The sequence below is a fragment of the Methylobacillus arboreus genome (assembly GCF_020532725.1).
In the GTDB taxonomy this organism is placed as follows: domain Bacteria; phylum Pseudomonadota; class Gammaproteobacteria; order Burkholderiales; family Methylophilaceae; genus Methylobacillus; species Methylobacillus arboreus.
This window is the reverse complement of sequence record NZ_JAJAVC010000003.1, coordinates 288,357-1,041,989: the sequence shown is the minus strand read 5'-3', so window position 1 is coordinate 1,041,989 and position 753,633 is coordinate 288,357. Positions and strand designations below refer to the sequence as shown.

The following is a 753,633-nucleotide window of genomic DNA, read 5'->3' as shown; positions in this document are numbered from 1 at the left end:
GATACCATCCCTGCTCTCCATCCTTGTGATGTCAGGGCAAGCCGGCCTCGCCCCTTATAAACAAGACTTCCGGGGAAACCTACCTCAGTTTAGGGGGAGTATGAAAAAATTTTAAAATGCACACAAAAGGCCGGGGTGTTGGGTTGAATCGCACCCACTTTCCTAGACAGCTCAAGAGCCTCAAACTATAGAAGTTGAGGAGACATCATGAGCAAGCAACAACGTTACACCGAAGAATTCAAACAGGCTGCCGTCAAGCAGGTGACTGAGCGACAGTTTTCCGTGGCAGAAGTCGCTGAGCGTTTGGGAGTTTCAAGCCATAGCATTTATGCTTGGATCAGGCGATTCAGCGTCCCGGAAGACGAGCTACAGCATCGTGTTGCATGATTGATGCGTCAAGAAGGTTTACGTTTTCAAACTGGCTATCGGCGTCGCCCTGGTCAGTCTGGAGGGCGGCCAGCTGGGATTGCCCCGAATCATCTAGAGCGCCAATTCGATGTGATCACTCCAAACATGGTATGAGTATGAGAAGCGTTATTTCGAGAGGCTGGCGACTGTCTAAGGGACGGCTGGTGCTCCTCTCACAGATAACCAGCTTTCCCGCTAATGCCTGAAACCGTCAGGCGGCGGTGTTGCTCCTGAGCCTGCTATTTATCGCCATAGTGATAGCGGCAGGCCACAGTATCCAATTCTCTTTCTTTGCCTGTTCCTGCCCGTAACTCTGCAATGGATTTAGCCAGGTGCGCCGCATTGGCCGGGCTTCGCATCAGGTGCTGAGTTTCTTTAATGCTGTTGCGATGGGCTAATAATGGCTTTCGTTTCATGATGCTTTTGCCTTGGCCGCTATCAGGCAGCCGTAGTGTTCTTTGCAGCCGCAATGGCAGGCTTGATCTTGGGTTTGAATGATCTTCTGGCTTGCCACAGGTCATAAGAGGCCTGCTCAGCCAGCCACAGATCGGCCCTGCCTCCGTTCTCCACGCCCAGCCATTGTTCGAGTCTGAGCGCCATTTCAGGGGAGATGGCAGCACGGCCATTCAGCACACGCGAAAGCGAAGGTCGCGCAACCCCTAGCTGCTCGGCTGCCTCTGTCACTGTCAGCCCCAAAGCGGGCAAGATATCTTCCCGCAAGGTTTCCCCCGGGTGAGGTGGGTTAAACATTCTGCTCATGATCCTAAATCCTTTTAGTGATAGTCCTGATAATCCACCAGCACGGTATGCTCACCTTCAAAGGTAAAGGTCATGCGCCAATTGCCATTCACCGATACCGCGTAATGCCCATGTAAACTGCCTGCAAGGGGATGAAGCCCCCAGCCTGGCACATTCATATCAGCAGCAGCCTTTGCTTCGTCCAGGCGTCTCAATTGACGGGATAGCCGAGAGGCATGATCTGGCCTGATGCCTTTCTTGCTGCCAGTCTCAAAGAAGTCTTGCAGTCCTTTATGCCGGAAAGATTTAATCATTCAAAACTGTACTCTGATACGTTACACATTTCAACATCCCTCAATCTGAGACACTGCTGTTTCAGGCGGTTTTCAACGGGATCACTTTTCCCCCGGCTTTCAGCTCATCCAAATAATCAGCCCAGGCTTGCATCGCCATCGAAGCGATATTTGAATCGCCACCACTTACCCCCGGCCGGGGTAACTTGAATGAATAACCCCGCCTCGTCATAAAGCTTGTATGCCTTATCTCGTGGCTTGGCATTACGTAAGGATAGGTCTGAAAGTGCCATTTTGGGGTAACCATCTCTGGGGTAAGTACTGTTACCCCTAGAGTTACCCCTGTTAAATGCTGGATGTCAATAGACGGGTTTGGACGGTATGAAACGAAAAACCCCGGAATCACTATGATTTGGCGGGGTTTGTTGGATGGGGTTGAATTGCTTTGAACTGCTTTATGGTGTCCCCGTCAGGACTCGAACCTGAAACTGACCCTTAGGAGGGGCCGGTGATATCCGTTTCACCACGAGGACAGCCAAGCCGGTATTCTACCTTTTTAGCCGCTTGAGCGGTACTGTTTCACTTGGCTTTCTGCCTTGTGTCACAGGACCGCAGCCACTTAGCTTCGGATGAGGTGTTCGAAGGCGCCGAGCGCTGCCTTGGAGCCTTCGCCCATGGCGATGATGATCTGCTTGAACGGCACGGTGGTGACGTCGCCTGCGGCAAACACGCCGGGTTCCGAGGTTTGGCCTTTGTCATCCACCTCGATTTCTCCAAACTTGCTCAAGGTCACGGTGTTCTTGATCCAGTCGGTATTCGGCACGAGGCCGATCTGGATAAAGACTGCTGCCAGGTCGATACGGTGCGATTCGCTAGTCTGGCGGTTTGTGTAGGTCAGGCCGTTGACCTTTTCGCCATCGCCGTTGATCTCGGTGGTTTGTGCGCCGGTGATGACGGCGACATTGGGCAGGCTGAACAGTTTCTTTTGCAAGACCGCATCTGCGCGCAATTCTCCGTTGAACTCGATCAAGGTGACGTCCTTGACGATGCCGGCGAGGTCAATCGCGGCTTCCACGCCGGAATTGCCGCCGCCGATCACGGCAACGCTTCTGCCCTTGAACAAGGGGCCGTCACAGTGCGGGCAGTAGGCCACGCCGCGGCCGCGGTATTCCTTTTCGCCGGGGACGTTGATTTCCCTCCAGCGGGCGCCGGTGGCGATGATGACGGACTTGGCCTTGAGCGTAGCGCCGCTTTCGAGCTTGACCTCGGTGAAACCGCCGTTGTCATGCGCCGGCACCAACGCTGCTGCGCGTTGCAGGTTCATGATGTCCACGTCGTAGCTCTTGACGTGTTCTTCTAATGCCGCGGCCAGTTTGGGTCCATCGGTTTCCTTGACCGAGATGAAGTTCTCAATCGCCATGGTATCCATAACTTGTCCGCCAAAACGCTCGGCGACCACGCCGGTGCGTATGCCCTTGCGGGCTGAGTAGATGGCGGCAGAAGCGCCGGCAGGGCCGCCGCCGACGATCAATACGTCGAAAGGCTCCTTGGCGGAAAGTTTCTCGGCTTCTTTCTTGATCGCGCCGGTGTCGATCTTGTTAAGTATTTCCTGCACGCCCATGCGTCCGTGGCTGAATTCCTCTCCGTTGAGGAAGATGGTGGGCACGGCCATGATCTTGCGCTCGTCCACTTCCTTCTGGAACAGGGCGCCATCAATCATGACGTGGCGGATGTTCGGGTTGATAGCCGCCATGAGGTTGATGGCTTGCACCACCTCGGGACAGTTGTGGCAGCTCAACGAGATGTAAGTCTCGAAATTGAATTCGCCTTCGAGATTGCGGATTTGCTCGATGACTTCCGGCTCTGCCTTGGGCGGATGTCCGCCTACCTGCAACAGTGCCAGCACGAGTGAGGTGAATTCATGCCCCATGGGAATACCTGCAAAGCGGATGCTGAGGTTTTTCCCGGGACTGTTCAAGCTGAAGGATGGCTTGCGTTGAGTCTCATCATCACTTTGCTGGACGGTGATGCGCGCAGACAGGCTCTTGATGTCATCAAGCAGTTCAAGCAGCTCGCGCGACTTGTCGCCGCCATCTACCGAGGCAGTGATTTCGATGGGCTGGGTGACTTTTTCCAAGTAGGCCTTTAGCTGTGTCTTGATATTTGCGTCCAACATGATGTGCTCTCAATTCTGTATTGATATTGCTCCAAAAAATGCCCGGGCATGAAGGCAGGGAGTTTGCGGTTGCCCGGGCTCACTGGCTTGAAAGCCTGCTTAGATCTTGCCGACGAGGTCCAGAGATGGGGCAAGGGTGGCTTCGCCTTCTTTCCACTTGGCAGGGCAGACTTCACCTGGGTGGGTGGCAACGTATTGGGCGGCCTTGATCTTGCGCACCAGGTCGGAGGCATCGCGGCCAATACCTTCGGCGGTGACTTCGAGCGCCTGGATTACGCCGTTGGGATCGATAATGAAGGTGCCGCGGTCAGCCAGGCCCTGGTCTTCACGCAATACGCCGAAGTTGCGGGTAATGGTGGCAGTTGGGTCGCCAATCATCGGATACTTGATCTTATTGATGGTATCCGAGGTATCGTGCCAGGCTTTGTGTGTGAAGTGGGTGTCGGTGGAAACCGAATACACTTCAACACCAAGCTTTTGCAATTCATCATAGTTGTCGGCAATATCGCCAAGCTCTGTTGGACAAACGAAGGTGAAGTCGGCCGGGTAGAACACGACGGCAGACCATTTGCCTTTCAAATCCGCATCTGTCACGGTGACGAATTCGCCGTTATGGAATGCGGTTGCCTTGAATGGCTTGATCTCGGTGTTGATGAGGGATGTTGTCATGGCAATCTCCTGGGGTGGTTGAAATAGTGAGATTGCAGTTTAGGGGTTTTATTTGAATAAATAAAATTGATTGTTTAAATTTACATGATAAGTAAAATTTATCTCAAAGGATTGTCTGATTCAATATTGTATTGAAGCATTTGGTTGCGACCCGCGGCCTTGGCGGCGTAAAGCGCGGTATCGGCACGGTGCAGCATGGCTTCCCAGCTTGCAGCAAGGTCGGTGTGGGGGTCCCAGGCATACAGGCCCAGGCTGCAAGTCACTTGGCGATTGTCGCAGGCCGGGTGGTGAAGATTGCGCATGGCTTCAAGCAGGCGCCCTCCTAATGAGGTGGCTTCTTCCTTGGTGGTTTGCGGACAGATGATGCAGAGTTCCTCTCCGCCATAGCGGCCAATGATATCGGTATTGCGACAAGCCTTGCTCAATGCCTGGGATACCGTCCGCAGCACCTTGTCGCCAGCATCGTGGCCATAGGTGTCATTGACCATCTTGAAATTATCAATATCCAGCATAAAGATACTGATTGGGCGCTGATAACGGTGTGCCAGGTCGACCTCACGGCGTCCGAGATTGACCAGCGCCCGGCGGTTATAGAGTTTGGTGAGCTCGTCATGCGTTGCCAGGTGCTCTTTTTCATGAATGATGGATTCGAAATACATCAGCAGCAGTCCGAGTGAGCCTAGTAGATTACACCACATGGGGATCAGATAAAGCCCGAACACATTGATGGGGTCATGGCTCTGCGGACTCAGGTCTATGCTGCCACTGACAGAGAGAATACCGCGCAGTATGAAATCAGCCGCAGCCAGGGTGTAGGCAATAATGACCAGGCTGTTGGCAAATGAAAGCTTGAGCTTGCGTGCGCCAACGACCTCGACCACATTGAGAAACATCAACAGCGCCAGCATGATGGAGAAGAGCAGGGTGCGCACTGCAATGGTGAATTGCAGCAGGACGACCAGGCTATAGACAATGAAAAATCCCAGAATGAGATACCAGCCGATATAAGCCGGTTTTTTGCCGAAAAACGCTTGGGTTCCCCACCATTTTGCCGTCATCGCACCTATCATCATGGTGGAGCCAATGATGAGCGGCAAGTGGCCGAACTTGGAGATGCTGAAGGCCGTGAGTGTCGAGCCGAATACGCTGAGCAGCCCGGAAAGGGCCCAGTAACGCGTAGAGCGTTCCGTCGGCGCAAGGAAATACAGCCCGCCCATGATAATGGCGATACACAGCTGGCTAATGGCATAGCCGACATTGGCTGTATATGAATTCCATAAAGAATCCAAGCAGTTGCTCCCTCAAGTATTCAGTTCAGTGAGTGAATATTTTCAATAGCAGAAGCATTGATTGCATGCGCCTCAAAGGCAATCTCTTCTACTCTACGCTAATTCCGGCTTTCCAGTTCTTCCCAGCGCAGCATGGCATTGTCAATTTCTATGCCGATTTCACCCAGTCTTTGCTGTAGCGCCCGCGCTTGCTCGGCGTTGTCCCGGTAGATGTCAGGGTTTGCCAATGCTTGGTTGATGGAGGCTTGCTCAGTTTCCAATGCTTCTATCTTGGCAGGCAGGCTTTCCAATTCACGGCTTTCCTTGAAGCTGAGCTTGGTTGAAACCTTGCTGGCTGGTTTGGCTGACGTTGCCTGTGAGGGCTTTTCTGCGGATTTTTCTGTGGTTTTTAAAGCGGTTTTTTCCGCAGATCGTGCCTGTGTATGACGGAACCAGTCATCATAGCCGCCGCCAAATTCGCTCAGTACGCCATTGCCTTCAAAAGCAATGATCTGGGTGACGGTGTTCTCGAGGAAGGCACGGTCGTGACTGACCAGGAACAAGGTGCCGTCAAAATCCTGCAATAGGCTTTCCAGCAGTTCCAGTGTTTCTATATCCAGGTCATTCGTGGGCTCGTCCAGCACCAGCACATTGGCCGGGCGGGCAAACAGGCGCGCCAGCAGCAAGCGGTTGCGCTCGCCGCCGGAAAGGGATTTGACGGGCGACCTTGAGCGCTGGGGCGGGAAGAGGAAATCTTCCAGATAGCTGATCACATGCTTGCGCTCATTGCCTATCTGCACAAAATCCGAGCCGGGACTGATGGTGTCCGCCAGTGAAGCTTCTTCATCCAGTTGCTCGCGCATTTGATCAAAGTATGCGACATTCAGGCTGGTGCCGTGCTGGATGCTGCCGCTATTGGGCTCAAGTTCACCAAGAATCAGCTTGAGCAGGGTGGATTTGCCTGCGCCATTGGGGCCGATGAGGCCGATGCGGTCGCCGCGCATGATGCGGGTGCTGAAATCCTGGATCAGCAGCTTACCATCGTATGCCATGGAAATACGGTCAAGCTCGGCGACCAGCTTGCCCGAGCGTTCGCCACTATCCAGCGTGAGCTTGACGTTGCCCTGGCGCTCGCGCCGCGCCGCCCGCATTAGGCGCAGAGCTTCCAGACGGCGTACCCGGCCTTCGTTGCGTGTGCGCCGTGCCTTGATGCCCTGGCGAATCCAGACTTCTTCCTGAGCAAGGAATTTATCAAACTTGGCTGCATGAGTGGCTTCCACTGCCAGCAGTTCTTCCTTCTTGACCTGGTACTGGCTGTAGTTGCCGTGAAAATCCGTGAGGTGCCCACGGTCCAGTTCGACAATGCGCGTGGCAAGGCGGTCAAGAAAACGGCGGTCGTGTGTGATGAACAGCAGGCTGCCCTTGAAGTCCAGCAACAGGTTTTCCAGCCATTCTATGGCAGAAAAATCCAGGTGGTTGGTCGGCTCGTCCAGCAATAATACTTCCGGCTCTGCTACCAGTGCGCGGGCGAGCGCTACACGTTTGCGCCAGCCGCCCGAAAGTGTAGCAATCCTGGTCTCCGCTTCCAGTTGCAGGCGACTCAGGACGGCTTCCACCCTGGCTTGTGACTGCCAGCCCCCTTGTGTATCCAGTTCATGTTGCAGTGTTTGCAGGCGGGCGATGAGGCTGTCGATATCCGCGTCCGGCTCTGCCATCTGTTGTGATACCTGATGGTATTCCACCAGGGTCTGGCGCAAGCTGCCCAGGCCTTCCGCGACCGCTTCGAAAATGCTGTGCTCAGGGTCTAGTATTGGTTCTTGCGGTACATAGACGGTGCGTGATTTTGGTGCGCGCCAGCAGGTGCCGTCGTCAAGCTTGCTTTCTCCTGCGATCACTTTAAGCAGGCTTGATTTGCCCGCGCCGTTGCGGCCAATCAGGCCAACCCGCTCTCCGGCATCAAGCTGGAAGTTGGCATGGTCGAGCAGGGGGTAGTGTCCGTAAGCCAGGCTGGCTTGATCTAGGGTGATATAAGGCATGGGACGTATTGTATCAGCAGCCTGGGACTGTGCTGTATGGCCCGTTTGGGCCTACCTGAGCCGATGAATAATGCTTGTCTTTAATGCCCGGGAATGGCAGGCGTCGGCGCTGCGGGTGCCGGTGGAGTGTCCTTTGCAGGTTCGGTTTTTGCTGGCTTGGGCGAATATGCACTGAGTGCCTGGCTGCAATTATAGGAATTGCCCTTGGAACCAGCATCCAGGTAAGGCAGGATGGCTGCGAGCGGATTGACGAATGCCAGGGCTACGCTGCCGAGCAAGCGTGCTGCAATGGGGACGGCTTCCGGGCGTACCTTGGGTTCAACAAAACTGCCTTGTATCTTGATAGGCGAGCGCACGGTCAGAGGGGAGAAATTCTTGGGTTTGGCTGCAAGCAGCAGATCCAGCTTTTCCTGGCCAAGGTCGATATTGCCGTCGATCAATACCAGGGTGACCGGGGTATCGATCAACGCGACTTCAGGCCGTACTATGCCATTTTCCGCCTTGAGGTCCATGACGGCGCATTGCAGGCGTTGCGATTGGTCGCCACCCAACCATGCGCTCACACTTTGTGCAATATCCAGCCCCAGCAACTCCATCACCAGGCGCGATATCTCCCCTTGCTCTATGAACAAGGTGGTCTTGCCGTTAAGGGAGCCCAGCAGTTCGGCGGTGGTGGAGCCTTTGCCGCTGAGGTCGGTGCGTCCGTTGAGGGTGCCGGTGATATAGGCAGGCGGCACCGGCTTGCCTTGTTTCCTGGCCTCTTCCTGCCGAGCCTTTGACACTTGCAACCACTTGCCGAGCTCGATGTCTTTCCAGCCCAGCTTGATCTGCCATTGGGGCGGATATTTGCCTTTATCGTTGTCCTTGCTTTCCTGGGCGTCAACCGAGAAGCTGCCCGTCAAGGTGCCGTCCGCAGTCTGGGCCAGAATCTCGCCGATCATGAACTTGCCTTTGTCCAGACCGAGCTTGGCCTTGAACGGGGAGATCGGCAGGGCGAAAGCATTGCCGAGCTCCATGTAGTCCAGCTTGATTGTGATATCGGCATCCATGCGGTTGAGCGAAGGTAGGTCCAGCGGCCGGTTGGGGATGGCCCGTCCCTCGACAGGCTGTGGCGTGCTGCCGTCTGACTGCAAGGTGCCGAATGCAGGCGCGAGGTCGGCAAGGTAGAAGCGGCTGCCGTCGATATGCCCGCTCAATAACGGCACGCCGCCTGCCTTGCTGCGCGGATCGTACTTGAACGCGGCGGCAAGGCTGCTCCTGCCGATCTTTGCCGAGTCCACATTGACATCCCATACATCGCTATGCTTGCTCAGGCTGGCGCTGAGTCGGAACGGGTCGGTGGTCGGAAAAACGCTGCCAACCAACTCGCCCAGCACTGAAAGCGAAGGGCCGGTGACCACGGCGTTGCCTTTGATATCCTGCCGGCCGAACAAGTCGGCTACCTGGCCGTCAAAGTCCACCCTGAGCTTGCCGTATTCGAGCCAGCCTTTGGATTTGATCGGCGGGGAGTCCTTGTCCTGGGTGGCAATGGGCAGGAACCCGGGGGTTTCCAGGAATGCCTTCAGCGGCCTGCGCTGGAACTGGCCATCGACACTGACTTCGGAGCGCAGGTCTTCCTGCCTGGCGCCTTCCTCGGTCTTGAACTTTGCTTCAAGCGCGGCTGTGCTGATCGCATCGTCAATGTGGCTGCTGCCATTCTTCACGATCAGGGTTTCAATGACAGGAAAAGGAGTAGCAGGCTTGCTTTCATCAGTGGGAAATTCCCAGGTAGCTCTGCCGTCCGCGTGCCGCACCAATTGGGCGTCTATTTCATCCACCTTGATTTCACGGATGCGCAATTCGCCGTGCTTTTTGTAGTGCCAGAGGTCGCTATAGCGCAGCTTGATACTGATGTTACCGGCATCTACCAGATGAGGGACGTTGAACTGTTCTGGGGCGGAGATATAAAGATGGCCGAGGTCAAGCTGGACTCCCGCCCATAGATGTAGCTGGAAGGGCTTGTCCAGTTTTACTTCGCGTTCCAGTTGCTTGTTAAGGAAGGATTGCGCAGGCTCGCGCAAGAAAGTCCAGCCCTGGATTTCGCAGATGATGAAAGCTACAACCAGGCCCAAAAGCAGCCAAAGCAATGCCTTGCCGAATCTGATCAAGCCGCGGGTCAACTGTCCAGCAAACTGTTGCGCCATTTCTCACCTTTGCTTTTTTACTCGGCTCAGGCAAAAATTTGCGCACGCCGATGGTTATAGGTTGTTTTTTCTGTAGTGCCGCATACTGTACAAGGTCAACAGGGCTCCGCATATGGCGACCGCCGCGCTGGCCAACGCTACTGCGGGCAACCCCAGGCCAAAATGGATGACAGCTCCGCCGAGGAAGGCTCCACCGGCATTCCCAAGGTTGAATGCGCTTTGGTTGACTGTGGAGGCCATCAAGGGTGAGTCGCCTGCCTGCGCCATGGCATTGGTTTGCAGGCCGGGGCCGACCGCGAAGCTCACCATGCCCCAGATAAATGCCGTGATAATCGCGGCGAGCATGAATTGCATGCTCCAGGCGAATACGATGCCAAGCAATGCCATACTTGTGAGTGAGAGGGCAATTGTGGGCAATAGTTTCAAATCTGCCATTTTTCCGCCGATATTGAGGCCGATGGTGGCGGCGATTCCCATGGCGATCAGCATAAAGCTGACATCATGCGGCAGCAGGCCGGACATATCTTCCAGTATCGGAGTGATATAGGTAAATATAGTAAAAACCCCAGCAAAACCAATCGCGGTGATCGCCATGGCGAGCAGCACATTGGGCTGGAGCACGGCATGCATTTCCTTACGTATGTCCGGCCTGGGCATGGCACTGAGGTCAGGGATAAAGCGCCAGGTCGCGTACATGGCTACTGCACCGCAAGCAGCCACAGTCCAGAACGGGACACGCCAGCTGGTTTCCTGCCCGAGCAATGTGCCCAGCGGCACGCCAAGCACATTGGCCATGGTGAGGCCGGTGAACATCAATGCCAGCGCACGGTTGCCCTGGCCGGGAGGGGCAAGGTGGAGCGCCACGACAGCGGCAATGCCGAAGAAGGAGCCATGGCTCAGCGCCGTGAATACGCGTGCCGCCGCCAGGGTGAGGTAATTGGGGGCCAAGGCGCACAGCACATTGCCAAGCGTGAAAATTGCCAGCAGCCCAAGCAGGGTGGCCTTGCGCGGCCGGTTGATCGTGAGGGCCACCATCAAGGGACCGCCGACCACTACGCCGAGCGCATAAACGGTGACGAGGTTGCCGGTGGCCGGAATGGAGACATCCAGTCCATGGGCAATGTCGGGCAGCAGCCCCATGGGGAGAAACTCGGTCATGCCGATGCAGAACGCACCGGCGGCCAGCGCAATCATCCAATTGCCCATACTTGCTCGCTTAAAAATCGATAGAGAAAATGAAGTTTGGAAAGGAAATCCTGTGCTTCCGAATGAGCGGAGCGCACGAAAGGGAAGTACCTGTTCAAAGGCGCTACTTTACCATGCTCGTGCGCTTTTTTATGTGCGGCATTTTAGATGCCGATACATCTGCAAAATCAGGGTGTGCTCTTGGTGCCGCTTTCAAGCATGGCGCGGATTTGTGCCATGCGCTGGCGTGCATTTTCTTTGCTAGCCGCCGGGTCTGTCTGCGGTTGGCCTGAGTGGCGCACATCGTCTTCAGGCAGTTCGGCGATAAAACGGCTGGGCTCGCAGGATTCATGTTCGCCCGCGCGCTTACGCTTGCGGCACCAGGAAATGTTGAGCGATTTTTGCGCCCGCGTGATGCCGACATACATCAGGCGCCGTTCTTCCTCGATCTTGCCCTGGTCCACGCTTTCGCGGTGCGGCAGGATGCCTTCTTCGCAGCCGATTAGGAATACATGGCCGTACTCCAGCCCCTTGGAGGCATGCAGGGTTGAGAGCTTCACCGCATCCGGCTCGGCATCTTCCCGGCCTTCCAGCATGCTCATGAGCGAAATCATCTGCGTCAGCGCCAGCAGGTTTTTCTCGTCTTCATCGCCCTTGCGCGTGAGCCAGGCGACGAATTCCATCACGCTTTTCCACTTGTTCTCTGCGCTGCGCGGCTCTTCCGTATCGTAGAGGAAGGCTTCGTAATTGATCGCGTTGAGCAGGTCGTTCAGCACTTCGCCCGCCGGGTCTTTCTCTGCGCGTTCCTGGATGCGGTTGATGAACTGGCAGAAGGTGAGCAGGTCTTCAAGCTGGCGGTTGGCCATGGTGCGCTGGAAATCGCCTTCAAAAGCGGCCTCGAACAATGACATTTTGTGCTGGCTGGCATATTCGCCCAAGCGTTCCAGCGTGGTGTTGCCTATGCCTTTTTTCGGCGTGGTGGCAGCGCGGATGAAAGCAGGGTCGTCGTCTTCATTGGCGATCAGGCGCAGGTAGCTCACCAGGTCCTTGATCTCGGCCTTGTCGAAGAAAGATTGGCCGCCGGAGATGGTGTAGGGGATTTTTTGCTGGCGCAATTGCTGTTCGAGGATGCGTGCCTGATGGTTGCCGCGGTAGAGGATGGCGTAATCGAGGAACTTGGTGCGGTGCTCGAATTTGTGCGCGAGCAGCTTCATGACCACCGATTCCGCCTCATGGTCCTCGTCCTTGGCTGCGCTAACCTGGATCAGGTCGCCGGTGCCCAGTTCGCTCCAGAGCTTCTTCTCAAATAATTTGGGATTGTTGGCAATCACCTGGTTGGCCGCGCGCAATATGCGCACGGTAGAGCGGTAATTCTGTTCCAGCTTGATGACTTTGAGGCGGCTGAAATCCTCGGTGAGCTGGCGCAGGTTTTCCACATCGGCGCCGCGCCAGCCGTAAATCGCCTGGTCGTCGTCCCCCACGGCAGTAAAACGGCCTTCGACGCCAGTCAGCATTTTTACCAGCTTGTACTGGCAGGCATTGGTGTCCTGGTATTCGTCGATCAGCAGGTATTTGAGCTTGTGTTGCCATTTGCGCAAGGCATCCGGGTGTTGCTCGAACAGTTCCACCGGCAGCTTGATCAGGTCGTCAAAGTCTACGGCCTGGTAGGCTTTCAGCGTTTGTTGGTAAATCTGGTAGACCTTGGCTGCGGCATGGCTGATTTCCTCATCGGCGGTGGCGGCTGCCTGGTCCGGGTTGACGAAGGCATTTTTCCAGCTCGATATCTGCCATTGCGTCTTGCGCAGTAGTTGCTTGTCTGTGGTTGCCAGCACGTCGGAGAGAATCTTGAAACTGTCGGAGGAGTCCAGGATGGAGAATTGCGGCTTGTAGCCCAGCAGCTCGGCCTCCTGGCGCAACATCTGCAAGCCAAGCGAGTGAAAGGTGGCGATGGTCAGGCCTTTGGCGTTATTGCCTTGCAATAAATGGCCGACACGCTCCTGCATTTCGCGCGCTGCCTTGTTGGTAAAGGTAATCGCCGCGATTTCCTTGGGCGAGTATCCGCATTTCTCGACCAGGTAGGCGATTTTCTGCGTGATCACGCGCGTTTTTCCGCTGCCTGCACCTGCCAGCACCAGCAAAGGGCCATCCAGATATTTCACAGCTTCGCGCTGTTGGGGGTTCATCGTGCTTAACATGTTGATTTGCCTGCAGGCTTAAGGTGATTCGGGGAAAAGCTGCTACAAGCGAGTAACAACATCGACCCTGATTTTATCTTGAGCCGGGTTTTGAAGCTAGCTGATAGCGCTAACGGCAGGCAGAAAAAAAGCCCCGCCAATAATACTTTGACGGGGCCGTAGAGAGAGTGCCGAGCTTATCTCAGGCGTACAATTTTCTGCTTTTACGGCGATTGGCAAATCCCAGCAAGCCCAGGCCAAGTGCCAGCATGGCATAGGACTCCGGCTCAGGCACCGCGCTTACGCTGTATAGCGTGAAATCGGACTTATCCTTGAGCGATGTCAGCGAGAAGGATTTCACTGCAGTATCGCCAAAAGGGTTGTCCAGGCTCCATACGCCGCCAAGGTCCTGGATGGCCGGGCTCAGGTTAGTTACGGAGCCGAAACCTGTCCATGAGGCTGTGTCGTTTCCTGTGGCTATCAGCTTGAACGTGCTGGTGGAGTTGTCGAAATAGGTGACGGTAATGGAGGCTTGTTCCTTGTTGTCGCCATATTCAGGCCCATTGAACAACAGGCCCAGGGTGAGGTTGCTGATGACCAATGACTCGTCGAACTTGGCGATAATCCACTCATGCTTGTCGATTTCCCCCACGGTCACATCGCTGCCCCTTTTGGGCGATACGCCAACGCCCTGATAGCCGTCCTGGGCCGGCTTGTAGCTGAAAACAGCATCTTTCAATTGATTGCGCTTTTCCCCGGTCTTGGCGTAGAAGGTCACGCTGGTGTCGAGAATGCTGGTGGTGTAGCTGGAACCGGTGCCGAATTCTGAGCCGTAAACTGTGTCGGTAGCTGCAGCAGCACTGAAGGAAGCGGCCAATAGTGCGCTGGCTGCGGTTGTTGCCAATACCTTGGAAATACTCATTTAGGTCTCCTCATAGCAATTAATTAGATTTAATTGATTGTTTTTATTATTAATTGACAGCACTAGCATGCTAGCTCTGCAATGAGGAGGGCTCAATAGTCCGTTGTGGCTGATACGTTTGGACTAATCAATTGATATTCAAGGTTAATTAATATACTTATCTGTATGATTATTAATGATAGGGTCTAAAACGGATTAATAGTTAATTACTTGTAGTAAAAAGACTACTCGGGATTGTTATCTTCTTTTTCTTCGGGTTCTATATCGCTGATCACCATTCGCTCCATCATTTCTGCGCGGGATTCAGGAGTTTCCAGGCTGATGCGGCCCAAGGTGCCGGAGCGGTAATCGACAAGAAACGCCATCGCGGTCTTTTCCATATCCAGCTCCCCACCCTTGAGCAAGTAGCCGCGGCGTTTGCCCACTGCTTCCAGCAGGTCTATGGCGTCCATGTTGCTCACATCTGTTTTATAGCGTGCTTGCAGCAGGGCGGGGTAGCGTTCCAGCAGGATGCCGGCGAGAAACTCCGCCACGTCTTCATCGATTACGGCATTGCGGCCAATGGCATGGCTGGCGGCGAGCATGTAGCCATCGCTCTCGTATTTGATCTTGGGCCACATCATGCCGGGAGTGTCGGTTATGCTCATCTGGTCATTCAGGTCGAAGCGCTGCTGGCTCTTGGTCACGGCAGGTTCGTCGCCCACTTTGGCAATGCGGCGGTTGAGCAAGGCGTTCATGAGGGTGGATTTGCCGACGTTGGGGATGCCCATGATCATCATGCGCAAAGGCTTGAGGTTAGTGCCCCTATGCGGCGCGAGGCTGCGGCAGAGGCCGGGGATCTTTTTCGCATCGCCAGGTTTCTTGCATGAAAGCGCTGCGGCCTTTACACCTTCCTGCCGGTTGAAATAATTGAGCCACGCCTGGGTGGCTGCCGGGTCGGCCAGGTCAGCCTTGTTGAGGATTTTGAGGCTGGGACGCTGCCGGAAAAGGCGCAGGTCTTCAATCATGGGGTTGTGGCTGGCTTCCGGCACTCGAGCATCCAGCACCTCGATCACTATGTCGGTGAATTCCATGGTTTCTTCCGCCTTCTTGCGGGCGGAGGTCATGTGTCCGGGGAACCATTGAATTGCCATGATTGGATGCTCTATTCGAATGTCAGGTGCTGGGTTGGTAAATAAATAACATTTTTTGCATGTGGCCTGTTGTCAGCCAGATCAATCTGTCATTTTAGCATCCCGGTTGTTATCCCGGCCCTAATTTGCATCTATGTTGCAAGAATGAAGGCTTTACCATCTCTCGATATAGTCCATTAGGACTATTTTGCTTCCATATAGTTAACACAAGCACTTCCTAGTATGGCCCCGGATCGTTTTCAACTCTCATCAAAGGGGAATCATCATGAAGTTCCAAAAACATGGCGTAGCGCTGGCCCTGGCCGGTTCCATGCTGTTTGCCGTACCTGCCTTCGCGCAGGAAGTGATCGTCAATGGCGGCTTCGAAGCCGATGGCGCTGAAAGCTACAATCCTCAGGGCTGGCAAATCGCGGAGCAGGGCATTTATGGTTCAGTGCTTGCGACTGATGCAACTGAATCGTATGCCAGCGGTTACAAGACTGTTGGCGCTGCCAGTGGCCAGTTCTATGGATTTATTGATTCATCTTACGCAAGCAGCCAGGTGTTGTACCAAAACTTCTCGATCAGCGCCGTGACTTCTGCCGTGCTGTCATTTCAGCTGTTCGTGAACGACCAGAGCGATAATGGCATTGTCTACATTCATCAGTCCGGCCTAGATGCGACTACCGGCGGCAGCTATGAGGCCAACCAGCACGTCCGCGTGGATATCCTGCGTGCTGATGCTGATCCATTCTCTGTTCATGCAAATGACATCATCGGTACGTATTATCTGGGCGGTGCCAATGGACGCCTTTTTGATGGCGATGACAACGTCAATCGCTACGTGGATTACAGCTTCGATGTAAGCGATGCATTGGCTGCCGGCGGCGATTACACACTGCGTTTTGCATCAGTCAGTAATCAAGGGGCTTTGCAGGTTGGGCTGGACAACGTCAGCCTGAACGTGACACCAGTGCCTGAAGCCGATACCTACGCCATGTTGCTGGCTGGCTTGGGCGTGTTGGGTCTGGCATTGCGCCGCCGTAAAACAGTTTAATTAAAGTGGGAGTGCATAAAATGAAAAAGGCAATGATGAAAGTTTCCGCGTTTGCGGTGATGACAGCGCTGTGTGGCCAGACTTTGGCGGAAGATGCCAATACCTGGTACCAGGATGGCCAGGAAGCCCTGGCAGCGGCAAAGAAGCTTTACCCGAACAACCGCAAGGCCAAGAACGTGATCCTGTTCGTGGGCGACGGCATGGGTGTGTCCACCGTGACGGCTGCCCGCATCCTCGAAGGCCAGTTGCAAGGCCGTGACGGCGAGCGCAACAAGCTCGCATTTGAAAAGCTGCCATACCTGGCCTTGTCCAAGACTTATTCCGCCAACCAGCAGACTTCTGATTCCGCTCCAACCATGACTGCCATGGTGACTGGCGTGAAGACCAATGACGGCGTGATTTCCGTTGACCAGCGCGTATTGAATGGCGACAAGGACAACAGCAAGGTGCAGGCTGCCAAGCTCGCAACTATCCTGGAACTGGCTGAACAAAATGGTCGCTCCACAGGTGTTGTCTCGACTGCGCGTATCACTCATGCCACGCCTGCAGCTACTTACTCGCATACTTCTGCACGTGATTGGGAGTCCGACAACAACGTGCCTGCCGATGCCGACGTTAAGGACATCGCTTCCCAGTTGATCGATAACTTTGGTACCGGCGCTATTGGCGACGGGATTGAAGTGGTGCTGGGCGGCGGCCGCAGCCGTTTCCTGCCTAACACTGTGGATGATCCTGAAAATGCAGGCCGCAAGGGCGACCGTCGTGATGGCCGTAACCTGACTCAGGAATATGTTGAAAAGTTCGGCGGCAAGTTCGTCTGGAACCAGGCGCAGTTCGATGCCATCAATCCTGCCAATACTGACCGTCTGCTGGGCCTGTTCGAGCGCTCCCACATGCAATACGAGCATGACCGCCCGAACGACACTGGCAAGGAACCATCTTTGGCCGACCTGACCGGCAAGGCGATCGATATCCTCAAGAAGAACCCCAAGGGCTTCTTCCTGATGGTTGAAGCTGGCCGTATCGACCATGGCCATCACGCCAACAATGCCTATCGTGCCTTGACCGACACCATTGCGCTGTCCGATGCCGTGAAGCAGGCGCTGGAAAAGGTTGACCTCAATGACACCCTGATCATTGTAACGGCCGACCACAGCCATACCATGACGATTGGCGGTTACCCTGAGCGTGGCAATCCTATCCTGGGCAAGGTAGCGGTAGATGGCCAACTGAGCCTTGCAACTGATGGCAATCCTTACACCACGATTTCCTATGCGAACGGCAAGGGTTACTACCCCAATGTGCCAGGCGAAGATGTGTATAACTATCCTGCACGCGGCGGCCGTATCGAGGATCAAACCAATGTCGATACCAGTGATCCTGACTTTCACCAGGAAGTGACCGTGCCGCTGAACTCTGAAACCCATGCTGCGGAAGAAGTGCAGATTTTTGCGGGCGGCCCCAAGGCCCACCTGTTCCAGGGTATTCAGGAACAACACTACATCTTCCACGTCATGAAGGATGCCTTCGGCTTCTAATGCAGGTCTGACTTGGCTTGATGAATAAAGGATGGGATGGCGCAAGCTGTCCCGTCCATTTCCTTTTTTAAATCTGTGAAAGTGTGAAGCATGCAAAACAAGATGAAATATGCCGGGCTGCTATTGCTGGCCTTGTTGCCCGAGCTGGCGGCTGCCGAAACGTTGCCCAGTCTGGATGCGCGTTTTGAAACCACCCAATGTGCCGTGCCCTGCCAAAAGCCGGTCAAGCGCGAATGGCTGATGCTGCGCGAAGCCGGGCAGGTGGAATTGCGGGATGTCAATGCCGGTAACAGTGAGCTCTGGCAGCAGCAGGCTGACGGCAGCCTCGAATATAGTTATCTGATACACGGGCAAAAGCGCGCGATTAACTACAACCCCATCGACCTGCGCCTGCTTGGCATTAATGCGGATCAAAACAAATGGCAAGCGCTGACACGCCTTGTCACGGCTAATGACCTGGCCAGCCTGGAGAAAAAACCAGGACAACCCTATCAACAGACGCCAACCGAGGTTTACCAAGGCAAACTGAATGGCATTGAAACAGCGATTACCTGGATTCCCGCATTGGCAATTCCATTGCAGGTCGAATACCGCTATCCCAGACATGAGGTCACGGTGAAGCTGGTTGAGCGCTACCAGGGCGACAAGCTGCCGGTGGCAAAGACCACGGAGGCGACGCTGGACGCATATCAACATGTGGATTTTACCGATATCGGCGACATGGAGCATGACAAAAATGCGCTGGTCTGGCTTGCAGAGGCCAAGGGCGCGCCCGGGGTGCATGTGCATCAACATGGGCATAATGACCACCACGATCATCAGCACTAAATTATAACGACAGGCTGGCGCTGCCTTCATATGCCAGCCTGCTCCTGCACAATGCTAAAATGACGGGATGACACTGATCCCTGAAATCAAGCCACATCAATCCATAGAGTTGCTGAAAGAGCTGCATATCCTCACGCGGGACGGCAAGCTCAACCAGGATACCCGGCGCAAACTCAAGCAGGTTTACCATCTCTATCACTTCATTGAGCCATTGCTGCTTGAGGTCATGGAAAGCAACGAAAATCCCGTGCTGGTTGATCATGGTGCGGGCAAGTCCTACCTTGGTTTCATCCTCTATGATTTGTTCATGAAACAGCAGCCTGCCGGACGTGTGGCAGGCATAGAAACTCGCGGAGAGCTGGTGGAGAAATCCCAGTCGTTGGCCGCCAGGCTCGGCTTCAACCGCATGGATTTCCTGCATTTGAGCGTGGAGGAAGCGATTACCTCACAGGCCTTGCCTGGTCAGGTCGATATTGTCACCGCATTGCATGCCTGCAACACCGCCACTGACGATGCCATTCGGTTTGGATTGGAGAAAAAGGCGCAATTCATGGTGTTGGTGCCTTGCTGCCAGGCCGAGGTGGCAGAAGTGCTGCGTCGCCACAAGAACGAGTCATTTGGCAAGACATCCTTATCCGAGATCTGGCGCCACCCGATTCACACGCGCGAGTTCGGCAGCCAGATCACCAATGTCCTGCGTTGCCTGCAACTGGAGGCACATGGCTACCAAGTTACGGTGACAGAGCTGGTAGGCTGGGAGCATTCCATGAAAAATGAGCTCATCATCGCTCGCTACAAGAACAGTCCGCGGCGCAACGCCCAATCACGGCTTGAGCAAATCCTTGAGCAACTCAACCTGCAGGATTTGCATAGCCGCTTTGTTTACTGACTATTTGCGGGGAATCTGATCGGTAGTAAGCCCGCGCAGGCTGCCGAATGTCAGCGCATATTGCCGCGTGACTTCTGCGCCAAAAAAGAAAATCTGCGCCGAGTAATATACCCACAGGAGCAGGGCAATCAATGAACCTGCCGCGCCGAAGCTCGACGCCACGGCGCTGTTGCCGAGGTAAATGCCGATCAGGTATTTGCCCAGGCTGAACAAGAGGGCGGTGAATGCCGCACCGACCCATACATCAGACCAAGGCAGCTTCACATCCGGCAGCATTTTGAATATCACGGCAAACATCGACGTGATGACGCCAAAACTCACCAAGGCCGAAATGTGCTTGAATACCCCGATAGTGGTGATGAAGCGGCCAACGAATTCCGCTGCAAATTGCTCAACCAGGGCCAGGCCAGCGTTCACCAGAAGTGAAGTTAACAGCAGAAATGCCAGTGAAAGAATAATGCTGAAAGACAGCAGGCGCGTCTTGACCAGCGCACTAATGGCTTGCTTGCTGCCTTGTGCCTTGGCTTGGGTGGTTTCCCAGACTTCATCCAGGCTGGCCTTGAGTTCGGCAAATACCGTAGTGGCACCGATAAGCAATAGTGTAGTTGCAATCAAGGTGGCGATAATGCCGGACTTGGGGTTGCTGCCGGTTCTCGCTAGCATATTCTGGATTACCTGCGCGCCGCTTTCCCCGACCAGGTCTGAAATCTGCGCCACAATTTCACCATGCGCGGCGCGTTCACCAAGAAAATAGCCGGCAATGGCAATCACCAGCACCAGGATCGGCGTGAGCGAAAACATGGTGTAAAAGGCAAGCGCCGCGCCTTTGCTGGTGGCGCGGTGTGAAAACCATGAAAGTACGGACTGGATAAATAGCTGACGCAGGCATTTGAGCCGGTACAAAGTGTGTTGGCTGATGCCTTGAATGAGCTTGGCAATCAAATATATTCTCCCGTTGTTGATCTCTTGGTCGCCGAATCTAATGCTTGTGATGGTTGTTGAAATCGCGTCCATTGAAAACGATGGAAACTGCTTCTTTTACCGCCTGTTTATCCTCGAATACCAGCGTCAGCGGAATAGTGTCGCCTGCCTTGACCGCAGTCTTGATCCCGGTCAGCATCAGGTGCAGTCCACTGGGTTTCAGTTCCACCGGTTGATTGGCTTTCAATATGAGCTGCGTGATGGGCCGCATTTTCATGATGCCATTATCCATCAGCATCTCATGCACTTCGACCTTGTCGGCAAAGCTTGAGTTCGCCGACACCAGGGCGACATCCTTGTCCGAAACGATGCGTAAATAGCCTGCCGCTACCTTTTGCCCTGGCGCAGTGGTGCGTACCCATGGCTCAACTACCGTAATTTCGGCCTGTGCCTGCAAGCTGCAAAGCAATAACAGGCTTAACCAGCAGCTCTTCATTATTGTTCTCCTGTGATGAAGTGGTCAGCGTAGGCGCTGATGCCGGGCAGGGCAAATGCCACTGGCCCAAGCATGAGTTTTTGGGATACAAGCTGGTGCGAAAGCGCCACACATGCAGTGCATGGCATCAAGGTATCGGCGCTGGGGGTGCTGATAACAGTACAAAGCTCGCCGATAAAATCCATATCCGCAGGCGTGTCGTCCATTGTCGCGGTCTGCAGCAATAACCAGCAAAGAAATCCAAATAGCAGAAACCCCCCGCTCAGTCCGCCAACCAGTTTCAGCTGTTCAAATTGCATGCCGATATCTTATCATGCAGCCTTGAATTGCTCGTGCCGGATATTGCCGTGATTGTTTTGCTAAAAGCCTTCCAGCACCATCTTGCCGATGGTATTGCCTGATTCCAGCACGGCATGGGCCTGCCTGAGGTTGGCGGCATTGATAGGAGACAAGGTCTCGGTCAAGGTTGTGCGCAGGATACCCTGGTCGACCAATCGCGCCACCTCGTTGAGCAAGTAGTGCTGCTCTATCATGTCGCCGGTCTGGTACATGGCGCGCGTGAACATCATTTCCCAGCAGAAGCGCGCGCTTTTATTCTTGAGCGGGGCGATATCGAGCAGGTTCGCATTTTCCACGATGCTGCAGATCGCGCCTTGCGGCGCCACTAGCTCTACCGCTGCTGGCAGGTGCTGGTCGGTGTTGTTGAGGATCAGCACATAGTCCACGAACTTGTAGCCTAATCTCTGTACCTGGGTAATCAGGTCGCCGCGATGATCCACAATATTATGGGCGCCCAGCTCCCGGCACCATGCGGCGGATTCGGGACGCGAAGCGGAAGCAATGACATGTAAACCGGCCACCTTTGCAGCCAACTGGATTGCGATCGACCCCACGCCACCTGCGCCGCCAATGATAAGGATGGTTTTGGGTGTTTTGATATTGGGTGGAGTTTCCACCTTTAGCCGGTCGAACAATGATTCCCAGGCCGTGATTGCCGTCAGGGGCAAGGCCGCAGCCTCTGCCGCGCTGAGCGTGGCTGGCTTGCGGCCCACGATACGCTCATCCACTACCTGGTATTCGCTGTTGCTGCCCTGGCGTGTGATGTCGCCCGCGTAATAAACCGCATCCCCCACCTTGAACAGGCTGGCTTCGCTACCGGTTTCCACTACCGTGCCGACTGCATCCCAGCCCAATACACGCGGCGTGTTTTCCACCTTGTCCTTGGGCGCACGTACTTTGGTATCCACCGGGTTCACGGCAACGGCCTCAATCTTGACCAGCAGGTCGCGCGGGCCGGGTTCGGGTGTAGGCAAGTCCACATCCAGTAACGAGGCCGGATCGCTGATGGGCAGGTATCGGGTCAAGGCGACAGCTTTCATGGTGACATCCTTCAATATGCGAAATGATGCGGGATATTCTAACCCTATGTACTGTTATAACAAGTACGCACAATTTTTGTATATAGTGCACAAAATGATACTAATGGAATAATACATCATGGCGAAACATCAATCTTTCGACTGCGTGGCAGGCTGCCCGGTGGAAGCCACGCTTGAACTGATCGGCGGCAAATGGAAAGGCCTGCTGCTCTACCACCTGCTGGACGGCACCCAGCGCTTCAATGCCTTGAAACGTATGTTGCCGAGCATTACCCAGCGTATGTTGACCAACCAGCTGCGCGAGCTGGAAACGTATGGGCTGGTGCACCGGCAGGTTTATGCCGAGGTGCCGCCCCGGGTGGAGTACAGCCTCACCGAGCAAGGCAGGAGCTTGGCCCCAGTGCTTCATGCGTTGCGGGATTGGGGCGAGGGCTATATCAAGCGCCATGAAAACACCGATGCCGGTTGATAGCTGTCAACATCATCTCATCTTGCCTTGGGCTGAAAATGGATGAATGATTTGCTAAAACCTTAATATCCTCATCTCATTGCCGATATATTTCATATCAACGTATTGTGGTGAAAGGGGAGTGTGATGGTAGCAACCAATAATGGTTTGACGGCGGTAACAACCACAACTGCTACGGCTGCTCCAGCCAGCGAGGCTTTGAATGAGGCAAAGAAACAGGCCGAGCTTCGTCCCGATCAGCAGAAAGCCGTACTCAATGGGCAGATTCTTCAGGCTTCATTGCAAGTGTCCATCAAGTCGGGTAATGACGGCTTGGCCTTGCTGTACCGTTCAGCCGTGGAGCAGTTGAATACTGTACTGGTACCGGAGCTTGGACCAAATGCCATTGAGAATGCGATGGGGCAGGATAATAGCCCTGAAGCCACAGCGTCGCGCATCCTTTCTTTATCAACCGGCTTTTTCGAGGCCTATGCTGCACGCTATCCCAGTAAAGATCCCGAGACCGTGGCTAAAGACTTTGTGGCACTTATTCGTGGTGGCTTTGAAAAAGGCTATGCCGAGGCCAAGGACATTCTCACTGGTCTGAACGTGCTGGGAGAGAATAGCCCGATTGCATCGGGTATTGCCAAGACATATGAACGGGTGCAGAAGGGATACGATGATTTTCTGCAAGCCAAGCTTTCTGCCATTCGAGGCGACGCTGAGAATCAAGACTGATTCGATTGCCATCAATCAAAGCCCCGGGCCGGCGTATGTGGAATGCGCTACTCAAGTAAACTTTGCCTTCGTATCCTCGAGGAGATTAAAACTGCTTTTGGCATATGTCGTTGAAGAACACATGCCTACTTCATGTTATTAAGAATGGGCCTGTCAGGTTATAAACACCATCATTCCACGAAAAATTTCCAATCAGTTTGCGATCATGCTTGTTATAGTCAATTCGGCTTGGGGATTTATTTCAGAAGGCTGGGGCTTGGATTCCAGGCACAGAAATAAGCATTAGCCATGCTAAAATTCTCACCTATCTATGACGACACCCAGCCCCATCACCGAGCGCCAGATGCTCAAGCATTTGCAGGCGAAGCTCCCCGATTGTTTATTGCTTGACCGGTTTAACTTCAAGCGCCGCGTGCAGCAGGCCGGGGCGATGCTGGAACAAGGGAAGCCAGTGGATAAATTGCTGGCAGAACTTGCAGCGAAAATCCAGGCTTCCGTTAACCGACTCAAGCTCAGGCGGGAGCAATTGCCCAGGCCGGAGTATCCGCAGGAATTGCCGGTCAGTACCCGTAAGGATGAAATCGCCGAGGCCATACGCAAAAACCAGGTGGTGATCGTCAGTGGCGAGACGGGGTCTGGGAAAACCACGCAGTTACCCAAGATATGTCTTGAGCTGGGGCGGGGCGTCAGCGGCTTGATCGGTCACACGCAGCCGCGGCGCATTGCCGCACGTTCTGTGGCGTCGCGTATTGCGCAGGAATTGAAGTCTCCGCTGGGCGAGACGGTGGGTTACAAGGTGCGCTTCAACGACAGGTTGTCGGAAACCACCTATATCAAGTTGATGACGGACGGCATCCTGCTTGCTGAAACGCAGGGTGACCGCTACCTCAATGCCTACGACACCATCATCATCGACGAGGCGCACGAGCGCAGCCTGAATATTGATTTCCTGCTCGGCTATCTCAAACAATTACTGCCACGCCGTCCTGACCTGAAAGTGATCGTGACTTCGGCGACGATTGATGCCGAGCGATTCTCAAAACATTTCAATGGCGCGCCGGTGATCGAAGTCTCTGGGCGGACTTATCCGGTGGAAATCCGTTATCGGCCATTGGGCAGCCGCCGTATGGTGATTGCGCCGGCACCTGCTCCGGTCGCTGTATCTATAGTTGAAGTGCCGGTGAGTGAAGCTGAAACCAGGCCTGCCGAGGAGTTCAAGCGCAAGGCAGGCAATGTTGACCCTTCCATCCGCAAATGGCTGGATGACGACGATATGGAGTTGCTGGGCCAGGACGTGATGGGGGTGCAGCGCAAGCCGCGCGCGGAGGCCAAGTGGCTGGAAGAGGATGATGCTGAGGAGGCCATGGAGGAAGCGATTCTCGACTCGGTGGAACAGCTGTCCCGGCTTGGCGGCGGCGATATCCTGGTGTTCCTGCCTGGTGAGCGCGAAATTCGTGAGACGGCGGATTACCTGAACAAGCACCTGCGCCATGTCGAGATATTGCCCTTGTTTGCCCGCCTGTCGATTGAAGACCAGCAGCGGGTGTTCCGTTCCGGTGGCGGGCGGCGTGTGGTGTTGGCAACCAATGTGGCGGAAACATCGCTGACCGTGCCTGGCATCAAGTATGTGATTGATACTGGCCTGGCGCGGGTCAACCGCTACAGCGCGCGTGCCAAGGTCGAGCAGTTGCAGGTGGAAAAAATCTCCCAGGCGGCGGCACGCCAGCGTGCAGGCCGATGTGGCCGTGTTTCCAGCGGGATTTGCATCCGGCTTTACGATGAAGCAGATTTCAACAATCGTCCCGAGTTTACTGATCCGGAGATCCTGCGCTCTTCCCTGGCTGCCGTCATTCTGCGCATGGCGGCGCTCAAGCTGGGCAATGTACAGGAGTTTCCCTTCATCGAGGCGCCCAGCTCGCGCTACATTGCGGATGGTTACCAGCTATTGCAGGAGCTGGGCGCAGTAGATGCTGAGCACAACATTACTGAGACCGGCCGACAGTTGGCGCGCCTGCCGCTAGACCCGCGTGTTTCGCGCATGATTCTGGAAGCGAAGAAGCAGAGCTGCGTGCGCGAAATCCTCATCATCGCCAGCGCCCTGGCAATCCAGGATCCGCGCGAGCGGCCGATGGACAAGCGCGAGGCAGCCGACCAGGCGCATGCCAAGTTCAAGGTCGAGCATTCCGACTTCATGGGCTTTATCAAGCTGTGGGAGTGGTATGAGGAGGCGCTCAAGGCCAAGAAGTCCAACAAGGATTTGCTCAACAAATGTCATAGCAATTTCCTCTCGTTCATGCGGCTCAAGGAATGGCGTGAGCTATACCAGCAGCTCAGGGAAATTGCCGCGGAGCTGGAACTCAAACTCAATGACGAAGCGGCATCCTATGAGCAAGTGCACCGAGCATTGCTCGCAGGCCTGCTGGGCAATATCGGCTTCAAGGACGGCGAGGCGGACAACTACCTGGGCGCGCGTGGCATACGCTTCCATGTCGCGCCGGGTTCAACCCTGAAAAAAGCGCGCCCAAAGTGGGTGATGGCTGCCGAACTGATGGAAACCACCAAGCTTTATGCGCGCTGTGTGGCGCGTATAGAGCCCGACTGGATAGAGCCGCTTGCGCGCGGCCTGACGCAAAGCCATTACAGTGACCCGCGCTGGGACCGCAAGGCTGCGCAGGTGGTGGCCTGGGAACGCATGAGCCTCTATGGCCTCACCGTCGTGCCGCGCCGCCGCGTGCATTATGGCCCGATCAATCCGCAGGAATCGCGCGAAATCTTCATCCGCGAAGCGCTGGCCAATATGGAGTTCGATACGCGCGCACCATTCTTCAGCGCCAACCGCCGCCTGATCGCCGAGATCGAGGAACTGGAGCACAAGGCGCGGCGCCAGGATGTGCTGGTGGACGAACATACCCTGTTTGCTTTCTATGATGCGATTATTCCGCAAAACATCATCAATGGAGCGGGTTTCGAGAAATGGCGCGAGGAGACGGAAAAAGACAATCCCAAGCTGCTGTACCTGACACGCGAACACCTGATGCGACATGGGGCGGCCGGGGTCACAGAGGTGCAGTTCCCAGAGCACTTGGTCCTCGATGGTGTCAAGCTGCCGCTTAAGTACCGCTTCGAGCCGGGTCATCCGCTGGATGGTGTCACTGCCACGGTGCCGCTGGGCTTGCTCAACCAACTGAACCCGGTTGAGGCCGAGTGGCTGGTGCCAGGCATGATCCGCGAGAAGGTCACGGCGTTGATCAAGGCGTTGCCCAAGACCCTGCGGCGCGTATGCGTGCCGGTGCCGGATTTCGTGACTGGCTTCCTTGAAACGTCGGCCAGGCCGGAAGGGGCATTATTGCCTGTACTGGCAAGCTATATCCAGCAGCGAACCGGCCTGAAGCTGAATGCGAGTGAGTGGGAAGCCAATGCGCTGGATGCGCACCTGCATATGAACTTCAGGGTGGTGGATGAGAAAAACCGCGAGCTAGGCAGCGGCCGAGATTGGCATGCGCTCAAGGCGCAACTCGGCCAAGCGGCACAGCTGACGTTCCGCAGCAGTTCGCCCAGCATTGAAAAATCCGGCCTCAAGCAATGGGATTTTGGTGATTTGCCACCCACATTGAGCTTCAGCCGTGATGGCCGGCAATTGACCGGTTATCCGGCGTTGGAGGACAACACAGACAGCGTCGCGATCAAGTTGTTTGATACTGAACTTGCAGCCACGTTGGCGCATCGTGCAGGTGTGCGCCGTCTGATGCGCTTCGAGCTCAAGGAGCAGATGAAGCAGCTGGAAAAAGGCCTGCCTGGTTTCAATCAATATGCCTTGCAACTGCGCAATATCATGAGTCCGGACGAACTGCGCGAGGATATGCTGGTTGCAATCGGCGACCGTGCCTTTATTGGCGATGACAACCTGCCGCGCAGCAACCAGGACTTCATGGCGCTGAAAACGCGCGCACGTACCCGCTTGCCGGCGGTTGTGGAAGGCGCCGGGCGCCTGGCGGCGGCAATTGCCACGGAATATACCCAGCTCATACAAAAGTTGAACGCGCTGCCGGCCAACCTGTCCAGAATAAAGAAGGAAGTTGAAGGCCAGTTGGCACGCCTGCTGCCTAAGCGTTTCTTCAGTGCAACGCCCTGGGAAACACTACAGCACCTGCCGCGCTATATCAAGGCCATGCGTTTGCGTCTGGAAAAATATCCAAGCAGCATAGAGCGGGATGCGCGCAGCGCGCAGGCGGTGCAGCAGGTCTGGGAGCGTTGGGAATCCCGCGTGCAGGGCTTGCGTAAGGCCAACCACGAGATTCCGCCAGCTTTGCTGGACTATCGCTGGTTGATCGAGGAGTTACGCGTATCCTTGTTTGCGCAGGAGCTGAAAACGCCATTCCCGGTGTCGGTCAAGCGCCTGGACAAAGCCTGGGAAGACTTGATCCGGGCATGATGGGGTTGTGGTGTTTCGTCTCGCCCTTCCGGTCTTGAGCCGGAATCTTGTGGCGAGTGGGGAATTGGCATCAGATGCCGGATCAAGTCCGGCATGACAAAATTAACTGTTTGGAGGAAGTCTTGTTCAAATTGCGCCGTTCAACCGCATGCTTATTGATGGTGATGCTGTTTGCTCCAGTCTCCCATGCTGCAGAGCAGAGTTTTGATGAGTGGTTGCAGGATTTCAGCCGCGATGCGCAGGCGCAGGGCATCTCCGCAACCAGTTTGCAGGCTGCTTTGGCAGATGCCAAGCCGATTGACCGTGTGGTCGAACTTGACCAGGCCCAGCCTGAATTCGTGCAGACCTTCATGACCTACCTTACAAAGCGCGTCACGCCGCGCCAGATTGGCCGTGGCCAGCAATTGTTGCAAGAGCAGGGCGCATTGTTACAGGCAGTTGAGCAGAAGTATGGTGTGCCTGCGCCAGTGTTGCTGGCCTTTTGGGGGCTGGAAACCAACTATGGCCAGACCCTGGGTGGCTTTTCCACGCCGCAGGCATTGGCAACGCTGGCCTATGAGGGACGTCGCCACGCTTTCTTCCGCAGCCAGTTGCTGGATGCGCTGCGCATCCTCGATGCAGGCCATGTGGAAGCCAGGAACATGGTAGGCTCCTGGGCCGGGGCAGTGGGGCACATGCAGTTCATGCCCTCCACCTTCCTGGCGTATGCCGAGGACGGCGACGGCGATGGCAAAATCAATGTCTGGCAGTCCATTCCCGATGCCCTGTATTCCGCAGGGCATTATTTGCAATCGATAGGCTGGAAACGCGACGAGCCTATCGCGGTCGAGGTTTCCCTGCCTGAGGGTTTTGCCTGGCAGGAGGCTGCCATCAACCAGAAACGCAGCGTAGGGCAATGGCAGGCACTGGGCGTGCAGGCACTTGGCCAGGCAACATTGCCGCCCGCAGAGCGCGACGCGGCAGTTATCTTGCCGCAAGGCTGGCGCGGGCCGGCGTTCATGGTATTTGATAATTTCAAGGTCGTGATGCAATGGAACCGTTCCACAAATTACGCATTGACGGTGGCGCACCTTGCAAGCCGCCTGCGCGGGGCGCCATCGTTAAGCGGCGGCGCGGGAGCCGAGCAGTACCCGGTGAGCATTGATGCCATCAAGCGCCTGCAACAGCAGCTGACAGAGCTGGGCTTTGATACCGGCGGCAGCGATGGCCTGCCAGGGCCAAAAACCCAGGCTGCCATCCGTGGCTACCAGCTCGCGCATGCCTTGCCTGCCGACGGTTACGCCTCGCCCAGCCTGATGCAGCATGTGGCCACCAAGCTGGCTGCGCAAACGGTTGATACCGAACTGATCCCCGGTTTTCCGGGCACACAGCCATAATCGTCAATATCGCGACGAATCAATTCAAGAGGAGAGATGCACATGAGTCAGGAACGAAAGCTACGCTGGGGTATATTAGGTGCCGCCAGGGTCAATGAGCGCCTGTTGCCGGCGATTGTCGAGGCATCCAATGCGGAGCTGGTGGCGATTGGCAGCCGCCGTGCAGGGGCTGCGGCTGCCACCCTGAAAAAGCACGCGCCGCATGTCACGGGCGTCAACTGCTATGACGATGCCGAAGCTTTGCTCGATGATGAGCGCGTCGAGGCAGTCTACCTGCCCATGTCCAACCATGAACATACGGAATGGGCATTAAAGGCGATTGCGAAGGGCAAGCATGTATTGATCGAGAAGCCCTTGGCGCTCACGGTCGCGGATGTTGATGCGATTGCTGAAGCTGCCAGCCAACGAGGCGTGACCGTGATGGAAGGCTTCATGTACGTATTCCACCCGCAATATGCCCGCGTGCAGGAGCTGCTGCGCTCCGGCGTGATCGGCGACGTGAAGTTCGTGCGTGCCAGCTATTCCTTCATCATGAAACCCGCACGGCTCTACCGCCTAGAAAAAGATGTGGACAACGGCGGCGGCGCCATGTGGGATATTGGGCCTTATGCCATCCATTCATTGCGCAGTTGCTTTGATAACGAACCGCTCAGCGTGACAGCGCTTGCCAAATACACCGAAAGCGGCGCCGATATTGCCACCAGCGGCGTATTTGATTTTGGCGACGGCAAACATGGCCATTTTGACATCAGCTTTGAATGTTCGCGCCGTTCCGAATACCAGGTGACGGGAAGCAAGGGCGGCCTCAAGTGCCACACCGTGTGGCAACAGGCTGGCGATGCGCCCGTGATCAGCTGGTGGACCGAGGATGGCCGTTTCTGGGAAGAACGCCTGCCGGCAAGCAGCCATTTCATCCTGGAAATCGAGCATTTCAGCGACAGCGTGCTCAACAACAAGCCGCCTTTTCTCAGCCTGGAGGATGCGCGCGGCAACAGCAAGGCGATTGTGGCCGCAATGCAATCTGCCGCCGAAGGCCGGCGAGTGGAGATTGCCCTAGACTAGGTCGGGACGTTTCATGGGAGCAGGCAGCGATGCTGCCTGCTCCAGCGTTGTCTTGATTCAATGACGCAAATACCCGGGTTTTTACTGCCGCTCATGAAATCTTCATGCATTGCGCTGTGCCATGGATAGCTGAGACAGCATAACCCCAAGTAATGCCGCACTACCGCCAATGAGGTGATGGGCGTCTAAATGCTCATGCAAGATGACAACGGCTAGCCCTGCGGTGAATACGGGGAGCAAATTCATCGTCATGCTGCAGCGGTTGGGGCCAAGATATTCAATTCCCTTAATCCAGCAATAAGGCAATGCGACTGAGGCCAATATGCCCGCATACAAAATCAAGGGGAGCGAGCGGGTGTTGATCTGCGCTTGCCCTGCAGGAACTAAAAGCACCATCGGGATCATGAAGACCAATGCTGCCATGGCCTGGAGATAGGTGGACTGCCACGCAGGCAAAGGCAGTTTCCAATGTTTGAGCAGGACGCTGTACAGTGCATAACTGGCGACAGCAGTCAGCATCAGCAAATCTCCTTGATGCCAGCCACCCTTTAGCAACTGTCCGACATTCCCTTCACTCACCAGGTATAAAGTCCCTATCAGGGCAAGTGCTGCACCGAGCAGCATGATGGGCTTGGGGTGGTCGCGCAGCACCAATGCACTCATCAGCAATGTCATCAGTGGCGTCAAGGCGGTAATGATGGCCATATTGGTTGCGGTGGATGTATCTGCTGCCCAGTAGGAAAGGCACTGGTAAAAGGCCATGCTCAGGAAGCCAAGAAAAAACAGCTTGGGTAATACCTTTTTAATCGTTCCACGATTTTTCCAGGCAGGAATTGCGACAAAAAAGCTCATCAGGCTGACGGCCACAACCAGGCGGTAAAAGGTAATGGCCGGAGGCGCGATGATGCCTGATGCGACTTTGGAAACGATCACATTCCCAGCCCATAACGCCATCGCCGTGAGAGGAAAGAACCAGAATTTCATGGTGTATATGCTTATTCACAAATCAGGGAGAGCCATCATGGCAGTCGTAATGGCGGCCGTCTGGCGATAAAATGACAATCTTTATCGCAAAAGAGACATGACGTGATTCATCCTGATGCGCATATCCTCTATGAGCATGCCACCATGCCAGTCACAGCGATGGCGGCTGATTATGAAGACCGTCATTTCATTGATGCGCACACGCATCGCAGGGCGCAGTTTCTTTATGCAACGCGAGGGATCATGATGATCGAGACGCGGCAGGGACGCTGGGTCGTTCCTCCCAGCCGGGGCGTATGGCTGCAAGCCGGTGTGGAACATACGGTGCGGATGCGCGGCAATGTCCATATGCGGACTTTATTTGTCGATCCGGATGCCGCTCCGGGGCTGCCTCGGGACAATTGCGTTGTGTCAGTCTCGCCGCTGCCCAGGGAACTGATCCTGGCTGCCACGGAAGTTCCGCTGGAATACAGCATGGAAAGTAGAAACGGCCGCCTGATGCGCTTTCTGCTGGATGAGTTGCGCGAACTGCCGGTGCTGCCTTTCCACATTCCATGGCCTGCGGACCGGAAGCTCGATTCCCTGTGCCGCCAAATCTACGATTTCCCTGATGCACGAATTACTGCTAAAGAATGGGCAGATAAGCTGGCCATGAGCGTGCGCACGTTTCACCGGCACTTCCGCAACGAGACCGGCATTACATTCGCGCAATGGCGCCAGCTTGCAAGGCTGCTAAGGTCATTGGAACGCTTGGCGGAAGGGGTGTCCATATTGCAGGTTGCGCTGGAGCATGGCTATGCAAGCCAGAGCGCCTATGCCGCATTGTTCAAACGGAATTTCGGTGTGCCGCCCTCTGCCTTTTACCGTTAAGGGATGGTTGGTTCAAAGCAGCTTGATATCCGCCAGGTTGTCGGCACAGGTTTCGCGGATGATCCTTGCCAGTTCACGCGTATAGGGGCGCGCCATGGTATCTGGCATGCCAATCGCATGCAGTTCTGACCACAGGCCTTTCTTGCCTATCGGCTTTGCAATCACGTAGTCATGCTCGATGTAGCTTTGGATGCCCCAGTTGGGCAGGGCAGCCAAGCCCCGGCGGCTCGCCACCAGTTGCATGATGGCGATGGTGAGCTCGCTGGTGCGGCGGGTAAATTCGACGCCCGCAGGCTTGAGCACCTGGCGGATAACGTCGATGCGGTCTTCCGGCACCGGGTAGGTGATCAGCGTTTCCCCGGCAAAATCCTCGGCCTCTAACCGCGGCTTGTTGCGCAAGGCATGTTCCGGCGGCAGGACCGCCATGATCTCGAACTTGAACAGCGGGGTATGCACCAGGTCGCGTTGTTTTCCCGGCAGGCTGCCGATCACCAGGTCGGCCTTGCCTTCATGGAGCAAGTGCCAGGGGTCGCTATGGAAACCTGCCACGAGGTCAAGCTCGACTTCCGGCCATGCGCGCCGGAAGGCATCCATGACCGGGGTCAGCCAGTCGAAGCAGGTGTGGCATTCCAGCACTAGCCGCAGCTCGCCGGATTGGTCGCTCTTGAGGCGGATCAGGTCGCGCTCGGTTTTATCCAGCGCATCCAGTACTTCGTGCGCCAATGCCAGCAAACGCTCGCCAGCCGGAGTGAAGCGTATGCCGTGTGCGGTACGCTGAAACAGGGTGATCTCGTAATGATTCTCCAGGACGCGAATCTGGTGGGATAGTGCTGATTGCGTGAGGAATACGCGTTCTGCGGCATGGGCAAGCTTGCCGGTTTCGGCAATCGCGATCAATGATCTCAGGTGGCGGATTTCCAGCATGGCGATGGGGTGGTCTTGGTATGAATTAAATTCAAGTTTATCAAAAAAACTTTCGCTTTTTTAAATTTATCTCATGCAAGACAATCCTGGCTTGTTTTCAAAAAGCTCAAGCAAGGAAGTTCAACATGGCAATCGCACATATTCTGGGTTATCCGCGCATTGGCGAGAAGCGCGCTCTCAAATTCGCCCAAGAGGCATTCTGGAACGGCGAGCTGACTGCTGCCGGTCTGCAAGAAGTGGGCAAAGGTCTGCGGGAGCAGCACTGGAACAAGCAGCAACAGGCTGGCCTGGGATTTATCACGGCAGGTGATTTCACGTTTTATGACCATGTGCTGGACCATGTGGTGCTGTTCGGCGCGGCGCCTGCACGTTTCGGTTTCAAGGGCCCGCTAAGCGAGCAGGATTATTTTGCCATGGCGCGTGGTAACAAGGCGCAGCCAGCGATGGAGATGACCAAGTGGTTTGATACCAATTACCACTACATCGTGCCGGAACTCAATGCAGACACCAGCTTTTCCATCAATGCCCACGATTTTCTCTCTCGCCTCGATGAAGCGCAAAAACTGAATAAATCAGTCAAGCCCGTGTTGCTCGGACCGGTCAGCCTGCTGTACCTCAGCAAGGCCAAGGGCGTGGACAAGCTGAGCCTGCTGGACAGTCTGGCAGAGCAGTATGCCAATTTGCTGAAAGAGCTGCACCACAGGAAGATTGAATGGGCGCAGATTGATGAGCCTATCTTTGCGCTCGACCTGGACGATGCATGGCTCAAGGCCTTTGAGCGGGCCTATGCCTGGTTCCGCACTTCGCGCCCGAAGCTGTTGCTGGCTACCTATTTTGCCAATGTGGCCCGTTACCAGGGCTATATCACCAGTTTGCCGGTGGATGGCGTGCATATCGACCTGGCGCGCGCGCCGGAGCAGCTTGCGCCCTGGCTGAATGCCTTGCCCGGCCATTGGGTCTTGTCGGCAGGAGTGATCGATGGCCGCAATATCTGGCGCAACGACCTGGACAAGAGCCTGGAAACGCTCCAGCCGCTTGCCGCCAAACTGGGTGAGCGCCTGTGGGTGGCGCCTAGCTGCTCCTTGCTGCATACGCCGGTGACGTTGGCGCATGAAGAAAAGCTGGATGTGGAAATAAAATCCTGGCTGGCATTTGCCGACCAAAAGCTGCAAGAGCTCAATATCCTGGTGAAAGCTCTTAATGAAGGGGACGAGGCAGTTGCTACACAGCTGGCTGAATCGCGCGCTGCCGTGCAGGCACGCCACAGCTCGCCACGCGTGCATGCTGTAGCGGTTAAAGCCAGACTGGCCGCGCTGGACAAGGTCAATGAAGATCGTGCCCATGCCTACGCAGAACGCCGCAAGACCCAGCATGAAAAGCTCAAACTGCCATTGCTGCCGACCACGACGATAGGCTCTTTCCCGCAAACGGCTGAAATCCGCGCCAGCCGCGCGGCATTCAAGAAGGGCGATATTGCCGTCAACCAGTATGAGGCGGATATGCAGGCGCATATTGCCTATGCTATCCGCGAGCAGGAGGCGCTGGATATTGATGTGCTGGTGCATGGTGAGGCCGAGCGCAATGACATGGTGGAATATTTTGGCGAACAGCTGGCAGGCTATGCCTTTACCCAGCATGGCTGGGTGCAGAGCTATGGTTCACGCTGCGTCAAGCCGCCCGTGATTTATGGCGATGTGTATCGTCCGCAGCCAATGACGGTGGAAACCGCAAAATATGCGCAATCGCTGACTTCACGTCCGGTCAAGGGCATGCTCACGGGCCCTGTCACCATGCTGCAATGGTCGTTTGTGCGTGATGACCAGCCGCGCCAGACCACGGCGTTGCAACTGGCGCTGGCGATACGCGACGAGGTGGATGACTTGCAACGGGCAGGCATTGCCGTGATCCAGATCGACGAACCGGCATTCCGTGAAGGCTTGCCATTGCAGGGCGCGGAGTGGAAGCAATACCTGACCTGGGCGGTGCGTGCCTTCAAGCTCAGCGCCAGCGTGGCAGACGACAGCACCCAGATTCACACCCATATGTGCTATTCGGAGTTCAACGACATCCTGCCGGCGATTGCCGCCATGGATGCGGATGTGATTACCATCGAAACCTCACGCTCCCATATGGAGCTTCTGGATGGCTTCGGCGAATTCAAGTACCCGAACGAGATTGGCCCGGGCGTGTACGATATCCATTCCCCGCGCGTGCCTTCCGAGCAGGAAATAAGGAGGCTCATGCAGCGTGCGGTTGAAGTGGTGCCAGTGGAGCAACTCTGGATCAACCCGGATTGCGGCTTGAAAACCCGTGCCTGGGAGGAAACCCGTGCTGCGCTGGATAACATGGTGAAGGTGGCCAAGCAACTGCGGCAGGAGTTTACTGCATAAGATCTGCCAGTGGCCGGATACAGGGTCTGCCATCTCAGGTGGCAGGCCCTTTTTAATTATCCAGTGTTTGCAGGGCGGCCAGGATATCCCCGACTGTTTGCGGTCGCACCAACCGCGCCAGCTCCACACCATCATGAAGCACGATGAGCGTAGGCCAGAGCTTGACCGCGAAGCTGCGCCCCAGCCGCTTGCCTTGGCCGTCTTCGATTCTGATATGCGGTAAATTGGGGTATTGGGACAAGGCCGATTCAATGATGTGCTGCGCCGCCCGGCAGTAGCCGCACCAGCTTGCGCCGAATTCGAGTAGCAACCCGCCTGGGCGGGCATCAATTTCTGCGCGGGTTGGTTCCGGGATGGTGGCTGGTTTCATTAGGAATTGATGATTTGCAAAGCCATGATTTTGCCATGTATGGGGACAGCATAAAGCAAATAAAAAATTCTCTTTTAAAATCTGGAATCTAGCTGAATATATCAATATGTAGTGTTTTTTATCTAACACAACCCCATTTTATTGCGGTATAGTCCATCCCACTACGGTGTTCAATTATCGTTCGATTAATTGGAGATAAGGGAATGCGGTAAAGGTGTCATGCCTTGAAGCCGCAGCTGTCCCCGCAACTGTAACCGAAGAGTGGTATACCCAAGTGATGGTCACTGGGTGTGTGATATATAGCCTGGGAAGGCCGGTAAACCACTAAAAGTGGCTAACAAAACTCTCCTGGCGTTGTTGTTCTGCCTTGCCGTACTACTTGTACTGTCTGTGGCAGAGCGCCTAGCCAGGAACGCTTCGCTGAGTTTTGTTAGCCACTCTAAAGTACGGATTTGCCTTCAAGCGTATAAGCGCGTTAGGTCGCCCTTGATCTACGCTTGAATGCAAAGCCGTATAAGATTCGGGAGCCAGGAAACCTGCCGTAGGCTACTTAACTATAACGTTTGAGGCGGGGTGTCCTCAGCTGAACGGAATTGCTTGGCAAGTGCCCGGCGGTTTCTGTCATGCTGTATTCAGTAATGAGCAGGATCGTTTGCCATTCGGCATCGGTGCGATGTTCATGATGAAGATGCCTCGCTTCCTGCCCGGGAGCCTTAGATGACAAAGTATGAATCCATGAAAGCCACCAAGCGAGATGGCCGTCAGGAGCCGATCAACCTCGATAAAATCCACCGTGTGATCGACTGGGCAGCGCAAGGCCTCAATAACGTTTCCGTATCCCAGGTAGAACTGAAGTCGCATATCCAGTTTTACGATGGCATCCGTACTGACGCTATTCATGAAACCATCATCAAGTCCGCTGCGGACCTGATCTCGGAAGAAACCCCGGATTACCAGTACCTGGCTGCACGCCTGTCTATTTTCCACCTGCGTAAGATCGCCTATGGCCAGTTCGAGCCGCCGCACCTGTTTGACCATGTCAGCAAGCTCACCGAGCTGGGCAAGTATGACAAGCACATTCTGGCGGATTACAGCCGCGAGGAGTTTGATGAGCTGAATACCCATATCGACCACTGGCGTGATATGAATTTCTCCTATGCCGCGGTGAAGCAGCTCGAAGGCAAATACCTGGTGCAGAACCGGGTGACCAAGAAAATCTACGAAAGCCCGCAGTTCCTCTATATCCTGGTGGCGATGTGCCTATTTGCCAAGTATGAAGGCAAGGCGCGTATCGATTACATCAAGCGCTTCTATGATGCGGTTTCCACCTTCAAGATTTCGTTGCCGACGCCCATCATGTCCGGCGTGCGTACGCCTACGCGCCAGTTCAGCTCCTGCGTGCTGATCGAGTGCGATGACAGCCTGGACAGCATCAATGCCACGACCAGTGCGATCGTGAAATATGTTTCCCAGCGTGCGGGCATTGGCGTCAATGCGGGCCGCATCCGTGCGCTTGGCAGCGAAATCCGCAATGGCGAAGCGCAGCATACCGGCTGCCTGCCGTTCTACAAATTGTTCCAGTCTGCGGTCAAGTCGTGCTCGCAGGGTGGGGTGCGCGGCGGCGCGGCGACCTTGTTCTATCCTTTGTGGCACCTGGAAGTGGAATCGCTGCTGGTGCTCAAGAACAACCGCGGGGTGGAAGAAAACCGCGTGCGCCACCTCGATTACGGCGTGCAGATCAACCGCCTGCTGTATCAGCGCCTGATCAAGAGCGGGAACATCACCTTGTTCTCGCCGCATGATGTGCCCGGCCTCTATGACGCTTTCTTTGCCGACCAGGACGAGTTCGAGCGCCTGTATACGCAATACGAGGCTGACGACAGTATCCGCAAGCGCATCTTGCCTGCGGTGGATCTGTTCTCGCTCATGATGCAGGAGCGTGCCGGGACCGGGCGTATCTATATCCAGAACGTCGACCATTGCAACACGCATAGCCCCTTCAACCCCAAACTGGCGCCGGTGCGCCAGTCCAACCTATGCATGGAAATCGCACTACCAACGCATCCGCTTGACGACATCAATGATGAGAATGGCGAGATCGCGCTGTGTACCTTGTCTGCCTTCAACCTCGGTGCCCTGGAAACCCTGGACGAGCTCGATGGCCTGGCTGAGCTGGTGGTGCGTGCACTGGATGCATTGCTGGAATACCAGGATTACCCGGTCAAAGCGGCATTGAATGCCACTAACAAGCGCCGCTCGCTGGGCGTGGGCGTGATCAATTACGCCTATTACCTGGCCAAGAATGACACTGGGTATACCGAAGAGGGCGCACTGGGCCTGACCCATCGTACTTTTGAGGCGATCCAATACTACCTGCTCAAGGCCTCCGTGCAGTTGGCGCGCGAGTTCGGCCCTTGCGATGCCTTCAATGAAACCACCTACTCGCAAGGCCTGCTGCCGATCGATACCTATAAAAAGGACCTAGATACAGTTTGCCAGGAAGCGCTACAGCTGGATTGGGAACAATTGCGCAAGGACATCGTCGCGCACGGCCTGCGTAATTCCACCTTGACGGCGTTGATGCCGTCCGAGACTTCCAGCCAGATAGCCAATGCGACCAATGGCATCGAGCCGCCGCGCGGCCTGGTATCGGTCAAGCAATCCAAGGATGGCATCCTGCGCCAGGTGGTACCGGAGATCGAGCGCCTGCGTGGCCGCTATCAGCTGCTGTGGACCTTGCCCAACAACGATGGCTACCTGAAGCTGGTAGGCATCATGCAGAAATTTGTCGATCAGTCGATCTCTTCCAATACCAACTACGATCCCAAGCGTTTCGAAGGTGGCAAGGTGCCGATGAAGCAGTTGCTCAAGGACTTGCTGCAGGCTTACAAGCTCGGCGTGAAGACACTGTACTACCACAACACCCGTGACGGTGCGAGCGAGGGCGGCACAGAGGCCGAGGATGACAGTTGCGCAAGCGGCGCCTGCAAGATTTGAGGACGTGAGCCAGGATGATCCTGGCTTGGTCCCTGGTTGAATCAAGAACGAGACTGATAATATGGCGTATAGCATTTTTTCAAAGACGGACAACAAGCAGCTGGAAGAACCGATGTTCTTCGGCCAGCCTGTGAACGTGGCGCGCTATGATCAACAGAAATACCCGGTATTCGAAAAGCTGATCGAGAAGCAGCTGTCGTTCTTCTGGCGGCCGGAGGAGGTGGATGTATCGCAGGACAGGCACGACTACCAGAACCTGCCCGAGCATGAGAAGCACATCTTCATCAGCAACCTCAAATACCAGACCTTGCTGGATTCCATTCAGGGCCGCAGCCCCAATGTCGCCTTGCTGCCGCTGGTGTCATTGCCTGAGCTGGAAACCTGGATCGAGACCTGGGCGTTTTCCGAAACCATACACTCGCGCTCTTACACTCATATCATCCGTAATATCGTCTCCGACCCGTCACTGATCTTTGATGACATCGTGCGCAACGAAAACATCATTGCGCGGGCGAACGACATCTCTGCCTATTACGATGACCTGATCCACAAGACTATGCTCTATTCGCAATTGGGCGAGGGCGACCATGTGATCAATGGTGAAAACCAGCCGGTCAAGCTGCGTGAATTGAAAAAGCAGCTTTATCTCTGCCTCATGAGTGTGAATATCCTAGAGGCCATCCGCTTTTACGTCAGCTTTGCCTGTTCGTTTGCATTTGCCGAGCGCAAGGTGATGGAAGGCAATGCCAAGATCATCCGTCTGATTGCGCGTGACGAGGCACTGCATCTTACTGGCACCCAACACATGCTCAATATCATGCGTTCCGGGCAGGATGACCCCGAGTTTGCCGAGATTGCCAGCGAACTGCATCAGGAGTGTTTCGAGATGTTCCGTGATGCGGCCGAGCAGGAAAAACTATGGGCGGAATACCTGTTCAAGGATGGTTCCATGATCGGCCTCAACAAGGACATCCTCTGCCAGTATGTCGAGTACATCACCAATAACCGCATGGCCTCGGTTGGCTTGCCTCCGGCATTCCCTAATGCCAAGAGCAATCCCATTCCCTGGATCAATACCTGGCTGGCTTCCGATACCGTGCAAGTGGCGCCGCAGGAAGTGGAACTGAGCTCTTACCTGATCGGCCAGATTGATTCGGAAGTATCGGCGGATGACCTTAACGACTTTGAACTGTGAGCACGGTACGCAGCCAGCACATCGGTTTTAACCTTACCCCCCACGAAACCCTGCTTGAGGGGCTGGAGCGTACCGGTCATGAGGTGGAATACCAGTGCCGGGCTGGCTACTGTGGATTATGCCGGGTGAGGCTGCTGGATGGGGAAGTGAGTTACCTGGAGCAGCCTCTGGCATTTGTGGCAGCCGATGAAATCTTGCCCTGCTGCTGCGTTCCAAAATCCGATATCCGGGTTGATTGCGAGCTCAGACCAGAACTTCGCGATTGGCAAGGGCAAGAGGATATGTTCCCTGTGCAACAGCCGCTGTTTGCAGAAGAGTTGCCCGTGCCGACGCCAGCAGTCGCAATGAAAAAAGCACGCCGGAAGAAATCCTCCAAATTGCCAAAGCGTACCTATACCTTGTCATTATTTTAAAATTGATGGCATTGTAAAGAAATGTAATAGTTATTATTTTTAAATGCATTTAGGAACTGTTTTCATTAAAATTTCTGGCTTTTTCAGTCAGGGGAAAAAATTAATGAAGCAGTTATCCATATCAGAGCTTTATTCGCCAAAGCTTGTATATGCCGTCGTTAGCGCCTTGTTTGCAATGCCTGTCATGGCAGCAGATGAAAGTGGCTCTGTATTGCCAGAAGTGGCTGTTGTCGGTGCCAAAACTGATGACGAAACCAGTAGTTATGTCGCCAAGAAAACCAAGAGTGCGACCAAGACCGATACGTCGATCCTCGAAACACCTCAATCCATTTCGGTCATTGACCGCAAGGAGCTGGATGACCGCAATGCGCAGAATCTTAATGATGCGCTGGGATATACCGCTGGGGTGCGTACCGAGGGGTTGGGCATGGATAGCCGTGCCGAGAGTTATTCGATCCGTGGTTTCAAGGGCGGATTGGACACGGATGACGGCACATCCAATTTATTTCTGGATGGACTCAGGGTTCAAGGCGGCGGACAGTGGAACCGTGCCAGTTTCGACACCTATGGCCTGGAGCGCGTTGAGGTGCTTAAAGGGCCTTCGGCAGCCATATATGGGCAGATTGTGCCAGGAGGGTTGATTAACCTAGTTACCAAGCGTCCAACTTTGAACCAGGTAAATGAAGTTCGTCTGCAAGGAGGCAGTTTCGACCAGTACAAGGCGGCATTCGATATCGGCGGCAGTCTTGCCGATGATAATTCGGTATTGTTCAGGCTCGTCGGCTCATTCAATGACGGCAATTCGCAAGTCGACCATACCGATTTGCAGCGCACCTATTTTGCGCCCAGCTTGTTGTGGCAGATTTCCGAGAACACTAGCTTGACGTTGCTCGCCCAATACCAGCGTGACAAGGGCGGGTCCACTTTCCAGTTCCTGCCTTATTTTGGGACCGTGAAGGCCAGTCCGGCGGGCGGGCGTCTGGATATCGATACATTTCTTGGCGAGCCGGGTTGGAACCTGTTTGACCGGGAGCAATCGTTGGTCGGCTGGTCATTTGAGCATCGCTTCAACGATATATGGCAGTTTCGCCAGAATGCCCGCTATACGAATATTGAGAATGATATTAGAGGGGTAGTCGGAGGCATTGATAATGGCAGTGCTCCAAGTGGAATATTCAGTCGTCGTGCGGTTCTTGGGCATGGACAATCCGAAGGTGTGGCAATCGATAACCAGCTTCAGGCCGATTTCAGTACCGGGGAAATAAAACATACTGTGCTGCTGGGCCTTGATGCTCAACGCATCAATTGGCAAAACAACCGTTATGGAGCTACTGCATCCTCCATTTCCCTGTTCAACCCGGTATATACAGGGATCGGCAATCCGACCTTCAATTTGCAAAGCGATTACGATGCGGACCAAAAGCAGACTGGGGCCTATTTACAGGAGCAATTGGCCTGGAACAATTGGCGCTTCAGCCTGGGCGGGCGATATGACCGCTTTGATAATAGCCTGCTGAATAAAGCGAACAACCGTCATAACGATTTTGAGGATCACGCCTTCACATGGCGTACGGGAGCGGTGTATCTGTTTGATAATGGCTTCGCGCCGTTTGTCAGCTATTCCACTTCCTTCGACCCGGGCCCCTTGACTACCGTGACATGGCAGGACGTTTCCCTGAAGCCGATCAAGGGCAAGCAATACGAGGCCGGGGTGAAGTACCAGCCGCCAGGCAGCAATAGCCTGGTCAGCGTGTCCGTATACGAGCTGACCCAGGAAAATCGGGTAGTAACCGACAGCACCCCAGGCCATGTCTGTGTCAACCCCAATGGTGCAGCCACTTGTTCTACCCAGGTGGGAGAGGCAAAGATCAAGGGGTTGGAGGTCGAGGGCAAGGCCGCGTTAACCGAGCAACTCAGCCTGCTGGGCAGCTATACTTACATGGATAGCGAAATTACCAAGAGCAATAATGCCCTGGAGCAAGGGAACCAACTAATCAACATTCCACGTCACATGTCTTCCTTGTGGGCAAATTATGCATTTACTACAGGAAACCTTGATGGCTTGAGCGTAGGTCTGGGCGTGCGCTATGTTGGCGGTTCGTACGGATTGACTGCACCGACGGCTACTGCTGCGGTTGGCAATGAGAAGCTGTATGTGGATTCCTACACTTTGTTTGATGCTGCAGTTCGTTATGACCTCAAGTCTGTGGGATGGAGTGGAGCGGAAGTTGCTGTCAATGCCACCAACCTGACAGATAGGGAATATGTGGCGACATGTAGCGGAATCGGCGCTTGCTTCTACGGTATGGGGCGCGTGGTGAATGCAACGCTGAAGTACAACTGGTAATTGTTGTGAGGCGGTTACCGTATAAAGGCAACCGCTTTTTCATGGAACGATATATATTGAAGTTGAAATCGATTTCCCCCTGGATATTGTGGGGCTTGCTATTGTGCGTTCTGCCGGCAGAGGCCAGTAGTCTGGATGACCGCGAGGCATGGCGTGAGGCTACTTTGCCGATAGCGCAACAGCGGGACATATATTCCTCCTCGACAGGCAAGACCTATCGTATCTTCATTTCCCGTCCGGCCGACGAAGCGCCTGTCGGAGGATTCCCCGTTATTTATGTGCTGGACGGCAACGCGATGTTCTATCCAGTTTCCATGCTGGTGCATGGGCAATCCCAGCGCCGAGACGCCACAGGCATTTCGCCTGCGGTTGTCGTTGGCATCGGTTATCCTACGCAAGGATTGCTGGATGAGGTTCAACGTGCCGAGGACTATACCCCGCCGGCGCTAGACCTTGCCGACACCGGAGACCGCCGCGCGGCCAAGCAGGGCGGGGCCGACCGGTTTTTGAGCTTCATCGAGACCGAGCTCAAGCCCCAATTGGCAAAAGAATTTCGCATTGATTCGCAGCGCCAGGCCTTGTTCGGACACTCCTACGGCGGATTGTTTGCCTTGCATGTATTATTCACCCAGCCGCAGGCATTTCAGACCTATATAGTCTCCAGCCCCTCCATCTGGTGGAACAAGCGTTACATCCTTGAGGAGCAGAAACGGTTCGAGGCTCTACCATCAGCAGGGCTCGAGCGGTTGCGCTTACTGTTGATGGTGGGCAGCCTGGAGCAACAGCTGCCTCCAGGTGCCGATCCACAATCCCCCAGGCTGGCACATATGCAGCAGAGGCGCATGGTGGATGCCACGCGCGAGCTGGCCGAGGAACTGCAACACAGCAAGCCGCATGGGCTGAACACGTTCTACCGATTACAGGAAGGTGAGAATCATGGCACAGCCATGCTGACCGGCAGCATCAGGGCGGTGGAATTCTTTCTGGGGAATCCTGATCAGCCTAAGCAAGGAGCCGGTCGATGAAGGCATCTGCCGATATCAGCTTGAGAGTGCTGGCAGCCTTTATCGGCGGATACTTGCTGACTGCGCTGGCCAATCTGGCCTGGGTATTGTCATGGCCTGGGCACCGGGCAGATGCCGTTTATTACGGAACGCTCTTTCCCTGGTTGATTTATTTTGCCGTGATGATCTGGGCATTTTCCGCACGTAGCGCACTCAAAGTCTGGGCTGTGATCCTGGCCGTGGCTGGCGGATTACTGTCCTGGGTTGCATTGGCCTGGTACTTGAAATGAAAAAGACATTTTCCTTATCCATGGCTTGGCTGCATACCTGGTTCGGCTTATATCTCGGATGGCTGCTTTTTGCCGTATTCATCACCGGCACGATGGCAGTGTTTGAACATGGCATCACGCATTGGATGCAGCCTGAAGGTAGACTTGACAATACGGTTTCACAACCTGCGGTCGAGCATCAGTTCGAGGTGGCGCAGGCATACCTGCAACAACACGCGCCCAAGGAAAAAGGCAGCATGTGGATGATCACCCTTCCTGGCGGGGCTCATCCTGGGCTCGAGGTCAGGTGGCGCCAGAAAGGCGAAGCGCATGAAGTGCGGCTCGATCCGGCAAGCGGCGAGCCGATCGAGCTGCGCGAGACCGAAGGCGGCGCAATGCTCACGGATTTCCATTACACGCTGTTGGCGGGTTTGACCGGCACCATTATCGTCGGGCTGGCAGCGGTGGTGATGATGGTGGGGCTGATCAGCGGCATTGTCATTCACAAGCGCATCTTCAAGGATTTCTTCACTTTCCGCCGGCAATCCTCTTCGCAGCGCTCGTGGCTGGATGCGCATAACGTCTCGGGCGTCTTGATGCTGCCGTTCTTGTTGATGATCACCTATACCGGCCTGGTCATGCAGCCGCTGGTATTTCTGCCTTTGGGGCTGAAGGCGGTTTACGATAATCCGCGCGCGTTACGCGGTGATTCCGTGCAGTCCTTTGAGCAACCATATGCGGGCACGCCGGCGGACATGGTCAATATCGGCCAATTGCTGCCCCAGGCAAAAGAAGCCATTGGCAGTGTGGAATGGGCAGTCATCCAGAATGGCGGCGACGCCTCGGCCGTGGTCGAGTTTTTTGCTGGCGTGGGAGGGCGGGTTGCAGCCGTAGCAGACCATGTCGCCTTCAGCGCCGTGACGGGTGAATTGCTCGGTAAGCAAACGGAATGGCGCGATTCTGGATATGTTTTCCGGAGCTTTGTCGGACTTCACATCGCGATGTTCGGCGGCTGGACGGTTTCCTGGCTGTACTTCATCGGCGGCATTGTGAGCTGCGGGTTGATTGCGACCGGATTGATCTTGTTCACCATCAAGCGCCGCAAACGACCTGAAAATGAGTTTGGCGCTGCCAGTGCCCGTGTCTACCGATTGATCGAGGCGCTCAATGTGGCAGCGGTAATGGGCAGCATCAATGCCATATTGATCTATTTCTGGGCCAATCGGATATTGCCAATCGACTTTGCCGAGCGATCCGACTGGGAGGTGCGTGCATTCCTGTTGACTTGGCTGGTGAGCCTGGTGCATGCCTTGATACGCAAGCCATTGGCTAGCTGGCGTGACCAGGTCATCCTTGCTTTGTTGTTGTGCTGGCTATTGCCAGTCTACTCATGGTTAAGTGGCCAACCCAACCTGCTGACATTCTGGCAGAAAGGTGATGGGATAGCCTTCGGGGTTGAAGTAACAATACTGTTGTTCGGGGGGCTGCTCTCAATGGCGATTCCCAAACTTTCCAGCACCATGCAGGGCTTGCCATCCAAGCGGAAGGTCCGGCCTGCATAAGCGTCGCCAATCATAGCCTTGAAAGTTTCTAATTATTTGATTTTTATTTGCAATTACTGTGAAAATTCAGTGAGTAAATGTAATGAGTAATGTTTCTGTATTGGCTGCTTCTCTTATGACATATGCCTTGGCTTATGCTGGGATGACGGCATTCTGCCTGGGTATGGAAAAGCATTATGCCCAAGCAAGGGATGGAGCGGTCTTATCTCCTGCCAGCAGAAAGTGGTTGAAGGCGATTGGCTGGAGTCTTCTGGCTTTGGGGATATTATCAAGTGCCTATGGATGGGGCTGGTCTATAGGTCTGGTAGCCTGGACTGGTTTTGTGTCAGCAGCTGCGATTAGTTTGGTGCTGCTGCTTTCTTATTCTCCCAATCTGTTGACCAAGGCAGGAGTATCTGTAGCAGGAATCGGTTTGCTTGCCTTGCTAGTGATGGTAATCGACTAGATATCACTGAGTTTTTGCACAGATTGCCGATGCTTCGTGTCGGAAACAACCAGGCAACGGCCTAGTTAAGTTTGCTTATTAGTTTCTGTCACTGGTGGGACGTGAGGTTGCAAAGATATCCCACATGGTGATGAACAGTGCTGCAATCAATGGTCCGATCACAAAGCCGTTCAGGCCAAACACTGCCATGCCGCCCAGCGTGGAAATCAGCACCACATAATCCGGCAGCTTGGTGTCCTTGCCTACCAGAATGGGGCGCAAGACATTGTCCACAAGGCCAATCACGAATACGCCAAAAGCAATCAGGGTAATACCATGCCAAAGTGCGCCGGTGGCAAGAAAGTAGATCGCCACAGGTGCCCAGATCAGGCTGGCACCTACGGCAGGCAGCAGCGAGAGGAAAGCCATGATCACGGCCCAGAGCAGCGCGGCCTGGATACCCAGTATCCAGAAGATCAGGCCGCCAAGGGCGCCTTGTGTGATTGCTACCAGAATATTCCCTTTGACCGTAGCGCGAATCACGGTCGTGAACTTGTTGAACAGGTGGCGCTTGTGCTCTGCACTGAGCGGGATCGCCTGTTTCACGCGTATGGAAAGGTTGGTGCCATCGCGCAGCAGGAAGAACATTAAGTAAAGCATAACGGCGAACCCGACTATAAACTGGAAGGTGTTCTGGCCGATGCTCAAGGCTTTGGTCGCGAGCAACTGGCTGCCTTCCATTGCAAATTGCGAAAGCCTTTCCTGGAAGCTCTTGACGTCAGTCAGGCCGATGCGCTCCAGCATCCGGTGAATTGGCGCTGGTGTTGCATCAAGAATTTCCTGGGCATACAGGGCCGGATTGATCTGGCCACCCTTGATCTTCTGAAACAGCATGGCGCCTTCATGCACCAGTGAGCTCGCAATCAGGATGACCGGCACGATCACAATGACGATGCAGACGCCAAGTGTCCCGATTGCCGCCAGGTTCTTGCGGTTTTTGGTAACGCCGAGCAGACGCCGGTAGAGCGGAGTGAACAGGATGGCGAGGATGACGCCCCAGAAAACCGCGCCATAAAATGGCAGCAGGATGATAATTAGCCCCGCAGAAACCAGCAGTAGCAGGAAAACAAAAGATTTGTTGTGAAAATCAGCGCTGTTCATGAGGCGAGAGTCTACTGGTAAAGATTACTGACGGACAGCTTAGTTCCACATGACATTACTGTGGTTGCTGATGGCGGATTCAAGCAGCTTGATCAGCGGCAGGGCACGCTTCTGCAGGCTGACATTGGCTGGTTGATCCTCGGTTTCGCTCGGGTTTGTATCTGGACTAGTAACGCTGCCCAATCCTTGTTGTAAATGCTGGAGTGCCTGGGGCACGTCGTCGGCAAGGATGGCACCAGGAACGGTGCCGCTATGGCCCATGAGTTTGAGCAGTTGTTTGGCGATATCGCCAAACAACATGATGTCGCTATAGCGGGCCGTGGAAAAAGTGACGAGCATGGTTAAGACCCTTGAGTTGGCTGCAATCATAGGCTGCCTGGAGCCGGGCAGCCTATTCATTGATTAATCGGTCTTGCTGCCTGGGCCGGCCAGGTACCAGACGATAAGGCCCAGCACAGGGAAGATCAACACGCCAAGAATCCAGAGGATTTTCTTTACCGTATCTGCCGAGCTCTGGATAATCTTGATAATCGCATAAATGTCTGCAACGAGGATCAGTATGGCGATAATGCTTTGCATGATGTTTTCCTTTTTCTTGGTGGTGAAAGAGACGGCGGATTCCCTGTTGCATTTGACGAAAGAGCATACGCCGCACATGCAATCCGTAATATCAGACTACACTGAATTACAAGTAGGACTTTACCGACTAGCTGCACGGCTTGGCAAGCAGAGTTTCGAAGGGGCGGAGAGGCTTGGATATGCCTGACAGGATGCGCCTGCCCGTGACGCTGCTGACCGGGTTTCTGGGCAGTGGTAAGACCACGTTATTGAATCGCTGGCTGCGGCAGCCGGAAATGCGTGACACCTTGGTCATCATCAATGAGTTTGGCGAAATAGGCCTGGATCATATGCTGGTTGCCCATCAATTGGAACATAACATGGTGGTTGAGCTGAGCAATGGATGCTTGTGCTGCCAGTTGCGGACGGATCTCAAACAAACCCTGAAAGACATCCACTGGCGTTTTTCACGCAATGGCGTCCGCCAATTCAGGCGCGTGGTGATTGAGGCCAGCGGCATGGCCGACCCGGCGCCTGTCTTGCATACGTTGATGACGGATGCCTATGTCGCAGCAGCATATCAGCTTGATGGCGTGGTGACCGTGGTGGATGGGATATTGGGAAGCGATAGCCTGCGTCGCTATCCCGAGGCGGTCAAGCAGGTGCAGCTGGCCGACATATTGCTGATCTCCAAAGCGGATATTGCCGACCAGCAGGGGCTGGCAAGCTTGCTGGCCGACTTGCACGAGTTAAACCCTGCAGCAAGGGTGCTGCAGTTGGACCAGCTTCAGTCACAAGCTGTGGGGGCTGGTCTCTTGTTCGGCCTGGCATCGTCCACCGGCTTTCCTCATTGGCTGTCAGCGCTTGCAGCACCGGCATTGCATGGGGGCGAGGCGACGACTTTGAGCCTGGAGCTCGATGTGCCTGTCCCCAGGCACGATTTTGACGGCTGGCTTGAACAATTGCGTCATTTCACTGCGCCCGGGCTACTCCGGTTCAAGGGCGTATTTCATGTTGCGGGAGAGCCCAGCCCGATTGCGGTTCACCGTGTACAGCATGTGCTGCATGCGCCCGAGCCATTGGTCAATTGGCCTGGCAAGGACAAGCGCAGCCAATTGGTCTTCATTACCCAGTCATCATCTGAGGGCGAGTTAAGGCCTTTGTTGCAGTCCTTGGTCAGGTTTGCGCGTAACGGCAACAGACCCTAGATTTGCATCAGCGCATCACGAATCCTGAGTTCATCCAGCCCTTTGCCGATCAGTACCACGCGGGTGAGTGGCTCGTCCTCGTCCCAGCCTTCAAGCAGGTTGGGGGCATAAAGGGTATGGTGCACGGCATGGATGGCTAGAGGTGCCGGCTGGTCTTCAGCGTGGACAATGCCTTTCATGCGCAGCAGGTTCTCGCCGAATGTCGCGCACAGCCATTGCAGTGCCGGCTCCAGTTGGTACCAAGTCAGCGGCTTGGGCATGGTGACGGTGAAGCTGCTGATTTCATCATCGTGTACCGCTTGTGGCAGCATGCCTCGTCCGGCCTTGGACCGGCTAGGCGCGCGCAGCCAACGCTGTGGCTGTGCTTGCTTGCCTTCAGGGTCGAACAGCCCGGCATCGACAATGGCGGCAGGGTCTATTTCGCCGTGGCGGATGCGGTATTGGGTGGCGCCCGGGTTGAGGGCTTCGAGCGCAGTCGAAAGTGCCTGTAATTGTTCCTCTGTGGCAAGGTCGGTCTTAGTTAGCAGCAATACATCGGCTACTGCCGCCTGTTTGCGCGCCTCGCCGTGTTCTGCTATCTGCTGGAGGCCGTAGATGCTGTCTATAGTGACCACAACGGCATCCAGCCGGTAGGTGGAGACAACGACTGGTTCGCTCAGCAGGTTGGCCAGGATAGGACCGGGGTCAGCCATGCCGGTGGTTTCTATGACCAGGCGGTTGAATCGGGGAATCGCCTCCAGCTGGCGCTTGAAAAAAAGGTCGCGCATGGTGTCTGCCAGCTCGTTGCTCAAGGTACAGCACAGGCAGCCTGATTCCAGCAACACGGTATTGTCGGCAATATGCTGGCTTTCCACGTTGCGCGCGAGGATGTGATCGAGGCCGGTTGCACCGATTTCATTGATGATGACCGCTGTGTCCTTCATACCGGGATGGTTCAGCAGTTTGTTGAGCAGGGTGGTTTTGCCACTGCCGAGAAACCCGGTCAGCAGGGTAACCGGGATACGGTGGTCCAGTGCCATTATGTCTGTTTCCTTGAATCTTGACGAGATGCCGCCATCGCCAGGTCATGGCGATGGGTTGGTTTCATTTTAACTTAGAACCAGCTGAAGCACGGCGCACAAATTGTTGCTGGCGTTGCATTTAGGCGTGTTTTTTGTGTAAGGGGATTGCCGGCGTTCTACCAGGCTGTTTCCGCTTCCGGGGTGGCCTCGCGTTCGGCACCCCAGGCCGGGAAAGGGTCGGGCAGCGCGCGCCAGCCCGGCATGCCCATCGCCATTTCGCTATCTGTCAGCAGGCACTGGTCAAATGCTGCGCTTAGTGCGGATTTGTCCATATTGATGCCGATGATGACAATTTCCTGCTGGCGGTCGCCGAACTCGCCGGAAAACCGGCTATTGATATGCGCCAGGGATTCGCTATCCTGCGGCCAATAGCTTTTAGGCGTTGCCGCCCACCAGTAGCCTGCCAGCTCATGCCGCGTCACCGCCCCGGCTTGTGACCAGTTGACGCAGTAGGCCGGTCGCGAAGCGATCCAGAAATATCCCTTGGAGCGCACGACGCCGGGCCAATTGCTGTGTAGCCAATGCCATAGGCGTTGCGGATTAAACGGGCGCCGGGCGCGATATACAAAGCTGCGTATGCCGTACTCCTCGCTTTCCGGTACATGTTCTCCACGCAATTCCTTGAGCCAGCCAGGCGCCTGCTGCGCTTCTTCAAAATTGAAGAGGCCGGTTTCCATGATCTTGCCGAGCGGAACCTGGCCAAAACTGCTGTGTTCTATACGTGCGCGCGGGCTCAGGCCGCCGAGGATACTGTGCAGCTGGCGGATTTCATCAGCGTTCACTAGGTCGGTTTTATTCAGTACGATCACGTCGCAGAACTCGATCTGCTCTATCAGCAGGTCGACGACCGTGCGTTCATCGCCTTCCCCCATGGATTCTCCGCGTGCGGCCAACTGGTCGCGAGAGCTGTAATCCTTGAGGAAGTTGTACGCATCTACCACTGTCACCATGGTGTCCAGTTGGGCGATGTCCGAAAGGCTGCACCGTTTTCATCGCGGAAGGTAAAAGTTTCTGCCACCGGCAGCGGTTCTGAAATACCCGTGGACTCAATCAGCAGGTAATCAAACTTACCGGCTTCCGCCAAGCGCTTGATCTCCACCAGCAAGTCCTCGCGCAAGGTGCAGCAGATGCAGCCGTTGCTCATTTCCACCAGTTTTTCTTCCGCACGTGAAAGGTCTGCACCGCCTTCCCGTATCAGCTGGGCGTCTATATTGACTTCGGACATGTCGTTGACAATGACGGCTACGCGCTTACCTTCGCGGTTGTGAAGGATATGGTTGAGCAGAGTGGTCTTGCCGGCACCGAGAAAGCCGGAAAGCACAGTGACCGGCAGTTTTTTCAAACGGTTCATGGGGTATCCTTCTTAATAAATATTCAGGGTGTTCAAGCGCGAAACTGGCGCTCACGCTGTTCATGCCGTTCCTGGGCTTCCAGCGATAGCGTGGTGGTGGGCCTTGCCAGCAGCCGGGGCAGCCCGATGGGCTCCCCGGTTTCTTCGCAAAAGCCATATTCACCGTCGTCAATCCGCCTGAGCGCTGCATTTATCTTCTTTTGCAGCTTGCGTTCCCGGTCACGGGTGCGTAGCTCCAATGTATGCAACTCTTCTTGCGTGGCGCGGTCGGCAGGGTCGGAAAACTCTTCATGCGCGCGCAGGTTGTTCCCTGTATGGCGGGCGTTGTCGGCAATCTGCTCGCGCTGTTTTTCCAGGAGTTGCCTGAAAAACTGCAGTTGGGCACAGCTCATGTATTGATCTGCAGGCATAGCGATCAGGGTCTGTTCGGAGATAACCGGTAATGTTTCCAGGGGCATGGTGTTAATATGTATTGCAACAAAGTTGCATAATAGCGCCTGAATCTTGCCGATGCAACTCTGTTGCATATTTGGGGAGCTAATGATTGATGCGTGTTTTAAAGAAGAGGGAGGAAAGGACAAAGCCAGCAGACAACATTACTGGCGGTACAAGTTTAATTACAGGGTTGGGAGCGGGCTAACAAAACCCTCCTGGCGTTGTTGCTCTGCCTTACCGTACCACTGGTACTGCCTGCGACAAAGCGCCTGGCCAGGATCGTTTCACTGAGTTTTGTTGGCTGCTTTTAATTTTTTGCTGAATTACAGTGGTCGCACTGGCCTTTTATATTGAGTTCGACCGACTCAACGGTAAAATGCGAGGGTACGCTGCTGGGAATCTTGGGTTTGACATCATCCAGGCAGAACATCTTGCCGCAGGACGTACATTGGAAATGTGCATGGTGGTGCTTGGCATTGCGCTGGGTCAGCTGAAAGCGCCTGGCGCGGTCTTCTCCCATGATGGGGTGCACCAGGTTGCATTCGACCAGCCAGTCCAATACACGGTACAGCGTCACCCGGTCAAACGGGGCTTCCTGGGTGAGTGTGTGCAGGAGTTCTTGATGGGTGAGCGGGTATTCCGTATCAAGCAGAACATTCAGCACCGCAACACGTGAGGAGGTCGGGCGTTGCCCAATCTCATGTATCATTCGTTCGGCATTATGCATAGGCCGTAAATTACAGACAATCAACCCGTGCCGTCAACTGGGCACGGCAAAAAAGCAGGATTATGAACGTATTTTTTGAAGAAGATGGCAGTTTCAAGGTTGCCTCCATCATGACGGAAAACCCCGGCTCCCTTCAGGTAGAAGCCGTTTCCGGAAAACGCTCCAAGATCAAGACCGCCAATGTGCTGCTGCGCTTCGAAGGCGCACTGGCCGGGTTCCTGGAAAATGCAAATACAGAGGCCGAGGGCCTCGATATCCCTTTCCTTTGGGAGTGTTGCAGCGAGGAAGAGTTCGGTTTTGAAGATCTGGCTGAAGAATACTATGGCAAGAAGCCAGCCCCGGGCGAGGCCGCAGCGGTTGCCATACGCCTGCATAGTGCGCCTGTCTACTTCTATCGCAAGGGCAAAGGCCGCTACAAGGCGGCTCCTGAGGAAACTCTGCAAGCCGCGTTGGCAGGACTGGAAAAGAAGCGGCTGCAGGCAGAAAAGGTGGCCCAGTATGTCGAGCAGCTGAAAGCGGGCCAGTTACCGGAAGAATTCAACGGCAAGATCGATGCGCTGCTGTACCAGCCGGACAAAAACAGCCTGGAATGGAAGGCGCTGGAGCAGGCTTCTATCGAATCCAACCAGCATGTGGTTCGCGTATTGGCGAATTGCGGAGCCATCAATTCAGTCCATGACTATCATCTGGGCGCTTTCCTGCGGGAATATTTCGCCGATGGGGAGGGCTTCCCCGAGTTTGACGCGCCGGCTGTGCCTGAGGGCCTGCCGCGCGCTGCCATTGAAGCTTTCAGTATAGATGACAGCACGACTACTGAAATTGACGATGCGTTCTCGCTGCAGCCGCTGGCCGATGGCGTTATCCGTGTAGGCATCCATATCGCCGCGCCTGCGCTGGGTATTACGAAAGATGACGTGCTGGACCAGGTGGCCATGCACCGGCTTTCTACCGTATATATGCCCGGCCATAAAATCACCATGCTGCCTGAGCTGGCGATCGTGCCTTTCAGCCTGAATGAAGGCGAGTGGCGCCCGGCACTGTCGCTTTACCTTGATGTCGCGCCCGACCTCAGCATACTCAAGCGCGAAAGCCGCGTCGAGCTGGTCCATGTGGTGACCAACCTGCGTCACGATACGCTGGAGCCGTATTTCAACGAAAACACGCTGGAGCAGGACAGCGGCCATCCTTACTGGCAGAAATTGTGCTTTCTGTTCAACCTGGCTGAATCCCTGGAAAAGGGCAGGGGCAAGTACGATTCCACCCGTCCTATCCAGGTTGACTACAACTTCTATGTCAATGAAGGCAAGGTCAGCATCATCGGCCGCCGCCGCGGCGCACCGATAGACAAACTGGTGGCCGAGCTCATGATAGAAGCCAACAGCCATTGGGGCGGCTTGCTGGCCGAGCATAGCGTGCCTGGCATCTATCGCGCCCAGAACGGCGGCAAGGTTTACATGACCGTCAAGGCCGAGCCTCACCAGGGCCTGGGCGTTCCGCAATATAGCTGGAGCACGTCGCCATTGCGCCGAGGCGTCGACCTGGTTAACCAGCGCCAGATCATATCCGTGGTGCAGGGGACTGAACCGGCTTACCCAGTCAACAGCGACGACCTTGCGGTCATCATGCGCAACTTCGACCTTACCTATAACGCCTACAACGAGTTCCAGACCCGCATGGAGCGCTACTGGTGCCTGCAGTACCTGCTGCAGGAGGATATCCATGAAATTGGTGCTACAGTCTGGCGCGAGAACTTGGTACGCCTGGATGGCATGCCGCTTATTACCAAGGTGCATGGCATGCCGGAGTTGGCTACCGGCAGCCGCATCATAATAGAAATTCAGAAAGTCGATACCTTGCTGATCGAGCTGGAAAGCCGGTTCAAGGCGGTGGAACGGAGTGAAAGCACCGCAGAAGAAAGCGAGGCGGCCTGATGTTCAGGGTCGGCCGCAAGATTGCGCGCAGCATACACAAGGCAATTACCAGCGAGGACAGCGTAGACGTCAGCGAGCTGGATGGGGTGCGCTCCCTGCACCTGGGTTCGGATACGATACAAAGCTCCATGCGCGTGAAAGACCCTTATGCATTGGAGCTCAGGTATTCGCGCGGCATGATGGTTTTCCTGCTGTTCCAGAAACAGCCGGTCGACCTGGTGGTGCTTGGCTTGGGCGGCGGTTCCATTCCCAAGTATGTTTACCATCACCTGCCCAGGATGAAAACGCGGGTGGTGGAAATCAATCCGCGTATCATTGAAGTGGCGCGCAGCCATTTCATGGTGCCGGATAACGATGAGCGCTTCGAAATCATTGAGGGCGATGCCGCAGCCTATTTGCGCGAAAACCCGGCAACCACTTCCATGCTGATGATGGATGCCTTTGGCAGCAGCGGTTTGCCGCCCGACCTTTGTTCGCAGGATTTCTTTGATTCATGTTTTGAGGCCATTACGCTGGATGGCATGTGTGCGATCAACCTGTGGGGTAGCGACAAGAACTATGATGTTTACCTGCAGCGCATAGAAACCAGCTTCCATGGCCGCATCCTGATCATGCCAACAGGCCGTCCCGGCAATGTGGTCATATTCGGTTTCAAGCGCGCACCCAACGATTTGCGCTGGAGCACCTTGCGCGTGCGTGCCAAGGCGCTTGAAGCAGAGCACAAGGTTGAATTCCTTGAGTTTGTCGAGCGCTTGCGCGAACACAACCCTAGCACCAGCAACCGTTTATTGCTTGAATCTTAGCAATTAAAAGCACACTGAAGGACGACATGCATTATCAATTTTTTGCCACTTGCCCGCGCGGCCTGGAAAACCTGCTGGTGGAAGAACTCGCCAGCCTCAATGCCAGGCAGGTCAAGCCCACCGATGGCGGCGTAGGCTTTGCCGGCGACATGCTGCTGGTCTACCGCGCCAACCTTGAAAGCCGGATCGCGACGCGTATCCTGCTGCAAGTGGGCAAGGGCCGCTATGCCAACGAGGACGACCTTTACCAGGCTGCTTTTAATATAGACTGGAACCAGTGGTTTGACGTGCGCCAGAACTTCATGGTCAAGGTCACCGGCGTCAAGTGTCCGCTGAAAAGCCTGGAGTTCGCTACTTTGCGCATCAAGGATGCGGTCTGTGACCGTTTCCGCCAAGAGGTGGGCAGCCGTCCATCCATTGATACCCGCGAGCCTGACGTCCGGCTGCATGCCTACCTTGCCGCCGAGGATTTCCAGCTTTACCTGGATACTTCAGGCAATCCCCTTTACCAGCGCGGCTTGCGCCGTGCCAGCATCGAGGCCCCGTTACGCGAAAACCTGGCGGCCGCCATCCTGCGCCTGAGCGGCTGGCAACCCGGCACGCCGTTGCTGGACCCGATGTGCGGCAGCGGCACATTCCTGCTGGAAGCTGCCATGATAGCGCTGGACATTGCCCCCGGCAGCGGCCGTGATTTCGGTTTTGAACGCCTGAAGAACTACAATGCCGGTGCCTGGCAATCGCTTCTGAAGCAGGCCAGGAGCCGTTCCAAGCCCGTCACTTTCCAGAAAATATACGGCAGCGATGCCGACCTCAGGGCTGTGCGCGTAAGCCGCCAGAACCTGCAGCAGGCAGGCTTGCTCGATGCCGTGCAACTGGCGCATACGGAATTTACCGCCGTTGTGCCGCCGGCGCCTGAAGGCACGCTGGTCGCCAATCCGCCTTATGGCGTGCGCATAGGCGAGGATGAAGACCTGGCGGCGCTTTACCCCAAAATGGGCGAGACGCTGAAAAAGAAGTTCGCAGGGTGGAATACCTATTTCCTCACCAATGACCTGCGCATGCCCAAACTCATGCGCCTGGCACCAAGCAAGCGCACTCCTCTGTTCAACGGCCCGCTGGAGTGCCGCCTGTTCGAGGTGAAAATGGTGGCAGGCTCCAACCGCAAGGAAAAACCAGATGCCTGATGCAGACAAGCCAGATTCCCTCGACCAATTACGCGCCCGCATCAACCATTTTGTGCAAGAGCGCAACTGGGAGCAGTTCCACACGCCCAAGAACCTGGCGATGGCGATGATCGTGGAAGCGGCCGAGATCGTGGAGCATTTTCAGTGGGATACGCCTGCTGAAAGCGCCGCCTTGAGCGAACAACGCAAGACCGAGATCGGCCACGAGCTGGCGGATACCTTTGTCTATCTGCTGCGCATTGCCGAAGTCTGCGGTATAGACTTGATTGCCGCTGCCAATGACAAGATTGACCTGAACGCTAAAAAGTACCCGGCTGACAAGGCGAGAGGCAGTAACGCCAAATATACCGCCTATCAGGATCAGTAAATTCTTCCCCTTTTTACGCTTGAATGCAAAATCGTATCAGAAGCCTACTTTAGCAGTTGCATAAAGGTGCCGCGCGGATGCAGTGCGCCTAGTTCAAGCACTTCCTGATGGCGGAATGTGGCGCCTGCCACACCAAACTGCATGATCAACACATCACGCTCCCGGTGGCTGCGGTTGGGTGCGCCGCCATGCAACAACTGAGAGTGGATGGCTAGAACGTCGCCCGCGGCAAGCTCTGGGTGGATGACTGTGTGTTCATCCAATGTTGTTTTATCAATCTTGGTATCCAGATGGCTACCGGGCACAACTGCGGTACCGCCATTCTCTCGCGACATCCCTTGCAGCGGAATCAGCAGGCGCAGCAAACGGTCATTATTCGGGCAAAAATAGGTGTTTTCCGCATCACGATGCCAAACGATAGATGGCCCTATGCCTGCCGGTTTGCGCGTCAGGTTGGAGTAGTGGAATATGACCTGTCCAATTTCTGTGGCAAGCAGGCGGGCTGCTATTGACCATAAAGCCTGTTCAGCAAGCAGCGATACAAAATGTCCATCCTGTGTGAGCAAATCCCCGATGATGAATGGTTCGTTGATCCACTTGCTGCCGTCGACGCCAGGATTGCGCTGCGGGCGTGATTGCGCGAGTTCGCCCAGGCTGACATCATTTTCACGACCAAAGGGCCCATTCTCCCGGTAGTGCTGGATGACGGATTCAGCAGCATCCCGTGTAGATTGCAGCCAGGAGTGCGACAGCACATTCCTGAAAATCTGGTACCCCTGGGCAGGATACAGCGTGCAGTTGTTATCTGAGTCCATGAGGTGGCACAGGTAATTACAGCCGTGGTTGTAATCCACGGCTGTGAAGGGAGTTATTACAGAACTACAGGGCAGCTAAGGCAGCGTCGTAGTTGGGTTCGTTGGCGATTTCGGAAACCAGTTCGCTGTGCAACACCTTGTTGTTTTCATCCAGCACCACCACTGCGCGTGCTGTCAGGCCGGCCAGGCTGCTATCGGTGATCTGCACGCCGTAGTCCTTGGCGAACTTGGCGGTATCGCGGAAAGTGGAAAGGGTGACGACGTTTTCCAGGCCTTCCGCTCCGCAGAAGCGGCTTTGGGCAAAAGGCAGGTCGGCGGAGATGGCAAGCACTACTGTGTTATCCAGGCCGCTAGCCTGCTTGTTGAAGGTGCGTACTGAAGTGGCGCAGGTCGGGGTGTCTATGCTTGGGAAAATGTTCAGCACTTTGCGCTTGCCGGCAAAGTCGGCCAGTGAAACCAGGTTGCGCTTGGCATCTGCCAGCTGGAAGTCAGGCGCGGTATCGCCTTTTTGCGGCAGGTTGCCGCCGATTTGCACTGGATTGCCTTTGAGTGTGACTGTAGCCATTGATGTGTCCTTTTCCTTTAAGTTTGAAGTGGAGTGGTTGGTTAGAGGCTTTCGCTCAGGTAGCCTATGGTCATGGTCTGGTTATGCAGCACGCTGTCCGTGGTGTTGGGCCGCGGACAGAATTCCCCGTATGAATAGAAGCCAGTCAGGGTGGTCTGGTTGCCCAGTATTTGTTGTACGGCATGGATTTCATCCGCAATCTGCTCGGCCATGACCAGTTTGCGCCCAACGCAGCTGACGCACAAGGCCAGGCCGGTTTGGGTAATGCTGGCGCTGCCCAGGTTGCCGGTGACGAGGTGCGCCGCGCCGCCGGCGCCTTCCACCAGCCTGTCATGCGTGGTCTGGCACAGGCGCACGGTCTCGCCTTCTTCCACATTGCCGGCAAAGGTAAGGCTGTTGTTGCCGGTATCAATCGCCAGCAATGTGCGGACTTTTTCAACTTCCCGCTTGCCGTCTTCGATGATGGCGAAAGGGAAGCGCAAGCCTGAGCCTGGCAGGTTCTTGGCGTTTTGTTCGCCTATGTACATGCGGTAGAGCGGCAAGGCGGGTTTGCCGTCCATTTCGTAGACGACGTTTTTCTCCGAGCGCGTGATTTTGCGTGGCGGGCCGTAAGGCTTCCAGCCGCCCAAGGCGCCGCTCGCGGTGATGAGCTTGTCGCCATAAAGGCCGATGGCGATGATGAGGCCTTCTTCCACGCTGTCGTTGAGCAATTGCAGGGTTTTGGAAAACTCGGCATTGTCGCCTGCCATGCCGCCGACAATCGGGATGTCGCCCAATATGCTTTTAAAGCCCTGCAACAGTTCGGAGCCGTTGATATGCAGGCCGTCGGAGAACAGCAGCACGGTACGCAGGCTGTCGGACTTGAGTTGCTTTGCGAGGCTGATGGCCGTCTCGGCCGAGGTCTGCATGCTGTTCGCACGCGCGTACGCCACGCGCTGCATGGTCTTGTCCCAGGTGATGGCGGTAATCTGCAGACTGTCGTCGCTTACCCCGTGCGGGCCGATTTCGCCCGAGGTAGTGCAGCCGACGATTTGCGCCGCAGGGTAGCGCTCCTTGAGTTGTGCTGGCAGCTTGGCCTCGCTGAAGCGCTTGACTGAGCCGAACACCAGCACCAGGTTGGCATTGGGCAATGGCGAGGATGAGGGCAGGTCCTTGAAACTCATCTTTGCCGTGAGGGCTTCTTGTCTGACTAGCATGATCTCCGTTCCCTATGCGGCCGCTTTGCTATTTGCGGCACTTCTGGTTCTTGTTGTTTTGTGCGACTATGCGGGTGAATATTCAAATCATAGTGCCTAGGGCAGACCCTAGCTCAAGCGGGTTATTTAACCTTTTTGTCCGTGGATTGACAACCCGCTTTTTATTTCTTCAGTCTTGCACGGCGTTGAAGTCTGTAGATAGAATGGCACGAAAACCGGGCGCCGTCATGCGCGCTGTAATAAGCCTGCTGCGCATGCAGCCTGCAAACACAGGGGATTAAGGGTGGGGGAAACTGATCTATCTGGTGTGAAAGTAATGGTGATTGACGACAGTAACACCATACGCAGAAGTGCCGAGATTTTCCTGCGGCAATCGGGTTGTGAGGTGTTTCTGGCCGAGGATGGCTTCGATGCCTTGGCCAAAATTGCCAGCCATCAGCCAGATGTTATTTTTGTCGATATCATGATGCCGCGCCTTGACGGTTACCAGACCTGCTCCCTCATCAAGCGTAACACCCGTTTCAAATCCATTCCCGTGATCATGCTCTCAAGCAAGGACGGCCTGTTTGACCGGGCGCGTGGCCGTATGGCAGGATCAGACCAATATCTCACCAAGCCCTTTACCCAGAATGCCCTGCTCGATGCAGTGCGCCAGCACAGATTGCAGGCGACGGGTGAATTAACAACGGAATAACAATAATGGCGATCAAGCATATCCTGGTTGTTGATGACTCAGCCACTGACCGGTTGTATTTGAGCGAAGTCCTGCAAAAAGCCGGTTTTGAAATCAGCACCGCGGAAGATGGCCAGGACTGTCTTGACAAGGTGCAGGCGCTGATGCCCGATCTGATCCTGATGGATGTGGTGATGCCCAGGCTGAATGGGTTTCAGGCCACACGGTCATTGTCCAGGAACGCTGCAACTGCGCATATTCCGGTCATTGTGTGTACCGGCAAGGAACAAGCGACTGATCGCATGTGGGCCTTGCGCCAAGGGGCCAAGGACTGTGTCATCAAGCCTGTGGATGTGGATGAGCTTCTGGCCAAGATAGCAGGGCTGGCCTGAGATGAGCAAATCCAGGCTCAACCTGCAAGCCTATCAGCAAAATATCCTTGAGCGTCTCAAGCACGTAGCAGATGACCCGGAGGCAGGCAGTTCCAGGCTGGGCGTGCATGTGGGAGGAGAGCGCTATCTTGTCTCATTGCACGATATCAGCGAGGTATTGCCGGTGCCTGAGATACTGCCGGTTCCGCTGACTCAGCCGTGGTTTCTCGGCATGGCCAATGTGCGGGGCAACCTTTACGCCATCACTGATTTGGCGCAGTTTATCGGCAGCAGCCGTCAACAGGCGCCGGTGACAGCGGAAAGCAGGGTGTTGCTGGTGCATGGAGATTTTGACATTAATGCAGGGTTTCTCATCGATAGCCTTGCCGGTTTGCGCAACCTTGAAGAGTTCAAGCTGCTGGATATGGTGGCAGATGTAGCTGCCCATGTTGCAGCGCGATATGAAGACAGTCAGCATCACAAATGGGAGGCACTGGATATGGCCTTCATCCTGAAGAAAAAAGAATTTCTGCAGGTTGCGGCCTGACGGGAAAATGGGGAGACATCAATGGCACTGAGCTTTTCAGTATTCAACAATTTATTCGGCAACAAAAAGCCCGCGGACAATGCGATTCCTTCTGTAGCAAAAACTAGCCGGGTGGTGTTGGGCGTATTGTTGCTGGCACTTGTGTTCGCCTTGCTGGGACTGTTATTCAATCAATTGCAGGTGGCAAGGAACAACCAGTTTGCCGAAACAGTCACCAGCCTGAAGGTTGCCGCACAGCAGGTGGCGCGTGATGCAGCCTTGAAAACCGGCGGGGATGCCACTGCCGCCGACAGGTTGCGTACCACCTTGGATCAGGCTGCTGTCTACTTTACCGGTTTGCGGGAATTGCAGGATTCCGCGTTGTTGCAAAGTGCCGAGGCTGATGCCAGTTTCAACCGCCTGGAGCAGTCTTGGACAGAGTTGAGAGAGCAGGCATTGTCATTTGCCGACGGCGATCTTGCCCGGTTGGCGTCGGCGAGTGACACCACAGTGCTTGCTGCGCATCAAACCTGGCAGGCGTACCTGGATCAGGGCAGGGCCGGATGGTGGCTGGCACTTTCCATTGCGGCTGGCTTGCTGGCGCTGGTCTTGCTCATACGTGTCGGCTACCAGCAGGTGGCAAGCGCGCGTGCCCGTTTTGAGGAAATCGAGCAGACCAATCTCAATAACCAGGAGGCCATTTTGCACCTGCTGGATGAAATGGGTGACCTTGCAGATGGCGACCTTACCGTAAAAGCTGAGGTGGCCGAAAACATTACCGGCGCGATTGCCGATTCGATCAATTACACCATAGACAGCCTGCGTGACCTGGTGACCGAGATCAACCGTGCGACCGAGCAGGTAAACCAGGCAACGGCACAGGCGCAGGAAACCTCCAGTTCATTATTGAATGCAGCCGCGCTGCAATCACAGCAGATCACGGAAACGGGTGAGGCAGTCAACCATATGACGCAGTCCATCCTGCAGGTTTCCAGCAATGCGGAAGAAGCTTCCGAGGTGGCGCAGCGTTCGCTTGATGCAACGACCCAGGGTACCAGGGCGGTGCAGAATACCATTTCCGGCATGAACGAAATCCGTACGCAGATCCAGGAGACATCAAAGAGGATCAAGCGCTTGGGAGAGAGTTCTCAAGAAATTAGTGAGATTGTCGACCTGATTTCCGATATTACTGAACAGACCAATATCCTGGCCTTGAATGCCGCGATCCAGGCCGCCTCGGCCGGTGAAGCCGGGCGGGGCTTCACCGTCGTTGCAGAGGAGGTGCAGCGCCTGGCCGAGCGTTCTTCCGAGGCGACCAAGCAGATTAGCGCGATTGTGAAAACCATTCAGACCGATACCAACAGTGCCGTGGTAGCGATGGAGAAGAGTACGGAAGGGGTGGTGGAAGGCGCACGCTTGTCTGACGCGGCAGGCAAGGCATTGAGTGAGATTGAGAACGTGACCAACAATCTTGCGCGCCTGATCGAGGAAATTTCAGGGGCGACCGAGGCGCAGACTAAGGCTGCCGCAACAGTGAGCCTTAATATGCAGCAGATTCAAAATATTACCTCCCAAACCTCAGAGGGAACGCAAAAAACAGCCAGTTCAATCGGCCAGCTCACTAGCCTGGCTGAGGAGTTGCGGGCCTCGGTCGCGGGCTTCAAGCTGAACTAGGACATATTGGTGGAAGATTTCGATATCGGCCCATTGAGCTGGGTTAAGGGAGAAATAGACCAGGCCCTGGATCAGGTGCTGGCGCAATTGACTGCATTGGCAACCAACCCGCAGGATTTCTCTCCATTGCGTTTTGCCAAGACGCATCTCTATCAGGTCAATGGCGCGTTCGATATGGTCGGCCTGGAAGGCTGCAAACGGTATTGCAGCGAGATTGAGACCGTGGTCGCCAAGCTGGATAAGGCCGAGCTTGCGCTGGAAAATGAAGTTGTCGATACCCTTAGATACGCCATCCTGCACCTGCAGCAATACTTGCAGGAACTCATGAATGGCGAGCCAGACCAGCCGCTGCGCTTGTCGCTGCAGCTGCAGCGGCTCGCAGCCCTGCATGGCGAGGCATTGGAAGATTCCGAGTTGTTTTTTCCGGATACCAGCCAGCGCTTGCCCAAGCATATTCCCACTGAGAATCTTGATCCCCAGGCATTGCTTGCTGCTTTCAAGGAACAGCGGGCGCAGTTCCAGAAATTCCTGCTTGGCTGGCTCAAGGGCGAGCTGCAAGCACTGCAGGAAATGGCAACGGCGCTGGAGCGAGTGCAATTGGTGGTGCCCCAGGCAGCGCCAAAAACCTTGTGGTGGGTCGCTACCGCTTTTATTGACACTCTGGCGGAGGATACGCATGCCAGCGATGCCGGGGTCAAACGCCTGTGCCGCCGCCTGGATCAGGAATTGCGGGCAGTTAGCGAAGGGATAAACCGCCCGGCCAGTATCCTGTTGCGTGATCTTTTGTATTTTATTGCCACTAGCGGGCTTAATACAGAGCGCATTAAGGCAGTGCGTGAGTTGTTTGAGCTGAATGGCCTCATTCCCGGGGGGACAACAGAGGTTTTGGGCACGGAAGAGCAACAATACGTCAAGCAGTGCCAGGTGGCGCTCGAAGCCCTCAAGAGCATCTGGGACCGTGCGAATGAAGGCGGCGCAGTACTGGAAGAGTTCATGGCGCGGTTTGGCGGCATCCTCAATACCTACCCGGCATTGTCCAGTGAACCAGTGAAAAACCTGTTCGGCGGCGTGCACGATGCGGTTCTGGCATTGCAGGCAGGCAATGCCGCTAATCAGGAAAATATCCTGATCGAAGTGGCTTCAGCGCTGACGCTATTGTCGGATGCTTTGCAACAGTATGGTCAGCAGGACGCCCAGGCTCAGCTTGAGTTGGAAAGGCAGCAGGCACGGTTGCAGGCCCTGTTGGGCGGGCAGACACCTGCATTGGCGCCTGCCACGGCACTACAGCAGGCCGCACAGCATGCATTGACACGCGAAACAGGGGCTGCCCTCCAGGAAGTCGAGCAGTTGCTCGATGCCTATTTCCGCCAGCCGGGCGAGCTTGCGCCATTGTCCCAGGCTGTTGCTCCTTTGCGGCAAGTCTCCGCAGCACTGGATATGCTGGAAATGCCGGAGGTCAAGACCCTGACGCACGCGGCGGAAGATGTTCTGGCTGGCTTGCAGCAAGGCAGGATTGCCTCAAGCCAGGAGGTGTTTGAGGCGCTGGCAGACAGCTTGAGCCTGGTTGGCTTGTACGTTCAGCAATACCCGCATGCCGCAAGCGGCGCATTTGCGCTTGAGGATACCTTGGCAAGACTGCAAGATGCGCAGAATGTTGTGCGCACTGAATCGGATGCAGGACAGGTCACGGCCGATATTGCCCAGCCGCTTGCGCCTGCATTGCCAGATGACGAGTTGCTGGATGTCTATCTCACTGAAGCGGAAGAGGTGCTGGCGAGTGTCGCCCAGCATCTACAGGCCTTGCGTATCAATGCGACAAACCATGAGGCGTTGGCAGAGGTGCGGCGTGGCTTTCATACCCTTAAAGGGAGCGGCCGTACGGTGGGCCTGGCCGATCTGGGCGAGGTCGCAGCCATTGTCGAGGCATTGCTCAATGTGCTGATAGACCGCAAGCTGACTCCTGGTCCTGCCGTGATTGCCTTTGTTGAGGATTCCAGTGCCGCTTTTGCAGGCTGGGTGGCAGCATTGCGCGAAAAAGCATCCGCGGGCGTACCTGTCTCCATTTGGCAGGAACGTGCTATCGGCCTTCAGGCTGGACTGTCCGGCTTGGCGCCCGATGCGCAGCCGGAAGAAGTCGTGATTGGCGGTACGCGCAAAGTCAGCCGCACATTGTTCGAGGTGTTCCTGCAAGAGGCTGGGCAGCATCTTGAGCAATTGCAGGATTGGCTGCAACTGGTGCTGCATCGCAGCGAGCCCATCCTGATTCCCGATGCTGATTCCCGCAGGGCGGCCCATACCCTGGCCAGCAACGCCGGCTCTACCGGTTTCAATGCCTTGTCGGACTTGGCGCGTGCGCTGGAATACTGGCTGGATGCGCACCAGGGCAATTGGACAGAGCAAACCGTGACATTGCTGCAGAATACGGTGAATGCGCTGGAGAAAATGCTTGCCAAGGCAAGGGAGCGCAAGCAGCCGCGCGCAGCGACGGCTTTGCTGCGTGCCCTGAAAAAGGCTGCCGAGGATGCGGCCATACCAGTGATTGACGCGGTGACTGGCAGCAATGTCGTGCCACTGGCTCCGCGTTTGGCGAAGACAGAAGATGTCATGGCCAGCTTGCTGGAGGCCGAGGCCGAAGTCAGCGGGCTGATTGATAAGCCGCTGGCCGAAGAGGCAGAAACGTCGATTGATTCGACACATGAGCCTTTGCCACCTGTTGTAAAAACGGTTGCTGAGACCTCTTTGCAGCAACCTGTGGACCAGGAACTGTTTGCATTATTTGTGGAAGAGGCCAACGACCTCATGCCGGTCATTGGCAGCGAGTTGCGTGCCTGGCATGCGCGGCCAAAAGACGCAGAGCATCCGGACATGCTGCAACGCGCGTTGCACACGCTGAAAGGCAGCGCCCGCATGGCAGCACAGGGCAGGCTGGGTGATGCGGTGCACGGGATGGAAGACCTGGTCATGCGCGCCTTGAAGCATGCGCCGCAGGCGGAGGACTTTGCCGAAATGTTCGCTGGCCTGGATCATATCGGCTCCTTGCTGGAAGAGGCATTGGGTGGACAAACTGCACTGGTGGTCGGGCGCCAGTTGTCCGTTCAGGGGCCGGGCCGCGAACGGCGTGTACAGCATCTGCGGTTGCGCGCCGAGACGCTTGACCGCCTGATCAACGAGGCTGGCGAGGTCAGTATCGCCCGATCGCGCCTGGAGCGTGAAATGCAGGAGTTCAAACAGTCCTCGCAGGACCTAACCGAAAGTGTGCAGCGTCTGCGTAACTACCTGCGTGAGCTGGAAATCGAGGCTGAAAGCCAGTTGCAGTCACGTATGACCCTGTTGCAGGAGTCGAACGAAACATTCGACCCGCTGGAGTTTGACCGGTTTACCCGCTTGCAGGAACTGACGCGCATGATGGCGGAAAGCGTCAACGACGTTTCCACCATCCAGCAGGGCTTGTTGCGCAATCTAGACGAAACCGAGGCGGCCTTGCAGCAGCAGAGCCGCATGAACCGCGACTTGCAGTATGGACTCATGAGCGTACGCCGTGTGCCTTTCTCGCTGATTGCGGAACGTCTGCACCGCATTGTGCGCCAGACTGCGCGGGAGCTGGACAAACAGGTTGAACTTACCCTGGATGGGGTGGATACCGAGATTGACCGCAGCGTGCTGGACCGTATGGGCGCTGCGATAGAACACATCCTGCGCAATGCTGTGGCACATGGCATAGAAACGCCGGAAGAACGCCGCAGCCATGGCAAGTCCGCACATGGCAGCATCACCCTGAGGATACGCCAGGAAAATGACGAAATCATGCTCACCGTCAGCGATGACGGTGCGGGCGTGAACCTGGCGCAAGTGCGCGAGCGCGCATTGGCGCAGCATCTGTTGCAGCCGGACCAGGAAGTCAGCAGCCAGGCGCTGCTGGCCTTGATTTTCGAGCCGGGGTTCACCACGGCACGTACGCTCTCGCAGATTTCCGGCCGCGGGGTCGGCCTGGATGCCGTGCGCAGCGACATTACCGCCTTGGGCGGGCGCATCGACGTTAGCAGCAGCCAGGGCACGGGCGCGATTTTCAGCATCTTCCTGCCTGTGACGCTTTCTGTATCGCAGGCAGTGCTGGTGCGCTACAGCGAGCGCAAGTTTGCATTGCCAGCGGTGATGGTCGAGCAGGTGGTCAAGCTCAAGCCTGATGCATTAACCGCGGCTTATGCCGATGGCAAGCTGAGCTGGGCAAGCCATGACTATCCCTTGTATTTCCTTGGCCGGCTGTGCGGTGATGCGCAAGCCGCGGCTGAAAGCCAGCGCTATACGCCGGTCATGTTGCTGCGTAGCGGCCAGTACCGCATTGCCTTGCATGTGGACGACATCCTGGGCAGCCAGGAAGTGGTGATGAAGCAGATCGGCCCGCAACTCGCGCGCGTGCCTGGCATGATTGGCGCCACCGTGCTTGGCGATGGCGGTATCGTCCTGATCATCAACCCCTTGCAGCTTGCCAACCGTGAGGCATTATCGGCTGGCAGCGTGAATATCGCAGTGACGGCTGATGCGTCTGTGGCGGCAACAAAGCCACTTGCATTGCTGGTGGATGACTCGCTGACCATGCGCAAGGTGCTGGGGCGTTTCCTCGAGCGGGAAGGCTATGACGTGGTAACGGCCAAGGACGGCATGGAGGCGATCCAGGCCATGCAGCAGGCGCTGCCAGCCGTGATTCTCACCGATATTGAAATGCCGCGCATGGATGGTTTTGAGCTTGCGCGCAATGTGCGGGATGATGAGCGTACCCGCGATATTCCGCTGATCATCGTCAGCTCACGCACAGCGGAAAAACACCAGGCGCTGGCAACAAGCCTGGGCGTGAATGCCTTCTTCGGCAAGCCGGTGCAAGAGGACGAACTGGCGGCCAAGCTGCGCCAGCTGCTGGCCTGATACGGTTTCGCCTGCAACCTTGCAATTTAAATGTATAACCGCGTTGGGTCGCCTTGTTCTTCTGCTTGGATACAAAGCCGTATGACACTGGCTTATGCAGGAAAGTGGCAGCCTTGCATGCAAGATCATGCCATCAAGTCCGGCTGAATCAGGTAAAATTAGCGCCGTATGTCCAATCCTTCATTCATCCATTTACGCTGTCATAGCGAGTATTCCGTGGTTGATGGCACCGTGCGCATTGGCGATTACGTCAAGCAGGCGGTGGCAGACCAGATGCCGGCGCTGGCGCTGACTGATCTGAGCAACCTATTTGGTGCTGTCAAGTTTTACAAATCCGCACGCAGTAAGGGCGTCAAGCCCCTGATCGGCGCCGATATTTGGCTTGAAAACGAATCCAAGCGCGACCAGCCCTATCGTCTCTTGCTGCTATGCCAGACCCATGGCGGTTATCTGCAGCTATGCGAATTGCTCAGCCGCGCATATTTGCAGAACCAGTATCGCGGCCGTGCCGAAATCAAGCGCGAGTGGTTGCATGAGGCAGGCGGCGAAGGGCTGATCCTGCTGTCAGGCGCCATGAGCGGCGATATAGGCCAGGCATTGTTGCAAGGCAATACGGCGCAGGCACAGCAATTGGCCGAAAAATGGGCGGCACTGTTCCCGCAGCGCTTTTACATAGAGTTGCAGCGCGCGGGCCATGCGCAGCAGGAAGCTTATATCACCAGGGCGCTGGCGCTTGCCAGCGAGTTGGAGCTGCCAGTGGTGGCGACCCATCCTGTGCAGTTCATGACGCCTGATGACTTCAAGGCACACGAGGCGCGCGTTTGTATTGCCGAGGGCTACGTGCTGGCAGATAAGCGCCGTCCCAAAGTCTTCACCGCCGAGCAGTATTTCAAGACCCAGGCGCAAATGGCCGAGCTGTTCGCCGATATACCCGAGGCGCTTGCCAACAGCGTGGAAATTGCCAAGCGCTGCAACCTGACCCTGACCCTGGGCAAGAATTACCTGCCGCAATTCCCGACACCCAATGGCGAGAGCCTGGATGAATACCTGGTGGTGCAGGCCAAGGCTGGACTTGAGGAACGCCTCAAAGTGCTTTACCCGGACGAGGCCAGGCGCGAAGCGAAGCGCCCGGAGTATGTGGCCCGTCTTGAGTTCGAGACCAATATCATTATCCAGATGGGGTTCCCTGGCTATTTCCTCATCGTGGCGGACTTTATTAACTGGGCCAAGAACAATGGCGTGCCTGTTGGCCCCGGCCGGGGTTCGGGCGCGGGTTCGCTGGTAGCGTATTCGCTGGGGATTACCGACCTCGACCCGATGCAGTATGCATTGCTGTTCGAGCGCTTCCTCAACCCGGAACGGGTTTCCATGCCCGACTTCGATATCGACTTCTGCCAGGAAGGGCGCGACCGCGTCATCGACTACGTCAAGCACAAGTACGGCCTCGATTCGGTCTCGCAGATCGCCACCTTCGGGACCATGGCCGCCAAGGCCGTGATCCGCGATGTCGGCCGGGTGCTGGATCTGCCGTTCAATTTTGTCGACAGTGTGGCGAAGCTGATTCCGAACGAGCTTGGCATCACGCTGAGTGATGCGCTGGAGAAGGAGCCGCAGCTCAAGGAACGCCGCGAGCAGGAAGAAGAGGTCGGCGAACTGCTGGAGCTGGCACTGCGCTTGGAAGGCCTGACGCGCAATATCGGCATGCATGCCGGCGGGGTATTGATTTCTCCGGGCAAGATTTCGGATTTCTCACCTGTTTACTGCCAGGCCGGTGGCGAAAGTGTCGTCAGCCAGTACGACAAGGACGATGTTGAGGCTGTTGGCCTGGTCAAGTTCGACTTTCTGGGCCTGCGCACGCTGACCATCCTCGATATGGCGCTGGAAAACGCCAATTTGCAACGGGCAGAAAAAGGCCAGCCGCCGCTGGATTTCGAGACGCTGCCGATAGACGACAAGGCCAGCTACCAGCTGCTTAAGGCCGCTAACACCACAGCCGTGTTCCAGCTGGAATCGCGCGGCATGAAGGATATGCTGAAACAGGCCAAGCCTGACTGCTTCGAGGATATCATCGCGCTGGTAGCGCTTTACCGCCCGGGCCCGATGGACCTGATTCCAGACTTCTGCCGCCGCAAGCACGGCTTGCAGCGCGTGGAGTATCCGCATCCGGCGACCGAGTCCATCCTGAAAGAGACCTACGGCATCATGGTCTACCAGGAACAGGTGATGCAGATCGCCCAGGTGGTGGCGGGTTACAGCCTAGGCGGCGCTGACTTGCTGCGCCGCGCGATGGGCAAGAAAAAGAAGGAGGAGATGGACGCGCAGCGTGCCGTCTTCGTCGAAGGCGCCGTCAAAAATGGCACACTGGAAAAACAGGCCGCCGACCTTTTTGACTTGATGGAGAAATTCGCCAGCTACGGCTTCAACAAATCCCACGCTGCGGCTTACGCGCTGGTTGCCTATCATACTGCCTACCTCAAGGCGCATTATCCCGCCGCTTTCCTGGCTGCCACTATTTCGGCGGACATGAACAACACGGACAACGTGCACCTGTTCCATGACGATTGCATTGTCAATGGCCTGGAAGTATTGCCGCCAGACATCAATATGAGTGAGTTCCGCTTTAAGCCGATTAACGACAAGCAGATCATCTATGGCCTGGGGGCCATCAAGGGCACTGGCTGGGCCGCAATTGAGCTTATCCTGGCTGCACGCAAGGAAGAGGGGCCGTTCAAGGACCTGTTCGACTTCTGCAGCCGCCTGGACCTGCGCAAGGTCAATCGCCGGGTGATCGAATCGCTGATTCGCGCAGGTGCGTTCGACAAGCTTGAGTCCAACCGCGCTGCGCTGCTGGCGGGCGTGAGCCTGGCCATCAGTGCTGCCGAGCAGAGTGGCGCGGCGAGCGGGCAGGACAGCCTGTTTGGTTCGATCATCGACAGTGCCGCGCATGTGCTGCCGGAGACGCTACCTTGGACGGAAAAGCAGCGCTTACAGGAAGAAAAAGCGGCGCTGGGGTTTTATTTTAGCGGCCACCCGTATGCTGATTACCAGAAAGAGGTTGCCACCTTCGTGCGCAACAACCTTGCTAATATCAAGCCCAGTGATCAGCCGCAACTGCTTGCTGGTGTGGTCATGGGCGTGCGGGTACGCATGACTGGGCGTGGCAAGATGGCCATCGTGACGCTGGATGATATGGCCGGGCGTGTGGATATTGTCGTCAGTGGGGAGCTGCTGAACGAGAATGCAGCCTTGCTCAAGGAAGACCAGCTCCTGATCGTCGAGGGACGGGTCAGCCATGACGACTTTTCGGGCGGCTTCCGCGTCAATGCACGGCGTTTGAGCGATATTGCCGGCGCGCGCAGCGCTTATGCCAACCTGCTCAAGCTTAGCTGCAATGGTCAGGCCGACGCTGACAAATTGCGGACATTGCTGGCGCCGTACTGCAAATCAGGTACGTCGGAAACCGGGCGCGGCTGTGCGGTAAAGGTGGAATACCGCAATAAGGAGGCGCGCGTCGAGCTCATGCTGGGCAATGATTGGCGCGTCGAGCTTCAGGATGAATTATTGTATGGGCTGAAAGGCTGGCTCAGCGATGAAAACGTGAAAATACTTTATAATTGACGCCCTATGAACGCCAAAACCAACAACGTAAAAACCAGTTTCCTTGAGTTCGAGCAACCGATTGCTGAGCTGGAGGCTAAAATTGAGGAGCTGCGCTACGTGCAGGATGATTCTGCACTGGATATCTCGGAAGAGATCGAGCGCCTGCAGCAAAAGAACAAGACCCTGACCAAGGACATCTACGCCAAGCTTACAGCCTGGCAGATATCCCAGGTAGCGCGGCATCCGCAACGGCCTTATACCCTGGATTACATTCGCGGCATTTTCACGGACTTCGAGGAGTTGCACGGCGACCGTACCTTTTCCGATGACCCGGCGATCGTGGGCGGCATTGCCCGTTTCGAGGGGCAGCCGGTGATGGTGATTGGCCACCAGAAAGGCCGTGACGTCAAGGAACGCCAGTATCGCAACTTCGGCATGCCGCGTCCCGAAGGCTACCGCAAGGCGTTGCGTCTTTACCGCCTAGCCGAGAAGTTCAAGCTGCCCATCATTACCCTGATCGACACGCCTGGAGCCTATCCAGGCATTGGTGCGGAAGAGCGCGGCCAATCGGAAGCCATTGCCCGCAATCTTTATGTCATGGCTGAACTGACCGTGCCCATCATCGGGGTCATTATCGGTGAAGGCGGCTCGGGCGGCGCATTGGCGCTGGGCGTAGTGGATCACCTGATGATGCTGCAGTATTCCACTTACTCCGTGATCTCGCCCGAAGGTTGTGCGTCCATTCTCTGGAAGAGCGCTGACAAGGCATCGGAAGCGGCGGAAACCCTGGGGATTACGGCACCGCGCCTCAAGGCCTTTGGCCTAGTCGATCGAATCGTGCCCGAACCTATGGGAGGAGCCCACCGTGCGCCGGAGGACATGATGCAAAACCTGCGCCGCGCCCTTGCTGACGAGCTTGCCCACTTGCAGGTCAAGTCCGTGGATAACTTGCTGGAGACGCGTCATGAGCGCCTCATGAGCTATGGCAAGTTCAAAGAAGTCCCTGTCAAATAAGTCATTTTTCAGGACCGATGGGCAAGTTCCATCGGTCCTGTGAGCCTATCGCAATGTCTCGTCATGTATCTGGTCTGGTGCGCCGGACGGATAATTTCCTGTCTTCCCATATCAAGCCTGGCCAGCGCTTGCTGGTTGCGTTCAGTGGCGGGCTGGACTCGCGCGTCCTGCTGCAACTCCTGGCCGAAGCCAGGTCGAGTCATAGCTTTGTGCTGGAGGCCATGCACGTTCATCACGGCTTGAGCCCCAATGCCGATGCCTGGGCTGAATTCTGCGCCGATGAATGCCGCAGGCTGGATGTGCCGTTTCATTGTGAACGCGTCGATGTGGACACGCAGTCAGGACTGGGCATTGAAGCGAGTGCAAGGCAGGCGCGTTATGCTGCCTTGCTGTCCCGGCAGGCGGATCATGTCGTGTTGGCGCATCACCAGGACGACCAGGCTGAAACCTTGCTGTTGCAACTGCTGCGCGGGGCAGGCGCAAAAGGGTTGGCTGGCATGGCAACACTGGACCGGGGGCGGTGTTTGCTGCGCCCATTGATGGATGCTTCGCGTGCCGAGCTCGAAGCATTTGCCAGACAAGCCGGGTTAAACTGGATAGAAGACGAAAGCAATCTTGATACCGCCTACGACAGGAATTTTTGCCGGCACCAGGTTTTTCCATTAATAGAACAGCGCTTTCCCGCAGCAAAAAGCACGTTTGCCCGTTCTGCCACCCATATCGCGGAAGCGCTGGGTTTGCTTGACGAGCTTGCTGTCCTGGATGCGGCAGCGGTTGTCGTTGCGGGCCGCCTGAATGTAGCAACACTGGGAAAATTGTCCGATACGCGGGCGCGCAATCTGTTGCGCTGGTGGCTGGCTGCATATGGCTTGCCCATGCCCGGGCAGCCGCGTTTGCAGGAAATGCTGCAGCAACTGTTGCATGCCGGCGACAAGGCCATGGTCAAGGTGCAGGCGCATGAAGCTACCTATGTGCGGCGTTATCAGGGTTGGGCCTGCCTGAGCCTGGAGTGGCCGATACCGGAGCCAGGCAGTTTGTCTTGGCAGGGTGAGAGCGAACTGCTGTTGCCCAATAACGGACATCTGTTTTTTGAGCGGAAAACCGGTGCAGGGCTTGCACTGGCTCGGATTCAGGGGCGCGGATTCAATATACGCTACCGCAGTGGTGGTGAGCGCTTCAAGCCGGATGCCAAGCGTCCGACACGCACGCTCAAGCAATTGTCGCAGGAGGCCAGCCTCGCCCCCTGGTTGCGTGAGCGCCTGCCTTTGCTTTATCTTGAGGAGGAGCTGGTGCTGGTGCCAGGCTTGGGCGTTGCCAGTCACTGGAAGGCGCAGGCAGGCGAAGAGGGCGTGCTTGCAGAGTGGCAGCCGCTGACCCTAAGCAGGCTTGCCGGTTTTGAGTAAGGGCTCCAGGGTTTTCCAGACGTTTTCCAGTATTTTCTCCTGGGCGTTGGCCTTGGGGTGCAGGCCATCTGCCTGGGTGAACTCGACCTGCCCTGCTACGCCTTCAAGCAGGAAGTTCACTAATGGCACATTGAACTCCTTGGCGAGCGCCTGGTAGCTGGAACTGAACTCTCGCGTATATTTAGGGCCATAGTTCGGGGGGATCATCATGCCCACCAGCAGCACGCGGGCCTTGGCTTGCTGGCTGGCCTTGATCATGGCGGTAAGGTTGCTGCGCATATCGTTCACAGACAGCCCCCGCAAGCCGTCGTTGGCGCCAAGCTCCAGGATGACGATATCGGGTGTATGCTGGGTTAGCGCCGCATTGATGCGGCTCGAGCCGCCGCTTGTGGTTTCCCCGCTGATACTGGCATTCACCACTTGGTAAGCGGGGTATTGTTGTTTGAGCCGGGTTTCAAGCAGGCTGACCCAGCCTTGTTCGCGCGGGATACCATAGGCGGCGGACAGGCTGTCGCCATAGACAAGAATCGTGGCGGCCTGGACTGGATTGGCAAGCAAGGTAGAGGCAAGGCCCAATAAAAACATGAAACGGAACATCATTGATGCAAACACCTTTGGCAGTTGAAGCGGTTAATCTTGATAAATATATAGAAAACGGCACCGATAGGCTTGATATTCTAAGTTCTCTTTCCCTGCAGGTTCCGGCCGGCGAAAAACTGGCCATTATCGGCAGCTCTGGATCGGGAAAATCAACGTTGCTGAGCCTGCTTGCCGGGTTGGACAGTCCCAGTAGCGGAAAAGTGCTGATCAGCGGCACCGAGATCAGCCATCTTGATGAAGACGGACGCGCGGCAGTGCGTGGCCGCAGCATGGGGTTTGTGTTCCAGTCCTTCCAGTTGCTGCCTTCGCTCACCGCGCTGGAAAACGTCATGTTGCCGTTGCAGCTTGCGGGCCGTAACGATGCCAAGGAAAAATCCATTGCGGCATTGGAGCGTGTGGGGCTTGCCCAGCGCCTCTCGCATTACCCGCGCCAGATGTCGGGCGGGGAACAGCAACGCGTTGCCATTGCGCGCGCTTTTGCGCCGCAGCCGGCAATCCTGTTTGCCGATGAGCCTACCGGGAACCTGGATGAGCATACGGGTGAACGTATCGTGGATTTGTTGTTTGGCTTGAATGCCGAGTCAGGTACGACATTGATCCTGGTGACGCACGACATGAAGCTCGCGCTTCGCTGCCAGCGCAGATTGCGCCTGCACGAGGGCAAGCTGCATGAGGAGGCTGCCGCATGATGGCATTCTCGATTGCCTGGCGCCAGTTGCGCAGCCAGTGGGCCGCAGGCGAGGTGAGAGTGTTGGTGCTGGCGCTGGTGCTTGCCGTGGCGGCGACAACTTCCGTTGGTTTCTTTACCAATCGCATCGAGTCGGCATTGGTGCGCCAGGGCGGCATGTTGCTCGGCGGCGACCTCATGGTGAATGCGGACCACACGATTCCCGACGCCTATGCAGAGGAAGCTGGGCGGCGTGGATTGCAATTCACGCGCGCGACCGAATTCCCCAGCATGGTGTTGCACGGCGATGACAGCCAATTGGTCGAGATCAAGGTGATCGAGGCTGGCTTTCCCCTGCGCGGCGAGCTGACGGTGCTGGAGCAGAAGGTCGAACCTGCCCTGATGTTGACCGGCGGCCAGGTTGCCAGCGGCATTCCTGCGCCAGGCACGGTCTGGATAGAGCCGCGGCTGGCGACGCGGCTGGGGGTGAATATCGGCGACAGCCTGGAAGTCGGCGAGCGCCATTTCCAGGTATCCGCCATCCTGCAACGCGAGCCTTCGCGCGGTGGTGACATGTTCAGTATTGCGCCGCGACTGATGATGAATGCGGTGGACTTGTCTTCCACTGGCCTGGTCCAATTTGGCAGCCGTGTCAAATACCAGATGCTGCTTGCCGGCGAGGGGCAGGCGGTCGAGGAATATGCCGCTTGGCTGAAAGCGCAATTGGGCCGGGGCGAGCGGGTGCAAAACGTGACAGATGCCAGGCCGGAAATGCGCAATGCCATGGAAAAGGCCCGGCAATTCCTCGGTTTGTCAGCGATGGTGAGCGTAATTCTCGCCATGGTCGCCATGTTTCTTGCCAGCCAGCCCTATGTGCAGAAGAGCCTGGATAGCTATGCGCTCATGCGCTGTTTCGGCGCTTCGCGGCGCTTCATTTTCCGCATCCTCATGAGCCAGACTTTGCTGATTGCCACGCTGGGCAGTGGCCTGGGAGCCTTGCTAGGATTTGCCGCCCAGGCGGGCTTGGCTGTATTGGCGAGCAGGCTGTTGGTGGAGACTTTGCCGCCGCCCGGCATAATGCCTGCCGTCGCTGGCCTGGCTGCCGGGTTTGCCACCATGCTGGCGGTGGTCTGGCCGCATCTTGCACGCTTGCGCGATGTGCCGGCCTTGCGCATTTTGCGCCGTGACCTGGGTGAGCAATACCAGGCGCACTGGCTGCATTTTGTGCCGGCGTTGCTGGTGTTGGCTGTATTGATTTTTTGGCAGGCGGGGTATGCGCGGCTGGCGGTCATTGTGCTGCTGTCATTGGCCGGCCTGCTGCTGGCTATTGCCGTGCTGGCCTGGCTGGGCGTCCGCCTGCTCGCGCGCTTGCCGCAGAATGTCACGGGGTCGTGGCTACTGGGCGTGGCAGCACTCAAGCGCAGACCGGGCTTGGTGGTGGCCCAGGTGCTGGGGTTCAGCCTGGGATTGATGGCATTGACTTTGCTGGCGATAGTGCGCGGCGACCTGCTGGCAAGCTGGCAGCAAACCTTGCCAGAGGATGCGCCCAACCGGTTCATCATCAATATCCAGCCCGACCAGATAGAGCGCATGAAGCAGTTCTTCAACAAGCACGGCTTGAACCAGGTGGAAATCTTCCCCATGGTGCGCGGGCGCTTGCTGGAGATCAACGGCAAGCCGTTGAATCTTGAGGATTACCAGGATGACCGGGCACGCCGCCTGGCCGAGCGCGAGTTCAATCTTTCCTGGGCGGCAGATATGCAGCAGGACAACCAATTGCTGGAAGGGCGCTGGTGGCAACCATCCGATCACGGCAAGCCCATGTTGTCGCTGGAGCAGGGCATTGCCAACGATCTGCATCTCAAGCTCGGTGACAAGCTCACCTATGACGTGGCGGGGAACCGCCTGGAATTAGAGATAAGCAGCATCCGCAAGGTGGAGTGGGACACCATGCGTGCCAACTTCTTTGCAGTGACACCGCCTGGCGTGCTGGATAATTATCCAGCCAGTCACATCACCAGTTTCCATCTGCCTGGCGGGCAGGAGCAACTGCTCAACGAGTTGGTACGCGAGTTTCCCAACCTGACGGTGATTGATGTGGCCGCCTTGCTGGACCAGGTGCGCGAGATCATGAACAAGATGAGCCACGCGCTGGAGTATGTGTTTGCCTTCAGCCTGCTGACTGGGCTTGCCGTGCTGTATGCGGCATTGGTGGCGACACGCGAGGAACGTGTGAAGGAGGCTACCCTGTTGCGGGTGCTCGGCGCCTCGCGACGTCAGGTTGCGCAAGGCCTGTGGGCTGAGTTTGCCATCATAGGGGCACTTGCCGCACTGGTTGCGACTGTAGGCGCTGCCATCATGGCGTATTACCTCAGCAGCCAGGTGTTCAATATCCCTTATCAATTCAATCTGCCTGGCGCGCTGGGCATCATGCTGTTGTCGGCGTTGCTGGTGCCTTTGGCGGCATGGCTGGGGATGCGGCGTTTCCTCAATCAATCTCCCCGCACTGTGCTGCAAAGCATCTAAAATCCATGGCTATATTGAACCAAGCTGGCTGTATATAGCCACCAATATTGGTTATATTGAACCAATCTGGATGCAGTGCTGATATTCTCGATGACGTAAATCCATAAATACAATCACTTGCCGCATTGGTGAGATCCGGCACGGAACTTGATATGTGAAGAGGCCGGAGATAATAAATCCAAGCCGGTATATCACAACCATGATGGAAGGATTATATGTCAAAGAAAGAGAACTTGAGGTTTAGCGCTATTGCAGTTCTGGTTGCCAATGCCTGTATATCAATACAGGTGCAGGCGGCAGATGCAAGCCCTATTACCACAGACAAGGTCAACGTAGTGGGTACGACACCGTTGCCTTCACTCGGTTTGCCATTGGAGCAGGTGCCTGCAGGCATCCAGCTCATTAGCGGCCCACAAATGCAAAAGCAACGCAGTGTCACGATCGCAGACTATCTGCAAAACAACATACCTGCGGTTAACGTCAACGATACACAGAATAACCCGTTTCAGCCCGATATCAGTTTCCGTGGCTATTCCGCTTCTCCATTGCTGGGTACGCCGCAAGGCTTGTCCGTATACGTGGATGGCGTGCGCGTCAATGAACCGTTTGGCGATGTCGTGAGCTGGGACCTGATCCCGGTCAATGCGCTTGCCAATATGTCCTTGATCCCTGGATCCAATCCACTGTTCGGCTTGAATACCCTGGGCGGGGCCCTGTCTTTGCAGACCAAGAGTGGCCGCGACAACCAGGGAGCTGCCCTGGAAGCCAGCGTTGGCTCATGGGGCCGCAAGACGGGGTCTGTCGAGTATGGTGGCGTTTCCCAGGACGGCTCGGTTGATTTCTTCATTACAGCCAATTCATTCCGCGAGGACGGCTGGCGTGATTATTCCCCGACCGATGTGCGGCAGTTGTTCGCCAAGGTGGGTTGGCAGAATGAAACCACCAAGCTGGACCTGAGCTACACTGGTGCCGACAACGACATGATCGGCAATGGACTGGTGCCATCGGAAATGATGCGCGTGCTGGGCCGCGACACCATCCTCACTCGCCCGGACCAGACACGCAACACTCTGTCTTTCCTCAATCTGACCGGTTCGCACTGGTTCAATGATGAAGTGATGCTGAGCGGCAACGTCTACTATCGCCAGTCCAGGACCCGTACTTTGAACGGGGATGGTAATGATGATGTGGATGATGATGACTATCTACCTGATTGTAGTACTGTTGCTGACGCCGACGATGCCGAAGAGGCATGTGCAGGTGCGCTCAATCGTAGTCGCTCTCGCAAAGTGAGTTATGGCTTCACTACGCAGCTTAGTTTCAACCAGGATTGGTTTTCACGAAAGAACCAGTTCATTGTTGGCGTGGGCTATGATCAAAGCAAGACGCGTTTTAGCCAAAATACCGAATTTGGCAATTTGAATGCGAGCCGTGGGATTGATGGTATCGGTATATTCAATGAAGAGGACGAACAGGTAAAGCTCACTGGCCGTACCAAGACTTATAGTGTCTTTGCAACCGATACCTTGTCATTAACAGATCTTTGGCACCTTACCTTGTCCGCGCGGTATAACCATACCCGTGTTGAAAATACTGACCATATTACTCCTAGTGGTGATGAGTCTTTGTCGGGTGACCATAGCTTCAATCGTATCAATCCTGCTATCGGCCTGAATTTCACGCCGACCAAGGATTGGACGTTCTATGGTTCGTATAACGAAGGTAGCCGTGCGCCAACTGCTATCGAGCTTGGTTGCGCCAATCCAGACGTACCTTGTAAGCTGCCTAACGCCATGGCTGGAGACCCGCCTTTGAAGCAAGTGGTTGCCAAGACCTACGAAGCTGGTTTGCGTGGAAGCCTGACAGAGACATTGCGCTGGACTGCAAGCGTATATCGCGCGCAAAACTATGACGATATCCAATTCATCTATGCTAACGCTACTAATGGCATGGGTTATTTTGATAACGTAGGTCGTACTCGTCGCGTTGGTCTCGACACCAGTTTTATTGGCAACAATGGTGATTTCAACTGGATGCTGGGCTATAGCTACATCAAGGCAACCTACGAGAGCGATATCAGCCTGGCTAACGAGGTGAATACCTCTTCGGATGGCGATAGCATCAGTGTCAGCAAAGGTAGCCGCTTGGCTGGCATTCCTGCCCATCGCCTGAAGTTCCGTGGTGAATATGCCATTACGCCAAAGTGGAGCGTAGGTACCAATATCCTAATGTTCTCTGATCAGTATGCCCACGGCAATGAGAACAACAAGGATCAAGGGGAAGGTGCAAAATTGGGCGGTTACACCATCGTCAATCTGGATACTCGCTACAACTTCGGTAACGGCTGGCAATTGTTTGCCAAGGCTATCAATATTTTTGATCGTGAATATAGTAGCGGCGGCATGATCGGGGAGTCCTATTTCCTGGCTGACGGTACTTATGATGGCGGCGAAGATCACCGGGCGAGCTTACGCGCTCCAGGCGCTCCACGCGCGGGCTGGATTGGCGTGCGCTGGGAGTTCGGCGGTCCAAAGCATGTGGCTTCTTCCAACTAAATTGTATTAAGGAGTAACCTCACAATGCAGGCGCACGTACCTGAGCAGGATCATCAGTTGAAGACAGGGCAGTCCGGGCCTAAGGTGCGTGTCCTGCTGGTGGAGGATGAAGTCATTTTCGCGCGGGCTGTAGCCAAGCGCTTACAGCAGGCCGGCTATGACTGTGAACATGCGGCAACCCTGGAGAGCGGGCGTGAGCTTGTCAGGCAGATGTTGCCTGATCTGGTGCTGCTGGATATGCGCCTGCCTGATGGCAATGGGTTGGACTTGCTGCCGGACCTGGTAGCCAGGGGTATCTCGGTCATTTCCATGACTGCCTATGGCGAGGTCACGGATGCCGTGCATGCAATGAAGCTGGGCGCCACGGATTACCTGAAAAAGCCAGTGGATCTCGACGAGATGTTGCTGACCATAGAAAAGGCCCAGGCTGCAACCCGACTCAAACATCATCTGGATTATTCGCGCCAGCGAAATGTCCATGCCACAGAGGGTGTGGAGCTGCTTGGTGACAGCCCGGCCGTGAGCAGCGTGCAGGCGCAGATAGAGCGTTTTGCACAACTCGTGGCCTTTTCCAATGCCATTCCGCCCACGGTGCTGATTCAGGGAGAAACCGGTACTGGCAAGGATGTTGCGGCGCGTTTGCTGCATTTGTCATGTGCGAACAGCGACCGGCCTTTTGTGCATGTGGATTGCGCCTCCTTGCCGGCAGAATTGATCGAGAGTGAATTGTTCGGCCATGAAAAAGGGGCCTTCACCAGCGCCCAGGGCTCGCGCTGCGGGCTTATCGAGGCTGCCGAGGATGGCACCTTGTTTCTGGACGAGATCGGCGAGTTGCCCTTGGCTCTGCAGGCCAAGCTGCTCAACGTACTGGAACGGCGCATGGTGCGCCGGCTTGGTTCAACAAAAGAGCATCCGGTGCTGGCACGTTTTGTTGCGGCAACCAACCGGGACCTGCACCAGATGGTACTGGAGGGGCGTTTCCGTTCCGACCTGTTCTACCGTCTCAATGTATTGACCATGAATATGCCGCCTCTACGCGAGCGTGGGGATGACATTTTGCTGCTGGCCAAACATTTTGCCGCACAAACCGAACGGCGATACAGGCTGCAACCTCGGCCATTTTCCGTGGAGGCCGTCAACATGATTCGCGACTATCACTGGCCTGGCAACGTACGCGAGCTCAAGCATCAGATCAGCCGTGCCGTGTTGCTTAGCCGCGAGAGCCAGATCATGCCGCACGACCTGGCTTTGCCTGGCGATATACAGCCTGGGCAGGTAACGGCTATTCCTGAGCATGGCGTGACGTTGGAATCCGCGGAGAAAGTGCTGATAGAAAATGCCTTGCGCCAGTCAAATAACAATGTCTCTGAAGCCGCCCGCCAACTTGGCATTACGCGCATGGCAATGCGTTACCGTATGGAACGACACGGTCTCAAGGTTTGATATTCGCAAGCCTAATTGTCCGCCTAAGCTGCAATAACTCGCTCGTGGTATCATTCCCGGCATTTCCACGCTATTCAATCCCGGAGTGTTCATGAAGATCGGTACCCCTTTAAGTCCTGTTGCCACGCGCGTGATGCTGCTTGGGAGCGGTGAACTTGGCAAGGAGGTGATTATTGCCTTGCAGAGGCTGGGGGTTGAGGTGATTGCTGTGGATCGTTACCCGAATGCGCCTGGGCACCAGGTGGCACATCGTGCCTATGCTATTGACATGACCGACCCGGCAGCCTTGCGCGCATTGGTCGAACAGGAAAACCCGCACCTGATCGTGCCTGAAATCGAGGCCTTGAACACCAGTTTGCTGGCAGAAATCGAGGCCGCTGGGCATACGCGCGTGATTCCAACGGTCAAGGCGGTGCAGCTCACCATGAACCGCGAGGGAATACGCCGGTTGGCGGCCGAAGAGCTCAAGCTGCCAACTTCACCTTATGCCTTTGCCGACAGCCTCGAAGCCTTGCAAGGTGCAATTGAGGCTGGCATCGGCTATCCATGCTTCATCAAACCGACAATGTCTTCGTCCGGCAAGGGACAGTCGCGTATCACCGCGCCCGAACAGATTGCCTCAGCTTGGGAGCATGCTGCGACTGCCGGCCGCGTCAACCAGGGCAAAGTCATCGTTGAAGGGCAGATTGATTTTGATTATGAGATCACGCTTCTTACCGTGCGGGCCTTGAACGCGCAGGGCGAGGTGGAAACCAGCTTCTGTGAGCCGATCGGGCATTTGCAGGAGAAGGGTGACTATATTGAGAGCTGGCAGCCGCAAGCCATGAGCCCGCTGGCGTTGAAGCGCGCCCAGGAAGTTGCACACTCTGTCACCAATAGCCTGGGCGGATTGGGCCTGTTCGGCGTGGAGCTGTTCGTGAAAGGCGACCAGGTCTGGTTCTCCGAGGTCAGCCCGCGACCGCACGATACCGGCATGGTCACCATGGGCAGCCAGCGCTTCAGCGAATTCGACCTGCATGCGCGCGCCATTCTTGGCCTGCCCGTCAATGTCGCATTGAGCCGTCCGGGTGCCAGTGCCGTGATTTATGGTGGCCTGGATAGCGAGCAACTGGTGTTCGGGAATATAGAGCAGGCGCTGGCCGTGCCAGAGTCGGATATCCGTTTGTTCGGCAAGCCGGAATCATTTGAGCGCCGCCGCATGGGGGTTGCGCTTGCCACAGGCGACAATGTGGATGAGGCACGCGAACGGGCACGCAAGGCAGCTGGTTTGGTCAAGACCCACGATGGGGCATAGCCATGCTAGATAAGATTGGCGAACCAGGGAGCAGTAAAGCGACGCTGTTTGAGCTTTTGGGCGGTACGGAACAGATACGTGCGTTGGTCGAGCGGTTTTACGACATTATGGATACTGATCCGCGTGCATCAGGCATACGGGCCATGCATACGCCAGACCTGACCTCGGCACGCGAAAAGCTCTTTATGTTCCTGACCGGCTGGACCGGCGGACCGCAACTTTATATAGAGCGTTATGGCCATCCCCGTTTGCGCATGCGGCACATCTCGTTTCCGATTGATGGATCGGCCCGCGACCAATGGATGTATTGCATGGTCAAGGCCATGCATGATACCGGCGTGGATGAGGCTGTGATCGAGAAAATGGGTGCTGCGCTGTATGGCGTGGCGGATTTCATGCGCAATCGCGAAGATCCGGCTTGAATGAGGTTCAGCATAAAATAAAAAGGCGCTCAAGGCGCCTTTGCTATTATTGCTTGCGTACCAAGCCGCCAAGCAGTGCGGCGATTTCCTTCTTGGGTGTGTCTCGTGACCGCATTGGCTTGGGGTCAGGGGCTTCCGTGGAGGGTTCGTAGGGCTTGAAGAACCACTCGTCTTCTTTTTTGCGGGATGTCTGGCGCGGCAGCCTTGGCGCGGCAGGGGCAGCAGCAGCTTCTTGGCGGCGTGTGCCATATTCACGGCTTGGTCGGCTTGGGGCTTCCGCTGCTTCCTTGGGCAGTTCGCGCTTGATGAGCTTTTCGATTTCCTTGAGGAATTTCTCTTCCTCAGGCGCGACCAGCGAGATAGCAATGCCCAAGGCGCCCGCCCGCCCGGTACGTCCTATGCGGTGCACATAGTCTTCTGCCGCACTTGGCAATTCGTAGTTGATGACCATGGGTAGCTGGTCAATATCCAGTCCGCGCGCTGCGACATCCGTGGCAACCAGCGCGGTAATCTTGTTTTGCTTGAAGGCATCCAGTGCCTGTATGCGCTCAAGCTGGCTTTTATCGCCATGAATGGCGCCGGCGGCAATGCCTTCGCGTTCAAGATGGCGGGCCAGGCGGCCGGCCGTGAGTTTGGTCTTGGTAAAGATGATGGCTTGGGTCGCCTGCTTGCGCAGCAGGTCGGCCAAGGCATTTTGCTTGTCGGCAGCGCTAACCAGCAGGATTTTCTGTGTGACGTTTTCAGAAGTGGCATTGCTGCGTGCGACTTCAATCAGTGTCGGCTTAGTCAGAAACTCTTCAGAAAGTTTCTTGATTTCATTGGAAAAAGTGGCTGAGAACATCAGGTTCTGCCGCTTCTTGGGCAATAGTGCCAGGATGCGCTTGAGATCGGGCATGAAGCCCATGTCCAGCATGCGGTCGGCCTCGTCCAGCACCAGCATCTGTACCTGGCCCAGTTGCACCGTGCGTTGTTCCACATGGTCCAGCAGGCGTCCTGGTGTTGCCACCAGTATCTCCACCCCCTTCATGAGGGTTGGAGTCTGGGACTTGATGTCGACACCGCCGAAAACCACCAGTGAACGCAGTGGCGTATGCTTGGCGTAGGTTTTGACACTTTCTTCCACCTGGATGGCCAATTCACGCGTCGGCGTCAGGATCAGCGCCCTGACCGGGTGCCGGGCAGGCGATGCGCTGGAGCTGGCCAACGGGAGTAGCTGTTGTAGCAGGGGCAGGGTAAACGCGGCTGTCTTGCCGGTCCCCGTCTGCGCACCTGCCATCAGGTCGCCGCCTTGCAGGACCACCGGAATGGCCTGTGCCTGGATTGGCGTGGGAGTAGTGTAACCCGACTCATCCAGCGCCTTGAGCAGTTCCGGCGCCAGATTGAGCGATGCAAAGCTGATCGTCTCTGTGTTCACGTTTTCTTCGGTAGTGTTGTACAAGATTAATTAAGCAAAACTACGCGGGCGGCGTGCCGGGCGGTCGCCGTCATGGCGTTTGGCCGCGCCGAACTTGTCGCCACCGCGGGGAGCGTCACCACGCGGGCTGTCACTGCGGCCGCTGGCTACACGGTCACCGAAGGTACGGCCTTCCGGGCGTGAGCCATTGTTGTCGCGGTTGCCGGCATAGCCTTGGCCGCGGGGCTTGTAGCCGCCGCCATTGCCGCCAGGGCGTTGGCCTGGGCGGCCACTGCGTGGCTTGTCGTTGCGGTCAGTGCGCGGGGCAGGACGCTTAGGCTCCAGACCTTCAATCACCGAGATTTCCAGGCGCTGGCCTGTGTATTGCTCAATCTTGCGCAATTGATGGCGATCAATGTGCGAAGCAAACGACAGGGCAACACCGGTGTTGCCGGCACGGCCGGTACGGCCGATACGGTGCACGTAGTCTTCGGCGAACTTGGGCAGGTCATAGTTGATCACGTGCGTGATGCCGTGCACGTCGATGCCACGGGCAGCCACATCGGTGGCGACCAACACACGTACGTCACCATGGCGCAGCTTGGTCAGGGTGCGGTTACGGGCGCCCTGGGTCATGTCGCCATGCAAGGCAGCAGACTTGTGACCAGCGGCGTACAAGTCTTCAGCCAGCAGGTCGGCGTGGCGCTTGGTGGAGGTGAATACGATAGCCTGGTTGACTTCAGGCGCAATCAACAGGTGCTCCAGGAGCTTGTTCTTGTGTGCCATGTCATCAACGAACAGCAGTTTCTGTTCAATGTTAGCGTGTTTTTCTTTCTGCGCTGCAATCTGGATGCTCTTTGGATTCTTCAGCAATGTCTTAGCGATGTTGGCGATCTGGCCTTCAAATGTCGCAGAAAACATCAATGTCTGGCGTTCGCTTGGCAAGGCGGCAGAAATGCGCTCGATATCCGGCATGAAGCCCATGTCCAGCATGCGGTCTGCTTCATCGAGAATCAGCATTTGCAGGCGGGACATATCAATGCGGCCGCGTTCCATATGGTCCAGCAGGCGGCCTGGAGTGGCTACCAGGATATCCAGCGGCTGTGACAACAGCTTGTTTTGCAGCGGGTAAGGCATGCCGCCGACGATGCTGACGGTGCGAGCGCGCAGGAACTTGCCGTATTTACGGGCAGCTTCGTTGACCTGGGCAGCCAGTTCACGTGTCGGTGTCAACACTAGGATACGTGGACCACGGCTCTTGGCTGGATGTGGTGTGGCAAGCAGGTTAAGTGCTGGCAGGGTAAAAGCGGCGGTCTTGCCGGTGCCGGTTTGGGCTGAGGCCATGAGGTCATGGCCAGCCAGGACTTCAGGAATCGCCTGAGCCTGGATAGGAGTTGGAGTGTTATAACCTGCCTCAGCTAAGGCACGCATGATGGCAGGATTTAAATTTAAGCTTTCAAAAGACACAAAATTCCCTTTCAAGGAAAACTGACGAGGCCTTGAATTCAAGACCCCAAAAGGGCGCAAGCAGCCATAATGAACCTGCCTTAATTGGCAGTATCAGGCGCAATGACTAAATTTTTTTTTAGCATTCTTACCGGCGCACGGGCATAGCCACTAACCGGTAACAAAAGCAAGAGAGCCGTAAAATTGCACAGGCTTCGAGAGGCTAGGGCGATGAATCATCAATTCGTAGAGAATCGAATCAGTCCGGCAGTATATAGTGTGTCCTTAATTTGTCAAAGGTTTTAACGCGGATTTAATCAACTCTGTGTTAAAATCGCGCACTTTTTCGCAAATAGAGTAACTACACATGTCGCGCGCCCTCCGTAATATCGCCATCATCGCCCACGTTGACCATGGCAAGACCACCATGGTCGACAAGCTCCTGCAACAGGCGGGCACATTCGCCGCCCACCAGCAGGTTTCAGAACGCGTCATGGATTCGGGCGATATTGAAAAGGAGCGCGGCATTACCATTCTTGCCAAGAATACCGCTGTCAACTACGAAGGCACGCATATCAATATTGTTGATACCCCAGGGCACGCCGACTTTGGCGGCGAGGTAGAGCGCGTATTGGGCATGGTAGACGGTGTAGTGCTGCTGGTTGATGCGGTGGAAGGCCCGATGCCACAGACGCGCTTCGTGACCAAGAAGGCTTTGGCGCTGGGCTTGCGCCCTATCGTGGTAATCAACAAGGTGGATCGTCCCGGCGCGCGTACCGACTGGGTCATCAACCAGACCTTCGACCTGTTTGCCAATCTGGGTGCCACCGATGAGCAACTCGATTTCCCGGTTGTGTATGCTTCTGCATTAAACGGCTTTGCGACATTGGATATCAATCAACCGTCTGACAATATGCGTCCCTTGTTCGAAACCGTCCTGAGCCATGTGCAGCCGCCGGAAGGCGACAGCAATGCCGGCCTGCAATTGCAGATTTCCGCACTGGACTACTCTACATATACCGGTCGCCTGGGCGTTGGGCGTGTCCGCAATGGCCGTATCAAGCCGGGCCAGGTGGTTTCCGTCATGAAGGGTGACGAGCAGGTGGCGCAGGGCCGTATCAACCAGGTGCTGGGTTTCCGTGGCCTTGAGCGGGTTCTGGTGGACGAAGCCGAGGCAGGCGATATCGTGATTATTTCCGGTATCGAAGAAATCGGTATCGGCGTGACGGTAGCCGACCGTGACAATCCAGTCGGCCTGCCGATTCTGGCTGTGGACGAACCGACACTGACCATGGACTTTATGGTGAACACCTCGCCGCTGGCCGGTACCGAAGGCAAGTTTGTCACTAGCCGCCAGATCCGCGACCGGCTTACCAAGGAGTTGCTCACCAATGTGGCCTTGCGTGTGGAAGATACCTCCGATGCCGACGTATTCCGCGTTTCCGGCCGTGGCGAGCTGCACCTGACTATTTTGCTGGAAAACATGCGCCGTGAAGGTTATGAAATTGCAGTAGGCAAGCCGCGTGTTGTCTACCGTGATATCGATGGCCAGAAGTGCGAGCCATATGAAATCCTGACCGTAGACCTGGAAGATGACTGTCAGGGCGCGGCAATGGAAGAGCTGGGCCGCCGCCGTGGCGAGCTGCAGAATATGGAATCCGACGGCAATGGCCGTACCCGCCTTGAGTACAAGATTCCTGCGCGTGGCCTGATCGGCTTCCAGAGCGAGTTCCTGACCATGACGCGCGGTACCGGCCTGATGGCGCACATTTTTGATGAGTATGCCCCGGTGAAGGCAGACATGCCTGGCCGCCGCAATGGCGTGCTGATCTCGTCCGAACAGGGCGAGGCAGTGGCTTATGCCTTGTGGAAGCTGCAAGACCGCGGCCGTATGTTCTCCTCCCCTGGCGACAAGTTGTATGAAGGCATGATCATCGGCATCCACAGTCGCGACAACGACCTGGTGGTGAACCCGATCAAGGGCAAGCAATTGACCAACGTCCGTGCCTCCGGTACTGACGAAGCCGTTCGCCTGGTTCCGCCGGTGCAGCTGACTCTGGAGTCCGCCGTCGAGTTCATCGACGATGACGAATTAGTGGAAATTACGCCCAAGAATATCCGTATCCGCAAGCGTCACCTGCTGGAGCATGAGCGCAAGCGCGCTGCCAAGTAATAATCAGTTGTATTGATGAGGTAAACAAAACCCCGGCTTGCCGGGGTTTTTTGCTTTTATGAACTGATGCAAGCTTGTTGTAAATTGTTTCAAATTTGTAACAGAAACTATTGCCAGATCGATACACCTTAATGCAGAATGTCTATAGATATACAGTATTGTATATATTCCGGACCCGGTGAGCGGGACGGTTTTGCATGAGCGGCCAAAAGAGCTGCAATGCATATAATGAACTATGGAGATGTGGTATGAAACAAGGTGTGCAGGCGGTCAGGCAACCTGGCCAGGGTGAGGTTCATGCGCTTTTCAACCTATACAATACCGGTCAGTTCAATGCGGCGGAGGTGAGGGCGCGCGCTTTGATCAAGCAGTACCCGAGTGCACTGGTTGTATACAACGTGCTGGGTGTTGCACTTGAGGGGCAAAAAAAGTTCGCGGAGGCAGTGCAAAGCTATCGCAAGGCGCTTGCCATCAACCCTTCCATTTCAGAAATACATTTCAACCTTGGGTCGGTACTGTCCCAGCTCGGGCGCGACGACGAGGCGGTGACCTCGTATAAACGTGCCATTGCGATCAGCCCCGGGCTTGCGGTGGCGCATTTCAATTTGGCTACATTGCTACAGAAGCAGCAATTGCTGGACGAGGCCATCCAGCACTACCGCCAGGCTGTTGTGATCGAGCCAGGGTTTTTTGAGGCTTATGGTGCCATGGGCACTGCCTTGCAGCAGCAGGGGCAGCTGGATGACGCCATTGCCTGTTACCGCCAGTCATTGGCGATTTCCGATCATGCCCTGGGTCACTTCAATCTTGCTACGGCATTACGGGACCGCGGCGCACTGGAGCAGGCTGTTGCCCATTACCAGCAGGCAATTGGCTTGCAGCCCAATTATGCCGATGCACACAACAACCTTGGCGAGGTGTTCCGCGACCAGGGTCAGATGGAAAAGGCCGTAGCCTGTTATCAGCAAGCACTAAGTCTGGTGCCAGGACACCAGGCTGCCTCCTTCAATATGGCACAGTTTCTTTACGACGCAAGACGTTTTGCCGAGGCGATCCCGTATTTCGAGGCGTCGAAACTGGAAGACTGGCAGGAGCGTATTCTGTATTGCCTGTATAAGTCAGGCCAATATGACCTATTCCAGCAGCGTTTGCAGCCATTACTGGCGCAGGATCCTCATGTCTCCCCGTTTCTGGCAACGCTTTCTGCGCACTATGCCGCCAACTTTCACCAGGAGGACGCCTACCGCTTCTGCCGTAACCCGGTGGATTTTGTCTTTCACCGCGGCATTGCCCCTTTGGCCGAGCCTGAAAGCGCATTGCTCGCGCAATTGCTTGAAGATATCCAGTTCACTGAAATTGCCGAACGCAAGCAGGGCAGGCTGTATCATGGCATGCAATCCGCTGGCAACCTGTTCAAGCGCAAGGAGGATTCATTCCGTGAGCTTGCAGCCCTGATCCGCAATGAAGTGCAAGCTTACGCCGAAAGGTTTGCAGGCAAGGATTGCGACCTGATGCGGCACTTTCCCGAGGAGGCTGAATTTGCGAGTTCCTGGTACGTGCGCATGCGCCAGGGGGGCCACTTGACATCCCACATCCATGAGATCGGCTGGCTGAGCGGCTGTGTCTACCTGGCTTTGCCGCAGCAAGTACGAGATGGCAATGGCGGCTGCATCGAGTTCAGCACGCATGGCGATGATTATCCCAAGCTGCATGACGACTTCCCCGTCAAGACCGTCAGGCCAAAGGTCGGGGATATCGTGCTGTTTCCTTCCTCGCTGTTTCACCGCACCATCCCGTTCCACTCCGATGAGGAGCGCATCTGCATCGCGTTCGATATCAAGCCTGCGCTCAGGTTTGCCAGAGATGCATTGAGCTTCAACAGTATGAAGGTCATGTTGCTGGGAGCATTCAATCTGCTGATCGCCGAATTTGCAGAGGTATCTGCCTGGTCCTTGAGAGTGTTGGCCTAGCCTTGGTTTACTGGTTGCCCCGGATTTCTCCTTGCTTTCCCTGATCTGATCCGGGGCGGCCTTTTTTTAAAGCGCTCGCCAATGCTTTGCCCGTCTGTCAGTGGGTGATGCGTTATAATTTCACCCTTATGACAGATACCATCATCCTCGTTCTTGCCTTCGTTTCCGTGCTTCTCCTGCTGTGGCTTGCCTACCGCCAGTTGAGCAGCGGAAATACCAATCAGCAGTTGCTCCGGCAGCTTGAGGAAAAGCATCGCGAGATGTTGCGCGATCTCAATGACGGGCTCAACAAGCTGGGCGATCGTCTCAACCAGGTCTCCAGCGAACAGGCAGAGCGCCTGCGTGCAGCGGTGGCACAGGAGTTGCAGCAGACCCGCGATGCCATGAAGGCGCTGGAATTAAGCCAGACGGAGAATCTTGCGCAAACGCGCGAAACCATGCTCGAGCGCTTGCACGTGACATTGGCGGAGCAGGGCAAGGCGCAGCAGTCATTGATCCAGGAGAGCATGCTCAAGACGGCTACCCAGCTCACCAATACGATTGAACTGCTGACCAAGACGGTGGACGGCCGCCTTGAGGAGATCGGCGGCAAGGTCTCAGAGCGGTTGGACGAAGGTTTCAAGAAGACCAACGACACTTTTGTGCGCGTGATGGAGCGCCTGGCGACGATAGACGAGGCGCAGAAAAAGATAGACGGCCTCACCACCAATGTCGTGAGCCTGCAGGAGCTGTTAGGCGACAAGCGTTCACGTGGCGCTTTTGGCGAGGTGCAGCTTGAGGCGCTGGTGCGTAATGTATTGCCTGTGACCTCCTATGCCATGCAGCATGTGCTGAGCAACGGCACTCGCGTCGATTGCGCCTTGTTCCTGCCTGAACCTACCGGCACTGTCGCCGTGGATTCCAAGTTTCCGCTGGAAAACTACCACCGCATGCTGGCACGCGATATTTCCGATGCCGAACGCATTGCCGCGCAACGCCAGTTCAAGTCCGATGTCAAAAAACATGTGGATGATATTGCTACAAAATACATTATCCCGAATGTCACGTCGGATGGGGCCGTGATGTTCATCCCGGCAGAAGCCGTGTTTGCCGAGATCCATGCCTATCATCCGGATATTGTCGATTACGCCATGAGCCGCCGCGTGTGGGTGGTGTCGCCGACCACGTTGATGGCGGTGCTCAACACCGCGCGCGCGGTGCTCAAGGATGTGGAGACGCGCAAGCAGGTGCATATCATCAAGGATGAGTTGGGCAAGCTTTCCAAGGAGTTCTCGCGCTTTGATGTGCGCATGAAGAAGCTTGCCGACCATATACGCCAGGCGCATGAGGACGTGCAGGACGTGCATACCACCAGCCAGAAGATTTCACGCCGTTTCGCCCAGATCGAGCGCGTGGAGCTGGAGGGGGAATCCCAGGCCGGTCTGGCATTGTCAGATAACGATTTAGAGGAGCAATTAAACGATGAGTGATGAGCAAGGTTTTATCTTCCTGGTACAGCAATATGCCAACAAATTCGGCATTACCTTCAGCTCCAGTCTGATGGACAATGAAGAGCACAGGGCCAGGTTGCTGACCCTGATGGGCGAAGCCATCAGTGGCAAGCGCGGTCCAGTGACCGATGAGGATGTCACTGGCGCATGATCCAGCTGCTGTATTTTGCCAGGTTGCGCGAAGCGCTGGGCACGGAAGGCGAAAGCCTTTCCTGGCCAGGGCCCGATAGCGTATCTGCACTGAAAAAGCTGCTGGCGGCGCGTGGCGGCGCCTGGCAGGAACAGTTTGCGGACAATTCCCGCTTGCGCGCCGCCGTTAACCAGCAGTTGGTGGCAGACAGCGCAGTGGTGCAGCAGGGCGATGAAGTGGCGTTCTTTCCCCCGGTGACTGGAGGCTGACAATGGCCATACGCGTGCAAGAGCAGGATTTTGACATGGGCGCGGAAATCACGCAGTTGCGCCTGAATCACCCCCAAGCCGGGGCCGTGGTGTCGTTCACCGGCCAGGTGCGCGACCTGAATGACGGCAATGCGGTCTCCAGCCTGACGCTGGAGCATTATCCCGGCATGACCGAGAAATCGCTGGCTGCAATTGTGGAGCAGGCCAAACAACGCTGGCCGCTGTTTGATGCGCTGGTCATACACCGCATCGGCACCTTGCCACCGTTAGCGCAGATCGTGCTTGTGGCCGTGGCGAGCGCGCATCGTGGCGATGCTTTTGCCGCTTGCGAATTTATCATGGATTACCTCAAGACAGAAGCGCCGTTCTGGAAGAAAGAGGCTACGCCAGATGGTGCGCACTGGCTGGATTCGCGCGAGTGTGACCAGGCAGCGCGCGACCGCTGGCAATAAGCCTGTTGTGTTTACCTAACCTTTAAAAATACCCACCTGATGCTAAGCAAGCTTACCCCACAGCAACTCAATATCATCATCAATCCGCAAAGCCTGGGTTTTGACAATACCTCGGAATTGTTGCCGCAAGCGCAAGCCAATGCGCAGCAATGGATAGGACAGGATCGTGCATTTGCCGCTGCCAGCTTTGGCCTGCGCATGCGGCAACCCGGCTACCATATGCTGGTGATAGGCGAGCCGGGTTCTGGCCGCACTTCATTATTGCAGCAAATGGTGGAACAGGAACTGACGCAACAGCCGGCGCCGGATGATCGTGTCTACCTGTTGAATTTCCACATACCGGAAAAACCGCTGTTGTTGCGGCTCAAGGCTGGCAAGGGAAATGAGCTGCGCCAGCTGCTGGACCAGTTTGTGCGCAGGCAATTGCGTTCCATCCCGGGGCTGATGCAAGCAGAACGCCAGCTGCGCCCTGGGCAGCCTGGCGATGCTACCCACGCTCCGGGTGACCGTCTCAAGGCCTATCTTGAGGATGAATTGGCACAGATTCGCCAGCAAGTCGCAGACAGCGTGCTTGAGCCTGCCGTGTTTGACCAATGGGTAGCACAGCTCGTGCAGGAAGTGCTCGAGAATGCGGAAGTGTTCATTCCTGCACCCAATAGCGAGGCTGACGGCATGCAGGAGGCGTTTTTAGGGCGTTTTCGCGCCAACCTGCTGGTCAACAACGGCGAGCTTGCCGGGGCGCCCGTGATTTACGATGACGATCCCAGCCATCAATCCTTGTTCGGTGGCATAGAAGCGGCGGCAGAGCATCATGTGGCAGATACCATGCGCCTCAAGGCGGGTAACTTGCTGCGTGCGAATGGGGGTGTATTGATTCTGCATCTTGAGGACATTCTCACCGACCAGCAAGGGAGCAACCCCTTGCTTGAAAAGCTGGGCCGGGTGTTGCGTAATCGCAAGCTGCAAATCGATGATGCGGGCAGCAGCTCTGGCAACGGGGCCTTGATTGCCCTTAACCCTGAACCATTGCCGCTGGATTTCAAGCTGATTCTGATTGCCACCCGCGATGATTACTACCATTTACATGAGCATCATGCTGCCTTTCTCGAGCATTTCCGCACCAAAATCGAGTTTGCGGAAAGCCGGACCGCGGAGCCCGGCATTTACCATCAGTTGGCATGCCATGTCGCGCGATTGTGCCATGATGACGGCCTGCCGCATTTTACCGCGGCGGCGGTTGCCCGCCTGTTGCAGGCCATGCATGAGTGGGAAGAAGATCAGGCCAGGCTTAACCTGGCATTGGGCCGTTTAACGCCGCTGGTGCAGGAGTCGGCAGCACTGGCTATGCCGGGTAGCCGGGTAGGTTTGGCAGAAGTAGAGGCTGCCCTGGAGGCTTCCCGTGGCCGCCATGATTATGCCGAACAGCAGTTGCGGGAGTCGATCCTGGATGGCGAGCTCCTCATCAGTGTGCGTGGGCGGGAAATAGGGCGCATCAATGGCCTGACGCACATCGACATGGGGGATGCCGAATTTGGCTCGCCAGTGCAGATTTCCGCACGTTGTTATCCTGGCCGTCACGGAGTCGTCAATATAGACCGTGAAGTCAAGATGACAGGGCCGCAGCATGACAAAGGCATGTTTATCCTGCAAAACTGGTTGTCCGCCACGTTTGCACAACAGGCGCCATTGTCACTCAATGCATCCTTGGTGTTTGAGCAGGAATATCATGGCGTGGAAGGGGACTCGGCCTCGTGTGCCGAATTGTATGCCTTGCTTTCCGGCCTCTCAGGCTTGCCCTTGCAGCAAGGCATTGCCGTGACGGGTGCCTTGAACCAGCATGGCGATGTGCTGCCGGTGGGCGGCATCAATGAAAAGATCGAAGGCCATTTCCGTATATGCGAGAAGCTTGGTCTGGATGGGCAGCAAGGCGTATTGTTGCCCGCACGCAATTTGAGGCATTTGTTGTTGAACAAAGATATCGTGCGTGCTGTGGAAGAGGGTAAATTCCACATCCATGCCATGGAGCATGTGCTGGACGGGATTGAGCACTTGACCGGGGTGCCGGTGGGCAGCCTTGGCGCGGATGGCGCTTATCCTGCCGATACTGTGTTGGGCCGGGTGCAGCAGGCTTTGCAAACATATCAGCGTATCTACCATCAGAACCATCATTCAGCGAGTAAAAGTGCATGACTGAGCAAGACGGCAAATGCCGCCTGGATAAATGGCTCTGGGCTGCAAGGTTTTTCAAGACACGCAGCCTGGCGATTGATGCCGTGGATGGCGGCAAGGTGCATGTGGATGGGGAGCGCGTCAAGCCCGCCAAGGAAGTCCGTTTGGGACAGCGCATCCATATCCGCCGCAAGGAGCTGGAAATGGAAGTGATTGTGCGCGGCCTCAGCACCCAGCGCCGCGGCGCGCCTGAAGCTGCCTTGCTGTATGAGGAAACCCCGGAAAGTCTTGCCAAGCGCGAGAACCTTGCTGTTACCAAAGAAAATGAACATGCCCAGCGCGACCGTGGCTTGGGACGTCCAACCAAGCGTCAGAGGCGCGACATCAAGAAATTTACCGGTATGGACTGGTAGGGTTCTTTCTGTCATGCCGGATGTGATCCGGCATCTTTCTAGATAATCACCCTATCGCAGAGGTTTAGTGAAACAAGAAAGAGAGATTCATTGCCTGCCTATCTCGATCGCACTCATTACATCATTCCAATATTTTATCTGATCAAAGTATATTTAATTAAATAAATAATTATTTGATTTTATTTAATATAAATGTATATTTATTTCATCATAACTTATTAAGTAACCCTGATGAGGCCAATTAACACCAGTGCACGTACCTTGCTTGAGCACGAGCTCAAGCGCCGAGGTAAGTCAGATGCAATATCACTGGCAAAAGAGAGTGGGGTCAGTGTGCCCAGCGTCCACCGCATTATCCGCGAGCGTGGCGATGCGATAGTGCGTGTGGGTACGACAAGAAACACACGCTATGCGCTCAGGCGCCCTTTGCGCGGTCAGCTCGCACCTATCCCGGTTTATGCGGTTGATGCAGCAGGCCGAGGCAGGCAACTTTCCGCGATTGAACTGATAGAGCCTCAAGGCTCGACACTAGATGTTGGGGCAATAGGCTGGCCTGTGCCTGCAGGTTGCCACGCTTGGTGGGACGGCCTGCCTTATCCGTTGCAGGATATGCGGCCCCAGGGATTCTTGGGCAGAAGCCTGGCGCGACAGATCGCGCAAGACTTCAATGTTTCCGAAAATCCGGAGGAGTGGTCCGATGATGATGTTGTTTATGTTTTATCCGTCCGCGGCCACGACAACCCGGGCAACCTCATCATCGGGGAAAAAGCTTATCGGGCATACCTTTCCACGCTGACCCAACCGCCTGAGATTATTCCGGAACATCTGATTCAAGACCGGTATGCAGAACTTGCCGAAATTGCGATTCAATATGGTGGCGCAGGCTCAAGCGCCGCTGGCGAATTTCCAAAATTTACCGCAACAAGGGCGCTTCCGGGAGCGACCACGCCGCATGTCATCGTCAAGTTTTCCGGGGCGGATGGTTCGCCTGCGGTCAGGCGTTGGTCTGATTTGTTGATATGTGAGCATTTGGCGCTGGAGGTGCTTGGCAGTGCCGGGCATGTGGATGCATCCAGAAGCAGGATCATCATGGCGCAGGGCAGAACTTTTCTTGAGGTGGAGCGCTTCGACCGGGTAGGCGAGTTTGGCCGGCTGGCGACAGGGTCCCTCTATGGCCTGGATGCGGCCTTTGTCGGTATGGGGAATGGTTCCTGGGTCGAGGCTGCCAGCCGGCTGGCGCAAATTGGCCTGGTGCCCGGCTCGCTGATTGAGAAAATCAGGCTGTTGTGGTGGTTTGGCAAGTTGATTGCAAACACCGACATGCACTTCGGCAACCTGAGTTTCTTCTTGGGCAATGAACTGGGCCTGACGCCCGCCTATGACATGCTGCCTATGAGTTATCCGCCATTGCCAGGGGGGGAAGTGCCGGTACGTCGATTTGAGGTGGTGCTCCCTATGCCTGAAGAGCAGGATGCCTGGAACCAGGCATTTGATATGGCAAGAAAATTCTGGGAGCTTGTTGCCGATGATGGACGGATTACTGAAGATTTTAGAGGCATATGCCGCGCTAATTTGCAGCAGCTTAGGTTGATTGGCGCCAGGTTGGGGCTTGTGGTTTAAAAGTAATGGCCAGGCATTAGGAGAAGCAATGCGGTATCAAGAAGTTTACCGGGCTTGACCCGCGGTAAGAAGTATTCGTCATCCCGGCTTCTGAGCCGGGATCATGAGGTTATGCGCAATGTTGACGAGATGCCGGCGGGTCTCCGCCCGGCATGACTGTGGCTGAGGTGGAAATGGTGCGCATGGAGAATGACGGAAGGTCATTCTGGGATGTCATATCGGACTTGATCCGGCATCCATGTAGCAACCATGCATGGCGAACTTGTAATAAGCGTTCCTCCAAGGCAACAAAACCAGCGCCTTGGCAACTCTAAAAAAGCCCAAGTTGCTCCGGCTGGCCTGATGGACGGAATAATGCAGTATTCATTTTCATGTCCCGCTGGTTAAGTCCAAGCTTCTTCGTCATCAGCTTGAAGCGTTGCCTAATCATGTCGGCAAACAGCCCACTGCCACTCATTCGCCCATGAAAGTCGGCCTGGTTGGTTTTCCCTTCTCGGCTTTGCTGGATAATGCTCATCACATGTGCGGCCTTGAGTGGGTAGTGTAGCTGCAGCCATTCCTCGAACAAGGGCGATACCTCTAACGGTAATCGCAACAGTACATAGCCAGCGCTCATGGCGCCAGCCTCTGCCGCTGCCTTCAAGATAGCTTCCAGTTCCGTATCGGTCAGCACCGGGATAACTGGTGCCGTCATTACTCCTACCGGGATTCCTGCCGCATGCAGGCGTTCTATGGTTTGTATTCGCCGCTGCGGGGCAGCAGCGCGCGGTTCCAGGGTGCGGCTGATTTGGTTGTTGAGCGTAGTGATCGAAATGAACACTTGGGCCAGCCCTTGCTCAGCCATGGGGGCGAGAATATCCATATCGCGCTCAACCATGGCAGACTTGGTCACGATGCTCACGGGATGGCGGAATTCAGCTAACACCTCGAGTATCTGGCGTGTCAGGCGCTGCTGCTTTTCCAGCGGCTGGTAAGGGTCGGTATTGGTGCCCATCGCCATCGTGGCGCATCGATAATTGCGTTTGGACAACTCCTTGCGCAACAGTTTAGCCGCATCAGGCTTGACCAGTATCTTGCTCTCAAAATCCAGGCCTGCCGACCAGCCGAGATAAGTATGGCTGGGCCTGGCGAAACAGTAAATGCAACCATGCTCGCAACCGCGATAGGGGTTGATCGAGCGGTCGAATGGAATATCGGGTGAAGTGTTCCAATTGATGATGGAGCGGCTGCTGTCGATGATCACCTCGGTACGCAGCGGTTCAAGGTCGGCATCCAGATTGCCCCAGCCGTCATCCTCGTCTGCATGGCGATGCTGCTCGAACCTGCCGCTGGCATTGCTCGCGGCACCGCGCCCTTTGTAAACCAGCGGGCGCAGCACCTCCTGCAGGCTTATGTTCCTACCAGGGGATTTCCTGTCCGTCGTATGCATAAAATTTGCCTGCATCAGCCAGTGTGAGCTGGTCGATGACCTTGCGCAGCCCGCTGATGCTCTGTTCCGTGTTGATCAATGCATTGGGGCCGCCCATGTCGGTTAGCACCCAGCCTGGATGCAGCACGACAGCAGTGATGCCTTGCTTTGCGAGGTCGACCGACAAGCTTTTGGTGATCATGTTCAATGCGGTTTTGCTTGAGCGGTAAATATAGCTGCCGCCACTGGTGTTGTCCGAAATGCTGCCCATCTTGCTCGTGATGTTGGCCAGCTTCTTCAATTTCCCCTTCGCAAGGTGGGAAGTAAAGGCTTGGGCCATCTTGAACGGGGCCAGGCTGTTGATACGGAATGCCTCCAGCCAGGCATCGTAATCGGCATCGCCGAATACTGCGGTGCTGCTGTCAGGGTAGATTCCCGCGTTGTTGATCAGCACGTCAATCGCCTGGTCCGCCAACGATGCTGCCAGCTCGTCCACCTGGTGGAAGTTGCCTACGTTCAATTTATGTACGCTCACCAGATCCTTGAAGCGGCTAGCCAGTTGCAATAGCTCCTCAGCATCTTCAGGGCTGCGACAGCATGCCAGCACATTCCACCCAGCCTCAGCATACTGTTTGGTGAACTCCAGACCAAGGCCGCGATTTGCGCCGGTGATCAGTACATTGGCCATACTCAAGACTCCTCGTTTTGTGATGTTTCAAGCATAACACTTAGCTCGGGAAATTATCATGCTTGAAGCATGCTGAAAGATTTTGTAAACTGCGTTCACTATTTGAACGCATGATGGTTAAATCGCATTAATGCTCACCGATGAATACCGCTACAAGATACTCAAGCTGGTTCAGGAAAAACCTGACATCAGCCAGCGCGAGCTGGCGAAGGCTTTGGGTGTCAGCTTGGGGAAGACGAATTTTTGCCTTAAGGCCTTGGTTGAAGTTGGGCTACTCAAGGTTTCGAACTTCCGCAACAGCAAGAACAAGCTAGCTTACATGTATGTGTTGACGCCTAAAGGCATTGAGCATAAAGCAACTGTCACAATCAACTTTCTTAAGCACAAGATCAAGGAGTACGAGCAGTTAGCTCATGAAATTGCAGAGTTACGGAATGAAGTAACAGACGATTTGCAAGAATAAATGATCTTGCAATATTAACAGGATAAAAATATGGCAAAGAAAGTAGCATTGATAACAGGTGTAACAGGTCAGGATGGAGCCTATCTCTCTGAATTACTTTTGAAAAAAGGCTATGAAGTGCACGGCATCAAGCGCCGTGCATCCTTGTTCAACACCGACCGCATCGACCATCTTTACCAAGACCCGCATGTTGATAACAAGAATTTCATCCTGCACTACGGCGATCTGACTGATTCCACCAACCTGATCCGTATCATTCAGCAAGTGCAACCGGACGAAATCTACAACCTGGCTGCCATGAGCCATGTTGCCGTCAGCTTCGAAACCCCGGAATACACCGCCAATGCCGACGGCATCGGCACATTGCGTATCCTCGAAGCCATCCGCATCCTCGGCCTGGAAAAAAAGACCCGCTTCTATCAGGCGTCTACCTCCGAACTTTACGGTTTAGTACAAGAAGTCCCACAAAAAGAAACCACTCCCTTCTACCCACGCAGCCCCTATGCCGTGGCTAAGCTCTATGGCTACTGGATCACCGTCAACTACCGTGAAGCCTATGGCATCTATGCCTGCAACGGCATCCTGTTCAACCACGAAAGCCCATTGCGCGGCGAAACCTTCGTCACTCGCAAGATCACCCGCGCCTTGGCGCGAATCAAACTGGGGCTGCAAGACAGCCTCTACCTAGGTAATCTTGACGCATTGCGCGACTGGGGCCACGCCAAGGACTACGTCGAAATGCAATGGCTCATGCTGCAGCAAGAGCACCCAGAAGACTTCGTGATTGCCACCGGCGTTCAATACAGCGTCCGCGACTTCGTCAACGCCGCCGCCAAGGAACTCGGCATCGCCATCACCTGGCAAGGCCAGGGCATCGACGAAAAAGGCTATGATGCCAATGGCAAAGCCATCGTCCAGGTCGATCCACGTTACTTCCGTCCGACCGAAGTTGAAACCCTGCTGGGCGACCCGACCAAAGCCAAGCAAAAACTCGGCTGGACTCCCAAGACCAGCTTCCAGGAACTCGTCTCCGAAATGGTGCGCGAAGACCTCAAGAGCGCCGAGCGTGACGAACTCGTCAAGAAACACGGCTTCGCTGCTTATGACTACAACGAATAGCAGGGTAGAGCGCACTAATGGATAAGCACGCATGCATTTACGTGGCAGGCCACCGGGGCCTGGTGGGGTCCGCCATCGTCAGAAATCTCGAGAGCAAAGGCTATACCAACATCCTGAAACGGACCCATGCAGAACTCGACCTGACTGACGAAAAAGCCACGGACCAATTCTTTGCCGAACACAAGCCGGAATATGTTTTCCTAGCCGCAGCCAAGGTCGGCGGCATCGTCGCCAACAATACTTACCCGGCAGAATTCATCCGTGACAACCTTGCCATCCAGACCAATGTCATCCATAACGCCTGGAGGCACGGCGTCACCCGGCTCCTGTTCCTGGGTTCCAGTTGCATTTACCCCAAGCTGGCTCCGCAGCCCATGAAAGAAGAACACCTTCTGACCGGTCCTCTGGAACCGACCAACCGTCCCTATGCCCTAGCAAAAATTGCTGGCATCGAAATGTGTTGGAGCTACAACCGCCAATACGGGACTCAATACCTCGCCGCCATGCCTACCAACCTCTACGGTCCTGGTGACAACTACCATCCTGAGAACAGCCATGTCATCCCGGCCCTGCTGCGCAAGTTCCACGAAGCCAAGCACAACCACCAACCCACTGTCACCGTCTGGGGTACGGGCACGCCCAAGAGAGAGTTCCTCTACAGTGACGACATGGCCGATGCCTGTGTCTACCTCATGAAGCTGTCCCAAGGCCACTACCAGGCCCTGTTGGGAAGTGACGAAAGCAAGACCGGCAGATTCGAACCGCCGCTTATCAACGTGGGCGTGGGTGAAGACGTCACCATCAAGGAGCTGGCTGAGCTCATTAAGCAGATCGTGGGTTACCAAGGCACCATTGAATTCGACACTACAAAGCCAGATGGGACACCGAGGAAACTGATGAATGTGAGTAGGCTGACCAAGGCAGGGTGGAAGGCAAATACTGACTTAAAGGAAGGATTGGCGCAGGCTTATAGCGATTTTAAGGTTCTTGCTGAATGAGTGTTCTACGCAAACTTCATGCTATCTTGACGCCGACTGAACGTAGGCGTGCGGCAGTTTTATTATTGCTGATGATCGTGGGAATGTTACTGGAAACATTGGGGGTGGGATTGGTTGTGCCGGTGGTAGGCATGATCATTCAGGGGGATTTGCTTAATCAGTATCCGCTTCTCAATCAAATAATCCACTTTTTTAGTATGGGAGGTCAGCTTGACATTATTACGGTTGCAATGCTGATTCTTGTTGGGATATATCTTGTCAAGGGCTTGTTTCTAAGCTTTTTGGTGAACTACCAGGCAAGATATTCATATGGGTTGCAGCAAAATGTGTCTCGCCGCTTGTTTGAGCTATATCTGAAACAGCCGTATGCTTTTCATCTTCAACGTAATAGCGCGCAATTAATCAGAAATGTCACGACGGAAACAAACCTGTTTGCAATATCTACAAGTGCGTTCTTGTTGATATTGACAGAAGTACTGGTGTTGGTTGGAGTGCTGTTGCTGCTATTGGTGATCGAGCCTGTGGGCGCCACGGTTGTCTTATTGTCTTTGGGCGTTTTCGGACTCGCATTCCTGAGCTTTTCAAGAAGGCATATTCTCCGGTGGGGGAGGGAAAGGCAGCATCATGAAGGCATGAGGATACAGCACATTCAACAAGGCCTTGGGGGAATTAAAGATGTGCTCTTGCTGGGCAGGGAGAGCAACTTTATGCATCTTTACTCCAGTCATAATTCACGCGTGGCCAAGGTCGCCGGTTATCAATTCAGCCTGCAGCAAATGCCAAGGTTGTGGTTGGAGTTCACGGCTGTCGTAGGCCTGGCAATTTTAGTACTGTTGATGACGACGCAGGGGCGAGGTTTTCAGGAAATCATGCCTACTTTGGCATTGTTTGCAGCAGCAGCTTTCAGGCTGCTACCCTCGGCCAACAGGCTGCTCGGCTCAATTCAGACTGTGCGATATGGCCTGCCGATAGTGGATATGCTGTATCAGGAGCTGAGCCTTGTCATGCTGCAGCCTTCAGTAGAGAACAAAATCAGCTTTAATTCGGCAATGGAGCTGCAGTCTGTCGAATTCACATATCCATCCTCCGTATCTCCCACACTAAGGAATGTCAGCTTCAAGATAACCAAGGGGCAGAGCATTGGGTTGATAGGCGAGAGCGGTTCGGGAAAAAGCACCATCATTGATATAATTCTTGGGTTGTTAAAGCCGCAGGCTGGGCATGTCATGGTGGATGGCCAAGATATTCATCAGGCACTACGTTCCTGGCAGGACATGATAGGTTATGTTCCACAATCCATCTTTCTCACTGATGATAGCTTGAAACATAACATTGCCTTTGGGATTGCAGAGGATAATATCGATATGGAATCCCTGCAAAAAGCGATTCATGCCGCACAGCTGCATACATTTGTTGATAGCTTACCTCATGGCATTGATACCGTTGTTGGTGAGAGAGGGGTGCGCTTATCCGGCGGACAGCGGCAGAGGATTGGCATTGCCAGAGCGCTTTATCATGATCCTGATATTCTGGTGCTGGACGAGGCTACCAGCGCCCTGGATGAAGAAACAGAAAAAGAAGTCATGCAGGCTGTCGATATGCTGCATGGCAGCAAGACCATTGTCATTGTGGCGCATCGATTATCCACAGTCCGTAATTGCGACCGTATTCTCAGGTTCCAGGCAGGCGAGTTAATCCAGTCAGGAACTGTCCAGGAAATACTGCACGATAAGATTCTCAACTAATTAACCTATGATTACTCCAACAATTTTATGCTGACAAATTCTTCGATTTTAATTACCGGTGGCACAGGGTCTTTTGGACATACTTTCGTCCCCATGACGCTGGCAAAATACAACCCAAAGCGATTGGTTATTTTCTCAAGAGACGAAATGAAGCAATGGGAAATGGCCAAGCTTTACGGTAGTAATAGTCGCGTCAGGTTCTTTATCGGCGACGTAAGGGATAAAGACCGGTTAAGTCGAGCCCTGCACGGTATAGATTACGTAGTGCATGCTGCGGCTACCAAAATTGTGCCCACTGCAGAATACAACCCATTCGAGTGTGTAAAAACTAATATCAATGGTGCAATGAACCTGATCGATGCCTGTATTGATCAAGGAGTAAAACGCGTGGTTGCCCTATCCACAGACAAGGCTAGTAGTCCAGCCAATTTGTATGGAGCGACTAAGTTGGCTTCGGACAAATTGTTTGTTGCAGGTAATTCATATTCCGGGATTGATTCGACGAGATTCTCTGTCGTACGCTATGGCAACGTCATGGGCTCGCGAGGTTCAGTGATTCCATTCTTCATGTCGATTGCTGAGCGCGGTGTTTTACCGATTACCGATGAGCGTATGACACGCTTCATGATTACCTTGGAGCAAGGGGTGGAGTTGGTCTGGCATGCTTTTGAGGATATGGTTGGAGGGGAAATTTATGTCAAAAAAATTCCATCCATGAAAATCACTGATATTGCTAAAGCGGCAGCGCCAGGGGCACGTCATGAGATTGTTGGGATTCGTCCAGGAGAAAAGCTGCATGAGCAGATGATAGGCGAAGAGGATGCGCTGCACACCTACGAATATTCCGAGCATTTCAAAATACTGCCTGCTATCCACAAGTGGAGCGAAGACCCTGCAAGAATTAACGGCGGGGTTAAGGTAGCGCCGGATTTTACATATTCATCTGATAACAATAAAGACTGGATGACCGTTGAGCAACTGCAATCTTGGATTGCAACAAACAAGAATATGGTCGGGAAAATTTAAAGTATGATTCCTTACGGACGCCAATCCATTTCTGAGGATGATATTCAGGCTGTTGTCGATATATTGCGTTCTGATTATCTGACGCAAGGTCCAGCCGTACCGGCTTTCGAAAGTGCTGTGGCAAAGTACTGCAAAGCCAAGCATGCAGTTGCCGTGAATAGTGCTACCAGCGCGCTTCATATTGCCTGCCTTGCGCTTGGCGTTGGACCTGGTGATATTGTCTGGACCAGCCCGATTACATTCGTTGCAAGTGCAAATTGCGTATTGTATTGCGGTGCACAGGTCGAATTTGTTGATATTGATCCAAAAACTTACAACCTCAGCGTCGAGCAACTGGCCCAAAAGCTTGAAGCTGCAGAAAAGCAGGGAAAGTTACCCAAGGTAGTGATTCCAGTACACCTGTGTGGTCAATCGTGTGATATGGCAGCCATTTTTGCGCTAAGCCAACGATATGGTTTTAAAGTGATTGAGGATGCATCTCATGCTATTGGTGGCAGGTACAAAAATGAGCCTGTTGGTAATTGTAAGTATAGTGACATTACGGTATTTAGTTTTCATCCGGTAAAAATCATTACTACAGGCGAAGGAGGTATGGCACTTACCAATGACGCCAACATTGCTGAACGTTTGCAACTACTCCGTAGTCATGGGATTACGCGTGATGAAAGCAAAATGACCCACGCCTCGGATGGCCCTTGGTATTACCAGCAAATTGATTTAGGTTTTAATTATAGAATGACTGATATCCAGGCTGCACTGGGCTTAAGCCAGATGCGACGGCTTGATGAATTTGTTATTAAAAGGCATGAAATTGCCAGGCAGTACGATCTTTTCTTGGCAGATGTATCTGTCATGACTCCATGGCAACATCCCGATGTGTATTCAGCTTTTCACTTGTATGTGGTTCGCTTGCAGGTGGGTAACAAAAACCGCAGAGAAGTCTTTGAGTCTCTGCGTGCTGAAGGCATCGGCGTGAACCTGCACTACATCCCCGTTTATCGGCAGCCATATTATGAGCAGTTCGGCTATAACAGAAGCGACTATCCAGAAGCGGAAAAATACTATGCCGAAGCGATCAGTATCCCTATATTCCCAAGCTTAAGTCACCAGATGCAAAGTAAAGTGAAAGAAAAAATCGCATCTATTTTAAGATAATTGTTAATAAGACTATAAAAATGAATAAATATCCAGAGTTGACACTTGCTATTGAAGATATGAAGTCCCAGGATTCTGTTTATCAGCCTTCGGCATTTTGGAGGGAGGCATCAAATCAGATAGTGCAAGAAGTTTGCGAAGCCGGGATAGAGAATTTTAGGTCTTTGCCAAAACCACTGGGATTCTTTGTACCTACTTATGGTTCGCCTGCCAATAGTTTCAGTGTCGAGCAAATCAGTCGAATAACTGATTGGTTCAGTGAAAATTACCCAGATTCAACGAAGCTTATACTAGCACTTGATCAGTTTTTAAACGGGTATAGTGCTGCTCTCTCGGATTACAGAGTCTTATTGGCTGCTGATGATGCTCACAAACTCCCTTACTTGCATACGTTCTCGGAAAGTAAAGTTGGAAATCCGGTTGAACATTGGGAGTTTGACGGGAAAAAATACAGCCGTTCAGCATTGAATTATATCCTTGGACTTGCACTGCTGAAGAGGCATCTTGTGGATGTGCCTAAAACTGTGCTTGAGATTGGCGGAGGGTTTGGCACGCTGGGTGAAGTGCTGACGTATTCGGGTATACAAGGTATTCGTTATATCGATATTGATATCCCCCCAACGAGTTACATAGCCCAATACTATCTGGCAGAAGTTCTTGGCAAGAAGAATGTAGCAACTTACGCACAACTGAAAGCAGAACAGACAATAGAAATTGATGCACTTCCGACAGCTTCTGTGCTTGCTTCATGGCAAATTGAGAAATTACAGGGGAAAGTGGATCTGTTCGTTAACTTCATCTCTTTCCAGGAAATGGAGCCGGAGATTGTCAGCAATTACCTGCAACAAGTTGTGAGGCTTCAAACGACATGGATTTTGCTTAGAAATATGCGAGAAGGAAAACAGGTGCGTAAAAAACCTGATGATATAGGTGTCGATATACCGATCAAAAGTGAAGACTATCTGTCCATGCTGCCAGGATATGAATTAGTCGAACGTAATGTATTTCCTTATGGCTATCGAACTGTAGATGGTTACCATTCTGAGTTACTGTTGCTGAGACGTATAGTATGAAAAACAAAACAATCGCAGTGATTCCCGCACGTGGAGGAAGCAAAAGAATTCCTCGCAAGAATGTCCGCGATTTTTGTGGTAAACCAATGATTGCATGGTCTATTGAAACCGCTCACTCATCAGGCTTGTTTGATCATGTCATTGTCTCGACTGATGATGGTGAAATAGCAGACATTGCCATACAGTATGGGGCAGAAGTACCATTTGTTCGTCCAGCCGAGTTGGCTGATGATTATGCCGGGACAGCAGAAGTTATTGCACATTCTATGCAATGGGCAATGGATCAAATTGGTACTATTGATGCGCTTTGTTGCTTATATCCAACTGCCCCTTTTGTTCAAGTAGATGACCTTAGACGTGGGCTAGATGCCCTTTATACAGGGGAATGGGACTATGCATTCTCTGTCACTGACTTTGCGTTTCCAATTTTTCGTTCATTTAGACAGAATGATCGAGGTGGAGTAGAAATGTTTTTCCCAGAGCATTTTTCTACCCGTTCTCAAGATTTACCAATTGCCTTACATGATGCAGGTCAGTTCTATTGGGGGCAGCCTGATGCATGGTTGAGTAAGAAACGGGTATTTGCCGATACTTCATTTCCAGTATTCATCCCGCGTTGGCGGGTGCAGGATATTGATACAGAAGAGGATTTTAGGCATGCGGAATTGATGTTTGCGGCCTTTCAATACCAATTGATTGAGGCCGGCATATCATGAGACCTAAAATTACCGTAGTGGGTGGAGGGTTTAAAGGGATTGTTGCGGCAAAGTATCTTGCAGATCAAGGCGTCGATACTGTGCTAATTGAGCAGGGTAGAAATTTAGGTGGAGTACATTTCTCAATTCCTTGGGATGGTTTCCAGCTTGATTTGGGATGCCATTTGTTTTCGAATGAAGATAATCGAACGACACAATTATTATTTGATCTTTTAGGTGAAGAGCCGGTCGGTATCAACCCCTTGCTAAAATCTATATATCAAGGCAAGGAAACACATGGAATCGAATATCCGGATTTCACCAGCCTACCATCCGAGCAGGTTGCAGATTGTTTGGTTGACTTACTTGAGCATGTAGCGGAGAAACAGTTCGCAATATTGGACAAACCAACGCTTGAGCGGAATTTGGCTTCATATTTGGTTGGGCGGTATGGTGCGAAGGTGGCTGACTTACTGAATCGCGCTCTTGAGAAAATGCTGTTGACTGATGCCAAAGAGCTATCTTCTGTAGCATTTTCCGCAATACCGGCAAGACGTATAAGTTTGGTCAACGCTGAATTGGCGTCTTTGCTGAAAACAGTACCATTGTTGGACGAACTTATTCTTAAATCCAGCTCGGATGATCCAATGAAATACGTCAGAGATAAGGCATCGGGATTCGATTGCAGATGTTTTTATCCTGCAAATGGCGGTATGGGTGCATTTTCAAGCGCATCCAGGCAACACCTTGCTGATATTGGGGTCACGATAAAAACCGAAACCTCAATCGATAAAATTGAAAAGATAGGTGCTCAGCGGATTAATTTAAAACTGGCTGATTCCGAAGAGTTAGCGTGCGATTATGTGTTTTGGACATCCGGGTCTCAAACGTTATCTGATACTTTAGGGTTGAATATCGATTTATCTGAACATATCCATCTAGTGGCGATGGTGATTTTTTATTTCGATGTCCCCCAAAATTCGATAGGCCCTTATTCATGGATACAGAACTTTGACCGAGATGATTTGGTATATAGAGCATCTGCGCCAAGCGCTTTCGGCAATGGTACAGCCCCGGAAGGGCGTGCATATGTGGCTGCGGAAATTACTACCGGGCATGATAGTGATATCTATCTTAATCCAGAGTCTTATGTACACAGAGTCTGGCAAGAGGTCGTCAAGTTGGGCGTATCTGAGGGCGATATGCCGGATCATTACAAAATAATCAAGACCCCTGTGTCTTATAAGTTCCCTAAAGCAAGCTTCGCTCAAGCGGTTGCTGGTCTGAATGATCATTTGAATGACTATCCGGGATTACGTTTATTTGATGAATGGATATTCGGTAAATCAGCCAGTGTGAATGAAATCGTAACAGCGATTGATACCATGAAAATTTTGGGAGATTGTTGAATGACTAAATATACGACACGGGTACATCCTGTCTTTGGACATAGAGTCTTGGAGCCGATGCCTACTCAAAATGAATTAGAGGATTTTTATCGTAATTCCTATTATCAATTGATTGACGAAGGAAAAAGAGCCGCCGATATTGCCAGATCTAGACGAGGAGGCGCTGAAGCCGAAGAGCAGGCTACTTGGTTGAGAGAAACCTTACATGCTGATATTGGGCATGCTGTCAAAAAATATTCTTCTGGCAAGAAAGTCCTTGAAGTCGGCTGTGGGCTAGGTCTTTTATTGGCAGATATGAGAGACCAGGGATTCGAAGTGGAAGGAATCGATCTGGGCTCTATCGCGGTTGATGAGGTAAGGAAAAAAGGATTTACAGCATATTTAGGCTCATTCGAGGAGCTGGTAAAAACCCAAGTCATCAAGCCGGAAACTTATGATGCTGTTCTTTTTGTTAATGTATTGGAACAAACATTTGATCCTGTTCTGAATTTAAAGACCGCGGAAAGTGTTTTAAAGCCAGGTGGTGTGGCCATTGTCAGATCCGGTAATGATTTCAATCCGCTGCAGAAAATCTTTCATGGAGAGAAAGACTCAAAACCTTACTGGGTTTCTCCCCCTGAGCACATACATTACTTATCTTTCAATGCAATGGAAAAAATGCTGGAGGCCGCTGCATTGCAACCAGTATATAGACAGTCGGATTTTCCCATGGAATTATTTCTTTTGCTTGGATATGACTATACCTCAGACTCTCGGCTAGGTGCAGAGTGTCATAGTCGGCGGGTATCGCTCGAAAGAAAGCTACCTTCTGAGCTTAGGCGGGATCTATATTCTGCTTTCGCTCAATTGGAGCTCGGCCGGTGCATGTTCGTAGTAGGACAAAAGAAGGCAATTTAATTGTAATGACTACTATTGCAATCATGCAGCCAACTTTTCTACCTTGGCTGGGCTATTTTGATCTCATTGATCAAGTTGATCATTTTGTTTATCTGGATACGGTCGAATTTTCAAAACAAAGCTGGCAGCAACGTAACCGGATCAAGACATCCGCGGGAGCAGCATGGCTAACGTTGCCCGTTGAATATTCAAAAACAAACAAAACAATAATAGCCGAAGCCAAAATCGGAGCCCTGGACAAGTTTTTACTAAAGTCAGTAAACACGCTTAAGCATGCCTATGCCCGTTCACGATATACGGAAGAACATATGCCCTGGATCTTGGATTATTTGCTGGGATTGCAGGAGGGCGAATCGCTAGCGAGCGCCAACATCCGCTTTATTGAGCGTGCATGCAGTCAAACTGCGATTAATACTCCACGACATTTTGCTAGTGAAATACCTCACTCATCAAACCGTTATCAACGATTGATTGATATATGTAAGCATTTCAGGGCTGATGTCTATCTTTCTCCAATGGGGGCGCTAAGTTATTTGATTGAAGATATTCGGCATTTTGAATCGGCTAATATCAATGTATGTTTTCATCGTTATGACCCTCCTGTCTATACGCAGATGCACGGCGAGTTTATTTCGCATCTATCTATAATCGATTCCTTCATGAACGAAGGCAACATGACTACAGAGATCATCAGAAAAGGCAGGCTGGAGCGGTTGGAATATGATCAGGTGATCGCAGGAAGTGGCTTTGCAGATGCGTAAGAAAGCCATTGTGCTGGCTGATTGTGGTGAGCTCATTGGGCTGGGGCATTTGAGGCGTACATTAGTACTAGCATCAGCTTTAACGGATGTTGGGGTTGAGTGCCTGATCTATACCCCTTTTGCATCAGGCGCCAATATTGTTCGGGAGTATGGATTTAAGCACTATGCATGGCCAGAAAACCTGGAATTGCTTCCAGAGGCCGATATCATTGTTACTGACAGTTATCGTCTGCCTTCTGATATACAACTGGTCTGGAAACATCTTTTTAAGTTGATTGTTGCAATTGATGATGTTGGCGACAATGCCTCCCATGTCGATGTGATCATCAACGGCAATATATATGCTGAATTAATCAGCTATAAGAACAATATAAACAGTAAATTGCTGGTCGGCTCTGAATATTCACTTATACGTCCGGAGTTTTTTGGGATTGGTGCAGGGAGAGTCACAAATGCAGTTAAGAGAGTATTGATCTCTTTCGGTGGAACGGACGATGGTAAATACGCATTCGCTATCGCCAAGGCCTTATTGGAAAGAGAAGCTGAGCTGGTTATTGACCTAATTGTTTCCCCATTATATTCAGAATTAAAGAATGCCTATGGCATACAGCACCCTAGGCTAAGCGTGCATCATAACAATCCTGATATGGTTCAGTTGATGGGTATGGCGAGTTTGTATATCGGTGCACCTGGAGGTACTTTAATTGAAGCCATGGCCGCTCAATTGCCTTTTGTTGTTGTAAAAATTGCTGAAAACCAGAGTGTGGTCGTTGACGTACTGAAGCGATACAACTGCCCGGTTTTTGAGGAGTTTGAGCCGAAAAGTATTGCTATAAAAGCTCAAAATGTTTTATCTCAAAAACTTGAACCCTGTCCCTTTGTACGTAAACTGTCTTCTGATGGTGCTAAGAATGTGGCTAGAAGGTTGATTGGTTACTTACCGAATTAAACATCTTTGGATTTATTATGAAAATTAAAGATATCGATATTGGATTGGGCTTTCAGCCTTTCGTCATTGCGGAAATGTCTGGCAATCACAATCACTCTCTTGAACGAGCGCTGGACATTGTTGAGGCAGCTGCCAAGTCAGGCGCTCACGCCCTGAAAATCCAGACGTATACTCCAGATACTATGACGCTAGACTTGAACGAACGGGAGTTTCATATTAGCGATCCAAGCAATCTTTGGTCAGGAACATCCTTGTATCAGTTATATGGTGAGGCATATACGCCTTGGGAGTGGCATAAGCCAATTTTCGATCGGGCTGCAGAGCTTGGCATGATTGCTTTTAGTACACCATTTGATGATACAGCGGTTGATTTTCTTGAGTCATTAAATGTCCCTTGTTACAAAATTGCATCTTTCGAAAATACAGATTTGCCATTGATCCGTCGGGTTGCTGCTACTGGCAAGCCGTTGATTATTTCCACTGGTATGGCAACAGTTGCAGAACTGGATGAAACGGTGAGAGCGGCCAGGAGCGCTGGCTGTAAAGATTTAACTCTGCTGAAATGTACTAGTACTTATCCAGCAACCCCTGAAAATACCAATATTTCTACTATTCCTCATATGAGAGAAATGTTTAACTGTGAAGTAGGATTATCCGATCACACAATGGGCATCGGCGTTTCAATTGCGAGTGTCGCTTTGGGTGCAACTGTCATTGAAAAGCACTTTACTCTGAATCGTGCAGATGGTGGAGTAGACAGCACTTTTTCGATGGAACCAGCTGAAATGAAGCAACTTGTCATTGAGACGGAGCGTGCATGGTTAGCATTAGGTAAGGTTAGTTATGGGCCGACAGAGGTCGAAAAAAAATCGCTGCAGTATAGGCGAACGCTATATATCGTAAAAGATCTGAAATTGGGAGAGGTACTTACAAGTGAAAATGTCAAGGCAATAAGACCGGGGCTAGGGTTGTCTTCCAAGTATATGGATATTGTATTGGGCATGAAGGTTACAAGTAACATTAAAAAAGGAACGCCCGTTGAGTGGAGTATTCTGAAGAACAATTAGTTGAGGGGTATTTGAGATTTTCATAAGGGATTTGTGAATGCGGTTATCTATGAATAACGAGTTAATTTCAACAGCTAACTTTCGCGAGTTAATTCAAGGTATGAGAAATGCATTTTCTCGTGGTGAAAATGTAATGGAGTACGCTAGGAAGTTTACTGGTGCGGATATCAACATGGAGATTGCTACTCTTATTGCCTACGACTTACAAGCTGGGTCTTATATAAAAGGAACGTTGGCTAATCCTGATGATAAAGATATTTGGTGCGCACAGCTTGCAGAATTATTAACACCTCTTGTCGATAGCAAAACTAGTTTAATGGAAGTGGGGTGTGGGGAAGCTACAACTATCGCAGGTGTTTTGGGACATTTAAAAAGTAAACCTATATGTACTTTGGGTTTTGATATTAGTTGGTCTCGTTGCCATATGGGCAACGGTTGGTTATCTCAAAAGGGCCAGTCGGCAACGCTATTTGTCGCTGATATATTTAATATACCTCTAGAAGATAACAGTGTGGATGTGGTTTATACATCTCATTCAATAGAGCCGAATGGAGGTCGTGAACAAGAGGCTATCACAGAGCTATGGAGGGTTGCGCGAAAAGCGGTTGTTTTGGTTGAGCCTGTTTTTGAGCTTGCTTCAGAGGAGGCCAAGCAACGCATGATCAAGCATGGATATGTGAGAAACTTAAAACTTGCTGCAGAGCGTTTACCTTCTCCAATAACTGAGTACCGGCTATTAGATTATTCATCAAATCGACTAAATCCTAGTGGTGTGATTGTTCTGGATAAACAAGGATTAAGTGAATCTGGCGAGATAAAATGGCGATGTCCGATAACTTTTAATAAGCTAAGTAATGAGCAAGATGTTTTTGTTGCTCAAGAGTCGGGTTTCGTTTACCCCGTGCTTAGAGGCATACCTTTGTTACGTACAGACCATGCGGTAGTTGCTTCAAGGTTAATGGATTAGGTTATGAGTGAATGCGCAAAGTATTTAAAAGGTTTGTTTTTGAGGATGTTGACTTATATTGATATAACTAAAAAGCGGTAGTATAAATAAGATTTTATGGATTATTTTTTTGTAGGGACTTTGGAAATATTCGGGGTTAAGAACAAGTAATTATATTGAGTTGGCATTGAATAAATTGGTATGGATGAGTAACTTGGATTATCAAGGAATGAGTGATCGACAGCTGGAAATGGCATGTCGAAGTGATGGAATATACTATTTTAACTGGACTGCAGAGGTTTATAGTTTTGGAAAATGCTATAGGGAAATGGCTGACTACCCTAAATTTCTTCCTCTGTTTTTTTACTCTGATCATGGAGTTGGATTGCAGTCTAATCTTTATCCTCATGAGCTAAATAATAAAACTAGTTTGCATTTCACATGGCATCCATTAAAGGCAGAAAAGTATAATAATCATAAGCAACGCAAGATATTACAGATAGTTCATCCGTGGATTCTGTATAGAAGAAAAAAAGAATACAGGAGGTCGGAATGTACTAAAGGAACTTTGGTCTTTTTTGCTCATCATGTTCCAGGTGTCGAGCCAAGTGGTCACGATGATGACGAATACTTGTATAGGTTAAAACAGTTGCCAGAAAAATTTCATCCAATTGTATTGTGTATGCATATGCACGATATTAATGCTGGCTATCATAAAAAGATAAGACATTGGGGTTTGCCTATTGTAACGGTGGGTAATGTTTATGATGACTCTTTTATTGACCGATTTTATCAGTTGGTTAGTCAATTCTCTTATGGAACATCGATGGAGTGGGGATCACAAGCAGCATATATGGCAGAGCTGGGAGTGCCCTATTTCTTTCTTGGTAAGCCACCAACTTTTATTAATTTAAATCACAAAGAATTCCCCAAAGGTGAAATAAACAGATTTCAGGATGATATTCACAAATCTTATGTGAGAAAAGCGAATGATCTTTTCTCTCATAAATTGGATTATGTTTCTGAAGATCAGCTATTGTTTATCAACGAAATTCTTGGGTTAAATTCACCATTTACAGAGAAAGATATATCAAATTTTATTTGGAAAGCTTTCTTTAATAGTTGGCAGCAGTGGCATCATATTTTTTTTCGAATAATTTTTATGTTGTTATCTGCGGTTGGATTGATTAAATTAGTTAAAAAAGCTTATCATAAAATTTCTAATTTTCTATAGAAGCAATATTGCACGTATTATTAAAAAAAAACGCAGCTTGTCCAAAGTATTAATTTAGATTACTTCTTAACTTTTTCAAAAATTATGATTTCTGTCTGTTTGGCTACATTTAATGGGAGTTGTTTTGTTGAAGCGCAATTGCGATCAATACTGCCCCAGCTAAATGATGATGATGAAATCCTTATTTCCGATGATGGTTCGGTTGATAACACCTTGGATATTATTACATCTATTCAGGATGAGCGTATCAAGATCGTAAACCATAATGGAAATTTGGGAGTTGTGAAAAATTTTGAGTGCGCGCTATCTCACGCATCTGGTGAGTATATTTTTTTGTGTGATCAAGACGATATTTGGTTGCCTAACAAAGTAGATAGATGTTTGCAGGTGTTGGCTGACCATTTGCTCGTGGTTAGTGATTGCAGGGTTGTTGATAAAAACTTGAATGAATTACATCCTTCATTTTTTGGATTGAGAAAGTCTAGTGAAGGGGTTGTAAAAAATTTATATAAGAACAGCTATTTAGGTTGCTGTATGGCGTTTCGGAAAGAGTTGCTGGCTTATGCTTTGCCTGTCCCTGAGCATGTGCCTATGCATGATATGTGGCTGGGATTATTGGCTAACTGTGTTGGAAAAGTTAAATTCCTTCCTGAAGCGCTGATGCTCTATCGACGGCATGATAAAAATGCTTCACCTACTGCACAAAAAAGCAATTTTTCTGTGTATCAGCAACTTATATATCGAATTAGGCTCTCTTTCTTGTTGATCAAGAGGCTGGTTTTATTACATAGCCAACGCAAATTAATTAAATCATAAGACTAGTCCATTGAAAATTTCAATTGTTACAGTTTGTTATAACAGTGCCGCGACAATTTCCGATACGATTGCCTCAGTAAAGTCGCAACAATATCGTGATCGTGAGCATATCATTATTGATGGTGCTTCTACTGATGGCACACTGGAGCTTGTTAAGAGTGCTACCAGTGTTTCTCAATATATTTCGGAGCCTGATCAAGGTATCTATGATGCAATGAATAAGGGGTTGCGAAGGGTTACAGGAGATGTGGTTGGTTTTCTCAATGCAGACGATTTTTATGCGGATGAGACGGTGTTGGGCCAAGTCGCTGAGGTGTTCAAGGATCCGACAGTTCAAGCTTGTTATGCTGATCTTTTATATATAGACCAAGATGATACTTCGCGCGTGGTGAGATATTGGAAGTCTAGAAGTTTTGAACCCGGTCTTTTTAAGCGAGGCTGGATGCCAGCACATCCAACTTTTTTTGTAAGAAAATCAATATATGAAAAATTTGGCTTTTTTGATACTAATTATAAAATTGCTGCTGATTTTGAATTAATGATGCGTTTTTTAGAAATTAATCGGATAAAGGTAGCTTATCTACCAAAAATCTTTGTAAGGATGCGTATTGGTGGAGAGACAAATCGCAGTTTCATCAATATTATTAATCAAAATAAAGAAATAGTTAGAATTCTCAAAAAATATAGTTTTAAGATGTCAGTAATTGAGCTATTGGCGCGTAAGGTAGTAACCAGAGGAGTCCAGTTTTTAGCTCGAGGATTGGTTTGAGTTATGACTAAGCTACTTGTCACTGGTGTTGGAGGTTTTATAGGGGGGGCTGTCTATCGCTCTTTTTTAGGCCAAGGATGTGAGGTTGTGGGCGTATCATCTCGACCATCTGGCAATATATTGCAAACTCCCTTATTGAATGAGAGTTCTGATTGGCGGTGTGTGTTGGATGGGGTTGATGTAGTAATTCATGCGGCTGCTAGAGCACATGTATTTAAACAAGTAGAGCTTGGTTTAAGTGAGGATTTGTATCAGGTAAATACCCATGCTGTAATCAATATTGCTAGGCAAGCAGCAAATATGGGGGTGCGTCGGTTTTTATTTGTCAGTACTGTTGGTGTTCATGGATATTACACCGAGCAAGGAGTACATTTTTCTGAAAGTAGTCCTATCGTTCCACATAATGACTATGCTCGAACCAAAGCTGAGGCTGAAAAGCAACTAATGGAGTTGGCCAGTCAAACCGGAATTGAAGTTGTCATTATTCGTCCTCCGCTAGTATATGGGGCTGGAGCGAAAGGTAATTTTGCCCAATTGATGAAATGGGTAAGAGCAGGATTACCTTTACCCTTGGGGGCAATTGATAATCTACGGTCATTCGTGGCATTGGATAATTTAATTAGTCTTATCATAAAGTGTATAGATCATCCAGCCGCCTCAAATGAGGTTTTTCTGGTAAGTGATGGTGAGGATTTGTCTACTTCTGATTTGTTGCGGCGCTTGGCCAAGGCTGCAGGGGTTTCTCCTCGATTGATTCCGATTCCTGCAAGTTTATTAAGCATTGCGCTAATTATGCTAGGAAGAAAGATGGATGCTCATCGTCTTTTGGGTTCCTTGCAAGTTGATATTTCCAAGACGCGTGAATTATTGGGGTGGGCTCCTCCGGTTTCTGTGGATGAGGGTCTTAGACGCTGTTTTTCTGTCAAGGGCTGAATGTGATTCGATTGTTCGATATTGTTTTTTCGTTATTCGGATTAATTCTGGGTTTTCCATTACTGCTGTTTATTTATATAGCCGGTTTATTCGATACGGGTTCGCCGCTATTTCGTCAAGTAAGGGTCGGGCGCTATCGGCAGCCATTTACTTTGGTGAAGTTTCGCACGATGAAGGTAGAGACGGCTTCTGTGGCTAGTCATCTGGCCTCTGCTGCTTCTATTACGTGGCTTGGCCGTTTTTTACGCAGGACGAAGTTGGATGAGTTGCCCCAGCTCTGGAATGTCTTGAAAGGGGAGATGAGCCTGGTGGGACCACGTCCCAATCTATTCAATCAGGATGAATTGATTGCGGAGCGTGAGTTGCTTGGTGTTTACAATGCGCGCCCAGGTATTACCGGGATGGCGCAGGTGAGTGATATTGATATGTCGACGCCCAAGCTTCTTGCTGAGACTGATGCCTTGATGCTGCGCGAATTGACGTTGTTGCTTTATTTTAAGCTCCTTATCCAGACAGTGCTAGGCAAGGGTAGTGGGGACCGGGTCGCGCGTTGAGTTCATTGGGTATAGGTGTTTGTGCTAACAGGTATTTACTCATTGATAGCTCGTCATCTTCGCATTGTTTTTAGTAGAATGTATTTATTTCATTTTAGGCTGGGTGCGTGCTGAACTACTTTCCTAAATTCAACTGGTCAAACTATATCAGTTTGAGAAATCCACGCTCTATCAGTGCCTGGGTGCACGACATCGTGGTGGCTGTCCTCGCGTGGTGGGTAGCTTTTCTTTTGCGCTTCAATTTTGATATTCCCGCCAGTTTTACGCAGAGCATGCTGGAAAGTGCAGTCTGGGTAATCCCTCTGCAGGCCGTCGTGTTTTTGCTGGCCGGCCTTTATCGCGGAGTTTGGCGCTTTGCCAGTTTGCCGGATTTGCAGCGTCTTTTGCGCGCGATTGGCATCAGTGCAGTGTTGGTGGTCACTGTTTTGTTCATGGTTCCCTATCATGGTGTTGTGCCACGCTCAGTATTGATCATGGATCCTATGCTGCTCTTGTTGTTGATGGGCGGTAGCCGTTTTGCTTACCGGGCCTGGAAAGAGCATCGCTTGTATGGTGCCGCTCAGTTTTCCGGCAAGCCTGTGTTGGTGCTTGGTGCCGGGGAAGCGGCGATTGCCTTATTGAAGGATTTGTCCAAGAGTCATGAATGGCATGTGGTGGGGTTGCTGGATGACAAAAAAACAATGCAAGGGCGCGAGTTGCTGGGAGTTAATGTACTGGGGGCGATTGAGCAGTTGCCGCAAATCGCCGCAGCTTTGTCTGTTTCGCATGTGATTGTGGCGATGCCAGCAGCCCGGCATCAACGCCGTAGGCAAATAGTGGAGTTGGCGAGCAGCCGTGGTTTGAAAGTGCTGACTGTGCCTTCATTCGATGACCTGATGAGTGGTCGTTTGAGTGTGGCGCAGCTCAGACCAGTAGAAGTAGAAGATTTACTTGGGCGTGAGCCGGTATCCCTAGATGATAATGGCTTGCAACATTTGATTGAAGGGCAAGCTGTATTGGTGAGCGGGGCAGGAGGGTCGATTGGTTCCGAACTATGTCGCCAGGTGCTCAAATATCACCCTTTATGTTTGGTTTGCCTGGATCAGTCTGAGTTTTCTCTTTACCGCTTGGAACAGGAAATCAGCAGGCTTGATATTGCTACGCCGGTGGAATATATCGTTGGGGATGTGAGAAATAGGCGGCGTATGCAGCAATTGCTCGGACGATATGCGCCTAGTGTCGTGTTTCATGCAGCTGCTTATAAACATGTGCCGATGATGGAAAACCGCAATGTGGCGGAATCATTGTCAAATAATGTCAATGGTACTTACACGCTGGCCCAGGCGTGTAAAACTGCAGGCGTTGCCAAGTTTGTTCTGATCTCGACCGATAAGGCGGTAAATCCGACTAACGTGATGGGAGCTAGCAAGCGTTTGGCCGAGATGGTGTGCCAGGGCCTGCAAGAGGAATCTGGCACGCGCTTTGTTGTGGTGCGTTTTGGTAATGTGCTGGGTAGTAGTGGCAGTGTAATTCCGAAATTCCGCGAACAGATCGCACAGGGTGGGCCGATTACGGTGACACACCCAGATATCACACGGTATTTCATGTCCATTCCTGAGGCTTGTCAGCTAGTCATGCAGGCTGGCATGATGGGCAGCGGTGGAGAGATATTCGTGCTTGATATGGGAGACCCTGTTAAGATTGTGGATTTGGCGCGTGATATGATCCGCTTATCCGGGCTTAATGAAGCTGACATTGAGATTGTGTATTCTGGGTTACGCCCGGGTGAAAAGCTGTATGAGGAACTTTTGGCTGACGATGAACTCACTTTACCGACGCCTCATGATAAGTTGCGCATTGCCGTGGCGCGAAGTGCGGATGAGGCTTGGGTATCGGCCTTGTTAAAGTGGATAGACCGGGCATTGTTTATAGATGAGGCGGTCGTCAAGCAAGAGCTGAAGATGTGGGTGGAGGAGTATGCCGGGGATATTCATGCGAATCCATCTACAACGTTCCCCCCCGAGTCTTCAACAATACATTAGAAGAAAGAGTTTTAAGAGATGACAAAAAAAATTACCAAGGCAGTATTCCCCGTTGCTGGTTTGGGCACGCGTTTTTTGCCTGCCACCAAGGCTAGCCCTAAGGAGATGTTGCCGATTGTAGACAAACCTTTGATTCAATATGCGGCAGAAGAGGCAGTAGCTGCCGGTGCGACTGAGTTGATTTTCATCATTGGGCGTAACAAGCGTTCCATTCCTGATCATTTTGACAAGTCCTTCGAGCTTGAGGCAACGCTTGAGGCCAGCAAGAAGTTTGAGGTGCTGGACCAAATCCAGAATATCCTGCCAAAGAATGTTTCCTGCATCTATATTCGTCAGGCAGAGGCCCTTGGCTTGGGGCATGCAGTCTTGCTTGCCAAATCTGTGGTTGGCAATGAGCCTTTTTCTGTCATCCTGGCTGATGACCTGATTGATGCTGACAAGCCTGCCATGCAGCAGATGACTGAGTTGTTCGAGCAGCAAGGTGCCTCGATCCTGGGTGTGGAAGATGTTGAGCCCAGCGAAACTGCAAGTTATGGCATTGTTGATGCGACTGAAGTGGCTGGGCCTGATATCTTGCAACTGAATGGCATCGTGGAAAAACCCCAACCGGAAGAAGCTCCTTCCAGCCTGGCTGTAGTTGGTCGCTATATCCTGACGCCTGAAATTTTTGAATGTCTGGAAAACGTCAAGCCTGGCAAAGGCGGAGAAATCCAACTGACAGATGGGATTGCCGCTTTGCTGGATAAACAAAAAGTGCTCGCGTATCGCTTTGATGGCAAACGTTACGACTGCGGCAGCAAGCTGGGCTATGTTAAGGCCAATGTGGAGTACTCATTGAAACATGAGGAAATTGGTGCGGAGTTTGCGCAATATTTGCGCGATTTGACGAAATAAGTGTAGCAGTGTCACAGCAACAACCCGATCCTGAGGTTATTCTCAAGCAAGCCAGCCTGATTCACGACGAAACAAGCGTGAGCCAGGCTGTCTCCAGGGTTGCAGGTGAGATCACCCAGGCCCTGGAGGGGGAAATGCCATTGGTGCTATGCGTGATGGGCGGCGGGGTTGTTTTTACCGGCCAACTATTGCCACAACTGGCATTTCCGTTGGAGTTTGGCTACGTTCAGGCCAGCCGTTATCACAACCGTACGCGTGGCGATGAGCAGTTGGTTTGGAAAGTAAAACCAGGCGAGGAGGTGCGTGATCGCACCATACTTGTTCTTGATGATATTCTGGATGAGGGCGTAACACTTGCTGAAATCAAGGCACAGTGTCTGGCTTTGGGCGCAAAACGTGTCGTGATTGCAGTGTTGGTTGAAAAAGACCTGGGGCGCATCAAACCGATCAGAGCTGACTTTGTTGGTTTGTTAGTGCCAGATCAGTATGTGTTTGGCTGTGGCATGGATGCTTATGGCTGGTGGCGTAACCTACCAGCCATTTATGCGATGCAGAATTAAATCTGCTAGCATTTTCGTTGAGAATCTCCCCCGAATAATAGTGACTCGACAATTTCTGCCAGCCTGATCGGGCTGAATGGCTTGACTAGATAATCGTCACAACCAGAGCGATAGCCGTTGAGCAAGTCCTGTTCTTGAGCACGGGCAGTCAGAAAAATAATCTTTGTGTTTTTGAAGTCTTCCTCCCCCTTGAGTTTGTCACATATCTGGTAGCCATTCATGATGCCAGGCATCATGATATCCATCAAAATCAAGTCTGGCTTGAGTTGTTCTGCCAGAGCCAACCCACTGTCTCCGTTGTTTGCCTCATAAATGGAATATTGATCGTCACCCAAGCTGATGTGGATCAGTTTACGCACATCCTCTTGGTCTTCAATGATGAGTACTTTGTACAATTCGTGCTCCCCGGGAATTAGTTTTTTGCATGAGACTATTATGATTAGTGCTATTTATCATTTTTATCATTTAAGTTTAATATGTCAACTTCCGCTGTAGGCGTTATCATCTATCTGATTGATTTTTATTTGTAACTCAGGATAATGTGAATATATTCATTCCAATAATGGCATCATGGTTAATCAAGATATAGGGAAGGAAGAGTTCGTATCCACAAGGGACGCCTCCAAAGTGCTGGGTGTTTCTTTACGTACTGTGCAACTGTGGGTTGAGTCTGGTGTCCTGAAGGCATGGAAGACTGCCGGGGGTCACCGTCGCATTGCACGCTCTTCCATAGACCATATCCTCAGCCAACGACGCGAGGCTATTAGCACGGAACTTGATGTAAAGCAGAAAGCATTTCACATCCTGTTGGTAGAAGATGATAGTGCATTGCGCAATTTATTTACCTATTTCTTTTCCAGTTGGAAATATCCCGTACGCATTGATGTAGCAACGGATGGATTTGAAGGGCTGATCAGCCTTGGGCGCGAGGTGCCGGATCTTTTGATCACAGATTTGAATATGCCGGGCATGAGCGGTTTCGAGATGTTGCGGCACCTGAAGAATTCTAATCAGTTCAGCCAGTTGAATATTATTGCTTTGACTGCATTGAATGATGATTATATCCAGGATAAGGGCGGGTTGCCTGATGGCGTCTTGTTGTTCCGAAAACCTGTGGTATTAAGCCAACTGGAACCACTCATTGAAGCGATGATCGCCAATGCGGCAAGGAAATGGCAATATCTGACTCAAACTCATGCGCCAATTTAGACCTGCTCTGAAAGACCCAATCTCGACGCCAGACGCCCTGGCAATTTTTCCTTTTCGTATTATTGTTGATAAACAGCTCACCATCTATGACGCCGGTACTAGTCTGCAAGCATTGGATTCCAATTTACTGCGTGACCGAAGTATTAGCGAGCTCTTCGATATTCTCGCGCCAATAGAAGCTTTTTGCATGACCTCCTTGCTTGCAATGCGCGGGCAAGTTTGCCTCCTAAGGCATAAATCCAGTGGATTATTGTTTGGCGGCAAGGTGGCATTGCATCAGGAGAACTACATAGCGTTTCTGCTTTTACCTTGGGTTGCAGATACGGCAGATGTGGGCAATCTTGCCGTGGCCCCTAAATTGTCTAAGCATGCCAGGTATAACATGGTGGGTTCGTCAGTGGCCAGCATGCGCAAATTGAGTGTGCAGAAGAAGCAATTGTTCCAGGCGCATGCCTTGCTCTCAGCCAGAGAGTCAGAATCCAGAACGCTCAGCCATATTGTCTCCATGACTGATAATTCAGTCGTAATTGCCAACGCGCTCGGATATGTTGAATGGGTGAATGATGCCTATGTACGGCGCTCAGGGTATTTGGCAGAGGAGATCATAGGGCGCCATCTTGGGGATTTGCTGGATGCCGACGAAGAAACCGCCAATCAGGTTAAACTGCAACTGGAAACCAAACAAAGTTATCAGACTGAGTTATTACGTACATCAAAGGATGGCAAGCCTTACTGGGTAGATCTGGATATTGAGCCGTTATTTGATGCGAACGGGCAAGTGTTTAACTACATTGCCGTTGCTCGCGATATTACGGAAAGAAAAACCGCCCAGGAGATATCCAGCCGTTTACATGGCATCATGCAAAGTACCTTTGAGCTGAGCCCTGATGGTTTTGTGACTTTTAACCAGGCCGGTATTCTCAGTTCATTCAATCCTGCTTTTCTTAATATGACCGGGTTGCAACCAGAACAATTGCATGCCATTCGGCAGGGTGAGTTCGTAAGAATATTAAAGTCCCTCTGTCAGGATTATGATTCTGCTGCTACGCAGCATTTGGCAGATGCAATCGTGATGCGCATTACCAAACCCAAACTGACGGTGATCAAACATTCTGTACGGGAAGCCCATGATTCCGAACATCGATTCGTAGGCACTATTCATTATTTCCGCGACATTACACAGGAGTCAGAGCTGCACCGCATGAAAGGCGAGTTTTTGTCTATGGCGGCGCATGAGCTGAGAACGCCGATGTCCAGCATTCATGGTTTTACCGAACTGCTCTTGAAGCGTGACTTTACGCCCGAGCAGCAAAAAGACATGCTGGCAACCGTGCATCGGCAATCCGTTCGCTTAACCAAGCTGATCAATGACTTGCTCGACCTCGCCAAGATTGAGGCGAGAAAAGGCATGAGCTTCGACATCAAACCGTACCGCTTGACCGATATTGTCGACACGGCACTCAAGGAATTCCTGGTAAGTGGGGAAGGGCGGGCCATCAGCTTTAATTTCAATAACCATGCGCTCAAGGTATCTGCTGATTTCGATAAATTAATCCAGGCACTGGTGAACGTATTGTCCAACGCCCATAAATACTCTGATCCCGGTACCGAGATCCGCCTACATATTAAAGAGCAGCAGCGATATCATCATAATTATGTCGGGATTGCTATTGAAGATCATGGTATCGGCATGAGCAAGGAGCATATGGGGCACTTGTTTGAACGCTTTTATCGCGCAGATACTTCAGGCAGTATCCCGGGCACCGGACTGGGGCTTTGCCTCGTCAAGGAAATCATGGAAATCCACGGCGGTTGGATTGATGTTTCCTCTGTTTATGGCGAAGGGAGTGTGGTGACACTCTGGTTAAAAAAACTCAAAGATTAGTAGTACGTTAAATTTCTCTCCTGTATTTCTGAACACGCTGTAGCGCAATCCTTATCACTTCCAAAGTCAGGCCCCCTGGCTTTGATTCACCCAGATCCTTAGTCTTTCTCCCCGGCATTTACGGAATCCCAAATGCATGCCGAGCTTAAAATAATTGACACTTTTGATAAAAATGATAAAAATGATAAATGTGTGGCCGATATAGGATTAAATAGCCACCTCATCGACAACAAGCTACCCAGCAAGTCGCTTTAAGTTTATTGGGGCTGCTTGGAGTTAACTGTATGGAACGGAACCAGGTAGAGATTGGCTCCATTAACACTTGAAGGGGAACGCAATGTCCACTAAATCAAATATTCAACTGAATAATGCGATTAGCTTGGCCGTGATTTGCTCGTCCATCGCGTTGATAGGTTGCGATGGTGGCGGTAAGAGTAATGTCAGGTCGAGTGCGTCAAATAATCCACCGGTTGTGACAACAACATCCAATACGCTGAATGACACCATTGATACCGTCAATGATGTTACTAACAACGTGGTTGAGCCAGTCACTACTGCCTTACAGCCCGTGACCGATCCGCTCGGAAACGCATTGGATCCAGTGCTTAACCCTGTGATTTCGGCATTGCAGCCTGTGTTGACGCCGGTGATTGATACGGTGAACCCGGTCACCGATGCGCTGGCGCCTGTCACGGATACCCTGTTGCCTGTCACAGGTGCGCTGGGTGATGTCGTGGCGCCGGTGGCTACTGCGCTTGGTCCTACATCTGAAGCGCTTTCCGGAGTTGTTGCTCCGGTGGCTACTGCATTGGCTCCAGTGGCGGGTGGGTTGAATAGTGCATTGCTTCCCGTAACAACAGCAACTGGAAATGCCATTACCCCTGTCCTGGGTGGTGTTGGCACGGTGCTCGAACCTATTGCAGGTCCGCTTGCACCTGTGATCAACACTGCAGGCGGTGTTCTGCAACCAGTGGTAGCGCCTGTGGCAGGCGTGCTGGCTCCTGTGGCGCAGACCTTGGCACCGGTGACTGACACATTGGCTCCAGTGGTTAACACGGTAGCCGGTGTTGCCAATCCTCTGCTGGATACCGTCGCTGGTGTGACCACGCCAGTGGCTTCAACGCTGGCGCCAACATTGGAAACAGTGGGTAATACAGTGGATTCCCTGGCGGGTGTTACCGGTACTGCCGGCGGTGTTGTCGATAGTGTTGTAACGCCGCTGACGACCACCGTCGGTGGTGTGGTGGCCCAACTTGGTTCAGGCCTGGGTAATGCCATTCCAGGGACCGAGGGTGGCCTGTCTCCGGTGACCGACTTGCTGGGCGGTGGCAGCGGCTTGCCCGGTCTGGGTAACGGCCTGGTTGAACAGGTGGCTGCAACCAGCAAGTATGCGGTAGATAGCGTAGCAGGTCTCGCCAATGGCCTGGTCGGTTCCGTCGCTGGTAACGCGGCGCTCGCACCCGTTACCAACGTATTGGCAGGTGCCAATACCGTGCTTGATCCACTGGTTGGTACCAATGGAGTGCTGCCTTTGACAACGGCAGGTGGCGATCAGACCTTGCTTGATCCGCTGGTCGGCACGAATGGTGTGCTGGCATTGACCAGTGGCCAGGCCGGCAACGGTCAGCCTGCATTGCTTGATCCAGTCATCGGTGAAGGTGGCCTGCTGCCACTGACCAGTGCTGAAGGCAGCAAGACAGCACTAGATCCATTGATTGGTCAGGCCGGCGTATTGCCATTGACCAGCAATGTGGCAGCCAATGGCAATGGCGGTGTGCTCGCACCAGTACTTAACCTGAGTTCTGGCAACCTTGGCGGCGGTCTGGGCAATGTACTGACTCCTGTCACCAATGTCCTGGCTAGTGGCAATTCAAGCGGATTGCTTGCCCCTGTTATAAACCTGTTGGGTGGTGGCACGACGAACCTGCTTGGTGGCGGTGCTGTGACTGGCGGGTTGTTGGCACCCGTCACTAACGTATTGGCACTTGGTGCAACAAATGATGGAAGCGCACCTGTCGCTAATCTCCTGGCACCATTAACCAATATCTTGTCCGGAGGTAATAATAATGGTGGTGGCCTGCTTGCACCTGTGACCGACATTCTGAGTGGCGTTACCCAGAATGGGGGGGGAGCTTCTGCAAGCCCATCTGCGACCAATAGCGGCAATTCTCAAGCTGGTGGATTGCCTGGATTGTTGGGCGCTCTTTTGGGGCGGTAGTCAGCTTTAAAAGCCATAAAAATCCCGGCAGCCCATAAGCGTGTCGGGATTTTTTATGCCGATTGGATGCATAGGGGAGAATATGCAGAATAATAATAAGCGCCTGAAAGGGCTAGGGCTGTTGATAGCCAGTGTCTTTCTGAGCCATACAGCCTCGTATGCAGTGGAAAACCCTGTGGACACGTTGCCCAAAGCAGAGGCCCCAAAGACCCGGCCGCAGGCAGAAGTACAGGTGCAACAGCAGAGTGCGATTTCGCCTGAGGTGCAGAAAATTCTGGATACGGAAGTGCAGCCTGCCAGCTTCGGTATTTATGGCGTGAAGGCAGTGCCGTTTGAAGAGGTCAGTGCATTTTTTGCGCCTTATGCCAATAAAAAAATCACGATTGCCAAAATCATTGAGCTTTCCCATAAGGTGACCGAGTTTTATCAGCAACGAGGGTTGCCTCTATCGTTTTGTTATATCCCCGCGCAGAACTTCAATGAGCAAATTATCAAGGTGGTTGTGATTGAGGGACATATCGGCTCGGTCAAGATTGAAGGCAATCCGGGGGCGACGGAAAGCAAGATTCGCGAGATTATTGCGCCTTTGCTGACGGAAAAGCCATTGACCAGGCCGACCATGGAGCGCTATACCACCATGCTTGGGCTGTTGCCCGGCTTGAAAATACAAGCTTCCTTGCCCTTGCCGCAGCAAATGGATGGTGCATCGGAATTGTTGCTCAGGGTGGAACGCAAGAGCATAGAGGCCATGGGGCGCCTGGAAACTGTGCAGCCTTTTACCCGGGGTATTTTTACCGTCAAGGCCAGCGGCAATACTTCCCTGGCGGAGGAGATCACGGCATCGACACTGATTTCAGCAGAAAATGAGCAATATTACGCGCTTAGCTATGCGCAACCTCTTGGCAAGGAAGGCTTGATTGCGAGAGTAGAGGCATCGGATTACGACGGCAAGCCAACGGCAGAGCTGGCGTCTGGCCTCGCACGGCATGTGAACTCGCAACGCTTGAGTGTCGGCTTGAGCTACCCTTTGCTGCTGCGTCAGGATAGGAGCCTGCTCGGAACAGTTTCGCTGACTGCCAACAATTTCGAGGATGAAATCCGCAACAGGCAAAATGGTCTCGCGATTACAACGGCGTCAGATGTACGCACGCTCTCAGTTGGCGCGGCTTATAGCGACAGTACTGCACGGCGTGGACGCAGGTTGCAGCTGACGATGAGCCGCGGCCTGGATGCGCTGGGGGCTTCCAAGGAAATTTCTACCAACTTTCCGGCGCCGCCGATCACCAGCACTATTGACCTCAATTTTTCCAAATATGTGGTGAGTTTTGTGCAGCGCAATTATCTGGATGCTGCCTGGGGCACCTCTGTTTCTGGGACTGTGCAGTATTCACCGGATGAGCTGCCGATTACGGAAAAAGTGCAGTTCGGCGGGTATCAGCATGGCCGTGCCTACCGCCCTGGGCGTTTGGTAGGGGATTCCGGGTGGGGAATTACCCTGGAGCTGAACCGCACCTTGCCGGTCAACTATAAGCTGCCGTTTTATCAGCTGGTGGGATTGCAGCCTTATGTGTTGCTGGAGTCTGCGCGTATCTATGAACATACCAAGACTCAGGAGTTTGACAATTTCAGCTCTGTATCCCTTGGTGTGCGCTTGATCAGCAATCAGCCAGACCGTTCCAATCTTGATTTTTCCCTGTCCAAGGCGATTACCTCAGGCGGGCGTAGCAATGCGCTCAAGGATCTGGCCTTTGGGTTCAATTTCGGCATACCGTTTTAATTGGCATAGCATGCGCAAAAAAAGAGCACCCATGGGTGCTCTTTTTTGACACTAGGATGGTGAGTTAAACCACGCCTTGCGCCAGCATGGCATCGGCCACCTTGACGAAGCCGGCGATATTGGCGCCATCCACATAGTTCACGGTGCCATCTTCGCGCGTGCCATATTGCACGCATGCATCATGAATGCCCTTCATGATATCGAACAGGCGCGCATCCACTTCTTCACGCGTCCATGACAAACGCATGGCGTTCTGGGTCATTTCCAGACCGGAGGTGGCAACGCCGCCCGCATTGGTGGCCTTGCCTGGCGCATAGAGAATGCGATGTTCATCGAACAGCTTCATTGCTTCAGCAGTACACGGCATATTGGCGCCTTCGGCAACACAAAGCACACCATTGGCGATCAGTGTGGCGGCATCGTCCTTGGTCAGTTCATTCTGGGTCGCGCAGGGCAGGGCAACATCCGCGATCACGCTCCATGGGGTAGCCCCAGCCACAAAACGCGCACCAACGCGTTCCGCATAGTCCTTGATACGGCCGTACTCTACATTCTTTACCTGCATGAGCACCTGCAGTTTTTCCGGCGTGAAGCCGACTTCATCGATAACAGTACCGCTGGAATCGGATGCCGTAATGACCTTGGCCCCTAATGCCAGGGCTTTTTCAATGGCATACTGCGCTACATTGCCGGAGCCGGACACGGCTACGCGCAGCCCCGCAATGGTGCGGCCGCTATGGCGCAGCATCTCTTCTGCAAAATACACGGTGCCGTAGCCAGTAGCTTCGGGGCGGATCAGCGAGCCACCGTAGCTCAAGCCTTTGCCTGTCAGCACACAGTCTGCACGGTTGGTGAGTTTCTTGATCATGCCGGTCATGTAACCGATTTCACGCGCACCAACGCCGATATCGCCCGCTGGTACGTCCGTGTCGGAACCTACGTGGCGGAATAGCTCGCTGACAAATGCCTGGCAGAAACGCATGATTTCGCCATTGCTCTTGCCCTTGGGATCAAAGTCAGAACCGCCCTTACCGCCGCCCATGGGCAATGTAGTCAGTGCATTTTTGAAGGTTTGTTCAAACGCCAGGAATTTAAGGATAGACAAATTAACGGATGGATGAAAACGCAAGCCGCCCTTGTACGGGCCGATAGCGCCGTTATGTTGGATGCGGTAACCACGGTTGACTTGTACTTCATCCCTGTCATCAACCCAGGAGACGCGGAACAATATGGCGCGTTCCGGTTCAACCAGGCGGTCCAATACGCCATGCTCGGCATAACGTGCATTCTGGCTGATGAATGGCCACAGGCTTTCTACTACTTCAGTGACTGCCTGCAGGAATTCCGGCTGACCGGGATTTTTTTGCGCGACAACGGCTAGGAAATCATGTGCCGATTGATACTTCATTCCCTCTTATCTCCATGAGCATGATCAAAAGTAGTGCATTTTCTCTTATCGAAGATAAAAATGCACCAAAATAATTCAATCGCCCCATTAAGGTGCAGAATATGAAATATAAAGCGATACAGGTGAGTGGTATTCACATGATAGACATCATGTTGATTCACGCACCTTCGTGATACTCTCCATCCTGCATTGCAAAGAGATACTGTTAAATCTACATTCATTTTTATTCCACCGAAGAGCTCCATGTCGATCACTGCCACACCGTTTTCCATCCTGACCCCTGACCTGATTCTCGATGCCATGAGTAGCGTCAATATTCTGGGGGATGGTCGCTTGCTGGCACTGAACAGTTATGAGAACCGTGTTTACCAGGTTGGTGTGGAGGAACAGACACCGGTGATCGTCAAGTTTTATCGTCCAGGACGGTGGAGTGAAGACCAGATACTGGAAGAGCATGCGTTTTCATTGACCCTGGCAGAGGCGGAAATACCAGTCGTGGCGCCGCTGCTATTGGATGGGCGGACATTACAGCAATACCAGGACTTTCATTTTGCGGTCTTTCCCCGCCGTGGCGGCCGCGTTCCTGAGCTGGACCGGGAGGGGCGCCTCGAGTGGATAGGGCGCTTCCTTGGCCGTATCCATGCCATAGGCGCCCAGAAGTCTTTTCAATATCGTCCCGCGATCGATATAGCGAGTTTTGGCGAGGAACCTGTCAACTGGCTGCTTGAACATCAATTCATTCCTGCTGACCTTGTTCCGGCGTATCGCAGCGTCGTGGAGCAGGCCTTGGTGGGAGTCCGGGCATGCTACGAACGGGCTGGGAAGGTGGCAAGCCTGCGTTTGCATGGCGATTGTCATTTAAGCAATTTATTGTGGACTGACGATGGTCCGCACTTTGTGGATTTTGATGACAGCAGGATGGGGCCGGCCATCCAGGATTTATGGATGCTGCTTTCGGGTTCCCAAGCGGAAATGAGCCTGCAGTTTGCCGAGTTGCTCGAGGGCTATGAGTGCTTTTATGATTTCAACCCGGCAGAGTTGCATCTGATAGAAGCCTTACGCACTTTGCGCCTGATTCATTATTCTGCCTGGCTGGCCAAGCGCTGGGACGATCCGGCGTTTCCGATGACATTTACCTGGTTCAATACCCAGCAATACTGGCAGGATCGCATCCTTGAATTGCGTGAGCAAGTGGCGCTGATGCAGGAGCCGCCCCTGACAGTTGCTGGCGGCAACCGTTAAACTATTGAGGTCACCGGCATGTCGATATTCAATAGGAGAGCAATATGAGTGCAATCAAGGTTGAACATAATCCGAATACGGAGCGTCTGAATGAGTTGGGTGTCTCTCGTTGGCCCACCTGGTCCAAGGAAGTGTCGGTATTTCCATGGAGTTTTGGTGAGCAGGAAGTTGCCTATATTCTCGAGGGAGAAGTTACTGTCACGCCCGATGGCGGCGAGGATCCTGTCAGTTTTGGCAAAGGTGACCTGGTCACTTTCCCGGCAGGGTTGTCTTGCACCTGGAACGTCAAGCAGGCACTACGCAAGCATTACCAGTTGGGGTAGGTGGATAGGCAATATTGCAACAATGTTGCAATATTGCCCGAAAGCGTGGATAATCCGGCATGTCCTGAATGAGGAGTATCCATGAAAATCCTGACTTCACTTAAATCTGCCAAGACGCGCCATCGCGACTGCAAGGTTGTGCGCCGTCACGGCAAGGTGTTTATTATCTGCAAGAGCAATCCGCGCTTCAAGGCGCGCCAGCGTTAGCAATTGAAACTGAAAGCAGTTAAATCCAAAAAGGGAAGCTTGGCTTCCCTTTTTGTTGCTTACTCCAGCACATAGCGTTTGGCGCCGGCCTTGCTACCGTGATAAATCCCCGCGACCGTGATGGCCGTGAGCAGCCAGCCAATGCTCTGCCAATCACCGCTAGCTTCATGAATGACGCCCATTAAAAAGGGTCCGAGCGAAGCCAAGGTATAACCTAGTCCTTGTGACATGGCGGAAAGTTGAGCTGCCTGCAGCGGGTTGCGCGTGCGCAGCACAATCATGGCCAATGCCATGGCAAAACCGCCCCCTTGCCCGAATCCCAATACCATCATCCATATCCACATCTGGTCCGGGGATGCGTATATCGCGCCCATCAGGCCGATATAAATCAATACCAGCATGAGCCCATTGATCAGTTTCTGGTCGCGCATGAATGACGAAAGCCATGGGATCAACAATGCGGAGACGACCTGCACCATGATCGAACCAGAAAGAAAAATGCCTGACTGCACGGCAGTGATGCCACGATCCTGCAATATGCTAGGCAGCCAGCCGAATACGCAGTAGGCCAGCGCACTCTGCAATCCCATGAATAATGTGACCTGCCAGGCCAGGGAGTCGCGCAATAGTTGCAGGCTGTTAGCGCCGTGTGTGATTGCAGAAATATCACCAAGTTTGCGGAATGGCCACCAGAACAAGGCTGCCAGCAATACCGGCAATGCCCAGGCGGCGAGTGCTAGCGGCAGGCTCTGCGAGATTTCAAATAATGGTACGGCAAGCCCTGCTGCCAGTGCGGTACCCAGGCACAAAGCCATGGTGTATACCCCCGTCATCAGGTCCGGATGTTTAGGGAACTCGCGTTTGATAATGCCTGGCAACAATATACCCAGCAATCCAATACATATGCCGGCGATTCCGGTACCAATAAAGAGATCGGTAGTGCTCCATATTCCACGCAAAGCAATGCCTGCAGCCAACAGCAGCAGTAACGGTATGATTGATCTCTCCGCACCATAATGTCTGGCAAGCCATGGAGCGAACGGTGCAAACAGACCCAGGCAAGCCACTGGCAGTGTAGTCAGCATGCCAGCAGCGGCGGCGCTTAAGCCAAGTGAACTACGGATTTCCGCCAGCAATGGCGAGACGCTGGAAAAAGCCGGCCGCAGGTTGATGCCGATCAGGATAATCGCGATCACCAGCAGTATGGTCTGTGTCTGGCTGTTGGCGCTTGCGGAACGTGCCTGTGTCATGGATAAGGGTCAGTCCTGTCTGACGGGCGTTTCAGAATATGCTGATAGGAGAGGGGCTTGTTAGTCGTTATGCTAAGAGCAAGTTAAGCATTGGGCACGCCCAAATTCAATCACTGGAGGATGCCATGCGTAAATTTACCACGATAATGCTGGGTAGCCTGTTGGCTGCCGCAAATTGCCAAGCCTATAGCGCCGAACTTGAGCTGGATAACCCGATTGCCCCTATCCAGCGAGAACCTGAAGTCCAGCCTCCGCCTACTACCAAGAGTCCTAATCCGGCTAAAGATAGACGTGAGCGCCCTGTGCGTCCTGATATTGACAAAAAGACGCCATCCCAAGAAAAGTTTAAGGAAAAGGCTCCTGCAATAGATCCGGATGCAGAGCAAATCAACCGCGGGGCCGTGAGCCCACGCTAACTGACTGCAATATTGATCTAGAAAAGGAAGAACAATGGCGGATTATCTGGATAGTGTGACCGGGATTTACCCAACTGTGGATGATGCCCAGAAGGTAGCTCAAACGTTAATTGACCGCGGCTTTAGCAAGGATCAGGTACAAATTGCGATTGGACGCACTGAACACATCGAACAGGATGAGGATGATAAGGCTTCGCTGAAGAACGTTGTGGTGGATGGTGCAATCGGTACGGCAATAGGAGCTGGGGTTGGCGCCCTTGGACAAATAGCCATTGTGGCAGCCAATGTAAGCTTGTTTGTGGCCAGCCCGCTGGTGGCTCCTTTATTCATGGTGGGATGGGGAGCGGCGATTGGCGGCTTTATCGGAGCAGGTAAAGGGATTTCCAACCAGGACCGACGTTACTCGGAATTGCTTGCGAATGCAGTGGAGAAAGGCCATGCTGTCTTGGTGGCGAATGCCACTACGGAAGAAGAAGTAGAGACTGCGCGTGCCATAGTAGGAGAATCGATGCAGCAGTATGCGTAAGCAAGGAAACAAACAAATAAAAAGCCGTTGCATGCAACGGCTTTTTTGTGGTCGGCAGCGTTAGCTTAATCTATTGTGATGTGTTGCTGTATCGCCGAAAGCGTATGAGCTGCTACCCAGACGCCATCCTCACGCGGCTCCTTAAAGTCGATGGACATCATGACGCTCAGGGCGGTAATGGTCACAATCGAAAACATGAACAGTTTTCTTGCCCATATCTGGTCATTGTTGGTCTTGTAGCCAGCCAGCGCCAAACCCAGCCAGTAGATGCTGATAACGCCCGCTACGATGAGGTAATGGTTGCCGGTATAGCCGCTCAACGTGAGCATGATGGTGGCAATCACGAAAGCGACGATATACAGCACGATGTGCTTCTTGGTCGCCAGGATGCCTTTCTTTACCGGTAACACCGGGATTGCAGCAGCCGTGTAGTCTTTGAGCCGGAAGATGGCGATGGCATAGGAGTGCGGCATCTGCCACAGGCTGAAGATCACCAGTAGGATCACCGCACCCATGTCGAACTCGTTGCTGACTGCGCAGTAGCCGATAACCGGCGGTGCAGCGCCGGAAAGGCTGCCGATCAGCGTGCCGTAGACCGAATTGCGCTTAAGGTAAAGGCTGTAGGCCCCGACATAAATCGCAAAACCGAACAATGACAGCCAGACCGTGAGCATATTGGTGGTGGCATAAAGCAGGGTGATGCCGACAATCCCCAACGCACAGCCATAAATGACAGCATTCCGGGCCGGGATCAGGCCACGTACCATCACACGGTTGCGCGTGCGCTCCATCTTGCTGTCGATGTCGCGGTCGATGTAGTTATTGAGCACACAGCCGGAGGCGATCACCAGCGAGATACCGATGGCGGTTGCCAGAAGCAGGGCGAAATCAATGTCGCCCCGGGATGCCAGGAAGAAACCTCCGGCAACCGAAATCAGGTTGCCGAAGATGATGCCTGGCTTGGTGATGAGTAGATATTGCTTCATCACTCTGGCTTTTAGTGCCTCATCATATTGTGGTTCAGGTGGAACATGACCCACAGCGAACCCACCACCACGATCGCGAGGATCAGCACGGTGAAGATGAAGGCAGTGACGTTCCAGCTCTGCTCAGAGGAGGTGTTCATGTGCAGGAAGTACACAAGGTGCACCACGATCTGTACCACAGCAAAGACCAGGATGGTCGCCAGTATGGTGGATGAGGCCAGCTCGTTCGGGAACATCAGCAGCCCGAACGGGATGACCGTCAGGATCACAGAAAGAACAAAGCCGATCAGGTAAGACTTGACGCTGCCGTGGCCTGCGCCAGCGCGCTCAACGTGCCCGTGTGACATTTACAGCACTCCCATCAGATAAACAACAGTAAATACGCAGATCCAGACAATATCCAGGAAGTGCCAGAACAGGCTCAGGCACATCAGGCGAGTATTGTTGGTGGTGGTCAGGCCTTTGGTCGAGATTTGTGCCATCAACACTGCCATCCAGATCAGGCCGCAAGTCACGTGCAAACCGTGAGTACCGACCAGGGTGAAGAACGCAGACAGGAATGCGCTGCGGTCAGGACCAAAACCCTCATGGATCAGGTGATGGAACTCGTTGATTTCCATCACGATGAAGCCAAGGCCGAACAGGAAGGTGATGCCCAGCCACCTGAGCACAGCCTGCTTGTCGCCCTTGTGCTGGGCAATCATGGCAAAGCCATAGGTAATACTACTGAACAGCAACAGGAAGGTTTCACCCAACACATAATCCAGCTCGAAGATATCCTTGCCGGTTGGGCCGCCGGCAAAGCTGGTGCTGAGGACTGCGTAGGTCGCGAACAGGGTCGCGAACAATATCAAGTCCGTCATCAGGTAAATCCAGAACCCGAATACCTTGGTGGACTCTGCGTCGTGATGGTGCTCATGCTCATCGGCATGCGCGTGTTGTGTTTTCAAAGTTTGACTAGACATGGTTACGCCTGACTCGCTTGTTTTACTTGAATGTGCTTGTTTTCAATTGCTGTGACTTCTTCAGCAGGCACGTAGTAGTCGATATCCTGGTTATAGCTACGTGCGATGACGGTCAGCAGCATGCCTATGGTACTTGCGATCACCAGCCACCAGATGTGCCAGATGAAGGCAAAACCGAACACCAGGCTGAATGCGCTGATGATCACGCCTTCGGACGCATTTCTTGGCATATGGATCTTCTCGTACTTGGCCGGCACCTTGTCGGCGCTACCGTCCTGCTTCATATCCCACCATGCATCAAGCTCCTTCACGACTGGTACTTTGGCAAAGTTGTAGAACGGCGGCGGGGAAGAAGTGGACCATTCCAGTGTGCGGCCACCCCATGGGTCACCAGTCAGGTCCAGGTTCTGCTTGCGGTCACGGACACTGACATAAAGCTGGAGCAACTGGACCAGGATCGCGGCACCAATAACGAAGGCGCCAAACAGGGCCACGTACAGTAGCGGTGTCCAGGCAGGATTGTCATAGTTATTCAGGCGGCGTGTCATGCCCATGAAGCCCAGCATGTACAGCGGGATGAAGGCCAGGAAGAAACCGCTGATCCACAGGTAGGCAGCGATGCGGCCCAGCTTTTCGTTCAGCTTGAAGCCGAATGCCTTGGGGAACCAGTAGACGAAACCAGCCAGATAGCCGAACACGACACCGCCGATAATCACGTTGTGGAAGTGGGCGATCAGGAACAGGCTGTTATGCAGTACGAAGTCTGCACCAGGCACCGCCAGCAAGACGCCGGTCATGCCACCGATCGTGAACGTGATCAGGAACCCCACGGTCCAGATGATCGGGGTGGAGAACTCGATACGGCCACGGTACATCGTGAACAGCCAATTGAAGATCTTCACGCCGGTCGGGATGGAGATAATCATCGTCGCAATGCCGAAGAACGCATTGACATTGGCACCTGCACCCATGGTGAAGAAGTGATGCAGCCAGACGATGAACGACAGGATGGTGATCACCGCAGTTGCCCAGACCAATGACGTGTAGCCAAACAGCTTCTTCTTGGTGAATGTGGCGACCACTTCAGAGAAGATGCCGAAAGCTGGCAGGATCAGGATGTATACCTCAGGGTGGCCCCAGATCCAGATGAGGTTGACATACATCATCTGGTTGCCACCAAGCTCGTTGGTGAAGAAGTGGGTGCCCAGGTAGCGATCCAGCGTCAACAATGCAATGGTCGCTGTCAGCACAGGGAAGGCAGCGAGGATCAGGATGTTGGTGCACAGTGCAGTCCAGGTGAACACAGGCATCTTCATGAGTGTCATGCCAGGGGCACGCATCTTCATGATGGTGACGAAGAAGTTGACCCCGGTGAGCAAGGTTCCCAGGCCTGAAATCTGCAAGCTCCATATCCAGTAGTCAACGCCTACCCCAGGACTGTATTCAATACCGGAGAGCGGGGGATATGCCAGCCAGCCGGTTTGCGCGAATTCACCAACTCCGAGTGAGATGTTGATGAGGGCAACGCCGACAACGAACAGCCAGAAGCTCAATGAGTTGAGGAAAGGGTAGGCAACATCACGGGCGCCGATTTGCAAAGGCACGACGATATTCATGAGACCGACCATGAACGGCATGGCCATGAAGAAAATCATGATCACGCCGTGGGCGGTGAAGATCTGGTCGTAGTGGTGAGGAGGCAGGAAGCCTTCAGCGCCGGAGGAGGCAACGGCCAACTGGCCGCGCATCATGATGGCATCGGCAAAGCCGCGCAACAGCATGATGAATGCGACCAGGATATACATGATACCGATCTTTTTGTGGTCAACCGAAGTCAGCCACTCGGACCAGAGCCATTTCCATTTATTGAAGCGGGTCAGGGCAACAGCAATGCCAAGCCCCAGCACGCTGACGATAGCCAGCGTGATCATAATAATCGGTTCGTGATAGGGAACCGCGTCCAGGGTTAATTTGCCAAACATTTTTACTCCTTGCCCTCCGAGTGTGGGTGCGCATGCGAACCAGAAGAATGTGTGTACTTCGCGACAATACCGTCATAGAAATCAGGCGTTACATTGGAGAAACGCTCAATCGGATTGTTGAAGGAAGCCTTTTCCAGAGTGGCGTACTTGTCGGCATCCAGTGTGGCATTGGATTGTTTGACTTGCTGTACCCATTCGTCGAATTTTTCTTGCGAGATCACATTGGCGTTGAATTTCATGCCGGAGAAGCCGTGGCCGCTATAGTTGGCGGATAACCCATGGTAAACGCCCGGCTCATCGGCAATCAGGTGCAAGGTGTTCTTCATGCCGGCCATGGCGTAGATCTGGCTACCCAGTTGCGGAATGAAGAAGGAGTTCATGACCGAACCGGAAGTGACTTCAAAACGTACCGGGACGTTGACCGGGAAAGCCAGTTCGTTGACGGTGGCAATGCCTTGTTCCGGGTAGATGAAGACCCATTTCCAGTCCAGCGAGACTACCTGAACCGTGAGCGGCGGGTGATCAGATTCAATCGGTCGGCGGGGATCCAGGGAGTGTGTGGTTTTCCAGGTGATGGTGCCGAGTACCAGAATGATGAGGACGGGAACGGTCCAGACGACAGCTTCAATCTTGTTGGAGTGTGACCAGTCCGGAGTGTAGGTGGCTTTGGTGTTGGAAGCGCGGTAGCGCCAGGCAAATACGACAGTCATTATGATGACCGGAACTACGACAATCAGCATCAGTAATATCGCGGTGATGATAAGAGATCGTTCTTCAACTCCTATCTGACCTTTGGGATCCAGCAGCACAAAATCGCAACCGCTTAGCAACAACGTGACACCTAGAGAGGACAATAGACTGAAAAGTCTGGGATATCGCTTTTTTATCATTTCAGCATCTCAACAATGTAAAGGACTTGTAAAACCACATGCCATACATCCCCGGGCAGTATTGTTGCTTACTGACCAAGGGTTGCCCATAGTCGGCGGATAGACCACCGACACTTGAACTGTCTCCCATAGGCGACACTTCAGGCCGGTCATCAATTGCCAGCGTGAAAAAATTGCCATACGCCAACAACCTAGACCAGGGGAGGAGCGAAAATTCTGCTCCTAATAACCAATCCGTTATTTTGGCTGGCTCCCCTATCAACCTTACATTTTATACGATTAAACCAATTAGGCCCACACCATATAAGGATAATTTCCATGCTTGTCAGGAGGGAATTGCTGTCGGCTGAAATAATTTGTTACAACTGTCGCCGAACGGTAACAGATTGTTACAGTCTGGGATGTTTCAGGTGGATTGGGAGCCAGGATTATTCCGGTGCGGCTGTTTGGAATTCGAGCGCTGCCTGCCAGGTGCGATATCTCAATTCAAAACCATCGGGAAGATAAACGACAACCGGTAGTTTGCTGTTATAGCGTAGCAGGAAGCCATCGCCATTCGCCGCGACAAAACGGGGTTTTTCACTCCCCGGCGGACATGCCATGCGGGTGGAGATGGGGCCGGTCACATGATCTACTCGATAATATGGGTAGCCCCAGCCTTGCACGGTATGCTCAGCCAGCTTTGCACCGAAGCTATGACGGTTGCAGTCCACTGTCAGGGTTTTGCCGACTTGCAGTTCCAGCTTGGTTGCTTCTTCTTCTTCTTTCAGCGGAGAAAGGTGGATGACATGGCGTGTATAGCCTGCCTCTGCCTGGGGGTAGGGGACTTTCTCGTCGATCTTGGCTGCGTTGGCGCAGCCATTCAAGCTGAGGAGTGCCATCAGGGTGATGATGCTTGTAGATGCTTGTGGCAGCATGGCCGTATCCCGGAAAGTGACTATTCCGTTACTTTACCCTAGAGATGTTGTCTTGATAAGGCGCTACGTCGAACCAGGCGGGGGCGCCAATTCTATTATCTCCACTACCCAATAACCGAGAATGAGAACAAGGACGGCAACAATCACTAATATGATGATTTTAGACATGGCGATTATCAGCAAGGTTTCGAATGAACCATTTTAGGCGTCGGGTGTGAATTGTGCATTCCGCCGCTATCTGAAACCCATGTAGGAATAAACAACGGTCGTACATGAAAATGGCGCCGTTGAAGGCGCCATTCGAGTGTTGCTTGAAGAATGAGGCTTACTTAAACCCGTTCTGGACGGAATGGTTCCAATACACAGCGGATTTCCAGCACCTTGGCTTCGTTCTCCACGCCTTCTTCCTTTTCAAAGCTTACCTTGGTATTGCGCGGTGCAGTGAAAACGACGTTGTTCGCTTTCTTGATCTGTTCGGCTGTATTTTGCAAACGAGCGGAACAGGATTCAATGTCGTCGTGCACCGAGGTTTTCAGCAGGTAGTGATTTTCCAAATGGTCGAAGATGGCAATGACCGTGCTCCACTGACCTGGCTGGGGATTAAGCTTGGATACGTCTTCAGCAGCATAGGCCTGTGCAGAAAAGGCACCGATCATGGTCAGCGTGGCGAGAGTACGTTTCATCATGTTAGCTTTCCTCATATAGATTATTGATTTATTGGGAGTTGCGAGATTGGTAGACCATGCCAAGATCAGAAAGTGCCCTAATCTTGAATTCTTGGCGATTCATTCACATATTCTGTGGATAAATTTGTGGGTGGTATCAGGATAGGAAGCTTAAGTACTTGTCCTATCACCGCAAGCTTGCCCTGGTTATATTTTCAGCAAGGCTGGATGCGGCTTTCAGGCCGATTGGGCAACGCTTGAGAAAAACCGTTTTGATGACATAATATGATACATGGTTTTTGTTCCTGATCTTCTTTCCCAAGCCAGCGAGCAAGGAGCACTCGATATCGAGTCATGGCTTGCGTCACTGGACAAGCAATTCACTCCCGATGAAGTAGCGCTCATTCGCAAGAGTGCCGATTTTGTCGCGCCTTGTTACGCAGAGCGCCATGAGGTGACGACAGTCCCTGTGCTGCATCATGTATTGGGGGTTGCCTCCATTCTTGCGGGCATGGGCATGGATGCCGAGACGATTGCCGCTACGATTCTGCACGCCTGCCCGGAATATCTGCCTGAGTGGAAAGAAAAGCTGCAGGCTGAGTTTGATGCGCAGATCGTCGCACTGGTCGAAGGCATTGCGCGTATGGAGCAGATTCAGGGCTTCAGCCGTCCGGATATCAATCATACCAAGGACCGCAAGAAGGAAGGGGAAGCGCAGCAGGCCCAGGTAGAGAGCTTGCGCAAAATGCTGCTCGGCATGGTCGAGGATATTCGTGTCGTCCTGATCAAGCTGGCCGACCGTGTGGAGACACTCCGTAGCCTTGCCGGTGCGCCTGGGTCGGAGCAGCAGCGGGTTGCCCATGAGGCAAAAACGATTTTTGCGCCTCTGGCCAACCGCCTGGGGATCTGGCATATCAAGTGGGAGCTGGAGGATTTATCCCTGCGCTTCCTGGAGCCCAAGCTTTATAAGGAAGTAGCCAAGCTGCTTGCCGAGAAGCGAGTCGGGCGCGAGCAGTACATCAACGAGGTGCTGGAGCTGCTGCGGGAGCAATTGCAGGCGGCGGGGATCAAGGCCGAGATGATGGGCCGCCCCAAGCATATCTACAGCATCGTCAACAAGATGCGGCGCAAACAGCTTTCCTTCAGCGAGTTATATGATGTGCGGGCCGTGCGCATCCTGGTGGATGACATTAAGGATTGCTATGCCGTCCTCGGCTTGATTCATAATCTTTGGCAGCCTATCCCCAAGGAGTTCGATGACTATATCGCGCGTCCCAAGAGCAATAACTACCGCTCTTTGCATACTGTGGTCATTGGGCCCCGCAACCTGCCGCTTGAGGTACAGATACGTACGCACGAAATGCATTACAACTCTGAGCTGGGTGTCGCGGCACATTGGCGGTACAAAGAGGGCGGCAAGGCTGACAGTAAGTTTGATGAGAAGATTGTTTGGTTGCGGCAGATCTTGGAGTGGAAGCAGGATGTGTCCGACGATGGCGGTGCGATCGGCCAATTCAAGAATGAACTGTTCCAGGACAAGGTCTATGTGCTGACGCCTCAAGGCAAGGTGGTTGACCTGCCGCGTGGCGCGACCCCGGTGGATTTTGCCTATATCCTGCATACCGACCTTGGGCACCGTACCCGCGGCGCCAAGGTGGATGGCAGCATCGTGCCGCTCAACTACAAGCTGCAAAACGGCCAGCGCGTGGAGATCATGGCTGCCAAGCAGGGGGCGCCCAGCAGGGATTGGCTGAACCCGAACCTGGGCTACCTGCAAAGCGCCCGCGCACGTGCCAAGGTGCGGCATTGGTTCCGTTATCAGAATTTCGAGGAAAATGTTGCCCAGGGGCGCACCCGGCTGGATAAGGAGCTGCATCGCCTGGGCGCGGTGGACATCAATCTCGAGAAGATCGCGCAGAGGCTGCATTTTCCCAAGCTGGATGAGCTGCTCGCTGCGATTGGGCGCGGGGAGATTGGCGAGCACCAGATCACCCAGGCCGTGCAAAGCGAGTTGCCGGTCAAGCAGGAGCAGAATGCTCCCTTCCTGCTCAAGTCTGGCAGCAATGTCGATTCATCAGGGGTATTGGTCGAGGGCGTGGGCAACCTGATGACCTATATGGCGAAATGCTGCAAGCCTGCACCTCCGGACCCGATTGTGGGCTATGTGACGCGGGGCCGCGGGGTGACGATACACCGTCAGGCTTGCCCCTTTATCCATCGGTTGCCCGAGGAAAAGCACGATCGCCTGCTGGCAACGCAATGGGGCAATCGTCAGGAAAAACTTGCTGCAGTGGATATTGCGATCGAGGCCTATGACCGCCAAGGCCTGTTGCGTGACATCAGCGACCTGTTTGCGCGCGAGCGGGTGAATGTCACTCAGGTCAAGACCCAAAGCCGCAACAACCAGGCCAAGATGAGTTTCTCAATCGAGATTGTCGATCTGGACCAACTGGCGCGCCTGCTTGCCTTGTTGCGACAAGTGCCTAGCGTCAATTCGGCCAAGCGCCACTTGTAATTTTCTTGGCTGAATAGTTTTAAAGCGAGCGATCCTGGCTAGGCACTCTGCCGCGGACAGTACAAGTGGTACGGCAAGGCAGGGTAACAACGCCAGGAGAGTTTTGTTAGCCGCTCTTAGGCACCCGCCAGAGATACCAGGCAGCACTGCTACGGTAAGGGCTCCACGCCAAACCGATCTCCCGCAGGCTACGTGGCGCGGGGGCGGTGCTGAGTCCTTTCAGGCGGCGGTAGCCCTCGCGCACGCCAAAGTCATCGACCGGCAGGATGTCGGGGCGTCCCAGGGTATGCATGAGCAGCATCTCGACGGTCCAGCGCCCGATGCCCGGCAGCTCTACAAGTTGTGAGATCAGCGCTTCATCATCCATGGCGTGCGCTGCTGCATGACCGGGGATTTTCCCGGCTAGCGATGCCTGTGCAAGCCCGTGGATGCAATTGATCTTTCTCGCGGAAAACCCACAGGCACGCAGGGCTGCGACATCAGTTGCCAGCAATGCTTCAGGAGATGGGAAGTTTTCCTCGTGCAGGGTCAGCAGCCTGCCGAGGATGGCTGCTGCGGCCTTGCCATGCAATTGCTGGTAAGCCACTGCCCGGATCAAGGCTTCATATGGGGTTTGCGATGCTGGTGCCGGGTCTGGGCATGGGCCTATGGTATTCACCAGTCTTGCCCAGTCGTGATCAATGGCGGCAAGAAACATGCTCGCAGGCGAGGGTGTGTGCATATGGATGGTTTGTATTGAAAATCCGCAGCATACCGCGATTTGAAAGCCGGCTGACAATATAAATTCAACAGCAAGAAACGCGAAGCCAATCGTACAACCGCTTTGCTAGACTAGCCGATATATTGTAAGAGCCTGTTCACCATCTTTTCATCGGGTACGTTGTCCCGGCAGGGTAGGTGATGCAAGGCGCAAACCGCAGACGGGCTTATTGCCCGGCGAGGATTTGCAACGCAGCAGCGGCTGCGCTGCCGGGATAACCCGAAGGGCATGGCCCCAAAACGCGCCCGCTCCGCGTTGCAGCCCTTGGCAAGGCAATGAGCATTACCTGCGGACTGCGCCTTGACCGGACGTGTTTTGAAGCCATGCGCACCCCATGAAAAGATGGTGAACAGGCTCTAAGGATAAAGCTAAGGAGGATGACATGCAGGAGGGCAAGGAGCAAACCAGGTCTGCGATTGAGAATGACCCGCGCTGGCAGGCAGTATCGCATCGCGATGCCAGCCTGGATGGACAGTTCTATTACGCCGTGCATAGCACCGGCATCTATTGCCGGCCTTCCTGTCCGGCGCGCAAGCCCAAGCCGGAGCATGTCAGTTTTTACCCCAGTGCCCTTGCGGCAGCGCAAGCCGGTTTCAGGCCTTGCAAGCGTTGCAAGCCAGACCAGATTTTGCCGCAGGCGCCTCATATGGGGTTGATCATGGAGGCCTGCAAGCTGATGGAGAAAAATCCCGACATCCAGTTGCCGCAATTGGCGGCAAAGCTTGGAATAAGCCAATTCCACTTTCATCGCGTGTTTAGGGCCATGACTGGCGTTACGCCAAAACAGTATGCCACTGCGATCCGGCTACGCAGGGTAAAAACCGGTTTGCAACAAGGGACGAATGTGACAGATGCTATTTATGATGCCGGCTTCAACACGCCTGGTCGTTTCTACGTGCAGGCAGAAGGATCGCTCGGCATGACGCCGACGAGCTACAAAAAAGGCGGCATGCACAAGCGCATCGAGTATGGCATGGCCGAGTGCGCTTTGGGACAGATGCTGGTTGCTGCTACTGATAAAGGTATCAGTGCCATCCTCTTGGGGGACAATGCTGATACGCTGTTGACCGAATTACGCAGCATTTTTCCGCATGCCGAGTTAGTGTGGGGCAATTCCGGATTCGAGCAATTGCTTGCCAAGGTTGTAGAGCTGGTCGTTAATCCAACCCAGGCAGTGGAATTGCCATTGGATATCCAAGGTACTGCCTTCCAGCAACGCGTATGGCAATTGTTGCGCGCTATTCCTCCTGGGCAGACCGTCAGCTATTCGGAGCTGGCGCAGCAACTGGGAGCGCCCAATGCCATACGTGCAGTGGCGAGTGCCTGTGCAGCCAACAAGTTGGCAGTAGCGATTCCATGCCATCGCGTGTTGCGCTCCGATGGTCAGCTGGCTGGATACCGGTGGGGGCTGCAACGCAAGCGGGCACTGCTGGATAAGGAATCCGAATAACTCACGTTTTACCTTTCACCTTAGCTCGCAATCAACCACGACATGAATCACGATCTTTTCGGCCACATGGAACAAGCGCTCATTACATTGCAGCCGGGCGCATTCATCCTGCGTGATTTTGCAGGGGATTGTGCCAGCCAGCTCTGGCAGGATTTGCAACAGGTATTGAGTGCCGCGCCCTGGCGCCACATGCAAACGCCGGGCGGCTTGACCATGTCAGTCGCCATGAGTAATTGTGGAAGGCTGGGCTGGGTTTCCGACCATGCCGGGTATCGTTATGCTGTGGAAGATCCTTTATCCGGCCAGCCTTGGCCACCCATGCCGCCATCTTTTATCACCCTTGCAGAATCAGCCGCTGCCAAGGCCGGATTCGACCGGTTTAGGCCCGATGCCTGCCTGATCAACCGTTACGAAGCAGGGGCCAAGCTCAGCTTGCACCAGGACAAGGATGAGCGTGATTTTTCCCAGCCTATCGTCTCGGTGTCGTTGGGTTTGCCTGCAACTTTCCTGTTTGGCGGATTGAAGCGCACAGATCCGGTGCTGCGTACGGAGCTTCATCATGGCGATGTCGTCGTGTGGGGCGGCCCGGCCCGGTTGCGCTACCACGGCATATTGCCGCTTAAGGCAGGGCAGCATTGCACGGCTGGCAATGCGCGGATAAACCTGACATTTCGCGCGGCTGGCTGATCAGGCTTTTCATCTGCAATCACTACCGTACATGGCGTATTTACTGTTAAATGGTGCACCCATAGACTGACCAATAATAAGGAGAACATGTCATGAAAACCGCTGTTACGCTGCGCCATATTGCCTTCGAGGATCTCGATGGCATTGCGCCATTGCTTGAGCAGGCTAGCTATCAAACCCAGTATATCGATACGCCCAATGCCACCGGCACGGACTTGAAGCAAGCGCGCGATGCAGACTTGCTGGTGGTGCTGGGCGGGCCGATCGGCGTTTACCAGACCGACGACTATCCTTTCCTTCAGCCCGTGATCGACTTGACCGGCGAGCGCCTTAGGCGTGGACAGCCAACCCTCGGGATTTGCCTGGGCGCTCAGATCATGGCGCATTCGCTCGGGGCGAAGGTCTATGCAGGCGAGGCGGGCAAGGAAATTGGCTGGAGCCCGTTAAGCCTCACTGCGGAGGGCCGGCAATCCGTATTGGCGCCGATTGGAGAGGACCATTCGGTGCTGCATTGGCATGGCGACACGTTTGACCTGCCTGAAGGTGCAGTCAGGCTGGCCTCCTCATCCCTCTATGCCAATCAGGCGTTTGCCTACGGCAAGCACGGGCTTGCCCTGCAATTCCACATCGAGGTAACGGCGGCAGGGTTGGAGCGCTGGTATGTCGGGCACGTGGGGGAGCTGGGTGGATTCTCCATTCCAGAACTGCGCAAACAGGGGCAGGCTTTTGCACCGCAATTGGCTCCCAGGCTGGAACGGGTGATCAAGCAATGGTTGAGCCAGTGGTGACAATGCCATGAGCCAGGATGTGAATAAGTACGGCCAGCCTGTTGGTCGCAGCCTGCCTGATTGGCAACCTCGGCCATTCCCGCCGCATACGATTCTTAAAGGCCGCTACTGCTGGCTGGAGCCGATTGATGACAGGCACGCGGAAAGCCTGTTTGCCGCATACCATCAGGCGCCTGATGCCAGGGATTGGACCTATATTCCCCTAGATAGGCCGGATAATCCCGGGGATTGCCAGGCGTATGTTGCATCATTGAAATCCTCTGTTGATCCACAGCATTACGCGATTGTCGATCCACTGAGCGGAAAAGCGCTGGGCACCCTGGCCTTGATGCGCATCAGTCCGGCTGTTGGTTCTGTGGAAGTCGGCTTTGTGGTGTATTCGCCTTTGTTGCAGAAATCCACCGCGGCCACCGAGGCGCAGTTCCTGCTCATGCAATATGCTTTTGAAACCTTGGGTTATCGGCGTTATGAATGGAAGTGCGACAGCCTGAATGCGCCTTCAAAGGCAGCAGCATTGCGCCTGGGGTTCACGTTCGAGGGGATATTCCGCCAGGCCGTCGTCTACAAGGGGCGCAATCGGGATACGGCATGGTTTTCCATCATTGACAGCGAATGGCCCGGATTGGCACAGGTTTATCGGCAATGGCTGTCGCCGGATAATTTTGATGCATCAGGAAAACAGCACCAGCGCTTGCAGGATTTCATGCGGCGCGATGTTGCGGCTGAATAAATGCTTAACCAAGCCTATGAATTAAATAATCTATAAATGATGTTAATTTGGGTGTCGCTTGCCTCTCCTTGGGATAAACAGCGTGTACGGGCTTGGGCGGGGGAGTGAAGTCTTTCAGCACCTCTACCAATGTGCCATTGCTAAGGTCTGCTTCAAGTAATACTTTGCTCATCATGATGATGCCAATTCCTTTTAATGCTGCTTCTCTTAATGCTTGTCCATTGTTGGAAGCAAATCGGGAGTGGTTGCTGCTGTGACGGTTAATTGATTTCTCAACCACTTTCCAGCCACTATGGTTGCGCCAATTAGTGAACCCGAGGCAATGGTGATCGCGTAAGTGTTCTGGCTTCGTTGGAATTCCATGTTTGTCTAAGTAAGCTGGCGATGCGCATATGGCCAGCTCGAATGTGGAAAGTTGACGGGCAATATAGGAAGAATCTGCCAGTTCACCAATCCGAACGGCGACATCGAACCCTTCATCAATGATGTCAACAAAACGGTCAGAGAGAGACAGTTCGATGCTGACCTCTGGATAGGCCATGAGGTAATCGCAAATAATCGGTGAGAGCATCAAGGACCCAAACCAAAGGGATGCCGTGACCTTGAGCAACCCCTTGGGCCTGCCACTGACTATCGTCGCTCCCGCTTCAGCCGCCTCGACCTGCTTGAGGATTTGCTTGCAGCTCTCGTAATAGTCCTTTCCTACCTCAGTCACTTGCAAGCGCCTGGTAGTGCGCTTGATCAGGGTCGCATCCAACCTTCTTTCAATCTCGTTGATATGCTTGGTCACCATGGCAGGGGAAATCCTGAACACGTTGGCGGCAGCCGTAAAGCTTCCAAGCTCCACTACCGAGGCGTACACCTGCATGCTCATAAAACGATCCATTTCACACTTTCAGTAAACAATCTTTTTAATATTACGCTATTTATCACCACTCTCGTAACCGCCAGAATAACTGTCACTCACCAACCAGTGTTATCCCAATTTTTCGTGGGCAATGTCGATGGGATAGCTATCATTCGATTCAAATTCTTATTGAGGTAAACAACCCTATGAAAACATTTCTTGGAATTGGCTCCGGCCCAGGCATTGGCATTGCCACTGCCGAGCGTTTTGCGCGTGAAGGTTTCCAGATCATCCTGGCCAACCGGAATGCCGGCAACACTCAGGCCTTGGTTGATCAATTGAAAGCCAAGGGTTTCCAGGCCGAGGCCAGGACCGTAGATGCGACCGACGCAGCCCAGGTGGCGGCATTGGTGGCTGAAATAGAAAGCCAGTATGGCGCGATCGACGTGTTGCACTACAACGCCGCCAATCTGCGTCAGGCTACAATCTCCAGCCAGCCGAACGACACTTTTGTCAGTGACCTGGCAGTCAATATTGGAGGCGCGTTAGCTGCAGTGCGCGCTGTCGCTCCCAAAATGATAGCCTCCAAGAATGGCACCATCTTGCTGACGGGTGGTGGATTTGCGCTTTATCCCAGCCCCGACTACTTGTCCTTGAGCATTGGCAAGGCAGGTATCAGGACATTGGCGCTCGGGATATTTGAGTCCTTCAAGGAGCAAGGCGTTCATGTGGCGACCGTGACGGTTGCAACGTTTGTGAATCCTGGCTCGAAGGAAGCCCAGGATATTGGCGAGCAATTCTGGCAGTTGCACTCTCAAACCCGCGACCAATGGACGGTTGAAGCAAGCTACCCGGCAAACTGATCGTAAATCCAGGATTTCTCCTTAGGTATTGATTGAGCTTATGGGTGAGCCTGGAATTAAATTACAGTAAGTACAGGGACTGTCAGACTGTTGTCAGCCAGGCTTAAGGTTGATGTATGGACCGCGTGCATAGAATCCCGCCATCATGCGAAAAAGATGGAACGATTTGCTATGTACGGCCTTGCTGCCAATTATGGGCTTGGTCATATCTTCGACGGGGGCTGCAGAGCCTGAGACCCTGACCTTGCGCCAGCTTGCGCAGGAACTGCGTGCGCGCAATGCGCAGTTTATTCAGGCCGAGCAGGAGCGCCAGCAGATCGAGGCGCGCATTCCACAGGCCTTGGCATGGGATCAACCGATGATAGGCATGGAGCAGGCGCCTGTGCCTAGTAACCCTGCCAATATCAATCGTTCCCAGGGGATGAGCTACCGTCTGACGCAAACCATGTCTTTCCCTGGTAAGAAGCGGCTGGCTGCCGATATCCTCGAAGCGGAGGCGGGCAGTGCAGGGGCGCAGATTGATGGGCTTTATGTTGATTTGCTGGCGGAGTTGAAGCGGCAGTATTACCAGTTGCTCGCCCTGCAACAGCAAGCCGAGATCAACCGCAATACCCTGGAGCGCCTCAATCAGGTCAAGCAGGTTGCCAAGGTGCGCTATGCCAATAACGCTGCGGCCTTTGTCGATTACATGAATGCCCAGGTCGCACAGGGCAGTGCCGAAAACGATGTCTACCAGACCCAGCGCCAGATCGAGCAAACCCAGCAAGGGCTGAATACGCTGATTGGCCGCAATCCTACCCAAGCGTTGACAGTGGCGGTCGAGCCTCTGGAAGCATTGAACCTGCGTCCGTTGACTGAGTTGATCCATGCGTCGCAGGGCCAGCATCCCAACCTGCGCAATTCCGCCTATCGTATCCAGGCTGCACGGAAAAACCTGGACCTGGCGAAAAAAGCCTATTACCCCGACATGCAGGTCATCCTGACCAAGAACAGCAATCACCCTCCCTATGGCCTGGCTGGGAATGAGTATGGCGTGGAGGTGGACCTGATCCTGCCGACCTGGTTTTTCGAGCGTGAAAAGGCTGGTGTTAGCGAGGCCAATGCGGGCGTCATTTCTGCCCAGGCAGGTGCCGAGCTTGCCTGGCGCCAGGTACAACTGGAAATTGCCAATGCCTACAGCCAGATACAGCAAGTGCTGAAAGAAAAGGAATTGTTGCAACAGCGCCGCTTGCCGGAGGCCCAGGCTGCCTACCGCCTGGCATTGAACAGCTATGCCAACAATGCCGGGGATTTCAATGGCTTGCTGCTTGCCCAGCAAAACCTGCGCGATACCGAGCTTTCAGCCGCGTGGGTGGATAGCGCATTACAACAGGCCAAGGCCGCGCTTGATGCAGCGATGGGGCTGGGAATGGATACGCCATGAAAAAACTCCTGTTGCCCCTGATATTTGTGCTGGGTGCTGGATTAGGCGCCTGGCTGGCGCCAATTGCATTGAATCCGTCATTACAGCCGGAGGTTGTACGACGGCCCTTTCCGGAGGAGGAAGTTCCCACTTCGGGCAAGGTCGATCCTGATTTTGTTGCCAGTGCCTTGCCTGAGCAACGTGATATTGATGACGTCATCCCGCTGATGGGCAGGCTGGCATTCAACGCCGAGAAAATCCACCTGGTTTCCGCGCGCATCGCCGGCAGGCTGGACCGTATCCTGGTGTTCGAGGGAGCGCAGGTGCGCCATGGGCAGCCATTGGCGGCACTCTACAGCCCGGAATACATCTCTGCCCAGAATGAATTGCTCCTCGCACGCAATACTTGGCGTACCCTGCAATCTAGCCGTGCCACGCAGGAGTTGGCAGAGGATGCTGAATCGACCTTGCAATCGGCGCGCGAGCGCATGCGTGTCATGGGCGCTTCTGAGCAGGATATTGCCGCACTGGAGCAAACCGGGCGTGTCAATGAGCATCTCTTGCTGCGCGCGCCTATCAGTGGCGTGGTGACGCAGCGCAATCTCGATCCCGGCGCTTTCATCAACCTTGGCGATAGCTTCATGTCGCTGGCGGATACTTCCACGCTCTGGTTTTTTGGCAATGTCTACGAGCAGGACTACCAGCGCATCCGGCAGGGCCAATCCTTGCAGCTTGATGTACAGGCCTTGCCTGGCAAGCATTACCGTGCGCGTGTGGACATGCTGTCGCCTACCTTGGATACCGAAACCAATACCTTGCGCATACGCTGCCTGGTGACGAACGATGGCAATTTGCGCCCAGACCTTTTTGCCACTGCCAGTCTGAATGCCGACAGCTATCGGGCATTGCTTGTACCTGCCGATGCTATCGTGCGCTCCCAGCAGGTGGATTACCTGATCGTGGAAACCCAGGATGGGCATTACCGTAAGCGCCAGGTGAACATCAAGCCATACCGGGATGGCCTGGTGGCCGTCACTGAGGGGTTGTCCGCCGATGAAAAAGTCGTTGTGCGCGGCTCAACACTGCTCAACCAGAAACTGTCAGGGGCGGTGTAATGCAGGCAAGCGGTGCCTTCATTGCCGGAGTATTGCGCCGCCGGATATTGATTCTCGGGCTTGCCGTTGGCTTGTTGGTGCTGGGATATGTCAGCTTTGCTAAGCTGCCCATCGAGCCGTATCCCAATATCTCGCCGCTCAATGTGCAGGTGATTACCCAGTGGCAGGGCCGCGGCACCAACGAGGTCGAGCGGCAGATCACCGTGCCGGTGGAAACCGCGCTTGCCAACTTGCCCAACCTCAAGACCTTCCGCTCGGTTTCCCTGTTTGGCCTGTCGGTGGTGACGCTGCAATTCGAGGATGGCACGGATTCCTTTACCGCGCGGCAGAATGTGCAGCTGCACCTGGATACGGCTGAATTGCCGGATGGCGTGCAAAGCGAGCTGAGCCCTGATGCCGATGCCCTGGGGGAAGTGCTGCGCTACCGCGTGGCTTCAGACAGCGGCGATGATGTCATGGTGTTGAAATCCTTCCAGGATTGGGAAATCTACCGCCAGCTCAAGACTGTGCCGGGAATTGCCGACATCAATGGCTTCGGCGGCCCGACCAAGCAATATCAGGTGCTGCCAGATATTCGCAAGTTGCAGTCATACAACATCTCGCTAAATGAGCTGGTGGAGGCCTTGAGCAATGCCAACGCCAATGCGGGCGGCGGTAATTTACGAGCGGGCGAGCAGCAATATGTGGTGCGCGGTATCGGCTTGATCAAGACTCTGCAGGATGTCCGCAATATCGTGATTGTCTCGCGTGGCGGCATCCCGGTCAGGGTGGGTGATGTTGCCCGCGTGGAGTTCGGCTTTGCCCCGCGGCTGGGGGTAGTGCAATACAACGACGACCCGGATGCCGTGGAGGGCATTGTACTCATGCGGCGCGGGGGCAATGCATCGGAAATGCTGCAGCGCGTCCACGACAAGGTGGAGGAAATCAACCGTGGCGGCATTTTGCCGCAAGGCATTACGCTGGAGCCGTTTTACGACAGGCAGGAGTTGCTGAACCTGACCATGGGCACCGTGCATCACACCCTGCTGTTCGGCATGGCTTTGGTGTTGATCGTCCTGTTTGTTTTCCTTGGGAGCTTGCGCGCGGCACTTGCGGTGGCAGTGGTGATTCCGCTCGCGCTCAGCGTCTCGTTCGCCGGCATGGTGCTGGCGATTCCCGCCAACCTGATCTCGCTTGGCGCGATTGATTTCGGCTTGATCGTCGATGCCGCGGTGATCGTGATCGAAAACATCATGCGTCGCCTCGAAGGCGGTACAAGCAACCTGCGCCAGACCATCGTCGCGGCAGTGGCAGAAGTACAGCGCCCGATGATTTTCTCCACCATGATTATCATCATGGCCTATGCGCCGCTGTTCATCATGGGCGGCGTGGAGGGCAAGATTTTCCATCCCATGGCCTATACCATGGGGCTGGCTTTGCTGGCTTCCATGGTACTAAGCCTGACCTTTATTCCCTCTGCGGCATCCTTCCTGTTCACGCCTGACAAACTTGCGCACCGTCCGGGCATGATCAATGTCCTCATCAAGCTTTACCAGCCAGTCCTGGCAAGGCTGCTCCGCAATCCGGGGCTTGTGGCCGTGGCGGCCTTGCTGGTGTTTTCCATTGCCCTTTTTGGCGCCAGCCGGTTGGGCACCAGCTTTCTACCGACCCTGGAGGAAAACAACCTCTGGTTACGCATCAGCCTGCCGAATACGGTGGACCTGCATTACTCCTCTGACTTTGCCACTCAGGTGCGTGATTATTTGCGCAAGCAGCCGGAGGTCAAGACGGTGGTGGCGCAGATTGGCCGCCCCGATGATGGCACCGATGCTACGGGCGTATTCAATGTCGAGTTCGGCGTTTACCTGAAGAAACCGGAGCAATGGCCGCAAGGCGTAACGCGGAGCGACCTGGTGCGCAGGGTAGAAGGTTATCTGCAGCAGATTCCCGGCATTGAGTATAACTTCTCGCAATATATCCAGGACAACGTGGCCGAGGCGCTTTCGGGCGTGAAGGGAGAAAACTCAGTCAAGATATTTGGCGATGACCTCGATGTGCTGCACGAGAAAGCCCTCGAGGTGCAGGCCGTATTGCGAGATATCGAGGGCATGAGCGATGTCGGCATTTTCCGCGAGCTGGGGCAGCCTACCATGAATATCCGCGTGGATCGCGAGGCCAGCGCGCGCTTTGGCCTGAATGTGGCCGATATCCAGGCGCTGGTGGTGAACGCCATCGGCGGCAATCCGGTTGGAAAGGTTTTGGAAGGGGAGCGTAGCTTCGACCTGGCATTGCGCTTTCCTGCCGAGCAGCGTAACCGCCTGGACTTGATTCAGCGCCTGTTTGTCGATACGCCGGATGGGCAACGCATTCCCTTGGCTATGGTAGCGCAAGTGGAGCTCAGCGACGGGCCGTTTTTTATCTATCGCGAATCAGGGCGCCGCTTTATCGCGATCCGGTTCGGCGTGCGTGATCGCGACCTGGGCAGTGCCGCGGCCGAGGCGCAAAAGCGGGTGGTCGAGCATGTCGACTTGCCCCGTGGTTACCGCATGCAATGGGATGGCCAGTTCAACCAGATGCAGGAGGCGCACAAGAAGCTTGCCATTATCGTGCCGCTCACTTTATTGGCGATCTTCATCATGCTGTATTCCGCATTCGGCAGCGCCAAGGATGCCAGCCTGGTCTTGCTCAATGTGCCATTCGCCACCATTGGCGGCATTGCAGCGCTATACCTCGCAGGCGAGGAGCTTTCCATCTCGGCTGGCATCGGCTTTCTCTCCTTGTTCGGTATTGCCATCCAGGATGGCGTGATCCTCATCTCCTATATCAAGAGTTTGTATAATCAAGGGCACCACGACCTGGAGCAGGCCATTCTTGAAGGAGCCTCCATGCGATTGCGCCCGGTGTTGATGACCGCCATGCTGGCGGGCTTGGGCCTGTTGCCCGCCGCCTTGTCGCAGGCCATCGGCTCGCAAGCCCAGCGCCCCTTGGCATTGGTGATTGTGGGTGGCATGGTTACTACCACCTTGCTTACCTTGCTGGTGCTGCCCGTGGTGTTTGGCTGGATCTATCGCCATTATCCCAGGAGCGTCAGCACCGAGAGTGCTTATTAAAGGAAGACTATGCGCATATTGGTTGTTGAAGACGATGCCATCCTTGCGGAAGGTACTTGCGAGTCGCTTACCAGGGCGGGCTACGCCGTAGATATTGCTGAAACCGGCACTCGCGCCAATGTAATGATAGAAGCAGGCGGTTACGACATGGTGTTGCTCGACATCGGCTTGCCGGGCATGGATGGTTTCGAGGTGCTGCGCCGCCTGCGCAAACACAACAGCAATATCCCTGTCCTGATTATTTCAGCCCGAGATGATGTCGATTTCCGCATTTACGGCCTCGACCTCGGCGCGGATGACTTCATGCTCAAGCCTTTTGTGCTGGCCGAACTGCACGCCCGCACCCGTGCCTTGCTGCGCCGCCATACCTTGAACGAGCGCAACACCCTGGCATGCGGCAAACTGGTGGTCGACCTCAGCGCCCAACGGGCTAGTGTGGACGGCGAGCCCATCGAACTTTCCATTCGCGAGTGGGATGTGTTGGTTTATCTCTTGCGTAATCTCGGCAAGGTCGTGCGCAAGGAAGCCATCATCGAAACCCTGTGCGACTGGAAAACCGACATCAGCGTCAATGCGGTTGAGGTCTATATTTCGCGGTTGCGCACCAAGCTCGATGCGCATGGCATCAATATCCGCACCGTGCGCGGCTTCGGCTATCTGCTGGATGAACCTGCCGTATGAAACCAGCCAATAGCCTCCGTCGCAAGCTCCTGCGCTGGCTATTGGTTGCGCTGAGCGCGCTGGTGGCCGTTGGGATCGTCACCGACTACTTCATGGCGCTAGAGCCTGCGCGTGAAGTCTACGACCAGCATCTTCTCAAGCTGGCCTACAACCTGGAACGGTCATTGCCGAGCGATCAAGCCCGATGGCAGGCAAGCTACCCAGAGATAGAGCGCACATTGCTACGCAGCGAGCAGGATAGCTACGATTCTGCCAAGGCGGCGATTTTCGACCTGCAAGGCCGGTTTATTGCTGGCGTGCAAGATTTGCCGATCCGTGCGGCAGGCAACGACAACAAGCCATTGTTTTATGAGGCGGAATACAAGGGCGACCCGATTCGCGTTGTCGTATTCAAAAGCCAGTCGTTGGATGCCGTGTTCTACCTTGCGGAAACCACCTACAAGCGCAATCGCCTTGTGCAAAAGACCTTGCTGCACATGATAGTGCCTGAACTGGTTTTTGCCATTTTCTCCATCGTCGTGTTATGGATCGGGGTAGGGCGCGGCTTGCAACCGCTCGCGCAAATCCGCGCCCAGATCAACGCCCGCTCTGAAACCGACCTCAGTCCGATGGATGAGGGCAAGGCCCCGGTGGAAATCCGCGAGATCATTGTCGCGCTCAACTCCTTGCTCGCAAGGCTGGATCATTCCCTCAAGCTGCAAAACCAGTTCCTTGCCAATGCCGCACACCAACTGCGTACGCCACTGGCCGGCTTGCAAATGCAGTTGGAACTGGCGTCGGACCAAACCCCGGAAGACCGTGCGCAGTCCCACGAGCGCATGCTGGTGAGCACCCGGCGCATCGTGCGCCTTGCCAACCAGCTATTGGCGCTTGCCAGGGCCGAAGGCGAGGGCGAGGTCAACAAGTTTACTCCTCTGGATATTAGCCATGCGATTGAAGCTATGGCAGCAGAATGGCTGGCACGCGCTTATGACAAAGGCATAGACCTCGGTTTCAACCTTGAAAGCGCCCAGGTCAGCGGCAGCCTGTGGCAAATTCAGGAAATGCTTGCCAATCTTGTAGATAACGCCCTGCGTTACACGCCAGTGGATGGCAACATCACCATCCGTTGCATGCAGCATGGGAGCGAAGTATGGATAGAAGTGGAGGACAGCGGCCCAGGCATAGCGCCAGACCAGCGCGAGAATGTTTTCAATCGCTTCTTCCGCCTTGATGAAAACCAGGAAGGTTGCGGGTTAGGGCTGGCGATTGTGCGTGAAATTGTCCGCCATCACGGCGGAAAAATCACATTGGAAACTCCTGAGCATGCTCAGGGCACTTTAGTGCGTATCACTTTGCCTCGCCTGCAAGGCCAAGAAGTTAATCTTTTTGAATTGAATAGTTGATGCAATGTTGACTCAATGGGTGCTGAGAGAGAAAACTAAGAGTTGTAACTTATTGATTTTTCATGGTGCCGGGGCCTCAATCAAACAAATCGTTGTAAGCCTTGTGCTGCAACGGTCTTGTAAATTCAATTTTTCAATATGCCCCCAATTATGCCCCCAAACCATCATTGTCACTCTGCTTGCTGGTGGGCCGCTTCCCGTTTTTCCTCCCTGGCTATCTTGGTGGGTGGAGTCAGTAATTCCCCGGCCAGGTCTTGCAGCTTCAGCAGCAGGGTAAGGTGATGCTGCGCCCAAATAGGCAGGGGAGCATTGGCCGTCATCCAATTGGATACTGCTACCTTGCTCAAGCCTGTTGCCAGGGCGAAGTCTGATTGTTTCCAGCCCAGCTTATGCAGGCCTGTCTTGAACTCATCTACTGTCATAGGTACCTCTCTTATCCGGCTGGTGGTGTTAGCCAAAGGCTAACACCTTAGTTATGGTTAAGCAACTTTAACTTATTTAAATTTATCGTTTATGTAAAAGTGGGAAAATAATATCAATAAGTTACTTAAATTTAACTTAAAGTGGGAAATAGTTAAATTTGTTTATTTAACATAACGCCCGTTATATGAAGCGGTTTGGAAAATTTAAGGAAAGTGGGAAACCTAGTATTGGCGCGTCTTTCAGGGCATTTTCATGACTATTGCGCATGTCTGTATCATGGTACGGCTGCATTATTGTGCTGTCAGGTGCCTGTTCATTGCCCCACCCCCATGGGATTTCGCGGGGCTGCGAACAAAGGTAGGCAGGCGGTCTAGAGGATGGATGCTATAGACTTTTGACCCCCCTCCCTTGCTGCTGTATAACATAACCCCCTTAGCAAAATCTCATGGCTGGAAATCCAAGGGGGTTCGAATTACCCGTGATAAGGGAAACCTCTAGAAGGACCCGTAAATGTATACCGATCTGGTATACCTTTCTGTCATCTCAATCCACCAGCAACCAACCTCAAAAATCCCCGCGCATTTATATTCTGAAGCCCAGGCTTCACACGCGTTTTTCTCTCCTTATTGATTTTTTGAGTCGGGGCAAGTCGGGGCGCTCGGGGCACCGCGTCATTACTGGGTTTCAGCCGCCCCGAATTTCCGGGGCATACTCGGGGCAGTCGGGGCGACATTGTTCAAAACCGTGCAATGCCGTCCGTCCATTTACTGCGTTGGGTGACACAATCAAGCCTCATCATCACTATCAAATATCTTGCTGGTGATTCTGTAGCAGCGGGTATTGCCTTCACCTGGCAACCTTTCCTTGCGTGTGTAACCTTTACCATCTGGTATAAGAATGCCCTTGTCCACCAGCAGGCGGCAGACGGTGCGGCGGTCAAATCCCTTGCATATCTCCTGTTCGAACGTGACGGGGAACACGTAGTAATCCGTATCCTTGGCCTTCTTCTCATCGCCTTCAGGATAGGTGCTGCCGCTATAGATCGGCTTACCTTGCTCATCCTTGGCATCGTAGTGACGCCGGTAGCCCGCCCGGTTCACGGTCTTGGGGGCATGCTGGCTGGTATCGGATGCTGGCCTATCCCAATCGGTAAAACGCGCCTCACCATGCAGCTCGAAGAATTGGCGCACTTGGGCCAGCATGGCCGCCTGCTCCTGGTTGCCTGCACCGCCACGCTGGGCCAGCCATGCCTTGAAGCACGTGGCCGCTGCCTGGCTGGCTTCACCGGCTTGCCATCCGGTAATGCCCCATTGCGTTGCCAGCTCACCCGCTGCACTCACCAGGCCAAAGCGCAAGGCGGCCCGGGTTGCCTGCCCACCAGCATCAGCAGGCAAGTGATCCTGGTTGAATAACTCCTGCTCTTCCTTGATGGCCCGCTGTACATCCTGATATTGCTCTACCAGGTGCTTGATAAATGCCAGGGCAGGGGAGCCGTAATGCTTGATGGCTAGCTCATTGATCATCTTGGAGAAAGCCGCGCCACCAGCATGGCCGTGGATCTGTTCAAACAATCCCAGCCCCTTGCCTGCATTCGCTGGGATATCCAACAAACGTATCTCCTGCCCAGCCTTGGGTTTCTTCCCAGCCAATGCCATATGTTCAGCTAGACCAGCTTCACCACTTGAGATAAATAACAAGCGCCAGGTAGCAGTATCACGCATCGCCCCGGTTCGGCCTGACCGCACCTTGCCGCTGCCATTGGCAAGCATATAAGCCACTTCACCCGCTGCCCTGGGATCTACCTGGCTGATCTCGTCCAGCACCAGTAAGCAATCAGAATGCTGGGCGGCCAAAGCCTCTAACCCGTTATCCGTGGCCCGCCACCGCTGCAGGAAGTCAGCCCCACCCCATACCGATGAAGCCACGCGTAACGCCGTGGTCTTGCCCGTGGAGCTATCACCCCGATAATGAAAGCCACCGGACTCCATGCCCGTGACGTGCAACAACGGCCCGGCAAAGGCCGCTGAAATGGCAAACACCAGGCGGGAATTACCCGCACACAAGCCCGCCAATGCTTGCCAATCGGCCAGCTTACCGCGTGTCTTGAACGTGCTAGGTGTGGCGTTCAATGACTGATACAGAATGCGTTCGTCATCTGTCTGCCCGATAGTCCTATCCGGCATCACAAACACCTGGTCATGCCAGCCGGTACGCTCCACGCAACGGGCACGGGCTGTTACATTGGCCGTTTGGATATACTGGCTCAACAGATTGCGGGCCTTGGTGGACTGCGCAATCAGCAAGCCCATGCGGGATAACTCACGCCGGTATTCCGTGCCATCCCCGGCCAGCATCTCCATAGGCAAAGCCCAGGCATGATGCTGGCCATCCGGATCATCAAACTCCAACAAGTGCCCCCAGCTCTCGCTTTTGGCATCGCGGGTAACAGCCGTAATATCCAGCCTGGAGCATATCCATAAGGGCGGGGCATCATTACCGGTATCTGACTTGCCGTAATACCACACACCCTGATCATTCACATGGAAGCGACTGATAGGAGTATCGGATGCATCGTCCTGCATGGGGGCTGATACGCTGGTGTGTACAGACGTCTGCACAAAATCTACTTGCTTTGACAGCTCGGACATACGCTTAGCCGTCCATCCCCGGGCTACTAGGTCAGCTGCATCATCCTTATCTTGTAGGCTCTCGATCACGGCCAGGTTGATATGCTGCACTTTTGCCGCCCCTGCCTTGCGTAACAGACCATCAACGGCCTGCATGCACTTCACCCCGGCTTCGTCATTGTCCCGCCATAGCCAGACATTGCGCCCGGCCAATGGTGACCAATCCGTTTTACCCGGTGCCTGGGCACCGTTCAGCATCGTGGTGGTGACGGCGGCAGGGAACAATACAGCGGCGGCATCGGCGGCTTTCTCGCCCTCGCACACAATCACCAGGGCATCAGGCTTACCCACCAGCCCCGGCAGATTGTATAAAGGCCGTGGACTATCCAAGCCTTGCCATCGCCATTCCTGCTTACCCTGGGCATTCCTGCACCAGGTCAACGGCACAAACTGTTTCCGGTCGCTGGCCTGGCCCGGCTCAAACCGATACACCAGGCACAACAGCCCACCGGCGGCATCACGATATTCCCATTGCATGGATGGCAGCCCATACCGGTAATGCCGATCAAATGGACGTGGTGCATCCGAAGGCACGGGCAACACCGCTTCCCACTCGGGCTTTTTGCTGGTGGGTAAGGCTTGGGTATTGCCTACCTTGTTTTGCGAGCTTGTGCCGCGTTTCTGAGAGCCGCTTTTACCGCTATCCAACCCGAGGAACTGGGCTAGCAGCCTGGAAGCCTCACCTTGCCCGACTCCCTTGATATACGCCACCAGCGAAACCAAGTCTCCACCTTTGGCGTCATCTGCAAAATCCGCCCATGCGCCGGTATCCAGGTTGATGGAAAACGAGCCAGGCTTGCTATCTGCTCGCCTGGGGTTCAGGGGCAAATACTCACGGCCTTGTTGTTTGCCGCCTGGGCACCATCGGGAGAGCACTCTATCAATGCTGGCGAGAGCCGCTGCCTTTACTTGTGCGATAGAGGCCATGCTTAGCCCTCATGGCTGGGCTGAGATGCGGCGATGAAGTCGGCAGCCTCAGCAATATCGCCGTGCTTCTCGGCAATGCGTTTTAGGCTTTCATCGATAGAGGCAAGGTGCTTGATGATTACGGCATGCTGGTGGCCGGTATACCCAGCGGCCATCATGTTCAGTAAAGCAGGCATCAAAGTTTTGGAAGCATCCTTTTTATAGTCCTGTACACGTTTTAAGGCATCGCTGTTGGCAATGATATCCGCCGCCTTATTCAGCATACGATCTGCTAACGCTGCCGCTTCATGCTCCCCTAGAGCATTGGATGATACGGGCTGTATCGGCTCATCAAATAGGTTCATTTTGCAGCCCCTTCCTGAGCAAGGCGGGCAATCAGGTCATGAATATCCTCGGCTTTCCATACGGTGGTATTGGCCCCCAGCTTAATGGGGGCTGGGTATTTCCCGGCTTTAACGCCGCTCCACCATGTGGACTTGCCTACAGGAATAACAGAAAGGATTTGGGGCAGGCGGACAAAGCCTGTATTGGGTAGGGTGTTTTGAAGCATCGCAGTTTCCTCAAGTCTTGCAGCATCCGATTGGGTGCTGTGCGATGCTTATTTAATAAGTTAGGACAAGTAAAATTAAGCCCCGGGTCATCTATACCCTAAAACTCAGAGGCATCTTCACTTTCATTACAAAAAGCAGTTAACCGTCTAAGTATTTTTTCTGCTGTTTTTTTAGAAACACCCCAGTCCCTCTCTAATGCATATCCAGTAACTGCCGGATTGGCTAACTTATATTTAATAATACGTAGCTCTGTTGCAGAGTCATGAGTATTACCTCTCATGTACTCAAAATAGTCTAGAACTGATCTTTTTCTGGATATCCACTCGTAGTAATAAATCACACCTGCCCGGAAATAATCCCAAGCTATAGCTTTATTGTTTTCCCTGATGCAAGCATTGAAACATCCATAAGCCTCTAATGCAGAACAAAAATATTTTATTGATGCAATAAATTGTTTATTTTTTGGCACTCCGGATTCAATAGGGATCAATACAGCTACACGTTGTTTTATTCTTGGGATATCACTTATTTTTAAATGATAATTTGACTCATATTCTTGGATAGGAATATCAGATTGATATTCAATATATATGCTATCCAAGAAACTCTGTTCAAACTCCACCAAATCTTTTTCTAACCTACCCAATAATATTGCATCATATTTAAAGTTCCCCATTTTTATAGCCCTTTAATAATGGATGTTAACTAGCTACGCACAATAGACAAAGCACTGCTATTCAATTTGTAAGATTCTCCTTTCTGTACGATCTGTTTGATTGCAGATAAGTGACGTAATATCTCTGCTTGGGCTGAGCCAGTAAATATGAAGCGTGTATCATCTTGTGCCAATCGTAAAAAGGCACCTCCATATGTTTCAATTGCAAACAACGCATTAGCCTTAACTTCCTGCAAAGGAAGTTTTTGCTTTTTTTTCCGCTCTTCAGTACGCTGCTTTTCTTGGTTTTTCCTGGCCTCCACCTCCCTTGCTCTTTCCTGCTGTTCATCAAATAAGCGCCGTTGTTCTTTTAGAAATATAGCTTGCTGCTTGGTAGCTGGCATTGTGAAGCTTATATTGCTCTTTGCTTTACCCCTCACTTGTAGAGACGGATAAGGAACACGGAAACCCCGTTGATTGCCAAAAATAAGTATTGGCCCATGTGGTGTGAATACCACTAGCTGTGTACTTTTGTTATTACCTGCAAATCCAGGCAACCAATCAGGGAGTAATAACCCTGCTGATATCAAAGCATTTGGGCTGGCAGTACAAGTAAGACGCCCATAGCTACTAGATACCCTTATTTTTCCAAGCGGGGTGTCAATGTCAAAGTAAATTGAACCCCAATCACCAACCTTAAAATCATCAGGGATTGCAATACAAGGGTAGCCATTGGGTAGTGTAGTGATAGACTCAGCATTAGCCATGATAAAACCTCCTACTTAGGTTTGATTGTGGTCAGGGGTTGCTGGTGTTCGCACCACCAGCCGCCCCGGTTTTTATACGTGAATCCGCACGTATTACGGTAATGCTCTTTTCAAATTGCTGGTGGATATGCCAGCAGAAATAACAGGCGCGTTGCCGATTGTGCGGACGGCATTGCACGGCCGTGAACAATATTGCCCCGACTGCCCCGAGTATGCCCCGGAAATTCGGGGCGGCTGAAACCCAGCAATGACGCGGTGCCCCGAGCGCCCCGACTTGCCCCGACTCAAAAAATCAATAAGGAGAGGAAATTACCTGTAAAGATGTTGAGAAAGGGTGACAAATTGTCACCGTTATTAAATGACTCTCTCCAAAAAAAATCATCATGCTGCCCCTTTCAAATTGATCACTTTTGCACCCGCTTTCAACTCATCCAAATAATCAGCCCATGCCTGCATCATCTCTTTTCGCTGCTCGATGAACTTGGTCCGATTATAGGCACTGCCCAAGGCATCCGGCACCTTATGCGCTAGCTGGTGCTCGATGATGTGTGGGTCGATATTCAACCGTTCATGCAACAGGGTGCGCGCCATTGCCCGGAATCCATGGCCGGTAATCTGTGTCTTGGTGTCGTAGCCCATGCGTTTCAATGCGGCATTGATGGCGGCTTCGCTCATGGGCTTCTTGGGGTCATGTCCACCCATGAACACAAACTCACCATGGCTTGATACTGGGTGCAGGTCTTTCAGCAGGGCAATGGCCTGGGTAGAGAGTGGAACAAGATGATCTGTCTTGGTCTTGCTCACCCGGTAGCGCCATTCACCAGCCTCTAAATCAATATCTGTCCAGCGAGCCGCACGCAGCTCGCCAGGACGTACGAAAAACAATGGGGCAAGGCGTAGGGCTGTTTGAACTGTAAACGTACCTGTAAAGCCATCAATGGCCCTCAACAATTCTGCTACTTGCTTGGGATCCGTGAAAGCGGCCATATGTTCTACGGTTGCTGGTGGTAATGCCCCCTTTAAATCGGCAGTCACATCCCGAATAGCCCGGCCAGTTTGCACGGCATAGCGGAACACTTGCCCGGCAGATTGCAAGGTGCGGTGTGCTGTCTCTAGCTTGTTCTGGTTTTGAATACGCTTGATGCATTCCAGTACTTCAGGGGCGGTGATATCGGCAATAGGCTTGTTGCCAATCCAGGGGAATAGGTACAACTCAAACCATCTGAGTGTTCTTTGCTGATGCTTCTGTGTTTTGCCCGCCATATAGGATGCCATCCACTCCCTGGCGACCAATTCAAAGTTATTGGCAGCATTGGCCTGGTTGCTTTGCTTGGCTGCTTTTCTGGTTTCGCCTGGGTCGATACCTTGGGCAAGCAACTTCTTTGCTTCTGCCAGCCGATCACGCGCCATGGAAAGGGTGACGGCAGGGTAAACGCCAAAGGCAAGCCGCCTCTCCTTGCCATTGAAGCGGTATTTCACACGCCAATACCTGGAGCCATTGGGCATGACTTCCAGGTACATGCCCCCACCATCTGCCATCTTGTATGACTTGGCCTCGGGCTTGGCTTTACGTACTGCTACGTCATTGAGTTTCATGGGGGCATTTCCTCATCTGGGGGCATCAGATAGCCGCTGTTGGGTATATGCCCCCAATTATGCCCCCAATTATGCCCCCACTTGATAGCGGATTGCAATGGACGTGATTGAACGGTAGTGAACAAAAAACCCCGGAATCACTAGGATTTTCGGGGTTTTGTGGACGGCTTTGAATTGCTTGGAATAGGTATTTGGTGCCCGGGGCCGGAATCGAACCGGCACGCCCAAAGGGCGAGAGATTTTAAGTCTCTTGTGTCTACCAATTTCACCACCCGGGCAGGGAGATGCTTGAACCGCCTCGAACGAAGCGAGGCCGTATTCTATCATCGTGCAGACCAAATTGAGTAGCCGAAAATACCAAAATCTCAATGCCCGTGCTGCTTCCGACTTAAAATGAGCAAGTCTTCATCAGTGAACCGCTCCGGGTTTTACGGAGGCTCCAAGTCTTGCTGGAATGGGTCGCCTGGATCAACCAAAAACGTTTGCACTTATCCATCGGCTATCTCTCGCCCGCCGAAGCTGAGGCAGACTACTACAACCAACTCGGCAATACTGCCGACGAGGCTGTTTTACTTTAACCAAATAGCCTCCGCGATTTCCGGGGCGGTTCAGATCATGGTTCATTGCAATATCGACTGAACCTAGTCTTGCATCGCCAGTCTCTTAAGTCATACCAGTCAATCGGGTCATTATGCGAAAAATAATATTGTCTGCACTTTTATTGAGTGCATGTTCTGGAGTCCCGATACAAGGTGCGGCTAGCAAGCCAGTGCCCCAGGAGCGGATATATGCAACCTATCCGAAGTTTTTTACCGGGGCTTATGTGACGGTGCGCCGTGATCAGGCACCCAAGGAGATCGGCATAGGCTGTGAGAATGAGATCTATATTGATAATATTCGCGCGTATACGATCATGCCGGGTGAATATGTGACGTTCTTTTTGACGGATGGCAAGCATGTGCTCAAGGTGGATACTGGCCGGGGATCGTGCCAGGGGCGTCCTAGCTCTGAGGAAATCAATGTTTCCAATGGCATTTCCCAGGAGTACAAGTTGATTAGTCCGCCTGGCGACACTTTGCGATTGTTCCGGACCATGTAGCGGGGCAGGCTGCTAAGAAGCCTGCCCTAAATTGTTATGTGAATGTTGTCGAAATGAAAGAAGTGATAATCTAAGAGCCTGTTCACGATATTTTCATGGGGCAGGTTGCCCTGTCAGGGTGGTCGATGCAAGGCGCAAGCCGCAGACGGGCTTATTGCCCGGCGAGGATTTGCAACGCCGCAGCGGCTGCTGTGACAGGGCAACCCGAAGGGCATGGTTCCAAATTGTGCCCGCTCCGCTGTTGCAGTCCTGGGTGAGGCAATGAGCATTACCCAGGACTGCGTTTTAAAACTTGCGTGTCCTATGAAAATATCATGAACAGGCGCTTGCTTCACTATGCAGCATATCACCACCTAAATTCATATTCTGACAGGAGATTTAAATGCTAAGGAAAACGCTCGCCATCTGTATGTTGGCAACATTGGGAAGTGCCCATGCTGCGACTCCCTCCGATGACTTGATATACAAGTTCATGGAGGCTTCCAATATCAAGGGTGCGTTGGAGAGCATGCGCACCAATGCTGATAACGCATTGAGGAATAACTTCCTGCAATCGCTGCAATACCAGCAGTTGAATGAACAGCAGAAGAAAATTGCCGAAGAGGCCAGCGAGAAGGCGGTGAAGGTGCAGCAAGAGCATTTGTCCTATGATGCCATCGTCAAGCTGGTGCTGCCTTTGTACCGTAAGACTTTCACGCAGGAAGAGCTGCAGGCGGCGATCAATTTCTATACATCGCCAATCGGCCGTTCCATCAATCAGAAAATGCCTGGGCTGGGGGTTGAGTCATTGAAGCTTACCAACGAGCTTAACCAGAAGGTCATCCCGCAATATCAAAAGATTGCGCAGGAGGCTGTGGAGCGTATCAAGCAGGTGAGATAGGGATACAAGCAGGCGGATGGCCAGCCGGTCGAGTTACTCCGCCTTGTTCTTGGCTGCTGGATTGTCCTGTGGCGGCACTGCTATGACTTGCCCGACAGTGTGCGGTTCTGTTTGCATCATCATGATGGCATCGAGTGCCTGTTGCTCATCAAGCTGGGGCTTTTCGGGCTCCAGCAATGAGTGCCAGTGGGACTGCACAACACTTTTTAATTGATGCGCCTCTTCCGGCAGGTCCAGCAGGACAGGCAGGCGCACAATCCCGCTATTGGAAATGGCAAACAGCACGACTGCCAGTGTCAGCATGGCGATGACCACTTGAGTGCGTGCACTGTCACGATGCCTGCGGTTTTCTTCCTGAAAGTCGCTCAAGTTTTTCCAAGCCAGGCCAGTGACTTTGTAGCTGCCTTTGGGGGTCAGTTCCACATCGCGTGTTTCCACGAGTGATGCCAGTTGGTACTTCATTTTCTGTAAATACCAGAGCCGGTCTTCCTGGGTAAAGCACAGGTAGCCGTACATTTCCCCCATGAGTTCGCTGAGCGTGAACGGCGTTTCAGACACGGCTTTGTGCGCCACAATGTATTTGAGCAATTCATAGCGCTCACGCGTTTCTGTCGGCCTGCGGTTGAGAAGGGTGCTGGCCAGGAAATGCTTGATATTGGCCGTCCAGCGGTAGATCGGCGTGAGGATGATGGGAAGTGCCAGCATCAGCCGGGCCAGCGATGTATAGCGGCGGAAGCGGTTGTTGCCTGCGACTGAATAGCGATACTCAACGACAATGTTCTGATAGGGAAAGCGCTCGATCGGGCTGGCAATGACGTTGCGCGATAATGCGCCCTCAGGGTTCAGCGATTGCCCATAGACATTGCTGCCGTCCACTGCCAGGATTTTCTGCACTCCGTATTGCGATGTGGTGGCCACGATGTTGAAAGCACGCTCGCGCTTGCCAAGCAACATAATCATGAGTAACCAGAGGTTGAGTTTCATAGGTATTCAGAAAAATGTCTGTCCTAGCTACTTATGCCATAGGGTAATAAGTTGATAAATCATTCAAGCGATTCTAAAGCCGGGTAATTTGCCGAGTTTAATGGAAATTTTTATCAAATGTACAAAATCATCGTGGCCAAGATGCTTCCAGCCCTTTAATTCACTGGATTGGTCTGCAATTATGGCGGTCAAGGCATTGTAGCAATCAGCGATATAGCTGATCTGCGTGGTGCAAGGCGTATTGGTGAAGGCTGTCCCGTAGATTGTTCTGCAGGCTTCGGCGCAACCGTTGAGTAATATTTTATCAATGGTTGTTCGATGCAATATTGTTTGGGAGTCGACGCAGAGAGTGATTGATTTCTCGGGGATAGCGTCATCATCAGATGTCCACCAATCCTTAGGGATGCCGGTGGCATTGATTAGCAACTGGAAATTAGCCCCACGGGGCATTCTGTTGTGCTTTATCCATTCATGTACTGTCTGAACAGGCAAGCCATTTTGTTCAGCCCAAGACTTGGCAGATTGCTTGCCAATGACCCTGAGTAGTTTTTTTGCAATCCCACTCATCCGATATTTTTTACGACTCGGATAATATTTTGAATAACAGGGATATGCTTTCAATCCCTTTGTTATTGATATAAATAACCAATATCCCCTCCATTTTTCAACAATATTTCCGAATTAATATATTGACATCCGAATTAGGATGATTTTTAATTGATCATCTTCCATTTGTTTGGCATCAAGAAGCTTAACGACAAGTCGCTATGAAAGATGAAAAAAAATTAATGTCCAGAGATTGGCATCGAGCAGATATCATCGCGGCAGTGCGGAAAACCCAGACTAACCTGCAGCAGCTATCCAGGCGTTACGGTTTGTCGCGAACGACATTAAGTAATGCTCTTTATAGTCCATGTCCCCGCTATGAGCGCTTGATTGCAGAGCATCTTGGAGTGACTCCGCAAACAATCTGGCCGAGTCGATATCATCTTGATGGCACGCCCAAAAGTGGCAAAGGGGAGCGTAGTCTTGATAGAACCAGGCGACCCAGGGTCAATGTTAGCATTGCCAGTGATTCGTGCAATCAATATCCGGCGTCATCAAGGCAATTATTTCAAGCGGAAACTGGCAAGGACAATAAAAAATATTTCCAAGATACCCGGCATCCTTACGATGCTGTAACTGGTTTGCCTGGAAAAGCACTCTTTATAGAGCACCTTAACCAATTTATTTCATACGCAAAACGGCATCCCCTGCGTAAGATTGCCGTACTGGTCGTGCGGCTTGACCATTTTGAGCAAACCGCAGAAATGCTGGGTGCTGCAAATGCCAATAGCCTGCTCAACGAGTTGGCTGCCCGTCTCAATGACAAACTGCCTGTGGCGCATTTGGAAAAGGATGAGTTTGCCGTATTGCAAACCAGCCATGGAGACATGGATGCCGGCCTTTCCAAGGCCTCCAAGGAAATCAGGGAGGTTTTTTCCAAGCCGTTCCAGACCGACGGAGGCGAGGTCATTCTATCCGCCTGCGTTGGTGTTGCGGTTTACCCATGGCACGGCAAGGATAGCAGCGAACTGCTATCCAATGCATCCTTTGCCTTGTTGTCCAGGCGGGAGCCGGACAATCAAGGCATCTATATCTATTCTCCGCAGGCAGTGGGAGGAGAGCGGGAACGCCTCTATCTGGAAGCGGCACTGCATCGCGCCCTGGAGCGTAATGAATTATCTCTTTATTTCCAGCCGCAAATTGATGTCAGCTTGGGGAAAATCATTGGTGCTGAAGCGTTATTGCGTTGGCAGCACCCCGAAAAAGGATTTATCGCACCGGACCATTTCATCCCGATTGCGGAGAAAAACGGGCTCATCCTGCCTATCGGGATATGGGCGCTGCGCCAAGCCTGCAGGCGGTTTTGCGTGTGGAAAGCGCAAGGTATAAAGCTGGAGCGCCTTGCCGTCAATATTTCGGCAAGGCAATTTCACGAAAAGTATTTTCCCGAGATTGTGGGAGGTATCTTGCAGGAAACAGGGGTTCCGGCCGATTGCCTGGAATTTGAAATCACTGAAAGCCTGTTGCTGCGAGATCTCGATAAAGTCATCGCCATCATGACGGAGTTGAGGAACCTGGGCGTCCATATTTCATTGGATGACTTCGGTACCGGATATTCTAATCTCTGCTATATCAATCGGCTGCCCATTGACAGTATCAAGATTGACAAGTCATTTATCCGCGACATCACCACCGACAGGAATAGTGCCGCAATTGCCAATGGCATCTTGTCTATTGCGCATCAGTTAGGGCTGAGGGTAATAGCCGAAGGCGTGGAGACCAAGGCCCAGCTCAATATGCTGATCAACAGCGGATGCCATCTCGTGCAAGGCTATTACTTCCATAAGCCCATGCCCGAGGATGCCTTCACCAATATCCTGAATTACCCACCGGTTACCCATCTTTACTTTGCTTCCAATGACAAGGTTCCCTTCGAGGAAGCCAGGAGGCAATAAACAAAATCAAGTGCAATTCTATTAACCAGGGGAGGAATCGCAGTGAATCGTGGCTACAAAACTATATGGAATAAAGTCCGCCAGATGTATGTGGCTGTTTCTGAAATCGCTCAAAGCCAAGGCCGGACAGGCGGGCAGGGGGTAAGCATATTGCTGCCGGGGCTGCTTGCTTTGGCAACGGGAGCCGGAAATGCAATGGCCGATCCCGCGGTATATACGCCTTACGCCATGGACATGGATCCTGCCGCCTGGGTGCAGGACAGGGGAGGCTCTCCCGCCTTGCAAAATGTCGAATGGCAAGGGCGTGATGCCCTCAAGCTGGAAATAAACCCACCCGCGACACCGGACTCATTCAATAACTGGCAGGGATATTCCCAGCGTACCGGGGTGCCTGCTGGCGCCTCGTTCCTGCGCGGTGATTTATGGATTGATGGCGACTGGCAAAACGGGACCGCGACAGATTATGTCAACACCGGCATGTGGGGGAGCGCAATGCCAGAGTCGGTTGTGGCGGAAGGTACATATGTCAATAGCGAGGCGGCATTCCCCATCATCCATTTCAACAATCAGGACGGCAGCGGCCGCCTGCAGGTATGGGGTGACAGCGGTTGGATCGACTTGGCCGAAACAGGAAGCCTGGTGAAATATGATGGCTGGAATACGCTGGATTTGAGGTTGCTGCCCGAGCAGAATCTGGTCGAGTACTACTTCAACGGCGAGCTGATCTACTCCTGGAATCCTCCTGAAACCGCGCACGGTGAACCTTCGCAATTCTGGGCCATGTACCTCAAGGCCAGGAACAATGGCGAAACCGTATTCGACACCTACTGGTCGCGCCTGCTGGCCGGGCAAGTCTATGCCGATGGGGAAATCATTGATAATACGGACGGGGATATCGTCGTCGATGCGGGCGCGCATGCGCAAGTGGCATCCGGCGCGACTATCGCGGGGAGTTTGCTTGCCGAGGGCAAAGAAGGGGAACAGGCCTCGACCGATTTCGCCGGCAGCGCCGTCATTAACGGCAGCCTCATCGGCAACCAGGCCAGCTTCACTTTTAGCGGCGATAGCGCAGATATCGTCAGCATCGGCGGCAATGTTGAACTGGAAAACGGCGCATCGGCCACCGGCGGGAGCAACGGGCCATCTATCCAGGTGGGAGGCAACATCAGGCTGGATGATGCGACGCTGGGCGGGAGCTGGAACGTGGCGGACGGTTATCTCAACGCTGTTAGCGGGTCAGCTGCCTTGCTGACGGAAAGCCATTTCAGCGGCACCGTGAATGGCGCCGCAAACGCCGTGGTGAAATCCGATGCCAGCGGAATTGTGATGACCGGCGGCTCTGTAAGCAATGCAGGCACGGGCAGTGCCGTGCTGGCTGTTTCCGGTGGAACTTACGAAGGGTTCGGGGTGACAGTGACAGCCTTGGGCAACGGGCATGGTGCCGTCGCCAATACCGGCGGGCAGGTCAGCCTGCATGACAGCAACGTATCTACCCAGGGGCAGGCCGCGCATGGCCTGGTCGCCGACGGGAGCGGCAGCTTGGTGGAGGCCAGCGATACCAGCATTAATGTAGCAGGCAACCGGGCTTACGGAGCGCATGCGAGCAACGGCGGCGAAATATATCTGGAGAATGAGACAGTCAAGCAGAGCAACACCGGCGCGTACGGACGAGGATTGAATGCGACGGGAGCAGGTTCCAGCATCGTCGCGATCGACACTGTGGTGACCGTAGAAGGTACGGGCACCAACGGCAGCGATGCGCCTGTCGGGGCGGCAGCATCACAAGGGGCTAGCGTCGTTCTCGAAGGAGGGGAGATACGCATGACTGGCGCCAACCGTACCTTCGGCATACGCGCGGATATGGGAGGGAGCGCTATTGCTGATGGTGTAAAAGTATCCACAACAGGGGAAAACTCCCATGCGGTACAGGCATGGGCGGCGACCAGCGGAGCTTTTAACGGCCAGGAAACCACGGTGGATATCAACGGGGGAAGTATCTCGACTGAAGGTCATAACTCCTATGGCTTGTTTGCGCAGAATAACGGCAGTTTGATCGAGGCTAGCGGCGTGGCAATCACGACTAGCGGCAGTGTTGGCCGGGGGCTGTATGCCTACAATGGCGGGTATATTGATTTGTCTGGCGGCTCCATCAGCACGCTTGGCGATGATGCGGTTGGCATCCAGGCCAGCGGCGTGCAATCGTTGATCAGCGTCAGCGGCCTCGTTGTCGAAACCAGCGGTGCCCGTGCCTTCGGCGCGTCGGCAGGCTGGGGTGACGGCCCTGGCGGCACGGTGGTGTTCGAGGCGGGCAGTATTGCGACCTCCGGCGAGAATGCATATGGCGTCTCGGCGGTATTGGATGGCTTGGTACAGCTGCAAGACTCACTGGTAGTCACATCCGGCGCCAATGTCGCGGCGGCTTTTGCCTCAGCCGGAGGCCGGCTTGAAATAAGTGGTTCCAGCTTGACCTCGCAGCAAGGGCCCGGCATTCATTTGGTGAACAACGCCAGTGCGAGCTTGAGCGATACCATCGTCAATGCCGGAGACGCTTCCATCCTTTCTGACTTGAGCGAGGCAGGCCAGGTGCAGGATATTCTGGTAGGGGCAGGCGCCAGCCTGACCCAGAACAACGGCATCCTGCTGCAGGTCAACCGCAACGAATTCGGCATGGATGGCATCGTCAACCTAACCTTGGCTAATGGCTCGGTTTCCAATGGCGACATTGTGGACCTCGACCGCCTGGAGGACGGCCGCAGCGGGGTGACTAACTTCACCGTCGGCGCGGGAGCGCAGTGGATAGGCATCGTGCGGGGCATTCACGATGTCGCGGCCGGAGACGGCGCTACCTTGATCAATACGGATGGCGGCCCCATCAACGGCAACGTCAGCGGAGGAGAGGGTGCGACCATAGCCTTTACCAACGGTGCGGATATCGGGGGCGGTGTTGTTGCCGGTACTGGCTCCAGCGTGCGTTTCGACGGGACTACCACCATTGCCCAGACCGTCGCCAGCCAAGGCGCCAGCTTCGCTTTCAATGGCGACACCGATATCGGCAGCAACGTGAGCGCCGACGGCCATGCCCAGTTGCAGTTCAACGGCGCAACCACCAATGTGGCAGGCGGAGTTGCCGGCAGCGGTAATACCGAATTGGTGTTCAACAGCGATACCACCAGCATCGGCGGGGAGGTCAATCTCAATAGCCAGTCTGCCTTGCTGTTCAATGGCGATGCTTCCATATTGGGAACCGTGAATGCAAACGGCAGCATGCTCTCGTTCGCTGGCGCGACAACCTTGAGCAATGGGCTGTCAGTCCAGGACTCGGTGGTTCTGTTCAGCCGCACGTCGGCAACGAATATCACAGGCGATGTGCTCCTCACCCAGGGTGCAGTCACCTATGGAGGAACGGCAGCAGCACCGATCCTGGTCGATGGCAATGCCGAAGTGAATGATGGCGCCATGCTGGGCGGCAACTTCATATTCAGTGGGGCATTGAGCGGCAATGGTACCATCGGCCCAGGCAACTCGGTCGGTACCCAGACTTATGCATCGGTCGCGGGTTTCAGCGGTACCTATGTTGCCGAGGTCAACGCAGCAGGCCAGTCTGATCTGGTGCATATCACGGATACTGGTGTGTCAAACCTAGGAGGCATCAGCCTGCAAGTCACCCAGGAAAATGGCAGCGGCGGCTACCTGCTCAATCATCGCTACACCATATTGAGCACGGACGGCACGCTGGGCACCCCGTTCGTTTCCAGTTCCTGGACCGGTGGCGGCCTCGTCAGCCTGGATACCTTCTATAACAGCGACAGCGTCGAAGTCAGCCTGTCTATCAACCAGGCGGCGGTGGACAGCGTTCAGACCGGCCTGACGCGCAACCAGCGGGCGGTGCTCGGTGGGGCCTTGCTCGCGGCCGGCAGCAACCGTTTTATCGACGCCGCCCTGCAGCAGCAGGACAGCGCCGCCGCGTTCGATCAACTCTCGGGCGAAATTCATGTATCTGCGCGCAACACCATCATCGAGGACAGCCGTTTTATACGCAATGCCGCCATTGATCGCGTCCGGCAGTCTTTCGGTTCCGTAGCGGCAGCCAGCAATGCAGGCAATGTGGAAAACGAACGCTATACAGCCTGGACGCAGGCTATTGGCAACTGGGGCCATGACAGCGGCACCAACGATGCCGCCAGGTTGAGCCGGCGCGTGGGCGGAGTGCTTTTCGGCGCTGATGCCCAGGTTGGGGAGCGCTGGCGTGCAGGGGTGCTGGCAGGTTACACCGACAGCAGCCAGGATGTGGGAGGCAGGCGATCGTCTGCCAATGTACGCAGCTACCATCTTGGGATATATGGCGGCGCGGAATGGGACAAGCTCAGCCTCAGGCTTGGCGCTGCCCATAGCTGGCATGACATCGATACGCGCCGTAACGTGGTTTTCCCTGGACTTTCGGCCAATAGTAGGGCGGATTACGACGGCCGAACCCTTCAGGGATTCGCCGACCTGGGCTACCGGGTGGATGCGGGACGCCTTTCCCTTGAGCCGTTTGCTTCGCTGGCTCATGCCAATTTGCACACAGATGGTTTTCATGAGAAAGACGGGGCTGCCCTCGATGGCCGTAGCCAGAGTACCAACACCACTTTCACGACCCTGGGTACGAGAGCGGCATATCAGCTTGGCATAGGAGATGGTGTCACCACGATATTGCGTGGTTCGCTTGGCTGGCGCCGGGCAGCAGGAGATACTGACGAGCGCGCCAGGCTGGCCTTCGCTGAAGGAGGTGCGTTCGGCATTGCCGGCACACCGGTACGCCGTGAGGCTTTGGTGCTGGATGCGGGATTGGATGTATTGGCCAGCGAGAGATTGAGCCTGAATTTTTCCTATCTGGGACAATTTGCAAGAGAGGCCGAGGACCATGCTTTACGGGCCACGTTGAACTGGCGCTTTTAGGCGCATCGCAAAATGAAAAAGCCTGCTTTAAGCAGGCTTTTTTTTGCTTGCTGCTCTTGGCTTTAAGCCAAGGCCCGCTCTATCCGCTCCAATGCATTCTTGAGACTTTCCAGTGAAGTGGCAAACGAGATACGGAAGTAACCTTCGGCACCGAATGCCGAGCCCGGCACGACGGCAACGCCTTCCTGTTCCAGCAGGTATTCGGACAAGGCCAAGTCGTTGGCTGCCTTGATCTTGCCTGCGGCAAACAGCTTGCTAATGGCTTCGCGGGCGTCGGGGAATGCATAAAACGCACCGCCGGCCTTGATACACTTCAGCCCCTTGATCTCGTTGAAGCGCTTGACGACAAAGTCATGCCGCTCGCGGAAAGCATCCAGCATGGGCGTGATGCATTCCTGCGGGCCTTCAAGCGCTGCCTGGGCTGCCACTTGCGAAATCGAGGTCGGGTTGGAGGTGGATTGCGACTGCAGGATTTCCATCGCCTTGATGATCTTGGCCGGGCCGGCGGCATAGCCGATGCGCCAGCCGGTCATGGAGTAGGCCTTGGAAACGCCGTTGAGCACAATACAGCGCTCCTTGAGCTCAGGCGCGGCATTGAGGATGTTGTAAAACTTGTCGCCGGTTAGGTTGACGTGCTCGTACATGTCATCGGTGGCAACCAGCACATGCGGGTGCTTCTTCAACACTTCGCCCAGCGCCTTGAGTTCATCCAGGCTGTAAACCGCACCAGTCGGGTTGGAAGGCGAGTTGATCATGAACAGCTTGGTCTTTGGCGTAATGGCTGCTTCAAGCTGGGCAGCGGTGAGCTTGAAGCCTTGCTCGATGCCACATTCGATGATGACGGGCTTGGCACCTGCTACCAGTGCGATGTCGGCATAGGATACCCAGTAGGGCGCAGGGACGATGACTTCATCACCCGGGTTTAGCACTGCCAATGCCAGGTTGAAGATACATTGCTTGCCGCCCACGCCGACGATAACTTCTTTCTCTGTGTAGTCAAAGCCATTCTCGTTCTTGAACTTGGCAACAATGGCTTTTTTCAGGCTAGGGATGCCGGCTACCGGCGTGTATTTGGTAAAACCCTGGTCAATCGCTTTTTTGGCCGCATCCTTGATGTGCTGCGGAGTGTCGAAGTCCGGTTCACCCGCGCCCAGCCCGATAATGTCACGACCTTCCGCCTTGAGCTTGGCTGCACGGGCAGTAACAGCCAGGGTGGGTGATTCTTTGATGGATTGAACGCGCTGCGAGAGTTCCAAGATCTAAATCCTATAGAGAAATTATGAAGACAACGGCAAAACTCTAATTTTACTCACATTATTCACAATGCGGAATATGACGCTCCGTGATATTTGGCGTGATGGCTGTAATTTATTGCGCTGTTGATGCTGGTGGGGTGTTGGCATCATTGCAGCCGGTAGGGCATGCCGCTGCCTTGCGGAACTCCATTGCCAGCTTTTCGCTGATTTTGCTTAGGGATTGTTCCATAGCATAGGCTGCTTCCTTATTCCCCTGGCGGGATGCAATCAGCCCGAGGCGGAACATGGCGTCTGTGTTTTCAGGGTCGAGGATCAAGGCTTGTTTGTAGCTGATTTCAGCAGCCTCTGATTGCTGGAGATGCTCCTGAGCAAGTCCAAGCTCATACCAGGCTTCGCTATTGTCAGGCTCCGCGGCTGTCCACTGGGCGGCTATTCTGCCGAGCGCTTGCCAGTCTTCCTGCAATTCAGGGATGGCAATCAACAGAAAATAAAGCCGGGATTGCTCGCTGGCTTCCCACAAGGCTTGCCCGATCAAGGGGAAATGGCTTTGGGGTTCCCGTTTTTCCAGTTGCGAGAGCCATTCTATCGGCAAAGCGTAGTAGTAGGCCTGGCGGCCAATGGTTTTGAACGTGTTAATGCCGACAAGCTGGCCTGCTTCGTTGTATAAACCGCTACCGCTGGCGCCGAGTGCGAATCTTGCCGTACTGCGAATGACATGTCCGTTATCAAGATCGTAAAGGGACTTGATATTGCCTGCCGAGACCAGCGGCGAGGCGACGCCGTTCGAATGGCCGATGGCAATGACTTGCTCGCCTTTCTTGAGGCTGTTGCTTTCACCGAGTTCCACAGGCTTGAAGGGCAGGGGAGATGTGTGCAGCAGGCAGAGGTCATGCCATGGATCGGCCTGCACGGATTCAACCTGGTAAGTGTCCTTGCCACGCGATATCCATGGCTTGCCGGATTCGCGCAGCACATGGCAGTTGGTCAATACCTTGTCGCTGGCAATGACAATGCCTGAACCGTAGCCCAGGCCGCCGTCGGCACGGTAGGCGCGCACCATGACAGTGGAGAGGAAGGGGTCCATTATTTTTTGCCGGTCAATGGCGTGGGCTGCGGAAGCCAATAACCAGCATGCGGCAATGCACACCAAGTAACGCATACAGCCTCCGTGTCCGGAATGCAAACCAGCGAGAGACGGAAACAGGCGCACAGAACCTGCATGCCTGTTAAAATCAGAATCCCGTCTCACTGGTGATTGCTGTGATTGTCACTTTCCCAAACAGTAAATACAAGCTTTTTCAACCATTCCAGCCCGCAGGCGACCAGCCGGTAGCGATAGAGCGCCTGACCGAAGGCATTAATGAAGGTTTGCGGTTCCAGACATTGCTCGGCGTGACCGGGTCGGGCAAGACATACACTATGGCTAACGTGATTGCCCGCACCGGGCGTCCCGCGATTGTGATGGCGCCCAACAAGACGCTGGCTGCCCAGCTTTATTCGGAGTTCAAGGAGTTCTTTCCGCAGAATGCGGTGGAGTATTTCGTTTCCTATTACGATTATTACCAGCCCGAAGCCTACGTGCCTTCGCGCGACCTGTTCATTGAGAAAGACTCCAGCATCAATGACCATATCGAGCAAATGCGCCTTTCAGCGACCAAGGCCCTGCTTGAGCGCGAGGACAGCATCATTGTCGCTACGGTATCCGCGATCTATGGTATCGGCGACCCGGGTGAATACCATGGCATGGTGCTGCATATCCATTTGGGCATGAAAGTCACGCAGCGCGATATAGTGAACAAGCTCATTGCGATGCAATACGAACGTAACGACTTTGATTTTTCCCGTGGCGCTTTCCGCGTGCGTGGCGATGTGCTGGATGTGTTCCCTTCGGAAAACAGTGAAACGGCAGTGCGTATTAGCCTGTTTGATGATGAGATTGAGAGCATCACCCTGTTTGACCCGCTGACCGGGCAACTTTTCAACAAAATCCACAACTTCCGCATTTTTCCTTCCAGCCACTATGTCACAGCGCGGGAAGCCACGATACGCGCGATGGAGACCATCAAGCAGGAGCTGCGCGAACGTGTGGACTTTTATATCAAGAACAACAAGCTGGTAGAAGCGCAACGCATTGAGCAGCGCACGCGCTTCGACCTGGAAATGCTCAACGAGATCGGCTTCTGCAAGGGTATCGAAAACTACAGCCGCCACCTGACCGGCCGCAGTCCTGGCGATGCGCCGCCGACGCTGATTGACTACCTGCCGGACAACGCGCTCATGATCATTGACGAGAGCCACGTTACCGTGCCGCAGATTGGCGGTATGTACAAGGGTGACCGTGCGCGCAAGGAAAACCTGGTGGATTACGGCTTCCGTTTGCCATCTGCCGTGGATAACCGGCCGCTCAGGTTTGAGGAGTTCGAACGCATCATCCCTCAATGTATTTTCGTAAGTGCCACACCTTCAGAATATGAAGCCACGCACCAGCAGCGCGTGGTGGAACAGGTGGTGCGCCCTACAGGGCTGATAGACCCGGAGATTATCGTCAAGCCTGCGGATACTCAGGTTGACGACCTGTTGTCGGAAATCAAGCTCAGGGTAGATGTGGGCGAACGTGTACTGGCTACCACGCTGACCAAGCGCATGGCGGAAGACCTGACCGACTATCTCGCTGAACATGGCGTGCGCGTACGCTACTTGCATTCCGACATTGATACGGTGGAGCGCGTGGAAATCATCCGTGACCTGCGGCTGGGCGAATTTGATGTCCTGGTTGGCATCAACCTGCTGCGTGAGGGGCTGGATATTCCCGAAGTTTCATTGGTGGCAGTGTTGGATGCGGACAAGGAAGGTTTCTTGCGCTCTGAGCGTTCCCTGATCCAGACTGCGGGACGCGCCGCGCGTAACCTTAACGGCAAGGTGATTTTCTACGCCAACCGGGTGACGCGTTCTATGAAGCTGGCGATGGATGAAACCCAGCGCCGCCGTGAAAAGCAAATAGCCTTCAATACTGAGCATGGCATCACGCCCAAGGGGGTGAGCAAGCGTATCAAGGATATTATCGAGGGCGTCTACAGCAAGGAAGATCACCAGCGTGAGCGCAAGGCTGCGGAAGAGCAGGCCAGTTATGAGAGCATGAGCGAGAAGGATGTGCTCAAGCAGATGAAGCGCTTGGAAAAAGCCATGCTGGAAAGTGCCAAAAATCTCGAATTTGAGAAGGCTGGCGAATATCGGGATCAGTTGAAAAAGCTCAAGACCATGTTCTATGGCGCGGTAATTCCAGATGAGCCGCCCCAATAAAAGGAACAATCCATCAGGCGTAACCTAGTTTCACAAGCTCCCAATGCCTGATGATGGATATAAGAAAGCCCTGACAAGTCAGGGCTTTTTCTTTGCTGCTTATGGGTTACTTCTGGGTTTCAACCATTACCAACGGTTCGCCGCCTGCTTCCGCCTGCGCCGCTTTTTGCTGCCAGGCGGCTGGCTTGCGTGAAGCGCGTTTTGCCGGTGCTTCCTCTATGGGAGCAACAGACTTGATGGCTTCTGCCTTGGTTTCTACCAGTTGCAGGCCGGATGCCGCCAGGTCGGCTGGCTTTTCGGCCTCAGCCTTACGGCGGCGAGGTGCGCGTGGCTTTTTCTCAGGCTTGGCAGTTTCTACAGGCGACTCTTCACCTGATTCAACAGCCTTTGCCTTTGCAGCGGGTGTGTTTTCCGCAACGGCTTTGCTATCCGTGCTGGCTACAGCTTCAATCGGCGTTTCCTTGACCTTGGTTTCTACCACGGGTGCGGAGGCCTCGATTGTAGCGGCTTCGGACTTGGCAACTGGCAGCGGTGCTTCCTCGCGCAGGTTGGCCTTGGCTTCAGTTTTAACCGGTTCTGCTTTGGTTTCGGCTTTGGGTTTGGATACAGCCTCCAGCTTGGTTTCTACCGGCGCAACGGTTCCTGCGGTTTTTTGTTCTTCCACAGGCGTTGTCGGTTGAGCTTGAGACTCTGCTGGCACCTGTACCTCGTCAGTAGATTGCTGGCGGTTTTCACGGTTTGCATTTTCGTTGCGAGGCTGACGCTCGCGACGGCCATTGCGTCCGCGACGGTTGCCACGTTGCTCACCACCAGTTTCCACCGGAGTCTCTGCCTGCAAGGCAGGCGTTGCCTGCTGTTGCGGCTTGGGCTGGCGCTCGGCGCGTTCTGGACGCTCTGCTTTTTCCTGGCGCGGTTGTGTTGCGCGTTGATCAGCCTGTTGCGGACGGCGGTCATTATTGCCGCGTTGCTCTTTACGCTGTTCCTGGCGTTGTTCGCCTTGAGCCTGGCGGTCATTCCCAGTGCGCTCGCCGCGACGGCTGTTGTTACGACGCTGGTTGTTGCGGCCAGTGTCGCGCCGCTGGCTTTCCTCTTGCGGCTTGGTTTCCGGCTTGGGTGCAGTCACGTTGGCAAGCCAGGACTTGAAACGGCCAAGCAGGGATGTGGCGGCGACTGGCTTTTCCTTGGCTGTTGGCGCAGGAGAAGTTGGCGTGATGCCTTTTACTGCCGCTTCAGGCTTGGCTGGCTTAGGTTCATTCGCGATGGCTGCTTCTATGGTTTCGGAAGGCAGCTCAACCATCTCGTAGCTGGCACGGCCTGTTTCTTCCACATCATCATGGCGAATGCGCAGGATGTTGTAGTTTGGGGTTTCCATGTGGATATTGGGGATCAATACCACTTGCACGCCCATGCGCTGCTCGATCTTGTGAATTTCAGAGCGCTTTTCATTGAGCAGGAAGGTAGCGGCTTCGACAGGCAGTTGTACCTGGATGATAGCGCTGTTTTCCTTCATGGCTTCTTCCTGCGTGATGCGCAGGATATGCAGCGCGGTCGATTCTATACCGCGGATATGCCCTGTGCCGTGGCAGCGGGGGCAAGGAATGTGGTTGGATTCACCCAGGCTAGGGCGCAGGCGCTGACGCGAAAGCTCCAGCAAGCCGAAACGGGAGATCTTGCCGGTTTGCACGCGGGCACGGTCATGGTGCAGCGCTTCACGCAGGCGGTTCTCGACCTCACGCTGGTTGCGCTGGCTTTCCATATCGATGAAGTCAATCACAACCAGGCCGCCCAGGTCGCGCAGGCGCAACTGGCGTGCTACTTCGTCAGCAGCTTCCAGGTTGGTGTTGAATGCGGTCTGCTCGATGTCGCTGCCCTTGGTGGAGCGGCCGGAGTTGACGTCCACGGAAACCAGGGCCTCGGTATGGTCAATCACGATTGCCCCGCCGGAAGGCAAGCGGACTTCGCGCGAAAATGCAGACTCAATCTGGTGCTCGATCTGGAAGCGGGAGAACAATGGGATTTCGTCGCGATAGAGTTTTACGCGGGCCACATTGTTCGGCATGACGTGATTCATAAACTGCACGGCTTGCTCATGCACGTCAGGGGTATCGATGAGGATTTCGCCGATATCAGGCTGGAAATAATCGCGGATTGCACGGATCACCAGGCTGCCTTCCTGGTAGATCAGGAAAGGGCCGCTCTGGATGGTGGAAGCGTTTTCGACGGCAGACCAGAGTTGCAGCAGGTAGTTGAGATCCCATTGCAGTTCCTCAGCGCTGCGGCCGATGCCTGCAGTGCGGGCGATGATGCTCATGCCGTTTGGCACTTGCAGTTGCGCCATGGTGTCACGCAGTTCGTTGCGGTCTTCGCCTTCAATACGGCGGGAAACACCACCGCCTCGTGGATTGTTGGGCATCAATACCAGATAGCGGCCAGCCAGCGAGACGAAAGTGGTGAGGGCGGCACCCTTGTTGCCACGTTCATCCTTGTCCACCTGGACAATCAGCTCCTGGCCTTCTTTCAGTACATCCTGGATGCGCGGGGTGCGGCCGGATTCACCGTCGTTCTGGAAATAGCTGCGGGCGACTTCCTTGAATGGCAGGAAACCGTGACGGTCGGTGCCGTAGTTGACGAAAGCGGCTTCCAGGGATGGCTCGATGCGGGTGATGACACCCTTGTAGATATTGCTCTTGCGTTGTTCCTTGCCGGCGGATTCAATATCGAGATCGATAAGTTTTTGTCCGTCGACAATGGCGACACGGAGTTCTTCCGATTGTGTCGCATTAAATAGCATGCGTTTCATTTATGACTCCCGCGCTCTTGTGCGGGTAGCAGACCGTGCCATTTCTGGCGGCGGAGCAGTGCTATGACTGAAGTGCCATGTTTATACCTGTCATGCAGGTTGCATTGACACGATACGAGCAGATTAAAATCCGCAGGAGGTAACGCGAAACAATAGTTTCTCAATTTTTCGGCTAGGCAGTTCTTTGCCTTCAGGCCGCTTTTCCCTTGGTGCGGTTTAGCACATGCCGTAGCGTCTTGAGCTACTTGGGAAAAGATTTTCTAATACCGATATGGTTCGGTATCAGCTTGAATTTGTTAACGAAAGCTTTCGTAAACTATTGGGTTCTAAACCCCGATACGTCTATTCTGTCTCGGATTAGCCGGCATTATCGGCTAATATGCTATTTTTTCAGTATATCCTGGGCCGTGCGCCACATTAACAATCTTGGTCTGCGGCGGCTAGAGCGCATTATTTCTATTACAAAATCGCTACTTGTTTCAATTGGCGAGCGAGTTAACCAAGGTGTTTTTTCATTGCAGGTAAATCATTCCTGAAGAAGCGCTTAGCGCATTTACTTCAAGATCGTCGTAGTATAGGTGAGATGGCTAATTTAAGCAAAACAAGAAATCAATTTAATCCTGCAGCTGTCAACATGCTCACCATAGATGAAGCCAGCGAAGGGCAAAGAGTTGATAATTTTCTGGCGAAAATCCTCAAAGGCGTGCCTAAAAGCCACGTTTACCGCATTCTGCGTAGCGGCGAGGTCCGGGTAAACAGCAAGCGTGTGGATGCAAGCGCTAAGCTCAACCTGGGCGACCAGGTGCGTGTGCCGCCAGTGCGCATGACCCAGCCGCAAGCGGAGTCAGTCACAAGGCCGGTCACCTCCAAATTTGATGGGGCGGTTATTTTCGAGGACGAAGCCTTGCTTGTCATCGACAAGCCCGCAGGTTTTGCGGTGCATGGGGGGAGCGGAGTCAGCCGCGGCGTGATTGAGCAGTTGCGGCTGGAACGCCCGCATGCCAAGTTCCTCGAGCTAGTGCATCGCCTGGACCGTGAAACCTCTGGCGTTTTGCTGCTTGCCAAGAAGCGTAGCGCATTGGTCAACCTGCATGACGCCATCCGTAACAATCAGACCGACAAGCGCTATCTGGTACTGGTACATGGCCAATGGAAAGACCAGAAGCGCCGCGTTAAGCTGCCTTTGCACAAATTTGTGCTCTCAAGCGGCGAGCGACGCGTGGCGGTGCAGGATGATGGGCAGAATTCTGAAACTATTTTTTATTTGCGACAGTCTCTGGGAGAGTTCACCCTGCTGGAGGCACAGTTGGTCACTGGCAGAACACACCAACTGCGTGTGCAGTTGTCACATTTAGGCTTCCCGATTGCCGGGGATGATAAATATGGCGATTTTGCCTTGAATAAATCCTTGCAGAAGCAAGGCCTGAAGCGCATGTTCCTGCACTCGGCAGAAACCAATTTACATCATCCGATCAGCGGGGAAAAGTTGAAATTAATCGCATCGTTACCAAAGGAACTTAATAAATTTATTGAGGTTTTAAACGCGGAGTCCGGACATGGGTAAGCGTTTTGACCTGATTGTGTTTGACTGGGACGGCACGCTTGCCAATTCCACCCAGATTATCGTCAACAGCATTCGCAAGGCCGCGATAGAGACCGGTCTGGAAGACCCAGGCCAAGAAGCTGCCAGCAGCATTATTGGACTGGGGCTGCGCGAAGCCATCGAGCAATTGTTCGGTGTGATTACCCAGGAACAGATCCAGCAGATGGCTGCACATTACAATGTGCATTACAACGCGCACCAGGATGATGTGCTGCTCTTTGATACGGCCTACGATACTGTCGCCAGGCTCAATCAGCAGGGCTATATGCTGGGGGTTGCGACCGGCAAGGGGCGGCGTGGCTTGGACCATGCGCTGGCGCATAGCGGGCTGGGAACATTTATTCATGGCACCCGGTGTGTTGATGAGTGCCATTCCAAACCGCATCCGCAGATGCTGGACGAACTGATGAATGAGTTCGGCGTCGAGCAGGAACGCACGCTGATGGTGGGCGATACCAGTTTCGACCTGCAGATGGCGCAGAATGCCAGGGTTTCCAGCCTGGGTGTTACCTATGGTGCCCATCCGCTTGAGCGCTTGCTGCCGCATTCGCCGCTGGCGCATTTTGACGATTTTGCTACACTCAGCCAATGGCTGGAAATGAACGCCTGATTTTCATAACCTGGAAGATGACGGCAAGGGAGTGCGCTTTAAACTTCCCGAGCTTGGTTCCCATGTCACAGGTTTTGCGGTCCGCTTCGGCGGCAAGGTCTACGCTTACCTCAACCGTTGTGCGCATATTTCGCTGGAACTGGACTGGAACCCTGGCGAGTTTTTTGATTTGAGTGGCCAATATCTGATCTGCGCGACGCATGGCGCGCATTTTCAACCGGATACCGGTTATTGTGTGGCCGGGCCCTGTCACGGGCAGATGCTGGAGTCCGTGCAGGTAAAAGAGCAAGAACAGCAAATATTCATCAACCTGGAAAGCTTAACGAATGTCTGATAACCATCCCAATGGCTCCAACTGGGAGCGCGATACGCTGCATCAGCTTGCCTTGGCTACGGTCAAGGAGCAGCGCCGCTCACGCCAATGGAGTATTTTCTTTAAATCACTCGGTTTCCTCTATCTGTTCATCATCCTGTTCTATGTGACAGGGTGGAATGAAAGTTCCAGCACCTCGGCGGAACACACGGCACTGATCGATATCAATGGCGTGATTGGCAGTGATGATGTCGTGAATGCGGATGGTGTGATTTCAAGCCTGCAATCCGCTTATGAAAGCAAGGGCACCAAGGGGATCATCCTGCGCATCAACAGTCCTGGCGGCAGCCCGGTGCAGGCAGGCATCATTAATGACGAGATCAAGCGCCAGCGTAAATTGCATCCCAATATCCCGGTGTATGCTGTAGTGCAGGACGTGTGCGCCTCAGGCGGCTATTACATCGCAGTGGCCGCCGACAAGATTTTCGTTGATAAGGCCAGCATCGTTGGTTCGATCGGCGTATTGATGGATGGATTCGGCTTTACTGGCGCCATGGAAAAGTTTGGCGTGGAGCGCCGCCTGATGACCGCCGGCAGCAACAAGGCCATGCTGGATCCGTTTTCGCCGGTAAATCCCAAGCACCAGGCGTTTGCCCAGCAAATGCTGGACCAGATCCATGCCCAGTTCATTACAGTAGTGCGTGAAGGGCGTGGCAAGCGCCTCAAGGAAACGCCCGAGACTTTCAGTGGCCTGTTCTGGAGCGGCGAAAGCAGTGTGGAAATGGGGCTTGCAGACGCATTTGGCAGCTCTGACTATGTCGCACGTGAAGTCATCAAGCAGGAAAACGTGGTGGACTTTACCGCCAAGGAAGGATTGGCCGATAGGTTTGCCAAGCGTTTGGGGGCCGGTGCCAGTGCAAGTTTACTGGGTAAGAAGTTCGGCTTGGAATAATCCCGGATAGATTGCAATAAAAAAGCCACGGAGATCGTGGCTTTTCTTTTTTATATCAATGTGGTTATTCTTTAAACTTAAAGTAGTTCATCAGGCCGTTGGTTGAGCTGTCGTACTCTGTGGACCGCTTGCCATCATTCAGTTGTGGCAGGATCTTCTTGGCAATCTGCTTGCCATATTCCACACCCCATTGATCGAATGAATTGATGTTCCAGATAATGCCTTGCACGAAAATCTTGTGCTCATAAATGGCGATCAGCTTGCCTAGGGTCTTGGGCGTGAGCTTGTCGAACAGGATGGTGGTGCTCGGGCGGTTACCTTCAAACACCTTGTGAGGCAGCAGCGTCTCCAGCTCTTCGCCGCTCAGACCTTGGGCCACGAGTTCGGCCTTGGCTTCGTCCAGTGTCTTGCCTTGCATGAGCGCGCTGGTTTGGGCAAAGCAGTTGGCAAGCAGGATCAGGTGGTGCTCATTGCCATTCTTGCCGACGTGGTATTGGCTTTCCAACGGCATCATGAAGTCGCAGGGAATCAAGCGGTTGCCCTGATGGATCAACTGGTAGAAGGCGTGCTGGCCATTGGTTCCAGCCTCTCCCCAGATGATGGGGCCTGTGGTGCATTGTACGATGCGGCCGTCGCGTGCGACAAACTTGCCGTTGCTTTCCATGTCGGCTTGCTGCAGGTAGGCAGGGAAGCGTGCCAGGCCTTGGTCGTATGGCAGGATGGCCAGGCTGTCCGCGCCAAAGAAATTGTTGTACCAGACGCCCAGCATGGCCATGATAACCGGGATGTTCTGTTCCAGCGGCGCATTCCTGAAGTGCTGGTCAATCTCGTGGCCGCCTTGCAGTAGGTCCTCGAAATTGTCCATGCCGATGTAAATGGCAATAGATAAGCCAATCGCGGACCAGAGCGAGTAACGGCCGCCTACCCAGTCCCAGAATTCGAACATGTTGGCGGCGTCAACACCAAACTTGGCGACTTCATCCGCATTGGTAGAAATGGCGACAAAATGCTTGGCGACGTGAGCTTCATCCTTGGCTGCCTGCAGGAACCAGTCGCGGGCGGAATGCGCGTTGGTCATGGTTTCCTGGGTAGTGAAAGTTTTGGAGGCGACGATAAATAGCGTTGTTTCCGGGTCGCATTGCTCCAGGGTCTGCACCAGGTGGGTGCCATCGATATTGGATACGAAATGTGCGTTCAGCCCGTCCTGGGCATAAGGCTTGAGTGCGCCACAAACCATCACCGGGCCAAGATCGGAGCCGCCTATGCCGATATTGACGATATCGGTGATGCGCTTGCCGCTATAGCCTTTCCACTCCCCGGAGCGGATACGCTCGCTGAAGCTGCGCATTTGGGCCAGCACACGGTTGACCTCGGGCATGACATCCTTGCCGTCGACGTGGATAGGCGTGTTGCTGCGGTTGCGCAGGGCCGTGTGCAGGACGGCGCGGTTTTCGGTGAAGTTGATCTTTTCGCCTGCAAACATGCGATCCCGCCATTCCTCAACCTTGGAATCACGCGCCAGCTGGAACAGTAGCGGCAGGGTTTCATCCGTGATGCGGTGCTTGGAATAATCCAGCAGCAGGCCTTGGGCTTTCAGGGAGAATTTTTCGAATCGGCGCCCATCCTTGATAAACATATCGCGCATTTGCAGCGGAAGGATTTCTTGGTAATGGGCGCTAAGATCATGCCAGACTGGACAGTTTGTTGGGTTTGTCATTGCGGGTTATATGTTTATTGGTAATGTATAAAATGGGTTGGTCACATGTTTCTTATTGTAGGTTTAGCGCTAAGTTGGCATGTCAATCCAAACAGCCTGCTTGATAGATGACCAGATTCAATCCTAATGATTCTATTCAATTCTGAATAAATAAACAATTTCAGTCTAAGCCATTATCTGGTGATTGGGGTTTCTGGTTGAGGTAGATTACATGACTGGGTATAAAGAAAAGCTAAGGTTGTGATTGATTAATCGACATTTTTTGGCTATAGTGGCGGGCTTTCCACCTTGCCTTACCGTTTCGCATGCGGAAGGCTATTAATCCACAAGGAGAATGTATGCGACATTATGAAGTTGTTTTCATCGTCCATCCGGACCAAAGCGAGCAAGTGCCCGCGATGATCGAGCGTTACCGTACGCTGGTCACTTCCAACGGCGGTGCTATCCATCGCCTGGAAGACTGGGGCCGTCGCCAACTGGCTTACCCAATCCAGAAAATCCACAAGGCACACTACGTGCTGATGAATATCGAAGTCAGCCAGGCTGTATTGGATGAGCTTGAGCATGCATTCAAGTTCAACGATGCCGTGCTGCGCCACCTGACGCTGAATACCAGCGAAGCCGTTACTGAGCCATCCCCAATGATGAAGGAAGAAAAGTCCAAGTCATTGCTGGCTAACAAGGACGAAGCTGCCGCACCTGCAGCAGCAGAGCAGGCGTCTGCTTAATTAAGTGAGTTTAAACCGGCTGGAGCTGAGCGGTGAGTTTGCCAATGTGGCTGAACTCCGCTACACCCCGGCAGGAATACCAGTACTGAGCTTTCATCTGCACCATGTTTCCGAGCAGATAGAGGCGGGAATGAAGCGCAAGGTTGAGTGTGAGGTGTCAAGCATGGTCATGGGCCAGCTGGCGCTGGAAGCACAGGAAATCGAAGCGGGCAGCAGGGTCGCGGTAAGCGGCTTTCTTGCCAGGCGTAGCCTCAAGAGCGCTCAACTGGTGTTGCATATACAAACATTAAAGAAAATTATCTGAAAGGTTTTTATCATGGCACGTGACATGTTCAAACGCCGCCGCTACTGCCGTTTCTCGGCAGAGGGCATCAAGCAAGTGGATTACAAGGATGCTGATCTGCTTAAGGATTTCATCAATGAAAACGGCAAGATCATCCCAGCCCGTATTACCGGTACCAAGGCCAAGTATCAGCGCCAGCTGACTACAGCAGTGAAGCGTGCTCGCTTCCTTGCGCTTCTGCCATACACTGACAAGCACTAAGAGGTGAGACCATGCAAGTTATTCTGTTGGAAAAAGTAGTAAACCTGGGTAACCTCGGTGACATCGTCAAGGTCAAAGACGGCTACGGCCGTAACTTCCTGATCCCTCAAGGCAAGGCCAAGCGCGCGACTGAAGCCAACAAGGCTGAATTTGAAGTGCGCCGCGCTGAACTGGAAAAGCAACAAGCCGGACTGCTTGCCGCTGCCCAGCAACGCGGCGAGAAGCTGGCAGGCTTCCTGTTGCAAGTGACCCAGAAAGCCGGTGTTGATGGCCGCCTGTTCGGTTCAGTCACCAATGGCGATATCGCTGAAGCTCTGAGTGCACAAGGCTTTGAAACTGCTAAGGCCGAAGTGCGTTTGCCGGATGGTCCGCTCAAGGCTATCGGTGATCACCAGGTCAGCATTGCCCTGCATCACGATGTGATTGTGGACATCACGGTTTCCGTACTCGGCGAGTAATCATCCGCCCTGGCTTGCGCCAGTATCAAAAAGGCCGCTTTTGAGCGGCCTTTTTTATTGACCATTGCTGACGGTGCCATGACGAAGCCGCCCGGTAAATTGCTATAATGCCGCATGGCTGACGATATCCTAGAATCCCTAAAACTTCCCCCGCATTCCGTTGAAGCTGAGCAATCCGTACTGGGTGGCTTGTTGCTTGAAAATGAGGCGATGGACCGTATTGCCGATATCCTTGGCCCGGATGATTTCTACCGCCATGACCACAAGCTGATTTTCGGGCATATCAGCCGCCTGTTCGAGCGTAGCAGGCCTGCAGACATCGTGACAGTGGCAGAGTCCCTCGAAAATGCTGCGGAGCTTTCCAGCGTAGGTGGTTTGGCGTACCTGGCTGCATTGGCACAAAATACGCCAACGGCTGCCAATATCCGCCGTTATGCCGAGATTGTGCGTGAACGTGCCGTCATGCGTAAGCTGGTGGAAGTGGGTTCCAGCATTGCGGAAAGCGCCTATAATCCGTTAGGGCGCGATGCCCAGCAATTGCTGGATGAGGCTGAAGCCAGAATATTCCAGATTGCTGAAGGTGGTAAACGTTCGACCCAGGGTTTTCTTGATATGAAAACTTTGTTGCCGCAGGTGGCAGATCGTATTGATTCGCTTTATCAACGTGACAATCACAGTGATGTCACTGGTATCCCAACGGGTTTCACTGATTTGGATTCGATGACCTCTGGTATGCAATCTGGCGACCTGATTATTGTTGCTGGACGACCATCAATGGGTAAGACGGCATTCTCGCTTAATATCGCCGAAAATGTTGCCCTGGATACTGGCAAGCCAGTCGCTGTGTTCTCTATGGAAATGGGCGCAACGCAGTTGGTGACCCGGATGATAGGATCCGTCGGCAAGTTGGATCAGCACCGTATGCGTAACGGTAATCTTGAGGATGAAGATTGGGTACGCTTGACCACGGCGCTGGGCAAGCTCAACGAGGCGCCGATTTATATTGACGAGGGTGCGGGTTTGAGTTCTTTCGAAGTGCGTGCGCGTGCGCGCCGCCTGCATCGCCAAGTTGGAGAGCTGGGTCTAATTGTTATTGACTATTTGCAATTGATGACAGGAGCTTCGGCAGGCGGCAGGAGTGAAAACCGTGCCACTGAGATTTCAGAAATTTCCCGCTCACTCAAAGCCTTGGCAAAAGAGCTTGATGTGCCGGTCATTGCATTGTCTCAGCTCAACCGCAGTGTGGAGCAGCGCCCTGACAAACGTCCGGTGATGTCTGATTTGCGTGAATCAGGCGCTATCGAGCAGGATGCCGACTTGATTCTCTTCATCTACCGCGATCAGGTCTATAACCCAGATAGCCCCGACAAGGGCACGGCGGAAATCATCATCGCCAAGCAGCGTAATGGTCCCATCGGCCGTGTTCGCCTGACCTTCCTAGGTGAGAATACCCGCTTCGAGAACTTCGTTGGCCAGTACGAAGACAACTACGGCGAATAACCATGCGGGCAATCAAGGCGATAGTGAATTTGGCAGCGTTGCGGCATAACCTTGCCGTTGTACGCAAGCTTGCTCCAGATACCAAAGTGTTGGCCATAGTCAAGGCGGACGCATACGGGCATGGCTTGTTGCGCGCAGCGTCCGGGCTTGAAGATGCTGATGGCTTTGGCGTGCTGCGCTTGAGCGAGGCTCTGGCATTGCGTGAGGCTGGATACAGCCAGGTGCTTTTGCTGCTCGAGGGAGTTTTCAGCATCGATGAGCTTCATGCCGTGGCCGAGCATGGCATTAGTATCGTGGTACACAACGAACAGCAGCTTGCCATGCTGGAAACGAGGGCAGGGGAGCTTGCCCGGCCTGTATCGGTATTCCTGAAAATGAATAGCGGCATGAACCGCCTGGGTTTCAAGCCAGGCAGCTATCAAAGTGCATGTCGACGATTGCAGGATTGTCCTGCCGTTGCTGATATCATCTTGATGACCCATTTTGCTACCGCGGATGATGACCAGGGCATTGCTGAACAATTGGCAGTGTTTAATGCTACGACAGCGGAATTGAACAATCCTGTCAGCCTTGCCAACTCCGCGGCTATCCTGCGTTTTCCAGAAGCATATCGAGACTGGGTACGACCAGGCATCATGCTCTACGGCGCGTCGCCGGTTGCTGGCAGCAGTGCAGCCAGTTTTGGCTTGACTCCGGCAATGCGATTCACCAGTGAGGTTATCGCCGTGCAAACCCTGGAAGCTGGAGAGAGTCTGGGCTACGGCGCGCGCTTTACTGCGTCGCAAACCACCAGGATTGCTGTTGTGGCTTGCGGCTATGCGGACGGTTACCCCCGTCATGCGCCCAATGGCACCCCGATTGCGATTGACGGCCAGCCAACCCAGACCCTGGGACGGGTCTCCATGGATATGCTGTTTGCGGATATCACCTATTTGCCAAATGCCAAGGTCGGCAGCGCGGTTGAGCTATGGGGCGAAACAGTGTCCGTGGACGCGGTGGCTGAAGCAGCCGGTACCGTGGGATATGAATTGTTGTGTGCAGTGGCGCCAAGAGTGCCATTCAAGGTGATAGGCTGATGGCCAAGGCGAAAACCATTTATGTCTGCACCGAGTGCGGTGGCCAAACGCCCAAGTGGCAAGGCCAATGCCCGTCATGTATGGCATGGAACACCTTGGTTGAAAGCATTGCGGAAACAACCGGCAGCAGCCAGAACCGCTACGCGGCGCTTACGCAATCCAGCGGATTGCAGAAACTTGCGGACGTCGAGGCTACCGATGTGCCGCGGCATCCGACCGGCATTCAAGAGTTCGACCGCGTACTGGGCGGCGGGCTGGTGCCAGGAGGGGTGGTGTTGATTGGCGGCGATCCGGGCATAGGCAAGTCTACCTTGTTGCTGCAAACCCTGTGCCATGTCGGCAAGGTTCGCAAGGCGATCTATGTTTCAGGAGAGGAATCCGCCCAGCAGATTGCCATGCGTGCAAAACGCCTTGGGTTGGATGCCGGCCCAGTGGAGTTATTGGCAGAAATCGGCCTGGAAAAAATCCTGACTATCTTGCAGCAACACAAGCCCGAAGTTGCCGTGATTGACTCGATACAGACGCTTTATTCCGAAGCCTTGCAGTCCGCCCCTGGTTCTGTTGCACAAGTGCGAGAGTGCTCGGCGCAATTGACCCGGTTTGCCAAGCAATTGGGCGTAACCATTATCCTGGTCGGTCATGTTACCAAAGAAGGTTCATTGGCAGGCCCGCGCGTGCTGGAACATATCGTTGATACCGTGCTGTATTTCGAGGGTGACCAAAACTCCAGTTTTCGTCTTGTACGGGCATTCAAAAACCGCTTTGGCGCAGTAAATGAACTGGGCGTGTTTGCCATGACAGAAAAAGGCCTACGCGAAGTCAGCAACCCTTCCGCTTTGTTCCTTTCCCATCATGCTGAACAGGTCGCTGGCTCCTGCATCACCGTCACTCAAGAGGGAACTAGGCCATTGCTTGTTGAAGTGCAGGCCCTGGTTGACGAAGCTCATGCCCCCAATCCCAAGCGTTTGTGCGTTGGGCTGGAGCAAAACCGGTTAGCCATGCTGTTGGCTGTCCTGCATCGCCATGCGGGTGTAGCTTGTTTCGATCAGGATGTTTTCATCAATGCAGTAGGGGGGGTGCGGATCAGCGAACCTGCTGTTGATCTGGCGGTATTGCTTGCGATTGTCTCCTCTCTGAAAAATAAGCCGCTGGACAATAAGCTGGTTGTATTTGGCGAGGTTGGCCTGGCGGGAGAGGTACGTCCAGTGCAGCGTGGGCAGGAGAGGCTGCGAGAAGCGGCCAAGCTGGGCTTTACCCATGCCATTGTGCCTAAATCTAACTTGCCGAAGCAAGCGATTAGTGGCCTGGAGGTCAAAGGTGTAGAGCGCCTTGAGCAAGCCTTGCAACTGCTACGGAACGGTTGATTGCCGAGAGTTATGTAGAGCATTGTATTTAATTTAATTCTTAATAAGTACGATCGTACTTATTAAGGCTGTTATAACAAAGTCACGAACGCAACGATTCCATTTGGTAAAAAGCTTGGTTCTAATGGGAAATTTAATATATAATCCGGCCTCGTTTTGCGGAGAGGTGGATGAGTGGTTTAAGTCACCACCCTGGAAAGGTGGCACAGGGGCAACTCTGTCGAGGGTTCGAATCCCTCCCTCTCCGCCAAGCCTGCTTCAAGTCCTGAAGCTGCCCAAAGCCAGTAGAACATAGCTGTTATGGATATACACTGGCAAGTATTTAAACTCTTCTCTGTAGCGCATCCCTGATGATGTCGTACCCTACTAGTGACGGCAAAATTACCCTAAAACCGTTAGTCTCCCAAGTATAGAACTTATTACTGTTCATCTTGCATGAGTTCATGCAGCCAAGCAAGATAACACTATCCTTTGAGGATCATCGATCCAGTAAAACCTCAATAATACTCTCGCATCCAACCAAACAGGCAGATGTAGGGATGACTCTTTGCTGTCTTAGTACAAGAATCGTTATCTGGCACTGATAGAGCAACAAAATTACATAATTGGAGCGAGACTGGGTGAGCTTACAATATTAGGAGTGCTTGGTTAAACCAAACCAAGCATGTTTCACCGAAGGGTGTTTTATAGTGAGTATGGAGAGCAATTGATTAAAAAAGGAAATTTCGGATAGGTCAAAAGCCGACTAAACTGAACAAGAAAAAACTGTCACTTTCCGCATAAAAATAGTTGACCACTCCCCGCCAGCCCAGTATAGTAGCGCCTTCATCGATTCCCCGATAGCTCAGTCGGTAGAGCAACGGACTGTTAATCCGTGTGTCCCTGGTTCGAGCCCAGGTCGGGGAGCCAGATTGAAAGCCCGCTATAAACTATTTGTTTATAGCGGGCTTTTTGCTTTCTGCAAGGCTACATTTTGTCTTCCCAGTAAACCAAATCCATCCCCTTATTTTTCATTGCTTCTACGATAGTGGCGATATCGTGTTATGGAAGAGTTGCTTTAGGCTCCATCTCACCAAAATCAAAGTAATTCCTTTGTTTCAGGCTGTTCTTTGAAATCTTAAACTCCGAAGGCGTATGGGTGTGCCCGCACGCCGCGTGAAATTCCAATACATTAATATCGTGTGAGGTAGACAAAGGCATGGGGGAGAAATGCTAGGGAACCAGGGCGACTATTGTATGTGCAAAATATTGATGCGAATAGAAGTCCTATGGGTTCTGAGTGACGATGGAGTAGGGCGTCGTAGCTGAGAGCTTTGCCGAATATATTTAATTTAGTCTACGGAAGCTTCACACTTTGTTTCATTCTAATCAGCTCTTTATGTTTAAAAATCAACATTTATTGGAGTGTGTGTTGATTTTTAAACATAAATAAAATGATTTATCCACCTCTTTATAATTTAAGTGATTAATTTGTAATAAATAAAATTATTTTTGGAAAGTATGGCACATTGGTTGCTAATATATTGAAATTAGAATATTAAGTTTGTTTTATATATTGTTTTTATATTTTTATATAATGATTGGCTATTAGATTTTCCAAACTTAATTCTTCAAAATACGTTTATCTGATTCGCTTTATTTTAGATGGCGCGATCACTAGTTTAATTTGTTAAGTAATTCAAATGTAAGAGCTAAGCCTCTCCATCATCATCTGGATTAAAGTAAAAGGAGAAAATTTAAGTGTCTACTTCTGCCTTGAGGCCTTCCGACCTATTGGCTACAGGAGATCTGCGTAGCAGTGATTCTGTGTCTAAACGGGTGGCAGATGCTACTAGGCACATTGACCATTCTTTCGTTTTTAGACAAAAGCAACTTGAGGCTGAAGCATCAGGCAAAGGCTCAGGAAGAAATTATGTTGCTTTAGGGATTGTGGTTATTGTTGCTCATGTGGTCGGTTTGTATTTTTATATTAATACTCAACATATTCCCGTTGTTAAACCAAGGCCGGTGGAGATTGAAATCATTAAACCAGTGATAGAGCCGCCTCCAGAGGTAAAACCACCACCGCCACCTCCACCACCGCCGCCGAAAAAGGTTCAGCCACCACCCAAGCCTGCATTGAAAACGCCAGAGGCGGTACCGGAGCCTGATATTCAGCCTGAGGATATAGTCATCCCTGAAAATACGACAGCTGAGCCGACTCCAGGCCCTGTTGAGGCGGCACCACCTGAACCTCCTGCACCTCCGGCCCCGCCACCTGAGGAGCCGGTCACAGAGGCATTTGGAGGCTTGGGGTATTTAAACAATCCTCCGCCTAAGTATCCACCATTTGCAGCACGTCAAGGATGGCAAGGCACTGTAACTCTTAGGGTACGGGTATTAGCAAATGGAAGTGTAGAGCGTATTGAAGTGGCAAAGTCCAGTGGGCGCAAAGTCTTGGATGATGCTGCAATTGCGGCTGCAAAAGGCTGGGAGTTTGCGCCTTCTAAACGCGGCAATACGCCGATTGATGGATGGGCAACTGTCCCGGTTCAATTTACACTGAATTAATAGCTAAATTTTGATTTTAGATTTTGTGATAAGTTTTTTAAGGAAAAATTATGTTTGATATTGAAAATTCCAACTCTTTGATTGTTGATAGTGTTCTATATATCTTGATTGCATTCTCTGTCGTAACCTGGACCTTGCTGCTTGTTAAAGGTTTTCAGCACTGGAGAGCTGCTAGCCAAACGAAGAAATATAAAAAAGCTTTTTGGAGCGCACCTAATATTCTAGCTGCTGCCGAGATCGCTGAAGTTGACGGTCCTGCTGCCCGTGTGGCCCAGGCTGGCTTCAATACCCTTCATGATGTTGACAGCCATGCTTCCCATGATCTGGAACATACTGGGGATCGCCAGGATTTGCTTGAACGCTCTTTGCGTCAGCAAATTTTGAAAGAGCGCCGCAGTCTTGATAGTGGATTAGCTGTATTGGCTAGTATTGGCAGTACATCTCCATTTGTCGGTCTGTTCGGCACTGTATGGGGCATCATGAATGCTTTAACGAATATTGGCGCATTGGGTTCTGCAAGCCTGGAAGTTGTTGCCGGGCCAATTGGTGAGGCGCTCATAGCTACTGGCTTAGGGATTGCTGTAGCGGTTCCTGCGGTCTTGGCTTTTAACTTTTTCACTCGTCGCTTGAAGCTGATTAATGGCGATCTTGACGATTTTGCGGCAGATTTGATTCGATTGTCCCGTAAAGTTAATTTTGCGGGAGATAAACAAGTTGAGTCTGCTACTTCCAAGCAAGCTCAAGACAATAATTCTTCTGTTGTAAATCTAAAAAATGAGGCATTTGCATAATGGCATTCTCTTCTACTACTGAGTCTGATGAAGTATTAAGTGAGATCAACATTACACCTCTTGTTGATGTGATGTTGGTATTGCTAGTTGCTTTTATCGTGACGATTCCTGTACTTAACAATGCAATTACGGTGAATTTGCCGAAGACAGCTGCTACTCAGCCACCAGAGCCAAAGAAACCAGTGACAGTGAGTGTGGATGCTGAGGGCAAGGTTTATGTTGATAAACAAGAGTTTCTAATTACTCAATTGGAAGCAGAACTGAAAAATCGTCAGGCGGCTAATCCTGAACTTGTCTTGCATCTAAGCTCTGATGAGGCAGTTAATTATGGAGTGGTTGCAAAGGTGATGGCATCTATCGAAAGAGCTGGCATTACCAAGCTTGCTGTATTGACTCAGGCCGAATAAGTACAGCATATTAAAAAAGCCGCATAACCCTATGGTTATGCGGCTTTTTGTTTAGGTCTGATAAAGATTCTCAAGACTATTTCGGCTCCAGATATTGCCCATTCAGGTTCCGTTAAGAGTTACCTTATTTATTTGGCTGTGGAGTGAGCCTTAGGTAGGGCTTTACCGCTTTATAGCCCTTGGGGAACTTTTGCTTGAGCACTTCTGGGTCGGTAATTGATGGCACGATGACAACGTCATCCCCATCTTGCCAGTTGGCAGGAGTGGCTACGCTGTGATATTCGGTCAGTTGCAGGGAGTCGATCACGCGCAAGATTTCGTTGAAGTTGCGGCCGGTACTGGCGGGATAGGTTAGTGTCAGGCGGATTTTTTTCTTCGGATCGATAATGAATACAGAGCGTACAGTGGCGGTAGTGCTAGCATTGGGATGAATCAAGTCATACAGTTCTGATACCTTGCGGTCAGCATCAGCAATGATGGGGAAGTTTACTTCAGTATTCTGGGTTTCATTGATATCGCTGATCCAGCCCTTGTGAGAGTCAACAGGATCTACAGAAAGGGCAATTGGTTTGATATTGCGTTTCTTGAATTCGCTTGCCAGCTTTGCGGTGGCGCCAAGTTCTGTTGTGCATACTGGGGTATAGTCGGCTGGATGAGAGAATAAAATGGCCCAGCTATCACCTAGCCATTCATGGAATGAGATTGTGCCGATGCTGGAATCCTGGGTAAAGTCGGGTGCGGTATCACCCAAGCGTAGTGTTGCCATGTTGAGGCCTCCTGGTTAATTCTAAATCTGGGTCGTTCATAAGCCTATAGTGTGCTGTTGCATGCAGGCTATTAAAATAATCAAGGTAGCGCTTCATCGTCTGAAGCGCTACCTTGATTTAATCATACTGAATAGTCACCTGTTATGGTTGTTTGTTATATGTTTATTCAGTTGCGTCGGTTTACTTGAGTAAGAAACTTTTATTCAATATATTTGAAAAGAAATTGCAGAAAACTTATGGTGATTTCTTGTAGTGATATTAATTAGACAGAAAACCGCAGTCATCATGTAGTTGCTTAGCCAAATTTAAAATCCAATTTTTCCTATCGATATTTTATGCATCCCCTGAAACGATTATTCATCTATGCTCGCCAATATCGACGCGATGCATGGATTGCTTCCCTGTATTCCTTGCTTAACAAGATTTTTGATGTTTTACCCGAAATTTTGATTGGCATGGCGGTCGATGTTGTTGTCAACCAAAAGACCTCTTTCCTGGCGGGTGTTGGTGTCGTAGAGCCGCGTGACCAGCTTGCCTTGCTTGCAATCCTCACGGTAGTGATTTGGGTCGGCGAGTCTTTGTTTCAGTATCTTTATGATGTGCGCTGGCGCAATCTTGCTCAGAACCTGCAACACGACCTGAGAATGGAGGCATACAAGCATGTGCAGCAGCTTGAGCTTGCCTACTTTGAGCGTAATCGTAGCGGCAACCTGTTAGCTATTCTCAATGAGGATATCAACCAGATGGAGCGCTTCTTTAACGGAGGCTTCAATAGCTTGATCCAGGTCTTTTTTGGTTCGTTCTTGGTGGGTGGGGTATTTTTCATTCTTACTAAGGAGCTGGCGTTCCTTGCCTTGATTCCCGTTCCCTTTATCCTGTATGGCGCATTCTGGTTCCAGTCGAAACTGGCGACACGTTATACCTCGGTGAGGGCAGCAGCGGGCGCCCTTGCAGCTAGACTGAACAATAATCTGCAAGGCATTGCCACGGTAAAGGCTTATGCCTCGGAGGAGATTGAGGCGCGGCATATTCGCGCTGCTTCAAATGTCTATCGCGAGAAAAATGCAGAAGCGATCATGCTATCGGCAGCCATTACGCCTGTGATCCGGATTGCCATCCTGGCTGGATTTACGGTGACCTTGCTCTATGGTGGTTTTATGGCGCTGAATGGCGAGCTCGGTGTAGGGAGCTATTCTGCCTTGGTATATCTTACCCAGCGTTTGTTATGGCCCTTGACTGGCTTGGCTGAGTTGACAGATCTCTACCAGCGCTCCATGGCTTCCATTCAGCGTGTCATGAATCTCCTGGATACGCCATTAGCGATCCAGTATGGGGGAAAGGCATTGCCAATTTCATTAGTGAAAGGCGATATCAAATTTTCCGGGATACGCTTTGCTTATGATGCCCAGGACAATCAAGCCGCATTGGATCAGTTCAAGCTGCATATACCAGCCGGGAAGACAATTGCGCTAGTTGGCGCTACTGGAGGGGGCAAAAGCACCATCACCAAGTTGCTACTGCGGTTTTATGATCCCCAGCAAGGCAAGATATTGCTAGATGGCAACGATATTGCTTCCCTGGATTTGCAGCAATTAAGGCGTGCGATCGGATATGTAGCACAAGATACTTTCCTGACCGATGCGAGCATTGCCGAGAATATTGCCTATGGACAACCCGACGCCAGCATGGACGCAATTGTTGCTGCAGCAAAAGCCGCTGAAGCACATGAGTTCATCGAGCGTTTGCCAGATGGTTATGCCACTGAAGTGGGGGAACGGGGCATGAAGCTTTCCGGTGGACAACGCCAGCGCCTGGCACTAGCACGCGCCATTCTCAAGAATCCACCCATCTTGATTCTGGATGAAGCAACTTCTGCAGTGGATAACGAAACAGAGGCTGCAATCCAGCGATCACTGAATAAACTCGTGGTCGGGCGCACCAGCATTATTATTGCGCACCGATTATCTACAGTACGTCATGCAGATTGTATTTATGTGCTGGATCATGGGCGGATAGTGGAATCTGGCAGTCATGAAACGCTGTTGAGCACAGGAGGGGTCTATGCAGAGCTTTGGAGATTGCAAACTGGGGAAGTTTAAAATTATTTATAAATAGTTGGTTAAGTATATTTTTTAAAGTGAAATATTAATTTATTAATAGGTATAGCTGATTTAATATGTTTGTTCGGATACAACAACATCTCACATTAGCGAGTTATGCTGATGGCGGGTAGCATGCTAGAATCTTGCTCATGCCGGAGCTCCGGCTATTAGCTTTTAATGAATCGGATTAATCAAGGACTGTAAATGAGCCAAATTATTATTGAACACAACCCAAGTGAAGAGAAGCTGAAGCAATTGGGTGTTGCAAACTGGTCTATCTGGGAAAAGGAAGTTTCCAAGTTCCCATTGGATTTCGGTATCAAGGAAACTGCATACGTTCTGGAAGGTGAAATCCTGGTAACCCCTAAGGGTGGCGAGCCTGTGCGTATAGTTCCTGGCGACCTGGTTGTGTTCCCAGTTGGTCTGGAAAGCAGCTGGGAAGTGGTTAAGCCGCTGCGCAAGCACTACAAACACGGTTAATTGCTAAGATCGTGAAGTAAAAAGCCCCATCACATAGATGGGGCTTTTTTATTGGGTATGAGTTATGGAATTAAAGCTGTTTACGCAGTGCTGTATCCAATTGTGTCAGGGTTTCCAGGCTTAACCGTTGCCCGGATTGATCGGAAATTAGGAAGGTGTCCTCCGCACGGTTGCCCAATGTATTGATTTTTGCAGTATGCAGACGGATGTGATGTTGTTGTAATACATGGGCGATCCGAGAAAGCAGGCCGGGCCTGTCGTTAGTGGCAATATCCAATATGGTGTTATTGCTTGCGGTTTCTTGTTCAAGCAGGAGTTCCGGCTTGATTGGCATGTGCTTTACTTGACGGCTGATGCGGCCTTGCACTGGGGCGTCCGGTGGAGCCTGGCTTGTCAGTTTTTGCGTTAATTCATATTCAATAAAACTTAATAAATCACGATAGCTTATCTTTTTATCTGATTGATCAAGCACTAGAAAATTATCAAGTGCATAGCCGTGTTGAGTGGTGTATACCTTGGCTTCGACAATGCTGTATCCCAGGCGGCCGAAAAAGCTGCAGATGCGGACAAAGATATCGGCGTGGTCGGGCATGTAGATCATGGTTTGAATGCCATCGCCTGCCGGGCTCAGCCTTGCGCGCACGATGGGTGCTTGCGTGTTGATGTGGGTGAGTAGCAGGCGGGTATTCCAGGCGATAAGCTGCGCTTCGTGGCGCAGGAAGTAGGCTGGCCCCAGTTGCTGCCACAAGGGTTGATAGGCTTGCTCAATGACGCCGTAGTAGCTCAGGATTTCCTTGGCCTGCTGCTGGCGGGCATTGAGTTCTTCATCCAGGTTGCTGCCGCGCAATATGCGCTGCGTGGCGCGGAACAGGTTTTCCAGCAGGGTGGCTTTCCATGCGTTCCACACCTTGGGGCTGGTGCCACGGATATCTGCTACGGTCAGGAGGTAGAGCGCAACCAGGCGCTGTTCGCTGCCTACATAACGCGCAAATTTCTCGACGACTGCAGGATCGGAAAGGTCGGATTTCTGCGCTGTGCTGGACATGACCAGATGGGCCTCAACCAGCCAGGCGACCAGCTCGCCATCTTCTCGTGGCAGATCATGTTGCTTGCAGAAACGTCGGGCATCGACGGCCCCTAGGGTGGAATGGTCTCCGCCGCGTCCTTTGGCAATATCATGAAACAAGGCGCCGAGATACAAGAGTTGTGGTTTGGCAAACTCCTTGAATAAGCGACTGCAAAGCGGGAATTCATGGGTCAGCTCTGGATGGGCAAAACGCCGCAGGTTGGCGAGCACATTGAGAATATGCTCATCGACGGTATAGACATGGAACAAGTCATGCTGCATTTGGCCTGATACGCGTCCAAAAGCTGGCATATAACGACCCAGGACACCGTAGCGGTTCATGCGTTTCAAGGTGCGCGTGATGCCGCGAGTCTGCTGCAGTATTTGCATGAACAGCATCTTGTTCTTTGGATTGTTGCGGAATTGTGGCGTGATCTCGCTCTTGGTTCGATGCAGCGCGCGCAGGAGTTCGGCACCCATGCCCTTGAGTTCTGGATGTTGTTGCAGTGTCAGAAAGCTTTCCAGGATGGCTGAGGGGTCGTCGTAAAGCAGTGTCGGACTCTTGGTCTCCAGTAAGCCATTGACTGCCTCAAAGCGGTTGTTGAGGCTTACCACCGTGTGTTGTTGCGGATAGATACGCTCGCGTAGCACTTGCAGCACGATTTCGTTGATCAGGCCGACGAACTTGGCACTTTGGTAAAAGCTGTGCATCAGCTGCTCGCTGGCGCGTTTGCGTTTGGTGGTGACTAGTCCGAGCTGTGATGCGAGCTCGTTCTGAAAGTCGAAAAGCAGCCGGTCTTCACGGCGGTGGGCCAGGAAGTGAAGGCGTGTACGCAGCATCTGCAGGTTGCGCTCGTGACGGCGCACTTGCTGGGCCGCTTGCTTGGACATGACGCGATTCTTTACCAGCTCACGCCAATTGCTGCCAAGATTGAGTGCGCGGGCAATCCAGATGATCGTTTGCAGGTCGCGCAGTCCGCCAGGACTCTCCTTGATGTTGGGCTCAAGGTTGTAGGCTGTATCGTTGAAGCGGGCATGGCGCTGGTGTTGTTCTTCCACCTTGGCTTCAAAGAATGCCGCAACATCCATGGCGGATGCCATGTTTTGTGCAAAGGCGCTGTAGAGTAGTGTGCTACCGTCAAGATAACGGGCTTCAAGCAGGTTGGTCTGCACGGTCACATCGCGCTGCGCCTCGTCAATACATTCGGTGAGGGTGCGTACGCTATGCCCGATGGCAAGGCCAGTGTCCCAGAGCACCCCGATCAGTTCCTCAATCTTGCGGTTAGTCGTTGCTGTGACATTGTCAGCCAGCAGAATGAGGATATCGACATCGGAGTAAGGAAACAGCTCGCCGCGGCCATAGCCCCCGACGGCAATCAGGCAGGCTTGGGTATTCAGTTCAAACTCTTGCCACAAGGCCCGCAGGATATGGTCAGTCACCGTTGACTGGGATTGCAGCAAACGGCTGACATTGGGCTTTTGCTCAAATGCCTGTCTTAATGTTTCCTGCTGGGCTTGTAGTTCCTGGCGCCACTGGCGTGCAAGGGGTTCGTGTCCGCGAGGGGTTGGCTGCTGCATGCTAGTTTTTGATAAAAGTTGGCGCGGGTGGGGTGCCTGCAGAAACAGTCAGTACTTCGTAGCCGTTCTCCGTGACCAATATGGTGTGCTCCCACTGCGCGGAAAGGCTGTGATCCTTGGTGACGATGGTCCAGCCATCGCCCAGTTGTTTGATATCGCGTTTGCCCGCATTGATCATGGGCTCTATGGTGAAGATCATGCCGGGCTTCAATACGGCTCCCTTGCCAGGTTGTCCGTAATGCAGCACTTGCGGGTCCTCATGGAAGTTCTTGCCGATGCCATGGCCGCAAAACTCGCGCACCACGCTGAAGCCATGCTTTTCGGCGTAGGTCTGGATTGCATGGCCAATGTCGCCCAGTGTTGCGCCTGGCTTAACCTGGTTGATGCCTATCCACATGCAATCGTAGGTAATGTCGGACAAGCGTCTGGCCTGGATTGAAATATCGCCGACATGGAACATGCGACTGGTGTCGCCGTAATAGCCATCCTTGATGACCGTCACATCAATATTGAGCGTGTCGCCGTTCTTGAGCACCTTGTCACCCGGGATGCCGTGGCATATTTGGTGGTTGACCGAGGTGCAGATCGATTTGGGATAGGGCGTGTGTCCATGCGGTGCATAATTGAGCGGGGCGGGGATGGTCTTTTGCACATTGACCATGTAGTCGTGGCAAAGCGCATCCAGCTTGCCTGTGGTGACGCCCGGCTTGATGTGAGGCGTGATAAAATCCAGCACCTCGGCAGCCAATTTGCAGGCCACGCGCATTTTTTCGATATCTTTTTCAGTCTTGATGTTGATTGCCATTGTATTGCAAGGCTTGCGCCCAGGTTTTCCTTGAGTTCGTACAACTGCTTATGGTAGCATACCGCACCCGTTTGGCAGGAGTATGCTCGCTCAAACGTAAATCCTGCAGCTGGTCTGTTTGGCTGGCTGTAAATCTGCACATACGCCCCGTACAGGGTGTCCGCTTTAATGTGGATGTTGTTGGGCGTATGGAAGCAATAACCCTTACTGGAGAATTATTATGTCCGTTACCATGCGTCAAATGCTGGAAGCCGGTGTCCACTTCGGCCACCAGACCCGCTACTGGAACCCCAAGATGGCTCAGTACATCTTTGGTGACCGCAACAAGATTCATATCGTCAACCTGGAAAAAACCCTGCCGCTGTTTGAAGATGCACTGAAGTATGTGCGTCAGCTGGCAGCAAACAAGGGCCGTATCCTGTTCGTTGGCACCAAGCGTCAAGCGCGTGAAATCGTCAAGGAAGAGGCACAACGTGCTAATTGCGCCTATGTAAACCACCGTTGGTTGGGCGGCATGCTGACCAACTTCAAGACTGTCAAGCAATCCATCAAGCGCCTGAATGAGTACGAAGCCCTGTTGCAAGACGGCGGCATCGAGAGATTCGGCAAGAAGGAAGCCCTGGGCTATAAGCGCGAAATTGAAAAGCTTGAGCGCTCCATCGGCGGTATCAAGGAAATGGGCGGTCTGCCAGATGCCATTTTCATTATTGACGTAGGTCATGAAAGTGGTGCGGTCACTGAGGCAGCCAAGCTTGGTATTCCCGTGATCGGCGTGGTCGATACCAACAACTCACCTGATGGCGTTGCTTACGTTATCCCTGGTAACGATGACTCCAGTCGTGCTATTCGCCTCTATGCTCGCGGTATTGCCGACGCTGTACTGGAAGGTCGTAGCCATAGCATCAATGAAATAGTCAAGGCAGTGTCTGAAGAAGAATTTGTCGAGGTTGAAGAAGCTGCGGCAGAGTAAGACCCTGTTACAAGGGGGCTTTGGCCCCCTTTTTTTTTGTATCCGAATTTGGTTAGATGAAACCTGGCTAAATGCCACAAAAACAATGTTCAAGGAGTAAAGCAATGGCTGAAATTACCGCAAGTATGGTCAAGGAATTGCGTGAGCGCACAGATGCGCCCATGATGGACTGCAAAAAGGCGCTGACAGAAGCTGAGGGTGATCTGGCTCGTGCAGAAGAAATTCTGCGCGTGCGTTTTGGTAACAAGGCCAGCAAGGCTGCTGGCCGTGTAGCTGCTGAAGGTGTTGTAGCTGTCAGTATCAAGGCAGACGGCAAGCTGGGTGCGATTGTTGAAATCAACTCTGAAACTGACTTCTGCGCCAAGAATGCGGACTTCCTTGCCTTTACGGGCCATGTGGCCGATGCGGCTGCCAGTGAGAAGCCAGCTGATGTGGCTGCTTTGTCCGCACTCAAGATTGAAGGCGGCAGCGTTGAAGATGTCCGCACCCAACTGGTCGGCAAAATTGGTGAAAATATTACCCTGCGCCGCTTTGTCGTGGCTGAAGCCAAGGGCAAGCTGGTGAGCTATGTTCATGGCGGCAAGATTGGTGTATTGCTGGATCTGGTGGGTGGTGATGAGGCACTGGGCAAGGATATTGCCATGCATATTGCTGCTGCCAAGCCTAAGTCCCTGGATGCCAGCGGCATTGCAGCGGAGCTGCTTGATGCCGAGCGCCGTGTTGCCATTGAGAAGGCCAAGGAAGCCGGCAAGCCGGAAGCCATGCTGGAAAAAATTGCCGAAGGGACTGTACAGAAGTTCCTCAAGGAAGTGACTTTGCTGAGCCAGCCTTTCGTCAAGGACGACAAGCAAACCATTGAGCAACTGCTCAAGGCCAACAATGCCAGCATCGCTTCTTTCACCATTTATGTGGTGGGTGAGGGCATTGAAAAGGTAGTGACCGATTTTGCTGCTGAAGTTGCTGCCGCAGCAAAGGTGTAAACTAATGGTCGCGATGCCTGCGACCAGCCTGAAATAAAACGAACGTGAATCACTCTGCGCTCAGGATGGTTCACGTTTCGCACAATTTGCATAACAATAAGGAGCCCCATGAGCACTCCCGCCTATAAGCGCATTTTATTGAAACTCTCTGGCGAAGCCCTGATGGGCGATGACAGCTACGGAATCAACCGAGCGACCATTTTCCGGATTGTGGAAGAGGTCAAGGAAGTGGTTGATCTCGGCGTGGAAGTGGCAGTGGTGATTGGCGGCGGCAATATTTTCCGCGGCGTGGCACCGGCAGCCGAAGGCATGGATCGTGCAACTGCTGATTACATGGGCATGCTGGCCACAGTAATGAATGCACTGGCCCTGCAGGACGCCATGCGCCAAATAGGGCTGGTAAGCCGCGTTCAGTCAGCCCTGAATATCGAGCAGGTGGCCGAGCCTTATATTCGCGGCAAGGCAATCCGTTACCTTGAAGAAGGCCGTGTGGTCATTTTTGGCGCAGGTACCGGCAATCCATTCTTTACCACTGATACTGCAGCGGCCTTGCGTGGCATGGAGATCAATGCAGATATCGTGCTCAAGGCCACCAAGGTAGATGGTGTCTATACGGATGATCCCAAGCGTAATCCTGAAGCCATGCGCTACAAAACCATCACGTTTGACGAAGCCATTATCAAGAATCTGAAGGTCATGGATGCGACAGCGCTGACACTGTGTCGCGACCAGAAATTACCGATCTCCGTATTCAGCATTTTCCGCCAAGGAGCGCTGAAGCGGGTAGTGATGGGTGAAGACGAGGGAACCCGCGTTCTACCGTAACGCCCAGTACACGTAGTTAGGCAGGAGAAATCATGATACAAGACGTAAAAAATACTGCAGATCAAAAAATGCAGAAGTCCATTGAGGCATTGAAGACTGACTTGAGCAAGGTACGCACTGGACGTGCACATACCGGTTTGCTTGATCACGTCATGGTTGAATATTATGGTTCATTGGTGGCAATCAACCAGGTTGCCAACGTGAGCCTTGGTGACGCGCGCACTCTCAATGTGCAGGCATATGAGAAAACCATGATATCCAAGGTGGAAAAGGCGATTCGCGATTCTGACCTTGGTCTGAACCCAGCGACCAATGGTGACGTTATCCGTGTCCCCATGCCAATGTTGACCGAAGAGCGCAGGCGTGACCTGATCAAGGTTGTGCGTAGTGAAAGTGAAAATGCCAAGGTGGCGGTACGTAATGTGCGCCGCGACGCCAATGACGCACTGAAAAAGCTGGTGAAGGATAAGGAAATCAGTGAGGATGATGAGCGTCGTGCACAGGATGAGGTGCAGAAGCTTACAGATAAATATGTGGCAGAAATTGACAAGTTGCTGCAAACCAAAGAAACCGAGTTGCTGGCTGTTTAATCGCAGCAGTTCTTGTGCGGCAGCCATTGGTTTTTAATTGTTATTATCCCACGGAGCATTGAGTGGCACTTTTTTCCAGCTCCACCCAAACTATCCCGGTAACGGGTGATATTCCCCAGCACATTGCCGTGATCATGGATGGCAATGGCCGCTGGGCCAAAAAGCGCTTTCTGCCCCGTGTTGCAGGGCATAAGCGCGGTGTTGAGATTGTGCGCGAAGTCGTGCGCCTTTGCGCCAACAGTGGCGTGAAATACCTCACCCTGTTTGCATTCAGCAGTGAAAACTGGCGCCGACCGGCTGATGAGGTCAGTTTCTTGATGGGCTTGTTCATGGAAGCCTTGCAGCAGGAAGTGGGCAAACTTGCCGAGAACAATATCCGCTTGCGCATGATTGGGGATTGTTCCCGTTTCGAGCCTGCACTTGTCGCCAAAATTGCCGAAGCCGAAACGCAGACAGCAGGCAATGATGGCCTGACGCTGACGATAGCGGCCAACTATGGCGGCCGCTGGGACATTATGCAGGCAGTCAAGCGCCTGCTGGCAGATAACCCTGCAATCACTGACAGTTTTACCGAGGAAGACCTTTCGGCTTACCTCAGCATGCATTACGCACCAGAGCCTGATCTATTCATCCGTACCGGTGGCGAGCAGCGTATCAGTAATTTTCTGCTATGGCAGCTTGCCTATAGTGAGCTTTATTTCACCGATACCTTGTGGCCGGATTTTGACGAGGCAGAATTCAAGCGCGCGATTGAATCCTATCAGCAACGTGAGCGTCGCTTTGGCCGTACAAGCGAACAACTGATTGCCGACTGATATGTTGAAGACTCGCTTGCTGACGGCTGCTATCCTGATTCCTGCATTCCTGGCAGCGTTATTCCTGCTGCCTGAGCCTTACTGGTCGCTTTTGATGCTGGCAGGGGCTTTGATTGGATTGTGGGAGTGGTCATACATGGCCAGGTTTAAGGTGGCTGTTCGATATCTATATATCGCTGCAACAGTGGTTGCTGGCGTCTTTCTTACATTCTGGCATGGCCCTGAAAATGCCTTCATGCAGGAGTATGCGCTTTATTGGGGCTTGCCCATCGCTGCAGCCTTCTGGATCATCCTGGTGCCAGTCTGGCTATTGACGCGCGCCCATATCCGCAGCCCTTATCTTCTGATGCTGGCTGGCTGGTTGATCATCTTTCCATTATGGCTGGCCTTGGTGAGCCTGCGTGCAATCAACCCATGGCTGCTGCTGGCCATTATGTTGGTGGTCTGGATTGCGGATAGTGCCGCCTATTTTGCCGGTAAGCGTTTTGGCAAGCACAAGCTTGCTGTGCATATCAGCCCCGGAAAAACCTGGGAGGGCGTAGCCGGCGCACTGATTGTGGTGAGTCTTTATGGGCTGGCGCTCTGCTTTGCCTTTAACCTCAACCTGTTGTTGATTGTGGGGTTCTGGGTATTGACGGTATTCAGCATCGTGGGAGATTTGCTTGAGTCCCTGATCAAGCGCCAGGCAGGCGTGAAAGATAGCGGTAATTTGCTTCCCGGCCATGGCGGCGTTCTTGACCGGGTGGATGGATTGACTTCCAGCCTGCCATTGGCGGCGCTTTTCCTGCATCTACCCCTTTATTATCAAGCGTGGATGCATTCCGCGTGACCATGCCCATGCTACAAAATGTCACCATCCTAGGTGCGACCGGTACGATAGGCCTTAATACCCTGGATGTGATTGCGCGCCATTCCGATCGCTATCGCGTATTCGCGCTTACCGCCAATTCCCGGGTGGATGAGCTGGCTCAACTGTGCCGGCAATATCGGCCGCGTTATGCCGTCATGCTCGATGAGCATGCGGCGGAAAAGCTGCAACAAAAGCTGCAAGGCTCAGAGACGCAGGTACTTTCTGGCCTTGAGGCTCTGGAAGAAGTGGCAGCGCATGCTGAAGTGGATGTGGTCATGGCAGCCATCGTTGGCGCTGCGGGACTTAAACCTGCAATTGCTGCGGCCTATGCCGGTAAGCGTATTCTCCTGGCAAATAAGGAAACGCTGGTCATGGCAGGCAGCCTCTTCATGCAGGCAGTGGCGGAGGGAGGAGCCACCCTGTTGCCAATCGATAGTGAGCATAACGCCATATTCCAGGTGATGCCGCCAGCGCGCTTGGCAGCGCTTGAGGATGGCGGCGTAAAGCGCATCCTGCTGACTGCTTCAGGGGGACCTTTCCGCAAGGCAAGTGCGGCTGAACTGATGGCTGTTACCCCGGCACAGGCATTGAACCATCCCAATTGGGTCATGGGGCCTAAAATCACTATTGATTCTGCTACCCTCATGAATAAGGGGCTGGAAGTAATTGAGGCGCATTGGTTGTTCAACGCGCCAGCAGAAAAAATCGAAGTCGTGGTGCATCCGCAAAGCGTCATTCATTCCATGGTGGAGTATATTGACGGTTCCGTACTGGCGCAGATGGGCAACCCGGATATGCGGACCCCGATTGCCTACGGCCTTGGATATCCTGATAGGCTGGAGGCCGGAGTCAGTACCCTGGATTTGTTCAAGGTAGGACGGCTTGATTTCGAGACACCTGACACTGTCCGTTTCCCCTGTTTGCGGTTGGCATTCGATGCCTTGAGGCAGGGTGGCACTGCGCCTGCCATTCTCAATGCAGCCAATGAGGTTGCTGTAGATGCTTTCCTGAAGGGAAACATTGGTTTTCAGGATATTCCACGCTTGATCGAATCCGTATTGACATCAATGAGCATTGCCCCTGTGACATCGATTGCACAATTGATCGAGGTGGATACATTGGCGCGTGCCCATGCAATGGAATGGAGACAGCTGGAAGCATGCTGACCTTATTAGCTTTTCTTGTCACTCTGGGCATCCTGATTGCCGTGCATGAGTATGGCCATTTCCAGGTGGCGCGCTGGTGTAATGTCAAGGTATTGCGTTTTTCGCTCGGTTTTGGCAAGCCTATTTTCAGGCGGACGTTTGGGGCGGACAAGACAGAGTTCGTCATCTCGGCTTTGCCGTTTGGCGGATACGTCAAAATGCTGGATGAGCGTGAGCAGGTAATGCCCGGCAGTCTGAGTGAAACTGAGCTTGCGCGCGCTTTCAACCGGCAATCGGTCTGGAAGCGGATTGCCATTGTATCTGCTGGCCCTGCTGCCAATTTACTACTCGCCATCTTCCTGTATTGGATATTGTTCATGCAAGGCGTGCCGGGCATGAAACCCTTAATTGGCGAGGTACCTGCCCAAACGCCTGCCGCAGCGGCAGGACTGCGAAGCCATGACTTGATTACCTCGGTTGCAGGTGAGCCGGTGGCAAGCTGGACTGATGTGCGCTGGATATTGTTGCAAGAGGCGATCAGGTCGCCAGTGGTCGCTGTAAAGGTGACGGATGAAACGCAGGGTGAGCATGAAACTGCACTCAGATTGGACAGCATAGGAAAGGAAGATTTCGAGTCCGACTTTCTCGACAAACTTGGACTGACGCCTTACCGTCCGCCCATGCCCGCCCGCCTGGGCGATATCGTGCCTGATAGCGCCGCTGCCAAGGCTGGGCTGCAAACAAATGACGAGGTGCTTGCAGTCAATGACAAGCCAATCGCTGAATGGGAGCAGTTTGTCAATTTGGTGCGCGAGCAGCCGGGCCAGCCACTGACATTGAGAATCAAGCGTGGCGACCAGGAGTTGGATGCGGTGGTAACGCCAGAAGCCGTTGATGAAAATGGTAAGCAGATTGGCCGGATTGGTGCCGCCTATAAGATCGACGACGCCATTATAGAAAAGCTTAGTGTCACGGTAAGTTATGGGCCTTTGCAATCTTTTACCCGTGCAGTGGATAAAACCTGGGAAACATCTGTCTTTAGCATCAAGATGCTTGTGCGCATGGTCACTGGCGAAGCCTCATGGAAAGGAGTGAGCGGTCCGGTGACGATTGCCAGTTACGCTGGTCAGAGTGCGCATATCGGATGGAAGTCGTTTATCGGCTTTCTGGCCTTGATCAGTATCAGTTTAGGCGTACTTAATCTCTTGCCCGTACCAGTGTTGGATGGGGGGCATTTGTTGTATTATACGATAGAGATTATCAAAGGCAGTCCGGTCTCTGAAGCCGCCATGGAAGTGGGACAGCGTATTGGTTTGGCAATACTGGCTTTATTGATGGCAGTTGCTTTTTACAACGACATAACCAGGTTTATAACAGGTTGATCTTAATGAAGTTTGGCATGAAGCTTAAACATATCCCGCTACTAATCCTGGCAATATATTCCACTTCCGCATTGGCACAGGAACCTTTCGAGGTCAAGGATATCCGCGTTGAAGGCCTGCAACGCACCGAGGCAGGTACGGTTTTCAATTATCTGCCCGTGCGTGTCGGTGACACGATGACGGAAGAGAAAGCCACGCAGGCGATCAAATCCTTGTATGGCACTGGCTTTTTCAAGGATGTCCGTATCGAGTCCGACAATGGCATCCTCGTGGTGATGGTGCAGGAACGCTCAGCTATTGCCCAGCTTGTCTTCAATGGCAACAAGTCTTTCCCTACCGACAAGATGACGGAAGGCTTGAAGCAGATCGGCCTTGCAGAAGGCCTGATCTTTGACCAGTCAATGCTTGATCGCGCAGAACAGGAAATCAAGCGCCAGTATTTGTCTCAGGGTAAATATAGCGCGTCGGTCAAGACGTCGGTCACGCCTCTGGAACGTAACCGCGTAGCAGTGCGTTTTGATATTGAAGAGGGGGCGGTGTCCAAGATCCGTAATATCAATATTGTAGGCAACAAGGATTTTACCCAGGAAGATCTGCTGGAAAAGCTCACGCTTACCACGCCTAACTGGCTGACCTGGTGGAACAAGAATGACCAGTATTCCCGCCAGAAGCTGACAGCTGACCTCGAGACCTTGCGTTCTTTCTACATGAACCAGGGCTATCTTGAATTCAATATTGATTCAACCCAGGTATCCATCACGCCAGACAAGCGCGATATTTATATCACTATCAATGTCACCGAGGGTGAAAAGTACACGATCACAGATGTTAAGCTGGCTGGTGAAATGCTGATCTCTGAGACAGAGGCACGCAACCTGATTTCAGTGGCGCCAGGCGAAATTTTCAATCGTCAGCGCGTTACTGAGTCCAGCAAGGCGATTAATGATCGCCTGGGCAATGATGGCTATGCGTTTTCCAACGTCAATGCCATTCCCGAGGTGGACAAGGACAAGCATACTGTTGCATTCACGTTCTACATTGATCCGGGCCGCCGGGTGTATGTGCGCCGAATCAACCTGACCGGCAATACGCGCACCCGTGATGAAGTGCTGCGCCGCGAAATGCGCCAGCTTGAATCTGCCTGGTATGGTGCGGACAAGATTGAGCGCTCCAAACAGCGCCTTGAGCGCCTGCAGTACTTCTCTGACGTTAACGTGGAAACGCCTGCTGTGCCAGGCACAACAGACCAGGTCGACCTCAACATCAATGTCACAGAGCGCTCCACCGGTAGCGTGATGTTCGGTGCCGGTTTGTCCAGTTTCGAAGGCGTGGTGCTGGGGGTGACGGTCAATCAGAACAACTTCCTCGGTACCGGTAATCGTGTGGCCGCACAGGTCAATACCGGCCGAATCAATACGGTTTACTCATTGACCTATACCGATCCTTATTTTACGCCGGATGGTGTGAGTCGCGGTTTCAACGTCTATCATCGTAAGGTGGATACTACTTACCTGCGTACCGGTGACTATAAAACTGCATCTACTGGCGCGGGCGTCAACTTTGGCATGCCATTAAATGAACGGGACTTCATCAGTGCTGGTCTAACTTTTGACTACACGGATGTTGAATTAAGTACCAATAGCCCTCCACAGTTCAGGCGTTATTGCAGCAGTTCTGAAGATGCCAATAGTTGCAGCAATAGCTCATGGTTTGTCAATCTTGCCTGGACACATGATACGCGCGATAACATCATGTTCCCGAACAAAGGTGTATTGCAGCGGGTCAGTTCAGAAATCGGCTTGCCGGGGTTGGATCTGCAATACTACAAACTGGAGTACAAACATGCTTGGTACAAAGATATTAGCAAGAACGTGACCTTTATGTTGAATGGTGAACTTGGCTACGGTAATACCTATGGTGACAAGGATTTCCCATTCTTCAAAAACTTCTATGCCGGTGGTGTGAACTCGGTACGTGGTTATGAACAGAGTTCGATTGGCCCACGAATCTACGATACCACAGGGCTTGGATACCGTGATTTTGCTGCGGGCGGTACCAAGCGTATGCTTGCGAATGCTGAACTGTATTTCCCGATTCCAGGTATGAAAGATAACAACGCCTTGCGCTTGAGTGCCTTTGTAGATGCCGGCTCTATTGCAGGCGATGGTATTGATGAGAGTGGGAGGAATTATTCCACCAGCTTAGGAGATATCCGCTATTCGACAGGTATTGGTGTGAGTTGGCTATCGCCATTTGGCCCGATCAAACTGGTATTGGCCAAGCCGCTCAACAAGGAAGACGGCGATCGTACGCAAATGTTGCAATTCCAAATGGGTCAGCAGTTCTAACGTAGTTTAGAATAATGCATTGATTCAAATCGAAGTCTAAATTGAAATCATTGAAGCAAAAGCTTGAATATCAGGAGAAAGTCAATTGAATAAGTTGTTGAAAAGTCTGTTGGTCGCTAGTGCTTTGTCTTTTGCAGTCAGTACTCAGGCTGCCGAATTGAAGATCGGCTATGTGCAGGTTGACAAGATTCTGCAGGAAGCGCCGCAGACTGCCGAAAGTGGCAAGAAGCTGGAGAAGGAGTTTGGTCCGCGGACTACTGAGCTTGATCGGCTGCAAAAGCAGATCAGGGATTTGGAAACCGCACTGGAAAAAGACAGTTTGACCATGTCTGAGGCAGATCGCCGCAACAAGGAGCGTGATGCTTCAAACCTCAAGATCGAGTTTCAGCGCAAGCAGCGTGAGCTGCGTGAAGACGTGAACCTGCGCAAGAATGAAGAATTGGGTGTGTTGCAGGACAGAATCAACAAGGCTGTGACTGCCGTGTCTGAAGCTGAAGGCTATGACCTGGTGGTTTATGGCGGCGTTGCTTATGCCAACAAGAAGATTGATATTACCGACAAGGTATTGAAATCCCTGGGCAAGAAGTAAGCCCGCCAATAGCCATTCAATGAGTACGTCGTATTCCCTGCGGGAGATCGTATCCAGACTGGGAGGTGATGTTCTGGGGCAGGATGATATCCTGATCTCTCGCGTTGCTTCCCTTGCCAATGCCCAGGCAGGGCAGATCAGCTTCCTGACCGATTCCAAATATCGATCCGTGCTTTCTACAACAAAGGCAAGCGCGGTCATATTGACTCCAGACAACCGTGATGTCACGGTATTGCCACGTATTCTCACGGATAACCCCTATGCGTATTTTGCCAAGGTGTCGGATTTGCTTAACCCGGCACTGCAATATGTCGCTGGCGTAGCTGAGACGGCAACCATAGCGCCGAGCGCAAAAGTGCCTGCAAGCTGTACCATCATGGCGAATGCCGTGATCGGTGCCAATGTCATATTGGGGGAGCAGGTGGTCATTCATCCGGGATGTGTCATCGGTGATGACGTGGAGATCGGGGCGCATTCGGTATTGCATGCCAATGTCACGATTTACCATCACTGTTTCATTGGTGAGCGTTGCAATATATTCTCCGGCAGCGTGATTGGTGGTGATGGTTTTGGCTATGCGCCTGAACAGGGCCGCTGGGTAAAGATTCCGCAAGTGGGCCGTGTGATCATTGAAAACGATGTGGATATTGGGGCGAATACCACCATAGACCGCGGGGCGATTGACGATACCATCATCCAGCAAGGCTGCAAGATCGACAATCTTGTGCAGATTGGCCATAACTGCCGTATCGGTGCGCATTCAGTAATTGCGGGATGTGTCGGTATTGCAGGAAGTGCCGTTCTTGGCAACCACTGCCGCATCGGCGGGGCTGCCATGATACTGGGCCATCTTGAAATCGCGGATGGCGTGACCGTATCGCCTGGGAGTATGATTACACGTTCGCTGACCAAGGCGGATACATACACTGCACTGATGCCATTCCAGCGTCACGAGGAGTGGTTGAGGACTGCGGCAGGGATCAGGCGACTTGGAGAGCTTGCAGAGCGCGTCAAACAATTGGAAAAGCAGTTGTCTGCCATGCAAGCGCCGGTTCCCCAGGGAGAGAAATAATAAATTGATGTTGAGAAACGAGAAAAGCCATGACTGAACAAGCTATTACGAGCATGGATATTCATGAAATACTGGATTACCTGCCACACCGATATCCTTTTGTATTGGTGGATCGTGTGCTTTCGCTGGAGTTGAACAAAGAGATTGTGGCCGTCAAGAATGTCACGATCAATGAACCTTTCTTTCCAGGCCATTTCCCCTACCATCCCGTGATGCCGGGGGTGCTTATTGTCGAGGCCCTGGCGCAGGCTGCGGCTATCCTGTCCTTCAAGACCATGGATACCAAGCCCAATGACAAGTCGGTGTATTATTTTGCCGGCATGGACAATGTACGCTTCAAGAAGCCGGTTTCGCCTGGCGACCAGCTCATTCTCAAGGTCAGCATTGATCGCATATTGCGCGGTATCTGGAAATACAAGGGCGAAGCCCTGGTGGATGGTGCTGTCGTGGCTGAGGCCGAGATGATGTGTATCCTGAAGGCGATAGATTGATGGCGGAGCCCAGGATACATCCCACCGCGATTATCGATCCCAAGGCTGAACTGGACTCCAGCGTCGAGGTCGGCCCGTTCAGTATTATCGGCCCTGGTGTACGTATCGATGCAGGCACTCGCGTCGCAAGCCATGTCGTGATCAAGGGGCCGACCATCATCGGCAAGAATAACCAGATATTCCAGTATTCCTCTTTGGGTGAAGTACCGCAGGACAAGAAGTTCAAGGATGAGCCAACCCTGCTTGAAATCGGTGACGGCAATACCATCCGCGAGTTCTGTACCTTCAACCGCGGCACGGTGCAGGATAAGGGCACGACTAAGATCGGTAGCCACAACTGGATCATGGCCTATGTGCATATCGCGCATGATTGCGAGGTGGGCAACCATACGATTTTTGCCAATAACTCCTCCCTGGCGGGCCATGTGGATGTACACGACCATGCCATCCTGGGCGGTTTTACCTTGATTCACCAGTTCTGCAAAATCGGCTCTCATGTCATCACTGCTGTGGGCTCCGTCGTGTTCAAGGATATTCCGCCTTATGTGACGGCAGCCGGCTATGATGCGAAGCCTCATGGCATCAACTCAGAAGGCCTCAAGCGCCGTGGCTTTTCTCCCGACAATATCCTGCAGATCAAGCGTGCCTACAAAACCCTGTACCGCAACGGCTTAACACTGGATGAGGCCAAGCAGCAACTGGCAGAGCAACAGAAAAACTCGCCGGAGCTCAATATCCTGGTTGAGTTTCTCAACCATTCAACCCGCGGCATCGTCCGCTAGAAGCAAGGTGTATCATGCCGACCATTGGTATTGTGGCCGGAGAGGCTTCTGGTGATTTGTTAGGCAGCCACCTGATCCGGGCGCTGAAAAAGCAACGTCCTGATCTCAAGTTTGTTGGGATTGCGGGGCCGAAAATGATGGCCGAAGGTGCTGAGACGCTGTTCCCGATGGAGAGGCTCTCCGTGCGCGGCTATGTCGAGGTCTTGCGCCATTTGCCCGGCCTGCTCAAAATCCGCAAGCAGGTAGCGCAACACTTTCTGCAACACCGGCCCGATGTCTTCATCGGCATTGATGCGCCCGATTTCAATTTCACGCTGGAACGCAAGCTCAAGCAGAATGGCATTCCTACCATTCATTACGTCAGTCCTTCCATTTGGGCCTGGCGCCGGGGCAAGATAAAAAAAATCCAACAGGCCGTATCCCATATGCTCGCATTGTTTCCATTCGAGCCGGAAATTTACCAGCAGGCCGGTGTTCCCGTATCGTATGTCGGGCATCCGCTGGCGGATATGCTGCCGCTGGAACCTGATACCTTGGGCGCCCGGGAAGAACTCAAGCTGCCGCAAGATGGCCTGGTCATTGCCATGCTGCCAGGCAGCCGCCAGAGCGAAGTGCAGCAACTTGCGGATCTTTACATCAAGACTGCAAAGCTCATTGTCGCGCAGCGGCCTGATGCGCATTTTCTCGTACCGTTGATTACGCGCGAGACACGGGCGATTTTTGAGCGCGCCGTGTACCAGAATGAAGCACATGATTTGCCGCTGAAAATCATGTTCGGACATGCCCATCGGGCCATGGAGGCTGCGGATGCCGTTATTGTGGCTTCAGGTACGGCAACGCTGGAAGCGGCGTTGATCAAGCGTCCCATGGTCATTACCTATCGTATGCCGAATTTAAGCTGGCAGATATTGAAACGCATGAAGTACTTGCCTTATGTCGGGCTTCCCAATGTCCTGGCTGGCCGTTTCATCGTGCCGGAACTGCTGCAGCATGATGCAGTGCCTGAAAAGCTGGCTGCGACTACTTTGCAGATGATTAACGACAAATCCCAGGTGGCAGAGATTCAGGCCGAATTCCGCCGCATGCATGAAGTCCTGCGACAAAATACCGAGGAAAGAGCGGCACAGGCAGTGCTGTCGTTTATCAAATGAGCAGCGGACGCGTGATTATCTGTGGCGTGGATGAGGCGGGTAGAGGCCCGTTGGCGGGTGCAGTCTACGCAGCAGCTGTGATACTTGACCCTGAGCGTCCCATCATGGGGCTGGCCGACTCCAAGACCCTGAGCGAAAAGAAACGCGATGCACTGGCGATAGAGATCAAGCAGCATGCGCTGGCCTGGGCGATTGCTTCATGCAGTGCGGCAGAAATCGACGAGATTAATATCCTGCAGGCCAGCCTGTTGGCGATGAAGCGGGCTATCGAGCAACTGGCCGTGCTACCGACAGAGGTGCTGGTCGATGGCCTGCATTGCCCGAGGATTGCAATTCCTGCACAGGGCATCGTTAAAGGTGACAGCAAGGTGCAGGAGATTGCCGCGGCTTCCATCCTGGCCAAGACCGCGCGCGACAAGGAAATGGTCGAAATGCATGTACGCTACCCGCAATATGATTTTGCCAGGCACAAGGGCTATCCCACAGCGCATCACCTCAAATTGCTTGCCGAGCATGGCGTTTGCGAAATCCACAGGCGCAGCTATGCACCAGTCAAAAAACTGCTTGGCTTGATCTAAGGGCTGTCTTCCTCTTAGCTTACGCCAGCAGCAGGAAAACCGTGGGTTGCTTGTGCAGCTCAGGTAATTCCGACTTTGTCCAGTCCTTGATGGGTTTGCTGATGATGAGTTCGGTGGGCAGGCTGAGGTTGCGCGCAATGCAAAGCCGGGTTTCCGCCGCGCAATGGACAAGTATATCCTCCAGCAAGTGTTGGTTGCGGTAAGGCGTCTCGATAAAAATCTGCGTTTCTTGATGTTGTCTTGAATGACGCTCGATCTCTTTGAGTTTCTGGATCCGGGCCTGCTTGTCGCTGGGGATGTAACCCAGAAAAGTAAAGCGCTGGCCATTGAAACCAGAGCCCATGAGCGCAAGCAATATCGACGAAGGGCCGACCAGGGGGGCGACACGTATGTTTTTTCTGTGGGCCAATGCCGCCAGGCGCGCTCCTGGGTCGGCGATGCCAGGGCAGCCAGCTTCGGACATCAGGCCGACATCTTTGCCTGCCAGCAGTGGAGCCAGCAGGGCAGGCAGTTCCGCATCGGTGGTGTGTTCGTTCAGCGTCAACAAGGTCAGTTCGCGTACCGGCTTGGCGGTCTTGATCAGACCCAGGAAGCGGCGTGCCGTTTTCTCATTCTCGACAATAAAGGTATCCAGGCCCTGCGCCTGCTGGATGACATCCTGTGGCAATACCTGGTGAATATTGTCTGCTCCCAGTGTGACCGGGAGCATGTATAACGTGCCGGTGATCAATATTTCACCTGTACCCTGTAGGTGAGTGTGATGCTGCTTTCGGCCGGGATGGTGATCTGCCAGCTTGCAGTATTGCTGCTTGATTTGGCACTTGAGTGGCTTTGGGCCAGGATTTTCCAGTCACCGGGAATGGGCTCTATCACATTGACCTTGACTGGCTGGTTCTTGGCATTCTTGAGCACAATTTCATAAGCGCTTTCAAACTGGCTGTTGCCTTTGGCTGGATTGGGCAGTTTCTTGAAGTCAGTTTGTTTCTTGTCGGCAGTGACATCAAATGCATCGCCTAGCTTGAGGCGCACGGTTTCATTTTTTGCGGTGTGGTCAATGTTGTCTTCACCGACAAACTGGGCGTTGCCCTGACTATCCTTCTTGTAGACGCGCAGGATGCCCTTGGGCAGCGGTTGGCCCAGCTTGGCACTTTCCTTGTTGTCGAACTCGATAAATACGCCCACCTTGAGCTTCTGACCTAGGTCACCTTGGTTGGACTGGTAATAGTAATTGGCGCCTCTCAATACAAGCTCTTTGCGGACGGGAACCGCCTGTGCGCTGAGCAAGGCTACTTGCTTGGTCTGGTTTTCAGCTAACGTGGTTGGACGGTCAAGTGAGTACAAGTGGTACTCAAGCAATGACTCTTCTGCCATGGCGGGTGCGGCATCCGCCATCATCATTTCATTCTTGCGCATCAATGCCATCGGGACAGGACGGGAAGGGGAAATGCGATGTACATCCCCTGCAACCAGTTGCAGCTTGGCATTGCGATAGGTGGTGCCGCTGGTATTGGAAAGCGTGACCCAGCCTGACAAATCCAGTTTATCTTCTGCCGCGTTCAATTCAGCCACATAATCCGCTTTCCAGCCCAAGCCGGAAGTCAGGTAGCTCAATTCAACATCCTGCGGCCCCGCCTGCCTGGTAGTGAGCTGCGTTACCAGGGTTGGACGATCTCTCAGGTTTTCCGGCACGTCCGGATAGACGATGCGGCCGGGGATGCCCGTTTCGATTCGGTCGCCTATCTTGAGTACCGTCCCATTATTTGCTGCCAGCACCAGGGCCGATTCAATGGTTTCGGCTCCTGTTGCAGGGTTGGTTCTGATTACCTGCACGGTGTGGCCAATGTATTTTTCCAGCAATTTCTCTGGGCTGAGCAGGTCATAGTCAAAATTTTGCTCCAATGTCTGCAATTGCCCGCTAAGGCTGCGCAATAAAGCCGTCTCCGCCTGTATCTGTGCGCTGACATCGCGCAGTGCCAATGCATTCAAGCCGGAATTCAGGTTCACCTTGCGCTGGTCCTTGACCAAGGCAAGGTCGCCGTTATAGATCGTGACGGCAATGCTTTGCTGGTCATGCAAGGTGCTGCGGATTTCGTCTTGGGCGGCGATGGCCTGGAAAGCGGTCATTAAGCCTATTGCAAGTAATGTATGCTTGAATGTCATGGATATCCTCCGGTGAAGTACGGTGTTATTAGAGCCTGTTCAACGTTATGTCATGGGGTACGTTGAACAGGCTCTTAGATGATGGCCACACCTTGGTTTGCCAGCATGTCGATCAGGCGAATCAGCGGCAAGCCAATCAATGCGTTGGGGTCATCGCCTTGCATGGCGGCAATGACCGCAATACCCAAGCCTTCTGATTTGGCGCTGCCGGCGCATTGATAAGGCTGTTCCTTGCGTAAATAGTTCTCAATCTGTTGATCGCTCAAGTCGCGGAACTTGACGTGATAAGGCACGACATCGGCTTGCATCTGCTGGTTTGCAGCATTGTATAGGCATAGCGCGCTATGGAATACGACGCTGCGTCCGCGCATCAGCTGCAATTGCTTGACAGCATTCTCATGTGTGAGCGGCTTGCCGAGTTGCAACCCATCCAATGTCGCCACCTGGTCGCAGCCAATGATCAAGGCATCCTGGTGGGTTTCAGCGATCTTGCATGCCTTGGCCTGGGCCAATCGCAACGCGGTCTGCTCCGGGAGTTCGTCCTGTTGTGGTGTCTCGTTAATCTCTGGGGGGTGCACACTGAAGGGTAGCTGCAATCGGGAGAGCAGCTCACGGCGATAGGGTGAGGATGAGGCAAGAATCAGGGATTGCATGGTCGGGTAGGAGCAAAGGCCTTATTGTGTCATGGAGCAGGGAGCATGGCAAAAGGCAAATAAAAAGCCGGTCGGTACCGGCTTTTTATGATTGCCAGAGCAAAGAATTAGTCTGGCTGGATTTCCAGCAAGGCTTCATCCGGGGTGACAGTGTCACCCTTCTTGACGTGAACCGCGACAACTACGCCGGTCTTCGAAGCCTGAATCTCATTTTCCATCTTCATGGCTTCAATCACCAGTACGGCATCGCCGGCACTGACCTTGTCGCCAATATTGACCTTGACGTCGACAATGGTGCCGGGCATGGCAGTGGTCACACAGCCAGGGTGCGATGGGCGAGGGCGGCCGCTGCCGGTGTTGCCGCTTGCCTTCTTCTTGGCCTCGCCATTGCTGCTTTGGCCTCCGCTTGAAACCTCGATTTCACTCAAAGTCTCCAATACGACCTCTTCAGCCACACCATCGACTGAAACGTAGAATGGACGCTGTTCTTCACCATGGTGGCCGCTGCCGGTGAGCTTGATATGGAAGGTTTCACCATGCAGTGTTACGTTGAATTCACTAGGCGCATAGCGGGAGCGTGACTCGCTGGAAGTTACGGCTTCCTTGCTCAATAACTGTTCTGGCTTGAGGCTGCCTGCATTGCGTTCCTGTAGGAAGGTCTTTGCCAAGTCGGGGAACATGGCATAGGTCAGCACATCTTCTTCGCTCTTGGCCAGGCCTTCCACTTCATTGCGCAACTTTTCCATTTCTGCAGTCAACAGATCGGCAGGGCGGCATTCAATCACCTCGGCATTGCCGACAGCGAGGCTGCGTACATCCTCGTTAACGGCAGACGGGGCCTTGCCGTAATGTCCTAATAGGTAGTTTTTCACCTCATTGGTGACGGATTTGTAACGCGCGCCTGTCATCACGTTCAATACCGCCTGGGTACCGACAATTTGTGAGGTAGGTGTTACCAGCGGGGGGAAGCCGAGATCTTCCCGTACGCGCGGGATTTCATTCAGCACCTCATCCATGCGGTTGAGGGCGCCTTGCTCCTTGAGCTGGTTGGACAGGTTGGAGATCATGCCGCCAGGCACTTGGTTGACCAATACGCGGGTGTCTACGCCGGTGAATTCGCTTTCAAACTGCCAGTATTTCTTGCGTACTTCGCGGAAGTAGGCGGAAATTTCCTGCAATAGGCCAATATCGAGGCCTGTATCGTATTCCGTACCTTTGAGTGCGGCCACGATACTTTCCGTAGTGGGTAGGCTGGCGCCTTCCGCAAATGAGGAGATGCATCCGTCAACGATGGCGACGCCATTATCAACAGCGCGCTGGATCGACATGCTGGCAAGGCCGGAAGTGGCGTGGGCATGCAAGTGGATGGGCAGGCTGACGGTTTCGCGCAATGCCTTGACGAGTTCGCCGGTGACCTGCGGTGTCAGCAGACTGGCCATGTCCTTGATGGCGATGGTGTCGCAGCCGAAACTTTCCAGCTCCTTGGCCAGGTTAACGAAATAAGGAATGTCATGCACTGGGCTTGTGGTATAGCTGATCGTGCCTTCTGCATGCTTGCCAACGGTCTTGACGGCTTCGATGGATACCTTGAGGTTGCGCAGGTCGTTCATTGCATCAAAGATGCGGAAGATGTCTACGCCATTGTCGGCAGATTTTTGCACGAATGCGCGAACTACATCGTCGGAGTAGTGGCGGTAGCCCAAAAGGTTCTGGCCGCGCAGCAGCATCTGGATGCGGGTGTTCGGCAACGCGCGGCGTAGCTTTTTCAAGCGCTCCCAGGGATCTTCCCGCAGATAGCGTACGCATGCATCGAATGTCGCGCCGCCCCATGCTTCCAGTGACCAATAGCCGACTGCATCAAGTTTGGAACAAATGGGCAGCATGTCGTCGGTGCGCATGCGGGTCGCAATCAGCGACTGATGACCATCACGTAGAACTACATCGGTTACATGTACTTTTGCCATAATTTCTTCTACCACTTCAAGGTGTTAATGTAAGCCTCAGATACCCTCGTGGGCAGCTATAGCGGCTGAAATCGCCGCAGCAATCAGTTCACGCGGGAACTCGGTTGCATAGTTGGCAAGCTCGGGATGGGACTCTACAAAGCTGGTATTGAACTGCGCATTGCGAAAGTCCGGGTGTTTGAGAATTTCCTGATAGTAAGGAATCGTAGTCTTGACCCCGTAGACAACGGTGTCGTTAAGCGCACGACGGCCGCGTTCAACGACACTTTCCCAATTCAACGCCCAAACAGTGAGTTTTGCACACATGGAGTCATAGTAAGGCGGGATCACATAGCCGCTATACATGGCCGCATCCATACGGATGCCCGGACCGCCGGGAGAGTAGTAGCGCGTGATTTTGCCGAAACTGGGCAGGAAATCGTTTTTTGGGTCTTCCGCATTGATGCGGAACTCCATCGCGAAACCGCGGTACTGGACTTCGGCTTGCTTGTATTGCAGGCGCTGGCCGTCGGCGACGCGGATTTGCTCCTGCACAATGTCGATACCGGTGATCTGCTCGGTCACGGTATGTTCCACCTGCAAACGAGTGTTCATTTCCATGAAGTAGAAATTATTGTCGGAGTCGAGCAGGAACTCGACAGTACCCGCATTTTTGTAGCCGACAGCCTTGGCTGCCTTGACTGCCAGGTTGCCAATGTATTCGCGCTGTGCCTTGCTCAGTTGCGGCGATGGCGCAATCTCGATGAGTTTCTGGTTGCGGCGCTGGATGGAACAGTCGCGCTCGAACAGGTGGATGACGTTGCCATGGCTGTCAGCTAGCACTTGTACTTCAATATGGCGTGGATTAACCACGCATTTTTCAAGAAATACTTCCGGCTTGCCGAAAGCCTTACTGGCTTCGGAAATCACGCGGTCGTAATTGCTGAGCAGCTCTTTTTCGTCATTACAGCGGCGAATACCGCGGCCACCGCCACCATTGGTGGCTTTTAGCATGACGGGATAGCCGATCTTGCCTGCCAGCTTGCGCGCTTCCTCGAGATTTTCGAGGTTGCCTTCACTGCCCGGCACACAGGGGATCCCAGCCTTGATCATGGCGGTGCGCGCCTGGATCTTGTCTCCCATCTGGCGGATGACTTTGGCATCGGGCCCAATGAACTTGATGCCGCGCCGGGCACAGATTTCCGCCAGCTCGGGATTCTCGGAAAGAAAACCATAGCCCGGATGTAGTGCATCACAGCCGGATGCAACTGCCAAATTGACTATATTATGTGCATTCAGGTAGCCCAGAACCGGGTCGGACCCGATGTTATAGGCTTCATCAGCTTTCTTGACATGTAGCGCGTGACGGTCGGCGTCAGAATATATCGCAACAGACTTGATGCCCATTTCAGAGCATGCGCGCACGATGCGCACGGCGATTTCGCCGCGATTGGCAATTAGAATTTTTTTGATCACGAAGTAAACCTAAAACCTGAAAAATGGTGCTGATTTTTGACAGGGGAACCGGCAAATTATATCATGCGCGGCTTATGACTGCACAAGCAATCAACGTACCTGTTATTAACAGTCTCGACTTTGCAAGAAAAGCGCAAGAGTTTCGTGATATAATCCCGCTCCTGCGATTTTCTCGCTTGGGTGAGTATCTGGCCGACACCGATGGTGCGCTGGAAATCACCCTGATTGGCAAGACTGATATGTCCGGCAAGCCCGCATTCCACTTGGTAGTGCAAGGTGTGCTCAAGCTGGTCTGTCAGCGTTGCCTGGATTCATTTGAATACCCGCTGGATGTGGCTGCAGATTATGTAATCGTTACCAGTGAAAATGCGATTCCATCGCCAGATTCAGATGAATATGACGATGAGGTGGATTATCTGGTGGCGGAAACGCAAATGCCGGTGATAGACCTGGTAGAAGACGAGATATTGCTAGCCTTGCCATTGGCACCAAAGCATGCTGAAAATGAATGCGGTGGTACGGGCAGGGTTGAGTTGGAAAAACCGAGTCCTTTTGCTGTGTTAAAGGGATTTAAAGCCGGCAAAAGCCAAAACGATTAGTTAACTAGGAGTAAATTATGGCCGTTCAACAAAATAAAAAGTCACCATCCAAACGCGGTATGCACCGTTCCCATGACTTTTTGACCAACCCGCCACTGGCAGTTGAGCCAACTACTGGCGAAACTCACTTGCGTCACCACGTAAGCCCTAATGGCTATTACCGTGGTCGCAAGGTGTTGCCAGCCAAGGGTGAGTAATTCCCCTGGACTTGCAGGTATATGCGCCAGCCTTTACGGCTGGCGCTTTTGTATTTAACCTCCGATTGTGAGCATGGATATAACTGTTGCTATCGACGCGATGGGAGGCGACCATGGCCCTCATGTCACCATTCCCGCAGCGCTCAGCGCTATCAAGCAAGATAGCCAATTAAACGTCATTCTTGTTGGGTTGAAGGATGTCATTGAGGCAGAGCTGGCCGCCAACAAGGCCACAGTCAGTTCGCGCCTCAGGATTCATCATGCCAGCGAAGTTGTGGCAATGGATGAGTCTCCACAGAGCGCACTCAAAAACAAAAAAGATTCTTCGTTGCGCGTGGCGATCAACCTCGTCAAGAGTGGCGAAGCCAACGCATGTGTCAGCGCCGGCAATACAGGCGCGCTGATGGCGACTGCCCGCTTTGTCCTTAAAACATTGCCGGGAATTGATAGGCCTGCCATTGCAGGGATATTGCCAACGCAAAAAGGCACAGTTTATATGCTGGACCTTGGAGCGAATGCCGACTGTACGCCAGAGCATTTATTGCAATTCGCCATCATGGGCGCCATGCTGGTATCCTGCGTTGAGCACAAGGAACGCCCTACAGTCGGCTTGCTCAATATTGGTTCTGAAGACATCAAAGGCAATGAGGTGGTCAAGGAGGCGGGAGAATTATTGCGTGCCAGCCACCTCAACTTCTACGGCAATATCGAAGGCAATGATATCTATAAAGGTACGACTGATGTCGTGGTCTGTGATGGCTTTGTCGGCAATGTTGCACTCAAGACTTCAGAAGGCCTGGCGCAGATGGTCAACCGCTTTTTGACGCAGGAGTTCAAACGCAGCTGGTTAACCAAGCTTATGGCCTTGGTTTCCATGCCGGTGCTGAAAGCGTTCAAGCGCAGGCTGGATCCGCGCCGCTATAATGGTGCCACTTTTCTGGGCTTGCGCGGCATCGTGGTGAAGAGCCACGGCGGTGCTGACAGCCTGGCATTCCGCTATGCGATCCAGGCGGCGGCGGAAGAGTCGCGCAATGGCGTCCTGGAGCGCATCACTGAGCAACTTGAAATCGAGCATCTCAAGCCACAAGCTACTGCTCAGGTAGTTGAAAATACATAAAGAGGGTATATGACCTATTCACGCATCTTGGGAACCGGTAGCTATCTGCCGGAAAAGATACTTACCAATGCTGACCTCGAGCGTATGGTAGATACCACGGATGAGTGGATTTTTGCCAGGACTGGCATACGTGAGCGTCATATTGCCGCGGATGGCCAGTTTACGAGCGATCTGGCGCTTGCTGCTGCAAAGCATGCGCTGGAAGCTGCGAATATTGGTGCAGAGGCGCTCGATCTGATTATTGTGGCAACCACCACGCCTGACCGAGTGTTCCCGAGCACGGCCTGCCTGCTGCAGCAAAAGCTGGGCAACGCCGGCGCTCCTGCATTTGATGTGCAGGCGGTATGCAGCGGCTTTATTTATGCAATCGCCACTGCGGATAATTTCATCCGCAGCGGTGCGGCCCGCACTGTGCTGGTAGTCGGTGCCGAAACCATGTCGCGCATTACCGACTGGAAAGATCGCAGCAACTGTATCCTGTGGGGTGACGGCGCAGGCGCTGTTGTGCTTGGTGCTAGCGATGAACCGGGCATCATTTCCACCCACCTGCATGCGGATGGTAGCTATGCCAGAATGCTCAATGTGCCGAGTGGCGTCTCTGAGCGCGGCGATGACAACACCATCCACATGGAAGGCAATACGGTATTCAAGATTGCCGTGAATACCCTGGATGCCATCGTCGATGAAACGCTGGAGGCCAATGGCCTGCAAAAATCGGATATCGACTGGCTGGTACCGCACCAGGCCAATATCCGCATCCTGCAATCCACTGCGCGCAAGCTGGGCATGGAAATGGAAAGGGTGATTGTCACGGTCGACAAGCATGGCAATACCTCGGCTGCCTCCGTACCTTTGGCCCTGGATGTGGCGGTGCGTGATGGCCGCATCAAGCGCGGCGAAACTATTCTCATGGAAGCTTTTGGTGGTGGGTTCACCTGGGGCTCCGTTCTCCTTAAATATTGATTCATTTCAATTAGTCTCTTTTGCGACCTAAAAAAGGCCGAATTCATGAAATTTGCATTTTTCTTTCCAGGGCAGGGATCTCAATCCGTCGGCATGATGCAGGGGTTTGGTGATCTTGCCGTGATCAAGGATACCTTTGTTGAGGCCTCCGATATTCTAGGCGTCGATTTCTGGCGCATGGCGACGGAGCCTAATGATGTACTCAACCAGACTACCAATACCCAGCCATTGATGCTTGCGGCCGGTGTGGCTACATGGCGTGCCTGGCAGGCCCAGGGTGGCGCATTGCCGACCGTGCTGGCAGGGCATAGTCTGGGTGAATACACTGCCTTGGTTGCTGCAGGAATTGTGTCTTACGAGGCTGCTTTGCCGCTCGTGCGTTTCCGTGCGGAAGTGATGCAGGGAGCTGTGGCGGATGGCGAGGGTGCCATGGCTGCGGTACTGGGCCTGGGTGATGACGCGGTGCGGGCTGCTTGCGCCGAAGCTGCGCAAGGCGATGTGCTGGAAGCGGTTAACCTGAATTCACCCGGGCAGGTGGTAATTGCCGGCCACAAGGCAGCTGTGGAGCGTGGCGTGGAAGCTGCCAAGGCCAGGGGCGCCAAGCGGGCATTATTGTTGCCGGTGAGCGTGCCTTCTCATTGCGCCCTCATGAAGCCAGCGGCCGATGAGCTTGCCGGATATCTCCGCGATGTCGGCTTTGCCGCAGGCCACATTCCCGTATTGCATAATGCAGACGTTGCCGCGCATGATGCTGCAGATAAGGTTAAGGATGCCTTGGTTCGTCAGCTTTATAGCCCTGTGCGCTGGGTTGAGACTGTCCAGGCTGTGCATGCCTCTGGTGTTACTGCCAGTGCAGAGTGCGGACCTGGCAAGGTATTGGCCGGCCTGGTCAAGCGCACGGTTGCCGAGCTGCCTTGCCTGGCACTGGTGAATCAAGAAGCGCTGGCTGAAGCCCAGGCACAGTTCAATCAATAGAATAGATAGGAGGCAAGCATGCTGGAAGGGCAGATTGCACTTGTAACAGGCGCTAGCCGTGGTATTGGTGCGGCAATTGCACTGGAATTGGCCAAGCAGGGTGCCAAGGTGATTGGGACAGCAACAACAGAGTCCGGCGCGGCACAGATTTCTCAGGCGTTGGCAGAACACGGTGGCATTGGCCTGGCATTGGATGTGAACGACGCTACTCAGGTAGAAGCTGTTCTGAAGCAGATTGCGGCTCAGTTCGGTGATGTGAGCGTATTGGTCAATAATGCGGGTATTACACGCGATACCTTATTGATGCGGATGAAGGATGCAGATTGGGATGCTGTGATTGCTACCAACCTGACCTCTGTCTATCGCATGTCTCAAGCGGTGCTGCGCCCCATGATGAAGGCCAGGCATGGCCGTATCATTAATATTTCCTCCGTGGTCGGCCATATGGGCAATGCCGGCCAGGCAAACTATGCCGCTGCCAAGGCAGGCATGGCCGGCTTTACGCGGTCACTAGCAGCGGAAGTCGGCAGCCGTGGTATTACGGTAAACTGTGTTGCACCTGGATTTATCGATACCGATATGACACGTGAGCTGCCTGAAACTGTGCGTGAAGAACTGTTGAAACGCGTGCCGGCAGGGCGCTTTGGCGATGTGTCGGATATTGCCGCCGCGGTAGGCTTTCTGGCTTCCGCCGCTGCAGGATACATCACTGGTGAGACCCTGCACGTGAACGGTGGCATGTACATGGCTTGATGACTATACCGCTAGGGTCTGTTCCCCTGATATTCGAGTCCGCGCCGGTATCGGTTTTTGTGCGGAGCAAGGCATGAAAAGGGAAGTTTGGTCATTCCAACTGAACGACGAATAACGCAGCACCGTGCAAAAACCGATACCGGCCCTTCGGGTTGTAGTGGCAACTGGCCCCATGCTGCGTTGCGGGACTTGGCAAGGGAATCACCATTGCCTGCGTCCCGCGTCTTGCCTGGCACCACTTGCCACTTCAACGCGGGCACGAATATCAGGGGAACAGACCCTAATCATTCTGTTTTTTGAATTCCTCGGGACTTTTGATAGAATAGCCCGAGCTTTTTTAAGCGACTTAAACTTGAAAGGAATAATTTAGATGTCTGACATCGAACAACGCGTTAAAAAGATCGTTTCCGAACAACTGGGTGCAAACGAGGCTGACGTAAAAAACGAATCCTCCTTTGTTGACGATCTGGGTGCTGATTCTCTCGACACCGTGGAATTGGTGATGGCGCTGGAAGAAGAATTCGACTGCGAAATTCCTGACGAAGAAGCCGAAAAAATCACGACTGTTCAGCAAGCGATTGATTACGTCAACGCCAACCTGAAGTAATTTTTTCTTTTCCCAATTGCTGATTTTTTTCTTGGAGTCGTCTTGTCCAAGCGTAGGGTAGTAGTGACTGGCCTAGGCGTTGTGTCACCGGTAGGTATCGGTGTGCAGACATCCTGGGCCAACCTTGTGGCCGGTCAATCCGGTATCACCAACATAACCAAATTCGATGCCACTCCGTTCGCCTCGCAAATTGCGGGGGAAGTGAAGGGCTTTGATGTATCGCAATATCTTCCTGCCAAGGAAGCGCGCCGGATGGATACTTTCATCCAGTATGGCATGGCGGCCGCTATCGAGGCAGTGAAGGATGCGGGCATTGAAGTTACGGAGGAAAATGCTGAACGAATAGGTGTTTCCATCGGTTCAGGTATTGGCGGATTGCAGCTGATCGAGGATACAGACACGATTTATCATGAATCTGGTCCTCGCAAAATCTCGCCATTCTTCATCCCTGGCACTATCATCAACATGATTTCGGGCAACCTTTCCATCATGTATGGCTTCAAGGGGCCTAATGTTGCTATCGTTACTGCGTGTACCACTGGTACGCACTCGATTGGCGACGCTGCCCGCATGATTGAATATGGGGATGCCGATATTATGGTGGCCGGTGGCGCCGAGGCTCCGATTACCGAGTTGGGTGTAGGTGGCTTTGCTGCTGCCCGCGCGCTCTCGACTCGCAATGATGATCCTGCAACAGCCAGCCGCCCTTGGGATGCTGACCGTGATGGTTTCGTTATTGGCGAAGGTGCCGGGGTCGTGGTGCTCGAAGAGTACGAGTCAGCCAAGAAGCGTGGTGCCAGGATTTATGCGGAAGTGGTGGGTTATGGTATGAGTGCTGATGCCTACCACATGACCGCACCAAGCATGGACGGTCCGCGCCGTGCGGTGGTGAATGCGTTGAAAAATGCAGGCTTGAATCCTGACCAGGTACAGTTTGTGAATGCACATGGTACTTCCACACCTTTGGGTGATGTGAATGAGACCGGTGCTATCAAGGCTGCATTTGGTGATCATGCCAAGCGCCTGGTGGTCAATTCCACCAAGTCAATGACAGGTCACTTACTGGGCGGGGCAGGCGGTCTTGAGTCAGTGTTTACCATACTCTCACTGTATCACCAGGTATCGCCTCCAACCATTAATATCTTTAACCAGGATCCGGAATGTGATCTTGATTACTGTGCTAATGAAGCCAGGGATTTAAAGATTGACGTGGCTGTGAAAAACAACTTCGGTTTTGGTGGTACGAACGGTAGCTTGGTCTTCCGCAAGGTTTAATTTTCGCGCTCTCTAAAACAGAGCAAACTCCTAAAGGCCCGTGCATTAACATGTTGATGCACGGGCCTTTATACACAGATGGATGATATGTGACAGTAATATGTCCGCTTTACTGCTTGTTTATATGGATGTTTTTTTAAGTGTCTGATTATAAATAATAAAATTATCTGCCTAAAAACTGGGCGATTCCAAAAAATCATAATGCTGACCGTGGGTTAGCATTCTTTTTCAAACATAATCCACAAAATTATCCACAGCTTTTGTGGAGAGTGAGTCTTTCTAAGCGCGAGCATATGCTTTAGCATGGCGGCTGTTGATTTTGCAGATTCCAATGAGTTCAAGCAGATTCCTGATTAATGGCATTACCGATGGTGCGATTTCCCCGCTGGATCGCGGATTTGCCTATGGCGATGGCATATTTCGCACCCTGCGTGTATTGCAAGGTCAGCCACAAACATGGGCAGCGCACTATGCCAAGCTGGCGTCTGATAGCGCCCGGCTTGGCTTGACCTGCCCTGAGGCATCCATCTGGCGCGAAGAGATTGCGAGCCTGTTTGCCGACAAGGGCGACGGTGTCGCCAAGCTCATGCTCACACGTGGCATTGGCGAGCGTGGATATGCCGCGACGGATAACGGGGTTACACGTGTCGTGATGCGCAGCCCGTTGTCTGGCTATCCTCAAAAAAACGCGGATGAAGGCATCCGCGTCCACTTGTGTACTATCAGGCTGGCGCACCAGCCCTTGCTGGCAGGGATCAAGCATCTCAACCGTCTTGAGAATGTGCTGGCAAGGCAGGAATGGTCGGACCCGAACATCAGCGAAGGGATTTTGCTGGATCAGGATAATCTGGTGATTGAAGGGGTGATGAGCAATATTTTCGTACGCTCGGGTAAAATATTGATAACGCCCAACCTTGAACGCTGTGGTGTGGCTGGGATTACCCGTCAGCGCATCCTTGAGATTGCCCCAAGCCTGGGGCTGCTGCCATCAGTTGCGCCACTGTCCTTGCCTGACTTGATGCGTGCTGACGAAGTGCTGATGTGCAATAGCCTGTATGGCGCCTGGCAAGTCGTGGATTTCAATGGGCGAACCTGGCCGCTCGGGCAACTGGCCGCCAGGTTGCGCCAAATTTTGCAGGAATAGCATGCGCATACTGAAAGCATTGTTTTTATTACTGGTATTGCTGGTAGCCTCATTTTGCGCATGGATGGCTTATTTCGTCACAACGCCATTGCATTTTCCCACGCAGACCGTGGAATTCGAGCTGCGTGCCGGCAGCAGCCTGCGCACGGTTTCCCAGCAACTGGTCGATCAGAATATCCTCAAGGAACCATGGAGCTTCATACTCCTCGTGCGTGCCATGCACATGGCGGGCGGCATCAAGGCGGGCAACTATCTGCTGGAATCAGGCCAGACGCCTTACGAGCTGTTCATCACGCTGAGCAATGGCAATGTGACGCAGGACAGTATTACTTTCATTGAAGGCTGGACCTTTGCGCAGATGCGCCAGGCCCTCAATCAGCACGAATCTGTACGCCATCTCACCATGGCCTATACTGATGAGGAGATCATGCGCAATATAGGCGCAACGGATGCATTGCCGGAGGGTCTGTTCTTCCCTGATACCTATTACTTCAGCCGTGGCATGAGCGACCAGGATATTCTCAAGCGGGCCTATGTCGCTATGCAAAACCGCCTGCAGGCTGCCTGGGTACAACGTGCCCCAGGCCTGCCTTATGCGTCCCCCTATGAAGCGCTGATCATGGCATCCATCGTGGAAAAGGAAACGGGGAAGGCAAGCGAGCGTCCGATTATCGCCGGCGTGTTCCTCAACCGCCTGCGCATAGGCATGCGCTTGCAGACTGACCCTACGGTAATCTACGGCATGGGTGAAACATTCGACGGCAACCTGCGCAAGCGCGACCTGCTCAGGGATACGCCTTTCAACACCTACACCAGGGCAGGGCTGCCGCCCACGCCAATTGCCATGCCCGGCATGGCAGCCATCACGGCGGCATTGCACCCTGCCAAGACAGATGCAATATATTTTGTCGGCAAGGGCGATGGCAGCCATCAATTCTCCCGCACCTTGAGCGAACATAACCGCGCGGTGGTGCGTTATCAACTAAAGGGCGGCAATGCGCGGTAGATTCATCACCCTGGAAGGCATGGACGGCGCGGGCAAGAGCTCGCATATAGACAGCATCATTGCAACACTCGCGGCCCGAGGGCTGGAAGTGGTTTCCACGCGCGAGCCCGGGGGCACGCAACTGGGGGAGAAACTGCGTGAACTGCTGCTGCATGAGCCCATGCATGCGGAAACCGAAACCCTGCTGATGTTTGCCGCGCGGCGGGAGCATATTGCACAGGTGATTGAGCCTGCACTGGTGCGTGGGACTTGGGTGGTATCCGACCGCTTCACGGATGCTTCTTTTGCGTATCAATGCGGTGGACGCGGTGTCGAACGGAGCAAAGTGGAAGCGCTGGAACACTGGGTGCAGCAAGGTTTGCAGCCGGATCTGACCCTGTTGTTTGATGTGCCGGTCGAGGTGAGCGTCGCGCGGCTTGCAGCAGCGAGGACGCCAGACAAGTTCGAGCGTGAAAGCATCGAGTTCTTCCGCCGCATCCGCAATGGCTACCTGTTGCGTGCCGAAACGCAGCCGGAACGGTTCCGGCTGATTGACGGCAACCGTCTGCTTGATGTGGTTCGGCATGATGTCATTGAAATCTTGCAGAATTTTGGCAGATGAGTGAACAGCGTTACTCCTGGCATGCCAGCACTTGGCAGCGATTGCAGCAATCCCGCCAGCGCAGGCACCATGCCTTGCTTTTGCGCGGCAAACAGGGGATTGCCAAGCTGGATTTTGCCAATGCGCTGGCACAGTCGCTGCTATGCCAGTCGCCAGCCGTCGATGGCTATGCTTGCGGCCATTGCGTAAGTTGCAGCTGGTTCTCGCAGAATAGCCATCCCGATTACCGCTTGCTGACGCCTGAGCAGGAGATTCCTGAAACCACGGATACGGCCCCGGTTAGCAAGAAGCCAGCACGAAAGAGCACACAGATATCCGTGGCACAGGTGCGGGAACTGGCTGGCTTTCTTGAGCTTTCCAGCCATCAGAACGATGGCGTTCGCATAGTCGTCATCCATCCGGCAGACACATTGAACCAGACCTCGGCCAATGCCTTGCTGAAAATGCTGGAAGAGCCGCCTGCAGATGTCATGTTCATCCTGGTTACGAGCAGTCCGCAACGTTTGCTGCCGACCATCATGAGCCGTTGCCAGCAAGTGGAAATGCCTGCTCCTTCAGAACAGGAGGCATTAGCCTGGCTTGAGCAGCAAGGGGTAAATGATGCCCAATATTGGCTGGCATATAGTGGCGGCTCGCCACTTAAAGCTGTTGAGGCTGCAACTGCAGGCAATGAACGGATGCAGATTGTGCCTGCACGTCTTGCTCAAGGATATCAACTGGATCCGTTTACATCAGCAGCGGAGTTTGCCGCACTTGGCATGGAAGACGTGATGACGGCAGTGCAAAAGTGGGTGTACGACCTTTTGGCTATCCGGCTGAATACGCGGCCGCGTTACCATGTGCGCGATCTTGCGGCTTTGCAAGCATTGAGCAAAAGCGTAGACTTGAGTGCATTGCTGGCTTTCCAGCGCCAGGTGGATGAAGCTAGGCGTTCTGCCAGCCACCCTTTGAATAATGAGCTGCAACTTGAGCACCTGTTGTTGCAGTATAGTAAATTATTTCCCGGATAGCAGGCCAAGGTGAGCAAGCCAGAAAGCCCAGAAAGCATAGACAAGCAAGCGACAAAACCCAGCGTGATGTCGCTTGCCATTAAGGAAAAAGCCGCCTTGTATGCGGCTTACATGCCTTTTATCCAAGGGGGAGGCCTGTTTATCCCGACCAACAAGCCTTTCAATATCGGCGATGAGGTGTTCATGCTGCTCAGTCTGCTTGATAACCCTGACAAGCTCAAGGTGGCGGGGCGCGTGATTTGGATCAGCCCGGTGGCGCATGGTAACCGGCCCCAAGGCATCGGCGTGCAGCTGAGCGAGAAGGATGGTGGCCTGGAAGCCCGCAACCGGATTGAAGGACTGCTTGGCAATGCCCTGAAATCGCAACGTCCTACCCACACCATGTAATCTGTTTTTGATTATTTAACCCTGATTTGATTGAAGCTGTTTTATGCTGGTTGATTCCCACTGTCACCTGAATTTCCCCGAATTTCGCAACAATATAGAGGCCTTGCGCGCTGCTATGCGCGAGCAAGGGGTGGGGCATGCCTTATGTATCTCCGTCACATTGCCGGATTTTCCTCAAGTACTGGCGGTGGCCGAATCACATGATAATTTTTATGCTTCGGTCGGCGTGCATCCGGATTATGAAAGCGAGCCGGAATTCACTGAGGACCAATTGGTCACATTGGCGGCGCATCCGAAAGTCGTGGCGATTGGTGAGACTGGGCTGGACTATTTCCGCCTTACCGGTGACCTGGAGTGGCAACGCGAGCGCTTCCGTACCCACATCCGGGCGGCCATTCGCGCGCAAAAACCGCTGGTCATCCATACCCGTAGTGCGGCAGAAGATACTTTGCGCATCATGCGCGAAGAGCATGCGGAGCGGGTAGGCGGTGTCATGCACTGCTTTACCGAGAGCCTGGAAGTGGCACTGGCAGCGATCGAGCTGGGATTTTACATTTCCTTCTCCGGTATCGTGACTTTCAAGAATGCCGTGGCATTAAAGGATGTAGCCAAAGCCTTACCGCTTGAGCGCATTCTGGTGGAGACAGATTCTCCTTATCTTGCGCCGGTGCCATTCCGGGGCAAGCTCAACCAGCCGGCCTATGTGCGTTATGTGGCGGAGGAAATCGCCAAGCTGCGCGGCATCAGTTACCAGGAAGTGGAACAGGCGACGACGGAAAACTTTTTCCGCCTGTTCAAGGATGCCCGCCCATGCGCCTGACTGTGCTGGGCGTAGGCTCCAGTGCCGGCACACCGGTGATTGGCTGCCGATGCGCCACTTGCATGTCAGATAATCCAAGGAACAAGCGCAGCCGTTGCTCCTCATTGCTGACTTTGAGCAATGGCAAGAATGTCCTGATCGATACCGGGCCAGACATCAGGCTGCAGGCATTGCGCGAAGGGATCACGCATGTGGATGCGGTGCTCTATACCCATACCCATGCCGACCATATGCATGGTATTGATGACCTGCGGGCCTTTTGCCAGAAGCAGCGCCAGCAGATTCCGCTCTATGGAAAGCCTGATGCCATGGCGCATATCGTCAGCAAGTTTGGCTATGCGATCCGCGAACCAGGAGATTATTGGGACCTTCCCATTCTGAGCGTCAATCCGGTTGAGCAGTCATTTGATTTGTTTGACAATCAAATAGTGCCTGTTCCAATCCTGCATGGCAGCCTGGAAATGTATGGTTACCGCATTGGCAAGCTGGCTTACCTCACAGATGCTTCTGCCATTCCGGCCACATCGCTAGAACTGTTGCATGGCCTTGATGTCTTGTTGCTGGATTGCTTGCGCTATACGCCGCATTACACGCACTTTAGTCTAGAACAAAGCCTGGAGCAGGCCGCCATCATTGGTGCAAAGCAAACGTACCTCATCCATATGACCCATGAGATGGAGTACGAAGCGGTCAGCAAAATGCTGCCATCATCCGTGCAGGTGGGGTATGATGGCCTCAAGCTTGAAATAGCTGACTTTTAATTACAAGGGCTTGACGCTTCGACGGATAAGCCCAATAAAGAGGAAGAAGGAGTCGTTGTAATGGTATTGTATAAGAAGTGTTTTCTGGTTGTTGGCGCATTGCTGGCTTCGATCATGATGGCTACGCCTGCCATGGCTGAATCCAAAAAGACAACCTATACGGAAGAAGAATTTCTGAACGCGTTTGGCAACAAAACACGTGATGTGGTGGCCAAACAGCTTGGTCAGCCGCTTAAAAAAGAGCAGTCTGTCAAGCCAAGCAATGCTTCAAATGTCCTTGGCCGTCCCACAGAAAAACAGGGTAAGCCCGACCAGGTGGAAATGTGGTATTACAAAGACTTGGTGAAATACGACCCCAAGCGGACCTATAAGACCATCGAGCTTACTTTTGTGAATGACCGATGTGTGAATATCGCATTTTTCAACAATAGGTAATAAAAGGCCGGGATATCCCGGCTTTTTATTTGGCTTGACTAAATCAATTGGATTTTTGTCAATAACCTATTGGTAGGCCAAACGTACTAACTCTTAATTAGTAAAAATAGGTTGACGCTTTTTCTCAGGGTCAATAAGATTGACTTGTCAATTGGGATGGCAGGTTTGTATATTCCAAGGGGTCGATTGCTCGCATTTAGTCAATTAATAATGCGTTTTTTATTATTCAAATAACCATGTTTATATAATGGTTAAAAGTGCGACTGGTATTTTAAAACTTAAAAACTGAAAGTTATAAAATGGCTTTTCTGATGGGGAGTGCCAATGGCAGGGCGTTGATGCCGGATATTGCATTGGTCGCAAGTTTGAAGGACAAGCTGTCACGGCTTTCACAAAGATTGCTTGGCTTCATATTGCCAAGTATCGTGTTACAAGAAGAATGTAACCGTCTGCATCAAGAACTAGCTGGGCTTCAAAAGCGTCTGGGAGAGGCAGAAAAAGAACTCAGGATTATGCATCATGCTTTTGAGAGCCAAGATGGCATCCTGGTGACAGATGGCAATAATATAATTCTGAGGGTGAATAGTGCATTCACCCGCTTGACCGGCTACGGTGCGGATGAAGTCATTGGCATGACCCCGTCATTATTGAAATCCGGCAGACAAGATGCAGACTTTTATCGCAGAATGTGGCGGGAGCTACGCGAGCATCATTACTGGCAGGGTGAAGTTTGGGATAAACGCAAGGACGGCACCATTTATCCCAAGTTGCTCACAATTAAGGCGATTACCGACGACCATCATGTCATCGTCAATTACATTGCTACATTTTCGGATGTAAGCCAGCAAAAAGAAGCCAAGGAAAATATTTATCGCTTGGCTTTTTACGATCCATTGACGCAGTTGCCCAACAGGCGATTGCTGATGGACAGGCTTTCACAGGCATTAATAAACACTAAGCGTAATAAAAGTTGTGGCGCAATTTTTTTCATAGACCTCGACAACTTTAAAACACTGAATGATACAAAAGGGCATGATTTTGGTGACATGCTGCTTACCGAGGTTGCATCCCGCTTGCGTAATTCTGTACGCCAAAGCGACATGGTTGCCCGCTTTGGCGGGGACGAGTTTCTCGTGATTCTTGAAGACATCAGCAGCGATGAGGCTATTGCGACTCAAGGCGCACTCAGGGTGGCTGATAAAGTATGTCATGCAATCAGCCATACTTATGAGATTAAAGGCCATCATTACCACTGCACCGCCAGCATAGGCATCAGCATGTTTCATGAAGGCTTTAATAGCCACGAAGTCTTGCGGCGTGCTGATACTGCCATGTACCAAGCCAAACAAACTGGGCGCAATACTTACTATTTGTTTGACCCGCAAATGCAGGAAATCATCGAAAGCAGGGCGGGGCTGGAGGCAGACCTGCGCTGTGCCGTAAGCAATAACCAGCTTCTGCTCTATTACCAGATCCAGGTGGATAGCGAGCAACGCGCTTATGGCGCTGAAGTATTATTGCGCTGGCAGCATCCCGATCGTGGGTTGGTATCACCGATGCAGTTCATTGCCTTAGCTGAAGAAACAGGCCTGATTTTGCCAATTGGCCATTATGTCCTCACGGCTGCCTGTCATCAGCTTAAAGCTTGGGAGCGCCATGAACATACGCGAGACCTGGTATTGTCGGTGAACGTCAGTATTCGGCAGTTATGCCAGGATGATTTTGTTGAACGAATTCAAGAAATACTGGACGTGACGCAGATAAACCCCGGTCGGCTGAAAATAGAACTGACTGAAAGCCTGATAATGGAAAGCACATCTGGTAATGCCCAGAAAATGCTGGCATTACAGCAATTGGGTATTCATTTTGCAATGGATGACTTTGGTACTGGCTATTCCTCTTTAGTACACCTCAAGCGCTTACCACTCAACCAACTCAAGATAGACCGCAGCTTTGTGGGCAATATAGTCAATAATGCAAATGACGCTGTGATCGTCAAGGCCATCATTGCGATGGCAGCAGCATTGGATCTTGAGGTTATTGCAGAAGGTGTAGAAACGCAAGAGCAGATGGAAATGTTACGTCAATATGGCTGCTCAGCTTTCCAAGGTTATCTTTTTTCTCAGCCATTGCCTCTAGAAGAGTTTCAAGTTCTACTTCATTAAGCAATAAACTGAGTTTCGGGCTACATAATATAAAAAAGCCCTAAAGGGCTTTTTTATTTAGATTTGCTTAGTAATGCGTTATATGCGCCCTGTGAGCAGCAGAATAATCAATATAAGAACCACTAGCCCCACACCGCCGCTTGGGCCATAGCCCCAGCTCTTGCTATAGCCCCAACTAGGCAGAGCTCCGATGAGTAGAAGAATCAAGATAACCAATAAAATGGTAGAAATTGGCATATATTCCCTCCGATTTGTTTAATACATTATTGAGGGCGGCCTATGACCGCTGCTTCTGCCAGCCTAGAGGTCAGCAGCCTGTAGCTATTGCAGTCCGCAATGTAACAGTTCAATCATTACTGCTGGTATCCTCCTCCCGCTGAAACCACTGTCAGTGGCGTCTGACAACTTATACAGGTTCACAGGATTTAGAAGTTGATTGATAAGAATAGATAAAACCAAAAGTAAGTGAATGAAAATTAATTTGCATCAATGACATAAGTCATTTCATTCTTTTGTGCACCTTGCTCTAATATTTCCTCGGCCTTTGCAGCAATATCATCTTCGAGTTTTACAAAAATCTCTAGCCGATCCAAATCTTCATCGATACTAATACTGAGAGCATTTGCACAATAATCAATTGCATCTTTTGAAAACGAAAAGTCATAGGTCTTACCATCTTTAAGGACTTTGAAATTTACTTGATGGTCAACTACTACCTGGTTAAAAATTTGAACACTCATGATAGCTCCTATGCAGATTAATAAATCCGATTAATTAAATTTTCATAAGTAAATTAGCAAAACTGGAAAACTTAAAATGTAAGTAGATACTGAAGATGTTGTAAGAGCAATAAACTTTATAGTAATTAAAAAGATGCTAGGTTTAGTCCCTGTAATCTGATAAGGCTGGATGCAAGAAATTAAGCAGTTCAAAATCTGACTTGATATGAAGTGGCCCTGAAAAGGGCTTTTCTTTTTTGTATGTAGACATCGTAAATTTATTGAATTGTCATCCTATTCCTACAACAAAAACTCTCGGTTTCCGATAAAGCTCAGCAGTTACTTAGTCTTATGCTTGTCAAAAATTTTCACCTGTCACCGTAACTCGCCGTACTTTTAATAAGAAAAGGTTAACCAATGAAAAAAATCCTGAGTATGTTTGCCCTGATCGGCTGTTTTCAAGCTAGTCAAGCTTGGGCATTTGATGGTATCTCCCTTACTGCTGGTAGCGGCTCTGAGGCCGACATGGCGAATATTGCCCTACATTGGAATTGGGATAAGCGCTGGTTTGCTGAGGGTGACTGGTTCTTGAGCGGATACTGGGAACTTGGCGCCTCATTTTGGAAAGGTAATGGCCCTTCACCAAGAAAAGAAATTTACGGAATAGGCTTTACCCCGGTTTTCCGTTTTGAACGGCAGCCAATCAACGGTATAGCCCCATACATCGAAGGTGGTATCGGCATAAACCAGTTTTCAGGCAAGCAGGTAAATGGGGATACAAGTATGGGATCAAGGTTTGAGTTTAGTGATCATATTGGTTTAGGCTTAAAGTTTGGCGAAAGGCAGCAATACGATCTTAGCTACCGATTCCAGCACTACTCCAATGCAGGTATTACTTCAGAAAATCCAGGTATTAATTTCAACCAGATTAGGCTGACTTATCATTTCTGATTACTACAGCGAGATATGATAAAAGCCCCAATCGGGGCTTTTATTTTTTAACTTTAATACGCTAGGAGCGCCAAGTATTAATGGCTTATGATGACTAAACTCATCATAGAAAGGCTATAGGAGCATAGTTATTCTATAGCCTTTATTGTTTGTGAACTATGCTTTGGTTTGCTATCTGGCAATTGGGCAATGATCTGGCAAGCCAGCGTGCTCCAATAGGGCAGGGATTGTAATGTCAGCATGGTGACCCAAAGCTGGGCATCCAGATTGTTGAAGCCACGTGCATAAATCATCGCGGCAGCTGCGACGATCAGGGCAAGCAACAACAGGACTTCCTCTCTGATCGGTGTGAGCAGGCTGAATATGCTGCCTTTGACTGCCTTGCCCTTGTTTGTGGTCTTGAATACGCCGCGTTTCTGGATCAGGCCCATCATGATGCCGCGTGCAATGGTATGTGATAGCCCCAGGCCAGCGAGAGAGGCGCCTAGAATATCGGACCATTTGCAATCCTTCATGGTCTTACGGTACAGGATGGGGCCTAATGCACCCTTGACTACCAAGAAGCAGAGCACCGGGGTCAGCATGATGGAAACCGGCAGGCTGAACGATTTGGGGAAAGCCAGCATGGCCAGGGTCCAGCCAATCGAGCTCATGGTAAAAATAAACTGCAGGCCATCACCCAGCCAGCCCAGCCAGCCGGTCAGGAAGTGATAACGCTGACCAAAGGTCAGTGTTGATTTGCCTAGCAGCTTGGGCAGGTGATGCTTGAGGATCTGCATGGCACCGAATGCCCAGCGGAAGCGCTGGGATTTCAATGCTTCGAAGTTGGCAGGGGTGAGGCCGCGGCCAAAGGTTCTGTCGATATAACGTAGCTCGTAGCCACCTTCCAGCAGGCGCAAGCCTAGCTCAGTATCCTCGCATATGCACCATTCCGACCAGCCGCCGAGATCTTCCAGGGCCTTGCGGCGTACCAGTGTCATGGTGCCGTGCTGGATCAGCGCATTGCGCTCATGGCGGTGGTGCATGCCGATGCGGAAGAAGCCTTCGAATTCCCAGTTGCTCATGCGACGGAAGAAGTTGTTCTCAAATTCGCGGTGGGCCTGAGGTGCTTGTACTACAGCGACGCCTTGGTCGGAGAAGTGCGGGATCAGCACTGCCAGCCAATCACGGGCGACAACATAGTCGGCATCTACAACGCCGACCACCTCAGCCCTTGGATCGGTTTCCTGTAGGGCAAAATTGAGCGCGCCAGCCTTGAAGCCGGGCCATTGCGGCAGGTGGTAGAACTTGAAGTTGTCCGGCAATTTCGCCATATATTCTTCCACAGGCTTCCATTTGCTTTCGTCTTTGGTGTTGTTGTCGATTACCAGCACTTCGAAATTGGTGTAATCGAGCTGTACCAGGCTTTCGATCGTGGCAATCACCATCTCGGGAGGCTCGTTGTAACAGGCAAGGTGGACCGAGACAAACGCTTCTTTTTCAGGCGGAGCCGGTGTAGCTGGCGTGTAGGCGCGTACCCAGTATCCCTTGAACATCACCTCGCTGAACTCCACGGCATACGTCATGAGCACTGCTGAAGTCATGAGCAATGCCATGATCAGTGCCACCAGGATAATCATGTCGCGTAGTGAGTAGTAGTAATCCCCGGGTAGGTTCCAGGTGACGACCAGCACGGTAATACAAGCCTGCAGCAGGACTGCGAGCGATATCTGGGCGCCTGTTCCCCATTCGCGGAAGCGTACCGCGATAAAGAATATCGGGATAAAGGCAAGGAGAGAGCCCCAGAGCGCCTTGGATACCCAGCGCAAATCCTTGGGAACTGCTCCGTGCAGGGAATATTTCTCCTGGCGTTCAGCATCGAACATGCCCCAATAGGCACCAGCCCAGCCCTCAATCTTGACCTTCCACGGCTGGTCGATCGCTTCCATCAGGTAGTAGTCGTAGTTCTCATGAGCAGTCTTGGCAAGGAACTCGCGCACAAAGCGCGCCTGATTGACGTTGGAGGCCACTGATGCATCAATGGTCGGCCCCTTGCTTGGCCAACCGATTTCGCCAATCACGATCTTTTTGCGTGGATATTTATCCATGAGCTCCTGATAGCGTTCCAGCGCATAATCCACTGCTTTTTCTGCAGGCAGGCCTTCGTGATAGGGCAGGAGGTGCACGGTGATAAAGTCCACGTGCTTGACCAGTTGCGGATAGCGCAGCCAGACGTGCCAAGGCTCTGCCGTTGAAACCGGCACGCGTGAGGTACGGCGGGCCTCTTCCAGGTAGGCAATCATTTCATCCACATTGAGGTCGGCACGCAACATGGCCTCGTTGCCGACGATAATGCGTTCTATATTGGGATACAACGCTGCACGCGCTAGCAGGGCGTCAAGCTCGCGCTTGTTGTCTTCGTGGTCCGGCCCCAGCCAGGCGCCTGCGGTAACCTTGAGCCCCAGCCTTGCGGCAAGCGCAGTGGTTTCAGGGTTTTCAAGCGCACCGTAGATACGGATGCGATTGGTATAGCCCTTCATGAGCTCCAGGTCTTTCAATAGTTCATTGGTGCTGGGGTATTTGCGTTCCTGGGGGCTTTGGCCAATCTGGTAGCCACTATAGGCGAACCCATTGACAATGGGAGGGGCGTCAATCAGTGGCAGGGCACGATTGATCACTTCCCAAATACCGAAATGCAGCAGGGTGACTGCTAATGCAATGATAAGGGCCTTGCTGTATTTATTGATAAATTTCATAAAGTCGTCTTTTGGTTTTAGTTATCAATGCCAAATAAAATGCCAATGCCAAGTGCCCCCTCAAACCTTGGCTCCCTTGCGCGGCCAACTGGCATAAGCCAGCAAAGCGACCACGCCTAGCCATAAGAGTGCATGCGTGTTCAACGGTTCCAGAACCAGGCAAATCAATGCGCTGATGATGGCAATGATGTTGAGCCTGCGATAACGGCCAAACGTGGTGCGATGCAAAATCCCGAGCAGCGAAAGTCCGATGGCATATTGCAATGCCGGCAATGCATAAAGCGCCAGTGGGAAGTTGCGATAGCGGCCATCCATCATGTAGATAAGCTGGCCGATGACAGGATGAAGCTCGACATCACGCGGGATAAAGCTCATCTTCGGGATCAACAGGAAGCTTGTGATCATGGCAGTCAATACCAGTATGAACAGCAGGCTGTGCACCACCTTGTTTTGCCTTCGCGCGAGCAGGGCAGGCATATTGAGAAGGGCAGCAATACCCACCAGGACAATGCCAACCAGCGCTATCCACTCTGCCAGGTCGCGGCAGGCAGCAATCAGGTAATCCCACTGAATATAAGCCGTGGCGCCGCTCAGGATGCCGAGAGAGCCCATTGCCACCAAGGCGGGAAGCCTTAACTCCTTGCGGGCGATTGTAATGATGAAAAACAGGATGAATCCGGCAAAAGCCCAGATAATTGGCTGCCAGCCATCGTCACGTTCTGCAACCGGGCCTGTGAACTCAAATTTACTGTTGAGATCCGTGTCGTACATACCCCAATAACCGCCGACAGTGCCTTCTAGGTCACGCTTCCACGGCTGGTCAATCGCTTCGATCAAATTGTAGTTCCAGCCCTTGTCGTGGGCTGTCTGGATAAACTGGCGCAGATAGCTTGCTTGGTTGACCAAGCTGGGAATTGAATCATTGCGGTGTTTGCCAACAGAAGGCCAACCGGTTTCGCCAATAAAGAGCGGCTTGGAGAAGGTCTTACCCAATGACTCCATCACTGTTTCCGCATGATGAATCGCATTGTCCACGTTTTGTGGGTCATCTTCCCAATACGGCAGAATATGGACCGTGAGGTAATCCACGGCTTGTTCCAGGCGCGGATGCTTTAGCCAGAATTCCCAAACATCTGCATAAGTGACAGGCACTTCAGTGCGGCGTTGCGCTTCTTCCAGATAGGCCAGCATGACATCTTCGGTTTGCTCCTTGCGCAGCAATACCTCATTGCCAATGATCAAGCCCTTGACGGTTTCGGGATAGCGATTGGCCAGCTTGATGGCCAGGTCGACTTCCTTGTCGTTCTCTAGTTTTACGTAACCTACCCAAGCACCCAGCAATACCTTCATGCCAAGCTTGGAGGCTGCTTCGGGCACATAGTCCAATCCCTGCTTGACAGAGTATGTGCGCACGCAGTCAAAGCGTTCTGATAGTAAGCGCAAATCCCGCTCTATTCTGGATTTTTCTGCCACCGTGGTGGCAACGAATGGCGTTTCACCCTTGCCGTAATAGGGGGCGTAGGAAACACAGTTGAGCTTGCCACTGGCAGGCAATTCAGGCTCAAGCAGGGCAATAGGCTGGTTCTGTTGCCAGAACCAGTGAGCCAGCAGTGCAATCAAGAGGAAATTAAAAATACTGTAGCGCCACAAGGCAGCAGTTTTTAGCATGGTTGAAGTGTTGTTATGTTATTTAGAGTAGTTGTTAAATGCTGCAGATGTGCGTTCCGGTTGGTGATGTTGGGGCAGCGATATATTAAAGCACCTCGTCATCAAAAACAAAAACGGAACAGCTGATAAGACCAGACCAGCTTTATAATAGTTGCAGTGCATATACCGGGAAATATTGTACTGGGCTTGCAGAGATGGCACATATACGCGTTACAATAGAACGCTATTGCCACAATAACTCAGAGTCCCCGGATGAAAAAAATAGTAATTGTCTCGGCCATGCTGGCTTTTTCCAGTCTGGCTCAAGCAAAACCCGCGTTTACCGGTCCCAACTATACTGGCCTTTACGAATGCAAGGGCGAAAATTCCTCCATCGGTGCCTATGATGTTGTCGTTGCCTTGAGGCTTAACCGCGTCAGCAGCCATGGCAAATTCGGTGCCTATTATTATGAAACCGAAACCGTCAATTCCACTATTTACCATGGCCAAGCCGTGGCCATTGGCAATCGCCTGGCAATTAGCTTCAATATCCGCGACAAGAAGAATAACGTAGACCATAGTACGGGTATTGCTACCATCAAGAAGGTAGGCAAGGATAGGTGGGGTTTCCGAAAGGAGTACTTCGAGCCTGACGACAGCGGCGGCAGCTACGGTACTGAAGAGTGTGTGATGAAAGTACTGACACCGGAGGAAAAGCAGGCGCTGGAGCAGAGAACCACGGACAAAACGCCACCCAAGCCAGCTGCCACGACGCCTCGTAGTAGTAAATCCCAGTAATAACAAAGGCCCGAGAGGGCCTTTTGATATTAAACCCCAGCCAGCAAGCGGCTGCCTTTTTCCAGCCTGATATTGAGTGTTTGCAGCATTGCTGCAAACTCCGGGCTGGATAAGGCCTGATATTCGGTTGGCCGTGATTGCCGGATTGGATCTGTTTCGTCATGGCTAAGCCATCCTGGATGGCACATCAGGGCGCATATGTGGCCATTGGCAGCTTCGCGAACCGCAGCTTCCAACCAGTGCTTGAGCTGGTTGCTATAAATAGACGCGTTGCTATCAAATCCATACACCCCCAGCAGGACATCGGTCATTCTAAACCCACGCTTCAAGGCTTGTTGCCGCATGGCATGCGCCCCCAAGGCCGATATTATCCGGCCTTTCATGCCATCCTCGACAGGGTGTGAAACCCTGATCCAGGGCAGCCCATCTGCATAACGTGTTTGCAGCTCTTGTAGCAGGATTTCCCTTATTTGCGGCAATTGATGAACATGTTGATGCCCATCCACATAGTCCGGTGCGCTACCAAGCGCATCTTCAAAAGCGTCTAGCTGGCTGGCAATCGTGGCATGTATCTGCTGCCTGTCAAAACCGCGTAGCAGGCTGCGTATGACTACCTGGGGATGTGAGTGGCGTACGGGCTGCGAGTATTGCGTAAAGTCGATATGCAGGCCGATGTCGGCCTGCTGCCTGATCTCCGATGTAATGGCAGAGGCGGCCTCACGCCAGCGTGGACTGAAACTAAGACAAGAGGTGGCGGTCAGCCGCCCCTGGTTGATCAGGCTGAGTATGCCGGCATCTATTGCAGCTACCTGGGCATAATCATCCGCACTCGATATCAAGGGTGTTACCATAATCAGCCCCTATGCCTAAATACCCAATAGCGGCTTAAAACGTAGGTTGCTAGCGCCACAACAATCATAACTAGCGCCAGCGCCAGCCAGAAAGGTGTCGGGCTAAACGCCAGAAGACTCAGCAATAGTAGCTGGTTCGTGGCGAACCCAGTGCAGGCGACCAGCAGAAAGCGAGGTAGTGCATGCCTGTGCTCCGAATGATTGCCAGCAAAAGACAGCATGCGATGGCCAAAGTAACTGACCGGGAACGCTAACAGGAAAGCCAACAGGTTTGCAGAGCCGGGGCTAAAGCGCATTGCAGACTCCAGGATAATCGCACTGACGTAATGCACCAATGCCGCTATGGTGCCGATGATGGTGAACCACGAAGCCGACCGGGCGTGAGTCGATGGACTCATGAGGCCAGTGCGTTCTGGTAAGCCGCGGATACCTCAGCCACGATATAGGGCGGACGTCCTTTAACCTCGTCATAAATACGCGCGATATATTCGCCCAGGATGCCGATAAACAGCAGCTGTACCCCGGAAAAAAACATCAAGCTTGCGACCACGGTGGGCCAGCCAGGTATAGATTCATGGAAAAACATTTTTTCCAGGATCACCCAGATGCCATAAATAAAGGCCAGCAAGGCCAGTAGCCCTCCGACTGCACTTGCGAGGCGCAAAGGAATCACCGAGAAACTGGTGATGCCGGTCCAGGCAAGCTGCATGAGCTTGAGGCGCGAAAAGGTGCTGACGCCATGGCTGCGCGGCAACGGCGTATAGGGGATGCCAATGGACTTATGACCCACCCATGCATACATGCCCTTCATGAATCGGTTACGTTCCGGCAAGGCCCGCAAGGCATCCACGACGTTACGGTTCATGAGGCGGAAATCACCTGCATCGCGCGGAATGGTGATGCGCTCGCCCAGCGTCATGATTTCATAGAAGATACGCGACCCCCAGCGCTTAAAGCTGGATTCCACATTGCGGTCCTGGCGCACGGCGTACACCATGTCATAACCTTCGCGCCATTTGTCGAGCATGGTATTGATGAGGCTGGAAGAGTGCTGGCCGTCGGCATCCATGCAGATCACGATATCGCCCTGGGCATATTCCAGGCCGGCGGTAATCGCATACTCCTTGCCGAAATTGCGCGAGAAGCGTACCAGCGTGGTATGCAGATAAGACGGCAAGCCACGCACCAGGCCAGCAGTATTGTCGCGGCTGCCGTCGTCAATCACGACGATATCCCAGTGCGGGCTCAAGGTGGCGAGCTGGTTGGCAATATTTTCCACGGTGGCGGTGATTGCCGCGGCTTCGTTATAGGCAGGCACGATCACGCTGATATGGGGATCGGATTGGCTGCGGTCTGTCGTCATAAGAACGGTCTCGCGCTTAAACGTCGATTGATAAGTTAATGCTGATGAGGTGCCATGAGTGGCTGGCGCAGGTGCGCCAACAGGTCCCGCCTGTCCTTGACCACCGCCAACACCACTCCCATGCGTTTGACCTCGCCGATGATTTTTCCGTTCATTACACCGTCACAGCCCATATTGGTCGTGGACAAGTAGAAATCGGCAGCTTCCCAGTTCTTGGTGACGCTGAAGCGGCGGTCAAGGTAGGCACTGCCCTGGATATTTTCGGCGCAGACCGCCACCAGGTAAGGCACGATTCTGCCACTTGCATCGCGGCGCGGCTTGGTTGAAATTTCGTCTTCCAGCATGTCGGAGGCTTCGCGCAGGCTGCTGGACCAGTAATCGCCTTCCCATTCCGCCTCGGCCTCTGCCATGCTGCCCGCCAGGTTGTTGTAATAGATATATTCGTATGGATGCAGGCGAGCGAGAGTGAGCAATGTCAAAGCGCATAGCGCGATGCAGGCAATGCCAAAGCCCTTGCGCAGGCGCGGCAGGCTGTGGAGGGCATCCCAGCTCAAGGCCAGGCCGAGGCCTGCCAAAACCACAACCGGCGGCACCACAAAAGTGAAATGGCGGATGCCGTTATACAAGGCTGGCTTGTCTATGACATTAAAGGCAATCGGGAATAACGCCGCGATGATGACGGCGAGCCAGGGCAGGAGCTTCTCTCGGCGCTTGAAAAGCGCGCGGTAATTAAGCGCAGCGCTAAATAACAAGCCTGCCAGGCCAAGCAAAAATACCTCAGGCAGGCGTACCAGCAAATAGGCGGGCAAGTAATAGCGCGGCACTTCGCCTATGTTCATGACTTCGCCATCCATAATCGTGAGCATATTGAACGCGAAGTGCGAGAAGGACCTGGCGGCTTCCATTGGATGGCTGGGCGACATCACGCCCCAGGGCCAGAATATCGCCATCAGGATAAAGGCGACAACGCCAGCCGGGATCAGGTGGATAACGCTAACCAGCCAATAGCGCAGCCGCGCTTGCCAGCCCTGGATGTTGATAAGCCCCGATATCCCAAGCAACAATAATAGATAAATCACGGCAAAGGCGCCGCCGATGCGCAAGCCCAGCGCGCAGCCAACCGCAATGCCTAGCTTGATGGAGAGCGCGAGCGGCGGGCGGGGCAGTTTTTCTATCACCAGAATCGTATAGTACAAGGCCCAGGCCATGCAGGCGGCAAACGGCACATCCTTGGTATGGGTGAACATCGCGCCCGTCCAGGCGCCGGTGATCGCCAGCAGCAACACAGTGAAGAACCCCGCACGCTCGCCGCCCAGGTGCCGGGCAATCTTGTAGGCCGCTACGATGCCGGCCAGGCCGAATAGGGCAGATAGCAGGTGGCGCATATCCCATACCCAGATGGGCAATGCCTGTTCCAGCAAGGCGGCGATCAGGTCAAACAGTCCGCCATAGAGGAACAGGTTGTGGTATTCAAATGCAGACCTGTCGCTGAAACCGGAGCTGTAGAAGTCAAGCAGCAGGCGGCCATAAACGTGCTGGACCTCCTCGTCGTTGCTGATGCCATAGTGGGAGAAAGTAAAGACAATAAAAAGGCCTAGGGCTGCAAACAGCGCTAGGCTCATACGGCGAAACACGAGAGGTGTGAACACGTGCCGGTCTTTATCAGGTTTTGGAGCGGCGATTATACAACCGACCTGTGATTTTTTGCGGTGGCCAAATAAATAATTTTCATGGTGGGTTTGCATGTTGTTGCAATGCCCAGGCTACATGCTCGCGCACCAGTTCGGAAGGGTCATTGCGCCTGTTCTCCAGTGCCTGGATCACCTCAGGCGTGGTGCTGGCATTGCCAAGTCCCACTGCGATGTTGCGCAGCCATTGCGCATGGCCGATACGGTGAATCGCGCTGCCTGCCATTTTTTCCTTGAAAGTGGCTTCGTCCCAGCTGAACAGTTCCACCAGGCTGACATTATCCAGACCGTGGCGAACCTGGAAGTCATCCTGCTGCGTCATCTGGGCAAAACGATTCCAGGGGCAAGTCAGTTGGCAATCATCGCAACCATAAACGCGGTTGCCTATCAATGGCCGCAAATGCTCGGGAATGCTGTCCTTGAGCTCGATGGTGAGGTAGGAAATGCAGCGTCTGGCATCTACCTTATATGGTTCTACAATCGCCTGGGTTGGGCAAATGTCGATGCAGGCGGTGCATTTGCCGCAATGGCCGGTTAATGGTTCGTCCACGGGCAGGGGAAGGTCGGTATAAATCTCGCCTAGGAAAAACCAGGAGCCTGCATTGCGTGATAGCAGCAGGGTATGCTTGCCGCGCCAGCCCAGCCCGGCCTTCTGTGCCAGCTCCACTTCCAGCACCGGCGCGCTGTCGGTAAAGACACGGTAGCCGAACTTTCCTATGCTTTCGGCTATCTTATCGCTGAGCTTTTGCAGGCGGTTGCGCAATACCTTGTGGTAGTCGCGCCCCAACGCATAACGCGAGATAAAGGCCAGGCTTGAGTCCTGCATGACTTCCTCGCTATCGCGGGCTTCCGGCGCCATATAGTCCATGCGGGCCGAAATGATGCGGATGGTGCCCGGCACCAATTCAGCCGGCCGGGTGCGTTTCTCTCCATGTTTTGCCATATAATCCATGGCACCATGGAAGCCTTGCTCTATCCATTCGCGGTGGCGCGGCTCGGCAGCGGACAGGTCGGTATCAGTAATGCCAATCTGTCCGAAACCCAGCTCGATGCCCCAGCGCTTGATGTCCGCGGCAAGGTTTTCCAAGTTGTTTAGAGTTTGAGACATATGCATGATGATTTTACACTGGCCTTGCCCGATGAAGCAGCTACGCTTGCATTTGGAAGCCGGCTTGCCCAGGTGCTGACGCCCGGATTGAACATTTATTTGCATGGTGACCTTGGCGCAGGCAAGACGACACTTGTGCGCGGCCTGTTGCGCGCACTGGGGCACACCGGCAAAGTCAAGAGCCCGACCTATACACTGGTTGAACCTTATGTGGTTTCTACATTAAACTTATATCACTTTGATTTATACAGATTTGTTGATCCGGAAGAGTGGGATGCTGCCGGATTCAGAGATTACTTCAACCCAGAATCCCTATGCCTGGTCGAATGGCCGGAAAAGGCGCAGGAGCTATTGCCTGCACCTGATATTGACATCCGCATGCAGCCTGAAGAACAGGGCAGGCGGATTCTAGCAAGTGCCAATACTGACTCAGGAAAGCAATGCCTCATAAAACTCAAGTCCGTTTCCTAGCCTGCCTGCTTGCCATTGCACTGGTGCTGGTGCTGGGGCTGATGCCTGTCAATGCGGCTGAATCGATACAGGTTTCAGCTGCACGGGTCTGGCCCGCCGCCGACTACACACGCATCACCCTGGAAACCAGCAAGCCTGTTAGCCACAGCATGGTGATACTGAAAGACCCGGAACGGCTGGTACTCGACCTGAACAATGTTGAGCTGGGAACCGTGCTCAAAGCCCTGGGCGAGAAGATCAATCCCAATGATCCTTATATCCGCCAGGTGCGCGTCGCCAATTTCAAGCCTGGTGTCGTGCGCATCGTGGTCGATCTCAAGGCGCAAATCAAGCCGCAGGTGTTTACATTGCCCCCCGCTGGTGATTATCAGGATCGCCTGGTGCTGGATATTTATCCGGCGCAAGATCCACTGATGGCAATGCTGGAGCAGCTCGAAAAACCTGAAACCGCCGAAGCGCCTCTGCCCGAACTGCAATTAGCACCGGAGTCGCCCGTGATTACGGAGGCGACACCAGATTTGCCTGGTACGAGCCAGCCTCCTGCTGTAGTTGCACCATCTACCAATAAAAAACCTGATTCCAGGATATTGACCATTGCGATTGATGCGGGGCATGGCGGCGAGGACCCGGGCGCGAAAGGCGCCAAGGGGTCGTACGAAAAGAATGTCACCCTGGCAATTGCCAAGAAACTCAAGGCCGCCATTGATGCAGAGCCCAACATGCGCGGTGTCCTGACCCGCGATGGCGACTATTTCATCCCGTTGCATGGACGGGTGGTGAAAGCACGTAAAATGCAGGCCGATTTGTTCGTGTCTATCCATGCGGATGCTGCATTGAGCGCCCAGGCGCGTGGGTCATCGGTGTTTGCGCTCTCCGAAACCGGGGCCACCAGTGCCCAGGCGCGCCTGCTGGCGCAGCGTGAAAATGAGTCGGACCTGATCGGGGGCGTCAGTATTGGAGGCGTTAAGGATCCTTATCTTGCCCGCACTTTGCTCGATCTCTCTCAAACCGTGACGATCAACGATAGCCTGAAACTGGGCAAACTGGTGCTGGACCATATGGGCACCATCAATACCCTGCATAAGCGCCATGTCGAGCAGGCAGGGTTTGCCGTGCTGAAATCGCCCGATATTCCTTCCATCCTCGTGGAAACAGCCTTCATTACTAATCCAGAAGAAGAACGCAGGCTCAATGACAGCAAGCACCAGGACAAGCTGGTGAGTTCCATTTTGTCGGGAATCAAGAAGTATTTCGCTGCCAACCCGCCTTTATCCAAGACCAGAATAGTAGAGAAATAGGCATGAAAATCAGTTTTCTCGGTGCCGCTGGCACCGTGACCGGCTCCAAGCACCTTGTGACAAGCGGCGAACGCCGTATATTGGTCGATTGCGGCTTGTTCCAGGGCTTGAAGGTATTGCGCCTGAAGAACTGGGCCAAGCTGCCGGTGGAGCCGGCCAGCATTGATGCGGTGGTACTGACCCATGCGCATATAGACCATACGGGGTACCTGCCGCTATTGGTCAAGCAGGGTTTCCGCGGCAAGGTGTATTGTAGCGAGGCCACGTTGGCGCTTTGCCAGCTATTGCTGCGCGACTCTGCCCATATACAGGAGGAAGAGGCACGCTATGCCAACAAGCGTGGTTTCTCCAAGCACAAGCCAGCCTTGCCGCTCTATACCAAGGAGGATGCCGAGGCTGCGCTTGAACATCTAGTAGCTGTACCGCTGGAACAGACGACTCAGATTCTTGATGGCATTACCATCAAGCTCAGGCTAGCCGGCCATATCCTGGGCGCCTCTACAGTGCTGCTCAAGGATGAACAGACTTCCATCCTGTTTTCAGGAGACCTGGGACGCATGAACGATCCCTTGCTGCATGCGCCAGCAGCACCTGAGGCCGCAGATTATCTGGTAGTGGAATCGACCTATGGCAATCGCCTGCATGAAAACACCGCGCCTGAAGCCCAGTTGGCCGACGTCATCAACCGCACGGCAAAGCGAGGGGGCATTGTACTGGTGCCGGTATTTGCTGTCGGCCGTGCCCAGGAAGTGTTGTATTACATCCACAAGATCAAGCAGAAAGGCCGCATTCCCGATATTCCGGTCTACCTGAACAGCCCGATGGCCACGGATGCGACCCTGATTTTCCTTACGCATAGCGCTGAACACAAGCTCAGCGCGGCACAGTGCCGGGAACTGGCGAAAGTGGCCAAGGTAGTGACCAGTGTGGAAGAGTCCATGGAGATCAACAACCTGCGCGAGCCGGCCATCATTCTTGCCGCCAGCGGCATGGCATCCGGCGGCCGTGTAGTACATCATCTCAAGGCATTTGGGCCTGACGCACGCAATACGGTATTGTTTGCGGGGTTCCAGGCCCCGGGAACGCGCGGGGCGGCCTTGGTCGACGGCGCGGAAAGCGTCAAGATTCATGGCGAATATGTGCCGATGCGCGCCGAGATTGCCTCGATTGACAACTTGTCTGCCCACGCCGACTATCAAGAAATCATGCAGTGGCTGGCGCAGTGCCCGCAGCAGCCGAGGCAAACCTTTATCGTGCATGGTGAACCAGTAGCCGCGGACGCACTCAGACACAGAATAGAAGAAGAAAAGAAATGGAATGTCATCGTGCCCGAGTATCTACAGACGGTCGAGCTCAATGGCAATTCCTAAGGGCTGTGCCCTGGCCAGCGCACCCATGCTGGCACAAAAGGTGCGTACCAAAAGTACGTGAATGCAGTAATCAAGGAATGATGCAATGAGTAAATATGCGCTGTACATCAAGTTGGAGGCACGCCCTGACAAGCGGCAAGAGCTTGAAAGTTTTCTGAAAAAAACCTTGCCTGTGGTCAAGGAAGAGGACGAAACCAAGACCTGGTATGCGTTCAAGCGGGCAGAAAACCTTTATGTGATTTTCGATACATTCGGTAGCGAAGCGGGGCGCGATGCCCATTTGGAAGGCAAGGCTGTACAAGCACTGCATCAGGTGGCAGATGACCTTCTAGTGCGTCCACCCGAATTTGTGCCGGTGGATTTGCTTGCGCAAAAGGTTGGACTTGAAAGTGAAGTGGTCACCGATATCGCTGTGCAGAAGTACGGCCTGCGCTTTATTGATGGGCTATAGATTGGCATAGCATGGCATGCTGGGGGTAGAATAGGGCGCTTGATTGTCCGTGGGCCCTCGTCTTTCCAGTATGCCATCCATTAAGCTTCTCCCCGACCAGTTAATCAGCCAGATCGCCGCTGGCGAAGTAGTCGAGCGCCCAGCCTCGGCGCTCAAGGAAATTCTGGAAAACAGCCTGGATGCCGGCAGCACCGATATTGCCGTTGCTCTGCAATCTGGCGGCGTCAAGCAGATGCGCATTAGTGATAATGGCGGCGGCATTGCGCGTGATGAACTCAGTCTTGCATTGACCCGGCATGCCACCAGCAAGATTGCCAGTCTGGAAGACCTCGAGCGTGTTGCCAGCCTTGGTTTCCGCGGCGAGGCGCTTGCAAGCATTGCCGCAATTTCCCGTACCCAGATCACAAGTTGCCACCCTGATGAAAAGCATGCCTGGCGTATTGCGTCTGAAGGTTCTTTTCTCACGAATATTGAACCCGCAGCACTTGATGCGGGCACTATCGTCGACATCCAGGATATTTATTTCAACACGCCCGCCCGACGCAAATTCCTCAAAACTGAGAATACCGAGTTCGGCCATTGCGAAGAGGCGTTCCGCCGGGTTGCGCTTTCTCGCCCGGATGTGAGCTTTCTCCTGCAGCATAATGGCCGTGCCACGATGCGGCTGGGCACCACTCATGCGGAAAAGCGCTTTGAGGACGTCTTGGGCAAGGATTTTGCCGCAGAAGCGTTTTACCTAGATGAATCCGCTGCCGGGCTGCGCCTTTGGGGAATGGCGGCCAAGCCCACATTCTCGCGTCATGCGCGTGATACCCAATATGTATATGTCAATGGACGTTTTGTCCGCGACAAGCTGATCAGCCACGCCATACGCCAGGCCTACCAGGATGTATTGCATCATGACCGTCATCCGGCGTTTGTATTGTTCCTGGAGCTGGATCCGGCCCTGGTGGATGTCAATGTGCATCCGAGCAAGACCGAGGTACGCTTCCGCGACGGCCAATCCGTGCATCGCTTCATTTTCCATGCGCTCAATAAATCATTGGCCGCCCCGGTCGGGCTTGCCAGTTCGCTGACGCCCGAACTGGCAGCTGCAAGTAGTGCCAATAATTCAGCACCTGTCGCCAGCTACCCGCGTTTTCAGAGCAATATCGATTTGCGCGCCAATGAGGCTTCGGGCAACTTTTATCAGAACTTGTTTGGCGGACTTCAACAGGCCGTGACAACAGAACTGCCACCGAGTATACCCAATGGCATATTGGGTGCGGCGCAGCCTGAAAACCAGCTCGCTGATGATGCACAGGAGTTTCCGCTAGGTTTTGCCGCTGCGCAGATTCATGGTGTTTATATCCTCGCGCAAAACAAGCTGGGTTTGGTGGTGGTGGATATGCATGCCGCCCACGAACGCATCATGTACGAGAAGCTCAAGAATGCGCTCGATGCCAGCCGCGTGCCCATGCAGCCGTTATTGCTGCCTGTGAGTTTTCATGCCGACCTTCTGGAAGTTGCTACCGTACAGGAGCAGCAGTCACTAGCTGAAAATGGCCTAGAACAGCTTGGGTTTGATATTGCCGTGCTTTCGCCTACCACATTGGCAGTACGTTCCATTCCCGTCATGCTCAAGGATGCCGATGCCGTCGCGCTTGCGCGCGATGTACTCGCAGATTTGCGGCAATATGGTGCAAGCCGTGCGTTTACCGAGCGCCGTAACGAGTTGCTGGGCACCATGGCCTGCCATGCAGCAGTGCGGGCCAACCGTATCCTGACCATTCCCGAGATGAATGCGCTGTTGCGCGATATGGAAGCCACCGAGCGTTCCGGGCAGTGCAACCATGGCCGTCCCACCTGGTTCCAGGTCACCATGTATGAGCTGGACAAGATGTTCATGCGTGGCAAATAACCCGTCTTTTCACATTTCCAGCATATGACAGCCTCCGTGCCACCTGCGATCTTTCTCATGGGGCCAACCGCCAGTGGCAAAACCGGCTTGGCAGTTGAGCTTGTGCAAACCATGCCGGTTGAAATCATCAGCGTCGATTCAGCGCTGGTCTACAAGGACATGGATATTGGCACCGCCAAGCCCGGCCCCGACATCTTGCAGCAGGCGCCGCACCATCTGGTCGATATCATCAATCCGACAGAAGTTTATTCCGCTGCGCAATTCCGTACCGATGCCTTGCGCCTGATGCAGGAAATTACTTCCAGAGGAAAAGTGCCGCTGCTGGTCGGTGGCACCATGTTGTATTTCAAGTCATTGCAACAGGGGCTTGCCGGGTTGCCTCAAGCAGATGCCGCCACACGGGCCGAGTTGGACCGGGAGGCAGAAAAAGTAGGCTGGCCGGCCATGCATGCGCGGCTGGCTGCAATCGACCCCGACACGGCCGCCCGCCTGCAACCGACAGATTCGCAGCGTATCCAGCGGGCCCTGGAGGTGTATGCGCTATCAGGCGAAACCATGACCGCACTGTTCCGCAAGCAATCCCTGCAAGCCTTGCCTTACCGTCTGTTCAAGATTGCCTTGCAACCATCCGACCGGGCAGTGTTGCATGCACGCATTGCGGAACGCTTTCATGCCATGATAAGCGAGGGATTGTTGGGAGAAGTGCAGGGCTTATTGGAGAAGTATCCAACCCTGCACCCGGATATGACATCAATGCGCTGTGTAGGCTATCGCCAGACGCTGGATTATATTGCAGGAAAAATTGACCACGATGCCTGGCGGGAACAGGGAATCGCCGCCACGCGCCAGCTTGCCAAACGCCAGTTGACCTGGCTGCGCGGCATGGACGATACCCTGGTGCTGGATTGCCTGAGTCCTGATTTATATGGCCAGACGCATCGGGAAATCAACGAGTTTCTGGCTGATACAGTTTCGCCTTCAAACCTATAACCGCGTTGGGTTGCCTTGCCGTGCGTCAAGCACTGTCTGCGGCGACCCGCCTTGTTCTACGCTTGAATGCAAAACTTTATGAGGCTTAGCTTTCGACTAACTGGCGGATGCGTTCAGCGGCTTCCATGCATTCGGCAAAGGAGGCCACCAAGGCGATTCTGACGAAGCCATGACCGGGATTGATACCGTGCGCTTCGCGCGCCAGGAAGCTGCCCGGAAGGACCGTGACGTGATAGTCGCGATAGAGTTGCAGTGCAAACTCGGTATCCGCTTGGCCGGTGTATGCCCACAGGTAAAAAGCAGCATCCGGCATGTCGACATCCAGCACTCCTTGTAATAACGGCGTGACGGCAGCAAATTTTTCCGCATACAGGCGGCGGTTTTCCACCACATGAACTTCATCCTGCCATGCGGCCACGCTGGCGATCTGCACTGCAGGGTTCATGGCGCAGCCATGGTAGGTACGGTAGAGCAGGAATTTCTCAAGTATCTTGACATCGCCAGCTACAAACCCCGAGCGCATGCCAGGCACGTTGGAGCGCTTGGACAGCGAGCTGAATACCACCAAGCGGCTGTAATCACGCCCAAGCTGGTGAGCCGCCTGTAGCGCGCCCAGTGGCGGAGTGGCTTCATCGAAGTAGATTTCCGAGTAGCACTCATCGGCGGCAATCACGAAGCCGTAACGATCAGACAAAGTAAAGATTTCCTGCCATTGTTCCAATCCCATGACCTTGCCGGAAGGGTTGCCTGGCGAACAGACGTAAACAAGCTGCGTACGCTGCAATATACTTTCCGGCACCTCGTCAAAGGCCATGCCGAAATCATTTGCAGGCAGCGTATTGAGGAAGTAGGGTTCAGCGCCTGCGAGCAACGCAGCCCCCTCGTAGATCTGGTAGAAGGGGTTGGGGCTGATGACTACGGGTTGAGGCAAGCTGCTGTCGATGACTGTTTGTGCCAAGGCAAACAAGGCTTCACGGCTGCCATTGACAGGGATGATCTCGGTTTCCGGGTTTAGTGCGGGAATCTGGTAACGCCGTGACAGCCAGCCCGAAATCGTCTCGCGCAGTTTGGCAATGCCCAATGTTGTCGGATAGGTGGCAAGCCCGGCAAGGCTATCGGCCAAGGCAGAGGTGATCAAGGCAGGTGTGGCATGCTTGGGCTCACCTATTGACAGGTTGATAGGGCTATATTTCGGGTTGGGCGTAGTGCCTGCGAACAAATCGCGCAGGCGTTGAAAAGGGTAAGGCTGTAGTTTGTGCAAGTCTGGATTCATGGCATGCATTATAACCCTGTCGCCATTTGGCAGTAAGCGCCCTAACTGCCAAAACCTCCCTTGGCGCTTTCATTGGCAAACCTGATCTTGAGCGAGAGGTCGTTACGGGAATCCGCGCTTACCAATGCATTGTCTTCAGTGATTTCACCTTTGCCGAACAGCTCGAACAAGGATTGGTCAAAGGTACGCATGCCAATATCCTGGTTATTGGCCATGACTTCCTTGACTTCCTCCAGCTTGGATTTGAGGATGAGCTCGGAGATGTAAGGTGTATTGATGAGAATCTCCGTTGCCACCACGCGCTTGGTTTTGACTCCGGGAATCAGGCGCTGCGAAATGATGGCGGCAAGGTTGAGTGAAAGGGAAAGTTGTATTGCTTGCTTGCCTTCCGGCGGGAAGAAGGAAAGGATGCGTTCCAGTGCCTGGTTGGCATTATTGGCATGCAATGTTGCCAGGCAGAGGTGCCCGGTCTCGGAATAGGCTATGGCATGCTTCATGGTTTCCATGTCGCGGATTTCGCCGATCAGGATCACGTCGGGTGCCTGGCGCATGGCGTTTTTCAGGCCGTTCTCAAAGCTAAGCGTGTCAATGCCGATCTCGCGTTGGTCCACCACGGATTTCTTGTGGTCATGAATGAACTCTATCGGGTCTTCGAGCGTAAGAATGTGGCCATCGCGCGTGCTGTTGCGGTAATCAATCATTGAGGCGAGGGTGGTGGACTTGCCGGAGCCGGTGGCGCCTACCACCAGAATCAATCCGCGCTGCCGCATGATGAGCTCGTTGAGGATTGGTGGTAATCCCAGGCTTTGCAGGCTGGGAATGACATGCTTGATATGGCGGGCCACCATGGCGACTTCGCCCCGCTGGCGGAACACATTGATGCGGAAGCGTCCAATGCCATGCAGGCTGAGGGCAAAGTTCATTTCAAGGGTTTGCTCAAACTCTTGTTGCTGGGCGGGCGACATGAGCGCATAGGCAATATCCCTGACCATGCCGGGCGCCATGGCCTGGTTGTTGATCGGGATGGTCTTTCCCTCGATATCGATATGAATGGCGGTGCCGGTGCTGAAGAACAGGTCAGAGCCACTTTTCTCGACCATGAACTTGAGGATGGGTGTGATATCGATTGCCGCCATGTTGCATCCCTGATTTTTATTGCGGCTACTTTATCATAAGACCCTGGCTTCATGCTGGTGCAAGCACCTTGGCCAGGCTGGTTTTATGCACCAAATGCATGTATTGCTTTAGGTTGGTTTACATAAATGGTTATGCTGCATGGTGCTGGCATAAGGCTTGCATGGGCTTCAGGAAATTTTTCGCTCATAAAAAGCCTGAGGCCATGCTGCTCTATATCAAAACCCTGAATTCCCCATTACCAAGCATAGGTGAAACAAACGCTTCCGAGGACGTGCCCCCTGCGATCATGGTCTATCCATGCAAGGATGACCGTGAGTTATTGCAAACCTTGGACAAGATAGCGGAAGAGTATCCCGAGCAATTGCTGGACGAGGCTTATGTCTGGTACGGCCAGGATGGCAGCCATGGCGTTGAGACCTTGATGGCAGGCGTCATGCCATTCAATACATTCTATGCGCGCATGCGCCACCCCTGGTTGCTGGATGACTTGAGCCGCCACGTGGAGATGCACTTTCAGCCAATTGTGGACTTTACCCAGAACGGCAAGATTTTTGGCTACGAAGCCCTGTGTCGATTACTCGACCCAGATGGCAATATTTTGACAGGGGAGGAAGCGTTTCGCCTGGCACGGCAGGTCAATCGTGCAGTAGACCTGGACATGGTATGCCAGGATTTGGCATTGGCAGGCAAGGCCAGTGCGATTGCCGACGGCACGCCTTTGTTTATCAACGTGCTGCCGCAAACCATCATGCGTGGCGACTGGCTGGCATTGATGCTGGAAGCATTGGACCGTCATGGTATAGAGCACCGCGATGTCGTCATAGAAATTGTTGAAAGTGAAGAGGTTTCGCCTGATGTCCTTGCCCGGCATTGCGATGCCATCCGCACGCAAGGCTTGCGCATCGCACTGGATGACATGGGGTCGGGTTTCAATGGATTAAGTACGCTTGCCGTGGTCAAGGCGGATTTCATCAAGATAGACCGCACCATCGTGCATGAAGCCCAAGGGAGCAGGGTGCGCACTGTGCTGTTGGAGGCGATTATCTCAATGGCGCAACGCCTCGGCTGTACCATTGTTGCGGAAGGGCTGGAGCGGGTAGAGGACATCACCTATTGTCAGGACCTCGGCCTGGTCTATGCGCAAGGATATTATTTCGCCAGGCCCGAGGCAGTGCCGGCGCAAATAGTGACAGCGCTGCCTGCACGCGATGAGGCCCATCGATCATCCATTCCGGATGAGTTCCGTATCAGCGAGTTCGTCAGCCGGGGTATTACTATTGAAGTCAATACACCAATAGACCAGGCCAGGAGTATCTTTATTGATAATCCAGATGTCGCCTGTGCCGTGGTGCTGGATAATCTGCGGCCAATTGGCCTATTGAAGCGTGGCAAAGTCTTCACGTACCGCAATGATGCATTGGGCAATTATTGCGACCCGTTGCCGCGTATGATTACTTCACGCATGCCATCCGCGTCGCTGGCGCGCGGACTTTATCTTGAACGCGGCGAGGTGGAGCCCTGGATTATGGTCAGTGACGACGGCGTATATGTCGGTATTGTGCATCCGCTGGAAATCATGTCGCAAATCATCAACCGCAAAACCAGTTCCGGCAACCTTCACCCCCTGAGCCATCTCACCACTGGCCCGACATTGCGCCAGTCCCTCGATGTGAGTTTGCGCAATGACCCGAATACGCAATTGGTCTATATCGATCTCGACCATTTCAAGGCGTATAACGACCGTTACGGCTTCATCCGTGGCGATGCAATGATACGTTTGCTATCCGAGATCGTACGCCAGGAATTCCACAACAAGACAGGCGTGCTGGTCGGCCATATTGGCGGTGATGACTTCGTGCTGATTCTGGATCATGAAGATCCCAGCCTTATCAATTTGTTGCTCAATGTCGTCAGCCATTTCCAGACCTTGGCTGTGCATCTGTACGACAGCAGCGACCTTGAGCGTGGCTTCTTTACCACCGAAGACGGCAAGGATCACCCGGTTGCCAGCGTATCGATCGCCGTCGTGAATGGCAGCCAGGGCAGAATTTCCAATAGTGTGGCTGCTGCAGAGCGTGCCGCCTCGCTCAAGAAAATAGGCAAGTCCAACATAGGCAGCATCATTGTGGTCGAGTCCCAACCGCCACGGTTGATCGTGCCGCGCAGCGATGAATACAGTGATTGGCAGTCACGTGCGCTTAATGCGCTCAAGCTGTTGCAGACATTGCCGCGTAATCCGGATGCCCATTGCCTGGATAGCTGCTTTGCGGACTACCCTTTCTTCGAGGTAGTGTTCGAACTCAATCCCGATGGCAGCCAGCGCTATGCAAACTGGATCAACCCTAACATGTACGGCAAGATCAAGGCCGGCGGAGCTAGCGCGGACCGCAGCCAGCAAACCTACTATACGGCTGTGCGGGACTCCGGTAATGCTTATATCTCCAGCATCTACCTGTCTACCGCTACCGAAGACTTCTGTCTCACGGTATCGTTGCCGGTGTTTGATGCAGCCGGCGGGTTGAGCAGCATCCTAGTGGCAGACATCAATATTGCAGCGATGGCGATGCTTAGCAGCCTGCCGGCTGAACCCGATGCCGTGCCTGCCATAGCGTGAGGTAAAGTGCTTCCAGGTCACGGCTGAAGCCGGCAGTATCGAACAATGCTGAATTGTCACGTGTTGTTGCCAGCCTCTTGCGGTATTGCTGCAGGAGCGCGGGTTCACTGACCAGCTTAAGCGCCAATGCTTCATAACTCTCCAGGTCAGTGGCGACTAGTTCGGGCAAGCCGGCTGCCTGCAGAAGACTGACGGCCACCCGGCCCGCAAACGTATTGCCGCGACATGTTACCAATGGCACGCCCATCCACAGCGCATCGCTGGCTGTGGTATGCGCATTGTAGGGCAACGTATCGAGAAACAGGTCGGCATGGATATGGCGGGCCAGATGCTGATCCAGGGGAATCCGCGGTGCGAATATCAGGCGTTGCGGGTCTACGCCATGTGCCTTCGCGGCAAGCTGCAGATTAGCACTGGCGCCGAGGTTGCTTTCCAACAACCACAATATGCTGTCCGGTGTTGCCTTGAGCAGGCGCATCCAGCAGGCAAACACTGCTGGCGTGATTTTAAAGCTCTGGTTGAAGCAGCAATAGATAAAACCATTTTCCGGAAGACTGCAAGCTGCGCGACCAGGCGAGTCTGCCAGTGGGCGCTTGGTGTCATTGGGCTGGTAGGCATGCGGTAATAGTGCCAGTTTCTCTGTGTAATAGTCTTGATCGAAATCGGGCGTGATCACGGCATCGCTGAGCAGGTAATCCACGAAAGGCGCGCCCATGGTGCCCGGGAAGCCCAGCCAGGATGCCTGCACCGGGGCCGGACGCAGTGCCAGTATGCCGCTGCGGCTGGCCTGGGTGTAGCCCGTGAGGTCAACCAGAATATCCACTTCATCAGCATGTATCCGCTGCGCAGCCTCCCTCAACGAAAGCGGCCGGATATCCACAAAATGGTCCACGGCCTTTTCGAGACGCAAACGCGCCGGGGTAGCATCATCCACCCCATAGGAATAGGCGCTGATCTTGAAGCCTTGCCTGTTGTGCAGCTCCAGCATTTCGGTGACAAGCGAAGCAAGCGGATGCAGGCGGAAGTCGCAGGATAAATAGCCGATGTGCAGTCGGCCATGTGTGCGAGGCTGTTCCTGGTACAGAGGTGCCTCCGACATCAGGCGTCCATAACGATTCCGGGCCCAGTTTTGGGCACATGTTAGCTGTTCCTGCGCTGTTGTGCCCGGCATGGCAAGAAAAGCGAAAGGGGAAACCTGTGCTTGCGGGACTTCCCTTACCCAGCGCCGGATTTCGGCAACATCTTCAGCAAGATGCCGCCAATCGCAAAGATGCTGGCGCTGGTGCACCAAGTGAACACGTGCATGATAAAGGTTGGGGTCGAGTTCGATAGCCCGCTCATAACAGGCAATGGCTTCTGGTAGTCGTTGCAATTCCCGCCACACATTGCCGAGGTTATTATGGGTATCGGCATCTTCCGGCGCCAAGGCCAGCGCACGTTGATAGCTTTCGGCTGCCTGGGCAGGCTTGCCTTGCTCGCGTAACGCGTTACCCAGGTTGTAATGCCCTGCAGCATTTCCGGGTTGCATTGTGGCGAGTTCACGGAAATGAAGCTCGGCATCGACAAAACTCCCGGCCTGGTGCGCATTGTTACCCAAGGCTTGCAAAACATTCAGCAAGCCTGCCTGGACATCCGGGTCTTGCGGTATCCGGCGCATTGCTTCGCGATAGGCTTCCTTTGCTGCAAGCAAGTGGCCGGCGGCATGTTGCGCAGTGGCGAGGTTTTGCCAGAGGTCGCCATCATCAGGGGCCAGCTTCAGCCCCTGGCGGAATTGATGAATTGCAGCTTCAAGCTGTCCGCTGGCGCGCAGGGCAAGCCCAAGGTTGTTATGCTGGTCCGCGTTGCCAGGCAGCAGGCGGATGGCATTGCCGATATGCTCAATGGCCTCCTGATATCGTCCGCTCTGGTGGCAAAGCACGCCTAAATAGTGCTGGCCATGGGCATGTTGCGGCGTGGTTGCCAGCAATTGGCGGTAAAGGCTTTCCGCTTGGGGTAGTTGGCCCTGGCGATGGGCATTCAGGGCGGCATGGAATAACTGGTCTGGATTCATGGCTGCATTAAATCATACCAGCGCAGTTAACGCAGGGGGTAGCAGGCAAGCCCCTGTGCCAGGCGCTTTAAGCCCAGCTTGCGCAGCACAAAGCGGTTGGGGTCCAACGCTGCAAGCAGGCCAGCATCCACAGGTGCGGGCTCATGATTGATCGCGCAGGCCAGCATTTCTGCAGCCAGCGGGGCAGTGGTTAGCCCCTTGGAGCCATGCGCCGTATTGATATACAGGCCGGGAAGCCATGGCAGGCTGGATGCCGGATCGGCAGTATGCCGGGGAGGATTGGCTTCAAGGGCCCGGTAATCAAGCAGCGGTCCCACCAAAGGCAGGTAGTCCGGACTGGTACAGCGAATGGCGGCACGTCCCTGCGGCACTTGCGGCATCAGGGCTGCATGCAGGGAAGGCGCCATGCGCTTGAGCATGGCCAGGTTCTGCGCATGCTCTTCCTCACGCACGGAGGGTGCCGTGTCTCCAGGTACAAAGGTTGCGCCCAGGCAATAGCCATCTTCAAGCAATGGGCTGATATAGCCATCCGTGCAAAGCAGGGTGTTGAGTTGCGGTGCGCCGGCAACATGCTTGAGCTGGCTGACCTGCCCGCGTACCGGTTCCAGCGGCAGATGGCTGCTCTGTGTAAAGCTGGCAGCCTGCCAGGCATTGGCAATCACGACCACTTCAGCCTCGGCCAGCAGCTTGTCTTCACGCCATGCTTGCCAGGCATGATGAGTCTGCTGCAAGCGGAATACGTGGCTGGCGAGCTTGTGCGTAATATTGGGATGATAGGCCAGTGCTTCACAATAATGCTGCGGCCTTACCCAGGCAGCTTCGGGAAAGTACAGCGCGCCATAAGCCAGTTCCAGCCCCGCAAGCCGGCTGGCTTCGTCAGCTTCGACCCAGTGCAGCAGGTCGGGCGATAATCCTTGAGCGGCGATTGTCCGGCAACGCTCCCACTCGCGCTCGTCATAAGCAAGCTGCAGCATGCCGCATCGGGCATGGCTGCGCTCATCAAGCTCAAGGCGCGCCAGCAGCCGCAGGCTATGCAGGTAGCCTGACAGCGACAAGCGTCCCAGCGGTACATCCTTGCGCGCCAGCTTGGGATAAAGCACGCCCACGGGATTGCCTGAGGCATGTTGTGCCAGTGCGGTTTCCTGCTCGAGCAGCGTGACTTGCCAGCCACGCTCTGCAAGCGCCCGGCTGGTGGCGCCGCCGGCAATACCGCCGCCGATGACGACGGCCCGCCCGGGCTGCGATATCGATCTCTCGTTTTGCGTGAAGCGGCCGCACAGCATATCGCGCTTGCGACCATGGCCTGCCACCTTATGCACCTCGAAACCGGCCGCCTGCAAGCCGCGTTTGACAAGGCCAGCGCTGGTAAATGTTGCAAACGTGGTTTGTGCATCCGAGCAGGCCGCCATGCCCGTGAATAATGCCTCCTGCCACATCTCGGGATTGCGCGATGGCGCAAAACCATCAAGAAACCATGCATCCGGGCGGCAATTGATCTGCGGCAGGATATCGAGCACATCACCGATAAGCAAAGTCAGTTGCACCCTGCCATTGGCAAATACCAGCCGTTGCCATCCCGGGATGAGCTGGTGGTATTGGGAGAGCAGGTCACTGCTGTAATTTCTTAATTCAGGCCATAAATCCAATGCGCGGGCAAGGTCGGCATGGCTCAGCGGAAACTTCTCTATGCTGACAAAGTGCAATCGTGCCTCTGCTGGCGCCGTTTGCTCCCAAAGCTGCCAGGCGCAGAGGAAGCTCAGCCCGGTGCCAAAACCGGTTTCAACAATGGTGAAGCTGGACTGCTGCAATGCCTGCAAGCGCTCTGCAAGCCGGTTGTGGCGAAGAAAGACATGGCGCGTCTCTTCCAGCCCGCTCTCGCGTGAAAAATACACATCGCCAAAGTGGGCGGAATAGGGCTGACCATCGTGCCATTCCAGCAAGGCGTGATTTTTGGCGGAAACTGCTTGTGTGGACATATTCTTTTTGTACGGGGTTGATTATAATATTTCGTTATATTTCCATAGAAATAATGAAGTTCTTCCCAAGCCTTACCTTGAAAACAGAAAGCATACCATCATGAAATCTCTAGCCTTGCGCTTGCTGCTACCTTTGGCACTGGCATTCAGCCATATCGCCCAGGCAGAGCCTGCCCGCATTGCCGCAGCAGCCGATCTCAAATTCGTGCTTGAGGAATTATCCCAGACGTTTGAGAAGCAAGGCGGTGAAAAGCCGGCCATTACTTACGGTTCATCGGGGGCAATTACTACGCAAATCAACAATGGCGCGCCTTTCGAATTGTTTCTTTCCGCCGACGAGGACTATGTGACCAAGCTGAATGCCGGCGGCTTCACCAGGGACGAGGGCGTATTGTACGCCACTGGCCACCTGGTGATCGTTGCGCCCAAGCAAGCTCCGCTTGAGGTTGATTCAGAGCTCAAGGGCTTGCAGGCCGCCCTGCAGGCAGGAAAACTGCAGCGCCTGGCGATTGCGAACCCTGAGCATGCGCCTTACGGGCGCCGGGCAGTGGAAGTGCTCAAGCACGCAGGCATCTGGGAGCAGATTCAACCTAGGTTGGTGCTTGGCGAGAATGTCGCCCAGGCTGCCCAGTTCGCCATCAGCGGCTCCACGGACGGTGGTATTGTCGCGCTGTCGCTCGTGAAATCGCCGCAGCTTGCCGGTAGCGTGAAATATGCCGAAATCCCTGAAAGCTGGCATAGCCCCCAGCGCCAGCGCATGGTGCTGCTCAAGAATTCAGGAAGCAATGCAAAGGCATTCTATGATTTCCTGCAACAGCCTGCCGCGCGACAAGTATTCAGCCGTTATGGCTTTGTGCTGCCTGGCGAATAAACGCTGATGGATTGGGTCGCCCTAGGGCTTTCACTCAAGCTGGGAGTCATGACCATTCTCGTGCTGGTGCCGCTGGCGTTGCTTGCGGCGCGCTGGCTGGCCTATCGCCAGTTCACCGGCAAACCCGTGCTTGAAGCATTGCTTGCCGTGCCATTGGTGCTGCCGCCCACGGTAGTTGGCTATTACCTGCTGGTCGGTTTGGGAAGCCAATCCTGGCTTGGCCAATGGCTGATGCAATGGACGGGGCACTTGCTGGTCTTCCATTTTTCCGGCTTGTTGATTGCCTCCATCATCGTCAATATCCCGTTTGCGGTACAGCCAATACAGCGTGGTTTCGAGTCCATCCCTCAGGAGGTGCGCGATGCGGCCGCCTGTTGTGGCATGTCGCCGCTGCGCAGCCTGCTGACAGTGGAGCTCCCTCTAGCCTGGCCCGGCATCGTGACTGCCATGGTGCTGACTTTTGCCCACACCCTGGGAGAGTTTGGTGTAGTGTTGATGGTAGGCGGCAGCCTACCGGGCGAGACCAAGACCATTGCCATCAGCATCTATGACCGGGTTCAGGCGATGGATTTCGACGCAGCAGGCAGTATGTCGCTGATGCTGTTATTGTTCTCCATTATTGTGCTGGCCCTGGCCAATAGTCTTTCCAAGCGCTTTGGCCGCCGCGGTAACTACCATGAAATCTGAGCTCAGGCTCGATATCCGCCAGCGCCGGCCTTTTGCGCTCGAAGCGGCATTACAGTGCCGGGCCGGCGAATTGCTGGCCTTGCTTGGGCCATCCGGCTGCGGCAAATCAACCCTGCTGCGCATGATTGCAGGCCTACAGCATGCAGAATCGGGCGAGATCAGCCTGAATGGCACCACCTGGTTTGATGGCGTGAAAAGGCTGAAGCCCCAGCAGCGCCGCATTGGCTATGTTCCCCAGCACTATGGGCTATTTCCCCACATGAGTGCCCTGGATAACGTGCGTGCGGCCTTGCATACATTGCCGAAGCAGGAACAAATGGAGCGGGCAACCAATTGGCTGGAAAAGGTACAGCTGACTCCATTCACGCAACGCAAACCGGCAGAGCTTTCCGGAGGGCAGCAGCAACGTGTTGCATTGGCGCGCGCACTGGCATCCCAACCCAGCATCCTGTTGCTTGATGAGCCGTTCTCAGCACTTGATAGCATGACGCGTGAAGGTTTATACCGCATCCTTGCGACGCTCAAGTCGCAGCTCGGTATTCCCATGATTCTGGTGACGCATAACCTGAATGAAGCCAACCTGTTGGCAGACAGAATCGCCGTGATGGGACAGGGATGCATTTTGCAGGAAGGCGCTCCCAGCATGGTAGGGCTTCAGCCAGCAACGCGTGCCGTGGCTGCATTAATGGGGGTGCGCAATATATTGACAAGCAAGGTGATTCGCAGCCAAGCTGGTGGCAGCGTACTTTCCCTTGGAGACCAGGAGCTGACATTGCCATTTATCTTGCCCGTCGGCAGCACCCAGCATTGGTGCCTGCCGCAAAATGCTTTGAGTCTTGCGGCATCGCAACATGAGCATACCAATCTCAAGGGGCATATCAGCAACTTGGTTCGCCTGGGAGAGCAATGGCTGGTCAGCGTCAATTTGCCTGAATTGACTGAGACAATCGAACTGCAATGTTCCGTCACCACACCGCTAGCCATCCATCAGCCAGTCGATCTGATCCTGCAAACCCAGAAAATTCACATTCTTGAGGCTTAGCAGTATGGAACAATTGCCATCTTCGCAACCTTCAGGCTGGCTCGTGCAGCACAGTCAATACATCAAGCCAGGAGGTTCGGTGCTGGATCTGGCATCAGGTGCCGGCCGCAATGCAGTCTGGCTCTCGGAACAGGGGTTCAAGGTTGCTGCCGTGGACCGGGATGTGTCAGCGCTGCAAGAACTTGGGCTTAAAGCACCGACTGTGGATACGCTGGTAGCCGACCTGGAGCAAGGTGCTTGGCCTTATGCCGGGTCACAATTTGATGCTATCGTGGTTTGCCGTTATTTGCATCGACCCTTGCTGCCGGTTCTGGCGACCGGCCTTACCAATGGCGGCGTATTGATTTACGAGACGTTCATGCAAGGGCATGAACATTATGGTCGACCAACAAATAAAAATTTTCTTTTGAAAAGCAATGAGCTATTGAATATTTTTAAACCATTGCTGAAGATAATTTCCTACGAAGAGGGACTATTGCAATTACCGCCTCACCCTGCAATATTGCAACGGATAGTAGGACTCAAGATTACAGCTTGAAACGCCCAAACTTGAATGGAATCACCTTGCCGATGACCTTGAAGTGCTTGGCTTCCTCGGCGCTATAAATTTCCGGCGGCAAGTCTCCGTCATTGTCATTTCTCACCACAACAGTGCCATCTAGGCGTAATTGCACCCGCTTGATACGGATAAAGTCATTCTGGCCAATGACATACACTGCATTATCGTCAAAGGACCGGCAGCGTATATCCACCAATACCTCGTCACCATCATGCATGGAAGGCTCCAGGCTGGTGCCTTTGACCGTGAATATTTTCAAATGCTGGTAAGGCGTATCGAGCTGACTGCTGACAGGATTGAAGTCTATGCTTTCCACCAGGTATTCATCTAGGGATTCGTAGCGATGACCAGGCTTGTTGTAGCGCCCAACCCTGCTGCTTGAAATGAAATAATCGTTAGCCACATGAAGCTTGGCGTCTGAGCCTGTCGAATAGCGTTGGGGAGCAGGACGGCCATCAGGATACTGCTTGTAAATCAGTTGCATCAATTCAGCCGGAGGCTGGTATTTTTTGGTACGGCCTTTCCTGCCTCTGCTTGCCACCTCAATATATGGCCATTTCTCCGCATTAACGATCACATCCCAACCCTGGCGAGTACCAGGCTTTCCAGGAAGGCGTAATTCGGCCAATTCCTTGCATGAGAAATAGGCTAATTCTTGATTGTCAGCCGCTGGGAGGTCAGGGTTTTTCATAAGATATAAATACTGATTTGTTTTTATTGACAATTAATTGTTGCTTATTTACTATAAAGCTTGTACTCTAAAAAGAACTTAAGGTTTGCTACAGTTCCGAACGCTTCATATGATGCGGTAAGCGACTTTTGCTGCTGCAAAAGAGCAACAATGCAAAAAATGCTAACTGATTATGATACTCTCGAAGGTCGTACATGCAAACCGTATCAGGATGAGAATGTATCATTTTTATCAATTCAGCGCCTGCAATTAAATAACGCACCTCTTTCCCTCAGAAGTCACCGGCTTCTTCAAAATATCCTCAAGATATTTGCTGCATCTGTCATTTTCACTCACGCTACTGACAAAAACTATTTATTTATCCGGGCAAGCATTGGTCTACCGCTAGCGGAAACCTTGCAATACGCAGATATTTCAAATGGTATTTATACGTCTGGAGCCTTGAGTATTCATACTGATGAACGGGAACATACGTATATCGGGGCACCAATCAGAAATTCCGAAGGACGCATTGTTGCCGCGACGACAATGCTGCGAACAGATAAAACGGCCTGGAATGCGGAGGAAATCGCATTTTTCAGGGCATCCTTGCAATATATTGAATTTCAAGTTGCTCAAGCCGATTGTTAAGAAAATAGCACCAATTCATTCCTGAAATGTCCACATTGCTGTGCTAGGCGTTTATAGTGCCTTTCTGGACAACTAATATCAGGATCAAGCATGCCCTTCATTCGACCTATGGGTGCGGCAATTTCCAGCCTGCTCGCATTCACCTTCTCATTCAATGCATATGCTGACAATCAATGGCTTGTGGTCGCCCAAGGCGAGGTGGTCAACACAGGCCAACAGCTCGCCTTCCAGATTGTGAAACCTCCAGATACCGAGCATTGGCCAGCTACCGTTCGCCTCAAGCTTTCTGCTGCAGGCGTTGCGGACGAAGTAGAATTGGCCTTGCAGGATAGCAGTGACCAGACCCTGGCCAGCAGGACATATAGTGGTACCCCACGGCAGGACTTTGTCGGCGTGGTGCGTGCAGAATTGGTGGAAAAACCTTCCAACACCGTACTGTTGCTTGCAGCCAGCCGTGATGACACAACATCCATTGTCCAGGCCGGCGAAATACAGCCTGCCGATAGTGTCCTGGCAAGTAGCAATACAGCACCGCAAGTGGTGATTGCCGCACCGGATGACGAACCCGCATTGAGTGCGGAAGAACCCATGTATTTCTTGTTTGGCAACGGTGATGAGTACGGGACTGATGCCCGCTTTCAGATCAGCTTCAAATACCGCCCATTCGATTCTAAAGGCTCTGTAGCGCAATATGCGCCTTTCCTGAGCAATCTTTACTTCAGCTATACCCAGACCACCTTGTGGGATATTGGTGGCGACTCCAGCCCGTTCCGCGATACAAGCTATCGCCCAGGCTTGTTTTACCGCTGGGCTGGCGCCTCGCGAGGCTTATATCCTGATAGTTGGCGTGTGGGGATAGAGCACGAGTCAAACGGGCAGGGCGGGGTGGATTCCCGATCACTGAATATTGCCTATGTGCGGCCGAGCTGGCATCTTGATTTTGCCAATGGCAGGCGGCTGACATTTTCACCCAAAATCTACGCCTATATAGATAAGGATGAAAATCCTGATATTCAGCATTACCGCGGCTATGCGGACTGGCAGCTGCGCTATGGTCGTGAGGATGGCCTGATGGTCACCGGGCTTTACCGCCAGGGTACGCGTGGATATGCAATGGGACAGCTGGATATCTCTTATCCATTAAGCGACCGTATTCTTTCCCGCATCGGTACCTTTGCCCATTTGCAGATATTTTCCGGATATGGCGAGACCCTGCTTGATTATGACAAGGATAGGGATACCCAGATCAGGTTGGGCATTTCTGTTTCGAGGTAGCTTTGATAAGAAGCAACTGGAAATAACAAAAAACCCGGTGCTGGCACCGGGTTTTATTTTGGCGTCCCCACGGGGATTCGAACCCCGGTTACCGCCGTGAAAGGGCGATGTCCTAGGCCTCTAGACGATGGGGACTGATCGTTGGATGCCCGGTTAGACCGGGCATCCTTGTTTTGGTGGAGATAAGCGGGATCGAACCGCTGACCTCTTGCATGCCATGCAAGCGCTCTCCCAGCTGAGCTATACCCCCGAAAAAGAGCCGCTATATTAATGATCCCCATCATGCCTGTCAATGTCCTCAGGCCATTAAATCCAAATAAACAGCTATTTCTTTCTGAGCATGCGCTTGATGGCTTTGCGGCCAATCCGCTTTTTCATGCCCACCTTGAAATCGTACAAATGGAAAGGCAATCGATGGCGCCAACTGAATTCCTGATTGATGGCTTTCAGATACATATCTACCAATTGGCGACGGCTATGCCATGGCAGCTTGATGCAAACGCGTGTGAGGTCAGACAGGCGTTTGGCAAGCGGGGTGGGGTGGTTGAAGAAGTGGGCGCGGTTGGTATCTATCAATGAAAATGCCAGTGTGCCGTCTTCCCGTTTGGTCACCAGAATATTGCCTCCCGAAAGATCGCGGAAAAACACGCCACGGTCATGCATATTCAGAAGATAGCGGGTGAGTTGCGGGTAGATCTGCTCGGCAGTCACGCCCTCATAAGAAGTCTCGCCGTTATAGAACGCGCCAAAAATATCCCGAATGGAAAAGTCGGTTTCGACAAACTCGCAGATATAGTAATTCTGCAACAGGGAACGATCACCATGCTTTTCGAAATATGCAACCGGCGCAGCGGCTTCTATACCTCGGCGCAATAGCTCGTTAGTGCCATTCCAGCTACGCTTGGCCTTGGAGAGTTTGAACTGGTCAAACAGTTTTTTATGGACATGCATCTTGACCGGTTGCTTGACCACAAGCTTTCGTGCCGGATCGCGTGGGTCGGCAATGGTCCAGATGGCATTGCGCGCATGGCGCAAAATCGCTGCTTTTGGCGGTGCTCCCAATTGCGAAGGATGCAGTGCGTGTTGAAGCAACGCGGCCTCATCCTCGTTGCTGGCAACATAGATGCCGCGCCACTCGCTTTCGTTATAGGCATGATGGTGCTTGTTTTCCACATGCCGTTGTATCGACAGGTTCGCAAACAGGCTTTTTTCTGTTTTCAATGTCACATTCCTTCCTGACGGCCAGGTGATGTATGTGGGGGATTCACTTGCCAGACCTGGTTTTGCCTTCAGCAAAATTCCCTCACGGCTTGTATAGCTGGCACTTTGCAAATCTTCCAGGGTGTAATGGTCTGCCAGGACGGTACCTTTGCCGTTGGTGGTCCATACCGCATGCAGCAGGGTTTCATTGTTCTTAAAGGCATGAATTTCCACCCCATGGCTGCTGCGTAACGGCCCCAGGTAGTGCCGCCCCGGAATCATGTCTACAAACGCTTTCATGGTGTAAAAGCTGGGGCGAGGGCGGAATTGCTGCACATTGCCAGTAACACTGGCGTAATGCGCAATGCGCTCGATTGCCGGGTAACTGTCGCTGCCGTCGTCGATCAATCCTTCCCGGTGGCAGATCAATGGCCCCCAGAAGGTTTGGCGCAAGGCGCCGGAAGCCGCGCACAGGATCATATAGCGTGCAAGATAATCAGCCTGTTTCTGCTCGCCATCTGGCAGCAAGCGCAAAATACGCGGCAAGGTCCAGAAAGCTGCCGGGGACATGATTTCCCGTACCCCATAGTCTGTTGTTATTTTCTGTAGCAGGCGGGCTTTCTTGACAATATTGAACTTGAGTGCCGTGGCTTGGCGGTATTTGAGGATACGGTGATCGTAGCGCTCGGGCTCGGTCGAGCGCTCGCAAAACAGGTTATTGGTATGTACATCCGGCAATTGGCCTCTCTGCTGGAAGATTTCCAGCAGGCCGATATTGTACAGAGGCTCGAAGTCACTGATGTTGGGGCCTGCCAGCTTGATGTTGCGCTGCTTGACCTCTTGGTAGGCGATCTCCCATGCCTTGAGGAATCCGGGAGGCGTATAGCCAGCCCAGCGCTTGCGATTGACGGTGGAGCCGATCTCAACCATGGATACCTTGTGTCCATAGCGTTCCAGCACTTGCTGTAAAAATGTTCGCCATGTCTGCTGGGCGGCGGTTTCTTCCATATTGATGGCTGCATCGAATGGTTGCACCAGATGCAACAGCACATTGAAATCTTGTTCAAGCAATGTGTCGAGCAGCCTGGCGGCATCATGGCCGATATCACCATAGCTGAAATCCAGCCTGACCTGGCGAATCCCGAGTTCCTGTAGACGGGCCAGGACATAATCATCCACGGCGGGATCACTCGAGGTGGCAACCCCAACTCCGGCAAAGTCCAGCGGCACATTGTGTGCTAAAGGCGGCAGGTGGCTGCCGGGTATCATCATCTTGCCCTTGAGGATATATGCCAGGCCTTTGCGGATGATTTGCCAGGTCAACATGGATGGCTGGCGCAATTGCGTTTTGGGGCCGGGTGGCCGGGCATAGTCCCTGACGGGCGTTTTTCTGGTGGTGTCCATAGTGTAGATCTAATTATTATTCCGCGGGCAGCACGTGATAGCGGCGTTCACGGTAAAGCAGTGATGGCAAGAGAGAGTTGGCCAGTGCACGCGATTCAAAGTCCTTGCTGTTTTCTGGTGGCGATGCCAGGCTGAATTTCTTGTGTGGAAGGTTCCATGTGCCATACGCAGGCTCTTTCCCTGGGCGTAATACCACAACCTGATTGCCCTCCATCCAGGCAAAGTTGTTCTCAAACTGCATCATCGCGCGGCCATCCTCGCTGTCATCGCCACGGCTCAAGTCGCGCCCGGTCATTGGATGCTGCGCTTCAATCCCCATGAGCGAGAGTGCTGTTACCGGCAAATCAATCTGGCTGGCAATGGTCTTGATTTTACGTGGCTCAATGTCGGCGCCCAGAATCAATGCCGGGATATGGAAATGATTGATTGGCACCATATCATGGCCATGCACACGAATGTCATGATCAGCCACAACAATGAATAGCGTATCTTTCCAGTAATCACTTTGCTGGGCCTTTTCGAAGAACTGACCCAGGGCGTAATCAGCATACTTGACCGCATTGTTATCGGTTGCCTTGACCGGGTCATGAAGCGCTATGCGGCCATCCGGGAATTCAAACGGCGCATGGTTGGATGACGTGAACACCAAGGTGAAGAAAGGCCTGCCGCTGGCATGGCTGGCAGAAATTTCCTCATGCGCCTTGTTGAACAGGTCTTCATCAGATACGCCCCAGCTTCCCACAAAAACGGGATTGTCGTAACTATCATCATCCTGTTCGCGCTGGAAGCCATTGCCCATGAAGAAGCCGACCATATTGTCGAAATGCGATTCACCACCATAGATGAACTCGGTACTGTAGCCTTTTTGCTCGAGCAGGGAAGCCAGTGTGAAAAAGTTGCGCTGGGAAAGCGAGAGCTTCACCACGCTTTGCGCAGGAGTCGGCTGGAAGCCGGTAACCACGGCTTCTATCCCGCGCACGGAGCGCGTACCAGTGGCGTACATTTGCTCAAACCACCAGCCTTGCTCCTTGAGTTTTTCAAGGTTGGGGGTAACAGGAACACCGCCAAGCGACTTGACGAATGTGGCGCCCAGGCTTTCCTCAAGAATAATGACCAAGTTAAGCGGACGCTCCCGTACGCGTGTCGGTATTAACTGGCTCAGGGTAGGGATGTCGGCATTGGGAACCGGGTTGAAGCCTGCGTCAAACCTGGTCCGGGTTTCCTGCACAATGCGATAGATTTCCTCATCGGGAAGGGTGCCATACATCTCACTGGAATTGCTCTCATGTTTGAGGCTGTAAACCGCATGAATCAACGACCAGGAGGAATTTAGAATAAGGCTATTGACCATGGAATCCGTGGTGCGGGAGAACATGGCCGGGTTGGCAGGACGATGGCTGACGGTACCTCGTATCACCAAAGCGGCGGCGAGGAAAATCAAGGGCCAGGTCAGCCAGGTCGCCCAATTGGTCCAGCGCTGCTCCTGCTTGAGCCAGGGACGCATCAACCAACCCATGGCCAGCGTAGCCAGCAAAGTGCCAATTACTCCTGCAAACAGATGTCCGCGGAAGCCGCCCCACAGCATGGACAATACTTCATGGGGATATTTGAGATATTCCACGAACAGGCGATTAGGCCTTGCGTCATATTCGGCAATGAAGCCGGGCGTTGCGAGCTCCAGCAAAATCACCAGGCTGGTGCAAAGCACCACCCAGAAATAAGTGAAACCACGCCACACCCGCCAAAATCTGGAAATAGCCAGCAAGGGGACCAACAGCAATGGCGGCAGCCACATCAGACCGATCTGGATGCTATCAACACGCAAGCCGTTGAGCATGATTTCCTGCCAGTTTGAAACTGCGCCTACGCGCTCATATTGCCATGCCACCAATCCTGCACGCGAGAGGCTGAAAATGACAAGGCTGACCAGGCTCATGACCAGCAAAGGTGCATATGGGCCAAAGTTGCGCGCTATGGCCCACAGGGAAGCACGACTATGCGTTAACAAACGGGTCATGGTGGCGACCTCCGCTGGATGATCCGCTTAACCGCGGATATTGGATTGAGAAGCAAATTCAGCCAGTTCAATGCGAGGTTGCGGTTGCCAGCCCGGTTTGCGGTGCTCGGCGACCACATTGGTGAAAATGCCGCCGCGCACATAGAACTTGGCGGTCAAGCGCATGAACTTGGGATCGGTTGCGGCAACCAGGTCGTCCAGAATACGGTTGGTCACCGCCTCATGAAAACAGCCCTCATCGCGGAAAGACCAGATATATAGCTTGAGGCTCTTCAGCTCCACGCATTGTTGGTCTGGGATGTAATCCAGGTAAAGCACGGCAAAATCCGGCTGGCCGGTTTTTGGGCACAGACAGGTGAATTCGGGAATTTCCATATGAATGTGAAAATCGCGGCCGGGATTAGGGTTTTCGAAGGTTTCCAAAGCTTTGCTGGGTTGACTAGACATAAGGGCTACCGTATAAATCGGATTATCAAAAAAGTGTCATTATAGCCAAGACCACCTCCAATTGCGCCTGACTCACCTAAAGCTTGCCGGTTTTAAATCCTTCGTCGATCCCACCACTCTGCATATCCATGGCCAGCGCGTAGGCGTGGTGGGCCCCAACGGCTGCGGCAAGTCCAATGTCATGGAGTCCATTCGCTGGGTGCTCGGCGAGTCCAGCGCCAAGGAAATGCGCAGCGAGTCGATGGCCGACGTGATCTTCAACGGCTCGGGCAACCGCAAGCTGGCCTCCCGCGCTAGCGTGGAACTGATTTTCGACAACAGCTTGGGCGGGGCGGGAGGCGAGTGGTCGCAATATGCCGAAATCTCCGTCAAGCGCGTGATCGAGCGGGAGAAGGGCTCCAGCTACTTCATCAACAATACGGCAGTGCGCCGCCGCGACGTGGCCGACCTGTTTCTCGGCACTGGCCTGGGCGGACGCGCTTATGCGATCATCGGCCAGAACACGATATCCAGGATCGTCGAAGCGCGGCCGGAGGAAATGCGCGTGTTCCTGGAAGAGGCTGCGGGCATTTCCAAATACAAAGAGCGCCGGCGCGAGACTGAATCTCGCTTGCGCGATACGCGGGAGAACCTGACACGGGTGGAGGATATCCGCCAGGAAATGGACAAGCAGATCACGCGCCTGGAAGCGCAGGCAGCCGTTACCCTACAATATCAAGGCTTGCAGGAAAGCCTCAAGCTCTCGCAGGGCCAACTTTGGTTGCTGAAGAAACGCGATGCCAGCAGCCAGTGGGAAAAGGCGCAGACTACGGTGAACCGCCTGAGTGTAGAGCTGGAATCGCAAATGGCCGCCTTGCGCCAAAGCGAAAGCGGAGTGGAATCGCTGCGCCAGCAACAGCATGAAGCCTCAACCCGGCTGCAAACGGCGCAGGCAGCCTATTACGAAGCGAATGCCGAAGTCTCCAACCAGGAACAGCAACTGCGCCACACCCAGGAGGCCCGCGCGCGCCTGCAGGCACAGTTGCAGCAAATAGAAGCGCAATCACAGAAGCTGGACCTGCAAAGCCGGGAGTTCAGCCAGAAACTACAGGACCTGCTCGAGCAACAGGAAGCTGCCAGCCATGAAGAAACCGAAGCAGGCGTCGAATTACAGGCATTAAAGCAGAAGCTGCCTGAAATGGAGCGGGCCTTTCAATCTGCACTGCATATTCATTCCGTTGCCCAGCGTGCCTTGCACGAGGCCGAGCAGGCTATCCGCCTTGAAGAAACCAATCTCAAGTATGCAGAACGCAATCTGGCTGATGCCAGTCAACGCTTGCAGCGTTTACAGCAGGAGGCCGGCAATCTCAACATGCCGGATGAAGCGAAACTGCGTGCGTTAGAAGCCGAGTTCAACATGGGGGCGGCAAAGCAGGCTGAGAGCGAACAACAGCTACAGCAGCTGAGGGAGCAGGAGCAGCAACAGGCTGAGCAAATTCGCACCTTACGCGAGCAAGTGTTGCAACATGAGCGCAAACTGGCGCAGGCAGAAGCCGAGGCTGCCTCATTGCGCAAGATACAAGGCGGGCTGGGGAAAGAAGGCCAGTTGGAAAACTGGCTGCACGATCACGGCTTGCATAACAGCGAGCGCCTATGGCAAAAGATCAAGATTGCCCCGGGATGGGAAACCGCACTTGAAGCGGTGCTGGGCGCGCGCCTCAATGCCATCATCGCCGGCGCGGAATTTACCGGCACACAACGCCCGCCAGCGGCGCTGGTATTAGCTTTTCCTGAAGATAACGCTGCTACCAAAGGTAAAAACCTGGGCGCCGTGGTAGGCGTGCAAGACCCGGCATTGCAAGGATTGGTCGCCGACTGGCTGGATAATGTATTGATTGCAGAAACGGCGGAAGAGGCTGAATCCATGCGCATGTCGCTGGCAAGCGGCCAGAGCGTGGTGACTGCGGCGGGCGATATTTACACCCGGTACAGCATCAGCTTTTACGCACAAAACTCGGAGCTGCATGGCGTTCTGGAGCGCCAGCGCGAGCTGGATGCCCTGGATATCGTTTTGCCTGATTTGCGCCAGACATTGACTGCAGGCAAGCAGGCGCTGCATGAGGCAGACCTCAAGCAGCAGGAGCTGCGCCAGCAGCAACAGCAACTGCAGCAGCAAGTACGCAACACTGCCCAGGCCCAACACCAATGTAGCCTGCAAATCCAGCAACTTACCCAGGAGCGCCAGTATCTCCTCCAGCGCCGCCAAACCCTGGAAACTGAGATCGCCGACCTGGTCAGGAACCGCAGCCAGCTTGAACAAACCCATCAACAGCAACAGCAGGGACTGGAACGCCTGAAAGATTCGCTGGCCAGCTTGCAGGCCGAGCGCCAAGCCAGCCAGGCCAAACGCAACGCTGCCGAAGCCGAGCTTGGCCTTGTGCGCGTGGCGTGGCAAAAAGCCGAGCGCGAGGCGCAGGAGAAAACGTTCAACCACAAACTGCTGGCTAACAATATCGACGACAGCAAAAGCCGTCTTGCTGCGATAGAGGAAGAGCGGCAAAGCCTTGCCGCACGGCTCCAGGAAACCCATGCTTTGCTGCAAGCCTCAGAAACGGAAACTTTGAAAGCCAGCCTGGAAACCGCCATAGGTCGCAAGCAGCAACACGAGGCCACGCTTGCTGCGGCGCGCGACCAGTTGGCAGAAAGCGAAAATGCCTTGCAACAGCAAGAGCGTACCCGCATGCAATACGAGCAGTCTTTGCATCCATTGCGCGACAAGCTGGAACAATCCCGCCTTAACGAGCAACAGGCGCGCCTGCACTTTGAGCAATGCCAGCAAAACTTGCAGGAATGCGGCCTAGAGGAGGGCGTGTTGGTGCAAGGCCTCACCGTAAACACCAAAACCAGCGAGCTAGAACGCAGGATTGCAACACTGAGCAATGAAATCGAGGCATTGGGCGCTGTCAATCTCGCTGCGTTGCAGGAGCTGGAAGGTGAACGCGAACGCAAACTCTACCTGGATAGTCAGTCTGCCGACCTTGAACAGGCCATCGCCACGCTGGAAGATGCGATCAGGCGCATAGACCGGGAAACCCGCAGCCGTTTGCAGCATACCTATGACGAGGCCAACCGTAATTTTGCCGAACTGTTTGCCGAGCTTTTTGGTGGCGGGCAGGCCAAGCTGGAAATGCTGGGCGATGAAATCCTCGATACCGGCATGCAGGTGTTTGCCCAGCCTCCGGGCAAGAAAAACAGTACCATTCACTTACTATCCGGCGGCGAGAAGGCATTGACGGCCCTAGCGCTAGTGTTTGCCTTGTTCCGCCTCAATCCGGCGCCATTCTGTCTCATGGACGAGGTCGATGCGCCACTGGACGACAGCAATACCGAGCGTTTCTGCACGCTGGTGAAAAAAATGTCGGAGCGCACGCAATTTTTATTTGTGAGCCATAATAAAATAACCATGGAAATGGCTCAGCAGCTTATAGGCGTTACCATGCAGGAATCCGGCGTCTCCCGTATTGTGGAGGTGGATATTGCCGCGGCGCTGCAAATGCACGAGGTGGCATAATGGGTTTTCTGCTGTTGGCGCCTGCGGGTGCATCGGTAATATCCCCGAATCAACCAAGATCATTTATCAGATCAAGAAGCGTGGAGTAATAAAATAATGACTGATCTACATTGGGCCTTACTCGGGCTAGGCATACTTATCATTGGCGCCGTGCTTGCCTTCAACTGGTGGCAGGAGCGCAAGTTCAAGCAGGAAACTTCGAGCCGCTTTGATGAGCCGCGCTACGATGCGTTGATGGAAGAGGCCCGCGCAATCCGCAATGAAGAGTTCCACATCGACCACAATGCCGTGAAAGATGCCGACGAATATACTCCCCAGACTGAGCCGGTTGAACCTGAGCCTACCAGTAGCGACCAGCAAGAATACGAAGCCGTCCATGAGCAGCAGCATTACGAACCGGAAGAAACCACGCAATCGGTAGACGAGTTCGAGGCAGAGGAACCAATATCGCAGGTTGCGGAAACGAATGAAGAACTGCCGCCCTGGGAGGAAAAGGCAGCCGCAGAACCGGAACCGGAATTAGCCTCGCAGCCCTCTGAGCATACTGCAATTACCCTGCCGCCCGAAGTCAATCCCGAGATCGATTTCATTGCCGTGCTGTCACTCGCACAACCGGCCACAGGTCAGGCTTTGCGGGAATTCCTGCTTTCGATTACCGATATCGACAAACCGGTGTACGCCTACGGCCTGGGCGGAGACCATCGCTGGCACCTGCTTACGCGCGAGCAGGAATCCGCCAGCTTCAGCGTCGCTATCTGCAGCCTGCAGCTGGCAGACCGTGCAGGCGCGGTTTCAACCGGCGCCTTGTCGCGTTTCCACCTTGCCGTGGAAGAGCTTGCCCAATCGCTGGGCGCGGGCGTTGAATGGCTGCATGCGGAAAATCCCTTGCAGCATGCCAATGAGCTTGACCAGTTCTGTATCGAGGTCGACCAGATGGTGGGCTTCCACCTCTCGCAAGGGGCGAGCGGCCCGTTTACCGGCACCAAGCTGCGTGGCCTGGCGGAAGCGGGCGGCCTGACGCTTGGCGAAGATGGCGCCTACCATTACCTGGTTGACGATGCCGATGGCAGCAAATATGCGCTGTTTTCCGTCGTCAACCATGATCCGCAGCCGTTCACCCCTGACATGCTGCGCACATCCGTGATTCGTGGCCTGACCTTCCAACTGGATATCCCCAAGGTGCAAAGCTACGCCGAAGCCTACAATCACATGGTATTGCTGGCAAGGCAGATGGAACACAGCCTGGGTGCGCACCTGGTGGACGACAAGCAGCGCGAGCTCAACGATGCGCAGATTGATAAAATCCGCCAACAGATCAAGCTGATCCACGACAAAATGCTCTCTCGCGGCATCCCCCCTGGCGAAGCCTACGCGTTGCGCCTGTTCTCCTGACATGGCTGATACGCAAATCCAGGTCGGCCTGTTTCAGGTAAACGGGCCTGTAGCCCAGCCGGGCTTGAGTGAGCAGGCAAATGCATTGCGCGCCAAGCTCCGCCGCTACGACCATGAATACTATGTGCTTGATGATCCCAGCGTGCCGGACAGCGAATACGACCGGGTATTCCGCGAGCTCAAGGCATTGGAAGAGGCAAACCCCGAACTGATCACTGCGGATTCGCCAACCCAACGCGTTGGCGGCGCGCCCATGAGTGAGTTGACGCCGGTGCGCCACCGCATTCCCATGCTGTCAATCGAGACCGAGACCGATATCACGCCGCAAGGAGCGCATAATTTCGACGCCCGGGTGCGCAAGAAGCTGGGCTTGCTGCCCGAGGATGCGCCGATCGAATATGCGGCGGAGCTGAAGTTCGACGGACTCGCATTGAGTTTACGCTATGAGCACGGCCTGCTGGTGCAAGCCGCGACGCGCGGTGATGGCGAAGTAGGGGAGGACGTTACCCATAACATCCGCACCATACGCCAGATACCCTTGCAGCTACACGGCACGGCACCGGATGTGCTTGAAGTGCGCGGGGAAGTGTACATGAGCCGCCCGGATTTCGAACGCTACAATGCCAGGCAGCGCGAGCAGGGCAAGCCTACATTGGTCAACCCGCGCAATGGCGCCGCGGGCAGCATCCGCCAGCTCGACCCGCGCCTTGCCGCGCAACGGCCGCTATCATTTTTTGCCTATGGGCTGGGCGAAACCAATGGCTGGAACGTGCCACCCACCCATGCGCAAGTGCTGGATGCGCTGCATGCTTTCGGCTTCCCAGTCTGCGTAGAACGCACCGTGGGCTTGGGGCCTGAAGCCTTGGCAAGTTTCCATCAAGCCATTGCCGCCAAGCGCGACCAGCTGCCGTACGACATCGATGGCGTGGTATACAAGGTCAACCGCCTGGGCTTGCAACGCGAGCTAGGCTTCCGTTCCCGCGAACCCAATTGGGCGGTCGCGCACAAATTCCCGGCGCAAGAGGAAATGACGCTGCTGGAGCATATCGACGTGCAAGTGGGCCGCACCGGGGCGATTACGCCAGTAGCCCGCCTGAAGCCGGTATTCGTGGGCGGGGTCACCGTCACTAACGCCACGCTGCACAACCAGGACGAGATCGACCGCAAGGATGTGCGTATCGGCGACACCGTGATCGTCCGCCGTGCCGGGGATGTCATTCCCGAAGTAGTCTCCGTAATCAAGGAGCGCCGCCCGCCCGGTTCCCAAGCCTATGTTCTGCTGGAAGCTATCGGCCATCTTTGCCCGATCTGCGGCTCGCATGCGGTACGCCTGCCGGAAGAGGTGGCCGTGCGCTGCACCGGCGGCCTGTTTTGCGCGGCACAGCGCAAGCAGGCGATGCTGCATTTTGCCTCGCGCCGGGCAATGGATATCGAAGGCCTGGGAGAAAAACTCGTCGACCAGCTGGTTGACGGCCAATTGGTCACGACCCTGGCGGATATCTACCATCTGGACCTTGCAACGCTGGCTGGGCTTGAGCGCATGGCAGAGAAATCCGCACAGAACCTGCTGGATGCCCTGCAGAAAAGCAAGCAGGCCACTTTGCACAGGTTCATCTATGCCCTGGGCATCCGCAATGTCGGCGAAGCTACAGCCAAGGATCTGGCGCGCTATTTCGGCAAGCTCGAAGCATTGCAGGCTGCCGATGCGGAAGCGCTGCAACAGGTGCCGGATGTCGGCCCGGTTGTCGCACGCTCGATTGCCGAATTTTTTGCTGAAGAACATAACCGTGAAGTGATCAGGAAACTCATTGATGCAGGCGTGCAATGGGAAGAGGGCGAGGGCCAGCCAGCCAGTTCCGGCAAGCTTGAAGGCAAGACATTCGTGCTGACCGGCACCCTGCCTACCATGTCCCGGGAGGAAGCGAAGGAGCGCATCGAGGCGGCTGGCGGCAAGGTAAGCGGCAGCGTTTCCAAGAAAACCAGTTATGTCGTGGCGGGCAGCGAAGCGGGCAGCAAGCTCAACAAGGCCCAGGAACTTGGGCTGAGTATCCTGGATGAAGCGGGATTGCTGGGCCTGCTTGCGGAATGAGCGCAGACACGCTGCAATTCCTGATCTGGCTGGCGCATGAGGCGGGCGATGCCATCATGCAGGTATACCGCAGTGATTTTGCCGTCCAACAAAAGGGCGACCATTCACCTTTGACGGAGGCAGACCTTGCGGCGCACCGCATCATCCGGGATGGGCTCAAGCGCTTATCCCCTGAATTGCCGCTGATTTCGGAGGAATGCGAGCTTGCCCCGTTTACCGAGCGGCAGCAATGGCAGCGCTACTGGCTGGTTGACCCGCTGGACGGTACGCGCGAGTTCGTGAAGCGCAATGATGAGTTTACCGTCAATATCGCCCTCATCGACCATGGAAAGGCTGTGCTCGGTGTTGTATATGCACCGGCGCTGGGTATTTGTTACTACGGTGATGAACATGGCGCTTACAAGCAACAGGACAATGCAGCGCCGCAGGGCATTCATGCTCGGCCGTTGAACCTGGAACAGATTACGGTTGCATGCAGCCGCTCTCATCCTGGCAAGAAAATCCAGGCCATGTTGCAGAATATAGGCCTAAAGCATGGCGAGCCGCGTGTCATCAACATGGGCAGCTCACTGAAGATTTGTTTGGTCGCAGCAGGCGAGGCCGACCTTTACCCGCGCCTGGGGCTAACTTCCGAGTGGGACACTGCGGCGGCACAATGTGTGTTAGAACGGGCGGGAGGCCAGTTGATCGACAGGCATGGCCTGCCCTTGCAGTACAACCGCAAGGACACTATTCTTAACCCGGAGTTTTTTGCCTGTGGCGCTACTGCGCATGATTGGAACCAATACTTGGAGTAGGTATGCTGTTTTTTAGATTATTTTTTACACTAATGCTTGCAAGCAGTGCGACATATGCAGCCGCCAATCCTGCCGATGGCTGCCTTAAGGCACTAGGTGAAGATGAGACGGCTAAAGCCTTGAGCCTGGCAGAGCAAGCCTTGTCTCAAAACCAGGCACAGCGTGATGTCATATTGTGCAAGGGCCGGGCGGAGTTGAGCCTGGGGCGCAATGAGGCTGCCATCAAGAGTTTTACCGCAGCCGAGCCTTTGGCCACCACTCCTCATGAAAACCTGGTGACGCATATATTCAAAGGCAATGCCTACAAGGCATTGGGCCAATACTCGCAAGCCCAAGCCAGCTATGAAGCGGCACTGAAACTTGCAACCGAGGAAAAGAACCTGAAATTTCAGGTTATTGCGCATCTTCTAGTTGGTGAAGCGCTGATACAGCAGGCCCAGTTGCCGCAAGCGCAACAACATTATGAAAGCGCCCTCAAACTTGCGGGCAATAACAATGAGCGCGCCGATGCGAAAGAGCACCTTGCCCAGCTCAAAGCAAAACAGGGGCTTTATGACGACGCGATTGCCCACCAGGTGCAGGCTGTAGTGATGCAGCTAAGCGACGGTGACTTTGATGGCTATGCCAATGCCGGGCTGGAACTTGGCTATCTTTATATCAATGCCAGAGATTACGCCAATGCCGAAAGAAACCTTAACAAGGTGATCAGCAAGGCGGGGGAAGCCGGAGACGGTTATTGGGCTGCCAAGGGGTATTATTATCTCGGCCTCAATTTCATTGCTGCGCAGCAATCAGACAGGGCCCAGGATGCGCTCAACCAGGCCCGCGAAATTTGCGAGGCTATTGGTGCGGAAAAGTTGGCGGCAGAAGTGAACTTGCAACTGCAAAACCTATCACAGCGTTAAGCCATTAATGGGTGGTTCATGTTAGCCCGGCACGGTGGCTCTACGCACTAATACGGTTTTGTATTCAAGCGTGGAATAAGGCAGGTCGCTGCAGAAGGCGAACCAACGCGGTTATATGTTTAGAAGACGAAGCCGAATGAAAGGGCACATCATGTTGATAGGCAGGCCATCCGATATAACCGCATCAGAAATTACCCCAGCTACAGTATTCAGAAAACGGCGCGCGCTTATCAAGGCTGCAGGTCTGGGCACCATGATGGCCTGGAGCGGCCTGAGCCTCGGTGAAGAACCCAAGACCAAGATTCAGGACTACAGCAAATCTTCTTATGGCCAGGAAGAAAAATTAACGTCCTACCGGGACATCACCACTTATAACAACTTCTACGAGTTTGGCACTGGCAAGGAGCAACCGGCGGAGAATGTCGGACAGTTCAAGACCACGCCATGGACTGTTTCGATTGAAGGTGAAGTTCTGAAGCCACGCAAGCTCGGGATAGAGGAGCTCATGAAATTAGCTCCCCTGGAGGAACGCATCTACCGCATGCGTTGCGTGGAAGGCTGGTCCATGGTGATTCCCTGGGTGGGTATTCCCTTGAGCAGCCTTGTCAAGCTGGCTCAGCCAACAGGCAATGCCAAGTTCGTTGAGTTGATCTCGGCAGCCGACCCAGCGACCATGCCAGGTGTTAGGGCGCCGATTCTCGACTGGCCTTATGTGGAAGCTTTGCGCCTGGATGAAGCCATGCATTCCCTCACCATTCTGGCAGTCGGGCTGTATGGAGAAATACTTCCTGCGCAGAATGGTGCGCCGGTGCGCCTGGTCGTGCCCTGGAAATATGGTTTCAAGGGCGGAAAATCTATCGTACGTATCCGTTTCGTGGAAAAAATGCCGCAAACCACCTGGATGAGGGCGGCACCAAGGGAGTATGGTTTTTATGCCAATGTGAACCCAACAGTAGACCACCCACGCTGGTCGCAGGCCAGCGAGCGCCGCATCGGTGGCAATGTGTTCTCACGACGAACACCTACTCTGATGTTCAACGGCTATGCCGACCAGGTTGCCCAGCTATATGCGGGTATGGACTTGCGCAAGCATTTCTAGATGGCTCCAACCAGCATAGCTTGGATAAAGCGCGGCATATTCTTGCTGGCGCTGGGACCGTTGATCAGGCTGTTTTGGCTTGGCTTCACCGATCAGTTGGGGGCGAATCCTGTTGAATTCATAGAGCACTCCACTGGCACATGGGCGCTGGTTGCTCTATTGCTCAGCCTTGCGGTCACGCCGTTACGCTTGCTGTTTAATATGGGATGGCTGGTTTCATTGCGCCGTATGCTGGGTTTGTTCATGTTCTTTTACGCTTGTCTGCATTTCCTGGCCTATCTCTGGCTGGACCACTGGTTTGACTGGGCGGGTATCGGGGCTGATATCATCAAGCACCCTTATGTGCTGGTCGGCTTTCTCGCTTTGATACTCAGCATCCCGCTTGCTGTTACCTCCACTGATGCCATGATACGCAAGCTGAAAAGGCGGTGGAAAACCCTTCATCTTTTGGCTTATCCGGTTGCCATCCTCGGTGTACTGCATTATCTGTGGCTAGTGAAGAAGGATATTTCCCAACCCCTGATCTATGCCTTGATCCTATTTATTCTGCTACTGATCCGGCTATATTACAGGCTCAAACTCAGGAGAGTTTAAAATTAAAATTATTTACAATCAAAATGTTAATAGTTTAATCTAATTTTAATTGTTAAGTTAATGAGGTTTTTTGTTTGCGGACAATCTGCATTTACGCGAAAATAGCCCTCCAATCCTGAACGGTCAAGCAACGCTGCTTTGGTTCCAAGAGACCTTGTTCATAAAGGTCATCAATAAATATAAAAGGAGTGTGTACATGCAACACCAGATTGATGTTTTTCTCACATCCCTCAATGAATTCTGGACTCAGGTAGCCAACTTTTTCCCCAAAATGCTGGCTGTCGCTGTCATTCTGGCATTTGGCTGGGTCTGTGCCAAAGTGGCATGCCTGGGCGTTAAACGTATCCTGGAACTAGCCCAGTTTGATAAGTTTGCCGACCGCTCCGGCCTTGAAGCATTCCTCAAACACGGGGACTTCGACCTGACATTGAGTGGTGTCATCAGCCAGGTCATTTACTGGCTTGTCATCCTGTTGTTTGTCATCACTGGCGCCAATACGCTGGGGCTTACTGAAGTTGCCCACATGCTCAATAACCTGGCCAATTACCTACCCAAGATTATTGTTGCCATCCTAGTGCTGATTTTCGGTACTTTGTTGGCACGCTTCGTCAATCGCCTAGTGTTTGCCTGGCTGCACGGCATGCGATATGACGGTGCGCTCAGGGTTAGCACCACCGTGGAATACGGCATTCAGATATTTGCCTTGTTTGTCGCGCTGGAACAACTCGATATCGGCACTCAATTGCTGACTGCACTGTTTGTGATCGTCTTTGGCGCTATTTTCCTGGCACTGGCCATTGCATTTGGCCTGGGTGGCAAGGAAAGAGCCGCACGGCTGATTGAGGAAATTCAATCCAAGCGTCCCAAATAGTACATTGAGCGACTATTATTTGAACACCAAGCGCCGCATATGCGGCGCTTGGTGTTTATGCCTCTGTCGGAAAGTTCTTACAGTATTTTCAGCCATCTCTTATCTTCTATAGCAAACCTACTGTTTTAGCATGCAATCGTGACAGTTGGACTTGTTATTTAGAGATTCATTTATTTGGGAGATGTGACATGGCACTTGGTACAGTTAAATGGTTCAATGATGCAAAAGGATTCGGATTTATCTCGCCAGATGAAGGCGGAGATGACTTGTTTGCGCATTTTTCGGAAATTCAGACACCCGGCTATAAAAGCCTGAAAGAAAACGACAGGGTGCAATTTGAAATTACTCAAACAGCCAAGGGGAAACAAGCCTCCAATATCCAGAAGGCCTGATCAATCTAGGATCTAGGGGTTGACTTACAAGCAACCCCTTTATTTTTCAATTCTGGCAACTACTTCTTTCATATTGGCCCATTGAGCACTTGCTTCCCCTTACTTTCTCACTGATTCCCCAGGCTTTTCTCCCGGCATTATTTTTTATAGTCACCTATGCTAGAATCTCCAGCTAATATTCATGTCCAACCTTGGTCCATTAATGGATAAGGTTGAATAGAATGCTGGCGTAAAACCGGATTTGGTTTTGCAATTGGTTAATTTTCAATAACTTGATTTGCGTGAGTGCCGACTCATCGGTGTGATGCGCTTTATCAAAATCTCGATTTAAGGAATACAGTAGATGCAAGCGACCGTTGAGACCATCAGCAATCTTGAGCGCAGGATGACGGTTTCGGTACCAGTACAACCACTGGAATCTGAAGTAAATGAGCGTATCAACCGTCTGGCACGTACTGCAAAGATGCCCGGTTTTCGTCCTGGCAAGGTGCCATTGAACATTGTGCGCCAACAATACGGCGCCCAGGTGCGCAACGAAGTGCTTTCGGATGCGGTAGAACGCAGTTTCAGTGACGCTGTTGAGCAAAATAAACTGCGTGTGGCTGGTTACCCCAATATTGAGCACAAGCCTTATGCCGAGGCTGATGAAAAGATTGAGTACATCGCCACATTTGAAATCTTCCCTGAAATCAAGGTTGGTGACATTTCCAAGATCAAGATTGAGCGCCCAGCACTTGAAGTAGGTGAAGCCGAAGTCAAAAAGACGATTGATGTTCTACTGCGCCAGCGTGCCACATTCGAGCCAGTCAAACGCGCCTCCAAGAAAGGCGACAAGATCAATATCAGCCTGATTGCCTCTATCGACGGCAAGGAAGTCGAACGCACGAACGAGAGTGGTCTCGATCTCGTCATTGGCGAAGGCGGCCGTTTCCCTGCGTTTGAGAGCGAGCTGTCCGGCAATAAGGCAGGCAGCAACAAGGTATTTGAAATCGCCTACCCTGAAGACCACAAGCCAGAGCAACTGGCTGGCAAGACCGTGAGTTACGATGTGACCTTCAACTCTGTCGAACAGGCAAAGCTGCCAGAGTTTGATGCTGACTTCGCTCGCAGCCTTGGTGTGGATGATGGTGATGTGGAAAAAATGCGTGAAGAAATCACTGCCAGCCTGAAGCAGGAAGTGGAAAAACGTGTGCGTGCCAAGCTAAAGGAGCAAGCATTCCAGGCATTGCTGGACAATACCAAACTGGAAGTGCCCAAGGCATTTATCAATGCAGAAATTGGACGTTTGATCCAAAGCGCGCAAAAGAACCTGGAGCAGCGCGGTGTCGATCTGGCGAATGTCAACCTGGAGCCTGCCTTGTTCGAGGAGCAGGCCAAGCGTAATGCAAGCCTGCGTCTGGTACTTTCCGAAGTGGTTAACGCAAATGATCTCCAAGCCAATGCTGACCAGGTACGTGCCATGGTAGATATTTTTGCACAAAGCTTTGAGCGTCCGAATGACGTCGTGACTTGGTACTATGCAGATACCAAACGCCTGGATGAGCCTGCGGCTTTGGCGACAGAAGAGAATGTCGTTGAGTGGGTACTCAAATCCGCAAAAGTGACTGACAAGAAAGTGAAGTTTGACGACCTGATGGGAAATAACTAATGATTCATCATCCTGCAACTGCACAAAGCCAGTTTGAAGCCCACGGCCTGGGATATATCCCCATGGTCGTCGAGCAAAGCGGCCGCGGTGAGCGTTCCTATGATATTTATTCGCGCTTGCTGAAAGAGCGTATCATTTTTCTGGTTGGCCCAGTAAATGATACGACTGCCAACTTGGTGGTTGCCCAGCTCTTGTTCCTGGAGGCGGAAAACCCGGACAAGGATATCTACTTCTATATCAACTCGCCCGGCGGATCAGTGACTGCTGGCATGGGTATTTACGATACCATGCAGTTCATCAAGCCCGATGTCAGCACCTTGTGTGTGGGGCAGGCTGCCAGCATGGGGGCGTTATTGCTCACAGCCGGCGCAAAGGGCAAGCGTTTCTGTCTGCCTAACTCGCGCGTCATGATTCACCAGCCATTGGGTGGCTTCCAGGGGCAGGCTTCCGATATTGAAATCCATGCCAAGGAAATCCTTTTCCTGCGTGAGAAGTTGAACCTGATTCTGGCCCACCACACCGGCCAGCCTGTGGAGAAGATTGCCCACGACACCGACCGCGACAACTTTATGAGTGCGGAGCAGTCCGTAGCCTATGGCCTGGTCGACAAGCTTATTGCCAGCCGGTCAGATGCTGCATAAGATAGTGGCAATATTTAGTTTATTTTTAGGATAGTTTGATGACGACAAAAGCCGAGGGCGAAAAATTACTCTATTGCTCGTTTTGCGGCAAAAGCCAGCATGAAGTGCGTAAGCTGATTGCTGGCCCATCCGTTTTTATCTGCGATGAGTGCGTTGACCTGTGCAACGATATCATCCGTGAAGAAATTCAGGATGAGAATGGTCTCAAACCCAAGAGTGGCAAGCTGCCGACTCCAAAGGAAATTTGCGCCATCCTCGACCAGTATGTGATCGGCCAGACCCAGGCCAAGAAGAACCTGGCCGTTGCGGTCTATAACCACTACAAGCGCTTGGAGCAGGGCAGTACTACCCAAAAGGACGATGTCGAGATTGCCAAGAGCAATATTCTGGTGATTGGTCCTACCGGCTCTGGAAAGACCTTGCTGGCACAAACGCTAGCTCGCTTGCTGGATGTGCCTTTCGTCATGGCGGACGCCACGACCTTGACCGAAGCGGGTTATGTTGGCGAGGATGTCGAGAACATTATGCAGAAACTGCTGCAGAAGTGTGATTACGACGTAGAAAAAGCCCAGCGCGGCATTGTCTATATCGATGAAATCGACAAGATTTCGCGCAAGTCCGACAACCCGTCCATTACCCGCGACGTATCAGGGGAAGGCGTGCAACAGGCCTTGCTCAAGCTGATCGAAGGTACGGTTGCTTCGGTGCCGCCACAAGGTGGTCGCAAGCATCCCAACCAGGAGTTTGTACAGCTAGATACCACCAATATTCTATTCATTTGCGGTGGCGCATTCGATGGTCTGGAAAAGGTAATCCGCCGCCGTTCCGAGAAGGGTGGTATAGGGTTTGGGGCCGAGGTGAAAAGCAAGGAAGACGCTCGTGCCATCGGTGAAGTCCTGCGCGAGGTTGAGCCCGAAGACTTGATCAAGTTTGGCTTGATCCCGGAATTTGTCGGCCGCTTGCCTGCGATAGCTACCCTGGAATCACTGGATGAAGCAGCATTGGTCACTATTCTGGTTGAGCCCAGGAATGCGCTGACCAAACAATATACCAAACTGTTCAAGATGGAAGGCGTTGATCTTGAGTTCAGGGAATCTGCACTGCAGCTTATCGCGAAAAAAGCGCTGGAGCGCAAGACAGGTGCCCGCGGCTTACGGTCAATCATGGAGCATGCGCTGCTTGAGATCATGTACGATTTGCCATCCCTTGCCAACTTGAGCAAGGTGGTGGTAGATGAAGGCGTGATTAAAGGCGACTCCCCTCCAATCCTGATTTATGCGGATGAGCCTCGGCTTGAAACCGCAAGCTAGCTAAAACTACAAGGCTGCTCTGCAGCCTTTTTTATGTGAAAATTTAAGTGCTGGCACTTGAAGTGCCGGTGCATGTCCCCATAGATGTATAAAGCGTTCGGCATGTTGCCCTGCTGCTGTCAACATTGAAAGTGCCCCATGACAGAACAAACATTACCGGCTTTCTCCATAGAATCTGGATTGCTACCCTTGTTGCCGCTACGCGATGTAGTGGTATACCCTCATCTTGTCATCCCATTGTTTGTCGGCCGCGAAAAATCGGTAAAAGCATTGGAGCTTGCCTCGGAGCAGGATAAGCAGATCCTGCTCGTGGCGCAGAGGTCACCCAACAAGGATGAGCCAGATGCTGACGACCTTTATGACGTCGGCACGGTCGCTACCGTGCTGCAGATGCTCAAACTGCCGGATGGTACCGTTAAGGTGTTGGTGGAAGGCTTGCATCGGGTCAGGGTGCTTGAGTTTGTTGAAACTCAGGAATGCTTTGCTGCCAGGACAGAAAAGATTGAAAGCCCCGCGGGCGATGATAGCCAGACCCAGGCACTGATGCGTACGGTATTCACCCAGTTTGACCAGTACGTCAAACTCAATAAAAAGATCCCGCCTGAAATCCTGACTTCGCTTGCAACGATTGACGATGCAGGCCGGCTGGCGGACACCATTACTGCACACCTGACATTAAAGCTTGAGGAAAAGCAGAAGATCCTGGAAATGTTCAGTGTTTCAGAACGCCTGGAGCATTTGCTGAGCCTGCTTGAATCAGAAATCGACATCCTGCAGGTAGAAAAGCGTATCCGCGGCCGCGTCAAGCGGCAGATGGAGAAGAGCCAGCGCGAGTATTACCTCAACGAGCAGGTCAAGGCAATCCAGAAGGAACTTGGCGAGCAGGATGAGAATGCCGATATCGACGAGCTGGAAAAACGCATTGCCGACGCGCGCATGCCGAAAGATGCGCTCACCAAGGCTAATGCCGAGCTGAAGAAGCTTAAGATGATGTCACCGATGTCGGCTGAGGCCACTGTGGTGCGTAACTATATCGAGACCCTGGTAGGCCTGCCATGGAAGAAAAAGACCAAGATCAGCCGCGATCTCGGGATCGCTGAGGATATTCTGGATGCGGACCATTATGGCCTGGAGAAGGTCAAGGAACGTATTGTTGAGTATCTCGCTGTACAGCAGCGTGTAGACAAGCTGAAAGCGCCTATTTTGTGCCTGGTTGGCCCTCCTGGTGTCGGTAAGACATCGCTGGGGCAAAGCATTGCCAAGGCAGTGAATCGCAAGTTCGTCCGCGTTGCCCTGGGTGGTGTGCGCGATGAATCCGAGATTCGTGGCCATCGTCGCACTTATATTGGCTCCATGCCGGGCAAGATTTTGCAGAGCATGACCAAGGTTGGCGTCAAAAATCCTCTCTTTTTGCTGGATGAAGTAGACAAGATGGGGCAGGACTTTCGTGGCGACCCGTCCTCGGCCTTGCTTGAGGTGCTAGACCCCGAGCAGAACCATACTTTTGTCGATCATTACGTGGAAGTCGAATATGACTTGTCCGACGTGATGTTCGTTGCCACGGCCAACTCGCTGAATATTCCCGGGCCGTTGCTTGACCGTATGGAAGTGATCCGCGTTGCGGGCTACACCGAGGACGAAAAGGTGAATATCGCCATGCGCTACCTGCTGCCGAAGCAATTGCAGACGCATGGGCTCAAGGAAAATGAGATCAGCATCTCCGAGGCTACCATCCGCGATGTCGTGCGCTATTACACGCGTGAGGCTGGCGTACGTAGCCTGGATCGCGAAATTTCCAAGATTTGCCGCAAGGTCGTCAAGGAAATTCTGACACTCAAGCCCAAGACGGGCAGTGCTGCGCGCAAGATTACCGTTACCCCCAGAAACCTGGAGAAATACCTGGGAGTACAACGCTTCGATTACGGTGTTGCAGCCAAGGAAAACCAGGTAGGGCAGGTGACTGGCCTTGCCTGGACCGAGGTTGGCGGTGAATTGCTGACCATTGAATCGGTATTGCTACCAGGCAAGGGCAAAGTCATTACCACTGGCAAGCTGGGCGAAGTGATGCAGGAATCCATTCAGGCAGCCATGAGTGTGGTGCGTAGCCGTGCTAAACGCTTAGGGTTTTCTGAGGACTTTTACGAAAAGAATGATATTCACATTCACTTGCCCGAGGGTGCGACACCCAAGGATGGCCCAAGTGCCGGGATTGCAATTTCGACGGCATTGGTATCGGTCTTGAGCAATATACCGGTACGCGCGGATGTGGCAATGACTGGCGAGATTACCTTGCGCGGCGAAGTGCTGCCGATTGGTGGCCTGAAGGAGAAGCTCCTGGCTGCCCATCGCGGCGGTATCAAAACCGTGTTGATCCCGGAACAAAACGTCAAGGATCTGAGTGATATCCCTGCCAATATCAAGAATCACCTGGATATCCACCCGGTCAAGTGGATCGACGAGGTGCTCAAATTGGCGCTTGAACGCATCCCTGAGTCAGCTGATACCGATGTTCCAGTGACTGAGGTCAAGCCCAAGGGTAAAACCAGTAAGTCCTCATCCGTGACCAAACACTGAGCCATTGCATTGTAAATCAAGCGGGAAAAGGCTTGACATGGCCTTTTCCCGCTTGATATAAAGCATGGCACAGGGTCTTTTCGCACCTGTTTTTAAACAACGTCGAAAGGGGATTTACATGGCAAACAAGTCTGAATTGATTGAGCAAATCGCTAAATCTGCTGGTCTGTCCAAAGCTGCTGCTGGCCGTTCTTTGGATGCAACCACCGCTGCAATTACCAAAGCATTGAAAAAGGGCGATCCTGTTACCCTGATCGGTTTTGGTACCTTCTATGTTGGTAAACGCGCAGCACGTAATGGCCGCAATCCTCGCACTGGTGCCACAATCAAGATCAAGGCTGCCAATTCTCCCAAATTTAGGGCTGGCAAAGCGCTCAAGGATGCTGTAAACTAGCGGTCTTCGTTGGTTAGGACGGGTGCTTAGCTCAGTTGGTAGAGCGTCGCCCTTACAAGGCGAATGTCGGCGGTTCGACCCCGTCAGCACCCACCATTAGCCATCGAAAAGTCGTTGAGTTTTGGAGAAAGCAACGCGAAGTCAAGGAGCGGTAGTTCAGTTGGTTAGAATACCGGCCTGTCACGCCGGGGGTCGCGGGTTCGAGCCCCGTCCGCTCCGCCAAGAAAAAGCGAACCTTAGGGTTCGCTTTTTTACTTTAAAGCATCACGTCTGCAAGGTCTCCTGCCAAATTCCTCGCCCCTCTTCCTTGCCTTGACCTTCGTCAGGCATGCCTTGCACAAGCTTGTGTGGTATATTCAAGAGTTAGGTTTACCAGTCTGTCTGGATCCAGGCTGATTATTTCAAAAGATTGAAAATAAAGAAGGCATATCGTTATGTTGGAAGCAATACGTGATCGTTCCAAAGGGTGGCTGGCCAAGGTGATTCTTGCAGCCATCACCATCCCATTTGCATTGGTAGGTGTTGACAGTTATTTGCGTGATGCAGGTTCCAGCGTTGCTGTTGCCAAGGTGGGTGGTGACTCTATTACGGTACAAGAGTACGGGAATGCCTTGCAAAATCTACGCAACCGTTTGCAAAGTGAGGGCAAGGTTGACCAGTCCGTGATTGATGGCCCTGAACTCAAGCAGGCAGTGATTGATCATCTGGTCGAAGGCAAACTGTTGGCTGCCGAGATCAAGCGTGCCAACTTTGTAGTGAGTGATGAGCAGCTTTCCCACTATATCACTGGAGAAGAGTCATTTCACCAGGATGGAAAATTTTCACAAGAGCTGTACGATCAGTTCCTGACAGAACGCCGCCGTACGCCTTCCCAGTTTGAAAATGAAGTGCGTGGCGACCTTCTCAGCATGCAGGCACGTGAAGGATTGTCTGCGCTGGCATTTGTCCCCAACGGTGTTGCTAACAATACTATCAAAATAGAGCATCAATCGCGTGAAGTGAGTGTGGCCGAGTTCAAGACCGCTGATTTTATTCCCCAGGTTAAGGTCACTGAAGACGAGGTCAAAGCTTATTACGCCGAGCATCAGGACAGGTTTAAGGTACCAGAGCAGGTCAAGCTTGAATTCGTGTTGCTGTCAGCCAATGGTTTGATTGCCAGCCAGCAAGTAACTGAGCAGGAAGCACGGGATTATTATGCCCAGAATGCTGCGCAGTTCCAGGGAGATGAACAGCGCCGTGCGAGCCATATTCTCATCAGTTTTGGGGTGAGTCCGACGCCAGAAACCAAACAACAAGCCAAGGCAAAAGCTGAGGAGGTGCTGGCGCAGGTTAAAAAAAATCCAGATCAGTTTGAACAACTTGCCCAACAATATTCACAAGACCCAGGTTCCAAGGACAAGGGTGGGGATCTTGGCTCGTTTGGCCCTGGCGCCATGGTCAAGCCTTTTGAGGATGCGGTATTCTCGATGAAACCTGGCACAATCAGCGACCTGGTTGAAACCGACTTTGGTTATCACATCATCAAGCTGACCGAGATCCAGGGCAGTGGTCAATCGTTTGAAGCCGTTCAGGGGCAGATTCGTGCCGAGTTGATGTACCAGAAGGCATTAGCCAAGTTCTCTGAGCAGGCGGAAAACTTCAGCAATATGGTATATGAGCAGGCTGACAGCCTGGAACCAGTGGCCAAGGAGTTTGGCCTGCAGGTTCAAACCAGTGGCTGGCTGAGTCATGACGATGGTGCTAAGTTCTTCAAGAACGATAGGCTGATGGATATTGTATTCAGCGATGAAGTGCTGAAGGAAAAACGCAATACTGAAGCAGTTGAGGTTTCACCGAACAACCTGATTTCCGCGAGAGTCGCTGAGCATAAACCTGCAACCGCTCGTTCTTTTGAAGAGGTAAAGGCAGGGATTGAAGATTTCCTGAAGCAGGAAAAGGCTGCCAAGCTAGCGCGTGAGAAAGGCGAGGCGGCACTTGCTGACTTGCGCGCAGGCAAAGCAACCGCATTGACTTGGACCGAACCTGTGACCGTTGATCGCCGTAATCCTCAAAGCCTTACAGATTTGTCAGTTTCCACCGCATTCAAGGCCGATGCTGCCAATCTGCCAGCCTACAATGGTGTGGCGGATCGCAATGGTTATTTGCTAACCAGGGTGACATCGATAAACTTTTCGGTAGAGAGTGATGAAGACCAACGTGCTGCTAAAGCGCAATTGCAGTCGGCATTGGCAGCAGAATACAGGCATGCTTACATCAGTTCACTAAAGCAGAAGACTAAGGTTACCGTCAATAATCAATTATTGAATTCTGACCAGGCAAATCCTTAATCTTTAACCCTATCTAAAATGGAATGAAATAAGGGCAGCAAAAGCTGCGATCATGTAAATATCTAAAAACCAAAAACCCTCGATTAATTCATATCGAGGGTTTTTTATTGGTCGCAGCTCTAGTGGTCGTTGTATATCGAAATTCAGGTGGCTATCCTCCGAAGCTATTTTTTGTCAGCTTGGATCATGTTTTGCAACTTAAAAAAGATTATCATTTAGAAATGCTATATTTAATTGCAAAATACCTCATTACCGCTGGCATTGTCGTCGCTGTATCAGAGATAGCTAAGCGCAGTGACCAGCTTGGCGCTTTTATAGCATCCTTACCACTGGTTACAATCCTTACGCTCGTATGGCTTCATGTAGAAGGCCAGCCAGCAGAGAAAATCAGCAATCATGCTTTTTATACTTTTTGGTTTGTTCTACCGTCATTGCCATTATTCCTTTTATTCCCGTTCCTATATCAACGTTTCAATTTCTGGCCTGCCTTATCAATTTCAGTAGGTGGCGCCATGCTCACAGTCGTTGCAGCGGCTCTGGTCCTTAAGAAATTCGGAATCGACCTGTTTTAACCGTTTAAATCACGAATTTAAATTAGTCGCCCAAGGTATAGCAGAAGTAAAGGCAAACAACAAAGAAGCCTTTAATTCGTCCTTCTTGTGTTTTAAATCTTACAGCGTATTCAGACATCTACTGATAATAATTTAACCACTAGAGCACTATCATAGGACTTAATTACTAAATTGGCTTATAGGTGTCGCTTATTAATTACTGTTCCAAGATCAGTATTGGCACAAACCCGTAAAAAGGTCGTGCGTTCATCAGCATTACCAAGCATTTAAATCCATTAAACAATAAAAATGAACGGTGATTCAACAGTAAAAGCCGATATGGCGTCACTAGCACAGGAGGCTAGCCTCCGTTATGTCAATGACAGTGGGTCCGGTATTGCCCGTAAGCGCACGGCACATGGGTTTAGGTACACGGATATTCATGGGCGGCCTTTGCACGAGGCCACTCAATTGGCGCGAATTAAGGCTTTGGCCATACCTCCTGCCTGGACAAAAGTGTGGATATGCCCTTATGCCAATGGTCATATTCAAGCTACCGGTTTCGACGCCAAGGGGCGTAAGCAGTATCGCTACCACAAGAAGTGGAGAGAGATCAGGGATGAAGTCAAGTATGAGCATATGATCGAATTCGCCTTGCATTTGCCTTTGATCCGCAGGCAAGTAGATCAGGACCTACATAGGCCTGGGTTATGCAGGGAAAAGATATTGGCGCTTGCAGTAGCACTGCTTGAAAGGACGATGATACGAGTCGGTAACAATGAATATGCCCGCACGAACCAATCTTTCGGGCTTACCACCTTTCGCAATCGCCATGTGGATGTTAAAGGCGGAATAATTGCTTTTCATTTTAGAGGAAAAAGCCGGATAGTACATTCCATCAGGCTGCAAAATGCCCGTCTCGCTAGCATCATTCGTAAGATGAAAGATCTGCCGGGTCAAGATCTGTTTCAATATATAGACGAGGAGGGCGACCGTCATCCAATAACTTCCACCGATGTGAATCAATATATCAAGTTGATAAGTGGCCGGGACTACACAGCCAAAGATTTCAGGACCTGGCTTGGCACCTTGCATGCATTTCATTCACTCAGCTTGGCAGATACGTTTGAAAACCTTACTCAAGCGAAAAAGAACGTAATGCAGGCGATCACTGAGGCAGCTAGCAAGCTTGGCAACACCTCAGCTATCTGTCGAAAATGTTACATCCACCCATACATCATTGAAGCTTATTTGGCAGGCCAGTTAATCCAAGAGAGCCAAGAATATACAAACACGAAGAAAAATACTCAGGATAGATGGGCACTGGATGTCATAGAAGAGCGTGTTCTGAAGTTACTTCAAAGCCAGACAATGGTTACAAGTAGAGTACGAGCATCACAATGCTGTGCAGTCCATCCTAGGCTATCGATAAGTTGTTAGCTGTTTTCTCTGAATAGCATATTTTAAAAAGGAGCAATCATGAATAAAGCTGGCCTTGAGATCAACGATAGTGCGGACCGTGTTCGTCGATCAACATCAAATAAAGTAAACGATGAAATTGATCAGCAGACTGATCGGAATATCGAAAAATACTCAACATTAGATGGCGATGCAATTAAAACGCGTATACAAGAACTGGATAAAGAGTGGGATATTGAGAGGGTCTTGGAAGTAAATGCCTCAACCTTGGCCCTGGCTGGCTTGGCACTCGGTGTTTTTGTTAACAAAAAGTGGCTTGCGCTTCCTGCCGGCGTATTGGCTTTCTTGTTGCAGCATGGCATTCAAGGGTGGTGTCCCCCATTGCCTATATTGCGAAGCTTAGGGATACGCACCCGAAGCGAAATTGACCGTGAAAAATATGCGCTGCTTAACTCATTGAGTTAAGGATATTTTCCACCTTGAAGGACGGCTTTAGCCGTCCTTCTCTTGATATTCAGTGTTTAATAGATTTATCTGTATTTCGAGAAATATGCCCACGCCATCCCCCAGTGGGCGCCTTTCGTGACTCCAGCAACTGGCGGTATAGTTCCAGATCTTCCTTTATTTTTTCTTCAAGCACGGTTCTAACACTCGAATCGCTCTGGCCTGTGTTTTCATACTTGATTTCAAGTCTTACCCGTGTGGAATGCGGATCGACGTGTTGAAATGACACGACGCCTGAATTATGGCCCCCAGAAACGCTGCGCCATGCAATATGATGGTCAGGCACCTGCTCTACAATCTCCACTTGCCATTCAATCGTACGTGCTCCGGCATCAGCGACCCATGAGATATGGGTGTCATCAAGCTGCGTGACTTTCAAGATATTAGGCATGAAATTAGGAAAGGCTTCAAATTGCGTCCATTGGTTATAGGCGAGATTTATTGGAACCTTGACGTCAATGGTTTTTTCTATAGTAGGCATAGTAGACTCCATCAAAACATGCATATACGGGTAGGAGCGAATCTATTAGCAGTTAACTAAAAACCTGAATAGAGCCCGTTATAAGCTCCATTAAAGTAGAGTAAAGTTATAAAGTAGCCAAAGGCCAGCAATGGCAAATATGGAAACCTCGACTAAGCTAAATTTAAACATGTTGCTCTCCTTAAGATAATGATCTATTAAAGAACTCTACAAACCATTCAGCTTTTAACCAATTGGAAATGTTCCCAAACTTATGTAGGACTAGTCTGGCTTTTACACCCAACTCTTGACGTATCTACGGGATATTTTCCTTGATAACGAACCCTTCCGGGGCAGGGGCCACCACGTTTTCAAGGCCATTACTTTCATCATCTTCACCAATAATTTCAGGCTGTACGTCTGGTTCATCCGGCTCTGTAGGCTGATATGGTTGATCAGGATCAGGCTTAATAGGTTTATTCTGATTTGTTTCGTGAGGAAGAGTATTGGACCTTAACGCCTGTGTCGCATCTTCACCATGACCTTCTTCCTCGGCATGTTTTAGCTTATTGCCAGGGATAGTATGGGAAGAGGGCGGAACATCTTGTCCGCCGTTTACATTACGGTTTTGAAGATGGGTATCTGGATTATCTTCGCTGTTCCGGTTTATGCCATCATTATGAGCGTTCATGGAATACTCCTCTTAAGTTTGATCAGAGTTTCATCATAGGCAAGGCCCTCTGTCACGAGCATCAGTTAAATACTGATTACAATGTAAGAATCTATTTGCAACCAATCCAATAAGATATTTTCCTTCTATGCGCTTGGCCGTCAAGACCTCAAATACATGCGCACCTGCTGGTATAATGTCCTCGGCTGCATCGGTGCTACCGGCAAACACGTCAAAGGCCAAATAGACGTAGTACTTCGGACAACCTAAAGGCACATGGAAAAGCGCAAAACTCGCGTGCTACCTGACAAAATACCTGGATAAATGCTTCGACATGCACGAGCATTCGTCAAAGCGTTACTGGTCAAGCAAAGGCGCTCCCAAACCAGAAGTCACACAACACTGGCTAGGTTCTCAAAACATCACGGAAATGATCAAAGACACCTTCGACATTGCCATGCTGCACGGATTAGAGGATTTTCCAGCCCAAATAATGCAAAGGCGCAAGAAATTTAAAGCTATCCTTTGCACGGTATTAGATGACTGAAAAAATGCCTCTAATCGCGCGTTTAAAATCGTCGGTCAAGGGTAAGGTGTCAACAACAACAAAAAAATCGCTCCTATAAATACATGCTGAACGGATTTCATCATCAAGGCGTTAATCGCCGTCCTGAATGGGTTAGCTCTAATTTGCATTTATGGTATTGGATATTGCGTGTTGAAAAACCACGTGGTGCTAGACGTAGAAAGCTTTATAGGTGGATTGCGAAGGAAAAATTGAGGCTAGCTGAAATGAATATTGACCAAGAACTGATTGAGGCTACGTGTAGATATTTAAGCAGCTATAGTGCTGTTAGCGGCAGGCGTATGTTGGAGCTTATGGATAGGCCAATCGTTCAGATGAGTTTTGAGTTCAGGTATCGAACGAAGCATAATTATTGATCCATCATTTAACATAACACACATTATGCGAAGTAACGGCGGTAATAAAAAAGGGCCGCGGTGGCCACGGCAACCAGGCTCCCGTTAGCGGCCGCGCCATCCTCTGGCGCGTTGAGCAAGGAAAAACTTATCGCAACCCGCCTCCCAGCGTCCGTTCTGCCGCGAGGGCGACGTCATCCGCGCCAAGGTCGTGATCGGCGGATACGGCCGTCGCTACAACGGCAATTTGTACGTCACCAACACCCTGACTTTCGTCGAAACGCTCTAGTCGAAAAACACCAAAATATTGGACGAACGTACAATGGAAAAAACTTGCAGTGCTAGTACCACTGCAAGTAATTCCCAGAAGTGGGAAAAATGGGGAGAAAAACACACATGCGCGACATGAAATTCAACAGCGTCATTTGCGACTGGCTTTCATTCCGTCATGACTTCCAGCCCTACACCGAAAACCCGGTCCTGGAAGCGGGCAAAATACTCAAAATCGACCGCAACGGCGTTATCGAAAACGAAATCCAGCAATGGGAACAGATCAAGTGCTCGAGCTCCGACACCTCCATCCGCATCAAGTGCGATGGTCACCATATCTGGTTCCAGGGAAATATCGGCCGCTTCCGCGAAGCCAACAACCTGCAAGGCCACACCCTGCAACAATGCTTCGACAAGGCCGCCACCTTCATCCGCGCATTCCTGCCGACCGCAGACCTGCGCTTCCTCGGCACCACCGTCCGTGATGGCACCATCGGCGAATACGGCACCTACCTCACCCGTGTCGACCTCGCCGCCAACTTCCACACCGACGAATACCTGCAACTCTCCAACCAACTGGCCTCCCGCCGCATCGGCCAACGTGTCGCCCGCATAGGCAAGTACGGCCCGACCTGGGGCTACGACACCAAGCGCGGCCAGTACTGGAAAGCCAAGCTCTACGACAAGCTCGCAGAGCTCCAGGGGCTGCGCACGCCCCACCCCAAGGCCACCACTGCCCGCTTCGAGATTCAATTGGGCAGCGAGTACCTCAGACAAAAGGGCCTCAACAAACTGATCAATTGGAAGAACGACATGGAAAAAATCGTCTATGGCAAGTTCGCAAGCCAGGCCTTCGCGGAAAACGCCACCGTCGAGACCTGGACTGACATCCCTACCCGCCTGCGCCAGCACGCCATCATGTGGCGCGATGGCGTCGACCCCAAGACCTACATGAGCAAGAGCGCCTATTACCGCTTCCGCGCCGCGCTCCTGGAGTACGGCGTCGACATCAGCTCGCCATGCAACGTCATGAACCTGACCCAGCGCGTCAAGACCATCCTGGTCCACGAGCTCGACGCCTACCGCCAGAAGGTTGCCTGACATGTACTACACCCCTGGCAAACACCCGTATTTGGTGTCAGATCTCGCACCTGGTCCAGCTCCATCTGACACCAAACGCAGCCGCCGCGCACGAAACAACCTCGCGGCCCTGGTTATCGGCCTGCTGATCGGGGGCGCTCTCGCCCTCATCAGCGGCCTGTAAGCGCCGCCAGTCGCCCACTGGCATCAACTTGGAGAATCAAACATGTTCAAGAAAATCGCAGGTGTCGTTGTTGCAGTAGCCCCGCTGTCCGCCATGGCTGAAGTGCCAGCCTCTGTCACTACCGCTATTGGCGATGCGGTGACCGACGTCGGCACCATCGGTGCCGCCATCCTCGGCGTTGTGATCGGCATCGTCGTCTTCAACTGGCTGCGCCGCGTCATCAAGTAAGCATGGCCTATCTGCACGACAACCTTTGTTTTGCAGAGCTCCCGCAGCTATACGCGTCTATGGCTGCGGGTTGCCCCATTGTCACCAGCGATGGCAAGGCGCTGTCCTGCACCCCCACGCAAACAGGCTACACCATCACCAAGAGCGACGGCCTGACCAGCTCTACCATAGAAGTCACCCCGCCCCTGATTGAATGCACGCCGCAGATAGGAGACTCCCTGGAACTGGCCTGGATGTGCATCGGCGTCATTGCGACCGCCTGGGGCTTCAAGATCATTGCGAAGGCCATTCACTGATGCCAATCGAACTCTACCCAACCGCCATCATTGTCACGATGGCAATATGCGCATGGATACTGTTCAGATGAGATACCTTGCCCTGATTCCCTTGCTCCTGGTCGGGGCAACCTCCCAAGCTGCCACCATTGAAATCGGCACCCCGTCTTACATTCGGCCTGTCGGTGACCAGCTCTATTACTTCCCCGCTGATGAGCGTGCGCCGCCACGTCCAGCTTGGCCCGGCATGGAAAACAACTCTCGTGACGTCAACGTCCCCACAAGCAAAGGCCGCTTGCCTGTCACCCTTAATCAGAAAACACCTGTAAAAATCGGTGGCTTGGCAGGGGCAGGGCTTAATCTCGCAAAGCGTGCAGGGCCGCTTGGCATTGGCTTAACTCTAGCTTGGGAACTATGCGATAAAACTGATATTTGCGCTGGACCCTCTGACCCTGACAATCCTGTATCAACGCCAACCTGGACATTGACAGACCCTTCCAGTAAGCCTATGTCATATCAGCGTTGGAGAACCTCTACCGGTTCCAGTGCTCCTCCTGCACAGGAGTTTTCTACATATACAGCCGCTTGTGATTATTATGTTCCTGCGTACATTTCTAATCAGGCTGGCTGGTCCACAGGTGAAATGCTTTCGTGCTATCAGTCAGGCTCACAGAATGTTTCTGCGCAGATCAGATTTCAGACTGTGGCAAATGCTGGTACTGCAAACTACAGTACGACGGTTATTGGTGTTGCTGTTTTAATTCAAAATTGCCCGTCTACGCATTATTTAGCGAATAACATGTGCCAGCCTTATAACCCTGACAGGCGTCTGCCCATTACGCCAGCAGGCTGGCCACTACCTGAAGATGTGCCTGAGCTCAATACGCCTGACATCATCCCCGACTTGATTGAAGGCGGCGAACCTATCCCGCTTGATACGCCCACGATTGACCCCAAGACCGTCCCCGGCCCCGGTGGCTCGACCACGGAAACCATCCGCAACGGCCAAGGCGACCCGATTGGCACTAAAACCACGGATACCACGGTCACGGTCTCGCCTTCCGGTCCAACCACGGTTACCGTCACAGAAACCACCACGATCACGGAAACCAATATCACCAATAACACCACCACCACGGTGCAGGAAACCACGCTGCCTAATGATGAGGATCAGTCCGAAAAGCCAAAGGAAGACACCGATATTGAAATTGATGACGTGCAGGATGTTGACCTGGATACCCATGAAATCCCTGACACGTTCAGCTATGACTCATGGGGCGGCGGTAGCTGCCCAGGCGATCCGACCATCACTGCCAAGGGTCACTCCTATAGCCTGCCGGTCCATACCGTCTGCGAGGCAATGATCGATCTTCGCCCTGCCGTCCTGCTCATTGCCGCCCTGGTCTCTGCCTACATCATCTCGGGAGCTTTCCGCCAATGAAATTCCTGCTCGGTACCTTCTTCACCAACTCCGCCGGCGCAATTGCCAAGCGTGTCCTGGCCGCCCTGGGCCTGGGCATCATCAGCTACGCTGGCGTGGCGACAGCGCTTGCCACGGCCATCAGTTATGCCCAGGCTACCTATACCGGGTTTGGCGGCTATATCGCTGCCTTTGCGGGCCTGGGTGGCATTGGTGAGGCCCTGGGCATGATCGCCGGTGCCATGACCTTCCGCGTCACCGTGGCCTATATGTCCAAGATCGGCGTCATGCCCAAATGATTACGTTGATCACGGGCCAGCCGGGCAATGGCAAATCCGCCCTGACCGTCTGGCAATACATCCGCCCCGAGGTCGAGAAGCGTACCGTCTACTGTGTCGGCATTCCCAAGCTGACCCTGCCGGTTATCCCGATAAGCCGCGCCGAGCTCGAACGCTGGCATGAACTCGAGCCCAAGAAAAACCCCGACGATGAGGACGAAGTGCCACTGCTGAAGAACATCCAGGAAGGCTCCCTTATTGTCGTGGACGAGTGCCAGAAGTCATTCAAGCCGACCGGCACCACCATGCAGCCCTTTATCGAGTACCTGTGCGAGCATCGCCACCATGGCCTGGACTTTGTCGTCATTACCCAGTTCCCGCACCTGGTGCACAAGACCGTGCGCGCCCTGGTGACCAAGCATATCCACGTGCGCAGCACCTGGCGCGGCCGCAGCCTGCACGAATGGCCGGAATGGCAGGAGAACCCGCATACCAAGTCCAACCTGGCCGTGGCGACCACGACGCGCTACACCATCCCCAAGGAAGTGTTTGGCATGTATGAATCGGCCAGCATCCATACCAAGGTCAAGCACAAGATACCGATGGCCTTCAAGCTGTTCGTGCTGCTCCTGGTGGTCGTGCCCATGCTGGGCTACATGGCGGTGCAGCGCGTGAAGGCCAAGACCGGGCCAAACAAGCCGGACGCGGAAATCGTCCAGGAAGAAACCATGACCAAGACCGTCTTGACCAAGATAGAGGCCATGACGCCAGAACAAATGGCCCAGGAGCAAGCCAGGCTCAATCCTGACCAGGTCGAGGCGACGACCCTGGTCATACAGCGCAAGCTGGACATGGTCTCGGATGCCCCGTGGGCAATGATCGGCGCCTGCGTTGACTTCAGGGGCGAATGCCGCTGCTATGGCGATGAAGGACAGCGCGTAGACGTGTCAGAGGCCGCATGCCGGTCAGGTATTGAAAACAAGTGGTCTGGCCGTGGCATGCCTGCGCAGGCGACAACGAGGAGGAACGACGAGGCGGAGTCGTAGCAGGCAGGCTTGCCCAACGGCCGTATTTTCCACAATAATCCAGGCATGGACATTCTGGTTACTGGATTATTGGCGGTCGCCGTTGCCTTCCTCGTCTGGCATTGGGTTTTCAACCAACGCTCACCTCGGCATTCTAGCCTGGACAATGAAATGAAAAGACTGGTCACTGCCTGCCGGGGCGATAAGGACAAGGCCAGGCGGCTTGTGGAATACGAGCGCAGGCTCAATCCCAACATACGCACCATCAATGCTATTCAAAACGCCTTTGATCGCCTGGAACGTGACCGTCAGCGATGATTTGGCGTCAAAAAATCCGCCTGCAGGATCTGGCCAACCCGATATGTGACACCAATTGGTGTCACACCGGGATCCTCGACCTGTGGGATCTGACACCAATAAAAAAGCCCTCATTGCAAGAGCTTTGTTTTAGCTGTTGCGCATCAACGTACTGACCGCGATATCCTCATCGATCTCCGGCCAATGCACACCGATACCCTTGCCGATCAGCCGCCAGTTATGGCGCTGCGCGTCGTTCGCATCGCGCAGCCTGGGGAACCACTCCAAAGGCGCGGAAATCTCGCGGCCGTCGGCCAGCACCATATGCAGCGCATCATTGGCGAAACTGACCTCAACAGCGTGAGCATCAAGCCTAATTGCTAAAGTACTCATTCCATCTCTCCAAAAACAGTTCCCGGTTCTCAATCACAAGCATCCGCAGCTTCTTCATCTCATGGCTGCGGAACCCCTCCGAACTGGCGAGCTCCACCGGGTTCAACCAGTACTTGGCCACCTTGTCGCCATGCTCCACATGAATGTGGGGAGGCTCGTTGCCCTCCATGCTGAAAAAGAAGAACCGGAAGCCCTGCGTCAATAAAATCGTTGGCATCTCAACTCCTCATCCTGCTACCAATTATATATAAATTGGTGACAAATAATTACCTGGTACATCACCAACTGTCACCAAATTGGTGTCAACTCAGCGCTGTCCAGGAGAATACTGTACCCCATCCCCCAGATAATCCAGCAGATTCATGCAGTGATACTCCGCTAACTGAGATTGCCGCTGCAACCACTCGGCCCTCTCCTCCAGTTTCAGGTACTGCTCTCCCCTCTCGATCCCGGCCAAGGCCTCCCGCACCTTCTCCTCGCCCTGGCCCACGTACACCCGCTTCCGCGGCTCCCCGTTTTTGCTTGGATAGACCAGATACAAATATTTGCCGTTCTTCCAGGTTGTGCCGGCGTAGGTGAGGCCCTGCTTTTTGAGGGCCAGCAACTGCGCCTGCACCCGGTTCCACTCATCGCGCCGTTGCCTGATCTTCTCCGACACCTCGAGCAGTTTGCTCTCTTCCTTATCCATGCTGGGCCACTCCGCATTGAGTGCCATCTCCTTGGTTGAAACATCTACAAGCTGCTTTGCCATCTCATTAGTCCTGTTCGCGTTGAAGGTCTGCCGTGTGGTGAAGGCAGCGTCCGAAGGATGCAGCCCTCGCCATACGGCATGGCCGACCAGCAACATTGGAGGAAATAAGGGTCAAGACTGAAACCCCGAAGGGGCGCGTAAATGGAGGGGACCCGCAACGCGGGGAGGAAACCGTTTAAGAGCGGTCTTGATGCTTATTTGCTCCAATGGTTCTAGCGAAATTCACCGATGGGTGCCCAGAAGAGGACTCGTACCTTTGAGGCAATAAAAAACCTCGCAAATGCGAGGTTCTATCTGATGACCGATGGTGAATCTGGTTTTCTTAAGCGCCCATTATACGAAATAAATGACGGCTTACTTGTGGTGGCGATATGTGAGATCCAGATTATACTGCCTGGTTGGTCTCTCCATCAGTTCGATCATGCGTTTTCCAGTAACGATGTTGTAGCTGCTTAGGTACCGGCACGTTACCTCGATCAGTTCTTGGTCTATATTCAGCTCCGCTAGCCGGAGCTTTTCTTTAGCTATCCATCGATACAGCTTCCGGCGTTTCGCTCCCTTTGGTTTTTCTACCCGCAGCATAAAATACCACAGGTGCAGCTTGCTGCTGACCCAGTCAGGCCGACGATGGACGCCTTGATGACGGAATCCATACATGATTATTGCTTTTATTGGAAAAGGACCGAAAAACCAGTCTATAGGACGCGTTTAAAACGCTTGGTTGATGCTGAGGTATAGGCGCTCGCGGAAAAACGCCTTAGAATATCTGAAATGACGCTAATCTACATGGGGGCTTAAAGCAGCCCCCATACCCCTGCATTCATTTTTCATTAGGCCAGTTCAAAATTGACTTAATGACTTCAAGGGACCTAGCATCTGACGCTTCTCGAATCTTAAGAAACTCTTCATAGTTAAAAGCCGGAATATTATTATTTTCAAGTTCCTTGCGTAGGGCGACTTGTAAATTATTAGATTGTTCTCGAGCGGAAGGAAGTCGAGTAAGAACATATTTCATTGGCTCTACAGGATCGCCATTAAAAAATCTTATTCGCATGACTTCAGTCATGGTTTCCAACATATGGTCATTAAAATCAGAAATTAGCTTAGCTGTTTCATTGGTTACTATCAATTCAAGTTTTGCTAACGCAGCACCAGCTTTATTAGCTGACCTTCCTAAAATCTCACGCTGACTATCTTTCACTGTCGCATACAACGAAATATTTCCCAAGCGTGTATGAAGTCCTTCAGCTGAAATAAGTGAAAAACAACCAGCAATTAATGCAGGTATAATATTTTCGGTATCAGGATTATAAATATTTGTAATTGAATCAAGCATATTTGACTCTAAAGAAGAGAAAAACCACATAATAAATCAAAAGCCCCGAAAGGGGCTTTATCATTTCCGGACCAAAAAGTAATGCCGGATCTGCTTATGGTTGCCAGTGAACGCCGAGTTACCGCCTATCATACCGAATAAGTGATATCGCCCCGCAAGGGGCTTTATTATTGGTGTCAGGCGTTTCTCCGACCGGGAGCTGGGCCGGGAGGTCTGCCGCTGCCGCTGGATCGACTTCAATACCGCGATTTGATTGGTACGGCCCAACGGCGCTACCTTGCTATTGTTGTCGATCGCACGCACCCGATTCTTTTTCTCGATCCTTGTAGTAATTGCACGTGATCTGGGCTCCCACCATGGTCTGGTTGCTGTTGCAGATGCCATCCTTGTGATAGTAACCGTCACGCTCGACTACGTGTAACTAGAGCGTAAAGTCAGTTTGTTATCCAGGCCTTCAGTCTATATGGTGGTCTAAGTCGGCCCCATACCCTGCATTTTTTAGCCGCGGTCTTTCTCAAGACGATTAAATGCATTCTACAAGGGAGCTTCATGTAAATTTTTATGATAAAAATGATAAAAATGATACATACTGTCCAAAATCTGGTTAATATTAGGCTATTGGTCAACAACGGGTTTACTAATAAGAATGCCTACTGCACATTTCCACGGACAAAATGATGCATTGTTGACCAATACCTTCTTTACTAATGCATAAAAAGGTGAAGGAAAGGAGTGGTTATGAAAGCCATCGTGGTCGCTATGAATACTTCTCGGAAACGGTATGCAGTCAAAGTCAAAGCTACAAATCAATATAGTGTGTTTGAGATTTTAGAACCCTTACTCCTGGCTTTCCATGAACAGGTTTTAGGTAATTTCGACCAACCCGGCAAACAGATTCTCATCGCAACGTCGGGGATAGTTTTTACTGCAAATGTAGAATTGGTGAATATTGATCAGGTTGAAGCATTAATCTGGACATTGAATAAGCCTAACCTTACGATACCTCCTAATTCGTCATCAGGAGCGGCGTACTAGCCAGCTTTTGAGTTTTAGATATCACTTTTATTGACGAAGGAGCACGCTATGCCTGATTTCTGGCAAGTTACTTTGATTATTCTCATCTTGATACATGCGGTATTTTTATTTTGGTTGATGGTACCTTTATATCTCCCATTCTGACCGCACTTGACCATCTTGCATTGTCCCCTGCCCCTTCAATCAATTAAACCTGCACGAGATGTGCAGCTCCTATAATCCCTGCTTGGTCGCTACTATTGGAAACCATGATTGTGATCTTATTCTTGAGTACGGGAATCAGGTCCTGGTCGAATTGAGCCTGAAGTGCAGGATAAATATATTGCCAGGCCTTGCTCATGCCTCCCCCGACCAGCACCAGTTGCGGATCAAGTGCTTTTGCCAAATGGGCAATCACCTGCCCCAGATAGCGGCCAGCAATAGCGTAAGCATCCAAAGCTGCGGCTTCGCCGGTTGCCGCCCTAGCAGCGATTTCATGCGCAGTAATGCGAGTCCCTGTCGCCTCGGTATAATTGGCAACAACGCCAGGAGCTGCTGCGTATTGCTCAAGGCAACCATGATTGCCACATCCACACATCCGCCCGCCCGGCTCCACGATTAGGTGGCCAACCTCCATGGCAACGCCGTGATCGCCTGGATAAGGCTGCCCTGCATGAATCAGGCCACCGCCAACGCCAGTGCCAAGGCCGATATAAATCATGCTGCGCGGCGGTGATTCAAGCAGGATGTATTCGCCAAATGCCGCTACCGAAGCATCGTTTTCCAGCTTGACTGGTAACCCAGTGAGTTTGGCAAGGTCTGCTGCCAAGTCCACATCACGTAACCCCGGCAGGTTGGGCGACTGCATCACACGGCCAGTTTCAGGATTGATAAATCCCGGGAAACCTATGCCAATACCGGTTACTTCAGGGTGAGCCAGCAATGCCCGCTGCAAAGCGGACAATGTAATGCGTAATATCTCCTGCCAGGCAATGGCGGGCGCATGCTGCTTGCAAATAGCAGAAAAGTCAGCAGGAAAACGCTGCTCGTCTATTACTTTTTGACCGCTCACAACGCCAACCCGGAGGTTGGTGCCCCCTATATCCACGCCAATACTGAGTGCGGTCATGATTTTGTAGCGCCTTAATGTTTTTATCTAATTAATTACATTCAATAATGTATTTAATTTACTGATTAAATTAATTTAATTTCAACAAAAATTCCATTCAGCAGTTGATCGGCAGGCCACTCTAATAGAATCGTCACAGCCTGCATGATTTTTTCAAACCCGGCTTCCGACTGGGAGACGGAAAAATGCGGATAGCTGTTGTAGCGGCCTGCAACGCTACTTTTGAGCTCTAATGTGCCACCTAGCACCCCATCATCCAGGCTTAACTCCTGGAACTCATCCAGTTGCAAGGGCTGGCCAAACCCGCCAAGGATATGCTTTCCCTGACGGAAACGGCCCGCTGGGCCATCGCAGCTCGGCATGGCAAGATTAAGCTCAACCCGCAGGCGGCCATCCAAGACTTCAGGACTAGTCAATGTGTATTGCACTGTCAGCCGGTTTTTATCAACGCGGAATGTCTTGCGTAACAGGGTTGTCTGCCCGGGAACCAGGGCGGCAAATTCGCAATCTGGCCCGCCATGCTCATCGCGGGCATATTGCAAAAGATGCTGGTTGCCACCGCCATCAATCCATTGATCGCAGAACAAGGCCTTGCGATATTCATCCAATGCCAGGTCATCCGGCGTGATTTCATGCTTGGACACCATCTGGTCATGCGGATTGCTGATGCCCTCGCCCTGATGATGGTGTTCAGGCGCGGCATTGACCTTACGGTGATAGTGCTCGGCCTGGCGCGTCAGCGTGTCGGCAAAATTGTGCTTTAACTTGTAACTGTCAAACTCGCTGATGGCTGCAGTGCCATCAAGCCTGATCACAGCCTGCAGACTGTCATTTTGTATGAACAACTCATCATGTCCATCAAGGTCGATGTCAAGTACTTGCTGTGGCGCGCGAGGTTCTGTCTCATCCAGCAGGCTCTCTAGGCGGATCAATGCCTGATAGACCGCCCGGCGTAAATGCGGCAGGTAAAGCCCGCCAAACAAGCCATGCCAGTAAGCATCGTTGGCCTGGGCTTCATACAGTGCCTGCAGCATTTCCTGGGTTTGTTTACCTTTTGGCAATGCATGATAGCGATTGGAAAGCGCAAGCATGCGCTTGTGCATCCAGTTCGACTCGGGGTAACGCATCAGGAAATTGCGCCAGATGCCGCCGCGTACAAATGGCTTAGTAACTTCATAGCGCTGATTGTGACGCTCCTGATCCACCAGGTCAGCATAATGGTGTGCTGCGGGGACAGGCAGTGTCCATTCATTCATTTCAATATAGGAAGCAGTAGGCAGGTACACCACTCCCTTGGTCCTGGCCTGCTTATGGTAGTCGGCATAACGCATAGGTTTGATGACGTTGGAATCGAGCACGCCTTCGATAAACTGGCGTAGCCAGCCACGTTCATATACCCAAGCATAGGTTTCAGGCCAGATACCAAATTTCTCAATATCATCAAAGTAGACCGCAGCAGCCTGGCCATCCTCTTGCGCAAGGCTTTCCAGGTAAGCGACAACTTCATGCGCAGGTGAAAACGGCAGCCGGTAGCGCAATGCTTCCGAGATTGGAAACAAGTCAATCCGGTGGCCATCCTCCTCCGTGGTATAAAAGCTATTAAGTTCAGCAGTATCCTTGCCTGTGCACATGAAGTGATAATCATCCACGGTCACATATTGAATACCGGCATCAGCCAATGCTGGCACCACAGTGGATTCCCATACGCGCTCGGTAAGCCAGGCACCCTGAGGTAGCGCGCCAAGCTCCGTCTTGAGAAACTTCGAGAGGGTATTGATCTGGCCTATGCGGTCACGCACGGGAATGGAAGCCAGTACCGGCTCGGTAAAGCCTGCGCCAAACAGCTCCACCTGCCCGCGCTCTACCATCTCGTGCAGCAACCCCATGTCATCAGGGAAATGCTTGAGCATGTACTGCAGCAGCCAGCCGCTGATGTGAATGGCAAAGTGAAATGCCGGATATTCATACATGAGCCGTAGAAACGGCCCATAGCAGCGTGCATGGGCATCATCCAGTACACTCTCGAAGTTCCCCACTGGCTGATGGGCATGAACACCAAGTAGCAAAGCAACGGTTTTAGCCAAGTCCTGCTCCTGTTTATTTGTTAGGTTGATGAATCCGCTGCCTGACCGCGGCGCATGGTGCCCACATTGGCAACTGTGGAGTCGGTGGTACCACTGCTGATTGCCTGGGTAAGGTTCTTCGGGGTCTCCCGCTTGAGCAGACTATAAAGGTTGGCAAGATTGCGGCGGAACAGTTGGTCAAAACTGCTGACACTCAAAGCCGAGTTATAATCTCCAAACCACCAGAACCAGTCCGAGCCTTCGCAAATAGCCAATTGCCGTGTGGCTGCCTCTTTTTCGGCCTCGCTCAAGGTGCCTTGCTGCATGACACGGTCAAACGCCTCCTTGGCGGCACACAGTAAATCCCATCCCCGGTTTTTGTCCGTACTGCCAATCCAGGTGCTGAAGCTGCCATAGACCCAGCTGCCTGCGGCAACAGCAGGCAGATCGCCCAGGGGCAGGCCTGAATCAGGCTGACGGCACTGTTGCGCCAGCTCGCTTGGCATTGCCATCACGATGTTGGGATGATCGCTCAATGCTTGATAGAGCTGGCTCAGGAAGTAATAACCATTGTACGGATAGTATTCCCACGCATTTTCACCGTCGAGAATCACACTGACTATAGGCGATTTACCGTTGCTGTTCTGCTCATGAATACGCTCCAGGCTGCCAATGAAATCTGCCACGGCATTATCCGCATGCTGGTTGGAGTATTCAAAGCCGATCTTGTCGGAGAGATGATCATCGCGGAAAAAGCAGATGATGTCGTCCTGCCCGCTGGTGATACGGTAAGGCTTATATAAGTATTCATGCCTGGGGGCCAACTCACTGGCATCAAACGATTTATACAAACTGTTGGCAAGCACGCCCTCGCCCGTTGCCGCCCATTGCACACCATGCTCGGCCAGCAGCGTCAAAGCTTCATGAGACACTGCGCCCTCCGCTGGCCACATGCCATTGGGCAACTTGCCAAAGCGCTGCTGATGCGAAGCCTGGGCCTCTTCAATATGCGCGCGGGCACGCTGCCTGCCACCCGGGTATTGCAGGTAATGCGGCAATGGCGCATAAGGCATGGCATCCCGCGTGGAGCGAAAGTCCAGTAACAAAGGCAGGATCGGGTGGTGATGCGGAGTGCTGGATATCTCGATACGCCCTTCCGCTTCAAGGGTGCGATAGCGCGGGATCAGGTTACGGATGAGGCTGGCAATCAGGTTAAACAGGCTCTGCCTGTCTTCGAGGGTGAATTGGCTGGCTTTGTTCATCAACGCCTGCACCTCGGGATGGCTGCGCCGTACACTTTCCCCTGTCCAGGCCAGGTGATACCACACAATCAGGTCAGCCATATACTGGCCGGACAAATAATTGAACATGCGCTTGCCACGGTTCTCGAGCTTTGTGTACATCGTATAGAGACACTGGTAATGCTCGAAAGGTGCAAGCATTTTTTCATGGTGTCCCTTGAAGCAACTTTCAAGAATCAGGCAACGCTCATCCAGCGTCAGCGATGTCATATCCTCCTTGGCAAGCAGTGCTAGAAGAGGGTCGCGGATATGCCCGCTATCAAACTGGTCGGCATAATCCTCTAGCTGATCCAGCAGCACGGGAACGAAATTGAAACTTACCCGGGCAGCAGGGTTATTCTCCAGGTGATACGCCATGTCGGTGTAATCCTTGATGGCATGCAGATAGGTCCATGGCAACACATACTCACCGCTGATAATGTCGCGATAATCCGGCTGGTGCATGTGCCAATATAAATTGAGATACAGCTTGGGATGCGATGCAGTCATATCTACCTTTATTTACATGATAAAGCATTGATATTACTGCCCGATCTGCGCCGGGCTTTAAAACTTAACGTATATGGTGCAAGTTCTGCCCGAGCATATCCGGGGTAACCAGCACAACCCCATGCTCTGTGACATGGAAGCGCTTGCGGTCCAGTTCAAGATTAACGCCTATCTCCATGCCGTCTGGAATGCGTGCACCACTATCGATCACGACACGCCGCAATGTCACATGCCGTCCCACATCCACCTTGGGCAGGACCACTGATTGCTCGATGCTGCTATAGCTATTCACCCTGACATCGGAAAACAGTACAGAGTTTCGTACATTCGCGCCACTTACAATGCAGCCCCCGGAAATCAGCGAGTCAGTCGCTTGCCCGCGGCGCTCCTCGTTGTCGAACACGAACTTGGCGGGGGGCAATTGCTCCTGATAGGTCCAGATCGGCCATTGGCGGTCGTAGAGATTAAGCTCGGGCACCACCTTGGTCAGCTCCATGTTTGCTTCCCAATAAGCATCTACCGTACCAACATCGCGCCAGTAGTAGTTGCCGTCGGCCGCGCCCACGCAGCTATCCGTGAAACGGTGTGCAAACACCCGGTATTTCTTGATTAGGTAGGGAATGATGTCATGGCCGAAATCATGGGATGAACTAGGATCATCGGCATCTCGGATCAGTTGCTCGTAAAGGAAAGCCGCATTGAAAATATAAATGCCCATGCTGGCGAGCGCATGCTCGGGGTCATCCGGCAGGCCGGGAGGGTCGGCAGGCTTTTCCTTGAAATCCACCACCCGGTCATTCTCATCCACGCCCATTACGCCAAAGGCGCTGGCTTCCTTGATCGGGACATTGATGCAGGCCACGGTCATATCCGCCTTGTTACGCACATGCGCTGCCAGCATTTGGCCGTAATCCATCTTGTAGATATGGTCGCCGGCAAGAATCAGCACAAACTCCGCGCTAGTCTGGCGCAGGATATCCAGGTTCTGGAACACAGCGTCCGCCGTGCCCTTGTACCACTCCTCCTGTATTCGTTGCTGGGCAGGCAGCAATTCGACAAACTCGTTGAACTCGCCACGCAGAAAGCCCCAGCCGCGCTGGATATGCTGGATCAGCGTATGCGCCTTGTACTGCGTCACGACGCCGATGCGGCGTATGCCAGAGTTGATGCAATTGGAAAGCGGGAAATCAATGATACGGAACTTGCCGCCAAACGGCACCGCCGGCTTGGCTGTCCAGTTGGTAAGATCCTTGAGGCGGCTGCCTTTGCCTCCCGCCAGAATCAGTGCCACCGTATTCTTGGTCAAGGTACTGACAAAACGAGAAGAACTTAATTCTTGCTGCTGCATTTTTGCCCCTCCTGATTTATAGTTTGGCTATTATGGGTGTCTGCCAACAGAGCGCGAACCGGGCTATTTCGCCTTTTACTGCTTGCTCTGAAACCATTATAGGCAGGAAGGTTCATAGTAGGCTAGAGCCTGCCGTGAATAAAAACCATTTTTTAAAAATTGTTATTAACACCTGCCCATTCATAACCGGAAGCAACTTTTGGCCAAGATAAAAAAAGACCCACAACTTTTGCATATCCTTCATGCCCGCCACCATGACCCGTTTGCGTATCTCGGGCTGCATCAGGACGGGAGCCAATACGTATTGCGCACTTTCCAGCCTTATGCAGACAAGGTCTGGCTGGAAACCACTTCAGGCTGGCAAGCCCTGCAGCGCAACCATGAGTCCGGATTATTCGAGTGGAGAGGCAACGAGCCGCCACCAGTCCCCTGCCGGATCAGGCTGGAAGAAAACGGCCACAGCTGGGAGACCCATGATGTATACACGTTCTGGACCGGCCTTTCTACCGACGAGCTCTACCTGTTTGGCGAAGGCAGGCTCAAGCAGGCCTACCGCACGTTTGGCGCACACCTATGCGAGCAGCAAGGCGTGCATGGCGTGCGTTTCGTCGTGTGGGCGCCCAATGCCGAGCGCGTCAGTGTGGTGGGCAACTTCAACCGCTGGGATGGCCGTATACATCCCATGCGCGTGCATGGCAGCAGCGGCGTATGGGAAATCTTTATCCCAGGGCTTACAACGAGCGACCTTTATAAATTCGAGATCCGTAACCGCCAAAGTGGGCAAGTATTCGCCAAGACCGACCCCTATGGTTTCAGCTTCGAGCAGCGCCCGGGTACGGCAGCCAGGGTAACGGCCTACGGGCACTATGCCTGGCAGGACAATACATGGCTGGAACAACGTGCCAAGGCAGATTGGCTGCATGCCCCGTTCAATTGCTACGAGGTCCACCTGGGTTCATGGCGGCGCAATGCCCAGGGGCATTTTCTGAATTATCGCGAGCTTGCCCATGAACTGGTGCCTTATGTGCAGGAAATGGGTTACACCCATATCGAGTTGCTGCCTGTTTCAGAGCACCCGCTCAATGAGTCCTGGGGTTACCAGACCACGGGCTACTTTGGCGTGACCAACCGTTTTGGCAGCCCGGATGACTTGCGCTACTTCATCGACTGCTGTCACCAGGCTGGCATAGGAGTGCTCCTGGACTGGGTACCAGGCCACTTCCCCAAGGATGACTGGGCCCTGGCGCGCTTTGATGGTTCCGCCCTGTTCGAGCATGAAGACCCGAGGTTGGGCGAGCATCAGGATTGGGGCACCTACATCTTCAACTATGGCCGCAACGAGGTGCGCAACTTCTTGCTGGCCAGCGCGTATTACTGGCTCTCTGAGTTCCATATCGATGGTCTGCGGGTGGATGCCGTTGCCTCCATGATCTATCTCGATTATTCAAGAAAAGCCGGGGAGTGGCTGCCCAACCGCCATGGCGGGCGGGAAAACCTTGAGGCCATCGATTTCCTCAGGCAACTCAACGTCATGGTGCATGAGGATTTTCCAGGCGCATTAACCATTGCTGAAGAATCAACGGCATGGCCTATGGTTTCACGCCCGGTGTACCTGGGAGGCTTGGGGTTTTCCATGAAGTGGAATATGGGCTGGATGAATGATACCCTGGCTTACTTTGCAAACGACTCCATCCACCGGCGCTACCATCACGACAAGCTGACCTTCGGCCAGATCTATGCCTATAGCGAGAATTTCGTGCTGCCTTTCTCGCACGATGAAGTCGTGCATGGCAAACACTCCCTGCTTGACAAAATGCCCGGGGACTCCTGGCAGAAATTTGCCAACCTGCGGCTCCTGATCACTTACCAGATGACAATCTCAGGCAAGAAGCTCAATTTCATGGGCAATGAATTTGGACAGGGACGTGAATGGAACGTCAATGCCAGCCTGGACTGGCAACTGCTCGAACGCCACTGGCACAAGGGAGTGCAACGCCTTAACCAGGACTTGTCCCACCTCTACCGCCAGCTTCCTGCCCTGTACGAACTCGATTTCGACCCGCATGGATTTGAGTGGATAGACTGTAGCGACAGCGATCAATCCATCATCAATTACCTGCGCCGCGCACGTGATGGCAGCTTCGTGTTGGTATTACTCAACTTTACGCCAGTGCTGCGCAGCGGCTATCGTATCGGCGTCCCAACCGCAGGACATTATCGCGAAATCTTCAACAGTGATGCCGAATACTACGGTGGCAGCAACCAGGGTAACGGCAACGGCTTGCAAAGTGAAGCGCAGGCCTGGATGGGGCATATGCAATCGCTGGTGGTGACCCTGCCTCCGCTAGGAGGAGTTATCATCACGCTGGATTGATACAGCACACGCAGCATTTCAATCAAGGCCAGAGAGAATAAGAGCGGCTAACAAAACTCAGTGAAGCGATCCTGTTAAGGCGCTCTGCCGCAGGTAGTACAAAAGTAGTAAGACAAGGCAGGGCAACAACGCCAGGAGAGTTTTATTAGCCGCTTTAAGCACGCCGAAACGGCACCAAAGTGATATATTCACGGTTTGTCTAACCCTCTCTTCCCCCCGATGAGTGAATACAGTGCCCTAGCCCGGCGTTACGTCTATTCAAGCTTCTTTTTGCTGCTTGTTGGCTATCTCTTCCCGGCACTTGCACTACTGATGACCGACGTCATCAGCAATCCGCAAGTGTTCTTTATCAGCCTGGGATTCCTGATCCTTTGCACCGCGATCTCGATGGGGATCAACTTCATCACCGATCGTTACATATTCGACATCAAGGCACTGCAGAAACAGGAAACCAGCAAATTCAGGCAGCGATTTCTCAAGCGTCACCAGCATCTATTACATATTTACCAGGCGACAGACTTTTTAAGCATCATGAATCTGCTGCTCTGCCCCGTGGTGTTTTACTACGTATCCACCCTCTACGGTTCCTGAGTTTTATCCAGCCACCATGGGATAAATGGAAGCCATTAACAGAATTGCCGTTGTCCAGTTGAATATTCTGAGCTTTGCCGGACTATCCATCAATTTGCGCAAGGCGAATCCAAACAACCCCCATACCGCAACGCACGGCAATCCAACCAGTGAATAAACGCCTGCAAGAATCGCAACATCAACAACAGCGGATGGCGTTGGCAGGAACGCAGTCAGCGCACCCAGGGCAATGACCCATGCTTTGGGGTTTATCCACTGAAAAATAGCCGCTTCAAGAAATGTAAGCGGTCTGCCTTGCAGGCTTGTAGCAGTCAGTTGATTGCCGCTCATGCCGATCCTGAGCGCGAGCCAGAACAAATAAGCAGCGCCCACGTACTTCAACACCATCTGCATCCAGGGAGATTGCAGAAACAAGCTGTGCAAGCCTATCCCCGTGGCAAACACCATAAAACCAAATCCCAGGCAAATGCCAAACAAGTGCGGCAATGAGCGTTTCGGGCCGTAATTGAGGCCAGAGGACATGATCATGATGTTATTGGGGCCTGGCGTCACTGAAGAAACTACCGCGAACATGATGAATGCGAGCAAATGCTCAACTGAAAAATGATGCATGTGTTAGCCAGAAATTCCAATAATCATTTAGCGATGATACCAAGTGTTGTATTTTTGTCATCAATGTAGCTTTTTTCACAAAAATATCACCACTTTCACCTGCTATCGTCACAATAGTAGTTTCTACAGGGTTAGGATTAACCCATATTTCCTCACCCTTTGGCCTATGCAAAAACCTCACAACACTCCATCAGGAGTTCGGAATTTTGACAAGTTATGGAATTATCAGGGCGAGTGGTTTGAGAAGCCCAATCAACACCGCCAAGGCTGGAGCGGCGTTAGCCGCATATTGATCCACCATTCTAACAAAGCGCAAAGGTTCTACGCATTTCTCAAACGGCAGCAAAATTTCATGCGCCGTACTTGGCGCCACCCCTTCAGTGGCGTATCCACGTTCAGTTGTGAATATGCCACATTGCTTTACCTGAGAAGTCACGGGGTGCCCGTGCCCTCCCCCTTGTTTTTCTCGGAGCAGAAACAGAACGGCAACGTCAATGCCGTCTTGCTGACTGCCGCGCTTGAAGGTTATCAACCATTGAACGATGTGGTTACCCAGTTATTGTCCGGCTCATGGTCAATTCACCGGCAAAGAAAGCTGATCGCCTCAGTGGCAAAAACAGTGGCCCACTTGCACTCGACCAAGATTCAACATCGCGCGCTGTACCCCAAGCATGTATTCGTCCGTGAAAATGTCCAGGGTGAATTTGACAGTGTATTGATTGATCTGGAGAAGGCCAGGTTAAAGCTGTTTTCCTGCCAGTGCGCCCTGCATGACCTGGCAACACTTAACCGCGACCTAATGCAGTTGAGCCTGAGCAACAGGCTTTACTTTCTCAAGCAATACTACGGCGTCAAGAAACTCAGCTTTGGCATGAAATTGATGGTTCGCTTGATCCAAGCAAGAACGCTGCGTAAACAGAAGCGCTAGCGCAAATCTGCGCCCCTGATACCCTGAGCAACGTATTTTATAGTAAAATCCCCTCATCTTTAGGGAGTAGCCTGCTTCCACTCGAAGCGCCCGTATCAACATAATCGACCCTGGTCGTGGTACGGGTAGCCATCATGGTTGGCGAGACTAATGGATGCCAGTACGTTCAGGTTGGGCGGTCTGGTTCCATTTGCATCGTGCCCGACCAACGCTTCATACCCATGAATATCGTTTCTACTCTTTTCCTTGCATTGGCCATGTCTGCCGACGCTTTCGCTGCAGCCATTGGCAAAGGCGCCATGCTACACAAGCCGCGCCTACTTGAAGCCTTGCGCACCGGCCTCATATTCGGTGTCATTGAGGCAATCACCCCGCTGCTGGGCTGGAGTCTTGGACGAATAGCCGCAGATTATGTGACCGCATGGGATCACTGGATTGCCTTCAGCATCCTCTCGATTCTGGGGCTACGCATGATATGGTCAGGACTCAAATCTGATAGCAAAATCGTCGAAAAGCCTCACAGCCATTCCTTTATCCTGCTTGCCATGACGGCATTCGGCACCAGTATCGATGCAATGAGCGTGGGCGTCAGCCTGGCTTTCCTGGATGTCGATATCGTCCCAGTGGCATTCGCCATTGGTATCGTGACTTGCCTGATGGTCACCATTGGCGTGATGTTGGGCCGTGCGCTCGGTTCGGCTTCCAGGCATACAGTGGAAGTCATCGGCGGCTTGATCCTGATCGGCATCGGCAGCCTGACCCTCTACAAACACTTGTGCGGGGCAGGTTAGCCTGCTTTCTCGCGAAGCTCCGGAGCATTCTTGAAAGCGGAAAATCCGGCACGATAAAGTGCTTCGGCAATCTCCCATTTGTTCTCTTTAACCCGGCTGGTCCAGAATAGCGTGCTGTAAATGCCATCGAACAATGAAAAAAGATACAAGTTAGCCAGGTCGATATCGATATCGGCAGGTAGATCCCCAGTAACAATTGCCTCGCGAATCAACTGCTCGGTGCCTAGGCTGTACTGGCGTTCCCATTGATCGCGAATTTCAAGTAAGGGCTGATTATCTTCATTGCTGTCGCACTGCACATATAGTATCTCCAATACCCGTTGGACCGACCCTGGCTCGCTACACAGTTTCAGGAAATACATGCCTTCTTGATATAGTGCCTCAAGTGCAGGCACTGCCGGATCGCGCTCCGGCACAACGGCAAGGGCAATTGCTCGCTCGCACATGGCGATCGCCAGTTCGATCTTGTTTTCGAAATGCCCGTAGACCGCTCCGCGCGATACGCCGGCCGCATCAGCGATATCGGCCATGGTGGCGTAACTGATGCCACGCTCGAGAATGACCCGTTCAGCGGCATCCAGAATGCTGGAGCGCGTCCGCAGGGAGTCTTCTTTAGTCTTTCTTGCCAAGGTTTGTCACCATTCTGATCAAAAAGTAAAGCGATTATACCCAAAAAAATATTTAATCATCCATGTTTGATTAAATAAAATTCCATGTTAAATTGCCAAGTCTTAATACCTTCCTTGAAATTAGGCGTAATCACCATGCTTCAATATCGCTCATACCTAGGCACCATCTACCTTATTGCCATTGTATTGTTTCTTAATGGCTGCGGAAAAGAGCCGCCGCAGCAAGAGGCCGAGACTGCCCCTGAAGTATCTGTGATGACGGCCGAGCTTACCTCGGTTACCAATACAGTCACCCTGCCTGGAAGGCTCGAAGCCTATCGTCAAGCAGAAGTACGCGCACGTGTCGCCGGGATCGTGACTGAGCGCTTGTATAAGGAAGGCCAGGATGTCAAAAAAGGCACCCCGCTCTTCCTGATCAATCCCGAATTATTGAACGCAGCAAGGGATCAGGCATCGGGTACATTGGCTGCTGCTGAAGCCCAATATGCCAATGCACAAGACAAGCTGGAACGCTACAAGGATCTCGCCACTGACCAGTCGATCAGTGATCGGGATTACAAAGCGGCGATTGCTGAAGAAATGCAAGCCAAGGCACAGCTCCTGACAGCAAAAGCCCAATTGGATCGCGCCAATCTTGACCTCAGCTATTCGCGTGTTACGTCGCCAATCGCTGGTCGCGCTCGCAGAGCGCTTGTGACGGAAGGCGCACTGGTAGGCCAGGATGCTCCCACACCGCTTACTACGGTAGAACAGCTCGATCCGATTTACGTCAATTTCTCGCAGCCTGCTTCTGAGGTGATGGCGTTGCAACGCGCAATTAAAGAAGGCCGTATGCAAAGTGTGGCAAAAGACGCCATCCAGGTTGAGCTAGTGTTCCCTGATGGCAGCGTATACAAGAACCCTGGCAAGTTGTTCTTCTCGGATATGGCGGTGGACAGCAATACCGATACGGTGGCCATGAGAGCCTTGTTTGCCAATCCCAACTATGAACTGCTGCCAGGGGCATACGTGCAAATACGTCTAGAGCAAGCGGTGAACAAGAACATAGTATTGGTACCCAGGGATGCGCTGGTGCGAACTTCTGCCGGTTCCAGTGTGATGGTTATTGGACAGGACAGCAAGGTAGAAGCCAGGCAGGTCACTGCCGAAGCCATGCAAGGCCCTAACTGGATTGTGACTGACGGGCTCAAGGGTGGGGAAATCATTATCTTGACCAATCCCGGCATGCTGGCCCCAGGCACTACAGTGAAACCCAAGTCTGAAAAAAAACAGGGCGAAGCTGAGTCTACGCCAGAAGCCAATCAATAATCTTAGTTAGAAGACAATCTCATGGCACGTTTCTTTATTGATAGACCAGTCTTTGCCTGGGTAATCTCGCTGCTGATCATATTGGCAGGGATTATCGCCATCCGTGGATTGCCGGTGGCGCAATACCCGGATATCGCCCCTCCCGTAGTCAACATTACCGCAAGTTACCCAGGCGCTTCCGCGCGTGTCGTCGAGGAAACCGTTACTGCCGTTATTGAGCGAGAGATGAATGGCGCACCCAGGTTGATGTACACCTCGGCGAGCAGCAGCCCAGGGGTAGCATCATTAAGTCTGACATTCAAGCAAGGCACAAATCCGGATTTGGCGGCGGTTGAAGTTCAGAACCGCTTGAAGACGGTTGAGGCGAGGTTGCCAGAAGTCGTGCGCCGCAATGGCATCTCGATTGAAAAGTCTGCTGACACCATTCAACTGGTCGTTTCGATTACCTCAGAGAACAATCGCCTCACTGAGATTGAGCTTGGTGAGATTATGTCTGCCAACATCACGCAGGCGCTACGTCGCGTAGAGGGTGTTGGTAAGGTACAGAACTTCAGTCCAGAATATGCGATGCGTATATGGCCAGACCCTGCCAAGCTGACCTCACTCAACCTGTCCACTTCAGATATCAGCAGTGCCATCCGTAGCCACAATGCCCGTATCACCGTAGGCCAAATGGGTAACTTGGGGGTGCCGGACAACGCCCCCATCAGTGCTAACATCATGGCGGACGGCTCACTCACCACCCCTGAGGATTTTGAAAACATTCCCCTTCGCACCAAAGCCGATGGTGCTGCGATCCTTCTCAAGGATGTAGCGCGGGTTGAGTACGGCGGCAGCGATTACTCCGTCATGTCGCGGGTCAATGGCAAAAATGCTGCGGGCCTTGCCGTCAAAATGGCGCCTGGCTCCAATGCTGTTGCGACCGTGAAACGCATCACCGAGACCATGGATGAGCTGAAGAAGTTCTTCCCGGCCGGAGTGGATTACCAGATACCTTACGACACCTCCGCCTTCGTCGAAATCTCTATCGAAAAAGTGGTACATACGCTGCTAGAAGCGGTATTGCTGGTCTTCCTGGTCATGTACCTGTTCATGCAGAACGTCCGGGCGACCTTGATCCCGACGGTCGTGGTGCCAATTGCCTTGTTGGGTACCTTTGGCGTCATGTACGCACTCGGCTTCTCAATCAACGTGCTGACGATGTTCGGCATGGTGTTGGCGATCGGTATCGTGGTGGATGATGCTATCGTGGTGGTTGAGAATGTCGAGCGCCTCATGGTAGAGGAAGGCTTGACGCCGTATCAGGCCACGGTCAAAGCTATGAAGCAGATTAGCGGCGCGATCGTTGGCATTACCGTGGTGCTGACCTCGGTATTCCTGCCCATGGCCTTCTTTAGCGGCGCCGTAGGCAATATCTACCGCCAATTCTCGCTATCGCTGTCGGTGTCGATTGCCTTTTCAGCATTCCTGGCGCTTTCGCTGACACCGGCACTGTGCGCTACCCTGCTCAAAAAACCGGATGCAGACCACCATGAGAAGCGCGGTTTCTTTGGCTGGTTCAATCGCATGTTCCTGTCATTGAGCAACCGATATGAAGGCCGAGTCAGCAAAATCCTGAAAAAGCCGATTCGCTGGCTCATTGTTTATGGGGCGATTGTGGCAGCGGTGGCGATCATGTTTGTACGCTTGCCGACCGCATTCCTGCCAGACGAAGACCAAGGCAACTTTATGGTCATGGTGATGCTGCCCCAAGGCGCCACCATGAGTGAAACGATGAAAACGCTCGGTGAAGTCAGCCACTACCTGACCACGGAAGAACCGGTGCAGTTTGCCTATGAAGTCGGTGGCTTCAGTATTTACGGCAGCTCCTCCAGCAGCGGCATGATTTTCGCCACACTCAAGGACTGGAAGGAGCGTACCGGGGAAGGCCAGAGCGTTCAGGCGATTATCGACAGGATCAATGGCCGCTTCCATGGCCGCGACAATCTGACCGTGTTTGCTCTCAATACACCGGCATTACCGGAACTTGGTTCATCCAACGGCTTTGACTTGCGGTTGCAAGATCGCGGGAATGTCGGCATCGACAAGCTGGTCGAGGCGCGCGACAAGTTATTGGCGGATGGCTATCAAAGCCCTGTGCTGACCAATCTGATGTTCGCTGGCCTGGCGGAGACTCCGATTGTCCAGTTGGACATTGATCGCCGCAAAGCGCAGGCGATGGGCGTGAGCATGGATGAGATCAATGCCACGCTGGCCACGATGTTCGGCTCAGAATACATCGGCGATTTCATGCACGGCAGCCAAATCCGCCGAGTGATTATTCAAGCTGACGGCAAGGACAGGCTTGATCTTGAGGATGTACGCAAGCTGCGCGTCCGCACAACGGCAGGTAATCTAGTACCCATGTCCTCTTTTGTGAAGATGGAATGGACGATGGGGCAACCACAGCTTTCCCGCTTCAACGGCTACCCCTCGTTCACGATCAATGGCAATGCAGGCCCAGGCTATAGTAGCGGCGACGCCATGGCCGAGATCAGCCGTATTGCGGAATCGCTGGGTAATGGCATTGGCTTCTCTTGGTCAGGCCAATCCTATGAAGAGGTCTTGTCAGGCTCACAGGCCAATGTGCTGTTTGGCTTGTCTATCCTGATTGTATTCCTGGCGCTGGCAGCCCTCTATGAGAGCTGGCTGATTCCCTTCTCCGTCATTCTGGTCGTGCCACTAGGCATCCTGGGGGCTTTGCTGGGCGTGATGTTGAGAGATATGCCCAATGACATTTACTTCAAGGTTGGCCTGATCGCCACCATAGGCCTTTCAGCCAAAAATGCTATCTTGATTGTTGAGTTTGCCAAGGATCTGTATGCGGAAGGCAAAGGCATCATTGAGGCCACCCTCGAGGCTGCACGGCTGCGGTTGCGCCCCATCATCATGACATCCTTGGCATTCGGCGTGGGCGTTTTGCCGCTAGCCTTGGCTACTGGAGCAGCGTCAGGTGCCCAGGTGGCGATTGGCACTGGGGTGCTGGGCGGGATTATTACCGCGACTGCGCTCGCGGTGTTCCTGGTGCCTTTATTTTTTGCGGTGATAGGCCGCTTCATCAAACAGCCACAGCGTCATGAGTCGGAGGAATCTGTATGAAGATACGTCAATGGGGTATAGGGGGATTAATTGCTGCTACGCTATCAGCATGCTCATTGGCTCCCGAATACGCTCGGCCCGAAGGTCCCATCCCTACGGAATACCATTACAGCCAGGCTGACATCACCTCCTCCGCCCCGGAGAGCTGGGAACAATACTTCACCGATCATGATCTGCGGGTACTGATTGATTTCGCACTCAGAAACAACCGTGACCTGAGGATTACGGCACTCAGGATTGAAGAAGCCCGGGCGCAGTATGGCGTGCAACGTGCAGATCGTTTGCCGACGATCAATGCCACAGCCAACTATGACCGCAGCAAGCAGATTTTCGCCCAAGGAACAGCATTCGATGTCGACCTTTACCGGGTCGGCGTGGGTATCAGTAACTTTGAGCTGGATTTCTTCGGGCGCGTCAAGAATCTGTCACGCGCAGCGCTTGAAACTTACCTGGCAACAGAGGAGGCGCAACAGACAGCGCGTACCAGCCTGATTACCGAAGTCGCGGTTGCCTATCTCAATGTCCGTGCCCTTTTGGAAAGGCAGACGCTTGCCCAGGAAACGATGGCATCCCGGGAAGTCAGTTACGCCCGCACCAAACGGCGGCTGGACGCAGGCATAGACACTGCGCTTGAATTCAAGACGGCCGAACTGCAATTGGAAACTGCACGCGCTGCACTGGCTTCCATCAATCGAGAACACGTCCAGGCCCTCAATACGCTGTTGCTATTACTGGGTGACCAACGCTATGAGGTGCTGTTGAAAAAGGATCCCCTCGATCCCAGCAGTTTTGCCTCCATACCAGCGGGGATTCCTTCCGAGTTGCTTGAGCGCCGCCCTGACATCCGGGCGGCAGAGCACCGTTTGAAAGCTGCAAATGCCAATATTGGGGCTGCACGGGCTGCGTTCTTTCCAAGTATTGCCCTGACGACCAATGCCGGGCTGGTGAACGAGCATTTCTTCAAGCTGTTCAGCGGCAGCAGCGACAAGGCCTGGTCATTCAGCCCCCAGCTTACCCTGCCCATCTTTGACTTCGGCCGCAACCGCGCCAATCTCGATCTTGCCACCGTACGAAAGAATATCCAGGTAGCCGAGTATGAAAAAACTATTCAGACCGCGTTCAGCGAAGTGAATGATGTATTGGGGCAAAAGCAGCAAATTGACGAGCAAATCGCGGCTCAAACCAAAGTAACCGAAGCAGAGCGCGAGCGGGTACGCCTTGCCACCCGCCGTTTTGATAAGGGAGTGTCCAACTACCTCGAACTTCTGGATGCGCAGCGTAGCTTGTTCGATGCCGAACAGACCCTGGTTCAGCTCAAGCAGCTGGCACTCAGTAATAGCATCAACCTGTTCAAAGTATTGGGTGGAGAGTGGAAGGTCTGATTGGGTTTAGGTGACAAGCATATGGAATGGCAGTATTGATACACCGCCATACTTCTTCTATTGATGCTTGGCGTCTACGCTATTGGTCCATATTCGCAGGACAGGCGCTATCATTGATCGGCTCAGCCCTGACGCAATTTGTATTGCTATGGTGGATCACTGACACGACAGGCAGTGTGTCGGCACTGGGCATGGCCGGGTTAATGGCACTGCTTCCCCAGGCCATACTTGGCCCTTTGGGCGGGGCCTTTGCCGACCGTTATAACCGGCGCCTGATCATGATCATCTCTGATCTCGTCAGCGCAGCCTGCATGCTGGTATTAATCGGCCTATTCCTCACTGAAAGCATCAATGTTTGGCATATATACACCATGATGGCCATCCGCAGCGCGATGCAGGCTTTCCAGCAACCGGCTGCTGCCGCCAGCACCGCAATGCTGGTGCCAGCAGAATTTCTTTCGCGGGCTGCAGGCCTCAATCAGACATTGTTCGGGATTAGACCATTGGTGCGGCCCCTCTGGGTGCGCTGGCAATCAGCCTCATGCCGATTGGCTGGGCGCTAGGGATAGATGTCTTAACCGCTATTCTAGGCATCGTGCCGCTACTGCTATTTGCGATCCCCCAGCCAGAACGGGGTGCTGGCGGGCAAACAAGCTTATGGGCAGAGTTCAGGGAAGGAATCGAAACGATCTGGCATAATCCTGCGCTACGCCAGCTATATGCCTTGCTGACGTTGGCAGTGCTGATCGTAATGCCGCTGCTCACCTTGATTCCCTTGCTGGTCAAGGTCAATTTTGCTGGAGGCGCCAAGCAAGTCGCCATGATTGAAAGCATAGGCGGGATCGGCATGATCATTGGCGGGATAGCGATTGCCATACTTGCCCCCAGGCAGCGGACCAGGTGGGTGTTATGGGGATTCGGCCTATCTTGCTTTTCCTTTGCCCTGACTGCCCTTCCCTCATCTGGGTATTTCTGGATTGCCATTCTTTTCTGGTCCTTGGGCGCATGTGCATATGCAGCGGGAAATGCTCCTTTCATGGCAATTGTGCAAAGCACTGTTCCTAACCAACTGCATGGCCGGGTGCTTGCGTTGCTCACAACATTGATGGCCTTAGCCGCTCCAGTTGGGCTGGCTGTTGCCACCCCATTGGGTGAGCTTATCGGGGTGCGCTGGCTGTTTGTATTACTTGGATTGCTCGGGGGCACAGTAATGCTGCTAGGCCTGCTCTCGCCTACCATTCAGCATGCAGATGCGTAAAAGAGAAACAGTGCGCCGGCGCTTTCAATCAGAATCCAATTGATTGTTTCCCCTAGTTTCTGAAAGCAATCGCTGCCCAAAATCAAGTTGGATAAACTTGCTTATAGGCAAGCATGCATTCCTCACCTTGCTTTTTCATCAGCAAGTTATCACTTTAGGTTTTTAATACAACATATTGAAAATTAATAAAATTTAAACCAGGCATACTAAATGCCTATACACCCTGTAGCGCAGGACCCAATTGGGCAGCCCTGCCAAATCTTCCATTTATCTTTCAGGGTGTATACAACATGAAAACGACAAGTTTCCAATACCGACCGAGGGTATTACCAGCCCTGCTCAGCCTGGGCGTGCTTTCCACACCGGCCTATGCAGACCCGACTTTTGCCCGCAACGAGGACCAGTTTATCAATATCGGCGTTGCAGCACGCGCCAGCTACCGCTCAGAAAAGGACGCCGCACCCAGCGGCAGGGACCGTTCCAATGATTTTGACCTGGAAAGCGCCCGTCTTTATACCTACGGCAAGGTGCACAAATATGTTTCCTTCGAGCTAAATACCGAGAAGGATGCGGATGACCGGATTGGCATACTGGATGCCCGTATCGGGCTTGAACTCAACGAGCACTTCAATATCTTTATCGGCCGCTTCCTGCCGCCGGCCAGCCGCGCCTCGGCATCGGCGCCCTACTATCCCCCTACTTTCGATTTTCCGTTTTCTGAGCAGGCTCCGAACCGCCTGGGCGGCCGTGACAATGGGGCATCGATCTGGGGCGTATTGCTGAACCAGAAACTCAAGTACCATGTCGGAGCATTCGAAGGCCGCAGCGGCTCCGGCACGTCCAACCAGTCCGATAACCTTTCGTTTGCTGGCAGGCTCTCCTACAACTTCTGGGATCCCGAACCTGGCTTCTATAACATTGCCAGCTATGATGGCGCCAAGGATATCCTCGCCATCGGCGGTTCCTACCGCTACCAGAAGGACGGTGCCGGCACGCTCGCCAACGCTGGCGACTACCGCTATTGGAACCTCGATGGGCGCCTGGAGAAAGCCATTGCCGGCGGCGGCGTCATCGGTGCAGAGGGCTCCTACTACCGCTACGACAACGACAATACGCTGGATCCCGAGATCGCCAAGGGCAAGGGCTTCTTCGTGACCGGCAGCTATACCTTCCCGCAGGAAATCGGCATCGGCAAGATCCAGCCCAAGTTCGTCTATGAGCGCTTCGAGAACGACGACACCAACGCCGTGGCCCTGGCCGGGCTGGAACGCAAGCGCTACGACCTGGGTGCCAGCTACCTGATCAACGGCAGCAATGTGCGTATTGACGCCTACTACTACAAGGAAACCCGCAACCAGGGGCAGCCTGATATAGACGGCATTGCCGTGCGCTTCCATATCGCGCACTTTTTCTAAGACTGCCTCTTTAACTTCACAGCCGGCAAGGCCGTACAACACCAAGCGTGTCGTGCCGGCTTTGCCGGATTTTTTTATCCCAGCCAGCCTTTCATCCGTAGGCCATTTCGTGCAAAACATCCACTCCCGCAAATCCTAGGACGTACAATGAACCGGCTAACCCAGTTGAAAGCAATAAGATGGCTTCATGCTGTGATGACAAATCATGTGAAATTTCGGCTCTTAAGGAAAAGCATGGCCGTGTCTTGAAAATTGCCTTGGCAATCAATCTGTCCATGTTCTTTGTCGAAGGGGTCGCTGGCTGGTTTGCCAACTCCACATCATTGATGGCTGACGCCCTTGATATGATGGGTGATGCTACTGTCTATGGCATGAGCCTCTATGTATTGAGCAAGACATCTAGGCAACAAGCTCAGGCTTCATTGCTTAAAGCGCTGTTCATGATGGGATTTGGCCTGTTTGTGCTGAGCGATGCAATATACAAGACTGCGGTGGATAGCATGCCTGATGCGGCCACCATGGGCATCGTTGGTACTTTGGCCCTGGTCAGCAACCTGATTTGTTTTATATTGCTCTACACGCACCGTCAGGATGACATCAACATGCGGTCTACTTGGCTGTGCTCACGCAATGATCTCATTGCAAATGTCAGCGTTATCATCGCAGCAGGGCTAAGCTACTATCTCGCATCAAAATGGCCTGACATACTGATTGGTCTTGTTATTGCCTTGCTTTTCCTGCGTTCAGCCATGCAGATTGCCACTGAAGCACGGGAGATCATTAAACATCCCCCGAAGCAAGCCTCTCCAGTATTGGTACCTATCAAAATCAGGAAATAATCAAAGCCTCAATCAAGACTTGCACGGTTTCCTGTTTCAGATTTTCTCTATTTGTCTTGGCTTGAACATGGACTGGAATATAAAGCCTTTTGCTATCGGCATCCAGCACAGGTGCTGCAAATAAAAAGCGACTCCCCTGCACATCGGAAAAGCCGCTTTCCGCCCCGTTAGCCGGGGCAATCAATGAATGTGAATGGAATCAGGATTCCTTGGCGCAATCGCGTGGAGTAATGCCTTTCTCCTTGGCGTACTTGTGCGAGGATTCCTCGATGATTGGACGCAGCAGCTTGCGGTCGGCCTGCACCCAGTCCGAAATTACCTTCCACTGCTTGCCGTCCCATTGCTGGAAGCGCACAGCACCGCCGCCTTCATGGTCGGAGCAAGACAGCTTGAGCGGCTGCACCAAGCCGTAGGCGCCCAGTTGCTTGAGCCTTGCATCGTCAAGCTTGATGTTCTCGAAGCCCCAGCGCACTTCCTCGCCGGTCAAGGGGCGCTTGCCGAACTTGGCCTGTGCCACGCGCACCGCTTCCACATTCAGGATGCCGTTGACCACGCCCAGGTTGTAATACACCGTGCCGAAGCGCTTGGCGTCCTGCAAGTTGCCCTTACCTGCCTTGAGCACGGTCTTGTCTATATCCTGCAACACTGGGAAATTGGTGCCGGAGGGATGGGTGGTAATCGAGATGAAGCCTTTGGCGGCAGTGCCAGCCGGTGCGGCATCCTCTTCGGAATTGCTCCAGATGTTGCCGATGATGTGGTCGGCCGGGAACCCGGTTTTCTGCGCCGTCTTCAATGCTACCGGGTTCATCACGCCCCAGCCACGCAGGATCACCCAATCAGGCTTGATGCGGCGAATGTTGAGCCATTGCGATTGCTGCTCGTTCCCGGGATGCGGCACTTCCAGCAAGGTCAGGCTGAAACCGTATTTCTTCGCCAGCAATTCAAGGATGGGATTGGTTTCCTTGCCGTAGGGCGAGCCGTGGAACAGGGTCACGATCTTCTTGCCCTTGAGCTTGTCGAGCCCGCCGGACTTATCGCCGATATAGTTGATGATGGCAGACACTTCGCTATAAGGATTGAGCTGCAACGGGAATACATAGGGAAACACGCTGCCGTCGGTGGAGTCTGTGCGGCCATGGTTGATGGTGATCAGCGGCAGCTTGTCGGCGGTGGAGCGCTCCAGTGTGGCATAGGCGATACCTACGGATAGTGGATTGGTAGCCGCCGCCGGGGCGCCGTTCAGGCCTTTCTTCAGGCGCTCATAGCACTCCACGCCCTTTTCCACCACATATTCAGTCTCGCACTCGCTCCAGGTGAACTTTACCCCGTTCACACCTCCCTCCTTGAGGTTGACGTATTGCAGGTAGTCAATGAAACCTCCAAAGAAGCCGGTACCGCCAGCGGCATAAGGCCCAACGCGGTAGCTCTGCAAGGGGAAATACTGCTCGTTGGCCGCCTGTGCTGATACGCTGCTCAGGATGAGGCCCAATGCCAGCGCGCCAAGCAAGACGGATGGCTTTTTCATGATATTCATCATGTCACACTCCTTGATTAATATAAAACATCATAAATACTTAAACAATTAATATTCAACACATTAAAATAATCTCCTAATGTAATTTATAGGTATTCTGGACGCAGCAAGCCCTACCCGTACGAAAACCAGGCACTTGAAAATCAGCTGATGGAGTTCAGGCCGCTCAGAACCTCAACGGCCAGATGCGGCTACGCTCGCGAAATGCCTGCCACAATCGCGCTAGTCCCGCAGGCTCCTTGATCAGGAAGAAGATGATGAGCGCGCCGAAAATGATCTTCTGCAGGTTTTCCAGTTGTCCTGGATCAACCACTCCCGCAAGAAACGTCGCTGAAAGGTTGGATAGCAATATGGGCAGCAGCACAATAAAGGCTGCACCGAGGAAATTGCCCAATATGCTGCCCATGCCGCCAATAATGATGATGAACAATATTTGGAACGAACGGCTGAGGTCAAAGCCGTGCGGCTCCACGGTGCCCAGATAGGCAAAAGCCCATAGCGCACCGGCGATCCCGAGGATGAAAGAGCTGATCGCGAATGCCAGCAGCTTGGTCTGGAGGATGGGAATGCCGATCACCGCCGCTGCGGTATCCATGTCGCGCACGGCCATCCAGCGCCGCCCCAGTTCGCTGTGCACGATGTTGTGCGCAAACCAGAACAAGGCGGCGGCAACCCCCAATGTCAACAGGTAGCGCCCCGCCGGCGAGCTGAAGTCATGCCCCAGGATAACGAGCGGCGGGGCGCTGATCACCCCTGAGGAATTGTAATTGGAGAACCAGCCGAACTGGGTTAGCACCCAGGTGACGACGAACTGCGCAGCCAAGGTAGAAACCAGGAGATAGAAGCCCTTGATGCGCAGGCTAGGCAGCCCGAATACCACGCCGACCAACGCCGCTGTCACTCCGCCGAAAAAGAACCCCAGCAACAGCGGCATGCCGTCTATGCGCAGCTGGAAGTTGTAGGCAGCAAACGCCCCTACGGCCATGAAGGCCGCCGATCCCAGCGAAATCTGCCCGGCATACCCTGTCAGCAGGTTGAGCCCCAGCCCAGCCAGCGACAACACCAGGAATGGGATCAGGATGGCGCTGAACCAGTAGTCGTTGCCTAGGTAAGGCACGGCCAAAAAAGCGAATGCAAGCAAGGCATAGAAACCCCAGCGCTGCTGGTATAGCTTGAACAAACGGCCCTCGGCAAGATAGGAAGTGCTGAATTGCCCGGATTCCCTGTATAGCATGGCTTATACCCTCTCTATCGCACGTTCGCCAAAAATCCCCGCAGGACGCACCAGCAGGAACAGCAAGGCCAGCACGTAGGGAAACCAGTTTTCTATGCCGCCGCCGATCACCGGACCGAGATAAACTTCCGCGAGCTTCTCGGAAGCGCCGATGATGAGGCCGCCGACGATAGCACCGCCTATGGAAGTGAATCCGCCGATAATCAAGACCGGCAGCGCCTTGAGTACGATGAGCGACAAGGAGAACTGCACGCCCAGCCGCGCGCCCCAGAGCAGCCCGGCTACCAGCCCGACGAAGCCGGCTACGGCCCAGACGATCATCCACACCTTCTGCAGCTTGATGCCGATGGAAAGCGCAGCCAGTTGGTCGTCCGCCACCGCGCGTAGCGAGATGCCGACGCGAGTCTTGTTGAACAGCAGCGAAAGCGCAAGCACCAGCAAGCCCGCGGTACCTGCGGCAAACAGGTCGAATTGCGATAGCAGCAGGCCCGCGACCTCGAACGGTTCATCGCTGATACCCAGATCAAGCCCGTGCACCTGGGCGCCCCACAAGGTTTGGGCTAAGCCTTCGATGATGTAGCTCAATCCCAGGGTAGCCATGAACAAGGTAATCGGCGGCCGGTTGACCAAGGGGCGCAACACCATGCGCTCAATGGCCCAGGCCAGCATCAGCATGCTGAGCAAGGTGACGGCGAAAGCGCCCCAGAACGGCACGCCGCGCTCGAGCAGGCTGACGAAGGTCAATGCGGCAAACAGCACCATCGCGCCCTGGGCAAAGTTGAATACGCCGGATGCCTTGTAGATCAACACAAAACCGATCGCTACCAGGGAATACATCAATCCCGCCAGCAGCCCCCCGATTAATACTTCAAGGAAAAATTCCATTATTTCATTTCCCTATCATTTATTTTTAATGTGAAGTACCAAGATATGCGGCAATGACTTCAGGATTGCGGCGCACTTCATCCGGCGTGCCGTCGCCTACCTTGCGGCCATAGTCCAGCACCACCACATGATCCGAAAGACCCATGACCACGCCGATATCGTGCTCGATCAGCACCACCGTGGTACCCAGCTCACGCTGGGTATCGAGGATGAAGCCGCTCATCTCGGCCTTTTCCTCGCTGTTCATGCCTGCCATGGGCTCGTCCAGCAACAACAGCCTGGGTTCGGATGCCAACGCCCGCCCCAGTTCCACGCGCTTCTGCAAACCATAAGGCAGCGTGCCGACGATACTGTTGCGCCACTGGTTGATGCGCAGGAAATCGATCACTTCCTCGGCTTTTTGCCTTTGCTTGGCTATGTCTGAGGCTGCCCGGCCAATATGGAATGTCTGCTCTAGCCAGCTGCTTTTTACCTTGAGGTTGCGGCCGGTCAGGACGTTGTCTAGCACGCTCATGCCCTTGAACAAGGCAATGTTCTGGAAGGTGCGCGCGATGCCTTGCACGGCGGCCTGGTGCGATTGCATCTTCCGGTAGCTGTTGCCGTTGAAGCCGACCATGCCCTCGTCAGGCGGATACACCCCGTTGATGACATTGAGCAATGAGCTCTTGCCGGCGCCATTGGGGCCGATCAGGGCGCAGATTTCCCCCTGCTGCACGGTGAAACTGATATCCGTCACCGCCTTGACCCCTTTGAAGGAAAGCGAGATATGTTGCAGTTCGAGTAATGGGGCGCCCGCCATTACGATACCCTCTTGATGTCGTCGGCCGCCGCATCCTGCCCGGATGGCACATGCCTGGACGTAGTAGTGGACAAGGTGCGCCAGTTGGCGATCTTGTCCCAGGTGCGGATATGAATATCCAGGTTCTTGAAAAAATGCAGTGACTCGGCTGGCAAGGCCGGGCCTATGAGCAAGGGCACGCGGATACGCGAGAAGCCGATCACGTCGCGCAGGGGCCGCTTGACCAGCCAATATCCCAGGAGGCGCTGCAGAAGTGTGCCATCTGGCCGCAGCGCATAGGTGATAAACCGGCCCAGCAGGCTGTCGGGCACGGGAAGGCGCGCCCTGACAAGCGATTCCAGCCGCTGGTATGTGTCCCGGGTACCGACAACCAATGTCGGCCCCAGCTCGCGCCTGTCGGCATCCCGGGTGACGATGCTTTCAGGAAAGTTGAGCGTGAAGCCTGCCGTCAGCCATGGCGAGAGTAGGTAGCGCAAATGGCCGCTGGTGGCAAAGACACGCGCCGCAAACGCTTCCTCGTTGCGGCCGAGGCGTTCGGCAAATACCAGGTGGCGCCCCTCTTCCAGCAATTCGCCATGACGGAAATGCTCCACCTGCACATGGCGCTCGCCATTCACGCGATAAAGCGCGAATGCAGACTGGTCCGCTTCGGCCAGCGGCGCCCTGGCGGCAGCCGGGGTATCCTGCAACAGGCGCTGGTAATGGTGCAGCGTCATCTGGGAATAAGCCGACAGCCCGCGTGCCTCGGCATAGATGATCCTGACGTCCGGGCGGCTATTGGCGAGAACCTGGTCTACCTGCTGCTGCTCTTCGGCAAACGCGAAAGCGGGCTTGAGGTGCGTCAGCAGCAAGGCCAGCGTATCCTCCTCCAGGGTGGGATCCAGCGGAGCGGCAATCCCGCCCAGCCACTGGGCCGCGAGCGAAAGCAATAAGGCCTCCCGTCTGGGATGGGTCAGCAATACCAGCGTGTCGCCGCGCTTAAAGCCGAATCCATCCAGGATATCTACCAGTTGCCCGATCTCGCCGCGCAGGGCTTGCCAGCGCTGCTCATGCCAGATGCCAAGATGCTTATGCCGCAGCGCTATCCGCTTTGGCTGCGTTGCGGCCTGATGGGCAAGCTGGTGCGGTAAGGTATTGTTTGCCATATGCCAACCTTTGTTTTTGCGTTTATGCGGCCAAGGCCGCCTGCTTCTGCTCAAGCTCGCGCACCAGGGGCAATACTTTCTCGCCGAAATACGCGACTTCCTCATGGAAATGCAGGAACGCGGACAGGACTAGGTCCACCCCGACAGCCTTCAAGGCGACAATGCGTTCGGCAATCTGCTGTGGCGTGCCGATCAGGTTGGTCTTGAAGCCGTCGTTGTATTGCACCAGGTCCTCGAAAGTGGACTTGGCCCAGTTACCCTCGCCCTCCGGGCTGGCCTTGCCGGCCTGCTTTGCGGCATTGCCAAAGGCATTGACGGCTTCCGGGTCTGCCTTGTCGATGATTTCCCGCAGCACGGCTTTGGCCTCTTCCTCGGTGTCACGCGCAATGATGAAGGCATTGACCCCGATTTTGACCTTGTGGTTGTTGGCGGCAGCCTTGGCGCGGATGTCGTCGACCTGCGCCTTGATGCCTTCCACGGTATTGCCGTTGGTGAAATACCAATCGGACACCCTGGATGCCATGTCCCGCGCAGCCCTGGAACTGCCGCCCTGGAAAACCTCGGGATGCGGGTTGTTATTATAGGGCTTGGGCTTCAGGGTGTAGTCATGGAAGCGGTAGAAGTCGCCATGGAAACTGAAGTTATCGGTGGTCCAGATGCCCTTGAGCGCGCGGATAAACTCCTCAGAACGGCGGTAGCGTTCATCATGCTCCAGCCACGGCTCGCCGATCGCGGTGAACTCGCCCTTGAACCAGCCTGAAACCACGTTGATCGCGACGCGGCCCTTGGTCAACTGGTCTATGGTGGCCAGTTGCTTGGCCGCCACCGCTGGGTTCCAGGGACCCGGCAGGATTGCGGCAATCACCTTGAGCTTGGTGGTCGCAGCGAGCAAGGCATGGGAAAAGGAAACAGGCTCATGCTGGAATTCCGCGCCATAGCCCGCGGTAAAGCGTATCTGGCTCAAGGCGTACTCGAAACCGCTCTGCTCCGCGATTTGCGCAAGCTTGACGTTGTAGTCAAGGTCCCAGCTCGTGCGCTGCTCGATCTTGCTCACCACCAGGCCGCCGCTGACGTTGGGCACCCAGTAGGCAAATTTAATGGCGTCTTTGCTATTGCTCATGGTTCATCCTTTCAAACATAAATGTAAGGCCTGCCTGGCAAGCCATGGTTATTCAATTTGTGCCACTACCCGGTTCACTGCGTCTTGCCCAGGTATGCATCCTGTAAGGCGTTGTTTTGCAGCAGCTCATGCGCGGTGCCGGACAGCACCACCCTGCCGGTTTCCAGTACATAGCCGTAATGCGCATGCTTGAGCGCCACTGGGATGTTCTGCTCGGCCACCAGGAAGCTCACGCCTTCCTTTGCATTGAGCTGGCTGACAATTTCGAATATTTCCTCCACGATCAGCGGCGCCAGACCCATGGAGGGCTCGTCAAGCAATACGAGCGACGGACGTGTCATCAGGGCACGTCCAATGGCAACCATTTGTTGCTCGCCACCGGAGGTGTACCCGGCCTGCACCTTGCGTTTTTCCTTCAGTCTTGGGAACCAAGCATAGATACGTTCCAGTCCCGCCTGCAGGCTTTGCCTGCCTGGCCGGCGTACAAATCCGCCGCTTTGCAGGTTCTCCTCCACCGTCAAATGCGGGAAAACATGACGCCCTTCCAGCACGTGCACGATGCCTTGCTGCACCAGCAGGCTAGGCTGCGTTTGCGTGCTGGCCAGTCCTTTGAAGTGAATGCTGCCGCGGCTGATTTCAGCCCGGCTGGCGCGCACCAGGCCGGAGATCGCCTTGAGCGTTGTGCTCTTGCCCGCGCCGTTGGCGCCAAGCAGCGCAATGATGCCTCCCTGAGGCACCGCCAGCGATACGCCGCTGACGGCAAGGATGGCGCCGTCGTAGACGACCTCGATATCATCGACGCGCAACAGCGCTTCCACGATGCTCCGGGAACCTGCCATGTTGGTAGCATTCACTTAAGCTCAACCAAGAAGGGCTGCCTGGTCCCATTGGTCGGCAGCCGAGACTGCAAATAAGGCAACGCCCGCTCCACGGCCAGCGCAATACGCTCCTGCAGCGCATCGCTTCCAATGCCATAGCCAGGATCAAGGTCGCTGAAATCGGCCTCGCTGGCGTACACGCCCACAGGCAGGGTCAATGCCTGGAAGAAGCTGAACAACGGCCGGAGCTGATGATCGATGACCAGCGCATGTCGATCGCTGCCGCCAGTGGCTGCAAGCAACACCGGAGTATTAAACAAGGTTTCATGGCCGACAAAATCGAACAGGTGCTTGAACAGGCCGGTGACTGACGCCCGGTATACCGGTGTCGCCACAGCCAGGAGGTCGGCTTCTTCTATCTTGATAATTTCATCAACCGCAGGCTGGGGCAGTTCCAGGCGGCTCAAACTGCCTCCCAGCAATGGGCCCAGCTTTTGCAACTCAATAAAATGCACATCCAGTGGCAGCTTTTTCTGCAACTCGCCAACAATGGCGCTTAATAGCGTCGTCGTCCGCGAAGGGTTGCTCAAGCTCCCTGACACAGCCACCAGTTTTAACTTTTTACCCATGCTTGCCCCTAATCTACTTATTCCTGATTGCAGTGGTTTCGCCTACTGCAAATAACAGTTAGTAGATAGCAGCAAGCGTGCCAGCATTAAAAATTATTATTATTCAAATAGTTATTGGAAAACATGGATATTTTTCCTGTTGCCAGGCAGGCTGAATGCTGAAGATGTGCTTGTCAATCAGCAGGCCATCAAAGATCAATCCATGTTTACGCGGCCTAACCAGTAGAAATCATGCTGAATGAGCAGCATAGTTCCAGCAGCATGCTGCTACCGGAATAGTATTCCCCATATAAATCAATATTAATCCCATATATTTCAATTGGTTAACAACATGGCATGCTAAATGCAGATATGCATTCAGGATCGTTGTATCCCGACCATATTGTTTGTTTGATCATTGAAAGAGGTTATCCATGACAGCTACATCCGTACCGATTGAAGATTCTGAAGAACAGGCGTTATCACGCCCGCGTGCCCATATCATCAAGACCGATGCAGAAGCCATTGAAGTGGCATATAAAGTTGCAGCCGAAATCAGCAAGGAGGCCGCCGTTCGCGATGCCCAGCGCCGCCTGCCTGCACCTGAGCTGGACCTGTTTTCGCAAAGCGGCCTGTGGGGAATCACCGTACCGCGAGAATACGGCGGTGCCTTTGTTTCCAACACCACGCTGGCCGAAGTGATCGCGATCATCTCGGAGGCAGACCCCAGCATTGGGCAGATCCCGCAGAACCACCTTTATATGGTGGAAGGCATTCGCCTGGATGGCACGGATTTCCAGAAAAAGTTCTTCTTTGACTTGGTATTGCAGGGCGTACGCTTTGGCAACGCCTTCTCGGAAATCGGTACCAAGAGCGTCAATGATGTTCAAACCCGCATCACCCCGGCTGAAGGCGGCTACCTGCTTTCAGGCAAGAAGTTCTATTCTTCCGGCGCGCTATTGGCGGATTGGGTTCCTGTGATTGCCAAGAACGAGCATGACAACACCATTGTGGCCTTTGTGAAGAAAGGCACGCCAGGGCTGACCGTCATTGACGACTGGTCCAGCTTCGGCCAGCGCACCACTGCGAGCGGCACTACCATCCTCGAAAATATCTTTGTGCCTGAGGAATATGTCCTGCTGCATCACCTGGCCTTCGACCGCCCAACCAGCATGGGCCCGATTGCGCAGATCATCCAGGCAGCAGTCGATACCGGCATCGCACGTGCCGCATTGCGCGACACCATCCATTTTGTGCGCAACCATACCCGTCCGTGGATTGATAGCGCGCTTGAGCATGGCTATGAGGATCCACTGACCATCAAGGACATCGGTGATATCCAGATTCGCGTCCACGCAACCGATGCCTTGCTGCGTCGCGCAGGTGAACTGCTTGATGTTGCCCAGCGTGAACCGAATGAGGATACCGTGGCTGTAGCCTCGATTGCCGTAGCGGAAGCCAAGGTATTGAGCACCGAGACAGCGCTGCTCGCAGCAAGCAAGCTGTTCGAGCTTGCTGGTACCCGCTCCACCCTGGGCCAGTTCAACCTCGACCGCCATTGGCGCAATGCCCGCACCCACACACTGCATGACCCGGTACGCTGGAAATACTACGCCGTGGGCAACTATGCATTGAACAACGTCAAGCCACCGCGCCACCCTTGGATATAGGTCGATTTACTTTTGAACGGCCTCTTTCCAGAGGCCGTTTTTTATTGCAATGCCTGAAAAATATAGGTACTGGTATTTATCCTGTTTGATCAGTCACTCAGGAATAGAACGAAGGTGTGGGATACTCGCCGTTCAACGCCCAGTCGCCCAGCTCCCGTAACTTGAAGTCCACCGGGTCATGCAAGGTATACACCCGCAAATTGCGCCAGAATCGATCCAGCCGCAATGCAGCAGTCGTCGCCCGCGCACCGGTGACCTCGAACATGCGATGGGTGATGTCTAGCCCGCTCCTGGTAGTCGCCACCTTGGCCGCTGTCACGGCAATCGCCACTTCGCCACGCTCTGCCGGCGTCAGGGATTCAGCCTTGCCCCATGCAGCATCCAGCAGGGCTGCTGCCCGGTTGGTCAATAGGCGTGCGCCTTCCAGCTCTACCCAGAACTCGCCGTAATGCAACAAGGTATAAGGCTCCTGTTGGATTTCGGCCGCCAATGACCCACACCATACACGTGACTGTTTGAGGGTGTATTGCCGCGCTTCTGCCAATGCCCCCTCGGCAATGCCGAGATAGATATTGGAAAAGATCAGCTGCGCAATCAAGGGACGTAGACAGGCAAACGGCGTGCTGAGCGGGCCAGGCTGCGTCAGCAGCTCGGATTCATCCACGCGCACATGGTCAAAATCCGCACTGCCGCTATCCGTCTGCCGCTGGCCGATATTGTCCCAGTCCTGATGCAGGATCACGCCCTTGCGAGCAGTGGGAATGGCGGCAATCAACAGCTTCTTGGTTTCAGCATCAATCGCCGATGCAATCAACATGTCAGAATCCGTGGCACCGGAACAAAAGCTCTTTTTTCCGTGGAATTCGCGTTGCCCTGCCTCAAACTGGCTACCAGTCCGCGTATCCAAGGGGTTAAGTGCATTACCCCAAAACCAGTTATTTTCAGCGGTTTGGCGAAACCAGGGCCTCCACTGTGCCTCTGTGCCAAACAGACGCACTGTTGCCAGCATCAAATGCTGGAAGGCAAATACCTGGGCAATCGAGCTATCCACACGTGCGAACTCACGCACGATTTCCAACGTATCTACCCAGCTAGCACCCAACCCGCCAAGCTCTTCAGGGATAATCAACCCAAGCAGGCCACTGGCACGGATCTGGTCCCGCTCGGCCTTGGGCGTGCCTCCTTGCTGATCCCTGGCCACGGCAGTCTTGGCAAACTGCCGGGCCAGCGCCTGGGCGATTGCCAAAGGCAAGCTTGCCAACTGTTCAGTTTCAGATGGCGTTATCACTTCAATTTGATTCACTGGTATACCCCTACTTGACTGCCGACAACTTGCCAGCCGCAGGCGGCGGCACGATATCATTCGCCACCATTTCACCAAAGGGGCCAGTCAGATTAATATTGCCCAGCGCATGTTGCTGATCGACAGGCAGCAATGGAAAGAGCAGCTCGGCAACTCGGTAGGCCTCCTCTAGGTGTGGATAACCAGAAAAGATGAAGTAATCGATCCCGAGCGCTGCATATTCGCGGATGCGCTCCGCTATTTCTTGCGGGTTTCCCACCAGTGCAGTCCCGGCTCCGCCTCGCACCAGCCCTACGCCCGCCCAAAGATTGGGAGCCACCGTCAGCTTGTCTCTACGCCCGCCATGCAAGGCAGACATCCGGCGCTGGCCTTCCGAATCGAAACGCGAAAATGCTTTTTGCGCGGCAGCAATGGTCTCGTCGGTAACATGGGAAATCAGATCATCGGCAGCCTGCCAGGCCTGCTCGCTGGTTTCACGCACGATTACGTGCATGCGGATGCCAAACTTGAGGGTGCGGCCATAGGCTGCAGCGCGCGCCTTCACAACTTTAATCTTTTCTTTCACTGCCTCAAGCGGCTCTCCCCAGGTCAGGTAGACGTCAATCTGCTGGGCTGCAAGCTCGACTGCTGCGGGTGAGGACCCGCCAAAAAACAATGGTGGATATGGCTTTTGCACGGGTGGATACATGGTCTTTGCATTCTTGACCTTGATATATTGTCCCTCGAAATCTACAGACTCACCCGCGGCAACCCCGCGCCAAATCTTGAGGAACTCGTCTGCCTCGGCATAGCGTTCCGAATGGCTGAGGAAATTGCCATCCCCATGCTGTTCATCCGGATCGCCGCCGCTGACGACATTGATGAGCAAGCGCCCGGAGGAAATGCGGTCCAGTGTTGCTGCCATACGGGCAGAAACGGTTGGGGAAATAATTCCTGGCCTGATCGCCACCAGGAACTTTAATTTCTCCGTGAAATTGACCAGCGACGATGCCACTACCCAGGAGTCTTCGCACGAACGGCCTGTCGGGATCAATACCCCCCTGAAACCCAGCGTATCTGCAGCCTGTGCAATCTGCTTCAGGTAATGGTGGCTGACGGCACGACCACCGTGGCTGGTGCCAAGATAGCGGCTGTCGCCATGGGTAGGGAGAAACCAGAATATTTCCATTTATGTTGTCCTTGAACTGAAAAAACATCGTCAGCATGGATTCAGCAATCTCCATGCCACTACTTAAACAATTGTTTTAAAAGGATATATTTTTCTAAGTATTTAAATATTGCTTGTATATCAGCAGTCAACTGCTCAATTGCTGATATACAAGCAATTATCAATTTATAAATCTAATGCAGACTGCTGATTAATCAGCAACAGTTATAAACCCATATTTCATCAGGGATTTAGCCAAATCAAACCCAGACTGGCTTCCAGGGCTGCTTCCATATCAGCAGCATGTTAATTAACCCCTTCACAGGAAAATTGGCACGATAGCTGCTATATGCTTATTAGTTAATAAAGGAATATAACTTTTGGCTATTTCAACACCGATTTTTCAGGACAGCTTTGAGTCACGTGAACCGCAGTCCGCCCTGGAGATTGCACAGACGCTGGCAGCAGAATTTCGCCTGACGGCTGTCGAGCGCGACGAGGCCGGAGGCACGCCCAAGGCTGAGCGCGACCTGATCCGCAGCAGTGGCTTGCTGGCGCTTTCAATACCAACATCTGAAGGCGGACTGGGGGCGGACTGGCAAGAAACCATGCAAGTGGTTCGAGAGTTTGCCAGGGCCGATAGTTCGATTGCGCATGTCTTTGCATTTCATCATCTGATGTTGGCCACTGTACGCGCCTTTGCGCGGCCTGACCAATGGCGTCCGTGGTTCGAACATACGGCAAGGTTGAACTGGTTCTGGGGCAATGCACTCAACCCGCTGGATGATCGCACCATCAGCCGCCAGGTGGAGAATTGGCATGAATTCTCCGGCAAAAAAAGCTTTTGCTCCGGCGCGCTTGATTCCGAAATGCTGATCGTTTCCGCCTACGCGCAGGATACGCACGAACTGGTGGTGGCCGCCCTGCCTACAGGCCGCACCGGCATCGGCGTATTGCAGGACTGGCATAACATCGGCCAGCGCCAGACCGATAGCGGCAGCGTAAATTTCGAGAAGGTGCGTGTAGAAGACAATGACATCCTTGCAGAGCCAGGCCCATTAAGCACCCCATTTTCATGCTTGCGCCCCCTGCTTGCCCAGTTGATCTTGACCAATATCTACCTGGGGATTGCAGAGGAAGCATTTGACGATGCCCGTCATTACACATTGAATGAAGCTAGGCCCTGGCATCGCTCCGGGCTGGAACACCCTGCAGACGATCCTTATGTGCTCGCGCATTACGGCGAATTCTGGGCCAGCCTGCAAAGTGCCCGGGCATTGACCAACCTTGCGGCCGCAAAGTTTGATGAAGCCTGGCAAAAACAGGAAACCCTGACCGAAGAGGAACGCGGCGAGGTTGCCATTGACATTACCTCTGCCAAGATCATCGCTACCAGGATTGGGCTCGACATTACCAGCCGCATGTTTGAGGTTGCAGGTTCAAGAGCCACCCATGCGGGCCTGAGGCTTGACCGGCACTGGCGCAATCTGCGCACCCATACATTGCATGACCCCGTTGACTACAAAATCAAGGAGCTAGGTGAATGGGCGCTGAAACACCAGTACCCGACACCCACATTCTATTCATGAATATATTGGACAACGATTATATGGGACTCGCCCATCAAGAATATGAAAGCATTTACTCGAAAGAGGAAGAAATGAACCTGCTGACGCTCCCCAATTCCCAATCGCTTACCACGTCGATTCGAGCGACCGCGCAAGTATTTGAGGATGCAAAATCCCTGGCGCTGCTTGCCCGTATCCAGAAAATAGCGCCCAGCGATGCCAATGTCCTCATCATAGGCGAGACCGGCACCGGCAAGGAATTAATTGCCCGCCATGTCCATGACTTGAGCCGCCGTCGGGAAAAACCGTTTGTCGCCGTCAATTGCGGCGCTTTTTCCGAAACCCTGGTTGAAAGCGAACTGTTCGGCCATGAAAAAGGCGCATTTACCGGCGCTTTTTCCGCCAAGACAGGCTGGTTTGAAGCGGCGAATGGCGGCACCATCTTCCTGGATGAAATCGGCGACCTGCCCTTGAGCATCCAGGTGAAACTGCTGCGGGTATTGCAGGAGCGTGAAGTGGTGCGCCTGGGAGCGCGCAAGCCAACCCCCATCGATGTGCGCCTGGTCGCCGCAACCAATGTACGTCTCGAAGAAGCCGTGCTGGCAGGGCACTTCCGCGAAGACTTGTTCTACCGCCTGCGCGTCGCCCACCTGGAAATTCCAACCCTGCGCGACCGTCCCGGCGACATTCTTCCCCTTGCCGAGTATTTCGTCAGTGAATACCGCCGGCGCCTGGGTTATGGAAAAGTCGACATTGATGAAGATGCCACGCGCAAGCTATTGGCTCACTCATGGCCGGGCAATATCCGCGAGCTGGAAAATGCCATCCACCATGCACTGCTGATCTGCAAGGGCAACCGCTTGCGTAGCGAAGACCTGCAGCTATCTTCCATACAGTTGCATCGTGTGCGCCAGGAACATGACGGCAACAGCTCGGTCGACCCGCTGCAGCAGGCATTGCACCAGTTGTTCGAGACCGGGCATGACGCGCTTTACGACCATATCGAGGACACGCTGGTGCGCACTGCCTACCATTATTGCCACAACAACCAGGTGCAGACTGCGCGTCTTCTGGGGGTAAGCCGTAATATCGTCCGGGCAAGGCTGATTAAGATGGGCGCAATTTCTGCCTTGAAATAACTGGCATCACAGTCAGATTTACTTTAATCTGCCTGTCTGCGTGATTTGCAGCTGCATTCAACCATTGCATTACCCATATGAGTACGATCAGTAAAATATCTTCTTCCACCCTGCCTACCAAATACGGTCAATTCATCATCCACGTATACCAGGATGTCCAAAGTGGCCAGGAGCATGTGGCGCTGGTGGCAGGTCATGTACTCAATAACGAGAACGTGCTGGTACGCGTCCATTCCGAATGCCTGACTGGCGACATCTTTTCCTCAAACCGCTGCGATTGCGGCGAGCAACTGGTACTGGCGCAAAGCATGATTGCCGAAGCCGGCCAGGGTGTCTTGCTCTACCTAAAGGGACATGAGGGCCGCGGGATTGGCCTCTCGAACAAGATTCACGCCTATGCCCTGCAAGACCAGGGGCTGGATACGGTGGACGCCAACCTGCACCTGGGATTGCCAATTGATCAACGCAGTTATAGCGCTGCCGTGGATATCCTGAAGGACCTAGGCGTGCATTCCCTGCGCCTCATGACCAACAATCCGGAAAAAGTATCCAGCTTGCAGCAAGCTGGCCTGACGATCAATGAGCGCATCCCGCTCGTGATCCAGCCGAACCAGGATAATCTGCAATATTTGCTGACCAAGCGGGACAAACTGGGACATTTTTTTGCTCAACCAGAAATCAGCAATCCGGATTTTGGCGAGCTTTAAGAGCCTATAATTGAATGTAATACAATAAAAAGAGCGGGCAAGGCGCTCTTTTTATTGTATTAATTGAAATTCCGCTTGACGTGATGCAGGTGGTAGCCGTACTGCTCGATGTCCTTGATGATCAGGCCCGCATCATAGTCCGCATGCCTATCATCCTTGTTCACCTCGACATCCGAAGTCTGGTGGACCAACTTGGCATAATCGGGATCAGGCACATCAATCTTTGAAACATCCACCCCTGCCCTTACCGAGATATATTTGTTACTGCTGGTAGCACTTCTATAAATATCCACTTTCATGATGGTCTCCATCCTGTTGATATTCAAAAGCTTGGCGTATGCAACTCATGCATACTGGTTGAGATACGACCACAATTTTAAACAGAAGTGCCCTCTCATCTCAATCTTTGCGATCCACCCCGAGTTCAAGCGGCATCTTCACTTCGGCTGCGCTTCCTGACTGCTGACGCAATGGATTGACGTGCAACTTGCCGGGCTCCAGCGCCAATGTCTCAAGCAGATAACCCTGGACCACCTCGGCACGGGCATTGGCCAGCGCCTGCAGCCAGGCAGGCTCAAGCCTGGCATCCTGGTTAAGCGCGTCCAGCAACTTGCCATAACGCGCCACCTCGTCTTTCTCCGCGTTGATGGATTCCAGGGACTCCGGCTTGAGTTGCTCCTTGCCAAGCTTGTCCAAGGCGGAACGCACCTTCTTGTTATGCGTATCCACCGGCCCCGGCTTTTCTCCCGGTTGCAACTGGATGCCCATCTTGGCCGCCACTTGGTTGCGCACAAATTGTTCCTGCAAGGCACGCCCATCCACCTTTTCATCGCTGACAGGCGCAATCTGCAATACCAGGGCCGGCCTCTTTGCCAGCGCTTCGCTGATTGCCTTGAGTTTTTCCTGCTCAGGCGGTGCCAGCTCCGCACTGCCCGGGTCAAACTCCAGTGCCTCAAGTTTGTCCGAGCTGATACCAAGCAGGTTGCCCAAAGCACGGAATGGCGAGGTAACGATCTTGCCCAGCACATTGACGATAGCCTTCCAGACAATCTTGCCGTAGCTGAACTCCGGATCGTCCAGGCTGCCGGACACCGGCAGATCCAGGTCGATCACGCCGCTGCTATCCTCCAGCAAGGCAATCGCCAGGTCCAGCGGCAGGTTGACCGCATCCTCGCTGTCGACTTGCTCCCCGAGCTTGAGCTTGTTGACGATGAACTTGTTCTCACCCGCCAGTTGGCGTTCCTTGATCTTATATTCAAGGTCCACCGAAAGCTTGCCGGAATCGATGCGGCGCCCCGCAAACTTGCCCGAATATGGCGTCAGCCGGTTCATCTCCAGGTTGCGGAAAGCCAGCTTGAGATCGGTGAACTCGGTGGCCTGGAATGGCTGCACCGAACCACGGATACGCGCCGAGCCGTAATCGTCCACCTTGCCATCCAGTTCTACCTGCGCGGTAGAGCTTGGACTGGTAGATAAGCCATTGACCACGCCGGACAAGGTATGGATATTCGTGCCAAACTGCGGGGTCAGAGAAAGGTCGGCAAACTCCAGGCTGGCCTTGTCGATGCGAATGCGCTCCACCGCGACAGGAAAACCTTCGCCTTCCTTGGCTTCCTGTGTTGCAGGCGTGTTCTCTGCGGCAGAATCCCCTTGGTCGCGCAGGATACGCTTGACGTTGAGCGTACGGTCTTCATAAATGATGAACTTGCCATTCGGCTCGACAATGCGCAGTTCGCCTATATGCAGCTTGTCCGGGGCAAGGCCGAACTGGAGGTTGTCGGTTGCCAGGCTCTTCCAGCCAAGGAAAGGCTGCCCGCCCTCCTCTTCGACGATATCAAGCTTGTTGATGCTGAAGCCGCCCTTGTACAGCACGGAAAGCTGCTTGCCGGACTTGATGTTGAGATTACCCGCGGTATTCGCCGCGCCGTCATTGAGCTTGAGCAACGCTGCCTGGTTGATGTAGGGCGCAAACGGCTTGAGCGAGAAGTTGGCAAGCTTGAGCTTGAGGTCTCCCTGCAACGGCTCTGGAGCCAGCTTGCCGCTGCCGCTGAATGCCCCGCCCTGCTTGACCTTGAATGCCAGGCTGACAGGCAATGCGCGCTTGGTATCGAGCGAGATATCCTTGACCTCAAGCGCAGCTTGCTGGATATCCAGCGCGACCGGCTGCGGCGTGCTCCTGTCCTCGATATGGATAGCGGCGTTTTCCAGCGCGAAACGTTTAAGATCCAGCACCCATGGCGAAGCTTGCTGCTGCTTGCTTGCCTCAGCCTTTTTGCTAGTTGCCGCGGATACGGGTTCCAGCATGGCTTGCCAGTTGAGCGATTTAGCATCCTTGAGCACCTTGGCATCCAGCCCGCTCAAGACAATCGCATCCAAAACCGCCCTGCTTTGCGCCAATTCCAACTTGCCGTTTTGCAAGAACAGCTTGTTGAGCACGGCAGCGGGATCTTTATACAAGGCAGACTGCAACCTAAATGGCCCGACTTCGCTATGGACATCATCCAAGCTGATCTCGCCTTGCCGGCTCGCAAACTTGAGATTGAGGTTGATATCGTCCACGGCAACCTTCAATGCATGCTTGAAGGCATGATCCTCATAATCCGCCTTGAATCCCGCCAGGTTGAATTGCCCCAGGGTGATCTCGAACGGTAGTGCCTGCTCCGGCTCCTGGCTTTCCTCAACAGGCGCATTTTCAGTTTCAGCCGCAGCAACATGCAACTGCTGCCAGTTCACTAGGCCATTGCGCGCGCGTTCGGCATGCAGATTGCCTTCAGCAAGCTTCAGTCCAGCAATGTCCAGCTTGCGTTGCTGCAAGTCCAGGCTGGCATCCTCCAGCGCCAATTGCGGCAATGCCAGCAGGGATTTTCCAGCCTGCTCCAGGCGCAAATCACTCAGCCCCAGCGTCAGTCCGGCAAACTGCACCTGCGTTTCTAGCGCAGCGCTATATTCGAGTTTTGGCAGATCCAGTTGCAACTGCTGCAGGCCCAGTTTGCCAGCCTGGTCTTGCGATTGGAGCAAGGTGCCTGCCAGGGCGCTCAAGTTCAGGCTCAGGTTACTGACAGTTGCCTGCGGCTTATCTTCCACCATGGCAAAATGGTAATCCAAGCGGGTCTGCAGCACCCCTTCATCCAGCCTCACCGGCAAAGCGTCAGGCGGCAATGCTTTGAGCAGCTTGGGCAGGTTGACTCCCTCCAACTCCACCTTCCCATTGGAAACAATTGGGTTAAGCCCCAGCTCGCCTTTCCATTTCAGTGTCCCGCCTTGCTCTGGCAGCTTGGCCATGATGGCATAGTCCCCAAGGTCTTCCGGCAAGGTGGAAAAGCCATCCAACTCCAGATCAAGTGGCTCCAGCACTGCGCGGAATGCCTCGGCGCGATTACGGTCCACGTATTCAAAATCACCGTGCTCGATCAGAATATGATCAATCAGCAGGCGTACCATGCCCTCGGAGGGTTCCTCCTTGGGATTTTCATTGAGCTTGGCAATCAGCGCGGCCCAGTTGCTGCTGCCCTCAGGCGTGATTTCAAACGTCACGTGCGGCGCACTGAGCAAAATATCCTTGAGGCGCCAGGCAAAACGGAATAGTCCGCTCAGTTCAAGATCGGCATGCAGGCGCTCAAATCCGGCCAGCTCGCTTCCTTCAGGCGTTGTCAAACGCAGCTTGTCGACAGTCACTGCAATCCGCAATGGGTCATAACTGACCCGCTCGACATCCAGCCTGCTTGCCAGCTTGTTTTCCGCGACCCATGGCAATACTTTTTGTGCAATGGGATTGACTGCAAAATAGCCAAACAGCAAATAAGACACCCAGAAACCCAGCCCCATCAGGAATGGCAAGCTGCTTATTATTTTTTTAGCCCGATTCAGCATAAGTCCTCCATTTTTTTGCCTAGTATAACAAGGCAATGGCTACAGCCAATCTAGTACTAGACGCGTTCCACTGGCCTGGCGAGGTAAAACCACTCGCTGCCAGGCTCTGCATGTGGGTTGGGGAATACGATATGTACGGTCTCAACAGCACGGATTTCCTCGCCGCTGGCGCGTGTGCCAATCAACGTACCCGCGCTCAGGCATTCAAAGCCTTGCCATTCTCGCGCCAGGCTGTCAGCGGGGTCAACCTTATCCACTACCTCAAACAGGCGCAGGGTTTTTCTGTCCGGTGTTTCCTCTGGTTTTTGATTGCCGCTCAATCCCAGCCATGCCAGCGTATTCAGAATGGCCTGATAAGCGACCTCCGGAGCAGAAGCATCTTCATGCTGCCCGCACTCCAGGGTTAACCCATAGCCGCCCTGGCTACGCATGTACTCGGTTGTCCCCACGCCATAGCGCACATCAGCGTCTGGAGTCTCATGCACACTCTGGCCCTGCCGGCGAGTGACGCCACTGGCATATGTATCCAGCCAGCCATCGACAAACAGCTTTACCCCAAGATGCCGGGCCAGCGCCTCCTCTTCTGCATCATGTGCAAAAGGCTCTAGACTTCCTTGATTGTTCTTGGGCCCCAACATTGCAAAAGGCTCGCCAGGTGTATGAAAAGAATGCAGGTCCAGCAGCACATCATGATCCGCCAACAACGGGCACAGCCAGTTGGCAACATAGTCTTCGAATTGCTGGGGATTATCGGTCGGAAAAAGCTTGCGATTCAGGTTGCGTTCACCGCCGCGGCTATATTGCTCTCGAGCGAGCGGATTGCAGACCGGCACAAAAGTAACCTCACCCGCTGCGATATCCAGTCTGCCGTCCTCAATGTCATTGATGACACGACTGATTGCTAATGTGCCACAAGGCTCATTGCCATGCACACCACCCAGCACAATCAAACGTTTGCCAGGCTGCATTCCGCTAAAAGAAATAGACTGGAAGTGATAACTCATGCCTGATTATCACTGGTTAGGGGCATTTTGTGCAATTCATCGCCACATGTTATATCTCGATTTAATATGCTTTTAAGGGCTATGGATGAAATTCTGTATTGTTTCAACTTTCCAGACATCCATGAATAAAGTTTATTATTTGAAAGTTATCGCCAACCCATTGAACTTGAGGCTGATTGGTTTTCACCTGAGTTAACCTGACCTACAGATGAGTCTTACGAACTTTTTTCTTTTCTATGCCTATGTTGTTCTTCGTTGTCTGTCGCTAAAGTCTATCAACCTTAACTTGGATGAATACAAATGCTCCACCACATCTCATTCGCTGTGACGGATATCAAGGCAAGTGCTGCATTTTATGATGCTGCTCTTGGTGCGTTGGGGTATCGGCGAGTATTTGAGGACGACACTGTAATTGGCTACGGCATAGAAAACGGAAAAGACAAGTTCTGCTTAAAGCTTCGTGCACCGGCAACACCGCCGGGGCCTGGTTTTCATCTTGCATTCTCAGCACCAAACCGGGTTGCGGTAGATCTCTTTCATGCTTCAGCTTTGGCAGTAGGCGGGCGTGATAATGGTCAGCCTGGCCTGAGACCTCACTATGGCGCAAATTACTACGCTGCGTTTCTGATTGACCCCGACGGTCATCACATTGAGGCTGTGATCAATGATCCGGTATAGATACCACCTTTAGCTAACCATTTGTTTAAGCTAAGCTTACATCACAAGTAGTATATGACAAGCAAAAAATCGCGCCTGATCAGGGAGGATTGAGGCGCGTAGGCTACTCTGGTGGAGTAACGAGAAATGTACTAGCCTCCATCCAAAAACTAGTGCAACTTTATATTACGCTTTAGATAAAAACATGAATATAAGACGATCTTACTGAGCACTATGATTTGAAAAAGCGCCTTGACGGAGGGCTAGGATGCGCTGTCAGATAAGTAAACAATAGGTAGACTCGAATGGATTCTCTACATGATCCATGCTTTTATTTATCCCCTCAGGTATCCTCAATCAAACTTTAAATTAATGATTTCTCAAAAAAATTCCCTAATGACTTGTCAATAAAATCTTACATGTTTATCAGATAGCATCGGATGAATGGGCATGAAGACGAGGATTATTGTTGAGTCGCGTTGCTTATCCCATTACCTTAACTCCAGAAATATTATTACCAAGCAACGTGCCTTCTGGAAGTAAGGAACCAAAGGAGATAATCATGGTAGACAAGACACAAGCTCAAGGCGGTGCTACTGATCAGCGTCAACAAGGTGGTACTAACCAGCAGCAAAATAAAAATGAGCAGCAAAAGCAAAGCGGAGCTAACGATAAGCGCCAGCAGGGTGGAACAAACGATCATCGTCAGCAAGGTGGCAGTGATAAAAAACGCTAATGCAATCTAGATAAGGTCAGCAAGTGGTTCAATCCATTTGCTGATTTTTATTCGTCTGGGAGTAATTAACCAAGTAACAAACTGATCATGCTGAGCATTATTGGCCTCATCCCTCACTTAATTGCGGTAGAAATTCACTCCAAAGCATAACCTTGGTCATGCGATATTTAGAATGACACTTCAGGTTTACAACAAATGGATTAACCAATCATGATCGATCGAAGGAATTGGAAGGTTAATGAAGCGCTAAATGCCCCAATAAATTTTGAACACTCTTGAAACCGCGCTGTGACGCGGGTTTATTGGCGGAAGCGGTGAGATTCGAACTCACGAACCCTTTCGGGTCGCCAGTTTTCAAGACTGGTGCCTTCAACCACTCGGCCACACTTCCGCTTTGACATCAGTCGTGGTGACTGAAGAAAGGCGGTTATTCTATCACAAGATTAATCGTCTTCTACTGCCATTCCTGGAAAAAGTACGTCGGTAAAGCCAAATTGAGCCAGGTCGCGAATGCGCATGGGGTAGAGAATACCGTCCAGGTGGTCGCATTCATGCTGTACCACTCTGGCGTGAAAGCCGCTTACTAAACGGTCTATCGGATTTCCATACTGGTCAAAACCGGTATAGTGCAGGCGCTGGTAACGTGGCACGACACCTCGCATGCCGGGTACGGAAAGGCAGCCTTCCCAGCCGTCCTCAAGCTCCTCCCCTATCGGAGTCAAGGTTGGATTGATCAACACGGTGTAAGGCACCTGTTCGGCATCCGGGTAGCGTGGATTATGGCCTACGCCAAAAATCACCACACGCAGGCTGACACCAATTTGTGGCGCTGCAATACCAGCGCCATTTAAATGCGCCATGGTATCTTCCATGTCCTTGATCAAGGCATGAAGTTCGGGTGTATCAAATTGTTTGATGGGCTCAGCTTTTTGCAATAGCAAAGGCTCGCCCATTTTCAGTACGGGTCTAACAGGCATGACCAACCACCACTCTTTCTATCAGATTGCGCACACGCTGCATGGTTTCACTCAGCACTTCGCCCATGTCTTCATATTGGATGCGATGCAGGCTGGTGCCACGCCCAGCCGCATGGTTGGCAACCGGGCAAATCGCGGCATAGCTCATGTCAAGCTCGCGAGCCAGGGCAGCTTCCGGCATGCCGGTCATCCCCACCATAGTCGCGCCATCACCTTCCAGGCGATTGATTTCTGCCGCTGTTTCCAGCCGGGGGCCCTGTACACAAGCGTAGACACCGCCATCCACCAATGATTCGCCGATGTTTTGCGCCGCTTCCAGGCATAACTCACGCAAACGTGAGCAATAAGGTAGCGTAAAATCGATATGCTTGACTGGCAGGTCACCCCCATCATAAAAGGTATTTTTGCGGCCATGGGTGTAATCAAGAATCTGGTCAGGCAAGGCAATCACGCCAGGATTGAGGCTGGGATGGATGCCGCCAACGCTCGCCACGGAAACAATATTGCGCACACCCTCAGAGTGCAGCGCCCAAATATTGGCACGGTAGTTAACGACATGTGGTGGGATGGTGTGCCCGTGACCATGCCGGGGCAGGAAAATAACCTCGTAGCCACAGATATCACCATAGGTTAACGGCCCGGAAGGCTCACCATAAGGCGTGCGTATGATCTGCCTGCGCTTGATCTTGAGATTGGCCAGCTTGGTTAGCCCTGTTCCACCGATAATGCCTAGCATGAAAACTCCACGATTTCAGATTGGCACATTGTAGCGCAACAATCTTAACTTGCCACAAAGCGCGGTCACAGGCGTTTTATGGCATACTTTATGCCGCTTATGACGACATCCACCCACGCCACCATCCAGCAGAGCATGGCGCTTGCCAAGGCTCACTATGAAAACTTTCCGGTTGCCTCTTTTCTTCTGCCAAAGGATTTGCGCGCGCCCGTGGGTTTGATCTATGCCTTTGCCCGCCAAGCTGACGACTTTGCAGATGAAGGCGATTTGCATCCTGAAGAACGCCTGGCATTGCTGGATGATTTTCGCCTGCAACTGGACCAAATCCGCGATGATACAGTGCCGGACACCCCTCTATTCCAGGCATTGCATAAGATGATCAAGGAACGTGGCCTGCCGCTGGAGCCATTCTATGACCTGCTTTCCGCGTTCAGCCAGGATGTAGTCAAGGCACGCTACGTCAATTTTGGCGAGGTTATTGATTATTGCCGACGATCCGCCAATCCGGTCGGTAGGCTGATGCTATATCTATACCATGCCGCCACACCGCGCAATATTGCCTTGTCGGATGCTATCTGCACCTCGCTGCAACTCATCAATTTCCTGCAGGATATAGAGATAGACTACCGCAAGGATCGTATTTATCTGCCGCAGGACGAGTTGCAAAAATACAAGATCAGCGAACAACAGATTGCCAATAAAAATACCCAGGGCACATGGAGCCTGTTTATGGAGTTTCAGATCAATCGCACACGCAAGCTGTTGCAATCCGGCGCTCCTCTCGGGCTGGCATTGCCTGGCCGAATCGGGCTGGAAATGCGCATGATCATTGCTGGTGGGGAACGCATCCTGAAGAAACTGCATCATGGCCGTGGCGATGTCTTCAACCAGCGTCCAGTGCTCAATGCCGTTGACTGGACTTATATGTTTTATCGTGCGGTGAGGAAAAAATGAGTCCGCAGGAATATTGCCAGAAAAAGGCCGCAGCAAGCGGCTCCAGTTTTTACTATAGCTTCCTGTTCCTGCCTAAGCCCAAGCGTGAAGCCATCACTGCCTTGTATGCCTTCTGCCGGGAAGTGGATGACATTGCCGATGAAGTGCAGGATATCAATGTTGCGCAAACCAAGCTGCACTGGTGGCGCGGCGAAATTCTCAATCTTTACCAAGGCAAGCCGCAGCACCCGGTAACGCAGGCACTGCAAGGGCCGGTGGCGGAATTCCAGCTCAAGCAACAGCATTTTCTGGAAATCATCGATGGCATGCAGATGGACCTGGAGCAAAACCGCTATCGTGACTTTGCTGAACTTGAGCTTTACTGCTATCGCGTTGCCAGCGTGGTCGGCCTGCTTTCCGCCTCTATTTTCGGCTACAGCAATCCGCAAACCCTGCAATATGCACTGGACCTGGGCATGGCCTTCCAGCTCACCAATATCACGCGCGATGTCGGTGAAGATGCCCGGCGCGGCCGCATCTATCTGCCACAGGACGAACTCGCGCGCTTTGGCGTGAGCGAGCAGGATATCCTGCTCGCTCACGCATCTGACAATATGCGGCAATTGCTGGAGTTCCAGGCGGATCGTGCTGAACGCTATTACGACAAGGCCCTGGCCGAACTGCCACCTGAAGACCGCAAGCTCCAGCGTACCGGCCTCATCATGTCGGCGATCTACCGCACCTTGCTCAAGGAAATCAAGGCAGACGATATCCAGGTAGTGCTCAATGCCCGGGTTTCCCTGACGCCTATCCGCAAACTCTGGCTTGCATGGCTGACATGGGTACGCAACTAACGCCGCATGTTGCCGTAATTGGCGGTGGTTGCGCCGGGCTGGCTGCCGCTGTTGCCCTCACCCGTGCCGGCGTCAAAACCACCTTGCTGGACTCCAGTCACCAATTGGGAGGACGCGCGCGCGGTATCGGCTGGCAAGGCGTCACCCTGGATAACGGCCAGCATATTCTGCTGGGGGCGTATGTCCAGTCACTGAAGCTGTTGCAAACCTGTGGCGTCGATATTGATGCAAACATCCTGCGTCTGCCGCTCAAACTTGAAATACCTGGCGAGTTCTCGCTGACAGGCAAGCAGCGCTTACCTGCCCCATTACATATATTGTTTGGCTTGCTGCAAGCACAGGGGCTGACGCTGGGTGAACGTTTGGCCGCAGTGCGATTTATGGCTAGCCTGCGCTTCAGGCAGTTTCGCTTGCCGGCAGATATGCCTTTACAGCAGTTGCTGGCGACACAACCGCCGCGCCTTATCGCCATGCTATGGGAGCCTTTATGCCTGGCAGCGCTCAATACCCCGCTTGCTACAGCAAGCGCGCAGACTTTTCTCAACGTATTGCGCGACAGCTTCGCGCGCAGGAAGTCTGATAGCGATTTGCTTCTCCCCCGTGCCGACCTTTCTATCCTGATTGCCGAACCCGCCGCCAGGTTCATTAAAGTGCATGGCAGCGAGATCAGGCTTAATACACCGGTGGAAAGCCTGCGAGAGCGGCCCAATGGCATACAACTGAAATTCAAAGAGGCATCCGAGGATTTCAGCCACGTGGTTGTCGCTACCTCGCCTTTCCGTGTGGCGGCGCTTTTGCAATCATTGCCTGGCATGAAGGAAACCGTGAGCCGGTGCGAGGCATTGGACTACCAGCCGATCTATACGGTGTATTTGCAATATTCTCCAGAGATACGGTTACCCAACCCCATGTGTGGCCTTGCCAATCAACTTGGTCAATGGGTGTTTGACCGCGGTCAGCTTTATGGACAAGCAGGATTAGTGGCAGTGGTGATCAGCGCTGAAGGCAGGCATCAAGGGTTAACGCAAGCATCGCTGGCGATTAACATACATCAGGAGCTGCAAATTGTTTTCCCCATTCTGCAGACAATAACGCCGCTCTGGCATAAAGTCGTGGCGGAAAAGCGTGCGACATTCGCTTGCATTGCCGGACTTCAGCGTCCTGGACAAACCACCGCTCATCCGCATATATGGCTCGCTGGGGATTATGTCGGCACCGGCGACACGTTACTGGACTACCCCGCGACGATTGAAGGCGCGGTAAGAAGCGGATTCCAGGCTGCGAAAAATATTATCAATTCACTTTAAATATATATTTTAATATTATGATAATTAATGATATTTATGACTTTATCTTACACTGGGGAATCATGAGCCTCTCTCTGTGGATCGCCAGCCTGCTTTTCCCCGGGATCAAGTTTTCCTCACGATCTTCGCTGTTAATTTCAGCACTGGTACTGGGCTTCGTCAATGCCGTTATCCGCCCCCTGCTGCTGATTCTTACCTTTCCACTGACCTTGGTAACGTTCGGCTTTTTCGTGCTGGTGGTCAATGCATTGATGATCATGCTGGTTGCCAAACTGATCAAGGGATTTGAACTTTCCGGCTTCTGGACTGCATTCTTTGCCAGCATTTTCATTGCCATACTGGGCTTTTTGATTGAATGGATGCTGCCTAGCCAGGGTGTTGCCTTAATACCGATGAACAGCAGCCCGGATACCATTTCAATCTAGTCCATAGCGCCAGATATCCATTAGCAAATTTGTCGGGAAAATCGCATTCTCCCGCCCATGGTTATTTGATATGCTTGAGCTACGGGAATTTTTTAGATAGTCAGCAAAGCCCAATTTCAACCTAACAAAAAGCAAAGACCACCACCTTGCGCATCCTTTTTGTCAGCTCCGAAGCTTACCCCTTGATCAAAACAGGCGGTTTGGCCGATGTCAGCGGTTCCCTGCCTGCAGCCATTCGCGAGCTTGGCGTTGATATCCGCATTTTGCTGCCAGGCTATCCCGTTGTTCTGCAGAAGCTGCATGGCAAACGCCAGATTGCACAGCTATACGGATTGCCCGAGGTTGGCAGCATTAACCTCTTGCTGGGCAAAATGCCGGATACTGATGTTGAAGTCATGGTGATTGAAAATGGCAGGCTCTTTAATCGTCCCGGCGGACCATACAACGACAGTTACGGCAATGACTGGGACGATAATGCCCTGCGCTTTGGCATCCTCTCCAAAGTTGCGGCAGTGTTGAGCAGCCAGGATTCGCCGCTGCAGGACTGGATTCCCGATGTTGTTCACTGCAATGACTGGCAAAGCGGCCTAACCCCGGCATTTCTGCACTATTCAGATACTGCCCATGCCAAATCCATGATCAGCATCCACAACCTGGCATTCCAAGGCAACTTCCCGCCGGAGTGGGTGCAGCGCCTGGGCTTGCCCGATCATAGCTACCAGATGCACGGCCTTGAGTACTATGGAAAAATGTCTTTTCTCAAAGCTGGCATTTACTATGCAGACAGCATTACCACCGTCAGCCCGACCTATGCACGTGAAATCCAGACTGAACAATACGGCTTCGGCATGCAAGGCTTGCTCGCAACGAGAAGCCACGAAATTTATGGCATATTGAATGGTATTGAAACCCAGGAGTGGAATCCGGCAACCGACCCTTATCTTGCCAAGACGTATAATATTGAGCATCTTGCCGACAAGAAAATCGTCAAAAAAGCCCTGCAGGTCCAACTTGGGCTGGAGGCTACCCCGCACAAACCCTTGCTTGGCGTAGTCAGCCGCCTGACGCATCAGAAAGGCCTGGACATTTTCCTCTCTGTTGCAGAAAGGTTGCTCGCCAGACACTGTCAGATTGCCGTGTTGGGAAATGGTGAAACGCAAATGGAAAATGGCTTCAGGGAGCTGGCCCGCCGCCACCCGCACCAAGTCAGTGTTACCATCGGCTACAAGGAGCCTTTGTCTCACCAGATCATGGCAGGCTCAGACATGTTCATCATGCCGTCACGCTTTGAGCCTTGCGGGCTCAACCAGATGTACGGCCTGCGCTATGGCACCCCGCCTATTGTTACCCGTACCGGGGGTCTGGCAGACTCGGTGCAGGACAGCAATACCGCCACAATGAAAAACAACACCGCAACAGGATTTGTACTGGAATCCGCAGACTCGCGGCAACTGTTAAGCGTCGTGGAGCGTGCATTGGTCTATTACCAAGACCCTAGGGCATGGCGTAAAATCCAGCGCAACGGCATGCGCCGCGACCTCAGCTGGACTAATAGCGCGAAAGCCTACCTTGATTTATACCAGACGCTCGCCCGCCGCTGATTTTTCTACGTTTTTCTCAATCTAAAAAGCAAAATAGCAAACTGTTACAACTATTTAACAGTTTGCTAACCATTTTGCCTTTTCCAGCAATAATTCAGCAACACTTCATACTTAATATGGCACCTAACGTAAAGTAAATGGCATGAACAGTGTTCATTTATTTGCGAGCTTTCTCCAAAGCTATACTTCTCCTCCCTTAAGGGTGCGCCTGACGCACCCCTTTTTTTACCTTTTTATTGGAGAGAAAGCCTACTCCAGGCGGAGGAAATGCTCGCGGTAATACTTCAGCTCATCAATAGACTCGTAAATATCCGCCAGCGCTTCATGCTTGCTGCTTTTCTTGAACCCTGCAATCAATGCCGGGCGCCAGCGCCTTGCCAGTTCCTTGAACACGCTGACATCCAGGTTGCGGTAATGAAAATAGGCTTCAAGTTCGGGCATATAGCGCGCCATGAATCGCCTGTCCTGGCAAATGGAATTGCCGCACATGGGGGATTTTCCGGCAGGCACGAACTCCTTGAGAAAGGCGATCATTTGTTGCGATGCAGCAACTTCATCCAGGGTGGATGCCTTCACCTTGTCAATCAGGCCAGAGCGCCCATGGGTTCCCTTGTTCCACGCATCCATGCCGTCCAGGACGGCATCGGACTGATGAATAACCAGTACCGGCGATTCTCCCAGCACATTGAGTTCGGCGTCGGTAACGACAGCAGCCAGTTCCAGAATGCGGTCGCTATCTGGCAGCAAACCGCTCATTTCCATATCCAGCCAGATGAGGTTGTCGTTGTGTTGTGACATAATGATTTCCATTAAAATGTGACCGCATGCAAAGAAAGGTGAACCTTCCACCGCTTTCTTGCTTCAAAATAAACATAATATTTTAACTGATAAACATGCAAATGATGGCTACAAACCTGACGATCCTCTTCATATCTCTTCTGGTGCTCACCACGGCAATCCGTATCTGGCTAGGCCGGCGGCATGTGAGCTACATCCAGACGCACCGTAACAAGGTGCCTGATGCGTTCAATTCAAGCATCAGTCTGGGCGCCCACCAGAAGGCCGCCGACTACTCTTCTGCAAAAACGCAGTCAGCAATCCTGGAAACCTCTGTGCAAGCCGTATTGCTGCTGTTGCTTACCGTGGGAGGCGGTTTGCAATTGATCGACAATGCCTGGCGCGGCATCTTGCCGGAACATGACATCATTCGCGGCGCCGCAGTCATCCTGAGCGCATTGCTGGTGAGCAGCCTGGTTGACCTGCCTTTCGATTATTACCGTACTTTTGTTATCGACCAGCATTTCGGCTTCAACAAAATGACGCCTGCCATGTACTTTATCGATTTGGTCAAGCACAGCATTGTTGGCCTGCTGCTGGGTGCGCCATTACTGTTTGCCGCCCTGTGGCTCATGCAAGGGGCTGGCGACTACTGGTGGCTGTATCTTTGGGTGGTATGGAGTGTATTCAACCTCCTAATGCTGGCAATCTACCCCACCTTCATTGCCCCGATGTTCAACAAGTTTTCCCCATTGGGCGATGAATCCTTGAAAACGCGTATTGAAACCTTGCTGACCAAATGCGGCTTCAAGTCCCAGGGCCTGTTCGTGATGGATGGCTCTACACGCAGCAGCCATGGCAATGCCTATTTCACCGGCTTTGGTGCAAGCAAGCGCGTGGTGTTCTTCGACACCCTGCTGGAACGCCTGAATGGAGACGAAATCGAGGCAGTGCTGGCACACGAGCTTGGCCACTTCAAGCACAAGCATGTCATCAAGCGCATTGCCCTGATGTTTTTTGTCAGCTTCATCGGCTTGGCGCTCCTAGGATGGCTTGCCCAGCAGGATTGGTTCTATGCCGGGCTGGGTGTAAACCAGCCCAGTGATTACATGGCCCTGCTTCTGTTCCTGTTGGTCAGCCCGGTCTTCCTGTTCCTGTTGCGCCCACTGCTAGCTGGTTACTCGCGCAAGAATGAATTTGAAGCAGATGAATATGCAGCACAAAATGCAGATGCCCGCTATCTGGTAGAGGCCCTGGTCAAGCTGTACCGCGACAATGCCTCCACCCTGACGCCCGACCCGCTGCATTCGGCATTTTATGACTCGCATCCGCCTGCGAGCATACGCATCGCCCGCTTAAGCACGTTTACAGCACACTAAACCTTGCTGAATGACTTATTAAGCGGTTTGGTCGTAGCTTCCTACGGCAAACGCTATGGTGTGGAGTTGGAGGATGGGCGTGAGTTGAGTTGCGTGACGCGCGGCAAGAAGACGGATCTTGCCTGCGGCGACCATGTCAAGATCAAAACCACCGGTCCTAATGAAGGCGTGGTAGAGCAGTTGCAGCCTAGAACCAGCCTGCTTTATCGCAGCAACAGTTTCCGCAGCAAGATGCTGGCTGCCAATGTCAGCCAGGCTGTCATTGTGCTGGCAACACAGCCTAGCTTTTATGAAGAATTGCTCAACCGCTGCCTGGTAGCTACCGAGGCAGCTGGAATCAAGGCCGTGATCGTGCTCAACAAGTGCGACCTTGATAATGCGGGTGAAACCATGGCGCGGCTGCAGGACTATGCTGCGCTCGGCTACACGATACAACCATTATCTGCCCGTGAAGACATAGCACCACTCAGGCAATGGCTCAAGGGAGAAACCAGCGTATTGGTAGGCCAGTCCGGCATGGGGAAATCTACCATCGTCAATGCGCTGCTGCCAGATAAAATGATCAAGACACAGGAAGTTTCCACGGTATTGGATAGCGGCAAACATACGACAACCGCAGCTCACTTGTACCACCTAGACGCGGAAAGTCATTTGATCGATTCTCCTGGGCTGCAGGAATTTGGCCTGCACCATCTGGATGCCGAACAACTCGAACTGGCGTTTACCGAATTTCGTCCTTACCTCGGTAAATGCCGTTTCAATAACTGCCGCCACCTCAAAGAACCGGAATGCGCCATCCAGGCTGCCGTGGCTACAGGTGAAATATTGCCCCGGCGTCTTGCCTACTACCAGCAATTACGCCTGGAAATTGCATGACCACCGCGCTGGTGTCCCATCCTGATACGCTGTTGCATGTCATGGATGGCAAACACCCGGAGTCTCCTGCACGCATTACCGCCATCATGGATGCGCTAGCAGAGCAACATCTGATTGGCAAACTGCAACGCCATGAAGCACCACAAGCCACTGATACAGACCTGCAACGCGTGCATGATGCGGCCTATATCCGGCATATTCGCGATATTGCTCCTCGTGCTGGTGTCGTGCGCCTGGACCCTGACACCGCCATGGGACCGATGTCGCTCACAGCCTGCCTACACGCGACAGGCGCGCTCATCAAAGCGACTGACCTTGTCATGCAAAAGCAGACTGAAAATGCCTTTTGCTGCGTGCGGCCGCCCGGCCACCATGCCGGCAAGGCGCGTGCTGCGGGATTCTGCATTTTCAATCATATTGCTGCCGGGGTGGCCTATGCGCTGGAAACCTATGAGTTGACACGCGTCGCCATTCTGGATTTTGACGTGCACCACGGCGATGGAACGGAGGATATTTTCAAGAGCGATCAGCGTGTGATGCTATGCTCAACCTTTCAGCATCCGTTTTACCCGCACCGTGGTGCAGATACGCGCACAGATCGCATGATCAATGTGCCACTGCCTGCACAAAGCGGCAGCCAGGCATTCCGCGAAGCGGTATTGCAAAACTTCGCACCTGCCTTGCAACGTTTCCGGCCGCAGATGCTGTTTATTTCTGCCGGGTTCGATGCCCATGAGAATGATCCTCTTGCCAATCTGCAACTCAGCACCGACGATTACCGCTGGATAACGCAATTTGCCATGTCAGTTGCCGCGCGGCATGCAGAAAAACGCATAGTATCCGTACTCGAAGGCGGCTACCACCTCTCCTCCTTGGCACAATCCGCAACGGCACACATCCGCACCCTGGCCGGACTTTAGGCACTAATGATGCATCAGCGTCGTGAGGCTGCTGCAGGTTTTACTGCTATAATCGCGCCATGCAAATTACCACCCGCCTTGAATTCGATGCCGGGCATCGTATTCCCAGCCATAAAAGCCAGTGCCGCAATCTGCATGGGCATCGTTATGCCCTGGAAATTACGCTTTCCGGCAATATTATTGAGTTAGAGGACGCGTCGGACAATGGCATGGTCATGGACTTTTCCGATGTCAAAGCCATTGCCAAGCGTTGCGTGGTGGACCAATGGGATCATGCGTTTCTGGTATACCAAGGAGATACGGCAGTTCTGGAATTCCTGCAAAGCCTGCCTGAGCATAAAACCGTTATCTTCAACACTGTTCCGACGGCAGAAAACATGGCAGCAGAAGCCTTCCGTATCCTGAAGGCGCAATACCACGACATCTATGGCACTCAGCTCAAGCTGGAACGCGTGAGGCTGTATGAAACGCCTAATAGCTGGGCAGATGCGCTAGCTTAACGCAACTATTGCGTCCAGACGCAAGCGCCGCCTTTTGTCAGTGCCTGCAAGTATTCTTCATGTGAGGCCTGCTCGGTTTCGTTGGCGGCCAGCACACGCAATGGCTTGCTGCGCGTCAGTTTGAGTTCACCATCACTTTCCACCGGCCCGCTATCCAGCATATCGATCATCAAGCTTTCCTGCCCGCGGGTCATAGCCATATAAACATCCGCAAGCAGCTCCGCATCCAGCAAGGCGCCGTGAAGCGTACGTGAAGAGTTGTCTATGCCATAGTGGCGGCATAAAGCATCCAGGTTGTTGCGCTGGCCAGGGCGCATTTCCTTCGCCATTTTCAGCGTATCGATGATCTCCAGCACGCTGTGCTCGATATTTTGCCGCTCGATTCTGGTCAATTCAGCATTAAGAAACCCGATATCGAACGGAGCGTTGTGGATAATGAGGTCCGCGCCGGAAACAAATTGCAGAAACTCATCTGCAATATCGGCAAAACGTGGCTTGTCCTGCAAAAACTCCAGCGTGATGCCATGCACTTCCTGTGCTGCCTCGTCTATCTCGCGGTCCGGGTTGAGATAAACGTGGAAATGGTTGTTGGTCAGCCTGCGATTAAGCAGCTCAACGCCAGCAATTTCAATAATCCGGTGCCCTTGGGCAGGATAAAGACCGGTAGTTTCAGTATCGAGGAATATCTGGCGCATGTTCGTTTCCTATAACACCGCGCGGCCCAGCACTTGGTCCACGCCCTTGTTAGCCAATGTATCGGCCCGCTCATTGCCCGCATTGCCTGCGTGGCCCTTGACCCATATCCACTCGATCTGGTGCTGTTGCACCAGGGCATCCAGGGCTTTCCAGAGATCAACATTCTTGACTGGCTTTTTATCGCTGGTTGTCCAGTTTCTGGCCTTCCAGTTGTGCACCCACTCTGTTATCCCTTTTTGCACATAGGCTGAGTCAGTATAGATTTTCACATTACATTGGCGTTTAAGCGCTTCCAGCGCACGGATCACCGCAGTAAGCTCCATGCGGTTATTGGTAGTGCCCAGTTCGCCGCCCCACAGCTCTTTTTCATGTCCGGCAAACGATAACCATGCCCCCCAGCCACCGGGACCAGGATTGCCTTTGCACGCCCCGTCAGCATAAATCTCAATCACACTGCTATCACTCATGTTTGTTCTGTACATCCGTTCTTTGGGTTGGTGTGGGCAATAAGCCGGCCTTGAGCTTGGACTTGCCCCATACGGGCTTGATCAAGCGCATGCCTATTACCCGTTTTTTTGCCAGGACGAAGTATACCCCACCCATCAAGGGCCACAATCGCGCACCCAGACGCTCAACTGAGCCCAGGCGCCCATGTCCGCTGCTATTCCGGAATGGGGGCATATGACAGGCCATCCTGGCCTCGATTACCTCGAAGTCGAGCAAGGCCAGCCAGTCCTTGACTCGCATCAGGCTGAGGAAATTGGCGTCCCAGGGATAATCATCATTATTGCTTGCCAGGCGACGGATTCCCCATGGGCTGACCGGGTTAAAACCAGTCATTATGATATGTCCTTCCGGCACCAGCACCCGCGCCGCTTCCCGCAGGGTCTGATGTGGATGCTCGCTGAAATCAAGGGTATGGGGCAATAACAGCAGATCCAGGCTGCCTGCCTGAAGCGGAAGCTGATGGGATTCACACTGCATCAGGCCGCCTGCCACATCCGCACCGAATTGATAGGGAATGCGGCAGTGACGCAGCAATGGCATTGCAAGCATGCCGAACTGCATGGCATTGAAACCGAATATATCATGCACCGCTTCGTCAAACAGAGCCTGCTCCTGCTCTTTCAGATATTGCCCCAAAGGGCTGGCAAGCCATTGTGCTTGTTTCTCGGTTGACATCAGCATCCCAACATATCATTAATAGGCACTATATTGACTCACTGACTGCTCAGATGCTTGAAATTATCCCTATTCCCGCATTCAAGGACAATTATATCTGGCTATTGCACGACCATGCCCATGCCATCGTGGTAGATCCTGGCGATGCAAACCCTGTGCTGGCCGCCCTCTCCACGCTGCATTTGCAACTGGACGCTATTCTGGTCACTCATCATCATCATGACCATATAGGCGGCGTGGAGGCATTGCTTCATGCAACACCAGCCATGGTGTTCGCCCCGAGCAAGGAACAGTACACATTCCCGCATCAGGCAGTCAGTGCTGGCAATACATTAAACTTCTCAGCACCGGCACTATCCCTGTCGGTACTTGAGGTTCCCGGCCATACCTTGGAACATGTGGCCTATCATGGCAATGGCATGCTATTTTGTGGCGATACATTATTCGGTGCCGGTTGCGGACGGCTATTCGAAGGTAGCCCTAGGCAAATGTATACCTCGCTGCAGCAACTGGCGCAGCTGCCGGCCGATACAGCGGTCTATTGCGCCCATGAATACACCGAACATAACCTGAAGTTTGCCCGCACCCTGGAACCGCAACATCCTGTTTTGCTCGCCCGCCAGCAGGCGACTAGCAATATGCGCGCTCAAGGCTTGCCCAGTGTGCCATCCACTATAGCGCTTGAACTTGCCACCAATCCATTCCTACGCTGTCATGAACCAGGCGTGATTGCCGCCTCCGGCAGTATCAATACCGACCCAGTCAGCATTTTCACTACGATCCGAGAAATGAGAAATCATTTTTAATCATTAACATAGTTTAATGATTTCAAGTAAGGTGTTTATTTGTGCCACAGACTTGACGCTACATTCACTCATTCGCTACTATCCTAGCACCCCGAAGCCATCCGAGAAGTACGAATGACTGTAAAGTCCCTGCTGAAGCTGGTATTGCTTGCATCGCCCATCATTGCAGCTCCTGCGGCTTACGCTGTCACCAATGTGGTTGGCGACGAAATCATTATTCTTGGAGATTACCCTAGCGACGATATCGCGGGTTATATGCCAGAAGGCTCTGTGGCGGCAGGCGTGCAAAACCAAAACAAGGATACTCTCGCCAGCCTCGATCTTTGGCAGCGCATCAGGGACGGCTACGGCATTCCCGAATTGCAATCACCCATTACCAGCACCCATGAAAGCTGGTATTCCTCACGCCCCGATTACGTCAAGCGCATGGTCGATCGCAGCCAGCGCTACCTTTACCATATCGTCGAGGAAGTACAAAAGCGCGGCATGCCGACAGAGATTGCGTTACTACCCATGATAGAAAGCGCTTTTAACCCACAGGCGCTCTCGCGCAGCAGTGCTTCGGGCATCTGGCAGTTCATTCCCTCCACCGGCAAGAACTTCGGCCTCAAGCAAGACTGGTGGATGGACAGCCGCCGCGATGTGACTGCCGCCACCAATGCTGCCCTCAATTACCTGCAAAAACTCTATATCATGTTTGGTACCTGGGATCTGGCACTAGCCGCCTATAATGCGGGCGAAGGCACTGTCAGCCGAGCCATTGCCCGCAACCGCAGCCTTGGCCTGCCGACCGACTACCAGAGCCTGGAACTTTCTGAAGAAACAAAAAACTACGTTCCTAAGCTGCAAGCGGTCAAGAACATCATGACCAATCCGCAGCAATATGGCCTGAACATCCAGAGCATTCCTAACCGTCCCTATTTCACCAAAGTCACAGCCCCGCAGCAGATTGACGCAAAACTTGCCGCCGAACTGGCGGAAATCTCTTACGAAGAATTCTCATCGCTTAACCCCGAATACAACCGCCCCGTCCTCACCGCCAATGGCAATGTCCATGAAATCCTGTTACCTATCGGCGCCGCCGAGATTTTCACCAGCAACCTGGCTGCATACGACAAACCGCTTGTCAGTTGGCAGACCTACCATGCCAAGCGTGGCGAGCGTATGGACAGTATCGCCCGAAAGTTCGGCATAGAGCCGGCACAACTTAGAGACATCAATGGCTTGAGTGCCAATAATATAAACAACAACATGCCTCTACTAGTTCCTGTCCAGGTAAACACTAATAAAGAAGCAACCATTGCCGTGGCAGACCACAGCCAAATTCATATCCTGACTGCCAATGCATCAACATCCAGCAATGTCAGCCATCAGGTCAAGGGCGGTGAAACCATTAGCGCAATAGCCAAGCGCTACAGCATCAGCAACCAACAGTTAATGAGTATGAACGGATTAAAGTCCAGCAATCTCAAGCCTGGCCAGATACTTTCCATTTCGGGCGTACAGCGTGCACCCAGCCCCTCCGGGAACGCCGCGAACCGTCATTATGTAGTCAAACGTGGCGATACGCTGGATAGCATTGCCCGGAAATTTGATGTGCAAAGCAGAGATTTGAAACGTTGGAACAACCTGATGGGATCACACATCGTGCCCGGCAATAAGCTGACTGTTTCCCGGCCTGGTGAGGCTTAATGGTTTATATGCGTGACTATTTTTTTTCTGTATTGAACTCCAACCGTGTCGTTGCCTTACTGCTAGTTACCAGCCTGGCAGCTTGTGGACGCTCCCCAGTTGATCAAGTGGTCAATTATGATATTGAATATCCGCCGGAAGATGGCGGAACAATGATAGACGCCACACGCGGGGAACCAGGTGGACTCATTACCATGATTGCGGGAGATGCGGCTGCCTCAGCGGTGTCACAGAATATTTTCAACAGCCTGCTGCGCTATGACAAGAATCTAGAATTTGAAGGAGAGCTAGCTGAGTCCTGGCAAATTTCGCCCGACCAGAGAGTGATCACCTTCAAGCTCAAGCCCGACCTCAAGTGGGCCGATGGCAAGCCTCTCACGAGTGCTGATGTATTATTTACCTGGCAATTGCTCACCGACGACAAGACCAGGACCCCTTATGGCTCCGACTACAAGCTCGTGATCAAGGCTGAAACACCCGATGCCCGCACTTTCAGGGTCACTTATGCCGAACCCTATGCTCCTGCAGTCAACTCATGGGCTGGCATGGATGTGCTTCCCAAGCATTTGCTCGAGGGCCAGGACATCAACAATACGCCTTTTGCACGCAACCCTGTCGGCAGCCATTATTACAAGCTGGAAAAATGGCGGCCCGGTGAGCAGATTTCGCTAGTGCGTAACACCCTGTCCACTCAAGGACCGGCACGCATAGATCGCCTGGTCAGCCGCTTTATTCCCGATGAAGCCTCTCAATTCCTGGAACTAATGGCCAACAATATCGACACCATGGCCTTGTCCCCAGTGCAATACGCGCGTATTTTTCCTGCAAGGCCCGAACTCCAGCAAAAATTCGCTTTGTACAAGGAGCTCGGCAATAGCTACACCTATCTTGGCTTCAACCTGAAACGCAAACCATTCAACGATATCAGGGTACGCAAGGCCATCAATTACGCTATAAACAAACAGGAGCTGATCGACGGCGTACTGCTTGGCATGGGGGAACCGGTGGCTTCGCCTTACAAGCCGGGTACGCGCTGGACGAATCCCAACCTGAGTCCGTACAGCTACGACCCAGCCAGGGCGCGCGAATTGCTGCGTGAGGCAGGCTTCAAGGACACTAATGGCGACGGCATCCTGGAACGCAATGGCAAGCCCTTGACTTTTGAGATACTCACCAACCAGAACAAACAGCGCGAAATGAGTGCCGTACTGGTCCAGCGCAGGCTCAAGGAAGTTGGCATCGACGTGAAAATACGTGTGCTCGAATGGGCGAGCTTCATCGGCCGCTTTATCAAAACTGGCGACTTCGACATGGTATTGCTCGGCTGGCAACTGGCCATCGATCCAGACCAATACGCAATTTGGCATTCATCGCAACAGGCCCCGGGCCAGTTCAATTTCATCGGCTACAAGAACCAGCGCGTAGACCGGTTGCTGGAGCGTGGCCGCATGGAGCTGAATCCCGACAAGCGCATGAAGATTTACCATGAGTTTGCCGAAATCCTGTTAGAAGACAGTCCCATCGTCTATCTATTTGCGGGATACGGCTTGCAAGCCATGCATAAACGCATTAAAGGTATAGACAACCCCGCCCCTCCTAAGGGCATTGGGCACAACTCGCAGGATTGGTATATCCCCAGGCCATTAAGACGCACGGAGATCAGCCAGTGAGCTCCATCTATACAACTGCAACTTCCCGCTCTCATCGCGTATTGCTTTGCCAGAAAGCCAGCGCATGTTGAAATATCTATTAAAACGCTTATTCTGGATGGTGCCTCTGCTGATAGGTATCAGCTTGATCTCCTTCCTGATCATTCATCTCGCTCCTGGCGATATCACAACCACCGAGGCTGGATTCGACCCCAAAGCCAGCGAAGAATCGCGGCAGAAACTCCGCGAACTCTATAACCTCGACAAGCCTGTGATCGTGCAATACGGCCTATGGCTGCAACGCATAGCCAAACTGGACTTCGGCACCTCGTTTGCCTCGCACCAGCGTCCGGTGTTCTGGCGAACTAAGGACAAGGATGGCAACATTACCCCCGGCATGATCCAGGAAGCACTGCCCATCACCCTGCTCATCAACGTGCTGAGCCTTGGCCTGATCATCGTCATTGCCCTGCCCCTGGGCGTAGTATCGGCGCTCACACAAAACCGCCTGCCGGACCGTGCTATCACGCTATTCGTATTCGTCGGATTCGCCATCCCTGGCTTCTGGCTGGCATTGCTGTTGATGTATTGGACTGGTGTCGTGAACGACTGGCTGCCGATATCCGGCCTACACAGCCAGGGCGCCGAGCACATGAATTGGCTCGCATACGCCTGGGATGCCTTGAAGCATTTGACGCTACCCGTTTTTATCTCTGCATTGAGCGGACTTGCTGGCATCTCCCTATTCGTGCGCAACGGCATGCTGGATGTATTGCATCAGGACTACATCACTACTGCTCGCGCCAAAGGCCTGCCAGAAAATACCGTCGTCTATGGCCATGCATTGCGCAATGCATTGTTGCCGCTTATCACCATTTTTGGCCTTTCCATTCCAGGCCTGATCGGCGGCTCCGTGATTGCTGAATCAATCTTTGCCATCCCTGGCATGGGCAAGCTATTTTACGATGCCGTATTGATGCGGGACTTCCCCGTCATCATGGGTATACTCACCATAGGCTCTGCCCTGACATTGCTTGGTAACTTGCTGGCCGACTTGGCTTATGCCTGGGCCGATCCGCGCGTACGTCGTGGAGTGATGCAATGAAACGCGCACTGTCCAATCCGCTAGCCCTGTCCGGCTTCATTATCATTTCCGGCATATTCCTGCTGGCACTATTCGCACCATTGATCGCGCCTTATGATCCGGATGCAATTGACGTCAAGGCAATCCTGCTGAATCCTTCCTCCATTCACCTGATGGGCACTGATGGGCTAGGTCGTGATGTATTTTCACGCATGCTATTCGGCGCTCGTATTTCCTTGCTTGTCGGTTTGGTGGCTGTAGGCATTGCCACTGCCATTGGTATCGTGCTTGGGGCGATTGCCGGTTATTACCGCGGCTGGGTAGATGTAGTCATCATGCGTACGGTAGACGTCATGCTGTCGATCCCCACTTTCTTCCTGATCCTCGCCGTGATTGCCTTTCTCACGCCATCCATCTGGAACATCATGATCGTCATCGGCCTCACTTCATGGATGGGCGTCACTCGTCTAGTACGAGCCGAGTTCCTAAGCCTACGTAACCGTGAATTCGTAATGGCATCAGAAACCCTGGGAGCCAGCGACAAACGACTGATTTTCAAGCACCTGCTGCCCAACAGCATGACGCCTGTCATCGTGAGTTCAGTCCTGGGTGTGGCAAGCGCAGTATTGATAGAGTCCGGCCTCAGCTTCCTGGGACTGGGCGTGCAAGCCCCTCAAGCCTCCTGGGGCAATATTCTCACCGATGGCAAAGAATACATCCAATTTGCATGGTGGCTATCCTTGTTTCCCGGCTTTGCCATCTTGATAACCGTACTAGGCTACAACCTATTCGGTGAAGGGCTGCGCGACGTATATGACCCTCGGTCATCAAAATCCCGCTAATATCCATTTTGAGCGTATAAACTCCGTACCCATGCTTGTGGGTACTTTATAATGCGGTTAATAACCTATGCTATGAACAGCTAGTAGCCAATATTCTCAATAAAAGCTTGATTACAAATACCCTACGAATTTCTGCAAAAATCTAACTACATGCCTATCTGCAACATGATGAACTTTATACCCATGTGCACTGCTATCTCAAAACGATTAAAGAATATATTGTTGAACACTGCAAACATGGATTTCCATTAGCCGAAGAGGTATATAAGTGGACAAATCCTGTGTCCGTGCTTGCTTAGCTCAAAAACTAGAGCAGCAACAATACCCACCCATACAAATCAATACAAAACAATAAGATGAAACCATTACTATTTAAATAGTATCAATAAATATTTAGCTCGACTTGATCAAACCTCTATACTAGAACCCGCCCTAACATTCTTTTTAATTATATAAATATAAAAATATAGTTATTTACTTGCTAAGAGATGGTGCGTATATTCTATATAAATTACAAGAGGGCTTTTGAGCAATGCATGCGGAACTATGGAACTATGAGCGCGCACTTGAAAGTGCGGATCAAGTCATCACCCACCCTAACCCAAGCGCGGTTAGTTTATCAGTTCGCGCCAGTGCACTAGTTTTTAGTGACCCTCGCTCCCAGAGCTTATTGAACCTAATTGAGAAAATTTCAGAGAGCAATGCCACAGTATTGATTATTGGCGAAACTGGTACTGGCAAAGAGTTAATTGCTCGCCACATACATGCATTGAGTAATCGCCGTGATGGTCCTTTTCAGGCGATCAATTGCGGTGCTTTTTCTGAGACACTTGTGGAAAGTGAATTATTTGGCTATGAACGTGGAGCATTCACGGGCGCAGTCAACTCAAAAACAGGATGGTTTGAGTCCGCGAACGGCGGCACCCTGTTCTTGGATGAAATCGGGGACTTGCCACAATCAACTCAAGTGAAACTATTACGTGTGCTTCAAGAGCGTGAAGTAGTCAGGCTAGGCTCCCGCAAAGCAACACCGATTGATGTCCGTTTAATCGCAGCAACTAATGTTAACCTGGAAGAAGCTGTCCGTGCCGGCCGCTTTCGTGAAGACCTTTACTACCGCATTAAAGTTGTTCCAGTAACACTTCCTCCTTTGCGTGAGCGCCCTGGCGATATCCTGCCATTAGTAGAACATTTTCTTAATGTCTATAGGACTAGGTTACATACCGAGGCTCCAAAGCTTACTCCCGAGACTATTCAACAACTACTCGAATATCCATGGCCAGGAAACATCCGTGAATTAGAAAATGTCATCCATCGAGCATTATTAATCTCGACAACTGGGATACTCTATCCTAAAGATCTGGGATTACCACTGATTAATAGCTCAATTGAAAAACATGAGCATCGCACTCATCTCTCTACAATAAGCAACGACTTGGCATCAGGATCAACTACCCCCCCCAGTATTGAGGCGTATCAGCTAGAAAGAGTTTTAAATCAATTATTTGAGAATCGGCCACCTCACTTATTTGAACTTGTAAATTCTGTACTCGTTAAACGAGCATATGAATTTAGTAATAAAAATCAAGTTCATACAGCGAAGTTATTAGGCATTAGCCGAAATATATTACGTACAAGACTCAAAGAGTTGAAATTGATTTCATAGCTGAGTAGTAGCAAAAAGCACCATTGCCGCTTTTCGCTACTACTCTAATTATTCAGGCTACCAAGGTCTGAGGTTCTTCTTGCTTCAAAAGAAATACTGCCTGCTCGACTGCTATTTCAACACGCTTATGAATGGCATCGCTGGTCAACTGATAATCAGTAAACTCCGTGTCTTTGGCGTAAATAGCTGTAGGCGTTGTGTAGATGCTGAAAAAGCTGGCCAATGTGCGCAACTGATAATCCACCACTAAGGCATGTTGGTCACTCCCCCCAGTCGCGGCAAGAATAGCCACCTTGCCTACTAAAGCCTTAGGGTCAAGCAAATCAAAGAAGTGTTTCAGCAATCCAGCATATGAAGCCTTATAGACTGGGCTTGCAATAATGAGAAGGTCAGCTGCCTGCAATTTCGCATATGCCTCCGACAGCTCAGCAGGAAAATTACTGTAAGAAATGGTGCTGCCCAATACCTCTGCAATCTGAGCAATATCAATAATCTCCGCTGGTGCATGCAGTTTTTTCGATGCACTAGCGACGATTTCCTCCACAAGTACCTTTGTCCTAGAAGGCTGTGTCAGACTACCCGAGATACCTACTATTTTTGCCATACCAACTCCTGCTTACATTAATCAATCATGCCAAGGCATGCTATGAACAGATTCAGCAATAAAAGTGCCAGGGCAAAATGTAATTATAAATCAAATACAAACACAATAAACACTCCTTATCCAATTATAGGATAGGTGCTGTCATAACAGTTGCCCTGCTGATAATATGCTGATTAATCAGCATATAAATTCAGAATCATTGCTGATTGTGCGACAGCCAAGCTAATAGGTTGTAGCGGTGAACATTTGAGTTGATTCAGACACCAATTCAATAAATAGCTATTTATGCAATCTTAAATATCTGCACAGCCCTCCTCAGGTTAGCTGCCTGCTCATCAAGCGCACTGGCTGTCGCCGCAGCTTCTTCTACCAATGCCGAGTTTTGCTGTGTTGTCTCATCCATATGGGTAATGGCAATCTTCACTTGCGCTATGCCATTGGCTTGTTCGCTGGAGGCAGCCGCAATTTCTTCAACCAAAGTAGCCACCTGATTGACTGAAGTAGCTACCTCATGAATAGTTTTACCAGCAGCAGTCACCTGGCGAGTTCCGGTATCTACAACTTCCCCGGAGGATACGATCAAGGATTTGATTTCCTTGGCGGCACTGGCACTGCGTTGTGCCAATGAGCGAACCTCGCTAGCCACAACAGCAAACCCCTTGCCTTGTTCACCGGCCCTGGCTGCTTCTACTGCGGCGTTTAATGCAAGAATGTTGGTTTGGAATGCAATGCCATCAATCAGCCCAGTAATTTCTTCTATCTGTCTCGATTTGCTGCTGATTTCCTGCATGATTTCCACAACTTCACTCATGGCCACCTCACCTTGTCTTGCCACCATGGCGGCATTTTGTGCCATACCACTGGCAGATTTCGCGTTCTCTGCATTCTGAGCTACGGTTTCTGTCAGTTCCTCCATACTGCTTGCCGTCTGCTCAAGCGAAGTCGCCTGCTCCTCCGTCCGATGTGACAGGTTATTATTACCTGATGAAATCTCGCCCGTCCCATTACTGATTTGCTCCACACCTTCACGCACCACACGCACGGTTTGCGCAAGGCTGTCCTTCATGTCACTAAGATAAGGATATATCTGTCCCGGACAGTTCTTGCCAAACGGTTCTATGCGGAAGGTCAAATCTCCATCAGCAATCTGCTGGAAATACTCTTTCACTTGATCCAAAGGCATACGAACGAAATAAACAATATAACGATCCGCCAGGAACAGCAGTATGAAACATGTGATCAGAACCGCTACAACAGTGGCTGTCATCAATCTGCGGGCATATTGGGCGTTTTCCAGCATTTGCAGGTGCTGCTGTTTCACTTGCTTATTTACCTCGGCAATGGAGCTATCAAAGTCACGGCTGGCACCGATGACTACAGCAATATTATGTTGTTTATATTGCGCAATATCTTCCTTATCCAATAAATTGGCCAATTTTTCCACGCCATCATGCACAAGCTTGCTGTAATGTCCTTTGAGTTGTTGTACTGCTGCCTCTTCCGAATCTGGCACATATTGCAAAAACTCATCGAAACTTGTTTTAGCCTGTGCAAGCGCTGAGGAGACTGCCTTTGCTTCAGCATCAGCTTCACTTTTAGCATCAGCTTCAAGATACTCACTCTGCCGTGTCAACCTCAATCTGGCACGCAACAGTCGATCATTGGCTTGTGCCAGAGCCTGGCTCTTCTGCAATATGGCATGACTGGATTCCAACCTATCACCAGCTGTATGCAATCCGCTCAATCCCAACACTGAAAGGGTAATGATCAATATACTGATAAAAATCAGTACAATAATGACCATGCGATGAACGGTAATGTCCTTAAGAAATTGTTTCATGCAACCCTCGCAGTTAATTTAAATCTAGGTATGCCAGAACACACTGATGCCTTGATTATTTAACGGGAGAGAAAGAAGAAAGTTTAAATAAATATGCAATTTGCAAATTTATTGGAATTACCGGATTTGCGAATTCACTAAGAATAACTAATGAATACTCATACTTGATTGGTTAAAGCTTCTTACTATTGAGCCAATAGGCTCCCACCCTGCCTTTACCCTTGACATCCACCCAGCCGCGCTGCTCAAAAAGATAATCTTGCTTGAGCAACTCATAAGTTGCGGCAGATACCTGAATTTTATTTGGCAATCCAGTCTGTTCCATGCGGCTGGCCAGGTTTACTGCATCTCCCCACAGGTCGTAGCTGAATCGGGTATTGCCAATGATGCCCGCCACAACAGCGCCACTGTTGATCCCAATGCGCATAGTCAAGGGCAATCCAGTTTCTCGGGAAACTTCGTTGAGCAAGAAGGGTATTTCCAGTGCCATATCAGCAATCACATGTGCGTGATCATCACGAGCATCAGGCGCGCCAGCAATCACCATGTAGGCATCACCGATGGTCTTGATTTTTTCCACGCCATATTTAGCCGCAAGTTGGTCAAAACGGGAAAAGACATGGTTCAACATATCGACAACTTCAGCAGGCGTCATGTTGGTAGATATCTGAGTAAAATCCACCAGATCGGCAAACAGGATAGTCACTGCATCATGGCTATCTGCAATCCTTGCACTATGTTGCTCATGCAAACGCTGCGCCACCGAATCCGGCAATATGCTGCGCAGCAGTTGTTCTGAGCGAGACTTTTCCACGGCCAATGCCTCAAGCACCTTGGCTTTTTGCGATTGAAAATAACGCATGACGATATAAAGAATGGCAGAGACACCCGCCATATTGATAGCAAAAAATGCATCCCTGACATGGCTGGGGATAGGCAGTGCATGCATGGAAAACAAGGTGTTTAACTGCCATGAAAGTACCGCAAGCACGACAAATAAAATGAACCAGGGCGTGGACTGGCGCGTACCAAGAATCATCAATGCACCTACTGGCGAGAGTATGGCCCAGAACGCCACTCCGCTAGAGGCCTGGAAGCCGCCGATAATCCATTGCATAAAGAACGGCATCACCAGCAGCATGACCAGCTGGGTAAAGGTAAAGGCATCAAAGCGCTTGAAATGATAAAACACCAGCAGGCTGGTATAGGAAATGATGATGTAGACATACGGCACAGCCGCCATGACGGCATAGCCCTCCCCCAGGCTGGAGAGGGTGAATATCCAGAATACGCAAATCAGGCTTTCCGCTAGCACAAGAATGGATAGGATGACAACGCCAAGCACCATTGTCCTGGCGACTTCAGGAGGCTTGTTCCCCAGGAAAGGCTGAATTAGCTGCATTAAATATCGGTCAGCCCGCAGCATGATCGCGTTCTCTTTTTTGTTGTAATTCAATTGATTTAGCCAATATATAACAAGGTTGATAGATAATCCATCCCCATAGCCACGAGTGAAAGCACTGGCTGTTTCAGGCGGGTTTGGGTTAGAATTACAGCTGGCGGGCCTCCCCGCATTGCAAAGTAGCCAACCTGGTCAGGTCCGGAAGGAAGCAGCCACAACTATTGAAGCAAGTGCCGGGGGTTTGGCTCGCCTCTTGAATCAGCACGAGCCTGACTGATAGATGGTTCCTTACTCATCTAAGCCTTAAAGCATCCATCAGATCAAGCAAAAGCAGGACCCTGTAACGCATGACATCCATTGAGTTTACACGCCTATGAGCTATCAGGTTCTTGCCCGCAAATGGCGTCCGAAATCCTTTGAGGCGCTGGTAGGCCAGGAGCATGTAGTGCGTGCGCTCACCAATGCCCTGCAGCAGCAACGACTGCATCATGCATACCTGTTCACCGGCACCCGCGGCGTCGGCAAAACCACACTTTCGCGCATCCTGGCAAAATCCCTCAATTGTGAAACCGGCATCAGCGCGCACCCCTGTGGTCAATGTGCTGCTTGTGTCGCTATAGATAAAGGCAGCTTCCTGGATTATGTCGAGATGGATGCCGCTTCCAATCGTGGCGTGGAAGACATGACCTCGCTGCTGGAAAAAGCCATTTATGCGCCTACGCAAGGCCGCTATAAAGTCTATATGCTCGACGAAGTGCACCAGCTTACGGGCCATGCCTTCAACGCCATGCTCAAAACCCTGGAAGAGCCGCCTGCACATGTCAAGTTCATCCTGGCAACTACGGACCCGCAAAAAGTCCCGGTCACTATTCTTTCCCGCTGCCTGCAGTTCAACCTGCGGCAGATGTCGAGCAGCAGCATTGCCGAACACTTGCAACATGTACTGACTGAGGAAAATATCACTTTCGAACCTGTCGCATTGCAATTGATCGGCCGATCGGCCAATGGCAGCATGCGCGATGCCCTCTCGCTGCTGGATCAGGCCATTGCCTACGGCGGCGACAGCGTCAATGAAAAAGAAGTGCGCGCCATGTTGGGCGCCATCGACCAAAGCTACCTATTCGACCTGCTTCACACCCTGCTCTCCCAGGATGGCAATGCCTTGTTGGCACAGGCGCGTGCCATGGAACAACGCGCCATCTCATTTGACGCGGCACTCAATGATCTTGCCAACCTCCTGCATGAAATTGCCATTGCGCAAGCAGTGCCGGACAGCATTGCACAAGATCATCCGGAACGGCAGACACTCCTGGATATCGCTACTCGCATGGGGGCGGAAGAAATTCAGCTTTATTATCAAATCGCACTGCTGGCAAGACGCGATCTTGGTTTGGCGCCTGACGAGTTTGCCGGATTCACCATGGCACTCTTACGCATGCTGGCGTTTAACCCAGGCGATCAGAAATCTCCAGCACGGGCAAAGTCGGCATCTTCAGGCGCTACCACGCCCAATATTGAAGCTGCGGTGCCGCCGCGGGCGAGTTCTGCGTTGGCAAACAGTCAGCCAGCAACCCGTACTCCGGCAAGTACGGATCCAGCGCAGCCTCCTTTGCAAGAGGAAGCGCAATCCAAACCCGTGCCGCAACCCATTATCGAACCTGAACCTCAAAGTGAGGCGGATGTACCGCCCTCAGGCGTCACCCGCAGTTTTGACGGTAATTGGCGCGCATTGGTAGACCGGCTGAAACTGGGTTTGGCGCGCGCGCTGGCCCAGAATTGCGAACTTGCAAGCTTTAGTGATGATCACATCGAATTTTCGGTACCTCCTACTCAAAAGCATCTGTTGGGCATGGGTTACGAAGAGAAGTTGCGATCCGCTGTAGAACAACACTTTGGCCGCAAGATCAAAATGACATTTTCACTAGGCGGCAGCGGCAATACCCCAGCGCACTTGATGAATCAGGAAAAAGCCGCCCTACAGGCACAGGCAGAAGATGCCATCCATAGTGATGGTTTCGTGCGGGCGCTGATCAAGGACTTTGGCGCGCAGATCATTCCATCCAGCATCAAACCACTTCAATAAATCCGGAGGATAAAGACATGATGAAAGGCGGCTTGGGCAACCTCATGAAGCAGGCCCAGCAAATGCAGGACAACATGAAGCGTGCCCAGGAAGAACTGGGCAAGGTCGAAGTAGAAGGCCTGGCGGCTTCCGGCCTGGTCAAGATCACCATGACCTGTCGCCATGAAGTACGCCGCGTCAGCATTGATGACAGCCTATTGAGCGACGACAAGGAAATATTGGAAGACTTGATTGCAACCGCATTCAACGATGCTGCACGCAAGGCGGAATCTACATCTCAGGAACGCATGAGCAGCCTGACGGCAGGCCTGCCTATTCCGCCTGGCATGAAACTGCCTTTTTAACCTAAGCGGCATATCTCAAATAGATGCGTAACCCGCCTGCTCTGGAACAACTGGTCGAAGCCCTGCGTTGCCTGCCCGGAGTGGGTCCGAAATCGGCATTGCGGATGGCTTATCATTTATTGCAACGTGACCGCAAAGGCGCAGGGCTGCTGGCGCAATCACTTGACCAGGCTTTGCAGGTAGTCAGCCATTGCAGCCTCTGTAATAACTTCAGCGAGCAAGAGATTTGTCCACTATGCGCCTCAGCTGCGCGCGACCGCTCACTGCTTTGCATCGTTGAAATGCCAAGCGACCTCATGATGCTGGAGCAGACCCAGTCGTATCTGGGTATGTATTTTGTCCTGATGGGCAGACTTTCCCCGTTGGACGGTATTGGGCCGCGAGACATCCATCTGGATAAACTGCTCAAACGCGCCCAGGATGGAGAGGTCGAAGAAGTGATTCTTGCCACCAATTACACGGTGGAAGGTGAAGCGACCGCGCATTACGTCAGTGAATTGTTACGCGCCCGGGGCCTCAAGGTCAGCCGCATTGCGCGCGGCCTGCCTATGGGAGGCGAAATAGAACATGTAGATAGCGGCACACTGGCTCAAGCGATGCTTGAGCGCCGCCATGTAGGTTAACCAGCCTCGTCTATACGCTCATCCGTAAGACTGACAAATCGTTGCTGCCAGGCAACCAGGCAAGTTTCAATATCAGATACATGATGCGCTGCATAATCCGCGCCCCATTGCAGTGGTCGGTCAGCCTGATCTAGGTAACCATATAGCGTCACCACGGTAGGCATGCCTGCTGCATGTCCTGCCGCAATATCGCGCTGTGCATCGCCGATATAAATAGAATCTGCCGGCTGCACGCCAACCTGTTCACAAGCCATCCACAAGGCATCAGGATAAGGCTTGGGGCGCGGCGCATCATCAGCGCACACCAGGCAGGCCAGCCGTTTGTCCAGTGCCAATGCTTCAAGCAATGGCGCGGCAAACCGTCTTGGCTTATTCGTCACAATTCCCCATCGCAATCCAGCCGCCTCAATCTTGTGCAGCAGCTCATCCATGCCTGCAAACAAGGCGGGAGCCCGCGTATAAACCTCATCATAAAGCGCAAGGTATTCATCACGCATCGCAGCAAAGTCTGCATCTTCCGGGCTAAGCCCGAAACCCACGCTTAAAAGCCCCTTGGAACCATGGGAGGCATAAGGCCGGATAATGGATTGCTCAAGAAAAGGCAGACCATGCCGCTGGCGCTGTAAATTGAGCGCCAACCCAAGATCAGGCGCAGTATCGGCAAGTGTGCCATCAAGGTCGAACAATACTAGGCGTGTCATGGCTTACTTGATTGTTTGCAGGATGTAATTGACGGAAACATCATCATTGAGTTTGTAGTGCTTGGTCAATGGGTTATAACCCATTCCTTTGGAGCCTATAGTTTCCAGCCCTGTTGCACGTGCCCAGCCCGCCAACTCTGACGGCTTGATGAATTTTTCATACTCATGGGTACCTCGCGGCAAAAGGTTGAGCACGTATTCAGCGCCAACCACGGCAAAAAGATAGGCTTTTGGATTGCGATTGATGGTGGAAAAAAACACCTTGCCGCCAGGCTTCACCAGCGTGGCGCAAGCCCGCACCACCGCTGCAGGATCCGGCACATGTTCCAGCATTTCCATACAAGTGACGACATCGAAACTTTCGGGCGCTTCCTTGGCCAAATCCTCGACGGATATCAGGCGATAATCCACTTTTGCACCGCTTTCATACTGATGCAACTGCGCTACCTTGAGCGCCTTTTCACCCAGGTCAATTCCGGTAACCTCAGCCCCGCGCTCACTCATGGACTCGGAAAGGATACCGCCGCCGCAACCTACATCCAGCACCCTTTTGCCAGCCAAGCCGGCATGTTCGTCTATATAGTTGAGGCGTAGCGGATTGATTTCGTGCAGCGGCTTGAACTCGCTATTCTTATCCCACCATTTGTGGGCAAGTTCGGCAAATTTCTGTAACTCTGCCTGGTCTACATTCATGCTAGATACTGGCTCAACTGGGTTTGCCATTCTGTACTGATCTCCTTTAACTCTGCAGGCTCAATGTTGGCATAAACACCTGCCTGCCCTTCCAGTTTCTGATATTTCAACTCCCCTGCCACCCATACATGGCTGACATGCTCGCGGCCTGCTGCATATATTAAATGAGAAATCACATCGAAGCAGGGCTGCACTTCAATGGAAGATAATTTCACCGCCACAATGTCTGCATATTTGCCAAGTTCAAGCGAACCTATTTCATTTTCCTGCCCCAAGGCTTTCGCTGCATTGATCGTCGCCATGGACAAGACGTCAGCCGCAGGAGTGCTAGCCGCATCCCCGGTCATCCCCTTGGCCAACAAGGCAGCCAGCCGTATTTCAGCAAACATGTCCTGGCGGTTGTTGCTGGCAGCGCCATCTGTTCCTATGGCAACATTCACTCCAGTCTTACGCAATGCATCTACAGGTGCAATACCGCTGGCAAGTTTCAAGTTGGAAGCCGGACAATGGGCGATGTGGCAGCCAAAATCAGCCAAAGACTGCATTTCTGCCTGGGTCAAATGAACACCATGCGCTGCAACAAAATTGGGCCCAAGTACCCCCAGTGATTCCAGGCGCTGTAAAGGCCGCATGCCATACTGCTTGAGGCTATCTTCAATTTCACTATGGGTTTCGTGCAAATGGGTATGGATATTGAGACCTAGCTGCTCAGCATAGGTCATGATATTCTCGAATGTGCGGTTCTCGACCGTATAAGGCGCATGAGGTGCCAGACTGGCACTGAGCAAAGAGTTATCCCGCCAGCTATCACGCGCTTGCAGGCCTTTATGCAAATAATCGTCCGCATCATGCGCATAACCCGTGGCAAATTCCATTACCACCAGTCCAATATTGGCCCGCATGCCCGCCTGTACGGCAGCATCTGCCACCGCCTGCGGGAAAAAATACATATCATTGAAACAGGTTGTTCCGCCTGCTAGCATTTCAGCGCATCCAAGCAATGTACCCTGGCGCACAAATCGTTCCGAGACAAACCGCTTCTCGGCGGGCCAGATATGCTCCTGCAGCCATCGCATCAAGGGCTGGTCATCAGCAAGGCCTCGCATCAGGCTCATGGCGGCATGCGTATGCAAATTAATCAGCCCTGGAATCAATACATGCTCATCCAGCACTACAGGCTTCGCAGACGGATATTGTTTTCTAGCATTCTCAACCGGCAGAATATCAAGAATACGGCTACCCTCAACAACCACGCTGTGATGCTCAAGAACCTCTCCCTGGGGAATGACAGGCACAACCCAGCGTGCCTCCAATGCATGCAGGGTAGATATCGGGGGAAAGTGATGATTGTCTGAATTCTGATCCATGGAATGACGATATGAAAAAGCCCCGCATAGCGGGGCTTTTTCAACACTCAAGCTTGATTATTCAACAGCTCGTTGTACTTCAATTTCAACCACTACACGGCGGTTAGGTTGCAAGCACTCAATAGCTGCCTTGCCGCGTACGCCAGCGCACTCGACAACAGGCTCAGCTTCACCCTTGCCAACTGCATGCAGACGGTTTTCTTCAATACCTTGAGAAATCAGGTATTTCTTAACAGTGTCAGCACGACGCTCAGAAAGCTTCTGATTGTAGGAGTCGTCACCGATACGGTCAGTATGGCCAGTGATCAACACCAACTCAACTTCTGGGTTAGCCTTCAACTTGTCGACAACGTCAGCATTCAATGCTGCCTTACCTTCTTCCTTCAGGTTGTCTTTGTCAAAACCGAACAGCACTTCAGAAGACAAGGTAACCTTCTCAAAAGCTGGCTCTGCTGGGCCAACTGGAGCCGGTGCTGGTTCTGGAGCTGGTTCAGGTGCTGGCTCTGGAGCAACAACTGGCTCTGGAGTCGGCTCAACTACAGGCGCTGGCTTAGGAGCGCCAAAGCGGAAGATTGCACCAAGATTCAGGTAAGTGTTGCTCAGAGTGCTGGTGTCACGATCACCTGCCACACCTGTTTCACCACGGCTCCATACTTGACGCAAGTCAGCTTGCAAGCCGAAAGACTCGTTGAAGAGGTATTGTGCACCAAAGCCTAAGCTACCTTGCCAGGAAGTCTTCTTGCCACCCCAATCAGCACCAGTAGCGGTTTCAGTGTAATCAATCTTGTTACGTGCCGCACCCACACCAGCCAGCAAGAAAGGACGGAACTTGTCACGGCTGAAGAAGTACAGTGCATCAACACCGAACAGGGTCTGCCTGTATTTACCATCGCTGAATTGGGAACGGTTTTCATCGGCACGGTTATGGCTCAAGCCGATTTGTACATCCCAGTGCTCACTGATTTCCTTACCAAACTTCAGGAAACCGCCAACGCTTTGATTTTCAGCCTTGACATCGTCATCGGCATTCAAAACATTAATACCGGGTAGTGCATACCAAGCACCACTGTAAGCAACATCATCAGCACTAGCTGCCGACGCAGCAAACGCAAATGCGCCTGCAATTGCAAGACTAATCAGATTCTTTTTCATTCGATTTAACTCCTGATGACTAACGGACGACTCGACTATACTCAATGCATAAAAGTCACGCAATGGTCTAATCGGGGAAATCAAGCCAGATCGGCACTTTCAACCGATTTGTTGCAATTATACAACACCACACTCAGCATAGACACCCTGCTTTCGCAAAGTTTCGCCATGCGATCAAACCCTACACACACTGCGCCCCGCACGCCTATATAAGAAGGTTTCATTTTAATCAATTCTTCTATATTTTCAATTCTTAATGAGCCTGCCAGGCCGGTATGCATGTCTTTTGCCATTTCCAAAAACGCTTGCAGGGCTTCCAACGGTAAATGGGAGAGCAAGCTGCGGCCATCCTTGCCAGCCGTATCCAGCATGACCCCCCAGAAGCCAGCCTTGCATAATAATGGCAGGATCGAGAATACAGGTGACTGATCAGCCATCAATACTGCAACTACCGTCAATTTGTGCTGGCCGATCAGAGGCTGCAAGGCAGTGATGCAGTGAGTGTTCTCCAGCTCGCTGCCGAAAAAACCGACCTTGATGATATCAACCCCAGTAGAAGCCATCTGCATCACAGCATCGCACACCAACTCAGGTTGCATGGGCAGATCCCCAGTGGTCGCACTAGTAATGCGCCTGCCATCAACGGCAGCCACCGCCTCGCTCACAACTGACAAAGGCAATGCGCCCAAGGCGCCTTCTGCCGGGTTTTTCATATCAATGATATCCGCGCCTCCAGCCAAAGCCAGCAAAGCTTCTTCAGCAGATGTCACACTGACCAGCAACTTGCTCATGCCTGGTTCTCTCCCGTCATGGCGGCCTTGTAATTCTCAATCTTATCGACCAGCCATTGCCAGGCCTGGAGCTCTCGCTCACCCGCGGTTTTTTCAATCGCGATCTTGAGATAATTCAGCTCGGTTTCGATTTTTTCAATAGGCAGCATATGCAAGCGGCTGACCAGTACCGCCAGCTCGATCACGGCAGCCTGGGCACGGTTGAAGCCACGGAATGGCGCATGTGTTTCTTCATGAACGATACGGAAATAGAGTTCAGGACGTGCCGTGTCATCCTTCATCTCAACCAACTCCAGCTCCTGGTGGGCCAGTGCGGAAGCCAATACCATCCCATTGACCTTGTCTGTCTTGCGCAAAGGCCAGTCGCCATGCCCAGTCAAGCTGCCCGCAAAGACACGCACGTCATCAGTGAAATTAAGCACGGCATTGCCGGTTGCCAGCAGGTTATCCAAGGTCTGCGAAGGCTTGAATGGGGCGATCAATACTAGGCCATTGCGCTCCCTGATACCAAACGGGGCAATATGCGGCTTTCCCTCCAGGCTTAGTGAGGTCAGTATACTTTCATAAATCATGCGTCAGGCGCTTTCACAATCTTTCGGGGCCCGCAAGCAGCCTCGGCATCTGTTTCAATCTTGCGTGGGCCGCAGGTAATCCCATCATCTTTTTCAGCCCGCTTCTCGCGCTTTTCCTTCAGTGAAGCATCACGGTGCGCCACCCTGCCTTCCTGGTCTTTATTAGGCGTGGCACAACCCCACTCCAGCTCTTCATCCTGGCTGTAGCGCTTCTTCAATTGCCAGGCAATTTGCGCGCGGGCCAGCTCCACGCCGAGGTAGAAAGCATGCGATCCATCATTATCCACATTGAGGTGCGGATACAGCCTGAACGGATCTGTATCGCAATGTATGCCATCACGGTTGAATACATGCATGCCGTCTTTGCTGATGATGATACGGAAGCTGGGGTCCTTGATCTGCGCCGCCAGTTCTTCCACCTCTTGCGGGGTATAGGTAAATGGACGCTTGTCATGAAGTCCCAGCAAGCCATTGCTATAATCCCGTGGCAACCGGTTCTCCTCGCGCGCTGCATACATAATGCGGCGCGCAATGTCCGCTTCTGCCACGGCATAAGTGGCATGCGTACTCACCGAGGTAGCAAGTACTGCATTCACCTTAAGTTCGGTAATAATGCCAAACAGCATGGCATTGATACCGGTAGTATCGGCATCGGTAAGCTCGGTAAGATTACCGACCCCCATCATGATATTGATATCTGGATACCGCTTGCGCAGGCGCTGATAACGCACGATGGACTCGGTAAATCCAAATGGGATCGGGTCAAGAATCGCATCGGCAATGAATGGCTTGCCACGTTTGAGCATTCCCTCTATAGCCCGATAAAGCGACCGCAGATTGGTTGGTGCCGTGGGAATCAGGATAGGTGTGGACTCAACCTCGTCAGCAATCCACAAGGTTTTTTCTGTCAAGCTCAACAGATAATCGGCACCGGCCCGGCCTGCTAATAGCAAATCGTCGGTATTCAGGGAATCGACACTGACCTTAAATCCCAGTTCTTTGAGTGCGTCTATGGAATCCCTGAGATGGGGAAAGGGAGTATTGGGCAGGCAGCCAAGGTCAACCACATCAGCACCCTGGCGGCGGAACTCTTCCGCACGCGCCACGACACCCTCTACCGTCAGTTGTGGTGCTTCAACGATCTCGGCAAAAATCTTGACATCAAACATGGATAAATCCGGTTCACGGCCTCCCCGGCCAAAAAACTGTGGCAAATCCTTCAGGTCATCCGGGCCACGTTCCACTGGTATACCATATTTTTCTTCCAACAAGCCCAAATCGCCGCGGCACAAACCCGGCACGATGATGCGGTCAGCATCCCCGGCATCAGGCAGGCGGCGCATAATCAATTGCGGGGTAAGCAAGGCGGCTACCGAAACCCCAAGCTGAGCTACACGATAGCTGAATTCAGTCGGCTGCATATCTGCCAGCACTTTATGCAGGCTCTTTTCAGCAAGCTTTCCCGTCAGGAAGAGGAGATTCTCAGACATGCGAGCCTAGCCTGAATAGCTGCCTGCAATTGCTGCATATCGCTGACCACCGTGGTGTCTTCAAAAGTCTTGAGCTTTTCAATATTCTCAATATCCACCCGACGGGGATAGACCATGACCATGTTTTCCCGAGGCGCTTCCGACTCAACTTCTGGAGCTGTATCACAGGCAAATACAATACTGGGTACGCCACATTTTCCAGCTTGCGCATAGGCATTGGTCACCAGCGTATCAGAAATACCGCACACTATCTTGGCCACGGTATTGGAAGTCGCTGGCGCAATCACAACGGTATGATAAGTACCATAATAGAACAATTCCACGGGTACCGAACTTGCAGTCTTGTCCTGAAATACTTTGGCAACCTGATGCTTGTAGCCATATTGCTGAAGGATTTCCGCAGCGGCGCGACTCAGGAACAGATCGACATCCTCGAGACCATCAATAATTTCCAGGCACTCGCGCAGGTAATGACCTGAGCCGGTAATCGCCCAGGCCAGCCTTGGTTTTTCTACTGTTTTCACGCCAGCGCTACGCTCCGAACGGATGGCGCAAGACAATGGTTTCATCACGCTCCGGACCGGTGGAAACAATATCTACCGGCACTTCGCACAATGCTTCTAGACGCTTCAGGTAGTTGCGCGCATTAAGTGGCAAATCTTCCCAACGGCTGATGCCGAACGTGCTTTCATCCCAGCCAGGCAGGGTTTCATAGACAGGCTTGCAGCGTGCCACATCCTCCGCGCCCACTGGCAGCAGGTTTGCAGGTTTGCCATCGAGTTCATAGCCGGTGCAGATATTGAGTTCCTTGATACCATCCAGCACGTCCAGCTTGGTAATGCACAAGCCGGTCAGGCCGTTGATACGCGCCGAGCGGCGCAAGGCAGCAGCATCGAACCAGCCACAGCGGCGCTTGCGCTTGGTAACGGTGCCGATTTCACGCCCTTTGTCCGACATCTGGAAACCTGGAGAATCCTCGGTTTCAATATCCAGTTCACTCGGGAAAGGACCGCCACCAACACGGGTGGTATAGGCCTTGGTGATGCCCAGCACATAATGCAGCATGCTGGGGCCAACGCCTGTGCCGGCTGCAGCCTGGCCAGAGATACAGTTGGATGAGGTCACGTAAGGGTAAGTACCGTGATCCACATCCAGCAAGGTACCTTGCGCGCCTTCAAACAAGAGATTGTGCCCTGCCTTGTTAGCTTCATACAGAGCCGCTGAGATGTCGGTCACCAATGGCTGCAGCAACGGCGCCTTGGACAACGCATCATCCAGCTGCCGCTGATAATCCACCGCTTCGACATTAAAATACTTGGTCAGCACAAAGTTATGGTAATCCAGCACTTCCCTGAGCTTTTCTGCAAAGCGCTCGGGATAGAATAAATCGTAAACACGCAAGGCACGGCGCGCCACCTTGTCCTCATAGGTCGGGCCTATGCCCTTGCCTGTCGTGCCGATCTTGCGGCCGGGCTCGCGCGCAGCCTCGCGTGCCTTGTCCAGGCGCACATGATAATCAAGGATCAAAGGGCAGCCCGGGCTGACCTTGAGACGGCTTTTTACCTCAAGCCCGGCTTTTTCCAGCCCATCGATTTCATACAGAAGATGATTCGCATCGAGTACAACGCCATTACCGATGTAGCACTTCACACCCTCGCGCACGACACCGGAAGGCACGAGGTTGAGTTTGTATTCCCGCTGAGAGGCACCCTGCCCAATCACCAGGGTATGGCCCGCATTGTGACCACCTTGAAAGCGCACCACGCCCTGGGCGTGGTCGGTCAACCAGTCAACGATCTTACCTTTACCCTCATCCCCCCACTGGGTACCGATAACGACGACGTTCTTACTCATGAATAGATCCAATAGATAAATTTGATAATTCGGGAGCGGCAATCACAGTCCACTCGCCATTTTTCCTGGTCAGGATGCGGTCACAACCCAACTCGGTACGATAAGCCTCTTGTCCCGGCAAATCCTGAACCACGACCTGCCCCTGGGCGCGCAAGCGTTCAATAGCTTCATTCAAGAAAGTATCTGCAATTGCCGGTGCGAAAATCGCGCCGGTACTCTCTGCAGCAGGTAATGAACTTACCACGCCACGCAGATCGAGACTGAAACCCGTTGCCGGCCTGGCGCGTCCGAAGATGGCACCTACTTCATCGTAACGTCCGCCTCTTGCCAATGGGCCGGCATAACCCTGGGCATACGCAGCAAAGACAATACCACTGTGATAGTGGTAACCGCGCAATTCAGCCAGGTCAAAACAAACCTGGACATCTAGGTCCGCCAAGCCGGCTCCCACTTGCTTCAAGTCATTCAGTGCCTGCTGGATTTTCGCTGTCTTCGGCAACCGCTTGGCGGCAGCATCCAGCACATTGGCGTCGCCATTCAGTTCAGTCAGGCTGCATAATGCAGCCAGGGTACCTTGGCTTAAATTGCGTCCCAACTCTCGCACGGCTAACTGATCCTTGCTTTGCAGGGCCGCATACAGTTCCTGCTCCTGTGCTTCGCCAATATCAGCGCCATCAAGCAGGCTGGCAAAAATGCCAACATGGCTGATATCAATATATAAAGTGCCCAGCCCTACTGCATGAAGCGCCTTGACCATCAGCCGCTGTATTTCGATATCACTTTCCACGCCGGCATGCCCATAAAGCTCTGCTCCAACATGCAAAGGTTCACGACTGCGTGCCAGCCCATCCGGCGAGGTACGCAATACGCTGCCAGCATAACAAAGGCGGCTCACCCCCTGGTTATTCAGCATATGGGCATCGATACGGGCAGTTTGCGGCGTAATATCGGCCCTGATTCCCATCAACTTGCCAGTCAGTTGATCTACCACCTTGAAGGTTGCAATATCCAAATCATGGCCTATCCCTGTCGTCAGGGACTCCATGTATTCCAACATGGGAGGAATTACATACTGATAGCCATGCACCTTGAACAGGTCTAGCAGGTTGCGGCGCAATTGCTCAACACGCGCAGCCTCAGCCGGCAGTACATCTTCGATGTATTCAGGAAGTAACCAGTTACGCATAATTTTCTTGTGAGATTTAGGACTAGTGCACCAATAGCACAATCAACAGGCCTGCCAGCATGGAAGCCAGCCCGACAAAACGCAACTGTCCATCTTTCATCTCCACCATGCGCTGAAAGGTCTGCTTCCAGGCCCGCGGCGATACCAGGGGCAATACCCCCTCAATCACTAACACGAGGCCAAATGCAAGCAACAAGGTGGAGCTCAAGATGGTCGCCCCGGTTTATTTGCCAGTGTTGCTGGAACGGCCAGAGTTACGCATGTACTTGAAGAAGTCCGAATTGGGTTCCAGTATCATGATGTCGCTCTTGCTCTTGAAGCTGTTGCGGTAAGCGTCAAGGCTGCGATAGAACGCATAGAACTCGGGATTCTTGCTATATGCCTGGGAATAGACTTCCGAGGCAATGGCATCACCCTCACCCTTGATTTTCTGCGCCTGGCTGAAAGCCTCTGCAATAATCACCTCGCGCTGCCTGTCGGCATCGGCACGAATCTTCTCAGCCTCGCCCGCACCGAGCGAACGCCGTTCGTTGGCCACACGCTTGCGCTCAGCTTCCATCCGCTGATAAACAGACTCGCTGACTTCTTGCGGCAAATCCACACGACGCAGGCGCACGTCCAACACCTGAATGCCCATCTGGCGTGAGTCACGGTCAGCACGCTGACGCAGGATTTCCATGATCTGGCTACGCTCGCCGGAAACCACTTCATGAATGGTCCGCTTACCAAACTCTGCACGCAAACCATCATTGACCGTCTGCGACAAACGACGCTCGGCCTGTAACTCGTCACCCTTAACGGAAACATAGTATTTGGCCGGATCAATAATGCGCCATTTGATGAAGGAATCCACCAGCACGTTCATCTTTTCACTGGTCAGGAAACGATCGGGCTCCACCCAGTTCAGGGTCAGGATGCGCTTGTCAAAATAACGCACGTTATCAACCAGCGGCACCTTGAAGTAAAGGCCTGGCTCTTTCTTGACGGACACAATCTCGCCCAGGCGGAACACCAAGGCATACTCGCGCTGGTCCACGGTGAAAGTAGACAAGCTAAGCAGCAGCAAGGCTGCGATCAGGCCCAAGAGCACTGTTCCAAGATTTCTCATTATCGGCTCTCCCTGTCACGGCTACGGAAAGCATCGCGTGAACGCTGGATATTGGGATCTAGCTCCGGCAAGCCGCCGGGAACCACAGGCTGTACCGAACTGGCAGCAGCAGGGTTGGCTCCCGTGGCAGACAGCAGTTTGTCGAGTGGCAGGTATAGCAGGCTATTGTTACCCTTCTGATCAACCACCACCTTGCTGACGCTAGACATGATCTGTTCCTGCGCATCCAGATACAGGCGCTGGCGCGTTACTTCAGGCGCACGTTGATATTGGGTAAGCACCTGTTCAAAGCGGCTGGCGTTACCCTTGGCTTCGTTCTCGACACGCAATTTGTAACCCGCAGCCTCTTCCAGCAAGCGCGAAGCATTACCGTGCGCACGTGGAATCACGTCATTGGCATAGGCATAGCCTTCGTTTTTCTGGCGCTCGCGATCCTGCCCGGCCTTCACCGCATCATCAAATGCAGCCTGCACCTGTTCAGGTGGCTGGGCATTCTGCATGGTGACATTGACGATATTGACCCCAGTGGAATAACGGTCAAGAATTTCCTGCATCAATTGTTTTGCCTGCACAGCAATTTCTTCACGGCCTTCGTACAAGGCAAAGTCCATCTTGCTCTTACCGACGATCTCGCGGATGGCAGTCTCGGCAATGCCACGCACCGACTCTTCTGCAAAGCGGTTATTGAACAAAGTATCTTCTACATTATTGAGGTTGTATTGCACAGCAAATTGCAGGTCGATGATGTTTTCATCATCAGTCAGCATCAGGGATTCCCTGAGCTCGCGCCCACGCGCAGAGCCGCCTTCAGCAGAACGGTAGCCCACTTCTATAGTACGAACCTGCTCCATATTGACCACGGTCACGCTCTCGACCGGATAAGGCAAGTGCCAGCGCGGTCCTGGCAAAGTAGTCTCCACATGCTTGCCAAAACGCAATACGACACCACGAGAGCCCTGATCAACAATGTAAAAACCAGTGGCAAACCAGATGACAGCGATCAAGCCGAGTACGGGCAATATTGGAATTGCCCTCGCTTCCGGGGTAGGTGCCCCTGGACCGCCACCCTTGCCGAACAAGCCATTCAGCTTACGGCTGAATTGGCGGAATACTTCATCCAAATCGGGCGGACCATCGTTATTACGATTGCCCCAACCGGGATCGTTAGCCATGCATCACTCCGAAAAAATCAAAAAATTATGCGTTTAGATAGGATTGCGCCAGCTTTTCCTGTAAGCCCTGCTGATATTCAAGCAATGCCTGGCGCAACAGGTCAAGCCCTTCACCTGTTTTGGCAGAAATACGCACTTTCGAGATTCTACCATACTCGTCGCGATCAAGACCCGGTGCGATTCCTGCGCGATCAATCTGATTCAACACCAGCACCTGCGGCACATCCTGCGCGCCGATTTCAGATAGGACCAGATTCACTTGCTCAACCTGCTCGTCACGATTATCGCTGGCAACATCCACGACATGAAACAACAACTCCGCCTGCACAGCCTCTTCCAGGGTAGCGCCAAACGCCTCCACCAATGCATGGGGCAGGTGCTTGATAAAGCCTACCGTATCCGACATGACGACAGGCCCGCCATCCGGTATGTAAAGCTTGCGGGAAGTCGTATCCAGCGTTGCAAACAGCTGGTCAGCCGCATAGACGCCAGACTGGGTAAGCCGGTTGAATAAAGTGGATTTTCCAGCGTTGGTATAGCCAACCAGGGAAACAGACAACACCTGGGAACGACGGCGGGCGCGGCGCTGCATGCCACGCTGCTGCTTGAGCTTGGCAAGCTTCTCGCGCAATTGCTTGACGCGTATGCGCAACATGCGCCTGTCCAGCTCCAACTGAGTTTCGCCCGGACCGCCACGCACGCCAATACCGCCCTTTTGCCGCTCAAGATGGGTCCAGCCACGTACAAGACGGGTGGACAAGTGCTCAAGCTGGGCAAGTTCCACCTGCAACTTACCCTCATGGCTGTGTGCCCGCTGGGCAAAAATATCCAGGATCAACCCGGTACGGTCGACTACTCGAGCTTCAAGCAGTTGCTCAAGATTGCGCTGCTGGGAAGGACTAAGATCATGATTGAATACCGCCACCTGCGCATTGGCGGCTTTCATAGAGGCGAGCAGCTCATCCGCCTTGCCACTGCCAACAAAGAACTTGGGATCGGGTTTGGGACGGCGGCTTTCTACCGTCCCGGTGATAGACATGCCTGCACTGATCACAAGCTGCTGCAACTCCTGCAGGCTTTCCTCATACCCAGGATCACCAAAATCCACGCTCACCAGTACGGAAGCATCTCCGCCGCCTGGCCGGTCAAACATATAAACAGAAATTCAGCAAAAATTAACCTTCAGATGCGGTAGCGGCTGGCCCATGAGGAATGGAAACCGCGCGGCCTGGGACAATGGTGGAAATCGCATGCTTGTATACCATCTGAGTAACGGTATTTTTGAGCAGAATGACATACTGATCAAAAGAATCTACCTGACCCTGCAATTTGATCCCATTGACGAGATAAATTGAAACAGGCACGTGCTCCTTGCGCAACGTGTTCAGAAAGGGGTCTTGTAACATCTGCCCTTTAACGCTCATTTTAATGCTCCTTTACCTTTGTAATTGTATATATAGGGAGTTTTATTCTGGAAGTAACTTTACGTGAAAAACTTTCCCCAAGCTAGAGCTTGCCACCAATACGCTCAATTTCTACTTGATGGGGCCTAAAAGCTTAAAAACAAGTCTTTTTTGCAGGCCTAGCTTCAAATCGGCAAAATCAACTCAACACTAGGACTGCATAGAAATCAAATTGTTCTGATCTTTACAGGCTTTTTCTACTCAATATCGTTTCGAGACATTTATGCATTCAGAATAGCCTGCATGCGCTCTAACCCTTCATCCTTGCCCAAGAATGCCATCACGGCATCGATACTGGGGGACTGGGCTCCACCGGTGAGCATCACACGCAATGGCATGGCCACCTTGGGAAACTTGAGGCCATTGCTGGTAACGGCATGCTCAATCGCTTCATGCAGTTTTTCCTGAGTCCACTCCACATGCGCAAGTACATCGAACAAGGCATTCAAAACTGGCAATATCTCTGGCGTTACATGTTTTTCCAACGCAATAGCATCCACCTGTGGCTTCTGGTAAAAGTAGGCAACACTGCTCGCCAGCTGATTGAGCGTATTGGCACGATCCCGGTATAGCGCAATCACACCCTCGAGCTTTACCTGATCGTGAACGACGACACCAGCCTGAGCCAAGCGGTTGGTGACCTCCTGCGCCAACCGTCCCAGATCCGCCTGTTTTATATAATGCGCATTCAACCAATTCAGCTTTTCAGTATTAAATTGGGCAGCGGATGGCGTGATATGGTCAAGATCGAACCACTCACAAAACTGTGCCATGCTAAAAATTTCGTCATCGCCATGCGACCATCCCAGGCGGGCCAGGTAATTAAGCACAGCTTCAGGCAGATAGCCATCCTCATGATATTGCATCACACTGACGGCCCCGTGGCGCTTGGATAGCTTCTGGCCGTCATCACCAAGAATCATGGAAAGATGGGCATATTGCGGAATTGTCGCGCCAAGGGCATGCAACAGGTTGATCTGGCGCGGTGTGTTATTGACATGGTCATCTCCACGGATGACTTGGGTAATCCCCATATCCCAATCATCCACGACCACACAGAAGTTATAGGTAGGTGTGCCATCTGCACGCGCAATAATCAGGTCATCCAACTCTTCATTGGCAATACTGATCTGCCCTTTTACCAAATCATCCCATACCACGTTGCCTGATAGAGGGTTTTTAAAGCGAATCACCGGCGGAACACCAGCCGGAGGCGCAGGCAACTCCTTGCCTGCCTCAGGGCGCCAGCGGCCATCATAACGGGGCTTCTTGCCCTCAATCATTTGCTGCTCACGCAAGGCATCCAGCTCTTCCTTACTGGAATAGCAATAATAGGCCTTGCCTTCATTCAGCAGCTTGCTGATAACTTCCTTGTATCTATCCATGCGCTGCATTTGATAGAACGGACCCTCATCCCAATCCAGCCCCAGCCAGCTCATGCCATCCAGAATGGCCTGCACGGCTTCCGGCGTCGAACGAGCCACATCGGTATCTTCAATACGCAATACAAACTGCCCGGCATGCTTACGGGCATAAGCCCATGAAAACAAGGCAGTACGAGCACCGCCAATGTGTAGAAAACCAGTGGGACTGGGAGCAAAACGGGTACGAACTGTCATGGGAAAATAGCAACTGATATAAAGGCAGAATTTTAACACGCCAATATCAGGCAGGCGTCAAGGAAACAACTTTGACAGGCAAATACAAAAAAGAAAGCCGAGACACGCTCGGCTTTCCTGATCACCACATCAACAAACTGTTACTTACTTGCCTGCTTTTCAGGCTGATCGTAGGCTTGTGCAGTTTTCCAGCCACCGCCCAGCGCCTTGAACAGGTCAACAGTGGCAGTCAGGCGCGCTTGACGACTTTGAATGAAAGCTAATGCCGCATCGTTATAAACCCGTTGTGAATCGAGCACATCAAGATAGGCTGAATATCCCGACTTATAACGGTTCTCAGAAATCTGCAAAGCCTTCTTGGCAGAATCCTGGCTGATATTGAGCGCATCTTCTCGTTCGCGGCTCTGACGAACCGTCGCCAGCGCATCCTTGACCTCCTTGAAAGCAGTTTGGATAGAGGTTTGGTACGTTGCCAGCGCCTGCTTTTGGCGCGCGCTGGCCTGATCCACACGTGCCGACAATCTGCCAGCCGTAAAAATTGGCAGGTTCAGTCCCAATCCGGCAGACCAGATACGTGAAGGTGACTCAAAAATACGGTTCAAGTCCGCACTCTCGCCCCCATAAATCGCTGTCAGGGTGATTGTTGGAAACAATGCCGCCTTGGCAACACCGATCTGCGCATTCTGTGCAATTAATGTCTGCTCGGCTTCACGAATATCAGGGCGAGCTTCTAGCAATGTCGAGGGCAAGCCGACGGGGGGCACGGGTGGAACAGGCAATTGATGCACATCCCCTTCCGGCACCTTGAGTTCAAGGTCGCCCGTCAGCACAGCAAGCTGATGCTGCACGATTTCACGTTGACGCACCAAATCCGCAATCTGTGCCACCAGGTTAGAATTAGCAACATCCGCCTGATGCACGTCAAGAATGGAAGCAACACCTCCTTCAAGACGGCGCTTGGTCAATGCTAAGCTTTCTTCACGGCTCTTCAGGCTGTTCCTCGAAACAGCAATCTGTGCCTCTAGGCTACGCAACAAGAGATAGTTGCTGGCAACCAAGCCGGAAAGGGAAAGGCTGACCGTATCCTTGGCAAAGTAAGTTCCCAGTGCTTGAGCACGTGCTGCTTCTCGAGCGCGGCGTAGTCTGCCCCAGAAATCCAATTCGAAGTTGGTTCCCAACTGCAAGTTGTAATTCTCACGGATGGCAGGCACGTGTGATGGCAACGGGAAGGCTCCGGTTTCTGTGACCTTCTGTCGCACGCCATTTCCACTCAAATCTACCTGGGGAAATAAAGCAGCTCCCGCTTCACGCATGGCAGCATCAGCCTCTTCAATACGTGCCACTGCATTAGCGATATCGAGATTGTCCGCAAATGCTTTTTGCATCAGCTCATTCAAGACTGGGTCCTGGAATGTTTCCCACCACTTATCCAGCTTTAATGCAGCCTGCCCATCACCATCAGTAGCTTCAGAAGTATTAAAATTAGCTGGAAGCTTTGTATCAGGGCGATGGTAATCCGGCCCCACCATACAGCCGGCCAAAGCCAATGCGACGGCAGCATAAATTAAATTGTGATGTACCATCATGCTGTTTCCTTTTGATCATCGTGATGCACCCGGCTACTAGTTTCACCAGACAGCCAAGTAAAGAACATCGGGATAAAGATGGTGGCAACAAATGTAGCCAGCAGCATTCCGCCAAACACACCTGTTCCCATGGAGCGTCGCGCAGCAGCACCCGCACCAGTTGCAATCAGCAACGGCACAATCCCAAGTACAAATGCCATGGAAGTCATCACAATCGGACGGAAGCGCAAGCGTGCTGCCTCAATTGCCGCCTGCTTGATGGGCAAGCCTTCTTCCAGCTTTTGGCTTGCAAACTCCACGATCAGGATCGCATTCTTTGCCGCCAACCCGACCAGGGTCACCAGGCCGATCTGGAAATAAATATCATTGGGCATGCCGCGGAACAATACTGCCAGCAAAGCTCCCACCAGGGCGAATGGCACAGCCATAATCACGGCAAGCGGCAAGGCCCAGGTTTCAAATTGCGCAGCCAGAATCAGGAACACCATGATGATGGCAAAGCTGAAAGCGAAAATTGCCGCATTGCCTGTAAGCTTCTCCTGATACGCTTGGCTGGTCCAGGCCAGCTGATAGCCATCAGGCAACGTATCATTGGCTATCTGCTCGATCAAATTGATCGCATCGCCGGAGCTCACGCCATAAGCACCACCACCCATCACTTTTGCTGCCAGTAGCCCTTGATAACGCTCCAACTGCTCGGCACCAATAATTTCTTGCACCTTGCTCAAGGCTGACATTGGCACCATATCACCGGTAGCGGAACGTACATACACACGGCCAATATCTTCAGTCTTCATGCGGTAAGCTGGCTCGGCCTGCAATTGCACACGGTAAGTACGCCCACTTCGGTTGAAGTCGTTGACATACAGTGTTCCCATTGTGCTTTGCAAAGTAGCGTAGACATCGGAGATAGGTACACCCAAGGATAATGCCTTGGCTTCATCCACCTCAATCAGCAACTGGGGCACGGTCGGCCGGAAGAAAGAGTTGACCCCTGTCAGGCGCGACTCCTTGCGTAATGCATCCATGAAGCTATTCACAACTTCGGAAAGATGAATCGGGTCAGTATCTTCGCGGCTCTGGACATACATTTCCATACTGCCCGAGCTACCAAGGCCGCGGATAGCCGGCGGATTAAAAGCAATGGCCATACCGTCCGGCTGCATCATGCCAATACCAAACAAGCGCTGCACAATTTGCTCTGCAGTTGTTGTACGCTCGTTCCAATCTTTCAAACGCACGAACATGGTCGCAGCACTGGTTTTATTACCACCACCAATGAGGTCAAAACCGTTAATAACAAACTGGCTTGCCACTGCCGGATCTTCGGCAATCGCCTTGCGCACGTTTTCCATGGTATTGCTGGTGCGTGTCAGGCTTGCCCCATCCGGCATGATCGCGGCAGTTACTACGTAGCCCTGATCCTCTGGCGGCACAAAACTGGTGGGTACGGTACGGAACAGGTAAATGCCTGCCGCAATAATCCCGATAAATACCACGGCACCAATGATGCGATGACGCAAAGTCAGGCCTACAACAGAGGTATAGAAATTGGTCAGTTTGTCAAAACCGCGATTGAATGGCCTGAAAAAGCGTGATTCGCCATGCACATGTTTCAGCAGGATGGCACATAGTGCAGGCGTCAGTGTCAGCGCCACTATGCCCGAAATCACCACAGCCACAGCCACCGTCACCGCAAATTGCCTGTAAAGCTCACCCGCTATCCCTCCCATAAAGGCAACAGGGATAAACACGGCACATAGCACCAGCACGATCGATACCACAGCGCTAGAAACCTGCTCCATGGATTTGATGGCGGCATGCAAGGGCGACAGCTTTTCCTGGCTCATCAGGCGCTCTACATTTTCCAGCACTACAATCGCATCATCCACCACGATACCGATGGCAAGCACCATCGCGAACAATGTCAATGTATTGATGGAAAAACCAAACAGCCACAAGCCGGCAAAAGTCCCGATCAGGGAGATTGGTACGGCAATGAGAGGAATCAGCGTAGCACGCCAGTTTTGCAGGAATACGAAAACCACCAACACCACCAGTATCATGGCTTCGCCCAGGGTATGCACCACCTCGCCAATGGAAGCCTTGACGAAATCGCTGGTGTCATAAGGAATACGGTAATCCATATCCTCAGGGAAGCGCTGTTTGAGCTCTTCCATCTTGGCCTTGATCGCCTCGGCAGTTTCCAACGCATTGGCACCAGTCTGCAAGAAGACGGGTATACCAACCCCCGGCTGTCCTTGCAATGTCGTGCGGATATTATAGTTTTGAGCGCCAAGCTCAATACGCGCCACATCTTTTAGATACAGCACACCACGCGGACCATTGGCCTTGACAATAATGTTGGCAAACTGCTCAGGCTCGATCAGCCGCCCTTTGGCAGTGACAGTGTAAACAATCTGCTGGTCATCAGGAGCGGGATCCTGGCCGATTCTGCCTGCAGCATATTGCGCATTCTGCGCTGCAATCGCCGCGGCTATGTCACTGGTAGTCACGCCGAGCTGTGCCATGCGGTCAGGGCGTAACCATACTCGCATGGAATAATCCTGCGTACCGAACACCGTGACATCACCTACACCTTTGATACGCTTCAACTCATCTAGCACATTGAGTGTGGCGTAATTGCTTAAGTAGAGCGGATCATAAGTTTTGTTTGGTGACACCAGCATCAATGCCATCAAGATGTCATTGGAGCGCTTTTGCACAATCAAGCCAGTTCGGCGCACATCTTCCGGCAAACGCGGCGTAGCGATATTGACACGGTTGCTCACGTTGAACGTTGCCTGATCAACATCTGTACCCGTCTCAAACGTCACAGTAATGGTCAGCGTGCCACTGGAGTCAGCACTCGACTGGTAATACAACAAGCCTTCGACACCACTAAGCTGCTCTTCAATAGGCGCAGCCACCGTCTTTGCAAGAGTATCAGCACTGGCACCAGGATAGGTTGCCGTCACCATGACAGTAGGTGGCGCTATTTGAGGATATTGTGCAATAGGAAGCTGGAAGGCAGCCGCAAGGCCTGCCAGCACGATAATGATCGATACTACCGAGGCAAATATCGGTCGCGTAATAAAAAATCTAGTCATGGTTGCTCTCGCTTAGGCCAGTTTGCTGCTTGCTTTGCCAGCGGACTTTTGCGGCTCGCTTGCAGGAGCCTCTCCCTGCTCTGCGGCAGGATGAGGTTGCAAAGGCGCACCTGGACGAATCTTGATCAGATTGTCGATCACAACCTTTTCCCCGGCATTCAGTCCCTTGAGTATCACCCAGTCGCGACCAATCCAGTCGCCCGTTACTACAGGGCGCACGGCTGCCTGGTTGTTTTCATCCACGATATAAACAAAACGACCCTGCTGGGAATTCATGACCGCCACCTGGGGCACAAGAAATACGCCATCACGCTCACCAACAACTACCTTGGCGCGCACAAACTGGCCTGGGAGCAATTTTTTATCAGCATTGGTAAACGTAGCCCGCAATTGCTGCGTGCCCAATGCCGGGTCTATTTGGCTTGCGGCAAAATTAAGCTTGCCGTTTTCGCTGTACTCACTTCCATCCGGTAATTTCAGGGTTATTTTCTTTACCGTTTTCTCAGTAACAGAGCCGCCAAGCTGTTGCAGCTCATTATCAGAAAGACTGAAACGAACCCAGATCGGTGAAAGCTGCACAACGGTAGTCAACAAACTATCATTTGCAGAAACCAGCGCACCCTCAGAAAACTGGAACCGGCCAGAAACCCCACCAACAGGCGCAGTTACTTTGGTATACGAGAGATTCAACTCAGCCTCGCGTACACTGGCTTGAGACTGCAACAAAGCGGCCTTGGCGACATCATCATCGGAAACCGCATTATCGTATTCACGCTGACTAATGGAATTAGACTCCAGCAGACCTTTCAACCGGCCTGCCTCACGCTGGGTCTGAGCAATCTTTGCTTGCGCCTGCGCCAGTTGTGCCTTTGCCTGCTCTAAAGCAATTTGGTATGGCACCGGGTCAATCTGGAACAGCACCTGCCCTTCTTTTACAGGGGAACCTTCCTCATATAGGCGCTTTAACAGGATTCCACCGACACGTGGACGAATTTCAACCTCACGAGCACCTTCAGTCTGCGCCACAGCTTCAGCACTCACTGGGACACTGGTTGGCTCAAGAGGGAGAACAGTGACCGGCAGAGCCTGGCCGCCAGCAGGCTGTCCCGCCTGCTGCTCACTCTTACCACAGGAAACCAAGGTGAAAGCAACCATCATGGCACCCACGATTTTTTTGCTTGCACTCAACCTTTTTGCATTGGCATGAACCCGATCAATCACACGCACTCCCATATATAACTCCATGTCTTATAAACAAATTACTTGCTTACATTCACTAACGAATGTATATTATATACAAACATGATTGTATGTAAAACTACTTTATCAAAAGGAGACACCTAAAAAAATATGGCACGAAAAACTAAAGAAGACGCCGAGCTTACCCGCCAGCGCATTATTACCGCAGCACGAGAGGTATTTGCAAAGCGAGGCGTTAGCCATACGACAATGGAACATATAGCCTCACACGCACAGGTAACGCGTGGCGCTGTATATTGGCATTTCGCTAATAAAATTGAATTGTTCCACGCTATGCGTGATCAAGCCATGTTGCCATTCATTGAGCGAATTAATGCAGCAGTCCTGGATGAACAATCAGAAGATCCTCTTTTGATGATTGAGCAACTTTTCTGCAATACCATCCAAACTTTAAATGAGGATGCATCCACCCGCCAAACTTATGAAATTATGATGGCAAAATGTGAATATGTAGATGAATTTAATAATGTATTACAAGAGCTACTTATAAATTGTCGCATTTTCATAGAAAAAACCCAGCTACTTTACGAGAAGGCCAAACAAAAAGGGCAAATCAACCCCAACATAGATCCAGCTGTATTAGCAATGGATACTCACTTGTTTTTTAGTGGGGTATTGCATATGTGGGTCAAGGACAATACAAATCTTGGCTACAGGGAACAAACCATCGACCTGATCAAGCAACACATTAAATTACGACGGAAAAGCCAGACCGAATAATATATCTCAAGCAGCTTGTCAGGTTACAGCCATAACGATATGATTAGAAAAGTATTGGGAAAGGGAAATCTTGGAAATTCATAGCGGCGAAATCTATGGCAAGCAGACTGGCAACAAGTTTGTCATGTATAACGTGCTCAAAGTCGGCAAAAACTCCATCACCCTGCAAAATATAGACAACCCACTTAGCCTGTTCGACACTACGCTAACCAAGTTGCAATCCTCTGGTTATATCCGCATCAGCCAAACGCCTTACATCAATACCAACAGCACTGGCAAAAAACGTAAATCCATACGCAATCCTACCCGCTGTCCCTACACTTTGGATTTTCTTGAAGAGCGCGCCGACTCCGAACGGCCCGCTCCAATCATGCCTGATTTGTTTACCTAGCCTCCACAACCCGGAAAACTATTCCCTCATAGCTTTCCCCATAACGCAAACCACAAAGACCTCAGCCATAGACCAAGCTCAGAATCGGTATTTTATATAGCTAAGGTATTGAGCAGATTGGCAACAGCTTCCAACTAAATATTAGAACATCCCCTCTTGTAAGACCAGCTCCAAATAACAAACATCCAGGCAACATGAGACTTAAGCTACTGACTCTCTACGTGCATTACTTCCCCCGCAATATATTAACCATTCAACCAATTAACAATAATACAAATGAGAATTATTATTTTTAATATGGCATAATAATTCAATGGCTGAGTTTCTGCTCATAGGAATCATCAGTCATGGACTGCTTGTCGGGTTTTCCAGCAAGATTTTTTAGTGAATATCCATCTATTGGAGGGGAAATAACTATGAATTTGATTCCACAGGCAACACGTATAGGTATCGCGCTTGCAGTACTGTTTGCAGCCGGCCAGGCTACAGCGGAAGTAGCTGTCTCGCAGGTAGCTATTACCAAAGTAGAAGCATTTAGCAACAACCATCCAACAACTCTTCATAACATCAATGCCATCGGGCAGGTAGTAGGCACCTATTACTACGGCAACAATACTGTCCAGCGCCATGGTTTTGTGATTTCTGATAATGTTCAAACAGATATCGGCACCTTAGGCGGAGCAACCAGCCATGCCTATGACATTAACAACTCCGGCGCTATTACCGGCCAGTCCACAACCACCAGTGCAACAACACCCACATCCGGCTTCATTTATAGTAACGGTACGTTCCAGACAATTCCCACCCTGGGTGGCACTCAAGCACTTGGCCGGGCAATCAACGATGCCGGACAGGTCGCAGGATCCAGCACCAACAGCAGCGGCCGCTATAATGCATTTATCTATTCTGATGGCGAAATCACCAATCTTGGAACACTGGGTGGAGACAACACAATACATACTACCTATGCCTACGACATCAACAATCGCGGACAGGTCGTCGGCCAATCGATAGCAGCTGATGGCAAAAGCTATGCCTATGTTTGGGAAAACGGTCAGATAACCAGCTTGGGCGCATTACCTGGCGGTGCAGAACGTACACCCGCAGGTGTATCCGAAGCACGTGCCATCAATGACGCCGGTCAGATTGCTGGCCGTTCATTGCATGCAGACAATTCATCCTATCATGCATTTTTCTATGAAAACAGCGTCATCACTGATATTGGCACCCTGGGTGGCAACGGCAGCAGCAGCTATGGCATTAATAACCATGGATGGGTGGTGGGAGTTTCAGATATTGACGTTACCACTAACGCGACCCATGCTTTCTTGTACTCAACAGAAACTGGGATACTTGATCTGAATGACTTCCTGCCTGAAAACTCGGGCTGGGAGTTACTGCTGGCCCAGGCTATTTCAGACAACGGCGATATCGTCGGCTATGGCAGATATACCGATCCACTTACCGGTATCGTCGGCCCCAATAACTCAGCCTTTATCCTGTCAGGACTAGGCTTTACTGCGGTTGCTGCCATCCCAGAGCCTTCAACTTATGCGATGTTGCTGGCAGGCATGGGGCTGATGGGCTTTGCAGCGCGCCGCCGCAAGACTGCTTAAGATTTTCTAATCAGAAGAAACGTGACAACCATCGTGAGGATGGTGTCACGTTTTTTTGTTTATTGATATCTCAGAGATAATAAAGTGTTGGTCATTTCACGCTTGAGCCGGAATCTCATAGATAACAAAGCCAGCGCTGCCCACCTTACAAAAAACCGGCATAACTCAATGCACCAGCTTTCCAGCCAGCCAGATTGAACCTATACCCACCCCTATCAACCCTGCTTGCTGCAAGGTGGCAGTAAGTTCAGTTTTTTTATGCAACCCAGGAATCAGGTCTGCAACAGCCACATAAATCATGCTGGCGGCCGCCAGGCCTAGGATAGTCGGAATCCAGTCCAGCACCTGCTGCAGGGCAAAATACGCAAGAATGCCGCCAACCAGCGTCGCCAGACTGGAAACAAGGTTGAACAGAAAGGCCTGCTTCTTACTATAGCCAGAATGCAACAAAATCAGGAAATCGCCCACCTCCTGCGGAATTTCATGGGCAATAATGGCTACCGCTGTCACAAAGCCCAAACGCACATCCACCAGAAAAGCGGCGGCAATCAACACACCATCCACAAAGTTATGGAAAGTATCGCCGATCATGATCATCAACCCGCTGCGACCATGATCATTCCCGCCGTGGTCATGATGATGATCATGTGCACCGACTGTATGCATCTCACATGCCTCCCCATGACAGTGTCGCCATAGCACCAGTTTTTCCAGTACAAAAAACAGCAGTATGCCGAGCAGTACAGTTGCAGACATGGCGTCTACACTGCTTGCGATCTCAAAGGCATGCGGCAATATCTCAAGGAATACAGCCCCCAACAACGCCCCTATCGCATAACTGATCAGCATGGGTACCCAGGCAGCCTTGGCTTTTAGGGCAAAAAATGCCGCACACAGCACACTCAGTACGCCGCCCGCCAAACTTACCAAAATAATCATCAGCAATATAGACATAACCGAAAATTATACGGGATGTCTTTACTTTTGCCGGGGCATAGCCTTGCTTTTTTTTCAATACAAATGTAATGTTAATAATAACTATTACTATTTAAATTTGCAGCATTATACTGAGACACTCCCCCCACTCAGAAAAACTGCAAGCAAGCAGATAACTACTCTTGCTCATAAAGAGAGTTATCCATACCCCAACGGTGGGAGTCCGTGGGAATTAAAAATGCAATTGAGTACTAGCGCCTTCTCGGGGAAGGGATACATAGGTGCTCTCAACTAATAGGAATTTATAAGATGAATATCTCAACAAAATTGGCTGGCTTGGCTTTAGCTAGCAGTGCCATTTTTAGCACTCAAGCTTTAGCAATTGATAATGTTTGGATTTCAAATACTCCATGGGGCGATACCTCTTTATCGGATTATGCCGAATGGCACACATTCAACAGTACCGCTGATACAACCCCTGACTTCGGAGCAAATGGTGCCGTATATGAGACTACCGGCAGAGCCTTTGTTGCCAGTACAGGCAACCTTTATAGCTTTAGCGGCTCTGCTGCCTACACTATCACTCTGAGCAATGTTGCAATTGGTGAAGTATTTGATGTTTATATCCGCGTTGCCACTGTCGGGTCTACTTTCCAACGTGCCGCTACCCTGGACGGTATTGAAGCCACTTTCGTTCAATCTTACTACGACACTCAGGACTTCGGCGGTTTTGGCGGAGGCTACCTTGAAGAAGGTTATTGGAAATGGGAAGACGTCAGCACTACTACTGGATTATTGGTATTCAACTTAAATGCCAATGCACACACCGGATTTGATCAATTGACTCTTGCCACCGTTGCATCTGTGGCTGCAGTTCCAGAACCCAGCACTTACGGCATGATGGCAATTGGCCTGGGACTACTCGGCCTCATGGGTCGACGCAATAAGCGTCAACTTAGTTAAAAAGCCGTTCGAGCAAACAGCCAGCAAGCTTTAATCGCTTCATATCAGGCACGCTTGTACAGCGTGCCTATTTTTTCTGTTTCCGGAAACCATGAAATCACCTATGCACAATGACAGGCTAAGTTCCCGTCAGCTTTCGCTTGCCCTAGTGGTTATTTTTGCCTGCACAGTATCCTATGCTAAAGGGGAAGAAAGCATCTCTTCTCCACCATCAACTATTGAACAACAAAAATCTGAGGCTTCAACAACTGCAACCTCTAGCAATACCCAATCCTCCACCGTATTACCAGAAGTTGGTGTCAGTGCGAGTCGCCTTAAGCAAGATGCCGTATCTATAGACCGCACAAGAACGATTACGACCATAGAAACAAAAGAACTTGAAAGAACACAGCCAGTCACCATATTTGACGCGATCAGAGATGTGCCTGGAGTCGCCATTAATGGAGGCCCTCGCCCAAGCGGCATGACCTTCAATGTACGCGGCTACAATGATGGCGAAGATGTTCTTGTAAGGGTGGATAACGTTCCCAAAGGTTTCGAGAAATATCGTTTTGGCGGGACATTTGTAGAACCAGAGCTGCTTAAATCCATAGAAGTTCAACGAGGCCCGCAAATTACTAGCGGCTCAGGCTCCCTTGGCGGGACAGTACTGGCTAAAACCAAAGATGCCGCAGACCTATTGAAGCCAGGACAGCGTTATGGTGCACGCTTTAAATTCGGCTATGCCAGTAATAATGATGAATACCAGCGCTCCTACATGTTCTACAGTCGACCAATTGATGAAGTCGACATTCTGTATCATCGTTCCCATCGCACATCAAACGACATTACGCATAATGATGGCTCGAAACTGGAAAGTTCAGCAATAAATTCACTATCGCAGCTTTTTAAGCTAAGCATATTCCCAACAGATGATTTGCAACTCACCACATCCATCATCTTGTTCCAGGACAGCGGACTCCAACCCTACGATGCCACAGGAGGAAATCCTGGATCTATTACATTCCGCAATCTGATCCGAGAAATTGATGACCTAAGCATCTCAGAAACGATACGCTGGACACCAGACACCCCGTGGATAGACCTCACAGCCACCATCGGCAAAGGTCATACAAAGCTTAAGGATACCTCTCCCCCAGGCTTTGGCCTCAATTCTTCGAATGCTGCTGGCACTATATATGATGACTATAAATATTCTAGCAGTACTGTAGACATCGCCAACACATCCATCCTCTATGGAAAGAATGACTTTAATATCAAACTATTAGCAGGGCTTCAGTACAACAGCATGAGCCGCGAGGTAACAAAAACTGCAAGTGTAGCAATGGGCAATGTCAATAGTGATGGATTCAATCCCGCGGTAGTTGCTGGAGAAAAGACCTTTACCGCTTTTTACTTACAGCCCCGCATTGAATATGGTCGCTTTGGCATTATCCCAGGTATACGGGTTGATACTTACGATATCTCAACCAACGAGCCTAGGGTACAAAATCACCTGCTCCAAAAGAACTTACCTGATCAAATCAGCTTTACCCATAAAACTTATAGCCTAGGCCTGACATTCGACTTAATTCCCAGAAGTCTGACAATATTCAGTAACTACGGCCAAGGATTTAGACCACCATCTATTGATGAATATTTCAGCTATGCAAGCAATTATGCTGGCAATCTGCTCACCCCTCCTTTTCCTGGCTATATACCAGGCCTAGGAAGCGAATACGGTGGTGGTTTTGGGCGTTGTACCACCCCCGAAACCAACTATATCTGCGGTGATGTTTACCGCCTGCAAACATCAACCTCAAGCGAAATCGGCCTGCATTACCAAACACCGAGACTTTTTGACAGCGATCTTCAACTTATTTCCAAGTTCACATATTTCCATATTAAAACTGAGCATTTATTACGTAGTTTTGCACTGAATACCATCTCTGTTCCAAACGTTGCACCGCCTAACACTCCTCAAAATGCATGGGAAAAACGTTATGGTACTGAATTCGAAAGTAGCTTACTTTACAAAGACTCTTATGCCCGTATCTCCTATTCAAAAACCTGGGGATCGATCTTTGAATACCCTAATATATCTCCAGTATCAATTTATACAGTCCCTGGGAATGCTCTCAATATCACATTAGGCACTCAACTCACACGCAACCTGGGAATCAATGCCAGCTATCGAAAAATATCTGAACGACTTATTGATGGTGGCTCCCAAGATGGCTATGAAGTTTTCAATGCAGGAGCGTTCTGGACAGCAAGCAATAACGTGATATTCAGGCTTGTTGGGGAAAACCTTAAAAATAAAGACTACAACCTTAATGCAGCGGGAGACATGCCATGGCAAATAGGTAACCGCGCCGCCGGCCGCAACATCCGCTTCATTACCGAGATAAGCTTTTAAATTCAAATGTAAATGTATGTATACCGCTATTGCACCACACAATGATAATTGTTATCATTTGTTTTAATGTTGCTATTAGCATGCAAGTATCATTCAATAACATTGGAATAGATTCAACCTTATGTTGCCAGCCAAAGCCCCTGTTAAAACTTGTTTGATCAATTTACTGGATGAATTGGTTGAGCATGACGGCTTTGGCAGCCTTAAGGTAGACATCCGCCTGCTCCGCCGTGGACAGAAGGAAATCATCATTGATTGTGGCAAACAATACCGTTTTGTAGTGGATTTCCAGCCTGCAAACAATGAAACAGACAAAAACCAACATATCACAACCGATTAATTGAATTGGTTTTCTGGTCGCACTTGCTCATAAAGTGATGGCCATTAATTGCTCGACGGTGTGGGTCCGTGAGCCTAAATGTTGAATTGAGTGCCCGCGCCTTCAAGGGGAAGGGGTTAATGGCATTCACTTAATAAAGGGATTCATGATGAAATTTTCAGCTTTAGCTCTCGCCACTGGTTTGGCATTCAGCGCTTCTGCGTTTGCAGAAGTTAATCAATGGGATAGCGCTACGACTCCATGGGGTGATGCTACTCTCGCTCAATATGCAGAATGGAACGTATTTGAAAGCCTGACTCGCACAGGCCCTACTCCGAATGCAGGTAATAGCTTCATTTCCACATACGAAGTCTCTGCTCCTGATGTTGCAGGCGATGGCACATTGACTGCCGTTGGTTCTCCCACCATCACATCTACAGACAATATCTACAGCTGGCGTGAAAACCCAACTTCCTACACAGCAACTCTGGAAGGTACTATCGGTGGCACATTTGATGTTTACCTCCGCGTAGCTACACTGGGCTTGGCACCCAATGCCACTGCCTACCTGAATGGCGTTGCTTCCACTGCCGTCCAAACATTCTATGAATACAACGGTACTCAATTTGGCCTGGAAGATTCCGAACGCGAATTTTACTTCGTTTGGAACGATGTGACTGGTTCTGACCTGTACACATTCACATGGACTGATCTGACAGCCCATACAAGTCTGGACCAGTTGGCACTCGCCACTGTTGCAGTTGCGGCTGTTCCTGAGCCAAGCACCTACGGCATGCTGGCACTCGGCCTGGGCGTGCTTGCCTTTGCTGGCCGCCGCTCCCGCAAGAACAACGCCTAAGCGTTAATCAGTAATAAGCAACTCTCAATACTAGCCCGCACTCATAGCGGGCTAGTATTTTTAATATATCTATCGGGGTAATAAGCATTATGACTTTTTCTACAAAACTGGCTGCAGTTGCTTTGGCTATGTCCCTAGCATTTAGCGGCTCCGCATTGGCTGCAGGTGGCGTTTGGGACTCTACTACTCCATGGGGAGATGCCACCTTAGCTCAATATGCTGAATGGAATACATTCGACAGCGTATCCGGTGATTCCACCCCTGAAATTGGTGCAGGAAGTATCAGTCTTTCTCCTGCTGGATTTACCCTCCAGAATGGCGATATCTATACTTTATTTAGCCTCCCAACCATTACAGCAACCCTGACTGGCACTTCGGGTGTTTTTGATGTTTACCTGCGTGTAGCCACCCAAGGCAGGAATCTGGCTTCTGAAGCCTTGCTCAATGGTGTTGTTGCCAATAGTGTTCTGGCATATACAGGCGCGGCCGATTTTGGCTCTGGCGATGAGCAAGAGCTCTACTGGGTTTGGAACAACGTAACAGGTGCTGACCTGTACACATTCCAATTTCAGGCTTCTGCTCCACATATCTTAATTGACCAAGTTGCACTGGCATCCATAGCAGTGGCTGCTGTTCCCGAACCAAGCACTTACGCCATGCTGGCGCTTGGTCTAGGCGTTCTGGGAGCTGCTAGTCGTCGTACACGCAAACAAAACTAAGTTTTAGTTAGCCGTACTCCTGGCATGCAAGTGATGCATGCCAGGTTTTCATCAACGTTTAACGATATTTTCTTTTTTCATAATGACAATTGCCAGCTCCATCATGTTGAATCGCAGCACTCTGCTGGCACTTGCTTTACTCTTACCCCTGGCACATCAACCACTAATAGCCTTGGCAGAGGATGTAGAGGAAGAAGAACAAACAGAATCTATTGAAGAAGAGGCTCCGGCAATTCTTCCCCTTCCTTCTTCAACATCTGCCATCAGAAGTAATACTCAAGATACTGTATTACCAGAAACTAGTATAAGTTCTTCCAGAATTCGTGACGAACGCATTAATAAAACACAGTCAATTACAAGAATCACCTCAGAAGATCTTGAGCGAACCCAAGTTTCCAATATTTTCGATGCAGTGCGCGGTACACCAGGAGTCAATATTGCAGGCGGCCCCCGCCTCAATGGCATGGCATTCAATATCCGCGGATATACAGAATCAGATGTCGCGGTTTCAGTAGACGGCGTTCTGAAAAACTACGACAAATACCGCTCAAAAGGCACATATATTGAGCCTGACTTACTTAAAACAATAGAAATCCGCCGAGGCCCACAAATCAACACCAATTCTGGATTTCTGGGTGGCGCTGTCATCACGACCACAAAAGATGCAGAAGACTTTTTACGCCCCAATCAGATAGTAGGCGGCAGAGTTAAATTTGGTTATGGCAATAATAATGATGAATATCTGCGCTCTTATTTAGCCTATGCTCGTCCTCACGAGCGTATTGACTTGCTATACAGTTACACTGACCGCCAATCCAACGACATAACTCAAGGGGATGGAGAAAAACTTGCCTACTCCACAGTTGGAACAGTTGCCGAATTATATAAAATTACAGTATTCCCCATTGACTCATTGAAAATTTCCACCTCAATGACAAAACTCAAACAGAGCCCAACAGTACAGTTATACGACACTCTCACTGATGGCCTGTTTACATCAAGCCCATATGTCATGCGAGCAATAGATGAAGAAACAATCAGCCAAACAATCACTTTTACTCCAGAAAGCCGGTGGGTAGACCTCAAAGCAATAATAGGCACAGGCCATACAAAACAGGATGAGACATTACCCTTTGGATGGCAAGGAAACAGAAGCACCGTGTCAGGACCTAACGCAGCTTACTGCATCGGATATACCGGTTATCGTATAAGCAATAATACCCAGCTATCAGCTAACCAATCTGCTGCTCAGTGTCGTGGTGATAGGCTCGATGCATTCAGTTTCAAGAATACCAATTTTGATTTATCCAATACATCTTATCTTTATGAATCAACTGATATAAGGTTGACTTTACTGGCTGGTATTCAATACGTAAAACAAAAACGAGAGCTAGAGCGCAGCTTTGGCAATCCACTACATCGCCCCACAGCACAAGAACCAGCTTCTGGAGTACAAACCACTACTGCATTCTACGTTCAGCCCGCACTAAAGATTAAACAACTCTCTCTTACCCCAGGATATAGAAGAGACTTCGTTGAACTCAAAGCTATTGATGACACCAAGGAAAGTTTATTAGTAGCCAATCAAGCAGAAAAAATTAAACTCCGGGAAGAAATCTTTAATCTGGGATTAGCATATGAGCCAACTAGAAATCTGACATTATTCACCAACTATAGCCAAGGTTTTCGAGCTGTACCACTCGCTGTTTTATGGTCTAACATGGGAAGAAATTCAAGTACAGGAGTACTCGAAACTACGAGTTCCTGCCCTGATGATGGCAGTTCATGTGATGACGTATATAAAACACAGCGTGTTGAGAATACCGAAATAGGTACTTCTTATATAAACCCCAATCTATTCGAACGACAGATACAACTAACTTCGAAGATCACTTTTTTCCATAGCCATACAAGCAATCTTATTTTTGAAACTGGTTTGCAAAACGGCAAAGAAACCCGTAATGGCTGGGAGTTTGAAAACAGTATCTACTATCGGAACTTTTATGCTCAAGCATCTTATTCTCGGGTAGATGGCACAATTTACTATTTCGCAGAAGGTGTATCAGGACCTATTTATACCATCCCAGGCAAAACCTTTAACCTCACTCTAGGATCGAAGCTCGGAGACAAGTGGGATGTAAATATCAATTATAGACATGTATCTGATCGCTATTATGCCGAAGGTATCCCTGGCCCTACGTCTGGCATAGCGGTACAGCCAGGATACGAAGTATTCAATGCAGGTGTTCGCTGGATGCCCAATCAACATCTAAACTTTAGATTAGTTGGAGAAAATCTAGGCGACAAATATTACAACCTTGATGGCGGCTTCGCTGGACAACTTGGTTTAGTTGCTCCTGGCCGTAACATCAAATTTTATGCAGAATTTATTTATTAACTATATTAACCAATTATAGTAATCAAGGAGCCCCCCATGAACCAGCTAGCGACAACCGAACAACAATACCAGGCCTTCCACAGCGCCAAGAAAGAGCAAAAACTGCGCAACCGTGAAGCGGCGCAGGCCATCGGCATCAGCGAAGGCCAGGCGATTGCCAATGCGATTGGCCGTGAGGCTGTACGCCTAAAGGGACCGTTCAATGAAATCATTGCCGATGTGCCTAAGTTGGGTCGTGTGATGGCGCTCACGCGTAATGAAAGCACTGTGCATGAAAAAGTGGGCACTTATGAGAATGTGTCTTTTGACCATGTCGGCCTGGTAGTTGGTCCTGACATTGATCTGCGTATCTTCTACTCGCAATGGAAGCATGGTTATGCCGTAACTGAGGAAACAGAAAAAGGCACTCAGCGCAGTCTGCAGTTTTATGATGCCACCGGCACTGCTATTCATAAGATTCACCTCAAGGATTTCAGCAATGTGGATGGCTGGAACGAGTTGGTGCAGAAATACCGCAGCGATGACCAGGCGCCAGGGCAGGAAGTTGAAGCTGCCAAGCCCGCCCCTGCCGTCAAGCCGGATAGCGAAATTGACCAGGCCGGTTTTGCCGCAGCCTGGCTGGCGATGAAGGACACGCATGACTTCTTTGTACTGCTGAGAAAATTCGGTGTTGCGCGCACCCAAGGTTTACGCCTGGCGCCTGAAGGCCATGCATACAAGGTTGACAACAATGCCGCCCAACAGATTCTGGAAGCTGCCGCAGCAGACCGCACCAGCATCATGTGCTTTGTCGGCAACCCTGGCAATATCCAGATTCACACCGGCCCGATCAAGAATGTGAAAGAGCTTGGCCCATGGATCAATGTGCTGGATGAAACCTTTAACCTGCATTTGCGCACTGATCTGATTGTGGAAACCTGGGTTGTCAAAAAACCTACGGAAGACGGCATTGTGACTTCGCTGGAAGTGTTTGATAAGGATGGCGAGATCATGGCGCAGTTCTTCGGCGAGCGTAAGCCTGGCAAGCCGGAACTGGAAGCCTGGCGTAACATCATCGCCAACTTGCCGGCATTGCCTTAAAGAGGAAAGTGATGAATATCCGCGCCCTGTTGCTTGCTGCTGGCTTGATGTTCGGCAGCCATACTGTCCTTGCAGCTGAAAAGCTGCTGACCATAGGCGGTGCCGTGACTGAGATTGTCTATGCGCTTGGCAAAGGCAATGAGGTGATTGCCAATGACATCACCAGCGTCTACCCCGAAGCCGCAGCCAATAAACCAAAGGTTGGCTACATGCGTACCCTGTCTGCCGAGGGCCTGGTTTCTACCGGTGCCACGCTGATCATTGCCGAGGCTGGAGCCGGTCCACGCAATGTCATTGACCAGGTACGCAATGCCGGTATCAAAGTAGTACAGTTATCAGAAAGCGTCCATACACCGCAGCAGGTGGCAGCTGATATCCGCACCATAGGCAAACAACTCAGCGCAACCTCTACAGAGCAGGTAGCCAGGCAGTATGAAAATGCCTGGCAAGAAGCTGAAGCCAAGCTTGCAGCACTGCCTGGCCATCCTCGCGTGCTATTTGTCATGAACAACTCTGGCCGTGGCGCCCAAGCTGCCGGTGATGAAACTGCAGCCTCGGCGGTAATCAAGCTGGTGCATGCAGAGAATGTGATGGCTGGGCAGTACAAGGGTTACAGGCCGCTGACTGCCGAGGCTTTGGTAGCAGCAGCTCCCGATGTCATCATCACCACAAATGAAGGCCTGGAGGCCAGCGGCGGCCTGCAGAACTTCCTCAAGACGCCGGGAATCGACCTGACACCCGCAGGCAAGAACAAACGCATTGTCAGTATGGATACCCAATACCTCCTGGGCTTCTCTCCACGTTTGCCTGCCGCCGCTGTTGAACTGGGTGAGGCTATCCGCAAGCAATGAACAGTTCAGCTTCAACCATGCAGTTTGCCACACAGGCAAGCCGCAGCCTGCAATTGCGTAGCCGGGTGTTGATCGGGCTTGGCATTGCGCTGGCCATATTGGTAGTGCTGGCTGCAGGCATTGGCGCTGTCAGCATTCCACCGCTAGATGTTCTAAAGCTGCTAATGAGCCCTCCCGGCTCTGCGGCCTGGCAATCCATTCCGCAAGAACAGATACAGCAAGCCATGGTGTTATGGAACATCCGCCTGCCCCGTTTGGCGCTTGGTGTGCTCACTGGTATGGCGCTGGCAGTATCTGGTGCAGCGATGCAGGCATTATTGCGCAATCCGCTTGCCGAGCCTGGACTGGTGGGTATATCGGGGGGCGCAGCACTGTTTGCCGCGCTTGCGATTGTGCTGGGCGGCGGCTGGATGGTTGCCCTGCATGAGATGATCGGTGAATTCGCCTTGCCCATCTTTGCCTTTATCGGCAGCCTGATTGCCACTATCCTGATTTTTGTCATTTCCACGCGCCAGGGCAAGACCTCCATTGCGTTGATGCTGCTGGCAGGGATTGCAATTAGCTCGCTCTGTGGCGCCCTGATTGGTCTGATGACGTTTATTGCCTCAGACCTGCAAATGCGCTCCCTCAATTTTTGGTCGCTCGGCAGCCTGGGTGCGGCTACCTGGCCGATGGTCACCATGGTCGCTTGCCTAAGTGGCAGCTCGGTGCTGGTGCTGCTCAAGCAATCCAGCGCGCTCAATACCCTGGCACTGGGAGAAGTGCAAGCCAGCCTGCTGGGCATTTCCGTACGCCGCCTCAACCAGATTTGCATTGCGGCCATTGCCCTGGCAGTAGGCGCTGCGGTGTCGGTCACTGGCATTATCGGGTTTATCGGATTGGTGGCACCACACCTGGTTCGGCTCTCCGTCGGGCCTGACCAGCGATTGGTGATGCCCGCTGCTGCCCTGGTCGGTGCCATCCTGATACTGCTATCCGACCTGCTCGCCCGCACCATTGCCATGCCAACAGAGGTTCCGGTTGGCATTGTCACCGCCCTGCTCGGCGTTCCGTTCTTCCTGGCGTTGCTGTTCCGCATGCGGCGCAAAATCGGTATATAGGAGTTGCGATGCTGGAAGTCATCAACACCGGACTCAACATAGGCAGCAAGACCCTGCTCAGCGATATCAATCTCATGATTGCGCCTGGGGAACTGGTGGCAATTTGCGGTCCCAACGGTGCAGGCAAGAGTTCGCTGATCCGCTTGCTTAGCGGGGAGCTGAAACCAAGCGTTGGAGAAGTGCTTTGGGACAGCAAGCCACTTTCAGAATGGAGCCTGCTCAAGCTCGCGCGCCAACGTGCCCTGATGCAACAGCATGCTGAAGTGGGGTTTTCCTACACGGCACTGGAAATCATTCTATTGGGGCGCCATCCGCACCATCAAGGTACAAGCCGCCCGCAGGATTATCAAATTGCCACGGCTGCCATGGAAGAAGTGGACGCCAGCCACCTTGCAGATCAAGTCTACACAACCCTATCTGGCGGAGAGCAAGCGCGGGTACAAATGGCCCGTGTGCTGGCACAGATATGGGAAGCTGCTGCAGGCCCTCGCCTGCTTCTACTCGATGAGCCTACCGCCGCGCTAGACCCACGCCAGCAGCACCGGATTCTTGATATTGCACGAAAGTGGGCAAATAAAGGCGATGTTGCCGTTGTGGCGATCGTGCATGACCTCAACCTTGCCGCCCAATATGCCGACCGCATTGCCTTGCTACGCGATGGCAGGCTGCAAGCAGTTGGCGAAGTGGAAACGATCATGACACCTGCCATGGTGGAGGCTTGTTTTGACCTGCCCTGCGTTTTGCTCAACCACCCTGATGGCGGCACGCCCATGATTGCCGCGCGCCGGCAGCTTTAGCTTTACATTGGAATCAACATGAACACACTCAAGACCGTGGAAATCAAAGCCTTTGTGCCAGCAAAGGACTTCAAGCTTTCCCAGCAGTTTTACCAGGATATAGGCTTTGAAAAACGTTCTGAAGGCGGCGGCGTAGCCTATTTCTGTTTTGAACATTGCTCCTTCCTGTTACAGGATTTCTACGTACAGCCGTATGCCGATAACTTTATGATGCATCTCCTGGTGGAAGATGCGGCTGCTTGGCATGCCCACATCCAGAAATCCGGCATCACCGAAAAATACGGTAGTAAAATCTCTGTATTGACCGACCAACCCTGGCGTATGCGTGATTTCGTCTTTAATGACCCCAGCGGCGTACTCTGGCGTATCGGCCAGAATATCTAACCCCTAATCTCGGCCAATGATTTTTGGCCCACTCCTTGCTTGATTAGTAATGTAAACATTGCTATCTGAAAGAAAGGGATGGTGCCTCATGAAAGCTTTCTGGACATTATGCTGTATCGCTTCACTCAATATATTCAGCACATCAGCCATTGCGGCATCGGAACCACAGCTTCAAGTTGAACCGCTACTAAGAAGCGTAAAGGCCTGGGATGGCAAGGCCTATGCCAACTATCCTGGCGGCAAGCCTGAGCTGAGCGTGCTGCGTTTCACCATTCCAGCCAACACTTCCCTGCCCTGGCACAGCAACCCAGTGCCTAATGTCGCTTACATTCTTTCCGGTGAAATCACAGTGGAAAAACAAGGCACGGGCGAAACCATGCGCCTTGGTCCGGGGCAAGCGCTCCCCGAAATGGTGCATGCTGTGCACCGTGGTTACACAGGGGCAAATCCTGCGGTAGTGATCGTATTCTATGCCGGCGGCGAAGGCATTCCCCTGCTGGAAGAGCAATAACCGAACAATACAGCCGCTTTATTCAAGCCAGATCAGGCTCGCCATGCGGCCTGTGGCATTATCGCGGCGAAACGAGAAGAAGCGCTCGGCATTGCTATGGGTGCATAGTCCGCCGCCATAGACATTTTGCACGCCCACATTTGCCAGGCGTTGTCGTCCCAACGTAAAAATATCCCCCAGCCATTTTCCAGCGGCGGCTGGTTTGAATGCCTGCTCTGCATGCGCATCATGCGCAATAAATGCAGCCCTCACCTCGTCACCCACTTCAAAGGCTTCTGGCCCGATTGCGGGGCCAAGCCAAGCCAGTAGTTCGCTACCAGGTTGGCGCATTTTTGCCACAGTTGCTTCTATCACGCCATCCAGCAAGCTGCGCCACCCGGCATGAACGGCTGCCACTACTGTGCCCGCCTTGTCACAAATCAGGACCGGCAGGCAATCCGCCGTCATCACGGCACATACGGTATGCCGCGTGCGGGCAAACGCTGCATCTGCGTCTGGCATACAACTGGCTGTGCCGGCATCGATGACATGGATACCATGCACCTGATTGAGCCAGACCGGCTCGGTAGGCACCCAACGGTTCAAGCACTGCCGGTTGGCGGCAACATCCAGCGGCGCATCACCAACGTGCATCCCCAGGTTGAGGCTTTCATAAGGTGGCTGGCTGATACCGCCAGCACGCGTGGTCTGCAATGCCTTGACGTTGGCCGGGGCAGGCCAATCAGGGATAATCAGGTCTTGATCACTCAGCATCGTCATCGTCCTCGAACCAATCCTCGCCTTCATCCTCGCCATACTCATAGGCAAAGTCGTCGTCATCAACATAGAACGCATCCGCCTCTTCTGGCGCTACATTTTCCGCGCGGATAGCCTCGATCAAGAGTTTCATGTCGGCTGCCAGTTCAACTTGCCACTCCATCGGCTCCCCTGTAGCAGGATGCTTGAGGCCCAGGCGAATAGCATGCAATGCCTGGCGCTTGAAATCCTGCAAAACATTCCTGAGGCTGTCCGACATATGTCGTAACGGCAGGATGCCCCGGATGCCATAAACAGGATCGCCGACGATAGGCGCCTTGAGATGCTGCATATGCACGCGGATCTGGTGCGTGCGCCCGGTTTCCAGCAAGCAACGCATATAGGTGTGCACGGCAAAACGGTCGAGTACTTCGTAATGCGTCACCGCAGGTTTGCCCATGTGGTTCACCGCCATCTTGGTCCGCGCATGCGGATGGCGCCCTATAGGCTGGTCTATCTTGCCGTTGCGCCACACCTGCCCCCAGACAATGGTGCGATACTCGCGCTTGACCGTGCGTGCCTGCAACTGGCGCACCAGGTTGGTCTGCGCCGCTAGCGTCTTGGCAACAACCAGCAGGCCGCTGGTGTCTTTATCAAGCCGATGCACGATGCCAGCACGTGGCACATCCTTGAGTTGTGGTGCATGGTAGAGCAAGGCGTTGAGCAGTGTGCCGTTCCAGTTGCCCGCGGCGGGATGCACGACCAGGCCGGCAGGCTTGTTGATGACGAGAATATGCTCATCTTCAAACACCACATCCAGCGGAATATTTTCTGGCTCAAAAGCTAATGCTTCAGGCGCGGTCTGGGCAATGATCTGCACCTGCTCCCCGCCCCAGACCTTGAACTTGGCGGTGGGCGTTTCCTCGGCAATGGTAACCAGGCCATCCTTGATCCAGCCCTGGATGCGAGAGCGGGAATGCTCCGGCATCAGGCGCTGCAAGGCCTGGTCGAGGCGTAGCCCTCCAAGTTCTTGTGTAATTGTAAGCGTAATAGGCGTAGTGGCGTTGCTCATCGGTTATAATCAAAAAATATCGCCCTGGATACAGGGTAGTGACATTGTGTTAATCGGCATCCACAACCTTAATCATGGATTTTGTAAATGAAGCATAGTTTAGCGTTAATTGCAGTACTCTGGCTCACGGGCTGCGCGATTTTTGGCGCGCCTACCGAACTGGATGAAACCAAGGGTTGGCCAGTACAGCGTATCTACGCTGCCGCGGAAGAAAACATGAATACCCGCGACTATGACAAAGCCATCAAGTATTTCCAGATACTGGAATCACGCTATCCGCATGGCCGCTATGCCACCCAGTCCCAGCTTGAAGTGATTTATGCCCACTACAAGAAAAATGACCCGGCTGCGACCATGGCGGCAGCCGACCGCTTTATCAAGCTGCACCCCAACCATCCCAACGTAGACTATGCTTACTACATGAAGGGGCTATCCACCTTCAACGAGCGTGGCGTGATCGAGAAACTGACCAAGCAACAAATCAGCGACCGCGATCCAAAATCGCTGCGTGAATCCTTTCTTGCGCTCAAGGAACTTGTGAACCGCTATCCCAATAGCCGCTACGTCAAGGATGCAACCCTGCGCATGAGCTATCTGGTCAATTCATTGTCGCAGCATGAACTGCATGTTGCGCGTTACTACATGAAGCGCCAGGCTTACGTTGCTGCAGCCAACCGTTGCAAATATGTACTGGAGTTCTACCCTGATACGCCTCACATCGAGGAAGCATTGGTCATTCTGATCAGTGCTTACGATGCCATGAGCATGGATGACCTGCGCGATGATACCAAGCGCGTGCTGGCAAAAAATTACCCTGACAGCCCGATGCTAGGGAAAAATGTTCCTAGCGAAGAGCGCGTCTGGTGGAAGTTCTGGGAAAGCCTGCTCTAACAAACCATCTAAAAACTTAGCCGGGCTTTTGCCCGGCTAATCAATTCAACTTACTAAACAAACCGATACACAAACAATATCTCTTATTTCTTTAGCACCGGTTTTTTCTTCAAGTTGCGTGCACTTGCCACCACACCTGGCTGCGCCTTTACCTTACGCCCTTTTTCTTCATTCTTGCGTGCATTCATAACGGCACGCTCAGCAGTCTTACGCCTGCGCATGCTGACGATACCCTCGCCCTGCTTGCGCTCTTCGGACTCGGCAAATGGGTTTGCACCCTGATTGAATTGCACCCTCAATGGCGTGCCAGTCAGCTGGAATGCCTTGCGGAACACTCCTGCAAGATATCGCCTGTAACTATCCTTGATACCATCAATATGATTGCCGTGAATCACCACAATCGGCGGGTTGCTGCCGCCCTGGTGCGCATAGCGCAGCTTGGGGCGTATGCCCTTGCTGATAGGTGGTTGATGCTGCATAGTGGCATCTTCCAGTACCCTGGTCAGTTGCGGCGTTGAAAGCTTGGCCATGGCCGCTTTGTAAGCGCCATCCACAGAGCCAAACAATTCGCCCAAGCCTTTTTTACGTAACGCAGAAATGTAATGGAACTTGGCAAAATCCAGGAATTGCAGCTTGCGGTCTATCTCGCGCTTGATCCACTCGCGCTTGTCCTCTTCCAGGCCATCCCACTTGTTCACGGCCACGACCAACGCACGGCCGCTCTCGAGGATATAGGCTGAAACGTGGGCATCCTGCTCGGTAATGCCTTCCTGCGCATCAACGACCAGGATGGCGACATTGGCCTCCTCGATCGCCTGCATGGTCTTGATGACAGAGAATTTTTCAACCGCCTCAAAGACCTTGCCACGCTTGCGCACGCCGGCGGTATCAATAATGGTGTAATTCTTGCCATTACGCTCAAGATCCAAATAAATGGAATCCCGCGTGGTGCCGGGCTGGTCGAACGCGATCACGCGCTCTTCGCCCAGCAATGCATTTACCAGGGTAGACTTGCCCACGTTCGGACGCCCGACAATCGCCACCTTGGGCACCTTATTGGTAGCCTCATCCTCTTCCTCGCTAGGCTCGGGGAAATTTTCCAACGCCAGTTCGACGAGGTCACGTACGCCTTCGCCATGGGCAGAAGAAATAGATAAAGGATCACCCAGGCCAAGCTCATGAAACTCGGCGCTGGCAATCGCACGCTGCATGCCTTCGGTCTTGTTCACTGCCAGCAGGATAGGACGCTGGCTCTTGCGCAGACGCTCGGCAATCACCTTGTCTTGCGGCGCCAGGCCATTGCGCCCATCCACCAGAAAGATCACCACATCGGCTTCGTCAACGGCCAGCAATGTCTGGCGCGCCATTTCCTTCAGGATGCCGGTATCAACCAATGGCTCGAAACCACCGGTATCCACAACCAGATACGGCTTGCTGCCTACTACGCCGCGGCCATAATGGCGGTCGCGCGTCAGCCCGGGCAGGTCTGCCACCAAGGCATCACGTGTTTTGGTCAGGCGGTTGAATAAGGTGGATTTGCCAACATTGGGTCGGCCTACCAGGACAATGGTGGGTAGCATCATTACTGAGCGACTGAAACCGCGAACAGGCCACCCTTGCGGGTTTGAACAAGGAAGCCATTGGTTCCAAGCGCAACAGGCTGCGGCATGATGGCGCTTTTTTCTGTCTGCAGCCTGGCAACAAAGTTGCCCTCATCCCTGTCCATGAAATGCACATAGCCTTCCACATCACCCACTGCCACCACGCCGCCCATGGGTAGCGGAGCACTCAGGTGACGGTTTTTGAGATCAGCCTGACGCCAGAAGGTACGGCCACTGGAGTAGTCCAATGCAAATACGGCACCTGTCTCATGAGAAACATAAACCCGTGCCTCCTCGGCACCCAGGCCGGTGTAACTTGGAATATCGCGTGTCCAGCTGATACGGCCTGTCGTGCGTTCAACAGCTGCCACGCGCCCCTGATAGGCGACCGAATAAACCAGGGAACCATCCACCACTGGCAGGCTGGTAATATCGGCAATCCGCTCCAGTTCGGTTGTGCCCTTGGGCAACGAGACAGAAGCCTCCCACAAGGTCTTGCCGTCATCAGCACGCAATGCAACCAGCTTGCCGCCGGCAAAACCAGCATAGACTGCGCCATCTGCAATAGTGACACCCGCACTGCTGCGCAGCGTCAGAGTTGGCGTTGCGCGCTCATATACCCACTTGCGCGCACCGTCCTTGGCATTCAGACCGAAAATCCGGCTATCACCACAACGCACCACCACCACGCCATTATCCACCTGCGGTGCACTCAGCACCTCACTGCTTACCTTGGATTTCCAGAGCAATTTGCCATCCAGGTCGTATGCCAATACATAACCCGTAGGTGTGCCCACGAGCACTAGCTGGCTACCCAGACCCACGCCGCCGGTGAGGGCTTCGCCAGCATTAATCTTCCAGACCTGTTTGCCCTTGATCGCCTCAAACTTGGCAATTTCGCCATTACCGCTCGCGGCATAGACAAAGCCTTCAGCCGCTGCCGGGATAAAATCGGCCACACCTGATTCACCAACCTTGGCAGACCAGACAATGCTGGGCTTCAAACTTGGCTTGAAATCCACCAGCTCAGCAGGTGGATCCGTCTGATCGCGCCCGAACATCCGCTCGGAAATATCGGTCTTGAGATCAGTAATAGTGGTGCAACCGCTAATGGCAAAGGCTGCGACAACAAGGAATGAAATTAAACGCAAACTTAGCTCCACTTAACTACCAAGCGCTTCCAGCTTATGCTCAGTATATTTGTAGTAATCACCCTGGATATCCAGCTTGGCTAGCGCTTCCTTGTAAGCGGCCTTGGCATCTTCGGTCTTGCCTTGCGCGGCCAGAACATCACCCTTGAGGTCTGCGAACAGGCCGGCATAACCAGCGTCATGCTTTTCGGACAATGTACTCAATGCAGCGTCATACGCTTTTTCTTCATATTGGATGGATGCCAGTTGCAGCAATGCAATCGCCCGGACCGCATCTTCCTTAGCATTCTTGGCAGCCCATCCCAGTTGGGCTTTGGCGCTGTCAATATCCTGCTCCTGGTAGTTGAGCTTGGCCACAGCCACAGCGGCCCGCCCAGCATATGGGGTTGAGGAATACTTATCCATCAGCTCCGCAGACAAGGCACGGATTTTTGCAGCATCCTTGATATCGGTATTAGCCATGTTCTGATATTGAACAGAAGCCGCACCCGACTGCTGGTACTGGTAATATTTCCAGCCTTCATAGCCGCCAATGCCAACCAGTGCAAGGACTGCAACACCAGCAATGATATTGCCATTACGTTTCCACCAGCTTTTGAGTGCGTCCAGCTGATCCTGCTCTTCCAAATCGTATGCCATGCTATTTCCTAAAATTACGCAGCCTGTGACTTGCGTCCAGGGATAGAATTCAACAAATTACGGGTGTAGTCCTGGGTTGGCGCAGCATATACCTCCTCCACCTTCCCCTGCTCCACGATGCGGCCCTTGTACATCACGGCAATATCATCCGCAATATGGCGCACCACGCGCAGGTCATGGCTGATAAAGATATAACTCAAGTCCATTTCCTGCTGCAGGCTTTGCAACAACAGCAAAATCTGCGCCTGAATCGACACGTCCAGCGCAGAAACCGGCTCATCACACACCACTACCTTGGGTTGCAGCACCAATGCGCGGGCAATGCCAATCCGCTGCCGCTGCCCGCCAGAAAACTGGTGCGGATACTTGTTCATGTCAGCCGTGCTCAAGCCAACGCGCTCAAGCATGCGGGCTACCTTGTCCTGCTGCTCGCTTGCTGTGCCGACCTCATGGATCACCAGGCCTTCAGCCACAATCTCGCGCACTTTCATGCGTGGATTGAGCGAGGCGAAAGGATCCTGAAAAATCATCTGCAAATGGCGGCGTTCCTGGCGCAAGTCGTGACCGGAAAGACCAGCCAGATTCTTGCCCTGAAATATGACTTCGCCGCTATCCAAGGGCTGCAATTGTAACAGACAACGCGCCAAAGTGGATTTACCGCTGCCCGACTCTCCCACTACTGCCAAGGTGGAACCTGCACGCAGTGAAATACTCACATCGTCCAGTGCTTTGGTCTTGCTGCTGCCAAAACCAAAGCGCCCGCTACGCTGGGTATAGGTTTTATTAAGATGGCTGGCAACAAGGATATTGTTTTCTGAGGTGACGCTCATATCAGGCGGCTCCTGCATTCAACCAGGCATAGTCGATTGGTTTGAGCGGCTTCTTGCCATCCGCATCCGGCACGCAATCCAGCAGAGCGCGGGTATAAGGGTGCTGGGGATGTTGCAGCACATCCTGCACCGGCCCGGATTCGACAATCTCGCCGCGGAACATGACCACCACGTTATCGGCAATATCCGCGACCACGCCAAAATCATGGGTAATAAACAGCATGCCCATGTTCATCCGGGTCTTGAGGTCATCCAGCAGCTTGAGAATTTGCGCCTGCACAGTCACATCCAGCGCAGTAGTTGGCTCATCGGCAATCAGCATGGCAGGCTCGCAGGCGATGCTCATGGCTATCATGACGCGCTGGCGCTGGCCGCCAGACAATTCGTCCGGATAGCTGCCTGCCCGCTCGGGCGGGATGCCGACTTGCTGCAATAGGCCGGCAACCCGGGACTTAAGCGCAGCACCAGTCAACTTGAGATGCTGGGTCAGGCTTTCGCCGATCTGGTACCCGACCGTGAGTACCGGGTTAAGCGAAGTCATGGGTTCCTGAAATATCATGCCAATTTCCCTGCCGCGAATCTTACGCAACTGGACATTGCTGGCATGTGCAATATCGTGCCCCTTGAAATGGATAGCGCCGCTTTTTAACTGCAACTGATCCGACAACAAGCCCATCACCGCCAATGCAGTCAGGCTTTTACCACTGCCGGATTCACCGACGATACAAGTCGTCTTGCCTGTCTCCAGCGCAAACGAGACATTGTTGACCAGTAAATGTCCGGGTTCGGACTTGGGTGTAATCGTCAGATGCTCAATGCGCAAAAGCTCGGTCATGTATGTAGCGCCTCTATGGCTTGGGACAGGGACATTCTGCGTTGCTCGCCGCTTTCGCGCAACGGTTTCAGGCAAACCTCGTTGGCGGCGATCTCGTCATCCCCGAGAATCAGCGCATAAGGTGCGCCACTCTGGTCGGCCTTCTTCATTTGCGACTTGAAACTGCCGCCGCCCGCATGCAGATTCACGCTCAGCCCGCTGTCGCGCAAGGCTTCGGCAATCGGCAACGCTGCGCTGGCAGCTGTCTCGCCCACGTTGACCAGATAGACATCCGGGCTTTGCACAGCCCCGATCCCGCACTCCTGCATCAACAGGAAGACACGCTCAAGACCGATGCCAAAACCGCATGCTGGGGTTTCCTTGCCACCCAGGCTTTGCACCAGCGTATCGTAGCGTCCGCCGCCGGCAATCGTGCCCTGGCTGCCGAGCTTGCTGGTCACCCATTCAAAAACGGTACGGTTGTAATAGTCCAGCCCGCGCACCAGGCGGGTGTTCAACACCCACTTGACGCCAATTTGGTCCAGCTGACGCGTCAGGCCATCAAAATGCGCGCGGCTTTCCTCACCCAGACTATCGAGCAGTCTGGGCGCGGCTTCGATCACGGCCCGCATTGCGGAGGTCTTGCTATCAAGGATTCGCAAGGGGTTGGCATGCAGGCGGCGTTTTGCATCTGCATCCAGGATATCAACATGCTGCTCAAAATAGGCAATCAGCGCCTGGCGATAATCGGCACGTTCCGCAGCATCTCCAATGGTATTGAGTTGCAGCTCCACCGCATCCGCCACCCCCAGTTCGCGCCAGAGCCGGGCCAGCATGACAATCTGCTCGGCATCCACATCCGGGCCGGCATAGCCAAAAGCCTCGGCGCCTATTTGGTGAAACTGGCGCTGGCGGCCTTTTTGTACATTCTCATGGCGGAACATCGGCCCCATGTACCATAGGCGTTGTGGGCCGTTGTAAGTCAGGCTGTGCTCGACAACCGCGCGGACACATCCGGCAGTCCCCTCGGGGCGCAAGGTCAGGCGGTCGCCATTGAGCTTGTCTTCCCAGGAATACATTTCCTTTTCGACAATATCGGTATGCTCGCCCACACCGCGGATGAACAGTTCGGTAGGTTCGACAATCGGCAGGCGGATATTGCGGTAGCCATATTGTGCCAGCACACGTCGTGCGCCGTCCTCCAGCTTTTGCCAGAGCGCGGTATCTGCCGGCAAGATGTCGTAGAAACCCTTGATGCTTTGAAACTTATCGGACATAAATACTTGAACTCAATCTAATTTTCAGATCGCCTTGAGCGGTATGGTTTTCGAGCCCTTGCTCGGGCTACTCTGCCGCAAGCGGCCTCCCTCGGCATAATTGATGCGCACATATTCCTCAACAATCACCTTGAAGTCATCGGCAATTGCTTCGCCCTTGAGCGTCACGGTCTTCTCGCCATCGACATAAACAGGTGCCACAGGCACTTCTCCCGTTCCAGGTAGGCTGATGCCGATATTAGCCAGTTTGGATTCACCCGGCCCATTCACCACGCAGCCCATCACGGCCACGCTCATGTTTTCCACACCCGGATACTGGCTGCGCCAGATCGGCATCTGGTCGCGCAGATAGCGCTGGATTTTCTGGGCAAGTTCCTGGAAGAAGGTGGAGGTAGTACGGCCACAACCCGGGCATGCCGTTACAAGCGGCGTGAACGAGCGTATCCCCATGGTCTGCAGGATTTCCTGCGCCACGACGACTTCCTTGGTACGCGATTCGCCAGGTTCCGGCGTTAGTGAAACGCGGATGGTATCGCCTATGCCGTCCTGCAACAGCACGGACAAGGCGGCGGTTGAAGCCACAATCCCCTTGGAGCCCATGCCCGCTTCGGTCAACCCCAAGTGCAAAGGATAATCGCAACGGCTGCCAAGGTCGCGATATACCTTGATCAGGTCCTGCACCGCGCTCACCTTGCAGGAGATGATGATGCGGTTACCCGGCAAGCCAAGCTCCTCGGCTTCTGCAGCATTCTCCAGCGCGGACTGGATCAGCATTTCGCGCATCAGCGCCTCTGCACTCAATGGCGCGGCGCGCTTGGAATTCTCATCCATCATGCGCGCCATCTTGGCCTGGTCCAGGCTACCCCAGTTCACGCCTATACGCACCGGCTTGTTGTAGTCAATTGCCGCGCGGATCATCGCAGAAAACTGCTCGTCACGCTTGGAACCCTTGCCCACATTGCCAGGATTGATGCGGTATTTTGCCAAGGCCTCCGCACAATCAGGATATTGCGCCAGCAGGCGGTGGCCATTGAAGTGAAAGTCACCAACCAAGGGCACATTGCAGCCCATATCATCAAGCTGGCGCCTGATGGTGCCGACCTGGGCCGCCGCTTCAGGCGAATTCACTGTAATACGCACGACTTCTGAACCTGCGCGCCATAGCTCATAGACTTGCTGCACCGTGGCAGGTGCATCCGCAGTATCGGTATTGGTCATGGACTGCACGACCACGGGGGCGCTGCTACCTACAGGCACATGGCCGATCATGACGGTTCTGGTGGTACGTCTGCTGAGACTGGTCTGATAATCCAAGTACTACTCCAATGTCAGACGAGCCACGTTGACCTTGATATAAGGTATCAGGTCAACCGGGCGGTTGTTATATTCAAGCTTGGTGCCATTTGCATTGCCCACCACCACTCTGAAGGGCGGCTTGCCATCAATGATTTCCTCACTGCTGGCGGCCAGCGTCTTGTTCAGGATTTGTTTGCCGCTACCGTCCGAAATACTTACCCAAGTGGCTTCACTTACAGAAAACTTGAGACGCGCACCCTCGCCTTCAGGCAGGGCCTGGTTGGCAATATTTGCGGCTTGTGCCGGTGCAGGCGCTGCAGCAGCCTCCGAGGCAGGTGGAGTGTCCGCAGCAGCAATCGGTTCTGCTAACTGGGCAGTCGTAGTGGGTGCTTCAGAGGAGGCAGGCAACACCGGCTCCGGAGCGACGGCACTATCTATGGAAGCGCTATCAGACAGGATGTTTTCACCATTCAGAAATTCAGATACCGATGTATCCGCAAGGCCGGCTTCCGGGTCATGCTTCTGGAAGAAATCCACATACAGTATCCAGGCGCACAGCAACAATACCAGCAAGCCACCAACCCAGACATATGGCCGCCATGATGTGCCCGCCTCGCCGGAAATGACAATATTGGCAGAAGGAATGCTGATCGCCTGATTGTCCTGCACCGGCACATATTGGCTGTAGACATGCAACAAGGGAGCAGCGTCAATGCCCAACAAGCGTGCGTAGTTGCGGATAAAGCCGCGGGTAATGACCGCCTCGGGCAGCACGGCAAAGTCATCGCTTTCCAGCGCATGCACCTGGCGCAAGCTCAGGCGCAAACGGTTAGAGACATCATCCACAGTCAACCGCAGATTCTCACGCGCGGCAATCAGCACCGGCCCGATGCGGTCAATATAGGCGGGGGCTGCCTGTAACTCCTGATCAGGATAATTCTGCTCACTCATATTACTGCCCTGACAATAATTGTTTTGTCTGCTCCGAGTTGGGGAATTTTCTCCTTAACTGCAAAGCATAACTGGCTTCACCATCTCGATCCCTGGTTTCACGCGCAAGCTTAATACCCAGCCACAGCATTTCCGCAGTCGGCGTATCGCTTTCCAGCGCCGGGCTCAAATAATTGCGCGCGACGTCATACTCCCCTCGAGTATAGGCAATCACAGCCAATTGGTAACCTGCCTGGAATAACTGGGGTTGCAGTTGTAAGGCATGCTGAAGATAAAGCTCTGCCTGCTTGACATCCTTCTTGCGCAACAGGCACGTACCCGCATTCATATACGCAACGCCAGGCGTGACATACAGCGGGTTCTTCACCGCCTCGCTGAACTGGACAATTGATTCGTCAATGCGGTTGCGCGCGCAGAGAAAACTGCCGTAATTGTTACGGGTTTCCGAGCTTTTCGGATCAAGCTGCAAGGCCTTGCGGAATGCCGCATCGGCCTTTTCATCCTCGCGCAAAGTGCCGTACACCAAGCCCAAGCCATTATAAGCCGGTGCATAATAGGGATTCACGCGCGCGGCAATCTCGAACTCCTCCAGGGCTACGGCAATCTGGTTCTGGGCATAGTAGCCCGCGCCAAGCTCTGTGTGGACGCGCGCGCTTTCACGGGTTGCCTCGGTATCCTGCCTGGTTTCTGAGCCAGCACACGCAACAAGCAGCAACCCGGTAACCATCACCAGGTATTTCCTCACGCAACCGCCTCCACCTTGATACGGCGTAATGAACGCTTGGTCTTGTCCTGCACCTTGCCGGCCAATTGGCCGCAAGCCGCATCAATGTCGTCGCCGCGCGTCTTGCGCGTGGTGACGATATAGCCGGCCTGCATGAGAATATCGCGGAACCGGCGGATATTATCCGGCTTGGAGGTATCGTACCCGCTATTGGGGAAAGGATTGAATGGAATCAGGTTGAACTTGCACGGCACATCCCTGACCACATCCAGCAACTGCTTGGCATGCTCCAGCGTATCATTGACGCCATCCAGCATAACATATTCGAAGGTGACAAAATCACGCGGCGCCTTTTCAAGGTAACGCTGGCAGGCAGCCATAAGTTCTGCCAATGGGTATTTGCGGTTGATCGGAACAATCTCATCGCGCAAGGCGTCATTGGGGGCATGCAGCGACACTGCCAACGCCACAGGACACTCCTCGCGCAATCGGTCCATTGCAGGCACCATGCCGGAAGTCGACAGTGTAACCCGGCGGCGGCTCAGGCCGTATGCAGAGTCATCCAGCATGATATTCATGGCAGACACGACATTGTCAAAGTTGGCCAATGGCTCGCCCATCCCCATCATCACAACATTGCTCAGGATGCGGTCCCCCTTGGGATCCCGTCCCAATGCCTTGTTGGCCACCCATAATTGGCCAATGATCTCGGCCACACTGAGATTGCGGTTAAACCCCTGGCGCCCGGTGGAGCAGAATGTGCAATCCAATGCACATCCCACCTGGGACGAAACGCAAAGGGTGCCGCGGTCATCTTCAGGGATAAAAACGGTTTCAACGCCATTGCCTGCGCCTACGTCAATCAACCACTTGCGCGTACCGTCTTCCGATATCTGCTCGAGGTGGACTGACGGAGGCGCAATCACGGCCTCCGCGGCGAGCTTTTCACGCAACGCCTTGGCAATATCGGTCATCTCCGCAAACTCATTCACGCCGAAATGATACATCCATCGCATCATCTGCTTGGCGCGAAAAGGCTTCTCACCAATACTCTGGAAGTATTCAGCGAGCGCTGCCTGATTGAAATTGAGAAGATTGACCGTCATGCGATTTTAAACCTTAGCGGCTGTAAACGTTGGACTGTGCGAAGAAATAAGCGATTTCTGTCGCAGCATTTTCCAGAGAGTCAGAACCGTGCACAGCGTTGGCATCGATGCTGTCAGCAAAGTCAGCGCGAATGGTACCTGGGTCGGCCTTCTTGGGATCAGTAGCTCCCAGCAGTTCACGATGCTTAAGCACGGCATTCTCGCCTTCCAGCACTTGCACCACAACAGGGCCGGAGATCATGAACTTGACCAAGTCGTTAAAGAAAGGACGCTCTTTATGGACAGCATAGAATCCCTCAGCATCGGCCTGAGACAGTTGCACCAGCTTGGAAGCGATGATCTTGAGGCCGGCATCTTCAAAACGGGTGTAGATCTTGCCGATCACGTTCTTGGCAACTGCATCGGGTTTGATAATGGAAAGGGTACGTTCAACAGCCATGATGACTCCAAAGAATAATATAGATAAAAACAACGACGGAAAGGCCGATAAAATACCATTTTAACGGCCTAAAATAAAGCTGGCACGCAATATTTGCTGAGCATTTACCTGCAAAAACCAAGCGCTTACATCACCAAGCTAACACAATTTCGTGATAAACAGGTGATACTTACTAGCCGGTAAAGCCCGGAACAATAAACCCGCCATCGGCGGGTTTCCTCACACCTGCTGCAGGCTGCGCTGCCTGCGCGCCTCATACAAGCAAATCCCGCTCGCCACTGAGACATTCAAACTCTCGACCGAGCCAAACATCGGAATACTGATCAAGCTATCACAGGTTTCCTGTGTCAACCTGCGCAAGCCGGCGCCCTCAGCCCCCAGCACCAATGCAAGTGGGCCTGACAAGTCTGTTGACGGAAGATCGGACGTTGCCTCTGCCGCCGTGCCAACCACAAATACGCCGGCTTCCTGAAGCTCGCGCAAGGTACGCGCCAGGTTGGTCACCGCGATGAAAGGCACTGTTTCTGCTGCGCCGCATGCCACCTTACGCACAGTCGCATTCAAACCGGCCGCCCGGTCTTTGGGCGCAATCACGGCATGCACGCCCATGGCATCCGCCACCCGCAGGCATGCACCCAGGTTATGTGGATCTTCCACACCGTCCAGCACCAGGAAAAATGGAGGCTCCTTGAGGTCAGATTCCAGAATATCGTGAATATCCTTATAAGGAATCGGCGTATCCTCCACGCGGGCAATCACACCCTGATGGCGGGCATTAGCGCCTGCAATACCATCCAGGCGCGCACGCTCGACCTGCATCACCCTCACATTGGCGTTTTCCGCCATATGCAACAGATCTTTCATGCGGGCGTCCACGCGCTCCTTATCTATAAGAATTTCCTGGATGCTGGCACCATGCTGGCGCAAACGGCTCAATACGGCATGAAAGCCAAATAAAATACGTACATCACTCATTCAATCAACTAGCTTTCTTTACCTTGGTTGTCACATTGGCGCGAGATTTTCCGCCACTTGCACGCGCCGGCTTGGCTGCCGGCTTTTTACTTGTAGCTTTGGCAGCCGTCCTGCGTGCCCGGGGTTTGCCGGCCACCCCTTGCACCAATGCCTCAATCAGCGGTTCGGCCCCCTTGGCATTATTAGCACTAGCAGCTGATTTGCGCCGCCTAGATGGCTTCGCAACTTCCTGCTCCTGAGCCACTGGTTTGGCCTTCTGCGAATTGTGTACAGCAGCCGTCTTGTCACGGTGCTGCTTGACCGGCTCAGCGGAGGCAGATGATGCCTCTACGGGCTCGTCCCTGGCAACCAGAGTAAAGTCGATCTTGCTGGTTTCAAGATCCACCCGGCTTACCTTGACGCGCAGTCTATCACCCAATCGGTAACGCACGCCGGTTCTTTCTCCCAGCATTTCATGCCTGGCCTTGTCGTAATTGAAATAATCATTGCCAAGCTCGGTCACATGCAGCAAGCCCTCGACATAGGCGCCATCCAGCGCCACAAACAGGCCAAAGCTGGTCACGCCAGCTACCGTGCCGTCAAATACCTCACCGAGCTTATCCTGCATGTAATAACACTTGAGCCAGGCTTCCACATCACGTGTCGCGTCATCAGCACGCCTTTCCGTCATGGAACAGTGCTTGCCCAGCTCCTGCCAATCGCCCGCCTTATATTTCTCGCCATGCAACACCGCCTTGATGGCGCGATGAATGAGCAGATCGGGATAGCGGCGGATTGGCGAGGTAAAGTGGGTATAGGACTCGTACGCCAAACCAAAGTGACCGATATTGTCCGGGCTGTAAACCGCCTGTTGCATGGAACGCAACAGCACAGTTTGCAACAATTGCTCATCGGGGCGCCCCTTGATCTGGATCAGCAATCTGCCATAATCCTTGGCATGCGGCGTATCGCCTCCGCCAACACTGAAGCCAAACTCACCCATAAAAGTACGCAGCGCCTCCAACTTTTCCGGCGTCGGCCCATCATGGATACGATATAGCGCAGGATGTTCATTCTTGGCGAGAAAATCAGAGGCACAGACGTTGGCTGCCAACATGCATTCCTCAATCAGCCGGTGCGCTTCATTACGCGAGGTCGCCTCAATGCGCTCGATCTTGCCGTTATCATCGAACACCATCAGCGTCTCATTGCTTTCAAACTCGATTGCGCCCCGCTTTTCACGCGTGGTCAGCATCACCTTGTACAACGCATACAAATGCTGCACATGCGGCACCAACCAGTCATATTCACGCGCAACCTCCCCCTCGGGATTGCTGATCATGTCATAGACTTTGGTATAGGTCATGCGTGCCTTGGAACGCATGACTGAAGGATAAAACTTGTACTGCTTGACGCTACCCGTGCTGCTCACCTGCATATCACATACCATGCACAGCCGCTCTACATCCGGATTGAGCGAGCACAATCCATTGGACAAAGCCTCTGGCAGCATGGGAATCACCCGGCGCGGGAAATAGACTGAATTGCCGCGCTCATAGGCATCCCTATCCAGCGCATCTCCAGGCTTTACATAAAAACTCACATCGGCAATTGCCACCACCAGCCGCCAACCCTTGCCTTGTGGCTCACAATAAACTGCATCATCAAAGTCCCGCGCAGTTTCGCCATCAATGGTAATCAAGGGCAACTCACGCAAATCCACTCTATCCTTCCAGTCGGCGGCGCGCACCTGCTTGGGATATTTCTTCGCCTGATTGAGCGCTTCTAGAGAAAACTCATAAGGCAAGCGATGCTTGCGCAAGGCAATTTCGATTTCCATGCCGGAATCAGCATAATTGCCCAGCACCTCAACCACCTTGCCAACCGGCTTGGCATGGGATGAAGGCTGCTCGGTCAACTCGACCATCACCACCTGGCCATCCTTTGCCCCCATATCCAGGTGGTAAGGAATCAGGATGTCCTGGTTAACCCGCTTATCCTCTGCCGCCACGATAGTCACGCCATGGCTGCTGATGACACGGCCGACAAGCGTCTTGGTCGAACGCTCAAGCACCTCAACAATCCTGCCCTCCGGCCGGCCTCGCCTATCCAGCCCGGCTGGACGCACCATGACCCGGTCGCCATGCATGACTTGCGCCATCTCACGCGGGGAAAGGAATAAATCATCCCCTCCGGCATCCGGTATAAAAAATCCAAACCCATCGGGATGGCCTTGTACCTTGCCTGCCAACAAATTGACTTTCCCCGCGATGCACAAGGCACCCTTGCGGTTCTGGATAATCTGCCCGTCACGCTCCATCGCTGCCAAACGCCGCCCAAAAATCTCCTGTTCGGATTTCTTTATACCCACCAGCTTGTATAGCTGCTCCACCGTGATAGGAACCCCCTGCTCAGTCATGACCGAAAGAATGAATTCCCGGCTTGGCAAAGGATTGGCATAATTTGCCGATTCACGCTCGGCATAAGGGTCGGCAACCCTAGCCCCCCTTGCCTTGCGGGCCGGCGAAGCTTTTCTCACATTGGTTTTTTTAATCTGTTTTTTTTTCGTTGACAAAGTATAACTTTCCTATAGAATGCGCGGCTCGATTGTTAATCGATGCCCAGATGGCGGAATTGGTAGACGCGCTAGGTTCAGGTCCTAGTGGTGGTAACACTGTGGAGGTTCGAGTCCTCTTCTGGGCACCATCCCAACAATACAGATAACCAGTGATTTGAAGGCTTATAGCCCGAGAGTGCTGGTTTTTTTGCTAACAGCTTCCCCCAATTTCCTATGCTTCCCGCTATTTTTTAGACTAAACTGTGCCAATTTTGCACCAAAGAGTGTGCCAAATGGCGACCTATCAAAAACGCGGCTCATCCTGGCGAGTCCAGATCCGAATCAAGGGACAATTCGTTTCCGGAACCTTTCCCACCAAAGCCGAGGCGACAGCCTAAGCTTCAAGCCACGAAGCAGACATAATATCAGGAAAGAGCGGGGCCATCCCGAATAAAACCTTTGCTGACCTACTTGACCGCTATGCAGAGGAAGTCAGCCCCAACAAGCGTGGGGAGCGCTGGGAAAAGCTCCCCATTGCGCTTTTAAAGAAATACCCTGTAGCCCAGGTCAATCTACGCGAACTCAATTCCAGCCATATGACAGCCTGGCGGAACCAGCGGCGCAAGGAAGTTGCTGATGCCTCTGTCCGCCGCGAATGGAATATTCTGAGCAACGCCTGTTCTATGGCCGTCAAGGAATGGAAGTGGCTCACCCATAACCCCTTCAAAGAAATCCCCCCCTCCCACACCCTCCCGGGATGTGCTCTTAACCGAAGAGATCATTATGCTGCATAGCTGCGGCTATTATGTTGATGAGCCACCGATAACAGGCACATCAAGGGTCGGTGCCATCATGCTCTTTGCTATCGAAACGGGGATGAGGCTGAAGGAAATGACCCGCTTGAAATGGCCGATGGTGAATATAGAAAATAGAGTCTGCCAAGTGAGCCATGATAGCAAGACTGGTAAACGCGAGGTGCCACTCTCTAGCAATGTATGGATTCGGTGGTTTATATCCATTTGATCCCACCCAAACACTTTCCCCAGAGTTTATAGATGCATTAGCAATACTTTCCTCCAAAATATCCAAAGCTTTATATTTTAGACATACTTGTTTAATTGCACCAAAAATAACATCTATAAGATTTTCCCCACAAACCAATCAAACTTTGAGTAATTTCATTGAAAATTTCAAAGAATTTGGTTTGCATACTGATTGGGACAAAACTTTCAAATCAAAAGTTTCGCATCTGCAACTAAAGAAACTATCGAAAAAGTTTCGCTTTCATCTCAATTTGAGTATGTATGCAGAGTTGACCCAAACAACGGGATTTTCGGATTTGGTTGCATTTCTGGAAATTAAATTGGATTTTTAACCTTAGTTTCACCTCAATCAGAGCATTTGAAAGCAATTGCACGCTTTTCTTATTTGCGGACTGGGGCAGATAGAATGCGGCAAGTTTTTCGGCCGCCGAACTTGAAAGAAGAATTCAATAAGTATGTTGGAAAGAAAAAACTCGCAAATTGGTCTCGCCAATATTAATCATTTGCAATTATAAATTTTGCATAGGTTTGCAGCCCTAATGGCTAGCGTATTGTAGTCTTGTGTTGTCATCGCGCATCCGAACTCAAGGACTCCATATTGCCCTTGGAGCGCTTTGCAATCCTCTCCAACACCGGCTGCATTACTGCTTCCCCCCGCCTCCGGTAGTCCGCTCAATATATCCGTTAGGATCGGCTGGTCGCCTGGCCACATAGGCTTCGGCATCGAGGGCGATGCGCAACTGACTACGCAGGTCAGTACCAGTTCGAGTAAGAGGTGCAATATCAGCCTTGATTTTTTCATTGTAAAAATCCTGTAAATGAGAAATGGTGGCCAAGTGGTTCTTTCTTGTCTCGTCCATGATAATTTCAGCCTGGCGTGCTTGCTCTATCAACGTGGCTTGCTGCTCAGCGACACCAATTGAAACTTGAGCCACATAGTCATAATGCAGCTTGTGAGCGAATACCAGTTCATCCTCCAGAAATTCATTGCGCATCCACAATAAAGAGAGCAAAACAATTGGTAGGACAATTCGCCCAGCCTCGATGCCTGTCAACGCTTTGCATTCGCGGATCAGCTGAATAACCACCTTGTTCTGGTTGGCTGGCGTAAAACCGCCTACCAATTTCAACTTACGTCGATAGTAATCCCAGGACCTGATAGCGCCCTGCTGCCATGGACTTGATAGTAAGCTTTGGAAGATCCACCACATTACGCGGATGATCGGCATACCCTAAAAGATTGGCTCGTCTCAAAATCAGGGAAATTTGAGACAATAAAAAAGCCACCCGAAGGTGGCTTGTGTCAGTACTACATAAAACTTTTACTTGAGCTTGCGTTTGTTACGTGCTGCAAAACCTAATAAACCCAGACCCAGTCCTAGTATTGTGTAAGTATTTGGTTCTGGTACTGCAGGTACAAATTCCCTGATCCAATAACTGTAAGTAATCTCGTATCGTAAACTTGAAACATCGGCAGGGAGTATATATCTGAATTGAACATCAGTGTTCCACTCCACATCTCTGACACCGGGCTCAAATTGGGTCCATCCAGTACTGAAATTGTAATAAGCACCCTCGTACATATTCCACGGGTTCAGCTCATTACCCCAAGGGTTAATTGCATACAGTTCATAATCACCAAAGAGTTTAAACTGTATCTCGAAATACTGTAAGCCACGACCCAATGGCAGATCTGGGTCGGCAATCCCAAAACCATTAGAATTAAAGCTGATCTCTAAAAACTGACCAGGTATGACATTGGTGAAACTTCCACTAAAGGTTCCATCAAAACTCAAGCTAGCACCATCAACTACATAATTCGAGTTGAAGTTACCAGGTTGAGTTGGAGTAGATCCAGTTGCATCTAATTGAATTCCATCGGCATGGAAGCTTAGAGAGGGTCGATCTGGGTCTGTATACCATTCACGTCAATGTAGTTGGCAGGAGGCAAACCACCCTGCCCTGCTTGAGGCGAATACCTGGAATACAAACTCCCACTTACCGATGTGGGGTCAATATTCGCGATCTCTAACAATTCATATCTTGAGTACATTCCCCCATTTGGGCCTTGTTGATTTCCAGCAAACCGAACGTAATTAATACTGAAATCACTGATATTGAAACTTCCCACCATTGTGGCATTCGCTACGCTACTGACAGACAGTAAAAACAACGTTACAACTGCTTTCTTCATTTTCTCTCTCCCCAAATAATTATTAATTTAAAGAGGATAACCATTTCCCATTCCAGGACAATAGGGCAAACAGACTAAGCTATTAGATTTTGTGTCACTGAATCAAGTTAGTCCCAGTAACGATATTGAAATAATTAAAAATTTCTTCACAATCCCATTCGGAACCTAAATAAAGCATCTTACAAAATGAGTTTATAGTTATATATAATCTCGCTGCACTAACTATTTAGCATTAATAGCTATCTGTTATGCATCGAAAATAGCTGACCTAACTAGCAGGTATTAAATGCAAGTTACCCTTGTAGTCATTTCAATTGGGCACGTCACTCACCACGATATATTGTCCGTCAGGTGCCAAATAAGGACGAAACATGCGCGAGTTTTGTTCATGAAGCACTTTAACGAGGCTCCAGATGATCCCTCTAAGTGCGCAAGAATACTATGCACTGACCTCACACTGGCATTACCATCACAAAACACCACATTAACAATAGAGGCAAGGTATGCATTCAATGGCTGACCAATCATTGTGGTATGGCAAAGCTTTGTACCATTACAGGGAACAAACCCTGTGAGAACTTCTCCAGGACTGATGCAAACACCTATATCTAAAAAACCTGAAAGGAAGAACCAAGACAGCTATTGTGTGATCGGGCCGCATTGGCTGGTATTCGCATCAGGTACATAGTTTCTTTCATGCTGTTGCGATGGGCTAGTACTTTGGTCTTGATCGCTATCAAGTAGCTGGCTGCTCTTTGCAGCCGATATACAGGCTTGATCTTTGGCTTGAATGATCATCTGACCTATAACAGGTCGTAAGATGCTTTTTCAGCAAGCCATAGATCAGCCTTGCCTCCATTTTTCATGCCTAGCTATTTTTCGAGCCTGAGTGCCATTTCAGGGAAAATGACGACACGGCCACTCAGCGTGCGTGAAACAGTGAATACACTTTTAAGCGCACCAGGGAAAAGACCATGCTGGAAGACCCTACATTCTATGATACAAAACCATAGCCTAGACAAGACTAATCAAGAAGCTGACTGCATTTGAACTGATCCGAAGAATAAAACGGCATGACTAATACTCATGCCATCATTAGGTATATCAGACTATTTATAAAATCCTAAAAAATGGCTAAACTGAATCTCTAAAAATAATTAGATATAGAAAATGAAAGGGGAAAAATGAATAAGCTGTTTTCTTTTGCAAGATTAGCACATAGCTACTTTAACGGAGTATCCCAGAATTTATTATATTACTTTTTCAAAATTGAACCTGTTAGGTATTCTAATGCGGTATTTCTAATCAATACCCAATGTAATTCAAGATGCGCAATGTGCAGTTCCTATACAATAAAACCGTTACCGGGCGAGATGACTACAGAACAAGTTATTGACACATTGAATAAACTTAAGAAGCATAACTCCAACATAAAAATTAGTTTTGTCGGAGGAGAACCAACTTTACGCCCAGATTTTGATTTGATTCTCGGTCATTGCAACAAACTTAATATTATATTCACCATAGTAACTAATGGAATAATTCTTAACGAAAATAAGGCTGAAAATATCTTACTACATAAACCATTCGCAGTTCATGTTTCATTAGATAGCCTTGATAAAGATACATATAAAAAAATACGTGGAGTTGATAGAGTTGAATCAGTAAAAACAAATATTAATATATTGATTCAAATTGCAAAGAAATTGAGAAGTAAAACATTTATTGGAATCAAAACAGTAATAACAAGTGAAAATATAAATGAAATTAGTAATTTATCAGATTTTGCTCAATCTGTGAAAGCTGGTGGAATTCATTATCAACCAGTATTAGTTTTTTCAGAGGATCATGGATCAGCCCGTTTAATGCCAAAGCAGAGTGAGGAAATTAATAAACAAGTAAACATACTATTGGAAAGAATTAAGAATAATAATAAGATTATTCTTAATTCAATTTCAAATTTAAAATCGTGGACTAAGTACTTTGAAGGATCAATCGAGAAAAGAAGATTTTGTAGCACATCCATGCAAAATATCTTTATCATGTCTGATGGAAAAATTAAATTGTGCGAAAGATACGATGAGACTATTGGCAACATTTTAAATTATGATTCAATTGACTCAATCATTAAGAATAATAACGCTATAATACATCGAAAAATGATGACAAGCTGCCAAAGACATTGCTCATTCATTTTCAGCAGGGGAATAAAAGACTATATTTCTTTAGTTATTAGGCATATTAGGAATTAATTGCAAACGCACATATTCCCCTGCAACGACTCGATGGTTGTAGTGACTTCGATAGGTTCAGTGCAATCCTAAACCTAACATTGCATATGTGCTTGGCTACGGCACTATCAGGAGTGCGAAAATGTACTATTCCAGCAGGTTCTCCGCCGCCGCGTCAAGGTATGCGTAAAAATTAAGGTTGTTCACATACATACCAGCTCCCATTTCTGCAAGCTCGCCAGCATTCGCTAGATCAAGTATAGGGTAGCCATTACCGGCCTGAATACGAACGATTGCTCTCGCAATAAACTTGGAGAACAATTCTGGACTATGTCCAGGGTAGTAAAAACCTGAAGGGTGAGGCGCTACTGAAACAAGAGACGCTGGTACTACATAAACACGGCGAGACTGTCCATTTGCCATGTTCCCGTTAAAGGTTCCGAAGTTATCATACAGTCCTTGCATGGATCGTTCTAAACGGGGCTTCTGCGTTTCTGCAAAAGATGCGCCCCAACCCTCATAATCACCCCGCAAAAGCAATATACGAGCCGCATTCCAATCATCATCGTATGAAATACAACCATTTGAATAAGTTACCCCGTCCGCAACAGTAGGTGCAATAGAGTTTCGAGCAAGGAAAGCAACTCCTTCAAAAAACCCGCCAGAATCCACAACCAGTTTTGCAGAGAACTCACGAAGCCAGAATCGAAAAGTATTAAAGCCAATAGTATCGGTTCCACCTAATTGACCGCCTTCGTGGGCATACACAAGTGCAAGTCGCCTCGGTGTTCGATCTGAAAAATTTGCGGCAGGTGTATGCATAAATGACATAACTTTATTTCTATACAAAGAGTTAGCATAGACAGATGCCAAATTAACCCACTCAGGAGGCATTGGTACAAGTTCCCATTTTGTAGGGTTGTTACTGGGTGATGGTTCATTAGGAGACACCGCTTGCCCCCCCCTGACGCGATACAATCTATGATTTGTCGTATTATCGATAGAAGTTTCCGCTGTTGTGTAACTGGAGTCCTTATTCCAACCTCCTCTTGATGCAGTGTATCCGGTAGATTGAATCCAAAAAACAGGCTGAATACCGTTTGGCCCTACTAAATCGCTAGGCAAATCATTCAAGATCACCGTAGTAAAATAGCTATAGTTTGTTTCAGGCACTTCCCACCTTTCGCCGTCCGCCAATAATGGCGGATTGGTGCGTTGCTGAACTCTGATGTAATCCACCCCGACATCGGCTAAATCCTTTAGTGTTTTAGCGAGCATGAATTTGCTATCGCCATGACCATGCCCGGTGTTTCTATGACGCTCAGGATCATAGCTAAGAGCGGGTTTTTTCAACCAATACTCATTATCTCCTGCCGGGTTAGGAGCATGTCCTGCAGGAACCCAGTTCTGACCCATTGGCGGATTAGCAGTATAGACAAGGTTACGATCATTATTCAAAAGCACGTTCGTTCCTCTACTAAAAGAAGAGTCAATGTCATAGTTCCGAAGGGTTGCCAGGCCATCTGTACTCTCGAAATTCCATGAATCATCCGACCATACATTCGCAGCACCCTTAATAAGCCAATTAGCCTGCACCTCATCCATATAAAAGGGCACGCCTACGAGGATATCAACTTTCTTAGCTGGCTTGCCTTTAAATTTAGGCAGTGGCAATTGAGGGGCCGGTGTTGGAGTAGCCACGACTGTGCCTGAAGTTGCAGACTCAATAAAATTTCCCGGAATTCCAATGGCCTTTAAAGGGGATCTATAAGCATCTCTTGTATAAATCTTCGTTTTATCAAAAACTTGAACAAACTCCGACCCCGAGTCTACAGATGTTTGTCCTGTAAAATTGTCAGTGTTAAATGGTGCAAACTTAAATGCACCCTTCAATCTTGCTACAAGATTTCCATAGTTCATTATTGCCGCTCCCATATCGACTACACATAGCTTACCCATGCGCAAAAAACTGCGCTATAATCTTGCTCCTGCCTAGGCAGCTTAAAGTGTAAGCGAAAGTGGCGGAATTGGTAGACGCACTGGATTTAGGTTCCAGCGCCGCAAGGCGTGAGAGTTCGAGTCTCTCCTTTCGCACCACATCATTGGTGCAAATCCCAATAAATTTAATCAAATCATAACCCAAAGCGCATGTTCTGGGACCTCACACCAAAAAGCAAGCGCCCTATTTTATGCGGTTTTCGTATGCGTTACGCAATTTTACGTGTGCTTTACGCGAAATTGACCGGAGAATCCAAGATGGTATCCATCAGGAGAACCTAAGGAAGGCACATGGCGCGCAAAGGTCATGGTCAATTATAAGCGCAAATCTAAAACCTTTTGGGACCAAAGCGTAGGTCAATGCCTGCTCGGTCGATATCTCTCGCGACTTGGTCAGCGACAAACCCAAAATCCCGAATAAAATATTTGGCGATCTTCTCGACAAATACTGCAAAATAGGGCCGATGAATGCGACCAGTACAGTCGGCATGGGCACGTCAAAAACAAATGAAATAATCGTCGATACCACAAGGCCTGAGTCCAGGCAAAGAATCCGTCAACGTGCGAGGGCATATCCCTCTCCAGGTGATAATGAAATGCTTGAGTGAAATCTTAAAGAGCGGTGCGTCTCAAAATCAGGGAAGTTTGAAACAATAAAGAAGCCACCTGAAGGTGGCTTGTTGTCAGTACTACATTCATTTAGTTACCTTTGCGTCGAGCAGCAAAACTTAATAACCCAAGGCCTAAGCCAAGCAATACATATGTAGATGGCTCTGGTACGGTTGATATATTTGAATGTACGTTGAATCGCCACCTAAATTGAATCTCCTCTCCCGAGAAATCTCTAGCCCCAAACCCTATTTAACTTAATGGAAGCTCTACTTCAATACCACTTCTTGAAACATGATACTCCTGCCCACCATCATGGTAATCCCATCAGGAGTTATCATGGTGGGTAGGAATACCAAATTCTGTGATCGTATCGCCATTCCTCATTAAAATAACCCATTCTTGTTCAAAATAGTAATAATCTTCTAGCTCAGTTGCAGCGTTATCAATAAGCACATCATAAGACACATTGTATTTAATTCTGGGGATACCCACCTGCTGATTATCAGCAAATCTGAATCCAATTACACCTTCCCCCTGCACATGCCCATTCGTCACATCAATGGCAATATTAGCACCCACAGAATCAAGCGGACTGCCAGTTGTCAATGATATTTCAGTACTAGGAGAGATAGAGCTGATACTATCCAGCGTAGGCTGATTGTTCCATGCATAAGTTTGCGGTTCTTGACCATTAGACTCTGCAGAAACAGAACCACATAGATAAGAACCATCAAAGATTACTTTACCAATAATTTCATCAGACCTCCCGCCACTTGTAAAGTCGATATTAATATCACTAATACTAAAGGTGCCAACCACTGCCGCATTTGCATTGGTGCTTAATAAACCAAGCAAGGTGATCGCTAATAATTTTTTCACGCCCCCCTTTATGAAATAAAAGGCAAGTAAAACATTAGGTTACATATTTATATCCGTTGGAGCTAATAGTCATTTTATATCCTTTCACGAAGACGGCGTCGCGCGGCGGACGGAGCGTTGATGGCGTCGGTCATGGGAGTTCTCTCCTTGGTGGGGCCTGGGTAGAGGTGGGTTGATCAGATGGCCGACACCAGTAGCAAATCGCCTTGCCAGCCGTTCCAGTTGGAGTAGCAACGCGTGACGGGTGGCACGTATTTGCCGCCTGGCGCCCAATAGGGCCCAGAACATGCGGCTATTTTGCCAGTGCAACTCCGAAACCCGATTCCAAACTGTGCCGCTGGTTGTTCCCTTCCACGTCTCCAGAATGCAAGTTGCTAAGGTGACAGCAGCGCCCTTAGTTCGAATGCTGCATATAAGCTCATTGTTCTCAGAGTCCGGGGGCACATAATCTGGGTGGAAGCAATCCCCTCCGAGCTAGATTGAACCAAAGCCTAGATCAGGCTGCCAGCTCAGTCGCTAGAATTCCTGCCGCCTTGGTGCTACATTTTCCTGATACCAAACATCTCCTCAACGCTGTTCGGCGTGTCAATTCTTCTCATTTATTCATCCCCTACATAAGCAAAAATTACTTGGGTGTGAGCTGGTTTAAGCCGGATAATGCGACACTCAATTGCTTCATCGCCAAAACTCTGCAAAGGCACATCGCGAAACGCCTCAAAAAAAAAGAGCAGTCATTGCGGCTCCTGTTGATTAAATTCATCACTTCGATTACTTCAGCCAGCTTAGGTGTATCAACCTAATCGCGGAATCATGTACATCCACCACGCCCATATGCGAGGGAGGTAACTTCACATCCATCATTGGAAAATCGTACATCTGTGTCTATAACAATCATACATGAGGAAGATCGCTCAATGCCTGTTGCTTTTTTCGTTGAGCCATTTGAATGGTTTTACCACCGCTTGCCAGTGACTTCAATTTCAACGCCGGGCCCAGAACCTGGTCTCCACCAATGACAAATCGGCTTTGCACCATTGTGCCCTCGTTAAGTGCATTAATCAGATCATGCACATCTGTCACCTGTGGTTGAGTTACCCACCGCTTGGGGTTGTAGACATAAACAGTACCCCATTCAACATGGGTTACCTCTTTTCCATTTTCATTAAATCTAACGCCAGTCACGAGAATAGCCATGTTAGCTCCTTGCTGAAAAAGTATTTGTCGATTACCGCTAGTAAAAAATCATCATTAAGCTACTAATTTAAAACACTTTAATCAAGCAAACACTATGCCAATTGAATGGATTGATAAAGAGTTAAAAATGACAGAACAAATACTATTCAGCACGCACCATGGTGCGGACTATCCTGGCTGGTGATAAGACATAACCAGACATGTAAAAATTCGACTGCCATAATATTGCAGTTATATCATATATGTATGAAGCATTCCCATTAGCAATGAATCCATTAAGTCTATTATTTCGCCATCTTGAATTTGTATTTGAAAGGGATATTTTTGCTGACTTGCGTTAGAATGCAGCTCTACAAGAAAGTAACTTATGCAAAGCTCAATTAATCAAGATGAAATCAACATGTTGCGCTCCGAGCTAGAAATACTCATGCGTGAGCGCCATGCATTACTCAAGGTAACAGGTGCAGCGGCAGGCCTAATTGCCGAGTTGGACAGCCATGACCTCCCGACTGGGACTGAAGAGGCTGCAGAGCTACTTGCAAGCAGTATCAACACCCTTCCCGAAGAAACATTGCAAGACGCGTTGAACTCAGTTCAAGCCATTATTGCAGGCTAAGCTACCCTTTTTGGGCGATTCATAAATCCCCGCCAGTTTTCCTTCCGCCAAACCACTCCTTCATAACGTCCCGAACTTTCTCTGCAAAGCTTTCTAAAGGCTATACGGCTAATGAATATCCTGTATGTTATTCAAGCAATATGCCGCATGTTTTGACTAGAATTGCCGACAGGCAACTCAGGCTGTACTATCGCAAGTGGAGTGAACAACGGCGGCGCGATGAGAACAATAAAACAACCGCCCGGACTATGGACTACGATAACCCTGTGCAGCTTGCTGGTAACAGGATGCGGCTATCAGCAATATCATGCGCATCCGCTTGCTGCAGCCCATGGGCAGGTCTCATTGCGGGCACACGATACGGGAGATAGTGGCTTTGTCGCCTATTTGAGCGAGGAAGGTTACACCACGCTGCCTGAGCAATGGGGATGGCGTGAGCTGATGTATTGCGCACTCTATTTCCATCCCGACCTTGATGTTGCCCGTGCTCAACTCAGCCGCGCGATGGCAGCAATCGCCACTGCAGGACAACGTCCCAATCCCAGTGGGTCACTGGGTGCAGGGCGCCGAACCGAGCCTGAAGTCCCTGAAGTTTATAGTCTTAGCTTCAGCATCCCGATTGAAACCGCTGGCAAACGTCAGGCACGGATTGATCTCGCAACCAATATTTCCGAAACCGCACGGTTGAACATTGCCCAGACTGCCTGGAATCTGCGTTATCGCCTGCTATCCAGCTGGATTGAATACAATGCCGCCCGGCAAAACCTGTCTATGCTTGAGCAGGAATCCAGCCTGCGTAACGACATCGTTTCAATGCTGAATACCAGGCTGCAAGCAGGCATGATTTCGAGCGTGGAGCTCAGTAACGCCAGGTTGCAATGGCAAAGAGTGCAGCAAGCACTGGTGGAAGAACAAGGGCGCATCGAAGGGCTAGAAACCCAGCTTGCCAGCAACTCGGGGCTGCCTCTGGATAAGTTCCAGCAACTAAGACTACAACGCTATACGCATGAACAAGTGCTTGATGCCCGGCATGATATTGATATCACCAACAGCCTCAATCCTGCCGCGCAGGATGCAGCTTTACTCAACCGTGTGGATATCCGCGCGGGACTTGCAAGCTATGCCGCGAGCGAAGCACGGTTAAGACTGGAGATTGCCCGGCAGTATCCGGATATTAACCTGATACCTGCCTATGATTATGAAGAAGGCTTTCATATCTGGTCATTGGGGATCAGCAGCCTGCTGAATGTGTTGCATAGAAACCAGGGGCTAATTGCTGAAGCCACGGCACTGCGAGAAACCGAAGCAGCACAATTCGAAGCCTTGCAGGCCAGGGTAATAGCTGCCATGGACAGCGCAAAGAGCCGTTACCGCGCCGCTTTGCAAGCGCTTGAGCAAGCTCGCAGTCTATATGAGGCGCAGCAGACGCAGGCAGCTCAAGCCAAGCTGCGCTTTGAGCACGGGTTTGCCGACCGCCTGGAACTCGTCACCTACCAATTGGAAAATGTGCTTGCCCAGCAACGGTTGTTAACCGCCGAATACCAGGTGCAACGTGCAGCTGCAGCACTGGAGGACAGCATGCAATTGCCTCTGGAAAATCTTGACCCCATACCGAATATTCCCGCCCGCTCCAATCGTTTGCACACGCCTATTCAGGAAACAACGACATGACCCCAAAAGCCGTTGCCGTCATCATCATCCAGGCATGCATGATCGTTGTGCTGCTCTGGTTGCTGGTTCTGTTCAGTAAGGATGAATTTGAGGCGTTCAATGAAGAGGAAGAGATTGAAAGCCCGTTGCGCATGCATACCGAGACAGGCGTCATTACCGTTGCATTAAGTGCAGAGACGCAACAACAAAGCGACATTCGTACAGAAACCCTGGCGCTGGCAAAGCACCAGCCGGTGCTGGAAGGATTAGGCAGCGTGCTCAGCCTGGACGGACTGCTGGATCTGCGTACGCGGTATATGAATGCGTTGGGCGACCTGGCAGTGGCAAAGGCCGCCTTGAGCAATAGCCAGAACGATTATGAACGCCTTGCACTGCTGAACCAGAATGACCGCAATATCTCTGACCGCATGCTGGTCGCGGCAGAGGCTTTGTATAAAAGCGACCAGGCCAAGCTGCAAGCCTATGAAGCAGCATTGGACAACCTGCGCTATAGCGCACGCCAGCAATGGGGCGCGCAACTCGGGCTAGCCGCACTGGAGCGCAACACAACGCCTGAAATCAATGCCTTGCTTAAATATAAACAAGTATTGCTGCGCATAGTGCTACCGCCTCAACAAACAGAACCCAGCCCGACCTTGAGTATTACCCCAGTTGGTAGCGGCCTGCCCCCAATCACCGCTCACTTTCTTGCATTGTCGCCGCAGGCAGACCCCGTGCTACAGGGCAAGACCTACTTCTACACAGCACCTGCAGTCAATTTACGTGCAGGCATGCGGCTTAGTTCACAGGAGCTGGACACCGCCAAGACGATAACAGGCGTGGTTATTCCGCAGAATGCCGTAGTCTGGTACGGCGGAAAAGCCTGGGTCTACCGCAAGCAGGATTCAGAGAAATTCGTGCGTAAACCAATCAGCACGGAGATTGAAAGCAATCATGGCTGGTTCAATCGGGACAAGATCAAAGCGGGAGATGCCATTGTCACCAATGGTGCCCAGCTATTGCTCTCGGAAGAGCTCAAGTATCAGATCACGAATGAAAACGACGATTAGGAGCTGAGCCATGATGTCAGCCTTGATCCGTTTCTCCATCCGCCACAGCGGTGTCATGATTGCACTGGCACTGATGACGGTGCTGTATGGTATCTATAAAACCGTCCATAGCCACTTGGATGTCTTCCCGGAGTTCGCCCCTACTCAGCTTGTCATCCAGACAGAGTCTCCCGGCCTTTCAGCCGAACTGGTGGAGTCCCTAGTCACCCAGCCACTGGAAAACGGCATTGCCGGTACCGTTGGTATCAGCAGCATCAGGTCACAATCCATTCCAGGCCTCTCGGTGATCACCGTTATTTTTGACGAATCCACGGACATCTACCGCAACCGCCAGGTGATTGCCGAACGGCTTTCCACACTGAACATCACGCTGCCCACAGGCATTGTACCCAATATCACCCCCCTGACCTCGTCAGCCAGTACGGTGCTGGGGATCGGGCTTACCTCGGATGTCAGGAACCTGAGCGAGTTGCGCACCCTGGTAGATTGGACCATCAAGCCGCATTTAATGGCAGTCCAGGGTGTTGCTGACGTCAATGTATTTGGCGGCGAAATCCGCCAGTTCCAGATCCAGGTTGACCCAGCCAAGCTGGTACGTTACAACTTGTCGCTGCAACAAATCGCCAATGCCGTCAGCCGTAGCACAGGCATCCGCGGCGCCGGGTTCATAGAAAACAACAACCAGCGCATTATCATCAATACCGAGGGCCAGGCCCTGAGCCCGCAACAACTGGCGCGCACGACGCTATTGCATGCTTCAGGCCAGACCTTGCGTATTTCCGATATCGGCAAGGTAGTAGAAGGCGCGATCCCATCCATCAGCGCAGCGGCTATCAATGGCAAGACCGGCATCTATCTCTCCGTGCAGTCGCAACTTGGTGCCAATACCAAAGGCGTCACCCAGGCAGTCGAAGCCGCCCTGAAAGAGCTGGCGTCTGTGCTGGATGCCAGGGAAGTCACCGTACACCCGGCGTTATTCCGCCCAGCCAATTTTATTGAAACGGCCATCGACAGTGTGCAAACGGATATCCTGATCGGCTCCGCACTGGTCATCGCCGTACTTTTCCTGTTCCTGTTCAATGTCCGGGCTGCCTTTATTTCCGCCACAGCCATTCCGCTTTCACTGCTTGCCGCCATCCTGGTTTTGCAGCACTTCGGCATTGGCCTCAATATCATGGTACTGGGCGGACTCGCCATTGCGCTGGGCGAGGTAGTGGACGATGCCATCATAGACTCGGAAAACATTTTCCGCCGCATACGCGAAAACCGCCTGCTGGCAACACCAGCGCCGCTGCATGAAGTCGTATTCAAGGCATCCATGGAAGTGCGCAGCTCGGTGGTCTATGCCACGTTCATCGTGGCACTGGTGTTTGTGCCATTGCTCACCATAGGCGGCGTTGCCGGCAAATTGTTCGCCCCGCTGGGGATGGCTTACATCATCGCCATCATGGCTTCCTTGTTGATCGCGCTCACGATCACCCCCGCACTTTGTTATTTGCTGCTGGGCCCATCCGCCAACCTCAAGACTGAAGACTCGCCCTTGATTCGATTTATCAAGCGTCATTACGTGCGCTACCTGCAGAGGATCGAGCAACATTACAAAGTATTGTTTGGTGTCACCATGATGTTCATTGCGCTCGGCCTTACCTCCCTGCCGCTTTTCAAGACACAATTCATTCCCAGCCTGCATGAAGGCCATTACATCATGCATATGACGGCAGTGCCTGGCACATCGGAGCAGGAATCGCTACGCATCGGCAAGAAAGTCACAGAAGTGCTGCAAGGCATCGACGGCGTGCGCTCAGTCGCCCAATGGGTAGGCCGCGCGCCCAATGGGGCCGATACATTCGGCACCCACTACAGCGAATTCGAGATCGAAATCGGTTCACTTTCTGGTGCGGAGCAACGTCGTATTCTGGAAGAAATCCGTGAAAAACTCTCCGGCATGGATGACGACGGTCCAGGCTACCCTGGCTTTGTCGGCGTCAACTTTGCCATCAATACCTTTCTCACGGAACGCATAGAAGAAACCATCTCGGGTTATGCTGCTGCCCTGGTGGTCAACATCTTCGGTCGCGATCTCGACAGCCTCAACCGGGATGCAGCTGCGGTGGCAGCAGCGCTTGCTGAAACACCCGGGGCCACGGATGTCATGATCCAGTCTCCCCCCGGTACGCCACAGCTAGTGATCAGGTTGCTTCCGGAAAAGCTGCTGCAATTCGGCCTGCATCCCAATAATGTGCTGGACACTATCCGAATTGCCTATGAAAGCATGCCGGTAAACCAGGTCTACCAAGGCAATCGCGTCATTGGCGTGGCAGTAGTGCTGGAGCCAGAGGCACGGCAAAACATTACACAGGTAGGCAAACTGCCTTTGCGCAACAACGAAGGACGCATGCTGCAGCTCAAGGATGTGGCAGATATCCGCCAGGAAAATGGCCAGTCCAAGATATTGCATCAAGGAGGCAAGCGCATCCAGACTGTCACCGCCAATCTGAAAGAGGGTGATATTCACGCTTTCTATGACCGGGCAAGGCAGAACATTAATACCGAAGTCACGCTTTCACCCGGCAATTACCTGGCTTTCAGCGGTGAAGCACAAGCGGGCAGCCAGGCACGGCAGGAACTCATCATCCACTCCCTGCTCGCATTCGGCGGCATATTTCTCATGCTTTACATCGCATTGGGCAACCTGCGCAACCTTATGCTCACTTTTCTCAACCTGCCTTTTGCGCTGATTGGCGGTGTGTTTGCCGTCGTTATGGCAGGCGGCTGGATTTCCATTGGTTCAATGGTGGGATTTGTCACCTTGTTCGGCATCACCTTGCGCAATGCCATCATGCTGATCTCGCATTATCAGCACCTGGTTGACCATGAAGGCCTGCAATGGAATCTGGACACCGCCATCCGTGGCGCCTCAGAACGGCTGCCCTCCATCCTCATGACCGCCCTGGTCACCGGCCTTGGCCTGTTGCCTCTTGCTATTGGCAGCGGGGAACCGGGCCGTGAGATAGAAGGACCCATGGCCACGATCATCGTAGGCGGGTTGGTTACATCCACCCTGCTCAACCTGTTGATTATGCCCGCCATCATGCTGCACCTCGGGCGTTTTGAAAAACGCCAGACACTGGCATGAGCAAGCAACCTGGACGAGAAAATTAACGGTAAAATGCCTGCATGAAAGCTGCTTGGCGATTAATATTTCTGCTACTACTGTGGTCAGCTCCGCTGGCTGCAGCCCCCGCTCCCTGGTACCTCTGGCAGAGCAAGCTGGATGGCAAGCTGGTCTGCCTGCAAACCTCGCCTGGCCCCGGTTGGGCCAAAATCAAAGGTCCCTTCAAGAATAACAACTGTAGTCATTGAGATGATGGCATTAAAGGATTTTTAATGGCTTGGTTTACCCTAATCATTGCAGGCTTGCTCGAAATCGTCTGGGCAGTGGGCCTGAAATACAGCCACGGCTTCACCCGTTTTTGGCCCAGCGTCGGCACTATCGTGGCCATGGTCTTGAGCGTCGTGCTATTGAGTATCGCCATGCGCTCGTTGCCTATGGGGACAGCTTATGCAGTCTGGGTCGGTATCGGTGCGGTAGGTGCTGTCATCATGGGCATATTCCTGTTCAACGAACCCACCAGCGCCATTCGGTTGATCAGTGTAGCGCTCATCATCACAGGGATCATCGGCCTCAAGCTGGCCACGCCATGATCAGAATGTCATCATCGTATAAGTGCTTGTGAACTGCCGGAGTTCACATCATCCAATATTACAGTCATTCCAGCGACGTTAATACCAAGCAACTTAAGCAAGGGATCAAGCACATTAGCCGTCACCATCGTAAGTAACGGAACAACCAGCCCATTGATCACCGGGGTAATCACTGTGTTTATAATGGGCCCGACAATGAAATCCAAGCAAATCCCCACAAGACATACATTCTCAATTACAAGTTGGCTCTGTTTCGTATAATCTGCCAGACTTTTCGTACCAGCATAACTATTGGCCGATTTAGGCACATTCCCGGCCACAGGATGATTGACGTTAAATGTAATCGAACTATTTGCCGGTGAAGATTGGCCGGGATTGTTGAGTAGACCGACATTTGTACTAATAACCCCCGCTAATGCTTTAATTTCTGCTGGCTTAGATAAGTCACCTGTTTTAGTCAACCTTAAATTGATCAGCCCTGGGTATGCATCAATCACAACGTCGGTTTGTCCTGTCCGTGTGCGAATATCCATCAACTCAGCGCGTCCTTGGGCAACCTCGAGTGAAAGCTTGAGATCGACGGATGCCAAGACGCTAAGTACCGCAGAAGGATACACATTGGTTTCAACCCGAACCTGTGCAGTCCTGGCTATTGTACACGCCACTCCTCCTGAAACTGCTGGCGGACCCATTACCAATTTTGGCGGCTCTATTACACGTATCTGTGTATTGATATTAGCCAATCCAAGCAGGCTAACGCCTAGTGGCAAATTGATAAAATTGTTCCCATTGGCAACCAATGCCGCTGTCTGAATCAGTGACAGGAGATTCACCCCCGCGGCAGCCACTGCATTGGAATCTGGATTGCTCACTTGGAGTATATTGCCTAGCTTGATTTCAGTACTATTCGCCGCACCCAAAAGCTTCGTCAGTGCATTCTCGACAACCCCTCGATCCACGCCTTCCAATAGCTGTACATTGCTGCCATTTTGAGTCACCGCCACATTAAGCAACTGCATAAAATTATTGAGCCCCAGCGGAGCATTGAGCAGTTCAGACACGGAACCGACCGTCAATCCATTCGCTTGCCCTGCGCGTAATAAGTCCAATAAGGTGATATTGGTATTAGCCAATCCTCTATAAGATAAAACATTCAATGCGACATTCGTCTGTAGCATTCGCCCAAGCAATGAATTCAATAACTCCGATTCAGCGGTATTAATAGCAAGAGCTGTCGATCCGACCCGAAAAACCGCATATGGATTACGTGTCGCTGCCACCGCTTCTGCCCGCAACAGGACCCGCTGATTAAAAATACCTCCAGCAAACAAACTGGAAGGTACTTCCTGGGTTGCCAGAACACGCACAGCACGGCGTTCGTTATTGGCAATAAAATTGCGAACACCATCACTTGTACTGTAGCTCCCCAGCTGTACTATATTTGGCGCAGAAGCCAGATTGCCTTGATAACCATTGGCCACAGCAGCATTTTGCGCTGCAGCCATGACCAGTTGCTGCATATTGGTATTATTGCCCTGCATGCATCCACCAGCCTGGCCTCCGGCAGCGATTGCCGCCATGTCAGCCACATTCTGCAACTGCCGCTTGATCATCCACAAGCGGCCACTATCCACGACAACGGCTACAAATAACACCGCCATCATAAGAGTCAGCACGCCAAACAGGCCGATCGCGCCTTGCTGATGTTTTTTGGTAGCGGTATGCATGGCATGCATCACTGCCGGTTGAACTGACCTGGATCAAATCGTTCAGGAATCGGACGAGTGAAGCTATCGAGATAACGTTTGTGGATGTTATCCATGGCAGGCCCTGACAGGTTTTGCTTGTTCAGGGATGCCTGGCTTCCTTCACGCTGCAAGGTCAGCCATTGCTCAGTCTGCGACAATGCTTCGCTTCTCTCCGGCTCCGATTGTTCATCCGCTGCCCATCCACAATTCGCAAAAATACTCAGGCATAACAAGCCTGTTACATTGAGTTTCCTGATCATTGGACCACCTCCAGCTGGGGACTAAGAATGCCGGTGCAAAGTTGGGTATTGCCATAGCAACTGCCCAGCGAGAATTGCTGGCGTTGATTGACTTGAAATGCAGGCAAGCCACTGGCTTCACGAATCCCCTGCAGATTTTGTTCGCTGACGCTGAAATCCCGCGCAAGTTGCGTGGCCCGCTCATCCTGTCCTGTCTTGTACATCAGCATGATGAGGTTATTGATGGCCAGACGGTTATTGCCATCCAACTCTATTGCCGTCAGCAGTTCGGTCAGAGCTGCCTGGTTATCGCCAAACATCATCAATGCATAGCCATAATCACCCCGAACCCTGCTGTCCACAGGCAACATCCTGCTTGCAGACTTGAGGTAATTTGTCGCGGCTTCATGCTGATCCTGCATTTCAGCCAGCAGGCCCAGCCCCTGGTATGCCAACCCGCCCACGCAACTTGAAACCAACTGCTGATAAAGCACACCAGCCTGTTCAAACTGGGCAGTCTGGCGCAAGGCATGTGCCCGGTACAACTTGGCCGCAGGAGAGTCCAGCTTCGCTGCATCCAGGAAGGCAAGGGCGGCATATGCCTTGCCCTCCCCCAGCACCCGGCCCACCATTTCAAGCTGTGTCTTGTCCTCCTGGCTGGCTTCAGCGCAAACTGGCTTGCCATTCTTCTGCTCCTTGCCATCTGCCAATATAGGCAATGCAGTCCACAACAAACTAATAGCCAGCAACCATTTTATCCATCTGGATTTATCCATTTCTCTACCCCTGTCCACTCAATGCCTTGCCCAACCCAATAAAGCCAGGGCCGGCTATAAAGATCATCAACGCCGGAAACATGAATATCATCATCACGATCGTCATCTTGGCCGAGAGCTTGCTGACACGCTCGCGTAATATGGAAAACTGGCGCTCCTCGACCAGCGCGGCATAACGCATCATGGAATCACGCACATTACCCCCTTGCTCTGCCACCTGCTTCAACATGGCAACTGCCTCGCTCAATTCGGGAATATCGAGCATCTGGCTCATGCTGAGCAATGCCTCTCCTCGATCTTGCCCTGTGCTGATCCTGGCCAGCACGCGTTGTAGCTCCTGCGCCAGATGAGGCATGATGTCCCCAGCCTGCTCCACCATAATGCGTAAGGAATGCTCCAGTGATAAACCGGAATCGAACAGCATGACCAACAGGTGCAGAAAAGTAGTGATCTCCTTGCTGATCAGCTTGCGCCGGCGCGCTGCCCGCCAACGCAGCAAATAGCGGATACCAACATAGAAAAAGGCAAATCCAAACAAGGCAAGCGACAGGCAACGGAACATGTCCTGGCCTTGTATCAATGTCACCAGCATCACGACGATGGCAAAGGCCAGTGGCCCCAGGCGGACAAACGCATTGAAAACAATCCGCGCCCTGCCCCTATAGCCTGCTTGTACCAAGAGTTTGAGGATTTCTCGGTCCTTGCTTGAAGGCAGGATGGAAAGCTGCTCGATAAAGCGCTCCAGGCCCCGTTTTGGCGATGGCAGGTGAACGCCACGCCTACGGCCAAAAACTTCATCGAAGCGGGCATTCGCATCACGCCGTGTACGCTTTGAAAATTCAGCGATCATCAATATCACGCTGCCTGCCAACAAGCCCACGACGCTGATGACTACCCAGGTATTCATGCCAGAGCCTGTTGACGTTTTGTTCGCGCGCCGCGTTGCTGCGCCATTTGGCGCGCAACCCGAAGGGCCGGGCCGGTTTTCGCACGGTGCTGCGTTATTCGTCGTTCATTTGGAATAACCAAACTTCTCTCCTCATGCCTTACCCCGCACAAAAACCGGCGCCGGCGCGGTCGTAAACAAAACATCAACAGGCCCTAAATACTCTTCATCATGCGCCAAAAAATCAGGATACCCACACCTTGCATGATCAACGCCGCCTTGAATATCAAGGCGCCGGATGGATCATTCAGCATCATGTCGATGTATCCCGGATTACTTGAAAACATGTAGGCCACAATCAGTAAAGGCGTTAATGACAACACCCAGGCAGTAATCTTGGTTTCCCCCGTCATGGCGGCGAGCTCACGCTGTGCCTGTTCACGCTGGCGTATCATCTGCACAATGCTTTTCAAAAGCTCCTGCGGCGAACTGCCATAATTGCTGCTGATACGGATTGCCAATGCAATCAGCCCCAGCTCCTTGATGTGGTGCAGCTCGGCAGCCGCTTGCATCGCATCGGCAAAACTCACCCCGAGGTCAGTCGCACGCACCACACGATCCAATACTGCGCGGAGCGGCATTTGCATATCCTCGGTCACGCCACGCACCGCCCCTTCCACACTCTTTCCGGTGGATAGCGCCCGCGAAACCTGGTCAATAAAAAGCGGGATTTGCGCAACAATCACGCGCTGGTGCCGACGTAAACGAAGATAGGGAACGACTACCAGCACAACGGCAGCCAATATCAGCGTACACAATGAGGCTTGCCACATCGGCATGTAGACATTGCCCAGCATGAGAAAAAGCAGCAGGAATCCACCAATCACGACGATATGCCAAGGTGCCGGCTCAAACCAAAATGCCACCGCAAAGCGCAGCCTGGCGCGTGTTATCCAGCTTTCATGCTGTCCCGGCAATAGGTTGTCCATCTTGCCGAAATAGGGCAAAGCCTGTTCAAAATTGAGCCGTGCCTTGGCCTGGACCTGCTTCTGTTTGCTTGCGGACCATAACAACAAGGCCAATACCAGCAACATGATGCAAAACGATAGAACGATCCATCTATTCATCACTCCTCCTAACTGAAGGCAAGTGCGCCACGAAGCTTGGGATTGCTCGGCGTTACCGGAAGGCTGGAAAACTGTTCCAGATCCGGGTTATAGCTGAACAACTCATTCGTCACGAAGCGGTCGTCCCGTATCCCCACCACTTCGACAATGGACGTAATCCTGCGCCTGCCATCGGGCATGCGCGTCACCTGGACAATCAGCTCTATGGCTGCAGAAATCATCTTGCGCAAGGTCGTCTCGGCACCCTGGAACCCAGCCAGGCCGGCCAATGTTTCCAGGCGCAACAAAGCATCCGATGGATTGTTGGCGTGCACGGTGCTCATGCAGCCTTCATGGCCGGTATTCATGGCCTGCAGCATGTCCATGACCTCCTTGCTGCGCACTTCGCCGAGAATAATACGGTCTGGCCTCATCCGGAGCGCATTGCGCACCAGGTCATGCGCAGACACTTCTCCCACGCCGTCAAGGTTGTGCGGACGCGTTTCCAGGCGTACGACATGTTCATGCTCAAGCCTGAGTTCCGCTGCATCCTCTATCGTGACAATACGTTCGCCACTGGGGATGGAACGGCTCATGAAATTCAGCATAGTGGTTTTCCCCGCCCCGGTACCCCCGCTGATGATGGTATTCACCCGGCGCTGGGCGGCATTGGTGAGAAAACTCAGCATTTGCGAATTCAAGGTGCCATATGCCAGCAGGTCATTGCCAAGGATAGGCGTCTTGCGAAACTTGCGTATGGACATGCAAGGGCCGTTCAAGGCGAGCGGTGGGATAATGACATTCAGCCGGCTGCCATCCGGCAAGCGTGCATCTACGGTAGGACTGGCCTCATCCACTCGACGGCCAAGCGGGGAAAGAATCCGGCGAATCACGCGCAACACGTGCTCGTTATCAATAAAGCGCAACTGGGTTTTCTCAAGCTTGCCCTTGCGCTCCACAAAAATATCCTTGGCGCCATTCACCAGAATGTCGTTGATGCCATCATCCTTGATCAAGGTTTCCAACGGGCCGAAGCCGGCCAGTTCATCGACCATTTCCTCAGTCAATTTTTCCAGGTCATATGCACTCACTACCAGCTGTTTTTCCGCCACATAGCGGTACACCTTGCTGTTGACATAAGTGAACATCTGCTGGCGCGACATATTGGACAGATCAGCCCGATCCTGCTCGATCTCTGCAATCAAATAGCTATGCAGCAATAGCTTGGTGTCTTGCGACTGTTCCGCAGCCTTGAGGTCAAACCCATATTCAGAGAGTCTCATGATAGGTAGTTACGACCTGATCAGATGGAAATCACCGAACAGGCGTTGCACGCTGGCAACCAGGCCTTGCCTGCGCGATTTCCCCCGGGTTTCCAGCAAGGTGTTCGCAAGCTCACGTATCCGAATGGCATAAAGACTTTTCGGACTCTGCTCCAGAATGCTTTCACCAGTATTGACTGCAGATAACCTGATCATGCCCGCAGGTGGCAGCAAGGCCAGCACAGGCAAGTCAAATGAACTGGCAATATTGTCCGCATCCGGCATCAGGCGGGCAAGATAATGATCCAGCACCAACCCGGTATTATGCAGCTCCAGCTTTTGCGTACGCAGGGCGCGCAACAACTCATAATTGCGCTTGCAACTGGGCACGCTCTGCTCAGCCACGAGAATGGTACGGTCCACTGCAGACAGTAACAGCTGCAGAAAATCCACGCGGGTGATTCCCCCCAGGTTAATCACCACCTGGGAAAAATGCTTTCTCAATGTGCGTAGAACGGTATAGATGTCAGCAGGGGAAATCTGGAAATCGTCTTCAGGGTCATCGGGCATGGAAAGCACCGACAAGCCAGACTTATGGCGGGTGAACCCGGTGTCAATCAAGGTCGCATCGACACGGGCCAGGTTACGCATGACATCAACAAAACTATATTTCCCCTGCACGCCCATGAACAACAGGCTGTCCGCATGCGGGATCCCCAAATCGACCAGCAGGGTAGATTCCTTCTCCTGCATTGCCTGCGCCAAATGAACCGCCAACATGGCAGAATCCGGACTGGGCCTGGCATTGATAATGGCAGTAATCTTGCCTGCTGCCTGCTGCGGAATGGCTTGTTCACGCTTGATGGCATTGCGCAGACTGTAGCGCCCGAGAATGGCAAGCAGTTCATTCTCTTTGCTGCCGATACGAATAAAATCCCTTGCGCCCGCACGCATGATCGTCAACAGCAGCTGCTCATCGGCAGTATCCGCCAGGGCAAGCACCGGCAGATCAGGCCTGGTGGAGCTGATCTCTTCAATAAACGCGATCTCCTGCAGGAATGCCGGTGATAATGCGACCTCCTGGCGGAAATCCTGTGAGCGCATGTGCAGCAATACTGCATTGATATCGACGGCATCCACCAGCTGGAATACCTTGGCAATATTCTGCTCTTCCACAAAGATAAACTTGCTGGAATGATCGGAGATGTTCCTGAGCCAGCGTATGCACTCATCACCATTGCTGACAACAATGTAATTGCGGCTATCTTGCATTAGCGTGACATCCCTGTTGAACTTGGTTTTGGATAGGCATCACGCGAGAGGAAAAACTCGCTGAATGACGGCTTGTAATGCTTGAGCTCTTCGCCCGGCAATGCGGGCAACGCTGCATTGCGTGCAATGGGGCGCACTAGCCTCGGAGTGACCACCATCAGCAACTCCTTATCCTCACGATCGAAGCGCTTGGAACTGAAAAATGCCCCGATGATGGGGATATTTCCCAACCAGGGCATCTTGTCTATGTTGTTGACCGTGTTACGGCTCACCATGCCGCTGATTACAAAGCTTTCGCCATTCCCCAGCGACACACTGGTTTCCGTACGCCTGACCTTGAGTCCAGGAACGGCCACCCCACCAGTCTGCACTGCATTGGCAAAATCCAGCTCACTGACTTCGGGAGCCACCTTGAGGAAAATCCGCTCGCCACTGAGGATGGTGGGGGTCAGCATTAGCCTAACGCCGTACTCCTTGTAACGGATCGTGATGGCGCTATCTGACCCGCCCCCTGTGCGGATCGGCACAGGGAACTCACCCCCGGCGAGGAACGTGGCAGTTTGGCCTGAGATCGCAGATAGCGACGGTTCGGCAAGCGTATAAGCAAAACCATTGGTTTCAAGTATGCTCAATGTGCCCAGCAAACCGGAGCCATTATTGCCAAATACGACATTAAAGGCATTCAAGACAGGTAAAAAACCCGAGCCGCTGACAAAGTTGAAGCCCGTTGCCGTTGCATCTCTCTCTACTCCTGATAGCGTGTCAGGCGGGGACACAACACCAAAACCCCTGCGATTGCCGCCATTGCGCCCGACCAAAAAACCAAAGCGCATGGCGTTCTGCCTGCTAACCTCCACCACCTTGATGTCAATCTGTACGTGGCTTTCAAATTCACTATTCGATACATCAAGCGGCCCGTTACGGTCTTTTTGCAAGGACTCCAGCGCCCGCGCATGCTCCTCTAGTGAGAGCGCTTCTCCAGCCAGCGCAACACCACTACCCGCTGCCTCAATATGTAATTGATCTACATCCGCAGCTTTTAATCCTTGCTCCTCAAGCGCAAGAGAGGGTGCCACACTGACTTGCAGTACTCGATTGGGCTGACTTGTCTTACCATCCCACAAGCTGATTTCAGTTGCGCCTACGGCCTTGGGAACAATTATCAAGGTCCTGGGACTGGTCATGGTGACAGCCAGCACATCAGGATTGGCGACAGCGACGCGATGTAATGCCACCGTGTGCTCATATATCTTTTGCTGCCCCATGCTGACCAAAATATCTTCGGCCCACGCCCTCTGCACCAGCAGCAATAAGCCAATCCCCAATATCCAGACCAGTTTTCCCCTTGAGTTCAACGCAGCCATTTACTGTCCTTTGAAACTGATTGTTTCTGTCTTATCACCGGCGTGGACGATGACGCTGATCACTTCGGTTTTTTTCTGTACAGGCAATGTTTTTACTGATCGGGATGCCGCTTGAACCGGTGGCTTCTGCTGTGTTCCGGCAATTTCTGACAAACGAACCAAATCACTTGCCTTGCTCGGCAACTCTGGATTTGCCCCTCGTAGCGACAAGCGCAAAGTGCCGCCGCTGGCTGCCAGCATCAGGCGCGCCACATCCTCCTCTTTCACGGCGATTACAGCAGAATGTCCACTCAGCGCCTGATGCTTGTCATCATTGCCATTGACAAGCATCGAAGCAGATCCGGGGGAGATACTTGAGGAGGAGACATCCTGCTGTAGGGTTTCACCGTAACTGAGAACGCGCACATCCTTGAGGATGGATTGTGCGGAGCTGTCTGTAGTCATGCCATTACTGTTGTTGAGATATACAAGCACATCAACATGGTCGCCAGGCTGAATGAATCCACCCACCCCCACCACGTCGTCTACCTTAATTGCAACGCCTCGCTCGCCACTCTTGAGCAATTGGGCGGCTGGGCCACGTTGCGGAAAATGACTAGGCAGCAAGATGGCGCCTTTTTCCACATGGCTTTCCACCATTCGCCCGACCAAACTTGCGGTAGATGTGTAGGCAAGCTGGTTCTGGGTTTCACTTTCGTCCAGTGCCAGATCCTCTGGCAGCAATACATGTCCAGCGGGAACATCCTGGCGTGCCACAACCTGGGAATAACGCACAATAGAAACCGGGGCTGGCGTATGAACCTCAGGCTGATGACTCATCCTGATACCATACCAGCCCACCAATACCGCCCCGATAAATAAAAGGATTGCTGTAATCCTTAACGCATTTCCGCTCATTTTTATTATGGCCCGCTGTTGAAATCAGCAGTAATGCCAGGGTCAAGCTAGATTTATCCTGGCATTACCTTGTAAGTGCAGAGGCATGGGCAACATGGGCCCATAACCGGGAATATTCAGAATGGGGATGACTGGATTGCCGCTGTAATTGTGGTAAACCACCCGTACAGTCAAACTATCCCCCGCCACATCCACCACTACATTGCCGTTATTTTCACCCAGCACGTGCTGCCGGATATTTTCAGGCAGCCAGGTCAAGGTACTGCCCACCGTATGCCTTACCCTTGCTGCCATTACACTGTTCACATTAGTGGACGCCATTGGATCCACGGCAATAGCAGAGCGCGCGCCTTCAGATGCGGCAAATACAAATGATGATTGCAGCAGAAAGACAATGGCGTAAGTCACTAGGGCATAAAACAACGTGAAGAACAGCATGAACAACATGGCAAACTCAATGGCAGCCGCACCTGACTGGCATTGTCTTGATGTGCTTTTCCTCAATGTACTTTTTATAGATGCCATAATTCCATTCCCCACATTTCCGGAAACAGGATAACCACACACATTGCCAATGCCAGTGCCGCCCCGAATGGGATATAGCGTTGCTTGCGGCCTTCCCGGCTCACTGATATCCAACCCGATGCCATCAATTGCGGCGTCAGGTGCCACCAAATCACCAATCCTGCCAGCACGCCAATCGACGCCAGTACAAAACTGGCCACTACCACCTTGACACCACATAGCACGGCAATGGCTGCCAATAATTTCACATCCCCGCCACCTAGTGTCTTGGTGGCATATCCAGGGATCGTCAGAAGAAAAGCTACGGCCAAACCCCAAAAGGCAGAGGATATGGGTTGGCCGTAGTAGTAAACTTGCCCTGTTATTGACATATAGGCCAATCCAAGACCTATTGCCCCGAAGCTAAAAAAATTAGGAATTTTTCTATGAGTAAGATCAAAAAAGACAACATATAAAGCCCATAAAGACAACATAAGGGCATCCATATCTACGGCTCAGCTACCTAATGAAGTACTAATATTAGTAAAAATCGTATTTATTTTTCCTGAAATATCAGTAGTAAATGTAGCTAAGACAACAGCCACCATAGCCGCAATCAGGGCATATTCGATACCACTCGCCCCCTCTTCATCATGATAGAAATCGATCAACCATTGCTTCATCATTGCGAACATTGCATTCTCCTTACATGGGCTACTCATTTGCGGCATTACGACTTAAGCAATGCCATTTGAATAAAGCATACACACATTGATAAATACAGTAAATATGAAAAATATGAAACATGTAAAATTTGTATCGTCATATTCATCAATTTCTTTAACAACAAAATGCCAAAAGAAATAAAAAAACGGCCAGGATGAATAATCCTGGCCGTTTTTAATGATTGAATTAAAAAACTATCAATTAGTCATATTTAATATATTTGAAGCGTGCATCGTCATTGGGGGTGCCTTCCAAAGCTCCCTGCTCTTTCCCGGGTTGCCACTGGATGACAGACTCTATCTTGCGTGCCAGCTCCCAGTCCTTGTCGGTAATACCCTTGGCCGTATGGGTGCTGAGCTTGACGATGACGAAGGCATACGACACCGTGAGATCCGGATGATGCCAGGCTGCTTCTGCTAGGTGACCTATGGTATTTACCACCATCAAGGTAGCTTTCCAGCCACTGGTTTTGTACTTGCGCCGGATCCAGCCATCCTCGTAATACCAATGCAGCAATTCCGTTTCCAACAGCTTTGCCTTGATTTCCGCTTCGCTATAGGTACGTTCTTTCTGTTCGCTCATATTTTTCTCCTCTAGTTCCAGGAACAGCGCACCGGCAAGCCAACCCGCACGAGCTCTTCCTCAATGAAGCCTTCATTGAATGCCACACAGTCCTGGCGCCCCACTACCCAGGTATTGAATGCCTTGCCTGCAATATGATCGCCAAACGCACTATCGACAAATCCTTCCTTGGTGAGCTTCTCTAGCGACACTTGCTGGTCAGCATCCGGGCGCGAGGATTTCACAAGGATCAGGTGTTCGGCATTGAGTTTGGCCGCGAGATAAGCCGCAAGGCTGTCGGAAGTGATGCCCCAATTCATGGGAATGCTTTCATCGGCACAGATCATGTCGCTCGGCAGCCAGACAATGCCGCGATGCTGCCAACCGCGCTCGGCAATTTCAAGCTCGCTACGCGCGGTCACCAGGCGCGGGCTCAGCCCGGTCATCAATACGCCATATTGGTCCATTGCCATCACCGCCATCCGATGTGCGGTCGAATCGTCAATACCGCTACTCATCTGCGCATCGCGCACTGCATCGGCAAAAATCCCGCCCCCCGGCACGATCAGCACCTGGCCGTCCCCATGACGCGCGACGATATCCAGCCAGATATTGAGTTCGGGCGAACCTAAAAGGCTGCCTCCCAGTTTAATTACCCACATCTTGGTCACCCCGAAAATGTTCAATGAGTTTTAGCATGGTTGATGCCTTGTCCCAGGTTTCCCTATACTCTTTATCGGCTTCTGAATCTGCTACGATACCACCTCCAGCCCAGAAACGGATTTCTCCGTGCGAATAGATGGCAGTACGGATGGCAATATTGGTATCCATATTGCCATCAAACCCGATATATCCAATCGCGCCGCAATACACACCTCGGCGATGCGGCTCCAGTTCCTCAATGATTTCCATCGCCCTGAGCTTGGGCGCCCCGGTAATGGACCCGCCGGGAAATGCCCCGCGCAACAAGTCCACAGCCTCGTGCTGGTCACTCAACTTACCCGTCACGGTGCTGACCAGGTGATGGACGTTGGTATAGCTTTCGAGCGCAAACAGGCGATCTGCCCTGACCGAGCCGGTTGCACAGCTCTTGCCAATGTCATTGCGCAACAAATCGACAATCATCAGGTTCTCGGCCCTATCCTTGAGGCTGCTTTTCAAGTCATCCGCCTGCCTTGCATCCTCATCCGCATCAACAGAGCGTGGCCGCGTTCCTTTAATCGGACGGGTCTCCACATGGCGCCCGCTCACCTGGAGGAAGCGTTCCGGCGAATCGGAAAGCACTTGTACGCCAGGCAGGTTCATGAAGGCCATGAAAGGGGCGGAACCTATTTTGCGCAAGTATTGATAAGCCTGCCATGCATCACCACTGGCATTAGCACTGAACCGTTGCGCCAGGTTAACCTGATAACAGTCCCCTTCGTGGATATAGCGCTGTATACGCTCGAACACCCGCTGATAGCCAGCTTCGTCAAAATTGGAACGCGCCTCTGTATTGACGATAAAACCATCACTCTGCTGTACGGCATCGCCATCGAATAGCGCGCACAATGACGCCCATTTAGACTTGCGCTCTTCCAGAATGGCACAACACACCAGCCAGGTTTGCCGCTTGCGGTGGTCAACGATCACTGCCCAGTCATAAATCCCCGCCATCATCTCAGGGATATGCTCGCCATCTTCCGCGTGATCAGGCAAGGATTCTAGATTGCGGGCAAGGTCATAACTGAAATACCCCACCGCACCGCCTGTAAACGGCAGGTCGGACTCTAGGCGTGGGTATTGGTGCAATGCCTGCTTCAATAGAAGAAACGGATCATCATTCGATTCATGCACTCCATGCTGATCAAGCACTTCGGTCACGCTTCCGCGAGTAGTGAAGGTCATGACAGGATCTGCCACCATGATGTCGTAGTGGCCGTAATCATTGCCCGGATGTCCGCTGTCCAGGTAGATCGCCCATGGCTGGTGCGCTATTTTTGCAAACAGGGCCGAGCTATCAGCCTGATAGGGAAGTTCCCGTCTCAGCATGATGACTCCGAACCTGACGAAGGAATACCCAGATTGGCAACAGCGTAAGCAGGGAGGCAAACGCCAGCCCAATTCCGCACTTGGTCAGACTCGGCCTTCAACAGCGAACTGGCCGCAATGAACTCATGGCCAAGCTGCTGAGCCAATTCACGCACGAGAAACGTACCTGCCCCTGCACCAATAAAAGGAGTGCCAGGGCGAATCAGGTTGCGGGAAAGGTTACGCAAAGCCGCACGGCGTAACAGATCAAGCTGTTGCTGCTTGAAAGCCTGCGCCAGATGCACCCATGCAGCCTTGTCAGCATCGGAAGCATCCCGCCCCACCATGCGTGCCAGACGCCTGCTGGTTTCCTCAAGCGTCTTGCCTGCGCCATCAGCAGTAGCCCCCATATCCTCTGCCGGGTCCAGCTCACCTGTCAGGCGGTAAATATCGGCGGTCGTCGCAAAATGCTCAGCGGCAACATTCTGCCATTGCCCGGCAAAAGGGATGCTGGTAGCCAGGGCCATCAGCGATGTACGGACAACGCCGGTATAGACCAACTCTTCGTGCTGCATCCGCTCGGCATCGGTTTTCCCCAGATTCGCGGGTTTTCCCTCTTGTAACAAGACAAAATCCGCTGTGGTACTGCCTATATCAATGAACAAACCCTGCTTGAGTTTGCGTGCAACAAAGGCAGCACTCGCCAGCCAATTAGCCGATGCAATCGCATTGGCACAGGACTGCACCTGCTCCAGCGACACAAAGCCATTATGCCCAGCAAAAAACAACACATCGCCACTCAACTTGGCACGCACGCGTGATGCAATCTCCCAAACACCCGTTGGCCGGTCTGGGAAAATGTCCGCAAGCTCTCCGGTCATCGTCACACTGTGGCGTATGACTTCTACGCCAAGTTGGGAAAGTACTAAGTCAAGGGCAGCATCCAGTTGCTCAAGCCCCTGCCATAGCGGACATGGAACCTGCACTACCTCGGTGGCAACACCATCCTGGCGGACCAATGCCGCTTTCAGGTTGGCGCCACCAATGTCCCAGCCTAAATAATGTTGGGGTGACGGGATGGTTTCAGTCATTCAGATTGATTTCAATTCGATTGCGCTGCAAACCAGACGGCAGCTTGAAGTCTTCATTATAAAACAAGTCCAGCAACAGCCGCGCCGGGTTATAGGCAATTGCAGCCTCAAGCCCGGCAAAAGAAGTGGTCAGGCGCGGATTCACTTCCAGCACATGCAACCGCCCATCGTCCCCGACTATCAGATCCACGCCGACATAGCCGAATAACCCTGGGATGGCTGCGGCAACCTGTTGCGCAATCTGGTCGAAGCCTGCCCAGTGTTCCATGAGACCATTCACTATACCGCCCCGATATTGAATGCTTTTTTGATCAACGTGGATCAACTGTTGGTTGCACGTCAACAGCCAGGCCTGGCCATCACGGCACAGCATGGTGAAGCTGGCAGCCTTTCCTTCGATATAAGGCTGGATAATATGACTGGCGGTAGGTCCCTGCGTTAGCCAACGCTCCAGGCTATCAGCATCATTAAAGTAATGGACGTCATCGCAACTCACGCCATCATCAGGCTTGGTCACCCAGCCATTCCTGGCTTGAGAGTGATCGGGAACACGAGTCGTTGCCACCATGGGCAAGCCGGCCAAGCGCAATTGCTCATAGGTCCGCCATTTGCTACTTGCAATCTTCACCGCTGCTGCCGTGCTTGTAAGCAATGCTTTACCGGACATTTCGACCAGCTCGGTCAATTGAGATAAGGCGCCAGCGCTTTCCGGGGCTACCAACCAGACCAGATCCGCCTCGGCAATCAATGATGCCCACACTTGCCATGGCGCATCACCATCTTGCAGCACATGGCAGTGTGACATATAGATTGGCATCGGCAACCGCGCATCATGCGCAGACAGAATGCCAACGCCCGCAACCCGGCTCATGGCATCCAGCATGGCATCCCGCATCAACACTGCTTCCTGTGCCAGAGATGCAGGAATAGGCTCGCGGTATAATCCTCCCGCTGTCAGGTATTCAAAAACCAGGATATGGGTTGTCGAAGAAAAAGGAGTAGTTGTGGAAGTCATACCAGTGATTGATCTTATGAATGGCCTCGTGGTCCACGCCCGCAAAGGTGAGCGTGCACATTACCAGCCACTAACATCCAGCCTTTGCAAAAGCAGTGCAGTATCGGAAATTCTTGAGGCATTGCTCAGATTATACCCATTCCCAGTTGTCTACATTGCCGATTTGGACGCCATACAAAAGCGTGGACACCACCTAGGCCTGATCAACCAACTACTCCAACAACATCCTGGGCTTGAAATCTGGATTGATGCAGGGATCAACTCCATCGCAGATATTCAATATTGGGCGCATGATCGCCTACGTCCGGTGCTGGGCACTGAAAGCATTCCCGACATTGCCACCTGGCACCAACTTTCGCAGGTGTGCGCAGGCAAGCATATTCTTTCACTTGATTTCACCCTGGCTGGCTACCAGGGGCCGCCTGAGTTGCTACAGAGCGCCCAATTCTGGCCTAGCGACATTATCGTGATGAGCCTGCCGCATGTTGGCAGTTACAGCGGACCAGATATCGCAAGCCTGAGCCAATTCCGCACACAACACCCATCGCACTACATTTACGCTGCTGGCGGCATACGTCACCTCGCAGACCTTCAACTCCTAGATGCGAGAGGAATCAAGGGGGCGCTGATTGCCAGCGCCCTGCATAATGGCAACCTGGATCAAGCAGCATTACAGACGATACTTGCGCATAAAACAAAAACGCCCTGATAGCAAAATATCAAGGCGTTTTTATTGATACCGACGTCATGATGGCGACATCGGACTTCCTGGGCTAAAGGATTACTTAGCTTGGAATGGGTGAGCAGAATCCTTGTAAGTCTTCAGCAATTCAGCTACCTTAGGCTCACGATTCACTGCATTCTTGATCGCTTGCTTGGTGGCTTGGTAGTTCCACTCTTGAATGCGCTCATCAATGTCAGCACGGCTGTCGATGAATACGCCTACGGAGATGAATACGTCGTCTGCTTCTTCTGCAGGAATAGTACCGTCAGCTACGCTATCCAAAACAGCCAATGCGACACCGCGTTGTGCTGGACCAAACATTTGAACAGCTTGCTTACCGTTCTTGATAGTTACCTTATTGAACATCACAGTTGCTGGCTTAACCATCAGGTTAGGAGCAACGATCGCCAGCAGGCCGTTAACGCCTTCCTTCTGATCGGTCAGAGTGCGTGCAAAAGCATCTTCTGCAGCGCTACCGCGTGGTCCAATAATCAGATCGATGTGGGCTACGTTCAGCAGGTCAAGGCCGCTGCCGTCAGGACGGTTGTCAATAACAAGAGCTTCACCTACTAAAACGCGATCAATAACTGCCATTTCATTCTCCAATATAAAGTTTCCGTAGAAACAAGCCGACATTGCTGGGTTAGCTATGCCATCAAAATGCCTTACGTCTGTTTAACGTCAAGCCTAAAATTTGCAAAATATTATACATAGTTTTATGAAAACTATGTGAATTGTCACATCAATAATTTGCTTCCATACGAAAAACCTGATCTTAGCTGCCACGACAGCGTCCTGGGCTATATTTTCATGGCAACAAGGGTGTGTTCCCGTTATATTCGTGTCCGCGTTGCTGTGGCAACTGGTGACAGGCAAGGCACGGGACGCGGGCAATGGCACTCCCTTGCCAAGTTCCGTAACGCAGCATGGGGCCAGTTGCCACAGCAACCCGAAGGGCCGGAGCCGGTTTTCGCACGGCTCTGCGTTACTCGTCGTTCATTTGGAATGACCAAACTTCTCTCCTCTTGCCTTGCTCCGCACAAAAACCGGTTCCGGCGCGGCCACGAATATAACGGGAACACCCCCCAGGTAACGGCCTTTAGTACACAGACTTTAAATGGAAGTTCAATTCATTATAAAAATTAAGCAACAAAAAACCCGGTGTACCTAAAATACACCGGGTTGCCGCCAGGGTAATGCCGAGTTGTTACTCGAGGTTTGCGTGAATCGCGCGCATGCCCTCTTCTGTCAGCCCCTTCTGATCTACCAGCTTGGCGATAGTCGCTTCCAGGAACCACAGGGTGGACAACTCAAAAATGGTGCCCATAGGCAAGCCATGCGTCTTGTCAAAAGCGTGCGCATCATTTCCACCGACTGGAACAACCAAGTCAGCTAAATCGCCTATTGGAGATTGTGCCTTCATGGAAATCAAGATTACCTTGGCACCCTGGCTCTTGGCCTTCTTCACCAGTGGCAAGAGGGTCTCGGTGCCACCGGAACCAGAAATCACAATGAAGAGATCACCAGCCTGGATGCTTGGCGTCACCACTTCGCCAATCATGCTGACTTGGTAGCCCGCATGAACCAAACGCATGGCAAAGAAACGCGAAACCAGCAAAGAGCGCCCAGCACCACCAATAAAGGTACGGCCAGCAGCATCGACCAGACTCAGAATTTTGTCGTCGTAGCCTTCTGCTGTATTGTTAATGACATTAGTCAGCTTGCTGACTACAAGTTCCTGATATTTGTTCATAGCGTTCACCTTAAAACGTATATGAATTTTTCAATTCTCATAAAAAATCCACCAGACTAGCTCATTGAGCTACGTGTGGTGGATTTTGTGCTATTACTACTTAAACAGTAATTAGCGAGCCAGAGCAGTGATTTCAGCAGCAGCAGCAGCTGGATCAGCAGCACCGTAGATAGCAGCGCCAGCGACGATGATGTGCGCGCCAGCATCCTTAACTTGCTTCACGGTAGCTGGCTTAACACCACCAGCAACAGAAATTTCAACGCCCAGGTTCTGGTCAGCAATCACAGACAGATCGCTGAATGGAGTTTGGCCAGCAGCTTGTTGGTCCAGACCAGTGTGAACGCCAATGATGTGTGCGCCCAGCTTAGCAGCAGCTTGGCTAAGAGCAGCCTTGTCTGCAACGTTAATCAGGTCAACTTGAGCCTTCTTGCCGTACTTGTTAGCAGCATCGACAACACCCTTGATAGTACCGAGATCGGAAATACCAAGAACGGTAACGATATCAGCACCAGCCTTGTAGAAAGGCTCAGCTTCGTAAAAGCCTGCATCAGCTGTCTTCAGGTCAACCAGGATCTTGTTGTTTGGGAACTTGGCACGCAAAGTTTCCAGCAACTTGATACCGTTGTGCTTGATGCTTGGAGTACCAATTTCAAGAATGTCAACGTGCGGAGCTACCTTTTCAGCCAGCGCTACAGTTGCGTCGAAATCCAGTGAATCTAATGCGACTTGGGTTAATGCCACGATACTTCCTCCAAATGGGTTACAAATATTTTAGTACTCAAATATTAGTACTACTTAAAACTACTTTTTATACAAAAAAGCGGAACAACAATCTTAATCGGCAAAACAGCCGGATGTCAACGCATATAATCCGCAGCATCCGGCATGCAAAATTACAGCTTTTCTGCAAGTGCCTTTTCGAGCTTGTTTTGATCCACGACAAAACCACGGATGCCTTCGGCCAGCTTTTCAGTCGCCATGGCATCTTCGTTCTGCTCAAAACGGAACTCCTTCTCTGTCAACAGAGCAGGACGTTCTTTGGTTGCACCATTGTCAACCAATAAGCGTGGCAGATTGCCTTCAGTCGCCTTCAGCTCTTCCAACAGGTTAGGGGAAACAGTCAGGCGGTCACAACCAGCCAGCGCAGTGATTTCACCGGTGTTACGGAAAGAAGCGCCCATCACGACAGTCTTGTAACCGTGTTCCTTGTAGTATGCATAGATCTTGCGAACAGACAGCACGCCTGGATCGGTTTCAGAAGTGTAAGTTTCACCAGTCTTGGCCTTGTACCAGTCAAGGATACGACCAACGAATGGGGAGATCAGGAACACGCCAGCTTCAGCACAGGCACGTGCTTGCGCGAAGCTGAACAGCAGGGTCAGGTTGCAGTTGATGCCTTCTTTTTCAAGAATCTCACCAGCCTTGATGCCTTCCCAGGTGGAAGCCAGCTTGATCAGTACGCGATCCTTGGAAATACCGGCATCCTGGTACAGCTTGATCAGCTTGCGGCCCTTTTGCACCATCGCATCTGTATCAAAAGACAGACGTGCATCCACTTCGGTGGAAATCTTGCCAGGGATATGCTTGAGGATTTCCTGGCCGATCAGCACTGCCAGCTTGTCGGCAGCATCTTCAATTTGTTGTGCCTTGTCACTGCTTTGGGACTTGGCATATGTAATTGCTTCGTCAATCAGCGGAGCATATTGTGGAAGGGTGCTTGCCTTCAGCAACAGGGATGGGTTGGTTGTTGCATCGTAAGGCTTTACGCTCTTGATCGCTTCCACATCACCAGTGTCCGCAACAATCGTCGTGAATTCCTTCAGTTGATCGAATAAATTAGCCATATTGCTCCTCCTTGAGAAAATACAGAATATTACGCTTGAAAACTTGCGCCCGACTGGAGGCTGGTCAGCCAGGGAATAGGCTTCAGACCCTCCGAGGGAATCGGACTAGTATAACCGAAAATTATGCATAACTATAGAGCACCGCCTCTTGACAGCTCATACGCCAGCAAGGTGGCTACAGTGAGGTCTGCACTGGTTCCAGGATTTAGCTTTTGCTCCTTGAGCGCTGCATCAAACTTGAGCAAGCTGTGTTGATAAAGTTTAGGGTTGTCGTATGACGATAATTCATCGAGATGCAGACTAGCCTGGCGGCTCACCTCTTCCGCCTGCGACAGGCCATATTTGCGCTGAATATGGCTATCCGGGAAACTGCTCAAGAACGTCAGGTACAACACAGTGGTCGCCCAGGCAGGGTTCTGCCAACGCGCCAGCGCTTTGCCATAAGCCTCAAGGCCAATGCCAAAGATATCCTCAAAGCCAGATGTGTATTGCCGGGCGATACGATCACGTCCTGCGGCCAACTGCATGGCCTCGCACAATGTAATGCTGGGCACCTCGTGCACGTCATTGGCATCAGCTTTGCCCAAACCGCCGGGGGAAGCACGGACAATGGCCTTGAAGGCAAGCTCGGAATCCTTAATATCGAGTTGGTTCAGGACTTGTTGCACCCGCTGTTGCAATGAACCCTCCCCGCCAGACAAGGCGGCATGAACCAGCGGAGCCGACAAGAGCACAATACCCAGATTGGTATTGCAATCCACCACTTGCCAGGTCGCTTCCACCGAAGCCAGGATACGCTGCCCTACTGACAGGCCTGGCTGTGCAATCACCGCAGCGACCGCATCAGCACTCTGGATAAATTGCTGTACCACCATGCCATGACCATCGGCAAATATATGCACATTGCCAGGCTTGAGGCTGGTAAGTTCAGCCATGCATGCCGCACGGAGCGCTTCGGCGATCTGTTGGCTGCTCATGACACAACGGTCAAGGCTGGCTGCGCATGAATACAGGAAAGAAAATCATCCACCAAGAGTTGTGCTACATTCAGGCCAGTAGCGCCCTGCAAGCCCTTCCACGCAGGAATACTATTGACCTCCAGTACATACGGTCGACCATCACGCCCCCTGATGATGTCAACACCACAGTAATCGACACTGACGGCGCGAGCAGCAGCTTCGGCCAGCTGCGCCAATTCACCTTCCGCGGTAATGACCTCACAGCGGCCGCCCTGCGCCACATTATTGACCCAATGGCTGCCGTGCCGAATCATTGCCGCCACAGCATGGCCGCGTATCACGAATACGCGATGGTCATGCCAAGCTCCCTCCCCGCTATCGATATACGACTGCAGGTAATAAAGCCCGTCCACATGTTCTTCCATGGGAACAGGAAAAGGCGTTTCCCGCGTCAGCTTGCGCACCCCCTGCCCCTGCGAACCGAACAAGGGCTTGATAACCAGGGGGCGCCCCGCCATGGTTTCCCTGAGGTAGACATCATGGGCCTGATGCCGGGATTCGCAGACCCAGGTCTGTGGCGTCGGCACCTGGTTGAGATGCAGCAAGAAACTGGTCATCGCTTTGTCAACGGTACGCTCGACAGCACGTCCGTCGTTATATACCACCACACCAAGCAGTTTCAGTGCATGCAGGACATCCAGTCGCGCAATCACTTGCTGCAACGTACCTCCCGGAACGCCTCGCACAAAGACCCCTTTGGGCAACCCATTCTCAAACCCAGGGATCAGTACTGCAGGCTGTCCATTCCCTCCGATGTTGAAGGCACAATCCTTGAGAGAAATAAAAACCGCCTCATATCCGCGCGCGGCAAACACCTCCTTGAGACGCTTGCCGTGCCAGCCGGGATCATCGGTAAAAACCGGGATGCGGTAATCCACTATGCGCTATAGCCGAACGACTGATCCAGCAAGGCGGCATCCAACTTGCCGCCAGTGAAACTCTTGCCCGATTCGACGGCTGTCACTGTCACTGCGGCCGGGCTGAACAACAGGGGGTCAATCTTGTAGAAATCCATGTTGACTGCCTTGAACACCTCGGCAAACGGACGGCCGTAGTCGCGGGAAGCGCTGCTTGGCAATTCCTGCGCCAGCTTGGCCGCTGCTTCGTCGCTGCCCTTAACGAAAATATGCGCATGGCCGCCAAACAGGATCGCATCATTAGTGCGGCCCATGCCGATGAGAAAATCCGGTGCCGGAGGCGGCAATGGCGCGCTCGCTGCACCATCCACCACATGCTCCAGCGGGAAATGCAGGGTATGGATCTTGTGCAGTGCCACTTCCAGCACGCGTGCGACAATCTGCACGGTACCAGCCAGGCTGCGGGTCGGCGTCAGGATGAAGGTTAGATTTTCTGCTTTCACGCCGGTATCGCGGGCAACCTTCTCGATCACCTCCTGAGGTGGCACTTTGTCACTTTCAAGCACCAACACTGCAGCATCGGCGCTATCCTTGTAACCCAGCTCCTTATAGAGCTCTTCACGGCCAGCCAGCGCACGCCCCGGGCCGGAACCGAGAGAGAAGAACTTTTCATGGGAAAGGCTCCAGCCCGCATACTGGCTGCCCAGGCAAGACAATACCGGGTTATTGGAGTGCACAGACAGTGTCCATGGCCAGTGCGGGAAAGTGCTGGAGGAATGCAAGTTGACATGCCCCAGGCCGCCCATGCAAATCTCGGCAATCAAGCGGCCGGCTTCCAGGCCGCCTTCTGCCTTGATACCCGCATCGATCACAGTCGCGCCGCTTGGCAATTTCTCCACCAGCAGGCGCAAGACCTTAGCATTATCGACCAAATGCTTGACCAAAGGATTGGTCAGCTGATTCACACTGGGCCAAAAACTGACGTCAAGTTTGCTTTCACTCATTTTTGTTCACTTTCCCATTCAATTAAATTATGTTCGCGGCACTATACTATATCGGCATGCCGCGCTATTGATTTTCCATGTTGTATCGCAGACACCACTTGCAATCTATGCTGTACCAGATCCCATGCTGCGGTTGCCGTCCTAGCTTCAGCATAGACTGTACAAACCGGATATCCAGGAGCAATGCTGCTACCAGCAAGCGGTATATCAGCAACCCATTCTGGCCAATGCACTACCTCAGGCACCACAAAAGCCTGCGCTGCATAGAAAACAGCCTGCGCCTGGGCATTGCTGCTGACATCAGGCGCTACCTGCATTCCCTGGCTGGCATTCAAGTGCATTTGCATCATACTGGTGCGCGCCCTGTACAAGCCCGCACTCGCCGTTAACCGTGGATTGAGTTCCAGGATATAGGTCTGGCCATCCAGCGCCAGTATCGCGTCAACGCTGTTGATTCCTCTCAATTGCAAGGCCTGGGTCAACTTCTGCGCAGCGGAATATAAAGCCTCACAGCAAACATCCGGCAAATCTGCATTGCTGACTAGGCCACCATAACGAAATGGCAAATCAGCAAATGCCGAGACGCTCTGGCGGTTATAGCCGATCACAACGGCCTTTGCACCATCAGCAGCAAACAGCGCGGAAACCGGCACACCGATCAATTCACGCTGGTAGTAAGCTCCTGGCAACATCCCAACCGTACCACTCATGCGACGGATATGCGTACCGCCCGACCCGCCTGCATGTTTGGACAGCCAGCCAGACATGGCTGCGGGAGGTTCCGTCAATGTTTCCGGGTAAGGAATCTCCAACCTTGCCAACAGGTTGAAAAATCCCGGGACAGCCTTTGCCTCTGCAACAACCTCGGCACTGTTGCCAATCACCGGCATATAGGCAGCCGCGATATTCAATAATTCAGGGGCAGCCTCAAAGCCACTCCCATAGACAAAGCCGTACACATCATCCTGCACACTCAGCGCTGACAATGCCGCTTCAAAGCCTGCTGGCTCAAATCCTCCATCCGCGTAAGGCAGTTGCAGCACCCGGCTTGCCATTGCCTGCGTATCCACGTCGGCAAAAATATCCAGCGCAACCGCTTCATAACCTGCCGCGCACGCCATGGCCACATAGGGCCTGGCACAAACAGCAGCAATGACAAGCTTGCGCGCCAAATCAGCTACTTGATGCTGTTACGCGCAGTCTCAAATGCAGCGAGGAAATCCAGATAAACCTTCTTTTCAGTTGCTTCGAGCATTTGCTTGAGCAGGTTGTGCTGGGTGGTGTACTTGACGTTGCCGATTGCCAGCGCGCCAATACCGAATGCATTAGTACCAGGAATCGCCACGCCATCCGCAAACACATCCACGCCTTCGGCACCGGTTGGCGGCACTGCATTGACATCGGCCGCCACCTTAAGGGTAGGCGAACCTGCCATCTGCGCCAGGCTGATCACCTGGATGCCCGCAGCCGCGGCGCACAAGGCAATATCGGTGCGGTGCAAAATCTTTTGCTTCAACTCGTCGGTGCTGCCATCGGTATAGCCGATATTAATGTTGTAGCGCTTGTTGTAGGAAGCCGCTTTTTCTTCCACATCCGCCACGGCGCGGTGCGCAACCAGTTCAACTTCAGCGCCATATTTGGCCGCAATCACGGCAGTACACCCGCCAACCGGGCCAGTCGCGCCAAATACGCTGACCTTGCGCCCACTGAGATCACCGCCAAAATTCTTGATCAGGTGCTGTTCAACCTTCGCCATCATGCCGGCAGCTGTCGTGAAAGCGCCGGACGGGTCAGCAAATACAGAAATCTCAAAAGGAGGCACCATGGCTTTACGTGCCGTGTCGAGCATATCCATTGCCACGTCGATATCACGCCCGCCGATGAAGACGCTTTCACGCTTTACGCCGCTTGGACTGCGGGAGAAAATCGCGTCCTGCACCAAGCCAGTGACTTCTTTCAACTCAACATTGGTATATGGCACGATTTTGTCGAAACCGGCGTCAAATGCCATATTGACATCAAACGGGCTGGCATTCTTTGCTGCCGTGATCAAATGCAATATCGATACTTTTTCCATAATTCCACCTTATGATTTAAATTCCAGTTAATTATTCTTAGAGCGGCTAACAAAACTCAGCAAAGCGATCCTGGCTAGGCGCCCTGCCTCAGGCAGTACAAGCAGTACGACAAGGCAAGGCAACGACGCGCCAGGAGAGTGTTGTTAGTCGCTCTTAAACCACCGCAACAGTTTCCGGGAGGTCACTCACGACGCCTCCCTCATTGCGCCCCTCACAGAGCAAGAACTCCAAGGCTCCATGACGGCTGAATAGCGCCTGTAACCTTGCCATCACGCGCTCGGCTTCATTCTCATCCGGCAGGATTGCAAACCCAGTCGGCCCCCACGAACTCTGGCCAAAACACGCCACGCCTTCCGCCTCCAGCCATGCCAAGACCTCAGCAACGCGTGGACTGGCATAGCGCCCGCCTTGAGCAGGTGCAAAATGATCGCCCGTGCGTACCTGCAACTCCCGAATTGCCGCGCCAAATGCCGGCAAATCATGCTCGGCCAAGGCCGGCAATGCCTGCATCAGCACATGCCTGCACAAGATAGCAGCAGCATCCGCCGGAAATTGTGGAAGGTTGCGAAAGGCAGCAATTTCAGCCTCGCCGTGCACACCGGTCTGTGTATGATCGAAAATCAGGATGATACGCCAGTCTTCAGGAAATTCAGCCCGGGCGATCACCGGAGGCACTACCGTCTGCGCGCCTCGCCCGCCATCAATAATGACACCGCCCGAGGCAAAGGTACCAAGGCCGATACCCGATCTCGCCCCGCGCTCCGTCAACATCGCAACATCACGAATGATCAACCCAAGGTCATGCAGGCGATTGAGCGCCAGCCCGACAGCCAATGCCATTTGGGTGCCGGAACCAAGGCCTGAATGTTCGGGAATAGTGTTGACCAGCCGGATATGCATACCGCCCTCCAGGCGGAGAGATTCGGCCAGCTTCCTGGCCATGCGCACGGCCCGCGCGGCGCCAGGCCCTTCTGCGGTAAAAGTGGAAGCATGCCAGGCGTACAACTCGGTAGCGGGTTGATTAAGAGAAACCCCGATACTGCCGAAACGGCGCCCCAAGTCTCCATTGAGATCGAAGAACCCCATATGCAACCGTGCCGTGGTAACAACACTGACGCCCTGCTTATTGATGATAATTTCCTTCAGCTTGCGAAAAACCGGCACTTTTGGCGCCAATAATCTGCTATTGTAGCCCAGCCGACCATGGTTTAAAAAGTCCAGCCCGAGAATTTCGCATCCCACTGCGATGGCTTGGAAGGCGGTTTCACACAAATACGAATTGACATGTCCACACGCTTTTTCTCAGGCATGATCAAGGAGTATAATCCCGCCTGCAGCCTACAAGCCTGCGCAATAACAATCGGTGTCACCGGTTTACATCATGCCTGATCGAGGCATGGACCTTAAGGAACTAACCAGTTTTCGGATGGAGAACATGACCCAATCAACCCATTTTCCGGCAGCCACGCTGGAAGCTGTTGCTTACCCTGCTGACGGGCTACTGAGCGACGACCTCAAGCTCAATCGAGATGCTGACGGCAACCTTTCCCTCGAATCCCCGCCCTGTCCCAAAAGTAAGACCTTCTTCGGACGGCCACGCACCAATGCAGCACCAGCAATCGATGGACAGCCCTCCACCCTGGAAGCAGCCATAGAGAAAGCCACCGCTTTATTCCGTCATGCCAAGCATCCTTTGTTGGGCGGCCTAGCAACAGACGTATATGGCATGCGTGCGGTCATGAACCTTGCCGAAAGCGCTGGCGCCACCATTGACCACATGAATTCCAAGAGTTCAATGAAGAATATCCTGGTCATGCAAAACTCAGGCTGGTACATCACCACATTGAGCGAAGTGAAAAACCGGGTTGATCTATTGCTGGTCATCGGTACCGACATCGTCAGCTACTTCCCGCGCTTTTTCGAGCGCGTGATCTGGAACAAGGAAGCAATGTTCACCGAGAACACTGCTGAGCGTGAAATCGTCTACCTGGGCGGCCGCGACCTGAATACCACACCAGGCGTTTCACCTACAGGCAAACAGCCTGATGTGCTGCCCTGCGATCTTGATCGTGTGCCTGAAGTGCTCGCAGCACTGCGCGCAATCGTTGCTGGAAAACCACTCAAGACAGACAACGTCGCTGGCATTTCCCGCGAAGCACTGGAAAAACTGGCAGAACGCCTCAAGGCAGCCAAATACAGCGTGATTGCCTGGACAGGCAGCGCACTGGATTTCCCGCATGCCGAGCTTTCCATCCAGAATATTGTCGGCATCGTGCAGGAACTGAACAAGACTACGCGCAGCGCCGGCTTGCCACTGAGCGGTAATGACGGCGATGTGACGGCCTATAACGTCAGCACCTGGATCAGCGGCTATCCGTTCCGCAACTCCTATCGCCGCGGTTATCCTGACTACGACCCTTACCATTACGACACCTCGCGCCTGCTGGCCGAGGGCGAAACCGATGTCCTAGTCTGGATCAATAGCTTCAATCCCGAGCGTCTTCCTCCCAAGAGCAATGTGCCCACCATCGTCATCGGCCATCCCGCCATGCAGTTCGAGCAGGCACCGGATGTCTTCATCCCGATTGCGATCCCTGGCCTGGAAGCCAATGGTGCACAGTTCCGCAGCGACAGCTCGGTCACGCTGCCACTGCGCAAGCTGCGTGAAACCAGCCTGCCGACACTTAGTGACGTGCTCTCTTCAATAGAGTCTGCGCTCAAGGCCGCTTAAGCAAGATCAAGGAACCAGAAATATGCTGATTAAACTGACAGGTGGCCGGGTTTATGATCCTGCGCACCAGATTGACGGCAAAGTCATGGACATTTTTGTCCGTGATGGCCGCATCATTGACCGTCCCGGAAATAATGAAACCATAGACCAGGAATACGACCTGCGCGGCAAGGTAGTGATGGCCGGCGCGATCGACATGCATACGCATATCGGCGGCGGCAAAGTGAATATCGCCCGCCTGATGCTGCCGGAAGACCACCGCAACTCCGCCACCACGCATACTGACGCCTGCCGCGCCGGCTGTGGCCATGCCGCCCCATCCACCCTGAATACCGGCTACCGCTACGCAGAAATGGGATACACCGCAGGCTTCGAGCCAGCGCTGTCCCCTGTCAATGCGCGCCAGTCACACCTGGAAATGTGCGACATCCCCATCCTGGACAAGGGTGGCTACGCCATGATCGGCAGCGATGATTACTTCCTGCGCCTGCTGGCAGCCAAGAAGGACCAGAACGCGATCAACGATTATGTCGCCTGGATTCTGCATGCGACGCAGGCCATCGGCATCAAGGTCGTCAACCCGGGCGGCATCAATGCCTTCAAGTTCAACCAGCGCGCACTGGACCTGGATGAGCAAAATATCCACTACCAGGTAACACCGCGCGAGATACTGCAATCCTTGACCCGTGCCGTTTATGAACTGGGCATCGCCCATCCGCTGCATGTGCATGGCAATAACCTCGGTGTGCCCGGCAACGTCGAAACCACGCTCAAGACCATGGGTGCGGTCGAAGGCTACCCTGTCCACCTCACCCACATCCAGTTCCATAGTTACGGTACTGAAGGCGACCGCAAGTTCTCCTCGGGCGCAGCCGCTGTTGCCGAAGCGCTCAACAAACACAAGAACGTCTCGGCTGATGTCGGCCAAATCCTGTTTGGGCAAACGGTTACCGCTTCCGGCGACACCATGCGCCAGTATGCCAACTCGGGTCACGCATCGCCGAACAAGTCTGTGCTCATGGACATCGAGTGCGACTCCGGTTGCGGCGTCGTGCCGTTCAAGTATAAGGACCAGAACTTCGTCAATGCCTTGCAATGGGCAATCGGCCTGGAAATCTTCCTGCTGACGGAAGACCCATGGCGCATCTTCCTCACCACCGACCACCCGAACGGCGCGCCTTTCACCAGCTACCCGCACCTAATCCGCCTGCTGATGGACAAGAGCTTCCGCAATGACATGTTCACCAAGCTCAACCTGGATGCCCAGGCCATGAGCACGCTGACCTCGATTGATCGTGAATACAGCCTGTACGAAATTGCCATCATGACCCGTGCCGGCGCTGCCAAGCTAGTCGGCCTGCACGACCGCGGCCACCTCGGCGTCGGCGGGGCCGGCGACATTACCGTCTATACCGACAACCCCGACCGCGAAGCCATGTTTGCCAAGCCTGACTATGTATTCAAGGATGGCGAGCTGGTAGTGAGGGACGGTCAAGTCGTGAAGGTCACCTGGGGCAGCACGCATACGGTCAAACCCGACTTTGACCGCAGCATTGAAAAGGATCTCAAGCAATATTTCGACCGTTACCACACCATGAACATGGAAAATTACAAGGTCAGTGCCGCCGAGCTTGAAGACGACGGCCGCGGCAAGGTGATTGTTCAGGAGTCCAAGGGTCGAAGGGAGAAGACAGCATAATGATTATCAACGGCGTAACCATAGACGACACCTTTGCCGAAGCCTTCGGCATGCGCGGCACCCGTGTCATCATCACCGCGCAAAACCTGCGCTGGGCCTATAACGCAGCGCGCGCCATGACTGGCTTTGCCACCTCGGTGATTGCCTGCGGCGTGGAAGCAGGCATAGAGCGCGAACTCACTCCCGAAGAAACCCCAGACGGCCGCCCTGGCGTATCCATCCTCATGTTCGCGATGAGCAGCGCGGTGCTGATCAAGCAACTGGAAACCCGTATGGGCCAGTGCGTATTGACCTGCCCCACCGCTGCTGCATTCTCAGGTATTGACGAGGGATACCCGGAGATTACCAAGATCAACCTGGGCAAGAATCTGCGCTTCTTCGGCGATGGCTTCCAGACATCCAAGGTATTCAACGGCAAGCGCTACTGGCGCGTCCCCGTGATGGACGGAGAATTCCTCACCGAAGAAAGCACCGGCATGATCCGCTCGGTTGGCGGCGGCAACTTCCTGATCCTGGCAGAATCGCAGCCACAGGCACTCGCCGCATGCGAAGCCGCGATTGACGCCATGAGCAAGGTACCCAATGTCATCATGCCTTTCCCCGGCGGCGTAGTGCGCTCCGGCTCCAAGGTCGGCTCCAAGTACAAGGCATTGATCGCATCGACCAACGATGCCTTCTGCCCCACGCTCAAAGGCATCACCAAGACCGAGCTTTCTCCCGAGATCGAATCCGTCATGGAAATCGTGATCGACGGCCTCACCGATCCGGACATCCGCGTCGCCATGCGCGCAGGCATCGCTGCCGCATGCGAACTGGGCGCCAAGAACGGCATCAAGCGCATTTCCGCCGGCAACTACGGCGGCAAACTCGGTCCCTATCACTTCAAGTTAAGGGAGATCATGGCATGAGCGCTTTGACCTTCACTCTAAAAGCAACATTACAGCAACGCGTGGATCTCTCTCCACTCACTCCCGACAACCTGGCAGGCAAGAGCCAAGCGGATATTGCCGCCATCCCGCTCGACAGTGGCCGCGAGAAATTGCGCGTGGACAGCCTGTTTGACATTGCTGGCGATGATGCAGCCGACATCGTCTTCAACAATGCCAATGGCAAGCTGGACTTCATTGGCAACAAACTGAAGACGGGACGCATCACCGTCAATGGCGGTGCCGGTTCCTATTTGGGTCTACAGATGCGTGGCGGCCATATCGTCCTCAACGGCAATGCAGATGCCTTTGTCGCCAGCGGTCTGGCAGGCGGCCTGATCGAGGTCAAGGGCAATGTCGGCGACTTTCTCGCCGCAGCGCTGCCTGGCGACCGCAAGGGCATGAAGGGCGGTATCGTCCTCATCAGCGGCAATGCAGGCGAACGCGCTGGCGACCAGATGCGCCGCGGCATTATCCTGATCGAGGGCAACGCCGGCGCTTATCTCGCTTCACGCATGCTGGCCGGCACCATAGGCGTACTCGGCAGCGTCGGTGAATATGTGGGTTACGGCATGCGCCGTGGCACATTGCTGCTGACGCAGGAACCCAAGCTGCATGCAACCTTGCAGGACTGCGGCACCCATACCCTGCCCTTCCTGAGCCTGATGTTCAAGTCGTTCCGCAACCTGCCCAGCAAGTTTGCCAATATCAACAAGAACCGTGTACAACGCTATTCTGGCGATATTGCCAATGACGGCAAAGGTGAAATCCTGGTATTCAAGTAACCTCCTGAGCTGCTCCAATCAAAAGCCCGAGCCCGACAGGCCGGGCTTTTTTATATTCAAGTATTAACAATTGTTAATCGCCTTTGCAGCGAACTTGGGACGATTTAAGCTGCCCAATGTTGCTGTATCACCCTAAAAAGGAAAATCATGAAGACCCAACTTACTGTAAGCGCACTCATCGCAACCCTCGCTTTGAGCGGCTGTGCGAATATGTCCGAGACCCAAAAAGGAACCACGAAGGGAGCCGCAATTGGCGCGGGCGCAGGCGCCGTTGTTGGCGCAATCGCCGGCAAAGGCAAGGGGGCTGCCATTGGCGCTGCAGTTGGGGCTGGGGCGGGTGCGATTGCCGGCAACGTCTGGTCCAAGCGCATGGAAGAACAAAAACGCCAAATGGAAGAAGCCACCCAGGGCACAGGTGTGGCGGTGAGCCAGACTGAAGATAACCAGCTCAAGCTTGCTATCCCAAGCGACGTTTCTTTCGCATCCGGCAAGGCAGATATCCAGCCCAACTTCCGTTCCGTGCTGGACAGTTTTGCCACGACATTGAAGAACAATCCCCGCACCCAGGTCACCATTGTCGGCCATACCGACAATACCGGCTCTGACGCGATCAACAACCCATTGTCACTCAATCGTGCCGCCAATACCCGCGACTACCTGACGGCACGCGGCATCACCTCCGACCGCTTCACGATTGATGGTCGCGGCTCTCGTGAGCCGCTCGTCAATAATGACACCCCGGCCAACCGCGCTCAAAACCGCCGTGTAGAAATTTTTGTTGCCGAGCCCGAACAAGCGGCCCAATAAGCACGACTGTTTCTGACTCAATGCCCAGTAAAAAAGCCCACATTTGTGGGCTTTTTTACTGGGTATATTTTTGCCTCACCCATACTTCTGCTGTAAATGTGGAATCTCGCTCGCCGGGACTGTCGCAATGACGGTCACATGTTCACCAAATGCCTTGTCCAATATCTCGCCATTGATTTTCGCCAGCTCGCGCGTGAAGGTATCCAGCTGTTTGTAATCGAGCACCAGGCGGACTTGCTGCATTTCGACGAATGGCCCGGTACGGGCAGCATCCAACGCCATCTTGGCCGTGCCGCCATAAGCACGCGCTAGGCCACCTGTGCCGAGGTTGATTCCGCCGTAGTAGCGGATCACGCCTACACACACATTGATCAGGTCTCGCCCCTCCAGGAACTGCAACACCGGCTTACCTGCGGTACCTGACGGTTCTCCGGCATCGCTGAAGCGCTGGACGATGCCTTGCGGCGTCTTGAGGCGGAACGCATACGCCAGGTGATGTGCGCTTTGATGGGCTGCCGCCAGCCGGCGCAGCGCCATCCCCACGGCACGCTCATCGGCACAATACTCGGCAATGGCGACAAAACGGGATTTGTTAATGGTCTGTTCGGCCTGACCGGACTGGATAATGATCTGCAACACAACACCCCTACACCATTATCGCTTGCGGCCCTTATCCCCAAGGATGGAGCCAAGCACGCCACGCAATATCTGCCGTCCCAATTCCGAACCTATTGCCAGCGCAGTGCTCTTAGCCGCGGTTTCCAGCACGCCTTGCCTGTTCGATGACTTGCCGGATTTCTTGGCGCCACCGCCAAATAAACCGCCCCAATCAAAGCCTGTATCGGCATCCTGCTGCTCAGCAGGAGCCTCTGCTGCCCGCCCCTTGAGAATTTCATAGGCAGATTCACGGTCAATACTGTTTTCATAATGACCATAGACGATGGAGCGCTTGATCAATTGCTCGCGCTCAACAGGCGTCAGCGGGCCAATGCGGCTTCCAGGTGGGCAGATGAATGCGCGCTCGACAGGAGTTGGACGCCCATGGTCATCGAGGAAGGAAACCAATGCCTCGCCTACTGCAAGCTCGGTAATCACCTCGCTCACCTTGACGGCAGGATTGGTGCGGAATGTTTCAGCCGCCGCCCTGACCGCCTTCTGGTCGCGCGGGGTGAATGCACGCAGCGCATGCTGCACCCGGTTGCCTAGCTGCCCGAGTACGACATCAGGAATATCCAGCGGATTCTGGCTGACGAAATAGACCCCCACCCCTTTGGACCGAATCAGGCGCACCACCTGCTCAATCTTGTCCAGCAGCGATTTGGGAGCATCATTGAACAACAAATGGGCTTCATCGAAGAAGAAAGCCAACTTGGGCTTTTCAAGGTCGCCCACTTCCGGCAACTTCTCGAACAGCTCGGACAGCAACCACAACAGCAAAGTCGCATAGACACGAGGCGAGTTGTAAAGCGTATCGGCTGCGAGGATATTGACTATCCCCCAGCCTTTTTGGTCGGTCTGCATCATGTCATCAAGATTCAATGCCGGCTCGCCGAAAAGCTGGTCTGCGCCCTCATGCTCAAGCTGCAACAATGCGCGTTGTATTGCTCCCACGCTGGCACTGGAAATATTGCCGTATTGCGCGCTGTATTGCGCAGCATTCTCGGCTACATGCTGGATCATGGCACGCAAGTCCTTGAGGTCCAGCAGCAACCAGCCATTGTCATCGGCAATCTTGAAAACGGCGGTCAATACACCAGATTGCACATCATTCAGGTTGAGCATGCGCCCCAACAGCAAAGGCCCCATCTCCGCGATTGTGGTGCGGATCGGGTGGCCTTGCTTACCAAACACATCCCAGAGCGTCACCGGGCAGGCCGCAAAACTGAAATCCTCCAGCCCTAGCTGTGCAACCCGCGCGTCAATTCTGGCATTCCCGCCGCCAGGCTGGCTGATTCCCGCAAGATCGCCTTTCACATCGGCCAGAAACACGGGCACCCCCATGCGGGAGAAGCTTTCAGCAATCGCTTGCAGCGTGACGGTCTTGCCTGTGCCTGTTGCCCCTGCAATCAGGCCATGACGGTTTGCCATTCTTGGCAACAGGTAAAGGAAATCTGTGCTCTTGGCTAAAGGAATAGGTGTCATAAAACCTCGAAAACGATTGATCGAACGCTGGTCACCAACGATAGCAGATATTATTCCGTCGATACATGGCAAGCAGCCTAAGAGCGGTTAACAGCATTCTCCTGGCGGCGTTGTTACTGTACTGCCTGAGGCAAAGCGCCTAGCCAGAATCTTCGCTAAGTATTGTTAGCCGCTCTAAAACCGGGGAGTGCTACTACAACCATTGAGCGCTAAAAATCATGTCCCACTCTATCCGGTGGTCTTCAATTCAGACTCGACAGCCTTGCGGGAATAATGCGGCGCCAACAACTCGATGAAAGCATAGGAATAACCACGCAAGTAGGCATCGCGACGCAGACCGATATAAGTCGTGCTTGGCGGGAAGAGATCACTCACATCCAGCATCGCCAAATGGCTATCGCGTTGCGGGTCGTAAGCCATGCTGGCAAGCAAGCCGATCCCGAGCCCAAGACTGACATAGGTCTTGATCACATCGGCATCAATCGCCGTCAATACTACATTGGGATTCAAGCCAGCCTTCTCAAACACGCGACTGACAAGAGAGCCGCCAGTAAATCCAAAGTCATAGGTAATCAATGGATAGCGCGTAATCTTTTCCAGCGTGACCGGCTGCTCCGCGAGCAATGGATGACCTTGCGGCGTTACCACGCAACGGTTCCATTGATAGCAAGGCAGGCACAAAAGGTCATCAAAACTGCTGATGGATTCAGTTGCGATGCCAATGTCAGCTTCACCGCTCCGAACCTGTTCTGCAACTTGTGTCGGATTGCCCTGGTGAATGGTCAACTTGACCTTGGGATAACGCTGCATGAACTCCTTGACCGCCGCAGGCAAGCGATAACGTGCCTGCGTATGGGTCGTCGCAATCGTTAAAGTACCAGAATCTTCATGCGAAAACTCGTCGCCGACACGCTTGATGTTATCCATCTCCATCATGACGCGCTCGGCTAACTGCAGTATAATTTGTCCCGGTTCAGTGACTCCAATCAGCCTCTTGCCGTTGCGCTTGAATATCTGCAGGTTAAGCTCATCCTCAAGCAATTGGATCTGCTTGCTTACCCCAGGTTGGGAGGTATGCAAGGCATCAGCTGCAATGGATACGCTCAAGCCCTGACGGGCAACCTCACGGATATACCGCAATTGATGTATTTTCATTATGCCATTCGACCTTTGTTTTATAACAAAATCACATATACATAGCATAACATACTATTAACTTACTGAATTAACCTGTTATAATAAAAGGCTTTTTCGGGAAGTGTTTTTTAACTGGACAACCAGACTTCCTGATAAAAACAACAATCAACTCATGGACATAGGATACATTCTCTCCGGTTTTGCCGTGGGTTTTCTTGTAGGCATCACCGGAGTTGGCGGCGGTTCTCTCATGACGCCGCTTTTGGTTTTCCTATTTGGCTTCAAGCCTGTTGTGGCAGTAGGAACAGACTTATTATTTGCCGCCTTGACCAAAACAGGCGGAGTCTGGGTACACCACGGCAAGCACAAGTCGGTTGACTGGAAAGTGGTAGGACTGATGTCAATGGGTAGTTTACCCATGTCAGTCATCACGATTTATGTCATCAAACACTTGATGGCTATAGGCAAGGAAGTGACCGGGCTCATTACTTACGCGCTCGGTATCGCATTGATTTTAACTGCCTGCGCCTTGCTGGTTCGCAGCCTGTTGATGCCCAAGCATGAACGCGAAGTAGAAACCGGCAACGTTAGCACAGGCCGCTTCCAAGGCAACCCACAGATCGCTGCTACCGTTTTGACTGGCGCGGTACTGGGTGCCTTGGTCACGCTATCTTCAGTAGGTGCAGGAGCCTTGGGCACTATAGCCATCCTGTTGCTCTACCCGAAGATGAGCACATTAAAAGTTATTGGCACAGACTTGGCCCATGCCATTCCGCTTACCGCGTTGGCAGGCATTGGCCATTGGACACTGGGCCATGTGAATTTTACATTGCTGGGCAGCCTGCTGATTGGCTCGCTTCCCGGCATCTGGATTGGTAGCCACCTAAGCGCCAAGATTCCAGAAAAAGTATTACGCCCGATCTTGGCATTGATTCTGTTACTGATCGGTTTGAAATTTGTTCTAGCATAAAGTGAGCTCATGTATAAATACGACGAAGTTGACCAGGCAATTGTGGATGAGCGCGTCAAACAGTATCGCGACCAGACACGCCGTTTTCTCGCTGGCGAACTGACCGACGACGAGTTTCGCCCCCTGCGCCTGCAAAATGGCCTATACATTCAGCGACACGCCCCAATGCTACGTATTGCCGTGCCGTATGGCATGCTGTCTTCCAAACAGCTACGCAAGCTGGGAGATATTGCCAAGCGCTATGACCGTAGTTATGGCCATTTCAGCACCCGCCAGAACCTACAGCTCAACTGGCCCAAGCTCGAAGACGTTCCCGATATCCTCGCCGAGCTTGCCACGGTTGAAATGCATGCAATCCAGACCTCCGGCAATTGCATCCGCAACATCACAACCGACCAGTTTGCAGGCGTCGCGCCTGATGAAGTCGTCGACCCGCGTGCAGTAGCGGAAATTACGCGCCAGTGGAGTACGTTCCACCCTGAGTTCGCCCTGCTGCCGCGCAAATTCAAGATTGCAGTGTCCGGCACCAAGCACGATCGCGCCCTGATCCAGGCGCACGACATCGGCCTCGAGTTCTATCCTGACCCGGACAACAAGATGGCCATCCGCGTCTGGGTGGGCGGCGGCCTTGGCCGTACCCCTATCCTGGGTTCCGTTGTTCGCGAACACCTGGAATGGCAACATGTCCTGACCTATTGCGAAGCCATTATCCGCGTCTATAACCTGCATGGTCGTCGCGACAATGCCTACAAGGCACGTATAAAGATATTGGTGAAGGCGCTGGGCATTGAGGAGTTCCGTCGCCAGGTCGAGGCAGAATGGCAATACCTCAAGGACAATCCCAACACCATCACTGAGGCCGAACTTGCCCGTGTGAGCAAGTATTTCACCAAGATGCCTTATGAAACCTTGCCTGAGCATGATGCCAGCTTTGACAGCGCCATTGCCAGCAACCCGGCGTTTGCTACCTGGGTCAAGCGCAATACGCATCCGCACCAGCAGCCAGGTTATCGCGCCGTCACCCTGTCCCTAAAGACGCACGGCCAGGCTCCTGGGGATGCCACTTCCGAGCAAATGCATATTGTGGCGGACTTGGCTGACGAGTACAGCTTTGGTGAACTGCGCGTTGCGCACGAACAGAACCTGATTCTGGCAGATGTCAAACTCTCTGACCTGTTCCCGTTGTGGGAGCGTGCACGCACCGCAGGGCTTGCCACACCCAACATCGGCCTGCTGACAGACATCATTTGCTGCCCCGGCGGCGATTTTTGCTCGCTGGCCAATGCCAAGAGCATCCCGATTGCAGAAGCCATCCAAAGGCAATTTGACAACCTGGACTATCTCTACGACATCGGCGACATCGAACTCAATATCTCCGGTTGCATGAACGCTTGCGGCCACCACCACGTCGGCCATATCGGCATTCTGGGCGTGGATAAGGATGGTTCAGAGTGGTACCAGGTCACATTGGGCGGCAAGCAAGGCAATGATGCCAGCATCGGCTCCGTGCTCGGCCCGTCTTTTGCGGCTGAGGAAATGCCCGGCGTCATACAGAAGCTGATTGACGTCTATATCCGCGAACGCACGCCGGAAGAACGGTTCATCGACACCGTGCGCCGAATTGGCATTGCCCCGTTCAAGACCCATGTATATGGCGAGAAGAAAAAGGAGCTTGCCCATGCCTAACCATTCCAACCTGATCCTGAACAATGCCATCGTCAAAGATGAATGGTCGCTGGTCACCATGCCGGCGGGCGAGGAAATCGTCAAGAAACAGGCAGGCAAGGTCGTATTGTTCAAGCTAACTGGTGAAGCCACCCACACGGCTGAACAGATCGCCAATACCGTCATTCCAGAAACCGGAAAAATCCTGGTGCCGCTGGCGGTCTGGCAAGCGCGCAAGGAAGAGCTGGCTGTGCGTTACGCCGCAGGCGAGGTTGGCGTCTGGCTGGATACGCATGAACTGCTCGAAGACCTGGTTGGTTCAGTCGAAGACATCAACAGCCTGCCCTTGATCGCAGTGCATGTGGAGCGTTTTGCCGATGGCCGCATCTTCTCGATCGGCAACCTGTTGCGCACGCGCTATCACTACAAGAATGACCTGCGCGCCTTTGGCGATGTCTTGCGTGACCAGTTGTTCTTCCTCAAACGTTGCGGATTCAACAGTTACCTGATCCGCGCAGACCGCTCTGCCGAGGATGCACTGGCCAGCCTTCAGGATTTCAGCCAGCCATACCAAGGTGCGGTGGACGAGCAACTGCCGGTCTGGCGCCGCGTGAGCCGGCAACCGGTTTCACAGTAGCTCTGGCAGACGGGTCACCACAAGGCCAGTCCCGCTTATAAGATTGCAAGTTTAGTTTAGGAATCATGCCTGGAGATGCGAGCTGTCGACAGCAGCAGTTTCAGCACAAAAATTAATATGACAACAACGTTGAACCAACAAACCCTTTCCCACCTTGATTGGCTGGAAGCAGAAGCCATCCATATTCTCCGCGAAGTCGCAGGCCAGTGCTCCAATCCCGTTCTGCTGTTTTCCGGCGGCAAGGATTCCCTCTGCATCCTGCGCCTGGCTGAGAAGGCCTTCCGCCCTGGCCGCTTTCCTTTCCCATTGATGCATATCGACACCGGCCACAACTATCAGGAAGTCATCAATTTCCGTGACCAGCGTGCGGCGGAACTGGGTGAGCGCTTGATCGTGCGCTCGGTGGAAGACTCCATCAAACGCGGCAGCGTTGTGCTGAAGTCTGCGGACGAATCCCGTAACAAGCACCAGTCTGTGACCTTGCTTGAAGCGATTGAAGAATTCGGCTTTGACTGCTGCATTGGCGGCGCGCGCCGTGACGAAGAAAAAGCCCGCGCCAAGGAGCGCATCATGAGCTTCCGCGATGAGTTCGGGCAATGGGATCCCAAGAACCAGCGCCCTGAATTGTGGAACCTCTACAACGCACGCAGCCACAAGGGCGAGAATATCCGCGCCTTCCCGATCTCAAACTGGACCGAGATGGATGTCTGGCAATATATCGAGCGTGAAAAACTCGGTTTGCCCAGCATCTACTTCGCGCACAATCGCGACATCGTCATGCGTAACGGCGGCATCTTCCCTGTCAACGTGCCACTCACCAACGGCGAGATCATCAATCAGCCCAAGGCTGGCGAAGAAATCGTGAACATGCAGGTGCGTTTTCGCACCGTGGGCGACATCACATGTACCGCCCCTGTACCGAGCGATGCAGACAGCCTGAGCAAAATCGTCGTGGAAACCGCCACCACCACGATCACCGAGCGTGGCGCCACCCGCCTGGACGACCAGACCTCGGATGCTTCCATGGAGCAGCGTAAAAAGGAAGGCTACTTCTAATCAAAGCAACTCCAAGAACGGCTTGATGATCAAGATCGCAACCTATCCCATCCATCAGCCACTGGCCGAATAGCGAAGAATTTAAAGAGTACTGAAAAGAAATGTCCAAACTAGAAAATCTACCTGCGCACACCGACAGCTTGCTGCGCTTCCTGACTTGCGGTAGCGTGGATGACGGCAAAAGCACATTGATCGGCCGCCTGCTGTATGACACCAAAACCATCCTGGCAGATACCCTGACCCAGATCGAGCGCACCTCGCAGAAGCGCGGCATGGAATCAGTCGACCTTTCCCTGCTCACGGATGGCCTGCAGGCAGAACGCGAGCAAGGCATTACCATTGATGTGGCCTACCGTTATTTCAGCACCGGCACCCGCAAATACATCATTGCCGATGCCCCCGGCCACGAACAATATACCCGCAACATGGTCACGGCAGCTTCCACCGCCAATCTCGCCATCATTCTGATTGACGCGCGCAAGGGGGTATTGACCCAGACCCGCCGCCACTCTTACCTGGCACAGTTGGTCGGTATTCCGCACATTGTAGTCGCGATCAACAAAATGGACCTGGTGGATTACTCCCAGGCTGAATTCGAGCGCATCCGTGTCACCTATCTTGAGTTTGCCGAGCAGATTGGCCTGCAACGCGATGGCCGCGATATCAGTTTCGTACCTATGTCTGCATTGAATGGCGACATGATCGTGGATCGTGGCAGTGCCCTATCCTGGTATCAGGGCCCGACCATATTGGAGCTATTGGAATCAACACCGCCTGCGCATTCCGAACGCACCGAGCCTTTCCGCTTTCCCGTGCAATTCGTCTGCCGCCCGCATGCTTCTGACAATCCAGAGCTGCACGATTTTCGTGGCTTTATGGGGCGTGTGGAATCCGGTCAAATTGCCGTTGGCGATGAAGTGACTGCACTGCCCTCGGGATTGAATTCCCGCGTCAAGGCAATCCAGCTTGGCAATACGGTGCTTGGCCATGCCATTACCGAGCAATCCATTACGCTCTTGCTTGAAGACGAAATCGATATCTCGCGCGGCGACATGATTGTGAAAACAGCATTGGCTCCGGCACCGGTCAAGCAACTGAACGCAATGGTGTGCTGGCTTTCGGAGACACCGCTTTCCTCGGCACGCACCTATATCATTCGCCATACCACGCGTGAATCCAAGGCCAAGGTTGGCAGCATTGCCTACAAGATTGATGTCAATACCAGAGCACAACTGCCTGCTGAAGGCAGCCTGGGCATGAATGACATTGCCAGCATCAGTTTCAAGCTTGCACAACCGCTGATGGTAGACCCATATGATGTCAACCGTGCCACTGGTGCTTTCATTATTATTGATGAAGCGACCAATAATACGGTGGGCGCAGGCATGGTACAGGCCTGATTATTATCAGTTAAACAAAATAGTCTTATCTATAAAATCAATAAATATAGTATTTAATATCGCTTATAATGCGTTGCTATCTTGGTGACGATGGCAACGCCCCTTAGAGGAATATAAATGGCATACGTTGTAACTGAAAATTGCATCCAGTGTAAATATACCGACTGTGTAGATGTCTGCCCGGTCGATTGCTTTGTTGAAGGCCCCAATTTCCTGGCGATCAACCCGGATGAGTGTATTGATTGTACCCTGTGCGTTGCAGAGTGCCCTGCTGAAGCCATCTTCGCTGAAGATGACGTGCCTGAAGACCAGCAGGAATTCATTGAACTGAATGCCCGCCTGGCAGAAATCTGGCCCGCTATCACTGCCCGCAAGGCACCATTGCCTGATGCTGATGCCAACAATGGCACACCAGGCAAGCGTGAGCTACTGGTCGAATAGCCAAACGACATACCGCAAAAAAAGCCCACAGTTGTGGGCTTTTTTATTGAGTTGGAGCGGCGGCTAACAAAATTCAGCGAAGCGCTCCTGGCTAGGCGCTCTGCCGCAGGCAGTACATTAGTACGACAAGGCAGAGCAACAACGCCAGGAGAGTTTTGTTAGCCGCTCTTGGCTTATACTTGGGTCAGGTTGCGAATCTGCACCTCAGGATTCACATCCGCCTCGTAATCCACCCCCTCGACCCCAAAACCGAACAGACGCAGGAAATCAGACTTGTAACCTGCAAAATCCGTCAGCTCATACAGGTTTTCATCAGTGACTTTATCCCACAAGGCAGCGACTTCATCCTGGATTTCAGGTGCCAGCTCCTTGTAGTCAGCACGTAAGCGCCCTTCTTCATCCACAACCGGTTTATCGTTATATAAGCTGTCGCGATAGAGGCCGTCCACCTGCTCAATGCAACCTTCGTGGGTACCTGCTTGCTTCATTACCTTGAACAAAAGGGAAAGATAAAGCGGCATCATCGGGATCGCAGAACTCGCCTGGGTCACCAATGCCTTGAGCACGGCTACGCGGGCATCGCCGCCCTTGGCTGCCAATTGCTCGCGAATCTGCAACACGCGCTGATCTAAGTCTTTCTTGGCAGCACCAATGGTGCCGTTCCAATAAATATCATGGGTAATCTTCTCACCAAGATAGGTGAAGGCGGTGGTCTTGGCACCATCAGCCAGCACGCCGGCCTGGTCAAGCGCCTCGATCCACAATTGCCAGTCCTCACCGCCCATCACCGCCACGGTATTGGCAATTTCCTCGTCGGTCGCAGGCTCGATCACATTATCCTTGACCACTTCCTTATCCGTATCCAGGCCGCGCTGATGCAGGGTCTTGCCGATCGGCTTGAGTGTGGAGTTATAGACATGCCCGGTCTTGGGATGAGTGCGTCGTGGCGATGCCAGACTGTAGACCACGAGATCAACCTGGCCAAGGTCGCGCTTGATGATGTCGATAGTCTGCTGCTTGACGGCATCCGAGAATGCATCGCCATTGACGCTGCTGGCATACAAGCCTTCGGCCTCGGCAAACTTGTGGAATGCCGCAGAGTTATACCAACCAGCCGAACCCGGCTTGCTCCCCTCGCCTGCGCGCTCGAGAAAAACGCCAACCGTTGCCGCACTGCTGGCAAAGGCCGCGCTGATGCGGGCGGCCAGGCCATAGCCGGTGGAAGCCCCGATGACCAATACACGCTTGGGCCCGTTGAATGGCCCCTGTGCCTTGACGTAATCGATTTGTTGCTTGACGTTGGCTTCACAGCCGGCGGGGTGCGCAGTCACGCAGATAAAGCCACGCACGCGGGGTTTGATGATCATGAATACCTCTCGAAAATCTGGGCAGCCAGGCTGCCGGTTGAGTGCCGGTCAGGCAAATTAAAGACGGCTATTATAAAGGGCTATCGGCTCCAATGTGCAGGCAATGGCCAAATCAAGCCGCCTGCGCAAATAACCGGGTGCGTTTCGCAGCCAGCCAGCCCAGCAGCAAATACCCCAGCATGGCAACGGCAAGCCCGGCTGGGTGACCCCAAACCAGCGGGGCAACCAAGCCTGCCGAGATCGTCGCGAACAGCATCTGCATGAATGCCTGCGCCGATGCCGCAGTACCACGAATCCTGGGGTGGCAATCCAGCGCGCTAATCGAGAGCACCGGCATGGCAAGCGCCAGGCCGATATTGAACAAGGCAATCGGCAGGATGTTGAATGCCGCATGCACCAATGGCAACATGCTCACCACAAGGTTGACCAATGCCATGCCAGCCATCCAGGCATAGGCAAAACGCAGCACCTGCTGTCCGCTATACCGCCCTGCCGCCCGCTTTGCCAGCCATGAACCCAACACAGTGCCGCATACGGTAGGAATGAACATCCAGGCAAATTGCTGCGAGCTCAAGCCCAGGTGCTGAATCAGGAATACAGGACTGGCAAGCACATAGAGGAAAAATGCCGCGAAATTGGCCCCGATCGCGAATACCAGCAGGCTGAACTCGCGGTGACTGAAAATGGCCTGGTAATTGCGACAAACATTGGTGAATGACAAGGGCGTGCGTTTTTCCTGCGGCATAGTTTCCGGCAAATAACGCGATGCCGCCCATACCATCAATGCCGCATACAGCGCCAGGAACCCAAAAATCGCCTGCCAGTGTATTCCCAACAACCAGCCGCCGATAATAGGCGCCACCGCAGGTGCGATGCCAAACAGCATCTGCACGGTCGCCATCACGCGCTGCGCTTCAACACCCTGGTAGAGATCCCGCACCATCGCCCGTGCAACGACGTTGCCCGCCCCGGCAGATAGCCCTTGCAGCACGCGCATGGCCCATAATGTTTCCACATTGGGCGCCAGCATGCAGCCGATGGAAGCCAGGACGAACACACCCAACCCCCAGCGAATAGTCGTAATGCGGCCAATCGCATCGCTGATCGCCCCATGAAACAAGGTCATCAGGGCATACGGCAAGAGATACAGGCTAAGGCTGTGTTGGATTTCCACCGTGGAAGCGCCAAGATCGCGCTCCAACAGGGGAAAGGCAGGCAAGTAGGTATCGATGGAAAAAGGTGCAAGTGCCGTCAGGCCGGCAAGCACATAAACCAGCGGGATTGAATTGCGCATATTCTCCGGTAAGCCCTGCGCCAGGGCTAGCCCGGCAAAAAGCTCAAGGATATCGCCTAACGGTAAACATGGCTACGGTTGTATGGATAATCCAATATCCCCTGTGAATCAGGCTTGCCAGCCACAATCTGGAATAGCGCCAGCCAGTTGTGGTCAAAGGCAAAGGCAGAGCCGGCCATGTAGATGCGCCAGATACGGTACTTGCGCTCGCCTATCATCGCCAGGGCCTGCTCACGATGGGCCTCCAGGCGCTCCACCCATTGCCACAGGGTTTTGCCGTAATGCGGCCTCAGGTTTTCGGCATCCAGCGGTTCCAACCCGGATGAGGACAACTCAGCCAGCACTTTGGATACATGCGTCAGCTCCCCTCCGGGAAAGACATAATCATCGATAAACTCGGCAATACCATTCCCAAGCCCGCTGCTTTTCACGGCAACAGAGGTAATGCCGTGGTTCATCACCAGGCCTCCGGTTTTGAGCAGACTGTAAATCTTGTCGAAATAGAGCCCAAGGTTGCCCCTGCCGACATGCTCAAACATGCCGACACTGGCAATCTTGTCGAAAGACTCCCGCTCGGGCAGATCACGGTAATCCATGAGCCTGACTTCCAGCCTGTCCTGCAAGCTACGCTCTGCAATCAGCTTCTGTACGTGCGCATGTTGATGTTCGGAAAGCGTAATGCCGACAGCCTGAACGCCATAATGCTCCACCGCATGCAGCACCAACCCGCCCCAGCCGCAGCCAATATCAAGAAAACGTTCCCCGGGCTGCAACATCAGTTTGCGGCAGATATGGTCCAGTTTCTTTTCCTGCGCCAGCTCCAGGCTTTCATCACCATCGGCAAAATAGGCGCATGAATACACCCTGCGGCTATCCAGCCACAAACCATAAAAATCATTGGAAACATCATAGTGGTAAGTGATGTTGCGCCGGTCTCGGGTCCGGGTATGGCGCCACCACCGCCAGTCCTTGCGGGTTTCTGCATCATTGCTCGCATCCACGCCACAATATGCCTGACCAAGTGCCAGGATATCCTTCGCGCTGCCCAGCAAATCCACCCAGCCTTCGACATAGGCACGCGCCAGCCCACCCAATGTTGGCTTTGCCAGTACAGTTAGCACCTTTGCATCATTTACCAGAATGGAAACCTTGGCATCAGTGTCCCCTGCAAGCAACTCCCCATTCCAACTCACAGATACAGGCAACCCTGTCAAACTCTTCTGAATCTGGCTTTGCAGTAGCGCGCTGAACATCCTGATCCTCCCTGGTTAGGCGTTTGATTCCTTGCATAGGCTATTCCATGACGTGCTGTGACGCAACAATGGAATTGCATCATCAGCCATGGTGCTAATGTAATCAAGAGTAGCGCTTTGCTACAATAAGCAACTTAACTTATGCTGGCTTCAGTCGGCTTATCAACACGGAGTAAAACATGCAATTAGATTTGGCAAAAATCAATGCGGAACTCGGCCGCGACTCGGAAAAACTGGTGGAATGGGCACTCAGCCTGAACAAAAAAGCCATTGTCACCACCAACTTCCGGCCTTTTGAAGCCGTCATCCTGCACATGGTTACCAAAATCCAGCCCGATACCCCGGTCATCTGGATGGATAGCGGCTACAACACCGAAGCCACCTATCACTTTGCCGATGAAGTCACCAAGCAGCTCAAACTCAACCTGACGATCTACTTGCCAAAGCGCTCCCGTGCCCATCAAGAAGCCGTTGACGGCCCTGTCCCGGCACTTGATGATCCCCGTCACGCCGCATTTACAGAAGAAGTAAAGCTGGAACCATTTACGCGCGCCCTGCGTGAAACCGCACCCGAAGTCTGGTTTACCGCATTACGCGCCACCGACACTGCAGTACGCGCCCAAATGGACCCGGTCAGCATCAACCCGGACGGATTGATCAAAGTCGCGCCTTTATTGCACTGGACCTCAAAAGACCTGTACCAGTACCTGACCGCACACAACCTGCCGAACAACTTTGATTATTTCGACCCGACCAAGGGCGAGGAAAACCGCGAGTGTGGATTGCATATAGCGCACTAAGACCAATCAATCCAAAAAAACGGGAGCTAAAACTCCCGTTTTTTATTAATCAAGGTAAAGCATGGAACTCTTCCACCAACTCTCGGTTTTCGCCCTCAATCAGCTTGCGCGAGTTCTTGTCGTTGCGGAAGAGGATAGGCTGCGCTTGTAAATAAGGCTTTTGTGCATTGGCAATGGCCTCGTCTATCAAGTGGCGGTGCGGCGATTTGGTGCAGACCGGGTCTGCTGCCTCGGCGTCACCTGAGAGCAGGAAGGCCTGGCAGCGGCAGCCGCCGAGGTCTTTTTCCTTTTCCGGGCAACTGCGGCAGGGTTCTTTCATCCAGTCATCGCCGCGGTATTTATTAAATGCGGGCGACTCTTCCCAAACCCATTTCAAGCCGTTGGCCTTGACGTTGGGGAAGCTCATGTTGGGCAATACGCGAGCCGAGTGGCATGGCAGCACGTCGCCGTTGGCGGTGACGATCATGAACACTTCGCCCCAGCCGTTCATGCATTTCTTGGGACGGTTGGAGAAATAGTCCGGCACCACGAAGAATATCTTCATTTTGTTGCCGACTTTTTCACGGAAGGCATTGGTGATGGCCTCGGCCTCGTCGATCTGTTCCTTGGTCGGCATGAGCTGGCTGCGATTGACCAGGGACCAGCCGTAATACTGGGTATTTGCCAACTCGACAAAGTCCGCTCCCAGCGCTTCCGCCATTTCGAGGATTTCCTTGACGTGCTTGATGTTGAAGCGGTGGATCACGACGTTGAGCACCATGGGATAGCCATGTTCCTTGATCATGGCCGCGACTTTTTTCTTCAGCTCGAAAGTGCGGGTGCCGGTGATGAAGTTATTGATTTCCTCGGTGATGTCGTGCATGGAAAGCTGGATATGATCCAGCCCGCCCGCCTTGAAAGCGCTGATGCGCTTTTCCGTGAGGCCCACGCCGGAGGTAATGAGGTTGGTGTAATACCCAAGGCTGCTGGCCTCGGCAACAATTTCCTCAATATCGTCGCGCAAGAGAGGCTCACCGCCGGAGATACCCAATTGCAATGCGCCAAGCTTGCGCGCATCACGCAGGGCTTGTATCCATTGTTCGGTGCTCAGCTCATTCTTGGTGTGCTTGTCGTAATCGGTAGGGTTGTAGCAAAAAGCGCAATGCAAGGGGCAGCGATAAGTCACCTCGGCCAGCAGCCACAAAGGTTGGGTGTTGGTCTTGGAAGCGGCAACGCCGTTGTTTTGTTGAACTGATGTACTCATGTTTTCTGCTCCTTAACGCAATACGCCTGCCACAGGCCGCCAATTGAGCGTTGATTAAGCACGCTTTTCCAGCCAGGCTTTTTCCAGCGCAAGGTCAAGCATGGCAATCACGTCAGCCTCAATGTCTGCCACATCGGGAAAAGCGGCCTGCACGTCCGCCACGATTTCAGCGACGTTGCGCTGGCCGTCCACGCGTTTGATGACTTCCCCTGCCCCGCCGTTGAGCTTGATCATGCCTTCAGGGAATAGCAGCACGTAGCATTGCTGGGCTTCTTCCCACTGGAAACGGTAATGGCGCGCAATGGCATAAACGTCGTCTGAAGTGACGACGCTGGCCTTATCTTGGTTGTCTGAGATAGTCGACATTTTGTTCTACCTTGATATTGGTTGAGGCAAGCATGATGGCATCGGCAATCACCCATAGCACATCCAGCTTGAATTGCAGGATATCCAGCGCCTTTTCCTGCAGCTCACGGCTCTGGCTGAAGTAATCCAGGGTGACGGCCAGGCCCTGCTCCACATCGCGCCTGGCTTCGGTCAGACGCTTCTTGAAATAGATCAGGCCTTCTTCCTTGACCCAGGGATACATGCTGGGCCAGGAACTGATGCGCTGCTGGTGGATATGCGGGGCGAACAGCTCGGTGAGCGAGGAGCATACCGACTCCTGCCATGGGCGTTGCTTGGCGAAATTGACATAGGCATCCACGGCAAAACGTACGCCGGGCGCAACGAACTTGAGCGAGGTGACATCCTCACGGCTCAGGCCGACTGCCTGACCAAGCTGTATCCACGCCTCAATGCCGCCAACGTTATTCTCATCACCATCGTGATCGATGATGCGCTGGATCCAGCCCTTACGGATTTCCTTGTCCGGGCAGTTGGACATGATGGCCGCGTCTTTCTGCGGAATGCTGATCTGGTAGTAAAACCGGTTGGCAACCCAGCATTGCAATTGCTCGCGCGTGAGCTTGCCTTCATACATCATCACATGGAATGGATGATAGATATGGTAGCCACGGCCCTTGTCGCGCAATTGCTGCTCGAACTCCTCGCGTGTCCAGGGAGTATTGCCAATCACAGGTGCATTCATGTTTTTCTCCTAGAGAATAATGTCCAGGCCATCATAGGCGACCTCAATCCCATGTTGTGTCAGTTCTGCCCGCTCTGCTGAATCTTCGCGCAGAATCGGGTTGGTGTTGTTGATATGGATCAGGACACGGCGCGCATCGGGATAAGCATCCAGCACTTCGATCATGCCGCCGGGGCCTGACTGCGGGTTATGGCCGATATCCCGCGCTTTCTTGGTCATCAGTCCCATATCGATCATTTCGGTATTGGTCCAGAACGTGCCATCGACCATGATGCAATCTGCCTGCGCCAGCAAGGCCGGCAGATGCGGCTCGATTTCACCCAGTCCGGGTGCATAAAAGGCCTTCTTGCCATTATTCGTATCCTCGATCAGCACGCCTATGGTATCGCCAGGATGAGGATCGTTACGGTGCGGCGAATACGGCGGCGCAGCACTCTTGAGCGCAACCGCAGTAAACCGCAGGCCGGGAGCGCCATTCACCGTAAAGCTTTGTGTACCGTCAATCGGAACATCGTGGCGATTGACGCCACAGTAATGACCGAGAATATTGAGCAGGGGGTTGCCGGTGGTGAGATCCTGATACACCATGTCGGTACAGTAAATCTCACGCTTCACCTGGCCTTCGCGCAACATCAGGAGGCCGGTGGTATGGTCTATCTGTGCATCAATCAGCACGATGCCGGCAATCCCGCTATCCCGGATCGCCCTGCCCGGCTGTAGCGGAGCAAAGCCCTGGATTTGCTGCAGAATATCGGGAGAAGTATTGAATAGCACCCAGTTGATGCCATCGCCGCTGACACAGATAGAAGACTGTGTGCGTTTTTTTGCCTTGATCTTACCTTTACGCAGGCCATCGCAATTCGGGCAGTTGCAGTTCCACTGAGGGAAACCGCCGCCAGCTGCCGATCCTAAAACATGAATATGCATATCAGCCCTTACTAAAACTTAACTTGCTGCTGGAAGCAGCCGGGAAATATCCCGGCTGTTACCGTCACTTAGCGGTTGCAAACGTACATAGTGACTTCAAAACCGAAACGCATTTCAGTAACTTCTGGCTTTGTCCACATGATACTCTCCTTAAAAAATTATTTAGAATCGCCACAGCGCCGGTTGCCCTGTGCTGCAACGTAGTGCCATTGTGCCTCGCATCACTTATGCGGCAACAGGGCAAAAATAAGGAAAGTCGACTCATGATTATCATGAGTCCCTGCTTGGGAGGGGCTTGGAAGCATATCAGGCCTCTTGTGGAGGCCTGATATGAGCAATGAACTAGGTAGGGTTTTTAAGGATTTGGGCGAGCACTTCAAGAAAACGGGCATTTTCCTGATATAAGCCGATACTCACACGCAAGTAATCCGGCATTTCATATGCTGCTATCGGACGCACAATCACGCCATTACGCAATAACTGCTGATACACACCCGCCGCATCAGGCACCTGGAAGCTGACAAAATTGCCATAAGACGGAATAAAGTCCAGGCCGAGACTGGATAAGCCCTGGATAATCTGCACCATTCCTGCCTGGTTGAGCGCACGGCTACGCTCTACGAATTCTTCATCTTCCAAGGCAGCAACAGCAGCAGCTTGGGCAACACTATTCACATTGAATGGCTGGCGTACGCGGTTCATCAGATCGGCAATTTCTTTTGCAGCCACACCAAAGCCAATACGCAAGCCAGCCAGGCCATAGGCCTTGGACAAAGTGCGGGAAACCAGCAGGTTATCGAACTCCTGCAACCAGGAAAGCGCTTGTGACTTCAATTCTGGCGCAAGATATTCATCGTAGGCTTCATCCAGCACCACCAAGACGGTCTTTGGCACGCTTTGCAAAAACTCGCGCAACACCTGCTTATCGAGCAAGGTGCCGGTAGGATTGTTCGGGTTGGCGATAAATACAATGCGGGTCTTATCCGTGATTGCTTGCAGCATGGCCTGGAGGTCATGGGCAAAATCCTTGGCAGGCACGCTAATGCCTTTTGCCCCGGTCGCCTGCGTCACCAATGCATATACGGCAAACGCATGCTGCGAATAAACAGCCTCTAGGCCTGGCGCGAGAAACGCCCTGGCAGCAAGCTCCAGAATGTCATTGGAACCATTGCCGAACACCAATTGATCCGGCTTCAGCCCAAACTTGCGACAGACGCAATCCCGCAACGCAAAACTGTTGCCGTCGGGGTAGCGTGCAATATCTTCCAAGGCATCCTGCATGGCTTCGTAAGCCTTGGGGCTAACACCCAGTGGGTTTTCATTGGAAGCCAGCTTGATAATCGCTTCAGGCTTGAGGCCCATTTCCCGTGCCAATTCTGTGATTGGCTTGCCCGGCTGGTATGGCGCAATGGCATGAATATTGGACGGCGCGAGGTCGCACAGTCTGGTCACGATAGTATTCCTTCTAAACGGTGATTATAAATTTGTCTTATGCGTAACTGGACTCGCGCCTGTTCTCGCGTTTGGCATCATACATGGCATGATCTGCACGCCTGATGACATCTACCGCTGAAACATCACGATAGGGAAAGACGCATATCCCTATGCTGGCAGCCAAATCGCGGATCGGCGGCAAACCATCCAGGATAATGGGCGCCAGAAACTGCCTGTGCAGTTTTTCGGCCAGTACTTTGGCTGCTTCAGGACTGCCAATATCGCGCGCAAGCACGAAAAACTCATCTCCGCCCAAGCGCGCCAAGGTATCCGCTTCACGCATGGTGTATTTCAGGCGCGTCGCCACTTCCTTGAGTACAATATCCCCAATCAGATGGCCATAGGTATCGTTGATCGGTTTGAACTTATCAAGGTCGATAAACAGGCCGGCGCACACCTGATCGTTCCGTAAAGAGAAGTTGATGGCCTGCTCAATGCGGTCAAGCAATAACTCCCGGTTCGGCAGCCCGGTCAGGCGATCATGCAATGCCCTTTCCTGCTGGCGGTGACGCTCGTTGTCTAGGTCCTTTTCGCGCAAAAACAACTCCCGGCTCTGCTTTTCTGCCACATAGCTCGCAAAGCCGCCGACAATATTGGCGGAAAGAATGAACATGTCATAAATCAGCACTTGCAAGGGCGGCAAGGGCCGCAGGAGCAAGAACATGATGTTGAATACCACCAATAGCACGATCCCGACCAGCGTCGAGTTAAAGAAGCGCAAGCCTGAAAAGGTATAGGTCCAAAACACCATGACCACGAGGCCGGTGTAGTAAAAATTGATGGCGGCCACCGGCATGTAGCTCACTTGGGCCAACAGACCCAGGCCGCTGAACAGGGCCACAATCGCCAGGAATAACTGATTGTACTTGAGGAACTGCCGATAGAAGGATAGCCAGAACACCCCAAAGAACAGCATCACAGCCATGGTGCGGATATACCAGACATGGACGAAGGCCTCTGGTTTGACAAACAATGGGTCAAGCAGGCCATAGAGCATGGTCATGACAGCCCCGACCACCAAGGCAAGGCGGGAATGCTTGCGCAGGCTGGAAATGGCATGTAACTGGTAGAGCGCTTCCAAACGCTCATTCTGGAAACTAAGCGTCCATTTGCGTAGTGAAGCAGACCATAACAAGTTCTGGCTAATCGGCATACTTCCCTTTCAACTACAGCTCACAAATATCCGGCGCGCAAACGCACGCCTCCTTAAGATAACTGAACGGCAATCGCATCTTGGCATACAAACTTGCTACCATTCCGCGCCAGACATTGCGCCTGGCACGCTCGCATCATATTACGGCAACAGGGTAGGAACCAAGCACCTTGAGCAGGGATGCACGTTGTTCAAGCTCATACAATGCCTTGGCTACCTTGGGATCCTGATGATGCCCTTCAATATCCACGAAGAACACATATTCCCAAATCCCAAGCTTGGATGGACGGGACTCGAACTTGGTCATGTCCACGCCATGCTGGGCAAGCGGTGCAAGCAGGCCAACAACAGCGCCAGGCACATTTCTGGCCGCCAGCAGCAAGGAGGTCTTGTCCCTGCCTGAAGGCTCGACCTCATGGTTGGAGAGGACCAGGAAGCGCGTTACATTCTTGGGGTCGTCTTCGATATTCTCAGCCAGAACAGCCAAGCCGAAAATCTCGGCAGCGCGCTTGCCGGCAATAGCCGCGGAAAATGGATCCTGCGCGGCCAGCTCTGCCGCCTGAGCATTGCTGCCGGTGCTGACGCGTTCAACGCCGCCAAGGTTGAGATTAAGCCATTCATGGCACTGCCCCAGAGACTGGGCGTGGGAATAGACACGCTTGATTTCCCCACCGGCGTCCTTGCTGCGCAGCAGGCAATGATGCACTGGCAGGGTGATCTCACCGCAAATATGCAGGCTGGTCGTAGTAAGCAGATCCAGTGTGCGCCCCACCGCGCCTTCCGTAGAGTTTTCTACCGGCACCACAGCATAATCCGCGCTTCCAGACTCGACCATGCGGAACACTTCATCAATGGAAATGCAGGGCCTCGGAGAGCTCAAACCGCCAAACTGCTTGTTGGCAGCCTCTTCACTGAAAGTGCCCTTCGGACCAAGAAAAGCCACTGAAAGCTCACGCTCAAGCGCTCGGCAATTGGACATGACACTGCGGAAAATCGCCGTTACCGACTCTGCAGACAAAGGACCGGTATTTTGCTCCAGCAGGCGGCGCAATACCTGCGCTTCGCGCTCTGGCCGATATACCGGCCCCTCACCCTTGAGCGCGCCAATTTCACGTGCTAGGGCAGCACGCGCATTGATCAACCTGAGAAGTTGCTCATCGATCGCGTCGATCTGGTCACGGCAGCCTTTCAGAATATCACTCATGAATGATCCTTAACCGTGAGCGCGCTCGAAATTCTGCATGAAGGCAATCAACGCCTGCACACCAGCCAGTGGCATGGCATTGTAGATGGAAGCACGCATACCGCCCAGCAAGCGGTGTCCCTTGAGCTGCAATAGTCCTTGCGCCTGCGCTTGCTTGAGGAAGTTCCCATCCAGCGCGCTATCCTTGAGCGTAAACGGAATATTCATGCGCGAGCGGTTTTCCAAGGCAATTGGCGAGTTGTAGAAATCAGTGCTGTCGAGATAATCGTACAGCAAGGCCGATTTTTCAATATTCAGCTTCTCAATCGCTGCAAGGCCGCCCTTGGCCTTCAACCACTTGAACACCAACCCTGCGATATAAATGGCATAGGTTGGCGGCGTGTTGTACATTGAGTCATTGTCCGCATGAATCTTGTAGTCGAACATGGAGGGTGTCCCGGGCAAAGTTTCGCCTATCAGGTCCTCACGCACGATCACGATCGTCAGGCCGGCAGGGCCGATATTCTTCTGGGCGCCGGCATAGATCAGGCCATATTGGCTTACATCCACCGGACGCGAAAGAATATGCGAGGACATGTCCACGACCAGCGGCACTTTGCCGGTGTCTGGCGTCCAGAACATCTCCAGCCCGCCTATCGTCTCGTTGGAGGTGTAATGGACAAAGGCGGCATCCGGATTCAATTTCCACTGCGACTGCTGCGGCACCTGGCTGTATTGATGCTCGGCAGCAGAAGCCACCACGTTGACCTCACAGTATCTGGATGCTTCCTCTATGGCTTTTTGCGCCCAAATGCCGGTATCAAGGTAATCGGCCGCGGTTTTGCCTCGCAACAGGTTCAGCGGCACCATGGAAAATTGTGCGTGCGCCCCGCCCTGCAGGAACAATACCTTGTAATTGGCAGGAATATTCAAGAGTTCGCGCAAGTCGGCTTCAGCCTCGGTCGCAATGCTGATGAACTCCTTGCCGCGATGGCTCATCTCCATCACCGACATGCCGGAACCATGCCAGTCCAGCATTTCGTCACTGGCTTGTTGCAGCACTTCCTTGGGCAATACTGCGGGACCTGCGGAAAAATTATAGATTTGCGTCATAAATACTTTACTTGGCCTTACTCGGCAGCGATTTCAGTGTCATTATCGTCATCGGTTTCCACAACCTTTTCCAGGCCGGAGAGCTTCTCGCCTTCACCCAGGTTGATCAGCGTGACCCCCTGGGTGGCACGGCCCAGCTCGCGGATTTCCTTGACGCGGGTACGGATCAGCACGCCACCGGTGGTAATCAGCATGATCTCGTCATCGTCATTTACCAGGCGCGCGCCTACCACCACACCATTACGCTCGCTGGTGGCAATGGCCTTCACGCCTTGCGTGCCACGGCCGGAATGGCGGAAATCAGCCAGTACGGTACGCTTGCCATAGCCGTTTTCAGTCGCCACCAACACCGTTTGCTTGTCGTCGTCCGCAATCAACAGCGAAATCACCTGTTGCTTGGCTTGCAGCTTCATGCCACGCACGCCGCGTGCAGTACGGCCCATGGCGCGCACATCCTCTTCGTCGAACCAGACAGCCTTGCCACCATTGGAAACCAGCACAATGTCATTCACACCATTGGTGACTTCGGCGCCAATCAGGTAGTCGCCATCATCCAGGTTAAGCGCAATGATGCCGGAACGGCGTGGATTGGAGAACTCGACCAGGGCGGTCTTCTTGACAGTGCCTTTGGCGGTTGCCATGAAGACGAAGTGGTTCTCGTCGAACTCCTTGACCGGCAGGATGGCGTTGATCTTTTCGCCTTCCTCCAGCGGGAACAGGTTCACGATAGGCTTGCCGCGGCTTACGCGGCTGCCCTGCGGCACTTCATATACCTTGAGCCAGTAGACCCGGCCACGACTGGAGAAGCACAGGATGTAATCGTGCGTATTGGCCACGAACATCTTGTCGATGAAATCATCTTCCTTGGTCGCAGCAGCCTGCTTGCCACGGCCGCCGCGACGCTGGGCGCGGTACTCCTCCAACGGCTGCGACTTGACATAGCCGGTATGCGACAAGGTCACCACCACATCTTGCGGCGTGATCAGGTCTTCCAGCGAGAGGTCCTGCGCATTATGCACAATCTCGCTGCGGCGCTTGTCGCCAAACTGGTTAAGGATGGCGGACAATTCTTCCACAATGATCTGGGTCACACGCTCGGACCTGGCCAGAATATCCAGCAGATCGGCGATGACATCCATGACTTCTTTATATTCATTGACGATTTTGTCCTGCTCAAGCCCGGTCAGGCGTTGCAAACGCATCTGCAGGATTTCCTGCGCCTGGACATCGGAGAGCCTATAGCCATCAGGCGTCAGGCCAAAGTCCACAGAGAGACCCTCTGGACGCGATGCCTCCATGGCCGCGCGCTTGAGCATCTCTTCTACCACGGGAGATTTCCAGGTACGCGCCATCAGTTCGCGCTTGGCTTCAGGCGGGGTTGGCGCTGCCTTGATCAGGGCAATCATCTCGTCCACGTTCGCCAATGCCACTGCCAAGCCTTCCAGCACATGACCACGCTCACGCGCCTTGCGCAACTCGTAAACAGTACGGCGCGTGATGACTTCACGGCGATGGCGCAAGAATGCCTCGAGCATCTGCTTGAGGTTGAGCAGGCGCGGCTGACCATCAAGCAAGGCCACCATGTTCATACCGAAGGTATCTTGCAGCTGCGTCTGCTTGTAAAGATTGTTAAGGACGACCTCAGGCACTTCACCGCGCTTGAGTTCGATCACCACGCGCATTCCCGATTTATCGGATTCGTCACGCAGGTCGGAAATGCCTTCTATCTTCTTCTCGTTGACAAGCTCGGCAATCTTCTCGACAAAGGTTTTCTTGTTGACCTGGTAAGGCAGCTCGTCAACGATCAGTGCCTGGCGATTGCCCTTTTCCAGGTCTTCCACATGGGTGCGGCCACGCATGACTACGCGGCCACGTCCTGTACGATAACCTTCTCTTACGCCCACAGTGCCGTAGATAATGCCTGCCGTCGGGAAATCAGGCGCCGGAATGATCTCGATCAACTCATCTATCGTGGTTTCCGGATTCTTGAGCAAGGTCAGACAGCCGGCAATCACCTCATTGAGGTTGTGCGGCGGGATATTGGTTGCCATGCCAACCGCGATCCCCGAGCTGCCATTAATAAGCAAGTTAGGAATACGTGCCGGCATAATGAGCGGCTCATGCTCCGAGCCGTCATAGTTGGGGCCGAAATCAACGGTTTCCTTGTCGATATCGGCCAGCAATTCATGCGCAATGCGCGACATACGGATTTCGGTATACCGCATCGCAGCGGCATTATCGCCATCCACCGAGCCAAAGTTACCCTGGCCATCAACCAGCATATAGCGCAAGGAGAAATCCTGCGCCATACGCACAATCGTGTCATAGACCGCGGTATCGCCGTGCGGATGGTACTTACCGATCACGTCACCGACAATACGCGCAGATTTCTTGTAAGGCCTGTTCCAGTCATTATTGAGTTCATGCATCGCAAAGAGCACGCGGCGATGCACAGGCTTGAGACCGTCACGAACATCCGGCAACGCACGCCCCACGATCACGCTCATCGCATAATCCAGGTAGGAGCGACGCATCTCGTCTTCGAGGCTGATAGGGAGGGTTTCTTTGGCGAACTGATCCATTATTGGCTATCGGCTTTAAAGTGGCTTAAAGTCATCGATTCTAGCACGATACGGTCGCCAAAGCATGCCAGGATTTTATCCTTGGTCTGACAGCTGATCTCAACACTGGCAACCCTTCAACACCCATACCCGACCATGAATAGCGCCGAGCTGATTACAAAAATTAATTAGAAATTTCCCCCGACTTGATTTAGGCTATTGCGTCTCGTAAGACTAACTAGCATAAAAGGAGAAAGCACATGGCCGTTTTAGTTGGCAAACCAGCCCCCGACTTCACCGCAGCTGCAGTACTGGGTGACAATTCCATCAAGGAAGATTTCAATCTTTCCCAGCACATCAAGGGCAAGCCTGCGGTTATCTTCTTTTACCCTCTCGACTTCACCTTTGTCTGTCCTTCCGAACTGATCGCATTCGATCATCGCCTGGAAGACTTCAAGTCACGCGGTGTGGAAGTGATCGGCGTTTCCATCGATTCGCACTTCACTCACCTGGCATGGAAGAACACGCCTGTCGACAAGGGCGGCATCGGCAAAGTAGGTTACCCATTGGTGGCTGACATCCGCCATGAAATTGCCAAGGCTTACGATGTTGAATCCGACGGTGGCGTTGCTTATCGCGGCTCCTTCCTGATCAACAAGGAAGGCGTTGTGGTACACCAAGTTATTAATGATCTGCCGCTAGGCCGTGATATTGACGAAATGCTGCGCGTGGTAGATGCACTGCAATTCGTCGAGGAACATGGCGAAGTTTGCCCAGCAGGCTGGAAGAAAGGCAAGGCTGGCATGAACGCCTCCCCTGAAGGGGTTGCCAAGTACCTGGCTGAAAACGCTTCCGCCCTGTAATTTTCAGGACATAGCAGTGACGCAATAAAAAACGGGACTTGATGTCCCGTTTTTATTTGGGTCTCAGAGGCTCTTACTTTTTACGTGCCCCCAAGGCTACCACTGCGATACCTGCCACAATCGCGACAATCCCCAACACATCGGGAATTGCCACATCATTCTCAACCTCGGCAGTTGCCTTCAATGGACCAATCTGCGCCACCGTTTCTTCCGTGGTAAAGCTAAAGCCTTTATACACCAATGCAGCAGCACCCAACACAATCAGCAACACCCCAACGACTATCGAAGTTTTCATCGCGGCCTCCTCGCCTGTGGTCAAGAATATATTTTATTGTGGTTGATGGATATTACTCGTTAAACTTCTTGCGTGCCTCTGCAATCGCATGCTTGATAGAATCCCAGGCTTCATCGCTCCCCTTCTTGAGCTCCTTCCAGGCTTCACCGGCAGAAGCCTGAATCTCAGCCAGCTTGAGCTTGGCTTCCTCACGCTTTTCCTTCAACACAGCCACCTGCTCGTCATACTTGACGCGCAACTCGGCATCGGCTTTGCGCACCTTGGTTTCCAGCACGTCAATATCCGCGCTCCATTCATCAAGTTGGATTTTCAACTTTTCGACATATTCATCTTTTAGACTCATTATTCTCTCCTTAATAAACCAGACACGATATTTACAAAGCTATGACACTATAGCCCAGCAAGAGTGCCACCTCAATCGGTACTGCTCAGCCAAGCAAGATCAGCCTTGAGATCGTCTATATGCTCTAGGCCTACCGCAATACGCACCAGGCCATCCCCAATGCCGGCCGCAGCACGCGCTTCTGCGCTCACGCGGCTATGTGTGGTTGTCGCCGGATGGGTAATCGTGCTCTTGGCATCACCAAGATTGGCCGTAATTGAAATCATCCTGGTGGCATCAATCAAATACCAGGCTGCGGGCTGGCCGCCCTTGACATCAAACGACACGATGGCCCCGCCGCTTTTTTGCTGGCGCAAGGCAAGTTCATGTTGCGGATGCGAGGTGAGGCCGGGGTAATAGACACGCTCGACCCTGGGTTGCTGTTCCAGCCACTGCGCGAGTGCCAAGGCATTGCGTGCATGCGCCTCCATGCGCACATGCAGGGTTTCCAGGCCCTTCAGGAACACCCATGCATTGAATGCACTCATGGTCGGGCCAGCCGTACGCAGGAAGCCGTATACCGGTTCAAGCGTCTCCTTGCGGCCCAGCACGGCACCGCCGAGGCAACGCCCTTGTCCATCAATATACTTGGTTGCTGAATGCACCACGATATCTGCACCTAGCGATAATGGCTTCTGCAATGCCGGTGTGCAGAAGCAATTATCCACGGCAAGCAAGGCGCCTGCCTGGTGTGCAATATCAGCCAGCACCGTAATATCGCAAACCTCGGTCAGCGGATTGGAGGGAGTTTCAACAAAAAACAGCTTGGTATTCGGCTGGACCGCGGCCTTCCATTCGCTAGGATCTGTCAGTGAAACAAAGGTGGTTTCCAATCCCCAGCGCTTGAGAATATTGCTGAACAGTTGCACCGAAGTACCGAAGATGCTGCGCGAAGCCACTACATGGTCGCCGGCGGAGCATATGCCCATCACGCACGCAAGAATCGCAGACATGCCCGATGAAGTCGCCACGCAGAATTCTGCGCCCTCAAGCGCGGCCAGCTTGTTCTGAAACATGCTGACAGTCGGGTTGGTAAAGCGCGAATAGATATTGCCCGGCTCCTGGCCGCCAAAGCGCGCCGCCGCCTGGGCTGCATTTTCAAACACAAAACTGGAGGTCAAAAACATGGCCTCGGAATTCTCGCCAAATGCCGTATGTTCGCTGCCTGCCCGCACGCCCAGCGTATCGGCATGCCATTCATGCTGACTCATATGTATTACCTTCCCGCCCGTTACCGGGCTAAATTGCAAATAACACGGGCATAAAAAAACCCGTCGCAGCACTCTGGCTAAAACGGGTTTTCTATGACAACTCGCTTTAGCGGAATTTATATTGCGCCCGCAAGCTGAGTGCTACGTGTCCTCAAATCGGCGCAAGAGCCTGTTCAACCTCTTTTCATGAGGTACGCATGGTTTCAAACGTGTCTGGTCAAGGCGCAGTTCGCAGGTAATGCTCACTGCCTTGCCAAGGACTGCAACGCGGAGCAGGCGCGTTTGGGACCATGCCCTTCGGGTTGTCTTGCCATGCCAGCCGCTGCGGTGTTGCAAATCCTCGCCGTGCAATGAGCACGTCTGCGGTTTGCGCCTTGCATCGACTGGCATGGCAAGACAACGTACCCCATGAAAAGAGGTTGAACAGGCTCAAGGAATATTAGTCCCGTCTTGATGGCAGCGTCAAGCTATACCAACTCCTCTTCACGGGCTGACACCAGGTTCAAGTCGAGTTGCGTAATCGAATTGGCCGGCCTCTGCTGCTTTTCACCATCACCACGCGCAGTTTCAGCATGGGTGAGATATGCCTCGTCAATATCCCCGGTGATGTATTTGCCATCGAAACAGGAGCAATCAAACACCTTGATCTCCGAATTGCTTTTCTGCACGGCAGTAATCAGCGCATCCAGATCCTGGTAGATCAAAGCATCAGCGCCAATCTCTTCGCAAATTTCCTCATCAGTGCGTCCTGTTGCCAAAAGTTCGTTGCGGGACGGCATATCGATGCCATAGACATTCGGGTAACGTACAGGAGGCGCCGCAGAAGCAAAGAACACCTTGCTGGCACCGGCATCGCGAGCCATCTGGACAATCTGCTTGGATGTCGTGCCGCGCACGATGGAGTCATCCACCAGTAGCACATTCTTGCCCTTGAACTCCATGCCAATGGGGTTGAGCTTCTGGCGCACGGATTTCTTGCGCAACGCCTGCCCCGGCATGATAAAGGTACGACCAATATAACGATTCTTGATGAAACCTTCGCGATATGTCAGGTTAAGCTTGTTGGCAAGCTCCAGCGCACTGGGGCGGCTGGTATCGGGAATCGGGATCACCACGTCAATCTTCAGGTGCTTCCACTCGCGTGCAATCTTGTCAGCCAGGCTCTCGCCCATATGCAACCGGGTCTGGTAGACCGAGACATTGTCTATGACGGAATCAGGACGGGCGAGATAGACGTATTCAAAAATACAGGGAGCAAGCTTGGGGGCTTCCGCACATTGTCGCGAGAAGAGGTTGCCATCAAGGTCAATGAAGATTGCCTCGCCTGGCTCGACATCGCGTACCAGTTTAAAACCCAGCACATCCAGCGCCACGCTTTCAGACGCAACGATATATTCAGTCCCTTGGCTAGACTCGTGCTTGCCGATCACCAACGGACGGATACCATGCGGGTCGCGGAAGGCAAGCAGGCCAAAGTTGGCGATCATGGCCACCACGGCATAAGCACCTCGGCAGCGCTTGTGCACGCCGGCAACCGCCTCGAACACCATGTCGGTATTCAGTACGGCATTATGCGAGGAGGTTTCGATCTCATGCGCGAGCACATTGAGGAGCACTTCGGAGTCGGAACTGGTGTTGATATGGCGCAAGTCCTGCCTGAACATTTCCTGCTTGAGTTGCGCGGAATTGGTCAGGTTGCCGTTATGCCCAAGGACAATGCCGAAAGGCGAATTGACATAGAAAGGCTGGGCCTCGGCAGCGGAAGACGAGCCTGCCGTGGGATAACGCACATGCGCAATCCCGGCGTTGCCGATCAGGCTACGCATATGCCGGGTCTGGAAAACATCCTGCACCAGCCCGTTGTTTTTATGCATGAAGAAGGTATTGCCATCACAGGTAACAATCCCCGCAGCATCCTGGCCTCGATGCTGCAAGACCAGCAGCCCGTCATAGAGCAGCTGGTTGACTGGGTTTTTACCGACTACACCGATAATTCCACACATGAGCTATATGCCTTAAAAACGAAAATCCGAAACAACTAGACAAGCCGCTGGCTTCAATCTAGTCGTATTTAATCTGTTTTGCAATATCCTGCGGAAACCAGGGCAGAATAGCAACCACTATCGCCTCCAGCGGCGCGCTGAACATTGCATTGCGCCAGCGCGGGTCTTGCGGCAACGATGTCAGCCCGCCAAGCAGCACCAGCGTCAAGATGATCAGCGAACCGCGCGCGAAGCCGAACAAGCCTCCAAGCCCGCGATCCAAGGCACTCAGGCCTATGGTTTTGAATAACTGCGCAATCGCGATTGCAAGGAGGCTGCAAACCAATAATGTGGACAAAAACAATATTAAAAAGGCTGCAAGAAATTTTAATTCTTCAGCCGGGATGGAGTCGGGCAACATGGTCGATACCTCCACGGTATAGAGCTTTGCCACGATAAAAGCGATCACCCAGCTTGCCAATGCCAGCACTTCACGTACAAAACCACGCATGATACTGAGCAATACCGAAATACCCATAATCACCAGCACTGCATAATCAAAGCCTGTCATTGCTGCTATTTGTTACTGATGACCATTCCAGACAAACCTATCGCCTTGACCTTGCCCAGCGCCTGTTCAGCGGCTTCACGGCTTGCAAACGGGCCGACGCGCAAGCGGGTTTTATCACCACTGGCAGTGGCAATCTGTTCCGTATGCGACTTCAGGCCCTGACCAGACAATTTATCCTGCAGGTTCTTGACATTGATAGGATCGGAAAATACCCCAATCTGCACCAAAAAGCTTCCTGTAGCGGCCGGTTTGGCATCTGCAGGCTTGTCCTTTCCGGGTGCGGGCTCAGGCTTGCGCACTTCAACCTTGGGAGCGACAGGTTTTGCTTCAGGCTTGGCGACTTCTTTCTTTACAGGCGCTGGCGGCACAGGTGCGGCGGCTTCGTCATCATGAGCTGCCTCTTGAGGCTCGGGGATGGATAGCACAGGCTCGGAGACAATCTCCTCTACAGGCTCGCTAAGCGGTGCAACCTTGGAGGTAAATTCAGGGCCATCCTGGCTGGGAATATGAATGGCAATTTCCTGCGGCGGGGTCTTGTTGCTGCGGTCATCCAGCACCATGGGCAAAATGGTGACCATCAGCAGCACCAGTGCGATAGCGCCTACCAGGCGCCTGCGCGCGCGTTTCTTGAACTGAAGTTCCTGATCATTCGACGGGTCAGATGCCATCAAAAATCCTACTATCCTTGTTGAATCGGTGTGGCGCTATCTCTGCAGGCCCGGTTATGGCAAGCTCGCGCATAATATCGGCTACAGTGAAGAACGAACCAAAGACGATAATTCTATCATTTTCGCCCGCATCGTTACAGGCTTGCTGATAGGCAGCATTCACATCTTCATGGGCATATGCCGAACCAGACCTTGCCTGGGCGGTCACAAACTCCAGCAACTGTACCACGCTCGCCCCACGCGAATGCTCTACGCGGGCGATGTGCCAGACATCAATATACGGCGCGACTACCTGTACCACACCGGCAATATCCTTGTCTGCCAGCATAGAAAACACTGCCAAGGTACGCCCGGATACCGGATGCTGCGCAAGATTAGAAGCCAGCGCCAAGGCAGCATGCGGATTGTGCGCCACATCAAGAATCACCTGCGGATGATCGCGGCAAAGCTGGAACCGCCCATTTAGGGCAACCTGTTGCAAGCCTTGCTGCATATGCTTGAGCGCCACTGGCAATACCGTCACCAAGGCATCGACCGCGTTGATCACGCTAGCCGCGTTACTCAACTGAAAATCGCCGGCCAATGCCGGCAAAGGCAAATGATATTCCCTGCCTGAAGATTGATAGCGCCAGCCTTCCGCCAGCACATCGTAGCCAAATTCATGGCCAATCAAGCGCAAATCCGCACCTATCTCCGCCGCATGGGCTTGCAGTGACGATGGTGGATGATCATCACCGCAAATTGCCGGCACATCAGGCCGAAACACGCCAGCCTTCTCCCGCCCTATGCATTCCCGGTCATTGCCAAGGAAATCCATATGGTCGAGATCCACGCTGGTGACAATACTGCAAACTGGTGAAAACACATTGACCGCATCCAGGCGCCCACCCAGTCCCACTTCGAGTATGCCAACATCAACACCGGCTTCTACCATGTATCGGACTGCTGCCAGGGTGCCAAACTCGAAGTATGTGAGCGCAACATCCTGGCGTGCCTGTTCCACTGCCTCAAAGGCACGTACAAGCCCAGCATCCGTCACCTCCAAGCCAGCAACGCGCACACGCTCGTTATAACGGATGAAATGTGGAGAGGTATAGCAGCCGACCTTGTATCCCGCCGCCTGATAAATGCTTTCCAGCATCGCACAGGTAGAACCCTTGCCATTGGTGCCTGCCACGATAATGATGGGGAATTGTGGGTCAAGCTTAAGGCGCTGGCTTACCAGCGCTACACGCTCCAGCCCCATTTCGATGGAAGCTGGATGCAGGGCCTCAATGTACGCAAGCCAGCCCGCAAGGTCACGGGCGACAGGTAAGGAAGATGTCACAGGATACTGATGAGATATTTAGGCGGCACTTGCAGGCATACGCATAAAGCTGGTCATCAAGGTGACCAGCCTGTCGCGCATTTCACGACGATCCACAATCATATCGATGGCGCCGTGCTCCAGCAGGAATTCGGAACGCTGGAACCCTTCCGGCAGGGTCTCACGCACGGTCTGCTCAATCACGCGCGGGCCGGCAAAACCAATCAGCGCCTGAGGCTCGGCAATGATCACGTCGCCCAGCATGGCAAAACTCGCAGAGACGCCGCCCATGGTTGGGTCAGTCAATACCGAGATATAAGGCAGGCCAGCCTTGCTGAGCTGGGTCAGCGCTGCACTGGTCTTGGCCATTTGCATCAGGGAAAATAAGCCTTCCTGCATACGCGCCCCGCCACTCGCGGAGACGCAAATAAACGGTGTGTGGTTATCGATCGCGGCCTGCACGCCACGCGCGAACCGCTCGCCGACTACGGAACCCATGGAACCGCCCATGAATTTAAACTCAAATGCCGCAGCCACCACGCCTACAGCCTTGATGCTGCCTTGCATGACGATAAGGGAGTCGGTCTCTTCCACCTCTGCCTGCGTAGCCTTGAGACGGTCTACATAACGTTTGCTATCCTTGAATTTGAGCGGATCCACAGGCTGCACTTCGGCACCAATTTCTGATCGCCCCTCGGCATCCAGCAGGAAATTCAGGCGCGTGCGCGCAGAAATGCGGTTATGGTAAGAACACTTGGGGCAAACCTCAGCATTGCTTTCCAGATCAGTACGGTAAAGCACTGATTCGCACGAAGGGCACTTGCTCCACAGGCCTTCGGGCACGGTCTTGCGGCTGTTGCCCGCCGGGCGGTTGATCTTTGGAGGCAGAAGTTTTTGCAACCAGCTCATGGTTCATCCTTTATTAGAAAATGAAGCAACTGGCCATCAGCGCCAGCCATGCTTACTTTCACTTGGAAAAACGGGATTATCCCCGCTCGTCATCAATCAATTATTTTTGAATATCATCAATCGCAGCACGCAAGGTCTGCGTTAGTTGCGCCACATTGCTCAACAGATTTTCCTCGCTGGAATTCTCGATTTCCTGGATCATGCGGCTACCGATCACCACGGCATCAGCCACATCCGCTACCGCTCTGGCGGTTGCCGCATCGCGCACGCCGAAGCCCACGCCGATAGGCAAATCGGTCCGGCCACGGATTGCCTGCACTTTTGCACCCACCTCTGCGATATCCAGATTCTTTGAACCCGTCACGCCTTTTAGCGACACATAATATACAAAGCCGCCCGCCTGGTGCACGATCATGTCGACGCGGCTGGTTTCAGAGGTAGGCGACAACAGGAAAATCGGATCAAGCTGCTGTGCTTTCAGCAAGCCTACGAACTCTTGGCATTCTTCTGGTGGATAATCCACAATCAGCACACCATCCACACCAGCCTCATGCGCACGCTCGGCAAACCTGCCCTGCCCCATGGCCTCGATCGGATTGGCATAGCCCATGAGCACGACAGGCGTATCGCCATCGGTAAGGCGGAACTCGCGCACCATTTCCAGCACATTGCCCAGGCCTACCTTATGCACCAGGGCACGCTCGGTGGCACGCTGGATCACCGGGCCATCGGCCATGGGATCGGAAAACGGCACGCCAAGCTCAATGATGTCGGAACCCGCCTGTACCAATGCATGCATCAGCGCCACAGTGTGCTTGGGATGGGGATCGCCCGCAGTAATATACGGGATCAGGGCTTTCTTGCCTTGCGACTTCAGCGTCGCGAATGTTGCTTGAATACGGGACATGTAAAAACCAGGGTTACAAGGTAATGCCAGCCAGGCTGGCGACAGTGTTGATATCCTTATCGCCGCGTCCGGACAGGTTGACCAACAGCGCTTGATCCGGCGACATGGTCGCTGCGAGCTTGATGGCATATGCCAATGCATGGCTGGACTCAAGCGCAGGAATGATGCCTTCGGTACGGCATAATGTATGGAAAGCCTCCAGAGCTTCATCATCGGTCACGGCAACATATTCAGCGCGCTTGATATCCTTGAGCCAGGCATGTTCGGGGCCGACCCCAGGGTAATCCAGGCCTGCGGAAACAGAGTGCGTCTCGATGATCTGGCCATTCTCGTCCTGCATCAGGTAGGTGCGGTTACCATGCAACACGCCAGCCGGGCTATTGGCCGTCAGCGGCGCTGCATGCTGACCGGTTTCTATGCCATGGCCAGCGGCCTCAACGCCGATCAGGCGTACGTCCTTGAGGTCGATATATGGATAGAAAATGCCCATAGCATTGGAACCGCCGCCAACACAGGCAATCACTGCATCAGGTTGGCGGCCTATCATTTCCAGCATCTGCTCCTTGGCCTCTATACCGATGACCGCCTGGAAGTCACGCACCATCATGGGGTAGGGATGAGGGCCGGCAACGGTGCCGATGATGTAGAAAGTGTCGGAGATGTTAGTCACCCAGTCGCGCATGGCTTCATTGAGCGCATCCTTGAGGGTCTTGGAACCACTTTCCACCGGCACGACGGTTGCGCCCAGTAATTTCATGCGATAGACATTGGGCGCCTGGCGCTTGACGTCTTCCGAGCCCATGTACACTACACATTCAAGGCCCAGGCGGGCGGCAATCGTGGCAGTGGCCACGCCATGCTGGCCGGCACCGGTTTCTGCAATAACCCGCGGCTTGCCCATGCGCTTGGCCAATAGGGCCTGGCCTATCGTGTTGTTGACCTTGTGAGCCCCGGTATGATTCAAGTCCTCGCGTTTGAGGTAAATCTTGGCACCGCCGATTTTTTTCGAGAGGCGCTCGGCGTAATAAACCGGGCTTGGCCTGCCAACAAAGTGCTTGAGATCGTAAGCAAATTCGGCAAGAAATTCAGGGTCATGCCGGTAACGCTCATACATGGCACGCAACTCATCCAGCGCCTCAATCAACGTCTCGGCAACAAAAATACCGCCGTAAGGACCGAAATGGCCGCGTGCATCCGGCATATCATAAAGCTGCATCATGTACTCCTTGCATGAATGCGGCAATCTTTGCCACATCCTTGATTCCTTTGGTTTCTTCGACGCCACCACTGACATCGACCGCATATGGCCTGACCTGGCGAATGGCGTTAGCAACGTTATCGGGTGTCAGGCCACCTGCCAGCACGATGGGTACTGACAGTTGCGCCGGGATCAGCCCCCAGTCGAATACCTGGCCTGTGCCCCCTGCCACGCCTGGCAAATAAGCATCCAGCAATAGCGCTCGGGCATCGCTGTATTGAGTTGCGTATTGTAGCAAATTTGTCTCATGCCGAATGCGAACCGCCTTCAAATAAGGCAATCCGTAGCGATGACACGCTGCAGGCGCTTCATCGCCGTGAAACTGCAAAAGATCGAGCCGGACATGGGTCAGCACAGCTTCAATCTCGCTCTGGGAGGCATCAACGAACAGGCCTACACTAGTCACGAAAGGCGGCAAGGCGGCGACGATTTCCCTCGCCCGCTCTACTTCCACGTTTCTGGGACTGGGGCCGTAAAACACCAGGCCAATGGCGTCACAGCCATGCTCGACAGCTGCCAGCGCATCCTCGACGCGGGTAATGCCACAGATTTTGACGCGTGTTCTCAAGCTTGAAATTGCGCCCGTCATTGAAAGGCGCTAGGGTACCTTAAAGCCAGGGCGCTGTCACAAAAATCCTGGATCAGCCTCACCATGCTAGACAATGCCCAATTGCAATTTTCGTTCGGTCGCTGGCAACCCCCATCGCACATCATAGCCCACCCCTGTAAGGTAAAGGCCATCTGGCGCAAATGTGGGCGGAGAAAGCGTACGGTCACGGCTTGCCAGCAACTCTGCGATGAAAGATGGTGGATACTTGCCCTTGCCGATATAAACCAGGGCTCCCACCATGTTGCGCACCTGATGGTGCAAAAAGGCATTGGCACAGAAATCAAACACCAGACTGCTGCCAAAAGCCTGCACCGTAGCATAATGCATGGTCTTGACCGGCGATTTCGCCTGGCACCCGGCGGCACGGAATGCGCTGAAATCATGCTGTCCCTGCAAATAGGCAATGGCCTTCTGCATCAATTCCAGATCAAGCGGCTGATGGAACCAGCCTGCCTTGCCTGACATCACCGCAGGCGCTACCGGCTGGTTGATGAGCCAATATTGATAGCTACGCTGGAAGGCATCAAAACGTGCATGAAAACGCTCATCCACTTGGGTTGCCCACAACACGCGCACTCCCTTAGGCAACTTGGTATTGATGCCACGCACCCAGGCATTTTGCGGCCGCTCTGCCAAAGTATCGAAGTGCACAACCTGGGACAAGGCATGCACACCGGTATCAGTACGCCCGGCAGCGGCAACACGTACAGGATGCCCAGCCATTTCCGACAAGGCAAGCTCCAGCGTATCTTGCACTGCCAATCCATTAGGCTGACTCTGCCAGCCGCAGAAACCGGCACCATCATACTCAAGGCCCAAGGCCAGCCTCATATTGTCACGCCCTGCCAAAAATGCCTGTTCATAATGCTATTTTACCCTCGCTTGCCAAGTGTCGAAAAAACCGTCACGCCACACGAAAAAGCCGGGAATTTCCCGGCTTTTCATTACATGCTGGCAGATGTCAAGGCAAGTCATCCAGAATGGACTGGGCTTTTTCCCTCTGCCGCGGACCACCCTCTTTCAGGATTTCCTCTAGCAGTTCACGGGCACCTTCGTTATCCCCCATGTCCATATAGGCGGTCACAAGGTCAAGCTTGGTATCTACGTCGGCAGATTCTTCACCCAGGCCACCGGCATCCAGGCTTTCAGTTTCCACATCATCTCCTGCAACATCCAGGCTGATATTGGAGAAGTCGATATCCGCTGCGGCAGGGGCAAGCGCATCATCTTCTGCATCAAGGTCGAAATCCGGGAATACAATTTCCTCTGCTTCACTCGCGGCAGTGTCTGTCGCATTGTCGCTTTCGCCCAGGTCGATATCCCCAAAATCAAAGTGCGGCCCCTTGTCATTCTGGGAGTCATCTGCCGGAACCCCGGCTGCCGGCTCAGGAGCATCCAATGCATCATCCGGTACCGTGGACAAGCCATCATCTACTTCGGGCGCAGCAACCGCTTGTGCGTCATCTTCGGCAAAACTGATCTCCGGCAAATCGAAATCGATGCTGGACAAGCCGTCCTCTTCCAGCGAATCAGCCACGCCCGAATCCGGCGTCCTCTCCGCCGGGTTGGATAACTCGGTTTCGGGCAATTCTATTTCCGGCAAGTCAAGGTCTACATCGGGTGTTTCTAACGGAAAATCAACTGACTCTGGCTCAGGTAGGCTGTCAATCTCATCCAGCTCGGGAATCGAAAACTCAGGCACAGCATCTGACTCAGCCACAATACTTTCTTCGGTTTCATTCCCAGGCAACTCAGGCAGGTCAAAATCGGGGATGGCCGCATCAAGCTCCGCAATATCCAACTGCAAGCTACTCTTGGCCGGAGGTTCCGGCAGGTCCAGCGCGAAATCCAGACTGTTATCGGCATGCTGATCCGCAACATCTACATTGGACTCGGCATCACCCGATACAGTGACAGGCGTATCCAGATCAAAATCCAGTCCTGGCAGATCATCACTCTCTGTACCAATTGAAGCAATGCCCTCTTCTGTCTCGGCAAAAAGGGCATCATCCACGACAGAATCCTGCTTGTCTTCTTCGGCCGCCAGGACGCTTGTAGCTGCAATCGCCGCGCCAGCCAGTGCTGCACCTACAACATTACCGTCACTCACCTGTTGCCTGGACTGGTCAGGCTGGGACACATTTCCCGCAGAAGATGCAGCATCTGGCGCCTCAAATGCAGCTTTGACTTCATCAGCCTCTGAATACAGCGGATTATCCGGCTCAAGCTTGCGGCCCAGGGCTGCAACCTTGCTCCAGATAGGGTCGGCAGCACCCAGCGTAGTATAGATTTCACCTGCTACTGTTTCGAATGCAGAAGTGTCGTTACGCGATGCATAAATCTCAAGCAATTTGAGATGCAACTCATGACGCTGGGGCTCCTTGACGATCGCATCCTTGAGGATTTCCTCTGCCTGGGCATCACGGCCATATGCCATGTAGACTTCAGCCTCGGCAATCGGGTCAACGTCATGCGTGTCTATCATGCCGCCGGTATTCTGGGAGAAATCATTAAGGAATGATGTATCGCCAGTATTGACTGTAGCACCGACAGTATTGCCGAACACGGTATTGGGCTTGAGCCCGCCGGCAGTCAGGATACCTTTTTCGAAGCTGTCCAGTTCACGTTTACGCTTGTTGCGCATGTACAGCCAACCACCAAGCAGCAAGACAATCACGCCGGCAGCCAATGCGAGTGGCAAGGGATCGTCTCCAACCAACTCGTCAAGCAGACTCGGCTCTTCTACAGGAGGAGGTGCAATCGGGGCAGCTGCCGGCTGGGGTTCCGGCTTGGCTAGTTGCGCTGTATCCTCTGCTGGTGCTGTATCTGCGGCACTCTCGTGCGGAGCAGGCTGCTCTGCTGGCGCAGCAGCTTCAGGCTCCTGTTCGGAATTATTGGCCGGGGCTTCTAGTGTAGCTCCAGGGTTGGCAGGGCTTTCATCTCCGTTTTGCAGATTAGCCAGTGCCTGGTTCTTGATCGCCAGCAGCTTCTGCATGTCCGCGATTTGCTTCTCCAGCATGGCGGTACGCTCAGCAGCCTCATTCAGGCTTCTCTCCTTGGCGGTGAGCTCTTCCTGCATGGCATTCAATTGTGCCTGCGTGGCATTGCTACTGGAAAGCCTGACCACATCGCGTGGGCCATTGGCAGGTGGTGCCGCCTGATCCATTGCAGGTGAGGAAATGCGCCCAGAGGCAGATTGCTGAGCACCACCTTCGGTTGAAGGTACCGATTCGGCAGCAAGGTCAGCCAAACGGTTACGGTAGGCATTCCAGTCAGCAGTTTGTACCCGAACCTCACGCGTTGCGTCGCCAGGTGTAAGCTGCTGCAACTCGTTCGCGCTTGGCACACGCAGAATCTGGCCTACCTTCAGGCGGTTCATGTTATTGCCGGAGAAAGCCTCTTCATTGGCGCGGTATAACCCGACCAGCATCTGGTCAAGACTGACGCCCTGGACCTGGTGTTGCCGGGCGATTGCACTCAAGGTATCGCCGCTGGCGGTAATATAGGTTTGTGGTGTGGCAGGGGCAGGAGCTGGAGCAGCTTTTACTGGTGGTGGAACAGGTGTTGCGGGTATGCGTTGCGGGGCCGTATTGACGCCTGCAGGGCTTTGTGTCGCAGGCTCGGTGCTGGCTGGTACAGAAGGCGCGTCACCCGGAGGTAGCTGCACGCCGTTATAGACCTGCGCCTGGTTGTTATAGCCTGGCGGGTCAAGCAATACAGTGTATTCTCGCAGCAAGCGCCCCGTATCCCAGTCAACCTGGATCAGCATATCGAGGAAGGGGTCGCTGACTGCCTGCGAGGTAGTGAGTTTAAGGATGGGAGTCCCGTCAGCGCGCTTGCTGACATCCACCTTGATGGCATTGTGGATGGCGGTACGCTCCACGCCTTGCACATTGTAGGCTTCTTGCGGCGCAATGATCGCCGTCAGCGAGGCCAATTCATCCGGCGTGGTGGAAACGAGTTCAATTTCGGCGGAAAGCGGTTCACCAAGTCCAGATGTCACCGTCAAACGGCCCAAGCCCGCAGCCTGTGCGGCAATTGGCGCCAACGCCAACAATACCGCAAGCGTTATCCCTTTTAGTTTGGACTTATGCACTATTCCACCCTTAATCAACTTTAAATAGCATTATCTAAGCTAACATCAATCAGTTACAGTTTCAAGCTGATACATAACTTTACATTCTCAATGCCAGGCTGCGAGGTAGGAAACTGCCGGACTTTTAGACGCACAAAACCGAAACTGCCAACATCGGAGAAACAGCATCAGCCCATTTACCCAACATTGACCGATCAAGCGTTATGCCTCAACCAGGATGCGCAACATGCGGCGCAGAGGCTCCGCCGCCCCCCAGAGCAATTGGTCACCCACCGTAAACGCAGAGAGGTATTCATCCCCCATGCTCATCTTGCGCAAGCGCCCTACCGGGGTTTGCAAGGTACCGGTAATTGCAGCAGGACTCAACCGGCGCACAGTAGCCTCGCGCTCGTTAGGCACAACTTCGGACCAGGCGTTAGCTTCCGCCAGCATCGCGCTAATTTCATCCAGCGGCACATTGCGCTTGAGCTTAATGGTCAAGGCTTGCGAATGGCAGCGCATAGCGCCTATGCGTACACACAGGCCATCAATCGGAACGGGGTTAGACTCACGGCCAAGAATCTTGTTGGTTTCCGCCTGCCCTTTCCACTCCTCCTTGCTCTGGCCGTTGCCAAGATCCTTGTCTATCCACGGAATCAGGCTGCCCGCAAGCGGCACGCCGAAATTATCGACGGGGAAATCCTTGCTGCGCAGGGTTTCCGCAACCTTGCGGTCGATGTCCAGGATAGCCGATGCGGGATCCTGCAATTCGGCGGCCACACCCGCATGCACCACGCCCATTTGCCTGATAAGTTCGCGCATGTTCTGCGCTCCGGCACCGGAAGCAGCCTGGTAGGTCATGGAAGTCGCCCACTCAACCAGATCCGCCTTGAACAGGCCATTCAATGCCATAAGCATGAGGGAAACGGTACAGTTGCCACCGATCCAATTGCGGCCTCCTGATGCAAGCGCGCCTTTGATCACATCGGGATTGACCGGATCGAGCACGATCACGGCATCCTTTTCCATACGCAGGCTGGAAGCCGCGTCTATCCAATGCCCTTGCCAGCCATCGGCACGCAGCTTGGGGAAGATTCCATTGGTATAGTCGCCCCCCTGGCAGGAAACGATGATGTCCATGGCCTTGAGCTCTGTAGTCGACCTAGCATCTTTCAACGGCGGAATGTCGCGACCAATAGCAGGGCCGGCGCTACCGGCCTGCGAAGTGGTAAAAAAGACCGGCTCGATGTCCTTGAAATCACCTTCGGCAATCATGCGCTGCATGAGCACAGAGCCCACCATACCGCGCCAGCCGACAAAACCTACTTTGAACATTATCTCGTCCTGATTGATGCACATGCCACGCGGGCATGATGCCTATTCTTAATATTGAATTATAGTGCCGCAACTACTGCATCGCCCATTTCACTGCACTTGACCTTGCGCGTGCCTTCCGTCCAGATATCAGCAGTACGGTAACCTTGCTCCAGTGCCTTTTTTACCGCATTTTCCACCCGGCTGGCATTCGCTTCGTCATTGAAGGTATAACGCAACATCATGGCGGCAGAAAGGATGGTCGCCAGCGGATTGGCAATATCCTTGCCTGCAATGTCAGGCGCGGAGCCGTGGCTAGGCTCGTACATGCCCTTGTTGTCCTGGTCCAGCGAAGCGGATGGCAACATGCCAATGGAGCCGGTCAGCATGGAGGCTTCATCAGAAAGAATATCACCGAAAATATTACCGGTAACCATCACGTCAAACTGTTTTGGCGCACGGATCAGCTGCATCGCAGCGTTATCCACGTACATATGGCTGAGCTCGACTTCCGGGTATTCCTTGGCTACCTCTATCATGACCTGGCGCCAAAGCTCTGTGGTTTCCAGCACATTGGCCTTGTCCACGGAACAGACCTTCTTGTTGCGTTTCTGCGCAATGCCGAACGCTACATGGGCAATACGGCGGATTTCGGACTCGTTGTAGCGCATGGTATTGATGCCTTCGCGCTCGCCATTTTCCAACGTGGAAATGCCGCGTGGCTGGCCGAAGTAAATGTCGCCGGTCAGCTCGCGCACGATCATGATATCCAGTCCGGCCACTACTTCAGGCTTGAGGGTGGAAGCCGAGGCCAGTTCTGGATAAAGCAGCGCCGGACGCAGGTTGGCGAACAGGTTCAGTTCCTTGCGGATACGCAGCAGGCCACGCTCAGGACGCTGGTCGCGGGGCAGCGTGTCGTACTTCCAATCGCCCACGGCACCCAGCAATACGGCATCAGACTCCTTGGCCAGCGCCAGCGTTGCAGCGGGCAGCGGATCGCCCGCGGCTTCATAGCCTGCACCGCCGATAGGCGCTTCCTGCAACTCCAGGTTGATATTCAGTGCATTCAGCACCTTCACTGCTTGCGCAACAATTTCAGGACCAATACCGTCACCCGGCAATACTGCAATCTTCATAAAGGAATTTCCAGATTTTTTATTAAGAGTAATTAATTGAAAAGCCAGGGCTGGGCCTGTTTGTATTTAATTTCAAACGCCTTGATTTCATCGACATGCTGCAAGGTCAGGCCGATATCGTCGAGGCCGTTCAACAGGCAATGCTTGCGGAAAGCATCGACTTCAAAGGCATAAGACTGGCTATCCGGCGTGACTACGGTCTGCGTCTCAAGGTCGATGACCAGCTTGTAACCTTCGGTGGACTCAACCGCCTTGAACAGGGAATCAACGATTTCCGCTGGAAGAATAATCGGCAGTATGCCGTTCTTGAAGCAGTTATTGAAAAAGATGTCGGCATAGCTGGGCGCGATGATCGCGCGAAAGCCGAAATCCAGCAAAGCCCAGGGCGCATGCTCGCGGCTGGAGCCGCAGCCGAAGTTCTCACGCGCCAGAAGCACGCTGGCACCCTGGTAGCGCGCCTGGTTCAGCGGAAAATCCGGGTTGAGCGGACGCTTGCTGTTGTCCATGCCGGGTTCGCCATGGTCTAGGTAGCGCCATTCGTCAAACGCATTGGGACCGAAGCCGGCACGCTTGATGGACTTGAGGAACTGCTTTGGAATGATGGCGTCGGTATCGACATTGGCACGATCCAGCGGCACTACCAATCCGTTTAACTGAGTAAATGCATGCATAATGTTCTGACTATTTGGTTGATCTTTGAATGGCTTCGCCGGCTTTTTCAATATCCTTGCCGACGCCATGCACCGTATTGCAGGCTGTAAGCGGCAGAATGGCAAGCAACAGCGCTATGCTTGTGATGAGCTGTTTCATGCCGGCTCCTTAATTCAGCAACAGGCGCACATCGACGAAGTGGCCTGCCACAGCAGCGGCGGCAGCCATCTCCGGGCTTACCAAATGCGTGCGCCCACCGGGGCCTTGGCGGCCTTCAAAATTACGGTTGGAAGTCGATGCACAACGCTCGCCAGGCTCCAGCCTATCAGCATTCATGGCGAGGCACATGGAACAGCCTGGCTCGCGCCATTCAAAACCGGCTTCCTTAAATATCTTGTCCAGCCCTTCCTGCTCAGCTTGTGCCTTGACCAGCCCTGAACCGGGCACCACCATCGCCAGCTTCACGTTGGCAGCTACATGCTTGCCTTTAGCCACCGCCGCCGCCGCACGCAAATCCTCGATACGCGAATTGGTGCATGAACCGATAAACACCTTGTCGATATTGATCTGGTCAATCGGCGTATTCGCCTCCAGGCCCATGTATTGCAAGGCTCGCTCAATACCGCCGCGCTTGGTAGGGTCGGGCTCTTTCGCCGGATCAGGCACAGAACCATTGATCGCTGTCACCATTTCAGGAGAAGTGCCCCAGGTCACCTGAGGCTCGATCTCTTCCGCCTTCAGTTCAACCACGGCATCAAACCTGGCGCCTTCATCGCTATGCAAAGTACTCCAGTAAGCCACAGCCGCATCCCACTGCTCCGGCCTAGGCGCATAGGGACGGCCCTTGACGTAGTTGATGGTTGTCTCATCCACTGCCACCATGCCGGCACGCGCACCTGCTTCAATCGCCATATTGCAGAGCGTCATGCGGCCCTCCATGCTCAAGGAGCGGATGGCAGAGCCGGCAAACTCAATCGCATAGCCGGTACCGCCGGCAGTGCCGATTTTGCCGATGATCGCCAGCGCAATATCCTTGGCCGTCACGCCATGGCCCAGTTTGCCTTCCACCCGCACCTGCATGGCCTTGGATTTTTTCTGCACCAGGCACTGCGTCGCCATGACATGCTCAACTTCGGACGTACCGATACCATGGGCCAATGCACCAAAAGCACCGTGGGTGCTGGTATGCGAATCGCCGCATACCACCGTCATGCCGGGCAAAGTCGCCCCTTGTTCCGGACCCATGACATGGACGATCCCCTGGCGTACATCCCCCATCTTGAACTCAGTCACGCCAAAATCGGTACAGTTCTGATCGAGGGTTTCTACCTGCAGGCGGGAAATCGGGTCGGCAATCCCATGGCTACGATCTGTCGTAGGCACGTTATGGTCAGGCACTGCCAGCACAGAGTTGATACGCCAAAGCCTGCGGCCGGCCAATTTCAGACCTTCAAAAGCCTGTGGACTGGTCACTTCATGCACCAGATGACGGTCGATATAGATCAGTGCGGTGCCGTTTTCTTCACGCACCACATGAGAGTCAAATAATTTGTCGTAAAGCGTTCTTGCTGACATAGGGTCTTTCTAACGAATGCTGCTGCCAAAATTCCTTTAACGTTTCACCACGCAAAAGGTTTAGTCACGGAAATTGCCAAACTGCAAAGGGAAATCCGTCACAGATTTTTTAACAAAGGCAATCGCGTCCTGCAGCACATCACGCTTGGCGCCGGATACGCGCACCTCATCGCCCTGTATGCTGGCCTGCACCTTGAGTCCGCTATCCTTTAGCAGCTTGACGATTTTCTTTGCCAGCTCGGTATCGATGCCCGCCTTGATCTTCAATACCTGCTTGACCTTGTTGCCGGAAACCTTCTGCACGTCCTGGTGATCCAGCCGCTTGGCGCTGTCAGCCTCCTTTTTCTCCATGGCAGGCAACAGGATGGCCTTGATCTGATCGAGTTGGAAATCAGAGTCCCCATGCAAGGTCAGCAAGCTGTCTTTTTCATTCAGCTCGACAGCGGCGCTACTACCCTTGAAGTCGTAGCGATTGGCAATGGTACGGCTGGAAACATCGACGGCGTTCTTTAACGCAACCATATCCACTTCTGAAGAAATATCAAATGAAGGCATTGTCAGTTCTTCCTTTCAACTCATTTCATGCTTAGCCAAAAGCAATAAGCACCAATGGCTGGCCTGATAATGTAAACCTGAATTTAAAAACGCACCGCGGTCCTGCTTGCGTTGCGTATTGATCACTCTTCCAACTATCCACAGGCTTGAAACTGGCCTGTGCACCCGGATTTACTCAAAATGGCAAACGTAATCCAGTGTTTCAGTGGTTTCAATATCGAAACTGGAATTACCCGGCACGGTAAACTTTTCACCGGCCTGGTAGGTCTTCCACTCGGTTTCGCCCTGCAGGCGCACCCTGCACACGCCACCGTTGATTTCCATCAACTCAGGTGAACCGGTATTGAATGTCAGGCTGCTGGGGAAGATCACGCCTACCGTCGCACGGGTGCCATTCTGGAACAGCACGGTGTGGCTCACACACTTGCCGTCGAAATAAATATTCGCCTTTTTCTTGACGCTGACATGATCAAACTGGGCCACGGTAAATCTCCTGAAATCTCGTTATATTCTTGCATGGAAGCGCTCGCAGCGCTTCCTTCCTACTTCTTGTTGCGCAAGTTGGCTGCAATCCGCATGCGCAAGGCATTAAGCTTGATGAAACCGCCTGCGTCGCGATGGTCATAGGCCCCTGCATCATCCTCAAAGGTCGCGATTGTAGGATCAAACAGCGAATCCGTCTTCGAATCACGGCCAGTCACAATAACATTGCCCTTATACAGCTTGACCCTGACCCAGCCGTTGACAGTCTGCTGTGTATGATCGATCAGCGTCTGCAATGTCACACGCTCAGGGCTCCACCAGTAGCCGTTATAAATCATGCTGGCGTAGCGCGGCATGAGGTCATCCTTGAGATGGGCCACTTCGCGGTCCAGCGTGATAGACTCAATCGCACGGTGTGCCTTGAGCAGGATGGTGCCGCCCGGGGTTTCATAACAGCCGCGTGACTTCATGCCCACATAGCGGTTTTCCACCAGGTCCAGCCTGCCTATGCCATGCTTGCCGCCCAAACGGTTGAGCTCGGCCAACAGTTCATGCGGTTTCAATGCCTTGCCATTTAAAGAGATGGGGTCGCCATGGCGATATTCAATCTCCAGGTACTCCGCCTCGTCCGGTGCATTTTCCGGCGATACGGTCCAGCGCCACATATCCTCCTCAGCCTCGGCAGCCGGATTTTCCAGGTGGCGGCCTTCATAGGAAATATGCAGCAGGTTGGCGTCCATACTGTACGGGCTGCCGCCTTGCTTGTGCTTCATCTCGACTGGGATGCCGTTCTGCTCGGCATAGGCCAACAGCTTTTCGCGGCTCAGCAGGTCCCATTCGCGCCAAGGCGCGATGATCTTGATGTTTGAATCCAGCGCATAGGCGCCCAATTCAAACCGTACCTGGTCGTTACCCTTGCCGGTCGCGCCATGAGAGATGGCATCGGCATTGGTTTCATGGGCAATCTCGATCAGGCGCTTGGCAATCAATGGACGTGCAATTGAAGTTCCCAGCAGGTATTCGCCTTCATAGACGGTATTGGCACGGAACATGGGAAAGACGAAATCGCGCACAAACTCTTCACGCAGGTCGTCGATATAGATTTCCTTGACACCAAACTTCTTGGCTTTCTCGCGTGCAGGCTCAAGCTCTTCGCCCTGGCCGATATCTGCAGTAAAGGTCACGACTTCACACTGGTAAACATCCTGCAACCACTTCAGGATCACCGAGGTATCCAGGCCACCGGAATAAGCCAGTACGACTTTTTTCACATCACTCATTTAGCTGTTTCTTTCTCTATAAATCCAGTTCAATACTGCCAGTTAAACCCTGCCCAGCAGCAGGTATTCCATCAAGGCCTTCTGCACATGCAAGCGGTTCTCGGCTTCATCCCATACCACGGACTGCGCACCGTCTATCACTTCTGCCGCGACTTCCTCGCAGCGGTGCGCGGGCAGGCAATGCATGAACAAGGAATCCTTGCCGGCAATGCGCATCATGTCGGCGTCAACCTGCCAATCCTGGAAGTCCCGGCGGCGCTCCTCGTTTTCCGCCTCAAACCCCATTGAAGTCCACACGTCAGTGGTCACCAGGTCGGCGCCTCGCGCGGCTTCCATCGGGTCTTCAAATTCCTCGTAATGATCGGTGCCGTACAGGTTGGCCCGCTCCGGCTCCACCTCGTAACCCGGCGGGGTGGAAACGTGCACGTTAAAATCAAATACTTCCGCCGCCTGCAGCCAGGTGTTGCATACATTGTTGGAGTCACCGATCCAGGCCACCGTCTTGCCCTTGATCGGGCCTCGATGCTCGATAAAGGTATAGATATCCGCCAGTATCTGGCACGGATGGTATTCATTGGTCAGGCCGTTGATCACGGGCACGCGCGAGTTTGCGGCAAAGCGCTCGATAATCTCCTGCTCAAAGGTACGGATCATGACGATATCGCTCATGCGAGAAATCACCTGCGCCGCATCTTCTACCGGCTCACCCCGGCCCAGTTGGGAATCGCGGGTATTCAGGTAAATCGCGGAGCCGCCCAGTTGCTGCATGCCGGCCTCGAAGGAAAGGCGGGTACGGGTGCTGGCCTTCTCGAAGATCATCACCAACGTACGGTCGCTCAAGGGCCAATATTGCTTGTAGCTCTTGAACTGCTCCTTGATCCAGAGCGTACGGTCAAAGATATGCGCCAGTTCATCCCCGGTTAAATCATTTAACTGCAAAAAATGTTTGATTGCCATAGCATTTTGTCCAGGCATGTTAAGCCAGGAACCTCTTGATTAAAGGTGTCAGGATATCCACAACCTGCCCTGCCTCCTGCTCAGTCATGATCAGTGGCGGTAACAGGCGGATGACCTTGTCAGCGGTCACATTGATCAGCAAGCCTGCTTCCAGCGCCTGCTTGACGAGTTCGCCGCAAGGACGGTCGAGCTCTATGCCGATCATCAGGCCTGCATTGCGGATCGTCACGACGCCGGCCACGCCCTTGAGCTGTTCGGCAAAGGCATGGTGTATCCAGTTGCCCAATTGCTCGGCATGCGCCAGCAAGCCCTCTTGCTCAATGATATTGAGCGTGGCAAGACCAGCCGCGGAAGCCAGCGGATTGCCACCAAACGTCGAACCATGCTTGCCATAGGTAAACACATCGGCCGCCGCGCCATGCGCAAGACAAGCGCCGATCGGCACGCCGGAACCCAGGCCCTTGGCCAGCGTCATCACATCCGGAATCACATCGGTGTGCTGGAATGCAAACCAGGTACCGGTGCGGGCAACCCCGCTTTGCACTTCATCCAGCATCAGCAACCAGCCACGCTCGTCACAGACTGCGCGCAAGCCCTTGAAATAAGCCTCGCTATCCTTGGGCACATTGATACCGCCCTCACCCTGAATCGGCTCCAGCAGGATCGCCACCACATTGGGATTGCTCGCGGCCACCTGTTTCACCGCTTCAAGATCATCAAAGGGCACACGGATAAAACCGCTGACCAGCGGTTCAAAACCGGCCTGTGTCTTTCGATTGCCGGTCGCTGAAAGTGTTGCCAGGGTGCGACCGTGGAAAGCGCGCTCCATGACGATAATTTCCGGGCTCTCTATCCCCTTGTTGTGACCATACAGGCGTGCAAGCTTGATAGCGGCCTCATTGGCCTCACAGCCGGAATTACAGAGAAATACTTTATCCATGCCGGAAACCTGGCACAGCTTGTCGGCCAGGCGTGCTTGTTCGGCGATGCCGTAAACATTGGAGACATGAATCAAACGGCCAGCCTGCTCGCTAATAGCAGCCACAAGGCCGGGATGGGCGTGTCCCAGACCATTGACCGCAATACCGGCCAATGCGTCGAGATAGCGTTTTCCTTCTGTATCCCACAACCACACACCTTCACCTTTGGCAAAAGTGACTGGCTGGCGGGCATAGGTATTCATCAAGTGATCAGACATTGAGTTAAGCGCCTCAAGGTTAAGTCAAGTTTTAGAGCCTAAACAGGCTCTTAGAGCTCAGAAACAAAAACGGCGGCATTAGCCGCCGTCCACAGCATATTCCGGCGACTTCAACGAACGCGTGCGCGCTTTTTCAGCAGTCGAATTGCTGCCAGCACGGCCAAACCAATTCCCACCTTTCGCATTGCAGCTTTCATTGAAACCATCCTTTTATCATCCCAAGCCCTTGCTCAGGATATCAAAACAAGCCAGAAACTTTTGCTTCCTGACTGCCAAAAAACCTTGTACATCAAAGGGCCAAGAGTAGCGTAATTCCAGAGTTTAGGCAAGAATCCAATTTGCTTTTCACGGTATCAAACTGTCATAAAAATGAAACCCTCAATGGCAATGGGTTTAAAAAAAACCTGCTTTAGGGCAAAATCTAATGTTCGCTTGAATTGATGCGTTAATTTACAGACCGTCCGCCATGGTATCACTTGCTTCCGTTACCACTCTGCCCTATCAGGGCCAATATCCGCAATTCAGCACGCAATTGCCGGTATCCTGGTACGTGGACCCTGCCATTTATGCGCTGGAACAGCAACACCTGTTTGCAAACGCTCCGCAATACATTGGGCATGAGCTCATGGTGCCGGAAATTGGCAGCTATCGCACCCTGGAGTGGATGAACAATGCCAAGACGCTGATCCGCAATGAAAACGGTATAGAACTCATCAGCAATATCTGCCGCCACCGCCAGGCGCTCATGCTCAAAGGCAGCGGCAAGGCCAAAAATATCATCTGCCCCCTGCACCGCTGGACCTACGATACTCATGGCAAACTGTTAGGCGCGCCGCACTTCAAGGAAAATCCTTGCCTCAACCTCAACAAATCTGCTTTAAAAAGCTGGCAAGGCCTGTTGTTCGATGGCAAGCGCGACATTGCCCAAGACCTCAATAAGCTTGGCTGCAAGCAGGATTTTGACTTCACCGGCTACATGCTCAACCGCGTGATGGTGGATGAATACAACTTCAACTGGAAAACCTTTATTGAGGTTTATCTTGAAGACTATCATGTCGGCCCGTTCCACCCTGGCCTGGGTAATTTCGTTGATTGCGAAGAGCTCAACTGGGAATTCGGTGATTGGTACAGCGTGCAAACCGTAGGCGTGCACAAGGCTTTGCAAAAGTCAGGTTCGCGCATCTATGACACCTGGCAGCATGAAGTGCTGCGCTACAACAAGCAACAACAGCCGAAATATGGCGCCATCTGGATGGTGTACTATCCCTTCCTCATGATCGAGTGGTATCCGAACACACTGGTGGTTTCCAATATCATCCCCAGGGGGCCGGAAGCCTGTACCAACGTGGTGGAGTTCTATTACCCCGAGGATATTGCCCTGTTCGAGGAAGAGTTCGTCGCGGCACAACAGGCGGCTTATACCGAGACTGCCGTGGAAGACATGGAAATCTGCCAGCGCATGCACGATGGCCGCCGCGCCCTGGCAATGCAGGGCCTGGACGAGCGTGGCCCCTACCAGCATCCAATGGAAACCGGCATGCAGCATTTCCATGCCTGGCTGCACAGGCAGCTCGACCCGCATAGCAAATAAACCCATCAGGCAGCCATGCTGCCGCCCAACTCGTCGCCTGTGACATCAGGCCGGAAAGATAAACCTTGAACCTACCCAGACTTGGCAGCTTGTGGATGCTGGTTGCCGCCTTCTTTTTTGCCATCATGGGCGTTCTGGTCAAGCTGGGCGCCGAGAAATTCGGCAGTGCCGAACTGGTGTTCTACCGTTCGCTGTTCGGTTTGTTGTTCATCATTTTCGTGGCCCGCTATCGCCAGGTGTCGCTCAAGACCCGGCTGATCAACACGCACATGAAACGCGCCATCCTCGGTTTCGCCTCGTTGATCTGCTTTTTCTTTGCCATCAGCGAATTGCCGCTTGCCACTGCCGTCACGCTCAATTACACCTCGCCGCTGTTCCTGGCCATGGCCATGCCTTTCATGTTGCATGAAAAGCCGCGCAAGATCTTGATCCTCGCCGTGATCATCGGCTTTATCGGCGTTGCCCTGTTGCTGAAGCCCAGCCTGCATATGGATGAATTGATCGCCGGGACAATCGGCCTGCTCTCGGGTGCAATGGCTGGTGTTGTCTATGTGCATGTTACCCAGCTGGGACGCGCTGGCGAGCCAGACTGGCGCACAGTGTTCTACTTCACCCTGGTCTGCACCATAGGCGGCGGATTATGGATGCTGTTTTACCGCTTCACACCGCTGGAATGGGCTGACCTGCCCTTGTTATTGGGCCTGGGCGTGTCTGCTACCATCGCCCAGTTGGCATTGACGCGGGCCTATCGTACCGGCAGCCCGCTCGTCGTAGGCAGCTTGGCTTATACCACCGTCCTGCTCGCCAGCCTGTTTGGCATCCTGATCTGGGGTGAAACCCTTTCATCCGACCGTTGGCTTGCCGTCGGCCTCATCGTTCTCAGCGGCATTATCAGCGTATCTGCTACGCCTAAGCCAAATAAAGGTTAAACTTTGGCCCAACGCATCCGTAGAATATGAAATGAACCGAATGCTTTTCCGCCAGCTTGCCACAACTGCACGCACCGCCCTGCTTGCCCTCGCATTGGCATGCAGCCTAACTGGGTGCATAGGCGGACCGATTGCGCAGCAGGTTGCTTCATCATTGCTGATGCGGGCTGCCGACAAGGCAACTTCTGACGCATATGACTCTTATCTAATCAAAGGCCCATCTGGCTCCATACCGTCATCGAACACGGCAGCCGTCATTCCCGGCCATAGCAGTGCACATACCGCTGCCATAGCGCAACAACCACAGCTTGATGAATATTGGGCAGCCTTTCTCAATGCAGGATTTACCGAAATCAAACCGACAGAGGAACCCCTGCCTGAAACTACATCGGCTTCAACACACAGCCCATCTCAATCCAACACAATCGCGACGAGCGAGCTTGTAGCGGTGGAAACCTGGAATCTGCTGCTCGGAGAGGAAAAACAAGTCATTCTGGAACAGGCACGGCTACGCGGCAACGATTTGCCGCCAATGCAAGAATGGTCGAGCTGGCAAGTGGCTGTCGGGGCATCCAGAACCACGCCACAATCGCCCGTCACGTTCCTTGTGCCACCCGATCTGGGCCGCATCGGCAGCGGCCAGGAATTACTGGTGGAAATATCCCTTCAAGGCGATCTGAATATTGCACGCTACCGCATGCAATCCAACCGCGCGTTGGCGCAGGCTGCCGGCCAGCCATCCTCCTCTAGCCAGCCCTGAGGCTAGCTTGCAGTCGCGCTATTGATCAAGGATCAATCAGGCCGGAACGCATGGCAATCAAGGCAATCTCGGCTGAGTTATTGGCATTGAGTTTTTGCTTGATGTTATAGAGATGCGTCCCCACAGTACGTGGAGATAAGGACAAAGTCTCGGCAATTTCATTGGTTGTCTTGCCCTTGGCCAATGCCATGAACACTTCAAACTCCCGGTCAGACAACACATCCACGGGGTTTTCCTGTCCAGAGATTTGCTGAATCGCCATTTGCTGCGCGACGTTGGCTTCGAGGTACATCTTGCCGCCAGCCACCGTGTGAATCGCCTTAATCAATTCCTCGGCAGCACTGCGCTTGGTGAGATAACCCATCGCCCCCGCATTAAGCACTCGCTTTGGATGCACGGAATCCTCATGCGCCGATAGTACCAGGATGCGCGCATGCTCATCCTTGGCCTTGATGCGGTCAATGGCTTCCAGGCCGCCAATGCCAGGCATGGTGATGTCCATCACCACCACATCGGGCTTGTGCTCCTGATAAAGCTTGATGCTCTGCTCGCCGCTCTCGGCCTCGGCAATCACCTGGATCGCCTGGTCGGATTCAAGCAGCAGCTTGAAACCCATGCGCACCACGGCATGGTCATCCACCAGCATTACCTTGATCGTTGCACTCATGATGTGATTTTCTCCGGAATCGTCACAGATATCGTGGAACCCTGATCTGGCAGAGACTCTATGCTAAAACTGCCATACAAGGCCTGGGTACGCTCCCGCATCCCTAGCAGCCCGAAATGGCGGCTCTGGTCCACATTACACATATTCATGCCGATGCCATTATCCTTGATCGAAAGCGTGAGCGTACCATTTTCATGCCTGGAAAGGCTGATATCAATGCGATTCGCCCGCGCATGGCGCAAGGCATTGGTCACGGACTCTTGCACGATGCGATAGAGATTGATATTGAGGCTCTCACCCAGCAAGTCCAACTTACCTTCCAGATGCAGGTTGAACTTGACGTCCGGGTTTTGCGCCTGCCAGCTTGCTACAGCATCCCGCAATGCCTCGGACAGGCCAAGGTTATCCAGCGACCCCGGCCTGAGGTGGCGAATGATATTGTGCATGCCGTCATAAATATGGTTGGCGGCCGACACAATGGTCTGTGCGCTGGCCTCAATCCCGGGCATTTCAGTCTTGGCCTTGTTGGCAATTGCCACGGCAAACGTCTTGATCGCCGTGACATATTGTCCCAACTCGTCATGCAGCTCGCGTGCCAGGCTGCGGCGCTCGTCTTCGATATGCCGCTGGATCAAATGAGTCAGTTGTCGGTTTTCCTCCAGCTTGCGCGCGGTTTCCTCTGCAAGCTTGCGTTCGGTAATATCCCGCATACTGCAAATCTCGCCAATAATCGCGCCGGTTTTCGGGTCCATCAACGGTGCGGCAGAAAGAGACACATCCAGCAACTTGCCGTCACGCGCCACGCGTTGCGTGTCGTAATGTTCCACCTGGCCTTTGGAGATGATGTCGGCCATGTTGCGCTCAAGCTCGCTTTCATGATCGGGCGGCATCAACAAGCTGGCTGACTTGCCGATGATATCCTCTGACGCATAGCCAAACATCCGTTGCGCCGCAGGGTTCCAGAATGAAATATTGCCATCAAGATCATGAATCATGATCGCATCAGCCGCCTGCTGCACAATCAACGCCAGGCGACGGTTTTCCTCCGTTCGGTCACGCAGGGATTCGCCCATCAGGTTGAAATTCTGCGCAATCCGTGAAAACTCCGGCACCCTGTACTTGGGCAGGCGCACGTCAAGATCACCCTGCTCCACCCTGGAAATCGCCTGCAGGATATCGTTTGCAGGCCTCAGCCATCGCCCCAGCATCCAATAGATCAAGACATTCAATACCACGAAAAATATAGTCTCGATCCATAACAGATTCTTGAACGCAGCCCAGGACTCCCGGATCGCCCCAGCTGCATCCGAAGCCACCACCAGCATGCCAAAACGGATACGGCGCGATACCACCTCCGGCTCCGGCTCGACCATGTGGGCAAACCAACCGGGAGGAGTCTCGTTAGCGCGATAAGTAGAAGGCGGCGACTGGTACATCAACTCACCCTGCGCGTTGTAAAGGAAAATCTCGCTACTGCGCACATGCCCGAGCGACTGCAAAAACGTATGCATCACATCATGCGTATAACCCCACTCCGGGTTCTGCCGCGAATTGATGATGACAGTATCAAGCAACTGCACCGTCACCCGCGTCGCCGCCTCCACACTCTCTTCCGTGGAGATGCGCATGCCCTTGATCACCACATAGCCCACCGCCACCATCAACAGCAGCAGCAGAGTGGTAATGAGGAGATTGAATCTGACACGTAAGCTCATAATAAATTATCCAATGGACTGCTCACCCCGCGCGCGCCCTTGTTCAATACATGGGTATACATCATTGTTGTCGAAACATCGCTGTGACCCAACAGCTCCTGCACAGTACGGATATCGTAACCGCCCTCAAGCAAATGGGTAGCGAAACTATGGCGAAACGTATGCGGCGTCGCATGCTTGGCGATACCGGCATCCACCACAGCCTGCCTCACCGCACGCTGAATCGCCTGATCCTGCACGTGGTGGCGCCTTGCCTGCCCTGCCTCACCATCTCGCGGATCAGTCGACAACCGCGCAGAAGGAAACACATACTGCCATCCCCATTCCCGGTTTGCATTCGGGTATTTGCGCTGCAATGCATAAGGCAGATATACCGAACCATATCCTGCCGCCAAATCCTGTTCGTGCAATACCTTTACCTTCTTCAAATGCTCCCGCAAAGGTTTCACCAACACCTGTGGCAACATCGTCACCCGGTCTTTAAATCCCTTGCCGTCCCGAATCAGAATCTCGCCACGGGCAAAATCCACATCCTTCACCCGCAAGCGCAACACCTCCAAAATCCGCATTCCCGTGCCATACAACAAACTGACAACCAGATGATGGGTCCCGCTCAAGCGCGCCAATACCTGCTGAACCTCCTCAACCGCCAGCACAACCGGCAATCGCCTGGGCGCTTTCGCACGCTCCACCTTGTCCAGCCAGGGCAACTCAACTCCCAATACCTCTTTATACAAAAACAACAATGCGCTTTTCGCCTGATTCTGCGTTGAAGCAGCCACCTTGCCTTCAACTGCAAGATAAGTTAAAAACTGCTCAACCTCGGCAGCACCCAACTCCCGCGGATGCCGCTTGCCAAAATGCAAAATGTACCGTTTAATCCAGTCAACATAAGCCTGCTCAGTGCGGATGCTGTAATGCTTGAGGCGGATTTTACCCCGCACCTGATCGAGCAGTTTTGGCGATGAATTGTTTGACGGATGCATTTTTAAAATTTAGGCCGCACTAAAAAATACTAACTTAATGATTACACTATACATTAAATTAAATATCATCAACCAAAAAACCCATTTGACGGAAAATAAAGCGTCAAATAGGATGGCTACTTTACGTTAGCCATTACTCGAGATCATGAACCGTCTACTTGAGATTGGATTTCAGCCCGCTGGTCACTGGTTCCTAGCCGAAGGAAAACTAAAGTTCGACCTCACTCGAAATGCGACGCAGACGAATATCCTCTACGCTTTTGTATGCGATGCAGAAGTGATGTATGTGGGCAAAACTATCCGAACGCTTGCAGCCAGAATGGCAGGCTACAAAACACCGGGAAAAACTCAGACGACGAACATAAATAACAACCAAAGAATCATTGAATTACTTGAGCATGGAGCGGTCATTGAAATACTTGCATTACCTGACAACGGCCTTCTACACTACGGGAAATTTCATATCAATCTCGCCGCCGCACTTGAGGATGACATCATTCGCAAGCTCGATCCACCATGGAATGGTGGCAAGCCCGAAAAGATTACGGATTCAGAAACCGAATCTCCGCATATTCTGCAGGAATTGACCTCCACTCCTGCAGAAAATTTTAGCTTCATCCTACAGCCCACATACTACCGCTCAGGGTTCTTCAATGTAGGAGTATCCTCTCAGAAGTATATTGGTGCTGACGGCGAGACGATAGAGATATTCTTGGGTCAAGCTATCTCACCGATTCTTGGCACAATAAACCGCAGAGCTAATACCAATGGCACACCCAGAATTATGGGAGGCACAGCAGTGCGAAATTGGTTTCAGAAGAATGCAAAAGCCATGGACCGTATTGGCGTCCAAGTTCTTTCTCCAAATTCTATACGCCTATCAATAAACGGCTAACCAATCAATCAACCGGACTTGCCTTCGGCAAGCCGGTTATCTCAAACGTTAGAACTAGGGAGCACAAATGAGCCAACCTGAACAAGAAAATCAATCATCATCCCGTTGGTGGGAGTTTTACGCTGTCCGATATGGAATGGGTAGCGTTGTAGGTGCTGTTATTTTTTTCTTCTTATGCAACACAAACCCCATTCTTAAGCCGATGCTGTTCGGTGCGGAAGCTGGAAAAATTGATGGCACTTTGCTTGCATTGCTTGCAGGCTATGGCTTAGCTTATTGCTACATTGCAAGTGCCCCTATATTGGTTTTCCATGTCGGTAGATTCTTGCTCGATATAGGCAAAAATGCTAAAGCCCCTTATTGGCGAGTGGCACTCTTACTTATACCGCCTGTGATAGCAACCGCGGTTTTTTTCTTTACTCGGTCAATGTCTGGCGTAGTCCTTTACTTTTACTCTTTGGTGTTTGCGCTCGCTTCTCTTGTTCTCTGGCCGCAATATATCGCTATTATTGCCACTCTCCTAAAAAGCAAAGAATTATTAATTTTCTACCAAAAACTTGCAAACAAACGTAGTGCAGCCAAAGGTGGGATTGTAGATTCTTATAAGCATATGCGAGAACACGGCAACTCGTTCTCTATTGTCGTTCTCGAAATAGTGCTAGGAATTGTCTTGTTTACCGCTGGTAACTTTGAAACATTTTCAACTGGCGTAGTGTCGTCATCAAAAGAAATTTACGTGCTTCCATATGTAATGATTATTTTGGCTTGGATACTTCCCGCTTCATCAGTTTGGTTGGTAGGCACATTATTTGAGCGTCAGTTTAGTGGGGTGTAGTTCTAACCCATCATTCAAGCGGGACGCCTAACGGCGCCCCTTAATTCAAACGTTAGAGCGCACATGGACGTATCCGCACCCCAAGAACTGATCAGCTACTACTCATCCGGCAAGCCGCTAGTTTGCGAGCTGGACGCCGATCCTTACCTTTGCGAATTTTGGCCGCTCAGCGAGCTTGTCACTTACAACCAGGAGTACGAGGTTCCCAAGTACGCTCCGGGCTTCTTCGGGTTCGCTACAAGCGGCGGCGGCGAAATGTTTGCAATCTCGCCCAGCGGCTCCGTCGTGCATCTTCCCTTCATTGGCATGGCACCATCGGCCGCACTTACACTTGCTCCTACGTGGAGCGCATTCGAGGCGCAACTTCGTGGTGCGCTCTAACCAGTCGTCCAAGCGGACGCGCGTACCGCGCGCCGCTTAACTCCAGCGTTAGGCATATCCTTCCAACATGGCTGATTTCCCACTTCTAGTTAATTTTTCCGTCGTTAGCGTAAGCGTATCGGACGAAATAACAATATCAAACGCACTACCTACTACGAGACGCCGCCTCTCGCTCGTTCTTCGCGCTCGAATAGATACTGAAATTCAGTTGTCATCTGGCGAGTTACTGGAATCTATGGATATCCACCTCAGCCTTGTGGCGGGATTGGCATCTGCTCAAGAATTGGCCACTGAGTTAACTGAAGAAGACATAGGATTTCTAATCCACACTACCTCTACGTACGAGCCACCTTTCATTCATGGTGCTGTGCTATGGCCAGACGTACTTTTGCCATATCACTTGTTAGCCAAAGGTCTCCGAGCAAATGTGCTGCTTACTATTTCTTCATTGCCGCAGCTACTTAATCACGAAGAACCACATGTCTGGCAATCAGGTCGTAAGGAGCTGCTCCGTATATCTAGCTACTCCATTGGTTGTGCCAACGATTCGGCCCATGAACACTCTGTCTAACCCTTCGGTCAAGTGGGGTGCTCCGCCGACAAGTCGGCTCCGTACCCCTTACCTCAAACGTTAGAACTGATCATGACGCCTGAGAGAATTTTTGCGGCAGAGTCATTTGGTGCGGAGCTTCACGAACTCACGAATGAAATAGAGATATTGTCGACGATAAAGAACCGAACCGCATCAGCCTGCTTTGGTATCGCCCAAGACCATCACGCTGCAATTGTGTTCCTGATGAAGAACACCTTTTATTCCTCTAGCTTTGCGTTGCTGCGCTCGCTTTTCGAGGCCTACCTGCGGGGCCTTTGGCTAAAGCATTGCGCAACCGAGGAGCAAGCAAACGATTTTTTCAAAGGCGCGGAACCCTCTAAAACGATGGTTGCCGAGATAGAAGCAATCCCAGATTTCTCTGATGGTATTTTATCTCGCATAAAAAAAGAAAACTGGGGCTTCATGTGCGCCTTTACACACACAGGGGGTCTGCATCTTCAACGCTGGCAATCACCCGACGCAGTCGAGCCAAAATTTGATGATGAAGAGCTTGAAGAGTGTCTAAACTGCGCCGAACTGTTCGGGGCTATGGCTGGCTTGGAGCAGGTGCAACTTAGAAAGTCTGGTGACACTGGTGCGAACGTCTTACAGTTAATACAAAAGAGATGGCCGTGAAAAGTTCTAACCCATCATTCAAGCGGGACTGGCTAAGCCAGCCCCTTAATTCAAACGTTATGCATGCTCAAGGAAAAACTGTGGGTCTAAAAATACATTCAATTGCTGAAATACCCGAGAATGTTTCTCGCAGTTACTATTTATACGTCCTTGATTATTACAATTGGGACGAACCAATTGCTAACACCCTCCGAGCAAATTTTGATCGTATGGCTGAATTTGCTTCAAAAAATGACGCTGTGGTAATTCAGCCATTGGGGGAAAGTCACTTTTATTCCGAACTGCTGTCATGGGAAAGTATTAACGGCATTAAACCCGAAGAGCTTCTTCCAGCTATTCTTGTAACAACAATCCATCCGAAGTATTTTTTAGAGCGTGACAACAAGCAGTGTCGCGGTGAGCCAATACCTGAAGATAAACTTATTTTTCTAAAACTAAAAGACACATGTAAACAACCATCAGATGTTGTGGCACTGATAGAGAAAATATTTACTGATATTAGAAACAAAAAAGAAATAAGCAATTTTCAAGTTGCAAAAAAACAAAACGCTGGGGTTGGCAGGGCATTAGTTGACGCACTAATTCTTGAGCCGAATTTTTCGGGTATTGGTGTTGATTTAAAGAAGCTGTTCTCAAGGTCTAATTAAACAATGCATAACCCATCCATCAAGCGGGACTTGCTATCGCAAGCCCCTTATCTCATGCGTTAGGCCGCTCTGCAAATGCGCTCGCAATCCGAAATCCTCAGAGACATCGCCCAATTCGAACCAGCAGACGGGGTATGGTTGCCGCTGGATGATCTTCTCAATGAGCTTTGGGCGCTAGGTCAGCTGCCAATCGACGTGCTGCCTATGCTCTTTGGAGTCTTTGAGAGATTCCCGGAGGAGGATGGCGCTGGGGTGTTCTGGTCAATCGTCCACGGAGTCGAAGCCCTTCCATACAGCTACGGGCCCTTGCTCCGGGAATCGTATAGCCGGGCACCGTCAGAGATGGGCAAGGTAATGCTAACCAGGCTCGCCAACTCACCGGGCGCGGCCTAACAATTCATTCAAGCCGACGCCGCTTCGCGGCGCGGCTTAATTCAGGCGTTAGGCATACGTAGTTCGACATGGTAAGTGATGAGCGCTAGAATTGCCCCATTGGTTCTGAATGGAGTCCAGATCATGAATACTCAACTCTTGCAGCAAGCTCGTGTGCTCGACATTGACGAGCAAATCGAACTGGTTGAAGCCATCTGGGATGGCATTGTTAGCCGTGGTGCCGCGCCATCGTTGACCGAAGCGCAGAAAACGGAACTTGACCGCCGCCTCGCAGACCACCGTGCCAACCCCGATGATGTAGTTCCCTGGAATGAAGTAAAGGCTGCCGCTCTTGCCAAAATCAGGCAATGAGTTTGCCCGTTACTTTCCATCGTGCCGCCAGTACAGAGTTCATCGAAGCAAGTGCGTGGTATGAAACCAAGCGAGTTGGTCTTGCTCTTGAGTTCATTGCTGAGATTGACCGCTGTGTATCGCTGGCATCTAAACACCCTCTCCAGTTTGCCATTGTTCGCGAGGACGTTCGACGCGTCGTTGCAAATCGTTTCCCGTACAGTGTTTATTTTCGCGAAGAAAAACATCGCATTGTTGTCCTCGCAGTATTTCATGGCAGCAGAGACCCTGCCATTTGGCAAGCAAGAGCCTAACCCTACGTTCAACCTGGACTCCGCAAAAGCGCGGAGCCGGTTAACTCCACGTTATGTGTATCGAAAAACCGATTCTGAACCACTTAGGAGAATTTTATGAGCACGTATATTCTGACCGTGGCTTGGGTGCTAAGTAACATTTTTTGTATTTATATTGCGAAAATTCGCCATGTAAACCCGACTTTAACTTGGAGGCTGTTCGCGGTTATTTTGGGGCCGTTGGCAATACCATTGGTTTTTTTTGCAAAGCCAGAGAAACCGGTCGAGACCAGTTAAGAACCTGTGGGCAGACACATAACCAAGCGCTCCAGCCGACGTGCTTCGCACGCGGTTTGGCTTCGGCGTTGGGCTTAAAGGAGAAGCTCTTGAAGAGAAAGTTCGTACAAGCGCTCATGGCTGCTGGAGCCAGCTTGTTCTTCATTCACGCATTCTTGTCTCTTTCCTCGTATGCGTGGCAAGATGTTGCGTCCGGTTTAGGTGTGGCATGTATCTTTGTCGCATTGGCACTGTGGCCAGATATTCTGCTTAAGCCAGTCACATTTCGACTAAACGAGCTACAAGCGCCGCCAGCCACTTCCCTTGGTTCAGCCTTTGTCGGTATCGGCTTTTTTGCGATTGCGGGAGTCTTTAAATGGTTGCTGTGAGCAGCGGCCCAACTAGGCGCCCCAGCCGACGGTCAGGGCGATAGCGTTGTTCTTCGTTGCTCCGCTAAAGTTGTTTGACAGGCTCCGGACTGCTTGCCGTATCGCAGTTTGCCGGTTAAGTTTTAATTTGCGCGTTGATGCCGCTGTTCATGTCAGCCAGTGCGGAAATGCGCGGTTCTATGCCATATGCGATAGGTGATTTATGCGAAGCTTGCTTGATTTTAGTTCTGGCTCGGCAATTCTGACGACCTTGCTGATCCTGGCCCTGATGTCTGTGATAATGGTCGGCATCCGTCTTATTTTCATGCAGACTTTTCAGCGCTGGCGTGAGCGTGAAAACCGTCAGATCAACGAACGATTAAAGGTGCTTATCGCAGCCTACAAAGTGCTGGGAGGTTCCTTTACTGGTGAACTGGCCGTTGATCCTGCCCATTTGCGTGATTTGCGGCAGTCTGTTGGCGCAGTGGATGATTTGAGCGCCATTGCCAGCGCTTCCGAGCGCCGCAGGCGTATCCGCGATGCTGTTGAAACGGCATTGTCAGATATTGTTTTACTGGGCACGGAAGAACAGGTTCGGCTGGCGGCGCAGGCTGCTAACGATATGGTGGCAGGGAAAAATATCGAAACTGCCGCACTGGTGGTTTCATTGCGTAATTTTATTCGTCAGTCCCTGGATTTAACACCAATTCCGGCAGGTATCACAATCCCTAATCAAGGGCCAATACGCGTTATTACAGGCAGCAACAATAGCAAACGAAGCGGCGAGCCTAGTGGCAAAGGGGGCGGTGGGAATGACGGCGGCGGTGCTTCTGGCGGTATTGCACTGACAGGTAGCAGCCAGATAAGCGACACACCCTGAATCAGTATTGTTCATGCTGAAAAGTGTCATCACAATATTAAAAACTGGCGTGTCGACTATATAGCCAAACAGGAGATTCGATTCTTGAATCATGGAGAGACACATGGCAACTGACAACATCGTTAAAGGCCCGGCTTCTTACTTCCCATCCATTGAGAAGACCTATGGGAAACCTGTTACCCACTGGTTCAAGGTTCTCGACTCTCTCAAGGACAAGAAGCACATGGAGCAAGTCGCCTTTCTCAAGGAACAACATAAGATCAGGCACGGTCATGCGAATGCGCTTGTAGCATTCCATCGGTCTCAACATGAAGCCTAAGCACGTATTCAAGCCGATGTCACTTTCGTGGCACGGCTTCATACGCAGGCATTAGAGACTCAGAAATGACACCAACGAAATCCTGCCCCGTAGTGCTGCGCAATGGCGTACGGGATTAAAGCTCTTTAGTGAGGTCATGCTGGAACACAGGAACCATCCATTGTTTCTTGCGTTCCAGCCACATTTCAAAGAGTTCATGAAAGAACTCAAAAAAGGCTCAAAAGATACCTGACATTTCACCCATCCCGGACGCGCTGAAGCACGTCGGTTATGTGGGGCGCCTGCCAGAAACTGGATTGCTGGAGCACGATGCTCTTTATAGAAAGACGGAGCAGCCATATATCTTTTGCGATTGGAGACCACCGCATATCTATGGGAGGGAAACCTTGTGTCTGATAGCCAAGTTGCCGATTTTGGGCGGGATATGCTGGAAATCCCATCATGACATGCTCGGGTTTTGCGGTGTGTGCTTAAGGCCTATAATCTCGTCATGGCGAATAAACATAAAGAAATTTTCAATCTTGGCATTGCCACTATCGTTGGCACAATAGTCGGCCTTAGCCTGGAAAACCTGGCCCTAGGTGCCATCACCGGCATTGCAGTAGGCATTGTGCTTTCAATCATCAACAAGCCAAATTAATCGCTTCAAGGTGAATGTGCCCTCCTTCTTATCACAGGATCATGTTATGAACCTGATGAATGTACCATGATGGTTTTCCAGATAAATTATGCATTGCTGCTGCGTGGCATAGCAGCCTGACCATTGGAGAAAACAGGAATGCCTCTTAGCGACCAGCAGAAAATCGATCTGTTTGACCGTATCTGGCAGGAGTATGTCAGCACCCATGGCTTGGGTGGCATGTCAAAAAGTGACTTCGATGCGCTTTTGCTCTGGGAATATGCACAAGCCATGCAGACTGCTGACACATTCCACCTGAGCTCTGTATTCCGCATACGCGAATCCCGCGCCAAGAGCCTGCTTGAAAGCGCGGCAATCAAGTTTAGCCAACTGACAGAGGCCGAGGCATGGTCGCAACTTCTCAGCGCACTTGCGGGCGTGCATTATCACGTTGAGAGCCTGGAAAAAGGCCAGATGCGCTTTCACCTCAAGACACCATTGCTATTCCGCTATTTGCAAAACCAGGCGCGGCTTGCTGATGACAGCCTCATTTTCAACAGCACTTCAGAGTATGTGATCGGCAATCTCGCCACGCTCTACCGCATCCTGGATGCCTGTTGGGAAGAGCAGGCTTTTGGATCCAATTGGCAAGGCAAACAGCTGGAGCAGGCACGTAAAAATATCCGCAATATCATTGGCCGTATAGGAAGCCAGATTGCAGAAAACAACCTGGAAGAACTCAAGTCAATGAAGAAGTCACGCCTGCCAATGATGCTGGAACATGGCAGCAAACTCGCGAGCATCGGTGGATTCATCAAGGAACTGCTTGGCACATCTTCGTAACCGCCTTAATTTTTTCACCCACTATTCTGTAATTCAATAAGCCTGTGGCTTGTCCACAGCATTTGAAGCCATATCCATAACTCACTTCCACTTCAGGATATTAGGATAAGGATTAGGTTTCAAAGTTGCCAGTGCAATAACATTGATACATCCCTGCGCACAGTGCCTCAGTAGAAATCACCCCTACATCATTCGATTGCTGAAAAACACTCTAAAAATTATATCAATATCCACAATGTAAAACTGGTTGACATCCTAACTAAAATTGACATAATACGAATAATTCTTATTTTTATAACGAAATAAGAAACTTCCAGTACAGGATTGCGCTCCTTGCACGCTGACTGGCAAGTAAGGTCCGGGCATTCATTGGGAATGCCTGAATTTGTCATTATCCAAACTTAGGGAAACTAAAAAATGAACTTGAAATCCGTTCAAATGGTATTAGTAGGCGCTAGCCTGTTTGCAATGGCCGGCTTGGCTCAAGCGAATGCAACCCATGATAGCTTTATCGACGTTGCAGGTTCCGTATCCTTCGATGGCTGGAACCAGCTTAACCGTAACCGTTTAGATGCAGATGGCAATGCTGATCCGCTGACTTCCGCACAATTGGCTGCCGGCACTGCCGGTAACGTAGCTGGTTCTGGCGACGCATTGCTGACATTGCTGTCCGGTTCCTACTATCCCGCAGGTGCTGGTCTTTATGGTAGCAACAATGCGCTGACATTCACCGACAACACCATTGCCAGCGACATTAGCTCCATTGCTTTCCAAGGCATTATCAACGATTTCGATGGTTCCTTTGGCGGTACTCCATTCTCACTGACCTTGAGCTACAACGGTGGTGATCAAGATATTGCTGGCACACTGGTGAATTTCGTTGATACCGGCACTGCTGCTGATTACTACTACTACACTTGGGACCTGAGCGGCATTTCCACCCCAATCAGTTCCTACACCCTCAACTTCGACATCGGCTTCTCCCAATCCTTGGCTTTCCAAGTTGACCAAGTTGCTGCTGTACCTGAGCCAGAAACCTATGCAATGCTGTTGCTGGGTCTAGGCGCAATCGGCTTTGCAGCTCGTCGCCGCAGTAAGTTTAATTAATAGATTTCATTAAGCTAAAAAGAAGCACTGCTAGCGCATGCTAGTAGTGCTTCAATTATTTCTAACCATTAATTCTTCTAGCCAGTTAACAAACCTGTTATATCCATAATTATCAATTGATTATCTCGATCTACCCTTGAATATTTTATTACTCCCGCTTCACCTTCTTCCTAGCGTGCAAGGAGGTTGCCAGTATTTGAATTATCACTATAATGCCTGAAAAGTAATGAATACTTACAAGGGAGCAGGCACACTCTGCTAAGTTTTGTGCCCAGCTAAAAACAATTCAAAACAATATGAAAAATTTGCTCATTTGCTTAATGGCGCTAGTTGGCCTTTATGGATGTGCCTCCACTCCGCAAAGCCAAACTGTCCGTATCTGCGACGATCAAGGGTGTTCAGACCGTCCGCGCAACTCGTCAACATTCACTCCCGAATCTTCTATCAGCCCCGAAGAGAAACTAAAGATTCAGCAACTAACTGCACTGGCCGAAAAAGACCCACGCGCGGCCTTCGATTTGGGACTGCGATATTTCCGCGGTGATGGTATCACCCGCAATACTTATCAAGCACTGACCTGGATGCGTCATGCGGCAGAGCATGGCGATGTTGATGCCCAACTAGCTGTTGGCCGTTTCTATCTTATGGGACTGGAAGAAATGGGGTCAGACCCCGCTGAAGCCGAGTCCTGGCTCAGCCTGGCAGCGTCCAAGGGCAATCAAGAAGCCCAAAACCTGCTGAAGCAGGCTCAGGAAGCCAAAAAGAATGAGGTCGAATACAGAAGATGGCTCAATTTATACCGCCCTTATTGGCATGGGTATTGGTATAGCGGATATGCCTACCGTAGCTACTGGCGCGGTTCCTCTTGGTATTTTTATTAACCCCCCTGAAACTTTTAGCGAGATTTAGCATGTTCAAGAAAAAACTTTATGCCGCCATGGCACTTTTACCGTTGACACTAGCTGGCTGTGTCAGTACAGATGGCCCAGGACTGGGCGGAATGCTTTCGTCTGGCTCATCGCCGACCGCAGCCTCGGGTGCAGCAGCTGGCAGCACCAGCGCAGACGCCAACTCTAATCTGGAGCGCTGCGCAGCGCCTCTTGGCACCATTGCCATGGATGATGGTCGCGACAAGGAATGGTTTACGACTTTCGGCTCTGCCACCAAAGTCACCAGCATTGAGCCGCTTCTGCGTTTGGCAGTGCAGCAGTCCAACTGTTTTGTGATCACTGCTATTGGCAACAGCCGCACCGATGGTCGTATTTCCGCCATCACGGACAAGCAACGCAACTCTGGCGAATTCCGTGCCGGATCCAATCAACAGAAAGGCCAACGGGTTGCTGCAGATTACTTTCTTGAACCAGCGATCATCATCGATAATGACTCCACCGGTAAAATTGCAGGTGCCTTGGGCAGCCTGATTGGCAACGGCGTAGGCACATTGGCCGGCTCCCTGGAATCCAAAGTATCTGTAGTGACATTGTCGTTATACGATATCCGCTCTTCCGTGCAAATCGGCATTGCGGAAGGCAATGCAACCGCCACAAATTATGGTGCCGCGCTCGGTGCCTTTGGCGGTGGCGCAGCAGGCAGTTTGGGCGGCTTCTCACGTACGCCGGAAGGCAAGGCCACTGTTGCAGCATTCGTTGATGCCTACAACAAGATGGTTGTATCCCTGCGCCATTACAAGGCGCAAGAAGTTGAAGGCGGCCTGGGTACTGGGGGCAAATTGAAAGTTGGCAAGTAATTCCGCTTAATCAAAAGCTATAAAACCGTGGGGAAATGTCGCGATGACATTTCCCCTTTGTATTTTTAGATTATATTTTCCAAGCATTCTTACCCTGGCTTGGTCCAGCAGTACCAATCCATATTGAAGCAACTTGCCTCTTCTCGACTAGTGGCCAACTGTATTCGCCTTAACATGGACCAATTACTAGAAGCTGGTCAACGCTATTTCCCGTCCGCATCATTATAGATATACTCATAATCATGATTTTTATCCTATGATCCCAAACACCACCAGCAAATTATTAAGGGCACATCATGACCATGAACGAAATGATCCGGGCAGTGCAATCGGCATTGGGAGTGCAAGTCGATGGAAAGGCCGGCCCTGAAACCTGGGGTGCAATTTATCAAAAACTGGTACAGACAGAACAAACCGCCCCTCCTCCTCAACCCAATACTGCCGACCCCCGCAGCGAAAAACAAATTGCCACCCTCCTGCCTGAAGTACGCCCGCTTGCCCGGGCCCTGATCGAAAAAGCGGCGGCCGCTGGTATCAACATCAAGGTAATCAGCGGGCTACGCACTTACGAAGAACAAGATGCCCTGTATGCCCAGGGGCGTAGCGCTCCCGGTAATATTGTCACCAATGCCCGCGGCGGCTATTCTAACCACAACTTCGGTATTGCCTTTGATGTCGGCGTATTCGAGGGCAACCGCTACCTTGGCGATTCGCCCAAATACAAAGCCGTCGGCGTATTGGGCGAGGAGCTGGGGCTGGAATGGGGTGGCAACTGGAAAACGATAGTTGACCAGCCGCATTTCCAGCTCCGGCCCGCCTGGGCCACTAGCCTGGCTGAGCGGCAAATGCTTGCAGAACTACGTGGACGCCTTTCCTCCAATACTCCGGCGTTTGCTTGAAGGGAACAATACAAATGGCTGAAAACAAGACAGGCAGTTGGTGGCAGACAATCCCGGGGATACTGACAGCCATTGCCGGCATCATCACGGCGCTGACAGGACTGGTGGTGACAATTCAGCAAACCGGGTGGTTTGGCACAACGGAAACAGGCAAGCCAAACGTATCGAGCAACCAGGACCATCCCATCGTCAGCCAGCAAGCGCCTCCTGAAACCTCAATAACGCCAATTGCTGCCAGGGAAATCAAGCTACCCGATGGCAACAATGTGCGCATGGACAGCGGCACCGGTAACGAATTCCGCTATACCATTCTCTCCGCCACATCCACGCCCGAACCGCCAAACCAGCAACGCATCAGCCTGAAAATCCGCGCCTGGACCAACGCCGCTGGCGGCCTGAACTTCTGGAGCGACTCCTTCCGCCTGCAGGCAGGTGAAATACGCATCAAGCCAAGCAACTACCTTAATGAGCTTGTCGCACGGGACGAAACCAAGGACAGCCTGGTTGAATTTCTCATTGATCGTGACATGCCCGAAGCTACGCTGAGCATCACGGTCGGCGGGCTTAATTTCAGCGGTAACCAGCGTGAACTCAAGCTGCTATTGGAATAGCGCAATACACACGCATTCAGGCAAATAGCACATTCAGGTTAAACTAGCGTTTCATTCAAACGCTCAATTTATTCAATGTGGTCTGATATTTTCATGGGCCTGGGTGCCATTGGCCTCATGCTGCTGGGCATAGACTGGATGACGCGCGGCTTGAAAACCGCCGCTGGCCCCAGCTTCATGCAATTACTCCAACGCTGGACCGGCACGCCGCTACAAGGCATTTTTATCGGCAGCGTCAGTACGCTCGCGGTACAGTCTTCCACCGCGATCACCGTGGCCACCATCGGCTTTGCCAATGCCAACATTCTCTCCCTGTCCGCGGCTGCCTTTGTCATTTATGGCAGCAACCTCGGCAGTTCCCTGAGTGCCTGGGTGGTCGCCGTGGTCGGCGGCAGCTTCAAGCTGGATGATTTGGCATTGCCGATACTCGGTATCGCTGTCATGCTCAAATTGTTTAGCAAACAATCCCGGCGCCAAGGTATTGGAGAGGCATTTACCGGTTTTGCGCTGCTGTTTCTCGGGCTTGGATATCTCAAGACCAGTTTTGATACGGTCTTTGTCAATGTGGACTTTGCCTATCTCACGAGCCTGGGCGTTTGGGGCATCCTGCTTTCCATGTTGGCAGGTATTTTGCTCACCGTGGTAATGCAGGCCTCGCTGGCAGTGATTGCCCTGGTGGTAACCGCGGTTTCCACAGGTGCAGTGCCGCTGGAAATCGGGGCAGCCGTCGTGATCGGCTCCAATGTCGGCACCACATCCACCGCCCTGCTGGCCACCCTCGCCGCCACGGCTACTGCCAAGCGCGTGGCAAGCCTGCATGTATTGTTCAATGTGCTCACCGCAATTGTCGCGTTGCTATTGCTCAAGCCATTGCTTTGGGGCATTCAGGAAATCGCCCAGTTGGTGTTTCATGATGCCCAGCCCCAGTTCATCCTCGCGCTGTTCCACACTGCATTCAATGTATTGGGCGTAGTGCTGATGTACCCGCTGACCCCTCCATTGCTGCGCTGGCTGCAAACCAAGTTCAAGCATCCGGCCCACCAGGCCTCCTTCAGCCTGGATCAATCCAGCTTGGCTATTCCAAGCCTCGCAATCAAGGCCATGAGCCTCGAAGGCATGCGCGCCGGGCAACTGATCGCGCGCCAGGCGCTGATGATGGGGCAAACGCATGAGCTCGATACGCAACTGCTGGAAGATAACAAGCAGATATTAAAGAACCTGCACCACTACATTGCCCAGCTAGCCCAGCAAAGCATGTCCGCAGAAGAAGCCGAATCGCTGAACCTGCTGGTACAAAACCAGTTGCGCCTGTCCATGGCGCTGCAACTCCTGCCCAGCCTGGCACGGCACCTGGCTGAAAACCAGGCCGCGTTCAGCCTGGAAATACCCTACTGGCAAGCGCTCAGCGACAGCCCTTTGCCGCCTGACCGGACCGCATTGCGTAAAGCCTATCGCCAATTTGTTCGAGAGCGTCAACAGAAAAAACAGGCCATATTCCAGGAAGTACTGCACGAGCGCCTTGCGCATGAATCAGGTGGCGATGACTTGCTCAAACTGGCAGAAACGCGTCGTTTCAACCAGCAGCTCACCAAGGCTATGCTGGCATTCGATCAGTTACAAGCAAGTGACGACAAACCGCCGAGCTCCGTTGAGACAGGTGAACCAGCAGAGCAGGAACAAGCCGCCGCTTAAACAGCGGCCAAGCGCCAGAGAGAAGTCACCTCAGCCGCGCGCGCCTGGTGCAGAGGGTCTGATGCATCGCTGGCACGCGAGTGCCTGGGCTTTGCATCAATCCGTCCCAACACCTTGAGCCCGGCTGCTGCAACCATATCCAGCAACTGCTGGCGCGTTCGCAGGCCAAGGTGCTCGGCAATATCAGACATAACCAGCCAAGCCTCGCCCGCGGGTGCCAGATGTGCCGCCGCCCCGCTCAGGAACCCCTTGAGCATGGCGCTGTCCGGGTCGTAAATCGCATATTCGATTGCAGCGTTGGCCTTGGCCGGTATCCATGGCGGATTGCAGACAATCAAAGGCGCTTGTCCCTCTGGAAACAGGTTGCGTTCCAATATCTCAACCTGCTGCTCCAGCCCCAGTTTTTGCATATTGTCCCGTGCGCAGGCCAAAGCCCGTGCATCCTGATCGGTCGCCAATACCCGTTTGACCCCGCGCTTTGCCAGCACAGCAGCAAGCACGCCGCTGCCGGTGCCGATATCAAAGGCAAGTGACGTATCCGGCAGTGGTGCCTGGGCTACCAAGTCAACATATTCGCCCCGTACTGGTGAGAACACGCTGTAATGCGGATGGATACGCGCGCCCAGAGCGGGAACCTCAACCCCCTTCTTGCGCCACTCGTAGGCGCCGATCAAACCTTGCACCTCCCGCAATGAAACCAAGGCTCCCTGTTCCGCCTCGCCATATGCCTGCAGGCAAGCTTGCTTCACATCAGGAGCACGGCGCAATGCAATGTGGTAATCCGCCCCAAGCTCTACCAAAAGCATGCCTAGCACCCGGGCGCGTTGCGCCTGCGCCTGGCGGTGCAAGTGGAATGCCTCGGCAGGCTGCACCGAGGTTTTGGCTGACTTGCGATCCATACGGCGCGCCATTGCCTGCAACAGTTGGCGCGCATTCTGGAAATCGCCGCGCCATAGCAAGGCCGTACCTTCGCAAGCCAGGCGGTAGGCATGGTCAGCCTTGATGGTATCGTCGACCACTTGCACCCGGGCAGGCGGTTTGCTGTGGTTTTCCGAACGCCACAAGGCACTGCGCGCTTCACCGCCTTCTTGCCAGAGAACAACGGGATGGGGAGGAGATGCTGTACTCAAGTCAGAACTTTCTTTGTGCGTGATGCGTCATTAAGAGCCTGTTGATGATTATTTCATGGGGTACGCATGGCTTCAAAACGCGTCCGGTCAAGGCGCAGTCCGCAGGTAATGCTCATTGCCTTGCCAAGGATTTGCAACGCAGAGCGGGCGCATTTTGGGGCCATGCCCTTCGGGTTGTCCCGGCAGCGCAGCCGCTGCTGCGTTGCAAATCCTCGCCGTGCAATGAGCACGTCTGCGGTTTGCGCCTTGCTTCGACTACCCTGCCGGGACAACGTACCCCATGAAATAATCATCAACAGGCTCTAAACCTGTAGAATCAAAACAAACCTGATCCGGCCATTATAGATCATGACCCCTACTCCCCCGGATACCATTAAAGGACACATCATGCATCGAACGCTCATTCCCGCCTTGATTGCCTTATCCCTTGCCGCCTGCGGCGATGTCGCCAAACTCCCCGTCTCGGCAGGCATTGGCCCCAAGCCCGAATTGCCGGAGCCCCGCAGCAGCCTGATTCCAACCGTGCATGTTGCCACCGCAGTGGGCTGGCCGGAGGGAGCGACGCCCAGGGCCGCAGAAGGCACTGCCGTTAACGCCTTTGCCACAGACCTTGAGCACCCGCGCTGGCTGTATCAATTGCCGAATGGCGATATCCTCGTGGCAGAGACGAATAGCCCTCCAAAAGATGATGAAGGCTTCAGCCTGCGCGGCTGGTTCGCAAGCAAGTTCATGAAGCGGGGCGGCGCCGGCACTCCCAGCGCCAACCGCATTACCCTGTTGCGCGATACCGATGGCGACGGCGTGGCCGACCAGCGGTCGGTATTCCTCAAGGATTTGCATTCGCCATTCGGCATGGCGCTGATAGGTGATACATTTTATGTCGCCAATGCCGATGCCGTGGTTACCTTCCCCTACAAAGAAGGAGAAACCAGCATCAGCGCCCCTCCCACTAAACTGGTTGACCTGCCAGGCTTGCCGCGCAACCACCACTGGACCAAGAACCTGATCGCCAACGCTGACGGCAGCAAGCTTTATGTCACCGTCGGCTCAAACAGCAATATCGGCGAAAACGGCTTGGAGATAGAAGAAGGCCGCGCGGCCATTTGGGAAGTCGATGCACAAAACGGCGAGCACCGCATTTTTGCCTCCGGCCTGCGCAATCCTAACGGCCTGGCCTGGGAACCTGACAGCGGCGCCCTATGGACTGCGGTCAATGAGCGGGACGAAATCGGCAGCGATTTGGTGCCCGACTACATCACCTCGGTGCAGGATGGCGGCTTTTATGGCTGGCCATACAGCTATTACGGCAACCACGTTGATGTACGCGTACAACCGCAAAAACCCGAGCTGGTAGCCAAGGCCATCTCACCGGATTATGCCGTAGGGCCGCATACTGCATCACTGGGGTTGGCTGCAGCCAAAGGCAATACACTGCCTGAGCCATTCGCCAACGGCATGTTCATTGGCCAGCATGGCTCATGGAACCGCAAGCCCAGCAGCGGCTACAAGGTGCTGTTCGTTCCATTTGCAGATGGCAAGCCTGAAGGGAACCCTATTGATGTCCTCACCGGCTTTATCAACGAGCGCGGCGAGGCCCAGGGACGGCCGGTGGGCGTGCTGGTTGAACAAAAAGGTGCCCTGCTGGTTGCCGACGATGTTGGCAACACCATCTGGCGGGTGAGCTCAGCAGCATCAGCAAATTAATGAAGCAGGATACGGATTTTTTCCTGATCTAGCGGCAAGCCCCTTCAAGGGCTTGCCTGCGCTTTTACCGGCATGCTCTAATGCGCCATCTCAATCCCGAAGCCGTAGCGCTAACCGGAGTCTTGTATATGGCCAAGCCTTTTCTTCCCCTCGCAGTCAGCCTGAGTTTGCTGTTGGCTTTCCCTGTCGATGCTGCCAAGCCTGAGAAAGACGAAGCCAGGGACGTTGCCGTACGTTTTTTTGAAGATTACGCAGCGCTGCAAAAAAGCAACAAAGTAGTCGGTTTGCCCAATATACAACAGCTGGATGCCATTTCGCAGCACTTCATCCCCAAGTTGCACCGCATTTTCTATATTTCGCTACGCGAACAGCACCGTTGCCGCTCGCGGGGCAAAGCCACACCATGGACCAGCGGCGACCTTTTCACATCCAATGATGCCGGATTCAGCAGCTTCACCATCGAACCCAGCATTACCACCCAGCTTGGACGTCAGGCGACAGTGCATTTCCGCCTGGAAAAAGATGGCAAGACCCAGCGCTGGGATGATGAAGTGATCCTGCAGAAGGAAAACGGTCAGTGGATGATCTACGATATTGAATACCACGCACCGTTTGCAACAAACAAGGCCGGCAAGAGCCTGAAATCGGTCATCGACAAGAATCCTGCATGCTGAATTAGCGGTTTCAATAGCATCCGGCATATGCTAATGTACGCCTAATATTTAGGACACATAATATTTAGCTTCAAACGGATTTGCGATTGATAGTAGTAACTCTTACACACTTCCCGTCAGTATCTCCCACTGCCGCTGCCCGGGAGGCTGATCTTGCCGGATAATTTGCAAAGATCAGTCGCCCCCTCCTCCTTCGAATCCTATCTTGCCGAATCCACGCAGGCACTTTTTCTGGCTTTGGACGAGCGCGATGCTTATACCCACCAGCACTGCGACCGAGTTTCACTGCTTGCCCGCGAGATCGGCATGGCATGCAGCCTGGACCAGAGAGAGCTTGATCTCCTCGCCGTCGGCGCCCGGTTTCATGACATCGGGAAAATCGGTATTCCAGATAGCGTTCTGCTCAAGCCTGGCCCGTTGAATTCCGAGGAATGGGTCATGATGAAGATGCATCCAGCCAAAGGCGAGCGCCTGTTCCGCAATACGTTACACCCTCAGGCCGAGCAGATTGCCACTATCATCCGCCATCACCATGAGTGCTTTAACGGCAGCGGCTATCCGGACGGGCTGGTTGGCGACAATATCCCATTGGAATCCCGCATCCTGCTGATTGCCGATGCCTATGATGCCATGGCCACTACCCGACCATACCACCGTGCTCGCAACCACCGCGAAATCATTGATATTCTGGCAACAGAAGAAGGCATCAAGACCGACCCGGATGTGTTTGCATGCTTTATGCATGTGATTGAACGCAGCCCTGCACGTATAGATTAGCGCAGCTATACAAATACCTGCTGCCACAAGTCGCGTACCGCAGCCACTTCCGCCTCGACCTTGGCAAGGGGTACGCGGGCCTTGCTGTCTCCCTGCAAACGAATCGCATGCTGGCAGCGCCGGTAATCACGGTATGCCTGCGCCACCTGGTGCGCAAGCGCTGCGTCCACCAATCCCAACCTTCCCAATATTTCCAGCAAGGCAATATTGCCCAGGTTGCGCGTCAGTTCCGGATATTGTTGCGCATGCGCCAGGACTAGGTACTGTACGATAAACTCGACATCGACAATCCCGCCGCTATCATGCTTCAGGTCGAACAGGTCGCCATGGTTGGGATGAGCCTGGTGCATTTTCTGCCGCATGGCAACCACTTCTGCGGCAAGCGTTTGTTTATCTCGTGGCTGGCATAATACTTCTTTGCGAATGCGCTCGAATATGGCGCCAATGGCTTGACTGCCCGCACAGAACCTTGCCCGGGTCAGCGCCTGGTGCTCCCAGACCCAGGCTTTTTCCTGCTGATAGGTCTTGAACGCCTGCACCGAGCTGACCAGCAGGCCGCTCGCGCCATCCGGCCGTAATTGCATATCGGTTTCATACAGGGCGCCTGCCGATGTCATGCTGCTCAGCCAGGTATTGATGCGCTGGCCCAGCTTGGCATACATCTCACCGGCCTCTGGTGCCTCATCATCATAGAGGAAGATGATATCAAGGTCGGAAGCATAGCCGAGCTCCTTGCCGCCCAGCTTGCCATAGCCAATAACGGCAAACTGCGGCTCATCACGATGCCGGTTGCGCAGGCTGGGCCAGATCGTCTTGATGGCGACATCGAGAATAATATCGGCCAATGCGCTCAGGTAATCCGACAGTGTTTCAAGTGCCAGCTCTCCTGCGACGTCCTTGGCGGCAAAGCGGAACACGGCCGCATGCTTGAAATGCCGCATTTCGTCCATTTGCCTTTCAACATCCCCATCCAGTGCCTGAATCCGCTGTTCAAGGTCTGCATGCATCGCAGCAAAATCCGGTGCGGCATAAAGATTACGCGTATCCAACAACTCATCGAGCAAAATAGGATGCTGGGTAAGATATTGCGCAAGCCAGGGACTGGCGCCGACGATACGTATCACCAACGTCAATGCCGAAGGATACTCGGCGAGCAGGGCAAGATAGCTCGCACGCCGGCAGATGCTATCCAGAAGGTCGGCTACGCGAATCAGTGCCTGGTCCGGGTTGGGTTCATGCGCAGCCTCGGCAATCGCCAGTGGTATCAAGGTATCAAAACGCTGGCGGCTTATTTCCGGCAATTGCTTGTAACGCGGGCTTTCATGCAGGCTCAGCAGCTTGCGTAAGGTTTCTTCCGGCTCTGCATAGCCGAACTGCGCCATGGCCGCTACCGCATCGGCGCCTTCAACCTGGCGTTTCCACAGCGCTGCTTCCTGCTGCTGCGTCGTGTCTTTCTGGATACGCTCCTCCGCCGGATCACTGAACACTTCCTCAAAATGACGCTGCACCAAACTGCGATGCAGCTCCAATGCAGCCAGGAATGCATCCCAGCTTTCGTAGCCCATCCCCAGCGCAATCCTGCCCCGGCTCTCTTCATTGGCAGGAATATCCTGAGTCTGGGTATCTTCAAGATATTGCAGCCTGTGCTCCAGGTTGCGCAGGAAGATATAAGCGGCTTTTAACTCACGCACCGTGGTGGCAGGCAACAAGCCCTTTGACCTAAGCAAGCCAAGTACGGCAAGGGTGGACTTGATCTGCAGGCTGGCATCCCTGCCGCCGCGGATAAGCTGGAACACCTGGGCAATGAACTCCACCTCGCGGATACCGCCACGGCCCAGCTTGATGTTGTCATGCATATCGCGCCGGTTGACATCCCGCTGTATCTGCAGCTTGAGATCGCGCATAGAGGCCAGGGCGCCGAAGTCGAGGTATTTGCGAAAAACAAACGGACGCAGCAACTTGCTCAGCCCCTGGTCCGGGCCAGCCACCACCCTGCCCTTGATCCAGGCATAGCGCTCCCATTCACGCCCCTGATTCTGGTAATACTCCTCCAGCATGGAAAAACTACAAGCCAGCGGACCTTCTGAGCCATAAGGCCTGAGGCGCATGTCCACGCGGAACACAAAGCCATCCTCGGTGATTTCATCAATCGCGGCAATCAGGCGCTTGGCGAGGCGCGTGAAAAAATCCACGTTACTAATGGATTTCGCACCATCGGTTTCGCCATCCTCGGCAAACGCAAAAATCAGGTCGATATCTGAAGACACGTTGAGTTCATGCCCGCCCAACTTGCCCATGCCCACCACGGTAAAATGCTGGCGCTCGCCGCTCTCTTCACCAATAGGCCGGCCATATTGCGTCTCCAGCCAGGGCGTGAGATGGTGCAAGGCAAATTGCAGGCTGATTTCAGCCAGCGTGCTCACCACCTGCATGACTTCGTCAAGGCCGCCCAAGCCATTCAGATCACGCACGATCAGGCGCAACATCACACGCTGGCGCAATTTGCGCAGTGCCCGCTTGAGGCTGTTATCGTCTACAACGTTTTGATTGTCCAGCCAGGTTTGCATTTCTTCCGCGGACCAGGCCTGGTGCAGACTAGCGCCAAGCTCTGACAACAAAACCGCATCGCTGTTGACCAGGCGCGCAATGAACGAGCTGCACTTTATGGCATGCAATAAATATTGTTCATCCTGCGATAAGTCTGTATCTGGCTGCAAAATCTGTGATAGTGTGCGCATCGTGAATTTGTAAATGAAATGTTATAATTCGCTTCCTAACGTTACAAGGTGATACAGCAAGTGACTTCACCTCGACTCATAACCTCATTATAGAGTTTTGAAGGAGTATTTATGTCGTCCATTGAATCCGTGCTGACGGAAACGCGCATTTTTGCACCGCGCGATGCATTCCGTCAGGCCGCCACCGTATCGGGCTTGGAAGGCTATCAAGCCTTGTGCGATGCGGCTGAACAGGATTACACAGGCTTCTGGGCCGATCTGGCCCGGCAGGAAATCAACTGGCAGACCCCGTTTACCGAGGTCCTGGACGAATCCGATGCTCCTTTTTACCGCTGGTTTGCCGACGGCAAACTCAATGCTTCCTACAACTGTATAGACCGTCACCTGGAAAAGCGCGCCAACAAGATCGCGCTGATCTTCGAGGCTGACGATGGCGCAATCACCAACATTACCTACAAGGAACTGCACCAGCGTGTATGCCGCTTTGCCAACGCATTGAAAAAGCAAGGCATCGGCCTGGGCGACCGCGTCATCATCTACCTGCCGATGAGCATAGAAGCCATCGTCGCCATGCAGGCCTGCGCCCGTATCGGCGCCATTCACTCCGTCGTATTCGGCGGTTTCTCGGCCAAGAGCCTGCACGAGCGCATCGTCGATGTCGGCGCCAAACTTGTCATTACCGCCGATGGCGGCGTGCGCGGCGGCAAGCCGGTTGCCCTCAAGGCTGCAGTGGACGAGGCTATTAGCCAGGGCGGATGCGAAGCCATAAAAAAAGTCATCGTCTATCAACGTACAGGCATTGATATCGCCTGGCATGCCGAGCGCGATCTCTGGTGGCACGAGATAGAGTCTGCTGAAAGCGACTATTGCGAACCGGTCTGGGTTGACGCGGAACATCCGCTCTTCATCCTATACACTTCCGGCTCTACCGGCACGCCCAAGGGCGTGCAGCACTCCACCGGCGGCTACCTGCTTGGCGCCATCACGAGCATGAAGTGGGTATTCGACCACAAGGCCACGGACATTTACTGGTGTACGGCCGATGTGGGCTGGATTACCGGCCATAGCTATGTTGCCTACGGCCCGCTGGCATTGGGCAGCACTCAGGTAGTTTTTGAAGGCGTGCCCACCTATCCGGATGCCGGCCGCTTCTGGCAAATGGTCGAACGCCACAAGGTCAGCATTTTCTATACCGCCCCCACCGCAATCCGCTCCCTCATCAAACTGGGTGGCGACCTGCCAAACCGCTATGACCTCTCCAGCCTGCGCCTGCTCGGTACAGTGGGTGAACCGATCAATCCAGAAGCCTGGATGTGGTATCACAAGGTCGTCGGCAAGGAACGCTGCCCGATTGCCGACACCTGGTGGCAGACCGAGACCGGCTCGCACATGATTGCTCCCCTGCCCGGTGCGATCAACCTCAAGCCCGGCTCCTGTACACGTCCGCTGCCCGGCATCATCATGGATATCGTCGAGGAAGACGGCACCCACATCGACGGCACTGGCGGCGGCCTGCTTGTCGTGAAAAAACCCTGGCCTTCCATGATCCGCAATATCTGGGGCAACCCCGAGCGTTTCAGGAAAGCCTATTTCCCGGAAGAACTCAAGGGTCTCTACCTGGCGGGCGATTCCGCGCACCGCGACGAAGACGGCTATTTCTGGATCATGGGCCGCATCGACGACGTGCTCAACGTATCCGGCCACCGCCTGGGCACCATGGAAATCGAGTCAGCGCTGGTTGCCAACCCGCTCGTTGCTGAAGCTGCGATCGTGGGCAGGCCGCACGAAATCAAGGGTGAATCCATCGTGGCCTATGTCGTCCTCAAGGGTGAGCGCCCTGAAGGCGACGACGCAAAAACCATTGCAGCACAATTACGCGACTGGGTAGGCAAGGAAATCGGCCCGATTGCCAAGCCGGATGAAATCCGCTTTGGCGAAAACCTGCCCAAGACCCGCTCCGGCAAGATCATGCGCCGCCTGCTGCGCTCCCTGGCCAAAGGCGAAGAAATCACCTCGGATATTTCAACCCTGGATAATCCGGCGATCCTGGAGCAACTTAAACAGACAGTGGGTTAAGCCAGCACTGCACTCGCTCACCAAGGGCGAGCGCAGCGAAGCCAAGGCGGGTTTGACTTCCCTTCCATGGGACCGCACCGAGCAGCGCAGGGGATGTCGCGGGCAATTGGGTCGCCTTTTGGCTTCGCTGCGCTCGCCCTTGGTTTTAGAGAGGTTTACTGCCCGCTTTTTACAAGCGCATGCTGATAGATATTGGCTGCACGCACACCACCCTTGCAGAAACCAAGAATAGGCGTCGGCAAGTCTGGAAGCAGTGCCGCCAATTCATCTACCTGGGCCTGGGTCAACTGACCTTGAACCACTGGGATATGCACATACTTGAGACCGTTGGATTCGGCCGCCTGGCGTATTTCCTCGCTCTTTGGCTGCTCAGGGCCGCCTTCACCATCAGGGCGGTTATTGATAATGGTCTTGAAACCCGCTGAAACAGCCTCGGGCACCTGGTCTACGGTCAGCTGTGGACAGCTGCTGAACTGCTCGTTGATGTTTTTGATATTGATCGTCATAGTTGCTCCTCCTGTAACGACGTCAATATATCATGAGAGCCCAGTCCCATCACGCCTCAGGAAGCCAACTCGTCCGCATAGTTATAACTCAGCGGCCATTGCCAATGCGCGGAAGCCGGATTGGTCAGCTGGCGCAGATGCTCTGCCACTCTTTCGATCAGGGCGGTATCCAGCTCTGCATTCAGCCCTTGATAAGGTTTGCCATGGTAATCGCCATTGAATGCCAGCACATCCGCCACCGAATGATTTGCCTCAAACAACGCCTTGATGCGCTGGCACTCCTTGTCCTCAGGCGTCACCAGGCGCAGCGAGTACAGGATGCCCAGCGCCGCACCGAACTCCAGCATGGGAGTGGCAATGCCATGACGTGCGGCAAGCTCTATACTGCCCATGATGCGCTCCTTGCGCTGCAGCTTGCGCAACGGATCGCGACCAATACGGCGGCATGGGTCCTTGAAGGAGGCCTTACAGCGGGAAATAAAGCTATTGACGAATGAAGTGTTGATGTACTCGGCCAATGCCGGGTTTTCGCGGAGCATGGCCGGCTTGATTTCGTTATTGACCAGGCGCTTGACCAGCATGACTACACGTTCGTCCCCCATGCCCTGACCTATGGTCTGGTAACCAAGCAGGCTGGCATACCAGGCAATGATCGCATGGGTGCCATTCAGGAGCCGGTTCTTGATCGCCTGGATTTCGGCAATGTTGTCCACGGTCTGCACCTGGCGCAAGCGCTCGAGTATCTTGCCGCCCTTCTTGGCATAAAGCACCATGTCCGGCCCGCTTTCAAACAAAGTAACGCCCAACTGGTCCAGGGCACGGTTGAGATGGGAGGCATGGCGCAACTGGCTCACGATCTTGCCAAGGTCAGGCTCGGCCAGGAGCGCAGCCTCCTGATGCAGGGGCGCCACATTGCCGGCAGGGCCCAGCAGCTTATGCTGGGTATGCTTTTCAAAACTAGCGAAATTAATCCTCACCTGCTTCAATAGAATTTCTTTCGGTATTTTTGACACCATGCGGTTAACCACGGTTTCGGTAAAACACGCAATCTCCATCACCTGCTCAACTTGCTGGACGCCCAGCATGCGCTGCATGGCTTCCCTCACCTGGCGCTTCACGAATGCCGCACCGCCCAGCTTGTTGAGCACTACAAGAATGGTGAGCGGTCTTGCACCGTTCTGGTAACGCGCAATCAGCCCCTTGGCAATCATGCCGGCCTGCTGCTTGATCGCAGCTTCCGGCAGGCACAGGCCGATAATTTCCGAAACGGCATACATATCACACACCGCAGCCTCATCTGCCATATCGATCAGGCGAATACGGTCTATGGCCTGCTGAAATGCCAGATTGCCGTAGCTCACCTCGTACTTGCCAAACGCATTGACCAGGCTGCGCAGCGTCGCATTTTTACTGGCGCCGATAATTTCATAGGGCCGGGTATAGCCATCCCAATGTGAGAAAATCTGCGCAAGATATCCGCCCCCCATCGCACCAAAACCATGAATACCAGCCCGCACATGGTTGACTGTCTGTGGGAAGGCGTCGGTCAGCTTGGGTTTGGGCAGATTGGGTGTGAACTTGGTGAGATCGGCGAGGAAATCCGGCATGCTTTCGTATGCCTGGTAAGCCAGTTGTTTGATTTCCGGCCGTGGTTCCTTGATATCTTTCACCAGGATAGGCAGGCCGCCAGCCCCTGAAGCAGACAGCAAACCGTTTTCTGAATCTTCGAACATCAAGCAATGCTCGGGCAGGCAATTAAGCTCTGCGGCGGCAGTGCGGAAAATCTCGGGATGGGGCTTGCCCTGCTTGACCTCGTCGCCACACACCGTGATGTCGAAATATTTCATGACATTGGCATTGATTAGGTATTCCTCGGCAATCGCACGGCGGCTGGATGTCGCTACCGCCATCAACAAGCCATTGCGTTTGAGGCGCTCGAGGATTTCATACAGGCCCGGCTTTATCGGCACGCCATGCTTGCGCACATGCGCCAGTTCCAGCTCATCTGCACGCTTGCGGATCGCGGCATATGGATAGTGTTCGCCATAACGGCTTTTGGCGAGCTCTTCTGCCCTTTTGGCACTCAGGCCCAGGGAGCCGATCAGGATTTCATCGCTGATGGTTTCGCCGAATAATTCGGCAGAAGCTTGCTTGATGGTGGTAAAGCGGAGGCGTTCAGTATCGAACATGGTGCCATCCATATCAAATATGGCGGCATGGATGAGTCTTTCCTTGAAAATCATTAAAAATCCTTAACACTGATGATTACGCGGGTTCACCTCGATAGTGAAATGAATGATGACTTTTTTACCATAACATATTTTCGTTACTGTTCGGCTATTTGGTCTTTCGATTCAATCTGATGCGATGAAGAACACCCGGAATTCGCCAGTACCCTAACGATCTTGAAAACGGCTTGCTTGTAGGACTGAGGCAACATTTGTACCGGTGACACGATGCCTGTCCGTTGATTGCCATCCGCCTGAAAAAACTTTGGTTCCGGATTTTTATCGATGCGTTAATATCCGCTAGGAACATAGTTCGGGAAGCCGTTGTCTTCTATTGTGTCAGCTCGAGATTGACACCCTTGCCCCGAGGATCAACCGATAAAAATCAAGAAAGGAGCCTCAATGATATTCAGGCAACTGTTTGACCAGGAATCCTCTACCTATACCTATCTGCTCGGCGATGAATCCAGCAAGGAAGCATTGTTGATCGACCCCGTGGATTCAGGATTCCAGCATTACCTCACATTGCTGGAACAACATGGCCTGGTACTGAAATACTCCCTGGAAACCCACGTGCATGCCGACCATATTACGGCCAGCGGCCTGTTGCGCCAGGAAACCAACACCCTCACAGGCATCGGCAGCCATTGCAATGCCTTGTCTGCCGACCTGCAATTGCAGCATGGGGACCAGCTAAGCCTGGGCCAGCACACCGTCCATGTGCTGGCAACGCCGGGCCATACGGTAGGCAGCGTCAGTTACCTGGTGGATGACCGCGTGTTCACCGGAGATTCATTATTGATCAATGGCTGTGGACGGACTGATTTTCAGGGAGGGGACGCCGGGACGCTTTATGACAGCATCACCAACAAGCTGTTCACATTGCCGGATGAAACACTGGTCTATCCGGGACATGATTACAAGGGTTATCGCGTCAGTGCCATAGGCCAGGAAAAAGCCATCAACCCACGGCTGGCAGGCAAGTCACGGGAGGCATTCATTGCCATCATGCAGGCACTGGATCTGCCAAAACCTGAGATGCTCGATGTGGCAGTACCAGCCAACAGGAAATTGGGGATAGAAGCCCTGCCCCATGGCTAAGTAGGACTTGCGCAAGCAACCCCGACAAATATCCCAGATCATTTTAAATTAACTAATCCCAAGAGAATCTTTTATGGACGAGCTAAGTGAGTACCTGCGGCAACAAAAAGCCTTTAAAACCCACCAGCCTGAGGAAATCAAATTTATCAACAAACTCAAGCTGCGCCAGCTCACTTATCCCGCAGGCAGGATTCTGGTAAAAGAAGGTGCCAGTTCGGCACAGCTTTATACCCTGCTTGATGGCTGGGCCTACCGTTACCGCACACTCAAGAACGGCAACCGCCAGATCCTCAACTTCCTGTTGCCGGGAGATTTGATCGGGTTGCAGCAGAACCTGCTGGACAACAGCGACAGCAGTGTACAATCGTTGACGCCGGTGACATTGTGCGAACTCGACAAGAACAGGCTCTGGTCGCTTTATGAGCATTACCCTGCCCTGGCATACGATATCACCTGGCTGTGTGCCCAAGAGGAACGCGTTGTCGATGACAACCTGGTCAATGTCGGCGCGCGCAGCGGATTGGAGAAAATCGCCATGCTGCTGTTGCATCTCTACAAACGCTACAAGTCGATCTATCCCACGCCCGGCAAAAGCATTCCTTTTCCGCTGACCCAGCAGGAAATCGCCGACTCACTGGGCTTGTCGCTTGCCCACACCAACAAGACACTGCGCAAGCTGGAAAAGCTCGGGCTGCATAGCATCGGTAACAATATGCTGACCATCTATGATGAAAAAATGCTGGCAAGCCTGGCGGATTATTTCTATGCGCCGTTAAAACCCCGGCCCTTGCTTTGCTGAGACTGATCCTGGCATATGACTATGCCCAGCTGAAGCTCACCCACTCCTCACCGAAAGTCAGACGCAAACCACCGGCGGCTGCAACAGTTTCCAACGCAGCCTGGTCAATGATATTGGCGCGCACGCTTGGCTTGGGCTTGACCTGATTGGCATCATACAAGGAGCGTGTTATTTCCACACACACAGACTTGGGTTCTTTTTGCTCGATACGCAAGGTAGCAGGTTCGCTCAGCCTGTCCTCGAAATAGCACAGCAGCGCCAACCAGGCATAAAGAAACGGCTGGTGACGCACTTCATCAAGATCCTGGGTATCACTGGGTACATAATCCAGCTTGATGTCACGCAAAGCCAGTGAGGCCGTCATCAAGGCAATCCCCTGGCGCAACACTTCGGCCGGGATCGCCGTGCCTTTCGCTTCCGGCTCCCATGTCTGCAAGGCGCGTATTCCTGTGACGGCCTCGGCCAGTTGCTGGTCCATCCGCTCAACTGGCTCGTTCAGCATTGCCTTGTTTACCTCGCCTCTGGACAGCAGGCGCCGTACGATGGACACACTCATGCGCGCAATTGAAATCGGGCCGACCAGGCCATGTCTCAAGGTAGGAAAAACCCGCATGAATATCTCATGCCTGATACCGGCGACCACCCACTCCTGCTGTTGTTGTATTGTTATTGGAGATTCCAATGCATTCAACCTTGTCAAATAGATTGCAGTATGGGTTCCAGGGTAGCAATATCTATCGGTTTTTCCAGGTAGAAATCAAACAACTCACTGGCTTCCACTCCGAGGTCACTCTTGGCAAACCCACTTACCGCAACAAACTTTGGTAATTTTTCCGGCAACAATGCACGTAATTGCTTGACCAGTGCAAGCCCTGAGATATCCGGAAGATTCAAGTCCATGAATACGACATCATAATCATCCAGGGAAACTGCGCGCGCTGCATCAGCACCCGCCATGACATAATCCACCTGAAAGCCGAACATTTCCAGCAATTCCTTGAACGTTTCCGCCGCTGCCTGATAATCTTCGACAATCAACGCCCGTCGCACCTGTTTATCCAAGTCCCCTCCGTTTTTTTATTGTGAGTTGTTCCGAGTGCAGTTATTTGGTAAGCACAGTTGTTTGCATTATAGAAAAACCCGAGACTCAGCAATATGATGTTTCACATATTGATTAAAGCCTATCGCGTCAGCCGGTCGATTCAGGGGCATCATACCCCTGAACATAAAAACAGCGGAACTCCGGCACAAAAAGGTAAAATAGCGCCTTTGCCCAGCTTTCAAAGTCTTATATGTCCAGCTTGAGTTCAGAAATCCAGCGCCGTCGCACCTTTGCGATTATCTCCCACCCGGATGCGGGTAAAACCACCCTCACCGAAAAACTCCTCTGGTTCGGCGGTGCCATCCAGGTAGCGGGCGAGGTGCGCGGACGCAAGGCAGCGCGCCATGCCACCTCAGACTGGATGGAGCTGGAAAAGCAGCGCGGTATTTCCGTCACATCCTCGGTGATGCAGTTCCCCTACCGCGAGCATATGGTCAACCTGCTCGATACCCCGGGCCACGACGACTTTTCCGAAGATACCTACCGCACCCTGACTGCCGTGGATTCCGCCGTCATGGTGATTGACTCGGTCAACGGCGTGGAAGCGCAAACCATCAAGCTGCTCAATGTCTGCCGCATGCGCGATACGCCCATCCTCACCTTCATCAACAAGCTGGACCGGGAATCGCGCGCGCCCATCGAATTGCTCGACGAGATCGAATCCACATTGGGTATGCAATGCGCCCCCATGACCTGGCCGATAGGCATGGGCAAGAGCTTCCGCGGGGTCTACCATTTATACAATGACACGATCAGCTTCTTCGATCCTCATGCGGAAAAAGGCACGGCGGAAATCATCCAGGGCCTGGACAACCCGCGCCTGGACGAACTGATCGGCTCGCAAGCGGATAACCTGCGTGTGGATGTAGAATTGGTGCGCGGCGCTTCCAATGCTTTCGACAAACAGGCCTACCTCAATGGCAAGCAAACCCCGGTATTCTTCGGCTCGGCCATCAACAACTTCGGCGTACAATCGCTGCTGGATGCCGTTATTGAACTGTCCCCCGCGCCGCTGCCGCGCAACACCGCCAGCCGGAGCGTGGCGCCTGAGGAAGAGAAATTCTCGGGCTTTGTCTTCAAGATACAAGCCAACATGGACCCCAAGCACCGCGACCGCATTGCATTTCTGCGCATCTGCTCCGGGCGTTTTGAACGCGGCATGAAAATCAAGCAGGTGGCGAGTGGCAAGACATTATCGGTGAACAATGCCATCACTTTCATGGCACAGGATAGAACCACCATGGATGAGGCTTACTCCGGTGACATCATCGGCATTCCCAACCATGGTACGGTCAAGCTGGGCGACACCTTTACCGAAGGTGAGAACCTCAAATTCATCGGCATTCCTTCATTTGCGCCGGAATACTTCCGCCGGGCGCGCATCAAGAACCCAATGAAAATGAAGCAGCTACAGATCGGCCTCAAGCAACTTGCCGAAGAAGGCGCCTCGCAACTGTTCAAGCCTTTGCTTTCCAATGACCTGATCTTGGGTGCAATCGGCACTTTGCAATTCGACGTAGTCGCTCATCGTCTGGAACATGAATATGGCGTGGATGTGGTATTCGAGAATTACGATTGCTCAACCGCGCGCTGGCTGCGCGGCCCGGATGCCGACCTCAAGGCGATTGCGGACAAGTACGGTTTCAATGTCGCACTCGACGGCAATGATGAGTACGTCTATCTCGCGCCTAACCGCGTCAACCTGCAAATGGCGCAGGAACGCTACCCAGAGCTTGAGTTCCTGGAAACTCGCGAGATATTCTAGCGGGATATGAAACCGCAGACAGCACACTGCCCCTGCCATAGCGGCCTTGCCTACCGCCAGTGCTGCGCGCGCTGGCATGAAGGAGAAGCCGCACCCAGCGCCGAAGCGCTCATGCGCTCGCGCTATGCGGCCTATGTATTGGGGCTGGAAGACTATTTGCTTAAGACCTGGCACCCGTCCACCCGCCCTTCTGTACTCAGGCTTGCCGACGAGCAGCCAGCTAAATGGCTGGGACTGGATATACTCCGGCATGAGAATACTGGAGAAGACCTGGCAGAAGTCGAGTTTGTCGCCCGATACAAGGTAAACGGCAAGGCGGAAAAACTGCACGAGGCCAGTCGCTTTGTCTGCCAGGCAGGACAGTGGCTTTATCTCGACGGCGACTTCATCGAGGCCTGAGCATGAAGATCCTCTTCATCCACCAGAATTTCCCCGGGCAATTTCGCCACATTGCGCAATCGCTGATCGATGAAGGCACGCACCAGGTACTGAGCCTGTGCGAGGCGCATGCCCCCGGCATGCAAGGCGTGCAACGCATGGAATACAAGCCTGCCCGCACAACCACCCAGGGGGTGCATGCTTATCTGGCACCGGTAGAGGAACATGTGATCCGCGGCCAGAGCGTCGCGCGCGCTTTGCTGCATTTGAAGGAGCGCGGCTATCATCCTGATATCATCGTCGCCCATATGGGCTGGGGCGAGGCCATCTATCCCAAGGACATATATCCCGATGTGCCACTTGTCACGTTCTTCGAGTTCTTCTATCAGTCAACAGGCGCCGATGCGGGCTTCGACCCCGAATACCCGCTCGCCCTGGACGACTTCCTGCGCATCCGCACCAAGAACATCACCAACCTGCTCTCGCTGCATGCGGCAGATATCGGCATCAGCCCCACCGCATGGCAGCGCAACCTCTACCCGCTGGAATACCGGCACAAGATTCGCCTGATCCATGAAGGCATCAACACCGATGCCGCCCGCCCCGACCCGACGGCCTGGGTCAAGCTGGGTTCCGGATTGACACTGACACGGACTGACGAGGTAATCACTTATGCGGCACGCAACCTGGAGCCTTACCGCGGCTTCCATGTCTTCATGCGTACTCTCCCGGAGATTCTCAGGCGCCGTCCGAATTGCCACGTGCTGATTGTCGGTGGCGACGAGGTCAGTTATGGCCGCAAATTGCCGGATGGACAAAGTTATCGCACCAAGCTGCTGCAGGAAGTTCCGGGCATAGACCTCAACCGCGTGCACTTCCTCGGCAAACTGCCCTATCAGCAATACCTGCGCGTGCTGCAGGTTTCCTCAGCGCACATCTACCTCACTGTGCCTTTCGTGTTGTCCTGGTCCATGCTCGAAGCCATGTCAGCAGGCTGTCTGGTGATAGGCTCACGTACCGCGCCGGTAGAAGAAGTCATTCATCATGAAGAAAACGGGCTGCTGGTGGATTTCTTTTCAAGCCAGCAATTGGCTGATGCAGTGGACAGGGTGTTGTCTGCTTCAGACCAATTACAAGCCATGCGTGACGCGGCAAGAGCCACCATTCTGGAACGCTACCCCTTACCGGAGGGAATTAACGCTTATCGCGATCTGTTCAATGACCTGCTGAAACGCCCGCCGGTTTAAACAAGCCATCAAGCGATAGGCAGCAATACCTCCACCAGCAAGCCGCCACCCGTGCGATTTTGCAGATAGATACTGCCTCCGTGCAGGTCGAGCACCTGCTTGGTGATTGCCAGTCCCAAGCCGTGGCCAGTGACACTGCCGGAACTGTCCGCGCGGTAAAAAGGCTGAAAAATCTTGCCCAGTTCAGCCTCCGGAATACCCGCACCACTATCTGAAATCGCCACAATAATATGGCCGTTGCTTAACCGGGTTCCCAACATGACCTCGCTGGAATCCGGGCTATACTTGATAGCGTTGCGCAAGATGTTTTCCAACGCACGGTACAAAAGGTCAGGCTGGGCCTCTATCTCGGCGTTAATCGCGATATTGCTCTGTATATCCACATGCTTGGCCGAGGCCTCGAAACGCGCATCCTCCACCACGCCTTCCAGCAGCTCTCCGAGCATGAGCCTTTCCTTCTTGATGGCCATAATGCCGGACTCCAGCCGGGATAGCTCAAGGACTTCACCCAGCAGCTTATCCATGCGCACCGACTCCATCTCGATACGGTCCAGGGTAGACTCCAGCCGCTCCGGATTTTGTTTGGCCAGCCCGATACCCACCTGCAGGCGTGCCAGCGGCGAGCGCATTTCATGTGAGACATAATGCAGCAAGCGTTTTTGTCCTTGAATCGATGCATCCAACTGCTCGGTCATGCGGTCGAAACCATGCCCGAGGTCGGCGAGCTCATCCCGGCGCCGGCCCATGGCCGGGCTGACTTTAGCTTTGAGGTTGCCGCCCGCCGCTCGTTCGAATGCATTACGCAACACCTTGATCGGATGGGAAACATACCAAGCCAACAGGCCGGCAAACATCAGGCTTGCAATCAAGCCTACCCATACTGGAGTCCAGGGGAATATAGGCCCTTGCGGCCCTGGGGGCGGCCTGCCTCCCTCGGGCGGAGGGCCAGGCGGCCGCATGCCGCCACGCATGTCCTGGCCTGGCGGCCTTCCGGAACGAGCCCCCATATGGCGTCCATCGAGCACAAACAGGCGGAATGCCCTGCCATCCGGCGCTTGGCCAATCACAACGCCACGTTCCGAATCCAATAGCTCGTCTATATAGGAAGGCAAGGGCCGCTGCAACAGCTCTTGTTCTGCCTCATTTACCGCATAAACCTGTGGCATGGGCTTGCTGGACCACTGCTGCAACAAATCGGACAAGGCAGCCTCGCCGCCATGGTGCAAGGCGCCGGCTGCCGCTTCGAGCAATGCCATCCCCATCGGATCACTGCGCAGTTCACGCTCCAGCCGCTCGCTGGCCTGATTGGCAGAGAACCAGAAAAACAGGCTCACGCCGATGATGGACGTCATCTGCGCCAGCACAAAAAAGAAAAAGAACTTCCAGAACAAACGGCCCATGGCTATTCTTTTATCAATTGATACCCCATGCGGTATACGGTTTGTATGCATTGGCGGCCATCGGCAAGAACACCCAGCTTCTGCCGGATGCTGCTCAGATGCACGTCAATGGTACGGTCAAAGCGCGACAATGGCCGCCCCAGGCCGAGCGTAGAGAGATCGCTTTTGCTTACCACGCGTCCGGCTTGCCTCACTAGGACCTCAAGCAAGTTGAATTCCGTGCTGGTCAGATTGACTGGTTGTCCTGCCCACTCGACCAACCGCCTCTCAGGCCAGAGCGAAAGTGCTCCTACCGTAATATGTACTTGTTGCTGTTCGCTTGAAGGCATGATGCGGCGCAAGATAGCCCTGATCCGCGCCACAAGTTCGCGAGGCGTACATGGCTTGGGCACATAATCGTCAGCCCCGAGCTCAAGGCCGACGATGCGGTGTTCGTCATCACCCTTGGCCGTCAGCATCAACACCGGCACATTGCTGGAAGCACGGATGCGCCGCAGCACTTCTATACCATTGAGCTTGGGCATCATGACGTCCAGCACGATTAATGAAGGAGCTAGCGATTCTGCATAAACAATGCCGGTTTCTCCGTCATGGGCACACTCTACCTCAAAACCCTCTTGCACAAGGTACTCCCTGATCAACTTGACCAGCTCCACATCATCATCAATACTTTAACCATAGGATTTTAAGAGCCTGTTCAATGTCATTTCATGAGGTACGCATGGTTTCAAAACGCGTCCGGTCAAGGCGCGGGCCGCAGGTGATGTTTATTACCTCGCCAAGGACTGCAACGCGGAGCGGGCGCGTTTGGGGCCCATGCCCTCCGGGTTGCCCTGCCATGGCAGGGCAACGTACCCATGAAATGACATTGAACAGGCTCTAACACTGTTATCGCCATCGCCATGATATAGGCTCAGCCGTATCCACAACATCTGCCACAGGCAATATTTACCTTTCTTTACCCATAGTTAACAGCATCTAACAACGTCAGGCAGCAGAATTTCCCACTGAAACAAACCATACCCTGAGAGGAAAATCATGAAAACTGCCAGCACCTATTTCTATTCAAGCATCATCACCGGCGCCGTCATCGGCCTGGTCAGCCTATTTGCACAGGCTGAGCCATTACTCGCTGGCGATGCTCCATTCAGGCCAGCGCCCGGTTTCTTCCATGAAGGCCCAAGCTTGCCGCCACATATAGCCCGGCTAGATCTCAACGAAGCCCAGGAAGACAAAATCTTTCAATTGCTGCATGCGGAAGCTCCTGCCGTACGCGACAACTTCAAGCAGCAACGCAAACTGCGTGAGGAAATCGACACATTGGCAAAAGCTCCCACCCTGGACGAGAAAAAAGCCAGGCAACTGGCAACTGAACTGGGGCGTTTACAGGCCGACGCCATTTTTTCCCGTGTCAATACAGAGGCGCGAATTCGCACACTGCTTACCCAAGAACAACGCGCAAAGCTGGAAAACAGGCAACACTCGGGGAAAGGCAGGCCGGAACATCTTCCGCAACCTGGGGACAAGCCAAGGGGAACTCCGCCCACTCATTAAGCCGTTGTTGTACAGGCTTGAGTGCCAGGGAGACGGTGGAATACCGGCAGCAGCCTGCCCAGGACCATCATGATGTGAGCAACCAGATCGACCTGTTAATGGCGGCCTATGAAACCATTACCGCCAGGGATGCAGTCAAGGGCACACTGACTCTGGCCATTTTGATACCAGTAGAGGCCGCCAAAATGCGCCGCTATTCGCTTGCAAATGCCTCACACAGTATACTGAGCAGAGCGCCTAACATGGGTACTAGCTCCTCCTTATCAAACGGAGACTCTTCATCGGTAGCTGCGATGACAAAGGCTATTAGCACCTTCTCGACATCCTGTCGGTAATTCATCCAATGCTCAGCTTCGGCATCGCCGATCAACTGGTACTTGTGCCCGCCTGACTCGATAATCTCGGCCAATTCCTCGTTCTCAAGCTCGGCAAACAGGGAACGTGCAATGGTAATGGCAGCCGCCTTGTAATCCGGCTCTATGCCCTCCTCGCCCAATGGCAGGGTCAGGTAGGTATACACCAGCATCGCGTATGCTTGGTACACGGCCAGCATGTCGAAGTTTTCTACGCGTTCATCGGCAGGTGAGCGCCCGGCATGCTGGATGGCGCGGAAGGTGATGTAACAGGCAAGGTAGGTCGAGGCTTCAAGAACGTCATAGTCTTCAAGATTGGTGCTGGGCGGCTCGCCGGCATTTGCACGTGCCTCGTTCAGGCACAAGGCGTAAGTCAGACTAAGTCTTTGGGAGTAACGGATTTCCATGGTTTTCCTTCGTGGTTCTTGTTGCAGCTTTTAGTGTACTGTCCCGTCAATATTTGCATGAAATGAAAGCGATGCATTCGTTCTCCTGGCAAGGCGCACACCACAGCGATAGTCGTAGCTATCGCGCGGATTTGCAACGCCGGCAGGGGGACGAAGGCGCGCTTTCATATGCAAGTGATTGACGGGACAGTGCACTAGTCGATTTCAGGCAAGGCTTCGAGCTGCTCATGCAGGCCGAGCCAGCGCTCCTCGGCATGAGTTAATTGTTGCTCCAGCTCGGCTTGGCGCTTCTGCAGGGTTTGCAGGCGGGTTTTGTCCGCTTCCTGATATAGCTCCGGAGCAGCCAATGCCTGCTCCAATTGGTTCTTTTCCGGCTGCCAGGCGGCCATTTTCTTTTCTATCTGTTCAAGCTCCTTCAGCAGTGGCCTTCGCTCCTGAAGCCGTGCATGGCGTTCTGCCTTGTTTTGCGCGCGGGCATTGGGCGCCGCTTCGGGCTTGGCTTTTTCCTCCTCGGCCTTGTCGCGCAAGCGCTGCTCGTTGAGCCAATCGCGGTAATCCTCGAGGTCGCCGTCGAACTCCTGCACCTTGCCATCCGCCACCAGCAGGAAGTGGTCGCAGGTGGCACGCAGCAAAGCCCGGTCATGCGAGACCAGCACCATGCCGCCCTGGTAGTCCTGCAAGGCCATAGTGAGTGCATGGCGCATTTCCAGGTCCAGGTGGTTGGTCGGCTCATCCAGCAGCAGCAAATTAGGACGTTGCCAAATCAGCAAAGCCAGCGCCAGCCTGGATTTCTCGCCGCCGGAAAACGCACCGACCGCACCGGCGGCCATATCGCCACGAAAATCGAAACCGCCAAGGTAATTGCGGTGCTCCTGCTCGCGCGTGGCAGGATCAAGGCGCAGCATGTGCTGCAACGGCGATTCGTCGGGACGTAGTTGCTCGAGCTGGTGTTGGGCAAAGTAGCCCAGGCGCAAATCCTTGCCTTCCACCCGCTTGCCTTGCAAGGGTGTCATGGTATTGGCAAGCAGCTTGATCAGGGTAGACTTGCCTGCGCCGTTGCGGCCGAGCAAGCCGACACGCTCGCCTGGGCGCAAGGTCAGCATGATGCGCTGCAGGATGGTGGTGGCTTGGGTGGATTGATAATAGCCTGCATCGGCCTCGTCCAGCACCAGCAGAGGATCAGGCGCTGCCAATGGCTCACGGAAACTGAAGCTGAATGGACTGTCCACATGCGCCGCATTGATCAGCTCCATGCGTTCCAGCATCTTGATGCGGCTTTGTGCCTGTCTGGCTTTGGTAGCCTGGGCACGAAAACGGTCGATATATTTCTGCAAGTGCGCCACTTCGCGCTGCTGGCGATCGTAACTTGCCTGCTGTTGCGCCAGTCGTTCGGCACACTGGCGTTCAAAATCGGAATATCCGCCACGGTACAGGGTCAGTTTTTGCTGTTCGATATGGGCAATATGGTTGACGATGGCATCGAGGAAATCCCGGTCATGCGAGATCAGCAGCAAGGTGCCGCGGTAATCCTTGAGCCAGTTTTCCAGCCAGATCACGGCATCGAGGTCGAGGTGGTTGGTTGGCTCATCAAGTAGCAATAGGTCAGAGCGGCACATCAATGCTCGTGCGAGGTTGAGGCGCACGCGCCAGCCGCCGGAGAAATCGGAAACCGGGCGCTGCAAATCAGCATTGCTAAAGCCCAGGCCATGCAAAAGTTCGGCCGCACGCGCACGCGCGGAATAGCCGTCAATCTCGCCGAGGCGGGCATACAGCTCGCCCACTTTCTCGCCATCGCCTGCTGCTTCTGCGTCACGTAGTGCCGCTTCAACCTGCCTGAGCTCTACATCGCCATCCAGGGTGAATTCGATCGCAGCATCGGCAAGCGCCGGGGTCTCCTGCGCGACATGGGCGATGATCCAGTGCTGCGGGATTTCAAGTTCACCGGATTCGGGATGCAACTCGCCGCGCAACATGGCAAACACACTGGACTTACCTGCCCCGTTCGCACCGGTGAGGCCGACCTTGTGGCCGGGATGCAACTGAAAGCTTGCGCCTTCCACCAAACACTTGACGCCACGATATAGCTTAATATTTTTTAACTGAATCAAGAATTTCTACTCAACTGAACAAGGAAGGGTAACTTCTGAAGGAAATAGTTTGTAAACAATTGTCATTGTAAGCCAATCTCAGCAACTTTCGCCCTTCAAGCGTTGACCAACTACCGTGCCAATGAAATACTCTATGCATACTGATACAACATGCTTCTCAATGGCACAAATCGTGCGGATTCCGGCGATAATGGTGCAATAAAACAATATGGTCAAAAAGTCCTTGCTCTGGTGTTACCGCGCCACCCTCGCCGCGCTGTGGTTCGCCATCATTGCGTTCTCTGTCGTTGTACTCAGCCTGCGCTACCTGATCCTGCCCAACATCGGGGAATACCGCGAGCGCATCGCCGCGAAGGTCAGCGATGCGCTCGGCCAGCCAGTGACAATCAAGCACATCCATGCCAACTGGAATGGCCTGAATCCGCGCTTGACCTTGCGCGATATCGACATTTACGACCATGAGCAACGCGTGGCGCTATCATTCAAGCACATTGAAGCCAGCGTATCGTGGCTCAGCATTCCCTTGCTCGAACCTCGCCTCAGCTCGCTCATCATCCACGACCCGGCGCTAAGCATACGCCGCGAGGAAGATAGCACTATTTACATTGCAGGCATTGCGACTGGCGGCCCTGCACGGCCAGAGTTTGCCAATTGGCTCTTGCGCCAGGCCAGCATTGATGTCCGCAATGCCAATATCACTTGGCATGATGAAGTAAGAAAAGCACCGCCGCTCAGTTTCGACAACCTCAACCTGCATATTGAAAGCCCGGCCTGGGGAGGCCTGATCGGTCACCATCGCTTTGGCCTGCAGGCCATTCCTTCTGCGGCAGCCACCGGGCCAATTGACGTGCGCGGCAATCTTTACGGCAAGGATGTCAGCCAGATTAATGACTGGCGTGGCACCTTGTACGTGCATGCCGATGGCACTGACATTGCCGCCTGGCGCCAGTGGCTGCCTGAGCAACTGATCGATATCCGCCAGGGATATGGCGCCACCAGGGCATGGCTGGAATTTGCCAATGGCGCACCAAAGAAACTCACCAGCGATGTGATATTGCACAACGTGGTCAGCCGCATTATCAAGGACCAGCCTGAAGCCAGGTTGAACACGTTATCCGGCAGGCTGACCTGGATCCAGCACAAGGATGGTCAGGAACTCACTGCCGAAAATCTCAAGATTGTCACGCCGGCCGGCCTGGACATGCAGAATGGCAAGATCGCAATCCGCGAGCGCAAGTCCGCTGAAAAGCAATCGATTGAAGGCAATATCGCGCTGGATGAAATATCACTGGCATCTGCCCATCTCCTCACCGCCCACCTGCCATTGCCTGACAAGCTGCGGCAAACCCTGCATGAGATCAAGCCCGAAGGCGACCTGCACAAGCTCAGCCTGGAATGGACCAGCCAAGGCGGATTCCCGGAAAAATACCGGGTAAGCACGCAATTCAGCGACCTGGGCATGCAGCCCTATGCCAATATTCCCGGCTTCAAACAGTTGAGCGGCAATATCACTGCGGATGAAAACAACGGTAGCCTCACGCTCAATTCGCGCAATGCCGAGCTGGATTTCAAAGGTATCTTGCGCTGGCCGCTACCAGTGGACAAACTCACAGGCCAGGTCAAGTGGAAGACCAATGACGGCAAGCCTGAAATCCGCGTCAACAACCTCAATATTGCCAACCAGCATCTTGCCGGCGCCGTCAATGCAAGCTTTCAGCACAACCAGGTGAAGGGCGGGCTGCTGGAACTGATTGCCAAGTTCAACCGCGTGGACGGCAAATATGCTCGCTTTTACTACCCATTGATACTGGGCGAGCGTACGACCGAATGGCTGGATAACGCCATATTGGTCGGCAAGAGCGAGGATGTCAGTGTGATCGTCAAGGGCCATTTGCGCGATTTTCCGTTTGCAGGCAACAAGAATGGCCTGTTCCAGGTCAAGGCCAAGATTCATGATGGCGAGCTCAAGTTTGCCTCCGAATGGCCCAAAATTGAAAACATCGCCCTGGACATGCTGTTTGAAGGTAACCGCATGGAACTCAATGCCAACAAAGGTACAACCCTGGGCACCCAGGTGATCAAAAGCAAGGTGGTCATCCCCAACCTGGCAGCACAGCAGCCAGTGCTGAGCGTGGTCAGCGAAGGCCAAGGGCCTGTCAGCAATGGCATCCAGTACCTCAATAACAGCCCGCTCGTTGACATCACTGGTGGATTTACGCAAGGCCTGCAAACAAGCGGCAATGGCAAACTTGCGCTTGATTTGCAGATTCCATTGCATGACGTCAACACCACCAAGGCCAAAGGCAGTTACACCATCTCGGATGGCAGCCTTACCAGTGGGGATATCCCGCCGCTGACCCGCATCAATGGCCGGCTGGATTTCACCGAAACCGGGTTGCGAGGGCAAAACCTTAGCACCTGGGTATATGGCGGACCGGCACAGGTCAGCCTGAATACCGGCAAAGACAAGACCGTCCGCATCACTGCGCGCGGCCAGGTGAGCGATGCCGGCTTGCGCGCCGGTTTCGGCCCCGGCATATTTGATCGCGTCTTCGGCAACGCCGAGTGGAACGGCAATATCAACGTCGGCCAGAACGGCGCAGACATTACCATTCAATCCAACCTGCAAGGGATGGCTGCCAGCCTGCCCTTCCCGCTGAACAAGGCGATGAATGACAGCGTGCCGCTCAAGATAGAGAAAAAACAAATCAATGCTCAGCAGGACAATATCAACATCAGCTATGGCAACACGCTGGGCGCCTTACTGGTCCGCACCAAGCAAAACAATGGGAACTGGAAGCTGGAGCGCGGGGACATCGGCTTCAATGTAGCGCCGACATTGTCCCAACAGCCCGGCCTCACCGTGCACGGCAATATCGACCACCTGGATGTGGATGAGTGGCGCGAGCTTTCAAGCAGCCCACAAGATAATAGCCAACATGCCAACCAGACCATCGATATCAAAAAGATAGACCTCAACATCAACAAATTGGATGTGTTTGACCGGCGCATCAATGAACTCAAGCTTGCTGCCAACTCTATCAAGGATGGCTGGCAGATGCAGGTTCAAAGCAAGGAAATGACGGGGGACATCCAATGGCTCAATCAGGGAAGCGGCAGAGTGCTTGCGCGCCTGAAACGCTTGAGCATCCCTTCTTCCACGCCGGATACCGCCTTGTTGCGTACCCAGGGCCAGTTCAGCCAGCAAAGCAATGTCACCGAATACCCCTCGCTGGACATCGTCGCCGATAGCTTTGAATATGGCGCCAAGCAGCTAGGCAAGCTGGAACTGCTGGCCAATGAGCATGATGATGACTGGAGCATAGAAAAACTGCGCATCACCTCGCCCGAAAGCGAAATTCAGGCAAATGGAGAATGGCACAACTGGAAGCGCGCGCCCAACACCCGCCTCAACATCAACTGGAAAATCAATAACGTGGGCCAGACCCTGGAACGTTTCGGCTATCCCAATACCATCCGGGGCGGCACCGCCAACCTCACCGGGCAGCTCAAGTGGCCGGGCAGTCCTCACGATTTCGAAACCACCCTGTTGAGCGGCGACCTGCAACTGGACGTGCGCAAGGGTCAGATCCTCAAGATACAGCCCGGCGTCGGCCGCCTGTTCAGCGTGCTGACCCTGCAAAACCTGCCGCGCCGCCTTACCTTCGATTTCCGCGATGTATTCAGCAGCGGCTTTGCCTTCGACAAGATAGGCACCAATGTGCGCATAGACAACGGCATCATGCGCAGCGACGATTTCCGCCTGGAAGGCCCGACCGCGCTGGTGCAGATGACCGGTGAAACCAACCTGCAGAAGGAAACCCAGCACATCAAGGTCAAGGTCACGCCCTATGTCAGCGACAGCCTTTCAATTGCGGCACTGGCAGGCGGCCCGGTAGTCGGTGCTGCCACCTATCTCGCGCAAAAACTATTGAAAGACCCATTGAACCAGATCGCCTCTTCCGAATACGAATTCATCGGCACCTGGGATAACCCGGTCGAGGTCAAGGGCGGAAGCAGGCGCGACAACACAAACCCAGAACCATTACCGCTAGGCAGATAATCTGAAGCGCACATACAAATGCAACAAACCGAGTTGATAATTCACTATCCGTCCAGAATTTAAAACATGGCTATCAAATCACACGAAAAAATTGCCAAGAGCAAGACAAAAAACTCCATCCCCGGCATCAACCGCATTGCCGCCATTCAGATGGCTTCCGGCCCATATGTTGCAGCCAACCTGAGCGAGGCGGAACGCCTGATCGAGATTGCCGTCAACATGGGCGCAAAGCTCATCGCCCTTCCCGAATATTTCGCCATCATGGGCCTCAAGGACACCGACAAGGTCGCAGCGCGGGAAAAAGAAGGCAGCGGCCCGATTCAGCGCTTCCTATCCAAGATCGCAAAAAAACACCAGATATGGCTGGTCGGCGGGTCCGTGCCGTTGGAATGCGACAACCCGGAAAAAGTACGCAATGCCTGCCTGGTCTATGACGACAAGGGCAAACTAGCTGCACGTTATGACAAAATCCACCTGTTCGGCTTCGAGCTTGGCAAGGAACACTACCAGGAAAAGAAAACCATAGAGCCTGGCGATACGGTAGTCACGGTAGAAACGCCTTTCGGCAAGCTCGGGCTCTCCATCTGTTACGACCTGCGCTTTCCCGAGCTCTACCGTGCCATGGGCGATGTCGACATCATTGCCATTCCTTCCGCCTTTACCGAGACGACAGGCAAGGCCCACTGGGAAACCCTGATCCGTGCCCGTGCCATCGAAAACCTCTGTTATGTGCTGGCACCGGCCCAGGGCGGCTATCATGCCTCCGGCCGCGAGACGCACGGCAACAGCATGATCGTCGACCCGTGGGGCGTGGTGCAGGACAGACTGTCACGTGGCTCCGGCGTCGTGATTTCCTCGATCAATACAGCATATTTGAAGGGCCTGCGCAAAAGCCTGCCGGCATTGAAACACCGCAAGCTTTAAGTAATTATTATTTAAGAGCACCTAACAACGCCAGAGAGTGTTGTTAGGTGCTCTAAGTGCCTGGCTTGAAAAAATAGCCAAGCAGCCCCAATTTATTGAGAGCAATTTAAAGAAAATACTTAGCTCCGGGTCAGTGACGGACTGCTATGATGGTATTCAACTGCAAACATTAAAGATTCTCTGCCATGAAACCCGACACTTTGCCTACTGCATCCAGCCCTGCCGCCGAATCGCACTTTCACACCGCGACCGAAACCCTGCTCGCCCCCAGCGGCCTGGACGTGGGCCACCTGCAAGGCGTCATCGGCAACATCATGTCCCACAAAGTGGATTACGCCGACCTGTATTTTCAGTACAGCCGCGCAGAAAGCTGGGGGCTGGAAGAAGGCCAGGTCAAGTCCGGTAACTTCAGCATCGACCAAGGCGTCGGCGTTCGAGCGGTAAGCGGCGAGAAAACTGCATTTGCCTATTCCGACGACATCAACCTGCCCGCACTCAAGCAGGCTGCCAGCGCCACGCGTGCCATTGCAGCACTCGGAGAGGAAAAGCAGGGCCATGCGGTACAGCGCATCAGTGCGCCCCAACTTTACCTGCCGCAAGACCCGATTGCTTCCCTCAGTGCCGAAGCCAAGGTCAAGTTACTGGAACGGCTCGAAATGTTCGCGCGCAAGCAAGACTCACGCATCACCCAGGTCATGGCTTCCATTGCTGGCGAATATGAAGTGGTCATGGTGGCACGCCATGATGGCGTCATGGCAGCCGATGTGCGCCCGCTGGTACGTCTTTCCATCCAGGTGATCGCGGAACAGAACGGCAGACGCGAGCAAGGTTCCGCTGGTGGCGGCGGTCGGTTCAACTACAGCTATTTCACTGACGAAGTATTGCTGGATTATGCGCAAAAAGCGGTCCATCAAGCGTTGGTCAACCTCGAGGCCAGGCCTGCCCCTGCAGGCAGCATGACCGTTGTCCTGGGCGCTGGCTGGCCTGGCATCCTGTTGCACGAAGCCATTGGTCACGGCCTGGAGGGGGATTTCAACCGCAAGGGCAGCTCCGCCTTCAGCAATGCCATTGGACAACAGGTTGCAGCCAAGGGGCTCACTGTCGTCGATGACGGCACCATCAGCAACCGCCGCGGCTCGCTCAATATTGATGACGAAGGCAACCCTACCCAGCGCACCGTGCTGATTGAAGACGGCATCCTGCGCGGCTATCTCCAGGACAGCCTCAATGCACGCCTCATGAACATGGCGCTGACCGGCAACGCACGCCGCGAATCCTACGCCCACATTCCGATGCCGCGCATGACCAACACCTACATGCTCAATGGCAACATGGCGCCGGAAGAGATCATCAAGTCGGTGAAAAAAGGCCTGTACGCTGCCAACTTCGGCGGCGGCCAGGTAGACATTACCAGCGGCAAATTCGTCTTTTCCGCAGCCGAAGCCTGGATGATAGAAGACGGCAAGCTCGCCTATCCAGTCAAGGGTGCCACCCTGATCGGCAACGGCCCGGATGTGCTCACGCGCGTTTCCATGATCGGCAATGACATGGCATTGGACAGCGGCGTGGGTACCTGCGGCAAGGAAGGCCAGAGCGTACCGGTAGGGGTAGGCCAGCCCACATTGCGCATAGACGGCTTGACGGTGGGCGGAACGGTTTAATATGATGGCAAGTGAAGGTTACCGCCTTTACATCCGAGCAACATGGAAATCCCGACCAAAAGAAAGGAATTGAAATGGCTACAACCAAAAGCACCACCTCCAAGAAACCCGCAACACCCAAGGCCGTAATCGCAAAGCCAGCAGCAGAGAAGAAAACCACCACCAGAAAAGCCAGTACCAGCAAGGCAAAGACCACAGACAAGGTCAGCCAGATCAGCCCGGAAGAACGTTATCGCATGGTTGAAGTTGCGGCCTATTTTCTCGCTGAACGCAATAGCTTTGCCGGCAACCCGGTGGAATACTGGACAGCTGCCGAAGCCCAAATCAGCAAACTGCTCAGCTAGGTCCATAGACCCTGTCATTAATGCACTGGCTCCTGGCGTGTCCGCTTGCGGACAGCCTGGAATGCCATTTAATTTATCCCCGAAAGCCATCCATTCCCACACCATTAGTGGCTTGCCCTACCCGGCAAAGGCTATAATAAGCCGTTTATTCAATATGTAACGGCAAACCAATGCAGTTTTCTCTGCCTATTCCGGCAACAGGTCAAACAACCCGCATCAACCCGCTTGTCCCCGGCACTGACAGCCTGGCACTGGCACAGCTCGCAACACAGCGCATGCAGGCATCAGCCAAGGCACCTGTGGTCGTCATTACCTCCAGCGCCTTTGATGCCCAGCGCCTATTAGAAGAGATTCCCTGGTATGCCCCACAGCTACGCGTATATCTGCTGCCGGACTGGGAAACCCTGCCTTACGACCACTTCTCGCCGCACCCGGACCTGATCTCGGAGCGACTTGCCACGCTGTACCAGATCAGTCAGAACAGCTGTGACATCGTACTGGTGCCCGCTTCTACCGCGCTGATCCGCCTGCCACCCAGCGCCTACCTGGCAGCACACACCTTCATGGTGAAAAAGGGCCAGATCCTGGATATCGAGGCTTTACGCAGCCAATGCGCCAACGCAGGCTATCACCATGTCAGCCAGGTCATGAGTCCAGGGGAGTTCAGCGTGCGTGGCGGCCTGATTGACCTCTACCCGATGGGCAGCGCACTGCCCTATCGCCTCGACCTGTTCGATAACGAAATCGAGTCCATCCGCACCTTTGATGTAGACACCCAGCGCAGCCTCTATCCGGTTGCAGAAGTCCGCCTTCTGCCCGCTAAGGAATTTCCGCTGGATGAAAACGGTATTGCACGTTTCCGGCAGAATTTCCGCGAAGTCTTCGAGGGCGACCCCTCGCGCAGCCGTATCTACAAGGATGTGTCCAAAGGCCTCGCCAGCGGCGGTATCGAGTGGTACCTGCCCTTGTTTTTCGAGAGCACCTCCACCCTGCTGGATTATGTGCCCGCGGATGCCCTGCTTTGCCTGCACGGTAATCTGGACCAGGCATCCCAGGCTTTCTGGCACGATGCGCAATCCCGCTATCGCCAGCTCGCACACGACCCGGAACGCCCTATCCTCAAGCCGGAAGCATTGCTGATCAAGGCAGAGGATTTTTTCAGCCAGAGCCATGCCTGGGCGCGTGTACAGCTCAGCCTGGATACGGAGAAGAAACTCCCGGCGCTGGAAGTGGATCGACGCGCGGAAAAACCGCTACACAAACTTGAAGACTACATCCGCCGTTTCAAAGGGCGCATTCTGATTGCTGCTGAAAGCCTGGGCCGCCGCGAAACCATGGCGCAACTTTTCACCGATCACGGCATTGCCTACGAGGCCTGTGACGACTGGACCGGCTTCCAGTCTGGCAAAGCGCCGGTCATGCTGGGCATTAGCCCGTTGCATGGCGGCTTTGCCTTGAAAGACATTGCCGTCATTACCGAAGCCGAGCTCTACGCCAACACCGTGCGTCAGCAACGGCGCCGCGACAAGGAAAAGCAGCGCAATACCGAGGGCATGCTGAAAGACCTCTCCGAGCTGCGCGAGCATGACCCGGTGGTACATGAGCAGCATGGCGTCGGCCGTTACCGCGGCCTGGTCAATATCGACTTTGGCGAAGGAGAGACCGAGTTCCTGCTGCTCGAATATGCCGGCGACGATAAGCTCTACGTGCCGGTATCGCAATTATTCCTGATCTCGCGCTATTCCGGCGGCCCGCCGGAGTCCGCCCCTTTGCACCGCCTCGGCAGCGGCCATTGGGAAAAAGCCAAGAAGAAAGCCCTGAAGCAGGTGCGCGACACTGCCGCCGAGCTGCTCAACCTTTATGCTCAACGCGCGGCGCGCAAAGGCCACGCCTTCAAGCTCGGCCTGCATGATTATGAAGCCTTCGCCGAGAGCTTCCCGTTTGAGGAAACGTCAGACCAGCTGGCCGCTATCGAGGCCGTGATCAACGATATGCAATCCGGACGGCCAATGGACCGGCTGGTGTGCGGCGATGTCGGTTTCGGCAAGACCGAAGTAGCATTGCGCGCCGCCTTCGTCGCCGTCATGGGTGGCCGCCAGGTAGCCGTGCTCGTACCCACTACCCTGCTCGCCGAACAACATTACAACAACTTCAGCGACCGCTTTGCCGACTGGCCGGTGAAAATTGCCGAGATTTCGCGCTTTCGCACCGCCAAGGAACAGGCCCAATCTCTCAAGGGCCTAGAGGATGGCAGTATCGATATCATCATCGGCACCCACCGCCTGATCCAGAAGGACATCAAGTTCAAGAACCTCGGCCTCGTGATCCTAGACGAAGAACACCGCTTCGGCGTACGGCAGAAGGAACAACTCAAAGCCATGCGTGCAGAAGTGGACGTGCTGACGCTGACCGCGACTCCTATCCCGCGCACCCTGTCGATGGCAATGGAGGGACTGCGCGAATTCTCGGTAATCGCCACGCCGCCGCAGAAGCGCCTGGCGATCAAGACCTTTGCCACGAATTATTCCGAAGGCATCATCCGCGAAGCCGCCATGCGCGAGTTCAAGCGCGGCGGCCAGGTGTATTTCCTGCATAACGAGGTGGACACCATCTTCGTCATGAAGGAAAAACTGGAGAAAATCCTGCCCGAGGCCCACATCGGCATCGCGCACGGCCAGTTGCGAGAACGCGAGCTGGAGCATGTGATGCGCGACTTCTACCAGCAGCGCTTCAACCTGCTGCTGTGCACTACCATCATCGAAACCGGCATCGACGTGCCGACGGCCAATACCATTATCATGAACCGGGCCGACATGTTTGGATTGGCTCAGCTTCACCAGTTGCGCGGACGTGTGGGACGCTCTCACCACCAGGCCTATGCCTACCTGCTGACCGACCCTGACCGCAACATCACGCCGCAGGCGCAGAAACGCCTGGATGCGATCCAGTTGCTGGAAGACCTGGGGGCCGGCTTCCATCTTGCGATGCACGACTTGGAAATCCGTGGTGCAGGCGAATTGCTCGGCGACAGCCAGAGCGGCGAGATGCAGGAAATCGGCTTCACGCTCTATTCGGAAATGCTCAGCCATGCGGTGAAGCAGCTCAAGGCCGGCAAGGAGCCAGACCTTTCTGCGCCTCTCGGGGTTACCACGGAAATCAACCTGCATACGCCCGCCCTGCTGCCCAATGATTACTGTCCCGACGTTCACGAGCGCCTGGTGCTCTACAAGCGTCTTGCCAACTGTAATGACGACGACGACCTGGACGCCATGCAGGAAGAACTGATCGACCGTTTCGGCCTATTGCCGGAACAAGGCGAGGCACTGATGGCCTGCCATCGCCTGCGTATTGCCGCCAAGCCGCTCGGCATCAACAAGATAGACGCTAGCGATTCCACGATCCAACTCCATTTTGCACCCAGTACTGAGTTAGACCCAACCAAGCTCATCGCGCTGCTGCAACGCGACCGCCGTTGCCGCATGAACGGCCCGGACAAGCTCAGGGTTACGGTACAATACCCCGGCATTTTGCCGCGTACCGACTTTATCAAGAACCTATTAAAGGAACTCGCCTGACATGCTGGAAAAAATCATTGCAAGCGTCGCCGCCTGGATCATCGGCATCATCTCGACCATGGGTTATGGCGGCATCGTGCTGTTGATGGCGATCGAGTCAGCCTGTATTCCCCTGCCTTCTGAAATCATCATGCCGTTTGCAGGCTACTTGGTATTCACTGGCGAATTAACCTTATGGGGTGTGGCGCTCGCAGGCGCTATAGGTTGTGTAGTCGGCTCAATTCCAGCCTATTACTTGGGAATGTTCGGCGGTCGCCCACTGGTGGAAAAATACGGCAAATGGGTGCTGATTTCCCATCATGACCTGCACCTGGCAGACCGTTGGTTCGAGAAATACGGCGACATCATCATCTTCATCGGCCGCCTGCTGCCTGCGGTACGCACCTTCATCGCCTTCCCGGCTGGAGTAGCACGCATGCATCTGGGCAAGTTCATTGCTTATACCTTCGTCGGCTCCCTGATCTGGTGCTTCCTGCTGGCTTATGCCGGCATGAAATTCGGCCAACATTGGGAATCGTTAGAGGTTTACTTCCATCAGTTCCATATCGTGCTGGTCGTCGTTGGCGTGATCTTTGCCGTATGGTATGTCAGGCGCCACTTCAAGGCCATGCGCCGCGTGCATCATCACGATCATCATTAGTCCCAACTGCATCCCAGCGAAACAGATAGGGGAAACGCAAACGGCAGAAAGGAAAAAAGCGTGGGTAATGCTACCCCACGCCTTTCTCCTCCTCTATCCCCCCCGGGATTCAGACGGTCCAGACCTTATACGGTCAACATCTTTCTACGACGCTTGGCTGTTACGAGGATAACAGCCAGGCCTGCCAACAGCAGGGCGTAGTGATGTGGTTCGGGCACTGCAGTAGTGATTGCCACGAAGCCATTGTTAGCACCCAAGGTCAGGGCATTGTTCCAGTTATTGGCCACCACATTGCCGTTGACCGTACCGTTGCTGCCTATGATCGTGGCATTGGTAGCCAGGATGCTTGCACTCAAGTTGATGCCGGCAAGATTAACCGTTGTAGCATCGTAGAAGTTGAGCAAAACGTTATAGTCGCTGAATGTGTTCCAGCCGCCAGTCAGCGAAGCATAATCACCGGAAATATTCAGGATCAGCGTCGCACCAGAAACAATACTGCTGAAGTTCCAGTTGTTGATGGATGCCAGATCGCTGCCGCTAAGCGTGAAATACTCGATTGCGGAATTGGTACCAGTCAAGTAACCGCCGGTGCCATATTTGTATTCGACGTTGCCAGTCGCTGTTGTGCTGTACAGGCTATTGGAAAGCGCGCTCAGGCTGGACTTGGCCGCCGCAAAGTCTATCGGGGCAGCACCATTGCTGTAGCTGTTATAACTATCCCACTGTGGGGCATTTACAGCTCCGCCTACCCAGGTAACTCCATTGATTCCGTTGTAGGCTTTCGTCAAATTGCCACCAACTACCACACCATAGTCATTGCCATTGGAGTTAGCGATACCGGAATTACTCAGATTGGCATTGCCACCCACTGCAACAGCGCCGCCAATCGAACTCCATCCCCACTGGGAAGTTTGGTAGTTATCAAATACAAATACGTTGTAATTGGATGCAACCCCAAGATCAATCGTGGTCGCCGCTGCCGGAGCAGAAATTGCTGCCATTACTGCCAACCAACCTAATTTCATTTTCATCTTCGCTTTTCCTGTAGTGGGGTTACGTTCGCTTTACTATAAGCAACCGCTATACCAATCCTTGCCAACTCGTATTCCCAATCAGAAATTTTATAAAAATCCTTTATTTTTCAATGGCATAAAAATTAAATATTTTTCACACATTATCTTGAATTATGTGGACAGTCGATAATAAATGGTATTGGGAAAGCGTCAATGTGACAAAATTTCCACACATCCATCAAAATTTTGACAATTCCTGTCATGGTTTCGTCAAGAATTCACCATCAATCTGAAGCATCAATCATGCTTGCTCAAGGCAACTCGCACAACTTGCCGAGCGCCATGAAATAGATTGCCTTGCGCACCGGCAACCCTTCTCCCGCGAACAGGGAGGCATATCCTGTCAACTGCGGCTCGAACGCTTCAGCCGCTTTGAGCAGGGTCCCAGTATCGGCATCGGCAGGGAAGCGGGTTGATTTATAGTCGATAATCCAACGCTCGCCGTTTTCTATAAAACACCTGTCCACGACTAATTGCTTTAGGCCGTTCTCGCCTACATGGCCCATGGCAAGCTCTGCTGAGGCCTCGTCGCGCGAGGTCAGCACCCAGCGCCCATCTGGGCTTTGCAGGGTCAGCTCAAGCAATTTCAATACTTGCGCAGCACCCTCTTCCGCTGATTCACCATAATGTCCCTGTTGCCGGAGCCAGCGCACCATGGCTGGTTTCAATGCTGGCAAACGTGCAAGCCATCCATCAAGATCAGAGGTTGCGGCCATGATCTCAACATATTTATGCGCAAGCGTGCCGATATGCGCCTCCAGGCTGGCCTGTCTGCCCAGCACCGGGCCTTCCTCGTGAGGCTGGCCAGTAGAAGCCTGGTCATGCCTGTTTTCGGCAAATACCCTGGGCATGCCTGGTTCCTCCACCCGCACCAGCTTGGGAATGAAATCTGCCAGTGCCATTTCTGGCCTGGCAGTTACTTCCAGAGGCACCTGCTCTGCCGCCTGCATGAATTGCGCCACCACATGCGGCCATAGCAGATCCAGGAAAGTGCCATTCTCGGGCCTCAGTTCACCCTTGTTGTTCGGGCTAATGCTGCCGAGCAGATGCAGGCTGCGTTCGGTACGTGTAGCAGCCACATACAGCACGCGCGCGTTTTCATTATCCGCCCGCGCTTTTTCCAGCAGCTTGAGATAGCTATAGGGGCTAGGCTCATCCCGGCCTGTCGCCCCCTTGGGGATGAACGGCGCAGTGACGAGCTCGGTGCTGACACCAGCTTCGGTTTCCACCGCCACCTCCTCCCACAGGAGCAGCGGCGTGTCGCCATTGCGCGCCCTGCGCTCCAGGCCCGGCAGGATCACCGTGTCGAACTCCAGCCCCTTGGATTTGTGAATGGTCATGAACTGCAGCTGGCCATTGGCCTCGATATCCGGGGCCGCATACAGCTTGCCTACCTCCTGCACCAGCCGTTCCAGGCTGAACCTGCCCTGTTGGTCCAACTGCTCCACCAGCCTGAAATATGCCTCGACATCGGTAATATCACTTGCCTGCCACAGGCATTGCGCCCCACCCAGCATGAGCCAGGCGCTTTCCAGCCAGCGGCCCAGCGGCATGCGCCCCTGTTGGCCTAGCGCCTCGGAGAGCACCTGCACGACATGCCGGCTGCGCTTGCGGCCATCCTCGCTCATTGCTTCAAGCACCTCGCGGTCGCAAAGCAAGGACCAGATGGTGCGGTAGCGCTCATGCCCGGCCAAGACATGCATATCCGCCAGACTCAAGCCGCACCATGGCGCACGTAATATCGCCAACCAATTCACGCGGTCGGCGCGCTGCAGCAAGGCGTGGGTAAGCGCCAGCAGGTCCTGCACGCTTTGGCGCCCGGCCAGGGGCTCGATCTCTACCGCCTGAAAATGCAAGTCGGCGTGATGGCGGCGGATTTCCGCTACCAGGGTTTCAAGGTGGGTACGCGCACGGACCAATACGGCAATGCTGGCCTCCGGATTGCTGGCCCAGGTACTGCGTATGATCTCAACCGCCCGGGCTGCCTCGCGGATGCGCAACGCCCCGGCATCCTCACCTGCACCGGCAATCAAGGGATGTACGAACACTCCGGCCCCGGCTTCACCCTGCTGGGTCGCCACGAACTCGCGGTAATGAATCGCTCCCTGCACTACGCTGTCCTGTGGCGGAAACACCTGTCTGAAAGTGGTATTAATCCAGTCGACCACGGGCGGGCACGAGCGGTTGTTGCGGCAGAGCTGCAGCCGCTCCAGCTTCAATTCGCCTATCCCTTCCTCGGCCACTTCCAGGAACAAGCCGACATTGGCCTTGCGGAAGCGGTAGATCGACTGCATTGGGTCACCTACGGCAAACAGGGTTCGTCCGTCTCCCGGCAGCCACCCCTGGGTCAGGCGCTGCAACAGCCTGACCTGGCCGGGGCTGGTATCCTGGAACTCGTCTACCAGCAAATGGCTGATTTGGTAATCCAGCTTCATCGCAAGGTCGCTGGCTGTTTCGTCCTCTCCGCCCAGGGCCTGCAGCGCGCGCTGGGAGACTTCGACGAAATCCACCTCTCCCGCCTGCTGAAACACCAGCCATAGCTGGGCCACGGCAAGCTTGAGCAATTGCGCAAGCGCCGCCACCATCTGCCATCCTTGCGCATCCTGGCGGCGCGGCAGGCTGCGCAGGCGGTGCAGTGCGGCTTCCATGTCCGGCACCTGGGCAAGCACGGTCGTTATTTCCGCGAACTGCTCCTTGAATGGCTTGGCTTCGGGCGTTGCCGGCAAACCATTCCTGACATTGACCGTCTTGCGCAGGCTGCCCGTGCCTGTGAGCAGCAGGTCGCACACGGCTAGCCAGGCAGGCAAGGCCTGAAGAGTCGCAGGCAGCGGGGTTTCCCAATCCAACAGCAAGGCCTGCGGAACGTCGCACGGCAGGTTGCTTGCCGCGTAGCGCGCCACCGGCATCAAGGCATGCTGCAGCCGCGGCTCCAACAAGCTGGCCGCGGCCTGGATATCCTGGCTCAAGAGGTGCTCGAGCGCACGCTGCGCCATCTGTGGCGCGTCATCGCGGCTGGCGTATTCCATCCATTGGTCACGCTTGCCCAGCATGTCGATCAACAGGCCGATGAGCTTCTGCACATCGTTATCAACATAGCTCAACGCCAGGCGCACCGGCTCTCCCAACGCCTCATCGTCCATCAGCGCCAGCGTGCGCTCGGCAGCGAGCCGATAGTGGGTTTCCGCATCCTCGCTGATCGCAGGCTGGCTGCCGAAGCGGCTCAGCAGGGGCATTTGCCTTGACAGGTGCCCGGATAATGAATCAATCGTGAAAATACGCAAGCGCGACGGATTATCCAGCAATTGCCAACCCAGCCCGGCCGCGTGCTGCAATGCCGCCACGCCCAGCTTGAAGGTCAGCCGCTTGTGCGCGGCTTCAGGCACTTGGCCGCCGGCCGCCATCAGCAGGCTGTCGAGAATACGCGCACGCATTTCCGCCGCCGCCTTGTTGGTGAAGGTAATGGCAACGATTTCTTCTGGCTCCTGCACCGTGGTGAGCAGGCGCAGGAAGCGCTGGGTCAGCAGCTCGGTCTTGCCAGCGCCCGCAGGCGCTTCGACGATGAACGACGCCAGCTCCAGCGCACGCTCCCGGCTCAGGCTGTCTATTTGCAACAGGTCCATGGATTCCAGCCCGACTGTGCCGCTCATGCCGTCTCTCCCCGCTGCAAGCGCTCGAACTGCAGGCGCCGTTCCGGCAGGCGCAGCAAGGGCAACACCTCGCAATAAGCGAGGTCGCCTTCATCCTGCAAGCGCACAACAGCCTCGCCGCGCTTGAGTTCCTGCACCACGGCGGTCAGGCTCGCGCGCCAATGTGCAAGCACGCTGTGCCAATCCGGGAAGTCGGCCTCGGGGAAAACCTCCCGCGTCTTCTTATCGTCCAGCACCGGCATCGCCGGCAACACCTCTTCCCTGGCAAGGCCGGCAAAACTGTGCTCCTCCAGCCTGACCATGGCAAACGCGATCGCGGCAATCTCCCCGGCATTGGCATCCGCCGTTGAAGAGTCAGCCGTGGCGAGCACGAAAGCGGCGTACACCGGCAATTGCGGCTCGGTAATCCTGTCCTGCGCCCAGTTGCGGGTATCTGGCTTGCGACCGGTCTTGTAATCCATGATGATGCGGCTGCCATCCTCGAGCTGGTCTATGCGGTCTATGATCAGGGTGATATCCACGCCCTCGATCGAGACCGATTGCCTTTGCTCACTAGCAAGCACGGTGAACCTATGTTCGCGGGTTTTCTCGAACGCCAGCCATCCACGCAACAACTTGGCCAGGCGCATGGTTTCCAGCGTCTTGAAGGCATCGCTTAATGCCTCGTCACAAGTCTCGGCATAAGCCTGTAGGCCAGCTTGCACCGCCTCAGACAGTGCCTGCTCCAGCTGTGCTTCACTCATGGCTTGCAGGTCGTCCAGGCCCCGGCCGCGCCAGAAGTGCTCCAACACGAAATGCACCAGCGTGCCGCGTTCGGCAGCATCCAGGCCATTGACCGGCATTTTCAGTGCGCGCGCATGCAGCCGGTACTGGAAATAAGCCCAGGCGGGGCAGATGGCCTGTGCCTTGAGTAGGCCGGTACCGCCCGAGACATGCTCGCCTTCCTGCACCGGCGGCGCCTGATGGTCGGCCAGCCATTGCATGGGGCTGGCATGCTGCCCAGCCAGCGTTTGCGCCAGGCTCTGGCTCAGTGCCACGGGTTCTTCGCGCAAGGTGATGGGCTGCACCAGCGGGCTCAATCGCAGCTCCCGTTCGCCCTCCTTCGCTGCACTGGAAAACACCACATGTTGCGCGCTGCGCAACATGCGCTCGTGAATGGCCTGGGCAAATGCCGTCTGTGCCGCGCTGTCGGCATTCGGCAAGCCATGACTGCGCTGCATGGCGGCGGGCAACAAAGGGTTAGGCCGCGGTGGTGGTGGCCATGCGTGGTCGTTCATGCCCATCACCCACAGGCCATCCAGCGGCGCGCTGACGCTCTCCAGCATGCCCATCACCTGCAAGCTCACTTCGCCTTCCGCCTCGGGCTGGTAAATCTGCTCCTGCGCCAACTCTCTCAACCGCAACAATACCTGCGACAGACTCATGGCTTGTTGCAACACATCCAATGCCGCCAGGGCTTGCAATACCTTGTCGAACGCCTGGATGGCCTGGTACTCGAAACTGGACAGGCTGCGCTGCTTGCCGGGCCATTCCAGCGCATCCAGTAGGCGGCGAATCGCGTCGACCCATGCAGAAGGCAACTGCTGGCGCGGCTGCTCCTGCAGGATGGCAAGCGCTGCCGCCATGTGTGCCTGCAAGCCCGCAAGGCGTAAAGGCGCCTGGGCGCTGCCCGTCTCACGATGCACGAATTTGAGCAGACGCGGCACACTCAGCGACAAAGGCAGCCATTCGCGCATGCGCGCATCAAGCTGGGCGCGCGCATCGGCCTCGGTGACGGCATGCGACCAGTAAGGTTGTTGCAGCAATTGCGAAAAAGCCTGCTGCTCAACGCGGTACTGGCTAAAGAATTGCAATAGCGCCAGCGCGGTTTGCACCACGGGTTCGCGGCTCAAGGGCTGGCCCAGCGAGAAATCGTAACGGCGCGGTGCTTCCACCGAGGCCGGGCGCACCCAGGCTGGGTGCAAGGCATCGTCCAGCAGACGTGCCAGCGTGCCGCGCAGCTTGGCAAGCTCGGGCACCACGATGCCCACTCTCGCGCCTGAATGCTGCTCAAGAATGGTCTTGGCCCACGCTACCGCGGCACGACATTCCGCCTCCTGGTCAACCAACACTATCCGCTGGCTTTGTCCCGGCGCCTGCAAGCCAGTGTCATGACGTTGCACTTCCACGCCACGCTGGCGCAATATTTCCTGCAAACGTGCCATCTGCGGGGTAATGCGGTCGAACCCAGCAAATGCCACAGAACCAGGCAACCGCCCCAGCCCTTTTGCAAGCATGTCCAACTGCCAGTCGAAATACCGCGCGGGCTCCATCCAGCCGCCTTGCCTGCATCGGGCTACAAATGCGCGCCGCCAGGCCAGGAACTGACGCGTTTCCTCACTATAGGCCGCATCGGGCAAAGGCAACCGCCACTCCAGCAGCAACTGGTTGGCCTCCTGTGCCGCCAATGCCAGGCCCTTGATGTCGAACAGCTCCTGCAACACCTCGGACGCCAGCGATTGGGCAATGACCTCCTCCCACAGTGTGCGCTCCTGCACATTGCTCAGCACGCCCTGCGGCGCATCCTGCAAGTCTATCTCACCCTGCAGCACGGCTTCCTCATATAGGCTATCCAGCCATTGGTTGACGGTAGAAGCATTTAGTACGGGCCATTGCATCAGCCCCTTGGCATGCTGTGCCCTGCCGTGGTCGAGCTGCAATGCGCGGGCCAGCCGCGCGGTAGCGCAGAGGATTAAATGATCAGTATTCATTAGCAGGATTTTACTTGATTATGGTCTGGCATCCCCGCATAGCGCTCACGTTCCGCAATGCGCGGGCAAACCGCCTGCAAAAGGCGCAATACGGGCTGCCGTATCGGGATGCGAGGAGAGCATCTCCGGCATTTTGCCACCCTTGGCCTGGCGTTGCAGGGCAGTCAGGATTTCCGCGAATGCACTGGGAGGGATACAGACCTGCCGCAACGCTGCCAGGGCGTAGGCATCGGCCTCTGTTTCCATACTGCGGGAGTAATTGAGCTGCAACAGAACGGCAGGCAGGCCGGAAGCCAGCGCATCGAAATCCCCAGTCAGAGCCACCAGCACCAGCCCCGATAATGTCGCCTGCAAGGCATGGCGCAGCGAATGGCGCCGTTGCACATGCCCAAGCTCGTGCGCGAGCACAGCCAGCACCTGGTCCTCATTGCGGCTCAATGCCACCAGCTCATCCGTGACCACAATAATGCCTCCTGGGAGTGCCATGGCATTAGCGCCAATGTCACCGCCACGGCGGAATTCCAGCCGGTGGGGCGGACATGTTTCCTGGCGGGCGCAGAATGCAGCCAATGCCTGCTGCAAGGCTTGCCGGCGCTCGGGCTTCAGCCTGGTCGGCTTGAAATAACCATACTTGTGGTCCATGGCCCTGAGCACCTGTTCCCCCAGGCTGGATTCCGTGTCCGCAGGCACCATGCGCGCCACCTGCTCCGCGGCCAGCGGCACGCCGTAGCGTATCATTCCCCAGCCTGCAAGCATGGCCAGCAATAATGCAAGCAATACCCATCCCAGGTGGTTTTCAATGAAATGCAGCATGCGCCAAAACCGATTGCCCGCAGGCAGACGCAAGCTGCCGAAGGCGGCATGGTTTCGCGTTTCAAGGCGCCCGCCGTCCGGCAACTCGATCACGCGCCTGGCGCTACCCACCGGTGCCTGGGGCCGGACGGCACTGAGCAGGAAACGCTCGGATTCGCCACCAACGCCAAAGCTCAGGTGCTGGTCTTCAAGCGTCACGAACACCGGCTTGGCATCGGCAGTGATGCCATCGAAATAATCCGCCTCGAAAACACGCATAACAAGCCTATTATCCCAAGGCAAGCTCGACGTCGAACATTTCGCCGACTTCTTCGCCTGTTGCCTTGATCTCGGCCTTTTTCTCGCCGACAAACCGCTCAAAATTGGTTTCGCCAACCAGACTCAGGCGCTCGGCATGGTAACGCATAGTGCGGATTTGCGCCCATGGCGTCAGCAAACCGAGCGAAAACACGATCAGCAACAGGTTGGTCGCATAAAGCCAGACCAGGTCGCGCGAGCGCAAGTTAGCGCTGAAGCCGACATGCTCGAGCTGTGTGCCATTCCAGATCAGATTGAGCAAACGGGCGCGCAGGAAGGCCCCGCAAATGGTCAGGATCAGTAGGTAGGTGAATAGCAAGGGCACAATGGTCTGCTGCATGCTCTCTTTTGCCCAGGCATCAGCTTTATTGGCATTCAGCAAGCCAACAAACAAACCTGCTGCCAGGAAAAGCCCCACCAGCAGCAGCAAGGCCTTCAAGTAAGCGATGTAAAAGTTCTTCACTTTGAAATCGGCAGTGAAAGGACTCCTGCCGAAGCGGTGCCCTTCGGCCAGAAAGCGGTTGCGCCGCTGGGAAATAAATGGATACAGCAGGCCCAGCGTCAGCACCATCAGTATTGGCAATAAGATGTAGTACAGCACTGCGTCCCATAACCTGCCCTTGAAATCAAAGCGCAAACCGCGGTAACTGGAATTGCGCGCATTGAAAGTCAACGAGCGCACGATAATCCAGGGTAGAAAAACAATGAATGCGATGATGAATACGCCAGACAATATGGGCGAAATCTCGGCGCTGATCGAATACAGGACGAACAAGCCAAAAGCGAGGAAGCGCCCATTGAGAATCGATATTGGCGAAGCATGGTAGTCGAATGCAACGCCGTCAATGAATGTATGCTGGTAAAAATACTTCTTGCGCCTCACCTTGGCCCAGGCGGAATAAATCCCTAGGGTTAGGATGCTCAACAGCAAATTGACAATCCAGATGCCGAAATACTCGCCTGCCTTGCCTGTAAACACGACAGGCGTTTTTTGTTCCTCACTCATCATAAAACTCCCCTTAAGGTTTTGTGACGCTGTTATATAAATTTATATGTTTACCTTGCCTGCAAGGCGGATTGAGCTTACCTCCAAAACTCATACTCATGCAATGGCTATAGTTTTTCGGCCCCCATGCGCTTGACAGCCAGCGACTTGCACCCTACCTTGCGAGCCTATGGCAGACCAGAAAAACTACATCACGCCGGAAGGCTACGCGCGTCTCAAGGACGAGTTTGAACAGTTATATAAAGTGGAACGTCCCAAAGTAGTCAGCGATGTCTCCTGGGCAGCGAGCAATGGCGACCGCAGCGAAAACGGCGATTACATCTACGGCAAAAAACGGCTGCGCCAGATTGATTCGCGCCTGCGCTTCCTCATGAAGCGCATGGATATTGCCGTAGTCGTTGATCCGCAAACCCAGCAGGACCTGGAGAAAATCTACTTCGGCGCCTGGGTGGAGCTTTATGCCCTGGAGCGCGAGAGCGAACATCATTACCGCATCGTCGGCCAGGATGAACTGGACCCGACCAAAGGCTACATCAGCTGGATTTCGCCGCTGGCACGCGCCCTGCTGGGCAAGCAGCCCGGCGATGTCGTGCGGGTGCAAACCCCTGCCGGGGAAGAAAGCTACGAAGTAGTCGATGTCAGTTACCATGCCCCGTCAGAGGATTGATAGAGGATAATGCCCAAGCAGTGGGATATTTTCTGCCGGATCGTCGATAATTTTGGCGATATCGGCGTCTGCTGGCGGCTGGCGCGGCAGCTTGCCCACGAGCATGGTGTGCGGGTAAGGCTATGGGTCGACGACTTGCCCGTTGCGCAACGCTTGCTGCCTGGCCTGGATGCCCACCTGCCGCAACAGGTGCTGGATGGCGTGACCATTGCGCACTGGGCAAACGATTTTGCATTCGACAGCGTGGCCGAGGTCGTCATAGAAGCTTTTGCCTGCGAATTGCCCGAAGCCTATGTTCAGGCGATGGCGGCAAAACCGCCCGTCTGGATCAACCTAGACTACCTCAGCGCAGAACCCTGGGTGGAAGCATTTCATCTACAGCCTTCGCCCCATCCCAGGCTGCCGCTGAAAAAAACCTTTTTCTTCCCCGGCTTCACGGACCGTACCGGCGGCCTGTTGCGCGAACGCGACCTATTGACCCATCGCGATGACTACCAGCAATCCTTCACTCTTTCAGAACAAGCATTGCGCGTCTCGCTGTTTGCCTACCCGCAAGCCGATATTGCCACCTTGCTGGCTGGCATGGCGGAAAGTGAACGCCAGGTGCTATGCCTGATCCCGGAAAGCAGCCTGCTGGAACCCGTACGCCGGTTCTTCAACAGCGCCCCATTGCAAGCGGGCGAACAACGGACGCAAGGCGCGCTCACGGTCACTATCCTGCCTTTTATCAGCCAGCCGGACTATGACCGCCTGCTGTGGTCGTGCGATCTCAACTTTGTGCGCGGTGAGGATAGCTGGATCCGCGCCATCTGGGCGGGCAGGCCTTTCGTCTGGCAACCCTACCTGCAAGACGAAGATACCCATATCACCAAGCTTGAAGCCTTTCTTGAGCGCTACCTTCCAGGGCTAGGAACCGAGACAGCAAATACCTGGCACGCATTCCACCTCGCCTGGGCGCGCATGCAGCTGGCACCCACCAGTTGGAACCAACTGGCCAAGGCCCTGCCCGCCATCCGCCAGCATACCGTGCAACAGGCACAAACCCTTGCTGAACAAGCAGATATGGCATCCCAACTGATTATTTTTGTGAGAAATTTTCAGCAATCTCAGGTATAATGCGCGACTTTTTACAATTCACCATTTTTTAAGTCCCAGGACATCACATGAAAACAGCTCAGGAACTTCGCGTAGGCAACGTATTTATGGTAGGCAACGACCCTATGGTTGTGCTGAAAGCCGAATACAGCAAATCGGGCCGCAACTCCTCCGTGGTCAAGATGAAATTCAAGAATCTGCTCACCGAGTCCCCGAGCGAAGCGGTCTACAAAGCCGATGACAAGTTTGACGTGGTAGTTCTGGAAAAGAAGGAAGTGACTTACTCCTACTTCGCCGACCCGATGTATGTGTTCATGGACGCGGAATACAACCAGTACGAAGTTGAAGCGGAAACCATGGAAGATGCGCTCAATTTCCTGCAGGACGGCATGGAATGCGAAGTCGTGTTCTACAACGGCAAGCCCATCTCCGTTGAACTGCCGAACTCCGTCGTGCGCGAAATCACCTACACCGAGCCAGCCGTCAAGGGCGACACTTCCGGCAAGGTAATGAAACCAGCAAAAATCGCCACCGGCTTCGAGTTGCCAGTGCCTTTGTTCTGTGACATCGGCGACAAGATCGAAATCGACACCCGCACATTGGAATACAAGAACCGCGTGAAGTAAGCAAGACTGATCCAGGTAAAAGGGAGCAACTGCTCCCTTTATTTATTGGGCTCTTACAACAGATCATGCACCCGGAAACTCAGGGGCTGCCCTTGGATTTCCGCCTGGCGGATTGCCTGTGCCAATAGCTGGTCAGCCTTGACCGGCCCCAATGCTTCACACATCACAACATAAGCCTGATTGATAAATAATTGCAGCAGATCGAGGCTGTAGCTATGGGTCAACATGGCACTATGCCCTGCTAGCCAGTCATGTAAGGCCTGTTGCCTCAGGCCTTCAAGTTTCTGCTTGCCAAGCTGCTGCAACAAGCGGTTACGGATCACACCCTGCAATGCGGGCTCAACAAGAGACAGCATGGCCTGGAGCAAGATTGCGAACATGCTGGTTTTATCATCTGCGCTTAGGCTTGGACTTGCTAGCCGTTGCGCCCTCGGTACCTCATCGCCCAACTGGGTTCCCGGGTCCGGCAGCAATTGTCCCTCCGGCAATTCCATGGCGCCAACTACGGCACGCAGCATCTGGCCGCGCTGCGCCTTGAGCGCCGGCCGTGTACAGCACTTAGCAATAAATCCGCTCAGGGCAAATACCGGCTGGACAGCATATTCCCGCTCCCATAAGCCAATCGCAGGCAGCAACTCATCATCATTGAGAAATGGCCTGAGCCCGGTAAAGATTGCACGGCGGCGTAATACGATATCCACGATCAAAGCCGGTTAAGTTGTTGGACATGCTCGCGCTGGTAGGCTGAATCACGATTGAACTCAGGGTAGCCAACCTCACCATGCTCGGTAATATCCAGCCCGCGCTGCTCGTGCATAGTGCTCACGCGCAAGCCTATGGTCCGCGCCAGCAAGCCATACATGAGCAATGCACTCATAAACACCCAGGCGAAGGCCACTCCCACGCCGATGAGTTGCACCATGACCTGATTGAGATCGAACATATTGTCCTTGAGAAACAAGCCTGCGGCGATGGTACCCCATACACCGCTGAAGCCATGCACCGCGACTGCCCCGACCACGTCATCCAGCCGCAGCTTTTCCAGCACCCAGACCCCGAACATGGTCACGATCCCACCCAAAAACCCGGTGAGTATTGCGTAGGGCACATCCATGCTGGCACAACCAGCGGTGATTGCCACCAGGCCGCCAAGGCTGCCATTGACGACATAGACCATCAGCACCGGCTGGCGCATTACCAGGGCTATCAACAAGGCCCCGACCGCGCCTGCCGCCCCTGCCATATGCGTATTCAGGAGAATCGGCCCGATATTGGTACCCGCAGCCAGCGTGCTACCGCCATTGAAACCGAACCAGCCGAACCAGAGCAGGAAACCGCCCATGGCCACCAGGCTGAGGTTATGGCCTGGTATCAGATGCGCCTCTCCCTTGTTGCCAAACCTTCCCAGCCGTGGCCCCAGCACCATGATGCCCGCCAGGGCGCACCAACCGCCAACAGAGTGCACCACCGTGGAGCCGGCAAAGTCGATAAAGCCCATCTGCTTCAACCAGCCATGCTCATTCCACGCCCAACTACCGAACACCGGATAAATCAGCGCCATGATGCCGCATGCGCCCAACAGGTAGGCAATGAAATTGGTACGCTCTGCCATGGCGCCACTGACAATGGTCGCCGCCGTAGCAGCAAACATCACCTGGAAGAACAGCATACTGGCACTCCAGTCCGCGCCATAGGCCAGGGCAAAATGATCAGAACCTATCCAGCCACTGGGGTTGCTGCCAAACATCAGGCCATACCCCACCAACCAGAACAACAGTGCCCCGACAGCCAGATCCATATAATTCTTCATCATGACATTCACGGCATTCTTGGCACGTGACATGCCGCTCTCCAGCATGGCAAACCCGGCCTGCATCATGAACACCAGCGCTCCGGAAATCGCCACCCAGACGGTATCCACTGCCTGCACCTGGGCCGCGCCCTCGCCTGCGGATACTGCCGGGATATATAAAAAGTAAAGGCAAAAAAAAGCGGATAGCGAGAACAAGGTTATTTGCATGGCGGCTTCTTATGGTTGTTCGCGGTTTGCGGATTACACAATCAAAAAAGCACGAAAAATGCCAGCCACGACATTTGCTGCTTTATCGGCTCTTTATCGCATCCTAAATACCATTATTCGTTCCCACCGGCGATATCCGGACGCCGCAGCTTTCGCTGATAGCCGATGATCTTGCGCCTGGGCGGTTCGGGCATCCTCTCCAGCATCGCCTGGGTTCGCGTTCCAGCGCCTGCAATCAACGAGGTAATCAGCTCTGCCTCAGGCAGGTTATGCCAATATTTTTTCGGCATCTCTTTTTGCATGGCCTTGAGCTTGAGGCGTGCGGGATTGAAAATATGCCGGTAATAACTCAGCCATAGCGCTTCTCCGGCATCCTCTGCAGGCAGCGCCTCTGGCTTACCCCCAGGCAGAAAATGCAGCATGGTACCGTCCCAGTGCATGCCCATGCGTGGGCTCATGATGGTCCAGTCCATGGCGGCAAAACGCCCGATAAAGAAAGGTGCGATCGCCGCCATGATGTGGTGCTCCGGCTCGAACCAGGCAAGATACCGCTGCCGGCCCTCCACCACGGTTTCCCGGAAACGAACGAACGCCGTCATTTTGTGCATGTCGCGCCGTACTGCCTTGGCCATAACATTCAGGCGGGCAATATCGGCATCCCCTGCCAGCCTCATCAGGCCGCGTTCCCGTTGTAGCCGCCATAGCACCCGGTACAGCAAGCCAAAGCGCTCCGGGGCCTGGTGCAGAATCACGGGACGTACTAGCTCGACGAGTTGGCGCGGCACCATCAGGCGTCTATTGTCAGCAGCATTTTCTTGGGAGACTCCGGATAACCGAGGACTTGCCAGGTTCGTTACATCATCCGCCATCGCAAAAAAATCTTCCTGAACCGCCACGTCCTGGGCCGGCCTCACATACCAGTCAACCTCCTGCGGAGCTACACCGTGAGCAATTAGCTGACGCGCTGCAGTGCGCCAACCCTCGATGTCAGTTTCATGTTTGAGATAAACGCTATGCATGCAATGCCCTACATGAACAATCCCAATTGCTGCGGCACAGCGGGAATTGCTTTAAGACGCGCTGGCAAACTCACTGCATCCAGCGTCGCGCCAGGATGATGGTCTGGAAGCTGGATAAACGGCAGCATACGGTTGATCGGCGCGCGCATATGCACCAGGTCATCCAACCGCACCGCCCGCACGCGGCGAGCTGCCAGGATACGCTGCACGTTGCGTACGCCCAACCCTGGCACGCGCAACAACGTGGACTTGGGTGCACGGTTGAGGTCAACGGGAAACATGGCGCGGTTCTGCAGCGCCCATGCTGTCTTGGGGTCCATGTCAAGCGCCAGCATGCCTTGTTCGCCGGTAATGATTTCATGCGACTCGAACCCATAAAACCGCATCAGCCAGTCCGCCTGGTACAGCCTGTGCTCTCGCACCAATGGCGGCGACTGTAATGGCAATACCGGGCTCGCATCGGGGATGGGGCTGAACGCGGAATAGTAGACGCGCCGCAAGCGGTAGCGCCCATAAAGGTCGGCGCTGGTGCTCAATATCGTCCTGTCGTCCGAGGCATCCGCCCCGACGATCATTTGCGTGCTTTGCCCGCCGGGGGAAAATTTCGGCGGGCGTTTGCCGCTGACGGTCTTGTCCTTCCCCGCATCAATCCGCTCACGCAGACGTGCCATCGAAATGCGGATGGCAGCGCCGTCCTTTTCCGGTGCCAGCGCGGACAGGCTTGCTGCCGTCGGCAGCTCGATATTGATGCTTAGCCGGTCCGCATAGCGCCCTGCACGCGCCAGCAAGTCCGGGTCGGCATCCGGGATGGTTTTTAGATGGATATAACCGCGGAAGCCATGCTCTTCGCGCAGGATGCGCGCCACTTCAACGACTTGCTCCATGGTGTAGTCCGGACTCTGGATAATGCCCGAGCTCAGAAACAAGCCCTCAATGTAGTTGCGGCGGTAAAACGCCAGCGTCAGCTGCACCACCTCGTCTATGCTAAAGCGTGCCCGCGGCACATTGCTGCTTACCCGGTTGACGCAATAGACACAGTCGTACAAGCAAAAGTTGGTTAGCAATATCTTCAATAGGGAAATACAGCGGCCGTCTGGCGCGTAGCTATGACAAATCCCCGTGCCCGTGGTCGAGCCTATGCCTTTCCCGTCCCGCGAGTTGCGCCGCTCGGTGCCGCTGGAAGCGCACGAGGCATCGTACTTGGCGGCATCGGCCAATATTTCTAGTTTCTGTTGAACCTGCATAAATCTATTGTACGTTCGTTCAGTAAAATTGCCTACTATCTGGCTGAATGCATTACCTGGACGCTGGAAAAGGGATAGGTCAACACGATGTAGGAACACCGATTTTTATGGTTATTAGGATTGAAAGACTTAACGGAAAACAACAGGCACGATACTTGCTGCCTAATAGACAAGTACGATCATCCACCGGGATTTAGAGCATGAGCGCAGCAAACCACAAAACTTCAGTCATACCCCAGCATATGAGCAGCCTCAACCGCTACCGCGAAGCGTTGCAGCAGTTGCAAAGCACCTGGGATAATCTTTCATTGCTGAGCCAGCTTTCCGGTACCGGCACGGACATGAGCGAAACACGCCAGGCATTTGGGCAAGTCACCGGCGATGTGCTGGACAGCCTGGCCCAGGAAACCCTGAACAAGACTGTCACCGCAATCACCGCCAAGGCGCAGGTGGCCGTGGATATCGTCGTGCGCAACCTGTTCGAGCGCACTGCGGATATCGGCTTTCTCTCCACCGATGACAACCTCAGTAACTTCCTCGACAAGCATCTGGCAGGCATTGCCGATGACGATGACTGCAACCTGCTCCAGGAGCGCTTTGCCGAATACGTCAAGAAGTACTCGGTGTACTTCAACGTGATCCTTCTTGATGCAAGCGGCAATGTTTTGGTGCAATTGGATCAGGATAGTCCCGTCTTGAAATCGAGCGATCCGCTGATCAAGGAAGCCTTGCATAGCAACCAGCCGTATATAGAAGTATTCCGCCACAGTGACTTGGTGCCGGAACAAGCTTCCAGCCTCATTTACGCAAGCAAGGTTCACCACGATGATAACGGCACGTCCCTGGGCGTGCTCTGCCTCTGCTTCAAGTTCGAGAATGAGATGGCAGGCATTTTCGACGAGCTCATCAACAAAGATGAATGGTGCGTGGGATTGCTGCTGGATAATGAAAACCGTGTCATTGCCAGCAGCGACCATTACCAGATTCCGCTGGGTGCGCCGCTGGAAACCACCCAGGGTCAGGATTGGATACTCACCCGCTTTGCCGGCAGGCTCTACCTTGCCGTGACGCGAGACACCAAGGGCTACCAGGGTTACATGGGCCCAGGCTGGCGCGGCCATGTGATGATCCCGCTCGACCATGCCTTTGACGACAATGTCGCCAGCATCATTGCCGGCATCGACCCCAAGCTGCTGAAAAAGGTCATGCGCAGCCCGCTTCTCTTCTCATCCACCCTGCTCGGCATTCCCAAGCAGGCCGCCACCATCCAGAGCAAGCTCAACCAATCGGTCTGGAACGGCAACATCTGGCAAAAACGCGATGCCAGCCATAATGCGCAGCAGAACAATTTCTCCAAGATGTTGCTGTGGGAAATCAGCAATACCGGCTTCAAGACGCAGAATGTCATCGAGAAAACCGTGGCTGACCTCTACCAGACCGTGGTCGCCGTCATGCTGGAAAACTCGCGCTTCTTCGCCTCGCTCGCCGTGGACATCATGGACCGCAACCTCTACGAGCGCGCTAACGATTGCCGCTGGTGGGCTCTGACCGCTAACTTCCAGCACCTCCTGTCCAAACCAGAGCTAAGTGCGCAGGATAAAGCCGCAATCACCAAGGTGCTGGTTTACATCAATCAGGCCTACACCGTGTATGACAACCTCGTGGTGTTCGACCGCAATGGCGTCATCGTTGCCACCTCCAACCCGGCCTACCAACAATTCGTTGGAGAAGCGATTACTGCCGACTGGGCCCGGGCGGCACTGCACCTGCACCAATCCCAGGATTATGTTGTCTCCGATTTCGAGCCCAGCCCGCTTTACCGCAACCAGCCCACCTATATCTACGCTGCCGCCATTCATCATAATGAGCAAACCGTAGGCGGCATCGGCATCGTGTTTGACAGCACGCCGCAATTCTCGGCAATGCTCACCGATGCCTTGCCGCGCAACGCGGACAGCTCTGAGGTAAAAGGCAGTTTTACGCTGTATGTTGATGACGGCTTGCGCGTGATCTCCTCCAGCTCAAGCAAGTTCACCGTAGGCAGTGAATTCACCATCCATCCTGAGCTATGCAAGCTGCCGCCAGGCGGTGCCGGCTTCGATATCGCCCTTTACGATGGAAATTACTATGCCGTAGGCGCCCGTGCCTCTTCCGGTTACCGCGAATACAAAGGCGAGAGTGACAATTACCAAAACCATGTCACTGCCCTGATCTTCATCCCGCTGGGCAAGGCTGCGGAAATCAACGCCATGATAGAAGCGGAAAACCTCTTGCAGCACAACCAGTTCAAGCCTGCCAACAACCACGCGGCTGCAGAAGATGTCGAGGAATACGCCACCTTCTATATCGGCAAGCACTGGCTTGGCCTGCCGGCCTCACAAGTCGTCGAAGCGATTCAGGCCAACCATATCAAGCCACTGCCTGAAACCTCATCAGTGCTGGAAGGCATGCTCAAGCACCAGGAGAATGTCGTCCCCGTGCTCAACCTAGCCCGGCTCACCGGTGTGGATTTCCAGCCGCCGGAACAGGACAAACAGATCGTGATCGTGCAGGCCGGGCCCAAACTGCCCAAGTTCGGCCTGCTGGTGAGCGCCCTGGGAGAAATCCCGGCTATCGCGCCTAATGCAATAGAGCCATTATCCTCATTGTTTGGCACTATCAACATTCCGGCCGAAGGCATCGCCAAGGTCATGACGGACAAGGGCGAAAACCTGCTGATCCTGCTCTCTGCCACCAACCTCATTACCCGCATCAGCGAGGCTGCACAGCAGGCGAATGCAAATACAACAACCGACATCGAGATTAAAACAGCCCTTTCTCTAAAAGAAAAACAAGCTGCTTGAAGAGATTTGCCTTGTTCCCAGAACAAGCACTGTTTTTAAGATTCGGTGGTTTCGAATCGCAAATAGCCTGATAGCCGTTTATCCTCTGTCACTTCGTCATGCGGTATCAGAAGATAGTGCCAAGGCTTGCTGCCAACCTCAATGGCATATTGGCTAGCATGCCGGCACCAGCGGGAGGCTGCATCAGCTTTGGCCTGGACTTCCGCAGATGCCAGGTCGACGCGTGCCTTGGTCTCCACCATCAGAATCATTCCATCCAGCTCGGCCACGAAGTCGGGGATGTATTCCGGCTGTTCGCTGCCCAGCTTGTAGTAAATCTGGAACTGGCCCTTGGCGGGCTTGAACCATTTGAGGGCGTCACGTTCCAGTAGCAAGGCAAAACGCCGTTCGGTGTCAGAGTCGAACTTCTGCAGGGAGTACAGGCAACGGGTGAACCCACCGAACAGCATCTGTTTGATGCGGCTGGTGTCTGTGACGGTTTCGCGCAGGGAGTGAATCACGCCATCCGCTGACGCGGTGTAGTTGCATGCCTTCAGCTCGGTGAAGCCTCTGCTGACCTGAACCTCGTAGCCCGCCGCTTTCTCCCAGAAATGCTCCATCATCTGGGCGCGAATCAGGCGGGCGAGCTCCTTGCCGTAGGTATCGAAAATCTCGTGCAGTTCACTGTCCGAATAGTTCTGCTGCTGGTAATGCTCGACAGCCTGTCCGGCGAGGTCGTAGAGCAAGTCGGCCTGCGTGAAGTAGTCGATGTCGTCGAAGTCGATCAGCTTCTTGACGATGTAATCTTCAAAGCGGTTTTCCCGCAGGCCACTTTCACGGTTCAGGGTGAATTGTTCGCTGGTACGCAATGTCTGGCCGACGATCTCGCGCTGCCCTGGCTGGAAGTTGGGCAAGGCCCCCAGGCGGAACGGATGAAAGCCTGTGGTGACTTCGCCGGTAGGCACAACGGCGATACGCGGAATGTCGATGGTCTGCTGAACCAGAATTTCAGTGGTCTTCGCCACGACGGCGGACAGATCCAGCGCTGGCGCCTGGTCGTCGGTGCCTTGCAGCAATTGCCCCTGTTGGGGTTTCAGACGTTTTTCCACTTCTGCCAGAATCTCTTGCTGGATTTCTGGCTTCAGCAATGCCGCGCTGGTCGGCGCCAAGTCGCGCTTCACCTCATAGGTGGCGAGGACTTCCCGCACGACATGGGCAGCCTTGAATTCTGCTTCGGTCGTAAAGACCGGCTGAATCTGCGCCTTGACTTGTTCGCCACCAACCTCAGTGCCGGCATCCACCGTTGCCAACGCAGGCGGGACATGTGGCGCATGCTCATCGTGCAGTCCCAGGCGGGTCAGCAGATTGGGCAGCACTTGAACGCTGACCTTTTTGTCCTCGTTGCTGGGGGCTTCCAGGATCACCTGCTTGAGACGGACCGGCGAATCGCCACGGTTGGCCTCGTCGATGATCTCCTGGAACTTGTCGTGCGCCACGATGTTGAGGCGATCCACCGCCGCCACGCCCGTACGCTTGCCATAAGGCAGGCGCAGGCCACGCCCGATGGATTGCTCGATCAGCGTGCGTGCATTGGCGGCACGCAGCGGCACGATGGTGTAGAGGTTGGTGACGTCCCAGCCTTCCTTGAGCATGTTGACGTGGATGACGATCTCGGTGGGTTCCTCCGGGTTCTCCACATTCAGCAGCGCCTCGATCATCTTCTCTTCCTCGGCTCCCGTGCGGCTGGAGTCCACCTGGATGACCTTGCCCTGGTAGCGCGCTTCAAAGAATGCCGGGGACTCGATCAATGCCTTCAACTGCCCGGCATGCGTCGTATCGCGTGCGATCACCAGGATGAAGGGTTTGACAACCTTGACGCCGTTCTCCCGGGCATAGGTCAATAGCTCGACCTTGGTGGCTTCGTGCAGGCGAACGCCATCTTCCAGCTTGATCTTCTCGATTTCTTCCGCAGCGTGGTTGCTGGCCTTGAAGTTGCGCTGGGTGACGACGGCCGGTTCTTTGACGAAGCCATCTTCCATGGCGCGTGCCAAGGGATAGTCCATCACCACATTCTTGAAAGGTATGGGGGCCTTGGCGGATTCCACAAAGGGCGTGGCCGTCACCTCCAACCCGAACAGCGGATTCAGTTCGTTGATTGCCCGCATACCGGCCTGGGCACGATAGCGGTGTGATTCGTCCATCAACAACACCAGGTCCGGTAGATTGGCCAGGTGGTTGAAGTAGCTTTCGCCCAGCACCTCGCGCATGCGCTTGATGCGTGGCTCCTTGCCGCCACGCACCTCGGAATTGATCTTGGAGATATTGAAGATGTTGATCCTTACCTCGTCAAACAACTCCCCGCCGATGATGTTCTGCTGATCATAGTTATCGCCAGTAATGACTCTCGGCGCGTTGATGGCAAACTCCCCGATGCCCTTGAACACATACTTGGGCGTATTCGGCGTGAAATCAGCAATCAGCTTGTTATAGATGGTCAGGTTCGGGGCCAGCACGAAGAAATTGTTGATGCCGTGTGCCAGATGCAGGTAGGCGACAAACGCTCCCATCAAGCGCGTTTTTCCGACGCCGGTGGCCAATGCGAAGCACAACGAGGGGAAATCACGCTCGAAGTCCTCCAGTGTCGGAAACTCGGCTTTCAGGGTCGCCAGGATCGCCTGATTGACAGCAGCGTCTCTGTCCTTGCCCAGCATTTCCGGCGCGGCTTCCAGCGCGCGTACCAATCGCGCCAAGGATTCGGCTTGCGGCGGCCGCAGCGACAAGCGGCCGGTAACGTGATTTTGCACACGGGCGCTCATGCTTTATCTCCTTCGTCATCAGCATCAGTTATTTGAAAATCTCTAATAACTGCGTCTTCTGCCAACTCGCTCTCAAGCTCTTCCACCGTTGGCAGATTTGTCGCAAAGGTTTCCGGCAAAGCCCGCACCAATTGGTATTCGGCCACGCCTATGGGTTTATCGATGCCGGAAAGCGCATATTCGGCCACCAGACGATCTTGCGTCTTGCACAGCAGCAGGCCAATGGTGGGTTTGTCGTCCGGGGCTTTCACCTGCCGGTCCACGGCGGTCAGGTAGAAATTCAATTGCCCGGCATGCTCGGGCTTGAAGGCCGTGGCCTTCAGCTCCACCACCACGTAACACTTGAGCCTCGTGTGATAGAAAAGCAGGTCAATGAAGAACTCGTTGCCATTCACCTCCAGCCGGTACTGGCGCGCAATAAAGGCAAATCCGCTGCCCAATTCCAGCAAAAACTTGGTGATATGCCGCACCAGCGCGTTTTCAATCTCGCGCTCATGCGCGTCATCGCCCAGGCCCAGAAAGTCAAACAGATAGGGGTCTTTCAACGTTTCATGCGCCAGCTCTGAATGCGGTGCGGGCAGACGGGCGCTGAAGTTGGTCACGGCCTGCCCTTGGCGCTCATGCAGGCGGTTGCGGATCTGTACTTCCAGCGTCGCGCGCGACCAACCTCCAGCAAGCGCTCGTTCAGCGTAGTACAGACGCTGCGCCGTATCTTTCAGCTTGGTCAGCAACATCACGTTGTGGCCCCAGGGCAATTGGCTAACAACTTGTTGACCAATTGCGGCGTCCGGCCAGGCTTGGGCGAAAGCCCGCATGAACTTCAGGTTTGCGCGGGAAAATCCCTTCATTTCCGGGAAGGCTTCGCGCAAGTCGCTGGCCAGACGGTCAAGCACCTTGTCGCCCCAGTTGGCGGACTTCTGCCGCTGCACAAGCTCATGACCAATCTGCCAATAAAGCTGGATCAGCTCTGCATTGGCCGCCAGCGCGGCCCGCTGGCGGGCAGCCACTACGCGCCTCTTGATGTCAATCAGCCAGTCGGCGTAATCGGTGGGAAAAGTTACCTTTTTCTGCGACATCATGCCTCCTCCCCAGAATCACCGAATAGATCCGTCGTCCGGCTATCGCTGGGCTTTCTGCCTGATTTAACTCCCTTCGCAGCAGAAGCTAGCGGAGATGGCTCGGCTAGCGGCAGGTTCGCCACATTCAGGCTGTAGTCGTCATGGCCCCATTCGCAGCGAGCCAGCACCATCTTCGGAATCTTCTTCAGCGTCAGGTTCGGCCAGCGCGCAGCGGCCGCTGCCGCGCTGATACCGTGGAAGGCCGAGCAGCACACCAGCAGGCTTTGCTCCGTGCCCACTTCATCTGACAAAGCCTGCAACTGGGCGGCAGACAGGTTCTGTGTGGTGACGTAGATAAAGTCCCGTTCGCTGGAATGCCCCTGCTGCCACCAGCGGGTTTCCGAGGGGGCATAGGTGAAGCCTTCCAGTTTGCACAGGGCTTCGGCCAGTTGCGTGGCGTTGTATTCCGGGTTGATGACCGGATTGCCCCAGCGATCCTCGACGATCAGGCTGGGGGCGAGATGGTAGTAGCGGAAGCCGCCACCGCCTTGCCAGTCCACCGCCTTGGTGATGCCGCCAGGGTCTTCGCCGTCGATGACCTTTTTCAGGCGCGGAATAATGTGGGTATGGCAATGCTCGCCCAGTTCGACCATGATCCAGCGGCGGCCCATTTTGTGGGCGACCGCGCCGGTGGTGCCGGAACCGGCGAAGGAGTCCAGGACGAGGTCGCCGGGGTTGGTGGCCAACATCAAGACCCGCTGAAGTAATCGCTCCGGTTTCGGAGTTGCAAACAAGTCCGTACCAAAGATCGCACGCATCTCCTTCTTCGATTCATCGTTGTGGCCAACTTCGTCATACAGCCAAATGGTCGTACTCGGTATCGTGTCAGTCACCTCGGAAAGGAAACGCTTATATGCCGGGCGAGCATCTCCATCGACGCCAAACCAAATACGATTGTCAGCAATTAGCTCGGCAAATTTCTCTTTTGTGTACCGCCAGCTAGTTCCAGATGGCGGCATAACCTCTCGCCCAGACGGTAGTCTTACCGGAAAGATTGCATAGTCACGGGCCTCGTTACGAAGAACGTCACTAGCCTTCCAGGGGCCTCGATGATCATTGTCTCGATTTGTATACCGCCCTGTTTGTTTCTCTGTTTTCGGCAGACGCCCCAGATTAAAACAATCCAACTGCTTCGCGACGACTAAGATGAAGTCATGTGACTCAGAGAAGTACTTTGAATCTGATTTCGGAGCGTACTTTTTCTGCCAGATTACCGTTGATACAAAATTTCCGCGCCCAAACACCTCATCGCATAGTACCTTCAGATAGTGTGCTTCATTGTCATCAATCGTGATCCACAACGAACCATCATCTGCCAGAAGCCGCTTGATGATTTCCAGACGATCCCGCATCAGCCCCAGCCAGATGGAATGCTCCAGCCCATCGTCATAGTGTGTGAACGCACTGCCGGTGTTGTAAGGTGGGTCGATAAATACGCACTTCACCTTGCCCGTAAACTCTTGTTCCAATGCTTTCAACGCCAGCAGATTATCCCCAAAAATTAGCCGGTTGTCGAAGACGTCACTCTCCGAAACACGCTGCTTGGCGTGATAAGACTTTTCTGCATCTTCCAACAGAATGCGCGGCTCCAGCTTGGGCCGCTTCTCCTTCCCAATCCAGGTGAGTTCGAGTTTTTGCTTGTCCATAAAGAACCTATACATTTGTCATTTCTGCGAATCTAACTTCAGGAAGAGCATCTTTCTTAGCCTCCTCCAAGATCCGAAGTAGTTCATCATTTTTATTTTCACCATTGCTAACGATATCCCTTGCCAACCTGACGCACGCGGCACGCACAAAGGAAACACTAACGGACTCTCGCCCAAACGGAGAAATATTTCTATAACCAGCGTTGTCAAAGATGACAGGTAGGATTTCCACCAACGACTCGGTACTCTCATCGGACAGATATTTTTTGCAGTACATCTGATTAGCAGTCCAAAGCAGCGCCGACAAACCTGTCATTCGACTTGACCCTATGAGATAAATTAGCCTCAATATTAACCTGTCAATGGCAGGCGATTCTTTCTGATCTCTCCAAATCAACAGGGCATATGATGCATATGCCAACTTGTTTGGATCGTCTGATTGAAGACCTTGCCTGATCAACCTTTCTATCTGCTCGAGAAAAAACTCATCTTTAATAGCAAAGTGCGGGAAGGCGATCAGCGCCTCTGGTGCCCCGACTTCGGAATAAAAGGCACAAAGCTTTTGAAAGTTTTCTTTTGTGAGATTTTCTGAAGACAATGCAGGAACAACAGAGCGAGCCAACACTTGGCCGACTAGATCAGCGAGTTGGCGTTCTTTGTTTTGCGCAAACCCGAGTATATCGTTGCTGTCTTTATTCGGTCTCCAAATAACCAGTTGCTCAAAGTAATCGGCAGCCTGATCTGCGGACGGAAATTCCTTGATATTTCCCGCTTGCGCGGCATTGGCTATATCTGTCAACAGCTCCGAATTAAGCAGGCTTGGCTTTGGGGCCTCAAATAAATATCGCCGAACAAGAGCCTTGACAGCGACGGGATCTGGTGAAGGAATTTCAAGTAGCACATACTTGAGCAAGCCCGTTTCGGGAACATTGCTCAGATCGGGTTCATTTCCCCATACTTTTTGTGTGATTTTCTTGAGCTCTTCACCCGTCAAAAACTCTTTCTCGATCAACGGAAGAAGGCGCAGGAGAGCAGGAGCACTTTGAGGTGAGCATGGTGCAATACGGTCTATTATTTCATCTACACGACGATCAAGGGCCGAGTCTTGCTTTCTTTCCCCTGGGTGTTTTACGACTGGATTGGCCCACTCTTTGTGATCTCTGATACTGATTTCAGACTGAAGAGGGAGTGACAAGGCATCAAGTAAAACATCATGTTGATGCGACTCGGGAATGCTCTTGAGAGAAAATTTTGACAAGTGTTTGATTGCATCAAAAAGCCAGAAATGATGAAGCTCAGGTTTCTTGCCAAGAGACACAGCCAAGCGGAATATTTGCTTTGCCTGTCCGGCCGAGGCTCTCACTGATGCACGGGCTAATACCTCAATAAAAATCCGCATGCGATCAATAGCGACGCGGCTAGCATCAGAAGACTTATCCTCCCGCTTTTTCAGCCAATAGTTGATTGCTAGCATGCACTGGTTTAGCAAGAAGGTCACATCACTTTCTGGAAGACATGCAATATTAACTCTTGAGAATATTTTCTTCAAAACTTCCGATGTGTCGCTATTCGCTGAACGGATAGCCAATGCAAAGCGATGAACATTATCAATCCCTTCCAGCTCTGCACTCCTGGCTGCCTGTTCAACAAGGAAACTGACGCCACTCCATCGGAGTGGCATACCAACGGTGTTCGAGATTCCTTCTAGCAGAAGCAAGGGATGTAGTTCATTGCTAAAAGTCACTGTATTGGCATTGTCTTTGTAACGTCCTGGCTCGAATGATGGTTCGATTGCCTGTTGTTTTTGCTGCTTCTCCAGATTTTTTGAAATTCGCTCCCTAATATGCTCAATGTGATCCCATGGGTCACACTTGGAATCTCGGTAGCTGGACGGGAATGCTTTGAAAGGTTTGTCAAAAGACGACAGATCGACGCCACGCATCAGCCAGTGTGCCCAGGCCAATCGCGAGAGTATATGGATTGAGTTGCGATCATTTCGATGTTGGGTAAGAAGCTCCTTGTATGCCTCTGCTACCAGCGCCTCACCCTTATCAAATTGTCCAAGCTCGGCAAGCAGAGAAGCTTTTCTTAATGTCCAGACTGGATTGCTACTGGTAATTTTTTCAACATGTTGCTCCAAGGCAGCATAGTCGAACTGGTCACGAGCAACGATAGCGCAATGGTAGGCAAGTTCGTCACTACTTTCGGGCCAGTATCTTGTGCCATTCTCCAATATCGAACTTGTCGTCTGAAAAATACTTTCGGATTCAGGGTTATCCATCCAACGCGTATTTTTCAGCAGCAAAACCGCAATTTCTAACTGCTGTTTTTTTGATAGTGCGCAGGAAGGCTTATCAGGATCGCATACAGTAAGCAACTCATTCGCCAGCCAAGATGGCATGGCTTCAAAGGTTACTTGGTGATGCCAAGTGATCTCGTACAATAGCTTGGCTTTAGATGTTTCTGTCATTGCAGACAGATTCTTAGGGTTAGGCCATAGATCGGTTATTTGGCTTTGCAACTGAAACCGCTGTCCATAGGGACAAACCAGCCAGTCAGGGTAGGACAACCGATCCTTCTCTAAAGACGGTAGCTTCTCCTCCAGCAATTTAGCCGCATAGCTGACATCTTGATGAGTCTTGGTGCTTTCTGCCCCAGTGGTTGTTGTACGATGCAGTGGCGTTGGATCCCACTCCCAAATCTGTTTAGGTTTAAGATTTTGTAAGGCTCGGACGAATATTTTTGTCGCTTCCAGATGCCGAATATCGCGTTCATCGTAATCTGTAACCAGGTCATCTAGGTCGATGGGTGCGACATTGATGGATTCCAGATATTTTCTTTTTGCGGAGTTCAGCCCCAGGGCTCCAACGAGGTAAATACGTCTTGAATGTGTGGCCAGATGATCTCGGACCCACCCAGCCCATTGGAGAAAGTTAGGGTCATCACCGGAGAAGCCTAACAAGCATAGTTCGTTTTCGATGAAAACCTGACGCGAGAAATTTACAAACGCCGCGTACTGTTGTGGGTATTTCCGGTAGTCCTCTTGGGTGAAAACCAGGTCTTTGGTTACGTCTATCGTTCCGTGTAACTTGACGATTCTTGGCGATCTTGCACTGGAAAGATCCTCTTGCTTCGAAACCACACTGTAAATCGGTTGGTGCACCTCGGATGATGCACGCTCCAGCAACGTATCCCAGTTGGTGGTCAGAATTTCTGACCATGGCAATTCCAGTAAGGACTTGTACAACTCGCCGGGTGCCCACGCTGCATCGTTGATTTCTTTCTTTACCAAATCATGCAGGGCTTGCTTACCAAAATAAGCGCAATATTCTTCTGCCAAGCGCAGAGGATCGTTGCTGCCTGAGCCCAATTCATCGGCAAGTTTTTTGGAAAAATGATTCCAGAGCGGCAGCTTTTTACTCGCATCGCCTGTTGAGGCTGCGCTTCTGCTAAAGCCTGCGCCTACCATGATGGCTGCGCCATGGTAAGAGTTGTCCTGCTGCCAAAGTGCAGATGCGAGTTTTTTTAATGCAGCATAGTCGGGAAGAGAAGAGATATCTTTCATCATTGCAGCACCCACTCCACGTTGAACAGCAGCTGTTCCTGAACCCGCTGTTCCAGTTGCTCCTCAAGCTGTTCGATCAGCATATTGCGTTGCATCTCAATGTCATCCTGCCTGGCGAATAGCTCCCTGCGTAGTTTGCTGCGCTTGGTTTCCAGCTCCCGCTGGCGTTTCTGATGTGCCAGCTTTTCTTCCAATGTGGGTGATGCAGCGGCGGTGCGGCGCACCTCCTTGATCTCACCGTCGATGGCCTTGATTTCCTGCTCCAGCCCGAGCTTCAGGTCATCGGCCCAAGCATCGAGCTTCTGCACCTCTTGCTCGAAGTAGCCCAGGTTGCGCTGATTGATCTCGCGCAGCAGCACATTTTTGCGGCTTTCGACGTCGGCGACGAGTTCGACACATGCTTGCAGGTGCGCATCGCCTTCGACCTGCGCTGGCAGGCGCAGCAGTTTTTCTGGGTCGTCCTCTGGCAGTGCTTCCCCTGCTTGGGTGCAGGCGGAAACAACCAGGTGCTGCTCCTGATCGTTCAGGGTTTCGACGGACAACAGGGTCACGCTCAGCCAGCCGCTCTGCCCACGCCATTTTTCAAGACTGACGAGCCGTTTGCCGTAGGCGGCGTAGTTAAACGCCAATCGTGCAGAGGTTTGTAGATCTCGCGCCTTGGCGCGCTCAATGGCCCATTCCGCCAAGGGATGGCCCATACGGTAAAGATGCGCATCGCCGCTGCGTCTGGGCAGTTCATAGCGCCCCGCCATCACTGCCTGTTCGCAGCTGCCAGTGGCGAGACCTAGCCCATCGGGCAGGCTGTGCAGGACAAAGCCATTGACCTCTTCGGCAGTATCGAAGCGGGCATGATCCCGCAACTCCGTGCGGCTCAAATCCATCAGCAGGCGCTCGTATTTGTTCAGCACTGCCTGGCTGTCCTGGCTGCGGATGCGCAGTTTCTCCTGCACCTCCTCGTCGAAATTCTCCAGCAGAAGCTGCCTTGTTCTGAGCATCGCTTCGTCGATCTCGCTGGCAAGTTCGCGCTGGAGCTCTTCGAAGCGGCTGCGGATTTCTTCGGGTTCGCGGCAGTTTTGGTAGATGGCGGCGATCCGCCGTTCGAAATCCACACCGGAGCCGATCGCTCCCAGCACTTCGTCACTGGCGCCGAACACGCCTTCGAACAGCTTGAACTTCTGCGATAGCAACTGATAGACACGCGCATCTGCCTCGTTGCTGCGGTCCACAAAGTTGACCACCACCACATCGTGCTTTTGCCCGTAACGGTGGCAGCGACCGATGCGCTGCTCGATCCGTTGGGGATTCCACGGCAGGTCGTAGTTGATAACCAGAGAGCAGAACTGGAGGTTGATGCCTTCTGCGCCTGCCTCCGTCGCGATCATGATGGTGCCGCGCTCTTTGAAGTGCTCAACCAGAGCGGCGCGGGTGTCAGCGGTTTTGGAGCCGGTAATGCGATCGCTGCCTTCATGCCGTTGCAGCCAGTCTTTGTAAATGGCCTGCGCCCTGGCATCGCTGTTGGTGCCGTTGAACAGCACAATGCCGTCGCCGTAGGGTGTTTCAGCCAACAGGGAAAGCAGGTAATTCTGGGTGCGCTTGGACTCGGTGAAGATGATGGCTTTCTTGCTAGCTCCTAAACGGTCCAGCTCGGCAAAAGCCTTCTCCAGCGCTGTCAGCAGCGCCTGCCCTTTGGTATTCTGTCGAATGCCCGTAGCCAATTCCTTGAAGCGTCGGAGTTCGGCCGCTTCGTCGGCAATGGCTGCTCGTTCGTTGGCGCCGGCGTCGGCATCATTGGCGGTTGCGCCATTCCACTCGTCGGCGGTTTCATCCAGTCCTTCGTAGTCGTCATCCAGCGACTCTGTCAGGTCAGGGACATCAGGCAACTCATCCAGTTGTCCTTGAAGACGATTGGCCATGGTCTCCAGCGCCCCGGCAATGGCGTGGCTGGACGAGGCCAGTAACTTCCACAGTACCAACGAGATCAGTTGACGCTGGCCTTCAGGCAGCGCCTTGAGGTTCGGGCGGCGCAGGTAATCGGCAACCAACGCGGAGAGCTGCTGCTCTTCCTGGCTGGGTGTGAATTCTTCGACAATGGCGATACGTGCGGTATACGGCACGTATTGCTGAACTTGCCGGCGCAGCGTGCGCTTGCAAAGCGGCGTCAAACGCTCTCGCAGTGCCCGGTTGGACTGTTCGGTTCTGACCCCAGAAAATTGCGTTCGGAAGCTGTCGAGATCGCCAAATACACGCTCGTCGATCATGCTCACCAAGCCGTAAAGCTCCAGCAGGGTGTTTTGCAGCGGTGTTGCCGTCAGCAGGACTTTGGCATCGACGTGCTCCAGCGCGTCGCGGATCGTCCGGGCAATGACGTTGCCGTTCTTGTAGACATTGCGCAAACGGTGGGCTTCATCCATGACCACCAGATCCCAATGAATGCGCTTGAGGTCATCGGCCTTGGCTTTGGCGAACTGGTAGGAACAGATGATCGGCCCGCCTGCATGCAGAAAGGGTTGTGTGACACCTTCCTTGCGCATGGCGTTGTAGTTCTTCGCTTCGAGGATCAGCCCCTGAAGATTGAACTTGTCCTGCAGTTCCTGGTGCCATTGCTTGCGCAGGTTGGCAGGCACGATGATCAACATCTTGCGACGCCGCTCCGCCCAATGTTGGGAAATAACCAAACCAGCCTCGATGGTCTTGCCCAGCCCTACCTCGTCCGCCAGGATCACGCCTCGCGATAGTGGGTTGCGGCAAGCAAAGAGGGCTGCTTCAACTTGATGCGGATTCAGATCGACTTGGGAGTCCACCAGCGCACTCGCCAGAGATTCCACACTGTCGCTGGCGGCCTGGCGGGTCAGTTGCCAGGCGATATACTGGCTTTGATGAGGGGTCAGAATAGATGACGGCATCTAGCCTAACCCTGTTTTTTCTGATTATTAACCAAGCACATGAATATGAAAAATATGAAGCCCCTTAATGGGGCAATCATACCCATGTAACTTGGCGTTTACCAGTAAAGCATTATCCTTAATATCGCTGTTAACCCGCCTTGAGATTGCGCATCTTGCTTGTCGCAAGCGCAGCGGCCGCAGTGCGGGTTTCCACCCCCAGCTTGGCGAAGACGTGCTCCATGTGCTTGTTGACGGTACGCGGGCTGGTGCCGAGGATGTCGCCGATGTCGCGGTTGGTCTTACCCTTGATCGCCCAGTAGAGCACTTCGGATTCGCGCTGGGTCAGGCCGAAGGCCTGCATCAGGGCCTCGATCTGGGCTGCATCGGACTCTTCGCGCAACAAGATGATCCATTGCCCTTCTGCATCCAAGTCGGCCGGGGAAAAAATCAGGCGGCCGCTGCCTTGCACCACCATGAGTGGATTGGCTTCCGTCCCACTGCTTTTCAAGTTGTCCAGCCACTTGAGTAGCAATAATGGCGTGAGCGTGTCAGCATCAATATCAGGCGCGCTGAAATAGCGCTGCATCCAATCCCTGGCCAGCGGGGTCTGCCAGACAATGCGGCCGTTACTAGGCAGCACGGCAATGGCGGCCTGGCCAAAAGCATCGAGTGCCCCACGGGCCTGATGCATCTGGCGTGAGGCTTGCAAGTGAGTGCTGATGCGCGCGATGACTTCGGCAGTGCGGATGGGTTTGGTGACGTAATCGGTACCGCCGGCGGCAAAGCCTGCCACGACATGTTCGGACTCGGTGAGGCCGGTCATGAAGATCACCGGGATATGGCGGGTATTGAGGTTGGCCTTGAGCCTGGCGCACACCTCAAAACCGTCCAGCCCGGGCATGATCGCATCCAGCAGGATGATATCGGGGCGCGCTTCTTCTGCGCGCTGTAATGCTGTCTCGCCGTTATTGGCGACCAGCACCATGTAACCCGATTCATCTAGGGCATCATGCAGTACGGCCAGGTTGTCCGGCACGTCATCCACAATCAATACTACTGCGGTTTCTTTTCTAGCCTCCATCGTTCACTTCTTCCAGCATTTTCTGCATTGCTTCAAGTTCAAACTGTTGCGACAGCTTGCGCATTGCCGCAACAAAAGTTTCATAACGGGTATCCTGACCGATTTCGTCGAGCTTGCGGGTGATACCGCGCACATAGCCCACCTTGATCAGCGCCATCAGTTCGTCACGCTGCATCTTGGGCGGGGGCTCTATGTCGCCTGCTGCAACCGCCGGGTTGAAGATAGAGTCCGATACGGTATTGCTTACCTCGGTGACCCATTCCAGCTTGAGCTGTTCGCCTATCCAGCGCAACAGTTCCATCACGTTCACCGGCTTGACGATAAAATCCGAAGCTGGGATGCCCGCGGTGTTCTCCAGGCCCTTGTCGAATGCATTAGCAGATACAATCGCAATCGGCACGTCAGACTGGTGTACCTTGCGTATCATGTAGCTAGCCTCCCAGCCGTCCATGTCCGGCATGGCAAGATCCATGAGAATGATGTTGGGCTTGAACTCAGTATAGACCTGTAGGCACTCGCGGCCATTGGCAGCCTCGGCCACATCAAAGCCCAGCGGTTGCAGGATGTTCTTGAGCAGCTCGCGGTCCACCTGTTCATTATCCACCACCAGTATCTTACGGCGCGGGCCTTTGTAAGCCACAGGCATGGGCATGGAAGCGGTCTCTATATCCTCCGCCACCCTGACCTGTGACAGGAACAGGCGGATGTTGAACTTGCTGCCTTGCCCCAAGGTGCTGCTTAGCGTCAGTTGGCCGCCCATAAGCTCGGTCAGCATCTTGCTGATGGTGAGCCCGAGGCCGGTGCCGCCGATATTGCTGTTGGCGGCGGCCGAACCGCGCGCGAACGGCTCAAACACTTTTTCCAGCTCCTCTGGCGCAATGCCAGGGCCGCTATCCTCAATGCTGATATTCAGCATCTCGCGCCCGTAGTGCAGCTTGAATGACACGCCTCCATGGCGCGTGAATTTCACGGCGTTGCCGAGGATATTGATGAGGATCTGGCTCAAGCGCTTCTGGTCGATACGCACCACCTTGGGCAACTCACCATGCAATTCATAATGAAAGCTGATGCCTTTGTTGCGCGCCTGCAATTCGAACATGCTCACGAGCTGCTGGATAAATTCAGGAAACCGTACCAGGCGCAGGTCAAAGGTCAGCTTGCCGCCTTCGATACGCGCGATATCCAGTGTGCCCTCAATCAGCGAAAGCAGATGCTCGCCACTACGGCGAATCACACGGATCGACTGATGCCGGTTTTCCGGAATTGTCGGATCATTATCCAGCAACTGGGCATAGCCGAGGATACTGTTAAGCGGCGTGCGCAGCTCATGGCTGATGCCGGTGATATAACGGCTCTTGGCTTGGTTGGCCTGTTCCGCCACCTGGCGCGCGCGTTGCAGCTCGGCATCGGTTTGCCGGTGCAGGACGATTTCGCGCTGCAGCAGGTTGGTCTGGCGGTTGGACTCTTCCTGCGCAACGCGGCGACTCTCGGAAGTCAGCACAATCCACCAGGCGATGATGCCGCTCGCGAACGCAAGCGCGGCAAATATCTTCAGATAGCCCAGCCTGAGCTCAGGTAGCAGTATTTCCTTCTCGCCGGTGAAGGTAAGCGACTCATGAAAGTAGATGAGGCCGAACAAGGCACTCAGGAAAGCGAGTGTCACTGCCATGAGAAGCAGGTAATGGCCCAGGCCGCTCTGCATGACTTCGACCCACCTGTCCGGCAACACCCGCCGCATAACGCGCTGCCATTGGTATTCTATGCGGCCATGCGGCTTGCAGATATCATTGCAGCGCGCATCGAGCGAGCAGCAGAGTGAGCAGATAGCGCCCTGATAAGCCGGGCAATGCGCCATATCCTCAACTTCATATTGCTTCTCGCAAATACTGCATCTCTGCACGCGGCCTGCCGGCTGGTAGCTCACCTGCTTACGTGCAATGTAATACCTGCCCTTGGTTGTCCAGGCAATAAGAGGAGATACCAGCAGAGCGGTGCCAAGCGCGATCAGGGCGGAGAACGCCTCTGCCTCCACGCCGAACACGCCAAAGAACGCCGCGACTGAAAGCAGCGAGGCAATCACCATGGCTCCCACCCCGACCGGGTTGATGTCGTATAGGTAAGCGCGCCTAAACTCGATGCCCTTGGGGCTCAAACCCAGCGGCTTGTTGATAACGAGGTCGGCCACCACGGCCGTGATCCATGAAATCGCGATATTGGAATACAGGCCCAGTACCTGTTCCAGCGCCTGGAATACGTCCATCTCCATGAGGATGATCGCGATCATGGCGTTGAACACCACCCAGACCACGCGGCCAGGGTGGCTATGGGTCAGGCGCGCGAAGAAATTGGACCACGCAAGCGAACCCGCATAGGCATTGGTCATGTTCACCTTGATCTGCGAAATGACCACAAAGAACACCGTCACCGCCAGCACCACCTCGGGGTTCGAGAACACCTGGCTGAAGCCGGCCATATACATCTGGTTGGGGTTGACCGCCTGCTCAAAAGAACGCGCACCCTCCACAGCCAGATAGGCCAGCAAGGCGCCGCCGAGCATCTTGAGCATGCCCAGCGATATCCAGCCCGGCCCAGCCATCAATACGCCAAAGTGCCAACGAAAACGGTTTTTCTGGGTCTTTTCCGGCATGAAGCGCAAGAAGTCCACTTGCTCGCCGATTTGCGGGATCAAGGCCATCCCGACTGCCATGGCCGTACCGAACATCAGCAGGTTGAAATCGCTGTCATAACCAGATTTGCCTGCAAACTCGGACAGGCGGCCAATCACTTCCGGGTCCTTGTAGATAATGAAAATATAAGGCAAGGCGAGCAGAAACAACCAGACTGGCTGGGTAATCATCTGGATGCGGCTGATCAGCGTCACGCCATGCGTGACCAGCGGCACAATCACGAGCGCACTGACGAGATACCCTGCATAAAGCGGCAGGTCAAAATACAGCTCCAGCGCATAGGCCATAATGGCCGCTTCCAGCGCAAACAGGATGAAGGTAAACGAAGCATAGACAAAGGACGAGATGGTTGAGCCTATGTAGCCAAACCCTGCGCCACGCGTGAGCAAGTCCATGTCCAGCCCGTACTTGGCCGCGTAATAGCTGATCGGCAGCCCGGTCATGAAGATCACCAGCCCAATGGCGAGAATGGCCCAGAAAGCGTTAGTGAAACCGTAATTGACAGCCAGCGTGCCGCCGATCGCCTCCAGCACCAGGAAGGAAATTGCGCCAAATGCGGTGTTGGCGACGCGAAAGATAGACCACTTGCGGAAGGAGCGGGGGGTGAACCTGAGCGCGTAATCCTCAAGCGTTTCATTCACGACCCAGGTGTTATAGTCCCGGCGCACCTTGACGATGCGCTGGGTAGGCTCAATCACCTCACCCGTTCGCTCACTCGCCTCCGTCTGATAATTGATGGCAGTCATGCAACCGTGCGATTCCCCGCGTTAAAACCTACTTGCATTGATTACAGCAAGTTTCAAGCCAATTGCGCACCAAAACAATGCAAACATGACTATTAAAAAATAATTATTATAATCAGTATATTGCCTACAACCCTTTGGGACAGGATAAGCGCCTACACAGCCATCAACCAGGCACCAAGCACGACCATGGTGCAGCCCACGAGCGACTGCACCAATACAGGCAAGCGCCAGCGGCTGGCAGAAAATACCAGGCCCACCACATGCAACACTGCGGTTGCAGCCAGCATACCGCCCATGACGGCAACCCCTTGCTCAGACGACAACTCGGTGCCATGCGCCAGACCGTGGAACAAGGCAAATACCGCGACCAGCCCTACCTGCAATGCACGCGGCAATTTCAGGCTGATCACCAGCAAGACGCCCAAGGCCATCACCGTTGCCGCCAAAAAGGTTTCAATCCCTGCGATTGCATATCCCGCCATCCCAAGCATGGCGCCCAAAGCCATCACAACGACAAATGTGAGAGGCAATTGCCAGCGTGCGGCGCCACCGATACGTCCAGCCCACAAACCCACGGCCAGCATGACGAGCAAATGATCCAGCCCGGTCAACGGATGCATAAACCCTGCCACCACACTATGGGATTCATGACCTGGATGGGCCAGCACCACAGGAGAAAACGCCAACAGGCCCAATGCTAAAAAACGTGCGATATTCATATCATTTTCCTTTTTTGATCAATGAGCTAAAGCATCAACCCCTGCTTTTCAATAAAACTGACAATCTCCTCCAGGCCCTGGCCGGTTTTGAGATTGGTAAAAATAAAAGGCCGCTCGCCACGCATCTTGCGCGCATCCCTGTCCATGACTTCCAGTGAGGCACCCACCAACGGGGCAAGGTCGATCTTGTTGATCACCAGCAAGTCTGACTTGGTGATACCTGGGCCGCCTTTGCGTGGAATCTTTTCGCCAGCGGCCACGTCGATCACATAGATCGTCAGGTCTGATAATTCCGGGCTGAATGTTGCCGCCAGGTTATCGCCTCCGCTCTCGACAAACACGATATCCAGCGGATTGAAACGCTCGCTCAGTTGCGCCACCGCTTCCAGGTTCATTGAGGCATCCTCGCGAATCGCCGTATGCGGGCAGCCACCTGTTTCCACGCCAATGATGCGCTCTGGAACCAGGGCCTCGTTGCGCGTGAGAAACTCGGCATCTTCGCGGGTGTATATGTCATTAGTCACGACCGCAATGTTGTATGCATCGCGCAAGCGCTGGCACAAAGCCAGCGTCAATGCGGTCTTGCCCGATCCGACCGGGCCGCCGATGCCGACGCGTAAAGGTTCTTTGATCTGCATTACTTGATCCAATAGTTATAAATTACTCAACAACGCTAACTCACGCTCATACAAGCAGTTACGAGCGGAACAAGCGGCTATATTGCGTTTCGTGTTTACACCCGGCAATGGTCAACGCTGGACAAAAATTGCTGATGGCATAATCCGGCATCTGCATCGCGTCTGCCACCAGTGCCGGAATATGCTCGGCCACATTCAACAGAATTTTCTGCCCAGCCACCTGCCCCAAGGGCACAGCCTTCATTGCAGCACTGGCTTGGTTTTCCAGCCACGACCAAACATAAGCCTGCAAGGCATCCTGCTCGGCTATGCCCCATGCCTGGCTGATTCCCGCATATAAGGCCGGAAATGAAGCTGACGGCAATTGCGCCATCATTGTTGTCCATGCCTGCGGCAAACCATCCAGCTCCAGCAGGAGCCGGCGCAGAGAATATCCCATCTGCCGGCTTTCGGCCAAGGCCTCGGCATTATCACGCCCTGCCAGGTAAAACCCGTTCCATGCCTGCAATGCCTCATTGTCGCCGTTGAGCCAAGCACGATAAAAGCGGCTCAATAAAGGCAATTCGAAACTGCCCTGATAAATCTGCATTACATCGCCAATCCAGGCCTGGGCGCTTGTCAGGTCGTGCACCTCACCAGACTCAATGCCCCACTCCAGCCCTTGCGAATAGCTATAAGCCCCAACGGGCAGCATCGGGCTTGCCAGTTGCAGCAGGCGCACCAGGGACTTAGCCATGCGTCCTCAAATGCGCTGGCTGGCGGATAGAAGGTGCATCATCATGATGGTGGCGATGCCCGCCGCCATAGGCACCGGCCTCGGGTTCAAAAGGAGCCATCTGCCCTTCCACCTGCACGCCAAGGCCAACCAACATTTCCTGCAAGACATGATCTTGCTCCAGGCGCAGCCAGCTATTTCCGACTTCGAGCGGCACGTGGCGGTTGCCCAGGTGATAAGCAGCACGCATGAGTTGTTGAGCAGTCTCTGCTGTCACCAATAACACCGGCTCATCGGCAGCCACCACCTGCACTACCCTACCGTCCTCGGCCTGCAGCAAATCGCCGCCGCGCAAGACCGTGCCACGCTCCAGCAACAAGGCCGCCTCGGTGCCCGAAGCCAACTCGACGCGCAAACGGCTCTTCTGCCTGCGGTCAAACGGCAATACCAGTTGATCGTCAACCTGGCTGGCGCTTTCTATTTTCTTGCTGATTCCTAACATTCCAATTCCATATATACATTAGACGAACGATGCACAACGCTCAGCGAAGCGGTCCTGGCTAGGTGCCCTGCCGCAGACAGTACAAACTAGTACGGCAAGGCAGGGCAACGACGCCAGGAGAGTGTTGTGCATCGTTCTAAAACAGGAAGTAGCGCTGGGCTAGGGGGAGTATTTCTGCCGGCTCACAACTCAACACCATGCCATCTGCCCGCACTTCATAAGTTTCCGGGTCTACGTCGATCTCGGGCATCCAGCCGTTATGCACCATATCCGACTTCCTGACGCCACGTGTGCCCTTGATCGCCACCAGTGGCTTCTTGAGGTTGAGCGCCGCGACCTCAGGGTTATTCAATGCTGCTTGCGAGACAAAAGTTACCGAGGTCTGCAGTGCCCCGCCATATGAACCAAACATCGGGCGGTAATGCACGGGCTGCGGTGTCGGGATCGAGGCATTGGCGTCGCCCATCACCGCGGCGGCAATCATGCCCCCCTTGAGGATGGTAGAAGGCTTGACGCCAAAGAATGCCGGACGCCACAACACAAGGTCGGCCAGCTTGCCCACTTCAATCGAGCCGACAACATGGGCAATGCCATGCGTGAGCGCGGGGTTGATGGTGTATTTGGCAATATAGCGCTTGATGCGGAAATTGTCGTTACGTTCACTATCTTGTTCCAGCGGGCCACGTTGCACCTTCATCTTGTGCGCGGTCTGCCAGGTACGAATCACCACCTCGCCCACACGTCCCATGGCCTGCGAGTCCGAAGACATCATCGCAAATGCACCCAGGTCATGCAGGATGTCCTCGGCAGCGATGGTCTCGCGGCGGATGCGGCTCTCGGCAAATGCCACGTCCTCGGCAATCGCCGGGTCGAGGTGATGGCAGACCATGAGCATATCCAGATGCTCATCTATGGTGTTGATGGTGAAAGGCCGGGTCGGGTTGGTGGATGAAGGCAATACGTTGGGATGCCCCGCAGCGCGGATGATGTCCGGCGCATGGCCGCCGCCCGCACCTTCGGTATGGAAAGTATGAATGGTGCGGCCCTTGAACGCATCCAGCGTGGTTTCAACAAATCCGGACTCATTAAGGGTATCGCTATGGATGGCGACCTGCACATCCATTTCCTCGGCAATGTTCAGGCAATTATCGATCGAGGCAGGCGTTGTCCCCCAGTCCTCGTGCAGCTTGAGGCCTACCACGCCTGCCTCGACCTGCTCGCGCAATGGCTGCGGCAGGCTGGCGTTGCCCTTGCCGAGAAACCCCAGGTTCATTGGAAAGGCATCCGCCGATTGCAACATGCGGTGGATATGCCATGGACCGGGCGTACAGGTAGTGGCAAAAGTGCCGGTGGCCGGACCGGTGCCGCCGCCTATCATCGTGGTCACGCCTGACATCAGCGCTTCCTCGATCTGTTGCGGACAGATGAAATGGATGTGGGTATCGATACCGCCCGCGGTGACGATCATGCCCTCGCCCGCAATCACCTCGGTGCCAGCGCCAATCGGAATGTCCACGCCGGGCTGGATGTCGGGATTGCCCGCCTTGCCGATGGCGGAAATATAACCACCCTTGATGCCGATATCGGCCTTGACGATGCCCCAGTGGTCTACGATCAAGGCATTGGTAATCACCGTATCGGCCACCTCGCTCGCCAGGCCCTGGCCTTGACCCATGCCGTCGCGGATCACCTTGCCGCCACCGAACTTCACCTCCTCGCCGTAGATGGTGTAATCCTTCTCGACTTCCAGCCAAAGCTCGGTATCGGCCAGGCGCATGCGATCACCCACTGTGGGGCCGAACATTTCGGCATAGGCGCGTTTATCGATTTTCACGCTCATTTCAGCGCCCCCATCACTTTACCCGCGAAACCATATACTTCTCTCTTGCCGGCCAACGTCACCAACTGCACCGTGCGCCTCTGGCCTGGCTCGAAACGCACCGCAGTACCTGCGGCAATATCAAGACGAAAACCATAGGCGCTGGCACGGTCAAATGATAGCGCTTCATTGGTCTCGTAAAAATGGTAATGCGAGCCCACCTGGATAGGCCGGTCACCGGTATTGGCCACCTCAACAGTTACAGTCTCACGGCCATCGTTCAGCAGGAGTTCGCCCGCGTCTATCTTCATTTCACCTGGGATCATGTCTATTGCTCCAGTCGCGCTTATTTATTTCTTTAAATTTCCACTGTCCTGAGTGGTTCACAATCCATTGCTAGCAAGGCGCGCCGACGCAGACAGTACACTGAGTACGGCAAGGAGGCGCAACGCGGCTAGCGATGGATTGTGAGCCACGACTCAAGGAATCGGTTGGTGGACGGTGACTAGTTTTGTTCCGTCTGGGAAAGTCGCCTCCACCTGAATCTCTGGAATCATCTCCGGCACTCCCTCCATCACATCATCGCGGCCCAGCAACGTTGCCCCATACCCCATCAACTCAGCCACGGTCATGCCATCCCGCGCGCCTTCGAGAATAGCAGCCGAGATAAATGCGATCGACTCGGGATAATTCAGTTTCAGGCCTCGCGCCTTGCGGCGCTCTGCAACCAAGGCCGCGGTAAAAATCAGCAGCTTGTCTTTTTCTCTAGGGCTAAGTTCCATGGGCACATTTTCTTAAGTAGTTCATCTTGACGCCTGACACGGCAGGCGAAATTGAGGGTAATGCTTCAGGTATTCCATATCCTGGGCCGGATGGTTGGCCTTGCAGCATACCAGGGCCTGAGCAATTGCCAGAGCCGCTCGAAATACTCGCGGGCAGCTTCCGAAGAACGACCAATATAACGCGCAGCAAATACCTCCGGCAAGGCGGTAACGCCATAATGTGCATCACCTCTCGCCTCAATCGCACGACAAGCCTCCACCACATCGGCCGGTACTACGTCAGCCGCCACAACCAGGCTGCCGCTTACAGGCATACCCCTCAGGCCGACGCCAGAATGCATCACCAAGCTATCAGGCCGGGCAAACAGCCGCTCATTCCAAATCAATCGGCCTTCGCGCCTCACCTGCATGCCTTGTCGCAACTCACCTTCATTCCATTGCTCCCCCCTGGCCTGCCGGCCAAAGCAGAGAATATCCCAGCCACAGAAGACTGCACCTACGGCTAGCTCAATTTCGGCGCTGAAACGCACATTGCTGCCATCGAACAGGATGTTTTCCTGCGGCAGCCACTCCAGGCAGCTATCTTTTGCAAGCTTGAACCGTATATCCTGGCTCGCACTCAATTGATTGGCCTTGTACCACTTGCCTGCCCCCGGTGTCGTCAACAATGCATGGGATGACGTTTCCAGCGTTGCCTGCAATTGCAGTTGGTCGCCACCCGCCACGCCGCCTGGAGGATGGATGATGATGCCGTGGCATACCTCATCCCCTTCCGGATACAGCATTTTCTGCACAACCAACGGCCCCTGATGCCGTTTGCCTACCAGAGTGGTACGACCTGCCCGCGCTGCAAATTCCAGCGCCAGCAATGCCTGCCAGCGCTTGTTGATCCATGCCGCCGTTTTTGTTTGTGCATCATCCATCGGCAGCATCATATCAATACATCACTTCAGATAACAAAAAAGCCGCACCGGCAGCAACACGCTACCAGCGAGCTTTTGACTGACTTTCTTATACTGATAAATATCCTTTTATTTTTGCCGCATCGACTTCGCTGCGCTTGTTCTCGTGGATGAAGTTGCCCTTGTCGATCACGATAATGCGGTCGGCAATCTCCATGGTAAAACTCAGCACCTGCTCAGAGACGATGATCGTGATTTCGCGCATCTTACGGATTTCATTCAACACCTTGGCGATATCCTTGATGATGGACGGCTGGATACCTTCAGTCGGCTCATCCAGTAACAGCACCTTGGGATCGGTCACCAGTGCACGGGCAATCGCCAATTGCTGCTGCTGACCGCCCGAGAGGTTGCCGCCCTTGCGGTTGCGCATGTCGTAAAGCACCGGGAACAAGGCGTAGATGTCTTCGGGAATCTGGCGCGACTTGGATTTCTCCAGGCCGGTCTCGATGTTTTCCTGCACGGTCATGGTCGGGAAGATCATGCGGCCTTGCGGCACGTAGGCCAGGCCTTTCTGCACGCGCTGGAAAGTTTCGTTACCACCAAAATCCACCCCATCCACAGCCGCTTTCTTGCTCTTGCTCGGCAGGATGCCCATCAGGGACTTGAACAGGGTGGTCTTGCCCATGCCGTTGCGGCCCATGATGGCGAGTGTTTCGTTTTTTTCCGCCTTGAAACTGATGCCATGAATGACTTCACTCTGGCCGTAGCTCACTGTCAGGTCTTCAATCTCTATCATTTTGCTATCCTTTCTATGAGTGGTTCTGGGCTGGCGGTGCCTGGTTAGGCACCGCACCGGCTTAATGGCCCAGATAAACCTCAATGACCTTTTCGTTGGCTTGTACTTTATCCATGGCGCCTTCCGCCAGAATCTTGCCCTGGTGCAGCACGGTAACCTTGTGCGCGATCTTCTTGACAAACTCCATATCGTGCTCGATCACGATCACGGAGCGGTTCTGGCAGATACGGTTCAAAAGCTCGGCGGTCTGGTCGCGCTCCTTGGCGCTCATGCCCGCCACGGGCTCGTCCAGCATCAATAGTTCGGGCTCCTGCATCAGCAACATGCCGATTTCCAGCCATTGCTTCTGGCCGTGGCTCAACAATGCCGCCTCGGTATGCAGGATGTCCTCCATCATGATCTCCTTGGCAATCTTGTATACCTGCGCCACGACTTCATCGCTGCGCTTGAAGAACAGGCTGCCGAAGACGCCGCGCCCCTTGGGGTAGGAAACTTCAAGGTTCTGGTAGACCGAGAGGTTCTCGTAGATCGATGGCGTCTGGAACTTGCGTCCCACCCCGGCCCGCACGATTTCGTGTTCCGAAAGCTTGGTGAGCTCGCGGTTCTTGAACTTGATGGAGCCGGCCGTGGACTTGGTCTTGCCGCAGATCAGGTCCAGCACCGTCGTCTTGCCAGCCCCGTTAGGGCCGATCACAACGCGAAGCTCGTTCTTGTCGATGTACATATTGAGCTTGTCCACCGCCTTGAAGCCATCGAACGAAACAGTCAGGTCTTCCACTGCCAGTACAAAATCGGTGTTACTCATGCTTTTACCCCCGCTTCCTTGGTTTCAACCGGTGCTGCTGGTATGGCTTCAGCCTTTTTGGCCTTTGGTGTTTCTTCCGACAGCTTGCGCAGGAAAGGCACTTTCTTGGCGTATTTTTCGTAGATTCCAGCGATACCGTTAGGGAAGAACATCACCACCGCAATGAACAGGCCGCCCATGAGGAACAGCCACAACTCGGGATAGGTCTCGGAGAACATGGTCTTGCCGAAGTTGACCAGCAAGGTGCCATATACCGCCCCGATCAGCGACATGCGCCCGCCGACTGCTGCGAAGATCACCATCTCGATCGAAGGCACGATACCGATGAAGGTAGGCGACATGAAGCCAACCTGCAGGGTGAACATCGCACCGCCAATGGCCGAGATCATGGCAGCCAGGCAGAAGATGAATATCTTGAAGTTGGACACGTCGTAGCCAGAGAAGCGCACGCGCTCTTCCTTGTCACGCATCGCCAGCAGCAGCATGCCGAACTTGCTGCTCAAGACATAACGAGAGAGCAGGATGCAGGCGATCAGCAGACCGGCATTGACGTAATACAGCACATACTTGGCGCTATCGCTGCGGATATCCCAGCCCAACAACGTCTTGAGGTCGGTAATGCCGTTCACACCGCCGGTATAGCCTTGCTGGCCGACAATCAGAATGCTCAGGATCAGCGCGATCGCCTGGGTGATGATGGCGAAATACACCCCGCCCACCCTGCGCTTGAACATGGCATAGCCGATCAGGAAGGCGAAGATGGTCGGTACCACCAGGATCGCCAGAATCGTCAGCGGCAAGCTCTTGAACGGCTCCCAGAACCATGGGAGCGCGGTCAGCTGGTTCCAGTCCATGAAATCCGGGATGCCGGGTGTGGACTGGATGGCGGTACTGACCGGGTCAGAAGCCTCCAGCTTGAGGAACATCGCCATGCCGTAACCGCCAAGCCCGAAGAAAATGCCCTGTCCCAGGCTCAGGATACCGCCATTACCCCACAGCAATACAAGGCTGACGGCGACAAAGGCGTAAGTGAGGTACTTGCCGATCAGGCCCAGACGGAAAGGATCCAGGCCTAGCGGCAGCACGATCATGATAAAGGCGGCGAGGATGGCAAGGCCAATGGCTCCCTGCTTTCCGCCCAGTATTTTGCTTAGTGTTTCATTCATGTCCGATTCCCCTTACTTACGTACTTTGGATGCAAACAGGCCTTCAGGACGCATCATGAGGATGCCGACGATCACCATCAGTGTCGCGACCTTGCCCATGGAGCTAGTCATGAAGAATTGCAGGATGGATTGCGCCTGGGCAATGCCGAATGCTGAAGCGATAGTGCCCAATATGCTGGCTGCGCCACCGAACACGACCACCATGAAGCTGTCGACGATGTAGAGAGAACCAGTCGTTGGGCCGGTAGAGGCAATCGTGGTGAAAGCTGCACCAGCCACGCCGGCGATACCACAGCCCAACGCGAAGGTAACACGGTCAACCTTCTTGGTATTGATGCCAACAGCACCAGCCATCACACGGTTCTGCACCGTGGCACGCACACGCAAGCCCCAGCGGGAACGGAACATGAAGATATAGACACCGGCAGTCACCACCAATGCAAGCGCCAGCACAAACACCCCGTTGATCGGGATATCGATGTCCGGCGTCGGCTGGAAGGAACCCATGAGCCATTCTGGCAACACGGCGCTGACTTCCTTGGCGCCAAAGGTGGAACGGAAAATTTGCTGCATCACCAGGCTCAAACCCCAGGTGGCAAGCAAGGTATCAAGCGGCCGCTTATAGAGATGCCGTATCAGGGCAAACTCGATGATATAGCCAATAATGAATGCGATGATGAACGCGGCAACAATCGCAAACAGGAAATAGTAGTTAACAATTCCGTAAGTTTCGGCAACCCTGGAAAGAAACACGGTGGTATAGGCACCTATCGCCATGAATTCGCCATGGGCCATATTAATCACACCCATTTGCCCGAAGATGATCGCGAGGCCAAGTGCCATCAGGAGAAGAACGCTGAACAGGCTTAACCCCGAGAAAGCCTGCATGACAACGATATTGCCTATCTCTGCCATTGAATATTCAAACATAATCGGCCTCCAGCCTTTTACTTACAGATTTAAATTCTGGTACTGCACGCCGTAACAACCCCATAAGGGGCTGTCACGGGTTCTTGCATTTACAACGCTAGCTGATTATTGGTAGCCTTTTGGGAATGGATCAGGCTTGATCAGCTCGGACTCATATACCACGTCGGCCTGACCGTCAGCACGCCACTTGCCTACACGCAGCTTGCTTTCCAGGTGGTGGTTAGGATCAACCTTGACGTAGCCTTCTGGTGCTTCCTTGAACTCGTAGCCTGGCAATGCTGCAGCAGCCTTGGTCACATCGAAGCTGCCAGCACGCTCAACCGCAGCTTTCCACAACCATGGGCCAAGGTAAGCAGCCTGTGTCACGTCGCCGATCACAGCCTTAGGACCCCACATCTTCTTGAACTCGGCAACGAACTTCTCGTTGTTAGGGTTCTTCAAGGACTGGAAGTACTTCATTGCCGAGTAGAAGCCTTCAAGGTTCTCACCGCCGATACCCAGCACTTCATCCTCGGTCACGGAGATGGTCAGCATGTGCTGTTTCTTGGAATTGAGGCCGGCAGCATTCAACTGCTTGAACCAGGCCACGTTACTGCCCCCCACCACCGCAGCGTAGATCACATCAGGCTTCCTCAGCTTGATCTTGTTGATCACGGAACCGAACTGGGTGTCGCCAAGCGCGATGTACTCTTCACCCACCACCTTGCCGCCAAGCTTTTGCTCGATGTGCTTGCGGGCAATCTTCATGGAAGTGCGCGGCCAGATGTAGTCGGAGCCAATCAGGTAGAATGTTTTTGCCTTCTTTTCCTTGGCGATCCAGTCCAGACCAGCAAGAATCTGCTGGGTGGCTTCCTGGCCGGTGTAGAACACGTTCTTGGATTGCTCCAGGCCTTCGTAGAAAGTCGGATAGAACAGCAAACCGTTTTCTTTTTCAAACACTGGCAGCACAGCTTTACGTGAAGCAGAAGTCCAGCAGCCGAACACTGTAGCTACCTTGTCGTTCACCAGCAATTTCTTGGATTTTTCAGCAAACGTCGGCCAATCGCTGGCGCCGTCTTCCTGGATAACCTCGATCTTGCGGCCGAGCACACCACCCAAGGCGTTGATCTGGGCAATCGCCAGCTTTTCAGCCTGGATGGAACCGGTTTCACTGATTGCCATAGTGCCGGTGGAAGAATGCAGGATACCCACCTTGACTGTCGTGTCAGTCACCGCCAGCTTGGTGGTGTTGACCTTGGCAGTTGGGAAGTCGGCCGCATAAGCACTACCGGAAATAATGCCCGCTGTGAGCATGGCCCCCATCAGGGCGCCTGTCTTGGTGATGAACTGGCGTCGATTTGTCTTACTCATCAGATTTCTCCTGAAAAAAACACTGCAAAAGATAAAAACTTCAATAATTCTGTGATGCCAGTATGTTCAGCATTGCGGGGTAGCAAGGCGCGCCGACGAAGACAGTACAAACAAGTACGGCAAGGAGGCGCAACGCCGCTATCGCGCGATGCTGGACATACTCAGTGCCCCAGCATCCAGGGTCTGGCGGTTTTCTTCGTCTGCATCTGCAATAGGCTTCCTTTCTCTTTTGCCTGGGTTCCCTGAGCGGATTTGTTTGAAGTGGCGGACGAACCGCAAGTATGACTCCCTGCACACCCGCAGCTGGAGCGGCGGGCGGACCGGGGTTCATGGGCAGATTTTTCGTTGCGTTCATGCGCACTTCGTTGCGCCTTGCCCAGTATCGCCAGGCGTGGTGCCGAGAGAATGCGCTCACTCAACTCACCGCAATCCGGACAGATCGTCGGCTCGCTGGATGTGCTCATTTTCCCCATTGCAGCAAACACGCCGCACTCATCACATCTGTATTCATACATAGGCATGGCTTTTCCCCTTAGGCTTTCAAATCAACAACTCAGGAAGTCTTGGCAACATCAACATTGCCGGTGATGATCTTCACTGGTCCATCTGCATTCGGCTTCAAGTCAAAGTCGAAGATCTCGGTTGGTAGCCACAGGGTGGCGCAAGCATTCGGGATATCCACGACGCCGCTGATATGGCCTTCAACCGGGGCAGTGCCAAGAATCGCCACGGCCTGCTCGCCGCTGTAACCGAATTTCTTCAGGTATTCGATCGCATTGAGGCAAGCCTGACGGTAGGCAACATGCACATCGAGGTAATGTTGCTTACCCTGCTCATCTACAGAGATGCCTTCAAAAATCAAGTAGTCGCGATAGTTAGGTGTCAATGGACTAGGTTGGAACAGTGGGTTCTTCACGCCATATTTCTTCACACCGTCCTTGATCAGGCTCACCTTGATATCGAGATAGCCCGCCATTTCGATCGCACCACAAAACGTGATTTCGCCATCGCCTTGCGAGAAATGCAGGTCGCCCATAGACAGACCGCCATCCTTGACGTAGACCGGGAAGAAAATCTTCGAGCCCTTGGTCAGGTTCTTGATATCGCAGTTGCCGCCATGGTCGCGCGGCGGCACGGTACGGGCGCCTTCTTTTGCCGCTGCTGCGGCTTCCTCACCCTTGAGGCGGCCCATGACAGCGGCCTTTTCATTGGGTGGCAACGCCAGTGCAGGCACGCGATCAGGGTCGGTGGCAATCAGGTCGGCTTCGCGCTTGTTCCACTTATCCAGCAATTCGCGGGATGGCAAGCAGCCGATCAAGCCTGGGTGCATGATGCCGGCGAACTTGACGTTTGGCACATGACGGGAAGTAGTGTAGATGCCATGAAAATCCCAGATGGTTTTGGATGCATCTGGATAATGGTCGGTCAGGAAGCCACCGCCGTTATCCTTGGCAAACAAGCCGTTGAAACCCCATTGTTGATCCGCCAGTGTGCCGACATCCAGGATATCCACCACCATGAGATCACCTGGCTCTGCACCCTCAACGCCGATCGGACCGCTCAGATAGTGCACCTGCAACAGGTCGACATCACGGATGTCATTGGCGCTGTCGTTATTACCGATCTGGCCGCCCGTCCAGTCCATGCACTCGACACGGAACTCGTCGCCTGGCTTGACCATGGCCACCATCGGCAAATCAGGGTGCCAACGGTTATGAATCTGGCCGTCCTGTTCCCAGGCTGGCTTGTCATAATCCAGCTTAATCAAGGTCTTCATCTATACATCTCCTTTAACAACTAAACTCACGATGACCGCCACCCAGAGATGGCGGCCATCCCCCAACTAAAACTGCAACTGCAGCGCAAACACGATGCTGTCGGCATCGGAGATACCCGTGGTTTTTTGCTTCGAATAGAACCCGCTGACCTGGGCGTTGTATCCATCGATGATGTAGGCAACACCGAGGTCATATTTCTTGGTGTCTACATTCGAATCCGCGTCGAACCTCTGGTAACGGACAAACGGCTGGAATTGTCCCCAACCCACCTTTTCATTGAAGATATAGCCAGCGCCGGCCGAATAGGCCTTGCCTTGCTCGCTGAGAAAGACATCATCGGTGTCGTAGTCGTAATAGGCGGCTTCCAATGAGATGGCACCAGGCCCCACACCTCTCTTTTCAAGCAGAAAGTCGATGCTGTAAGAGCTGTATTTGCCCTGCTCGGTAGCGGATACAGCACCATTGTTCTGGGTTCTGCCGGCAATACCGATGGCAAGAATATCCTTGGCGCCGAGATAATTGCCGGTACCGTAATAGCCGGGCTCAAGATCCCAGAAGTTGTACTGGAGGCGACCGGCATACATCAGGCCATCCGAGCCACGTACGGAAGCGACCTGATCCGCAACCGGGGAAATCTTAAATGCGGTGTTTCCTTCAAAAACGCCGAAGGAATAGCTGAGACGCCCTTCCACCAGATCGCCGACGACGGCCACGCCATCATCACGACCGATGTAGCCGCCATTAAAACCATAACGCGATGCAATGCTTGCCCAGTAGTTACCGCCCAATGAATAGTAGGGGCCTGCCATGTTGGCGCGGTCGCTTGGAGACAGGAATCGACCCGCCCAGATGCTGAAATTAGGCGTGAATTGAATAATGCCCGCAGCGTCAATGACCTGGAACCCTTCTCCCGCAATATCCTTCTCGGTCGTCAGGATGCCCTTGATATACTTGTTTAACGATGCGGAAATATTGATACGCGCCGAATTCAGATCGAAATCATTGGAACGCGAGCTTCCGTTGCCGGCACCATCTTCCACACTTGAAAAGCTGCCAATCATGCCGAATCCGATACTGATGGACTTGTCCTCACCGAAGGTGATGGTGCCCGCCGCCTGCGAATTCATGGATGGCAATGCGGCAGAAGTTGCCAATGCCACCATGAGTGCACACTTCTTCATCTTGAATTTCATTTCCCTGACCCCTTTTGAAGTTAAAAACACTGTGAACCTGAACGGGGAGTCATCCCCAAAGCTGTCGTGGTGCTAGATTAGCTAGACTAAGGCTGGGCTCAAATACGTCATATTGCGTACATGCCCGTCTTAGCAGGCGTGGTAATTTGGGTGCGTCGAAACACTGGCGGCGCTTGTATCAGGGGTGCCGCACAAAAGGAATGCAGATGAAAAAACCAGGGACAGGCAATGTGCTTGCTAACGTATTAATACTATCCATGACACTGGCAGGATGCGGCGGAGAGTTCGCCTACAAGCGCGGCGCCAGCGTGAATGACTTGAATGAAGCCAGGAAGCAGTGCCAAAGCAAAGGAATACAGGGTGATGCCTTTGCCCAATGCATGGAAGAGAGCGGATGGGTATTTCATAACCCCATGGATGGCAGCGGCAGCGATGACGAAGACCCGGTCATCAAGGCCAGTTATAATAAAGACTATCGCAACACAGCAGCGATCGCAGAGCCTGCTGCCGGAGTAGCGGCTGCGCCCGCCAGCAACGCAGAAAGCACATCCCCGCCGCCACCGGCCAAAAAACCGGCAGACCCGATGGATATTTTCATCGTCAGCTCATGGTGGAAGGCCGGCAGGGGCGCGGAGAGCCTAAAAGAAGATATCCAGCAATGTGTCGCCAAACTGGGGCCAGAACACCAGCCAGACCTTTCGGGCAGGACTGCCAAAGCGACACGCGGGCTATTGCTGTGCATGAAAGACTTGGGATGGAAAGCACTGCAGGCACATGAGTAAATCCCATATGCTTAATCCCGGGCTTAGGCTACATAATCAAAGATGGCTTGCCAGGGCCTGGGAAAGCGCCTCGTTCAGATCAGCATTACCAAGGAGCCTGAACTCGGTGACATAGTCCCAATACACCACCGCCTATCCTGCTCAAAGGCCAGGTAGTATTTCTCGAAATACATGCCGCTGCTGAGGATGTATTTATAAAACTTGAATGCGCGCTGCCGCAGCGTAACCTACTGCCTGATTCGATAAAAAAATGCCACTGCCTATTTTCCAGGCAATGGCATTTTGTTTGATGCAGAATTCAGGTCTAGCCGTATTTGCGAAACTGTCCAACTACCACACCAAATATCTCGAAATCCCCATTTGGTCTAATGACCGGAAAATCCCTATTGGCTGGAATCAGCACAAATTGTCCGTCTTCCTTACCCAGGGTCTTTAGCGTGAACTCCTTGTTCAGGATAGCCACGACAATATCGCCAACATTGGCAAACGCGCGCTTTTCGACGATGACGACGTCGCCGTCGAAAATGCCCGCATCCTTCATGGAGTCGCCGCGCACCGTGATCAAGATGGTCTGCGATGGCTTCTCGATCAGGTAGTCGTCGATCCCTATTGTGTCCAGGCTGTCGCCATAGGTAGGGGTGGCGAATCCGGCCTGCACCGTGCTCTCGGCAATGATGCGTTCGAAGAAGCGCCTGCCCGGCTTGAGCCGCTTGTCCGGCGCGTAGTCGATGAAGCCTTGCAGCTTCAACCGCGCCACAAACGAAGTCACGGCATTCTTTGACTTGAACCCAAGCAACTGCGCCACATGGCTGAATGTAGGCAGCGTCTTGTGCTCTGCGAAGTAGTCCTGGATCTTGCCCAGGTATTCAAAATCTTTGTCTTGTCCCATGGATGGAAATTTACTGTACGAATGTACACAGTGTCAAGCCCCTGTTTTGTTAAATTTTTCCATCGGTTAAATCCATCTGCTAAACTCGGTAATAATTATCATTTGTACGCATTATGAACTCCCCCAGCACGCCGCCTACATCCCATCCCCTGCACGTGATCTACCAAGAACACTACCGCTGGCTGGTACAACTCCTGCGCAGGAAACTGGGCAATGTCGAACAGGCTGCCGATCTCGCGCAGGACACCTTTACGCGCATCCTGGCCGCCAACCAGTATCATGACCTGCGCGAACCCAAAGCCTACTTGACCACCGTATCCACCCGCCTGGTGGCCCAGCACTTTCGCCGCTATGCATTGGAACAGGCTTATCTCGACGCGCTCGCTTCGCAACCCGAGGCCACTAGCCCCGTGGCGCTGGTGGTGGAAGCCCTGGCTGCGATCAGCCGGGTGCTGGAAGGCCTCCCGGCCCGCACCCGGGAAATCTTTCTCCTGTCCCAGCTCGACGGCATGAAGTATGTCGATATCGCAAGGCAGCTCGGCATCTCGGTCAACGTGGTGCAGAAAGCCATGGTCAAGGGCTTCCAGCACTGCTACCAAGCTGTATACACGGCTGATGCAATCTAATGAACGCATTGTTCACCCCGGTGAACGGGGACAACGGCAGCATCCCCGCAGACATCATCGAGCAAGCCGCGACCTGGATGATGAGGATGCAATCTGATGCGCTGTCGCCGCGAGAGCAAGCCGAATACCAAGCCTGGCTGCAAGCCGACCCGCACCATATGCTGGCATCGCAGCGCATGGCAGGCCTGGCAACCGACCTGCAAGCCAACAATCGCCTGGTAGCCGCTCCGGTCGCACGGCAGGCGCTATTATCCGCCAACGGGAAGCAGCGCCGCATGGTGCTGAAATCCGTCGCCGGCATCAGCATTGCAGGCGGCAGCGGCCTATTGGCCTGGCAACAATTGCCGTGGACATCGTGGACGGCGGACCGACGCACTGGCGTTGGCGAGCAGCGCAGGCTCACCCTGGCGGACGGCACTTCCCTGTTGATGAACACCGACAGCGCGCTGGATGTGGAATTCCTCGACGATGAAAGGCGCATCACCCTGCACCATGGCGAAATCCTCATCACGACGGCAAAGGACCCGAGGCCAATGGTGGTTGCGACCAGCAACGGCACCGTTACCCCGGTCGGCACGCGCTTCAGCGTGCGCCACGAAAACCACGCACCGACCCGCGTAATGGTGGCCGCAGGCGCGGTGCGCCTGCAAGCGCGCAACAGCGCCAATAGCCAACTCCTCACAGCAGGCATGCAGGCCGAATTCACCGGCCAGGCGATCATGCAGCCAGCCGCCCTCAATCACAACAACATGGCCTGGGCGTCCGGCATGCTGGTCGTAGAGCGCATGCCACTGTCCGCATTCGTTGCGGAACTCAACCGCTACCATCGCGGCAGGCTGGACTGCGCCGGCGATGCCGCAGATATTCTTGTCAGCGGCGCCTATGCTGTCACCGACACCCGTGCCGTCATTGGATTGCTGCAAGAAACCCTGCCGCTCCGGGCGCAATATTTCACACGTTACTGGATCACCTTGCATCATCTGTAAAAAATTCTCGTTTTCAATGGCAGGTTTTCCAAGCTTGCGCATCAAGTAAGGCATAAGCACCTGTTCACGGTGCCATCGCAAACTTGAACCAGAGGGAGAACCACATGGCCGCCACGCCATTCGCCAAGAAAAAAATCACACACGCCATCCTGCTCGGCCTGGCCCTGGGCGCCAGCATATCCGCCATGCCTCGCCTGCATGCGGCGGAGCAGCAAGCCAATACCGCCACTCAGCAGTATGCGATTGCCGCAGGCACGCTGGACTCGGCCCTGGGTGAGTTCGGCCGCATCACCGGCCGCATGGTCGCCATCGACCCGGCGCTGACACATGGTATAGGCAGCAAAGGATTGCAAGGCCGATACACGGAACAGCAGGCGTTATCAGCATTGCTACTAGGAAGCGGGCTGGAAGCGGTTGCAGCAGAAAACGGCGGCTATCGCTTGAGAAAGGCGAGCAGCATGGCAGGCGATGCAGCAGCATCCACCCCCGGCAACACTACCCTGCCCGAGGTGGCAGTGACCGCCAGCAAAGAGAAAAACTATGTCACGGAAGGCAGTGGCAGCTACACCACCAAGTCGATGAGCACAGCAACGAAATTGGCGCTCTCCATTCGTGAGACGCCCCAGTCGGTCACCGTCGTCACCAGGCAGCAAATTGAAGATCAAGATCTAGTCACCATCAATGACGCCGTCATGAAGACGCCAGGACTGAGCATGCAGAAAATTGGTGCAGAACGTTACAACCTCTATGCAAGAGGCTTCCCCATCGATAATGTCATGTACGATGGCTTACCCATCACGCTGGGCGCTTCGGCCGATACCGTTACTCCCGCCAACCTGGCCATGTATGACAGGATAGAAGTTGTTCGCGGCGCGAACGGACTGATACAAGGTAGCGGCAACCCGTCCGCGGCAATCAATCTGGTACGCAAACGCCCTACCGCAACTTCGCAATCGTCCATCGTCCTGAGTGCTGGCAGTTGGGACAATTACCGCGGCGAACTCGATGCTTCAGGCCCGCTTCTGGAAAGTGGAAAATTACGCGGCCGAATTGTCGCCACTTATCAGGATGGCAACAGTTTCCAGGACAGGATCGGCAAAGAGCACAGCATGCTGTATGCCATCGGAGAAGCCGACCTGACGGATTCGACGACCCTGACGCTGAGCTTTAGCCACCAGAACGAAAACAACAACGTTGCCTGGGGCGGCGGACTGCCCACCGCAACGAACGGCAGTAATCTGCATTTGTCACGCTCGACATCATTCGTCGCCGACTGGGAATACTGGGATAAGAAGACGGATTCACTGTTTGTAGAGATCAAACATCAATTTAGCAACGACTGGCTGTTGCGCGCAGCCGCCAACAAGAGTTGGTCAGAGCTGAACTACCTTGGCGGCTATCCTGGACGACTCGCCAGCAACCTGAGCTCTCTTGGCTACCGGGTATCGGGCGGCACATATGATGACACTCAAAGCAGCTACGACCTCTATCTCAGCGGACCCTTCCAACTCCTTGGCAGGACACATGAATTCGTAACCGGCTATAGCTACAGGGATGACGACTACAATAGTAATGGCTCAGGAACTAGCGCCGTCGCGACCATCTCCGATCCCAACTCGTTCAATCCAAGCTCTTGGACCAAACCGAACGTCAATATGAATACTTGGAGAGACAACCGCGACATGACCCAGGAAGGCGTTTATGCCACTACGCGCTTTTCCTTGAGCGACCAGTTGAAGCTGATAGCGGGCGCGCGGCTCGACTGGTATGACTACCAGTACATCTACAATTGGCAGGGCTCCATCAGCACAACAGAGTCCAAGGAAACCCGCCATCTCACCCGTTATGCCGGGCTACTCTACGACCTGGACCAGCAGCATACCCTCTATGCAAGCTACACCGATATCTTCCAACCGCAATCCAACCGGAATGCAGGTGGGCAGCTTCTTGAGCCTATCGAAGGCAAAAATTACGAAATCGGCATCAAGGGCGAATACTTCGAAGGCGCGCTAAACGCTAGCATCGCGCTTTTCCAGATTGATCAGGAGAATCGCGCCAAAGAGGTGGGAGATCCTACGATCTGCGCATCTTACCCAAGCACCATCTGCTACGAAGCCGAAGGAAAAGTCCGCAGCCAGGGTGTCGAGCTCGAACTCAATGGCGCGATCACGCCCAATTGGCAACTGGCTACCGGTTACACCTTCACCGACGCAAAATACAAAAAAGACAGCAACAAGGACAACGAGGGCTCACTGTTCGATCCTGACCTGCCACGCCACCAATTCAAATTGACGACCATGTATACCTTGCCAGGCGAACTCAACCGCTGGCGTGTGGGCGGAAGCTTCTATCATCAAAGCTCAGTATTCAACAAGGGAATCACCGCCGGGCAGCAATGGAAAATCGAACAGGATAGCTACAGTCTGGTGGACCTTACTGCCGGGTACAAGGCATCCGAACACCTTTCCATACTCTTCGCGTTGAACAATGTCTTTGACAAAAAGTACTATCAGACTATTGGGCAAAACGTGTCGAGCTGGCCGACCACATTCTACGGAGCACCGCGCAACGTCAGATTAACCCTACGCTATGATTTCTAAAATCTCTGTGCGAGACATGTTAGCTGTATAGTACTCGCGATCTTGATCATCAATATTTAACAGCAGGCAGGCCAGTTTTATACAACCGGCTTGCCTGCTGTTTTTCTTTTACTAGCCAGGCTGCTTCCCCGTCTCCACACTTCCCGCCTGCCCTGCCAACTGCAGCAGGAACTGTCCCACCTGCTCCGCGCAATCCAGCGGAAACAACAACTCCTGCTGGCGAATGTTTTCCATCGCCCCATCCATGCCGATCACGGTGATTCTGACTTCCTTGTATTCCGTCGTTTCCACCGAGATCATCGGCCGGTCTAGGATCACCATATTGGCTTTTTTCTGATTGTCTGCCATGCGCACTCCTCCTTGAAAAGGGCGGCATCATAGCAAATCCCGTTGCCCTCGTTGAGCATTGTTGTATGCAAATCGCCACGAATATAGAATGAGAATAATTCCCAATTCAATATCTACCACCATGGACCGTACGCTCGCGCTTGGCATCCTCTTGGCCGCTATCCTGCTCAGCAGCCTCATTCGTACCCCGTATGCCTTGCGCAGGCGGCGCATTAAAATCAACAGCAGCGACAAAGACCTGCAGGAGCGCATTCTGCTCGGGCTGGCGGGCCTGGGAATGATGCTATTGCCTTTGGTCTACGCGGCGACTTCGTGGCTCGATTTTGCCGATTACGGTTTTCAGCCCTGGGCTGGCTGGGCCGGCAGCTTCATCATGATGGCCGCGATGTGGCTATTCTGGCGCAGCCACCACGACCTCGGCGACAATTGGTCGGTGACTTTGGAAATCCGCGACCAGCAAGGCCTGGTGACGCACGGGGTTTACCGTTCCATGCGCCACCCCATGTACGCCTCGATATGGCTATGGTGCATTGCTCAGGCATTGCTGGTCGCTAACTGGCTGGTAGGGCCGGCTGGATTGGTCGCTTTCGGCCTGATGTACTGGCTGCGCGTACCGCGCGAGGAAGCCATGATGCTGCGTGAGTTCGGCAATGAATATGCGCAATACATGCAACGCAGCGGCCGCATATTGCCGTTTGGGCAACATCCCCCCGCGCATTGAACTTTCAATTCGGATAGCTTCCGCTTGTAGGCGAAAATCAACAAACAACTATACTAATAATTATTAATTATATTTCATCGAAATTATGATGTGATAAATTAATAAACAAATAAGCAAGCTTCATTCATGCATCCGGCAATGGCACTGGGAACTTGTTCACAACCGCATCGCATTATGAATACTGAACATTTATATCTGCAGCACCATTCATGGCTATTCGGCTGGCTGCGCGGCAAGCTCGGCTGCCATGCCCAGGCAGCGGATATTGCGCATGACACTTTCCTCAAGTTGCTGCTCAAACCCCACCCGGCAAAACTGCAAGAGCCTCGCGCCTTCCTGCTGACCATCGCCCGCGGCCTGGTCATAGACCACTGGCGGCGCGAAGACCTGCACCGGGCCTGGCAGGAAGCGATGCATGCCCTGCCCCTGGACGCCGTGCCTTCAATGGAGCAACAACACATCGTATTGTCGACGCTGGAAGCGATCGCCCAGTCGCTTGAAAAGCTCAAGCCCAAGGTGCGCCACGCCTTCCTCCTTGCCCAGCTCGAGGAAAAGCCTTACGCGGAGATCGCAAAGGCGCTCAGCGTGTCCGTGCGGACGGTGGAACGCTATGTGGCAGAGGCGCTTTTTCAATGCTACCAACTGCGCTTCGGCAATGACATCGCCGCGACTTGACGACACCCTGGTCAAGCAGGCAATCGACTGGCTGGTGAAGCTGCAAAGCAATCGCGGAAACGACGCCGTGCTTGCAGCATGCACGGCATGGCGACAGGCAGACCCGCGGCACGAGCTGGCCTGGCAGCGTGTCTGCCTCATGCACGGCGAGATGCGGGAAAACCTGCATGCCCTGCCGGACAACGCCCAGACGGCGCAAGTACTGCAAACCACCATGCAGCGCACGCAAAAACGCCGCTCCCTCAAATTGCTCACCCTGGCAATACTCGCTGGCAGCTCAACGCTGATCGGGCGCGAGATCGCGCCGTGGCAGCAATGGATAGCGGATTACAGTACCGACATCGGGGAACGCCGCAGCTTCATCTTGGCCGATGGCAGCGAGCTGTTCCTCAATACCGATAGCGCCGTGGATATCCGTTTTGACGAGAGCCGGCGCCTGATTGTATTGAATCGGGGAGAGATCATGGTTACCAGCGGCCCGGACCTGCACTCCGCCCAGAAAAGACCGCTATGCGTGCAAACCCGTGATGTGCTGCTTGAGGCGATCGGCACCCGTTTCGTGGTGCGGCTGGAAGATGACGCCACCCTGCTCAGCATGCAGCAAGGCAAAGTCGCCATGACGCCTTCGGCGTTTCACGCGCCGCAGGAAGTGGCTGAAGCGGGCCAGCATTTCCTCATCCACCAGGATCATCTCGACCTTGTGCAAACGCCCATCGAGGCGGATGGTTGGACCCAGGGCGCACTGGTCGTCAAGGACATGCGCCTGGCGGACTTTATTGCCGAAGTCGCCCGCTACCGGACAGGACATCTCAGGTGTGATGCCGAAGTCGCCGACCTGCGCCTTTCAGGCGTATTCCAACTCGACGACACCGACAAACTGCTCAGCCTGCTGCCACTCAGGCTGCCGGTTGCCATCAATTACAAAACACGCTGGTGGGTCAGCGTAGGCCGCCGGGCATCAATTTAAATTTTTTCATTTATTTTTGTCGGGTTTGAGTTTGCGGTTCGGCATATCCCATGTAAGGCAATCATGCCGCCCATGAATGTATGCAAAGGAACCCCATGCACGCTCACAAGAAGCCACAACGATCCAGACTGGCGCTGAAGCTGTCCAGCAGCCTGATTGCCGTATCACTTGGCATCTCGCTGCCCGCAGCTCTACAAGCGGCAGAAGCGCAGCCCCAGCAGCAAGCCGCGCAGCGCGAATACCATATCCCAGCCGAGCCGCTGACCGATGCGCTCAACCAGTTCGCCAAGCAGGCCGGCGTCAATATCCTGTTCACGCCAGAGCAGGTACGCAACCTGCGCAGCCATGACCTGGAAGGAAGCTATACCACTGAGGCAGGTCTCAGCACCCTGCTCCAGGGCACCGGCCTGGTCGCAAGAAGAAGCGCAGCAGGCTACACCCTGGAGAGAACTTCGCAGTCGGCCGCTGACAACAAGCCGCTGGCATTGGAAGCCGCGGAGCAAACAGCATTGGAAGAGGCAAACTCCGCAGCGCTGGGCGTAGTCGTCGTCACCTCGCGCAACCGCGAGGAAATCGCCCAGGACATCCCGATTCCGGTGTCCGTATTCGGCGCGGAAAAGCTGGATCGGGAACGCATCGTCACCATCGATGACCTGACGCGCATCACGCCTGGCCTGACTGCAACCATCCCCAACTCCCGCCGCTCCGGCATTTCCATCCGCGGCATCGGCAAAACCACCGTCAACGAGGCGATGGAAGCCGGGGTTGGCGTCATCGTCGACGACGTTTACCTCAGCCATCCCGGCATGAGCTTCCTCGACTTCACCGACATCGACCGTGTCGAGGTCATGCGCGGCCCGCAAGGCACCTTGAAAGGCAAGAATACGACCCTGGGCGTGGTCCAGTACGTGAGCAAGGAACCCACCTTCACGCGCCAGGCCTATTTCGAAGGTGAAGTTGGCGCACAGCAGAACGGCAGCGACTTCCCGGGCGCAATGCGCGCACGCGGCTCGATTTCCGATGCCCTGGTGGATGGCGTAGCGGCTTACCGTGCTTCATTCTTCTTTGACAGGCAGGAGGGTGATCTTGAAAACACCAACCCCAACACGCTTTCCGATCAACGCTTCCACGAACGTAACCGCCGGGGCGGCAAGGTGCAGTTGCTACTGACGCCGACAGAGGATTTCAGCGCGAAATTCAGTGTGGATTATTCGGAACTGTCGGAATACAGCAACACCCGGCCATTCCAAGAAGACCCGACGGCCTTCGCCACCGGTGCAAACAGGCCCATCACCTATAGCTCGCGCCTGGCCCGGGGCTACTTCAATGGCTACCAGCCCATCATTGGCTCCAAGGACAAGCTCGACGTCGGCCAGGTGGAGCCAATAAAAACCAGGAACTACGGCGCTTCCGCCAAGTTGGACTGGAACCTGGGATCACATGTGCTGACATCGATCACCGCCTATCGCAAATATTCCTTCACCGGCATCAACGACCTGGACCAGACGCGGTTTGATATTGCCAAATTTGGTGCTTTTATCGACACCAAGCAATGGTCGCAGGAGTTCCGCCTGGCTTCCGATATCGGCGAAGTCATCGATTACCAGGTCGGTTTTTTCTACCTGCATAGCGAAACCAACCAAATCAACCATACCCAGTACGGCAGCGATGCCGGCGCATTCTATGCCAATGCGGCGCAATACACCGCCCTGAGCGGCAACCCTTCCCTGCTGCAACAATCATTGAACGGCCTGAGATCGTACAGCCGCTTCACTCCGGAAACCGATAGTTATGCCGCATTCGGCCAGTTGAACTGGCATTTGACCGAGAAAGCCACCTTGACCCTTGGCCTGCGCAACACCTATGAAATCAAGGACAGCACAGGCGAGAAATGGACTGAGGGTAATGATGGCGGTTTTGGCGATGCCACTGCAGAAGCCATCCGCAGCAATGTAATAGGTAACGTATATGACCGCCGGGATGGTAAAAGAATCAAGGACAACTCTGTCTCCTGGCTCATCAGTCCCAATTACAAAGTCAACGACGACCTGATGTTCTATGCCTCTGCGGCAGGCGGGGAAAAGTCGGGCGGCGTATCTTTTATCACAGGTACCGGCCAGCCGCTCAATGCCGACCCAGAGAAGGTGCTGGACTTCGAACTCGGCTTTAAGGGCCTTTTCCTCGACCGCAAATTGATGCTGAACACCAACTTCTACCGCACCCGCGTCAGAGGCTACCAATCCACCACCACGGTCATAGATCCATCATCCACCAGTGGTTACAGCTCGCAGTTGGGCAATATTCCCGAAATTACCGCGACAGGTGTTGAACTGGAAGGCGCATACCGGGCAACAGACAGATGGACGTTCACCTTCGCAGGCGCCTATAACCGCGCGAAGTACTCGGACTGGGATGGCGCCACTTGCCCAACCGAGCTCAACCTTCCTATCACCACCACATGCGACAACACCGGCAGGCAGATTTCCTCCGCCCCCAAGCTGACTGGTATTTTCGGGTTCCATTACACGCGCCCGATCTGGGGAGGACTCAAGGGGCACGCCTTCATGAGCACCGTCATCCGTTCGAAGCAGAATCTTGACATCCTGCTTTCCGAATACGGCGAGCAAGGCGGCTATTCCGTCACCGATGGCGGCTTCGGCATCATCGGCGGCAAAAAGGACAACTGGGAGCTCAACATCGTCGGCAAGAACATCTTCGACAAGGTGTACACCACCAGCGTCGGCTCCTATAACGCCACTACTCCCGTGCTTTGGGACGGTATCGGCCAGCGCCGCTACCTGGGCGTGGTATTCCGCACCAAGTTTTAGGCTTTAACCGTTCCCGGGCAACTCGGCATTGTCCGGGAATGCAAACTTTTCATACTCTGACTGAAGGGAAACATCGTGACACAGTTCAAACCAACACGCCGCCGCATCCTGCAAGCCGTGCCTGCACTGGCACTGCTGCCCTATGCCGGCCTAGCAAATGCCGCTCTCGGCAGCAACGAGGCAAAAAATAAACCCAACATCATCTTCATCATGGCAGACGACCTCGGCTATGCCGACCTGGGTGTCTATGGCCAGACTGCGTTCAAGACACCAAACCTGGACAAGCTGGCCCAGCAGGGATTGCGCCTCACCCAGACCTATGCCAATTCTTGCGTGTGCTCAGCCACCAGGTTTGCGCTGATCACTGGCCGCTACCAGTACCGCCTGCGCGGCGGGCTGGAAGAACCGCTCGCGGGCAGCAGCGTGGAACATCTAGGCCTGCCGCCAGAACACCCGACGCTGCCCTCGCTGCTAAAAAAAGTCGGCTACAACACTGCCTTGTTCGGCAAGTGGCACCTGGGCTCGTTGCCGAAATTCGGCCCGCTCAAGAGCGGCTATGACGTATTCTTCGGCAACTACGCCGGGGCGCTGGACTACTTTACGCACAAGCCCGGCGTCGGCTCTGATGTACCGGATGGCTTGTATGAGGGCGAAGTGCCGGTCAAGGAAGTCGGCTACTACACCGACATCGTGGCAAACCACGCCAGCCAATATATAGGCAAGCAAACTGCCGCCAAGCCCTTCTTGCTTTCTCTGCATTTCACGGCCCCCCACTGGCCGTGGGAAGGCCCGGGAGACGAAGCGGTGTCCCATGAGATCAAGAACCTGTTCCACCTGGATGGCGGCAGCCTCGAAACCTACGGCAAGATGGTCGAGGCCCTGGACACCGCGGTGGGCCGCGTGCTGAACATCCTGGAACAACAAGGACTGGCGGACAATAGCATCGTCGTCTTCACCAGCGACAACGGCGGCGAACGCTTCTCAAACACCTGGCCGTTCAGCGGACAGAAGACCGAGCTGCTGGAAGGCGGCATCCGCGTGCCAGGCATTATCCGCTGGCCTGCACAGATCGAGGCAGGACAGGTTTCTACCCAAGTAGTCACCAGCATGGACTGGCTGCCCACCTTGCTCGCTGCTGCTGGTACACAGCCCGATGCCCAGTATCAGCCCGATGGTGAAAACGTACTGCCCGTCATCCTGGGGCAAGCCGCTATCCGCCCCCGCACCTTGTTCTGGCGCTACAAGGGACAAGAGCAGGCCGCCACCCGTTCGGGCGATTGGAAATACCTGAAAATCAACGGTAATGAATTCCTGTTCGACCTGGGCAAGGACCAACGCGAACGCGCCAACCTGGCTGAGAAACACCCGCAGGTGCTGGCCGAACTCAAGGAAAAATGGCAGCACTGGAACAACAGCATGTTGCCGATTACCCCGGATGTACGCTCGCACAGCGTGAACGGCAAGATGCAGGCGGACAGGCATGGCGTACCTGCCCCTTAGGAGCCGCTAACAAAACCCTTCTGGCGTTGTTGCTCTGCCTCGCCGTACTACTTGTACTGCCTGCGACAGAGCGCCTAGCCAGAATCGCTGCGCTGGATTTTGTTAGCAGCCCTAACTGGACGCTGAATCAACACCCAAGGGCTGCATTTGCAGCCCTTATGCTTTCTGCCAAATCTATCAGGCTGTCATCAACATCACCAATATGCCAGCGCCCAGGCCGAGTGCGACCACCGGATAAGTGCGCAATGCAAGCTCCCGTCCGCCAATGAAACCCACCAACGCGGCCTTGAACACACTGTTGCTGATCACTGCCAGCACAATACCCTGCACTGCGACATGGCCGCCAAGCTCATGGTGCGCGCTGCGCGACAGGGACAAGGTAATGGCATCCACGTCAGCAATCCCGGCCAGGAGGGAAACCAGGTAGACGCCGGCATCGCCCCAATACCGCCTGCCCGCCTCCACCAGGAATAGAATCAATGTCAGCAGCAAGGCGAACCGCAGCGCGGGCCCCAGTTCGAATGGGTTGCGCAGCGGAGTTTCAGCGTTTGCGGGCTCTTCCTTGACAGCCCGCCGCCAGAAAACAGCCGCTCCCGCCATGTAGACCAGGAACATGGTGCCCAGCGACCAGGCGATCAGCGGCAACAGAGATGGATTCACCACAGCGACCTCCAGCAACACGCGCGGAAACATCAAGCCCGATGTCGCCAGCAATCCCGCTGCCAGCAATTTGTATAGGTTTTTGGAAGATAATCGCGACAGGGTCAATGTCATTGCCGTGGAGGAAACCAGGCTGCCGAGGATGGCCGTGAGCATCAGGCCATAGCGCGTGCCGGTCAGGCGCACGGCGATATAGGCGATGAAGCTGAGGGCGGCGATCAGCACCACCATCCACCAGGTGGTGTAGGGATTGAATACCTGCCAGGGGTCATATGTCTCGTTCGGCAGCACCGGCAGCATGACCACGGAGATGAACAACAGCTTTAGTGCACCGGACAGCTCGGTCTCGCTCAAGCGTTTCAGGAGCGAATGCAGGACATTCTTGAGGCTGAGCAGCAAGGCCACCACCACGGCCCCGGCGCTGGCGAGCATGGCGTAACCCGAGAGCGCCAAGCTACCCAGCAGGAAGGTGATCAGCAGCGCCAGCTCGCTGGTAATGCCCTGGTCGCCGGTACGGCGCAAATCGCCCACATAGGCGATGCTGACGACCAGCATCAACGCCACCAGCACCGTCACCCATACCGCGATGCCGAGGTGCTGGCTGAGCAAGGCGCTCAAGCCACCGAGCAGGCCGGTCAAGGCGAAAGTGCGTATCCCAGCGCTCTGGTAGGACTCTTTCTCGTCGCGTTCCTGCCAGCCGCGCTCGGCGCCGATCAATAGCCCTGCCCCCAGGGCAATGAGCAGGTTGAGCATGACTTCTACGGAAACGGACTCAGGCATAAGGCAGTTTTCTCACGCAATGGATTGCATCATACATGAGGACGCAATATCCGAAACAGACTCCAGAAACGGGAAAAGCCGAACCCGTGCTACTTTCTCGCAGGCCTTGCCAGGCCCAGGTGACCGCGCAATGTTGCATGCTCGTAATCCTCGCGGAACAGGCCTCGCCGCTGCAGGATGGGAATCACATGGTCGACGAAGTCCCGCACGCTGTCGGGCTGCACCGGCGGCATCAGGTTGAAGCCGTCGGCACCGCCGTTGCGGAACAAATGCTCCATCTGGTCCGCTACCTGTTCCGGCGCGCCGACCATGGTGCAATGCCCTCCCCCGGCCGCCAGGCGACCCAATAGCTGGCGCACCGTGGGTTGCTCGGTTGCTATGATGCGCAGCACCGTGGCATAGCGCCCCTTGGGGCCGGTGAAGGCTTCCAGCGGCGGCAACGGCGGCACTGGGGCATCCAGCTCCCAGTCCATGCAGTCCTGGTCGATGAACAACTGCAATTGCCGCAGCGAAGTCTCCAGGGGCAGCAGCTCATCCAGATCGCGCTGCTTGGCGCGCGCCTCGGCTTCGGTGGAACCAATAAAGGTCACCAGCCCCGGCAAGATGGGCACGTCCACCTGCCGCCCGGCAGCCTTGACCCTGGCCTTGACGTCGCTGTAATAGGCCTGTGACGATGGCAGGTCGTAGGCCACGGCGTAGATCGCCTCGGCGTATTTCGCCGCCAGCGCGCGCCCATGGTCGGAAGCGCCCGCCTGGAACAGCACAGGATTGCCTTGCGGCGGGCGCGGCACGGTCAACGGCCCATCGACGAGGAAATGCCTGCCATGGTGGTTGATCTGGCGCACCCGACTTGCATCGACATAATCCCCCGCACGGTCGTTGAGCAACGCGCCGTCGTCCCAGCTATCCCATAATTGCAATACCGCCTGGATGAACTCGTCTGCTCTGGAATATCGATCAGCGTGGCTGGGCATAGCTTCATAGCCGTGGTTCCTGGCCTCGACGTCGAACATGGAGGTCACCACGTTCCAGCCTGCACGCCCGCCGGAAATATGGTCGAGCGAGGCCATCAGACGCGCGGCATGGAACGGCGTGAAGAAGGTGCTGGAAATCGTGCTCACCAAGCCAATGTGCCTGGTGGCGCGGCTGATCGCCGTGAGCATGGTCACGGGTTCGAGGAACCAGCGCGGACCGTCGGTGATGTTGTTGGTGGCGTGGCCGTCGGCAAAGAACACGGCATCCAGCTTGCCGCGCTCGGCCAGCTGCGCCATTTCCTCGTAATAGCGGATATCGCCCAGCCGCTCGACCTGGGAATCCGGGTGGCGCCAGGCCGCGTTGTGGTGGCCGCAGCCGAACAGGAACAGGTTGATGTGCATCATCGCAGAGCAAGAGCCTTTTAAGTGAATTCAGGAATGGCAGGCGCTAAGTAATTGATAACATGTCGACGCGACCAAGAGCAGCTGACAAAGCTTAGCGTAAGCGATCCTGGCTAGGCGCCCTGCCGCAGACAGTACAACTAGTACGGCCAGGCAGGACAACAACGCCAGGAAAGTTTTGTCAGCCGCTCTAATTCTTGACCAGGCCGCCATCGACAACCAGGTTCTGCCCCGTCACCGCGCGCGACCAGGGCGAGGCGAAGAACAGCACCGCGTCGGCAAACTCTTCCGGCGTGGTGACACGGCGCAACGGCGTGCTCGCGGCAATCAGGTCGAACACGGCATCCGGCGTGGCGGCGGATGCGTCGGTGGTACGCAGCAAGCCGCCCGACACCATGTTGACCGTAATGCCGTCAGGCCCCAGGTCCTGCGACAAGGTGCGCGTGAGGGAAAGCAGCGCCGCCTTGGCGGCGGTGTAGTCGTGATAAGGCACCACCGGATTCTGGAACAGATTGGTGCCGATATTGACCACCCGGCCGCCGCCCTGCGTGCGCATGCCGGGAAAACTGGCCTGGACGGTATTGAGCGCGCCGCGCACCACGCCTTCGAATTGCTGCTGCAACCCCTCCCAGCCGAGATCATGCGCATGCGCCCGCGCATCGCCATTAAACTTGAAGTCAGGCAAGGCATTGTTGACCACAGTGGTGATTGGCTTGCCGAAATGCGCTTGCGCCTGCTCCACCATCGCCCGCACGACATTGGCATCGCTCACGTCCGCCCGGATCGCCAAGGCCCGCCCCGGCGCTTCATCCGCCAGGGCCGCCGCAGCTTCCGCGCTGTGGAGGTAGTTCACGACCACGCTCGCCCCCTGGCTGAGGAAGGCGCGGGCGATATGCCGGCCCAGCCCGCGGCCGGCGCCGGTGACAAGCACGAGTTGTTCTTGAATGGGAAGTAAGGATGGAGATGGGCTGCTCATGCGATTCCTTTGCAATGTTTCATGGCAAAGGAATGCGCAGCACGACAAGCTGCGACAGGCATTCCTCCGCCAGTATGATCTGGATCAGGTATACGGGTGTGGTCTCAGCCCTGAAGAAACAGCTTATTCAGGGCACCCCGTGCCAAAGAGTAGCTAACAAAACTCTCCTGACGTTGTTGTTCTGCCTTGCCGTACTAGTTGTACTGTCTGCGGCAGGGCGCCTAGTCAGGATCGCTTCGCTGAGTTTTGTTAGCCACTCTGAGGCCGAACCATACCATGAAACATGAATTATCCGCATGTCTTCATCGCACACTGGAAGAATATCGCTATAATTCCAGGCTAACCCTAGGGGAGCCGCTTACGGCTGAGAAATGGGCGCAAAAATAGCAACCATGACCCTTAATACTTGATCCAGATCATGCTGGCGAAAGGAAGGAAATCACGCATCCATGTGCGTACTCCTTGTCATTCGTCGATTACAGGAGTCACCACACAATGCTCAGTACGCAAGCCGCCCTCGCCTGGCTAGTCTTTTTCGCCGCCGTTTTCGCTATCGCCGGCATGGCTTATTCACGCAAATTCCGCGGCAACCTTGAAGAATACATCGTCGCGCGCAACAGCCAGGGCACGCTTGCCAGCATCATGACCCTGCTGGCCTCGTCGCTGGGCGCATGGATATTGTTCTCGCCTGCGCAAGCGGCGACCTGGGGCGGCCTGACCGCCGTGATCGGCTATGCCATAGGCGCCATGTCTCCGCGCATTGCCATGATCCCGCTCGGCAAGCGCATGCGCGAGCTGATGCCCAACGGCCACTCCCTGACGGAGTTCCTGGGCGCACGCTACGGCAAGCCTATGTACTTGCTCGCGCTGACCATCATGCTGTTCTACCTGTTCATCGCCATGAGCGCGGAGATCACCGCCATCGCCAAGATGGTGACATTGCTGGCGCCGGTGCCGCTATGGGCCACCGCGGCCATCGTGCTCGGCTTCACCCTGCTCTACACCACTTACGGCGGCCTGCGCGCCTCCATCTTCACCGACAAAGTACAGATCGTCATCATTATCCCTTTGCTGGCAGCGCTGGTCTTCATCGGCTGGCAGGCCACCGGCGGCATTGCCCCGGTCGCAGAAAAGCTGCAGCAAACCGCGCCGCAGTTGATCAACCTGCAGGACGTGGGCGGCATCAAGGCCGGGCTCACCTTCTTCGTCGCCATCCTGCTCACCGGCATCTTCCACCAGGGCAACTGGCAGCGTATATACTCCGCCAAAGACATCCCGACCATGCGCAACGGCTTCCTGCTGGGCGGCATTCTCGTGGTGCCCTTCATCTTCATCATGGGCTTGTTCGGGCTGGCCTTCATGGCGATGACACCGGATGGTGACAGCTCAGTGGCCTTGTTCAGCGTAGTCATGCCCAACATCCCGCTCTGGCTGGCCGTCGCCCTGATCCCGCTCGGCATCTCGCTGGTGATGTGCAGCGCGGACACGGCCATCAGCGCCATTTCGAGCATCGTTGCGGTGGATATCGGCCGGGTGATGCCGAAAAGCAGCGCTGCCAGCCTGATGCGCCTGTCGCGCTGGCTTGTCCTGCTGGTTGCAATACCCGTGCTGATTGTCGCCGCGCAGGGCTACAGCGTGCTCTACCTGTTCCTGCTGGCCGACCTGCTATGCGCCGCCGCGGCATTCCCCGTGTTCTTCGGCCTGTTCAGCCGCTCGCATACAGGCATGGAGGCTGTGATGGGGACGGTAGCGGGATTGGCGGCAGGACTGTTCATGTTCCCCATGCCGGACCAGCCTGCAACCCACCTGCTCGAAGCCTTCCTGCTGGCCGCATTGACGCCTGTCGCGGTAATCACCCTCACCCGCTTGATCAAACGCCGCAAACAGCACTTCGAACTTGCATCGCTGGCACATGCAAGCCGCAGGTTAGACCAGGAACAACTCTAGTGTGTTAGGGCGAGCGCAGCGATGCCAAGTATTGGTTTGGACCTTAGATTCCCCGTCTCGCTGCGCCGAGTAGCGGAAATCCAGCCGGATAAGGGCTTGCAGCATGTTTGAGCGAAGTGAGTTCTGCAAGAGCCCGGATGGATTGAGCAATGCAGGAAACCGAGAGCTTGGGCGCAGTCTCCGGGAACTTAAAGCCAAAAGCAACTTGGCTTTGCTGCGCTCGCCCTTAATGTTGGCGGATGCAATAAGCCTATGGTGGAGTCTTGAATCACGAACTACAAGACAGCATAGAGCACCCTGCCTTATGCCTGGCCCAATCAGGACGCAAGGCGGCAAAACGTTCCTTGCCCGGCTGCTCTTCATAAGGCTTGCGCAGCACTTCCAGCAGCTCATCTATCATGCTGGTATCGCCTGTGTCAGCCAGGTCTATGGCCTGCTGGGCAAGGTAGTTGCGCAACACATAGCGCGGGTTGACCCGGTTCATCGTAGCAACACGCTCAGCCGGTTCGCGGCCATCGGCCTGGGTCAGCTGGCAGTATCGCTTGAGCCATTGCTCGAAGCGTGGCTTGAAGGTATCCAACAAAGCCGGACTATAGAAAGCGCTTTGCAGGATGGCAAGCGCAGGAGTTTCAACATCCACTTCGGCCAGCTTGCGGAAGAACTCGGTCATGTCCACTTCCGCGTGGTACATAAGGTCGAAGGCCTCGTTAACCAGCGGCTCGTACTCATCACGCCACCCGCTGAAGCCGAACTTGGCCGCGAGGATGCCAGCCCACTCCTTGTTATAGACTTGGTCGTAGAGCATCAGTCCCTCGTCATAGATCTCACGCTCCGGTTTCAGGCTGTAAAGCGCCTGCGCCAAGCGCTCCAGGTTCCAGCGCGCAATGTCGGGCTGGCGGCCGAAGCAATAACGTCGGCCTGCGGCATCGGTGGTGTTGGGGGTCCAGCCCGGGTCGAAGTTGTCCACCCAGCCGTATGGACCGTAATCGATAGTCAGGCCGAGGATGGACATATTGTCGGTATTCATCACGCCGTGCACGAAGCCCACGCGCATCCAGTGCGCAATCAGGCGCGCAGTGCGAGCGCAGACGATCGCGAACCATTCGGCAACTCGCTCCTCTTCCGGGTAATCCCTCAGTTCGGGAAAGTCACGGTCGATAGTGAAATCCACCATGGCTTGCAAGGTTTCCCTATCCTCACGCATTGAAAAAATCTCGAAATTGCCAAAGCGGACGAACGAGGGCGACACCCGGCAAACGATCGCGCCCTTTTCCGCCTGGGGATTGCCGTTGTAGAACATGTCGCGGATCACGAAATCGCCGGTTTGCACCAGGCTCAAGGCACGTGTGGTCGGGATGCCGAGATGGTGCATGGCCTCGCTACAGAGGAACTCGCGTACAGAGGAACGCAATACCGCCCGGCCATCCGCCATGCGCGAATAAGGCGTCACGCCTGCGCCCTTGAGCTGCAGCTCCCAACGCCGGCCCCGGCTATTCACCACTTCACCCAGGCTGATCGCGCGGCCATCGCCGAGCTGGCCCGCCCAATGGCCGAACTGGTGCCCGCCGTAGCACATGGCATAAGGCTCCATGCCGGGGATGAAACCGTTGCCGGCAAGCGCATTGACCCAATCGGGCGACTGAATCTCCTGCTCGCTCAGCTCCAGTTCTTCCAGCATTTCCCGCGACCAGGCAAGCAACCGGGGCGCAGAAACCGGGGTTGGCATCACACGCGACCAGCAAGCATGGAACACCTGGCGCAACTGGTTGGTGGTTTCCGGGTCGCCCGGCAGCTCTTGTAGGAATTTATTGTCGAAAGTCAGCATATTCAATATTTTACGATGCCTGAAAAAATGTCAGGACTATATCAGCATGACAGCTTTCAACATCGTATGTTCTGTAATGGAATAAATTAAGTGTATGTGCCTTGCTCAAATAATAGGCAGCCTGGATTTATACATGGTTTAACAATCGCTTAATGCACCAATACCCATGCTGCCCACAAAGTTACCCACAGAAATTGTTGAGCCAGGCGCATAATGCAATCCAGAACGCTCGAGCGGCTTTTCTGTCTTTTTCCATATATCTGCGTCAGAAATTAAATTGATGATTCCATTTTCCATTCTCGACCTCTGCCCCATCGTGCAAGGTGGCACCCCGGAGCTATCCTTCCGCAACTCTGTCAGCCTGGCCCAGATTGGGGAAGAGCTGGGCTATCGCCGCTTCTGGCTGGCCGAACATCACAACATGCCGGGCATTGCCAGCGCGGCCACTTCCGTGGTGATCGGCCATGTAGCAAGCCATACCCGTACTATCCGCGTGGGCGCCGGCGGCATCATGCTGCCCAACCATGCCCCGCTTGCGATTGCGGAGCAGTTCGGCACGCTGGCATCGCTTTATCCGGACCGTATAGACCTCGGCCTGGGCCGCGCACCTGGAAGCGACATGGCGACCGCGCGCGCCTTGCGCCGTAGCCTGAACACCCATGGCGAGGATTTCCCGGAACTGGTGGCAGAGCTCCAGCACTACTTTGCGCCGGTCCAGGCCGGACAATCCATTCGCGCCGTGCCTGGCGCAGGGCTGGACGTCCCGATCTGGATACTGGGCTCCAGCCTTTACGGCGCACAATATGCCGCCGCCCATGGCCTCCCATTCGCGTTCGCCTCGCATTTTGCGCCTACCTTCCTGCTGCAAGCGCTTGATACCTACCGGCGCAACTTCACCCCTTCCAAGCAATTGAGCAAGCCTTATTTCATGCTCACCACCAACATTCTGGTGGCGGATACGGACCAAGAAGCGCGCTATTGGTTCAGCTCCCAGCAGCAGGGCTTCACCAACCTGCTTCGCGGCACGCCAGGACAGCTGCCCCCGCCGATGGAAGATATCGAACAATATTGGACACCTGCAGAAAAAATCGGTGTGGAGCGCATGCTGGCCTGTTCACTGGTGGGCTCCCCTTCCACCGTGGAGGCAGGATTAAGGAAATTTCTGAATGATCTGGCGCCGGATGAATTGATGGTAACCGGGCATGTATTCGACCATGCGGTACGCTTGCAATCCTATCGCGCCGTAGCGGCAATCCGCGACAAGCTGACAGCGTCTGGAGATGAAATTTGATTGCAATAGGCAGGCCATCGGCATCGTGCTGGCCAAAGGATGGGTACCATTAAAAAACCGCCTCGGCAGTGTTATTGCGGTCTATGATCTCGCGCATGGTATTGCCTTGCTTGCATTGGGCAAAACGGCACTCCTCGTCTAGCATCTCCTGGTTGCAACCGCCCAGCAATGGGCAATTGCCGAACAGTTCTGCAATCCAGTCCACAAAGGCACGTACCTTGGGCGACAAATGCCGGTTGTGCAAATAGACCACCGAAATCGGGTGGCTGGAAGGCTGCCATTGCGGCAATACCTCCCGCAACTCGCCTGATTCCAATTGCGGCAGTACCATGTACCGAGCAGCCTGAATCAGGCCGAACCCCTGCAAGGCACAAGCGACATAGGCTTCAGCGTCGTTGACTGCTACCTTGCCTGCCACTTGTATCTCTTTTACTTCGCCATCCACCACAAAATCCCAGTCCATATTGCGGCCAGTGCGATTGGAAAAATAATGTACGGCTTGATGATGCTCTAAATCCTCTATCGTTTTGGGCTCGCCGTATTGCTCAAGATAACGCGGCGCAGCGCAGGTAATAATCTCAAAGGCGCCAATGCGCCTTGCTACCATGCTGGAATCCTGCAACTCCCCAACGCGCACTACGCAGTCCACTGCTTCCTGCACCATATCCACCGGGCGATCACTCATACCGATCACCAGCTCGACATCCGGGTAGCGCGTGTAGAAATCGCACAGCTTGGGAATGATGATCAAGCGGCCAATCGACGGCGGCACGTCGATGCGCAGCCGCCCACTCGGTCCGCGCGTCACGTCGCGGAACAAGGCTTCCGTCTCGTCCACCTCGGCCAGGATGCGCATGCAGCGCTCGTAATAGGCCGCGCCGTCCGGCGTCAGGCTCAGGCGCCGCGTGGTGCGGTTGAGCAGGCGCACCTTGAGCAGACCTTCCAGCGCCTGGATCGTGGTCGTCACCGTGGTGCGCGGCAAGCCGAGACTATCCGCCGCACGCGTGAAACTGTTGGCATCCACTACCCGGGTAAAGACCTGCATTGCTTGGAATCTGTCCATCATGAATTCCTGTTAAACTGGATTATTGTGATTAATTTTACTAACAATAACAAAAAATTTGATCAATTATTTATAAAAATTCACAAAATAACCAGCTTCAAGAAACAAGCAATTCGGCATTGCCATAAAAAGCGCCTAGGACAGCATGATTTAAGGACGCGCGCCACCATCGGGCCGAAGTTCACCTCAAGAAAGGCGGGCAGAATGACGGCCTCATCGGCTGGAGCAAGAGCTCGGTCATCAGCGACACCCTGGGTCAGTACAAAAGGCACCTGCATTTTCTGCATCTGGTTCGGTGAACGGCATAGGGCATTCCCAAGAGCCTGACTAGCATCCCCGCATGGCTATATCGCCGGGATGAGTCATAACGAAATAAGCACAGCATGATCTTTTAGTATGGTGCCGTGCTTATTTGAATGAATTGCATGCCGGGTCAAACCCGGCATCTGCCTTTTGAAAAATGATCAGAAGGTATATTTCATTGAAGCCATGAAATTGCGCGGAGCGCCGAAAGTGCCGAAATTGCCTGCCACCGTTGAGTAGTATTCTTTATCCAGCGCATTGTTCAAATTCAGCGAAACGGATAGATTGTTGCTCACCTCGTAACGCGCCATCAGGTTGACCAACGCCACTCCGCCCTGCCTGTAATCAATATCGTTGCCGCTGTGCATAGCCCCCTGCCAATTAACGCCTCCGCCGACTGTCATCTTGTTCCACTCGCCGGGCAGTCGATAGGTAGTAAATAGCTTCAGGCTCTGCCGAGGAACATAGGTGAGAACACTTTGGTCGTTTTCGTCCTTGCTCCGGGCAAAGGCATAGCCTGCCGTAAGCTGCCAATTCTTCGCCAGTTCACCGCTAAGTTCCAGCTCTACACCCCGGGTCTTGGTCAAACCCTGGATGTCGTAGAAGTAAGTATCGATGTTCCAGATGGCGAGATTCTTCAGCTTGGTCTGGAACAGGGACATGCTCGATGTGAGCCGGCCCTCGTAGAAGCTCCCCTTGATACCGGCCTCGTAACTCTCCCCTTCTTCCGGATCTGGCCGCGAACTGGAATTCACTAGATCAAAAATGGAGTAGTCTTGCGGACGGAAAATCTTGGTATAACTGCCGTAGACCGACCAAGTATCGTTGATGGCATGCACGATACCGGCATAAGGCACGAACACGTTTTCCTTCTGCTTGTACGCAAATCCCGTATTGTCTCCGCCATCCAACTCCCAATGCGTCAGCCTGCCACCGAGCAGGACACTGGTCGCATCAGTGACGCCCAATCGCGTGCTTAAGAAGGCATTTTCCTGGCGCTGGCGCTCGTAGCTTGAACCGGTTTTCGTGAATGTGGGTTCGGGCGCCTCAGCCCAGTCGTAGTAATTGATGAAGATGCTATAGCTAGGATCCCGCGTATAGGATGGCCCGTCGGCCCTCAGCCGCGACATTGTCACCCCAGCGATCAGCTCATGGGTGCGTCCGAACAATTCAAAGGCCCCAGTGATGTATGCATCCAGATTATCTTGCTTGGGTTTACTGTTCCAGTGGCTTGCATAAATCCTCGATCCAGCCCCGGATGCATCCGCAGCCGCCCAGAAGCTGCCCACCATGCCGTCATACTCGTAGCGGGTGTGGGTGTATTCGGCCTTGCCTACCCAGCCAGGCGCGAAACGATGCTCGATCGAGGTAAAGATGCTGCTGGTGTCGTGATCGTAATAGCGCCAGCGCTGGCTGATGTTGTCAGAGGGGGAGAGCGATGTACGTGTGCCGTCGTTAAAATACAGCGGACGCCCCTGAATCGCCGAATCGGTCTTCACGCTCAAATGGCTGATACCGGCGGTCAACAATGTGTCTAGCCCCAGGTCGAGTTCAACAATACCGTAAAGCGCAATGCTCTTCTGGTTGTAGCGATCCACCCAGGCATCCTGGTCCTTGTAGTCGGCCACCAGCCTGCCTCGCAGGCTTTTATCCGCATTCAAGGCGCCAGAGATATCCACCCCCGCGCCATGGCGGCTCCAGCTGCCACCCTCTGCCGTCAGCACCATCTGTGGCTCGGACGTCGGCCGCTTGCGGATCATATTGATCGTCGCCGCAGGCGTACCCAATCCGTTCATGATGCCCGTAGCGCCCCGCACGATCTCGACCCTATCAAACGCCGCCATGTTAGCCAGAAAAGGACTCATGGTATTAAATACCGGAACGCCATCGACCTGGTAATTGCGCAGTAGGGAGCCGCGGGCATAGACACTGGGACCATCCTGACCGTAGGTCGAGTATTGCACAATGAGGCCTGGCGTGGCATCGAGCACATCGACCAAGGTATCGAGCTTCTGGTCATCCATGCGCTGACGCGTCATCACGGTGACAGCTTGCGGTGTTTCCTGCGGGGTCAAATTGAGCCGTGTCGAACTGCTTGTCGACCAGGTGGTGTAAGAGCCTGTACCTTCGGTCGTCGAACCCGGCGCCTTGCCGGAAACGCTGACCGCAAGCTCGGGTAATACCGCTACTGATCCTCTCTCTACCTGCCTTTCAGGGATCACCCTGATAATGAAATTGTCCTGTTGCTCCTCCTCCGCCTGTAATCCCAATGGTGCCAACAATGACGATAAACCTTGCAGCACCGAATAAACGCCTTGCAAGCCTGGAGTTTGACGCCCTTGGACCAGCGCAGGCTCCACTGTGATATTGATGCCGGTCTGCGCGGCAAATTCCGTAATGGCGGAAGCCAACGAACCAGCTGTAATGTTGAGATTCGTGGTAACAGCCTGACTTGTCCCTTGTTCTGCATATGCCTCATGCCAATTGGCTGCCCCAGCAGCCATGCTGATAATCAGCATGGCTGCGTGCACGGCATGATGGACGCGAGAACGCGGTGATACATTTGCAGCCTGCATGTATTGGGAATTGGCGCTTGGGATTAGATAACACAATGACATATGTTCCTTCCTGTAATGTTAATCGTTTTTGTTACGTCAACAGACAGGACACAACAGGCAGGAAAAAGGGGCCAGGATCAGGAAGCTATTTTTTTAAACTCACAAAAAAACATTGATTTTGTTATCTTGCTGCCACGGTGACCCAGTAACGGGTCCTGTATTCAAGCTTAACCGGGAACACCTTGGCAAGGTTGAGCAGGATGGCATCGGTATCCTGCAACTGGTAGGCTCCCGTCACGCGGATATCCGCCACGGCAGGGTCACAGCGCAGGATGCCGGGACGGTAACGTGATAACTCGGCAATGAAATCTGCTAAGGGTGTGTCGTCCGCAGAAATCACGCCGCGCGACCAATGCAGCTCGCGTGCTGCTAGTGCTTGCGGCAGGGCGATGGATTCAGCATCAAAGCGGGTTTGCATGCCAGCATCAATAATCTCGGCATAGCGGCCATTGTTGACCTGCACCGCCCCCGCTTCCACCGCCACAAACACATGGCCGTCAATATGCCGCACGACAAAGCGGGTACCCAATGGCTGTATCTGCCCATAAGCGGTCTGCAGGATGAAAGGGCGTGATTTTCCATGCAAGTGGGCATCTGGGTCATGGGCGGTTTCGATGAGGATTTCGCCGCCGAGCAAATGTACGGTGCGAGATGCATTGTTGTAATCCACATTGACCCGCGTGGCAGTATTAAGCTGGATGACGGTGCCATCGGCCAGGATGAGACGGCGTTGCTCGCCGGTTGCTGTGTGGTAATCGGCCAACCAGCCCTGTTGCTCGACAGTGTGCCAACCAAGCCAGCAGGCAGGCAACACCGCAATAAGCCATGCCAGTTGCTTGATGGCCTTGCGCCTGTCGAGACGCACTTTCCTCCGGAGAGTAGCGCCGGTTTGTTCCGGCAAACCTGAAGCCAGGCCGCTGATTCGCTGTGCCTGTTGCCACGCCTGCTCATGCGCGAGGCTGGCCTGGCGCCATTGTTCGAACGCAGTCAAATCCTGCGCCGTCGCCTCGCCAGAGTCGATCAGCACAAACCATTCCGCTGCCTGCATGGCCGTCTGGCGTATGCTGAGTTCAGGCGCGGCCATGCTCAAATATCATCCTGGTAACTTGAAGCAAGCACAATGCATTCCGCCATGGCCTGCGCCATGTAGCGCTTGACCGAGCGCAAGCCGATATTGAGCTGTTGCGCAATCTCGGCATAGGTCAGTCCTTCCACCTGCGACAACACAAACACTTCCCTCACTACAGGAGACAAGCCATTGAGCATGGCATCCACTTCATTCAGCGCATGGGCGATCAGCGCCTGTTGTTCCGGCGATGGCGCCTGGTCTTCCGGCATCAAGGCAAGGGCATCCAGCCAAGCCCGTTCAAGCGAGGCACGGCGGAAATGATTCAGCAACACCCTGCGCGCCACGGTGGCGAGATAGGCACGCGGCTCTCGCAGCGGCGCATGTTCCAAATTCGTGGCCGATACCTCTGGCATGACCAAGATGCGCATGAAGGTGTCCTGCGCCAGGTCGGCGGCTTCGGCAGTATTGTTCAGGCGACGGTTGAGCCACTGGCACAGCCAGCCTTGATGTTGGGTATAAAGCTGCTCGGCAAGCAAATGGGAAGAGGAACGCGACATCGGGTCACTGCTCAATTGTTGGAAATAAGAATCACTTTTTATTGTAATCAATAAACCCGGAAAACTCACGTTTGCATGATCGTTACCTGGCTGTTGTCGCTTGGGCCATGCGTAAGCGTGTTTTTATTGTTTGTTATTTCCGAACAGTGTTTCCAATATTATTGAGATTATTTTTTTAATGATCACAGTCACAATCGCTTTTATCCAATAACGGTTGAACATGACGCGATTGTGAATACACCAGCTCCCCGCAGCGAGAATTTCATTATCCCTGGCCCTCAAGGTGCGATTCCCGTACGTCTATATGCCGCGGAAAACCAGCACCAGCCATTGCCGCTGGTGCTGTATTTCCATGGCGGCGGCTTCAACAGCGGCAGCCTGGAAGATGCGGAAATCCCCGCCAGCTTCATTGCACAACACTGCCCTGCCGTGGTGGTGTCGGTGGATTACGCGCTGGCGCCGCTGCACCCCTTCCCCGCTGCGCCTGAAGATGCCTATGCTGCTGCGCAATGGGCCGTGCGCAACGCAGTCAGGCTGCATGCCGTTGCCGATTTGTTGATTGTCGCGGGTGATGACGCCGGCGGCAGCATTGCCACCAGCCTGAGCATGATGGCCCGGGACCGAAGGGAATTCAAGATCACGGCGCAAGTGCTGATCGTGCCCATGCTGGACCCGAGCATGACCTTGCTCGATGATGCGGCTAGGATCAAGTCAGACCTCACCTCTGCACAATGCGCACAACGTTACCAGCAATACCTGCCCCACTGCATGCAACGACTGCACCCATATGCTGCGCCACTGGAATCGCTGCGGCTTGCGGGACTTCCTCCCGCCATGATCGCTACTGCGGAATGCGATGTGTTGCATGCCGAGGCAGAGAAATATGCCAGCGCCCTGATCAAGGCCGGCATTCCCACCCAGTTTTCACGCTTTGCCGGCGTGAAGCATGCCGAATTGCATACCCATGTGCCGGTGCTGCGCGAAATTGTCGATTTCCTGCGCAGGCAAACCAAGAGCCTGTTCACCATCTTTTCATCGGGTACGTTGTCCCGGCAGGGTAGGTGATGCAAGGCGCAAACCGCAGACGGGCTTATTGCCCGGCGAGGATTTGCAACGCAGCAGCGGCTGCGCTGACGGGGCAACCCAAAGGGCATGGCCCCAAAACGCGCCCGCTCTGCGTTGCAGTCCTTGGCAAGGCAATAAGCATTACCTGCGGACTGCGCCTTGATCGGACGTGTTTTGAAGCCATGCGTACCCCATGAAAAGATGGTGAACAGGCTCTAACACCCAGATTTCAATTTCAATATCAAAGACGAGGATCATCATGCCTAACTCAATACGCCAGAAAAAAATAGCTGCCATGATCGCCGCTGTCCTGTTAATCGGGAGCGGCGGCGTGATTTTGTCGCAAACCGGCAACCAGGCTCACGCCGACCAGCCTGCCGCAGTACAGGCGGCTACCATAGACGTAGCCGTGGTGGAAAGCCGCCAGGTCACGGACTGGCAGGACTATTCCGGGCGCCTGGAAGCGGTGGAGCGGGTAGAAATACGCCCGCTGGTTTCCGGCACGCTGACCAAGATCCATTTCAAGGATGGCGACCTGGTGAAAAAAGGCGATACGCTCTTCACCATAGATCCGCGCCCGTTCGAGGCTGAAGTGGCACGCGCCCAAGCCCAGCTCACGGGTGCGGAGGCCAGGCTGGACTACACCAGCCACGACCTGGAGCGCGCGGAGCGTCTGATCGGCGATAACGCGATCGCGCGCCGCGATTATGAAGAAAAGCGCAACGCTGCACTGGAAGCCAAGGCCGCCCTGCTTGCCGCCCAGGCCTCGCTACAGACCGCGCGCCTTAACCTGGAATATAGCCGCATTACTGCTCCGGTCACCGGCAGAATCTCCCGCGCGGAAGTCACCCTGGGCAATATCGTTTCCGCGGGCGCCAACTCGGTGCCGCTCACCACCCTGGTTTCTACCGCTAATATCTATGCCGCGATTGAAGTCGATGAACAGAGCTACCTCAAGTTCATCAGCCCCGAGCAATCCAGCAACTCCAAGGCAATCAAGGTGCTACTAGGACTGGCCAATGAAGAAGGGTTCAGCCGCCAGGGCCATATAGGTTCGGTAGACAACCGCCTGGATCCGGCATCGGGCACTATCCGCGTCCGCGCCGTATTTGAAAACGGCAATGGACAGCTATTGCCTGGCCTTTATGCCCGGGTACGCATCGGCAGCGGCTCACAACGCGAAGCCCTGCTGATTGACGAAAAAGCCGTGGGTACCGATCAGGACAAGCGCTTTGTCCTGGTGGTGGATGACAAGGGGCAGGCCAATTACCGCGAGGTCCAAATTGGTGCGCCGCAAGGCAATCTGCGCATCGTGGAAAGCGGGCTCAAGGCCGGCGAGCGCATTGTCGTCAACGGATTACAACGCGTACGCCCTGGCAGCCAGGTCAATCCGCACATTGTTGCCATGCCAGGCAACGAACAAATTTCCACTCAACTTATACCTGATGCTGACCAACCCAGCGGTATCACGGCCTCCTCTCGCACCTTGCCAGCCAAGGGCGGCAAGGCCGTGAACGCGTGAAGCCGCCCAGGGAAAAACTAAAATGAATATATCGAAATTTTTCATAGACCGCCCGATCTTTGCGGGCGTACTCTCGATGCTGATCCTGCTGGGCGGCGCCTTGGCCATGTTCCAGCTGCCCATTTCGGAATACCCGGAAGTGGTGCCGCCGTCCGTGGTAGTGCGCGCGCAATACCCCGGCGCCAACCCCAAAGTGATTGCGGAAACCGTAGCCTCGCCGCTGGAGGAATCCATCAACGGCGTGGAAGACATGATCTATATGCAGTCGCAAGCCAACAGCGACGGCAACCTCACCATCACCGTCAATTTCAAGCTCGGCGTGGACCCGGACAAGGCGCAGCAACTGGTGCAGAACCGCGTAAACCAGGCCCTGCCCAGGTTGCCGCCCGACGTACAACGTCTGGGCCTGACCACGCTGAAAAGCTCGCCGACGCTGACCATGGTCGTGCACCTGGCATCGCCGGACAACCGCTACGACATGACCTACCTGCGCAACTATGCCGTGATCAACGTCAAGGATAGGCTGGCGCGCATTCAAGGTGTGGGCGAGGTCGGCCTGTTCGGTTCCGGCAACTACGCCATGCGCATCTGGCTGGATCCGCAGAAAGTGGCGCAACGCGGCATGACCGCCTCTGATGTAGTAGAGGCCATTCGCGAGCAAAACGTGCAGGTGGCTGCAGGCGTGATCGGCGCCTCGCCCAATGCCAAGAGCGTGCCGCTGCAACTCTCGGTCAATGCCCAGGGCCGCCTCCGCACCGAGGAAGAATTTGCCGGCATCATTCTCAAGACCTCATCCGACGGCGGCATTACCCGTCTTTCCGACGTGGCCCGCATCGAACTGGCTGCCTCGGAATACGGCCTGCGCTCGCTGCTCGACAACAAGCCCGCCGTCGCCATTCCCATATTCCAGGCTCCAGGCGCCAACGCGCTGGCGATTTCCGACGCCGTGCGCGCCGCCATGAAGGAGCTGGCTGCCGACTTCCCTGAGTCGGTGGAATACCATATCGTCTACGATCCCACGCAGTTCGTGCGTTCCAGCATCCGCGCCGTGGTCACTACCCTGCTGGAAGCGATTGCGCTAGTGGTGTTGGTGGTGATCCTGTTCCTGCAAACCTGGCGCGCCTCCATCATCCCCTTGCTGGCAGTGCCGGTTTCCATCATCGGCACCTTTGCCTTGATGCTGGCCTTCGGCTACTCGATCAATGCACTCTCCCTGTTCGGCATGGTGCTGGCAATCGGTATCGTGGTGGATGACGCCATCGTCGTGGTGGAAAATGTGGAACGCAACATCGCCGCCGGCCTCAGCCCCCGCGACGCCACCTACCAGGCCATGCGCGAGGTAAGCGGCCCGATTATCGCGATTGCGCTGACCCTGATCGCTGTGTTCGTGCCGTTGGCCTTCATGACCGGCCTCACCGGCCAGTTCTACAAGCAGTTCGCCATGACCATCGCCATTTCTACCGTGATCTCGGCGTTCAACTCGCTGACGCTCTCGCCAGCCCTGTCCGCCTTGCTGCTCAAGAGCCACCACGACAAGAAAGACTGGCTCACCCGCTTCATGGACCGCTGGCTGGGCGGCTTCTTCGCCCGGTTCAACAACATGTTCAGTCGTGCTTCCGACAACTACGGTAAGGGCGTCAAGGGCATCATCAATCGCAAGGCTTCAGCGATGAGTGTCTATGCCGTGTTGCTGGGCCTGACTGTAGGCATCTCATTGATCGTGCCCGGCGGCTTCGTCCCGGCGCAGGACAAGCAGTACCTAGTCGGCTTCGCCCAACTGCCTAGCGGCGCCTCGCTGGAACGCACCGAGGAAGTCATTCGCCGCATGAGCGAAATCGCATTGCAACAGCCGGGCGTGGAAAACGCCGTCGCCTTCCCCGGCCTTTCCATCAATGGCTTCACCAACAGTTCCAGCGCCGGCATCGTCTTCACCCCGCTGAAGCCGTTCAGTGAACGCAAGGGCAAGGAGCTGTCGGCAGCCGCCATTGCGCAATCGCTCAACGAAAAGTTTGGCCAGATACAGGATGCCTACATCGCCGTGTTCCCGCCCCCGCCCGTCATGGGGCTGGGCACTATAGGCGGATTCAAGCTGCAGATCGAAGACAGGGGCGCGCTCGGCTACGCCGAGCTGGACAGTGCCGTCAACGCTTTCGTAGCTGAGGCTTCCAAGGCTCCCGAACTGGGTCCCATGTTCACCAACTACCAGATCAACGTGCCGCAGCTCAACGTGGACCTCGATCGTGCCAAGGCCAAGCAGCTCGGCGTGCCGGTAACCGAGGTTTTTGACACCATGCAGATCTACCTGGGCTCGCTCTACATCAACGACTTCAACCGCTTCGGCCGCGTGTTCCAAGTGCGTGCCCAGGCTGATGCTCCCTACCGCGCACGGGCAGAAGATATCCTGCAGTTGAAAACGCGCAACAGCGCTGGCGACATGGTGCCGCTGTCCTCCTTGGTCAAGGTCACCCCGACCTATGGCCCCGAAATGGTAGTGCGCTATAACGGTTACACCGCAGCCGACATCAACGGCGGGCCAGCCCCGGGCTATTCCTCGGGTCAGGCACAGGCAGCGGTGGAAAGGATCGCCGCCCAAACCCTGCCGCCGGGCATCAAGTTCGAGTGGACCGACCTCACCTATCAGCAGATCATCGCTGGCAATGCAGGCATCTGGGTGTTCCCGATCAGCGTGCTGCTGGTGTTCCTGGTGCTGGCTGCGCTGTATGAGAGTCTAACCCTGCCGCTGGCCGTGATCCTGATCGTGCCCATGAGCATACTGGCAGCGCTTACCGGCGTATGGCTGACCAAGGGCGACAACAACATCTTCACCCAGATCGGCCTCATGGTACTGGTGGGCCTTGCCTGCAAAAACGCCATCCTGATCGTCGAGTTTGCGCGTGAACTGGAGCTGCAAGGCAGCAGCATCGTCAAGGCCGCAATCGAGGCCAGCCGCCTGCGGCTGCGCCCCATCCTCATGACCTCCATCGCCTTCATCATGGGCGTGGTGCCGTTGGTGACTTCCAGCGGCGCAGGCTCCGAGATGCGTTACGCCATGGGTATCGCCGTCTTCTTTGGCATGCTAGGCGTGACCCTGTTCGGCCTGTTCCTAACCCCGGTGTTCTATGTATTGCTGCGCACACTGAGCGGCGGCCGCAAGCTGCACTCCGCTACCGAACACAAGCCCCATGTATCCGGCCCTGCTGCCAGCCATTTGGTATAGGAAAACATCATGAAACCAATCAAGACCTTATCCCTGCTCACCGCCACGCTGCTGCTGGCAGCGTGCTCGGTAGCGCCGGTATATGAAAAACCCAGCGTGGTAACGCCTGCGCAATTCAAGGAAGCCAGCGCCATCCAGGCTGGCGAACAATCCAGCCAGTGGAAAACGGCAGAACCGGCCGAGACCGACCATCGCGGCCAGTGGTGGCAGGTATTCAACGACCCCACGCTGGACAACCTGGAGGATCAAGCACTAGCCGCCAACCAAAACCTGCAGGCTGCGGCAGCTAGGCTTGCGCAATCACGGGCGCTGTTCAAGGATGAGCGTTCCGCACGCTATCCGCAGATCAGCGGCGGGATAAGCCCTGGACACCAGCGTGTATCGCCGGATGCCCAGCGTACCGAGAACGGCAGCGAACAAACGCTGTGGCGTGCACAGGCTCAATTCGCCTACGAGGCCGACCTGTTCGGCCGTGTTTCCTCATTGGTGAACGCTGCCCAGGCCGATGCCGAGCAGAGCGCCGCGCTGCTGCGTTCGGTCTTGCTATCCTTGCAGGCCGACGTGGCAGAGCAATACTTCACCATACGCGAGCTGGATGCGGAGCGGGAGATCTACCGCAACACGGTCAAGCTGCGCGAGCAGACGGTGCAATTGACGCAGCACCGCTACGATGCAGGCGATATCAGCGAGTTGGAACTGGCACGCGCCAAAACCGAGCTGGCAGCCGCGCAATCTGAAGAGTTGGGAGTGACCCGCCGCCGCGCGATTGCCGAACATGCACTGGCCATCCTCTTGGGCAAATCGCCCTCGGAGTTCAGCCTGGCGGCTACCCCGCTGCAACGCGTCAGCATCAACGTACCTGCTGGATTGCCTTCATCCTTGTTGGAACGCAGGCCGGACATTGCAGCAGCCGAGCGCGCCATGGCTGCCGCCAACGCGCGCATTGGCGTTGCCAAAGCGGCTTACTTCCCGCGTCTCAACATCACCGGCGCGCTTGGCTATGAATCTTCCGAGCTAGGCAACTTGTTCGAATGGTCCAGCCGCACATTCCTGCTCGGCCCCTTGATCGGCACCATGCTCTCCATGCCCATCTTTGACGGCGGCCGCCGTGAAGCCGGCCTGGAACGTGCACGGGCAGCCTATGAAGAAGATGTGGCCAGATACCGTCAGACCGTGCTCAATGCGTTCGGCGAGGTTGAGGACAATCTTGCCAGCCTGCGCATCCTGGACAACCAATCCGAGGTGCAGGATAGCGCCGTGGCATCCTCGGTACGCGCCAGCAACCTGGCGCAAAGCCGTTACCGCGAGGGACTGGTAAGCTATCTGGAAGTAATAGACGCGGATCGCACCCTGCTGCTGCAGAAACGCGCCACCCTGCAGTTGGATGGCGAACGCGCGCGCGCCACGGTCAACCTGATTCGTGCCCTGGGCGGCAGCTGGCAACAGCCCGTTAGAGCAGGAACACCGGTCGCCCTGCAGCAATAGGCAACAGCCAAAACAAAACAGGCCATGCATTTTGCATGGCCTGTTTTTTTATAAGGTGTTAGTGCGCCCAATCCATATCGGCAGAGTCACACTGGGTCAATGACGGCTCATCGGCCTGCAAGCAGGCTTACTACCTTATTCTCTGCACTAACCTGATCATTATATCCCGAGCACGTCACTTGGATTTCACAGAATCAGGCGCATCAATGACAATATCATTCTGCACGGATACCACGCCGCTGACGCTCCTGGCCACAATCGCCGCCTGGCTGACTTCTGTTTGTGATCGCACGGAACCGCTGAGATGCACCGCGCCCAAGTCGTCGGATTTCACCTTGATATCCAGCGCGCTCAACATCTGGTCCCGCGCCAACGCAGCCTTTACCTTGCCTGTCGTGGCGGAATCATCCGTATAAGTGGTCAAGGATTCATTATCTTCGGCATGACCCGACAATGGCAATGACAACGCCAGCATCAGCAATGACAGTTTGAAAAACCGCATACATTTACCCTCAATTTTAATATGCATTTCATACTAGTAACTTTGCGGGTGAGCGATTAGCGGTCATATTCCGAACGTATTGTAGGAATTCACAACTATGAATCGGCCGGGATCTATGAGAAATATCCTGGCACAACCTTGGTTCTGGCAGGTAAGATAAAAACATTGTGCATTTCAGAGCATACAAGAAGGATAAGCAATGCCCTCGTTATACAAAAGCCGCGAAGAGCGTGTACAAGATGTCGTCAAAGCCTACATGAATGAAAATACCACAGTCCGTCATTCCCTGACGTTTGGCGGGCAGTTCCTGCCCCATAGCGAGAGTGAGAAAGCACAGATGCGTGAAGAGCGTTCCTGGGCGATGGCAAGGCTTGCCATCGATAAGATCATGCGGCTGCCAGACGTTCCCAGCACCCGCCTGTCAGCGACCAAGAGCTAGGCGTCGCCTCAACGTGACTTAAAGACAAGACCTCCAAATATGGCGTTGCCGCCTCTTGCAACATGTTACGGCAGCGCCAACTCTGCTCGGTCAATTAGCCTACTTGATAGAACTTAATCCCTATTGCCGTTGATAAAATATTTACTATTGGCGCATTATTAGTCAATAATCATTACAACAATAACAATGCCGCAGATAACAACAACTAAAAAACCAAATTTCAAGGGAGCGTTGCATGTCATGGCATCGGGAAATATGGCGGGGAGTCAAGCAAGGTTTTTCTATTGAGCAGGACAATCCATTACTGCTCAAGGCGCAGTACAAGGCCTTTTCCACACAACTTCCCCTGATGTACTTCATCCTGCTGGTCAACAGCTGGATATTGAGCAGCACCCATATCGACAGCGCGCCACACTGGCTGACACTGGACTACCCAGCCATCCTCACCGTCGTTTGTTTCATCCGTTTCATCTTCTGGCTCCGCAGCCGCAACAGGGACCCTACTGACGAAACCGCCAGGCAAACCCTCAAACGCACAAGCTTGATTGCCGCCCCGATTGCATTGAGCTTCACGGTGTGGGCGATTCTGCTATTTCCCTATGGCAACGCCTATCAGCAATCGCATGTCGCGTTTTACATGGGCATCACCGTCATCGGCTGTATCTTTTGCCTCATGCATTTACGCTCCGCAGCATTGATCACCACCGCCGTCGTCAATACCAGCTTCGTTATTTTCTTTGCCTCTACCGGCAAGCCAACCTTCATCGCAACATCGCTCAATGTGGCGATGGTTTCCGCCACCATGCTGATCATCCTGCATATCTATTACCGTGATTTCAAACATCTGATCGATGCGCAGGCCCAGGCGGAAGCACTAAGCAACGAAAACTTCCATCTTGCCAACATGGACAGCCTGACCATGCTGCCTAACCGGCGCAAATTCTTTACCGAGCTCAAAGCCTGCTGTACACAAGCTGCAAACAAGGGCAGCCGCTTTGTATTAGGTATCCTCGACCTTGATGGATTCAAGCCCGTCAATGATCTCTATGGACACAGTATTGGGGATAAGCTGCTTTTTACGGCCGGCAAAAGAATCCAGCAACTGTGCGACGAGCATACCCACCTAGCCCGCCTGGGTGGCGACGAGTTTGCCCTCATCATCACAAGGCCTGGGAATAATGAAGCATTGCTGGCATTCGGCAACCGGGTCTGCAATTCCCTGCGCCAACCTTTTACGATTGCTGGCAACAGCATTCACATTTCCGCCTCCATAGGGCTCGCCACCTATCCTGACATGGCAAGCAACGCCACCGAGTTGTTCGAACATGCGGACTACGCCCTCTATCACGGCAAGCGCAACAACCGCAGCAAGGTCACCCTGTTTTCCGCCAGCCACAGAAACCTCATCCAGCAGGAAGCAAGCATCGAGCAAGCGTTGCGCAAAGCGGATTTTGAGCAGGAGCTCGAAGTCTACTTCCAGCCCATCATCAACCTGGAAACCGGAAAGACTGCGGCGTTCGAAGCGCTTGCACGCTGGCACAGCCCCATACTCGGCCCTGTCTCCCCCGCCCAGTTCATCCCGATTGCCGAGCGCACCGGCATCATCAACAAGCAAACCCGCATCTTGCTTGGCAAGGCCCTGGCAACGGCAGCCAAATGGCCTGCCGACATCCGGCTATCATTCAACCTGTCCGTGCACGACCTTAGTTCACGCAGCATTGTCGAACGCCTCGTCAGCCTGATCAAACAGGCCAATTTCGACCCGCAACGCCTGGATATGGAAATCACGGAGACAGCCATCATACGTGATCTGGACCAGGCAAAATGGGCGACGGAAAAGCTCAGGAAGCTGGGTTGCGGCATTTCACTGGACGACTTTGGCACCGGTTACTCCAGCCTGAATCAATTGCATGCGCTCTCACTCACCAAGATCAAGATCGACCGCAGCTTTGTTACCGGCATTGAACAAAACCTCGCCAGCCTCAAGATCGTCAAATCCCTGCTGGCGTTAAGCCGCGACATGGGGTTGGACTGTATTATCGAAGGGGTGGAAACGCAGGCGGAATTGCAGGTGATCAGGGAAATCGGCGGCATAATGGTGCAAGGGTATTTCTATTCATCGCCAATCCCGGAAACGGCCATCCCGTCCTGGCTTGCGGACAGACCGGCTCTTTTATCGCAATAGTGAAGACGCAAGGTAAAAGACAAACAGAAGATCCCGCTGGTGGATGGACTGTCGCCAGAATCGATGGCAAGTGAATTGCCCGCTCATCGCACTCCAGCCAGCCCTCTTCGGTAAGTGCTTGACGCCAGATTATCCTCCGAGGCCAATCCAATTAGCTCAATTTTTAGCTGGCCACCGGCAGTGAAATATCGTTGAGAAGTTTGATGACAGCTTTCAAATGCAGCGGCTCATTCAAATAAATCATTTATTTAACCAAAAAACAAAATTAAACTCATATGTACCTTGCTAATTGAATAAGGAGCTTTCCGATGATCTCCCGACGCAGCTTCCTTTCCGGACTCGCAGCCGCCAGCGCTGGCATTGCCCTGGCCCGCCCTGCTTTCTCCAATCCAGCGGAGTCCGGAACAATACAGACACGTGCCATTCCATCCAGCGGAGAGCGCTTGCCGGTCATCGGCATGGGCAGCTCGGGCAGCTTCGAAGTCGGCAATAGCGCCGCCGAGCTCGACCCATTGCGTGAAGTGCTGAAACGATTCTTCGCAGGAGGCGCAACGGTCATCGACACAGCCCCTTCCTACGGTACCGCCGAGGATGTGATCGGCCAGCTACTAGAGGAACTGGGCCTGCGCTCAAAGACCTTTCTAGCCACCAAGCTTGGCACCTCCGGGCGCGAGGCAGGGCTGGCGCAATTCCAGAATTCGCTCAAGCGATTGCGCACGGACAAGGTGGAACTGCTCCAGGTTCACAACCTGCGTGATTGGCGTACCCAGTTTGAAGTCATCAAGGAACTCAAGGCCCAGGGCAAGACCCGTTACACCGGGCTGACGCACTACGTGGACAGCGGTCATGATGAGCTGGCCGAGGTAGTACGTACGGTCAAGCCGGACTTCCTGCAAATCAATTACTCCGTCATCTCGCGCAGTGCGGAACAGAAAGTCTTCCCGGTCGCGCGGGAACTTGGCGTGGCAGTGCTGATCAACCGCGCATTCGACGACGGCCGCCTGTTTTCCAAGGTGCAAGGCAAATCACTGCCATCCTGGGCCGCCGAGGCCGGGATCACCTCCTGGGCGCAGGCTTTCCTCAGATTTGCCCTGAGTCACCCCGCCGTCACCACCGTGATACCGGCCACCGGCAAACCCGACCGCCAGAGCGACAACCTCAAGGCGGGCAGCGGACCGGCTCTGACCGAAGCACAGCGGCAATCGCTTATCAACACGGTTGGCTGAGGGAATTCACTCCATGCACATATCCTCGCTTGTCAGCCGCCTATTCAATGTGGAAAAGCAGGAAGCGCCGGCAGTGCTGGCCGGTCTGCTCATGTTCTTCCTGCTGTTCGCGGGCTATTTCATGCTGCGCCCGGTGCGCGAAACCATGGGCGTGGCGGGAGGCGTACGCAACCTGCAATGGCTATTCACCGGGACCTTCGTCGCTACACTTGCCGCGCTGCCGCTATTCGGCTGGCTGGCCTCGAAAGTACAGCGCCGCCGCATCCTGCCTTGGACCTACGGCTTCTTCACCTTGAACCTGCTTGCTTTCGCGGCCGGCATGGCGCTGCAGCCGGACAATCTATGGGTGGCAAGGGCATTTTATATCTGGCTGTCGGTCTTCAACATGCTGACCATCTCGCTGGCCTGGAGCGTCCTGGCCGACATCTTTTCCAGCACCCAGGCCAAACGCCTGTTTGCCTTAATGGCCGCAGGCGCCAGCCTGGGCGGCCTCGCCGGGCCGGTGCTAGGCACGCTCCTGGTCGAGCCGCTAGGCCACGCCGGATTGCTGGTGCTATCGGCACTGATGCTGGCTGGCAGCGCTGCGGCGGGAATCGGCCTGCAGCGCTGGCGCAACCACCATCCGCTGTCCGCTGACGAGGAGCATGCACGCTCCCAACCGCTGGGCGGCAACCCGTTCTCGGGCGCCACGGCTGTTTTCCGCTCGCCGTACCTGCTTGGCATCGCCACTTTTGTCATACTGCTGGCGACAGCCAATACCTTTCTTTACTTTGAGCAGGCGCGGCTGGTAGAAGCCACCTTCCCTGACCGTATCCAGCAAACCCAGGTATTCGGGATTATCGATATTGTCGTGCAGTCGCTGGCGCTACTGACCCAGCTCTTCCTGACCGGCCGGATCGCGCAGCGCCTTGGCGTGAGCGTGCTGCTCGTAGCAGTACCGCTGGTGATCGCCGCCGGCTTTCTCTGGCTAGCGCTGGCACCTGTATTTGCGGTCCTCGCTGTCGTCATGGTGGTGCGCCGCGCTGGCGAATATGCGCTGGTGCGCCCAGGACGCGAAATGCTCTATACCTCGGTTTCCCCCGAGCAGAAATACAAAGCCAAGAACTTCATCGACACCGTCGTATACCGCGGCGGCGACGCCGTGAGCGGCTGGGTCAAGCACGGGATTGATCTGCTGGCAGGCCAGCCTGCTATGGCCATGCTGCTCGGTAGCCTATTCGCCCTGGTATGGGCAGGCAATGGGCTTCTGCTCGGGCGCAGCCAGAGGCGTCTTGAAGCAAGGCATGAAGATGAGCACGCAAAAAGCTCATCCGCCTGAAGAGGTATCTGCAATGTACCGTGCGCGCATAGCCAGTTTCAGCTTGATTTGGCATGCGCTGTGATGGAAACGGCATAATAGAAGCCTGACGGGCTACGGCACAAGGAAACCATGGTTTCTATCTTTGTGGATGGTGACGATAAAACCACAAAAATCACTGACTGGACGCTAAGGTACGATGCGGCAAAAGATATACTGCTGCTGACCTGCCATTTCCGCTCAGGAAAGACTTACACGCGCCCGATCACGGCATGCGAGATCACGCCGACCGAAGAAATCCAGGGCCGATTGCTCCAAAGGCCAGGAGGCATCATTTTCAACTCAGTCGAGAAGGTAACGGTGTATGGCGGAAAATACGCAGCCGTCTACTATCCTGGCAACTCCAGGCCATACCTAATGAAAGCGGATGAGCTCGAGTTCATTCCGCAAACCACGATCAAAGAAGGAACGATATTTAATTATTTTGTTTCGGTGGCGCAAGCCCGCATTGATCAGACAACTGGCGATAATAAATCTATCGCTGAGAATGTCCTACGCCAGTTGGAAAAAGTGGTGCCACATCCGGATACCGCACTACATGCATACTGCACGGGCAAGAACCAGTCGCGGGAACAGATCAGGCATTTCATCTATCCCTTCGGCATCAATGCAAGCCAGCTCCAGGCGGTGGAGCAGGCATTCTCCTCACAGATCAGCCTCATCGAGGGCCCTCCGGGAACTGGAAAAACCCAGACGATATTGAACATCATCGCCAATATCCTGTTGCAGCAAAAAACCGTCGCCATTTTGTCCAATAACAACGCTGCTGTGGACAATGTGTATGAAAAACTGCAGAAATCCGGACTCGACTATCTGATTGCCAAACTAGGCAGCACTGATAACCGCAAAGCCTTTTTTGAAAACCCGCCTGAAGCACCATCAGAAGCGCCACCCCCTGCACCCGATATCCAAGATATCGATGCAACATTGCAAAAGCTGAAGCAGTATCTCGATGCACGAAACCAAGTAGCGCAACTAAAAGCGGAAATTGATGAACTGCGCATAGAGCAGCAATACCTGCAGCGTTGGCAAGATGAAAACCTGTCGCAAGAAGCTGCCCCAATTGAAAGGTATGAGCTGTCGCCACAACAAATCACTGACCTCATTGCCTACCTATCTCACCTTGGCGAGAGGCCCATCAACCTTTGGCATAGGATGACACTGTTGCTGAATTTCAGGATCGTGCGCACGAAATTCATGAACAACTGGGAGAAACGCAAGTCACTGATAGACTCGTTGCAGCGGCACTATTACGAAAAAGCGCTACAGCAGAAAAGCGCCGTATCGGCAGCACTTGAGAAAATACTGGAATACAACCATGCCGATGCATTGCTGCATGAGTTGACCAGCACTTCCATGACATATCTAAAGCACCATCTTTATCAGCGTATTCCACGCGAGGAAAAATTCAACGAAGATGATTACAAAAAACGGTTCAGCACATTCACGAAACGCTTCCCTATCATCGGCAGCAGCACCCACTCCATTATCAATTCCATCGCCAATGATGCCATTCTCGATTACGTCATCATTGATGAAGCTTCTCAACAGGACATCGTTCCAGGAATTCTGGGCCTAGGCTGCGCCAGGAACCTGATCATCGTTGGCGACAGCAAGCAACTTCCGCATGTGCCGGTGAATCTCGATATTGCGTTACCTGCCGAGTTCTATGATTGCGTCAGGTATAGTTTGCTGGATTCATGCATCGGCGTTTTCAATCATGCTCTCCCGGCGACATTATTAAAGGAACATTATCGTTGCCACCCCAAGATCATCCAGTTCTGCAACAAGCAGTTCTACGACAATCAACTCATCCCTATGACGCAAGACAATGGCGAGCAAGCGTTATCGCTGGTTATCACCGCCAAGGGCAATCATGAGCATCGCCTCTCCAATCTCAGGGAACTAGAGTCATTAGGCCCTCTTTCATGGGATGCGGAACAAAGCAGAGGATTCATTGCACCTTATAACGCCCAGGTCAACCAGGCAAAAAGGCAGCTGCCTAGCGACTTTGTCAATTCCACAGTTCACAAATTTCAAGGAAGGGAATGTGACGAAATCATTTTTTCCACCGTCCTGGACAAGAAACGCAGCAGCCAGCAAAAAGTGGGCTTTGTGGATAATCCCCACCTGGTCAACGTGGCCGTCTCGCGTGCCAAGCATAATTTCACGCTGGTGACAGGCGACAATGTTTTTTCAGAAAAGAACAGGTGCATTGCCGCGCTGATCCGTTATATCGAATATTATGCGGACAAGGAACAGATTAGACGCAGCCCGGTTGTTTCAGCATTCGACCTGCTTTATCAGGAATATGATCAATCCCTGGAAAAGCTCAACACCAAGTTGAACCTGAATGACTCAGCATTCAAGTCGGAACAGATTATCGCCCGGCTGCTACGCGACACCTTCTCGCAGGATGCATATCGGGCAATAACCTTCCATAGCCAGGTTGCCTTGATTCAATTGGTATCGTTAACTAATAACAGCTTTACCTCACGAGAGCAGGAGTTTATGCGCAATCGTGCCAGTTGTGATTTTGTGCTTTATTTCAAAGTAGGAAAAACACCGCTAGGGGTTATCGAAGTAGATGGGAAGACACATGATTCTGGACAGCAAGCAGAACGGGACCAGCTGAAGAACAGCATCCTGGAAAAGAGCAGCCTCCCATTGCTAAGGCTGAAAACCATCGAAAGTAGCATTGAAGAGAAAATCTCTACATTCCTGGCTCAATGGGGAAACAACTCCCAAACCATATCAAACCAGCCTACAGAGGAATCAGTCATTCCAGTCAATCTTGCCAGGTAAAAAGCTGAAACACATCACCATGAAAGGCAAATAAAAAGCCCAAACCGGAGTCAGGGCTTTTGATAAATTCTGGAGCGGGAAACGAGTCTCGAACTCGCGACCTCAACCTTGGCAAGGTTGCGCTCTACCAACTGAGCTATTCCCGCATTGCTTCACAGCAAAACAAAATCATTTACCTGGAGGCGCGAGCCGGAGTCGAACCGGCCTAAACGGCTTTGCAGGCCGCGGCATAACCGCTTTGCTATCGCGCCATAAACAGTATCAGAGTACCTAGGTACCTGATAAAAAAGGAAAGCTTTACCAAACGCTTTCCTTTTTAAATTCTGGAGCGGGAAACGAGTCTCGAACTCGCGACCTCAACCTTGGCAAGGTTGCGCTCTACCAACTGAGCTATTCCCGCATCGAAAGAAGGCGCTATTCTAAGGATTTTCAGGCATGTGTCAAGCGTATTTCAGGGCGGTTAACCCGCTTTCATGCGCGGCCATGCAGCCTTTAAGTAATAAGCCATTGACACCAATGTCAAAAATGCAGCGATGTAAATCAGCACCTGACCATAGAATTTAATATCGAGCGGTCCCAGAGGATCGTAGTACAGCAGAAACAGGATTGCCGCCATCTGTACGGCCGTCTTTACCTTACCGATATACGCGACCGCAACGCTGCCACGCTCTCCCATGCCGGCCATCCACTCCCGCAGGGCGCTGATCGCAATTTCACGCCCAATAATAATCAACGCCACCACGGCACCCACGCGATCCAGCTCGATCAACAGCACCAGCGCGGCAGCTACCATGAGCTTGTCTGCCACAGGATCAAGAAAAGCGCCAAACGCCGAAGTCTGGTTGAGCACGCGCGCCAGGTAACCGTCAAACCAGTCTGTAATTGCAGCAAAGGCAAAAATGAAGGTCGCCAGCACGTTCTTGTCGTGTATGGGCAGGGTAGTTTCCGGGAAATAGAATATCCCGACAAAAAGCGGAATGCATAGAATACGCATCACCGTCAGGCTATTGGGGACATTCCAGAACATCAGTGCAACTCCTCATAAATTTTCTGTGCCAATGCATGGCTGATGCCATCCACCTGGGCGATTTCATCCACGCTGGCATTCTTGACGCCGTCCAGGCCGCCAAACCGCGTCAGCAGGCTTTTGCGGCGCTTGGCGCCTATGCCGCTGATATCCTCAAGGCTTGAATGCAAGCGTGCCTTGCCGCGCCTGGCGCGGTGGCCGGTAATCGCAAACCGGTGCGCCTCGTCACGTATCTGTTGCAGTAGGTGCAGGCCGGCATGGTCTTTCTTCAGCGCCACCGGCCCCTCTCGTTCGGGAAAGAACATCTGTTCCAGCCCAGGTTTGCGTTCCTCGCCCTTGGCAATGCCAACCAATTGAATATCCGGCAGGCCAACTTCGTTCATCACCTCAACCGCCACACCCAATTGTCCCTTGCCGCCGTCAATGAAGACCAGGTCAGGACGTTTGCCCTCCCCTGCCGCCACTTTGCGGTAACGCCGGGTCAGGACATCGCGCATCGCAGCATAGTCGTCACCGGGCGTGATGCCAGTGATATTGTAACGGCGATACTCGGAATTCTGCATATTGCCTTTATCAAATACCACGCAGGAGGCCACGGTGGCTTCGCCCATGGTATGGCTGATATCGAAACATTCGATGCGCTCCGTACTTTCCGGCAACCCCAGGGCCTCGCGCAAGGCGGTGAGCCTGGCTTGCTGGTTGCTTTGCTGAGCCGCGCGTTGCGTCAATGCCAGCTCGGCATTGGTTTGCGCCATTTTGAGCCAGACGCGCTTGTCGCCAATGGGATTGGTATTAATCTTGATCTTGCGCCCCGCCTGCTCGCTGAATACCTCTTCCATTGCCGTGACTGTCTCCAGCGGTGCGCCAACAATCAAAAGTGGCGGGATGACGCCTGCCATATAGTGCTGTTCCAGGAAGGCCTCCATGGTGGTCTCAAGGTCGGCGCCGTCCGCATTTTTCGGAAAAAAGCTCTTGTCGCCGAGATGGTGGCCGCCACGAATCATGACCAGGTTCACGCACCATTGGCCTTGGAATTCAGCGCAGGCGATTACATCGGCATCGCTGACATTGAAGTCGCTCACAAACTGCCTGGCCTGCACCTGGCGCAGGCTCTGGATGCGATCACGGTACACAGCCGCCATTTCGTATTCCATTTGCTCCGCAGCTTCATTCATCTTTTCGCCAAGTTCGTCCATCACCTGCTGCTCCTTGCCTTGCAGGAACAAGCTGGCATGCATGACATCGCGGCGATAATCCTCTTCCGAGATAAAACCCACACAAGGCGCGGTACAACGCTCGATCTGGTGCAAGAGGCAAGGGCGTGAACGATTGGCGAAGACTGTATTTTCGCAAGTGCGCAGCCGGAATACCTTTTGCAGGAGCTGGATGCTATCGCGTACCGCTACGGCATTAGGAAACGGGCCAAAATAGCTGCTGCCTTTGCGCTGCGCGCCTCGGTGGAAAGCCAGTCTTGGAAAGGTATCGCCTGTCAGGGCAATATAGGGATAGGACTTGTCATCACGGAACAACACATTGTAGCGCGGCATGAAGCCCTTGATGAGGTTGTTCTCAAGCAGGAGTGCTTCAGCCTCCGAGCGTGTTACCGTCGTTTCTATGCGGGCGATATTGGACACCATCAGGCGCGTACGCGCAGACGGCAGGTTCTTCTGGAAATAGGACGAAACGCGTTTCTTGAGGTCGCGCGCCTTGCCCACATAGATCACCTCATCCTCGGCGTTGATCATGCGATAAACGCCGGGCAGGTTAGGCAGGTTCTTAAGTACCGGTTTTGGGTCGAACATAATGGCTTTTGGCCGTCATAGCGGCCAAACATAATAACTCAGTAAAACGCAGCAACCTGTTTAATCACTATCCAGCAATTCGCCTGCCACGGCCCAGTTCTCTCCCGCCACTTCATCAAAAGTAATATAGGTATAGGACTTGGGTTTCTTGGCGATGCGCTCCAGCGTATCAGTGATCTCTTCCGCAATCTTGGCCTTTTGCTCGCGCGTCAGGGCTCCGGCAACCTTGATATTGACGTAGGGCATGTCTTTTTCTCCTGGCTTGGGTTAAGGAATCAATCCGGGCTTAATGTGCATGGCCATGCACATGGTCGTGATCGTGGTCATGCGCATGTTCAGTTTTTTGCGTGAGCCAGCAATTGGCGCTGCCATTGCTGAGCGCAGTCACGGTTTCCGGCTGCAGTGTGACATGCTCAATATTAAACCTGTCATGCAGCATGTGGCGCAACTTGCTCAGTACGGGATGCCAATCCTGCATATCCTCCAGCACCACATGGGCGGAAAGCGCAATTCTCTCCGAGGAGAGCGACCAGATATGCAAATGATGAACCTCGCGCACCTTGTCAGTGGAAGCCAATGCCTGCTCCACGGCTTGAATATCAAGATGCCGCGGCACTCCCTCCATGAGCACATGCAATACTTCTCCCAACAGGCGCAAGGTGGAAAGAAGAATAAGTACCGAGATGAAAATCGAAAGAAGAGGATCTATCGGCATCCAGCCTGTGAAATAGATTACCGCGCCGGCAATAATTGCAGCCACCGAACCCAGCAGGTCGCCCAGCACATGCAGCAATGCGGCGCGACTGTTCAGGCTGCTGTGCCCCTTGTGCAGCATCCACGCCACGACAATGTTGATCAGCATGCCGATAAAGGCAATCAACATCACCTCGCCGCCTTGCACGGGCTGCGGATCGGCAAGGCGCTGCACCGCTTCATAGACAATCCCCGCAATCACCGCCAGCATCAGCAAAGCATTGACCAAGGCCACAATCACCTCGGCACGCCCCAGGCCGAAGTTATGCTTGCGAGTCGCCGGCTTGCGTGCAATCCAGCTGCCCAGCCATGCAAGCGCCAGCGCCAGTGCATCGGACACCATATGGCCCGCATCGCTGAGCAAGGCCAGCGAACCCGTCCACCAGCCGCCAACAGCTTCAACTACCGCAAAGCCCGCAATCAGGAGCAAGGGCAGCAGCAAGGAAGGCTGGCTGCTGCCGTGCGCATGATGATGGTCGTGATGGTGATGTGATCCCATAGGGGTGTAATGCTAGCAGGCATGGCGGCAATTAAAAAGCCAAGACTGGAAATATCCGCAACATCCCGCCATATGTGGTGAAACCATTATGATTTTATGGAAAATTCATGGAGAAAGCGCAACGCCGGGCGGCCTCTCCTTTATAATGTCGCCAATCATTCACCACCGCTCCCCATGCTCAGTTATCGCCACGCTTTCCATGCCGGCAACCACGCCGATGTCCTCAAGCATTTTGTACTGCACCAAGTGCTGAGCTACAGCAACCAGAAAGACAAGCCTTACTGGTATGTTGACAGCCACGCAGGCGCCGGCATGTATGCGCTTGACCATGGATATGCCATGCAAAATGCCGAATTCGAACAAGGCATTGCCCGGCTCTGGCAAGCCAACGATTTACCACCGGCACTGCAAGCATTCATTGACCTGGTCAGGCAACTGAATCCGGGACCAACGCTCAAGCGCTACCCTGGCTCTCCCAATGTCGCCCAGCTTCTATTGCGCCCGCATGACCGCATGCGCCTGTTCGAGCTGCACCCCACCGATGCCAAACTGCTCAGGCAGCACTTCAAGCCTGCCGGACGCCAGGTATTGATAGAACAAGAGGATGGGTTTGCCGGCCTCAAAGCCCTGCTGCCGCCACCGCCGCGCCGCGCAGTAGTGTTGATTGACCCGCCTTATGAGGAAAAACGCGATTATCAGCGTGTGGTAGAAGCACTCAAGGATAGCCTGCAACGCTTTGCCACAGGCACTTACCTGCTGTGGTACCCCTTGTTGCAGCGGCCGGAAATCAAGCTGTTGCAGGAAAAACTGCCTAAGCTTGGGGCCGCCAGTTGGCTGCATGCCACACTCAGCATCCAAGCGCCTTCAGAAGACGGTTTCGGCATGCATGGCAGCGGCATCTTCGTCATCAATCCACCGTGGACATTGCCGGAAACACTGAACAACACCCTGCCCTATCTCGCGCAGAAACTGGCACTGGACGATGGCGCCAGCTTCACCCTGGAACACCAGATTCCCTGAACACACACCTGACATGAATCACTCTTAGCAAGAAAGGAAAGTCCGAATGGCAACCCCCAGCCGTGAAAAAATGAGCCCCTTAAGCGCAATACTCTTCGGCAGCCGCTGGCTGCAACTGCCGCTCTACCTTGGCCTCATCGTCGCCCAGATCGTCTATGTCATCCAGTTCATGAAGGAGCTTATCCACCTGATCGAGCGCCTGCCCCACCTGCAAGAGGCCGACATCATGCTCATGGTGCTGGGCCTGATTGATGTGGTCATGATCTCCAATCTGCTGATCATGGTGATCATCGGCGGCTACGAAACCTTTGTTTCACGCCTCAACCTCAACGGCCACCCGGATGAACCGGACTGGCTATCCCACGTCAATGCCAACCTGCTCAAGGTCAAGCTGGCCATGTCCATCATTGGCATTTCCTCCATCCACCTGCTCAAGACATTCATCAATGTCGAAAACCTGGATGACAAGACCCTGATCTGGCAAACGGTGATTCATATGGCCTTTATCGCCTCTGCCGTGTCCATCGCCTGGATTGACCGCATCATGGCGCATCCAGACAATCAAAAGCATTAGGCAAAAAACAACGGCAGCAAGCCTGGAGCTTGCTGCCGCATATCGGCTATTTCTGCGTCCAATGCTCGAATAACCGATACAGCAACATGCCAGCGATCATGGCGCCCACAAAGACAATACTGCTCACATGGCCGGCTCCCAAGCCTGCCAACGCAGGTCCCGGGCAATATCCCACCAAGCCCCAGCCTATCCCAAACAGGCCAGCCCCTGTCAGCAATCTGGCATCAATCTGCCTGGCATGAGGAATCTGCACTTCCTGCTGCAGGAAAGTACGCTCTCGCGGCCGCATCCAAGCAAACCCGATGGCAGCAACGGGTATTGCCCCCATCATCACAAACGCCAGCGAAGGATCCCATTGCCCGGTGACATCAAGAAACGCCAGTACCTTTTGTGGATTGATCATGCCCGAGAGGATCAAGCCAAACCCAAACAAAAGACCGGCAATCAGCGGCATATCATCCCTCCTAGATCCAGTGGCGTACAAACACGGTCAGCATCGCCACTGACATGAAGACCAGGGTTGCCACAATTGAACGCGGCGAAAGCCTGGCGATGCCGCACACCCCATGACCACTGGTGCAGCCATTGCCCAGGCGGGTGCCAAAACCGACCAGCAGCCCGCCACCGATCAATAACGCCCAGTCTGTTGTGACCACTATCTCAGGCAGCCCCCAATAAACCGCGTAAATAACAGGAGCAAGCAGGAGCCCCGCCAGAAAAGCAATGCGCCAGGCATTGTGCTGACCAAGCCGCCGCAACAAGCCTGCCAAAATGCCACTGATGCCTGCAACCTTGCCATTCGCCACTATCAACACGGCAGCCGCGAGCCCGATGAGCATCCCGCCCAGCAGCGAGGCCAGCGGCGTGGCATTTCCCCAGTCCAATGTCATGATCATATCCTCTTATTCAAGTGACTTCGCGTTGCGTTCGGCAAACGATTTTCTCAGCCAATTATCTAGCAACGCTTTCTCGTGGCGCATGGTATCTATGCTATTGGGTCGCGGGTTTAGCAAAAACGCCGGATTGCTCAATTTTGCATCACCAGCCTTTAACACCTGTCCATGCGCATCGCGCAATTCATAACTCAGCGCTATGCGCGGCGGATAAATATCCCGGACCATGCGCACATCAGGATTGACCGGCATCACCCAGGGCTCAAACCCGCCGGCCATGTCGATATCCTTGATCGCGATTGTCAGTCGCTCTCCTGGCGCGAGATAGCTTGCTGCCTTTTTCGAGAGGTGCTTGCTGAGCTGATCAAGATAGCTACTGTTGGGCGGACCGTGATTGGTGCTGGAAATATCGGTAAATTTCTCCGGCGAGATATACTCAACCGTGACAGGCGGCTTCGGCGGCTCTGTCGCTGATGCTGGCAGCAATACTAACGACATAAGCAAGAAAATACCGTATTTCATTCAAGCATCCTTATGTTCTTTGCAGCAAAGGCATTATGCAGTCAAAATAATCTGACAACGGCTCCCTATATTAATTCTTGTTCTAAATACGATCCTCAGCATGAAAGCTTGCACGAGACTATTGATGTTGCTGGCGTTTTGTATATCGGCACCAAACTCAATGGCAAATCACCAGTACGTGGAAAAATATATCAGCACCTCCGACGGACTGACCTTATGGTCAGAGTCCTTTGGCAATCAAGATGAACCGGCAATACTGCTTGTCATGGGCGCGATGAACCCCGGTATTCTCTGGTCGGACAAATTCTGCACCGAATTGTCAAATGCCGGTTTTCACGTCATCCGCTATGATCATCGCGACACGGGAAAATCGCAAGGCGTGAACTCTGCCGAAAACCCTTATGATCTGGAACTGCTTGCAGCAGACGCCATATCAGTCCTGCAAGGATATGGCATCGAGAAAGCACACGTCGCAGGGATTTCCATGGGAGGCTATATCGCCCAGCTAATGGCCATCCATCATCCCGATCTGGTGCAAAGCCTGGTATTGATCTCCACCTCAGCCGACCAGCGGCCCTACATACAGGCGACAATGGGCAAGCCGAATGGCAAGTTTTTCTTGCCGCCTCCTGATCGAAAATTTCTCGACTACATCACGGAGTCAAGCCGCAAGCCCCCGCAAACTGCAGAGGAATTTGAAGAAAACCTGGTCCAGGGATGGCAGGCAACCTATGGCGGGCCACGGCCATTCCCAAGAGAGGAAATAACCCGCACATTACGTATCGTAGCAAAACAAGCTTCTGCCGGCATCACACCACTCAACCACGCACTGGCAACCGCCGCATCACCCGACAGGCTGGAGGCAGTCAAGCAAATCAAAGCACCTACCTTGGTTATTCACGGCAAGTATGACCCCTGCCTGCCTCTGGCGCATGGAGAATACCTGGCTGAACATATCCCCAATGCGAAACTAAGCGTGCTGGATATGGGGCATTCTTTCCAATGGTCCTGGTCTGAAGAGGTTGTAGCGGGTATCGTTGGATTTATTGGCAATCATTGAGCGCCTTATGAAGTTTTGCCAACAAGTCTTTTTAGAAACAAATAAGCCGCATGAAGCGGCTTATTTGTTTCATACGCTCGGCAACGTCAGCTCAGCTTGCCACCTCGGAGATCGGGATGATCTTCTTGGCATACTCGGGCATCTGGTCAAAGTTCAGATACTTGTAGATGTTGTCTGAATTCTTTGTGAGTTTATCGCCCACTGTCTCCAAATATTCATCCGGGCTAGGAATGCGCCCCAAACGGGCGCACACGGCTGCCAACTCTGCGGAGCCAAGGTAAACGCGGGCATCCTTGCCCATGCGGTTATCAAAGTTACGCGTACTGGTCGAGAACACGGTGGCCTTGTCCGCAACCCGCGCCTGGTTGCCCATGCACAGGGAGCAGCCCGGTATTTCGGTACGCGCCCCAGCTACGCCGAAAATGGAATATACGCCTTCGTCGCGCAGCTGGCTTTCATCCATGCGGGTGGGCGGCGCGATCCACAGACGGGTCGGGATGCCGCCGGCGCCTTCCAGCACCTTGGCCGCGGCACGGTAGTGGCCGATATTGGTCATACAGCTGCCGATAAAGACTTCGTCGATCTTGTCCCCTACCACCGCAGACAACGGCTTGATGTCGTCCGGGTCGTTCGGGCAGGCCACCAGCGGCTCCTTGATCTCGCTGAGGTCGATTTCGAGCACATAGGCATACTCGGCATCGGCATCCGGCTGCAACAACTGTGGATCCGCCAGCCAGGCCTCCATGGAGGCAATCCGGCGTTGCAGGGTACGGGCATCTTCATAGCCGTTATCAATCATGTTCTGCATCAACATGATGTTGGACCTGAGGAACTCGATCACTGGCTCCTTGTTGAGGTGCACAGTACATCCATTGGCGGAACGCTCGGCCGAGGCATCGGCAAACTCGAATGCCTGCTCCACCTTGAGATCAGGCAAGCCCTCGATTTCGAGGATGCGGCCGTTGAAAACGTTCTTCTTACCCTGCTTGCCCACGGTGAGCTCGCCTTTCTGGATCGCGGCATAGGGAATCGCATTCACGAGGTCGCGCAGGGTAATACCAGGCTGCATTTCTCCCTTGAAGCGCACCAGCACAGATTCAGGCATATCCAGCGGCATGGCGCCCATCGCGGCGGCAAAAGCCACCAACCCGGAGCCGGCCGGGAAAGAAATGCCAATGGGGAAGCGAGTATGCGAATCGCCGCCGGTGCCGACAGTATCCGGCAGGATCAGGCGGTTGAGCCAGGAGTGGATCACGCCATCGCCAGGGCGCAGGCTCACGCCTCCGCGGCTGGAGATGAATTCCGGCAAGCTATGTTGCAGCTTGATATCGACCGGCTTTGGATAAGCTGCAGTATGGCAGAAGCTCTGCATCACCAGGTCGGCCGAGAAGCCAAGGCAGGCAAGTTCTTTGAGCTCGTCGCGAGTCATCGCCCCGGTCGTGTCCTGCGAACCCACGGTAGTGATCTTGGGTTCGCAATAGGAGCCAGGACGCACACCTGTTCCTTCAGGCAAGCCACAGGCGCGGCCCACCATCTTTTGCGCCAGGGTATAACCCTTGCCGGTATCTTCCGGCACAATTGGCTTGATGAACAAATCAGACGGCGGCAAGCCCAGCAACTGGCGCGCGTTGTTGGTCAGGCCACGGCCCACGATCAACGGGATACGGCCGCCGGCACGCACTTCGTCCGGCATGGTCAGTGGCGCCAGGTTAAAGCTGGCAATTTCCGCGCCCTGCTCATTGAGCACCTTGCCGTCATAAGGGCGCACCACGATCACATCGCCAGTGCTCATTGAACTCACATCGCACTGAATGGGCAATGCGCCGGAATCCTCGGCGGTGTTGAAGAAGATAGGCGCAATCTTGCCACCCAGCACAACGCCAGCAGTGCGCTTGTTGGGAATGTGGGGAATATCGTTGCCCATATGCCACTGCACGGAATTGATCGCGGATTTGCGCGAAGAACCGGTGCCGACCACATCGCCGACATAGGCCAGCGGCAGGCCCTTTTGCTTGAGGCTTTGTATGATCTTGAGGCCGTCGGGCATCTTGTTGATCAACATGGCCTTGGCATGCAGCGGAATATCCGGGCGCGACCAGGCTTCCTGCGCGGGAGAGAGGTCATCGGTATTGGTCTCGCCATCGACCTTGAACACCACCAGACGGATTTCCTCGGGCAATGCCTCACGGTTGGTAAACCATTCGCCGGCGGCCCAGGATTCAATCAAGGTCTTGGCATGGGGATTGCCAGCCTGCATTTTCTCGGCCACGTCGTGAAAGGCATCAAACATGAGAATGGTATGTGACAATGCCTCGACCACCTTTGGTGCCAATGGCGTATCCAGCAAATCCACCAGCGCCTGCACGTTGTAACCGCCTAGCATGGTGCCCAGCAGCTTCACGGCATGTTCGGGGCTCACCAGAGGCGAGTTTGCTCCCCCCTTGGCGATATCCGCCAGGAAAGCCGCCTTGACGTAAGCGGCCTGGTCCACCCCGGCTGGAATGCGGTTTTCCAGTAAATCGACCAGTATCTGTTCTTCGCCTGCAGGCGGGTTCTTGAGCAACTCCACCAAGGCAGCGGTTTGCTCCGCATCCAGTGGCAAGGGGGGAAGGCCTGCAGCGGCACGTTCTTCTACATGTTTACGATAAGCGATTAGCATGGTTTTCCATTGATTCTTAATAGCGAGAGGCGGCAAAACACTCAGATATTTAGGTTGGTCTCACTGAGGCGAATTTTCAAGGCAGCGCCAGTGCTGCTGCCAAATCGGTTTTGCAAGGCCTGAATGACTGAATTATACAGCTTTGCAGCTGGCTTATAAAACGCCGGCAATTTACCGCATGCAATGAACATGCCTGTTTTTACAGCCTTTTCGCGAGAATGAATCTTGTTTACAGATAATCCAATATTGAAACCATGAATAACGTAACTACACGCCGCCGCTGAGAGTACCATCACATTACTTTAACCTGGATACAGGAAAATCCTGTCCACTTCAGGGAACATGATGAGGCCCTGTGCTGTCTTCATGCACCTGTTTGGCGCAAACCCATCGGCTTTGGTGATGCATGGTGACGAACATGCCAGTCCGAGATTTTGTCAATCGCAGATGTCAGGTAAAATCACGTTTTTCAACGCTGGCTGGGCAGCCTACATGGAAGCTGCCACTGCGCCCGCATTCACTACCGCAAAAAGGTTTACTGATGGAGCTTACCCCTCTTAACGCACTTTCCCCCCTCGACGGCCGCTATCAATCCAAGCTCGATCCATTGCGCCCCTATTTCAGCGAATATGCGCTGATCCGCTTCCGCGCGCTCATTGAAGTCGAGTGGCTCAAGGCCCTCTCCGCAGAGGCTGAACTCAAGGAAATCGCGCCATTCAGTAAAGAAACCATCGCAGAGCTGGACAGGGTGATCGCGGCGTTTGGCGAGGTCGAAGCCGTGCAGGTCAAAGCCATCGAAGCCAGAACCAACCATGACGTGAAAGCGCTGGAATACTGGCTCAAGGAACATTTTGACGGTAACCACGAAATCCGTGAGGTAAGCGAGTTCATCCACTTTGCCTGTACCTCTGAAGACATCAATAACCTTTCGCACGCATTGATGCTGAAAAATGCACGTGACGAAGTTGTCGTACCGACCGTGGACAAAATCATTGCCCGACTCATCGAACTAGCCCACGAGCTGGCCGAAGTTCCCCTGCTGTCGCGCACCCACGGGCAAACTGCCTCGCCCACCACCCTGGGCAAGGAACTCGCCAACGTGGTACATCGCCTGCGCCGCCAGCGCGAGCAGCTTGCCCGCAACGAAATTCTCGGCAAGATCAATGGCGCAGTAGGCAACTTCAACGCCCACCTCTCCGCCTATCCCGAATTTGACTGGGAAAGCTTTGCAAGCAAGTTCGTGGAAAGCCTGGGCCTGACCTACAACCCCTACACCATCCAGATCGAGCCGCATGACTACATGGCCGAGCTCTACGATGCCGTCGCCCGCATCAACACCATCCTGATCGACCTGGACCGCGACATCTGGGGCTACATCTCCCAGGGCTACTTCAAGCAGAAGGTCAAGGAAGGCGAAGTCGGCTCTTCCACCATGCCGCACAAGGTCAACCCGATCGACTTCGAGAATTCCGAAGGCAACCTGGGCCTGGCCAATGCCGTGTTGCGTCACCTGGCTGAAAAGCTGCCGATCTCCCGCTGGCAGCGCGACCTAACGGATTCCACCGTGCTGCGCAATATGGGAGTTGCGCTCGGCTATGCCCTGCTTGGCTATGATTCCTGCCTCAAGGGCCTGGCCAAGCTTGAAGTCAACATCCAACGCCTGCAGGAAGACCTGGACAACAACTGGGAAGTGCTGGCCGAGCCTATCCAGACCGTGATGCGCCGCTATGGCGTGGCCAACCCTTATGAACAGCTCAAAGCACTTACACGCGGCAAGGGCGGCATCAACAAGGAATCCCTGCATGCCTTTATCCAGGGACTCAAGATTCCTGCAGAAGCCAAACAGAGCCTGCTGGAACTGACACCGGCCACTTACACAGGAAAAGCCAGCGCACTTGCAAAATCGATCTAGAGAACCTAATTCCCCAGGGTCTGTTGACGTTTTGTCCGCCCAGGTTCTCCTATCGGCAACCCAGGTCTTACGCGCAGCCGTGCTTGCGCTCATGACCTGGCTGCTGTTGATCAGCCAAACCAGCCATGCCGCAGAAACCCGCTACAGCGTCGAGATAGAGGCCCCATCCTCGGTCGACGACCTGCTCGAGGAACACCTGGAAATCATGCGCTGGCTCAAGAGCCCACGCATGACCACTGCGGAATGGCACCGGCTGGTGCAGGCCACCCCGCGCAATATTGAAGACCTGCTCGCCACTGAAGGCTATTTTTCCCCATCAATAGAACAAACCCTGGATAGCAGCACCGAAGGCAACATCATCAGGCGCCGCGCCAAGTTCAGCGTCAAGCCGGGCGACCCCGCCACCATTCAGGATATCGATATCCGCTTCAATGGCGACATCACAAGCCAGGCGAGCGGCGAGACACCAGACCCGGTAACCCTCACCGAAAACTGGTCGCTTAAGCAAGGCATGCGCTTCAGCCAGGATCGCTGGGCCAGTGCCAAGCGCGGCCTCTTGAGCGGCCTGATGCTGAACCGTTACCCCAACGCAAAAATCACCAGCAGCAAGGCGGAAATCGACGCGGCAAGCAACCAGGTGAAACTTCGGGTGGAAATCAACAGCGGCGCGCCATTCCGTTTCGGCGGCCTGGAAGTCAACGGATTGCAGCGCTACCCGCGCAGCCTGGTTGAGAACATCAACCCGATCAAGCCGGGCGAAACCTACAGCCAGACACGTCTGCTGTTCTTCCAGTCTGAATTGCAGGCCAGCGGGTATTTCAGCAATGTAGAAGTGACTTCGCGCACTGACAATGCTGACCCGGAAGCAGCACCCATCGTGGTCAACGTCACTGAGATGCAAGCTATGCAGATAGGCATAGGCGTAGGCGCCAGCACCAACACCGGCGCCCGCACTACGCTGACCTATCAGGACCTCAACCTGTTCAATCGCGGCTGGCGCTTCACCAACACTTTCAGGCTGGAACAAAAAGCCCAGTCCCTGAATTCATTGATCCGCCTGCCTACTGACCGCAACGGCTACCGCGACAGCCTCAATGCCGACCTGAACCGCATTGATATCGAAGGCCAGACCATTTCCACGTTCGGCACCGGGGTCAAGCGCTCCTGGGGTCCGCGCAGCTTCGAGCAAACCATAGGCGCAGGCTACCTGCTGGAGCACGTAGCCGTTGATGGCAGCGAGTCGCAGAACAACTATGCAGCCACAATTTCCTATGGCATCACCCTGCGCCGTACCGACAATGAACTTAACCCCACACGCGGCTATCTATTCAATGCCCAGTTCACCAGCGCCCCGCTCGACATCATGGCCAATGGCACATTCCTGCAAAGCTACGCCAAGGCGCAGGCTTATTACCCAATCACCCGGAGCACGCAACTGGTGACCCGGCTGGAAGGCGGTATTGTCAGCGGTGCTGACAGTGCGCCGGCCACTTATCTGTTCCGCGCGGGCGGCGACCAGTCCGTGCGCGGCTACGCCTACCAGAGCCTGGGCGTGCCTGATGGTGATGCCGTGATCGGCGGGCGTTACCTCGTCACCGGCAGCATTGAGGTCATCCAGTGGCTGACGGAATCATGGGGCGCTGCCGTGTTTGTCGATTTCGGTAATGCCGCCAACACCACCCGCGACCTCAAGCCGGTCTACGGCTACGGCCTGGGCGCGCGCTTTAAGAGCCCGGCCGGGCCGATAGGGGTGGATATCGCCCATGGTCAGGAAACCGGCGAATACAGGCTGCACTTCAACCTGGGGGTCACCTTCTGATGGCAAAGCGCGCGCTGTTGATCCTGCTGCTCTGGTTCCTGCCCTGCATTGCCCCGGCCTATGCGCTGATTCAGATCGATTCCAGCCTGCAAGACCTGCATTACGATGCCGGCAATATGGAAATCGATCTGTTGCAGTTCGACAGCTCACTCAGGCTGCTGCCCACGCGCGAAGGCCGCCTGCGCGTGGACAAGCTGCATGCGGAACGCCTGGTCATCACCATCAAGCAGGCCCCGGAAGAAGAAATGCCTGTCGAGCCTGCATCCGGCCTGCCAGACTTGCCGGATACCATCCAGGTACCCTTCCCCATAGAAGTGGAACAAGCCTCGATCGATGAAATCGAGATCGTCTCGGGCAACAGCCGCCAGGTCTTGCGCCATGTCACCCTCAACATGACGGCGGACAGCAAGGCCATCCGCCTGCAACTGGCGCGTGCCGAAACGCCCTGGGGCAACATCACGGCCGATATCTTGCTGCAGAACAGCAAGCCATTCCCGCTTGCCGGCAACATCCATGTGCAGCAGGCGCAAGGCAATATGCCTTACGACCTCAATACCGTCCTTTCCGGCGACCTGCAAGCCCTGCGCTTCGAGATGCGCAACCTGTTTGCCATGCAGGACGGCCTGCCTGCCCTGGTGCCAACAGATAGCCCATTGCCCGCAGCAGGCAGGCTGGACATCCAGGGCGAATTGGGACTCGAAGGCGATCTGCCGCTCAACATCAGCATCAGCCTGCGCGACCTGGACCCCAAGGCCTTGGGGCAGGCAGAGGATGCCAAACTGAGTTTCGATTTAGGTCTAAACGGCAAACTGATGCCGACAGCCGACCTCAACCTGGCATTCGACAGCCTGGACAGCCAATGGCGCGGCCAGCCGTTACAGGCCAAGGCCAGCCTGCACCTGCTCGACAACCTGCTGGAAAGCATACAGATCGATGCCACGCTCGGCACCAACCGTATCACCGCAAGCGGCAGCCTTGGACGCGCCGATAGCAACTTGGCTTGGCAAGCCAAGCTGCCAACGCTCAACACTTTCGGCTCCGCATTCGCGGGCAATGCCGAAGCCAGCGGCACCATTGCAGGCCAGTTGGACGACCTACGCGCACAGTTCCAGCTGCTGGCGGAAAACCTGCGCCTGCCCGGCAACCTCAGCGCCCGCAAAGTCAGCGGCAACGGCAACCTGCACACCATGGGCGATCTCAACGCAGAGCTTAATACCGAGGGATTGCGCATCAACCAAGGCAGCTTCATCGATGGAAAACTATCCTTGAGCGGCAACCGCGCACAGCATGCGCTCAGGCTGCAGGCCAGCGGCACTGGGCTCAAGCTGCAATCCACGCTATCTGGTGGATTCGACGCCGCTGGCGGCTGGTCAGGCGCCTTGCAGGAATTAAGCTACCAGGCAGGCGCGCCCATCACCCTGCAAGCTCCCGCCCCCATCAGTTACGACAGTATCAACGGACTATCGGTGGAAACCCTGGCATTGCAGTTCAAGCAGGGCCGCATTACCCTGGATAGCCTGCGCCAAGGCCCGCAAGGCCTATTCACACACGGCCGCATAGAGCAACTGGCCTTGCAGGACATTCCTCCCCTGCTGTTTACGCTGCCTGCAAACCTCAAGGGCAACCCGGTATTTTCAGGCCAATGGGATATCCGCGCCGAAGATACGCTCAATGGCACATTCACCCTCCAGCGCGAATCCGGCGACCTTGCCGTAGTACGCGAGGGAGAAGCGGACCAGCCGCTAGGGCTCAGCGAAATCAAGCTGCAAGCGACCATACGCGAGAACCAGGTAGACCTGGCTGCCACCATTCACGGCAATAAGCTGGGCAATATTGAAGCGCATGCCAGCACCAGGCTTACAGGCGAGGCAGGCAGCTTCAGCCTGGCAGGTGATGCACCATTGCAAGCCAGGCTCACTGCCGACATCGGCAGCCTTTCCTGGCTGCCAACACCGGATATCCAGGCCGATGGGCGCCTCAATATCGCGATCAACGCCAGCGGCAGCGTGGGCCAGCCCGTGTTCGACGGCCATATCCGCGGCCGCGACCTCGCCGTGGCCCTGCCTGCTGAAGGCGTCAAGCTCACCAACGGCCAACTCGACGCCAGCCTTGCGGGCGACAGGCTCACGTTGGATACCCTGCGATTCACCGGCGGCAAGGGCAGCATCAGCGCCAGCGGCGGCATACGCCTTGCAGCAGGCAAACCGGCAATGACAATCGACTGGGTGCTGGACAACTTCACCGCTGCCGAACGCACCGACCGTCTGCTGGTATTGAACGGCACCGCAAAAACCGCCTTGCAGGACAACCAGCTCATGGTTGACGGCGACTTGCGCGTCGTCCGCGGACTGATTGAGCTTGCAGGCGAAGGCGCCCCGCAACTGGGTGACGATGTGGTCGTGGTCGGGCGTGAACGCGACGAGGAGGAAAGCCCGCTGCAATTCACGATCGGCCGCCTCAGGATCAACCTGGGTGATGAAGTCATCGGCATTGTCGACCCCGGCAAGCAATTCCTGCTCAGAGGCTTCGGTCTGGATGGCTACCTCACCGGCATCCTCACCTTGTCCGGAACCGTACCCAACAGCCTGCGCGCGGAAGGCTCCATCGTAGTAGGCGGCACCTATATGGCATATGGGCAACTACTTAACATTACCAAAGGCATCGTCAACTTCAGCGGTCCCGTCGATAATCCTGGCCTTAACATCATCGCCATGCGCCAAAACCAGACAGTGCAGGCCGGCGTGGAAATTACCGGCAACGTGCAAATGCCTACCGTCAAGCTGGTTTCAAACCCCAGTGTGCCCGATAGCGAAAAACTCTCCTGGCTGGTGCTAGGCCACGGCCTCGACCAGGCAGGCAAGAACGAGTTTGCCATGCTCTCGCTCGCCGCCGGCGTCCTGCTCTCCCAAGGGCAATCCGTGCCATTGCAAACCAGGATGGCCCGCGCGGCAGGCCTGGACAGCTTCAGCATCGGCGGCAGCGACGTTGAAAGCTCCACCGTCAACTTCGGCAAGCGCCTCTCCTCCAAGCTCTACCTAAGCTACGAAAAAAGCCTGACCGGCCTGCTCAACGTCGCCAAACTCACCTATACCATCAGCCAGCGCTGGTCGGTGGTTTCGCAGGCGGGTTCGGAAAGCGCGGTTGATGTACTCTATACTTTCCGCTTTAAGTAATAAAAACTGGGAGAAAGTTAGCATGAGCATGCATCACACAGAAACCAGTAATCCACGCTTGGCAGTCCTGATTGATGCGGACAACACATTCAGAGTCATCAATGTCATCGATGCCCTGTTAGAGGAAATCTCAAAATTCGGTGACGCCAGTATTCGTCGTATCTATGGTGACTGGACTGAAACCAAAATGCAGCGCTGGAAGGAAATTCTGCCCAAGTACGCAATCCAACCTATCCAGCAATACGCCAATACAAGAGGAAAGAACTCAACGGATAGCGCTCTTATCATTGACGCCATGGATTTGCTGTATACCGCGCCACTAGATGGTTTCTGCATTGTATCTAGCGATAGCGACTTTACCAGACTAGCCACACGATTACGCGAGTCTGGCAAGCAAGTTTATGGTTTTGGCGAGGAAAAAACACCTGATTCATTGATCGCGGCATGCAATAAATTCATCTATATCGAAATTCTTTCCGAAGAACAATTACTCAGCGCGAGCGAATCCACACCAGTGCTGACACCAGAAGCGCCTCCAAGCTCAGAGATAAAGCCCAAGACCAGCACAACATCCGCGGTTCCGCAACCATCCACACCCGGTGTGCGCAAAAACAGTCGCGAACTTGCTATGGACGCACGCCTGATCGCCTTGATCCGTTCCGCGATCAGCGCATTGTCTGATGATGATGGCTATGCGCATATTGGTGAAACCAAAAAACACATGATCAAGAACTTTCCAGCCTTTGATTCCCGCAATTATGGCTACAGCAAGTTCAGTGAGCTTATCAAGGCCACCGGGCTATTCGAAATTGATAAAGCTAAGCAACGGATCAAGGATAAACGCAAAAAATGATCAACATCCTCGTCCTCTACTACTCCCAAGGCGGTTCCGTCCGCGAAATGGCCAAGCTGATCGCGCGCAGCATTGCTTCCGTTGAAGGCGCACAGCCCAGGTTGCGCACGGTGCCCAAGGTATCGGCCAACCACGAAGCCACCGAACCAGATATCCCAGAAAGTGGCGACCCCTATGTTGAATTATCCGACCTGCAGGAATGTGCAGGATTGGCATTGGGCAGCCCTGCCCGTTTTGGCAATATGGCAGCTCCCATGAAGTATTTTCTGGATGGCACGACCAGCCTCTGGCTACAGGGCGCATTGATCAACAAGCCGGCGGCGGTGTTCACTTCCACAGGCTCCATGCATGGCGGGCAGGAAGCCACCTTGCTCACCATGATGCTGCCTTTGCTCCATCACGGCATGATACTGGTCGGCCTGCCCTATTCCGAACCCGAACTTGCCAGCACCAGCACCGGCGGCACGCCTTATGGTGCAAGCCATGTCGCCGGCACCATGGACGACAGGCCTATCAGCCAGGAAGAAAAGGCGCTGTGCATCGCCCTGGGGAAACGTCTAGCCGAAACAGCGATCAAGCTCAGGGATGACCACTGAAACCAGCAGCCAGTTTTTTTGTTTCATTGTTGCGAAAGAGGTGTGAAAAGCGCTTCATGACTCGGTTATAATAAAAAAATGCGTATTCTTCTTTCCAATGACGACGGCTATTTTGCTCCCGGTCTCAATATCCTGGCCCAGCACCTGTCAAAAGTTGCAGATATCGTCGTCGTCGCGCCTGAGCGTGACCGCAGCGGTGCAAGCAACTCTTTGACGCTTGACCGCCCACTATCAGTACATCAGGCCAGCAACGGTTTTTATTACGTCAATGGCACGCCTACCGACTGTGTCCACCTTGCAGTCACCGGCCTGCTGGATCAGTTGCCGGACATGGTGATTTCCGGCATCAATGATGGCGCCAACATGGGCGACGATACCATCTATTCTGGTACCGTCGCTGCCGCTACTGAAGGCTTCCTGCTTGGCGTCCCTTCATTTGCAGTGTCCATGTCGCGCCATGGTGTGCAACACTTCGAAACCGCTGCAAAATTCATGGTAAGCCTGGTCGAGCGTTACAAGAAAGACCGCTTTCCGCCTCCTGTGCTGCTGAATATCAATGTGCCGGATGTGCCGTTTGAGGAGATACAAGGTACGGAAGTCACGCGCTTGGGCAAACGCCACAAGGCAGAGCCTGTCATCAAGTCCGTTACGCCGCGCGGACAGACTGTGTATTGGATCGGCGCAGCGGGCAGCGCCCAGGATGCCGGGGATGGCACGGACTTTCATGCCGTGAGCCAGAACCGCATCTCCATCACCCCATTACAAATCGACCTCACGCAATATGCTCAACGTGAACAGGTCAAGAACTGGCTTGCGCTTTAAAGCATGAGCAGCACTGCATTACGCGGCATCGGCATGACTTCCCAGCGTACGCGCGAGCGCATGGTGGGACGCCTTCATGAGCAAGGCATCAAGGATGAGATCACCCTGGCGGCACTGGGCTCGATCGCCCGCCATATCTTTGTGGATGAAGCCTTGTCATCACGCGCCTACGAAGATTCATCGCTACCAATAGGCTTTGGCCAAACCATTTCCCAGCCATATATCGTCGCGCGCATGACTGAAATCCTGCGCAATGGAAAGCCACTGGAAAAAGTGCTGGAAATCGGCACTGGCTGCGGCTACCAGACTGCAGTGCTTTCCAAGGTTGCCAAGGAAGTTTATTCAGTCGAACGCATCCGCCCCTTGCTCATGAAGGCTCGGGGCCATTTGCGCGAACTTCGTCTCGCCAACATCAAGCTCAAGCATGCCGACGGCACCATGGGGCTGCCGGAAATGGCACCTTTTGATGGCATTATTGTCACAGCGGCTGCGCGCCATATTCCGCAAGAACTGCTGGAGCAACTGGCAGTTGGCGGACGCATGGTGATCCCGGTGGGCACCGATGAACAAACCCTGTACCTGATCGAGCATATCAAGACAACATCAGGCTCTGAATACAGACAAAGTAAACTGGAAGCGGTCAAATTTGTGCCGCTGCTAGGTGGAACCAGCTAATGTATTTGACGAAGCAAATCAAGAAATCCTGGCTTATCAGCCTCTTACTGATCGGATGCAGCACAACCGAACATGCGCCGGTGATAGATCGGGCGCCGGCTGCCAAGCCGCCTGTCGTCACGCAAAGCAGCCAGGACGGCAGCAACACCCACATTGTGAAAAAAGGCGATACCCTTTACAGCATCGGTCTGGAACACGGATTTGATTACAAGGAAATCGCCCAGCTCAACAATATTGCCGCTCCAGCCTACACCATCCATGTCGGCCAGCAATTGAAACTTCCCTCCCGCGTAGTTGAGCCAACAACAGCGGGTGCAAGCCCTATTCCAGGCCAACCGGCGAGCATCGCTGATGGCGATGTCGTTGTCACACCGCTTAACCTGGACGGCAGCGCACCTGCAGATGCAGCAGGGCAGCCTGCTGCTGCAACGCCATCCCCAGGCCAGCCCCTCTTGGTGGTTGAGCCCAAAGCCTTGCGCCAGCCTTACAGCGAAGCTGCCCTGAACACTCCCGTGCCTGCACCGCAACCACAGGTAGCAGCAGCGACGACACCCGCGGCTGCAGCCCCACCCGCCGCCTCTCCGGCCACGTCCGAACAGACCGCCACAGCCTCATCTGCCACAAGCAACATCGATGGTATCCAATGGGCCTGGCCAACCAATGGCAAAGTCATTGCAGGGTTTAATGATTCAGCCAGCACCAAGGGCCTGGATATTGGCGGCACCATGGGCCAGCCAATCCATGCCGCCGCGCCCGGCAAGGTTATTTACAGCGGGGCAGACCTGCGCGGCTACGGCAAACTTGTGATCATCAAACATGACAACACCTATTTGTCGGTTTACGCCCACAACAGCAATATCCTGGTAAAAGAAGGCCAGCAAGTGACCCGCGGGCAGAAAATTGCGGAAATGGGCAACACAGATAGCGACAAGGTCAAACTGCATTTCGAGATACGCCGCCAGGGCAAATCGGTAGACCCGGCGAAATACCTGCCTGGAACCCCAGGCTAGCCACTCAGGCTTAAGGAGTCGAGATCGTGAGCAGGCAACCCGGCAAGCCCGAGCAAAAACCCGACTCCCTACTGGCCACCCTTCTGGCAATTTCACGCCTCGGCCTGATGCTACTTGGCATCATCGGCATCGCAGTACACCTGTTCAGCGATGAAGGCTGGATAGAAAAAGGGTTTGCAAAGCTTTTCTCCTCAACGGCTACCTTGCTGGCATTGCCGGTCATCATCCTGCTGCTTTACCTGGCAAACCGCTGGCTCACGGCGCCAAGGCGTGGCGAGGTCAGCAAACGCGGCGATATTCCGCTTTATCTCATGATGGGCCTGGGTGCGTTTTTTCTATTCCGTCTGTTGAGTACCGGTTCTTTCTGATATCCGGGTTGAGTACTGACCTCTTTCAAACCGGGTATTACTGAAAAAGAACAGCAGCGCCCCGCAGAGCATCAGCAATCAGCCAATACTCCCTGAGGAGCGCTGGTGGGGTATGACTAGACTATCTACCTGCAGAACGCAGGTACGAAAGCTGTGAATTAGCTTAAGTCTCGGGTTTATCCTTGTTATCCTGCTCATCCCGGCTAGCACCATACTCGCCTGCCTCTGCAGCCAATTGCTTGACTTTTTCTCCAGCTGCGCTGGCAAGTACTTTGCCGCCAGCAATGGCTTTGGTGCTGGCTTCCTTCACCTTGGCACCTGCCTGGCCCAGCAATGCATTGAGCCGCTCGCCGTCAGCATCGCTGGAAAAGCTATTGATCGAACCGGCATCGATTACCTGCTCCGAACCGACAAACTCCAGATAAGGCGCAACCTTGAAGCCCAGGGTGCCGGCATAGAAGACATGAGGAATAGAGCTGCGCTTGATATTGTAATGCTTGACCGCTTGGTTATATTTCTGACGCGCAGTCTCCAGCTCGGCCTCACTGCCCTGGATGCTATCGATCAAGCGCTGGTATTGCTGATCGGCCTTCAACTCGGGAAAACGCTGGGCGATACCATTGGCGGCTGCAAGGATAGTATTGGATTGCTGGTATATCTGCGCCACCTGGCTTGCGGAGTTAAGATCATCGGAAATTTTCAGCATGACCAGCTTTTCCGACTCCTGATATCCCTTGACCACATCAATCAACTGGTTGACTAGAGAAGCCTGCTTCTTGCCCACCACGCCGATGTTGGACCATGCTTCCCTGATTACCTCAGATAATGCACGCAGGCTGTTGTAACCGAAAAAAGCAATGATGGCGATGACTACGCCAATGAAAACGACGAACTGGAACAAGCCTATGATGAAATCAATGATAACGCCCATGATGAGTAAACTCCCCTAAAGTAAGCTGATGAATATTTAAGTCTTATTCGGCAATACTTTACTGCAATTTCATCGAAACATGAACCAGCGACCAATACTGGCAAGCAAGCCATCAGGTTTATTTGCTAGCGGCCTGCTCGGCGTAGTATTGCCTGATCTGCGTCATATCATAAGCCCTTGCCCATTCAATGATCTTGTCCAGCGCCGGGGCGCCAATTTCACCCACTTGGGCATGGACGCCTGCCTGCTCGCGTATCACCAGGATGCCAGGAATCTTGCTCACCTCGAAATATTCGCCGATTTCCGGGTCATCTTCGGTATTCACCATGCCGAACACGATATCCGGGTTTTTCTCGGCAGCAGCCTCAAAAATCGGGGTAAATGCCACACAGGGCTGACACCATGGTGCCCAGAAATCGACGATGACAAAATCGTGGCTTTCTATGGTTTGCTTGAAATTGGCTTTATTCAGCTGCAAGACTGACATGATTAAATCCCACTAATTGATGGAATTTTTCATTATAACAGACCTGTCTATCCAGTTTAATCAAACAGCCGGCTTGCCCCAGGCGCTGTCAAAGAACAGTTCACCCAGTTCACGGCGCGTACGTGCAGCAAGTTCGCGTTCCTTGACTTCACCTTGCAAGGTTGTTGGATCAGCGGCATAGCCAACCGCAATCAGCGCAATGATTTGGATTTGCTCTGGCACGGCAAACGCGGCACGCAGCTTGTCGCCATCAAAACCTGCCATCTGATGCGCTTGCAGGCCCAGTGCAGTTGCCTGCAGGCAGAGGTTTTCTGCAGCAGCGCCCGCATCATAGGCTGCGAATGGATTGGGCTTGCCGTTGTGGTGGAACTTGGTGTCTGCTGCAATCAGGACCAGGAGTGGAGAGTCCTTAACCCATCCCTGGTTGAACTCCACCAGCGTGTCAAAAGCCTTTTGCCAGGCCGCAGCATCCTTGTTCTTGTCCCAGACAATGAAACGCCAAGGCTGGTCGCCGTAGCAGGATGGCGCCCAACGGGCAGCTTCGAGCAAGGCGATGGTCTGCTCCTGCGTCACAGGCTTGCTGGCATCATAGGCACGGCCACTCCAGCGCTGGGCAATGGTGTTATCGATAGGCACGCTGGTTATTGCTGGTTTTGACATGTTGTTATCCTTGTAAGATTGGGTAATCGGTATAGCCTTTGGCGTCACCGCCATAAAACGTCGCTTGATCAGGCGTATTCAAGGGCGCATCTGCGCGGAAACGCTCCACGAGGTCAGGGTTGGCAATATAAAGCGCTCCATAGGCAATAGCATCGGCATGGCCGGACGCGATCGCAGCATTGCCCTTGGCCTTGTCATAGCCAAGGTTGGCAATATAGCCGCCCTTGAAATGCTGGCGCAAGGCAGCAAAATCGAACGGCGGTGTGTCTCCCCCGCCCATGCCGCCTTCAACGACGTGAAGATAGGCTAGGCCGAATGGGCTGAGGCTGTCTGCAACATGATTGAACAATGCCTGCGGGTTGGAATCGGTGATGTCATTGAACGGATTGAGCGGCGAAATACGCAAACCGACACGGCCGGCGCCCGCCACCTCGACGACGGCCTTGGTGACTTCCAGCAACAGGCGCGTGCGGTTCTCGATGCTGCCGCCATATTCGTCATTGCGGTGGTTGGTGCCATCGCGCAGGAACTGGTCAAGCAAATAGCCATTGGCCGCATGGATCTCGACACCGTCAAAGCCTGCCTCCAGCGCATTGCGTGTTGCACGGACATAGTCTGCCACGATCCCGGGCAATTCCTCGATCGCCAGCGCACGCGGCGTGACAAAGTCCTGCAGGCCTTCGTAAGTGAATGCCTGGCCTGCCGGCTTGATGGCAGAAGGCGCCACTGGCAAGGCATTGCCAGGCTGCAAGGATGGATGGGAAATGCGGCCCACATGCCAGAGCTGCAATACGATCTTGCCGCCCTTGCCTTGCACGGCCTGGGTCACCAGCTTCCAGCCCTCCACCTGCTCGGGGTCATGTATGCCCGGAGTGGCGGGATAGCCATGGCCCGTGGCTGAAATCGGCGTTGCCTCGGTAATGATCAAGCCAGCGGAAGCACGCTGGGCATAATACTCGGCATTGATGGGTTGCGGCACATTGCCCTTGCCGGCGCGGTTGCGGGTTAAAGGAGCCATCACAATGCGGTTCTTCAATGCAATACTGCCCAATGTGGTTGGACTGAATAAATCGGCAGACATTAAAACCTCCTCAAGAGATGAATAGCAAAACGCCGCACTTGCATGGCAAGTGGGCGTTTGCAGAAGTCACTATGACAGGCTTGACTTTACTTCTTGATGCCTTCGATCAGCAAGGTTACCTCGATATCATCACCAACAGGCGCGCCAGGCTTGGCAGCCCAGGTATAGCCGAAATCGGATGCCTTGATAATGGTCTTGGCTTCGATACCGGTACGGAGGTTACCCTTGGGATCCTTGCCGAACCCAAGCACGGCGAATGGGAAAGTCACTTCCTTGGTGACGCCATGGATGGTGAGCTTGCCAGTCACATTGCCCTGGCTGGCAGAAGTTGGCTCAACCTTGGTACTGACGAAGAGGATCTCTCCGAACTTGCCTGCATTGAGGAAATCTTCTGTCTTGATATGTTCATCACGCTTCGGGTGACTGGTGTTCACGCTCAGCACATTAATCTTGGCATCGACCGTGGATTTGGCCAGGTCGTCCTTGTCGAGCACCAGCGTGCCTGTCACATCGCTGAATGTGCCGGATGTTTTGGAAACCACATGGCGGATTGCGAAGTTGGCAAAGCTGTGTGTGTTATCGATGGAGTAGGTTTCGGGCGCAGCAAATACAGCACTGCTTGCTGCAAACAGGCCAGCGACAATACCCAGTTTGGTGATAGAACGTTTCATTGCATTTCCTCTCTGCTTATAAAAATTTAATGTTTGGTAGGTAAGGTCTGTTAACAGAATGACCAAACTTCTATCCTCATGCCTTGCTCCGCACCAAAAACGGTTCCGGCGCAACCACGAAAATAACGTCAACAGGCTCTAGCCATGTATCTTTTTGGCAATATTTGCCACACGCTCACCCAAATGTTCCGCCGTGAGCAGGTCACTTTGCAATGGCGCAACGTCTGGCCCCTGGTCGCTATTGGCTTGTGCCAATCCACCAAGAAAACCACCCAGACGGTTCAGGTCATTGACTGAACCTGTACTGCTATTGTTCCCTGGCAGCAGATCATTGCCTACCCAGATCATGCCATGCTGGGCCGCAAAGATCGTCAGTTGCACCAGGGTATTGAGCTTGTCCCCGCTCTGGCTCGCCGAAACTGTAAACCCGGCTGCAACCTTATCCTTCCAACCACGGTTATACCAGATGCTGGAGCTCGCATCCATGAATGCCTTGAACTGGGCAGAAGCTGAACCCATGTAGGTCGGGCTGCCAAAAATAATCGCATCCGCGGCATTGAGCGCATCCCAGTTCTGCTGGGCTTCTTCAGAATTGAATAACTTGACTTCAGCACCCGCTACCTTTTCTGCACCGCGTGCAACCGCTTTTGCCTGAACCTCAGTGTGACCATAGCCACTGTGATAAACCACTACAACCTTTGTCATGATATTTCCTCTAAACAAACAAAATTAATGGGATCGATGCGCTGGCAAGTCAAACAACAAAATTTCCGCCTCTTCACCTGCCGTTATTTCAATACGTTGCTGGGCATCTACCTTTGCTGCATCTCCTGCTTCGAGCAACAGCTCATCCAGCGTGACACTTCCACGTGCTATCTGGATATACACGCTGCGCCCTGACCGCATGTCATAACTGACCTGCTGGTTTTCAGTCAGCACTGTTGCATACAAGGCAACATCCTGATGAATATGCAACGAGCCTTCTTCACCATTGCGCGAAGCGATCAGGCACCAGTGGTCGCGCTTTTGCGAGGCAGCAAAGTGTTTTTCCTCATATCCAGGGGCTATCCCATCTTGTTCAGGCAACAGCCAAATCTGCAAGAGATGTGCCATAGAATAATGAGAAGCATTAAATTCACTATGCACGATACCTGTACCCGCGCTCATGCGCTGCACATCGCCGGCACGAATCACCGAACCATTGCCCAGGCTGTCCTCATGGCGCAACTCTCCCTTGAGCATATAGGTAATGATTTCCATGTCACGGTGTGGATGCATGCCAAACCCCATGGCCGGCGCAATGACATCTTCATTGATCACCCGCAATACGGAATAATGCATGTGTTCCGGGTCGTAATATCCGGAAAAGGAGAATGAGTGATAGCTGTCCAGCCAGCCACGATTGGCATGGCCGCGGTCCTGGGCTTTACGCAATCTGATCATGGTGTGCCTTTCGTAACCTTCAATATTCTTGAATGATAAAAAGCATGGTAGATAATACCCTGCAGTATGAATAGCAAAGAATTTTGTATATATTGTTCAAAAATTATGAACATGTAGCGACAACCCGCGAGAACACTGCATGCAAACCACCCTTCGACCGCCTGCCCTATCCGGCCCGCAGTATCTATTGCAGGGAATCAAGCTGGTATTGAGCCCCGGATTGCGCTTGTTCGTGCTGTTGCCACTCCTGGCCAACCTCATCCTCTTTGTTGCCATGGTGTATTACACCGTGCAGCAATTCGACTATTGGCTTACCCGTCTGCTGGCAACCCTGCCAGGCTGGCTGGAATTCCTTTCTTACCTGCTCTGGCCATTGTTTGTCGTGTTGCTGGTACTCATCATATTTTTTACATTCACTCTGTTTGCCAACGTGATTGCAGCCCCGTTCAATGGCCTGCTGGCGGAAAAAGCCGAGATCATGATCCGCGGCCAGGATGATTTTCCTGCCTTCAGCCTCCAGGAATTGCTGGCGATAGTGCCGCGCACCCTGGGGCGTGAACTGCGCAAACTGATGTACTTCCTGCCCCGTGCGGCAGGCCTGCTGGTGTTATCGCTGGTTCCCGGCCTCAACCTTATTGCGCCGCCATTATGGCTGCTGTTCGGGGTGTGGATGATGTGCGTGCAATACCTGGACTATCCGGCAGACAACCACAAGCTTGGCTGGCAGGACATGCTCAACTGGTTGCGGCAAAAACGCTGGCAAAGCCTGGGCTTTGGCACCAGCGTCTATTTTGCATTGTGGATCCCCGGACTCAACGTACTGATGATGCCCGCTGCCATAGCAGGTGCAACCTTATTCTGGGTACATGAGCGGGACACTGCGCCGGAAGTATCTCCATGAGTATCAAGCTTTCAATCGAGGCGTTGGAAGTACTAGATGCGATTGACCGCGAGGGCAGTTTTTCCGCAGCAGCCGAAAGCCTCTATCGCGTGCCTTCTGCGATTACCTACACTATACGCACGCTCGAAGACAACCTCGGTATCAAGCTGTTCGACCGCAGCGGCCACAAGGCCAGGCTGACCGAAGCTGGGCATGAACTGCTGCGTGAAGGCCGGCATCTCCTCAAAGCCGCCGGCGAACTGGAATGCCGAGTGCGCCGTGTTGCTACCGGCGTGGAAACCGACATCAGCATTGCCATCAGCGACATCCTGAGGCTTGAACCGCTTTATGAGATTCTGGAACGCTTCTACGCCCAGTCATTCGGCACCCGTGTGCGGCTGTTGCGTGAAGTCTATGGCGGCAGCTGGGATGCCTTGATCAGCAATCGCGCGGACATTTCCATCGGCGCACCGGGAGAAGGCCCGCCTGGCGGCGGCTACACCTCGCGCTTGCTTGGCACAGTGGAATTCGTGTTTGCCGTGTCGCCCAGCCATCCGCTAGCCCAAGTGCCTGAGCCACTGTCGAATTACGACATCCAGCAACACCGCTCCGTCTCGGCGGCCGACAGTTCGCGCAACCTGCCGCCCAAGACCTCCGGCATCCTCGACGGGCAAGATATACTCTCCGTGCCCGATATCCCGAGCAAGGCACTCGCGCAAATCAAGGGGCTGGGCGTGGGCTATCTGCCACGCAAACTGGCCGAATACCATGCTGCACGCGGAGAACTGCTGATCCGCCAAGTAGCAGAGCCCAAGCCCGAAGTCATCGGCTACATCGCCTGGCGCAGCAATGGCGGCAAGGCACAGCAATGGCTGCTGCAGGAACTGCAAAAAATCGATATGCAGGCATTCCTGCCGGAATAAAAGACCAAGCAAGCAGACATGCCATTGCACCGAAATTTGGTATATTGGGCACTGAGCGGTGCACTAGTTTAAAAATCCAAAAAGAGTGCCGTTGAATAACAACAAACAAGGGGAACATTAACCGACCATGGCACAAAACCACTTTCCACGCGAATTCAACGTCATCAACCGCTATACCATACGCGCCATGCTCTGGCTCAATGGTTTCGCGCACATTACCATCGGTCTCGCACTTGCCGTTTCAGTGGTCATGTTCACCTGGCTGTTCTTCATTGATGTACGCGAGGCTTTTGCTGCCAACAACCTTGTGCATGGCTTCCTTAATGCCTTGGGCACCCTGATGCTGTTGTGGTCGATTTCGGCATTGATCTCTGCCGAAATCCGCTATCTCATGGGCGCCAAGCTTGAGGTGGAAACCTTTATCGAGGTCGCAATGGTGCTGGTGTTGCGCAAGCTCATCATCATGCCGGTGCAGGAAGTCACGCCCGACCCGATGGAAGTGGTTTTATGGGTGGGCGCTGCCCTCATGCTCGGGCTGACATTTGTACTAGTACGCTGGGGCCAGAAGCAACAAGTCGATTAAATCGCAGAAACTCAAGGAAACAACATGCAGGCCCAGATCCAGGCCATCATCCACAACAGCAGCCGCATCATCCTCGGCAAGGAGCCGCAGATCAAGCTAGCACTTGCCACCATACTGGCACGCGGCCATCTCTTGATCGAAGACCTGCCCGGCATGGGCAAGACCACGCTTTCCTACACCCTGGCGCAAGTGCTCGGCCTGCAATTCAACCGCGTGCAGTTCACAAGCGACCTGCTGCCCGGCGACATTCTCGGTGTCTCGGTTTACGACCGCAACGAAGCCGCCTTTAAGTTCCATCCCGGCCCGGTCTTCACCCAGGTATTGCTGGCCGACGAGGTGAACCGCGCCACGCCCAAGACGCAAAGCGCCTTGCTGGAAGTCATGGAGGAAGGCCAGGTCACCCTCGAAGGCGAGACGCGCCCGCTGCCCAAACCCTTCTTCGTAATAGCCACGCAGAATCCCGCTCATCATATCGGCACATTTGCCTTGCCGGAATCGCAGCTTGACCGCTTTCTCATGTGCATCAGGCTGGGCTATCCCGATACGCGGGCCGAGCGTTCACTACTACAGAACAATGGCGGCCGCCATGGGTCGAACATTCCCGAGCAAGCCATCGACGCCAAGGGGCTGACCGCCTTGCAGCAGGCGGTGGATAACATACATCTGTCCGATGCCCTGCTCGACTACCTGCAAGCCTTGCTGCAATACAGTCGCAGCTCCAGCCACTTTACCGCCGGACTATCGCCGCGCGCCGGGTTGGCACTACGGCAATGCGCCCAGGCATGGGCATTGATGCATGGCCGCGACTTTGCCATCCCCGAGGATATCCAGGCTGTCCTGCCCGGCGTCGCCGGCCACCGCCTGCAACCCGTTTCCGGCAGTGCTGTCAGCGATGCTGCCCAACACTTGCTGAATGCCGTCGCCATCCCCTGACAGAAGAAGCTGGCGCGTCAAATTGCCGCAGCGGCTTGCTGCGGCACTGCCTGCCACATTGAAGCCGCAGCGAATCTACATCATGCCCACCCGCGCAGGCTGGGGCCTAGCAATCATATTGCTCGCCATGCTGACAGGCGCGATCAACTACACTCTGAGCCTGGGCTTCATCCTCACCTTCCTGCTGGCAGGCATGGCAATGGTTTCCATGCTGCATACCTGGCGCAATATCGCATGGCTGCAGGCAGAAGTCCTGCCACCCGCCCCGGTATTTGCCGGACAGGATGCCGTACTGGAACTCGGCCTGGCAGAAACCCGCGGGCGGCAGCGTTTTGCTATTGCCGCAGCCCTGGATGGCCAGGCACCGGTATATGGCGATATCAGCGCAAATGGCGCAAGCAAACTGCCATTGTCCCATCCAACCCGGCAACGCGGATGGCAGGATATGGGCATACTCACACTATCCACCGGGTTTCCCGGCGGCCTGTTCCGGGCCTGGAGCCGGCTGGATACCCGAGCACGCTGCCTGGTCTACCCACGCCCAGCCGAGCCTTCCCTGCCCTTGCCCCAGAGTGATACTCCGGGTCGCGGTGGCGGCCTCTCGACGCAAGCAGGAGACGAGGATTTTTCCGGCCTGCGACTATACCAGCGAGGAGACTCGCCGCGCCGTATCGACTGGAAGGCATCCTCACGCGAGCAAGGCATGTATAGCCGTGAATTCCACGCGGAATCCCAGCAGCAGATCTGGCTGGACCTTGCTCATACGCCTGGGCTGGACCTTGAGCAGCAATTGAGCCAGCTGACCAGTTGGGTCATGCAGGCACACAGCACAAACCAGCGCTACGGCCTGCGCCTGCCCAGCGCCACGCTCGCGCCCGCTCACGATGAAGCGCATTACCACGCCTGCCTGCGCGCGCTTGCCCTGGTAGAACCGGCATGAATATAGCCACCAAACCCAGCTCCACCGACCTATCCTGGCTGCTTGGGGCCATGCTGCTGGCAATGGCATTGCACTTCGGCCATTTCCCTGTCTGGATCAGCGCATTGATTGTGTTTTTCATGGGCTGGCGCCTCATGCTGCAATGGAAAAGCTGGGCCATGCCCAGGCTGTGGCTGTTACTCCCCATCACCCTGCTCGGTGTCGCCGGCATCTACCTGCAGCACCGCACCCTGTTCGGGCGCGATGCCAGCGTGGCGTTGCTGGCCCTGATGTTGGCGCTCAAGCTGATGGAGTCCAGCACAAGACGCGATTATTTCATCCTGATATTCGCAGGTTATTTTCTCACCATCACCGCCTTTTTATTCAACCAGTCCCTGCTGGTCGGCGCATATTTGTTATTGCCGGTATTCGGCCTCACCGCCTGCCTGGTCGGCATCAGCTACCCGCATGGCACCCTGTCCAGCAGCTTGCGTGCGCGGCTGGGTGCAGGGCTGTTATTGCAGGCTATCCCCATCATGCTGCTGCTGTTCCTGCTGTTTCCGCGTATTCCCGGGCCGTTGTGGGGAGTGCCACAAGATGCTTACCGCGCCATGAGCGGGCTGGGCGATCATATGCAGCCTGGCGATATCAGCGAGCTCAGCCTTTCCGGCGCCGTGGCGTTCCGCGTGCAGTTCCAGGGCGAGGCCCCTCCGCAACCACAGCTTTACTGGCGCGGCCCCGTACTCTGGCATTTCGACGGCCGCGGCTGGCAGATGGCAAGCCGTGGCGAAGCCACGGAAAACCTCGAGCCTCAAGGCCGGAACACGGACTATACCGTGACCCTGGAACCGCATAACCGCCGCTGGATGCTGATGCTGGATATTCCGCATTCAGTACCTCCGGGCGCCTATCTGAGCCGCGAGCGGCAAGTGATTGCACAAGCCCCGATCCGCACACGGATACGCTACACCGGCAGCTCTTATACACAATACCAGCTGGAACAAGGCCTCAGCAGCAACGATCTTGCATTGGCACTACAGCTGCCACCCGGCGGGAATCCGAAGAGCCGCGCACTGGCGCAAACATGGAAGCAGGAGCTGCAATCTCCGCAACGCATCATCAATGCAGCCATGACCATGTTCCGCGAGCAGGGCTTCTTCTATACGTTGACGCCGCCATTGCTGGGCATCGATACCATCGACGACTTTCTCTTCAACAGTAGGCGCGGCTTCTGTGAGCATTACGCCAGCAGCTTTGCCTACCTGATGCGTGCAGCGGGCATCCCCGCGCGGGTAGTCACCGGCTACCAAGGTGGCGAGATCAACCCGGCAGGCCGCTACCTGATCGTGCGCCAGTCGGATGCGCATGCCTGGGTAGAGGTCTGGCTTGAAGGGCAAGGCTGGGTCAGGCTGGACCCGACCGCCGCCGTCGCACCTTCCCGTGTCGACAGCGGCATCAACAGCGCGCTGCCGGACAATACCTTGCTGCCTATCCTCGCACGGCCCGACTATCCCTGGCTGCGCAAGCTCTACCTCAACTGGGATGCGCTCAACAACGGCTGGAACCAGTGGGTGCTGGGCTACAACCAGCAGCGCCAGATCGAGTTGCTCGCCAGGCTCACGGGCTCTACTGTCAACTGGCAGCATCTCATCCTCTGGCTCACGGGCGGCCTGGTGCTCATTGTGGTGTTGCTATGCCTCGTGTTGTTCCGCCACAAACGCATGAAAACCGACCCGGTGCAGCAACTTTACCGGCGCTACCTGGCAAAACTTGCCCGCCACGGCATCAAGGCCAGCCCTCATGAAGGCGCGCTCAGCATCCAGCAACGAGCAAGTACGGTGTTGCCGCAACATGTGACCGCAATCGTACATATCACGCAGCTTTACCTTGAGTTGCGTTACGGAGCGCATGCGGACGGCAAAACCATGGCAGAATTGCGGTTATCGATAGAAAGTCTTGATCTTTAATGTCAGCACAACAACATACCTCACCTCACCCCATGACAGACCACGATTTCATGCAGGCCGCACTCGAGCTGGCACATGCAGCCGCACTCGCGGGCGAGGTACCGGTGGGGGCGGTAGTGGTCAAGGATGGGGAGATCATCGGACGCGGCAGCAATGCGCCAATTACCGGCAACGACCCCAGCGCCCATGCGGAAATACGCGCCATGCGCGATGCAGCAGCCAGGCTGGGCAACTACCGTCTAGTGGGCTGTACGCTATATGTCACGCTGGAACCCTGTGCCATGTGCACAGGCGCCATCCAGCATGCACGTATCGCCAGATTAGTGTTCGGCGCACACGACTATAAAACCGGCGCTTGCGGCAGCGTGATCGACCTGATGGCAGAAAGCAGGCTCAACCATCACACCACGGTGGAAAGCGGCCTGATGGCGGCAGAATGCAGCGCCACCCTTACGGAATTCTTTGCCGGGCGACGCCAGCAACAAAAAGCCGTCAAGTGCCAGTGCGGCGATTGATAGCACAATAACAGTCGGATAATGAAGGAGGAAAAGCATGATTCCAGTTGAGTACCTGGTTGTTTACTTCGTATCGCTCGGCCTGTGCCTGCTGTCCACCATCTACAAGACGGCCTGTTTCAAGTCCATGCTCTGTCGCCAGATTCTCGGCAGCGTGTTCTGGAGCCTGATCCCGGTCATGAACACCTTCAAGGCCCTGCTCTGGCTATTGTCGCTGGTCGTCACCGGGCTGGACAAACTCAAGGCCGGCGCCAAGTAAGCCTCAGCCTACTGTTTTGGCTTCTTGCCCTGCTTGAGTTCTTCGGCCAGGGCGCGTGAGGCGTCGCGCTTTTGCTTGGTATATTGCAGGATATTTTCCAGTTTGGCCGCCGACGGCAGGGCCGGGTCATAAGGCAATTGCGATAGCGCCTCGTAACGCTCCTGGTAGCGGTCGGTAATATCGTTTTCTATCTGCTCTCCCAGCTCGAGGTAGGTCACATTGCCCTGCTTGCTTTCATGCATGATATGCAGCCATGAGCGGTTGATGGCCTGGTCTTCCTGGATGAAGGCATCGATTTCCTTCTGCAGCAGCAATTCATCTCCCCAGCTATATTTAGGTGCCGGCAATTTGCATAGCATGATAATGACCGCGAGCGCCAGCAGGCCGCCGCCTAACAACCTGGGCAGGCGCGGCATAATCTCTTGCGGCTGCAACCCGCGCATCAACAGCAAGCCTGACAGCATGCCGGCAACAAAGCCGCCGATATGCGCGGCGTTGTCAATCGCCGGGATCATGAATCCCAAGGCAATCGTGGCAATGGCAAACACACAAGCACCGCCGAACAGCCAGCGGAACTCATGCCGGTCGAGCAGCGATCGCTCCTGCCAGAGAAATACGATCATGGCGCCATAGATTCCGAAAATCGCTCCCGAAGCGCCGCCGGAAATCGCCTGGTTACCCTGCCACACCAGGGAAAGCAGGTTGCCCACCAGGCCGCTGACCAGGTAGATCGAAAGGTAGCGCCAATGGCCGTACATACGCTCCACCAACTGGCCGCCGTCCCAGAATGCAATCATGTTGAGCGTAAGATGCACTGCGCCAAAATGCAGGAATAATGCGGTAAACAACCGCCACCACTCACCATCCTGCGTTGCCGGGCCAAAATTGGCACCCCAGGCGAGCTGCACGTTATTGGGCGAATGCCAGAAGCCTGCGCCATTGAATAACATGAGCACAAACACCATCAGGTTGGCCACGATCAGGCACTTGGTGACCGGTATGCCTGGGGTGCGCTGCTTGATGGCAGTGCCCAGGGAAGGCCAATTGTCAGCGAGATCGGTCATGTCAACAGTAATCTAGAGAGAAGCTGAAACAAAAAACCCGCCACAAGGACGGGTTTTGTCGCCAGTGGCAGGATTAGTCACGCTCACCCATGAATGCCATCAGCAAATGCAGCAGATTGACAAACAATTGGTAAATGCTGATGTACAGGGACAAGGTTGCCATCACATAATTGGTTTCACCACCACGCACGATGCGGTTTACATCAAACAGGATGAAACCCGAGAACAGCAGCACGGCAACCGCAGAGATCGCCAACGAAGCAGCAGGCACCTGGAAGAACAGGTTAGCCAGCGAAGCAATGATCAACAGGATCAGGCCAACCAGCAGGAAGTTGCCCATGAAGCTGAAATCCCTCTTGGTGGTGGCGCCAATACCAGCCAGCGTCATAAAGATCAGGCCGGTACCGCCTGCAGCCAAGCCGACTAGCTGGCCGCCGTTACGCAGGTTGAGCGCAACTTGCAGGATGGGACCCAGCATCAGGCCCATGAAGAAAGTCAGGCCCAGCAGCAATACCACGCCAAAGCTGTTGTTGCGGTTAGCAGAGATTGCGAAGAACAGGCCGAACATTACGGCCAACATGAGCAATGAAGACACGATCGGGCTGGCTGCCATCCATGAGAAATTCATGGACATGCCAACCAGAGCACCAATCACCGTTGGGATCATGGTCAGGCCCAGCAACATGTAAGTGTTACGCAATACCTTGTGCGCGCCAACTGGCAGCGTTTGTGTATTCGCGACTTGATAATTCGTTTGCATCTAAATGTACCCCCTAAGAAAAAACCAGAACTACGGCTAAGACTAGCCAATTACACATAAAGTTTCAACCATATCGCGGAGATTGGCCGAAATAAACGCGTTAGGGCCAAGAACCTGTTCATGATTTTTTATCATTCGTGCAAAACAGCAAAAAATCGTCATCAAGACACATACCGCAGTCATGCTATCGGCCTAGTCAAAATGGGCAATAACTAAGTGCGGATGCGGTTTGCGCTTTATGTCTCATAACGCCCCGACTCCGTTAGCCCCTTTGGACTATTGCCACCTTATCTCATTCCGTCTTATTCTTGGATCGTCAATTAAATCTTATTCAATATTCTAAAAAAATATTGACTTGGTGTACTTCAAATTCAATTTTCTCATAGGGGTAATGCAATGAAAGCAATGAATCTCAAGGCAATTCTGTTGGCTGTTTCACTGATCGGTGCATCCGCCAGCGCATTCGCTCATCCAGTTGTGTCTGTCGACCTGAACTCAGCAGCAGATGCAGAAAACTACAATTTTGAGCATAACACTCTCATTAATGGTGGTGGCGCTATCAATGATTGGTTCTCCTTCGATGTGTTTGGTAACCGTGACCTAAGCGCAAGCCTTAGCGGCACTAGCTCAGGCAGCATTGCTTTCACAGCATTCAACCTCTATGATGCTCAAGGTGGCAATCTGCTGAGCACAGGCGACATTTTCGCACTCAATGCAAAATTGTCTTTTGCTGGCCTGAGTGGTAGTGTCGAAGGTCCTGCAACATACTGGATCAATATTGTTGGCACTTACAGCGGCAATGCCACCTACAGCGGCACCATTGCTGCAGCAGTTCCTGAGCCAAGCACCTACGGCATGCTGGCCCTGGGTTTGGGTCTGATCGGTTTCGCAGCGCGTAGCCGCTCCAAGTTCTCCGCCTAATTTTTGGCATCGAACTGAAAAACCCGCTCCGGCGGGTTTTTTATTGTCTAGGCATCAAAACAGAACTGCTACAGTCACTCCCTCCTGAATACCCCCAAATATCACGCAAACGGCAAATCCCCATCCGCCTTGCCTACAAGGCCGACTCTATGCACTGCGTGCATAAAGTCAGGGTCTTCATGCAAGGCCACTATGCTGGAGGGATGCCGCGCGCCATGCATGCGGGCGAGCCTTGCTAGGCTTTGTGCCTGGATATCCCATTTCAGGTTAGCCAGGAGTTCATCTGCCTTTTCCGGCTGGTTGCAAAGCAGCACCATGTCGCAACCCGCATCGAGCGCAGCCAGCGCGCGCTGGGTCACATCACCGGCCACGCCGGCCCCTTCCATGGAAAGGTCATCGCTGAAGATGACGCCATTAAAGCCCAGGCGCTGGCGCAGGACTTTTTGCAGCCAGCGCTCCGAGAAACCTGCTGGTTTATCGTCTACCTTGGGATAGATCACATGGGCGGGCATGATGGCCTGGATGCCATCATCGATCAATTGGCGGAATGTCTGCATGTCCGCCGAAGCAATCTGGTCGAACTCGCGCTCGTCCACGGGAATCGCCACATGGGAATCCGCCACCACATAGCCATGGCCGGGGAAATGCTTGCCGACGGCCGCCATGCCGCCGCGCTTCAAACCTTGTATAAGCGAGAACGCCAGTTCGTTGACGGCCTGCGCGTTACCGTGAAAAGCGCGGTCGCCGATCACCTGGCTTTCACCGTAATCCATGTCGAGCACCGGGGTGAAACTGAAATCGACTCCATGGGCACGCAATTCCGCCGCAATGATCCAGCCTGCTTCTTCCGCGAGCTGCCGCGCCTTGCGCGGATGTTCGTCCCAGATATTGCCGAACTCGCGCATGGGCGGGATACGTGTAAAACCTTCGCGGAAACGCTGTACTCGTCCGCCTTCATGGTCAACGGCAATCAAGAGTGGTGGCTGGCGCACGGCATGGATGCTGTCGGTCAACGCCTTGAGTTGCGTGGGCGATTCAAAATTACGCGCAAACAGGATGACGCCGCCCACAAGCGGATGGCGGATACGGCGGATATCGTCGGGGCTGAGCTCGGTGCCGACGACATCGAGCATGATGGGGCCTAGTGTCATGTGTGTATTATTAAATCAATTGGTTGATGCCATCATTGCAGGCGGAACGGGTTGAAGTCGGTATTCCTGTCGTAGTAGTCCTCGTTTTCTGCACGCTTGAGGAAAGCCACGACGCGGTAGGTCACCGGGGTCAATACTACCTCAACCCCGGTCTTGGCGAGAAATTGCGCAAGCATGACCAATGGCAGCTTGTCGTCGGGAATGATGCCGCTGCCATGGAAAGCGAGCGGGTAGAACAGCATGGAATCCACGCCCTCGCCCACGATAGTGGAGCCTATGGTGCGCATCCACAGCCAGCGCCCTGCGGTCCACACCTTCATTTTCGCCAGTACCATGGAGTTGACGAACTCGCCACAGGCAAAGGCAATCAGCCCTGCCAGGGATATGCGCCATGCGGAACCGAAGGCAATTTCGTAGGCACGCTGGTTTTCCCAGAACGGCGCAGGCGGCAGAGCGACGATCACCCAGGCCATTGCAGAGGCAAACGCCAGCGCGGCAAACCCGGTCCAGATCACGCGGCGCGAGCGGGCATAGCCATACACTTCGGTGAGCACGTCGCCAAAGACATAGGAGATCGGGAAGAACAGCACGCCGGCGCCGAAGGTGAGCGTGCCAATCAGCGGCAAATCAAGCTGGGCGATCTTGGCTGGGCCGATCAGGTTGGAACAGACCAGCACCACCACAAAGGCCACCATGACAAAATCATAATACCGGTAAGTGCGCTGCTGCATGGCTTATATCCCTAATCTTTGGCGCGCCTGACGTCCCAGGCATCGCGCAACTGGTCGCCCAGTACATTGACCGCCAGCACTACTGACATCAGGCTGATGCCCACCGCCAGTACATAATGAGGCGCCACCAGCAGGTAACGCACGCCGTCCCTAAGCATGGAGCCCCAGGAGGCATGCGGCGCCTGTATGCCGAGGCCGAGGAAGGACAGGCTGGCCTCGGCAATCACCAGGCCGGCAATGCTGTAAGTAGCTTCCACCACCAGCGGCGCGGCAAGCAATGGCAGCATATGCTTGCGCATGATGCGGCCTGCCGAAGCGCCTAAGGATTGCGCCGCCTGCACATGCTGGCGCTGGCGCAAACTTAGGGCCTGGGCACGCGTCAACCTTGCATAGCCGACCCAGGAGGTCATGCACAAGGCCAGCAACAGGTTATCCAGCCCCGGACCGAGCACGGCGGCAAATGCAATCGCCAGCAGAATGCCCGGAAAAGCCAGGAAAACATCGGTAACCTGCATGAGCAGCCTGTCCACCCAGCCGCCGCAATAGCCAGAGAGCAAGCCAATCATGGTCCCCAGTGTCAAGGTAACTGCGGTAACCGCCAGCGCCACCAGCATGGAAACCCCCGCCCCAGCGGCCAGGCGCACGGCAATATTGCGGCCGAGATCGTCAGTACCGAGCAACGTTGATTTTCCGGGCGGCGCCAATACCTGCTCCAGGCTGATGGCATCCGGCTGCATATCGTAGAGCAGCGAGCATGCCACCACCACCAGCCAGAAACCCAGCACCCAGTAAGGCCAGCGCTTCATACGGCAAACCTCACCCTGGGGTCCAGCCGCACGTACAAGAGATCGGTCAGCAGGTTGATCACGACATAGCTTAACGCGATCACCACCACGCATGCCTGGGTCACGGGGTAATCGCGCTTTTCTATGGATTCCACCAGCAGCCGCCCGATGCCTTCCCAGCCGAACACGGTCTCGGTAATCACGGTACCGGCAAGCAGGCTGCCCAGCTGCAGGCCGACCACCGTGACAATCGGCAACAGCGCCGCACGCATGGCATGGCGCAAAATCACCTTGCGCTCTTCTATGCCCTTGGCACGCGCAGTGCGGACGAAATCCTCGTTCAGCACTTCCAGCAGGCTGGCCCGGGTCATGCGTGTGAGAATGGCAGCCAGGCCAAAGCCCAGGGTCAGCGCAGGCAGGATGATGGCGCCGGGTTCGCTCATGCCGCTTACCGGCAAAAGCCCGAGCCACAAGGCAAACAGCAGCATGAGCAAGGGGCCGAGCCAGAAATGCGGCATGGCAGACAGGGTCAGGCTCAACAGCGTAGCGAGCCCATCCTGCCACTTGCCCTGCCTGAGCGCGGCAATAATGCCCAAGGGCAGGCCAAGGCCCACCGCAATCACCAGCGCGCATAACGCCAGGCTGGCAGTGGCAGGCAGACGTTCGCGCAGCATATCGGCAATCGGCTTGCGGCTATGGATGGAGCGGCCGAAATCGCCATGCGCGAGCGCCTTGAGATAATGGACGAACTGCAGCGGCAAGGGCTGGTCCAGCCCCAATTCCGCGCGCAATTTGGCACGGTCGGCCACCGGGGCGGACTCGCCCAACATGACCTCGACCGGATCGCCAGGCACCAGGTGCACCAGCAGGAATGTCAGCAACAGGACGCCGAACACCACCGGCACCACGCCAAGCAGACGCCTAATCATCCAGGATCGTCACCGCAGTATAAAAAGGCACCAGGTCGAACAGCTCGCTTACATCCTCATTACGCATGCGTATGCAGCCATGCGAATGCGGCTCGCCCATCGGTTCGCTATCGGGCGTGCCATGGATATAGATATAACGTTGCATGCTGTCGACATTGCCGAGCCGGTTGAAACCAGGCTCGCAGCCTGAAAGCCAGAGAATGCGGGTCAATATCCAGTCGCGCCCCGGATGTTGCGCATGCAATGCCGGAGTCCATATCTCGCCCGTCGGCCTACGGCCACGGAACACTGCCCCCAGCGGCTGACCCGCGCCGATCTTGGCCCTCACCAGATGTCGGCCGCGCGGCGTGCAGTAACTGTCTTTCTGTTCGCCGATGCCCTTGAGTGCGGTAGAAACCGGAAACCTCCTCACAAGTGAGTTCTCTGCATCAAACAGGCGCAAGGTTTGTTCCGGGATGGATACTTCGATCCTCACCTAGAATCCCTCCAGGGTATTCTTGCCGGGGAATACGGATTTCAGCTTGCTGCGCTTTACGTTGACCAGGCCATCCCAGCTGCCATCCGGCTTCAATTGATATCCGACGATATGCTTGCGCGTAGCGGCAAACTGTCCTTCATACCAGAGCGGGATGTAGGGCAGTTGCTCATGGATGCGTGCGGTGGCATTGGGCCAATCGCTCACTGTAATCAACTCGTCCGTTTTGCGGTCGATATAGTGGCCGCGATTGGCGCCCTTGGGCGGGATGGAAGACGAATGGAACGCCAGGTGGTAGATTTCCGGCGTCTTGATGCCCACCCACATCAGGCCGTATAGCTGGAAATTGCCGCGCTTGATATCGTCAAAAAACGTACCCCAGTCCAGGCTGCGGATTTCAAGCTGGATACCGGCCTCGCGCATCTGCGCCTGCATCATGGTTGCCAGGCGCACACGCTGGGCATCGGTCGAAGTCTTGTAGACCAGCTTCAAGGGCAGGCTGAGCCCGGCGCGATGCAATAGCTCGCGTGCGGCCTCGGGATCATATGTGTAAGGTTCAAGGCTGGCATTGCCGGCCCAATGCTCTGGCGGCAGGATGGTTTCCGCCAGGCGGCTGCCGCCGGCCAGGGTATGCCTGATGATGGCCTGCCTGTCGATAGCATGCGCCAATGCCTGACGCACCAGGGGATTCTGCAAGACAGCATCCTGGAAGTTCAGGCCTATGTAGGCAAAATTGGATCCCTCGGATTCCTGCACATGCAGGCCGGGTTGTTTTTGCAAATAACCCACAAGCTCAGGCGGCAGGTCGCCCTGTAAAATATCCGTTTCCCCTCGCACCAGTTTGAGCACGCGCACCGTAGGATCACGGATTTCCTCAAACACAAAACGCTGCTTGTCCGATATCCGGTCGAGATTGAGCGATCGATGCCAGGCAAAGAACTTGAACGGCCCGCTGCCCACCGGCTGGCGCGAGAAGTCATGGGATCGTGCAATTAGCTCCGCAGGCAGAATGCCAAGCACCAGGCGCGCCGGAAAGTTGCTATCCGCCTCATTCAGGAAGAAATCCAGGGTATTTTCGTCGCGCACCTCAATCTTGCTGATATTGGCAAACTCGCCCGTGTGAGGCGAATCCGGCAGCTCCAGGACAGATTGGTAAGTGGCGGCAACATCTTCTGCCGTCAGATAGCGCCCATCATGAAAGGTACGGCCGCTAGGCCCCAGCGTAAAGCGGAACAGGCGTGGCGACAGCACGCGCCAGCTTGCCAGCGAAGGTGTAGAACGGAAATGCTCGTCAAAATCCACAAGCGAGCGGTAAAGCAAGCGATTGACGCGCGCCGAGGCGGCATCTGTGGCATAACGCGGATCCAGGGTCTGCGGCAACTGGCTGACCGCACTGCGGATTTCCCCTGGCCTGCTGTCGCGGCTGCAGGCATCCAGCAAAAGCAGCGATGCCACCATGAGGATGGCGAGTGCGCCAAGCCGTAATACCTGCCTTGGCATTATGGGCCCGCCTTTTCGAACAAGGCGATGGACTCTACATGGGCAGTATGCGGGAACATGTTGATGACGCCACTTGCGAGCAGGCGGTAACCCTTGGTATGCACCAGGATGCCCGCGTCTCGCGCCAGGGTTGCCGGATTGCATGATACATAGACAATGCGCTGCGGCGCATGGGAGGTAGCAGTTGATGATTCGTCGGCATCGGGCAATGCCTTGACCAACTCGATCGCGCCATCCCGGGGCGGATCTATCAGCCATTTGTCGAAATGCCCTAGGGATTGCAACAGCTCAGGCGTCATCTTGAACAAGTCCGCCTCCAGGAACTCCACCTGCCCAGCCAGGCCGTTCAATGCCGCGCTTTCATTGGCGCGCGCCACAAGCGCGGCAGACCCTTCCATGCCGAATACGGAAGCACCGCTACGCGCAATCGGCAGGGTGAAATTACCCAGCCCGCAGAAAAAGTCGGCAATGCGCTCCCCCGCCCGCGGTCCCAGCAGCTGCATGGCCCGGCGCAGCATCACGCGGTTGATATGCGGGTTGACCTGGGTGAACTCGGTGGGCTTGAAGGGATAGGTCAGGTTGAATTCCGGCAGGGAATAACTGAGCCCAGGCCCTTGCTGCGGGTAAAACGGCCGTACAGTATCCGGGCCCTTGCTCTGGGTCCACACCTCCACGCCGTAAGTATCGGCAAACGCCTTGATCGGTGCAGCATCCTGCGGCTGCAATGGCTCCAGTATGCGCAGCACCAATACGGTGGCGCTCTCCCCCACCGCCACTTCGATCTGGGGTACGCGGTCGCGTATGCTGAGTTTTCCTACCAGCTCCTTCATTGGCACGATCAAGGCAGAGATGTGCGGTGGTAGGATCTTGCAGCTATCCATGTCGGCCACAAAGCTGCTGGCCTTTTCATTGAAGCCGACCAGCACGCCGCCTTTTTTCGCAACATGGCGCACACGCAGCCTGGCCTTGTGGCGATAGCCCCAGGCCGGGCCATAGATGGGCGGCAGCATGCGCTCGGAACGGGTCTTGCCGATATGCCAGAGATTGCCTTCGAGCATGCGTTGCTTGGCGGCCACCTGCCCGGAAAATTCTAAATGCTGAATCGCGCAACCGCCGCAGATGCCGAAATGCTCGCAAGCCGGCTCGGTACGCAGGTGCGAGGCATGCAGCACATCCACGACATTGGCAACCTCGTATTTTTCCTTGCGGTGGTGAGACTTGTAAGTCACCTGCTCGCCTGGCAGCGCGCCGTCGATAAAGATCGTCTTGCCCTCGACGTGGGCAACCCCGCGGCCTTCCTGGTCCAGGGATTCAATCAGTGCGATAGGAGTATTCATGGGTTATTTCGAGTAAAACTAGATGGCAATAGTGCCGTTTATTGCTGCCAGTGATGTAAAAATTCCTGCCAATGCTGTCCCGGATACTCTGCCAACGTGTCGCGCACCAGCGCAATCTCGCGCTCATAAGCCGCCTGGTCAAGCACGCCGCGCATCAACTGGAAACGCAGGAATACGAGATAGGTATTCGCGACATCGGTTTCACAGTAATCGCGGATGGCATTGATCTCGCCACGAGTGTAAGCCTCCCAGACCTTGCTGCCGTCCATGCCGAGCTTGCCGGGAAAGCCGCACAACTGCGCCAGATCATCCAGCGGCGCATTGGCGCGGCCATTGAACATGGCAAGCAAATCCATGAGGTCGAGGTGGCGGGTATGGTAGCGGCTGATGTAGTTGTTCCATTTGAACTCACGGTCATCGTCGCCCATGTCCCAATAGCGTGGCGCCACAATACCATGCACCAGGCCGCGGTAATGCAATACCGGCAGGTCAAATCCGCTGCCATTCCATGAGACGAGGTTGGGCGTATATTTTTCTATGCCGTCGTAAAAACGCTGGACGATCTCCTGCTCGGGCGCATCTGGGCTGCCCAGTGTCCAGACGCGGAAGCTATCTCCCTCGCGCAAGGCACATGAGATTGCCACCACGCGGTGCTGGTGCAAGGGCAGGAATTCGCTGCCGTTGTGCTGGCGCCGCTGGTGAAAAGCCACGCGCGCCACATCCTCGTCCGAGGTATCTGCGGGCAGGCCCAGCAGTTTACGCAGTCCCTCCGTATCGGGGATGGTTTCAATATCAAATATTAAAGTGGGGGTCATCTACTTCTTCACCCAGCCGCTGCCGTCCTGATAATACCAGCCTGCGGGCGCCTTCTGTATCCAGCGCTGGGCGAAGGTACTGCGTACCTCGGCCTCCCATTCCGGATGGCTGTTGGCATTGGCGATTTCCTTGTAGAGCGCATTGCGGTCATTATTCTCGGCCGCTACGAGCGCATTGAGGTTCTGGCGTTGCGCCAACGGCACTGCATTAGCGTCACGCACCGCAATCAGGCCATCACGCGTGAAACCGACCGCACCGCTTGCATAAAAGCCCGCCAGTTGGCCATGCCTTGCCTGCATATTGCTCTTGATATTCGCAATTGCCGGGGTATTGATCTCCATATCGGCTGCCTGTACAAGCATGGCCGCCATCAGGCCCACCAACAGCAATCCAACTGCCATAAAACGTTTCATTTATTTAACCTCCTCTGCCGGGCTGGATGGAGATGCCTTGTCTTTCAACTGCCAGACATCGTCAATGATACGGTCTGCCGCTTTTTCCGCCGCTGCGGCCGGAAAGTAGATATTGATGGTGACGCAGGCAGACAATGCCAGCATCGAAGCGAGCGCCGCCCAGGTATATGTTTTCAGCATTCAATGGCCTTTCTGTCTATCAGCAATGCGCAAAACTGCCGCCGCTTGTTTATTGGATGTGATTGTAACCCAGGATACCAGCGGCTGTGCGACCGGCTTAGATACGGCTAAGGTTTCCTATTCTTGGGCGGCATAGGGTGCAAGGGCGGGATCAGCGCGCCCATCAGTTGCACCTTGCCGGTGGTGACGCCGCGCAAGGCAATCAGCTCGTCGGCGATCTTCTGCACATCCAGCGCCGGCCCCTGCACCAGGATGACTTCCATGGTGCGGTTATCGGTAAGGTGCACATGCAGGGAGCTGATGACTTCATCCACATGCTGGTACTGCAAATCGGCGATGGTTTTCTGCAGGCCGCGGGTGGCGTTGTTATAAAGAATGGTAATGGTGCCCACCATCACTTCGTTGCCCTTTTCGCGCTGATGCTCGGCCAGGTGCTGGCGCAGCATGTCGTTGATGGCCTGCGACCGGCTTTCAAAACCACGTTCGGCCACCATCGCATCCAGCTCGGCATGCAGCTCGTCGGGCAGGGAGATACTGATGCGATTGACCGGCCGGCTGGTCTTGTTTTTACCGCTCATGAAACATCCTTTGCATTCTTCCAGGACAGCAGTATAAAACGGCTCTCCTGGAGCGGCTAATAAAACAATGACGGCATCCAACCGGCCAGGCTATTGCTAGAACATATAGCTGTAGCGCTCTATTTCCCACTGGCTGATGCTGAGGTGGTAGGCATCCCACTCCTGGCTCTTGTAGGTGATGAACTCGTCGCGCAGCTCCTTGCCCAGGGTTTTTTCCACCAGGCCGTCCGCAGCAAAGCAAGCCACGGCTTCCTGCAGGGTTTGCGGCAGGAACTGGATGCCGCGCTGCTGGCGCTCTTCTTCAGACATTGCATAGAGGTTGTCCTCATTGGGAGCGCCAGGGTTCAAGCCCTCGCGTATGCCCTCCAGCCCGGCGGCCAGCACCAGGGCAGCAGCCAGGTAGGGGTTGACGGCGCCGTCGGCGTTGCGGGATTCGCAGCGGCCGCCGCCCTGCGGCACGCGTACCGAATTGGTGCGATTATTAGAACCGTAGGAGTTGAACACCGGCGCCCAGCTGAAGTAGCTCATGGCACCACGGCGCACCAGGCGTTTGTAGCTGTTGACCGTGGGGGCGAATACGGCACACAAAGCTGGGCCGTGCTTGAGGATGCCGGCAATGAACTGGTAGCCCAGCGGCGTCAGCCCCAGGCCGCGCGGATCGTCCTTGGGGTCGCAGGCAAACAGGTTCTTGCCTGAGCCCAGCTCATACAGCGACATATTGAAATGCGCCCCGGTGCCGGTCTTGTCGGCGAACGGCTTGGGCATCATGGTGGCGAGCAAGCCCTCCTCCTTGGCGTAATGCTTGGCCATATAGCGGAAAAAGGTGAAGCGGTCGCACATGGTAAGGGCATCGCTGTAGTTGAAGTCGAACTCGAACTGGCTATTGCCGTCCTCATGGTCGAACGAGTAGAGATCCCAGCCCAGGCCGTTGATGGCGCTGGCCATTTTGTCCAGCCAGCCGAAGTTGTCCATGAAGCCGCGGACGTCGTAGCAAGGCTTGGTGAGCTTGTCATCGGGATTGGGAACGGCGAGCTTGCCATCGGCCTCCTGCTTTAGCAGGTAGATTTCGCACTCTATGCCCAGGTTCATGCCAAACCCCATTTCTGCCGCCTGTGCCAGCACGTTCTTCAGCGCCACACGGGTATTGAGCGCGTAAGGCTGGCCCTGGAAACCGTTATCCGCCGGCATCCAGGCCACCTTGGGTTCCCATGGCAGCTGGATGATATGGTCCAGGTCGGGAATGGAGGTCAGCTCGTCGTCACTGGGCGCCTGGCCCAGTCCGTCCAGCGCATAGCCGGTGTAACGCTCGGAACCGGCCGCCATCTGCGGCAGGTGCTCAATCGGCACCACCTTGGCCTTGGGCACGCCGTGGATGTCCACATAGGCCCCTATGCAGTATTTGATGCCTTTCTGCTTCATTTCATCCTGGATTGTTGCGATTTCTGCGCTTGATTTCATTTTCTGACTGCCTTTTTAAAAAATCTGTATTAAAAAACTCAGGCCGGTGCCCGGCTGGAATAGGAATGCACAAGCGGCGGCTGCTCCTTGCGCCCCTTGCTGATGATCTGGCTCAAGTCCTCCACCATCCACTCGAACCAGTTACTGCCTTTTTCCGCACTGGAGATGCTGGGACGGCCGGTCACCCCGTTGAGGCTGGTGCGGTTGACCGGGTGGGAAAACACCAGGCCGCCGGTGCGGTCAGGATCATCGGCATAATCCAGTTGGTCCTCCCGCACCATTTCCGGCGCTTGCGCCAGCATCAACGAGGTTTCAGCGTCATTGGCATGCCAGTCATCGCCATCGGCATGGTGGAACTGTTTCACGCGCGGGCTCATGGTGGCGGTATTGATGACGCTCACCATCATGTCGTCATACTCGCTGCGCAGCATTTCCAGCGCGCAGCGCAAAGGGGCGGCGTTGGTGACATGACTGTTGACGATAAACAGCCTGCGCACGCCGCTGTAATAGGCCCAGTCGCCGATTTCCTTCACCACGTTGATCAACGTCACGGGGTTCAGCGCGATGGTGCCGGGCCAGCGGCGGCTGTGCCCCAGGGAACAGCCATAAGGGAGCACCGGCAGCATGGGCACCTTGAGCGCGTCGGCCACTGCGCGGCACAGCACGTCGGCCAGCACCGTATCCATACCGCAGCCCATATGCGGGCCATGCTGTTCGGTTGCGCCCACCGGCAGGATGGCGGATTTATCTGCCTGCGAAATCAGGGCGGGTATTTCCTGCCAGGTGGCCTGCGACCATTGGCTATTGCTTGGGCTTGCCATGTTTACTCCACGTTATCTTTGACATTGACGAACCGGATCATATGGCCCTGCGGCGTTGTTTCCGGCTCAGCCTGCGGCGGATGGATCAGGGCCTCCAGCCTGGCCTTGGTGGCAAGGAATTCGGGGCTATTGAACTGTTCCGCCGAGCGCGGCCTGGGCACGGGCACTTCAATCAGCTCCTGCACCTCGCCTGGATGCGCCTTCAACACCAGGATGCGGTCAGCCAGGTAGATGGCCTCGTCCAGGTCATGGGTAATGAAGACGATGGTGATATCGATGTTGCGCCAGATATCGAGCAGGTGGGACTGCATGCGGGCGCGGGTCTGCGCATCCAGCGCGCCGAAGGGCTCGTCCATGAGCAGGATGCGCGGCTGGTTGACCAGCGCCCGCGCAATCGCCACGCGCTGCTTCATGCCGCCCGAAAGTTCATGCGGGTAGGCATGGGCAAACTTCTCCAGCCCCACCAGTTCCAGCCACATGTCCACTTCCCGCGCAGCCTCGCCCCGCGAGACATTGTTCATCTCCAGGCCGAACATGACGTTGCGCTTGACCGTAAGCCAGGGAAACAGGGTGTAGCCCTGGAACACCATGCCGCGGTCTCGCCCGGGACCGGTGACGGGCTTGCCGTCCAAAAACACTTGGCCGCCGCTGGACTTTTCCAGCCCGGCCAGGATACGGATCAAGGTAGACTTGCCGCAACCAGAAGGGCCGATGACGCAGACAAACTCGCGCCTGTGGGTCTTAAAGCTGACATCCTTGAGCGCGGCGGTTTGCCCTTTTGCGCCTTGGTACACCTTGTGCAGGCCCTGCACCTCCAGGATCACGTCACGCTGCTTGAGCTTGTCAAAGCGCGCCCTGACTGCATCAGACTGGTCCAGGTAGCTTGGCAGCGTATTATCAAGGTCTTGGTTCATGCACTTACTCCTTGTTGGCAGGCTTGTCCCAGGGGAACAGCTTCTTGCCTATCCAGGCCAGTAACATATCGGTGCTAAGGCCGATAATGCCAATGATGAGGATGGCGGCGTAGACATTCTCGAAATGCTCATAGCGCGCCTGCTGGGTGATAAACCAGGTGATGCCGGAAGATGTGCCAATCAACTCCGCCACGATCAGGTAGGTCCAGGCCCAGCCCAGCAGGATGCGCTGGTCGCGGTAAAGCTCTGGCAGCACGCCGGGAATCACCACGTGGCGCAGCAATTTCCAGCGGCTGGTGCCCAGGGTCATGGCAGCCTCAAGCAGCGAGTAGTCGAGCTTGCGTGTGGTATTGGCGATGATGAGCACCTGCTGGAAAAAAGTGCCGATGACGATGATGGCAATCTTGGGCCCTTCATATATGCCGAGGATCGCCACTGCCAGCGCGCCGAAAGCCGGCGCGGGCAGATAGCGGAAAAACTCGATGAAAGGCAGGAACAAGCGGCCGACCACGCTGTAGGTGCCCGCCATAATGCCCAACGGCACGCCGATCAATGAAGATATGGCAAAGGCAAAAAAAATCACCTGTATGCTCTGCCACAGGCTCTGGTGCAGCCAGAGACCATCGCGCTGCGCAGGCGGCGTGGTAAAGGCAGTATAAAGCGCTTCTGCCACCAAGTGCGGCGGCGGGAGGTAGATCGGGTTGGAGGGCAAGCCGGCCGGCTGCGTCCTGCCCTCCTCGCCCATGCTGGCGGATTCCTGCTGGAACACGCTCTTGCTCACCAGCATATCCACCTGGAAATAATCCACGTCCCCCGGCGCTGTCACCTTCATCATGGGGTGCCAGATGAAGGGCGCATAACTGACCGCGCACCACACGAGCAAGGGCAACAGGAAGGATGCCACCGACAACAGCTTGCGCCGCCTGGGCGAAAGCTCTTGCCTGACCGCAAACCAGCTGGACAACTCCATCGCGTCCCCCTATCCCTACTTGTTGACCAGGGTGGGATCAATGGCACGGCCCAGGTCTTGCGGCTTTTTGTAGATGCCATACTTGATATTGAAGTCATCCACGATCTTGGATGATCCATAGAGCGACTTGAAGCCATCACCCTTGACCATCACCGCCTTGCCCTCCTCCAGGCTCAACAGGCGGGTGCCCTTGAGCAATGGCAGGTAGGCTTCCGGCTTGATGCCGACACGGGCCGCCATGATCTTCACCGCATCCGGCTGGGTCTTGGGATCGTTGATATAGCTCACCACCTTGTCCCAGACCTTGACCACCTTTTCCCAATCGGCGCGGCGGCTGGAAAGGCTGGCCGGGTTCACCGTCAGCACATCATAGATGAGTCCTGGCTCGTCAGCCGAGGTGTAGATGGGCTTGGCGCCGGGCACACGCTTCATGGCCTCCCCCGAGTTGGGCTGCCAGGCGCCGATCGCGGCAAGATCGCCCGAAGCCAATGCCTGCGGAGTTTCATTGGTCAAGGTATTGACGATGGTGATGTCGCTTTCCTTGAGGCCAGCTTTCTCCAGGCCGTTGAGCAGCAGCAGGTGGATCACGAACCCGGTTTCCAGGCCCACCTTCTTGCCCTTGAGCTGGGCCAGGGTCTTGATGCCGGGCTTGGCTACAATCATGTCGTTGCCGTTGGAGTAGTCGGTGACGATGATCATCACGTTCTTGGCGCCGCTGGCGGCTGTGACCAGCGCATCGCCATTGGTCACGGTCACCGCGTCTATCTTGCCGGCCGTAAAGGCATTCATGGAGGCTGAATAGTCGAACCAGTCGAACTTGACATCCACCCCGGCCTCCTTGAACCATCCCTTCTCTATCGCCACCTGCCAGGCTACCCAGCCGGGCCAATCGCTATAGCCTATGCGCAAGGGAGCCGCCTCTGCAGCGGCGGCATAACAGAGAGCGGCTGTCATCATGGTTGCAGCCATGGCACGCTTAAATCCGGCAATACTGAATATTGATGTCACGATAAACCTCCAATTAGTATTACTAAAATTAAAATCAGTAATACTTAAGCAGGTTGTGTGCCAATATAAAAATAAACTAAATTATTCTATATATTCAAACAATTGATTTACTTTACAGATAAGGAAAATCAAGGAGCAGGCAAACGTCTTTGCCTATAGAAATGCGCCCACATCGTGCCCAGGCACCAAAATGAGACAAACGGCCTTAGCCCATCAAGCCAAAAAAACGAAGAATGAATGTAACAGGAGGGAACTACTGGATAACCGGATTGCTATTGCCATCCGTGACCCGCTTGAGGCGCGACAGGAAATCGCTCCAGCCGACGTTGTGGTTGTAGCCCATCACGGTGATGGCAGGAATGCCGCTGCCCTTGACGATGACATAGCCCTGCGGCGTGTATTCCACACCGCTCATCTTGCAGACATCATTGCTTAGCTGGCAGCGCCAGCCGATCTTCTCGTAGTTGAACTCACTGAAGAATCGCAGCACACTGCGCTGTATTGCCGCCGCAGCGCCAGCACCGCCGAGGGCGGTGATATTCTCCACTGCGCGCTGCGAGATTTTCTTGCGGTAGCGCCCAGGGCTGCTGTGGAAATCCGCATCGAAACCCACCGGTTGCCAATTGGAAAGCTCCAGGCCTTTCACACTGCCATCCAGCTTGCCTTCAATCGCGCCAAAAGAGAAAGTGCGCGTGATATCCCCCAGGTCCAGGTCGCGCACCTCAAGGTTGGCCTGCAACCTGGACGCGGCGCCCAAAGGTGTCTGCATGCCCAGTCCGCTGACGGAGATGCTGCCATTGAACAACTGGAACAGCATATCGCCGTGCGCAGTGAGGTTGCCGCCGCTGTATGTCACCAGTGGAATTGCCGCTGCCACCTTGCCTTCCATACGCGGCCAGCCAAGGGCCTGGCTAAGCGCCGGCATGGAAATGGGCACGAGGTTGGCGCGCAAATGCCAATGCCACTCACCGCCTGCGCACGTGGCGGAAACATCGGTCAGGCTGAGCGCGCCATCAAGCACGGGCAGGTAAAGCTGGGACATGGTCAGCGAGTAGCGGTTGAGATCGGCCAGCACGCTCGCCTCGCCCAGCGGGATTTTCAGCAGGTGCCCGCCTGCATAAGCCAGTTGCACGACATGCGCTTCGTCATACGACCACGGAATATGGCTGTTGAGCTTGTAGAGTGCAAACCGGCCATCTTGGTCCTCAAGGTCCACGTTTTTGAGGGAAAGCAAGCCAGAAACCGGCTCGCCCTGCCGCAACTCGAATTTCACGCTGGCCTGCCCCGCAAGCTCAAGCTTATTCAATGCGCTATCCATCAACACCGGCTGCAATAGCAATGGATAAAGGGCTGAGAGTTCCAGGTTCTGCGCATCAAGCGCCAAATCCTGCAATTGACCTGCCTGCCAGCGACCTTTCATATCGGCTTCGCCCACCTTGGCCAGCTTGAGCTTTGCCGAATCCACGGCAAGCTCATCGCCGGCATAGCGCCCGCTTGCAGTGAGTTGATGGCCGCCCTCGGCGAAATACCAGGGCTGCCAAAAGAGCTCGCCTTGCTGCCAATCCAGCATCGCCTGCCACTGCCAGCCCGCAGCCTGATGCGTGGCGTCCAGCTTCAAGCTCGCATGCAGTTTTTCCGCGGCCCGCGTGCCGGCCTGGTTGCTGAATGCAGCATCATTGAGGTTAAGCGCAAGCTGGTAATGCGGTGAGGAGTTAACGCTTTGTTTTATTGAAAAGTTGAATGGAAGCTGAATGCCGGTTGCATTGAACTCTCCGCGCTCACACTGCCATTCTTCTATGGCAGGATTGGCAAGCTGCGCGCAACCCAGGCTGACGCTTTGCCAGGAAGCGTCACTCTCCATCTTGACCTCGGCCTGTAAGCGCACTGCGCCATCCAGGTTCAATTCACCATGCACTTTGCGCAGGCTTGCAAATGGCGTTTCAACGCTATCAGCTTCTATCGTGATGCTGCTGACAGCATAGGCCTGCGAAGCCAATACCAGGCCCAATAACAAAATAAAGATCGGAAGAAAGAAAGGAAAGGCGGCAAGGTCATTCTGGGCTTGCCGCCCGGCAAAACGGAAGTTGTCGACTGCCTTACGCAGGAAACACCCCGGTGGAGAGATAGCGGTCGCCGCGGTCGCAGACAATCGAGACAATCACCGCATTTTCAAGCTTCTTGGATAACTGCAAAGCAGCATAAAGCGCGCCACCGGAAGAAATACCGGCAAAAATGCCTTCCTGCTCGGCTAGCTTGCGCGTGGTTTTCTCAGCATCTGCCTGGCTGACGTAGAGCAGCTCGTCGACACGCTTGGCATCGTAAATCTTGGGCAGGTATTCCTCCGGCCACTTGCGTATGCCGGGAATTTGCGCGCCTTCTTCCGGCTGCACGCCGATAATCTTGATATCCGGATTCTGTTCTTTCAGATAGCGCGAAGTGCCCATGATGGTGCCGGTCGTCCCCATGCTGGAAACGAAATGCGTGACCTTACCCTCGGTATCACGCCAGATTTCCGGGCCGGTACCTTCGTAGTGGGCCAGCGGATTGTCCTGGTTGCCGAACTGGTCGAGCACGATGCCCTCGCCCTCCGCTTGCAATTTGAGCGCGACATCGCGCGCCAGTTCCATGCTGCCATCCTGCGGGGTCAGCACCAGTTCCGCTCCGAAGGCCTTCATGGTCTGGCGCCGTTCTATGCTCTGGTTGTCCGGCATCACCAGCACCATCTTGTAGCCGCGCATGGCAGCCGCCATTGCGAGCGCAATGCCGGTGTTGCCAGATGTGGCCTCAATCAGGGTATCGCCAGGCTTGATATCGCCGCGCGCCTCGGCACGCCTGATCATGGAAAGCGCGGGCCGGTCCTTGACCGAGCCTGCGGGATTGTTGCCTTCCAGCTTGAGCAGGATGGTGTTGCTGGTCTTGCCTGCCATGCGTTGCAGTTTGACCAGCGGGGTATTGCCTACGAAATCGTCCAGTGTCTTGTACATTAAATTCTCAGTTATCCATTAGCCCGGCTTGAGCGCCGGGAGTCAGTCATGCTTTTTTCAGGAATGCCAGCGCGATGGCATACAAGGCCAGTCCGGCAAACGCAATCAGCGAAAGCTGGGGAATCGTCAGCCCGAACAGGGTCCAGTCAATCGCCGAGCATTCGCCCGTGCCCTTGAAGATCAGGTCCAGGGCCTTTTTCAGCGGAAAGGTTTCCATGATGTAGTCGAATCCCGCGCCGCATTCGGCCATCACCTTGTCCGGGTTGGCCTGGATCCAGATATGGCGCGCGGCAATACCGATACCAATGCCTGCAGCGATGAAATGCAGCAGGCCGTAAACCTTGCGGCCAAGCGCAGCCGGGTTATGCAAGGCCGCGAGCAGGAACAACACACCAAGCGCCATGAAGGCAATCCGCTGCGAAATGCAAAGCGGACACGGCTCCAGATTGTGCTTTTGCTGAATATACAAGGCAAAGCCCACCAAGCCGAAACTGACGATAAAGCCCAGCAGGTAGCCGCGACGGCCAGCAAATAGTTTGTTGAACATAAGTAAAGTTCCAGCGCTTATAATGAAACACTCGCAATTGTAACGGATAGACCCCTGTTCACACTATTCATGCGTATCGACATGCATAGCCCACGGTCTCCGGCATAACAGACAAGCAACCATGACAGACCCCCAACGTGTAATCAGCGTCAGCGAGCTCAACCGCATGGCGCGCGAACTGCTGGAGCAGAGTTTTCCATTATTCTGGATCAGCGGCGAAATCTCCAATATGACCCGCGCGGCATCGGGCCACTGGTATTTCTCGCTCAAGGACCAAGGAGCGCAGGTGCGCTGTGTGATGTTCCGCGGCCGCAACAGCTATATTGACTGGGCGCCGCGCGAAGGCGACAAGGTAGAAGCCCGTGCAGTAGTCACTCTTTACGAGGCGCGCGGGGATTTCCAGCTCACGATTGAATTCCTGCAACGCGCCGGGCTAGGCAGCCTGTTCGAGGCCTATGAAAAACTCAAGGCCCAACTCGCAGCAGAAGGCCTGTTTGCCACAGAACACAAGCTTGCGATTCCCCCGCATCCGCGACAAATCGGGATTGTGACGTCGCCAGATGCGGCCGCGCTGCGGGATGTATTGACGACATTGCGCCGCCGCATGTCTGGCGTCAATGTAGTGATCTACCCCACACCGGTACAGGGCAAGGGAGCGGCCGCCTTGATTGCCGCTGCCATACGCAACGCCGACCAGCGGGCTGAGTGCGATGTGCTGATTGTGTGCCGGGGCGGTGGCAGCATCGAGGACCTGTGGCAATTCAACGAAGAAGTCGTGGCCCGCGCCATCCATGCCTGTCGGCTTCCGGTCATCAGTGCAGTGGGGCATGAAACGGATTTCACGATTGCCGATTTTGTGGCGGACGTGCGTGCCCCGACTCCCACCGCGGCGGCAGAGCTCGCAACACCGGATCGCCTGGGCCTGCTGCAAAGCCTGCAGCAAATCCGCGACCGGTTGTCACGCATCATGCAGACCCGCATCCAGCAACGCAGCCAGCAACTCGATTATCTCAGCCGCAGGCTGCTTTCGCCCATGCAACAGGTTGAACATCGAGGGCAGCATCTTGCCCAATTGAGCCTGCGGCTTACGCATGCCATGTCACGGCAGCTGCAAAGGCAACGCCAGCATCTGCTGGCAGTACAACAAAGCCTGGCACACCTGAACCCCAATGCCGTACTGCAACGCGGCTATGCCCTGGTCGAGAAAATGAACGGCGAATTGGTGCAGCATAGTGACCAGTTGACCCCAGGGGACAAGGTAAAACTCACCCTAGGCAAGGGCAGCGCCCAGGCAGAAATCCAGGACACCCATCAATAAAGCTATCGCATCATGAGCGAAGAATTCATCAGCTACCTGGAGGAACTGCTGCAGGATTTTGGCCCCATCCATGCCAGGCGCATGTTTGGCGGCTATGGTATTTACCATGACGGCCTGATGTTTGCCCTGATTGCGGACGACACCTTATACCTCAAAACCGACGAACAAAATCGCGCTGCGTTCGAGACACTGGGATTGCCAGCATTCCGCTACCAGAAGCAAGGGAAGGAAATCTCCATGTCCTACACCCAGGCACCCGCCGACATGCTGGAAGCACCAACGGAGGCAGCCTACTGGGCGCGCCTTGCCTATGCCGCGGCACTGCGCGCGCGGAAACCCAAAAGATAAATATATAGAAAAACAATACCTTGTATGCACTACCCATGTACCTGCAAGCATAGAATGGCAACACGTTGTTGGCGGCATGTTCACGCAATACAGACAGCATGACCAGCCAAGCAAGCGACCATCTAATCACGTCATTGAACTGGGTGCCCGGGCCACCGTCTAAGGATTGTTGAATCGGCACCGACCAGTCTAGAATTGCATCTCGGTTACTGTCACAAGGCCATTTAAAGGTGATTTACATGAAACCCATCAGACTGATTTTCACTGCGCTGGTACTGACCCAGCTGGCGAGCTGCACCACGGTCAGTACGACGAATAGCAGCAATGCAGGCGTCACCCGCAAACAATACGTGGGACTGGTTTCCGAGCAAGAAGCCGTGGAACAGTCTGCCCTGGCCTACCAGCAAACCGTCAAGGAAGCCCAATCCAAGAAACTCTTGAATACGAACAGTGCTGAAACCAAGCGCGTGCGTACTATTGCCGACAAGCTCATCGCCCATGTCGGTGTATTCCGCTCTGATGCCCCCAGCTGGAAATGGGAAGTCAATGTGCAGGAAAGCAAGGAGATCAATGCCTATTGTATGGCCGGCGGCAAGATCATGGTCTATACCGGGCTGCTGGACCAGATCAAGCCTAGCGATGACGAACTGGCAGCAGTCATGGGGCATGAAATCGCCCATGCCTTGCGCGAACATGTACGCGAGCAAATGTCACGCGCCAAGGCCCAGCAATATGGATTGCTTGGATTGGCTGCCGTGGTAGGTATCAGCTCCAAAAATGCCGACAATGCTGTGCAAACACTTGCCCTAGGCGGCACCCTGGCTGCCGTGGCCCTTACCCTGCCCAACAGTCGCACCGCCGAGCATGAAGCCGACGAAATAGGCCTGGAGCTTGCTGCTCGCGCGGGCTACAACCCGAATGCAGCCATCACGCTGTGGGAAAAGATGGGCGCAATTGGCGGCGAGAAACCGCCCGAAATCCTCAGCACCCACCCATCCGATGCTTCGCGCATAGCAGATATCAAGCGGCTGATTCCCGCCGTCATGCCATTATATGAAGAAGCCAAGAAGCAGGGTAAATAAGAACGGCAGACAAAACTCTTCTGGCGAGCGCTTAGCCAGGATCGCTCACTGAGTTTTGTTAGCCGCTCTAAATCAACTCAAATGCCTGCCGGAACCTGTGAGGCGTTTTCAGGTAAAATAGCGGTTTTGTCTGAAGCGACCCATTAGGAATCTTAGATGAGCAATTTGCAAACCATTATTGAAGACGCGTTCGAGCGTCGTGCCGACATTACCCCAGCCACTGCCAGCGCAGAAATCAAGGACGCCGTATTCAGCGTGCTTACAGACCTTGATAGCGGCAAACTGCGCGTGGCAGAACGCACCGATGGCCAGAACTGGGTCACCCATCAATGGATCAAGAAGGCAGTATTGCTCTCCTTCCGCCTCGAAGACAACGTCCTGCTCGACGATGGCGTCACCAAGTATTTCGACAAGGTACCGCCAAAGTTTGCCAACTACACCGAAGCCGACTTCAAGGCTGGTGGCTTCCGCGTTGTACCAAACGCTATCGTGCGCCGTGGCTCCTTTATCGCCAAGAATGCGGTTCTCATGCCTTCCTACGTCAATATCGGCGCTTATGTCGGTGAAGGCACCATGGTGGATACCTGGGCCACAGTCGGCTCCTGCGCCCAGATCGGCAAGAATGTGCACCTCTCCGGCGGTGTGGGCATCGGCGGCGTACTGGAACCTGTACAGGCTGGCCCGACCATCATTGGTGACAACTGCTTCATCGGTGCACGCTCAGAGGTGGTAGAAGGCGTGATTGTTGAAGACAACTCCGTCATCTCCATGGGTGTTTATATCGGCCAGAGCACCAAGATCTATGACCGTGAAACCGGCGAGATCACTTATGGGCGCGTTCCCGCCGGCTCCGTAGTGGTGTCCGGCAACCTGCCGTCCAAGGATGGCAGCTACAGCCTGTATTGCGCCGTCATCGTCAAGAAAGTCGATGCAAAGACACTGGGCAAGGTTGGCATCAACGAACTGCTGCGTGGGATTTAACTGGCGTCCCGTACAAGGTCAAATGCCAAAACTGTCATAATTCTGACACTGGCGTCGAAGCTCCAACAAAACCTGCCGCTGGCAGGTTTTTTTATTTTCTACTCCCGCTAAACCTCCGCAGCATAAAAATATAAATAACCTACTGTTTTAAATAATAAATTTAAAATATCGCAATTAAGCTATCTTCAATCCACCGTCCCTTTATTCTGCGGCATAAAAGTTGCCATATACACAATAAATCCACATTTTATTTTGCAGGATTAAGGAAAAACCATGACGGGCAGTTACGATTACAGACTGGTGCTACTTTCAATTGCGATTGCGTTCATCTCATCGCTGGCCGCATTTATGTTCACAAACCGCGTGGCGCGCAACCAAGGCGGCTCGGCCAAGGCATGGATGGCGCTTGGCGCTGTTACCATGGGTTCAGGCATCTGGGCCATGCATTTCATCAGCATGATGGCATGGTCTCTGCCCACCCCCATGGGCTACATGCTGGATGACACTGCATTGTCATGGCTGATTGCAGTCAGCGTTTCCTGGCTGGCACTGGACATCGCCAGCAGGCCCGGCCTCAATTGGCAGGTTCTGCTTGCTGCCGGAATTGTGATGGGATTGGGCATCAGCGGCATGCATTACAGTGGCATGCATGCCATGCAGATGTTCCCTGAAATTAGTTACGATAGAACAATGCTTGCCTTGTCAGTCGGTGTTGCAATTATTGCCTCCATATTAGCGCTGGCATTCATGTTCCAGGCTGGCAACCACGCCAAAAAGCATAGTATTGGCTCTCAACTGTTTGCTGCCGCAGTGATGACTGGTGGCATTGCCGGCACACACTTTACCGGCATGGCAGCCGCCGAGATCCACCCTAATGCCGTCTGCACCAGTGTTTCTACATTACAGCCCGGTTTGTTTTCAGTGATTATCGCACTGGGAATCTGCACCTTGATCCTGATCGCTTCCATCCTGGCCATCATAGATTCACGCAATGATGACCGTGCCAATTGGTTGCTTGCAGATACGCAGGGCAAGCTAAGCCGCATGAACATGCTCGACACCCTGACCCAGCTGCCAAATCACCGTTACTTCCAGCAACATCTCAGTATCGGCATCCGCCGCACCTCAAGGCTGGGCACTGCGCTGGCTGTCGCCATCATCAAGCTCGACAATCTGAAATCGGTCAAACAAAGCCTGGGCCAGCATATCAGCGATGAAGTGCTTCGTACCGCCGCAAAACGGATTCAGGACACGATTCGCGGCTGTGATATGGCGGCTTATAACGGCACTGAAGAGTTTCTCGTGCTGTTTGAAGATATCCAGCATGAAGATGACATATTGCCTGTCATGGAAAGAATCATGCAGTCCCTGAATGCCACGTTCCGGATCGATAGGCACGACATCACGCTTGATGTCAGGGCTGGTATCTCCTTATACCCCAAGCATGGCGATGCTGACCGCCTGTTGACCTATGCCGAAGCCGCCATGCATCGCGTGCAAGCCGATGACAACCATGGTTTCCGCCTGTTTGACAACAGGCTGGAGACATCTTCCTTCGACCTGCTTGAAATTCAGCAAGCGCTACGCCATGCCCTGACGAATCAGGAAATGGCACTGTACTTCGAACCACGCATGGATATCCTCGGCAACACCATCACCGGCCTGGAAATTCAAGTCCGCTGGCTGCACCCGACCAAGGGCGCAATCCCAGCCGCTACATTTGCTCCCATGGCAGAAAATCTGGGCCTGATCGAGGATATCAGCGACTGGATACTGGAACAAAGCTATCGCACTATTCAGCAGCTTCACCAACAGCAAATTCATTTGCCGATGTACCTGCCACTCATGCCGGCACAACTACGCTCGTCAGGTCTAGAACAACGCATTGCAGCCCTGGCCAACCAGTTTTCCCTGCCAGCAGACGCACTGATCCTGGAAGTTGCCGAGTCGGCCTTTATGCAGCAGCCGGAACATTATGTGGACTTTCTGGAACGCTTGCCTGCAGTCAGTCTCAAAATCAGCCTGGAGAATTTTGGCACCCGCTTTTCCAGTCTGCCTTATCTGCAGCACTTGAACCTGAAGTTGCTCAAGCTTGACCGCAGCTTTACCCAGGAACTGATTACCAACCAGAAATCCCGTGCGATTGCAGGCGCCATCATCGAACTGGCACACGCACAGAACTTGAAGGTGGCCGCCGAGAATGTAAGCAATGAAGACGAACGTAATGCACTCCTGTCACTTGAATGCAATGAAATTCAAGGGTTTTTCTGTGCCAACCCCATACACCAGGAACAATTGCTTGATCTGCTGATCTCAACCAAGCTCTCATCGCAAAAAGATAAATCTAATAGCAGAGAAAGTGCCTGGCTCTCGCACCACGCTACACTCAGCGGCGTCACCTCCAGCCCGCTAGTGTAAAATGCGTGAATCGACAGTCATGAAGATCAGCGCACATGAAGCTTTACGGCATCCCCAATTGCAGCACCGTCAAGAAGGCACGCACCTGGCTGGACCAGCAGGGCGTTGCCTATGAATTCCACGACTTCAAGAAATCCGGTATCAGCGAAGATACGCTCAAACAATGGCTAAGCCAGGTTGAATGGGAAAAACTCGTGAACCGTGCCGGCATGACCTGGCGCGGCTTGAGCGAGGACGAAAAGGCAGCCGTCACCGACGCAGCCTCAGCCGCAAGGCTCATGCAGGAAAAAACCTCCGTCATCAAGCGCCCGGTGCTGGTCAAGGATGGAAAAATCCTGAACCTGGGCTTTACCGAGGCAGCTTATGCCAAGCTGTTCGATGCATGAGCAAAACGCTTGAACTGGCCCGGGACCTGATATCGCGCCGCTCCGTCACCCCGGACGATGCAGGATGCCAGGAGCTGCTGATTTCGCGCCTGGAGCCGCTAGGCTTCAAGATCGAACGCCTGCGCTTTGGCAATGTGGAGAATTTCTACGCGCGTCGCGGCGACAGCAGCCCCTTGCTGGTATTTGCAGGCCATACCGATGTCGTCCCTACCGGCCCTGTCGAGCAATGGCATACCCCGCCGTTCGAGCCTGCCATCAAGGACGGCATGCTGTATGGCCGGGGTGCGGCCGACATGAAAACCTCGCTCGCAGCTTTTATTACGGCCATTGAGGCATTTGTTGCTGAACATCCGGACCATCCCGGCTCCATCGGCCTCATCATTACTTCCGACGAGGAAGGCATAGCCGTCAACGGTACCGTCAAGGTCGTTGAGACCCTCAAGGCACGCAGCGAACTGATCGACTACTGTATTGTTGGCGAACCCACCTCCAGCAAGGTAGTGGGCGACATGATCAAGAACGGGCGGCGCGGCTCCCTATCGGGCAAACTCACGGTCAAGGGCGTGCAAGGCCATATCGCCTATCCGCATCTGGTCAAGAACCCGATCCATATGGCAGCACCTGCTATCAAGGATTTGACAGAAACCATATGGGATGAGGGCAATGAATACTTTCCACCCACATCCTGGCAGATTTCCAATATCCACGGCGGCACAGGTGCGACCAATGTCGTACCGGGTGAAGTGGAGATTCTCTTCAACTTCCGCTTCTCTACTGCCAGCACAGCGGAAAACCTCAAGGAGCGTGTTCATGCCATCCTGGATAGCCATGGCCTGGAGTACACGCTGCTATGGGAACTCTCCGGCAAGCCGTTCCTGACGCCCAAAGGCTCCCTAGTCACCGCCATCTCATCCGCCATCGAACAGGCATTTGGCGTCACGCCCGAGCTTTCCACCACTGGCGGCACCTCGGATGGCCGCTTCATTGCCGACATTGCCCAGCAGGTCGTTGAATTCGGCCCGCTCAATGCCACCATCCATAAACTCAACGAGTGCGTTGCCGTTGCAGATATTGAACCGTTGCAGCACACATACAAGCTCACCCTGGAAGCATTACTGAAATGATTAAATTTCCTGCTATCACGGAAGAACTCTATACCATCCGCGACTGGCTGCGTTTTGCCGTCAGCCGCTTTGAGGAATCCAGCATCTTTTTCGGCCATGGCACCGATAATGCCTATGACGAAGCAGTCTGGCTGATTCTTTCATCCCTGCACCTGCCGCATGACACCCTGGATAACTTCCTCGATGCGCGCCTATTGCCACCTGAGCGCACCCGCCTCAAGGAGCTGATCCGCCGACGCATCACGGATCGCACGCCAACGGCCTATCTTGTCAATGAAGCGTGGCTCAAGGGATTCAAGTTCTACGTGGACGAACGCGTGATTGTGCCGCGCTCGTTTATTGCCGAGCTTCTTGAGGACGGCCTGAGTCCATGGATAGAATACCCGGAGATCGTAGAAAGCGCGGCGGACATCTGCACCGGCAGTGGCTGCCTTGGCGTTCTGCTGGCAAATGCATTCCCGAATGCCCAAATCGATGTCGTGGATATCTCTCCTGATGCACTGGCGGTGGCCAACATCAACATCCACAACTATGGTCTGGAAGACCAGATCAGCGCGATCGAATCCGACATGTTCAGCAACCTGCAAGGCAAGACCTACGACCTCATCATCAGCAACCCTCCTTATGTGGACGCATCCTCCATGGAGGTATTGCCGCAGGAATACCGCAATGAGCCACAGATTGCCCTTGGCAGCGGCATTGCAGGACTGGACCATACCCATACCCTGCTGCGCGAAGCCAAGGATCACCTGAACGACAACGGCCTGCTGGTCGTTGAAATCGGCCACAACCGCGAAGTCCTGTTGGAAGCCTATCCACAACTGCCGTTCACCTGGCTGGAGGTTGACTCGGGCAACGAATTTGTCTTCCTGCTCACCAAGGAACAATTGCCTTAACGCAGGCACAGCCCATGTCAGATCCTAGAGTATTCTTCGCTGCAGAACGCACCATGCTGGCCTGGCTGCGCTCCGGCCTTACCTTGATGGCACTGGGATTTGTCGTGGCACGCTTTGGCCTATTCCTGACATTGCTGGCGCCTGGGCAGGTGGACCATCTCAATTCCCATCGCTGGCTTTCCGACCTGCTGGGTATTCTGCTGGTGCTGACTGGCGCCGCCGTGATCCTGGGCGCGCAATACAACCACCAGCGTTATGTGCGCACCCTGCCGTCAGAAGACGTACCGCAACTGGCGTTGCCCTGGGTGTCATCGGTATTGACTATCGCAGTGTCCATTGCCGGGCTTTTGCTCATGATTGACCTCATGCTGTTCTGAACCCAGCCTGTAAGTAGGAGCATAAGATTCTGTAATCAAACAGGAATGCGCTAACGCGGGCAGTTTAACCAATCAGAAAGCGATCTGCCCTTGCTGTATGGTTCTTGGCAACCTGCCTTGAGGTACAAACTGGTGCATACGCAACCATTCGAGCCATTGATTAAGCTCTTCTGATTTAAACCTCGCTTTACTGAAATGCCAATTTTCGCGAACATCGGAGATAATCTGCACCTCTGTCGGTTGAACACCATCGATCAGAAAATCGTTCCAGACTGCGAAAAGTGTGGCGATGATCTCGACTTCTTCGGTCTTCTTGTCTGCCAAGGCGTAGATTAGACGGTCAAATTCAGTCTTCTGGTCGGGCGTCATCAGGGTTTCTGCGTTCGCCGCAGGCTCCGACAAGCCTGACAAGCAGCGGTACTCCGTCTTTTTCCTGCCGTTGGCCAAGGTCTTTTCATTGACCTCGAACCAGCTCTTGCCTTGACCTTGCCGCTCGAAATCATAAATCCAGGTATCCAGCGGCCCGGCAGCTTCACGTTCGGGTTTCAGACCCAGCTCCAGGCCAATATGCGCTTGCGCCAGGTACATCACCTTCGCGGCAGCGGTTCGGCCGAAGTATTGGGCGTTAGCGAGTTTGTTGATCGCATAGCAGCCAATGGCGGCACGGTAGGCAGCCAGATCAATGACTTGGAATTTTGAAAGCGATGCTGGCCGGAGTTCTTTCTCGGTTTCACCATGTGATTGGGCGTTAATCAGAGTGCTTAGTAATTCGGCCTGCTTGCCGGTTGCGGCATCAATCTGTTGATCTAGTGAGTCGCACAATGCCACCAGTTGGTCCACTTTGGCGACGATGCGATATTGCTCTTCTAGTGGGGGAATAGGAACAGGCATTTCCTTAAGCTTCGACGCTTTAATTCCGGTCGCAGTCATGCCTGTTGCTTCTAACAGAAGCCTTTCTTGAAACGAATCCGACATCATGAAGTTTTTAAGCCATGCGGCAATCCCAGGCATGTGAAGCTGGAAGCAAATTACTCGCTGGGCAAGTGCAAATTTTTCTTCAATATCAATTATTGCGATATTTCCGAGTGGAGCTTCTGTTGTAAACAGCATGTCCCCAACTCTCGGAAATCCTCTGGTCATCCATCGAATATATTCTTCGGAAGTGACGTATTCTTTTGGTTCTCGATTTATATAGCCGAATCGCACATTCTTAGCTGTGATTAGAGGAACTCCGGTCTCGACCTTCGTCGGAGTTTTTCCCCGATAGTCGATAAATTTCCCGATATTGCCGAGTCTGCAATATGACCATCCTTCAGGCTTTCCGTAAAGCTCTTCCGATTGACTAACAAAGGGCGCCGCTGAGGTGCGTAGTCCTTCTTTTTCTTCAAGCGTTCTCTTTACAGCATTTATTTCCTTTAACAGTTTACTGGCGGGCTGGTCGTCCGGGTTTTGTGGGACGAGTTTTCCCATCACCGCCAGTTGCAGGATGGCCTTGCGCAGTTCGGCGACGTTTTCCTTGACGGTGTAGAGCTCGCCGAAGTGTTTGGCTAGGAAGGCTTGGGCGCGCTGGTGCTGGTCGGGTTTGGCGATGTTCAGCAGTTGCTTGATGGCTGCTGCATGAACGGTCAGGCGCGCTCCCTGCTGTGCAGTACGCAGTTTCTCCAGTTCATCGCAACGCGCCATCAGTTCGTCGATTTTGGCGATGATCCGATGTTGCTCGTCTGACGGCGGCAGAGGGAATAGTCCCGAGAAGAAGTCACCATCATTTATTGCTGGGTATGCAACACCCTTTTGAGTCCGCTCAACATAGCCGATAAAAATTGGCGAGCGCAGGTAACGAAAGACAAACCTATTGAGCACTCCATTATAAGAATGCAGAACTGCGAATGCAGTACTTGCAATGGGCTCAGGCTCATATTCACGTTCAATAATGGCAACGTTCAACAAGTACGGGCGTACTGTCGAATAAATAACATCCCCTGGCTGAACTATCTTTCTTGCTCGGGAAGGTGCATCAGAGGCGGCAATTATTTGTGCTTCAGTGATCCTGCCGAATTTATTGTCAATCGCACTAACATCTATATATGTGAAACGACTGTTAGGAACTCTTTGACCCCAATCATGACAAATATCGCGCAATCGCACCCATTCCCACCCTTGCGGCAACACATACGGCTTTTCTTCTTCCGCCACCGGCAGCAGGGGCTTGGGTTTCTTGATCTGATCTTCTTGCACCAGTCGCTGTTTCTCGGCTTCAATCTCTTGCAGCAGCTCGCTGGCGGGTTGGTCGTTCGGATCTTGCGGAACTAGCTTGCCCTGCATGGCCAGCGTCAAGATCAGCTCGCGGAGTTTTTTAATGCCATCGGGGGCGGTAAAGGCGGTATCGAAGTACTTTTCCAGTAGTTCGGCGGTGTGCTTATTCATGCCCGCCTCCCAGTTCGCGCTCGATCTGTTCGATGCTGGGCAGGCTGGTTTGCAGTTCTTCAGGCAGGGATTCGATCAATTGGTATTCCGCCACGCCGATGGGCTGGGTCTTGTCGCGCAACGCGTATTCGGCCACCACGGTGTTCTTGCTCTTGCACAGCAACAGGCCGATGGTGGGGTTGTCCTGTTCGGCCTTGACCTGCATATCGACAGCGGTGAGGTAGAAGCTCAACTGGCCGAGGTGTTCTGGTTTGAACTTCTCGGCTTTCAGCTCGATGATCACGTAGCAGCGCAGCTTGAGGTGGTAGAACAACAGGTCGATATAGAAGTCGTCACCACCCACTTCCAGATGGATCTGGCGGCCGACGAAGGCGAAGCCCGCACCCAGTTCCAGCAGGAACTGGGTGATGTGCTTGACCAGCGCTGACTCGATTTCCCGCTCGTTGGCTTCCTGGCCAACATCCAGGAAGTCGAACAGGTAGGGATCCTTGAGGGATTGCCGGGCCAGATCGGTTCCCGGCGCGGGGAGGCGGTCGGCGAAGTTGGTGATCGCCTGGCCTTCCCGCTCCAGCAGGCGGGATTCGATATGGATTTCCAGTGTGGCGCGAGACCAGCCGTGTCCCACGGCGCGCTGAGCATAGGCCAGGCGTTGTTCTGGTTGCTTCAGCTTGGCCAGCAACACCAGGTTGTGGCCCCAGGGCAATTGTCCAACAGCCTGTTGGACAATTGCCGCGTCCGGCCAGGCGTCGGCGAAGGAGCGCATGTACATCAGGTTGGCGCGGGAAAAGCCCTTCATCTCGGGAAAGGCTGTCCTGAGGTCGTGCGCCAGCCGCTCGATGACCTTGGCCCCCCAGCCCTGCTCGGCCTGCCGTTGCAGGATGTCACGGCCGATCTGCCAGTAGAGCAGCACCAGTTCGCGGTTGACGGCCAGCGCGGCCCGTTGCTGGGCACCATGGATGCGGTTCTTCAGCTCGCCCAACCAGTTGGCGTAGCCTTCCGGGGCTGGAACGAGGGATATCGGCTTGTCGCTCATTCCGCTCCCCCGCTGGTGGCCTTGAGCGCGGCCAGCAGTTCGGTTTTCAGCGCTTGCTGAGCGGCCTGCAACTGGCGGGTGATGTCCTGGTACTCCGCCATCAGTTCGTCCGGGTCACCCAGTTCGACAGCCACCTCGTGCGGGTTCTTGCAGTCCAGGTTGTAGTTGCGAGCAGCCAGATCCTTGGCAGAGACCTTCCAGGCATGCTCGGTGGTCTTGCGCCCCTTGCGTTGCGGGCCGCCCCACCAGGTTTTCTCAAGATCGAATTCCTCAATGGTCAACGGCTTGGAACGGGAATAGCTCTTGTAGCCTGCCGGGTAGGGGTGCTCGAAGAACCATACGTCCTTGGTGGGGCCGCCCTTTTCGAAGAACAGGATGTTGGTGGCGATGCTGGTGTAAGGGGCGAACACGCCTTTGGGCAGACGCACGATGGTGTGCAGGTTGAACTCTTCCAGCAGTTCGCGCTTGAGCGTGGTTTTCACCCCCTCGCCGAACAGGAAGCCATCTGGCAGCACCACGGCGGCGCGCCCGGTATCGTGCCTGAGCAGGTGCATGATCAACGCCATGAACAGGTCGGCGGTCTCGCGGGTCTGGTGCTTGGCGAGGAAGTTCTTCTCGATGCCATCCTCTTCCATGCCGCCGAACGGTGGGTTGGTGAGGATGATGTCCACCCGATCGCGTGGGCCATAGTCCTTGAAGGGGCGAGAGAGCGTGTTGTCGTGGCGGATACGGGTAGGCACGTCGATGCCGTGCAGCATCGTGTTGGTCAAAGCCAGCATGTGCGGCAGAGGCTTCTTCTCGACACCGTGGATGTTCTCTTGCAACAGCCGGTTGTCATCTGGCGTCTTGACCTGCTTCCTGAGGTGTTCGATGGCGCAGGTCAGGAAGCCGCCCGTGCCGCAGGCCGGGTCGAGAATGCTCTCGCCGAGTTTCGGGTCGAGGATATCGACCATGAACTGCGTGACCGCGCGTGGCGTGTAGTACTCGCCCGCGTTGCCGGCCGACTGCAGGTCGGCGAGGATTTTCTCGTAGATGTCGTTGAACAAGTGCCGGTCGCTGGACGAGTTGAAATCCACGTCCTCTTCGATGGTGTTGATCACCTGGCGCAGCAGCGTGCCGGACTTCATGTAGTTGTAGGCATCCTCGAACACCGAGCCGATCACCCAGCCTTGCGCGGACACGCCCGCCTTGGTGGCAAGCTGTTTCAAGGCAGGAAAGAGGTCGTTGTTGACGAAGTCGATCAGCTCTTCGCCGGTCATGCCTTCCGGATCCTTGGCCCAGTTGCTCCAGCGAAAGCAGCTTTGCAGCGGCGAACGGTAGCTGGACTGGGTGAGTTCCCACTCCTGTTCCTTGTCGTCGAAGATCTTCAGGAACAACAGCCAGCAGATCTGGCTGATGCGCTGGGCATCGCCATCGACGCCGACATCCTTGCGCATGATGTCCTGGATGGCTTTGATAAGAGTTGCAAGTGACATGAATACTTCCTGGGTCTAGTTCTGGTCAGGCGCGGTAGAGCTCACGCTCGAGCTCGCCAACGGCCTGTTGGTATTGGGTCTTGCCGCCAAAGGCACGCACCAGTTCGATCGGTGTGCCCATGCGGTTGAAGGGGGCGATGGCGAGGATTTGCGTTTCCTCGATGGCGGCCACGCCTTCGTCGGCATACTTGTCGAGCAGGGCTTCGAGCACCTTCTGCGCCTGCGCGCCGTACTTGGCGAAGTAATGGCGCTTCTTGACCTGTTCGGCCCGCTCCTTGCGCGTGAGCGGGGGTTGATCCCAGGCCACGTGGCACAGCAGATCGAAAGGGTCGAAATCCTTGCCGGCTTGCTTGTCCACCTCGTCGGCCAAAGCCTCGAAGAAGATGCCTTGATGGGCCAGCTCGTCGATGATGGCCTGCTTCTTCTCGGCCTTGCTCCAATGGCGCAGGAAATCGTCGAGCGATGCGAACTCCTTGGCCAGGGTGTTGCGGGTGTAGTCCTTCAGGGACTCGGTGATCAGTTTGCCGTTGGCGTCGAAGTACTGCACCCGCTCGGCCACCACCTTGACCTCGACGTTGGCGACAACGTAACGGCGTACATTGCTGCCTTCCTCACCTGGCAGCGGTTCGGCTACGCCGCCGGGGGACGTGGGGTTGTCGTCCGGCGTGGGATAGGTGAATTCATCGTCAGGCGACGCCTCCCCATCTTCTTCATCTGGAGGAAGCGGTGGCTCGCCTGGGCCTGGCTCATAGATCTGCACGGGATCGCCGTCGAAAGCCGGATCGGCGAACAGTTCGGTCGCTTTCTTGAAGTCGAGGATGGTGAACCAGTACTTGTCGAAGTCCTCGTTGATGCGCGTTCCGCGACCGATGATCTGCTTGAATTCGGTCATGGACTGGATACGTTGATCCAGCACGATGAGCTTGCAGGTCTGGGCATCGACGCCCGTGGTCATCAGCTTGGAAGTGGTCGCGATGACGGGGTATTTGCTTTCCGGGAAGATGAAGTTGTCCAACTCCATCTTGCCTTCTTCGTTGTCGCCGGTGATGCGCACGACATAGCGGTGGTTCTGCGCCACCAGGTCGGCGTTTTCGTTGACCAGCGCCTGGCGCATGCGTTCGGCATGGTCGATGTTGTCGCAGAAGACGATGGTCTTGTCGAAGCGGTTGCTGGCTTTCAGGTATTCACTGATCTTGCGCGCCACCACGTGCGTGCGCTGTTCCAGTACCAGCGTCTTGTCAAAATCACGCTGATTGTAGATGCGGTCTTCGATCTCGTTGCCGTGCTTGTCGAGCATGCCCTTGTCGGGACGCCAGCCGGCCAGGTCTTTGTCCAGGTCAATGCGCACCACCTTGTAGGGCGCGAGAAAGCCATCGTCGATGCCCTGGCGTAGCGAGTAGGTGTAGATGGGCTCGCCGAAGTAGTCTATGTTAGAAACGTCCTTAGTTTCCTTGGGCGTAGCGGTCAGGCCAATCTGTGTGGCGGAATGGAAATACGTCAGGATCTCGCGCCAGGCCGAATCTTCGGCGGCGCTGCCTCGGTGGCATTCGTCGATCACGATCAGATCGAAGAATTCCGGACTGAACTGCTTGTAGATGTTCCGTTCTTCTTCGTTACCGGTGACGGCCTGGTAAAGCGACAGGTAGATCTCATACGACTTGTTGGCCTGCCGCTTCTGGATCTTGGTCATCGCTGCGCCGAACGGCTTGAAGTCGTTGGTCATGGTCTGATCGACCAGGATGTTGCGGTCCGCCAGGAACAGGATGCGTTTCTTGGCACGCGACTTCCACAACCGCCAGATGATCTGGAAGGCGGTATAGGTCTTGCCTGTGCCTGTGGCCATCACCAGCAGAATGCGCTTTTGCCCTTTGGCAATCGCCTCGATGGTCTTGTTGATGGCGAGCAACTGGTAGTAGCGAGGCGTCTTGTTGCTGCCATCGCTGTAGTAGTCTTGGGCTACCAAGGCCTGTTGCTGCGTGCTCAGCCCTTGATGCTCTGCCCACCATTGCCACAGCGTATCGGCACTGGGGAACTCATCCAGGCTCAGTTCGCGCTCGATAACACCGTCCTTGGCGATCTTGTTGTGGAACAGGAAGCCATCTCCATTGCTGCTGAATACGAAAGGCACTTGCAGCATTTCGGCATAGCCGAGGGCCTGTTGCAT

The 753,633-nt window shown here is 53.7% G+C and carries 671 protein-coding genes, 14 tRNA genes, 1 other RNA gene, 5 pseudogenes and 4 riboswitches (1 of these 695 cut by a window edge); of the genes and pseudogenes, 359 read left to right on the top strand and 332 right to left on the bottom strand.

Going from position 1 to position 753,633, the window contains the following annotated elements; translation table 11 throughout:
• Window positions 1-207: 207 nt before the first annotated feature.
• A pseudogene (locus tag LG198_RS14425) lies at window positions 208-357 on the top strand (transposase); the annotation flags it as partial.
• 290 nt (window positions 358-647) lie between these two features.
• Here LG198_RS14425 and LG198_RS04860 read toward each other — a convergent pair.
• The 14 genes from LG198_RS04860 to ylqF all read right to left on the bottom strand — a co-directional run bounded on the left by LG198_RS04860 (window position 648) and on the right by ylqF (window position 15,185).
• Complete coding sequence (locus tag LG198_RS04860) at window positions 648-824, bottom strand: type II toxin-antitoxin system Phd/YefM family antitoxin (RefSeq protein WP_230342025.1); 177 nt, start codon at window positions 822-824, stop codon at window positions 648-650.
• A 22-nt stretch (window positions 825-846) separates the two neighbouring features.
• Window positions 847-1,167, bottom strand: a complete 321-nt coding sequence (locus tag LG198_RS04855) for a HigA family addiction module antitoxin (protein ID WP_230342024.1) — start codon at window positions 1,165-1,167, stop codon at window positions 847-849.
• 14 nt (window positions 1,168-1,181) lie between these two features.
• Window positions 1,182-1,460 carry a type II toxin-antitoxin system RelE/ParE family toxin gene (locus tag LG198_RS04850; RefSeq protein WP_230342023.1) on the bottom strand — a complete coding sequence of 93 codons (279 nt, stop codon included), beginning with the start codon at window positions 1,458-1,460 and terminating at the stop codon, window positions 1,182-1,184.
• A gap of 116 nt (window positions 1,461-1,576) precedes the next feature.
• Window positions 1,577-1,732 carry an Arm DNA-binding domain-containing protein gene (locus LG198_RS04845; RefSeq protein ID WP_230342022.1) on the bottom strand — a complete coding sequence of 52 codons (156 nt, stop codon included), beginning with the start codon at window positions 1,730-1,732 and terminating at the stop codon, window positions 1,577-1,579.
• Between the two features lie 165 nt (window positions 1,733-1,897).
• Window positions 1,898-1,972: transfer RNA gene (locus LG198_RS04840), tRNA-Arg, on the bottom strand.
• An 86-nt stretch (window positions 1,973-2,058) separates the two neighbouring features.
• Entirely contained in the window at window positions 2,059-3,615 is a 1,557-nt protein-coding gene (gene ahpF / locus LG198_RS04835) for an alkyl hydroperoxide reductase subunit F (RefSeq protein ID WP_230342021.1), read from the bottom strand.
• 99 nt (window positions 3,616-3,714) lie between these two features.
• Window positions 3,715-4,284 carry an alkyl hydroperoxide reductase subunit C gene (gene ahpC / locus LG198_RS04830; protein WP_230342020.1) on the bottom strand — a complete coding sequence of 190 codons (570 nt, stop codon included), beginning with the start codon at window positions 4,282-4,284 and terminating at the stop codon, window positions 3,715-3,717.
• Between the two features lie 98 nt (window positions 4,285-4,382).
• The gene (locus tag LG198_RS04825; protein ID WP_230342019.1) at window positions 4,383-5,573 is read right to left on the bottom strand and encodes a GGDEF domain-containing protein; all 1,191 of its coding nucleotides are present in this window, start codon (window positions 5,571-5,573) and stop codon (window positions 4,383-4,385) included.
• Window positions 5,574-5,671: 98 nt separating this feature from the next.
• Window positions 5,672-7,588: an ATP-binding cassette domain-containing protein gene (locus tag LG198_RS04820; protein WP_407659133.1), complete on the bottom strand. Its 1,917-nt coding sequence runs from the start codon at window positions 7,586-7,588 to the stop codon at window positions 5,672-5,674.
• 80 nt (window positions 7,589-7,668) lie between these two features.
• Complete coding sequence (locus tag LG198_RS04810; protein ID WP_230342018.1) at window positions 7,669-9,771, bottom strand: AsmA family protein; 2,103 nt, start codon at window positions 9,769-9,771, stop codon at window positions 7,669-7,671.
• Window positions 9,772-9,825: 54 nt separating this feature from the next.
• Window positions 9,826-10,965, bottom strand: coding sequence for an MFS transporter (locus LG198_RS04805; RefSeq protein WP_230342017.1), 1,140 nt, complete (start codon window positions 10,963-10,965; stop codon window positions 9,826-9,828).
• 179 nt (window positions 10,966-11,144) lie between these two features.
• Complete coding sequence (locus LG198_RS04800) at window positions 11,145-13,151, bottom strand: UvrD-helicase domain-containing protein (RefSeq protein WP_230342016.1); 2,007 nt, start codon at window positions 13,149-13,151, stop codon at window positions 11,145-11,147.
• Between the two features lie 181 nt (window positions 13,152-13,332).
• Complete coding sequence (locus tag LG198_RS04795) at window positions 13,333-14,052, bottom strand: PEP-CTERM sorting domain-containing protein (RefSeq protein ID WP_230342015.1); 720 nt, start codon at window positions 14,050-14,052, stop codon at window positions 13,333-13,335.
• 224 nt (window positions 14,053-14,276) lie between these two features.
• Window positions 14,277-15,185, bottom strand: a complete 909-nt coding sequence (gene ylqF / locus LG198_RS04790) for a ribosome biogenesis GTPase YlqF (protein WP_230342014.1) — start codon at window positions 15,183-15,185, stop codon at window positions 14,277-14,279.
• A gap of 265 nt (window positions 15,186-15,450) precedes the next feature.
• Here ylqF and LG198_RS04785 point away from each other — a divergent pair, with 265 nt between their 5' ends.
• The 4 genes from LG198_RS04785 (at window position 15,451) to LG198_RS04770 (ending at window position 19,476) form a co-directional block, all read left to right on the top strand.
• Window positions 15,451-16,221, top strand: a complete 771-nt coding sequence (locus LG198_RS04785) for a PEP-CTERM sorting domain-containing protein (protein WP_230342013.1) — start codon at window positions 15,451-15,453, stop codon at window positions 16,219-16,221.
• A gap of 32 nt (window positions 16,222-16,253) precedes the next feature.
• On the top strand, window positions 16,254-17,759 hold the full coding sequence (locus LG198_RS04780) for an alkaline phosphatase (RefSeq protein WP_230342012.1): 1,506 nt from the start codon (window positions 16,254-16,256) through the stop codon (window positions 17,757-17,759).
• Window positions 17,760-17,849: 90 nt separating this feature from the next.
• Window positions 17,850-18,587, top strand: coding sequence for a hypothetical protein (locus LG198_RS04775; RefSeq protein WP_230342011.1), 738 nt, complete (start codon window positions 17,850-17,852; stop codon window positions 18,585-18,587).
• A gap of 67 nt (window positions 18,588-18,654) precedes the next feature.
• Window positions 18,655-19,476 carry a class I SAM-dependent methyltransferase gene (locus LG198_RS04770; protein WP_230342010.1) on the top strand — a complete coding sequence of 274 codons (822 nt, stop codon included), beginning with the start codon at window positions 18,655-18,657 and terminating at the stop codon, window positions 19,474-19,476.
• Here the strand turns inward: LG198_RS04770 and LG198_RS04765 are convergent, their stop codons facing one another.
• Genes LG198_RS04765 through LG198_RS04750 form a run of 4 tightly spaced genes read right to left on the bottom strand, consistent with a single transcriptional unit; the run spans window position 19,477 to window position 22,272 of the window.
• Window positions 19,477-20,418, bottom strand: coding sequence for a YihY/virulence factor BrkB family protein (locus LG198_RS04765; RefSeq protein WP_230342009.1), 942 nt, complete (start codon window positions 20,416-20,418; stop codon window positions 19,477-19,479).
• Window positions 20,419-20,455: 37 nt separating this feature from the next.
• A complete protein-coding gene (locus LG198_RS04760) occupies window positions 20,456-20,893 on the bottom strand; it encodes a copper chaperone PCu(A)C (RefSeq protein ID WP_230342008.1) in 438 nt (145 codons plus the stop codon).
• Window positions 20,893-21,192: a hypothetical protein gene (locus tag LG198_RS04755; RefSeq protein ID WP_230342007.1), complete on the bottom strand. Its 300-nt coding sequence runs from the start codon at window positions 21,190-21,192 to the stop codon at window positions 20,893-20,895. Before LG198_RS04755 ends, LG198_RS04760 begins: the two co-directional genes overlap by 1 nt.
• A gap of 60 nt (window positions 21,193-21,252) precedes the next feature.
• A complete protein-coding gene (locus tag LG198_RS04750) occupies window positions 21,253-22,272 on the bottom strand; it encodes a zinc-binding alcohol dehydrogenase family protein (protein ID WP_230342006.1) in 1,020 nt (339 codons plus the stop codon).
• A gap of 118 nt (window positions 22,273-22,390) precedes the next feature.
• On the opposite strand from LG198_RS04750, the gene LG198_RS04745 reads away from it, so the two are divergent.
• The 5 genes from LG198_RS04745 (at window position 22,391) to LG198_RS04725 (ending at window position 30,328) form a co-directional block, all read left to right on the top strand.
• Window positions 22,391-22,741 (top strand): winged helix-turn-helix transcriptional regulator, encoded by a 351-nt coding sequence (locus LG198_RS04745; RefSeq protein ID WP_230342005.1) that lies wholly within the window; start codon window positions 22,391-22,393, stop codon window positions 22,739-22,741.
• A 126-nt stretch (window positions 22,742-22,867) separates the two neighbouring features.
• A complete protein-coding gene (locus LG198_RS04740) occupies window positions 22,868-23,458 on the top strand; it encodes a DUF5610 domain-containing protein (RefSeq protein WP_230342004.1) in 591 nt (196 codons plus the stop codon).
• Between the two features lie 310 nt (window positions 23,459-23,768).
• Window positions 23,769-27,890, top strand: a complete 4,122-nt coding sequence (hrpA, locus tag LG198_RS04735) for an ATP-dependent RNA helicase HrpA (protein WP_407659132.1) — start codon at window positions 23,769-23,771, stop codon at window positions 27,888-27,890.
• Window positions 27,891-28,012: 122 nt separating this feature from the next.
• Window positions 28,013-29,266, top strand: coding sequence for a lytic murein transglycosylase (locus tag LG198_RS04730; protein WP_230342003.1), 1,254 nt, complete (start codon window positions 28,013-28,015; stop codon window positions 29,264-29,266).
• Window positions 29,267-29,308: 42 nt separating this feature from the next.
• Entirely contained in the window at window positions 29,309-30,328 is a 1,020-nt protein-coding gene (locus LG198_RS04725; RefSeq protein ID WP_230342002.1) for a Gfo/Idh/MocA family protein, read from the top strand.
• A gap of 102 nt (window positions 30,329-30,430) precedes the next feature.
• Here LG198_RS04725 and LG198_RS04720 read toward each other — a convergent pair whose 3' ends face one another.
• The gene (locus LG198_RS04720) at window positions 30,431-31,312 is read right to left on the bottom strand and encodes a DMT family transporter (RefSeq protein WP_230342001.1); all 882 of its coding nucleotides are present in this window, start codon (window positions 31,310-31,312) and stop codon (window positions 30,431-30,433) included.
• 102 nt (window positions 31,313-31,414) lie between these two features.
• On the opposite strand from LG198_RS04720, the gene LG198_RS04715 reads away from it, so the two are divergent.
• Complete coding sequence (locus LG198_RS04715; RefSeq protein ID WP_230342000.1) at window positions 31,415-32,182, top strand: AraC family transcriptional regulator; 768 nt, start codon at window positions 31,415-31,417, stop codon at window positions 32,180-32,182.
• Between the two features lie 12 nt (window positions 32,183-32,194).
• On the opposite strand, the gene LG198_RS04710 is transcribed toward LG198_RS04715, so the two are convergent.
• Window positions 32,195-33,106 carry a LysR family transcriptional regulator gene (locus LG198_RS04710; RefSeq protein ID WP_230341999.1) on the bottom strand — a complete coding sequence of 304 codons (912 nt, stop codon included), beginning with the start codon at window positions 33,104-33,106 and terminating at the stop codon, window positions 32,195-32,197.
• Window positions 33,107-33,231: 125 nt separating this feature from the next.
• Between LG198_RS04710 and metE the strand changes: the two genes are divergently transcribed.
• A complete protein-coding gene (gene metE / locus LG198_RS04705) occupies window positions 33,232-35,496 on the top strand; it encodes a 5-methyltetrahydropteroyltriglutamate--homocysteine S-methyltransferase (RefSeq protein ID WP_230341998.1) in 2,265 nt (754 codons plus the stop codon).
• A gap of 52 nt (window positions 35,497-35,548) precedes the next feature.
• Here the strand turns inward: metE and LG198_RS04700 are convergent, their stop codons facing one another.
• On the bottom strand, window positions 35,549-35,866 hold the full coding sequence (locus LG198_RS04700; protein ID WP_230341997.1) for a thioredoxin family protein: 318 nt from the start codon (window positions 35,864-35,866) through the stop codon (window positions 35,549-35,551).
• 147 nt (window positions 35,867-36,013) lie between these two features.
• Window positions 36,014-36,424, top strand: a riboswitch (cobalamin riboswitch).
• Between the two features lie 159 nt (window positions 36,425-36,583).
• Here LG198_RS04700 and nrdA point away from each other — a divergent pair.
• The 8 genes from nrdA to LG198_RS04660 all read left to right on the top strand — a co-directional run bounded on the left by nrdA (window position 36,584) and on the right by LG198_RS04660 (window position 46,098).
• Window positions 36,584-38,863, top strand: coding sequence for a class 1a ribonucleoside-diphosphate reductase subunit alpha (nrdA, locus tag LG198_RS04695; protein WP_230341996.1), 2,280 nt, complete (start codon window positions 36,584-36,586; stop codon window positions 38,861-38,863).
• Window positions 38,864-38,924: 61 nt separating this feature from the next.
• Complete coding sequence (nrdB, locus tag LG198_RS04690) at window positions 38,925-40,058, top strand: class Ia ribonucleoside-diphosphate reductase subunit beta (RefSeq protein ID WP_230341995.1); 1,134 nt, start codon at window positions 38,925-38,927, stop codon at window positions 40,056-40,058.
• On the top strand, window positions 40,055-40,471 hold the full coding sequence (yfaE, locus tag LG198_RS04685; RefSeq protein WP_230341994.1) for a class I ribonucleotide reductase maintenance protein YfaE: 417 nt from the start codon (window positions 40,055-40,057) through the stop codon (window positions 40,469-40,471). The genes nrdB and yfaE overlap by 4 nt, the downstream gene beginning before the upstream one ends.
• A gap of 103 nt (window positions 40,472-40,574) precedes the next feature.
• Window positions 40,575-42,818, top strand: coding sequence for a TonB-dependent siderophore receptor (locus LG198_RS04680; protein ID WP_230341993.1), 2,244 nt, complete (start codon window positions 40,575-40,577; stop codon window positions 42,816-42,818).
• Between the two features lie 41 nt (window positions 42,819-42,859).
• Window positions 42,860-43,843: an alpha/beta hydrolase gene (locus LG198_RS04675; RefSeq protein ID WP_230341992.1), complete on the top strand. Its 984-nt coding sequence runs from the start codon at window positions 42,860-42,862 to the stop codon at window positions 43,841-43,843.
• Entirely contained in the window at window positions 43,840-44,112 is a 273-nt protein-coding gene (locus tag LG198_RS04670) for a hypothetical protein (RefSeq protein WP_230341991.1), read from the top strand. The genes LG198_RS04675 and LG198_RS04670 overlap by 4 nt, the downstream gene beginning before the upstream one ends.
• Entirely contained in the window at window positions 44,109-45,653 is a 1,545-nt protein-coding gene (locus LG198_RS04665; RefSeq protein WP_230341990.1) for a PepSY-associated TM helix domain-containing protein, read from the top strand. Before LG198_RS04670 ends, LG198_RS04665 begins: the two co-directional genes overlap by 4 nt.
• Before the next feature lie 82 nt (window positions 45,654-45,735).
• Window positions 45,736-46,098: a DUF3325 domain-containing protein gene (locus LG198_RS04660; RefSeq protein ID WP_230341989.1), complete on the top strand. Its 363-nt coding sequence runs from the start codon at window positions 45,736-45,738 to the stop codon at window positions 46,096-46,098.
• Window positions 46,099-46,176: 78 nt separating this feature from the next.
• On the opposite strand, the gene LG198_RS04655 is transcribed toward LG198_RS04660, so the two are convergent.
• The 3 genes from LG198_RS04655 to LG198_RS04645 form a co-directional block, all read right to left on the bottom strand.
• On the bottom strand, window positions 46,177-47,238 hold the full coding sequence (locus LG198_RS04655; protein ID WP_230341988.1) for an AI-2E family transporter: 1,062 nt from the start codon (window positions 47,236-47,238) through the stop codon (window positions 46,177-46,179).
• A 39-nt stretch (window positions 47,239-47,277) separates the two neighbouring features.
• Window positions 47,278-47,577 (bottom strand): DUF1840 domain-containing protein, encoded by a 300-nt coding sequence (locus tag LG198_RS04650; protein WP_230341987.1) that lies wholly within the window; start codon window positions 47,575-47,577, stop codon window positions 47,278-47,280.
• 63 nt (window positions 47,578-47,640) lie between these two features.
• On the bottom strand, window positions 47,641-47,817 hold the full coding sequence (locus tag LG198_RS04645; RefSeq protein WP_230341986.1) for a PLD nuclease N-terminal domain-containing protein: 177 nt from the start codon (window positions 47,815-47,817) through the stop codon (window positions 47,641-47,643).
• A 179-nt stretch (window positions 47,818-47,996) separates the two neighbouring features.
• Here LG198_RS04645 and LG198_RS04640 point away from each other — a divergent pair, with 179 nt between their 5' ends.
• On the top strand, window positions 47,997-49,004 hold the full coding sequence (locus LG198_RS04640; protein WP_230341985.1) for a CobW family GTP-binding protein: 1,008 nt from the start codon (window positions 47,997-47,999) through the stop codon (window positions 49,002-49,004).
• Here the strand turns inward: LG198_RS04640 and LG198_RS04635 are convergent.
• The 4 genes and pseudogenes from LG198_RS04635 to LG198_RS04620 form a co-directional block, all read right to left on the bottom strand.
• Window positions 49,001-50,023, bottom strand: coding sequence for a CobW family GTP-binding protein (locus LG198_RS04635; protein ID WP_230341984.1), 1,023 nt, complete (start codon window positions 50,021-50,023; stop codon window positions 49,001-49,003). The genes LG198_RS04640 and LG198_RS04635 overlap by 4 nt on opposite strands.
• 158 nt (window positions 50,024-50,181) lie before the next feature.
• A pseudogene (gene zigA, locus LG198_RS04630) lies at window positions 50,182-51,407 on the bottom strand (zinc metallochaperone GTPase ZigA).
• A gap of 41 nt (window positions 51,408-51,448) precedes the next feature.
• On the bottom strand, window positions 51,449-51,808 hold the full coding sequence (gene dksA / locus LG198_RS04625) for an RNA polymerase-binding protein DksA (protein ID WP_456085629.1): 360 nt from the start codon (window positions 51,806-51,808) through the stop codon (window positions 51,449-51,451).
• 350 nt (window positions 51,809-52,158) lie between these two features.
• Window positions 52,159-52,560 carry a Fur family transcriptional regulator gene (locus tag LG198_RS04620; RefSeq protein WP_230341983.1) on the bottom strand — a complete coding sequence of 134 codons (402 nt, stop codon included), beginning with the start codon at window positions 52,558-52,560 and terminating at the stop codon, window positions 52,159-52,161.
• 80 nt (window positions 52,561-52,640) lie between these two features.
• On the opposite strand from LG198_RS04620, the gene LG198_RS04615 reads away from it, so the two are divergent.
• From LG198_RS04615 to LG198_RS04600, 4 genes are read left to right on the top strand one after another with little or no spacing between them, the layout of a single operon-like run.
• Window positions 52,641-54,509, top strand: a complete 1,869-nt coding sequence (locus LG198_RS04615; RefSeq protein WP_230341982.1) for a ribonuclease catalytic domain-containing protein — start codon at window positions 52,641-52,643, stop codon at window positions 54,507-54,509.
• A complete protein-coding gene (locus LG198_RS04610; RefSeq protein ID WP_230341981.1) occupies window positions 54,509-55,312 on the top strand; it encodes a polyamine aminopropyltransferase in 804 nt (267 codons plus the stop codon). Before LG198_RS04615 ends, LG198_RS04610 begins: the two co-directional genes overlap by 1 nt.
• A 26-nt stretch (window positions 55,313-55,338) precedes the next feature.
• On the top strand, window positions 55,339-56,496 hold the full coding sequence (locus tag LG198_RS04605) for a THUMP domain-containing class I SAM-dependent RNA methyltransferase (protein WP_230341980.1): 1,158 nt from the start codon (window positions 55,339-55,341) through the stop codon (window positions 56,494-56,496).
• Window positions 56,489-56,863, top strand: coding sequence for a nucleotide pyrophosphohydrolase (locus tag LG198_RS04600; protein ID WP_230341979.1), 375 nt, complete (start codon window positions 56,489-56,491; stop codon window positions 56,861-56,863). Before LG198_RS04605 ends, LG198_RS04600 begins: the two co-directional genes overlap by 8 nt.
• Before the next feature lie 44 nt (window positions 56,864-56,907).
• On the opposite strand, the gene LG198_RS04595 is transcribed toward LG198_RS04600, so the two are convergent.
• The 3 genes from LG198_RS04595 to LG198_RS04585 form a co-directional block, all read right to left on the bottom strand.
• Window positions 56,908-57,678, bottom strand: a complete 771-nt coding sequence (locus LG198_RS04595) for a phytanoyl-CoA dioxygenase family protein (RefSeq protein WP_230341978.1) — start codon at window positions 57,676-57,678, stop codon at window positions 56,908-56,910.
• A 64-nt stretch (window positions 57,679-57,742) separates the two neighbouring features.
• Window positions 57,743-58,243, bottom strand: coding sequence for a thiol peroxidase (gene tpx / locus LG198_RS04590; RefSeq protein ID WP_230341977.1), 501 nt, complete (start codon window positions 58,241-58,243; stop codon window positions 57,743-57,745).
• A 41-nt stretch (window positions 58,244-58,284) separates the two neighbouring features.
• Window positions 58,285-59,439 carry an FIST signal transduction protein gene (locus LG198_RS04585; RefSeq protein ID WP_230341976.1) on the bottom strand — a complete coding sequence of 385 codons (1,155 nt, stop codon included), beginning with the start codon at window positions 59,437-59,439 and terminating at the stop codon, window positions 58,285-58,287.
• Between the two features lie 316 nt (window positions 59,440-59,755).
• Between LG198_RS04585 and LG198_RS04580 the strand changes: the two genes are divergently transcribed.
• The 8 genes from LG198_RS04580 (at window position 59,756) to tilS (ending at window position 73,620) form a co-directional block, all read left to right on the top strand.
• A complete protein-coding gene (locus LG198_RS04580) occupies window positions 59,756-60,133 on the top strand; it encodes a response regulator (protein WP_230341975.1) in 378 nt (125 codons plus the stop codon).
• A gap of 5 nt (window positions 60,134-60,138) precedes the next feature.
• On the top strand, window positions 60,139-60,504 hold the full coding sequence (locus tag LG198_RS04575) for a response regulator (protein WP_230341974.1): 366 nt from the start codon (window positions 60,139-60,141) through the stop codon (window positions 60,502-60,504).
• 1 nt (window position 60,505) lies between these two features.
• Window positions 60,506-61,030, top strand: a complete 525-nt coding sequence (locus tag LG198_RS04570; protein WP_230341973.1) for a chemotaxis protein CheW — start codon at window positions 60,506-60,508, stop codon at window positions 61,028-61,030.
• 21 nt (window positions 61,031-61,051) lie between these two features.
• Window positions 61,052-62,683 carry a methyl-accepting chemotaxis protein gene (locus LG198_RS04565; RefSeq protein ID WP_230341972.1) on the top strand — a complete coding sequence of 544 codons (1,632 nt, stop codon included), beginning with the start codon at window positions 61,052-61,054 and terminating at the stop codon, window positions 62,681-62,683.
• A gap of 9 nt (window positions 62,684-62,692) precedes the next feature.
• Complete coding sequence (locus LG198_RS04560) at window positions 62,693-67,603, top strand: hybrid sensor histidine kinase/response regulator (protein ID WP_230341971.1); 4,911 nt, start codon at window positions 62,693-62,695, stop codon at window positions 67,601-67,603.
• 168 nt (window positions 67,604-67,771) lie between these two features.
• Window positions 67,772-71,221, top strand: coding sequence for a DNA polymerase III subunit alpha (dnaE, locus tag LG198_RS04555; protein WP_230341970.1), 3,450 nt, complete (start codon window positions 67,772-67,774; stop codon window positions 71,219-71,221).
• Between the two features lie 6 nt (window positions 71,222-71,227).
• On the top strand, window positions 71,228-72,217 hold the full coding sequence (locus tag LG198_RS04550; protein ID WP_230341969.1) for an acetyl-CoA carboxylase carboxyltransferase subunit alpha: 990 nt from the start codon (window positions 71,228-71,230) through the stop codon (window positions 72,215-72,217).
• Window positions 72,218-72,270: 53 nt separating this feature from the next.
• Window positions 72,271-73,620 carry a tRNA lysidine(34) synthetase TilS gene (tilS, locus tag LG198_RS04545; protein ID WP_230341968.1) on the top strand — a complete coding sequence of 450 codons (1,350 nt, stop codon included), beginning with the start codon at window positions 72,271-72,273 and terminating at the stop codon, window positions 73,618-73,620.
• Here the strand turns inward: tilS and LG198_RS04540 are convergent.
• Complete coding sequence (locus tag LG198_RS04540; protein ID WP_230341967.1) at window positions 73,594-74,220, bottom strand: arylesterase; 627 nt, start codon at window positions 74,218-74,220, stop codon at window positions 73,594-73,596. The two genes, tilS and LG198_RS04540, sit on opposite strands and share 27 nt — an antisense overlap.
• A 2-nt stretch (window positions 74,221-74,222) precedes the next feature.
• Here LG198_RS04540 and LG198_RS04535 point away from each other — a divergent pair, with 2 nt between their 5' ends.
• The 6 genes from LG198_RS04535 to LG198_RS04510 all read left to right on the top strand — a co-directional run bounded on the left by LG198_RS04535 (window position 74,223) and on the right by LG198_RS04510 (window position 83,127).
• A complete protein-coding gene (locus LG198_RS04535; RefSeq protein WP_230341966.1) occupies window positions 74,223-74,909 on the top strand; it encodes an ABC transporter ATP-binding protein in 687 nt (228 codons plus the stop codon).
• Window positions 74,906-77,413 carry an ABC transporter permease gene (locus tag LG198_RS04530; RefSeq protein WP_230341965.1) on the top strand — a complete coding sequence of 836 codons (2,508 nt, stop codon included), beginning with the start codon at window positions 74,906-74,908 and terminating at the stop codon, window positions 77,411-77,413. Before LG198_RS04535 ends, LG198_RS04530 begins: the two co-directional genes overlap by 4 nt.
• A gap of 215 nt (window positions 77,414-77,628) precedes the next feature.
• Window positions 77,629-79,968: a TonB-dependent receptor gene (locus LG198_RS04525; RefSeq protein ID WP_230341964.1), complete on the top strand. Its 2,340-nt coding sequence runs from the start codon at window positions 77,629-77,631 to the stop codon at window positions 79,966-79,968.
• A 24-nt stretch (window positions 79,969-79,992) separates the two neighbouring features.
• Window positions 79,993-81,411: a sigma-54-dependent transcriptional regulator gene (locus LG198_RS04520; RefSeq protein WP_230341963.1), complete on the top strand. Its 1,419-nt coding sequence runs from the start codon at window positions 79,993-79,995 to the stop codon at window positions 81,409-81,411.
• Between the two features lie 91 nt (window positions 81,412-81,502).
• On the top strand, window positions 81,503-82,705 hold the full coding sequence (gene purT / locus LG198_RS04515; protein ID WP_230341962.1) for a formate-dependent phosphoribosylglycinamide formyltransferase: 1,203 nt from the start codon (window positions 81,503-81,505) through the stop codon (window positions 82,703-82,705).
• Window positions 82,706-82,707: 2 nt separating this feature from the next.
• Complete coding sequence (locus tag LG198_RS04510) at window positions 82,708-83,127, top strand: group II truncated hemoglobin (RefSeq protein ID WP_230341961.1); 420 nt, start codon at window positions 82,708-82,710, stop codon at window positions 83,125-83,127.
• Window positions 83,128-83,173: 46 nt separating this feature from the next.
• Here LG198_RS04510 and LG198_RS04505 read toward each other — a convergent pair whose 3' ends face one another.
• Together LG198_RS04505 and LG198_RS04500 are read right to left on the bottom strand one after the other, a co-directional pair.
• Complete coding sequence (locus tag LG198_RS04505; protein ID WP_230341960.1) at window positions 83,174-84,541, bottom strand: DEAD/DEAH box helicase; 1,368 nt, start codon at window positions 84,539-84,541, stop codon at window positions 83,174-83,176.
• A 30-nt stretch (window positions 84,542-84,571) separates the two neighbouring features.
• On the bottom strand, window positions 84,572-85,951 hold the full coding sequence (locus LG198_RS04500; RefSeq protein WP_230341959.1) for a DEAD/DEAH box helicase: 1,380 nt from the start codon (window positions 85,949-85,951) through the stop codon (window positions 84,572-84,574).
• Window positions 85,952-86,333: 382 nt separating this feature from the next.
• On the opposite strand from LG198_RS04500, the gene typA reads away from it, so the two are divergent.
• The 9 genes from typA to yjjJ all read left to right on the top strand — a co-directional run bounded on the left by typA (window position 86,334) and on the right by yjjJ (window position 96,652).
• The gene (gene typA, locus LG198_RS04495) at window positions 86,334-88,139 is read left to right on the top strand and encodes a translational GTPase TypA (RefSeq protein ID WP_230341958.1); all 1,806 of its coding nucleotides are present in this window, start codon (window positions 86,334-86,336) and stop codon (window positions 88,137-88,139) included.
• Between the two features lie 248 nt (window positions 88,140-88,387).
• Window positions 88,388-90,109 (top strand): tetratricopeptide repeat protein, encoded by a 1,722-nt coding sequence (locus LG198_RS04490; RefSeq protein ID WP_230341957.1) that lies wholly within the window; start codon window positions 88,388-88,390, stop codon window positions 90,107-90,109.
• 107 nt (window positions 90,110-90,216) lie between these two features.
• Window positions 90,217-91,578, top strand: a complete 1,362-nt coding sequence (gene rmuC / locus LG198_RS04485) for a DNA recombination protein RmuC (RefSeq protein ID WP_230341956.1) — start codon at window positions 90,217-90,219, stop codon at window positions 91,576-91,578.
• Window positions 91,571-91,750: a hypothetical protein gene (locus tag LG198_RS04480; protein ID WP_230341955.1), complete on the top strand. Its 180-nt coding sequence runs from the start codon at window positions 91,571-91,573 to the stop codon at window positions 91,748-91,750. The genes rmuC and LG198_RS04480 overlap by 8 nt, the downstream gene beginning before the upstream one ends.
• On the top strand, window positions 91,747-91,998 hold the full coding sequence (moaD, locus tag LG198_RS04475) for a molybdopterin converting factor subunit 1 (protein WP_230341954.1): 252 nt from the start codon (window positions 91,747-91,749) through the stop codon (window positions 91,996-91,998). The genes LG198_RS04480 and moaD overlap by 4 nt, the downstream gene beginning before the upstream one ends.
• A 2-nt stretch (window positions 91,999-92,000) precedes the next feature.
• Window positions 92,001-92,450: a molybdopterin synthase catalytic subunit MoaE gene (gene moaE / locus LG198_RS04470; RefSeq protein WP_230341953.1), complete on the top strand. Its 450-nt coding sequence runs from the start codon at window positions 92,001-92,003 to the stop codon at window positions 92,448-92,450.
• Between the two features lie 39 nt (window positions 92,451-92,489).
• Entirely contained in the window at window positions 92,490-94,640 is a 2,151-nt protein-coding gene (locus LG198_RS04465) for a Lon protease family protein (RefSeq protein WP_230341952.1), read from the top strand.
• On the top strand, window positions 94,637-95,032 hold the full coding sequence (locus tag LG198_RS04460) for an RNA-binding S4 domain-containing protein (protein WP_230341951.1): 396 nt from the start codon (window positions 94,637-94,639) through the stop codon (window positions 95,030-95,032). The genes LG198_RS04465 and LG198_RS04460 overlap by 4 nt, the downstream gene beginning before the upstream one ends.
• 231 nt (window positions 95,033-95,263) lie before the next feature.
• On the top strand, window positions 95,264-96,652 hold the full coding sequence (gene yjjJ / locus LG198_RS04455; protein WP_230341950.1) for a type II toxin-antitoxin system HipA family toxin YjjJ: 1,389 nt from the start codon (window positions 95,264-95,266) through the stop codon (window positions 96,650-96,652).
• A 310-nt stretch (window positions 96,653-96,962) separates the two neighbouring features.
• Here the strand turns inward: yjjJ and LG198_RS04450 are convergent, their stop codons facing one another.
• On the bottom strand, window positions 96,963-98,081 hold the full coding sequence (locus tag LG198_RS04450; protein ID WP_230341949.1) for a PA0069 family radical SAM protein: 1,119 nt from the start codon (window positions 98,079-98,081) through the stop codon (window positions 96,963-96,965).
• Entirely contained in the window at window positions 98,050-98,748 is a 699-nt protein-coding gene (locus tag LG198_RS04445) for an SDR family oxidoreductase (protein ID WP_230341948.1), read from the bottom strand. The genes LG198_RS04450 and LG198_RS04445 overlap by 32 nt, the downstream gene beginning before the upstream one ends.
• Window positions 98,749-98,878: 130 nt before the next feature.
• On the opposite strand from LG198_RS04445, the gene LG198_RS04440 reads away from it, so the two are divergent.
• From LG198_RS04440 to LG198_RS04335, 22 genes are all read left to right on the top strand, one after another.
• On the top strand, window positions 98,879-99,211 hold the full coding sequence (locus LG198_RS04440) for a MarR family EPS-associated transcriptional regulator (protein WP_230341947.1): 333 nt from the start codon (window positions 98,879-98,881) through the stop codon (window positions 99,209-99,211).
• Between the two features lie 30 nt (window positions 99,212-99,241).
• Complete coding sequence (gene gmd, locus LG198_RS04435; RefSeq protein WP_230341946.1) at window positions 99,242-100,330, top strand: GDP-mannose 4,6-dehydratase; 1,089 nt, start codon at window positions 99,242-99,244, stop codon at window positions 100,328-100,330.
• Window positions 100,331-100,347: 17 nt separating this feature from the next.
• Complete coding sequence (locus tag LG198_RS04430) at window positions 100,348-101,328, top strand: GDP-L-fucose synthase family protein (protein WP_230341945.1); 981 nt, start codon at window positions 100,348-100,350, stop codon at window positions 101,326-101,328.
• Complete coding sequence (locus LG198_RS04425; RefSeq protein WP_230341944.1) at window positions 101,325-103,073, top strand: ABC transporter ATP-binding protein; 1,749 nt, start codon at window positions 101,325-101,327, stop codon at window positions 103,071-103,073. The genes LG198_RS04430 and LG198_RS04425 overlap by 4 nt, the downstream gene beginning before the upstream one ends.
• 27 nt (window positions 103,074-103,100) lie before the next feature.
• Entirely contained in the window at window positions 103,101-104,099 is a 999-nt protein-coding gene (gene pseB, locus LG198_RS04420) for a UDP-N-acetylglucosamine 4,6-dehydratase (inverting) (protein ID WP_230341943.1), read from the top strand.
• A 3-nt stretch (window positions 104,100-104,102) separates the two neighbouring features.
• Complete coding sequence (gene pseC, locus LG198_RS04415) at window positions 104,103-105,254, top strand: UDP-4-amino-4,6-dideoxy-N-acetyl-beta-L-altrosamine transaminase (protein WP_230341942.1); 1,152 nt, start codon at window positions 104,103-104,105, stop codon at window positions 105,252-105,254.
• Between the two features lie 20 nt (window positions 105,255-105,274).
• Complete coding sequence (locus LG198_RS04410) at window positions 105,275-106,327, top strand: putative sugar O-methyltransferase (protein WP_230341941.1); 1,053 nt, start codon at window positions 105,275-105,277, stop codon at window positions 106,325-106,327.
• The gene (gene pseF, locus LG198_RS04405) at window positions 106,324-107,043 is read left to right on the top strand and encodes a pseudaminic acid cytidylyltransferase (RefSeq protein WP_230341940.1); all 720 of its coding nucleotides are present in this window, start codon (window positions 106,324-106,326) and stop codon (window positions 107,041-107,043) included. Before LG198_RS04410 ends, pseF begins: the two co-directional genes overlap by 4 nt.
• A complete protein-coding gene (locus tag LG198_RS04400; protein ID WP_230341939.1) occupies window positions 107,040-108,431 on the top strand; it encodes a protoporphyrinogen/coproporphyrinogen oxidase in 1,392 nt (463 codons plus the stop codon). The genes pseF and LG198_RS04400 overlap by 4 nt, the downstream gene beginning before the upstream one ends.
• Complete coding sequence (locus LG198_RS04395; protein ID WP_230341938.1) at window positions 108,432-109,328, top strand: class I SAM-dependent methyltransferase; 897 nt, start codon at window positions 108,432-108,434, stop codon at window positions 109,326-109,328.
• A 5-nt stretch (window positions 109,329-109,333) separates the two neighbouring features.
• Window positions 109,334-110,089 carry a WbqC family protein gene (locus LG198_RS04390; protein ID WP_230341937.1) on the top strand — a complete coding sequence of 252 codons (756 nt, stop codon included), beginning with the start codon at window positions 109,334-109,336 and terminating at the stop codon, window positions 110,087-110,089.
• A complete protein-coding gene (gene pseG, locus LG198_RS04385; RefSeq protein WP_230341936.1) occupies window positions 110,082-111,038 on the top strand; it encodes a UDP-2,4-diacetamido-2,4,6-trideoxy-beta-L-altropyranose hydrolase in 957 nt (318 codons plus the stop codon). The genes LG198_RS04390 and pseG overlap by 8 nt, the downstream gene beginning before the upstream one ends.
• A 17-nt stretch (window positions 111,039-111,055) precedes the next feature.
• Complete coding sequence (gene pseI, locus LG198_RS04380; protein WP_230341935.1) at window positions 111,056-112,105, top strand: pseudaminic acid synthase; 1,050 nt, start codon at window positions 111,056-111,058, stop codon at window positions 112,103-112,105.
• A gap of 49 nt (window positions 112,106-112,154) precedes the next feature.
• Window positions 112,155-113,072 carry a class I SAM-dependent methyltransferase gene (locus LG198_RS04375; RefSeq protein WP_230341934.1) on the top strand — a complete coding sequence of 306 codons (918 nt, stop codon included), beginning with the start codon at window positions 112,155-112,157 and terminating at the stop codon, window positions 113,070-113,072.
• Between the two features lie 208 nt (window positions 113,073-113,280).
• Window positions 113,281-114,285 carry a hypothetical protein gene (locus tag LG198_RS04370; protein ID WP_230341933.1) on the top strand — a complete coding sequence of 335 codons (1,005 nt, stop codon included), beginning with the start codon at window positions 113,281-113,283 and terminating at the stop codon, window positions 114,283-114,285.
• Between the two features lie 99 nt (window positions 114,286-114,384).
• Window positions 114,385-115,101, top strand: a complete 717-nt coding sequence (locus LG198_RS04365) for a glycosyltransferase family 2 protein (RefSeq protein ID WP_230341932.1) — start codon at window positions 114,385-114,387, stop codon at window positions 115,099-115,101.
• A 10-nt stretch (window positions 115,102-115,111) separates the two neighbouring features.
• On the top strand, window positions 115,112-115,870 hold the full coding sequence (locus LG198_RS04360; RefSeq protein ID WP_230341931.1) for a glycosyltransferase family 2 protein: 759 nt from the start codon (window positions 115,112-115,114) through the stop codon (window positions 115,868-115,870).
• A gap of 3 nt (window positions 115,871-115,873) precedes the next feature.
• Complete coding sequence (locus LG198_RS04355; protein WP_230341930.1) at window positions 115,874-116,803, top strand: NAD-dependent epimerase/dehydratase family protein; 930 nt, start codon at window positions 115,874-115,876, stop codon at window positions 116,801-116,803.
• Window positions 116,804-116,805: 2 nt separating this feature from the next.
• Window positions 116,806-117,357 carry a sugar transferase gene (locus LG198_RS04350; protein WP_230341929.1) on the top strand — a complete coding sequence of 184 codons (552 nt, stop codon included), beginning with the start codon at window positions 116,806-116,808 and terminating at the stop codon, window positions 117,355-117,357.
• Between the two features lie 107 nt (window positions 117,358-117,464).
• Window positions 117,465-119,378, top strand: a complete 1,914-nt coding sequence (locus LG198_RS04345; protein WP_230341928.1) for a polysaccharide biosynthesis protein — start codon at window positions 117,465-117,467, stop codon at window positions 119,376-119,378.
• A gap of 18 nt (window positions 119,379-119,396) precedes the next feature.
• Entirely contained in the window at window positions 119,397-120,272 is an 876-nt protein-coding gene (galU, locus tag LG198_RS04340) for a UTP--glucose-1-phosphate uridylyltransferase GalU (RefSeq protein WP_230341927.1), read from the top strand.
• A gap of 8 nt (window positions 120,273-120,280) precedes the next feature.
• A complete protein-coding gene (locus tag LG198_RS04335) occupies window positions 120,281-120,832 on the top strand; it encodes a hypoxanthine-guanine phosphoribosyltransferase (RefSeq protein ID WP_230341926.1) in 552 nt (183 codons plus the stop codon).
• Window positions 120,833-120,837: 5 nt separating this feature from the next.
• Here LG198_RS04335 and LG198_RS04330 read toward each other — a convergent pair whose 3' ends face one another.
• Entirely contained in the window at window positions 120,838-121,227 is a 390-nt protein-coding gene (locus LG198_RS04330) for a response regulator transcription factor (RefSeq protein WP_230341925.1), read from the bottom strand.
• A 175-nt stretch (window positions 121,228-121,402) separates the two neighbouring features.
• Here LG198_RS04330 and LG198_RS04325 point away from each other — a divergent pair, with 175 nt between their 5' ends.
• The 4 genes from LG198_RS04325 to LG198_RS04310 all read left to right on the top strand — a co-directional run bounded on the left by LG198_RS04325 (window position 121,403) and on the right by LG198_RS04310 (window position 127,921).
• Entirely contained in the window at window positions 121,403-122,041 is a 639-nt protein-coding gene (locus tag LG198_RS04325) for a response regulator (protein WP_230341924.1), read from the top strand.
• A complete protein-coding gene (locus LG198_RS04320) occupies window positions 122,028-123,926 on the top strand; it encodes an ATP-binding protein (RefSeq protein ID WP_230341923.1) in 1,899 nt (632 codons plus the stop codon). Before LG198_RS04325 ends, LG198_RS04320 begins: the two co-directional genes overlap by 14 nt.
• Window positions 123,927-124,263: 337 nt before the next feature.
• Window positions 124,264-126,144: a hypothetical protein gene (locus tag LG198_RS04315; protein ID WP_230341922.1), complete on the top strand. Its 1,881-nt coding sequence runs from the start codon at window positions 124,264-124,266 to the stop codon at window positions 126,142-126,144.
• 82 nt (window positions 126,145-126,226) lie between these two features.
• A complete protein-coding gene (locus tag LG198_RS04310) occupies window positions 126,227-127,921 on the top strand; it encodes a ShlB/FhaC/HecB family hemolysin secretion/activation protein (protein WP_230341921.1) in 1,695 nt (564 codons plus the stop codon).
• A 64-nt stretch (window positions 127,922-127,985) separates the two neighbouring features.
• Here the strand turns inward: LG198_RS04310 and gdhA are convergent, their stop codons facing one another.
• Window positions 127,986-129,329, bottom strand: coding sequence for an NADP-specific glutamate dehydrogenase (gene gdhA / locus LG198_RS04305; protein WP_230341920.1), 1,344 nt, complete (start codon window positions 129,327-129,329; stop codon window positions 127,986-127,988).
• Window positions 129,330-129,572: 243 nt separating this feature from the next.
• On the opposite strand from gdhA, the gene LG198_RS04300 reads away from it, so the two are divergent.
• The 3 genes from LG198_RS04300 (at window position 129,573) to ykgO (ending at window position 131,101) form a co-directional block, all read left to right on the top strand.
• On the top strand, window positions 129,573-130,571 hold the full coding sequence (locus LG198_RS04300) for a serine/threonine protein kinase (RefSeq protein ID WP_230341919.1): 999 nt from the start codon (window positions 129,573-129,575) through the stop codon (window positions 130,569-130,571).
• A gap of 44 nt (window positions 130,572-130,615) precedes the next feature.
• Window positions 130,616-130,894, top strand: a complete 279-nt coding sequence (locus tag LG198_RS04295) for a cupin domain-containing protein (RefSeq protein WP_230341918.1) — start codon at window positions 130,616-130,618, stop codon at window positions 130,892-130,894.
• Between the two features lie 81 nt (window positions 130,895-130,975).
• On the top strand, window positions 130,976-131,101 hold the full coding sequence (gene ykgO / locus LG198_RS04290) for a type B 50S ribosomal protein L36 (RefSeq protein ID WP_230341917.1): 126 nt from the start codon (window positions 130,976-130,978) through the stop codon (window positions 131,099-131,101).
• 59 nt (window positions 131,102-131,160) lie between these two features.
• On the opposite strand, the gene LG198_RS04285 is transcribed toward ykgO, so the two are convergent.
• Complete coding sequence (locus LG198_RS04285) at window positions 131,161-132,351, bottom strand: CynX/NimT family MFS transporter (protein ID WP_230341916.1); 1,191 nt, start codon at window positions 132,349-132,351, stop codon at window positions 131,161-131,163.
• A 125-nt stretch (window positions 132,352-132,476) separates the two neighbouring features.
• Here LG198_RS04285 and LG198_RS04280 point away from each other — a divergent pair, with 125 nt between their 5' ends.
• A complete protein-coding gene (locus LG198_RS04280) occupies window positions 132,477-132,767 on the top strand; it encodes a hypothetical protein (protein ID WP_230341915.1) in 291 nt (96 codons plus the stop codon).
• Between the two features lie 34 nt (window positions 132,768-132,801).
• Entirely contained in the window at window positions 132,802-133,293 is a 492-nt protein-coding gene (locus LG198_RS04275; RefSeq protein ID WP_230341914.1) for a hypothetical protein, read from the top strand.
• 65 nt (window positions 133,294-133,358) lie between these two features.
• Here the strand turns inward: LG198_RS04275 and cyoE are convergent, their stop codons facing one another.
• From cyoE to LG198_RS04240, 7 genes are all read right to left on the bottom strand, one after another.
• Window positions 133,359-134,279, bottom strand: a complete 921-nt coding sequence (gene cyoE, locus LG198_RS04270) for a heme o synthase (RefSeq protein ID WP_230341913.1) — start codon at window positions 134,277-134,279, stop codon at window positions 133,359-133,361.
• An 11-nt stretch (window positions 134,280-134,290) separates the two neighbouring features.
• A complete protein-coding gene (locus LG198_RS04265; RefSeq protein WP_230341912.1) occupies window positions 134,291-134,626 on the bottom strand; it encodes a cytochrome o ubiquinol oxidase subunit IV in 336 nt (111 codons plus the stop codon).
• The gene (locus LG198_RS04260; protein ID WP_230341911.1) at window positions 134,627-135,244 is read right to left on the bottom strand and encodes a cytochrome o ubiquinol oxidase subunit III; all 618 of its coding nucleotides are present in this window, start codon (window positions 135,242-135,244) and stop codon (window positions 134,627-134,629) included.
• A 2-nt stretch (window positions 135,245-135,246) separates the two neighbouring features.
• Window positions 135,247-137,226: a cytochrome o ubiquinol oxidase subunit I gene (cyoB, locus tag LG198_RS04255; RefSeq protein ID WP_230341910.1), complete on the bottom strand. Its 1,980-nt coding sequence runs from the start codon at window positions 137,224-137,226 to the stop codon at window positions 135,247-135,249.
• A 2-nt stretch (window positions 137,227-137,228) separates the two neighbouring features.
• Window positions 137,229-138,116: a ubiquinol oxidase subunit II gene (cyoA, locus tag LG198_RS04250; RefSeq protein ID WP_230341909.1), complete on the bottom strand. Its 888-nt coding sequence runs from the start codon at window positions 138,114-138,116 to the stop codon at window positions 137,229-137,231.
• A gap of 428 nt (window positions 138,117-138,544) precedes the next feature.
• A complete protein-coding gene (gene eco / locus LG198_RS04245) occupies window positions 138,545-139,033 on the bottom strand; it encodes a serine protease inhibitor ecotin (RefSeq protein WP_230341908.1) in 489 nt (162 codons plus the stop codon).
• A 329-nt stretch (window positions 139,034-139,362) separates the two neighbouring features.
• On the bottom strand, window positions 139,363-139,719 hold the full coding sequence (locus LG198_RS04240) for a hypothetical protein (RefSeq protein ID WP_230341907.1): 357 nt from the start codon (window positions 139,717-139,719) through the stop codon (window positions 139,363-139,365).
• A 271-nt stretch (window positions 139,720-139,990) separates the two neighbouring features.
• Here LG198_RS04240 and LG198_RS04235 point away from each other — a divergent pair, with 271 nt between their 5' ends.
• The gene (locus LG198_RS04235) at window positions 139,991-142,213 is read left to right on the top strand and encodes a RelA/SpoT family protein (RefSeq protein WP_230341906.1); all 2,223 of its coding nucleotides are present in this window, start codon (window positions 139,991-139,993) and stop codon (window positions 142,211-142,213) included.
• A gap of 106 nt (window positions 142,214-142,319) precedes the next feature.
• Here LG198_RS04235 and LG198_RS04230 read toward each other — a convergent pair whose 3' ends face one another.
• Window positions 142,320-142,934 carry a DNA-3-methyladenine glycosylase family protein gene (locus tag LG198_RS04230; protein ID WP_230341905.1) on the bottom strand — a complete coding sequence of 205 codons (615 nt, stop codon included), beginning with the start codon at window positions 142,932-142,934 and terminating at the stop codon, window positions 142,320-142,322.
• 421 nt (window positions 142,935-143,355) lie between these two features.
• Here LG198_RS04230 and ada point away from each other — a divergent pair, with 421 nt between their 5' ends.
• From ada to LG198_RS04210, 4 genes are all read left to right on the top strand, one after another.
• Window positions 143,356-144,423, top strand: coding sequence for a bifunctional DNA-binding transcriptional regulator/O6-methylguanine-DNA methyltransferase Ada (gene ada / locus LG198_RS04225; RefSeq protein ID WP_230341904.1), 1,068 nt, complete (start codon window positions 143,356-143,358; stop codon window positions 144,421-144,423).
• Between the two features lie 42 nt (window positions 144,424-144,465).
• A complete protein-coding gene (gene alkB, locus LG198_RS04220; RefSeq protein WP_230341903.1) occupies window positions 144,466-145,110 on the top strand; it encodes a DNA oxidative demethylase AlkB in 645 nt (214 codons plus the stop codon).
• Window positions 145,111-145,202: 92 nt separating this feature from the next.
• Entirely contained in the window at window positions 145,203-145,898 is a 696-nt protein-coding gene (locus LG198_RS04215) for a glutamine amidotransferase (protein ID WP_230341902.1), read from the top strand.
• Window positions 145,899-145,905: 7 nt separating this feature from the next.
• Window positions 145,906-146,628, top strand: a complete 723-nt coding sequence (locus LG198_RS04210; protein WP_230341901.1) for a GNAT family N-acetyltransferase — start codon at window positions 145,906-145,908, stop codon at window positions 146,626-146,628.
• A gap of 4 nt (window positions 146,629-146,632) precedes the next feature.
• On the opposite strand, the gene LG198_RS04205 is transcribed toward LG198_RS04210, so the two are convergent.
• Complete coding sequence (locus tag LG198_RS04205) at window positions 146,633-147,514, bottom strand: LysR family transcriptional regulator (RefSeq protein ID WP_230341900.1); 882 nt, start codon at window positions 147,512-147,514, stop codon at window positions 146,633-146,635.
• Between the two features lie 167 nt (window positions 147,515-147,681).
• On the opposite strand from LG198_RS04205, the gene LG198_RS04200 reads away from it, so the two are divergent.
• The 6 genes from LG198_RS04200 to LG198_RS04175 all read left to right on the top strand — a co-directional run bounded on the left by LG198_RS04200 (window position 147,682) and on the right by LG198_RS04175 (window position 156,010).
• Complete coding sequence (locus tag LG198_RS04200; RefSeq protein WP_230341899.1) at window positions 147,682-148,338, top strand: SDR family NAD(P)-dependent oxidoreductase; 657 nt, start codon at window positions 147,682-147,684, stop codon at window positions 148,336-148,338.
• Between the two features lie 145 nt (window positions 148,339-148,483).
• On the top strand, window positions 148,484-149,761 hold the full coding sequence (locus tag LG198_RS04195) for a TolC family protein (RefSeq protein ID WP_230341898.1): 1,278 nt from the start codon (window positions 148,484-148,486) through the stop codon (window positions 149,759-149,761).
• A complete protein-coding gene (locus tag LG198_RS04190) occupies window positions 149,758-150,855 on the top strand; it encodes an efflux RND transporter periplasmic adaptor subunit (RefSeq protein WP_230341897.1) in 1,098 nt (365 codons plus the stop codon). The genes LG198_RS04195 and LG198_RS04190 overlap by 4 nt, the downstream gene beginning before the upstream one ends.
• Window positions 150,855-153,944 carry an efflux RND transporter permease subunit gene (locus tag LG198_RS04185; RefSeq protein ID WP_230341896.1) on the top strand — a complete coding sequence of 1,030 codons (3,090 nt, stop codon included), beginning with the start codon at window positions 150,855-150,857 and terminating at the stop codon, window positions 153,942-153,944. Before LG198_RS04190 ends, LG198_RS04185 begins: the two co-directional genes overlap by 1 nt.
• A 9-nt stretch (window positions 153,945-153,953) precedes the next feature.
• On the top strand, window positions 153,954-154,625 hold the full coding sequence (locus LG198_RS04180) for a response regulator (RefSeq protein ID WP_230341895.1): 672 nt from the start codon (window positions 153,954-153,956) through the stop codon (window positions 154,623-154,625).
• Window positions 154,622-156,010 carry a sensor histidine kinase gene (locus LG198_RS04175; RefSeq protein WP_230341894.1) on the top strand — a complete coding sequence of 463 codons (1,389 nt, stop codon included), beginning with the start codon at window positions 154,622-154,624 and terminating at the stop codon, window positions 156,008-156,010. The genes LG198_RS04180 and LG198_RS04175 overlap by 4 nt, the downstream gene beginning before the upstream one ends.
• 170 nt (window positions 156,011-156,180) lie before the next feature.
• Here the strand turns inward: LG198_RS04175 and LG198_RS04170 are convergent, their stop codons facing one another.
• From LG198_RS04170 to LG198_RS04135, 8 genes are all read right to left on the bottom strand, one after another.
• Window positions 156,181-156,432 (bottom strand): helix-turn-helix domain-containing protein, encoded by a 252-nt coding sequence (locus tag LG198_RS04170; RefSeq protein ID WP_230341893.1) that lies wholly within the window; start codon window positions 156,430-156,432, stop codon window positions 156,181-156,183.
• A 786-nt stretch (window positions 156,433-157,218) separates the two neighbouring features.
• Window positions 157,219-160,047, bottom strand: a complete 2,829-nt coding sequence (locus LG198_RS04165; protein WP_230341892.1) for a DUF927 domain-containing protein — start codon at window positions 160,045-160,047, stop codon at window positions 157,219-157,221.
• 2 nt (window positions 160,048-160,049) lie between these two features.
• A complete protein-coding gene (locus LG198_RS04160) occupies window positions 160,050-160,391 on the bottom strand; it encodes a hypothetical protein (protein WP_230341891.1) in 342 nt (113 codons plus the stop codon).
• Window positions 160,388-160,597 (bottom strand): helix-turn-helix transcriptional regulator, encoded by a 210-nt coding sequence (locus LG198_RS04155; RefSeq protein ID WP_230341890.1) that lies wholly within the window; start codon window positions 160,595-160,597, stop codon window positions 160,388-160,390. The genes LG198_RS04160 and LG198_RS04155 overlap by 4 nt, the downstream gene beginning before the upstream one ends.
• 98 nt (window positions 160,598-160,695) lie before the next feature.
• Entirely contained in the window at window positions 160,696-161,274 is a 579-nt protein-coding gene (locus tag LG198_RS04150; protein WP_230341889.1) for a Fic family protein, read from the bottom strand.
• Window positions 161,275-161,303: 29 nt separating this feature from the next.
• A complete protein-coding gene (locus LG198_RS04145) occupies window positions 161,304-162,020 on the bottom strand; it encodes a DUF4670 domain-containing protein (protein ID WP_230341888.1) in 717 nt (238 codons plus the stop codon).
• 381 nt (window positions 162,021-162,401) lie between these two features.
• A complete protein-coding gene (locus LG198_RS04140; protein ID WP_230341887.1) occupies window positions 162,402-163,616 on the bottom strand; it encodes a tyrosine-type recombinase/integrase in 1,215 nt (404 codons plus the stop codon).
• Between the two features lie 192 nt (window positions 163,617-163,808).
• Window positions 163,809-163,894: transfer RNA gene (locus LG198_RS04135), tRNA-Leu, on the bottom strand.
• Between the two features lie 171 nt (window positions 163,895-164,065).
• Between LG198_RS04135 and LG198_RS04130 the strand changes: the two are divergent.
• The 3 genes and pseudogenes from LG198_RS04130 to LG198_RS04120 all read left to right on the top strand — a co-directional run.
• Window positions 164,066-164,194, top strand: a pseudogene (locus LG198_RS04130) (IS3 family transposase); the annotation flags it as partial.
• A gap of 143 nt (window positions 164,195-164,337) precedes the next feature.
• Window positions 164,338-164,715 carry a hypothetical protein gene (locus LG198_RS04125; protein ID WP_230341886.1) on the top strand — a complete coding sequence of 126 codons (378 nt, stop codon included), beginning with the start codon at window positions 164,338-164,340 and terminating at the stop codon, window positions 164,713-164,715.
• Window positions 164,716-165,097: 382 nt separating this feature from the next.
• A complete protein-coding gene (locus LG198_RS04120) occupies window positions 165,098-165,595 on the top strand; it encodes a DUF2059 domain-containing protein (RefSeq protein ID WP_230341885.1) in 498 nt (165 codons plus the stop codon).
• A gap of 33 nt (window positions 165,596-165,628) precedes the next feature.
• On the opposite strand, the gene LG198_RS04115 is transcribed toward LG198_RS04120, so the two are convergent.
• Complete coding sequence (locus LG198_RS04115) at window positions 165,629-166,579, bottom strand: hypothetical protein (protein WP_230341884.1); 951 nt, start codon at window positions 166,577-166,579, stop codon at window positions 165,629-165,631.
• A gap of 63 nt (window positions 166,580-166,642) precedes the next feature.
• Window positions 166,643-167,200 carry a hypothetical protein gene (locus LG198_RS04110; protein WP_230341883.1) on the bottom strand — a complete coding sequence of 186 codons (558 nt, stop codon included), beginning with the start codon at window positions 167,198-167,200 and terminating at the stop codon, window positions 166,643-166,645.
• Between the two features lie 146 nt (window positions 167,201-167,346).
• On the opposite strand from LG198_RS04110, the gene LG198_RS04105 reads away from it, so the two are divergent.
• From LG198_RS04105 to LG198_RS04100, 3 genes and pseudogenes are all read left to right on the top strand, one after another.
• A complete protein-coding gene (locus LG198_RS04105; RefSeq protein ID WP_328484879.1) occupies window positions 167,347-169,080 on the top strand; it encodes a putative bifunctional diguanylate cyclase/phosphodiesterase in 1,734 nt (577 codons plus the stop codon).
• Between the two features lie 42 nt (window positions 169,081-169,122).
• Window positions 169,123-169,251, top strand: a pseudogene (locus LG198_RS14420) (ESPR domain-containing protein); the annotation flags it as partial.
• A 24-nt stretch (window positions 169,252-169,275) separates the two neighbouring features.
• Window positions 169,276-174,018 carry an autotransporter domain-containing protein gene (locus LG198_RS04100; RefSeq protein WP_230341881.1) on the top strand — a complete coding sequence of 1,581 codons (4,743 nt, stop codon included), beginning with the start codon at window positions 169,276-169,278 and terminating at the stop codon, window positions 174,016-174,018.
• A gap of 62 nt (window positions 174,019-174,080) precedes the next feature.
• On the opposite strand, the gene LG198_RS04095 is transcribed toward LG198_RS04100, so the two are convergent.
• Window positions 174,081-175,274, bottom strand: coding sequence for a pyridoxal phosphate-dependent aminotransferase (locus LG198_RS04095; RefSeq protein ID WP_230341880.1), 1,194 nt, complete (start codon window positions 175,272-175,274; stop codon window positions 174,081-174,083).
• A 112-nt stretch (window positions 175,275-175,386) separates the two neighbouring features.
• Entirely contained in the window at window positions 175,387-176,433 is a 1,047-nt protein-coding gene (locus tag LG198_RS04090; protein WP_230341879.1) for a S1 family peptidase, read from the bottom strand.
• A 101-nt stretch (window positions 176,434-176,534) separates the two neighbouring features.
• On the opposite strand from LG198_RS04090, the gene uvrB reads away from it, so the two are divergent.
• Window positions 176,535-178,574 (top strand): excinuclease ABC subunit UvrB, encoded by a 2,040-nt coding sequence (uvrB, locus tag LG198_RS04085; protein ID WP_230341878.1) that lies wholly within the window; start codon window positions 176,535-176,537, stop codon window positions 178,572-178,574.
• Between the two features lie 106 nt (window positions 178,575-178,680).
• Here uvrB and LG198_RS04080 read toward each other — a convergent pair whose 3' ends face one another.
• Window positions 178,681-181,374, bottom strand: coding sequence for an Rne/Rng family ribonuclease (locus LG198_RS04080; RefSeq protein ID WP_230341877.1), 2,694 nt, complete (start codon window positions 181,372-181,374; stop codon window positions 178,681-178,683).
• A gap of 583 nt (window positions 181,375-181,957) precedes the next feature.
• Between LG198_RS04080 and LG198_RS04075 the strand changes: the two genes are divergently transcribed.
• Genes LG198_RS04075 through LG198_RS04060 form a run of 4 tightly spaced genes read left to right on the top strand, consistent with a single transcriptional unit; the run spans window position 181,958 to window position 184,852 of the window.
• Entirely contained in the window at window positions 181,958-182,938 is a 981-nt protein-coding gene (locus LG198_RS04075) for an RluA family pseudouridine synthase (RefSeq protein WP_407659130.1), read from the top strand.
• Window positions 182,931-183,587 (top strand): HAD-IA family hydrolase, encoded by a 657-nt coding sequence (locus tag LG198_RS04070; protein WP_230341875.1) that lies wholly within the window; start codon window positions 182,931-182,933, stop codon window positions 183,585-183,587. The genes LG198_RS04075 and LG198_RS04070 overlap by 8 nt, the downstream gene beginning before the upstream one ends.
• 31 nt (window positions 183,588-183,618) lie before the next feature.
• A complete protein-coding gene (locus tag LG198_RS04065) occupies window positions 183,619-183,921 on the top strand; it encodes a Rieske (2Fe-2S) protein (RefSeq protein WP_230341874.1) in 303 nt (100 codons plus the stop codon).
• Complete coding sequence (locus LG198_RS04060) at window positions 183,914-184,852, top strand: S49 family peptidase (protein WP_230341873.1); 939 nt, start codon at window positions 183,914-183,916, stop codon at window positions 184,850-184,852. The genes LG198_RS04065 and LG198_RS04060 overlap by 8 nt, the downstream gene beginning before the upstream one ends.
• Before the next feature lie 64 nt (window positions 184,853-184,916).
• On the opposite strand, the gene pgi is transcribed toward LG198_RS04060, so the two are convergent.
• A complete protein-coding gene (gene pgi / locus LG198_RS04055; RefSeq protein ID WP_230341872.1) occupies window positions 184,917-186,569 on the bottom strand; it encodes a glucose-6-phosphate isomerase in 1,653 nt (550 codons plus the stop codon).
• Between the two features lie 338 nt (window positions 186,570-186,907).
• On the opposite strand from pgi, the gene rpsF reads away from it, so the two are divergent.
• The 12 genes from rpsF (at window position 186,908) to LG198_RS03995 (ending at window position 195,987) form a co-directional block, all read left to right on the top strand.
• The gene (gene rpsF / locus LG198_RS04050) at window positions 186,908-187,297 is read left to right on the top strand and encodes a 30S ribosomal protein S6 (protein ID WP_230341871.1); all 390 of its coding nucleotides are present in this window, start codon (window positions 186,908-186,910) and stop codon (window positions 187,295-187,297) included.
• Between the two features lie 4 nt (window positions 187,298-187,301).
• Entirely contained in the window at window positions 187,302-187,601 is a 300-nt protein-coding gene (priB, locus tag LG198_RS04045; RefSeq protein ID WP_230341870.1) for a primosomal replication protein N, read from the top strand.
• Window positions 187,602-187,613: 12 nt separating this feature from the next.
• Window positions 187,614-187,841 carry a 30S ribosomal protein S18 gene (gene rpsR / locus LG198_RS04040; RefSeq protein WP_230341869.1) on the top strand — a complete coding sequence of 76 codons (228 nt, stop codon included), beginning with the start codon at window positions 187,614-187,616 and terminating at the stop codon, window positions 187,839-187,841.
• An 11-nt stretch (window positions 187,842-187,852) separates the two neighbouring features.
• Complete coding sequence (gene rplI, locus LG198_RS04035) at window positions 187,853-188,299, top strand: 50S ribosomal protein L9 (RefSeq protein WP_230341868.1); 447 nt, start codon at window positions 187,853-187,855, stop codon at window positions 188,297-188,299.
• Between the two features lie 114 nt (window positions 188,300-188,413).
• Complete coding sequence (gene dnaB, locus LG198_RS04030; RefSeq protein ID WP_230341867.1) at window positions 188,414-189,799, top strand: replicative DNA helicase; 1,386 nt, start codon at window positions 188,414-188,416, stop codon at window positions 189,797-189,799.
• Between the two features lie 2 nt (window positions 189,800-189,801).
• Window positions 189,802-190,875, top strand: coding sequence for an alanine racemase (alr, locus tag LG198_RS04025; protein ID WP_230341866.1), 1,074 nt, complete (start codon window positions 189,802-189,804; stop codon window positions 190,873-190,875).
• Window positions 190,875-192,239 carry a DNA repair protein RadA gene (gene radA / locus LG198_RS04020; protein ID WP_230341865.1) on the top strand — a complete coding sequence of 455 codons (1,365 nt, stop codon included), beginning with the start codon at window positions 190,875-190,877 and terminating at the stop codon, window positions 192,237-192,239. Before alr ends, radA begins: the two co-directional genes overlap by 1 nt.
• Before the next feature lie 160 nt (window positions 192,240-192,399).
• Window positions 192,400-192,489, top strand: a tRNA-Ser gene (locus LG198_RS04015).
• Window positions 192,490-193,072: 583 nt separating this feature from the next.
• Window positions 193,073-193,148: transfer RNA gene (locus LG198_RS04010), tRNA-Asn, on the top strand.
• An 831-nt stretch (window positions 193,149-193,979) separates the two neighbouring features.
• Entirely contained in the window at window positions 193,980-194,789 is an 810-nt protein-coding gene (locus LG198_RS04005; RefSeq protein WP_230341864.1) for an energy transducer TonB, read from the top strand.
• A gap of 50 nt (window positions 194,790-194,839) precedes the next feature.
• Window positions 194,840-195,580 carry a MotA/TolQ/ExbB proton channel family protein gene (locus tag LG198_RS04000; protein WP_230341863.1) on the top strand — a complete coding sequence of 247 codons (741 nt, stop codon included), beginning with the start codon at window positions 194,840-194,842 and terminating at the stop codon, window positions 195,578-195,580.
• Complete coding sequence (locus tag LG198_RS03995; RefSeq protein ID WP_230341862.1) at window positions 195,580-195,987, top strand: ExbD/TolR family protein; 408 nt, start codon at window positions 195,580-195,582, stop codon at window positions 195,985-195,987. Before LG198_RS04000 ends, LG198_RS03995 begins: the two co-directional genes overlap by 1 nt.
• A 124-nt stretch (window positions 195,988-196,111) precedes the next feature.
• Here LG198_RS03995 and LG198_RS03990 read toward each other — a convergent pair whose 3' ends face one another.
• A complete protein-coding gene (locus tag LG198_RS03990; RefSeq protein ID WP_230341861.1) occupies window positions 196,112-196,753 on the bottom strand; it encodes a peroxiredoxin in 642 nt (213 codons plus the stop codon).
• 336 nt (window positions 196,754-197,089) lie between these two features.
• On the opposite strand from LG198_RS03990, the gene LG198_RS03985 reads away from it, so the two are divergent.
• The gene (locus LG198_RS03985) at window positions 197,090-198,853 is read left to right on the top strand and encodes an ABC transporter ATP-binding protein (RefSeq protein WP_268866770.1); all 1,764 of its coding nucleotides are present in this window, start codon (window positions 197,090-197,092) and stop codon (window positions 198,851-198,853) included.
• 207 nt (window positions 198,854-199,060) lie between these two features.
• Window positions 199,061-199,336, top strand: coding sequence for a cupin domain-containing protein (locus LG198_RS03980; protein WP_230341859.1), 276 nt, complete (start codon window positions 199,061-199,063; stop codon window positions 199,334-199,336).
• Window positions 199,337-199,406: 70 nt separating this feature from the next.
• Here the strand turns inward: LG198_RS03980 and LG198_RS03975 are convergent, their stop codons facing one another.
• Window positions 199,407-201,980, bottom strand: coding sequence for a [protein-PII] uridylyltransferase (locus LG198_RS03975; RefSeq protein ID WP_230341858.1), 2,574 nt, complete (start codon window positions 201,978-201,980; stop codon window positions 199,407-199,409).
• 1 nt (window position 201,981) lies between these two features.
• Window positions 201,982-202,785 (bottom strand): type I methionyl aminopeptidase, encoded by an 804-nt coding sequence (gene map, locus LG198_RS03970; RefSeq protein ID WP_230341857.1) that lies wholly within the window; start codon window positions 202,783-202,785, stop codon window positions 201,982-201,984.
• A 220-nt stretch (window positions 202,786-203,005) separates the two neighbouring features.
• On the opposite strand from map, the gene rpsB reads away from it, so the two are divergent.
• From rpsB to rnhB, 15 genes are all read left to right on the top strand, one after another.
• On the top strand, window positions 203,006-203,755 hold the full coding sequence (gene rpsB, locus LG198_RS03965; protein ID WP_230341856.1) for a 30S ribosomal protein S2: 750 nt from the start codon (window positions 203,006-203,008) through the stop codon (window positions 203,753-203,755).
• 104 nt (window positions 203,756-203,859) lie between these two features.
• Window positions 203,860-204,735, top strand: coding sequence for a translation elongation factor Ts (gene tsf / locus LG198_RS03960; protein WP_230341855.1), 876 nt, complete (start codon window positions 203,860-203,862; stop codon window positions 204,733-204,735).
• Between the two features lie 108 nt (window positions 204,736-204,843).
• Window positions 204,844-205,560 (top strand): UMP kinase, encoded by a 717-nt coding sequence (gene pyrH, locus LG198_RS03955; protein WP_230341854.1) that lies wholly within the window; start codon window positions 204,844-204,846, stop codon window positions 205,558-205,560.
• A gap of 32 nt (window positions 205,561-205,592) precedes the next feature.
• Window positions 205,593-206,150, top strand: coding sequence for a ribosome recycling factor (gene frr, locus LG198_RS03950; protein ID WP_230341853.1), 558 nt, complete (start codon window positions 205,593-205,595; stop codon window positions 206,148-206,150).
• Window positions 206,151-206,212: 62 nt separating this feature from the next.
• The gene (locus LG198_RS03945) at window positions 206,213-206,965 is read left to right on the top strand and encodes an isoprenyl transferase (RefSeq protein ID WP_230341852.1); all 753 of its coding nucleotides are present in this window, start codon (window positions 206,213-206,215) and stop codon (window positions 206,963-206,965) included.
• Between the two features lies 1 nt (window position 206,966).
• The gene (locus LG198_RS03940; protein ID WP_230341851.1) at window positions 206,967-207,794 is read left to right on the top strand and encodes a phosphatidate cytidylyltransferase; all 828 of its coding nucleotides are present in this window, start codon (window positions 206,967-206,969) and stop codon (window positions 207,792-207,794) included.
• A 2-nt stretch (window positions 207,795-207,796) separates the two neighbouring features.
• Window positions 207,797-208,981, top strand: a complete 1,185-nt coding sequence (gene ispC, locus LG198_RS03935) for a 1-deoxy-D-xylulose-5-phosphate reductoisomerase (protein WP_230341850.1) — start codon at window positions 207,797-207,799, stop codon at window positions 208,979-208,981.
• Window positions 208,975-210,342 carry an RIP metalloprotease RseP gene (rseP, locus tag LG198_RS03930; protein WP_230341849.1) on the top strand — a complete coding sequence of 456 codons (1,368 nt, stop codon included), beginning with the start codon at window positions 208,975-208,977 and terminating at the stop codon, window positions 210,340-210,342. Before ispC ends, rseP begins: the two co-directional genes overlap by 7 nt.
• A gap of 5 nt (window positions 210,343-210,347) precedes the next feature.
• Window positions 210,348-212,690, top strand: coding sequence for an outer membrane protein assembly factor BamA (gene bamA / locus LG198_RS03925; RefSeq protein WP_230341848.1), 2,343 nt, complete (start codon window positions 210,348-210,350; stop codon window positions 212,688-212,690).
• 85 nt (window positions 212,691-212,775) lie between these two features.
• Window positions 212,776-213,279 carry an OmpH family outer membrane protein gene (locus tag LG198_RS03920; protein WP_230341847.1) on the top strand — a complete coding sequence of 168 codons (504 nt, stop codon included), beginning with the start codon at window positions 212,776-212,778 and terminating at the stop codon, window positions 213,277-213,279.
• 19 nt (window positions 213,280-213,298) lie between these two features.
• Window positions 213,299-214,351 (top strand): UDP-3-O-(3-hydroxymyristoyl)glucosamine N-acyltransferase, encoded by a 1,053-nt coding sequence (lpxD, locus tag LG198_RS03915; protein ID WP_230341846.1) that lies wholly within the window; start codon window positions 213,299-213,301, stop codon window positions 214,349-214,351.
• 29 nt (window positions 214,352-214,380) lie between these two features.
• Window positions 214,381-214,842 (top strand): 3-hydroxyacyl-ACP dehydratase FabZ, encoded by a 462-nt coding sequence (gene fabZ / locus LG198_RS03910; RefSeq protein WP_230341845.1) that lies wholly within the window; start codon window positions 214,381-214,383, stop codon window positions 214,840-214,842.
• Window positions 214,842-215,624, top strand: coding sequence for an acyl-ACP--UDP-N-acetylglucosamine O-acyltransferase (gene lpxA / locus LG198_RS03905; protein WP_230341844.1), 783 nt, complete (start codon window positions 214,842-214,844; stop codon window positions 215,622-215,624). The genes fabZ and lpxA overlap by 1 nt, the downstream gene beginning before the upstream one ends.
• A gap of 14 nt (window positions 215,625-215,638) precedes the next feature.
• The gene (gene lpxB / locus LG198_RS03900) at window positions 215,639-216,775 is read left to right on the top strand and encodes a lipid-A-disaccharide synthase (protein WP_230341843.1); all 1,137 of its coding nucleotides are present in this window, start codon (window positions 215,639-215,641) and stop codon (window positions 216,773-216,775) included.
• Window positions 216,772-217,353 carry a ribonuclease HII gene (gene rnhB, locus LG198_RS03895; RefSeq protein ID WP_230341842.1) on the top strand — a complete coding sequence of 194 codons (582 nt, stop codon included), beginning with the start codon at window positions 216,772-216,774 and terminating at the stop codon, window positions 217,351-217,353. Before lpxB ends, rnhB begins: the two co-directional genes overlap by 4 nt.
• A gap of 19 nt (window positions 217,354-217,372) precedes the next feature.
• On the opposite strand, the gene LG198_RS03890 is transcribed toward rnhB, so the two are convergent.
• The 5 genes from LG198_RS03890 to LG198_RS03870 form a co-directional block, all read right to left on the bottom strand.
• Window positions 217,373-218,062, bottom strand: coding sequence for an SAM-dependent methyltransferase (locus LG198_RS03890; RefSeq protein WP_230341841.1), 690 nt, complete (start codon window positions 218,060-218,062; stop codon window positions 217,373-217,375).
• 17 nt (window positions 218,063-218,079) lie between these two features.
• The gene (locus LG198_RS03885) at window positions 218,080-219,513 is read right to left on the bottom strand and encodes a DUF4139 domain-containing protein (RefSeq protein WP_230341840.1); all 1,434 of its coding nucleotides are present in this window, start codon (window positions 219,511-219,513) and stop codon (window positions 218,080-218,082) included.
• Between the two features lie 74 nt (window positions 219,514-219,587).
• The gene (locus tag LG198_RS03880) at window positions 219,588-220,166 is read right to left on the bottom strand and encodes a Maf family nucleotide pyrophosphatase (protein ID WP_230341839.1); all 579 of its coding nucleotides are present in this window, start codon (window positions 220,164-220,166) and stop codon (window positions 219,588-219,590) included.
• A gap of 107 nt (window positions 220,167-220,273) precedes the next feature.
• Complete coding sequence (gene oadA / locus LG198_RS03875; protein WP_230341838.1) at window positions 220,274-222,130, bottom strand: sodium-extruding oxaloacetate decarboxylase subunit alpha; 1,857 nt, start codon at window positions 222,128-222,130, stop codon at window positions 220,274-220,276.
• A gap of 36 nt (window positions 222,131-222,166) precedes the next feature.
• Entirely contained in the window at window positions 222,167-223,585 is a 1,419-nt protein-coding gene (locus LG198_RS03870; protein ID WP_230341837.1) for an acetyl-CoA carboxylase biotin carboxylase subunit, read from the bottom strand.
• A gap of 74 nt (window positions 223,586-223,659) precedes the next feature.
• Here LG198_RS03870 and LG198_RS03865 point away from each other — a divergent pair, with 74 nt between their 5' ends.
• The 17 genes from LG198_RS03865 (at window position 223,660) to LG198_RS03785 (ending at window position 238,400) form a co-directional block, all read left to right on the top strand.
• The gene (locus LG198_RS03865) at window positions 223,660-224,184 is read left to right on the top strand and encodes a YceD family protein (protein ID WP_230341836.1); all 525 of its coding nucleotides are present in this window, start codon (window positions 223,660-223,662) and stop codon (window positions 224,182-224,184) included.
• A gap of 17 nt (window positions 224,185-224,201) precedes the next feature.
• Window positions 224,202-224,381 carry a 50S ribosomal protein L32 gene (gene rpmF, locus LG198_RS03860; RefSeq protein ID WP_230341835.1) on the top strand — a complete coding sequence of 60 codons (180 nt, stop codon included), beginning with the start codon at window positions 224,202-224,204 and terminating at the stop codon, window positions 224,379-224,381.
• Window positions 224,382-224,454: 73 nt separating this feature from the next.
• The gene (gene plsX, locus LG198_RS03855) at window positions 224,455-225,498 is read left to right on the top strand and encodes a phosphate acyltransferase PlsX (RefSeq protein WP_230341834.1); all 1,044 of its coding nucleotides are present in this window, start codon (window positions 224,455-224,457) and stop codon (window positions 225,496-225,498) included.
• A gap of 9 nt (window positions 225,499-225,507) precedes the next feature.
• Complete coding sequence (locus LG198_RS03850; protein WP_230341833.1) at window positions 225,508-226,461, top strand: beta-ketoacyl-ACP synthase III; 954 nt, start codon at window positions 225,508-225,510, stop codon at window positions 226,459-226,461.
• A 45-nt stretch (window positions 226,462-226,506) separates the two neighbouring features.
• Window positions 226,507-227,436, top strand: a complete 930-nt coding sequence (fabD, locus tag LG198_RS03845; protein WP_230341832.1) for an ACP S-malonyltransferase — start codon at window positions 226,507-226,509, stop codon at window positions 227,434-227,436.
• A gap of 18 nt (window positions 227,437-227,454) precedes the next feature.
• Window positions 227,455-228,189 carry a 3-oxoacyl-ACP reductase FabG gene (fabG, locus tag LG198_RS03840; RefSeq protein ID WP_230341831.1) on the top strand — a complete coding sequence of 245 codons (735 nt, stop codon included), beginning with the start codon at window positions 227,455-227,457 and terminating at the stop codon, window positions 228,187-228,189.
• 370 nt (window positions 228,190-228,559) lie between these two features.
• The gene (gene acpP, locus LG198_RS03835; protein ID WP_011479726.1) at window positions 228,560-228,796 is read left to right on the top strand and encodes an acyl carrier protein; all 237 of its coding nucleotides are present in this window, start codon (window positions 228,560-228,562) and stop codon (window positions 228,794-228,796) included.
• Window positions 228,797-228,838: 42 nt separating this feature from the next.
• The gene (gene fabF, locus LG198_RS03830) at window positions 228,839-230,071 is read left to right on the top strand and encodes a beta-ketoacyl-ACP synthase II (protein WP_230341830.1); all 1,233 of its coding nucleotides are present in this window, start codon (window positions 228,839-228,841) and stop codon (window positions 230,069-230,071) included.
• Between the two features lie 331 nt (window positions 230,072-230,402).
• A complete protein-coding gene (pabC, locus tag LG198_RS03825; protein WP_230341829.1) occupies window positions 230,403-231,215 on the top strand; it encodes an aminodeoxychorismate lyase in 813 nt (270 codons plus the stop codon).
• A gap of 1 nt (window position 231,216) precedes the next feature.
• The gene (mltG, locus tag LG198_RS03820) at window positions 231,217-232,221 is read left to right on the top strand and encodes an endolytic transglycosylase MltG (protein ID WP_230341828.1); all 1,005 of its coding nucleotides are present in this window, start codon (window positions 231,217-231,219) and stop codon (window positions 232,219-232,221) included.
• Entirely contained in the window at window positions 232,211-232,822 is a 612-nt protein-coding gene (gene tmk, locus LG198_RS03815) for a dTMP kinase (protein WP_230341827.1), read from the top strand. The genes mltG and tmk overlap by 11 nt, the downstream gene beginning before the upstream one ends.
• Window positions 232,819-233,832, top strand: a complete 1,014-nt coding sequence (gene holB / locus LG198_RS03810; protein ID WP_230341826.1) for a DNA polymerase III subunit delta' — start codon at window positions 232,819-232,821, stop codon at window positions 233,830-233,832. Before tmk ends, holB begins: the two co-directional genes overlap by 4 nt.
• A gap of 66 nt (window positions 233,833-233,898) precedes the next feature.
• Window positions 233,899-234,219 carry a PilZ domain-containing protein gene (locus LG198_RS03805; RefSeq protein WP_230342062.1) on the top strand — a complete coding sequence of 107 codons (321 nt, stop codon included), beginning with the start codon at window positions 233,899-233,901 and terminating at the stop codon, window positions 234,217-234,219.
• A gap of 43 nt (window positions 234,220-234,262) precedes the next feature.
• Entirely contained in the window at window positions 234,263-235,039 is a 777-nt protein-coding gene (locus LG198_RS03800) for a TatD family hydrolase (RefSeq protein ID WP_230341825.1), read from the top strand.
• Window positions 235,030-235,800, top strand: a complete 771-nt coding sequence (locus tag LG198_RS03795; protein WP_230341824.1) for an MBL fold metallo-hydrolase — start codon at window positions 235,030-235,032, stop codon at window positions 235,798-235,800. Before LG198_RS03800 ends, LG198_RS03795 begins: the two co-directional genes overlap by 10 nt.
• A gap of 114 nt (window positions 235,801-235,914) precedes the next feature.
• Window positions 235,915-236,235, top strand: a complete 321-nt coding sequence (locus LG198_RS03790; protein ID WP_230341823.1) for a hypothetical protein — start codon at window positions 235,915-235,917, stop codon at window positions 236,233-236,235.
• Window positions 236,236-236,534: 299 nt separating this feature from the next.
• A complete protein-coding gene (locus LG198_RS03785) occupies window positions 236,535-238,400 on the top strand; it encodes a putative bifunctional diguanylate cyclase/phosphodiesterase (RefSeq protein ID WP_230341822.1) in 1,866 nt (621 codons plus the stop codon).
• 78 nt (window positions 238,401-238,478) lie between these two features.
• On the opposite strand, the gene LG198_RS03780 is transcribed toward LG198_RS03785, so the two are convergent.
• Both LG198_RS03780 and LG198_RS03775 read right to left on the bottom strand, forming a co-directional pair.
• Window positions 238,479-238,637, bottom strand: coding sequence for a DUF3309 family protein (locus LG198_RS03780; RefSeq protein WP_230341821.1), 159 nt, complete (start codon window positions 238,635-238,637; stop codon window positions 238,479-238,481).
• 239 nt (window positions 238,638-238,876) lie between these two features.
• Window positions 238,877-239,140 carry a DUF1488 family protein gene (locus LG198_RS03775; RefSeq protein WP_230341820.1) on the bottom strand — a complete coding sequence of 88 codons (264 nt, stop codon included), beginning with the start codon at window positions 239,138-239,140 and terminating at the stop codon, window positions 238,877-238,879.
• A 396-nt stretch (window positions 239,141-239,536) separates the two neighbouring features.
• On the opposite strand from LG198_RS03775, the gene LG198_RS03770 reads away from it, so the two are divergent.
• Window positions 239,537-240,070, top strand: coding sequence for an acyloxyacyl hydrolase (locus LG198_RS03770; protein WP_230341819.1), 534 nt, complete (start codon window positions 239,537-239,539; stop codon window positions 240,068-240,070).
• Between the two features lie 128 nt (window positions 240,071-240,198).
• Here the strand turns inward: LG198_RS03770 and LG198_RS03765 are convergent, their stop codons facing one another.
• Together LG198_RS03765 and LG198_RS03760 are read right to left on the bottom strand one after the other, a co-directional pair.
• The gene (locus LG198_RS03765) at window positions 240,199-242,805 is read right to left on the bottom strand and encodes a glycosyltransferase (RefSeq protein ID WP_230341818.1); all 2,607 of its coding nucleotides are present in this window, start codon (window positions 242,803-242,805) and stop codon (window positions 240,199-240,201) included.
• 60 nt (window positions 242,806-242,865) lie between these two features.
• The gene (locus LG198_RS03760) at window positions 242,866-244,473 is read right to left on the bottom strand and encodes a glycoside hydrolase family 17 protein (RefSeq protein ID WP_230341817.1); all 1,608 of its coding nucleotides are present in this window, start codon (window positions 244,471-244,473) and stop codon (window positions 242,866-242,868) included.
• A gap of 252 nt (window positions 244,474-244,725) precedes the next feature.
• Between LG198_RS03760 and LG198_RS03755 the strand changes: the two genes are divergently transcribed.
• Window positions 244,726-245,250, top strand: a complete 525-nt coding sequence (locus tag LG198_RS03755; RefSeq protein ID WP_230341816.1) for a hypothetical protein — start codon at window positions 244,726-244,728, stop codon at window positions 245,248-245,250.
• Window positions 245,251-245,279: 29 nt separating this feature from the next.
• Here LG198_RS03755 and LG198_RS03750 read toward each other — a convergent pair whose 3' ends face one another.
• From LG198_RS03750 to queG, 5 genes are all read right to left on the bottom strand, one after another.
• Window positions 245,280-246,101 carry a ChbG/HpnK family deacetylase gene (locus LG198_RS03750; protein WP_230341815.1) on the bottom strand — a complete coding sequence of 274 codons (822 nt, stop codon included), beginning with the start codon at window positions 246,099-246,101 and terminating at the stop codon, window positions 245,280-245,282.
• A 2-nt stretch (window positions 246,102-246,103) separates the two neighbouring features.
• Window positions 246,104-246,499 carry a GtrA family protein gene (locus LG198_RS03745; RefSeq protein WP_230341814.1) on the bottom strand — a complete coding sequence of 132 codons (396 nt, stop codon included), beginning with the start codon at window positions 246,497-246,499 and terminating at the stop codon, window positions 246,104-246,106.
• Window positions 246,496-247,464, bottom strand: coding sequence for a glycosyltransferase family 2 protein (locus tag LG198_RS03740; protein ID WP_230341813.1), 969 nt, complete (start codon window positions 247,462-247,464; stop codon window positions 246,496-246,498). Before LG198_RS03740 ends, LG198_RS03745 begins: the two co-directional genes overlap by 4 nt.
• Window positions 247,465-247,499: 35 nt before the next feature.
• Complete coding sequence (locus LG198_RS03735) at window positions 247,500-249,113, bottom strand: ArnT family glycosyltransferase (protein ID WP_230341812.1); 1,614 nt, start codon at window positions 249,111-249,113, stop codon at window positions 247,500-247,502.
• Window positions 249,114-249,192: 79 nt separating this feature from the next.
• Window positions 249,193-250,260, bottom strand: coding sequence for a tRNA epoxyqueuosine(34) reductase QueG (gene queG, locus LG198_RS03730; RefSeq protein ID WP_230341811.1), 1,068 nt, complete (start codon window positions 250,258-250,260; stop codon window positions 249,193-249,195).
• On the opposite strand from queG, the gene tsaE reads away from it, so the two are divergent.
• The 6 genes from tsaE (at window position 250,261) to miaA (ending at window position 256,740) form a co-directional block, all read left to right on the top strand.
• Window positions 250,261-250,731, top strand: a complete 471-nt coding sequence (tsaE, locus tag LG198_RS03725) for a tRNA (adenosine(37)-N6)-threonylcarbamoyltransferase complex ATPase subunit type 1 TsaE (RefSeq protein ID WP_230341810.1) — start codon at window positions 250,261-250,263, stop codon at window positions 250,729-250,731.
• Entirely contained in the window at window positions 250,701-252,029 is a 1,329-nt protein-coding gene (locus LG198_RS03720) for an N-acetylmuramoyl-L-alanine amidase (protein WP_230341809.1), read from the top strand. The genes tsaE and LG198_RS03720 overlap by 31 nt, the downstream gene beginning before the upstream one ends.
• 2 nt (window positions 252,030-252,031) lie before the next feature.
• Complete coding sequence (locus LG198_RS03715; protein WP_230341808.1) at window positions 252,032-253,399, top strand: MBL fold metallo-hydrolase RNA specificity domain-containing protein; 1,368 nt, start codon at window positions 252,032-252,034, stop codon at window positions 253,397-253,399.
• 85 nt (window positions 253,400-253,484) lie between these two features.
• A complete protein-coding gene (locus tag LG198_RS03710; RefSeq protein WP_230341807.1) occupies window positions 253,485-253,850 on the top strand; it encodes a putative quinol monooxygenase in 366 nt (121 codons plus the stop codon).
• 70 nt (window positions 253,851-253,920) lie between these two features.
• Entirely contained in the window at window positions 253,921-255,750 is a 1,830-nt protein-coding gene (mutL, locus tag LG198_RS03705; protein ID WP_230341806.1) for a DNA mismatch repair endonuclease MutL, read from the top strand.
• Window positions 255,751-255,774: 24 nt separating this feature from the next.
• Window positions 255,775-256,740 carry a tRNA (adenosine(37)-N6)-dimethylallyltransferase MiaA gene (gene miaA / locus LG198_RS03700; RefSeq protein WP_230341805.1) on the top strand — a complete coding sequence of 322 codons (966 nt, stop codon included), beginning with the start codon at window positions 255,775-255,777 and terminating at the stop codon, window positions 256,738-256,740.
• 85 nt (window positions 256,741-256,825) lie between these two features.
• Here the strand turns inward: miaA and dapC are convergent, their stop codons facing one another.
• Together dapC and LG198_RS03690 are read right to left on the bottom strand one after the other, a co-directional pair.
• A complete protein-coding gene (gene dapC / locus LG198_RS03695; protein WP_230341804.1) occupies window positions 256,826-258,013 on the bottom strand; it encodes a succinyldiaminopimelate transaminase in 1,188 nt (395 codons plus the stop codon).
• A 41-nt stretch (window positions 258,014-258,054) separates the two neighbouring features.
• Window positions 258,055-259,149, bottom strand: coding sequence for a PilT/PilU family type 4a pilus ATPase (locus tag LG198_RS03690; protein ID WP_230341803.1), 1,095 nt, complete (start codon window positions 259,147-259,149; stop codon window positions 258,055-258,057).
• Between the two features lie 203 nt (window positions 259,150-259,352).
• On the opposite strand from LG198_RS03690, the gene LG198_RS03685 reads away from it, so the two are divergent.
• Window positions 259,353-261,764, top strand: a complete 2,412-nt coding sequence (locus LG198_RS03685; RefSeq protein WP_230341802.1) for an EAL domain-containing protein — start codon at window positions 259,353-259,355, stop codon at window positions 261,762-261,764.
• Here LG198_RS03685 and LG198_RS03680 read toward each other — a convergent pair.
• Both LG198_RS03680 and mnmC read right to left on the bottom strand, forming a co-directional pair.
• A complete protein-coding gene (locus LG198_RS03680) occupies window positions 261,718-263,814 on the bottom strand; it encodes an O-linked N-acetylglucosamine transferase, SPINDLY family protein (RefSeq protein ID WP_230341801.1) in 2,097 nt (698 codons plus the stop codon). The genes LG198_RS03685 and LG198_RS03680 overlap by 47 nt on opposite strands.
• 26 nt (window positions 263,815-263,840) lie before the next feature.
• Window positions 263,841-265,790 carry a bifunctional tRNA (5-methylaminomethyl-2-thiouridine)(34)-methyltransferase MnmD/FAD-dependent 5-carboxymethylaminomethyl-2-thiouridine(34) oxidoreductase MnmC gene (gene mnmC, locus LG198_RS03675; RefSeq protein WP_230341800.1) on the bottom strand — a complete coding sequence of 650 codons (1,950 nt, stop codon included), beginning with the start codon at window positions 265,788-265,790 and terminating at the stop codon, window positions 263,841-263,843.
• Window positions 265,791-265,890: 100 nt separating this feature from the next.
• Here mnmC and modA point away from each other — a divergent pair, with 100 nt between their 5' ends.
• From modA to LG198_RS03655, 4 genes are read left to right on the top strand one after another with little or no spacing between them, the layout of a single operon-like run.
• Window positions 265,891-266,661 carry a molybdate ABC transporter substrate-binding protein gene (modA, locus tag LG198_RS03670; RefSeq protein ID WP_230341799.1) on the top strand — a complete coding sequence of 257 codons (771 nt, stop codon included), beginning with the start codon at window positions 265,891-265,893 and terminating at the stop codon, window positions 266,659-266,661.
• 6 nt (window positions 266,662-266,667) lie between these two features.
• Window positions 266,668-267,348 (top strand): molybdate ABC transporter permease subunit, encoded by a 681-nt coding sequence (gene modB, locus LG198_RS03665; protein WP_230341798.1) that lies wholly within the window; start codon window positions 266,668-266,670, stop codon window positions 267,346-267,348.
• The gene (locus LG198_RS03660; protein WP_230341797.1) at window positions 267,338-268,390 is read left to right on the top strand and encodes an ABC transporter ATP-binding protein; all 1,053 of its coding nucleotides are present in this window, start codon (window positions 267,338-267,340) and stop codon (window positions 268,388-268,390) included. The genes modB and LG198_RS03660 overlap by 11 nt, the downstream gene beginning before the upstream one ends.
• A 4-nt stretch (window positions 268,391-268,394) precedes the next feature.
• The gene (locus tag LG198_RS03655) at window positions 268,395-268,928 is read left to right on the top strand and encodes a class I SAM-dependent methyltransferase (protein WP_230341796.1); all 534 of its coding nucleotides are present in this window, start codon (window positions 268,395-268,397) and stop codon (window positions 268,926-268,928) included.
• Here the strand turns inward: LG198_RS03655 and LG198_RS03650 are convergent.
• The gene (locus LG198_RS03650) at window positions 268,918-269,433 is read right to left on the bottom strand and encodes a S24 family peptidase (protein ID WP_230341795.1); all 516 of its coding nucleotides are present in this window, start codon (window positions 269,431-269,433) and stop codon (window positions 268,918-268,920) included. The two genes, LG198_RS03655 and LG198_RS03650, sit on opposite strands and share 11 nt — an antisense overlap.
• 357 nt (window positions 269,434-269,790) lie before the next feature.
• Here LG198_RS03650 and LG198_RS03645 point away from each other — a divergent pair, with 357 nt between their 5' ends.
• Complete coding sequence (locus LG198_RS03645; RefSeq protein WP_230341794.1) at window positions 269,791-270,270, top strand: hypothetical protein; 480 nt, start codon at window positions 269,791-269,793, stop codon at window positions 270,268-270,270.
• 90 nt (window positions 270,271-270,360) lie between these two features.
• Entirely contained in the window at window positions 270,361-271,545 is a 1,185-nt protein-coding gene (locus tag LG198_RS03640) for a phospholipase A (RefSeq protein WP_230341793.1), read from the top strand.
• 59 nt (window positions 271,546-271,604) lie between these two features.
• On the opposite strand, the gene LG198_RS03635 is transcribed toward LG198_RS03640, so the two are convergent.
• The 5 genes from LG198_RS03635 to queF all read right to left on the bottom strand — a co-directional run bounded on the left by LG198_RS03635 (window position 271,605) and on the right by queF (window position 276,613).
• Window positions 271,605-271,680: transfer RNA gene (locus tag LG198_RS03635), tRNA-Glu, on the bottom strand.
• 39 nt (window positions 271,681-271,719) lie between these two features.
• Window positions 271,720-271,795: transfer RNA gene (locus tag LG198_RS03630), tRNA-Ala, on the bottom strand.
• 74 nt (window positions 271,796-271,869) lie between these two features.
• Complete coding sequence (locus LG198_RS03625; protein WP_230341792.1) at window positions 271,870-274,149, bottom strand: lipopolysaccharide kinase InaA family protein; 2,280 nt, start codon at window positions 274,147-274,149, stop codon at window positions 271,870-271,872.
• Window positions 274,150-274,165: 16 nt separating this feature from the next.
• Window positions 274,166-276,166, bottom strand: a complete 2,001-nt coding sequence (locus tag LG198_RS03620) for an LTA synthase family protein (protein WP_230341791.1) — start codon at window positions 276,164-276,166, stop codon at window positions 274,166-274,168.
• Window positions 276,167-276,193: 27 nt separating this feature from the next.
• Window positions 276,194-276,613, bottom strand: a complete 420-nt coding sequence (queF, locus tag LG198_RS03615; protein WP_230341790.1) for a preQ(1) synthase — start codon at window positions 276,611-276,613, stop codon at window positions 276,194-276,196.
• Between the two features lie 61 nt (window positions 276,614-276,674).
• Here queF and smc point away from each other — a divergent pair, with 61 nt between their 5' ends.
• The 20 genes from smc (at window position 276,675) to LG198_RS03515 (ending at window position 299,631) form a co-directional block, all read left to right on the top strand.
• Window positions 276,675-280,163, top strand: coding sequence for a chromosome segregation protein SMC (gene smc / locus LG198_RS03610; protein ID WP_230341789.1), 3,489 nt, complete (start codon window positions 276,675-276,677; stop codon window positions 280,161-280,163).
• 96 nt (window positions 280,164-280,259) lie between these two features.
• Window positions 280,260-281,555 (top strand): cell division protein ZipA C-terminal FtsZ-binding domain-containing protein, encoded by a 1,296-nt coding sequence (locus LG198_RS03605; protein ID WP_230341788.1) that lies wholly within the window; start codon window positions 280,260-280,262, stop codon window positions 281,553-281,555.
• A 1-nt stretch (window position 281,556) separates the two neighbouring features.
• The gene (gene ligA / locus LG198_RS03600) at window positions 281,557-283,644 is read left to right on the top strand and encodes an NAD-dependent DNA ligase LigA (protein WP_230341787.1); all 2,088 of its coding nucleotides are present in this window, start codon (window positions 281,557-281,559) and stop codon (window positions 283,642-283,644) included.
• Window positions 283,641-284,441 carry a 3'(2'),5'-bisphosphate nucleotidase CysQ gene (gene cysQ / locus LG198_RS03595; protein WP_230341786.1) on the top strand — a complete coding sequence of 267 codons (801 nt, stop codon included), beginning with the start codon at window positions 283,641-283,643 and terminating at the stop codon, window positions 284,439-284,441. Before ligA ends, cysQ begins: the two co-directional genes overlap by 4 nt.
• A 2-nt stretch (window positions 284,442-284,443) precedes the next feature.
• A complete protein-coding gene (locus LG198_RS03590; RefSeq protein WP_230341785.1) occupies window positions 284,444-285,346 on the top strand; it encodes a tetratricopeptide repeat protein in 903 nt (300 codons plus the stop codon).
• 136 nt (window positions 285,347-285,482) lie between these two features.
• A complete protein-coding gene (gene msrP / locus LG198_RS03585) occupies window positions 285,483-286,445 on the top strand; it encodes a protein-methionine-sulfoxide reductase catalytic subunit MsrP (RefSeq protein ID WP_407659127.1) in 963 nt (320 codons plus the stop codon).
• Window positions 286,446-287,039: a protein-methionine-sulfoxide reductase heme-binding subunit MsrQ gene (locus tag LG198_RS03580; protein WP_230341784.1), complete on the top strand. Its 594-nt coding sequence runs from the start codon at window positions 286,446-286,448 to the stop codon at window positions 287,037-287,039.
• A 196-nt stretch (window positions 287,040-287,235) separates the two neighbouring features.
• Window positions 287,236-287,910, top strand: a complete 675-nt coding sequence (locus LG198_RS03575; protein ID WP_230341783.1) for a mechanosensitive ion channel family protein — start codon at window positions 287,236-287,238, stop codon at window positions 287,908-287,910.
• 188 nt (window positions 287,911-288,098) lie between these two features.
• Window positions 288,099-288,302: a cold-shock protein gene (locus tag LG198_RS03570; protein ID WP_230341782.1), complete on the top strand. Its 204-nt coding sequence runs from the start codon at window positions 288,099-288,101 to the stop codon at window positions 288,300-288,302.
• Between the two features lie 343 nt (window positions 288,303-288,645).
• Window positions 288,646-289,950, top strand: a complete 1,305-nt coding sequence (gene tig / locus LG198_RS03565; protein WP_230341781.1) for a trigger factor — start codon at window positions 288,646-288,648, stop codon at window positions 289,948-289,950.
• The gene (clpP, locus tag LG198_RS03560) at window positions 289,950-290,591 is read left to right on the top strand and encodes an ATP-dependent Clp endopeptidase proteolytic subunit ClpP (protein ID WP_328484878.1); all 642 of its coding nucleotides are present in this window, start codon (window positions 289,950-289,952) and stop codon (window positions 290,589-290,591) included. Before tig ends, clpP begins: the two co-directional genes overlap by 1 nt.
• 38 nt (window positions 290,592-290,629) lie before the next feature.
• Entirely contained in the window at window positions 290,630-291,901 is a 1,272-nt protein-coding gene (clpX, locus tag LG198_RS03555; RefSeq protein WP_230341780.1) for an ATP-dependent Clp protease ATP-binding subunit ClpX, read from the top strand.
• 138 nt (window positions 291,902-292,039) lie between these two features.
• On the top strand, window positions 292,040-294,475 hold the full coding sequence (gene lon / locus LG198_RS03550; protein WP_230341779.1) for an endopeptidase La: 2,436 nt from the start codon (window positions 292,040-292,042) through the stop codon (window positions 294,473-294,475).
• Window positions 294,476-294,593: 118 nt separating this feature from the next.
• A complete protein-coding gene (locus LG198_RS03545) occupies window positions 294,594-294,869 on the top strand; it encodes an HU family DNA-binding protein (RefSeq protein WP_230342059.1) in 276 nt (91 codons plus the stop codon).
• A gap of 20 nt (window positions 294,870-294,889) precedes the next feature.
• Window positions 294,890-294,965: transfer RNA gene (locus LG198_RS03540), tRNA-Val, on the top strand.
• A gap of 49 nt (window positions 294,966-295,014) precedes the next feature.
• Window positions 295,015-295,091: transfer RNA gene (locus tag LG198_RS03535), tRNA-Asp, on the top strand.
• A gap of 212 nt (window positions 295,092-295,303) precedes the next feature.
• Window positions 295,304-297,196, top strand: coding sequence for a SurA N-terminal domain-containing protein (locus tag LG198_RS03530; RefSeq protein WP_230341778.1), 1,893 nt, complete (start codon window positions 295,304-295,306; stop codon window positions 297,194-297,196).
• Window positions 297,197-297,303: 107 nt separating this feature from the next.
• Window positions 297,304-297,768, top strand: a complete 465-nt coding sequence (locus tag LG198_RS03525) for a DUF3147 family protein (protein ID WP_328484877.1) — start codon at window positions 297,304-297,306, stop codon at window positions 297,766-297,768.
• A gap of 288 nt (window positions 297,769-298,056) precedes the next feature.
• Window positions 298,057-299,187, top strand: a complete 1,131-nt coding sequence (locus tag LG198_RS03520) for a DNA topoisomerase IB (protein ID WP_230341777.1) — start codon at window positions 298,057-298,059, stop codon at window positions 299,185-299,187.
• Window positions 299,188-299,226: 39 nt separating this feature from the next.
• Window positions 299,227-299,631 carry a YgaP family membrane protein gene (locus tag LG198_RS03515; protein ID WP_230341776.1) on the top strand — a complete coding sequence of 135 codons (405 nt, stop codon included), beginning with the start codon at window positions 299,227-299,229 and terminating at the stop codon, window positions 299,629-299,631.
• A gap of 49 nt (window positions 299,632-299,680) precedes the next feature.
• Here LG198_RS03515 and LG198_RS03510 read toward each other — a convergent pair whose 3' ends face one another.
• Window positions 299,681-300,151, bottom strand: a complete 471-nt coding sequence (locus LG198_RS03510; protein ID WP_230341775.1) for an SRPBCC family protein — start codon at window positions 300,149-300,151, stop codon at window positions 299,681-299,683.
• Window positions 300,152-300,446: 295 nt separating this feature from the next.
• Window positions 300,447-300,821 (bottom strand): hypothetical protein, encoded by a 375-nt coding sequence (locus tag LG198_RS03505; RefSeq protein ID WP_230341774.1) that lies wholly within the window; start codon window positions 300,819-300,821, stop codon window positions 300,447-300,449.
• Window positions 300,822-301,134: 313 nt separating this feature from the next.
• On the opposite strand from LG198_RS03505, the gene LG198_RS03500 reads away from it, so the two are divergent.
• The 8 genes from LG198_RS03500 (at window position 301,135) to LG198_RS03465 (ending at window position 306,799) form a co-directional block, all read left to right on the top strand.
• Complete coding sequence (locus LG198_RS03500; protein ID WP_230341773.1) at window positions 301,135-301,347, top strand: hypothetical protein; 213 nt, start codon at window positions 301,135-301,137, stop codon at window positions 301,345-301,347.
• A 752-nt stretch (window positions 301,348-302,099) separates the two neighbouring features.
• A complete protein-coding gene (locus LG198_RS03495) occupies window positions 302,100-303,092 on the top strand; it encodes a phage/plasmid replication domain-containing protein (RefSeq protein WP_230341772.1) in 993 nt (330 codons plus the stop codon).
• Window positions 303,093-303,297: 205 nt separating this feature from the next.
• Window positions 303,298-303,483, top strand: coding sequence for a major capsid protein (locus LG198_RS03490; protein WP_230341771.1), 186 nt, complete (start codon window positions 303,298-303,300; stop codon window positions 303,481-303,483).
• A gap of 2 nt (window positions 303,484-303,485) precedes the next feature.
• Window positions 303,486-303,779 (top strand): hypothetical protein, encoded by a 294-nt coding sequence (locus LG198_RS03485; RefSeq protein ID WP_230341770.1) that lies wholly within the window; start codon window positions 303,486-303,488, stop codon window positions 303,777-303,779.
• A 778-nt stretch (window positions 303,780-304,557) separates the two neighbouring features.
• Window positions 304,558-305,199, top strand: a complete 642-nt coding sequence (locus LG198_RS03480; RefSeq protein ID WP_230341769.1) for a virulence factor TspB C-terminal domain-related protein — start codon at window positions 304,558-304,560, stop codon at window positions 305,197-305,199.
• Window positions 305,196-305,477 (top strand): DUF2523 domain-containing protein, encoded by a 282-nt coding sequence (locus tag LG198_RS03475; RefSeq protein ID WP_230341768.1) that lies wholly within the window; start codon window positions 305,196-305,198, stop codon window positions 305,475-305,477. Before LG198_RS03480 ends, LG198_RS03475 begins: the two co-directional genes overlap by 4 nt.
• On the top strand, window positions 305,474-306,502 hold the full coding sequence (locus LG198_RS03470; RefSeq protein ID WP_230341767.1) for a zonular occludens toxin domain-containing protein: 1,029 nt from the start codon (window positions 305,474-305,476) through the stop codon (window positions 306,500-306,502). Before LG198_RS03475 ends, LG198_RS03470 begins: the two co-directional genes overlap by 4 nt.
• Before the next feature lie 150 nt (window positions 306,503-306,652).
• Window positions 306,653-306,799: a hypothetical protein gene (locus LG198_RS03465; protein ID WP_230341766.1), complete on the top strand. Its 147-nt coding sequence runs from the start codon at window positions 306,653-306,655 to the stop codon at window positions 306,797-306,799.
• Between the two features lie 129 nt (window positions 306,800-306,928).
• Here the strand turns inward: LG198_RS03465 and LG198_RS03460 are convergent, their stop codons facing one another.
• The 4 genes from LG198_RS03460 to LG198_RS03445 all read right to left on the bottom strand — a co-directional run bounded on the left by LG198_RS03460 (window position 306,929) and on the right by LG198_RS03445 (window position 309,258).
• A complete protein-coding gene (locus tag LG198_RS03460; protein WP_230341765.1) occupies window positions 306,929-307,171 on the bottom strand; it encodes a DUF2442 domain-containing protein in 243 nt (80 codons plus the stop codon).
• Complete coding sequence (locus tag LG198_RS03455) at window positions 307,152-307,388, bottom strand: DUF4160 domain-containing protein (protein WP_230341764.1); 237 nt, start codon at window positions 307,386-307,388, stop codon at window positions 307,152-307,154. The genes LG198_RS03460 and LG198_RS03455 overlap by 20 nt, the downstream gene beginning before the upstream one ends.
• A gap of 90 nt (window positions 307,389-307,478) precedes the next feature.
• On the bottom strand, window positions 307,479-307,922 hold the full coding sequence (locus tag LG198_RS03450; RefSeq protein WP_230341763.1) for a hypothetical protein: 444 nt from the start codon (window positions 307,920-307,922) through the stop codon (window positions 307,479-307,481).
• 820 nt (window positions 307,923-308,742) lie between these two features.
• Entirely contained in the window at window positions 308,743-309,258 is a 516-nt protein-coding gene (locus tag LG198_RS03445) for a hypothetical protein (RefSeq protein WP_230341762.1), read from the bottom strand.
• Window positions 309,259-309,511: 253 nt separating this feature from the next.
• On the opposite strand from LG198_RS03445, the gene LG198_RS03440 reads away from it, so the two are divergent.
• Entirely contained in the window at window positions 309,512-309,679 is a 168-nt protein-coding gene (locus tag LG198_RS03440) for a hypothetical protein (protein WP_230341761.1), read from the top strand.
• Window positions 309,680-309,996: 317 nt separating this feature from the next.
• Complete coding sequence (locus LG198_RS03435) at window positions 309,997-310,293, top strand: hypothetical protein (RefSeq protein ID WP_230341760.1); 297 nt, start codon at window positions 309,997-309,999, stop codon at window positions 310,291-310,293.
• Window positions 310,294-310,480: 187 nt separating this feature from the next.
• On the opposite strand, the gene LG198_RS03430 is transcribed toward LG198_RS03435, so the two are convergent.
• The 4 genes from LG198_RS03430 to glgC form a co-directional block, all read right to left on the bottom strand.
• Window positions 310,481-311,401, bottom strand: a complete 921-nt coding sequence (locus LG198_RS03430) for an ROK family protein (RefSeq protein ID WP_230341759.1) — start codon at window positions 311,399-311,401, stop codon at window positions 310,481-310,483.
• A 65-nt stretch (window positions 311,402-311,466) separates the two neighbouring features.
• Window positions 311,467-313,485, bottom strand: a complete 2,019-nt coding sequence (locus LG198_RS03425) for an alpha-amylase/4-alpha-glucanotransferase domain-containing protein (RefSeq protein ID WP_230341758.1) — start codon at window positions 313,483-313,485, stop codon at window positions 311,467-311,469.
• A gap of 20 nt (window positions 313,486-313,505) precedes the next feature.
• On the bottom strand, window positions 313,506-315,254 hold the full coding sequence (locus LG198_RS03420) for a glycoside hydrolase family 57 protein (RefSeq protein WP_230341757.1): 1,749 nt from the start codon (window positions 315,252-315,254) through the stop codon (window positions 313,506-313,508).
• A 64-nt stretch (window positions 315,255-315,318) separates the two neighbouring features.
• The gene (gene glgC / locus LG198_RS03415) at window positions 315,319-316,602 is read right to left on the bottom strand and encodes a glucose-1-phosphate adenylyltransferase (RefSeq protein ID WP_230341756.1); all 1,284 of its coding nucleotides are present in this window, start codon (window positions 316,600-316,602) and stop codon (window positions 315,319-315,321) included.
• A 199-nt stretch (window positions 316,603-316,801) separates the two neighbouring features.
• On the opposite strand from glgC, the gene glgB reads away from it, so the two are divergent.
• Both glgB and LG198_RS03405 read left to right on the top strand, forming a co-directional pair.
• A complete protein-coding gene (gene glgB / locus LG198_RS03410) occupies window positions 316,802-318,976 on the top strand; it encodes a 1,4-alpha-glucan branching protein GlgB (protein WP_230341755.1) in 2,175 nt (724 codons plus the stop codon).
• Window positions 318,977-319,195: 219 nt separating this feature from the next.
• Entirely contained in the window at window positions 319,196-319,567 is a 372-nt protein-coding gene (locus LG198_RS03405) for a hypothetical protein (RefSeq protein ID WP_230341754.1), read from the top strand.
• Between the two features lie 3 nt (window positions 319,568-319,570).
• On the opposite strand, the gene LG198_RS03400 is transcribed toward LG198_RS03405, so the two are convergent.
• A complete protein-coding gene (locus LG198_RS03400; RefSeq protein WP_230341753.1) occupies window positions 319,571-320,179 on the bottom strand; it encodes a LysE family translocator in 609 nt (202 codons plus the stop codon).
• A 166-nt stretch (window positions 320,180-320,345) separates the two neighbouring features.
• Here LG198_RS03400 and LG198_RS03395 point away from each other — a divergent pair, with 166 nt between their 5' ends.
• Both LG198_RS03395 and LG198_RS03390 read left to right on the top strand, forming a co-directional pair.
• Window positions 320,346-321,107, top strand: a complete 762-nt coding sequence (locus LG198_RS03395; RefSeq protein WP_230341752.1) for a lipopolysaccharide kinase InaA family protein — start codon at window positions 320,346-320,348, stop codon at window positions 321,105-321,107.
• A 49-nt stretch (window positions 321,108-321,156) separates the two neighbouring features.
• A riboswitch (yybP-ykoY riboswitch) is annotated at window positions 321,157-321,321 on the top strand.
• A gap of 43 nt (window positions 321,322-321,364) precedes the next feature.
• Window positions 321,365-321,898 carry a manganese efflux pump MntP gene (locus LG198_RS03390; RefSeq protein ID WP_268866769.1) on the top strand — a complete coding sequence of 178 codons (534 nt, stop codon included), beginning with the start codon at window positions 321,365-321,367 and terminating at the stop codon, window positions 321,896-321,898.
• Here the strand turns inward: LG198_RS03390 and LG198_RS03385 are convergent.
• On the bottom strand, window positions 321,895-322,527 hold the full coding sequence (locus LG198_RS03385) for a TetR family transcriptional regulator (RefSeq protein ID WP_230341750.1): 633 nt from the start codon (window positions 322,525-322,527) through the stop codon (window positions 321,895-321,897). The genes LG198_RS03390 and LG198_RS03385 overlap by 4 nt on opposite strands.
• Before the next feature lie 135 nt (window positions 322,528-322,662).
• Between LG198_RS03385 and LG198_RS03380 the strand changes: the two genes are divergently transcribed.
• From LG198_RS03380 to LG198_RS03355, 6 genes and pseudogenes are all read left to right on the top strand, one after another.
• Entirely contained in the window at window positions 322,663-323,835 is a 1,173-nt protein-coding gene (locus LG198_RS03380) for a MexX/AxyX family multidrug efflux RND transporter periplasmic adaptor subunit (RefSeq protein WP_230341749.1), read from the top strand.
• Window positions 323,836-323,856: 21 nt separating this feature from the next.
• Window positions 323,857-326,973: a multidrug efflux RND transporter permease subunit gene (locus LG198_RS03375; RefSeq protein ID WP_230341748.1), complete on the top strand. Its 3,117-nt coding sequence runs from the start codon at window positions 323,857-323,859 to the stop codon at window positions 326,971-326,973.
• Window positions 326,970-328,355 (top strand): efflux transporter outer membrane subunit, encoded by a 1,386-nt coding sequence (locus LG198_RS03370; protein WP_230341747.1) that lies wholly within the window; start codon window positions 326,970-326,972, stop codon window positions 328,353-328,355. Before LG198_RS03375 ends, LG198_RS03370 begins: the two co-directional genes overlap by 4 nt.
• 98 nt (window positions 328,356-328,453) lie before the next feature.
• Window positions 328,454-329,613: pseudogene (locus tag LG198_RS14370) on the top strand (MFS transporter); the annotation flags it as partial.
• Window positions 329,614-329,903: 290 nt separating this feature from the next.
• A complete protein-coding gene (locus LG198_RS03360; RefSeq protein ID WP_230341746.1) occupies window positions 329,904-331,028 on the top strand; it encodes an OprO/OprP family phosphate-selective porin in 1,125 nt (374 codons plus the stop codon).
• 245 nt (window positions 331,029-331,273) lie between these two features.
• On the top strand, window positions 331,274-331,867 hold the full coding sequence (locus tag LG198_RS03355) for a cation diffusion facilitator family transporter (RefSeq protein ID WP_230341745.1): 594 nt from the start codon (window positions 331,274-331,276) through the stop codon (window positions 331,865-331,867).
• A gap of 199 nt (window positions 331,868-332,066) precedes the next feature.
• Here the strand turns inward: LG198_RS03355 and LG198_RS03350 are convergent, their stop codons facing one another.
• The 8 genes from LG198_RS03350 to msuE form a co-directional block, all read right to left on the bottom strand.
• On the bottom strand, window positions 332,067-333,401 hold the full coding sequence (locus LG198_RS03350) for an ABC transporter substrate-binding protein (RefSeq protein ID WP_407659141.1): 1,335 nt from the start codon (window positions 333,399-333,401) through the stop codon (window positions 332,067-332,069).
• Window positions 333,402-333,567: 166 nt separating this feature from the next.
• Window positions 333,568-334,635, bottom strand: coding sequence for a branched-chain amino acid ABC transporter permease (locus LG198_RS03345; RefSeq protein WP_230341743.1), 1,068 nt, complete (start codon window positions 334,633-334,635; stop codon window positions 333,568-333,570).
• 3 nt (window positions 334,636-334,638) lie between these two features.
• The gene (locus LG198_RS03340; RefSeq protein ID WP_230341742.1) at window positions 334,639-335,520 is read right to left on the bottom strand and encodes a branched-chain amino acid ABC transporter permease; all 882 of its coding nucleotides are present in this window, start codon (window positions 335,518-335,520) and stop codon (window positions 334,639-334,641) included.
• A 25-nt stretch (window positions 335,521-335,545) separates the two neighbouring features.
• On the bottom strand, window positions 335,546-336,319 hold the full coding sequence (locus tag LG198_RS03335) for an ABC transporter ATP-binding protein (RefSeq protein WP_230341741.1): 774 nt from the start codon (window positions 336,317-336,319) through the stop codon (window positions 335,546-335,548).
• On the bottom strand, window positions 336,319-337,464 hold the full coding sequence (locus LG198_RS03330; RefSeq protein WP_230341740.1) for an AMP-binding protein: 1,146 nt from the start codon (window positions 337,462-337,464) through the stop codon (window positions 336,319-336,321). Before LG198_RS03330 ends, LG198_RS03335 begins: the two co-directional genes overlap by 1 nt.
• A 22-nt stretch (window positions 337,465-337,486) precedes the next feature.
• Window positions 337,487-338,584 (bottom strand): dimethylsulfone monooxygenase SfnG, encoded by a 1,098-nt coding sequence (sfnG, locus tag LG198_RS03325; RefSeq protein WP_230341739.1) that lies wholly within the window; start codon window positions 338,582-338,584, stop codon window positions 337,487-337,489.
• Between the two features lie 74 nt (window positions 338,585-338,658).
• Complete coding sequence (locus LG198_RS03320; protein ID WP_230341738.1) at window positions 338,659-339,423, bottom strand: ABC transporter ATP-binding protein; 765 nt, start codon at window positions 339,421-339,423, stop codon at window positions 338,659-338,661.
• Window positions 339,424-339,434: 11 nt separating this feature from the next.
• Complete coding sequence (gene msuE / locus LG198_RS03315) at window positions 339,435-340,031, bottom strand: FMN reductase (protein WP_230341737.1); 597 nt, start codon at window positions 340,029-340,031, stop codon at window positions 339,435-339,437.
• A 413-nt stretch (window positions 340,032-340,444) separates the two neighbouring features.
• On the opposite strand from msuE, the gene LG198_RS03310 reads away from it, so the two are divergent.
• Complete coding sequence (locus LG198_RS03310) at window positions 340,445-341,680, top strand: SfnB family sulfur acquisition oxidoreductase (protein ID WP_230341736.1); 1,236 nt, start codon at window positions 340,445-340,447, stop codon at window positions 341,678-341,680.
• Between the two features lie 97 nt (window positions 341,681-341,777).
• On the opposite strand, the gene LG198_RS03305 is transcribed toward LG198_RS03310, so the two are convergent.
• Together LG198_RS03305 and ssuD are read right to left on the bottom strand one after the other, a co-directional pair.
• The gene (locus LG198_RS03305) at window positions 341,778-342,974 is read right to left on the bottom strand and encodes an acyl-CoA dehydrogenase family protein (protein ID WP_407659140.1); all 1,197 of its coding nucleotides are present in this window, start codon (window positions 342,972-342,974) and stop codon (window positions 341,778-341,780) included.
• Between the two features lie 19 nt (window positions 342,975-342,993).
• A complete protein-coding gene (ssuD, locus tag LG198_RS03300) occupies window positions 342,994-344,151 on the bottom strand; it encodes an FMNH2-dependent alkanesulfonate monooxygenase (protein ID WP_230341735.1) in 1,158 nt (385 codons plus the stop codon).
• A 359-nt stretch (window positions 344,152-344,510) separates the two neighbouring features.
• Between ssuD and LG198_RS03295 the strand changes: the two genes are divergently transcribed.
• The 3 genes from LG198_RS03295 (at window position 344,511) to ribA (ending at window position 347,544) form a co-directional block, all read left to right on the top strand.
• Entirely contained in the window at window positions 344,511-345,719 is a 1,209-nt protein-coding gene (locus LG198_RS03295; protein ID WP_230341734.1) for an acyl-CoA dehydrogenase family protein, read from the top strand.
• 71 nt (window positions 345,720-345,790) lie between these two features.
• Window positions 345,791-346,837, top strand: a complete 1,047-nt coding sequence (locus LG198_RS03290) for a sigma-54 interaction domain-containing protein (protein WP_230342056.1) — start codon at window positions 345,791-345,793, stop codon at window positions 346,835-346,837.
• 77 nt (window positions 346,838-346,914) lie between these two features.
• On the top strand, window positions 346,915-347,544 hold the full coding sequence (gene ribA / locus LG198_RS03285; RefSeq protein ID WP_230341733.1) for a GTP cyclohydrolase II: 630 nt from the start codon (window positions 346,915-346,917) through the stop codon (window positions 347,542-347,544).
• A 59-nt stretch (window positions 347,545-347,603) separates the two neighbouring features.
• On the opposite strand, the gene LG198_RS03280 is transcribed toward ribA, so the two are convergent.
• The 3 genes from LG198_RS03280 to LG198_RS03270 form a co-directional block, all read right to left on the bottom strand.
• A complete protein-coding gene (locus LG198_RS03280) occupies window positions 347,604-347,843 on the bottom strand; it encodes a hypothetical protein (RefSeq protein ID WP_230341732.1) in 240 nt (79 codons plus the stop codon).
• A 100-nt stretch (window positions 347,844-347,943) separates the two neighbouring features.
• The gene (locus tag LG198_RS03275) at window positions 347,944-351,414 is read right to left on the bottom strand and encodes a DUF748 domain-containing protein (RefSeq protein WP_230341731.1); all 3,471 of its coding nucleotides are present in this window, start codon (window positions 351,412-351,414) and stop codon (window positions 347,944-347,946) included.
• 56 nt (window positions 351,415-351,470) lie between these two features.
• The gene (locus tag LG198_RS03270) at window positions 351,471-352,418 is read right to left on the bottom strand and encodes a M14 family metallopeptidase (RefSeq protein WP_230341730.1); all 948 of its coding nucleotides are present in this window, start codon (window positions 352,416-352,418) and stop codon (window positions 351,471-351,473) included.
• A 300-nt stretch (window positions 352,419-352,718) separates the two neighbouring features.
• Between LG198_RS03270 and LG198_RS03265 the strand changes: the two genes are divergently transcribed.
• Both LG198_RS03265 and LG198_RS03260 read left to right on the top strand, forming a co-directional pair.
• On the top strand, window positions 352,719-353,096 hold the full coding sequence (locus tag LG198_RS03265; protein ID WP_230341729.1) for a VOC family protein: 378 nt from the start codon (window positions 352,719-352,721) through the stop codon (window positions 353,094-353,096).
• A gap of 541 nt (window positions 353,097-353,637) precedes the next feature.
• Complete coding sequence (locus tag LG198_RS03260; protein ID WP_230341728.1) at window positions 353,638-353,811, top strand: hypothetical protein; 174 nt, start codon at window positions 353,638-353,640, stop codon at window positions 353,809-353,811.
• 303 nt (window positions 353,812-354,114) lie between these two features.
• Here the strand turns inward: LG198_RS03260 and LG198_RS03255 are convergent.
• The 3 genes from LG198_RS03255 to LG198_RS03245 form a co-directional block, all read right to left on the bottom strand.
• Window positions 354,115-354,202, bottom strand: a tRNA-Ser gene (locus LG198_RS03255).
• Window positions 354,203-354,254: 52 nt separating this feature from the next.
• Entirely contained in the window at window positions 354,255-354,788 is a 534-nt protein-coding gene (def, locus tag LG198_RS03250; protein ID WP_230341727.1) for a peptide deformylase, read from the bottom strand.
• Complete coding sequence (locus tag LG198_RS03245) at window positions 354,778-355,524, bottom strand: S-methyl-5'-thioinosine phosphorylase (protein WP_230341726.1); 747 nt, start codon at window positions 355,522-355,524, stop codon at window positions 354,778-354,780. Before LG198_RS03245 ends, def begins: the two co-directional genes overlap by 11 nt.
• Window positions 355,525-355,602: 78 nt before the next feature.
• Between LG198_RS03245 and hpnC the strand changes: the two genes are divergently transcribed.
• The 5 genes from hpnC (at window position 355,603) to glgA (ending at window position 360,644) form a co-directional block, all read left to right on the top strand.
• Window positions 355,603-356,478 carry a squalene synthase HpnC gene (gene hpnC / locus LG198_RS03240; RefSeq protein ID WP_230341725.1) on the top strand — a complete coding sequence of 292 codons (876 nt, stop codon included), beginning with the start codon at window positions 355,603-355,605 and terminating at the stop codon, window positions 356,476-356,478.
• Window positions 356,475-357,311, top strand: coding sequence for a presqualene diphosphate synthase HpnD (gene hpnD / locus LG198_RS03235; protein ID WP_230341724.1), 837 nt, complete (start codon window positions 356,475-356,477; stop codon window positions 357,309-357,311). The genes hpnC and hpnD overlap by 4 nt, the downstream gene beginning before the upstream one ends.
• Window positions 357,296-358,618, top strand: coding sequence for a hydroxysqualene dehydroxylase HpnE (gene hpnE / locus LG198_RS03230; protein ID WP_230341723.1), 1,323 nt, complete (start codon window positions 357,296-357,298; stop codon window positions 358,616-358,618). The genes hpnD and hpnE overlap by 16 nt, the downstream gene beginning before the upstream one ends.
• A gap of 17 nt (window positions 358,619-358,635) precedes the next feature.
• Window positions 358,636-359,043: a phage holin family protein gene (locus tag LG198_RS03225; RefSeq protein WP_268866765.1), complete on the top strand. Its 408-nt coding sequence runs from the start codon at window positions 358,636-358,638 to the stop codon at window positions 359,041-359,043.
• Between the two features lie 146 nt (window positions 359,044-359,189).
• Entirely contained in the window at window positions 359,190-360,644 is a 1,455-nt protein-coding gene (glgA, locus tag LG198_RS03220; RefSeq protein WP_268866764.1) for a glycogen synthase GlgA, read from the top strand.
• A 249-nt stretch (window positions 360,645-360,893) separates the two neighbouring features.
• Here glgA and orn read toward each other — a convergent pair whose 3' ends face one another.
• A complete protein-coding gene (gene orn / locus LG198_RS03215; protein ID WP_230341720.1) occupies window positions 360,894-361,442 on the bottom strand; it encodes an oligoribonuclease in 549 nt (182 codons plus the stop codon).
• Between the two features lie 104 nt (window positions 361,443-361,546).
• Between orn and LG198_RS03210 the strand changes: the two genes are divergently transcribed.
• From LG198_RS03210 to queD, 4 genes are read left to right on the top strand one after another with little or no spacing between them, the layout of a single operon-like run.
• The gene (locus LG198_RS03210) at window positions 361,547-362,800 is read left to right on the top strand and encodes a M48 family metallopeptidase (protein ID WP_230342055.1); all 1,254 of its coding nucleotides are present in this window, start codon (window positions 361,547-361,549) and stop codon (window positions 362,798-362,800) included.
• A gap of 3 nt (window positions 362,801-362,803) precedes the next feature.
• Window positions 362,804-363,676: a ribosome small subunit-dependent GTPase A gene (rsgA, locus tag LG198_RS03205; protein WP_230341719.1), complete on the top strand. Its 873-nt coding sequence runs from the start codon at window positions 362,804-362,806 to the stop codon at window positions 363,674-363,676.
• A complete protein-coding gene (locus LG198_RS03200; protein ID WP_230341718.1) occupies window positions 363,673-364,596 on the top strand; it encodes a histone deacetylase family protein in 924 nt (307 codons plus the stop codon). Before rsgA ends, LG198_RS03200 begins: the two co-directional genes overlap by 4 nt.
• A 59-nt stretch (window positions 364,597-364,655) precedes the next feature.
• Window positions 364,656-365,096, top strand: a complete 441-nt coding sequence (gene queD / locus LG198_RS03195; RefSeq protein ID WP_230341717.1) for a 6-carboxytetrahydropterin synthase QueD — start codon at window positions 364,656-364,658, stop codon at window positions 365,094-365,096.
• A gap of 5 nt (window positions 365,097-365,101) precedes the next feature.
• Here the strand turns inward: queD and dnaQ are convergent, their stop codons facing one another.
• From dnaQ to LG198_RS03180, 3 genes are read right to left on the bottom strand one after another with little or no spacing between them, the layout of a single operon-like run.
• Window positions 365,102-365,791: a DNA polymerase III subunit epsilon gene (gene dnaQ, locus LG198_RS03190; RefSeq protein ID WP_230341716.1), complete on the bottom strand. Its 690-nt coding sequence runs from the start codon at window positions 365,789-365,791 to the stop codon at window positions 365,102-365,104.
• A gap of 9 nt (window positions 365,792-365,800) precedes the next feature.
• Complete coding sequence (rnhA, locus tag LG198_RS03185) at window positions 365,801-366,259, bottom strand: ribonuclease HI (protein WP_230341715.1); 459 nt, start codon at window positions 366,257-366,259, stop codon at window positions 365,801-365,803.
• Window positions 366,252-366,974, bottom strand: a complete 723-nt coding sequence (locus LG198_RS03180; protein ID WP_230341714.1) for a class I SAM-dependent methyltransferase — start codon at window positions 366,972-366,974, stop codon at window positions 366,252-366,254. Before LG198_RS03180 ends, rnhA begins: the two co-directional genes overlap by 8 nt.
• 53 nt (window positions 366,975-367,027) lie before the next feature.
• On the opposite strand from LG198_RS03180, the gene gloB reads away from it, so the two are divergent.
• The 6 genes from gloB to LG198_RS03150 all read left to right on the top strand — a co-directional run bounded on the left by gloB (window position 367,028) and on the right by LG198_RS03150 (window position 374,713).
• The gene (gene gloB, locus LG198_RS03175) at window positions 367,028-367,780 is read left to right on the top strand and encodes a hydroxyacylglutathione hydrolase (protein WP_230341713.1); all 753 of its coding nucleotides are present in this window, start codon (window positions 367,028-367,030) and stop codon (window positions 367,778-367,780) included.
• 114 nt (window positions 367,781-367,894) lie between these two features.
• On the top strand, window positions 367,895-369,472 hold the full coding sequence (locus LG198_RS03170; protein ID WP_230341712.1) for a lytic transglycosylase: 1,578 nt from the start codon (window positions 367,895-367,897) through the stop codon (window positions 369,470-369,472).
• An 8-nt stretch (window positions 369,473-369,480) separates the two neighbouring features.
• Window positions 369,481-371,142, top strand: coding sequence for a peptide-binding protein (locus tag LG198_RS03165; protein ID WP_230341711.1), 1,662 nt, complete (start codon window positions 369,481-369,483; stop codon window positions 371,140-371,142).
• Window positions 371,143-371,206: 64 nt separating this feature from the next.
• Window positions 371,207-372,226 carry an ABC transporter permease gene (locus LG198_RS03160; RefSeq protein ID WP_230341710.1) on the top strand — a complete coding sequence of 340 codons (1,020 nt, stop codon included), beginning with the start codon at window positions 371,207-371,209 and terminating at the stop codon, window positions 372,224-372,226.
• Window positions 372,223-373,047 (top strand): ABC transporter permease, encoded by an 825-nt coding sequence (locus tag LG198_RS03155; protein ID WP_230341709.1) that lies wholly within the window; start codon window positions 372,223-372,225, stop codon window positions 373,045-373,047. Before LG198_RS03160 ends, LG198_RS03155 begins: the two co-directional genes overlap by 4 nt.
• 532 nt (window positions 373,048-373,579) lie before the next feature.
• Window positions 373,580-374,713 carry a sigma-54 interaction domain-containing protein gene (locus LG198_RS03150; RefSeq protein WP_230341708.1) on the top strand — a complete coding sequence of 378 codons (1,134 nt, stop codon included), beginning with the start codon at window positions 373,580-373,582 and terminating at the stop codon, window positions 374,711-374,713.
• A gap of 52 nt (window positions 374,714-374,765) precedes the next feature.
• On the opposite strand, the gene LG198_RS03145 is transcribed toward LG198_RS03150, so the two are convergent.
• The 3 genes from LG198_RS03145 to LG198_RS03135 all read right to left on the bottom strand — a co-directional run bounded on the left by LG198_RS03145 (window position 374,766) and on the right by LG198_RS03135 (window position 378,559).
• Window positions 374,766-375,317 carry an NAD(P)H-dependent oxidoreductase gene (locus LG198_RS03145; RefSeq protein WP_230341707.1) on the bottom strand — a complete coding sequence of 184 codons (552 nt, stop codon included), beginning with the start codon at window positions 375,315-375,317 and terminating at the stop codon, window positions 374,766-374,768.
• Between the two features lie 283 nt (window positions 375,318-375,600).
• A complete protein-coding gene (locus LG198_RS03140) occupies window positions 375,601-377,157 on the bottom strand; it encodes a methyl-accepting chemotaxis protein (RefSeq protein ID WP_230341706.1) in 1,557 nt (518 codons plus the stop codon).
• Between the two features lie 172 nt (window positions 377,158-377,329).
• Complete coding sequence (locus LG198_RS03135; RefSeq protein WP_230341705.1) at window positions 377,330-378,559, bottom strand: adenylate/guanylate cyclase domain-containing protein; 1,230 nt, start codon at window positions 378,557-378,559, stop codon at window positions 377,330-377,332.
• Window positions 378,560-378,715: 156 nt separating this feature from the next.
• On the opposite strand from LG198_RS03135, the gene ffs reads away from it, so the two are divergent.
• From ffs to recR, 4 genes are all read left to right on the top strand, one after another.
• Window positions 378,716-378,813: signal recognition particle sRNA small type (gene ffs / locus LG198_RS03130), an RNA gene on the top strand.
• A 119-nt stretch (window positions 378,814-378,932) separates the two neighbouring features.
• Window positions 378,933-380,642 (top strand): DNA polymerase III subunit gamma/tau, encoded by a 1,710-nt coding sequence (gene dnaX, locus LG198_RS03125; RefSeq protein ID WP_230341704.1) that lies wholly within the window; start codon window positions 378,933-378,935, stop codon window positions 380,640-380,642.
• 17 nt (window positions 380,643-380,659) lie between these two features.
• Entirely contained in the window at window positions 380,660-380,986 is a 327-nt protein-coding gene (locus LG198_RS03120; protein ID WP_230341703.1) for a YbaB/EbfC family nucleoid-associated protein, read from the top strand.
• A 23-nt stretch (window positions 380,987-381,009) separates the two neighbouring features.
• A complete protein-coding gene (gene recR, locus LG198_RS03115) occupies window positions 381,010-381,609 on the top strand; it encodes a recombination mediator RecR (protein ID WP_230341702.1) in 600 nt (199 codons plus the stop codon).
• Here the strand turns inward: recR and LG198_RS03110 are convergent.
• The 19 genes from LG198_RS03110 to LG198_RS03020 all read right to left on the bottom strand — a co-directional run bounded on the left by LG198_RS03110 (window position 381,606) and on the right by LG198_RS03020 (window position 402,691).
• Window positions 381,606-382,310 carry an HAD family hydrolase gene (locus tag LG198_RS03110; RefSeq protein ID WP_230341701.1) on the bottom strand — a complete coding sequence of 235 codons (705 nt, stop codon included), beginning with the start codon at window positions 382,308-382,310 and terminating at the stop codon, window positions 381,606-381,608. The genes recR and LG198_RS03110 overlap by 4 nt on opposite strands.
• A gap of 3 nt (window positions 382,311-382,313) precedes the next feature.
• The gene (gene ubiG / locus LG198_RS03105) at window positions 382,314-383,033 is read right to left on the bottom strand and encodes a bifunctional 2-polyprenyl-6-hydroxyphenol methylase/3-demethylubiquinol 3-O-methyltransferase UbiG (protein ID WP_230341700.1); all 720 of its coding nucleotides are present in this window, start codon (window positions 383,031-383,033) and stop codon (window positions 382,314-382,316) included.
• Window positions 383,000-384,370 (bottom strand): TRZ/ATZ family hydrolase, encoded by a 1,371-nt coding sequence (locus LG198_RS03100; RefSeq protein WP_230341699.1) that lies wholly within the window; start codon window positions 384,368-384,370, stop codon window positions 383,000-383,002. Before LG198_RS03100 ends, ubiG begins: the two co-directional genes overlap by 34 nt.
• 57 nt (window positions 384,371-384,427) lie before the next feature.
• A complete protein-coding gene (locus LG198_RS03095) occupies window positions 384,428-385,522 on the bottom strand; it encodes an OmpA family protein (RefSeq protein ID WP_230341698.1) in 1,095 nt (364 codons plus the stop codon).
• Between the two features lie 80 nt (window positions 385,523-385,602).
• The gene (locus LG198_RS03090; protein ID WP_230341697.1) at window positions 385,603-386,313 is read right to left on the bottom strand and encodes a (5-formylfuran-3-yl)methyl phosphate synthase; all 711 of its coding nucleotides are present in this window, start codon (window positions 386,311-386,313) and stop codon (window positions 385,603-385,605) included.
• On the bottom strand, window positions 386,310-386,885 hold the full coding sequence (locus tag LG198_RS03085; RefSeq protein WP_230341696.1) for a DUF447 domain-containing protein: 576 nt from the start codon (window positions 386,883-386,885) through the stop codon (window positions 386,310-386,312). Before LG198_RS03085 ends, LG198_RS03090 begins: the two co-directional genes overlap by 4 nt.
• Window positions 386,882-388,375 (bottom strand): DUF6513 domain-containing protein, encoded by a 1,494-nt coding sequence (locus tag LG198_RS03080; RefSeq protein WP_230341695.1) that lies wholly within the window; start codon window positions 388,373-388,375, stop codon window positions 386,882-386,884. Before LG198_RS03080 ends, LG198_RS03085 begins: the two co-directional genes overlap by 4 nt.
• Window positions 388,351-388,944 carry a flavoprotein gene (locus LG198_RS03075; RefSeq protein WP_230341694.1) on the bottom strand — a complete coding sequence of 198 codons (594 nt, stop codon included), beginning with the start codon at window positions 388,942-388,944 and terminating at the stop codon, window positions 388,351-388,353. The genes LG198_RS03080 and LG198_RS03075 overlap by 25 nt, the downstream gene beginning before the upstream one ends.
• The gene (locus tag LG198_RS03070; protein ID WP_230341693.1) at window positions 388,907-390,229 is read right to left on the bottom strand and encodes an adenylosuccinate synthase; all 1,323 of its coding nucleotides are present in this window, start codon (window positions 390,227-390,229) and stop codon (window positions 388,907-388,909) included. The genes LG198_RS03075 and LG198_RS03070 overlap by 38 nt, the downstream gene beginning before the upstream one ends.
• Entirely contained in the window at window positions 390,222-391,415 is a 1,194-nt protein-coding gene (locus tag LG198_RS03065) for an ATP phosphoribosyltransferase regulatory subunit (protein WP_230341692.1), read from the bottom strand. The genes LG198_RS03070 and LG198_RS03065 overlap by 8 nt, the downstream gene beginning before the upstream one ends.
• A 22-nt stretch (window positions 391,416-391,437) precedes the next feature.
• The gene (locus tag LG198_RS03060) at window positions 391,438-391,623 is read right to left on the bottom strand and encodes a DUF2065 domain-containing protein (RefSeq protein WP_230341691.1); all 186 of its coding nucleotides are present in this window, start codon (window positions 391,621-391,623) and stop codon (window positions 391,438-391,440) included.
• 15 nt (window positions 391,624-391,638) lie between these two features.
• Window positions 391,639-392,523 (bottom strand): protease modulator HflC, encoded by an 885-nt coding sequence (gene hflC, locus LG198_RS03055; RefSeq protein WP_230341690.1) that lies wholly within the window; start codon window positions 392,521-392,523, stop codon window positions 391,639-391,641.
• Window positions 392,523-393,695: an FtsH protease activity modulator HflK gene (gene hflK / locus LG198_RS03050; protein WP_230341689.1), complete on the bottom strand. Its 1,173-nt coding sequence runs from the start codon at window positions 393,693-393,695 to the stop codon at window positions 392,523-392,525. Before hflK ends, hflC begins: the two co-directional genes overlap by 1 nt.
• A 25-nt stretch (window positions 393,696-393,720) precedes the next feature.
• The gene (gene hflX / locus LG198_RS03045; protein WP_230341688.1) at window positions 393,721-394,848 is read right to left on the bottom strand and encodes a ribosome rescue GTPase HflX; all 1,128 of its coding nucleotides are present in this window, start codon (window positions 394,846-394,848) and stop codon (window positions 393,721-393,723) included.
• A 22-nt stretch (window positions 394,849-394,870) separates the two neighbouring features.
• Window positions 394,871-395,119: an RNA chaperone Hfq gene (hfq, locus tag LG198_RS03040; RefSeq protein ID WP_230341687.1), complete on the bottom strand. Its 249-nt coding sequence runs from the start codon at window positions 395,117-395,119 to the stop codon at window positions 394,871-394,873.
• A 260-nt stretch (window positions 395,120-395,379) separates the two neighbouring features.
• On the bottom strand, window positions 395,380-396,777 hold the full coding sequence (gene gltX / locus LG198_RS03035; protein ID WP_230341686.1) for a glutamate--tRNA ligase: 1,398 nt from the start codon (window positions 396,775-396,777) through the stop codon (window positions 395,380-395,382).
• Window positions 396,778-396,917: 140 nt separating this feature from the next.
• The gene (locus tag LG198_RS03030) at window positions 396,918-398,363 is read right to left on the bottom strand and encodes an efflux transporter outer membrane subunit (RefSeq protein ID WP_230341685.1); all 1,446 of its coding nucleotides are present in this window, start codon (window positions 398,361-398,363) and stop codon (window positions 396,918-396,920) included.
• On the bottom strand, window positions 398,360-401,473 hold the full coding sequence (locus tag LG198_RS03025; protein WP_230341684.1) for an efflux RND transporter permease subunit: 3,114 nt from the start codon (window positions 401,471-401,473) through the stop codon (window positions 398,360-398,362). The genes LG198_RS03030 and LG198_RS03025 overlap by 4 nt, the downstream gene beginning before the upstream one ends.
• 12 nt (window positions 401,474-401,485) lie before the next feature.
• Complete coding sequence (locus LG198_RS03020; protein ID WP_230342054.1) at window positions 401,486-402,691, bottom strand: efflux RND transporter periplasmic adaptor subunit; 1,206 nt, start codon at window positions 402,689-402,691, stop codon at window positions 401,486-401,488.
• Window positions 402,692-402,823: 132 nt separating this feature from the next.
• Here LG198_RS03020 and LG198_RS03015 point away from each other — a divergent pair, with 132 nt between their 5' ends.
• From LG198_RS03015 to LG198_RS03005, 3 genes are all read left to right on the top strand, one after another.
• On the top strand, window positions 402,824-403,453 hold the full coding sequence (locus LG198_RS03015; RefSeq protein ID WP_230341683.1) for a TetR family transcriptional regulator: 630 nt from the start codon (window positions 402,824-402,826) through the stop codon (window positions 403,451-403,453).
• Between the two features lie 70 nt (window positions 403,454-403,523).
• Complete coding sequence (locus tag LG198_RS03010) at window positions 403,524-403,844, top strand: hypothetical protein (protein WP_230341682.1); 321 nt, start codon at window positions 403,524-403,526, stop codon at window positions 403,842-403,844.
• A 347-nt stretch (window positions 403,845-404,191) separates the two neighbouring features.
• Complete coding sequence (locus LG198_RS03005) at window positions 404,192-405,460, top strand: PEP-CTERM sorting domain-containing protein (RefSeq protein ID WP_230341681.1); 1,269 nt, start codon at window positions 404,192-404,194, stop codon at window positions 405,458-405,460.
• A gap of 165 nt (window positions 405,461-405,625) precedes the next feature.
• Here the strand turns inward: LG198_RS03005 and LG198_RS03000 are convergent, their stop codons facing one another.
• Window positions 405,626-406,414 (bottom strand): ZIP family metal transporter, encoded by a 789-nt coding sequence (locus LG198_RS03000; protein ID WP_230341680.1) that lies wholly within the window; start codon window positions 406,412-406,414, stop codon window positions 405,626-405,628.
• A gap of 291 nt (window positions 406,415-406,705) precedes the next feature.
• Here LG198_RS03000 and LG198_RS02995 point away from each other — a divergent pair, with 291 nt between their 5' ends.
• The 12 genes from LG198_RS02995 to LG198_RS02940 all read left to right on the top strand — a co-directional run bounded on the left by LG198_RS02995 (window position 406,706) and on the right by LG198_RS02940 (window position 418,775).
• Window positions 406,706-407,359 carry a PEP-CTERM sorting domain-containing protein gene (locus tag LG198_RS02995; RefSeq protein WP_230341679.1) on the top strand — a complete coding sequence of 218 codons (654 nt, stop codon included), beginning with the start codon at window positions 406,706-406,708 and terminating at the stop codon, window positions 407,357-407,359.
• A gap of 91 nt (window positions 407,360-407,450) precedes the next feature.
• Entirely contained in the window at window positions 407,451-409,757 is a 2,307-nt protein-coding gene (locus tag LG198_RS02990) for a TonB-dependent receptor domain-containing protein (RefSeq protein ID WP_230341678.1), read from the top strand.
• A gap of 121 nt (window positions 409,758-409,878) precedes the next feature.
• On the top strand, window positions 409,879-410,097 hold the full coding sequence (locus tag LG198_RS02985) for a hypothetical protein (protein ID WP_230341677.1): 219 nt from the start codon (window positions 409,879-409,881) through the stop codon (window positions 410,095-410,097).
• Window positions 410,098-410,242: 145 nt separating this feature from the next.
• Window positions 410,243-410,935 carry a PEP-CTERM sorting domain-containing protein gene (locus LG198_RS02980; RefSeq protein WP_230341676.1) on the top strand — a complete coding sequence of 231 codons (693 nt, stop codon included), beginning with the start codon at window positions 410,243-410,245 and terminating at the stop codon, window positions 410,933-410,935.
• Between the two features lie 89 nt (window positions 410,936-411,024).
• Window positions 411,025-411,654 (top strand): PEP-CTERM sorting domain-containing protein, encoded by a 630-nt coding sequence (locus LG198_RS02975; protein ID WP_230341675.1) that lies wholly within the window; start codon window positions 411,025-411,027, stop codon window positions 411,652-411,654.
• 37 nt (window positions 411,655-411,691) lie between these two features.
• On the top strand, window positions 411,692-414,052 hold the full coding sequence (locus LG198_RS02970; RefSeq protein WP_230341674.1) for a TonB-dependent receptor domain-containing protein: 2,361 nt from the start codon (window positions 411,692-411,694) through the stop codon (window positions 414,050-414,052).
• A gap of 36 nt (window positions 414,053-414,088) precedes the next feature.
• Window positions 414,089-415,132, top strand: a complete 1,044-nt coding sequence (locus tag LG198_RS02965) for a hemin-degrading factor (RefSeq protein WP_230341673.1) — start codon at window positions 414,089-414,091, stop codon at window positions 415,130-415,132.
• Window positions 415,133-415,143: 11 nt separating this feature from the next.
• Window positions 415,144-415,983 carry a heme/hemin ABC transporter substrate-binding protein gene (locus tag LG198_RS02960; protein WP_230341672.1) on the top strand — a complete coding sequence of 280 codons (840 nt, stop codon included), beginning with the start codon at window positions 415,144-415,146 and terminating at the stop codon, window positions 415,981-415,983.
• On the top strand, window positions 415,980-417,083 hold the full coding sequence (locus LG198_RS02955) for a FecCD family ABC transporter permease (protein WP_230341671.1): 1,104 nt from the start codon (window positions 415,980-415,982) through the stop codon (window positions 417,081-417,083). Before LG198_RS02960 ends, LG198_RS02955 begins: the two co-directional genes overlap by 4 nt.
• A complete protein-coding gene (locus LG198_RS02950) occupies window positions 417,080-417,880 on the top strand; it encodes a heme ABC transporter ATP-binding protein (protein WP_407659138.1) in 801 nt (266 codons plus the stop codon). Before LG198_RS02955 ends, LG198_RS02950 begins: the two co-directional genes overlap by 4 nt.
• Window positions 417,881-417,898: 18 nt before the next feature.
• Window positions 417,899-418,264, top strand: coding sequence for a VOC family protein (locus LG198_RS02945; RefSeq protein ID WP_230341669.1), 366 nt, complete (start codon window positions 417,899-417,901; stop codon window positions 418,262-418,264).
• Window positions 418,265-418,352: 88 nt separating this feature from the next.
• On the top strand, window positions 418,353-418,775 hold the full coding sequence (locus LG198_RS02940; protein WP_230341668.1) for a cupin domain-containing protein: 423 nt from the start codon (window positions 418,353-418,355) through the stop codon (window positions 418,773-418,775).
• A gap of 18 nt (window positions 418,776-418,793) precedes the next feature.
• On the opposite strand, the gene pgeF is transcribed toward LG198_RS02940, so the two are convergent.
• Together pgeF and rluD are read right to left on the bottom strand one after the other, a co-directional pair.
• Window positions 418,794-419,528 (bottom strand): peptidoglycan editing factor PgeF, encoded by a 735-nt coding sequence (gene pgeF, locus LG198_RS02935; RefSeq protein WP_230341667.1) that lies wholly within the window; start codon window positions 419,526-419,528, stop codon window positions 418,794-418,796.
• Window positions 419,518-420,582, bottom strand: coding sequence for a 23S rRNA pseudouridine(1911/1915/1917) synthase RluD (rluD, locus tag LG198_RS02930; RefSeq protein ID WP_230341666.1), 1,065 nt, complete (start codon window positions 420,580-420,582; stop codon window positions 419,518-419,520). Before rluD ends, pgeF begins: the two co-directional genes overlap by 11 nt.
• Window positions 420,583-420,669: 87 nt before the next feature.
• Here rluD and LG198_RS02925 point away from each other — a divergent pair, with 87 nt between their 5' ends.
• On the top strand, window positions 420,670-421,473 hold the full coding sequence (locus LG198_RS02925) for an outer membrane protein assembly factor BamD (protein WP_230341665.1): 804 nt from the start codon (window positions 420,670-420,672) through the stop codon (window positions 421,471-421,473).
• Between the two features lie 83 nt (window positions 421,474-421,556).
• On the opposite strand, the gene der is transcribed toward LG198_RS02925, so the two are convergent.
• The 13 genes from der to rnr all read right to left on the bottom strand — a co-directional run bounded on the left by der (window position 421,557) and on the right by rnr (window position 435,674).
• The gene (der, locus tag LG198_RS02920) at window positions 421,557-423,053 is read right to left on the bottom strand and encodes a ribosome biogenesis GTPase Der (protein ID WP_230342053.1); all 1,497 of its coding nucleotides are present in this window, start codon (window positions 423,051-423,053) and stop codon (window positions 421,557-421,559) included.
• Window positions 423,054-423,055: 2 nt separating this feature from the next.
• Complete coding sequence (gene bamB, locus LG198_RS02915) at window positions 423,056-424,225, bottom strand: outer membrane protein assembly factor BamB (protein ID WP_230341664.1); 1,170 nt, start codon at window positions 424,223-424,225, stop codon at window positions 423,056-423,058.
• 12 nt (window positions 424,226-424,237) lie between these two features.
• Window positions 424,238-424,864 carry a YfgM family protein gene (locus LG198_RS02910; RefSeq protein WP_230341663.1) on the bottom strand — a complete coding sequence of 209 codons (627 nt, stop codon included), beginning with the start codon at window positions 424,862-424,864 and terminating at the stop codon, window positions 424,238-424,240.
• Between the two features lie 14 nt (window positions 424,865-424,878).
• Window positions 424,879-425,694 carry an ATP-binding cassette domain-containing protein gene (locus LG198_RS02905; RefSeq protein WP_230341662.1) on the bottom strand — a complete coding sequence of 272 codons (816 nt, stop codon included), beginning with the start codon at window positions 425,692-425,694 and terminating at the stop codon, window positions 424,879-424,881.
• 1 nt (window position 425,695) lies between these two features.
• Window positions 425,696-426,529: an ATP-binding cassette domain-containing protein gene (locus tag LG198_RS02900; protein ID WP_230341661.1), complete on the bottom strand. Its 834-nt coding sequence runs from the start codon at window positions 426,527-426,529 to the stop codon at window positions 425,696-425,698.
• Window positions 426,526-427,785, bottom strand: coding sequence for a histidine--tRNA ligase (hisS, locus tag LG198_RS02895; RefSeq protein WP_230341660.1), 1,260 nt, complete (start codon window positions 427,783-427,785; stop codon window positions 426,526-426,528). Before hisS ends, LG198_RS02900 begins: the two co-directional genes overlap by 4 nt.
• 24 nt (window positions 427,786-427,809) lie before the next feature.
• A complete protein-coding gene (gene ispG, locus LG198_RS02890; protein WP_268866762.1) occupies window positions 427,810-429,099 on the bottom strand; it encodes a flavodoxin-dependent (E)-4-hydroxy-3-methylbut-2-enyl-diphosphate synthase in 1,290 nt (429 codons plus the stop codon).
• 3 nt (window positions 429,100-429,102) lie between these two features.
• Window positions 429,103-430,032, bottom strand: coding sequence for a RodZ domain-containing protein (locus tag LG198_RS02885; protein ID WP_230341659.1), 930 nt, complete (start codon window positions 430,030-430,032; stop codon window positions 429,103-429,105).
• A gap of 1 nt (window position 430,033) precedes the next feature.
• Window positions 430,034-430,777 (bottom strand): type IV pilus biogenesis/stability protein PilW, encoded by a 744-nt coding sequence (pilW, locus tag LG198_RS02880; protein WP_230341658.1) that lies wholly within the window; start codon window positions 430,775-430,777, stop codon window positions 430,034-430,036.
• Entirely contained in the window at window positions 430,774-431,862 is a 1,089-nt protein-coding gene (gene rlmN / locus LG198_RS02875) for a 23S rRNA (adenine(2503)-C(2))-methyltransferase RlmN (RefSeq protein WP_230341657.1), read from the bottom strand. Before rlmN ends, pilW begins: the two co-directional genes overlap by 4 nt.
• A gap of 13 nt (window positions 431,863-431,875) precedes the next feature.
• Window positions 431,876-432,301, bottom strand: a complete 426-nt coding sequence (ndk, locus tag LG198_RS02870) for a nucleoside-diphosphate kinase (protein ID WP_230341656.1) — start codon at window positions 432,299-432,301, stop codon at window positions 431,876-431,878.
• A gap of 219 nt (window positions 432,302-432,520) precedes the next feature.
• On the bottom strand, window positions 432,521-433,276 hold the full coding sequence (gene rlmB, locus LG198_RS02865; RefSeq protein WP_230341655.1) for a 23S rRNA (guanosine(2251)-2'-O)-methyltransferase RlmB: 756 nt from the start codon (window positions 433,274-433,276) through the stop codon (window positions 432,521-432,523).
• A 4-nt stretch (window positions 433,277-433,280) separates the two neighbouring features.
• A complete protein-coding gene (gene rnr / locus LG198_RS02860; RefSeq protein ID WP_230342051.1) occupies window positions 433,281-435,674 on the bottom strand; it encodes a ribonuclease R in 2,394 nt (797 codons plus the stop codon).
• Between the two features lie 200 nt (window positions 435,675-435,874).
• On the opposite strand from rnr, the gene LG198_RS02855 reads away from it, so the two are divergent.
• The 3 genes from LG198_RS02855 (at window position 435,875) to LG198_RS02850 (ending at window position 437,187) form a co-directional block, all read left to right on the top strand.
• Window positions 435,875-435,961 (top strand) — tRNA-Leu (locus LG198_RS02855).
• A 634-nt stretch (window positions 435,962-436,595) separates the two neighbouring features.
• The gene (locus tag LG198_RS14415; protein WP_407659124.1) at window positions 436,596-436,835 is read left to right on the top strand and encodes a tyrosine-type recombinase/integrase; all 240 of its coding nucleotides are present in this window, start codon (window positions 436,596-436,598) and stop codon (window positions 436,833-436,835) included.
• A complete protein-coding gene (locus tag LG198_RS02850) occupies window positions 436,762-437,187 on the top strand; it encodes a hypothetical protein (protein WP_230341654.1) in 426 nt (141 codons plus the stop codon). Before LG198_RS14415 ends, LG198_RS02850 begins: the two co-directional genes overlap by 74 nt.
• Window positions 437,188-437,496: 309 nt before the next feature.
• On the opposite strand, the gene LG198_RS02845 is transcribed toward LG198_RS02850, so the two are convergent.
• The 3 genes from LG198_RS02845 to LG198_RS02835 form a co-directional block, all read right to left on the bottom strand.
• Complete coding sequence (locus tag LG198_RS02845; protein ID WP_230341653.1) at window positions 437,497-437,985, bottom strand: lysozyme family protein; 489 nt, start codon at window positions 437,983-437,985, stop codon at window positions 437,497-437,499.
• Between the two features lie 192 nt (window positions 437,986-438,177).
• Window positions 438,178-438,651 carry a PEP-CTERM sorting domain-containing protein gene (locus LG198_RS02840; RefSeq protein WP_230341652.1) on the bottom strand — a complete coding sequence of 158 codons (474 nt, stop codon included), beginning with the start codon at window positions 438,649-438,651 and terminating at the stop codon, window positions 438,178-438,180.
• Window positions 438,652-438,746: 95 nt separating this feature from the next.
• Window positions 438,747-439,049, bottom strand: a complete 303-nt coding sequence (locus LG198_RS02835; RefSeq protein ID WP_230341651.1) for a hypothetical protein — start codon at window positions 439,047-439,049, stop codon at window positions 438,747-438,749.
• Window positions 439,050-440,233: 1,184 nt separating this feature from the next.
• On the opposite strand from LG198_RS02835, the gene LG198_RS02830 reads away from it, so the two are divergent.
• The gene (locus tag LG198_RS02830; RefSeq protein WP_230341650.1) at window positions 440,234-441,301 is read left to right on the top strand and encodes a radical SAM protein; all 1,068 of its coding nucleotides are present in this window, start codon (window positions 440,234-440,236) and stop codon (window positions 441,299-441,301) included.
• Between the two features lie 126 nt (window positions 441,302-441,427).
• Here the strand turns inward: LG198_RS02830 and LG198_RS02825 are convergent, their stop codons facing one another.
• Window positions 441,428-443,200 carry a hypothetical protein gene (locus LG198_RS02825; RefSeq protein WP_230341649.1) on the bottom strand — a complete coding sequence of 591 codons (1,773 nt, stop codon included), beginning with the start codon at window positions 443,198-443,200 and terminating at the stop codon, window positions 441,428-441,430.
• 92 nt (window positions 443,201-443,292) lie between these two features.
• Here LG198_RS02825 and LG198_RS02820 point away from each other — a divergent pair.
• Window positions 443,293-443,377, top strand: a tRNA-Leu gene (locus LG198_RS02820).
• 600 nt (window positions 443,378-443,977) lie between these two features.
• On the opposite strand, the gene LG198_RS14410 is transcribed toward LG198_RS02820, so the two are convergent.
• From LG198_RS14410 to LG198_RS02810, 3 genes are all read right to left on the bottom strand, one after another.
• Window positions 443,978-444,067 carry a PEP-CTERM sorting domain-containing protein gene (locus LG198_RS14410; protein ID WP_407659137.1) on the bottom strand — a complete coding sequence of 30 codons (90 nt, stop codon included), beginning with the start codon at window positions 444,065-444,067 and terminating at the stop codon, window positions 443,978-443,980.
• A 147-nt stretch (window positions 444,068-444,214) separates the two neighbouring features.
• Window positions 444,215-444,769 (bottom strand): hypothetical protein, encoded by a 555-nt coding sequence (locus LG198_RS02815; protein WP_230341648.1) that lies wholly within the window; start codon window positions 444,767-444,769, stop codon window positions 444,215-444,217.
• An 891-nt stretch (window positions 444,770-445,660) separates the two neighbouring features.
• A complete protein-coding gene (locus LG198_RS02810) occupies window positions 445,661-445,963 on the bottom strand; it encodes a hypothetical protein (protein WP_230341647.1) in 303 nt (100 codons plus the stop codon).
• 367 nt (window positions 445,964-446,330) lie between these two features.
• On the opposite strand from LG198_RS02810, the gene LG198_RS02805 reads away from it, so the two are divergent.
• From LG198_RS02805 to sugE, 5 genes are all read left to right on the top strand, one after another.
• Entirely contained in the window at window positions 446,331-446,579 is a 249-nt protein-coding gene (locus LG198_RS02805; protein ID WP_230341646.1) for a hypothetical protein, read from the top strand.
• A gap of 219 nt (window positions 446,580-446,798) precedes the next feature.
• Window positions 446,799-448,250, top strand: coding sequence for a TolC family protein (locus LG198_RS02800; RefSeq protein ID WP_230341645.1), 1,452 nt, complete (start codon window positions 446,799-446,801; stop codon window positions 448,248-448,250).
• Complete coding sequence (locus LG198_RS02795) at window positions 448,247-449,299, top strand: efflux RND transporter periplasmic adaptor subunit (RefSeq protein ID WP_230341644.1); 1,053 nt, start codon at window positions 448,247-448,249, stop codon at window positions 449,297-449,299. The genes LG198_RS02800 and LG198_RS02795 overlap by 4 nt, the downstream gene beginning before the upstream one ends.
• A gap of 10 nt (window positions 449,300-449,309) precedes the next feature.
• Complete coding sequence (locus LG198_RS02790; protein ID WP_230341643.1) at window positions 449,310-452,435, top strand: efflux RND transporter permease subunit; 3,126 nt, start codon at window positions 449,310-449,312, stop codon at window positions 452,433-452,435.
• A 251-nt stretch (window positions 452,436-452,686) separates the two neighbouring features.
• Window positions 452,687-453,004 carry a quaternary ammonium compound efflux SMR transporter SugE gene (sugE, locus tag LG198_RS02785; RefSeq protein WP_230341642.1) on the top strand — a complete coding sequence of 106 codons (318 nt, stop codon included), beginning with the start codon at window positions 452,687-452,689 and terminating at the stop codon, window positions 453,002-453,004.
• 11 nt (window positions 453,005-453,015) lie between these two features.
• Here sugE and LG198_RS02780 read toward each other — a convergent pair whose 3' ends face one another.
• The 17 genes from LG198_RS02780 to LG198_RS02700 form a co-directional block, all read right to left on the bottom strand.
• Window positions 453,016-454,731, bottom strand: a complete 1,716-nt coding sequence (locus LG198_RS02780; RefSeq protein WP_230341641.1) for a TadG family pilus assembly protein — start codon at window positions 454,729-454,731, stop codon at window positions 453,016-453,018.
• 8 nt (window positions 454,732-454,739) lie between these two features.
• Window positions 454,740-455,012 (bottom strand): DUF3613 domain-containing protein, encoded by a 273-nt coding sequence (locus LG198_RS02775; protein ID WP_230341640.1) that lies wholly within the window; start codon window positions 455,010-455,012, stop codon window positions 454,740-454,742.
• Window positions 455,009-455,767, bottom strand: a complete 759-nt coding sequence (locus LG198_RS02770) for a tetratricopeptide repeat protein (RefSeq protein WP_230341639.1) — start codon at window positions 455,765-455,767, stop codon at window positions 455,009-455,011. Before LG198_RS02770 ends, LG198_RS02775 begins: the two co-directional genes overlap by 4 nt.
• Window positions 455,768-455,771: 4 nt before the next feature.
• Window positions 455,772-456,674, bottom strand: a complete 903-nt coding sequence (locus tag LG198_RS02765; RefSeq protein WP_230341638.1) for a type II secretion system F family protein — start codon at window positions 456,672-456,674, stop codon at window positions 455,772-455,774.
• A 194-nt stretch (window positions 456,675-456,868) separates the two neighbouring features.
• Entirely contained in the window at window positions 456,869-457,780 is a 912-nt protein-coding gene (locus LG198_RS02760; protein WP_230341637.1) for a type II secretion system F family protein, read from the bottom strand.
• 8 nt (window positions 457,781-457,788) lie between these two features.
• Window positions 457,789-459,042, bottom strand: a complete 1,254-nt coding sequence (locus LG198_RS02755; protein ID WP_230341636.1) for a CpaF family protein — start codon at window positions 459,040-459,042, stop codon at window positions 457,789-457,791.
• Between the two features lie 9 nt (window positions 459,043-459,051).
• Window positions 459,052-460,293, bottom strand: a complete 1,242-nt coding sequence (locus LG198_RS02750; RefSeq protein ID WP_230341635.1) for an AAA family ATPase — start codon at window positions 460,291-460,293, stop codon at window positions 459,052-459,054.
• Window positions 460,293-461,657: a type II and III secretion system protein family protein gene (locus tag LG198_RS02745; protein ID WP_230341634.1), complete on the bottom strand. Its 1,365-nt coding sequence runs from the start codon at window positions 461,655-461,657 to the stop codon at window positions 460,293-460,295. Before LG198_RS02745 ends, LG198_RS02750 begins: the two co-directional genes overlap by 1 nt.
• Window positions 461,658-462,554, bottom strand: coding sequence for a Flp pilus assembly protein CpaB (cpaB, locus tag LG198_RS02740; protein WP_268866760.1), 897 nt, complete (start codon window positions 462,552-462,554; stop codon window positions 461,658-461,660).
• Window positions 462,555-462,596: 42 nt separating this feature from the next.
• Window positions 462,597-463,079, bottom strand: a complete 483-nt coding sequence (locus LG198_RS02735; RefSeq protein ID WP_268866759.1) for a TadE/TadG family type IV pilus assembly protein — start codon at window positions 463,077-463,079, stop codon at window positions 462,597-462,599.
• The gene (locus LG198_RS02730) at window positions 463,067-463,552 is read right to left on the bottom strand and encodes an A24 family peptidase (RefSeq protein WP_230341631.1); all 486 of its coding nucleotides are present in this window, start codon (window positions 463,550-463,552) and stop codon (window positions 463,067-463,069) included. Before LG198_RS02730 ends, LG198_RS02735 begins: the two co-directional genes overlap by 13 nt.
• A 21-nt stretch (window positions 463,553-463,573) precedes the next feature.
• Entirely contained in the window at window positions 463,574-463,753 is a 180-nt protein-coding gene (locus tag LG198_RS02725) for a Flp family type IVb pilin (protein ID WP_230341630.1), read from the bottom strand.
• 232 nt (window positions 463,754-463,985) lie between these two features.
• Entirely contained in the window at window positions 463,986-464,366 is a 381-nt protein-coding gene (locus LG198_RS02720) for a 4a-hydroxytetrahydrobiopterin dehydratase (RefSeq protein WP_230341629.1), read from the bottom strand.
• 11 nt (window positions 464,367-464,377) lie between these two features.
• Window positions 464,378-465,007: an amino acid kinase family protein gene (locus LG198_RS02715; RefSeq protein WP_230341628.1), complete on the bottom strand. Its 630-nt coding sequence runs from the start codon at window positions 465,005-465,007 to the stop codon at window positions 464,378-464,380.
• A complete protein-coding gene (gene pabB / locus LG198_RS02710; protein WP_230341627.1) occupies window positions 464,994-466,376 on the bottom strand; it encodes an aminodeoxychorismate synthase component I in 1,383 nt (460 codons plus the stop codon). The genes LG198_RS02715 and pabB overlap by 14 nt, the downstream gene beginning before the upstream one ends.
• Entirely contained in the window at window positions 466,370-467,446 is a 1,077-nt protein-coding gene (locus LG198_RS02705; protein ID WP_230341626.1) for a hydantoinase/oxoprolinase family protein, read from the bottom strand. Before LG198_RS02705 ends, pabB begins: the two co-directional genes overlap by 7 nt.
• Window positions 467,439-468,461 (bottom strand): ATP-grasp domain-containing protein, encoded by a 1,023-nt coding sequence (locus tag LG198_RS02700; protein WP_230341625.1) that lies wholly within the window; start codon window positions 468,459-468,461, stop codon window positions 467,439-467,441. The genes LG198_RS02705 and LG198_RS02700 overlap by 8 nt, the downstream gene beginning before the upstream one ends.
• Between LG198_RS02700 and LG198_RS02695 the strand changes: the two genes are divergently transcribed.
• Complete coding sequence (locus LG198_RS02695) at window positions 468,451-469,170, top strand: HisA/HisF-related TIM barrel protein (protein ID WP_230341624.1); 720 nt, start codon at window positions 468,451-468,453, stop codon at window positions 469,168-469,170. The genes LG198_RS02700 and LG198_RS02695 overlap by 11 nt on opposite strands.
• A 72-nt stretch (window positions 469,171-469,242) precedes the next feature.
• Here LG198_RS02695 and fae read toward each other — a convergent pair whose 3' ends face one another.
• From fae to LG198_RS02645, 10 genes are all read right to left on the bottom strand, one after another.
• The gene (fae, locus tag LG198_RS02690) at window positions 469,243-469,779 is read right to left on the bottom strand and encodes a formaldehyde-activating enzyme (protein ID WP_230341623.1); all 537 of its coding nucleotides are present in this window, start codon (window positions 469,777-469,779) and stop codon (window positions 469,243-469,245) included.
• Window positions 469,780-470,392: 613 nt separating this feature from the next.
• The gene (gene hxlB / locus LG198_RS02685; RefSeq protein ID WP_230341622.1) at window positions 470,393-470,938 is read right to left on the bottom strand and encodes a 6-phospho-3-hexuloisomerase; all 546 of its coding nucleotides are present in this window, start codon (window positions 470,936-470,938) and stop codon (window positions 470,393-470,395) included.
• A 111-nt stretch (window positions 470,939-471,049) separates the two neighbouring features.
• Complete coding sequence (hxlA, locus tag LG198_RS02680; RefSeq protein WP_230341621.1) at window positions 471,050-471,679, bottom strand: 3-hexulose-6-phosphate synthase; 630 nt, start codon at window positions 471,677-471,679, stop codon at window positions 471,050-471,052.
• Between the two features lie 152 nt (window positions 471,680-471,831).
• The gene (tal, locus tag LG198_RS02675) at window positions 471,832-472,782 is read right to left on the bottom strand and encodes a transaldolase (protein ID WP_230341620.1); all 951 of its coding nucleotides are present in this window, start codon (window positions 472,780-472,782) and stop codon (window positions 471,832-471,834) included.
• A 131-nt stretch (window positions 472,783-472,913) separates the two neighbouring features.
• Window positions 472,914-473,759 (bottom strand): triphosphoribosyl-dephospho-CoA synthase, encoded by an 846-nt coding sequence (locus tag LG198_RS02670; protein ID WP_230341619.1) that lies wholly within the window; start codon window positions 473,757-473,759, stop codon window positions 472,914-472,916.
• On the bottom strand, window positions 473,756-474,679 hold the full coding sequence (locus tag LG198_RS02665) for an ATP-grasp domain-containing protein (RefSeq protein WP_230341618.1): 924 nt from the start codon (window positions 474,677-474,679) through the stop codon (window positions 473,756-473,758). Before LG198_RS02665 ends, LG198_RS02670 begins: the two co-directional genes overlap by 4 nt.
• Window positions 474,679-475,662 (bottom strand): methenyltetrahydromethanopterin cyclohydrolase, encoded by a 984-nt coding sequence (mch, locus tag LG198_RS02660; protein ID WP_230341617.1) that lies wholly within the window; start codon window positions 475,660-475,662, stop codon window positions 474,679-474,681. The genes LG198_RS02665 and mch overlap by 1 nt, the downstream gene beginning before the upstream one ends.
• A 41-nt stretch (window positions 475,663-475,703) precedes the next feature.
• Entirely contained in the window at window positions 475,704-476,834 is a 1,131-nt protein-coding gene (locus LG198_RS02655) for an ATP-grasp domain-containing protein (RefSeq protein ID WP_230341616.1), read from the bottom strand.
• A gap of 5 nt (window positions 476,835-476,839) precedes the next feature.
• A complete protein-coding gene (locus LG198_RS02650; RefSeq protein WP_230341615.1) occupies window positions 476,840-477,739 on the bottom strand; it encodes an NAD(P)-dependent methylenetetrahydromethanopterin dehydrogenase in 900 nt (299 codons plus the stop codon).
• Window positions 477,740-477,893: 154 nt separating this feature from the next.
• Window positions 477,894-478,904, bottom strand: coding sequence for a beta-ribofuranosylaminobenzene 5'-phosphate synthase family protein (locus LG198_RS02645; RefSeq protein WP_328484875.1), 1,011 nt, complete (start codon window positions 478,902-478,904; stop codon window positions 477,894-477,896).
• A 271-nt stretch (window positions 478,905-479,175) separates the two neighbouring features.
• Between LG198_RS02645 and LG198_RS02640 the strand changes: the two genes are divergently transcribed.
• From LG198_RS02640 to LG198_RS02620, 5 genes are all read left to right on the top strand, one after another.
• Window positions 479,176-480,471: a formylmethanofuran dehydrogenase subunit B gene (locus LG198_RS02640; protein WP_230341614.1), complete on the top strand. Its 1,296-nt coding sequence runs from the start codon at window positions 479,176-479,178 to the stop codon at window positions 480,469-480,471.
• A 22-nt stretch (window positions 480,472-480,493) separates the two neighbouring features.
• Window positions 480,494-482,170, top strand: a complete 1,677-nt coding sequence (locus LG198_RS02635) for a formylmethanofuran dehydrogenase subunit A (RefSeq protein ID WP_230341613.1) — start codon at window positions 480,494-480,496, stop codon at window positions 482,168-482,170.
• Complete coding sequence (fhcD, locus tag LG198_RS02630) at window positions 482,170-483,078, top strand: formylmethanofuran--tetrahydromethanopterin N-formyltransferase (protein WP_230341612.1); 909 nt, start codon at window positions 482,170-482,172, stop codon at window positions 483,076-483,078. Before LG198_RS02635 ends, fhcD begins: the two co-directional genes overlap by 1 nt.
• The gene (locus LG198_RS02625) at window positions 483,075-483,881 is read left to right on the top strand and encodes a formylmethanofuran dehydrogenase subunit C (RefSeq protein ID WP_230341611.1); all 807 of its coding nucleotides are present in this window, start codon (window positions 483,075-483,077) and stop codon (window positions 483,879-483,881) included. Before fhcD ends, LG198_RS02625 begins: the two co-directional genes overlap by 4 nt.
• Window positions 483,882-484,028: 147 nt before the next feature.
• A complete protein-coding gene (locus LG198_RS02620) occupies window positions 484,029-484,688 on the top strand; it encodes an OmpA family protein (RefSeq protein WP_230341610.1) in 660 nt (219 codons plus the stop codon).
• 75 nt (window positions 484,689-484,763) lie between these two features.
• Here LG198_RS02620 and LG198_RS02615 read toward each other — a convergent pair whose 3' ends face one another.
• From LG198_RS02615 to LG198_RS02605, 3 genes are all read right to left on the bottom strand, one after another.
• Window positions 484,764-485,324 carry an IMPACT family protein gene (locus LG198_RS02615; RefSeq protein ID WP_230342049.1) on the bottom strand — a complete coding sequence of 187 codons (561 nt, stop codon included), beginning with the start codon at window positions 485,322-485,324 and terminating at the stop codon, window positions 484,764-484,766.
• An 18-nt stretch (window positions 485,325-485,342) separates the two neighbouring features.
• Window positions 485,343-486,830, bottom strand: coding sequence for a helicase HerA-like domain-containing protein (locus LG198_RS02610; RefSeq protein ID WP_230341609.1), 1,488 nt, complete (start codon window positions 486,828-486,830; stop codon window positions 485,343-485,345).
• A gap of 228 nt (window positions 486,831-487,058) precedes the next feature.
• Entirely contained in the window at window positions 487,059-487,985 is a 927-nt protein-coding gene (locus LG198_RS02605) for a CysB family HTH-type transcriptional regulator (RefSeq protein WP_230341608.1), read from the bottom strand.
• 154 nt (window positions 487,986-488,139) lie between these two features.
• Here LG198_RS02605 and LG198_RS02600 point away from each other — a divergent pair, with 154 nt between their 5' ends.
• The 6 genes from LG198_RS02600 (at window position 488,140) to fdxA (ending at window position 494,136) form a co-directional block, all read left to right on the top strand.
• Window positions 488,140-488,937, top strand: coding sequence for a sulfite exporter TauE/SafE family protein (locus tag LG198_RS02600; protein WP_230342048.1), 798 nt, complete (start codon window positions 488,140-488,142; stop codon window positions 488,935-488,937).
• 9 nt (window positions 488,938-488,946) lie between these two features.
• Window positions 488,947-490,623, top strand: a complete 1,677-nt coding sequence (locus tag LG198_RS02595; protein WP_230341607.1) for a nitrite/sulfite reductase — start codon at window positions 488,947-488,949, stop codon at window positions 490,621-490,623.
• Window positions 490,616-491,239, top strand: coding sequence for a DUF934 domain-containing protein (locus LG198_RS02590; RefSeq protein ID WP_230341606.1), 624 nt, complete (start codon window positions 490,616-490,618; stop codon window positions 491,237-491,239). The genes LG198_RS02595 and LG198_RS02590 overlap by 8 nt, the downstream gene beginning before the upstream one ends.
• A 117-nt stretch (window positions 491,240-491,356) precedes the next feature.
• Window positions 491,357-492,295: a sulfate adenylyltransferase subunit CysD gene (gene cysD, locus LG198_RS02585; protein WP_230341605.1), complete on the top strand. Its 939-nt coding sequence runs from the start codon at window positions 491,357-491,359 to the stop codon at window positions 492,293-492,295.
• Between the two features lie 101 nt (window positions 492,296-492,396).
• Window positions 492,397-493,695 carry a sulfate adenylyltransferase subunit 1 gene (locus LG198_RS02580; RefSeq protein ID WP_230341604.1) on the top strand — a complete coding sequence of 433 codons (1,299 nt, stop codon included), beginning with the start codon at window positions 492,397-492,399 and terminating at the stop codon, window positions 493,693-493,695.
• 117 nt (window positions 493,696-493,812) lie between these two features.
• Complete coding sequence (fdxA, locus tag LG198_RS02575) at window positions 493,813-494,136, top strand: ferredoxin FdxA (protein ID WP_230341603.1); 324 nt, start codon at window positions 493,813-493,815, stop codon at window positions 494,134-494,136.
• 173 nt (window positions 494,137-494,309) lie between these two features.
• Here the strand turns inward: fdxA and fabV are convergent, their stop codons facing one another.
• The 3 genes from fabV to LG198_RS02560 all read right to left on the bottom strand — a co-directional run bounded on the left by fabV (window position 494,310) and on the right by LG198_RS02560 (window position 498,050).
• On the bottom strand, window positions 494,310-495,503 hold the full coding sequence (gene fabV, locus LG198_RS02570) for an enoyl-ACP reductase FabV (RefSeq protein WP_230341602.1): 1,194 nt from the start codon (window positions 495,501-495,503) through the stop codon (window positions 494,310-494,312).
• Between the two features lie 112 nt (window positions 495,504-495,615).
• Window positions 495,616-496,797: a multidrug effflux MFS transporter gene (locus tag LG198_RS02565; RefSeq protein ID WP_230341601.1), complete on the bottom strand. Its 1,182-nt coding sequence runs from the start codon at window positions 496,795-496,797 to the stop codon at window positions 495,616-495,618.
• 56 nt (window positions 496,798-496,853) lie between these two features.
• Entirely contained in the window at window positions 496,854-498,050 is a 1,197-nt protein-coding gene (locus tag LG198_RS02560) for a class I SAM-dependent methyltransferase (RefSeq protein ID WP_230341600.1), read from the bottom strand.
• Between the two features lie 179 nt (window positions 498,051-498,229).
• On the opposite strand from LG198_RS02560, the gene LG198_RS02555 reads away from it, so the two are divergent.
• A complete protein-coding gene (locus LG198_RS02555; RefSeq protein ID WP_230341599.1) occupies window positions 498,230-498,850 on the top strand; it encodes a phosphoadenosine phosphosulfate reductase domain-containing protein in 621 nt (206 codons plus the stop codon).
• A 49-nt stretch (window positions 498,851-498,899) separates the two neighbouring features.
• Here LG198_RS02555 and pqqE read toward each other — a convergent pair whose 3' ends face one another.
• From pqqE to gyrA, 10 genes are all read right to left on the bottom strand, one after another.
• Entirely contained in the window at window positions 498,900-500,093 is a 1,194-nt protein-coding gene (gene pqqE, locus LG198_RS02550; protein ID WP_230341598.1) for a pyrroloquinoline quinone biosynthesis protein PqqE, read from the bottom strand.
• Window positions 500,094-500,147: 54 nt separating this feature from the next.
• Window positions 500,148-500,459, bottom strand: a complete 312-nt coding sequence (gene pqqD, locus LG198_RS02545; RefSeq protein WP_230341597.1) for a pyrroloquinoline quinone biosynthesis peptide chaperone PqqD — start codon at window positions 500,457-500,459, stop codon at window positions 500,148-500,150.
• On the bottom strand, window positions 500,431-501,183 hold the full coding sequence (gene pqqC / locus LG198_RS02540) for a pyrroloquinoline-quinone synthase PqqC (RefSeq protein ID WP_230341596.1): 753 nt from the start codon (window positions 501,181-501,183) through the stop codon (window positions 500,431-500,433). The genes pqqD and pqqC overlap by 29 nt, the downstream gene beginning before the upstream one ends.
• 9 nt (window positions 501,184-501,192) lie before the next feature.
• A complete protein-coding gene (pqqB, locus tag LG198_RS02535) occupies window positions 501,193-502,110 on the bottom strand; it encodes a pyrroloquinoline quinone biosynthesis protein PqqB (RefSeq protein ID WP_230341595.1) in 918 nt (305 codons plus the stop codon).
• 68 nt (window positions 502,111-502,178) lie between these two features.
• Window positions 502,179-502,250, bottom strand: coding sequence for a pyrroloquinoline quinone precursor peptide PqqA (pqqA, locus tag LG198_RS02530; protein ID WP_081774944.1), 72 nt, complete (start codon window positions 502,248-502,250; stop codon window positions 502,179-502,181).
• Between the two features lie 202 nt (window positions 502,251-502,452).
• Window positions 502,453-503,562 (bottom strand): histidinol-phosphate transaminase, encoded by a 1,110-nt coding sequence (hisC, locus tag LG198_RS02525; protein WP_230341594.1) that lies wholly within the window; start codon window positions 503,560-503,562, stop codon window positions 502,453-502,455.
• A gap of 37 nt (window positions 503,563-503,599) precedes the next feature.
• The gene (locus tag LG198_RS02520) at window positions 503,600-504,757 is read right to left on the bottom strand and encodes a GGDEF domain-containing protein (RefSeq protein ID WP_230341593.1); all 1,158 of its coding nucleotides are present in this window, start codon (window positions 504,755-504,757) and stop codon (window positions 503,600-503,602) included.
• Window positions 504,758-504,893: 136 nt separating this feature from the next.
• Window positions 504,894-505,961: a prephenate dehydratase gene (gene pheA / locus LG198_RS02515; protein WP_230341592.1), complete on the bottom strand. Its 1,068-nt coding sequence runs from the start codon at window positions 505,959-505,961 to the stop codon at window positions 504,894-504,896.
• Window positions 505,962-505,970: 9 nt separating this feature from the next.
• The gene (gene serC, locus LG198_RS02510) at window positions 505,971-507,053 is read right to left on the bottom strand and encodes a 3-phosphoserine/phosphohydroxythreonine transaminase (protein WP_230341591.1); all 1,083 of its coding nucleotides are present in this window, start codon (window positions 507,051-507,053) and stop codon (window positions 505,971-505,973) included.
• A gap of 17 nt (window positions 507,054-507,070) precedes the next feature.
• Window positions 507,071-509,635: a DNA gyrase subunit A gene (gene gyrA / locus LG198_RS02505; protein WP_230341590.1), complete on the bottom strand. Its 2,565-nt coding sequence runs from the start codon at window positions 509,633-509,635 to the stop codon at window positions 507,071-507,073.
• 239 nt (window positions 509,636-509,874) lie between these two features.
• Here gyrA and LG198_RS02500 point away from each other — a divergent pair, with 239 nt between their 5' ends.
• Window positions 509,875-510,477 carry a peroxiredoxin gene (locus LG198_RS02500; RefSeq protein ID WP_230341589.1) on the top strand — a complete coding sequence of 201 codons (603 nt, stop codon included), beginning with the start codon at window positions 509,875-509,877 and terminating at the stop codon, window positions 510,475-510,477.
• A gap of 73 nt (window positions 510,478-510,550) precedes the next feature.
• Here LG198_RS02500 and LG198_RS02495 read toward each other — a convergent pair whose 3' ends face one another.
• The 23 genes from LG198_RS02495 to LG198_RS02385 form a co-directional block, all read right to left on the bottom strand.
• Window positions 510,551-510,772: a hypothetical protein gene (locus LG198_RS02495; RefSeq protein ID WP_230341588.1), complete on the bottom strand. Its 222-nt coding sequence runs from the start codon at window positions 510,770-510,772 to the stop codon at window positions 510,551-510,553.
• A 52-nt stretch (window positions 510,773-510,824) separates the two neighbouring features.
• Entirely contained in the window at window positions 510,825-511,115 is a 291-nt protein-coding gene (locus LG198_RS02490; protein WP_230341587.1) for a sll1863 family stress response protein, read from the bottom strand.
• 71 nt (window positions 511,116-511,186) lie between these two features.
• Window positions 511,187-512,365 carry an O-succinylhomoserine sulfhydrylase gene (locus tag LG198_RS02485; protein ID WP_230341586.1) on the bottom strand — a complete coding sequence of 393 codons (1,179 nt, stop codon included), beginning with the start codon at window positions 512,363-512,365 and terminating at the stop codon, window positions 511,187-511,189.
• A 467-nt stretch (window positions 512,366-512,832) separates the two neighbouring features.
• Window positions 512,833-514,368 (bottom strand): amidophosphoribosyltransferase, encoded by a 1,536-nt coding sequence (gene purF, locus LG198_RS02480; protein ID WP_230341585.1) that lies wholly within the window; start codon window positions 514,366-514,368, stop codon window positions 512,833-512,835.
• A 58-nt stretch (window positions 514,369-514,426) separates the two neighbouring features.
• The gene (locus LG198_RS02475) at window positions 514,427-514,918 is read right to left on the bottom strand and encodes a CvpA family protein (RefSeq protein ID WP_230341584.1); all 492 of its coding nucleotides are present in this window, start codon (window positions 514,916-514,918) and stop codon (window positions 514,427-514,429) included.
• Window positions 514,919-514,923: 5 nt separating this feature from the next.
• Window positions 514,924-515,586: an SPOR domain-containing protein gene (locus LG198_RS02470; protein ID WP_230341583.1), complete on the bottom strand. Its 663-nt coding sequence runs from the start codon at window positions 515,584-515,586 to the stop codon at window positions 514,924-514,926.
• Complete coding sequence (gene folC, locus LG198_RS02465) at window positions 515,576-516,913, bottom strand: bifunctional tetrahydrofolate synthase/dihydrofolate synthase (protein WP_230341582.1); 1,338 nt, start codon at window positions 516,911-516,913, stop codon at window positions 515,576-515,578. Before folC ends, LG198_RS02470 begins: the two co-directional genes overlap by 11 nt.
• An 18-nt stretch (window positions 516,914-516,931) precedes the next feature.
• Window positions 516,932-517,801, bottom strand: coding sequence for an acetyl-CoA carboxylase, carboxyltransferase subunit beta (gene accD / locus LG198_RS02460; protein ID WP_230341581.1), 870 nt, complete (start codon window positions 517,799-517,801; stop codon window positions 516,932-516,934).
• A 100-nt stretch (window positions 517,802-517,901) separates the two neighbouring features.
• Entirely contained in the window at window positions 517,902-518,708 is an 807-nt protein-coding gene (gene trpA, locus LG198_RS02455) for a tryptophan synthase subunit alpha (protein WP_230341580.1), read from the bottom strand.
• Between the two features lie 13 nt (window positions 518,709-518,721).
• The gene (gene trpB / locus LG198_RS02450; RefSeq protein WP_230342047.1) at window positions 518,722-519,924 is read right to left on the bottom strand and encodes a tryptophan synthase subunit beta; all 1,203 of its coding nucleotides are present in this window, start codon (window positions 519,922-519,924) and stop codon (window positions 518,722-518,724) included.
• Entirely contained in the window at window positions 519,911-520,534 is a 624-nt protein-coding gene (locus LG198_RS02445) for a phosphoribosylanthranilate isomerase (RefSeq protein ID WP_230342046.1), read from the bottom strand. The genes trpB and LG198_RS02445 overlap by 14 nt, the downstream gene beginning before the upstream one ends.
• A gap of 87 nt (window positions 520,535-520,621) precedes the next feature.
• A complete protein-coding gene (gene truA, locus LG198_RS02440; RefSeq protein WP_230341579.1) occupies window positions 520,622-521,407 on the bottom strand; it encodes a tRNA pseudouridine(38-40) synthase TruA in 786 nt (261 codons plus the stop codon).
• Between the two features lie 130 nt (window positions 521,408-521,537).
• A complete protein-coding gene (locus LG198_RS02435) occupies window positions 521,538-524,672 on the bottom strand; it encodes a FimV/HubP family polar landmark protein (RefSeq protein WP_230341578.1) in 3,135 nt (1,044 codons plus the stop codon).
• Between the two features lie 201 nt (window positions 524,673-524,873).
• Window positions 524,874-525,986: an aspartate-semialdehyde dehydrogenase gene (gene asd / locus LG198_RS02430; protein WP_230341577.1), complete on the bottom strand. Its 1,113-nt coding sequence runs from the start codon at window positions 525,984-525,986 to the stop codon at window positions 524,874-524,876.
• A gap of 59 nt (window positions 525,987-526,045) precedes the next feature.
• Window positions 526,046-527,101 (bottom strand): 3-isopropylmalate dehydrogenase, encoded by a 1,056-nt coding sequence (leuB, locus tag LG198_RS02425; protein WP_230341576.1) that lies wholly within the window; start codon window positions 527,099-527,101, stop codon window positions 526,046-526,048.
• A 32-nt stretch (window positions 527,102-527,133) separates the two neighbouring features.
• Window positions 527,134-527,772 (bottom strand): 3-isopropylmalate dehydratase small subunit, encoded by a 639-nt coding sequence (gene leuD / locus LG198_RS02420; RefSeq protein WP_230341575.1) that lies wholly within the window; start codon window positions 527,770-527,772, stop codon window positions 527,134-527,136.
• Between the two features lie 10 nt (window positions 527,773-527,782).
• Window positions 527,783-527,911 (bottom strand): entericidin A/B family lipoprotein, encoded by a 129-nt coding sequence (locus tag LG198_RS02415; RefSeq protein WP_230341574.1) that lies wholly within the window; start codon window positions 527,909-527,911, stop codon window positions 527,783-527,785.
• Window positions 527,912-527,920: 9 nt separating this feature from the next.
• The gene (leuC, locus tag LG198_RS02410) at window positions 527,921-529,327 is read right to left on the bottom strand and encodes a 3-isopropylmalate dehydratase large subunit (RefSeq protein WP_230341573.1); all 1,407 of its coding nucleotides are present in this window, start codon (window positions 529,325-529,327) and stop codon (window positions 527,921-527,923) included.
• A gap of 60 nt (window positions 529,328-529,387) precedes the next feature.
• The gene (locus tag LG198_RS02405; RefSeq protein WP_226756344.1) at window positions 529,388-529,882 is read right to left on the bottom strand and encodes a YajQ family cyclic di-GMP-binding protein; all 495 of its coding nucleotides are present in this window, start codon (window positions 529,880-529,882) and stop codon (window positions 529,388-529,390) included.
• 171 nt (window positions 529,883-530,053) lie between these two features.
• Window positions 530,054-530,365: a pyrimidine/purine nucleoside phosphorylase gene (gene ppnP / locus LG198_RS02400; protein ID WP_226756343.1), complete on the bottom strand. Its 312-nt coding sequence runs from the start codon at window positions 530,363-530,365 to the stop codon at window positions 530,054-530,056.
• A gap of 59 nt (window positions 530,366-530,424) precedes the next feature.
• Window positions 530,425-531,645, bottom strand: coding sequence for an argininosuccinate synthase (locus LG198_RS02395; protein ID WP_230341572.1), 1,221 nt, complete (start codon window positions 531,643-531,645; stop codon window positions 530,425-530,427).
• A 42-nt stretch (window positions 531,646-531,687) separates the two neighbouring features.
• Complete coding sequence (gene argF, locus LG198_RS02390) at window positions 531,688-532,602, bottom strand: ornithine carbamoyltransferase (protein WP_230341571.1); 915 nt, start codon at window positions 532,600-532,602, stop codon at window positions 531,688-531,690.
• A 19-nt stretch (window positions 532,603-532,621) separates the two neighbouring features.
• Complete coding sequence (locus LG198_RS02385; RefSeq protein WP_230341570.1) at window positions 532,622-533,800, bottom strand: aspartate aminotransferase family protein; 1,179 nt, start codon at window positions 533,798-533,800, stop codon at window positions 532,622-532,624.
• A 466-nt stretch (window positions 533,801-534,266) separates the two neighbouring features.
• Between LG198_RS02385 and LG198_RS02380 the strand changes: the two genes are divergently transcribed.
• From LG198_RS02380 to LG198_RS02370, 3 genes are all read left to right on the top strand, one after another.
• Window positions 534,267-535,391 (top strand): aromatic ring-hydroxylating oxygenase subunit alpha, encoded by a 1,125-nt coding sequence (locus LG198_RS02380; protein ID WP_230341569.1) that lies wholly within the window; start codon window positions 534,267-534,269, stop codon window positions 535,389-535,391.
• 65 nt (window positions 535,392-535,456) lie between these two features.
• Window positions 535,457-536,320, top strand: a complete 864-nt coding sequence (locus LG198_RS02375) for a DMT family transporter (RefSeq protein WP_268866758.1) — start codon at window positions 535,457-535,459, stop codon at window positions 536,318-536,320.
• A gap of 31 nt (window positions 536,321-536,351) precedes the next feature.
• Window positions 536,352-537,080 carry a hypothetical protein gene (locus LG198_RS02370; protein ID WP_230341568.1) on the top strand — a complete coding sequence of 243 codons (729 nt, stop codon included), beginning with the start codon at window positions 536,352-536,354 and terminating at the stop codon, window positions 537,078-537,080.
• A gap of 25 nt (window positions 537,081-537,105) precedes the next feature.
• On the opposite strand, the gene LG198_RS02365 is transcribed toward LG198_RS02370, so the two are convergent.
• From LG198_RS02365 to LG198_RS02355, 3 genes are read right to left on the bottom strand one after another with little or no spacing between them, the layout of a single operon-like run.
• The gene (locus LG198_RS02365) at window positions 537,106-537,747 is read right to left on the bottom strand and encodes a response regulator (protein WP_230341567.1); all 642 of its coding nucleotides are present in this window, start codon (window positions 537,745-537,747) and stop codon (window positions 537,106-537,108) included.
• The gene (locus LG198_RS02360) at window positions 537,744-539,462 is read right to left on the bottom strand and encodes a PAS domain S-box protein (protein ID WP_230341566.1); all 1,719 of its coding nucleotides are present in this window, start codon (window positions 539,460-539,462) and stop codon (window positions 537,744-537,746) included. Before LG198_RS02360 ends, LG198_RS02365 begins: the two co-directional genes overlap by 4 nt.
• Window positions 539,459-540,448, bottom strand: coding sequence for an integron integrase (locus tag LG198_RS02355; protein WP_230341565.1), 990 nt, complete (start codon window positions 540,446-540,448; stop codon window positions 539,459-539,461). Before LG198_RS02355 ends, LG198_RS02360 begins: the two co-directional genes overlap by 4 nt.
• Window positions 540,449-540,593: 145 nt before the next feature.
• Between LG198_RS02355 and LG198_RS02350 the strand changes: the two genes are divergently transcribed.
• From LG198_RS02350 to LG198_RS02265, 19 genes are all read left to right on the top strand, one after another.
• Window positions 540,594-541,343: a GIY-YIG nuclease family protein gene (locus tag LG198_RS02350; protein WP_230341564.1), complete on the top strand. Its 750-nt coding sequence runs from the start codon at window positions 540,594-540,596 to the stop codon at window positions 541,341-541,343.
• 67 nt (window positions 541,344-541,410) lie between these two features.
• Window positions 541,411-542,178, top strand: a complete 768-nt coding sequence (locus tag LG198_RS02345; protein WP_230341563.1) for a hypothetical protein — start codon at window positions 541,411-541,413, stop codon at window positions 542,176-542,178.
• A 63-nt stretch (window positions 542,179-542,241) separates the two neighbouring features.
• Complete coding sequence (locus LG198_RS02340; protein ID WP_230341562.1) at window positions 542,242-542,559, top strand: hypothetical protein; 318 nt, start codon at window positions 542,242-542,244, stop codon at window positions 542,557-542,559.
• Between the two features lie 643 nt (window positions 542,560-543,202).
• A complete protein-coding gene (locus LG198_RS02335; RefSeq protein WP_230341561.1) occupies window positions 543,203-543,787 on the top strand; it encodes a DUF6988 family protein in 585 nt (194 codons plus the stop codon).
• The gene (locus tag LG198_RS02330) at window positions 543,784-544,434 is read left to right on the top strand and encodes a hypothetical protein (RefSeq protein ID WP_230341560.1); all 651 of its coding nucleotides are present in this window, start codon (window positions 543,784-543,786) and stop codon (window positions 544,432-544,434) included. Before LG198_RS02335 ends, LG198_RS02330 begins: the two co-directional genes overlap by 4 nt.
• Before the next feature lie 516 nt (window positions 544,435-544,950).
• A complete protein-coding gene (locus LG198_RS02325; RefSeq protein ID WP_230341559.1) occupies window positions 544,951-545,178 on the top strand; it encodes an addiction module protein in 228 nt (75 codons plus the stop codon).
• Window positions 545,175-545,471 carry a type II toxin-antitoxin system RelE/ParE family toxin gene (locus LG198_RS02320; protein ID WP_230341558.1) on the top strand — a complete coding sequence of 99 codons (297 nt, stop codon included), beginning with the start codon at window positions 545,175-545,177 and terminating at the stop codon, window positions 545,469-545,471. Before LG198_RS02325 ends, LG198_RS02320 begins: the two co-directional genes overlap by 4 nt.
• Before the next feature lie 365 nt (window positions 545,472-545,836).
• Window positions 545,837-546,115 (top strand): hypothetical protein, encoded by a 279-nt coding sequence (locus LG198_RS02315; protein WP_230341557.1) that lies wholly within the window; start codon window positions 545,837-545,839, stop codon window positions 546,113-546,115.
• Between the two features lie 250 nt (window positions 546,116-546,365).
• The gene (locus LG198_RS02310) at window positions 546,366-546,974 is read left to right on the top strand and encodes a hypothetical protein (protein ID WP_230341556.1); all 609 of its coding nucleotides are present in this window, start codon (window positions 546,366-546,368) and stop codon (window positions 546,972-546,974) included.
• Between the two features lie 103 nt (window positions 546,975-547,077).
• Complete coding sequence (locus LG198_RS02305) at window positions 547,078-547,293, top strand: DUF4287 domain-containing protein (RefSeq protein ID WP_230341555.1); 216 nt, start codon at window positions 547,078-547,080, stop codon at window positions 547,291-547,293.
• A 79-nt stretch (window positions 547,294-547,372) separates the two neighbouring features.
• Window positions 547,373-547,525 carry a DUF3861 family protein gene (locus LG198_RS14400; RefSeq protein ID WP_407659136.1) on the top strand — a complete coding sequence of 51 codons (153 nt, stop codon included), beginning with the start codon at window positions 547,373-547,375 and terminating at the stop codon, window positions 547,523-547,525.
• 258 nt (window positions 547,526-547,783) lie between these two features.
• Complete coding sequence (locus LG198_RS02300) at window positions 547,784-547,933, top strand: hypothetical protein (RefSeq protein ID WP_230341554.1); 150 nt, start codon at window positions 547,784-547,786, stop codon at window positions 547,931-547,933.
• Window positions 547,934-548,071: 138 nt separating this feature from the next.
• Window positions 548,072-548,755, top strand: a complete 684-nt coding sequence (locus tag LG198_RS02295; RefSeq protein WP_230341553.1) for a hypothetical protein — start codon at window positions 548,072-548,074, stop codon at window positions 548,753-548,755.
• A 417-nt stretch (window positions 548,756-549,172) separates the two neighbouring features.
• Window positions 549,173-549,862, top strand: a complete 690-nt coding sequence (locus tag LG198_RS02290) for a PEP-CTERM sorting domain-containing protein (RefSeq protein ID WP_230341552.1) — start codon at window positions 549,173-549,175, stop codon at window positions 549,860-549,862.
• Window positions 549,863-550,182: 320 nt separating this feature from the next.
• On the top strand, window positions 550,183-550,743 hold the full coding sequence (locus LG198_RS02285) for a tetratricopeptide repeat protein (RefSeq protein WP_230341551.1): 561 nt from the start codon (window positions 550,183-550,185) through the stop codon (window positions 550,741-550,743).
• 29 nt (window positions 550,744-550,772) lie between these two features.
• Window positions 550,773-551,609 carry a hypothetical protein gene (locus tag LG198_RS02280; RefSeq protein ID WP_230341550.1) on the top strand — a complete coding sequence of 279 codons (837 nt, stop codon included), beginning with the start codon at window positions 550,773-550,775 and terminating at the stop codon, window positions 551,607-551,609.
• A gap of 296 nt (window positions 551,610-551,905) precedes the next feature.
• Window positions 551,906-552,508 (top strand): M15 family metallopeptidase, encoded by a 603-nt coding sequence (locus LG198_RS02275; protein WP_230341549.1) that lies wholly within the window; start codon window positions 551,906-551,908, stop codon window positions 552,506-552,508.
• A 14-nt stretch (window positions 552,509-552,522) separates the two neighbouring features.
• Window positions 552,523-553,119, top strand: a complete 597-nt coding sequence (locus LG198_RS02270; RefSeq protein WP_230341548.1) for a hypothetical protein — start codon at window positions 552,523-552,525, stop codon at window positions 553,117-553,119.
• A 75-nt stretch (window positions 553,120-553,194) separates the two neighbouring features.
• Window positions 553,195-554,811 (top strand): Na/Pi cotransporter family protein, encoded by a 1,617-nt coding sequence (locus tag LG198_RS02265; RefSeq protein ID WP_230341547.1) that lies wholly within the window; start codon window positions 553,195-553,197, stop codon window positions 554,809-554,811.
• Here the strand turns inward: LG198_RS02265 and LG198_RS02260 are convergent.
• Window positions 554,808-555,941, bottom strand: a complete 1,134-nt coding sequence (locus tag LG198_RS02260; RefSeq protein WP_230341546.1) for a methyltransferase — start codon at window positions 555,939-555,941, stop codon at window positions 554,808-554,810. The genes LG198_RS02265 and LG198_RS02260 overlap by 4 nt on opposite strands.
• 387 nt (window positions 555,942-556,328) lie before the next feature.
• Between LG198_RS02260 and LG198_RS02255 the strand changes: the two genes are divergently transcribed.
• From LG198_RS02255 to LG198_RS02245, 3 genes are all read left to right on the top strand, one after another.
• Complete coding sequence (locus tag LG198_RS02255; protein WP_230341545.1) at window positions 556,329-557,645, top strand: PQQ-dependent sugar dehydrogenase; 1,317 nt, start codon at window positions 556,329-556,331, stop codon at window positions 557,643-557,645.
• Window positions 557,646-557,725: 80 nt separating this feature from the next.
• Window positions 557,726-558,319 (top strand): DUF3828 domain-containing protein, encoded by a 594-nt coding sequence (locus tag LG198_RS02250; protein ID WP_230341544.1) that lies wholly within the window; start codon window positions 557,726-557,728, stop codon window positions 558,317-558,319.
• 153 nt (window positions 558,320-558,472) lie between these two features.
• Complete coding sequence (locus tag LG198_RS02245; protein ID WP_230341543.1) at window positions 558,473-559,096, top strand: HD-GYP domain-containing protein; 624 nt, start codon at window positions 558,473-558,475, stop codon at window positions 559,094-559,096.
• 5 nt (window positions 559,097-559,101) lie between these two features.
• On the opposite strand, the gene glnE is transcribed toward LG198_RS02245, so the two are convergent.
• A complete protein-coding gene (gene glnE, locus LG198_RS02240) occupies window positions 559,102-561,834 on the bottom strand; it encodes a bifunctional [glutamate--ammonia ligase]-adenylyl-L-tyrosine phosphorylase/[glutamate--ammonia-ligase] adenylyltransferase (RefSeq protein ID WP_230341542.1) in 2,733 nt (910 codons plus the stop codon).
• Window positions 561,835-561,945: 111 nt separating this feature from the next.
• On the opposite strand from glnE, the gene acs reads away from it, so the two are divergent.
• Window positions 561,946-563,910, top strand: coding sequence for an acetate--CoA ligase (acs, locus tag LG198_RS02235; protein ID WP_230341541.1), 1,965 nt, complete (start codon window positions 561,946-561,948; stop codon window positions 563,908-563,910).
• Window positions 563,911-564,065: 155 nt separating this feature from the next.
• Here acs and LG198_RS02230 read toward each other — a convergent pair whose 3' ends face one another.
• Complete coding sequence (locus LG198_RS02230) at window positions 564,066-564,416, bottom strand: TIGR01244 family sulfur transferase (protein ID WP_230341540.1); 351 nt, start codon at window positions 564,414-564,416, stop codon at window positions 564,066-564,068.
• A 56-nt stretch (window positions 564,417-564,472) separates the two neighbouring features.
• Entirely contained in the window at window positions 564,473-566,659 is a 2,187-nt protein-coding gene (mtlD, locus tag LG198_RS02225; RefSeq protein ID WP_230341539.1) for a bifunctional mannitol-1-phosphate dehydrogenase/phosphatase, read from the bottom strand.
• A gap of 390 nt (window positions 566,660-567,049) precedes the next feature.
• Here mtlD and LG198_RS02220 point away from each other — a divergent pair, with 390 nt between their 5' ends.
• Together LG198_RS02220 and LG198_RS02215 are read left to right on the top strand one after the other, a co-directional pair.
• Window positions 567,050-567,745, top strand: coding sequence for an MBL fold metallo-hydrolase (locus tag LG198_RS02220; RefSeq protein WP_456085631.1), 696 nt, complete (start codon window positions 567,050-567,052; stop codon window positions 567,743-567,745).
• A gap of 73 nt (window positions 567,746-567,818) precedes the next feature.
• Window positions 567,819-568,544 carry a Crp/Fnr family transcriptional regulator gene (locus LG198_RS02215; RefSeq protein ID WP_230341537.1) on the top strand — a complete coding sequence of 242 codons (726 nt, stop codon included), beginning with the start codon at window positions 567,819-567,821 and terminating at the stop codon, window positions 568,542-568,544.
• Between the two features lie 19 nt (window positions 568,545-568,563).
• Here LG198_RS02215 and LG198_RS02210 read toward each other — a convergent pair whose 3' ends face one another.
• On the bottom strand, window positions 568,564-569,226 hold the full coding sequence (locus LG198_RS02210) for a hypothetical protein (protein WP_230341536.1): 663 nt from the start codon (window positions 569,224-569,226) through the stop codon (window positions 568,564-568,566).
• A gap of 14 nt (window positions 569,227-569,240) precedes the next feature.
• Window positions 569,241-569,606 carry a response regulator gene (locus LG198_RS02205; RefSeq protein WP_230341535.1) on the bottom strand — a complete coding sequence of 122 codons (366 nt, stop codon included), beginning with the start codon at window positions 569,604-569,606 and terminating at the stop codon, window positions 569,241-569,243.
• Window positions 569,607-569,836: 230 nt separating this feature from the next.
• Between LG198_RS02205 and LG198_RS02200 the strand changes: the two genes are divergently transcribed.
• From LG198_RS02200 to LG198_RS02190, 3 genes are read left to right on the top strand one after another with little or no spacing between them, the layout of a single operon-like run.
• A complete protein-coding gene (locus LG198_RS02200; RefSeq protein WP_230341534.1) occupies window positions 569,837-571,411 on the top strand; it encodes a peptide chain release factor 3 in 1,575 nt (524 codons plus the stop codon).
• 6 nt (window positions 571,412-571,417) lie between these two features.
• Complete coding sequence (locus tag LG198_RS02195) at window positions 571,418-571,810, top strand: YchJ family protein (protein ID WP_230341533.1); 393 nt, start codon at window positions 571,418-571,420, stop codon at window positions 571,808-571,810.
• 2 nt (window positions 571,811-571,812) lie between these two features.
• Entirely contained in the window at window positions 571,813-573,036 is a 1,224-nt protein-coding gene (locus LG198_RS02190; RefSeq protein ID WP_230341532.1) for a glycosyltransferase family 4 protein, read from the top strand.
• A gap of 8 nt (window positions 573,037-573,044) precedes the next feature.
• On the opposite strand, the gene LG198_RS02185 is transcribed toward LG198_RS02190, so the two are convergent.
• Together LG198_RS02185 and LG198_RS02180 are read right to left on the bottom strand one after the other, a co-directional pair.
• On the bottom strand, window positions 573,045-574,436 hold the full coding sequence (locus LG198_RS02185) for a HAMP domain-containing sensor histidine kinase (protein ID WP_230341531.1): 1,392 nt from the start codon (window positions 574,434-574,436) through the stop codon (window positions 573,045-573,047).
• Window positions 574,437-574,438: 2 nt separating this feature from the next.
• Window positions 574,439-575,104 (bottom strand): response regulator transcription factor, encoded by a 666-nt coding sequence (locus LG198_RS02180; protein WP_230342044.1) that lies wholly within the window; start codon window positions 575,102-575,104, stop codon window positions 574,439-574,441.
• Between the two features lie 370 nt (window positions 575,105-575,474).
• Here LG198_RS02180 and LG198_RS02175 point away from each other — a divergent pair, with 370 nt between their 5' ends.
• Window positions 575,475-575,990, top strand: a complete 516-nt coding sequence (locus tag LG198_RS02175; protein WP_230341530.1) for a Spy/CpxP family protein refolding chaperone — start codon at window positions 575,475-575,477, stop codon at window positions 575,988-575,990.
• Window positions 575,991-576,183: 193 nt separating this feature from the next.
• Here the strand turns inward: LG198_RS02175 and LG198_RS02170 are convergent, their stop codons facing one another.
• Both LG198_RS02170 and LG198_RS02165 read right to left on the bottom strand, forming a co-directional pair.
• Window positions 576,184-576,750, bottom strand: a complete 567-nt coding sequence (locus LG198_RS02170) for a hypothetical protein (protein ID WP_230341529.1) — start codon at window positions 576,748-576,750, stop codon at window positions 576,184-576,186.
• A 194-nt stretch (window positions 576,751-576,944) separates the two neighbouring features.
• Window positions 576,945-578,858 carry an ATP-binding cassette domain-containing protein gene (locus LG198_RS02165; protein WP_230341528.1) on the bottom strand — a complete coding sequence of 638 codons (1,914 nt, stop codon included), beginning with the start codon at window positions 578,856-578,858 and terminating at the stop codon, window positions 576,945-576,947.
• Window positions 578,859-579,066: 208 nt separating this feature from the next.
• Here LG198_RS02165 and LG198_RS02160 point away from each other — a divergent pair, with 208 nt between their 5' ends.
• From LG198_RS02160 to LG198_RS02135, 6 genes are all read left to right on the top strand, one after another.
• Window positions 579,067-582,921 (top strand): YhdP family protein, encoded by a 3,855-nt coding sequence (locus tag LG198_RS02160; RefSeq protein WP_230341527.1) that lies wholly within the window; start codon window positions 579,067-579,069, stop codon window positions 582,919-582,921.
• A gap of 66 nt (window positions 582,922-582,987) precedes the next feature.
• Window positions 582,988-583,845, top strand: coding sequence for a carbon-nitrogen hydrolase family protein (locus LG198_RS02155; RefSeq protein ID WP_230341526.1), 858 nt, complete (start codon window positions 582,988-582,990; stop codon window positions 583,843-583,845).
• Window positions 583,846-584,030: 185 nt separating this feature from the next.
• Window positions 584,031-585,506, top strand: coding sequence for a metalloprotease TldD (gene tldD, locus LG198_RS02150; RefSeq protein ID WP_230341525.1), 1,476 nt, complete (start codon window positions 584,031-584,033; stop codon window positions 585,504-585,506).
• 74 nt (window positions 585,507-585,580) lie between these two features.
• Complete coding sequence (locus tag LG198_RS02145; protein ID WP_230341524.1) at window positions 585,581-585,850, top strand: DUF2934 domain-containing protein; 270 nt, start codon at window positions 585,581-585,583, stop codon at window positions 585,848-585,850.
• A gap of 170 nt (window positions 585,851-586,020) precedes the next feature.
• A complete protein-coding gene (gene mfd / locus LG198_RS02140) occupies window positions 586,021-589,425 on the top strand; it encodes a transcription-repair coupling factor (protein WP_230341523.1) in 3,405 nt (1,134 codons plus the stop codon).
• A gap of 1 nt (window position 589,426) precedes the next feature.
• Window positions 589,427-590,065, top strand: coding sequence for a DedA family protein (locus tag LG198_RS02135; protein ID WP_230341522.1), 639 nt, complete (start codon window positions 589,427-589,429; stop codon window positions 590,063-590,065).
• 125 nt (window positions 590,066-590,190) lie between these two features.
• Here LG198_RS02135 and LG198_RS02130 read toward each other — a convergent pair whose 3' ends face one another.
• From LG198_RS02130 to LG198_RS02110, 5 genes are all read right to left on the bottom strand, one after another.
• Complete coding sequence (locus LG198_RS02130) at window positions 590,191-591,096, bottom strand: choice-of-anchor A family protein (protein ID WP_230341521.1); 906 nt, start codon at window positions 591,094-591,096, stop codon at window positions 590,191-590,193.
• A 293-nt stretch (window positions 591,097-591,389) separates the two neighbouring features.
• Window positions 591,390-594,785 (bottom strand): UvrD-helicase domain-containing protein, encoded by a 3,396-nt coding sequence (locus LG198_RS02125; RefSeq protein WP_230341520.1) that lies wholly within the window; start codon window positions 594,783-594,785, stop codon window positions 591,390-591,392.
• Window positions 594,782-597,535, bottom strand: coding sequence for a PD-(D/E)XK nuclease family protein (locus tag LG198_RS02120; RefSeq protein ID WP_230341519.1), 2,754 nt, complete (start codon window positions 597,533-597,535; stop codon window positions 594,782-594,784). Before LG198_RS02120 ends, LG198_RS02125 begins: the two co-directional genes overlap by 4 nt.
• A 45-nt stretch (window positions 597,536-597,580) precedes the next feature.
• Complete coding sequence (locus LG198_RS02115; protein WP_230341518.1) at window positions 597,581-598,606, bottom strand: M48 family metallopeptidase; 1,026 nt, start codon at window positions 598,604-598,606, stop codon at window positions 597,581-597,583.
• 10 nt (window positions 598,607-598,616) lie between these two features.
• The gene (locus tag LG198_RS02110) at window positions 598,617-599,654 is read right to left on the bottom strand and encodes a YjgN family protein (protein WP_230341517.1); all 1,038 of its coding nucleotides are present in this window, start codon (window positions 599,652-599,654) and stop codon (window positions 598,617-598,619) included.
• A 166-nt stretch (window positions 599,655-599,820) separates the two neighbouring features.
• Here LG198_RS02110 and greB point away from each other — a divergent pair, with 166 nt between their 5' ends.
• The 3 genes from greB to efp are packed head-to-tail and all read left to right on the top strand — an operon-like array spanning window position 599,821 to window position 602,039.
• Window positions 599,821-600,318 carry a transcription elongation factor GreB gene (gene greB, locus LG198_RS02105; protein ID WP_230341516.1) on the top strand — a complete coding sequence of 166 codons (498 nt, stop codon included), beginning with the start codon at window positions 599,821-599,823 and terminating at the stop codon, window positions 600,316-600,318.
• Between the two features lie 9 nt (window positions 600,319-600,327).
• On the top strand, window positions 600,328-601,434 hold the full coding sequence (earP, locus tag LG198_RS02100) for an elongation factor P maturation arginine rhamnosyltransferase EarP (protein WP_230341515.1): 1,107 nt from the start codon (window positions 600,328-600,330) through the stop codon (window positions 601,432-601,434).
• 47 nt (window positions 601,435-601,481) lie between these two features.
• Entirely contained in the window at window positions 601,482-602,039 is a 558-nt protein-coding gene (gene efp, locus LG198_RS02095; protein ID WP_230341514.1) for an elongation factor P, read from the top strand.
• A 53-nt stretch (window positions 602,040-602,092) separates the two neighbouring features.
• Here the strand turns inward: efp and LG198_RS02090 are convergent, their stop codons facing one another.
• The 4 genes from LG198_RS02090 to LG198_RS02075 all read right to left on the bottom strand — a co-directional run bounded on the left by LG198_RS02090 (window position 602,093) and on the right by LG198_RS02075 (window position 606,322).
• A complete protein-coding gene (locus LG198_RS02090) occupies window positions 602,093-602,740 on the bottom strand; it encodes a hypothetical protein (protein WP_230341513.1) in 648 nt (215 codons plus the stop codon).
• 2 nt (window positions 602,741-602,742) lie between these two features.
• Window positions 602,743-604,059 (bottom strand): ammonium transporter, encoded by a 1,317-nt coding sequence (locus tag LG198_RS02085; RefSeq protein ID WP_230341512.1) that lies wholly within the window; start codon window positions 604,057-604,059, stop codon window positions 602,743-602,745.
• 113 nt (window positions 604,060-604,172) lie between these two features.
• The gene (locus tag LG198_RS02080; protein WP_230341511.1) at window positions 604,173-605,078 is read right to left on the bottom strand and encodes a TIGR03915 family putative DNA repair protein; all 906 of its coding nucleotides are present in this window, start codon (window positions 605,076-605,078) and stop codon (window positions 604,173-604,175) included.
• 8 nt (window positions 605,079-605,086) lie between these two features.
• On the bottom strand, window positions 605,087-606,322 hold the full coding sequence (locus LG198_RS02075) for a putative DNA modification/repair radical SAM protein (protein ID WP_230341510.1): 1,236 nt from the start codon (window positions 606,320-606,322) through the stop codon (window positions 605,087-605,089).
• A gap of 200 nt (window positions 606,323-606,522) precedes the next feature.
• Here LG198_RS02075 and LG198_RS02070 point away from each other — a divergent pair, with 200 nt between their 5' ends.
• A complete protein-coding gene (locus tag LG198_RS02070) occupies window positions 606,523-609,165 on the top strand; it encodes a chemotaxis protein CheW (RefSeq protein WP_230341509.1) in 2,643 nt (880 codons plus the stop codon).
• Window positions 609,166-609,200: 35 nt separating this feature from the next.
• Here LG198_RS02070 and LG198_RS02065 read toward each other — a convergent pair whose 3' ends face one another.
• The 23 genes from LG198_RS02065 to LG198_RS01955 form a co-directional block, all read right to left on the bottom strand.
• Window positions 609,201-611,960 (bottom strand): DEAD/DEAH box helicase family protein, encoded by a 2,760-nt coding sequence (locus tag LG198_RS02065; RefSeq protein WP_230341508.1) that lies wholly within the window; start codon window positions 611,958-611,960, stop codon window positions 609,201-609,203.
• Window positions 611,957-613,039, bottom strand: coding sequence for a PDDEXK nuclease domain-containing protein (locus tag LG198_RS02060; RefSeq protein ID WP_230341507.1), 1,083 nt, complete (start codon window positions 613,037-613,039; stop codon window positions 611,957-611,959). Before LG198_RS02060 ends, LG198_RS02065 begins: the two co-directional genes overlap by 4 nt.
• Window positions 613,036-614,724 carry a site-specific DNA-methyltransferase gene (locus LG198_RS02055; protein WP_230341506.1) on the bottom strand — a complete coding sequence of 563 codons (1,689 nt, stop codon included), beginning with the start codon at window positions 614,722-614,724 and terminating at the stop codon, window positions 613,036-613,038. Before LG198_RS02055 ends, LG198_RS02060 begins: the two co-directional genes overlap by 4 nt.
• 7 nt (window positions 614,725-614,731) lie before the next feature.
• The gene (locus tag LG198_RS02050) at window positions 614,732-618,292 is read right to left on the bottom strand and encodes an SIR2 family NAD-dependent protein deacylase (protein WP_230341505.1); all 3,561 of its coding nucleotides are present in this window, start codon (window positions 618,290-618,292) and stop codon (window positions 614,732-614,734) included.
• Complete coding sequence (locus LG198_RS02045) at window positions 618,289-621,192, bottom strand: SNF2-related protein (protein WP_230341504.1); 2,904 nt, start codon at window positions 621,190-621,192, stop codon at window positions 618,289-618,291. The genes LG198_RS02050 and LG198_RS02045 overlap by 4 nt, the downstream gene beginning before the upstream one ends.
• A 130-nt stretch (window positions 621,193-621,322) precedes the next feature.
• A complete protein-coding gene (locus LG198_RS02040; protein ID WP_230341503.1) occupies window positions 621,323-622,255 on the bottom strand; it encodes a response regulator transcription factor in 933 nt (310 codons plus the stop codon).
• Window positions 622,245-625,688 (bottom strand): hybrid sensor histidine kinase/response regulator, encoded by a 3,444-nt coding sequence (locus LG198_RS02035; protein ID WP_230341502.1) that lies wholly within the window; start codon window positions 625,686-625,688, stop codon window positions 622,245-622,247. The genes LG198_RS02040 and LG198_RS02035 overlap by 11 nt, the downstream gene beginning before the upstream one ends.
• 152 nt (window positions 625,689-625,840) lie before the next feature.
• Window positions 625,841-626,407: a HupE/UreJ family protein gene (locus tag LG198_RS02030; RefSeq protein ID WP_230341501.1), complete on the bottom strand. Its 567-nt coding sequence runs from the start codon at window positions 626,405-626,407 to the stop codon at window positions 625,841-625,843.
• A 26-nt stretch (window positions 626,408-626,433) separates the two neighbouring features.
• Window positions 626,434-627,045, bottom strand: a complete 612-nt coding sequence (gene ureG, locus LG198_RS02025) for an urease accessory protein UreG (protein WP_230341500.1) — start codon at window positions 627,043-627,045, stop codon at window positions 626,434-626,436.
• A gap of 58 nt (window positions 627,046-627,103) precedes the next feature.
• The gene (locus LG198_RS02020) at window positions 627,104-627,781 is read right to left on the bottom strand and encodes an urease accessory protein UreF (protein WP_230341499.1); all 678 of its coding nucleotides are present in this window, start codon (window positions 627,779-627,781) and stop codon (window positions 627,104-627,106) included.
• Window positions 627,774-628,262 carry an urease accessory protein UreE gene (ureE, locus tag LG198_RS02015; protein WP_230341498.1) on the bottom strand — a complete coding sequence of 163 codons (489 nt, stop codon included), beginning with the start codon at window positions 628,260-628,262 and terminating at the stop codon, window positions 627,774-627,776. The genes LG198_RS02020 and ureE overlap by 8 nt, the downstream gene beginning before the upstream one ends.
• Window positions 628,263-628,398: 136 nt before the next feature.
• Window positions 628,399-630,102 (bottom strand): urease subunit alpha, encoded by a 1,704-nt coding sequence (gene ureC, locus LG198_RS02010; protein ID WP_230341497.1) that lies wholly within the window; start codon window positions 630,100-630,102, stop codon window positions 628,399-628,401.
• Window positions 630,099-630,407: an urease subunit beta gene (locus LG198_RS02005; protein ID WP_230341496.1), complete on the bottom strand. Its 309-nt coding sequence runs from the start codon at window positions 630,405-630,407 to the stop codon at window positions 630,099-630,101. The genes ureC and LG198_RS02005 overlap by 4 nt, the downstream gene beginning before the upstream one ends.
• A 153-nt stretch (window positions 630,408-630,560) precedes the next feature.
• Window positions 630,561-630,863 carry an urease subunit gamma gene (gene ureA, locus LG198_RS02000; RefSeq protein WP_230341495.1) on the bottom strand — a complete coding sequence of 101 codons (303 nt, stop codon included), beginning with the start codon at window positions 630,861-630,863 and terminating at the stop codon, window positions 630,561-630,563.
• A gap of 65 nt (window positions 630,864-630,928) precedes the next feature.
• Window positions 630,929-631,786, bottom strand: coding sequence for an urease accessory protein UreD (locus LG198_RS01995; RefSeq protein ID WP_230341494.1), 858 nt, complete (start codon window positions 631,784-631,786; stop codon window positions 630,929-630,931).
• 88 nt (window positions 631,787-631,874) lie between these two features.
• On the bottom strand, window positions 631,875-632,564 hold the full coding sequence (gene urtE, locus LG198_RS01990) for an urea ABC transporter ATP-binding subunit UrtE (RefSeq protein WP_226756266.1): 690 nt from the start codon (window positions 632,562-632,564) through the stop codon (window positions 631,875-631,877).
• A gap of 61 nt (window positions 632,565-632,625) precedes the next feature.
• The gene (gene urtD, locus LG198_RS01985) at window positions 632,626-633,369 is read right to left on the bottom strand and encodes an urea ABC transporter ATP-binding protein UrtD (RefSeq protein WP_230341493.1); all 744 of its coding nucleotides are present in this window, start codon (window positions 633,367-633,369) and stop codon (window positions 632,626-632,628) included.
• Window positions 633,366-634,535, bottom strand: a complete 1,170-nt coding sequence (urtC, locus tag LG198_RS01980) for an urea ABC transporter permease subunit UrtC (protein WP_230341492.1) — start codon at window positions 634,533-634,535, stop codon at window positions 633,366-633,368. The genes urtD and urtC overlap by 4 nt, the downstream gene beginning before the upstream one ends.
• Before the next feature lie 12 nt (window positions 634,536-634,547).
• Window positions 634,548-635,465, bottom strand: a complete 918-nt coding sequence (gene urtB / locus LG198_RS01975) for an urea ABC transporter permease subunit UrtB (protein ID WP_230341491.1) — start codon at window positions 635,463-635,465, stop codon at window positions 634,548-634,550.
• 105 nt (window positions 635,466-635,570) lie between these two features.
• Window positions 635,571-636,815 carry an urea ABC transporter substrate-binding protein gene (gene urtA / locus LG198_RS01970; RefSeq protein ID WP_230341490.1) on the bottom strand — a complete coding sequence of 415 codons (1,245 nt, stop codon included), beginning with the start codon at window positions 636,813-636,815 and terminating at the stop codon, window positions 635,571-635,573.
• 161 nt (window positions 636,816-636,976) lie between these two features.
• Window positions 636,977-637,336 carry an FmdB family zinc ribbon protein gene (locus LG198_RS01965; RefSeq protein ID WP_230341489.1) on the bottom strand — a complete coding sequence of 120 codons (360 nt, stop codon included), beginning with the start codon at window positions 637,334-637,336 and terminating at the stop codon, window positions 636,977-636,979.
• A gap of 32 nt (window positions 637,337-637,368) precedes the next feature.
• Window positions 637,369-638,592 (bottom strand): formamidase, encoded by a 1,224-nt coding sequence (gene fmdA, locus LG198_RS01960; RefSeq protein ID WP_230341488.1) that lies wholly within the window; start codon window positions 638,590-638,592, stop codon window positions 637,369-637,371.
• A gap of 66 nt (window positions 638,593-638,658) precedes the next feature.
• Window positions 638,659-639,786: a porin gene (locus LG198_RS01955; RefSeq protein ID WP_230341487.1), complete on the bottom strand. Its 1,128-nt coding sequence runs from the start codon at window positions 639,784-639,786 to the stop codon at window positions 638,659-638,661.
• A 206-nt stretch (window positions 639,787-639,992) separates the two neighbouring features.
• Here LG198_RS01955 and LG198_RS01950 point away from each other — a divergent pair, with 206 nt between their 5' ends.
• Window positions 639,993-640,568, top strand: a complete 576-nt coding sequence (locus tag LG198_RS01950; protein ID WP_230341486.1) for a hypothetical protein — start codon at window positions 639,993-639,995, stop codon at window positions 640,566-640,568.
• Between the two features lie 304 nt (window positions 640,569-640,872).
• On the opposite strand, the gene LG198_RS01945 is transcribed toward LG198_RS01950, so the two are convergent.
• On the bottom strand, window positions 640,873-641,457 hold the full coding sequence (locus tag LG198_RS01945; protein ID WP_230341485.1) for a LexA family protein: 585 nt from the start codon (window positions 641,455-641,457) through the stop codon (window positions 640,873-640,875).
• Between the two features lie 113 nt (window positions 641,458-641,570).
• Here LG198_RS01945 and LG198_RS01940 point away from each other — a divergent pair, with 113 nt between their 5' ends.
• The 3 genes from LG198_RS01940 (at window position 641,571) to LG198_RS01930 (ending at window position 645,669) form a co-directional block, all read left to right on the top strand.
• Entirely contained in the window at window positions 641,571-642,083 is a 513-nt protein-coding gene (locus LG198_RS01940) for a sigma-70 family RNA polymerase sigma factor (protein WP_230341484.1), read from the top strand.
• Window positions 642,083-643,069 (top strand): FecR family protein, encoded by a 987-nt coding sequence (locus LG198_RS01935; protein WP_230341483.1) that lies wholly within the window; start codon window positions 642,083-642,085, stop codon window positions 643,067-643,069. The genes LG198_RS01940 and LG198_RS01935 overlap by 1 nt, the downstream gene beginning before the upstream one ends.
• A 104-nt stretch (window positions 643,070-643,173) precedes the next feature.
• Window positions 643,174-645,669, top strand: coding sequence for a TonB-dependent siderophore receptor (locus tag LG198_RS01930; RefSeq protein ID WP_230341482.1), 2,496 nt, complete (start codon window positions 643,174-643,176; stop codon window positions 645,667-645,669).
• A gap of 111 nt (window positions 645,670-645,780) precedes the next feature.
• Here the strand turns inward: LG198_RS01930 and LG198_RS01925 are convergent, their stop codons facing one another.
• A complete protein-coding gene (locus LG198_RS01925; protein ID WP_230341481.1) occupies window positions 645,781-646,017 on the bottom strand; it encodes a hypothetical protein in 237 nt (78 codons plus the stop codon).
• Window positions 646,018-646,138: 121 nt separating this feature from the next.
• Here LG198_RS01925 and LG198_RS01920 point away from each other — a divergent pair, with 121 nt between their 5' ends.
• From LG198_RS01920 to LG198_RS01900, 5 genes are all read left to right on the top strand, one after another.
• Complete coding sequence (locus tag LG198_RS01920; RefSeq protein WP_230341480.1) at window positions 646,139-646,738, top strand: protein-S-isoprenylcysteine O-methyltransferase; 600 nt, start codon at window positions 646,139-646,141, stop codon at window positions 646,736-646,738.
• A gap of 174 nt (window positions 646,739-646,912) precedes the next feature.
• Entirely contained in the window at window positions 646,913-647,413 is a 501-nt protein-coding gene (locus LG198_RS01915) for a sigma-70 family RNA polymerase sigma factor (protein ID WP_230341479.1), read from the top strand.
• Window positions 647,394-648,380, top strand: coding sequence for a FecR domain-containing protein (locus tag LG198_RS01910; protein ID WP_230341478.1), 987 nt, complete (start codon window positions 647,394-647,396; stop codon window positions 648,378-648,380). Before LG198_RS01915 ends, LG198_RS01910 begins: the two co-directional genes overlap by 20 nt.
• Window positions 648,381-648,475: 95 nt before the next feature.
• Window positions 648,476-651,208, top strand: coding sequence for a TonB-dependent receptor domain-containing protein (locus tag LG198_RS01905; RefSeq protein ID WP_230341477.1), 2,733 nt, complete (start codon window positions 648,476-648,478; stop codon window positions 651,206-651,208).
• Window positions 651,209-651,283: 75 nt separating this feature from the next.
• Entirely contained in the window at window positions 651,284-652,708 is a 1,425-nt protein-coding gene (locus LG198_RS01900) for a sulfatase family protein (RefSeq protein ID WP_230341476.1), read from the top strand.
• A gap of 177 nt (window positions 652,709-652,885) precedes the next feature.
• Here the strand turns inward: LG198_RS01900 and LG198_RS01895 are convergent, their stop codons facing one another.
• From LG198_RS01895 to LG198_RS01885, 3 genes are all read right to left on the bottom strand, one after another.
• Window positions 652,886-654,148: an MgtC/SapB family protein gene (locus LG198_RS01895; protein ID WP_230341475.1), complete on the bottom strand. Its 1,263-nt coding sequence runs from the start codon at window positions 654,146-654,148 to the stop codon at window positions 652,886-652,888.
• Between the two features lie 89 nt (window positions 654,149-654,237).
• A complete protein-coding gene (locus tag LG198_RS01890) occupies window positions 654,238-655,524 on the bottom strand; it encodes an LLM class flavin-dependent oxidoreductase (protein ID WP_230342043.1) in 1,287 nt (428 codons plus the stop codon).
• Window positions 655,525-655,714: 190 nt separating this feature from the next.
• Window positions 655,715-656,500 carry a 3-oxoacyl-ACP reductase gene (locus tag LG198_RS01885; RefSeq protein ID WP_230341474.1) on the bottom strand — a complete coding sequence of 262 codons (786 nt, stop codon included), beginning with the start codon at window positions 656,498-656,500 and terminating at the stop codon, window positions 655,715-655,717.
• Window positions 656,501-656,544: 44 nt separating this feature from the next.
• Window positions 656,545-656,650: riboswitch (TPP riboswitch) on the bottom strand.
• 187 nt (window positions 656,651-656,837) lie between these two features.
• Window positions 656,838-656,950: riboswitch (TPP riboswitch) on the top strand.
• 45 nt (window positions 656,951-656,995) lie between these two features.
• On the opposite strand from LG198_RS01885, the gene LG198_RS01880 reads away from it, so the two are divergent.
• Complete coding sequence (locus tag LG198_RS01880; protein WP_230341473.1) at window positions 656,996-658,447, top strand: sodium:solute symporter family transporter; 1,452 nt, start codon at window positions 656,996-656,998, stop codon at window positions 658,445-658,447.
• A 268-nt stretch (window positions 658,448-658,715) separates the two neighbouring features.
• On the opposite strand, the gene LG198_RS01875 is transcribed toward LG198_RS01880, so the two are convergent.
• Window positions 658,716-660,272 (bottom strand): protein adenylyltransferase SelO, encoded by a 1,557-nt coding sequence (locus LG198_RS01875; protein WP_230341472.1) that lies wholly within the window; start codon window positions 660,270-660,272, stop codon window positions 658,716-658,718.
• 280 nt (window positions 660,273-660,552) lie between these two features.
• Here LG198_RS01875 and LG198_RS01870 point away from each other — a divergent pair, with 280 nt between their 5' ends.
• A complete protein-coding gene (locus LG198_RS01870) occupies window positions 660,553-661,563 on the top strand; it encodes an LLM class flavin-dependent oxidoreductase (RefSeq protein ID WP_230341471.1) in 1,011 nt (336 codons plus the stop codon).
• A 49-nt stretch (window positions 661,564-661,612) separates the two neighbouring features.
• On the opposite strand, the gene LG198_RS01865 is transcribed toward LG198_RS01870, so the two are convergent.
• From LG198_RS01865 to LG198_RS01850, 4 genes are all read right to left on the bottom strand, one after another.
• Window positions 661,613-662,626 (bottom strand): LysR family transcriptional regulator, encoded by a 1,014-nt coding sequence (locus tag LG198_RS01865; protein WP_230342042.1) that lies wholly within the window; start codon window positions 662,624-662,626, stop codon window positions 661,613-661,615.
• A gap of 464 nt (window positions 662,627-663,090) precedes the next feature.
• The gene (locus LG198_RS01860) at window positions 663,091-665,448 is read right to left on the bottom strand and encodes a TonB-dependent siderophore receptor (protein WP_230341470.1); all 2,358 of its coding nucleotides are present in this window, start codon (window positions 665,446-665,448) and stop codon (window positions 663,091-663,093) included.
• A 220-nt stretch (window positions 665,449-665,668) separates the two neighbouring features.
• The gene (locus tag LG198_RS01855; protein ID WP_230341469.1) at window positions 665,669-666,631 is read right to left on the bottom strand and encodes a FecR domain-containing protein; all 963 of its coding nucleotides are present in this window, start codon (window positions 666,629-666,631) and stop codon (window positions 665,669-665,671) included.
• A 2-nt stretch (window positions 666,632-666,633) separates the two neighbouring features.
• Window positions 666,634-667,173, bottom strand: a complete 540-nt coding sequence (locus tag LG198_RS01850) for a sigma-70 family RNA polymerase sigma factor (RefSeq protein ID WP_230341468.1) — start codon at window positions 667,171-667,173, stop codon at window positions 666,634-666,636.
• A 231-nt stretch (window positions 667,174-667,404) separates the two neighbouring features.
• Here LG198_RS01850 and LG198_RS01845 point away from each other — a divergent pair, with 231 nt between their 5' ends.
• From LG198_RS01845 to LG198_RS01830, 4 genes are all read left to right on the top strand, one after another.
• Window positions 667,405-668,238 (top strand): alpha/beta hydrolase, encoded by an 834-nt coding sequence (locus LG198_RS01845; RefSeq protein ID WP_230341467.1) that lies wholly within the window; start codon window positions 667,405-667,407, stop codon window positions 668,236-668,238.
• A 259-nt stretch (window positions 668,239-668,497) separates the two neighbouring features.
• A complete protein-coding gene (locus LG198_RS01840; protein WP_230341466.1) occupies window positions 668,498-669,760 on the top strand; it encodes an efflux RND transporter periplasmic adaptor subunit in 1,263 nt (420 codons plus the stop codon).
• 22 nt (window positions 669,761-669,782) lie between these two features.
• On the top strand, window positions 669,783-672,977 hold the full coding sequence (locus tag LG198_RS01835; RefSeq protein WP_230341465.1) for an efflux RND transporter permease subunit: 3,195 nt from the start codon (window positions 669,783-669,785) through the stop codon (window positions 672,975-672,977).
• 9 nt (window positions 672,978-672,986) lie between these two features.
• Window positions 672,987-674,462: an efflux transporter outer membrane subunit gene (locus LG198_RS01830; protein ID WP_230341464.1), complete on the top strand. Its 1,476-nt coding sequence runs from the start codon at window positions 672,987-672,989 to the stop codon at window positions 674,460-674,462.
• 175 nt (window positions 674,463-674,637) lie between these two features.
• Here LG198_RS01830 and LG198_RS01825 read toward each other — a convergent pair whose 3' ends face one another.
• Window positions 674,638-674,964, bottom strand: a complete 327-nt coding sequence (locus tag LG198_RS01825) for a BON domain-containing protein (protein ID WP_230341463.1) — start codon at window positions 674,962-674,964, stop codon at window positions 674,638-674,640.
• A gap of 199 nt (window positions 674,965-675,163) precedes the next feature.
• Between LG198_RS01825 and LG198_RS01820 the strand changes: the two genes are divergently transcribed.
• The 5 genes from LG198_RS01820 to LG198_RS01800 all read left to right on the top strand — a co-directional run bounded on the left by LG198_RS01820 (window position 675,164) and on the right by LG198_RS01800 (window position 682,976).
• A complete protein-coding gene (locus LG198_RS01820) occupies window positions 675,164-675,403 on the top strand; it encodes a hypothetical protein (protein WP_230341462.1) in 240 nt (79 codons plus the stop codon).
• Between the two features lie 235 nt (window positions 675,404-675,638).
• Window positions 675,639-677,588 carry a putative bifunctional diguanylate cyclase/phosphodiesterase gene (locus tag LG198_RS01815; protein ID WP_230341461.1) on the top strand — a complete coding sequence of 650 codons (1,950 nt, stop codon included), beginning with the start codon at window positions 675,639-675,641 and terminating at the stop codon, window positions 677,586-677,588.
• A gap of 308 nt (window positions 677,589-677,896) precedes the next feature.
• Window positions 677,897-678,814, top strand: coding sequence for an aldo/keto reductase (locus LG198_RS01810; RefSeq protein WP_230341460.1), 918 nt, complete (start codon window positions 677,897-677,899; stop codon window positions 678,812-678,814).
• Between the two features lie 13 nt (window positions 678,815-678,827).
• Window positions 678,828-680,132, top strand: a complete 1,305-nt coding sequence (locus LG198_RS01805; protein WP_230341459.1) for an NTP/NDP exchange transporter — start codon at window positions 678,828-678,830, stop codon at window positions 680,130-680,132.
• 111 nt (window positions 680,133-680,243) lie between these two features.
• Window positions 680,244-682,976, top strand: a complete 2,733-nt coding sequence (locus LG198_RS01800) for an AAA domain-containing protein (RefSeq protein WP_230341458.1) — start codon at window positions 680,244-680,246, stop codon at window positions 682,974-682,976.
• Window positions 682,977-683,046: 70 nt separating this feature from the next.
• Here the strand turns inward: LG198_RS01800 and LG198_RS01795 are convergent.
• The 7 genes from LG198_RS01795 to LG198_RS01765 form a co-directional block, all read right to left on the bottom strand.
• Window positions 683,047-683,122 (bottom strand) — tRNA-Gly (locus LG198_RS01795).
• Between the two features lie 31 nt (window positions 683,123-683,153).
• A tRNA-Cys gene (locus LG198_RS01790) sits at window positions 683,154-683,227 on the bottom strand.
• Between the two features lie 73 nt (window positions 683,228-683,300).
• Window positions 683,301-683,376, bottom strand: a tRNA-Gly gene (locus LG198_RS01785).
• Between the two features lie 60 nt (window positions 683,377-683,436).
• Entirely contained in the window at window positions 683,437-684,003 is a 567-nt protein-coding gene (pgsA, locus tag LG198_RS01780) for a CDP-diacylglycerol--glycerol-3-phosphate 3-phosphatidyltransferase (RefSeq protein WP_230341457.1), read from the bottom strand.
• On the bottom strand, window positions 684,003-685,805 hold the full coding sequence (gene uvrC, locus LG198_RS01775; protein ID WP_230341456.1) for an excinuclease ABC subunit UvrC: 1,803 nt from the start codon (window positions 685,803-685,805) through the stop codon (window positions 684,003-684,005). The genes pgsA and uvrC overlap by 1 nt, the downstream gene beginning before the upstream one ends.
• Before the next feature lie 60 nt (window positions 685,806-685,865).
• Window positions 685,866-686,051, bottom strand: coding sequence for a tautomerase family protein (locus LG198_RS01770; RefSeq protein WP_230341455.1), 186 nt, complete (start codon window positions 686,049-686,051; stop codon window positions 685,866-685,868).
• A 40-nt stretch (window positions 686,052-686,091) separates the two neighbouring features.
• Window positions 686,092-687,057: a cation diffusion facilitator family transporter gene (locus LG198_RS01765; protein ID WP_230341454.1), complete on the bottom strand. Its 966-nt coding sequence runs from the start codon at window positions 687,055-687,057 to the stop codon at window positions 686,092-686,094.
• Between the two features lie 174 nt (window positions 687,058-687,231).
• Between LG198_RS01765 and LG198_RS01760 the strand changes: the two genes are divergently transcribed.
• Window positions 687,232-688,077 carry a 23S rRNA (adenine(2030)-N(6))-methyltransferase RlmJ gene (locus LG198_RS01760; RefSeq protein ID WP_230341453.1) on the top strand — a complete coding sequence of 282 codons (846 nt, stop codon included), beginning with the start codon at window positions 687,232-687,234 and terminating at the stop codon, window positions 688,075-688,077.
• Between the two features lie 46 nt (window positions 688,078-688,123).
• Window positions 688,124-688,651, top strand: coding sequence for a TIGR00645 family protein (locus tag LG198_RS01755; protein ID WP_230341452.1), 528 nt, complete (start codon window positions 688,124-688,126; stop codon window positions 688,649-688,651).
• A gap of 46 nt (window positions 688,652-688,697) precedes the next feature.
• On the opposite strand, the gene LG198_RS01750 is transcribed toward LG198_RS01755, so the two are convergent.
• The 3 genes from LG198_RS01750 to LG198_RS01740 are packed head-to-tail and all read right to left on the bottom strand — an operon-like array spanning window position 688,698 to window position 690,066.
• Entirely contained in the window at window positions 688,698-689,105 is a 408-nt protein-coding gene (locus LG198_RS01750; protein ID WP_230341451.1) for a YeeE/YedE family protein, read from the bottom strand.
• 10 nt (window positions 689,106-689,115) lie between these two features.
• On the bottom strand, window positions 689,116-689,541 hold the full coding sequence (locus tag LG198_RS01745) for a YeeE/YedE family protein (protein ID WP_230341450.1): 426 nt from the start codon (window positions 689,539-689,541) through the stop codon (window positions 689,116-689,118).
• A gap of 12 nt (window positions 689,542-689,553) precedes the next feature.
• Window positions 689,554-690,066: a DUF3016 domain-containing protein gene (locus LG198_RS01740; protein ID WP_230341449.1), complete on the bottom strand. Its 513-nt coding sequence runs from the start codon at window positions 690,064-690,066 to the stop codon at window positions 689,554-689,556.
• A gap of 160 nt (window positions 690,067-690,226) precedes the next feature.
• Between LG198_RS01740 and LG198_RS01735 the strand changes: the two genes are divergently transcribed.
• The gene (locus tag LG198_RS01735) at window positions 690,227-691,126 is read left to right on the top strand and encodes an alpha/beta fold hydrolase (RefSeq protein ID WP_230341448.1); all 900 of its coding nucleotides are present in this window, start codon (window positions 690,227-690,229) and stop codon (window positions 691,124-691,126) included.
• A gap of 91 nt (window positions 691,127-691,217) precedes the next feature.
• Here LG198_RS01735 and acnB read toward each other — a convergent pair whose 3' ends face one another.
• Window positions 691,218-693,785 (bottom strand): bifunctional aconitate hydratase 2/2-methylisocitrate dehydratase, encoded by a 2,568-nt coding sequence (gene acnB, locus LG198_RS01730; RefSeq protein ID WP_230341447.1) that lies wholly within the window; start codon window positions 693,783-693,785, stop codon window positions 691,218-691,220.
• A gap of 41 nt (window positions 693,786-693,826) precedes the next feature.
• Window positions 693,827-694,078, bottom strand: a complete 252-nt coding sequence (locus LG198_RS01725) for a hypothetical protein (protein ID WP_230341446.1) — start codon at window positions 694,076-694,078, stop codon at window positions 693,827-693,829.
• A 248-nt stretch (window positions 694,079-694,326) separates the two neighbouring features.
• Here LG198_RS01725 and purB point away from each other — a divergent pair, with 248 nt between their 5' ends.
• The 9 genes from purB to LG198_RS01680 all read left to right on the top strand — a co-directional run bounded on the left by purB (window position 694,327) and on the right by LG198_RS01680 (window position 705,013).
• Window positions 694,327-695,697: an adenylosuccinate lyase gene (purB, locus tag LG198_RS01720; RefSeq protein ID WP_230341445.1), complete on the top strand. Its 1,371-nt coding sequence runs from the start codon at window positions 694,327-694,329 to the stop codon at window positions 695,695-695,697.
• A gap of 91 nt (window positions 695,698-695,788) precedes the next feature.
• Entirely contained in the window at window positions 695,789-697,516 is a 1,728-nt protein-coding gene (locus tag LG198_RS01715; protein WP_230341444.1) for an autotransporter assembly complex protein TamA, read from the top strand.
• On the top strand, window positions 697,516-700,689 hold the full coding sequence (locus LG198_RS01710; protein ID WP_230341443.1) for a translocation/assembly module TamB domain-containing protein: 3,174 nt from the start codon (window positions 697,516-697,518) through the stop codon (window positions 700,687-700,689). Before LG198_RS01715 ends, LG198_RS01710 begins: the two co-directional genes overlap by 1 nt.
• Before the next feature lie 28 nt (window positions 700,690-700,717).
• Complete coding sequence (locus LG198_RS01705) at window positions 700,718-701,542, top strand: NYN domain-containing protein (RefSeq protein ID WP_230342041.1); 825 nt, start codon at window positions 700,718-700,720, stop codon at window positions 701,540-701,542.
• Complete coding sequence (gene wrbA, locus LG198_RS01700) at window positions 701,539-702,138, top strand: NAD(P)H:quinone oxidoreductase (protein WP_230341442.1); 600 nt, start codon at window positions 701,539-701,541, stop codon at window positions 702,136-702,138. Before LG198_RS01705 ends, wrbA begins: the two co-directional genes overlap by 4 nt.
• 78 nt (window positions 702,139-702,216) lie before the next feature.
• On the top strand, window positions 702,217-702,960 hold the full coding sequence (surE, locus tag LG198_RS01695) for a 5'/3'-nucleotidase SurE (protein ID WP_230341441.1): 744 nt from the start codon (window positions 702,217-702,219) through the stop codon (window positions 702,958-702,960).
• Between the two features lie 3 nt (window positions 702,961-702,963).
• The gene (locus tag LG198_RS01690; RefSeq protein ID WP_230341440.1) at window positions 702,964-703,635 is read left to right on the top strand and encodes a protein-L-isoaspartate(D-aspartate) O-methyltransferase; all 672 of its coding nucleotides are present in this window, start codon (window positions 702,964-702,966) and stop codon (window positions 703,633-703,635) included.
• Window positions 703,635-704,645, top strand: coding sequence for a peptidoglycan DD-metalloendopeptidase family protein (locus LG198_RS01685; RefSeq protein WP_230341439.1), 1,011 nt, complete (start codon window positions 703,635-703,637; stop codon window positions 704,643-704,645). The genes LG198_RS01690 and LG198_RS01685 overlap by 1 nt, the downstream gene beginning before the upstream one ends.
• A gap of 26 nt (window positions 704,646-704,671) precedes the next feature.
• Window positions 704,672-705,013, top strand: a complete 342-nt coding sequence (locus LG198_RS01680) for a hypothetical protein (RefSeq protein WP_230341438.1) — start codon at window positions 704,672-704,674, stop codon at window positions 705,011-705,013.
• Between the two features lie 163 nt (window positions 705,014-705,176).
• Here LG198_RS01680 and LG198_RS01675 read toward each other — a convergent pair whose 3' ends face one another.
• The 7 genes from LG198_RS01675 to LG198_RS01645 all read right to left on the bottom strand — a co-directional run bounded on the left by LG198_RS01675 (window position 705,177) and on the right by LG198_RS01645 (window position 710,286).
• The gene (locus tag LG198_RS01675; RefSeq protein ID WP_230341437.1) at window positions 705,177-705,944 is read right to left on the bottom strand and encodes a LemA family protein; all 768 of its coding nucleotides are present in this window, start codon (window positions 705,942-705,944) and stop codon (window positions 705,177-705,179) included.
• Between the two features lie 118 nt (window positions 705,945-706,062).
• A complete protein-coding gene (locus tag LG198_RS01670; protein ID WP_230341436.1) occupies window positions 706,063-706,431 on the bottom strand; it encodes a thioredoxin family protein in 369 nt (122 codons plus the stop codon).
• A gap of 60 nt (window positions 706,432-706,491) precedes the next feature.
• The gene (locus LG198_RS01665) at window positions 706,492-707,091 is read right to left on the bottom strand and encodes a nitroreductase family protein (protein WP_230341435.1); all 600 of its coding nucleotides are present in this window, start codon (window positions 707,089-707,091) and stop codon (window positions 706,492-706,494) included.
• 4 nt (window positions 707,092-707,095) lie between these two features.
• Window positions 707,096-708,172, bottom strand: coding sequence for an alkene reductase (locus tag LG198_RS01660; protein ID WP_230341434.1), 1,077 nt, complete (start codon window positions 708,170-708,172; stop codon window positions 707,096-707,098).
• Between the two features lie 86 nt (window positions 708,173-708,258).
• On the bottom strand, window positions 708,259-708,843 hold the full coding sequence (locus LG198_RS01655) for a YceI family protein (RefSeq protein ID WP_230341433.1): 585 nt from the start codon (window positions 708,841-708,843) through the stop codon (window positions 708,259-708,261).
• A 138-nt stretch (window positions 708,844-708,981) separates the two neighbouring features.
• Window positions 708,982-709,548: a flavodoxin family protein gene (locus LG198_RS01650; protein ID WP_230341432.1), complete on the bottom strand. Its 567-nt coding sequence runs from the start codon at window positions 709,546-709,548 to the stop codon at window positions 708,982-708,984.
• A gap of 24 nt (window positions 709,549-709,572) precedes the next feature.
• Window positions 709,573-710,286, bottom strand: coding sequence for a pirin family protein (locus LG198_RS01645; RefSeq protein WP_230341431.1), 714 nt, complete (start codon window positions 710,284-710,286; stop codon window positions 709,573-709,575).
• A 139-nt stretch (window positions 710,287-710,425) separates the two neighbouring features.
• On the opposite strand from LG198_RS01645, the gene cysZ reads away from it, so the two are divergent.
• The 8 genes from cysZ (at window position 710,426) to LG198_RS01605 (ending at window position 717,265) form a co-directional block, all read left to right on the top strand.
• Window positions 710,426-711,187, top strand: coding sequence for a sulfate transporter CysZ (gene cysZ, locus LG198_RS01640; RefSeq protein ID WP_230341430.1), 762 nt, complete (start codon window positions 710,426-710,428; stop codon window positions 711,185-711,187).
• Complete coding sequence (locus LG198_RS01635) at window positions 711,184-712,089, top strand: LysR family transcriptional regulator (protein WP_230341429.1); 906 nt, start codon at window positions 711,184-711,186, stop codon at window positions 712,087-712,089. Before cysZ ends, LG198_RS01635 begins: the two co-directional genes overlap by 4 nt.
• A 127-nt stretch (window positions 712,090-712,216) precedes the next feature.
• Window positions 712,217-712,672, top strand: coding sequence for a phosphate-starvation-inducible PsiE family protein (locus LG198_RS01630; RefSeq protein ID WP_230341428.1), 456 nt, complete (start codon window positions 712,217-712,219; stop codon window positions 712,670-712,672).
• 24 nt (window positions 712,673-712,696) lie between these two features.
• Window positions 712,697-713,605, top strand: a complete 909-nt coding sequence (locus LG198_RS01625; RefSeq protein ID WP_230341427.1) for an AAA family ATPase — start codon at window positions 712,697-712,699, stop codon at window positions 713,603-713,605.
• A gap of 22 nt (window positions 713,606-713,627) precedes the next feature.
• The gene (locus LG198_RS01620) at window positions 713,628-714,545 is read left to right on the top strand and encodes a DUF58 domain-containing protein (RefSeq protein WP_230341426.1); all 918 of its coding nucleotides are present in this window, start codon (window positions 713,628-713,630) and stop codon (window positions 714,543-714,545) included.
• A complete protein-coding gene (locus tag LG198_RS01615; protein WP_230341425.1) occupies window positions 714,542-716,491 on the top strand; it encodes a transglutaminase TgpA family protein in 1,950 nt (649 codons plus the stop codon). Before LG198_RS01620 ends, LG198_RS01615 begins: the two co-directional genes overlap by 4 nt.
• Complete coding sequence (tadA, locus tag LG198_RS01610) at window positions 716,491-717,006, top strand: tRNA adenosine(34) deaminase TadA (RefSeq protein ID WP_407659117.1); 516 nt, start codon at window positions 716,491-716,493, stop codon at window positions 717,004-717,006. Before LG198_RS01615 ends, tadA begins: the two co-directional genes overlap by 1 nt.
• A gap of 37 nt (window positions 717,007-717,043) precedes the next feature.
• On the top strand, window positions 717,044-717,265 hold the full coding sequence (locus tag LG198_RS01605; protein ID WP_230341424.1) for a hypothetical protein: 222 nt from the start codon (window positions 717,044-717,046) through the stop codon (window positions 717,263-717,265).
• Window positions 717,266-717,273: 8 nt separating this feature from the next.
• Here the strand turns inward: LG198_RS01605 and LG198_RS01600 are convergent, their stop codons facing one another.
• Together LG198_RS01600 and LG198_RS01595 are read right to left on the bottom strand one after the other, a co-directional pair.
• Window positions 717,274-718,329: a rhomboid family intramembrane serine protease gene (locus LG198_RS01600; RefSeq protein WP_230341423.1), complete on the bottom strand. Its 1,056-nt coding sequence runs from the start codon at window positions 718,327-718,329 to the stop codon at window positions 717,274-717,276.
• 73 nt (window positions 718,330-718,402) lie between these two features.
• The gene (locus tag LG198_RS01595) at window positions 718,403-719,089 is read right to left on the bottom strand and encodes a Bax inhibitor-1/YccA family protein (protein WP_230341422.1); all 687 of its coding nucleotides are present in this window, start codon (window positions 719,087-719,089) and stop codon (window positions 718,403-718,405) included.
• A gap of 396 nt (window positions 719,090-719,485) precedes the next feature.
• On the opposite strand from LG198_RS01595, the gene LG198_RS01590 reads away from it, so the two are divergent.
• Window positions 719,486-720,010, top strand: a complete 525-nt coding sequence (locus LG198_RS01590) for an FxDxF family PEP-CTERM protein (RefSeq protein WP_230341421.1) — start codon at window positions 719,486-719,488, stop codon at window positions 720,008-720,010.
• Window positions 720,011-720,111: 101 nt separating this feature from the next.
• Here LG198_RS01590 and nagZ read toward each other — a convergent pair whose 3' ends face one another.
• The 19 genes from nagZ to LG198_RS01495 form a co-directional block, all read right to left on the bottom strand.
• Entirely contained in the window at window positions 720,112-721,161 is a 1,050-nt protein-coding gene (nagZ, locus tag LG198_RS01585; protein ID WP_230341420.1) for a beta-N-acetylhexosaminidase, read from the bottom strand.
• Between the two features lie 32 nt (window positions 721,162-721,193).
• Entirely contained in the window at window positions 721,194-721,892 is a 699-nt protein-coding gene (locus tag LG198_RS01580; protein WP_230341419.1) for a queuosine precursor transporter, read from the bottom strand.
• An 11-nt stretch (window positions 721,893-721,903) separates the two neighbouring features.
• Window positions 721,904-722,698 carry an ABC transporter permease gene (locus LG198_RS01575; protein WP_230341418.1) on the bottom strand — a complete coding sequence of 265 codons (795 nt, stop codon included), beginning with the start codon at window positions 722,696-722,698 and terminating at the stop codon, window positions 721,904-721,906.
• The gene (gene nikB / locus LG198_RS01570) at window positions 722,695-723,606 is read right to left on the bottom strand and encodes a nickel ABC transporter permease (protein WP_230341417.1); all 912 of its coding nucleotides are present in this window, start codon (window positions 723,604-723,606) and stop codon (window positions 722,695-722,697) included. The genes LG198_RS01575 and nikB overlap by 4 nt, the downstream gene beginning before the upstream one ends.
• Complete coding sequence (locus LG198_RS01565) at window positions 723,599-724,081, bottom strand: L,D-transpeptidase family protein (protein WP_230341416.1); 483 nt, start codon at window positions 724,079-724,081, stop codon at window positions 723,599-723,601. The genes nikB and LG198_RS01565 overlap by 8 nt, the downstream gene beginning before the upstream one ends.
• Window positions 724,082-725,581 carry an ABC transporter substrate-binding protein gene (locus LG198_RS01560; protein ID WP_230341415.1) on the bottom strand — a complete coding sequence of 500 codons (1,500 nt, stop codon included), beginning with the start codon at window positions 725,579-725,581 and terminating at the stop codon, window positions 724,082-724,084.
• On the bottom strand, window positions 725,581-726,918 hold the full coding sequence (gene rlmD, locus LG198_RS01555) for a 23S rRNA (uracil(1939)-C(5))-methyltransferase RlmD (RefSeq protein ID WP_230341414.1): 1,338 nt from the start codon (window positions 726,916-726,918) through the stop codon (window positions 725,581-725,583). Before rlmD ends, LG198_RS01560 begins: the two co-directional genes overlap by 1 nt.
• Window positions 726,919-726,956: 38 nt before the next feature.
• Window positions 726,957-727,733, bottom strand: a complete 777-nt coding sequence (locus LG198_RS01550; protein WP_230341413.1) for a 3'-5' exonuclease — start codon at window positions 727,731-727,733, stop codon at window positions 726,957-726,959.
• Window positions 727,734-728,147 carry a YdbL family protein gene (locus LG198_RS01545; RefSeq protein WP_230341412.1) on the bottom strand — a complete coding sequence of 138 codons (414 nt, stop codon included), beginning with the start codon at window positions 728,145-728,147 and terminating at the stop codon, window positions 727,734-727,736.
• Entirely contained in the window at window positions 728,148-728,327 is a 180-nt protein-coding gene (locus tag LG198_RS01540) for a hypothetical protein (protein ID WP_230341411.1), read from the bottom strand.
• 107 nt (window positions 728,328-728,434) lie between these two features.
• Window positions 728,435-728,905: a nickel-responsive transcriptional regulator NikR gene (nikR, locus tag LG198_RS01535; protein ID WP_230341410.1), complete on the bottom strand. Its 471-nt coding sequence runs from the start codon at window positions 728,903-728,905 to the stop codon at window positions 728,435-728,437.
• Window positions 728,906-729,001: 96 nt separating this feature from the next.
• On the bottom strand, window positions 729,002-730,363 hold the full coding sequence (gene glnT, locus LG198_RS01530; protein ID WP_230341409.1) for a type III glutamate--ammonia ligase: 1,362 nt from the start codon (window positions 730,361-730,363) through the stop codon (window positions 729,002-729,004).
• A 38-nt stretch (window positions 730,364-730,401) separates the two neighbouring features.
• Window positions 730,402-731,184, bottom strand: coding sequence for a creatininase family protein (locus LG198_RS01525; protein WP_230341408.1), 783 nt, complete (start codon window positions 731,182-731,184; stop codon window positions 730,402-730,404).
• 2 nt (window positions 731,185-731,186) lie between these two features.
• Entirely contained in the window at window positions 731,187-732,098 is a 912-nt protein-coding gene (locus LG198_RS01520; RefSeq protein ID WP_230341407.1) for an ABC transporter ATP-binding protein, read from the bottom strand.
• A 4-nt stretch (window positions 732,099-732,102) separates the two neighbouring features.
• Complete coding sequence (locus LG198_RS01515; protein ID WP_230341406.1) at window positions 732,103-733,068, bottom strand: ABC transporter permease; 966 nt, start codon at window positions 733,066-733,068, stop codon at window positions 732,103-732,105.
• Between the two features lie 15 nt (window positions 733,069-733,083).
• A complete protein-coding gene (locus tag LG198_RS01510) occupies window positions 733,084-734,037 on the bottom strand; it encodes an ABC transporter substrate-binding protein (protein WP_230342039.1) in 954 nt (317 codons plus the stop codon).
• Window positions 734,038-734,329: 292 nt separating this feature from the next.
• Window positions 734,330-736,225, bottom strand: coding sequence for an AsmA family protein (locus tag LG198_RS01505; protein ID WP_230341405.1), 1,896 nt, complete (start codon window positions 736,223-736,225; stop codon window positions 734,330-734,332).
• Complete coding sequence (gene cysM, locus LG198_RS01500; RefSeq protein ID WP_230341404.1) at window positions 736,173-737,060, bottom strand: cysteine synthase CysM; 888 nt, start codon at window positions 737,058-737,060, stop codon at window positions 736,173-736,175. The genes LG198_RS01505 and cysM overlap by 53 nt, the downstream gene beginning before the upstream one ends.
• 46 nt (window positions 737,061-737,106) lie before the next feature.
• The gene (locus LG198_RS01495) at window positions 737,107-737,607 is read right to left on the bottom strand and encodes a disulfide bond formation protein B (protein WP_230341403.1); all 501 of its coding nucleotides are present in this window, start codon (window positions 737,605-737,607) and stop codon (window positions 737,107-737,109) included.
• A gap of 121 nt (window positions 737,608-737,728) precedes the next feature.
• Here LG198_RS01495 and xseA point away from each other — a divergent pair, with 121 nt between their 5' ends.
• The 9 genes from xseA to LG198_RS01450 all read left to right on the top strand — a co-directional run bounded on the left by xseA (window position 737,729) and on the right by LG198_RS01450 (window position 746,537).
• Window positions 737,729-738,925 carry an exodeoxyribonuclease VII large subunit gene (gene xseA / locus LG198_RS01490; RefSeq protein ID WP_230341402.1) on the top strand — a complete coding sequence of 399 codons (1,197 nt, stop codon included), beginning with the start codon at window positions 737,729-737,731 and terminating at the stop codon, window positions 738,923-738,925.
• 12 nt (window positions 738,926-738,937) lie between these two features.
• A complete protein-coding gene (locus tag LG198_RS01485) occupies window positions 738,938-739,273 on the top strand; it encodes a TfoX/Sxy family protein (protein ID WP_230341401.1) in 336 nt (111 codons plus the stop codon).
• Between the two features lie 239 nt (window positions 739,274-739,512).
• Entirely contained in the window at window positions 739,513-740,355 is an 843-nt protein-coding gene (locus tag LG198_RS01480) for a M48 family metallopeptidase (protein WP_230341400.1), read from the top strand.
• 156 nt (window positions 740,356-740,511) lie between these two features.
• A complete protein-coding gene (gene dapD / locus LG198_RS01475) occupies window positions 740,512-741,336 on the top strand; it encodes a 2,3,4,5-tetrahydropyridine-2,6-dicarboxylate N-succinyltransferase (protein WP_230341399.1) in 825 nt (274 codons plus the stop codon).
• Between the two features lie 273 nt (window positions 741,337-741,609).
• Window positions 741,610-743,754, top strand: coding sequence for a putative bifunctional diguanylate cyclase/phosphodiesterase (locus LG198_RS01470; RefSeq protein WP_230341398.1), 2,145 nt, complete (start codon window positions 741,610-741,612; stop codon window positions 743,752-743,754).
• A gap of 35 nt (window positions 743,755-743,789) precedes the next feature.
• The gene (locus tag LG198_RS01465; protein WP_230341397.1) at window positions 743,790-744,140 is read left to right on the top strand and encodes an ArsC family reductase; all 351 of its coding nucleotides are present in this window, start codon (window positions 743,790-743,792) and stop codon (window positions 744,138-744,140) included.
• Window positions 744,137-745,264, top strand: coding sequence for a succinyl-diaminopimelate desuccinylase (gene dapE, locus LG198_RS01460; protein WP_230341396.1), 1,128 nt, complete (start codon window positions 744,137-744,139; stop codon window positions 745,262-745,264). The genes LG198_RS01465 and dapE overlap by 4 nt, the downstream gene beginning before the upstream one ends.
• A complete protein-coding gene (prmB, locus tag LG198_RS01455; protein ID WP_230341395.1) occupies window positions 745,261-746,160 on the top strand; it encodes a 50S ribosomal protein L3 N(5)-glutamine methyltransferase in 900 nt (299 codons plus the stop codon). Before dapE ends, prmB begins: the two co-directional genes overlap by 4 nt.
• 14 nt (window positions 746,161-746,174) lie before the next feature.
• On the top strand, window positions 746,175-746,537 hold the full coding sequence (locus LG198_RS01450) for a YidH family protein (RefSeq protein ID WP_230341394.1): 363 nt from the start codon (window positions 746,175-746,177) through the stop codon (window positions 746,535-746,537).
• A 72-nt stretch (window positions 746,538-746,609) separates the two neighbouring features.
• Here LG198_RS01450 and LG198_RS01445 read toward each other — a convergent pair whose 3' ends face one another.
• The 4 genes in view from LG198_RS01445 to hsdR are tightly spaced (at most 25 nt apart) and all read right to left on the bottom strand, a layout consistent with a single transcriptional unit that may run on beyond the window.
• On the bottom strand, window positions 746,610-748,961 hold the full coding sequence (locus LG198_RS01445) for a restriction endonuclease subunit S (RefSeq protein WP_230341393.1): 2,352 nt from the start codon (window positions 748,959-748,961) through the stop codon (window positions 746,610-746,612).
• On the bottom strand, window positions 748,954-749,994 hold the full coding sequence (locus tag LG198_RS01440) for a PDDEXK nuclease domain-containing protein (RefSeq protein ID WP_230341392.1): 1,041 nt from the start codon (window positions 749,992-749,994) through the stop codon (window positions 748,954-748,956). The genes LG198_RS01445 and LG198_RS01440 overlap by 8 nt, the downstream gene beginning before the upstream one ends.
• Window positions 749,991-751,469, bottom strand: a complete 1,479-nt coding sequence (locus tag LG198_RS01435) for a type I restriction-modification system subunit M (RefSeq protein ID WP_230341391.1) — start codon at window positions 751,467-751,469, stop codon at window positions 749,991-749,993. Before LG198_RS01435 ends, LG198_RS01440 begins: the two co-directional genes overlap by 4 nt.
• Before the next feature lie 25 nt (window positions 751,470-751,494).
• Window positions 751,495-753,633: the 3' portion of an EcoAI/FtnUII family type I restriction enzme subunit R gene (gene hsdR / locus LG198_RS01430; RefSeq protein ID WP_456085630.1), read on the bottom strand. It continues 255 nt past the right edge of the window; 2,139 of the gene's 2,394 nt are visible here — the last part of the coding sequence; its start codon lies off the right edge, out of view; it ends in the stop codon at window positions 751,495-751,497.

What these genes read in the sequence shown, in the direction of transcription:
- LG198_RS04860 (WP_230342025.1), bottom strand. Translation starts at nt 824, where the DNA reads ATGAAACGAAAGCCATTATTAGCCCATCGCAACAGCATTAAAGAAACT.
- LG198_RS04855 (WP_230342024.1), bottom strand. Translation starts at nt 1,167, where the DNA reads ATGAGCAGAATGTTTAACCCACCTCACCCGGGGGAAACCTTGCGGGAA.
- LG198_RS04850 (WP_230342023.1), bottom strand. Translation starts at nt 1,460, where the DNA reads ATGATTAAATCTTTCCGGCATAAAGGACTGCAAGACTTCTTTGAGACT.
- LG198_RS04845 (WP_230342022.1), bottom strand. Translation starts at nt 1,732, where the DNA reads ATGGCACTTTCAGACCTATCCTTACGTAATGCCAAGCCACGAGATAAG.
- ahpF (WP_230342021.1), bottom strand. Translation starts at nt 3,615, where the DNA reads ATGTTGGACGCAAATATCAAGACACAGCTAAAGGCCTACTTGGAAAAA.
- ahpC (WP_230342020.1), bottom strand. Translation starts at nt 4,284, where the DNA reads ATGACAACATCCCTCATCAACACCGAGATCAAGCCATTCAAGGCAACC.
- LG198_RS04820 (WP_407659133.1), bottom strand. Translation starts at nt 7,588, where the DNA reads ATGCCTTATATCACCCTAGATCAAGCCAGCCTGGCTTACGGACACTAC.
- LG198_RS04810 (WP_230342018.1), bottom strand. Translation starts at nt 9,771, where the DNA reads ATGGCGCAACAGTTTGCTGGACAGTTGACCCGCGGCTTGATCAGATTC.
- LG198_RS04805 (WP_230342017.1), bottom strand. Translation starts at nt 10,965, where the DNA reads ATGATTGCGCTGGCCGCCGGTGCGTTCTGCATCGGCATGACCGAGTTT.
- LG198_RS04800 (WP_230342016.1), bottom strand. Translation starts at nt 13,151, where the DNA reads ATGTTAAGCACGATGAACCCCCAACAGCGCGAAGCTGTGAAATATCTG.
- LG198_RS04795 (WP_230342015.1), bottom strand. Translation starts at nt 14,052, where the DNA reads ATGAGTATTTCCAAGGTATTGGCAACAACCGCAGCCAGCGCACTATTG.
- ylqF (WP_230342014.1), bottom strand. Translation starts at nt 15,185, where the DNA reads ATGGCAATTCAATGGTTCCCCGGACACATGACCTCCGCCCGCAAGAAG.
- LG198_RS04785 (WP_230342013.1), top strand. Translation starts at nt 15,451, where the DNA reads ATGAAGTTCCAAAAACATGGCGTAGCGCTGGCCCTGGCCGGTTCCATG.
- LG198_RS04780 (WP_230342012.1), top strand. Translation starts at nt 16,254, where the DNA reads ATGATGAAAGTTTCCGCGTTTGCGGTGATGACAGCGCTGTGTGGCCAG.
- LG198_RS04775 (WP_230342011.1), top strand. Translation starts at nt 17,850, where the DNA reads ATGCAAAACAAGATGAAATATGCCGGGCTGCTATTGCTGGCCTTGTTG.
- LG198_RS04770 (WP_230342010.1), top strand. Translation starts at nt 18,655, where the DNA reads ATGACACTGATCCCTGAAATCAAGCCACATCAATCCATAGAGTTGCTG.
- LG198_RS04760 (WP_230342008.1), bottom strand. Translation starts at nt 20,893, where the DNA reads ATGAAGAGCTGCTGGTTAAGCCTGTTATTGCTTTGCAGCTTGCAGGCA.
- LG198_RS04755 (WP_230342007.1), bottom strand. Translation starts at nt 21,192, where the DNA reads ATGCAATTTGAACAGCTGAAACTGGTTGGCGGACTGAGCGGGGGGTTT.
- LG198_RS04750 (WP_230342006.1), bottom strand. Translation starts at nt 22,272, where the DNA reads ATGAAAGCTGTCGCCTTGACCCGATACCTGCCCATCAGCGATCCGGCC.
- LG198_RS04745 (WP_230342005.1), top strand. Translation starts at nt 22,391, where the DNA reads ATGGCGAAACATCAATCTTTCGACTGCGTGGCAGGCTGCCCGGTGGAA.
- LG198_RS04740 (WP_230342004.1), top strand. Translation starts at nt 22,868, where the DNA reads ATGGTAGCAACCAATAATGGTTTGACGGCGGTAACAACCACAACTGCT.
- hrpA (WP_407659132.1), top strand. Translation starts at nt 23,769, where the DNA reads ATGACGACACCCAGCCCCATCACCGAGCGCCAGATGCTCAAGCATTTG.
- LG198_RS04725 (WP_230342002.1), top strand. Translation starts at nt 29,309, where the DNA reads ATGAGTCAGGAACGAAAGCTACGCTGGGGTATATTAGGTGCCGCCAGG.
- LG198_RS04720 (WP_230342001.1), bottom strand. Translation starts at nt 31,312, where the DNA reads ATGAAATTCTGGTTCTTTCCTCTCACGGCGATGGCGTTATGGGCTGGG.
- LG198_RS04710 (WP_230341999.1), bottom strand. Translation starts at nt 33,106, where the DNA reads ATGCTGGAAATCCGCCACCTGAGATCATTGATCGCGATTGCCGAAACC.
- metE (WP_230341998.1), top strand. Translation starts at nt 33,232, where the DNA reads ATGGCAATCGCACATATTCTGGGTTATCCGCGCATTGGCGAGAAGCGC.
- LG198_RS04700 (WP_230341997.1), bottom strand. Translation starts at nt 35,866, where the DNA reads ATGAAACCAGCCACCATCCCGGAACCAACCCGCGCAGAAATTGATGCC.
- nrdA (WP_230341996.1), top strand. Translation starts at nt 36,584, where the DNA reads ATGACAAAGTATGAATCCATGAAAGCCACCAAGCGAGATGGCCGTCAG.
- nrdB (WP_230341995.1), top strand. Translation starts at nt 38,925, where the DNA reads ATGGCGTATAGCATTTTTTCAAAGACGGACAACAAGCAGCTGGAAGAA.
- LG198_RS04680 (WP_230341993.1), top strand. Translation starts at nt 40,575, where the DNA reads ATGAAGCAGTTATCCATATCAGAGCTTTATTCGCCAAAGCTTGTATAT.
- LG198_RS04675 (WP_230341992.1), top strand. Translation starts at nt 42,860, where the DNA reads ATGGAACGATATATATTGAAGTTGAAATCGATTTCCCCCTGGATATTG.
- LG198_RS04670 (WP_230341991.1), top strand. Translation starts at nt 43,840, where the DNA reads ATGAAGGCATCTGCCGATATCAGCTTGAGAGTGCTGGCAGCCTTTATC.
- LG198_RS04665 (WP_230341990.1), top strand. Translation starts at nt 44,109, where the DNA reads ATGAAAAAGACATTTTCCTTATCCATGGCTTGGCTGCATACCTGGTTC.
- LG198_RS04660 (WP_230341989.1), top strand. Translation starts at nt 45,736, where the DNA reads ATGAGTAATGTTTCTGTATTGGCTGCTTCTCTTATGACATATGCCTTG.
- LG198_RS04655 (WP_230341988.1), bottom strand. Translation starts at nt 47,238, where the DNA reads ATGAACAGCGCTGATTTTCACAACAAATCTTTTGTTTTCCTGCTACTG.
- LG198_RS04650 (WP_230341987.1), bottom strand. Translation starts at nt 47,577, where the DNA reads ATGCTCGTCACTTTTTCCACGGCCCGCTATAGCGACATCATGTTGTTT.
- LG198_RS04645 (WP_230341986.1), bottom strand. Translation starts at nt 47,817, where the DNA reads ATGCAAAGCATTATCGCCATACTGATCCTCGTTGCAGACATTTATGCG.
- LG198_RS04640 (WP_230341985.1), top strand. Translation starts at nt 47,997, where the DNA reads ATGCCTGACAGGATGCGCCTGCCCGTGACGCTGCTGACCGGGTTTCTG.
- LG198_RS04635 (WP_230341984.1), bottom strand. Translation starts at nt 50,023, where the DNA reads ATGGCACTGGACCACCGTATCCCGGTTACCCTGCTGACCGGGTTTCTC.
- dksA (WP_456085629.1), bottom strand. Translation starts at nt 51,808, where the DNA reads ATGAGCTGTGCCCAACTGCAGTTTTTCAGGCAACTCCTGGAAAAACAG.
- LG198_RS04620 (WP_230341983.1), bottom strand. Translation starts at nt 52,560, where the DNA reads ATGATACATGAGATTGGGCAACGCCCGACCTCCTCACGTGTTGCGGTG.
- LG198_RS04615 (WP_230341982.1), top strand. Translation starts at nt 52,641, where the DNA reads ATGAACGTATTTTTTGAAGAAGATGGCAGTTTCAAGGTTGCCTCCATC.
- LG198_RS04610 (WP_230341981.1), top strand. Translation starts at nt 54,509, where the DNA reads ATGTTCAGGGTCGGCCGCAAGATTGCGCGCAGCATACACAAGGCAATT.
- LG198_RS04605 (WP_230341980.1), top strand. Translation starts at nt 55,339, where the DNA reads ATGCATTATCAATTTTTTGCCACTTGCCCGCGCGGCCTGGAAAACCTG.
- LG198_RS04600 (WP_230341979.1), top strand. Translation starts at nt 56,489, where the DNA reads ATGCCTGATGCAGACAAGCCAGATTCCCTCGACCAATTACGCGCCCGC.
- LG198_RS04595 (WP_230341978.1), bottom strand. Translation starts at nt 57,678, where the DNA reads ATGGACTCAGATAACAACTGCACGCTGTATCCTGCCCAGGGGTACCAG.
- tpx (WP_230341977.1), bottom strand. Translation starts at nt 58,243, where the DNA reads ATGGCTACAGTCACACTCAAAGGCAATCCAGTGCAAATCGGCGGCAAC.
- LG198_RS04585 (WP_230341976.1), bottom strand. Translation starts at nt 59,439, where the DNA reads ATGCTAGTCAGACAAGAAGCCCTCACGGCAAAGATGAGTTTCAAGGAC.
- LG198_RS04580 (WP_230341975.1), top strand. Translation starts at nt 59,756, where the DNA reads ATGGTGATTGACGACAGTAACACCATACGCAGAAGTGCCGAGATTTTC.
- LG198_RS04575 (WP_230341974.1), top strand. Translation starts at nt 60,139, where the DNA reads ATGGCGATCAAGCATATCCTGGTTGTTGATGACTCAGCCACTGACCGG.
- LG198_RS04570 (WP_230341973.1), top strand. Translation starts at nt 60,506, where the DNA reads ATGAGCAAATCCAGGCTCAACCTGCAAGCCTATCAGCAAAATATCCTT.
- LG198_RS04565 (WP_230341972.1), top strand. Translation starts at nt 61,052, where the DNA reads ATGGCACTGAGCTTTTCAGTATTCAACAATTTATTCGGCAACAAAAAG.
- dnaE (WP_230341970.1), top strand. Translation starts at nt 67,772, where the DNA reads ATGTCCAATCCTTCATTCATCCATTTACGCTGTCATAGCGAGTATTCC.
- LG198_RS04550 (WP_230341969.1), top strand. Translation starts at nt 71,228, where the DNA reads ATGAACGCCAAAACCAACAACGTAAAAACCAGTTTCCTTGAGTTCGAG.
- tilS (WP_230341968.1), top strand. Translation starts at nt 72,271, where the DNA reads ATGTCTCGTCATGTATCTGGTCTGGTGCGCCGGACGGATAATTTCCTG.
- LG198_RS04540 (WP_230341967.1), bottom strand. Translation starts at nt 74,220, where the DNA reads ATGATGTTCCGTTTCATGTTTTTATTGGGCCTTGCCTCTACCTTGCTT.
- LG198_RS04535 (WP_230341966.1), top strand. Translation starts at nt 74,223, where the DNA reads ATGCAAACACCTTTGGCAGTTGAAGCGGTTAATCTTGATAAATATATA.
- LG198_RS04530 (WP_230341965.1), top strand. Translation starts at nt 74,906, where the DNA reads ATGATGGCATTCTCGATTGCCTGGCGCCAGTTGCGCAGCCAGTGGGCC.
- LG198_RS04525 (WP_230341964.1), top strand. Translation starts at nt 77,629, where the DNA reads ATGTCAAAGAAAGAGAACTTGAGGTTTAGCGCTATTGCAGTTCTGGTT.
- LG198_RS04520 (WP_230341963.1), top strand. Translation starts at nt 79,993, where the DNA reads ATGCAGGCGCACGTACCTGAGCAGGATCATCAGTTGAAGACAGGGCAG.
- purT (WP_230341962.1), top strand. Translation starts at nt 81,503, where the DNA reads ATGAAGATCGGTACCCCTTTAAGTCCTGTTGCCACGCGCGTGATGCTG.
- LG198_RS04510 (WP_230341961.1), top strand. Translation starts at nt 82,708, where the DNA reads ATGCTAGATAAGATTGGCGAACCAGGGAGCAGTAAAGCGACGCTGTTT.
- LG198_RS04500 (WP_230341959.1), bottom strand. Translation starts at nt 85,951, where the DNA reads ATGCGTGCCTTAGCTGAGGCAGGTTATAACACTCCAACTCCTATCCAG.
- typA (WP_230341958.1), top strand. Translation starts at nt 86,334, where the DNA reads ATGTCGCGCGCCCTCCGTAATATCGCCATCATCGCCCACGTTGACCAT.
- LG198_RS04490 (WP_230341957.1), top strand. Translation starts at nt 88,388, where the DNA reads ATGAAACAAGGTGTGCAGGCGGTCAGGCAACCTGGCCAGGGTGAGGTT.
- rmuC (WP_230341956.1), top strand. Translation starts at nt 90,217, where the DNA reads ATGCGTTATAATTTCACCCTTATGACAGATACCATCATCCTCGTTCTT.
- LG198_RS04480 (WP_230341955.1), top strand. Translation starts at nt 91,571, where the DNA reads ATGAGTGATGAGCAAGGTTTTATCTTCCTGGTACAGCAATATGCCAAC.
- moaD (WP_230341954.1), top strand. Translation starts at nt 91,747, where the DNA reads ATGATCCAGCTGCTGTATTTTGCCAGGTTGCGCGAAGCGCTGGGCACG.
- moaE (WP_230341953.1), top strand. Translation starts at nt 92,001, where the DNA reads ATGGCCATACGCGTGCAAGAGCAGGATTTTGACATGGGCGCGGAAATC.
- LG198_RS04465 (WP_230341952.1), top strand. Translation starts at nt 92,490, where the DNA reads ATGCTAAGCAAGCTTACCCCACAGCAACTCAATATCATCATCAATCCG.
- LG198_RS04460 (WP_230341951.1), top strand. Translation starts at nt 94,637, where the DNA reads ATGACTGAGCAAGACGGCAAATGCCGCCTGGATAAATGGCTCTGGGCT.
- yjjJ (WP_230341950.1), top strand. Translation starts at nt 95,264, where the DNA reads ATGAGGCCAATTAACACCAGTGCACGTACCTTGCTTGAGCACGAGCTC.
- LG198_RS04450 (WP_230341949.1), bottom strand. Translation starts at nt 98,081, where the DNA reads ATGCATACGACGGACAGGAAATCCCCTGGTAGGAACATAAGCCTGCAG.
- LG198_RS04445 (WP_230341948.1), bottom strand. Translation starts at nt 98,748, where the DNA reads ATGGCCAATGTACTGATCACCGGCGCAAATCGCGGCCTTGGTCTGGAG.
- LG198_RS04440 (WP_230341947.1), top strand. Translation starts at nt 98,879, where the DNA reads ATGCTCACCGATGAATACCGCTACAAGATACTCAAGCTGGTTCAGGAA.
- gmd (WP_230341946.1), top strand. Translation starts at nt 99,242, where the DNA reads ATGGCAAAGAAAGTAGCATTGATAACAGGTGTAACAGGTCAGGATGGA.
- LG198_RS04430 (WP_230341945.1), top strand. Translation starts at nt 100,348, where the DNA reads ATGGATAAGCACGCATGCATTTACGTGGCAGGCCACCGGGGCCTGGTG.
- LG198_RS04425 (WP_230341944.1), top strand. Translation starts at nt 101,325, where the DNA reads ATGAGTGTTCTACGCAAACTTCATGCTATCTTGACGCCGACTGAACGT.
- pseB (WP_230341943.1), top strand. Translation starts at nt 103,101, where the DNA reads ATGCTGACAAATTCTTCGATTTTAATTACCGGTGGCACAGGGTCTTTT.
- pseC (WP_230341942.1), top strand. Translation starts at nt 104,103, where the DNA reads ATGATTCCTTACGGACGCCAATCCATTTCTGAGGATGATATTCAGGCT.
- LG198_RS04410 (WP_230341941.1), top strand. Translation starts at nt 105,275, where the DNA reads ATGAATAAATATCCAGAGTTGACACTTGCTATTGAAGATATGAAGTCC.
- pseF (WP_230341940.1), top strand. Translation starts at nt 106,324, where the DNA reads ATGAAAAACAAAACAATCGCAGTGATTCCCGCACGTGGAGGAAGCAAA.
- LG198_RS04400 (WP_230341939.1), top strand. Translation starts at nt 107,040, where the DNA reads ATGAGACCTAAAATTACCGTAGTGGGTGGAGGGTTTAAAGGGATTGTT.
- LG198_RS04395 (WP_230341938.1), top strand. Translation starts at nt 108,432, where the DNA reads ATGACTAAATATACGACACGGGTACATCCTGTCTTTGGACATAGAGTC.
- LG198_RS04390 (WP_230341937.1), top strand. Translation starts at nt 109,334, where the DNA reads ATGACTACTATTGCAATCATGCAGCCAACTTTTCTACCTTGGCTGGGC.
- pseG (WP_230341936.1), top strand. Translation starts at nt 110,082, where the DNA reads ATGCGTAAGAAAGCCATTGTGCTGGCTGATTGTGGTGAGCTCATTGGG.
- pseI (WP_230341935.1), top strand. Translation starts at nt 111,056, where the DNA reads ATGAAAATTAAAGATATCGATATTGGATTGGGCTTTCAGCCTTTCGTC.
- LG198_RS04375 (WP_230341934.1), top strand. Translation starts at nt 112,155, where the DNA reads ATGAATAACGAGTTAATTTCAACAGCTAACTTTCGCGAGTTAATTCAA.
- LG198_RS04370 (WP_230341933.1), top strand. Translation starts at nt 113,281, where the DNA reads ATGAGTGATCGACAGCTGGAAATGGCATGTCGAAGTGATGGAATATAC.
- LG198_RS04355 (WP_230341930.1), top strand. Translation starts at nt 115,874, where the DNA reads ATGACTAAGCTACTTGTCACTGGTGTTGGAGGTTTTATAGGGGGGGCT.
- galU (WP_230341927.1), top strand. Translation starts at nt 119,397, where the DNA reads ATGACAAAAAAAATTACCAAGGCAGTATTCCCCGTTGCTGGTTTGGGC.
- LG198_RS04325 (WP_230341924.1), top strand. Translation starts at nt 121,403, where the DNA reads ATGGTTAATCAAGATATAGGGAAGGAAGAGTTCGTATCCACAAGGGAC.
- LG198_RS04320 (WP_230341923.1), top strand. Translation starts at nt 122,028, where the DNA reads ATGCGCCAATTTAGACCTGCTCTGAAAGACCCAATCTCGACGCCAGAC.
- LG198_RS04315 (WP_230341922.1), top strand. Translation starts at nt 124,264, where the DNA reads ATGTCCACTAAATCAAATATTCAACTGAATAATGCGATTAGCTTGGCC.
- LG198_RS04310 (WP_230341921.1), top strand. Translation starts at nt 126,227, where the DNA reads ATGCAGAATAATAATAAGCGCCTGAAAGGGCTAGGGCTGTTGATAGCC.
- gdhA (WP_230341920.1), bottom strand. Translation starts at nt 129,329, where the DNA reads ATGAAGTATCAATCGGCACATGATTTCCTAGCCGTTGTCGCGCAAAAA.
- LG198_RS04300 (WP_230341919.1), top strand. Translation starts at nt 129,573, where the DNA reads ATGTCGATCACTGCCACACCGTTTTCCATCCTGACCCCTGACCTGATT.
- LG198_RS04295 (WP_230341918.1), top strand. Translation starts at nt 130,616, where the DNA reads ATGAGTGCAATCAAGGTTGAACATAATCCGAATACGGAGCGTCTGAAT.
- ykgO (WP_230341917.1), top strand. Translation starts at nt 130,976, where the DNA reads ATGAAAATCCTGACTTCACTTAAATCTGCCAAGACGCGCCATCGCGAC.
- LG198_RS04285 (WP_230341916.1), bottom strand. Translation starts at nt 132,351, where the DNA reads ATGACACAGGCACGTTCCGCAAGCGCCAACAGCCAGACACAGACCATA.
- LG198_RS04280 (WP_230341915.1), top strand. Translation starts at nt 132,477, where the DNA reads ATGCGTAAATTTACCACGATAATGCTGGGTAGCCTGTTGGCTGCCGCA.
- LG198_RS04275 (WP_230341914.1), top strand. Translation starts at nt 132,802, where the DNA reads ATGGCGGATTATCTGGATAGTGTGACCGGGATTTACCCAACTGTGGAT.
- cyoE (WP_230341913.1), bottom strand. Translation starts at nt 134,279, where the DNA reads ATGAAGCAATATCTACTCATCACCAAGCCAGGCATCATCTTCGGCAAC.
- LG198_RS04265 (WP_230341912.1), bottom strand. Translation starts at nt 134,626, where the DNA reads ATGTCACACGGGCACGTTGAGCGCGCTGGCGCAGGCCACGGCAGCGTC.
- LG198_RS04260 (WP_230341911.1), bottom strand. Translation starts at nt 135,244, where the DNA reads ATGTCTAGTCAAACTTTGAAAACACAACACGCGCATGCCGATGAGCAT.
- cyoB (WP_230341910.1), bottom strand. Translation starts at nt 137,226, where the DNA reads ATGTTTGGCAAATTAACCCTGGACGCGGTTCCCTATCACGAACCGATT.
- cyoA (WP_230341909.1), bottom strand. Translation starts at nt 138,116, where the DNA reads ATGATAAAAAAGCGATATCCCAGACTTTTCAGTCTATTGTCCTCTCTA.
- eco (WP_230341908.1), bottom strand. Translation starts at nt 139,033, where the DNA reads ATGCTGCCACAAGCATCTACAAGCATCATCACCCTGATGGCACTCCTC.
- LG198_RS04240 (WP_230341907.1), bottom strand. Translation starts at nt 139,719, where the DNA reads ATGATGAAACGTACTCTCGCCACGCTGACCATGATCGGTGCCTTTTCT.
- LG198_RS04235 (WP_230341906.1), top strand. Translation starts at nt 139,991, where the DNA reads ATGGTTTTTGTTCCTGATCTTCTTTCCCAAGCCAGCGAGCAAGGAGCA.
- LG198_RS04230 (WP_230341905.1), bottom strand. Translation starts at nt 142,934, where the DNA reads ATGCACACACCCTCGCCTGCGAGCATGTTTCTTGCCGCCATTGATCAC.
- ada (WP_230341904.1), top strand. Translation starts at nt 143,356, where the DNA reads ATGCAGGAGGGCAAGGAGCAAACCAGGTCTGCGATTGAGAATGACCCG.
- alkB (WP_230341903.1), top strand. Translation starts at nt 144,466, where the DNA reads ATGAATCACGATCTTTTCGGCCACATGGAACAAGCGCTCATTACATTG.
- LG198_RS04215 (WP_230341902.1), top strand. Translation starts at nt 145,203, where the DNA reads ATGAAAACCGCTGTTACGCTGCGCCATATTGCCTTCGAGGATCTCGAT.
- LG198_RS04210 (WP_230341901.1), top strand. Translation starts at nt 145,906, where the DNA reads ATGAGCCAGGATGTGAATAAGTACGGCCAGCCTGTTGGTCGCAGCCTG.
- LG198_RS04205 (WP_230341900.1), bottom strand. Translation starts at nt 147,514, where the DNA reads ATGGATCGTTTTATGAGCATGCAGGTGTACGCCTCGGTAGTGGAGCTT.
- LG198_RS04200 (WP_230341899.1), top strand. Translation starts at nt 147,682, where the DNA reads ATGAAAACATTTCTTGGAATTGGCTCCGGCCCAGGCATTGGCATTGCC.
- LG198_RS04195 (WP_230341898.1), top strand. Translation starts at nt 148,484, where the DNA reads ATGCGAAAAAGATGGAACGATTTGCTATGTACGGCCTTGCTGCCAATT.
- LG198_RS04190 (WP_230341897.1), top strand. Translation starts at nt 149,758, where the DNA reads ATGAAAAAACTCCTGTTGCCCCTGATATTTGTGCTGGGTGCTGGATTA.
- LG198_RS04185 (WP_230341896.1), top strand. Translation starts at nt 150,855, where the DNA reads ATGCAGGCAAGCGGTGCCTTCATTGCCGGAGTATTGCGCCGCCGGATA.
- LG198_RS04180 (WP_230341895.1), top strand. Translation starts at nt 153,954, where the DNA reads ATGCGCATATTGGTTGTTGAAGACGATGCCATCCTTGCGGAAGGTACT.
- LG198_RS04175 (WP_230341894.1), top strand. Translation starts at nt 154,622, where the DNA reads ATGAAACCAGCCAATAGCCTCCGTCGCAAGCTCCTGCGCTGGCTATTG.
- LG198_RS04170 (WP_230341893.1), bottom strand. Translation starts at nt 156,432, where the DNA reads ATGACAGTAGATGAGTTCAAGACAGGCCTGCATAAGCTGGGCTGGAAA.
- LG198_RS04165 (WP_230341892.1), bottom strand. Translation starts at nt 160,047, where the DNA reads ATGGCCTCTATCGCACAAGTAAAGGCAGCGGCTCTCGCCAGCATTGAT.
- LG198_RS04160 (WP_230341891.1), bottom strand. Translation starts at nt 160,391, where the DNA reads ATGAACCTATTTGATGAGCCGATACAGCCCGTATCATCCAATGCTCTA.
- LG198_RS04155 (WP_230341890.1), bottom strand. Translation starts at nt 160,597, where the DNA reads ATGCTTCAAAACACCCTACCCAATACAGGCTTTGTCCGCCTGCCCCAA.
- LG198_RS04150 (WP_230341889.1), bottom strand. Translation starts at nt 161,274, where the DNA reads ATGGGGAACTTTAAATATGATGCAATATTATTGGGTAGGTTAGAAAAA.
- LG198_RS04145 (WP_230341888.1), bottom strand. Translation starts at nt 162,020, where the DNA reads ATGGCTAATGCTGAGTCTATCACTACACTACCCAATGGCTACCCTTGT.
- LG198_RS04140 (WP_230341887.1), bottom strand. Translation starts at nt 163,616, where the DNA reads ATGAAACTCAATGACGTAGCAGTACGTAAAGCCAAGCCCGAGGCCAAG.
- LG198_RS04120 (WP_230341885.1), top strand. Translation starts at nt 165,098, where the DNA reads ATGCTAAGGAAAACGCTCGCCATCTGTATGTTGGCAACATTGGGAAGT.
- LG198_RS04115 (WP_230341884.1), bottom strand. Translation starts at nt 166,579, where the DNA reads ATGAAACTCAACCTCTGGTTACTCATGATTATGTTGCTTGGCAAGCGC.
- LG198_RS04105 (WP_328484879.1), top strand. Translation starts at nt 167,347, where the DNA reads ATGAAAGATGAAAAAAAATTAATGTCCAGAGATTGGCATCGAGCAGAT.
- LG198_RS04100 (WP_230341881.1), top strand. Translation starts at nt 169,276, where the DNA reads ATGGCCGATCCCGCGGTATATACGCCTTACGCCATGGACATGGATCCT.
- LG198_RS04090 (WP_230341879.1), bottom strand. Translation starts at nt 176,433, where the DNA reads ATGCGTTACTTGGTGTGCATTGCCGCATGCTGGTTATTGGCTTCCGCA.
- LG198_RS04080 (WP_230341877.1), bottom strand. Translation starts at nt 181,374, where the DNA reads ATGAAACGCATGCTATTTAATGCGACACAATCGGAAGAACTCCGTGTC.
- LG198_RS04075 (WP_407659130.1), top strand. Translation starts at nt 181,958, where the DNA reads ATGGCTAATTTAAGCAAAACAAGAAATCAATTTAATCCTGCAGCTGTC.
- LG198_RS04070 (WP_230341875.1), top strand. Translation starts at nt 182,931, where the DNA reads ATGGGTAAGCGTTTTGACCTGATTGTGTTTGACTGGGACGGCACGCTT.
- LG198_RS04060 (WP_230341873.1), top strand. Translation starts at nt 183,914, where the DNA reads ATGTCTGATAACCATCCCAATGGCTCCAACTGGGAGCGCGATACGCTG.
- pgi (WP_230341872.1), bottom strand. Translation starts at nt 186,569, where the DNA reads ATGACAAACCCAACAAACTGTCCAGTCTGGCATGATCTTAGCGCCCAT.
- rpsF (WP_230341871.1), top strand. Translation starts at nt 186,908, where the DNA reads ATGCGACATTATGAAGTTGTTTTCATCGTCCATCCGGACCAAAGCGAG.
- rpsR (WP_230341869.1), top strand. Translation starts at nt 187,614, where the DNA reads ATGGCACGTGACATGTTCAAACGCCGCCGCTACTGCCGTTTCTCGGCA.
- rplI (WP_230341868.1), top strand. Translation starts at nt 187,853, where the DNA reads ATGCAAGTTATTCTGTTGGAAAAAGTAGTAAACCTGGGTAACCTCGGT.
- dnaB (WP_230341867.1), top strand. Translation starts at nt 188,414, where the DNA reads ATGGCTGACGATATCCTAGAATCCCTAAAACTTCCCCCGCATTCCGTT.
- alr (WP_230341866.1), top strand. Translation starts at nt 189,802, where the DNA reads ATGCGGGCAATCAAGGCGATAGTGAATTTGGCAGCGTTGCGGCATAAC.
- radA (WP_230341865.1), top strand. Translation starts at nt 190,875, where the DNA reads ATGGCCAAGGCGAAAACCATTTATGTCTGCACCGAGTGCGGTGGCCAA.
- LG198_RS04000 (WP_230341863.1), top strand. Translation starts at nt 194,840, where the DNA reads ATGTTTGATATTGAAAATTCCAACTCTTTGATTGTTGATAGTGTTCTA.
- LG198_RS03995 (WP_230341862.1), top strand. Translation starts at nt 195,580, where the DNA reads ATGGCATTCTCTTCTACTACTGAGTCTGATGAAGTATTAAGTGAGATC.
- LG198_RS03990 (WP_230341861.1), bottom strand. Translation starts at nt 196,753, where the DNA reads ATGGCAACACTACGCTTGGGTGATACCGCACCCGACTTTACCCAGGAT.
- LG198_RS03985 (WP_268866770.1), top strand. Translation starts at nt 197,090, where the DNA reads ATGCATCCCCTGAAACGATTATTCATCTATGCTCGCCAATATCGACGC.
- LG198_RS03980 (WP_230341859.1), top strand. Translation starts at nt 199,061, where the DNA reads ATGAGCCAAATTATTATTGAACACAACCCAAGTGAAGAGAAGCTGAAG.
- LG198_RS03975 (WP_230341858.1), bottom strand. Translation starts at nt 201,980, where the DNA reads ATGCAGCAGCCAACCCCTCGCGGACACGAACCCCTTGCACGCCAGTGG.
- map (WP_230341857.1), bottom strand. Translation starts at nt 202,785, where the DNA reads ATGGCAATCAACATCAAGACTGAAAAAGATATCGAAAAAATGCGCGTG.
- rpsB (WP_230341856.1), top strand. Translation starts at nt 203,006, where the DNA reads ATGTCCGTTACCATGCGTCAAATGCTGGAAGCCGGTGTCCACTTCGGC.
- tsf (WP_230341855.1), top strand. Translation starts at nt 203,860, where the DNA reads ATGGCTGAAATTACCGCAAGTATGGTCAAGGAATTGCGTGAGCGCACA.
- pyrH (WP_230341854.1), top strand. Translation starts at nt 204,844, where the DNA reads ATGAGCACTCCCGCCTATAAGCGCATTTTATTGAAACTCTCTGGCGAA.
- frr (WP_230341853.1), top strand. Translation starts at nt 205,593, where the DNA reads ATGATACAAGACGTAAAAAATACTGCAGATCAAAAAATGCAGAAGTCC.
- LG198_RS03940 (WP_230341851.1), top strand. Translation starts at nt 206,967, where the DNA reads ATGTTGAAGACTCGCTTGCTGACGGCTGCTATCCTGATTCCTGCATTC.
- ispC (WP_230341850.1), top strand. Translation starts at nt 207,797, where the DNA reads ATGCCCATGCTACAAAATGTCACCATCCTAGGTGCGACCGGTACGATA.
- rseP (WP_230341849.1), top strand. Translation starts at nt 208,975, where the DNA reads ATGCTGACCTTATTAGCTTTTCTTGTCACTCTGGGCATCCTGATTGCC.
- bamA (WP_230341848.1), top strand. Translation starts at nt 210,348, where the DNA reads ATGAAGTTTGGCATGAAGCTTAAACATATCCCGCTACTAATCCTGGCA.
- lpxD (WP_230341846.1), top strand. Translation starts at nt 213,299, where the DNA reads ATGAGTACGTCGTATTCCCTGCGGGAGATCGTATCCAGACTGGGAGGT.
- fabZ (WP_230341845.1), top strand. Translation starts at nt 214,381, where the DNA reads ATGACTGAACAAGCTATTACGAGCATGGATATTCATGAAATACTGGAT.
- lpxA (WP_230341844.1), top strand. Translation starts at nt 214,842, where the DNA reads ATGGCGGAGCCCAGGATACATCCCACCGCGATTATCGATCCCAAGGCT.
- lpxB (WP_230341843.1), top strand. Translation starts at nt 215,639, where the DNA reads ATGCCGACCATTGGTATTGTGGCCGGAGAGGCTTCTGGTGATTTGTTA.
- rnhB (WP_230341842.1), top strand. Translation starts at nt 216,772, where the DNA reads ATGAGCAGCGGACGCGTGATTATCTGTGGCGTGGATGAGGCGGGTAGA.
- LG198_RS03890 (WP_230341841.1), bottom strand. Translation starts at nt 218,062, where the DNA reads ATGCTCCCGGTCACACTGGGAGCAGACAATATTCACCAGGTATTGCCA.
- LG198_RS03885 (WP_230341840.1), bottom strand. Translation starts at nt 219,513, where the DNA reads ATGACATTCAAGCATACATTACTTGCAATAGGCTTAATGACCGCTTTC.
- LG198_RS03880 (WP_230341839.1), bottom strand. Translation starts at nt 220,166, where the DNA reads ATGCAATCCCTGATTCTTGCCTCATCCTCACCCTATCGCCGTGAGCTG.
- oadA (WP_230341838.1), bottom strand. Translation starts at nt 222,130, where the DNA reads ATGGCAAAAGTACATGTAACCGATGTAGTTCTACGTGATGGTCATCAG.
- LG198_RS03865 (WP_230341836.1), top strand. Translation starts at nt 223,660, where the DNA reads ATGACTGCACAAGCAATCAACGTACCTGTTATTAACAGTCTCGACTTT.
- rpmF (WP_230341835.1), top strand. Translation starts at nt 224,202, where the DNA reads ATGGCCGTTCAACAAAATAAAAAGTCACCATCCAAACGCGGTATGCAC.
- plsX (WP_230341834.1), top strand. Translation starts at nt 224,455, where the DNA reads ATGGATATAACTGTTGCTATCGACGCGATGGGAGGCGACCATGGCCCT.
- LG198_RS03850 (WP_230341833.1), top strand. Translation starts at nt 225,508, where the DNA reads ATGACCTATTCACGCATCTTGGGAACCGGTAGCTATCTGCCGGAAAAG.
- fabD (WP_230341832.1), top strand. Translation starts at nt 226,507, where the DNA reads ATGAAATTTGCATTTTTCTTTCCAGGGCAGGGATCTCAATCCGTCGGC.
- fabG (WP_230341831.1), top strand. Translation starts at nt 227,455, where the DNA reads ATGCTGGAAGGGCAGATTGCACTTGTAACAGGCGCTAGCCGTGGTATT.
- acpP (WP_011479726.1), top strand. Translation starts at nt 228,560, where the DNA reads ATGTCTGACATCGAACAACGCGTTAAAAAGATCGTTTCCGAACAACTG.
- pabC (WP_230341829.1), top strand. Translation starts at nt 230,403, where the DNA reads ATGAGTTCAAGCAGATTCCTGATTAATGGCATTACCGATGGTGCGATT.
- mltG (WP_230341828.1), top strand. Translation starts at nt 231,217, where the DNA reads ATGCGCATACTGAAAGCATTGTTTTTATTACTGGTATTGCTGGTAGCC.
- tmk (WP_230341827.1), top strand. Translation starts at nt 232,211, where the DNA reads ATGCGCGGTAGATTCATCACCCTGGAAGGCATGGACGGCGCGGGCAAG.
- holB (WP_230341826.1), top strand. Translation starts at nt 232,819, where the DNA reads ATGAGTGAACAGCGTTACTCCTGGCATGCCAGCACTTGGCAGCGATTG.
- LG198_RS03805 (WP_230342062.1), top strand. Translation starts at nt 233,899, where the DNA reads ATGTCGCTTGCCATTAAGGAAAAAGCCGCCTTGTATGCGGCTTACATG.
- LG198_RS03800 (WP_230341825.1), top strand. Translation starts at nt 234,263, where the DNA reads ATGCTGGTTGATTCCCACTGTCACCTGAATTTCCCCGAATTTCGCAAC.
- LG198_RS03795 (WP_230341824.1), top strand. Translation starts at nt 235,030, where the DNA reads ATGCGCCTGACTGTGCTGGGCGTAGGCTCCAGTGCCGGCACACCGGTG.
- LG198_RS03790 (WP_230341823.1), top strand. Translation starts at nt 235,915, where the DNA reads ATGATGGCTACGCCTGCCATGGCTGAATCCAAAAAGACAACCTATACG.
- LG198_RS03785 (WP_230341822.1), top strand. Translation starts at nt 236,535, where the DNA reads ATGGCTTTTCTGATGGGGAGTGCCAATGGCAGGGCGTTGATGCCGGAT.
- LG198_RS03780 (WP_230341821.1), bottom strand. Translation starts at nt 238,637, where the DNA reads ATGCCAATTTCTACCATTTTATTGGTTATCTTGATTCTTCTACTCATC.
- LG198_RS03775 (WP_230341820.1), bottom strand. Translation starts at nt 239,140, where the DNA reads ATGAGTGTTCAAATTTTTAACCAGGTAGTAGTTGACCATCAAGTAAAT.
- LG198_RS03770 (WP_230341819.1), top strand. Translation starts at nt 239,537, where the DNA reads ATGAAAAAAATCCTGAGTATGTTTGCCCTGATCGGCTGTTTTCAAGCT.
- LG198_RS03765 (WP_230341818.1), bottom strand. Translation starts at nt 242,805, where the DNA reads ATGAAATTTATCAATAAATACAGCAAGGCCCTTATCATTGCATTAGCA.
- LG198_RS03760 (WP_230341817.1), bottom strand. Translation starts at nt 244,473, where the DNA reads ATGCTAAAAACTGCTGCCTTGTGGCGCTACAGTATTTTTAATTTCCTC.
- LG198_RS03755 (WP_230341816.1), top strand. Translation starts at nt 244,726, where the DNA reads ATGAAAAAAATAGTAATTGTCTCGGCCATGCTGGCTTTTTCCAGTCTG.
- LG198_RS03750 (WP_230341815.1), bottom strand. Translation starts at nt 246,101, where the DNA reads ATGGTAACACCCTTGATATCGAGTGCGGATGATTATGCCCAGGTAGCT.
- LG198_RS03745 (WP_230341814.1), bottom strand. Translation starts at nt 246,499, where the DNA reads ATGAGTCCATCGACTCACGCCCGGTCGGCTTCGTGGTTCACCATCATC.
- LG198_RS03740 (WP_230341813.1), bottom strand. Translation starts at nt 247,464, where the DNA reads ATGACGACAGACCGCAGCCAATCCGATCCCCATATCAGCGTGATCGTG.
- queG (WP_230341811.1), bottom strand. Translation starts at nt 250,260, where the DNA reads ATGTCTCAAACTCTAAACAACTTGGAAAACCTTGCCGCGGACATCAAG.
- tsaE (WP_230341810.1), top strand. Translation starts at nt 250,261, where the DNA reads ATGCATGATGATTTTACACTGGCCTTGCCCGATGAAGCAGCTACGCTT.
- LG198_RS03720 (WP_230341809.1), top strand. Translation starts at nt 250,701, where the DNA reads ATGCCTCATAAAACTCAAGTCCGTTTCCTAGCCTGCCTGCTTGCCATT.
- LG198_RS03715 (WP_230341808.1), top strand. Translation starts at nt 252,032, where the DNA reads ATGAAAATCAGTTTTCTCGGTGCCGCTGGCACCGTGACCGGCTCCAAG.
- LG198_RS03710 (WP_230341807.1), top strand. Translation starts at nt 253,485, where the DNA reads ATGAGTAAATATGCGCTGTACATCAAGTTGGAGGCACGCCCTGACAAG.
- mutL (WP_230341806.1), top strand. Translation starts at nt 253,921, where the DNA reads ATGCCATCCATTAAGCTTCTCCCCGACCAGTTAATCAGCCAGATCGCC.
- miaA (WP_230341805.1), top strand. Translation starts at nt 255,775, where the DNA reads ATGACAGCCTCCGTGCCACCTGCGATCTTTCTCATGGGGCCAACCGCC.
- dapC (WP_230341804.1), bottom strand. Translation starts at nt 258,013, where the DNA reads ATGAATCCAGACTTGCACAAACTACAGCCTTACCCTTTTCAACGCCTG.
- LG198_RS03690 (WP_230341803.1), bottom strand. Translation starts at nt 259,149, where the DNA reads ATGGCGGCAATCGATATCACACCCATCCTCAAGTTCATGGTCGAGAAA.
- LG198_RS03685 (WP_230341802.1), top strand. Translation starts at nt 259,353, where the DNA reads ATGCTGCTCTATATCAAAACCCTGAATTCCCCATTACCAAGCATAGGT.
- LG198_RS03680 (WP_230341801.1), bottom strand. Translation starts at nt 263,814, where the DNA reads ATGAATCCAGACCAGTTATTCCATGCCGCCCTGAATGCCCATCGCCAG.
- mnmC (WP_230341800.1), bottom strand. Translation starts at nt 265,790, where the DNA reads ATGTCCACACAAGCAGTTTCCGCCAAAAATCACGCCTTGCTGGAATGG.
- modA (WP_230341799.1), top strand. Translation starts at nt 265,891, where the DNA reads ATGAAATCTCTAGCCTTGCGCTTGCTGCTACCTTTGGCACTGGCATTC.
- modB (WP_230341798.1), top strand. Translation starts at nt 266,668, where the DNA reads ATGGATTGGGTCGCCCTAGGGCTTTCACTCAAGCTGGGAGTCATGACC.
- LG198_RS03660 (WP_230341797.1), top strand. Translation starts at nt 267,338, where the DNA reads ATGAAATCTGAGCTCAGGCTCGATATCCGCCAGCGCCGGCCTTTTGCG.
- LG198_RS03655 (WP_230341796.1), top strand. Translation starts at nt 268,395, where the DNA reads ATGGAACAATTGCCATCTTCGCAACCTTCAGGCTGGCTCGTGCAGCAC.
- LG198_RS03650 (WP_230341795.1), bottom strand. Translation starts at nt 269,433, where the DNA reads ATGCAACTGATTTACAAGCAGTATCCTGATGGCCGTCCTGCTCCCCAA.
- LG198_RS03645 (WP_230341794.1), top strand. Translation starts at nt 269,791, where the DNA reads ATGCAAAAAATGCTAACTGATTATGATACTCTCGAAGGTCGTACATGC.
- LG198_RS03640 (WP_230341793.1), top strand. Translation starts at nt 270,361, where the DNA reads ATGCCCTTCATTCGACCTATGGGTGCGGCAATTTCCAGCCTGCTCGCA.
- LG198_RS03625 (WP_230341792.1), bottom strand. Translation starts at nt 274,149, where the DNA reads ATGGACACCACCAGAAAAACGCCCGTCAGGGACTATGCCCGGCCACCC.
- LG198_RS03620 (WP_230341791.1), bottom strand. Translation starts at nt 276,166, where the DNA reads ATGACCCGTTTGTTAACGCATAGTCGTGCTTCCCTGTGGGCCATAGCG.
- queF (WP_230341790.1), bottom strand. Translation starts at nt 276,613, where the DNA reads ATGTCTAGTCAACCCAGCAAAGCTTTGGAAACCTTCGAAAACCCTAAT.
- LG198_RS03605 (WP_230341788.1), top strand. Translation starts at nt 280,260, where the DNA reads ATGACTGATCTACATTGGGCCTTACTCGGGCTAGGCATACTTATCATT.
- ligA (WP_230341787.1), top strand. Translation starts at nt 281,557, where the DNA reads ATGGCTGATACGCAAATCCAGGTCGGCCTGTTTCAGGTAAACGGGCCT.
- cysQ (WP_230341786.1), top strand. Translation starts at nt 283,641, where the DNA reads ATGAGCGCAGACACGCTGCAATTCCTGATCTGGCTGGCGCATGAGGCG.
- LG198_RS03590 (WP_230341785.1), top strand. Translation starts at nt 284,444, where the DNA reads ATGCTGTTTTTTAGATTATTTTTTACACTAATGCTTGCAAGCAGTGCG.
- msrP (WP_407659127.1), top strand. Translation starts at nt 285,483, where the DNA reads ATGAAAGGGCACATCATGTTGATAGGCAGGCCATCCGATATAACCGCA.
- LG198_RS03580 (WP_230341784.1), top strand. Translation starts at nt 286,446, where the DNA reads ATGGCTCCAACCAGCATAGCTTGGATAAAGCGCGGCATATTCTTGCTG.
- LG198_RS03575 (WP_230341783.1), top strand. Translation starts at nt 287,236, where the DNA reads ATGCAACACCAGATTGATGTTTTTCTCACATCCCTCAATGAATTCTGG.
- LG198_RS03570 (WP_230341782.1), top strand. Translation starts at nt 288,099, where the DNA reads ATGGCACTTGGTACAGTTAAATGGTTCAATGATGCAAAAGGATTCGGA.
- tig (WP_230341781.1), top strand. Translation starts at nt 288,646, where the DNA reads ATGCAAGCGACCGTTGAGACCATCAGCAATCTTGAGCGCAGGATGACG.
- clpP (WP_328484878.1), top strand. Translation starts at nt 289,950, where the DNA reads ATGATTCATCATCCTGCAACTGCACAAAGCCAGTTTGAAGCCCACGGC.
- clpX (WP_230341780.1), top strand. Translation starts at nt 290,630, where the DNA reads ATGACGACAAAAGCCGAGGGCGAAAAATTACTCTATTGCTCGTTTTGC.
- lon (WP_230341779.1), top strand. Translation starts at nt 292,040, where the DNA reads ATGACAGAACAAACATTACCGGCTTTCTCCATAGAATCTGGATTGCTA.
- LG198_RS03545 (WP_230342059.1), top strand. Translation starts at nt 294,594, where the DNA reads ATGGCAAACAAGTCTGAATTGATTGAGCAAATCGCTAAATCTGCTGGT.
- LG198_RS03530 (WP_230341778.1), top strand. Translation starts at nt 295,304, where the DNA reads ATGTTGGAAGCAATACGTGATCGTTCCAAAGGGTGGCTGGCCAAGGTG.
- LG198_RS03520 (WP_230341777.1), top strand. Translation starts at nt 298,057, where the DNA reads ATGAACGGTGATTCAACAGTAAAAGCCGATATGGCGTCACTAGCACAG.
- LG198_RS03515 (WP_230341776.1), top strand. Translation starts at nt 299,227, where the DNA reads ATGAATAAAGCTGGCCTTGAGATCAACGATAGTGCGGACCGTGTTCGT.
- LG198_RS03510 (WP_230341775.1), bottom strand. Translation starts at nt 300,151, where the DNA reads ATGCCTACTATAGAAAAAACCATTGACGTCAAGGTTCCAATAAATCTC.
- LG198_RS03505 (WP_230341774.1), bottom strand. Translation starts at nt 300,821, where the DNA reads ATGAACGCTCATAATGATGGCATAAACCGGAACAGCGAAGATAATCCA.
- LG198_RS03500 (WP_230341773.1), top strand. Translation starts at nt 301,135, where the DNA reads ATGCACGAGCATTCGTCAAAGCGTTACTGGTCAAGCAAAGGCGCTCCC.
- LG198_RS03495 (WP_230341772.1), top strand. Translation starts at nt 302,100, where the DNA reads ATGGGGAGAAAAACACACATGCGCGACATGAAATTCAACAGCGTCATT.
- LG198_RS03490 (WP_230341771.1), top strand. Translation starts at nt 303,298, where the DNA reads ATGTTCAAGAAAATCGCAGGTGTCGTTGTTGCAGTAGCCCCGCTGTCC.
- LG198_RS03485 (WP_230341770.1), top strand. Translation starts at nt 303,486, where the DNA reads ATGGCCTATCTGCACGACAACCTTTGTTTTGCAGAGCTCCCGCAGCTA.
- LG198_RS03480 (WP_230341769.1), top strand. Translation starts at nt 304,558, where the DNA reads ATGTGCCAGCCTTATAACCCTGACAGGCGTCTGCCCATTACGCCAGCA.
- LG198_RS03475 (WP_230341768.1), top strand. Translation starts at nt 305,196, where the DNA reads ATGAAATTCCTGCTCGGTACCTTCTTCACCAACTCCGCCGGCGCAATT.
- LG198_RS03470 (WP_230341767.1), top strand. Translation starts at nt 305,474, where the DNA reads ATGATTACGTTGATCACGGGCCAGCCGGGCAATGGCAAATCCGCCCTG.
- LG198_RS03465 (WP_230341766.1), top strand. Translation starts at nt 306,653, where the DNA reads ATGAAAAGACTGGTCACTGCCTGCCGGGGCGATAAGGACAAGGCCAGG.
- LG198_RS03460 (WP_230341765.1), bottom strand. Translation starts at nt 307,171, where the DNA reads ATGAGTACTTTAGCAATTAGGCTTGATGCTCACGCTGTTGAGGTCAGT.
- LG198_RS03455 (WP_230341764.1), bottom strand. Translation starts at nt 307,388, where the DNA reads ATGCCAACGATTTTATTGACGCAGGGCTTCCGGTTCTTCTTTTTCAGC.
- LG198_RS03450 (WP_230341763.1), bottom strand. Translation starts at nt 307,922, where the DNA reads ATGGCAAAGCAGCTTGTAGATGTTTCAACCAAGGAGATGGCACTCAAT.
- LG198_RS03445 (WP_230341762.1), bottom strand. Translation starts at nt 309,258, where the DNA reads ATGCTTGATTCAATTACAAATATTTATAATCCTGATACCGAAAATATT.
- LG198_RS03435 (WP_230341760.1), top strand. Translation starts at nt 309,997, where the DNA reads ATGAAAGCCATCGTGGTCGCTATGAATACTTCTCGGAAACGGTATGCA.
- LG198_RS03430 (WP_230341759.1), bottom strand. Translation starts at nt 311,401, where the DNA reads ATGACCGCACTCAGTATTGGCGTGGATATAGGGGGCACCAACCTCCGG.
- LG198_RS03420 (WP_230341757.1), bottom strand. Translation starts at nt 315,254, where the DNA reads ATGACTGCATCGCATCCCAAGCTGTATCTCAATTTATATTGGCACATG.
- glgC (WP_230341756.1), bottom strand. Translation starts at nt 316,602, where the DNA reads ATGCAGCAGCAAGAATTAAGTTCTTCTCGTTTTGTCAGTACCTTGACC.
- LG198_RS03405 (WP_230341754.1), top strand. Translation starts at nt 319,196, where the DNA reads ATGAGTGAATACAGTGCCCTAGCCCGGCGTTACGTCTATTCAAGCTTC.
- LG198_RS03400 (WP_230341753.1), bottom strand. Translation starts at nt 320,179, where the DNA reads ATGCATCATTTTTCAGTTGAGCATTTGCTCGCATTCATCATGTTCGCG.
- LG198_RS03395 (WP_230341752.1), top strand. Translation starts at nt 320,346, where the DNA reads ATGCAAAAACCTCACAACACTCCATCAGGAGTTCGGAATTTTGACAAG.
- LG198_RS03390 (WP_268866769.1), top strand. Translation starts at nt 321,365, where the DNA reads ATGTCTGCCGACGCTTTCGCTGCAGCCATTGGCAAAGGCGCCATGCTA.
- LG198_RS03380 (WP_230341749.1), top strand. Translation starts at nt 322,663, where the DNA reads ATGCTTCAATATCGCTCATACCTAGGCACCATCTACCTTATTGCCATT.
- LG198_RS03375 (WP_230341748.1), top strand. Translation starts at nt 323,857, where the DNA reads ATGGCACGTTTCTTTATTGATAGACCAGTCTTTGCCTGGGTAATCTCG.
- LG198_RS03370 (WP_230341747.1), top strand. Translation starts at nt 326,970, where the DNA reads ATGAAGATACGTCAATGGGGTATAGGGGGATTAATTGCTGCTACGCTA.
- LG198_RS03360 (WP_230341746.1), top strand. Translation starts at nt 329,904, where the DNA reads ATGAAAACGACAAGTTTCCAATACCGACCGAGGGTATTACCAGCCCTG.
- LG198_RS03350 (WP_407659141.1), bottom strand. Translation starts at nt 333,401, where the DNA reads ATGAATATCATGAAAAAGCCATCCGTCTTGCTTGGCGCGCTGGCATTG.
- LG198_RS03345 (WP_230341743.1), bottom strand. Translation starts at nt 334,635, where the DNA reads ATGCTATACAGGGAATCCGGGCAATTCAGCACTTCCTATCTTGCCGAG.
- LG198_RS03340 (WP_230341742.1), bottom strand. Translation starts at nt 335,520, where the DNA reads ATGGAATTTTTCCTTGAAGTATTAATCGGGGGGCTGCTGGCGGGATTG.
- LG198_RS03335 (WP_230341741.1), bottom strand. Translation starts at nt 336,319, where the DNA reads ATGGCGGGCGCCCCATTACTCGAACTGCAACATATCTCGCTTTCCTTC.
- LG198_RS03330 (WP_230341740.1), bottom strand. Translation starts at nt 337,464, where the DNA reads ATGGCAAACAATACCTTACCGCACCAGCTTGCCCATCAGGCCGCAACG.
- sfnG (WP_230341739.1), bottom strand. Translation starts at nt 338,584, where the DNA reads ATGAGCAATAGCAAAGACGCCATTAAATTTGCCTACTGGGTGCCCAAC.
- LG198_RS03320 (WP_230341738.1), bottom strand. Translation starts at nt 339,423, where the DNA reads ATGGCAGGTTCCCGGAGCATCGTGGAAGCGCTGTTGCGCGTCGATGAT.
- msuE (WP_230341737.1), bottom strand. Translation starts at nt 340,031, where the DNA reads ATGGGTAAAAAGTTAAAACTGGTGGCTGTGTCAGGGAGCTTGAGCAAC.
- LG198_RS03310 (WP_230341736.1), top strand. Translation starts at nt 340,445, where the DNA reads ATGACAGCTACATCCGTACCGATTGAAGATTCTGAAGAACAGGCGTTA.
- ssuD (WP_230341735.1), bottom strand. Translation starts at nt 344,151, where the DNA reads ATGGAAATATTCTGGTTTCTCCCTACCCATGGCGACAGCCGCTATCTT.
- LG198_RS03290 (WP_230342056.1), top strand. Translation starts at nt 345,791, where the DNA reads ATGAACCTGCTGACGCTCCCCAATTCCCAATCGCTTACCACGTCGATT.
- ribA (WP_230341733.1), top strand. Translation starts at nt 346,915, where the DNA reads ATGAGTACGATCAGTAAAATATCTTCTTCCACCCTGCCTACCAAATAC.
- LG198_RS03280 (WP_230341732.1), bottom strand. Translation starts at nt 347,843, where the DNA reads ATGAAAGTGGATATTTATAGAAGTGCTACCAGCAGTAACAAATATATC.
- LG198_RS03275 (WP_230341731.1), bottom strand. Translation starts at nt 351,414, where the DNA reads ATGCTGAATCGGGCTAAAAAAATAATAAGCAGCTTGCCATTCCTGATG.
- LG198_RS03270 (WP_230341730.1), bottom strand. Translation starts at nt 352,418, where the DNA reads ATGAGTTATCACTTCCAGTCTATTTCTTTTAGCGGAATGCAGCCTGGC.
- LG198_RS03265 (WP_230341729.1), top strand. Translation starts at nt 352,719, where the DNA reads ATGCTCCACCACATCTCATTCGCTGTGACGGATATCAAGGCAAGTGCT.
- LG198_RS03260 (WP_230341728.1), top strand. Translation starts at nt 353,638, where the DNA reads ATGGTAGACAAGACACAAGCTCAAGGCGGTGCTACTGATCAGCGTCAA.
- def (WP_230341727.1), bottom strand. Translation starts at nt 354,788, where the DNA reads ATGCCTGTTAGACCCGTACTGAAAATGGGCGAGCCTTTGCTATTGCAA.
- LG198_RS03245 (WP_230341726.1), bottom strand. Translation starts at nt 355,524, where the DNA reads ATGCTAGGCATTATCGGTGGAACAGGGCTAACCAAGCTGGCCAATCTC.
- hpnC (WP_230341725.1), top strand. Translation starts at nt 355,603, where the DNA reads ATGGCATACTTTATGCCGCTTATGACGACATCCACCCACGCCACCATC.
- hpnD (WP_230341724.1), top strand. Translation starts at nt 356,475, where the DNA reads ATGAGTCCGCAGGAATATTGCCAGAAAAAGGCCGCAGCAAGCGGCTCC.
- hpnE (WP_230341723.1), top strand. Translation starts at nt 357,296, where the DNA reads ATGGGTACGCAACTAACGCCGCATGTTGCCGTAATTGGCGGTGGTTGC.
- LG198_RS03225 (WP_268866765.1), top strand. Translation starts at nt 358,636, where the DNA reads ATGATAATTAATGATATTTATGACTTTATCTTACACTGGGGAATCATG.
- orn (WP_230341720.1), bottom strand. Translation starts at nt 361,442, where the DNA reads ATGTCACAACACAACGACAACCTCATCTGGCTGGATATGGAAATGAGC.
- LG198_RS03210 (WP_230342055.1), top strand. Translation starts at nt 361,547, where the DNA reads ATGGCTACAAACCTGACGATCCTCTTCATATCTCTTCTGGTGCTCACC.
- LG198_RS03200 (WP_230341718.1), top strand. Translation starts at nt 363,673, where the DNA reads ATGACCACCGCGCTGGTGTCCCATCCTGATACGCTGTTGCATGTCATG.
- queD (WP_230341717.1), top strand. Translation starts at nt 364,656, where the DNA reads ATGCAAATTACCACCCGCCTTGAATTCGATGCCGGGCATCGTATTCCC.
- dnaQ (WP_230341716.1), bottom strand. Translation starts at nt 365,791, where the DNA reads ATGCGCCAGATATTCCTCGATACTGAAACTACCGGTCTTTATCCTGCC.
- rnhA (WP_230341715.1), bottom strand. Translation starts at nt 366,259, where the DNA reads ATGAGTGATAGCAGTGTGATTGAGATTTATGCTGACGGGGCGTGCAAA.
- LG198_RS03180 (WP_230341714.1), bottom strand. Translation starts at nt 366,974, where the DNA reads ATGTCAACCGAGAAACAAGCACAATGGCTTGCCAGCCCTTTGGGGCAA.
- gloB (WP_230341713.1), top strand. Translation starts at nt 367,028, where the DNA reads ATGCTTGAAATTATCCCTATTCCCGCATTCAAGGACAATTATATCTGG.
- LG198_RS03170 (WP_230341712.1), top strand. Translation starts at nt 367,895, where the DNA reads ATGACTGTAAAGTCCCTGCTGAAGCTGGTATTGCTTGCATCGCCCATC.
- LG198_RS03165 (WP_230341711.1), top strand. Translation starts at nt 369,481, where the DNA reads ATGCGTGACTATTTTTTTTCTGTATTGAACTCCAACCGTGTCGTTGCC.
- LG198_RS03160 (WP_230341710.1), top strand. Translation starts at nt 371,207, where the DNA reads ATGTTGAAATATCTATTAAAACGCTTATTCTGGATGGTGCCTCTGCTG.
- LG198_RS03155 (WP_230341709.1), top strand. Translation starts at nt 372,223, where the DNA reads ATGAAACGCGCACTGTCCAATCCGCTAGCCCTGTCCGGCTTCATTATC.
- LG198_RS03150 (WP_230341708.1), top strand. Translation starts at nt 373,580, where the DNA reads ATGCATGCGGAACTATGGAACTATGAGCGCGCACTTGAAAGTGCGGAT.
- LG198_RS03145 (WP_230341707.1), bottom strand. Translation starts at nt 375,317, where the DNA reads ATGGCAAAAATAGTAGGTATCTCGGGTAGTCTGACACAGCCTTCTAGG.
- LG198_RS03140 (WP_230341706.1), bottom strand. Translation starts at nt 377,157, where the DNA reads ATGAAACAATTTCTTAAGGACATTACCGTTCATCGCATGGTCATTATT.
- LG198_RS03135 (WP_230341705.1), bottom strand. Translation starts at nt 378,559, where the DNA reads ATGCAGCTAATTCAGCCTTTCCTGGGGAACAAGCCTCCTGAAGTCGCC.
- dnaX (WP_230341704.1), top strand. Translation starts at nt 378,933, where the DNA reads ATGAGCTATCAGGTTCTTGCCCGCAAATGGCGTCCGAAATCCTTTGAG.
- LG198_RS03120 (WP_230341703.1), top strand. Translation starts at nt 380,660, where the DNA reads ATGATGAAAGGCGGCTTGGGCAACCTCATGAAGCAGGCCCAGCAAATG.
- recR (WP_230341702.1), top strand. Translation starts at nt 381,010, where the DNA reads ATGCGTAACCCGCCTGCTCTGGAACAACTGGTCGAAGCCCTGCGTTGC.
- LG198_RS03110 (WP_230341701.1), bottom strand. Translation starts at nt 382,310, where the DNA reads ATGACACGCCTAGTATTGTTCGACCTTGATGGCACACTTGCCGATACT.
- ubiG (WP_230341700.1), bottom strand. Translation starts at nt 383,033, where the DNA reads ATGGCAAACCCAGTTGAGCCAGTATCTAGCATGAATGTAGACCAGGCA.
- LG198_RS03100 (WP_230341699.1), bottom strand. Translation starts at nt 384,370, where the DNA reads ATGGATCAGAATTCAGACAATCATCACTTTCCCCCGATATCTACCCTG.
- LG198_RS03095 (WP_230341698.1), bottom strand. Translation starts at nt 385,522, where the DNA reads ATGAAAAAGAATCTGATTAGTCTTGCAATTGCAGGCGCATTTGCGTTT.
- LG198_RS03090 (WP_230341697.1), bottom strand. Translation starts at nt 386,313, where the DNA reads ATGAGCAAGTTGCTGGTCAGTGTGACATCTGCTGAAGAAGCTTTGCTG.
- LG198_RS03085 (WP_230341696.1), bottom strand. Translation starts at nt 386,885, where the DNA reads ATGATTTATGAAAGTATACTGACCTCACTAAGCCTGGAGGGAAAGCCG.
- LG198_RS03080 (WP_230341695.1), bottom strand. Translation starts at nt 388,375, where the DNA reads ATGTCTGAGAATCTCCTCTTCCTGACGGGAAAGCTTGCTGAAAAGAGC.
- LG198_RS03075 (WP_230341694.1), bottom strand. Translation starts at nt 388,944, where the DNA reads ATGAAACCATTGTCTTGCGCCATCCGTTCGGAGCGTAGCGCTGGCGTG.
- LG198_RS03070 (WP_230341693.1), bottom strand. Translation starts at nt 390,229, where the DNA reads ATGAGTAAGAACGTCGTCGTTATCGGTACCCAGTGGGGGGATGAGGGT.
- LG198_RS03065 (WP_230341692.1), bottom strand. Translation starts at nt 391,415, where the DNA reads ATGCGTAACTGGTTACTTCCTGAATACATCGAAGATGTACTGCCGGCT.
- hflC (WP_230341690.1), bottom strand. Translation starts at nt 392,523, where the DNA reads ATGAGAAATCTTGGAACAGTGCTCTTGGGCCTGATCGCAGCCTTGCTG.
- hflK (WP_230341689.1), bottom strand. Translation starts at nt 393,695, where the DNA reads ATGGCTAACGATCCCGGTTGGGGCAATCGTAATAACGATGGTCCGCCC.
- hflX (WP_230341688.1), bottom strand. Translation starts at nt 394,848, where the DNA reads ATGTTTGACCGGCCAGGCGGCGGAGATGCTTCCGTACTGGTGAGCGTG.
- hfq (WP_230341687.1), bottom strand. Translation starts at nt 395,119, where the DNA reads ATGAGCGTTAAAGGGCAGATGTTACAAGACCCCTTTCTGAACACGTTG.
- gltX (WP_230341686.1), bottom strand. Translation starts at nt 396,777, where the DNA reads ATGACAGTTCGTACCCGTTTTGCTCCCAGTCCCACTGGTTTTCTACAC.
- LG198_RS03030 (WP_230341685.1), bottom strand. Translation starts at nt 398,363, where the DNA reads ATGATGGTACATCACAATTTAATTTATGCTGCCGTCGCATTGGCTTTG.
- LG198_RS03025 (WP_230341684.1), bottom strand. Translation starts at nt 401,473, where the DNA reads ATGACTAGATTTTTTATTACGCGACCGATATTTGCCTCGGTAGTATCG.
- LG198_RS03015 (WP_230341683.1), top strand. Translation starts at nt 402,824, where the DNA reads ATGGCACGAAAAACTAAAGAAGACGCCGAGCTTACCCGCCAGCGCATT.
- LG198_RS03005 (WP_230341681.1), top strand. Translation starts at nt 404,192, where the DNA reads ATGGACTGCTTGTCGGGTTTTCCAGCAAGATTTTTTAGTGAATATCCA.
- LG198_RS03000 (WP_230341680.1), bottom strand. Translation starts at nt 406,414, where the DNA reads ATGTCTATATTGCTGATGATTATTTTGGTAAGTTTGGCGGGCGGCGTA.
- LG198_RS02995 (WP_230341679.1), top strand. Translation starts at nt 406,706, where the DNA reads ATGAATATCTCAACAAAATTGGCTGGCTTGGCTTTAGCTAGCAGTGCC.
- LG198_RS02990 (WP_230341678.1), top strand. Translation starts at nt 407,451, where the DNA reads ATGAAATCACCTATGCACAATGACAGGCTAAGTTCCCGTCAGCTTTCG.
- LG198_RS02985 (WP_230341677.1), top strand. Translation starts at nt 409,879, where the DNA reads ATGTTGCCAGCCAAAGCCCCTGTTAAAACTTGTTTGATCAATTTACTG.
- LG198_RS02980 (WP_230341676.1), top strand. Translation starts at nt 410,243, where the DNA reads ATGATGAAATTTTCAGCTTTAGCTCTCGCCACTGGTTTGGCATTCAGC.
- LG198_RS02975 (WP_230341675.1), top strand. Translation starts at nt 411,025, where the DNA reads ATGACTTTTTCTACAAAACTGGCTGCAGTTGCTTTGGCTATGTCCCTA.
- LG198_RS02970 (WP_230341674.1), top strand. Translation starts at nt 411,692, where the DNA reads ATGCCAGGTTTTCATCAACGTTTAACGATATTTTCTTTTTTCATAATG.
- LG198_RS02965 (WP_230341673.1), top strand. Translation starts at nt 414,089, where the DNA reads ATGAACCAGCTAGCGACAACCGAACAACAATACCAGGCCTTCCACAGC.
- LG198_RS02960 (WP_230341672.1), top strand. Translation starts at nt 415,144, where the DNA reads ATGAATATCCGCGCCCTGTTGCTTGCTGCTGGCTTGATGTTCGGCAGC.
- LG198_RS02955 (WP_230341671.1), top strand. Translation starts at nt 415,980, where the DNA reads ATGAACAGTTCAGCTTCAACCATGCAGTTTGCCACACAGGCAAGCCGC.
- LG198_RS02945 (WP_230341669.1), top strand. Translation starts at nt 417,899, where the DNA reads ATGAACACACTCAAGACCGTGGAAATCAAAGCCTTTGTGCCAGCAAAG.
- LG198_RS02940 (WP_230341668.1), top strand. Translation starts at nt 418,353, where the DNA reads ATGAAAGCTTTCTGGACATTATGCTGTATCGCTTCACTCAATATATTC.
- pgeF (WP_230341667.1), bottom strand. Translation starts at nt 419,528, where the DNA reads ATGCTGAGTGATCAAGACCTGATTATCCCTGATTGGCCTGCCCCGGCC.
- rluD (WP_230341666.1), bottom strand. Translation starts at nt 420,582, where the DNA reads ATGAGCAACGCCACTACGCCTATTACGCTTACAATTACACAAGAACTT.
- LG198_RS02925 (WP_230341665.1), top strand. Translation starts at nt 420,670, where the DNA reads ATGAAGCATAGTTTAGCGTTAATTGCAGTACTCTGGCTCACGGGCTGC.
- der (WP_230342053.1), bottom strand. Translation starts at nt 423,053, where the DNA reads ATGCTACCCACCATTGTCCTGGTAGGCCGACCCAATGTTGGCAAATCC.
- LG198_RS02910 (WP_230341663.1), bottom strand. Translation starts at nt 424,864, where the DNA reads ATGGCATACGATTTGGAAGAGCAGGATCAGCTGGACGCACTCAAAAGC.
- LG198_RS02905 (WP_230341662.1), bottom strand. Translation starts at nt 425,694, where the DNA reads ATGAGCGTCACCTCAGAAAACAATATCCTTGTTGCCAGCCATCTTAAT.
- LG198_RS02900 (WP_230341661.1), bottom strand. Translation starts at nt 426,529, where the DNA reads ATGACCGAGCTTTTGCGCATTGAGCATCTGACGATTACACCCAAGTCC.
- hisS (WP_230341660.1), bottom strand. Translation starts at nt 427,785, where the DNA reads ATGTCCGATAAGTTTCAAAGCATCAAGGGTTTCTACGACATCTTGCCG.
- LG198_RS02885 (WP_230341659.1), bottom strand. Translation starts at nt 430,032, where the DNA reads ATGAGTGAGCAGAATTATCCTGATCAGGAGTTACAGGCAGCCCCCGCC.
- rlmN (WP_230341657.1), bottom strand. Translation starts at nt 431,862, where the DNA reads ATGACGGTCAATCTTCTCAATTTCAATCAGGCAGCGCTCGCTGAATAC.
- ndk (WP_230341656.1), bottom strand. Translation starts at nt 432,301, where the DNA reads ATGGCTGTTGAACGTACCCTTTCCATTATCAAACCCGATGCAGTTGCC.
- rlmB (WP_230341655.1), bottom strand. Translation starts at nt 433,276, where the DNA reads ATGAGTGATGTACGTATTTTATTTGGCTTTCATGCCGTATTGAGCCGT.
- rnr (WP_230342051.1), bottom strand. Translation starts at nt 435,674, where the DNA reads ATGACTGAGCAGGGGGTTCCTATCACGGTGGAGCAGCTATACAAGCTG.
- LG198_RS14415 (WP_407659124.1), top strand. Translation starts at nt 436,596, where the DNA reads ATGCTGCATAGCTGCGGCTATTATGTTGATGAGCCACCGATAACAGGC.
- LG198_RS02850 (WP_230341654.1), top strand. Translation starts at nt 436,762, where the DNA reads ATGATAGCAAGACTGGTAAACGCGAGGTGCCACTCTCTAGCAATGTAT.
- LG198_RS02835 (WP_230341651.1), bottom strand. Translation starts at nt 439,049, where the DNA reads ATGAAGAAAGCAGTTGTAACGTTGTTTTTACTGTCTGTCAGTAGCGTA.
- LG198_RS02830 (WP_230341650.1), top strand. Translation starts at nt 440,234, where the DNA reads ATGAATAAGCTGTTTTCTTTTGCAAGATTAGCACATAGCTACTTTAAC.
- LG198_RS02825 (WP_230341649.1), bottom strand. Translation starts at nt 443,200, where the DNA reads ATGAACTATGGAAATCTTGTAGCAAGATTGAAGGGTGCATTTAAGTTT.
- LG198_RS02810 (WP_230341647.1), bottom strand. Translation starts at nt 445,963, where the DNA reads ATGGCTATTCTCGTGACTGGCGTTAGATTTAATGAAAATGGAAAAGAG.
- LG198_RS02805 (WP_230341646.1), top strand. Translation starts at nt 446,331, where the DNA reads ATGCAAAGCTCAATTAATCAAGATGAAATCAACATGTTGCGCTCCGAG.
- LG198_RS02800 (WP_230341645.1), top strand. Translation starts at nt 446,799, where the DNA reads ATGAGAACAATAAAACAACCGCCCGGACTATGGACTACGATAACCCTG.
- LG198_RS02795 (WP_230341644.1), top strand. Translation starts at nt 448,247, where the DNA reads ATGACCCCAAAAGCCGTTGCCGTCATCATCATCCAGGCATGCATGATC.
- LG198_RS02790 (WP_230341643.1), top strand. Translation starts at nt 449,310, where the DNA reads ATGATGTCAGCCTTGATCCGTTTCTCCATCCGCCACAGCGGTGTCATG.
- sugE (WP_230341642.1), top strand. Translation starts at nt 452,687, where the DNA reads ATGGCTTGGTTTACCCTAATCATTGCAGGCTTGCTCGAAATCGTCTGG.
- LG198_RS02780 (WP_230341641.1), bottom strand. Translation starts at nt 454,731, where the DNA reads ATGCATACCGCTACCAAAAAACATCAGCAAGGCGCGATCGGCCTGTTT.
- LG198_RS02775 (WP_230341640.1), bottom strand. Translation starts at nt 455,012, where the DNA reads ATGATCAGGAAACTCAATGTAACAGGCTTGTTATGCCTGAGTATTTTT.
- LG198_RS02770 (WP_230341639.1), bottom strand. Translation starts at nt 455,767, where the DNA reads ATGGATAAATCCAGATGGATAAAATGGTTGCTGGCTATTAGTTTGTTG.
- LG198_RS02765 (WP_230341638.1), bottom strand. Translation starts at nt 456,674, where the DNA reads ATGAATACCTGGGTAGTCATCAGCGTCGTGGGCTTGTTGGCAGGCAGC.
- LG198_RS02760 (WP_230341637.1), bottom strand. Translation starts at nt 457,780, where the DNA reads ATGAATAGATGGATCGTTCTATCGTTTTGCATCATGTTGCTGGTATTG.
- LG198_RS02755 (WP_230341636.1), bottom strand. Translation starts at nt 459,042, where the DNA reads ATGAGACTCTCTGAATATGGGTTTGACCTCAAGGCTGCGGAACAGTCG.
- LG198_RS02750 (WP_230341635.1), bottom strand. Translation starts at nt 460,293, where the DNA reads ATGCAAGATAGCCGCAATTACATTGTTGTCAGCAATGGTGATGAGTGC.
- LG198_RS02745 (WP_230341634.1), bottom strand. Translation starts at nt 461,657, where the DNA reads ATGGCTGCGTTGAACTCAAGGGGAAAACTGGTCTGGATATTGGGGATT.
- cpaB (WP_268866760.1), bottom strand. Translation starts at nt 462,554, where the DNA reads ATGAGCGGAAATGCGTTAAGGATTACAGCAATCCTTTTATTTATCGGG.
- LG198_RS02735 (WP_268866759.1), bottom strand. Translation starts at nt 463,079, where the DNA reads ATGGCATCTATAAAAAGTACATTGAGGAAAAGCACATCAAGACAATGC.
- LG198_RS02730 (WP_230341631.1), bottom strand. Translation starts at nt 463,552, where the DNA reads ATGTTGTCTTTATGGGCTTTATATGTTGTCTTTTTTGATCTTACTCAT.
- LG198_RS02725 (WP_230341630.1), bottom strand. Translation starts at nt 463,753, where the DNA reads ATGTTCGCAATGATGAAGCAATGGTTGATCGATTTCTATCATGATGAA.
- LG198_RS02720 (WP_230341629.1), bottom strand. Translation starts at nt 464,366, where the DNA reads ATGAGCGAACAGAAAGAACGTACCTATAGCGAAGCGGAAATCAAGGCA.
- LG198_RS02715 (WP_230341628.1), bottom strand. Translation starts at nt 465,007, where the DNA reads ATGTGGGTAATTAAACTGGGAGGCAGCCTTTTAGGTTCGCCCGAACTC.
- pabB (WP_230341627.1), bottom strand. Translation starts at nt 466,376, where the DNA reads ATGCTGAGACGGGAACTTCCCTATCAGGCTGATAGCTCGGCCCTGTTT.
- LG198_RS02705 (WP_230341626.1), bottom strand. Translation starts at nt 467,446, where the DNA reads ATGACTGAAACCATCCCGTCACCCCAACATTATTTAGGCTGGGACATT.
- LG198_RS02700 (WP_230341625.1), bottom strand. Translation starts at nt 468,461, where the DNA reads ATGACTTCCACAACTACTCCTTTTTCTTCGACAACCCATATCCTGGTT.
- fae (WP_230341623.1), bottom strand. Translation starts at nt 469,779, where the DNA reads ATGGCAGTTATTGATCGCGTTTTAGTAGGTGAAGCTCTTGTTATTGAC.
- hxlB (WP_230341622.1), bottom strand. Translation starts at nt 470,938, where the DNA reads ATGAACAAATATCAGGAACTTGTAGTCAGCAAGCTGACTAATGTCATT.
- tal (WP_230341620.1), bottom strand. Translation starts at nt 472,782, where the DNA reads ATGGCTAATTTATTCGATCAACTGAAGGAATTCACGACGATTGTTGCG.
- LG198_RS02670 (WP_230341619.1), bottom strand. Translation starts at nt 473,759, where the DNA reads ATGAGCAGCCAACAGATCGCCGAAGCGCTCCGTGCGGCATGCATGGCT.
- mch (WP_230341617.1), bottom strand. Translation starts at nt 475,662, where the DNA reads ATGAGTGAAAGCAAACTTGACGTCAGTTTTTGGCCCAGTGTGAATCAG.
- LG198_RS02650 (WP_230341615.1), bottom strand. Translation starts at nt 477,739, where the DNA reads ATGGAAAAAGTATCGATATTGCATTTGATCACGGCAGCAAAGAATGCC.
- LG198_RS02640 (WP_230341614.1), top strand. Translation starts at nt 479,176, where the DNA reads ATGACCCAATCAACCCATTTTCCGGCAGCCACGCTGGAAGCTGTTGCT.
- LG198_RS02635 (WP_230341613.1), top strand. Translation starts at nt 480,494, where the DNA reads ATGCTGATTAAACTGACAGGTGGCCGGGTTTATGATCCTGCGCACCAG.
- fhcD (WP_230341612.1), top strand. Translation starts at nt 482,170, where the DNA reads ATGATTATCAACGGCGTAACCATAGACGACACCTTTGCCGAAGCCTTC.
- LG198_RS02625 (WP_230341611.1), top strand. Translation starts at nt 483,075, where the DNA reads ATGAGCGCTTTGACCTTCACTCTAAAAGCAACATTACAGCAACGCGTG.
- LG198_RS02620 (WP_230341610.1), top strand. Translation starts at nt 484,029, where the DNA reads ATGAAGACCCAACTTACTGTAAGCGCACTCATCGCAACCCTCGCTTTG.
- LG198_RS02610 (WP_230341609.1), bottom strand. Translation starts at nt 486,830, where the DNA reads ATGACACCTATTCCTTTAGCCAAGAGCACAGATTTCCTTTACCTGTTG.
- LG198_RS02605 (WP_230341608.1), bottom strand. Translation starts at nt 487,985, where the DNA reads ATGAAAATACATCAATTGCGGTATATCCGTGAGGTTGCCCGTCAGGGC.
- LG198_RS02600 (WP_230342048.1), top strand. Translation starts at nt 488,140, where the DNA reads ATGGACATAGGATACATTCTCTCCGGTTTTGCCGTGGGTTTTCTTGTA.
- LG198_RS02595 (WP_230341607.1), top strand. Translation starts at nt 488,947, where the DNA reads ATGTATAAATACGACGAAGTTGACCAGGCAATTGTGGATGAGCGCGTC.
- LG198_RS02590 (WP_230341606.1), top strand. Translation starts at nt 490,616, where the DNA reads ATGCCTAACCATTCCAACCTGATCCTGAACAATGCCATCGTCAAAGAT.
- cysD (WP_230341605.1), top strand. Translation starts at nt 491,357, where the DNA reads ATGACAACAACGTTGAACCAACAAACCCTTTCCCACCTTGATTGGCTG.
- LG198_RS02580 (WP_230341604.1), top strand. Translation starts at nt 492,397, where the DNA reads ATGTCCAAACTAGAAAATCTACCTGCGCACACCGACAGCTTGCTGCGC.
- fdxA (WP_230341603.1), top strand. Translation starts at nt 493,813, where the DNA reads ATGGCATACGTTGTAACTGAAAATTGCATCCAGTGTAAATATACCGAC.
- fabV (WP_230341602.1), bottom strand. Translation starts at nt 495,503, where the DNA reads ATGATCATCAAACCCCGCGTGCGTGGCTTTATCTGCGTGACTGCGCAC.
- LG198_RS02565 (WP_230341601.1), bottom strand. Translation starts at nt 496,797, where the DNA reads ATGCGCAATTCAATCCCGCTGGTTTATGTGCTTGCCGGCCTGACGGCA.
- LG198_RS02560 (WP_230341600.1), bottom strand. Translation starts at nt 498,050, where the DNA reads ATGTTCAGCGCGCTACTGCAAAGCCAGATTCAGAAGAGTTTGACAGGG.
- LG198_RS02555 (WP_230341599.1), top strand. Translation starts at nt 498,230, where the DNA reads ATGCAATTAGATTTGGCAAAAATCAATGCGGAACTCGGCCGCGACTCG.
- pqqE (WP_230341598.1), bottom strand. Translation starts at nt 500,093, where the DNA reads ATGAGTACATCAGTTCAACAAAACAACGGCGTTGCCGCTTCCAAGACC.
- pqqD (WP_230341597.1), bottom strand. Translation starts at nt 500,459, where the DNA reads ATGTCGACTATCTCAGACAACCAAGATAAGGCCAGCGTCGTCACTTCA.
- pqqC (WP_230341596.1), bottom strand. Translation starts at nt 501,183, where the DNA reads ATGAATGCACCTGTGATTGGCAATACTCCCTGGACACGCGAGGAGTTC.
- pqqB (WP_230341595.1), bottom strand. Translation starts at nt 502,110, where the DNA reads ATGCATATTCATGTTTTAGGATCGGCAGCTGGCGGCGGTTTCCCTCAG.
- LG198_RS02520 (WP_230341593.1), bottom strand. Translation starts at nt 504,757, where the DNA reads ATGCCGATTAGCCAGAACTTGTTATGGTCTGCTTCACTACGCAAATGG.
- pheA (WP_230341592.1), bottom strand. Translation starts at nt 505,961, where the DNA reads ATGAGTGATATTCTGAAAGGCTGCCGTGACCAGATCGACGCGATCGAT.
- serC (WP_230341591.1), bottom strand. Translation starts at nt 507,053, where the DNA reads ATGACGCAAATCTATAATTTTTCCGCAGGTCCCGCAGTATTGCCCAAG.
- gyrA (WP_230341590.1), bottom strand. Translation starts at nt 509,635, where the DNA reads ATGGATCAGTTCGCCAAAGAAACCCTCCCTATCAGCCTCGAAGACGAG.
- LG198_RS02500 (WP_230341589.1), top strand. Translation starts at nt 509,875, where the DNA reads ATGGCCGTTTTAGTTGGCAAACCAGCCCCCGACTTCACCGCAGCTGCA.
- LG198_RS02495 (WP_230341588.1), bottom strand. Translation starts at nt 510,772, where the DNA reads ATGAAAACTTCGATAGTCGTTGGGGTGTTGCTGATTGTGTTGGGTGCT.
- LG198_RS02490 (WP_230341587.1), bottom strand. Translation starts at nt 511,115, where the DNA reads ATGAGTCTAAAAGATGAATATGTCGAAAAGTTGAAAATCCAACTTGAT.
- LG198_RS02485 (WP_230341586.1), bottom strand. Translation starts at nt 512,365, where the DNA reads ATGAGTCAGCATGAATGGCATGCCGATACGCTGGGCGTGCGGGCAGGC.
- purF (WP_230341585.1), bottom strand. Translation starts at nt 514,368, where the DNA reads ATGTGTGGAATTATCGGTGTAGTCGGTAAAAACCCAGTCAACCAGCTG.
- LG198_RS02475 (WP_230341584.1), bottom strand. Translation starts at nt 514,918, where the DNA reads ATGACAGGCTTTGATTATGCAGTGCTGGTGATTATGGGTATTTCGGTA.
- LG198_RS02470 (WP_230341583.1), bottom strand. Translation starts at nt 515,586, where the DNA reads ATGGCATCTGACCCGTCGAATGATCAGGAACTTCAGTTCAAGAAACGC.
- accD (WP_230341581.1), bottom strand. Translation starts at nt 517,801, where the DNA reads ATGAGCTGGTTGCAAAAACTTCTGCCTCCAAAGATCAACCGCCCGGCG.
- trpA (WP_230341580.1), bottom strand. Translation starts at nt 518,708, where the DNA reads ATGTCCCGTATTCAAGCAACATTCGCGACGCTGAAGTCGCAAGGCAAG.
- trpB (WP_230342047.1), bottom strand. Translation starts at nt 519,924, where the DNA reads ATGCAGCTTTATGATATGCCGGATGCACGCGGCCATTTCGGTCCTTAC.
- truA (WP_230341579.1), bottom strand. Translation starts at nt 521,407, where the DNA reads ATGAGGCTGGCCTTGGGCCTTGAGTATGATGGTGCCGGTTTCTGCGGC.
- asd (WP_230341577.1), bottom strand. Translation starts at nt 525,986, where the DNA reads ATGTTCAAAGTAGGTTTTGTCGGCTGGCGCGGTATGGTGGGCTCTGTG.
- leuB (WP_230341576.1), bottom strand. Translation starts at nt 527,101, where the DNA reads ATGAAGATTGCAGTATTGCCGGGTGACGGTATTGGTCCTGAAATTGTT.
- leuD (WP_230341575.1), bottom strand. Translation starts at nt 527,772, where the DNA reads ATGCATGCATTTACTCAGTTAAACGGATTGGTAGTGCCGCTGGATCGT.
- LG198_RS02415 (WP_230341574.1), bottom strand. Translation starts at nt 527,911, where the DNA reads ATGAAACAGCTCATCACAAGCATAGCGCTGTTGCTTGCCATTCTGCCG.
- leuC (WP_230341573.1), bottom strand. Translation starts at nt 529,327, where the DNA reads ATGTCAGCAAGAACGCTTTACGACAAATTATTTGACTCTCATGTGGTG.
- LG198_RS02405 (WP_226756344.1), bottom strand. Translation starts at nt 529,882, where the DNA reads ATGCCTTCATTTGATATTTCTTCAGAAGTGGATATGGTTGCGTTAAAG.
- LG198_RS02395 (WP_230341572.1), bottom strand. Translation starts at nt 531,645, where the DNA reads ATGAGTGATGTGAAAAAAGTCGTACTGGCTTATTCCGGTGGCCTGGAT.
- argF (WP_230341571.1), bottom strand. Translation starts at nt 532,602, where the DNA reads ATGGCAATCAAACATTTTTTGCAGTTAAATGATTTAACCGGGGATGAA.
- LG198_RS02385 (WP_230341570.1), bottom strand. Translation starts at nt 533,800, where the DNA reads ATGTCTGATCACTTGATGAATACCTATGCCCGCCAGCCAGTCACTTTT.
- LG198_RS02380 (WP_230341569.1), top strand. Translation starts at nt 534,267, where the DNA reads ATGGTATCACTTGCTTCCGTTACCACTCTGCCCTATCAGGGCCAATAT.
- LG198_RS02370 (WP_230341568.1), top strand. Translation starts at nt 536,352, where the DNA reads ATGAACCGAATGCTTTTCCGCCAGCTTGCCACAACTGCACGCACCGCC.
- LG198_RS02365 (WP_230341567.1), bottom strand. Translation starts at nt 537,747, where the DNA reads ATGAGTGCAACGATCAAGGTAATGCTGGTGGATGACCATGCCGTGGTG.
- LG198_RS02360 (WP_230341566.1), bottom strand. Translation starts at nt 539,462, where the DNA reads ATGAGCTTACGTGTCAGATTCAATCTCCTCATTACCACTCTGCTGCTG.
- LG198_RS02355 (WP_230341565.1), bottom strand. Translation starts at nt 540,448, where the DNA reads ATGCATCCGTCAAACAATTCATCGCCAAAACTGCTCGATCAGGTGCGG.
- LG198_RS02350 (WP_230341564.1), top strand. Translation starts at nt 540,594, where the DNA reads ATGAACCGTCTACTTGAGATTGGATTTCAGCCCGCTGGTCACTGGTTC.
- LG198_RS02345 (WP_230341563.1), top strand. Translation starts at nt 541,411, where the DNA reads ATGAGCCAACCTGAACAAGAAAATCAATCATCATCCCGTTGGTGGGAG.
- LG198_RS02340 (WP_230341562.1), top strand. Translation starts at nt 542,242, where the DNA reads ATGGACGTATCCGCACCCCAAGAACTGATCAGCTACTACTCATCCGGC.
- LG198_RS02335 (WP_230341561.1), top strand. Translation starts at nt 543,203, where the DNA reads ATGACGCCTGAGAGAATTTTTGCGGCAGAGTCATTTGGTGCGGAGCTT.
- LG198_RS02325 (WP_230341559.1), top strand. Translation starts at nt 544,951, where the DNA reads ATGAATACTCAACTCTTGCAGCAAGCTCGTGTGCTCGACATTGACGAG.
- LG198_RS02320 (WP_230341558.1), top strand. Translation starts at nt 545,175, where the DNA reads ATGAGTTTGCCCGTTACTTTCCATCGTGCCGCCAGTACAGAGTTCATC.
- LG198_RS02305 (WP_230341555.1), top strand. Translation starts at nt 547,078, where the DNA reads ATGGCAACTGACAACATCGTTAAAGGCCCGGCTTCTTACTTCCCATCC.
- LG198_RS02300 (WP_230341554.1), top strand. Translation starts at nt 547,784, where the DNA reads ATGGCGAATAAACATAAAGAAATTTTCAATCTTGGCATTGCCACTATC.
- LG198_RS02295 (WP_230341553.1), top strand. Translation starts at nt 548,072, where the DNA reads ATGCCTCTTAGCGACCAGCAGAAAATCGATCTGTTTGACCGTATCTGG.
- LG198_RS02290 (WP_230341552.1), top strand. Translation starts at nt 549,173, where the DNA reads ATGAACTTGAAATCCGTTCAAATGGTATTAGTAGGCGCTAGCCTGTTT.
- LG198_RS02285 (WP_230341551.1), top strand. Translation starts at nt 550,183, where the DNA reads ATGGCGCTAGTTGGCCTTTATGGATGTGCCTCCACTCCGCAAAGCCAA.
- LG198_RS02280 (WP_230341550.1), top strand. Translation starts at nt 550,773, where the DNA reads ATGTTCAAGAAAAAACTTTATGCCGCCATGGCACTTTTACCGTTGACA.
- LG198_RS02275 (WP_230341549.1), top strand. Translation starts at nt 551,906, where the DNA reads ATGACCATGAACGAAATGATCCGGGCAGTGCAATCGGCATTGGGAGTG.
- LG198_RS02270 (WP_230341548.1), top strand. Translation starts at nt 552,523, where the DNA reads ATGGCTGAAAACAAGACAGGCAGTTGGTGGCAGACAATCCCGGGGATA.
- LG198_RS02265 (WP_230341547.1), top strand. Translation starts at nt 553,195, where the DNA reads ATGTGGTCTGATATTTTCATGGGCCTGGGTGCCATTGGCCTCATGCTG.
- LG198_RS02255 (WP_230341545.1), top strand. Translation starts at nt 556,329, where the DNA reads ATGCATCGAACGCTCATTCCCGCCTTGATTGCCTTATCCCTTGCCGCC.
- LG198_RS02250 (WP_230341544.1), top strand. Translation starts at nt 557,726, where the DNA reads ATGCGCCATCTCAATCCCGAAGCCGTAGCGCTAACCGGAGTCTTGTAT.
- glnE (WP_230341542.1), bottom strand. Translation starts at nt 561,834, where the DNA reads ATGCGCACACTATCACAGATTTTGCAGCCAGATACAGACTTATCGCAG.
- acs (WP_230341541.1), top strand. Translation starts at nt 561,946, where the DNA reads ATGTCGTCCATTGAATCCGTGCTGACGGAAACGCGCATTTTTGCACCG.
- LG198_RS02230 (WP_230341540.1), bottom strand. Translation starts at nt 564,416, where the DNA reads ATGACGATCAATATCAAAAACATCAACGAGCAGTTCAGCAGCTGTCCA.
- mtlD (WP_230341539.1), bottom strand. Translation starts at nt 566,659, where the DNA reads ATGATTTTCAAGGAAAGACTCATCCATGCCGCCATATTTGATATGGAT.
- LG198_RS02215 (WP_230341537.1), top strand. Translation starts at nt 567,819, where the DNA reads ATGGACGAGCTAAGTGAGTACCTGCGGCAACAAAAAGCCTTTAAAACC.
- LG198_RS02200 (WP_230341534.1), top strand. Translation starts at nt 569,837, where the DNA reads ATGTCCAGCTTGAGTTCAGAAATCCAGCGCCGTCGCACCTTTGCGATT.
- LG198_RS02195 (WP_230341533.1), top strand. Translation starts at nt 571,418, where the DNA reads ATGAAACCGCAGACAGCACACTGCCCCTGCCATAGCGGCCTTGCCTAC.
- LG198_RS02190 (WP_230341532.1), top strand. Translation starts at nt 571,813, where the DNA reads ATGAAGATCCTCTTCATCCACCAGAATTTCCCCGGGCAATTTCGCCAC.
- LG198_RS02185 (WP_230341531.1), bottom strand. Translation starts at nt 574,436, where the DNA reads ATGGGCCGTTTGTTCTGGAAGTTCTTTTTCTTTTTTGTGCTGGCGCAG.
- LG198_RS02175 (WP_230341530.1), top strand. Translation starts at nt 575,475, where the DNA reads ATGAAAACTGCCAGCACCTATTTCTATTCAAGCATCATCACCGGCGCC.
- LG198_RS02170 (WP_230341529.1), bottom strand. Translation starts at nt 576,750, where the DNA reads ATGGAAATCCGTTACTCCCAAAGACTTAGTCTGACTTACGCCTTGTGC.
- LG198_RS02160 (WP_230341527.1), top strand. Translation starts at nt 579,067, where the DNA reads ATGGTCAAAAAGTCCTTGCTCTGGTGTTACCGCGCCACCCTCGCCGCG.
- LG198_RS02155 (WP_230341526.1), top strand. Translation starts at nt 582,988, where the DNA reads ATGGCTATCAAATCACACGAAAAAATTGCCAAGAGCAAGACAAAAAAC.
- tldD (WP_230341525.1), top strand. Translation starts at nt 584,031, where the DNA reads ATGAAACCCGACACTTTGCCTACTGCATCCAGCCCTGCCGCCGAATCG.
- LG198_RS02145 (WP_230341524.1), top strand. Translation starts at nt 585,581, where the DNA reads ATGGCTACAACCAAAAGCACCACCTCCAAGAAACCCGCAACACCCAAG.
- mfd (WP_230341523.1), top strand. Translation starts at nt 586,021, where the DNA reads ATGCAGTTTTCTCTGCCTATTCCGGCAACAGGTCAAACAACCCGCATC.
- LG198_RS02135 (WP_230341522.1), top strand. Translation starts at nt 589,427, where the DNA reads ATGCTGGAAAAAATCATTGCAAGCGTCGCCGCCTGGATCATCGGCATC.
- LG198_RS02130 (WP_230341521.1), bottom strand. Translation starts at nt 591,096, where the DNA reads ATGAAAATGAAATTAGGTTGGTTGGCAGTAATGGCAGCAATTTCTGCT.
- LG198_RS02125 (WP_230341520.1), bottom strand. Translation starts at nt 594,785, where the DNA reads ATGAGCGGCACAGTCGGGCTGGAATCCATGGACCTGTTGCAAATAGAC.
- LG198_RS02120 (WP_230341519.1), bottom strand. Translation starts at nt 597,535, where the DNA reads ATGAATACTGATCATTTAATCCTCTGCGCTACCGCGCGGCTGGCCCGC.
- LG198_RS02115 (WP_230341518.1), bottom strand. Translation starts at nt 598,606, where the DNA reads ATGCGTGTTTTCGAGGCGGATTATTTCGATGGCATCACTGCCGATGCC.
- LG198_RS02110 (WP_230341517.1), bottom strand. Translation starts at nt 599,654, where the DNA reads ATGATGAGTGAGGAACAAAAAACGCCTGTCGTGTTTACAGGCAAGGCA.
- greB (WP_230341516.1), top strand. Translation starts at nt 599,821, where the DNA reads ATGGCAGACCAGAAAAACTACATCACGCCGGAAGGCTACGCGCGTCTC.
- earP (WP_230341515.1), top strand. Translation starts at nt 600,328, where the DNA reads ATGCCCAAGCAGTGGGATATTTTCTGCCGGATCGTCGATAATTTTGGC.
- efp (WP_230341514.1), top strand. Translation starts at nt 601,482, where the DNA reads ATGAAAACAGCTCAGGAACTTCGCGTAGGCAACGTATTTATGGTAGGC.
- LG198_RS02085 (WP_230341512.1), bottom strand. Translation starts at nt 604,059, where the DNA reads ATGCAAATAACCTTGTTCTCGCTATCCGCTTTTTTTTGCCTTTACTTT.
- LG198_RS02080 (WP_230341511.1), bottom strand. Translation starts at nt 605,078, where the DNA reads ATGCATAGCGTTTATCTCAAACATGAAACTGACATCGAGGGTTGGCGC.
- LG198_RS02075 (WP_230341510.1), bottom strand. Translation starts at nt 606,322, where the DNA reads ATGCAGGTTCAACAGAAACTAGAAATATTGGCCGATGCCGCCAAGTAC.
- LG198_RS02070 (WP_230341509.1), top strand. Translation starts at nt 606,523, where the DNA reads ATGAGCGCAGCAAACCACAAAACTTCAGTCATACCCCAGCATATGAGC.
- LG198_RS02065 (WP_230341508.1), bottom strand. Translation starts at nt 611,960, where the DNA reads ATGAGCGCCCGTGTGCAAAATCACGTTACCGGCCGCTTGTCGCTGCGG.
- LG198_RS02060 (WP_230341507.1), bottom strand. Translation starts at nt 613,039, where the DNA reads ATGATGTCGCAGAAAAAGGTAACTTTTCCCACCGATTACGCCGACTGG.
- LG198_RS02055 (WP_230341506.1), bottom strand. Translation starts at nt 614,724, where the DNA reads ATGGACAAGCAAAAACTCGAACTCACCTGGATTGGGAAGGAGAAGCGG.
- LG198_RS02050 (WP_230341505.1), bottom strand. Translation starts at nt 618,292, where the DNA reads ATGATGAAAGATATCTCTTCTCTTCCCGACTATGCTGCATTAAAAAAA.
- LG198_RS02045 (WP_230341504.1), bottom strand. Translation starts at nt 621,192, where the DNA reads ATGCCGTCATCTATTCTGACCCCTCATCAAAGCCAGTATATCGCCTGG.
- LG198_RS02040 (WP_230341503.1), bottom strand. Translation starts at nt 622,255, where the DNA reads ATGGAGGCTAGAAAAGAAACCGCAGTAGTATTGATTGTGGATGACGTG.
- LG198_RS02035 (WP_230341502.1), bottom strand. Translation starts at nt 625,688, where the DNA reads ATGACTGCCATCAATTATCAGACGGAGGCGAGTGAGCGAACGGGTGAG.
- LG198_RS02030 (WP_230341501.1), bottom strand. Translation starts at nt 626,407, where the DNA reads ATGAATATCGCACGTTTTTTAGCATTGGGCCTGTTGGCGTTTTCTCCT.
- ureG (WP_230341500.1), bottom strand. Translation starts at nt 627,045, where the DNA reads ATGCAGATCAAAGAACCTTTACGCGTCGGCATCGGCGGCCCGGTCGGA.
- LG198_RS02020 (WP_230341499.1), bottom strand. Translation starts at nt 627,781, where the DNA reads ATGGCTAAGTCCCTGGTGCGCCTGCTGCAACTGGCAAGCCCGATGCTG.
- ureE (WP_230341498.1), bottom strand. Translation starts at nt 628,262, where the DNA reads ATGTTAGGAATCAGCAAGAAAATAGAAAGCGCCAGCCAGGTTGACGAT.
- ureC (WP_230341497.1), bottom strand. Translation starts at nt 630,102, where the DNA reads ATGAGCGTGAAAATCGATAAACGCGCCTATGCCGAAATGTTCGGCCCC.
- LG198_RS02005 (WP_230341496.1), bottom strand. Translation starts at nt 630,407, where the DNA reads ATGATCCCAGGTGAAATGAAGATAGACGCGGGCGAACTCCTGCTGAAC.
- ureA (WP_230341495.1), bottom strand. Translation starts at nt 630,863, where the DNA reads ATGGAACTTAGCCCTAGAGAAAAAGACAAGCTGCTGATTTTTACCGCG.
- LG198_RS01995 (WP_230341494.1), bottom strand. Translation starts at nt 631,786, where the DNA reads ATGGATGATGCACAAACAAAAACGGCGGCATGGATCAACAAGCGCTGG.
- urtE (WP_226756266.1), bottom strand. Translation starts at nt 632,564, where the DNA reads ATGATAGAGATTGAAGACCTGACAGTGAGCTACGGCCAGAGTGAAGTC.
- urtD (WP_230341493.1), bottom strand. Translation starts at nt 633,369, where the DNA reads ATGAGTAACACCGATTTTGTACTGGCAGTGGAAGACCTGACTGTTTCG.
- urtC (WP_230341492.1), bottom strand. Translation starts at nt 634,535, where the DNA reads ATGAATGAAACACTAAGCAAAATACTGGGCGGAAAGCAGGGAGCCATT.
- urtB (WP_230341491.1), bottom strand. Translation starts at nt 635,465, where the DNA reads ATGTTTGAATATTCAATGGCAGAGATAGGCAATATCGTTGTCATGCAG.
- urtA (WP_230341490.1), bottom strand. Translation starts at nt 636,815, where the DNA reads ATGAGTAAGACAAATCGACGCCAGTTCATCACCAAGACAGGCGCCCTG.
- LG198_RS01965 (WP_230341489.1), bottom strand. Translation starts at nt 637,336, where the DNA reads ATGCCTATGTATGAATACAGATGTGATGAGTGCGGCGTGTTTGCTGCA.
- fmdA (WP_230341488.1), bottom strand. Translation starts at nt 638,592, where the DNA reads ATGAAGACCTTGATTAAGCTGGATTATGACAAGCCAGCCTGGGAACAG.
- LG198_RS01955 (WP_230341487.1), bottom strand. Translation starts at nt 639,786, where the DNA reads ATGAAATTCAAGATGAAGAAGTGTGCACTCATGGTGGCATTGGCAACT.
- LG198_RS01950 (WP_230341486.1), top strand. Translation starts at nt 639,993, where the DNA reads ATGAAAAAACCAGGGACAGGCAATGTGCTTGCTAACGTATTAATACTA.
- LG198_RS01945 (WP_230341485.1), bottom strand. Translation starts at nt 641,457, where the DNA reads ATGGGACAAGACAAAGATTTTGAATACCTGGGCAAGATCCAGGACTAC.
- LG198_RS01940 (WP_230341484.1), top strand. Translation starts at nt 641,571, where the DNA reads ATGAACTCCCCCAGCACGCCGCCTACATCCCATCCCCTGCACGTGATC.
- LG198_RS01935 (WP_230341483.1), top strand. Translation starts at nt 642,083, where the DNA reads ATGAACGCATTGTTCACCCCGGTGAACGGGGACAACGGCAGCATCCCC.
- LG198_RS01930 (WP_230341482.1), top strand. Translation starts at nt 643,174, where the DNA reads ATGGCCGCCACGCCATTCGCCAAGAAAAAAATCACACACGCCATCCTG.
- LG198_RS01925 (WP_230341481.1), bottom strand. Translation starts at nt 646,017, where the DNA reads ATGGCAGACAATCAGAAAAAAGCCAATATGGTGATCCTAGACCGGCCG.
- LG198_RS01920 (WP_230341480.1), top strand. Translation starts at nt 646,139, where the DNA reads ATGGACCGTACGCTCGCGCTTGGCATCCTCTTGGCCGCTATCCTGCTC.
- LG198_RS01915 (WP_230341479.1), top strand. Translation starts at nt 646,913, where the DNA reads ATGAATACTGAACATTTATATCTGCAGCACCATTCATGGCTATTCGGC.
- LG198_RS01910 (WP_230341478.1), top strand. Translation starts at nt 647,394, where the DNA reads ATGACATCGCCGCGACTTGACGACACCCTGGTCAAGCAGGCAATCGAC.
- LG198_RS01905 (WP_230341477.1), top strand. Translation starts at nt 648,476, where the DNA reads ATGCACGCTCACAAGAAGCCACAACGATCCAGACTGGCGCTGAAGCTG.
- LG198_RS01895 (WP_230341475.1), bottom strand. Translation starts at nt 654,148, where the DNA reads ATGCCTGAGTCCGTTTCCGTAGAAGTCATGCTCAACCTGCTCATTGCC.
- LG198_RS01890 (WP_230342043.1), bottom strand. Translation starts at nt 655,524, where the DNA reads ATGCACATCAACCTGTTCCTGTTCGGCTGCGGCCACCACAACGCGGCC.
- LG198_RS01885 (WP_230341474.1), bottom strand. Translation starts at nt 656,500, where the DNA reads ATGAGCAGCCCATCTCCATCCTTACTTCCCATTCAAGAACAACTCGTG.
- LG198_RS01880 (WP_230341473.1), top strand. Translation starts at nt 656,996, where the DNA reads ATGCTCAGTACGCAAGCCGCCCTCGCCTGGCTAGTCTTTTTCGCCGCC.
- LG198_RS01875 (WP_230341472.1), bottom strand. Translation starts at nt 660,272, where the DNA reads ATGCTGACTTTCGACAATAAATTCCTACAAGAGCTGCCGGGCGACCCG.
- LG198_RS01870 (WP_230341471.1), top strand. Translation starts at nt 660,553, where the DNA reads ATGATTCCATTTTCCATTCTCGACCTCTGCCCCATCGTGCAAGGTGGC.
- LG198_RS01865 (WP_230342042.1), bottom strand. Translation starts at nt 662,626, where the DNA reads ATGGACAGATTCCAAGCAATGCAGGTCTTTACCCGGGTAGTGGATGCC.
- LG198_RS01860 (WP_230341470.1), bottom strand. Translation starts at nt 665,448, where the DNA reads ATGCTGATTATCAGCATGGCTGCTGGGGCAGCCAATTGGCATGAGGCA.
- LG198_RS01855 (WP_230341469.1), bottom strand. Translation starts at nt 666,631, where the DNA reads ATGGCCGCGCCTGAACTCAGCATACGCCAGACGGCCATGCAGGCAGCG.
- LG198_RS01850 (WP_230341468.1), bottom strand. Translation starts at nt 667,173, where the DNA reads ATGTCGCGTTCCTCTTCCCATTTGCTTGCCGAGCAGCTTTATACCCAA.
- LG198_RS01840 (WP_230341466.1), top strand. Translation starts at nt 668,498, where the DNA reads ATGCCTAACTCAATACGCCAGAAAAAAATAGCTGCCATGATCGCCGCT.
- LG198_RS01835 (WP_230341465.1), top strand. Translation starts at nt 669,783, where the DNA reads ATGAATATATCGAAATTTTTCATAGACCGCCCGATCTTTGCGGGCGTA.
- LG198_RS01830 (WP_230341464.1), top strand. Translation starts at nt 672,987, where the DNA reads ATGAAACCAATCAAGACCTTATCCCTGCTCACCGCCACGCTGCTGCTG.
- LG198_RS01825 (WP_230341463.1), bottom strand. Translation starts at nt 674,964, where the DNA reads ATGCGGTTTTTCAAACTGTCATTGCTGATGCTGGCGTTGTCATTGCCA.
- LG198_RS01820 (WP_230341462.1), top strand. Translation starts at nt 675,164, where the DNA reads ATGCCCTCGTTATACAAAAGCCGCGAAGAGCGTGTACAAGATGTCGTC.
- LG198_RS01815 (WP_230341461.1), top strand. Translation starts at nt 675,639, where the DNA reads ATGTCATGGCATCGGGAAATATGGCGGGGAGTCAAGCAAGGTTTTTCT.
- LG198_RS01810 (WP_230341460.1), top strand. Translation starts at nt 677,897, where the DNA reads ATGATCTCCCGACGCAGCTTCCTTTCCGGACTCGCAGCCGCCAGCGCT.
- LG198_RS01805 (WP_230341459.1), top strand. Translation starts at nt 678,828, where the DNA reads ATGCACATATCCTCGCTTGTCAGCCGCCTATTCAATGTGGAAAAGCAG.
- LG198_RS01800 (WP_230341458.1), top strand. Translation starts at nt 680,244, where the DNA reads ATGGTTTCTATCTTTGTGGATGGTGACGATAAAACCACAAAAATCACT.
- pgsA (WP_230341457.1), bottom strand. Translation starts at nt 684,003, where the DNA reads ATGTTCTGGAATGTCCCCAATAGCCTGACGGTGATGCGTATTCTATGC.
- uvrC (WP_230341456.1), bottom strand. Translation starts at nt 685,805, where the DNA reads ATGTTCGACCCAAAACCGGTACTTAAGAACCTGCCTAACCTGCCCGGC.
- LG198_RS01770 (WP_230341455.1), bottom strand. Translation starts at nt 686,051, where the DNA reads ATGCCCTACGTCAATATCAAGGTTGCCGGAGCCCTGACGCGCGAGCAA.
- LG198_RS01765 (WP_230341454.1), bottom strand. Translation starts at nt 687,057, where the DNA reads ATGGGATCACATCACCATCACGACCATCATCATGCGCACGGCAGCAGC.
- LG198_RS01760 (WP_230341453.1), top strand. Translation starts at nt 687,232, where the DNA reads ATGCTCAGTTATCGCCACGCTTTCCATGCCGGCAACCACGCCGATGTC.
- LG198_RS01755 (WP_230341452.1), top strand. Translation starts at nt 688,124, where the DNA reads ATGGCAACCCCCAGCCGTGAAAAAATGAGCCCCTTAAGCGCAATACTC.
- LG198_RS01750 (WP_230341451.1), bottom strand. Translation starts at nt 689,105, where the DNA reads ATGCCGCTGATTGCCGGTCTTTTGTTTGGGTTTGGCTTGATCCTCTCG.
- LG198_RS01745 (WP_230341450.1), bottom strand. Translation starts at nt 689,541, where the DNA reads ATGACATTGGACTGGGGAAATGCCACGCCGCTGGCCTCGCTGCTGGGC.
- LG198_RS01740 (WP_230341449.1), bottom strand. Translation starts at nt 690,066, where the DNA reads ATGAAATACGGTATTTTCTTGCTTATGTCGTTAGTATTGCTGCCAGCA.
- LG198_RS01735 (WP_230341448.1), top strand. Translation starts at nt 690,227, where the DNA reads ATGGCAAATCACCAGTACGTGGAAAAATATATCAGCACCTCCGACGGA.
- acnB (WP_230341447.1), bottom strand. Translation starts at nt 693,785, where the DNA reads ATGCTAATCGCTTATCGTAAACATGTAGAAGAACGTGCCGCTGCAGGC.
- LG198_RS01725 (WP_230341446.1), bottom strand. Translation starts at nt 694,078, where the DNA reads ATGGTACTCTCAGCGGCGGCGTGTAGTTACGTTATTCATGGTTTCAAT.
- purB (WP_230341445.1), top strand. Translation starts at nt 694,327, where the DNA reads ATGGAGCTTACCCCTCTTAACGCACTTTCCCCCCTCGACGGCCGCTAT.
- LG198_RS01715 (WP_230341444.1), top strand. Translation starts at nt 695,789, where the DNA reads ATGACCTGGCTGCTGTTGATCAGCCAAACCAGCCATGCCGCAGAAACC.
- LG198_RS01710 (WP_230341443.1), top strand. Translation starts at nt 697,516, where the DNA reads ATGGCAAAGCGCGCGCTGTTGATCCTGCTGCTCTGGTTCCTGCCCTGC.
- LG198_RS01705 (WP_230342041.1), top strand. Translation starts at nt 700,718, where the DNA reads ATGCATCACACAGAAACCAGTAATCCACGCTTGGCAGTCCTGATTGAT.
- wrbA (WP_230341442.1), top strand. Translation starts at nt 701,539, where the DNA reads ATGATCAACATCCTCGTCCTCTACTACTCCCAAGGCGGTTCCGTCCGC.
- surE (WP_230341441.1), top strand. Translation starts at nt 702,217, where the DNA reads ATGCGTATTCTTCTTTCCAATGACGACGGCTATTTTGCTCCCGGTCTC.
- LG198_RS01690 (WP_230341440.1), top strand. Translation starts at nt 702,964, where the DNA reads ATGAGCAGCACTGCATTACGCGGCATCGGCATGACTTCCCAGCGTACG.
- LG198_RS01685 (WP_230341439.1), top strand. Translation starts at nt 703,635, where the DNA reads ATGTATTTGACGAAGCAAATCAAGAAATCCTGGCTTATCAGCCTCTTA.
- LG198_RS01675 (WP_230341437.1), bottom strand. Translation starts at nt 705,944, where the DNA reads ATGGGCGTTATCATTGATTTCATCATAGGCTTGTTCCAGTTCGTCGTT.
- LG198_RS01670 (WP_230341436.1), bottom strand. Translation starts at nt 706,431, where the DNA reads ATGTCAGTCTTGCAGCTGAATAAAGCCAATTTCAAGCAAACCATAGAA.
- LG198_RS01665 (WP_230341435.1), bottom strand. Translation starts at nt 707,091, where the DNA reads ATGTCAAAACCAGCAATAACCAGCGTGCCTATCGATAACACCATTGCC.
- LG198_RS01660 (WP_230341434.1), bottom strand. Translation starts at nt 708,172, where the DNA reads ATGTCTGCCGATTTATTCAGTCCAACCACATTGGGCAGTATTGCATTG.
- LG198_RS01655 (WP_230341433.1), bottom strand. Translation starts at nt 708,843, where the DNA reads ATGAAACGTTCTATCACCAAACTGGGTATTGTCGCTGGCCTGTTTGCA.
- LG198_RS01650 (WP_230341432.1), bottom strand. Translation starts at nt 709,548, where the DNA reads ATGACAAAGGTTGTAGTGGTTTATCACAGTGGCTATGGTCACACTGAG.
- LG198_RS01645 (WP_230341431.1), bottom strand. Translation starts at nt 710,286, where the DNA reads ATGATCAGATTGCGTAAAGCCCAGGACCGCGGCCATGCCAATCGTGGC.
- cysZ (WP_230341430.1), top strand. Translation starts at nt 710,426, where the DNA reads ATGCAAACCACCCTTCGACCGCCTGCCCTATCCGGCCCGCAGTATCTA.
- LG198_RS01635 (WP_230341429.1), top strand. Translation starts at nt 711,184, where the DNA reads ATGAGTATCAAGCTTTCAATCGAGGCGTTGGAAGTACTAGATGCGATT.
- LG198_RS01630 (WP_230341428.1), top strand. Translation starts at nt 712,217, where the DNA reads ATGGCACAAAACCACTTTCCACGCGAATTCAACGTCATCAACCGCTAT.
- LG198_RS01625 (WP_230341427.1), top strand. Translation starts at nt 712,697, where the DNA reads ATGCAGGCCCAGATCCAGGCCATCATCCACAACAGCAGCCGCATCATC.
- LG198_RS01615 (WP_230341425.1), top strand. Translation starts at nt 714,542, where the DNA reads ATGAATATAGCCACCAAACCCAGCTCCACCGACCTATCCTGGCTGCTT.
- tadA (WP_407659117.1), top strand. Translation starts at nt 716,491, where the DNA reads ATGTCAGCACAACAACATACCTCACCTCACCCCATGACAGACCACGAT.
- LG198_RS01605 (WP_230341424.1), top strand. Translation starts at nt 717,044, where the DNA reads ATGATTCCAGTTGAGTACCTGGTTGTTTACTTCGTATCGCTCGGCCTG.
- LG198_RS01600 (WP_230341423.1), bottom strand. Translation starts at nt 718,329, where the DNA reads ATGACCGATCTCGCTGACAATTGGCCTTCCCTGGGCACTGCCATCAAG.
- LG198_RS01595 (WP_230341422.1), bottom strand. Translation starts at nt 719,089, where the DNA reads ATGCAAACGAATTATCAAGTCGCGAATACACAAACGCTGCCAGTTGGC.
- LG198_RS01590 (WP_230341421.1), top strand. Translation starts at nt 719,486, where the DNA reads ATGAAAGCAATGAATCTCAAGGCAATTCTGTTGGCTGTTTCACTGATC.
- nagZ (WP_230341420.1), bottom strand. Translation starts at nt 721,161, where the DNA reads ATGACACTAGGCCCCATCATGCTCGATGTCGTCGGCACCGAGCTCAGC.
- LG198_RS01580 (WP_230341419.1), bottom strand. Translation starts at nt 721,892, where the DNA reads ATGCAGCAGCGCACTTACCGGTATTATGATTTTGTCATGGTGGCCTTT.
- LG198_RS01575 (WP_230341418.1), bottom strand. Translation starts at nt 722,698, where the DNA reads ATGAAGCGCTGGCCTTACTGGGTGCTGGGTTTCTGGCTGGTGGTGGTG.
- nikB (WP_230341417.1), bottom strand. Translation starts at nt 723,606, where the DNA reads ATGATTAGGCGTCTGCTTGGCGTGGTGCCGGTGGTGTTCGGCGTCCTG.
- LG198_RS01560 (WP_230341415.1), bottom strand. Translation starts at nt 725,581, where the DNA reads ATGCCAAGGCAGGTATTACGGCTTGGCGCACTCGCCATCCTCATGGTG.
- rlmD (WP_230341414.1), bottom strand. Translation starts at nt 726,918, where the DNA reads ATGAATACTCCTATCGCACTGATTGAATCCCTGGACCAGGAAGGCCGC.
- LG198_RS01550 (WP_230341413.1), bottom strand. Translation starts at nt 727,733, where the DNA reads ATGACCCCCACTTTAATATTTGATATTGAAACCATCCCCGATACGGAG.
- LG198_RS01545 (WP_230341412.1), bottom strand. Translation starts at nt 728,147, where the DNA reads ATGAAACGTTTTATGGCAGTTGGATTGCTGTTGGTGGGCCTGATGGCG.
- LG198_RS01540 (WP_230341411.1), bottom strand. Translation starts at nt 728,327, where the DNA reads ATGCTGAAAACATATACCTGGGCGGCGCTCGCTTCGATGCTGGCATTG.
- nikR (WP_230341410.1), bottom strand. Translation starts at nt 728,905, where the DNA reads ATGAGCGGTAAAAACAAGACCAGCCGGCCGGTCAATCGCATCAGTATC.
- glnT (WP_230341409.1), bottom strand. Translation starts at nt 730,363, where the DNA reads ATGAAATCAAGCGCAGAAATCGCAACAATCCAGGATGAAATGAAGCAG.
- LG198_RS01525 (WP_230341408.1), bottom strand. Translation starts at nt 731,184, where the DNA reads ATGGCAAGCCCAAGCAATAGCCAATGGTCGCAGGCCACCTGGCAGGAA.
- LG198_RS01520 (WP_230341407.1), bottom strand. Translation starts at nt 732,098, where the DNA reads ATGAACCAAGACCTTGATAATACGCTGCCAAGCTACCTGGACCAGTCT.
- LG198_RS01515 (WP_230341406.1), bottom strand. Translation starts at nt 733,068, where the DNA reads ATGGAGTTGTCCAGCTGGTTTGCGGTCAGGCAAGAGCTTTCGCCCAGG.
- LG198_RS01510 (WP_230342039.1), bottom strand. Translation starts at nt 734,037, where the DNA reads ATGGCTGCAACCATGATGACAGCCGCTCTCTGTTATGCCGCCGCTGCA.
- cysM (WP_230341404.1), bottom strand. Translation starts at nt 737,060, where the DNA reads ATGTACAAGACACTGGACGATTTCGTAGGCAATACCCCGCTGGTCAAA.
- LG198_RS01495 (WP_230341403.1), bottom strand. Translation starts at nt 737,607, where the DNA reads ATGTTCAACAAACTATTTGCTGGCCGTCGCGGCTACCTGCTGGGCTTT.
- xseA (WP_230341402.1), top strand. Translation starts at nt 737,729, where the DNA reads ATGACAGACCCCCAACGTGTAATCAGCGTCAGCGAGCTCAACCGCATG.
- LG198_RS01485 (WP_230341401.1), top strand. Translation starts at nt 738,938, where the DNA reads ATGAGCGAAGAATTCATCAGCTACCTGGAGGAACTGCTGCAGGATTTT.
- LG198_RS01480 (WP_230341400.1), top strand. Translation starts at nt 739,513, where the DNA reads ATGAAACCCATCAGACTGATTTTCACTGCGCTGGTACTGACCCAGCTG.
- dapD (WP_230341399.1), top strand. Translation starts at nt 740,512, where the DNA reads ATGAGCAATTTGCAAACCATTATTGAAGACGCGTTCGAGCGTCGTGCC.
- LG198_RS01470 (WP_230341398.1), top strand. Translation starts at nt 741,610, where the DNA reads ATGACGGGCAGTTACGATTACAGACTGGTGCTACTTTCAATTGCGATT.
- LG198_RS01465 (WP_230341397.1), top strand. Translation starts at nt 743,790, where the DNA reads ATGAAGCTTTACGGCATCCCCAATTGCAGCACCGTCAAGAAGGCACGC.
- dapE (WP_230341396.1), top strand. Translation starts at nt 744,137, where the DNA reads ATGAGCAAAACGCTTGAACTGGCCCGGGACCTGATATCGCGCCGCTCC.
- prmB (WP_230341395.1), top strand. Translation starts at nt 745,261, where the DNA reads ATGATTAAATTTCCTGCTATCACGGAAGAACTCTATACCATCCGCGAC.
- LG198_RS01450 (WP_230341394.1), top strand. Translation starts at nt 746,175, where the DNA reads ATGTCAGATCCTAGAGTATTCTTCGCTGCAGAACGCACCATGCTGGCC.
- LG198_RS01445 (WP_230341393.1), bottom strand. Translation starts at nt 748,961, where the DNA reads ATGAATAAGCACACCGCCGAACTACTGGAAAAGTACTTCGATACCGCC.
- LG198_RS01440 (WP_230341392.1), bottom strand. Translation starts at nt 749,994, where the DNA reads ATGAGCGACAAGCCGATATCCCTCGTTCCAGCCCCGGAAGGCTACGCC.
- LG198_RS01435 (WP_230341391.1), bottom strand. Translation starts at nt 751,469, where the DNA reads ATGTCACTTGCAACTCTTATCAAAGCCATCCAGGACATCATGCGCAAG.